882 protein-coding genes, 44 tRNA genes, 18 rRNA genes, 1 other RNA gene, 7 pseudogenes, 1 CRISPR repeat array, 7 riboswitches and 1 other annotated feature (2 of these 961 running past the window's edge) are annotated in these 922,746 nt (G+C 45.0%); of the genes and pseudogenes, 456 read left to right on the top strand and 496 right to left on the bottom strand.

All coding sequences use genetic code 11. From position 1 onward, the window contains the following. Positions 1-54, top strand: partial view of a helix-turn-helix domain-containing protein gene (locus tag M3M38_RS07355; RefSeq protein ID WP_252814106.1) — the end only. Its footprint begins 264 nt before the window's first position; the window shows 54 of its 318 coding nt (coding positions 265-318); its start codon lies off the left edge, out of view; the stop codon is at positions 52-54. Here the strand turns inward: M3M38_RS07355 and M3M38_RS07510 are convergent. The 16 genes from M3M38_RS07510 to M3M38_RS07280 all read right to left on the bottom strand — a co-directional run bounded on the left by M3M38_RS07510 (position 26) and on the right by M3M38_RS07280 (position 6,005). Beyond that, a complete protein-coding gene (locus M3M38_RS07510; RefSeq protein ID WP_420842638.1) occupies positions 26-334 on the bottom strand; it encodes a DUF1064 domain-containing protein in 309 nt (102 codons plus the stop codon). The two genes, M3M38_RS07355 and M3M38_RS07510, sit on opposite strands and share 29 nt — an antisense overlap. Beyond that, a complete protein-coding gene (locus M3M38_RS07350) occupies positions 327-545 on the bottom strand; it encodes a hypothetical protein (RefSeq protein WP_252814105.1) in 219 nt (72 codons plus the stop codon). The genes M3M38_RS07510 and M3M38_RS07350 overlap by 8 nt, the downstream gene beginning before the upstream one ends. 106 nt (positions 546-651) lie before the next feature. Then, the gene (locus tag M3M38_RS07345; RefSeq protein WP_252814104.1) at positions 652-861 is read right to left on the bottom strand and encodes a hypothetical protein; all 210 of its coding nucleotides are present in this window, start codon (positions 859-861) and stop codon (positions 652-654) included. Between the two features lie 25 nt (positions 862-886). Further along, entirely contained in the window at positions 887-1,297 is a 411-nt protein-coding gene (locus M3M38_RS07340) for a hypothetical protein (RefSeq protein WP_252814103.1), read from the bottom strand. 14 nt (positions 1,298-1,311) lie between these two features. Next, on the bottom strand, positions 1,312-1,725 hold the full coding sequence (locus M3M38_RS07335) for a hypothetical protein (RefSeq protein ID WP_252814102.1): 414 nt from the start codon (positions 1,723-1,725) through the stop codon (positions 1,312-1,314). Beyond that, complete coding sequence (locus tag M3M38_RS07330; protein WP_252814100.1) at positions 1,715-2,212, bottom strand: hypothetical protein; 498 nt, start codon at positions 2,210-2,212, stop codon at positions 1,715-1,717. Before M3M38_RS07330 ends, M3M38_RS07335 begins: the two co-directional genes overlap by 11 nt. Beyond that, positions 2,199-2,423: a hypothetical protein gene (locus M3M38_RS07325; RefSeq protein WP_252814099.1), complete on the bottom strand. Its 225-nt coding sequence runs from the start codon at positions 2,421-2,423 to the stop codon at positions 2,199-2,201. Before M3M38_RS07325 ends, M3M38_RS07330 begins: the two co-directional genes overlap by 14 nt. Next, positions 2,416-2,874: a hypothetical protein gene (locus M3M38_RS07320; RefSeq protein ID WP_252814098.1), complete on the bottom strand. Its 459-nt coding sequence runs from the start codon at positions 2,872-2,874 to the stop codon at positions 2,416-2,418. Before M3M38_RS07320 ends, M3M38_RS07325 begins: the two co-directional genes overlap by 8 nt. Positions 2,875-2,922: 48 nt before the next feature. Continuing rightward, the gene (locus M3M38_RS07315; protein ID WP_252814097.1) at positions 2,923-3,096 is read right to left on the bottom strand and encodes a hypothetical protein; all 174 of its coding nucleotides are present in this window, start codon (positions 3,094-3,096) and stop codon (positions 2,923-2,925) included. Next, a complete protein-coding gene (locus M3M38_RS07310; protein WP_252814096.1) occupies positions 3,093-3,932 on the bottom strand; it encodes a conserved phage C-terminal domain-containing protein in 840 nt (279 codons plus the stop codon). The genes M3M38_RS07315 and M3M38_RS07310 overlap by 4 nt, the downstream gene beginning before the upstream one ends. Positions 3,933-4,102: 170 nt before the next feature. Next, positions 4,103-4,375 carry a hypothetical protein gene (locus M3M38_RS07305; RefSeq protein WP_252814095.1) on the bottom strand — a complete coding sequence of 91 codons (273 nt, stop codon included), beginning with the start codon at positions 4,373-4,375 and terminating at the stop codon, positions 4,103-4,105. Beyond that, entirely contained in the window at positions 4,368-4,697 is a 330-nt protein-coding gene (locus M3M38_RS07300; protein WP_252814094.1) for a hypothetical protein, read from the bottom strand. The genes M3M38_RS07305 and M3M38_RS07300 overlap by 8 nt, the downstream gene beginning before the upstream one ends. Next, entirely contained in the window at positions 4,690-5,091 is a 402-nt protein-coding gene (locus M3M38_RS07295) for a hypothetical protein (protein ID WP_252814092.1), read from the bottom strand. Before M3M38_RS07295 ends, M3M38_RS07300 begins: the two co-directional genes overlap by 8 nt. Further along, on the bottom strand, positions 5,091-5,252 hold the full coding sequence (locus M3M38_RS07290; protein ID WP_252814091.1) for a hypothetical protein: 162 nt from the start codon (positions 5,250-5,252) through the stop codon (positions 5,091-5,093). The genes M3M38_RS07295 and M3M38_RS07290 overlap by 1 nt, the downstream gene beginning before the upstream one ends. Before the next feature lie 265 nt (positions 5,253-5,517). Continuing rightward, entirely contained in the window at positions 5,518-5,799 is a 282-nt protein-coding gene (locus tag M3M38_RS07285; RefSeq protein ID WP_252814090.1) for a hypothetical protein, read from the bottom strand. 5 nt (positions 5,800-5,804) lie between these two features. Beyond that, positions 5,805-6,005, bottom strand: a complete 201-nt coding sequence (locus M3M38_RS07280) for a hypothetical protein (RefSeq protein ID WP_252814089.1) — start codon at positions 6,003-6,005, stop codon at positions 5,805-5,807. Positions 6,006-6,064: 59 nt separating this feature from the next. On the opposite strand from M3M38_RS07280, the gene M3M38_RS07275 reads away from it, so the two are divergent. Then, a complete protein-coding gene (locus M3M38_RS07275; protein WP_252814088.1) occupies positions 6,065-6,439 on the top strand; it encodes a hypothetical protein in 375 nt (124 codons plus the stop codon). A gap of 190 nt (positions 6,440-6,629) precedes the next feature. Continuing rightward, positions 6,630-6,872, top strand: a complete 243-nt coding sequence (locus M3M38_RS07270) for an RNA-binding protein (RefSeq protein WP_252814087.1) — start codon at positions 6,630-6,632, stop codon at positions 6,870-6,872. 37 nt (positions 6,873-6,909) lie between these two features. Here the strand turns inward: M3M38_RS07270 and M3M38_RS07265 are convergent, their stop codons facing one another. After that, the gene (locus M3M38_RS07265; RefSeq protein WP_252814085.1) at positions 6,910-7,119 is read right to left on the bottom strand and encodes a hypothetical protein; all 210 of its coding nucleotides are present in this window, start codon (positions 7,117-7,119) and stop codon (positions 6,910-6,912) included. Positions 7,120-7,121: 2 nt separating this feature from the next. After that, on the bottom strand, positions 7,122-7,352 hold the full coding sequence (locus M3M38_RS07260) for a DUF2829 domain-containing protein (RefSeq protein ID WP_252814083.1): 231 nt from the start codon (positions 7,350-7,352) through the stop codon (positions 7,122-7,124). 59 nt (positions 7,353-7,411) lie between these two features. Between M3M38_RS07260 and M3M38_RS07255 the strand changes: the two genes are divergently transcribed. After that, positions 7,412-7,603 carry a hypothetical protein gene (locus tag M3M38_RS07255; protein ID WP_252814082.1) on the top strand — a complete coding sequence of 64 codons (192 nt, stop codon included), beginning with the start codon at positions 7,412-7,414 and terminating at the stop codon, positions 7,601-7,603. Here M3M38_RS07255 and M3M38_RS07250 read toward each other — a convergent pair. Together M3M38_RS07250 and M3M38_RS07245 are read right to left on the bottom strand one after the other, a co-directional pair. Next, a complete protein-coding gene (locus tag M3M38_RS07250) occupies positions 7,578-7,838 on the bottom strand; it encodes a hypothetical protein (RefSeq protein ID WP_252814080.1) in 261 nt (86 codons plus the stop codon). The two genes, M3M38_RS07255 and M3M38_RS07250, sit on opposite strands and share 26 nt — an antisense overlap. Further along, positions 7,839-8,090: a helix-turn-helix transcriptional regulator gene (locus tag M3M38_RS07245; protein WP_252814079.1), complete on the bottom strand. Its 252-nt coding sequence runs from the start codon at positions 8,088-8,090 to the stop codon at positions 7,839-7,841. It lies immediately after the preceding gene. Positions 8,091-8,228: 138 nt separating this feature from the next. Between M3M38_RS07245 and M3M38_RS07240 the strand changes: the two genes are divergently transcribed. The 3 genes from M3M38_RS07240 to M3M38_RS07230 all read left to right on the top strand — a co-directional run bounded on the left by M3M38_RS07240 (position 8,229) and on the right by M3M38_RS07230 (position 10,740). Beyond that, the gene (locus tag M3M38_RS07240; protein ID WP_252814077.1) at positions 8,229-8,900 is read left to right on the top strand and encodes a helix-turn-helix domain-containing protein; all 672 of its coding nucleotides are present in this window, start codon (positions 8,229-8,231) and stop codon (positions 8,898-8,900) included. Positions 8,901-8,951: 51 nt separating this feature from the next. Further along, positions 8,952-9,896 carry an SHOCT domain-containing protein gene (locus tag M3M38_RS07235; RefSeq protein ID WP_252814075.1) on the top strand — a complete coding sequence of 315 codons (945 nt, stop codon included), beginning with the start codon at positions 8,952-8,954 and terminating at the stop codon, positions 9,894-9,896. Between the two features lie 112 nt (positions 9,897-10,008). Next, complete coding sequence (locus tag M3M38_RS07230; RefSeq protein ID WP_252814073.1) at positions 10,009-10,740, top strand: hypothetical protein; 732 nt, start codon at positions 10,009-10,011, stop codon at positions 10,738-10,740. Here the strand turns inward: M3M38_RS07230 and M3M38_RS07225 are convergent. After that, positions 10,737-10,913, bottom strand: a complete 177-nt coding sequence (locus M3M38_RS07225) for a hypothetical protein (protein WP_252814071.1) — start codon at positions 10,911-10,913, stop codon at positions 10,737-10,739. The two genes, M3M38_RS07230 and M3M38_RS07225, sit on opposite strands and share 4 nt — an antisense overlap. Before the next feature lie 83 nt (positions 10,914-10,996). On the opposite strand from M3M38_RS07225, the gene M3M38_RS07220 reads away from it, so the two are divergent. Further along, positions 10,997-12,118, top strand: a complete 1,122-nt coding sequence (locus M3M38_RS07220; protein WP_252814069.1) for a site-specific integrase — start codon at positions 10,997-10,999, stop codon at positions 12,116-12,118. A 132-nt stretch (positions 12,119-12,250) separates the two neighbouring features. On the opposite strand, the gene M3M38_RS07215 is transcribed toward M3M38_RS07220, so the two are convergent. The 5 genes from M3M38_RS07215 to rnz all read right to left on the bottom strand — a co-directional run bounded on the left by M3M38_RS07215 (position 12,251) and on the right by rnz (position 16,583). Continuing rightward, positions 12,251-12,340 (bottom strand) — tRNA-Ser (locus M3M38_RS07215). Between the two features lie 64 nt (positions 12,341-12,404). Then, entirely contained in the window at positions 12,405-12,923 is a 519-nt protein-coding gene (locus M3M38_RS07210; protein WP_252814067.1) for an adenine phosphoribosyltransferase, read from the bottom strand. A 25-nt stretch (positions 12,924-12,948) separates the two neighbouring features. Next, a complete protein-coding gene (gene recJ / locus M3M38_RS07205) occupies positions 12,949-15,255 on the bottom strand; it encodes a single-stranded-DNA-specific exonuclease RecJ (protein WP_252814065.1) in 2,307 nt (768 codons plus the stop codon). Between the two features lie 18 nt (positions 15,256-15,273). Continuing rightward, a complete protein-coding gene (locus M3M38_RS07200; protein WP_252767060.1) occupies positions 15,274-15,642 on the bottom strand; it encodes a LapA family protein in 369 nt (122 codons plus the stop codon). 5 nt (positions 15,643-15,647) lie between these two features. Continuing rightward, positions 15,648-16,583: a ribonuclease Z gene (gene rnz / locus M3M38_RS07195; protein WP_252814063.1), complete on the bottom strand. Its 936-nt coding sequence runs from the start codon at positions 16,581-16,583 to the stop codon at positions 15,648-15,650. Positions 16,584-16,752: 169 nt separating this feature from the next. Between rnz and M3M38_RS07190 the strand changes: the two genes are divergently transcribed. Further along, a complete protein-coding gene (locus M3M38_RS07190; RefSeq protein WP_252814061.1) occupies positions 16,753-17,004 on the top strand; it encodes a hypothetical protein in 252 nt (83 codons plus the stop codon). 30 nt (positions 17,005-17,034) lie between these two features. On the opposite strand, the gene obgE is transcribed toward M3M38_RS07190, so the two are convergent. Continuing rightward, positions 17,035-18,342, bottom strand: a complete 1,308-nt coding sequence (obgE, locus tag M3M38_RS07185; protein ID WP_252814059.1) for a GTPase ObgE — start codon at positions 18,340-18,342, stop codon at positions 17,035-17,037. Positions 18,343-18,363: 21 nt separating this feature from the next. After that, positions 18,364-20,172, bottom strand: coding sequence for an excinuclease ABC subunit UvrC (uvrC, locus tag M3M38_RS07180; RefSeq protein ID WP_252814058.1), 1,809 nt, complete (start codon positions 20,170-20,172; stop codon positions 18,364-18,366). Positions 20,173-20,317: 145 nt separating this feature from the next. On the opposite strand from uvrC, the gene M3M38_RS07175 reads away from it, so the two are divergent. Beyond that, positions 20,318-20,488 (top strand): SPJ_0845 family protein, encoded by a 171-nt coding sequence (locus tag M3M38_RS07175; RefSeq protein ID WP_252814056.1) that lies wholly within the window; start codon positions 20,318-20,320, stop codon positions 20,486-20,488. A gap of 93 nt (positions 20,489-20,581) precedes the next feature. On the opposite strand, the gene M3M38_RS07170 is transcribed toward M3M38_RS07175, so the two are convergent. Continuing rightward, positions 20,582-21,112, bottom strand: a complete 531-nt coding sequence (locus tag M3M38_RS07170; protein ID WP_252814055.1) for a TetR/AcrR family transcriptional regulator — start codon at positions 21,110-21,112, stop codon at positions 20,582-20,584. 142 nt (positions 21,113-21,254) lie between these two features. On the opposite strand from M3M38_RS07170, the gene M3M38_RS07165 reads away from it, so the two are divergent. Then, the gene (locus M3M38_RS07165; protein WP_252814053.1) at positions 21,255-22,199 is read left to right on the top strand and encodes an alpha/beta hydrolase; all 945 of its coding nucleotides are present in this window, start codon (positions 21,255-21,257) and stop codon (positions 22,197-22,199) included. A gap of 55 nt (positions 22,200-22,254) precedes the next feature. Here the strand turns inward: M3M38_RS07165 and yihA are convergent, their stop codons facing one another. The 7 genes from yihA to rpsO all read right to left on the bottom strand — a co-directional run bounded on the left by yihA (position 22,255) and on the right by rpsO (position 30,183). Further along, on the bottom strand, positions 22,255-22,842 hold the full coding sequence (gene yihA, locus M3M38_RS07160) for a ribosome biogenesis GTP-binding protein YihA/YsxC (protein ID WP_252767052.1): 588 nt from the start codon (positions 22,840-22,842) through the stop codon (positions 22,255-22,257). Positions 22,843-22,861: 19 nt separating this feature from the next. Then, the gene (clpX, locus tag M3M38_RS07155; protein WP_252814051.1) at positions 22,862-24,154 is read right to left on the bottom strand and encodes an ATP-dependent Clp protease ATP-binding subunit ClpX; all 1,293 of its coding nucleotides are present in this window, start codon (positions 24,152-24,154) and stop codon (positions 22,862-22,864) included. A 140-nt stretch (positions 24,155-24,294) separates the two neighbouring features. After that, on the bottom strand, positions 24,295-25,599 hold the full coding sequence (gene tig, locus M3M38_RS07150) for a trigger factor (protein ID WP_252767050.1): 1,305 nt from the start codon (positions 25,597-25,599) through the stop codon (positions 24,295-24,297). A gap of 146 nt (positions 25,600-25,745) precedes the next feature. After that, entirely contained in the window at positions 25,746-26,933 is a 1,188-nt protein-coding gene (gene tuf / locus M3M38_RS07145) for an elongation factor Tu (protein WP_252767049.1), read from the bottom strand. 166 nt (positions 26,934-27,099) lie between these two features. Continuing rightward, positions 27,100-27,984 carry a hypothetical protein gene (locus M3M38_RS07140; RefSeq protein WP_252767048.1) on the bottom strand — a complete coding sequence of 295 codons (885 nt, stop codon included), beginning with the start codon at positions 27,982-27,984 and terminating at the stop codon, positions 27,100-27,102. A gap of 56 nt (positions 27,985-28,040) precedes the next feature. Then, positions 28,041-29,756 (bottom strand): ribonuclease J, encoded by a 1,716-nt coding sequence (locus M3M38_RS07135; RefSeq protein WP_252814049.1) that lies wholly within the window; start codon positions 29,754-29,756, stop codon positions 28,041-28,043. Between the two features lie 157 nt (positions 29,757-29,913). Continuing rightward, complete coding sequence (gene rpsO / locus M3M38_RS07130; RefSeq protein WP_252767046.1) at positions 29,914-30,183, bottom strand: 30S ribosomal protein S15; 270 nt, start codon at positions 30,181-30,183, stop codon at positions 29,914-29,916. 229 nt (positions 30,184-30,412) lie between these two features. On the opposite strand from rpsO, the gene rpsT reads away from it, so the two are divergent. Then, positions 30,413-30,670, top strand: coding sequence for a 30S ribosomal protein S20 (gene rpsT, locus M3M38_RS07125; RefSeq protein WP_252767045.1), 258 nt, complete (start codon positions 30,413-30,415; stop codon positions 30,668-30,670). Positions 30,671-30,695: 25 nt separating this feature from the next. On the opposite strand, the gene holA is transcribed toward rpsT, so the two are convergent. From holA to M3M38_RS07060, 13 genes are all read right to left on the bottom strand, one after another. Next, on the bottom strand, positions 30,696-31,718 hold the full coding sequence (holA, locus tag M3M38_RS07120) for a DNA polymerase III subunit delta (protein ID WP_252814048.1): 1,023 nt from the start codon (positions 31,716-31,718) through the stop codon (positions 30,696-30,698). Then, positions 31,696-33,360, bottom strand: coding sequence for a DNA internalization-related competence protein ComEC/Rec2 (locus M3M38_RS07115; RefSeq protein ID WP_252814046.1), 1,665 nt, complete (start codon positions 33,358-33,360; stop codon positions 31,696-31,698). The genes holA and M3M38_RS07115 overlap by 23 nt, the downstream gene beginning before the upstream one ends. Positions 33,361-33,369: 9 nt before the next feature. Continuing rightward, on the bottom strand, positions 33,370-33,903 hold the full coding sequence (locus M3M38_RS07110; protein WP_252814044.1) for a hypothetical protein: 534 nt from the start codon (positions 33,901-33,903) through the stop codon (positions 33,370-33,372). 59 nt (positions 33,904-33,962) lie between these two features. Beyond that, entirely contained in the window at positions 33,963-34,445 is a 483-nt protein-coding gene (locus tag M3M38_RS07105; protein ID WP_252767042.1) for a ComE operon protein 2, read from the bottom strand. A 64-nt stretch (positions 34,446-34,509) separates the two neighbouring features. Next, positions 34,510-35,190 carry a ComEA family DNA-binding protein gene (locus tag M3M38_RS07100; RefSeq protein WP_252814043.1) on the bottom strand — a complete coding sequence of 227 codons (681 nt, stop codon included), beginning with the start codon at positions 35,188-35,190 and terminating at the stop codon, positions 34,510-34,512. A 74-nt stretch (positions 35,191-35,264) separates the two neighbouring features. Further along, a complete protein-coding gene (locus M3M38_RS07095; protein ID WP_252814041.1) occupies positions 35,265-36,314 on the bottom strand; it encodes a SepM family pheromone-processing serine protease in 1,050 nt (349 codons plus the stop codon). Beyond that, positions 36,307-36,789 carry a pantetheine-phosphate adenylyltransferase gene (gene coaD, locus M3M38_RS07090; protein ID WP_252767039.1) on the bottom strand — a complete coding sequence of 161 codons (483 nt, stop codon included), beginning with the start codon at positions 36,787-36,789 and terminating at the stop codon, positions 36,307-36,309. The genes M3M38_RS07095 and coaD overlap by 8 nt, the downstream gene beginning before the upstream one ends. A gap of 4 nt (positions 36,790-36,793) precedes the next feature. Further along, the gene (gene rsmD, locus M3M38_RS07085; RefSeq protein WP_252814039.1) at positions 36,794-37,348 is read right to left on the bottom strand and encodes a 16S rRNA (guanine(966)-N(2))-methyltransferase RsmD; all 555 of its coding nucleotides are present in this window, start codon (positions 37,346-37,348) and stop codon (positions 36,794-36,796) included. Between the two features lie 2 nt (positions 37,349-37,350). Next, positions 37,351-37,605 (bottom strand): YlbG family protein, encoded by a 255-nt coding sequence (locus M3M38_RS07080; protein ID WP_252814038.1) that lies wholly within the window; start codon positions 37,603-37,605, stop codon positions 37,351-37,353. Positions 37,606-37,618: 13 nt separating this feature from the next. Next, a complete protein-coding gene (locus M3M38_RS07075; protein WP_252814037.1) occupies positions 37,619-38,812 on the bottom strand; it encodes an FtsW/RodA/SpoVE family cell cycle protein in 1,194 nt (397 codons plus the stop codon). 145 nt (positions 38,813-38,957) lie between these two features. Then, a complete protein-coding gene (typA, locus tag M3M38_RS07070) occupies positions 38,958-40,796 on the bottom strand; it encodes a translational GTPase TypA (RefSeq protein WP_252814036.1) in 1,839 nt (612 codons plus the stop codon). 188 nt (positions 40,797-40,984) lie between these two features. Continuing rightward, complete coding sequence (locus tag M3M38_RS07065; RefSeq protein ID WP_252767034.1) at positions 40,985-41,281, bottom strand: UPF0223 family protein; 297 nt, start codon at positions 41,279-41,281, stop codon at positions 40,985-40,987. After that, positions 41,265-42,197, bottom strand: coding sequence for a lactate dehydrogenase (locus M3M38_RS07060; protein ID WP_252767033.1), 933 nt, complete (start codon positions 42,195-42,197; stop codon positions 41,265-41,267). The genes M3M38_RS07065 and M3M38_RS07060 overlap by 17 nt, the downstream gene beginning before the upstream one ends. Positions 42,198-42,373: 176 nt before the next feature. On the opposite strand from M3M38_RS07060, the gene def reads away from it, so the two are divergent. Beyond that, complete coding sequence (gene def, locus M3M38_RS07055) at positions 42,374-42,934, top strand: peptide deformylase (RefSeq protein ID WP_252814035.1); 561 nt, start codon at positions 42,374-42,376, stop codon at positions 42,932-42,934. 58 nt (positions 42,935-42,992) lie between these two features. On the opposite strand, the gene M3M38_RS07050 is transcribed toward def, so the two are convergent. After that, positions 42,993-43,466, bottom strand: a complete 474-nt coding sequence (locus M3M38_RS07050; protein WP_252814034.1) for a hypothetical protein — start codon at positions 43,464-43,466, stop codon at positions 42,993-42,995. Between the two features lie 160 nt (positions 43,467-43,626). Here M3M38_RS07050 and M3M38_RS07045 point away from each other — a divergent pair, with 160 nt between their 5' ends. From M3M38_RS07045 to M3M38_RS07035, 3 genes are all read left to right on the top strand, one after another. After that, complete coding sequence (locus M3M38_RS07045) at positions 43,627-43,845, top strand: DNA-directed RNA polymerase subunit epsilon (protein WP_252814033.1); 219 nt, start codon at positions 43,627-43,629, stop codon at positions 43,843-43,845. Further along, the gene (rnjA, locus tag M3M38_RS07040; RefSeq protein WP_252814032.1) at positions 43,845-45,536 is read left to right on the top strand and encodes a ribonuclease J1; all 1,692 of its coding nucleotides are present in this window, start codon (positions 43,845-43,847) and stop codon (positions 45,534-45,536) included. The genes M3M38_RS07045 and rnjA overlap by 1 nt, the downstream gene beginning before the upstream one ends. Before the next feature lie 154 nt (positions 45,537-45,690). Further along, positions 45,691-45,936, top strand: coding sequence for a hypothetical protein (locus M3M38_RS07035; protein WP_252814031.1), 246 nt, complete (start codon positions 45,691-45,693; stop codon positions 45,934-45,936). Between the two features lie 118 nt (positions 45,937-46,054). On the opposite strand, the gene M3M38_RS07030 is transcribed toward M3M38_RS07035, so the two are convergent. The 29 genes from M3M38_RS07030 to M3M38_RS06890 all read right to left on the bottom strand — a co-directional run bounded on the left by M3M38_RS07030 (position 46,055) and on the right by M3M38_RS06890 (position 73,295). Continuing rightward, positions 46,055-47,047 carry an aldo/keto reductase gene (locus tag M3M38_RS07030; RefSeq protein ID WP_252814030.1) on the bottom strand — a complete coding sequence of 331 codons (993 nt, stop codon included), beginning with the start codon at positions 47,045-47,047 and terminating at the stop codon, positions 46,055-46,057. After that, the gene (locus tag M3M38_RS07025; RefSeq protein ID WP_420842675.1) at positions 47,037-48,008 is read right to left on the bottom strand and encodes a ribose-phosphate diphosphokinase; all 972 of its coding nucleotides are present in this window, start codon (positions 48,006-48,008) and stop codon (positions 47,037-47,039) included. The genes M3M38_RS07030 and M3M38_RS07025 overlap by 11 nt, the downstream gene beginning before the upstream one ends. A gap of 52 nt (positions 48,009-48,060) precedes the next feature. Next, positions 48,061-50,517 carry an SF1B family DNA helicase RecD2 gene (gene recD2 / locus M3M38_RS07020; protein WP_252814028.1) on the bottom strand — a complete coding sequence of 819 codons (2,457 nt, stop codon included), beginning with the start codon at positions 50,515-50,517 and terminating at the stop codon, positions 48,061-48,063. Positions 50,518-50,523: 6 nt separating this feature from the next. Further along, on the bottom strand, positions 50,524-51,210 hold the full coding sequence (locus tag M3M38_RS07015) for a tetratricopeptide repeat protein (protein ID WP_252814027.1): 687 nt from the start codon (positions 51,208-51,210) through the stop codon (positions 50,524-50,526). A gap of 10 nt (positions 51,211-51,220) precedes the next feature. Then, positions 51,221-51,877 carry a histidine phosphatase family protein gene (locus M3M38_RS07010; protein WP_252814026.1) on the bottom strand — a complete coding sequence of 219 codons (657 nt, stop codon included), beginning with the start codon at positions 51,875-51,877 and terminating at the stop codon, positions 51,221-51,223. A gap of 152 nt (positions 51,878-52,029) precedes the next feature. Beyond that, positions 52,030-52,200, bottom strand: a complete 171-nt coding sequence (locus tag M3M38_RS07005) for a transcriptional regulator (RefSeq protein WP_252767022.1) — start codon at positions 52,198-52,200, stop codon at positions 52,030-52,032. Positions 52,201-52,285: 85 nt separating this feature from the next. Then, a complete protein-coding gene (mnmA, locus tag M3M38_RS07000) occupies positions 52,286-53,410 on the bottom strand; it encodes a tRNA 2-thiouridine(34) synthase MnmA (protein WP_252767021.1) in 1,125 nt (374 codons plus the stop codon). 111 nt (positions 53,411-53,521) lie between these two features. Further along, positions 53,522-53,860: a DUF1831 domain-containing protein gene (locus M3M38_RS06995; protein ID WP_252814024.1), complete on the bottom strand. Its 339-nt coding sequence runs from the start codon at positions 53,858-53,860 to the stop codon at positions 53,522-53,524. After that, positions 53,860-55,020, bottom strand: coding sequence for a cysteine desulfurase family protein (locus tag M3M38_RS06990; protein ID WP_252814023.1), 1,161 nt, complete (start codon positions 55,018-55,020; stop codon positions 53,860-53,862). The genes M3M38_RS06995 and M3M38_RS06990 overlap by 1 nt, the downstream gene beginning before the upstream one ends. 13 nt (positions 55,021-55,033) lie before the next feature. After that, on the bottom strand, positions 55,034-55,735 hold the full coding sequence (locus M3M38_RS06985; protein WP_252814022.1) for a 5'-methylthioadenosine/adenosylhomocysteine nucleosidase: 702 nt from the start codon (positions 55,733-55,735) through the stop codon (positions 55,034-55,036). Positions 55,736-55,758: 23 nt separating this feature from the next. Then, the gene (locus tag M3M38_RS06980; protein ID WP_252767017.1) at positions 55,759-56,028 is read right to left on the bottom strand and encodes a hypothetical protein; all 270 of its coding nucleotides are present in this window, start codon (positions 56,026-56,028) and stop codon (positions 55,759-55,761) included. Positions 56,029-56,037: 9 nt separating this feature from the next. Then, positions 56,038-56,592, bottom strand: coding sequence for an NUDIX hydrolase (locus M3M38_RS06975; protein WP_252767016.1), 555 nt, complete (start codon positions 56,590-56,592; stop codon positions 56,038-56,040). Between the two features lie 49 nt (positions 56,593-56,641). Continuing rightward, on the bottom strand, positions 56,642-56,842 hold the full coding sequence (locus tag M3M38_RS06970) for a cold-shock protein (protein WP_252767015.1): 201 nt from the start codon (positions 56,840-56,842) through the stop codon (positions 56,642-56,644). A gap of 83 nt (positions 56,843-56,925) precedes the next feature. Further along, positions 56,926-59,727, bottom strand: a complete 2,802-nt coding sequence (gene ileS / locus M3M38_RS06965) for an isoleucine--tRNA ligase (RefSeq protein WP_252814020.1) — start codon at positions 59,725-59,727, stop codon at positions 56,926-56,928. A gap of 209 nt (positions 59,728-59,936) precedes the next feature. Further along, positions 59,937-60,593 (bottom strand): DivIVA domain-containing protein, encoded by a 657-nt coding sequence (locus M3M38_RS06960; protein ID WP_252814018.1) that lies wholly within the window; start codon positions 60,591-60,593, stop codon positions 59,937-59,939. Positions 60,594-60,605: 12 nt separating this feature from the next. Continuing rightward, positions 60,606-61,397 carry a YlmH family RNA-binding protein gene (locus tag M3M38_RS06955; RefSeq protein WP_252814017.1) on the bottom strand — a complete coding sequence of 264 codons (792 nt, stop codon included), beginning with the start codon at positions 61,395-61,397 and terminating at the stop codon, positions 60,606-60,608. Position 61,398: 1 nt separating this feature from the next. Continuing rightward, the gene (locus tag M3M38_RS06950; RefSeq protein ID WP_252767011.1) at positions 61,399-61,680 is read right to left on the bottom strand and encodes a YggT family protein; all 282 of its coding nucleotides are present in this window, start codon (positions 61,678-61,680) and stop codon (positions 61,399-61,401) included. Continuing rightward, positions 61,680-62,090, bottom strand: a complete 411-nt coding sequence (locus M3M38_RS06945; protein ID WP_252767010.1) for a cell division protein SepF — start codon at positions 62,088-62,090, stop codon at positions 61,680-61,682. Before M3M38_RS06945 ends, M3M38_RS06950 begins: the two co-directional genes overlap by 1 nt. A gap of 28 nt (positions 62,091-62,118) precedes the next feature. After that, on the bottom strand, positions 62,119-63,348 hold the full coding sequence (gene ftsZ / locus M3M38_RS06940) for a cell division protein FtsZ (RefSeq protein WP_252767009.1): 1,230 nt from the start codon (positions 63,346-63,348) through the stop codon (positions 62,119-62,121). 18 nt (positions 63,349-63,366) lie between these two features. Continuing rightward, positions 63,367-64,719, bottom strand: coding sequence for a cell division protein FtsA (gene ftsA, locus M3M38_RS06935; protein ID WP_252814016.1), 1,353 nt, complete (start codon positions 64,717-64,719; stop codon positions 63,367-63,369). Between the two features lie 99 nt (positions 64,720-64,818). Continuing rightward, positions 64,819-65,619, bottom strand: coding sequence for a hypothetical protein (locus M3M38_RS06930; protein WP_252814015.1), 801 nt, complete (start codon positions 65,617-65,619; stop codon positions 64,819-64,821). Positions 65,620-65,636: 17 nt separating this feature from the next. Continuing rightward, positions 65,637-66,743 carry an undecaprenyldiphospho-muramoylpentapeptide beta-N-acetylglucosaminyltransferase gene (gene murG, locus M3M38_RS06925; protein WP_252814014.1) on the bottom strand — a complete coding sequence of 369 codons (1,107 nt, stop codon included), beginning with the start codon at positions 66,741-66,743 and terminating at the stop codon, positions 65,637-65,639. Between the two features lie 2 nt (positions 66,744-66,745). Further along, complete coding sequence (gene murD / locus M3M38_RS06920; RefSeq protein ID WP_252814013.1) at positions 66,746-68,122, bottom strand: UDP-N-acetylmuramoyl-L-alanine--D-glutamate ligase; 1,377 nt, start codon at positions 68,120-68,122, stop codon at positions 66,746-66,748. Between the two features lie 14 nt (positions 68,123-68,136). Then, positions 68,137-69,093: a phospho-N-acetylmuramoyl-pentapeptide-transferase gene (gene mraY, locus M3M38_RS06915; RefSeq protein ID WP_252814883.1), complete on the bottom strand. Its 957-nt coding sequence runs from the start codon at positions 69,091-69,093 to the stop codon at positions 68,137-68,139. A 111-nt stretch (positions 69,094-69,204) separates the two neighbouring features. Beyond that, positions 69,205-71,010 (bottom strand): peptidoglycan D,D-transpeptidase FtsI family protein, encoded by a 1,806-nt coding sequence (locus M3M38_RS06910; RefSeq protein WP_252814012.1) that lies wholly within the window; start codon positions 71,008-71,010, stop codon positions 69,205-69,207. After that, complete coding sequence (locus M3M38_RS06905; RefSeq protein ID WP_252767002.1) at positions 71,007-71,378, bottom strand: hypothetical protein; 372 nt, start codon at positions 71,376-71,378, stop codon at positions 71,007-71,009. The genes M3M38_RS06910 and M3M38_RS06905 overlap by 4 nt, the downstream gene beginning before the upstream one ends. 11 nt (positions 71,379-71,389) lie before the next feature. Beyond that, positions 71,390-72,334, bottom strand: coding sequence for a 16S rRNA (cytosine(1402)-N(4))-methyltransferase RsmH (rsmH, locus tag M3M38_RS06900; RefSeq protein WP_252814011.1), 945 nt, complete (start codon positions 72,332-72,334; stop codon positions 71,390-71,392). A gap of 18 nt (positions 72,335-72,352) precedes the next feature. Further along, positions 72,353-72,778: a division/cell wall cluster transcriptional repressor MraZ gene (mraZ, locus tag M3M38_RS06895; protein WP_252767000.1), complete on the bottom strand. Its 426-nt coding sequence runs from the start codon at positions 72,776-72,778 to the stop codon at positions 72,353-72,355. Between the two features lie 121 nt (positions 72,779-72,899). Then, positions 72,900-73,295, bottom strand: coding sequence for a DUF3397 family protein (locus M3M38_RS06890; RefSeq protein WP_252814010.1), 396 nt, complete (start codon positions 73,293-73,295; stop codon positions 72,900-72,902). 82 nt (positions 73,296-73,377) lie between these two features. Here M3M38_RS06890 and M3M38_RS06885 point away from each other — a divergent pair, with 82 nt between their 5' ends. Further along, positions 73,378-73,509 (top strand): DUF4044 domain-containing protein, encoded by a 132-nt coding sequence (locus M3M38_RS06885; protein WP_338029983.1) that lies wholly within the window; start codon positions 73,378-73,380, stop codon positions 73,507-73,509. 62 nt (positions 73,510-73,571) lie between these two features. Here the strand turns inward: M3M38_RS06885 and M3M38_RS06880 are convergent, their stop codons facing one another. After that, a complete protein-coding gene (locus tag M3M38_RS06880; RefSeq protein WP_420842674.1) occupies positions 73,572-75,737 on the bottom strand; it encodes a DNA translocase FtsK in 2,166 nt (721 codons plus the stop codon). A gap of 183 nt (positions 75,738-75,920) precedes the next feature. Then, complete coding sequence (locus tag M3M38_RS06875; RefSeq protein WP_252766997.1) at positions 75,921-76,445, bottom strand: tRNA (cytidine(34)-2'-O)-methyltransferase; 525 nt, start codon at positions 76,443-76,445, stop codon at positions 75,921-75,923. Between the two features lie 119 nt (positions 76,446-76,564). Between M3M38_RS06875 and M3M38_RS06870 the strand changes: the two genes are divergently transcribed. Next, positions 76,565-77,149, top strand: a complete 585-nt coding sequence (locus tag M3M38_RS06870; RefSeq protein ID WP_252766996.1) for a copper homeostasis protein CutC — start codon at positions 76,565-76,567, stop codon at positions 77,147-77,149. Between the two features lie 14 nt (positions 77,150-77,163). Here the strand turns inward: M3M38_RS06870 and M3M38_RS06865 are convergent, their stop codons facing one another. From M3M38_RS06865 to M3M38_RS06855, 3 genes are read right to left on the bottom strand one after another with little or no spacing between them, the layout of a single operon-like run. Beyond that, the gene (locus M3M38_RS06865) at positions 77,164-78,066 is read right to left on the bottom strand and encodes an RluA family pseudouridine synthase (RefSeq protein WP_252814008.1); all 903 of its coding nucleotides are present in this window, start codon (positions 78,064-78,066) and stop codon (positions 77,164-77,166) included. Continuing rightward, complete coding sequence (locus tag M3M38_RS06860; protein WP_252766994.1) at positions 78,059-78,868, bottom strand: NAD kinase; 810 nt, start codon at positions 78,866-78,868, stop codon at positions 78,059-78,061. Before M3M38_RS06860 ends, M3M38_RS06865 begins: the two co-directional genes overlap by 8 nt. Beyond that, a complete protein-coding gene (locus tag M3M38_RS06855; protein ID WP_252814007.1) occupies positions 78,868-79,497 on the bottom strand; it encodes a GTP pyrophosphokinase in 630 nt (209 codons plus the stop codon). Before M3M38_RS06855 ends, M3M38_RS06860 begins: the two co-directional genes overlap by 1 nt. 172 nt (positions 79,498-79,669) lie before the next feature. Between M3M38_RS06855 and M3M38_RS06850 the strand changes: the two genes are divergently transcribed. Further along, entirely contained in the window at positions 79,670-80,227 is a 558-nt protein-coding gene (locus tag M3M38_RS06850) for a DsbA family protein (protein WP_252766992.1), read from the top strand. 13 nt (positions 80,228-80,240) lie between these two features. Here the strand turns inward: M3M38_RS06850 and M3M38_RS06845 are convergent, their stop codons facing one another. The 3 genes from M3M38_RS06845 to M3M38_RS06835 form a co-directional block, all read right to left on the bottom strand. Further along, complete coding sequence (locus tag M3M38_RS06845) at positions 80,241-81,305, bottom strand: competence protein CoiA (RefSeq protein WP_252814006.1); 1,065 nt, start codon at positions 81,303-81,305, stop codon at positions 80,241-80,243. Between the two features lie 73 nt (positions 81,306-81,378). Continuing rightward, a complete protein-coding gene (locus tag M3M38_RS06840) occupies positions 81,379-82,074 on the bottom strand; it encodes an adaptor protein MecA (protein WP_252814005.1) in 696 nt (231 codons plus the stop codon). An 18-nt stretch (positions 82,075-82,092) separates the two neighbouring features. Continuing rightward, a complete protein-coding gene (locus M3M38_RS06835; protein WP_252814004.1) occupies positions 82,093-82,833 on the bottom strand; it encodes an MBL fold metallo-hydrolase in 741 nt (246 codons plus the stop codon). Positions 82,834-82,921: 88 nt separating this feature from the next. On the opposite strand from M3M38_RS06835, the gene M3M38_RS06830 reads away from it, so the two are divergent. Then, positions 82,922-83,428: a hypothetical protein gene (locus M3M38_RS06830; protein WP_252814003.1), complete on the top strand. Its 507-nt coding sequence runs from the start codon at positions 82,922-82,924 to the stop codon at positions 83,426-83,428. 33 nt (positions 83,429-83,461) lie between these two features. Here M3M38_RS06830 and M3M38_RS06825 read toward each other — a convergent pair. The 29 genes from M3M38_RS06825 to M3M38_RS06685 form a co-directional block, all read right to left on the bottom strand. Then, positions 83,462-83,536: transfer RNA gene (locus M3M38_RS06825), tRNA-Asp, on the bottom strand. 2 nt (positions 83,537-83,538) lie between these two features. Beyond that, a tRNA-Met gene (locus M3M38_RS06820) sits at positions 83,539-83,612 on the bottom strand. Between the two features lie 20 nt (positions 83,613-83,632). Then, positions 83,633-83,705: transfer RNA gene (locus M3M38_RS06815), tRNA-Glu, on the bottom strand. A 6-nt stretch (positions 83,706-83,711) separates the two neighbouring features. Further along, positions 83,712-83,799: transfer RNA gene (locus tag M3M38_RS06810), tRNA-Ser, on the bottom strand. A 3-nt stretch (positions 83,800-83,802) separates the two neighbouring features. Continuing rightward, positions 83,803-83,877: transfer RNA gene (locus tag M3M38_RS06805), tRNA-Ile, on the bottom strand. Positions 83,878-83,885: 8 nt separating this feature from the next. Then, a tRNA-Gly gene (locus tag M3M38_RS06800) sits at positions 83,886-83,956 on the bottom strand. 26 nt (positions 83,957-83,982) lie between these two features. Further along, positions 83,983-84,055: transfer RNA gene (locus tag M3M38_RS06795), tRNA-Phe, on the bottom strand. 9 nt (positions 84,056-84,064) lie between these two features. Next, a tRNA-Asp gene (locus tag M3M38_RS06790) sits at positions 84,065-84,139 on the bottom strand. A 2-nt stretch (positions 84,140-84,141) separates the two neighbouring features. After that, positions 84,142-84,215 (bottom strand) — tRNA-Met (locus M3M38_RS06785). 8 nt (positions 84,216-84,223) lie between these two features. Then, positions 84,224-84,313, bottom strand: a tRNA-Ser gene (locus tag M3M38_RS06780). 58 nt (positions 84,314-84,371) lie between these two features. After that, a tRNA-Ile gene (locus M3M38_RS06775) sits at positions 84,372-84,446 on the bottom strand. A gap of 9 nt (positions 84,447-84,455) precedes the next feature. Next, positions 84,456-84,529 (bottom strand) — tRNA-Met (locus M3M38_RS06770). Between the two features lie 45 nt (positions 84,530-84,574). Then, a tRNA-Pro gene (locus M3M38_RS06765) sits at positions 84,575-84,648 on the bottom strand. A 6-nt stretch (positions 84,649-84,654) separates the two neighbouring features. Then, a tRNA-Arg gene (locus tag M3M38_RS06760) sits at positions 84,655-84,728 on the bottom strand. Between the two features lie 5 nt (positions 84,729-84,733). Further along, a tRNA-Leu gene (locus M3M38_RS06755) sits at positions 84,734-84,819 on the bottom strand. Between the two features lie 14 nt (positions 84,820-84,833). Next, positions 84,834-84,905: transfer RNA gene (locus tag M3M38_RS06750), tRNA-Gly, on the bottom strand. Between the two features lie 4 nt (positions 84,906-84,909). After that, positions 84,910-84,982, bottom strand: a tRNA-Thr gene (locus tag M3M38_RS06745). Positions 84,983-84,999: 17 nt separating this feature from the next. Beyond that, positions 85,000-85,072 (bottom strand) — tRNA-Lys (locus M3M38_RS06740). Between the two features lie 4 nt (positions 85,073-85,076). Then, a tRNA-Val gene (locus M3M38_RS06735) sits at positions 85,077-85,149 on the bottom strand. A gap of 5 nt (positions 85,150-85,154) precedes the next feature. Next, positions 85,155-85,271 (bottom strand): 5S ribosomal RNA (rrf, locus tag M3M38_RS06730). Between the two features lie 70 nt (positions 85,272-85,341). Next, positions 85,342-88,257: ribosomal RNA gene (locus M3M38_RS06725) — 23S ribosomal RNA — on the bottom strand. Between the two features lie 170 nt (positions 88,258-88,427). Beyond that, positions 88,428-88,500: transfer RNA gene (locus M3M38_RS06720), tRNA-Ala, on the bottom strand. A 32-nt stretch (positions 88,501-88,532) separates the two neighbouring features. Continuing rightward, positions 88,533-88,607: transfer RNA gene (locus tag M3M38_RS06715), tRNA-Ile, on the bottom strand. Between the two features lie 85 nt (positions 88,608-88,692). Next, a 16S ribosomal RNA gene (locus M3M38_RS06710) occupies positions 88,693-90,268 on the bottom strand. Between the two features lie 348 nt (positions 90,269-90,616). Continuing rightward, positions 90,617-92,677 (bottom strand): LTA synthase family protein, encoded by a 2,061-nt coding sequence (locus M3M38_RS06705; protein WP_252814002.1) that lies wholly within the window; start codon positions 92,675-92,677, stop codon positions 90,617-90,619. Between the two features lie 2 nt (positions 92,678-92,679). Further along, a complete protein-coding gene (locus M3M38_RS06700; RefSeq protein WP_252766986.1) occupies positions 92,680-93,723 on the bottom strand; it encodes a lysylphosphatidylglycerol synthase transmembrane domain-containing protein in 1,044 nt (347 codons plus the stop codon). After that, on the bottom strand, positions 93,707-94,762 hold the full coding sequence (locus M3M38_RS06695; RefSeq protein WP_252814001.1) for a glycosyltransferase family 4 protein: 1,056 nt from the start codon (positions 94,760-94,762) through the stop codon (positions 93,707-93,709). Before M3M38_RS06695 ends, M3M38_RS06700 begins: the two co-directional genes overlap by 17 nt. 7 nt (positions 94,763-94,769) lie before the next feature. Next, the gene (locus tag M3M38_RS06690; RefSeq protein WP_252814000.1) at positions 94,770-95,936 is read right to left on the bottom strand and encodes a glycosyltransferase family 4 protein; all 1,167 of its coding nucleotides are present in this window, start codon (positions 95,934-95,936) and stop codon (positions 94,770-94,772) included. A gap of 125 nt (positions 95,937-96,061) precedes the next feature. Beyond that, on the bottom strand, positions 96,062-96,328 hold the full coding sequence (locus tag M3M38_RS06685; protein ID WP_252766983.1) for a phosphocarrier protein HPr: 267 nt from the start codon (positions 96,326-96,328) through the stop codon (positions 96,062-96,064). Between the two features lie 462 nt (positions 96,329-96,790). Between M3M38_RS06685 and M3M38_RS06680 the strand changes: the two genes are divergently transcribed. Continuing rightward, complete coding sequence (locus M3M38_RS06680) at positions 96,791-98,803, top strand: ATP-dependent Clp protease ATP-binding subunit (RefSeq protein ID WP_252813999.1); 2,013 nt, start codon at positions 96,791-96,793, stop codon at positions 98,801-98,803. Between the two features lie 106 nt (positions 98,804-98,909). Here the strand turns inward: M3M38_RS06680 and M3M38_RS06675 are convergent, their stop codons facing one another. The 4 genes from M3M38_RS06675 to recX all read right to left on the bottom strand — a co-directional run bounded on the left by M3M38_RS06675 (position 98,910) and on the right by recX (position 103,934). Continuing rightward, positions 98,910-100,337, bottom strand: a complete 1,428-nt coding sequence (locus tag M3M38_RS06675; protein ID WP_252813998.1) for a C69 family dipeptidase — start codon at positions 100,335-100,337, stop codon at positions 98,910-98,912. Positions 100,338-100,356: 19 nt separating this feature from the next. Next, on the bottom strand, positions 100,357-101,934 hold the full coding sequence (locus tag M3M38_RS06670; RefSeq protein ID WP_252813997.1) for a peptide chain release factor 3: 1,578 nt from the start codon (positions 101,932-101,934) through the stop codon (positions 100,357-100,359). Between the two features lie 69 nt (positions 101,935-102,003). Beyond that, positions 102,004-103,119, bottom strand: coding sequence for an AI-2E family transporter (locus tag M3M38_RS06665; RefSeq protein ID WP_252813996.1), 1,116 nt, complete (start codon positions 103,117-103,119; stop codon positions 102,004-102,006). After that, positions 103,116-103,934: a recombination regulator RecX gene (gene recX / locus M3M38_RS06660; RefSeq protein ID WP_252813995.1), complete on the bottom strand. Its 819-nt coding sequence runs from the start codon at positions 103,932-103,934 to the stop codon at positions 103,116-103,118. The genes M3M38_RS06665 and recX overlap by 4 nt, the downstream gene beginning before the upstream one ends. 78 nt (positions 103,935-104,012) lie before the next feature. On the opposite strand from recX, the gene M3M38_RS06655 reads away from it, so the two are divergent. Further along, a complete protein-coding gene (locus M3M38_RS06655) occupies positions 104,013-104,468 on the top strand; it encodes a flavodoxin (RefSeq protein ID WP_252813994.1) in 456 nt (151 codons plus the stop codon). A gap of 8 nt (positions 104,469-104,476) precedes the next feature. On the opposite strand, the gene M3M38_RS06650 is transcribed toward M3M38_RS06655, so the two are convergent. Further along, positions 104,477-105,382: a YihY/virulence factor BrkB family protein gene (locus tag M3M38_RS06650; protein WP_252766976.1), complete on the bottom strand. Its 906-nt coding sequence runs from the start codon at positions 105,380-105,382 to the stop codon at positions 104,477-104,479. Between the two features lie 161 nt (positions 105,383-105,543). Here M3M38_RS06650 and M3M38_RS06645 point away from each other — a divergent pair, with 161 nt between their 5' ends. The 3 genes from M3M38_RS06645 to M3M38_RS06635 are packed head-to-tail and all read left to right on the top strand — an operon-like array spanning position 105,544 to position 107,801. Next, the gene (locus tag M3M38_RS06645) at positions 105,544-106,482 is read left to right on the top strand and encodes a glycosyltransferase family 2 protein (RefSeq protein WP_252813993.1); all 939 of its coding nucleotides are present in this window, start codon (positions 105,544-105,546) and stop codon (positions 106,480-106,482) included. Next, the gene (locus M3M38_RS06640) at positions 106,479-106,922 is read left to right on the top strand and encodes a GtrA family protein (RefSeq protein ID WP_252813992.1); all 444 of its coding nucleotides are present in this window, start codon (positions 106,479-106,481) and stop codon (positions 106,920-106,922) included. The genes M3M38_RS06645 and M3M38_RS06640 overlap by 4 nt, the downstream gene beginning before the upstream one ends. Before the next feature lie 45 nt (positions 106,923-106,967). After that, entirely contained in the window at positions 106,968-107,801 is an 834-nt protein-coding gene (locus M3M38_RS06635; protein ID WP_252813991.1) for an AAC(3) family N-acetyltransferase, read from the top strand. A gap of 53 nt (positions 107,802-107,854) precedes the next feature. Here the strand turns inward: M3M38_RS06635 and M3M38_RS06630 are convergent, their stop codons facing one another. Next, entirely contained in the window at positions 107,855-108,145 is a 291-nt protein-coding gene (locus M3M38_RS06630; protein WP_252813990.1) for a YciI family protein, read from the bottom strand. A gap of 96 nt (positions 108,146-108,241) precedes the next feature. On the opposite strand from M3M38_RS06630, the gene M3M38_RS06625 reads away from it, so the two are divergent. From M3M38_RS06625 to M3M38_RS06615, 3 genes are all read left to right on the top strand, one after another. Beyond that, entirely contained in the window at positions 108,242-108,844 is a 603-nt protein-coding gene (locus M3M38_RS06625) for a TetR/AcrR family transcriptional regulator (protein WP_252766971.1), read from the top strand. Positions 108,845-108,905: 61 nt separating this feature from the next. Next, positions 108,906-109,655 carry an SDR family oxidoreductase gene (locus tag M3M38_RS06620; protein ID WP_252813989.1) on the top strand — a complete coding sequence of 250 codons (750 nt, stop codon included), beginning with the start codon at positions 108,906-108,908 and terminating at the stop codon, positions 109,653-109,655. 168 nt (positions 109,656-109,823) lie between these two features. Continuing rightward, positions 109,824-111,023, top strand: coding sequence for an arginine deiminase (locus M3M38_RS06615; RefSeq protein ID WP_252813988.1), 1,200 nt, complete (start codon positions 109,824-109,826; stop codon positions 111,021-111,023). Between the two features lie 58 nt (positions 111,024-111,081). Here the strand turns inward: M3M38_RS06615 and M3M38_RS06610 are convergent, their stop codons facing one another. The 3 genes from M3M38_RS06610 to M3M38_RS06600 all read right to left on the bottom strand — a co-directional run bounded on the left by M3M38_RS06610 (position 111,082) and on the right by M3M38_RS06600 (position 113,215). Next, on the bottom strand, positions 111,082-111,879 hold the full coding sequence (locus M3M38_RS06610; RefSeq protein ID WP_252813987.1) for an ABC transporter permease: 798 nt from the start codon (positions 111,877-111,879) through the stop codon (positions 111,082-111,084). After that, positions 111,869-112,777 carry a metal ABC transporter ATP-binding protein gene (locus tag M3M38_RS06605; RefSeq protein WP_252813986.1) on the bottom strand — a complete coding sequence of 303 codons (909 nt, stop codon included), beginning with the start codon at positions 112,775-112,777 and terminating at the stop codon, positions 111,869-111,871. Before M3M38_RS06605 ends, M3M38_RS06610 begins: the two co-directional genes overlap by 11 nt. A gap of 264 nt (positions 112,778-113,041) precedes the next feature. Beyond that, positions 113,042-113,215: a hypothetical protein gene (locus M3M38_RS06600; protein WP_252813985.1), complete on the bottom strand. Its 174-nt coding sequence runs from the start codon at positions 113,213-113,215 to the stop codon at positions 113,042-113,044. 132 nt (positions 113,216-113,347) lie between these two features. Here M3M38_RS06600 and M3M38_RS06595 point away from each other — a divergent pair, with 132 nt between their 5' ends. Continuing rightward, positions 113,348-113,917 carry a helix-turn-helix domain-containing protein gene (locus M3M38_RS06595; RefSeq protein WP_252813984.1) on the top strand — a complete coding sequence of 190 codons (570 nt, stop codon included), beginning with the start codon at positions 113,348-113,350 and terminating at the stop codon, positions 113,915-113,917. 53 nt (positions 113,918-113,970) lie between these two features. On the opposite strand, the gene M3M38_RS06590 is transcribed toward M3M38_RS06595, so the two are convergent. After that, on the bottom strand, positions 113,971-115,326 hold the full coding sequence (locus tag M3M38_RS06590; RefSeq protein ID WP_274705783.1) for a gluconate:H+ symporter: 1,356 nt from the start codon (positions 115,324-115,326) through the stop codon (positions 113,971-113,973). A 156-nt stretch (positions 115,327-115,482) separates the two neighbouring features. Between M3M38_RS06590 and M3M38_RS06585 the strand changes: the two genes are divergently transcribed. The 3 genes from M3M38_RS06585 (at position 115,483) to M3M38_RS06575 (ending at position 118,617) form a co-directional block, all read left to right on the top strand. Beyond that, positions 115,483-116,343, top strand: coding sequence for a zinc ribbon domain-containing protein (locus tag M3M38_RS06585; RefSeq protein ID WP_252766967.1), 861 nt, complete (start codon positions 115,483-115,485; stop codon positions 116,341-116,343). A 178-nt stretch (positions 116,344-116,521) separates the two neighbouring features. After that, positions 116,522-117,601, top strand: a complete 1,080-nt coding sequence (locus M3M38_RS06580; RefSeq protein WP_252813983.1) for an AEC family transporter — start codon at positions 116,522-116,524, stop codon at positions 117,599-117,601. Between the two features lie 14 nt (positions 117,602-117,615). Continuing rightward, positions 117,616-118,617, top strand: a complete 1,002-nt coding sequence (locus M3M38_RS06575) for an NAD(P)-dependent oxidoreductase (protein WP_252813982.1) — start codon at positions 117,616-117,618, stop codon at positions 118,615-118,617. Positions 118,618-119,042: 425 nt separating this feature from the next. On the opposite strand, the gene M3M38_RS06570 is transcribed toward M3M38_RS06575, so the two are convergent. Both M3M38_RS06570 and M3M38_RS06565 read right to left on the bottom strand, forming a co-directional pair. Then, a complete protein-coding gene (locus tag M3M38_RS06570) occupies positions 119,043-119,594 on the bottom strand; it encodes a hypothetical protein (protein WP_252813981.1) in 552 nt (183 codons plus the stop codon). Between the two features lie 43 nt (positions 119,595-119,637). After that, a complete protein-coding gene (locus M3M38_RS06565) occupies positions 119,638-120,336 on the bottom strand; it encodes a hypothetical protein (protein ID WP_252813980.1) in 699 nt (232 codons plus the stop codon). Positions 120,337-120,709: 373 nt separating this feature from the next. Here M3M38_RS06565 and M3M38_RS06560 point away from each other — a divergent pair, with 373 nt between their 5' ends. Together M3M38_RS06560 and M3M38_RS06555 are read left to right on the top strand one after the other, a co-directional pair. Beyond that, positions 120,710-121,753, top strand: coding sequence for a PTS sugar transporter subunit IIC (locus M3M38_RS06560; protein WP_252813979.1), 1,044 nt, complete (start codon positions 120,710-120,712; stop codon positions 121,751-121,753). Between the two features lie 20 nt (positions 121,754-121,773). Then, a complete protein-coding gene (locus tag M3M38_RS06555; protein ID WP_252813978.1) occupies positions 121,774-122,946 on the top strand; it encodes an aminotransferase class I/II-fold pyridoxal phosphate-dependent enzyme in 1,173 nt (390 codons plus the stop codon). Between the two features lie 40 nt (positions 122,947-122,986). Here the strand turns inward: M3M38_RS06555 and M3M38_RS06550 are convergent, their stop codons facing one another. The 10 genes from M3M38_RS06550 to M3M38_RS06505 all read right to left on the bottom strand — a co-directional run bounded on the left by M3M38_RS06550 (position 122,987) and on the right by M3M38_RS06505 (position 130,399). Further along, positions 122,987-123,502, bottom strand: a complete 516-nt coding sequence (locus tag M3M38_RS06550) for a PadR family transcriptional regulator (protein WP_252813977.1) — start codon at positions 123,500-123,502, stop codon at positions 122,987-122,989. 35 nt (positions 123,503-123,537) lie between these two features. Then, positions 123,538-123,927 carry a hypothetical protein gene (locus M3M38_RS06545; protein ID WP_252813976.1) on the bottom strand — a complete coding sequence of 130 codons (390 nt, stop codon included), beginning with the start codon at positions 123,925-123,927 and terminating at the stop codon, positions 123,538-123,540. Next, positions 123,891-124,229 (bottom strand): helix-turn-helix domain-containing protein, encoded by a 339-nt coding sequence (locus tag M3M38_RS06540; RefSeq protein ID WP_252813975.1) that lies wholly within the window; start codon positions 124,227-124,229, stop codon positions 123,891-123,893. The genes M3M38_RS06545 and M3M38_RS06540 overlap by 37 nt, the downstream gene beginning before the upstream one ends. Before the next feature lie 198 nt (positions 124,230-124,427). Then, the gene (locus tag M3M38_RS06535) at positions 124,428-125,249 is read right to left on the bottom strand and encodes a MetQ/NlpA family ABC transporter substrate-binding protein (protein WP_252766959.1); all 822 of its coding nucleotides are present in this window, start codon (positions 125,247-125,249) and stop codon (positions 124,428-124,430) included. A gap of 550 nt (positions 125,250-125,799) precedes the next feature. After that, positions 125,800-126,660 carry a MetQ/NlpA family ABC transporter substrate-binding protein gene (locus tag M3M38_RS06530; protein WP_252813974.1) on the bottom strand — a complete coding sequence of 287 codons (861 nt, stop codon included), beginning with the start codon at positions 126,658-126,660 and terminating at the stop codon, positions 125,800-125,802. Between the two features lie 35 nt (positions 126,661-126,695). Next, positions 126,696-127,472, bottom strand: coding sequence for an acetoin reductase (locus M3M38_RS06525; RefSeq protein ID WP_252813973.1), 777 nt, complete (start codon positions 127,470-127,472; stop codon positions 126,696-126,698). A 2-nt stretch (positions 127,473-127,474) separates the two neighbouring features. Then, positions 127,475-128,605 (bottom strand): 5-methyltetrahydropteroyltriglutamate--homocysteine S-methyltransferase, encoded by a 1,131-nt coding sequence (locus tag M3M38_RS06520; protein WP_252813972.1) that lies wholly within the window; start codon positions 128,603-128,605, stop codon positions 127,475-127,477. 12 nt (positions 128,606-128,617) lie between these two features. After that, positions 128,618-129,091 (bottom strand): S-ribosylhomocysteine lyase, encoded by a 474-nt coding sequence (locus M3M38_RS06515; RefSeq protein WP_252813971.1) that lies wholly within the window; start codon positions 129,089-129,091, stop codon positions 128,618-128,620. A gap of 448 nt (positions 129,092-129,539) precedes the next feature. Next, on the bottom strand, positions 129,540-129,797 hold the full coding sequence (locus M3M38_RS06510) for a hypothetical protein (RefSeq protein WP_252813970.1): 258 nt from the start codon (positions 129,795-129,797) through the stop codon (positions 129,540-129,542). Next, the gene (locus M3M38_RS06505; protein WP_252813969.1) at positions 129,794-130,399 is read right to left on the bottom strand and encodes a hypothetical protein; all 606 of its coding nucleotides are present in this window, start codon (positions 130,397-130,399) and stop codon (positions 129,794-129,796) included. Before M3M38_RS06505 ends, M3M38_RS06510 begins: the two co-directional genes overlap by 4 nt. Before the next feature lie 182 nt (positions 130,400-130,581). On the opposite strand from M3M38_RS06505, the gene M3M38_RS06500 reads away from it, so the two are divergent. Beyond that, positions 130,582-131,514, top strand: a complete 933-nt coding sequence (locus tag M3M38_RS06500; protein WP_252813968.1) for a phosphoglycerate dehydrogenase — start codon at positions 130,582-130,584, stop codon at positions 131,512-131,514. A gap of 77 nt (positions 131,515-131,591) precedes the next feature. Here the strand turns inward: M3M38_RS06500 and M3M38_RS06495 are convergent. The 4 genes from M3M38_RS06495 to M3M38_RS06480 all read right to left on the bottom strand — a co-directional run bounded on the left by M3M38_RS06495 (position 131,592) and on the right by M3M38_RS06480 (position 134,780). Beyond that, positions 131,592-131,664: transfer RNA gene (locus M3M38_RS06495), tRNA-Arg, on the bottom strand. A 50-nt stretch (positions 131,665-131,714) separates the two neighbouring features. Then, positions 131,715-133,001 carry a DEAD/DEAH box helicase gene (locus M3M38_RS06490; RefSeq protein ID WP_252813967.1) on the bottom strand — a complete coding sequence of 429 codons (1,287 nt, stop codon included), beginning with the start codon at positions 132,999-133,001 and terminating at the stop codon, positions 131,715-131,717. A gap of 2 nt (positions 133,002-133,003) precedes the next feature. Beyond that, on the bottom strand, positions 133,004-134,008 hold the full coding sequence (locus M3M38_RS06485) for a Gfo/Idh/MocA family protein (protein WP_252813966.1): 1,005 nt from the start codon (positions 134,006-134,008) through the stop codon (positions 133,004-133,006). Further along, complete coding sequence (locus tag M3M38_RS06480) at positions 134,001-134,780, bottom strand: GH25 family lysozyme (protein ID WP_252813965.1); 780 nt, start codon at positions 134,778-134,780, stop codon at positions 134,001-134,003. Before M3M38_RS06480 ends, M3M38_RS06485 begins: the two co-directional genes overlap by 8 nt. A 166-nt stretch (positions 134,781-134,946) precedes the next feature. Here M3M38_RS06480 and gntK point away from each other — a divergent pair, with 166 nt between their 5' ends. Both gntK and M3M38_RS06470 read left to right on the top strand, forming a co-directional pair. After that, the gene (gene gntK, locus M3M38_RS06475) at positions 134,947-136,503 is read left to right on the top strand and encodes a gluconokinase (protein WP_252813964.1); all 1,557 of its coding nucleotides are present in this window, start codon (positions 134,947-134,949) and stop codon (positions 136,501-136,503) included. Positions 136,504-136,654: 151 nt separating this feature from the next. Beyond that, complete coding sequence (locus M3M38_RS06470) at positions 136,655-137,797, top strand: trans-sulfuration enzyme family protein (protein WP_252813963.1); 1,143 nt, start codon at positions 136,655-136,657, stop codon at positions 137,795-137,797. A 49-nt stretch (positions 137,798-137,846) separates the two neighbouring features. On the opposite strand, the gene trpA is transcribed toward M3M38_RS06470, so the two are convergent. Genes trpA through trpD form a run of 5 tightly spaced genes read right to left on the bottom strand, consistent with a single transcriptional unit; the run spans position 137,847 to position 142,179 of the window. Then, positions 137,847-138,620: a tryptophan synthase subunit alpha gene (gene trpA / locus M3M38_RS06465; RefSeq protein ID WP_252813962.1), complete on the bottom strand. Its 774-nt coding sequence runs from the start codon at positions 138,618-138,620 to the stop codon at positions 137,847-137,849. After that, positions 138,613-139,800, bottom strand: a complete 1,188-nt coding sequence (gene trpB, locus M3M38_RS06460; protein ID WP_252813961.1) for a tryptophan synthase subunit beta — start codon at positions 139,798-139,800, stop codon at positions 138,613-138,615. Before trpB ends, trpA begins: the two co-directional genes overlap by 8 nt. Positions 139,801-139,812: 12 nt before the next feature. After that, entirely contained in the window at positions 139,813-140,388 is a 576-nt protein-coding gene (locus tag M3M38_RS06455) for a phosphoribosylanthranilate isomerase (RefSeq protein ID WP_252813960.1), read from the bottom strand. Further along, positions 140,375-141,160: an indole-3-glycerol phosphate synthase TrpC gene (gene trpC, locus M3M38_RS06450; RefSeq protein ID WP_252813959.1), complete on the bottom strand. Its 786-nt coding sequence runs from the start codon at positions 141,158-141,160 to the stop codon at positions 140,375-140,377. Before trpC ends, M3M38_RS06455 begins: the two co-directional genes overlap by 14 nt. Continuing rightward, the gene (gene trpD, locus M3M38_RS06445) at positions 141,157-142,179 is read right to left on the bottom strand and encodes an anthranilate phosphoribosyltransferase (RefSeq protein ID WP_252813958.1); all 1,023 of its coding nucleotides are present in this window, start codon (positions 142,177-142,179) and stop codon (positions 141,157-141,159) included. The genes trpC and trpD overlap by 4 nt, the downstream gene beginning before the upstream one ends. Positions 142,180-143,033: 854 nt before the next feature. Here trpD and M3M38_RS06440 point away from each other — a divergent pair. Together M3M38_RS06440 and M3M38_RS06435 are read left to right on the top strand one after the other, a co-directional pair. After that, positions 143,034-144,440 (top strand): anthranilate synthase component I family protein, encoded by a 1,407-nt coding sequence (locus tag M3M38_RS06440; protein WP_252813957.1) that lies wholly within the window; start codon positions 143,034-143,036, stop codon positions 144,438-144,440. Further along, positions 144,424-145,017 (top strand): anthranilate synthase component II, encoded by a 594-nt coding sequence (locus M3M38_RS06435; protein ID WP_252813956.1) that lies wholly within the window; start codon positions 144,424-144,426, stop codon positions 145,015-145,017. The genes M3M38_RS06440 and M3M38_RS06435 overlap by 17 nt, the downstream gene beginning before the upstream one ends. A gap of 216 nt (positions 145,018-145,233) precedes the next feature. Here M3M38_RS06435 and M3M38_RS06430 read toward each other — a convergent pair whose 3' ends face one another. The 4 genes from M3M38_RS06430 to M3M38_RS06415 all read right to left on the bottom strand — a co-directional run bounded on the left by M3M38_RS06430 (position 145,234) and on the right by M3M38_RS06415 (position 149,337). Then, positions 145,234-146,061: a tetraspanin family protein gene (locus M3M38_RS06430; protein ID WP_252813955.1), complete on the bottom strand. Its 828-nt coding sequence runs from the start codon at positions 146,059-146,061 to the stop codon at positions 145,234-145,236. A gap of 303 nt (positions 146,062-146,364) precedes the next feature. After that, positions 146,365-147,456: a hypothetical protein gene (locus tag M3M38_RS06425; protein WP_252813954.1), complete on the bottom strand. Its 1,092-nt coding sequence runs from the start codon at positions 147,454-147,456 to the stop codon at positions 146,365-146,367. Then, on the bottom strand, positions 147,440-149,062 hold the full coding sequence (locus tag M3M38_RS06420) for an ATP-dependent nuclease (RefSeq protein WP_252813953.1): 1,623 nt from the start codon (positions 149,060-149,062) through the stop codon (positions 147,440-147,442). The genes M3M38_RS06425 and M3M38_RS06420 overlap by 17 nt, the downstream gene beginning before the upstream one ends. Before the next feature lie 131 nt (positions 149,063-149,193). Further along, the gene (locus tag M3M38_RS06415; RefSeq protein WP_252813952.1) at positions 149,194-149,337 is read right to left on the bottom strand and encodes an AbrB family transcriptional regulator; all 144 of its coding nucleotides are present in this window, start codon (positions 149,335-149,337) and stop codon (positions 149,194-149,196) included. A 140-nt stretch (positions 149,338-149,477) separates the two neighbouring features. On the opposite strand from M3M38_RS06415, the gene M3M38_RS06410 reads away from it, so the two are divergent. Further along, positions 149,478-149,951, top strand: a complete 474-nt coding sequence (locus M3M38_RS06410) for a glutathione peroxidase (RefSeq protein WP_252813951.1) — start codon at positions 149,478-149,480, stop codon at positions 149,949-149,951. Between the two features lie 50 nt (positions 149,952-150,001). On the opposite strand, the gene M3M38_RS06405 is transcribed toward M3M38_RS06410, so the two are convergent. The 17 genes from M3M38_RS06405 to M3M38_RS06325 all read right to left on the bottom strand — a co-directional run bounded on the left by M3M38_RS06405 (position 150,002) and on the right by M3M38_RS06325 (position 170,772). After that, positions 150,002-151,150 carry an oxidoreductase gene (locus tag M3M38_RS06405; RefSeq protein WP_252814882.1) on the bottom strand — a complete coding sequence of 383 codons (1,149 nt, stop codon included), beginning with the start codon at positions 151,148-151,150 and terminating at the stop codon, positions 150,002-150,004. A gap of 214 nt (positions 151,151-151,364) precedes the next feature. Further along, positions 151,365-151,637: a helix-turn-helix transcriptional regulator gene (locus M3M38_RS06400; protein WP_252766933.1), complete on the bottom strand. Its 273-nt coding sequence runs from the start codon at positions 151,635-151,637 to the stop codon at positions 151,365-151,367. Positions 151,638-151,642: 5 nt separating this feature from the next. After that, entirely contained in the window at positions 151,643-151,987 is a 345-nt protein-coding gene (locus M3M38_RS06395) for a type II toxin-antitoxin system RelE/ParE family toxin (protein ID WP_252813950.1), read from the bottom strand. A 249-nt stretch (positions 151,988-152,236) separates the two neighbouring features. Next, positions 152,237-152,620, bottom strand: a complete 384-nt coding sequence (locus tag M3M38_RS06390; protein WP_252813949.1) for a DUF2513 domain-containing protein — start codon at positions 152,618-152,620, stop codon at positions 152,237-152,239. Positions 152,621-152,650: 30 nt separating this feature from the next. Then, positions 152,651-155,998 carry a DEAD/DEAH box helicase gene (locus tag M3M38_RS06385; protein ID WP_252813948.1) on the bottom strand — a complete coding sequence of 1,116 codons (3,348 nt, stop codon included), beginning with the start codon at positions 155,996-155,998 and terminating at the stop codon, positions 152,651-152,653. Between the two features lies 1 nt (position 155,999). After that, complete coding sequence (locus M3M38_RS06380; protein WP_252813947.1) at positions 156,000-157,055, bottom strand: Eco57I restriction-modification methylase domain-containing protein; 1,056 nt, start codon at positions 157,053-157,055, stop codon at positions 156,000-156,002. Then, positions 157,048-157,788 (bottom strand): methylase, encoded by a 741-nt coding sequence (locus M3M38_RS06375; protein ID WP_252813946.1) that lies wholly within the window; start codon positions 157,786-157,788, stop codon positions 157,048-157,050. The genes M3M38_RS06380 and M3M38_RS06375 overlap by 8 nt, the downstream gene beginning before the upstream one ends. A gap of 92 nt (positions 157,789-157,880) precedes the next feature. After that, positions 157,881-159,260, bottom strand: a complete 1,380-nt coding sequence (rlmD, locus tag M3M38_RS06370) for a 23S rRNA (uracil(1939)-C(5))-methyltransferase RlmD (RefSeq protein ID WP_252813945.1) — start codon at positions 159,258-159,260, stop codon at positions 157,881-157,883. 53 nt (positions 159,261-159,313) lie between these two features. Then, positions 159,314-160,258 (bottom strand): diacylglycerol kinase, encoded by a 945-nt coding sequence (locus M3M38_RS06365; protein WP_252813944.1) that lies wholly within the window; start codon positions 160,256-160,258, stop codon positions 159,314-159,316. 16 nt (positions 160,259-160,274) lie between these two features. Next, a complete protein-coding gene (gene gatB / locus M3M38_RS06360) occupies positions 160,275-161,699 on the bottom strand; it encodes an Asp-tRNA(Asn)/Glu-tRNA(Gln) amidotransferase subunit GatB (protein ID WP_252813943.1) in 1,425 nt (474 codons plus the stop codon). Between the two features lie 2 nt (positions 161,700-161,701). Continuing rightward, positions 161,702-163,159 carry an Asp-tRNA(Asn)/Glu-tRNA(Gln) amidotransferase subunit GatA gene (gene gatA, locus M3M38_RS06355; RefSeq protein WP_252813942.1) on the bottom strand — a complete coding sequence of 486 codons (1,458 nt, stop codon included), beginning with the start codon at positions 163,157-163,159 and terminating at the stop codon, positions 161,702-161,704. Beyond that, positions 163,159-163,467 (bottom strand): Asp-tRNA(Asn)/Glu-tRNA(Gln) amidotransferase subunit GatC, encoded by a 309-nt coding sequence (gene gatC, locus M3M38_RS06350; protein WP_252795305.1) that lies wholly within the window; start codon positions 163,465-163,467, stop codon positions 163,159-163,161. The genes gatA and gatC overlap by 1 nt, the downstream gene beginning before the upstream one ends. Positions 163,468-163,491: 24 nt before the next feature. Beyond that, on the bottom strand, positions 163,492-164,607 hold the full coding sequence (locus M3M38_RS06345; RefSeq protein WP_420842633.1) for a CamS family sex pheromone protein: 1,116 nt from the start codon (positions 164,605-164,607) through the stop codon (positions 163,492-163,494). A 19-nt stretch (positions 164,608-164,626) separates the two neighbouring features. After that, positions 164,627-166,654, bottom strand: coding sequence for an NAD-dependent DNA ligase LigA (ligA, locus tag M3M38_RS06340; protein WP_252813941.1), 2,028 nt, complete (start codon positions 166,652-166,654; stop codon positions 164,627-164,629). Positions 166,655-166,669: 15 nt separating this feature from the next. Then, positions 166,670-168,931, bottom strand: coding sequence for a DNA helicase PcrA (gene pcrA, locus M3M38_RS06335; protein WP_252813940.1), 2,262 nt, complete (start codon positions 168,929-168,931; stop codon positions 166,670-166,672). Positions 168,932-169,018: 87 nt separating this feature from the next. After that, positions 169,019-170,116, bottom strand: a complete 1,098-nt coding sequence (locus tag M3M38_RS06330; protein WP_252813939.1) for a 5-(carboxyamino)imidazole ribonucleotide synthase — start codon at positions 170,114-170,116, stop codon at positions 169,019-169,021. After that, on the bottom strand, positions 170,116-170,772 hold the full coding sequence (locus M3M38_RS06325) for a glycoside hydrolase family 73 protein (RefSeq protein WP_252813938.1): 657 nt from the start codon (positions 170,770-170,772) through the stop codon (positions 170,116-170,118). The genes M3M38_RS06330 and M3M38_RS06325 overlap by 1 nt, the downstream gene beginning before the upstream one ends. Positions 170,773-170,884: 112 nt before the next feature. Between M3M38_RS06325 and M3M38_RS06320 the strand changes: the two genes are divergently transcribed. Continuing rightward, positions 170,885-171,160, top strand: a complete 276-nt coding sequence (locus M3M38_RS06320; protein WP_420842632.1) for a DUF2187 family protein — start codon at positions 170,885-170,887, stop codon at positions 171,158-171,160. Positions 171,161-171,206: 46 nt separating this feature from the next. On the opposite strand, the gene M3M38_RS06315 is transcribed toward M3M38_RS06320, so the two are convergent. From M3M38_RS06315 to M3M38_RS06300, 4 genes are read right to left on the bottom strand one after another with little or no spacing between them, the layout of a single operon-like run. Beyond that, positions 171,207-172,052: an SPFH domain-containing protein gene (locus M3M38_RS06315; protein WP_252813936.1), complete on the bottom strand. Its 846-nt coding sequence runs from the start codon at positions 172,050-172,052 to the stop codon at positions 171,207-171,209. After that, positions 172,039-172,380 carry a hypothetical protein gene (locus tag M3M38_RS06310; RefSeq protein ID WP_252813935.1) on the bottom strand — a complete coding sequence of 114 codons (342 nt, stop codon included), beginning with the start codon at positions 172,378-172,380 and terminating at the stop codon, positions 172,039-172,041. Before M3M38_RS06310 ends, M3M38_RS06315 begins: the two co-directional genes overlap by 14 nt. Before the next feature lie 35 nt (positions 172,381-172,415). Continuing rightward, entirely contained in the window at positions 172,416-173,405 is a 990-nt protein-coding gene (locus tag M3M38_RS06305; protein WP_252813934.1) for a hypothetical protein, read from the bottom strand. A 6-nt stretch (positions 173,406-173,411) separates the two neighbouring features. After that, the gene (locus M3M38_RS06300) at positions 173,412-174,023 is read right to left on the bottom strand and encodes a hypothetical protein (RefSeq protein ID WP_252813933.1); all 612 of its coding nucleotides are present in this window, start codon (positions 174,021-174,023) and stop codon (positions 173,412-173,414) included. A gap of 178 nt (positions 174,024-174,201) precedes the next feature. Here M3M38_RS06300 and M3M38_RS06295 point away from each other — a divergent pair. After that, positions 174,202-174,621: pseudogene (locus tag M3M38_RS06295) on the top strand (YjdF family protein). Between the two features lie 156 nt (positions 174,622-174,777). Here M3M38_RS06295 and M3M38_RS06290 read toward each other — a convergent pair. The 39 genes from M3M38_RS06290 to rpsL form a co-directional block, all read right to left on the bottom strand. Continuing rightward, positions 174,778-175,989: an MrcB family domain-containing protein gene (locus tag M3M38_RS06290; RefSeq protein WP_252813932.1), complete on the bottom strand. Its 1,212-nt coding sequence runs from the start codon at positions 175,987-175,989 to the stop codon at positions 174,778-174,780. Between the two features lie 81 nt (positions 175,990-176,070). Beyond that, complete coding sequence (gene rpsI / locus M3M38_RS06285) at positions 176,071-176,463, bottom strand: 30S ribosomal protein S9 (RefSeq protein ID WP_252750509.1); 393 nt, start codon at positions 176,461-176,463, stop codon at positions 176,071-176,073. Positions 176,464-176,476: 13 nt separating this feature from the next. Continuing rightward, the gene (gene rplM / locus M3M38_RS06280) at positions 176,477-176,920 is read right to left on the bottom strand and encodes a 50S ribosomal protein L13 (protein ID WP_252766911.1); all 444 of its coding nucleotides are present in this window, start codon (positions 176,918-176,920) and stop codon (positions 176,477-176,479) included. A gap of 124 nt (positions 176,921-177,044) precedes the next feature. After that, entirely contained in the window at positions 177,045-177,845 is an 801-nt protein-coding gene (gene truA, locus M3M38_RS06275; RefSeq protein ID WP_252766910.1) for a tRNA pseudouridine(38-40) synthase TruA, read from the bottom strand. Continuing rightward, the gene (locus M3M38_RS06270; RefSeq protein WP_252766909.1) at positions 177,846-178,643 is read right to left on the bottom strand and encodes an energy-coupling factor transporter transmembrane component T family protein; all 798 of its coding nucleotides are present in this window, start codon (positions 178,641-178,643) and stop codon (positions 177,846-177,848) included. It abuts the gene before it with no gap. Further along, positions 178,640-179,500 carry an energy-coupling factor transporter ATPase gene (locus M3M38_RS06265; protein WP_252766908.1) on the bottom strand — a complete coding sequence of 287 codons (861 nt, stop codon included), beginning with the start codon at positions 179,498-179,500 and terminating at the stop codon, positions 178,640-178,642. Before M3M38_RS06265 ends, M3M38_RS06270 begins: the two co-directional genes overlap by 4 nt. Further along, positions 179,479-180,303, bottom strand: coding sequence for an energy-coupling factor transporter ATPase (locus tag M3M38_RS06260; protein WP_252766907.1), 825 nt, complete (start codon positions 180,301-180,303; stop codon positions 179,479-179,481). Before M3M38_RS06260 ends, M3M38_RS06265 begins: the two co-directional genes overlap by 22 nt. Positions 180,304-180,469: 166 nt before the next feature. Continuing rightward, positions 180,470-180,850 carry a 50S ribosomal protein L17 gene (gene rplQ, locus M3M38_RS06255; RefSeq protein ID WP_252766906.1) on the bottom strand — a complete coding sequence of 127 codons (381 nt, stop codon included), beginning with the start codon at positions 180,848-180,850 and terminating at the stop codon, positions 180,470-180,472. 22 nt (positions 180,851-180,872) lie between these two features. Then, a complete protein-coding gene (locus M3M38_RS06250; RefSeq protein WP_252766905.1) occupies positions 180,873-181,829 on the bottom strand; it encodes a DNA-directed RNA polymerase subunit alpha in 957 nt (318 codons plus the stop codon). Between the two features lie 60 nt (positions 181,830-181,889). Continuing rightward, positions 181,890-182,276 carry a 30S ribosomal protein S11 gene (rpsK, locus tag M3M38_RS06245; protein WP_252766904.1) on the bottom strand — a complete coding sequence of 129 codons (387 nt, stop codon included), beginning with the start codon at positions 182,274-182,276 and terminating at the stop codon, positions 181,890-181,892. 27 nt (positions 182,277-182,303) lie between these two features. Beyond that, positions 182,304-182,654 carry a 30S ribosomal protein S13 gene (gene rpsM / locus M3M38_RS06240; protein WP_252766903.1) on the bottom strand — a complete coding sequence of 117 codons (351 nt, stop codon included), beginning with the start codon at positions 182,652-182,654 and terminating at the stop codon, positions 182,304-182,306. A gap of 26 nt (positions 182,655-182,680) precedes the next feature. After that, on the bottom strand, positions 182,681-182,800 hold the full coding sequence (rpmJ, locus tag M3M38_RS06235) for a 50S ribosomal protein L36 (protein ID WP_252750519.1): 120 nt from the start codon (positions 182,798-182,800) through the stop codon (positions 182,681-182,683). Positions 182,801-182,826: 26 nt separating this feature from the next. Next, entirely contained in the window at positions 182,827-183,045 is a 219-nt protein-coding gene (gene infA / locus M3M38_RS06230) for a translation initiation factor IF-1 (RefSeq protein ID WP_252766902.1), read from the bottom strand. Between the two features lie 106 nt (positions 183,046-183,151). Then, entirely contained in the window at positions 183,152-183,805 is a 654-nt protein-coding gene (locus M3M38_RS06225; RefSeq protein ID WP_252814880.1) for an adenylate kinase, read from the bottom strand. An 18-nt stretch (positions 183,806-183,823) separates the two neighbouring features. Beyond that, positions 183,824-185,137, bottom strand: a complete 1,314-nt coding sequence (gene secY, locus M3M38_RS06220) for a preprotein translocase subunit SecY (protein ID WP_252813931.1) — start codon at positions 185,135-185,137, stop codon at positions 183,824-183,826. Further along, the gene (gene rplO / locus M3M38_RS06215) at positions 185,137-185,568 is read right to left on the bottom strand and encodes a 50S ribosomal protein L15 (protein WP_252766900.1); all 432 of its coding nucleotides are present in this window, start codon (positions 185,566-185,568) and stop codon (positions 185,137-185,139) included. Before rplO ends, secY begins: the two co-directional genes overlap by 1 nt. A gap of 30 nt (positions 185,569-185,598) precedes the next feature. Continuing rightward, positions 185,599-185,784, bottom strand: coding sequence for a 50S ribosomal protein L30 (rpmD, locus tag M3M38_RS06210; RefSeq protein ID WP_252795279.1), 186 nt, complete (start codon positions 185,782-185,784; stop codon positions 185,599-185,601). Between the two features lie 13 nt (positions 185,785-185,797). After that, positions 185,798-186,301 (bottom strand): 30S ribosomal protein S5, encoded by a 504-nt coding sequence (gene rpsE / locus M3M38_RS06205; protein ID WP_252766898.1) that lies wholly within the window; start codon positions 186,299-186,301, stop codon positions 185,798-185,800. 21 nt (positions 186,302-186,322) lie between these two features. Continuing rightward, positions 186,323-186,679, bottom strand: coding sequence for a 50S ribosomal protein L18 (gene rplR, locus M3M38_RS06200; protein WP_252766897.1), 357 nt, complete (start codon positions 186,677-186,679; stop codon positions 186,323-186,325). 31 nt (positions 186,680-186,710) lie between these two features. Continuing rightward, complete coding sequence (gene rplF / locus M3M38_RS06195) at positions 186,711-187,250, bottom strand: 50S ribosomal protein L6 (protein ID WP_252766896.1); 540 nt, start codon at positions 187,248-187,250, stop codon at positions 186,711-186,713. Between the two features lie 31 nt (positions 187,251-187,281). Beyond that, the gene (rpsH, locus tag M3M38_RS06190) at positions 187,282-187,680 is read right to left on the bottom strand and encodes a 30S ribosomal protein S8 (RefSeq protein WP_252766895.1); all 399 of its coding nucleotides are present in this window, start codon (positions 187,678-187,680) and stop codon (positions 187,282-187,284) included. Positions 187,681-187,711: 31 nt separating this feature from the next. Continuing rightward, complete coding sequence (locus M3M38_RS06185) at positions 187,712-187,897, bottom strand: type Z 30S ribosomal protein S14 (protein WP_252750528.1); 186 nt, start codon at positions 187,895-187,897, stop codon at positions 187,712-187,714. An 11-nt stretch (positions 187,898-187,908) separates the two neighbouring features. Then, positions 187,909-188,451, bottom strand: coding sequence for a 50S ribosomal protein L5 (gene rplE, locus M3M38_RS06180; RefSeq protein WP_252766894.1), 543 nt, complete (start codon positions 188,449-188,451; stop codon positions 187,909-187,911). A gap of 31 nt (positions 188,452-188,482) precedes the next feature. Continuing rightward, on the bottom strand, positions 188,483-188,791 hold the full coding sequence (gene rplX / locus M3M38_RS06175) for a 50S ribosomal protein L24 (RefSeq protein WP_252766893.1): 309 nt from the start codon (positions 188,789-188,791) through the stop codon (positions 188,483-188,485). A 34-nt stretch (positions 188,792-188,825) separates the two neighbouring features. Next, positions 188,826-189,194, bottom strand: a complete 369-nt coding sequence (rplN, locus tag M3M38_RS06170) for a 50S ribosomal protein L14 (RefSeq protein WP_252766892.1) — start codon at positions 189,192-189,194, stop codon at positions 188,826-188,828. A 57-nt stretch (positions 189,195-189,251) separates the two neighbouring features. Then, positions 189,252-189,518: a 30S ribosomal protein S17 gene (gene rpsQ, locus M3M38_RS06165; RefSeq protein ID WP_252766891.1), complete on the bottom strand. Its 267-nt coding sequence runs from the start codon at positions 189,516-189,518 to the stop codon at positions 189,252-189,254. A gap of 28 nt (positions 189,519-189,546) precedes the next feature. Further along, positions 189,547-189,741 (bottom strand): 50S ribosomal protein L29, encoded by a 195-nt coding sequence (gene rpmC, locus M3M38_RS06160; protein ID WP_252766890.1) that lies wholly within the window; start codon positions 189,739-189,741, stop codon positions 189,547-189,549. Beyond that, positions 189,731-190,165 (bottom strand): 50S ribosomal protein L16, encoded by a 435-nt coding sequence (rplP, locus tag M3M38_RS06155; RefSeq protein ID WP_252766889.1) that lies wholly within the window; start codon positions 190,163-190,165, stop codon positions 189,731-189,733. Before rplP ends, rpmC begins: the two co-directional genes overlap by 11 nt. Before the next feature lie 2 nt (positions 190,166-190,167). After that, positions 190,168-190,830, bottom strand: a complete 663-nt coding sequence (gene rpsC, locus M3M38_RS06150) for a 30S ribosomal protein S3 (RefSeq protein ID WP_252766888.1) — start codon at positions 190,828-190,830, stop codon at positions 190,168-190,170. A 3-nt stretch (positions 190,831-190,833) separates the two neighbouring features. Continuing rightward, the gene (gene rplV, locus M3M38_RS06145; protein WP_252766887.1) at positions 190,834-191,190 is read right to left on the bottom strand and encodes a 50S ribosomal protein L22; all 357 of its coding nucleotides are present in this window, start codon (positions 191,188-191,190) and stop codon (positions 190,834-190,836) included. A 15-nt stretch (positions 191,191-191,205) separates the two neighbouring features. Then, on the bottom strand, positions 191,206-191,481 hold the full coding sequence (gene rpsS / locus M3M38_RS06140; RefSeq protein ID WP_252766886.1) for a 30S ribosomal protein S19: 276 nt from the start codon (positions 191,479-191,481) through the stop codon (positions 191,206-191,208). A gap of 49 nt (positions 191,482-191,530) precedes the next feature. Next, entirely contained in the window at positions 191,531-192,376 is an 846-nt protein-coding gene (gene rplB / locus M3M38_RS06135) for a 50S ribosomal protein L2 (protein ID WP_252813930.1), read from the bottom strand. A gap of 24 nt (positions 192,377-192,400) precedes the next feature. Next, positions 192,401-192,688 carry a 50S ribosomal protein L23 gene (gene rplW / locus M3M38_RS06130; protein WP_252766883.1) on the bottom strand — a complete coding sequence of 96 codons (288 nt, stop codon included), beginning with the start codon at positions 192,686-192,688 and terminating at the stop codon, positions 192,401-192,403. After that, positions 192,688-193,311: a 50S ribosomal protein L4 gene (gene rplD / locus M3M38_RS06125; protein WP_252795272.1), complete on the bottom strand. Its 624-nt coding sequence runs from the start codon at positions 193,309-193,311 to the stop codon at positions 192,688-192,690. Before rplD ends, rplW begins: the two co-directional genes overlap by 1 nt. Before the next feature lie 18 nt (positions 193,312-193,329). Then, entirely contained in the window at positions 193,330-193,965 is a 636-nt protein-coding gene (gene rplC, locus M3M38_RS06120) for a 50S ribosomal protein L3 (RefSeq protein WP_252766881.1), read from the bottom strand. Between the two features lie 29 nt (positions 193,966-193,994). Beyond that, entirely contained in the window at positions 193,995-194,303 is a 309-nt protein-coding gene (gene rpsJ, locus M3M38_RS06115; protein WP_252766880.1) for a 30S ribosomal protein S10, read from the bottom strand. Between the two features lie 270 nt (positions 194,304-194,573). Continuing rightward, complete coding sequence (gene fusA / locus M3M38_RS06110; protein WP_252766878.1) at positions 194,574-196,667, bottom strand: elongation factor G; 2,094 nt, start codon at positions 196,665-196,667, stop codon at positions 194,574-194,576. 85 nt (positions 196,668-196,752) lie between these two features. Beyond that, entirely contained in the window at positions 196,753-197,223 is a 471-nt protein-coding gene (gene rpsG / locus M3M38_RS06105) for a 30S ribosomal protein S7 (protein ID WP_252766877.1), read from the bottom strand. 26 nt (positions 197,224-197,249) lie between these two features. Further along, a complete protein-coding gene (rpsL, locus tag M3M38_RS06100) occupies positions 197,250-197,669 on the bottom strand; it encodes a 30S ribosomal protein S12 (protein WP_252766876.1) in 420 nt (139 codons plus the stop codon). A gap of 176 nt (positions 197,670-197,845) precedes the next feature. On the opposite strand from rpsL, the gene M3M38_RS07505 reads away from it, so the two are divergent. Together M3M38_RS07505 and M3M38_RS06090 are read left to right on the top strand one after the other, a co-directional pair. Next, positions 197,846-198,520: a prepilin peptidase gene (locus M3M38_RS07505; protein ID WP_420842628.1), complete on the top strand. Its 675-nt coding sequence runs from the start codon at positions 197,846-197,848 to the stop codon at positions 198,518-198,520. Positions 198,521-198,532: 12 nt separating this feature from the next. Beyond that, positions 198,533-198,628: riboswitch (purine riboswitch) on the top strand. 34 nt (positions 198,629-198,662) lie between these two features. Then, positions 198,663-199,235 carry a xanthine phosphoribosyltransferase gene (locus M3M38_RS06090; RefSeq protein WP_252813929.1) on the top strand — a complete coding sequence of 191 codons (573 nt, stop codon included), beginning with the start codon at positions 198,663-198,665 and terminating at the stop codon, positions 199,233-199,235. A gap of 63 nt (positions 199,236-199,298) precedes the next feature. Here the strand turns inward: M3M38_RS06090 and rpoC are convergent, their stop codons facing one another. From rpoC to M3M38_RS06030, 12 genes are all read right to left on the bottom strand, one after another. Next, positions 199,299-202,943, bottom strand: coding sequence for a DNA-directed RNA polymerase subunit beta' (rpoC, locus tag M3M38_RS06085; RefSeq protein ID WP_252766872.1), 3,645 nt, complete (start codon positions 202,941-202,943; stop codon positions 199,299-199,301). A gap of 24 nt (positions 202,944-202,967) precedes the next feature. Continuing rightward, complete coding sequence (gene rpoB / locus M3M38_RS06080; RefSeq protein ID WP_252814879.1) at positions 202,968-206,567, bottom strand: DNA-directed RNA polymerase subunit beta; 3,600 nt, start codon at positions 206,565-206,567, stop codon at positions 202,968-202,970. 293 nt (positions 206,568-206,860) lie between these two features. Next, positions 206,861-209,326, bottom strand: a complete 2,466-nt coding sequence (locus M3M38_RS06075) for an ATP-dependent Clp protease ATP-binding subunit (RefSeq protein WP_252813928.1) — start codon at positions 209,324-209,326, stop codon at positions 206,861-206,863. A gap of 19 nt (positions 209,327-209,345) precedes the next feature. Then, entirely contained in the window at positions 209,346-209,819 is a 474-nt protein-coding gene (locus M3M38_RS06070) for a CtsR family transcriptional regulator (RefSeq protein ID WP_252767443.1), read from the bottom strand. Between the two features lie 144 nt (positions 209,820-209,963). After that, positions 209,964-210,037, bottom strand: a tRNA-Pro gene (locus tag M3M38_RS06065). Positions 210,038-210,043: 6 nt separating this feature from the next. Further along, positions 210,044-210,117, bottom strand: a tRNA-Arg gene (locus M3M38_RS06060). 5 nt (positions 210,118-210,122) lie between these two features. After that, positions 210,123-210,208: transfer RNA gene (locus M3M38_RS06055), tRNA-Leu, on the bottom strand. A gap of 15 nt (positions 210,209-210,223) precedes the next feature. Continuing rightward, positions 210,224-210,295: transfer RNA gene (locus tag M3M38_RS06050), tRNA-Gly, on the bottom strand. Positions 210,296-210,299: 4 nt separating this feature from the next. Next, positions 210,300-210,373 (bottom strand) — tRNA-Thr (locus M3M38_RS06045). Between the two features lie 12 nt (positions 210,374-210,385). Beyond that, positions 210,386-210,468, bottom strand: a tRNA-Leu gene (locus tag M3M38_RS06040). A 25-nt stretch (positions 210,469-210,493) separates the two neighbouring features. After that, positions 210,494-210,566: transfer RNA gene (locus M3M38_RS06035), tRNA-Lys, on the bottom strand. Between the two features lie 6 nt (positions 210,567-210,572). Further along, a tRNA-Val gene (locus M3M38_RS06030) sits at positions 210,573-210,645 on the bottom strand. A 247-nt stretch (positions 210,646-210,892) separates the two neighbouring features. On the opposite strand from M3M38_RS06030, the gene M3M38_RS06025 reads away from it, so the two are divergent. Next, positions 210,893-211,849, top strand: a complete 957-nt coding sequence (locus M3M38_RS06025; protein ID WP_252813927.1) for an L-lactate dehydrogenase — start codon at positions 210,893-210,895, stop codon at positions 211,847-211,849. A 58-nt stretch (positions 211,850-211,907) separates the two neighbouring features. Here the strand turns inward: M3M38_RS06025 and M3M38_RS06020 are convergent, their stop codons facing one another. Beyond that, positions 211,908-213,074, bottom strand: coding sequence for an aminotransferase class I/II-fold pyridoxal phosphate-dependent enzyme (locus M3M38_RS06020; RefSeq protein WP_252813926.1), 1,167 nt, complete (start codon positions 213,072-213,074; stop codon positions 211,908-211,910). Between the two features lie 124 nt (positions 213,075-213,198). Between M3M38_RS06020 and M3M38_RS06015 the strand changes: the two genes are divergently transcribed. After that, the gene (locus M3M38_RS06015) at positions 213,199-215,544 is read left to right on the top strand and encodes a Xaa-Pro dipeptidyl-peptidase (RefSeq protein ID WP_252813925.1); all 2,346 of its coding nucleotides are present in this window, start codon (positions 213,199-213,201) and stop codon (positions 215,542-215,544) included. 46 nt (positions 215,545-215,590) lie between these two features. Here M3M38_RS06015 and M3M38_RS06010 read toward each other — a convergent pair whose 3' ends face one another. The 19 genes from M3M38_RS06010 to M3M38_RS05920 all read right to left on the bottom strand — a co-directional run bounded on the left by M3M38_RS06010 (position 215,591) and on the right by M3M38_RS05920 (position 236,043). Next, the gene (locus tag M3M38_RS06010) at positions 215,591-217,252 is read right to left on the bottom strand and encodes a formate--tetrahydrofolate ligase (protein WP_252813924.1); all 1,662 of its coding nucleotides are present in this window, start codon (positions 217,250-217,252) and stop codon (positions 215,591-215,593) included. Between the two features lie 45 nt (positions 217,253-217,297). Beyond that, a complete protein-coding gene (gene purD / locus M3M38_RS06005) occupies positions 217,298-218,542 on the bottom strand; it encodes a phosphoribosylamine--glycine ligase (RefSeq protein WP_252813923.1) in 1,245 nt (414 codons plus the stop codon). A 9-nt stretch (positions 218,543-218,551) separates the two neighbouring features. Continuing rightward, positions 218,552-220,078 carry a bifunctional phosphoribosylaminoimidazolecarboxamide formyltransferase/IMP cyclohydrolase gene (purH, locus tag M3M38_RS06000; protein ID WP_252813922.1) on the bottom strand — a complete coding sequence of 509 codons (1,527 nt, stop codon included), beginning with the start codon at positions 220,076-220,078 and terminating at the stop codon, positions 218,552-218,554. After that, positions 220,059-220,664 carry a phosphoribosylglycinamide formyltransferase gene (gene purN / locus M3M38_RS05995; protein ID WP_252813921.1) on the bottom strand — a complete coding sequence of 202 codons (606 nt, stop codon included), beginning with the start codon at positions 220,662-220,664 and terminating at the stop codon, positions 220,059-220,061. Before purN ends, purH begins: the two co-directional genes overlap by 20 nt. Beyond that, positions 220,652-221,710 carry a phosphoribosylformylglycinamidine cyclo-ligase gene (gene purM, locus M3M38_RS05990; RefSeq protein WP_252814878.1) on the bottom strand — a complete coding sequence of 353 codons (1,059 nt, stop codon included), beginning with the start codon at positions 221,708-221,710 and terminating at the stop codon, positions 220,652-220,654. The genes purN and purM overlap by 13 nt, the downstream gene beginning before the upstream one ends. Beyond that, positions 221,707-223,191 (bottom strand): amidophosphoribosyltransferase, encoded by a 1,485-nt coding sequence (gene purF / locus M3M38_RS05985; protein ID WP_252813920.1) that lies wholly within the window; start codon positions 223,189-223,191, stop codon positions 221,707-221,709. The genes purM and purF overlap by 4 nt, the downstream gene beginning before the upstream one ends. After that, positions 223,173-225,404, bottom strand: a complete 2,232-nt coding sequence (gene purL / locus M3M38_RS05980; RefSeq protein ID WP_252813919.1) for a phosphoribosylformylglycinamidine synthase subunit PurL — start codon at positions 225,402-225,404, stop codon at positions 223,173-223,175. Before purL ends, purF begins: the two co-directional genes overlap by 19 nt. 30 nt (positions 225,405-225,434) lie before the next feature. Then, on the bottom strand, positions 225,435-226,097 hold the full coding sequence (purQ, locus tag M3M38_RS05975) for a phosphoribosylformylglycinamidine synthase subunit PurQ (RefSeq protein WP_252813918.1): 663 nt from the start codon (positions 226,095-226,097) through the stop codon (positions 225,435-225,437). Beyond that, a complete protein-coding gene (purS, locus tag M3M38_RS05970; protein ID WP_252813917.1) occupies positions 226,094-226,348 on the bottom strand; it encodes a phosphoribosylformylglycinamidine synthase subunit PurS in 255 nt (84 codons plus the stop codon). Before purS ends, purQ begins: the two co-directional genes overlap by 4 nt. Next, positions 226,348-227,079: a phosphoribosylaminoimidazolesuccinocarboxamide synthase gene (locus M3M38_RS05965; RefSeq protein WP_252813916.1), complete on the bottom strand. Its 732-nt coding sequence runs from the start codon at positions 227,077-227,079 to the stop codon at positions 226,348-226,350. The genes purS and M3M38_RS05965 overlap by 1 nt, the downstream gene beginning before the upstream one ends. Beyond that, positions 227,066-228,199 (bottom strand): 5-(carboxyamino)imidazole ribonucleotide synthase, encoded by a 1,134-nt coding sequence (gene purK / locus M3M38_RS05960; protein ID WP_252813915.1) that lies wholly within the window; start codon positions 228,197-228,199, stop codon positions 227,066-227,068. Before purK ends, M3M38_RS05965 begins: the two co-directional genes overlap by 14 nt. Then, positions 228,192-228,680 carry a 5-(carboxyamino)imidazole ribonucleotide mutase gene (purE, locus tag M3M38_RS05955; RefSeq protein WP_252813914.1) on the bottom strand — a complete coding sequence of 163 codons (489 nt, stop codon included), beginning with the start codon at positions 228,678-228,680 and terminating at the stop codon, positions 228,192-228,194. Before purE ends, purK begins: the two co-directional genes overlap by 8 nt. Positions 228,681-228,835: 155 nt before the next feature. Further along, positions 228,836-229,630: a phosphonate ABC transporter, permease protein PhnE gene (gene phnE / locus M3M38_RS05950; RefSeq protein WP_252813913.1), complete on the bottom strand. Its 795-nt coding sequence runs from the start codon at positions 229,628-229,630 to the stop codon at positions 228,836-228,838. Beyond that, entirely contained in the window at positions 229,630-230,421 is a 792-nt protein-coding gene (gene phnE / locus M3M38_RS05945; RefSeq protein WP_252766848.1) for a phosphonate ABC transporter, permease protein PhnE, read from the bottom strand. Before phnE (M3M38_RS05945) ends, phnE (M3M38_RS05950) begins: the two co-directional genes overlap by 1 nt. Further along, positions 230,421-231,182 carry a phosphonate ABC transporter ATP-binding protein gene (gene phnC, locus M3M38_RS05940; RefSeq protein ID WP_252813912.1) on the bottom strand — a complete coding sequence of 254 codons (762 nt, stop codon included), beginning with the start codon at positions 231,180-231,182 and terminating at the stop codon, positions 230,421-230,423. The genes phnE (M3M38_RS05945) and phnC overlap by 1 nt, the downstream gene beginning before the upstream one ends. 14 nt (positions 231,183-231,196) lie before the next feature. After that, positions 231,197-232,135 (bottom strand): phosphate/phosphite/phosphonate ABC transporter substrate-binding protein, encoded by a 939-nt coding sequence (locus tag M3M38_RS05935; protein WP_252813911.1) that lies wholly within the window; start codon positions 232,133-232,135, stop codon positions 231,197-231,199. A gap of 188 nt (positions 232,136-232,323) precedes the next feature. Next, positions 232,324-233,613: a serine--tRNA ligase gene (serS, locus tag M3M38_RS05930; protein ID WP_252813910.1), complete on the bottom strand. Its 1,290-nt coding sequence runs from the start codon at positions 233,611-233,613 to the stop codon at positions 232,324-232,326. 272 nt (positions 233,614-233,885) lie between these two features. Beyond that, positions 233,886-234,524 (bottom strand): deoxynucleoside kinase, encoded by a 639-nt coding sequence (locus M3M38_RS05925; RefSeq protein ID WP_252813909.1) that lies wholly within the window; start codon positions 234,522-234,524, stop codon positions 233,886-233,888. A 49-nt stretch (positions 234,525-234,573) separates the two neighbouring features. Then, positions 234,574-236,043: an amino acid permease gene (locus M3M38_RS05920; RefSeq protein WP_252813908.1), complete on the bottom strand. Its 1,470-nt coding sequence runs from the start codon at positions 236,041-236,043 to the stop codon at positions 234,574-234,576. A gap of 97 nt (positions 236,044-236,140) precedes the next feature. Next, positions 236,141-236,309: riboswitch (Lysine riboswitch) on the bottom strand. Between the two features lie 116 nt (positions 236,310-236,425). Between M3M38_RS05920 and M3M38_RS05915 the strand changes: the two genes are divergently transcribed. After that, positions 236,426-236,986 (top strand): cysteine hydrolase family protein, encoded by a 561-nt coding sequence (locus tag M3M38_RS05915; RefSeq protein WP_252813907.1) that lies wholly within the window; start codon positions 236,426-236,428, stop codon positions 236,984-236,986. Positions 236,987-237,054: 68 nt separating this feature from the next. Here the strand turns inward: M3M38_RS05915 and M3M38_RS05910 are convergent, their stop codons facing one another. After that, on the bottom strand, positions 237,055-238,470 hold the full coding sequence (locus tag M3M38_RS05910; RefSeq protein ID WP_252813906.1) for an APC family permease: 1,416 nt from the start codon (positions 238,468-238,470) through the stop codon (positions 237,055-237,057). 113 nt (positions 238,471-238,583) lie between these two features. Between M3M38_RS05910 and M3M38_RS05905 the strand changes: the two genes are divergently transcribed. Next, on the top strand, positions 238,584-239,462 hold the full coding sequence (locus tag M3M38_RS05905) for a LysR family transcriptional regulator (protein ID WP_252813905.1): 879 nt from the start codon (positions 238,584-238,586) through the stop codon (positions 239,460-239,462). Between the two features lie 57 nt (positions 239,463-239,519). Here M3M38_RS05905 and M3M38_RS05900 read toward each other — a convergent pair whose 3' ends face one another. Beyond that, the gene (locus M3M38_RS05900; RefSeq protein ID WP_252813904.1) at positions 239,520-240,185 is read right to left on the bottom strand and encodes a phosphatase PAP2 family protein; all 666 of its coding nucleotides are present in this window, start codon (positions 240,183-240,185) and stop codon (positions 239,520-239,522) included. A 140-nt stretch (positions 240,186-240,325) separates the two neighbouring features. On the opposite strand from M3M38_RS05900, the gene M3M38_RS05895 reads away from it, so the two are divergent. After that, a complete protein-coding gene (locus tag M3M38_RS05895) occupies positions 240,326-241,171 on the top strand; it encodes a sulfite exporter TauE/SafE family protein (protein WP_252766835.1) in 846 nt (281 codons plus the stop codon). Then, positions 241,171-241,551, top strand: a complete 381-nt coding sequence (locus M3M38_RS05890; protein ID WP_252813903.1) for a DUF1634 domain-containing protein — start codon at positions 241,171-241,173, stop codon at positions 241,549-241,551. Before M3M38_RS05895 ends, M3M38_RS05890 begins: the two co-directional genes overlap by 1 nt. A gap of 32 nt (positions 241,552-241,583) precedes the next feature. Here M3M38_RS05890 and M3M38_RS05885 read toward each other — a convergent pair whose 3' ends face one another. Beyond that, a complete protein-coding gene (locus M3M38_RS05885) occupies positions 241,584-242,045 on the bottom strand; it encodes a threonine/serine exporter family protein (RefSeq protein WP_252766833.1) in 462 nt (153 codons plus the stop codon). Between the two features lie 10 nt (positions 242,046-242,055). Further along, positions 242,056-242,835, bottom strand: coding sequence for a threonine/serine exporter family protein (locus M3M38_RS05880; RefSeq protein ID WP_252766832.1), 780 nt, complete (start codon positions 242,833-242,835; stop codon positions 242,056-242,058). A gap of 158 nt (positions 242,836-242,993) precedes the next feature. Between M3M38_RS05880 and M3M38_RS05875 the strand changes: the two genes are divergently transcribed. Then, a complete protein-coding gene (locus tag M3M38_RS05875; protein WP_252813902.1) occupies positions 242,994-243,341 on the top strand; it encodes a hypothetical protein in 348 nt (115 codons plus the stop codon). 57 nt (positions 243,342-243,398) lie between these two features. Here M3M38_RS05875 and M3M38_RS05870 read toward each other — a convergent pair whose 3' ends face one another. From M3M38_RS05870 to M3M38_RS05845, 6 genes are all read right to left on the bottom strand, one after another. Next, on the bottom strand, positions 243,399-244,373 hold the full coding sequence (locus M3M38_RS05870) for a type I phosphomannose isomerase catalytic subunit (protein WP_252813901.1): 975 nt from the start codon (positions 244,371-244,373) through the stop codon (positions 243,399-243,401). Positions 244,374-244,485: 112 nt separating this feature from the next. After that, positions 244,486-245,385: a cation diffusion facilitator family transporter gene (locus M3M38_RS05865; protein ID WP_252813900.1), complete on the bottom strand. Its 900-nt coding sequence runs from the start codon at positions 245,383-245,385 to the stop codon at positions 244,486-244,488. A gap of 62 nt (positions 245,386-245,447) precedes the next feature. Then, on the bottom strand, positions 245,448-245,888 hold the full coding sequence (locus tag M3M38_RS05860; protein WP_252813899.1) for a nucleoside 2-deoxyribosyltransferase: 441 nt from the start codon (positions 245,886-245,888) through the stop codon (positions 245,448-245,450). 21 nt (positions 245,889-245,909) lie between these two features. Beyond that, entirely contained in the window at positions 245,910-246,311 is a 402-nt protein-coding gene (locus M3M38_RS05855) for a hypothetical protein (RefSeq protein ID WP_252813898.1), read from the bottom strand. 19 nt (positions 246,312-246,330) lie between these two features. Beyond that, positions 246,331-247,206, bottom strand: a complete 876-nt coding sequence (locus M3M38_RS05850) for an RluA family pseudouridine synthase (RefSeq protein ID WP_252813897.1) — start codon at positions 247,204-247,206, stop codon at positions 246,331-246,333. Between the two features lie 74 nt (positions 247,207-247,280). Continuing rightward, positions 247,281-248,507, bottom strand: coding sequence for an MFS transporter (locus tag M3M38_RS05845; protein ID WP_252813896.1), 1,227 nt, complete (start codon positions 248,505-248,507; stop codon positions 247,281-247,283). 166 nt (positions 248,508-248,673) lie between these two features. Here M3M38_RS05845 and M3M38_RS05840 point away from each other — a divergent pair, with 166 nt between their 5' ends. Next, the gene (locus tag M3M38_RS05840) at positions 248,674-249,627 is read left to right on the top strand and encodes a DUF4097 family beta strand repeat-containing protein (protein WP_252813895.1); all 954 of its coding nucleotides are present in this window, start codon (positions 248,674-248,676) and stop codon (positions 249,625-249,627) included. A gap of 53 nt (positions 249,628-249,680) precedes the next feature. On the opposite strand, the gene M3M38_RS05835 is transcribed toward M3M38_RS05840, so the two are convergent. The 4 genes from M3M38_RS05835 to helD (M3M38_RS05820) all read right to left on the bottom strand — a co-directional run bounded on the left by M3M38_RS05835 (position 249,681) and on the right by helD (M3M38_RS05820) (position 255,652). Then, entirely contained in the window at positions 249,681-251,837 is a 2,157-nt protein-coding gene (locus M3M38_RS05835) for a heavy metal translocating P-type ATPase (protein WP_420842626.1), read from the bottom strand. Positions 251,838-251,840: 3 nt separating this feature from the next. After that, positions 251,841-252,296, bottom strand: a complete 456-nt coding sequence (locus M3M38_RS05830; protein ID WP_252813894.1) for a CopY/TcrY family copper transport repressor — start codon at positions 252,294-252,296, stop codon at positions 251,841-251,843. 122 nt (positions 252,297-252,418) lie between these two features. Continuing rightward, positions 252,419-253,333 (bottom strand): type I pantothenate kinase, encoded by a 915-nt coding sequence (gene coaA / locus M3M38_RS05825; protein ID WP_252813893.1) that lies wholly within the window; start codon positions 253,331-253,333, stop codon positions 252,419-252,421. A 3-nt stretch (positions 253,334-253,336) separates the two neighbouring features. Continuing rightward, positions 253,337-255,652 (bottom strand): RNA polymerase recycling motor HelD, encoded by a 2,316-nt coding sequence (helD, locus tag M3M38_RS05820; RefSeq protein ID WP_252813892.1) that lies wholly within the window; start codon positions 255,650-255,652, stop codon positions 253,337-253,339. 122 nt (positions 255,653-255,774) lie between these two features. Here helD (M3M38_RS05820) and M3M38_RS05815 point away from each other — a divergent pair, with 122 nt between their 5' ends. The 3 genes from M3M38_RS05815 to M3M38_RS05805 all read left to right on the top strand — a co-directional run bounded on the left by M3M38_RS05815 (position 255,775) and on the right by M3M38_RS05805 (position 259,310). Continuing rightward, the gene (locus tag M3M38_RS05815; RefSeq protein ID WP_252813891.1) at positions 255,775-256,425 is read left to right on the top strand and encodes a histidine phosphatase family protein; all 651 of its coding nucleotides are present in this window, start codon (positions 255,775-255,777) and stop codon (positions 256,423-256,425) included. Next, entirely contained in the window at positions 256,425-257,687 is a 1,263-nt protein-coding gene (gene hflX / locus M3M38_RS05810; protein WP_252813890.1) for a GTPase HflX, read from the top strand. Before M3M38_RS05815 ends, hflX begins: the two co-directional genes overlap by 1 nt. A gap of 279 nt (positions 257,688-257,966) precedes the next feature. After that, positions 257,967-259,310 (top strand): APC family permease, encoded by a 1,344-nt coding sequence (locus M3M38_RS05805; RefSeq protein WP_252813889.1) that lies wholly within the window; start codon positions 257,967-257,969, stop codon positions 259,308-259,310. Positions 259,311-259,345: 35 nt separating this feature from the next. Here M3M38_RS05805 and M3M38_RS05800 read toward each other — a convergent pair whose 3' ends face one another. Further along, a complete protein-coding gene (locus M3M38_RS05800) occupies positions 259,346-260,290 on the bottom strand; it encodes an NAD(P)H-dependent flavin oxidoreductase (protein ID WP_252813888.1) in 945 nt (314 codons plus the stop codon). Positions 260,291-260,445: 155 nt separating this feature from the next. Here M3M38_RS05800 and M3M38_RS05795 point away from each other — a divergent pair, with 155 nt between their 5' ends. After that, the gene (locus tag M3M38_RS05795; protein WP_252813887.1) at positions 260,446-261,108 is read left to right on the top strand and encodes an NAD(P)H-binding protein; all 663 of its coding nucleotides are present in this window, start codon (positions 260,446-260,448) and stop codon (positions 261,106-261,108) included. A gap of 59 nt (positions 261,109-261,167) precedes the next feature. Here the strand turns inward: M3M38_RS05795 and M3M38_RS05790 are convergent, their stop codons facing one another. From M3M38_RS05790 to M3M38_RS05775, 4 genes are all read right to left on the bottom strand, one after another. Continuing rightward, positions 261,168-261,773 carry a DUF975 family protein gene (locus M3M38_RS05790; protein WP_252813886.1) on the bottom strand — a complete coding sequence of 202 codons (606 nt, stop codon included), beginning with the start codon at positions 261,771-261,773 and terminating at the stop codon, positions 261,168-261,170. Between the two features lie 110 nt (positions 261,774-261,883). Further along, complete coding sequence (locus M3M38_RS05785) at positions 261,884-263,260, bottom strand: amino acid permease (protein ID WP_252813885.1); 1,377 nt, start codon at positions 263,258-263,260, stop codon at positions 261,884-261,886. Positions 263,261-263,593: 333 nt separating this feature from the next. Continuing rightward, the gene (locus M3M38_RS05780) at positions 263,594-263,881 is read right to left on the bottom strand and encodes a CsbD family protein (protein ID WP_252813884.1); all 288 of its coding nucleotides are present in this window, start codon (positions 263,879-263,881) and stop codon (positions 263,594-263,596) included. A gap of 77 nt (positions 263,882-263,958) precedes the next feature. Then, positions 263,959-264,885 carry a metal ABC transporter solute-binding protein, Zn/Mn family gene (locus M3M38_RS05775; protein WP_252813883.1) on the bottom strand — a complete coding sequence of 309 codons (927 nt, stop codon included), beginning with the start codon at positions 264,883-264,885 and terminating at the stop codon, positions 263,959-263,961. A gap of 125 nt (positions 264,886-265,010) precedes the next feature. Between M3M38_RS05775 and M3M38_RS05770 the strand changes: the two genes are divergently transcribed. From M3M38_RS05770 to M3M38_RS05760, 3 genes are all read left to right on the top strand, one after another. Continuing rightward, positions 265,011-265,646 (top strand): TetR/AcrR family transcriptional regulator, encoded by a 636-nt coding sequence (locus tag M3M38_RS05770; protein WP_252813882.1) that lies wholly within the window; start codon positions 265,011-265,013, stop codon positions 265,644-265,646. Positions 265,647-265,717: 71 nt separating this feature from the next. Further along, the gene (locus tag M3M38_RS05765; protein ID WP_252813881.1) at positions 265,718-266,716 is read left to right on the top strand and encodes a D-2-hydroxyacid dehydrogenase; all 999 of its coding nucleotides are present in this window, start codon (positions 265,718-265,720) and stop codon (positions 266,714-266,716) included. A gap of 151 nt (positions 266,717-266,867) precedes the next feature. Further along, on the top strand, positions 266,868-268,727 hold the full coding sequence (locus tag M3M38_RS05760) for a cation:proton antiporter family protein (protein ID WP_252813880.1): 1,860 nt from the start codon (positions 266,868-266,870) through the stop codon (positions 268,725-268,727). Positions 268,728-268,782: 55 nt separating this feature from the next. On the opposite strand, the gene xylB is transcribed toward M3M38_RS05760, so the two are convergent. From xylB to M3M38_RS05735, 5 genes are all read right to left on the bottom strand, one after another. After that, positions 268,783-270,279 carry a xylulokinase gene (gene xylB / locus M3M38_RS05755; RefSeq protein WP_252813879.1) on the bottom strand — a complete coding sequence of 499 codons (1,497 nt, stop codon included), beginning with the start codon at positions 270,277-270,279 and terminating at the stop codon, positions 268,783-268,785. A gap of 92 nt (positions 270,280-270,371) precedes the next feature. After that, a complete protein-coding gene (locus M3M38_RS05750; protein ID WP_252813878.1) occupies positions 270,372-271,166 on the bottom strand; it encodes a DUF6681 family protein in 795 nt (264 codons plus the stop codon). A 2-nt stretch (positions 271,167-271,168) separates the two neighbouring features. After that, complete coding sequence (locus M3M38_RS05745; RefSeq protein ID WP_252813877.1) at positions 271,169-271,666, bottom strand: hypothetical protein; 498 nt, start codon at positions 271,664-271,666, stop codon at positions 271,169-271,171. A 50-nt stretch (positions 271,667-271,716) separates the two neighbouring features. After that, positions 271,717-272,295, bottom strand: coding sequence for a guanylate kinase (locus tag M3M38_RS05740; RefSeq protein WP_252813876.1), 579 nt, complete (start codon positions 272,293-272,295; stop codon positions 271,717-271,719). 23 nt (positions 272,296-272,318) lie between these two features. Continuing rightward, a complete protein-coding gene (locus M3M38_RS05735; protein WP_252813875.1) occupies positions 272,319-273,446 on the bottom strand; it encodes a cation:proton antiporter in 1,128 nt (375 codons plus the stop codon). A gap of 148 nt (positions 273,447-273,594) precedes the next feature. Here M3M38_RS05735 and M3M38_RS05730 point away from each other — a divergent pair, with 148 nt between their 5' ends. Further along, on the top strand, positions 273,595-274,500 hold the full coding sequence (locus tag M3M38_RS05730) for a proline iminopeptidase-family hydrolase (protein WP_252766799.1): 906 nt from the start codon (positions 273,595-273,597) through the stop codon (positions 274,498-274,500). An 83-nt stretch (positions 274,501-274,583) separates the two neighbouring features. Here M3M38_RS05730 and add read toward each other — a convergent pair whose 3' ends face one another. Together add and M3M38_RS05720 are read right to left on the bottom strand one after the other, a co-directional pair. Continuing rightward, on the bottom strand, positions 274,584-275,600 hold the full coding sequence (add, locus tag M3M38_RS05725; RefSeq protein WP_252813874.1) for an adenosine deaminase: 1,017 nt from the start codon (positions 275,598-275,600) through the stop codon (positions 274,584-274,586). Between the two features lie 135 nt (positions 275,601-275,735). Then, positions 275,736-277,277, bottom strand: coding sequence for an ABC-F family ATP-binding cassette domain-containing protein (locus M3M38_RS05720; protein ID WP_252813873.1), 1,542 nt, complete (start codon positions 277,275-277,277; stop codon positions 275,736-275,738). A 120-nt stretch (positions 277,278-277,397) separates the two neighbouring features. On the opposite strand from M3M38_RS05720, the gene M3M38_RS05715 reads away from it, so the two are divergent. The 7 genes from M3M38_RS05715 (at position 277,398) to asnB (ending at position 283,960) form a co-directional block, all read left to right on the top strand. Continuing rightward, the gene (locus M3M38_RS05715; RefSeq protein ID WP_252813872.1) at positions 277,398-277,772 is read left to right on the top strand and encodes a VOC family protein; all 375 of its coding nucleotides are present in this window, start codon (positions 277,398-277,400) and stop codon (positions 277,770-277,772) included. A 45-nt stretch (positions 277,773-277,817) separates the two neighbouring features. Then, positions 277,818-279,434, top strand: coding sequence for an APC family permease (locus tag M3M38_RS05710; protein WP_252766795.1), 1,617 nt, complete (start codon positions 277,818-277,820; stop codon positions 279,432-279,434). Between the two features lie 79 nt (positions 279,435-279,513). Next, positions 279,514-280,119, top strand: coding sequence for a hypothetical protein (locus M3M38_RS05705; protein ID WP_252813871.1), 606 nt, complete (start codon positions 279,514-279,516; stop codon positions 280,117-280,119). 77 nt (positions 280,120-280,196) lie between these two features. After that, positions 280,197-280,706, top strand: a complete 510-nt coding sequence (locus M3M38_RS05700; protein ID WP_252813870.1) for a YbhB/YbcL family Raf kinase inhibitor-like protein — start codon at positions 280,197-280,199, stop codon at positions 280,704-280,706. Positions 280,707-280,718: 12 nt separating this feature from the next. After that, complete coding sequence (locus M3M38_RS05695; RefSeq protein ID WP_252813869.1) at positions 280,719-281,192, top strand: universal stress protein; 474 nt, start codon at positions 280,719-280,721, stop codon at positions 281,190-281,192. A gap of 83 nt (positions 281,193-281,275) precedes the next feature. Beyond that, a complete protein-coding gene (locus M3M38_RS05690) occupies positions 281,276-281,932 on the top strand; it encodes a helix-turn-helix domain-containing protein (protein WP_252813868.1) in 657 nt (218 codons plus the stop codon). A gap of 126 nt (positions 281,933-282,058) precedes the next feature. Beyond that, on the top strand, positions 282,059-283,960 hold the full coding sequence (asnB, locus tag M3M38_RS05685; RefSeq protein ID WP_252813867.1) for an asparagine synthase (glutamine-hydrolyzing): 1,902 nt from the start codon (positions 282,059-282,061) through the stop codon (positions 283,958-283,960). A gap of 100 nt (positions 283,961-284,060) precedes the next feature. Here asnB and M3M38_RS05680 read toward each other — a convergent pair whose 3' ends face one another. From M3M38_RS05680 to M3M38_RS05665, 4 genes are all read right to left on the bottom strand, one after another. Continuing rightward, positions 284,061-284,480, bottom strand: coding sequence for a TIR domain-containing protein (locus tag M3M38_RS05680; RefSeq protein WP_252813866.1), 420 nt, complete (start codon positions 284,478-284,480; stop codon positions 284,061-284,063). Continuing rightward, a complete protein-coding gene (locus M3M38_RS05675) occupies positions 284,470-285,183 on the bottom strand; it encodes a macro domain-containing protein (RefSeq protein WP_252813865.1) in 714 nt (237 codons plus the stop codon). The genes M3M38_RS05680 and M3M38_RS05675 overlap by 11 nt, the downstream gene beginning before the upstream one ends. A 181-nt stretch (positions 285,184-285,364) precedes the next feature. Continuing rightward, the gene (locus tag M3M38_RS05670; protein ID WP_252766785.1) at positions 285,365-286,138 is read right to left on the bottom strand and encodes a hypothetical protein; all 774 of its coding nucleotides are present in this window, start codon (positions 286,136-286,138) and stop codon (positions 285,365-285,367) included. A gap of 92 nt (positions 286,139-286,230) precedes the next feature. Continuing rightward, positions 286,231-286,602 carry a hypothetical protein gene (locus M3M38_RS05665; RefSeq protein WP_252813864.1) on the bottom strand — a complete coding sequence of 124 codons (372 nt, stop codon included), beginning with the start codon at positions 286,600-286,602 and terminating at the stop codon, positions 286,231-286,233. 125 nt (positions 286,603-286,727) lie between these two features. Here M3M38_RS05665 and pepT point away from each other — a divergent pair, with 125 nt between their 5' ends. Beyond that, positions 286,728-287,978 (top strand): peptidase T, encoded by a 1,251-nt coding sequence (pepT, locus tag M3M38_RS05660; protein ID WP_252813863.1) that lies wholly within the window; start codon positions 286,728-286,730, stop codon positions 287,976-287,978. Then, positions 287,978-288,460, top strand: coding sequence for a methylated-DNA--[protein]-cysteine S-methyltransferase (locus M3M38_RS05655; RefSeq protein WP_252813862.1), 483 nt, complete (start codon positions 287,978-287,980; stop codon positions 288,458-288,460). The genes pepT and M3M38_RS05655 overlap by 1 nt, the downstream gene beginning before the upstream one ends. A 52-nt stretch (positions 288,461-288,512) precedes the next feature. On the opposite strand, the gene M3M38_RS05650 is transcribed toward M3M38_RS05655, so the two are convergent. Both M3M38_RS05650 and M3M38_RS05645 read right to left on the bottom strand, forming a co-directional pair. After that, entirely contained in the window at positions 288,513-290,255 is a 1,743-nt protein-coding gene (locus M3M38_RS05650; RefSeq protein WP_252813861.1) for an ABC transporter ATP-binding protein, read from the bottom strand. A gap of 77 nt (positions 290,256-290,332) precedes the next feature. Next, positions 290,333-291,565 (bottom strand): serine hydroxymethyltransferase, encoded by a 1,233-nt coding sequence (locus M3M38_RS05645; RefSeq protein ID WP_252813860.1) that lies wholly within the window; start codon positions 291,563-291,565, stop codon positions 290,333-290,335. 386 nt (positions 291,566-291,951) lie between these two features. On the opposite strand from M3M38_RS05645, the gene M3M38_RS05640 reads away from it, so the two are divergent. After that, complete coding sequence (locus M3M38_RS05640) at positions 291,952-292,554, top strand: YdhK family protein (protein ID WP_252813859.1); 603 nt, start codon at positions 291,952-291,954, stop codon at positions 292,552-292,554. Between the two features lie 48 nt (positions 292,555-292,602). Here M3M38_RS05640 and M3M38_RS05635 read toward each other — a convergent pair whose 3' ends face one another. Continuing rightward, on the bottom strand, positions 292,603-293,019 hold the full coding sequence (locus M3M38_RS05635) for a hypothetical protein (protein ID WP_252766778.1): 417 nt from the start codon (positions 293,017-293,019) through the stop codon (positions 292,603-292,605). A gap of 184 nt (positions 293,020-293,203) precedes the next feature. Next, positions 293,204-293,533, bottom strand: a complete 330-nt coding sequence (locus tag M3M38_RS05630; RefSeq protein WP_252766777.1) for a hypothetical protein — start codon at positions 293,531-293,533, stop codon at positions 293,204-293,206. Positions 293,534-293,618: 85 nt separating this feature from the next. On the opposite strand from M3M38_RS05630, the gene M3M38_RS05625 reads away from it, so the two are divergent. Continuing rightward, on the top strand, positions 293,619-295,454 hold the full coding sequence (locus M3M38_RS05625) for an FAD/NAD(P)-binding protein (protein ID WP_252813858.1): 1,836 nt from the start codon (positions 293,619-293,621) through the stop codon (positions 295,452-295,454). 48 nt (positions 295,455-295,502) lie between these two features. After that, a complete protein-coding gene (locus M3M38_RS05620) occupies positions 295,503-295,703 on the top strand; it encodes an LBP_cg2779 family protein (RefSeq protein ID WP_252766775.1) in 201 nt (66 codons plus the stop codon). A 39-nt stretch (positions 295,704-295,742) separates the two neighbouring features. On the opposite strand, the gene M3M38_RS05615 is transcribed toward M3M38_RS05620, so the two are convergent. Beyond that, positions 295,743-296,759, bottom strand: coding sequence for an NADP-dependent oxidoreductase (locus M3M38_RS05615; RefSeq protein WP_252813857.1), 1,017 nt, complete (start codon positions 296,757-296,759; stop codon positions 295,743-295,745). Between the two features lie 12 nt (positions 296,760-296,771). Then, positions 296,772-297,584 (bottom strand): oxidoreductase, encoded by an 813-nt coding sequence (locus M3M38_RS05610; protein WP_252813856.1) that lies wholly within the window; start codon positions 297,582-297,584, stop codon positions 296,772-296,774. A 133-nt stretch (positions 297,585-297,717) separates the two neighbouring features. Here M3M38_RS05610 and M3M38_RS05605 point away from each other — a divergent pair, with 133 nt between their 5' ends. Together M3M38_RS05605 and M3M38_RS05600 are read left to right on the top strand one after the other, a co-directional pair. Further along, positions 297,718-298,260, top strand: a complete 543-nt coding sequence (locus tag M3M38_RS05605) for a TetR/AcrR family transcriptional regulator (RefSeq protein ID WP_252766772.1) — start codon at positions 297,718-297,720, stop codon at positions 298,258-298,260. 77 nt (positions 298,261-298,337) lie between these two features. Beyond that, a complete protein-coding gene (locus M3M38_RS05600) occupies positions 298,338-299,168 on the top strand; it encodes an aldo/keto reductase (RefSeq protein WP_252766770.1) in 831 nt (276 codons plus the stop codon). A 49-nt stretch (positions 299,169-299,217) separates the two neighbouring features. Here M3M38_RS05600 and M3M38_RS05595 read toward each other — a convergent pair whose 3' ends face one another. Both M3M38_RS05595 and M3M38_RS05590 read right to left on the bottom strand, forming a co-directional pair. Further along, on the bottom strand, positions 299,218-300,387 hold the full coding sequence (locus M3M38_RS05595; protein WP_252813855.1) for a hypothetical protein: 1,170 nt from the start codon (positions 300,385-300,387) through the stop codon (positions 299,218-299,220). A gap of 15 nt (positions 300,388-300,402) precedes the next feature. Next, the gene (locus tag M3M38_RS05590) at positions 300,403-301,377 is read right to left on the bottom strand and encodes an asparaginase (RefSeq protein WP_252813854.1); all 975 of its coding nucleotides are present in this window, start codon (positions 301,375-301,377) and stop codon (positions 300,403-300,405) included. Between the two features lie 177 nt (positions 301,378-301,554). On the opposite strand from M3M38_RS05590, the gene M3M38_RS05585 reads away from it, so the two are divergent. From M3M38_RS05585 to M3M38_RS05540, 10 genes are all read left to right on the top strand, one after another. After that, entirely contained in the window at positions 301,555-301,896 is a 342-nt protein-coding gene (locus M3M38_RS05585) for a hypothetical protein (RefSeq protein WP_252766765.1), read from the top strand. 69 nt (positions 301,897-301,965) lie between these two features. Further along, positions 301,966-304,320 carry a helicase C-terminal domain-containing protein gene (locus M3M38_RS05580; RefSeq protein WP_252813853.1) on the top strand — a complete coding sequence of 785 codons (2,355 nt, stop codon included), beginning with the start codon at positions 301,966-301,968 and terminating at the stop codon, positions 304,318-304,320. A 94-nt stretch (positions 304,321-304,414) separates the two neighbouring features. After that, positions 304,415-304,870, top strand: a complete 456-nt coding sequence (locus M3M38_RS05575; RefSeq protein WP_252766763.1) for a Fur family transcriptional regulator — start codon at positions 304,415-304,417, stop codon at positions 304,868-304,870. Between the two features lie 101 nt (positions 304,871-304,971). Continuing rightward, complete coding sequence (locus M3M38_RS05570) at positions 304,972-306,099, top strand: DUF3290 family protein (protein ID WP_252813852.1); 1,128 nt, start codon at positions 304,972-304,974, stop codon at positions 306,097-306,099. A gap of 128 nt (positions 306,100-306,227) precedes the next feature. After that, positions 306,228-306,923, top strand: a complete 696-nt coding sequence (locus M3M38_RS05565) for a VIT1/CCC1 transporter family protein (protein WP_252813851.1) — start codon at positions 306,228-306,230, stop codon at positions 306,921-306,923. Between the two features lie 16 nt (positions 306,924-306,939). Next, positions 306,940-307,638, top strand: coding sequence for a VIT1/CCC1 transporter family protein (locus tag M3M38_RS05560; RefSeq protein ID WP_252766759.1), 699 nt, complete (start codon positions 306,940-306,942; stop codon positions 307,636-307,638). A gap of 201 nt (positions 307,639-307,839) precedes the next feature. Further along, a complete protein-coding gene (locus M3M38_RS05555; protein ID WP_252813850.1) occupies positions 307,840-309,063 on the top strand; it encodes a quaternary amine ABC transporter ATP-binding protein in 1,224 nt (407 codons plus the stop codon). After that, complete coding sequence (locus M3M38_RS05550) at positions 309,056-309,931, top strand: ABC transporter permease (protein WP_252766756.1); 876 nt, start codon at positions 309,056-309,058, stop codon at positions 309,929-309,931. The genes M3M38_RS05555 and M3M38_RS05550 overlap by 8 nt, the downstream gene beginning before the upstream one ends. A gap of 76 nt (positions 309,932-310,007) precedes the next feature. Continuing rightward, entirely contained in the window at positions 310,008-310,856 is an 849-nt protein-coding gene (locus M3M38_RS05545; RefSeq protein ID WP_252767510.1) for a glycine betaine ABC transporter substrate-binding protein, read from the top strand. A gap of 90 nt (positions 310,857-310,946) precedes the next feature. After that, on the top strand, positions 310,947-312,866 hold the full coding sequence (locus M3M38_RS05540; protein WP_252813849.1) for a M13 family metallopeptidase: 1,920 nt from the start codon (positions 310,947-310,949) through the stop codon (positions 312,864-312,866). Between the two features lie 41 nt (positions 312,867-312,907). Here the strand turns inward: M3M38_RS05540 and M3M38_RS05535 are convergent, their stop codons facing one another. Beyond that, positions 312,908-313,885, bottom strand: coding sequence for an alpha/beta hydrolase (locus M3M38_RS05535; protein WP_252813848.1), 978 nt, complete (start codon positions 313,883-313,885; stop codon positions 312,908-312,910). A gap of 151 nt (positions 313,886-314,036) precedes the next feature. On the opposite strand from M3M38_RS05535, the gene M3M38_RS05530 reads away from it, so the two are divergent. The 5 genes from M3M38_RS05530 to M3M38_RS05510 all read left to right on the top strand — a co-directional run bounded on the left by M3M38_RS05530 (position 314,037) and on the right by M3M38_RS05510 (position 318,314). Beyond that, positions 314,037-314,555, top strand: coding sequence for a hypothetical protein (locus M3M38_RS05530; protein WP_252813847.1), 519 nt, complete (start codon positions 314,037-314,039; stop codon positions 314,553-314,555). Between the two features lie 89 nt (positions 314,556-314,644). Further along, positions 314,645-315,442, top strand: coding sequence for a type I methionyl aminopeptidase (map, locus tag M3M38_RS05525; protein WP_252813846.1), 798 nt, complete (start codon positions 314,645-314,647; stop codon positions 315,440-315,442). 141 nt (positions 315,443-315,583) lie between these two features. Next, positions 315,584-317,167 carry a type I restriction-modification system subunit M gene (locus M3M38_RS05520; protein ID WP_252813845.1) on the top strand — a complete coding sequence of 528 codons (1,584 nt, stop codon included), beginning with the start codon at positions 315,584-315,586 and terminating at the stop codon, positions 317,165-317,167. After that, positions 317,167-317,616: a restriction endonuclease subunit S gene (locus M3M38_RS05515; RefSeq protein WP_252813844.1), complete on the top strand. Its 450-nt coding sequence runs from the start codon at positions 317,167-317,169 to the stop codon at positions 317,614-317,616. The genes M3M38_RS05520 and M3M38_RS05515 overlap by 1 nt, the downstream gene beginning before the upstream one ends. 44 nt (positions 317,617-317,660) lie before the next feature. Beyond that, entirely contained in the window at positions 317,661-318,314 is a 654-nt protein-coding gene (locus tag M3M38_RS05510; protein WP_252814876.1) for a restriction endonuclease subunit S, read from the top strand. A 41-nt stretch (positions 318,315-318,355) separates the two neighbouring features. Here M3M38_RS05510 and M3M38_RS05505 read toward each other — a convergent pair. Beyond that, a pseudogene (locus tag M3M38_RS05505) lies at positions 318,356-319,081 on the bottom strand (tyrosine-type recombinase/integrase); the annotation flags it as partial. Between the two features lie 2 nt (positions 319,082-319,083). On the opposite strand from M3M38_RS05505, the pseudogene M3M38_RS05500 reads away from it, so the two are divergent. Next, positions 319,084-319,344, top strand: a pseudogene (locus M3M38_RS05500) (tyrosine-type recombinase/integrase); the annotation flags it as partial. Between the two features lie 41 nt (positions 319,345-319,385). Here M3M38_RS05500 and M3M38_RS05495 read toward each other — a convergent pair. Together M3M38_RS05495 and M3M38_RS05490 are read right to left on the bottom strand one after the other, a co-directional pair. Next, positions 319,386-319,994, bottom strand: a complete 609-nt coding sequence (locus tag M3M38_RS05495) for a restriction endonuclease subunit S (RefSeq protein WP_252813843.1) — start codon at positions 319,992-319,994, stop codon at positions 319,386-319,388. 80 nt (positions 319,995-320,074) lie between these two features. Further along, complete coding sequence (locus M3M38_RS05490; protein ID WP_252813842.1) at positions 320,075-320,446, bottom strand: restriction endonuclease subunit S domain-containing protein; 372 nt, start codon at positions 320,444-320,446, stop codon at positions 320,075-320,077. 95 nt (positions 320,447-320,541) lie between these two features. Between M3M38_RS05490 and M3M38_RS05485 the strand changes: the two genes are divergently transcribed. Further along, positions 320,542-323,532, top strand: coding sequence for a type I restriction endonuclease subunit R (locus tag M3M38_RS05485; protein WP_252813841.1), 2,991 nt, complete (start codon positions 320,542-320,544; stop codon positions 323,530-323,532). 66 nt (positions 323,533-323,598) lie between these two features. On the opposite strand, the gene M3M38_RS05480 is transcribed toward M3M38_RS05485, so the two are convergent. The 4 genes and pseudogenes from M3M38_RS05480 to M3M38_RS05470 form a co-directional block, all read right to left on the bottom strand. Beyond that, positions 323,599-324,843, bottom strand: a complete 1,245-nt coding sequence (locus tag M3M38_RS05480; protein WP_252813840.1) for an AbiH family protein — start codon at positions 324,841-324,843, stop codon at positions 323,599-323,601. A gap of 112 nt (positions 324,844-324,955) precedes the next feature. After that, positions 324,956-325,189 (bottom strand): DUF2922 domain-containing protein, encoded by a 234-nt coding sequence (locus tag M3M38_RS05475; protein WP_252813839.1) that lies wholly within the window; start codon positions 325,187-325,189, stop codon positions 324,956-324,958. Between the two features lie 14 nt (positions 325,190-325,203). After that, a pseudogene (locus M3M38_RS07520) lies at positions 325,204-325,386 on the bottom strand (DUF1659 domain-containing protein); the annotation flags it as partial. 314 nt (positions 325,387-325,700) lie between these two features. Beyond that, the gene (locus M3M38_RS05470) at positions 325,701-326,012 is read right to left on the bottom strand and encodes an RNA polymerase sigma factor (RefSeq protein ID WP_252813838.1); all 312 of its coding nucleotides are present in this window, start codon (positions 326,010-326,012) and stop codon (positions 325,701-325,703) included. A 146-nt stretch (positions 326,013-326,158) separates the two neighbouring features. On the opposite strand from M3M38_RS05470, the gene M3M38_RS05465 reads away from it, so the two are divergent. The 4 genes and pseudogenes from M3M38_RS05465 to M3M38_RS05450 all read left to right on the top strand — a co-directional run bounded on the left by M3M38_RS05465 (position 326,159) and on the right by M3M38_RS05450 (position 328,173). Continuing rightward, positions 326,159-326,428, top strand: a complete 270-nt coding sequence (locus tag M3M38_RS05465; protein ID WP_252813837.1) for a type I restriction-modification system subunit M N-terminal domain-containing protein — start codon at positions 326,159-326,161, stop codon at positions 326,426-326,428. Positions 326,429-326,458: 30 nt separating this feature from the next. Beyond that, positions 326,459-326,776, top strand: a complete 318-nt coding sequence (locus tag M3M38_RS05460) for an N-6 DNA methylase (RefSeq protein WP_252813836.1) — start codon at positions 326,459-326,461, stop codon at positions 326,774-326,776. After that, positions 326,766-327,125 (top strand): annotated as a pseudogene (locus tag M3M38_RS05455) (N-6 DNA methylase); the annotation flags it as partial. The gene M3M38_RS05460 and the pseudogene M3M38_RS05455, both read left to right, overlap by 11 nt. A gap of 448 nt (positions 327,126-327,573) precedes the next feature. Then, positions 327,574-328,173, top strand: coding sequence for a restriction endonuclease subunit S (locus M3M38_RS05450; RefSeq protein ID WP_252813835.1), 600 nt, complete (start codon positions 327,574-327,576; stop codon positions 328,171-328,173). Between the two features lie 109 nt (positions 328,174-328,282). Here the strand turns inward: M3M38_RS05450 and M3M38_RS05445 are convergent, their stop codons facing one another. The 4 genes and pseudogenes from M3M38_RS05445 to M3M38_RS05430 form a co-directional block, all read right to left on the bottom strand. Next, a complete protein-coding gene (locus M3M38_RS05445) occupies positions 328,283-329,212 on the bottom strand; it encodes a site-specific integrase (protein ID WP_252766746.1) in 930 nt (309 codons plus the stop codon). Positions 329,213-329,282: 70 nt separating this feature from the next. Further along, positions 329,283-329,918 (bottom strand): restriction endonuclease subunit S, encoded by a 636-nt coding sequence (locus M3M38_RS05440; RefSeq protein ID WP_252813834.1) that lies wholly within the window; start codon positions 329,916-329,918, stop codon positions 329,283-329,285. 126 nt (positions 329,919-330,044) lie between these two features. Beyond that, positions 330,045-330,200: pseudogene (locus tag M3M38_RS05435) on the bottom strand (DUF2922 family protein); the annotation flags it as partial. Between the two features lie 84 nt (positions 330,201-330,284). Beyond that, complete coding sequence (locus M3M38_RS05430; protein WP_252766742.1) at positions 330,285-330,488, bottom strand: DUF1659 domain-containing protein; 204 nt, start codon at positions 330,486-330,488, stop codon at positions 330,285-330,287. 208 nt (positions 330,489-330,696) lie between these two features. Here M3M38_RS05430 and M3M38_RS05425 point away from each other — a divergent pair, with 208 nt between their 5' ends. From M3M38_RS05425 to M3M38_RS05410, 4 genes are all read left to right on the top strand, one after another. Then, positions 330,697-331,788, top strand: a complete 1,092-nt coding sequence (locus tag M3M38_RS05425; protein ID WP_252813832.1) for a baeRF3 domain-containing protein — start codon at positions 330,697-330,699, stop codon at positions 331,786-331,788. A gap of 320 nt (positions 331,789-332,108) precedes the next feature. Further along, on the top strand, positions 332,109-338,846 hold the full coding sequence (locus M3M38_RS05420; protein ID WP_252813831.1) for a mucin-binding protein: 6,738 nt from the start codon (positions 332,109-332,111) through the stop codon (positions 338,844-338,846). Positions 338,847-339,118: 272 nt separating this feature from the next. Next, positions 339,119-340,309 (top strand): DUF4357 domain-containing protein, encoded by a 1,191-nt coding sequence (locus M3M38_RS05415; RefSeq protein WP_252813830.1) that lies wholly within the window; start codon positions 339,119-339,121, stop codon positions 340,307-340,309. Between the two features lie 515 nt (positions 340,310-340,824). Next, positions 340,825-341,733: a hypothetical protein gene (locus M3M38_RS05410; RefSeq protein WP_252813829.1), complete on the top strand. Its 909-nt coding sequence runs from the start codon at positions 340,825-340,827 to the stop codon at positions 341,731-341,733. Positions 341,734-341,856: 123 nt separating this feature from the next. On the opposite strand, the gene M3M38_RS05405 is transcribed toward M3M38_RS05410, so the two are convergent. After that, the gene (locus tag M3M38_RS05405; RefSeq protein ID WP_252766734.1) at positions 341,857-343,059 is read right to left on the bottom strand and encodes an ammonium transporter; all 1,203 of its coding nucleotides are present in this window, start codon (positions 343,057-343,059) and stop codon (positions 341,857-341,859) included. Positions 343,060-343,457: 398 nt separating this feature from the next. Here M3M38_RS05405 and M3M38_RS05400 point away from each other — a divergent pair, with 398 nt between their 5' ends. The 3 genes from M3M38_RS05400 (at position 343,458) to trhA (ending at position 346,057) form a co-directional block, all read left to right on the top strand. Continuing rightward, complete coding sequence (locus tag M3M38_RS05400; protein ID WP_252813828.1) at positions 343,458-344,792, top strand: aspartate aminotransferase family protein; 1,335 nt, start codon at positions 343,458-343,460, stop codon at positions 344,790-344,792. A gap of 405 nt (positions 344,793-345,197) precedes the next feature. Further along, on the top strand, positions 345,198-345,332 hold the full coding sequence (locus M3M38_RS07515) for a sunset domain-containing protein (RefSeq protein WP_476729702.1): 135 nt from the start codon (positions 345,198-345,200) through the stop codon (positions 345,330-345,332). A gap of 77 nt (positions 345,333-345,409) precedes the next feature. Next, the gene (gene trhA, locus M3M38_RS05395) at positions 345,410-346,057 is read left to right on the top strand and encodes a PAQR family membrane homeostasis protein TrhA (protein ID WP_252813827.1); all 648 of its coding nucleotides are present in this window, start codon (positions 345,410-345,412) and stop codon (positions 346,055-346,057) included. Between the two features lie 76 nt (positions 346,058-346,133). Here trhA and rbsK read toward each other — a convergent pair whose 3' ends face one another. Then, positions 346,134-347,771, bottom strand: coding sequence for a ribokinase (gene rbsK, locus M3M38_RS05390; protein ID WP_252813826.1), 1,638 nt, complete (start codon positions 347,769-347,771; stop codon positions 346,134-346,136). A gap of 376 nt (positions 347,772-348,147) precedes the next feature. Here rbsK and M3M38_RS05385 point away from each other — a divergent pair, with 376 nt between their 5' ends. The 9 genes from M3M38_RS05385 to M3M38_RS05345 all read left to right on the top strand — a co-directional run bounded on the left by M3M38_RS05385 (position 348,148) and on the right by M3M38_RS05345 (position 358,319). Continuing rightward, on the top strand, positions 348,148-349,161 hold the full coding sequence (locus M3M38_RS05385) for a zinc-dependent alcohol dehydrogenase family protein (RefSeq protein WP_252814874.1): 1,014 nt from the start codon (positions 348,148-348,150) through the stop codon (positions 349,159-349,161). Between the two features lie 20 nt (positions 349,162-349,181). Continuing rightward, on the top strand, positions 349,182-350,021 hold the full coding sequence (locus tag M3M38_RS05380) for a DUF6198 family protein (protein WP_252766726.1): 840 nt from the start codon (positions 349,182-349,184) through the stop codon (positions 350,019-350,021). Positions 350,022-350,250: 229 nt separating this feature from the next. Then, positions 350,251-351,663, top strand: coding sequence for an amino acid permease (locus M3M38_RS05375; RefSeq protein WP_252813825.1), 1,413 nt, complete (start codon positions 350,251-350,253; stop codon positions 351,661-351,663). A 280-nt stretch (positions 351,664-351,943) separates the two neighbouring features. After that, entirely contained in the window at positions 351,944-353,593 is a 1,650-nt protein-coding gene (locus M3M38_RS05370; protein WP_252813824.1) for a peptide ABC transporter substrate-binding protein, read from the top strand. 15 nt (positions 353,594-353,608) lie between these two features. Continuing rightward, positions 353,609-354,541, top strand: coding sequence for an oligopeptide ABC transporter permease (gene opp3b, locus M3M38_RS05365; protein WP_252766722.1), 933 nt, complete (start codon positions 353,609-353,611; stop codon positions 354,539-354,541). Beyond that, positions 354,541-355,566, top strand: a complete 1,026-nt coding sequence (locus M3M38_RS05360) for an ABC transporter permease (protein ID WP_252766720.1) — start codon at positions 354,541-354,543, stop codon at positions 355,564-355,566. Before opp3b ends, M3M38_RS05360 begins: the two co-directional genes overlap by 1 nt. A 15-nt stretch (positions 355,567-355,581) precedes the next feature. Next, complete coding sequence (locus M3M38_RS05355) at positions 355,582-356,634, top strand: ABC transporter ATP-binding protein (protein ID WP_252766719.1); 1,053 nt, start codon at positions 355,582-355,584, stop codon at positions 356,632-356,634. Continuing rightward, a complete protein-coding gene (locus tag M3M38_RS05350) occupies positions 356,627-357,547 on the top strand; it encodes an ABC transporter ATP-binding protein (protein ID WP_252766717.1) in 921 nt (306 codons plus the stop codon). The genes M3M38_RS05355 and M3M38_RS05350 overlap by 8 nt, the downstream gene beginning before the upstream one ends. 118 nt (positions 357,548-357,665) lie before the next feature. Then, positions 357,666-358,319 (top strand): DUF1129 domain-containing protein, encoded by a 654-nt coding sequence (locus M3M38_RS05345; RefSeq protein ID WP_252813823.1) that lies wholly within the window; start codon positions 357,666-357,668, stop codon positions 358,317-358,319. Positions 358,320-358,350: 31 nt separating this feature from the next. Here M3M38_RS05345 and M3M38_RS05340 read toward each other — a convergent pair whose 3' ends face one another. Then, positions 358,351-359,112: an ABC transporter permease gene (locus M3M38_RS05340; RefSeq protein ID WP_252766714.1), complete on the bottom strand. Its 762-nt coding sequence runs from the start codon at positions 359,110-359,112 to the stop codon at positions 358,351-358,353. Further along, positions 359,105-359,761 (bottom strand): ABC transporter ATP-binding protein, encoded by a 657-nt coding sequence (locus M3M38_RS05335; protein ID WP_252813822.1) that lies wholly within the window; start codon positions 359,759-359,761, stop codon positions 359,105-359,107. Before M3M38_RS05335 ends, M3M38_RS05340 begins: the two co-directional genes overlap by 8 nt. 133 nt (positions 359,762-359,894) lie before the next feature. Between M3M38_RS05335 and rlmD (M3M38_RS05330) the strand changes: the two genes are divergently transcribed. The 3 genes from rlmD (M3M38_RS05330) to M3M38_RS05320 all read left to right on the top strand — a co-directional run bounded on the left by rlmD (M3M38_RS05330) (position 359,895) and on the right by M3M38_RS05320 (position 362,827). Then, a complete protein-coding gene (gene rlmD, locus M3M38_RS05330) occupies positions 359,895-361,301 on the top strand; it encodes a 23S rRNA (uracil(1939)-C(5))-methyltransferase RlmD (RefSeq protein ID WP_252813821.1) in 1,407 nt (468 codons plus the stop codon). Positions 361,302-361,313: 12 nt separating this feature from the next. Next, positions 361,314-361,721, top strand: a complete 408-nt coding sequence (locus tag M3M38_RS05325) for a hypothetical protein (protein WP_252766711.1) — start codon at positions 361,314-361,316, stop codon at positions 361,719-361,721. A gap of 137 nt (positions 361,722-361,858) precedes the next feature. Beyond that, entirely contained in the window at positions 361,859-362,827 is a 969-nt protein-coding gene (locus tag M3M38_RS05320; RefSeq protein ID WP_252813820.1) for an Abi family protein, read from the top strand. A gap of 121 nt (positions 362,828-362,948) precedes the next feature. Here the strand turns inward: M3M38_RS05320 and M3M38_RS05315 are convergent, their stop codons facing one another. From M3M38_RS05315 to M3M38_RS05305, 3 genes are all read right to left on the bottom strand, one after another. After that, entirely contained in the window at positions 362,949-363,416 is a 468-nt protein-coding gene (locus M3M38_RS05315) for a DUF2798 domain-containing protein (protein ID WP_252813819.1), read from the bottom strand. 128 nt (positions 363,417-363,544) lie between these two features. Continuing rightward, complete coding sequence (rbsU, locus tag M3M38_RS05310; protein ID WP_252813818.1) at positions 363,545-364,474, bottom strand: ribose/proton symporter RbsU; 930 nt, start codon at positions 364,472-364,474, stop codon at positions 363,545-363,547. 314 nt (positions 364,475-364,788) lie between these two features. After that, positions 364,789-365,040 carry a hypothetical protein gene (locus tag M3M38_RS05305; protein ID WP_252767506.1) on the bottom strand — a complete coding sequence of 84 codons (252 nt, stop codon included), beginning with the start codon at positions 365,038-365,040 and terminating at the stop codon, positions 364,789-364,791. A gap of 143 nt (positions 365,041-365,183) precedes the next feature. Between M3M38_RS05305 and M3M38_RS05300 the strand changes: the two genes are divergently transcribed. Both M3M38_RS05300 and tyrS read left to right on the top strand, forming a co-directional pair. Continuing rightward, complete coding sequence (locus tag M3M38_RS05300) at positions 365,184-365,987, top strand: tyrosine-protein phosphatase (protein ID WP_252813817.1); 804 nt, start codon at positions 365,184-365,186, stop codon at positions 365,985-365,987. 22 nt (positions 365,988-366,009) lie between these two features. Continuing rightward, positions 366,010-367,266 carry a tyrosine--tRNA ligase gene (gene tyrS / locus M3M38_RS05295; RefSeq protein WP_252813816.1) on the top strand — a complete coding sequence of 419 codons (1,257 nt, stop codon included), beginning with the start codon at positions 366,010-366,012 and terminating at the stop codon, positions 367,264-367,266. 73 nt (positions 367,267-367,339) lie between these two features. Here tyrS and M3M38_RS05290 read toward each other — a convergent pair whose 3' ends face one another. The 7 genes from M3M38_RS05290 to M3M38_RS05260 all read right to left on the bottom strand — a co-directional run bounded on the left by M3M38_RS05290 (position 367,340) and on the right by M3M38_RS05260 (position 374,434). Next, entirely contained in the window at positions 367,340-368,440 is a 1,101-nt protein-coding gene (locus tag M3M38_RS05290; RefSeq protein ID WP_252813815.1) for a glycerol dehydrogenase, read from the bottom strand. Positions 368,441-368,466: 26 nt separating this feature from the next. Next, complete coding sequence (locus tag M3M38_RS05285) at positions 368,467-369,954, bottom strand: xylulokinase (RefSeq protein ID WP_252813814.1); 1,488 nt, start codon at positions 369,952-369,954, stop codon at positions 368,467-368,469. Between the two features lie 219 nt (positions 369,955-370,173). Beyond that, on the bottom strand, positions 370,174-370,875 hold the full coding sequence (gene apf, locus M3M38_RS05280) for an aggregation-promoting factor (RefSeq protein ID WP_252813813.1): 702 nt from the start codon (positions 370,873-370,875) through the stop codon (positions 370,174-370,176). Positions 370,876-371,303: 428 nt separating this feature from the next. After that, complete coding sequence (gene nhaC, locus M3M38_RS05275; protein WP_252813812.1) at positions 371,304-372,680, bottom strand: Na+/H+ antiporter NhaC; 1,377 nt, start codon at positions 372,678-372,680, stop codon at positions 371,304-371,306. Positions 372,681-372,689: 9 nt separating this feature from the next. Then, entirely contained in the window at positions 372,690-373,013 is a 324-nt protein-coding gene (gene trxA / locus M3M38_RS05270; protein ID WP_252766702.1) for a thioredoxin, read from the bottom strand. Next, positions 372,988-373,755 carry a TerC family protein gene (locus tag M3M38_RS05265; RefSeq protein ID WP_252814873.1) on the bottom strand — a complete coding sequence of 256 codons (768 nt, stop codon included), beginning with the start codon at positions 373,753-373,755 and terminating at the stop codon, positions 372,988-372,990. The genes trxA and M3M38_RS05265 overlap by 26 nt, the downstream gene beginning before the upstream one ends. A gap of 37 nt (positions 373,756-373,792) precedes the next feature. Further along, positions 373,793-374,434: a glycoside hydrolase family 73 protein gene (locus M3M38_RS05260; protein WP_252766701.1), complete on the bottom strand. Its 642-nt coding sequence runs from the start codon at positions 374,432-374,434 to the stop codon at positions 373,793-373,795. Between the two features lie 157 nt (positions 374,435-374,591). Here M3M38_RS05260 and M3M38_RS05255 point away from each other — a divergent pair, with 157 nt between their 5' ends. Further along, positions 374,592-375,515, top strand: coding sequence for a magnesium transporter CorA family protein (locus tag M3M38_RS05255; protein ID WP_252813811.1), 924 nt, complete (start codon positions 374,592-374,594; stop codon positions 375,513-375,515). 95 nt (positions 375,516-375,610) lie between these two features. Here the strand turns inward: M3M38_RS05255 and M3M38_RS05250 are convergent, their stop codons facing one another. Then, on the bottom strand, positions 375,611-376,942 hold the full coding sequence (locus M3M38_RS05250) for an APC family permease (protein ID WP_252813810.1): 1,332 nt from the start codon (positions 376,940-376,942) through the stop codon (positions 375,611-375,613). A 390-nt stretch (positions 376,943-377,332) separates the two neighbouring features. Between M3M38_RS05250 and M3M38_RS05245 the strand changes: the two genes are divergently transcribed. Beyond that, positions 377,333-377,405: transfer RNA gene (locus tag M3M38_RS05245), tRNA-Lys, on the top strand. A 97-nt stretch (positions 377,406-377,502) separates the two neighbouring features. On the opposite strand, the gene M3M38_RS05240 is transcribed toward M3M38_RS05245, so the two are convergent. Both M3M38_RS05240 and M3M38_RS05235 read right to left on the bottom strand, forming a co-directional pair. Then, positions 377,503-377,970: a MerR family transcriptional regulator gene (locus tag M3M38_RS05240; protein ID WP_252813809.1), complete on the bottom strand. Its 468-nt coding sequence runs from the start codon at positions 377,968-377,970 to the stop codon at positions 377,503-377,505. Between the two features lie 12 nt (positions 377,971-377,982). Beyond that, the gene (locus M3M38_RS05235) at positions 377,983-378,642 is read right to left on the bottom strand and encodes a histidine phosphatase family protein (protein ID WP_252813808.1); all 660 of its coding nucleotides are present in this window, start codon (positions 378,640-378,642) and stop codon (positions 377,983-377,985) included. 155 nt (positions 378,643-378,797) lie between these two features. On the opposite strand from M3M38_RS05235, the gene M3M38_RS05230 reads away from it, so the two are divergent. Continuing rightward, entirely contained in the window at positions 378,798-380,930 is a 2,133-nt protein-coding gene (locus tag M3M38_RS05230) for an LTA synthase family protein (protein ID WP_252814872.1), read from the top strand. Positions 380,931-380,973: 43 nt separating this feature from the next. Here M3M38_RS05230 and M3M38_RS05225 read toward each other — a convergent pair whose 3' ends face one another. Next, a complete protein-coding gene (locus M3M38_RS05225) occupies positions 380,974-381,567 on the bottom strand; it encodes a DUF1054 family protein (protein WP_252813807.1) in 594 nt (197 codons plus the stop codon). Between the two features lie 17 nt (positions 381,568-381,584). Beyond that, a complete protein-coding gene (locus M3M38_RS05220; protein WP_252813806.1) occupies positions 381,585-382,577 on the bottom strand; it encodes an NAD(P)/FAD-dependent oxidoreductase in 993 nt (330 codons plus the stop codon). 44 nt (positions 382,578-382,621) lie between these two features. Here M3M38_RS05220 and M3M38_RS05215 point away from each other — a divergent pair, with 44 nt between their 5' ends. Then, a complete protein-coding gene (locus M3M38_RS05215; RefSeq protein ID WP_252813805.1) occupies positions 382,622-383,383 on the top strand; it encodes an alpha/beta hydrolase in 762 nt (253 codons plus the stop codon). Positions 383,384-383,513: 130 nt separating this feature from the next. Then, a complete protein-coding gene (locus M3M38_RS05210; RefSeq protein WP_252813804.1) occupies positions 383,514-384,461 on the top strand; it encodes a nucleoside hydrolase in 948 nt (315 codons plus the stop codon). 48 nt (positions 384,462-384,509) lie between these two features. Here M3M38_RS05210 and M3M38_RS05205 read toward each other — a convergent pair whose 3' ends face one another. The 3 genes from M3M38_RS05205 to spx all read right to left on the bottom strand — a co-directional run bounded on the left by M3M38_RS05205 (position 384,510) and on the right by spx (position 387,205). Next, the gene (locus tag M3M38_RS05205) at positions 384,510-385,607 is read right to left on the bottom strand and encodes a PTS sugar transporter subunit IIC (RefSeq protein ID WP_252813803.1); all 1,098 of its coding nucleotides are present in this window, start codon (positions 385,605-385,607) and stop codon (positions 384,510-384,512) included. A gap of 344 nt (positions 385,608-385,951) precedes the next feature. Continuing rightward, positions 385,952-386,758 (bottom strand): Cof-type HAD-IIB family hydrolase, encoded by an 807-nt coding sequence (locus M3M38_RS05200; RefSeq protein WP_252813802.1) that lies wholly within the window; start codon positions 386,756-386,758, stop codon positions 385,952-385,954. A 51-nt stretch (positions 386,759-386,809) separates the two neighbouring features. Continuing rightward, positions 386,810-387,205 (bottom strand): transcriptional regulator Spx, encoded by a 396-nt coding sequence (spx, locus tag M3M38_RS05195; protein WP_252766690.1) that lies wholly within the window; start codon positions 387,203-387,205, stop codon positions 386,810-386,812. A gap of 202 nt (positions 387,206-387,407) precedes the next feature. On the opposite strand from spx, the gene M3M38_RS05190 reads away from it, so the two are divergent. After that, on the top strand, positions 387,408-388,961 hold the full coding sequence (locus M3M38_RS05190) for a bifunctional metallophosphatase/5'-nucleotidase (protein ID WP_252766689.1): 1,554 nt from the start codon (positions 387,408-387,410) through the stop codon (positions 388,959-388,961). 44 nt (positions 388,962-389,005) lie between these two features. On the opposite strand, the gene M3M38_RS05185 is transcribed toward M3M38_RS05190, so the two are convergent. The 5 genes from M3M38_RS05185 to rny all read right to left on the bottom strand — a co-directional run bounded on the left by M3M38_RS05185 (position 389,006) and on the right by rny (position 393,819). Beyond that, the gene (locus tag M3M38_RS05185) at positions 389,006-389,782 is read right to left on the bottom strand and encodes an energy-coupling factor transporter transmembrane component T family protein (protein ID WP_252813801.1); all 777 of its coding nucleotides are present in this window, start codon (positions 389,780-389,782) and stop codon (positions 389,006-389,008) included. After that, on the bottom strand, positions 389,763-390,632 hold the full coding sequence (locus tag M3M38_RS05180; protein ID WP_252813800.1) for an ATP-binding cassette domain-containing protein: 870 nt from the start codon (positions 390,630-390,632) through the stop codon (positions 389,763-389,765). The genes M3M38_RS05185 and M3M38_RS05180 overlap by 20 nt, the downstream gene beginning before the upstream one ends. Beyond that, complete coding sequence (locus tag M3M38_RS05175; RefSeq protein WP_252813799.1) at positions 390,608-391,450, bottom strand: energy-coupling factor transporter ATPase; 843 nt, start codon at positions 391,448-391,450, stop codon at positions 390,608-390,610. The genes M3M38_RS05180 and M3M38_RS05175 overlap by 25 nt, the downstream gene beginning before the upstream one ends. A gap of 15 nt (positions 391,451-391,465) precedes the next feature. Further along, positions 391,466-392,059: an ECF transporter S component gene (locus M3M38_RS05170; RefSeq protein WP_252813798.1), complete on the bottom strand. Its 594-nt coding sequence runs from the start codon at positions 392,057-392,059 to the stop codon at positions 391,466-391,468. 170 nt (positions 392,060-392,229) lie between these two features. Then, positions 392,230-393,819, bottom strand: a complete 1,590-nt coding sequence (gene rny / locus M3M38_RS05165) for a ribonuclease Y (RefSeq protein WP_252813797.1) — start codon at positions 393,817-393,819, stop codon at positions 392,230-392,232. 126 nt (positions 393,820-393,945) lie between these two features. On the opposite strand from rny, the gene M3M38_RS05160 reads away from it, so the two are divergent. The 3 genes from M3M38_RS05160 to M3M38_RS05150 are packed head-to-tail and all read left to right on the top strand — an operon-like array spanning position 393,946 to position 395,760. After that, positions 393,946-394,353, top strand: a complete 408-nt coding sequence (locus M3M38_RS05160) for a helix-turn-helix domain-containing protein (RefSeq protein ID WP_252795111.1) — start codon at positions 393,946-393,948, stop codon at positions 394,351-394,353. A gap of 14 nt (positions 394,354-394,367) precedes the next feature. Further along, the gene (locus M3M38_RS05155; RefSeq protein ID WP_252813796.1) at positions 394,368-395,213 is read left to right on the top strand and encodes an SAM-dependent methyltransferase; all 846 of its coding nucleotides are present in this window, start codon (positions 394,368-394,370) and stop codon (positions 395,211-395,213) included. Positions 395,214-395,223: 10 nt separating this feature from the next. After that, on the top strand, positions 395,224-395,760 hold the full coding sequence (locus M3M38_RS05150; protein ID WP_252813795.1) for a GNAT family N-acetyltransferase: 537 nt from the start codon (positions 395,224-395,226) through the stop codon (positions 395,758-395,760). 193 nt (positions 395,761-395,953) lie between these two features. Here M3M38_RS05150 and M3M38_RS05145 read toward each other — a convergent pair whose 3' ends face one another. From M3M38_RS05145 to M3M38_RS05130, 4 genes are all read right to left on the bottom strand, one after another. Beyond that, on the bottom strand, positions 395,954-396,427 hold the full coding sequence (locus M3M38_RS05145; RefSeq protein ID WP_252813794.1) for a hypothetical protein: 474 nt from the start codon (positions 396,425-396,427) through the stop codon (positions 395,954-395,956). Positions 396,428-396,438: 11 nt separating this feature from the next. After that, a complete protein-coding gene (locus M3M38_RS05140; protein WP_252813793.1) occupies positions 396,439-396,846 on the bottom strand; it encodes a hypothetical protein in 408 nt (135 codons plus the stop codon). 86 nt (positions 396,847-396,932) lie between these two features. Next, positions 396,933-398,120: an aminotransferase-like domain-containing protein gene (locus M3M38_RS05135; protein WP_252813792.1), complete on the bottom strand. Its 1,188-nt coding sequence runs from the start codon at positions 398,118-398,120 to the stop codon at positions 396,933-396,935. Positions 398,121-398,138: 18 nt separating this feature from the next. Then, positions 398,139-399,098: a ketopantoate reductase family protein gene (locus tag M3M38_RS05130; RefSeq protein ID WP_252814871.1), complete on the bottom strand. Its 960-nt coding sequence runs from the start codon at positions 399,096-399,098 to the stop codon at positions 398,139-398,141. 397 nt (positions 399,099-399,495) lie between these two features. On the opposite strand from M3M38_RS05130, the gene M3M38_RS05125 reads away from it, so the two are divergent. The 3 genes from M3M38_RS05125 to M3M38_RS05115 all read left to right on the top strand — a co-directional run bounded on the left by M3M38_RS05125 (position 399,496) and on the right by M3M38_RS05115 (position 401,160). Further along, positions 399,496-399,936 (top strand): universal stress protein, encoded by a 441-nt coding sequence (locus M3M38_RS05125; protein ID WP_252766677.1) that lies wholly within the window; start codon positions 399,496-399,498, stop codon positions 399,934-399,936. Between the two features lie 65 nt (positions 399,937-400,001). Then, complete coding sequence (locus M3M38_RS05120) at positions 400,002-400,892, top strand: RluA family pseudouridine synthase (RefSeq protein ID WP_252813791.1); 891 nt, start codon at positions 400,002-400,004, stop codon at positions 400,890-400,892. 55 nt (positions 400,893-400,947) lie between these two features. Further along, positions 400,948-401,160: a DUF3923 family protein gene (locus tag M3M38_RS05115; protein ID WP_252813790.1), complete on the top strand. Its 213-nt coding sequence runs from the start codon at positions 400,948-400,950 to the stop codon at positions 401,158-401,160. A 50-nt stretch (positions 401,161-401,210) separates the two neighbouring features. On the opposite strand, the gene M3M38_RS05110 is transcribed toward M3M38_RS05115, so the two are convergent. After that, a complete protein-coding gene (locus tag M3M38_RS05110) occupies positions 401,211-401,456 on the bottom strand; it encodes a hypothetical protein (protein ID WP_252813789.1) in 246 nt (81 codons plus the stop codon). 148 nt (positions 401,457-401,604) lie between these two features. Here M3M38_RS05110 and M3M38_RS05105 point away from each other — a divergent pair, with 148 nt between their 5' ends. Then, complete coding sequence (locus M3M38_RS05105; RefSeq protein ID WP_252814870.1) at positions 401,605-402,291, top strand: type 1 glutamine amidotransferase; 687 nt, start codon at positions 401,605-401,607, stop codon at positions 402,289-402,291. 179 nt (positions 402,292-402,470) lie between these two features. Next, a complete protein-coding gene (locus M3M38_RS05100; protein ID WP_252766673.1) occupies positions 402,471-403,220 on the top strand; it encodes an SDR family oxidoreductase in 750 nt (249 codons plus the stop codon). Between the two features lie 47 nt (positions 403,221-403,267). On the opposite strand, the gene M3M38_RS05095 is transcribed toward M3M38_RS05100, so the two are convergent. The 8 genes from M3M38_RS05095 to M3M38_RS05060 form a co-directional block, all read right to left on the bottom strand. Continuing rightward, positions 403,268-403,813 (bottom strand): sugar O-acetyltransferase, encoded by a 546-nt coding sequence (locus M3M38_RS05095; RefSeq protein ID WP_252813788.1) that lies wholly within the window; start codon positions 403,811-403,813, stop codon positions 403,268-403,270. 63 nt (positions 403,814-403,876) lie between these two features. After that, complete coding sequence (locus M3M38_RS05090) at positions 403,877-404,260, bottom strand: DUF2255 family protein (RefSeq protein WP_252813787.1); 384 nt, start codon at positions 404,258-404,260, stop codon at positions 403,877-403,879. Positions 404,261-404,277: 17 nt separating this feature from the next. Next, entirely contained in the window at positions 404,278-404,601 is a 324-nt protein-coding gene (locus tag M3M38_RS05085; protein WP_252813786.1) for a carboxymuconolactone decarboxylase family protein, read from the bottom strand. 2 nt (positions 404,602-404,603) lie between these two features. Beyond that, complete coding sequence (locus M3M38_RS05080) at positions 404,604-405,020, bottom strand: cupin domain-containing protein (RefSeq protein ID WP_252813785.1); 417 nt, start codon at positions 405,018-405,020, stop codon at positions 404,604-404,606. A gap of 16 nt (positions 405,021-405,036) precedes the next feature. Further along, complete coding sequence (locus tag M3M38_RS05075; protein WP_420842622.1) at positions 405,037-405,471, bottom strand: MerR family transcriptional regulator; 435 nt, start codon at positions 405,469-405,471, stop codon at positions 405,037-405,039. A 115-nt stretch (positions 405,472-405,586) separates the two neighbouring features. After that, a complete protein-coding gene (locus M3M38_RS05070; RefSeq protein WP_252814868.1) occupies positions 405,587-406,753 on the bottom strand; it encodes an MFS transporter in 1,167 nt (388 codons plus the stop codon). A 7-nt stretch (positions 406,754-406,760) separates the two neighbouring features. Beyond that, entirely contained in the window at positions 406,761-409,301 is a 2,541-nt protein-coding gene (locus M3M38_RS05065) for an ATP-binding cassette domain-containing protein (protein ID WP_252813784.1), read from the bottom strand. Between the two features lie 13 nt (positions 409,302-409,314). Continuing rightward, a complete protein-coding gene (locus M3M38_RS05060) occupies positions 409,315-410,634 on the bottom strand; it encodes a replication-associated recombination protein A (RefSeq protein WP_252813783.1) in 1,320 nt (439 codons plus the stop codon). Between the two features lie 102 nt (positions 410,635-410,736). Here M3M38_RS05060 and M3M38_RS05055 point away from each other — a divergent pair, with 102 nt between their 5' ends. Continuing rightward, complete coding sequence (locus M3M38_RS05055) at positions 410,737-411,552, top strand: MerR family transcriptional regulator (protein WP_252813782.1); 816 nt, start codon at positions 410,737-410,739, stop codon at positions 411,550-411,552. Between the two features lie 145 nt (positions 411,553-411,697). Here M3M38_RS05055 and M3M38_RS05050 read toward each other — a convergent pair whose 3' ends face one another. The 10 genes from M3M38_RS05050 to M3M38_RS05005 form a co-directional block, all read right to left on the bottom strand. Further along, complete coding sequence (locus tag M3M38_RS05050) at positions 411,698-412,198, bottom strand: shikimate kinase (RefSeq protein WP_252813781.1); 501 nt, start codon at positions 412,196-412,198, stop codon at positions 411,698-411,700. A 1-nt stretch (position 412,199) separates the two neighbouring features. Beyond that, the gene (locus M3M38_RS05045) at positions 412,200-413,294 is read right to left on the bottom strand and encodes a prephenate dehydrogenase (protein WP_252813780.1); all 1,095 of its coding nucleotides are present in this window, start codon (positions 413,292-413,294) and stop codon (positions 412,200-412,202) included. Further along, positions 413,294-414,592: a 3-phosphoshikimate 1-carboxyvinyltransferase gene (gene aroA / locus M3M38_RS05040; protein WP_252813779.1), complete on the bottom strand. Its 1,299-nt coding sequence runs from the start codon at positions 414,590-414,592 to the stop codon at positions 413,294-413,296. The genes M3M38_RS05045 and aroA overlap by 1 nt, the downstream gene beginning before the upstream one ends. 2 nt (positions 414,593-414,594) lie before the next feature. Then, on the bottom strand, positions 414,595-415,119 hold the full coding sequence (locus tag M3M38_RS05035; protein WP_252813778.1) for a hypothetical protein: 525 nt from the start codon (positions 415,117-415,119) through the stop codon (positions 414,595-414,597). 1 nt (position 415,120) lies between these two features. Then, complete coding sequence (gene aroC / locus M3M38_RS05030; protein ID WP_252813777.1) at positions 415,121-416,290, bottom strand: chorismate synthase; 1,170 nt, start codon at positions 416,288-416,290, stop codon at positions 415,121-415,123. Further along, positions 416,283-416,564, bottom strand: a complete 282-nt coding sequence (locus tag M3M38_RS05025) for a chorismate mutase (protein ID WP_252813776.1) — start codon at positions 416,562-416,564, stop codon at positions 416,283-416,285. Before M3M38_RS05025 ends, aroC begins: the two co-directional genes overlap by 8 nt. Positions 416,565-416,566: 2 nt before the next feature. Beyond that, positions 416,567-417,739: an MFS transporter gene (locus tag M3M38_RS05020; RefSeq protein WP_252813775.1), complete on the bottom strand. Its 1,173-nt coding sequence runs from the start codon at positions 417,737-417,739 to the stop codon at positions 416,567-416,569. 468 nt (positions 417,740-418,207) lie between these two features. Then, a complete protein-coding gene (locus tag M3M38_RS05015) occupies positions 418,208-420,604 on the bottom strand; it encodes a phosphoketolase family protein (protein WP_252813774.1) in 2,397 nt (798 codons plus the stop codon). A 172-nt stretch (positions 420,605-420,776) separates the two neighbouring features. After that, positions 420,777-421,502, bottom strand: a complete 726-nt coding sequence (locus tag M3M38_RS05010) for a GntR family transcriptional regulator (protein ID WP_252766659.1) — start codon at positions 421,500-421,502, stop codon at positions 420,777-420,779. A 122-nt stretch (positions 421,503-421,624) separates the two neighbouring features. After that, positions 421,625-423,199, bottom strand: a complete 1,575-nt coding sequence (locus M3M38_RS05005; protein ID WP_252813773.1) for an Nramp family divalent metal transporter — start codon at positions 423,197-423,199, stop codon at positions 421,625-421,627. A gap of 121 nt (positions 423,200-423,320) precedes the next feature. Here M3M38_RS05005 and M3M38_RS05000 point away from each other — a divergent pair, with 121 nt between their 5' ends. Continuing rightward, the gene (locus M3M38_RS05000; protein ID WP_252813772.1) at positions 423,321-423,818 is read left to right on the top strand and encodes an aminoacyl-tRNA deacylase; all 498 of its coding nucleotides are present in this window, start codon (positions 423,321-423,323) and stop codon (positions 423,816-423,818) included. A 50-nt stretch (positions 423,819-423,868) separates the two neighbouring features. Next, a complete protein-coding gene (locus M3M38_RS04995) occupies positions 423,869-424,840 on the top strand; it encodes a polyprenyl synthetase family protein (RefSeq protein ID WP_252813771.1) in 972 nt (323 codons plus the stop codon). Here M3M38_RS04995 and cydC read toward each other — a convergent pair whose 3' ends face one another. The 9 genes from cydC to M3M38_RS04950 all read right to left on the bottom strand — a co-directional run bounded on the left by cydC (position 424,841) and on the right by M3M38_RS04950 (position 436,315). Further along, positions 424,841-426,580 carry a thiol reductant ABC exporter subunit CydC gene (gene cydC / locus M3M38_RS04990; RefSeq protein ID WP_252813770.1) on the bottom strand — a complete coding sequence of 580 codons (1,740 nt, stop codon included), beginning with the start codon at positions 426,578-426,580 and terminating at the stop codon, positions 424,841-424,843. Continuing rightward, positions 426,570-428,318, bottom strand: coding sequence for a thiol reductant ABC exporter subunit CydD (cydD, locus tag M3M38_RS04985; protein ID WP_252813769.1), 1,749 nt, complete (start codon positions 428,316-428,318; stop codon positions 426,570-426,572). Before cydD ends, cydC begins: the two co-directional genes overlap by 11 nt. A gap of 21 nt (positions 428,319-428,339) precedes the next feature. After that, positions 428,340-429,365, bottom strand: a complete 1,026-nt coding sequence (gene cydB / locus M3M38_RS04980) for a cytochrome d ubiquinol oxidase subunit II (RefSeq protein ID WP_252813768.1) — start codon at positions 429,363-429,365, stop codon at positions 428,340-428,342. Further along, a complete protein-coding gene (locus M3M38_RS04975) occupies positions 429,362-430,801 on the bottom strand; it encodes a cytochrome ubiquinol oxidase subunit I (protein WP_252813767.1) in 1,440 nt (479 codons plus the stop codon). Before M3M38_RS04975 ends, cydB begins: the two co-directional genes overlap by 4 nt. A 17-nt stretch (positions 430,802-430,818) precedes the next feature. Continuing rightward, on the bottom strand, positions 430,819-431,994 hold the full coding sequence (locus M3M38_RS04970) for an NAD(P)/FAD-dependent oxidoreductase (protein ID WP_252813766.1): 1,176 nt from the start codon (positions 431,992-431,994) through the stop codon (positions 430,819-430,821). Between the two features lie 235 nt (positions 431,995-432,229). After that, a complete protein-coding gene (locus M3M38_RS04965; protein WP_252813765.1) occupies positions 432,230-432,871 on the bottom strand; it encodes an HD domain-containing protein in 642 nt (213 codons plus the stop codon). Between the two features lie 12 nt (positions 432,872-432,883). Then, positions 432,884-433,519 carry an HD domain-containing protein gene (locus tag M3M38_RS04960; protein WP_252813764.1) on the bottom strand — a complete coding sequence of 212 codons (636 nt, stop codon included), beginning with the start codon at positions 433,517-433,519 and terminating at the stop codon, positions 432,884-432,886. Between the two features lie 112 nt (positions 433,520-433,631). Continuing rightward, positions 433,632-434,624, bottom strand: coding sequence for an AEC family transporter (locus tag M3M38_RS04955; RefSeq protein ID WP_252813763.1), 993 nt, complete (start codon positions 434,622-434,624; stop codon positions 433,632-433,634). 32 nt (positions 434,625-434,656) lie between these two features. After that, entirely contained in the window at positions 434,657-436,315 is a 1,659-nt protein-coding gene (locus M3M38_RS04950) for a malolactic enzyme (RefSeq protein ID WP_252813762.1), read from the bottom strand. A gap of 142 nt (positions 436,316-436,457) precedes the next feature. On the opposite strand from M3M38_RS04950, the gene M3M38_RS04945 reads away from it, so the two are divergent. Continuing rightward, positions 436,458-437,345 carry a LysR family transcriptional regulator gene (locus M3M38_RS04945; RefSeq protein WP_274705807.1) on the top strand — a complete coding sequence of 296 codons (888 nt, stop codon included), beginning with the start codon at positions 436,458-436,460 and terminating at the stop codon, positions 437,343-437,345. A 97-nt stretch (positions 437,346-437,442) separates the two neighbouring features. Further along, positions 437,443-438,996: a multicopper oxidase family protein gene (locus tag M3M38_RS04940; protein WP_252813760.1), complete on the top strand. Its 1,554-nt coding sequence runs from the start codon at positions 437,443-437,445 to the stop codon at positions 438,994-438,996. A gap of 313 nt (positions 438,997-439,309) precedes the next feature. On the opposite strand, the gene M3M38_RS04935 is transcribed toward M3M38_RS04940, so the two are convergent. The 7 genes from M3M38_RS04935 to M3M38_RS04905 all read right to left on the bottom strand — a co-directional run bounded on the left by M3M38_RS04935 (position 439,310) and on the right by M3M38_RS04905 (position 446,497). Next, a complete protein-coding gene (locus tag M3M38_RS04935; protein ID WP_252813759.1) occupies positions 439,310-439,477 on the bottom strand; it encodes a hypothetical protein in 168 nt (55 codons plus the stop codon). A gap of 177 nt (positions 439,478-439,654) precedes the next feature. Beyond that, positions 439,655-441,442: an oligopeptide ABC transporter substrate-binding protein gene (locus M3M38_RS04930; RefSeq protein ID WP_252813758.1), complete on the bottom strand. Its 1,788-nt coding sequence runs from the start codon at positions 441,440-441,442 to the stop codon at positions 439,655-439,657. A gap of 88 nt (positions 441,443-441,530) precedes the next feature. Next, entirely contained in the window at positions 441,531-442,472 is a 942-nt protein-coding gene (locus M3M38_RS04925) for an ABC transporter permease (protein WP_252813757.1), read from the bottom strand. 15 nt (positions 442,473-442,487) lie between these two features. Next, entirely contained in the window at positions 442,488-443,447 is a 960-nt protein-coding gene (locus M3M38_RS04920; protein ID WP_252813756.1) for an ABC transporter permease, read from the bottom strand. A gap of 2 nt (positions 443,448-443,449) precedes the next feature. Beyond that, a complete protein-coding gene (locus M3M38_RS04915; protein WP_274705782.1) occupies positions 443,450-444,418 on the bottom strand; it encodes an ABC transporter ATP-binding protein in 969 nt (322 codons plus the stop codon). Beyond that, the gene (locus M3M38_RS04910) at positions 444,418-445,431 is read right to left on the bottom strand and encodes an ABC transporter ATP-binding protein (protein WP_252813755.1); all 1,014 of its coding nucleotides are present in this window, start codon (positions 445,429-445,431) and stop codon (positions 444,418-444,420) included. The genes M3M38_RS04915 and M3M38_RS04910 overlap by 1 nt, the downstream gene beginning before the upstream one ends. Positions 445,432-445,747: 316 nt before the next feature. Beyond that, complete coding sequence (locus M3M38_RS04905; RefSeq protein ID WP_252813754.1) at positions 445,748-446,497, bottom strand: nicotinamide mononucleotide transporter family protein; 750 nt, start codon at positions 446,495-446,497, stop codon at positions 445,748-445,750. 165 nt (positions 446,498-446,662) lie between these two features. On the opposite strand from M3M38_RS04905, the gene M3M38_RS04900 reads away from it, so the two are divergent. Beyond that, entirely contained in the window at positions 446,663-446,839 is a 177-nt protein-coding gene (locus M3M38_RS04900) for a hypothetical protein (RefSeq protein WP_252813753.1), read from the top strand. Between the two features lie 160 nt (positions 446,840-446,999). Here the strand turns inward: M3M38_RS04900 and M3M38_RS04895 are convergent, their stop codons facing one another. Beyond that, positions 447,000-448,841 (bottom strand): MucBP domain-containing protein, encoded by a 1,842-nt coding sequence (locus M3M38_RS04895; RefSeq protein WP_252813752.1) that lies wholly within the window; start codon positions 448,839-448,841, stop codon positions 447,000-447,002. Positions 448,842-449,117: 276 nt separating this feature from the next. Beyond that, positions 449,118-449,924 (bottom strand): manganese catalase, encoded by an 807-nt coding sequence (locus M3M38_RS04890; protein ID WP_252766634.1) that lies wholly within the window; start codon positions 449,922-449,924, stop codon positions 449,118-449,120. A 304-nt stretch (positions 449,925-450,228) separates the two neighbouring features. Here M3M38_RS04890 and M3M38_RS04885 point away from each other — a divergent pair, with 304 nt between their 5' ends. Beyond that, on the top strand, positions 450,229-450,744 hold the full coding sequence (locus M3M38_RS04885) for a flavodoxin (RefSeq protein ID WP_252813751.1): 516 nt from the start codon (positions 450,229-450,231) through the stop codon (positions 450,742-450,744). A gap of 58 nt (positions 450,745-450,802) precedes the next feature. On the opposite strand, the gene M3M38_RS04880 is transcribed toward M3M38_RS04885, so the two are convergent. Further along, positions 450,803-453,160 carry an HAD-IC family P-type ATPase gene (locus M3M38_RS04880; protein ID WP_252813750.1) on the bottom strand — a complete coding sequence of 786 codons (2,358 nt, stop codon included), beginning with the start codon at positions 453,158-453,160 and terminating at the stop codon, positions 450,803-450,805. A 146-nt stretch (positions 453,161-453,306) separates the two neighbouring features. Further along, the gene (locus M3M38_RS04875) at positions 453,307-453,732 is read right to left on the bottom strand and encodes an Hsp20/alpha crystallin family protein (protein ID WP_252766631.1); all 426 of its coding nucleotides are present in this window, start codon (positions 453,730-453,732) and stop codon (positions 453,307-453,309) included. Positions 453,733-453,942: 210 nt separating this feature from the next. Here M3M38_RS04875 and M3M38_RS04870 point away from each other — a divergent pair, with 210 nt between their 5' ends. From M3M38_RS04870 to nrdI, 3 genes are read left to right on the top strand one after another with little or no spacing between them, the layout of a single operon-like run. Next, a complete protein-coding gene (locus tag M3M38_RS04870) occupies positions 453,943-455,307 on the top strand; it encodes a hemolysin family protein (RefSeq protein ID WP_252813749.1) in 1,365 nt (454 codons plus the stop codon). A gap of 56 nt (positions 455,308-455,363) precedes the next feature. Further along, complete coding sequence (locus M3M38_RS04865) at positions 455,364-458,390, top strand: YfhO family protein (RefSeq protein ID WP_252813748.1); 3,027 nt, start codon at positions 455,364-455,366, stop codon at positions 458,388-458,390. A 13-nt stretch (positions 458,391-458,403) separates the two neighbouring features. Then, positions 458,404-458,877 carry a class Ib ribonucleoside-diphosphate reductase assembly flavoprotein NrdI gene (nrdI, locus tag M3M38_RS04860; RefSeq protein ID WP_252813747.1) on the top strand — a complete coding sequence of 158 codons (474 nt, stop codon included), beginning with the start codon at positions 458,404-458,406 and terminating at the stop codon, positions 458,875-458,877. Positions 458,878-458,933: 56 nt separating this feature from the next. Here nrdI and M3M38_RS04855 read toward each other — a convergent pair whose 3' ends face one another. Continuing rightward, positions 458,934-459,383 (bottom strand): NUDIX hydrolase, encoded by a 450-nt coding sequence (locus M3M38_RS04855; protein ID WP_252813746.1) that lies wholly within the window; start codon positions 459,381-459,383, stop codon positions 458,934-458,936. 139 nt (positions 459,384-459,522) lie between these two features. Here M3M38_RS04855 and M3M38_RS04850 point away from each other — a divergent pair, with 139 nt between their 5' ends. The 4 genes from M3M38_RS04850 (at position 459,523) to M3M38_RS04835 (ending at position 462,909) form a co-directional block, all read left to right on the top strand. Next, a complete protein-coding gene (locus M3M38_RS04850; RefSeq protein WP_252813745.1) occupies positions 459,523-460,866 on the top strand; it encodes a dihydrolipoyl dehydrogenase family protein in 1,344 nt (447 codons plus the stop codon). A gap of 29 nt (positions 460,867-460,895) precedes the next feature. Further along, positions 460,896-461,285, top strand: coding sequence for a DUF488 domain-containing protein (locus M3M38_RS04845; RefSeq protein WP_252766625.1), 390 nt, complete (start codon positions 460,896-460,898; stop codon positions 461,283-461,285). A gap of 4 nt (positions 461,286-461,289) precedes the next feature. Further along, positions 461,290-462,225, top strand: coding sequence for an aldo/keto reductase (locus M3M38_RS04840; protein ID WP_252813744.1), 936 nt, complete (start codon positions 461,290-461,292; stop codon positions 462,223-462,225). A 144-nt stretch (positions 462,226-462,369) separates the two neighbouring features. Further along, positions 462,370-462,909 (top strand): hypothetical protein, encoded by a 540-nt coding sequence (locus tag M3M38_RS04835; RefSeq protein ID WP_252813743.1) that lies wholly within the window; start codon positions 462,370-462,372, stop codon positions 462,907-462,909. A 35-nt stretch (positions 462,910-462,944) separates the two neighbouring features. Here M3M38_RS04835 and M3M38_RS04830 read toward each other — a convergent pair whose 3' ends face one another. From M3M38_RS04830 to M3M38_RS04805, 6 genes are all read right to left on the bottom strand, one after another. Next, complete coding sequence (locus tag M3M38_RS04830) at positions 462,945-463,262, bottom strand: ArsR/SmtB family transcription factor (RefSeq protein WP_252813742.1); 318 nt, start codon at positions 463,260-463,262, stop codon at positions 462,945-462,947. Between the two features lie 15 nt (positions 463,263-463,277). Beyond that, positions 463,278-463,853, bottom strand: a complete 576-nt coding sequence (locus M3M38_RS04825) for a cadmium resistance transporter (RefSeq protein WP_252813741.1) — start codon at positions 463,851-463,853, stop codon at positions 463,278-463,280. 111 nt (positions 463,854-463,964) lie between these two features. Next, on the bottom strand, positions 463,965-464,669 hold the full coding sequence (locus M3M38_RS04820; RefSeq protein ID WP_252795045.1) for a methionine ABC transporter permease: 705 nt from the start codon (positions 464,667-464,669) through the stop codon (positions 463,965-463,967). Continuing rightward, positions 464,666-465,724: a methionine ABC transporter ATP-binding protein gene (locus M3M38_RS04815; protein ID WP_252813740.1), complete on the bottom strand. Its 1,059-nt coding sequence runs from the start codon at positions 465,722-465,724 to the stop codon at positions 464,666-464,668. Before M3M38_RS04815 ends, M3M38_RS04820 begins: the two co-directional genes overlap by 4 nt. After that, positions 465,705-466,919: a pyridoxal phosphate-dependent aminotransferase gene (locus tag M3M38_RS04810; protein ID WP_252813739.1), complete on the bottom strand. Its 1,215-nt coding sequence runs from the start codon at positions 466,917-466,919 to the stop codon at positions 465,705-465,707. Before M3M38_RS04810 ends, M3M38_RS04815 begins: the two co-directional genes overlap by 20 nt. Positions 466,920-466,951: 32 nt before the next feature. Next, the gene (locus M3M38_RS04805; protein WP_252813738.1) at positions 466,952-467,800 is read right to left on the bottom strand and encodes a MetQ/NlpA family ABC transporter substrate-binding protein; all 849 of its coding nucleotides are present in this window, start codon (positions 467,798-467,800) and stop codon (positions 466,952-466,954) included. A gap of 463 nt (positions 467,801-468,263) precedes the next feature. Between M3M38_RS04805 and M3M38_RS04800 the strand changes: the two genes are divergently transcribed. Genes M3M38_RS04800 through M3M38_RS04785 form a run of 4 tightly spaced genes read left to right on the top strand, consistent with a single transcriptional unit; the run spans position 468,264 to position 472,999 of the window. Continuing rightward, the gene (locus M3M38_RS04800) at positions 468,264-469,478 is read left to right on the top strand and encodes an isochorismate synthase (protein ID WP_252813737.1); all 1,215 of its coding nucleotides are present in this window, start codon (positions 468,264-468,266) and stop codon (positions 469,476-469,478) included. Continuing rightward, positions 469,456-471,075 carry a 2-succinyl-5-enolpyruvyl-6-hydroxy-3-cyclohexene-1-carboxylic-acid synthase gene (gene menD, locus M3M38_RS04795; protein WP_252813736.1) on the top strand — a complete coding sequence of 540 codons (1,620 nt, stop codon included), beginning with the start codon at positions 469,456-469,458 and terminating at the stop codon, positions 471,073-471,075. Before M3M38_RS04800 ends, menD begins: the two co-directional genes overlap by 23 nt. Then, a complete protein-coding gene (gene menH, locus M3M38_RS04790) occupies positions 471,075-471,887 on the top strand; it encodes a 2-succinyl-6-hydroxy-2,4-cyclohexadiene-1-carboxylate synthase (RefSeq protein ID WP_252813735.1) in 813 nt (270 codons plus the stop codon). Before menD ends, menH begins: the two co-directional genes overlap by 1 nt. After that, positions 471,884-472,999: an enolase C-terminal domain-like protein gene (locus M3M38_RS04785; RefSeq protein ID WP_252813734.1), complete on the top strand. Its 1,116-nt coding sequence runs from the start codon at positions 471,884-471,886 to the stop codon at positions 472,997-472,999. Before menH ends, M3M38_RS04785 begins: the two co-directional genes overlap by 4 nt. A 40-nt stretch (positions 473,000-473,039) precedes the next feature. Here the strand turns inward: M3M38_RS04785 and M3M38_RS04780 are convergent, their stop codons facing one another. The 4 genes from M3M38_RS04780 to M3M38_RS04765 form a co-directional block, all read right to left on the bottom strand. Continuing rightward, entirely contained in the window at positions 473,040-473,408 is a 369-nt protein-coding gene (locus M3M38_RS04780) for a hypothetical protein (RefSeq protein ID WP_252813733.1), read from the bottom strand. Between the two features lie 195 nt (positions 473,409-473,603). Further along, positions 473,604-473,720, bottom strand: a 5S ribosomal RNA gene (gene rrf, locus M3M38_RS04775). 70 nt (positions 473,721-473,790) lie between these two features. After that, a 23S ribosomal RNA gene (locus M3M38_RS04770) occupies positions 473,791-476,706 on the bottom strand. Between the two features lie 213 nt (positions 476,707-476,919). After that, a 16S ribosomal RNA gene (locus tag M3M38_RS04765) occupies positions 476,920-478,495 on the bottom strand. Positions 478,496-478,884: 389 nt separating this feature from the next. Beyond that, positions 478,885-478,982: riboswitch (THF riboswitch) on the top strand. Positions 478,983-479,024: 42 nt separating this feature from the next. Between M3M38_RS04765 and M3M38_RS04760 the strand changes: the two genes are divergently transcribed. Beyond that, on the top strand, positions 479,025-479,561 hold the full coding sequence (locus tag M3M38_RS04760) for a folate family ECF transporter S component (RefSeq protein WP_252795036.1): 537 nt from the start codon (positions 479,025-479,027) through the stop codon (positions 479,559-479,561). 48 nt (positions 479,562-479,609) lie between these two features. Here M3M38_RS04760 and ppk1 read toward each other — a convergent pair whose 3' ends face one another. The 8 genes from ppk1 to M3M38_RS04720 all read right to left on the bottom strand — a co-directional run bounded on the left by ppk1 (position 479,610) and on the right by M3M38_RS04720 (position 490,906). Next, positions 479,610-481,733, bottom strand: coding sequence for a polyphosphate kinase 1 (ppk1, locus tag M3M38_RS04755; RefSeq protein ID WP_252813732.1), 2,124 nt, complete (start codon positions 481,731-481,733; stop codon positions 479,610-479,612). Continuing rightward, on the bottom strand, positions 481,723-483,138 hold the full coding sequence (locus M3M38_RS04750) for a DUF2252 domain-containing protein (RefSeq protein ID WP_252766609.1): 1,416 nt from the start codon (positions 483,136-483,138) through the stop codon (positions 481,723-481,725). Before M3M38_RS04750 ends, ppk1 begins: the two co-directional genes overlap by 11 nt. Before the next feature lie 148 nt (positions 483,139-483,286). Further along, positions 483,287-484,012: a gamma-glutamyl-gamma-aminobutyrate hydrolase family protein gene (locus tag M3M38_RS04745; RefSeq protein ID WP_252766608.1), complete on the bottom strand. Its 726-nt coding sequence runs from the start codon at positions 484,010-484,012 to the stop codon at positions 483,287-483,289. Between the two features lie 12 nt (positions 484,013-484,024). After that, positions 484,025-484,885 (bottom strand): MetQ/NlpA family ABC transporter substrate-binding protein, encoded by an 861-nt coding sequence (locus M3M38_RS04740; RefSeq protein WP_252766607.1) that lies wholly within the window; start codon positions 484,883-484,885, stop codon positions 484,025-484,027. 277 nt (positions 484,886-485,162) lie between these two features. After that, positions 485,163-485,279: ribosomal RNA gene (gene rrf, locus M3M38_RS04735) — 5S ribosomal RNA — on the bottom strand. A gap of 70 nt (positions 485,280-485,349) precedes the next feature. Continuing rightward, positions 485,350-488,265, bottom strand: a 23S ribosomal RNA gene (locus tag M3M38_RS04730). Between the two features lie 213 nt (positions 488,266-488,478). Continuing rightward, a 16S ribosomal RNA gene (locus M3M38_RS04725) occupies positions 488,479-490,054 on the bottom strand. Between the two features lie 312 nt (positions 490,055-490,366). Continuing rightward, positions 490,367-490,906, bottom strand: a complete 540-nt coding sequence (locus M3M38_RS04720) for a hypothetical protein (RefSeq protein WP_252813731.1) — start codon at positions 490,904-490,906, stop codon at positions 490,367-490,369. 97 nt (positions 490,907-491,003) lie between these two features. On the opposite strand from M3M38_RS04720, the gene M3M38_RS04715 reads away from it, so the two are divergent. The 3 genes from M3M38_RS04715 (at position 491,004) to M3M38_RS04705 (ending at position 492,981) form a co-directional block, all read left to right on the top strand. Then, complete coding sequence (locus M3M38_RS04715; protein ID WP_252813730.1) at positions 491,004-492,194, top strand: thiolase family protein; 1,191 nt, start codon at positions 491,004-491,006, stop codon at positions 492,192-492,194. A 70-nt stretch (positions 492,195-492,264) separates the two neighbouring features. Continuing rightward, positions 492,265-492,789 carry a GNAT family N-acetyltransferase gene (locus M3M38_RS04710; RefSeq protein WP_252766604.1) on the top strand — a complete coding sequence of 175 codons (525 nt, stop codon included), beginning with the start codon at positions 492,265-492,267 and terminating at the stop codon, positions 492,787-492,789. A gap of 12 nt (positions 492,790-492,801) precedes the next feature. Then, entirely contained in the window at positions 492,802-492,981 is a 180-nt protein-coding gene (locus M3M38_RS04705; protein WP_252813729.1) for a hypothetical protein, read from the top strand. Positions 492,982-493,044: 63 nt separating this feature from the next. Here the strand turns inward: M3M38_RS04705 and M3M38_RS04700 are convergent, their stop codons facing one another. The 3 genes from M3M38_RS04700 to M3M38_RS04690 are packed head-to-tail and all read right to left on the bottom strand — an operon-like array spanning position 493,045 to position 495,514. Next, positions 493,045-493,371: an AzlD domain-containing protein gene (locus M3M38_RS04700; RefSeq protein WP_252813728.1), complete on the bottom strand. Its 327-nt coding sequence runs from the start codon at positions 493,369-493,371 to the stop codon at positions 493,045-493,047. Beyond that, positions 493,358-494,065: an AzlC family ABC transporter permease gene (locus tag M3M38_RS04695; RefSeq protein WP_252813727.1), complete on the bottom strand. Its 708-nt coding sequence runs from the start codon at positions 494,063-494,065 to the stop codon at positions 493,358-493,360. The genes M3M38_RS04700 and M3M38_RS04695 overlap by 14 nt, the downstream gene beginning before the upstream one ends. Positions 494,066-494,080: 15 nt before the next feature. Then, a complete protein-coding gene (locus M3M38_RS04690) occupies positions 494,081-495,514 on the bottom strand; it encodes an APC family permease (RefSeq protein ID WP_252813726.1) in 1,434 nt (477 codons plus the stop codon). A 234-nt stretch (positions 495,515-495,748) separates the two neighbouring features. On the opposite strand from M3M38_RS04690, the gene recA reads away from it, so the two are divergent. Beyond that, positions 495,749-496,864, top strand: coding sequence for a recombinase RecA (gene recA / locus M3M38_RS04685; protein ID WP_252766599.1), 1,116 nt, complete (start codon positions 495,749-495,751; stop codon positions 496,862-496,864). 47 nt (positions 496,865-496,911) lie between these two features. On the opposite strand, the gene M3M38_RS04680 is transcribed toward recA, so the two are convergent. Continuing rightward, on the bottom strand, positions 496,912-497,454 hold the full coding sequence (locus tag M3M38_RS04680; RefSeq protein ID WP_252813725.1) for a biotin transporter BioY: 543 nt from the start codon (positions 497,452-497,454) through the stop codon (positions 496,912-496,914). 173 nt (positions 497,455-497,627) lie between these two features. Further along, a riboswitch (TPP riboswitch) is annotated at positions 497,628-497,721 on the top strand. Between the two features lie 56 nt (positions 497,722-497,777). On the opposite strand from M3M38_RS04680, the gene M3M38_RS04675 reads away from it, so the two are divergent. Genes M3M38_RS04675 through M3M38_RS04665 form a run of 3 tightly spaced genes read left to right on the top strand, consistent with a single transcriptional unit; the run spans position 497,778 to position 500,287 of the window. Beyond that, on the top strand, positions 497,778-499,181 hold the full coding sequence (locus M3M38_RS04675) for an ABC transporter ATP-binding protein (RefSeq protein WP_252813724.1): 1,404 nt from the start codon (positions 497,778-497,780) through the stop codon (positions 499,179-499,181). Beyond that, positions 499,181-499,837 carry an energy-coupling factor transporter transmembrane component T family protein gene (locus tag M3M38_RS04670; RefSeq protein ID WP_252813723.1) on the top strand — a complete coding sequence of 219 codons (657 nt, stop codon included), beginning with the start codon at positions 499,181-499,183 and terminating at the stop codon, positions 499,835-499,837. Before M3M38_RS04675 ends, M3M38_RS04670 begins: the two co-directional genes overlap by 1 nt. 12 nt (positions 499,838-499,849) lie before the next feature. Next, positions 499,850-500,287, top strand: coding sequence for a hypothetical protein (locus M3M38_RS04665; protein WP_252813722.1), 438 nt, complete (start codon positions 499,850-499,852; stop codon positions 500,285-500,287). Positions 500,288-500,346: 59 nt separating this feature from the next. Here the strand turns inward: M3M38_RS04665 and M3M38_RS04660 are convergent, their stop codons facing one another. Next, the gene (locus M3M38_RS04660) at positions 500,347-500,718 is read right to left on the bottom strand and encodes a PaaI family thioesterase (protein ID WP_252813721.1); all 372 of its coding nucleotides are present in this window, start codon (positions 500,716-500,718) and stop codon (positions 500,347-500,349) included. A gap of 59 nt (positions 500,719-500,777) precedes the next feature. Here M3M38_RS04660 and menB point away from each other — a divergent pair, with 59 nt between their 5' ends. Both menB and M3M38_RS04650 read left to right on the top strand, forming a co-directional pair. Then, positions 500,778-501,599: a 1,4-dihydroxy-2-naphthoyl-CoA synthase gene (gene menB, locus M3M38_RS04655; protein WP_252813720.1), complete on the top strand. Its 822-nt coding sequence runs from the start codon at positions 500,778-500,780 to the stop codon at positions 501,597-501,599. Between the two features lie 14 nt (positions 501,600-501,613). Continuing rightward, positions 501,614-503,053: an o-succinylbenzoate--CoA ligase gene (locus M3M38_RS04650; protein ID WP_252813719.1), complete on the top strand. Its 1,440-nt coding sequence runs from the start codon at positions 501,614-501,616 to the stop codon at positions 503,051-503,053. 65 nt (positions 503,054-503,118) lie between these two features. On the opposite strand, the gene M3M38_RS04645 is transcribed toward M3M38_RS04650, so the two are convergent. After that, on the bottom strand, positions 503,119-503,556 hold the full coding sequence (locus tag M3M38_RS04645; protein ID WP_252813718.1) for a GNAT family N-acetyltransferase: 438 nt from the start codon (positions 503,554-503,556) through the stop codon (positions 503,119-503,121). 165 nt (positions 503,557-503,721) lie between these two features. Between M3M38_RS04645 and M3M38_RS04640 the strand changes: the two genes are divergently transcribed. Continuing rightward, a complete protein-coding gene (locus tag M3M38_RS04640; RefSeq protein WP_252813717.1) occupies positions 503,722-504,750 on the top strand; it encodes a zinc-binding alcohol dehydrogenase family protein in 1,029 nt (342 codons plus the stop codon). Positions 504,751-504,825: 75 nt separating this feature from the next. Here M3M38_RS04640 and M3M38_RS04635 read toward each other — a convergent pair whose 3' ends face one another. The 4 genes from M3M38_RS04635 to M3M38_RS04620 form a co-directional block, all read right to left on the bottom strand. Continuing rightward, positions 504,826-506,334, bottom strand: a complete 1,509-nt coding sequence (locus M3M38_RS04635; protein WP_252813716.1) for an RNA-binding domain-containing protein — start codon at positions 506,332-506,334, stop codon at positions 504,826-504,828. 483 nt (positions 506,335-506,817) lie between these two features. Further along, positions 506,818-507,708 (bottom strand): ATP-binding protein, encoded by an 891-nt coding sequence (locus M3M38_RS04630; protein ID WP_252813715.1) that lies wholly within the window; start codon positions 507,706-507,708, stop codon positions 506,818-506,820. Positions 507,709-507,722: 14 nt separating this feature from the next. Next, on the bottom strand, positions 507,723-508,157 hold the full coding sequence (locus tag M3M38_RS04625) for a TipAS antibiotic-recognition domain-containing protein (protein ID WP_252813714.1): 435 nt from the start codon (positions 508,155-508,157) through the stop codon (positions 507,723-507,725). Between the two features lie 202 nt (positions 508,158-508,359). Continuing rightward, positions 508,360-511,146 (bottom strand): MucBP domain-containing protein, encoded by a 2,787-nt coding sequence (locus M3M38_RS04620; RefSeq protein ID WP_252813713.1) that lies wholly within the window; start codon positions 511,144-511,146, stop codon positions 508,360-508,362. Positions 511,147-511,667: 521 nt separating this feature from the next. Here M3M38_RS04620 and M3M38_RS04615 point away from each other — a divergent pair. Next, positions 511,668-512,186, top strand: coding sequence for an SA1002 family membrane protein (locus M3M38_RS04615; RefSeq protein WP_252813712.1), 519 nt, complete (start codon positions 511,668-511,670; stop codon positions 512,184-512,186). A gap of 300 nt (positions 512,187-512,486) precedes the next feature. Next, complete coding sequence (locus M3M38_RS04610; RefSeq protein WP_252813711.1) at positions 512,487-513,086, top strand: hypothetical protein; 600 nt, start codon at positions 512,487-512,489, stop codon at positions 513,084-513,086. Between the two features lie 181 nt (positions 513,087-513,267). Here M3M38_RS04610 and M3M38_RS04605 read toward each other — a convergent pair whose 3' ends face one another. Further along, complete coding sequence (locus M3M38_RS04605; RefSeq protein WP_252813710.1) at positions 513,268-513,834, bottom strand: ECF transporter S component; 567 nt, start codon at positions 513,832-513,834, stop codon at positions 513,268-513,270. Between the two features lie 103 nt (positions 513,835-513,937). After that, positions 513,938-514,026: riboswitch (TPP riboswitch) on the bottom strand. Between the two features lie 29 nt (positions 514,027-514,055). Beyond that, on the bottom strand, positions 514,056-515,426 hold the full coding sequence (locus M3M38_RS04600) for a purine-cytosine permease family protein (RefSeq protein WP_274705806.1): 1,371 nt from the start codon (positions 515,424-515,426) through the stop codon (positions 514,056-514,058). Positions 515,427-515,604: 178 nt separating this feature from the next. On the opposite strand from M3M38_RS04600, the gene M3M38_RS04595 reads away from it, so the two are divergent. Together M3M38_RS04595 and M3M38_RS04590 are read left to right on the top strand one after the other, a co-directional pair. Further along, a complete protein-coding gene (locus tag M3M38_RS04595) occupies positions 515,605-516,123 on the top strand; it encodes a hypothetical protein (protein WP_252813709.1) in 519 nt (172 codons plus the stop codon). A gap of 94 nt (positions 516,124-516,217) precedes the next feature. Then, positions 516,218-516,487: a hypothetical protein gene (locus M3M38_RS04590; protein WP_252794990.1), complete on the top strand. Its 270-nt coding sequence runs from the start codon at positions 516,218-516,220 to the stop codon at positions 516,485-516,487. Between the two features lie 62 nt (positions 516,488-516,549). Here the strand turns inward: M3M38_RS04590 and M3M38_RS04585 are convergent, their stop codons facing one another. Beyond that, positions 516,550-517,857: an MFS transporter gene (locus tag M3M38_RS04585; RefSeq protein WP_252813708.1), complete on the bottom strand. Its 1,308-nt coding sequence runs from the start codon at positions 517,855-517,857 to the stop codon at positions 516,550-516,552. A 202-nt stretch (positions 517,858-518,059) separates the two neighbouring features. On the opposite strand from M3M38_RS04585, the gene M3M38_RS04580 reads away from it, so the two are divergent. After that, positions 518,060-519,442 (top strand): sugar porter family MFS transporter, encoded by a 1,383-nt coding sequence (locus M3M38_RS04580; protein WP_252767496.1) that lies wholly within the window; start codon positions 518,060-518,062, stop codon positions 519,440-519,442. 53 nt (positions 519,443-519,495) lie between these two features. On the opposite strand, the gene addA is transcribed toward M3M38_RS04580, so the two are convergent. From addA to M3M38_RS04565, 3 genes are read right to left on the bottom strand one after another with little or no spacing between them, the layout of a single operon-like run. Beyond that, a complete protein-coding gene (gene addA, locus M3M38_RS04575; RefSeq protein WP_252813707.1) occupies positions 519,496-523,218 on the bottom strand; it encodes a helicase-exonuclease AddAB subunit AddA in 3,723 nt (1,240 codons plus the stop codon). Further along, entirely contained in the window at positions 523,211-526,753 is a 3,543-nt protein-coding gene (locus M3M38_RS04570) for a PD-(D/E)XK nuclease family protein (protein ID WP_252813706.1), read from the bottom strand. The genes addA and M3M38_RS04570 overlap by 8 nt, the downstream gene beginning before the upstream one ends. Then, the gene (locus M3M38_RS04565) at positions 526,750-527,313 is read right to left on the bottom strand and encodes an NAD(P)H-binding protein (RefSeq protein ID WP_252813705.1); all 564 of its coding nucleotides are present in this window, start codon (positions 527,311-527,313) and stop codon (positions 526,750-526,752) included. Before M3M38_RS04565 ends, M3M38_RS04570 begins: the two co-directional genes overlap by 4 nt. Positions 527,314-527,488: 175 nt before the next feature. On the opposite strand from M3M38_RS04565, the gene M3M38_RS04560 reads away from it, so the two are divergent. Together M3M38_RS04560 and M3M38_RS04555 are read left to right on the top strand one after the other, a co-directional pair. After that, the gene (locus M3M38_RS04560; RefSeq protein WP_252766578.1) at positions 527,489-528,799 is read left to right on the top strand and encodes an NCS2 family permease; all 1,311 of its coding nucleotides are present in this window, start codon (positions 527,489-527,491) and stop codon (positions 528,797-528,799) included. 129 nt (positions 528,800-528,928) lie between these two features. After that, positions 528,929-530,110: a D-alanyl-D-alanine carboxypeptidase family protein gene (locus tag M3M38_RS04555; protein WP_252813704.1), complete on the top strand. Its 1,182-nt coding sequence runs from the start codon at positions 528,929-528,931 to the stop codon at positions 530,108-530,110. Positions 530,111-530,169: 59 nt separating this feature from the next. On the opposite strand, the gene M3M38_RS04550 is transcribed toward M3M38_RS04555, so the two are convergent. The 6 genes from M3M38_RS04550 to M3M38_RS04525 form a co-directional block, all read right to left on the bottom strand. Next, a complete protein-coding gene (locus M3M38_RS04550) occupies positions 530,170-530,523 on the bottom strand; it encodes a TIGR02328 family protein (RefSeq protein WP_252813703.1) in 354 nt (117 codons plus the stop codon). Then, a complete protein-coding gene (locus M3M38_RS04545) occupies positions 530,507-530,902 on the bottom strand; it encodes a YbgA family protein (protein WP_252813702.1) in 396 nt (131 codons plus the stop codon). The genes M3M38_RS04550 and M3M38_RS04545 overlap by 17 nt, the downstream gene beginning before the upstream one ends. A gap of 140 nt (positions 530,903-531,042) precedes the next feature. Continuing rightward, positions 531,043-531,693, bottom strand: coding sequence for an amino acid ABC transporter permease (locus tag M3M38_RS04540; RefSeq protein WP_252766574.1), 651 nt, complete (start codon positions 531,691-531,693; stop codon positions 531,043-531,045). Then, positions 531,693-532,337 carry an amino acid ABC transporter permease gene (locus M3M38_RS04535; RefSeq protein ID WP_252766573.1) on the bottom strand — a complete coding sequence of 215 codons (645 nt, stop codon included), beginning with the start codon at positions 532,335-532,337 and terminating at the stop codon, positions 531,693-531,695. The genes M3M38_RS04540 and M3M38_RS04535 overlap by 1 nt, the downstream gene beginning before the upstream one ends. Then, entirely contained in the window at positions 532,334-533,197 is an 864-nt protein-coding gene (locus tag M3M38_RS04530; protein ID WP_252813701.1) for a transporter substrate-binding domain-containing protein, read from the bottom strand. Before M3M38_RS04530 ends, M3M38_RS04535 begins: the two co-directional genes overlap by 4 nt. Positions 533,198-533,214: 17 nt before the next feature. Further along, positions 533,215-533,946, bottom strand: coding sequence for an amino acid ABC transporter ATP-binding protein (locus M3M38_RS04525; RefSeq protein ID WP_252767495.1), 732 nt, complete (start codon positions 533,944-533,946; stop codon positions 533,215-533,217). A 141-nt stretch (positions 533,947-534,087) separates the two neighbouring features. Between M3M38_RS04525 and M3M38_RS04520 the strand changes: the two genes are divergently transcribed. Beyond that, positions 534,088-534,648 carry a DNA-3-methyladenine glycosylase I gene (locus M3M38_RS04520; RefSeq protein WP_252813700.1) on the top strand — a complete coding sequence of 187 codons (561 nt, stop codon included), beginning with the start codon at positions 534,088-534,090 and terminating at the stop codon, positions 534,646-534,648. Positions 534,649-534,794: 146 nt separating this feature from the next. Here the strand turns inward: M3M38_RS04520 and cls are convergent, their stop codons facing one another. The 19 genes from cls to rpmH form a co-directional block, all read right to left on the bottom strand. Then, positions 534,795-536,264, bottom strand: coding sequence for a cardiolipin synthase (cls, locus tag M3M38_RS04515; RefSeq protein WP_252813699.1), 1,470 nt, complete (start codon positions 536,262-536,264; stop codon positions 534,795-534,797). A 335-nt stretch (positions 536,265-536,599) separates the two neighbouring features. After that, a complete protein-coding gene (locus M3M38_RS07480; protein ID WP_274705781.1) occupies positions 536,600-536,731 on the bottom strand; it encodes a hypothetical protein in 132 nt (43 codons plus the stop codon). Between the two features lie 113 nt (positions 536,732-536,844). Beyond that, positions 536,845-538,170: a C1 family peptidase gene (locus M3M38_RS04510; RefSeq protein WP_420842619.1), complete on the bottom strand. Its 1,326-nt coding sequence runs from the start codon at positions 538,168-538,170 to the stop codon at positions 536,845-536,847. 96 nt (positions 538,171-538,266) lie between these two features. Then, on the bottom strand, positions 538,267-538,914 hold the full coding sequence (gene lepB, locus M3M38_RS04505) for a signal peptidase I (protein WP_252766569.1): 648 nt from the start codon (positions 538,912-538,914) through the stop codon (positions 538,267-538,269). 42 nt (positions 538,915-538,956) lie between these two features. Beyond that, entirely contained in the window at positions 538,957-539,844 is an 888-nt protein-coding gene (locus M3M38_RS04500; protein ID WP_252813698.1) for an alpha/beta hydrolase, read from the bottom strand. Positions 539,845-539,883: 39 nt separating this feature from the next. After that, positions 539,884-540,771 (bottom strand): triphosphoribosyl-dephospho-CoA synthase CitG, encoded by an 888-nt coding sequence (citG, locus tag M3M38_RS04495; protein ID WP_252813697.1) that lies wholly within the window; start codon positions 540,769-540,771, stop codon positions 539,884-539,886. After that, entirely contained in the window at positions 540,764-541,303 is a 540-nt protein-coding gene (gene citX, locus M3M38_RS04490; protein WP_252813696.1) for a citrate lyase holo-[acyl-carrier protein] synthase, read from the bottom strand. Before citX ends, citG begins: the two co-directional genes overlap by 8 nt. A gap of 74 nt (positions 541,304-541,377) precedes the next feature. Further along, positions 541,378-542,916 carry a citrate lyase subunit alpha gene (gene citF, locus M3M38_RS04485; protein WP_252766565.1) on the bottom strand — a complete coding sequence of 513 codons (1,539 nt, stop codon included), beginning with the start codon at positions 542,914-542,916 and terminating at the stop codon, positions 541,378-541,380. After that, entirely contained in the window at positions 542,906-543,820 is a 915-nt protein-coding gene (gene citE, locus M3M38_RS04480) for a citrate (pro-3S)-lyase subunit beta (RefSeq protein WP_252766564.1), read from the bottom strand. The genes citF and citE overlap by 11 nt, the downstream gene beginning before the upstream one ends. After that, positions 543,820-544,113: a citrate lyase acyl carrier protein gene (gene citD, locus M3M38_RS04475; protein ID WP_252766563.1), complete on the bottom strand. Its 294-nt coding sequence runs from the start codon at positions 544,111-544,113 to the stop codon at positions 543,820-543,822. Before citD ends, citE begins: the two co-directional genes overlap by 1 nt. Continuing rightward, positions 544,103-545,146, bottom strand: coding sequence for a [citrate (pro-3S)-lyase] ligase (gene citC, locus M3M38_RS04470; RefSeq protein ID WP_252813695.1), 1,044 nt, complete (start codon positions 545,144-545,146; stop codon positions 544,103-544,105). The genes citD and citC overlap by 11 nt, the downstream gene beginning before the upstream one ends. Before the next feature lie 9 nt (positions 545,147-545,155). After that, the gene (locus M3M38_RS04465; protein WP_252813694.1) at positions 545,156-546,292 is read right to left on the bottom strand and encodes an NAD(P)-dependent malic enzyme; all 1,137 of its coding nucleotides are present in this window, start codon (positions 546,290-546,292) and stop codon (positions 545,156-545,158) included. 84 nt (positions 546,293-546,376) lie between these two features. Then, entirely contained in the window at positions 546,377-547,171 is a 795-nt protein-coding gene (locus M3M38_RS04460; protein WP_252813693.1) for an alpha/beta fold hydrolase, read from the bottom strand. Between the two features lie 66 nt (positions 547,172-547,237). After that, positions 547,238-549,175 carry a tRNA uridine-5-carboxymethylaminomethyl(34) synthesis enzyme MnmG gene (mnmG, locus tag M3M38_RS04455; RefSeq protein WP_252813692.1) on the bottom strand — a complete coding sequence of 646 codons (1,938 nt, stop codon included), beginning with the start codon at positions 549,173-549,175 and terminating at the stop codon, positions 547,238-547,240. A 48-nt stretch (positions 549,176-549,223) separates the two neighbouring features. Then, positions 549,224-550,618: a tRNA uridine-5-carboxymethylaminomethyl(34) synthesis GTPase MnmE gene (gene mnmE, locus M3M38_RS04450; RefSeq protein WP_252813691.1), complete on the bottom strand. Its 1,395-nt coding sequence runs from the start codon at positions 550,616-550,618 to the stop codon at positions 549,224-549,226. A gap of 168 nt (positions 550,619-550,786) precedes the next feature. Beyond that, positions 550,787-551,494, bottom strand: coding sequence for an RNA-binding cell elongation regulator Jag/EloR (jag, locus tag M3M38_RS04445; RefSeq protein ID WP_252813690.1), 708 nt, complete (start codon positions 551,492-551,494; stop codon positions 550,787-550,789). 197 nt (positions 551,495-551,691) lie between these two features. Beyond that, a complete protein-coding gene (gene yidC, locus M3M38_RS04440) occupies positions 551,692-552,528 on the bottom strand; it encodes a membrane protein insertase YidC (RefSeq protein ID WP_252813689.1) in 837 nt (278 codons plus the stop codon). After that, positions 552,525-552,887, bottom strand: coding sequence for a ribonuclease P protein component (gene rnpA / locus M3M38_RS04435; RefSeq protein WP_252813688.1), 363 nt, complete (start codon positions 552,885-552,887; stop codon positions 552,525-552,527). The genes yidC and rnpA overlap by 4 nt, the downstream gene beginning before the upstream one ends. Positions 552,888-552,952: 65 nt before the next feature. Further along, a complete protein-coding gene (rpmH, locus tag M3M38_RS04430) occupies positions 552,953-553,087 on the bottom strand; it encodes a 50S ribosomal protein L34 (RefSeq protein WP_252766554.1) in 135 nt (44 codons plus the stop codon). Between the two features lie 494 nt (positions 553,088-553,581). Here rpmH and dnaA point away from each other — a divergent pair, with 494 nt between their 5' ends. The 14 genes from dnaA (at position 553,582) to M3M38_RS04360 (ending at position 569,954) form a co-directional block, all read left to right on the top strand. Next, on the top strand, positions 553,582-554,925 hold the full coding sequence (gene dnaA, locus M3M38_RS04425; RefSeq protein ID WP_252766553.1) for a chromosomal replication initiator protein DnaA: 1,344 nt from the start codon (positions 553,582-553,584) through the stop codon (positions 554,923-554,925). 220 nt (positions 554,926-555,145) lie between these two features. After that, a complete protein-coding gene (dnaN, locus tag M3M38_RS04420) occupies positions 555,146-556,285 on the top strand; it encodes a DNA polymerase III subunit beta (RefSeq protein ID WP_252813687.1) in 1,140 nt (379 codons plus the stop codon). Between the two features lie 170 nt (positions 556,286-556,455). Further along, positions 556,456-556,674 carry a S4 domain-containing protein YaaA gene (yaaA, locus tag M3M38_RS04415; protein ID WP_252766551.1) on the top strand — a complete coding sequence of 73 codons (219 nt, stop codon included), beginning with the start codon at positions 556,456-556,458 and terminating at the stop codon, positions 556,672-556,674. 8 nt (positions 556,675-556,682) lie between these two features. Beyond that, a complete protein-coding gene (gene recF, locus M3M38_RS04410; RefSeq protein WP_252813686.1) occupies positions 556,683-557,792 on the top strand; it encodes a DNA replication/repair protein RecF in 1,110 nt (369 codons plus the stop codon). A gap of 24 nt (positions 557,793-557,816) precedes the next feature. Then, positions 557,817-559,766, top strand: a complete 1,950-nt coding sequence (gene gyrB / locus M3M38_RS04405) for a DNA topoisomerase (ATP-hydrolyzing) subunit B (RefSeq protein ID WP_252813685.1) — start codon at positions 557,817-557,819, stop codon at positions 559,764-559,766. A 74-nt stretch (positions 559,767-559,840) separates the two neighbouring features. Beyond that, on the top strand, positions 559,841-562,324 hold the full coding sequence (gene gyrA, locus M3M38_RS04400; protein WP_252814864.1) for a DNA gyrase subunit A: 2,484 nt from the start codon (positions 559,841-559,843) through the stop codon (positions 562,322-562,324). Positions 562,325-562,513: 189 nt separating this feature from the next. Beyond that, complete coding sequence (gene rpsF, locus M3M38_RS04395; protein ID WP_252766548.1) at positions 562,514-562,807, top strand: 30S ribosomal protein S6; 294 nt, start codon at positions 562,514-562,516, stop codon at positions 562,805-562,807. A gap of 31 nt (positions 562,808-562,838) precedes the next feature. Beyond that, complete coding sequence (gene ssb, locus M3M38_RS04390; protein ID WP_252813684.1) at positions 562,839-563,360, top strand: single-stranded DNA-binding protein; 522 nt, start codon at positions 562,839-562,841, stop codon at positions 563,358-563,360. Between the two features lie 41 nt (positions 563,361-563,401). Continuing rightward, a complete protein-coding gene (rpsR, locus tag M3M38_RS04385; protein ID WP_252766546.1) occupies positions 563,402-563,653 on the top strand; it encodes a 30S ribosomal protein S18 in 252 nt (83 codons plus the stop codon). 155 nt (positions 563,654-563,808) lie between these two features. Continuing rightward, positions 563,809-565,830 carry a DHH family phosphoesterase gene (locus tag M3M38_RS04380; protein ID WP_252813683.1) on the top strand — a complete coding sequence of 674 codons (2,022 nt, stop codon included), beginning with the start codon at positions 563,809-563,811 and terminating at the stop codon, positions 565,828-565,830. 48 nt (positions 565,831-565,878) lie between these two features. Then, positions 565,879-566,331: a 50S ribosomal protein L9 gene (gene rplI / locus M3M38_RS04375; RefSeq protein ID WP_252813682.1), complete on the top strand. Its 453-nt coding sequence runs from the start codon at positions 565,879-565,881 to the stop codon at positions 566,329-566,331. A 33-nt stretch (positions 566,332-566,364) separates the two neighbouring features. Then, on the top strand, positions 566,365-567,777 hold the full coding sequence (gene dnaB / locus M3M38_RS04370) for a replicative DNA helicase (RefSeq protein WP_252813681.1): 1,413 nt from the start codon (positions 566,365-566,367) through the stop codon (positions 567,775-567,777). Between the two features lie 135 nt (positions 567,778-567,912). Further along, a complete protein-coding gene (locus M3M38_RS04365; protein ID WP_252766542.1) occupies positions 567,913-568,884 on the top strand; it encodes a GMP reductase in 972 nt (323 codons plus the stop codon). Between the two features lie 125 nt (positions 568,885-569,009). After that, complete coding sequence (locus M3M38_RS04360; RefSeq protein ID WP_252813680.1) at positions 569,010-569,954, top strand: DMT family transporter; 945 nt, start codon at positions 569,010-569,012, stop codon at positions 569,952-569,954. Positions 569,955-569,995: 41 nt separating this feature from the next. On the opposite strand, the gene M3M38_RS04355 is transcribed toward M3M38_RS04360, so the two are convergent. Together M3M38_RS04355 and M3M38_RS04350 are read right to left on the bottom strand one after the other, a co-directional pair. Further along, positions 569,996-570,910: a prenyltransferase gene (locus M3M38_RS04355; protein WP_252813679.1), complete on the bottom strand. Its 915-nt coding sequence runs from the start codon at positions 570,908-570,910 to the stop codon at positions 569,996-569,998. A gap of 128 nt (positions 570,911-571,038) precedes the next feature. Continuing rightward, a tRNA-Lys gene (locus M3M38_RS04350) sits at positions 571,039-571,111 on the bottom strand. A gap of 210 nt (positions 571,112-571,321) precedes the next feature. Here M3M38_RS04350 and yycF point away from each other — a divergent pair. The 12 genes from yycF to M3M38_RS04290 all read left to right on the top strand — a co-directional run bounded on the left by yycF (position 571,322) and on the right by M3M38_RS04290 (position 583,144). Then, the gene (yycF, locus tag M3M38_RS04345; RefSeq protein ID WP_252766539.1) at positions 571,322-572,035 is read left to right on the top strand and encodes a response regulator YycF; all 714 of its coding nucleotides are present in this window, start codon (positions 571,322-571,324) and stop codon (positions 572,033-572,035) included. A 30-nt stretch (positions 572,036-572,065) separates the two neighbouring features. Further along, positions 572,066-573,910 (top strand): cell wall metabolism sensor histidine kinase WalK, encoded by a 1,845-nt coding sequence (walK, locus tag M3M38_RS04340; RefSeq protein ID WP_252813678.1) that lies wholly within the window; start codon positions 572,066-572,068, stop codon positions 573,908-573,910. Beyond that, positions 573,894-575,219, top strand: coding sequence for a YycH family regulatory protein (locus M3M38_RS04335; protein WP_252813677.1), 1,326 nt, complete (start codon positions 573,894-573,896; stop codon positions 575,217-575,219). The genes walK and M3M38_RS04335 overlap by 17 nt, the downstream gene beginning before the upstream one ends. Further along, a complete protein-coding gene (locus M3M38_RS04330; protein WP_252813676.1) occupies positions 575,219-576,058 on the top strand; it encodes a two-component system regulatory protein YycI in 840 nt (279 codons plus the stop codon). The genes M3M38_RS04335 and M3M38_RS04330 overlap by 1 nt, the downstream gene beginning before the upstream one ends. Further along, entirely contained in the window at positions 576,058-576,861 is an 804-nt protein-coding gene (locus M3M38_RS04325; protein WP_252813675.1) for an MBL fold metallo-hydrolase, read from the top strand. Before M3M38_RS04330 ends, M3M38_RS04325 begins: the two co-directional genes overlap by 1 nt. 546 nt (positions 576,862-577,407) lie before the next feature. After that, entirely contained in the window at positions 577,408-577,887 is a 480-nt protein-coding gene (gene rlmH / locus M3M38_RS04320) for a 23S rRNA (pseudouridine(1915)-N(3))-methyltransferase RlmH (protein WP_252813674.1), read from the top strand. A 17-nt stretch (positions 577,888-577,904) separates the two neighbouring features. Continuing rightward, positions 577,905-579,020 (top strand): YibE/F family protein, encoded by a 1,116-nt coding sequence (locus M3M38_RS04315; RefSeq protein WP_252813673.1) that lies wholly within the window; start codon positions 577,905-577,907, stop codon positions 579,018-579,020. Continuing rightward, complete coding sequence (locus M3M38_RS04310) at positions 579,017-579,778, top strand: YibE/F family protein (RefSeq protein ID WP_252766532.1); 762 nt, start codon at positions 579,017-579,019, stop codon at positions 579,776-579,778. Before M3M38_RS04315 ends, M3M38_RS04310 begins: the two co-directional genes overlap by 4 nt. 111 nt (positions 579,779-579,889) lie before the next feature. After that, positions 579,890-581,710: a pyruvate oxidase gene (gene spxB, locus M3M38_RS04305; RefSeq protein WP_252813672.1), complete on the top strand. Its 1,821-nt coding sequence runs from the start codon at positions 579,890-579,892 to the stop codon at positions 581,708-581,710. A 169-nt stretch (positions 581,711-581,879) separates the two neighbouring features. After that, positions 581,880-582,032, top strand: a complete 153-nt coding sequence (locus tag M3M38_RS04300) for a hypothetical protein (RefSeq protein ID WP_252813671.1) — start codon at positions 581,880-581,882, stop codon at positions 582,030-582,032. A 123-nt stretch (positions 582,033-582,155) separates the two neighbouring features. After that, on the top strand, positions 582,156-582,938 hold the full coding sequence (locus M3M38_RS04295; protein WP_252813670.1) for a sulfite exporter TauE/SafE family protein: 783 nt from the start codon (positions 582,156-582,158) through the stop codon (positions 582,936-582,938). Between the two features lie 47 nt (positions 582,939-582,985). Continuing rightward, complete coding sequence (locus M3M38_RS04290) at positions 582,986-583,144, top strand: hypothetical protein (protein WP_252766528.1); 159 nt, start codon at positions 582,986-582,988, stop codon at positions 583,142-583,144. Between the two features lie 55 nt (positions 583,145-583,199). Here M3M38_RS04290 and M3M38_RS04285 read toward each other — a convergent pair whose 3' ends face one another. Further along, positions 583,200-584,393: an MFS transporter gene (locus tag M3M38_RS04285; RefSeq protein ID WP_252813669.1), complete on the bottom strand. Its 1,194-nt coding sequence runs from the start codon at positions 584,391-584,393 to the stop codon at positions 583,200-583,202. A 149-nt stretch (positions 584,394-584,542) separates the two neighbouring features. On the opposite strand from M3M38_RS04285, the gene M3M38_RS04280 reads away from it, so the two are divergent. The 12 genes from M3M38_RS04280 (at position 584,543) to M3M38_RS04225 (ending at position 599,924) form a co-directional block, all read left to right on the top strand. After that, positions 584,543-587,080, top strand: coding sequence for a M1 family metallopeptidase (locus M3M38_RS04280; RefSeq protein ID WP_252813668.1), 2,538 nt, complete (start codon positions 584,543-584,545; stop codon positions 587,078-587,080). A 380-nt stretch (positions 587,081-587,460) separates the two neighbouring features. After that, a 16S ribosomal RNA gene (locus tag M3M38_RS04275) occupies positions 587,461-589,036 on the top strand. Between the two features lie 85 nt (positions 589,037-589,121). Further along, positions 589,122-589,196, top strand: a tRNA-Ile gene (locus M3M38_RS04270). A gap of 32 nt (positions 589,197-589,228) precedes the next feature. Beyond that, a tRNA-Ala gene (locus M3M38_RS04265) sits at positions 589,229-589,301 on the top strand. 170 nt (positions 589,302-589,471) lie between these two features. After that, a 23S ribosomal RNA gene (locus tag M3M38_RS04260) occupies positions 589,472-592,387 on the top strand. A gap of 70 nt (positions 592,388-592,457) precedes the next feature. Then, a 5S ribosomal RNA gene (gene rrf, locus M3M38_RS04255) occupies positions 592,458-592,574 on the top strand. A gap of 114 nt (positions 592,575-592,688) precedes the next feature. After that, positions 592,689-593,978, top strand: a complete 1,290-nt coding sequence (locus tag M3M38_RS04250) for a cation:dicarboxylate symporter family transporter (RefSeq protein ID WP_252813667.1) — start codon at positions 592,689-592,691, stop codon at positions 593,976-593,978. A gap of 258 nt (positions 593,979-594,236) precedes the next feature. Next, complete coding sequence (locus M3M38_RS04245) at positions 594,237-595,316, top strand: carbamoyl phosphate synthase small subunit (RefSeq protein ID WP_252766525.1); 1,080 nt, start codon at positions 594,237-594,239, stop codon at positions 595,314-595,316. A 16-nt stretch (positions 595,317-595,332) separates the two neighbouring features. Beyond that, positions 595,333-598,506 (top strand): carbamoyl-phosphate synthase large subunit, encoded by a 3,174-nt coding sequence (gene carB / locus M3M38_RS04240; RefSeq protein WP_252813666.1) that lies wholly within the window; start codon positions 595,333-595,335, stop codon positions 598,504-598,506. 164 nt (positions 598,507-598,670) lie between these two features. Further along, positions 598,671-599,288 carry a DUF3862 domain-containing protein gene (locus M3M38_RS04235; RefSeq protein ID WP_252813665.1) on the top strand — a complete coding sequence of 206 codons (618 nt, stop codon included), beginning with the start codon at positions 598,671-598,673 and terminating at the stop codon, positions 599,286-599,288. A gap of 25 nt (positions 599,289-599,313) precedes the next feature. Then, positions 599,314-599,559, top strand: a complete 246-nt coding sequence (locus M3M38_RS04230; RefSeq protein WP_252813664.1) for an AbrB/MazE/SpoVT family DNA-binding domain-containing protein — start codon at positions 599,314-599,316, stop codon at positions 599,557-599,559. 14 nt (positions 599,560-599,573) lie between these two features. Further along, positions 599,574-599,924 (top strand): type II toxin-antitoxin system PemK/MazF family toxin, encoded by a 351-nt coding sequence (locus tag M3M38_RS04225; RefSeq protein ID WP_252813663.1) that lies wholly within the window; start codon positions 599,574-599,576, stop codon positions 599,922-599,924. A 42-nt stretch (positions 599,925-599,966) separates the two neighbouring features. Here the strand turns inward: M3M38_RS04225 and M3M38_RS04220 are convergent, their stop codons facing one another. Genes M3M38_RS04220 through M3M38_RS04210 form a run of 3 tightly spaced genes read right to left on the bottom strand, consistent with a single transcriptional unit; the run spans position 599,967 to position 603,343 of the window. Next, positions 599,967-600,539 (bottom strand): hypothetical protein, encoded by a 573-nt coding sequence (locus M3M38_RS04220; RefSeq protein ID WP_252813662.1) that lies wholly within the window; start codon positions 600,537-600,539, stop codon positions 599,967-599,969. 13 nt (positions 600,540-600,552) lie between these two features. Beyond that, the gene (locus tag M3M38_RS04215) at positions 600,553-602,127 is read right to left on the bottom strand and encodes a bifunctional metallophosphatase/5'-nucleotidase (RefSeq protein ID WP_252813661.1); all 1,575 of its coding nucleotides are present in this window, start codon (positions 602,125-602,127) and stop codon (positions 600,553-600,555) included. Next, positions 602,111-603,343, bottom strand: a complete 1,233-nt coding sequence (locus M3M38_RS04210; protein WP_252813660.1) for an MFS transporter — start codon at positions 603,341-603,343, stop codon at positions 602,111-602,113. Before M3M38_RS04210 ends, M3M38_RS04215 begins: the two co-directional genes overlap by 17 nt. A 230-nt stretch (positions 603,344-603,573) precedes the next feature. Here M3M38_RS04210 and M3M38_RS04205 point away from each other — a divergent pair, with 230 nt between their 5' ends. From M3M38_RS04205 to M3M38_RS04195, 3 genes are all read left to right on the top strand, one after another. Then, on the top strand, positions 603,574-604,164 hold the full coding sequence (locus M3M38_RS04205) for a cadmium resistance transporter (protein ID WP_252813659.1): 591 nt from the start codon (positions 603,574-603,576) through the stop codon (positions 604,162-604,164). Between the two features lie 110 nt (positions 604,165-604,274). Then, on the top strand, positions 604,275-605,009 hold the full coding sequence (locus tag M3M38_RS04200) for a zinc ribbon domain-containing protein (RefSeq protein ID WP_252813658.1): 735 nt from the start codon (positions 604,275-604,277) through the stop codon (positions 605,007-605,009). Between the two features lie 5 nt (positions 605,010-605,014). Then, positions 605,015-606,166, top strand: a complete 1,152-nt coding sequence (locus tag M3M38_RS04195; protein ID WP_252813657.1) for a TcaA second domain-containing protein — start codon at positions 605,015-605,017, stop codon at positions 606,164-606,166. Between the two features lie 52 nt (positions 606,167-606,218). Here the strand turns inward: M3M38_RS04195 and M3M38_RS04190 are convergent, their stop codons facing one another. Beyond that, positions 606,219-606,818: an NADPH-dependent FMN reductase gene (locus M3M38_RS04190; protein WP_252813656.1), complete on the bottom strand. Its 600-nt coding sequence runs from the start codon at positions 606,816-606,818 to the stop codon at positions 606,219-606,221. A gap of 137 nt (positions 606,819-606,955) precedes the next feature. On the opposite strand from M3M38_RS04190, the gene M3M38_RS04185 reads away from it, so the two are divergent. The 4 genes from M3M38_RS04185 (at position 606,956) to M3M38_RS04170 (ending at position 610,718) form a co-directional block, all read left to right on the top strand. Then, the gene (locus M3M38_RS04185) at positions 606,956-608,401 is read left to right on the top strand and encodes a catalase (protein ID WP_252813655.1); all 1,446 of its coding nucleotides are present in this window, start codon (positions 606,956-606,958) and stop codon (positions 608,399-608,401) included. 196 nt (positions 608,402-608,597) lie between these two features. After that, a complete protein-coding gene (locus M3M38_RS04180; protein ID WP_252813654.1) occupies positions 608,598-609,200 on the top strand; it encodes a 5' nucleotidase, NT5C type in 603 nt (200 codons plus the stop codon). A 13-nt stretch (positions 609,201-609,213) separates the two neighbouring features. Further along, positions 609,214-610,095 carry a ketose-bisphosphate aldolase gene (locus M3M38_RS04175; RefSeq protein WP_420842671.1) on the top strand — a complete coding sequence of 294 codons (882 nt, stop codon included), beginning with the start codon at positions 609,214-609,216 and terminating at the stop codon, positions 610,093-610,095. A 44-nt stretch (positions 610,096-610,139) separates the two neighbouring features. Next, entirely contained in the window at positions 610,140-610,718 is a 579-nt protein-coding gene (locus M3M38_RS04170; protein WP_252813652.1) for a sce7726 family protein, read from the top strand. Positions 610,719-610,874: 156 nt separating this feature from the next. Here the strand turns inward: M3M38_RS04170 and M3M38_RS04165 are convergent, their stop codons facing one another. The 7 genes from M3M38_RS04165 to M3M38_RS04135 form a co-directional block, all read right to left on the bottom strand. Beyond that, entirely contained in the window at positions 610,875-611,783 is a 909-nt protein-coding gene (locus M3M38_RS04165; RefSeq protein WP_252813651.1) for a beta family protein, read from the bottom strand. A 1,117-nt stretch (positions 611,784-612,900) separates the two neighbouring features. After that, complete coding sequence (locus M3M38_RS04160; RefSeq protein ID WP_252766509.1) at positions 612,901-613,083, bottom strand: hypothetical protein; 183 nt, start codon at positions 613,081-613,083, stop codon at positions 612,901-612,903. Beyond that, positions 613,076-613,681: a DUF1700 domain-containing protein gene (locus tag M3M38_RS04155; RefSeq protein WP_252813650.1), complete on the bottom strand. Its 606-nt coding sequence runs from the start codon at positions 613,679-613,681 to the stop codon at positions 613,076-613,078. The genes M3M38_RS04160 and M3M38_RS04155 overlap by 8 nt, the downstream gene beginning before the upstream one ends. Continuing rightward, positions 613,681-614,010: a PadR family transcriptional regulator gene (locus M3M38_RS04150; RefSeq protein WP_252814863.1), complete on the bottom strand. Its 330-nt coding sequence runs from the start codon at positions 614,008-614,010 to the stop codon at positions 613,681-613,683. The genes M3M38_RS04155 and M3M38_RS04150 overlap by 1 nt, the downstream gene beginning before the upstream one ends. A 104-nt stretch (positions 614,011-614,114) precedes the next feature. Further along, positions 614,115-614,708, bottom strand: coding sequence for an NADPH-dependent FMN reductase (locus M3M38_RS04145; RefSeq protein WP_252813649.1), 594 nt, complete (start codon positions 614,706-614,708; stop codon positions 614,115-614,117). 122 nt (positions 614,709-614,830) lie between these two features. Then, positions 614,831-615,811, bottom strand: a complete 981-nt coding sequence (gene dapF / locus M3M38_RS04140) for a diaminopimelate epimerase (protein ID WP_252813648.1) — start codon at positions 615,809-615,811, stop codon at positions 614,831-614,833. 15 nt (positions 615,812-615,826) lie between these two features. Next, entirely contained in the window at positions 615,827-617,203 is a 1,377-nt protein-coding gene (locus M3M38_RS04135; RefSeq protein ID WP_252813647.1) for an aspartate kinase, read from the bottom strand. Positions 617,204-617,382: 179 nt separating this feature from the next. Next, positions 617,383-617,557: riboswitch (Lysine riboswitch) on the top strand. 95 nt (positions 617,558-617,652) lie between these two features. Here M3M38_RS04135 and lysA point away from each other — a divergent pair. From lysA to M3M38_RS04090, 9 genes are all read left to right on the top strand, one after another. Continuing rightward, positions 617,653-618,954 (top strand): diaminopimelate decarboxylase, encoded by a 1,302-nt coding sequence (gene lysA / locus M3M38_RS04130; protein ID WP_252813646.1) that lies wholly within the window; start codon positions 617,653-617,655, stop codon positions 618,952-618,954. Positions 618,955-618,982: 28 nt separating this feature from the next. Continuing rightward, complete coding sequence (gene dapD, locus M3M38_RS04125; protein ID WP_252813645.1) at positions 618,983-619,690, top strand: 2,3,4,5-tetrahydropyridine-2,6-dicarboxylate N-acetyltransferase; 708 nt, start codon at positions 618,983-618,985, stop codon at positions 619,688-619,690. Between the two features lie 3 nt (positions 619,691-619,693). Beyond that, positions 619,694-620,848, top strand: coding sequence for an N-acetyldiaminopimelate deacetylase (locus tag M3M38_RS04120; RefSeq protein WP_252813644.1), 1,155 nt, complete (start codon positions 619,694-619,696; stop codon positions 620,846-620,848). Between the two features lie 3 nt (positions 620,849-620,851). Continuing rightward, on the top strand, positions 620,852-621,730 hold the full coding sequence (gene dapA, locus M3M38_RS04115) for a 4-hydroxy-tetrahydrodipicolinate synthase (protein WP_252813643.1): 879 nt from the start codon (positions 620,852-620,854) through the stop codon (positions 621,728-621,730). 3 nt (positions 621,731-621,733) lie between these two features. Then, positions 621,734-622,516 (top strand): 4-hydroxy-tetrahydrodipicolinate reductase, encoded by a 783-nt coding sequence (gene dapB / locus M3M38_RS04110; RefSeq protein WP_252813642.1) that lies wholly within the window; start codon positions 621,734-621,736, stop codon positions 622,514-622,516. Positions 622,517-622,534: 18 nt separating this feature from the next. Next, a complete protein-coding gene (locus tag M3M38_RS04105) occupies positions 622,535-623,617 on the top strand; it encodes an aspartate-semialdehyde dehydrogenase (protein ID WP_252813641.1) in 1,083 nt (360 codons plus the stop codon). A 388-nt stretch (positions 623,618-624,005) separates the two neighbouring features. Next, positions 624,006-624,650 carry an amino acid ABC transporter permease gene (locus M3M38_RS04100; protein ID WP_252813640.1) on the top strand — a complete coding sequence of 215 codons (645 nt, stop codon included), beginning with the start codon at positions 624,006-624,008 and terminating at the stop codon, positions 624,648-624,650. An 11-nt stretch (positions 624,651-624,661) separates the two neighbouring features. Then, positions 624,662-625,300: an amino acid ABC transporter ATP-binding protein gene (locus M3M38_RS04095; protein WP_252813639.1), complete on the top strand. Its 639-nt coding sequence runs from the start codon at positions 624,662-624,664 to the stop codon at positions 625,298-625,300. Positions 625,301-625,313: 13 nt separating this feature from the next. After that, positions 625,314-626,180, top strand: coding sequence for an amino acid ABC transporter substrate-binding protein (locus M3M38_RS04090; protein ID WP_252813638.1), 867 nt, complete (start codon positions 625,314-625,316; stop codon positions 626,178-626,180). Positions 626,181-626,683: 503 nt separating this feature from the next. Here M3M38_RS04090 and gndA read toward each other — a convergent pair. After that, the gene (gndA, locus tag M3M38_RS04085) at positions 626,684-628,114 is read right to left on the bottom strand and encodes an NADP-dependent phosphogluconate dehydrogenase (RefSeq protein ID WP_252766494.1); all 1,431 of its coding nucleotides are present in this window, start codon (positions 628,112-628,114) and stop codon (positions 626,684-626,686) included. 109 nt (positions 628,115-628,223) lie between these two features. Then, on the bottom strand, positions 628,224-629,714 hold the full coding sequence (gene zwf / locus M3M38_RS04080; protein WP_252813637.1) for a glucose-6-phosphate dehydrogenase: 1,491 nt from the start codon (positions 629,712-629,714) through the stop codon (positions 628,224-628,226). Positions 629,715-629,948: 234 nt separating this feature from the next. Here zwf and M3M38_RS04075 point away from each other — a divergent pair, with 234 nt between their 5' ends. The 4 genes from M3M38_RS04075 to M3M38_RS04060 all read left to right on the top strand — a co-directional run bounded on the left by M3M38_RS04075 (position 629,949) and on the right by M3M38_RS04060 (position 633,987). Beyond that, a complete protein-coding gene (locus tag M3M38_RS04075; RefSeq protein ID WP_252813636.1) occupies positions 629,949-631,640 on the top strand; it encodes a glycoside hydrolase family 13 protein in 1,692 nt (563 codons plus the stop codon). A gap of 271 nt (positions 631,641-631,911) precedes the next feature. After that, positions 631,912-632,643: a LysM peptidoglycan-binding domain-containing protein gene (locus tag M3M38_RS04070; RefSeq protein WP_252813635.1), complete on the top strand. Its 732-nt coding sequence runs from the start codon at positions 631,912-631,914 to the stop codon at positions 632,641-632,643. Positions 632,644-633,464: 821 nt separating this feature from the next. Further along, positions 633,465-633,716 (top strand): type II toxin-antitoxin system RelB/DinJ family antitoxin, encoded by a 252-nt coding sequence (locus M3M38_RS04065; protein WP_252766490.1) that lies wholly within the window; start codon positions 633,465-633,467, stop codon positions 633,714-633,716. After that, positions 633,709-633,987, top strand: a complete 279-nt coding sequence (locus M3M38_RS04060; RefSeq protein ID WP_252766489.1) for a type II toxin-antitoxin system YafQ family toxin — start codon at positions 633,709-633,711, stop codon at positions 633,985-633,987. Before M3M38_RS04065 ends, M3M38_RS04060 begins: the two co-directional genes overlap by 8 nt. 257 nt (positions 633,988-634,244) lie before the next feature. Here the strand turns inward: M3M38_RS04060 and M3M38_RS04055 are convergent, their stop codons facing one another. Further along, a complete protein-coding gene (locus M3M38_RS04055; RefSeq protein ID WP_252766488.1) occupies positions 634,245-634,655 on the bottom strand; it encodes an ImmA/IrrE family metallo-endopeptidase in 411 nt (136 codons plus the stop codon). Then, positions 634,636-634,953, bottom strand: a complete 318-nt coding sequence (locus M3M38_RS04050; RefSeq protein ID WP_252797366.1) for a helix-turn-helix domain-containing protein — start codon at positions 634,951-634,953, stop codon at positions 634,636-634,638. The genes M3M38_RS04055 and M3M38_RS04050 overlap by 20 nt, the downstream gene beginning before the upstream one ends. A 250-nt stretch (positions 634,954-635,203) precedes the next feature. Between M3M38_RS04050 and M3M38_RS04045 the strand changes: the two genes are divergently transcribed. Next, the gene (locus tag M3M38_RS04045; protein ID WP_252813634.1) at positions 635,204-637,354 is read left to right on the top strand and encodes a glycoside hydrolase domain-containing protein; all 2,151 of its coding nucleotides are present in this window, start codon (positions 635,204-635,206) and stop codon (positions 637,352-637,354) included. Here M3M38_RS04045 and M3M38_RS04040 read toward each other — a convergent pair whose 3' ends face one another. Next, entirely contained in the window at positions 637,355-637,888 is a 534-nt protein-coding gene (locus M3M38_RS04040; protein ID WP_252813633.1) for a hypothetical protein, read from the bottom strand. A 263-nt stretch (positions 637,889-638,151) separates the two neighbouring features. Continuing rightward, positions 638,152-638,991: a DegV family protein gene (locus tag M3M38_RS04035; protein ID WP_252813632.1), complete on the bottom strand. Its 840-nt coding sequence runs from the start codon at positions 638,989-638,991 to the stop codon at positions 638,152-638,154. 162 nt (positions 638,992-639,153) lie between these two features. Between M3M38_RS04035 and M3M38_RS04030 the strand changes: the two genes are divergently transcribed. From M3M38_RS04030 to M3M38_RS04020, 3 genes are read left to right on the top strand one after another with little or no spacing between them, the layout of a single operon-like run. Further along, positions 639,154-640,350, top strand: coding sequence for an MDR family MFS transporter (locus M3M38_RS04030; protein WP_252813631.1), 1,197 nt, complete (start codon positions 639,154-639,156; stop codon positions 640,348-640,350). Beyond that, positions 640,347-642,611, top strand: coding sequence for an ATP-binding cassette domain-containing protein (locus M3M38_RS04025; RefSeq protein ID WP_252813630.1), 2,265 nt, complete (start codon positions 640,347-640,349; stop codon positions 642,609-642,611). The genes M3M38_RS04030 and M3M38_RS04025 overlap by 4 nt, the downstream gene beginning before the upstream one ends. A 38-nt stretch (positions 642,612-642,649) precedes the next feature. Then, positions 642,650-644,065: a glycoside hydrolase family 32 protein gene (locus M3M38_RS04020; RefSeq protein WP_252813629.1), complete on the top strand. Its 1,416-nt coding sequence runs from the start codon at positions 642,650-642,652 to the stop codon at positions 644,063-644,065. Positions 644,066-644,114: 49 nt separating this feature from the next. Here the strand turns inward: M3M38_RS04020 and M3M38_RS04015 are convergent, their stop codons facing one another. Both M3M38_RS04015 and M3M38_RS04010 read right to left on the bottom strand, forming a co-directional pair. Continuing rightward, complete coding sequence (locus M3M38_RS04015) at positions 644,115-644,378, bottom strand: lipocalin/fatty-acid binding family protein (RefSeq protein WP_252813628.1); 264 nt, start codon at positions 644,376-644,378, stop codon at positions 644,115-644,117. A gap of 120 nt (positions 644,379-644,498) precedes the next feature. Then, positions 644,499-645,338, bottom strand: a complete 840-nt coding sequence (locus tag M3M38_RS04010) for a glycosyltransferase family 8 protein (RefSeq protein ID WP_252813627.1) — start codon at positions 645,336-645,338, stop codon at positions 644,499-644,501. Between the two features lie 80 nt (positions 645,339-645,418). Here M3M38_RS04010 and M3M38_RS04005 point away from each other — a divergent pair, with 80 nt between their 5' ends. Both M3M38_RS04005 and M3M38_RS04000 read left to right on the top strand, forming a co-directional pair. Continuing rightward, positions 645,419-646,321, top strand: a complete 903-nt coding sequence (locus M3M38_RS04005) for a phosphatase PAP2 family protein (RefSeq protein WP_252813626.1) — start codon at positions 645,419-645,421, stop codon at positions 646,319-646,321. Between the two features lie 43 nt (positions 646,322-646,364). Further along, entirely contained in the window at positions 646,365-647,180 is an 816-nt protein-coding gene (locus M3M38_RS04000; protein WP_252813625.1) for a methylenetetrahydrofolate reductase, read from the top strand. Between the two features lie 55 nt (positions 647,181-647,235). On the opposite strand, the gene M3M38_RS03995 is transcribed toward M3M38_RS04000, so the two are convergent. The 8 genes from M3M38_RS03995 to guaB all read right to left on the bottom strand — a co-directional run bounded on the left by M3M38_RS03995 (position 647,236) and on the right by guaB (position 658,378). Next, complete coding sequence (locus M3M38_RS03995) at positions 647,236-649,839, bottom strand: lectin-like domain-containing protein (protein WP_252813624.1); 2,604 nt, start codon at positions 649,837-649,839, stop codon at positions 647,236-647,238. 203 nt (positions 649,840-650,042) lie between these two features. Then, the gene (locus tag M3M38_RS03990) at positions 650,043-650,867 is read right to left on the bottom strand and encodes a WxL protein peptidoglycan domain-containing protein (protein WP_252813623.1); all 825 of its coding nucleotides are present in this window, start codon (positions 650,865-650,867) and stop codon (positions 650,043-650,045) included. A 16-nt stretch (positions 650,868-650,883) separates the two neighbouring features. Beyond that, positions 650,884-651,297 carry a hypothetical protein gene (locus M3M38_RS03985; protein WP_252766462.1) on the bottom strand — a complete coding sequence of 138 codons (414 nt, stop codon included), beginning with the start codon at positions 651,295-651,297 and terminating at the stop codon, positions 650,884-650,886. Between the two features lie 12 nt (positions 651,298-651,309). Next, a complete protein-coding gene (locus M3M38_RS03980) occupies positions 651,310-652,341 on the bottom strand; it encodes a DUF916 domain-containing protein (protein WP_252813622.1) in 1,032 nt (343 codons plus the stop codon). 89 nt (positions 652,342-652,430) lie between these two features. Then, positions 652,431-653,126, bottom strand: a complete 696-nt coding sequence (locus tag M3M38_RS03975) for a WxL domain-containing protein (protein ID WP_252766460.1) — start codon at positions 653,124-653,126, stop codon at positions 652,431-652,433. Positions 653,127-653,346: 220 nt separating this feature from the next. Beyond that, complete coding sequence (locus M3M38_RS03970) at positions 653,347-655,476, bottom strand: cation:proton antiporter (RefSeq protein WP_252766459.1); 2,130 nt, start codon at positions 655,474-655,476, stop codon at positions 653,347-653,349. 201 nt (positions 655,477-655,677) lie between these two features. Further along, the gene (gene guaA, locus M3M38_RS03965; protein ID WP_252813621.1) at positions 655,678-657,231 is read right to left on the bottom strand and encodes a glutamine-hydrolyzing GMP synthase; all 1,554 of its coding nucleotides are present in this window, start codon (positions 657,229-657,231) and stop codon (positions 655,678-655,680) included. 10 nt (positions 657,232-657,241) lie between these two features. Continuing rightward, positions 657,242-658,378, bottom strand: a complete 1,137-nt coding sequence (guaB, locus tag M3M38_RS03960) for an IMP dehydrogenase (RefSeq protein ID WP_252813620.1) — start codon at positions 658,376-658,378, stop codon at positions 657,242-657,244. Between the two features lie 222 nt (positions 658,379-658,600). Between guaB and hisS the strand changes: the two genes are divergently transcribed. Beyond that, positions 658,601-659,788: a histidine--tRNA ligase gene (gene hisS / locus M3M38_RS03955; protein ID WP_252813619.1), complete on the top strand. Its 1,188-nt coding sequence runs from the start codon at positions 658,601-658,603 to the stop codon at positions 659,786-659,788. Between the two features lie 268 nt (positions 659,789-660,056). On the opposite strand, the gene M3M38_RS03950 is transcribed toward hisS, so the two are convergent. After that, positions 660,057-661,610, bottom strand: coding sequence for a ClC family H(+)/Cl(-) exchange transporter (locus tag M3M38_RS03950; RefSeq protein ID WP_252813618.1), 1,554 nt, complete (start codon positions 661,608-661,610; stop codon positions 660,057-660,059). 215 nt (positions 661,611-661,825) lie between these two features. Between M3M38_RS03950 and M3M38_RS03945 the strand changes: the two genes are divergently transcribed. Beyond that, complete coding sequence (locus M3M38_RS03945; protein ID WP_252813617.1) at positions 661,826-662,752, top strand: alpha/beta hydrolase; 927 nt, start codon at positions 661,826-661,828, stop codon at positions 662,750-662,752. A gap of 143 nt (positions 662,753-662,895) precedes the next feature. Beyond that, positions 662,896-663,774, top strand: a complete 879-nt coding sequence (gene galU, locus M3M38_RS03940; RefSeq protein ID WP_252766453.1) for a UTP--glucose-1-phosphate uridylyltransferase GalU — start codon at positions 662,896-662,898, stop codon at positions 663,772-663,774. Positions 663,775-663,829: 55 nt separating this feature from the next. Here the strand turns inward: galU and M3M38_RS03935 are convergent, their stop codons facing one another. Next, the gene (locus tag M3M38_RS03935; RefSeq protein ID WP_252767490.1) at positions 663,830-664,615 is read right to left on the bottom strand and encodes a glucose 1-dehydrogenase; all 786 of its coding nucleotides are present in this window, start codon (positions 664,613-664,615) and stop codon (positions 663,830-663,832) included. Between the two features lie 188 nt (positions 664,616-664,803). On the opposite strand from M3M38_RS03935, the gene M3M38_RS03930 reads away from it, so the two are divergent. Next, the gene (locus tag M3M38_RS03930) at positions 664,804-665,187 is read left to right on the top strand and encodes an iron-sulfur cluster biosynthesis family protein (RefSeq protein WP_252766452.1); all 384 of its coding nucleotides are present in this window, start codon (positions 664,804-664,806) and stop codon (positions 665,185-665,187) included. Positions 665,188-665,266: 79 nt separating this feature from the next. Here M3M38_RS03930 and M3M38_RS03925 read toward each other — a convergent pair whose 3' ends face one another. From M3M38_RS03925 to M3M38_RS03915, 3 genes are all read right to left on the bottom strand, one after another. Further along, a complete protein-coding gene (locus M3M38_RS03925; protein ID WP_252766451.1) occupies positions 665,267-665,944 on the bottom strand; it encodes a TVP38/TMEM64 family protein in 678 nt (225 codons plus the stop codon). A 23-nt stretch (positions 665,945-665,967) separates the two neighbouring features. Next, a complete protein-coding gene (locus M3M38_RS03920) occupies positions 665,968-667,836 on the bottom strand; it encodes an acyltransferase family protein (protein ID WP_252813616.1) in 1,869 nt (622 codons plus the stop codon). 152 nt (positions 667,837-667,988) lie between these two features. Then, positions 667,989-670,139 carry an ATP-dependent Clp protease ATP-binding subunit gene (locus tag M3M38_RS03915; RefSeq protein ID WP_274705780.1) on the bottom strand — a complete coding sequence of 717 codons (2,151 nt, stop codon included), beginning with the start codon at positions 670,137-670,139 and terminating at the stop codon, positions 667,989-667,991. A 277-nt stretch (positions 670,140-670,416) separates the two neighbouring features. On the opposite strand from M3M38_RS03915, the gene M3M38_RS03910 reads away from it, so the two are divergent. The 12 genes from M3M38_RS03910 to M3M38_RS03855 all read left to right on the top strand — a co-directional run bounded on the left by M3M38_RS03910 (position 670,417) and on the right by M3M38_RS03855 (position 682,540). Next, positions 670,417-671,406 (top strand): LCP family glycopolymer transferase, encoded by a 990-nt coding sequence (locus M3M38_RS03910; RefSeq protein WP_252766449.1) that lies wholly within the window; start codon positions 670,417-670,419, stop codon positions 671,404-671,406. Positions 671,407-671,423: 17 nt separating this feature from the next. Then, positions 671,424-672,110, top strand: coding sequence for a cytochrome c oxidase subunit II (locus tag M3M38_RS03905; protein ID WP_252813615.1), 687 nt, complete (start codon positions 671,424-671,426; stop codon positions 672,108-672,110). A gap of 59 nt (positions 672,111-672,169) precedes the next feature. Beyond that, a complete protein-coding gene (locus tag M3M38_RS03900) occupies positions 672,170-673,339 on the top strand; it encodes a hypothetical protein (protein ID WP_252766447.1) in 1,170 nt (389 codons plus the stop codon). Beyond that, on the top strand, positions 673,332-674,450 hold the full coding sequence (gene glf / locus M3M38_RS03895) for a UDP-galactopyranose mutase (RefSeq protein WP_252813614.1): 1,119 nt from the start codon (positions 673,332-673,334) through the stop codon (positions 674,448-674,450). Before M3M38_RS03900 ends, glf begins: the two co-directional genes overlap by 8 nt. A gap of 6 nt (positions 674,451-674,456) precedes the next feature. Continuing rightward, positions 674,457-675,884: an oligosaccharide flippase family protein gene (locus M3M38_RS03890; protein WP_252813613.1), complete on the top strand. Its 1,428-nt coding sequence runs from the start codon at positions 674,457-674,459 to the stop codon at positions 675,882-675,884. A 79-nt stretch (positions 675,885-675,963) separates the two neighbouring features. Next, entirely contained in the window at positions 675,964-676,797 is an 834-nt protein-coding gene (locus M3M38_RS03885; protein WP_252813612.1) for a GT-D fold domain-containing glycosyltransferase, read from the top strand. A gap of 131 nt (positions 676,798-676,928) precedes the next feature. Continuing rightward, a complete protein-coding gene (locus M3M38_RS03880) occupies positions 676,929-677,594 on the top strand; it encodes a sugar transferase (protein WP_252813611.1) in 666 nt (221 codons plus the stop codon). A gap of 63 nt (positions 677,595-677,657) precedes the next feature. After that, complete coding sequence (locus M3M38_RS03875) at positions 677,658-678,443, top strand: DUF4422 domain-containing protein (protein WP_252813610.1); 786 nt, start codon at positions 677,658-677,660, stop codon at positions 678,441-678,443. A gap of 11 nt (positions 678,444-678,454) precedes the next feature. Next, the gene (locus tag M3M38_RS03870) at positions 678,455-679,423 is read left to right on the top strand and encodes a glycosyltransferase family 2 protein (protein ID WP_252813609.1); all 969 of its coding nucleotides are present in this window, start codon (positions 678,455-678,457) and stop codon (positions 679,421-679,423) included. A 15-nt stretch (positions 679,424-679,438) separates the two neighbouring features. Further along, a complete protein-coding gene (locus M3M38_RS03865) occupies positions 679,439-680,488 on the top strand; it encodes a glycosyltransferase (RefSeq protein WP_252813608.1) in 1,050 nt (349 codons plus the stop codon). A 15-nt stretch (positions 680,489-680,503) separates the two neighbouring features. Beyond that, positions 680,504-681,499 (top strand): glycosyltransferase family A protein, encoded by a 996-nt coding sequence (locus tag M3M38_RS03860; RefSeq protein WP_252813607.1) that lies wholly within the window; start codon positions 680,504-680,506, stop codon positions 681,497-681,499. A gap of 15 nt (positions 681,500-681,514) precedes the next feature. After that, positions 681,515-682,540, top strand: a complete 1,026-nt coding sequence (locus M3M38_RS03855; RefSeq protein ID WP_252813606.1) for a glycosyltransferase — start codon at positions 681,515-681,517, stop codon at positions 682,538-682,540. A gap of 48 nt (positions 682,541-682,588) precedes the next feature. Here M3M38_RS03855 and M3M38_RS03850 read toward each other — a convergent pair whose 3' ends face one another. Then, the gene (locus M3M38_RS03850) at positions 682,589-683,608 is read right to left on the bottom strand and encodes an acyltransferase (protein WP_252813605.1); all 1,020 of its coding nucleotides are present in this window, start codon (positions 683,606-683,608) and stop codon (positions 682,589-682,591) included. A gap of 215 nt (positions 683,609-683,823) precedes the next feature. On the opposite strand from M3M38_RS03850, the gene M3M38_RS03845 reads away from it, so the two are divergent. The 8 genes from M3M38_RS03845 to yjeM all read left to right on the top strand — a co-directional run bounded on the left by M3M38_RS03845 (position 683,824) and on the right by yjeM (position 692,585). Next, entirely contained in the window at positions 683,824-685,620 is a 1,797-nt protein-coding gene (locus M3M38_RS03845; RefSeq protein WP_252813604.1) for an oleate hydratase, read from the top strand. 152 nt (positions 685,621-685,772) lie between these two features. Beyond that, on the top strand, positions 685,773-686,771 hold the full coding sequence (locus M3M38_RS03840) for an NAD(P)-dependent oxidoreductase (protein ID WP_252766435.1): 999 nt from the start codon (positions 685,773-685,775) through the stop codon (positions 686,769-686,771). Positions 686,772-686,784: 13 nt separating this feature from the next. Further along, positions 686,785-687,777, top strand: coding sequence for an NAD(P)-dependent oxidoreductase (locus M3M38_RS03835; protein WP_252813603.1), 993 nt, complete (start codon positions 686,785-686,787; stop codon positions 687,775-687,777). A gap of 11 nt (positions 687,778-687,788) precedes the next feature. Further along, positions 687,789-688,394: a nitroreductase family protein gene (locus M3M38_RS03830; protein ID WP_252813602.1), complete on the top strand. Its 606-nt coding sequence runs from the start codon at positions 687,789-687,791 to the stop codon at positions 688,392-688,394. A gap of 18 nt (positions 688,395-688,412) precedes the next feature. Beyond that, positions 688,413-688,628, top strand: a complete 216-nt coding sequence (locus M3M38_RS03825) for a hypothetical protein (RefSeq protein ID WP_252766432.1) — start codon at positions 688,413-688,415, stop codon at positions 688,626-688,628. Between the two features lie 83 nt (positions 688,629-688,711). Further along, positions 688,712-690,505, top strand: a complete 1,794-nt coding sequence (locus M3M38_RS03820) for a glycosyltransferase family protein (protein ID WP_252813601.1) — start codon at positions 688,712-688,714, stop codon at positions 690,503-690,505. Between the two features lie 64 nt (positions 690,506-690,569). Further along, a complete protein-coding gene (locus tag M3M38_RS03815; protein WP_252813600.1) occupies positions 690,570-691,085 on the top strand; it encodes a methylated-DNA--[protein]-cysteine S-methyltransferase in 516 nt (171 codons plus the stop codon). Positions 691,086-691,118: 33 nt separating this feature from the next. Further along, complete coding sequence (gene yjeM, locus M3M38_RS03810) at positions 691,119-692,585, top strand: glutamate/gamma-aminobutyrate family transporter YjeM (RefSeq protein ID WP_252813599.1); 1,467 nt, start codon at positions 691,119-691,121, stop codon at positions 692,583-692,585. A gap of 49 nt (positions 692,586-692,634) precedes the next feature. Here yjeM and M3M38_RS03805 read toward each other — a convergent pair whose 3' ends face one another. Continuing rightward, positions 692,635-693,582 carry an NAD(P)H-binding protein gene (locus M3M38_RS03805; RefSeq protein WP_252813598.1) on the bottom strand — a complete coding sequence of 316 codons (948 nt, stop codon included), beginning with the start codon at positions 693,580-693,582 and terminating at the stop codon, positions 692,635-692,637. A gap of 74 nt (positions 693,583-693,656) precedes the next feature. Next, a complete protein-coding gene (locus tag M3M38_RS03800; RefSeq protein WP_252766426.1) occupies positions 693,657-694,178 on the bottom strand; it encodes an HdeD family acid-resistance protein in 522 nt (173 codons plus the stop codon). A gap of 130 nt (positions 694,179-694,308) precedes the next feature. Between M3M38_RS03800 and M3M38_RS03795 the strand changes: the two genes are divergently transcribed. From M3M38_RS03795 to thiM, 6 genes are all read left to right on the top strand, one after another. Beyond that, on the top strand, positions 694,309-696,906 hold the full coding sequence (locus M3M38_RS03795) for a YfhO family protein (RefSeq protein ID WP_252813597.1): 2,598 nt from the start codon (positions 694,309-694,311) through the stop codon (positions 696,904-696,906). Next, entirely contained in the window at positions 696,906-697,565 is a 660-nt protein-coding gene (locus M3M38_RS03790; protein ID WP_252766424.1) for a histidine phosphatase family protein, read from the top strand. Before M3M38_RS03795 ends, M3M38_RS03790 begins: the two co-directional genes overlap by 1 nt. 41 nt (positions 697,566-697,606) lie before the next feature. Further along, a riboswitch (TPP riboswitch) is annotated at positions 697,607-697,695 on the top strand. A gap of 97 nt (positions 697,696-697,792) precedes the next feature. Continuing rightward, positions 697,793-698,440 carry a TenA family protein gene (locus M3M38_RS03785; RefSeq protein WP_252813596.1) on the top strand — a complete coding sequence of 216 codons (648 nt, stop codon included), beginning with the start codon at positions 697,793-697,795 and terminating at the stop codon, positions 698,438-698,440. 1 nt (position 698,441) lies between these two features. Next, positions 698,442-699,251 carry a bifunctional hydroxymethylpyrimidine kinase/phosphomethylpyrimidine kinase gene (gene thiD / locus M3M38_RS03780; protein ID WP_252813595.1) on the top strand — a complete coding sequence of 270 codons (810 nt, stop codon included), beginning with the start codon at positions 698,442-698,444 and terminating at the stop codon, positions 699,249-699,251. After that, positions 699,241-699,900 carry a thiamine phosphate synthase gene (gene thiE / locus M3M38_RS03775; protein WP_252813594.1) on the top strand — a complete coding sequence of 220 codons (660 nt, stop codon included), beginning with the start codon at positions 699,241-699,243 and terminating at the stop codon, positions 699,898-699,900. The genes thiD (M3M38_RS03780) and thiE overlap by 11 nt, the downstream gene beginning before the upstream one ends. Continuing rightward, complete coding sequence (thiM, locus tag M3M38_RS03770) at positions 699,890-700,678, top strand: hydroxyethylthiazole kinase (RefSeq protein WP_252813593.1); 789 nt, start codon at positions 699,890-699,892, stop codon at positions 700,676-700,678. The genes thiE and thiM overlap by 11 nt, the downstream gene beginning before the upstream one ends. A gap of 39 nt (positions 700,679-700,717) precedes the next feature. Here the strand turns inward: thiM and M3M38_RS03765 are convergent, their stop codons facing one another. From M3M38_RS03765 to M3M38_RS03745, 5 genes are all read right to left on the bottom strand, one after another. Next, positions 700,718-701,941, bottom strand: coding sequence for a DUF2075 domain-containing protein (locus M3M38_RS03765; RefSeq protein ID WP_252813592.1), 1,224 nt, complete (start codon positions 701,939-701,941; stop codon positions 700,718-700,720). After that, on the bottom strand, positions 701,934-703,352 hold the full coding sequence (locus M3M38_RS03760; RefSeq protein ID WP_252813591.1) for an MFS transporter: 1,419 nt from the start codon (positions 703,350-703,352) through the stop codon (positions 701,934-701,936). Before M3M38_RS03760 ends, M3M38_RS03765 begins: the two co-directional genes overlap by 8 nt. Positions 703,353-703,414: 62 nt before the next feature. Then, complete coding sequence (proC, locus tag M3M38_RS03755; protein WP_252813590.1) at positions 703,415-704,176, bottom strand: pyrroline-5-carboxylate reductase; 762 nt, start codon at positions 704,174-704,176, stop codon at positions 703,415-703,417. A gap of 74 nt (positions 704,177-704,250) precedes the next feature. Further along, entirely contained in the window at positions 704,251-705,627 is a 1,377-nt protein-coding gene (locus M3M38_RS03750) for an AAA family ATPase (RefSeq protein WP_252813589.1), read from the bottom strand. A 239-nt stretch (positions 705,628-705,866) separates the two neighbouring features. Continuing rightward, a complete protein-coding gene (locus tag M3M38_RS03745; RefSeq protein WP_252813588.1) occupies positions 705,867-707,606 on the bottom strand; it encodes a phospho-sugar mutase in 1,740 nt (579 codons plus the stop codon). 171 nt (positions 707,607-707,777) lie between these two features. Between M3M38_RS03745 and M3M38_RS03740 the strand changes: the two genes are divergently transcribed. The 10 genes from M3M38_RS03740 to M3M38_RS03695 all read left to right on the top strand — a co-directional run bounded on the left by M3M38_RS03740 (position 707,778) and on the right by M3M38_RS03695 (position 717,905). Beyond that, positions 707,778-708,050 carry a GNAT family N-acetyltransferase gene (locus M3M38_RS03740; protein ID WP_252813587.1) on the top strand — a complete coding sequence of 91 codons (273 nt, stop codon included), beginning with the start codon at positions 707,778-707,780 and terminating at the stop codon, positions 708,048-708,050. Positions 708,051-708,054: 4 nt separating this feature from the next. Then, positions 708,055-709,050 carry a UDP-glucose 4-epimerase GalE gene (gene galE / locus M3M38_RS03735; protein WP_252813586.1) on the top strand — a complete coding sequence of 332 codons (996 nt, stop codon included), beginning with the start codon at positions 708,055-708,057 and terminating at the stop codon, positions 709,048-709,050. A gap of 6 nt (positions 709,051-709,056) precedes the next feature. Then, a complete protein-coding gene (locus tag M3M38_RS03730) occupies positions 709,057-709,962 on the top strand; it encodes a DMT family transporter (RefSeq protein WP_252813585.1) in 906 nt (301 codons plus the stop codon). Positions 709,963-710,065: 103 nt separating this feature from the next. After that, the gene (locus M3M38_RS03725; protein WP_252813584.1) at positions 710,066-710,695 is read left to right on the top strand and encodes a TetR/AcrR family transcriptional regulator; all 630 of its coding nucleotides are present in this window, start codon (positions 710,066-710,068) and stop codon (positions 710,693-710,695) included. Further along, entirely contained in the window at positions 710,688-713,366 is a 2,679-nt protein-coding gene (locus M3M38_RS03720) for an MMPL family transporter (protein WP_252814839.1), read from the top strand. Before M3M38_RS03725 ends, M3M38_RS03720 begins: the two co-directional genes overlap by 8 nt. A gap of 117 nt (positions 713,367-713,483) precedes the next feature. Next, positions 713,484-714,425, top strand: coding sequence for a DMT family transporter (locus M3M38_RS03715; RefSeq protein ID WP_252814838.1), 942 nt, complete (start codon positions 713,484-713,486; stop codon positions 714,423-714,425). A 3-nt stretch (positions 714,426-714,428) separates the two neighbouring features. Further along, the gene (locus M3M38_RS03710) at positions 714,429-714,746 is read left to right on the top strand and encodes a DUF7671 family protein (protein WP_252814837.1); all 318 of its coding nucleotides are present in this window, start codon (positions 714,429-714,431) and stop codon (positions 714,744-714,746) included. A 20-nt stretch (positions 714,747-714,766) separates the two neighbouring features. Continuing rightward, on the top strand, positions 714,767-715,702 hold the full coding sequence (locus M3M38_RS03705; RefSeq protein WP_252766407.1) for a DMT family transporter: 936 nt from the start codon (positions 714,767-714,769) through the stop codon (positions 715,700-715,702). A 189-nt stretch (positions 715,703-715,891) separates the two neighbouring features. Further along, complete coding sequence (locus M3M38_RS03700; RefSeq protein ID WP_252814836.1) at positions 715,892-717,313, top strand: basic amino acid/polyamine antiporter; 1,422 nt, start codon at positions 715,892-715,894, stop codon at positions 717,311-717,313. Between the two features lie 22 nt (positions 717,314-717,335). Further along, positions 717,336-717,905, top strand: a complete 570-nt coding sequence (locus tag M3M38_RS03695) for an LOG family protein (protein ID WP_252766405.1) — start codon at positions 717,336-717,338, stop codon at positions 717,903-717,905. A 38-nt stretch (positions 717,906-717,943) separates the two neighbouring features. Here M3M38_RS03695 and M3M38_RS03690 read toward each other — a convergent pair whose 3' ends face one another. After that, positions 717,944-719,164 carry an MFS transporter gene (locus M3M38_RS03690; protein ID WP_252814835.1) on the bottom strand — a complete coding sequence of 407 codons (1,221 nt, stop codon included), beginning with the start codon at positions 719,162-719,164 and terminating at the stop codon, positions 717,944-717,946. A gap of 236 nt (positions 719,165-719,400) precedes the next feature. Between M3M38_RS03690 and pyrF the strand changes: the two genes are divergently transcribed. From pyrF to M3M38_RS03645, 9 genes are all read left to right on the top strand, one after another. Further along, entirely contained in the window at positions 719,401-720,129 is a 729-nt protein-coding gene (pyrF, locus tag M3M38_RS03685) for an orotidine-5'-phosphate decarboxylase (protein WP_252814834.1), read from the top strand. A gap of 16 nt (positions 720,130-720,145) precedes the next feature. Next, the gene (pyrE, locus tag M3M38_RS03680; protein WP_252814833.1) at positions 720,146-720,775 is read left to right on the top strand and encodes an orotate phosphoribosyltransferase; all 630 of its coding nucleotides are present in this window, start codon (positions 720,146-720,148) and stop codon (positions 720,773-720,775) included. A gap of 136 nt (positions 720,776-720,911) precedes the next feature. Continuing rightward, positions 720,912-723,410 carry an SH3 domain-containing protein gene (locus tag M3M38_RS03675; RefSeq protein WP_252814832.1) on the top strand — a complete coding sequence of 833 codons (2,499 nt, stop codon included), beginning with the start codon at positions 720,912-720,914 and terminating at the stop codon, positions 723,408-723,410. Positions 723,411-723,555: 145 nt separating this feature from the next. After that, positions 723,556-724,743, top strand: coding sequence for a DUF998 domain-containing protein (locus M3M38_RS03670; RefSeq protein ID WP_252766400.1), 1,188 nt, complete (start codon positions 723,556-723,558; stop codon positions 724,741-724,743). Positions 724,744-724,786: 43 nt separating this feature from the next. Beyond that, the gene (locus tag M3M38_RS03665; RefSeq protein ID WP_252814831.1) at positions 724,787-725,671 is read left to right on the top strand and encodes an aldo/keto reductase; all 885 of its coding nucleotides are present in this window, start codon (positions 724,787-724,789) and stop codon (positions 725,669-725,671) included. Positions 725,672-725,774: 103 nt separating this feature from the next. Next, positions 725,775-726,671 carry a hypothetical protein gene (locus M3M38_RS03660; RefSeq protein ID WP_252814830.1) on the top strand — a complete coding sequence of 299 codons (897 nt, stop codon included), beginning with the start codon at positions 725,775-725,777 and terminating at the stop codon, positions 726,669-726,671. Positions 726,672-726,755: 84 nt separating this feature from the next. Next, the gene (locus tag M3M38_RS03655) at positions 726,756-727,013 is read left to right on the top strand and encodes an acyl carrier protein (RefSeq protein ID WP_252814829.1); all 258 of its coding nucleotides are present in this window, start codon (positions 726,756-726,758) and stop codon (positions 727,011-727,013) included. 20 nt (positions 727,014-727,033) lie between these two features. Continuing rightward, positions 727,034-727,612 (top strand): 4'-phosphopantetheinyl transferase family protein, encoded by a 579-nt coding sequence (locus M3M38_RS03650; protein WP_252814828.1) that lies wholly within the window; start codon positions 727,034-727,036, stop codon positions 727,610-727,612. 163 nt (positions 727,613-727,775) lie between these two features. Then, positions 727,776-729,029 (top strand): MFS transporter, encoded by a 1,254-nt coding sequence (locus M3M38_RS03645; protein WP_252814827.1) that lies wholly within the window; start codon positions 727,776-727,778, stop codon positions 729,027-729,029. 119 nt (positions 729,030-729,148) lie between these two features. Here M3M38_RS03645 and M3M38_RS03640 read toward each other — a convergent pair whose 3' ends face one another. Both M3M38_RS03640 and M3M38_RS03635 read right to left on the bottom strand, forming a co-directional pair. Beyond that, positions 729,149-730,417, bottom strand: a complete 1,269-nt coding sequence (locus tag M3M38_RS03640; RefSeq protein ID WP_252814826.1) for an adenylosuccinate synthase — start codon at positions 730,415-730,417, stop codon at positions 729,149-729,151. A 181-nt stretch (positions 730,418-730,598) separates the two neighbouring features. Continuing rightward, positions 730,599-731,351 (bottom strand): tyrosine-protein phosphatase, encoded by a 753-nt coding sequence (locus tag M3M38_RS03635; RefSeq protein WP_252814825.1) that lies wholly within the window; start codon positions 731,349-731,351, stop codon positions 730,599-730,601. Positions 731,352-731,531: 180 nt separating this feature from the next. On the opposite strand from M3M38_RS03635, the gene purB reads away from it, so the two are divergent. The 3 genes from purB to M3M38_RS03620 all read left to right on the top strand — a co-directional run bounded on the left by purB (position 731,532) and on the right by M3M38_RS03620 (position 735,548). Continuing rightward, a complete protein-coding gene (gene purB / locus M3M38_RS03630) occupies positions 731,532-732,827 on the top strand; it encodes an adenylosuccinate lyase (protein ID WP_252814824.1) in 1,296 nt (431 codons plus the stop codon). Positions 732,828-732,908: 81 nt separating this feature from the next. Next, positions 732,909-734,144, top strand: coding sequence for a cytosine deaminase (codA, locus tag M3M38_RS03625; RefSeq protein WP_252814862.1), 1,236 nt, complete (start codon positions 732,909-732,911; stop codon positions 734,142-734,144). 21 nt (positions 734,145-734,165) lie between these two features. After that, a complete protein-coding gene (locus M3M38_RS03620; RefSeq protein ID WP_252814823.1) occupies positions 734,166-735,548 on the top strand; it encodes a class II fumarate hydratase in 1,383 nt (460 codons plus the stop codon). Positions 735,549-735,620: 72 nt separating this feature from the next. Here M3M38_RS03620 and M3M38_RS03615 read toward each other — a convergent pair whose 3' ends face one another. Beyond that, positions 735,621-736,634 (bottom strand): YczE/YyaS/YitT family protein, encoded by a 1,014-nt coding sequence (locus tag M3M38_RS03615; protein ID WP_252766389.1) that lies wholly within the window; start codon positions 736,632-736,634, stop codon positions 735,621-735,623. Between the two features lie 198 nt (positions 736,635-736,832). Between M3M38_RS03615 and M3M38_RS03610 the strand changes: the two genes are divergently transcribed. The 15 genes from M3M38_RS03610 (at position 736,833) to M3M38_RS03540 (ending at position 747,907) form a co-directional block, all read left to right on the top strand. After that, positions 736,833-737,003: a hypothetical protein gene (locus M3M38_RS03610; RefSeq protein WP_252814822.1), complete on the top strand. Its 171-nt coding sequence runs from the start codon at positions 736,833-736,835 to the stop codon at positions 737,001-737,003. Positions 737,004-737,248: 245 nt separating this feature from the next. After that, on the top strand, positions 737,249-737,692 hold the full coding sequence (gene fabZ, locus M3M38_RS03605) for a 3-hydroxyacyl-ACP dehydratase FabZ (RefSeq protein ID WP_252814821.1): 444 nt from the start codon (positions 737,249-737,251) through the stop codon (positions 737,690-737,692). 1 nt (position 737,693) lies between these two features. Then, positions 737,694-738,671: a beta-ketoacyl-ACP synthase III gene (locus tag M3M38_RS03600; protein ID WP_252814820.1), complete on the top strand. Its 978-nt coding sequence runs from the start codon at positions 737,694-737,696 to the stop codon at positions 738,669-738,671. Positions 738,672-738,701: 30 nt separating this feature from the next. Further along, on the top strand, positions 738,702-738,959 hold the full coding sequence (locus M3M38_RS03595) for an acyl carrier protein (RefSeq protein ID WP_252794681.1): 258 nt from the start codon (positions 738,702-738,704) through the stop codon (positions 738,957-738,959). Between the two features lie 24 nt (positions 738,960-738,983). Further along, positions 738,984-739,904, top strand: a complete 921-nt coding sequence (locus M3M38_RS03590) for an ACP S-malonyltransferase (RefSeq protein ID WP_252814819.1) — start codon at positions 738,984-738,986, stop codon at positions 739,902-739,904. Next, positions 739,901-740,635, top strand: coding sequence for a 3-oxoacyl-ACP reductase FabG (gene fabG / locus M3M38_RS03585; protein WP_252814818.1), 735 nt, complete (start codon positions 739,901-739,903; stop codon positions 740,633-740,635). Before M3M38_RS03590 ends, fabG begins: the two co-directional genes overlap by 4 nt. A 30-nt stretch (positions 740,636-740,665) precedes the next feature. Further along, the gene (gene fabF, locus M3M38_RS03580) at positions 740,666-741,907 is read left to right on the top strand and encodes a beta-ketoacyl-ACP synthase II (RefSeq protein WP_274705799.1); all 1,242 of its coding nucleotides are present in this window, start codon (positions 740,666-740,668) and stop codon (positions 741,905-741,907) included. Beyond that, the gene (locus tag M3M38_RS03575) at positions 741,907-742,332 is read left to right on the top strand and encodes an acetyl-CoA carboxylase biotin carboxyl carrier protein (RefSeq protein ID WP_252814817.1); all 426 of its coding nucleotides are present in this window, start codon (positions 741,907-741,909) and stop codon (positions 742,330-742,332) included. The genes fabF and M3M38_RS03575 overlap by 1 nt, the downstream gene beginning before the upstream one ends. Position 742,333: 1 nt before the next feature. Continuing rightward, on the top strand, positions 742,334-742,747 hold the full coding sequence (locus M3M38_RS03570) for a 3-hydroxyacyl-ACP dehydratase FabZ family protein (protein WP_252766381.1): 414 nt from the start codon (positions 742,334-742,336) through the stop codon (positions 742,745-742,747). 10 nt (positions 742,748-742,757) lie between these two features. Then, the gene (locus M3M38_RS03565; protein WP_252814816.1) at positions 742,758-744,131 is read left to right on the top strand and encodes an acetyl-CoA carboxylase biotin carboxylase subunit; all 1,374 of its coding nucleotides are present in this window, start codon (positions 742,758-742,760) and stop codon (positions 744,129-744,131) included. Next, a complete protein-coding gene (locus M3M38_RS03560) occupies positions 744,118-744,957 on the top strand; it encodes an acetyl-CoA carboxylase carboxyltransferase subunit beta (RefSeq protein ID WP_252814815.1) in 840 nt (279 codons plus the stop codon). Before M3M38_RS03565 ends, M3M38_RS03560 begins: the two co-directional genes overlap by 14 nt. Further along, the gene (accA, locus tag M3M38_RS03555) at positions 744,950-745,720 is read left to right on the top strand and encodes an acetyl-CoA carboxylase carboxyltransferase subunit alpha (protein WP_252814814.1); all 771 of its coding nucleotides are present in this window, start codon (positions 744,950-744,952) and stop codon (positions 745,718-745,720) included. The genes M3M38_RS03560 and accA overlap by 8 nt, the downstream gene beginning before the upstream one ends. 84 nt (positions 745,721-745,804) lie before the next feature. Next, positions 745,805-746,572 carry an enoyl-ACP reductase FabI gene (gene fabI, locus M3M38_RS03550; protein ID WP_252766377.1) on the top strand — a complete coding sequence of 256 codons (768 nt, stop codon included), beginning with the start codon at positions 745,805-745,807 and terminating at the stop codon, positions 746,570-746,572. A gap of 8 nt (positions 746,573-746,580) precedes the next feature. Next, positions 746,581-747,339, top strand: coding sequence for a biotin--[acetyl-CoA-carboxylase] ligase (locus M3M38_RS03545; RefSeq protein WP_252814813.1), 759 nt, complete (start codon positions 746,581-746,583; stop codon positions 747,337-747,339). Positions 747,340-747,373: 34 nt separating this feature from the next. Next, positions 747,374-747,907, top strand: a complete 534-nt coding sequence (locus tag M3M38_RS03540; protein WP_252814812.1) for a TetR/AcrR family transcriptional regulator — start codon at positions 747,374-747,376, stop codon at positions 747,905-747,907. 114 nt (positions 747,908-748,021) lie between these two features. On the opposite strand, the gene M3M38_RS03535 is transcribed toward M3M38_RS03540, so the two are convergent. Further along, entirely contained in the window at positions 748,022-748,225 is a 204-nt protein-coding gene (locus M3M38_RS03535; RefSeq protein ID WP_252766374.1) for a cold-shock protein, read from the bottom strand. Between the two features lie 248 nt (positions 748,226-748,473). Between M3M38_RS03535 and M3M38_RS03530 the strand changes: the two genes are divergently transcribed. Both M3M38_RS03530 and M3M38_RS03525 read left to right on the top strand, forming a co-directional pair. Next, complete coding sequence (locus tag M3M38_RS03530) at positions 748,474-749,172, top strand: NAD(P)H-dependent oxidoreductase (RefSeq protein ID WP_252814811.1); 699 nt, start codon at positions 748,474-748,476, stop codon at positions 749,170-749,172. Positions 749,173-749,175: 3 nt separating this feature from the next. After that, positions 749,176-749,358 carry a hypothetical protein gene (locus M3M38_RS03525; protein WP_252814810.1) on the top strand — a complete coding sequence of 61 codons (183 nt, stop codon included), beginning with the start codon at positions 749,176-749,178 and terminating at the stop codon, positions 749,356-749,358. Between the two features lie 50 nt (positions 749,359-749,408). Here M3M38_RS03525 and thiD (M3M38_RS03520) read toward each other — a convergent pair whose 3' ends face one another. Then, positions 749,409-750,212 (bottom strand): bifunctional hydroxymethylpyrimidine kinase/phosphomethylpyrimidine kinase, encoded by an 804-nt coding sequence (gene thiD / locus M3M38_RS03520; RefSeq protein ID WP_252814809.1) that lies wholly within the window; start codon positions 750,210-750,212, stop codon positions 749,409-749,411. Between the two features lie 100 nt (positions 750,213-750,312). On the opposite strand from thiD (M3M38_RS03520), the gene M3M38_RS07475 reads away from it, so the two are divergent. Further along, positions 750,313-750,438, top strand: coding sequence for a hypothetical protein (locus tag M3M38_RS07475; RefSeq protein WP_274705508.1), 126 nt, complete (start codon positions 750,313-750,315; stop codon positions 750,436-750,438). 39 nt (positions 750,439-750,477) lie between these two features. Here the strand turns inward: M3M38_RS07475 and M3M38_RS03515 are convergent, their stop codons facing one another. Continuing rightward, positions 750,478-750,915, bottom strand: coding sequence for a hypothetical protein (locus M3M38_RS03515; protein WP_252766370.1), 438 nt, complete (start codon positions 750,913-750,915; stop codon positions 750,478-750,480). 109 nt (positions 750,916-751,024) lie between these two features. On the opposite strand from M3M38_RS03515, the gene M3M38_RS03510 reads away from it, so the two are divergent. The 13 genes from M3M38_RS03510 (at position 751,025) to M3M38_RS03450 (ending at position 763,475) form a co-directional block, all read left to right on the top strand. Then, the gene (locus tag M3M38_RS03510) at positions 751,025-751,723 is read left to right on the top strand and encodes a ribonuclease H family protein (RefSeq protein WP_252814808.1); all 699 of its coding nucleotides are present in this window, start codon (positions 751,025-751,027) and stop codon (positions 751,721-751,723) included. Between the two features lie 4 nt (positions 751,724-751,727). Next, positions 751,728-752,300, top strand: coding sequence for a sugar O-acetyltransferase (locus M3M38_RS03505; protein ID WP_252814807.1), 573 nt, complete (start codon positions 751,728-751,730; stop codon positions 752,298-752,300). 153 nt (positions 752,301-752,453) lie between these two features. Further along, positions 752,454-754,046 carry a BCCT family transporter gene (locus tag M3M38_RS03500; RefSeq protein WP_274705804.1) on the top strand — a complete coding sequence of 531 codons (1,593 nt, stop codon included), beginning with the start codon at positions 752,454-752,456 and terminating at the stop codon, positions 754,044-754,046. Positions 754,047-754,111: 65 nt separating this feature from the next. Beyond that, complete coding sequence (locus tag M3M38_RS03495) at positions 754,112-754,558, top strand: universal stress protein (RefSeq protein ID WP_252766366.1); 447 nt, start codon at positions 754,112-754,114, stop codon at positions 754,556-754,558. A gap of 38 nt (positions 754,559-754,596) precedes the next feature. Beyond that, positions 754,597-755,229, top strand: coding sequence for a DNA-3-methyladenine glycosylase (locus tag M3M38_RS03490; protein ID WP_252814805.1), 633 nt, complete (start codon positions 754,597-754,599; stop codon positions 755,227-755,229). A 166-nt stretch (positions 755,230-755,395) separates the two neighbouring features. After that, positions 755,396-755,944 carry an ECF-type riboflavin transporter substrate-binding protein gene (locus M3M38_RS03485; RefSeq protein WP_252794650.1) on the top strand — a complete coding sequence of 183 codons (549 nt, stop codon included), beginning with the start codon at positions 755,396-755,398 and terminating at the stop codon, positions 755,942-755,944. Positions 755,945-755,950: 6 nt separating this feature from the next. After that, positions 755,951-757,648 (top strand): ABC transporter ATP-binding protein, encoded by a 1,698-nt coding sequence (locus tag M3M38_RS03480; RefSeq protein WP_252814804.1) that lies wholly within the window; start codon positions 755,951-755,953, stop codon positions 757,646-757,648. Then, positions 757,641-758,471 (top strand): energy-coupling factor transporter transmembrane component T family protein, encoded by an 831-nt coding sequence (locus tag M3M38_RS03475; RefSeq protein WP_252814803.1) that lies wholly within the window; start codon positions 757,641-757,643, stop codon positions 758,469-758,471. Before M3M38_RS03480 ends, M3M38_RS03475 begins: the two co-directional genes overlap by 8 nt. A gap of 72 nt (positions 758,472-758,543) precedes the next feature. Further along, positions 758,544-758,617 (top strand) — tRNA-Pro (locus tag M3M38_RS03470). 238 nt (positions 758,618-758,855) lie between these two features. Next, positions 758,856-759,884, top strand: coding sequence for an alcohol dehydrogenase AdhP (gene adhP / locus M3M38_RS03465; protein WP_252814802.1), 1,029 nt, complete (start codon positions 758,856-758,858; stop codon positions 759,882-759,884). A gap of 85 nt (positions 759,885-759,969) precedes the next feature. Beyond that, positions 759,970-762,588: a bifunctional acetaldehyde-CoA/alcohol dehydrogenase gene (adhE, locus tag M3M38_RS03460; protein WP_252814801.1), complete on the top strand. Its 2,619-nt coding sequence runs from the start codon at positions 759,970-759,972 to the stop codon at positions 762,586-762,588. 122 nt (positions 762,589-762,710) lie between these two features. Beyond that, a complete protein-coding gene (locus M3M38_RS03455; protein WP_252814800.1) occupies positions 762,711-763,184 on the top strand; it encodes an alpha/beta fold hydrolase in 474 nt (157 codons plus the stop codon). Between the two features lie 18 nt (positions 763,185-763,202). Beyond that, a complete protein-coding gene (locus tag M3M38_RS03450; protein WP_252814799.1) occupies positions 763,203-763,475 on the top strand; it encodes an alpha/beta fold hydrolase in 273 nt (90 codons plus the stop codon). 48 nt (positions 763,476-763,523) lie between these two features. Here the strand turns inward: M3M38_RS03450 and M3M38_RS03445 are convergent, their stop codons facing one another. Beyond that, positions 763,524-764,837, bottom strand: a complete 1,314-nt coding sequence (locus M3M38_RS03445; RefSeq protein WP_252814798.1) for a D-alanyl-D-alanine carboxypeptidase family protein — start codon at positions 764,835-764,837, stop codon at positions 763,524-763,526. 211 nt (positions 764,838-765,048) lie between these two features. Here M3M38_RS03445 and cas9 point away from each other — a divergent pair, with 211 nt between their 5' ends. The 5 genes from cas9 (at position 765,049) to M3M38_RS03420 (ending at position 773,374) form a co-directional block, all read left to right on the top strand. Further along, complete coding sequence (gene cas9 / locus M3M38_RS03440) at positions 765,049-769,074, top strand: type II CRISPR RNA-guided endonuclease Cas9 (RefSeq protein ID WP_252814797.1); 4,026 nt, start codon at positions 765,049-765,051, stop codon at positions 769,072-769,074. A 209-nt stretch (positions 769,075-769,283) separates the two neighbouring features. After that, positions 769,284-770,189, top strand: a complete 906-nt coding sequence (gene cas1 / locus M3M38_RS03435; RefSeq protein ID WP_252814796.1) for a type II CRISPR-associated endonuclease Cas1 — start codon at positions 769,284-769,286, stop codon at positions 770,187-770,189. After that, positions 770,167-770,472, top strand: a complete 306-nt coding sequence (gene cas2, locus M3M38_RS03430) for a CRISPR-associated endonuclease Cas2 (protein ID WP_252766358.1) — start codon at positions 770,167-770,169, stop codon at positions 770,470-770,472. The genes cas1 and cas2 overlap by 23 nt, the downstream gene beginning before the upstream one ends. Beyond that, complete coding sequence (gene csn2 / locus M3M38_RS03425) at positions 770,469-771,134, top strand: type II-A CRISPR-associated protein Csn2 (protein WP_252814795.1); 666 nt, start codon at positions 770,469-770,471, stop codon at positions 771,132-771,134. Before cas2 ends, csn2 begins: the two co-directional genes overlap by 4 nt. 20 nt (positions 771,135-771,154) lie before the next feature. Beyond that, positions 771,155-772,642: direct repeats of the CRISPR family, unit length 36 nt; unit sequence GTTTTAGAAGTATGTCATTTCAATGAGATTAAGAAC. A gap of 78 nt (positions 772,643-772,720) precedes the next feature. Continuing rightward, complete coding sequence (locus M3M38_RS03420; protein WP_252814794.1) at positions 772,721-773,374, top strand: NAD(P)-dependent oxidoreductase; 654 nt, start codon at positions 772,721-772,723, stop codon at positions 773,372-773,374. 72 nt (positions 773,375-773,446) lie between these two features. Here the strand turns inward: M3M38_RS03420 and M3M38_RS03415 are convergent, their stop codons facing one another. After that, positions 773,447-774,217 carry a hypothetical protein gene (locus M3M38_RS03415; protein ID WP_252814793.1) on the bottom strand — a complete coding sequence of 257 codons (771 nt, stop codon included), beginning with the start codon at positions 774,215-774,217 and terminating at the stop codon, positions 773,447-773,449. Positions 774,218-774,463: 246 nt separating this feature from the next. Between M3M38_RS03415 and M3M38_RS03410 the strand changes: the two genes are divergently transcribed. The 3 genes from M3M38_RS03410 to M3M38_RS03400 all read left to right on the top strand — a co-directional run bounded on the left by M3M38_RS03410 (position 774,464) and on the right by M3M38_RS03400 (position 777,449). Further along, a complete protein-coding gene (locus M3M38_RS03410) occupies positions 774,464-775,948 on the top strand; it encodes a TPM domain-containing protein (RefSeq protein ID WP_252814792.1) in 1,485 nt (494 codons plus the stop codon). A 65-nt stretch (positions 775,949-776,013) separates the two neighbouring features. Further along, on the top strand, positions 776,014-776,598 hold the full coding sequence (locus tag M3M38_RS03405) for a LemA family protein (RefSeq protein WP_252814791.1): 585 nt from the start codon (positions 776,014-776,016) through the stop codon (positions 776,596-776,598). 47 nt (positions 776,599-776,645) lie between these two features. Then, entirely contained in the window at positions 776,646-777,449 is an 804-nt protein-coding gene (locus tag M3M38_RS03400) for an SAV1803-related protein (RefSeq protein ID WP_252814790.1), read from the top strand. A 46-nt stretch (positions 777,450-777,495) separates the two neighbouring features. Here the strand turns inward: M3M38_RS03400 and M3M38_RS03395 are convergent, their stop codons facing one another. Then, entirely contained in the window at positions 777,496-777,738 is a 243-nt protein-coding gene (locus M3M38_RS03395; RefSeq protein WP_252814789.1) for a hypothetical protein, read from the bottom strand. Positions 777,739-777,874: 136 nt separating this feature from the next. Here M3M38_RS03395 and M3M38_RS03390 point away from each other — a divergent pair, with 136 nt between their 5' ends. The 5 genes from M3M38_RS03390 (at position 777,875) to M3M38_RS03370 (ending at position 781,306) form a co-directional block, all read left to right on the top strand. Continuing rightward, on the top strand, positions 777,875-778,282 hold the full coding sequence (locus tag M3M38_RS03390; RefSeq protein ID WP_252814788.1) for a hypothetical protein: 408 nt from the start codon (positions 777,875-777,877) through the stop codon (positions 778,280-778,282). 14 nt (positions 778,283-778,296) lie between these two features. Further along, positions 778,297-778,938 (top strand): NAD(P)H-binding protein, encoded by a 642-nt coding sequence (locus M3M38_RS03385; RefSeq protein ID WP_252814787.1) that lies wholly within the window; start codon positions 778,297-778,299, stop codon positions 778,936-778,938. A 110-nt stretch (positions 778,939-779,048) separates the two neighbouring features. Further along, positions 779,049-779,555: a TetR/AcrR family transcriptional regulator gene (locus M3M38_RS03380; protein ID WP_252814786.1), complete on the top strand. Its 507-nt coding sequence runs from the start codon at positions 779,049-779,051 to the stop codon at positions 779,553-779,555. Between the two features lie 12 nt (positions 779,556-779,567). After that, on the top strand, positions 779,568-780,629 hold the full coding sequence (locus tag M3M38_RS03375) for an ABC transporter permease (protein ID WP_252814785.1): 1,062 nt from the start codon (positions 779,568-779,570) through the stop codon (positions 780,627-780,629). A gap of 2 nt (positions 780,630-780,631) precedes the next feature. Beyond that, the gene (locus M3M38_RS03370; protein WP_252814784.1) at positions 780,632-781,306 is read left to right on the top strand and encodes an ABC transporter ATP-binding protein; all 675 of its coding nucleotides are present in this window, start codon (positions 780,632-780,634) and stop codon (positions 781,304-781,306) included. A 99-nt stretch (positions 781,307-781,405) separates the two neighbouring features. Here M3M38_RS03370 and M3M38_RS03365 read toward each other — a convergent pair. Both M3M38_RS03365 and M3M38_RS03360 read right to left on the bottom strand, forming a co-directional pair. Beyond that, a tRNA-Asn gene (locus M3M38_RS03365) sits at positions 781,406-781,479 on the bottom strand. A 33-nt stretch (positions 781,480-781,512) separates the two neighbouring features. Further along, a tRNA-Asn gene (locus M3M38_RS03360) sits at positions 781,513-781,586 on the bottom strand. A gap of 223 nt (positions 781,587-781,809) precedes the next feature. Here M3M38_RS03360 and M3M38_RS03355 point away from each other — a divergent pair. Next, entirely contained in the window at positions 781,810-782,274 is a 465-nt protein-coding gene (locus tag M3M38_RS03355) for an NUDIX hydrolase (RefSeq protein WP_252766345.1), read from the top strand. 5 nt (positions 782,275-782,279) lie between these two features. Here the strand turns inward: M3M38_RS03355 and M3M38_RS03350 are convergent, their stop codons facing one another. After that, entirely contained in the window at positions 782,280-783,002 is a 723-nt protein-coding gene (locus tag M3M38_RS03350; protein ID WP_252814783.1) for a response regulator transcription factor, read from the bottom strand. A 109-nt stretch (positions 783,003-783,111) separates the two neighbouring features. On the opposite strand from M3M38_RS03350, the gene M3M38_RS03345 reads away from it, so the two are divergent. From M3M38_RS03345 to M3M38_RS03310, 8 genes are all read left to right on the top strand, one after another. After that, positions 783,112-783,975 carry a phosphate ABC transporter substrate-binding protein gene (locus tag M3M38_RS03345; RefSeq protein ID WP_252814782.1) on the top strand — a complete coding sequence of 288 codons (864 nt, stop codon included), beginning with the start codon at positions 783,112-783,114 and terminating at the stop codon, positions 783,973-783,975. Between the two features lie 14 nt (positions 783,976-783,989). Further along, positions 783,990-784,910, top strand: a complete 921-nt coding sequence (gene pstC, locus M3M38_RS03340) for a phosphate ABC transporter permease subunit PstC (RefSeq protein ID WP_252814781.1) — start codon at positions 783,990-783,992, stop codon at positions 784,908-784,910. Continuing rightward, positions 784,910-785,812: a phosphate ABC transporter permease PstA gene (pstA, locus tag M3M38_RS03335; protein WP_252814780.1), complete on the top strand. Its 903-nt coding sequence runs from the start codon at positions 784,910-784,912 to the stop codon at positions 785,810-785,812. Before pstC ends, pstA begins: the two co-directional genes overlap by 1 nt. A gap of 15 nt (positions 785,813-785,827) precedes the next feature. Further along, positions 785,828-786,616 (top strand): phosphate ABC transporter ATP-binding protein PstB, encoded by a 789-nt coding sequence (gene pstB, locus M3M38_RS03330; RefSeq protein ID WP_252814779.1) that lies wholly within the window; start codon positions 785,828-785,830, stop codon positions 786,614-786,616. A gap of 10 nt (positions 786,617-786,626) precedes the next feature. After that, positions 786,627-787,394, top strand: a complete 768-nt coding sequence (pstB, locus tag M3M38_RS03325; RefSeq protein WP_252814778.1) for a phosphate ABC transporter ATP-binding protein PstB — start codon at positions 786,627-786,629, stop codon at positions 787,392-787,394. A 21-nt stretch (positions 787,395-787,415) separates the two neighbouring features. After that, positions 787,416-788,093 carry a phosphate signaling complex protein PhoU gene (gene phoU, locus M3M38_RS03320; protein WP_252814777.1) on the top strand — a complete coding sequence of 226 codons (678 nt, stop codon included), beginning with the start codon at positions 787,416-787,418 and terminating at the stop codon, positions 788,091-788,093. Between the two features lie 212 nt (positions 788,094-788,305). Continuing rightward, a complete protein-coding gene (locus tag M3M38_RS03315; RefSeq protein ID WP_252814776.1) occupies positions 788,306-789,388 on the top strand; it encodes a glycoside hydrolase family 73 protein in 1,083 nt (360 codons plus the stop codon). A 146-nt stretch (positions 789,389-789,534) separates the two neighbouring features. After that, positions 789,535-790,752 (top strand): TcaA 3rd/4th domain-containing protein, encoded by a 1,218-nt coding sequence (locus M3M38_RS03310; protein WP_252814775.1) that lies wholly within the window; start codon positions 789,535-789,537, stop codon positions 790,750-790,752. Between the two features lie 32 nt (positions 790,753-790,784). On the opposite strand, the gene M3M38_RS03305 is transcribed toward M3M38_RS03310, so the two are convergent. After that, positions 790,785-791,402, bottom strand: coding sequence for an SGNH/GDSL hydrolase family protein (locus M3M38_RS03305; protein WP_252766335.1), 618 nt, complete (start codon positions 791,400-791,402; stop codon positions 790,785-790,787). A gap of 120 nt (positions 791,403-791,522) precedes the next feature. Between M3M38_RS03305 and M3M38_RS03300 the strand changes: the two genes are divergently transcribed. From M3M38_RS03300 to M3M38_RS03235, 14 genes are all read left to right on the top strand, one after another. After that, on the top strand, positions 791,523-792,347 hold the full coding sequence (locus M3M38_RS03300) for a phosphopentomutase (protein WP_252814774.1): 825 nt from the start codon (positions 791,523-791,525) through the stop codon (positions 792,345-792,347). 29 nt (positions 792,348-792,376) lie between these two features. Then, complete coding sequence (locus tag M3M38_RS03295) at positions 792,377-793,636, top strand: NupC/NupG family nucleoside CNT transporter (RefSeq protein ID WP_252814773.1); 1,260 nt, start codon at positions 792,377-792,379, stop codon at positions 793,634-793,636. A 132-nt stretch (positions 793,637-793,768) separates the two neighbouring features. After that, complete coding sequence (locus M3M38_RS03290; RefSeq protein WP_252767484.1) at positions 793,769-794,161, top strand: tautomerase family protein; 393 nt, start codon at positions 793,769-793,771, stop codon at positions 794,159-794,161. Beyond that, a complete protein-coding gene (rihC, locus tag M3M38_RS03285; protein ID WP_252814772.1) occupies positions 794,161-795,075 on the top strand; it encodes a ribonucleoside hydrolase RihC in 915 nt (304 codons plus the stop codon). The genes M3M38_RS03290 and rihC overlap by 1 nt, the downstream gene beginning before the upstream one ends. A 183-nt stretch (positions 795,076-795,258) precedes the next feature. Beyond that, positions 795,259-795,981, top strand: coding sequence for a 16S rRNA (guanine(527)-N(7))-methyltransferase RsmG (gene rsmG, locus M3M38_RS03280; protein WP_252814771.1), 723 nt, complete (start codon positions 795,259-795,261; stop codon positions 795,979-795,981). A gap of 19 nt (positions 795,982-796,000) precedes the next feature. Next, the gene (locus M3M38_RS03275) at positions 796,001-796,768 is read left to right on the top strand and encodes a ParA family protein (RefSeq protein WP_252766330.1); all 768 of its coding nucleotides are present in this window, start codon (positions 796,001-796,003) and stop codon (positions 796,766-796,768) included. After that, on the top strand, positions 796,758-797,645 hold the full coding sequence (locus M3M38_RS03270; RefSeq protein ID WP_252814770.1) for a ParB/RepB/Spo0J family partition protein: 888 nt from the start codon (positions 796,758-796,760) through the stop codon (positions 797,643-797,645). The genes M3M38_RS03275 and M3M38_RS03270 overlap by 11 nt, the downstream gene beginning before the upstream one ends. Positions 797,646-797,657: 12 nt before the next feature. Further along, positions 797,658-797,846: a DUF951 domain-containing protein gene (locus tag M3M38_RS03265; RefSeq protein ID WP_252814769.1), complete on the top strand. Its 189-nt coding sequence runs from the start codon at positions 797,658-797,660 to the stop codon at positions 797,844-797,846. Between the two features lie 15 nt (positions 797,847-797,861). Next, positions 797,862-798,959 (top strand): redox-regulated ATPase YchF, encoded by a 1,098-nt coding sequence (ychF, locus tag M3M38_RS03260; protein WP_252814768.1) that lies wholly within the window; start codon positions 797,862-797,864, stop codon positions 798,957-798,959. Positions 798,960-798,967: 8 nt separating this feature from the next. Next, the gene (locus M3M38_RS03255) at positions 798,968-799,699 is read left to right on the top strand and encodes a DUF1129 family protein (RefSeq protein WP_252814767.1); all 732 of its coding nucleotides are present in this window, start codon (positions 798,968-798,970) and stop codon (positions 799,697-799,699) included. 141 nt (positions 799,700-799,840) lie between these two features. After that, positions 799,841-800,527: a response regulator transcription factor gene (locus M3M38_RS03250; RefSeq protein WP_252766325.1), complete on the top strand. Its 687-nt coding sequence runs from the start codon at positions 799,841-799,843 to the stop codon at positions 800,525-800,527. A 67-nt stretch (positions 800,528-800,594) separates the two neighbouring features. Continuing rightward, positions 800,595-801,689 (top strand): sensor histidine kinase, encoded by a 1,095-nt coding sequence (locus M3M38_RS03245; RefSeq protein ID WP_252767483.1) that lies wholly within the window; start codon positions 800,595-800,597, stop codon positions 801,687-801,689. 154 nt (positions 801,690-801,843) lie between these two features. Continuing rightward, a complete protein-coding gene (locus M3M38_RS03240) occupies positions 801,844-802,608 on the top strand; it encodes an AzlC family ABC transporter permease (protein ID WP_252814766.1) in 765 nt (254 codons plus the stop codon). 17 nt (positions 802,609-802,625) lie between these two features. Continuing rightward, on the top strand, positions 802,626-802,958 hold the full coding sequence (locus tag M3M38_RS03235; protein ID WP_252766323.1) for an AzlD domain-containing protein: 333 nt from the start codon (positions 802,626-802,628) through the stop codon (positions 802,956-802,958). A gap of 61 nt (positions 802,959-803,019) precedes the next feature. Here M3M38_RS03235 and M3M38_RS03230 read toward each other — a convergent pair whose 3' ends face one another. After that, a complete protein-coding gene (locus tag M3M38_RS03230) occupies positions 803,020-804,204 on the bottom strand; it encodes an SAM-dependent methyltransferase (protein ID WP_252814765.1) in 1,185 nt (394 codons plus the stop codon). Between the two features lie 147 nt (positions 804,205-804,351). On the opposite strand from M3M38_RS03230, the gene M3M38_RS03225 reads away from it, so the two are divergent. The 9 genes from M3M38_RS03225 to rrf (M3M38_RS03185) all read left to right on the top strand — a co-directional run bounded on the left by M3M38_RS03225 (position 804,352) and on the right by rrf (M3M38_RS03185) (position 817,759). Continuing rightward, positions 804,352-805,311, top strand: a complete 960-nt coding sequence (locus tag M3M38_RS03225; protein WP_252814764.1) for a tetratricopeptide repeat protein — start codon at positions 804,352-804,354, stop codon at positions 805,309-805,311. A 27-nt stretch (positions 805,312-805,338) separates the two neighbouring features. After that, entirely contained in the window at positions 805,339-806,415 is a 1,077-nt protein-coding gene (locus M3M38_RS03220) for an AI-2E family transporter (protein ID WP_252814763.1), read from the top strand. 51 nt (positions 806,416-806,466) lie between these two features. Continuing rightward, complete coding sequence (locus M3M38_RS03215; protein ID WP_252766319.1) at positions 806,467-807,159, top strand: 2,3-diphosphoglycerate-dependent phosphoglycerate mutase; 693 nt, start codon at positions 806,467-806,469, stop codon at positions 807,157-807,159. 191 nt (positions 807,160-807,350) lie between these two features. Continuing rightward, entirely contained in the window at positions 807,351-810,122 is a 2,772-nt protein-coding gene (locus M3M38_RS03210; protein WP_252814762.1) for a cation-translocating P-type ATPase, read from the top strand. Positions 810,123-810,272: 150 nt separating this feature from the next. Further along, the gene (locus tag M3M38_RS03205) at positions 810,273-811,754 is read left to right on the top strand and encodes an MDR family MFS transporter (protein WP_252814761.1); all 1,482 of its coding nucleotides are present in this window, start codon (positions 810,273-810,275) and stop codon (positions 811,752-811,754) included. Beyond that, a complete protein-coding gene (locus M3M38_RS03200) occupies positions 811,751-812,521 on the top strand; it encodes a DUF4811 domain-containing protein (RefSeq protein ID WP_252814760.1) in 771 nt (256 codons plus the stop codon). Before M3M38_RS03205 ends, M3M38_RS03200 begins: the two co-directional genes overlap by 4 nt. Before the next feature lie 346 nt (positions 812,522-812,867). After that, positions 812,868-814,443: ribosomal RNA gene (locus tag M3M38_RS03195) — 16S ribosomal RNA — on the top strand. Positions 814,444-814,656: 213 nt separating this feature from the next. After that, positions 814,657-817,572 (top strand): 23S ribosomal RNA (locus M3M38_RS03190). Between the two features lie 70 nt (positions 817,573-817,642). Then, positions 817,643-817,759 (top strand): 5S ribosomal RNA (gene rrf / locus M3M38_RS03185). Between the two features lie 91 nt (positions 817,760-817,850). Here the strand turns inward: rrf (M3M38_RS03185) and M3M38_RS03180 are convergent. Continuing rightward, positions 817,851-818,057, bottom strand: coding sequence for a hypothetical protein (locus M3M38_RS03180; protein WP_252766315.1), 207 nt, complete (start codon positions 818,055-818,057; stop codon positions 817,851-817,853). A 90-nt stretch (positions 818,058-818,147) separates the two neighbouring features. Here M3M38_RS03180 and M3M38_RS03175 point away from each other — a divergent pair. The 5 genes from M3M38_RS03175 (at position 818,148) to M3M38_RS03155 (ending at position 821,378) form a co-directional block, all read left to right on the top strand. Beyond that, positions 818,148-818,220, top strand: a tRNA-Thr gene (locus M3M38_RS03175). Between the two features lie 101 nt (positions 818,221-818,321). After that, the gene (mscL, locus tag M3M38_RS03170) at positions 818,322-818,726 is read left to right on the top strand and encodes a large-conductance mechanosensitive channel protein MscL (RefSeq protein WP_252766314.1); all 405 of its coding nucleotides are present in this window, start codon (positions 818,322-818,324) and stop codon (positions 818,724-818,726) included. A 138-nt stretch (positions 818,727-818,864) separates the two neighbouring features. After that, the gene (locus tag M3M38_RS03165; RefSeq protein ID WP_252814759.1) at positions 818,865-819,845 is read left to right on the top strand and encodes an ABC transporter ATP-binding protein; all 981 of its coding nucleotides are present in this window, start codon (positions 818,865-818,867) and stop codon (positions 819,843-819,845) included. Beyond that, positions 819,832-820,605: an ABC-2 family transporter protein gene (locus tag M3M38_RS03160; protein WP_252814758.1), complete on the top strand. Its 774-nt coding sequence runs from the start codon at positions 819,832-819,834 to the stop codon at positions 820,603-820,605. Before M3M38_RS03165 ends, M3M38_RS03160 begins: the two co-directional genes overlap by 14 nt. Then, positions 820,602-821,378, top strand: a complete 777-nt coding sequence (locus tag M3M38_RS03155) for an ABC-2 family transporter protein (RefSeq protein ID WP_252814757.1) — start codon at positions 820,602-820,604, stop codon at positions 821,376-821,378. The genes M3M38_RS03160 and M3M38_RS03155 overlap by 4 nt, the downstream gene beginning before the upstream one ends. A 22-nt stretch (positions 821,379-821,400) precedes the next feature. Here the strand turns inward: M3M38_RS03155 and helD (M3M38_RS03150) are convergent, their stop codons facing one another. Continuing rightward, a complete protein-coding gene (gene helD, locus M3M38_RS03150; RefSeq protein WP_252814756.1) occupies positions 821,401-823,695 on the bottom strand; it encodes an RNA polymerase recycling motor HelD in 2,295 nt (764 codons plus the stop codon). A 302-nt stretch (positions 823,696-823,997) separates the two neighbouring features. Between helD (M3M38_RS03150) and trpS the strand changes: the two genes are divergently transcribed. The 13 genes from trpS (at position 823,998) to M3M38_RS03085 (ending at position 836,046) form a co-directional block, all read left to right on the top strand. Continuing rightward, positions 823,998-825,014 carry a tryptophan--tRNA ligase gene (trpS, locus tag M3M38_RS03145; RefSeq protein ID WP_252814755.1) on the top strand — a complete coding sequence of 339 codons (1,017 nt, stop codon included), beginning with the start codon at positions 823,998-824,000 and terminating at the stop codon, positions 825,012-825,014. A gap of 27 nt (positions 825,015-825,041) precedes the next feature. Further along, entirely contained in the window at positions 825,042-825,971 is a 930-nt protein-coding gene (locus M3M38_RS03140) for a Ppx/GppA family phosphatase (protein WP_252814754.1), read from the top strand. A 19-nt stretch (positions 825,972-825,990) separates the two neighbouring features. Then, a complete protein-coding gene (locus M3M38_RS03135; protein ID WP_252814753.1) occupies positions 825,991-827,259 on the top strand; it encodes a hydroxymethylglutaryl-CoA reductase, degradative in 1,269 nt (422 codons plus the stop codon). Continuing rightward, the gene (locus M3M38_RS03130) at positions 827,249-828,211 is read left to right on the top strand and encodes an IpaB/EvcA family protein (RefSeq protein ID WP_252814752.1); all 963 of its coding nucleotides are present in this window, start codon (positions 827,249-827,251) and stop codon (positions 828,209-828,211) included. Before M3M38_RS03135 ends, M3M38_RS03130 begins: the two co-directional genes overlap by 11 nt. Positions 828,212-828,228: 17 nt before the next feature. Beyond that, on the top strand, positions 828,229-828,954 hold the full coding sequence (locus M3M38_RS03125; protein ID WP_252814751.1) for an NAD-dependent protein deacylase: 726 nt from the start codon (positions 828,229-828,231) through the stop codon (positions 828,952-828,954). Then, positions 828,951-829,787 carry a DUF72 domain-containing protein gene (locus M3M38_RS03120; RefSeq protein ID WP_252814750.1) on the top strand — a complete coding sequence of 279 codons (837 nt, stop codon included), beginning with the start codon at positions 828,951-828,953 and terminating at the stop codon, positions 829,785-829,787. The genes M3M38_RS03125 and M3M38_RS03120 overlap by 4 nt, the downstream gene beginning before the upstream one ends. Before the next feature lie 47 nt (positions 829,788-829,834). Continuing rightward, positions 829,835-831,871 carry a methionine--tRNA ligase gene (gene metG / locus M3M38_RS03115; protein ID WP_252814749.1) on the top strand — a complete coding sequence of 679 codons (2,037 nt, stop codon included), beginning with the start codon at positions 829,835-829,837 and terminating at the stop codon, positions 831,869-831,871. A 71-nt stretch (positions 831,872-831,942) separates the two neighbouring features. Beyond that, positions 831,943-832,716, top strand: a complete 774-nt coding sequence (locus tag M3M38_RS03110) for a TatD family hydrolase (protein ID WP_252814748.1) — start codon at positions 831,943-831,945, stop codon at positions 832,714-832,716. Continuing rightward, positions 832,717-833,301: a ribonuclease M5 gene (gene rnmV, locus M3M38_RS03105; protein WP_252814747.1), complete on the top strand. Its 585-nt coding sequence runs from the start codon at positions 832,717-832,719 to the stop codon at positions 833,299-833,301. Next, a complete protein-coding gene (gene rsmA / locus M3M38_RS03100) occupies positions 833,276-834,163 on the top strand; it encodes a 16S rRNA (adenine(1518)-N(6)/adenine(1519)-N(6))-dimethyltransferase RsmA (protein WP_252814746.1) in 888 nt (295 codons plus the stop codon). Before rnmV ends, rsmA begins: the two co-directional genes overlap by 26 nt. A 59-nt stretch (positions 834,164-834,222) precedes the next feature. Beyond that, positions 834,223-834,453, top strand: coding sequence for a Veg family protein (locus M3M38_RS03095; RefSeq protein WP_252766299.1), 231 nt, complete (start codon positions 834,223-834,225; stop codon positions 834,451-834,453). Between the two features lie 104 nt (positions 834,454-834,557). Then, on the top strand, positions 834,558-835,256 hold the full coding sequence (locus M3M38_RS03090) for a metal ABC transporter ATP-binding protein (protein WP_252814745.1): 699 nt from the start codon (positions 834,558-834,560) through the stop codon (positions 835,254-835,256). Beyond that, a complete protein-coding gene (locus M3M38_RS03085; RefSeq protein WP_252814744.1) occupies positions 835,249-836,046 on the top strand; it encodes a metal ABC transporter permease in 798 nt (265 codons plus the stop codon). The genes M3M38_RS03090 and M3M38_RS03085 overlap by 8 nt, the downstream gene beginning before the upstream one ends. A gap of 41 nt (positions 836,047-836,087) precedes the next feature. On the opposite strand, the gene M3M38_RS03080 is transcribed toward M3M38_RS03085, so the two are convergent. After that, positions 836,088-836,303 (bottom strand): hypothetical protein, encoded by a 216-nt coding sequence (locus M3M38_RS03080; protein WP_252814743.1) that lies wholly within the window; start codon positions 836,301-836,303, stop codon positions 836,088-836,090. A gap of 201 nt (positions 836,304-836,504) precedes the next feature. Between M3M38_RS03080 and purR the strand changes: the two genes are divergently transcribed. The 3 genes from purR (at position 836,505) to M3M38_RS03065 (ending at position 839,792) form a co-directional block, all read left to right on the top strand. Continuing rightward, complete coding sequence (gene purR, locus M3M38_RS03075) at positions 836,505-837,338, top strand: pur operon repressor (RefSeq protein ID WP_252814742.1); 834 nt, start codon at positions 836,505-836,507, stop codon at positions 837,336-837,338. A 12-nt stretch (positions 837,339-837,350) separates the two neighbouring features. Next, complete coding sequence (gene glmU, locus M3M38_RS03070) at positions 837,351-838,730, top strand: bifunctional UDP-N-acetylglucosamine diphosphorylase/glucosamine-1-phosphate N-acetyltransferase GlmU (RefSeq protein WP_252814741.1); 1,380 nt, start codon at positions 837,351-837,353, stop codon at positions 838,728-838,730. 66 nt (positions 838,731-838,796) lie between these two features. Beyond that, the gene (locus tag M3M38_RS03065; RefSeq protein ID WP_252814740.1) at positions 838,797-839,792 is read left to right on the top strand and encodes a ribose-phosphate diphosphokinase; all 996 of its coding nucleotides are present in this window, start codon (positions 838,797-838,799) and stop codon (positions 839,790-839,792) included. 52 nt (positions 839,793-839,844) lie between these two features. Here M3M38_RS03065 and yidA read toward each other — a convergent pair whose 3' ends face one another. After that, positions 839,845-840,663, bottom strand: coding sequence for a sugar-phosphatase (yidA, locus tag M3M38_RS03060; protein ID WP_252814739.1), 819 nt, complete (start codon positions 840,661-840,663; stop codon positions 839,845-839,847). Continuing rightward, positions 840,656-842,032, bottom strand: a complete 1,377-nt coding sequence (locus tag M3M38_RS03055; protein ID WP_252814738.1) for an HD domain-containing protein — start codon at positions 842,030-842,032, stop codon at positions 840,656-840,658. Before M3M38_RS03055 ends, yidA begins: the two co-directional genes overlap by 8 nt. A gap of 111 nt (positions 842,033-842,143) precedes the next feature. On the opposite strand from M3M38_RS03055, the gene M3M38_RS03050 reads away from it, so the two are divergent. The 5 genes from M3M38_RS03050 to M3M38_RS03030 all read left to right on the top strand — a co-directional run bounded on the left by M3M38_RS03050 (position 842,144) and on the right by M3M38_RS03030 (position 846,677). Further along, entirely contained in the window at positions 842,144-842,575 is a 432-nt protein-coding gene (locus M3M38_RS03050; RefSeq protein WP_252814737.1) for a YwiB family protein, read from the top strand. A gap of 48 nt (positions 842,576-842,623) precedes the next feature. Beyond that, the gene (gene rpoE / locus M3M38_RS03045; RefSeq protein WP_252766289.1) at positions 842,624-843,178 is read left to right on the top strand and encodes a DNA-directed RNA polymerase subunit delta; all 555 of its coding nucleotides are present in this window, start codon (positions 842,624-842,626) and stop codon (positions 843,176-843,178) included. A gap of 159 nt (positions 843,179-843,337) precedes the next feature. Further along, positions 843,338-844,957: a CTP synthase gene (locus M3M38_RS03040; RefSeq protein ID WP_252814736.1), complete on the top strand. Its 1,620-nt coding sequence runs from the start codon at positions 843,338-843,340 to the stop codon at positions 844,955-844,957. A gap of 99 nt (positions 844,958-845,056) precedes the next feature. After that, on the top strand, positions 845,057-846,328 hold the full coding sequence (locus tag M3M38_RS03035; RefSeq protein WP_252814735.1) for a UDP-N-acetylglucosamine 1-carboxyvinyltransferase: 1,272 nt from the start codon (positions 845,057-845,059) through the stop codon (positions 846,326-846,328). 103 nt (positions 846,329-846,431) lie between these two features. After that, the gene (locus M3M38_RS03030; RefSeq protein WP_252766286.1) at positions 846,432-846,677 is read left to right on the top strand and encodes a type B 50S ribosomal protein L31; all 246 of its coding nucleotides are present in this window, start codon (positions 846,432-846,434) and stop codon (positions 846,675-846,677) included. A gap of 65 nt (positions 846,678-846,742) precedes the next feature. Here M3M38_RS03030 and M3M38_RS03025 read toward each other — a convergent pair whose 3' ends face one another. Beyond that, positions 846,743-847,987 carry a multidrug efflux MFS transporter gene (locus M3M38_RS03025; protein ID WP_252814734.1) on the bottom strand — a complete coding sequence of 415 codons (1,245 nt, stop codon included), beginning with the start codon at positions 847,985-847,987 and terminating at the stop codon, positions 846,743-846,745. Further along, positions 847,980-848,471, bottom strand: coding sequence for a low molecular weight protein-tyrosine-phosphatase (locus M3M38_RS03020; protein ID WP_274705796.1), 492 nt, complete (start codon positions 848,469-848,471; stop codon positions 847,980-847,982). Before M3M38_RS03020 ends, M3M38_RS03025 begins: the two co-directional genes overlap by 8 nt. Positions 848,472-848,649: 178 nt before the next feature. On the opposite strand from M3M38_RS03020, the gene M3M38_RS03015 reads away from it, so the two are divergent. The 34 genes from M3M38_RS03015 to M3M38_RS02850 all read left to right on the top strand — a co-directional run bounded on the left by M3M38_RS03015 (position 848,650) and on the right by M3M38_RS02850 (position 883,593). Beyond that, positions 848,650-849,447, top strand: coding sequence for a hypothetical protein (locus M3M38_RS03015; RefSeq protein WP_252814732.1), 798 nt, complete (start codon positions 848,650-848,652; stop codon positions 849,445-849,447). Between the two features lie 88 nt (positions 849,448-849,535). Beyond that, entirely contained in the window at positions 849,536-850,927 is a 1,392-nt protein-coding gene (locus tag M3M38_RS03010; RefSeq protein ID WP_252814731.1) for a UDP-N-acetylmuramoyl-tripeptide--D-alanyl-D-alanine ligase, read from the top strand. A gap of 180 nt (positions 850,928-851,107) precedes the next feature. After that, complete coding sequence (gene cshA, locus M3M38_RS03005; RefSeq protein WP_274705795.1) at positions 851,108-852,586, top strand: degradosome RNA helicase CshA; 1,479 nt, start codon at positions 851,108-851,110, stop codon at positions 852,584-852,586. A gap of 158 nt (positions 852,587-852,744) precedes the next feature. Then, complete coding sequence (alr, locus tag M3M38_RS03000; protein ID WP_252814729.1) at positions 852,745-853,899, top strand: alanine racemase; 1,155 nt, start codon at positions 852,745-852,747, stop codon at positions 853,897-853,899. Continuing rightward, positions 853,900-854,145, top strand: a complete 246-nt coding sequence (locus M3M38_RS02995) for a hypothetical protein (protein WP_252814728.1) — start codon at positions 853,900-853,902, stop codon at positions 854,143-854,145. It abuts the gene before it with no gap. A gap of 32 nt (positions 854,146-854,177) precedes the next feature. After that, a complete protein-coding gene (locus M3M38_RS02990) occupies positions 854,178-854,531 on the top strand; it encodes a type II toxin-antitoxin system PemK/MazF family toxin (RefSeq protein WP_252766279.1) in 354 nt (117 codons plus the stop codon). Positions 854,532-854,619: 88 nt separating this feature from the next. Beyond that, entirely contained in the window at positions 854,620-855,177 is a 558-nt protein-coding gene (gene pth / locus M3M38_RS02985; protein ID WP_252814727.1) for an aminoacyl-tRNA hydrolase, read from the top strand. A 24-nt stretch (positions 855,178-855,201) separates the two neighbouring features. Then, complete coding sequence (gene mfd, locus M3M38_RS02980; RefSeq protein WP_252814726.1) at positions 855,202-858,729, top strand: transcription-repair coupling factor; 3,528 nt, start codon at positions 855,202-855,204, stop codon at positions 858,727-858,729. Next, the gene (locus M3M38_RS02975) at positions 858,719-859,006 is read left to right on the top strand and encodes an RNA-binding S4 domain-containing protein (RefSeq protein WP_252766276.1); all 288 of its coding nucleotides are present in this window, start codon (positions 858,719-858,721) and stop codon (positions 859,004-859,006) included. The genes mfd and M3M38_RS02975 overlap by 11 nt, the downstream gene beginning before the upstream one ends. 63 nt (positions 859,007-859,069) lie before the next feature. Next, entirely contained in the window at positions 859,070-859,438 is a 369-nt protein-coding gene (locus M3M38_RS02970) for an FtsB family cell division protein (RefSeq protein ID WP_252766275.1), read from the top strand. 93 nt (positions 859,439-859,531) lie between these two features. Further along, positions 859,532-859,990 carry a S1 domain-containing RNA-binding protein gene (locus M3M38_RS02965; protein WP_252766274.1) on the top strand — a complete coding sequence of 153 codons (459 nt, stop codon included), beginning with the start codon at positions 859,532-859,534 and terminating at the stop codon, positions 859,988-859,990. A 51-nt stretch (positions 859,991-860,041) separates the two neighbouring features. Beyond that, positions 860,042-861,442: a tRNA lysidine(34) synthetase TilS gene (tilS, locus tag M3M38_RS02960; protein WP_252814725.1), complete on the top strand. Its 1,401-nt coding sequence runs from the start codon at positions 860,042-860,044 to the stop codon at positions 861,440-861,442. Then, on the top strand, positions 861,411-861,953 hold the full coding sequence (hpt, locus tag M3M38_RS02955) for a hypoxanthine phosphoribosyltransferase (protein ID WP_252814724.1): 543 nt from the start codon (positions 861,411-861,413) through the stop codon (positions 861,951-861,953). The genes tilS and hpt overlap by 32 nt, the downstream gene beginning before the upstream one ends. Positions 861,954-862,021: 68 nt before the next feature. Then, the gene (ftsH, locus tag M3M38_RS02950) at positions 862,022-864,097 is read left to right on the top strand and encodes an ATP-dependent zinc metalloprotease FtsH (protein ID WP_252766271.1); all 2,076 of its coding nucleotides are present in this window, start codon (positions 862,022-862,024) and stop codon (positions 864,095-864,097) included. A 77-nt stretch (positions 864,098-864,174) separates the two neighbouring features. Further along, positions 864,175-865,083 (top strand): Hsp33 family molecular chaperone HslO, encoded by a 909-nt coding sequence (hslO, locus tag M3M38_RS02945; protein WP_252766270.1) that lies wholly within the window; start codon positions 864,175-864,177, stop codon positions 865,081-865,083. Continuing rightward, the gene (dusB, locus tag M3M38_RS02940; protein ID WP_252814723.1) at positions 865,076-866,098 is read left to right on the top strand and encodes a tRNA dihydrouridine synthase DusB; all 1,023 of its coding nucleotides are present in this window, start codon (positions 865,076-865,078) and stop codon (positions 866,096-866,098) included. The genes hslO and dusB overlap by 8 nt, the downstream gene beginning before the upstream one ends. Positions 866,099-866,188: 90 nt before the next feature. Continuing rightward, positions 866,189-867,673: a lysine--tRNA ligase gene (gene lysS / locus M3M38_RS02935; RefSeq protein ID WP_252767481.1), complete on the top strand. Its 1,485-nt coding sequence runs from the start codon at positions 866,189-866,191 to the stop codon at positions 867,671-867,673. An 82-nt stretch (positions 867,674-867,755) separates the two neighbouring features. Then, positions 867,756-868,490 (top strand): nicotinamide riboside transporter PnuC, encoded by a 735-nt coding sequence (pnuC, locus tag M3M38_RS02930; RefSeq protein ID WP_252814722.1) that lies wholly within the window; start codon positions 867,756-867,758, stop codon positions 868,488-868,490. A gap of 236 nt (positions 868,491-868,726) precedes the next feature. Beyond that, positions 868,727-870,302, top strand: a 16S ribosomal RNA gene (locus M3M38_RS02925). A 213-nt stretch (positions 870,303-870,515) separates the two neighbouring features. Next, a 23S ribosomal RNA gene (locus M3M38_RS02920) occupies positions 870,516-873,431 on the top strand. A 70-nt stretch (positions 873,432-873,501) separates the two neighbouring features. Beyond that, positions 873,502-873,618, top strand: a 5S ribosomal RNA gene (rrf, locus tag M3M38_RS02915). 6 nt (positions 873,619-873,624) lie between these two features. Continuing rightward, positions 873,625-873,697, top strand: a tRNA-Asn gene (locus M3M38_RS02910). Between the two features lie 47 nt (positions 873,698-873,744). Then, a tRNA-Thr gene (locus M3M38_RS02905) sits at positions 873,745-873,817 on the top strand. 134 nt (positions 873,818-873,951) lie between these two features. Further along, positions 873,952-874,323 carry a MerR family transcriptional regulator gene (locus M3M38_RS02900; protein WP_252814721.1) on the top strand — a complete coding sequence of 124 codons (372 nt, stop codon included), beginning with the start codon at positions 873,952-873,954 and terminating at the stop codon, positions 874,321-874,323. A 30-nt stretch (positions 874,324-874,353) separates the two neighbouring features. Continuing rightward, positions 874,354-875,700, top strand: coding sequence for a type I glutamate--ammonia ligase (gene glnA / locus M3M38_RS02895; RefSeq protein WP_252814720.1), 1,347 nt, complete (start codon positions 874,354-874,356; stop codon positions 875,698-875,700). 119 nt (positions 875,701-875,819) lie between these two features. Continuing rightward, the gene (locus M3M38_RS02890) at positions 875,820-877,292 is read left to right on the top strand and encodes a peptide MFS transporter (RefSeq protein ID WP_420842662.1); all 1,473 of its coding nucleotides are present in this window, start codon (positions 875,820-875,822) and stop codon (positions 877,290-877,292) included. A gap of 119 nt (positions 877,293-877,411) precedes the next feature. Continuing rightward, a tRNA-Tyr gene (locus tag M3M38_RS02885) sits at positions 877,412-877,494 on the top strand. A 9-nt stretch (positions 877,495-877,503) separates the two neighbouring features. Continuing rightward, positions 877,504-877,575: transfer RNA gene (locus tag M3M38_RS02880), tRNA-Gln, on the top strand. A 56-nt stretch (positions 877,576-877,631) separates the two neighbouring features. Further along, positions 877,632-878,333, top strand: coding sequence for a GntR family transcriptional regulator (locus M3M38_RS02875; RefSeq protein ID WP_252814719.1), 702 nt, complete (start codon positions 877,632-877,634; stop codon positions 878,331-878,333). A 99-nt stretch (positions 878,334-878,432) separates the two neighbouring features. Then, positions 878,433-879,899 (top strand): nicotinate phosphoribosyltransferase, encoded by a 1,467-nt coding sequence (locus tag M3M38_RS02870; protein ID WP_252814718.1) that lies wholly within the window; start codon positions 878,433-878,435, stop codon positions 879,897-879,899. Positions 879,900-879,914: 15 nt separating this feature from the next. Then, positions 879,915-880,757 carry an ammonia-dependent NAD(+) synthetase gene (gene nadE / locus M3M38_RS02865; protein WP_252766263.1) on the top strand — a complete coding sequence of 281 codons (843 nt, stop codon included), beginning with the start codon at positions 879,915-879,917 and terminating at the stop codon, positions 880,755-880,757. Between the two features lie 73 nt (positions 880,758-880,830). After that, entirely contained in the window at positions 880,831-883,008 is a 2,178-nt protein-coding gene (locus M3M38_RS02860; protein ID WP_252814717.1) for a Tex family protein, read from the top strand. A 2-nt stretch (positions 883,009-883,010) separates the two neighbouring features. Beyond that, positions 883,011-883,457, top strand: a complete 447-nt coding sequence (locus tag M3M38_RS02855) for a SprT family protein (protein ID WP_252814716.1) — start codon at positions 883,011-883,013, stop codon at positions 883,455-883,457. 50 nt (positions 883,458-883,507) lie between these two features. Beyond that, positions 883,508-883,593: transfer RNA gene (locus tag M3M38_RS02850), tRNA-Leu, on the top strand. A 107-nt stretch (positions 883,594-883,700) separates the two neighbouring features. Here M3M38_RS02850 and M3M38_RS02845 read toward each other — a convergent pair. Then, the gene (locus M3M38_RS02845; RefSeq protein WP_252814715.1) at positions 883,701-884,852 is read right to left on the bottom strand and encodes an LCP family glycopolymer transferase; all 1,152 of its coding nucleotides are present in this window, start codon (positions 884,850-884,852) and stop codon (positions 883,701-883,703) included. Between the two features lie 170 nt (positions 884,853-885,022). Between M3M38_RS02845 and M3M38_RS02840 the strand changes: the two genes are divergently transcribed. After that, positions 885,023-885,694: a 2,3-bisphosphoglycerate-dependent phosphoglycerate mutase gene (locus M3M38_RS02840; RefSeq protein ID WP_252814714.1), complete on the top strand. Its 672-nt coding sequence runs from the start codon at positions 885,023-885,025 to the stop codon at positions 885,692-885,694. Between the two features lie 123 nt (positions 885,695-885,817). Here M3M38_RS02840 and M3M38_RS02835 read toward each other — a convergent pair whose 3' ends face one another. Both M3M38_RS02835 and rpiA read right to left on the bottom strand, forming a co-directional pair. Continuing rightward, positions 885,818-887,152 (bottom strand): C1 family peptidase, encoded by a 1,335-nt coding sequence (locus tag M3M38_RS02835; RefSeq protein WP_252814713.1) that lies wholly within the window; start codon positions 887,150-887,152, stop codon positions 885,818-885,820. 51 nt (positions 887,153-887,203) lie between these two features. Further along, the gene (gene rpiA, locus M3M38_RS02830) at positions 887,204-887,890 is read right to left on the bottom strand and encodes a ribose-5-phosphate isomerase RpiA (protein ID WP_252814712.1); all 687 of its coding nucleotides are present in this window, start codon (positions 887,888-887,890) and stop codon (positions 887,204-887,206) included. Between the two features lie 145 nt (positions 887,891-888,035). On the opposite strand from rpiA, the gene M3M38_RS02825 reads away from it, so the two are divergent. The 16 genes from M3M38_RS02825 (at position 888,036) to mprF (ending at position 901,734) form a co-directional block, all read left to right on the top strand. After that, positions 888,036-888,572: a dCTP deaminase/dUTPase family protein gene (locus M3M38_RS02825; protein ID WP_252814711.1), complete on the top strand. Its 537-nt coding sequence runs from the start codon at positions 888,036-888,038 to the stop codon at positions 888,570-888,572. A gap of 15 nt (positions 888,573-888,587) precedes the next feature. Continuing rightward, positions 888,588-889,970 (top strand): DNA repair protein RadA, encoded by a 1,383-nt coding sequence (gene radA / locus M3M38_RS02820; RefSeq protein ID WP_252814710.1) that lies wholly within the window; start codon positions 888,588-888,590, stop codon positions 889,968-889,970. Between the two features lie 84 nt (positions 889,971-890,054). Continuing rightward, positions 890,055-891,548 carry a glutamate--tRNA ligase gene (gene gltX / locus M3M38_RS02815; RefSeq protein WP_252814709.1) on the top strand — a complete coding sequence of 498 codons (1,494 nt, stop codon included), beginning with the start codon at positions 890,055-890,057 and terminating at the stop codon, positions 891,546-891,548. A gap of 111 nt (positions 891,549-891,659) precedes the next feature. Further along, entirely contained in the window at positions 891,660-893,075 is a 1,416-nt protein-coding gene (gene cysS, locus M3M38_RS02810) for a cysteine--tRNA ligase (protein WP_252814708.1), read from the top strand. Positions 893,076-893,077: 2 nt separating this feature from the next. Further along, entirely contained in the window at positions 893,078-893,503 is a 426-nt protein-coding gene (locus tag M3M38_RS02805; RefSeq protein ID WP_252814707.1) for a Mini-ribonuclease 3, read from the top strand. Next, on the top strand, positions 893,493-894,254 hold the full coding sequence (gene rlmB, locus M3M38_RS02800; protein WP_252814706.1) for a 23S rRNA (guanosine(2251)-2'-O)-methyltransferase RlmB: 762 nt from the start codon (positions 893,493-893,495) through the stop codon (positions 894,252-894,254). Before M3M38_RS02805 ends, rlmB begins: the two co-directional genes overlap by 11 nt. Positions 894,255-894,282: 28 nt before the next feature. Beyond that, positions 894,283-894,810, top strand: coding sequence for a YacP-like NYN domain-containing protein (locus tag M3M38_RS02795; RefSeq protein WP_252814705.1), 528 nt, complete (start codon positions 894,283-894,285; stop codon positions 894,808-894,810). Between the two features lie 163 nt (positions 894,811-894,973). After that, complete coding sequence (locus M3M38_RS02790; protein WP_252814704.1) at positions 894,974-895,549, top strand: sigma-70 family RNA polymerase sigma factor; 576 nt, start codon at positions 894,974-894,976, stop codon at positions 895,547-895,549. Positions 895,550-895,600: 51 nt separating this feature from the next. After that, the gene (gene rpmG, locus M3M38_RS02785) at positions 895,601-895,747 is read left to right on the top strand and encodes a 50S ribosomal protein L33 (RefSeq protein WP_252766248.1); all 147 of its coding nucleotides are present in this window, start codon (positions 895,601-895,603) and stop codon (positions 895,745-895,747) included. A 13-nt stretch (positions 895,748-895,760) separates the two neighbouring features. Continuing rightward, positions 895,761-895,940, top strand: a complete 180-nt coding sequence (secE, locus tag M3M38_RS02780; RefSeq protein WP_252814703.1) for a preprotein translocase subunit SecE — start codon at positions 895,761-895,763, stop codon at positions 895,938-895,940. 135 nt (positions 895,941-896,075) lie between these two features. Beyond that, the gene (nusG, locus tag M3M38_RS02775; RefSeq protein ID WP_252766246.1) at positions 896,076-896,630 is read left to right on the top strand and encodes a transcription termination/antitermination protein NusG; all 555 of its coding nucleotides are present in this window, start codon (positions 896,076-896,078) and stop codon (positions 896,628-896,630) included. Positions 896,631-896,746: 116 nt separating this feature from the next. Beyond that, complete coding sequence (gene rplK, locus M3M38_RS02770) at positions 896,747-897,172, top strand: 50S ribosomal protein L11 (RefSeq protein WP_252766245.1); 426 nt, start codon at positions 896,747-896,749, stop codon at positions 897,170-897,172. A 102-nt stretch (positions 897,173-897,274) separates the two neighbouring features. Continuing rightward, positions 897,275-897,967 (top strand): 50S ribosomal protein L1, encoded by a 693-nt coding sequence (gene rplA, locus M3M38_RS02765; protein WP_252766244.1) that lies wholly within the window; start codon positions 897,275-897,277, stop codon positions 897,965-897,967. A gap of 60 nt (positions 897,968-898,027) precedes the next feature. Further along, positions 898,028-898,147: a sequence feature (ribosomal protein L10 leader region), on the top strand. A 24-nt stretch (positions 898,148-898,171) separates the two neighbouring features. Further along, the gene (gene rplJ / locus M3M38_RS02760) at positions 898,172-898,684 is read left to right on the top strand and encodes a 50S ribosomal protein L10 (protein WP_252766243.1); all 513 of its coding nucleotides are present in this window, start codon (positions 898,172-898,174) and stop codon (positions 898,682-898,684) included. Between the two features lie 31 nt (positions 898,685-898,715). Next, complete coding sequence (gene rplL / locus M3M38_RS02755) at positions 898,716-899,081, top strand: 50S ribosomal protein L7/L12 (protein WP_252766242.1); 366 nt, start codon at positions 898,716-898,718, stop codon at positions 899,079-899,081. A gap of 106 nt (positions 899,082-899,187) precedes the next feature. Next, complete coding sequence (gene mprF, locus M3M38_RS02750) at positions 899,188-901,734, top strand: bifunctional lysylphosphatidylglycerol flippase/synthetase MprF (protein ID WP_252814702.1); 2,547 nt, start codon at positions 899,188-899,190, stop codon at positions 901,732-901,734. 224 nt (positions 901,735-901,958) lie between these two features. Here the strand turns inward: mprF and M3M38_RS02745 are convergent, their stop codons facing one another. Then, on the bottom strand, positions 901,959-902,117 hold the full coding sequence (locus M3M38_RS02745) for a hypothetical protein (RefSeq protein WP_252814701.1): 159 nt from the start codon (positions 902,115-902,117) through the stop codon (positions 901,959-901,961). Positions 902,118-902,677: 560 nt separating this feature from the next. Here M3M38_RS02745 and M3M38_RS02740 point away from each other — a divergent pair. From M3M38_RS02740 to M3M38_RS02730, 3 genes and pseudogenes are all read left to right on the top strand, one after another. Continuing rightward, positions 902,678-904,048: pseudogene (locus M3M38_RS02740) on the top strand (amino acid permease). Between the two features lies 1 nt (position 904,049). After that, the gene (gene mmuM, locus M3M38_RS02735) at positions 904,050-904,964 is read left to right on the top strand and encodes a homocysteine S-methyltransferase (RefSeq protein ID WP_252814700.1); all 915 of its coding nucleotides are present in this window, start codon (positions 904,050-904,052) and stop codon (positions 904,962-904,964) included. Positions 904,965-905,019: 55 nt separating this feature from the next. Further along, a complete protein-coding gene (locus M3M38_RS02730) occupies positions 905,020-905,943 on the top strand; it encodes an L-lactate dehydrogenase (RefSeq protein ID WP_252814699.1) in 924 nt (307 codons plus the stop codon). Between the two features lie 52 nt (positions 905,944-905,995). Here the strand turns inward: M3M38_RS02730 and nrdF are convergent, their stop codons facing one another. From nrdF to nrdH, 3 genes are read right to left on the bottom strand one after another with little or no spacing between them, the layout of a single operon-like run. Then, positions 905,996-907,012, bottom strand: coding sequence for a class 1b ribonucleoside-diphosphate reductase subunit beta (gene nrdF / locus M3M38_RS02725; protein WP_252766236.1), 1,017 nt, complete (start codon positions 907,010-907,012; stop codon positions 905,996-905,998). A 14-nt stretch (positions 907,013-907,026) separates the two neighbouring features. Beyond that, positions 907,027-909,195: a class 1b ribonucleoside-diphosphate reductase subunit alpha gene (gene nrdE / locus M3M38_RS02720; RefSeq protein WP_252814698.1), complete on the bottom strand. Its 2,169-nt coding sequence runs from the start codon at positions 909,193-909,195 to the stop codon at positions 907,027-907,029. 39 nt (positions 909,196-909,234) lie between these two features. Then, positions 909,235-909,480, bottom strand: coding sequence for a glutaredoxin-like protein NrdH (gene nrdH / locus M3M38_RS02715; RefSeq protein WP_252814697.1), 246 nt, complete (start codon positions 909,478-909,480; stop codon positions 909,235-909,237). Positions 909,481-909,646: 166 nt separating this feature from the next. Between nrdH and M3M38_RS02710 the strand changes: the two genes are divergently transcribed. The 17 genes from M3M38_RS02710 to tsaD all read left to right on the top strand — a co-directional run bounded on the left by M3M38_RS02710 (position 909,647) and on the right by tsaD (position 922,532). Beyond that, positions 909,647-910,255 (top strand): class I SAM-dependent methyltransferase, encoded by a 609-nt coding sequence (locus M3M38_RS02710; RefSeq protein ID WP_252814696.1) that lies wholly within the window; start codon positions 909,647-909,649, stop codon positions 910,253-910,255. After that, complete coding sequence (tadA, locus tag M3M38_RS02705) at positions 910,255-910,740, top strand: tRNA adenosine(34) deaminase TadA (RefSeq protein WP_420842670.1); 486 nt, start codon at positions 910,255-910,257, stop codon at positions 910,738-910,740. Before M3M38_RS02710 ends, tadA begins: the two co-directional genes overlap by 1 nt. Before the next feature lie 28 nt (positions 910,741-910,768). Beyond that, an RNA gene (gene ffs, locus M3M38_RS02700) (signal recognition particle sRNA small type) lies at positions 910,769-910,867 on the top strand. 146 nt (positions 910,868-911,013) lie between these two features. Then, positions 911,014-912,738 (top strand): DNA polymerase III subunit gamma/tau, encoded by a 1,725-nt coding sequence (gene dnaX / locus M3M38_RS02695; RefSeq protein WP_252814694.1) that lies wholly within the window; start codon positions 911,014-911,016, stop codon positions 912,736-912,738. Between the two features lie 25 nt (positions 912,739-912,763). After that, complete coding sequence (locus M3M38_RS02690; protein ID WP_420842661.1) at positions 912,764-913,084, top strand: YbaB/EbfC family nucleoid-associated protein; 321 nt, start codon at positions 912,764-912,766, stop codon at positions 913,082-913,084. Positions 913,085-913,103: 19 nt separating this feature from the next. Beyond that, a complete protein-coding gene (gene recR, locus M3M38_RS02685; RefSeq protein WP_252766231.1) occupies positions 913,104-913,703 on the top strand; it encodes a recombination mediator RecR in 600 nt (199 codons plus the stop codon). Between the two features lie 7 nt (positions 913,704-913,710). Then, a complete protein-coding gene (locus M3M38_RS02680; RefSeq protein ID WP_252766230.1) occupies positions 913,711-913,956 on the top strand; it encodes a YaaL family protein in 246 nt (81 codons plus the stop codon). 131 nt (positions 913,957-914,087) lie between these two features. Then, positions 914,088-916,028, top strand: a complete 1,941-nt coding sequence (locus tag M3M38_RS02675) for an ABC transporter ATP-binding protein/permease (RefSeq protein WP_252814693.1) — start codon at positions 914,088-914,090, stop codon at positions 916,026-916,028. 121 nt (positions 916,029-916,149) lie between these two features. After that, positions 916,150-916,779, top strand: coding sequence for a dTMP kinase (gene tmk / locus M3M38_RS02670; protein ID WP_252766228.1), 630 nt, complete (start codon positions 916,150-916,152; stop codon positions 916,777-916,779). A gap of 21 nt (positions 916,780-916,800) precedes the next feature. Continuing rightward, positions 916,801-917,127: a cyclic-di-AMP receptor gene (locus M3M38_RS02665; protein WP_252766227.1), complete on the top strand. Its 327-nt coding sequence runs from the start codon at positions 916,801-916,803 to the stop codon at positions 917,125-917,127. A 3-nt stretch (positions 917,128-917,130) separates the two neighbouring features. Next, positions 917,131-918,159, top strand: coding sequence for a DNA polymerase III subunit delta' (holB, locus tag M3M38_RS02660; RefSeq protein WP_252814692.1), 1,029 nt, complete (start codon positions 917,131-917,133; stop codon positions 918,157-918,159). A 14-nt stretch (positions 918,160-918,173) separates the two neighbouring features. Continuing rightward, positions 918,174-918,500 carry a DNA replication initiation control protein YabA gene (locus M3M38_RS02655; RefSeq protein WP_252766225.1) on the top strand — a complete coding sequence of 109 codons (327 nt, stop codon included), beginning with the start codon at positions 918,174-918,176 and terminating at the stop codon, positions 918,498-918,500. 2 nt (positions 918,501-918,502) lie between these two features. Then, positions 918,503-919,399, top strand: a complete 897-nt coding sequence (gene rsmI / locus M3M38_RS02650; RefSeq protein ID WP_252814691.1) for a 16S rRNA (cytidine(1402)-2'-O)-methyltransferase — start codon at positions 918,503-918,505, stop codon at positions 919,397-919,399. Then, positions 919,399-920,169 (top strand): acyl-[acyl-carrier-protein] thioesterase, encoded by a 771-nt coding sequence (locus M3M38_RS02645; protein WP_252814690.1) that lies wholly within the window; start codon positions 919,399-919,401, stop codon positions 920,167-920,169. Before rsmI ends, M3M38_RS02645 begins: the two co-directional genes overlap by 1 nt. Continuing rightward, positions 920,166-920,891: a tRNA (adenosine(37)-N6)-threonylcarbamoyltransferase complex dimerization subunit type 1 TsaB gene (gene tsaB / locus M3M38_RS02640; protein ID WP_252814689.1), complete on the top strand. Its 726-nt coding sequence runs from the start codon at positions 920,166-920,168 to the stop codon at positions 920,889-920,891. Before M3M38_RS02645 ends, tsaB begins: the two co-directional genes overlap by 4 nt. After that, positions 920,875-921,474, top strand: coding sequence for a GNAT family N-acetyltransferase (locus M3M38_RS02635; RefSeq protein WP_252814688.1), 600 nt, complete (start codon positions 920,875-920,877; stop codon positions 921,472-921,474). The genes tsaB and M3M38_RS02635 overlap by 17 nt, the downstream gene beginning before the upstream one ends. Before the next feature lie 23 nt (positions 921,475-921,497). Beyond that, positions 921,498-922,532: a tRNA (adenosine(37)-N6)-threonylcarbamoyltransferase complex transferase subunit TsaD gene (gene tsaD, locus M3M38_RS02630; RefSeq protein ID WP_252814687.1), complete on the top strand. Its 1,035-nt coding sequence runs from the start codon at positions 921,498-921,500 to the stop codon at positions 922,530-922,532. A 64-nt stretch (positions 922,533-922,596) separates the two neighbouring features. Here the strand turns inward: tsaD and M3M38_RS02625 are convergent, their stop codons facing one another. After that, on the bottom strand, positions 922,597-922,746 hold the final stretch of the coding sequence (locus M3M38_RS02625) for a 3-hydroxyacyl-CoA dehydrogenase (protein ID WP_252766219.1). 699 nt of this gene lie beyond the right edge of the window; only the last 150 of its 849 coding nucleotides appear in the window; the start codon falls outside the window, past its right edge — the gene reads right to left on this strand; its stop codon occupies positions 922,597-922,599.

Genomic DNA, 922,746 nt, shown 5'->3' with positions numbered 1-922,746 from the left:
GATAAAGAATTGGTTAGAAACATTCTCAGGAGGCTAAGAAATGATAACAAGTGATACCGTCATTGTCATAAATGCAAAAGTCAGGTTTGTAAGACCTGGCTCTTTTTTTCTTGCTTCCAACTTGGAAAGACGGGATTAACGTGAACTTTTTCTGTCTGTCCCATTTCTGGTCAGTTCCCTCAATGTGCTGCATGTAGTAAGCCAATTCGGCTTTGCTATCCCACACAATTCCTGCATAGCTAATTTTCTTAGCGTGATACTTATTCCAGGTGGACTTTAGTGATCTCTCTCTGGTCTTCCAGTTACTAATTGCTTGTGTAGAAATCTTAACCATTAAGGTTTCTCCCGCACATCGGACAGTAGTTGATGTCCGCAGAAATGACTAAAGATTTACCGAAATCAAAATCTTTAGTGCTCCAGCAAACAATTAAAGGCTCTTTTTCAAGCATCTCAACTGTAAGATTGTTGCTGTATCCCTGTTTATCTGGCATAGACTTTGGCATATTTCCATGACAATATGGGCAATTTTGTTGTTCATCCGTCATCACTTTTTCTCTTTTACGATCATGCCCCAATCAAACTTCATGGAGCTAGTTAACTTGTATCCATCAGTGAATTTAATGGTCTTGTAACCATTGCTTTTAAGACTTTTTAGCAATGAAACTTTGTTGTGAAAAGAGAAAAGTAACCGGCCGTCGTTGTCATAAGCGCTCCAACCATTTTTGATTTATATTCTCGTTTCTTAATTTGTGGTCCGAATTCCTGCTGCAGCTTTTTCAATTCGGGGTCATCATCAGGAACTAACAACAACGAAGCGTGTTTGTGACCCTTAGCATCCGTAACAGCCCATTTATCTTCCAAAGCCGTAACTCTTTTGATGAGGTCTTTAGCCATTGTTATCATCTACTTCCACTGCAAACTGCTTGAATTCTCGTAATCCTGGATCATCTTCAATTTCTTTCATAGTCATTGAAGCCTCTTCTATGTTGCAAGTTAAGTCCCAGCCTCCAAGCCAGTTGCGAATTAAATACCAAATTCCTCCACCTCTGTCTTTATCCGGCAATTGAATTGCATACTTTTTGATTCTTTCAACTTCACATCCAACTGTAATCATTTTTGCCAACAAAACAGCTAAATAATCAGAACCATATTTCTTCATTTCAGGTGTTTTTTTATAAATATAAAGTTTAGGATTTAATATATCGGTTTTAGAAAAAGAAGAACTGGAAAGGCCCTGATGAAATGCTCTCACTAATTCTAAGCTAACTACTGGTACTTCAATTTTCTTTTCAATCATCCGTTTCTTCTCCTTTACTTCGATACCTTTTCATCACGTACGTGGATCGTAACGTCAATGCCGTCCGTATTCCCGCCAACAGGAACTGCATAAGTGATACATTTTAAATGCTTCTTTTTGCAAAGCTTGTTAGCTTCAATGATGAACTCATGAGCCGTATCCCAATTTTCGAATCTATAAATATCGTCAATAACAACCTTTGAAATTAGCACGCTATTTTGATGAGATTCATAGACAACTAATAACTTGGTAAAGATAAGGGAAAGCACATATGCCGAAATAACAATAAAAGCAGCAGTGCCAATTAATCCAACTCTATCTACAATCAAATTAGCAATCCAGCCTATAAATATGGACATTGCAAAGAATAATAATGCAATTAGGATTCTAATAATCCAACGGCCAACCCAAATACCTTTAGTTCTCATTATCAGCCTCCAACTCGTCATACATTCTCTTTGAATAGACTTTGTTAAGTTCACGGTCCATACTGCGAACCATTGATTCCATCAGTAATGCCTTTTTTCCAAAAGTAACTGTGGGATGACCGGATTTCCGAACGCATTGAAGTGAGTCATCGCCTTTTGGAATCATGACACCTGCAAACCACAAAGCTTCTGGCTTTTGCTTCATTTTTTGAATCTTATCCCATAACTCTTTTGTGAGAACGAGATAATTAAAATCACCTACTAGAGATAATGCGTTTTTTGAATTTAGATCGGCTAACGTTACTTTAATTTCGTAAGCTCTAAAATCGTTGTTTTTGTAACTGAGAAAATCAACAATTTGCTTTTTCGAGTTATAAACAGAAACTCCTATCGTCACTTCAAAGCAGGCAAAGGCATTACCAGGGCCTGAATGAGTATAATTCCAAAGCCGACGTTCTAAATCTCGGGTCGCTTTAGTTTTCGTCATTGTCGTCTAGTCTCCTTCCACACATCGGGCAGTAGTAAATTGGCGCATCGTCCTTACCTAATGGACAACCGTCTGAATCAAAGTAAGTACTACCCGAATACAAGCTATAACCGCCAATATGAGGTTCTTTGACGATGTGCATACTGCCTAAATCACTAATTGATTCAAACGGTGTATGGCAGACTTTGCATAGTAATTGTTCTTTAGTCATTATCCGAACCTCCAAACTCAAAGTCAGCACAATCATCAACTACATAATGATCCAGCGTGTAAGCTAGTTGAATTGCCTTTATATGTTTGTCAATGTAGCGTTTCTGAGAACTGTCTTTGGCGTCTGCATATAAGTTGTTGATAAAACAACTAACGTGCGGTTCGCCAGCCTTTTTGTGCATTTTTAACTGGCTTTCAATCCAGGTTGGAATGGTTGGCAATTTAACAATGGTTAGCGAGTTTTTGCTTTGGTACTCGCCAGCTTCATTGTTCCAAAAAATACCAGCAGGATTTAACTCAGCATCAGCATCATCAATTCTTGCAAGTGCTTTAGATAGCAAAATGTGCTGCTTGTTGCTTTCTCGCTTAGCATTTCTCTCGTTTTCGTGTGCTTCATTTAGGATTTGCCGAAGTGATCTGATTTCATCTTGCTGTTCTTTAACTGTTTTCATCGTTTTCTCCTTTGGGTTTTCTCTTATATCCCAATACACTCATTCTTTCTAGTAAAAATAAAAATTGCTTATTTTCCATGGAACCACGTTCTGGAGTTTTAAGATATTCATAAAATCAGTGTTAAGCATGGTTCTTATGCCTTGAATAGTGTGCTTAGCAACTTCAAATGACCTTGCCAATTCCGGACTAACTACTGGAATTTCTATTTCTTTTTTGCTCATTGCTTCACCTCGCCTTTCTGTCTAAGCTTCGCTAGTTTTCGTTTGATTAGTGCCCTATTATTTGGGTCAGCTTGCTTAGTAGACCGTTGATGGTCAGGTTCATGTATCCAACTAGGTAATGTCTCTCTTGTTCCCTTGACCGGTTGTTCGTTGAGGTAGCCTTCAAATTTGGAAGCTGCAAACAATGTGGCTGGTCTCAGGTATTGTTGCATTTTTGTATCTTGTCCCCACTGCTCAGCTTTTTTTGCAATAACGGTCTTGAAATCATTAAACGTGAACCCGTCTTTCATGCGGGCCTTGATTAGTTTTAAGTTAGTAGCAGTTGGTTTGTAATGGCGCCCGGTTGTCTTGTTCATGAAATTAAGGATTTTACGAGCCACGGCGTCCTGCTCGTCAGAGCCGGACATAGTAGGTTTTACTGATCTACTCAATGGTCTACTCAATGATTTACTCACCTGCCCTAATTGGGGCATAGGGTCTACCCCATTTGGAGCATAGGGTATGCTCTTATTAGAGCATGGGGTATGCCCTAATTGGGGCATAGGGGTAGCCAGTTGGATATAACGTTTATCAATCTGCTTAGTCCCTTCTTTGTAGACTAATTTCACTGTTACAAAGCCTAATTTAGCCAGCTTCGTGATTGATTTAGACACCGTTTTAGGCTGGACCCCGATATCATCCGCAATATGAGCGTTACTAGCAAAGCAGACCCGCATTGTATTCAGCATCGTGTAGATTTCTCCATACACAATTTTGTCAGTTGAATTTAAGTTTGGATTTTTTAGTGCATAATCAGGTATCTGGGTAAAGAACCCAGGTGTTTTGTCGTTACTCATAATTTCTACCCACTAATCTCGTAATTACGTGTTTTTGCAAGTCCTCAGCGTTGTTGAAGCGTTGAGGAGCGTGCTTTCTAGTGTTATAATTAAGACCAATCAAGTAATTGATAAGTAGTCGACTATTTAGGCCGTTTGCATTGCCGTGCAAGCGGTCTTTTTTTGTGTGTTTAATCATCGTTATTTTCCCCTTCGTTGCTAAGTAAATCCCCTAATTCTTTGGCTTTTTTGGCCTGCTCTATTTCATCAGGAGTAACTCCCGCATCAAGTAATGCTGATTGCAACATGATTCTCTGAACTTTGCTAGATGAAGCCAGCTTATAAACCGCTTGGCACATTGTTGAACACATTCTCATTGCTTCGTTTTTAGTTGAAACATTTTTTATTTCAACGATCCGATTTTCATTGCTACAAATAACTTTTAAATATGGTTTTTCACTCATCATCTTGACCCCCATTCTGTGATTTTTGGATAATTTTCAACGCTTCATCAATGCCTTTCCCGTTGTTGTGCGCTTTCTTTATGCGCTTTTTAATCTCGCTAAAGTCGTCATCCGTAATGCCTAAAACATCGAATAGCAACGAAAGCGACCCCATCCTTGCTTCGCCTTTCCCGACTATACTGGCTAAAACAGAGGCTAATATGCTTAGAGCCAATTCATATTCCTCTTTATTTGTGACCTCTGCATAAGCAAAAGTTTTTGTCTTTGCGTCTCCCGAGTAAGCTTTAATTTCTAAAAATGGTTCCGTTTTTTTATCACTCATTACTTAACTCCTTCGCTTCTAAATCCAGGTAGCTTTGTACCATTCGGATGGCTTCTTCTTTAACTTCGTCAAGCGTCCAATGGTGCTGGTCAAATGACGTTCCAGCAAAATCCATGCCAGTATAGTCATCGTAATGGGCACAATCGAAGCCAATTACATGTGTGTGGTTACCAGCTGGCTTGTCGAATGTGACCCCCCCATGCACGCAAACGTCGTCTATATCCACGTTGATGAATTTGGGGGAATCTACCAAGGCATATCCTAAAAACCAACTAACGGGCCCATTTAAGCCGTCAGTGTGCATTTTGGTGATAGTGCAAGGAACACGGTTATATTCAAAATCCAGCACCGGCTTGGTTGTTAATTGAGCGTGTAGTCGTTCAAAATCTGCCATTACAGTTCCCCTCTTTTCTTAGCTTCTTTGATGATGTCATCATCGTCTTCAAATAATGATTCCGGATGCTTTCTCCAGTCCAAGTAACCGGCAAATGCCATTGCCCCAATAATTAAACCTGAAATAAAGAAAAATACATCTTCTAACGTGATTACTGCCATGTTCTTCAGTCCTTTCTCAAATCAATGCGGTCAATGCAACCGCTAATCCAACTGCAAAACCACACAGAAAGTGGAATACATAGGTCGGGAAGTTATACATCAGTCGCTTACATTCTTTCTCGTCCATCTGTCTTACCTTCTTTCAATATCTTTTGCCGCTGCTTTTCGGCAAAGTAAAAAGCATCAATAGCATCCGCATGCCAGTTGATCAATTCAACATCAGGACGCCACCGCTTCAACTGTTTGATTTTGTCGATAGTATTCATCATCGTGTCATGATTTCTTTGTAAGGCTTCGTGTGACGTGCTAGCCACTCATCTACCTGGGTCTTATGCCAAACTCGGTTACGGACTCCGTCAGTCTCATCTCCGGTAGGAAAATCAGGCTGGCAGGTGTAACGCTTTTCGAGCGTTTTGGCGTCAATGCCACCAAGATAATTACATAGCTCTTGCTTGTTCATGGCTTCTGGCCAACGCTTCACTGTGTAGTTAGTTTCGACGTTATGAAGAATATCTAAAATCTTATTCGTGATGATTTCCTCAATCATTAAAATCATCCCTTTCTTGCTAAATTGTCCTTTACGTTCATATAGCCACGATCGTCGTTATAGTAACTATCTAAGCTACGGATGACCTCAATTGATTGAGCAGGAGTTAATCCCTGCTGCCGAAAATAATTAATCACGTGGTTCCGGTATAGCTGGATATCTGCTGCCGGATTCTTTGCATCATGAATTTCATAGTCTTTTTTCATTTGGATACCTCGTTTGCGTATTCTTTCTTGCTATAATCACCTCATGGAGGTGAAAATAATTGGAAAAATTATATAAATTAGATTGGAAAATTCTTAATTTGATTGATAAAAATAGAAAACTCACACTAAGACAAATCACGCACAAACTAAAGAATGGTGATTCTGAAGATTCTGTACGAAAACGCACCAGCAAGTTATTTCACGCAGACTTAATTTCTTATACAAAAGAAAGTGTCTTATCTAGTTTCGAAAACGGCGTTGAAAATCTCGAAGAGTTCGAAATAACATCCGAGGGACACAATCTAGTTGCTGATCACTCTTCAGAAAAAAGCAAAACGAAGTGGAAAGAATTTCGTGTAAGCGTTGTTTGGCCATTCATCACAGGAATTGTTGGCTCTCTTTTGGGATATTGGATTAGAGGGTTTTTTATCTAAGAAAAAATGCTCCAATAATCGTACCAATAATGCCAAATGGAGCGATATAAAATCCGTAAAGGAACGGATGCTCGGCCGGATTCATAAATAGCATGTGATACGTTTTTAAATACCTGATAATTGTTTTCATGTGTTGCCCCTTTTGTAAGCGTTTTCTTGATATAATTACCTTATGGAAGGAGGTGATTATATGTTATTCAAAGCAGAATTACTGCGCGATGGGGCACAAACAGCCTTTAGTGTCCGCAATGTTAAAGAAGTTAAATACGATGTCCGTTATCAAGATGACGAAGTAACAATTTCTGAAAAAAACATCGAGGACTTTGAGCCCTTTAGCGCAGTTGGATCAATTAGAATAATTGCAGACAAAGCTTCTTGGTCTGTAATTTCTAAGGATTGCATGTACGTAGGATTGCAACATGAATCAATCTAATCAGCACATTTAGGTCTAGTAACGGCTACCACCGTTACTAGGCTTTTTTGTTTTGGATTGAATCTTTGTTCTTGCCCGAAACTGATTCTGATTTTCTCCCAGTAAGAACATCAATCGCGGGCAAAGCTTTCACGAAGTTAACATTAACTGTGATTTCATCCATAGCCGTTTGTTGTTTTCTAATTTCATCTAAGATTTTTGCTGTTTCATCCACTGTTTCTGCTTCTACCGTGTAGTTAATTTTCATGATTATTCCTCCTCAAATAATTCCCAGTTATCTGCCAAAATGTCATCCGCAGTCGGATTCCAAAATTTGTTTGCATGTCCATCAAGATTTCCGTCAGAATCTAGGCCAACCAAAATATAATGGGATAAACTTCCGTTGGTTGGTTTTACATATCCAAACACATGACCCCGATATGGTCTTGTCATTCCACAATTCTTTTCCATTGCTTGCTTTGTTGCTTCAATGATTGTCATTTACATAATCTCCTTTTTAAAAACCGTCTGCTATAATCACCTCAAAGGGGGTGTACAACATGAAATCAGAACAAATTACAAAAGCTATTGAAAATGCCATGCAGCAATATGCTGACGAACATGGAACTGTTAACAATATCAAAGGCAAAGACTTAAATGAGCTTTTAGCCAATTTAAGTTCTGGTGATCGCCAATTTATGATGGATATGATGGAGAAAACGTTGATTAATCTTTTTGCTGACCAAGATTAACTTCAGTCCTTAATCCATATCTAGCTTTTGGGAACTTACGGGTTGCGTCCGTGAGTTCCTTTTTTTGTCCGTCTTCAGACAAAAAATTTTCTAACAGCGCATTGTCTAGATAAAAGCGGCGAATATCTTCAGAAATCGATCTAAATTCACTTAGCGTGCATTTGCTTTTTGCTAAGAAGAACAAAATCGTATCTTCAAGGTTTTGTTTTTCTTCAGCAGATAGAGTTGAATTCAACTACATCACCTTCTTTATTTCATTTTTTGTACAATTTTTGTCAACGGATTGAGTAAAAAAAATATCCTCAAAATGAGCGTTTAAGGCTTTTGCAATTTTACCAGCAGTTACGCTTCCTACACTAGAACCATGGACGATGTTAGACAAATAAGGTCTAGTAATACCAACCTTTTTAGCTAATAAAGCATAGTTCATTCCATTTCGGATGACAGTTTTTGAAAACTCATTTTCGTCTTTAATGAATGTTTTCATTTTTTCGCCTCCCTTCTATTTACAATTTATTATATATCTTGTATAACTATTGTCAACGGATTCTATAACAAAAGTTAAAAATAACTAATTTTGTGCGTATACCTTTGTTAAACTTTAATTAAACAAGGAGCGCATAAAATGATTGAAATAGATAGCCGTGCATTTGGCAATAAAATTAAAAATATAAGAAATTCCAAGCACTTTTCCTTGCGACAAGTATCTAACCAATCCAAAGATGAGACTGGTGTAGCAATTTCACCATCTTACTGGTCTTTAGTAGAACGAGGTAAAAGGAATATCCCTAAGCCTCAAACCCTTAAACGGATTGCTAAAGGCCTAAGGGTAGATGAAAGCGATGTTTTTAGAATGGCTGGATTAGAAGCGCCAACAGAAGCAACTAATTTAACACGTATAACGTCATCAGAAATGGTTAGCGTACCAATCATTGGCGAAATAGCGTGTGGTGAACCTATCACAGCGATTGAAAACGTTAGCGGCCACATGCTTCTGCCTAACAACCTTGTCAAAGGTGGAGACTATTTTATTCTAAAATGCATTGGAAAAAGTATGGAGCCCACCATTATGAATGATTCTAATGTTCTAGTACGTGCCCAACCAGACGTTGAAAATGGTCAGATTGCAGCTGTTCTTTTAGACGACGATACAACGGCCACGTTAAAACGAATTAAAAAAACAAAAAACAGCGTAATACTTATGCCTGACAATCCTGATTTTGAACCAATTGTGTTAAACGAAGACAAGCCAGGAAGAATTATTGGAGTTGTCAAAATGGAAATGAAGATGTTCTAATAAACGACCAAAAACTGATCGTCGTTAAAAGCTGACTTGGAGGATTATTCTATGCAAAAATTAGATAGCTCAGCTAATTATGTTAAATTTATGCCACCGTTTTATTTCAAAGTAGTTATTGTTGGCGTTATTTGTGCATTTATTTCGCTTTTCGTGGCACCTTTATGGATTTTAACAGTATTGTTGCTTCTATTTCCCTTCTACGCGCCACTATTAACGGGAAAATATTATATGGAGCCAATTGGGAATAAACCAAACTATGTTGTCATTTCAAGAGATCAATTCAAAGAATATAAGAAAAACCATAACCTCTCTGATAATTTAAATTTAAAAAAAGACTATGACGCAAAGCTAGCAAATGCATTGAAAAATGGTTCAATTTTTTTAATACGACCTACAGATAGCGATTTTGAAAAATGGGGATTCAATGAAAATGGAAACCCAAATCTGAATTTATCAATCGAATTACACAATAACGACCACGTTTTGACATTCCCTCAATCAAATTCCAAAAAAAGTTTTTATTTAGAATCAATTGATTTTACACCAAACATAGAAACTAGCATGGCAATCAAAGGTAAAACTGGATCATCCCTTATTGGGGGAGCTCTATTTGGTGGAGTTGGAGCGGTTGTTGGTTCATCTGGAAAAAGGAAAATCGAAACAACAAAAACGGAGAAAGACAGCGTAGCCTATATGCATTTAATTTCTACTGATTTAAAAAATGAAGAAAATTTTGCAGTAAACGCAAAGCAGCAAAATGTTAATTTACTTCAAGGCAAACTTACTGTTTCTCAAACTTTCTTGCAAAACAAATTTCAAGGAATGAGTCAAGATGATCAAAAAACGATTACCAAACAAACGGTTGAGTCAAATGTTGATACTTCAACGATGGATGCTGCTGATAAAATCGCAAAGTATAAATCTCTTTTGGATCAAGGCATAATTACTCAAGATGAATTTAATACAAAGAAAAAACAATTACTAAATATTTAATTACCCTACTCGGTAGCTTGGTCGGTTCGACTCCGGCCTGGGGCTTTGGGTATTTTTGCCCAAAATAAAAAAGCATCCGTTGGAGACGGATGCTTAGAAAGGAGATATAAAAATGAGCTATATAAACAATCCATTTTTTTCAACAGATTCAAACAATATAACAAAAATTAATGCTCAACAAAATAGCATTTCTACACTTGGAGTTAAGGTACCAAGTCCCAATTTTTGTCCTTTTGAAAATATACCATCTAATTTTAGGTATGTGTCTGAATCTTATGATTACGAAAACTTAGGGCCGACTAGTTATCGTTTTGAAGTCACATATCAATGCCAAGGATGTTATAAATATGTTGCAGTTGGATATATCTCTAATATGGATTCGGGATCAGTTATAGATTATGACTTTAATTTTACAAATAATAAAATTAAGTTTCCATTCAATGAAGATGTAGAGAATAATTTCCCTGATTTCAAAATAATTTATACGCAAGCACAAAAAGCAGAGAAATATGGATTAAATGAGATAGCAGGACCAGGTTATAGAAAAGCATTTGAAAATTTAATCAAGGAATATTTAATTAAATTTTGCGATAAAAAAGAAGAGTCCATACAGAAAAGAAGCTTAAGCGATTGTGCATCTGATTTAGGTGACGAAACCATTAATAAAATAGCAAAAGTCGCAATCTGGGTCGGCAATGATCAAACCCATTACGATAGCAATCAAAATCCTAATCTTGATTTAAATGACCTAAAAAACGGAATTAATTTTACAGTAAATTATTTAATCTCTGAAATAGAAAAGAAAAAACTGTTGCAAGCTTATGACGATAAGAAAAAAGATTAAAATCTTTCCATTGGAAAATCAGTAACGTCTTTTTCTGTGATAAATCTCCCTTGTTTACTCCAAAATTGGTAAACACCACGGATAGGGTCGTCATCCGTCCCCTTACCTCTTGTAGCTTCAACGATGATTACTTCGGCTGTTTTAGCCTGTTTCGGTCTATAATCTTGTTCCATTTTATTATTCCCTCATAAAAGCACGTTTTGTAGTGCTTTTATTTTAACACATCAAAGAACACATGTTCTAAAGGAGGCAAACTGTGGCAGATATAAGAAAGCGCGGTAAAGCATGGCAAGCCAGAATCGACTACTATGACGATAATGGTAAACGCCACTTTAAGTCAAAGACCGGGTTTAAGTCTAAACGTGAAGCCCAGGTCTTTATTAGCCAAATGATTGTCGATAAAAGTTCCGGACAGTTTGTTCCAAATGTTCCCCCGCTTTTTTATGATTATTTTTGGAACTGGTTCCAAACGTATAAGGAAAAAACCGTTACGGAGAGAACTAAACGTGATTATATTCACGTTAAGCGTGTATTAGAAAAATATTTACCTCAAACCAAAGTAGACGAAATGAATCGTGAGCGCTATCAATCATTTTTAGACGATTACGGATCCAACCATTCCAAAGCTACTGTTTCCAAGTTGAACTCGCTGATTAATGCTTGCGTCCAAGATGGAATCTATGACGGTAAAATTAAAAAGGATTTTGTTAAACGAACTTCTATCGTTTATGACAGGTCAAAAACCTGGAAAGTCGAGTATCTCAATGAATCAGAAATGATGAGGCTCGTGGATTATCTAATGCAGACTAGAAACTGTCATTTTACAAGTAAATACATGATTTTACTGGCAATCTTTACTGGGATGCGATTAGGTGAAATCCAAGCACTTAAATGGGACGACCTTAATTTAAACTTTAAGACAATTAAAATTAGTAAAAGCTGGAACAGCGAAAATGAAGTCGTCCAGCCAACCAAAAATGAATCTTCGAAGCGAATTATCAGAGTAAATGACGAAATCCTAGAAGTTATCGATGAGCTCAAACAGAACAAAAGCGACTTCATTTTTACCAATCAATACGGATCAATCCCAACGTCATCCGCCGTGAATAAAACTTTGAAAAATGGTTTGCAGGAATTAGGTATCAATAAACAAGGGTTCCATTTCCATTCACTAAGACACACGCACGTAGCTTATTTGTTAGCACATGACGTTGATATTTATGTAATTAGTAAACGTCTTGGACATTCTAACGTGTCGACCACAACTAATGTCTACTCGTATCTAATCGATGAATATAAGAATCGGGCAGACAATCACATTGAGTCAATTTTAAATGGAATGACCGAAGAAACAAAAAAAGACGCCAGCGTTAACTGACGTCTTATGTTGTGTACACATTCTGTACACATTTAGTTCCTTTTTATTCCTTTTATTTCCCTTCCGTTTTTCAAAGAATACCGTTAAATTAGTATTTATCACGGATACGAAATGGAATAAAAAGGCTTAGAAAGGAGAGTACAGGATTTGAACCTGCGCGCCAAGTATAAGCTTGGTTCGCCGGATTTCGAGTCCGGTGCATTACCACTCTGCCAACTCTCCAAAATAATACTATTCAATTATAAACAAAGATTGCTAATTTTGCAAACTGAATAGTATCAGATTTTTAATATTGCATTAAACTCAAAATATCGTAACCTTTAATTTTATCACGGCCCTTGAGATCCATCAGTTCAACAAAGAAAGCCGTTCCAGCCACAACGCCTCCAAGATCCTCTACGAGTTGAATCGTTGCTGCAATGGTTCCCCCAGTGGCCAGCAAATCATCCGTTACCAGTACTCGTTGTCCCGGTTTAATGGCATCATCATGTAGATATAAAGAAGATTCACCGTATTCCAAACCGTAAGTAGCCTTAACCGTGTGACCAGGGAGTTTCCCTTTCTTTCGAGCCGGTGCAAATCCAATGTTTAAATCGTAAGCAACAGGACAGCCGACGATGAAACCCCGGGCTTCTGGTCCAACCACCATATCCACATTTAATTTTTTGGCATAGTCAACAATTTCATTGGTTGCTTGCCGGTAGGCATCTCCATTTTCCAATAATGGCGAAATGTCACGGAATAAAATCCCCGGTTCGGGAAAATCCGGATAACTGGCCACATAATCTTTTAAATCTAATGTCATAAAGAACTCCTTCTTTTCTCTAATCTTACGTGCGTAAGGACTGCAACCACTGTAAAAATTGTTGCTGAGAACTAGCCAACAGTTGTTTTTCGAGCTGTAAATCTAGCTCTCGTTGCTGATAACAAGTAGACGTTTTCAAAGCCCGATGGGGTGGATTATCTACCTTATGCAAGACCCCATTATTGACAGTTACAAATCCCAACTCCGTAAATACTTGAATCATGAAAACTAGTGATTGGGGATCGAAATGCAACTGCTGACCTAACTTCGTAATCTGATTGCGTAATGCAACGGTCGGCTGTTTTTCTAAAAATTTGAATAACTTGGTGTATTGTTCCCGGCTAGGCATCCCGACCGTCCGCAAATGCCGTTTTTTGTATAAGTACACGGTGATAACCGAAGTTTGCGCTTGTTTTAATACTTGCTGTAACTCACTCAACTGCGCAGGAAAATCCACGATAAACAAATGATCAAACTCTTGTTGTTCAAAATCAACGTCTTTTACCAACAAGCTTTTCGCCTGTTCATTTAAATACGGCGCCAGCTGATGTTGTATTTTTTCATTAAAAAAGAGATAGGTTCCTGGTTCTTGAAACATCGCCTGAACCAGTTTGTTCGTTCGACGGTCCTCTATCACCATTCCGGCAGGAGCAATATCATCTACCATCACCTGGAAGTTGGTCCGCCCGCGGAACTCATTTTTCCCAATCGTCCCGGCCACCTTTAGATTGGTAGCTAATTCTCGAAGCTGGGACAACTGGGATCCCCAGCCAAAGGCAATTGCACCCACCTTCCGTTGGTTCCCAATTAGTTCAAACTTCAGATGCGATTTATCAACTCCAATGGCCATCAAACCACTCACCAAGTTAGGATGAATGGCAAACTCGGGCTTTTCGTTGTCGACCCCAAAGGGACTTAACAACTGTAAATTATCGTACAACGTTTGGTTAACGTCATCTGGTTGAATTGAATAATCAATGGATAACTCAGCGCGTTGATTTGTTTGTAAGCCCTGCTGACGAGCTGTTTCTCCTAGCCGTCGTTGAAACTCCGGTAAACGTTCGCTAGCTAACGTCAATCCCACCGCCATTTCATGACCACCAAACGCGACCATTAAATTACGTTCAGGATTAAGCGCCTGAAACAAATCAAAACCAGGTACGCTCCGACCGGATCCCTTTACTATCCCATTCTTTGTTTTAGTTAAAACAATCGTGGGTTTTTGAAATTTCTCTTTAATCCGACTAGCCACAATTCCAAGCACGCCCTCATGCCAATCAGATCCTACCAACATTAACACCGGCTGATCTGCTTGATTAGAAACCAACTGCTCAGCTTGCTCCGTAATTTCCGTGACCAGTTGCTTACGGTGTTCATTGGTTTTAAAGGTTTGCTGTGCGAGCTTGGTTGCGGTAGCCTCATCATCGGTCGTTAGTAATTGAATCCCTGGAGTGGCTTCACCCATTCTGCCAATTGAGTTCAAAGCCGGGGCAATTTGGAAACTGATGTTTTCCTCATCCACCTGCTCTAACTTGAGCTTTGCTTGTTTGATCAGAGCTTTCAGGCCCGGCCGTTCCGTTAGATGAATGACATTTAACCCAAATTGAACCAAAGCACGATTTTCCCCAGTGAGGGACACTAAATCAGCAATAGTTCCAATGGCGGCCAAATCTAACTTTTCTTGTGGAATCTCATCCGTGAGCGCGGTTGCAACCTTAAAGGCAATGCCCGCTCCCGATAATTCCTTGAAGGGATAATCAGGACTCAAATCAGCATGCACGATGGCAGTTGCATTTGGCAACTGTTCGGGAAGTTCGTGATGATCCGTAACCACCACATCACATTTAAGTTCACGAGCTCTATCGATAGCCTCATTTCCCGCAACTCCGTTATCAACGGTTACGATTAACGAAGTCCCATTTTCAATCAGCTTTTCAAAAGCAACCACATTCGGACCATAACCATCACTAAAGCGGTTCGGAACGTAGTAATTAACGTTGGCCCCCATTTCTAGCAACGTTTCATAGAGAATCGCTGTACTAGTCAAACCGTCTGCGTCATAATCACCATAAATTGTAATCTGTTCCTCGTTAGCAATCGCTGTTTGGATGCGCTGAACGGCCTTTTCCATATCATGTAACAACATTGGGGCCAACAAATCAGACTCATCTGGAGCAAGAAAATGTTTGATTTGTTCCGGGTCAGTATACCCGCGGTTAACCAGAATTTGAGTGGTTAACTGCGGTAATCCCAGTTCGTTACTTAACGATTCTACTAACTCCGTAGTTACTGTTTGGGGCTTTTCTGTCCATTTGAATTTTGCGGAAAACACCAAATTACCTCGCTTGCTCTATTGTGGGTCTGGTTTTGAATCAGTCGATTGGTTAACTTTAGCGGCTGCGGCTGCTTTTTGGTTCGCCAATTGCTCCTGATCTTGATCTAAAAGTTGTTGTTTTAAAGAAGCGATTTGTTGGTTTAAATCATTGATTTCTTTGTTAGCAGCTTTAGAAGCTCGGTGGTTTTTAAAGCTCGAAAACGAGGAAAAGAGGAACATTAAAATTGCTCCAACAAATAGACTCCCCAAGATGATTAAAATCAGCGGAAATTCAACCGTAGTAAAGCCAAAGTTGATTTCGGTACTGGTCATATTCATTAATACGAAAAATGCCATGATAATTACCAAAATAATCGCTGTAATTACTCCAATTTGTTTTTTCATGTGTGTTACTCCTTTTTCTTAAATGGAATATCCACCACATCAAAGTCTTTAACAACCTTGCTGTGCGGAAAAATTTGGCGGGCTTGCTGTTGTAACTCCCGGGCCATCTTGGCGGTGTAACGGGCAGAAATATGGGTTAATAACAACTGACCAACGTTAGCTTGAACGGCTCCCTGTGCTGCTTGGATGTTAGTCGAATGGAAATAGTTACGAGCTAACTTAGCTTCTCCCTTTCCAAAGGTACTTTCATGAACCAGAACATCCGCATCCTGAGCTAACTTTTTAATGTTAGTAGTCTTTCTGGTATCACCTAGAATCGTGACCGTTCTCCCTGGTTGTGGTTGACCAATAAAATCCTGTCCGTTAATCGTCCGTCCGTCGGCGAGAGTCACCTGCTCACCCAGTTTAAGCTTACCATAAACTGGACCAGCTGGGATATGCTCTTCTTGCAATTTTTCGACCATTAATTCGCCAGGATGATCATGTTCTTCTACCCGATAGCCCCAGGATTCAATTTGATGGTCCAACTGTTCCGCTTTCACTGTAAATTGATCATCTTCATAAATTACTCCGGGATCGGTTAGTTCCACGTAGTGAATTTGATACGCTAGCCGGGTTTGACTCACTTGCAATGAAGTTTGCACGTAGCGCTTGATGCCAACCGGACCGTAGATGGTTAAATCATCCGTTCCCCCTTGAAATGACCGGCTTGATAACAATCCGGGTAGCCCAAAAATGTGATCACCATGCAAGTGCGTAATAAAAATCTTATTAATCTTGCGGGGTTTTAAGGTGGACCGTAAAATTTGTTGTTGCGTTCCTTCCCCACAATCAAACATCCAAACCTCATTTGCTTCATCTAACAAGCGTAACACTACGCTTGAAACGTTTCTAAACTTACCGGGCACTCCCGCCCCCGTACCAAAAAACTCTAACTGCATATTTTTTCCCGTTCCTTTTCGGACTCATTAATGTATTTCAGCGCTAAAACTCATATAATAATTGTAGCTTATCTGAACTGAAAAATCATGGTCCCCTCAATTCGCACTTTCTAATCTGATTAGCAAAGCAGGTGATTTTATCCAACTTCATCAGTTTAACGTTTCGGCAGTGGATCTTGATTCCCACCGCACCCTGTTTGTCGAACTTAATCACAACGTGCAACCCGTCTCCGAATTACAACTACAGGACAACCGGCTATTTTTACTGCCAGCTGCTGCTCCGGCAAAGCCCCTCACTTTAGAACAGTTTGACGCTCGCACGCAAGCCTTAGATGGCCAGGTCGATCTTTTTCAAAGCATCGAGCAACCTCAACGACTCTATGGCTATCGGCTGCACGCCAATCAAATCATTTTCGGCTAAAAAAGTAGTTAACTTACGTTAACTACTTTTTTAATTTACGTAATCAAAAGTAAAGTCTAAGATGCGCACTAAGTCACCGTCCTTTGCCCCAGCATTCCGCAAAGCTTCATCAATTCCCATTCCACGCATTTGCCGTGTAAACCGCATTAAACTTTGGGCATGGTCAGTATTCGTCATCTTAAACAACCGCTCAATCTTAGCTCCGCTAATGACCCAGACACCATCTTCATCCCGTTGCAAGGTAAATGGTGACGTAGTTTCATTTTCCGCAGTGTAAACCACTTCGTCAGCTCCGACCGGCTCAAGTTCACTAACCACTGGAAACTTCGGTGTTTCTGCCAGTAACGCTCCCGTATCCCGTATGAGAGTCGTTAATCCCTGGTGGGTTACCGACGAAATTGGATCAATCTTTCGGGCTAGCTGATCATCGTGTTGGGCTAGTTCTGCCTTAAAATGTTCTAAATTAGTCGCCGAGTCGGGCAGATCCATTTTACTAGCCACGATAATTTGCGGTCGTTCTAACAGTTGCGGATCAAAGTTTTCTAATTCCGCGTTAATTTTTTGGTAGTCATCATACGGATCACGCCCTTCGACGCCACTCATATCCACTACGTGTAAAATGACTCGAGTCCGTTGGATGTGGCGCAAGAAAGCAAATCCCAATCCGACTCCCTGTGAAGCCCCTTCAATTAATCCAGGCAGGTCCGCAATGACAAAGTCATTACCATCATCGTTGCGCACAATTCCTAGGTTCGGAACTAGCGTTGTAAAGTGGTACTGAGCTACCTTCGGCTTCGAATTCGTAATGGTTTTTAAAAGCGTTGATTTCCCAGCCGACGGGAATCCAACCAGTCCCACATCAGCCAGCAACCGGAGTTGTAAACTAAGGTCCAGTTCTTCACCCGGTTCTCCGTTTTCTGCAATTTCTGGTGCCGAGTTTTTGGCCGTTGCAAAGTGCACGTTTCCTCGGCCCCCACGGCCACCTTTAGCAATCACCACTTCTTCGTCTGGTTTGGTCAGGTCGGCAATCGGTTGGTCGGTGGCTTGATTGTAAACGGTCGTGCCTTCGGGAACCTTAATCACCAGATCAGGGGCACTAGCACCCGTCATTTTTTTATTGGCCCCATTGCCACCGTTTTCGGCTTTAAAAACCTTTTTGTACTTAAAATCCATCAGGGTGCTCATTCCAGAATCAACCTGAAAGATCACATTACCACCGTGACCACCATCACCACCGGATGGTCCTCCATTGGGAACGTACTTTTCGCGGCGGAAGCCGACCATCCCGTCGCCTCCCTTACCCGCTTTTACCTTAAATTGTACTTGATCTACAAACATATTTTCTCCGTTCTTTAGTCGTTACTTCTGTGCGTGTTCTCCTACTGCCACTTGGTTGGCAAAGGAGTAGTGAATGGTCTGCGCCACCGTTTTAGAAATGCCTAACTGCTGCAATTCTTCGACTGAAGCAGCTTCAATCTTCTTCATGGACCCAAAGTTACGCAGTAATTTGTTTCGCGTCTTTGGCCCCACCCCTTTAATGCTATCTAACCGCGAGGTCATCGAATTCTTACTGTGTAGGTCATGGTGGAAGCTAATCGCAAAGCGGTGCACTTCGTCCTGAATCCGTTGCACCAGATAAAAAGCCTGACTGTGTGGATCCAAATCCACATGCTGATCATTAACTCCATAGAGTAGATCAGCAGTTTTATGCTTCGGATTCTTCACCATCCCGGCCACCGGAATGTCCAAATCCAGCTCGTTTTCTAAGACATCCTTCACGGCATTGAGCTGAATTTCACCCCCATCCATCAAAATCAAATCCGGCAATTCAGAATGTTCCTTTAGTAACCGCGTGTAACGCCGCCGAATGACTTCTCTGGTACTAGCTGCTTCATCTGCATGGGTAACCGTTTTTAACTTGTACTTACGGTACATGTTTTTGTTAGGTTTTCCATCTTCAAACACCACTAGGGCCGAAACTAAATCGGCTCCATCAATATGTGAGTGGTCAAAGGCTTCAATCCGATGTGCTGACGGTAAGCCTAAAACTTGACTCAGATCATGTGCGGCTCCGACCGTTTTGCGCTGGTTCATTTCTAGTAACCGGAATTTTTCATCTAACACATACTTGGCGTTTTCCTGCGCCATCCGCAACAAGGCCCGTTTTTGCCCCCGCACCGGCGTCCGCGCCGGAATCCCGGTTAACTGCGTAATCACATCTGTATCAATGCTCTTGGGCACCAAAATTTCACGGGGTTGCACCCGATCCTGCTGGTCATAGAACTGCACAATGAAGTTCGTGACCTCTTCTTCAGGAGTACTCAGAATTGGAAAAAGGCGCTTCGTTCGCTTCATTAAGCGAGCTTGGCGAATGTAGAACACTTGAATCGACAGCCACCCTTTGTCAGCGTAAAAGTTAAAGACGTCTCTCTGCGTATAGTCATGGGAAATAATTTTTTGCTTTTCGACCGTCGCCTGGATGTAGTTCAACTGATCCCGAATCTCCGCCGCCCGTTCAAACTCTAAGTTTTGAGCGGCTTCATTCATCCGCCGCGTCAGAATTTGTTTGGCTTCTGTTACGTTTCCGTTTAAGAAGGACTTAATCTTCTTAATCTGTGCTTGGTATTCCACTTTAGGAACCTCCCGAAAACAAGCTCCGAGGCACTGATCCATGTGGTAGTACAGGCAAGCTCGACCTTGGTATCCATTGCATCGTCGTAACGGGTACATTTTTTGCAAAAATTTTAACGTTTCGTCGGCTGCATAAACGTTAGGATAAGGTCCGTAGTAGTAGGCCCCATCGTTTTTTACATAACTAGTTACTAACATCCGGGGATCCCGTTCGTTGGTAATTTTAATGTAAGGATAGCCACCCGTCCCATTTTTGAGCCGAACGTTATAGTAAGGACGATACTTTTGGATTAAAGTGATTTCTAATAGAAAGGATTCCTTATCCGTCGCCGTAATAATGGTTTCGTAATCCGCAATGTTTTCGACCAGTTTGGCTCGTCGTCCATACTGCCGACTTTTAAAGTAGGAACGAACCCGGTTTTTTAAATTTTTGGATTTCCCCACGTAGATTACTTTGCCGTTCTGATCCTTCATAATGTAGACCCCCGGTTTTTCGGGTAGCAATTTTAATTTATTTTCGATGTGTTCTGAAGCCACTTGGTTCCCTCCTTTCCTCCGAGAGTTGCTTTCATAATTATAAATAACTTAATTTCATTTGTATAACTAAATGATTAAATTGACTATCGAACTAAATGACAACCAGAGTGTTTTTTGCTATCATATGCCCAAAGGAGTGAACGAAATGGGATTACACATCAATAAGCAAGCTGATTTAGACGAAATGTTGAATAAATTCGCCAAAATTAATCCAAAAGACAATCAACGTAGTGATTATATGAAAAAAGAAGACACAGAGGATCATGATGCCGAAACAAAACGCCACGACCGCTTCTTTAAAAAAGATGACAAGTAAGGAACTAGTCCCACGGGGCTGGTTCCTTTTTGTTTGGTGTAATCAAAATGCACTAGCTGTCATCTAACCAATTTAAAACCTTTGATTCCAAATTCACTTTGCTTCATTTTCAAATTTCAGTAAAATTTGAGCGATTTTTTTTGCTAACTCCGGAAGATTATCGAAGTCATTTTTTACCACGATTGCTTCCATCAAACCATCTATTCCATAATCAATGAATTCCAATTCAATCGGATCTAACTGTAAATTCTTATTCAATAACGATTTCCGGGTAAATTCATAAAACTTTTGCCGAAATAAATACGAAGAACTACTTCGAAACAGATTAGCAAAAAAACGTTGGTTGGTTTGAAAAAATTCTAACCAAATTAGCGTTTTGGCTTCCAACTGATTGGGATTTAAATCCTGACAAGCAGCAAATAATTGCTCAAGATAGGCGTTTAAAAATTGATCCATCAATTCATATTTATCAGAAAAATGTAAATAAAACGTTTTTCTGCCAATATTAGCTTCATCACAAATCATTTTAATGGTAATATCTTCTAAATCATTACGTTCTAGTAGTCGCTTAAAACTCGAAGCAATTGCTGTTCTGGTTTTAATTACTCGCCGATCCGTTGCCATCCAACCATCCTCTTCCTACCCACTTAGGATGCCAATGTGCATTAATTCAACTTTGGCAAAAATTGGGCATTGCATTAGTTTGCTTTTCAATTTATTATACTCTTGTGTAATAATTCATTGCAATGTAAAAAGGAGAGAAATAATGATTAAAAAAGAAAACGTTACATTTCCAGTTCGGGAATTGAATGACTTAGAAATGAAAGGCCAGCTATTTTTCCCAGCCGACTTCGATTCAACGAAAAAGCATCCAGCCATCGTAGTTAATCATCCTACTAGCAGTGATTTTAACCAGACATCCGGAAAAATTTATGCTACCAAACTGGCTCAACACGGGTGGCTTGCCCTAGCATATGATTCCCCTTATCAAGGTCAAAGTGCTGGTGAACCACATAATTCAGAAATTCCATTTGCGCGTACGGTTGGTGTCATCGCTGCCATTGATTTTTTGGACACGTTAGACTACGTTGATCATGATAAAATTGGCGCCATGGGAATTTGTGGCGGCGGTGGTTTCACGTTGAATGCTGCTAAAATTGATAAACGAATTAAAGCCGTAGCCGGAGTAGCTCCAGCTAACGTAGGGATGGTATACCGAGAAACTTTCGGACCTAATAACAATGCCTTAATTGACACCCTAAATGATATGGCCCAACAACGAACTGCCGAAGCTCAAGGAGCAGCAATTAAACATATTCCTGTTTTACCTGCTAGTCAAGAAGATCGGATTAAGGCCGGAATTACTGACGTCGATATTGAGCAAGCCATTGATTACTATTTAACCCCACGGGGCAATGATCAGTACGCTCCCAACCAATTTGTTTACACTAGCTTAGCCTTTGATTTCGGCTACGATCCATTAGCTCTAGCTGACAAATTGGCCACTCAACCGTTAGAATTAATCGTAGGAGATATTCCTGGTAGCTTTGCTTCCTATCGCTTTGCCTACGAATATTACGATCAGGCAGCCACTCAAGATAAGGAACTCACGGTCTTTTCTAACACGACTCACTACGATTTGTATGATCAGCCTGAAGCAACCGACAAAGCAGTCACTAAATTAGACGAATTCTTCACGGCTAAACTTTAATCTCAGCCTTTAAATTGAAAAGGATCATTGGAAAATATTTCCAATGATCCTTTTTTTATGCTTGCGTTTGTTGTTCAATCCAAGCCTCAATTTGGTCCTTACCTAACTTGGTTTTGGCTGAAAACATTACCAACGGTTCATCGTCTTCTAATTCCAGTTCCCGCCGTAACATTTGCTGTTGTTGGGGCACCTTACTTTTGGCGAGCTTATCTACCTTAGTGGCTACGTACAAAACGGGAATGTGGTAGTAGTCCAACCAATCTCGCATTTGTAAATCGTAGTCGCTCGGCTGGTGGCGGCCGTCAATCAGATTAATTACGCCACGCAGGGTTTCACGTTGAGTCAGATAGGTTTCAATCATCGTCGCCCACTTTTCGCGTTCCGTTTTGGAAACCTTAGCGTATCCGTAACCAGGAACGTCGACGAAGTATAACGCGTGATTAATTTCGTAAAAGTTTAACGTTTGGGTTTTTCCCGGTTGCCCTGAAGTATGGGCGTAATCACGTCGGTTAATCAACACGTTCGTTAACGACGATTTCCCGACGTTTGAGCGGCCCAGAAACCCAATTTCTGGATAACCAGTGGTCGGATATTGTTTCGGGTCGACGGCGCTCATGACTAAATCAACATCAGTTACTTTCATGTCAGTCCTCTTTCGCTGGCTATTTGACCTTCTTCTTTAAGACCAGTTTCGGTTCACTATGGTTCACCACCGTGTCCTTGGTTACAATCACTTCTTCAATATCTTTCCGACTTGGAATGATAAACATGATGTCTCGCATTACACTTTCGATAATCGACCGTAATCCCCGAGCTCCCGTGTTTCGACTAATGGCTTCTTGCGCCATTTCCTGCAGGGCTGGCTTTTCAAAGGTCAACTTAACCCCTTGCAGCGCTAAGAGTTTCTGGTACTGCTTGACTAAAGCATTCTTCGGTTCGGTTAAGATCCGCACTAGGTCTTCTTCATCTAATTTATTGAGTTCCGTTAGGATAGGCAGCCGACCAATGAATTCGGGGATTAAACCAAATTTCATTAAATCTTCTGGAATCACCTGTTGCATCAGGTCATCATCACTTTCAGCAATCACTTCTTGCCGGTTGGAACCAAATCCAATCGTTTGATCACCCAAGCGATGCTTAACAATGTCTTCAATTCCAGGGAAAGCTCCTCCAACGATAAAGAGAATGTTTTTAGTATCTACTTTAATAAAATCTTGTTGCGGGTTTTTCCGTCCTCCCTTTGGGGGAACGTTAGCAATCGTACCTTCTAAAATCTTTAGTAACGACTGTTGGACCCCCTCTCCGGAAACATCCCGAGTAATCGAAACGTTCTCGCTCTTTTTTGCGATTTTATCGATTTCGTCGATGTAAATGATTCCCTTTTCGGCCCGTTCCACGTCAAAATCAGCGTTTTGTAGCAATTTCAACAGGATGTTTTCAACGTCCTCACCCACGTAACCAGCTTCGGTTAACGTGGTTGCATCGGCAATCGCAAAGGGAACGTTAATAATGTTTGCCAGTGTTTGCGCGATGTACGTCTTCCCTGATCCAGTTGAGCCAATCATACAAATGTTACTCTTTTGGATTTCAGTATCTGCTTCTAAGGCCTGGTAAGCTTGCTGATCGCCATCCGTATCCTCTGCTTCATCATGATCCAAATCTTTAATTCGGAGGTAATGATTGTAAACGGCAACGGCTAAAGTTTTTTTTGCCTCTGTTTGGCCAATTACATAGTCATTCAGCTGTTCCACAATTTCTTCCGGAGTAAGCACCTTGATTTCTTCATCACTACCACCTTGTCCGCGTAGTTCATCAGAAATAATTTGGTTACATAAATCAATGCATTCATTACAAATGTAAACTCCAGGACCAGCTACAATTTTCTTCACCTGATCTTGGGTCTTACCACAGAATGAACAGCGCACTGCTTTGCTATTATCATCATCATCAAACATGTCTCTGTCCCCTTACTTTTCAATCTAAGTCAAAAGTGTCTTTCAAAACTATACCATAAAGCGGAGGGCTTGCAAAAAAGTTTGTTTACTCAAAAAAGACCATGTTAATCAACATGGTCTTTTAAAAGCAAAGTACTTAATTAGTCTTTGGTGTCGTCTTTACTAGAAGCTACTTGTTTAGCATCATCAGTAATTAGGTCAACAGCCTTTTCAATGGCAATGTCATGTTTCAACATGTCATCAGAGAGGGCACCACGAACGGCTTCTTCTTTCATTCCGTATTGTTCGGCCAAGTCTTTAACTTGCTTAGCAACTTCTTCGTCACTTGGTTCAATCTTTTCAGCTTTTACAATGGCCTCTAAGACCAAGCTCGTCTTAACCCGTTCTGGAGCCCCGGATTCAAATTGTTTCTTTAAGTCATCCTGGCTGGTTCCCGTTAACTTGAAGTACATGTCAGCAGAAATTCCTTGTTGTTGAATTCCCGCCAAGTATTGATCCATTTGCCGTTGTACATCTTCATCAAGCATTGCTTGCGGAATGTCCTTAACAGTTGCATTATCAACTGCTGCTTTAACAGCATCATTTTGTAATGCGTCGTGGGCACTAGTTTCTTTTTGTTCTTTAAGTTCTTTTTTAATCTTTTCTTTTAATTCATCTAAAGTGTCGACGTCTTCGTCAACATCCTTAGCAAATTCATCGTCTAGCTTAGGTAATTGTTTTTCTTTAACTTCGTGAATCTTAGTGTCAAAGATAGCTTCCTTACCAGCTAAATCTTTTTGCTGGTAGTCTTCTGGGAAAGTTACCTTAACTTGAACTTCATCATCAGCCTTGTGACCAACTAATTGATCTTCAAAACCTGGAATAAAGGAACCAGAACCAAGTTCTAGTGAGTAGTTGTTAGCCTTCCCACCTTCAAAATGATTACCGTCAATGGAACCATCAAAATCAATCGTAACCGTGTCACCATCTTTAGCAGGACGGTCAACCAAGACTAATTCAGCTTGGTTTTCGCGCATTGATTCCAGCTTAGCATCAACGTCCTTTTTGTAAACTCGAGTGTTTTGTTTAGGAACAGAGACACCCTTGTATTCACCTAATTCAACGTCAGGTTTAACACTAACTTCGGCTTTTAAAACCCATGGCTTACCTTTTTCCATGGATTCTACACTAATCTGTGGTTGACCAACTGCTTCAATCCCAGCGTCAGCTACTGCGCCTGCATATGCTGTAGGCAACAAAATGTTAAGTGCGTCTTGGTATAAAGCTTCCTCACCATACATTTGATTGAAGACCTGACGAGAAACCTTTCCCTTCCGGAAACCAGGAACGTTAAGATTCTTTTTGTTTTTTTGAAAGGCTTGGTCTAAACCAGACTTAATGTCGTCTAAACCAATTTCAAATTTTAATTCGCCTTGATTTGCTTCTTTTTTTAACCAATCTGCCATTTAAATTCCTCCAACATGAAAAAACAAACGTTTCTTCAAGTAATTAAGATACATTTCCATTTTAACGTATCCATCTAAAAATGTAAACATTTACAGCAATAGAAAAAGGCCGAAGACTATGTCTTCGACCTTTTTCAAAAGAACTATTAGTCGTCGATTTCAGTAACAGTACCGGCACCAACAGTGTGTCCACCTTCACGAATAGTGAACTTAGTTCCCTTTTCGATGGCAACTGGTTTCGTTAATTCAACGTGGAACGTAACGTTATCACCAGGCATAACCATTTCTTTGTCCTTGTCTAATTCAATCACACCAGTAACATCAGTAGTGTGGAAGTAGAATTGAGGACGGTAGTTTGAGAAGAATGGAGTGTGACGTCCACCTTCTTCTTTGGTCATGATGTACACTTCGGCAGTGAACTTTTCGTGAGTCTTAACTGAGCCAGGAGCTGCAAGTACTTGACCACGAACAACTTGTTCACGGTTAACACCACGAAGTAAGACACCAACGTTGTCCCCAGCTTCACCAAGATCAAGGGTCTTACGGAACATTTCAAGACCAGTAACAGTAGTCTTGATAATGTCAGGTACTAAACCAACGATTTCAACTTCGTCACCGACTTTAACAGTACCACGATCAATACGACCTGAAGCAACAGTACCACGACCAGTAATCGTAAATACGTCTTCAATAGGCATCAAGAATGGTTTGTCTTCGTCACGGTCTGGAGTTGGGATGTATTCGTCAACCGTATCCATTAATTTCATGATTTGTTCTTCAGCTTCTTTGTCACCGTTTAAGGCTTTCAAAGCGGAACCACGAATAACCGGAACATTGTCACCATCGTAACCATATTCTGATAATAATTCACGAACTTCCATTTCAACTAAGTCAATCAATTCGTCATCATCCACCATGTCAGTCTTGTTTAAGAAGACGATGATGTAATCAACACCAACTTGCTTAGCTAAAAGGATGTGTTCACGAGTTTGTGGCATCGGACCATCAGTTGCCGCAACAACTAAGATAGCACCATCCATTTGAGCAGCACCAGTAATCATGTTTTTAACATAATCGGCGTGTCCAGGAGCATCGATATGAGCGTAGTGACGCTTTTCAGTTTCGTATTCGATGTGGGCAGTATTAATAGTAATACCACGTTCTTTTTCTTCTGGAGCAGCATCGATATCAGCAAAGTCTTCAGCCTTAGCTAAACCTTTTTCTGACAATACTTTTGAAATTGCTGCAGTTAAAGTAGTCTTCCCGTGGTCAATATGGCCAATCGTACCAATATTAACGTGGGGCTTTGTTCTTTCGTAATGTTCTTTTGCCATTATGAAACCCTCCTATGATTTTCGTAAGACGTTCTTTGGATAAACCCCAAAGTATCTTTACCCCTATTATACAGCATAACGGGAAAAGATAAAGGGATTACCTCAAAGAATTCACTATCATATTATATCTACTGTTTCTCGATTTGTAAACACTTAAACCTTGGTTTTAATCAATTAAATTCGTCATTAGCTGGTCCACGGTCTTTAGCCATTTCTCGGCAGAGGCCCCATCACTTTCAAGCTTCTTCCCCTGAGCCTGTCGTTCAAACTGTACCAACCATTGTTCGGGATTATCAACTATATCATCCACGAAGGGATAGAGGTTTTGTAGTTCTACTTGAATCAATGCTTGCAGCTGTCCTTGTTTGATGGGGTCGGTGTGACCATAACGTTTTTCTAATAAATCCAGTAATTGGTGAAAAGCTTGACTTTCCGTACTATCGACTAATCGTTCCGGAACAACGGAATACTCATGATTATCAATCCATAAGAAGGAGACGTTGTCACTCATACGCAGGCGCATTAAGTTATTCAACAGTTGTAACCGCCACACGGGATGAACGTCTGCATCTACCAAATTTTTCCGGGTCGCTATGACATACTGATCTTTGGGTAACCGTTCCGCCTGAGAACTAATTTGTTGTTGTTCCACCACTGAAAAAGCCCCTAGGTGATTAAACTGCCTCACTAATCCCTCATTATTAGGAGCTGAATGTTCTGCCTGTTGCAGTTGAAATCGTTCAGAATCGGTTACAGCCAAAGGGAGCTGTGCCAAGATAATATGAGCTTCAATAAATCGATGGTCCGCTAGTAAAACTTCAAATAATAACGGTAGTTCTTCTCTGACAAAGTACGAAAAATGTTCGTCTACCAACCGATTAGCCGCTGTAATCTGGTGTTGTCTCATGAGGCTTTGCGCTAACGGAGCCAAAATCGCATCATCATCACTTTCATCATAAAGATCTAACAAAACAGCCGTGGCCTGAGCAATTTGGCCCACTTCCAAATCTGACTGGGCTTGTTTTAAGCGGTCTTGCTGTTGTTCATTCATCTTCACACCCCCCGATAAAACAAGAAAAGACTTGAGAGTTCCCAAATCTTTTCTCCTTATTTTTTCTTTTTGTTTTTAGCGTTCTTTGACCGACGATGGTGCTGATTAACTTCCATAATTACCGGTAAAATTACTGGTCGCCGATCTGTTTTCTTATAAAGAAAGGAACTTAACTTCTCACGGACATCTTGTTTCAGAAAGCCCCAGTCAAATTCTTTGTTATCTAAGTTGCTACGCACCGTTTTTTCAACGACGTCAGCTGCTTCATTTAAAAGCGCTTGATTGGATTGGGAGTAGATGAATCCGCGAGATGTTACCTTAGGCTTTTCCACAATTAACTTCTTCTTGCGGTCAATGGTTACTACTGCGATAAAGACTCCGTCCTGGGCTAGCACACTACGATCGCGTAGAACAATGTTACCAATGTCCCCAACCCCGATTCCATCAATCATAGTGTCAGAGGCAGAAACCGCTTGTGCCAGCTGCATTCCCTTTTCGTCAAACTCTATGACATCACCCTTGGCTGGCATTAAAACACGGTCAGCCGGGAAACCAGTAGCAAATACTGCATCAGCAGCTGCCTGAAGTTGGTGGTATTCCCCTTGAACGGGAATAAAGTATTCCGGATGAATCAAACTAGTCATCATTTGAATGTCGCTGCGCGTGGCATCACTAGCCAGGTTTAGATTTTCTCCAATGCTAGCAACCGTAGCGTCATCTTGGTAGATTAAGTCCCGAGTCTTAGCCCATTCATTATCCATCGAACGGAACGGATCGGTTGCTAGCAACACCAAGTCCCCACTTTGAATCTGAACTCGGGGATTCCGTTGACTAGCCATATCTTCTAACGAGCGCATTGCTTCCCCAGGTTGCCCGATGTGTAAAATAATCACTTGCTCGGGGTTCAATTGATTTAATTCTTTTTCTGATTTCACGAACAGGTGTGGTTCTGGATTGGTTACTTTTCCCAGCTCCAACGCCGTATCCAAAATCTCTTTAGATTTGTCGTTAGCAAAGAAAATCCGCCGATCAGTGGCTGCCGCGGCGTCAATGATTTCTTGGATCCGGAGCAGGTGATCTGCCAAACAAGTCACAATGATTCGACTTGCTTGAAAGTCAAAGACATCAACTAAGTAATCTCGGACCTTCTGCTCTTCAGCAACTGTCCCTTGATCTTCAGCATTGCGAGAATCACACAAGAGCGCTAGTACCTTGTGCTTGCCCACTGCTGCAATGGCAGCATAGTCAGCTTGGTACTCTGCAGGAACCGTTTGGTCAAACTTGAAGTCCCCGGTGTAGACAATACTCCCGAGGTCTGTTTGAATTGCAATCCCCACTGCGTCCGGAATGGAATGAGTTACGCCAAAAAAACTCACCGTTCCATCATCAAACACAATCTCACTACTATCACTAATGATGTGGAAATCATTAAATTTCTTAGCCTTTTTGTGTTTAGCAACCAACTTTTCCGCCAGCTTGATGGTCAGTTCTGTTCCAAAAACAGGTACGTCAAATTTACTTAAGAAGTATGGTAACGAACCAATCGAGTCCAATTGTCCAGAAGTTAGAAAAACACCCACAATCTTATCGGCATTTTCCTGTAAATAAGTGAAATCAGGGATGACGTAATCTACCCCCAGCATTTCATCAAGCGGAAATTTGGAGCCACAGTCTAAAATAAAAATGCTACTCCCATTAATTTCAATCGCAAACAGGTCTTTCCCCTCTTCACGAACCCCACCAAGGGGAATCACTTTAACGTTTTTTTTCATTAATTGTACACCTCAAATTACTAGTTCAAATTATTTTCAGAAGCAAAAGCTTCAAGCCGTCCCTAATATATCTAGTAACTAGTGTAACATACTCAACCAAAATTAGGCAGAAAAAAAGAGCCCCACACCAAGTGTTGGACTCTAAAAGGTCAGCGTTTTAACGACGAAGGCCTAGACTCTTAATTAATTCACGGTAGCTTTGTACGTCATTTTTACGTAAGTAAGCCAATAAGTTACGACGGTGACCAATTTTTTTCATTAAGCCCCGTTGTGAGTGAAAGTCCTTCTTGTGAACTTTCATGTGTTCGTTAATTTCATTAATGTCAGCAGTTAAAACCGCGATTTGAACTTCCGTTGAACCGGTGTCCCCTTCGTGTTTAGCGTACTTGTTAATGATGTCTGTCTTTTCTTCTTTAGTTAAAGCCATTTGCTTTTCCACCTTTCTTCTTCTAATCCCTTGTTCTGAGTATTACGTCAGTGACTCGTAAAACTAAGCACAAGTTACGCTATTAAGCGTACACTTTTTCGCTTCGTTACGCAACCCTCTTTGTTTAATCCCCCCGAAGTATTGCATTTAAAGCCACTTTTTTGTATAATTAGGCTTGTTAAACTGTGAAATAGATGAGATTATTTCACTAAGTGGAGGTGAATAAAACATGCCAGTTATTAAATCAGCAATCGAACGGATGAAGACCAACGAAATTGCCCGCAAACGGAATGCTTCTGAAAAGAACTCAATGCGGAGTGCCATCAAGAAATTTGAAAAGGCTAGTGTAAATGGTGCTGAAGATATCGACCGGATCTACCGGGACGCCATCTCCGCCATTGACCACACTAAATCAAAGGGTCTCATCAAAGCTAACAACGCCAACCGGAAAAAGGCTCACTTAGCTCGCGTTAAAAACTCTTTATAAAAACAAAAAACACTTAGCAAAATTGCTAAGTGTTTTTTTGACTAAATTGAATAGCAAACATTTCAAAGAGCAGTTCGGGATTCACAGTGCTGCTTTTTAGTTTGTGCTCAATTTCAACTAACGCAGCAAAGGACTCTTCTAAGTAAGAAACGGAAAAGCGGGCAATCATTCGACTCGCAATTTTGATTCGGTACGGGTGAACCTTTAGCATTTGCGCCATGTGTGCTTGACTCTGACCGTGCTGCTGTAAAATCTTAACCTGCAACAACAACCGAAATTGCGACTCTAAAAGCGCATTGATCTTAATCGGGTCTTCGCGTTGCATCAGCAGTTCATGATAAAACTCAATTGCGGTATTAGTTTTGCCGGCGAGTAGATCATCGGACAAATCAAACACATTTTGCGTCGTAGACTTGGCTACCAACTGATTGACAGCATCCACAGTAATCACATGTTGCTCCCGACAAAATAAGAACAGCTTCTGCAGCTCGTTCATAATTAACGTCAGATCTCCCTGGGTGCGCGCAAACAGTTCGGACACCGCATCCGGCTCAATTTGATAATCTTGTTTTTGAATAAAGTGGCGGACAAACTCCGTCGTTTCTCGCTCTGAAATCGCATTTAGATCAATCAACGTCGCGCTCTTTTTTAGTTGTTTAGTAACCTTTTTCCGGTTATCTAACTTTTCATACGGAGCAAACACCACTAAGACGGTCGCGGGAGACGGATTTTGCAAATAAGCAGTTAGATCGTCTAATTCTTGCTTACCAGTTGCTTTCCCCTTCATGCCCGTCAAAAAGGCGGCATTTTGAATCACAACCACCCGTTGGTCACCAAAAAACGGAACCGATTGAGCATCGTTTAAAGCGTCCCCTAACGACGTTTCCTCCAAATCATAGGTGGCAAAATTCATCGTCCGTTCTTCTGTTGGAATTAACTGCTGAAGTCGAGATAAAATTTGATTCTCCCAGTAGTCACTCCGACCAATCACCAAATACAGAGGTTGCGGTGCCGTACTAATTTGTTCAATTATCTGACTGATTGCCATGCCTAATTTCCTTCCACTTGGTTTCAAATTCAGGTTCATGAAATAAGCCACCATACTGGTAACGAATCATACCCATCGTCTGGGTATTAAACAATTGAACGTGATGCCGTCGCATAGTGAGTAGCGTCTCTTGATTGGGATGACCGTACCGATTGTTCCGCCCAGCAGAAATAATGCCAATTTGAGGCGCAATTACTTGAATAAACGCATCCGCTGACGAGGTCTTACTTCCATGATGTCCTAATTTTAACACGTCCACTCGTAACTGCGGATAATGATTTAAGAGTTCATGTTCCTCGTCCTGCGGCAAATCACCCGTAAAGAGGAATTTTTGTCCGCCGAATTGTCCATACAGTACCATCGAATCCTGATTTTCGCCTAAGCCCGGTCGAAACGGGTGTAACACCTGTAACCGGGTAGCCGGAATCGTTTGTCCGGCTTTCACACTAAGCAACTGGGTCTGGTTTAAATACGGTTGGATCTTCCGCATAAAATGCTGATTTTGATCCATTCCCCACGGGATAAACACCCGTTTCACCTTAAACTCGGCTAAGAAACTGGTCAAATCTCCGACGTGATCCGCGTCTTGATGGCTTAAACAGATGTTATCAATCCGGCTAATTCCTTTGCTTTTTAGGTACGGAATCGTGGTAGTCGGTGCTAAGTGAACGGTCGGATGCCCCTGTTTAGCAAAGAAGTTGGGCTTACCCCCAGTATCAATCAGGGTTACGGAGTGATTTAACGGTTCACGAACCAAGATGCCATCACCTTGCCCCACATCAAAAAAACTGACTTCTCCGGTAAGGGGAAAATGAATTAGCAGGACCGTCACAACGACTAATCCACCGAGGCAGAGGCCCCGTTTCCAGCTCCACCGCTCCATTAAAAGGAGCAACAGCATGATGCTCACCAGGACTATCCAGCCCGGTGGTTGACCCAGTGTGATACTACCCGGTGCCGTCGCCAACCAGTTCGTAATCTGGCTAAACCACTGCAGCACGGTTTCTGTACCCCAAATGGTACTTTTAAACACCAGTTGCCACGCGTAATTAAGTAAGATTAACGGAAATAAGATTCCGGTAAATAACGGTACAAAAATCAGGTTAGCTGCCAACGACAGCCAATGCCACTCATAAAAATAAAATAGTAATAACGGCAGACTCACGAGGTTTAAAATCATAGTTTTTTTCAAGTTCCCAGCATCCCGACAGTAATACATCGTAAATGACAACAGGAATGACAGCTGAAAGCCTAGTTGTCCAACATTCCATGGATTAAGCAACAAGCAAATCATTAGCGTTAACGACCAGTAATCCAGTCCGCTTCTCTTCAACTTTCCGAGTTTAAACCAGTAACGTTGTTCCACGGTTAGGGTTGCCCTTAGTAAACCGATTGCCCCACCAGCCATGCCGCAGTAGAAAGGTAACAATAGCATTGCGCCACATTCGGACGCTTCCTTACGGAAATGCAACAGCGTCGCTACCCACATCCACAGGTTCAACAATACATAGACATGTAAGCCAGCTAAGCTAAATAAATGAATTAAGTTTAATTTCTTAATTCCGCTACTACTCTCCCGAAATTCAGCGGTCCGATCCCCAAACAAAAGACTCTGCACGTAACTACGTAATTGTTTTGGCATTGACGTTGCTTATGCTAAGCCCCATGCCCGACACTGATGAATCATTCCGGTCAGACTAGTAGTTGGTGCTGGTTGCACGCACGAGACATCACTAACCTGCAGGTCTCCGCTAATTCCCTGGCTGCGCGCATAACCCAGTGAATCAAAAGCGCCCCAATTTGAAGCTGTTTGGGTCACACTCAAGGTACCAGTAACTTGCAACCGAACTCGCTTCGTCGTTTGCAATGCAACCTGATTTTTTAAGGGCCGCCCGTGAAAAAAGATCCGTTGGTGGTTAGCTAACTCCCCGATCCCACGCAAACTCATTTTGGTATTAACCACTTGATCTGGAAAAGCAACCAGTTCGAGGGTTTGCACCCGCCCGACTCGTGCTTGCATTTGTCGGGTTTGGTGTTGCACCGTCTGTTGGGCCTGCCAGCCAACTGTAAGCGGAATCACTAAGTTGAGTACATTCAACCACCAAAAGTGGCGTAAGTGAAGCCGCCAGATTCGCAATAACCAAATGCCCGTTAAAAATAGTCCGCTTGGGATATCCACCATCATGGTCCACATCGTTAGTACCCATAAAAAGGCCGTAAAGACAAAAAAATTTGGTTTAATCGTTAGTCAATGGAAAAGTAATCAGCCAGTGGTGAATCTTCTAGTTGGTGATGGTCGAGCTCGATTTTTTCGACCACCACACCCTCTTTACGTAAGAGTCGTTCTGCGTACTCATTGTTGTGATATTCACGCAGATACTTAATTTTTTTAATTCCAGCCTGCAGTAACATCTTGGTACATTGCAAACACGGAAAATCCGTTACATAAATTTCAGCTTGATCGGTTGATTCTCCAAACTTGGCACACTGTAACACGGCATTCATTTCAGCATGAATAGTCCGCTCGCAATGACCGTTCACAAGATAACAACCCACATCAATACAGTGATCATCACCAGAGACAGAACCATTATACCCGCCGGCAATAATGCGTTTATTCCGCACTAAAACTGCTCCCACGGACAACCTTTCACAGGTACTGCGGCTCGAAATTAAGACTGCTTGTAACATGAAATATTGATCCCACGGAATTCTCTTGTTTGCCATTGCTGTTCCTCCATTTTAGCTTCGAATGGTTTCAGTATACCAAGAAAAGCGCTGCGATTCATGATTAAACCGTTAGGGAATTTTGCAATTGCGTAACTGTTTTCGACCCAAAGCCCGGCACATTTTTCAGATCATCCACCGCTTTAAACGACCCAGTCTGTTGCCGATACGCAATGATTTTTTCTGCCTTTTTAGCTCCTACTCCAGAAATCGACTGGAGTTGGGTGGCATCTGCCTGATTCAAATTAATCTTACCGGTACTACCCGATCCAGCCAGTGTAGCGGCGTTACTTGCTGGAGCTGCTGAACCAGCCTGTGCATTACTAGGACCAACTGGGGGTTTCTCACCCTGATTGGGCACGTACAAAATCGTTTGATCAGTTGCCTTTTGAGCTAGATTGACCTGATTGGCGTCCGCACTTTCCAAAAATCCCCCAGCCAGTTGGATGATTTTATCGACCCTTGTATCCGGTGCCACTTGATAAACTCCGGGTTGCTTAACTGCCCCTTTCACATCAACCACCACATTTCCCGTTGGCTTTGCTTTTACCGGTTTGGCAGTAGCTTTTTCCTTGGATGCGACTGCAGTTGCTGGAGTCGTCTTTATTGCAGGAGCTGGCGTTGCCGTTTGATTGCTCCACCAAAAAATACCCACGCAGAGCAACCCGACTAACCCTCCAACTCCCACTAAACTTCCCTTCCATTTCCAAGCTAACTGCTCCCACCATTCGCTGATTCTTTCCATTGTTTCCACCCCTTTCTCTTAATTAGATACGAAAAAAAGCTAATCTTCCGTTAGGAAAACCAGCTTTTTGCAATTTAGTGCGTTTCTAAATAATGTAGGGCTTGGTCAAACGACGTTACTGGCACCACTTTCATTCCTGGTGCGTACTTTTTGGCCGTTTCCTTGGCCACCTGATAGTTGGTTCTGTGTCCTTCTTCTAAGGCCAGGTTCATCTTCGTAGGTTTAACGTACGGGCAGAAGAACACCTTGGCCCCACTCTTGTTGGCAGCAATAATCTTCTTATCTACCCCACCAATTTCACCCACTTGACCGTTAGTGGCAATCGTTCCAGTTCCGGCAATCTTTTTAACGTTATACTGCTTATGCGTTAGTTGACTGTAAACTTGCAAGGCAAACATCAAACCACCAGAAGGACCTCCAATTTGACCAGGTTGAATTTGAGCAGTTGGATCAGTCTTAATTGACATATCATCAATCATAGTAATTCCGATTCCATTAAATCCCTTTACAATTTCTCGTTTTTGCCCTTTCACCACCATCTGGTGTCCGTCGCGCTTAAAAGTAATTGTCAGCGGGGCATTTTCAGGTAAACTCTTAATATAATTTACGTATTCAGTACTCTTCGTCAATTGCTTCCCATTCACGGATTCCACCAGATCAGCGGGACGAAGTCGGTTCTTAAAGTCTGACTGAGGGAAGACGTTTAAAACGTAAACTCCATGGTAACTTTTAGTGACAGAGCGATTCGCGTATTGGTATCCCACGGTAATCGCGTTGTTAATCGCACTGTCCATGTAAACCTTTTGAACGTTGTTAAAATCAGCGTTATTTTGGCCACCAGTTACTGAGTTCTGGCTCTGAATGTCAATGTGGGGATCAAAAATTTTCCAAACGTAGGAATATGGATGAGCCTGAGAGATGGAAACCGCTGTAATCATAAACTCGTTGTGCTTCAGCGGCTTCTCACCCTTAATTTTAACCATTGGTTGAATGTTAATTGCTTCTCCTGGGGCCTCCACGACCTTGTTCAACGGCCAGAAAAAAAACCATAACACGGCCACTAAAAAGGCCGCCACGACGAAGGCCGAAGCCGTCTTTTTATTTTTTTGCCAAAATTTACGCATGATTACTCCTTTCTTGCAGTGCCCGTGCTACGGGATCCGGTACAAACTTATGTACATCTCCACCAAACGAATTAATTTCTTTCACCATGGAAGAGGAAATTAACTCGTAATTACGATTAGCAAACAATAAAATTGTTTCAATTTGTTCATCTAGTAAACCATTCAAGTTGGCAATCTCTTGTTCATACACAAAATCCCGAGAATCACGCGTTCCGCGCACTACAATGTTGGTGTGTTGTGACTTCACGAATTCAGCCGTCAACCCACTGTAACTAGCAACGCTCACATTGGTAATTCCTTGGGTACTTTCCTTAATCAGAGCGATTCGTTCATCTACGGAAAACAAACTTTGTTTACTGGGATTCATCCCAATTGCCACAATTACATGGTCAAAAATTTCACTGGCCCGCTTAATAATGTTTAAGTGTCCGTTGGTTAACGGATCAAAACTGCCGGGATAAACCGCCGTTTTCATGATGTTATTCCTTTCCTTGATAGATGGTGACTAACGTCAAACCGTAATCTTTCTGCCGTATGAGTTCGTAATGTTCTACTGCTTTTAGATCAGCTGTATGGTCGGTTTCACAAATCACCAGCCCTTTCGGTCGGAGTAAGTGTAAATCCCAAATTTCTGCCAATTGATTGGTCATTTGTTGGGCTGCGTACGGCGGATCCAAAAAAATAACGTCAAACCGATTGTCTTGCTGAGCTAAGGTTTGCAATGCCTTTTCCGCTGGCATCTTCCACACGATCACCGTTTGGTCTGGGTCGTTAACCATCGCTGCGTTTTGTTTAATCGTTTTAATGGCCGCAAACTGACGATCGACTAAAACCGCACGTTGCATTCCTCGTGATAAAGCCTCCAAAGCGACAGCTCCTGAACCGGCAAAGAGGTCCAAGAAAATGCCACCATGAAAATATGGTCCAATCATATTAAAAATCGATTCTCGTACCTTGTCAGTCGTTGGGCGGGTCTTATTTCCTGGAACCGGATGTAATTTGCGTCCCCCGTAAGTCCCTGCAATAATCCGCATGCCTATCCAGCTCCTTCCACCGTCTGGTTCAAGTCTTCAAATTGAAACGATAGGGTTTTCGTCGGCACTAAATCAACTTTCTTAACCATCCGGAGTTGATTAAGTTCCTGCATAATCTTATTTACATCCGCCTGTTGAACATACAAGATTGCATAACGCATCCGACGCGAAACGTAGCGAACGTCTCCAAAGCGTTGCAACGTTTTGGCCTGTTTGATGGAAAACAAAGAAACTAATAATTCCGTTCGTTTTTCCATAATTAGTCCCCTCCTAATTTCGTAAACTGCGTAAGCGCGGCACACGTTGATCACGAATCCGCTGCTCATTATGGCTAATTTTCATTACCAAGCCTAAGCACAAGCTTAAAGTAATGATACTGGATCCCCCATAACTAATAAAGGGTAACGTTACCCCCGTTAACGGGACAAAACCAACTGCTCCTCCAGCATTAAAAAGTGTTTGAATCATTAGGTATGCGGCCGTTCCATAACAAATCGTACTGTAATAAATGTTAGTGGTTCGAATCCCAATCTTAATTGTCCGTGCTATCAGAATGAACAATAGCGCTAAAATCAAAACCACCCCAACTAATCCAAGCTCCTCTGAAATAATGGGCAAGATAAAGTCGGTATTCGGTTCGGCCAAATATCCCATTTTTTGAATTGAATTACCAAGTCCGCGACCAAACAAACCACCGTTACTAATGGCATAGTAAGAATTAATCAACTGTTGTCCAGAACTCTGAGCGTGCAAGAACGGATCGGCAAACGAAACAAACCGTTGAATTTTATAATTACTACTATTATCGGCAAATTGAATAATCCAACTTCCCGCTAAATGCATCACCATTAACGGTAATACCAGACAAAAGCTCACGATTCCCACCACAAGTTTGGGAGCCGTACTGGCTGCTAGAAACATAATGACAATAATGAAGAGGTTAATTGCAAACCCACCGGTATCTGGTTGAGCTAATACTAAGAAAAGAATCAAAATTGGTAAAAACAATGGTTTTAGATTATAGGTAGTTGCCCGCCAGAGTCCTTCTTGGGCGATAATACTCGACCGCTTATTAAAGAAGTTCGCAAAATAAATGATGAAGTAAAATTTACAGAGCTCCGCTGGCTGCAAGTTAATCGGTCCCAAGTTAATCCACCCAGCAGCTCCATTAATCTTTTTACTAACAAAAAAGACCCCAATTAACAAGACCACTAGAATGCCACTAAACACCATGATAAAATAGACGTTTTGAAAAATTTTTAGTTTAATGCGATACATCAAAAACATCAAAATCATCGCAATCGCGACAAACCCAATTTGTTTATAAAGATAGGCGGTCGCAAAACCTCCGTGGGTCAGTCCGATTCCAGCACTTGAAGAATAGACCATGACAATTCCAATGCCACAAAGCAATAAATATGGGAAAAATAGATACCAATCTAGTCCTTTAAAAAACTTCTTCATCGTTCATTCTCCGACTTCCTTTTTTAAATTCAGTACTTTCATTGTACTATAAATTAACGTACTTTCAGCAAGAAAACTATTTCAATTTTTTAGTAAGTACCGTACAAAAAAAGACCACCAATAATGGCAGTCTTTTTGCGTTTAATTAACGGTTATGTTTTTGCTTCTTCGCAGCTTTTTCCCGTTCGTTCGTGTTCAAGATACGTTTCCGTAAACGAACGTGGTCTGGCGTAACTTCACAAAGTTCATCACTGTTCAAGAATTCCAAGGATTCTTCTAAAGTCAAGTGCACGGGTGCCTTAACCTTGGCAATATCTTCAGAACCAGCGGCCCGGACGTTCGTTTGGTTCCGACCTCTCGTGATGTTCACGGAAATATCGTTATCCCGGGAGTTTTCCCCGACAATCATTCCTTCGTAAACTTCCGTACCTGGATCAGTAAAAATCTTACCCCGGTCTTGCACAGCCATGATAGCGTAAGTGGTTACCTTACCAGTGTTAATTGAAACCAAAGTTCCGTTCCGACGACCTGGGTCCCAGTTCTTAACTACGGGAGCATACTTTTCAAAACTGTGGTTCATGATTCCATATCCATGCGTTAAAGACAGAAATTGCGTGGAGTATCCGATTAAGCCTCGAGATGGAACCAAGAAACTGAGTCGGGTTTGACCGTTACCGACACTTTCCATGTTTTGCATTTCCCCTTTACGTTGGGAAAGGGTATCAATGATGGCCCCGGAGTACTCTTCTGGAGTATCAATTTGAACTGATTCGTATGGTTCGCATTTTACTCCGTCAATTTCTTTGTAAATAACTTCGGGACGAGAAACTTGTAATTCAAAGCCTTCCCGCCGTAAAGTTTCGATCAAGATGGACAAGTGCAATTCACCACGTCCAGAAACCAACCAAGCACCTGGATCATCAGTGTCTTCCACTCGGAGAGAAACATCAGTGTGCAATTCCCGTTCAAGCCGGTCAATTAACTGCCGCGCCGTCACGAACTTACCGTCTTTACCTACAAATGGCGACGTGTTCGTTCCAAACGTCATTTGCATGGTTGGCTCGTCAATCCGCAAGATTGGAAGTGGTTCTAATGCATCTGGGGCAACGACCGTTTCTCCAACGTTAATGTCTTCCATTCCAGATACCGCAATCAGGTCTCCGGCCTTGGCTTCGGTGATGTCAACCTTGTTCAAGCCGACAAATCCCATGATCTTTGTCACCCGGAATTTTTGTTGGGAACCATCCAACTTCATTACGACCACGTTGTCACCAACTTTAATCTTGCCCCGAAAGACCCGACCAATTCCGATCCGACCCACGAAATCATCGTAATCAAGCATGGCAACTTGGAATTGTAATGGATCTTCTGAGTTATCGATTGGGGCAGGAATGTTGTCTAAGATGGTGTCAAAGATCGGCTTCATCGTGTGTTCTTGACTATCAAGGTCAGGATCAAGACTGGAAGTCCCGTTCATTGCTGAAGCGTATACCACTGGGAAGTCTAATTGACTTTCGTCAGCCCCTAATTCAATGAAGAGGTCCAAAACTTCGTCAACCACTTCTTCAGGACGAGCACCGGGCTTATCCACTTTGTTGATTACTACGATGGGCGTCAAATGTTGGTCCAAAGCCTTTTTCAGCACGAACCGCGTTTGTGGCATCGTACCTTCAGCAGCATCAACCACCAAAAGCACCCCATCAACCATCCGCATAATCCGTTCTACTTCACCACCAAAGTCGGCATGTCCGGGAGTATCCAAGATGTTAATTTGTTTGCCATCGTACTTAACGGCCGTGTTCTTTGATAAAATGGTGATTCCACGTTCCCGTTCAATCGGGTTCGTATCCATGGCCCGGTCTTGGATTTGTTCGTGACCATCTAACGTGTCAGATTGCTTTAAAAGTTCGTTAACCAAGGTCGTTTTACCGTGGTCAACGTGGGCAATAATGGCAATGTTTCTAATATCATCTCTTGTTTTCAAATGTGGTTCCTCCTCCAAAGCATAAAAAAAGCCAACAACTCAATTTAATCGTAACAGTCAGATAAAAAGCCGTGACACCGTCACAGCCTCTCCGCACTCCATATTAACAATGTAAAATCGTTCGATGCTCTTCTATTCGCTGTTAAAACTATTGTCAAGCATAGCACATTAGTCTCGTTACAGTCAAACTAATTAATCTTAATCCATTTTGCCTGTGGATTGGCTTCAACCTGCTTTAACACCTGATAAACGTCAAAGCCTGAATTACGTTCAAACTCCCGCCGCAGCTGATTTTGTTCCGTCCGCGCCGGATTAATTTCCTGAAATCGTTGAAAACTTTTAACCAATTGTTCTCGTTTTACCCCGTGAGACTGTTCATAGGCCCGTTCCACGTTCCGGAAAAACTCCGTTACATCCGTCAGTTCGACAACCGACCAATCTTCGACGACTGGATAACTATAGGTATCGTTAGTGCGTTTCTTCATGCTGACTTTCCTTCTTAATTGCTTCGATAATTTCCGTTGACCAGTTTGAATTATAGTCCAGTTCTTCTGTTTCAGCATCCGATAGCTTAACCGGCAACTCGTGTGATAACCCACCCTGATTAATCAGTTTGGGCATCTGGTTTAGCGCAATTTGGTCACTCTTTTTTTCTAAACTAACCACTGGTTGCACAGTGGAATCCGCTCCGATGAGACATAGCAAAAGCTTTACAACCGCTTGAATTTGTAACACCTGATTGACAACAATTTGCGGATCCGTAACAACTTGTTGCAACTTGCCAATCAAATCAGTGTCATAATTATTCGTCGGACTTGCCACGTAGGATAACAATGATGATGAGCCCACGTAAATTCGATTCCAAGCCAAAACACAATTGGTGTTCAAGCCACAGGCGCTCACGTTGATGTCTTCATCAGAAACGTTAAAATTTGCAATCAATTGTTCCCTTAGCATTAACGAAACTGGCACGTTGCCCACACCCATCAGCTTATTCACATCAAGGCCAGAGAAAGAGGCCAAGAAATACAAAAAGATTTCATCGTGAGGCGCATCCACAATGATTTTTCCCTGAAAAGCGCGTTCCATCACGTCGTTAATCATCAACCGTAATTCATCGATTGCAGGCACTAATACCGGGGCAATCTTTGTAGCTTCTGTCTCTAGCTGGGCATAAAAATCAAGGCTCGGCACATAAATTAGTGTATCAATCATGCTCAAGTCCGCATCTGCCTCTAATTTTTTTGTCCGAAAGTGACGACAAGCTCGGGAAATAATAGCTTCTGCTGCAAAACTTTCCTCGTCTAACAAAACCGTCACCGGTAAATCCAGCATGGCAAGCGCTGTCAGTAGTTGGTGAACCCGCATGGGTGCTCCTGTAATTAAGATTGGGACTTGCATCCTTCTCATCTCCTAAAGATTGGTTTATCGTTTCGTTTTTTTGTTAGTAATAAACTAACATTAAGTTAAGATTTTGCAAAGTTTTTCGTAAATCGTTGCAAAGATTTGTTTTGCAAGCGTGCAGCCGCTAGCCTATAATGAAGTACGGATTATAACAACGAATGGAGGCTTTTACCTTGTATTTAATGAAAGATATTACCCGGGATGGTAACCCCGTCTTGCGCAAGCAAGCGAAACCGGTCCAGTTTCCCCTTAGTGACGAGGATCGCCAGCTGGGTGAAAAAATGATGCAATACCTAGAAATTAGCCAGGATGAAGAACAATGTAAAAAATACCACCTGCGAGCTGGAGTCGGTTTGGCTGCGCCCCAAGTGGGTGTTTCCAAGCTAATGGCAGCGATCCTAACTCCACCGGAAGAAGAAGGTCAGGAATCCCCGTTCAAAGCCATCATAGTGAATCCGGTGATTGTCTCAAATTCCGTCCAACAGGCTGCCCTTACCGTGGGTGAAGGCTGTCTTTCGGTCGATAAAGACATTCCAGGTTACGTACCGCGTTCTGACCGAATTACCGTTGAATATCAAGACCTAGATGGTGAAAAACACCGCGTCCGGCTAAAACACTATCCGGCCATTATTGCCCAACATGAGATTGACCATCTGCACGGTACCCTTTTTTACGATCACATCAACAAACAAGATCCGTTCGCAAAAGAGGATAACGAAATCTTTATTGAATAGTCGAAACAACTGCATAAAATAAAAACGTTTCCCTTCGTGTTGAAGAGAAACGTTTTTATTAATCTAATCGATGTAAATCAGTCACGTATTCCTGAGTGGCTCGGTTGGCAAGATCGGCCACGTCAAAAGAGAGCTGATCTTGGTTAATCCAACAATCGGTCACCAATAACCGGGACCGCCCACCCGGCGTTACGTAGCCATCTGCCCGAGCTTGCCGTTCCAAAGCATCTGCTAACAATTGCGTGGTTTTCACTTCACCAGGGTATTGCTGCAGAGCACAACGATACTCAAAGACCATGATGCCCCGGCCCCATACTTCATCTAAAACCTTGGCGCGCACTAACTCTCCTACCACTAACTGACCAGTCGGATTCTGCAAAGTGGTCAAGGTTTTATTAACCTCTTGATCCACTAACGCCCGCACCTGGCGTTGATGGCGTTTATTCGGCAGCGTGACCAAGAAGTGATGCAATACATTATAAATCACCAGAGCAATCAAAAGCCCCAGGACTAGTTCAATTCCCGTCTTCATTTTATTTCTCCATTTGTCTATCATTACCATTCTCATTCTAACAGAAAACGCTCCGTATATACTTGCATCATAATCTATGATAGAATTTAAGCAGGAGTTGGTCTACCAACGAACAGTTCGACACAAAAAACTAAGTAACTGAATTAAAGGAGTAATGATTGTGATTTACAAAGTATTATACCAACCAAACCCACAGGAAAATCCCAAACGGGAAGCAACAAAGTCGCTCTACTTAGACGCCCCAACTCAAGCAGAAGTTCGTGATTTGATTGCTGAAAACACCGACTACGTGGTGGAATTCATCCAACCGTTAGCGGGTAAAAAGCTCGAATTCGAACAACAAGAACCAGATTTTAAAATTACGGAGTTTAATAAATAATGAATAAACTAAACGTCAAAAACAACGAAACGGCGATTTATGGCGTTGGTGGTCTAGGCGAAATTGGAAAGAATACCTACGGAGTCCAATTTCAAGATGAAATTATCTTAATTGATGCTGGGATTAAGTTCCCAGAGAGCACTCAACTCGGGATTGATTACGTCATTCCTGATTATCAATATCTAGTGGAAAATCAGAATAAAATTAAAGCCTTGGTGATTACCCACGGTCACGAAGACCACATCGGTGGGATTCCTTTTATTTTGAAAGCCATCAACGTTCCAGTGTACGCTGGTCCGCTCGCCCTCGCCCTTATCAAGGGAAAACTTGAGGAACATGGCATGCTCAAGCAAACCGAATTGCATGCTATCGACGAAAACACGGTCTTAAAGTTTAAGAAAACCAGTGTTTCGTTCTTCCGTACGACTCACTCCATCCCGGACGCTCTAGGGGTGGCTGTGCACACTCCTGACGGTGTGATTGTTGAGACTGGGGACTACAAGTTTGATTTGACCCCAGTGACGAACACTCCACCAGATTTACAAGCAATGGCTAAACTCGGTGAAGAAGGAGTACTGTGCCTGATGGCCGACAGTACTAATGCCGAAAAGCCCGTCTGGACCAAGTCCGAACGCTACGTAAGTGATTCAGTCCGTAAAATTTTTAAACGCGTCGACGGTCGAATTATCTTCGCTACCTTTGCCTCGAACCTTTCGCGGGTCATGACCGCCATCGATGCCGCCTACAAAAACGGTCGCAAAATTGCCGTCTTTGGACGGAGTATGGAAGCAGCCGTGGTGAACGGCCGCGAACTGGGTTACATTAAGGTCCCTGACAAAGCGTTCGTGGATGCCAACCAACTGAAGTCCTTACCGGCCAACAAAGTTATGATTCTTTGTACTGGATCCCAAGGAGAACAAATGGCAGCTCTCTCGCGAATTGCCAACGGAACCCACCGCCAAATTTCGATTGAACCGGGCGATACGGTAGTCCTTTCCAGTAACCCTATTCCGGGAAACGTCTTAAGCGTGAACCGGGTTATCAACGAATTAGAAGAAGCCGGCGCTACGGTAATTAAAGGTTACGAAAACCACATCCATACCTCTGGACACGGTGGTCAAGAAGAAGAGAAACTGATGATTCGGCTGATGAAACCGAAGTTCTTCGTCCCGATTCACGGGGAATACCGGATGCAAAAAATCCATATGGGTCTCGCCGAACAGTGTGGGATTCCGAAGGACCACTGTTTCATTCTCAGAAATGGTGATGTGTTAGCTCTTACCAAAGATAGTGCGCGAATGGCTGGGAACTTTGCGGCCGGAGACGTGTACATCGATGGAAATGGCGTTGATACCGTTAACGAAAAGGTCATCAAGGATCGCCAACTCCTCTCAGAGGAAGGTCTCGTGGTGGTAGTGGCCACCATCAACCTCAAGGACCGCGAAATTCAATCTGGTCCCGACCTACTCTCACGTGGTTTTGTGTACATGCGTGAATCCGGTGAACTGTTAGATCAAGGGCGGAAACTCGTCTTTCGAACCATTCGTCGCGCCATGAACAACAAAAACGCTAGTGAAAAAACGATTAAAAAGGCCGTGATTAACGAACTGTCGAACTTCCTTTACGAAAAGACGGAACGCCGGCCGTTGGTCTTACCAATGTTAATCATGAATAACACGAATCAAAAATAAAACTTAGTCGAACAAAATAAAACACCCACCGAACGATTATCTCTGTTCTGTGGGTGTTTTTGGATTAAACTAATTTATCCATATTATCTGAGTATAGTTAGATATCAAATTAGTTATGTTATAATTAAATTTACACTAATAAAGGAGAATTTTCATGTGGATTTTAATTATCATCGACATCATCTTGATCCAAATTTTCTTATCTCGACAAGTTAAGTTTCCGGTACTCGGGTTCATTTTACCCGTCCTCTACTTGATCTATTCCGTTTACATGATGTTTACCACCTATACCAGTCTTTGGATGGGGCTCTTACTGCTCATCGGAGGCGAAGCGGTCTTATTAGACATCCAGTATCAGGCATTTACGAAGCAAAAAAAGGCAACCAGCAACGAAAAGTAAACAACTAGTGGAGCTTTAATTCACAATTTCTTGGAATTAGGGCTCCTCTTTTTTATTGCCAAAATAAAAAACGCCCCACCAAGCAAGCGCTCGATGACAGGCGTCATATTAAAAGCAATTAGTCTTTAACAATCCGGTCAATTTCAGCTAATTCATCAGCCGTAAAGTCCAAGTTATCCAAAGCCTTCAGGTTATCTTCCAAATGTTCTACTTTGGAAGCACCCGTAACCACACTCGTAACCGTTGGATCATGTAGTAACCAAGCCGTCGCCATTTGAGCTAAGGTTTGGTTCCGGTTCTGGGCTAAGTTATTCAACTGGTTCAACTTCTTCACAGCTGCATCTTCCCCTTTATCTAGGATAAAGCTGTTCGTGAAGTGCAGATGAATGTCGTCCGGAATTCCGTTCAGATACTTGTCAGTCAGTAATCCTTCGGCCAATGGACCATAAGCCACTAACCCATCGTGGTTATCAGCCAACGTTTGCAACGTGCCGTCGTTTTCTGGATCACGGTTCAACATGTTGTAAGAACTTTGGTTGACCACAAACGGCGTATGCAATTCCTTGAACAGTTCAATCATCTTAGCGGTTTGCGGACCATCGTAATTTGAAATCCCGATGTAAAGGGCTTTTCCAGCTTTAACTAACCCGTCTAAGGCTTCCGCGGTTTCTTCTAAACGAGTATTTGGATCAAACCGGTGGCTGTAATAAATATCCACATAATCCAAGCCCATCCGTTGCAAACTGCGGTCTAGAGCAGCCACCAACGTCTTTTTCGACGAGAAGTTTCCATAAACCCCCGGCCACATGTGGAATCCAGCCTTGGTCGTAATGATTAATTCATCCCGGTACGGCTTTAAATCCCGCCGGTATACCTGGCCAAACATTCTTTCAGCAGCACCAGAACCCGGACCATAGTTGTTGGCAAGGTCAAAGCTGAAAATCCCACGGTCAAAAGCTGCCAGCATAATCTTTTCACTGTCCTGGAAGTTCGCATCATCACCAAAACTGTGCCACGTTCCAAACGATAAAGCAGGCAATTGCAGACCAGAGTTCCCGGCCCGACGCACCTTCATATTGTCATAACGTTGTTCGTTTGCTTTATATACCATCCGTAGTTCCTCCTCTAAATAAGCGATGAGTGGATTTGTGTTCTTGAATCAATTTTAACGCATTCCCCAGTAATTCCCCAACCGAGATCACGGTTAATTTTGGTAATTGATCCGGATCAGAAATCACAATCGAATCTGTCACAATCACTTGAGAAATGTTGGGGTCATTCAAATCAACTGGTTTTCGGTTCGCAAACACGGGATGCGTGGCTACCGCAATCACATCTTCCGCGCCCGCCGTCTTCAAAGCAGCGGCCGAAACCTTCATCTTCCGACCGGTCACAATCAGGTCATCAATCACAATTGCATTTTTTCCAGCAACGGAACCAATTACAGAATCCGGGATGTGGTTTGATGAATCCGGTTCCCGGTTATCAACAATCGCAATCGGCAGGTCCAGTAAGTCAGCAATGATTCGAGCTCGACCCACCCCATTATGATCAGGAGCGACCACCACGGCATTTTCATCTAAATATTGTTCGTGAAGATAATTGCTAATCAACCGACTTGGTTGCAAGTGATCCACGGGAATGTCAAAGAAGCCTTGAATCTGGGCAGCGTGTAAATCAAGCGTAATCACGCGGTTAATCCCACTGTCCTGCAAGATTGACGCTAACAACTTAGCAGTAATGGGCTCACGCGACCGTGCCTTGCGATCCGAACGTGAGTAACCGTAATACGGGATCACCACGTTAATCGTGTGGGCACTCGTCCGGCGCACTGCATCAATCATAATCATCAGTTCCATGAAATTCATATTCACGGGGTTTGACAACGATTGAATGATGAAGACATCCTTCCCCCGGACACTTTCATCGATGGAAATCTTGATTTCGCCATCACTAAAGTGGTTGATGGTCGCCTTTCCCATCGGCATTCCACTCACTTGCGCAATTTTTTCAGAAAGCGGACGATTGGAATTTAAGGCAAAAATAACTGGCTGTGGTTTTGTAGTCACAATGCTGGTTCCTTTCCAAATTGAGAAATAAACTTCACCTTTAATTATAATCAACTTACTCGAGTTTAGCACCCAGAAAATCCTGTGGAGTCACTCCCTGCATCCCAATCATGGGATCGATAGCCTGGCGTTCAATCGCTTGGACCGTTAAAATGGTTGTTTCTGGGTCTTGCTCTGCGGTTGCGGTGGAATCTGAAGTAGTTTGTGTAGCAGGACTAGTCGTCTCCTCCGCTTCTTCGGTTTCACCAAATGCCGATCGTAATCGATCCGGCAAGCCAGTCTTTCGCCGACTCGCCTCGCGTTCCAAAGCCGCCGCAAAGACCGAGGCATCGCCGACCATGACCAGCTTGCTAGCGGCCCGCGTCACAGCTGTATACAACAGATTCCGGTCTAGCATGCGCCGATACGGTGCCACCACGGGCAGAATCACCATCGGAAACTCACTTCCCTGCGCCTTGTGAATCGAAGTACAGTAGGCCAGCGTCAGCTGCGTCCAATCTTTACGAGTATAAGTTACTTCTGTCTGGTCAAAGGCGACCGTTAGTTTGTCCAGATACTGCTTGCCATCGGGATTCAACTCAATCCCCACGATTTTTCCAATGTCCCCGTTAAAAACGTTGTGTTCAGGATCATTCACCAGTTGCAAGACCTTATCGCCAATCCGAAAACTATGTCGAGCAGTTTCAACCTGCTTGCGATCTGAGCTGGGGGGATTGAAAATGGCCTGCACAGCTTGATTCAAGTGGTCAATCCCCACTTCCCCGCGATACATCGGGGCTAACACCTGGATGTCCGTGGCTTGAAATCCCTTATCCTTCGCCTTCGTAATAATTTGTTCCAGCACCGGAACCACCTGCTGCACCGAACATCGAATGAAACTCCGATCGGGTTCTCGCGCTAGTAAGTCATCGGGCAGCACCCCGTCCTTTAGATGGTGCGCCAGCTCAATGATGGTGGAGTCCTCACTTTGTCGGTGAATTTGGTTCAACTTCATCGTCGGAATTAACTCCGACCGAATCAAGTCCGAAAAGACCTGACCTGGTCCGACCGATGGCAGCTGGTCCTGATCCCCCACCAGAATTACCTTCATCCCGGTCGGAATCGCCTGGACTAGTTTAGTAAACAGCTCCGTGTCTACCATCGACATCTCGTCAATAATCAACAATTCGCCATCCAGGGCGTTGCCGGGTTCCTCCTCATCGTCACCATTCAGACCTAGCAACCGGTGAATCGTACTAGCTGGCAAGTCGGTGGCATCGCCCATTTTCTTGGCAGCTCGTCCGGTGGGTGCGGCCAGTAACACCGGATACGAATCATCGTCACCCTTGTGATCACGCGGATTCAACGACAAATCATGATCCTCGGCATAGGCCTGCACAATCCCGTTGATAATGGTCGTTTTTCCGGTTCCGGGTCCCCCGGTCAAAATAAACAATGGTTGCGCCAGTGCGGCCTGAATCGCCTGCACCTGCGAATCGTCGTAGTGAATCTTGGCTGCCTTTTCCACCTTTTGAATCAACCGTTCGGTATCCTTGGGCGCCTGACTATCCGCTTGTAAAATCCGATGAACGTTTTCGGCAATCTGCCACTCGTCTTTAAAGAGCGTCTTCAGATAAATCCGGTCCTGATCGACCTGGACCTTGCCGTCCTTAACCAACTTCTTCAGCGCGTCCGCGAGCTTGGCATCATCAATCTGTTGATTCGGATCGGTATCCAAAATCTGGAAGCTGGCGTTCATCACCTCTTTGGTCGTCGAATAGGTATTCCCACTACTAATCGATAAGCGGTCCAACGTGGTTAGCAGTCCGGCCCGAAGCCGACCGGGATTGTTATAGTCAATTCCAACTTTGTTTGCAATTTGATCCGCCCGTTTAAAACTAATGTTTTGAATGTCTTCCACCAACCGGTACGGATCCGTTTCAATCACTTCAAGCGCCTGCCCGTGGTACTTTTTAAAGATGGCGGCGGCCAGCGAACTCCCAAAGCCATAGCTATTCAAGCCGACGATGACCTGCTCAGCCCCATTATTTTTTTGTAAGACTTTCGTAATTACGTCCCGTTGCTTGGGTTTCAATCCCAAACCATTTAAGATCTTCGGATCCTTCAAAATCTTGGGGATTAAATCCGTTCCGAGTTGATCCACGACCTTTTCCGCCGTCTTCGGGCCAATCCCCGGAAAATCACTTCCCGAGAGATACTTAATCAAACCGGCCTTGGACGTCTGCGCCACCCGTTCGTAGTTCGTGGCCTGAAACTGCTTACCGTACTTCGGGTGGTCTACGACCCGACCAAAAAAGCGGTAACTAAGTTCATCGTTAATCTCTGCAAAGTTCCCGGTCACCACAATTTCTGATTCGCTCCACTCAAAGTTATGCTCTTCCACCTGCACCAGCAAAACCTTGTAAAAACTGTCGTTGCCTTCAAAAAAGGTGGTTGCCACCTTTCCGGTCAGCTGCGCGGTTTCTGGTTGTTCTGCCGTTGGGTCGTCAAACAGGTTAATCGACTGTGCCACGAACCTCTACTCCTTTTGCTGCTTCCGCAGTACTTTTTCAATGTTTGCAATGCGTTCCCGATGAGTCATAAAGTAATTTTCATCTAACTGGCGAGACTTTTCAAATTCGGGTTCCGCCTGATCCCGATGTCCGTTACTTAGTTCAATCACACCCAAGTTAAAGTGAGCGACCGCATCATCTGGATTAGCGTTTAGCGTCTGCCGGTAAAAATCAGCTGCGGAATTTAGGTCTCCGCTCGCCAGTAAACAATCACCAATTAAACGGTTCAGTTCTGGATCTTGTTTGGCCTGGTCATGAGCAGTAATCAAAAAGGCCAACGCCTTCCCGTAATTCTTTTCGCCATAGTAACTTTGGCCCAACATGATATACGCATCCTGTTTTAAACTAGAATCCGTGACCTGTTGAAATTGTTGAATCGCCTTCGTGTATTCCCCGGTGGCGTAGTAGACGTTTCCGAGTCCGTAGGTCAACGTGTTCTTAGCCTTTTGACTCCGATCCGCAAATAACCCAAGCGCCTTCATTAACAATTCTTCGGCCTGCGTGTAGCTCTTGAGTTGAATCAAAAAGGCACTCAGGTCGTAGTACGGTCGATAGTCGTTGGGGTGTTCGTCAATATCTGTAATTAACTGGTGCAATGTGGCGGCGGCCCGCTCCTGTTTTTCGTATGCTTCTGCGTCTGAATGTTCTGCCATTACTCTCCTCCTACACTAAATCTGAATCCCGCACCGGGTGTTCCAAATAACTGGTGTCATTCCAATCCAGTAATTTAAAACTTTGACCGTGATCGTTGGTTTCTAAAATCGTCGTACTGGTATTGGCCAAGCCGCCCCGTTTCCGCAAGTCCTGCAACGGAATCCCCAGTAACGAATTAATCAAAGCGTTCAAAGCAGCTCCGTGACTAACAATCAAAATCTCATCATCACCATTAAAATTGGCAGTAATCTCGCTAATCTTGCTCCGCATTCGCTTAATCAAGTCCGGAAATGATTCTCCGCCAATCGGAGTCGGATCGTACTGGTCCGGATGATTGCGAAAATCGTTAAAGGTCTCTGGATATTGGGCTTCGGCATCCGTAAACTTCATGCCTTCAAACTTACCGAGCCGAAATTCCTCTAGCCGATTATCCAAACTTAACGGCACTGGATGCCGCAGTTCGTCATTAATCACCGTAGCCGTAACCCGGGCGCGTTTAATTGGACTGGAGTACACATGCGCAAAGGGAATGTCCTTCAGATAGTTCCCCACCATTTTCATTTCTTGATAACTCTCTGGCAGTAATTCGGAATCTCCCCCGGATCCCTGGTAGCGACTTTCTAGGTTCCATTCGGTTTTTCCGTGGCGCACAAAGTATAATTTCATGGTCTTCATCCTCGTTTATAATCTACTGTTATTATGCCAGTTTCAGGGGGGAGACGCAAAAGAGCGAGACTATCTAACAATAAATAATGAAAAACCCCACTAGTTCAGCATTTCAGCTTCACCAGAGGGGTTTTGCAGCATCCACTGCATTATTAATCTTCGTTTTCTTTATCCTTTGCCACTACTGCACGCATGTAGTTCCGAATGTCGTAGGTCACAATGGCACCCTTTTTCTCAAGGACCTTTTTATAGTCATCGTAGAGAGATTGCGGAATTCGCATCGTAACACTCTTGTATTCAGTCGTATCCTTTTCTCGAGCCATCGGGTTCATTCCTCCCTTCCTAATGAGATTATTGTCCCACGTTCTCAACGTCAAATAAAGCGTTTAGACGCTAATTAATACTTTTTTAAACATATTGTAATTTCTCTTCGTTTTTATAAGCTGCATCAATCGTGGCCACCCCAAGACATTCCGCACCATCATAAAAGACGACAGCTTGTCCGGGCGTCACAGCGCGAGCGGGTTCGTCAAAGGTGACCTTAACGTGGTTCTGGTCATCATCGATCTGAACCGTAACGCCGACGTCCTTTTGCCGGTACCGGAATTTCGCGGTACAGTGGAAAGTTTGACCCCGACTATTCCCGTCAACAAATGACAGATCAGATGCTGTCAGGTAGTCAGCATACAGGTACGGGTTTTCGTAACCTTTACCCACATACAGAACGTTCTTTTCGAGGTCCTTGCCAATCACAAACCACGGACGGTTATCCTGACCATCACCACCGATGCCCAGGCCACGGCGTTGTCCGATGGTATAGTACATCAAACCAGCGTGTTCGCCTTTAACTTCTCCATCAAGAGTCATCATCTTCCCTGATTGAGCTGGTAAGTACTGACTCAAGAAGTTATCGAAGTTATTTGGTCCAATAAAGCACACGCCCATCGAATCCTTTTTGTCTGCCACGTAGAGGTTCGCGTCGTGGGCAATCTGCCGCACTTCTGGTTTCGTCATTCCCCCAACTGGAAACATCACCCGGTCCAGTTGCTCCGCTGACAGCTGACTCAAGAAGTAGGTTTGGTCCTTGTTCAAATCGGTCGAACGAATCAAGTGATTCTTCCCGTTTTCATCGCGTTTCAGTTGGGCATAGTGACCCATGGCGATGTAGTCCGCTCCGAGGTCCATTGCGTATTCCAAGAAGGCCTTGTACTTAATTTCCGTGTTACAAATGACGTCCGGGTTCGGCGTCCGCCCCCGTTTGTATTCCGCTAAAAAGTACTTAAAGACCCGGTCCCAGTATTCCTTTTCAAAATTCACGGAGTAGTAGGGAATCCCGAGTTGGTTGGCCACGTGAGCTACATCCTTAAAGTCTTCCGTGGCGGTACAAACTCCGTTTTCATCGGTGTCGTCCCAGTTTTTCATAAAGACTCCGACCACATCGTACCCCTGCTGTTTCAACAGGTAGGCTGCGACTGAGGAGTCTACGCCGCCACTCATGCCGACGACAACTCGTGTTTGACTGTTATCCTGCATAATATCACCATCATCCTAATAGATTTAGAATCTACGATTGAAGGTCGTAATTCCAGTACTAACAATGATACGCTACCAGAACTGGGCTTGGCAAGCGTTCGGCACACCCGGCTAGTTTTTAGTTAAGACCTGCCGAATCACCAAATTTTGCATCAGGAATTGGTACTGTTCGCGTTCCTCGGCAAACTGGTCACCCTTAAAGATGTTGACCGTTTTCAGTCCCGAACCAGTCAAAATGGCCAACTTCAACTGATGCAAATCAGCACTAATACTGAGCTTCAGTTGCACGTTTGCTTTCGCATTCATCGGTTTCAACGACTGGGTTAACTCGTAGTTGCCCAGCTTGGTCTTTTTAAAGTTGAGGTCGCTCAACGTGTACTTCTTCACCGCTGGATTAACTCGGTAAGTGGCAGTATCGCCGTCTAAATGAACTTGATCTACAAATGCCATTAGCTCTTCCTCCGCTCTGCTAGTCTGTGAATAATTTTGCTGGTCGTGGTTACGAACTGGTCAATTTCAGCTTCCGTTGTGTCTTTTCCAAAGCTCACCCGGATTGATTCAGAAAGTCGCGGACTGTCCTTGCCAAACATGGCAGTCAGAACGTGCGACGGTTCAAGATTCCCCGCGGTGCAGGCGGATCCCCCGGACACTGCGATTCCATCTAAATCAAGGTTATTCTGTAAGACGTAGGTTGACGTCCCGGGGAACCAAAGATTCAGGACGTGTGGAGATCCTGCCCCGGCTTCGGGTCCGTTGACGTGGACTAGAATCTCATAGTCAGCAAACCCGGTCAGAATTTGGTCGCGAAACCCACGAAAGCGGTCCCGCAGTTCCTGTTTCTGGGCAGCTGGCAATTGTTGCACCGCCGTCGCAAAGCCGGCAATTGCCGGCACATTCTGGGTTCCCGCTCGGCGTTTGTCTTCCTGGTCTCCCCCCATGATGTAACTAGGAAACTTCAGGTCGGACCGCCGGTAGAGAAAGCCCAGTAATTTGGGTCCGTACAGTTTGTGCGCCGACGTCGACAGCAGGTCGATGTGGTCGAGTTCCACGTCGATGTCTTCTAATCCATAGGCCTGCACAGCATCCGTGTGAAACCAGGCTTGGTGATCCTTTAGTAATTCCCCAATCTCATGGATTGGCATCATACTGCCGACCTCGTTATTAACACTCATGATCGAAACTAACGTGGTTTCATCATCGAGAGCAGCTTCCAAATCGGCCATCCGAATTGTCCCATGTTCGTCGACGGGAAGATAGGTCACCCGGTACCCGTGTTGTTCCAGGTAGTGCATCGGCTTTAAAACCGCTTCGTGTTCAATCGCGGTGGTGATCAGGTGCTTTCCCAAGTCCTGACGAGCTTCCGCCGTCCGAATGATGGCGGTGTTGTCGCTTTCTGTTCCACCACTGGTGAAGACAATCTCATTGTCCTGGGCATTGATACTGGCCGCCATCACATGCCGGCTATCCTCCAACACCTGGTTGGCCTGCCGACCCAGTTGGTACAGCGTCGACGGATTGCCAAACGTATTTTGGTATTGCTTGGTTAATTCGGCGAGAACGGGCGCAGAAATCGGCGTCGTCGCTGCGTGATCTAAGTAAATTTCGCTCATCGCCCACTCCTCCTTACGCCGCGTTGGTATTGGCAAACAACCGGAGTAGCATTTCGGCCGACTGCCGTCCGGCTGCCACCACGAATTCTTCAAAACTCTGGCTGGCGTTTTCGTCACCGGTATCAGACATTGCTCTAACCACCACGTACGGAACGTCAAACTGGTGGGCGACTTGGCCAACCGCAGCGCCTTCCATTTCCCCTGCTAAGGCATCCGGGAAATGCTTTAAGATGTTCGCAATCATGTCCTTGCCGGCGATGAACTGGTCCCCGGTCACAATCAAACCGTGGTGGACGTTCAAACCTTGATCCGCTGAAGCGGTCGCAATCCGATCACCCCAAGTTTTGGAGGCCGGGAAACGCGCTGGTTGGTTTGGTAACTGACCAAAGACTTCACCATCCGCGGTACAGTCTACGTCGTGGTAAGCCGTTTCCGTCGAAATCACAATGTCACCAACTTGGAGACTTTCCCCGATTCCAGCAGCGGATCCCGAGTGAATCAGAACATCAACTTGGAAGTTGGTCATTAGTAAGGCGGCCGTGATGCCAGCTTCGACCTTTCCAATTCCAGATTTCACTAGGATCACCTGTTGCCCACTGATTTTACCAATGTAAAAATCGACCGCGCCGACCGTAGTCGTTTGCTCGTTCGTCAGAGCCTCCTTAAGTTCCTTGAGTTCTTCGTCCATTGCACAAATAATTCCAAACGTTTTCATTAATTTCTACTCCATTATCTAATTTAGTCGACAAACCGCATCACGCAGAGAACGGCAATGATGAGGATGATTAAGATAATAATCACAAAGTCCAGCTTGTGCGCTAACCGGCGGTGTCGGACCTCCGGATCTTGGTCCGGAGTCCGCCGCAGTGGTTCCTGTGGATCAGTTGGTTCGTTGGAATCCGGTGGTTGTCTGAACCGGTTGCGTCGCGCTTGCTGTTGTTGCCGCCGAAACGCCTGCCGTGTCATCTCTGGTTCCGGATTCCCAGTTGTTTGCTGTCTATCATCCATCCTGCTAACCTACTTTTTCATTAATTCCCAGGCTTGAATCGCCATGATCGTCTTGGCATCCTCAATCGTTCCGGCTTGTACCATTGCCTTGGCTTCTTCTAGAGTGTACTCGCCAATTTCCAAAAATTCGCCGTCATCACGCGGTAATTCGTCGGTCACGGGAGTCAAATCGGTGGCTAAGTACAGGTACATGTATTCATCGGTGAACCCACATGATGAATAAAACGAATAAAGGGGTTCAATCTTACCAGCTTGGTACCGAATTTCTTCGTTTAACTCCCGTTGGACCGCGTGGATTTCGTTACCGCGGTCGCGGTCATCGAGCTTACCGGCCGGAATTTCCACCATGACCGCCTTAGCGGGTTCGCGCCACTGCTTCTCCAGCACCATCTTGTCGTCCGCGGTGATGACTAACATCCCCACGGCCGGGGCGTGGTGAACCACGTCGCGGTGCGCAGTTTCGCCGTTTGCGAGTCGCACCGTTTCCTGTTCGACCCGGATGATTTCGCCGTCGTACTTGAGGTCACTTTTGATTTCGGTTTCTTTTAATTCATTGTCGGTCATAACCATTCCTCCACCCTTTCATTGTACTGACTTCGGGTTCTTGCCGCAATTACCGGGCTAAACGAATCTTAGCTGCTTGCGGGCCGTTTTTACCGGGAGCAATCACAAATTCCACCGGATCGCCGGCATGAATTAACTTCGGATTCCCCTGGATGATGCCCGTAATGTGCATAAAAATCTCTTGGCCTTCGTCATCCACCAGGTAGCCAAAGCCCCGGCTCTGGTCGTACTGCTTAATCTTTCCTTGCATCGTCGTTTCTCCTCACTGCACAGCTATTCTACTCTAATCATAACAAAAGCCGAGACTAACATCTCGACTTTTACATGATTGATTTAGGCGTCAAATTCAGTTGTCGCTGTTTCTGGGAATTCAGCCCGCACGATTTTAGCACACCGAGCACAGAACTCCGGATAATCCGGATCGCTGCCGACATCAGTTTTAATCAACCGGCACCGTTCACAAACCTTCCCATCAGCATGTTCTACTTCAATGGCGAGGTCATCCCCAAAGGTGGAAACATCGTCTTCGGCAGCTTCAATCGGCTTGATTTCTAGCTGCGAAACCATCAAAATTTGGTCCACATCCACGTTTAATTGGTGTAAGAGATCCCTGACCTTTGATGTTACGTAGAGGATTAACTTAGCTTCGGACGGCTTCCCGATGATCTTGTCATTCCGGGCAGCTTCCATCGCCTTTAAGACGTCCTTACGCAGTTGCATGAACTGATCCCATTCCGTTTTGATTGCCACTTCGTTATCGAAGTGGTGCACCGTTGGCATTTCGGCTAGTTGCACGAATTCTTCTGGTTCGTGACAGAATTGCCAAATTTCTTCGGTTGTGTGTGGGATAATCGGGGTCAGCAACTTCGTTAGAGCTACTAAGGATTGGTACAACACCGTTTGCATCGCCCGGCGCCGGGGACTATCTTCGGCATCAATGTACAAGATGTCCTTAGCAAAGTCCAGGTAGAATGCGGACAGATCGACCGTGATGAAGTGCATCAAGTGCTTGTTGATGGCCATGAAATCGTAGTGGTCGTAAGCATCTTTCACGTTTTGTACCAACTCGTTTAACTTGATTAACATGAACTGATCAACCGAAGTTAAATCAGCGTAGTCCACCGCGTTGGTTTCTGGATCAAAGTCACTGGTGTTGGCTAACAGGTAGCGAACCGTGTTCCGAATCTTCTTGTAGCTGTCTCCAACCGTCTTGAAGTTCCCCATGGAAACCCGAACGTCAGCAGAGGTATCAACGGTCGTAACCCAAAGCCGGACAATGTCTGCTCCCATTTGCTTGATAACGTCCGCCGGCGCAATCGTATTCCCCTGTGACTTACTCATCTTGTGACCCTTACCGTCCAGGGTAAAACCTTGAGACAGCAGGTTCTTGTAAGGTGAAATTCCCGCCGTGGCCACGCTAGTGATTAGACTGGAGTTGAACCAACCCCGATACTGGTCAGAACCTTCCAAGTACAGATCAGCTGGGTAGGTTAAATCAGATCGTTCGGCGAGGACTCCTTGATGTGAGGAACCAGAGTCGAACCACACGTCCATGATGTCAGTTTCCTTGGTGAATTCCCCGTTCGGTGAGTGTTCACTGGTAAAGCCGTCTGGTAACAAGTCCTTGGCGTCACGTTCAAACCACACATCCGAACCGTACTTGGCAAATAAGTCCGCCACGTGGCCAATCGTTTCGGGCGTCATGATGGCGGTCCCGTCTTCTGCGTAGAAGATTGGCAACGGAACTCCCCAGACCCGTTGCCGGGAGATGACCCAGTCACCCCGATCGCGAATCATGTTGTAGAGACGTTGTTGCCCCCATTCGGGGTTAAAGTTAACCGTATCGATGGAATCCAGGATTTGTTGCCGAATCTTCGTTACCGAAGCAAACCACTGCGGTGTGGCTCGGTAAATGACCGGCTTCTTGGTCCGCCAGTCAAACGGATAACTGTGTTCGTATGGCATGTAGTATAACAGTTGTCCCTGGTCTTTCAACTTGTCCAAGGCAATTTGGTTCGCATCTTCATAAAAGACGCCCGCAAAGTCTGGACCGGATTCTTCGGTCAGGTACCCCTTGTTATCAACGGGAGCAAAGATCGGTAAGTCGTATTGCTTCCCAATGTTGTAGTCATCTTCCCCATAACCGGGCGCGGTGTGGACTAATCCAGTTCCGGCGTCGGCGGTTACGAAGTCGCCCAGCATTGTGACTAACTTGCGGTCCGGTGTGAAAGGATGTTCGGCGAGGACGCGATCCAAGTCTTTTCCTTGTACGTGTTTAACGATTTGGACGTCGTGCCAGCCAAATAATTCCGCATCGGCATCAAGTAATTCCGCTGCCAGGACATATTGCTTGGGATCATCGTCGTGTTTAACCACCACGTAGTCAAAATCGGGAGCAATCGTGATTCCCTCTGAAGCTGGAATCGTCCATGGGGTCGTGGTCCAAACTACCATGTAGGTGTTGTCGTTATCGAGGACGCCTTTGCCGTCAACCACCTTTTCAGCGTAGAAAGCCGATGGTGATTCAATGTCGTGGTATTCCACTTCGGCTTCGGCGAGGGCTGATTCAGATGACCAGGACCAGATCACTGGTTTAAGCCCCTTGTAGATCAAGCCCTGTTCGGCCATCTTGCCAAAGACCCGCACTTCAGCAGCTTCGTATTCTGGTAAGAGAGTCAGGTATGGATTGTCCCAATCCCCTTGCACTCCGAGCCGTTTGAATTCCGTTCGTTGCCGGTCCACTTGCTTTAAAGCATAGTCATGGCACAGTTTCCGAAATTCATTGGTCGACATCTTCTTGCGGTCGTAACCTTCTTTTTTCAGTTGTTGTTCAATTGGTAACCCGTGGGTATCCCAACCGGGCACAAACGGAGCCCGAAACCCGTTCATAGACTTGTAACGCACGATGAAGTCTTTGGTAATCTTGTTCATCGCGTGGCCCATGTGAATGTCACCGTTCGCATAGGGAGGCCCATCGTGAAGCACAAACGTGGGCTTTCCTTCGTTTAAGCGTTGACGTTGTTGGTACAGTTGGTTGGTTTCCCACACTTGCTCGCGTTCGAGCTCTTTAACCGGTAGGTTCCCGCGCATTTTGAACTTGGTTTTACCCAGGTTCAGAGTGTCTTTGATCCGCATCGCATTTCCTCCTTTAATGTACAAAAAAACTCCGTCTCAATCGGGACGAAGTTGTCGTGGTACCACCCAAAATTCAGGATTGTTCACAATCCTCTCATTTTTGTTATTTACGTCATGATAATAAAGTGATCTACCAATTGGAAAGTAACAAACGGGCTTCCACCATCCCCGCTTCGCTGTGGTATTTTCCATATGGCTTGCTGTCTTTATTAAAGAATCTCAATCTGGCCATCTGGGTAAAAACGGATGGTAGGTTCCGCGTACTTGTCAGATGACAACGGTCGATTACTTTCAGAGTTTACTCTCCCCGCTTCTGAGTTGTCAAGGCTTTCCACCAATGATTCCATTTCAGGAAAGTTCCGGTAGTCAGCGCCCTTTAGTAATTCCGTCCAGTCGGACTGGTTAGCAAATTGTAACTGACTCTCTAACATAGCAACCAGCTTCTTTCGGAAGCGTTGCAACTGCGTTCGAAAGTCATCAGTGCTCAAGGCCAAAGCAGCGGCTTGCTTCGTTCCTGCTTCGACTTGAGCCTGCGCCGTCTGCGTTGCTTCGGTGAGGAGTTGGTTCGCCTTATCCTGGGCTTCCTTCATCGTCTTTTCTGCATCGGCATTTGCCGCCTTCTTCACGCGGTCGGCAGCATCTTGAGCCACCAAAATCGACTCATTCAAAGACCCTTTCAGGTCATCGTAATGAGTCAGCTCATTCTTAGTATCATTAAGGTCCTGCTTTAACGATTCATTTTCATCCCGTAGGATTTGGTAGTCCTTGGTAATTTGTTCCAAGAAATCGTTGACCTCGTCAATGTTGTAACCCCGCATCTTGGTGCTAAATTTTTTATTGTGAATGTCTTCTGCAGAAAGTACCATGGTAAGCCTCCATCACTTATTTTTTATCACATCAAACTCTGCTTTAATTTTACCTTTTTTGGAAAATCCGTCATTTTCGTTCAGTTTAATTCGACCAAAACCCCGCACTGATACCAAATCGTGCAGCGCCAACTCGTAATCAGGTTTGTCGTACGTAAACCAGTTTAAGCGCACCTTTCCGCGGGTCACTAAGTCCTTCGCCACCGCCCGTGAAATTCGGAACAACGTGGCAATTACCACATCGATTCGGAGCGAGGGGAGCGTTGTGTGCACCGATTGGAAGTCATCTTGAACATGTAATAGTTCCGTAAACGTCCGCTGCTCTAACTTAACCTTAGTTCGTCCCATCTCGGTCACCATCTGTTGCAAGTACGGTGCAATTTCCTGCTTGGTAATTAGCTGCCAACGGGTTCGGTCGGTGATGATGTCGCCTAACACGTTACGCTCAATCCCACTTCCCATCAAAGATCCGAGCACCTGCCGATGCTCAAGCGTCGCAAACTTAACCGGGTAGTTAATCTCTAGTAACGCGAGCTCAAAGTCCGAGCTCTTCGGGGTAAAGTACTCCGGGAACAGAAGCGCCCGTTGCATTTCAGCATGTAGATACCCACCATCGGTTTGGATGTGGATCTCTGTTTGCCGGTTCACAAGGGTCGTGAGTAAATACCGTTCCCGTGCGTTTAAAAAATCGGTCAGAATTGGACGATACTCGGTCTGGGCTCGTTCCAGCAAGTCACTAGCCTGGCGCAGGAATGGTAACTCACTTGAACGAAAATGTTGGGTAACGTTCTCAGAGAGTCCCATGTTAACCAACCAAGTTAATCAGGAAGCCAGCAATTCCATTGACTCCGATTTTAATGAACCAGAGCGCTAGGATGGCTAGCACCGGACCGAACCCAATCATTCCAATCCGGGCAAAGTTGAAGTACGACACAAACGGTTCCACAACGCGGTTAATTAACTGCCCCAACTTCGATTGACTAGCACCAGGTAACCACGTTAGTAGCGCCCAGGCCACAATTAGATAACTATAAATATCAATCAGATAGCCCAAAGTGACCGCAATTAAGTTAATCACATTGGCCATTATTTTTTCTCCGAACGGTCGTAGATTTGACTTTTCACGTCACCATTAACTACGTAGTTTTGAGGCGTGCACAAGTAAACTTTTTCGTCAATCTGTTGCAAATCCCCTTCAATGGCGTAGATGGTACCAGTAATGAAATCAACAATCCGCCGAATCGTGGTGCTATCAACGTTTTCCATTCGAATTAAGACCGCATCGCCGTTAATCAACTTGTTGGCAATGTTTTTCGCGTCGGCAAAAATCCGAGGTTCTAAGATGTTAATTTTACTATCAGGCATCCGATTATCGTTCATAGAAAGCACCTTTCGTGGGTTCTTCTTCACTGTGGGCGTGGTTGGTTCTTGCGGATAACTATCAATTTCGTCTTCGTCCTCGTTGCCAAAAAAATTATTAAAAATACCCTTAGGCATGCTTAACTCCCCCTTTATTAGTCAGTAATTATTGATTTCGATACTTAAAGTTAAACGGCGGGATGTCATCGTTTTTTTGATCATCATCTGTTGCTTGATCCCCCGTATTAAACGGTTCAAACTCTTTCTTTTCTACGTTTTGGAACCGCTGGTCTGGTTCGGCACGTTGTTGTTGCGTTTCTGAGTTGGGTGTTGCCGATTGGTTGGGTTGAACAACCTGACTGTTTTGGTCGGGATGCACCACGTTTTCACTAGAACGAGTAGCATTTTGGATTGATTTGACATCCGTAATGTCACCAGAATCATCGTCAATGCCCGTGGCAATCACGGAAACGCGAATTTCGTCACCCATCCCTTCATCAATCGAAGTTCCGAAAATGATGTTTGTATCGTCAGAAGTAGCGTCCCGAATGATGTTAGCTGCATCCTGGGCTTCAAAGATTCCTAAGTCTGGACCACCGGTAATGTTTAGCAAGACCTGTTTAGCGCCGTCGATGGAAACTTCCAACAGCGGTGAGTTAATCGCTTTTTTGGTGGCTTCTGGTGCCCGGTTTTCGCCGCTAGCAGAACCCACGCCCATTAAAGCGGTCCCCTTGTCCTTCATGATGGTTGTCACGTCAGCGAAGTCCAAGTTTACGTAACCTGGCCGCGTAATCAGGTCTGAAATTCCTTGTACGCCTTGCCGGAGCACGTTATCAGCATCATGCAAGGCCCCCAGGAAGGATGTCTTCTTATCAGCCATTTCGAGCACTTGGTTGTTAGAAATCACCACCATTGTGTCCACATTTTGCTTCAAAGCGGCCAAACCTTCGCTGGCGTTATGCGCCCGGGCTGGACCTTCAAAGGTGAAGGGCCGAGTCACTACGGCAACGGTCAAAGCGCCCGCTTGTTTTGCAATCTTTGCAATAATCGGAGCAGCTCCGTTTCCAGTTCCTCCACCCATTCCGGCAGTCACAAAGACCATGTCGGCACCCTTTAAGGCGTTAGTGATGTCTTCTTGACTTTCTTCGGCAGCTTTCGCACCGACCTCTGGGTTCGAGCCAGCTCCCAATCCCTTGGTAAGCTTTGGTCCTAAGTTAATTTTTGTTTCTGCTTTGGACGCATCAAGAGCCTGTAAATCGGTGTTAGCGGCGATAAATTCGACGCCTTGTACTCCATCTTCAATCATCCGATTGACGGCATTGCCACCACCGCCACCGACCCCGATGACTTTGATGTTGGCACCCGTTCCTGTGTTTTGATCCATTGCGTAATCCATATTCTCTACCCTCCGTGGTTATTCAAAGAAATTCTTCAAAGAGAAACCAAAGTTGTTCTTTTTGCGTTTCTTCTGTTGTTGTGATTGACCGCGCCGCGAAAAGAAAGAAGAGTCGTCCGCTTCGTCAGTGACTGGGGCGTCGTCCTGGTATTGCTCAGGATCTTGTTCTGATTCCGACTCAAAGTTAGCGGCTGGTTCAGCGTGACTGGTTGTTGAAAAGACGTCGTAAATCACCTGTTCTACATCACTCATCTGGGTTGCGTAGTTAACCAAAGACAACCCAAGAGCAAACGAAGGGTGCCGTAAGCCCATCTTGTCTGGGACATAGACCCGGACGTTCATCCCAAAAGTGTTTGCAGCCAGTTCAGCAATCTTTGGCATTGAAGCCACTCCACCGGTCAACACAATCCCACCAGGCATGCCTAGGGCGTTGGCAGCGGCCAGCTTATCCTTCAACCGACCTAAGATTTGGTCAAGCCGAGCCTCAATGATTTCTGCCAATAATTTTTCGTTAATTTTACGTGGTTGGCTTTGACCCACCACTTCAATTGAAAATTCATTATCAGCGTCCGCATACTGTGCATCAGCAATTCCGTATTCCCGCTTAATGTTATCGGCATCTGCAAGCGAAATGTTTAACACGGAGGAGATGTCCTTGGTTATGTACTGTCCGCCTTCGTGGTCAACATCTATGTACTTGAGTTCATGGTCATGAATAACAGCTGCAGTCGATTGACCCCCGCCCAAATCCAGTAAAATCGTTCCAAAGTCTTGTTCCGAATCCGACAAGGCCGTCTTACCTTCGGCCTCTGCGCCAACTACTAGTTGGTCGATGGTAACCCCCGCCTGGTTCACGGCTTTGCGGACGTTATGAATAATCGTTTTGGGGCCCGTAACCAAGCGCCCATTTAGTTCTAAGCGCGCCCCCACCATACCGCGAGGATCTGCGATGTCGTCAAATTCGCCAATTTTAAACTCCTCCGGTAACAAGTTGATGACTTCCCGCTCTTGGGGAAGGTTGTTAGAAATGGCGGCTTTGGTAACCGTTTGAATATCTTGATTGTTAATTTCGTTCGTGCTGTCAGCTAAACTAATCATTCCAGAGCAACGGTCAATGCTAACCCGATCAGCTGGTAGGCCAACAATAACACTACTAATCTTGACCCCAGATTTTGCTTCTGCTTGCTCTAAGGTCCCCCGAATGGCTTGGGCGGCTTTATCAATATCAACAATAATCCCCCGGCTTACCCCAGCCGATGGTTCGTTGCCAACTCCAATTATATTCGTTTGACCATCAATAGTCTGCGCAACAATTGCTTTAATTGAAGTGGTCCCGATATCCAAGCCAACGTAAATATCTGATTCTTTCATATGATGTGGCGCCTCCCGCTTACTTGCCTAGCACTTCCTGTTGTTAGTTAATATTTATTATCAGTCTACCATAACAGTTCAAGTTTGAGAACGCTTAGCTCACTGAATTGGCATTGCATACGCTCCATATTCCATGTGAACAATACTAGGCTGTTTTAAAGTTGATTTTAATTGCTGATAATCTTTCATTTTCGTTGCAATTTGATTGGTAAACGTCATAATCTGATTGCTATCCCGCAATTGCAAACGGACCTGGTCACTACTACCTGATCCCTTTTCCTGTGTAATCGTCTGCACGTTTTCCGCATTTGATTTTGATAAGCGGCAAAGCTGTTGTACGATGGTTTGCAACTGTTGTGGCTCAGTTATACCTTGAATTTGACAACTACTGTTGCGCATGGCTTCCGTCGGCCGTTGTTGCGCAATCCGCCCGTTCGGATACAGAACATACCACTGCCGCTGGCGTTGGAACCACGCTCGAGGCTGAGCAATCTCTGCGTGCGCTGTAATTTGATTTCCGGTTGCCGTCAACGTCAGGTGATTTATCTGCGGATAACGTTGCTGCAACTGATGTTGCACCCGGGGGAAATCCCGCTTGACTAAAGTTAGGTTATCACCCGGCTCAATCGGCAATTCCTTGCCCAGTAGTTTGGTGGCTGCCGGTGGAGTGATTCGCACCGCCGCCACCCGATTCAGAGGGGAAGCCCGGTAGCCAAAGTAGGCACATAGACTGCCGAAAATGATTAACAACGGCACGGCCACACGAACCGAACGCCGCCACCGTTCCCGTCTAATTTGGCGATTTTTACGTCCGACTCGAAGCCGGTGATGACGCCATTTGCGGTTCGAATCGGCCTGCAGGCGTTCGTCTACCAACTCGTCTTGTGTTTTTTCATCCATGGCCTCTTCTTCACCACTTATCCTTGGTGCTGCCGAATTGCTTCCCGGCACACATCCAGTAATTGATCCGCAGCATCAGCTACGCCGAGTTTCCGAGCGTTTGCTGCCATCGTTTGCCGTTCCTGAGGATTGTTCATTAAGTGATCAATCTTTTTCAGTAGCGTCGGCGCACTTAATTCGGCTTCCGTCTCTAGTAATGCCGCATGTTGGTTAACCAGACTCATGGCGTTCTTAGTTTGATGATCGGCAGTCACGTACGGACTCGGAATCAAGATTGAGGGGATTCCATCGGCGGTGATTTCAGCTAGGCTGGTTGCCCCAGCTCGACCTACAATCAAGTCTACCTTTGGTAACACCTCCGGCATGTTACTAATGTAAGGAACCACTTTCACATTGTCGTTAATGGGGATCTTTTTCAAGCTCTCCATGACCCCATCATACCGGTTTTCCCCCGTAACGAAAACCACTTGGTAGTCCCGATGGTTAAATTTCGGAATGGCTGCCACCATGGCCTCGTTTAACTTCAACGCTCCCTGGCTCCCGCCAAAGACCAACACTGTCGGTAAATCATTCTGTAATCCTAATTCGGACCACTGAAAGTTACTCTTAATTTCAGCCACCTGCTGGGCCCGCGGATTCCCCGTAAAGATCACTTTATCTTCGGGAAACTGAGAACGAGCCTCGTCAAAGGCAATTGCAATTTTATCGACGTAGCGGCTCAGAAACTTGTTCGTCCACCCCACCACGCTATTTTGTTCGTGAATGACAGTTGGAATCCCCATCTTAGCAGCTGCATACAGGACTGCTCCAGAAACGTAGCCTCCAGTTCCAACCACAACGTCAGGATGAAACTGCTTAATAATTCGTTTAGCGGCCTGCACACTCTTTAAGAAGAGATACACAGTTTCAAAGTTGTATAGAGAAAACAACTTTCGTTTAAACCCCTGAATCTTTAGTTCACGAAAGGCAATTCCCTTTTCGGGAACGATTTTTTTTTCCAGTCCGCGTTTGGACCCTACGTATAAAACCTGGGCGCCAGCGTCTTGACGTTGTAATGCTTCTACCAACGCCAGGGCCGGGTAAATATGTCCTCCGGTTCCCCCGCCGGAAACAATCATCTTCATTCTTATTTCTCCTCTCGTTGACCGGTTAGTTTTTCTACATCCGCGATAAAGCGATCTCCCCGTTCTTCATAACTCGCAAATTGATCCCAACTCGCATTAGCAGGCGACAGTAGCACCACATCGCCCGGTTGACTGAGGTCGTAAGCCGCGGAGACAGCTTCGTCGAGGTTGTTTACAACTTTAATGTCAGAAACTCCAGCAGCGGTCCCCGCTTGTTTTAATAATTCAGCGGTTTCACCATAGACCACCAATCCGCGGACGTGATCACGAAATTCGGGTTCCAGTTTTTCAAATGTGTACCCCCGATCCAAGCCTCCGGCAATCAAAATAACTGGTTTTTGCATACCGGCTAATGCCATTTGAGTGGCTTCGATGTCAGTTGCCTTGGAATCGTTATAAAATTCACGTCCTGCAGCCGTTAATACGTACTGGTTCCGATGGCGCACCCCAGAAAAAGTTCGTAAGACTTCGATAATCTTGTCATTAGGTACTCCAGATAACTTAGCAACCGCAATCGCAGCCAGCGCATTTTCGACGTTTGGTTCTCCACTAACCTTCAAATCAGCGGTGTTCATAATGAATTCGTCCCGGAAGTACAATTTACCGCGGCTTTGGTAGGCTCCGTCTTCATAGTTGCCCTGCGCCGAAAATGGCACCACGAGCGCCTTACTTTGTTGACTGAGCTTCCGCCATTCTGGTTGATCGAAGTTCATGACCAAGAAATCGCGTTCCGTTTGATTCTTAGTAATCTGCATCTTGGCTGCCACGTAGTTTTCGCGAGTCTTGTGATAATCTAGGTGGTTTGAGTAAATATTAGTGATTACGGCAATGTGCGGATGAAGTTTGGTAATCCCAAGCAACATAAAACTCGACAATTCCATCACGATTTGGTCGCGACTCGTAGCCCGTTCAGCGACTTGAGTTGCCGGAATGCCAATGTTTCCCGCCCGGTAGGCCGTTCCATCACTCATCCCCGCAGTTAACATTTCGCTAATCATCGTGGTAGTGGTAGTTTTACCGTTGCTTCCGGTTACACCCACGATGGGAGCACTAGAGATTTCGGCAGCCAGTTCAACTTCACAGATAATTGGAATCGGCTTACGCAAAGCAGCCTGCACTAACGAAACCGTGTATGGAATTCCTGGATTTTTTACCATTAAATCGGCTTTTTCTACCAGACTTTCCGGTGATGATCCAGCTACCACTTTGACCCCGGCCTTTAACAAGCGGTCGTAGTCAGCAATTTCTGCTACTGGTTTAGCATCCGTGAGTGTTACGTTGGCTCCTAATTTCACTAGCAACAAGGCGGCGTTCGTTCCACTCATGCCAGCTCCAAACACTAATACATTTTTATCTCGATAGTCATTAATCTCTCGCATGCTAAGCTCCCACTTTAAATCATTGTCAAGACACCAGTTACAGCAGTAAATAACCCCACGGACCAAAAGGCCAAATCGATTTTCCATTCGCTCCAACCAATCATTTCAAAACTATGGTGAATGGGCGTCATTTTAAAAATCCGCTTGCCAGTTAGTTTAAAGGATCCAACCTGTAAAATCACGCTCATGGTTTCTAAAACGAATACCAAACCAATCCACAGTAGGGATAATTCGTGATGAAGCAAAATGGAAACCGCAGCTAACGCAGCTCCCAAGGCCAAAGATCCCATGTCTCCCATGAAAATTTGGGCAGGCTTATGGTTAAACAGGAGAAATGCCAAAACAGATCCAAACACAGCCCAGCAGAAAAGTTCCACTTCGTACTGACCCTGAACCTGAGCAATGATTCCGTAAGCGGCAAAGGCAATGGCACTCAACCCACTTACCAATCCATCTAGTCCGTCGGTTAGGTTCACGGCATTAGAAAAGCCGGTTAACCAGAAAACAACGAATAGGACATACAGAATACCGAGGTGTACTTCCCCGACGCCAAAGAAACGCAGCGACATCGGGAAACCCCAGACGTAGTAGCCAGCGGCAAACACCAATGAACCAAAGACTTGCAAGGCAAATTTTTGCCAAGCCTTAAAGCCTTCGTTTTGGCGACGGAATAGTTTGATGCTATCATCCCACATTCCGATTAATCCGAAGAATAGTAACACAAATAACAGAATCAATAGGACGGAATTTAACTGGTGGGTTAACATTCCAATTACTAATCCGGTTAAAATGATGGCGGTCACAAAGCCCAATCCCCCCATTGTTGGCGTTCCACTCTTTTTTTCGTGCCAGCTTGGGCCTTCCTCACGAATCATTTGTCCCTCGTTTTTTTCACGAAAATATTTAATTAAGAGGGGGGTAAAACCGAGGGTTAAAGCGAATCCCACCACGAGGGGTAATATTCCATCCATAATTTCCATTAAATTCCAATCCTTTCTATATTAACTACTGTAAATTAAATCATTTTCATTGACCTGCTATCGAACATCCTTTCGTGGTGCTGGTTGTCTTGGTTAAGTTAGCTATTTCGTCTTATTTTTATCATTATCAAGAGCCTTTTTCATAACCACGTTAAAGATTTTAGCAATTTCCTTGGTGGCTGGTTGATCACCCAACTGGGGCTGCTTCATCGTCACATACATAATATAACGCGGATGCTTAGCTGGTGCCATTCCAGCCACGGAATACAGATAACTATCGTTGCCACTTTCATACTGACCATGGTCATCTGCTACCTGAGCAGTTCCCGTTTTGGCGGCCACCCTGTAACCATCAATCTGAAAGTCATGACCAATGCCGTAATCCTTGTAAACAACGTCTTCCATGTGCTTGCGCATTTGCTCAGCAGTTGCCGCTGAAATTGGATGACCAACAACTTTCTTCGGATAGCTTTTTACCACTTGCTGATTTTTGGCATCCATCACCTTATCAATCACTCGCGGTTTCAGCATAGTTCCGTTATTAGCAATGGCGGTGAACCCTTGCATCATCTGCAGGGCTGTAACCTGAATCCCCTGTCCAAAGGCCGTGTTTGCTTGCTCAATTGGTCGTTCAAACTGCATTGATCCCATCGCTTGTTGGTCAAAGTTTGATGAATTGTTTTTAAGTAATTGGAAACGATTGATGTAATCTTTCCATGTTTCTGGGCCCATATTCTCTTCCAAATGGGCCATCGCTACATTACTAGACAAGGCGAATCCCTTGTCATAGGTAATGGTTCCCCAACCGTTCCGGTTCCAATCGGGAACAATTTGATTCCCAATTTTGTACGTCCCAGAACGGTAGGTATCAGAACCGTGGTAATGACCACTGTCAATGGAGGCAGCCATCGTAAAAATTTTCATGGTCGAACCCGGTTCATACAAATCTTGAGTGAGCGTATCTCTCCAAACGTCTCCTAGTCCTTGACCGGTCGTTGGATTAAAGCTGGGTCGTTGAGCAGCCGCCTTAATCTCTCCGGTTTTAGCGTCCATTAAAATAGCATTTAAAACTTTGGGATGAACATCTTGATCCACCTGGTTCATCTGATTTTCTAACAATAGTTCCAAGCTCGGATCGATGGTAGTGTGCACATTCTTTCCGTTTTTCGGTTTCTTTTCCTTGGGTTTTTCCGAGGGGATTTGATACCCATAGTTATCATGCTGACTCTCACGAAAACCATCCGTCCCCTTGAGGTATTTTTCAAAGCTGGTTTCAATCCCCATTTGCCCTTCAAGATTGGTTTGTTTGGTTTTTTTATCTACCTGCTGCGAGGCAATCCCTACAATATGGGAAGCAAAAACCCCGTTGGGATACATCCGAGCTGGCTGAGCAATAAAGTTCAAACCAGTCAAATGCTCTTTCTGAATCTTTTGTTTCACTGACAGCGAAATGTTATTCCCAGCGTTCCCAAATTCTACCTGAAAAGTTTTATGTTTGGGATTTAACGTCTGGTACGCCTTTTCATACGAAATTGGCAAATTGTCAGATAATACGCGCGCCGTTCTGGCTTTATCCTGAACGTATTGCGGATTCCCCTTCATATCCTTTTGTTGATGATTCAGGACGGCGTACACCGAATACGTGTTAGTATTTTCAGCCAGCGGTTGCCCGTTGTTGGCGTAAATGGTTCCTCGTCGGGCGTGCACGATGCTAGTTTGGTTATACAGTTTTTGGGTACGATTCGAAAGATTAACTCCATTAGCGGTCTTAAAAAGTGCCTTTTGCGCAAAAAAGATGATAATCAATAAGAAAATAACCATAGCAAAAACCAAGAAACTTCTTCCCGCTAGCCGTCTGGTTTTAACCGCTTTTCTTTGATTATTCATCTTCGTTTGTTTCGTACTCATCGAGTTACATTCCTTACATCTGAATCTGCGATGGAAAGCTTGTCCTGTTTAACAACGTGATTAATGGCTTTCACTTCTTTAGCATCTAATTCTTGCCGGTAGCTTTGGTTCTGCCGGTTCATTCGAGAGCTTTTTGTCGTTACATTTTGCAAAGTTCGTTGGGAATGATTAAGCTGGTTTTTCGCAGAAACCACGGTAATCATTAACAGCACCAGCAAACACACCCCCGTCACCATGATGGTTTTTTCGAACGCCGACAAGCGTAAGTGAGGAACTGGTTGTCCCCCCAGCTGTTGGTGTCTGCTAGTTCGTGAATTTTGATTTAAACTTGTTTGTCTTTGTCGTTCAGCGAGACCATTCTGTGCCACAATGAAACCCCCTACTCCATTCTTTCAATGATGCGTAACTTGGCGCTGTGAGAACGATGATTTTCAGTTTGTTCTGCCGTACTCGGTCGAATTGGCTTTTTGGCAACGATCCGGAAATGCGGTTCTAACTCTGCCGGAATCACCGGTAAGTTAGGGGGCAAATCTGGAATCGTGGTTTGCTCTTTAAAAATCCGTTTGACCAGGCGCTCTTCCAATGACTGAAACGTAATGACGGCTAAGCGTCCGCGCGGTTTTAAAAGCGTTAACGCCTGTTCCAGGGATTCCTCTAGAGCCCCCAGTTCATCATTAACTGCAATCCGAACTGCTTGAAAAACCCGTTTTGATGGGTTCCCACCATGCCGACGAGCAGCAGCTGGAATGGCAGATTTCACTAACTCAGCTAGTTGCGTGGTCGTTTCAATCGGTTGTTGTTGACGTTCCCGCTCAATTTTACGGGCAATCTGCTTGGAGAATTTTTCTTCTCCATACCGAAAGAAAATTCGCACTAAGTCCTCATAGGGCCATTGATTCACCACTTGATAGGCATCCAAGCTTTGGCGTTGGTCCATTCGCATGTCTAACCGAGCGTCTCGTTGGTAACTAAATCCCCGTTCAGCATCATCAAATTGGGGTGAAGAAACCCCGAGGTCGTAAACGATTCCGTCCACATCCCTAACCCCTTGAGTGGCTAAATCCAGCTTTAAATTACGAAAATTATCGTGAATAAAGGTGACCTCTTGCTTCTGCAAATAAGGACGCAGGTGCGATTCATTGTAGGCAATGGCGGTTTGGTCTTGATCAAACGCATATAAATGGCCCGTAGTCAAATGCGACAAAATCAAAGCACTATGTCCGCCCCCACCAAGGGTGCAGTCCACATAGACGCCCGCTGGTTGAACGTTTAATCCAGCTACGGCTTCGTGTAATAATACTGTTTCGTGCTTAAATTCGGTCATTATCACTGACTCCTAAGGTTAAAAATCTAGTAAGTTTTCGGCGATTTCGTTGAAATCATCCTGAGCTTGGTCGTTATAGTTATCCCATTTTTCTGCATCCCAGATTTCAAAACGACTTGAAACCCCCGCCAACACACACTGCTTTTGCAAATGAGCGTACTGAAGCAGTGGCTCGGGCAGGTTAATTCGCCCCTGTTTATCAAGCTCGCATTCCGTCGCGGCGGAAAAAAAGAGGCGAGCAAAAGTCCGGGCATCCCGTTTATTAAACGGTAATTGATTAATTTCCGTCTGAACCTTTTCCCATTCTGCCTGCGGATAACCAAACAAACAGCCATCGAGTCCTCGGGTAACCATGAATTTGGGTCCCAGTTGCTCGCGAAATTTAGCGGGAATAATGAGGCGGCCCTTTGTGTCAACATTGTGACGATATTCACCAAGTAACAATAAAACCGCCTCCTATCCCCTAAATATAGTTTCAGTCTACCACAATCTCCCACTTTGAACCACTTAATTAAAAATTTTTACCACAAAAAAAGCAGCACGGGAACATGTGTTCCTATGCTGCTTAGAGCCGAAAACCAATTTCATAAATCAGGGCGATTACATAACAAGCTAGCCAGTACAAATCACCCAAACGCCACCAAGCAATTAAAAATGGTTTGAGAAGAATTTCACCATCTTTGAAAAACCAAATTACAAGCAAGAGTGCCCCACTTCCAAACCAAACACTGAGTAGCAACGGCAACCAGGTATTACCGTGGGCATCAATGGTGAGCAATGGCAGCATCGTAATGGCAAAGAACGGCCACACATCAACGACTTTCAGCTTTGTGAAAAAACGTTGGTGACTTAGTCGTTTCAAAAAACTGAGCAACAATGCCACTACTAAAAAAATCACCAAGGGCACTAGTTGTAATTGTAATAAAGTGCTAATTGACCCAGGGACATGAACCATGTGCATGCGAATCCCTCCTTTTTTTCATCATGATTTGCAAAGACCACCAGACACCTTTAAAATTATGATTAAACGAAAAATGAAAGTGGTGGTAAATTTGACAAAGTGGAAAGATAAAACAACCTTTCAAAAAATTCTGTACGTCTTCGTTTGGATTATGATTATTGTAACTCTGGCCGGAGTAATTTTGGGATCTGCTTTAACCCTTTTCGGTGGCTAACATCATTCGCAAATAAAGAGGACTGAAAATTTCGATTTTCAGTCCTCTTTTTGTTTGACTGCTTATTGATCGTCATTCTCTTGCTTATAAACCGTCCGAGGCGTACTACCCCGTTGTGGTCCAACGTAACCACGTTGCTCAAAATCATCAATAATACGTGCGGCCCGGTTATAACCGATGCGAAAACGTCGTTGTAGCATCGAGGTACTAGCCTTGTGTTCGTGAACTACAAACGCTAATGCCTCGTCAAAAAGTGGATCTTGATCTTCTTCAGCGGCTTCTGCTTCCATTTCTGAATCCGTCACTATCAAGTTATCGTCGTACTCGGGCTGGCCTTCCTGTTTGACGGCTGTAACAATCGTTTCGACATCTGTATCCGAAATAAACGATCCTTGTACTCGGTTCGGCCTGGTTTGCCCAATCGGCTGATACAGCATGTCTCCGCGTCCGAGCAATTTTTCTGCGCCGTTGGCATCCAAAATCGTCCGCGAATCAATTCCACTCGAAACAGCAAATGCAATTCGGGACGGAACGTTGGCCTTAATCAATCCAGTAATGACGTCAACCGATGGTCGTTGGGTGGCAAGCACCATGTGAACTCCTGCGGCCCGTCCCATCTGGGCCAAACGAATGATGGCACTTTCAACCTCGTTTGAAACGGTCATCATTAAATCGGCCAGTTCATCAACTACAACTACGATGTATGGCAAGGGAATTAAATTGGTCCCTTCCCGTTCGTTTTGTTCCCTCACAAACTGATTATAGCTTTCAATTTTCCGTTGACCACTCTTAGCAAACAATTCATATCGAGATTCCATCTCACTGACGACTTTATGCAACGCCCGAGCCGCCTTTTTCGGATCAGAAACTACTGGAGACAGTAAATGCGGAATCCCGTTATAGACACCCAATTCCACCCGTTTAGGGTCAATCAGCATTAGTTTAACCTGGTCGGGGCGCGCCTTGAGTAGCAAGCTAACCAACATTCCGTTAATAGCAACCGATTTTCCACTTCCCGTGGAACCGGCAATCAACAGGTGGGGCATCTTCGTCAAGTTACAAGACACCACGTTCCCGTTGACGTCTTTTCCCAGTGGCACCGTCAGATAATTGCTGCGATCTTGTGCTGACTGATGTTCAAAGACCTCCCGAAAGGAAACCATCGCCACTTCGCGGTTTGGCACTTCAATCCCAATTAACGACTTTCCAGGAATCGGGGCCTCAATCCGAATGTCTTTGGCTGCTAATGCCAATGCCAAGTCGTCACTCAGATTCACAATTTTACTAACCTTTACACCTACTGCTGGTTCTAATTCGTATTCCGTGACAGATGGACCCAAACTCACATGTTTTACTTGAGCATCAATTCCAAAACTACTCAAGGTTTCTTGAAGGGTTTCTGAATTATGGTTGGCTGTTGCCACCTCATTCGTTTGGTCCACCGGAGGGATTTGCTGTAGCAACTGTACAGACGGCAGCTGATAATCGCCTTCATTTTCACCTGCGGTAATGGTCGGCATCGGTTCGACCGGATCTGGTTCTGGAGCCGGTTGCTCACTAGCCACTTGCACGGCTGGTGTCTCTGGAGCTTGCGTGGTTGTTTCTAACGGTGCTGTAGAAGTAGAAGTCTCTGCTACAGGTTGATCAGTTTCACTTGACGCTGGTGTCATTGAAGTCGGATCTAACGGTGCTGAATCCGGTTTGGATCGGTGCTGCGGTGCTGATTTTCGGCGGTGATAAGCTGCTTGTGCCGCTGCTAACCAAGGTTTGACCAGTTTGAAACCCTGGCGTAATCCCTGGATTACGTTGATTCTGAGAATTAGTAAAATTCCGGTCAGGATTAAACCTAGAGCAAAAATTGTGGCTCCAATCCAGGAAAAAAGCTTGGCAAAAACCAGCAATAGACCGGCACCTAGGAGTCCACCACCAACGTCGCCAGTCACGCGACCGGTGCTTAAATCACCCAGCACGGTTTCCCAGGTAATCTGGATTAATTGGACGTGCAAACCCAGCCCGTTAAATTGCAGGATTGAAGCCCCCATTAGTACCCCTAGATTGACACAAATTAAACCTAACCAGCTACGTGCCGATAGACGAGGAAGGTGCAATTCTAAAAATCTAAGCACACTTAAAACTGCTGTAATTAACAAGGCCACTGGGTACAGGTTCCCCACCCCCAAGCGGGTTAAATTAGCAACACCAATTCCCACAATTCCTAGTTTAAACATCCCGAGCCCAGACAAAATCAAACCAACTAAGCCCAACAGATTACGGCGCTTGGTTCCCAAGTAGGCTATGATGCGATTTTGCCGCTGGTTTTTTTTCGTTTTCGTGGTTGCGTGGCGTCGCTTGGTTTTTGCTTGTGTTGTTCGTTTTCGCGTTGATTTTCTAACCGCCACAAAAATTCCTCTCTAATCTTTAAACTCTTTTAACTTATCGTGCTCATACGTATGCACTCGTTCTAACCCAACAAATGATTGTTGCCGTAATGCCTCGTAAATCACAATTGCACAGGTGTTTGACAAATTCAATGCTCGAATGTGCTCATCATCTTGCGGAATCCGCAGCGCCTGACGTGCATATTGTTGCTCAAACCGTTCGGGCAATCCCGTTGTTTCCTTGCCAAACACAAAGTAATAATCCTGATCGACATCATGATAATCCGGATCAGTGTAGGTCTTGGTCCCAAACTTTGAGATTAAAAACATGTTTTCAGGATCCGTAACCTTTTCTAAAAAAGCTGGTAGATTGTCATGATAGCGAATGTCCACCTTGTTCCAGTAATCTAATCCAGCCCGTTTGAGATGTTTATCATCCACCGAAAAGCCGAGGGGCTTAATCAGATCGAGAACCGTATCCGTTCCTGCGCAGGTCCGCGCAATATTTCCAGTATTAGCCGGCATTAGGGGTTCAAATAAAACAATGTGATTAGTCATAAATTTCTCCGCTTTCTATTTTCAACTTTAGACGTCCATTATAGCACACCTGTTCGCATTTCGTGCAGAGCGGCAAATGAACCAGCACGTGGTAAGATTAAGCTAAAGGAGGAAGAATTATGCACATTGAACCATTGATTTCAACCTTTCACGAGGTTCCCACGGCAAGTGAACAAGCCTTTTTACGAGTCGCCCTTGCCAATCATTACCAAACTCCCAGTCGCGGGTTAATTGCGGCAACCACCACCTATCTTCACGAACATCACCAGAGTTTAGACGTGTGGATTAGTGCGGATCCAAACACTAGCACCTGGAACGATGCGGAAATCAACCTAATGGAAGACGACCTCTTTCAGTGCCAGGAGCTGGGCGTGGACGGCGTTATTTTTGGTGCATTAACCCAGGATTTGCAATTAGACCAGGAAGCGCTGGAAGTCTTTTTAGGGGCATCAGCAGGAATGGAAGCCTTCTTCTCTCCGGCATTTACTAAATTACCCTCATCAAAATGGCCGTCCGCTTTACAGTGGCTCGACGACCACCAATTCCAGGGAATTGTTGCTGCCGATCATTTAGCAGAACTTCGAGAAGCCTTAGTCGCCTTTCCAAACCTGCAATTGGTACCAATTACAGAAACCACTACGGCTGCCCAAACGGTAGCCACCACGATCGACGTCCCGACCGTCATTGCTCCACTAACTGAATAAGCAAAAACGACTTTCTAACTAGGGAAGTCGTTTTTAGGCTGCATTAATTGCGAGAAGTAAGGGGGCACCGGTGCTGTAACGGTTACGGTTCGCTGAGTTAACGCATCAAAGAAGGACATCCGGTAGCAATGAAGTGCTTGATGCGGAAGCTCGTGATTAGTGGGATTATACAACCAGTCCCCCACTAATGGTAACCCGAGCGCTGCAAAATGCACCCGAATCTGGTGGGTTCGACCCGTATGCAGCTGAATTTTCACTAACGAATGCCGCATGGTGCGATCGAGCAACCAAAATTCGGTCTGCGCAAATTTACCGTCATTGACAACGGCTCGTTCTAAAAAGGAACCCGTTCGTCGTCCAATTGGCAGAATAATGGTAGCGTGGTCATTCACCGCCTGCCCGTCTAACAAGGCAATGTAATGTTTTTGGACTTCGTGCCGTTGCAATTTCCGATCCAACAGGGAGTGCGCCAGACTATTTTTAGCAAAAATCACCGGACCACTAGTGCCCTTGTCCAAGCGATTGACTACGTGAATCATCCGGTTCGCATACCCCTGACGCATGTAATAACCAAGGACTCGGTTAACTAGCGTGTGATTCGGATAAAGCGATGATGGCACGGTAGCTACCGTTGCCGGTTTATTCAAGATTAAATAGTTGTCGTCCTCAAATAAGATGGAAATCGAGCGCTCGGAAACCTGCAAATGCGGATTCTGAGGTTCGGGCGGCAAACTAACCGTTACCACATCACCCGGGTGAATTATTTCATGTGGATAGCAAATTTTTTGATTGACCTGTAATTCTCCTCCATGAAACTTCACCCGTTTTAACAGGGAACGAGTCACCCCGTGTTCCAACAAAAAAGTCCGCAGTTTAAGCGAACTCGATTGCTGATTTGTCCATTGAAACTTACTCATTCATATCATCGCCAATAAATGAATTACCGACCCGCTTCCAAAAGTGGGTGTGTCGGTACTTTGCAAAGTAAATCCGTCGTTCTGAAATGCGGTAGGTAATGGCTTTAATCGGACGATCCTTTACCATTAATTGATCACAAGTCAGCACGTTATGGAGCGAAACGTTGGGAACAATCGTCAGTTCTTCTGAAGGCGGAATGATGATTGGTGAGCCAATCGTTCGAAAGACCCGGTTGTTAATCGAAGCCATTTCGGCCATTTGTACGGCGTTAAAGCGTGGTGAGATGATGGCGCCTCCGACCGATTTATTGTAAGCCGTCGAACCCGTAGGCGTCGAAATACACAAACCATCACCCCGAAAATTTTCAAACAGTTGATCTTTGATGTAAACTTTTCCCACCATCGTGCCGAATAACTTTTTAACGGTTGATTCGTTGAGGGCCAGCATGTAGTCCGGTTCTCCCTGATCAGAATATTCAACCTTGATGTCTAATAACGGGTAACTGACACTCTGCCCGTTATCGCGTTCGAGACTGGAAACTAGTTGTTCGACCTCATTATCCCGCCAGTCGGTGTAAAACCCTAAATGACCGGTATGGACTCCTACAAACCGAATTTTTTCGGCCAGATCCTTATAATGATGAAACGCCGATAACAGCGTCCCATCGCCACCAACTGAAATCACAACTTCTGGGTTTAATTCGTCAAGTTGTAATTCGTTTGATTGATTAATTAATTTGGCTAACGCCGTGGCCACCGTGGTTGAGGAGGCGTTATCGTTTCCAAAAATGGCAATCCGCATCATTTTTCTCCTTTATTCGCTTGGTTTTGTTGCGCTTCCGAGGTGGAAAGCTCGTGGTGAATTTGCGACATTTCCTCATCTAGCTTAAAAGCCGTCTCAGAAGCAGCTTGCAGCCGCTTATGCACGTCTTCGGGAAATTCACCGGGATGCTTATAGTTTAACGAATGTTCCAGCGTGGCCCAGAAATTCATGGCCAACGTCCGCACCTGAATTTCCACGAGAATCTCGCGTTCTCCATCTAATAGTTGCAACGGATAGCGAAACACAATGTGATAAGAGCGGTAACCACTTTCCTTTTCATTATTAACGTAGTCTCGTTCGGAAACAATTTCCACGTCGTTACGCCGCCGCAACAATTGAACTACGTCAGAGACGTCGTCTAAAAAGGGACACATAATTCGTAATCCGCAGAGGTCTTCCATGTCTTCTGTCAATCGATCTGCGGTAATGTGGCGCCGTTGCATTTTTTCTTCAATACTCGGAATTGATTTAATCCGACTCGTCACAAATTCAATGGGCGAGTGTTCTCCCCTAACCTGAAATTCTTTGCGCATCCCGCGTAGTTTTACTTTCCATTCTTTTGCGGCTTGTTGATAGGGGAATAAGAGTTGCCCCCAGTTTTCATTCACAAAACCACCTCATTTACACTTGATAGTAACATCTTATCATATTCCGAACCCCAGCTCGGCAGTTCCAGAGACAAAATCATTGAAATTTAACTAAAGTTTGGTATTCTAGGTAGTGCATCTATTTATAAAGTTTATCTTAAAAAGTTTAAATTTCGAGAAAGGATTGTGCGGAATGATTGAAATGTACTTATTTGTAGAACCAACTTGTTCCACCTGTTTAACCGCGGAACAAGCCGTTACCAAAGTTGCCGATAACTTAACCCAAAAAGTGCGTGTAAAGTTCATTCCGTACCTTCAACTCGGAGTAATTAACAGCGCACACCATCAACTTGATTACCAAATTACATTAGACTACAAAGCCGCCCTCTTTCAAGGGTGCAAAAAAGGGCGAGAATTCTTGCAACATTTGCAAACAGAAATTATCACGAACCAAACTACTTATTCAGAAGCATTAGCCGAACAGATGGCTCGGACTACAAACCTAGATTTAGAGATGTTTCAAGAGGATCGTGCATCCAATCTCCCACAATCCGCCTTTAAATCCGACCAAGAATTGATCCGGGAAATGGGTGTGGAAGACCACGATAACCTCGTGATTTTCAACTGTGCGAGTTGTGCCAACGGCCTTTTGATTAAAGATTTAGGCTATCAACATTTACATACCCTATGCACCGAGATGGAAGCCAAGATTCAAAAAGAATCTGGTACACCCAACTTGCGGGTGCTGTAAAGACTAGCAAACGCTAGTCTTTTTCTTTAGCCCGAATGGCTCGTTTTTTCTGGATTCCGTCTGCAAACCAGTGCTCATTTTTCTGCCAGTATAATTGCTGGTGACACTGTTTCACTATCCCAGCCCGTACTAGCTGATTGGCAAATTGCTTAACAATAACAGTTACGTGTTGTTGTAAATCATCCAGTAAGGGAAACTGCAGCTGGCTTTCTAACGCCTGCACTAGATCAGTTAAGTTAACTGAATGATTTGTTTCCAGTTCTAACAATATTTGGATTCGCCAGTTTAACCACCAGATTGCCGTTTGTAACGGTGGAACCCAACGAGGAACATGACAAATCAGTGGACAACCTTGTAATAAGTGACGCTTTTGATAACAAGTTTGTTGCAGTTTTACCACGGCTGGATTTTTCCATTGCAACTGGTTTTCTACCCATTCTTGAAATAGTCTCAAGGATGGCACCGTTGGCTGCGTTAGTTGTGGGTGTTGCAAGAACTGCATTAATGCCGCACCGGTGCTAAACGATTGCTCCGAAAAGGTCAACCATTGATCCACCAAGCGAAGCTGATAACGGATTACGAACCGCGTCGGCTGCTCTAAAAGAAAGAGCAAGTAATAGCCCACCGTTGGCCGATACGCCAAAAACTTCAACACGCTGGCAGCGGTTTTACGCCGCAAGTAATACGCGCGCCCTAATAGCCATTCGGAGTGAAGCTCTAGGCTTCGGTAGCCTTGGATTCGTTCGCAAAACCGAGTTAGTGAAAGCGGACTACATTGAAATTCAAGCACTAGGTGGTGGTTCACCAGTACATCTGGTCGTTGGCGAATCGCATCTAGATACCATTCCACCTGGACGGTTCCATACCGTTGACTTTGTTCCCATAAAAAGAATTTCCCTGCTAGATGCTCCTGCGTCTCAGGTTCACCGATATGGCAACCCGTATTTTGACGGTGGGCAAAATGAGCCACTTTAAAACTACCCCGTCGTAAAAGAACCGTTGCCGCACAGTTAGGACAGTGGTAATCTTGCCCCCGTTCAGCGGAGCAAGCATCGATTCGTTTTTGTTCAGTCGTCATTGCTATTAACAAACACACCACCCTTGCAGAAGATACGAAAAAAGGCCACGTTTCCGTGGTCTTTTTGATTAGTTTAATTAAAGTAATGGGTCAACGTTTTAACTGCCTGTTGCGCAATGATAGGTTGCGCTGATTGTTCCAGTTGCTCAGAGCGCATGGGACTTAACTCACCAAATTCATAGAATAAACTGAGCTGGTCGTCAATCGCGTCTAACTGAGTTTTAATCTCATCCCAAGTAGGATCCACGTTGTCCGGTAACAATTGGTAACGCAGCACTAGATAATACTGGTCTTCGCGCTTATATAACGCTGTTGCCAATTTAACCCCGTGAATCCGAAGTTGCCGTTGGGCAGCCTGAATCCCGCTTAGAAGTTCTTCAAAGCTAGCAAAGCGAATCGGAACCACTCTGGTTAAATGATCTGCATCAAAAACATCGCTGCTCTGTTGTTTTTGCTTCATTTTTGTAAATTTTTCTTTGGATTCTTCCGAAGCAAAGTTCACGTTGGCTTCTGTGAGTTGAGAAACCAACCGGTCATCCTTACTGATGATCATTTCAAACCCATCGTGGGCGGGTAAAACTTGAAAGGAAACCAGGTCGTTGTTCTGAAACTCGTGATCAACATCAACCTCTTCGAGGATTTGGTAGAAGAATTGTTCGACATCATCCTGATTTTCCATAAGATCTAAAAGATTAACGTGCCGCTCTTGTAAGTCCTTGTTAGTGACCCAAACTTTAATCGTATTTTCATTTGTTTTTTCAAATTTCAAAACGATCCCTCTTTTAATCTAAATATTAATTACCATTCCCGTGTGCGGAAGTTGCACCGGAAGCTGGTTGTGACTGGCCACCGTAGTTTCTTGTAATAACCGGTTACGGTCTGCCGTTTGAGGCAAATGACTAATTAGCAATGAGTGCACGTGTGCTTTTAGAGCCATTTCCCCAACCTGAGTAGTAGTCATATGCCAGATTTTCCCCGGTTGATTAGCAAAGAAATTGGTGTCAGCAATCAACTGGTCTGCATCATGAGCAAATTTTGTCAGTGCGGGAAAAATCTTTGAATCAGCAGTATAAACCAAAACTTTTCCGGTGTCACGTTCTTTGATTCTCATTGCAAATGCTGGCACTGGATGTTCCGTCCGTAAGAACTTAATTTCAAAGGGTTCAATCTGGTTAACCGTTTCAGGATCATAGGCCCGCTTTTCCGTTGCCGCGGGCCAATCTAAGCCGTCAAACGCTGCTTGATCGAAAACATGACCATAAATGGGTAGTAGTTCATGTTGATACCGTTCCGAGTGTAATTGCCAGTAGTATTGTAAAACTCCAACGTCGGCCACGTGATCAGCATGGTAGTGCGATAATAAGACCGCATCTAAGCGTAAAGGATCTAAAACGTCCTCTAGCTCCATTAATACCCCACTGCCACAATCTAAGAGCAAATTAAAACCATTTGCTTGTAACAAGTATCCGCTGGTTCCCGTATTTTGATAAGGATAACCACCATAATAACCTAAAACAGTTAATTTCATTGCCTGACCTCATTTAACAATCTTTTTTCTTTTAACTTCCTCCACTTTATTCTAAACTAAAAGTAGATAAAATGATTGGAGGATTACCATGATCAGAAAAATTTCCGTAACATTTGGATCAGAAGCCATTCTGGAACAGATTATGAAGAAATATCCCGAACGACACATGGCATTATTTGCCGCTGCTAACAACGCCCACGGAATGCAGTTAGTAGATTATTCTGGTGAAGATTCCGTTTTCACTTCGCCAGTTGTCTACGAAGTGAATGCTCACGCAGGTAGTGATGACTGGTGGCACTACATTAGCTACATCGAAATCAGTCCTAGCAAAGACCAGCGACAAATTCTAGATGCTCAAGTTAGCAACTTTATGAGCAATCCGGATACTCCTACTGGAATGACGGGGGTTTACTATCTAACCGCCGAAGGTAATAGTGACAGTCGGATATTATTAACCCTGTGGAAACAGCAATATGATTGCATGAAATGGGAAAAAAGTGAGCAACACGATTTTGTTTCGTACCAAACCTTTAAGAATGATTTTAGTGCTAACTACCACGAGATTGGTTATCAACGGATTCAACCTAAAGCATAAAAAAAGAGATGAAAAATTCATCTCTTTTTTTAACGGTCCGTACGAGACTCGAACTCGTGATCTCCTGCGTGACAGGCAGGCGTCTTAAACCGACTGGACCAACGGACCAATTGCGGGGGCTGGATTTGAACCAACGACCTCCGGGTTATGAGCCCGACGAGCTACCAGACTGCTCTACCCCGCGATAATATTCAAATAAAAAAATGACCCGTACGGGATTCGAACCCATGTTACTGCCGTGAAAGGGCAGTGTCTTAAACCACTTGACCAACGGGTCAAAAAACGGAGAAGGAGAGATTCGAACTCTCGCGCCGCTTACGCGACCTACACCCTTAGCAGGGGCGCCTCTTCAGCCACTTGAGTACTTCTCCAGATGGGCCTAAGTGGACTCGAACCACCGACCTCACGCTTATCAGGCGTGCGCTCTAAACCAGCTGAGCTATAGGCCCAAAATAAAAGCGGGTGACGAGAATCGAACTCGCGACAATAGCTTGGAAGGCTATGGTTTTACCACTAAACTACACCCGCATAACATATTTAATTAACGAAACAAGTGGCGCGGGACAGAATCGAACTGCCGACACACGGAGCTTCAATCCGTTGCTCTACCAACTGAGCTACCGAGCCATATCAAAGCGGTCCGTACGAGACTCGAACTCGTGATCTCCTGCGTGACAGGCAGGCGTCTTAAACCGACTGGACCAACGGACCAATTGCGGGGGCTGGATTTGAACCAACGACCTCCGGGTTATGAGCCCGACGAGCTACCAGACTGCTCTACCCCGCGATAATAAAAGGAGGATGAGAGATTCGAACTCTCGCGCGATTTGACTCGCCTGACGGTTTTCAAGACCGTTCCCTTCAGCCAGACTTGGGTAATCCTCCGTCAAACAGAAATAAGTATAGCATATACATATAAGGCCGTCAACAATAATTTGACAAATGGATCTTGTAGGACTCGAACCTACGACCGGACGGTTATGAGCCGTCTGCTCTAAACCAACTGAGCTAAAGATCCAAGACCTAATCGCGGCGGAGGGAATCGAACCCCCGACCTCTCGGGTATGAACCGAACGCTCTAGCCAGCTGAGCTACACCGCGATTAATAGGCAAATATTACCTAAAAATAGATATTAAAATATCTAATCGGGAAGACAGGATTCGAACCTGCGACCCCCTGGTCCCAAACCAGGTGCTCTACCAAGCTGAGCTACTTCCCGAACAAATGCACCTAGCAGGAGTCGAACCTGCAACCTTCTGATTCGTAGTCAGACACTCTATCCAATTGCGCTATAGGTGCATAAATGCCGAGGACCGGGATCGAACCGGTACGGTCATTACTGACCGCAGGATTTTAAGTCCTGTGCGTCTGCCAATTCCGCCACCCCGGCAAAAGGTGGTACAAAGCGGAAGACGGGATTCGAACCCGCGACCTCCACCATGGCAAGGTGGCGTTCTACCACTGAACTACTTCCGCATAATGCCGACTAGAGGATTCGAACCTCCGACCCCCTGTTTACAAGACAGGTGCTCTGCCAACTGAGCTAAGTCGGCATATGCTATATAATTAATGAGCCGTGGCAGGTTCGAACTGCCGACCCTCTGATTAAAAGTCAGATGCTCTACCGACTGAGCTAACGGCTCAAGATGGAAGATACAGGGCTCGAACCTGTGACCCTCTGCTTGTAAGGCAGACGCTCTCCCAACTGAGCTAATCTTCCAATTCGCGTGGCGACGTCCTATCCTCGCAGGGGGCGATCCCCCAACTACTTTTGGCGTGCTAAAGCTTAACTGCTGTGTTCGGCATGGGAACAGGTGTATCCTTTAGGCTATCGCCACCACACTCTGAGTGAACTTCGTTCCCTCAAAACTAGCTAATATTATTTCCTTCCGATTCTACCATTGTGCTTTCCTTGGTTAAGTCCTCGACTGATTAGTATTAGTCCGCTGCACGTATCGCTACGCTTCCACTTCTAACCTATCGACCTGATCATCTTTCAGGAGTCTTACTTCCATATAGGAATGGGAAATCTCATCTTGAGGCGAGTTTCACACTTAGATGCTTTCAGCGTTTATCTCATCCATACATAGCTACTCAGCGGTGCGCCTGGCGGCGCAACTGATACACCAGCGGTATGTCCATCCCGGTCCTCTCGTACTAGGGACAGCTCCTCTCAAATTTCCTGCGCCCGCGACGGATAGGGACCGAACTGTCTCACGACGTTCTGAACCCAGCTCGCGTACCGCTTTAATGGGCGAACAGCCCAACCCTTGGGACCAACTACAGCCCCAGGATGCGATGAGCCGACATCGAGGTGCCAAACCTCCCCGTCGATGTGAACTCTTGGGGGAGATAAGCCTGTTATCCCCAGGGTAGCTTTTATCCGTTGAGCGATGGCCCTTCCATACGGTACCACCGGATCACTAAGTCCGACTTTCGTCCCTGCTCGACTTGTCTGTCTCGCAGTCAAGCTTGCTTCTGCCTTTACACTTACAGAATGATTTCCAACCATTCTAAGCAAACCTTTGAGCGCCTCCGTTACTATTTAGGAGGCGACCGCCCCAGTCAAACTGCCAACCAGACACTGTCTCCGAGCACGATTAGTGCTCAGGGTTAGAGTGTTCACATAGCAAGGGTAGTATCCCACGGGTGCCTCCACCGAGACTAGCGTCCCGGTTTCAATGGCTCCTACCTATCCTGTACAAGCTATGTAAACACCCAATATCAAGCTACAGTAAAGCTCCATGGGGTCTTTCCGTCCTGTCGCGGGTAACCTGCTTCTTCACAGGTATCTTAATTTCACCGAGTCTCTCGTTGAGACAGTACTCAAATCGTTACGCCTTTCGTGCGGGTCGGAACTTACCCGACAAGGAATTTCGCTACCTTAGGACCGTTATAGTTACGGCCGCCGTTTACTGGGGCTTCATTTCGAGGCGTCGCCGAAGCTAACCTTTCCACTTAACCTTCCAGCACCGGGCAGGCGTCAGCCCATATACTTCATCTTACGATTTTGCATAAACCTGTGTTTTTGATAAACAGTCGTTTGAGTCTTTTCACTGCGGCTGACCTGACGGTCAGCACCCCTTCTTCCGAAGTTACGGGGTCATTTTGCCGAGTTCCTTAACGAGAGTTCTCTCGCTCACCTGAGGATTCTCTCCTCGACTACCTGTGTCGGTTTGCGGTACGGGTAGTTAATTACTCACTAGAAGCTTTTCTCGGCAGCGTGACATCGGTTGCTTCTCTACTTTAATTTCGATCCTCATCAACGCTTGTCAACCCGGTCAGAAGCATTTCACTCCTCACCTGACTTACGTTTTAAACATCCTTTTCCAGCCGGATGCTCAACCTAGCCTTCTGCGTCCCTCCATCGTTCCAACATAATTAACTAGTACAGGAATCTCAACCTGTTATCCATCGCCTACGCTTCTCAGCCTCGGCTTAGGTCCCGACTAACCCTGGGTGGACGAGCCTTCCCCAGGAAACCTTAGTCATTCGGTGGACCAGATTCTCACTGGTCTTTCGCTACTCATACCGGCATTCTCACTTCTAAGCGCTCCAACAGTCCTTCCGGTCTGCCTTCATTGCCCTTAGAACGCTCTCCTATCACGCAACGTAGTTGCGTCCGCAGTCTCGGTAATATGCTTAGCCCCGGTAAATTTTCGGCGCAGAATCACTCGACTAGTGAGCTATTACGCACTCTTTAAATGGTGGCTGCTTCTGAGCCAACATCCTAGTTGTCTAAGCAACTCCACTTCCTTTTCCACTTAGCATATATTTAGGGACCTTAACTGGCGGTCTGGGCTGTTCCCCTTTCGACGATGGATCTTATCACTCATCGTCTGACTCCCGGACATAAATCAATGGTATTCGGAGTTTATCTGAACTCAGTAATCCAAGACGGACCCCTCGCTCAAACAGTGGCTCTACCTCCATGATTCTAATTCCGAGGCTAGCCCTAAAGCTATTTCGGAGAGAACCAGCTATCTCCAAGTTCGTTTGGAATTTCACCGCTATCCACACCTCATCCCAGCACTTTTCAACGTACACGGGTTCGGACCTCCGGTGCGTATTACCGCACTTTCATCCTGGACATGGATAGATCACCTGGTTTCGGGTCTACGGCAACATACTAATTCGCCCTCTTAAGACTCGCTTTCGCTGCGGCTCCGCTTCTTCGGCTTAACCTTGCATGCAACTGTAACTCGCCGGTTCATTCTACAAGAGGCACGCCATCACCCCTTAACGGGCTCTGACTGCTTGTAGGCACATGGTTGCAGGAACTATTTCACTCCCCTTCCGGGGTGCTTTTCACCTTTCCCTCACGGTACTGGTTCACTATCGGTCACTAGGGAGTATTTAGCCTTGGGAGATGGTCCTCCCAGATTCCGACGCCGTTTCACGTGTGGCGCCGTACTCAGGATCCTGAACTGAGGGAATTCAATTTCGCTTACGAGACTATCACTCTCTTTGGTGCAGCTTCCCAACTGCTTCAGCTATCAAATTCTTTTGTAACTCAAATGTTCAGTCCTACAACCCCGAACCACGAAGGTTCGGTTTGGGCTATTCCCAGTTCGCTCGCCGCTACTTTGGGAATCGAAATTTCTTTATCTTCCTGTGGGTACTTAGATGTTTCAGTTCCCCACGTCTGCCTCTGCGTAGCTATGAATTCACTACGTAGTGATTAGTCATTACCCTAATCGAGTTTCCTCATTCGGAAATCTCCGGATCACAGCTTACTTACAGCTCCCCGAAGCATATCGGTGTTAGTTCCGTCCTTCATCGGCTCCTAGTACCAAGGCATTCACCATGCGCCCTTTCTAACTTAACCTATAATCCGACGGATTATAAATTATTGAGTTTAGCGATTAAACACATTAAAAAACTCAAATTACACAATGGTTTTCTCGGTTAAAATTATATCAATCAATATAATTCTTACAGAAAATAATATTATCTAGTTTTCAAAGAACCAAACGGTACTAAAACTACTAGTACCAATGGAGAATAGCGGGATCGAACCGCTGACCTCCTGCTTGCAAAGCAGGTGCTCTCCCAGCTGAGCTAATTCCCCAAAATTCAATTATCATACCGTAACAACGGCGATGGGCCTAAGTGGACTCGAACCACCGACCTCACGCTTATCAGGCGTGCGCTCTAAACCAGCTGAGCTATAGGCCCAAAAAGCGCGGATGGTACTGTGAGAGTAGTTCTCTCAAAACTAAACAAGACTTTGATCGGTGTAAGGTTCCGTATTTTTCCTTAGAAAGGAGGTGATCCAGCCGCAGGTTCTCCTACGGCTACCTTGTTACGACTTCACCCTAATCATCTGTCCCACCTTAGGCGGCGGACTCCTAACGGTTATCCAACCGACTTTGGGTGTTACAAACTCTCATGGTGTGACGGGCGGTGTGTACAAGACCCGGGAACGTATTCACCGTGGCATGCTGATCCACGATTACTAGCGATTCCAACTTCATGCAGGCGAGTTGCAGCCTGCAATCCGAACTGAGAACGGCTTTAAGAGATTAGCTTGACCTCGCGGTTTCGCAACTCGTTGTACCGTCCATTGTAGCACGTGTGTAGCCCAGGTCATAAGGGGCATGATGATTTGACGTCATCCCCACCTTCCTCCGGTTTATCACCGGCAGTCTCTCTAGAGTGCCCAACTCAATGCTGGCAACTAAAGACAAGGGTTGCGCTCGTTGCGGGACTTAACCCAACATCTCACGACACGAGCTGACGACAACCATGCACCACCTGTCATTCTGCCCCCGAAGGGGACACCTAATCTCTTAGGCTAACAGAAGATGTCAAGACCTGGTAAGGTTCTTCGCGTAGCATCGAATTAAACCACATGCTCCACCGCTTGTGCGGGTCCCCGTCAATTCCTTTGAGTTTCAACCTTGCGGTCGTACTCCCCAGGCGGAATGCTTAATGCGTTAGCTTCGGCACTGAGAGGCGGAAACCTCCCAACACCTAGCATTCATCGTTTACGGCATGGACTACCAGGGTATCTAATCCTGTTTGCTACCCATGCTTTCGAGCCTCAGCGTCAGATGCAGACTAGACAGCCGCCTTCGCCACTGGTGTTCCTTCATATATCTACGCATTTCACCGCTACACATGAAGTTCCACTGTCCTCTTCTGCACTCAAGTTTCCCAGTTTCCGATGCACTTCTTCGGTTAAGCCGAAGGCTTTCACATCAGACTTAAAAAACCGCCTGCGCTCGCTTTACGCCCAATAAATCCGGACAACGTTTGCCACCTACGTATTACCGCGGCTGCTGGCACGTAGTTAGCCGTGACTTTCTGGTTAGATACCGTCACGCCGTGAGCAGTTACTCTCACAGTCGTTCTTCTCTAACAACAGAGTTTTACGAGCCGAAACCCTTCTTCACTCACGCGGCGTTGCTCCATCAGACTTTCGTCCATTGTGGAAGATTCCCTACTGCTGCCTCCCGTAGGAGTATGGGCCGTGTCTCAGTCCCATTGTGGCAGATTACCCTCTCAGGTCTGCTACGTATCATCGCCTTGGTGAGCCATTATCTCACCAACTAGCTAATACGCCGCGGGTCCATCCAAAAGCACTAGCACCAAGGCCAGCTTTCAAACTAAAACCATGTGGTTTTAGTTGTTATCCGGTATTAGCATCTGTTTCCAGGTGTTATCCCCGACTTCTGGGCAGGTTACCCACGTGTTACTCACCAGTTCGCCACTCGGTCCAATCTAAAGTCAAATATGTGCAAGCACGTCATTTCATTTAGGAGACCGCGTTCGACTTGCATGTATTAGGCACACCGCCAACGTTCGTCCTGAGCCAGGATCAAACTCTCATTTTAAATGAGAACTTTACTAGCTCTACTTCATTATTTGTTTCTTAAGCGAATTGACTTCGCAAATGTTTAATTTTTAAACGCTAGTTTAAAAATTCCTTACACTTTTTGTAATCAAAATCTTGTTCAGTTTTCAAAGAACTACTCGGTCATCAATTACTTGACAACTTAATTATCATACAATGTTCAGGAGAAGAAGTCAAGCACTTTTTCCGATTCACTTCAATACTTTACCCATCGCCTTAACAACATGAATTATATTATCAACTTATCTAGGGTTCGTCAACACTTTTTTGCAGAAAAAAAGACTAACCCTCACGCAGTTAGAGCGCGCGGGCTAGTCTTTAAAATCAATTATTTTAATTCTGGGGCATCAGTTTGGAAATCGGATTCCGTTGACTTGCCTCCATTTTGATTAATCAGATCACTCTTTTGCTTCTGATCAGTCTGTTTCAATTTCTTCAAGGCATCCTTCTTATTGTAATTAAAAGACTTTTTATTAACATCATGATAACCAGGCAATTTGTGGAAGCGCAGCAAGTCTCCATACACGACCTTATCAGAATTAGACAACGAATCATTGACGTAAGTCTGAATCTTAGCGACCTCTTGCTTTTGCTCAGCATTCAGCTTGAGTTCAGAGCCAGTCTTCGTATCGTAAACGGTAGATCCCACTTTTGTATACTTCGGACTGACAAAGTCCCCGTTTCTAAATGGCACAATTTGGTTATTATCCTTACTCATCAGATCCTGCCCAAATTGAATCATATTTTGATTATTAACTCCAAGTAAGTGCAACAAGGTTGGTAAAACGTCAATTTCTCCACCATAGGTATGATCAATACCACCCTGAATATTGGCACCGTTAATCATAAACGGCACTTTTTGGAATTGAGCCAAATCATACTTATCAACACTCTTCTTATTCAAAAGCTTAGCAATAGCCGGTCGATGGTTATTAGAAATCCCATAGTGATCTCCATAGAGAACCACGACACTATTCTTCGCTAGACCACTCTTTTGCAAGTAGGCTTCAAATTCTCCAAAGGCCTGGTCTAGATAGTGAGCGGTTTGCACGTATGGATCAACCGTATTATCTCCGGTAGTAGTAGCAGGAAAGTCCGTATTTTGCTTATCAAGTTCATAGGGATAGTGGTTCGTTAACGTAATCAGTTTCGCATAAAACGGCTGCGGCAACTGTTGAATGTACGGGATACTCTGCTTAAAGAAAATCTTATCCTTCATCCCGTAACCAATATTGTAATTGGGTTTATCCTTGTAGTAAGCCTCACTAAAGAAATAATCATACCCCCATGATTTGTAAGCGTTGTTTCGGTTCCAGAAGGTTGGAACATCCCCATGAAAGGCGGCCGTCGTGTATCCCTTTTGATCCAGAATCGACGGAGCCGCTTGATAAGTGTTTTGTCCTCCATAGGTCACCATGGCAGATCCTTGCGGTAACCCATACAGTGAGTTTTCAAGCATCATTTCCGCGTCAGAAGTCTTTCCCTGTGCGACTTGGTGGTAAAAGTTATCAAAGGACAGCGTATGTTGATCATGGTAGAACTTATTAATGTTAGGCGTAACTTCTTTTCCGTTCACTTTGTAGTCAATCAAGAACTGTTGGAAACTCTCCAAGTGAATGATAAAGACGTTCTTGCCCTTTTCTTTTCCATAATAACTCACATTCGGACTAGCGTAGTTCTGTTTAACAAACTTTTCCACGCCCTTCAAGTCTTTTGCCTTCGCCTGTGATCTAGTTGTGGACTCCTGATGCGTCTGGTACGCACTAAAGGCCGCATACTCATTCAAACCTAAATACTTCACGATGTAGTTATTATCAAAGGTCCGGGTCAATAATCCCGAACGATCGGCATTGGCCGCGTTGTATTCAGCAAACATTAAGACCAGCGACAAAATGGTAATCCCCACTGCATACCGTAACTTCAACGGTTTTTTACTAATCTTAATTACGCCAAATAGTAACAGTAAGATCAAGACCACGATATCTAGATACACAATGAAATCGGTAGGCCGCAAGATTTCCAAGAAACTTTTACCCAGGTTGTTTTGTACGTTTCCCGTTCCTTTAATAATTCCCATGGACAAGAAATCTGAAAATTCTCGGTAGTACAAAATATTGGCAAAAATCCACGTGGACTGCAAAAAGTCGATAATCAGCATCAGCCAATAGGAAAGTTTCCCCCGAAAATACAAGGCAATCCCGAACAAGAGTAATGCTGACGGTAATGGATTAACCGCTAACAAGAATTCCTGCACTCCCCCTGATACTCCGAGGGTAAAGTCCGTTTTATAACAATAATAAGTTTTCAGCCAAAAAAGTAAGACAACCAGGACGTAAAATCCAATCGTTGTATTAAAAAATTGGCGGATTCGCTTCCAAAAATCAGCCATGCTTATTCCTCCATCTTTTCCGCTTCATTATTTTGTAAGTGGACGCGTCGGGGTTTAATCATTAAAGCAATCAACCCTAAAAACAGACCGAGATAGTAGGTCAATAATCGCCATAAAATCATGGCCAACGCTAATTTGCTGGAGCTGTGAATGTAGCTGCGGAATAACTTTTCAAAGCTATATTCGGCTCCCCCCGCTCCTCCCGGAATGGGAAACATTGAAATTACTAAGAAGATCAAAACGTCCAGACTAGTAACCATTACAACGTTCGCATTGTGATAGCCTAACGACAACATCACAAAGTACGGAATGAGATAGTAGAAAAACAGTTGTAAAAAGGTCAAAATGCAAACCTTGACCATCAGTTTCCCTTCATGCCCAATCCGAATACTTTCATCATGAAAATTATCAATTTTTTGGTTCAAAGTTCGTTTCCAACGTTGATACTTATTTTCGTTAACAAACCAGCCCACCACTTTAAAACAACCGTTGACTAGTTTTTTAGTCATCGAGTACCAATACATCACCATCAGCAGTGCAACAATCACTACTAGGTGAATTAAAAACCCGAATACTACGAAAATAGCTAGTGAGTGAACCGTGTCGACCAAGTAACGAAAACCAATGATTAAACTCACCACGAAATTCAACACAATCATCGCTTGATAGATGACAAATTTCATTAACAGGGCCGAACTAGCTTTCCCTCCGTCGACACCAGCCTGAAGTAACACCACCAGTTGTGCGGGTTGCCCTCCACTAGAAAACGGAGTAATCCCGTTAAAAAGTTGCTCAACTAATGGAACCCGAATCGCATCTCGAAACGAAAATGCCGGCGTGCTACTTTTTACTAAAATGTAGGTCACGACCGATTCAAAGAAAAAATACAGTAAAATGCAACCCAGAGCAACGATTAACCAGCCTAAATTGACGGAAGAAAGATCATTAATTAGTACACTAAATTTAATGTCACGAACAGCATACCACGAGATTAACAACCCAATGGCCACCATGAGTAGTAACGAAATTTTATTTCTTCTGGACATGAGACCTCCCGTTTTCCGCCTGTATTTGGGCTTGCTGGATGTAAAAATCATGCCAAATCTGGGCTAAGTGACCCTCAGAATAATAATCAGAAGCAGTTTCTGACTTGTGGACATAATCACTCCGTAGTTTAGAATCATCTGCCAATCGGTTTAACCACTGATTCATCTCTGACTCATCCTTAGCAGGCGCATAATAATCGGCGATAATTTGTTGGTATAAAGGTAAATCCCGTAAAATCACCGGTAGACCACAAGAAAAGGCTTCTAACACCGACATTGGAAATAACTCGTTATAAGAAGGCAGTAAAAAGACATCCGCTAAGTCATAGTATTCAACCAAATGATCACGATCTACAATCCCAGGGAAACTCAGATTTGCCGGTGGATTATCAACCAATTTTTTCAACTCGGAATAACCCGCAGTCATACCACCAAACGAAAAGCCCCCCACCCAGATAAACTGGTACGACGGATTATCCTGAGCCAACTTGGCAAAATCTAACACGCCCTTCCTGGTTTGTACTTGTCCTGTACAAATCACCGTGAAGCGGTGCTGATCGTAACCATATTGGTCCCGTAATTGTTCCTTTTGGGCTGGTGTAACCGGATGAAATTCCGTTTTGCTCACAAAGTTGGGGATATAGGTCACTCGTTCTTTCGAGATCCCGTACTTCTCCAGTTCTGGAATAAAGGTCGGATTGACCACTACAATCTGATCCATTCGTTTGTAAAATGCAATCACGTACCGATAAAACAATTGTTTGATTCCCGGTGGCAATTGTAAACTTTCTTCCAAAGTCTCCGGCAGAAAGTGCACATAGCCAATTTTACGACCGCGACGTTTACTAAACGTTGACAGGTAAAAAGTAGGATTAATGGTGTGATAGTGACTGATATCAGCAGGACTATACTGGTTCACTTCAATTTGAAATTCCGTCGGAAAACGATCACGTAATAACCGGACTAATTCCAGGTAGGCACTCCCTACTCCCTGCCCCTTGACTTTGGTCGCCGTCGAAAACATGTCAATTTTGAGCATCGTCATTCTACTCCTTATCGTCAGTGCTAACGTAGCGGTCCACAACGTTGCGATAAAAGATTTCGATTTGATCCACAAAATAATCAGCCGAGATGTCATGTAACTTTTGGTGTCGTAACTCGGGTTTGTCAGGATAAGCAGCCGGATGTTGTAAGTATTCAATCACGTCACTACTAAATTCTGCTAGCGTGGTGAAGGTTTTTCCTAGAGATGGATCTGTAATCAAATCGTTGGTATAAGGACTATCAGCTACCACTACCTTGGTGTCAGCAGCCATCGCTTCAATATAGGTTAATCCTTGGGATTCGGAGTTAGACGTCGACACAAATAAGTCTGCCATCCGATAGTAAGCATTTACCTTTTGGTTATTAATTTCGCCGGTAAACGTCACGTGAGCTTGTAAACCAGACCGAGCCACCTGTTGATGCAAGTCATCCGCTGCTGGTCCATCCCCCACAATGATGAGATGGGTCTCAGGAACAGCTTCTAAAATCGTTGGCATTTGGCCAATCAAAGTATCAATGTCTTTTTCATATGCCAATCGGCTTAACGACAGTAAAACCGGCTGGTTTGGAGTCAACCCTAGTTGTTTCCGCAATTCAGCTGCATTCCCACAATCCTCGTAGTGATGTAAATCGACTCCCGTCGGAATGATTCGAATCGGACTTTTAACGCCGTAGTCAGTTAGTTTATCTAAAACACGTTTGCTAGGAGCTACAATTCCATCCAAATGACGACAGAAGGCTAGCGTTCCCTCTTTGACGTGAATCGGCTTTAATAAATGACCGTTGGCAACGTAGTGTAGATAGTCCTCGTACATGGTGTGGTAAGTGTGCACGCATGGAATGTTAAGGTTCCGAGCCACAAACTTGCCAATCACCCCCATCGAAAACTCAGTTTGAGTGTGAACCAAGTCTAAATCCAATCCCTTCGCAATTTGGGTGGCCTGAAAAAGCCCCCGAACTGCAATCCGTCGTTCTGTAAACGAAATAAACGGAATGCTTGAGAAGCGGTAAATCCCTGCTTCCTGTTTCTCATCCGCATTTGGATCCGTGGTCGTAAAGATATAAACATGATTACCCCGTCGTTCTAATTCATCCTTTAACGTTTTAATGGAAGTTGCCACTCCACTAACTTGGGGAAAATATGTATCTGTAAATAAGCCGATATTCAAGCGCCGGTTCACCCTTTCAAATTGACGATAAACAACTAAATTATATTGGTTTCCCAGGTGGTTTGCAAACTATGAACCCAAAGAAAAAGAGTTGCCGGAGCAACTCTTTTGAACCCAAAAATCGACTATTCGATTAGGCCTTCTTCTTTCATGGTTTTGGCGATAGCTTCTAAGGCATCCTTAGCATCGTCACCATCAGCAGTGATGGTAATCACTGCGTTTTGACCGACCCCAAGTGACATAACTCCCATGATTGACTTTAAGTTAACCGTCTTGTCTTCATATTCTAACGTAATGTTAGAGTCGAATTTACTGGCGGTTTGCACCAAAAAAGTAGCCGGACGAGCATGAATCCCAGTTTCTGCAGTGATTTTAAATTGACGTTTTTCCATAATAAACGCACCCCTTTGTTAACCATATTTATACTCTAAGAGTACCAATATATCGGTCAAAATACAAGTTTTTGCGCCTTAGCGCAGATTATTAAACTTTCCTTAATTATCCGCTGCGTAGTGATACACCACCACGCCGTTTTCAAACGCGGTTCCGACCACTCGTTTTCTAGTGGGATAATCCATGAAAGCTTGCTGGAAAACAAAGAACTGATCCGGTTGTACGGTAAGCTCCTGAATGGTTCCGTTTTGCAGCTGTTCTAGTTTTTCTGTAAACGCTTCCTTCGTTGCTTCGATTGGATTCGCTTCCTTTCTGTTTCCTCATTTATTTTACCATAATTGCTCCTCAATTTTCCCAGAGATGTAAATACTTGAAACCAAATTCGAGGTGAGTATAATAATAAACACAAACAAAAGTCAACAAAGGTCAAAGATGAACATTGATTAAAAGGAGGTTGTACCATGGAAGGACAACAAGGTGCATACGGATTTGGAAATCTTGATGATTTAATTCGCTCCATGCAAGGAAGTAATCAAAACGGTGCTACCGGAACGCAAGGTAGTAACGGTAACAACGATCAAAAGGGAATTTTAGCTACTTATGGAACTGATTTAACCAAGCTCGCACGGGCAGGAAAACTAGATCCCGTGATTGGCCGGGATGAACAAACGGCACGGGCAATCGAGGTCTTAAACCGGCGTTCCAAAAATAACCCAGTATTGATTGGAGAAGCTGGTGTCGGAAAAACGGCAATTGTGGAAGGCTTAGCCCAAAAGATTGCAGATGGAACGGTGCCGCAAAAATTGCAAAGCAAGCGGATCATCCAGATTGACATGGTTTCGATTATTCAAGGAACCGGAATTAGAGGTCAATTTGAAAAGAAAATGCAGCAACTGATTAAAGAGGTTAAAGCTGATTCTAACATTATTCTCTTCATTGATGAAATTCATGAAATTATAGGAGCAGGTAACTCTGAAGGTGGCTTGGATGCCGGTAACGTTTTGAAGCCATCCCTTGCCCGGGGTGACTTTCAGTTAATTGGTTCCACCACACTGAAGGAATACCGCGAAATTGAAAAGGACTCGGCCCTCGCCCGCCGGTTCCAACCCATCATGGTCAACGAACCTAGTCCAGAACAAGCCGTTAAGATTTTACAAGGCTTGCAAAAGAACTATGAGGATTACCACCTCGTTCACTACACGGACAAGGCGATTGAAGCAGCCGTCAATCTTTCTAACCGTTACATTCATGATCGATTCTTACCAGATAAGGCCATTGATTTAATGGATGAAACGGGATCACGAAAGAATTTAACGCTCAACATCATTGATCCCCAGTCCATCGAAAAAGAGATTGCCCAAGCGGAGAAGCAAAAGGAAGCCGCCCTTCATAAGGAAGATTATGAACAAGCTGCTTTCTATCGCGACCAAGAAAAGCAATTAGAAGCACAACGAGACCGGGGTGCAAAAAACTACAACACCAATAACAACACGGTTACGGAAAAAGACATGCAACAAGTGGTCGAAGAAATCACCGACATTCCTGTGGGTGACTTGGAAGATCAAGAAAAAGAACAACTCAAGCAGTTGGACCACAACTTAGAAGAAAACGTGATTGGACAAGACGAAGCGGTTTCCCAAGTAGCGAAGGCCATTCAAAGAAATCGGATCGGCTTTAATAAGTCTGGTCGACCAATTGGCTCCTTCCTCTTCGTCGGTCCAACTGGAGTCGGAAAGACTGAGTTAGCTAAGCAATTAGCCAACCAACTCTTTGGTTCTAAAGATGCTTTGATTCGGTTTGATATGTCTGAATACCGAGAACCACAATCGGTTGCCAAATTAATTGGAGCTGCACCGGGTTACGTTGGGTACGACGAAGCTGGTCAGTTAACCGAAAAAGTACGACGGCACCCGTACAGCTTGATTCTGTTTGATGAAATTGAAAAAGCTCATCCAGACGTTCTGCACACCTTCTTACAGGTGTTAGATGACGGCCGCCTAACCGATTCACAAGGTCGAACGGTTTCCTTCAAGGACACGGTCATCATCATGACCAGTAACGCCGGGACCAACGCTGGTTCAAACGTCGGATTTGGTGCAGAAGCAAACGGCAAGACTCACTCCGTCTTAGACAAACTGGGTGCCTACTTCAAACCCGAATTCTTAAATCGGTTTGACGGCATCGTTGAGTTTAACCAGTTAAGCCAGAGCAACTTGGTTAAGATTGTGGACCTCATGTTAGACGACATGAACCAGAACCTGCAAGACGCTGGCATTAACGTGGCGGTTACCCAACCGGCTAAGCAAAAATTAGTTGAATTAGGCTACGATCCGGCCATGGGAGCTCGACCATTACGTCGGGTTATTCAAGAACAAATTGAAGACCCGACCGCGAGTTACCTCTTAGATCATCCGGAAACCAAGAAATTGGTGGCCGATATCAAAGATGATCAAATTCACGTAACAGCACAATAATGACCGCAAAACCCGCAACTCTGATGAGTTACGGGTTTTTTTGTGGTTAAAATTTCAATCTAAGCACACCAAAAAAGGCTTCAGCTGCTAGCTGAAGCCTTTGTGCTTACAAATTTTTATCCATGTCATAGGTTAACTTCGATAAGGTTAAGCCCTTGGACATCAGGGTGTTCATGAACTCGTGCACCCGATCGTGCATTTCGTTCGTTAAACTCTGATTTTGTTTTTCTAGGAAAGTCGGAACTTCCGCTTCTTCCAGGTGTCGGGCTTGATAGATGGTATTTTCTAGGTGCGTTAAAAACATTTGGTTCGATTCCGTCTTAAAATCCCGGGCCATTTGAATGAATTGCGGGTAATGAGATTCCACAATCATCGACAGTTTTCGGTACATCCAGTACGCACTTTGATCATCCATCGTCAACGGTGCGTGTTCGTAGGTTGCCGGGGTATGTTCCACGTTCGCAAAGAACGGCACATACGGACTGAATGCGGGAACCCCAAAGTTCAACCACATGATCGCAGCCCATTGGGGATTTTCGGCGTCATTACGAAATTGCAACACGTGCGAATTTTGCGTTCGGTTCATGGAGACCGGTCGGAACTTCGTCTTTAATTCCTCAGGTCCATTGCCTAACGGGTCATAGTCCGTCTCGTTATAATGAGAGCTTAAAATACTTTCAACGTCCATCACCGTGATTTTCCGATTCGCCTTGCGCAAGAACGGTAAATCATTAGACACAGGTGATTGTTCCACTTCAGGGTTTAAAATCTTTTGTCCGTACCAAACTCGAGGGGTGTTATAGTGGCGATCTTTTTCGTTACAAGTCCCAAAAATTCTGCGGAAGTTAAAGCCCTCGTCCACCGTTGGATTTAAATGGTACTTCTCGACAAATTCTTGAATTCCGTCTGAATGCATGAATTGATCTGAATCATCAAAATCAACCTCTTGGATGGCTACTTGGTTAGCCACCACGGCGTAACAATCATCAGGAACCCGTTCGGCAACCCAGTGGTGACCCGTCACGATTTCCATGTACCATACGTCGTTAGCATCCGCAAATAGCACTCCATTCCCTTCGGGAGATCCATATTGCTTAATTAGATTACCCAGGTATTCCACCCCTTCGCGAGCAGAATTAATGTAGGGTAACACAACTGATTGGAGGGAGTCTTCCGCGATTCCATTCGGAACCCACGGATCATGTGACAATGCCCGAGGATTCCCATAAACACTTTCGGTGGCACTCATTGCCACGTTTTTTTCGTTAAACCCGCTTTCAGCAAACACGCCAGCGTGCTCCACGTCTGCATTAGGCGTCGCTAAATAACGGTAGCCATCCATGGGTAACTTCATCCTAAAATCATTTTGATTGGATTCCCACGTCTTATTTGATTGGTGGTACGCTGGCACAACCGTAAATCGTTGTGGTGTCAGGGGCAAAAACGTATCATCATTTCGTGCAATCATGGTGGATCCGTCCACGCTGGCGTTTTTTCCGACCATCACACTGGTACATGCTGATAAATGTTTCATGATAAAACACCTCCGTTGCTTATAGCTTCGCCGTTAACTTTACATCTGGATACTTACTTTGGAACCACCGTTCCGCAAATTGATTTTCAAAGAGGAACAATGGCTCTCCCTGTAGGTCCTTCACCAAAATGTTCCGTGATGATGACATCTTTTCGTCTAGTTGATCTGGATTAATCCAACGCGCAATCTTATGTCCCATTGGTTCCATTAAGACGTCCGAGTTGTACTCGTTTTGCATCCGGAACTGAAAGACATCAAACTGCAGCTGTCCCACGGCCCCTAAAATGTATTGACCAGTATCATAGGTTGTATAAAGTTGAATGGCTCCTTCTTGAACCAATTGTTGAATCCCCTTGTGAAAGGATTTTTGCTTCATCACGTTTTTGGGAGAAACCCGCATAAATAGTTCCGGGGTGAACTGTGGCAGTTTTTCAAACTGTAGCGCCTTTTTCCCGGTGTAAATCGTATCTCCAATTTGAAAGTTCCCGGTATCATACAACCCAATAATATCACCCGCAACCGCGGTCTGCACGTTTTCACGCGTGTTCGCCATAAATTCGGTCACATTCGATAGTCGAATCGCTTTTTGGGTTCGGTTTAAGGTCACATCCATTCCTCGAGTAAATTCACCAGAACAAATCCGGACAAACGCAATCCGGTCCCGGTGTTGCGGATTCATGTTTGCCTGAATTTTAAAGATAAAGCCCGAAAATTCATCCACCATGGGTTCTACTTCGGTTCCATCCGTCGTTCGGTGCGATCCAGGAGCCGGAGCTAACTTCAGGTACGCGTCTAAGAAGGTTTGCACCCCAAAGTTCACTAAGGCCGAACCAAAGAAGACCGGCGTTTGGTCCCCATGCGCAATCTTTTCTGGATCAAACTGATTTCCCGCTTCAGAAATCAGATCCATCTCATCCTTAGCTTCCTGATAAATGTCGTCGCCCTCTAAATCATTGGGTTCCGTAATTTCACCGTCGTCGTTCAGTGGTAAGAACGTCCGGCCATCTGATTCTGGCTGGAATTTTTCAATCCGGTGGTTGTAACGGTCGTACAGTCCCTTGAAAATTCGTCCCGATCCAATTGGCCAATTCATCGGATATGCTTCAATTCCCAGTACGTCTTCAAGTTGATCCACTAGTTCCATCGGTGGTCGACTGTCCCGATCCAACTTGTTCATAAAGGTAAAGATTGGAATCCCCCGCATCTTACAAATTTGAAAGAGTTTCTTAGTTTGGGGCTCAATCCCCTTGGCAGCGTCAATCACCATCACGGCTGAATCGACGGCCATCAAGGTCCGGTAAGTATCTTCCGAAAAATCTTCGTGTCCGGGAGTATCCAAAATGTTGACCCGCTTTCCCGCATAATCAAACTGCATCACAGAACTCGTGACGGAGATTCCCCGCTTTTGTTCAATTTCCATCCAGTCTGATTTAGCAAAATTACCACTCTTCTTGGCCTTGACGGTTCCAGCTTCCCGGACGATCCCCCCGAATAGGAGTAACTGTTCGGTAATCGTGGTTTTCCCGGCATCCGGGTGCGAAATAATCGCAAAAGTCCGGCGCTTGTCTACCTCTGCTTGTAGTTGTTGTTTTTGCATCTGTTTCTCCTATTTATAATATCTTCTAGTCAACTAGCAAAAAAAATCCGGGATTCCGGATTTTGGGGGTTAACGTTCATCATGTTGTAATTGCCAAATGTGGTAAAAGAATCCAATCACGACTTTGACGATTGCATAAATTGGAATTGCCAAAATCATTCCTAACAATCCAGCAATGTTTCCAGCTGCTAACAGGATAATAATGATGGTTAATGGGTGGATGTTCAAAGTCTTCCCAATCACATTTGGGTATACGAAGTTTCCATCGACTTGTTGAACAATGATCACCACCACAATCGTCCAGATTGCTTGCACCGGACTCACCGTAATGGCCACCAAAAGCGCTGGTAAAATCCCGATGTATGGCCCCACATACGGAATCAGGTTACAGAATCCAGCAAAGACTCCAAGAAGTAGGGCATATTTTTGCCCGATTAAAAAGTAACCAATCGAAGTAAACGTCCCTACGAACAAACATTCAATCACTTGGCCACCAATATAATGAGAAAGAGTCTGGTTCATTTTTCTTAACAAAATCCGAGTTTGTTTCCGGTGCCTGTCGGACAGACCCGGTAACATCTTTTCAAGGCTGGGCACTAATTTATCCCCATCCTTAAGCATATAGAATAAAATAATTGGAGCCGTAATGATGGTTACGACCACGCTGGCGGCCATTGAAATAATATTCCCGGCACTAGAAGACAAATGGGATAATAACGTTTTGAGGTAAGCGGAGTACTCACTCTGAACCTTAGCAATAATCGGATCCCAGTTAATGTTCTTTAAAAAGCCATGCTTCGTCAATTTCGTTAAAGACGCCTCTTGGTGCGCGGCAAACTGGGGCATGTTGCTAGCCATGTTTGCAATTTGCGCCACTAACCGGGGAATAAAGGAAACCAGTAAGAAGACGATTAGTCCCAACAAGACCACAAAAATAATGGCGGTTCCCCCGGAACGACTAATCCGCTTTGTTTTAGTAATCGGGACCTTCATCAAGAGTTCCAAAATCGGGTTTAACATGTAGTACAAAAAACCCGCGATTAACAACGGGGCGAAGATGGTTGAAATAAAAATCCCGATGGGACGAAAAATAAAGTCAATTTTGGTACAACCGTAGATAATGGCGACCACTAACAGGACTTCGATTGTCCAAAATAGTAGTCGATTGCCCTTCACGTTTTTCATTGTTGCTCCTCTATGTTATCTAAAAATTGGTCAATGTCAGCAAAAGAAAAGCCCTGCCGCATGAGTGCTTGCTTGACCTTTTGCACTCGTTGAAACCGATCCACCCCGCGATAACGATGCCAGGCTTTCTGTCCCGCTTTTTCCAGTAACGCAGCTTGTTCAGTTTCATCTACCGTATCGTCAAGTTCAGCAAGGGCTTCATCAATCGTTGCAAAGGTAAATCCCTTTCGAACTAGACTCAACTTGGTCTTTTCGATTCTTTTATTATATGGGTAACGCGCATACTGGTCAAACGCCTTTTGCGCCAATGGTCGCGCGTTTGCCGTTGCTTGGTCATCTGGATAGAACTGCGCGACCATTGACTGAGCTAAGTTCTCACTGATTCCTTTTTGCCCCAGATAACGTACGGCTGCGGTCGGTCCCTTTTTACCTGCTAAAGCTACTTGTTGCACGTAGCGCTGGGCGTATTGCTGATCATTAATGAGAGCCAGTTGCTCTAAGTGGGTTAAAATGGCCTCAATTTGATCTGTATCTTCAGTCAGCCCTTGTAATTTAGTCCGTACCTCTGCAGTCGTGCGACTTTGATACGAGATAAAATCCACAATCTGCGCAAACAGTTTGGACTGTTGATCCGCTGCCTGAATCGTTTGAATCAGGGAATTAGTTAAAGTTTTCCCCTTAAACAGATGGTATTGGATTAAGACTTCTTCACTGACAGGGAAGGCATACTCATCGTCGAGGTAAATATTGTAGCGACCTGGACGTTTTTGAGCTTCCACCTTGGTCACTTTGTGTAGCTGGCTCTGTTGGCCCATCTCATCGCATCCTTTCTAAAATTCACAATCACGAACGGTTCTGCTATACTAAAAAGAAAAATCGAAGGAAGTGTTGCAATGACTCAAGCACACGTGGTTTTTGCCACCATTACCGGGAACAACGAAGACATCGCAGACATTGTGACCGAAGGGTTAGAAGACCTGGGCATCACGGTACAAGAAACCGAAATTTCACAAACGGATGCTGCAGAACTGCAAGATGCAGATATCGTAGTCATCTGTCCCTACACCTATGATGAAGGAAATCTCCCGGAAGAAGGGTTGGATTTCTTTGATGACCTGGCCGACCTCGATCTTAGTGGCAAGACGTTTGGTGTCGCTGGTTCTGGGGATGTTTTTTACCAGGAATTCTACAACGTGGCCGTCGATAAGTTTGCGGATGCCCTCAAAAACACAGGCGCGAAGCAAGGCGCTCCGAACGTCAAGATCAACCTTGATCCTGACGAAGCAGACATCGAAACGTTAGACCAGTTTTCGCAAACGTTAGTTGATAGTGCTCAGCAACAGAATTAATTGCTAACTCATTTGCCCCGCCGGCTTCGGTGTGGGCTTTTTTCATAGAGAGCTTTCAGGGACGTCTGGGCCACCGATTCTGGCAACGACCCCCCAAAGTATTCCTGCAGACTCGCATTGACCACTGCGCCAAACAGGAGAATGGTTCCGGTAAAGTTAAGCCATAGCATCAAAACCATCACAGTTCCTAAGGTCTTGTAGGCAGAAATGTTGTGGAAAAAGGCACTAATGATTAACGAAAAGACTTGGGTCAGAGCCAACAACCCGATTAAGGCCACAATAGCACCCCATACCGTGTATTTGAGCTTCGTTTCTACACTAGGAACGAAGTAGTACAGCAAGGTTAAAATGACGATTGAAATCCCCAAAGTTACTGGAAGGCGCGCATCGTTCAGCAAATTGATGATACTAATCGGAACGTGTAAATCGTGATGGGCAAAGTTTAAAAGCAAGCGCCCGAATCCCATTAACACAATTAAAACGAAGAGTAAGACTACCAATAACAGCATCCAAATAAAGGACGTCAGTCGGTTCATCAACGTACTCTGTTCGGTGACACCGTAAATCCGGTTAATGGTCCGTTGAAAGGCCGCCATTGAGCTACTAGCTGACCAGATCACGATGATAATCCCAATGGATAAGATACTGCCCCCGTCACCGGTAAAAATTGATTTCGCAATTGGCGCAATTCCTTGGTAAATCGAGTCTGGGACTGCCGAATGAAGCAACGCTAGGACGTGATTGACGTTTGAGTTCGTCAGTCGAATGATCCCACCAACAATGATTAAAATCGGAAACAGTGAGAACAAAACGTAGTAAGCAAAGACAACGGCCGAATCGGACACGTTTCCTAACGTATAGCGTTTCAAAAGGATCTTTAAAAATTGGATTACACGTTGTTTCCGGGTTGGCATGGTTGCTCCTCCCTTATTGTGAATTAGTTAAAAATTAATTAAGCAATTAAGTACCATTGTAGCAGAAATTCACATTCCGCATTAACTTAATTAATGCTAGAATAAAATAAGTATTTTATCCTTTTCAATCATCGTTTGAAAAGCATCAAGGAGGAACTAATTTGGAAACAATCAGTTTGATTGTCCCTTGTTATAACGAACAAGAATCCATTCAATTATTTTTTGAAACGGTGGAAAAAGTTTTTCACCAAATGAATGCCGAAACCAAGCAGTATCAACCGGACTATCTCTTTATTAACGACGGATCAAGTGATGATACCATCAAAATCATCCGCGAACTGCACAAAGCCCATCCTGACACCGTCCACTTCATCTCCTTTTCCCGTAACTTTGGAAAGGAAGCAGCAATGGCGGCTGGTTTACGAAACGCTAAGGGTGATTACGTCGCCCTAATGGACGTTGACTTACAAGATCCACCGGAGTTGTTACCAGAAATGCTCCACATCATTAACACCGAGCCGTACGACTGTGTGGGATGTATCCAAACCAGTCGAAAACAAAATCCCATTCGGGCCTTTTTATCTGCTAGTTTTTACAAAGTCATCGACAGTCTGTCCGATGTCAAAATCAAACCTAACGTCCGTGACTACCGTTTAATGACTCGGCGCTACGTTCAAGCCGTGAATGAACTGACTGAATACAACCGATTTTCGAAGGGTATCTTTAGTTGGGTCGGGTTTCAGACCAAGTACATTAAGTACCAAGGTCGGGAGCGGGCAGCTGGTGAAACACACTGGTCCATGTTCCAACTATTCGAATACTCCATTGAAGGTATCGTGGACTTTTCAGATGCCCCGTTACGGATTGCGACCTTCGTCGGTGGCTTTTCCTGCTTCTTAGCCATGATTGGCATCCTAATTGTCGTCGTGCGAGCCCTCTTCTTTGGAGATGCCGTTGCCGGCTGGCCGTCTCTCGTTTCCATCATTCTGTTAATGGGTGGAATTCAACTCTTTTGTTTAGGAATCGTCGGCAAATACATCGGCAAAATCTACTTAGAAGCTAAACACCGGCCGCAATACATCATCGAGGAGCAAGAATGATTGAAAAAGTAATACAGCTTTACCGGAACCACAAGGATGTCATCCCCTACTTGTTCTGGGGGGTGGCAGCCACGATCGTAAACCTGGTGAGTTTTTATCTTTTAGATAAATACACTAGTTTAAATTACGTCATTAACTACTCCGTGGCATGGGTGATTACCGTGTTATTTGCGTTTTATACCAATAAATACTTTGTTTTTTACAACCAACATCATTCCACCAAGGAATTTTGGTACCAAATGGCAACCTTTTTTGCCGGCCGTTTTTTAACCTTCATCATCGGAGCAGGAATTTTAATGTTTGGAGTTAGTATCCTAAAGTTCGATTCCAGCCTGGGAAAAAACCTGGTCAACGTGGTCCAAAACATCGTGGTGATTATTCTCAATTACTTCTGGGCCACTTTGGTGTCCTTTCGCAAGAAAGAAGAACAGTCCCACTAGAGTAAAATTACCGTTGCTTAACCATTACAGCAGATGGGAGCTAACATGCCAGAGACAATTAAATCCGAAATCAACGGTCGCCCGATTGTCACCAAGTCATCGCTCGTTCAACTATGGCAACGCTTAGGCATCCAAACGGGAGACACGGTCATCGTCCATTCCTCACTCAAGTCACTGGGCTTTGTAATTGGAGGTCCGGAAGCGGTCATTCAATCGTTGATGGAGACTGTGGATTCAACGGGCACGATAATACTGCCGACCCAATCCGTAGAACTTAGCGATCCAGCGACCTGGGAATATCCTCCAGCGAATCCAGCCGACTGGCAGTTTATCCGGGACAATCAGATTCCTTACGATCCCCTCACGACTCCAGTGTCCAAGGGACTCGGCATTATTCCCGAAACCTTTCGCAAGTATCCGGGGGTGGTGCGTACTAGTCACCCGCTGTATTCGTTCGCCATTTACGGTGCCCGGCAGGCAGAGTTGTCTCACCACGGTTTTGACTATGGCTTAGGTCCAGATTCTCCACTAGGAACCCTCTTTTCCAATCAGGTGCCTGCCAAAATTCTCATGATTGGGACAGACTTTGAAACCAATACCTCCATTCATTTGGCTGAATATTGGTTACACCGTCCAACCGTGACTCAGCTAGTTAATGTCTTAGAAGACGGTCACAAGGTTACCAAACAATATAAAGATATTGATATGGATCTCTACGATGACTTTTTAGAAATTCAAACCGAATATCAAGCTCAATTTCCCTACCAATCCGAGCCAATCTACCAGAGAAACGCAGCGGTTTACGATTTCCGGAACGTCGTAGAAACAGCTTATCAACATTTTCAAACAAAGGAACCAAAAAAATCTCGAAGAAATTAATTTCTTCGAGATTTTTTAAGCACAGCCAACTAGTTCAATCCCAAGTGATTTACCTAATTTTCCAACCACTTTTGTAACTCTGGTTGAGCTTTCGTGGGATAAAATTGGATGATCCGATAATTTGCAATTTGCTGTTGATAAAATGGATCCTGATGGTAAATTGCTTCTAGTTCGAGTTGAGAAGCAACGTTCGCAATAATCACTCCCCCATTGCGAGGCTCTTTTCTTCCTGACATTAAAAAATTACCCGCGCTATAATTATGTTCCAAATAGTCATTATGTACTGGTAAATACCGATTTACCTCTTCTAATGGTTTTTGGTAATTTAATTCAATTAAAAACATTTTACTTCCTCCTACTTACTACTTAAATATGGCCAATAATTAGATGAATATGTTCACTGAACATGTTCATTGTAACTTCAAAGAAAGGAAAAAGCAATGCCCAACAAACGTACTCTTCAAAAGAAAGCCACCAAACAAAAAATATTTGCGGCAGCCGTTCAACTAACTAAGGAACATGGTTTTAACCAAATTTCCATCAAACAAATTGTTTCCACCGCCCATGTTTCCACGGGAACCTTCTACTTATACTTCAAATCTAAACAAGACATTATTTCCCAAATTTATTACGAAAATTTGAATCAAACGATGCAAGCGTTATTGGCTGAACTCAAAACTCGGCCCGGAAGTCATCCTCTGCATAATTTAAACCAATTACTAAATGCAGAGTTCAAATTTGCTGCTAATATGGGGGTTGAAATTACGACTCGGGCCTTTATCGCCAACTTAGATGCCAACTTACAATCTCCCGGTAATCATTTTAAGCAACGAACGTTTACGGACGGACTACGAACTGAATTACACGAAGCAATCTTGGCAAAGGAAATTAGCGCGTCTGACGAAGATCGCCTTTTTCTAGAGATAGAAACGATGGTGCGTGGAATGATGTTAAGTTGGTGTTTTGCTAATGGAAGGTTTGATATCCAGGCTACTGGTACTCAGCTAATCAATGATTTTTTTACTAATAATCAAGCTAATTAATTGCTTTGAGGTCCAGGTCGTATTGTAGAATGTACTCAACCTAAAGATAGGAGTGACAATCATGAGTATTAAAGATAAAGTAATTGTAATCACAGGTGGTTCATCTGGGATGGGAGCCGCCACCGCTAAACTTGCCAATGAACGTGGTGCTAAAGTTGTAATCGGTTCAAGAAATCAGGCTAAATTGGATGCTGTCCAACAATCAGTTACACATCCAGAAAATTTTGCCACCCTGCTAACCGATGTTACTAAATTTGCTGACGTTCAGGCGCTGGTTCAATTAGCATTAGATCAATTTGGGAAACTAGATGTAATGTACAATAATGCTGGGATTATGCCTAAAGCTGACATTGCGGATCCCGAAAAATTGGACGTTTGGCAAGGACTTCTTGAAACTAACGTGATGGGAGTTTTAAATGGAATTGCGGCGGCTGTGCCGACAATGCGTAACCAAGGACATGGTTTAGTTATGGCAACTGATTCGGTTGCTGGACACAAAATTGCGCCCGGCTTCGGTGTTTATGGGGGAACCAAATTCGCTGTGAAAGGAATTATGGAAGGGCTCCGTCAAGAAGAACACGCCAACGGGATTCAAACTGGGATTGTTTCTCCTGGATTTGTTAATACCAACTTAATGAACACCCTCAATGACAAAGAAGCCCAAGCCCAAATTATGGAAGCCAACAATTCCACCAAGAATGGTTGGTTAAGTCCCGAAAACATTGCTGAACTTACGGTCTTTATGATGAGCCAACCAGAAAATGTCGATATTAATGAAATTATTGTTCGTCCTACCGGGCAAGATTTCTAACGGTTTCATTTATTAATTAATAATCAAAGTGTCTTTCAATTTTAGTCAGTGACTAAAATCAAAGGACACTTTTTTAATGTGACTTAATCTAACATTAAATCTAGATTCTCATGGTTAACCGCGTTATGCTAAGCATGATTTGTGTGAACAATTAACAGGAGGATTACCATGCCCAACCATTTACAGGTTAACTCAGAAATTGGCACTCTACGCGAGGTTCTGGTTCATCGTCCTGGACCGGAGTTAGAAAACATTACACCGGATACCATGAAAGACTTACTTTTCGACGACGTGCCCTTTTTAAAAATTGCGCAACAGGAACACGATCAGTTCACCGCTCTATTAAAACAACATCACGTTAAACCCGTCTACATTGAACGCTTACTAAAGGAAATCCTTTGCAATGAGGACGTAAAAACCGGCTTTATCCAAGATTATCTGGCTCAATTTGCTCTCGATCCAGTTCAAATTCAAACAACTGCAGCTTATCTACAAACATTACCGGCTGCGGACTTAGCCACGACCGTCTACGCAGGCTTACGGAGTGAAACGGTCGAATTGCCAGAAGATTACCACCAACCGTTTGTCTTACCGCCGCTACCAAATGCTTATTTCACCCGGGACCCGCAGGCCACCATCGGCAACGGAGTTACGATTAATCCGATGACCTTTGCCGCCCGAAAACCGGAATCCTTCATCTTTTCCTGGATTGTGGACCATCATCCGCGCTTTCGCAATACTCCCACTTGGTTACAACCCACCCTTCCGACCCACTTAGAAGGTGGTGACGAACTAATACTCAACCAGAACACCCTAGCACTTGGGATTTCAGAACGAACCACTCACGCAGCGGCTCTTACTCTGGCGGAGCATCTCTTCAACAATCCGGCATCAACATTTGAAACAATCATTGCCATTCACATCCCTCACAATCATGCGATGATGCATCTGGATACCGTGTTTACGATGGTTAATCGCGATCAATTTACCATTTTCCCTGGCATTATGGACCAAGATTACCAGCTAAACATTGAAATCTTACGTCCCAACGGTAAGGGTGGCGTGAAAATTAAACAGGCGCATCATTTACAACCCGTACTAAAAGAAGCCCTCGGGCTCAGTGAAATCGACCTGATTGAAACTGGCGGTGGTGATGCCATCATTGCACCACGTGAACAGTGGAACGACGGGTCAAATAACCTAGCAATTGCTCCCGGCGAAGTCATCACCTATGACCGGAACTATCGCTCCATTCAATTGATGCGGTCGCACGGGCTAACCGTCCACGAAATCCCCTCTTCGGAACTAGCACGTGGTCGCGGTGGTGCTCGCTGTATGTCACAGCCGTTGTGGCGGGATGAACTTTAGTTATCAAAATTTGAAGCAAATTAAAACAACCACCCGAAAATGCGAGTGGTTGTTTTGGTTAGTGTTCCTGTAAAGTTAACGGTAGATGGCTTAAAATCACCGTCGCCAGTATCAGCATCAAAACGGTGGGCAGTAATCCCACTAATAACACCGCTAAATCAAAATTACCGTACGCCACCGAGCGTAACGCCCGGAGCTGATACGTTAATGGATTAAGATTAGCTAATAGCCGTAGATACGCAGGTCCATGTCCATCCACGTAAAACGACGGCGCTGTAAAGGCAATCGGAGAAAATATCAGTTGCATCACCACGTCCCGCTGTTGATAGTTTTTAAACCACGCACTGCAAATAATTCCTAACGAACTCCAAAACAACAAAAAGAAGGCTCCGACGAGGATTGCCAGACCCAAGTCCACGAGTTTAATCCCAATTCCAGTGGCAAGGGCTAATAACGTTAAGATAGCGCACTGGTAAAAGTAGCCTAGGATGGGAAAAATGCTCATCCCCATAATGTAATAACCGGGACAGACTCCACTCATAAACTTAACAGCCAGCAAGCCGAATTGCTTGTCCACGGTGCTTCGGTAAATCGCCTGTGACATCTGTGTCATCATGATTAACCCAATGACTCCCATCACGGCATACATTGCGTACGAAATTCGGTGCCCGACATACGAAAACGAACCAGTAGTTGCCGAAATTCCCATCACCAAAAAGGCAAAATACAGAATGGGTTGCATCGTCATGGACACCAACAGGCCTAAGTTGCTCCAAAAGGCTTGAATCTCATTGATGACCACCACTAGTAATCCCCGTAGTCCCAACGATTGGCGCCGAAATTGACTAGGATTCATCGGCAGCCTCCTCCCGTTTGAACTGGAGATACCGAGTGCGCAGATTTGGTTGAATGGTTTCGATTTTGTCGACTGTTAACTGGCGGTCCGTTAGAAATTGTAACAGCTCCAGTAACTCACCTTGCGGTACCGTAATCGTGCCATCCGAAGTAACCTGATATCCCCTTTGGGGTAGTAACCGCGAAGCACTTTCATTTGCTACCGTGACCTGCACGGTAGACTCAGTCTGACCGTTACTGATGAACGTGGCCAACGAACCTTGGTATTGAACTCGTCCTTGATCCAGCAAAATCAGTTGATTAGCGTATGCTTCCAAACTGGTTAAATCGTGACTAGCAATTAACACCAATGCACCGGCTTCAGCACGAGCACGCAAGTAGGTAAATAACTTTTCAATCGTTTCTACGTCCAGCCCCGTGGTCGGTTCGTCCAGCAAATAAATGGTTGGTTGCTTGGCCAATTCGCGAGCTAACTGAACCCGTTGCTGCTGACCACCCGAAATGTGATCCATGGCCGTCTTTTGCAACCGTTCAATTCCTAGTAGTCGCAAACTAGCCTGAACGTTCTTCCAACTAGTCGTCCAGGATTGGCCTGCTAAAAGTGGTCCAAGGCGCACGTTATCGCGAACGCTGGTATACCAATCGACCAACGGAAACTGTGGGCAAAAGCCAATTTGTCCAAAGGCTGGTTGCTTGGCATCTGTAACTGTCACTCGGACTCTACCCGAGTGCGGTTTTAGCACTCCCACCATTGTCTTCAGAAGGGTTGATTTCCCGGCCCCATTAGAACCGACAAGAGCGTATACATTTCCACCGGTTAACGTTAAATCCACGTCGCGTAACACTACCTGGGTGGCAGAATAACCCAGACGTGGTGTGTGTAATTCAATTTTTGGCATCAAAAAGTCCCTTTCTCAATTAAATCAATCATTTTCATTAGTTTGATTTAAAATGGGACTGATTTTGCTGATTGCGTAATCAGCGATGTTTAGTTTTAATTAGTCCCATTATGCTTGGGATCTTTTTTTCACCATCAATCTAGACTCCTTTAAGTTAAAATTCGGTTCTTACAGAAATATCATTCCCAGCTAAGAGATTTAGTTCTGAATTAAACCAAATCATACCAAAAATCTGACCAAAAAGATAGCTTTTTCCTGAATTCATTAGTGGCGGTTGTGATAATCGTGCCAAATGGATTTAATTGCATAACCTAAAATCAGCAACCACACAATTACATAAAGGATACTGATCCACGTTTGGTGGAACTGATAAGCCGGAACCGCTAACAATAGCATGACTAATAAAAACAACCAAGCGCTAATTTTTCGTCGTTTCATCGTTTCCCCTCCTCTCTAAGGTTAGCTTAGTGAATCTCAGTTAATTTACACAAGCTCATCATCTGAGACACGCCCTCACCACGGGGATTTCGTGTTATCATAACTTTAAATTCATTCTAAAGGAGAACAATTGTGCTTTTCTATCGCCAGCTGAAACACTACCGGACACAAGCCGGATTGACCCAGGCAGAACTTGCTAATCAACTCCACGTTTCCCGTAAAACCATCTCTAACTGGGAAAATCAGCGGAGTTTTCCGAATTTAGAAATGCTAACCCAGCTTAGTGCACGGTTAAACGTTTCCACCGATCAATTACTGCGGCAACCCAATCAATCACCCCAACCGAATCCAACTCAATCCTGGAGCTGGATTGGCTTGCTTGCGGTTAGTCTGCTATTAGCTTGTTATCTTAACCTGCTTAGCATCTATCACCTGCCTGGAATCACGCTGCTGTTCCTCTCCACTTTAATCTGGTTACGCTACCATAACGAATCCATGTTCCAAGGAGTAGACAACCAAATTCTCGCTTATTCCAGTGGCTTTTTCTTTCTAATTAACCTACTGGCCATTGGCAAAACCATTAACTGGTCCCAAATGATTCATTTTTCTTCCGCCTATCAACTTGGCATAATTGCCGGGAAGCTTAGCCTTAGCATCGTAGTAGCTGTCGGACTTAGCTACCTCCTCTACTCCGTTTTTTAACCAAGCAAAAAGGGTAATCCGCTTTCGGATTACCCTTTTATTTATAATTCAGTTTAAACAATCATATTCAGCAGGAGCACCATAATTAGTCCCGTTACGGAAATCACGGTTTCCAACGTTGTCCAAATTCCTAACGTTTGTTTGATGTCTAAGTCAAAGTATTCTTTGAACATCCAGAAACCGGCATCGTTCACGTGCGATGCAGCTAATGAACCGGCTCCGATTGCCAAGGCCATCATCACTGGGTTCACATTCAAGGAAGCCATCAATGGAGTTACCAGTCCAGCAGCCGTCATTCCGGCCACCGTTGCTGATCCCAGAGAAACCCGGAGAATCACAGCAACTAACCAACCCAAGAGGATTGGGGAAAGACTGGAGTGCATCATTAAGCCTTTAACGGCATCTCCAACTCCACCGTCAATTAAGACTTGTTTGAAGGCACCACCACCACCAATCACCAACAGTAACATGGCAATTGATTTAACGGCATCAACAATACTAGAAGAAATTTGTTTCATATCCCGACCACGGTGGAAGCCCATCGACCAAATGGCAAAGAGCAACGCGATTACCATGGCAATCATTGGGTTCCCTAACATCGAGATTACAGCATCAAAACCGTGTGGATTCTTAACTTCTTTTCCACCGTGAACCGCTAACTGGTAAACAGTGTTAATTGCCATGAAAATGGCTGGTAGTAAGGAAGTTAAAGCAGATAACCAAAAACTCGGAGTATCCTTTAAATCGTATTCCTTCACTTCACCAAAAGCCGGTAAACTCTTCTTAACTACGAATGCCTTCGGGAAGAATTTCCGCACTACTTTCGTCCACAATGGACCCGCAACAATCACACAAGGAATTGCTACGATAATCCCAAATAACAACACTTGACCGATGTTAGCGCCTAACGCACTAGCAACCGCCGTTGGAGCTGGTTGTGGTGGTAAGAATCCCTGGGTTGCTGATAAAGCAGCGGCCATTGGGATTCCCAGGTATAGGAATGGAACGTCAGCTTCCAAAGCAACTGCGAACACGATTGGAGTTAACAATACCAGTCCCACTTCAAAGAATAATGACATCCCAATAATGAAGGAAGCCACCACGATGGCGAGTTGTAACCGTTTCTTTCCAAACTTTTGAATTAAAGTTTGCGCAATCCGGTATGAACCACCTGAATCAGAAACCAATCGTCCAATCATGGCTCCAAACCCGAAGACGACCGCTAGTTCTCCCAACGTGTTTCCAATCCCTAACTTAATTGTACTAGCAATGGAAGCCGGATTCATTCCGAGTCCCAATGCTACCAAAATTGCTACCACGATTAAGGATACAAACGTATTCAGTTTGAGTTTGATAATCAAAAATAGCAATAACATGATTCCTAAAATTAAAACTACAAACGGCATCATATCTTAGTTCCTCTTCTCTTTCTTTTTAATCGGTACCATTTTTAGCACAAAATATATTGTATGCGTTTTCATTACATATTTCAAGCTTTTTATTGTTAATTTTGTGAATGTTATTAATATGATAGAATAAAAATAAAATATTTTAAGGAGAATCCAATGAACTCAGAAAACAAGAAATTCTGTATTAACTGTGGAAAAGAAATCCCGCCAACCGCGCTATACTGCCCATACTGCAATACCAAGCAACCCAGCTTAGAATCCACTTATTTAAATCGAAGTGATGTTAAGACCCATCAATGTCCCCGATGTAAAAATCTGATTCCTGATGGAGCCGCATACTGTCCTTACTGTGATGAACCGCAAACGAGAAGCCAAAATAATGCTAGTCAGCAACAAACTAGTCAACCAGCTAAAGTGCAACCTTCAACCAAGCAAAATAACAAGCCTCGGCGCCGTAAATCTCATTTCTGGCGCAACGTAATTGTGTTACTGGTGGTAATTTTATTAGCAGTGATTGCCTTCTTTACCTATCAAAACTACCACAACAGTCAAATGCAATCTAATCAAAATCAGACCAGTCAGGCTCAAACTGGTAAAGCGGATAACAATAAAGATCAAGCCAACCAAAGTAAACCGCAAAACAACATTATTGAAATCGTGAAATCCTTTACCCAAAATAACAAATACGAGTCAGGTCAAGATGCGGCGCAGGATGTGCAAAAAGTCGTCGATAAGATTCCTGATAGTTCTGGATCGAATGTCAAATGGAATCCGAATACACAAACCGTCAACGTGAACTTGCCGTCCTCCTCTCCCATCGTCAAAAGTATTGACTCTTCGTCCCCGCAAGTTTGGGATACTACGGTTAAAGCTCTCCAAACCATCTCCCAAGAAATTAGCAATCATTCTACCGGAAACGACGACTACTCAAACATCAAGGTCGTTCGTGATGATACTGGTCAACCAGTTTTACAGGTGGATAAGGGAAACGTGTCATTAAATAGTCGAACTAAATAATTAGATAAAAACACCTCCATCCGTGATTTGGAGGTGTTTTTTAGTTAATGATTAAGATAATGTAAAAAAACAAAACTTGAAAAAACATTCACAAACATTAAGCCTTCATGCTAAAATAAAAATCGTTTAATATTAACGCATAAGCTTAGAATATCTTTAATCTAGTCTGGAGGATTGTATGACTATTACCGCTGCATTCGTGAAGACTCTAACTAACCCCAGCATTGTTAGTGCCATTACTTCAACGATTTTTATTATTTTACTGGGGTTCTTTTTACGAAAAAAGAACGTCTTTTCCGAACAATTTGGAAAAACCTTAGCCAAGGTAACCCTTACCGTTGCCATCCCTGCTCTAGCCCTTAATTCCTTCATGGCACCCATTGACGGAAAAACGTTATCAGAAGGAATGAGTGTCTTAATTTGGGGCTTTTTAATCATCATTATTTTCCTCATTGTTGCCCCCTTTCTTTACATTAAGTTACCTAAATCAGAACGAGACGTAATGGGAATCCTAACCACCTTTGGTTCCACGACCTTCTTTGGAATTCCCATTGTGGGCGCAGTGCTGGGTCCCAAGGGAATTATGTATAGTTCCATCTTTAACATCGGCTATCGAGTTTTCTTGTATTCATACGCCTACATCAAAATGTCTGGTCTCAAAATGGAACTAAAGAACGTCAAAAAGATGATCCTTAATCCCGTTGTCATTGCCACTTTCCTAGGTTTAATTTTATGGTTAATCCAAGACTACGTTCCTCACGTAACGGTTCCTACTTTCGTAAAAGGCGTTATTGATCAAAGCGCAGGCACTCATTCGGTAGCGTTCTTCCGAATCGATCAAACTGCACTGTGGCTCTGGACTCCACTTAACTACCTGGCCCAATTAGCTTCACCATTAGCATGGCTTTCAATTGGGGTGACCCTCGGTTCTCTTTCTTTCAAACAAGCAGCCGGCAGCAAAATTTCTTGGTACTACGGTTTTAACAAAGTAATTCTAGTTCCATTAGTAACATTAGTTCTAACCGGTGGTCTCTCTGCACTGGGAATCCTGCCCATGAGCTTTGTCGCCATTGCTACGATGGTCATTATGATGGCCACCCCAACTGCAACCGTTGCCTCTGCGTACGCCATTAGCTTTAATCGTAACGCCGTCTTGGCTTCCAATGCCTCTCTGATTTCCACAGTCTTAGCCGTAATCATGATGCCGATTTGGATTGCCCTTCTACAAGTAATCAATAGCACGGGACTACTGAAATAGAAAGGAAAACTACCATGGTAAAAATTACTACATACGGAGTTCGTCCCATTGAAGTTGACTATTTTAAAGAACTAAATACCCATGATTACGAATTGAACCTTGTTCCAGAACTACTAGACCACGAAAACGTCACAGCGGCACAGGGATCAACTGGTGTTTTACTGCGGGGAAATTGTTTAGGCGATCGGACTAACCTTGAAAAATTTAAAGCTTGGGGAATTGAATACGTCTTCACCCGAACCGTCGGAGTTGATCACCTAGATTTGGCTACCGCCAAAGAACTGGGTTTAAAGGTAGCCCGAGTCGCAGCCTATTCCCCTTACGCCGTGGCAGAGCTAGCTTTAACGCTGGGAATGACTTTATTTCGGAAAGTTGCTCCAGAAATTACTAATACCCACAACGGGAACTTTAAAGTTTTGGATCACTATTTTAGTAAAGAAATTCATAGTTCCACGGTAGGAATCATTGGCTGTGGTCGGATTGGATCCGCGGAAGGCGAATTATATGCTGGGATGGGAGCCACGGTAATTGGTTACGATCCTAATTCAACTAATCCCCACCAAAAAAACGGGATTCCGCTCGTTGAGCTTTCCGAATTACTCGCAAAGGCGGATATTATTTCGCTCCACGTGCCCTTAATTCCGGGTAAAACGGAAAATCTCATTGATCAAGCTGAATTACAGGTTATGAAGCCCGATGCCATCCTAATTAATACGGCCCGTTCCCCGGTTGTTAATTTACCAGCTGTTAACTGGGCATTAGCCAATCAAATGATCGGTGGGTATGGCGCCGATGTGGTGGTTGATGAAGCCCACATTTTTGGTCAACAATTCGAGAATTGGGATCAACTTCCGAACAAGGAGGTGTTGCAGTTAAGCCAGCATTTTCCCAATGCCATCATTACTCCCCACGTCGGCTCCTTTACGGAACCCGCTTTAAAAGACATGATTAGCATTAGTTATCAAAATTTTGCCACGACCATCGCCACCGGAACTTGTCCGAACGAAGTAATTTAAAATTTCATTTGACAACCAAATAAAATCATTGTTTAATTAATACAATTTAATTTTATAAAGTAAACTTTATACAATAATAATCTATAAAAGATTAATATACATTCATTAAATTATTAAAGAGCAAATTCTATAATTGTTTAGAACGTTAAATAAAAAAGTAATAGCTTACAATGAAAACACCATACAAACCAATATGAGATATTACTTTAAGATATTCAGTTTTAATATCTAATGACTGTGCTTCATCAATACAATTAGTTAATTAATGATTTTTAATTTATTAAAAATTTTAAATATTATAATTTATATCAAAGATATAAACAAAAAGAGGCAGAATTCGTTAAGAATTCCACCTCCTAATGCAGACATATTTATTAAATCATTTACTCATCAATACCATTTGACAAAGAGTCAATTTTCATATGTCACTGTAAAACAATTGTTGCTGTTTTTAATTCAAAATCATATATACCGGATAATTTAATAAGTATAAACCCATCATCACTATAATTATAATATTTTCGTTCTTCTTGACCAATATATAAGTCATTGTACTTAGAAAATATTACATATGACTTACCTAAACTATCTTTAAACACGGGAAATTTAATTTTATCTTCAATAATCATTTTGAGTTTTTTGGTATCTGTGTAAATATATATTATTGATAGAACACTAATTAACAAAATTGTTACAACAAACAATATACTATTTCCTTTATATGAATAGATGGCATAAAAATCAACAATCAATATTGAAATAATTAAAAATCCAACCATTATATTGGTAATCCATTTTGCGGTCTTCCTATGCTTACCAGCCCAAGGAGCTAAAGTTGTATTACTCTTTTTTAAATTAAAAATAGAGTTAGATTTAAATAAATCTGACCTTCGTCCCCTATTAATAATAAGGGAAAAAATTTCCTGAACAGCTATTGGAAAAATTAAATATATAATATTAGTAATAAAATCTTTCATAATTATCTGCCCCTCCAAATTAATTGATAACTATAGTCTAACTTTAAGGTTTAATAATATCAAAAACAAGATTAATATCATTTCCCTTATAATCATTTTTAATTTTATGTTGATCTTCTAATTTATCTATATTTTTATTAGTCGCAATTTTCAAAGCCTCATTATAAGGATTATTGTAATATTCGTTACTATAAGGGATATTTACACTATTATCATCATTATTACTATAAATTCTACAAATGATTTCCCAAGACTGACTATTTATTTCTGTCCATTTATCTCCGTAACTAGCAATATAAGTATATTTATCAAACGAAAGTATATTTTTATTTGGTACTCTCCATACAGTTAGTAACTTTGGCTCAATATAGAATTTATCTCTATTAATTTTGTTAGAATACTTAAATGAATCAGGATATGATATTTTCTCAATCACATTATTTTCACTATTAAAAGTTGACGGATAGTCAACTTTCTCTCCACTGTTTGGAATATTCACAAAAAAATGTTTCTTTGTTTCTTCATTATGTGCAACCATAAATGTTTTATGGCTAATATTCCTAACGTTATAAGTGTAATATTTTTTATTATTTCCATCTACAAAATAACTAGATTTATAATTAGTATTGGCAATTAACTTAGGGCCTTGAAAATTAGTATATAAAAATATAACTAGTCCAAAAATAATTGATATAGCAGTAAGTAAAGGCGCCCAATTTTTTAGAAAACATAAGATTTTCATGATTATAATAACATCCTATTTCTTATTTAAATATAAACTTTATATTAAGTATTGTAAATACTAATGACGACAAATAAGTATAATTTTTCCTTGACAACCAGTTCAAATCATTGTTTAATTAATCCAACTTAACTTAGAAAGGAAATTCATCATGACCAGTCAGTCACTTCGATCAACCAGCTTTTATTTTTACTTTACTTGGAACCCACGCAGATCTAAGTAAGGTAATTTTTGGTTGCCTAGTTAGATCTGAAACGATTTTAACTAGGTTGGTCCGTTAGGATTTGAATTTTCTGGAAAAACTAGCCTAGTTAGAATCTAGATTCTAACTAGGCTTTTTGTTTAGCATTGTTTAATTTAGAAAGGACTGCTTATGCCAACGTCGCTCAAAACCGCTACCAATAATATTTTAAATGGAATCTCGATTGGATTAATTGTGGCTCTCGTGCCGGGTGCAATCCTAAATGCCATCGTAAAGCCATTAGTCCCTCATGCCCCCTTTTTAAGCATCATCCTCGCCATGACTGGAATTGCAGCCATGTTACTGCCGGCCACCAGTGCCGTTTGCGTCGGGATGCTGGCCAAGTTCACGCCGATTCAGACTACTTGTTTAGCCCTTGCGGCCGCAGTTGGAGCTGGAAACGCCCACTTTAACCAAGGTCAAATCGCCGTAACCGGGAGCGGGAACGTTTTAAACATCGGAATTACCATCGCGGTAGCCTATGCCCTCATCATTTTCGTGGGCAAACGCCTTAAAGGTTACACGATTCTGTTGTTACCAACGCTAACGTTACTGATTGGCGGTGGGATTGGACTTGTGACTCTTGGACCAGTGATCGCCTTTACCACGGCCATCGGAAAGCTGATCATGCAGTTCACGGGTTTACAACCGTTAATCATGGGCGCCCTCATGGGCATCTGTTTTGCGATTCTCGTCCTTTCCCCGATTAGCTCGGTGGGAATTGCCACGGCAATTGGAATTTCTGGCATTGCCGCTGGTTCTGCCAATCTGGGAATTACGGCCGCCGCCTTCACCGTTGCCATCGCGGGATCATCGGTAAATTCCCTGGGGACCACCATTTCTCACTTCGTCGGAACCCCCAAAATTCAGATGGCCAACGTGTTAAAGAAACCGAAGTTGTTTATTCCTTCCATGATTAACGCCGCCATCGTGGGAAGCATCGGAGCGCTGTTCAACGTCAAGGGAACTCCAGTTAGTGCCGGATTCGGGCTCTCCGGCTTAGTTGGACCACTGGCCAATTTAGACGCCCATCCGCATACCACGGGAAGTGCCATCATCGTGAGTCTATTATTATTCATCGTCTTACCGGTTGCGCTCGCCTTTCTCAGTCGCTACCTCTTTACTGACAAGCTCCACCTGCAAACGGCCGAAGATTTTCACATTGATTACCAATAATTTTAAAAGGAGATTTTACCATGCCTAATCCATTAGTGAACCACATGAACCATGAAATGCTTGAACTGTCACCCTCCGCCATTCTAAAATTCAATGACGACGTGAGCCAAATTTCCAATCTGATTCCTTTGACCCTCGGGGAACCCGATTTTCCGACCCCCGAACACGTTAAACAAGCGGCCATTGCCAGCATTAACAATGACGAAAGCCACTACGCTCCCACCCGGGGAACAGCAGCGCTTCGGCAGGCCGCATCCGACTTTTTGCACCAACGTTACGGCTTGAATTACGATCCGGAAACCGAAATTATCATGACTGCTGGGGCAACCGGTGGAATTTACGCGGCTCTCACCTCGATTCTAAATCCTGGTGATGATGTTTTAATTCCCACTCCCATTTTTCCCCTTTACATTCCGGTCACCCAGTTACGCGGCGCCTATCCAGTCTTCATGGACACCTCCAAGACCGGCTTTGTGCTGAAGCCCGAACAGCTCGAAGAAACGCTAGCAGCGCATCCCAACACTAAAGCCATCGTCTTAAACTTCCCATCCAACCCGACGGGAAAAACTTATGATCGCGCTGCTTTAGAAAAATTAGCTAAGATTATCAAGCAACACAACATCTTCGTCATTTCCGACGAAATTTACAGTGAACTAACTTACAGCGGCCCCCACGTTTCGATTGCGAACCTCTTGCCCGCCCAAACCATCCTACTTAACGGAGTCTCGAAGTCTCACGCGATGACCGGCTGGAGAATCGGCATCATGGCTGCGCCTAAGGACATCACCGATCAACTTGAAAAAATTGATCAATTTACAATTACCTCTACCACAACCAACGCCCAAGCGGCCGCGACCGAGGCCCTCCAAAACGGAGCAGCAGACACGGCTGCCATGAAGGCCGAGTACGAAAGACGACGGAACTTCATCGTTCCCGCGCTCCAGGACATGGGCTTTAAATTAGCTAATCCCGATGGCGCTTTCTACATCTTCGCCAAAATCCCGGCAGATCAAATTCAAGATAGCTTTGAATTCAGCTACGACTTAGCACGTAAAGGTAAAGTGGCCGTCGTGCCCGGAAAAGCCTTTGGACCTGGTGGAGAAGGTTACGTCCGGATTAGTTACGCCACTTCGATGGACAATCTGCAAGCAGCAATGCAACGCATCCAAGAATACTTAAACCGCAATGAATAGAAAAAGCCTCGTCACGATTGTGGCGAGGTTTTTAGTTGGGCTATAAACGCTGTAATGCTTGTTGTAACACCTTGATTTGGGCTGCATAAGTCGCAATCCCGTAATCAACGGTAAACTGTTGGTTGGCCGTAATGCCATTTTGCTGCCATTCGTCGCAGTTAGCATGGAGCGCATCCAGCTTGAGCTGCTTAAAATCTAATTCTTGTTGCAATAAATTCCGTTGTTGCTGCTTAGTGAGTTGATCCCCAAAGTACAGCTTTAACAAGAAATCCGACTTAAAGGTCTCACCCTTTAAATCAGCATGCAACGCCTTTTGAAAGACCTTTTTTCCCGCCGGCTGAATCGAGAAGACGTTTTTATTGGGCTTTTCCGTTTGGTTAACTTGCTGCTTGGTTACTAATCCATCTTCTTCGAGCTTGCGCAGTGTGGGATAAATCATTCCATAACTACCATCATAGAAGTGGTTTAACTGCTGTTGAATGATTTCGTTAATTTCATAGCCAGTTAGCGGTCCTCGGGTGTCAAGCAGTCCCAAAATTATTTCTTTTCCCTTCATTCCATCGGCCCTCCTGTGTTACTTCGTTGTTGTTATTATAAGCGTCTTTGTCGGGAAAAGAAAAACTTTTTTCTAACCTGGGAACGCTTAAATAAGAATTCGGTTAAAATTGCCAGGCCACTCACCGGTAATGTTCGTTGGTACAGCCGTTGAAAGGCGCTCACAAAGTTAGCCCTCGTTTCCTTTTTAATCAAACCAATTTGGTGTTGCAGTCGTGAATCAGGAACTGACCGCGCGGTGAGCGTCGGTTGCTGGTGTCGAATTGCTTGTTGGATTTGCCGTTCAATTACGTGCGTGACAGATATGGGAAATTGTAACCGCTCAATCCGCTGGTTGGCATCCATAATCGATTTTTGTTGGGCTTGCAGTAAATTGGTGTGTAGCGCCGTTACGAAAATAATCTTACAATTGCCCGCAACATCCAAATGAAAAAACCGCCGAACGCAAAAACTAACCACCAATCTAGATGGATGAACTCCCAAAAGTTCATGCCCGTTGCTTTGGTTTTCTGTGGTTCAGAAGCCGGTTGGGCAAAAACCAACTCATCCAACGAACAATCCAAAAGCTGGGTTAGTTTAATCAACGTGTTTAAATCCGGTGAGGCGGTTCCTGCTTCCCACCGTGACACTGCTTGGCGGGAAATAAACAGCTGCTGGGCTAAATCTTCCTGTGAGAATCCTTGTTTCGTTCGTAATTTTTTTAACTGACTAGCAAAATGATTTTCCATTGTTTCACTTCCTTCCAGGTTAATCTCATTATTCCGAATTAACTTTCATTTGCAAAGCATTTTTCTGGTTTTAGCGGTTGCAGCTTCGTTTCACCCCGCAATTCTGCGTTGCAAATGCGCAACTATCGGTTAACAGTCGCTTTTGGCTCAAAAAAACAGCCCTCACTTAACCAGTGGGAGCTGTTAGTAACATTTTAATTAGTAACCCTTTGGCGTCTTCCAAAAACTCTGTTTGTTGTGATCCTTCAGGTATTGTTTAAATTCTTTGGAATGGTAAGCCTTTTTAACCGCTTTGGCCCACTTCTTGTTTTCACTCTTCTTATCTACAGCAGCCACGAGGTAATAGTCCGGTTTAATATCTTCCGGCAGTAACATCGTCTTCGTGGAAATCTTAGCTGGATAAGCAGTTGAACCTGGTAAAATTACGTAGTCAAAATCAGACCGCGATCGCGGAATCTGCACATCTTGCATTTCCGTAATCTTTAGATTGTACTTGTTTGTAGCAATGTCCTTGCTAGTCGCTTTGATTGGGTCAACTCCCGGTTTCAAAGTAATCCAGCCAGCCTTAACTAACACGTTATAGGCCCGTGCCATGTTGGACGGATCGTTAGGAATGGCAACCTTATCCCCATCACTAACTTCCTTTAGACTGTGTTTCTTGGCGGGATAAATTCCAGTCGGAACGGTCGGAATCTTTGTTAAAGCGGCTAAATGTGCGTGCTTTTCATGATTGAAATTATTCATATAAGCCGTGTGTTGGTCCACGTTCAGGTCGGCTTCGCCGTTATTAATGGCCACGTCGGCTAAGGAAAGGTCACTAAAGGACTGGTTCTTAACTTTGTAGCCTTCCTTTTCCAGAATTGGCTTGACCCCTTTCAGGAATAATTCACTGTAAGGACCGGGCGAAGAAGCTAACCGAATTGTTTTCGAGTCATCCTGCTTGGGTTTGATGATAAACGTAAATACAAAAATTAGGGCGAAAATAACAATAATTCCGCTGATAATGTACTTTTTCTTCATTATAATGAGTCTCCTTTATTTAATTACCAGTTTCTGCGGTGGTTCAAATCTAGTAACAATGTTAACAGGCTTGGCCACCGCGATATTTTCCTAGTAACGTAACTAATTTTTGATTCATCGTAATCCTCCTCAGACAAAAAAGGTCCCTGTCAATTCATACTGACAGCGACCTCTTTTTCGTAGGTTGACAAGTAAATCCGCGAAAATGTGTTCCAGTTCAATATGAATTTTCCCAAAAATCCAGCGTCACCACTAATCAATGAGAAAATCCATCGGCTTTCAGAATTGATTAGTTAAGCATTGAACAACAACACGTTGTCATTAACATTTTCCACGAATCTCCTTTACTAATTTTTAATAAGTATAACATGAATCATTGACTAAAGCCAAACTTTTTTAATTTTGCTTTAAATTTAACCCTGATTTCCCGAATAATATCGACACGAAAAGCCCAGGCCGCCACCCAAAAATATAGGAGCCAGAAAGCGATCAATGCAATTATTTTCAACAGTAACATCATGGTTTCTCACTCCTTCGGGGATTAGCCAACCTAGTTGCGTAAATAACTGACTGGTTTCTGGACCTCAATCTTAGTCCCATCAAATTCACGCTGAACGTATTTTTGCACGTTCTTACTGTGATAAATCTGCAACAGTTTTTGGTACTGGTGTTTCTGTTGCTTTGAGGCATTTTTGGCGGTCGCCAGCACGTTAATATTGGCCTTGGTCGACTGGTTGACCTGCTCATGGTACAAGGAATCAGTCAACACGTTCAGATGCCCCTCCAGCGCAATCGTGTTACTAATCAACGCCGCGGCCACCTTTTGATCCTTAATTACCCTGGGACCGGTTGTGTCATCGATTTCCTGAAACTTAAACTGATGCGGATTACTTGCAATTCCGTTCAGCCCCGACAACGTGCTAAAGTTGGGCTTCAACTTAATTAAGCCGGCTTGGGCTAATAACTTCAGGCCCCGGGCGGTATTAGAGGGATTATCCGCAATCGCAATTATGCTCCCGTCTGGAATCTGGCTCAATTGCTTGTATTTCGTGGAATAAATTCCTAACGGTTCCAGGTATGTGGTTCCGATGACATCGAGTTGCTGCTTCGGATTCTTCTGGTTATAGGCCTGCAAGTAAGCATCCGATTGAAAGGCATTCACGTTCACCTTGCCCTGTGCCGTTGCCGTATTGAGTGCCACTCCGTCGGTGAAACTCTTAACTTGCAACTTGATATGTGCTTTTTTCGTGGCCGGTTGCTTGGCAATGTAATTCCAAATTTTGGCATCCGAGCCAATTGTACCTAACGTAATTTCATCTTTTTGTTGGTGGGCGTGCCCCCAAAAGGTCCACACTCCCAAGAGCACCACTACGACGATGACCCCAATTCCAATGATTCTTCCTTTTTTCATGAAAACACTCTCCCATCTAGTTTCTTACCTCACAACTAGTGGAAGCGCATTCCCCCGTCAATCAGAATGGATTGGCCGGTAATGTAATCGGCCTTGGGCGAAGCTAGAAAGGAAATCACCTGAGCGACATCCTCGGGAGTAGCGGCCCGTTTTAAGGCAATCTCATCCACCACTCCCTGGCGTTGTTCAGAAAAGGTCGTATTTTTTAGTTTCGCAGTTGTTTCGTCAATTCCATCTCGTAATGGGGTCAACACAATTCCGGGATCATAGGCATTGACGGTGATGTGATCCGGCGCCAGTTCCTTGGCTGCCGACTGTCCGAGTCCTCGAATTGCAAACTTTGAAGCTGAGTAAGCTCCTTGTAAGGCGGATCCCTCCACGGAAGCTAGAGAAGCGGCGTTAATAATCTTGCCACCGGTGCCCTGCTTTTTAAACTGCGTGGCTGCCGCTTGAATCCCCCAGAAGGTTCCCAGCAGGTTAACGTTCAACAACCGTTTAACCTCCTCTGGATTACTGTCCACGATGGACGCAATGAAGGCGATTCCGGCGTTATTGACAAATAAATCCAGTTGGCCGAAATCCTGCACCACCTCGTTAACTAAGCGAAAGACATCGTCACGCTCTGCCACGTCGACAACGTACGAACGGGCAGTTTGGTTGTCTTGCTGATTAATGTCATTAGCGACTTGATCTGCAGTATCGGAGTCAATGTCTGCCACCGCAATCGCATATCCCTCTCCGGCTAATTGTTTGGCAATCGCAGCTCCAATCCCGCGACCACTCCCGGTAATAATTGCTACTTTTTTCGGCATCGTTAGTCCTCCTTCGTTGCTGGCCAAATTTGGTTGGCCGTTTCAATCACGAGTTTAATTTTGTCCCACTGTTGGGCTTCCGTAAGGTGATTTCCTTCTTCCGTTGAAGCAAAACCACACTGCGTACTCAAGCCCAACCGGTCTAAATTGACGTACTGACTAGCTTCTTTTACGCGCTCTTTAAGCGTTTCTGGCTTTTCTAATTCCGGTCGTTTGGAAGTTACTAAGCCCAGCACCACGTTTTTGGTGGCTGGCACTTCCGCCAATGGCTGGAAGTCCCCGGCCCGCTGGTCATCAAATTCAAGGTAGTAGTTTTCCACGTTTTCCTCGTTAAACAACGTCTTGGCCACTGGTTGGTAGCCCCCTTGGGCGGCCCAGGTCGAAGCGTAGTTTCCGCGACACACGTGGGTGCTGGTCCGTAAGTCAGCCGGTAAATCTACGAGCGCAGCGTTGTTAAAGGCCACGTATTCCTGTTGCAACTGCTCAATGTCTTCGGCTTGATCCGTCATTAACTTCCAGAAATCATGATCCGCTAACATTCCCCAGGTACAGTCATCGAGCTTCACGTCCCGACAACCAGCTTCATATAGCGCTAAGATCAGGTCCCGATAGGCTGTCCCAATGTCATGCACTAAGTCCTGATGATTCGGATAATACTTTTGGACCGCCGCAATGTTTTCGGGGCCGCGAACTAGTTCGGCGTATAGCTGCGCGGGGGACGGAATGCTTTGCCGCGCGGTGATGCCCGGATAGTTTTTTACGACCGATTGTAAGTAACGGAAGGCCTGTAAGTCTGGATGGTTAGGATTAAACTTGATCTTGCCTTCCACCTGAGCCGAGTCGTTTCGGGTTTCTACTCCATGAAACTGGTAGCCGTGTTCCTGATGGGTGTGCTTGATCCCGTCAAAGCCCCAGAAGGTATCTAAGTGCCAGTAACTACGGCGGAATTCCCCGTCGGTCACGATCTTCAAGCCCACTTGGACTTCTTTTTGAACTAAATCAGCAATTTCCTGATTTTCCACGTCCATTAAATCCTGGGCACTAATGTTGCCTGCTTGCCGATTGGCCCGAGCCCGCTTTAAGCGTTCCGGTCGTAAAAAACTGCCTACAATGTCAAAATGGGTCGCTGTCATAATTAAATCCTCCTAAACTAATTTCCGTTCATACGGGTCAGAACTAATGCCTTGGGCTAAAATATCGCGGGAACATTCCTTAGCCGAGAACAACGAGTGATCGCGATAGTTCCCACAGCTATATTTGTCGGTACCCTGCACATCATCCCATTCAATCTCATCTCGAATTTCTGTAAGGGCTGCTTTCAGGGCTTGCGCTACTTCCGCGGCCGTCGGGGCACCCCACACAATCAGGTGAAAACCGGTTCGGCATCCAAACGGCGAACAATCAATCACTCCATCGAGGCGATCTCGTAACAGTCCGGCTAGTAAATGCTCAATCGTGTGCAAGCCAGCCGTGGGAATAGCATTGGCGTTGGGTTGCACGAGTCGTAAATCAAAGTTGGAAATCACATCCCCCTGATCACCCTCCTCAGCAGCAATCAGTCGCACATACGGGGCCTGTACCTGCGTGTGATCTAACGTGAAACTTTCTACTTTTGTCATCAAAAAAACTCCTCTCAAATCTTAGTTAACCAATTTTCCAATTAAACGTGCCACAAAAGCTCGAGAAACAAAAAAATCCGCTCCTAGTCATTAACTAGAAGCGGATTTCTCCACGGTACCATTCTACTTTGATAGCTACTTACGCACCTATCCTCGCCAACGTCAAAAACTAACGCGTGCAGTGAATAATGGTTGCCAACCCATCAGCATTTAAATCTCAATGCTGCCAATTTGCGGGCCATATTCGCAAACGTCGATTCGATCTACTCACAGCAACCGTAGACTTTCTGAACTATCGAACGTTTGTTACTCTCCCGTTCTTTTTGTTTACGTTTTACATTTAATTGTTGGTACTTATTATATATAGTTCGGATATTTTGTCAAACGAAAAATTAAAATTAGTGCCAAAAAAAGAGTCCACCACCTTGTGATGAACTCTTTTAATCGCCTAATTGCCAGGGTTTAAAGGATCGCTGTGCGTTGCACGAAATTCTTTTTTCGCCTGGGCTTCTGTCTTTTTATACTTGGGCGTAAAGTCTTTACTAACTTTGTTGATTTTCTGCTGAGTCGTAGTGGCATCCGCCTGGGCTGCTTTTCGCTGATTATAAATTGAAACGTTCCAAGTTACCAAGCCAGCTAAAATAACCACGGCAACCACCACGATCATCCGGGCGGGAGTCACAATCTGCTTTAACTTTTTCATCATCGTCTCTGCTCCTTAAAGATTTGGATGAGGTGGAACCGAACCTTGTTTGAGTTCAGATCACCCTTGTTTAAGTCCACTTTAAATAAGTACCGGTTGGTGTGTAAGCGCCGGTGATGCCGGCCGTAAAAGGTAACCGTTACGTTGGAATAGTAGTAATGCCCCCCTCGAGCTTCAGGGCTACTATAGTTATAGATGCTGACGTTATTTAACTGGGTCGTACCTGGCACCGAGTTAATTAAAGCAGTTGCATCGGCATTTGACATGTACTGCTTTTGGACGGTTTTAATCGCCTTTTGCTTAGCATCGTCGGTCGGATAATTGCCAAACGTTTCCTGCATGACCTTTTTCAAAACGTCATTATTGGTTTGCGCAATCGTCTTCACGTTTTCATACGTCAAATTCTCTTGATACGTCACGTCATCAGTCGTCATTTCATCGTATGATTTTTTCAACATGTGATACTTAGTATGCAAATTATCCGCTTTGGTTTGCTCCTGATAAAGCTGATATCGATTGACTCCGGTCAAGATACCCACAATCACAACCACCAGTATCAGCAATCCCACGCCAATTTGTTTGCGATATTTTTTGAACGTTTCCACGACGTCCACCCTCTCTATTCTATTTTATATTTATTTAGTATAGCACCAGTTGCTGATTTCCGGTGCAAAGTTTATCGTAACGGTGTTTAAAAAAGAGTTAAGCAGCTTCGTTCCGTTCTTATGACTTCTCTTGTAAAATAGAACTGTTAAACTACTTTAAATTTCGTGAAAGAAGGATCATCATGCCGAAAAAAATTGCGATTCCAAAAAACTTAGAACCCGCAGGAAAAAAGCTCTTAAAGGAGCACGGCTTTACAATTGTTGAACTACCCGACCAAAAGACGAGTACCTTACTTAAATTAGCTTCGGATGCCTTTGGAGTGATTCTCTACACCGCTCCCTTCCCGAACGACACGATTACCCATATGCCGAACCTCAAGATCCTGGCACGTTATGGAGTCGGTTATAACAACCTCGACGTTCCGTACTTAAACAAGCATGGAATCTTCGTTACCATCACGCCACTTGCTAACGCCAGCACGGTCGCCGAAACCACGATGGCCTCAATTCTAGCGTTGTCTAAACACCTGGTTCCCGCTACTAACGAAATGCGGGCGGGTCATTGGGCTGAAGCGCGTAGCCACGTCGGCTTCGACCTCGCTGGTAAAACCCTGGGGATCATCGGTTACGGCCGAATCGGTAAAATGGTTGAAAAGAAAATGAGTGCCCTGGACATGCGGATTTTGGTCAGTTCGCCCCACGCCACGAAAGCGACATACGGAACCGTGGTCGATCGTGACACCTTGCTACAAGAAGCGGACGTAGTGACGCTTCACATGCCGGTCTTACCAGCAACCAAGCACTCAATTGCCGCGCGCGAATTCAACCTGATGAAGGATTCCGCCGTCTTAATTAACTTTTCGCGGGGAGCAATTGTCAACACGCCTGATTTAATTACGGCGCTCCAAACCGGTAGCATTAGTGGAGCTGCTCTTGACGTTTTTGACGAGGAACCACTGCCACTAACTAGTCCGTTATATCAACTCGATAACGTTTTAATGACGCCACACATTGCTGCCAACACCGTCGAATGTAACGATCGAATGGCTACTGATGCCGTTAAAGAAATCATTCGCGTCGCTGAAGGTGAACAACCACAGTGGCCGGTTCACTAGTGCAAGCAAAAAACACGAAACTCAGCTGAGTTTCGTGTTTTTTAGTTAGATTATCCCATGAAAAGCAGGATGCTGAATGACCCCACTCAGACTCGAACTGAGATCTGCCGCTTAGGAGGCGGATGCCCTATCCAGTTGTGCTATGGGGCCAATTGACTTCCTGATTATTTTCTCATGAAAATTTAGTTTCGTAAAGGTGATTACCGACGCGGTTTCCCCTTGTTTTTCCGGTCTCGTAGGCGATTTTTCTTCCGCTTGCGTTGCTTGGACGGATTTGACACGGGACGCTCGGTCATCGTGGGTTGGGAAGACGGTTGTCGTTCTGCTCTGGACATTGCCGTTGTTTTTTCTGGTTTGACCGACGTAACCGCCGGTACATCGACATGGTCCACCAACTTGCCACGATAGTAGTAAATCGGTTGGAGGTCGTACTCCGTTTCCTTTAAGAGATTCTTTAGGTCCCGGAGATCGTGATCATCCCCAAAGTTAATGACGAGGCCTGGTTCCCCCATCCGACCGGTCCGCCCGACCCGGTGCACGTAAGTCGTGGCGTCAGCCGGCAGGTCATAGTTAATCACCGCCGGTAGCTTCGGAATGTCTAAGCCTCGAGCCGCCACGTCGGTCGTTAGCAAGAGCTTAATCTGTCCCTTGCGAAAAGCCTTGAGCGCCCGTTCCCGTTGGAGTTTGTTTTCCGTTCCACTCAGCTTTTCTGCTGGCGAATAACCCTGGTGCTTAAAGAAGTTAGCGGCCCGGTTCAACTCCGTGGTTTGGTTGAAAAAGACCAACGCCTTGAAGTTTGGTAGCTTGGTGAGCCGGTTTAAGACGTCATTCCGTTTTCCCCGCGAGACTTGAAATTGGCCGTGGCGCACTTCGCCCCGACTTTGGTCCTGAGCGCGCATGTCAATGATGTCAGCCGGTTTTCCCATCTCCTCGTCGAGGTGGTGCAGAATCTCACTATCGGTCGCCGAAAAGTAGGCCACCTGGGCATCCCGAGGCACCGTGGCAATGATTTGGCGGACTTTTTCTAAGGAATCATCCTGGAGTAAGTCATCCGCTTCATCCACAACCACGGTTTCAATCCCCTGCACCTTCAGCTTATGGTCTTGCAAGAGACTCAACACTCGTCCGGGGGTCCCCACAATGATTTCGGGCCGTTTTTTCAGTTTTTCCTGTTGGCGCTTGACGTTCGCACCCCCAATGATGGGCAACACCTTGGCATGAAACGGTGCACCCCAATCCCGAATGACGTTGGTCACCTGCATGGAAAGCTCTTGGGAAGGTTCTAACACGATGGCTTGGGTCCCTTCGCCGGGAATCAGGTTCGCCAAAATGGGCATTAAAAAGGCGACCGTTTTCCCAGAACCGGTTGGCGAAAGCCCTACGATGTCAGTTCCGCCGTCAATCATCGGTTCGTAGACGGCCTTCTGAATTGCCGTGGGGGCAGCATAGCCTAGTTGGTTAAAGCGAGTGGCAAATTGTTCTAACACGATTAATCTTCCTCCAGTTTAGTGGGGTATTCGATTCCAGCAAAGTTGGCCAGGCGGCTCAATACCAGGTTCACATTTTGCATTTGTTCTAACCAGCGGTGGTAGTCCGCTTGGTTCTGTTCATTGTCAGGATCATTCAAGACCCGGGCAAAGTCACTCATTTCCGGAATCATTGGGTTTTTACCGTACAAGGGACTCAGAATCTGGCGTTGGTTTTCGCGAATGATGGAGGCTTCCGTTACTTCCCCTGCGCTATCAAACGTGATGATTTCGCGGCCGTGATAAATTTCAGAATTATGGGTCGAGGCCGAGATTTTACTGAAGTTCAACGTGACATCGAAATCCCCGTAGTTTAAGACTGCGGTTCCTTTCCCATCCACACCGGTAGAAATCATGGTTGGGTAGTAAGCCAGCCGTTCGGGTACCCCAAACAAACCAACGGCATCATAAACTGGGTACACTCCGAGGTCCGCTAACGCGCCACCCCCGAATTGCGGATTAAAGACGTTGGGCGTTTCTCCATTTAAGACCTTGTCGTAACGAGATGAGTACTGGCTAAAGGTAAAGTCAGCCCCGTCAATTCCATCAACATCGTTGAGATAGTCAGCCACCACCTGAAAGGCCGGCATGTGAACGTTACGAGCGGCTTCAAAAAAGTGAGCTTGTGGATGCAATGCTAACTCATCCAAAATGTTTTGGAACTGGTATTGGGTTAAAACCGCTGGCTTTTCCACAATCACATTCTTATCGTGTTGAATTGCTTGGATAATTTGAGAATGGTGCAAGACGTTTGGCGAAGCAATGTAAATCACGTCCACATCATCTGCTGACAAGAATCGGTCTAGGTCAGTATAAATCGTTACATCCCCATGCCCGTTGGCAATCTTTTCACCACTAGCTTCGTGGCGGGAGTAAACGGCCGTTAACAGGTAGTCACCGGTGGCATGGGCCGCTTCAATCATACGTTCCGTAATCCAGTTGGTTCCAATCGTTCCTAGTTTAATCATTTAAATCACTCTTTCTGCTTTCATTTTGTTTTAACACTTGCAGGTACTGATTCCATTGTACCTTACTCCCGTGAAAGGCCGTCATCCGAAAATCACTCCCCTTACCGTTATTATAAAGCTGATTCTGCTTGGTTAAACTGGCAAAGGTCACGTTTTTACCGGTTTGGGTCCGCGGCAGCATAAATTCCGTGTCCGGCAGGTCACGCAGCGCGCGGTAGTTCGCAAAACTAGTCTTAATGAGGACCGGACGGTTGGAATAACGCGCCGTCCAGGCAACCAGTTCTTGCAACCGTCGTTTCAGGCGCTTTTGATCCACATTTTCCGCGTTATAGTCGTTATAATAGGACACGTTAATCATAATCGGCAGGTCACCGATGTTATTGCCCAACGTTCGTTTCAGGTTCTGTTCCTGGTCCGGAATCGAGCTACTAAAACTATACTGATGATAGACCCCAACCTTCAGCCCCGAACCAATGCTACGGGTGTAATTATCGTTAAAGTCATCATCAGTAAACGTGGCTCCCTGGGTGGCACGGATGTAGACGTACTTCATCCCGTTCGTTTGCAATTGGTTAAAGTCGGCGTACTCATCCGTCTGGTCTAACATAACCCCGCGCACCGGGTAGTTGCGTAAAAAGGCCTGCTGGCGTTGATGACGATTGAGAACCAGGTTGAAAACGAGTCCTCCGGCTATCAGGAGCACGGCCACGATGCCAAGAATTACCAGTCGGTGCTTATTTTGCTGACTGCGATGATAATCGGTTCGCTTCACTGTGTTTCTCCATCCCCATTTACTTCGTTTTTGGTACCCTTATCTTACCATGATTGGCATGCTCTCGCTTGAAGTGCTCCCCAATTTCCCATATAATGTAAGCGTTACAATAGATTAAATAAAAGTTAGCTGACCCAGCTAAAATTCGCAATTAAGGGGAATTATTATGGAATACGTAATTGGGCTTGACATTGGAACCACCAGTACCAAAACGGTGCTCTATGACGAAGCAGGAAAGGTCCGCGGCTACTCCAACGACTTGTACAACTTGTATCAAGATACACCGGATATGGCCGAAGAGGATCCAGAGGAAATTTTTAGTGCCATCATCTCTGGGCTATCCAAGGTAATTGAAAAAGCCGATTTGAAACCCGGCGAACTTAAAGGAGTTTCGTACTCTTGTGCCATGCACAGTTTGATTTGTCTGGACGAAAACCACAAACCACTAACGCGGGCCATCACGTGGGCCGATAACCGGGCCGTTAACTATGCCGATGAACTCAAAAACAACGGCATCGGGATGGAACTGTACAAAAAGACGGGAGTTCCAGTCCATCCAATGACGCCGTTAACCAAGATCATGTGGATTCGCAACGAACGACCAGAAATCTACAAAAAGACCCGCTACTTTGTGGGAATCAAAGAGTACGTGAACTACAAATTCTTCGGCACATTAAAAGAAGACTACTCCATCGCAAACGCCACGGCCCTCTTCAACATTTTTAACATGGACTGGGACGACCAAGCCATGTCCGTTGCCGGGGTAACGCGTGACCAGTTACCTGAATTAGTCGACACCACCTACCAATTCCAAGGCATGAACGAACGCTACGCTAATATGATTGGAATCGACAAAGACATTCCGTTCGTAATCGGTGCTTCTGATGGTCCATTGGCGAACCTCGGGGTTGATGCCATTAAACCCGGTGTCGTTGCCGTTACAATCGGAACTTCTGGGGCCGTGCGGATTGTCAGTGACAAACCACGGATTGATCCGAAGGCTCGGGTCTTCTGTTACTACCTAGCCAAGGACATGTGGGTCATCGGCGGACCAGTTAACAACGGTGGAATCGTCTTCCGCTGGATTCGGGACCAAATCTGCTTACCCGAAAAAGTAACGGCCGAAGAAATGCACGTTGATGCCTACGACTTACTGACTAACATTGCTTCGTCCGTTCCCGCTGGTTCAGACGGCTTAATCTTCCTGCCATTCCTAGGGGGAGAACGAGCTCCTATCTGGGATGCCGATGCCCGGGGAACCTTCTTCGGATTAACCCGGCAACACACGAGGGCGAACATGATTCGGGCTGCTCTGGAAGGAATCGTTTACAACCTGTACACCGTAATGCTGGCCCTTTCCGAAGTGGTGGGTGAACCAACTAAGATTCAGGCCACCGGTGGTTTCGCCCGTTCCGAACTTTGGCGCCAAATGTTAGCTGATGTCTTTGAACAAGACGTTAACATCCCCGAAAGTGTAGAAGGAACGGCCTTGGGTGCCGCTGTATTAGGAATGTACAGCTTCAAGATGATTGATAGCTTGTACGACGTGGAGAAGTTTGTCGGGGTTACCAACACGCACAAACCGAACCCCGAAAACTACAAGGCTTACCGGGAATTAATTCCAATTTACATTCGCTTAAGTCGGGCCCTGAAACCCGAATACAAGAACATTGCTACGTTCCAACGGCAAAGTGAAAACGAACAAGACGATGAGCAAAAATAATTAATGAAAAGGCCTATCCATGTAAGGATGGGTCTTTTTGCTTGCCTTCATAATTGACACCCGTAATTAGGATATCTATACTTACTAATAATAAGAATCACCTAGCTAACTAGCGTCCTAATTAATTTGCAACTTACTAAAGGAGTTTATCATGAAATTTGATACCAAGTTATTGCACGGTGGCATCAGCGAAGATCCCACTACGGGTGCGGTTTCAATGCCCATCTACCGGGCCAGCACCTTTCACCAAAAGGAACTCGGTCATCCCGACTGGGAATACTCGCGGACGGGGAATCCGACCCGCCAGGCTTTGGAAGATTTAATGGCTGACTTAGAGGTCGGAACTGCGGGCTTTGCCTTTAGTTCCGGTTCGGCTGCCATTCATGCCGTCCTGTCGTTATTTTCCGCCGGTGACCATATCATTGTGGGCAATGATATCTATGGAGGAACTTTCCGTCTCATCAACCAGGTGATGAAACGCTTTGGCTTGGAATTTTCAACCGTAGACACCACTGATTTAGAGGCGGTCCAAACCGCCTTTCAGGACAATACCAAGGCCCTGTATCTCGAAACGCCGACTAATCCCCTCCTCCGGGTTTCTGATTTAGCAGCATTAAGTAAAATTGCCAAGCAACATGGGGCTTACACCATCGTAGACAATACCTTTGCGACGCCTTACAACCAACAACCGTTGACGCTAGGCGCTGACATCGTGGTGGCTTCTGGGACAAAGTACCTCGGTGGTCACAGTGATTTGATTGCCGGGATTGCGGTAACCAATGATGACCAGTTAACGGAACGAATCGGCTTCTTGCAAAATTCCATTGGGAGCGTCCTAGCCCCGGAAGAAGCATGGCTGTTACAACGAGGGATTAAGACGCTGGGGGCGCGGATGCGAATTCACGAGGAAAACACCCAGGCGATTTTCCAATTCCTTAGTCAGGATGACCACATTAGCAAGCTTTACTACCCTGGTGATCCCAACAATCCGGGCTATGCGACTGCCAAGCGGCAAATGCGCGGCTTTGGTGCCATGTTGTCGTTTGAACTCAAACCAGCGTACGAACCTAAACAGTTCATTGACCACCTGCACTTAATTACTCTGGCTGAAAGTCTCGGTGGCGTGGATAGCTTGATTGAAGTGCCCGCCATCATGACGCACGGTGCCATTCCGCGTGAGGAACGGATTAAGGATGGAATTCAAGACAATCTGATTCGACTGTCGGTTGGAATTGAAGATCAAGCGGATTTGATTGAGGATTTACAAACGGCGTTGCGTAGTTTGGATGATTAAAAAATAAAATAAAAAGTCGAGGAGCTTGGTGCTTCTCGACTTTTTTCGTTTATTCAGTAATCGCTCGTTTCATTTCCCGCACGTAGGCAGTTAATTGCGCCGGCGCTTGCTCACCGGCTTTATCAATCAATTCCACGATTTGACTCCCGACAATCACCCCGTCGGCCACTTGACTCATCGCGTAAGCCTGTTCTGGGGTATGAATCCCAAAGCCAATTGCAACGGGCGTATCCGTGTACTGACGAATCTCATCCGTCACAGCCCGTAAATCAGTTTGAAAATTATCCCGCGTTCCGGTCGTTCCCATGGACGAAACCACGTAGATAAAGCCGGTCGCCCGTTGCGCAATCTTTTTAATTCGGGCCTTGGAAGTCGGCGCCACCAGTTGAATCAGATCCAAATCAAATTCCTGTGTGACCACCAGCAACTCATCCTGTTCCTCGTACGGTAAGTCTGGAATAATCATTCCGGCCACGTTTAATTCCGCACACCGGCGGCAAAATTCCTGATACCCAACCTGGTAGACCAAGTTGGCGTAGGTCAAAAAGACCAGTGGCACGTCCGACTGCTCCCGGACCCGCCGAATCACAGCGAAGACGTCATCCGTCGTCACCTGCCGGTCCAGCGCGCGCTTATCGGCCGCTGCGATTACCGGACCATCTGCAACCGGGTCCGAGAATGGAATCCCAATTTCGATCAGATCCGCCCCGCCAGCGGCAAGTGCCAGAATGTTATCCACGGTTGCGTCCAGACTCGGATCTCCGGCCACAACAAACCCAACAAACGCCTTGTGGTTCGCAAAAATCTGTTCCACTTTACTCATCAATCTTCACCCCTTTGTAGCGTGCAATCGCGGCGACATCCTTGTCACCCCGCCCGGACAGCGTGCAAATAATCGTCTGGTCCGATCGCATCGTTGGTGCTAATTTTTCCACGTAAGCAACCGCGTGCGAACTTTCAATCGCCGCGATGATTCCTTCCGTCCTGGCAATAAATTCAAAGGCCTGCACGGCTTCGTCATCCGTAATCGGCACGTACTGTGCCCGCCCGGATTGGGATAGCGCCGCATGTTCAGGACCAATCCCCGGATAATCCAGACCGGCTGAAATCGAATACACCTCATCAATTTGCCCAGCCGGATTTTGCAGAAATTTGGACTTCATTCCGTGAAAAATTCCATCGGTTCCGTTGGTAATCGTGGCCGCTTGTTGCTGCGTATGTACGCCCTTTCCAGCTGCTTCACAACCGATTAATTGGACCGTTTCGTCATCCAGAAAGGAGGCAAAACTCCCGATCGCGTTGCTTCCACCGCCAACACAGGCCACCACAGCATCCGGCAGCTTTCCAGTGGCTTCCAGAATCTGTTGTTTGGCTTCAATGCTAATCACGCTTTGAAAGTCTCGAACCATCATGGGAAACGGATGGGGACCCACCGCGGATCCCAACACGTAGAATGCATCGGTTACATCAGCAACCCAAGCCTGCATGGCCGCGTTGACCGCGTCCTTCAGGACCATCGACCCGTTGGTCACCGCGTGGACCTGAGCACCCAACAATTCCATCCGAAAAACGTTCAAGCGTTGCCGTTCAGTGTCTTCTTTCCCCATGTAAATTTCACAATCCATCCCGAGTAAAGCGGCTACCGTTGCGGTCGCGACGCCGTGCTGACCGGCTCCGGTTTCAGCGATTAGCTTGCGCTTGCCCATGTAGCGCGCCACTAGGGCTTGCCCCAGGACGTTGTTAATCTTGTGTGCTCCAGTATGATTCAGATCTTCCCGTTTAAAGTAAATCTGAGCGCCCCCTAATTTTTCCTTCATGTGCTGAGCGTGATACAACAGCGACGGCCGGTTGGCGTAGTTATCCAGTAAGTCGTGTAATTCCCGTTGGAACTTCGGGTCCTCGCGTAATTTTAAATAGGTGGTTTCAATTTCATGCAGTTCCTGCATCAGGGTTTCCGGGACAAATTGCCCCCCGTACCCGCCAAATTTACCGTTGGTTGTCATCTTGATTTCCTCCTATAACTGGTGCACTAAGTCCGTTGGTGCTTGCATTTTCGTTACATCCTTCTGTCCGTTGGTTTCCACCCCACTCGAAACGTCCACGACCGCGGGGTTTACGATTGCCACGGCTTCCCGGACGTTAGTTAAGGTGATGCCTCCGGATAAAATTTCTGTTTTAGCTAAATGATGTGCTTCAAATTGCGTGGGAGCTTGGCCTCGGCCGCGACTAGCGTCAAACATCACGTAGTCGGCAGCTGGATCAATTTCCTCGGTCGTTTGCACCACCTGAATTAGTTGAACGTGGTGTTGGTGCAACTGATTGATCAAATCCGGAGGCAGGCTGCCGTAGTACTGCACCAGCTGAATTACCTGAGCCTGTACGGCCGCCAGCACCGTTTTCAAGTCAGCGCCTACAAAGACCCCGACCGCTGGGATGGTGGGATCCAAGGCTTGGGTTAACCGCCGAGCCGTCGCCAAATCCACCTGCCGGGAACTAGGGGCAAAAACCAAACCAACAAAATCCGGTTGCACTTGGTTAGCCTTGTCAATGTCAGCGAGCGTGTGGAGGCCACACAGTTTAATTTTCACCATCACGCAACTCCTTCAATTTAGCCACGGGATCTGCTGTCAGCATCATCGTTTCACCGACCAGAACGCCGTCCACGCCGATCTTACTCAATTCACGGATGTCAGCCGCCGTTTTGACCCCACTTTCCGCAATCATCAACGTGTCGGTAGGCACTGCTGCCCGGAGCTGCTTAGCATTGTCAAAGTTCACCGTGAAGTTTTTTAGGTTCCGGTTATTAATCCCGATGATCCGTGCGCCCGCAACAACCGCCCGTTGGACCTCCGTCGCGTTATGCGCTTCAAAGATGGCGGACAAGCCTAAGTGATTTGCCAGCGCAAGGAACTCGCATAGTTCCCGATCGGATAAAATGGTACAAATTAACAAAATGGCACTGGCGCCGGCCCGTTTTGCCGCATAAATCATGTACGGATCCACCGTAAAATCCTTGCGCAACACTGGCAGCGAGACGGTTTGAGTTACGGTCTCTAAATCGGCCAAACTGCCTTTAAAATAATCAGGTTCCGTCAGAACCGAAATGGCACTGGCGCCTGCTGTGGCGTAATCCCGGGCTAGTTGAGATACGTTAATCGTGGTTTTAATGTCCCCTTTGGAAGGGGAGGCGCGCTTAATTTCACAAATAAAGCTCAGTTGCGGGTGGCGCAGGGCTTGTTCAAACGGAAAGTCGGTGATCAGATCCAGCTCTTCTACCTGGGATTGTAATTCTGCCAGCGGTTGCTGCTCTTTAGCTCGGGCAACGCGTGCTTTGGTTACATTAGTTAAATCATCTAAAATCATGCGTCATCCTCCTCGTTGGTTGCGGCCACAAACTCCGCTAGTTTTTGCGCAGCCTTGCTACTGTCAATCGTTGCTGCAGCTACCTTTAAACCAGCTGCAATCGTTAAATCAGGTCGAGCCACGTGTAAGGCACAAGCGACGTTTAGTAGCACCACGTCTCGACGGGGACCCCGCTCGCCCCGCAAGATAGCGCGGGTAATCTCAGCGTTTTCTTGTGGAGTGCCACCGACTAAGTCCTCAGGTTGACACAGGGAAAGGCCCAGTGCTTCCGGATCAATGATTCCCGTGGTAATTTCGTGCTGATGTAACAGAGCAAAATGCGTCGTGGTTGTCAGGGTCACTTCGTCTAAGCCATCGTCACCGTGCACCACCAACGCCTCTTTGACTCCGAGTTGGTCTAACACCTGCGCCATTGGTTCTACCAAACTAACATCGTTCACACCCAATAATTGGTAGGTAGCGCCAGCCGGATTGGCCAGCGGTCCCAGGTAGTTAAACAGAGTGGGAATTTCTAGTTCACGACGCACCGGCGCCACGAAACGCATGGCTTGGTGATACTTTTGCGCAAATAAGAAACAAATCCCTTCGGTTGTCAAAGTGTGAGTTGCTTGGGCAGGACTCGTCGCTAGGTTGACGCCCAGGGCCTCGAGCACATCCGCCGCCCCACTTTTACTGCTGGCGGCGCGGTTCCCATGTTTAGCCACCGGGACGATGCCGGTAGCAGCTACCACTAATGCCGTGGTAGTCGAAATGTTAAAGGTATTGGCGTGATCTCCACCCGTGCCGACAATTTCGAGCACGTCCTGTTGCGGTTGAATCTGGGTGGCGTGTTCGCGTAACGAAGCGGCGGCCCCACTAATTTCAGCTACCGTAGCACCCTTGCTGGCGAGGCCCATTAAAAAGGCGGCTTGTTCGCTGGGGGTGGTTCCATCGTTCATCATTTCGTCTAACACAGCGTGGGTTTGGGCAGCAGTTAAATCGTGGCGTTGGCTCAATAACGTAATTGCGGTTTTAATCATAGTTAACTCCTTTTATTATTCCTAGTTTTGATCAGCTTCAATCCGGCATTGCCATCGCTTGCTTTCCATAAGTTGCATTCCTCCCTGGATTTTCCAACCAACAAAAAAACCGCCCTTAACTAACTGTTGTAGTTAAGGACGGTTTCCCGCGGTGCCACCTTGAATTTGGGTAAAAGACGGTCCTTCCCAGCGAAAGATCGTCTTTTACCCCACTTAACAGAGAACCATCATCCTCCTGACAACTGACGTATGTCTGCACGTCAAACCATACTTGCACTGCGTTCCGGTTTGCCCTCGATGGTCCATTTAACTAACTGCGTTCGGCTGCCATTCTCACCACCGGCAACTCTCTGGGCGGGCACATTAGTTTTAATCTCCATCTCAACGGTTTCTGTGGGTTGGATTTAATTGTTGCTAATCATAACGAGCAATAAAATCATTGTCAAGAATAAATTTAAATTTTTTTAGCATTGACATTAACTTTGAAATGTTTTAGGCTAAGAAAAATCAATTTGAACCGTCGATAACTACAACCAAATTAGTTATCTAAAACCGATGACGTGGAGATCAAGATTACGCGACCTTGTCAGCGAAATGATGGTGGTGAGAGATCAGTCAAGCAACCCGTAGTTAAATGGACCACCGAGGGCACTATCAAAGGCCGAGCACCGAGTACTTAGTGACGTGTTGGAATACGTCAGTTTCCGGGAGAATGATTGTTCTTCGCTGAGGCGGGTGGGGCTTTTTTTAAGCACCCTCCAATTAAGGTGGCACCGCGGATCAAACTGTCCGTCCTTAACAATTACTTGTTATAGGCGGACTTTTTTTATGCTCTTTATTTTGGAGGTTACACAATGACAAATTATGTAAGACATGTTACTAAGTATTACGACCCCGACTTTAATCCCACTCAGATCATGGCGCAGGCTCATCAAGAGCATCCCGGCGCTGGTTACCTGTTTGATCTCACAGGTCAGCCGGCTTTTAATGATCAGCGCATCATTTACTTGGGGTTGCATCCGCAACAACGGATTACCTATCGGAACCACGTGATTACAACCAACGGGAACTCTGTTTCAAAAAAACTGCAACCTTACCTCGAACAATTACTGCAGGAATATCATTTCGATGCAGCAGACCAACCACTCCCCTTTTCTGGCGGATTAGTGGGGTACCTGTCCTACGATTATAGTCGTGAACTCTTTCCCAACATTCCGGCAGTGGCTAATCCATACGATTTTGATGATGCCGTTTTTCTCCTCTTCACAGAAGTAGTGGGCTTTGCTACAGAAACGAACGAAGTTACTCTGATTCAGAATCTGCCCGCGGGTGAACCAGACACGTTAGCGGAATTGAGGCAAGAGCTGCAGCGCTTACAGGCTAGCTTTACCACTGCACCCCCATTGCACCTAACGCAGCCCCTGCAACCAGGCTACGACCAACCGACCTATACCCGATTGATTGATCAAGTTGTCGACCATATTTATCGGGGTGACATTTTCCAACTCATCTTGTCCAATCCCCTGGTCGGTCAGGTCACGGGGAGTCTGCTCGCGTTGTACCAGGAACTCACGGGAAACTACCATTGTTACTTCAGCTGTGGCGACTTTCAAGCAGCCACTGCTTCGCCCGAAACCTTACTGCGAAAGAAGGGCTCGCACCTCGCTACTTTTCCGTTAGCCGGAACCAGGCGCCGGGGCAAAAATACTGCCGAGGACGAACAAATGGCGCAAGAACTACTAAGCGATCCCAAGGAAAGTGCCGAGCACAACATGCTCGTCGACTTGGGTCGTAATGATCTGGGAGCTGTGAGCCAGTTTAACTCTGTTCGGGTCACCGAACACATGCAGTTGCACAAATATCAACAGGTCATGCACCTCGCTTCGACCGTTGAAAGTGAGATTGAGCCCAAGCAGTCTGCACTTGATGCCCTCCAAGCCGTCTTTCCCGCCGGAACCTTATCCGGAGCGCCCAAGAGTTCGGCCCTCAAAATCATTGCCCAACTCGAGCAACAAAAACGCGGGCTCTACGGTGGGACCTTTGGCTACCTCGACTTTAACGGCGACTGTGACTTTGCCATCGGAATTCGTTTGGCGCAGCAAAAAGGAGACCAACTGCTGGTGCAATCGGGCGCGGGAATCGTGGCTGACAGCGTTGGAAAGCACGAATATCAAGAATGTTTCAATAAAACTCGAGTGGTGCACCAGGCACTGGCAGGAGCCACTCATCAGGAGGTCCTAGCAGATGATTTTATTGATTGATAACTACGACAGTTTTACGTATAACCTGTATCAACTGCTCGGTCAGTTTACAACCGACATCCAGGTGATCAAAAACGACGAGCTGACGGTGACTGAGATTCAGGCACTCCACCCAGCCGGAATCGTCCTTTCTCCCGGTCCTGGAAATCCGGATGATGCGGGAGTGAGTTTGGACGTGGTGCGCCAGTTACAAGGTCAGATTCCAATGCTCGGCGTCTGCATGGGCTTACAAGTCATGATTCAAGCTTGTGACGGACAGGTAGTTCCCGCCCAACACTTGATGCACGGAAAAACTTCCCGGTTACAACTTGATGATACCAGTGTCCTCTTTCGCGGGGCGGGAACAACTGGAACGGTCGCTCGTTATCACTCCCTAGTCGGTGAACGAGCTTCCCTTCCGGTTGAGTTTAGGATAACAGCCGTCGATGAGCATCAAGAATTAATGGCGGCTGAAATTCCCAGCCAACGGATGTATGGCGTTCAGTTTCATCCGGAATCGATTTTGACGGAAGCTGGTTTGGGGGAACGGATTGTGGAGAATTTTTTGAAGATTGTATATGAAAATAATGAAATATAAAGCAGCGGTAGAGTATTTTTATGATGATAATCCTCTTAGTTATATAAGGAAAAATATGAACTAACGAAGATAATCAAAAATGAATTAAATTCTACAACAAGGAACAATTTCAAATAAAATTAGGTGGCTTATCGCTGATAAAATATCAGGAACAAATCACCTAATTACAATAAATATTTATTTTAAATCATATGGTACAGATCAAAATGATCCATTTTAGCGTAAAGACTTATGATAACCGGCCGCTTGCGCATCTGCTTCAGAATTAAAGTAAACTACGTTGCTACTACTAATTCGATAGTTTGCTTGATCGGCAGTATGATAAGTCATGGTTTTACTATTACCAACAACTGATCCGGACGTACTGTTAACTTTTGTTGAATCATCTGCTTGCTGATTGTTGAGAGAAGAATTTGATTGATTAACAGGTTGATTGCTATTTTGCTTGTCTGAATCATCATTTTGTTGATTTTGTTCTTGCTGATTATTTTTATCTTCTTGTTGATTATTTTCGTTTTGCTTTTGAACGTCATCTTTCTTTTGTTCAGGATTATCATCTTTTTGTTTTTTATTTTCAGTTTCTTTATCATTCTTTTCTTTTTGGTCGTTGCTATTTTCACTTTTTTTAGGTTTAGGTTTTTGTTTATTGTTATTATGCTTTTGGCTTGTTTGCTGATTACTTGAATGATTAGCTTTTTGATTACCATTTGTTTCACCAGCAAATCCAATTGCAAATAATGCAATAATAACTAGAATCAATCTGGATGTCCATTGTGATTTTCTTTTCTCTTTGGCTTTATTTCGATTTTGATAAAGTTGAATGCCACAATAAATCAATAGAATAAACAATACTAAAATGCCTAAACTAGTTAGTATTTCTATTCTTAGTGAACCAATTAGCAGTACGCTCCCTAAAACTAAACTACCATATATTAACCAAAAGTTTTTTTCTGCTGGAGATTTAGAATTATTACGGTTTTTATTTAAATAGTAAATTCCAACAGCAATTAAAATAATTCCGACAATAAAATAAAAAGGTCTCACGACAAGTTCTCCTAATAAAAATTTAAGTTATTTTTATTTCATTTTATCAATGATTAAATTGAATTACTATACAGATTGCTAATTAGACAATTCCTGAACTGAAAGTTTCTTCGAAAAATTAAAAGTAAAAATCGATAATATTTAAAAATGGATTAAATGCCATAAAATAGAAAGAAATAAAATAAAATTAGGCAGATTATCGCTGATAAAATATCAGAAACAATCCGCCTAATTATAATAAATGTTCACTTTAACTTATAAGGTATAGATATCTGATGAGGAATACTGTTTAAGATACAATAATTAATTACAGATTAAATAGGTATTTCCTTTTGATCTTGTTAGAGCAACATAAAAACTATTTTTTGTTTTTGGGTTTAGATTATATAGATTATTTTCTCTTAATTTTGTTTTCACCGTTTTAGTTAGAATTATTGCGACATTATTATAAGTATCTCCTTTTGAATATCCCCATTTATTATATGGCTCAAAATTGCCATATTCATTATGATTACTATTCCAATATAACTTTACAATATTTTTATCATTTAATATTTCAGTAATTCGTTTTGAGTCTTTTTCAATAGTTACTTCACCATCACCATTTGATTTAGAAAATATGTTAATTCCCAAATTATCTCTAATAAAATCACAAGTTTTCGGAGGACATCTATATGATCTTTTTAAACTATTTTCATCTATTGCAATATTATGCTTCGTTTTTAAATCGAATTTGAATTTATCAAAATTACCTTCTTTATACGGAGAAAGATTCCTTTGATCAGACATAGAAACCTGGCTTTGAAAAAAATCTCCAAACATTGTTAATTTTGCATCATTCAAATAATCAGATATTTGCATAAGTAAATCAAAATCTTTACCCGTAAAATCCTGAAATTCATCTATATATATATTGTCTGTGAAGTAATTCAATCTTTTTATTATCAACTTTTTTGTACAAGCCTTTTGATTATTAAACAATTCCGATAATCTAGATGCATATAGTTGTTTATTTCTATTAACGTAATGTCTATAATCGTCATTTTTACGATACTTATGATTAGATTTACCATTTATTCTTTGAGGTTCTGGAGTTTCAATTGTAATTCCTTCTGATATACAAAAATTATCTTTACCGACTTTAATAATTTTTTTAAAAGGTATTATAAGCCAATAATATAAAAATTTTGTATAAGTTAAAACAATTGTATTTTCAGGTATTCCTTCATCACAAAATTTCTGTATTCCTATTTTTATATTTTCGACATTTTGATTAGTAAAAGTAATTAATAAATTATTTTTATCTTTGTTATAACTTATTTCTTTTCCAATTTCTGTCGTCTTACCGGAACCCGCTACTGCAAATACAATTTTAGAATTATTTCCCTTTTTCAAGATATTCAAAACCTCTTTTTATATAATTAGGAATATCAATATTAGTGTCCATATTATCCTTCATATGGTCAAAAAGTTTTATTGCAAAACCCGTTTTATCATTCTTCATTTTACTGATAATCTCTTCTGGATTTTCATCGCTTAAATTTAAAATACTCTTTATAAGATCTTTATTTGCATTAGACTCGTTATATAAAGCATTTTCAAATGTTAAATTACTTTTGTCAGCTTCTGTAAAAACATTGATATAATTCTCACTATCGTTGAATGAATCAAAATAATTTATTCTATTTTGATTCCCATCATTATCTATGAAAGCAGCCGTATACTTTTTTAAATCGTTTGCTATTTCTACAAATCGTTTATATTTTATTCCATTCATAGTTAATATTTCTATTTTTTCACTATCAAGTGTTTTTTCTTCATACATTTTTTGAAAAAATATTGGAAATAAAATAAATTCCGATGGACCTTCAACTAACATAACTTTATTAGCTAAAATAAATGTTAATATGTCAAAATTACCAGCTTTTTCAAAAAACGATTGTGTATCTTCATGAAGATTCTTCAATGATTTAGATTTAGAATTGTTAATCCAAATTGCTTTACTCAAATTTAACTTATTCAAAATCATAGATTCATGTGTAGTTAAAATTATTTGGCAATCATTTTTTCTTTTTATAATCAATGAAATTTGCTTTTTGGTATTTGAAAAACTTAGATGATTCTCAGGTTCTTCAATTAAAATCAATTTTGAATCGTTTTTATTATTTAAAGAAAGCTCCGTTTTTAAAAGTTCCTCTTCACCAGAACCCATATCACTTATCGAAATGTCATTTTCTTCAATATCTAATAATTTATCTAGTTTGCTTTTTTCTTCATTAACAGAAAATTTTTTATCATCATCCAAAAATAAAGACTCTTTATGCTCATAAGAAATTTCATTAATTAACTTTTTCATTTGATTACTAAATTTATATTCAATTTTTGTTCTTTCTATTGAATCAATTTTACTGTTAAACAGATTTCGAGAATATGATCCATAAACATCATTTTTATTTATAGAATTATCAATAATTATTGATTTTAAAGGATTTTGGAATCTTTTATATGAGCAACCAGCAAAAGTAGTCCACGTTGACTTATAATAATCAGTTGGGATAATATAACTTGAATTTAGTTCATCAATACTAATAACATCCTCAAAACTTTCATCGAATTTAAATTCAAAAGTAATCCCATATTTAGGTTCATTATTATAGGAATGTAATTCAGAATAATTGGTTCCATTGAATTTACTTAAATTAATATCTTGTTCATTATCAAAATTAAAGTATGCTTCTATTTTTATATAGGGTAGCTCTTTTATATCTTTAATGTCATTATTTTTAAATTCGTCTATAGAACTTTTATTAAATAAATGATTGACGAAGTTGGGATTGTTAAAGAATATGTATTGGTTGAGCACTATACCAATTGATTCTAATATACTTGTTTTTCCAACTCCATTTTCACCAACAATAATATTTAAATCCTTATTAAAATCCATTTCGAAATCTTTAAAGGTTTTATAATTATGTATTTTAATTTTTTCTAAATAACCCACTGATTTTCTCCTATTGTAATAAATTAACAGTAAATAAATTAGTTTATGAAACTATAACATTTAAAACATATTTTTGCATTATTTTTACAAATTATTCTTATATATAAGTAACTTTTTTCTTAAAAGACTAACTAGTTATAATTTTTCATCCAGTCATGAAACTCTGGATGCTTCTCGTCATCATAATTGCCATTCTCGTCAAATTCAACGGTTTCAATTGGAATTTGGCTTAGTACTTGCTTCCAATCATCTGCACTTGGAAATTTTTGCTCCATGGTTTCTCCTCTAATATCAATCACTCTAATTATTTAATTAGTGGTATTATATCCTCAAATTCAATCATTAGCCAATCCCAGCCAAAAGTGATACAGTTTTAATTGTGCACCATCAAATTCAACAGATTGGAGTCCTTCTCATGCTTAACTCAGTTTATGATTACAAAACCAAAGAACTAAACGGCGATCCGATTGATTTTTCCGACTTTAAAGGTAAGGTCATCCTCGTGGTTAACACCGCCAGCAAGTGCGGTTTAGCCGGACAATTAAAGGATTTGGAAAAGCTATACAAAAAATACCACAACCAAGGTTTAGAAGTAATCGGCTTTCCTTCCAACCAATTCTTAACGGAACTGAAGGATTCGAAAAACATTACCGAATATTGCCAGATTCACTACGGCGTCACTTTCCCCATCACCCAAACCATTAAGGTCAATGGCGCAGACACCGACCCGTTATTCTCCTACCTGAAGAAAGAATCCGGCCACGGTCCCCTCAAATGGAACTACACCAAGTTCTTGATTGGCAAGGACGGCAAGTTGATTCACCGTTACGCTCCAATTACGAACCCAGAAAAATTGGAACCTGAAATTCAAAAGGCATTACAAGCCTAAATAAAAAACTCGTAGAAATGAAATCTCATTTCTGCGAGTTTTTTGCTGCTCTATTTTTTAATCGAATCCCCATTTGGCAACGGTGGTAACCCATTGTCGGGCAATGAGAACGAATCTAACAAGCCCTTGGTCCAGGACGTTTGTTTCAACTGTTCCGGTGAAATCTCATGTACAATTTCATCCGCCTGATCATTGTCCACTTTATAACCAAACAACGGATCAATCAAACTGCCCCGGGCCATCCCGACCATGTCCATATAGTGGTTAACGGCATCCAGCGCTGCTTCGACACTAAATATACCGCCAACCGCCAACAATTTCGTTTCGTCATCGAGCGATTCCCGGTAAATTTGCGTGTAACTCAGCTTGCTGTCCTTGGGACCATCGTAATAGTGGCCAAAGATGGAAACGTGCAGGTAATCCAGCTTCAACTTGTTCAGTTCCTTCACTAACTGGTTAGAATCAGCAATTGTGTAACCACTGCCGTCATGATGCAGTTCTTCAGGACTAATCCGGTAACCGACAATAAAGTATTGGGGAGCGTACTGATTGACTATCCGCAAAACTTCCTTCGTAACTGCTAGAGGAAAACGCATCCGATTGGTCAATGAGCCTCCCCACTCGTCTGTACGCCGGTTCGAATACGTCGACATAAATTGTTGTAACAAATAATGATTAGCTCCATGAATTTCAACGCCATCAAAACCTGCGTCAATGGCCCGTTTCGTAGCTAAACCAAAGTCACGGATAATTGAATGAATTTGATCAGTGGTTAATTCTAAAACTTGATAATCCAACTTCGGGAAATGAATGGCGCTCGGACCAAACGTATATCCGTGTTCTGCGCCAAAGCCGTTACTGCGTAGCCCACCGTGGTTAATTTGCAAAATGGCTTTTGCGCCGTCTTGTTTCATCGTGGTGGCAAGCGCCTTAATCGATTCCAAGTGCTGATTATCATAAATCCCGAGTTGTTGCCCAAAGGGACCGCCGCCACTAGGTCCTCCATTTTCACTGACGTAGTGATATTCAGTAATCAACATCCCGGCGGTCTTACTACGAGCCGCATAGTATTGCAACGTATCTGCAGTTGCTCTTCCATCCGCCGTTCCCGACGAGGTCAACATCGGTGGCATAAACAACCGCCCGTTTACTGTAACTCCGCGGCGAAATGTAACTGAATCCGTTAGTTTACGTGTGATGATGGATTCCTCCTTCTCAAAATCTCGTTCTTAATAAGCTAACATTTGTAGCTAAATTATAGCTGGATTCCGAGAAATAGCAATGATATTGCCTACTTTTAGTAAGTTATAACAAAAATAAAAGTACGATGCTCTTATCAAACGAAGATCGTACTTTTGTCATTTCTATCTAGTTCTCAAAAGTTCAAACACTAACAATAAAAAGCTACTAATCCTAAACATATTTAATGTTTAACCGTCGATTTGTCTTTGCTCCAATTTCTTCTAGCAATTTAAAAGTTGGATTCATTTCTTCTGTTTCAATTCTTGAGATGGTAGATTGTGGTTTGCCCACTAATTCAGCAAATTCTGCTTGCGTCAGTCCTAACTGTTCTCTTAAGGAGCGAACAGCAAGAGCTGCTTCCGTTCTCATATCTGCTTCTTCAAAATCTCGTTTAAATTTAGAATCCTTAGAAAATTCTTTAATAAATTCATCAGTTTGCGTCATTAATATCATCTCCCTGCGTGTTTATGCCTTAAATAATCGCTACGAAGTTGCTTAGCTTTCTTAATTTCCTTTTTAGGCGTTACTTGCGTTTTCTTCGTAAATCCATGAGTAATTACATACTTATTATTTTCCAAATGAAAATAAATTCCTCTTTGAATATTAGATGAAAATTTCGATCTAATTTCATATAAATTATCATTAATTTTTTTCGTCCAACCCATTTTTTGAGCAACTGCATACCCATATTTTTCAATATTTGAGATTGTATGCAACAATTTAACTCGGTCTTTTTCTGGTAATTCTAATAAAAAATGTTTAAATTTTTTTGGATCCTGATAAATAAAATTCATTAAATAATCCTTACTTAGCTATACATTAAATATAGCATATATGCTATTATAATTGGAAACTTTATGGATTTCAAAATCTATAAATTATTTTGTACAAAAATTTAATTTTTTTAACCACAACTACGAGAATTACGTAAATAATTAATCTATTATTATAAATTGATTTAATGTGAATTTATTTCCATGAAAAATGGATTCATTCCATCTCATTTTCAGAGAATCGAATGAATCCAAATTTAAATATATATATTATAAATTCCTTTTTATTAATTCAGTAATTACTCCTGCAGAAACATTAGAAAGTATTCCTAATGAAACGCTTGAAAATCCAGAAACTATTTTTTTAGTTTCTCTCCATACATTATTATCTCTGATGTTATCTAAAAACTTATGTCCATAATATGTTAAATTGCCTGGGGAAATTCGCAATGGCATATTATCTCCCCATGTAACATCCCCATCAATAAATCTAGCTTCTTTTAATTTACCAATAGTATAAGCAATTTCATTATAAGTCCAATTATTATTTTTATTAAGCCTATTTATTAGATATTGACTATCAGGTCCAGAAGGATTATCTGTATCTTCAATTACTAACAAGATCTCTCTAACTAAATCATGATTTAATTTCATTTTGATTTCCCAATGATTTGGAAATTAATGTCATCCATTTCCAAATTCTTTTTCTACAATTTCCTTTAGTGTGCCTTCTTTAGCATATTTTGCGGCATCTACTTGCTTAAAATGATTTTGCCCAATTGAGTTTTTTAAATTTTCATCAAAACCAAAAATATAATTTATAGCAATCAAGTAAATAATTCTTGTCGGAGCAAGTCCATAAACTTGATTTTCTACAATATGTTTAATTCGCTCATTCTTATCTGGGAAAAGTTGCTTCATTTTATTATTACGGAATAAACGTTTTATAATCTCCGTAATATATAATCCAGACTTCATATACAGATCAGCAAATGTTTTATTAGGATCGTCAAATATTCCGGGATTATTTTTCTCTAAATCATCAACCATATGTTTTACCACCGCTTTTGGAGTAAAAATTTGATTGTTTTTTTGTGATGGAATGTAATCAAAGATATCTTCATTACTATTATCTTCAAAATAGTTACTTAATTGATTCTTTTTTTCTAAAAATTGTTGAATTGAATCATTAAAAACAACTTCATCAAACAGATGACCTTCAAAATGTTTATTTTCTCCCGTTCCGGAATCAACGTAATCACCACCATCACGCAAGAATCGGAACTGATTCTCTGTAATTCCTGTTACTTCTTTAAAAACATCATCTTCTGTGTAATCATCAAAGTTTTGGAGTGTTAGATTTTTATCCCCATATGCCATTATAAAACTTGGAATTGTTCGAGAAAAACCACGTAAATGAGATCTAGCATCTTCTTCAATATTATTTAATTTTTTCTTTTCTTCATTTTTTTCAACTCTCTCAACAACTTTAACTGGAATTTCTTCAACAGCATTTTTTACATGATCATGTATTTTCTGATTAAAATTATCGAGAATATTTTGAAATGTAGTTTCATATTTATTTTTAGCTTCATTTAACTCTTTTTGATTAAGATCAGTCGACAGCGCTTTTTTATATTCAGTTTTAGCAATTTCATTTTGATTATTTGACTCTTCAGCAATTTTATTTAATTCCTGATTATTCTCTTTTATAACATGCTTTTGCTGCCGTTTTACTTCATTCTTATTTAATTCAGAATTATTGGAAACTCGATTAATAACCTCTTTTCCCAACGTATCATTAATTTGCTTAGAAATATCATTAACAACTGTTTTAAAATCAGTGCTATCATTATTATTTACAGAACTAATTAACTGATCCCCTAGATCAGAATAAACTTTATCACCAAAAAGATCCTTGTATTTACCTATAACAAGCTCTTTAGGAATTTCAATTTCACCATTATTATCAACTGAAACATCTTCAGCATTTTCAATAGCATCGTGATCATTTCTTTGAATTTTACCTTCTTTGATAGTCACTAATTCATTCAAAATTTCACGTACTTCAGTCGGAGCAGCAAAAATTCTAGAAATATTAGCAAAAAGGAAATTACTCATAAATCCACGATTTACAACTTCTTGAGACTTCAATTGACGAGGGATGGACAATACTTGTTCTTCATCAAGTTCAACCATCTTACCATTTTTATCTTCCCCAATTACTGGGAAAAAGTTCAATAATTTAGAAATATTATTTTTATGGTCGGCAATCGTTCCCTTTCCATTAGAAGTTTTAGCCATTAAATCATTAGCAAATTCATCAAAAATGGTTAAAGTTCTAGTTGGATCAAAATCAAATACATATGCATTTTCTTTTTGAAATAATTCACCATTCTCAAGTCTAGCAGTATATGGATTTTGTGCCCTAAAAGCCGCTTGCATATATTCAGCAGGGCTATGCATGTTCGAAAGCATTAGGACAGCTGACCAAGGTTTAACTGTAACACCAGTAGTAAGTTGTCCAACACTTAATGTAATTGTCTTATCATTTTCTTTTATTGCTTTTTGAACCTTGTCAAATGCCTTTTCATTTGCACTATCTAACTGGTCATCATTTAGTTGATTATCATCAAATTTACCATTACCTACAGCAAGAATAACTTTATATTCCTTAAATACTGGATGATCCTGTAGCTTCTTAGCTAATTCTTTAGCACTATCCACTCGATTTAAAATCCAGAAAGTATGTGACAATTCTCTACGTAATTTAGGAGTAGAAAATGGATACTTTTCCCCAGTAGTTAACATCTTCAAGAAACAATCAATTTCATGATCATACTTAAATTTTCCATTTTCAACTTTGAAAAATTCATTTAAATCAAATGCAGGATTAACTCTATCTTCATTCCCTACATCAATTCCTTTTTTTAATGTATTAGAAAGCATTTTAGATAATTGATAAGTAAACATATTTAACCGTGGCATCATTGAATATGGATTACTATCACCTTCAACTTCTTCATTCCAATCAGCTTTAGCCTTTTGTTCATCAGCATAAGACCAATTAAAGATCTGATTTTCTGCAAACTTTCCATTTGCCAATGCTTTAAAGGGGGTTCCAGTTAAGTGAAGTGTATATTTACGTTTAATATTATCAAATGCATTACTAGTCTTATAAGTATCTACACCTTCATGGGCCTCATCAATAATTAGAAGATCCCAATTTAAATCTTTAATCCATTTAAGTTTATCGTAGTTGCCACCAAAATAAACAGAACCTTTTAATCCCTGAAGACTTTCAAATACTATTTGTCCATAGTCATTGCCATCAGAAATTAAATTGATAAATTCTTGTCGGGAAAGAACCGGTCTATCTTTCAACGCATCTGTTTCGCTAACAAATTTAAGATTACTTTGACAAGCAATAAATTTATCAAAATCATCAAACCATGAATTAGCAATACTAGGACGATTAGTTACCACTAATACATTTTTCATTTGCATCTTACGGATCAAATCGTATGCAGTTAAAGTTTTTCCAAAACGAGGTTTAGCGTTCCACAAGAATTCGCTTCCTTTACCGTTCTTCTTGAAATAAGAAATTGTTTTATCTACCGCACTTTTTTGTTCTTTACGAAGTTCATATTGAATATGACTTTTATCACCTTGTATATTTTCATAATCACGAGCAGCAAATTCATAAAAATATCTACGAGACGTATCTTTATCAATATGAAACCATTCCGTATGATTTTTTCGTTCAACATTTCGTTTCTGAACTAAATAATCATGAAATTCATGATCAGTGAAAGTTTCATCTGTCCCGTCATTATAACGAGCATTTGCTTGCCATAGTAATTCAGTTTTTACGTCTACAGTATGACTTTGTTGATTAATTCTATCTTCCACCGATTGATAAGCAGTATAACCAATTTTAGACCACCCATTATGAGAAATATCATTAGGAGTTGTGTATGCATATATCATTGGGATAAATCGTTTATATGCTTTTATTTTTGGAGAACTCATTTTACTTCATCTCCTTTACCCTAGTTTCAATGAAGTTTATCTCTTGCGTATCTAACCCGTACTTTTTGTATAATTGCTTATCAATTTCTGGTATTGATTTTGACCAATCAATGTCAGAATCAGTACTGAAATCTTGTAAAGGGACACATGACCATTTACTTTGCGTGTTATCCTGAGTTATTTTTAAAATTCCTAGTAATGTCCTACAAAATTTAGTCTTAATGTAACTCATTACAGCACTTGCTTCATACCTAGATACAAAATTCCCAATACTTATAAATGTTTGAGTATTACCAACCAAGGGATTTCCAATTACTGGCGTTGATAACACCTCTCCAAGCTCACCATTTCCATTGGCTTTAGGAACAAATACTTTCCAACCATTTAAATTTGTTTCATTTTTTATATATTCACTTTTTATATATCTATATGTTCTCTTCCTATTTTTTAATCCATAAATTTTAATGAATTCTGTTTTATTTGATTTTTCTGGAATATTAGTCAAAAATACATCAGGCAATTTATCAAAAACATTAGATTTAAGATCATACTTATGACCATTACTAAGTTTATTATTAGCATCAGGATAATCTTGATGCATTTTATTAGTAAATTTATAATTTTCTGGCGAAAAAATTATTTTACTAAATGGAACAAAATTTTTCTTGCTCACAACTTTATCAAATATGCTTCTTAATTCTTTAAATGGTGTAAAAATACCAATCTTTTTAAAAATTTTATTTTCATCATAATATGTTACTGCAACTCCACCCTTAATATCGGTTCCGTTAAAAACTTTATTACTATTTTGTTCATAGTAAATAACCTTAATATGATTATTATTGAGCATTTTTTTATTCCAGGATTTAGGAGTACTTCCAGCATCAAAAAGAAAACGACCCGGATGAATCATTTCAACAATTTTGCCAACCTTATACGCATCATCTAAAAATTTATGGTAAATAGGAGGAGCATATCCTTTATTATCTCCAATTGTTTCATCTTGGTACGGTGGATTACCAATTACAACATCAAATTTAAAATCTTTACTATCCATTCATACATCCCCCCTTATATACTTTAGTTATTAACATTAAATTATTTTCTTGATCATTGTAATTTTTTAACTCATCAAAAAGGCTTAATTGTTTGTTATTAGATTTAACATCATCATTTTCAAACAATGATTTGTAAGTAAATATTGACCTTTCAACTAGATTGCCAACTGGAATCCATTCACTAAATTCAATTAGTTTATTTTCATCATTTTTATAAGTTAAAGTATTTCCTTGCACAATATTCACGTTAATAATAAAATTAACAGATTTATAAATATCAGTATTAATACTTAATTTACGTTGGAGAAAAGATTGATAATGATTTACAAAAATATCAATCATACTTTGTCTGGCCTTAAATAAATTATCATTCAATAATTCAACAGCATAAATACTCATCAACGCCCAAAGTGCGTTAATATTCCAATTTCTTTTATTAGATACTTGATCTACATAGTTTAACTTTTGGTGTAATATTTCTTTCAAAAAAGCACCTTCTCCTGCACTTGGCTCAAAAAAAGTAGCATGTAAATCATGTAGTTTATTTTGAATAGAGGGTTCTGATAACATTTTTTTAACCATCCATTTAGGAGTAAACACTTCTCCGTGATGTTGCACACGATTTTTTGATTTTATTAAGAACCCATCTTCTGTTACAGGATTTAATTTAAATTTTTCTTCCTTATTTTCAAATAGATGATCATCAAAAAGATTAATCTCTTCATTATCCATAATGTATCTACTTACCCTTATTTTATAAAACCATCACTAATAAAAATTTGAAATTACAATATATAAATATTACAACGAATTAAATATTTATCCTATTTCCGCGTAAACACCGTCACACTCTCCACATGTGGCGTCTGCGGAAACTGGTCTACCGGTTGGACCGGCTGATCAATCGTGTAACCACCATCAATCAACAACTGGGCATCGCGCACCAACGTGGCTGGATTACAGGAAACGTACACCAGTCGTTCTGGCCGCATCTTCAATGCACTTTCAATGAAACTGGCGTCAAGTCCTTTGCGGGGCGGATCAACCACAATTACATTTGGTTTAATGCCTTCCACTTCCCACTTTTGCATCTGGTCTTCGGCCTTGCCGGTAACAAAAGTGGCGTTTTCAATGTGGTTCAACTTGGCGTTTGTGCGCGCATCTTGAATCGCTTCCTTGACCACGTCGACTCCGTAAACGTGCTTGACTTGCGGTGCCATTGCCAATGAAATCGTTCCGATCCCACAGTAGGCATCGATTACGATGTCATCCTTTGTCAACTGAGCTTTTTCAATCGCTAACGAGTACAGTCTTTCCGTCTGGACCGGGTTGACCTGATAAAACGACAGTGGTGAAATTAAGAACTTGGTGCCCAACAGCTGGTCCATGATGTAGTCTTTTCCTGCCAGCACCGTGTTCTTTTCGCCTAACAACCGGTTCCCGGTACTCTGATTAACGTTCACAATTAAACTGTCCAGGTGCGGCAATTTTTCCTGAATGGCGGCCGTAATTTCGGCAGCTCGTGGCAGATGCTTGGCGTTAATTACCAACACCACCATCAATTCATGACTGTACTTGCCGTAACGCACCATAATGTTCCGAATCAGACCCTGGTGCGTCGTTTCGTTGTACGCCGGAAGTTGAAATTCCCGTAGGACGTCCCGGACCTTCACGATTGCATCATCGATCGCGGGTTCCTGAATGTAAAAATCCTCGATTGGAATCAAATCGTGACTGTGCCGACGGTAAAACCCGGTTTCCAGTTGTCCGTGAAGTTCCCGGACTGGAATCTGGGCTTTGTTGCGATATTGGACCGGATGATCCATCCCAATCGTGGGTTCTACCTGAACCTGATCCAGATGGGCCTTTTGGAACAATTCGGCAATCTGGTGTTGCTTAAACTCCAGTTGCTTAGCGTAACTCAGGTGTTGCAATGGGGAAATTCCCGATTGCGTCAGCTTTTTGTTCACGATGGCGACCCGATCAGGGCTGGCTTGATTGATCTTCAGTAACTTGGCAAAGGCAAAGTTTTTCTTCACCTTAATTACCTTCACCGTCACTTGTTCACCCGGTAACGCGTCTTCGATGAAGAGCGGATACCCACCGTCGACTTTGGACACGCCCATTCCTTTGTAAGTCAGGTCGGTCACGTCCACGTCGAGCGTTTCGTTTTTGGTTACTGGTGCTTGTTTAGTTTTGCTCATTCTTACTCCTTAACAAAAAGTTTTGCCGCCGATCACGACAAAACTTTTTTGATTTATTCTAATAGTTGTTGCGGTTGCTGGGGCAGGTTCGAAAAAATCGACAGGTGTTCCTTCAAATTTTCAAACTGCATCGGTGCACTCCCGCCGTATTCCCCGTCGAGATTGATGGGCATCGGGCGTTTCGTGTCCTGTTGCTCCACCGTGAAGTGCCGCGTTTTCTTGTAGATAATCCGCGAATCATTCACGTGCCGCCCCCCATTCAGGGCTTTCGTCAATAGTTGGAGAATCTCCATCATGTTCCCGGTTTTCACGATGATCATGGTGAAATTCCCATCATTCAAAGAAGCATTAGGCACCGCTTGTTCAAACCCACCGACCGAGTTGGTCATGGCGAGGAAGAACATCGAGGCTTTCCCTTCGTAGTGACCGCCATCGTACGTCACCTTCATGTCGATCGGACGTGCTTGGGGCAACATTTCCACGGCTTTTACCAGGTAGGCAATGTAGCCAAAGACGGTCTTTAAGTCGGACGGAACATCGTAGGTCAGTTCGGTTAACCGACCACCAGCAGCGATGTTAATGAAGTACTGCGTCATCTCGTCATTGCTGGCCTTGCCGACGTCCATCGGCAGTAACTGTCCCCGTGTCATTACCCGGGCGGCTTCAACCAGGTCGTCGCGCGGAATCCCGAGGGCCCGGGCAAAGTCATTGGTCGTTCCGGCCGGGATAATCCCGAGCTTGGGGCGGTGTTCCAACGGCGCAATCCCGTTAATCACCTGGTTAATCGTACCGTCACCACCAGCAGCCACCACCAAATCAAAACCTTCCCGAGCGACCCGAGTGGCCTCATCACGAGCTGAATTTTCCTGGGGGGTCGTAGCGTAGGCACTGGTTTCGTAGCCACCCCGTTCCAAAACGTCTAAAATATCGACCAACTTGGACTTCAGCGTTTCTCGTCCAGAGGTTGGGTTATAAATTACGCGTGCTCGTTTTCGCATGTGGTGCCACCGCTTTCTATTGGTTTAGTGCTTGCATCAGGATTTGGTTCACAATCTTCGGGTTGGCCTTTCCTTGGGTCCGTTTCATGATTTGACCCACGAGGAAGCCTACCGCCCGATCCTTCCCGTTGTGGAAGTCTTCGATTGATTGAGGATTGTTAGCTAAAACGTCGTCCACGATTGGTTTCAATTCGGCTGGATCAGACAGTTGAATTAAGCCCTTTTCCTTCACGAAGGCTTCGGGATCTTCACCCTTGGTGATGGCCTTAAAGACCTTCTTTGCCATTTTAGTGGAAATGGTTTCGTCCATCAACATCTTAATCATGGCCGCCAAGGCTTCCGGCGTAATCTTAGTGTCTTCCAACTTCACTTGTTGGTCGTTCAAATAGGCGTTTACGTCCCCTTGTAGGTAGTTTGAAGCCATCTTCGGATCGCTGCCTAGTTCAATCAACCGGTCAAAGAAGTCAGACATTTCCTTGGTCTGTGTTAAAACCATGGCGTCGTAGTCAGTTAAACCAAGTTCGTTGACGTAGCGAGCGCGCCGTTTCCCTGGCATTTCTGGCAAGGCAGCGCGTAATTCGTCAATCCAAGCATCCGAAATGTCCAAACTAGGCAGGTCTGGTTCAGGGAAGTAACGGTAATCGTCTTTCCCTTCCTTAACCCGCATCAGATAGGTTTTACCGGTTAATTCGTCGAAACGACGGGTTTCAGCCCCAATTGTACCCCCGGCCATAATCACTTGCGCCTGACGTTGTTCTTCGTAGGCCAATGCTTTGCGGACGTAGTTAAAGGAGTTCAGGTTCTTCAATTCGATCTTTTGACCGAGTTTGTCACTACCCACTGGTCGAATTGAGATGTTACAGTCCACCCGCATCGAACCTTCTTCCATCCGCACGTCGGAAATCCCGGTAAACTGAATCCGTTCCCGGAGACCTTCAAGGTAGTCGTAGGCTTCTTGGGGAGTTGTCATCTCTGGTTTAGAAACAATTTCAATCAACGGGGTTCCCTGCCGGTTCAAATCCACGTAGGAGTACTTGTTTCCGTGGGTATTCTTTCCGGCATCTTCTTCGACGTGCATCTCTTCAATCCCAATTTTCTTGGTCCCGCCATCAGCGGTCTGAACTTCAATCCAACCGTTAGTAGCAGCCGGAGTGTCGTTTTCCGTGACCTGGTACCCCTTGGGATTATCCGGATAGAAATAGTTCTTCCGGTCAAAGTGGGGGTGCTTTTCGATGTCAGCGTGCAGGGCTAAAGCAGCCGTAATTCCGTTGGCAATCACTTGCTTATTAACCCGAGGTAAGGTTCCTGGATATCCCCAATCAATCACGTTAGTATTTTCGTTGGCTTCTGCTCCGTAGCTGACTGGTGAAGGACTGAAAATCTTCGACTTGGTCTTTAATTCCACGTGGACTTCTAGTCCAATTGTTGTTTCAAAGTTCATCCTTATTTACCTCCCAACTGTGGGGTTTGCTTGTGAAAATCAGTGTTTTGTTCAAAGGCGTGCCCCGCTTGGTAAATTGTACTTTCGGCGAAGGGTTTTCCAATCAACTGCATTCCAATTGGGAGACCGTTGCTAAAGCCAGCGGGTAACGACATTCCCGGTAGCCCCGCGAGGTTGACCGGAATTGTCATCACGTCGTTCATGTACATTTCGGTCGGGTCGGTACTTTCAGCACCCACTGCAAAAGCCGTCGTTGGTGCTGTAGGTCCCATAATCAGGTCATGATCTTGGAACACCTTTTGGAAATCCTCGATGATCAACGTCCGAATTTGAGCGGCCTTCTTAAAGTACTTGTCAAACGAACCAGCGGAAAGCGCAAAGGTTCCCAGCATGATCCGGCGCTTCACTTCGTCACCAAAGCCCGTCGAACGGGTTTTCACGTACAGATCTTCCAGGTTCTTCGGATCTTCGGCGCGGTAACCGTAGCGAATTCCGTCAAACCGTTCCAAGTTAGAGGAAGCTTCTGAAGAAGCCAAGGCGTAGTAAGCCATCACACCGTACTGAGCGTGCGGTAAGGAAACTTCGTCAACAGTAGCGCCCAGTTCTTCGTACTTTTTGGCAGCGACTTGAATGGCATCCTTCACGGATTGATCAATGCCATCGCTCAGGTATTCCTTCGGTAGCGCAATCCGCATGCCCTGGACTCCTTGGTCGATCCCAGCCGTAAAGTCCGGTACTTCTTTGTCAGAGGAAGTGGCATCGTGGTCGTCGTGACCGGCAATCGTGTTTAAGAGGTAGGCGTTGTCCTTCACCGTCCGCGTGAACGGTCCAATTTGGTCAAAACTAGATCCAAATGCGATTAATCCCCACCGCGAAACTCGTCCGTAGGTAGGTTTCATTCCAACCACTCCGGTAAAGGAAGCGGGTTGCCGAATCGAACCACCGGTATCGGATCCCAAACTAGCGGGAACTTCGCCGGCCGCAACGGTCGTAGCTGAACCACCAGACGAACCACCAGGCACCGTGTTAGTATCCCAGGGATTGCGCGTGGTCTTGTAGGCTGATTTTTCGGTCGAACTGCCCATCGCAAATTCATCAAGGTTGGTCTTGCCGACGATCACAGCGCCAGCAGCTTGCAGCTTTTCGACTACAGTGGCATTAAAGAGGGAGTGGAAGTTTTCTAGCATCTTGGAAGCTGCCGTCGTGGGCATGTTAGTCGTCACCAGGTTATCCTTAATGGCCACTGGTACCCCAGAGAGTACGTTGTCAGGATCAATCCCAGCCGCATCAATTTTTTCTGCTTGTGCTAAGGCCTCGTCGTTCATGGCGAGGTAGGCTTGCAAATCTGCTTCATGAGCATCAATGTTAGCTAACGTTTGTTTCGTCAGTTCGGCGGAAGTAAGCTCGCCGTCGACCAGCATTTGGTGGACGGACTCTAAATCACGGTCAAAATAGTTCATTATTCGTCCTCGCTTTCGTCAATAATGGTAGGAACCCGAATCAAACCATCAACAGATTCTGGTGCGTTACGCAATAAGGCATCGCGTTCACCCCAGTTGTTAGCAACGTCTGGTCGCATCACGTTGATTTGGTCGGTTACGGAGTAGGTAGGTTCCACCCCTTCCGTATCCACCGTTCCAAGTTGATCCAACATGTCGAGCATGTCGTTTAATTGTTCCGTAAACTGATCGAGTTCTGCGTCAGCAATTTTCAGCTTGGCTAACCCGGCAATGTGTTGGGTCCGGGCTTGATCTACTTTTTCACTCATCAAACTTTCTCCTTACCTGATTTCCTAATAGTTGTTAAATACATGCGTGGTAAACTTCCGGGCATCCCGATCCCGGTTTAGGTAACTTTGGACCCCGTTCGTGGAACCGACCGTGATTTCAATCGGAACGTTGCGTGGCAAGTACTTCTGCGCGGCGGTCTGCAAATATTGGGTGAAACTATTAATTTCCGTGTAGCTGTAGAACTGAGTCGTGATGTTCACGTGCATCCCAGTCAAGGTACCGTCCGTGTATTGTGCTTGGGCAGTGACCCCACTCAGGTTCGGGAAGTAACTTTGCGCCTTGTTCTTGAATTGTTCAAAAGCGGACTCATCATTGGCGTTTGGTACCTTTTCGTTCCCAGCCGTTGGAAATACGTAGTTCTTTTGGTTGATCTTATTCCAAGTATCAACGCTCTTCGAGCCGGCTCGATTCATGGAGTAGGCAAAGAAGTTCCCGCCGACCAAGCTGTCATCCGGAGCGGCCTTGTATAGAGCAATCACAATCGGAATGTCTTTAGTTTCCGGTTTCTCGCGCATCCGTTTCAAGATCTCGTTAGCCATTTCTTTTCCTTTGGCTTGAATCTCGTCGTCGCTCAGTTTCTTAGAATATTGTGCTCCGTACTTTTCCTTAGTGTAATAGTACACTGAATTCAAGCCTAAACCAATCGTCATTCCCTTTAACTGGAGCTTGCCACCGGTTTGCTGCAAGAAATCCTGTTCGTCGATTTGTTGCAGGTATTCCGGCACCACTTGTTTGTCCGGTTGTTCGGGATTTAACCCATCCGGATTATCCTTGGTCTTGCGACCCAACCAGTTATAGGTTTGTTCGGTTGAGATTTGTTGACCTTCTTGAAAAACGTACTTGCTCGGGTCAAATTCCTTTTTGGAAATGTCGAGCAAGCCGTGTTGAAATCCTTCTAGATTAAACTGGTTACTCGTTTGTTGTTCATTGACTCCAGACGACTTACTGGTTTGATAGTGGCCGTCCTGGATCACACTTTGGTAGTTTCCACTGGAATTTGAACCAGTTAATTCGGTTTTGGTCGAGCCACTGTTAGAGCTCATCTTATTTTGATTACCACAGGCTGCCAGTACGACCGCACTGACCGCCAGCATAATCCCAATGCCGACTTTCTTCACAACTGCACCTTCCTCTTCTTTATTGTTCAGCCATGGCGGCGCTAAATCGTTGTTCGTCCCAGACGGGTATGCCTAACGACTGCGCTTTGGTTAACTTACTGCCGGCGGCTTCTCCGGCAATGACTAAGTCTGTTTTTTTCGAGACGCTACTGGTAACGGTGCCCCCCTGCACTTCAATGAAAGACTGGGCTTCTCCTCGCGTCATCTCCTGCAGCTTGCCTGTGAGCACCACTTTCTTACCAAAGAAGAAACTATCACTCTGGGTGACCGGTGCCTGACCTCGGTATTCAAAGTTCACGCCAGCATCCGCCAGTTCTTGTAAGAGTTCTTGACTGTTGGGTTCGGCAAAGTAGGTCACCAGGCTGTCAGCAATCGTGCCCCCGATGGAGTCGATTGCTTCAATTTCTTCAGCGTTCGCCGCCCGAAGCTGGTCTAACGAACCAAAGTGTTGGGCTAGCAACAAGGCGGCCTTGCCACCGACATGCCGAATGCCCAGTCCAAACAGCAATCGTTCTAACGAGTTCGCTCGACTCTGATCAATGGCCTGCAATAAGTTCTGAGCTGATTTTTCTCCAAACTTGTCGAGCGTAACCAGATCGTCAAACTGTAGGTGATACAAGCTAGCCACGTCCTTAATCAGGTGCTTGGCAAAGAGCTGCTGCACAATTTTGGGACCGAGTCCTTCAATGTCCATCGCGTTTCGCGACGCAAAGTGAGTCACCTGTTCAGCTAGTTGCGCCGGACACTGGGGATTAATGCACCGGAGCGCCACTTCATCGTCTAGGTGAACCAACTCAGCTCCACACGATGGACAGGTGGTCGGAATCACGTACGGTTGTGCATCCGCCGGTCGTTCCTGAGGCAGGTAATGTTCTACCTCGGGAATGATGTCACCGGCCTTATAAACAACCACGGTATCGCCAATCCGAATATCCTTCTTTTCGATGTAATCAGGATTGTGGAGCGTGGCCCGGGAGACCGTGGTTCCGGCTAACTTCACCGGCGCAAAGACCGCCGTGGGGGTCACTACCCCGGTCCGCCCAATCGTCCATTCGATTGCATCGATTTTGACGTGGGCTTCTTCTGGAGGAAACTTGTAGGCAATCGCCCACTTCGGCACCTTTACGGTGTGACCAATTTCCGTTTGTAACGCCAGCGAGTTAGCCTTAATTACAATACCATCAATTCCATAACTCAGCTGATCCCGTTGTGCCTGGTACTTTTCAATGTAAGCATTAATTTCGTCCAGCGTGTGGGCAACTTGGTAGTCAGGGTCAACACTAAAACCGAGCTCTTTGAGTTCTGCCAGCAATCCACTCTGGGTGGTGGCCTCTAAATCATCGTAGTCCGCGACATTGTACATGAAGGTACTCAAGTGCCGGGCGGCGGTGACTTTGGGATCTAGCTGCCGCAAACTTCCGGCCGCAGCGTTCCGTGGATTGGCAAAGGTCGCCTTGCCCTCGAGTTCGCGGCGCTCGTTGAGTTTCAAGAAGGCATCTTTGCCCATGTAACACTCACCCCGCACCTCAATGTCAATTGGCCGACTCAGCCGTTGCGGAATCGAAGCAATCGTTTTGACGTTCGCCGTGATGTCTTCTCCAATCACTCCGTTTCCCCGCGTCGATCCCTGCACCAACCGGCCCTGTTCGTACCGCAGTGAGATGGAAAGTCCATCAATTTTGAGCTCGCAATTAAATTCCTGGACCGCCGGATAATCCTTTTGCAGGCGCACCACGAATTCGTTTAGTTCATCCGCAGAAAAGACGTCCCCTAAAGACAGCATCGGAATCGGGTGCGGAACTTTGGTAAATTCACTGTCGACCTGTCCCCCGACTCGTTGCGTAGGCGAATCCGGCGTGACAATTGCCGGAAAGGCCGTTTCGAGTTGCACCAACTGGTTGTAGGCCTGGTCATACTCCGCATCGGGCACCGACGGCTGGTCATTTTCGTAGTATTCCTTGCCCCACTGCAACAACTGGGGGCGTAATGCTGCCGCCCGTTGTGCTGCTTCGGCTTCAGTTAGCTGATTTAAATCAAGTTCCTGCACGACCGGTGCTCCCTTCTATTGTTCTACTTTTTGAATGGGCGCAAAGGCCGCCAGAAGTCGTTTGACTCCCTTCGCCTCAAACGCAATGTCTAGTTCCATGTCTTCGCCAGTCCCGTTGACCTTCACGACCGTTCCGGTGCCCCAGGCTTTGTGGGTCACTTGATCCCCCACTTGCCAGCTTTGCTGGTCAGCTCCGGTTCCCTGTGGTTTTGCCACTGTTTGCCGAGATTGATACGTCGGTTGGGTGGCAGTGGCGGTCCGACGTCGGTAACGATCACTATCAAACGGCGTCCGCGGTCCCTGTGTGGTCGTAGGTTGGCTCATCTCATTTTCTAATAAATCGGTATTAATTTCATCCATAAAGCGCGACGCGGGGTTATTTTGTTGCCGACCGTATAACGTGCGAGCATAAGCGTTTGTCATGTATAGCTTTTGTTGGGCTCTGGTAATCCCAACGTACGCTAAGCGACGTTCTTCTTCTAATTCATCGGGGTTCTCCGCAGCGCGGGCCAATGGGAAGAGATTTTCTTCCATTCCGACCATGAAAACGACTGGGAATTCGAGTCCCTTAGCAGCGTGTAACGTCATCAACGTGACCTGCGGAGCCGTTTCGTCGACGTCATCCTGAGCGGAAACCAAGGCCAGATCGGCTAAGAAGTCCACCAACCGGTTCCCCGTTTCACTCTGATCCGGATCAAATTTTTCGTCAAAGTCCTGGGTCACGGTTAGAAATTCCTCAATATTTTCAAGACGGGCCTGGGATTCCAAGTTGTTTTCCTGACGCAGGCTAGCTACGTAACCCGTTTTTTCCAGTAACGTTTCGGTAATCTCTGTGACCGATTTGTCGGCTACTTCGCCGTGCAATTGCGCCATCGTGACTCCGAAGTCCTCAATCGCGTTTCGAGCTCGAGTAGAGATGTTAGTAGCCAAAGCCACGTTTTGAGCGGCTTCGGAGAGTCCCCAGCCGTTTTCCTCCGCAAAGTCACGAAGTTTCTGAAAACTGGTGGCCCCAATTCCCCGTTTCGGGACGTTAATCACCCGTTCAAAACTGAGCGAATCGTTGGGATTAGCGGCCAAGGTTAGATAGGACAGAATATCCATAATTTCTTTACGTTCGTAGAACTTGTGACCCCCAACCATGGTGTAGGGAACGTTTGCTTTCAGGAAAGTTTCTTCGATTACCCGGGATTGGGCATTGGTCCGGTAGAGGACGGCAAAGTCACTGTACTTGTAGTGGTGTTGCTTCATTTCTTCCTTAATCTTAGCAACTACGTACTGGGTTTCGTCCCGTTCACTTTGCGCCCGGTAGTAGGTAATCTTTTCGCCCTGCTGGTTTTCCGTCCACAGGTTTTTATCCTTACGTTCCTCGTTATTTTGAATCACTTCGTTGGCGGCCTTTAAAATCGTTTTAGTCGACCGGTAGTTTTGTTCCAAGAGGGTCACGTGTGCATCCGGATAATCGTTTTCAAAGTCCAGAATGTTGTTCATGTTGGCGCCCCGCCAACCGTAGATACTCTGGTCAGCGTCCCCTACAACACAGAGGTTGTGGTACTTGTCCGCGAGCATCGTTACTAACCGATACTGGGCTTCGTTCGTATCCTGGTATTCATCCACGTGAATGTAGCGGAATTTTTGTTGGTAGTAATCCAAAACGTCTGGAAATTGTTCCAACAGCTGGATGGTCAACATGATTAAATCGTCGAAGTCGACCGAATCGTTGGCGTGGAGACGTTTTTGGTACTCCGCGTAAACGTCCGCGACTACCGTGTGAAACGGATTGCCGTCATCGTGCTTTTGGCGGTAATCAGCTGGCGTTTCCAAATCGTTTTTGGCGTTGGAAATCGCGCCCAGAATCGCTCTGGGATCGTTCTTTTTCGGATCTAAGTTAAGATCCGCCAAAATTCGTTTTACAAGCGTCTTTTGTTCACTAGTTCCGGCAATTGAAAAGGCTTGGTTATACCCTAACTTTTCGATGTGACGGCGCAGAATTCGAACCCCTAACGCGTGGAAAGTCGAAACCCACACGTCATCGCCACCCACCTCTAAGAGTTGGTTAACTCGTTCTTTCATTTCGCGCGCCGCCTTGTTCGTGAATGTAATCGCCAAAATGTTCCAAGGCAAAACGTGTTTTTCTTCAATTAAATAGGCAATGCGGTGGGTCAGCACCCGGGTTTTCCCACTGCCGGCTCCGGCCATGATTAACAACGGGCCATCGACGTGTTCGACGGCTTCTCGTTGTTTCTCATTCATGTTCTGTAGCAAGTCTGCACGCGCCATTCGATTCGTCCTTTCAAATTTCTCAATACGTAGTTCAATTATAGCAAAAATAGAGCCAGCTGATTTGCTGACTCCCTTTTTTCTGATTTATTCTTCATGTGTTAGTAACCGGGCTCGTTGAATCCGGTCGTTGGTCAACGCCGGTTCATCGACAGGAATCCAAACGTCTCCACTGGTTCCTGGATTGTCATCCCGATAGCTAAAGTCAAAATTCCAGTCCGGGTATTGCCGTTGCGCCTCGAGCGCTGCTGCACGTTGGTACTTGGTTAAACTAAGCCATCGTTCGGACTGAAATTGGTGAATCGGTGTTAGTGGTAACCCCCGAATGGCTCGTAAGTGTTGCTCCGCCGGCGTGGTGTTGAGTCCCCGTTGCAAGACGTTCACCGGTAGGTCAAGCGCCGGCAATAATCCCTGAACGTACAAAATGTCGGTAGTGGTGACTAACAGTGACACCGCAAAGTTACCGACCACGTGGAGTGCTTCCCCAATCTTTTGCATCGTTGTTTCAATTTCCATTTGGACATCCGGTGAGATTAACTTAGTGTCCTCAGTGAGGCTGGTAAATGAGCGTCCCGGCTGGTTGATTTGGACCAGTGGAAACGATTCAATTTTTCCTTGGACACTCTTCGTGGCGCTAGCAACCAAATGGTGCTTAACCGGTAGGTCGGGAATAAACAAATAACTGCCGTGTCCAGCTAATGGGTTAAACTTGACCAAGTCATCCTTCGTCTTTAGATCCAACGGTTGCTGGTTGGCACTTCGTTTTGAAATTGGAATAATTTGGGCTGGTAAGCCTAGTGTTTCAATCCCTTGTTCCACGTCGCTCGTGTTAATGACTGTGCTAAACGGCACCCCGTTCAGATTCAGGGATTGGAAAAAGGCTTGTTCTAACGCCCGGTCTTGACTGATTTCGGTCAGTTCCGTTCCCTGCGGAAATTCCGATCCGGTCGCGATGGTTTCCAACGATGCCAACGGAACCGACTCCGTAATGGCGGTCGTCACGTCACTTTGCTCGGCAAAGGCGTGTAAGAAATCCGCATCAGTTAAGGAATGCGGATGTTCAGACGTCGAAGTGGGATACAATAAAACCTTTAAGTCCGTCCTGCGTGCGGCATCCGCGAGCTGTTGTAGTTGATATCCTTTTCCGATGATTCCCAGTGTCATTCCTGGATTTAATAGTTTCATTATCGCTGGCCCTCCTGGTGATCGTATTGATTAAGGTGATACTTTTCAATGATGGCAATGACTTTGTCGGCATAAGCGGGATCGGTCGCATAACCACCCGTACTTAAAGCTCGTGCAGCGTCCTGATAGTTGTTGGCACGAACGACATCCTGGTACTGCAGGTTATTCCAATCTGTTCCGTTTGCCAGTAGTTTGGCGTGTGCTTCAATCGACTCGTCCCAGCTAGCGTAAACTCGGAAGCGCCCCGTCACGTTTTCCGCCTTGCCGTTGGTAAACTCCGTGGTACTTAACTCTACACTAGGTTGGTTGGAAGTAGCTTTCACACCAAACAGATTGTGGTACTGGGAAGACAATTGACTTTGCCCCCAGTTCGATTCCAAAATCGCCTGGGCAATCGTGATGCTGGGCAGAATTTTATACTCCCGCTGAGCTCGTAACGAAGCCGGTAAAATTTGATTGATAAACTTTTGGTGCTGTTGGCTGACGTTTGATTGGGAATAACGAGGTTGAGTGATGTAATTAATCCCCCAGATGGTCCCGGCTAACAAAGTGACAATCACAATAATGAGAATAAAACCGCTAAAATTATTGGACTGGGGTCGTTTCTTCTTAGTTGTTTTTCGTTTCCGGCGGGGGCGCCGTCGCTTTTTTGTCACATTTACCACCTAGCTTGTCTTAGATGTATAAATTGTACTACAAAATAGTTAAGAATTGACAAAAGTACGGGAATCGTTTATATTTCATAGGTTAGCAATCCTTGAGGAGGCGATGATTGTGCCAAAGAAAAACGATGAACAAACCGCAACCGAAAAATCACCCTTTGAAGTCGGCGATGAAGTAGCCTTTCAAATTAAGAAACAAGACTTTACGGGAACGATTGAAAAAGCATACAAAAATTCTTTTCTAATTGGGTTTGAAAGCAGTGATCCAGACATCATTGATACCTACCACAACAAAACCGTGATTAACTGGCAAAACCTGAAAATGGTGAAGCAAGGTCCAAGGCCGAAAAAAGCAGACGAGCCCGCTGAGGATGATAAATAGAGTTACGTAAAAAATGACCACCAACTTCAAATTGGTGGTCATTTTTTTATTGGTCTGGTTTGTGGAGCAGTTTGCTGAAAGTAGCGAGTTGTCCATAATCAGCGTTGCTGTCGTTCGGAACAATAATCAGGTTCCCCTGTTCTCCGGCCGACTTCAATGCGTCAATGGACTGCGCGTTCAAATACTTCTGGTCAATGTTAGCCAAAGCAGCTTGCAATTGCTCAATCCGATACTGGTCGGCTTCCGCTTGCACCTTGGTGGCATAAGCAGCGGCATCCGCGTGAATCTCCGTCTGTTGCTTGTCAGCCTTGGCAGTCGCAATCTTAGCCGCATTTTTAGCTTCGGTGTTCAAACGAATCTGTTCGGCGTTACCTTGCGCTTCCGAAATCGTAGCCTGTTTGTTCTTCGAAGCTGTGATTTGATTTTCCATCGCTTCACTCACTCCTTTGGAAGGAGTCAGGTCGCCAATTTGCACCCGTTCAATCATGATTCCGTAGGTGTTGGTAAGATCCCCAATATTTTGCATCAACTTGGTATTAATTTTGTCAGTCGAATTCAGAACGTCATCCAGATCCATGCTTCCGATAATATCCCGCAACGTCCCACTCACCTGGTATGCCATCGATTGAATTGAGTTGCTGTTCCCAAAGGTGTAACGTTCAGCGTTGGTAATCCGGTAGTTCAACGTAACCTGGATGCTGATGCTGGCGTTATCGCGGGTAATTCCGGTTTGCACGGGTAATGCCAGCGGTTGTGACTGAAGGCTGACCGTTTTCACCCGTTCAAAAAACGGAATGTAGAAGTGCAGTCCACTTTCAAACTGACGGGCGTACTTTCCCAAGAAAGTTACCAATCCGACGTTATTTTGTTGCACAATTTTAATTCCCAGCATGATATTCTCCTTTAGCGACTAAATAAACTTTTTGGTCAGTCACATCCGCCACCACGTACGTTTCGTGCCGGTGCCGTTTCGTGTCCACGAGTTGGTAAAAGTATAACACACCGTGGAGTTTCACTAAGCCGTCATCCTGCAATTGCTGATCCGTGATTTCGGTGCCCACTAAATCGGTGATACCAACGAGCTCGGGCTTGGCAAAGTGCTGGGTGAGAATTGATTCAATTTCAGCAGAAACGCTGATACCCTTAGCGCTGGCTAGCATGGTGATAGTACGAAGGAGATCGTTGTTGAGTTGGATGTTGAGGTCGCTGTGGTCGGGCATTCGGGACCTCCTTCTATGGAATATCTCATAATAAATTATTTTTTCTTTGACGGAGCTATTTTATTCTCATAATCATGAGCTGCTATTCCTAATTTAGTCAGATTGGTTATCACAGATACAAATGTTTCAAATGAGTCACTAGTCACATTTATTGTTTTACTTTCTTCATTAATGGTAAAAGGGTTATTGAAGAACTGTTTAGACGTTTCATTTGCCAGTTTAACATCATCTAATTTATAATTTTCAGCCTCATTGTTGTATTTATATAATGCATTTGCAAGTCTACGATTATCATTTATTTTTTCATATATTTTATTTAACTCTATATCATTAATATTAACTTTATAATTATTAGAAATTAAAAAAACTTTTTCTGAATTGTTAATCCCAACAAATTTATTAATTACGTTCGTCGCTCCTTTAACTTTAATTTCATTTAATCCAAAAATACTTTCATAATCACTAACGTTAAAAACATACTGTGTAATAGAGTTATTTTCCTTATCCATAACTTCCGCATATGATATTTTAGAGGGCATAACTTTACCATCACTCTTTAAATCAGTTATTTTAAATTTATGATCTAACCTAGACAAGACAAATCTTGAATTTATTTTAGCGGTTCTAACCGCTTTTATATAAAATCTGTATTGTAAATTTTTTTCATTGTCTTCAAAATTTAAAATATAAAATCTGATACCGTCAAAATTGCTCAAATAATTCTGATCTTGGTTTATTTTATTAGTTATTATTTTTATTTTGCTAAATTCAATATTATTATTATTATTCAAAGTTCTAAAAAATGGTTCATCAGTATCATTTCCGTTATTTTCAAGATCATTTAATTGAGATTTACAATAATTAAAATATTCAATTATATCATCCCCAGATTTATCAAATCCAGAAAACTCTAATGAATCTATAAAATTTTCAAGTCCGCTTTTGAAATCAACAATTCTAAAGTCCTTCGGAATTCCACCATTTTTTTCACTTTGCCACCCAACTGCATAAAATTTTTTAAACATAAGTAATTAACTCCTATTTTTTTCATATTCATCATCTGTTAAAACGAATGTTCTTGACATAGGCCCACTATTTCCCAAATAATTCAAATACTTTATACCAGTAAGAACCTGTTGATTTTTACTAATATAAAAGATATGAAATCCATCTTCTGTATTCAAAAGTTGAACCCCAAAAATAGGAAGAATAATATTCGGGAATGTTTCATTACTTAACATTAGCAAAGTAAATAAGAGAATTATAATAATAAATGATAGAGTTAACTTACTCGAATAGATACTAGTAAATGACGGAAATAAAATCGAGATAGCAAATTTAATAAAATCTCCATTAACTTCAGGTTTTTTTGTGGCATCTATAATTTGATATCCATCAATAGAGTTATCATTATCAAAATCGAAATTAATTAAAAAAGTTTGACTATGATTTTTATCCTTACTAATTCTACTTATTTTTTGTCTAATGTAGATGGACAAAATTAATATTACAAATAAAAATAAGATCAATACAAGATTTTTGTAATGCTTATTATAATTTAAGATAATAACCAAAACAATAGGTGGAGAAAATGCTGTAAAAAAATATGAAATTCTAAAAAATACTGATGTTCCAAATAACATGATATTCTTCCTAATTATAAATATTCTATATCAAATAATTTATAATTTAATGATACACTAAACTCAAAGCAAAAACACAGCTCCGGTTGGTAGTCCGGACGTAGCTCATTCGCTATCAGTATCCTTCCTCCTAGGGATGTCCCGTTTTTGAATTAAATTTATAGGAGGAATAAAACAAATGTTTGTTCAAAATAAGTTAACCATCATTTTCGATGGCTCTTTTTATCGTGGTATTTTTGAGGTGCAGGCAGAAAAGAAATATCAAGTAGCCCAGATTATTTTAGGAAGTTCCGTTCCTACCTCACCGCAACTTTGTCATTATTTGAATCGTCATTATCGGCAGTTACACTTCACTTAAGTAGAACAAAATGAGATCAATCAGCAAAGGAAAATCAATCCCAAACGTCAGCAGCGTGCTGTGCAAAAACAATTAAAGCAGAAGCATCCGGTCACCAAAGCTAAGGCTGTTTTGCAAACTGAATTTGAACAGCATAAGAACCAACGCAAGCACCGTCATGCACGATTAAAACGCGAGCTGAAACAACAACAGTTTGAGCTAAAGCAACAGAAAGGAAAGCAAAGACATTGTGGGCATTAACAAAATCGTCGTCCAAATGGACGACGATTTTTGTTTGCATGTATTATACTTAATATCTTTGTTTCAGTTAATTATAGTATTCAAATTAAAATAAATTCGTTAAATTATTTGTACATATATGATCATATTTAAGCACATTAGCATCAATTAATTTATTTATTTTTTGGGGTATACGATGTAATTAATCGGTTTGAAATTTAGATATCTATATGGATTTCTAATTATATAAAAATTAAATTTGGCGGTTTCTGCTTCATTTCTATATAACCTATATATTAAATAATCCTCCCCTTTTTTCTTAGCTATTTGAATTTCATTTTTAGACATAAAAAAGGGGGTTTCTTTAGTTTCCGCTGTTGCTTTAACTTCGATAAATAATCTTTTTATTATCTCTCCACGATCATTAAATATTATTGTTTCAATGTCATAACCATAACCGTCACCACAATCTTTAGAAATATGGTGAACCCCAAAATCATAAACATTAGGATCCTTATCAAGTCGTTCTTTTTCATTCGCTACTACTAAATCTTCAGTTTCCAAACCCAATTTTATGTTTTCGCTTAGTTCTTTAACATAATCATGTTTACTAATTTTCACAACATGATCAATTTTTTTCAACTTTTGATCATTAGGAATTTTTGTCTCTATCCCCAATGTCATTTCATCACTATACTTATTATTGATTAATTCATGATTAGACTCATTATATTTATCATTATTTATGATTTGATCATTAGTTTTTACAAAATCTTTTTCATTAATTAAACAAGCAATTAATTCATTAAAAACTTCGATTATATGTTTTAAATCATACAACAATTCATTATTGTCAGAATTAGATAAATAATCAAAACTATAATATTTACTGTATATATTTCCTAATTCATATCCTTCCGGTAAATCAGTTTTGACTATACTATCACCAATTAAATTTATTGGATTAGTAGTAAAACCAAACGTATCCTCCTTTTTTATAAACTTTAAATTAGATTTCCAATAATTACCAACTTCTTTGATTTTTTGTTTTGGGAAATTATGTTTAAATCTTGTTTTAAAAAATGTGTATCCTTGATTTAAAGACAAATAAACACCCTTCATATCAGACCTAAATAAGAAGACAATATAATAACCCTTTTGAGCAGATGTACTAATATTCTTATTAAAAAGACCCATCCAAGGAACTAATGCCCATTTACTTTGACCACATGAGGCGCGTACTTCAAGATCATTCCCTAAAATTATAGATGGAATAGTATTTACTACTTGGTTTCGAACAAAATTTGCTAATTCATTGGATTTAAATTCTTTATTTTTTTCATTATCATAATTTTTTAGTATTTCTAATAAATATGTTTTTAAGTCCATCTTATAGAGATCCTTCCAATTCAATAACAAAAAAACACCCACACCAACGTGTGAGTGTCCAAAATAAGATTCGCATAAATCTTAACGTTTTGAGAATTGACCAGCCTTACGAGCTTTCTTAAGCCCTGGCTTCTTCCGTTCTTTCATCCGTGGGTCACGAGTTAACAGACCAGCAGTCTTCAAAGCTTCACGGAAGTCAGGATCTACTTCGAGTAAAGCACGAGCAATTCCGAGACGGATTGCACCGGCTTGACCTGAGAATCCACCACCATTTACGTTAACTAACGTATCGTAGTTACCGAGCGTTTCCGTAACGTTGTATGGTTGTAAAATAACTTCACGCAAGTTTGGGAATGGAATGTAATCTTCAACATCGCGTTTGTTGACAATCACTTTACCAGTACCAGGTACTAAGCGTACACGAGCAACTGAATCTTTACGGCGACCTGTGCCAGTATATTGTACTTTAGCCAATTGTGTTTCCTCCTTAAATTAGGTTGTTAATATCTAAAACTTCGGGTTTTTGAGCATCATTTTTGTGTTCTTCACCTGCATAAACGTGAAGTTTCTTAGCAATCTTACGTCCTAATGTACCATGAGGAAGCATTCCTTTTACGGATTGCTCAATTAGCTTAGCTGGCTTTTCTTCGCGTAACATGCCAAATGATTCTTGCTTAATCCCACCAATGTATTGAGTGTGGTGGTAGTGCATCTTATCTTTTGCTTTGTGACCCGTTAAAGCCACTTTTGAAGCGTTGATAATAATGACGTGGTCACCAGAGTCAACGTGTGGTGTGTATGTGGGTTTATTTTTACCGCGTAAAACTGAAGCAGTAACACTAGCAAGACGACCTAAAGGAACGCCTGCTGCGTCAATGATGTACCATTTGTGTTCAATTTCACCGGGCTTAGCCATGTATGTTGTACGCACTTTTTCTTCCTCCATGTTTCTGTGTTTGTTCGACACCTTATAAGTTTCCGGGGCTTATGTGGGGCAAACAATACCAACTACCATAATACAAATAATCCCCCAGAATGTCAATCCATTCCCAGAATTAATCCCGAACTGGGTGCTTTTTTTCGTTGTGTTCTGGATCATCCCCTGGATAATAAACGCGTTCTAAAAATAAGCCGTGGGCCGGCATCGTGAGTCGAGCCTGCTGCCGATCCTGGACGGCTAGCAAGCGCTGAATGTCGTCAACTGGCCGCTTCTTCATTCCAATTTCGACCAGGACCGCGGTCATAATCCGGACCTGATTGTACATAAAGCCGTCCCCATAGAATTCCAACTGAATCTCATGATTGGCTTCGTCATTAATCGCTTTGGTACTAAAGATGGTGCGCACCCGACTTCCGGGTTTGGCCCCGGACGCCACAAACGACGCAAAGTTATGGGTGCCAACCAAGTCCTGAATCGCTGTTTCCATCAGCCCAAAATCCAACGGAAAGCGCCAGTGCGCCGTATAAAAACGCTTAAACGGATCGGTAAACGGACCTAGTGACAACCGGTAGAGATACCTCTTCCCGGTCACATCGTAACGAGCATGAAAAGTGTCAGGAACTATTTCTACGTCCTTAATCTGAATATCCAAGGGACACATGCTGTTAAGACCCTTCAACATCTTGTCAGCGGGAATCGGAAACGGGAAGTCAAAATGAGCGACCTGAGCTAGGGCATGAACCCCGGAGTCAGTCCGACCAGAGCCGTAAACTCCCAACGTTCCCTCCGGCTGCTTAGCCATCTGGTTCACAATCTTAGTGAGCACGCCCTCCACGGTCCGTTGGTGTGGTTGGCGCTGAAAGCCGGCAAACTGCGTGCCGTCGTAGGCAAACGTAATCTTATAACGTTGTGTCATCTACACCCCTCGCAATCCCACTACCAGGACCCCAATCAGAAACACGCCCACTAACGCCAGCGTGTCCAAAAGGTGCCATTGGTATTGATAATAACTACTCCGCGGTTGACTGGCATCATAGCCACTCGCGCCCAGCGCGTCCGCCAGGTTATCCGCATGGCGAAAGGCCGACACCAGCAATGGAATGATCAGCGACAACACGTTTTTAACCCGTTGCCAGAGACTACCACCGTTAAAGACCACCCCTCGCGAGCGTTGGGCGTTCATAATTGTCTGCATTTCGGACAATAACGTGGGAATAAACCGGAGCGCAATCGACAGCATAATCCCAATCATGGCCACCGGCACCCCCAGCTTTTTCAACGGCGTCAGGAGCGTTTCCACCCCTTTCGCAATCGCATTAGGGGAAGTTGTCACCGTCAGGAGCATGGCCACGATGATAATCAACAGAAACCGGACAAAAATCAATCCGGCCGTGGTGACACCAACGCTGGTCACGTTCAAGGGGCCCCAGTGCCAGTACGTCGTTCCGCCGTGCCCAAATCCAAGCTGAATCAAGACGGTAAACGCGATTAGCCACACAAAGGGACGGAGCGACGAAAAGAGCATCCCAAACGGCACTTGGGCCATTTTCACTAACGCTAGAATCATCACGGTTAGCACCGCGTAATTGGCCCAATTATTGGCTAATAAGGTCCAGGTAATCAACAGCACTAACCCGACAATTTTTCCGGACGGATGCAGACAGTGCAGCAGGGAATGGCCCGGCAAATAGTTTCCAAAAACCATGTGATTCATGCCGTTCCCCCCTTTGCTAACCGGTGCACAATGCTTTCCACCAGCTCGCGACGCGTTAACGGAAGTTGGTCGAGATCAACCCCATTGGCTTGTAGCGCCCGTCCCACTCGAACGGCGCCGGGTAACACAAACTGGTTCTGGGTGGTTTGAAAGAACTGACGGGGTGTCGTATCTTGTTCAATCCGACCATGCTTCATCACGACCACCCGTTGTGCGTACCGCGCCACAATGTCCATCTCGTGGGTAATCATGATAATCGTGATGTGCTGTTCCTGATTTAAGCGCCGCAACATTTCCAGAATGGAACGGCGTCCCCGGCCATCCAAACCAACCGTAGGCTCGTCTAAGACTAATACCCGTGGTTGACTAGCTAAAACGCCGGCAATCGCGACCCGCCGCATCTGACCGCCGGAAAGTTCAAAGGGCGAACGATCCAACAATTCAACCGGAATCCCAACTTGATCTAAACTTGCCCGGGCTTGCTGCTCGGCTTCCGTAGAACTGGCGCCAAAGTTCAGCGGGCCAAATTGGACGTCCTGCAAGACGTTGTCAGCGAAAAGTTGCTGCTCAGGGGATTGAAATACCAGCCCCACCTGGGAACGCAGCTGCTTTAAAGCAGCTGCTTTCACCTTGGGACGTAGAGTTACCCCTAGCACCTCCACCGTACCGGATTGGGCAAACTGGAGACCATTTAGGAGCTTAATTAACGTTGACTTTCCACTCCCGGTTGTCCCAATAATAGTCACAAAGTCACCTTGCTCCACAGTTAAACTAACGTCGCGTAAGGCTTGGTGCGCTACGGTCGTCTTTTCGCCATAGGTATAGTTAACGTGTTTTAAAGTAACTTGGTGAGCCATGCAATCAATTCCTTTTCGTTTAAATCATTAGCAGGGAGTGGCACCTGCTGGGCAGCTAAGTCGCGTTGCACCTGCAAACTAAAGGGAAGTTCCAGTTGCATGCGCATTAGCAAATCTTCCTGATGAAACAACTCGGCGGCCGTGCCCGTGAACGCCACCTGTTGCCGATCAAGCGCAATCACTCGTTCTGCCAACGCTAGCATCTCTAAATCGTGCGTAATTAGGATGATGGTTAAGCCAACCTGTTGTTGGAGGCGTTGAATGATCTGGTTCAACTCCTGCTTGGCCTGCGGATCCAACATGCTCGTCGCTTCGTCTAAAATCAAAATTTCGGGCGTAATGGCCAGGGCACTAGCTAGCGCGACCCGTTGCTTTTGCCCGCCCGATAGAAGTCCTGGTTCACGATCCCGGTACTCCCACATTTCGACCTGCTCCAACGCCATCTGGACCCGCCGTTGCATCTCCGGACGGGAAACGTTCCGGTTCTCCAGTCCAAAGGCCGTGTTTTCGGCAACAGTTGCTCCGACAATTTGATCATCGGGATTCTGAAAGACCAGTCCGATGCGTTGGCGCAGTTCCGCCATGTTTTGCGGTGTGAGGGTGGTTTGATCAACCAAAATCGAACCCTGGTTGGGCGTTAATAAGCCGGTCAATAACTTAGCAATCGTGCTTTTCCCGCTTCCGTTAGCGCCGACCAAGGCCACGGTTTGGCCCGGCTGCACTTGAAACGAAACGTGCTTTAGCACCGAGACCTCCGTCTGGTAGGCAAAATCCACTTTTCGAAATTCAATTTTTGGTTGCATCACTCACACCTCTTTTGGCTTAAATTTATGTATAAAAAAATCACTAAAAGATTGAGGCGCATGGTTAGACCACATTCAAGCTAGACTTGGACCTTCCATCATCATAACGCTTTATACCTCAACCTTAGTGATTCAGTGAAAATATGAAATTAGTGGTTCGTTACCATTAAACGAATTCTAAGATAACCATTTGGGCACCATCACCGCGACGGGGCATGGTCTTCAAAATCCGCGTGTAGCCACCTTGACGATCTTGGTACTTAGGTGCAATTTCGTCAAATAATTTTTGCAATGCCGTCGTAACTTTGATGTCATCTCCGTCTTCTTGAACGTCAGCAATTTGGTTTTGTAAGTAAGCAGCAGCACGCCGACGAGCAGCTAAATCACCCTTCTTACCTAATGTCACCATTTGTTCAGCTAAAGAGCGAACCGTCTTAGCTTTTGCTTCCGTGGTTTCAATCCGATCGTTAACAATTAAGTCAGTAGTTAAGTTACGAAGCATAGCACGACGAGGGCCTGATTCGCGACCAAATTTACGATAACTCATAAGTGGGAGCCTCCTTTTTTAATTAGTCTTCTTTCCGAAATGATAATCCAAGTGCTTCTAATTTCTGTTCGATTTCTTCGAGTGACTTACGTCCCAAGTTACGAACTTTCATCATATCAGCCATAGATTTATCAGTTAATTCTTGGACGGTATTAATTCCAGCCCGTTTCAAACAATTGTAAGAACGAACGGAAAGATCCAGTTCTTCAATTGACATTTCGAGCATTTTTTCTTTATGGCTTTCTTCTTTTTCCACCATGACGTTAGCTTGTTGGGCCTTGTCGGTCAAGTCCACAAACATTTCCAAGTGTTGTGATAACACCTTGGCAGCTAAACTAATCGCTTCAGAAGGAGTAATTGAACCATTAGTCCAAACATCGAGAGTCAATTTATCGAAGTCATCACGCTGTCCAACACGCGTGTCTTCAACTTGATAGTTAACACGTTCGATTGGGGTATAGATAGAATCGACTGGTAGCACACCAATGGGCATATCGTCATTTCTAGCCTTGTTTTCTTCAGCTGAGACATAACCGCGACCCTTGTTGGCCGTGACCGTCATGTGTAAGGTGGCACCTTCAGCAACCGTTGCGATGTGTAAATCAGGATTTAGAACCGTTGTATCACTATCAGTTACCAAATCAGCTCCGGTTACATCGGCCGGACCAGTTACGTTGATACTCATCGTGTGAGTTTCGTTCTGATCGTCGTCACCATCGATTTTCAACTTCAACTTTTTCAAGTTCAAAATGATCTTGGTCACATCTTCTGTGACACCTTTAACAGTTGAAAATTCGTGTAAAACACCATCAATTTGAACACTGGTAACTGCAGCGCCTGGTAAAGAAGCTAGCAAAACCCGCCGTAACGAGTTCCCTAAGGTTGTTCCATAACCACGTTCTAATGGTTCTACAACTACTTCACCATAGTTATTTGTTTCTTCAATTTTATGAATGTTTGGCTTTTCAAACTCAATCATTCTAACCTCTACCCCCTTCAAACAGCGTTGAGTCCATTACAAAATGAGCTTGCATTAATACTAAACTCGACGACGTTTTGGAGGACGGCAACCGTTATGAGGAACTGGAGTAACGTCACGAATTGCGGCAACTTCCAGACCAGTAGTTTGTAAAGCCCGGATTGCAGATTCACGACCTGAACCAGGACCCTTAACTGAAACTTCCACAGTCTTCATACCATGTTCCATTGCGGCCTTAGCAGCTGCTTCAGCAGCCATTTGAGCAGCAAATGGAGTTGATTTACGACTACCACGGAAACCTAATGCACCAGCTGATGACCAAGCAATCGCATTTCCTTGAACGTCAGTAATCATAACCAAGGTGTTGTTGAACGTTGAGTGAATGTGAGCCACACCAGATTCAACGTGCTTTCTTGCTTTACGCTTACGAGTATTCTTCTTAACCATAGGGACTGATAACCTCCTTTTTAATTATTATTTTTTCGTTCTCTTACCTTTTCTGGTCCGAGCGTTGTTCTTAGTGTGTTGACCTCTAGAAGGCAAACCACGACGGTGACGTAATCCACGGTATGAACCGATTTCTGACAACCGTTTGATGTTCATACTAACTTCACGACGTAAGTCACCTTCGATGGTGTAGTCGTCGATAACCACCCGGATCTTATCTTCTTGTTCAGGAGTTAAATCTTGTGTCCGAACGTCTTCTGAAACCCCAGCTTGTTTCAATACTTTTTGAGCAGTTGTGTTTCCAATTCCGTAAATGTAAGTAAGGGCAATTACAACACGCTTGTTACGTGGTAAATCTACTCCGGCAATACGAGCCATTAATGTCCACCTCCTCTATATAGTAATTATTTTCCTTGGCGTTGTTTGTGCTTAGCATTAGCTGAGCAAATGACCATTACACGGCCTTTCCGCTTAATGATTTTGCAATTTTCGCACATCTTTTTGACTGATGGTCTTACTTTCATTTTATAACCCTCCTAGATAAAAGGTCTTACTTAAATCGATAAGTAATGCGACCCTTAGTTAAATCATATGGTGACATTTCAACAGTTACACGGTCTCCTGGAAGTATCTTAATGTAATGCATTCTAATTTTCCCAGAAACATGGGCTAAAATTTCGTGTCCATTTTCCAGTTCTACTCGAAACATTGCATTGGGTAGTGTTTCAGTAATTTTTCCTTCAATTTCAATTACGTTGTCTTTCGCCACAACAATCCTCCAAAAATTAAATCCATCAAGTTCTGTTCCAAAAACCGTTATCAATACCTACCAATATAGCATATTAGCGGTGATTCGACAACGAAGCTGTTATTTGTTAATGAAGATCAGACAGAACTTGGTTGATTTCCTGCGTAACATCTGCGATTGGTTGATTTCCGTTCACCGTGTGCAACAAGTTGCGTTGTGAATAAAAGTCAATTAAAGGGGTATTCATCTTTAAATTAACTTCTAACCGATTCTTAACGGTTTCCGGTTTATCATCGCTCCGTTGATAAAAGGCATGTCCACCACAAACATCACATGTACCTTCAACTCGAGGTTTTTTGTACAATTTATGATAAGTAGCACCACAGTTCTTACAAATGAACCGACCAGAAAGTCGTTCGACCAATGTCTCCGGATCAACGTCAACGTTTAACACGGCATCCAGTGGTTTATTTAACTTCTGCGTCATCTTTTCTAATTGTTCTGCCTGAACAATCGTACGGGGAAATCCATCTAACAGGTAACCGGCTTTCGTATCCGGTTGTTGCAACCGTTCTTTCACGATGCCACAGGTTACATCATCAGGAACTAATTCCCCTTGATCAATATACCCTTGGGCTTTAACCCCCAACGGCGTTTGTTGCTTAATGGCCGCCCGGAAGATGTCTCCGGTGGAAATATGGGGAATCCCATATTTCTCAACAATAAAATCTGCTTGGGTTCCTTTCCCGGCACCGGGAAGTCCCATAATTAACAAATTCATTGACATTCCATCGTCCTCCTACTTTGCGTCTGAATCATTCTGAATAAATCCAGTGTATTCTTGCCGCATCGTTAATCCTTTAATCTGGTTCATGAATTCGATCGTTACTCCGACGATAATCAGGAGGTTGGTTCCTCCTAATCCAATCGAACTATTTAAATTCCAAACGTTTTGCGCGATTAACGGAATAATGGAAACGATTCCTAAGAAAAGTGCTCCAATCGTACTTAACCGCATCAATAAACGAGAAACATAGTCCTGAGTGCCCTTGCCGGGCCAAACTCCAGGAATGTAACTACCTTGCTTTTGCAAGTTTTCAGCCAATTTCTGGGGATTAACCTGAACAAAAGCATAGAAAAACGTAAAGACCACAATCAAAATTGTGTAAAAGGTTGCTCCCATTGGAGTTTGCATGTTAAACAATTGGGTCATGAATTGGAACCAGCCAGCATCACCATAGTTCTTCGTAAAGAACATCAAAATGGTTTGTGGCGTTGAAATAAAGGCACTTGCGAAAATCACGGGAATCACACCTGCAACGTTCACTTTAAGTGGTAAGTAACTAGATTTAGCAGATCCAGCCGCCCGGCGGGTATATTGAATTGGAATCCGCCGTTCCGCTTGTTGCACCCAAGTAACAAACGTAACAACGATTAACATTACAACGACTAATGCTCCCAAAAAGAGCAGTGGTTTCCAGATTTGATCCATCGGCGTGCCTTGCACGTATTCTCGATAGATGCTTTGGAATCCAGTCGGGATGTTAGCCACAATCCCGGCAAAGATAATCATGGAAACCCCTTGGCCGACCCCTTTATCAGTGATCATATCACCCATCCAGGTGGTCAACATGGTTCCGGCCGTTAAAATCAAACCAATGCTAATGTAAGTCATGATTCCGGGATTTTGCACCAGATTTAAACTACTCAAAGCGTTAAATCCAGCGGTAATCCCAATCGATTGGGCAAAGGCTAACACAATCGTTAGCCGCTTGGTAACCTTGTCCAGCTTGAGCCGACCAACTTCACCTTGCTTCCCCCATTCGACAAACTTCGGAACGATGTCCATTTGTAATAACTGAACCACAATTTGGGCAGTAATGTAAGGCGAGACCCCCATCGCAAAGATGGAATAATTCGTCAAACCTCCACCACTGAACATGTTCAAAACGTTAACTAACCCTGAAGAAGCGACTTCTTGAAGTGCTTTCGCGTTAATCCCGGGAACTGTAATGTAAGCACCAAGCCGAAAAACGGCAAGAACTAACAGCGTGAACAACATTTTGTTCCGAATGCTCTTGTCCTGAAAGGCACTTTTTAAGGTTGATAACATTAGATCACCTCAGCTTTACCGCCGGCATTTTCAATTGCTTGTTTAGCAGTTGCTGAGAATTTGTTGGCTTGAACCGTTAACTGCTTGTCAAGTTGACCGTTACCAAGGATTTTTACGCCATCCTTTAAGTTCCGAATAATTCCCGTTTCTACTAATGCTTCAGGAGTTACTTCTGCACCGTTGTCAAAAGCGTTTAATTCGTTCACGTTCACAATCACAATGTCCTTGCGATTGATGTTTGTGAAACCACGCTTAGGAATCCGACGGTACAATGGCATTTGACCCCCTTCAAAACCTAAACGGGTCTTGCCACGAGCTTTTTGCCCTTTTTGTCCCCGACCAGAGGTCTTACCTTTACTACCAAGCCCACGACCCTTACGAGTCCGGCTGGCACGAGAACCTGCAGCAGCTTTTAATTCGTCTAACTTCATGAATTGCACCTCCTCTTACTTTAAATGTAATTAATCTTTAACCTGTTCCACTTCAATCAAGTGAGCAATTTTAAACAATGCTCCTCGAGTAGCTGCGTTATCAGGCTTGATCACACTACTGTTAATCCGACCTAATCCTAAGGCTTCCACAATCTTACGTTGCTTGGGAAGACGATGAGCAGCACTGTGAACTAAAGTAATCTTTAATTGAGCCATCTGTATCTCCTCCTTATTCAGCTAAGTGGTCAGCAGAAACACCACGAAGTTCAGAAACTTCTTCGGCGCTCTTCAGACCTTTAAGGCCTTCGAAAGTTGCCCGGATAACGTTGATAGCAGTGTCAGAACCAAGTCGTTTACTAGTAACATCGTTGATTCCGGCTAAGTCCATCACGGCACGAACGGCACCACCAGCGGCTACTCCAGAACCTTCTTCAGCAGGTTTTAATAAAATCTTACCCCCGCCGTAAACTCCCAGAATTTCGTGAGGAATGGTCGTTCCCACGATTGGAACTTCGATCAGGTTCTTTTTAGCAGCTTCAACGGCTTTCCGAATGGCTTCTGGAACTTCTTGGGCTTTCCCCGTTCCGAAACCAACGTGACCATTTTTGTCACCAACTACGGCTAAGGCAGCAAACCGTAACCGACGTCCACCTTTAACAACCTTAGTAATCCGGTTGATGGCAACTACGTTATCATCTAAATCCAATTTGTTTGGATCAATAAATTTAGCCATGCGTGTGTCTTCCTCCTTTGATTAAAATTCGAGTCCATTTTCGCGAGCGCCCGTAGCTAAGGCAGCCACACGACCATGGTATAAGTAACCACCACGGTCAAAAACAACTTTTTTGATGTTTTTGGCAGCGGCTCGTTCAGCAACTAACTTCCCAACACTAGCGGCTTGTTCCGTCTTGTTGCTTCCAGTTACTTCTTTGTCAAGAGTTGAGGCACTAGCTAGCGTTACACCCGCTACGTCATCAATAACTTGAGCGTAGATGTTTTTGTTAGAACGGAAAACGTCTAAACGTGGGCACTCAGCAGTACCAGCAATTTTACTACGAACACGAGCATGTCTTACTTTTCGTGTTTTGTTCTTGCTTGGTTTTGTAATCAAAATAGTCACCTCTATATTATCAATTTAAAAACTACTTACCAGTCTTACCTTCTTTAAGGACGATCCGTTCGCCTTCGTAACGAATTCCTTTACCCTTGTAAGGTTCTGGAGAACGAATGGCGCGAACTTTAGCCGCAAAGTCACCAACGTGTTGCTTGTTAATTCCTTCGATTTCAATCGTCGTGTTGTCAGGAACTTTAACGTCTAAGTCTTCTGGAAGCGGAACTTCAACTGGGTTTGAGTAACCAACGTTTAAAATTAACGTCTTACCCTTTAATTGAGTCCGGTAACCAACCCCAACTAATTTCAGGTTTTTCTTGAATCCGTTTGCGACTCCTTCAATCATGTTGTTGAAGTTTGCGCGGGAAGTTCCGTGCATAGCACGTTCCTTGTTATCGTACTTACCAGTAGGTTCAAAGTTTACTTCGTTACCATCAACTTTCATTTCTACTAATGGAGAGAAAGTTTCCGTTAATTCACCCTTAGGACCCTTAACGGTCACTTGATCACCATCACGAGTTACAGTAACACCTTCTGGAATTACAACTGTTTTGTAACCAATTCTACTCATCTGTTAGACACCTCCGTTTCCGTTTTATTTATTACCAAACGTAAGCTAAGACTTCGCCACCAACTTTTTTGTCGCGGGCTTCTTTGTCAGTAATAACTCCGTTTGAAGTTGAGATGATTGCAATTCCTAAACCATTTAAGACCTTCGGAACGTCATCTGATTTAACATAAGAACGTAAACCTGGTTTGGAAATCCGTTTTAAGCCGGAAATAACCCGTTCGTTGTTCTTACCATATTTAAGGTACACTCGAATTACGCCTTGTTTATCGTCTTCGATGTATTCTACTCGACTGATAAATCCTTCGCGCTTCAAGATTTCAGCAATATTACGTTTAATTTTAGATGCAGGTACATCAACCGAAGCATGGCGTGCCATGTTGGCATTCCGAATTCGAGTTAAAAAATCTGCAATTGGATCTGTCATTGCCATAAGCGTGGAACCTCCCTTTTAGTTTGTTTTTCTACCAACTAGCTTTCTTCATGCCAGGAATTTGGCCCCGGTGAGCAAGTTGCCGTAAGCAAACTCGGCATAAGTGGAACTTTTGGTAAACCGCACGAGGTCGACCACAACGTTCGCAACGAGTGTAGTTTTGAGTAGAGAACTTAGCTGGACGCTTGTTCTTTTCTACCATTGATTTTTTAGCCAAATTAAAACCTCCTATTTAGCAAAAGGCATGCCAAATTGTTTGAGCAATTCGTGGCCTTCTTCATCAGTTTCAGCGGTAGTAACCAGGACGATGTCTAAACCGCGGACACGGTTAACATCATCGTAGTTGATTTCTGGGAAAATTAATTGTTCCTTGATTCCCAACGTGTAGTTCCCGCGTCCATCAAAAGAACGGTTAGGAACCCCGTGGAAGTCACGAACTCGTGGTAACGAAACGTTAATTAATTTGTCCAAGAAGTCGTACATTTTGTCACCTCGTAAGGTAACTTTAGCCCCGATTGGCATTCCTTCACGCAGCCGGAAAGCAGCGATGGATTTCTTTGCCTTAGTAACCAAAGGCTTTTGACCAGAAATTAGAGTGAGTTCGTTAACAGCCTCATCTAAGTTCTTGGAATTTGTTACGGCATCACCAACACCCATATTCAAAACAATTTTTTCAAGTTTTGGTCCTTGCATAATTGATGAATAGTTGAATTTTTCTACTAGTGCTGGGAGAATTTCTTTCTTATATCTTTCTTCTAAACGAGTAGACATGCGAATTGTTTCCTCCTTTCACTGACAATCGTTAGTCGATTGCTTTGTGTGATTTCTTTGAAATACGAACTTTTTTACCATCTTTAACTTCGATGCCAACCCGAGTTGGTTCGTTAGTTGATGGGTCGATTAACATGACGTTAGATGCGTTAATTGGTGCTTCAACGTCAAAAACTCCGCCTTGGGGGTTACCTTGGGAAGCTTTTTTGTGTTGTTTTACTTTGTTGATTCCTTCAACAACTACGCGATTATCAGCAGCAATGACCTTGGTGATGTTCCCATCTTTACCCTTGTCTTTACCTGCAATTACACGAACTTTGTCACCAGTTTTCAAGAACATTAATCTGGCACCTCCTTATTTTTGTGAATTGGTTTTAGAGTACTTCGGGCGCTAATGAAACGATCTTCATAAAATTGTTGTTCCGTAATTCACGAGCAACCGGTCCAAAAATACGGGTACCTTTCGGGCTCTTGTCATCATTAATTAAAACGGCGGCGTTTTCATCAAAACGAATGTAAGAACCATCGTTACGACGAGAAACAGCTTTAGTTCTTACGATTACGGCTTTAACGACGTCCCCTTTTTTGACAACGCCACCTGGTGTTGCTTGTTTAACAGTAGCAACAATTACATCACCAGTACCGGCGTAACGAACTCGTGAACCACCTAAAACTTTGATAGTTAAGAGTTCACGGGCTCCAGAGTTATCAGCAACCTTTAAACGACTTTCTTGTTGGATCATGGTAAGTGTGTCCTCCCTTCAACTTTAAAATCAGAATACGATCAAAATGACACAAAGCTAGATGATGACAGCTTCTTCAACAACGTCAACAAGACGGAAGTGGACCGTTTTTGATAGTGGACGCGTTTCCATGATTTCAACAATATCGTTTACCTTGGCGCGATTGTCTTCGTCACGAGCTTTGTACTTCTTTGTGTACTTAATCCGTTTTCCATAAGTAGGATGTGTCTTTGTTGTTTCTACGGCAACGGTAATGGTTTTGTCCATTTTGTCAGAAACAACGCGACCTCTGTAACGTTTACGTTCATTACGTTCTGTGCTCATCTAAATAAACCCTCCTTTTTTCGGATTCTTACTTGTTCAATTCCTTTTGCCGCAAAGCTGTTTTGAGCCGGGCGATTGTTTTCCGGACAGTTCTCAAACGAGCGGTGTTTTCTAATTGACCAGTGGCTAATTGAAAACGAAGATTAAACAATTCTTTTTTGTAATCTTGTTCCTTAGCCAACATTTCGTCAGTGGTTAATTTACTGATTTCTTTAGCCTTCATTTGATTCGCCACCTACTTCCTCACGTTTAATAATCTTAGTACGAATTGGCAACTTGTTTGAAGCTAAAGTTAAGGCTTTGATAGCTGTTTCTTCGTTAACACCAGCAACTTCGAAAAGAATCTTTCCGCGCTTAACTGGGGCAACCCATCCAGCTGGACTACCTTTACCTTTACCCATTCGAACACCAATCCCTTTTTCCGTGTATGACTTTTGGGGGAAGATTTTAATCCAAACTTTCCCACCACGCTTCATGCAACGGGTAATGGCGATCCGGCAAGCTTCAATTTGTCTGTTAGTAATCCAATGTGAATCAATGGCCTGTAAACCATATTCACCGAAAGCAACGCTGTTTCCGCCCTTAGAGTGACCGCGCAATTTACCACGGTGTTCACGACGGTGCTTAACACGTTTTGGTACAAGCATGTTTACTTACCTCCCTTACGATTTTCCTCAGGTTTGTCAGGTAAAACTTCACCCCGGTTAATCCAAGTTTTAACTCCGATTGATCCGTAAGTAGTGTGAGCTTCGTTCCATGAGTAATCGATATCTGCCCGTAAAGTGTGCAGTGGAACTCGACCTTCGGAATAACTTTCGATTCGAGCCATATCAGCTCCGTTCAAACGACCAGCTGATTGAGTCTTAACTCCGGTAGCACCGGCACGCATAACACCCTTCATGGCACCACGCATCGCCCGACGGAATGCAACCCGGCCTTCGAGCTGACGAGCAATGTTTTCACCAACTAAGTCAGCTTCTAAGTCTGGCTTCTTGATTTCCACAATGTTGATGTGAACTCGACGTCCAGTCAATTTGTTCAAGGCTTGCCGAAGGCTTTCTACTTCGGAACCACCCTTACCGATTACCATTCCTGGTTTAGCGGTGTGAATGGAGATGTTAACCCGTTTAGCAGCCCGTTCAATGTCAATTTCTGACACAGAAGCGTCTGCTAAACGTTTTTCGAGGTAGCCACGAATCTTCAAATCTTCATTTAAGTATGAAGCGAATTTATCGTCATTTGCAAACCATTGTGCTTGCCAACCACGGGTAACACCAATTCGTAAACCATTAGGATTAATTTTTTGACCCATGTTCTATCCCTCCTTCTTTTCTGATACTACGATTGTGATGTGACTAGTACGTTTGTTAATCGGAGAAGCAGAACCTTTTGCCCGAGGACGGAACCGTTTTAAGGTTGGTCCTTCGTCGGCATAAGCTTCGCTTACAACCAGGTTTTGACCATCAAGGTCAAAGTTATTTTCTGCGTTAGCAACGGCAGAGCGCAGCACCTTTTCCACAACTGGAGATGCACCACGAGGGGTGAACTTCAGAATCGAAGTTGCTTCCGCAACGTTCTTGCCTCTAATAAGATCTAAAACAAGGCGGACCTTACGAGGGGCAATGCGAACAGTTCTAGCGATTGCTTTTGCTGATGTAACTTGTTCAGCCATTAGATATCCTCCTTGTTATACAGTTTTCTTATCGGTATTTCCATGCCCATGGAATGTCCGAGTTGGTACGAATTCACCAAGTTTGTGGCCTACCATGTCTTCTTGAATGTAAACTGGGACGTGGGTTCTACCGTTGTAAACTGAGATAGTGTATCCAATGAAACTTGGGAAAATAGTTGAACGGCGTGACCAAGTCTTGATAACCGTTTTCTTTTCTTGGTCTTTTTGAGCATCAATCTTCTTTAATAAAGATTGATCGGCAAAAGGGCCCTTTTTTAAACTACGACTCATTAATGAAACCTCCTCTTCGTGTACTTGTTGTACTTAAGATGTAACGAAATTACATCTTCGAACCTTTACGACGACGGACAATAAACTTAGTTGAACGTGCAGATTTCTTCCGCGTTTTCTTTCCGACCGTCTTCTTGTGCCATGGGGATAAAGGAGATGGGTAACCAACTGGGGCTTTCCCTTCCCCACCACCATGGGGGTGATCGTTAGGATTCATTACTGATCCACGAACGTGAGGTCTTTGACCACGGTAACGAGTCCGACCAGCTTTACCCCAATTAATCAAGGAATGTTCTTCGTTTCCAACCGTTCCAATCGTAGCCCGGCAAACGGAGAGAATCATCCGAACTTCACCAGAAGGAAGTTTAACCAATGAGTACTTGCTGCCTGGTTCGTTACTCAATAATTGAGCAGAGTTCCCAGCAGAACGAGCTAATTGGCCACCCTTACCTGGTTTTAATTCGATGTTGTGAATGGTACTTCCCACGGGAATGTCTTGTAAAGCTAAGGCGTTTCCGACCTTGATATCAGCATCTTTACCAGATTCAATGACATCTCCGACCTTCAAGCCCTTTGGTGCCAAGATGTATGATTTAATCCCATCTTCGTAAACTACCAAAGCAATGTTAGCGCTCCGGTTAGGATCGTATTCAATCGTTTTTACAGTTGCAGGAACATCATCATGGTTCCGCTTGAAATCAATCACACGGTACTTGTGTTTGTTTCCACCACCACGGTGACGAACGGTCATCCGACCAGAGTTGTTCCGACCAGCAGTCTTAGAGTTAGCAGTCACTAAACTCTTTTCTGGCTTGTTCGTAGTAATTTGACTGTAGTCAATACTAGTCATGTTACGCCGACCGTTGGTGGTTGGTTTATATTTCTTTAAAGCCACGTTGTTTCCCTCCTATTCTATGATTTATTCTTCAGAGAATAATTTAATTTCGTCTGAATCATTGGTTAACGTTACGATTGCTTTTTTCCGTTTCTTGGTGAAACCAACGTAACGACCTTGGCGTTTTTCTTTTCCGCGAACGTTCATCAAGTTCACTTTCTTAACTTTAACGCCGAAAACTGCTTCCACAGCGTCGCGAACTTGGTTTTTGTTTGCTCGTAAATCAACGTCAAACGTATATTTCTTTTCGTCCATCCGGTCAGTTGAAGCTTCAGTAATCACCGGACGTAAAATGATATCTCGTGCATCCATTATGCGAGCACCTCCTCTACTTGAGAAAGGGCAGCCTTGGTAATGATAACTTTCTTACTGTTCAAGACGTCTAAGGTATTAACCCCTTTACCACTAATAACCTTAACGTTATCAATGTTACGTGCGGAACGAACAGCGTTTTCGTTGTCGTCTTCCAAAACTACCAGCGTCTTCGTAGCTGCATCAAGATTCTTCAACAAGTTAGCGAATTCTTTAGTCTTTGGAGTATCAAAGTTTAAAGAATCAACTACGAGTAAATCACCGTTAGCAACTTTTTCGGATAGAACTGATTTAACGGCTAATCGAGTAACCTTCTTTGGAAGGTGGTAGCTGTATGAACGAGCTTGTGGTCCAAAGACAACTCCTCCACCAACCCATTGTGGTGAACGGATTGATCCTTGACGAGCCCGACCAGTTCCCTTTTGTCTCCATGGCTTCTTTCCACCACCGCGAACTTGTCCCCGAGACTTAGTCCCGTTTGTTCCCTGACGAAGTGAAGCACGTTGCATTACAACTGTGTCAAAGACAACGGATTCATTGGGTTCAATGTTGAAAATGGCTTCGTTTAATTCAACTTCACCATTTTTGCTTCCATCTTGTTTGTATAATGATACGCTTGTCATTTACGGTTCCTCCTTTCCTTATTTTCTGGATTCGCTAGCAGCCGTTCTGACCGTAACTAGCGTCTTGTTAGCACCTGGAACATTTCCTTTGATCAATAAAACGTTGTTATCAACATCGGCTTTAATAATTTCCAGGTTTTGAATGGTAACCGTCTTGTTACCCATCCGGCCAGGTAATTTCATTCCTTTAACAACCCGGTTGATGATAACCCCTAATGAACCAGGACGACGGTGGTAACGAGAACCGTGAGTAGTAGGTCCACGACGTTGACCATCTTTGTGGATGTTACCTTGGTAACCATGACCTTTAGTAGTACCCGTAACGTCAACGATGTCACCAGCTGCAAATGTATCAGCCTTAACTTCGTCACCAACTTTGTAGTCTCCCAAGTCGACATCGCTGATTTCACGAATGAAGCGCTTAGGAGTAGTATTTGCCTTTTTAACATGACCTTGTTCAGGCTTGTTGCTTAATACTGAACGTTTGTCGTCAAATCCAAGTTGAATTGCTTCGTAACCGTCCGTTTCGTTGTTCTTAACTTGTAAGACAACGTTGGGCGTAACGTCAACTACCGTAACTGGAACTAATTCCCCGTTATCAGTAAAAACTTGGGTCATCCCGACCTTTTTCCCTAAGATTCCTTTTTTGGTCATGAGTACACCTCCAATGTTTTGTAATTAAATTAAAGTTTGATTTCGATATCCACACCACTAGGCAAGTCTAACTTCATTAATGAGTCGACCGTCTTGGGAGTGGGGTTCAAAATGTCAATTAACCGTTTGTGGGTTAACATTTCAAATTGTTCTTGAGCCTTACTGTATTTAAATGGTGATGCCAACACAGTGTATAAAGCTCGTTCAGTTGGCAATGGAATTGGGCCAGAAATCGTTGCCCCAGTTCTTTGTGCCGTTGCTACAATCTTGTCCGCAGCTTGATCTAAACTACGGTGTTCGTAAGCCTTTAACCGGATCCGAATTTTTTCTTTTGCCATAATTATCCCTCCTTCGTCTCTTTTCCAAAAATTGACTAACTCCGTAGAAATTACCGGCGCATCTGCCATGGCAAAGCGGCCGGGTGTGCCGCAACCTTCTACATCATCGCTATTCTCGCTTATTTGAGGGCACACTGTCCCCACAAATTTAAGCACTATTCCATCTTACTTGATAAACGCTGATATTTCAAGGTTTTTCCCTGAATAAACAAAAAAAGTTTTACAAGCAAAATGCTTGTAAAACTTTTTTCTCACTAGGGTAACTTATGCCTAAGCTTCGCCACCGTTTTGTTTAATAATGTCTTCTTGAATGTTCTTAGGAACGGCCGTGTAGTGGTCAAATGACATCGTAAACGTTCCCCGACCTTGGGTAGCAGAACGTAAGTCCGTCACGTATCCAAACATTTCAGCCAATGGAACCATGGCGTGAATATCTTCGGCACCATCACGAGCTTCCATTCCTTCAATGTTACCACGACGAGCGGTAACTTGACCCATTACGTCACCCATGTATTCTTCTGGAACTCGGATATCAACCTTCATGATTGGTTCCAAGATCTTTGGATCGGCCTTCTTAGCAGCTTCACGCAATGCTAATGAAGCGGCAATCTTGAAGGCTGCTTCACTAGAATCGACATCGTGGTAACTACCATCGTATAACTTGGCTTTCAAGTCAATCAATGGGTAACCGGCTAAGACACCGTTTTCCATGGCTTCTTTCAAACCTTGTTCAACGGATGGAATGTATTCACGAGGAACAACCCCACCGACGATGGCGTCTTCAAATTCGAAACCTTCACCTTCGGCATTAGGAGTAAATTCGATGTAAACATCACCATATTGACCTTTACCACCAGACTGACGAACGAACTTACCTTCGGCACTAACTTGCTTGCCAAATGCTTCCCGGTAAGCAACTTGTGGAGCACCAATCGAAGCATCCACACCGAATTCACGGCGCATCCGTTCGATAATGATGTTCAACTGTAATTCACCCATTCCGGCAATGATCGTTTGACCCGTTTCTGGATCAGTGTTTGCTTGGAAAGTTGGGTCTTCTTCAGACAGTTTTTGCAAAGCAGTGTTCATCTTGTTTTGGTCGGCCTTGGTCTTTGGTTCGATCGAAACTTGGATCACTGGTTCTGGGAATTCCATTGATTCTAAGATCAGTGGGTGGTCAACGTCAGTTAAAGAGTCACCCGTCGTGGTGTTCTTCAAACCGATGGTAGCGGCGATATCACCAGAGAATACCTCTGGGATTTCTTGCCGTTGGTCAGAGTGCATTTGCACTAGCCGACCGGCCCGTTCCCGTTTGTCCTTTGTTGCATTTAAGATGTATGAACCAGATTCCAAAGTTCCCCGGTAAACCCGGATAAAGGTTAACCGACCAACGTATGGGTCCGTCATAATCTTGAAGGCCAAGGCAGCGAAAGGTCCTTTGTCATCGGCCCGAACTTCAACTTGTTCATCGCCATTTTCTGGATCCGTAGCCATGTAAGGACGAACTTCCAATGGAGATGGGAGGTAGTCAATCACACCGTCCATCATCATTTGAACCCCTTTGTTCTTGTAAGCAGATCCAGCGTAAACTGGGTAAAGTTCCAAGTTCAAAGTAGCCCGACGAATTCCGGCCTTGATGTCTTCTTCGGTGATTTCTTCACCTTCCAAGAACTTGCCCATTACGTCATCATCAACGTCGGCAACGGCTTCAATCATACTTTCGCGTGCTGCTTGAGCCTTTTCTTGGTAATCAGCTGGGATTTCAACTGTATCCCAGTTTTCTCCTTCTTTATCTTCGTCGTACACGTAGGCCTTCATTGTTACAAGGTCAATGACCCCTTCGAAGTCTGATTCAGCACCAATTGGAACTTGAACCGGAACGGCGTTAGCGTGTAAACGATCTTTGATGGTTTGCACGGACCAATCAAAGTCAGCCCCCATCTTGTCCATCTTATTAATGAACACAATCCGAGGAACACTAAAGTCAGAACATTGACGCCAAACCGTTTCAGTTTGAGGTTCAACTCCGGCTTCACCATCCATTACCACGATTCCACCATCAAGCACCCGCAGAGAACGTTCCACTTCGGCAGTGAAGTCCACGTGCCCAGGAGTATCGATGATGTTAACCCGGTAACCCTTCCATTCTGCCGTGGTTGCGGCAGACTGGATGGTGATTCCCCGTTCTTTTTCTTCTTCCATGAAATCCATTTGTGAAGCACCATCATGGGTTTCACCGATTTTGTGAATGCGACCCGTGTAGTACAAAACCCGTTCCGTGGTGGTCGTTTTCCCAGCATCAATGTGGGCTACGATCCCGATATTACGGGTTTTGTCTAACGGAAATGCACGTTTGTTAGCCATTTTAAACTCCTTTAATTTTTAAACATTCGAAAAAAGTGGCTAAATAATTAGCCACTCGCCTTGCCAACCTGTAATCAGCAGCTGATTACCAACGGTAGTGAGCGAAAGCCCGGTTGGCTTCGGCCATCTTGTGGGTATCTTCCCGTTTCTTAACTGCTGCTCCAGTATTATTTGAAGCATCGATAATTTCTTTTGCAAGTCGTTCCGTCATGGTGTGTTCACCACGAAGCCGAGCATAACTTACAATCCAACGTAATCCTAAAGTAGTTCTCCGGTTCGGACGAACTTCGATTGGAACCTGGTAGTTTGATCCACCAACCCGCCGTGCCTTAACTTCTAGCACTGGCATTACGTTTTTCATTGCTTCTTCAAAAACTTCCACTGGATCGTTACCAGTTTGGTCTTTGATTTCTTCAAATGCACCATATAAGATTTCTGATGCAGTTCCTCGCTTACCATCTAACATCAAGTGGTTGATTAATTTGGAAACCAACTTTGAGTTATAGATTGGATCAGGAAGGATTTCACGTTGTTGAACTTTTCCTTTTCTAGGCATCTAAAGGTCCTCCTCAATTAGTCGATTTATTTTTTGTCCTTAGGCCGCTTCGTACCGTACTTTGAACGTCCTTGACGACGATCTTGAACACCGGCAGTATCAAGCGCACCACGAATGACGTGGTAACGAACCCCAGGCAAATCCTTAACACGACCACCACGGATTAAGACCACACTATGTTCTTGCAAGTTGTGACCGATACCAGGAATGTACGCCGTAACTTCGTACAAGTTAGAAAGACGCACACGAGCGTATTTCCGCAAAGCAGAGTTAGGCTTCTTTGGTGTCATCGTACCCACACGGGTAGCAACTCCCCGTTTTTGTGGTGAAGGGTTGCGAGTTGGTTTCTTCTTGTAACTGTTGTAACCAAAGCCCAAAGCTGGGGACTTTGATTTAGAACTTCTAGATTTACGACCTTTTCTAACTAATTGGTTAATTGTAGGCATCTAAAAAGTCCTCCTTTCGTAAAATTTGAGTTGTAAGTCCACACATCCAGGTGAACCATTTTTTAAAATAAAAAAATCGCTTAACATAGATAAGCACAATAAGTAGAATACCACGGCACAGAAAAGATGTCAACTGCCCTTGCGTATTTCTCCTTATTCAGAAGGAGGAATTGTGCATGTTATTTTTTTGGTTTTACGTCGGTTGCTGCTGTGGTTCGTTTCTGACCGTAGTCGCCACCCGCACCGTGCAAGGAACATCATTTCAAACGGGGCGATCTCATTGTCAGTGGTGCCAACGACCGTTACGATGGTGGGAACTACTGCCCGTTCTCAGTTTCACCTGCCAACGGGGTCGTTGTCGCACCTGCCACCAGCGGCTCCCGTGGTCTTTATTAATCTGGGAGGTAACCGCTGGGTGGTGCTTTTGGCTTAGTCCGCCCGTCAATCAAGCCAGTTGCGATTGGCTCCTCTTTTTACTGAGTTTTCAACTGCTGAGCACCTTTGACAGCATCTGCTGGGGCTTTCCCACGTGGTTATTAGTTTTTCCAAGCGGCTTGGCCTTCGTGACTAGTCAAAAACCACTATCATTAATCATCAGCTATACTTTGCTATACCTCCTACTCCTCATGATTAATCGCAAGGGAAATTGGATTGGCAACGGTGATCTCGATTTATTGTGGCTCCTGCTTCTCGTTTTTCCTCTAACCGCCTGGTGTGGCATCATCTTACTAGCCTCACTATTTGGCTTGGGTTGGCTACTGGTCATGCGTAAGCGCGCGTTGCCCTTTTTGCCCCTATTATTTGACAGTACTCTCCTCTACCTCACCGGACTGGTTTGCTTCTCAGCTTGATTCAGAGTAAGATTAAAGAAAATTGTTACTGCTTATATATGGTCAGAATCGGCTGACCGTCTCTACTCAGAACCGGAATTCTGAACTATAAGTGGGAAGTTGCCCACTATCAACGTGGGCTTTTTTTATGGAGGAAGAGAGCATGGACGCACTAAAACACGCCATTGAAACGAACGGAACCGTTTTACCGGGGAACATTTTAAAGGTTAATTCCTTTTTAAATCATCAAATTGATCCCCAACTGATGCAACAAATTGGGCAAGCTTTTGCGGATTACTTTCAAAAGGCTGGCATCACCAAGATTCTAACGGTAGAAGCCTCTGGAATTGCGCCAGCCGTTTTAACTGGCTTAGCCATGCACCTTCCCGTCGTGTTTGCCCGGAAAAGTAAATCACTAGTAGTTAAGGACGACGTGTACAGTGCGGAAGTTTATTCCTACACGAAAAATACCAACAACCACATTTACGTTGAAAAGCCATTTTTAGATAATACCGATCGCGTGCTCATCATTGATGACTTTTTAGCCAACGGGGAAGCCACCAAGGGTTTGATTAAGATTACGGAAGCCGCTGGGGCCAGCGTGGGCGGCATCGGCATCGTGATTGAAAAGACCTTCCAACCTGGAGGAACATACCTGCGTGATCATGGTTACGACGTACTGTCGCTAGCTCAAATTGCCTCTTTAGATAACCAGCAGGTCAAATTTGCAAACTAGTTTAGAGAAATAAAGCACAAAAAAGGACGATTACTTTTGTAATCGTCCTTTTCGTTTGGTTAATTATTCAGCGTCGTCGCCATCAACACTGGTCGTCTGGTCAGAAGGAGCAGTCACTCCTTGATCAGCAGTTTGCCCCAGTTCTTCTGGTTCGATGTCTTCATATTCATGAACACCCGTTCCAGCTGGTAACAACTTCCCGATAATTACATTTTCTTTCAATCCAATCAACGGATCAACCTTACCACGAATAGCAGCGTCGGTCAGAACCCGCGTCGTTTCTTGGAAGGAAGCAGCTGACAAGAAACTGTTCGTTTCTAGGGCAGCCTTCGTAATCCCGAGGAGCACCGGACGAGCCGTGGCTGGAACCTTGCCAGTCATAACTGCATCCCGGTTCTGTTCCTTGAAATCATCAATGTCAATCAAAGTTCCTGGCAAGATGTCCGTATCACCCGGATCCATGACCCGAACTTTCCGCAACATCTGCCGAACCATGATTTCGGCATGCTTATCGTTCACTTCCACCCCTTGACGCCGGTAAACTTCTTGCACCGCCGTTAACAGGTAGGTTTCCGTAGACAGAGTATCTCTGATCTTCAGCAATTCCTTTGGATCAATCGAACCTTCGTTCAAGGCTTCCCCACGGCGAACCGTGTCACCTTCAGCAACCCGCATCCGAGCTGTCAATGGAACCTTGTACTTTCTGGTATCGGCTTTTCCTTGGATGGTGATTTCCTTAACCCCTTCAGCCGGATCCTCTTCAATTAATTCAACGACCCCAGTAACTTCACTGATGGTTGACTTACCTTTTGGATTCCGTGCTTCAAAGATTTCTTGCACCCGGGGAAGTCCCTGGGTGATATCGGTGTTACTTGCAACCCCACCGGTATGGAAAGTCCGTAACGTTAACTGCGTTCCGGGTTCCCCGATGGATTGAGCAGCAACCGTTCCGACTGCTTCTCCAACTTCCACTTCGTCACCAGTAGCCAAGTTTTGACCATAACAACGTTCACAAACCCCGTGGGGCGTGTTGCAAGTGAAGGCCGAACGAATTTCAACGGCTTCAATCCCTGCATCCACGATAGCTTGGGCCTTCTTGTCGTCAATCATCTCGTTTCGATCCACAATTACTTCACCAGTTTGTGGGTTCGTAACGGTCTTCATGGCGTTTCGGCCCAAGATTCGGTCGTAAAGTGGTTCGATCATTTCGTTACCTTCCGTAATGGCGGTAACCGTCAAACCACGATCAGTTCCACAGTCCTTTTCCCGAATGATAACGTCTTGCGCCACGTCAACTAACCGCCGGGTTAAGTAACCAGAGTTGGCCGTCTTCAAGGCCGTATCGGTCATCCCTTTCCGAGCACCGTGGGTCGAAATGAACATTTCCAAAACGGACATTCCTTCCCGGAAGTTCGAAGTGATGGGCAGTTCCATGATTTTACCATCAGGAGAAGCCATCAAGCCCCGCATTCCGGCCAACTGCGTAAAGTTAGAGATATTACCCCGGGCCCCAGAATCACTCATCATGAAGATTGGGTTTTCGGGATCGAAGTTCTTCATCAATTGATCTTGGATTTCGTCACGAGCTTCGTTCCAAACGTTCACAACTCGTTCGTAACGTTCTTGATCAGTAATCAAACCACGCCGGAATTGCTTGGTAATGGTGTCAACCTTCTTGTGGGCAGCTGCCACAACCTTAGGCTTTTCATGGAGGTCCATGATGTCAGACATTCCGACCGTTAATCCCGACTTCGTTGATTCATCGTTACCAAGATCTTTGATGCGATCCAAGAGTTCGGAAGTTTCCGTTACCTTGTATTGATCGTAAACTTCGGCAATGATGTCAGATAAGAAGCCTTTCTTGAAAGGACGAACTAATTCGGCATTGGCAATGTGTTCGTGAATGTCTTCGCCTGGTTCCAAGAAGTATTCATCCGGAACGTAACCATGTAGGTTGGTATCAGTTGGTTCGTTGAGGTAGGTAAAGGCCTTCGGTAAGATTTGGTTAAAGAGAACCTTTCCGACGGAAGTTACCATAATTTTATCTTGTTGGTCATCCGTAAACGGCTTGTCTGGGTAAGCAGCCGCTGGAATTCCAATCCGACTGTGCCAGTGTACCAAGCCATCCCGATAAGCTAATTCCACTTCATCAGGATCATTGAAGATCATGCCTTCCCCTTCACGGTTGGGTTCTTCCATGGTGAGGTAGTAGTTCCCAATTACCATATCTTGTGATGGAGCCACAACTGGTTTTCCATCTTTAGGAGCCAAAATGTGTCCCGCAGCAGCCATCAAGAGTCGTGATTCTGCTTGTGCCTCTTCTGACAGTGGCACGTGAATGGCCATTTGGTCCCCATCAAAGTCGGCGTTGTAAGCGGCACAAACTAAAGGATGCAATCGCATCGAGTTTCCACTAACCAGCACAGGTTCAAAGGCTTGAATTCCTAACCGGTGCAAGGTTGGGGCCCGGTTTAACAGCACGGGGTGTTCCTTAATGACATCTGGCAAGACATCAAAGACCACGTCGTCCTTTCGTTCAATTTCGCGCTTAGCGTTCTTTACGTTAGAAGCCAAACCGCGTTCTACCAATTCATGCATGATGAACGGCTTGAACAGTTCGAGAGCCATAGAAACGGGCAGTCCCATTTGGCTCAACTTCAACCATGGACCCACGTCGATAACGGAACGACCAGAGTAGTCGACCCGCTTTCCGAGCAGGTTCTGCCGGAACCGACCTTGTTTCCCCTTCAAAAGATGAGACAGAGATTTCAACGGCCGGTTTCCTGGACCAGCAACTGGACGACCACGCCGTCCGTTATCGATTAAGGCATCGACAGCTTCTTGCAGCATCCGTTTTTCGTTTTGCACGATAATGCCTGGAGCATGCAAATCCAGCAGACGTTTCAATCGGTTGTTCCGGTTGATTACCCGCCGGTACAAGTCGTTTAAGTCAGAGGTCGCAAACCGACCCCCTTCTAGTTGAACCATGGGCCGTAAGTCAGGTGGCATGACCGGAATAGCATCCATAACCATCCAAGTTAGTTGGTTCCCAGAAGTCAGAAAGGCTTCCAAAATGTCTAACCGCCGAATAGCCCGGGTCCGTTTTTGGCCGGTCGCGGATTTTAATTCTTCTTTAAGTTCACCAACTTCTTTTTCAAGATCAACGTCGGATAACAACGTTCGGATGGCTTCGGCCCCAATTTTAGCTTCAAAGCGCGTTCCGTATTCCCGTTTTTTATCCCGGTATTCTTGTTCCGTTAAGAGTTGCTTCTTTTCCATGGGCGTGTTGCCAGGATCAGTTACAACGTAAGCAGCAAAGTAGATGACTTCTTCAAGTGAGCGCGGACTCATGTCTAAGACCAAGCCCATCCGGCTCGGGATTCCCTTGTAATACCAAATGTGGGTAACAGGGGCTGCTAATTCAATGTGGCCCATCCGTTCCCGCCGGACCTTAGCACGGGTAACTTCTACACCACAGCGATCACAAACAATTCCCTTGTACCGGATTCCTTTGTACTTCCCACAGGCACATTTCCAGTCCTTGGTTGGTCCAAAGATCCGTTCGTCGAATAAACCGTCTTTTTCCGGTTTCAACGTCCGGTAGTTAATGGTTTCTGGCTTCTTAACTTCTCCAAACGACCAACTGCGGATCGTTTCGGGAGCAGCTAACCCAACTTGCATGCTCTTAAATTTGTTCACATCAACCATTGGCGTTCCCTCCTTGTTCAGGTTTTACTGGTCTTGTTGCTCGTTATCATCCTGACCAACAGCACGACTAGCTTCTTGTTTTGCTTCAGTTTGTTTTTCAGCTTGCTCGTGAGCAACCTTGTTTAAGGCGTTCACGTTCACCACTTCGTCATCTTCATCCATATCACGTAAGTCAATGGCTTGGTGGTTAGCCCCTAAGACCTTCATATCAAGTCCTAGGGCTTGTAGTTCTTTGACCAACACGCGGAACGATTCTGGAACGCCTGGCTTTGGAATGGGATCACCCTTCACGATGGCTTCGTAGGTCTTTACCCGACCAACGACGTCATCAGACTTGTAAGTTAAAATTTCTTGCAAGGTGTGGGCAGCTCCATAAGCTTCTAGAGCCCAAACTTCCATTTCACCGAATCGCTGACCCCCGAATTGGGCTTTTCCACCCAGTGGTTGTTGCGTAACCAAGGAGTATGGTCCAATGGAACGAGCGTGAATCTTATCTTCTGACATGTGGTTCAACTTCAGATAACCCATAACCCCAACGGCCACTGGCTTATCAAATGGTTCTCCGGTCCGACCATCGTACAGAATAGTTTTTCCGTCTTTAGCCATTCCGGCTTCGCGAACGGCATCCCACACGTCATCACTGGTAGCTCCATCAAAGACAGGTGAAGAAACGTGGATTCCCAGTTTCTTGGCTGCCATTCCGAGGTGCATTTCCAGTACCTGACCAATGTTCATCCGGGAAGGCACACCCATGGGGCTCAAAAGAATGTCCACTGGAGTTCCATCTGGCATGTATGGCATGTCTTCTTCTGGAACCACGATGGAAACCGTTCCTTTATTTCCGTGCTTACCGGCCATCTTGTCACCGACTTGCAACTTCCGCTTCTGGGCGATGTAAACCCGAACCATCTTGTTCACACCTGGTTGTAGTTCGTCCCCGTTTTCCCGAGAGAAGATCTTCACGTCTTGGACTACACCGTCGGCACCATGAGGAACCCGAAGGGAGGTGTCACGAACTTCCCGTGATTTTTCCCCGAAGATAGCATGCAAGAGTCGTTCTTCTGAAGACAGTTCGGTCATTCCCTTTGGAGTAACCTTTCCGACCAGAATGTCACCGTCATGCACTTCGGCCCCAATCCGCACAATCCCGTTTTCATCGAGGTCCTTTAAGGCGTCCTCTCCGACGTTTGGAATTTCACGGGTCATTTCTTCTGGTCCGAGTTTCGTGTCCCGGGTTTCTGATTCATACTCTTCAATGTGAATCGAAGTGTAGGCATCTTCTTTGACCAGCTTTTCGCTAATGGCAATGGCATCTTCGAAGTTGTATCCTTGCCAAGTCATGAAGGCCACCGTTGGGTTTTGACCCAAGGCTAGTTCTCCACTTTCCATGGCTGGACCATCGGCGATGATTTCATCAGCATCCACGTGGTCCCCAGTCTTAACGATTGGCGTTTGGTTATAGTTCATTCCGTTGTTAGACCGCATGAACTTCGTCAGTTCGTACGTATCGAGGGTTCCGTTGTCACGGCGAATCTTGATTTCACGCGCATCAACGTATTCAACCGTTCCGGCGTACTTAGCAATCTTAGCCACCCCAGAGTCATGGGCGGTCTTGTATTCCATTCCTGTTCCTACTAATGGAGCGTGTGGATTTAACAAAGGAACCGCTTGCCGCTGCATGTTTGATCCCATCAGGGCCCGGTTCGAGTCATCATTTTCCAAGAACGGAATACATGCAGTTGCGACAGACACCACTTGTTTTGGTGAAACGTCCATGTAGTCCACGTCGACAGTATTAGCTTCCACGTATTCGGACTTATCCCGCGCCATTACTTGTTCGTCTCGGAAAGATCCATCGGGGTTCAGTGGTGAGTTGGCCTGAGCAATCACGTATTTATCTTCGTCACCGGCTGTCAGGTAATCAATCTTATCGGTTACCTTATGGGTCGTCCAATCGACCCGACGATATGGTGATTCGATAAAGCCGTACTTGTTCACCCGCGCGTAGCCAGAGAACGAGTTAATCAACCCGATGTTGGGACCTTCGGGCGTTTCAATCGGACAAATTCGACCGTAGTGGGTATAGTTAACGTCCCGCACTTCGTAACCAGCCCGGTCCCGTGTAATTCCACCTGGTCCTAAGGCTGATAAACGCCGTTTGTGGGTTAATTCTCCCAGTGGGTTAGTTTGGTCCATAAACTGGGACAGTTGTGAGGAACCAAAGAATTCCTTGACGGAAGCCACGACTGGACGAATGTTAATTAATTGTTGTGGCGTAACCGTAGCGGTGTCTTGAATTGACATCCGTTCGCGAACCACTCGTTCCATCCGGGATAATCCAATCCGGAATTGGTTTTGGAGTAATTCACCCACGGAACGAACCCGCCGGTTACTCAAGTGATCGATGTCATCGACGGCGCCAAGACCTTCTTGCAAGTTAAAGAAGTAGTTAACCTGAGCCAACATATCGGCTGGAGTAATGTGCTTGTAGTCCAAGCTAATGTTGTCGTTACCCACAACCGGAACCACCTTTTCAGGATCCGTGTTGGAGTAAACCTTAATAATTTGAACCGTCACTGGATCCGTCACCACCGCTTCTGGTGAAGGATTGAAAGTGTAGGCCTTAAAGTCCTGCCGCTCCAAGTACGGAGCCAGTTTCTTCATTAATTCCTTTTCTATGATGTCGCCCTTGTTGGCAATGATTTCCCCCGTGTCAGGATCAGCCAGCGTTTCTGCTAAAGCAGCACCCATCAACCGGTTCTTCAAGCTCAACTTTTCGTTGGTCTTGTAACGACCCACGGGGGCCATGTCGTAACGCTTTGGATCAAAGAACCGCGTCGTTAGCAGGTTCCGAGATGATTCTGCCGTCTTTGGTTCACCCGGACGCAAGCGTTCGTAAATGTCCTTTAAAGCTTCTTCAACCCGGGAATCACTGGCATCCTTGTGGACGTCTTTTTCCAAAGTCAGGTTCAAGGTGTCGCTAGTGGAACCAAAAATGTCCGTAATTTCGTCATCAGATCCAAACCCAAGGGCCCGCACTAATTCCGTAATTGGTAATTTCCGCGTCCGGTCAATTCGGATGTAAGAAATGTTTTTGGCATCCGTCGCAAATTCCATCCAAGCACCCCGGTTAGGAATGACCGTAGCGCTGTATGATTCACGACCGTTTTTATCTAATTCTTTGTGGTAGTAAGCCCCTGGGGAACGAACTAATTGAGAAACGATGACTCGTTCTGCACCATTAATAATGAAAGTTCCCTGATCTGTCATCAATGGTAAGTCACCGAAGAAGACGTCTTGGGTCTTAATTTCACCAGTTTCGTGATTAGTTAATTTTAAGGTTACATGGAGAGGGGCGGAGTAGTTAACTTCGTGAGCCCGTGCTTCTGCAACCGTGTACTTTGGTTCTAATAATTGGTAGTCAACGAAGTCTAACGATAACTTTCCTTGAAAGTCGTCGATGGGCATGATGTCTTTAAACATCTCACGGAGTCCTTCGTCTAGGAACCAGTTGTAAGAATCCGTTTGGACCTCGATCAAGTTTGGTAAATCTAAAACCTTCTTGATTCTGGCGTAACTACGCCGGGTTCTGTGTTTACCGTACTTAACAACGTTACCGGCCATCGCTTGTGGTGTGTTTACCTTCAAGTCTTCTGCCAAGTTGTTCACCCTCCTTATAAATCTCGCGAACCGAAATGTTACAGTTTGATTACAATTAGGGATTTACCCCAAATTTAAGCAAAAAAAATCCAAAAATAAGTTCACTCACTTATTTTTGGCTTCATATAAACGTGATTGCGGACAATAGATCGCAACCACACATTTCAATTCATAGTCAATACTTCTGTAGTATACAACGTTAATTAATCGTCGTCAACTAAAAAGCCCAACGATCCTAGAATCGTTAGGCTTTCCTTTTAAACTAGTTTGGGTGCCTTACTAGTAATGGTAATTTCGTTTTTCCGGGCGCCAACCGTGATTCGATCACCCTTTTCGAATTTACCGGCTAAGAGATCTTCACTCAACGGATCCTCAATCAGAGTTTGGATGGCCCGCCGTAACGGCCGAGCCCCATATTCTGGTTGGTAACCTTTCGCTACTACCGCATCAATTGCCGCTGGCGTCAAGCGCAGTTCGTAACCCTGGGCTTCCACCCGGGTAACCAACTTATGCGTCAGCAACTTCACAATTTGGTGGAGTTCTGACTTAGTCAGGGAGTGGAAGTAAACCGTTTCGTCAATCCGGTTCAGGAATTCAGGCCGGAAGAACTGTTTGACCTGTTCGTCAATGACCTTTTTCATTTCCCGATCACGATTCCGCGTCTGATCAGTTTCAAACCCGACCGTCTTTTGCTGTTGCAAGGCCGTGGCGCCCAGGTTCGAAGTCATGATGATAATCGTATTGCGAAAATCAACCTTCCGTCCCTTAGAATCAGTCAGGTAACCATCATCTAAGACTTGTAGCAACATGTTAAAAACGTCTGGATGCGCCTTTTCTACTTCGTCAAGCAAGACCACTGAGTACGGGTGATTCCGCACCTTTTCAGTCAGTTGTCCACCTTCGTCGTAACCCACGTAACCAGGCGCAGACCCAACCAAACGACTAGTCGAGTATTTCTCCATGAATTCACTCATGTCAACCCGAATCATGTCATCAGCCGAGCCAAACATCGTGGCGGCCAGTTGCTTGGCCAGTTCCGTTTTTCCGACCCCAGTTGGTCCTAGGAAGAGGAACGACCCAATCGGCCGGTTCGGATCCTTCAAACCACTCCGGGCCCGCCGCACGGCTCTGGCCACCGCCGAAACAGCCTGGTCTTGACCAATTACGTGTTTGTGTAGTTTCGTTTCAAGGTTAATCAACTGTTCGGTATCAGATTTCTGGAGCTTTGTGACCGGAACCCCCGTCCACTCAGCCACAATCCGCGCCACATCTTCTGCAGTTTCGCGTAATTTGTACTGGTGCTCGTTATTTTCACGTTGCCGTTGTTGGTCACTTTTCTTTTGCAGCTTGGCTAACTCTTGTTCCAGCTCTTGCTCGTGCGCCCGGATGGAAACGGCATCGTCAAAGCGTTGATCTTCAATGGCTTGATCTTTATCGCGCCGAGCTTCTTCTAGTTCTTGTTGTTTCTTCAAAACCGGGCTCGTGCCCTGCAGTTCGTCAATACGAACTTTAGCAGCTGCTTCATCCATCAGGTCGATAGCTTTATCCGGCAAAAAGCGGTCACTAATGTACCGGTTAGACAGGTCCACGGCAGCATCAATTGCGCCATCCGTAATTTTAACGTGGTGATGTTCCTCATACTTCGGCCGTAACCCACGCAGGATTTCTTTCGCCTCTTGTACCGATGGCTCGTTGACTTGAATCGTGGCAAAGCGGCGTTCTAACGCTGCATCCGACTCAATGTGTTTTTGATATTCATCTAAGGTAGTGGCCCCCATCATTTGGAGTTCACCCCGGGCTAACGCTGGTTTTAAGATATTCGAAGCATCAATCGCTCCTTCAGCTCCACCAGCCCCAATCAAGGTGTGCAGTTCGTCCACAAACAGGATTACGTTCCCGCTGGTTTGAATTTCGTTAATCACTTTCTTCAAGCGGTTTTCAAATTCACCCCGGTACTTGGTTCCAGCCACTAAGGATCCCATGTCCAGCATCATAATCCGCTTGTTCAACATGTCCTCCGGAACCTTCTTTTGAACAATTTTTTGAGCCAGGCCTTCCGCAATCGCGGTCTTTCCGACCCCTGGTTCTCCAATTAAAACGGGGTTATTTTTCGTTCGCCGACTCAAGACCTGAATGGCCCGTCTGATTTCCCGGTTCCGACCGATAATCGGATCCAGTTGACCATCGCGAGCTGTCTTAGTGAGATCCTTTGCCAACGAATCCAACGTAGGGGTTTGGCTTTCATCAGTTTGTTGTTCACGCGCAGCGCCCACGCCCTGATCTGGCACTCCCATCTTACGAATCGTAATCTTGCGAACTTCTTCTGGAGTGGTACCTAAGCCAGCCATGATTCGGGCAGCAACTCCCTTTTCGTCAGTCGTTAAAGCCAACAGCAGGTGTTCAGGTCCGACCTTTAGGCTGCCGTATTGTTGGGCAATCCGAGCGGCCAAGGCAATGATTTCACGCATTTTCGGTGAGTAACTTAAGTACGTAGTATCCTCTGCATCCAGATTACCGTAGCCAAGCCGTTGTTCAATTTCTTCAAATACATCTTGATCCGTGATGGACAACTGCGTTAAGGTTTCGTAGGCAATTCCGGTTTTTTCTAGCGTCAGCGCCAGCAGGAGGTGTTCGGTCCCCACTGCTTGATGCTTAAAGCTACGAGCTTGATCCTGCGCGATGTTTAATACTCGTTTGGCACTCGGAGTCAATGAATCTGCCATAAAGTAAATCTCCTTTCGGTTAGCATTCGTACCGTAATCGGCTTAACAGCGCCGTTAGCACGTTTGCTCGCACTTTTTCTTCTGTTTCAGCATCAGTAATTGCAATTGCTTCATGAGTTAAGATGGAAGAGATCATGTTAACTTCGCGGGTTGAAAGTAACCCGTTGTTATAAAGGGTGGTCAAAATATCTTCTTCGTCTTTTTGGGTAATTCGGGTTCCAATGGAAGCCACTAACTGGTCAAACACGTCCGTGTCACTCGCTAGATCAATCTGTTCAATCCGAATGTAACCACCGCCACCCCGCTTACTCTGCACAACGTAGCCGTCTCGCAGCGTAAACCGCGTTTTAATCACGTAATTAATCTGAGAGGGAACAACGTCAAAGTGGTCGGCAATATCTGAACGTCTGATTTCCACTTCTGCCGTATCCGCACTAAGTAACAATTGCTTTAAATATTCTTCGATTGTATCTGACATGCTGTGATGTGTCATATCGTTCATCTCGTCTCTGACTAATGTTGACTTTAATTATATAATATCCACAGCAAATAACAAGCAAAGGACCTTTTCAAACCATTAACTATACAAAAAAGTATTGGCTAACTTTAGCCAATACTTTTAATTTAAATAAGTTAATCGGGAAGACAGGATTCGAACCTGCGACCCCCTGGTCCCAAACCAGGTGCTCTACCAAGCTGAGCTACTTCCCGAACAAATGCACCTAGCAGGAGTCGAACCTGCAACCTTCTGATTCGTAGTCAGACACTCTATCCAATTGCGCTATAGGTGCATAAATGCCGAGGACCGGGATCGAACCGGTACGGTCATTACTGACCGCAGGATTTTAAGTCCTGTGCGTCTGCCAATTCCGCCACCCCGGCATAAACATAGAAAAAAGCGGAAGACGGGATTCGAACCCGCGACCTCCACCATGGCAAGGTGGCGTTCTACCACTGAACTACTTCCGCATAATGCCGACTAGAGGACTCGAACCTCCGACCTCATCATTACTAGTGACGCGCTCTAGCCAACTGAGCTAAGTCGGCAAAAATAATGGATGCGGACGAAGGGACTCGAACCCCCACGTCGCTAAGACACTAGAACCTAAATCTAGCGCGTCTGCCAATTCCGCCACGTCCGCATGTTATTATTTTTACATTTACAAATGAGCCGTGGCAGGTTCGAACTGCCGACCCTCTGATTAAAAGTCAGATGCTCTACCGGCTGAGCTAACGGCTCATGTAATGGAAGATACAGGGCTCGAACCTGTGACCCTCTGCTTGTAAGGCAGACGCTCTCCCAACTGAGCTAATCTTCCATAAATGAGAAGCAAAACAGTTACATCGTTTTGACAACTATTAAATCATAGCATCAGATTGAAAAACCGTCAATACTTTTCACGAACTTTTTTCAGACCAAATTTTACTGGAAACATTTCTTCCTTACTAATTAAAATTTACCAGCTGTACTTACGAAAACGGTTGCAATTGTATGTGAAAAGTAACACTTTCAATGTTATAATTTAGCTGTATCTTAATATTATTACCACTGAAAGGATGACAGTTATGACTAAGAAACACCAAAAAGTTGTTTTGGTTGGAGACGGAGCCGTGGGTTCATCATACGCCTTTGCCATGGTACAACAAGCATTAGCTGAAGAATTTGTCATTGTTGATATTAACAAGGACCGGACCGAAGGAGACGCAATGGACTTGGAAGATGCCATTCCATTTACGGCTGCCAAAAACATTTACTCCGGTGACTACCCAGATTGTAAGGATGCTGACCTGGTGGTTATCACAGCCGGTGCTCCCCAAAAACCGGGTGAAACTCGTCTCGACTTGGTTAACAAGAACTTAAAGATTTTATCTTCCATCGTTAAACCAGTGGTTAACTCCGGTTTCGACGGCATCTTCTTAGTAGCCGCTAACCCAGTTGACATCTTGACTTACGCTACCCAAAAGATTTCTGGTTTTCCAAAGGAAAAGGTTTTTGGTTCCGGTACTTCTTTAGATACCAGCCGGTTCCGGGTGGCAGTTGCCAAAAAGTTTGACATTGACCCCGCTAGTGTTGATGCTTACATTTTAGGTGAACACGGTGACTCCGAATTTGCTGACATCGACGAAGCTTCCGTTGGTAACGTTCCGTTAGTAAAATACGCTGCTGATCGTGGTGTTTCCAAAGACACCCTCTTAGAATTAGAGGATGATACTCGGAACAAAGCTTACCAAATCATCAACAAGAAGGGTGCTACTTTCTACGGAGTCGGAACTTCCCTAATGCGGATTTCTCGTGCCATTCTCCGGAACGAAAATGCTGTTCTCCCCGTTGGTGCTCCAATGGACGGTCAATACGGCTTGAACGACATTTACATTGGTTCACCAGCCGTGGTTAACGCGCACGGAATTGCCGATGTTCTTGAAGTTCAACTTAGTGAAGAAGAACAAGCTAAAATGGCTGCTTCCGCTAAGACTTTAAAAGAAATTGCCGAAAAAGGAATGAAAGAAACTGGTTTAGCTTAAACTAGTTACTAAAAGAAGCGCTTCGCAACTGCGAAACGCTTCTTTTTTATGTCATTCGTTAATGTTCATCAGAATAAACTTGCAGTCGCCGAATAGCTTCTTCTAAGTTACTCATGCTGGTGGCATAGCTAATTCGCACGTAGCCTTCGCCCCCGGCGCCAAAACTTGAACCAGGAATCATGCCGACTTTCACCGTCTTTGCCACGTCCTGACAAAAGGCCGCACTGTTCAAATGAAACCGTTCCGGAATCTTAGCAAAGAGATAAAAAGCCCCTTGCGGTTTCTCACAGGCAAAGCCCAAGCGCGTAAATTCGTTGTACACGTAGTCCCGTCGGCGTTCGTATTCCGCACGCATCGGAGCGGCATCATCCATTCCGTTGCCAAAAGCTTCTTCGGCGGCCACCTGGGCTGCCGTCATCACTGAAGTAGACATTAATTCGCGAACCTTTGCAATTTCGGTCATGACCGGGGCCGGCCCAGCGGCCACCCCAATCCGCCAACCAGTCATCGCGTGGGATTTGGACAACCCGTTAAACAAAATGGTTTGGTCCGGTAAATACTTGGCGAGCGAAACGTGTCGCCCGGTATAGGTTAATTCACTGTAAATTTCGTCACTAACCACCACCAAGTTTGTTTGGGAAATTACCTTTGCTAGTGCCTGAATTTGGTCTGCCGAATAACTGCGTCCAGTTGGGTTAGACGGAAAGTTCACAATCAACACCTTAGCGTGCGGATGTTCCTGTAACGTAGCCCGCAACCGCTCCGGCGTTAACAGAAACTCATCGGGTTGGGTATCAATTTCCACCAGCTTCCCTCCGTTGAGTTCCACCAGCGAATCATACACTGGAAAAGCAGGTGTCGGTAGTAAGACCTCGTCGCCCTTCCCCACGAAGGTCGCCAGCGTGGCATACATCGCTTCTGTAACCCCGTTCGTGATGACGACCTGCGTTGCCGGGTCATAGTCAACGTCGTAGCGTTGTTTTAGGTAGTTGGCAGCTGCTGTCCTAGTCCCAATCCGGCCCCAAGTGGCGGTATAGTGACTTTCGTCAGCTGCAATAGCTGCCATTCCCGCTTTTTTGACGTGTTCCGGGGTTGGAAAGTCCGGTTCCCCGATGGTTAACGACACGAGGTCCGGAATCTGCGCCAATTGTTCACTAAACCCATAAATATCCGATAACTGGGTTTTAATGACGTTTGGTTGCACTGCATCAATTAAATTTACCATTCTTCCATTACTCCCATTTGCTTGAATTAAACTTCCATCTCACTTCTAATTATTCTACACTATTCCTAACCCGATGAAATTAAATCTGTTTTAGGCTTCAGCCGGTGCCAAAGGAGAATCAGCCATGAAAATCAACCAATTTGCCCAACTTACGAACGTTCCACTTGCCCAGATCCAGCAAGAACTGGCCGACGTCGGCTTTGCTGTTGCCCCGGCACCACTCAAGGAGATGCTCTGGGCTTACTTACAAAAGATACACTGGCACAACAACAGTCGGATCTCCTTATTAGATCATTTCAACCAGTACCTGGTCACTCCAACCACTACCCTGGCTCAATTCTTCACCGATGACCAACCCCTGACGACTGAGATTTTCACTCTCATCGGCCTCCAGTTACTGGGTTTTCAGGTCGGTCCCGATTTTAAAGCAGAAACGCCCCAGGCCAGCTGGCAAAAGTTAGGCCTTGCACCCTTACCTGAAGTTACGGATGCCGATTCCTTAGAGCGCGCCTGGTATCAGCTGCTCACCACTCACACTCCCCAGGTTTTAACCTATCTCGATCAGTTGGCGGCCCAGGGCTACTTTACTCAAGCTCATTTTGACCACCAACACCCGCTGTACTTCAACGGCAAGGCCCAAGCAGTTTTTAACGTCCGGGAATTTCACTACGAAACCGTGTTTGTGGAAACTGATTTTGATTCCGATGGCGACGGCCAAAACGACCTGCTGAAAGTCGAAATCACCCGTCCCGACGCCTTAACGCCGGTTCCAGCGGTCTACACGGCTTCTCCATACGACCAGGGTATTAACGAAAAGTTGGGTGAACAACTCACCCACGACGTGAACGTGGACTTGCAACCTAAACCAGCTAGTCAGTTTCAACCCCAACCAACCGCTCCCTTAGCGTCAGGACAAGCCCATGATGTCAACGGTCAGGCTGACGACGCCACCTTAACTCACGAACCCCATCCGGGCTACACCCTCAACGATTTCTTGTTACCTCGAGGCTTTGCCAGCGTTTATGCGGCTGGGATTGGGACGATTGATTCGGATGGACTGCAAACTTGTGGTGATCAGTACCAAACAGCCAGCACCATCGCGGTAATTGAGTGGCTCCACGGCGACCGCCGCGCCTTCACCAACCGGACCGACGGCATCACCATCAAAGCCGACTGGTGTAACGGCTCCGTCGGAATGACCGGCCGTTCTTACCTAGGCACGTTAGCAATTGCTGCTGCAACTACCGGAGTTCCTGGTCTAAAAACCATCATTCCCGAGGCCGCCATTTCGTCCTGGTACGATTACTACCGCGAAAACGGATTGGTCGTGGCCCCCGGTGGTTTTCAAGGAGAGGATGCCGATGTGCTGGCCGGCGAAACCTTCTCGCGTAGTCTTCGAGCTGGAGATGAGTTCCGAACCAAGGCAGCTTTTACCCAGCAACTCCAGTCCCTGCAGACGGGTCAAGAGCGTCAGACCGGTAACTACAACCAGTTCTGGGACGACCGCAACTACCGCAACCACGACCAACAGGTGCAAGCCGACGTGCTATTAGTTCACGGTTTAAACGACTGGAACGTGAAGCTCAAGAACGCCGGGCACTTTTGGCAAGACATTCAAGCGCTTCCAATTAGCAAAAAATTGATCTTGCACCAGGGCCAACACATGTACCTAAACGCCTTTCCGTCCTTTGACTACTCCGACCTCGTGAACCTGTGGCTCAGCAACAAGCTGGCCGGCGTGGAAAACGGGGTGGACGTGGCGGTGCCCGCAGTAATTGTGCAAGACAACGTCACTCCCGAAACCTGGCACGCTCAACCCAACTGGCTCACAAAGGCTCCCACGGAACACGTGTTACAGTTTAATCGCCAGCACTGGACGCAATCCTACTCTGCAGACCAATTCCACACCTTTAGCACCCACCCCGAGCAGTGGGAACAAAAACTGCTTAGTTTGGATGACCAGGAGTTGGATCCGCAACGAACGGTGGCTCTGTTAAACCTTGATTACGAGCTCACCATCAACGGAACCGTCACCATCGACGTCGCCGTCAGCAGTGATCAACCAGTGGGAATGTTGAGCGCAGTCCTCTTGGACGTGGGGGAAGCCCGCCGTTTACAACCCGCCCCAACCGTTTCAGCTCCTCGTGGCCTGCCCTTAGGGTACCAATGGTATCGAGATGACATCCGCGAGTTCCAACTGGAAAAGTTTCCGAGCGACCACAAAATTATTTCCCGGGTCCATCTCAACCTGCAAAATCGGACCAGTCCGGCCGTGACGGAACCGATTGCTCCCGGAAAATTCTCTCAACTGCATTTAGATTTTCAACCGGTTTACTACCATTTACCGAAAGACCGGCGCCTCGCCGTGGTTCTCTATGCCACCGACTTTATGATGACCAACCGGAACCGACAAGCAATTAATTACCAGTTACAGCCCGCAAGCGTACGGCTGCAACTACCCGAACAGTAAAAAAAGAACGTTACTTTTTCAAAAAAGCAACGTTCTTTTTTCGTTTCTAGTACAGACCACTAATCGTTCCGTCGTCCGTAATTTCAATCTTTTCGGCCGCCGGATGTTTCGGCAAACCGGGCATCGTCAGGATGCTCCCGGCCATCGCCACGATGAAGCCCGCCCCTAGTTTTGGCACAAACTCCCGAATGTGAATCTTAAAATCGGTCGGTGCTCCCAAGCGTTTGGCATCGTCCGTTAGCGAGTACTGAGTCTTCGCCACAATCACCGGCAAGTGATCCCAGCCCTGGTCGACTAACTGACGTAGTTGCTTCTGCGCCTTGGGTTCCAATTCAACTCCTTGGCCCCCATAAATTTGGGTGACAATCCGGTTCAACTTGGTTTCCACGTCGTCCGTGGGTTCGTAAAGCGGTGTGAAGTTCGCAGGTTGATCCGCAGCAGCAATGACCCCTGCTGCTAATTCTCGTGCTCCATTTCCACCTTGACCCCAGACATCGGCTGGGTAAGCAGGAACGTCGTGTTCATTGGAATAATCCACAGCCATCTGGAGTTCGGCCTCCGTATCGTTGGTAAACCGGTTCACAGCTACCACCACGGGAATCCCATAACGTTTCATGCTGTGGAGGTGCCGGCCGAGGTTAGCGAGCCCCTTGTGCAGAGCATCTAGGTCTTCGTGATCGAGCTGATCCTTCGCCAGCCCACCGTGCATTTTGAGCGCCCGGACCGTGGCTACCACCACGATCGCATCCGGATGCTTGCCCAGTAACGGCGTCTTAACGTCCAGGAATTTTTCCCCTCCGAGGTCGGCACCGAAGCCGGCTTCCGTAACGGTATAGTCAGCTTGTTGCAGCGCTAACTGCGTGGCCTGAATCGAGTTGGTTCCCTGTGCGATGTTGGCAAAGGGTCCCCCGTGGATCAAGGCCGGGGTGTGCGCAATCGTTTGCACGAGGTTCGGTAAGATGGCGTCCTTTAATAGGGTCGCTAAGGCGCCCCCGACTCCCAGTTCGGCTACCGTGACTGGTTGGCGATCGTAAGTGTAGCCCACCACGATCCGGTTAATTCGTCGTTTCAAATCCGCTAGGTCAGTCGACAGGGTTAAAATCGCCATCATTTCGGAAGCGGCCGTGATTTCAAAGCTCCCTTCCCGTGGTACTCCACTGGTCCGACCACCCAGTCCAATCACGATGTGGCGTAAATCCCGGTCGTTAACGTCTAAGACCCGTTTTACAATGATTTGCCGCGGATCTAGGTTTAACGGATTGCCCTGATAGATGCTGTTATCAATCAAGGACACCAACGTATTCTGGGCCACGGTTAGGGCGTGAAAATCGCCCGTAAAGTGCAGGTTAATGTCGTCCATCGGGATGACTTGGGAGTAACCACCCCCGGTAGCACCACCCTTCATTCCCATCACAGGGCCTAAGGACGGTTCCCGGAGCGCTAACATAGTTTGCTGCCCCGCTTGTTGCATCGCATCCGCTAATCCAACCGCCACCGTCGACTTTCCTTCGCCAGCCGGCGTTGGATTAATCGAAGTGACTAGCACAAGCTTACCAAATTGATCACGGTCCACCGGTTCTTTTCGTTCAATCTTGGCCTTTTCCCGGCCGTACGGTAACACTTCCTCTGGTTGAAAGACAGCCGCCGCTGCCACCTTTTCAATTGGCCATGGTTCCGCTGCCTGAGCAATTTCAATATCACTTTTCATGGGGCATTCTCCTCTACGACCAGGACTCAGTCGCTCTTCCTAATTTTACTTGGTTACATTCTGACCGATATCCGGTCGAAAAGTCAACTCTGTTTGCAACGCATTCAATTTTTGATACAGCTGCTGGTGGACCTGCTGCAAATCCGCCGCGTGCGTTACAACCGTCACGATTCGACCACCGTTACTCATCAATTTTCCGTCCCGGACCACTCCGTTAGCGTAGTCAATGGTGACGTCCGTCGGTAACTGGGGCAGCTGGTACCAGGTCTGATTAGCCTGGGGATAATCCGGATTGGTCAGCACCACACCTAAATAGGTTTGTCCCGTTTGCCACTTCGGTTGAACGGGACGACCGGCTAGCAAATCCTGCACAAATTGATAAAAATCGCTCTGCAGTTGAGGTAAGATCACCTGGGTCTCTGGATCACCAAGCCGGACGTTAAACTCAATCACCTTGGGACCATCCTTAGTCAACATTGCTCCGGTATACAGAACTCCGGTAAAGAGTCGGCCTTCTGCCGCTAACGCGTCTAACGTGGGTTGAACTAGTTCAGTAATCGTTTGCTGAACAATTGTCGGCGTTACCTTAGAAACCGGACTGTAAGCGCCCATTCCTCCGGTATTGGGACCCTGATCACCCGCATTACGTCGTTTGTAATCGTGAGCGACCGGTGCGTGAATGATTTGCTGTGAGCCCACGAACGTGAAAAAGGAATATTCAAATCCGGTTAGGTATTCCTCAAGCACCAACTTAGCAGCAGGATGATGCTGGTAAAACTCCGTCAACCACTGCACGGCCTCGGTTTTCGTCTGGTGAATCGTTACTCCCTTACCAGCGGCCAAGCCATCGGTTTTGACTACCACCGGAAAGCCGAAATCAGCAACCACTGCTTGGGCTTGTTCCAGGTTGGTTACGGTCTCAGACTGCGCCGTAGGAATCTGATAATTGTGGAGAAGTTGTTTCATAAAATCCTTGGAGCCCTCTAGTTGAGCTGCCGCTTGGGTGGGCCCAAAAATCGGGAGTCCATCCGCTTGAAAGGCATCAACAATTCCGGCAACCAGCGGTTCTTCACTACCGACAAAGGTCAAGTCCACGTGGTGCTCGGAAACAGCGGCCTTTAATCCAATAAAATCAGTCAACGCAATCGGTAAACAAGTCAAGTTGGTCGTCTGTTCCATTAACTCGTTGCCGGGTGCAAGCAAGACCTGCTCCACTTGCGGACTACGTAAAAAGGTTTGCGCAATGGCGTGTTCGCGGGCGCCACCACCAACTACTAGTACGTTTGCCATCTGATCCTCCTAGTGCTTAAAGTGCCGTTTACCGGTGAAGACGAGGGCAACCCCGAGTTCGTTGGCCTTATCAATCGAATCCTGGTCCTTAATCGAACCGCCGGGTTCCACCACGGCTGTAATCCCGTGTTCAGCTGCAAAACTGACCGAGTCGTCCATCGGGAAGAAGGCATCGGAAGCCAAAACCGCTTGATCGTAGTTGGATTTAGTCTGCGCGTGTTTAATCGCAATCTTAACCGAATCAATCCGGTTCGGTTGTCCGGCCCCAATCCCCAGGGTTTGATCCGCCGTAGCGACCACGATGGCGTTAGACTTTGCGTACTTCACGACCGTTTGGGCAAAGACCATAGCCTTTAATTGTTCGGGAGTTGGTTGGTGCTTTGAAACCACCTCTAAATCAGCCACCGTTTCCACGTCTAAGTCCCGTTCCTGCATGACCGCTCCGCCTAACACAGAAGTGGTTTCAATCCGTTGGGGAATCTGGTTCGTGAACGGCAGTTTCAAAATCCGTAGGTTCTTCTTTTGGGCTAATTCCGCGTAGGCATCGTCGTCATAATCGGGAGCAATGATGATTTCCAAGAAAATCTGGTGCATCTTGTGTGCCGTCGCAAAGTCCACCTTGCGGTTCAAGGCCACAATTCCCCCAAAGATAGAGATGCTATCGCCTTCAAAAGCTTTATCCCAAGCTGCTTCAATCGTATCCGCTTTCCCAATTCCAGCGGGGTTCATGTGCTTGACGGTTACCACCGTGGGTTCCTTAAATTCGGCAATCATCCGTAGCGCTGCATCCGCATCCCGGATGTTGTTGTAGGATAATTGCTTGCCGTGCATGATGTCGGCATTTAAGACGGAATAAGCTTCCGGAACGGCATCTTTGTAAGCAGCGGCCGCTTGTTGGGAGTTTTCCCCGTACCGGAGCGGTTCAAACAGGTCGTAACTGTTAGTGATTTTTTCGGTAAAGTCCGGTTTGCTTAGGTACTGAGCAATCACGGCATCGTACGCAGCGGTGTGGCGAAAGACCTTGGCAGCCAGTTCTTTACGCAGTTCAATGGTGTTGTGGTCAGTTTGGATGGCGTCTAAGACCCGTCCGTAATCATCCGGATCCACCACCGTCAGAACCGAAGCAAAGTTTTTCGCTCCTGACCGCAACATGCTGGGTCCACCAATGTCAATTTGCTCAATTGCATCCGCTTCGCTAACGTCCGGTTGCGTAATCGTTTGTTTGAAGGGATAGAGGTTCACCGCCACCACGTCAATCGGCGTGATCTGATGATCTGCTAGTTGTTGCATGTGCGCTTCGTTATCCCGCTTGGCCAATAAACCAGCGTGGACGTTGGGATGTAAGGTTTTCACCCGGCCGTCCAACATTTCGGGAAAATTAGTCACTTTTTCAATTGGTGTAACGGGAACCCCCGCCGCGGCCAACGTCTTGTAAGTTCCTCCAGTCGATACCACTTCATAATCAGCGGCAACTAGCCTTTGGGCAAAGGTCACTACGTTTGTTTTATCAGACACACTAATTAAGGCTCGTTTCATGGTTTAATTCTCCTTGGTTGATTAACTCGATTAACGTCTTGGGATACAATTGGTGTTCCGTTTCGTGAATCCGGGTGGCCAGACTCGCCACGGTATCGTCTGCGTACACGGCCACTGGTGACTGGGCAATGATTTCACCACTATCCACACCATCGTTGACGAAGTGCACGGTGACGCCGGTAATCTTTACGCCGTACTGATAGGCATCTTCAATCCCGTGACGACCTGGAAAACTGGGTAACAGCGCCGGATGCAAGTTCACGATGTGGCGCGGATACCGGGCCACAAACTGTGGTGATAGAATCCGCATGAAGCCGGCGAGCACCACCGCGTCAACGTGATCCGCAGCAAGTTGGCGTAAAATCACGGCCTCCGCATCCGCTTTCTTCGGATAGTCGTGATAATCCACGACCGTGACCGGCAAACCAGCGTGTTCGGCCCGTTGAATCACGGGGGCTTGTGGTTGATCCACAATCACCCGCACGATTTGAGCCGCCACCGAAACCCGTTGGAACCAGTCCACGATGGCACTTAAATTCGTCCCGTTTCCAGAGGCCATGATTGCTAGCCTCGTTATTTGTTCCATGGTTGTCCTCCTGTAAACGTGACGCTCGGAGCACTCGCATTTTGCTTCTCAACTAATTCCCCGAGCACCACCGGCTGTTCTCCCGTGGCCCGCAAGGTGTCAAGTGCGGTTTCGACCTGATCGGGATGGACCACCATAATCATCCCGATTCCCAGGTTAAACGTCGTCAGCATTTCTGCCGTCGTCAGATCACCCGCTTGTTGCAACTGATGAAAAATCGGCAGAATCTCCCAACTTCCCCAGGCAATTTGCGCCTGCAACTGGTCAGCAGCAAAGCTCCGCGGGAGGTTCTCAATCATCCCACCGCCCGTAATGTGAGCCATGCTGACCACTTGGTGTTGGTCTAACAAGGGTTTTACCACCGGATAGTACAACTTGGTCGGCGTTAGTAACGTTTGTTGCAATTCGGGAGCTAACTGATGAAAGTCCTCCGGGCGCTTAATCCCTAACACCGCCCGAACTAACGAGTAGCCATTGGAATGAATCCCAGTTGAGGACAAACCAATCAGTTGGTCTCCTGCTTGAGCATCGCGAACTCCGTTTAAGAGCTGGTCGCGTTCGACAATTCCAACCCCAAAGGCCGCTAAGTCGTAATGATGCTCAGCATACAGACCAGGTAGTTCGGCGGATTCACCGCCAATTAGCGCGGCTCCAACCGTTTTGGTAGCCTGCGCCACACCCTTCACGATTTCACTCACGACCTCTGGACGCATCTTATCCACGGCTAGGTAGTCCTCTAAAAAGAGCGGGGCGGCTCCCTCAGCTACAATATCATTCATTACCATTGCCACCAGGTCTTGACCAATGGTGTCGTGCTGATTGGCGGCAATCGCTAACAAGAGCTTGGTGCCCACGCCGTCGGTTCCACTAACTAAGACCGGCTGTTCGTAGCCGCTTGGGACTGCCAATACCGCTCCAAAATTGCCAAGTCCACTCAATACGTTGGGCGTGTAAGTTGCTTCGACGTCCGCCTTCATCCGTTGGACGGCGGCATTGCCCGCTGCAATGTCCACTCCGGCGCGTTGATAAGCAGCATCTTCCATTATTGATCTCCTTTCGCTGGCTTGACTTCCGGATCAAAGGTCACCGTTCCCGCTGCAATCTGGCCAGCTAGTTCTGGTTCGTAATCGTAGATCGGTGACGGATAATGACCGTCAAAGTACGCCGTGGTTAACCCCGAACCCTTGCCAGTGTTTGGCACGTTAATCGCCTGTTTGAGCCCAGCAACCGAAAGAAAGGCCAGCGAGTCAGCCCCAATCAGTTCTCGCATTTCTGCTAAACTACGGTTGGCCGCCAACAGTTCCCTACTGGTCTGCATGTCAATCCCATAGAAGGTGGGGTATTTAAAGGCGGGAGAACCAATCCGAACGTGGACCTCCTTGGCCCCCGCCTCTCTTAGGATTTGGATGATGTACTTAGAGGTCGTCCCCCGCACAATTGAGTCGTCCACCAGTACCACTCGTTTACCCTGTAAGACCGCTTTAATCGGACTTAGCTTCATCCGCACGGCCCGTTCCCGGCGACTCTGGGTCGGTTCGATGAAAGTTCGAGCAATGTACTGGTTCTTCACCAAGCCCATTTCGTAGGGTAACCCAGAGGCCTTGGCATACCCCATCGCTGCCGACAGTGAAGAGTTCGGCACCGCAATCACGATGTCTGCTTCAGCAGGTGCTTCTTGAGCTAAGCGTTCGCCCATCCGTTGCCGGGCCTCGTGAACATTCACGCCGTAGATATCTGAGTCAGGCCGGGCAAAGTAGATGTATTCCATTGCATCAATGTTTAAAGTCGTGTCGTTGGTGTAGTGGTCAATCTTCAAGCCCTCGTCGTTGAGCGTGATCAGTTCGCCTGGCTGCACGTCGCGAATAAATTTCGCCGACACGGCGTTCAAAGCGGCCGTTTCACTAGTGGCCACGTAAGAACCGTTGGGTAGCTGGCCAATCACAAACGGTCGGTAGCCATGTGGATCCAGGGCAGCATAGATCGCATCGGGAGTCATCAAGAGAAAGGCAAAGCCACCCCGAACTTGGTTTAACGCGTCCTTGAGTTGTTCCACGAAAGTTGCTTTTGGGGAGCGGCGAATCAAATGGAGCAGAATCTCTGTATCAGAAGAAGATTGAAAAATTGCTCCCTCAGCTTCTAATTGTTTCCGCAACGTCTTCGCGTTGGTTAAATTGCCGTTGTGAGCCAGCGCCAGTTGCATGTCGCTGAAGTTTACCATCAATGGTTGAATGTTTTCCACGCCACTAGCGCCGGCCGTGGCGTAGCGGACGTGCCCTAAAGCGGCCGTCCCGTGGAGTCGTTGTAACTTCTCGGGGTCGGCAAAAACGGTGCTCAGTAATCCGAGGCCCCGTTCCTGCCACAGGTGTCCGTGGTCGTTACTGACAATCCCAGCGCCTTCTTGCCCCCGGTGTTGTAAGGCGTGTAACCCGTAAAAGGTTAGTTGCGCGGCATTTTCAACGTTCCATACGCCAAAAATCCCACACTCTTCGTTTAAAGATCGATCTGATGTTAGTGGTTCAATTGCCATGTTAAGGCCTCCTGATCGTGCTGTTGCATTGCTGCTTTGTCTAAGCGAATGGTTTGATCCGTGGCCTGCAGGCGAAATGCTGCATTATCCGTTACCCGGCCCAGGTACTGCGCCCGGTTCCGAGCTTCTTGTTCAAATTCGGCCTGGCGAGCAACCGGCACCGTTACGGCAAATACGGATGGCGTTTCGGCAAACGTCCATGCTACCGGACAGTTAACTTGAACATCCAGACTGAACGGCGTCGTAAACGTCATTTCTGCTAAGGTAACCGCTAGGCCTCCTTCAGCAACGTCGTGCGCCGCATTGATGTTTCCAGCTAAAATTTGGTCCCGAACCAATGCCTGTAAATCAGCGGCCTGGTCCGCGTCCGCCGGCCGTAACCGCCCGTGAATTGTTCCCGTTTGCAGTTTTTGCAGTTCAGAACCGTTAAAGTCTGGTCCCGGAGTGCCAATCAGATAGACTAGGTCTCCGGCCTGCTTTACAAAGCTCGTGGTGGCCTGATGCACATCTTGTAGCAAACCAACCATTCCCACCATCGGAGTTGGGTAAATCGGTTGCCCGTCCATTTCGTTGTAAAGGGAAACGTTTCCGGAAATAATCGGGGTGTTCAGCCGCTGGGCCAGGGAATTAATGCCCCGGCTCGCATGGTCCAGTTCGTAGTAAACCTCTGGATCATCGGGGTCGCCAAAGTTTAAACAATCCGTAATCCCAATCGGCGTTGCTCCGGTTACCGTGATGTTTTGGGAAGCCTCGACCACGGCGCGCGCCCCGCCGATTTCTGGATCAAGATACGTGTACCGACCGCTAATGTCCGTGGTTAATGCGAGTCCCTTGTTGGTCCCAGTGACCCGGACCAAAGCGGCGTCACCACCGGGTCTAATTACCGTATCGGTTCGCACCATGCTGTCGAAGTGGCGAAAGAGACCCGCTTTAGAAGCAATCGTACTTTGCCCCAACAACTGCATTAACGTGGCACTGGAATCCTCAATCTGAGGTTGGTACTGCGTCCGGTCCTCCGTTTCTAACCGGTGGGGTACCCGTTCTGCTTGGTGTTGTTTCGGCGGGGTCACCAGGTAGTTAACCTCAACGTCCGTCACGGTTTGCCCATGAAACTGGAGTTGGTAGCGGCCATCGTCCGTCACCGTTCCAATTTCAACGGCGGACAGCCCGGCGTCAGTAAAGAGCTTAGCAACCCGTTCTAAGGCCTCCGGTTTTACCACCAGTAGCATCCGTTCCTGGGATTCAGATAGCATCAGTTCGTACGGCGTCATGTTGGTTTCTCGTTGGGGCACCCGATCCAGGTTTAAGTGAACTCCGTTGCCGGCCTTACCAGCCATTTCTGCTGACGAAGAGACCAAACCAGCGGCCCCCATGTCTTGGATTCCGACCACGTCGCTACCAAATTGCCGAACGGCTTGAATCGTGGCGTCCATTACCAGTTTTTCTAAGAAGGGATCTCCAACCTGGACGGCCGAACGGTCCTGTTCGGTTTCACTTTCAAAGTCACTGGAAGCAAACGTGGCCCCGTGAATTCCATCCCGACCGGTGGCAGCGCCGACGTACAAAATTTTGTTTCCAGTTCCGCGCGCCTTGCCAACGTGAAGATCGGCTTGGTCGAGGGTGCCAACCGCCATAACGTTCACCAAGGGATTGCCCTTGTAAACATCATCAAAGGCAATTTCTCCGCCGACCGTCGGTATCCCAATCGCGTTGCCGTAGCCAGCGATGCCGGCAATGACCTGGTCAACCAGGTGCTTGGTGTAATTGTCGTTAACTTCGCCAAACCGAAGGCTATCTAGCACGGCAATCGGTTGGGCTCCCATCGAGAAAATATCCCGAAGAATCCCACCGACTCCCGTTGCGGCCCCTTCATACGGCTCAACTGCGGAGGGATGGTTGTGCGATTCGGCCTTAAAGACCACCGCTTGACCATCGCCAATGTCGATCACGCCCGCTCCTTCACCGGGTCCCTGAATGACCCGGTCATTTTGCGACCAAAACCGTTTTAAAACTGGTTTTGATTTCTTATAAGAACAGTGTTCCGACCACATGGCGGCAAATAAACCGGTTTCCGTGTAGTTCGGTAACCGGTCTAAATGTTGACAAATTTGTTCATATTCAGCCTGGGTTAAGCCCCACTGTTGGTAAACCCGACTCTGCTTAATTTCTGCGGGGGTCGGTTCCGCCTGCATTTCCGTTGGCACCTGTGACATGCTACTCTCCTTTTGAAATCACTTTGACTGTTAGTGGACGTTGACTGGAACTAATAAGCTCCGAAAGAAACCCTGTCCGTCGGCATTGCCGAGTAAACTTTCCACCGCTCGTTCAGGATGCGGCATCAGTCCAAAGACGTTGCCCGCTTCGTTCATGATGCCGGCGATGCGATCACTTGAGCCGTTCACGTTGGTTTGGTAGCGCAAGACTACCTGATGCTGAGCGTTTAATTGTGCGACGGTCGCTTCGTCAGCATAGTAACGACCCTCTCCGTGGGCCACTGGCAACGTAATTTCCGTTCGATCGTAAGCCTTGGTGAACCGGGTTGCTGGATTTTCAATCTCGATGCCGACTTGATCACAGATAAAGCCCGGCGTTTCATTTTGCATCAGTTGGCCGGGTAACAAACCGGCTTCGGTCAAAATCTGAAAGCCGTTGCAGATGCCAACCACCGTTTTCCCGGCAGCCGCGGCCTGTTTCACGGTCGTCATGATGGGTGAGAAACGAGCGATTGCTCCCGAACGGAGGTAGTCGCCAAAGGAAAATCCCCCGGGTAAGAACAGCGCGTCATAATCGAAAACATCGGTTTGTTGGTGTGAGACCACGTCAACAGCGACATCAAACTGCTTGAGGGCTTTGACCAGGTCAACATCACAGTTTGAACCCGGAAATTGCACTACGGCCGCTTTCATGCTGAGACCTCCTCTAAGTCATACCGATAGGTTTCGGTGTTTGGGTTAATTAGTAACGCCTGCGTTAATTCTTCTAGTTGCGTGGCAGCGGCCTGTTTCGTGTCCGCCTTTAGCTTGATTTCAAAGTACTTTCCCTGTTTCACAGAATCCACGTCTGCAAAACCGAGTTGCCCTAGTTTGTTCTGAATCACGGTCCCCTGCGGATCTAAAACAGATGGTTTGTACGATACATATACTTTACCTAGATACATTATGCTTCTCCTAACTGGGCCGTCAGCCGGTCTAACACCGTTTGGTACCCATGCTGTAAGTCACCGTTGTCGTGCCGGTACACATCCTTATCGAGGGATTGCCCGGTTGCTTGGTCAATGATGCGCATGTTATCTGGAGATAATTCATCTCCGAGGATTAACTCGCCCTGTTGGTTACGGCCAAACTCATACTTAATGTCCACGAGCTGCATGCCACTCTGTGCAAACAGGTTCGTCAGCGCTTTGGTTAATGCCCGTGCTTGAGCTTCCATTGCTTGGCTTTCTTCCGGCGTCGCAATCTGCAGCGCCTCTAGTTGCGACGGATTAATCATCGGATCGTCTTGTTGATCGGACTTGTAATAAAACTCCTGGACCGGTGGATTCAGCGGTTGTAAGTTTTCGGCGCCAAACCGAATCACAAAGTGACCGGCGGCCCGGTTACGGACCACCACTTCGACCGGTAACATGGTTAGTTTTTGGACCACGTCGTCCGTAGCATTAATTTGTTCCACAAAATGAATCTGAAATCCCTGGTCGTTTAAATATTGAAATAATAAGGTACTAATCTGATTAGCCAGGGCGCCCTTGTTAGCAAAGTCGTCATGCTTTTTCCCGTTTAACGCGGTCACCTGGTCCTTACTGTGCAGCCACACGAGGTTTGGGTCCTCCGTGGCATAGACAACCTTGGTTTTTCCTTCGGCAATTTTTTGACCTGGTTTAGTTATTTTCATGATGAGTCTGCTCCCATTCTAATAAACGCTGCTGGTTAGCGTGTCCCAAGACGGTGATGTGCGCCATCTTGCGGTGTGGTTTAATCTGATCCTTTTGGTAATCGTGAAAGTGCCACTCCGGATAATCCGGTAACGATTGTTGCGCCTGGGTTAATTGATCGCCTAACAAGTTAATCATGGTGGCTTCTGGTTCAATTAACCGGGGTTTTTCAATTGGCAGTCCCATGATGCTGCGCACGTGGCCTTCAAATTGGGAAATATTACACCCTTCAATTGTGTAGTGACCGGAGTTGTGGGGACGAGGGGCCAGTTCGTTCACCACAATCTGGTGATCAACCACGAACATTTCCACCCCTAAAACCCCGCGGAGTTGTAAGCCAGCAGCAATCTTTGCAGCCGCTGCTTCCGCCGCCTCCGTCAATCGCGGGTCATCATCCGCGTTAACCTGAGTCACCTTCAGAATGTGATCCTGATGAACGTTGTGGGCTAACGGCCAGGTGGTAATCTGACCATCAGCGGCTCTGGTGACCATCATGCTAACTTCTTCGCTAAACATCAGCTGCTTTTCTAGCAAGAAAGGCCCCACCTTAGGATCAACCGTTTGCAGTAACTGTTCCACCGCTGCCGGATTGGGCACGTTCCACTGTCCGTGACCGTCGTAGCCACCGTGACGGGTCTTTAAAATGGCGGGCGTTCCTAGTTTAGCCACCGCCGCGGCTAAATCGTCCAGGTGATCTACCGCCTGAAAGTCGGTCACCGGAATCCCCTGCCATTCAATGAACTGCTTTTCTAGGAGTCGATCAGACGTGATGTTTAAAATCTCAACGCCCTGAGGTAATTGGGCCGGCGTGCTAACTTCTGCTAACGTTTCGGCATCAACGTTTTCAAATTCGTAGGTCAGCACGTCACATTGTTGGGCGAGTTGAGCTAAGGCCGCGCGGTCATCGTAAGCAGCCACCAGTTGTTGGTCAGCCACTTGACCTGCCGGGGCATCCGGTTGCGGATCAACCACTACCACCCGGTAGCCGAGGGGCTTGGCCGCTTCCGCCATCATGCGACCCAGTTGACCACCCCCGATGATTCCTAAGGTGGCTGGTGGTAAAGTTACGGACTTAGTCATCGAGTTCCGCCTCACTTTCCACTACTCGTTCAGCGGCTTTACGCCGGTAATCACGCACTCGTTGTTGCTGCTCCGGATCCTGTAAGCCTAAGATTTGGGCAACCAAATGACCGGCGTTTTTTGCTCCTGGCACCCCAATGGCCATCGTCGCCACGGAAACTCCAGCTGGCATCTGCGCAATGCTCAGCAGCGAATCCATGCCGTGCAGGCTGTGACTTTCAACCGGCACCCCAATCACGGGGATGACCGTGTTAGCGGCAAACATTCCCGGTAAATGGGCGGCCCCACCGGCTCCGGCAATTACAACCTGCACATTGTTTGCTTCTGCCTGTTCAGCCATGGTTGCTAAGCGAGCGGGCGTCCGGTGTGCTGAAATAATATGGACGGCGTACGGAACCTGCAGCTCAGTTAAAACCGCTGCCGCGTTTTTCATCGTTGCCCAGTCTGATTTCGAACCCATGATAATCCATACCTTTTCCATGTGCGCCTCCATATAGTTCGTTTATAACGGAATTATAGGTCAATTAAACCACATTGTCGTTGTTATTTCCAGTAATAACTGAACTATTTTTGCGTTAGCTTCAAAAATATTTTGGGAAAACAAAAAAGTCATCCGCTGAGCGGATGACTTTTTGCTTAACCTAATCGTTTTCTAATTGCCGAAGAACAGGTATCGATCACAATGACCATGACCACGATTCCCAAGAGAATGATCCCCGTTTTGGACCAGTCCCGGGTTTGCAATGCAAACATCATTGGCGTCCCGATTCCTCCGGCTCCTACCAGTCCTAGGATGGAAGCCGACCGAACGGAAATCTCAAACCGATACAAAGTGTAAGACATTAACGCCGGCAAAATGGTCGGCAGGGTAGCAATCCGAAAGGTTTGGATTTTCGTCCCTCCGGCAGCAATGATGGCTGTTTCAGCACTCCGGTCCATTTCTTCGATGGCTTCGGAGAAGAGCTTCCCCAGCATCCCAACCGAGTGCACCCCGATAGCCAGCACCCCGGCAAAGGACCCGGGTCCCACCATTTTAATGAAGAGAATGGCTAAGACCACTTCTGGGAAAGCCCGGATGGCGGTTAAAATCACCTTCCCAATCGTAGACCGCGGGTGAAAGAAGTTCTTGGTAGTTTGTGCTGCCAAGAAGGCCAACGGCACACTCAGAAAGGCCGAGATGATGGTTCCCAAAAAGGCAATCGCCAAGGTAATCACCAGTTGTGAAACCAGATCTTCCCCGCTTCCGTTATAGACGTAGGACCACTCCGGATGGATAATCCCCTTGAAGATGGCCGTGCTAACGCTGCTAGCTGATTTTTGAATTCCGGTAAAGGGAATCCCGTTAATGGACCAGATGTAAATGATGATAATCAGGGCGGCTACGATGAGCCACTTCAAGCGTTCGAATGCGGTTGTTTTTATTTTATTCATTATTGAAGTCGCTTCCTTACGTAATTACTAATTGCGTCGATGACTAGAACAACGGCAAAAATTGCCAGAATAATCACGGCTGTCCGCGGGTAATCGAATTGATCGAGGGTTTGTTGTAAGTACAAACCAATTCCCCCGGCCCCTAAGTAACCTAATACGGTTGAGGACCGCACGTTAATTTCCAAGGTGTACATGAAATCACTCATGAACTGCCCAGCAATCTGGGGAATAATCGCCACCCGAATCGTTTGCAGCATGGTGGCCCCGGTGGCCCGTAAGGCCCGCACCGGTCCCATGTCAATCGTTTCGATGATGTCGTAAAATAACTTGGCAATCATCCCAAAGGAGAAGAATGCCAGGGTAATCACCCCGGTCATTGGTCCAATCCCAAACACGGCTACGAATAAAGCAGCCAACAGCAAGGTTGGTAACGTCCGAATCAAGGATAAGATCAAACGAATCAGCCACCGACCCACCGGATTTTTTACGATGTTGCGGGCAGCTAAGAAGGAAAACGGCAGGGCAAAAATCGTCCCAATCGTCGTCCCCAAGATTGCCATTTGGAGGGTCTGGGCTAACGTTCCTGTGATTTTAGTTAAGTATGGCCAGTCTGGGTGCTTCATTTGCCCCAGCACGACCCCAAATTGGTCGGCATTTTCAAAGAAAGCGTTCACGTCCACGCCGGTAATGATGGCGGAGTAATACATCAAAATGAGGATTACCAATGTAATCGCAATCCCCACCACGTGAAAGCGGCTGACAAACGATTGTTGCGGTACTTCCGGTTTCATTAGTTATCCCTCCCGTGTTCGTAAACATCCCGCAGGTCAGCTTCGTTCGATTCGGCAATTGGCTTGTTGTAAACCAGTTTTCCATCCCGGAGCCCGATAATCCGATCCGCGTACTTCAACGCCAGTTCCATCGAGTGCAGGTTCACTAATACGGTAATGTGTTCGTGTTTCTTGAGGTTGTAAAGGTCGTCCATCACACCCTTACTGGTTTTCGGGTCCAAAGAAGCCACCGGTTCATCGGCCAGCACTAGCGTGGGATTTTGCATCAAGGTCCGCGCAATTGCTACCCGTTGCTTTTGTCCGCCAGACAGTTGGTCGGCCCGCCGGTACAGTTTCTTGACCATGTTTACTTTTTCCAGTTGGGCCACTGCTTGTTGTTTGTCTTCCTTAGAGTAAATCCCCAGTAAGGTTTTCCAGGTTGGGTAGTAACCGGTTCGGCCGGCCAGTACGTTCTTTTGCACCGTGGTGCGGTCAACCAGGTTAAAGCTTTGGAAGATCATACCGATTTTTCGACGCATCCGGCGTAGTTCCTTGCCGTTGACCTTCGTAATGTCCGTTCCGTCAACTAATACCTGACCGTCAGTCACATCAATCATCCGGTTAATCGAGTTAAATAACGTACTCTTCCCGGCCCCTGACAGTCCGACCACGGCCACGAATTCACCCTCGTGGACCGTAAAGTTAATGTCGTCTAATCCCTTGACCCCATTCGGGTATACCTTATTCACGTGTTTGAGTTCTAATACCGTTTTTGCAGCCACTAGTCTATCTCCCCTTATTCATCTAGTCGTCCAACTTTGCGTAGGTACGTCCGCACAATGTTAAAGTCGCTATCCTTAACCGGAACGTAGCCTTGGTGACTATAGATTTCGTAAATAATCTTGTGTCCCTTTTTCGATTTAGCAATTGTTTGAAAGGCATTGGCAATTTTCTTATCCCACTTCGGACTCATATCCCGACGTACAGAAATCGTATCGTTCGGAATGGGCTTGGTTTTGTACAAAACCGAAGTATCCTTCATCACGTTGGGATCATCCTTGGCGGCAATCTTACGCGCCCCTTGGAAAACGAAGGCGGCGTCAGCGTTACCGTTGTAAACGGATAAGACCCCTTGGTCGGCTCCCTTCACCGTGAAGGTCTTAATCCCGTTTTTGTGAATGTTAATCCCGTGTTCTTCTAGCTCCACCGCTGGGAAAATGTAACCCGCGGTCGAAGTCGTATCTTGAATCGCGATCTTCTTTCCATTCAAATCGTTGAGGTTTTTGACCTTTCCGTTCTTCCGAACCACGATCTCACCTAAATACGTGTTCGTGGGGATGTTAGTCACGGCTTCTGTTGAATCAGGACCGTATTTATACCGGGTCGCCTGCAAAATGGCCTTAACCCCGTAGTTAGCGTGCCCTAAGGCATAAGCAGTCGGGGCTAAAAAGGCCACGTCGGCCGTTTTAGAACCCAAGGCTTCCACCATCGAACTCCCACTCGTGGAAACTACCACTTTGACGGGAATGTGGAGTTGTTGCTCTAGCATTTTTTCCAGTGGTTTCGCCCGGGCTTCCATCTTACCGGCATTAGAAGATGGGTTAAATTCCACCACGAGCTTCTTGGGTTGGTAATTTTCGGCGTTCGAGTGTTTCCTACAACCACTCAAACCACCTCCGACCATTAGCAGGACCAACGCTAATAATCCGAACTTTAGTAACCTGTTGACCTTCATTACGCTCCTCCTCAAGTTAATAATAAACTCATTTTAGCATAATTTAACTAATGAAAGCAACATTAAATTTGAAAACGTTCGTGTTTTACGGAACGTTACAGCATTGATCACTTTTTCATAGCAGCAAAGCAGCGATAATCCCGAATTTTCGGTAAACAAAAAGAGCGCCGTTCTCGACGCTCCCCTGTTTAAAAGAGTTGTTGTTTGGTAATTTTCTTCATGCCGTGCATGTATGGTTGCAAGGCGTCCGGAATCGTGACCGAACCGTCTTCGTTTTGGTAATTTTCCAAAATGGCAGCAACCGTCCGACCCACGGCTAGCCCAGAACCGTTCAGAGTGTGGACGTACTGTAATTTTCCGTTTTCATCTCGGTACTGAATGTGAGCACGCCGGGCCTGGAAATCAGTGGTGTTCGAACAACTTGAAATTTCTCGATAACAGTTTTGGGCTGGCATCCAGACTTCCAAATCGTGGGTCATGGCAGCCGTAAAACTCATGTCACTCGAAGTTAACGTAATGACATGGTACGGCAGGCCCAATTTTTGTAATGAGCTTTCTGCTTGGTGCGTAATGTTTTCCAGGGCATCCCAGGAATCTTCGGGCTTTGTGAATTGCACCATTTCGACCTTGTTAAACTGGTGCAACCGGATTAAGCCCTTGGTATCCCGTCCGGCACTTCCAGCTTCAGAACGAAAGGCAGGAGTTAAGGCCGTAAACTTCACTGGTAGTTTATCTGCAGGAATCACTTCATCACGATAGAAGTTTACTAAGGGAACTTCGGCCGTCGGAATCATGGTTAAATCACTGCCCGCAATTTCAAACCCGGCCTTGGTTTCCAAGAACTTCGGAAATTGTCCGGTTCCGTACATCGAATCCGAGTTCACCATGTATGGTGGTAAAACTTCTGTGTAGCCAGCTTTATCATTTTCATCCAGGTAGAAGTTATACACAGCCCGTTCTAACATGGCTCCGGCCCCGAGGTAGTAAACAAACCGGCTGCCCGCTACCTTGGAACTACGTTGAAAGTCCAAAATATCGAGCTCTTCCCCGATTTCCCAATGAGCCTTGGGCGTAAAGTCAAATTGACGAGGATTTCCAACTTTACGTAATTCGACAGCCCCATCCTCAGTTAAGCTAACTGGAACTTGATCGTTCGGAATGTTAGGCAGGTGGGCAGCTACATCATGTTGTTCGGCTTCTACCTTTTCTAAGTCCTGGTCTAACTGTTTGATTTCAGCGCCGACTTCCCGCATCCGTTTGATGGGTGCTTCGGCATCCTCTTTGTTGCGTTTTAATTGCGAAATTTGGTCCGAAACCTCATTTCGTTCGGCCTTTAACTGTTCGGTTTGCACAATTAAATCCCGTCGTTGTTGGTCTAATTCCAATAATTGATCAATCGTTTCTGGACTCACACCCCGGGTGGCCAGCTTTTCCTTAATCCAATCTGGTTTTTGCCGAATTAACTTAATGTCTAACATATTAATAATCTCCTCGTATGCTTCGCTCTTTTTCTGCATGAAAAAAGACCCCGTCCCACAATTGGGACGAAGGTCTTTGTTCGCGGTACCACCCAAGTTCCTGACTAATCAATAGCCAAGCCCTCAATTTGATGGTAACGGTATCACCGTGCAGGATTAACTGCCCTTAAAACGTAGCGGAAATTTCGAACGATGACTTCCACCCACCGTCATCTCTCTGTGGTTCTACTAAAACTACGCTATCAGTTTTCATTTTCTTTATTATACAATACTTACCCCAAAATTTGGGCAATTTTTTGATCCACCAGCCGAAAAATTTGCTCCCGGGCTTGTGGATTATCCACAAACTCCAGTTGATCACCGTCAATTTCTAGCTTGGGCGATAGGTCATACTGAGCAAACCACTGATCGTAACGCCGATTAAGTTCTCGATAGTAATCATACAGACTCGCATCGTGCTCAATCTGTTCGTAACTACGACCCCGTTTTTTAATCCGGGCTAACATCGTTTCAAAGGAAACGTGCAAGTAGATTAAAAGATCAGGAATCTTTTGATAATCATCGGGAGACACCGGATCCAACATATTGGCCAGTAACGAGTCGTACGTTTCTACTTCCGTCTTGGTGGAACGACCTAAATCCGCGTTTAAATGAAACAACAACGAGTCTTCAAATAAGGACCGGTCCATCACGCTGTACTGGTTAGCGTTGGCCTCCTTAATCGCATCCAGTCGTTTGTTTAAAAAGTAGATCTGCAACAAAAAGGCGTACTTTTGCGGATCCTGATAAAACAACGGCAGAATCTCATTATCATCCACTGATTCATAAAAAGCGGGCGCGTTCAAATGCTCCGCTAACAGCGTGGTTAACGTCGTCTTCCCCGCTCCAATTGGTCCCGATAAAACAATCATGGTGCATCCTCCATTGACACTGATTTACAAAGCACCTTCCATTGTAGCATTAATCCTGGTCTTTGTTTTCCTGACTTAAGTCAGCCGGAGCAACGTCAACCTGGTCCAATGGAATCAAATGCGTATGCTTAACCAATTTGTAACCAATGTAGAGCGCCAAAACCAGCGGCACGCTGATGTACGTTACCGCAATTTGGAACCATTGACCGTGAACGAAGGCACCCACGTCTTGGCCAAAGATTACCACGATACACAAAATCAAACAGAGAATCGGTCCAAATGGGAACCAGGTCGCGTGATACTTCAGTTCGTCGAGATGGTGTCCCTGGGCAATAAAGGCCCGCCGGAAGCGATAGTGGGAAAGTGCAATCCCGAACCAGGCAATGAACCCAGTTAATCCGGAAGCAGCGACTAACCACAGGTAAATCTGCGGACCCATGAAACTAGTTAAGAAGGTTAATAACGCTACAGCGGTCGTAGCCAACAAGGCTAAGAAAGGAATCCCGCGCTTGGAAACCTTACCAAACATTTTCGGGGCGTAACCCTCGTCCGCCATGGAATAGAGCATCCGGGTCGAAGCGTACATCCCAGAGTTGGCCGATGAAATCACGGAGGTTAAAATAACCGCATTCATGACACTGGCCGCTGCCGCCAATCCGGCCCGTTCAAACACAATTGTAAAGGGACTGATCGAAACGTCACTCGCAGATGAACCTAGCAGATCTGGACTCGTGTACGGAATTACCGCCGCAATCACGAAGATCGCGAGGAAGTAAAAGAGAATAATCCGCCAGAAAACTTCGTGAATGGCCTTGGGCACACTCTTGCGCGGATCATCAGCTTCTCCAGACGTAATCCCAACCAGTTCAGTTCCCTGAAACGAGAACCCGGCGACCACGAACACGCTGATGATTCCCGGAATTCCGTGCACAAACGGCGCATCTTTATAGGTAAAGTTACTCAAGCCGGTGGCGTGCCCGCCCATAATCCCAAAGATGGTTAAGAATCCCACGATGAGGAAGATGATGATGGTAATCACCTTGATCAACGACATCCAAAACTCGGTTTCTCCAAAGGCCGACACGGCTAACGCGTTAATCACAAAGATTAGCGTTAACGCAATCGCACTCCAAATCCAGGCCGGAAAATGTGGGAACCAAAACGCCATGACCAACGAAACGGTCGAAACGTCCACCGCCACGGTAATCGCCCAGTTAAACCAGTAGTTCCAGCCCATCGCAAACCCCAATGCGGGATCCACGTACTTCGCCGCATAGGTTGAAAACGACCCAGAAACCGGCAAGTTCGTGGCCATTTCTCCCAAACTAGTCATCAAGAAGTACACCATGATTCCCATTAAAATGTAGGCAACCAGGGCGCCTCCCGGACCAGCCTTACTGATGGCTCCTCCACTGGCAACAAACAAACCAGTTCCGATACAGCCACCGAGGGCAATCATCGACACGTGCCGGGACTTTAAGCCCCGCTTCACGTGCTGAGTTACCTTTTCTTCTGCCATTCTTTTTTCCTCCTCTTATATGTCTAATCCCCTTGGTCAACAACTAAAAAGGGACCCTTCCTAATCCAGAAGAGTCCCCACTTTGATATTCGGGTTAGTCCGTTAAAGCGCTCCGCATCAAGTGCGACAGTCCTTGATTTCTTCAACCAAGGCCCAACCAGCCCGGTTCCACCCGGCTAGTTTCGGCAACGTTCCCTTTCCAACTATTTCTTCGGAGTGGTCCCCTCCCTAGCTGTACTGATGAAAATTGCTCCTCTTCTTAGATTCTAAGTTATTCAATTCCTTCCCAGTATATGGGTTTCTGTGCGGAATTGCAAATCGTCCTAACATCAACTGGGTCCTGGCTCTGTTATACTAAAGCAAAATTGCTAAAGGAGTGTTTATGATGACCACCAAGCAGGCTTTACTGATTATTGACTATACCAACGATTTTGTTGCAGATGACGGAGCATTAACCCTGGGTAAAACAGCGCAAGCGGCTGAACCCACAATTATCAATCTTGCCAATCAATTCGCTGAAAGAGGCGATGTTGTCATTCTCCCCACTGATTTACACCAACAAGACGATCCCTACCATCCAGAATCCAAGCTCTTTCCCCCTCACAACCTCAAAGATACTTGGGGCCGGGAGTTTTACGGGCAGCTCCAACCCTGGTACAACGAACACCAAGCCGACCCCAACGTGTGGGAAATGGACAAAACGCGGTACAGTTCCTTTGCTGGGACCGATTTAGACTTGCAGCTGCGGGCCCGTGGCATCACCGAACTCCATTTAACCGGAGTTGCTAGTGACATCTGCCTGCTGCACACTGCGGTCAGCGCCTACAATCTGGGTTACCAACTGGTGATTCATCCTAAGGCAACCGCCGGCTTTTCGCCTGAAAACCAAGAATTTGCCTTGCAACACTTTCAAAATGCCCTCGGGGCTCGCATTGCAGATTAATTAAAACCAAAAAACGCTCTTCCGGTTTAATGCGGAAGAGCGTTTTTTGGTTAGCTAAATTAAACACTTTATTCAGATTGATCTCGTTGTTGCAACTTCGAATGCCACAATCCATAGGTAAAATACACGATTAAACCAATCACAATCCACAATCCGACCGCCAGCTTGGTGGCATTAGGTAGCATGATGATGAAATAGATGCTACACAAGCCGGCCAGAATTGGAAGGACCGGGTACCACGGCATCTTAAACCCATCGTTCGGGATGTCTTTGCGCTTTCGTAGCGGAATAATGCCAAAGGAGATGCAGGCAAAGGCCAGCAACGTTCCGGCGTTAATCAAGGATGCCAGTTGTTCCAGTGGTACTACTCCGGCAAAGAAGGCTTGGACGACCAACGCGATTACCACGGCATTCCGAGGCACCTTGGTCTTTTCATCCACCTGCCCCATTTTCTTCGAAAGCAGGCCATCACGACCCAGCGCATAGACCAACCGAGAGCCCCCGAAGAACATGGTTACCATGGCGGTAAAGATTCCAAACAACGCTCCAATTGTGATCAACTTGTTCCAACCATCTAGGTGAACAACGTGTAGCGCATAAGCAGCCGGATCGTCAACGTTTAGTTGCGTATAGTGCACCATTCCAACCAAGACCAACGAAAAGGCCACGTAAAGGACTACTGCAATTAACACGGTCCCCAAAATCCCGCGCACCACGTTGCGTTTCGGGTTAATCGTTTCCGCCGAGTTGGCAGCCAACGCGTCAAACCCGATGAAGGCAAAGAAGACGGTGGCAGCCGCAGTTGAAATTCCCCCAAGTCCGAAGGGTGCTCCGCGAAATTGCTTGGGATAAAACGGCACGTAGTTACCGGACTTAATGTAAAAGACCCCGATCCCAATGAAAATAATAATAATGGCCACTTTTACCACCACAGCGGTGTTTTCAACCTTCTTCGAGAGGTCTGCGCCCTTCGCGATAATCAAGGCAATCACCAAAATAATCAGGACAGCAGTCACGTTCACCATTCCTCCTTCGAGTGGACCAGCCTGCAATGCGGTGGGTAATTTCACCCCGAGGGGCGCCAACAGGTTATTGTTAAAGTAGGCGGCAAACCCAGTCGCTTCGGCAGAAACCGCCAAGAAGTACTCCAAGATTAGCGCCCAACCGATAATCCAACCGACGATTTCACCGTAAACCACCGTTCCAAACGAGTAGGCTGACCCCGCAATCGGCATGGCGGAGGAAAATTCGGCATATGCCATGCCCACGACTCCCGACAATAAGGCTGCCAGTAAAAAGGCAATTGCTACCGCCGGGCCGGCGTGTTGCGCCGCTTCGTGGCCTGGCAAAATAAAGATTCCGGTTCCAATCACGGCCCCAATGCCCAGCGCGACCAGGTCCCATGCGCCGAGCGTCCGTTTTAACCGAGCATCGGCCTTCATGTAATTAGTAACTGATTCTTGTTTAAAAATCCGATTTCGCATGGCTTGCTCCTTTCGTCGCTATCTAAGTTTTAATTGATGTTTCTTATCTTACCGGCTAGACTTAAATAAGTAAAATTAATCTTTTTAATAGAAACATTAGGAGAACTGATATAATGAATCGCTTTGCCGTCTTCCAAAAGATTATCGAAACCGGGAGTTTCACGCGCGCCGCCCACGAGCTGGGCTACACCCAGTCATCCGTCAGTCAAACCGTGGCAAGTCTAGAGACCGAATTTAACGTGCGCCTGTTGCAACGTTCCCGGCGGGGCATCAAGTTGACGCCCGCGGGCCAAAAACTGTACCCCGAATTCCAGCAACTGTTACGCCAGTATGAAACCACCCACACAATCGCCGACCAAATCAACGGCTTAGAAACGGGAACCGTCCGCATTGGGGCCAGTAACAGTACTTCGCGGTACTGGCTCCCGGGATTGATTAAGGGGTTTGAAGCTCAACATCCTCACGTGCATTTCACCCTGTATCAGCAGGGCGATTACGATGAAATCCTTGCAGACATCAAGCGCGGGAAGGTCGATCTTGGCTTTATCAAGCAAACTCTCACTCAGGGACTGTTCACCACTCCGCTCAAACGGGAGCGGTTGGTCGCGGTTATGGATCCGGATCATCCCCTGGCTGATCAGGAAGTGGTCAGCCTCGCTGACCTCAAAGCCCATTCAAACAACATCATCTTAATTCCCGAGGGCTCACACAGTGACGTCCGGGCCGCGTTTGAAAAAATCGGCATTAATCCGGAGATTAAGGACCAGATTCAAGACGATTACACCGTGATGGCGATGGTAGAAGCCGGTCTGGGAGTGAGTCTCGTTTCCGAGTTAATGGTTGGAAACTCTGATTTCAACATTAAGACGGCCCACACGGAGCCAGAGGTGGCGCAAGACATTGACATTGCCTACCAAAATCCGGCGGGACTCTCCCTCGCCAGCACCCACTTTCTCAAATACGTCATCTCACAAAGAGAGCAGTTGGACTAAAAAAATCCCCTCAGTTAACTAGAATGATGAGCTAACTAAGGGGATTCATTTTAATGATTAATAATTACTACGCTGAAAAAATTTTGCTTGCGCTAAGCGGGGCGCATACCGAACGTACAGGTATTCTGCAATTTGTAGCCAGAAGTAGGCCAAAGTAGCCGCACCCACCACATCAGTAGGGAAGTGTGCGTTCAGATAAACCCGGGAAATCATAACCAGGATTAACCAAATTACTAAGATAGTCCGCACGATCCACATACTATTTTTCTCGTTAATCATGGGCACTAAAATAATCCAGATGATGCTTAAGACCAGCATTGTTCCTAAGACGTGCCCACTTGGGAAGCTGTAGCCTGTGTCCTTGGCTAAATGTAAGGCCGGACGAGCACGACCCACCAAGTGCTTTACGATAAAGCCCAGTGCGTCTCCTCCGACTAACAAACACAGCGAGAACAACGCCGGAATTCGTGCCCGGCAGCCCCAGAGAATAAAGGCCAACAGAATCATCCACACCACGTCCATCTTAGGACTGGCAATGAAACTCACGATTGTAAAGAAACTCGTCCAAAAGTTCGAGCTCCAGTGTTGGACCACGCCCACTCCAATCGTATCTAAAAAGTTAATAAAGCCCCAGTTAAGCTTGATCGCAATTGCTAAGATCAGGGTAATTAACCCTGAAATCACCAGCTTATAGGGACGACTTGGATCTCTTTTAATTATCATTTTTCTCTTTCCCTCCGCATTAATTCAGTAGTGCTAGTATAGCATATTCCACTAGCTAACCCAGAATTGAACCCAAGTCCTCTGCGGCGAAACGTTTTTTGCGTTACAATAAATTATATTTATGCTAAAGGAGAATTACCATGCTCAATAGTATTGTGATCATGCTAGGCGTCGGCGTCTTAGTCGGCATCCTCGGCGCCATCCTTGGAATCGGAGGTGGGATGATTATCACCCCCGTTCTAACCCTCGGAATGGGACTAGACATCAAGTATGCGATTGGGGCGAGCCTGATTGCGGTGATTGCCACCAGTTCCGGGGCGACGATTGCCTATCTGCGCGATAACGTCTTAAACCTTCGGGTGGCCATGTTTTTGGAAATTGCCACGTCAGTCGGGGCCATCGTGGGAGCGCTCTTAACCGGTGTGTTGAATCCCATTTTTCTCTACATTCTGTTCGGTTTCCTGTTGTTCTTTTCTGGAGCCAACATGGTCCGCAAACTGTGGGGAAAAAATAGTGATCAAATCACCCATACCGATGACAAGATTGCTAAGGACCTCCGACTCAATGGTTCGTACTACGATAAAAACCTTCACAAAGAAATTGACTATGGGGTCACGAACGTCCCGACCGGCTTTGGAATTATGTTTGGGGCAGGCGTTGCCAGCGGATTACTCGGCATCGGTTCGGGGGCTTTTAAAGTCATCGCCATGGATACCTTCATGAAGATGCCGCTCAAGCCGTCCAGTTCAACCAGTAACCTGATGATGGGAGTCACGGCAGCCGCCAGTGCTACCATCTACTTCTTCAACGGTTCAATTCTGCCCCAGATTGCAGTACCTCTTGCCCTGGGAATCATCGTCGGGGCGGCCATCGGTTCCCGGGTCATGCAAATTATGCCAACCCGCTTGATGCGGATTATCTTCATTCCGATTCTCTTGTACCTCGGATTACAAATGATTCTTAAAGGATTTGGGGTGACCATCTAATGAAAACCAGCAAACCTGCTACTAACGAAATGCAAGCCGTTGAACAAACCATCGGAAAAATCCTCCGTTGGGGAGTAATTGTGGCCGCCACCATTATGATTATCGGTCTCCTGCTCTACCTAATGAGCGGCAGTCTAGGCGTCGCCACCCACTACCACGTCAAGAACTTCTTCGAATTATTGCAAGGACTGGTGACCGGGAAACCGTACGCCGTGATGATGACTGGGATTTTTGCCCTCATTCTCACGCCGGTGCTCCGGGTGGTCGTTTCGATTTACTCGTTTTACCGCGAACATGATTCTTTATACATGGTGATTACCAGCCTGGTGCTCGTGATTCTGCTAACCAGTTTCTGGCTCGGCATCGAATTTCACCTTTAAAAATAAAATAACAATTAAAAAAGCTGAACCACTCACATGTGGTCCAGCTTTCTTAGTATCTGACGTCTGGTGTAATAAAATAGTTGAATAAAAAGTTCAGAAAGCAAAAATCCCATCGCAATCGAACCCGCAATCATCACCACTTGAGTTAAATAGTAAAAAGCCATGTGGGGCTGATTCATCGCGACGTATTTCATAACCTGATAGGCCTGGCCGCCGGGAACTAGCGGCACTAACGCGGGGGTATTGAACACAATCACCGGCATTTTTTTGTACCGAGCGGCCATCATTCCAAAAATCCCGATGGAAAAGGCCCCAAAAACGTTTCCACCCACGTAACCACCAACAAAGGTGGAATAAGCTAGATAAACGAGGTACCCGGATACCGCAACCACCCCACCAAGGTTGAGCGCCCGCGGTGAAACGTTGATTAACAAGGCAAAGCCAATGGTGGCAATGTAAACGCCCACGATTACAATGAAAAAATGGAGCATTTTAATTCACCTACCCTAACCAAATTAGTGCTAACGACACGCCAAACCCGAGGGCACAAGCGCAAATTAAAGCTTCAATTCCTCGAGCTGGCCCACTAATCAAGTTTCCAGAAATCAAATCCCGCACGGCATTCGTAATCGGCACGCCGGGAACTAGTGGCATAACCGCTCCAATGATGATGTTATCAACACTCTGTCCGAGACCGAATTTCACCGCGTAAATGGCCATCGCACCAATTGACATAGCGGCTACGAACTCACTAATGAAACTCGCGTGCACCCGGGTGCTAACCTCCCGAAAGATGAGCCAGCCAAACATTCCCACCAAGCTAGTAATGAAAAAATCGGGAATATCGTTGTTAAAGACCACTGTGATGGCTCCCGAGAGCACTGCCGCCGCGACCATCAATAGCCAAAACGGATAGTATAGACCGATATGTTCCACCTTTAGTAACAAGCGGTAAAACTGGTTAATGGTCAGCTTTTTTTCTGCAAATCGACGGGACAGCTTGTTGACGGCCGCAATCCGGCGCAAATCAAAGTCTCGTTTTTCAATTTCTTTAATCTGGGCCCCCGCTTCATCGTTTGCAGAAATCATGAGTCCTGTGATGGTAACGTAGGCGTTTAAGTCTTTTAACCCTGCGTTGTCAGCAATTCGTTTAATCGTATCGGAAACTCGATTTAATTCGGAGCCGTTTTCAATTAAAATTTTGCCGGCTAGTAAGCAGGTTTGGACTACCTTATTGCTGTAGGCCTGCTTTTTTTTCGAACGATTTTCATGCTTGCCCATCACACTCACCACTTTTACTTGTATCGCTTTCCTTCCCTGCTTACTCTACTATATTTAGCTAGATTTTAAAACTAGCAGCGGAAAATGATTTTACGGATTTCCTGGTTATCGTTATAATAAGGAACGATACTACGCGCGTATAGCACAGGAGGATTAGCATGAGCGATAATTTATCATTTTCTGAATTGAGTGACACGGCGAAAGCCAAGGCCCTCAATGATTTTGTTCCCTTTTACTTTTCATTATTAACCAACGAAGAACTAGATGTAATGGCTTCCTTTGACTTTAACCACGTCATTGCTGACATTAACCGGACCATCATGGACGTTAGTAATCAAGTTCCCGAGGAGATTTGTGCCTTTTCCGCTAGGTTTAACCGCGATGATTACCACAAGCTCCTGAGTCAGTTACCCCAAACCTTCTTTGACAACGGGAACCCGACCACGGACTGGCGTGAATGGTACGTGGAAGAAACTAACAAGCTCGATCCATTTGCTACGCTATAAGGTTCCAATTAAAAAAAGCAATCTCGGTTTGAGATTGCTTTTTTGTTTTGGTCAGCTTTAAACGGTTGCTTGAACGATTTTTAGACTGCCTGTGAGTTGGGCGGCTGGGAGCCCAACCGGCAAGACAAACGTCTGCCCGATGTGAATTGGGTAAACTTGATCACCCACGGTTAGGTGACCCTGTCCTGCAATCACTACGTTAATCGACCACTGGGTCTGTGGTTGTAGTGCTAATTGCTGATCAATATCCAGTTCAGCCACTTGGAAATACTGCGAACGCAAGATCTCCGTTCGGCCCGGTTGCTGCGGATCAGAACGAGGAGTCGTGGTCTCCGATGCTGGTGCTTGGGTCGGAAACCGAGTGGTTGCTAACGCTTCCTCAATCTGCAATGGCCGTTTTTCCCCGGTCCGTTTGTCGACTCGGTCAAAGTCATAAAAACGAAGCGTATTATCGGAGTTTTGTTCCACCTCAAGCGCTACGATACCGGCCCCGAGGGCATGCAAGGTTCCCCCCGGAACGTAAATAATTTCTCCCGGGTGAACCGGACGAGTAACCAAGTAGTCATCCAAGCGGTGTTCTGCAATTGCTTGCTCCAGCTCCGCCTGGGTTTGCGCCCGATGCCCGTAATAAGCCCGCGCACCCGGTTGCACGTCTAAGATGTACCAGCATTCTGTCTTTCCGTTTGGTTCGTGAAATAAAGAGCGGGCTGTTTGGTCGTCAGGGTGCACCTGAATCGACAAGTTTTCGTGAGCGTCCAGCAATTTAACCAGCAGCGGAAACTCTGCTCCCGCTGGATGTGCAAATAGTTCTGGGTGTTCGTCCCACACAGTTTGCAACGTCTGTCCAGCACAAGGTCCCGTTGCCACCTTGGATTGAAACTGACCATATGTAGAGGCTGCCCAAGATTCCCCCATGCCTGCTGTCGGTAAATCCGGATAATATTTATGTAAAGCATCGCCACCCCAAATCTTCGGTTGTAAAACCGGAGTTAAAAATAACGGTTGCGCTTGCAGCGTTTCACTTGTTTCCATTAGCTAAAACCCACTTTCTTTTTTTCCGTACGGTTTAGCATAACATGAAAGCGATTGCACTAACGTTAAATTCCGGTTACAAAAAACAGCCGACCCCGCCAGAGCCCGCTGTTTAAATGTCATAACCACGATCGTAAAAGAAGGATTCATCCGCGCCATGGGTGGTTTCTGGTTGAATCGTCACGTGATCAACGTGGTATTTAGTTTTTAAAATCTGATTAATCTGCGCGTAAATCGCCTGTACCTCATTCAGATCCATGTTGTTCATATTGACGTGGGCCGAAAATACAATGCTATTTTCGTCCACCATCAGAGCGTGCACGTGGTGAACCTTTTTGACGCCGTTAATCGCCAGCAGATCCCGGTTAATCCCCGTATAATCCAATTGGGGAGCACATTCCATTAAAATTTGCACCGTCTTTTTAATCACCGGCCAACTTTCATAGATAATGTACACCGCTACTAAGATTGTAATAAGAGGATCAATCCAGTACCAACCGGTCACCATGATGACCAAGCCACCGATAATAATGCCGACGGACGCCAAGGCATCACTCAGTAAGTGCAAATAAGTCGCCTTCAAGTTCAGATTGTGCTGAGCACCCCGGTTCAATAACACCGTTGAGAGTAGGTTGGCAGCTGCACTAATCACCGCCACCCAAATCATCACGCCACTGGCAATTTTTTCCGGATGGAAAAGTCTAGTTCCCGCCTCAACCAGCAAGAGCACCGACAGGATTACCAAAAATAATGAATTAAACAAGGCCGAGAGAATTTCAGCGCGCTTAAACCCATAGGTATTGACCCGGGTCTGCTTGCGCTTACTCAGAACGTGAGCCCCGTAACTAAAGATAATCGAAAGTGAATCGCCCAAGTTATGTGCCGCATCCGACAATAACGATAAACTCCCGGACAGTAATCCCCCCAGAAATTCCAACAACGTAATCGTCGCATTTAGCAACGTCACCGCCAAAAAACGGCGTCCCGTTAATTGTTCTTCGTGTTCGTGCATCAAAAGTCTCCTTCATCATTCGACTTCAGTTGATTAAAATAGTTAATTTTTAAGTTGATTGATTAAATAAATTTTCCGTCATATTCAATGGTTGGCATCCTGTGGAAGTCATACTGAGCCACTTCGTCGGGCGTCTTTAGGTAGGCGTGGAGACTTTCCCCAATCATCAGATTCACCGTTCCCGTTTTTTCATGAAAAACGATAACCGGCATGCCTTTTTGCACGGCATAACCAATTTCAAAGGCCGTCCCACTATCAACGTATTCCCCTTCAAAATCAATAATCGCAACCATCACCTCTGCGGCCTCAATGTTAGCCACGTCGATCTGGTAAATGGCCGTGGCCCACGGTTTCGTATATGCTTCTTGGTCCGTATCTTCATTTTTTCGGGGTGAAAAGAAGTCCTTCACCGTCGGATTTTGCGTTAAAGCAGCCTCAATCTTTTCAATTCGAGCAACTTGTTCATCACTAAAAAAGGGACTTGCTAAATAAATTTGTGCCATTTGTCTCGCTCCTTTGCGTCATTAGGCTTGAACCATCCGCCAATCACCTTCGTTGGCTTTCGAAATCTGATTTAAGAAATGAAGGACGTTTTCGGCCCGATCGTGGTCATGTTCGTTTAGTTGGTTTAACCCGACCCCCGTGTTCATCGGTTGACTAAGAGCAAATTCTCCCTTGTCATCTTCAGAACCAGTGGCAAATGCCATCACAGTTTCCCCAGTCTCAATTTTCGTCACAATGAAGAATAACGAAAAATCATCGTCATCCTGCATGTATACCGGCATCGCCCAGATGTCTGGGGCAATTTCAGTCATTTCATACTTCATGAACTTATAATCCTTGTGGTTCTTTTGGGTAACCGGGGTCTTGAGCGTAAACATTAAGTTAGCAAATGCCGCTCCCCCGAGCTTGATTCCATCTTCCACGGTCAATCCTCCTTTATTCTCATTCATATTTTAGCATATCAGCCGGCAACGGCGCTTTAAATTCAAAAAGTTGCTGACTAAAGGGATCAGAAAAGGTTAGTTGGCTGGCGTGTAACGCCTGTCGCGTAATTCCTTGGTCTAAAGGCCCGCCGTAGAGCTGATCCCCCAGCAAGGGATGCCCTAGGTGATTAAAGTGAACCCGGATCTGGTGGGTCCGTCCGGTATGAAGGTGCACTCGCAATCGAGTGGCTTCCGGAAGTTTTCGTTCCACCCAGTACTCCGTCTGCGCGCTTTGTCCCGCAGATATTACTTGCCGGGCAAATTCCGTTCCAACCTGGCCAATTGGCAGGTCGATTAGGCCATGTTCCTGGTCAAGGTGTCCTACTACAACCGCTTGGTATTCCTTTTGAAGCTGGTGCCGAGCTAACATTTGATTGGCAAATCCGGTTGCCATCCGGTTTTTAGCCACCAGTACCACTCCACTGGTAAAGCGGTCAAGACGGGTAATCACGTGGGGACGTAAGTCAGTCGCCCCCGCTCGTTCGAGGTGGCCCTTAACCCGATTCACCAGGGTATCATTTCGGTTACTGGGACCAGGCACGCTAGTGAGACCCGCCGGTTTGTTAATCACCAGCCAGTTATCATCTTCAAAAATGATTGCCAGTGGTTCATTACTAACGGGTACCTCTGGATCGCTGGTTTCTGGAGGAAATGTCACGGTCAGGGTTTCCCCTGGGGCAATTAAGCGGGTCGGCGCAATCACTGTTTTCGCAACTGCAAAACTGTCCTGTTGACGCTTAGTCGCCTGATAGAGCCGTTTACTCACCCCCGCGTTGGTCAAGACTTTTTTTACGGAGAGGGGTTGCTCCGTTTGATTTTGAAATTGAGCTTGCATGTTCAGCCTCGCTTTTCTTGCAAATGAAAAAATTTCCCATCACCAGCTGGCCATGGGAAATTAATGAGTTTTAATTAACGGAATAGTTTGTGGCGAATGAAGAGTAAGTCGTAGATTCCGATGGCTCCCATCACGAGCAAAGCAATTCCGGAAACCCAGAAAGCTAAACGTGGGCTATCAGAACTAAAGACTTGGTTAATTCCACCGAGCACGATGGGAGCTAAGAAAATCCCGATGTTACTTCCGATTAAGAGAATCGAGGTCGTAACGTTCAACGTTCCCTTCGGTGAGATCTCAGAAGCTACGTTCAAAATGTACGTTACTACCATTGTGTCTAACATGGTAATTAAAAACATTCCTAGAGCGGCCGTAAAAAATCCGTGTGCCATTCCCACGACTAACTGGCTAAGCCCCGTCGCAATCAGGGCCAGTGGAAGCATAAATTTCCGGAAGGTCGCCAATGCATTCCCGAACAAGATTCCCCCCATCAAGCCAAAGAACGGTGCAATACTAATAATCATTGCCGATTGAGCAATCGTCCCTAAGTTAGCGTGTTCAATAAAGGAAGATAAGCGCACCGTAGCTCCCACGTACGTGACCTGGTAAGCGGCCAAGAGCATCGTCCAAAAGATGACGTCTGGATTCAACCGTGGAGATCGCTTGTCGACTTCCATTTTGGGTTCTTCCTTTGGTTCAGGCACAAAGTAGTAGAAGAGAATTGCAACCGGAAAGGCAATGGCATACACCAAAAAGGAGCTGTGCCAACCATAGTCTACCAACAGGGCTCCGGCAATGTAGGAACAAATGGCATTCCCTAACATTTCAAACCCACTCCGATAACCCATCAGACGATTCTTGAGCTTCCCTTCAAAGAAGGTTCCGATTAAACTTACGGCTAAGCCGTTAATTAACCCTAATCCAATTCCAAAACAGAACCGGGACAATAACACCACGTAGTAATTCGTGGCAACTAGCGGAATCATCCCAAATAATCCACTAATCATTAGACCCACAATCACAGTTCGTTTCGGCTTCATGTACTTGGCCACCCAATTACTCAAGAGCAACATAATAATTACCGCTAACGCGGGCATCGTTGCAATAATCTCAATTGCAGAATATGAATGACCTGGAAAGGCTTTCTGCCACTGTGGCACCGCAGCTGACACTGAGAGGGCGCTTGCTAGCACCAGAGAAACTGATAACAGGGAAAACCGCATCATGGGTGAATACGTTCCTCGTACCAGATCAGAAAATCTGAAGCGTTTCATTTTTTCCACGCCATTGTTTCTTTTTGCCATGCCATTTCTCCTTTTGTTTTTTTATGATTGAAGACCCATGTTTTGGGTTTCTCGTACCAGTATAGAAAAAGCCGGGCGGAAATAAAAGACTTCCCCATCATTTCTTGCTTGTGAAGTAAAAAAAAGCGTGCTAAATTTAAAGGAAAGCCGAGAAAGGAAGTTTTCCATGTTTAAAAAAATCATGGGTCTGGCCGTTGCAAGTCTCGCTGTGGGTACCTTTGCGACCGTTACCACGCCAAACCAATCATTAGCCGCCACCCAACCAACGCAAAAAGTGAAAAACACCGCCCAATTAGACACACTAAAAATCAACGTTCCCGCTCAAGTGACCGTCAAAACGGGGAACGAATTTACCGTTACATCCAACTTTGATGGCAAACAAAAACCAAACGTAATCAAGAACGGTGATCACATTGACGTCACGTTTAAGGATCAGCAACTGTGGGAGCAATTAAAGCACAATCACAAACTGAAAACCAAAGTCGTGGTCACAATTCCGAAGATCACAAATCCTAACACTGTCAAAATTAATGCCAGTGACGTTACCTACAACACATCTGCTAAAGTTAAAAATCTCCAGATTAACAGTAACGGAGGAAATGTAACATTAAATAAGGCAAAGTTAAACCAAACCACGATTAATACCGCTAATGGAGACGTGACTAGCAACGACAGCCAACTGGGGAAAACGGACATTAAGTCTGCCAGTGGAGATGTTCGTTTGCTGAGCTCTAACCCCACTGAACTTGCAATTAAATCTGGTAGTGGCGATGTAACGTTACACAAAGTGGATACCGTCAAACCAGTTAAAATTGACAGTAGCTCCGGTGACGTAGCTTTATCCCAAACCAACCTCAATCAGGTCAAGGTTAATTCTGGAAGTGGTGAGATTGAGACCCATGATTTAGCCGCCAAAAACCTAATCTTTAATAGCGGTTCCGGAGATGTCACCATGGACAGCAAGAAACAAGCTAACTACCACCGGGTTAAAATCGACAGTAGCTCCGGTGACGTCCAAATTAAGAACGCCAAGATTGATTACAGTGAAATTAATACCGACGGTGGCGACCTCGATTTAAAGAACGTCGCAATCAAACACAAAGATACTGAAACTGAATAGTTTTAACTAAAAACAGGTGTCCTTCCAATGGAAGGACACCTGTTTTTTATTTACTAATCTTCTTTTTTCAAGTGTAACGTTAACGCATTGACCGCCACAATCACCGTTGATAGTGACATGATAATGGCTCCCACTGCTGGAGAAAGAATAATCCCAATTGGAGCTAAAATTCCGGCAGCCAGTGGCATCGCAATGATGTTGTAGCCAGCTCCCCACCAGAGATTTTCCACCATCTTGCGGTTGGTAGCCTTCGCTAAGTTCAAGAAGTTAATGATATCTTCTGGGTCACTGCGCACCAAGACCACGTCAGCAGAGTCAATTGCCACGTCGGTTCCGGCCCCAATGGCGACCCCGATGTTAGCTCGCGACAAGCTCGGAGCATCGTTGATTCCATCCCCTACCATCATCACGTGGTTGCCAGCGGCTTCCGTCTTTGCTACGACCTTTTCCTTGTCAGCCGGAAGGAGTTCAGCGTGGTACTCAATGTCGCCAAGTTCGTGCGCCACTCGTTTGGCTGAAAGGTCGTTATCACCCGTTAACATCACTGGTTTGATGTGCATCCGTTGTAACTGACTAATCAATCGCTTGGATTCGGGACGAAGGACATCGCCTTGGGCCGTCAAACCGAGCACGTTTCCATCCTGAACCAGGTAGCTAATCGAGTTCCCAGCGCCGGCTAGTTTGGCAAACTGATCGTGATCGTAAGCAATCTGGTGTTGATCCAAGTACTTAGCGGATACGATTTGGTAAAACTTGCCATTGACGGTTCCGGTAACTCCGACCCCTTGAATGGCCTGCATGTCCGTGGCTGGATCAATCGTTAGACCTTGCTTTTTGGCTTCATTCACCACGCCTACGGCCAACGGGTGGCTTGAGTTAGCCTGCACGTCGGCAAACAGATTTAACAGGTCTGTTTTGGAAAGGTCACTGGTACTAACCAAGTCATTTAACTGAAAGACCCCTTGCGTCAAGGTTCCCGTTTTATCCATGAAGACGTAGTCGAGTTTGTTAACCTCTTCAATTGCCTGCCGGTTTCTAATCAATAATCCGTTTTGGGCGGCAATCGACGTACTCCGGGCAATTACCAACGGCACCGCCAGTCCTAAGGCATGCGGACAAGCAATCACTAAAACCGTCACCATCCGTTGGAGTCCGACACTAAAACCGCTAATGATGGTCCAAATTACCAGGGCTAAAATCCCAATGCTGAGGGCGGCATAGAATAACCACCGAGCTACCTTGTTGGCTAACGTTTCGGCCTTGGATTTTTCCTTTTGGGCTTGTTGGACCAGGTTAATTACCTGGGACAGATAACCGTCACTACTCGTGGCCGTTACCTTTACTCGTAAACTACCGTCACCATTGACGGAACCACCAATCACCTTGCTGCCTTTGTTTTTAGCTACGGCCTTGGCTTCCCCGGTCACTAACGCTTCGTTCACATCACTGGCTCCCGAAACGACCACTCCATCAGTAGGAATCTTTTCTCCGGGTTGCACGACTACAATTTGTTTCTTTTGTAGTTGCCCTACAGGAACGTCCTTAGTTTGACCTTCTGCTGTTACTAAGTGTGCGGAATCCGGCAGTAACGCCGCCATCTTTTGCAAAGCGTTTCCAGCGTTCATCACCGCACTCATTTCAATCCAATGGCCTAGTAACATGATGACAATTAAACTGGCTAGTTCCCAGAAAAAGTCCATCACGTGTGCATTGGGATTGATAAAAGTCTTAATCACGAAGGAATAGAGACTGTAGAGGTATGCCACGGAAATTCCCATCGTAATCAACGTCATCATGGCGGGGGCATGGGACTTTAATTCCCCTTTAGCTCCGGAGAAGAATGGTTCTCCTCCGTAGAAGAACAGAATCGTTGATAAAATCATGACGACCCAGTTGGAGCCGGGGAACGTAATTTGGAAGGGTAGAACAATTCCCATGAAGGGAGATAATAAAAGAATCGGAATCGCTAGGATTAGTGAAATCCAAAAGCGACGCTTAAAGTTCCCCATGTTCATCATGTGGCCGCCACCCATGTCCATTTCCATCGAGCCGTGACTCATGTTCATGCCCCCCATGTTCATGGAACCGTAGTTCATCTGCATGCCGTGCATGTCTTTTCCATCAGATTTCATATCCATGCCCTTCATGTTCATCGAATCATGATCCATGGGCATGCCGTGCATCTCATTCTTATTTTCGTCTGGTTTCATAACTTACTCCTTTCCATGTTCTTGGCAGTTTGCCATTCGATCTGGTAAACAATTACAATCAACTTCTTCAGGGGCCGTTAGCAACTTCTTCGCTAAAGCAGCTTGCAACGCCTGAATATCTCCCCGACTGATTTCTGACTTTTGGACGAGATCTAGCAGCACCTGGCCTTTGTGCATCTCACACAATTGAGTAAACAGTGCTTCCGCCGTCTCGTTCATCGCTAGTTGCTCGCTTACCTGCGGATGGTACATAAATTGCCGCCCGTCTTTAGTGGTGGTTAACAAATTTTTGTCGCACAACCGTCGTAATAAGGTCTTAATCGTTGACGTCTTCCAATCCGATTGCCGTTGAAACTCCGTAATGATATCCGTTGTCGAACTCGAACCCAACGACCAGATTAACCGCATCACCTTCCACTCGGCCGGTGTAATGTCAATTTGGTTCGTTTCCGTTGCCATCTAGTCACCCCGTTTCGTCTACATTTGTAAATTTCATTGTTAATCTTAATCTACAACTGTAAATTTTGCAACCATTTTGCCCGTCAAAAAAAAACCACCCCGAAAATGGAGGTGGTGTTTGGTTAGTATTTACGCAGGTACAAGCGCTCAATCATGTGCTGTGCCCCTTTATGAATAATCAAATTAGCCCGGTCCCGGGTGGGCAAAATGTACTCGTTAAGGTTCGGGAGATTAATCTCGCGCCACGTTTGTTTGGCAATCGCCAGCGCCTCATCCTCTGAATACTTTGTGTAACGGTAAAAATAGTTCTCCGGATCGGTAAAAGCCGTCCGCAGTAACTTTTGAAACCGGGTTAGGTACCAACTTTCAATCAAACCCGGGTCCGCGTCAATGTAAATCGAAAAATCAGTAAAGTCACTGACGTAGAGATGTTCCTCAGCGGGAATTTGCAACGTATTAATCCCTTCAATAATCAAAAAATCAGGGCGTTCAATTCGCGTCACTTGATCCGGAACGATGTCGTAGGTCTGGTGGGAATAAACTGGAGCTGTTACTATCGGTTCCCCCGCCTTGACCCGGAGCAGGAAGTCAATTAAGCGGGCCATGTCATAGCTCTCCGGAAACCCTTTCCGGTCTAAAAGCCCTTGTTCCGTAAGGATTTTGTTCGAATACAAAAATCCATCGGTTGTCACTAACTGGGTCTTGCGGTTCGGGAGTAGATGGGTCAACAGGTACTGCAGCACGCGCGCCGTGGTCGACTTTCCCACTGCGACACTCCCGGAAATCCCGATGATAAATGGAATCGTCTGGGAAGTCTGGTGCAAAAAGTCACTCTTGCGCTGCTGCCACTGGTGATAGGAGTCAAAGGCCCCTCGCAGTAATTGAATCAGGGGCATGTAAACCTGTTGCACGTCCGTAATCGAAATTTGGTCGTTAAAGGCCTTTAACTGGTCTAGCGTCGTCGCGTCAATCGGTTGCAGCGTGGTCGGGTAGAACTGGGCCCAGGTGGCCTTATCATACGCGTCAAAGTTTTCCATTGCTTACTCCTTTACCAATTGGTAATCGGTCGGGTTCACCGCTGCAAAGAGGGGTGACGGCTCGCCGATGGAGATGATTTCCAAGCGGTGCATGGCCCGGGTACAAATGGTGTAAACCAGCTTGTCATCCTGATCTGTCGGATAGCTATCCTTGGAACCGTCCCACATCACCACGGCATCAAATTCAAGCCCCTTGGCGAGGTAGGCTGGAACAATCACAACCCCCTTCGCCAGACGTTGATTTTCCGTTTGAATCAGCGTCGCGGAGACCCCACGGTCCTTTAAATCAGCAGCAATTTGGCGACATTCAGCGAGCGTCTTGCCAATCACCGCGGTGGTTTCTTCAGCCTTTTGATTGGTAGTAATCGTTTGGACTAATCTCTGGACCGCTTGCTCGTGGTTCTTAGTTATGGCAAGCACCGGTATCTCACCCTGACGCGCGTAGGCTTCGATGTCTTGACCATCGGGAATTAATTGCTTGGTAAAGTCCGTAATCTGGGCCGTTGATCGGTAGGACTTCAATAGCTTGATAACCCGAATCTTGTCGGGATTAAAGAGCTGCCGCAAGTCTGCCATCAACGTTTGACTGCTGTCTCGGGTAAAGATGGCCTGGTTTAAATCCCCCAGGACCGTAAACTTTGCCCGCGGGTAGTTCCACTGCAAGTAGGCTAGTTGAAACGGCGTGTAATCCTGCACTTCATCAATAAAGAGGTAGCGCATCTTGAGGTCCGGCCGCTTCCCCGTTACCAGGTCAAACAAGTAGAGGTAGATGGAAACGTCCGCAATGCTGATTTTGCCATTTTGGAATCGTTTCACCGTGGCACGGACGCTGGTCTGCCATTCGGACAACGTTACGTGCCAATCGGACAGGTTGACCAGTTCCGGAACCTGACGCAAAAAGTTAACGAACTGCTGGTTAATATTAAAGAACCGATTCCGTTTAATCTGTTGGTGAACCTTGGCAAAAGCCGCCTTGACCACCTGGCGCGCTAAGAAGCGAGCATCACGATCGTCATCCGTCCGTTGCCGACCAGCGTTGGCGTGTAGCATCTCAATCTGCTCGCTACTGAGTCCTTCCACGGCTTCTTCCACCCAGCGTTTCTTCATTTCCATGCCCATCCGTTGCTTCAAAATCTGCAGCAGCTTTTCCTTAGTAGCCTCTAATCGATTTCGCAGCCGGTAATTTGGGTTAAAACTGCAATAAATTTCATTAATTTGTTCCTTAGAAATAAAGACCTTGCCTTGAAACATGATGTTCCGAAAGGCCGCTCCCGTTTGGTTTAAGGAATCTGCATACTTCCCTTCGGCTGCAAACAAGGTCAGACTATTTTTCAACGTCGTCACGTTTTGGGTTTCGTCAGTCAAGCTTTCGTCAAAACGTTGTTCCAAAGTCTCCACCGTGAGTCGGGGCACCCGTCGCCGCATAAACTGGTAGTAGGTCATCTGCACCATGTTTTGTTCGCCTAATTCAGGCAGCACCTGGTTGATATAGTCGTTAAAGAGTTGGTTCGGCGAAAAAAGAATTACCTGACCCGGCGTTAGATTGCCCCGGTACCGGTACAACAGGTAGGCCACCCGTTGCAGAACTGCCGCCGTTTTCCCGGATCCAGCGACCCCTTGCACAAACAGGAGATCCGAACTGGTGTCCCGGATAATCGCGTTCTGTTCCTTTTGAATCGTGGTTACGATGCTCTTCATCTTAGTGTCTGACTGGTGTTGTAAGTTTTCCAGTAACACCCGGTCGCCAACCGCTTCGTCGGTATCAAAAACCTGGGTCAGCTTGCCATTCTTAATCTGGAGCTCGCGTTTTAAGGTGACATCCACCCGTTGTGGACCGCTCGGTGCATTGTAAGTCATTTCTCCGACACCACTGTCGTAGTACACGCTACTAATGGGGGCTCGCCAGTCGTAAATAAGGTACTCGTCGCTATCATTCGGATTGACAAAGGAAGACAACCCAATGTAAATCTTTTCGGGCTGTGCTTCACCCTCTTCCTTCAGGTCAATCCGGGCAAAGTAGGCGTTTTGGTCTAACTTTTGCAACGTCTCCATGTCCCGCGTTGCCGACTGCCACCGGTTTTGCCGTTGTTCCAACATTTGTTGTTGCTGCCGGACGGAGACTCCGGTTTCCATTTGGCCTTCGTAAGTACTGGTCTTTAAGCGAACATCATCATAGAAATGATCCTCTAAATCCTTTTGACTCTGCTTGGCCTTCGTAATCGTTTCGGCCGTTGTTTCTTCTGCAATTTTAATCTTGCCCCGCACGTAGTCGAGGTGGGCTTGTTCTGCTTGTTTAATCTTGGTGTCTTCTGTCGCCATCGTGCACCTCCGTTAGTTTAATCGATGAACCATTCTACCATATCTAGCCACTAAACACGATGAAACAACCGGTAAGTATGGTAAACTGAAGCTAAATTATGCCGTAGAAGGAGGAATTTCCCATGACTGGAATCAACCTGTATTTTGTTCGTCATGGACAAACCCAACTAAATCATTACCACCGCATTCAGGGGTGGGCTGATTCTGATTTAACTGATAAAGGAGTGCAAGACGCGGTTACAGCCGCGAACACCCTCAGTCAGATCACTTTTGACCAAGCGTACAGTAGTGACACCAAACGAGCTAGTCGAACCGCCCATATTATTTTAGAAGCCAATCCGGCACCGCTCACCGAACCCGTCCAAAAGCCAGCGCTTCGAGAAGAAAACTTTGGCTACTTTGAAGGCAACGATACCGGCCAAACTTGGAGCATTGTCGGGGGACGAACTGGCTGCTACTCCTACCCCGAGTTAATTGAAACCTTTGGAATTGAAAAAACCCGAGATTTAATTGCCGCTGCCGATCCTTACGAAGAAGCTGAAAACGATCAACAATTCTGGGCTCGTTTACAACCCGGACTAGACGAAATCGTTGCCAAAGCCGAACCCGGTCAAAACATCTTGATTGTCGCCCACGGAACTCTGATTAAGAGTGTCGTCAGCAAGTTTAGTGACATTGACATTCGGGATTCCATTTTAAACGGCAGCATCACCAAGGTCATTTACGAAGATGGAACCTTTACCGTCGACTACTACAACCACAAGGAGAATTAATGGAACCAACACCAACCCCGGTCATTACGATTGGACTGAACGTTAATCACCCCAACTTTGACTATTCAATGGATGAGTTAGAGCAGTTGGTGGTCGCGAACCACATGCAAAGCATTGCCACCCTCGTGCAAAAACTGGATCATCCAGACGCTGGTACCTACTTTGGGAAGGGCAAGATTGAGGAACTAGCCGACCTCGTGCGCAGTACGGATGCTGAAACAATTGTCGCAAACGATGAACTTAGTCCCAGTCAGATCCGCAACATTGAAAATGCTACCAAGGCCACGGTGATCGACCGGACCGGCCTCATCCTAGAAATTTTTGCTAACCGGGCCCACACTAAAGAAGCCCAGTTGCAGGTCCAACTCGCCAAGTTGCGCTACCAACTACCCCGCTTACGTACCAGTGCCAGTCAACGCCTGGACCAACAGGCCGCGGGGGGTGGCTTAGCTAACCGGGGAGCCGGAGAAACCAAGCTTGAATTAAACCGCCGGACCATTGAACACCAGATTAGCCATGTCCGCCACGAACTCAAGGAACTCGGGCGTTCCTATGAAACCCAGAGTCAACGCCGCAAGGAAAACCGGATCAAAACCGTGGCTCTGGTCGGTTACACCAACGCCGGTAAGTCCACGATTATGAACGAACTGGTCAAACGATATGGTGAAAACGAGGACAAGCAGGTCTTTGTAAAGGACATGTTATTTGCCACCTTGGATACCAGCGTCCGGAAACTCGAATTACCCGGGAACAAGCAACTTCTACTCAGTGATACGGTCGGCTTTGTTAGTGAACTCCCCCATCAACTGGTGGAAGCTTTCAAGTCCACGTTAAAAGAAGCCGCTACGGCCGACCTTTTGGTCCAAGTAGTCGACTATTCCGACCCTAACCAAGAACTGATGATGGAAACCACGCAACGAACCCTCCAAGAAATTGGGGTGCCCAACCTACCGATGATTACGGCCTTCAACAAAGCCGATCGGACCGGCAGTCGTTTCCCAGAACGAGCGGGCGAAAACCTGATTATGTCAGCACTGGACCCCGCTTCAATTGATGAATTAGTAGCCATGATTAGCGCCCAGCTGTTTTCTGACTACGTGCAAAAGACCTACCTCTTCCCATTTCAAGCTGGGGATCTCGTTTCAACCTTTAATCAGGAATTCGACGTCCAACAAACGGAATATCAAGCTGACGGCACCAAACTAACGGTTTCCTTACCCGCTAGTGCCGCCGAACGCTTCCAAAAATATGAAATTAGCTAATTAATTAACATTAATTGTTGACAACTGTTCAGGTTCTGTATACAATAATGTCATTGCTTAAAGATGAAATTGGAACAAACGTCTGTACAGAGAATCCACGGAGCTGGGAAGTGGATCAGACGAGCCCTTTAGCCGCTTTAAGCCTCATGAACGTTAATCAACTAAAAGTGCTTCCAATCATTTGGAAGAATTTGGGTGGAACCGCGCGTCACAACGTCCCTAACAATTAGGTTAGGGGCGTTTTTTGTTCGGTTTCGACCGTTTTAAGGAGGAATCATCATGAAAAAACAAACTTCACAAGCGGATGTTTCGTTAAACCGGTCGCTAGGCCTCTGGTCAGCACTTGCCCTCGTGGTGGGGACCATCATCGGGGTCGGAATCTTCGTCCGCCAAGCTGCCATCATTAACGACGCAGGCTCTGCCAAGGCCGCCCTTTTCGCCTGGCTTGCCGGAGGCCTCCTAACCTTGGCTGCCGGACTGACAATTGCAGAAATTGCCTCCCAGATTCCTAGTACCGGGGGTCTCTATGCATACATGGAAGCCATCTACAATAAATTCTGGGGCTTTTTGTCCGGGTGGATGCAGATTATCGTCTACGGACCAGCCATGATTGCAGCGCTTGGTTCGTACCTCGCCATCCTGGTCCTGGACTTCTTCCACTTGCCATCATTCTGGACCCTGCCAATTGCACTAGGTTCAATCATCCTGGTGGGAATTTTAAACATCTTCCCCAACCGGTACGGTGGTGCTTTTGCCATCATCACCACGATCTGTAAGTTGGTCCCAGTGGCAGCTTTAATTATTTTTGGACTCTTCTTTGGTCACGCCGATGCCTTTTCGCAAAGCGTGGGTGACTTACACACCACGGCCGGTGGTTTTGGAGTTGCCATGTTGGCCACTCTGTTTGCCTTTGACGGTTGGATTTTAGTGGCCAACCTGGGGGGAGAAATTAAAAATCCAAAGAAGATGCTGCCACGCGCCATTTCTTTAGGAATCATGCTGGTCATGGTCATTTACCTGCTGGTTTCCTACGGGGTCCTCAAGAGCATTGGTCCCGCTAAGATTCACGAACTGGGTACGACCGCCATTCCTTACATTGCCAACCAAGATTTTGGGGTTTGGGGTGGAAAAGCGCTTAGTATCGGAATCATCATCTCCATCATTGGATGTATGAACGGAAAAATCATGACGTTCCCCCGGATTATGTACGCGATGGCCGAAGAAAAGCAATTACCGGGTTCAAAGTGGCTGTCCTACCTGAATCCGAAAACGCGGACTCCAGTCTTTGCCATCATCGCCACGTTAATTATTGCCGGCTTGATGATTTGCTTCACCAATCCCGACCGGATTTCTGAACTTTGTATCTTCACAGTGTACTGTTTCTACGTGATGGCCTTTGTCGGTGTCTTCTTACTGCGGAAACGGAACCCGAACCAAGTCCGGGTCTTCTCCGTCCCGCTGTTTCCCTTCACGCCGATTGTGGCCATCTTGGGTTCCCTCTTTGTAATCATTTCTGAAATTACGTCTGATCCCATCGGGGTTCTTGTTTCCCTGAGCATCGTAGCCATCGGAATTCCGGTGTACTACTTCAAGGTGATGCGCCCGCGTCAAGCAACTAAATAACAGACAAAAAAGGAGCGACCATGGTCGCTCCTTTTTTAATGGAAATCTTGCATTAAATCATTAATTAATTCGGCAACAGTCGGTTCCGTTTGAATCAAATCCAAACCAGTGTTGACGGTAACTTCACCGGCTTCCAGTTCACCGTGCAACATGGCTGGTCGGACGCCCCCGAGTTCCCGTGTTTTGTGGAAGGTCGTGTGGTCCCCCTCCCGAAATTGATTGGCGAGTTCTTCCATCCGCCGATTGCGAAGTGAACGTTGGTTAGGTGCCACCAGCAACAGATCTTCAGCGGTACTAGCCATAATCTTTTGTTTGGTAACCGGGGCCGTCCGGGCTTCCTGTGTCACTAAAAAGCGACTGCCGACAAAGACCCCTTCAGCTCCCAGTGCCATGGCAGCCCGCACGCCACGGACGTCGTTAATGCCACCGGCCGCTAACACCGGAATCGAAACGGCATCCGCAATCCGTGGCACCGTAGTAAAGGTCCCGTTCCCATGGGTCGGAATCACGCCCCCTTCGTCGTATCCAGTCGCAACGATTAGGTCCGCGCCCAGTTCGACCTGCCGTTGGGCTTCAGCGGGTGTCGGATTATAGCTACGGGCAATCAACGTGGCGCCCGCCTCCTTGACCTCGTGATAAATGGTTTCATCCGGTTCACCACCCACCAAAAAATAACGAATCCCAAGGGCTAACGAACGCTCTAACACTTGCTGCGCGTACGATTGGTCTTCTCCCTGTGGATTCAATCCCAAGGTCATCGCAATCGGTCCGTTGGTGAGTTTCTGGGCCATTTTAATTTGGTGTTCCATGATTTCCATGCCGTTCTGTGCTAATGAATCTCGTCCCGCATTGGGACCAAACGTCCCTAATCCGCCCGCATTGGTGACAGCTGCGACTAATCGCGCATCCGTCAGCCAGTTCATGGGTGCTTGAATCAAGGGATAACGAGTGCCTAAAATCTCTGTTACACGATTTTGCATCTTGTTTCCATCCTTTCTACTTACTTTTAGTAATTAATATTACTAGACCTGCCACTTAAACACAAGCAACCAGGTTTCATAAGCAAACCATTCGAAAAAAAGCGATTAAGTAGTTATAATGACCCTTTAGAATGGCAGAAAAGGAGAGTTCTATTATGAAAATTATGATTATTGGTGGTTCCGGACGAGTGGGAAACGCCTTAACGCACGACTTGCTCCAGAATCCAGCAAACGAAATTACAATTGCCGTCGGCCATCCAGAAAAGGAAGCAGCCCAAGCCCTGGCTGCACTGGACCACGTAACGGTTGAAAAGTTGGAACTGGGGATCATCGGTTTACCAGAACTTACTAATCTGGAAACCGGCTTTGATGCGATTTACTTTGTCGCTGGCTCGCGGGGCCACGATTTGGTCAACGTCGATAGCTTTGGAGCCATCAAAACGATGATTGCTGCCGAAAACGCGCACGTCGACCGCTACATTATGCTCAGTTCGTTTGGCGCTTTAGACATCGATAGTTGGCTTAACAACGAACACTACGCTAGTTTACAAGCCTACCAAGCTGCTAAGTTCATGGCTGACGACTATTTGAGCCACCGGACGAACTTGAACTACACCATTTTACAACCCAGTTCGTTAACGGAAGAACCAGGGACAGGCTTAGTGACCCTTAATCCAACTCACAACGCCGCTAGCAATCCGATTCCCGACGTGGCAGCCGTGTTAGCAGCTAGTCTGCAGAATCACCACACAGACCATCAAGTAATTACGATGGAAGGCGGACAAACTCCGATTGAAACGGCGCTTGATCAACTTTAATTGATGACACAGAAAAGCCAGTGACTGACATTTACTCAGTGACTGGCTTTTTGCTTGGTTTAGATAACATCTCCACCTGCAACTAATGCTTCGTGATAGTTCACCATCGTCCCCACGTAGTACGGAACCAGCCAGAAAAAACCAATTCCAAATGTCAGAAAGGACAAAATTACCCATCCGATAAAGGATAGATTTAACCAGAAGAGTTCTAACTTGTGACCATCCATCATGGTTCGACTCTCCGTGATGACCTCGTTAATGTCTGGAGCATTTTCCCCCCGCAACACGTGATCCCGGTAGATGAAAAGTGCTTGTGAATAAGCCAATCCTTTCACGATTCCTGGCACAATCAGTAGTAACGACCACAATAAAGTATAAATCTCAACAACAATGCAGAGTAAAAATGGTCCCCACGGCCGTGGTGTCGCAAGCATATTACGAAAAGTAGCCGTTAAAGGATATTCTGGAACTCGTTCAAAGTCAAACCATTCGCTGAAGGTTAGCACCATCCCTACCGTGGTAAAGCTTCCTAAAATAGCATATAAGATCCCCGTCGTGGCAGTAAAGTAGGTCACAATTACAAACGGTAACCCGATTAAAATGGCTGCTCCCCAGTTCCCGGCAAAGTTGCGTAAAGTTTTTTGTTTTAATAGTTGAAAGTTCATGAGTCCACCTCGTTCTTATTTGTTTTCGTTGTATATTATATATCGTATAATATCAAACTGCAACAAAAAAAGCGAACAATCTCAAGATTATCCGCTTTTGCGACTCAAATTTAGTTTAGTTTCCGTTTCTTGTTGCGATCAAACAAGACGTACCCAACGATCATAGCTGCAAAGAAGATTACGGTCGCAACCACCGAAATCCGGGTTTGGCCGTTTACCAACAGCACTACCAAGACCACAAGATAAAATAAAATTGTAGCGTAGCTAGAGCCTGGGAACCACGGCATCTTGAAGTGGTCCGCCGGATTGGCGTTTGTCCGCTTATATTGAATGTGGGTGATCATGATGATAATCCACACGAAGATAAAACTCATCGTGGCCACTCCGGTAATCAGCAGGAAGATCTTGCTAGGATAGAAGTAGTTTAACAGCACGATCCCTAAGAAGAGAATCGATGAGAATAAAATGCCAACGTACGGAACGTTGTGCCGTGAAAGCTTACTAAATGACTTCGGGGCTTGGCCGTTCTTTCCCAAAATGTACAGGGTTCTAGACGTCGAAAAGATGGCAGAATTGGCGGCTGACAAGGCAGACGTCAAGACCACGAAGTTGATAATGTCAGCTGCATACCTAATGCCCAATCCCGAGAAGATTTGCACAAACGGTGACTGGCTGGGGTTAATTTGATTCCAAGGGTAGACCGACATAATCACGACCATGGAACCGACGTAGAACAATCCGATTCGCATTGGCACAGAGTTAATCGCTTTCGGGATGTCCTTTTGCGGATTGCGGGTTTCCCCGGCGGTTAACCCCACCATTTCAATTCCGGTAAAGGCAAAGATTACGATGGGAAAGGCCATGATAAAGCCCAAGAATCCAGTAGCAAAGAAGCCCCCGTGGTCAAACAAGTTGGCTAAGGAAGCGGTCGTCCCGTGAGTGTGGAACCCAACCGCAATCATCCCAATCCCGGCCACAATCAGAGCTAGGATGGCAAAAATTTTAATGCTCGAAAATGCTGATTCCAGTTCTCCAAACCACGCCACGTTGATCAGGTTAAAAATCACTAAGATTGTTACCACAATTAACGGCATAATCCACTGCGGGAGCTGGGGGAACCAGAAGTGCATGTAAATCCCGGATGCCGTTAAATCGGCCATCGCCAAACTAGCCCAACTCAGCCAGTAGGCCCAGCCAATTGCAAACTCCCATTTTTCGCCTAGATACTGGCGGACAAAATCGATGAAGGAATGAAACTTCAGGTTGGATAATAACAATTCTCCGACCGCTCGCATCATGAGGTATGAGAAAATTCCGGTAATTAAGTACGCGAGGATTAAAGCCGGTCCTGCCGACTTAATTCCCTCTCCAGAACCTAAGAACAGTCCAGTTCCAATCGCGCCTCCGATGGCAATCATCTGGACATGCCGCGAAGTTAGTCCCCGGTTTAAATCTTGTTCCTGGTTCGTTTGTGCTTCTTTTGCCATATTCAACACCTTTCTAAAAGAAAAATGTCTCCGTTTCAAATCAGGTCGGTTTGGCGTCGAGACATTTTTTCATGCAATTTATAAACTTTTTCTTAAACAGTCTGAGAACCATCCTATCAAGATTCAGAATTAGTGTCAACTAAGTTATCTAACTTTAGTAACATGCTACACTAAGGATTAGGGAGGCCTTATCAATGAAAATTCGGAATTTACTGGTGGTCATCGCATTGGTGCTCATCTTTTTATCAATTATGGGCCTATCGTGGTACGCCCAACGCTAATTTAAACCACACAAAAAGGACGGCAGTCAACGCTGCACGTCCTTCTTTTTGATTAGTCAGTTAAAGCATCTTTGGCGTCTTGAACTTTTTCTTTCACAGCGCCTTTGCCACTTTCGAAGTCGCCTTCCAACTTGGCCTTTGGGTCATCCGTCAGAGCGCCTTCGACCTGTTTGGCTTTTCCTTCTGCTTCGTCAGTAAAGCTATCAAATTTTTCAGCAGCCTTACCACTTAATTCATCAAACTTTTCAGTTAAATCTTCCAAAGCATCCGTGTCTTTTAATACAACGTATCCTAATGCCACGTTGGCAGCTAAACTAAGTCCTAAAAGTACGTTTTTCATAATGAAACCCTCCTTTTTTATGCCTTAAATGTAGCACATTCTATCCATTTCGACCACTAATAAAGCGTTAATTTTCTTTATTTATCCTGCAACTCGCGTTGTTGCACGTTTAAAACTTCTTGGTACGTTTGGGTAATCCACTCCACGTATTTCTGATTCTTCGGAATGGTTTCCGTTACCTTCACTACCGGCACGTCGTGTTGCTTAGCTAACTTCACCATTTGACTGACCGTCTTGCTATCGGTTTGGGTGTTATCAACAAAGAAAGCAATCCGGTGGTCTGTAATATCTTTTTTCATCGCTTTAATGCTAGCAGGGGAAGGATCTACTTCCTTTTGGGTTGCATTTTCAAAGCTCCGGTTATTGACTTCATAACCCATCGCCTGTAGGGCATAATCAAAGACCGGTTCACTCACATCGACCTTCCGATTTAATTGGTGCTCTTTGAGGTTCTGTCGGCTAGTAGCTGCTAGCTGGTTCACCTTTTGCAGGCGATTAATGTAGTTCTGTCCGTTCTTCGTAAATTCTTGTTTGTGGTTCGGTTGCAATTTGCTGGCTTCTTTGACCAACTGGTTAACGACTTTTGGTGCGGTTTGCGGATCGTACCACAGGTGTTCATTGTCTCCATCCTTTTTGTTCATCAACTTACCAACGTTCAGCTTGACCGCTGCATCGCTGGCATTTTGATCTAGCTTGTTCATCCAATCATCGTAACCGATTCCGTTTTGAATGATAATGTTGGCGTCACTAATCTGATTGGCATCCTGCGTGCTGGGGTTAAAGTCATGCGGATCTACCCCACTATTTACTAATGATTTCACCTGACCATGTTTTCCTACCACGGCTTGGGCCATCTGCCCGTAAATGTTGGTGGAAGCGACTACCTTGATTTGCTTGGGATGAGTCTGTTGCTGTGTTTGCTTTTTACTCGTACTACAAGCAGCTAGTCCCACCGTACACAACAGTGTTATCAAAACTAGTGCAACTCGTCGTAATTTTGCCATTTCCCCGTTTTCCCCCTATAATATAACTAGCATTATCAATGGATTAAATACCATCATTTTAATTTCGTTTAATAATATAACACTGTTATCTAAATAATCGCAACCATTTGGCTAGGAGCTTTCCCATGATGACTAAACAATCTACTCATGATCTACTGTTACACGCGGGCTTAGCGGCCTTTTTAGAGCATGGCTACGAACAAACGACCCTTAGAGAAATTTGTCGCAAAGCCCACCGCACTACCGGTGCCTTTTATCAATACTTTAATTCTAAAGCCGAACTACTGGATGAGCTAATTGAACCATTGTTCAAACAACTCACGACTGATTACGAACACCAACTGCAACACGGTTTAGACCAACTTACGTGGCAAAATGCCGCTTCCGCGTGGCAGGAAACCGTTTTAAACCTCGATCAAGTCATAAGCGTCCTCTATGAAAATTCAAAGCTGAAACAACTACTCCTCTTTCGGACCGATGGTTCTCACTACGACCAGCTCGCAGAGATTGCCACCCAGTATTTTACTACCCAAATCATCCACGTCATTAGCGTGATGCAGGAACGGGGCATCATCGCAATTACCTTTCAATTTAATTACCAAGAGCTCCATTTCCACGCCTTCGCCTTTTACGCCACCGTTTGTGACATCTTGAAACATGATTATCCGCAACCCGAAACCTTGGTGCTGACCCACAACTTGGAACGTTTCTTTACCCCAAGTTGGCTCAAATGGCTGGGCCTACCAACGCAAAATTCCTAAAGCGAATCCTTGAAATTATTAGTGGATAAAATGCTATAATGAGGGCGTAAAAGCAAAGGAGGAAATTAATCATGAAGATTATTGCTTACGGAATTCGTGACGATGAAGCACCATATTTAAAGGACTGGGAAGCACAACACCCAGACGTTGAGGTCAAAAGTGAATCCAAGCTCCTCGATGAAGACACGGTCAAAGAAGCAGAAGGCTTTGACGGGGTCGTTGCTTACCAACAAAAGCCTTACACCAAGGCGGTATTAGACCAATTAGGTCAATATGGCATCCACGCCCTCTCCTTACGAAACGTGGGAGTTGATAACGTCGATGCTGACGCTGCCAAGGCCAATGACATTCACGTTACTAACGTTCCGGCTTATTCTCCATCTGCAATTGCTGAACTAGCTGTGACTGAAATGATGCGGCTCCTCAGAAATACAAAAAAATTTGAAGATAAAATGCGGCATGGGGACTTAACTTGGGCTCCAGACATTGCCGAAGAAATGAATCAACAAACGGTCGGGGTTTACGCCACTGGTCGGATTGGTCGCGAAGTGGTTAAGATTGTGAAGGGATTTGGTGCTAAGGTCATTGCTTACGATCCATTTCCCAACCCTGAACTACAAAAGGAAGGCATTTACGTCGATACGCCAGCAGAGTTATACGCAAACTCCGACATTTTGACGCTCCATGCTCCGGCTCTAAAGGAAAATGACCACATGATTAACGATGAAACCATCGGTCAAATGAAGCCCGGCATCCGGATTATCAACGCCGCTCGGGGTTCCTTAATCGATACCGATGCTTTAATTCGTGGTTTAGACAGCGGTAAGATTGCCGGGGCTGCGCTGGACGTTTACGAAGACGAAGTGGGCATCTTTAACACAAACTTCGGTAGCTTTGATAAGATTCCAGACGCTCGGCTTAAGGACTTGATGAAACGCGATAACGTTTTAATTACGCCGCACATCGCCTTCTACACGAAGGTCGCCGTTAAGAACATGGTTCAATTCGCCATGGACGCTAGCTTATCCCTGTTAACCACCGGAAAATCTGATAAAGAAGTAAACCTTTAAATCTAAGGCTTTAAAAAGCGGTTTGCTGCTCCCGTTTTGGAGCGGAGCAAGCCGCTTTTTATTTTTTCTTAACATTCTCATAGACAAATCAGGTAAAATCTTCTATAACTAACTGTGAATCTTTTAATTTCACAACCAAACGGAGGAACTTATGAACCAACTGTCCTTAGTGATTATCTTACTGGCGGCCCTGTTAATTCCCTTGCTGCTCAGCCGCTTCAAGATTTCTGCGTTACCGACGTCCGTCGTAGAAATCCTGGTCGGAATTATTCTTGGTCCCAGTCTTTTGAACTGGATTAATCCGCACGACGCTATTTTATCGTCCCTGTCGAGCATTGGGGTAATTATTCTGCTGTTTCTGAGTGGAATCGAAATCGACTTTGATCTCTTTCGACCGAAGAACAAAAATCCCAGTCAACTAGAGCAAAAGGCCCGGCAACAGGTTTCCAAGTATTCACCGGTCCGGCTCTCCATCTACGGATACTTGACGATTGTGGTCCTTTCCTTTGCCCTTGGTTACCTAACCAAAGTGACCGGAATGTTCAGCGACGTCTGGCTCGCTTCCATTCTGTTTATGACCATTTCGTTAGGAATCGTGCTGGCGGCCCTCAAGGAACGCAGCGCGCTCAGTACTCCCTTTGGACAGACTATTCTGCTAATCTCGGCGCTCGGAGAAATCGTGCCAGTCTTTGGCTTAACCATTTATGCTTCCATCTTTGGGTCTGATTCCAAATCACTGTGGCTAATTTTAATTCTCTTTGCAGTCGCCGCCTTGATTTTGATGCGGTTCCACAATTTCTTTGATTACTTCGATAAAATCAATAAATCAACTACACAAATCGACATCCGGCTGGCCTTCTTCATCATTGCCCTGCTCTCCGTGGTGGCCGTGACGGTTGGTTCCGAAGCCGTCCTGGGGGCCTTTGTCGGTGGAATGGTTTACAAACTCTTGAAACCCTCTGAATCAACCAAGGACAAACTAGATTCCATTGGGTACGGGTTCTTCATTCCCATCTTCTTCATTATGAGTGGAGTTGGTCTCGACCTTAAAAAAATCCTGGGGGATCCCAAGGCGCTCTTGTTAATTCCCTTGATTTTATTGGGCTACTTAATTGCCAAGATGGGGCTCTACCCCATCTTTCGACTTCGCTTTAACCGCCAAAACTCGATTGCTGGGATGGCACTACCAATGACCACCTTAACCATGGTGCTAGCCATCTTGAGCGTAGCCAACAACTTGAAGGTCCTAACCAGTCAACAATCCGGAGCATTCCTGCTAGCCGCCATCATCACCTGTTTGATCGGACCCCTGGCGTTCAACCACTTCTTCAATCCGAAGGCTGATATTTACCACAAGTTAAAGGTCAATATCTTTGGAGTCAACATCACCACCATGCCCGTTGCCCAACAGTTGGAGAAAAGCTGGTACGACGTCAATGTCTACACGGATAAGGAAAAGAACTTTAAAGCCTTCAACAGTGAAGCCAACGTTCACCTCCTGCCGAGCTTGGACATTCAACAGTTGATTGACCAAGAAGACTTCGACTGTGACATCGCCGTCTTTGCTTACTTTGATTCTGAAACTAACTACAAGTTGGCCAAGGCTGCCAAGCAGTATGGGGTCAAACGAGTCATTGCCCGCTTTGAAGATCGCAATGTTTTGAACAAACACGAAAAGGAACTCACTGATCTCGGGGTGGAAGTTTACAACACTTTTGCCATTAACATCGCCATGCTGCGGGAAATGATCGAAGTGCCATCAACTTTCAACATGATTAAATCCAACAGCATTGAACTGCACGAAGTTAACCTGCAAAACCGGAAGTTTGTCGGGACGCGGATTAAAGACCTGCCGTTTGACGAAGGCATTACCGTTAACCGGATTTTCCGGGGCAACCAAATCATTCAACCAACTGGGGATACCATCCTGCGGTTAGGTGATAAGATCATCTTCTCCACCGATACGGACGATAGTGCCAAGGTTCGAGAAGAAATGGCAAAATTAAATTAGCATTTACGCAAAAAACCGCTCAGAAAATTAATTCTGAACGGCTTTTTTAGTTAGTTTATTTTAAGGCTTGCAGTGCGTGGGTTAATGACTTTGTTTGTGGGTAAACTTCGTGATACAGCTGGTAAATCTGGTTGTAACGTTCGACGTTCGCTGGAATTGGTTGATAAACCTTGTCGACGTGCACAAACTGATCCGAACAGGCTTGGTAATCAGGATACCAACCAAGTCCGACCGCGGCAATCATGGCTGCCCCCAAGCCGGGTCCCTGTTCGTTGGCCAGTTTTTGCACGGGCACGTTAAAGACGTCTGCCTGAATCTGTAACCAGAGTGGATTCTTTGCTCCCCCACCAATGGCCACTACTTGTTGGAACTGAGCGCCGGCTTGCCGGTAAATTTCGAGCAAGTCCCGGAAGCTAAAGGTGACTCCTTCAATCACAGCACGAGTAAAGTCGCCCCGGTTTTGGGTGGCATCGACCCCAATGAAACTGCCCCGTACGTTTGCATCCGCGTATGGAGTCCGTTCCCCGACGATGTACGGCGTAAAGAGTAGTCCCTTGGCACCAATCCCCGATTCTGCTGCTCCTGCCACCATCTGGTCAAAGGTAACGTCTGATCCAAAGGTCTTTTTAAACCAACTCAAAGAATAACCAGCCGCGAGCGTTACCCCCATCGAGTAGTAGGCATCGTTAACCACGTGGTCTTCCATTTGGACGTGCCCATGGTAGGCATCCGTTGGTTGATCTTCATACTTCAAGATCACTCCGGAAGTCCCAATGCTAGAAAGCACTACTTCAGGACGGAGAATTCCAGCTCCAAGGGCACCACAGGCATTATCGGCTCCGCCAGCAAAGACCTTGGTTGCTTGACTCAATCCCGAGAATTCCGCGTATTCAGCGGTAATCGTCCCCGTTTGGTCATCAGAATGTAGCAAGGGGGAAAGAATGTTCTCTGGAATGCCCAACCGGTCACAAATCTCCGTACTCCATTCGTTCGTATGGATGTCTAACAACGTGGTTCCGGTTGCATCGGAATAATCAATCCCCAGTTGCCCCGTCATCCGGTAACGCACGTAGTCCTTTGGCGTTAAAAAGACGGCTGTTTGCTGCCACAGTTCTGGTTCGTGCTTTTTTACCCACAAGAGTTTTGGTAACGTGAAGCCTTCGAGCGGTCGGTTTCCCGTAATCCGGACGAACTCGTCGCCCATGATTCGTTCAATTTCCTCGCGTTCCGCCGTGGTCCGGGTATCGTTCCACAAAATGGCGGGTCGCAGGACGTGGTAATCCTGGTCCAGAAGCACTAAGCCGTGCATTTGCCCCGAGTAGCTGACCCCGGCAATGTCATTGGGGTCAATGTGATCATCCAAAATCAAACGGACAATGGCGACCGTGGTAGACATTACCCAGTCGTTGGGATTTTGTTCACTGTAACCTGATTGGGGTTGACTTAGTGGATAGTCAAATGACTCTTGAGCAATAATGTTTCCGGTCCGGTCGACGGCGGAGACTTTCACCGCACTGGTTCCCAAGTCAATTCCTAACACACACTTTGTCATAACGTTGTCCTCCTCATCTTCTTTTCTCTATTATAGATGATTTAAGCGCTTCCAACGCAAAAAAAACCACCCAATTTGAGAGTGGTCTTTGCTTAATTGGTGGCCTTCGAGGCAATCTCTAGTTCAATTTGATAATCAGCTGACTGTTCCAGAACACCCCGTCGCCCTAACTGCTTAAATTTTCCGCCGGTTAAGTACGCCGCGGCTAAAAAGATTTGGACGTGATTAGCGTCGACTTGGTCAATGCTCTGCAACCCAACTTGAGTCACAGTTCCAACTGGTTGCGCATGGGCTTCGTTGAGTCCTGCATACACCACGTGGTGACCGTTTTCGGCCTTCATGGCAAAGTACGGTAAGAGGGTTCCCTGACCAATGGCATCCACCCGTGGTTCGTGTTGCAAGCGTTGCTTCAACTCCCAATCGCTTAAACCTTCATAGTTATCTTTCAGCAGGCCTTGTTGTAACAACTCAGCAGCTAATTGGTTAATAAACTGTTGTTCTGGTGCGTTACTAGTTAACTTACCGGGCATCGTTTTACGCTTATCGTAAATCCCATTCGCCGGGATGTTGCGAACCTTAGGGCCTTGTGTCTGCGGCTGTGGTTTAATGTGCAAGATCTTGTAAATCCAAGGAGTTACGTCAATCTTAGAGGTCCGATTAGTAAAGTAATAAATCGTGTTCAGGTACAAGAAGTAGGCCAACACGACCGTCACCACTAGAAGGAGTAACCCGCGCGCCCAAAAACCATTTGCTAAGAACCGGTAGGTAATATAAGCCATGTAGAGTTCCCCTAAAAACGACAGGACGTCATAAATCCGACCCTTGGTTTTCGGTTCAATGTTGATGTAACCCAGCCACGAATTAATCACATCTAAAAAGCTAAACATGCTTAATTACCCCCTTCCTGGCTCTGATTGTTGCTAGTTGAGGACGAACTTGTTGGTTGATCAGAAGTGGGGCTACCCGTACTCCCTGAACTTTGTTTGTTATCAGAATTAGAGCCACTTGTGCCCGATTCATTCTTTTGGGTGTCGTTCGTGGTATTAGCTTGATTCTGCTTAGTGGTATCGTTGTTCGTTTCCGAATTATTCTTGGTATCATCATTTTGCTTGTTATCCGTCTGATCGGTATTATTTTGTTTTTGATCAGTCTTCTGATTATCATTATTCGTGGTGTTGTCAGTGTTATTCTGATCCGTTTTGGTAGTGTCATTCGACTGATTCTGCTTGTTCGAATTACTCTGATTACCATCAGTGGTCTTTTGGTTGGTAACCTTCGCCCCTTCCTGGGTGTGGGTCACCTTGTTCGTCACCACATTCGTTGCGCCTAACGCCAAGCAAATGGCGAAAATCGCGAATGGCGTGATAAATGGTGGAATGCGATTCATAACTTCAGCTCCTTTACAATCTAGTATCGCAAAGCGCATTTAAAAATTGCTTAACCGTTGTTTAATTTTTCAATAATTTGTTGGAGTTGCGCGGTGGTCTGTTTCCATTCTCGGTTGGGCAGATATATCCCCTCGTCTTTCAGCTCTGCCGGCAACTCCAGATCGCGCTGGGTTTCAGCGCTATGTAGCCGTGCTTGCACGGCAGCCGGGGAATCGCCCCGTTTTAACATTCGCCGGTGTAACTCCGCCGTTTCCGGCACGGCCAGGTAAATAATTACGGCTTGTTCGCCGAGCCGTTGCCGATATGTCAAGGCTCCCTTGGTATCAAGTACGATGGAAGCCAATGGATTTTGTTGCCACGCCCGGTCGAGCGCCTCTTTCGATGACCCATACTGATGACCAGCATATTGCACGGATTCCAAGAGGTCCAACTGGTTAAAACTCTCTGGTGTTTCAAAGTAGTAATGAACCCCTGCTTGTTCGTGCGCCCGGGGCAGTCTGGTAGTGTGCGTGATAATCTTGGGAATGCCATACTCCGTCGCTAAATAATTTTGCACGGTCGTCTTCCCGGCTCCCGCCGGACCAGTTAGTACGATGATGTAATGCTGCTGTGGTTGGCGTGATTTCATCACAATTCCTCCCGGTTTCTAATTTATTTTTTAAGCCCCCACTTTAACATAATTGGTGACAAAATGGTGGTTAAGATGATTACGAAAATAATTTCCGAGTACAGGTGGTTGGATAATAGGTGACTGCTAAGTCCGACCTGCGCCACAATCAGAGCCATTTCACCCCGTGAAACCATTCCAGCTCCGATCACGTTACTATCCTTCCAGTTAAATCCAAAGGCCCGCGCCCCGAGACCACACCCGACCCACTTGGTTAACAGAGCCACGACTGTCAATAAGATCACAATCAAGAATCCGTTCCAACTAGTGACCAACTTTAATTCTAACCCCACGGATACAAAAAAGATTGGAATTAGCAAGGCATAGCCGATGATGTTGGTACTGTGTTCAATTGTGTCCCGAGCTGGCGTAAAGCCAACGGCGATTCCGGCAAAGAACGCTCCTAACACTGAACTTAGATGGCAGACCTCGGCCAATTCGGCTAAGGAAAAGCACAACACGATTCCAATGATGGCCAACGCAATATCATCGTGAAAGTACATCCCAATTTTAATGATTTCAGGAACCACCCATTTCACCATCACGAAGAGGAAAATCAGGTAAAGGATTTGAAGTCCAATCACCATGGCAATGCTGCCGCTACCCGTAAAGAAACTAGTAAACAAGCTCAGCAACACGATCGAGATGATGTCATCCACCACCGCGGCTCCCAGAATCACAGCTCCAGCAACCGATTGTAACTTACCATATTCCTGCAACACGGCCACACTAATCGAAACGGAGGTCGCTGAAAAAATCACACCCCAGAACAACGCTTCGACCATCCCCTGCTTAAGCAGCATCCCTAATCCAAAGAAGACCAACATCGGTAATACTACCCCACAGATGGCAATCCCCGTGGCGGATTTCAAGTATTTTTTAACTTGATTGAAGTCACATTCCAATCCGGCTAAAAACATCAGTAAAATAATCCCGAGGTCGGCACTAACCGACAGGATTTCGTTCAACTTAACCCAGTTCAGTAACGCCGGTCCAATGATGATTCCGGCAATAATCTGTCCGACCACGCTGGGGAGTCCAATCCGACTGGCTCCGTAACCAAATGACAACGCAGCCACTAGTACAATCCAAATGCTTCCTAAATATTCCATTCTTACCTCAACTTTGCTCTTTTACTTTCAATCTAATTACCATCTTACACACTTTAAGCGCGTTTGGATACTCCGAGAAACTGCTCGGTGTGGATCCCAGCTCTAATCGTGGTATCATACAGTTAAACTAATTAAGTAGGTGGAAAAGATGAAAACAGGAACAAAAATCATTACCCTTGAGAACGGCTATCACTTATGGACCAACACTCAAGGAACCGGCGACATTCATTTGCTCGCTCTCCACGGTGGCCCCGGTGGAACCCACGAATACTGGGAAGATACAGCCCAACAATTACAGAAACAGGGCTTAAACGTCCAAGTCCACATGTACGACCAACTAGGCTCGTGGTACTCAGACACCCCTGACTGGGACGATCCAGCGGTAGCAAATAACATTGAAACATACGAATACTACGTCGACGAAGTAGAAGAAGTGCGGCAAAAACTCGGTCTCGACAACTTCTACCTGATTGGTCAGTCCTGGGGTGGTGCCCTCGTGCAACTGTATGCTGCTAAGTACGGTGACCACCTGAAGGGTGCTATCATTTCTTCGATGGTGGATCGGATTAGCGACTACACCGACCATCTGGCCCAAATTCGTAAGGAAGCCTTAACCCCCGATGAATTAGCTTACATGCAAAAGTGTGAAGCAGAAAACAACTACGATAACGACCGTTACCAGGCACTGGTAACTCGATTAAACGAGCAATACGTAGATCGGAAACAGCCGCCTGCCATCGCCCACCTTGTAGACACAATGAGCGTCCCGCTTTACAACGCCTTTCAAGGTGACAATGAATTCGTGATTACCGGAAAATTGAAGGATTGGAACTTCACGGACCACTTACAGGACATTAAAGTTCCAACCTTGGTTACCTTTGGGGAACACGAAACCATGCCGTTAGAAACTGGAAAACGGATGGCGCAGATGATTCCAAACGCCCGCTTTGCTTCCACTCCCAACGGTGGACACCACCACATGATTGACAACGCCCCCGTTTACTACGATCACTTAGCTAGTTTTATTCGTGACGTGGAAAATAACCAATTTTAATTTAACGTTCCACACTAAAAAGCCTAGCAGAAGTAAATTTGCTAGGCTTTTTACTATGCAATCAAAATTGCACGAATGAAAAATTATTCTACTTCAAAGTTGGTAATTTCCTGTAATAACGATGCTTTGGTGACTTCATCAGCAAAGGAATTCCGCACGGCGTTTTGGTTACACAATCTCAATTGGTCCTTGGTCAAGCCGTCGTGGTGTGCTAGTTGGAAGTATTCCTCAGTTAACGTGGTGTCAGAAACGGTCCGGTTGTCAGTGTTAATGCACAACGCTTGCCCCTGGCTTAACCACCGTTGTAACGGATAATCCTCGATGCGTTCCAATGATCCAGTTTGACAGTTACTGGTGGGACACCCTTCGATGCAGATCTGACGTTCCTTTAACAGGCGTTCGGCTTCAGCATCTCCGTTAGCGGCAATCCCGTGCCCAATCCGTTGGCTCCCCGCTTGAATCGCTTCGACCACATTGTGAGCACAGCCACATTCGCCGGCATGTAAGGTCAGTTGCACGTCTAAGTCGGCCACGGCTTCTTGCAGGTCCTGTTCATATTCCGGGACAAACCCGTCTACTTCGGGACCCGCGAGGTCAATCCCCGCCACTTGGTCTTGAACTTCCTCAAGAGATTGAAAATCGTGGTGCACGGCGGTGCCATCTTCCGTTCGCATTCCGCACACAATCAGATTACCTCTGATGCCATAGGTCCGGTAGGCTTCGTCCATTCCGGCGGCCACGGCTTGCACCGTTTCCGGAATCGTCAGTTGTCCCTGGGTCGAAAGGACGGGGGCAAACCGCAGTTCCAAATACACTACGCCATCTTGATGAGCCTGTTCCATCACGTCATAAGCAGCGCGTTGTAAGGCTGGAACGGTTTGTAAAAAGGGCAAGACAAAATCAAAGATCTCTAGGTACTCCTCTAAGTTCTCACACTTTTTGGGCGCCACCATTTTGCGGGTCAGTTCCATGAGGTTGGAATCCACCGCCATTCCCTGGCTTCGGGCAATCTGGCGCAGAGTATGAGGGCGAATCGAACCATCTAGGTGGCAATGAAGTTCGGCTTTGGGGAATCTTTGAATCTCAGCTCGAGTTAACATTTTATTCCTCCTCAGTTCAGAATTTGCTTAAATTGGTACTATGTTACCGAATTCTTCCCCAGAATGCAACTTGAAGCGAAACCAGTTCTAAAAAAAAGCGAACTATTTGTGGGTTCGCTTTTCCATTTATTCGGTTTAGCTTAAACTAAGTTTTTCTACATCAATTACTTTGTCGGCCAGACCCTCAGCAAAACTCTCCTCATGACTCACCACAATGGCATTGCCTGGGAAGCGCTTAATCGCCTGTTTCAGTGATTCCTTGGTTTCGTCATCCAAGTGATTGGATGGTTCGTCTAGAATCAAGAAGTTGCTGGGTTCAAATTCCAGCAAAGCCAATTTAACCTTGACCTGTTCACCCCCGGATAACGTTCCAATCGGTTTAAAGGCGTTCGCAGCGTCTAACCCTGCTTGCGCTAACTTGGTCCGAATTTCCTTTTGGGTCAATTTCGGGTACTTGTTTTGAATCAATTGCATCGGTTTTAAGTCCGGATCATCCCAAACTAAATCTTGGCTAAAGTAACTAACCTTAGCTGATGGCGAAAAGTCTGCTTCTCCGTCTAATGCTGGGATTAGACCCAAAATGCTCTTAATCAAAGTTGACTTCCCGACCCCGTTAAATCCCTGTAAAACCACCTTTTGGTCCGTATCAACTGAGAAAGTCACTGGAGCCAACAATGGTTGCTCGTACCCGACTGAGAGTTGGTTCACGACCAGCGCATTTTGTGATCCCGTTTCAGCATACGGAAACGCAAACTCGGCCTTAATGTTACTCTTTGGTGGTTCAATGACGTCCATCCGATCCAACATCTTTTCCCGGGACTTCGCCATCGTTGACCGACTCCCGGCCTTGTTCTTTTGAATGAACTTCTTAGCCTTGTCAATCTCAACCTGCTGCTTCTCGTATTCGCGTTGTTGGGTCTTTTCCTTTTCAGCCCGTTGCCGCATCGCTGACTTGAAGTCGCCCCGGTACTTAGTAATCTTGCCAAACGCCAGGTTAATGATGCAGTTCGTGACTGGTTCTAAGAAATCATAATCGTGAGAAATGATGAGCGCGGCGCCGTCAAATGAATTTAGGTAATCCTCGAGCCATTTAATGTGAGCTGTATCCAAGTAGTTCGTCGGTTCATCCAGCAATAATACATCCGGATGTTCCAGAATCAACTTGGCCAAAATAATCTTCGAGCGTTGACCCCCACTCATCTCAGCAATTTCGTGGTCACGGCCGATATCATCTAGTCCCAGCCCGCTAATCACCTGTTCAATCTTAGTTTCCACTTCGTAAAAACCTTGGGCGTCTAATTGTCCGGACAAACGGGTTGCTTTCTCCATTAAACTGTCATCCATGGTTTCTGCGTACTTCGTGTACAGTTCAATCATCCGATCGTTCATCTCGTATAAGTCAGCAAAGGCCGTGTGCAGAAAATCAATCAAGGTCATCCCCTTGGGAATGTCCACGTACTGGTCGAGATACCCAATCTTGGTTCCCTTTTGCCACTGAACGGAACCAGTCACCGGGAGTTCTTTGCCAGTCAAAATCTTAATCAGCGTGGATTTTCCCACTCCGTTTTGGCCGACCACTCCCATGTGTTCTCCTTTATTTAACTGAAAGTTGGCGTTTGAATATAGTTGCTTATCCGCAAAACTCATACTCAAATTAGATACTTCTAAAAGTGCCATTAATCTCCCTCATATTCCGTGTTTTAATCCATAACTACTACAATATCATCTAGCTGGATTTGGAGTCAATCAATATTAATGTTATACTGGTACGTATCTTTTTGAAAGGAGTTGAAATCTTTGCGCGTAAAAGACGTCGATCAAGTGGTAATCACGGTTGATGACCTAGAAGCTGCCCGTGGTTTTTATCACGAAGTTCTAGATCTGCCGGTGCTAGCCGAAACTGAAACCAAGCTTTTGTTTCAGTTAGGGAAGCAGACGTTGGTATGTCAGTTACCAACTGCTACCGGCCTACAACCGGCCAACCCAACCGTTGGTTCTACGACCCTAAGCATCCTCGTAAAGGATTCTTTAGCAACGATTGAAGCGCACTTCGCCAACTACTTTATTGATATCGTTGCTGGTTCCCTTGATCGGCAACTGACTAAGCATCAGGAACATTCGCTGTTGATTAATGATCCAGCCGGAAACCTGATTAAAATTAAAGAATCCTAATCAAATTAAAAGTTCGTTTTTAAGAAAGGAATTTAGTTAAACTTTATGGAAAAAAATACAACGAAAGTCAAAAAGACCAAGATGTCTTTATTTAGTGTCGTAATGCTGGCACTAAGTTCGATCATCGGTTCTGGATGGCTCTTTGGATCTTGGGAAGCGGCCAAGATTTCTGGCCCTGCTGCCATTATTTCATGGATCATCGGAGCCATCGTGATTGGTTCCATTGCCTACGTTTACATTGAACTGGGTACCATGTTCCCGGAAAGTGGGGGAATGAGTAAGTATGCCGGTTATACCCACGGACCATTGCTTGGATTCATCGCCTCGTGGGCCAATTGGGTATCCTTGGTAACCTTGCTTCCCATTGAAGCCGTGGCTGCCGTGCAGTACATGAGTTCCTGGCCCTGGAGTTGGGCAAGCTGGACTCACGGCTTCGTTGCCAACGGAACGGTTACAACCATTGGATTATTCGCCGTTTTCGTGTTCATCTTGATCTTTACGTTATTAAACTACTGGTCTGTGAACCTATTAACTCGGTTTACTAGTTTAACCTCGATTTTCAAACTGGTGGTTCCGTCAGTTACCATCATCATGTTACTGATCTCTGGTTTCCACATCGGTAACTTCACCAACGCCAACTTCGGTGGTTTCTTACCATATGGAACGGCTCCAATCTTTGCCGCTACCACGGTTTCTGGAATCATCTTCTCTTACAATGCCTTCCAAACGGTAATTAACGTGGGGGACGAAATTACCAACCCCAAGAAAAACATTTGGCGAGGAATTGTAATTGCCCTCTTAATCAGTATCATTATCTACGTAATGCTGCAATTTACTTTCATCGGAGCCATTAAACCTTCGATGTTAGCTAAGGTTGGTTGGCACGGAATTAACTTCGAATCACCATTTGCCGACTTAGCCATCATGTTAAACATTCACTGGTTGGTAATCCTGCTGTACTTGGATGCCTTTGTTTCCCCATTTGGAACTGGTGTTTCATTTGTGGCCTCAACCAGCCGAACGTTAGCTGCCATGACCCAAACCGGTCACCTACCAAAGTTTTTAGGAAAGATGGATAAAAAATGGGGAACCCCTCGAATTGCCATGGTTGCGAACTTTGTTATTAGTTGTATCCTGGTTTCCGTCTTTAAAAACTGGGCAATCTTAGCCAGTGTGATTTCTACATCAACGCTGATTGCTTACCTAACTGGTCCGGTAACTCTGGTTGCTCTGCGAAAGCACGCACCTGAGTTCAAACGTCCCGTTCGGATTAACATCGCGGACATCATTGCCCCGTTTGCCTTTGTTTTGGCTAGTTTAGCCATCTACTGGGCCATGTGGCCAACGACAGTCGAAGTAATCCTCGTAATTGCCCTGGGATTACCGTTCTACTTCTTCTACGAAGGCAAGCTGAACTGGAAAGATTCCAAGAAAAAGTTCAACGGAAGTTTATGGATGTTAGTTTATCTAGCCTTCATGTCGTTCTTCTCTTACATTGGATCGACTCCGTTTCACGGGCAAAACTGGATTCACTATCCATTTGACTTCGTAGTCATTATCATCGCTTCGCTGCTCTTCTACTACTGGGGAGTTAATAGTTACCAAAACACCGAAGAAATGGCGCACGCCAAGCTGGTTAACGATAAAGTAAAACCTAACTAAATCTAGTATAATAATGGCATGAGAAATCGCTTCTCATGCCATTATTTAAGTTCACTTGAAATGGACGGAGGAACGCTTAATGCAAAAACCAGATCCAAACTCAAGATATCAACGTTACAATTTTGGAGAATCTAAGCAAGCAAAACAGCGCAAGGAGCCATTAATTTGGCCCTGGATTATGTTACTAGTCGTAGTGGTCTTAGCTCTCGCCTTTGGACTGCGATTTGCCATCAGTAAAACTACGAAACCACAAACGACCCCTGCCAAGCAACCGCGCAGTGCCAAGGTGGCTTCAAAATCCACCACTAAATCAAAGGACAAAACAACTCCAACCGAGCAGCAGTCAACCCAGTCTGATCAACCGCAAACAGCTCAGAACGAGACTAACGTTGCTGATACCGGCAATCAAGCGAAGAATGACTCACAAACTAGTGCCCCTACGAATAATAGTAGTGATAATAAGCAGGGCTCCGAAACAACCAGTTCTAACACGCCTAGTAAATCCGTTACGACGACCAATGAACCCGCTACCGATAACTTTAGTCAGTCTAGGACGTTTAGTTCGGTGGAAGACGCCAAGAATTGGGCCCGGGCCACGCAGTCGCAATGGTTAGCCGCTGGGTACAATAACTACACAATTACCCAGAACGGGCAAAACTTCTACGTGCTGACCTTTACCAAATAAGCGGTTTAATTTGCCCCTGATTATTTTTTCATTTAGCTTAATTTAAGTTATAATGAAGTCAAGGGAGGCGTTTAACAATGAAGATTAACGTACCATTACAAGCTGGATTCCTGCCGGATCAATTTACTAAGCATGCTGATGCAAGTGACAAAATTGACCAGCATCCCGTTGTTTCTTTCCCCATCGAGTTTCATGATGTGCCTGAAAATGCGGCCTCGCTAGCACTGACCCTCATCGACCCGGATTCAATTCCGGTGTGTGGGTTTGCATACATTCACTGGGTCGCTGCGAACCTCGATTCGAGTTTGACGGAGCTTCCCACTGATGCCAGTCAATCCGGAACGATTCCCATGACCTTGGGTAATAATAGTCTTGCGGGGGGCCTTTTACACGTGACGGACGAACAATTAAACCGTCATTACATCGGTCCTACCCCTCCAGACCAACCCCACGATTATCATCTAACCGTGTTTGCTCTGGATCAAAAGCTCGATTTACCCGACGGATTTTGGCTAAATCAATTAGAAAAGAAAATGACTGGTCACGTGCTTGCGCAAGCAACATCCGTGTTACCAGTTCGTAACTAGGGGGAAAATACCATGTATAACGAATACAAAAACATTTTAGTTCCAGTCGATGGATCCAAACAATCCGAAGAAGCTCTCATGAAGGCCGCTGAAGTTGCCATTCGTAACGACGCCCGGTTAGACGTTTTAAACGTCTTAAACACCACGAGCTTCGGCTTTTCCTACGGGGTGGTCGACGGCGATGCCATCACTGATATGGTAAACGATGAAATTGACTATTTAAAAAACCTGATTCAACGGGTTAAAAAACAAACTGGCATCAAAAACATTCACATGCACCTGCGGTTTGGAAGTCCTCGGAACGTTATTACCTACGACTTCCCTCATGACTACGCCGTTGACTTGATCATCATGGGAGCCACTGGTAAAAACGCTGTTTCGCGCCTGTTAGAAGGTTCGGTGGCTAGCTTCGTCAACACGCACGCTAGCTGTGACGTTGCCATCGTTCGGACCGGCTTAGATAACAAACCAAAACCGACTAAATAATTCTGTTTTTAACTGTAATTTGCTTACTGGAAATTTTCAGTAAGCTTTTTTTCTGACATGGATTAAGAAAGGAGGCGCCAGAGATGGAACTCGCCGACCGATTAAAAACGATTCGTCAAGACCGCCAGTTGACTCAGGCGGAGGTGGCCCAACAACTGAACGTGTCGCGTAAAACCGTGTCTAGTTGGGAAAACGGTCGCAGTACCGCTAGCCTAGACGATCTTCGTTCTCTGGCTACTCTGTACCATGTTTCTGTGGCCGAATTTCTGGATGAGCAACCCCAGGAACAGAATCATTCAGCTTCCCCTTATCGAAACCGGTTAATTCGCTACAAACGCTGGGGCTACTTTAGTAAGTATGCTTATTACTGCAACGTGCTGTTGACGGGATTGGCACTTGTGCTGTTAGTTCTGCCGTTTACGGTCACAAAGCTATTAATCGTACCACCGCTAGTGCTCACCCTCGTCATCATTATTCTGTGTGAGCAACGCTGGCAAACGATTACCACGAACCGGCCCTTTCTGTGGAAATTAGTCCTAGTAACCCCGATTTTGTTGCTCATCTTGTTTGCCACCGGCTACTTACTAAACGGCTACGTGTATCATTCGTTGGCTTTCATGCACCAAACGGCGAACTGGATGGGCCTGCTTTTGCTAGCAATTACCACCACAGCTGGTGTCTTGATGACGATTATTTTTCCGCTTAAACGCCTCACGGTTAAACGGTCGACATCCGTGTAACCCTCGTGTAACTAAGGATGTAACCGTTAATTAGACATCTGTAACAGAGGTTTGACTGGTAAAATAAACTAAATTACGTACAATTAATATTAGATTTTTAATTTATAAGGAAAAGGAGATTTAACTATGTGTGGATTTTGCGGTTACATTAACCAAGCTGGGATTCCGAAAGAATCAATCGAAAACATGGCTAATAAAATTAAACACCGAGGACCTGATGACAGTGGCTACTTCCAAAACGAAGATGTCTCACTCGGGTTTCGCCGGCTCTCCATCATTGACTTAGCCCACGGGGCGCAACCAATGTATGGTGACAACAACTCACTCGCATTAACCTTTAATGGTGAAATTTACAACTACAAGGATTTACAACAAGAACTGATCAACGAAGGCCAAACCTTCAAGACGGACTGTGACTCCGAAGTCTTGATTCGTGGTTACGAAGCTTGGGGACCAAAGAAGTTACTCAGCAAGTTGCGTGGGATGTTTGCCTTCGTCATCTACGACGAAAAGAAACACCAAGTCTTTGGCGCTCGAGACCACTTTGGAATTAAGCCGTTGTACTACTACGATGACGGTACCAACTTCATGTGGGGCTCAGAAATCAAAGCATTCTTGGGCAACCCGAACTTCAAGCGTGAATTTAACGAAGACCTATTGGCCGTCCACCTCAGTTTTGAATTCATTCCATCGAAGGAAACGATGTTCAAAAACGTTTACAAGGTGATGCCGGGTCAATACTTCATCTACAAAGATGGCAACGTAACGACTGACACGTACTACAAGTACAACTACGACCACATTGACAACGGTCAAACAATTGACGGCGATGCCAAACAAATTGAAAAATTAGTGGATGACTCCGTCAAAGCCCACATGATTGCCGACGTTCCGGTCGGTAGCTTCCTTTCCAGTGGAGTGGACTCCAGCTACGTCTTTAACGAAGCGGCTAAATTACAACCAATTCACTCCTTCTCACTCGGATTTAACGACTCGAAGTTCAGTGAATTAGCTTGGTCGACCAAGTTTGCCAAGGAAATCAAGCAGGAAAACACGCCGATTACCATGACCGGAGACGACTACTTCGACTTCCTGCCAACCATGATGTACTACATGGACGAACCGTTGTCGAACCCATCGGCTCCACAACTCTTCTACCTCTCTCAGGGAGCCCGGAAAGACGTTCCGGTTACCCTATCTGGTGAAGGAGCCGACGAATTCTTCGGGGGTTACAATACTTACCTCGAAGCCTTTACCTTCGAACGTTACCAAAAATGGGTTCCGCAATTTGTTCGGAGTGGCTTGGGTAACATTGCCGCTAAGTTTCCTCGTTTCCACGGTCGTCGCTTCTTAATCCGGGGGGCAGAACCACTTTGGCGTCGTTACTACCGGGTGAACTACGTCTTTGATGAAGTCGACCGTGCTAAGGTTTTGAAAAATCCAAAACTCAACCGCGATACGGCCGAATACTCCAAGCACATCTTTGACGAAGTGCAAGGTAAAGACGAAGTGACCCAAGAACAATACTTTGATATTAACACCTGGTTGCCATTCGATATCCTCCACAAGGCGGACCGGATGAGCATGGCCAACAGTCTCGAAGTTCGGACCCCATTGGTTGATAAAGTGGTGGCTAACTTTGCCGCTACGATGCCAACGAAGACCCGGATTACCTTTAAAGACGGCAAACCAGTAACCAAGGCTTCCTTTAGAAAAGCAGCTGCTTCCCAAGTTCCAGAAGTCGTGGCTGACAAGGAAAAGCTCGGTTTCCCATCTCCAATCGCGCAATGGATTAACGATCCGAAGTACCACGAACGGATTGTGGAAGCATTCCATTCAGACATTGCCCAACGCTTCTTTAACGTTGACCAATTGGATTACATCTTGGAACAACACGCCAACGGTAAATCCAGCATGCAAAAGATCTTCACGATTTACACGTTCATTCTTTGGTACGGAGTTTACTTCCCAGAAAACACCAACATGCACTACAACAAGAAAGTGGTTTTGACGCCGAATGATCGGTAATTAAATAGCTCAAATGAAAAAGGCAGATGCGAGTGCATCTGCCTTTTTTAGTTATAAAAATAGACACTAGAATTATATAGTTAAGCTAAAAAAATTACGTCTAAATTTTTCTAAGCTCTTCAATGATATCTGATTCTTTAAATGGAACTGTTGAAAAACTTTCATTGCGAAGAATCGGTGGTAATAAATTATAGTCAACACCTTTACTTCCATTCAGATTAACAACTATAATTTGGATTTCTAGTTTAAGAGCCATTTCAATTTCCCAACGAACAAATTTGTATAAGAATCTAGTATTTTTACCTAATAACAAAATGAAAGCCTTTGAATTATTTAATCGATCTTTAAGACTTCTTTTTATACTTTCCTCAGTGCTAGAATCTCTTGCCTGATGCAATTCATGTGCATTATTAAATTCAAAATTATGATTCTGATTTTTATTCCAAGCTTTCATAATATCGTAATATCTAATATCTTCATCGCCACCGAAAGCAACATACACTTTATTTCTATAAACCATTAAAATCATCCTCCAAAGTAAAATAATTAATCCTTTTATTAGTATGGCTATTTAAAAGTATAACCAATTTTGCTGGCATTTTGAATTTTATTCTTCTTATCTTAAAAGTTAATAATATTAGTTTTAAAATTTGTTCATCGCTATAAGAATAATTATCAATTCTAGTTATTCCAGATCCTAATAGAGGAATTACTACCGTTTTATTAGCATAGTATTTATTTATTTCATCCCAAAAATTTATGAGGAATCTAATATAATCTTGAATAGATAAATAAGCACGATTTTGATTATCGAAATGCGTCATAGCGGTAAAAAACATGTTCTTGTATTTAAAAATAGTTCCTAAATTATACTGTGTTTTTTTACCATATTTCCTTTTGACATTCTTATTTTTTATATTTTCATTTAAATTTGAATCTTCTTCCATTCTATGATTAATTTCATCAGTTTCATTAAGATATTTCAGTATTTTACCATTTAAAGTTTTTTCAGCAATTATTTTATCATCAACTTCAGTATCAAAATATTCATTAAAGGCAAATACTCTGAAAGAATCATCATTATCAAACTCTTTTAAAATATCACCTTCTCGTATTTCAATAACGCTTCCACCATAATTTATTTTTACTTTATTTTTTACGTTAGCACAAATTAATAACTTTAAGTAATAAAGTAAAGCAATAAAAAACAAAATAGAAATCATCAATAATCTACATTTTTTTGATAGATCTATAAAAACCAAAATTCCTGTTATAATACCAAGAAATAATGAAATTTTAGAAAAAATAGTTTTAATATTTTTTTATTTAACGGTTTTACTTTCATTAAAAGCTCCATAATAAAACGTGGTATATATTAGTTAACGATCAAATTAAATATATATATTATTTAATCAAATCGACCGCAGTATGAATAATTAAATTTTCTAATTTTTCCAAATTTGAAACTTCCCTATCAATTATTTCTTCTGGATTTTCATATTCTTCCATCCTATCTATATCAACAAAAATATTTTCGATGATGGATCTATCTTTTTTTATTTTGGTAAGTAAATCAAAAAAATCTTTTTCATATTTTAAAATGATATTTTTATTTATGCTTTTCCCTTTAAAAGAATAAAATTTATTAACATCATCAAAGCTAGCTATTATTTTAATAATAGTACCTTCAAAATAATTATCCCAGTCATTGTATCTTTTAATGTCGGATGAACTCTTTTTTGTTTTTAAATGCTGCTTCAAATATATTAATTCGCCACATAAATTACTTATCTTGTTTGCCAATGAAATATAATTTTTATAATTTTCAACAGCAATAGAAGAATCAAAACTATTTTTTCTTTCAACTGATAACTGTTTTTCTAATGATTTTGTCTGTTCTCTATTTTGAATCGTAACTTGCCAATAAATTCCTCCAATAGCAATAATCGCTCCAAAATACGCACCAATCATTCCAAGCCATCCATCAGTTGTACCATTACCAAATTTAAATCCTAGTTTATCATTAAAAAAATAATGCAATCCATGGATATACAAAAAAATAACAATAAGTGGGAAATTAACTAGAAACAAAGCTAAAAATATTTTCCCAATATCACTTAGACCATTCCAATAATTTAATGATTTTTCAACAATTGATTTTTTATCTTGTTTCTCCATACATACCCCAAAATAATTGAATCAAGCATCATAAAATAAAGTTCACTATAAAGTTGTAATTCGATATCGAGCTTAGTAAGCTTAAATTTTATTTACTTCATCGCCTTAACTGCCGAATCCACATAACTCAAGAAGAACAGGAACTTAGCATCGTCCAGTTCCGGCGATACTTCGACCCCCTTCACAACCAGGTGTATTTGACTGGCATCTTGTTCGTCCGGTTGAGCTTCCAGCTTAATCACTAACTCTAGTGAAGCGGGCAAAGCACCCAGTTGCACGTTATCAGAAGCTTCCACAATCTTAGAAAACTCATGATCGCCAATTTCATCCAAAATGCGACGAATTTGTTGGGTAATGAATTGTTGCCAAAAGTTCCCAAATGCTTGTTTTCCTTCATCCGTATCCATTTTAAATGGTGCCTGAATATTTAGTTGCCCATCGTTTAGTGTAATGGTAATGTCCATGATATTACTCCTTTAGTAGTTATCTAGTTAGCTTCATTATAACGAAGCCGCGGGCAGAACCCAATTAATTCCCCTGCCGCCAGATTTATATTAAGATAAGAGATAAATAACTGGAGGTCATTACCATGGAAAAGAACTTACAAACCCAACTGTTGGATCGCTTTTTAGGCTACGTGAAGCAAAATACCCGATCGAATCCCGACTCCACAACGGTTCCGTCCGATGAAAAGGAAGTTGAATTTTTAAAGAAACTGGCCGCTGAACTCAAAGAGATTGGCCTCAGCAACGTCCGGACTAACAAAGCGACTGGCTACGTCTTTGCCGACTTACCAACAACAGACGACACTCCGCGTCCCGTAGTGGGCTTTATTTCTCACGTGGACACGGCTGACTTTAACTCCGTTAACATCCAACCCCAAGTGGTCGAAAACTACGATGGCCAGGGAATAATCAACCTGGATGACGACGGCAAATACCAACTTGATCCCGCCGTGTTCCCTAGCTTAACCAAGTACAACGGTGACACCTTAATCACCACCGACGGAGAAACCCTCCTCGGAGCCGACGACAAGGCCGGAGTCGCTGAAATCATGACGGCCATGCAATTCCTGGTTAACCACCCAGAAATCAAGCACGGTAAGATTGTCGTTGGTTTTGGTCCCGACGAAGAAATTGGAACTGGAGCCGATCACTTCGACGTCAAAGACTTTGGTGCCGACTACGCCTACACGGTGGACGGTGGTCCGCTCGGCGACTTGGAATACGAAACCTTTAACGCGGCCGCTGCCACGGTCACCTTTCACGGAACCGACGTGCACCCCGGTGACGCTAAGGACGTGATGGTCAATGCTTCTCAACTCGCCATCGAATTCCACAACCAATTACCCGCTACTGATCGTCCTGAAACCACCAGCGGCCGGGAAGGATTCTTCTTCCTAATCTCCATGAACGGAACTTGTGACGAAGCCAAACTAGAATACATTATCCGGGACTTTGACAAGGATAACTTTGAAAAACGCAAGGCATTACTGGAAAAGATTACCCAACAAATGAATGCTAAATATGGGGCTAACCGCGTCGACCTCGACATGAAGGACCAGTACTACAATATGGGTGAAATCTTAGAAAAGGACCTGACGCCAGTCAACCTGGTTAAGGACGCCATGCACAAACTGGACATTCAACCCAACATCTTCCCCGTTCGGGGCGGAACCGATGGATCCAAGATTTCCTTCCTAGGGATTCCAACGCCCAACATCTTTGCTGGTCCGGAAAACATGCACGGTCGCTTTGAATACATTTCGTTGCAGACGATGGAAAAGGCGGTTGATTTAATTGTCCAAATCACCGAAGACGTTCCTGCGCAAGAAAAATAATGTTATCCCAACAGGTTTATCAATCGCCACTGGGACCCATCTTACTAGTGAGCAATGAAAACGCGCTCGTAGGTTTGTGGTTTCACGGGCAACAGCACTACGCTGCTCACTATCAACTGGACCACATTCCGAATCAGCTCACTGAACCCATTCGGCTAGCGGAAAATTGGCTCGACCAGTACTTTGCCGGGCAAAATCCTGATCCCCAACTAGTGCCCGTGAAGCCAGCGGTCATGCCCTTCCAAAAGCGAGTCCTCACTGCATTGCAACGGGTTCCTTATGGCGCCACGACCACTTACAGTGAACTGGCAGCAGCCGTCCCGACTAAATCGGCCCGGGCAGTTGGTAACGCGATTGGACGTAATCCGATTAGCCTGCTGATTCCCTGTCACCGGGTGCTCGGCAAGAACGGTCAACTAACCGGTTATGCCGGGGGCTTGGACCGGAAACGCTTTTTATTACAATTAGAACAATCTCATTAAAAAACTGGTTCCTGACCATCATGGTCAAGCACCAGTTTTTTGCGTTTTCACACTATTCCTTAAACTGTATCTTCACGTATTCCCGGTACTTCGGCAACGTCTCTAATAATTGTTCATGCGTTCCGTGGCCGCTAACGTGGCCATCATCAATGAAGTAAATTTCATCCGCATCCACAATCGTGCTCAACCGGTGCGCGATAATCAGCGTGGTTCGGCCTTGCATCAGTTGTTGCAGGGCTTTTTGAATCATGGCTTCTGATTCCGAATCCAAACTAGCCGTCGCTTCATCGAGCATCAACAGCTCTGGATCCCGCAGAAAGGCCCGAGCAATTGCCAGTCGTTGCCGCTGTCCCCCACTGACCTTGATTCCGCGTTCGCCCACTTCCGTATCCAGCTGGTGGTCCATTTCCCGCACAAAGCCGTCCGCATAGGCTAGCTTCAGAACGTGCCACAGTTCCTCATCTGAATACGATTCGTCTAGCCCGTAGGTTAAGTTATGCCGAATCGTGCCGGCCACAATTGCGGAGTCTTGACTCACGAACCCAATTGCCTTCCGCCATGCCGCGAGGTCCAACTGGTTAATGTCCTGCTCGCCAACTGTGATTTTCCCGCCGGTCGGCTGGTAGTACCGTTCAATCAGGTTCAAAATCGTGGTCTTCCCACTTCCAGACGGGCCCACAAAAGCAATCGTGGTGTTCGGCTGCGCTTCCACGTTGACGTCCTCTAAAACCGGTTGTCCGTCTCCGTAGGCAAAATCAACGTGTTGCAAGGCCAAAGGTTGGTTCTGAATCCGGGGAGTTTCTTCCTGATCAAAGACTTCCTCTGGTTCCTGCAAAATGGCCTGCAGGTGTTCCGTGGCCCCACTCGCTTTTGATAACCGAACCGAGAATTGACCGAGAATCGAAACGGGGGAAATGACTTGGAAGAGGTACATCAGAAAGGCGAACATTGTCCCCATCGTCATCGTGCCGGTGGCGACCCGGTGCGCCCCGTAGGCCAAAATTCCCACAATCAGGGCCATCATGGTGGTCCCCATCAAAGGATATGTAATCGACTCATAGATGGCTTCCTTGAGCCCAATCCGGTAGAGCCGGTGAATCAATTTTCCACCACTCTCTTTTTCGTAGCTTTCGGCGTTCGAGGCCTTAACCAACCGAATCTCACTCAGGGTATCATCAACCTGACCACTAAAGTCGGCTAACGTCTTTTGTTGTGCGCGTCCTACCTTCATCGTCCGGTTCATCAACGGCCGCATTAGGGTGAAGACTAACGGTACCGCGATTAACATAATCAAAGTCATTTTCCAGTCCATGACAATCATGAACAGAAAAGCTCCCACTAATTGAAAAATCGAGGTCACCGCGTTGGGAAACGACGTCGCCAATAAATCCTTAATTTGGTCCGAATCGTTCACCAACCGGGAGGTCAACTGGCCCACCTTCACGTTGTCAAAGTAGGGAACCCGCAGGTGAATTAGCTTATTCCAGAGCCGCCGACGCAAATCAGCGACCACTCGTTCTCCAAACGAACCCAGTAACCCGCCAGAAACCGCGTTAATCACTGCACTGCCAATAAATAGCACAATGATGCCGACTAACAGCCAAACGTTCACACCAGTTTTAAAGTTATTAACCAGCGTCTGCGCAAACTTCGGTACGAGTAACTGCGCCAAGGTTGCAATTAGCCCGAAGCCGAGTCCCAACCACAGTTGCCAGTACTTCGGATGGGTATCGCGAATCAACTTAATAAAACTGCGAAATTGAAACTTTTTTGGTGTCTGTTCTTGTTCTTGCATTACAATCCTCCTTTTTTAAATTAAATGGAAATAACTTCCTATCATAGCGGATTGTGGCAAAAATGCAACTATTTCACTTAACGAGTGGCGGGAAATTGTTGGGTCAGCCGTTGGACTTCCTGCCGAGCGGTCGTCAGGACGGCTTCGTCCTGGGGATGATTTAAGACGGTTCCGATTAACTCAGCTACGGTTTGCACGGCATCCTCCGTAAAATTGCGGCTGGTAATCGTGGGCGTTCCAATCCGAATCCCTTCCATTACGTTCCCGGTTTCTAACGGCAACAATTCCTTGTTAGTCGCAATTCCAACCGAGTAGAGCAAGTTAGCAGCCTCTTCCCCCGTCATGCCGGTGGCTTGAACATCCAGGGTTAGTTCGTGGTTTACCGTGCCTCCGGTCACCACCCGCACGTTAGGCGTTTCATTCAAAATCTGCGCCATCAACTGCGCGTTGTTAACCACTTGTTGCGCGTACTGTCGAAACTCCGGTTGTTGGGCTTCGCGGTACGCAATTGCCTTGGCAGCCACAATTTGTTCCAACGTTCCACTTTGAGAACGCGGGAAGACCGCGTCGTTAAGCCGCTCAGCATATTCCTGCTTGGATAAAATCATTCCGCCCCGGGGGCCCCGGAGGGTTTTGTGCGTGGTCGAGGTTACAACGTCGGCTACCGGTACCGGACTCGGCAACACCCCACCGGCAACCAGACCGGCAATGTGAGCCATGTCGACCATCAGGTAGGCACCCACTTCATCAGCAATCGCGCGCATCCGTTCCCAGTCAATCAACTGACTGTATGCAGAAGCCCCGGCGATGATTAACTTCGGCTGCCACTCCCGCGCTTGCCGTTCAATCTGATCGTAATCCAATAGTTCCGTTGCCGGATCCACACCGTAAAACTGGGCGTCGTACAGCTGCCCCGAAAAATTATGTGATTGACCGTGGGTAAAGTGTCCCCCAGCGTGTTCACTCATCGCCAAGATGCGATCCCCCGGTTCCAGCAAAGCCGCGTATACCGCCTGGTTCGCTTGGGTTCCCGAATGTGGAAAGACGTTCGCGTATTCAGCGCCAAAGAGGTTCTGGGCCCGTTGTCGCGCTAAGTTATCAATGCGATCAATTGCTTCGTTTCCGGTATACACCCGATTCTCGGGATAACCCACGGCGTACTTATTGGTTAGAACCGAACTTTGGACCGCTCGGACTGCCTGCGAGGCAATGTTTTCTGACGCAATCAATTCAATCACGTGTTCCTGCCGGTCTGCTTCTGCTTGAACCGCCTGCCAAATTTCTGGGTCTTGTGCTTGCCAATCAGTCATATCATTTATTCCTCTCTAACTAAAAAAGACGCCCCTGTACATTCGTACAAGGGCGTCTGATCACTGTTCCACCTTATTTTACCGCTTGCTCTCACAATCGGCCTCATTTTCTTAACGCTAAGAAAAAGTATTCATCTGTCGTTAATCCCTAACTGCCTTCCCAGTCGAGCCGTTGTTCTTTGCAGTTTCCGAACAATTCCTGGTCTAACTCTGCCTCTGGTACTCCGTTTAGGTAAAATTAGCATACTAAATCCTATATTTTTTGTCAACGTTCGCTTTAAAAATTTATAGACCATTTTCAAACTAATTTATGGCATTTCCCAACTACAAGATATACAATTAAATTGTTGAATATTAAATTGGATAGTTTGAAGGAGCTGTTACTGATGTTAAAACGGAAGTTATTTACAGTTGCTGCCTTAGCTGGTTTGGGTCTTTCGACCGCCACGGGCTTTATTCCCAGCACGGTTCACGCCGCTAGCGACAAAACCATGAGCAGTAAGAAAATGGACAAGAAGTCTGACGATCAAATGAACATGGGCGATAACATGAAGATGGAAATGAATCATGACGCTCAGTTACCAACTGATTTAAAGAAGGCTAAGCATCCAAAGTATAAGGTCGGAGAAAAGGTAACCATTACTGCCGACCACATGATGGGAATGAAGGGCGCTAAGGCGACCGTTGCTGGCGTTTACGACTCTCCGTTGTACGTAGTTGACTTCAAGGACAGCAAGACTAACAAAGAAGTTAAGAACCACAAGTACGTGGTTAAGTCTGAATTAAAGGCTGAAAAAGGCAAGAAATTATGCAAAGGTACCAAGGTGACCATCAACGCTGATCACATGGACGGCATGAAGAACGCCAAGGGTAAGATCGTGAAAGTTTGCTCCGGCCCTGCTTACGCAGTCAACTTCACTCCAACTAATGGTGGTCAAAAGTACACTAACCACAAGTGGTTAAGTCAATCTGAATTAAAGAAAGACTAATTAAACCAGTAAAAAATCCTGAATCAATATGATTCAGGATTTTTTTGGTTAATTTTCGATGTTATCGACAATGCTATCAAGGGTTTCAGCCAAATTACCCATAAATCGTTGGACATTTTTAGCTTCGCTGTCCGCATCATAAGGGTCATTGTGCGACGTTAATAAGAGGATTTCCTTATTGGTCGACAAAATGGATTGCTTGAGCTCAGAAACCTTCCCCGACAAATCAAAGAAAGAATCAATCCCCTGGATGATACTCATTGCGACCCCAGTCAATGAAACAATTGCTAAAATCTTAATGTTATGCGAGGCCATCGACACCAGCAGTGGGATCGAAGCAGACAGGATAATCCGGGTAATGTTACTAATCGCCGAAAGCGTCCGGTAGTAAGCCAGTTTTTTCCGTAGCCGTGTAACCGTTGTTTGGGCCTGTTCAATAATTTGTTGTTCCGTCGGTAATGCCATATTCGTTGTCCCTCCGTTTTAAACTAAAAAGGAGCGGTAACCGCTCCCCTTTGTTATTCGTAAAATGCGTCCCCTCGGAGTCGAACCGAGATCATGAGGACCGAAATCTCATGTGCTATCCGTTACACTAGGGACGCTTTACAGCCCTATTGTACTGATTTTAACCCTGGTTTGCAACCCGGCGTTAGCGACCACCCGCGATTCGTTGGGCCGCCGCTTCTAAATCCAGGAGCATCTGAAACGAATCTTGTTTAAAATCTGCCACTAAACTCGTGCCCTTGGCCGTGTAATTACCGAGGTGTTTCCCCATCACGCTAACAAACTCCAGGGTCTGGTCGTCAACTGGTTTGACCGAATCATAGTGCCCTTCTTCAGCATTAATTAGGTAAGCCTGCAACAAGTCACAAACGGTTTCGTAAATCAGTTGGTCTTCCGTAATCTGCTCCCCGTGCGCTTGGCGGTCGGCGAGCCGCTTTTGGACCTCTTCCATGTTCTCTGGAATCATCTTCATCATCCTCTCGTTCTGCTTCATTATAAACATATGTGAGAAGTTAATACCACTATGGTAAAGTAAGAAGCAGAAAGGAAGTCACCTAGTTATGAAAATTGGAATCATCGGAGCGGGACCCCGGGGCATCCTGCTTCTTGACAGCCTGAAACGCCACCTACCCACCGAACAGACGGTCCAGGTTGAGTGGTTTGATGCCGCCCCCACCGGTGGCAACGTGTGGGATCCACGGCAGGATCTCCACCTCATCATGAATTCACCGGCACAACTGGTCACCCTGTTCAACGACTACCGGTCAGACGAAGTCACCGGACCCACGTTTTACCAGTGGACCCAACTGGCTGAAGCCACGGACTTCATTAATCAGACCGGATTACCCACGGAACTGGTGGACGTTTGCCATCACCTGCAACCCAATGACTACGCGCCGCGAGCCTTATTTGGTGCCTATGCCCAGTGGGTCACCGCGCAAATTGAAGCAAAATTACCGGCTAATCTAACCGTCACCAGATATCACACCAACGTAGTCACGGCCATTCCAACGGATCAGCAAACGACACTCAAAACGGCTGACCACCAACATGTCGTCGTGGATCAGGTCGTCCTTAGCACCGGGAACACGCCCAACCAGCTTAGTCGCGATGAAACGTCCCTGCGGGATTACGCGGACCAGCACCAGCTTACCTACGTGGCCCCCACGTTACCCACTACCGCTGACTTTGACGCAATTCAACCCCATGAACCCATCTTAATCTGCGGGCTAGGACTATCGTTTTTTGACTACCTGGCTCGATTAACCAGCAGTCGGGGCGGGCAATTCGTCCGCCAAGCTAATGGTCAGTTGGAATACCAGCCGTCCGGACGAGAACCCAAGATTATCACGAGTTCGCGCCGAGGCGTTCCTTACTATCCCAAACCAATTAACCAAGAACAAATGGGTGAACAACCCCATTTTTACTTTTTGAATGATGAAACGGTCACCCAAAACCTCGTTCAAGGTCAGTTGCCCGGACCAAAATTCATTGAACTCTTACGGGCTGAAATTGAACTTCGGTACTACCAGCTTTTACTAGCGGATCGTTATCCCGACGTTGACCTTCAAGCCTTTACGCAGGGCTTTGTGGCCGCCGCTGACCGAAACCAATTTCTCACTGACTCTCCAATTCAAGCCGACGAACGCCTCAACTGGGAGCAGGTATTAAATCCGGTGGCTGGCACCAAGATTACCACCACCGCTGCTTACCAACAGACGTTGTTACAGTGGATGGACCAAATTATGGTCGATGCTGCCTTGGGATCCAAGCACGCACCGCTGACCGGCGCCCTGTCCCTGGTCATCGAGCTCCGGCCCTTCTTACAGCACCTCGTGGTCACCGGCAAGTTTGCCCCAGATGACTACGTTCACTCCTTTTTGAAACAGTTCAATGCTACCAGTGGTTTTCTGACTGCCGGTCCCCCGCTCATTCGATACCAACAATTAGCGGCGCTCATGCGGGCAGGAATTGTCACCATCTTAGGACCCCAACTTCGCGTAGTTGGCGCCCAGGGGCACTTCATGGCTTTCTCACACTTCTATCCCCAGGAACCGGTCGCCGTCGATGCTGTCTTAGAAGCTCGCGTTCCGGTCACTAATTTGGCCCATTCGGATAGTCCCATCCTACAAAACCTCGCAGAACAAGGCCTAGTGCGCCCCGCCCGTTATCCACTAGCAGACGGAACTACCTACACCAGTGGCGCAATTGACGTACAGTTTACGACCTATCAGGCCATTAAAGCGGACGGTCAGCTAAACTCCACGTTATTTGTCTGGGGTCTCCCATTAAGTGGTAAAGAATGGATGACCACGGCTCTCCCACACCCGTTGGCACATGATCATAACTTCGGCGTGGCCGATCAAATTGCTACAACCTTATTTCCCACAAGCTAACCAAGAAAAAATGCTATACTAATCACAAACTAGCAAGGAGGTTTCTCAATGGCATACATTGACGAAGAATTCAGTCAACTCGCAACCGAAATAATCAAGTACGAAGAAAAACATAACCTGGATGATAACCAAATGGCCGTGGCTTTGCACATGACGGTGGAACGGTACCACGACATTAAAAGCATGTGGTCCCAACCCACTCCCGATGAGCAAAAGTTAATTCAATCCTTTTTAATTCACAATAAGTAAACAAAAAAGTCGATTCAGAATTGAATCGGCTTTTTTGTATTAATGGTTCACGTTCACAATTACCTTGCCGTGCGCGTGCCCACTTTCTAAATAATCATAGGCAGCTTGCGCTTCGCCAAAGTCATAAATCTGGTCAATGATAGGAAGTAGCTTTTCGTTCGCAATCATTTGACTCAAGATTTGCAGTTGGGCGCCGCTGGGATGCATAATCAAGAAATCATAGTGCACGTGATACTTTTTCGCTAGGCGTTGCAACGGCGCACTCGCAGCCGCGAACAACAGGGACTTCGCCATCCCTAAGTGATGCTGCTGCCCAAATTCATAGGTCGGTAACCCGTTGATAGTTACCAGATGGCCCCCCGGCTTTAAAATCTTAAAGCTATCCTTGAGATATTGACCACCTAAAGTATCAAAGACCAGGTCATAGTGAAACAGCACATCGGCAAAATAAGTTTCGTGATAGTTAATCACCTGATCAGCTCCTAACGACCGCACCAAAGCGGTCTGCTGGGGACTAGCTGTGGTGGTAACGTAGGCGCCCAAGGCCTTCGCAATTTGAATCGCCATCGTCCCAATTCCCCCAGCTCCAGCTTGAATGAAAACCTTTTGCCCGGGCTGGATGTGACCAAGTTCCACCAGGGCTTGGTAGCTTGTCAATCCGGTTAATGGGACTCCACTGGCCGATTGAAAGTCTAGCTCCGCGGGAAAACGGGCAGTCTCATTTTTATCAAGCGCAATGTAGTCGGCTAACGTTCCGGTATGTTGGTTATCCGGACGACCATACACCTGATCACCTACCTGAAAATCCTGCACGTTACTGCCGACTTGCGCGATCTCTCCGGCAAACTCATTGCCCATCGTCAATGGTAAGTGGAACGGGAAAATCATTTTCATCTTTCCCGCTTGCACCTTATAATCCACCGGATTTAGCCCCGCATTGTGAATGTATACCAGTACTTCATCCGCACCGATTTCCGGTACGGGAATGCGTTGGTTTTCAGCCGGATCGCCGTAACGGTTAAAGCGGAAAGCTTTCATCTGGGTCGGAATTTTCATAATTAACACTCCTTACATAAACTTCGGGATTAACCAATCCTTGAGCGCCGTTGGTAAGAACTGGGTGCCCCAGACGGTTGGCTTGGCTAGGTACCCAATTAGATACCGAGCACGAGGATGCTTTGATTCTAACGCCTTTTGGACCGTCCGCGCAATTAATTCGGGATGAGAAGCGTGTTTAGAAGCATAGGTGTGATCCATATTGCGTTGCATGGCCCGGGCTTGCGCTTCGTATGCCGTACCCGCTGCTGATTGTTGTAGGTGTTGCATCGCAATCGCTTCCCAGCGACTCTTCACCACGCCAGGTTCAATCAAAATGACCTTAATCCCAAAGCGACGGACTTCCATTCGTAACGAATCGCTCAGCGTTTCTAAGGCATGTTTAGATGCAAAGTACCAGCCGGCCATCGGGCTACTAAATCGCCCCGCCATCGACGAAATGTTGATGATACGGCCAGACTGTTGCTTGCGCATGTACGGCAGAACAAGTCGCGTCAATGCCATCAATCCGAACACGTTTACCTCAAACTGTTGCTTGGCTTCCGCATCGGTTACCGTTTCCTGGGCTCCAAACGACCCGTATCCAGCTGCATTCACGACCGCGTCAATCCGATGTGCCCGTTGGATTAACTGGTGCACAGCTGCCGTCCGGGAGGCCTCATCCGTCACGTCTAGTTGCAGCGGAATCACCCCGACCGTCTTTAACGGTTCCATCCGATCCACGTGGCGCGCTGCTCCAAAGACCTGGTAGCCCGCCGCTGCCAAGTTGTGCGCGATTCGATATCCCATTCCGGAACTAGCACCCGTCACTAAAATTGTTTTCATTGTCATTGCTTCCTTTCTTGCCTTTGCGTATGTTAGGTAACAAGTGTATCATATCTTTGAAAAGACCAACCGGCAAGGGTCAAACTCGGTCTTTTGTTACTTAAGAAACAGATTGAAGAAAGTGGGTATGAACATGAATCAAACTGACCGCCGTGTGCGCAAAACCAAACAGGCGATTCACGCCAGTCTTGAACACCTCTTGCAAAGCACCAGTAGTTTAGAGCAAATTAGCGTCACGCAAATTTGTGACCAGGCTGACATTGGCCGCAAAACGTTTTACAGTCACTACGCCGATAAGTACGCATTAATGGATGATTTTCTAACCGACTATTTAGACGAACTGCGAATTACCTGCACCAACGTCACCGATCCCCATGACGTGGCGAAAAAGACCGCGATTTGGGTCGCTTTCTTCTGGGAGCATCGGCGGTTCTTCCGCCTCTTGTTTGCTGATCAGGGTCCCTACCAATTCCGCCAAAAATTGTTTGACTTTACCTACGAACAGTTTATCGAAAAACTAGAGTTACCCCCGAGTGCCGCGGTTCGTTTCATCTGCCACGGAATTGATGGACTGATTAACGACCTCGTTACCAGCCAAACCGAACCGGATCAGACTGCCCTGGTCCAAGAAATCACCCGGTTATTACAGCTCAATCTGGATTCGTTACAATCGTGAATCAGAAGCTAACGGCCAAAAATGTGTTAGGATAGCCCCGTAAATCGTAATGAATAATTAGCAAAGGAGTCCTCATCGTGGAATATTATCAGTTAGCCAACGGCATGCAACTACCGAAAATCGGCTTTGGAACCTACAAACTAAAGGGCGCTGCCGGTGCTCGTTCCATCACAGCAGCCATTAACAACGGCTACCGTCTGCTTGATAGTGCTTACAACTACGAAAACGAAGGAGCACTCGGCCGAGGCATCCGCGACGCAGACGTCAGTCGCTCCGACTTGCTGGTAACCTCGAAGTTACCAGGACGTTACTATCACTATGACGATGCGATTCAGACCATTCAGGAATCACTCTACCGCAGTCAGTTAGATTATTTCGACCTGTACTTACTGCACTGGCCGAACCCGAAGGATGATCACTACGTGGAAGCTTGGCAAGCTCTGATTGACGCCCAAAGGTTTGGGCTAGTCCGGGCCATCGGAGTCTGCAACTTCCTGCCAGACCATTTAGACCGCTTGAAACGCGAAACTGGAGTATTGCCCCAACTCAACCAAATTGAATTGCATCCGTACTTCAACCAGTTAAAACAGCGTCAGTATGACGATCAACACGGCATTCTTACTGAAGATTGGAGTCCATTGGGACGGGCCAGCACCATGCTCAACGACCCGATCTTGATTGAACTAGCGCGCAAATATAGCAAGGACGTCGTTCAGTTAATCCTGCGGTGGGAAATCCAATTAAACACGCTTCCGATTCCGAAGTCGTCTAGCGACCGGAACCAGCTAAATAACCTGCAAGTGTTTGACTTTTCAATCACCCCGGCAGACATGGACACCATCAACGGCTTAACCAAACTTGATGGTCGCACCCATGACCAGGATCCCGCCACGTATCAAGAATTCTAAGCGAACTAAAAAAGTCAGCTACCTGAATTAACTCAGGCAGCTGACTTTTTTAGTGGTCTCCACGAACACGGCGTTGGGTTAGTTCGGCATCTAAATAGCCAAACGCTAATTCATCAATCTTACCAAGTTCAAGCGTTTTCCGCTTCGTCCGGGTCGGGTCATCTCGATTTAAGTACCGGAACGTGACCTTACCGCCCTCCAATTGGTACGGTATCCCGAGGTAAGCCTTCCCTTTTTCGGTCTTAAAGCGCAAGAAGCGCCGGAAATAGACCGCCTGCCGCACCGTCGTGTAGATTAAGTCCACGGTCCGATCAAAGCTGCGGTCGTCGTTTAAAATCGGCTGCCGGTAGGTCCCTTGGGCGAGGTTTAACGAAACTAAATGATTAATCAAACGAAGGTAGTCACTCTTTAACTGCAACTTCTTGATCTCCTTCAAACGAATTAACTCATAACCCCCAAACTGGCCGTTCATATCAACGACGGCTAAGATGGCAACTTCGGCGTTAACTGCCTTTACCTGACCGATGAAGAAGAGATCTGGATTAACCTTCGGCACTAACAGTAACCGGTGCCCGGTTTCAGCGGCCCGGTGTAAGCTGGCGAAGATCGGTAAGGCCCCCGTTTCCACGACCGGTTCCCGATGCGGCGCTTGCAACTGTGCTCTGGAACGCGACAGTAGCTGTAATTCCTGGCCTAAAAATTCGACCGACCGAATGGCAGTTTTGTTTAAGCGCACGGACTCAATCCGGCTGTTATCAAACTTGTCGAAGCTCAACACCGTCAGTTGTTCATCATCCAGCATTTGGATGAAGCCCTCGAGCATCTGGCCATTTTGCTTAATTAACAACAGTGCCTGACCGTACACGTAAGCATTGCCTAGCACCTGGGTCAATAAATCAACCCGGTCGTTGACCTTCATACTGCTAGCCTGGGTGCCAAACAGGTGTAACTGCTGGGCCGTTTGAATCCGGGCCTCCATCCGCACCAAATCGTCGCTATCAAAGTCGACGTCAAAAATGTCTGGATAGGTCAAATACACTAACCCGTTGGTCAACCCATTTTCGGTGTAGGTGGTTAAAATGGTTCCTTCGTCATCCATCGCAATCACCCGACCGGTATAAAAAATCGAGGAACTATTTTGTAACACGTTGACCAGGGTCTGCTGCTGTTTGGCTAGCCGCAGGGTCTTTTCAATTTCTTCTGTTTGATAATTATCCATCATCTCACCTCGTTGTTACGAAAGCGCGTTGGACATGTACTCCTGTAAAGCATAACCGCTTTTTCCACAGCTTAATCCAACGATTAGTTTAATTCGGGCTTTCGGTCCGTTGAGTTGTTCGCAAAAAACCAGTCCCATGGACTGCAGCTCAATCCCACCCCCGGTGTAGGCATAAATTGGTTGGGCATATCCGCTAAAGCACCGCGAAACTAACACCACTGGAATGCCAGCGTCCAGTAAACTTTGCACCGCTGGCAAAGTGGCCTTCGGGAGATTTCCCGCTCCCATTGCTTCAATCACGACGCCCGTCGGCTGGGCTGCCTGAATTGCTTCAAAGATGGTCCCGGTCATGCCCGCGTAGGCCTTCACCATGTACACGCCGCCTACCACGTGGTTAATTTCAGTATACTCACTGCCAATTAATTGTTGCGCAAAAATCACCTGATCGTGATCAACCGTTCCCAGGGTTCCATAAATTGGGTCCTTAAAAGTATCCACGCTGGTCGTATGAGTCTTGGTCACGTACCGCGCTGAATAAATCCCGGTGTTAAAGACCACCAGGACGCCCTTGTTGCGGGCCGCATCGGAAGCCGCCACCTGAATCGCGCTCTTAAAGTTAAACACCCCGTCGGCCCCAATTTCGTTGGAAGATCGCATCGCTCCCGTTACGACCACGGGAATCGTGTTCGGCAGGGTTAAATCTAGAAAATAAGCCGTTTCTTCCAAGGTATCGGTCCCGTGGGTCACCACGACCCCATCAATCCCGTCGGAAATTGCTTGCTGAATCCGATTTTTAACCTGTAACATCGTGGCCGGTGTCATCTGCGGTGATGGCAAATTCAATAACTCGTCATTTTCCACTTCAATGTCATCCAATCCCAAGCCGGCATTATTGTCGATGGGATTTTTTTCATTTTGGACCACACTGCCCTGATCATCTAGGGACATCGAAATCGTGCCCCCCGTGTGGATGGCTAAAATTTTCTTCATAATTCGAACTCCTATTTACTATCGTCAGTCCCAATCTTATCACATCTACCCCCCAAACTAACAGCGTCTGACCGGGGTTCGAAAGATTAAGAATTAGCAAAACTTAGTTGCTAGTAAGTTTTAACGGTATGTTTAGAACTATTTTTGTTTTATAATGAGGGCTGAGGTGATTTTTAAATGTCGAAAAAGAAACTAGAACGGCAGGAACGAGAAAAAATCGTGACTGACATGAACGAATTTCTGATAACCTACGCCAAGTCGGTTTTGGCCAAGGATAGCAATCTAGCTGCGCAGCTCTACCAGGCTGCCAAAGACGATGTCACTGGTTTAGACGGACTCTTTAACGATGGTGGCTACGGTCGCAAGGAACGCTACGAAAACATCGCGCAGGGATTCATTTGTAACTATTACCACATCGAACCAGAAGACGGTAACGCCGAAAAACAGGACTTAATCAACGAAGCGGTCCGGTATCTTGGTCGCCACCAGGACCAGTTGAATCGCTGGATTAAGGAATAAAGCAAAAGTAACAGCGAGCAATCCACCCCGAGCGGTGGTTGCTTTTTTCTTTGCAAACGGGAGGTAACGGTGCGAAAAATTGGGGTACGAGAACTAGTCGGGTTTATTCTCCGTAGTGGTGATTTAAATAGTTCCTTGAGTAGTTTTAACACGCCCCAGGCCGGTACCCGGATTCACAAACGCCTTCAACACCATCGGGGTAAAACTTACCAAGCAGAAGCTCCCCTGCAAACGGAAGTCGAACTCAACGGGCGACCGGTATTGATTCACGGCCGGGCCGACGGATTAATCATGCAGGATGATCAGGTTGAAATCGAAGAGATCAAAACCTCGGACGTCGAGTGGGATTTCTTACCCGAAAATCAGCTCATCCTATACTGGGGCCAAGTGAAACTCTACGCGGCCTTGTTAATGCGGGAGCAGCCAAATATCGACCAGGTTAGGCTCACGCTGACCTATGTCCAAACTCCCGACGAGGTCCAAACCACGGAACACCAAACAATTACACGAACGGCAGCTTTGGCCTTCTTTGAGCAAGTCATCACTGAATATGAAGACTGGCTTGCCCTACAGGAAAGTTTAGCTCGCGACCGGGTCCAAACGGCAGCTCAGGTGACCTTTCCCTTCCCTACATATCGCAAAGGGCAGCGTGAACTTGCCGCGGTTGTCTATAAATCGGCCGTCCTGGGGAAACATCTTTTATTAGAAGCACCCACCGGAACCGGAAAAACGATCTCGACCCTCTTTCCAGCGGTCAAGGCCTTCGCCACTGACCGGGTCGAGCGGGTCTTTTACTTCACGGCCAAGCAAAGCACGCGCCGGGTCGCGGAAGCGGCCTTGGCGCAACTCCGCGAGCGTGGCTTACGGATTCAAAGCATTACCCTGACGGCGAAGGACCAGATTCAGTTTCCGGAAGAAGTTGACGTCGAACCAGAGAATAATCCCTACTTTCAGGGCTACTACGACCGTTTAAAACCCGCCCTCAAAGCAATCCTCACGGAAGGACGGCACCTCTCAAAGGACCTCATTCAAAGCTACGCCCGGCAGTATACCCTGGATCCGTTTGAATTTTCCTTAGACGTCAGCTTGTTTTGCGATGTCATCATCGGCGACTACAACTACTTGTTTGATCCGGTAGTTCACCTCCAACGCTTCTTTGCGGTGGAAAATCGGGCGAACTTCTTTTTAGTTGACGAGGCGCATAACCTAGTAGACCGGGCTCGGGAAATGTACTCAACCAGCTTAAGCCAAGTGGACTGTGAAGCCCTCCTGAATGACTTACCACGCAACATGGCCAACCGATCCCTGCGAAAACGCCTGCAAGCCATGTCACAGCAGTTTCAGCGGCTCCAGGATGAATTGCCACCGCACCAAACCGAACTGGATTTAGCCGATTCAGACGAATCGTTCACCCAAGCCGTCGGTAAACTCAGCGAGCGAATCCGACAGTGGTTGGCCAAACAGCCGACCGGTCCGAAAGTCGAAGCCGTTCGGCTGTTTTTCTTTGCCTGCTTAACCTACAGCAAGATTAACGAACTCTTTGGGACTAATTTTCGCTTCCGCGTGATACTGCAGGATGGGAAAATCACCGTCCGCCTCTTCTGCATGGATGCCAGTCCGTTCATTAAAGAACAACTCGAACTAGGGCGCGGATCCGTTCTCTTTTCGGCCACGTTATCACCTCTACCATATTATCAACGGGTCTTAGGAAACGAACCGGATGGCTTAAAATATCAGCTGCCATCTCCATTTTCTTCTAATTCCCAAACTATATTGATTGCAACTTACATTAATACAACTTATAATCAAAGAACCAATAGTTTAGCAGCAATTGTCGCCAGTATTCACAACTTAGTCACGAGTAAACGCGGCAACTATTTAGTTTTTGCCCCCTCCAACGCATATCTGGACCAGATTTATCAGGCTTATCGCGACCGATTTCCAGAGCAAGCGGTCCAAAAACAAACTCCAAACATGACTCCGGCTGACCGCGATCAATTTTTAGCGGCCTTTCAACGACCGAAAACGAACCCCGTCCTCGGTTTTGCCCTATTAGGCGGAATCTTTTCGGAAGGCATCGATTTAGTCGGTGACCGGCTGATTGGGACTGCCATCGTTGGCGTCGGGCTACCGGGACTAAACTCCGAAACCGACTTGATTCGTGATTATTTTGACCAGCAAAACGGGCAAGGTTTCGCCTTTGCCTACCAGCTTCCGGGTTTAAATCATGTGTTTCAGGCTGCCGGCCGGGTCATTCGGAGTGTCCAGGATCGAGGAGTGATTTTACTATTAGACCGCCGGTTTACGGAACCGCGTTACCGCCAGTGGTTCCCGGCAGATTGGCGGACCGTCCATCTTGTCCACAATCAGGATGAGTTACGGCAACAACTACAACATTTTTGGCAAACACCGAACGATTTATAAATGTTATTACTTGAAATCTGGTCTAGTAAAAAACTATGATATAATTAAGTTTCGTGGTTTTCCATTTTATTTTTCAGAAAGAGGTGTCATTAAAATGACAGACAAGCGTTATGATCAGGCAATGGAACGTTTAAAGGAGAACAACGTTCGCATTACGCCCCAACGACAAATTATTTTGAAATACATGATTGAAACGGATGACCATCCGTCCGTCGAAACGATTTTCCACATCTTGGAAAAGACGTTCCCGAACCTTAGCATGGCTACGGTTTACAACAACCTCCGTTTATTCAAGAAGTTAAACCTCATCATTGAAATGCCGAGTTCCGATGGTGGTTACCGGTACGACTTCTTTGATCACCCGCACCTGCACGCAACCTGCGACCGGTGCAACAAGATTATCGACATTGATGATCCGGAGTTTGACAAGATTAACGAACACTTCATGGACTTAGCGAAGGAAAAAGGCTTTGATCCAAAGGTTACAAACGTGGAAATTCACGGAATTTGTTCCGAATGTCAAGCTAAAGAAAAAGCAGAACAAAAATAATTAATTTGTCCGTTGCAATTCGCAATGGGCTTTTTTTTACCCCACAATTAGTTTAAAGTATCAGTATAATTGAATTAAATTTAATTGCAGGGGTGAACGTTTTGAATCTTTATTCTTACCAGTACCTGATTAACAATTTCAGTGCTGTCAACTACTTTTACATCGGCTTAATCGTCTTCGTGGCCGCCATCATGGTAATCACCGGTTACTTTTACTACCGGAACCAAAATGACTTCCGCTTCCGAAACCTCTTTATTCTGGTTTCACTTGTGGGCGCCTTGGTGATTGTCCTGCAGGTCAGCCGCTTTAATAACCAACGAAGCAGCGATAGTCAGACCGGACAAACTGTTCAAGTTTTAAAAACACTAGCAAAACAGAAACACGTGCCAATCAACCAGGTCTATTCCAGTAGCAATGTTTTAAGTGATGGAATGACCATTAAACTAGGCAAGCACTTCTACCTAGTCCACATGAACAACGACAAAACCAACTACAGTATTCAAGAAACCAAGTTGGTGAACAAACCCAAGTACGTTGATAAGGGTGAGTTTAAGTTCTGGGGCAACAATAGTAGCAACGGGATTGACTACGGCTCGGTGGCCCTCAAGTTCATCGTCGGATTAATCATGATTGTTCTACAGATTAACCTATCCGGGAAAGGAAACCTAGCCCCATCGAACGCCCTCGACCAGCTCCAAAACTATATTTTGGGGGGAATTATCGGAGGAGTCATCTATAATTCCCAGATTACCGTGCTCCAGTTCGTGGCCATCCTGTTGATCTGGTCAATCATCGTCTTTGCGATTAAGTATCTAACCAGTCAGAGTAATATATTGGATACCATTATCAACGGGTCGCCACAAGTCCTGATTGACAACGGAAAGGTGAACGTCAAGCGGGCCCTCAAGAATGGGATTAACGCCAACGAGTTATCTTTTAAACTCCGAAGTAACGGGGTCAACGATTTCAGTAACGTCAAAAATGCCACACTGGAACAAAACGGCCAGTTAACCATCACTACCTTTGACGATGACGAGTCCCAAAACTATCCGTTGATTACCGACGGTCAGGTCGATTTACCGGCTATGAAACGTTTCAACTTAGCTCCAGAAGACATCGACCAACTACTAAACGAACAACACGTCACCTTAAAACAAGTTTACCTAGGTCAATACCAGGATCATAAGTTAAACCTGGTCTTATACCCCACTAACAGAAGAATTCTATAAGCACCGTCCGAAAAAGCCTTGCGCATTGCTGCGCAAGGCTTTTTAATTTAACCCTTTACTAATCCAGCCAAACGAGTTAAAATATATTTGTTATAAAATTATAAACTTTATAAAGGATTGAAGTATATATGGAAAAGCAAAAGAAAAAATTTTCACTCGCCCAAAAGATTAACGTCCTCCGGGCTAGCGTGATGGGAGCTAACGACGGTATTCTATCCATCGCCGGCATCGTGCTCGGGGTCGCTGGAGCATCAACCAGTAATTGGGCCATCCTGATTTCTGGATTAGCCGGGATGTTGGCCGGAACGGTTTCCATGTCGATGGGAGAATACGTGTCAGTGAACAGTCAAAAAGATTCCGAACGGCAGGCAATTGCCACCGTTAAAATGGCGCTGGACAATGACTATCAGGCCCAGTTCAATTACGTCGAAAATAAATATCGACAAACGGGCATGAATCAAGCCCTCGCGCACAAAGCCACTAGTGAAATGATGAACGACGACGCCCTGACGACCGTGGTTCGGGAACGTTACGCCTTTGACCCGAGTAAGTTTACCAGTCCCTACGCGGCGGCAATTGCTTCCCTGATTTCCTTCCCGCTGGGCTCACTCCTTCCGTTGATTTCCATCTTCGTCGGGCCCGCCAACTGGCACATCATGACGACTTTCGTAGCTGTGATTATCGCCCTTGCCATCACTGGTTACCTCGCCGCAATTTTGAGTAAGGCAAACCGATTTAAAGCCGTACTCCGAAACGTAATCTCGGGAGTCGTGACGATGTCCGTCACCTACCTGATCGGGGCCCTCGTGGGATTAGTGGATTAGAAGGGAGTTTTCAATCATGAAAAAGAAAACCAAACAAAAACAATCAATGGATGAAAAACTCAATAATTTACGGGCCGGGGTGTTAGGTTCCAACGACGGGATTTTAACCGTTGTCGGCGTCTTGTTCTCAGTCGGAGTTGCCACCACCAATCCCTTTACCATCTTCATTGCCGGATTATCCGACCTATTAGCCTGTGCCTTTTCAATGGCTGGAGGTGAATACGCCTCGGTTAGTTCCCAACGGGATACGGAAGTATCGGCTGTAGCGGAAGAAAAACGCCTCTTAGAAACTGATTATGCTGGCGAACGCCAGGATGTGATTGATTATTACCAAGGGCGGGGCATTTCAACCGCTACGGCCACCGAAATTGCTGATGACCTATTGAAAAAGAATCCACTGCAGACCCTAGTTTCTGTCAAATATGACCTAAAAATCGGGCAGTACATGAGTCCCTGGTCCGCGGCCTTTTCTTCCTTAATTTCGGCCGCGGCTGGGGGAACCCTGCCGTTACTGGCCATGACCCTCCTGCCCGGACCAATCAAGTGGGAAGGAACAATTATCGCCGTCATCATTGCCGTGGCTTTAACTGGATTTTTGAGTGCCAAACTCGGAAACGGCTTGGTCAAAATTGCCATCATCCGAAATGTGATTGTCGGAATCTTGACGATGTTCATTCACTACTTCGTCGGAATTATGCTGGATTACTTCATGTAAAGACCATGTAAGCCTTTCCAAAAATCCGAATTTTCTGCTCATTATGAACTAATTTCATCCGTAAAATGCTAATAAAATCCCCCTATCTCGCCGTTTTGAACCGGTCTTTATTTGACAAGCCAAACAAGAACTTGTTATGTTAGATAGAGGGGTTGTTTATTTTTATTTAAATTTTGCCCTAGATACGAAAGGAGAAGTTCTGTGACAGAAAATCGAGAAAAGATCAAAGTGGATCATTTAACCAAAATATTTGGTCCGCACATCAATAAAGCACAAGAGCTTTTATCTGAAGGAAAAAGCAAGGCGGAAATTCTCGCCAAAACCGGCAGTACCGTCGGGGTGGATAACGCTAATTTCACCATTAATGACAATGAAATTTTTGTGATCATGGGACTTTCTGGTTCTGGAAAGTCAACGATGCTCCGGATGTTCAACCGACTCATCGAACCAACGCTCGGTACCATCTACGTTGATGGTGAAAACATCATGCAACTCGACAAAAAGGGCTTGCTGGAACTGCGACGGAAGAAAATGAGTATGGTCTTTCAAGGCTTTGCCCTCTTACCCGACCGGACGGTGTTAGAAAATGCTGCCTTTGGTTTAGAAGTCCAAGGAATTGACAAGGAAGAACGAGAAAAGAAAGCCCACGAATCCCTAGAAATGGTCGGCTTGAAGGGTTACGATAACCAACTGCCCAGCGAACTATCCGGTGGGATGCAGCAACGGGTGGGATTAGCCCGGGCCATCACTAATGATCCTGATATCTTACTCATGGACGAAGCATTCTCTGCTTTGGACCCGTTAAACCGACGCGACATGCAAGACGAACTGATTGACCTGCAACACAAGTTGCACAAGACCATCATCTTCATTAGCCACGATTTAAACGAAGCACTGCGGATTGGGGATCGAATTTTGATGATGCACGACGGGGACGTGGTACAAATCGACACTCCAGAAGACCTGTTAACTCATCCAAAGAACGACTACGTCAAGAAGTTCATTCAAAACGTGGACCGTTCAAAGATTTTAACGGCCGGAAACGTCATGATCCACCCGAACACCATCAACATCGAAAAGGATGGACCAAAACTGGCTCTGCGGCGCATGAAAGAAGATCACATCTCCAGTATCTTTGCTGTGGATGATCAACAACGCTTAGTTGGTCTGGTTGATGCCGATGACGTGATTAAACTGATTGAAAATAATCAACGGGACATGAAGCAGATCGTAAACGCCGGCCTGCCAAAGACTAGTCCTGACACACCGATCGCGGAACTATTCGACAAGATTTCGAAGTCCCCACTGCCATACGCAGTGGTTGATAAGGATGGGCGCCTCGAAGGAATCATCCTCCGGAGTACTATTCTAGAAGCAATGTCTGGCTCTGATACTGATGACGAAGGAGGCGCTGATCATGAGTAGTTTTCTGACAATTTTAAGCGGAATTCCTGCCATTCCCCTCGCCAAGTGGATTAACGCGTTTGTAACTTGGTTAACCGGGTTTGCCGGCTTCTTTAACGCCTTAACCGCAGGAATTGGTGCAATTTTAGATGCCATCCAATGGGTCTTAGACCTCTTTCCGGCATGGCTCTTTATCATTTTAATTTTACTGTTAACCTGGTTTATCCTTAGAAAAACCAAGCACTGGGGCTTCATGATTTTTGAAGCACTAGGACTCGGCTTAATCTGGAACCAAGGTTACTGGCACGAAATGACCCAAACGTTGACGTTGGTGTTAGCAACCAGTTTAATTATCATCGTCATTGGGGTGCCACTGGGAATCTGGATGGCTAAGAGCCACACGGTGAACGTCATCGTGCGTCCCATCCTGTCCTTCATGCAAACCATGCCTGCCTTCGTGTACTTGATCCCAGCTGTGGCCTTATTCGGAATTGGAATGGTACCCGGAGTGGTTGCCTCTGTGATCTTCTCGTTACCACCAATCGTTAGCACGACCTGCCTCGGGATCCAACAAGTTCCCGCTGACCTTGAAGAAGCAGCGGTTTCCTTTGGTTGTACCCCATGGCAAAAACTGTTCAAGGTGGAATTACCATTAGCCCGGACCACCATCATTTCAGGAATTAACCAAGGAATGATGTTAGCCCTCTCCATGGTAGTGATTGCTTCCATGATTGGGACGCTCGGACTTGGTTCACTGGTTTACTTTGCCGTTGGTCGCAACGATGCTGGGGCTGGTTTTGCTGCCGGAATTGCCATCGTTATTCTCGCAATTATCCTGGACCGCTTATCCGAAGGGGTTAGTGGTAGCAACCAATCCCACAACAAATAAGGAAGGGAGCGGTTAGATGAAAAACAAAAAGTTAAAACTCTTCCTCGGCTTCATCGGAGTGAGTTGCTTAACCATCATGCTCTCGGCCTGCAGCGTTACACCGAAGAAGTATGATGCCAACAAACCGGTTGGTCCCCAGGTTCATGAAACCATCACTGGGATCGATGCCGGAGCCGGAATCATGGCTTCGACGCAAAAGGCCATCCCTGCTTACGGTTTAAAGCAACAAAACTGGCAATTACAAACCAGTTCCACCGCTGCGATGTGTAGCCAACTGGAAAAGTCAATTAAGTACAAACAACCCATTGTGGTGACCGCCTGGCAACCGCACTGGATGTTTAAAAAATACCCGATTAAGTTCTTGAAGGATCCCAAGGGAGTCTACGGAAAATCCGAACAGATTAACACGGTGGCTCGTAAGGGCTTCCAAAAGGATAACCCAGGTGCCTATAAGTTCTTCCAACAGTTCAAATGGAATTCCAACATGATGGGTGACGTCATGTACGCCAACTTTAAGGGTGCGGATCCACAAAAGACCGCCAAGAAGTTCATTAAGGACCATCCGAAGGAAGTCGCTAAATGGACTGAAGGCGTGCCAGATGGACACGGTAAACAAGTTCGAATGACGTACGTTACTTGGGATGACGCGATTGCCTCAACCAACGTAACGGCCCAAATCCTGCGCGATAAGGGTTACAAGGTCACCATCTCCGCGATGGAAGCTCAACCAGAATGGGCTTCGATTGCGCGAGGTTCGGCAGACGTCACGACGGCGGCTTGGCTTCCCGTTACTTCTGGTCCGTTATACCAGAAGTTCAAGAACCAGGTTGAAGTCGTGGGAGTTAACTGTCCCGGTGCCAAGGTCGGCTTAGCCGTTCCGAAGTACATGAAGAACATTAACTCGATCGAAGACTTGAAAAAGTAAATAAATCCGAAAAACGGTGGTTAAGTTGTCCTTAACCGCCGTTTTTTGATAAGATAGCCCATAACCTACCTAAAGAAAGAAGGACTTTTTATGGCACAAGCTGATTTTCCCGTTAACCAAGCGGAAATCAAAGACGATCTCTACGCGGCCGTGAACGGCGCCTGGGTCAAACAGGCGACCATTCCGGGGGACCACTCCTCCGTGGGTGGTTTCATGGACCTCGTCGATGGCATTGAAAAAACCTTAATGCACGATTCCGCTGCATTAGCGGAAGGAAACTTGCCAGCGAACACCCCCGAACTCCAGGAATACGTGAAGTTTTATCAATTAGCAATGGACTTCAAGCGCCGGGACCAGGATGGAGCTACACCCTTACAACTTCGCCTAGATCAAATTGAAAAGCTCACGGACTACGCGGACCTGAACAACCGTCTAGCCGACTGGATTTTAAATGGGTTCCCCGCTCCGTTAGACTTTGACATTGACGCGGACATGAAAAACGCGCAGGTCAACGCCCTCTTTGCCGGCAGTCCCAGTCTCTTTTTACCGGACAAAACCTACTACGAAGACGATAACCCGGCCTACGACCAGTTAATGCCAATCTTCACCAAGATGAGTGAACAGCTCTTAACGCTGGCTGGCTACTCAGCTAACCAAGCGCAAAAACTGGTCGCGGACGCGAAGGACTTTGACGCCCAAATCGCGCCCCACGTAAAATCGGCCGAAGAAGCCGCGGACATTAGCAAGACCTACAATCCCTACACCACGGATGAATTAGCCGCTTCAACGAACGCGCTGGACCTCAAACAAGCGGTCAAAGGTCTGGTCGGAGCCGTTCCAGAAAAAATCATCGTGACGGAACCCGAATTCTTTAAGCATCTGAACGACCTGCTGACCCCGGATAACTTTGCGAAGTTCAAGGCCTGGATGCTGGTTAAAACGGTGAACGGCCTCGCCGGCTCCCTCTCGGAAGAATTCCGTCAGGTCGGTGGTCAATTTAGCCGGGCCCTCTCGGGAAAGAAGGAAGCCGCTAAACCCGAAAAAGCCGCCTTTTACTTGGCCTCTGGGACCTTTAAACACGTCGTGGGTGACTACTATGGGAAGAAGTACTTTGGTCCCAAGGCGAAGGCTGACGTCCACCATATGGTCGAAAAGATGATTGAGATCTACGAACAACGCCTCGCAAACAACGAGTGGTTGGGTGACGATACCAAGCAGATGGCCATCAAGAAGCTCAAGAGTTTAGGAATTCAAGTGGGTTACCCCGAACAACTCGATCCGATTTACCAACAGTTCCACGTTGACGAAGCAGCCGGCTTATTACCGAACCTGCTCCACTTTGACTACTTAGAAACCAAAGAAACCTTCTCCAAGTGGAACCAACCGGTCGAACGGGAAAAGTGGGAAATGAGCGCCAACACCGTGAACGCCTACTACCACCCGTTCAAAAACATCATCGTCTTCCCCGCTGCCATTCTGCAGGCGCCATTCTATAGCCTGGATCAATCGGCAAGTGCTAACTACGGGGGGATTGGATCCGTCATCGCACACGAAATCTCGCACGCTTTTGATAACAACGGTTCCCTCTTTGATGAATTTGGAAACATGAATAACTGGTGGACGAAAGCCGACCACGAACACTTTGAAGAATTGGCCCAACAGATGATTGCTGAATTCGACGGTCTTCCGTACGCCGGTGGGAAAGTAAACGGGAAGCTGACCGTTTCTGAAAACATCGCCGATGCCGGTGGCTTAAGCTGTGCGGAAGCCGCTACGAAGGAAGAAGCAGACGCCGATCTCTACGAGTTCTTTACGAACTGGGCGCGGATCTGGCGGATGAAAGCAACGCCTGAGTACCAAAACCTGCTCCTCACGGTCGACGTGCACGCTCCTGGTCCATTACGAGCTACGGTCCAAGTCAAGAACCTTGATGACTTCTACATGACCTTTAACGTGCAACCTGGTGACGGGATGTACCTCGAACCAGCCAAACGAGTCCAAATTTGGTAAACAAAAAGCTCTGACAGCAATTGTCAGAGCTTTTTTAGTTACTATTCGTTAAATAAGAAGCGGTTGATGATTCGTTCTGAAATCTGATTATCAATAATCTGACTGTGTTCCGCCATGGGACCAGTGAGCCGCAGGGATTCGTAGTTTTTAGACGGAACTAGGTTCTTCAACGCTGTGGCTGATGAAGCCGGCACGAGTCCGTCAGAATTACTTTTATTGTCAACTACCCCGTAGATGTTTAATACCTGCGTGTGCGGGTCTAACTTCTTCGACAACCGTTTTAATTCAGCATAGCTTGGATGCCGGTCGTTAATGGCTTGTTGCCGGTCCAAGATTTGTTGCCGCTGCATCATTTCCGGGGTTGGTTGCACCGGATGCTGCGGGTCATTAGGACGCTGGTTATTATTCCGCACCCCGTTTTGCCGGTTTACGGGAGTCTGGTTTTGATTCCCAGCCTGTCCCTGCTTCAGTGGTGGAACGTTGAGTTTCACCCCTTGGTACGGACCGGCAACTGAGATGAAGTGTTGCAACCGCATCCCGTTTTTAGCAGCGCCATAACGAGTGGCGTTGGTAAAGACCGTTAAACTCCCGGACCCAAATCCAATTGCATCGTACTGTTCGTAATCATACTTGTGGTTTAAATGCCGGAGAATCTTGTTTAATGACTTGGCCTGTTCGTGCGTGGTTTTCGTCCGGTCGCTGAAGTTGACTTCGATAATCGGCTGTTTAGCCTTCACGTTCCCGTTTTTATTGTACTGAATGTCTCCGTTGGCCAACACATCAATGTGCATGGCGACGGAGCCACCGGAACGACTGGCCGTTGTTACCAGGTGTTGGGCAGCAGCAGACGTCCGGTTCTGGTCAGAAACAAAGATAATCGGGGACTGCATCGGTTTGTGCATCTTACCCCCCGTGCTTTGCCCGTTATTATAGTTCATGTAAAAGAAGCCAAAGACGGCTGCCGAAACTCCAATAATCAGGACAATCAGGTCCCATTTATTAAATCGTTTTTTATTCAAAAAATCACCTTTTTATTTTAATTCTACTGGAAACATTACTTCCTATGATACCATAGCAAACCGGATTCCTGCCACGTTCACCGGCAGGCAATTGTAATTTAGGACAATTAGGTATTTAATAGCAAGGGAACTAATTTAAGGAGGCACATTCATGGAAATTATCATTGGATTTTTAGGCTTTGTCGGAGATTGGCTGCTGTTTATCTTTCCGATGTATCAAGGACGGATGGAGCTAATGGAGTCCAATTCATTATTTGCTAAATATCAAGTTAAGGGTCACAAACCCAAACCCATCAGCTTACTAGAATGGATCATTCCCCCACTAATCTTTCACCGCTTAAAAAAGACAGCGGGGCGGGCTCAGATCAAGGACCTCGTCAACAACAAGGAGGACTTTAAGAGCTTCTACAGTTTCTACAATAAAGGGCTGGCCTGGTACTTCGTCGCCTACGCCGGCTTTTTAAACGGGGTTTGTTCTACTTACGAATTACTTAACGAAAAAATGGAACTGGGAACCATCGGCATCATCTTACTGATTATCATCAGCCTCATCATCTTCTTTGCCGGGCAGTACTACGTCAGCTACCTGACCAGCTGGAAGCGCGAAAAACGGTTTATCAAAGGACTCTTCCCGGTGATTAAAAACACGCTGAAGCAGAAGCATCAATAGCCTGGGGTGCCGTTTCTACGGAATTAGTGCTATGATTAAATGTAGTGACCTTTGTCACAATCGAATGAGCACCAAAGGAGAAACTAACATTGATTACCTTAAAATCAGATCGTGAAATCAAAAAAATGGCCGAATCCGGCGCTGTTTTAGCTGGCGTACATAAGGGCCTGCAAAAGTTAATTAAACCCGGGCTAGACACCTGGGAAATCGAAGAATTCGCCGATAAGTACATCACGGAACATGGCGCTACGCCGTCCGAAAAAGGCTTTGATGGCTACAAGTTTGGGACTTGTATCTCCATCAACGACGAAGTGGCTCACGGGATTCCCCGTAAGGGCTTGAAGTTGAAATCCGGAGACATCGTCAAGGTCGACATGTGTGTGAACAAGGACGGCTTTGAAAGTGACTCCTGCTGGACCTATGCGGTCGGTAAGATTAGTCCAGAAGCGCAAAAACTGATGGACGTGACCAAGGAAGCCCTTTACAAGGGAATTGCCCAAGCCCAGGTCGGCAATCGGCTCGGTGACATTGGTTACGCCATCCAACACTACGTGGAAGACGAAAACCATATGGGCGACGTCCGCGAACTGATTGGGCACGGAATCCAACCCACGATTCACGAAGAACCAGCCGTTCCCGCTTACGGGGAAAAAGGCCGTGGCTTACGCCTCCGTCCCGGTATGACGATTACCATCGAACCGATGGTAACACTCGGAACCTGGAAGATTAAGGATCGCTTCGACGCCAAGGACGACTGGACCTACTACGTTACCGAAGACGGTTCCCTCTCCGCTCAATACGAACATACCCTGGCAATTACGGAAGGTGGACCGAAAATTCTGACGTCGCAAGATCCGGAGGAAGATGCGAAGTATTTGAAGGATTAAATAGTTAAACTTAAGCAAGATCAGCTACTAATGTCGCTGGTCTTTTTTATTTGCTTCTTTTTACTAACGATGTGTTAAAGCATTAGTTTTGTTATAATTAAAAGTTAACATTAACTAATCAATAGAGAAGGAGTCAAATAAATGGCCTTAAGCGCAAAAAAAGAAGCCCTCGTGTGGAAAACTTTAAATGAAACACGAGGAAAAATTGAACCATCCGAATACAAAAACTACATCTTCGGAATCATGTTCTACAAATACCTCTCTGATAAAGCTCAGAATTGGGTCCAATCCATTTCTCAAGGAACTAGTTGGGCTGAAATCTGGCAACAAGATCAACAACAAGCAGCTGCATATATGCAAGACAATCTCGGTTATGTGATTCAACCCGGAGATTTATTTTCTGACTGGCAAAAAGCTATTAACACAGATAAATTTAACGTCATGATGATGTCTGATGCCATGGCTCACTTCAACCAAGGGATTGCTCCCAAAGCCAAGACGGCCTTTGCTGGAATCTTTGATGATATGGATTTAACTTCCACCCGACTTGGAAACAACACGCAAGCTCGGACTGCCACCATTACCGACATGATTAACTTGATGAGCGAAATCGAGTTAGACGAAGATTCCGACGTGCTCGGTGATCTGTATGAATATCTAATCGGAATGTTTGCGGCGAACTCTGGTGCTAAAGCCGGTGAATTCTACACGCCCCACCAAGTGTCTGAAATCATGGCCCAAATTTTAACCTCGGGGCGTGAAGACGTTGAAAATTACAGCCTATACGATCCAGCAATGGGATCTGGTTCCCTGCTTTTAACAACTGCAAACTACATGCACAATGCCGGAAAACAAGGCGCCATTAAATACTATGGTCAAGAATTAATCACCACCACCTATAACTTGGCCCGCATGAACCTAATGATGCATGGAGTGGAATACAACGACATTCATCTACGCAATGCTGATACTTTAAATAGCGATTGGCCAGATGGTGTGGTCGATGGTGTGGATGCTCCCCGAATGTTTGACGCGGTAATGGCTAATCCACCCTACTCACTCCGATGGGATAACCAAGATCGGGAAAACGATCCACGTTTTAAAATGGGTGTGGCCCCAAAATCAAAAGCTGATTATGCTTTCCTTCTGCACTGCCTGTATCATTTGAAACAAGATGGACGAATGGCAATCGTGTTACCGCACGGAGTCCTTTTCCGGGGTGCTGCTGAAGGGAAAATACGGAAAAACCTGTTAAAGAATCATAATATTTCAGCAGTAATTGGCTTACCAGAAAAAATCTTTACCAATACGGGGATTCCAACCGTTATTTTAATTCTCGAGAAAAATCGGGAAAATGATGACGTACTCTTTATTGATGCATCCAAGGGATTTGAAAAGGCCAAAAACAGCAATAAGTTACGTAAACAAGATATCGATAAAATCATCAATACTTATTTAGATCATAAAGACGTCGATAAGTATGCCCACGTGGCTTCGATGGATGAAATTGTAGAAAATGACTATAACCTCAACATCCCCCGCTACGTAGATACCTTTGAAGAAGAACCACCGGTTGATGTGCAAAAGCTCGTTGATGACATGCACGAACTAGACCAACAAGAAGAAGAACTAACTAGTGAAATCAAAACGATGATGGATGACCTAGTTGGCACCACTCCAGAAGCACAAAAGACACTGGAATTACTGAAGAAGGTGTTGAAATAATGGCGGAAAAGGCGGAGAAAAAGTTTCCAGAGATCCGATTTAAAGGCTTTTCTGATGATTGGGAAAAGCGAAAATTAAAGGATGTTATTAAATATGAACAACCAGCAAAATATATTGTTAAAAGTACTAATTATGATGATCAATATAAAATACCAGTATTAACAGCTGGAAAAAGCTTTATTTTGGGTTACTCAAATGAAAATTTTGGAATTAAACAAGCTAGTCCAGATGATCCTGTAATAATATTTGATGACTTTACAACAGGTTCATATTTAATCGAATTTCCATTTAAAATAAAGAGTTCAGCAATGAAATTGTTAACTTTAAAATCACAAAATGATAATTTACACTTTTTATATTATATAATACAAAATATTAACTATATGCCACATGATCATAGCAGACAGTGGATTTCAAAATTTGAAAAATTCATCATTAAGAGCTCCTAAATTGAAAGAGCAAGATAAAATAGGAACACTTTTAAAAAAAATTGATGAACCTACTTGCTGTCAATCAGCATAAATTAGAACAGATAAAATTGCTGAAAAAGGCGTTACTACAGCAATTATTCCCTCAAAAAGATGAAATAAATCCTCAAATTAGATTTACTGATTTTCACGATGATTGGGAACCCCGTAAAATAGATTCAATTTTTAAAATAACTAGAGGACAAGTATTGTCTTCCAAAAAAATAAAATTAAAAAAAGATTTTACTTATAAGTATCCGGTTTATTCATCTCAAACAAAAAATGATGGGTTAATGGGATATTACAATGAATATTTATTTAAAAATGGAATAACATGGACAACAGATGGTGCTAATGCTGGAACTGTAAAATATAGACATGGAAAATTTTATAGTACTAATGTTAATGGTGTTTTATTAGAAAAATATTTAATCCCAAATAAAATGATTTCAGAATCATTAAATTTAATTGCTTATAAATTTGTTTCTAAGGTCGGTAATCCTAAACTTATGAACAATACAATGGCTAATATCAGAATAGATATTACGTTAAATTTAGAAGAACAAGAAAAAATCAGTAATATTTTTAATAAAATAGATGCAAGCATAAAGATAAATAAGAAAAAGATAAATAAAATTCAAAACTTTAAAAAATCACTTCTCCAAAATATGTTTATATAAAAGAAACCACCAAAATTCGTAAAAATTTTGGTGGTTTTTAACTAAACTAATTTTGACATCTGATACATAATTTTTTCACTATCTTTAGCTTCTAACTCGCGAATAACATGGATATAAGTTTCTTGGGTAGTGGTCATACTTGAATGCCCTAATCTTTGGGCTACTGTCGCAATTGAAACATCTCCAAATAACAGAAGTGAAGCATGAGTATGACGTAACCCGTGAACAGTAATCACTGGTATTTTTGCTTTTACGCATAATGTTTTTAAATAGTGATTTACCGTAGAATTGAATATTCGTTTTTCAGTAACAAAAATAGGCTTATCTTTTGGTAAATCTTTAATCAGTTGTGATAATTGCATTGCTAATTGCCAATCAATTCGAATACTACGTACTGATGATTCATTTTTGGTCTTTTGAAAACTACCATGAAATGATTTATAGTCCCATGTTTTATTAACTCGAAGCATCTGACTTTGAAAGTCGAAATCGTTGGGAGTTACCGCTAAAGCTTCAGAAAACCGAAGGCCAGTTTTAAGGACTAACATTAAAAACCAATCCCAATTAATTTCATTGCCTAAATCTAATCGATGAATTAATTTTTGCAGTTCTGCCTCATTTAAAAATTTAATTTTCTTTTTCCGTGGAGTTTTTCCCTTAATTACAGCATTTCTAGTTGGATTAATTGGTATCAACCCTTCATCAACTGCATCTAGGATCGAACTTTTAATCTGGTGATGAAAATCTAATGTTGTTTGATGTTCGTGAAAAACGAATATTCAATTCTACGGTAAATCACTATTTAAAAACATTATGCGTAAAAGCAAAAATACCAGTGATTACTGTTCACGGGTTACGTCATACTCATGCTTCACTTCTGTTATTTGGAGATGTTTCAATTGCGACAGTAGCCCAAAGATTAGGGCATTCAAGTATGACCACTACCCAAGAAACTTATATCCATGTTATTCGCGAGTTAGAAGCTAAAGATAGTGAAAAAATTATGTATCAGATGTCAAAATTAGTTTAGTTAAAAACCACCAAAATTTTTACGAATTTTGGTGGTTTCTTTTATATAAACATATTTTGGAGAAGTGATTTTTTAAAGTTTTGAATTTTATTTATCTTTTTCTTATTTATCTTTATGCTTGCATCTATTTTATTAAAAATATTACTGATTTTTTCTTGTTCTTCTAAATTTAACGTAATATCTATTCTGATATTAGCCATTGTATTGTTCATAAGTTTAGGATTACCGACCTTAGAAACAAATTTATAAGCAATTAAATTTAATGATTCTGAAATCATTTTATTTGGGATTAAATATTTTTCTAATAAAACACCATTAACATTAGTACTATAAAATTTTCCATGTCTATATTTTACAGTTCCAGCATTAGCACCATCTGTTGTCCATGTTATTCCATTTTTAAATAAATATTCATTGTAATATCCCATTAACCCATCATTTTTTGTTTGAGATGAATAAACCGGATACTTATAAGTAAAATCTTTTTTTAATTTTATTTTTTTGGAAGACAATACTTGTCCTCTAGTTATTTTAAAAATTGAATCTATTTTACGGGGTTCCCAATCATCGTGAAAATCAGTAAATCTAATTTGAGGATTTATTTCATCTTTTTGAGGGAATAATTGCTGTAGTAACGCCTTTTTCAGCAATTTTATCTGTTCTAATTTATGCTGATTGACAGTAAGTAGATCATCAATTTTTTTGAATAATAAACCAATTTCTTCTTGTTCTATTTCTGTGGACCATAAATAATAAATTTGGATGTGAAATCTTTTATTACATGTGGGATGTTAGGAGTCCTATACTGTTCATATATTTTCATCTGATTCCTTATTAAGGATTGAAACAAGAAATCACCACTATATTTTGGTTTATATGCCTTTAGCGTCGTACCCAATGATCCTTTGAACCCATGATATACTTTTCCTGCTTGTGATCCATCCCATAATATTAAAACATCTTCTTCATTGACGTCAGGAAAACTTGATACCTTTTGGGGAAGTCCTCCGTTTAAGTAATCCGTATTTAAATAATTCGAATGATTACCTTTCATTTCAGCTTTAGTTTTTCCTTTAAATTGCTTTTTTATTAAATCACCCAACTTACGCTTTTCCCAAGCATTGGAAGTGAAAATAATTATGCTAAAATTAGAAGTAGATCAAATACTAATCCCACAATTCTAAAAGGAATATTTACATGGCGGAAGATCAATTCGAAAAAGCAGTAATCAAAAAATTGGAAGATGAAGGATGGACCTATCGTCCCGAGTTTTCCAACAAACCAGACGATATCTTATATCAGCACTGGCGCGATATCTTAAATCGCAACAATCGAGCTAAACTAGATGGTAATCCCCTTTCTGATGAAGAATTTAATCAGTTAAAGTTAGAGCTTGAGAAAAATAAAACGCCTTGTGATGCTCAGCTTGTCATTGCGGGAGCCGGTGGAATTGGAACCCTACCTTTAACTCGAGACGACGGCTCTCACATCGAAATGGAAATTTTCTATGGTGATGAAGTTGCCGGCGGCCGATCTGAATATGAAGTCGTTAATCAGATCACGTTTAAACATCTAGCCAACACGTTAAGCAGAGAACGACGCATTGACGTCTTATTATTAATCAACGGTCTCCCCGTAGCGCACATCGAAGAAAAAGACGAATCGCTGCAAAATCAATGGAATGCCTTTGAACAGTTAAAAAAATACGATGACGATGGTATGTATACGGGCTTGATGAGTTTTGTTCAGGTTCAATTCATCCTTTCCCAACATTCCGCTCACTACTTTGCACGTCCAAAAAGCCCTTCTGACTACAACCAAGACTTTGTCTTCGGATGGCGTGATAATAACGGAAAAGACGTAACTGACACCATGGAATTCATCCATCAAGTAATGGGAATCCCAGCTTTACATCGGTTAGTCACAGTTAACATGATCCCAGATGCCGAAAACGGAAACTTAATGGTCATGCGTTCTTACCAAATTCAAGCAACCCGAGCCATTTTGGAACGTATGAAAAAGATGGATAACGATCAATTCATTGAACGTGAAGGTGGTTACGTTTGGCATACCACTGGTTCTGGAAAAACCGTTACTTCGTTTAAAGTTGCCCAGCTTCTGGCTTCGATGCCTAAGGTCCGCAACGTCCTTTTCATCGTTGATCGGGTTGATCTAGTGGATCAAACGCTCAATAACTTTAGAAGTTTTGCCTACCAACAATTCAAAAACCACATTAAAAAAGTTAAAGGGCACGAATTAAAGCGGGCCCTTCGTTTGAAAAATAATGGTTCACATATTTATCTAATCACAGTTCAGGGTTTGCACCGTGCTGTTAAAAGTGATTTAAAATCAGCTGAACGAATGGTAATCCTCATGGACGAAGCCCATCGTTCTGCCAGTGGTGACGCCGTAAAAGAAATTAAGGCCGCTCTTCCGAATACTACCTGGTTTGGATTCACTGGTACCCCTAACTTCTACAGTGATGAAATCCATGACATTAAAACTAGCCGTGATGTTTCCACTCATGATATCTTTGGCCCTCGTTTACACCAATACACCATTAAAGACGCTATCGGTGATGGAAACGTGCTGGGCTTCGACGTAACCTACTATGAAACTGACATTGAAAAGCAAGAACATCCCGATTACAGCGATGCTGAACTAGAAAAAGCCGCTTACACTAGCACTGCTTATCGTGAGGCCGTGGTTCAAGACATTGTTGCTCACTGGCACGAAAATGCCGATGGTCCCCTAGAAGCTGGTCAACGACAACCCAACCAATTTCATGCAATGCTCGCTGTTTCCGGAAAACAAGCGGTGGTGGCATATTACCACCTGTTCCAAAAACTAGCTCCGGAACTACGAATGGCGATGACCTTCTCTCGTGATGAAACCAATGGCAGTGGTTCTTCTGACTTACAAGCCGAATTAAAACAAGCAATGAAAAACTATCAGAAAACCTTTGATACCCAAGATTTCCTAGAAAGTAAGCATCCAGAACAGGATTATGTTAGTGATATTACGCGTCGGCTCGCTCACAAAAAACCTTATGATCGTAAAGCTGATGAAGATCGTTTAGATCTAGTCATTGTTTCTGATCAATTACTTACCGGATTTGATTCCAAATATGTAAACGTGATTTATATGGATAAGATTTTGAAAGAGGGTCTATTAATCCAAGCCATGTCGCGGACCAACCGGGTCATTAACAAGAATGCTAAACCATACGGAAAAGTCAGATTTTACCGTCGTGGTGCTGATATGGAAGACCACGTTAAAAATGCGCTCGTAATTTACACGCTGGGTGGTAACGATACGATTGCGGACGCAGAAAAACACACTTCTACTAAAGATGACCAAGCTTTACTTAATGATGATATTTTGGCAAGTAAATATTCGCAGCAGATCGAAAAAATAAATCCGAAACTAGAACGACTAGAAGAAATTGCTGGATCAGATTTTTCCCAAATTCCAAGATCAGCCAAGGAACAAAAAGAATTCTCGCAATTAGCTGCTGAAGTAAATGGACCAGTACAGCAATTAATGCAACAAGGCTATCAGCTAGGAACCCCAGCTGAAGTTTATAATGAAGATGGCGTAAAAACAGGCAAATCAGTTAGTCTAAAGTTAAATTCAGATAATGACTTTAGTGCTCTCCAAGCTCGTTGGAATGACGTCAACGAGAAATTAGCACCCGAAGATCGAATTGATTTGACTAACTTAAAATTACGTTTGCAACAACAAAGTCAAGAAATCATTGACTATGATCGGTTAGTTGATCTTTTAAATGCCTACATGGATGATCAAACAGAAGCTAATCGGAAGGCCGTTGAAAATCACATCACACCGTTAGACGAACAGAGTCAAACTGAAATTAGCGCCATTATGGATAAGATTGATGATGGTGATTACCAAGAACATTTTGACACAGAGAGCTTGAAGCAAGCTAGAAAGGCAATTCGGGGTGAACTTCAGGAACTACGAATTAGACGCTGGGCAGATGATCAAGGTTACAGCGGTAATCAAATCATGAAATTGTTTGCGGTTTACCGGCCTAGCACTGATTTGAACGACAATCCAGAATTTCATCAACTTATTAAACAAGTTGAAAATGAAGAAAAACTCGGTTTCTTTGATCGGGCTCAGTTTGAACAAGCTGTCCAAGATTTCTTTGCTAGTTTACATTAATCAAATCATTTTCAACAAAATACGTAAAAGTCCCACGAAAAATTAATTTCGTGGGACTTTTTACTATTAAATTTCAACTTCTTTAATTTTAATTCTGTTTTCTAAATTTAATTTATGCAACAAATTTTTACCCTTAGCATTGCCCATTGATTCACCATATTCATTAATTAGATTCCAAATATTATTAATATCCTGGTTAACAATTTGTGATTCTCTTTCTGGAGCATAAACAGAATAATAAAAAACCAGATTTAACTTGGAGTCATATAAATTATAATAATCAAAAATTGATTGAAAATAAGAATAGTCAGCATGGGATAAAGAATGCCCATAAAAATAAATTGTATCAATGTTTTCTGGATTTGGTAAAATGTCTTTGTGATTTTCGGTATTGGACATAATTCGATAAGTTTTTGTAAATTCATTAAAATTCAAATCATTAACATTATCATTACTTGCTTTTTTAATGGCAGATGTATCTACGCCAATGATTGGATTATCGGTATTACCATGAATATTACTAACTGTTTTAGTATTATAATCTTTGTATTTAAAAGGATTAGTGTAGTTAAAATTTAAAACATTAAAATCATTTACAATATTAAATTTATTAATTAACTTATTAGATTCAGATACATAATATTCTTTTTTAGAATTTATCTGATCTTCAATATACGTTCCTAAATTATGTTCAAATTTATTAAGTTCACCCATTAAAAAATTAATAAAATAATTGGCAGAATTTTCTTTAATTTTATAACCACATATGTTGATTAACAAATACACATATATCAAAACGCTCTTATTTGAACCAATTTTTTTCTCTATGTCATCTTCACTATAATTAGTAATAGCATCTTTAATAATACAGATCGTATTAAACAGATCAACGAAAAAACCGGTAGTAATTAATGTACTTAGTTCTTTTTCTACATCAGCCCAATTTCTACTTTCTTTATTGTTAAACTTTAAAAATATAAAATACATTTTGAAAAAAGATTTATCAAAATTCTTTAGATTATCATAAAAGGAATCAAAATAATTTGTAGTCGTTTTACCATATAATTCTATCGAAATATGATTTCTTATCTGTCCAATAAAATAATTCTTATTATTTTTATCAGTACTAACTACTCCTAAATCAATATCATTAAATTGTTTTAAATCACTAAATGTCTTGTCTATATCATCAATTTCCTTACGAGCTGTTTCTAAAACTTTATTTAAGTAACTAGCAAAACTAGTTTTCAAACCACACTGTAAATCAAAACCATTTCCAATAACTAATAAATATATTTTATCGTTAACCAAGTAATTAAATCCTTTCTTTATTATTCCATTAAGTTTATTACAATTAAATAGTTATATTTTAACATTAAAAAGCCCACGAAATTAATTTCGTAGGCTTCTTATTCATTTTAAACTATGCTACTTGTTTAACATCTCCAAAAATCGGATACTTACTATTTTCTGCATATCTCGCCGCAACCGGAGTGGCATAAAGATTAATGCCATCATTCTTAAACATATCTAAATCAGAAATCCGTTTCATCAAATCCTGGACCTTATCCGCTTCCAAATTTTGATTCGCATAGTTTAGTTGTAACGTCCGGACCTTGTGTTGTTCTGTCTTAAATACTAATTCTAAAATTTTCATGTATTTTCCTCCTGTTATTCAGCGATTACATTAGTGTCGTTCAATACTACCTTTTCCACCGTGTCACCAGTTAGTTCCGCTAAAATGCTACCGAATTCTGTCACTTGGTCAGTAGTCAGATCAAGAGTTAAATTCGAAAACCCTCGACGTAATCCCTTTTCATGTCCTACTCCTACCATCGTGTACGTTGCGGTCGTTTTTAACCAACTTTTTTTCCATTCTACTCTGTGTTTTTAATTTAGTGATAAGTGATTGGCCAACCCTTACATCTATTAGTAACGTTTTAGCTCGTAACTGTATTCCCTAGAATTGAAGTTAATTTTTGCTGGATACGTTTCCGCCATTGATATAGCGTTTTCCGCGATACTTATAGTTCAGATGCAACCACAGGCATCGTTTTCCATTCTATGTATAACAGGTGCATTAAACGTTGTTCTTGACCCGTTAGATGACTTAAAACTAGTTCTAGGCAAATTTTAGTCTCCTCATCATCCGAGGACTGGTCGTTAAATTAAAGGCTGCTCAGAAGGTCCTCTAACCCCTCTACGATTTTCGTGGTGTCACGTTGTTGTTTGCGTAACACATCCAACAATTTCCATTTGACCGACTGATAAATGTAACCCAACATCTGCTTTTGATTACTCCGTTCGTGCAGATATTTTTCATACGCACTAACAAATGCCAACCGACCTTCTTGAACTAAATCATGATAGTAAGTGTGAAAAGGCCGAACATTCAACCGCTTCAGCACTCCATATATGACGACCTCATGATCACCCTCCAGCAAAAAGTCAAATCCTTGTTGCGTGGTTGTAGTTTCCAAATAATTCTCTCCTCATTTTTATAGTAATAATAATTACGAATTAAAGAATAAAATTAATACAATTAAATAAATATCATTTAGCATCTGCTATAATTATTAAATAACTCCCCAATTAGTTAATTAGAGAACAGAAATGAAGGAAAATTATGGTATTAAGCGAAAATAAAAAATCCCTCGTATGGAAAACGTTAAATGAAACACGTGGGAAAATCGAACCATCCGAATACAAAAACTACATTTTTGTAATTACGTTCTATAAATATCTCTCTGATAAAGCTCAAAATTGGGTCCAATCCATTTATCAAGGAACCAGCTGGGCTGAAATTTGGCAAAAGGATAAACAACAAGTAGCCAAATATATGCAAGACAACCTTGGTTATGTAATTCAACCGGGTGATTTATTTTCTGACTGGTAACAGGCCATTAATACGGATAACTTTAACGTCATGATGATGTCAGATGCTTTAACTCGTTTCAATCAAGGAATTGCTCCCAAAGCTAAAACAGTCTTCGCTGGCATTTTTGCTGACATGGATTTAACTTCAACTCGCCTCGGAAATAATCCCCAAGCCAGGACGGCCACCATCACCAACATGATTAACCTAATGGGTTCAATTGAACTGGAAGAAGACTCTGACGTACTCGGTGATCTGTACGGATATCTGATTGGAATGTTTGCCGCTAATTCCGGAGAAAAAGCCGGAGAATTCTACACTCCCCGTGAGGTTTCTGAAATCATGGCTCAAATTTTAACTTCTTATTGATGCCTCCAAGGGATTTGAAAAGGCCAAGAACAGCAATAAGTTACGTAAACAAGATATTGATAAGATTGTCAAAACCTATTTAGATCGTGAAGACGTCGATAAATATGCCCACGTAGCTTCGATGGACGAAATTGTAGAAAATGATTACAACCTCAACATTCCTCGCTACGTTGATACCTTTGAAGAAGAACCACCGGTCGATGTGCAAAAGCTCGTTGATGATATGCATGAATTAGACCAGCAGGAAGCAGAATTAACTGCTGAGATTAAAATGATGATGGATGAGCTAGTTGGGACCAATCCAGAAGCACAAAAAACACTGGAATTACTGAAAAAGGTATTGAAATAATGGCGAGGATAAGTTTAGAAATCTAACTTACTATCGCTTAAGTAGTCCATCATTTTCATTGCTAATCTTTTTTCGCCTTAAAATTAAATATCTAAACATAAATAGCCAAAAAGCAATTTACCTAAGTTAATCGGTAAATTGCTTTTTCTTTTGATTATGAAATTTATTTAAGCTTAAAGAATCTATGAAACCTTTTCTTTTTTTATATCCATCATTTATTTTTAATCAACGCATACCAAATTTTAATCCTGTTTATACTCCTGCTCTTTACCTGATTAATGACTACGTAAGGATCCCAGTAATCTCTTGCTTTATGTAGTAACAATAATTATAATTTAAACAATAAATTAGTCGCTACATTTGCTGATAATAATTTTATTCCAGCACTAATTATCATCGTGGACTACGTTTATCAATTATGTATTTTCAAAAAGAAATGGAGTAAAAAATGGAGCTAAATGAAGAAAAAACAGATTTATTTCCAGAAATTCGATTTCATGACTTTTCTGAAAATTGGCAACGCCAAAAATTAAACAATGTCACCATCAACTTGGATAAATTAAGGGTTCCCATCACCAAAAATCGCCGGAGAGCTGGAGACACGCCCTATTATGGTGCTAATGGTATCCAGGATTATGTTACTGGCTTTACTCACAAGGGGAAACTCATTTTGATTGCAGAAGATGGAGCTAGCGACCTAAATGATTATCCCATCCAGCTCGTTACTGGCAAAATTTGGGTGAATAACCATGCCCATATCTTGGCACCCAAGGAACAAATTGCCCATCACTCGTTCATTGGCAATAGTTTAAAAAACGTTGACATTAAGTCCTACCTCACGGGTGCGGGACGAGCAAAATTAAATAAAGGTGCGTTAGAAAAAATTGCACTTACTATGCCTTCCTTTTCTGAACAAGAAAAGATTGGTACCTTGTTTGAAAAAATCAATCAAGTTATCACTGTCAAAAAGCGTAAGTCAGAACTACTTCATCCTTTCAAAGTAGTGCCACACCAATGGTTGTCCCGGTCCTTAATTGACTGTAATTGATGGATCTAATTAACTCACTTTCATACTAATTAGAACCAGAAAAAGTTAAAAAACCGGCTTGAAAGACCGAAAACAAACTACCGAAACTCAAAAAATGGGATAATTTCATTCAGACCAGCTTGGCCATTTCATCCATGATTCTTTCACCATCCTTTGCTTCCAATTCCCGGATGATATGAATATAAGTTTCCTGCGTGGTAGTAATGCTGGAATGACCCAATCGCTGAGCAACCGTAGCAATTGAAACGTTGCCAAACAACAGTAATGACGCATGGGTATGGCGTAATCCGTGGATGGTAATAATTGGAATATCGGCTTTCTTGCACAACATTCTCAGGTGTTGGTTAACCGTGGAATTGAAAACTCGTTTGTCCGAAATGAATATTGGTTGATCTTTAGGAATAACAGTAATTAATTGGGAAAACTGCATGGCTAACCGCCAATCAATCCGAATGCTGCGAATGGATGATTCATTTTTGGTTTTTTGAAAGCCACCGTGTAGTGATTTATAATCCCAAGTTTTATTAATGCGGAGCATCTGGTCTTTAAAATCAAAATCGTCCGGGGTAACGGCAAGGGCTTCTGAAAATCGGAGTCCCGTCTTAATGATCAATAACAAAAACCAATCCCAATTAATTTCGTTGCCGAGATCCAACTGATGAATTAGTTTTTTTAACTCCGCTTCGTTTAAAAATTTGGGTTTCTTATTTCGCGGGACTTTTCCCTTTACAACTGCATTTCTAGTCGGATTGGTGGGGATTAGGCCTTCATCCACAGCGTCCAAAATTGCTCCTTTAATTTGATGGTGAAAATCCAAAGTGGTTTGGTGTTCATGCGTAATGGCATATTCATTGATAATTTCTTGGTAAGTACGCTTGGATAAATCCTTTAAATACAGCGTAGGCGCAATCCGGCGTACCCATTTTAAGCTAACCTTATATTTATTTAACGTCACGTCACGAACCGCATCCCGCTTGTACAAATCAATCCATTCAGAAAAATATTCATAAAGTAACTGTTGTTGTTGTTTTCTTCGCATCTTAATCTCCTAACACATCTATTTGGTGCAATTAAACACACAAATAACATTATCTAGGAATTTCCTCTAATTACAAAAGCATTTTGTGTAAAAGTGACTTATTTAAAGTGATTAATTTAGCGATTTTTTGTTCATTTAATTTAATTTTCTGATTAACTAGCTCTAGCAGCCGAGCTATTTTAGCTTGTTCGGAGTAACTAGCAAACTTTAATTTCATTTCGGCAAGTTGATTAAATGATAATAACTCCCGGACACTTCCTTCAGACAGTCTTTGTCTTTGTAACTTAAAATCATCCGTTTTAAACCATTCCAGAAGGTAATCATCATTAATTTCCGCAGCGGTATAGAACGAAACATATAATGGCGAAACTAAGCTAGTCTGATCATTACGTTTATACGCAATCGATCCAACGTTAATTCTAGACGGGTTGTACGCAAAATAACCGGGCTGCAGAATGTAATAATTAGATAAATTTTTACTGGCAACCGAGTACTGATTAAATTGATCGGTCTGTTTGATTAACCCTCGTCGATTGGAAATTGATTCAACGGTTTTAATCTTTAATTCCTTATTCCTAGTTGTATTATGCGTGATTAATTTAGCCAATTTTTGCTTATGCCAATTACTGTCAAAGTAAGTGAACCTAATGCACGGATTTCGTTCCACTCTACGTGGGAACAATTCCTGTAATAGCGCCTTTTGCACGGTCTGCAAACCTGCTAACTTACGCTTTTTGACAGTGATAAGATTATTAGGCTTTTTTACAGCATATTCAAAAAGCAACCTACCTTGGCTAAGGTAGATTGCCTTTTCATTTTTTAATTATGCCATTTACTTAATGGCACCAAAAATCGGATATTTATTGTTTTCAGCGTATCGGGCGGCAACTGGGGTGGCGTAAAGATTCACGCCATCCTTTTTAAACATTTCCAGTGCCGCAATCCGTTTCATCAGATCTTCCACCTGGGCTGCTTCTAAATTTTGGTTAGCATAATTTAGTTATAACGTCCGCACTTTGTGTTGTTCTGATTTGAAGACCAATTCTAAAAGTTTCATGTAGTTTCCCCCTGTTTAAGCCGCAATTACCTTAGTGTCATTTAACACTACTTTTTCCACTGTATCTCCGGTCAGTTCTGCTAAAATATTGCCAAACTCGGTCACCTGGTCCGCGGTCAGATCTTCCGTTAGATTTGCGAACCCACGTCGCATCCCCTTTTCATGTCCCGCGCCTACCATCGTGTACGTTGCCGTCGTTTTTAACCAACTTTTTTTCATAATTAATTCTCCTCTGTGTTTTCAATAGTGATAAGTGGTTGGCCAACCCTTACATCTATTAGTAACGTTTTAGCTTGCCAATGTGTTACCTGAAATTTTTATAAATTATCACCCGTTGCTTAATCTTTAAATATCAAGCGCTTTCAATTGCTCCAAACCCATTTTTTGCGTTAGTATAAAGATATACTACCAATTGGAGGAGTTTACTATGGCAAGACATGATCAAAAAGATAAAATTAAAAACTTATTAGACTTGGAACAACAATCAGGTCCTATCGTTACGATTACGATGCCTTTGGATCCTAAGGAAGACAACACTCGCTTAGACCACATCCAAATGGATAGTTTGGTTAAATCCGCTCGGGAAGCTTTCCAAAAACTCTACAAGCCAGAATTATGGAAAGCTTACGAATTCGAAATCAACAACTACCTCAAAACGTTGAAAGATAACACCACCATTGCTGAAGGTTTGATTCTATACATTACGAACGATGGTTTAGTTGCTTACAACTTGAACTACGCTCCCCAACCAGAATTCTCCATCAGCGACAAGCTCCCTGTTTTGCCAATCATTAAACAATTAGAATTCGCGCCGGACTTCGACATGTTGTTCTTGCAACGTGATTCTTACAAGCTTTACTCCGTCAATGACTTAGACGTTACTGACCCAGACAACGTTCCGGCCGACCCATTTGATAGTGACAAGACCGAAACTAACACCATCAAGGATCCCAAAAAGAACGGTCCAGAATGGGATACACACGAATACTTTGAACAAGTCGATAAGTACGTGCAAAAACGTTACTCAGACGTTGACCACAACCCATTAGTCTTGGTTGCTAACGCTGAAGACGCTGGCCGGTTTAAGAAGGCTTCTCACAACCCATACTTGGTAACTGACAAGTCCGTTGAAATTGATGCTGCCGTTAAGAACGCTGGCGAAAATGTGCAAGCAGTTGCCCAAAAGATTCACGACCAATTTGTGGCAGCCGGCAAACAAGCTGTTAAAGCTAAGTACAGTGAAATGTTAGGTGCTAAGAAAGCTACTAGTGGATTAGACGACATTGAACAATCTGTATTAGAAGACCGGATTGCCAACTTGATCATCGCTGAAGATGCTTACGTTGAAAGCAGCGACAACGGCGAAACGGTTGACGTTATTACTAGTAAAGGTGCGCGGGCAGCTAACGAATTGAACACGTTGGCATTAACTGTTTTAGGTTTAGATGGTGATGTTACTGTCTTACCTGCCGCAGACATGCCAGACGGTGCTGAAGTTGCTGCCATCTTAAGATGGTAAAATCATTCTAAATATTTAAAACCTAAGTAAAAAAGCCACGGAGTCGTGGCTTTTTACTTATCTATTCCTAATTTAACCTTCACCATCAAGGACTGATTCTGACTAAATGTCGGAATCGGTCCTTTTTTATTGACTACTTTAAAATTAATTAAATTAAAAATGATTGCTAATTTCGTTATTATAATGGGCTTTTTAAGTTTTGTAATCGATGATTGTACAAGTTATGGTTGTACAAAATCAGATTTAATCATATAGTGTGGTCAGTTATATTTATAATATAACAAATTTATATTTCCACATAATTTTAAGGAGGTAGTTTTATGCCGTTTAAAGACAGCAAGACGCATTATAAAATGTATAAAGCTGGAAAACAATGGTTATTTAGTGCAATTACCGTAACCGCACTTTCCGCCGGCTTTTTCGCATTTAACGTTAATGACGTCCACGCTGATACTAATTCTTTGTCAACACAAGCGACAGCTAATTCAAGCACCGACCCCGGTACTGCGCAAGCTGCGGCTAGTGCAACAGAGAATCAAAAAGCAACACCAAATCAGACGGTAACAAATGGAGGCGATGCCAAGCAAACAAATACTGATCAGGCAAGCAAAGCCACTCAGGCTGCGCCAACTGCTGATCAAGCTAAGACCGCGGCTACAAACGAACAAGGTCAGACAACCACTGATAATCAGCATTCTGCTGAGCAAGCAACACAAAAACAGGCAGACGTAGTTAAGAATACTACTGATAACAGTGCTGCACAAACTCAAAAACAGGATGATGAGGCAACTAAACAAGCTGCCACTACCAGTAACCAACAGTCAACGAAGCAAAAAAACGATAATCAAGCTGCTAAAACTGCGGATTCTGATAGTAAGGTTGATCAAGCTCAAAAGCAAAACAATGAGGCAATCAGTCAAACTACCACTACCAATAACCAACAGTCAACGGAGCAAAAAAACGATAATCAAGTTGCCAAAACTGCGGATTCTGATAGTAAGGTTGATCAAGCTCAAAAGCAAAATAATGACGCAATCAGTCAAGATAAGAAACAACAGAATGATCAACTAACCGACAAGCAAAATGATACCTCAGTCGATACTCAAAAGCAGGCTGAATCTGATCAAAAAGTCGACAATTCTGATAATCAGCAACCAAAAACAGATCAGGCACCACAAGTTCCAGATCAAACTAAGCAAGCTGCTGAACAAGTTAAAACTAGCAACACCACTTTAGCCGTTCAAAACAATAAGAGTGAAAATGGATTAACCTTATCAGTTCAAGATCCCGATTATGGTGGTCGTTGGGTTGATCCTGATGAAAATCACTACACGTTTAAATACGATGAAGTTTATGGTACTTACGATCAGGTTCACGGCGTAAAACGAGTTGTTTTCTCCACTGATCGTAATGGTAGTGGAATTATCCATGTGTTTGAACTAGATGAAAATAATCAAGTAATTGCTAGTTATGATATCAGTGGTGACGGAGCTACGGCAACCCGTCCCAACCGGGTAAAATCAAGAAACATAAATGGATATTACTTTGTTAACTATGGTGGATATTCAGGTGCGTTCCAACTTGATGCAGGTGTATCTTCTTCAATTAGACTTAGAGTCGATTGGTCAGTTTCAGACCACAACGGAAATTCAACTAAAGTCGGAAATGACAGTTTCTTCATTCCAACTGTTGTTGACCAGCGAGTTCAATATAAAGACGCTAAGACTGGTGAAGTTGTTTATGAAACGCATTTTAGTGGATTAACTGGACAAAATTATTCAGTTACCGGTTTACCTGACAAAGTTAAAGACGGTTATTACTATATCAGTAAAATACCTAGCAATGTTAGTGGAACCATTTCTCAATTTGGTAAAGTTGGGCAAGTTTGGAGTACTCCTTTCCGTGATGGAACAACCATGACGTATACTGAAACCGATGATCATGGTGGAATGGATGTTAGACTTTACGCTCCTGATGGAACTCAATTTGGTAAAACTTATCATATTGATGCCAGCTACAAATACAATGACAGTACCCAAGTATATAGTTGGTCAGTAAGTAATCCTAGCAACAATCCCCACGAACCTGCAAATGGTCGTTACATTGTTCAACCAATCTACACCCCACAATCTCGTAACATTCAATTTGAGATTAATAAATTAAGTAAACTGGTTCCAGTTGATTCCAATGGAAATCCAATCGACAATGGTGATCATGACGTTCCATATACGATTGATCCTAACGATCCAACGAAAGCTAACCCTACTCCACTACCAAATATTCCTGGTTACGTTCCGTTAGATCCTAACGATCATAGCAAAACAACAACGCCTGGAACCACGGTCCCAATTAATGATCCTGGTACAGAAACAAAGGTTCCTTATGTAGTTGATCATCAAAATGCTGTTATCCACTACGTTGATGATCAAGGTAATGAATTACACACTGACCAAATTAGTGGAAAGATTAACGAACACTCTGATTATTCTCCAGATGATGAAACCAAAGCACTACAAGATCAAGGTTACAAACAAATCAGTAGTGATTTCCCTCAAGGTGGAATCGTACTTTCTTACAATAATGGTAACCAATTGGTTTACACCATTACTTTTAAGAAAACCACTGAAACAGTAACTGATAATTCTGGTGTTTCTAACATTACGATTAAATACCGGTACAGCGACGGATCACAAGCTGCTCCTGATAAGACCTTTAAGTTCACTTATCATCGGACAGGAACTAGAAACTTAGAGACCAACAATGTTGTTTGGGGTGATTGGGTTCCAGACGGAGACAATAGCTATAATGTTCCATCTCCACAAATTACCGGTTACACTCCTGATAAACCAAGTGTTTCTTCTCAAAATGTCGCAGAGGGTACTGACGCTACAATTAACATAACTTACATTGCTAATTATGAAAGTGCCCACGTTGATTATATTGATCAAGATGCCGACGGCAAAGTAATCACCAGTGATACCTTGAACGGTCAGTTCGGTGATACTTCGGATTACTCAACTAAAGACAAGATTGCTGCTCTGGAAAAACAAGGGTACGAACTCGTTAACGACGGTTACACTCCTGGCTACAAATTCGGAGAAGGAGATCCAACCTTCAAAGTTATCTTGAAGCACAAGACGGCCACGGTTACTCCTGATAACCCTGGTCAGCCTGGTCAACCAGTTGATCCAAACAATCCGGACGGACCGAAGTTCCCGAACGGCACTGATGAATCCAGCCTGGTTAAGAACATCACCCGGACAATCAAATACCGTTACGCTAACGGTCAAGAAGCTGCCAAGACGGTTACTGAATCCGTTAAGTACACTCGCAGCATTACCTTTGACCAAGTAACTGGCAAGATTATCACTACTGGTGATTGGAAGAGTGACAAGAACAGCTACGATGCTGTCGCTTCCCCTGTCATTCCTGGTTACACGGCTGACCAACCGTCGGTTGGCGCTGCTACCACCACTCCTAACGATTCCGATAGTGATGTAACGGTTACTTACCATGCTAACGACGAAAAGGCCCACGTTGAATACGTTGACCAAGACGCTGGTGGTAAGGTCATCACCAGTGATACCTTGAACGGTAAGTTTGGTGATACTTCTGACTACTCCACCAAGGATCAAATTGCTAAGCTGGAAAAACAAGGATACGAACTCGTTAACGACGGTTACACCCCTGGCTACAAGTTCGGTACTGATGAACCAACCTTCAAGGTTACCTTAAAGCACAAGACTACCACGGTTACTCCTGATAACTCTGGCAAGCCTGGTCAACCAGTTGATCCAAACAACCCGGACGGACCGAAGTTCCCGAACGGCACTGATGAATCCAGCCTGGTTAAGAACATCACCCGGACGATCAAATACCGTTACGCTAACGGTCAAGAAGCTGCCAAGACGGTTACTGAATCCGTTAAGTACACCCGCAGCATTACCTTTGACCAAGTAACTGGCAAGATTATCGCTACTGGTGATTGGAAGAGTGACAAGAACAGCTACGATGCTGTCGCTTCCCCTGTCATTCCTGGTTACACGGCTGACCAACCGTCGGTTGGCGCCGCTACCACCACCCCTAACGATTCCGATAGTGATGTAACGGTTACTTACCACGCTAACGACGAAAAGGCCCACGTTGTTTACGTTGACCAAGACGAAAACGGTAAGGTCATCACCAGTGATACCCTGAACGGTAAGTTTGGCGATACTTCCGACTACTCCACGAAGACCAAGATCGCTGAACTGGAAAAACAAGGTTACGAAATCGTTAACGACGGTTACACCCCTGGTTACAAGTTCGGTACTGATGAACCAACCTTCAAGGTTACTTTGAAGCACAAGACCACCACGGTTACTCCTGATAACCCTGGTAAGCCTGGTCAACCAGTTGATCCGAACAATCCGGACGGACCGAAGTTCCCGAACGGCACTGATGAATCCAGCCTGGTTAAGAACATCACCCGGACGATTAAATACCGTTACGCTAACGGTCAAGAAGCTGCTAAGACGGTTACTGAATCCGTTAAGTACACTCGCAGCATTACCTTTGACCAAGTAACTGGCAAGATTATCGCTACTGGTGATTGGAAGAGTGACAAGAACAGCTACGATGCTGTCGCTTCCCCTGTCATTCCTGGTTACACGGCTGACCAACCGTCGGTTGGCGCCGCTACCACCACCCCTAACGATTCCGATAGTGATGTAACGGTTACTTACCACGCTAACGACGAAAAGGCCCACGTTGTTTACGTTGACCAAGACGAAAACGGTAAGGTCATCACCAGTGATACCCTGAACGGTAAGTTTGGCGATACTTCCGACTACTCCACGAAGACCAAGATCGCTGAACTGGAAAAACAAGGTTACGAAATCGTTAACGACGGTTACACCCCTGGTTACAAGTTCGGTACTGATGAACCAACCTTCAAGGTTACTTTGAAGCACAAGACCACCACGGTTACTCCTGATAACCCTGGTAAGCCTGGTCAACCAGTTGATCCGAACAATCCGGACGGACCGAAGTTCCCGAACGGCACTGATGAATCCAGCCTGGTTAAGAACATCACCCGGACGATTAAATACCGTTACGCTAACGGTCAAGAAGCTGCTAAGACGGTTACTGAATCCGTTAAGTACACTCGCAGCATTACCTTTGACCAAGTAACTGGCAAGATTATCGCTACTGGTGATTGGAAGAGTGACAAGAACAGCTACGATGCTGTCGCTTCCCCTGTCATTCCTGGTTACACGGCTGACCAACCGTCGGTTGGCGCCGCTACCACCACCCCTAACGATTCCGATAGTGATGTAACGGTTACTTACCACGCTAACGACGAAAAGGCCCACGTTGTTTACGTTGACCAAGACGAAAACGGTAAGGTCATCACCAGTGATACCCTGAACGGTAAGTTTGGCGATACTTCCGACTACTCCACGAAGACCAAGATCGCTGAACTGGAAAAACAAGGTTACGAAATCGTTAACGACGGTTACACCCCTGGTTACAAGTTCGGTACTGATGAACCAACCTTCAAGGTTACTTTGAAGCACAAGACCACCACGGTTACTCCTGATAACCCTGGTAAGCCTGGTCAACCAGTTGATCCGAACAATCCGGACGGACCGAAGTTCCCGAACGGCACTGATGAATCCAGCCTGGTTAAGAACATCACCCGGACGATCAAATACCGTTACGCTAACGGTCAAGAAGCTGCCAAGACGGTTACTGAATCCGTTAAGTACACCCGCAGCATTACCTTTGACCAAGTAACTGGCAAGATTATCGCTACTGGTGATTGGAAGAGTGACAAGAACAGCTACGATGCTGTCGCTTCCCCTGTCATTCCTGGTTACACGGCTGACCAACCGTCGGTTGGCGCCACTACCACCACGCCTAACGATTCCGATAGTGATGTAACGGTTACTTACCACGCTAATGACGAAAAGGCCCACGTTGTTTACGTTGACCAAGACGAAAACGGCAAGGTCATCACCAGTGATACCCTGAACGGTAAGTTTGGCGATACTTCCGACTACTCCACGAAGACCAAGATCGCTGAACTGGAAAAACAAGGTTACGAAATCGTCAATGACGGTTACACCCCTGGTTACAAGTTCGGTACTGATGAACCAACCTTCAAGGTTACTTTGAAGCACAAGACCACCACGGTTACTCCTGATAACCCTGGCAAGCCTGGTCAACCGGTTGATCCGAACAATCCGGACGGACCAAAGTTCCCGAACGGAACTGATGAATCTAGCTTGGTTAAGACTATCACCCGGACAATCCACTACCGGCTCTCTAACGGCCAAGAAGTTTCTAAGGACGTTACTGAAACGGTTAAATACACCCGGAGCATCACCTTTGACCAAGTAACCGGTAAGATTATCGAAACCGGAAAATGGACGTCACAAGGTGGTAGTTGGAATTCAGTTAAATCACCAGTGATTAATGGTTATTACACAAGAACTCCACTGGTCGGCGCTGTTACAGTTACCCCTGAAACACAGAATGCCGAAATCACCGTTACTTACTTGCCACTTGGACACTTGGTTCCAGATGTTCCAGGCACTACTCCTGAAACTTATCCAAATGATCCAAATGATCCAAGTAAGATTAATGATCCATTAATTCCTGATATTCCAGGTTATACCCCTGTTGACGGTAATGGTAATAAGTTGGTACCAGGAACTCCTTATCCAATTTCCCCTGAAAACATTGGTAAGGATACCCCAATTCATTACATTAAAAATGAAATCCCTGCTAAGCCAGCAGAACCAACTAAACCAAGTACACCATCAACACCCACTAACCCTGCTCCTACTGAAACTCCAGCAACACCGGCACAACCAGCTCCCGTAACACCTGCTGCACAACCTTCTACTCCAGTTGTTCCAGCATCAAAGAAAGCGGCACCTACTCCAGCACCACAAAAGCAAGTCTTACCACAAACTGGCGAAAGTCAGTCAACCGGTATTTTAAGCTTAATCGGAGCAATCCTTCTTTCACTACTTGGTATCTTTGGATACAAGCGCAAAGAAGATAAATAAATCTAATTAAGCATTCCAAAACTTAATTAGTATTTATTCCTAATAGAGTGCTGTACAAGAGGATTTATTTCGATTTTAAATCGGGATAAATCCTTTTTGTTTTCCATCATAACTAAAACAATTACAGGTTTCAATAAAATGATTATTTTCCTAATTTAACCACATAATACAACACATGTTATATTATAATTAGTATGAAATAATTAATTAATTAAAGTGGTTTCTTATATTTTTTTATTACAAAGCAAAATAAATAATTAGTGAGGCACAACATGCATCCATTTACAATTCAAACTTACTTTCCAACCGGTGACCCTAGTGGAATTCGCGTGGCTGAAATTATTCAAGCTTCAATTAAAGCATATTACATTCCTAGGCAGAATCTTAAATCAGAAATTAAGCAACAGCCGGCTTTGTCCCAAAGTGGCATTTATGTACTTTGTAACGGCACTGCTAAAATTCAGGCGTATGTGGGAACAAGCACAAACATTGCTAAAATCTTAAACCAACATGCAACTGCTAAAGAAACCTGGTGGAAAATTGCGGTTGCTTTCATAAACAATCGCCAATCGTATCAATTATCAGAATCTGATTTTAAATTTTTGGAAGACCGAATGTCTAATCAAGCAAAAACGGGTGTTCAAATCGACCTCGTTAGCTCCAATCTATCTCACCAATCAATTGTTAATCCATCGCGTGAATCTGACCTAAAAGAAAAATTCAATAGCATTGATATCTTACTTCGATCATTCGATCTATCTCTTTTCACTCAAAAAAGTGCCACTAAGAAGCGCGCTCAGCGTTCCGACCTCCAACAAATTCCAGTTTATTTAAATCGTCGGGATGCTCACGCTACTGGATTTTATCAACCTGACTATAAAAGTATTACAGTTCTAGCCGGGTCTCACGTAACTACAATCGCTCCCACACCTTCCTTTACTATGAATTCCCTTTTAGAAAAACTTACCAAAACTGGGATTATTCAAAATAATCAATTTACCCGTGATTACCAATTTAAATCAGCTTCTGCAGCTGCCAACATTCTTTGCAAAAGTAGTTATAGTGGTCCATTAGTTTGGTATGATCAAAATCATCGAACTTTGCATGATTTAGAGGCACGCCATGCCGCCACAAATATTCAACTTGATGCTGATCAACAAAATTTATTCCATCTTTATTATCGTGGCGCTGATGCCCATGCTCGTTATAACTTTCAAAACAAGAAAACAACGGTACTTAGAGGTACTCGACTAGCCCCTAAAACTGCCAAAGCATTTCCTGAAACCCAGTTATTAACAAATTTAATGCAGCAAAAAATAATCGTTAATAATCTCTTCACCAAGGATTACACTTTCCCATCGTCCTCCACTGCTGCAACGCTTATCTGTAAAGCTCCTATGAGTGGACCCAGCTCCTGGTTGAACGCTAAGGGAATCCGCCTTGCTGATCTTATTAACCATTAACAAAATCCTAGCAATAAATATCATTGAGTGATGTAACCATCTTCCTTGATATGGATAATTCCAGGATGTTAACACTGATGACATTTTGAAATAGCAAGCTAAGCTCTGAATATTAAAAAAGCCACAGTAATGTGGCTTTTTGCTTTGGTTAATTCATCAAAAATTAAAATCATACAGATTACAATCCAGTTTATTGTTAGAATGGTAAAAAAGCTAACTAAGCGAGGTTTACAATGCAACCATTTACAATCCAAACATTCTTTCCAACTGGAGATCCCAGTTGATTCCGGGTCGCTGAGATTACCCGAGATTCACTACAAGCCTATTACATTCCCAAACAGGACCTTAAAACGGCAATCGATAAATGTCCTGCTTTAGCATGGAATGGAGTCTATACCCTTTTTAACGGCGGTAATGCGACCCAAGCTTACATCGGCGAAGCTGAAAACATCGGTAATCGTTTAAAACAGCATTCTAATCCACAAGAAAATTGGTGGACCATTGCAGTTGCCTTTATGATTAACAATCAGACTCATCAACTTTCCAAGGCAGACATTAAATTTTTAGAGAATTTAATGTACTCTAAGGCCGAAACCACTAAGCAGATGCTTCTAGTTAATGCAAATACCCCCCATCAATCATTTGTAACCGAATCGAGAAAGTATGATTTAAAAAGCAACTTTATTAACATCGACATCCTTTTGCGTTCGTTGGGTTTCCCTCTCTTTGTTAAAACGAAACCTGCTGAAGTGTCGGAAATATCTAACTTAGATGATGATGGAATTAAGCTTTACCTAAACAGTCGTAATGCCAATGCAACCGGAATTTACCATCCGCATGATAAAACCATTACTGTTTTAACAGGCTCTCGTATAACTGAATTAGAACCAACCTCCTCTTTTACAATGAATGATTTATTGAAAAAGTTGATTCAAACTGGAATTATTAAAAACCATCGTTTCACCAGCAATTATCAATTTAATTCGGCTTCTACCGCAGCTAACATCATTACCAAAAGTAGTTACAGCGGTCCAAGGGTATGGCATGATCAGAAAAAACTTTCACTTCGTGATTTAGATTCAGCTGGTTCACATAAAACAGCTCCAAATTTCGATCAATCTAATTTATTCCATTTAAATATACGAGGAGCTCATGCTCAAGCTTTCTATGATTTTGAGACAAAGCACACTACGGTTCTCGAAGGTTCCAAATTAGCAAGCAAAACCGCTCCATCATTCAAACAATCCAACCTTATTAATGACCTAATTAAGCAACAAATCATCGTTAATAACGTTTTTAAGACTGATTATACATTCCCATCATCTTCTACCGCTGCTACAATAATCTGTAAATCACCTATGAGCGGACCTCATGCTTGGATGAATAATGATGGAATCCGCCTTGAAAATTTAATTAAGCATTAGAAAGAAGCGCAGCTTCGAAATTTTCATATAAAGAATTAAACTAAAAATCAATTTATACACAAAAAGCTTATTAATCAATCAAAAAGGACCTCAACCACATCGGTGAGGTCCTTCAGTGTCTATTTATTGTAAATCCGCCATTTCCCTTTTCACAATTTCTTCTTCATGGCGCATCCGCATGCTCATGACTTGTTTGAGCACCATGATAATCACGGTCACTACCACCATGGTAAAGGCAACCGTAAACAATGTGGCTCCTAGTTGAATCCCAAACTGGTGGAAGCTACCGCCGACCAGCCAACCATTATGCGTGACAGCTGGGTTAATCGCCTTGGTAGCAAACAATCCAGTTAAGATACTCCCAACGATTCCGGAGACCCCATGGCATCCAAAAGCATCTAGGGTATCATCAACTTTAAGTTTCGGTTTGATTACGGTAATGAATCCGTAACTAGCCATCGTAGCAATAGCTCCAATGATCATTGCGCTTTCAATCGAAACGAATCCACAAGCCGGTGTAATGGCAACTAAACCACAAATGGCTCCAGAACAAATCCCAAACAGCGTCGCATTTCGCTTCATAAAGACGTCCAAAATTACCCACACTAACATGGCAGTGGCGGTCGCTACCGTCGTGGTTAACATCGCTTGCATGGCAATGCCGTTGATGGCAAAAGCCGAACCAGCGTTAAAGCCGTACCAACCAATCCAGAGGAAGGTGGTACCCAGTAACACCCAACTCAAACTCTTAGGACTTCCTTTTTCTTTAATCAAACGGGGCCCAAGAAAGTAGGCTAACAGTAAGGCCGTGACTCCAGCATTAATGTGAACCACCAGTCCCCCGGCAAAATCCAGTACGCCGAGGCTTTGAAGGAATCCACCACCCCAAACGATGTGGACTAATGGGTAATAAACGAATAATGACCACAAAACCACGAATAGAATCAGGAAGCGGAAGTTAATCCGTTCGACAACTGCTCCCACAAACAGAGCTGGCGTAATCAACGCAAACATCATTTGAAAAACTAAGAAGGAGATGTTGGTAATGCTCCCCCCAGTGGTTGGCGCTGGAGCATTTAACTTCAAATTATGTAAAAAGAAGTTATGCAAGTTTCCAATGATGTTCCAGTTGTTACCAGAAAATGACAGTGAGTACCCACAAATTACCCACAGTAACACGGGCACACAACACATAATAAAAACGGCCATTAATGTATTATTAATATCACGCCGTGGCACCATTCCTCCGTAAAAAAATGCTAATCCCGGCGTCATCACAAAGACCAGAATCGAACACAAGAAAATAAATAACACGTTAACCGCCATTGTAAATCTCTCCTTCTTTGTTTTTTCTCAGTATAAAAGTCAGTATAAGAACTCGTTTCCCATTTGTTTAGGGTTAATGTCGGGTTATGTGACATCAAAGGAAAAATTAGTGATTGACAGCTTCTAAGTGCCGTTCTATACTTATAAAAATTACTGAAAAGGAGTGACAATCATGGCACAGCATCAACAATCATCAATGGTCATTTTATTATCCGTCATTTTGAACCATGCGGATGATAAAGTGATGCTTGCCTAATTGGTCACCATACCGTCCGCACAGCTACTGACTGTGAGGACGATTGAGATTTACAATAACAGCTTATCTCCTAAAGCCTCCAGTCAACCTAGCTGGAGGCTTTTTTCAGGATTTGGTCATCAAATTCAAAGGAGGAACTGTTATGTCACAGAATGAATCATTATTGCACCAAGAAACACAGGGACTCGCTCCTGCCAGTCGAATTAAATTTTTTGACGTGGTCCTTAAATCAGGAAAAGGAGCCATCCTCACCGATGCCGATGGCAATGATTACATCGATTTACTGTCCAGCGCTTCGTCAACCAACACTGGTCACGCTCATCCGCACGTAGTCAAAGCCATCCAGGACCAAGCGGCGCGGTTAATTCAATACACCCCTGCTTACTTTGCAACGGAACCAGAGATTAAGTTAGTTAAACGTCTGACCGCTTTAGCTCCCATCGGTGGACCAGCAAAACTGGCGTTTGGGAACTCCGGTTCCGATGCAAACGATGCTATTATCAAGTTTGCCCGCGCTTACACAGGCCGGCAAAACGTGGTGAGCTTCACTGGTGCTTACCACGGCTCGACCTACGGCTCCATTACCACCTCAGGCGTTAGTTTGAACATGGCACGTAAGATTGGCCCGCTCCTTCCTGGTGTAGTTAAGATCCCCTTCCCGAGCCATTGGGATAAACTTTCCTACGAAACGGAGGATGAGTTCTGTGACCGGCTGTTTGCAGCCTTCAAGCAACCGTTTGAAACCTATCTGCCTGCCGACGAAACCGCGCTAGTGGAAATTGAAGCCATTCAAGGAGATGGTGGTTTTTGTAAGGCACCAGAACGATACCTCAATCAGGTTTACCAGTTCTGTCAGGACCATGGAATCTTATTCGCCGTGGATGAAGTTAATCAAGGATTGGGTCGAACTGGAAAAATGTGGAGCATTGATCACTTCCCAGACGTGCATCCCGATTTAATTGCCGTGGGCAAGTCGATTGCTTCCGGATTGCCGCTTAGTGCTGTAGTTGGACGCGCCGAAGTAATTGACTCACTTGCTGCTCCCGGTAATGTTTATACCACCGCTGGGAATCCCGTCACTACGGCTGCTGCCAACGCCACTCTCGATGTGATTGAAACTGAACACCTAGTGGAACGAAGTGCTCAGCTAGGGAAGAAAGCTCGCCAATTCTTTCTGAATCTCCGTGACCGTTATCCTTTTATTGGTGACGTCCGCATTTACGGTTTAAACGGAGGAATTGACGTCGTAGATTCGATCACCAAGCACCCCGATGAAACAGCCGCTTCCATGTTAATCACTCGTTTATTTGAACTCGGGGTCCTCATGATTACAGTGCGGGGCAACGTCCTTCGGTTTCAACCCCCATTGGTAATCCCAGAAGAAACTCTTGATCTGGCGTTACAGACGATTGACCAGGCCTGTGCCGACCTAGCAGCTGGTAAGCTTGCCAAACCAACTCATAAGATTGGTTGGTAATGAATTGTGACGTTTTATTTAGATTTGTAACAAGTTAGGGTAGAAATTAAAATCAGCAATTGCTATCATTAAATTAATTTCCAAAATAATGAAGGAGTTGTTCATCATTCGTTCTGTTCACCGTAGTTTTAAGATTCTAGTAGGTGTCGTTACCATCATTGCTTTAACACTTGTCACTGCTTTAGTCACGAATGCTCACGCTACTAGTCATCCTTCCAAGGCAAAGACGTCCCAAGTTAAAAAGAAGACTCCCAAAAAGCATCATCACAAGAAAAAAATGCATAAAAAAAGAGGCAATCTGCCTTACCTGCTGCGTCTACATCAACTAGTTCAGCTACCACGAACCAAACTACATCAAAACAAGATCAAGTTGACACCACAACTACTTCCAATTCAACTGGAACTATCATTGGGAACAGTCGGACCATGGTTTACCATACTCCCGACCAATCAAACTATCACATTAATAGTGGCAATATCATTGCCTTTCGTTCTGAAGCAGAGGCCCAAGCCGCTGGATATCATAAAGCTACTCGTTAAAAAGGAACCGCCCGTACGGTTCCTTTTTTGGTATGATGAAGCTGAACTAATTTTATTAAGATGAAGAGAGTTTACCTATGATCAATCAATTTCGTAACAGCCAAGACTATCATATTTTAAACGAAATTCTCAGTGCCCTCACCCACGGGATTGGCGTGGCACTCAGTATTGCCGGACTCGTGATGCTGATTCTACGGGGTGTTCAAGAAGGCGGGGCTCTCCGAATCACTTGTTTTGCTATCTACGGTTCCATTCTGGTGCTATTTTATCTAGCTTCCACTCTGTTCCATAGCCTTTCGTTCACTCCAGCCAAAAATGTCTTTCAAGTCTTTGATCATTCCGCAATCTACATTCTAATTGCCGGAACCTACCTGCCCTACTGTTTGATTACCATCGGCGGCTGGCTTGGTTGGACAACACTCATTGTGATTTGGCTGATGGCAGTTGCGGGAATCATCTACAAGGCCATGTATGGCAATCGGTTCCCCGTGGTTTCAACCGTAATCTATATTATTATGGGACGGGCCTGTTTAATTGATGCATGGCCTTTGTGGCAGAACCTCAGTCACCTAAGTTTCTGGCTCCTCTTTGCTGGTGGCGTGTCCTTTACAGTCGGAGCCGTGATTTACAGTTTTAAGCAGATTCTATTTGGCCACGTTATTTGGCACCTGTTTGTGATGCTGGGGACGATCCTGATGTACTTTTCGATTTATTTGAGTGTTTAAACTAATTAAGTATCAAAAAGGTTCTAGTGATTTCTCAATTACTAGAACCCTTTTTTGTCAACTAAGTTATTCAAATTTATTTCCGTTCGTCTTGCTTCAAATCCTCACGCTTAACCACCTTGACCTGGTCACCACCGACAACCATTTCGTCACAGATGTTTAAGAACAGACCATGTTCCACCACCCCAGTTTGTTTCTTAAGGTTTTCGGATAGAGCTTGTAGGTCAGCATCCTTGGGAATCGTGATGTCAATCAGGTAGTTACCAGAATCGGTCGCCATAATGTCCCCGTTTTCCTGGAATCGGAAGGCAGGATGATAACCATTGTCACGCAGGTAACGGAAGACCCCCATGCCCCCAAACGGAATCACTTCCACTGGCAACATTTGTCCCTCAAGCGAGTGCCGTGGTTTGCGTTCATCCACAATCCAGACGTTGCGTTTCGACATGTTAGCAACTAATTTTTCAAACAGGAGCGCTGCTCCGCCCCCTTTAATTCCATCGAGATGGTCATCCACCACGTCGGCGCCATCGACCGTTACATCAACCGCATCAATTGTGTTCACATCCAACATCCGCATTCCTAGCTTCTCAGCTAGTTGCTGCGTCCCGACCGAAGTTGCTACACACTCGATATCCAGGTGTTCCTTCTCAATCCGATCGTGAATCGCCTTCACAAAGTAAGCCGCCGTGGTTCCAGAACCAAGTCCTAGGACGATGTGGTCTGGAATCCGCGCTGCCACGTATTGCGCTGCTTGTTCCTTTTGGCGTTCAATCTGTTCTTTGGAGTGATTGGTCTTTTGGTTGGCAGCCTCAATTTGTTCTCGAGTTGGAATCGAGTTTTGGGCCCCGGCAATCTGCACCGTCAATGAAGAAGCACGGTTGGCGTACAGCATCGCATCTTCGATATTGCTATTGTCCATCTCCAGTTGCGAAGCGAGCGCCCCAATAAAGGTATCCCCAGCGGCCGTTGTATCCACTGCCTTAACCTTAAAGGCCGGAATGAAACCGTGAGCTTGTGGAGTCGCGTAAAAGGCTCCCTTGGAACCAACCGTAATAATTACCATCGAAATGCCCTTACTAAAGAAGACCATTGCATTATCAAGCATCGAAACCTCGTCAGCAACTTCAATGCCCGTCAACGTCTGGGCTTCCGTTTCGTTCGGGGTAATCACGTCAGTTAGGCGCAATAACTCTTCCGGTAATTCCTTGGCTGGAGCTGGATTCAAAATGGTTTGCACCCCATGGGCCTTCGCAATCTTAAAGGCCGCAATAATCGCTGGGAGCGGAATTTCCAGTTGGGCAATCACCCGATCTGCTTGAGCAATTACTTCCTGGTGCGCTTCCACGTCAGCCGCCGTCAACTCCATGTTGGCACCACCGTAAACGTAAATTGAATTTTGGCCGGATTGGTCGACCGTTATGTATGCTTTTCCCGTTTGGGCTTGATCAGTTGTAACTAAGTGATCCACGTTAATGTGATCATTTTGAAAACCAGTCAGCATGTTCTGCCCGTCTTCATCGTTCCCGAGTTTCGTAATAAAGGTAGTTTGCGCCCCCGAACGAGCTGCTGCAATGGCCTGGTTCGCTCCTTTACCACCACCGTGGGATTGTTGGTAACTATTAATGGCCAACGTTTCTCCAGGCAGAGCGTATTTTTCTACGTTTAAAACTTTATCAACGTTGGTAGATCCGACAACAACAACATTTTTCATCTCATGACCTCATTTCTATCTCGTTTTCGTCTTGATTATACCACGTTGCTGTAACCGCTTACAAACACGATAAAAGTGTGCACATTATTAAGATTGTGAAAAATTGAATTAATCAAAATATTGATTTTGCTAAAATAAGCCAGTTTACGCACCCGCAAATTAGCTTGATCACTATTTCACTTGTGAAATTCAGCAAATTTAGAAAAACTATCCAAAACCCCTTGAAATAATAATGTAAACGGTTTATATTTTAAAGTGTAACGTTGAGTTTGATTGCTAATGATAAATATCCTCATTTAATTGGATTACTTCATTTTAGTAATTATGCTCAAACTATCACTTTACTTTATGAAGGAGAAATATTATGGCTGACAAGATGAAAGCTTTAGTAATGACTGCCAAGCAACAAATGGAAATTGAAGAACGCGAAGTTCCTACTCCTAAAGACGATGAAGTCTTAGTAGAAACTGCTTACGCAGGGATTTGTGGTACTGACAACGCCCTCTTCAACGGACTTCCAGGTTCTGCTGACGCCGTTCCTCCCATTGTTTTAGGTCACGAAAACTCTGGTGTCGTTCGTGCCGTTGGTAAGAACGTTAAAAACTTTAAGGAAGGCGACCGGGTAGCCGTTGACCCTAACATCTACTGTGGCAAGTGTCACTACTGTCACATCGGCCTTTACGAAGAATGTGAAAACCTTTCTGCCGTTGGGGTTACTCGCGACGGTGGTTTGGAACAATACTTCACTGCTCCTGAAGAAGTAACTTACCATGTTCCAGATGCAATTTCCTTAAAAGCTGCTTGCTCAATGGAACCAATTTCTTGTGGTGTTCACACGATGCACATCACGGAAGACATTCAACCAAGCATGAAGGCTTTAATCATCGGTGATGGTTACATGGCTAAGTTATTCGCCCAATTATTGCGCGCTTACGGAATCCAAGACATCACTATGACTGGTCGTCACGATGACTTACTGGCTCAAGAAAAAGAACAATTAAACTTAACCCACGTTGTTAACACAACCAAGGAAGACATCCCTGGTAACTACGACTTTGTGATTGAAGCCGTTGGTAAACCAGAAACTCAAGAACAAGCCGTGGAACACACTAACCCAGGTGCTCAAGTATTCATGTTCGGGGTTGGTGCTCCTGGTCAAACCTTCTCAATGAACACTTACGAAATCTTCAAGAAGCAATTAACGGTTAAAGGTTCTATGATTAACCCGCACGCTTTCGTGGACTCCATTGCATTGCTTGAATCTGGTGCCGTAAAGGTTGAACCTTTCCAAGCTAACGTAATTTCGTTAGAAGAAGTTGAAGGTGTCTTAGACCACTCAACTCCTAAGACCGGTAAGACCATCGTTGCCGTTAACCCTGACCTGAAATAATTTAACTAAAGGAGAGAAACATGGCTTATCAAAAACCTCAAAAAACGCCACGGACGATTTCCATGAAAACGTCCATCATGTTTTTTATCCTCTCTTTGGTAATTAACTCGTTGGGAAACGTACTCACTCTGGTTTCTAGTTCAAAAGTGCTCCCTTCCTTTTTAGGATCAGCTTACTGGACTGCGACTGAAACAAACCTAGGAATCGCCTTTCACTGGAACTTATTTTGGGCGTTCTTAATCCTCGGGATTTTAACGACCGTTTTAAATGCGATTCTAGTTGGTCACTGGGATTGGGGTCGGGCCTTAGGAAACGTAATTTTCATGGTGCCGTTCTCCTTCCTGATTCAATTCTTTGATAACTTGTTCGTGGGTGGGGATTTATTTGGCTTCCATATGAGCCCCATCGTTAACATTCCGGTTGCCAGTGCTCATGCTGGTGACTGGTGGTTAATCGCCCTCTACATCTTGATTAACTTCATCGGAGTGGCTTTTATCGCGATTGCAATTTCAATCTATCAGCGGGTTAATCTCGTGTTACACCCGGCTGATGATCTGATGCAAATTCTGCGGTTTAAGTACTTCAAGGGACATGCTGCTCGGGCAATGTGGGCTTCCTACATTCCTCCAACGATTATGGGTGTGATTGCCTTTATCATCACTCGTCAGTTTACTTACTACGGGGTGGGAACCATTTTTGCCTTCCTCTTCCAAGGAAACATTACTGGTTGGGCTGATAAGATGATTTTCCCACACTTGAAACACCAAGCCGTTGATGTTTCAGAAATTGATGAACCCATTATCGCCGAAGAAATTGATACCGATATTGAGGAACACGAAGAAAAAGATAAAAAAGATTAAGCGACCATTTTTAACCACGTTACTAAATTAGTAGCGTGGTTTTTTTATGGTTATTTTTTCTCCCATCCAAACCATTTAACCTTTTTTCTTCTATATAATAAGCCCAATCATTGCCTTTCCAATGAAATGTTTTGTAACATAAACAATTGTTCATTTTACGTTGACACCAATTATTCTTCGTGCTATCGTTAGAAAAATTTAATTTTTACACCGTAAAGGAGGAAATATCATGCACGGTCTCTTTCGTAAAAAAGACATTGATACGTTACTAAACCAATCAACCCCGTTGAAACGGAGTCTAACCGCTAAGGACCTCACCCTACTCGGGATTGGGGCCATCATCGGAACCGGGATTTTCGTTCTGACGGGGAAAGGCGCACTGACCGCGGGTCCGGCCCTCTCCATTTCCTTTCTAATTGCCGCCATCTGTTGTGGATTTGCAGGACTCTGTTACGCAGAGTTCGCCTCTATGGCCCCCATTTCGGGTTCAGCCTACACCTACTCTTTCATTGCCTTTGGTGAGTTAATTGCCTTCATCATCGGTTGGGATCTGATTCTAGAGTATGCCCTTGCTGCGGCTACCGTAGCCGTTGGGTGGTCCGGATACTTCGTTAACATTTTGGCCAACATCGGGATTAAGGTTCCGACGGCTTTAACCGCGGCTGCCGGAACAACTCCGGGCGTGCACACCATCTTTAACCTCCCGGCCTTTCTGATTGTTCTAATCATCACCTGGGTTATCTCACTGGGTATAAACGAAACCAAACGACTGAACTCCATTATGGTGTTCATTAAGCTGGGTGTGATCTTACTCTTCATTCTCTTTACGGTTTGGTCAGTCAAGGTTGCCAACTGGAAACCATTCAACCCATTTGGTTGGTACTCAATTCACAACGGGACGGCCGCTGGAATTATCCCCGCTGCTTCAATCGTGTTCTTCTCTTTCATCGGGTTTGATTCCGTTTCTTCCAGTGCTGAAGAAACCATTAACCCGAGCAAGAACCTCCCACGTGGGATTCTTTTCTCACTAATTATTTCAACAATTCTCTACATCATAATGACTCTGATCATGACCGGAGTGGTTAAGTACCCCGTTTTTGCTAAGTACCTCAACGCTCCAGTACTGGCTGTCCTTGCCCAAACCGGACAGACGTGGCTTGCTGCCGTCGTAAGTCTCGGGGCTGTAGTGGGAATGACGACCGTGATCTTGGTAATGCTGTACGGTCAATCCCGGATTAGTTACTCCATGGCGCGAGACGGTCTTTTCCCGAAGGTCTTTAGTAAGGTCGACCAGAAGCATCAAACCCCTTACGTGGTTACCTGGTTCTTTGGAATCATCACGGCCCTAGCTGCGGGATTCATTAACTTAAACATCCTGTCCGAACTGGTGAATATTGGAACTCTGTCAGCCTTCATTCTGGTGGCGGCCGGAATCATGTTAATGCGCTACACGCAACCCAAAGCCAAACGGGGCTTCAAAGCTCCCTTGGTTCCCTTCACGCCCATCATGTCAATTCTCTTCTGTTTCATGTTAATTGCAGGTCTGAACTGGGAAACTTGGGTGCGGTTCTTCATCTGGTTAGTGCTCGGATTAATCGTTTACTTCGGTTACAGTCGCCGGCATTCAGTATTAAATAAATAACATTGCAGCAGTTCTAATTGTGGAACTGCTTTTTGTATGATGAGTAATTACCCTTAATTTTCTGATTTGAGTCTATTTTAGGTGAACAATTGTCCTCATTAGCATTCAAACCAGCCAATTAGCAAACATTGCCTTTCTTTCCCCGTCAGGCGTTCGCAAACCATTCCTTAATATCCTCATTAATTACGTGAATATTAATATTTTATGTTTACATTTGCTTTTCATGGGGGGTACAATAAGAAAAACTTAAGTTTTTGAACTTTTTTTGGAGGTAGTCACTATGAAATTTTTTCGGCACCATAAACTAATTTCGGTTGCGCTCGTTGGTGCCGCTGCTCTCACGCTGGCTGGATTAATTAATCCGGCTCATGCCGCTGATGGTGGTGACAAAAAGACGCTCTCAGTTAGTGCCAAAGCTCCCATCAACACCATGGACTCATCTTTAAACACTGATGCCTACGGGGCCCAGTCTTTAAACAACACCATGGAGGGACTTTATCGTTTCACCGGGCAAAAGCTAGAACCGGCTGTTGCTAAATCAATTGCGAAACCTACGAACGATGGGAAACGTTACACGATTGATTTGAAAAAAACCAAATGGTCCAACGGTGATCCCGTAACCGCCAACGATTTTGTGTACGCTTGGCGGCGGATTGTGGATCCCAAGACCGCTTCGCAATATTCCTACATCTATAGTGGAATTAAAAACGCGGACGCCATTACGGCCGGAAAGAAAAAGCCCGACCAACTGGGAATTAAGGCACTTGGTCCTTACAAGCTCCAAATTGACCTGGACCACCCGATTCCGTTCTTCGATACCTTGATGAGTAGTTCTCAATTCTATCCATTGAACCAAAAAGTGGTTGAAAAGCTCGGTGACCAATACGGACTAGCCAGCAAGGGCATGGTCTTCAACGGACCTTACAAGTTGCAGAACTGGAAGGTCGGCGATACCGAATGGACTGACGTAAAGAACACCAGTTACTGGAACGCTAAGAACGTGAAATTAAACAAGGTGAAGTACTACACCATTTCTGACCCTAACACCGGTTTGAACCTCTACGATACCAACGTCTTAGACCGATACCAAAACCTGAATGGGGATACAGCTCGGCAATTAGCTAACAGTAAGGATTTTAGTACCGATCCTGCAAACTCAACTTACTACCTAGAGTTGAACCAAAAGAAAATTCCAGCGTTGAAAAACGCCAAGTTACGACAAGCCATGTCTTTAACTATCAACCGGAACGATCTTTCTAACATCATCTTAGGAAAGACCGGGATTCCAGCGCACAGTTTGGTCCCAAGCAAGATGAGTAAGAATCCCCAAACAGGTAAGGACTTTGTCAAGACCGATCAAGCCATGGCGGACCGTAAGTATACGGCTTACAACCCCACCTTAGCGAAGAAACTGTGGCAAGAAGGAATGAAGGAAACCGGGCAAAAAGAATTGAACCTAACCTTCACCGCTGATAACACTGATACCACCAAGAAACTCGCTGAATACCTGCAAAACAACATGGAAAAGGACTTACCCGGTCTAAAGATGACCATCAGTTCCGTTCCATTTAAGACCCGACTCCAACGGGAAGCTAGTGGAGAATTTGATATGGCCACATCGGCTTGGAGTGCTGATTACCCAGACCCAACCAACTTCTTGGACTTAGCCACGACTGGCAACCCACAAAACAACGGAAAATGGTCGAACAAAGGCTTTGACGAACAAGAAAAGGCCGCTACTTCTACTAATGCCAACAACCCTACTGCTCGTTGGCAAAACATGCAAAACGCGCAACACATTTTAACCCAAGAACAGGGAATCATCCCAATGTACCAAGACACCACTGCTTCTTTAACGAAGCCTGACGTGCGCGGCTTTAACATTACCCCAACTGGTCAATATGACATGGCAGCCGTTTACAAAAAATAAAGGAGGTTAAAAACGATGACGAAGTACATCTTAAAACGAATTTTTTATCTATTGCTCACGTTACTGATTATCGCTTCCATCACCTTCTTCATGATGAAAGGGTTGCCGGGGACGCCGTACACGAACCAAGCCAAAATGTCTCCAGCCCAACTAACCATGATGAACCACAAGTATGGGTTTGATAAACCACTCTACGTACAATACTTTATCTACATGGGAAACCTCTTACACGGTGACTTGGGGACATCGTTCCAATTTAATAACCAACCCGTTACCCAGTTAATTGGAGACCACATTGGACCTTCGATGCAATTAGGGCTACAAGCCATGATTGTTGGAACGGTCCTGGGAATCATCCTCGGAAGTATCGCTGCCATCCGGAAAAATTCCTGGGTGGATGCAACGGCTACAATTGTATCGATTTTAGGATTATCCATCCCTAGTTTCGTGTTAGCCATCTTGTTACAATACTACCTCGGTTACAAATGGCAACTCTTCCCCGTGGCTCTCTGGCACGGTTTTAGTTACTCCATTCTCCCAACGCTTGCTTTAGCGGCCTTCCCATTGGCAAGCATCGCGCGGTACATGCGAACGGAAATGGTTGATGTGCTCCATAGTGACTACATCGAACTTGCCAAAGCTAAGGGGGATACCAGTCGCCAAGTGATTATCAAACATGCCATTCGAAACTCTTTGATTCCCATCATCACGGTAATTGGTCCGATGGCCGTTTCCATCATGACTGGTTCCATGGTAGTTGAATCCATCTTCTCGATTCCTGGGATTGGAAATCAATTTGTGCAGTCAATTTTAACCAATGATTACCCAACCATCATGGGCTTGACCATCTTCTACTCGGTCCTGATGGTGTCCATCATTCTGATTGTTGATATCCTTTACGGAATCATTGACCCACGGATTAGACTTGGTAAAGGAGGAAAAGCATAATGGCACAAAACTTACCACCCCAGGAAAGTGAATTCCAATTTGTCAGCAATGATTTATCGAACTTGCCAATTTCTGGTGAGGTCGTTGGTGACTCACGAACCTACTTTCAAGACGTTAAACGGCGTCTCTTCCACAACAAAATCGCGATGGTTGCTGGAATCATCCTCTTACTAATCGTGTTAATCGCCTTCCTTGGACCAGCCTTTGTTCCGACTGATCCAAACGCGCAAAACGTTTTATTTGCTAACTTGCCACCCAAGATTGGAAACTTAAACATTCCTGGTTTTAACGGGATGCAAACGGTCGCTGGTCACACGGTGGACGCCTATCAACAAGCTCACGTTCCTCACGGTACTTACTACGTCTTTGGAACCGACTACCTAGGTCGGGACCTCTTCGCCCGGGTGCTTTATGGAACGCGGCTCTCAATTATCGTAGCCGTCGTTGCAACCCTGTTGGACCTCTTCATCGGGGTTCCTTACGGGATTGTTTCTGGATTAGCCAGCGAACGCGTTGATACTTTCATGCAACGGATCATCGAAATTATTTCTTCTGTTCCTGACCTCATCGTTGTAATCCTATTGTTAATCGTGTTGAAACCAGGTTTGACTTCGATCACGATTGCAATTGCCTTCACCGGTTGGATTACCATGGCTCGTTTGATTCGGGCGCAGGTCTTCAAACTGAAGGAAAACGAATACGTGTTAGCTTCCCAAACTTTAGGTGAATCAAAGACTAAGATTGCTTGGAAACACCTGATTCCTAACTTGAGTTCGACCATCATCATTCAGACGATGTTCTCGATTCCAAGTGCCATCTTCTTTGAAGCCTTCCTAAGTTTCATCGGGATTGGGATTCCAGCACCAAACGCTTCTTTAGGGACGTTGATGAGCGACGGACAAAAAGCCTTCCACTTCCTGCCTTACCAAATGTGGATTCCTGCTTTAATCCTGAGTTTGATTATGATTACTACGAACCTGGTTGGGGACGGCCTGCGGGACGCCTTTGACCCACAATCTGATTAGAAAGGAGGAGTACCGATGACTGACAACATTTTACAAGTGAAAAATTTACAAGTAGACTTTTCGACCTTAAACGGAACTGTCCACGCCATCCGAGACGTTAGTTTTGACCTGAAAAAAGGGGAAACCCTCGCTCTCGTGGGTGAATCTGGTTCCGGAAAATCAGTAACCGTGCGGAGCGTGATTCAACTGTACGCTAAGAATGCCAAGGTTACTGGTGGTTCCGTCCAGTTTCACGACCAAGATCTCCTCCATTTAAGTCCTAAGGAAATGGATAAGATTCGGGGAAAAGACATCTCGATGATCTTCCAGGATCCAATGACCTCATTGGACCCCACCATGACGATTGGTAAGCAGGTTGCTGAACCGTTGATTACTCACGGTGATGCCTCAAAGGAAGAAGCCATGAAAAGAGCCCTCGAGGTCTTAGAAATGGTGGGCATTCCGAACGCCAAGGAACGAATCAAGGACTATCCTCACCAATTCTCTGGTGGGCAACGACAACGGATCGTGATTGCGATGGCCATCATCGATAACCCAGAAATTCTGATTGCCGACGAACCAACCACGGCGTTGGACGTGACGGTGCAAGCCCAAATCATTAGCTTATTAAAGGACCTGCAAAAGAAGATTGGAACTTCCATCATCTTCATCACCCACGATTTAGGGGTGGTGGCCGGAATTGCTGACCGGGTGGCCGTGATGTATGCCGGTAAGATTATTGAATACGGATTGACGGACGAAATTTACTACGATCCAAGGCATCCCTACACTTGGGGACTCCTCGACTCAATGCCGACCCTGGACATTCAAGGTCAACGGCTGAAAGCCATTCCCGGAACTCCGGCTAACTTAATTAATCCCCCCAAGGGGGATGCGTTTGCTCCCCGGGATCCATATGCCCTAAAAATCGATGAACGGTTACAACCACCCTTCTTTAAGGTGACGGATACCCACTACGCCGCTACCTGGTTGCTCGATCCCCGCGCTCCCAAGGTAACCCCGCCAGAATCAATTCAAAAGCGGTTTGCGAAATACAAAGAACTGCGAGGTGAAGAACAACATGACTAATTCAGAGCAAAAGCCAATCGTAAAGGTGCGGCACTTAAAGCAGTACTTTAACGAAGGTAAAAAGGATGAAGTCAAGGCCGTGGATGACATTTCCTTTGACATCTACGAAGGTGAAACCCTTGGTTTAGTGGGTGAATCTGGTTCCGGAAAAACGACCACCGGTCGGAGTATCATTCGGCTGTACAATCCAACCAGTGGTGACGTTTACTTTCACGATGAAAACATTGCGAAATTAAAAAACAAACACCTCAAGGATTTCCGGAAGCAGATGCAGATGATTTTCCAAGATCCTTACGCTTCTTTAGATCCACGGATGAAAGTTAAGGACATCATTGCTGAAGGAATTGACATTCATCATCTGGCCCAAAACAGCGAAGACCGGGATCGTCAGGTGGCTGACTTACTCAAGAAGGTTAACTTAAACCCTGAATTTGCCAACCGATATCCCCACGAATTCTCTGGGGGACAACGCCAACGGATCGGGATTGCCCGGGCGTTAGCCGTTCAGCCTGACTTCATCATCGCCGACGAACCGATTTCGGCCCTTGATGTTTCGATTCAAGCCCAAGTGGTCAACCTGTTACAAGACATTCAGGAAGAACAAGGATTAACCTACCTGTTTATCGCCCACGATTTGTCGATGGTGAAGTACATCAGTGACCGAATTGCCGTGCTTTACAAGGGTAAAATCGTCGAGATGGCGGAAACGGAAGAAGTTTATAACCATCCGCTCCACCCTTACACGCAGAGCCTGTTATCAGCGGTTCCAGTTCCTGATCCAGAACTAGAACGCAATCATCACGTTAAAGAGTTTGATCACTCGCATCCGTTTAAGGAAGGCGAGGAACTCCGTGAAGTAAAACCCGGCCACTTCCTCTACTGTGACGAAGCGACTGCCCAAAAGTATCAATAACCACAAAAAGCCCCTCCTAGGTGGGGCTTTTTGTTTACAGTTTTAAACTGAGCCAGCCGTTCAAAGCGGGTTCAGAAATGATATAATGAACCAAATTACTTAGTAAAGGAGTCTGCTCGTGAAATACAATCAATTGAGCCAACAAAATGCTAACCTACAAGCCAAGCTCGACAAATCCCACCAGCGTTATTATCAATCACTGCTGTTCTACGTCCGGTTCTTCAGCCTCTTTGTCCACGAAACAGAGATTGAATCCGAACTACTAGGAATCCTCTATCGGCTCTTAGACGGACAAAAAAAGGGTAAATCTGGTCAGGCTACCTTTCAGATGAATCCGAAAATTTTGGCTTATCAATTAACCCAGGCGCAGAAACTCAAACCAAAATCACTTTTGCATTTTCTGTGCGTAGTGACTTTCTGGTTGGTAATCGCTCTGTGTGTTCCAGTCCTACTGATTCCTCACTTGCAACTCAACGTAGGAGGCTTACTGTTGGCCGTGGCCTACATCTGGGGCTTTGGCTGGCTCGTTACTCGTCCCTTTATGATGCGCTTCTTCTTACGGTTACCGACCTGGGCTACGATTGTACTCACCGTGCTCTTGTGGTTGATTCTCTTTTATCCGCTCATCTTATTTCCCATTATCAGCCCTACCACGACGGATCCGATTGGATTTTCCCGCTTAATTCGCTTCGTGGTCCTGGCTCTGATTATCATCCTCATCCTGGGTGTCTATCTCTACCGCGAAAAACACCAAACACACAAAAAGGAGTAACTCATAACGAGTTACTCCTTTTTAATATCCATTAGCGAATTAATTGATCCCGTTGATTAAAGAAGCTCTTGTAGCCCAAGTAGCACCCAATAATGGAACTAATTGAGGTAATTCCCAAGAGCATGAACGTCACCATGATCTGGTATTTGATGGCCAACACTGGATCAGCTCCGGCAAAAATCATCCCAGACATCATCCCGGGTAATGCCACAAGTCCCACCGTTTTAGCACTATCAATTGTGGGTTGGAGCCCCGTCTTGATGGCATCACGGATAATCCCTTTACTAGCTATCATCGGAGTTGCTCCCAACGCTAACATTTCCAAAACCTGGGAACGACGGTCCTTAAACATCGAATTCATCGTCCGGAAACAGAGGCCCATCGAAACCATTGAGTTACTAACAATCATCCCCGAGACTGGAATAATTTGGGAAGGAATGAACTTCAAAGCACCGTCAAGCACCAGTACCAGTAAAATCACTAATGTACTGGTGGCAATCGCCGTTAATGAAATCCAAAAGGCATTTCGCAAGCCACCACTACGACCCCGCGCGTTATAAGCCCCGTTGAAGATGATGATTAAGATTAGCAACATGGTGAGCAACCAGTTGTTAACTTGGAAGACGTACTTTAATACATATCCCACTACGAATAACTGGATGACACACCGAATCGTAGCAACAATTAAATCCTTAGTAATTCCTAGGTGTTCCCGGTAACCAATCCACATGGCAAAGACCACGAAGACCGCCGTTAACGCAAGGGCCGTATTGGAAACAATTAAATTATTCATGTTTAGCAACCTCCTCCATTTGACCGGCTTTGATTTCGTAGAGATGTTGGGCCGCTTGAATTTCTTCGTCATCGTGCGTAATCATGATGACCGTCATTTGGTATTTCTGGTTAAAGTAATCAAGCATTTTGTGAACACTTGCTTTACTATCACTATCTAAGCCAGTGGTAACCTCATCCGTAATTAAAATCTTAGGCGGAAAGAGCACGTTCCGCAGTAATGCAACCCGTTGTTTTTCTCCCCCCGACAAGCTCGTAACCTGTCGATCTAAGTCCGCTTCCCCTAAATCCACCGTCTTCAGTGCTTGAATGGCATGCTGTTCGTCAAACGGTTGCTTGCGAATTTGGTACGGAAACTCTAGGTTTTCTCGGACGGTATCACCAAACAAGGTTGGCTGTTGCACCGCGTACGAAACCTCGCGTCGATACGCAATTGGATCTAGTTCGGTAATCGGTTTGCCTGCAAAGGTAATCGTTCCACTAGTGGGGTTTAACAACGACGCCAACAACTTCACAAAGGTCGATTTTCCACTTCCGGAAGGACCAGTAATCGTGACCACCGCGCCCTGATCAATCGCCCAGTTAATGTTGTTAATGATGTTACGATCATCAATCGTATAGCACAATGCTTGTGTCTCTAACTGATGCATAGCAATCTCCTCTTTTCCTAAATCTTTTTTAATTATACGCTGATTTTTCCGCGACTCCAACTAGAAGCCAACCCCTGCGGGAACACACCTAGAAATGATATAATTAAACAGATTAGTTACATAAGGAGAAAAAATGAAAAAACAACGAAACCAGTCTCACCAGCGGTCCACCGACGTCCAGGTGCAACTGCACCAACGCGTGACCGTTACCATCAAACGACTCGGCATTAACGGCGAAGGGGTCGGCTACTACCGCCGCAAATTAATCTTCATTCCCGGAGCCCTCCCGACGGAAGTCGTCCAGGCTGACATTAGTGAAATTAAACCGCGCCACCTTCGGGGAACGTTACAACAAATCGATAAAAAAAGTCAGTTCCGGATTGCTCCTCGTGACGCCTACGCCACCGAAGTCGGTGGTTTAGAACTTGAAGTGCTCGACTACCCCCAACAGTTAAAGTTTAAACGGGACTTAGTAAAACAAGCCCTCAGTCGCTTTCATCCCCGAGGCTTTGAAAAATACGACATCCGCCCCGTGATTGGGATGCAGGATCCGTATGAATACCGGAATAAGGCCCAATTTCAAATTCGGACCGATGAAGCTGGCCGCGTGATTGCGGGTCTATACAAAGAAGGAACGCACGAAGTGGTCGACATGGAAACCTGTGCGGTTCAAGACCCACTCACTATGAAGGTAATGCGCGCCGTGGTCCAGATGGTGCAAGACCTCCAGATTCCGACCTACGACGAAGAATCCAACACTGGAATTTTAAAGACGATTGTGGTGCGGGCAGCTCGAAACACCGATCAGGTCCAACTGGTCTTTATTACCCACTCTAAGAAACTTTTAAAACAACACCAGTTAATCTGGCGGATTGCCGAAGAACTACCCGAGGTAACGTCAATCATGCACAACGTCAATCCGGGTACTTCTCCGCTAATTTGGGGAGAACAAACCATCCGGTTGGCAGGAAGTCCGACAATTACCGAAAAAATTAAGGGATTATCATTTGCCCTTTCGGCTCGTGCTTTCCTACAATTAAACTCCATCATGACCCCCAAGCTCTATGACCTAGCTGGTCAGGCGCTAGAATTAGCCCCAACTGATCGTTTGGTCGACGCCTACGCGGGAGTCGGAACCATTGGACTAACTTTAGCCCACCAAGTGGATGAGGTCCGGGGGATGGAAACAATCCCGGAAGCGGTCGAAGATGCCAATCAAAACGCCGCTACGAATCGGATTGAAAACGCCCACTACTTTACCGGAAAAGCCGAAGAACTCTTGCCCGAATGGGAACAAGCGGGGTGGTATCCCGATGCACTCGTGGTGGATCCGCCCCGGGTCGGCTTGGATCAAAAATTAATTGATACCATTCTCGCCACCCGACCCCAGAAATTTGTTTACGTTTCCTGCAACCAATCTACCTTGGCTCAGGACCTGGTCCAGTTAACCAAGGAATATAACGTTGACTACTTACAGCCCGTCGACATGTTGCCGCAAACGGCACACGTTGAAATTGTGGTTAAATTAACTCTGAAATAAAGGAGATTGTTTATGAATCAATTTAACCTGAATGATGAAGATGATGACCAATTAAAACAACTGCTGACCATGCTCCCGGATAACTACGCGGTAATCTATCGTAAGGACGGACGGGTCCGAATTAACAAGGTCGGTTTATCCTTTACCGCATTGTTCTTTGGAATCTTGCCCGCTTGGTTCCGGGGTGACTGGTACAACATTTTCTGTATGCTGGGGATCGAGGCTGGCTTCACCATGTTGTACAGTTACATCACTAAGACGGACCTTGCAACCGCTTCATACGCCTTGGGCGTTTTCTTCAACTTCTTGTGGTGCGGAATTTACAATTTGATGTACTTTCGTCACTCCCAAAACCTCGGTTATGAGCCGTATGACAAACGTTCGGAGCAGTTGTTGAAACAACATCGTTATTATCGCTAATCTTCATTAAATATTTAATGCCCCATAGAAATATAATTTCTATGGGGCATTTTTATAATATACAAATTGATTGCTAATTATTTAGATAGTATAATCATTAATAATTAATTATCAAAATAAATTTTTTGGAGTAAAATATGACTATTAAGGGAAAAACTACTAATGGATTAATGAAACATATTAGGGATAATCATAAAATAACCATAAACGGTTCCAAAGAAAAAAAGGAATTGTTGGAAATGGGTTATTTTCATGGCTACAAAGCTTATAGATTAGGATTAGAAAATTATATTTCAAATTTTTCTCAAATAGAAGCTATTTACAATTTCGATATGCGTTTAAAAAGTTCACTTTATACTCATGTTATAAAATATGAAACATTGATAAAAAACATCACTTTATCTTGCATAGCTTCATCACCTGATGGTGGAGTCTCCTTAAAAGACGTTATGAAAAACAAACTGAATGGATACAATGATATTTCGAATAGTAATAAACGAAAGAAAAAAATTAAAAGCAAATTAAAATTAAAAGCCATTTTAGAAGAGTTAGTGATGGAAAATTATAACAAACCATATGTTAATCATTACGTTGATTCATCTAATCCACTTCCTCTATGGGCTTACTTTGAATTAATGACAATGGGATCATTCGGAATCTTCATAAATTTGTTAAACGTAGAAACTAAAATCAAAATATCAAAATCTTTAAAAACATATGATTACCAGTTAGATCCTAATTGTAAAACCCTATCTAACGATATTTTTCTAATCAAAGATCTAAGAAACTGTATTGCTCATAATAGCCCTATTTTTGACGTTAGATTTAAAAACAACAACCCAAGTAATCTCCAATGTAATAAACTAGTAAACTATTTTAATTTATCAGTCAATATTAAATTTGATAGTATAATTGATTATTTCTTGCTTATAGTATTTTATTTCAATTCTTTTAATGGTAATAAAACCGAATCAAGAAAAATAATTAAAGAAGCTACTATTGTATGCAATGATTTCAAAAATAGTATAAACAATAATAGTCTACTATTTAAAATAATAGGAAGTGATTATCAAACGAAATTAAACGAAGCCCTAACTTCAATTTAAAATATTGATTTAATTATAATTATATATTATAATTAAACCAATAGCGGTAGTGGCTTACGAGCGCTACCTGAGACATCTCGATCCGTCGGGGTGTCTTTTTTATTTGTTTCTAAATTTCACCTTAATCCATTTGTTGCTGTACCTTTTGTAATCCAAAGCGCGAAATTGGACCCACCAACAATAGTTGTAAGGGTAAAGCCACGATGATGTTTAAACTCCATGTCATCAGATACGCAGTGCCCCAGTTAGATGGAGTATCAGCGCTCATCAGCAGTCCAAACAAGGACATGCAGGTTACCATCCCCAGTACCATCAGGACCGAAATGGTCATGCCAATCCGAATGGGACTGGTATTCGCGGGATCCTTAATCAGAAAATTGAAAACTACGGATTTCACTAATGGTCCCACTAACAAAAGATCCAATAGAACCGCCACCAATAAACCCAGTGGGTAACCAGCTAGAACCTCGGACCAGACGTGGCTTGAAAAACCATCCGTTTTAACGATATTATAAAAAGTCATTCCTAAGACCATTAACCCGGCCATCATACCAGTAAAAAATAATTCTTCTTTCCAATTTTTGGGCATTTGCTTCCTCCTCTTTGTGCTAACTGTTGCTTACTTTAGCACAAAGCGAGCCTATTTCGTAAGCACTTTTTGTCGTTCCAAAAAAAATCCTTAAACCAGATTGGTTTAAGGATTTTAATGGTAGTTAATTAGTTTAAGAAGGCCGTAACGGCGGCAGCAATGATAATCAGAGCTAATCCGATTAAAGTAGCAACCATTTCCTTGTGAGTCTTCTTTTGCCCTAACATGTAGATTCCGGTTAACGTAGCGATTACTACACTAACTTGGGAAAGCACGAAGGCCGTGGATAACCCTAAGCCACCCTTTTCAACTGGTTGAGCAGCAACTAAGTAAGCTAATGCGGCAATTCCGAAGAAGAATCCGGCAATAATTTGTTTGTAAGAAGTTGCTTCTTTGAAGACGTTTTCTTTACCGACTTGCGTTAAGCAGTAGATTATGGCAATCAATACCATCCCGATGGTTTGGGGAAGAAATGCTTGTAATCCACTCATTGGAACCGTCCGTGGAATGAATCCTTCGGCCCACTTCAAGTTTTCTACTTGAGGAGCGGCGGAATAGAGCCAGTAACCAATCACACCAATTAATTGGTAAATGATGGCTTTCCGTAAAGCAGCAGCATTGGTATTTTCCTTGTTTTCGTTCCAAGTGGTCAAAGTTGCCCCGATGATAATCACTACCAAAGCAATCATTCCGATGACCTTGTTAGCAACTCCAGGCCAACTACTTAAAGCAAAGGCACCCCAGAGAGCTGTTACAATCAACTGGAAGGCCGTGGTAATTGGCATTACCCGGGATGATCCAATCAATGAATAACCTTTGAAAGCCATGATTTGACCAAAGCCCCAACCGCATCCCGATAAGATTCCTAGGAATAAGTTAAGTCCCGTTGGGAAGCCACAACCAGTTACCAAGAAGACCACAAATCCGACAATCAAAGCACCGATGGTTGCCCCTAAAATTTGGTTAGCTGGTTTACCACCAATTTTAGAAGAAACCGTGGGGAAGAACCCCCAACCAATCACGGGGATAATCCCGACTAATAAAGCTAACGCACTCATAATTAATAACCTCCAATGAATCATTTTCCGATTCCTTTTAACGATTTTAAGTATAACGCATTTTAGCAAAAATGAAAACGATTTCACAAACTTTTTTTGCGAAATTTTAAATATTTTGGGTCCATTGTTCGCTATCTATTGAGTGATTCCAATCATTAAACCGATTTACAGGGTTTTCCCTATATTCAGATAATCTGAATTTTTCTTTATTCACAGGATAGCATCAAACCTTTGTAAGCTAAGTCACATGCTGGTAGGTCCCAAATATCAAACAAAAAAAGGTGGAAATAATTTCCCACCTTTTACTTTCCAAGTTAACGTTTGATTTGAACTCGAATGTCACAGTCAATCTCAGCTGGTTCTACTTCTTCTTGGTAGTCAAAGTTAGCTTCGTTAAAGTAGTGTTTCATTTCGTCATTAATGACGTTTAAATCACGGACATCTCCCGTTTGACGCTTGATTAACAGGGTATATTCTTTGGTATCTTCATCCACGTTTTCAAAGTCATAAATTACATCAACCGTGTTTAAAATTTCTTGAATTAATTGGCGTTCTGTCATTTCCATCAGTGTCATTCCCCTTCGTTTGTTCATTACAATAAGCCTAGTGCACTCAGGTCCGTTTGTAAACTATTATTATGCTTCATTTCACGAATCTGTCAGTGATATAATGAAGACATTACGATAATCGAGCAAAGGACGTGAATCAGATGAAAAACGAACGCATCATTAAACTTAATTCAACCGAAAATCTGCGTGAGTTGGGTGGATATCAAACTACCGACGGCAGAACCATTAAATGGCACAAATTACTGCGTTCTGGAAGTTTAGGCACGCTAACTGCCGCCGACCTGAACTTTTTAAAGGCCTATGGCGTCCGCTATGACATTGATTTGCGCTCTGGTCAAGAACGTTCGGCCGTTCCAGACGCTTTCCTTGATCACCAGAATGATCAGATCGAATACATCTTTAATCCGGTTTTTGACGAAGACCGAACCGACAACTCCCAGGATCCAGAGGAATTCCGGCAAATGTTAGAGGATAATCCGAACTACGGCCACGATCACATGGTCTCCGTTTACAAACGGATGGTCCAAAATGATGGCTGCCATCAAGCCTACCATCGCTTTTTCCAAGCTTTATTACAAAACAACCAGACAGATAGTGGCGTGCTCTTTCACTGTACAGCGGGAAAAGATCGAACCGGAATGGCCGCAGTCTTTCTGTTATATGCTTTAGGGGTTGATTTAGATACCATCAAGCAAGATTACATTCTGACTAACCAAGTAGTAAAACCACTTGTTGACCAAAAGATGGAAAAAGCCCGCAAAAACGGCTTTTCAGAGACTGCCATTCGCAGCTTGCGAGCTCTTTATACTGTCAACATGGACTTTTTAGACGCGGCGCTGGACACCATTAACGAACAATATGGTGGATTAGACTCATTCCTCACTAATGAATTAGGAATGGGACCAGCCGAACGTAAACAATTACAAACACTTTACCTAACTTAATTTCAATACCCAGGAGGTTTATATGAATATCATTGAAGATTTGCAGTGGCGGGGTGCCATTAATCAACAAACCGACGCTGCAGGATTAGCGGAAACAATCAACGAACATCCGATTGCCCTCTACTGTGGGGTTGATCCGACAGGCGATAGTATGCACATCGGCCACTTAATTCCATTCATGATCATGGAACGGTTTGCCCGGGCTGGTCACCATCCGTACATCGTGATTGGTGGGGCTACTGGTTCCATCGGTGACCCCAGCGGTCGTAAAACTGAACGTCAATTACAAACTAAGGAACAGGTTCAAAAAAACGTTGCAGCATTAACTGCGCAGATGGAAAAACTGTTTGGCAATGCTCCTAACACGCACATCGTCAATAACTACGACTGGACAAAAAACATGACCTTACTCGACTTTTTGCGGGATTACGGGAAGTTATTTAACATCAACACCATGTTGAATAAGGAAGTTGTCGCTAGCCGTTTATCCCAAGGAATTTCCTTTACGGAATTTACGTACCAAATCCTGCAGGCCTATGATTTCTTCCACCTGCACGAAAAATATGATGTGCAACTAGAAATTGGGGGTGCCGATCAGTGGGGAAACATTACCGCAGGAATTGATTTAATCCACAAGTTACGTGGGTTAGACACCAAGGTCTACGGACTTACGATTCCATTGATGTTAAAATCTGACGGAACTAAGTTCGGAAAATCCGCCGGTGGTGCGGTTTGGCTCGATCCCACAAAAACCTCGCCTTACGAATTTTACCAGTTCTGGTTTAACCAAGATGATCGTGATGTCGTTAAATACTTGAAATACTTTACATTCTTGGACCAGGCTGAGATTGACAAGTTGACCGAACAGGTTAAAAACGAACCATGGAAACGGGCTGCGCAACGCCGGTTAGCCGAAGAAGTAACTAAGTTCGTGCATGGCCCTGAAGCCGTTGAAAACGCAGAACGGATTGCCAAACTGCTCTTTACCGGTAACGTGCAAGAATTAAGCACTGAAGAAGTTGGTCAAGCCTTTAACAACGTTCCAACTACGGAAATCACCGCTGGTCCCCATAACGTGATTGATCTCTTGCTGGAAATGGGCGTGGATAGCTCTAAACGGCAAGCCCGTGAGGACGTGCAAAACGGCGCCGTTACGGTTAACGGAACGAAGGTCACGGATGTGGATGCTACGATTGATCCGACCGCAAACTTTGACGGTCAGTACGTGATTGTCCGGCGCGGTAAGAAGAAACATTTCTTAGCTCGCGTAACTAAATAACTAAATAAAATAAAAACAGCTTTTAATTACCTACCTAGGTGATTAAAAGCTGTTTTTTTGTAATGAAGCTAATTTAATGCTTATCTTTGGCCAATACATATTGGTTAACCGTAAGAATGGCAGCAACAACGTCTTCAGCGCTAACATCCATTGGCATGTTATGAATGGTTTCTGATGGAATCGTTGCTTGTTTTCCCACTTCCAGAAAATCAGATTCAGTAAAGTTATCCATGTGTAAATCTTTTAGGGTAGTTGGTAGTCCCACCGCTTGGAAATAATCAATGAACTGATCGAGTTTTTCGTAAGGAGCATTATCCAAAACTAGTTCACACAATGTTCCATAAGCTACCTTTTCACCATGTAGCATGGTTTGACTCTCACCAGGAAGTACCGTAAAAGCATCATAAATTGCGTGAGCCGCTGCTAACCCAGCACTTTCAAATCCTAATCCGCTTAACAATGTATTCGTTTCTGTAATCGTTTCTAAAGCAGGCGTAACGGATTGAGCCTTAGCAGCGGCAATGGCCGCAGCAGAATATGCAAACAAATTATCCATACATTTTTCCGCAATTGCTAGTGCCGCGCTAGTTTGTGATCCACGAACCATCGAATTAGCATGGTCTTTCGCCACATCTTGGGCTTCGACGTTAGTTGCCATCGCATCCCCTAACCCCGAAATTAGAGTTCTTACCGGTGCATGAGCAATTACGTTGGTGTCTACTAACACTAAATCAGGATTTTGATCATAAAATGAATAGTTTTTAAACGTGCCATCTTCATTATAGATAACCGATAAAGCTGAGCAAGGGGCATCCGTAGAAGCAGTGGTTGGTAAACAAGCTACTTTTACGTTCATTTGATTGGCTACATTTTTCGCCGTATCGACAGTTTTACCGCCCCCTAGTCCGACAATTAAATCACAGTCTGCTTGCTGACCAGCCTTAACCAACCGCTCAATCTCTTCATCCGAAGCCTCACCATGAAATCCAGGACAAGTAACCTGGAAGCCGTGTTGCTCTAAATCATCCCGAACCTGATTACCAACAATAGTCATAATGTTATCAGAACTAATCAATAACACGTGCTTCCCTAATTTATCTAAATAAACATGTGCATTTAAAAAGACATCTTTTCCTTGAATGTATCTCGATGGACTAGCAAAAATTGCAACCATGATATTAATCCTCCTAATTATAATTTTTAATCTAACTCACTAAACTTTTCATAATACGGTTTCACCGTCCGATAAGCATCCCGATACTTTTGGTAATAACGATCATATAAATAATGTTTCTCCTTATCAGGAGCAACCGTTTCGTCAATTTGCGCCCACCGCTGTGCCGTCGCTGGCTCTAAGACCTGCGCTCCAACGCCGGCCAACATGGAACTGCCTAAGTCTGCTTCACCACCCGATTGCGTGGTTTTCACCGTCTTACCGGTAACGTCCGCAATTAAATGCAACATTTTGGTCGAGTTACTGACACCGCCAACCACCGTAATGGCGTCGCCCACTTGATCACCAAATTGTTCAATGCTCTGTCGTACCGAAAAGGCAATTGCTTCCTGAAAGGCATTGTACAGATCAATTTCAGTGGTCCTTAGAGAAATCCCGAGAATAGTTCCTCTCACGGTTGAATCCCACAGGGGGCTTCTCTCGCCCATGAAAAACGGCAACACGGTCAAACCATTACTTCCAACTGGAACTGCTTGACTCAGTTCATCTAACCGTGCTGAGTTTTCCGTCGCAAATTCCTGCGTAAACCAAGCCACGATGGCTCCGGCCGTATTAGCTCCCGCAAAGTTGTAGTAATTCTTCCGAGGTTCGTAAGCATACGGCCAAATGATTAGATTCCGGTCCAACAGTGGCTGCTCAGTCACAAGCGCCGCGTTCATAGACGTCCCAATCGCAATCGTAACTGAACCTGGACCAAAGACCCCGGTTCCGACCGTCGCCGGTCCAACGTCTACTCCCGTATTAAAAATGGGAGTTCCAGCATTTACGCCTAATCGTTCCGCCCATTCTGGTAAAACCGTACCAGCCACTTCTGTACTTGCCACTAACTTAGTCGGCAATTTAGATAAATCAATTCCTAACTGACTGGCTAAGGCGGGATCCCACTGGTCCGAATTAATGTTAAAAATCCCCGCCAGGTTACCGGCGGCCGAGTAGTTAATGCTTTCTAAACCAGTGAACTCTTTAATTACGTATGATTCTGGTGGTAAAAACCGGGCCGTTTGCGCATACAGCTCTGGTTGATGTTCTTTAATCCACATCATTTTAAGATAGCCATAGTACGGATCAGCTAAATTTCCGGTTGTTTTCATTAACTCTGTTTGGTCTACACGATTGTAAACTTCCTGAACCTGCTGGGTTGCCCGGCGATCCATCCAGATTAAAGCAGGGCCTAAAACTTGATTAGCTTCATCAACTGGAACGCCAGAACCCCCATAGAGCCCATCTAAACCAATCCCAATTAACTGGTCTGGATCAATTACTTGAGCGAGTTGGTGAATCACCATCGTTACCGCTTCCAGCCAATCCGTGGCATTTCCTTCCGCCCAGCCGGCATGAGGAGTGTTGATTGGATAGGAACTCTTTGCTTGTTTAATGATTTTGCCAGTGGTGGTCAAAAGCAGGCCCTTAGTGCTCGAAGTCCCAATGTCAATTCCCATTAGATATTTTTCCATTACGTTGCCTCGACTTTCTTACCAATCCACTACAAAAACTTCAGCATTTTTGTAAGCTAGGATTAACTCAACCCCACTTAAAGATAGCGCTTTCATCAACTGGTGTAAATAGCTAAAAACTTGTAAAAAAGACCAAAAAAATACCCTAGGACTTAGAGACGAATCTCTAAATCCTAGGGTACACCCCATCAAGATGGGCATTATTTAATTAACAACTTTTTACCAGTAGTTGTGGGCGTTTCGGAAAGCAACGGCGTTGGCAACTGAACCGTAACGACTAACAGCGTATTGACGAGCAACCCGTTCTTGGTTAGCTGGGGAGTAGTCACCGTTCAAGTATGAAGCAGATAATTGGTATTTACCAATGTATTGACCGTTCCGAGCAGTGTATGAACCACCTGATTCAACGGCAGCAATTGAGTCTAATGAGCCATCGTTTTCAACAGCAGCGTTGTTGTTTGAAGCAGTTGCAGCTGGTGCTTGTGTAGTTTGGGCTGCAGCTGGTTTTTCAACAGCTTGGCTAGTTTGTTGAGTTTGAGCTGCAGCAGGTTGTGCAACTGGTTGGCTAGCTTGAGCAGCTGGCTTAGCAGCAGCTTGTTCGTTGTCGTTAGCTTGGGCTACAACTGGTTGAGCAGGAGCAGCAGTCTTAGCTTCTTCACTCGTTGCACTAGCAACCTTAACGTTACCGTTATCACCAACAACGAAAACTTCACCAACGTAAATCCGGTTAATGTCTTTGATGTTGTTAGCTTTTTGTAAACTATCAACAGAAACTCCGTAAGTTTCAGCTAATTGTGAAAGCGTATCACCGGATTGAACAGTGATCTTAGTGGAAGCGTCAGCTTGAGAAGCACCAGCTAATAAAACTCCGGCTGATACGGCTGCAACTGCAGCGATGGACTTAAGACCTTTTAACTTCATAAAATAAATCTCTCCTTATAAATAGAAAATGTAAAATACAGGTCGTGTTACTAGAATATTCGAAGGACGATTACCTCGTCTCAATCAACAATAGCTATACTAAAGGGTAAGTGTTACAGAAAGATTACAGAATGGTTACCAAAAATGAGATTTTTGTAACATCGCAACATTGTAGACATATTTTGTTACTTAACTACCTCCTTGGGTAGCTGATTCCCATCAGACTGGCATAGAAATATGTCAATTATTACTAAAATTATGTCAAGGTATTTGACAAAAATGACAATTTTTTTGCATATTTTTTTAAATCAATGCTTGTTATGACTTGTAACGTTTTAAATGAGCATCGGATCCACTAACTTCAAACCCTGTTTGCGTACAAAAAAACGCCCCATTCTGAGGCGTTTCTACTATAGTATGGTAATTATTTATTGTTGAGCTCGTTTGAGGCCAATTCCCGTAAATCCACTTAGAACTGAGAAGACCGGACACAGTAAACTAAAAAAGACAAACGGAAGGTAACTAAGGGTTGGCACGTTCAACGTGTTGGCAACGAATACCCCAGCTACTCCCCATGGAATCAGGTAGTTAATCACAGCGCCCCCATCTTCTAACGCTCGTCCGAGCGCTTCTGGAGCTAAATAGGACTTTTTAAAGTCGGCTTTAAAGGCCGTTCCGGGCAGAACTACTGACAGGTATTGTTCCCCAATAAACAGGTTGACCCCGATGGCAGCCAGTACGGTGCTTAACACTAGCATTCCGTCTGAATGAATGTGTTGTGAGAACCGCGTCATTACAACTTCAATGATGCCTAACTTAATCAGCAATCCTCCAAGCGCCAAAGCTAGGATAATCAACGTCATCGTTCCGGTCATCGAACTAATTCCTCCCCGATTGAGGATTTGGTTCACTTCGGCACTACTCGTTTTAATCGTAAATCCGTTTTCCATCACGTCAGCAACCTTAGCAAACGACAGATGATGGGGTGTAAAGAACGTTATGATAATGGTAACGGTAATGTTAATGAATAAAGTAGGAATGGTAGGAATCTTGGTCCAGGCGCAGATTAACAACAGGACCACCGGCAATAACATCCACACGGAAACTGGGAAGTTACTGGTTAAAATGTGAGTGGTTTGGGTAATCTTTGCTAAACTGGCTGTCTGGTGATGATTCCCTAAAATCGTAAACAGAATTAACGAGATTATGAAGGCGGGAACCGTTGACCATAGCATGTTCTTAATGTGGCTGTACAAATCATCACCGGCAATCGCAGATGCCAGATTGGTGGTGGCGGACAGCGGTGACATCTTATCACTAAATACAGCTCCTGAGACCACGGCTCCGGCAATCATCGCGGGATCCAGGCCCATCGTGACTCCAATTCCCATGGAGGCAATCCCAACCGTAGAAATAATCGTAAAGGCGCTTCCGATGAAACAGCCCACAAAGGCACACATCAGAAAGACCGAGGGTAAGAACCACTGGACGCTCAGAATGTGGAAACCGTAAACCATTAGAGTCGGAATGACCCCGGCCATGATCCAAACTCCAATTAAGCTTCCAATTAATAGAAAAATAAACAACGGGATAATCCCGTTACGCACGCCAACCACGATCCCCTCTTGAATCTCATCCCAGGAAAAGCCGCGCACTTTTCCCCAAATCATCAAAACAAAAATCACGGTTAAAATGGGAACGACGGGGGTCAAATGGAAGCCAATGATTCCGACTCCCATGACGACGAGCATTCCCAGCAAAATGAAAACGGCTTCTAGGAGCCGCGGTTGTTTCTCTGTTTGCATGGTCATCTCCTACTTATTTGCTGCTAACTTACGGTTTAAGTAATGCGCTAGTTTTTCCTTAGAATAAACTCCGGTCACCTTTTCGACGCCGGTTCCATTCACAAATAATACATAACTCGGGAGGCCTAAGACGTGATACTGCTGGGCTAATTCCTGGTTCTGATCAACATTTAGCTTAGCGAACTTCACTCGCCCACTAAATTCTTGTTCTAATTGCGCTAATACAGGCTCCATCATCTTACATGGTCCGCACCAAGGGGCCCAGAAATCGACTAAAGTCATCGGACCTTGGACTGCCGAAGTAAAATTAGCTTGATTGAGCTCCATTGCCATTAGAATTCCTCCTTTGACGGATAAAATGGATAATAAGCGTGACTACAATCGCAGCAATCACAAAGATTCCAAACCAGGTGGCGGGAATTTCAATGTCAATTGCTGGAATCGAGAGGAACAATTTTACTCCAATCATGAAGACCAACACGTACGCCATCGTTTTTAGCTCCGGAATCCGTTTCATGATTTTCATAATGAATTCGGCAATCCCTCGCATAGCTAATATTCCAACCATTCCTCCAATTAACACCACCACCGGGTTGTTTGAGACGGCAAGGGAGGCCAACACGGAATCAATCGAAAACAGGATATCCATAAATTCAATTTGAATAACGACCCACCAAAAAAACTTGCGACTGTGTGGATCACCAAGTACTCTGACGGTCCGCTTTTTCCCCGACTTAGACCGCCGTGGAAAAAAATATTTGACCGAGAGGTAGATTAAATAAATCGCACCAACGACCTTAATTTCCCAAAAATGAATCAGATACACCCCGGCTCCAATTACTAGGAACCGGAAGATATAAGCTCCCCATAGTCCGTAAAACAGGGATTCTTCCTGTAATTTTTTCGTGGGTAACACCTGGGTCTGAGTTGCCAGAACAATTGCATTATCAACCGACATCACACACTCTAAAACTACCAAGGAAAAGATGATTAACCAGTCATTTCCCGAAGTTAAAACCGTTTCCCAATTGTGTAGATCAAAAAACGGGCCGTACAGCTTTTCTAGTAGTGCCAGCACTTGAAATCTCCTTTATGTTTCAATTTAATGTTCCTTACTTCATTGCCTCCTGATCGTACTTTTGTAAGTCATGGGCCTTAATTACCCGAATCAACTTATTGGCATAGTCCGGATCGGTTGCATAGGTATTCTTTTGTAATAGTTTTGCTTCTTCACGATAATCAGTGATCTTATCGTCGCGTTTTAAGAACTTTTCGTACAACGCTTCGTTGTGGTCTTCAATCGCGGACTGTAAGTCAGGATACTTTCGGAATTGAGCCTTTTCAGTAATGTGTTTGTGATTAATGTATTCCCCGGTTTCATACATAATGTAATCACCGTTATAGGTTCCTTTAATCCCAAACGGGTTATTGGCTTCCGTATACAACTTCGACTTGCCCCAGTTCGATTCCAAAATGGCTTGGGCAATCACGATGCTCGGTAAAACCTTGTGATCCTGCTTGTACAGTTTCACGGATGGATCAGCCACCTGCTTGATAAACTTGCGTTCGTGCTTTAACACCGGATTATTTTCTTCATCATATTTCTTTTGCGCAGCAATCATCCGTTGATAATTCATGTGTTGCCGAACTTTATAGGTCCCGTAAAGCGCTAAACACGCCCCGGCGACAATTAAAAAAGCAATCAATGGATACCACAAACTGCTTCGTTCCGACTTTTCTGGTTTTTGTTTCATGGTTATCTGCACTCCTTTGTATTCTTCATTATACCCTATTGAAATTAATTTTTAATTACACTTTGACTGTAAATCCTAAGAAAATCGGGCTAGATGGTAAACATTTACTTAAGAATCGCTTATAATTGAAGATAGTGCATAAAAGGGAGGCAATCACATGATTAAAACGGACAAAATTAATCAAAACATCAACTGGGTACAGGTCACTGATTGTCTCCCCGTCGAGAAAAAAACGTTAAAGCAAGAATACCATCTCACCACTGAGATGCTCTATTACGCGTTGGACCACCATGAACGCCCGCGGATGGAATACTACGACGACGAACAGATTTTATTAATTATCTTTGACGTAGCCGAACCAACACGATTCAACGGTGATATTGCTGCCGAACCAATTGGCTTGATTATCCACGGCAACACCTTGTTTACCTTCACGGCTAACCAAACCAACTTTGTGAACCCCTTGATTCGCTCCGTTGTCGATAAACTACCCCAATTACAGCGGGACAACGCCTCTCCTTTAGACATTGTGCTGAAAACGATGTACCAACTCGCGATTCAATACTTCGATTATATTAATCACGTTAACAGTATTCGGACCAGCATCCAACGAAATCTACGTGGGCGTACTAATAAAGCAGCGATTAACCAGTTGTTGAACCTGCAGACGGACCTGGTTTACTTTTTAACTTCACTGTCGGCTAACAACGATATGTTAACCATGCTTAAACGCAAGCTGGGCAAAACGCTATCTGATGATGATAACGATGCATTAGATGACGTCATCGTCGAAATTCAACAAGGGCTTTCCATGGCACAGATGGCGAATCAAGCCGCTCAACAAGTTGCGGGTGCCTACTCAAACCTGCTAGATAGTAACCTAAATACGACCATGAAATTTCTGACCGTCTTCTCGATTGTCCTGACGGTCCCCAACATTGTGTTTGGATTTTACGGTGAAAACGTCAAACTGCCGTTCATGGATAGTCCTTTGGCTTGGCAGATTACCATTGTGATTACGGCGATTTTGGTCGTGGTGGTCCTGCTCATCATGCGCTTCAGTGACTTCTTTAATAGATAGTAACAAAGCTTATCAGCATCGTAAATTTTTACTAATAAACAAAAAGCCTGCCGTTTCTCATGGGAGAAACGGCAGGCTTTTCTAATTAATGACGTTTATTGTTGGGCTTTTTTCCGCGTCGTGTAACGGTGCAGGTAGTAAACCGGCACGCCAATTACGGTAATACCTAATCCAGCAAAGGCTAATCCCGTTTGGTTAATCAACGTCGTCACCACGATGAAGAGACCACCTAAAATGGCAATGGCGGGAACAATCGGGTACCAAAGCACCCGATACGGCCGTTCCAAAAGCGGTTCTTTCTTTCTAAGAATGAAAACGGCCAGGAATAGCAAACAGTTAAAGATCCACATTACAAACACTAACATGTCAGTCAGCAGATCAAAGCTGCCTAAAAAGATCATGATAATAGCAATCAACAGGATAAACAAGCTGGCTACAAACGGTGCCGCTGCCCGGTTTAGGCGTTGGAATAGGTTACTAAACGGTAATAAGTCTTGTTTGGCTAAAGCGTACGGAATTCGCGCTCCCGTCATGGTGTAACCATTGATGGTACCAAATACCGAAACCAAGATTCCAATCGTAACTAACTTACCTCCGAGATTTCCAAACAATTTGCCCGCTACCTCGGCAGCCGTGTTCGGGTTCCCGGCGATTTGACTAATCGGCATGTTTTTCAAGAAGACCCAGTTTACCAATACATAAATGATCATAATAAAGGTTAATCCCAGCACCACGGCCTTGGGAATATCCCGTTTGGGGTTCTTCATTTCACCAGCGATGTCTCCCACGTTGATCCAACCTTCGTAGGCGAACATAGTAGCTAATAATCCTCCCGAAAAGGCGGTAATCACGTTCGAGTGATCCGTGGGGGTAACCGGAAAGAAGGTTACATCCACATGACCGGGCATGAATAATCCCACAATCACAATTAAGAAAACCGGGATCAGTTTAAAAATCAAGGTTAACGATTGGACTGTTCCCCCCACCTTCGCCCCCAATAGGTTTAAACAGGTAATCGTCACCACAACCACAATCGCAATCGGCACCACTAGCGATGTGGACAAATGCAATAGAATTACCACTTGGGTGGCGAAGATAATCGCCAAAGCGGCCATGTTAGCGGGGACGTAAATCAGCATTTCCGACCAACCCAACAAGAATCCACTCAAAGGTCCGTAGGTATGACGCATGTACTGCACACTCCCACCAGTTTCTGGAATGGCGGCTCCTAGTTCAGCAACCGTTAATCCCCCACAAATGGTTAAAATCCCGGCAACCACCCAAGCCAATAGAGTCAAACTAACGGAATGGGTTGCGGCTGTCACACTGGCAATCTTGAAGAAAACTCCGCCCCCGATGACAGTCCCCATTACCATCGCTAGCGCGGTAAAAGGTCCAATGCTCCGCTTTAATTTTTGTTCTGCCATTTCTTTCTCGCTCCTTTGTCATTCGTTATCATAAAAAACAAAAAGGCCCTAGTTAGTAGTAGTTACTAACCAGGGCCTTTGCTTAACGAGTCGTAGGAAGGATTCGAACAACTGATGGTCTGGCTAGTAATTCCGTGAACTTCTAACCAGGCATCCCAAACTAACCTTACTTAGAGTCACACAATCCAAGTAGAGTTAGAGGAGGACATCAATTTTTGCATCAATTCGTTCATCATCCTAGTTCCTTTCCGTTTTTAATATCATTGATTAAACCACCATTTTTAACAGGTGTCAATCTTTTTTGACGGCTACCTTCCATAAAAAAGAAAAAACGATTAGAAAGGGTAGCCAAACTAAACTACCCATGCTATACTATAAGAGTAATGAAACGAGCGGTTAGCTCAACTGTTAGAGCAACGGGCTCTTTGTCCGTGAGATTGGGGTTCAAGTCCTTGACCGCTCATAATTAAAAAGAACAGCTTTGATGCTGTTCTTTTTTTTGTTCAATCAACTCAAAAAGCAGTCGATTCCCTTATGTAGGTCGGCTGCTTTTTCCATTACTATTCTGCTGATTTCGGTGCCTCATCGATATCACTAACCGTGTAGACAATTTCTTGATTTTCATCAAGATACCCGTAGAGTCGTTTCGTATGCTCCTTATTAAAATAACCCATGTCAATCATCTGGTGTCCGTCTTTTTGGACCAGTCCATGGTGCATTTTTAAAATGAAGGCGTAGGTCGACCGCACAATCTGCATGTGGTGTTGGGCCTTTTCAAAGGCCGTACTCAGCGAGTGATCTTGATCTAGGTAAAATTTAATTAGTTTAACCATCATGAAGTTTTCGTGGTTAAACACTCGCGACGCCATCTTTTCGTTTCTTTCACTATGAATGTAGCCTTTTTGTTCCCAGTAGCGTAACTGGCGCGGAGAAACATTCGTCATTTTACTGACTTCCCCGATACGAAAAATGTAATTATCTTCATTACATGTCTTGTAAAAAGCGGCGTGATCTACTTGATCTACCAACCTCATTCCTCCCTACTTGTTATAGTCTGTTACCGTCAGCTGGTCGCCGTCGACGGCTAATTTCGTAATGCTACCATTCGCCGGTCGCGTGCGGAGGTCAAACTGTCCTGGTTGTGAAAAGCGATCGACCAAACTTAACAATGTGTTCCCGTGACTCACGAGCAACACGCTGTCTCCGTCCTCAATGTTTGGATTACTGGTAATCAAATCTAAACCCTGTTGCAAGCGATGCCAGTATTCCTCTGCGTTTTCAGCCATGTGAAATGGATCGGCTTGTTTTAAGAAATCCTTGGCCACGTTCATATCATACTGGTCAATAATTTCAGCAAAAGTTTTGGCTCCGTGGGGTGCTCCGGCTTGGTACCAAACTTCGTCCATGTTCAGGCCTTCAAAGTAGCCGTAAAATTCCTCCCGGAAAAATGGCGACACAATTGGCGTAATTGAATTAAAGGTTTCGTTTTGGTCAAACAGTAACGACATCGTTTTCTGGGCTCGCGTTAAATCACTGCAGTAGGCAGCTTTAAACTTAATGTCCTTAAGTCGTTTGCCGGTGGCCACAGCGTCATCAATTCCCTGCTGGGTTAACGGTGAATTACTCCATCCCTGCAACTTATTGAAGACGTTATAGTACGTTTGTCCGTGGCGCACTAAGTATAATGTAAATTTGGCCATATGCATTCATCCTCTTTCTCGTTTAATTAAGTATATCACGCTCCCCCACGCTTCGGTATTCTTATACTTTCCTTAGTGTTTTTTAATTTCAAAGTCTGCTATCATTAAAGGCATGTTATCGAACTAATATGAAGGGAATCTTACCTTTGAAATTCATAAAACAGATTCTAGCCAAGGTTAATACTCGAGTTGGCTTTTTTGTATTCTCAATTGCTTTATTCTGGTTAAAAACCATTTACGCCTACTTTGCGGATTTTGCGTTGGGAACCGAGGGAACGTTGCAATTTTTGCTACTGTTCATTAACCCAATTGCCACGACCATCCTAATCTTTGGGCTCGCATTTTACTTTAAACCGGCCAAACTTTTTTATCCAGCTATCCTACTTCTAGACATCATTGACACCGTGCTTCTCTATTTAAACGTGATTTACTTTAGGGAATTCACCGATTTTATGACCGTGTCCACGATGACCGGATACTCCAAGGTCGATCAAGGACTGAGTGGCGCGTCTTTGGCGCTCACGATGCCCCACGACGTTTTCTACTGGTTAGACATCATCATTGTTATCTTTCTACTCCTGTTTCGGGTTATCAAGATTGATAAGCAAAGCCTTTCCAATCGGTTTGCCTTTGCGGTTTTTTCCATTGGAGCATTGTTTCTAACCTTTAACATTACATTAGCGGACATGGATCGTCCTCAACTATTGACCCGAGCATTTGACCGCAATTACTTGGTTAAGTACTTAGGCTTAGACGTCTTTACGGCTTATGATGCCTTTCAGACGCACCAGTCAAACGAGCTCCGTTCCCAGGCCAACAAGGCTGAAATCTACAACGTGAAGGCGTTTACCGATGCCCACTACGCCGAACCCAACCCCAACATGTTTGGGACGTTAAAGGGTAAAAACGTGGTAGTCATTCACCTGGAAAGCTTCCAACAATTTCTAATTAACAAAAAAATCAACGGTAAGGAAGTCACTCCGTTCTTAAACCAAATCTACAACAGTAATCATACTTACGCTTTCGATAACTTTTTCCACCAAGTTGGTCAGGGAAAAACTTCTGACGCCGAAAATATGCTAGAAACCAGCACCTACGGCTTGCCACAGGGATCCTTATTTGCCCAGTTAGGAAGCGACAATACCTTCCAAGGAGCGCCTGCAATTCTTGGTCAAGATGGTTACAGTTCGGCTGTCTTCCACGGAAACGTGGCTAGTTTCTGGAACCGGAACAATACCTACAAGAACCTTGGCTACCAGTACTTCTTTGATGCCAGTTATTACGATACGACCGGTGACAAAGCCACTGGTTATGGACTAAAGGATAAGTTGCTATTCAAGGACTCCATCAAATACCTGCAACACCTACAACAGCCGTTTTACGCAAAGTACATCACGGTTACCAACCACTTCCCGTACCAGCTTGATGATCAAGACATCAAGGATAATAAAATTAAGGCCCCGGATACAGATGATAGCGCCGTTAATAACTACTTTGTCACCGCCCATTATCTAGATCAGTCAATTAAAGAATTCTATGACTACCTCGATAAGACCGGTCTCGCTAAGAATACGGTCGTGGTCCTTTACGGAGACCACTACGGACTGTCTAATTCCGAAAACCCAACTCTGGCACCATTACTGGGTAAGAGTGAATCGAAGTGGAATAACTTTGATAATGCCCAATTGCAACGGGTCCCGTTCATGATTAACTCACCATCCATTAACAATGGCTACGTAGATCACACCTACGGCGGTGAAATTGACGTTTTACCGACATTGATGCACCTCTTAGGAATTAACTCCCAGAAGTACATTCAGTTTGGAACAGACCTCTTCTCCGCCAAGCACGATCAGGTGGTCGCCTTCCGGAATAAGGATTGGGTCTCACCGGAATACACTTCGGTTGACGGAACCATCTATGATTCTAAGACCGGCAAAGTCATCCATCCGGACAAGAAGTTAAAGAAAAAACTACAGGAAATTCAAGAGAAGGTTAACACCGAACTATCGTTATCCGATACTTTGAACCAGCAAAATTTACTGCAGTTCTACCATCCCGATGGCTTCCAAAAGGTTGATCCGACGAAGTTTAACTACTCAAACGGTCTTAGTCATGAAAAACGAACCGAAAATCAATTAGGCGATAAGTCAAAGAGTCTCTTTGATACCAACGGTAAAAAGGACACCACAAAGCTCTACAAGACTGATGCCCCAGAAGTTAACGAACCTCGCAGTGATACCAGTAGAATTCAGATTCAAAATCCGGATTCAAACCAGGAAAAATAATCGTTCCTAACCAAAAAACATTCCCGTAATTGGGAATGTTTTTTTAATGCAATCGTTGGTATAACGGTAATAAGGTTTGTAACGTCTGTTCTAAATCAGCAAGCAAATGTGGGGTCCCGAACCGTGAATCCCCTCGTTGAATTTGAATCCCAATTAAGACCTCCGCGGCTTTCACATGCTGGAATCGCTCAACTAGTTGTTCGTAGTCAGCAATTGGTAAAGTTTGTTCCACCATATGGTTGGCGCTCAGGACAAATTCACTCGGTAACTGGGCTACTAACGGAGCCAAGTCCTGTAACTTGGGACCGATTGTGCTCGTGTGTTTGGGTTTCATGTTACTTTCAACCGCTAAATATAGATACAAGTGGTCGGCCCAGCAACCCAGTTCAAAGTGGGGCAACATTTTGTAACCACGGGGATTCGTTGAAAATGCCACCCAGGTATTATCAGGTGGATTAGTGGTTCGCATCCGGTGTTTGGCAACGTGCGCGTACCACGTTTCGCCCGTTGCTGCTAAGATCGGCAAGAAGGCCTGCGCCACTTCCTCAAATTGAGGATCCAACACGGTCCGGATTTGTTCCATCCGTTCGTTCAACGTGGATGCGTCAAATACCTTAAAATCACTGTCTGTAAACATCTGGCTGGTCACTCCTTCTAGCGTTTCAACGACGTACTGTGAATTGGAAGCCGTCGGTCTGGGTAAAGGCGTTTCATAATCGTGTTCACGGCCAGCGGTGCTTCCCCGAAGCCCGTAGCAATTAGCGTATCCTTGCCGGGATAAATGGCCTGATCACCCACACTAAAGAGTAACGGTACGCTACTTTCTAACTCGCGATTAACTTTGACCAAGGAGTGTTCCAATTCTGGTTGCACGTTCCAGGCCTCCAGGTCCTTATTGTTAGCAATAAAGCCATAGTTAACCACCACGTCATCGACCGTCATCGTGATGAAATCGTCGTCCGTCTTCATCCGTTTTGCTTCCACCTGGAGCCGGTGATCAACTTCATTCAATTTTTGAATCAGGTAAGGCGTCACAATCTGAACCGAAGATGCCTCCAGTTGGTGGACCATCTTTTCCAATCCCCGAAATTCGTTGCGTCGGTGAATCAAGGTAACTTGATGGGCTACCGGTTCTAACATCAAGGCCATGTCGACGGCAGAATTCCCGCCCCCGGCGACTAGTACGTCTTTGCCAGCAAAACGACTTAAATTAGAGATCCCGTAAAACAGGTGCTTCCCGGTTTCTGCTTCCGCGTTTTCTGCCCGCAATTCTCGAGGGTGAAAGGCACCATTGCCAGCAGCCAAAATAACCGCTCGGCTCTTACTGGTTCCTTGGGTCGTTTCAATTTCAAAGTAATCCTCGTGCTTGATCACGTTCGTCACCTTCGTATTCAGATGGCGTTCGACCTCTGGCACTGTATACAACTGCGCTTCCAGATTCTGCACGAGCTCCCGGCCGCTAACCCCAGCAAAGCCGGCCACATCCAAAATGTTCTTTTCGGGATACTGGGCCATCACTTGACCGCCCAGCTGTTCCAAACTTTCAATAATTTGAACCTTAGCTTCCCGTAATCCGGCGTAAAAACCCGTGAACATTCCGACGGGCCCCCCGCCAATAATTGTGATATCATAGACATCGTTGGTCATTCTTATCCGTCCTCACTAAATTTTATTTACAAAGGAATTTTAACATGAAACACAAGAAGACATTTATTTTTCTCATCTTTTTATTAGTCGTTGGAACCGGATTCGGTGGCTGGTGGTATAACACCCAAAAGGCATCTAACTACCACGTCAAGCAATCCCGGACCGCCACGGTGTTCATTCCCGGATTAGGGGGAAACTACATTACCTCTGATTACATGGTATCTTCCTGGGATAAAAACGGAGCCGCTACGAAGGCCCTGCAGGTTTACATCAAGGACAATGGGAAAGTTAGCACCGTTAAGCAGTTCAATAAAATCGGGAAAAATAATCCGGTCATTCAAGCGAACTTTCAAACTAACAATAAGCCAGCATTCGAAGCAACCCACATGCCGCAGTTATTGGCCTACCTGAAGAAGAACTACGGGATTAACAAGGTTAACCTAATCGGACACTCCTCTGGAGGCGAAATTATCTATGACTACTTGACTAAGTACCGGAAAACAGCGGATCAACCGGAAGTCGTGCACTTCGTTTCCATGGCGAACACCTATCCGTTAAAGGACCCCAACATCACGAACTTGCCTAAGAACCTGCAGATTCTAAACTTCTGTGGAAACGTCAGCAATACCGGAAGTGACGGTCTGATTCCCGTTCGAGATGTGGTTAAGATGAAAGAATTAGTGCGTGGCCATGTGAAGAGTTACAAGCTCTACGTTTATAACGGTGACCCGCAACAAGCCCAACACTCCATGCTCCACGAAAATCCCGAAGTCAATAAGATTATCGCGGAATACATGTTTAACTAACAGATGCTTCTAAAAGCGACTATCAAGTGATAGCCGCTTTTTGTTCGCATTTAACTAATTTCAAGTTGTATTAACTCGTTTTTTCCAGTATTATAAGAGTAAATAACTGATATTTAGTGGAGGTTAACGCATGAGTGTTCAGAAAATGATTTTAGATGTTGATACGGGGATTGACGACGCCATGGCGATTGCTTATGCCGTGGCTGATCCTGAAGTTGAATTAATTGGAATCCTGTCATCCTTTGGGAACATCGAAGCCGACCGGGCCGCCCAAAATGCCCTGAAAATTTTACACCTCGTGGGTGCCAATGACGTTCCGGTGTTCATTGGTCACCAAAATCCGTTAGATCACAACTACCAACGAATTGACGTTAACTCACAGATTCACGGTGAAAATGGAATTGGAGAAGTGGAGCTCCCAACTCCCACCCAACCAGTGGCCACCCAGGACGGCGTGGATTTTCTCTTAACCGCTGCCCAAGAATACGGTGACCAATTGACCGTCGTAGCCACGGGTCCAATGACAAATCTTGCGTCTGCTTGGGAACAAGACCCAGCAACCATGAAAAAAATTGGCAACATCACCATCATGGGCGGAGCCCTCACGGTACCGGGGAACGTGACCCCCGTGGCTGAAGCTAACGTGGAACAAGATCCTGTGGCTGCCAACCAACTCTTTACCAGTGACCTAAACGTCACCATGGTTGGTTTAGACGTGACCCTCAGAACCCTGCTGACTAAGGACGAAACGAGCCAATGGCGGACTACCGAAGCGGGAAGTAAGATGGCAGACATTGTGGACTTCTACATCGACGTCTACGCGGACCTCTACCCTGAACTCGGTGGTTGCTCTTTACATGATCCCCTGGCCGTCGGCGTTGCCATTGACCCTAGTTTTGTAACCACAATCGACATGAACATGATGGTGACCACCGAGCACGATGCTTACTACGCTCGGACAATTGGTGACAAAGCGCGGCTCAACGACCCGAACCCGAACGTTAAAGTTGCGGTGGCCGTGGATAAGGACCGGTACCTCCAGGTCTTTATGGATCACTTTAAACAACTCTTCAATTAAACATGAGAAAAGGACTGGAAAAAGTTTTCCAGTCCTTTTTTAGTTGGATTACACTTCTTCTAAGTGGAGATCGGCTGGTGCCGTCTTCCCCAGTAGCTTCAATAGTTGGTAGTAAGCAAAGCCCAAGCAGGCCGGAATTAACACTCCAAAGACCAGTAACAGTACCAGACCCGTCTTGTCATTTGCCCAGTACCAGAGCGGCGCAATCAAGGAGTTCAACCCTAATCCGGCAATCGTGTACGGTGCCTGAAAATGAAAGCCCACTACGGCAATCGGAGCCAGCACCATTACGATGAGCAGCGGACCTACCGCGTACAGGGGTCGTTTCAAGAGATTTGGAAATTGCACCTTCGGCGTTACCAGCGTTTGGGCAATGTTGCCACCCCAATCGTTTTCTCTAAACGACATCGCGGTAAAGATGACGAACCCGATGGTGGTCCCAATCATGGCTGCCCCACCAGACTTCGGATCAAGCTGCACGGCGATGGCTAAGGCCGCAGAAGAAGCGGGCGTCATCAGGAACAAGAACCAAGCGGCGGCCACTACCATTGAACCCACAATTGGACTGATTTGCATCGTATCTGCCAACCGTTCACTGATCCAGTTCAATGCGGGTGTGGTTACAGCCGCAAATCCCAGTCCAGCAATACAACCAGTTAAGGCCGTCGCAAGCGGAACCAACACCAAATCAAGTGGGGTTCTACCCGTTAACCATTTTCCAATTAAAGCAGCAACCACTGCAGCTAGCACGGCCGACACTGGCTGTCCAATTGTTAAGATGGCCGATCCAGCTGCTTGGGGAGCCACCCAGCTGGTCGCCGTCATGGTTTTGGCAACCGGAGCGGTAGTAAAGTACACCGAGTTGGCTCCCACCGTCGAGGCAATCATGGTGGCACCAGTAACCAACGTGGTTGTTCGGAGCATGACCGCTACGGACATTCCCAATGCAGGAGCTAATAACCGTTGTCCAATCAAACCGGCTTCGTTGAGCGGTTGCCAATGCAACATGGTTCCGAGGGTACTCAGTAATAACCCCATCCCTAAAACAGCTAAAATCGTATTGGAAACTCCTTGGGAAACTTGATATACCCAACCCTTCCAATTGGTGGGCGTGGGTTCGGTTGTCTTTCGTCGTGCCTTCTTCATTTGTGATTCCCTCCCATAATGGTGTCAGAATTCCTATCTTAAAACAAAAACAGCGCCGGTTAAGTTACTAACCAGCGCTGTTATGCGATGAATCTGTAAGCGAACAAGAAACTGGCCTCAAGCGAGTGAGGTCAGTCCAAAATGCTTGACCTCACTAACGAATAATAATTTCGTTAATTAAGCTCAAGAATAAGACGTTGTTCGTAAAATTCATCGTTGGTTTCATGATGGGTCTCCTTTGCGTTTTTTCTAAATATACAGGAAAAAGTCATAAAGTCAACCACTTTTTGGGATGATTTTCGGTTTATGGTTATTTTAGGATATTTTTCAACGAAAAAGTTCGTTTATTCCTTTGGAAAATATTGACTTAAAAAGACCGCTACCCCGTCTGCGTCATTCGTCGTCGTGATGTAGTTTGCAATTTGTTTAATTTCTGGAGAAGCATTACCCATTGCGACTCCCACAGCTGCTTTCTCTAACATGCCAGCATCGTTTTCTGCATCTCCAAATGCCATCAGGTTTGAAAAATCCCAACCAAAGTGGTGTAAGAGATCTGCTAATCCGACCGCTTTGTCCACTTTCGGTGGTAAAAATTCCAAAATTTCGGGTTGCGAACGGACGATGTGATATTGTTGTTTTACGGAATCCGGTAAAGCTCGTTGTAACTGGTCTAGTTCAGCGGAAGTATTGGCAAGGATGCCCTTTGCATACTCTTGCTCCGGTAAATCGACAAACGAACGGGGTTCAAAGTCGATCTTTCCGTTTAACTTATCGCGATAAATCGAACTGCCCAGATCATTAACTGGATAAACTCGGTCAAAATCGAGCACATCCAACGGAACGCCCTGCTCCTGCGCAAATTGGTACAAAGGTTGTAAGGCTTGCTTGCTCATCCCCCGTTGAGCCAACACTTTGCGGGTGGTGTTATCAAGCACCAACCCTCCGTTAAAAGTGATGGTGGCATCCTCTGGTTCTGTTAGTCCCAGTTGTTCAATGTAATTCCAAATGGCGTTAATCGGACGCCCAGTACAGAGTACGACCTTCATTCCCGCTTCATGTAAGCGCCGCAGTTCCCGTTCGTTTGCGGGACTAATCTGCTTTTGGTAGTTTAAGAGGGTATTGTCTAAATCCAACGCAATCAACTTAATCATGAGTTTACTCCAATCAAAAAGACGCCTTATACAAGGCGCCCATAGTAATTATTAACTTAATTTTGCTTCTAGTTCTTTGAGTTCTGCTTGCCGAATACTGCGTGGTAAGAAACGACGAATTTCTTCTTCGTTGTAACCCACTTCGAGCCGCTTGTCATCAAAGATAATCGGCCGCTTGATTAAATCTGGGTACTTAACCAGTAAGTCAACTAATTGAGTTAAGGACAAGTCATCCAAGTTTAAGTGCAGCTTCTTGAAAATGTTAGAACGAGTGGAGATGATGTCTTCACTCCCGTTTTCAGTTAACCGTAAAATGTGTTTTACTTCGGCAGCATTTAATGGTTTTGAATTAATGTTTCTTTCTTTAAAGGGAATGTCATGATCTTTTAACCAAGCCCGAGCCTTCCGACTAGATGCGCTACTTGGTGCAACATATAAGTTTAACATTATCAGCCTACCTCCTCATGCAAAGCATGTGACATAAAGTACGTCTGACAAATATTGACTATTTATTAGACAACTCTATCTTATCATAATAATCCAAGAGTTCAACGCACTTTTTAAAACTTAATAATTACTTTACTTAATTTACACGAACGCTTTTTAATATTATAATTTAAACATTCTACAATCCGATGGAGGGCTGCACATGAAATTGACAATCTTAACCACTAGCGATACGCACGGCTTCTTGGCACCCACGAATTACGTTAAGCCCCACGCTAATCAGCCCTTTGGCCTGGAAAAAGCGGCCACCATTTTAAAGCGGGAGCAAGAAAAAAGTGAGTATCACTTGACCCTCGACGACGGTGACTTTTTGGAAGGATCACCGCTCGCTTACTATCAAGCTGAGGTCGAAAAAGCGGTGGCTCCCACTGCCATTAACGCGGCCTTTAATAGCATCGAGTATGACTTTGGGACGGTTGGTAATCACGAGTTTAACTACGGACAAGAGTACCTGAAAAATGCCATTGCGGGCAGTCAGCGCCAGTTCGTGTCCGCGAACATTTTAAACGCTGACGGAACCCCCGCGTTTGGAGATCCCTATGCCATTAAAACCTTTGGAGACTTAAAGGTGGCGGTCCTAGGGCTTACCACTCAATCCGTGGATGCCTGGGAAAACCAGGCGAGTATTCACAATTTAAAATTTATCTCCGCGTTAGAAGCGGCCCAGAAGTACGTTCCCGAAATGCGGGAAAAAGCAGACGTCGTGGTGGTCCTCTACCACGGTGGGTTTGAACGTGATCTAAGTGACGGAAAACCAAACGATAAAATTGATGGTGAAAACGAGGCCTACGCGATTATGCAACAAGTGCCGGGCATTGACGTGATGGCAACGGGGCACCAACACCGGGCGCTCGCCGGTAAGTTATTTGGGATTCCTTACGTCCAGCCAGGACACCGGGGCAGTTACGTTGGCCGAATTCAACTCGACCTCGAACGCGTAAACGGGCGCTACCAAGTGCAAAAGAGTCACCAAAAATTGATTAAGACGGGCGACGCTAAACCGGATGCCACAACGGCCGACAGTTTTACGGCAACGGAAGCCAACGTTGAAAAGTGGCTAGCCCTTCCCTTGGCTCACATTGATGGCAGCATGACCTACGACGATCCGTTCCAGGTTCGGCTCCACGGTTCGGCCTTCGTCAACTTCATTCAAAAGGTCCAGATGGAAACGATGGGCTGTGACGTTTCGGCTACCGCCCTCTTTTCGAACGAAGCTCGGGGTTTTGAAAATCCGATCACAATGCGCAACATTATCACAAACTACGTCTACCCCAACACCCTCTCATTGTTAGAAATTACGGGAGCTGATTTAAAGGCGGCGCTTGAAAAAACGGCCGAATACTTTACAATTAAAAACGACCAAATTATCGTTGATCCCAAGTATCACCATCCTAAAATTCGTGATTACAACTACGACATGTACGCTGGAATTGACTATACGATTAAGGTTTCTAATCCGATTGGGAAACGCGTCATTAATCCGACCTACCACGGCAAACCGGTGACCAATAAAATGAAATTAAAGATCGTCTTAAATACCTACCGGGCCGTCGGAGGGGGCCACTACCCAATGTATAGTGAAGATAAGGTGATTCGGTATGACACGATTACGATGAGCAACCTGATTGCCAAGTACTTGCAAAAGCATCCTGAAGTGAAGGCCGATCACACCCGCAACTTTAAAGTAATTAAATAGCAATTAAAAAACAGTTATTTCGCGATGAAATAACTGTTTTTTAATTATAAATAATTAATCCCGACGATTAATACTAGAAGTAATAAGCTCGTTCCAAACGTGAACCAGTCCTTGCCCGTTCGTTGAGGAATCAGGTACTGAGGTAATCGATGCTTCCCATCATAGCCCCGGAGGAGCATCGCTGCAGCTAAATCCTCGGCCCGGCGAAAACTATTCACGAGCACCGGTAGGAACACGGCTAAAAGCGCCTGGGTTCTTTGTTTCAGCGGACCAGTGCGATAGGTAATCCCCCGGGCCTGTTGTGCCGCGGTGACCGTCTGAAACTCATTGGTCAGAGTGGGAACAAACCGAAACGCAATGCTGAGGGTTAACGCAACATCTCCCACCGGAATGCCCACCTTTTGAAGCGGGGCCAGTCCCCGTTCACAAGCAGCAGTCATTGCGACCGGATTGGCAATTAACGTCAAAAGGTTCAGTACCACCAGGGCCGTGCCAAACTTAGCAAGCAAAAGCAGCGCTACTCGTAAACTCCCGGCCGTCACCTGCAAAATCCCCCACTGCCACAAGATTGGACCCGTATGCACCAAGAGTAATTGAAAGAATGCGGTTAAAATCAGAAAGAAGACGAATAAACGAATGCGCCGGAGAAAACGTCGCATGCTGAAACCGGACAACTTAACCAACCCGAAGCTTCCCAGCAGCAACAAGAACGCTAACCCTAGCTTCTGGTTCAAAAAGACAGCCAAAAGTCCCAGGAGGATGCTCATTAATTGCGTTCCCGGCGTCAACTGGCGCACCCAATTATCCCGATGTGGAGCCATGGTCATCATCCCTTCCTAAGTAACGTAAGAGCCAGCGCTGTAATTCAGTTTCTGTCAACGGTAGTTCCGACCTGGGCGTAGTAGTATCCAGTGTTTGTGCCACCTGCAGTGGTTCGGGCAGTACTAAATTAGTGGATCGCACCAACTCCGGTTCAGATTGAAATAGCGTCCGGGGCGCGCCAGCAAACGCCAATTGCCCGTTCGCAAGCACTACTACCTGACTAGCTAACTGGGCCACAAGGTCCATTTCGTGGGTCACCATAATGATGGTACGTCCCACACTTTGCAAGTCACGTAATAAATGCAGTAACTCGCGTTGTCCCTGGGCATCCAATCCGGCTGTGGGTTCGTCAAAAATTACCACCTGTGGTTCTAAGGCTAAAACACCAGCAATCGCTGCCCGGCGCTGTTGTCCACTGGAAAGTAAGACGGGATCCTGGCTCTGTAGCCGCACAGGAAAATGCACCAACTGCAGCGCCGTCTGTGCTCGTTGCTGGGCTTGATCTCGTTCCATTCCTAATGCCACTGGTCCCGCCATCACGTCGTCCAGCACCGTCTTTGCAAAGAGCTGCTGAGCCGGATTTTGAAACACCATGCCGACTTGCTGACGAACTCGTTGTAAGTCCCGCGCCAAACTACGCTGGGTTAACCGTTGCCCCACAATTTCAATTTCTCCCGTCGTTGGTTGTAAAAGACCATTGAGATGCTTAATCAGGGTCGATTTCCCGCTTCCGGTCTTCCCCACGATAGCGGTTATCTCGTGATCTGGTATGGTCAGCGAAATTGATTGCAAGGCCGCCGTTGGTTGATCTGGATACCAGTGGGTTAAATTTTTGATTTCAATTGCCATAAAGCGTCCCTCAAATCAGCGCTGGTTGCCGCCTGTTGTTCCGAAACGAAATAACCTTGAGTTGCTAGCCAAGTGCGCAACCGGTACAGCAACGGGGCCTGCAGTCCCCAGTCCGCTAGCTGCTCACTTTGACTTAAAACAGCGGTAGGCTTTCCCTGCATGGCAATTTTACCATCGTGTAAAACCACGACTTCGTCGGCTAGCATCGCCTCGTTTGGTTGATGGGTAACCTCAATGACGGTGATGCCAAACTGCCGGTGTAGTTGGTGCAGTTGCGTAATCAACTCCTGGCGTCCCTGCGGATCCAGCATGCTGGTAACTTCATCTAACAATAACACCGCGGGCCGACGCGCCATCACGCTGGCAACGGCCACTCGTTGTTTCTGGCCTCCGGAGAGCTGGTCCGGAGCTCGGTCTAAGGCTGTTTCCATCTCGACTAACTGGAGCGATTCTCGGACCCGCTGTTGTAACTCAGCCTGATCTAAATCTTGATTCGCCAATCCGAACGCCACATCATCGGCTACGGTCGCCCCCACAAACTGATTATCGGGATCTTGAAAGACCATTCCGACAGTCGGATTAACGGATTGAGTGATTGGTTGGACGGGCTGACCGTTGATGGTAATTGTTCCAGACTGGGGCCACTCTAGCCCCACCAACAGTTTCAACAGGGTCGATTTCCCACTCCCGTTATTACCCAATAGCGACACCCAACTGCCTGTAGGAATCTGCCAGTTAATCGCTTGCAACACCGGGTCAGCCTGATGCGGATAGTGAAATTGAACGTGATCGAACCTAATGCCCGTATGCTTTTCCATCCTATTTTCCTTTCATTACCGGCGCCAGAGTTTCAGCAACGGGGTGGCAATGATTGGCACCACGATTGCTGACAGGATTAGTTCCGGAATTCCATTCGTCCCGACCAACGTCATCAATACGTTCCCCAGTAAAGCGGGGCTAGAAACTCCATACGCGTGCGCCACAGCGGGGGTGCGATAGAAAATCCCGATTAAGCCCACTACCAGTAGGGTATTTAACGCCGAACCCACGGCCCCGGTCACAATTAACGCCCAGGTTTGGCGCCAGTGGGCCCGCGTGAGCCACAAAAAGACGTACCCGGCAAAGAGGCCCACTAAAACCCGCGGGACCACCGAAACCAATGGGTTAGTAAACACCAGCGTACTCAGGGGACTCGTGGGCGCCACAAAGGCTCGAACCCAGGACAAAAGTCCCCACACCAGTCCTAAGAGGGCGCCATCCTTTGGTCCTAGCAATACCGCCGCGATGATTACGGTAATCTGCACAATTGTAATGTTAATCGGTCCGACCGGAATGTATCCCAGAAACGGAACAAAACTTTGTAAAATCACAATGGCAATGAACAGGGCTAAAATGGCTAGGTGAAACGCTTTGGTTTGTTTAATCATCAGCTAATAATTCCTCCAGTTGTTTGGGCTTCATTAAAACTTATTATACCGAGAACTGTCCCTAAAACTCAACATGCGGACAACAGAACGACGTAATCCCACGCAATCGGTCCACGCATTCCTCCAAATGTCACATTACTAAAAAAATCCGTTCCCGGCGGAAACGGATTTTAACTAACGTGTTTTTTCCGTGGGACTTGTTTGCCACCCACGTACTGAACGGCGTTCGACCGACGAATCGCCGTTACCTTGATTTTACCGGGATACGTCAGTTCAGCTTCGATTTGCGCACAAACCTGTTGAGCTAACTGCTCCGTTTGCTCATCATCACTGGCCTTCGGATCAACCATCATCCGGATTTCCCGACCGGCTTGAATTGCATAGCTATCCTTTACTTCTGGATGAGCGTTGGCAATTCGTTCTAAGCCCTTGAGTCGGTTCAAATATTCTTCCACGGATTCACTCCGCGCGCCCGGCCGCGCTCCCGACATGGAGTCGGCCACTCGGACTAGGACAGAAATCGTGGTTTCAGAATCGACGTCTCCGTGAGATGATGCAATCGCATCCACCACGGACTCTTCTTCTCCATAGGCCTCAGCAATTTGCACTCCCAACTCCACGTGGGTGCCATTTACCTCGCGGTCAACCGCTTTTCCAATATCATGGAGCAGACCAGCCCGTTTAGCGAGACGGACGTTCACACCTAGCTCCGTAGCCATAATCCCACAGAGTTCGGCTACTTCGACCGAGTGTTGCAAAACGTTTTGCCCGTAACTAGTTCGGTACTGCAAGCGTCCGATTAGCTTCATCAGATCCGGATGCACCCAACCTAAGTGGAGGTTTGCACACGTTTCTTCTCCGGTCAAACGAAGTTGCTCAATTACCTGCCGTTCGGTACTACGAACCACGTTTTCAATCACCGCGTTATTCAGTTGCCGCGCCGTGATTAATTCGTTAATCGTGCCTCGAGCAATTTCCCGACGAATCGGATCGTTCGTACTGATGATTAGGGTTTCTGGACTATCAGGATTGAAGATTAAATCCACTCCGATTAACGTTTCTAACAGACGCAATCGTTGCTCGTTTTTCCCGGTAATCTTATTACGCATCCCCTCATCTGGAATAATCACGTTGCGGTCAATGTGATCGCGCGGCACGTCGATTGGTCCATTTTGAATGGCTTCCACCATTAACTGGCGGGCTTCCTTCGTGGCCGTCAATACGTGTTCCTCGTGTTCATCTCGAACCGATTGTTCATAATCCTGTTGTAACGCGGTTTGGGTCATGTTCAACACGGTCTGTTCGGCTTGCTCGGGCAACAATCCACTCTTTTCATGAAGTAGATCGGTGCGTTGCTGAACCAACTGGTCGGCCTGTTGCTGCGTTTGGTCAATGGTCTGCTCCAGCTCCTGCAATTCGGTTTGCTCCCGTTGCACGTTCTGCTCACTTTTCTCTAACCGACTGGCAAAACTCTGCAAACTCTTTTCCTGCAATTCAACTCGTTCCTGGCGCAGTTGGTTTTCAACGACTTGCTCGTCAATTTCTTCGTTGACCTCGTCCTGATGCTCAGCCACGTCCGTTTCCACCTTAGTTTGGATGGCCTGCACCGCTTGTTTAATCTGGTGCTGGTTCTCCTGTTCGATTTGCTCGGCTTGGGCAGTCGCTTTTGATAGGCGGTGATTCAACTGGTGGTTTTCACGACCATAACCAACCACCAAGCCCAGAATTAACGTTACAACCGCAATTCCTAAATACAGCATCTAATCCCTCCCTTCTTTAGTAATTTTTATACTTTAATCATACCATTTAACCCTCTAATTTAAAACGGAGCCCCCTATCATTTAGGGATGGATGAAGTATAATATTAAGAAAAAGGAGGTCGTGCTATGTTCCCAGAAAGACTGAAGGCCTTACGGACCGGAAAACACATTACCCTAGCCGAACTAGCCACTGAACTAAACGAAATGTTTCCAAGTGATAAGCGGCACGAAAACACCGCATCCCAAATTGGCAACTGGGAGCGCGGCATCCGCAACCCATCGTATGTAGAGGTCCGCAAATTAGCGACCTACTTTGGGATTTCGATGGACTATCTCAGTGGACGAGTCGACAGCGAAAAGACGGACTTATCCAAACTATTCATTTCCGGAACGGACCTCTACTTTAACGAGCAACTGTTAACTGGAAACGATCGGTATGAGATTTACCAACTAATCGATGGATTTTTGCACGGAAAAAAGGGCCGTCACGACGATGGTCGTGATACCCAAGAGGAGCTTGATTTAAACTATTAATCCTAGGAGCAACAATGAAACGAAAAAAATTACTGAAGAACTTTCAAAAGAATCATCCGCCAGTCAAAAAAACTCCGGACTACATTCAACGGTTACAGACCGACCGCAAGGCCTTTGACCACTATCCGGAGGTGAAGTTCCTGCTAAACCACGCCTTGATGGCGGATCAGCTCCTGCAAGCTGGCCGGTTACCCCAGGACTTACCTAATCTAACTTTACCGGATGACATCCAGGATCGTCTGTACCAGCGGGTCAACGACCGCTATGCGCTGGGCGATCCGGCTGGTGACCGCGAGTGGGATCGAATTTCCAATCTACTGCCCCAGGTAGACAAAGACCTGCGTTCGTTTCGGGATTACTTAGAGGAACACTACGGGATGTGGGCCTATATTTCGTCGTCCTTTACCCAACAGCTGGCTCAATATCTAGACGGTAAGCCGGCGTTAGAAGTGATGGCCGGCAACGGCTACATTACCAAGGGGCTCCTGGACCAAAAGGCCAACGTGATTGGGACCGACAGCCTTGAATGGCAATCGGAAAACGAAACTGGTAAGCACCAAGTAGCTCCGATTGAAAAGCTCAACGCTCTGGAGGCCTACGAAAAATACAAGGATCAGGTCGATTACATCATCATGAGCTGGTCGCCCGACGGAGTGCCGGTTGATGACGAACTCTTAGCCGCCATCCGCCGTGACGGTCATCAGGTCCAGCTGATTGTGATTGGCGAAAAGGACGGTGCCACGAATTCCCCGGCCTTTTGGGAACACGCCGAGTTGGTTAATGACCATGGGATTGAACAGCTCAATCAGTACCTGCCCCACTTCGATTTAATTAACGATCGCGTTTACTTAGTCAAATAGGAGAAATGCAATGCCCACTTCCATCTTTTTACAGCCCCTCACCACGGAACCCGCTGATTACGACTTGATTCAAACCTTGTTTCAACAAGCCAGCACCCAACGGTTTTGGTTTAAACCACCCCTACTGGGTGCAAATGAGGTCAGTGACTTTTTAAAACAGCATACCACTGACCCCCAGATTGTCAGTCAGACGATTCAAACCACCGAAACCCCACACCACGGTGTCGGACTAGTAGAAATCATTGACTTAGATCCGATTGCCCGCGTCGGTGAATTTGAAATTGCCCTGTTGGATAACGAAAACGGTCATGGTTATGCCCAGGCCGCTATGGAACAATTGCTCCACTTAGCCTTTGCCCAGTTGAACCTCCACAAACTCTATCTGTACGTTGATGTCGCTAACGCGCCAGCACTGCACATCTACCAAAAGTTTGGCTTTCACATTGAAGGGACAATTAAGGACCAGTTCTTTGCAGCCGGGTCCTACCGGGACGCCCACTACATGGGCTTAACCCAGACAGATTATTTTAAAATTACAAGTAAATAAAAAAGCACCTCTGATTTAAAAATCAGAGGTGCTTTTTTGTTCGGCACTTAGTTTCCCAAGTGGACTTGGTAAGTGTTCACATCACTGCCTAGTCAAACCACCTGCAATTCGGCAGTTAATGTGGTTCCCATCATAAGCTATGCTTATGCGGCTCGTCGCATGCCTTTATTATAGCAAACTAACTTTAATTTAGCTAGTCTGCTTCTTCCGCGGCGGCCTGTTGGTTTTCGGCCAGCGTGGTTAACTGAGCTTCGAGCCAGTCCGTAAACTGATTTAACGCTTGGTCGGGATCCTTTACCAATTGCTCAGCGGCCATTAACTCATCAATTCGCAACTTGGAGCGGTTAATCTCTGGAGCCGCAATAATCATGTACACGTTCACGTCGACTTCACCATCACCCACCATGATCTTGTGGATGTTCTTCCCGTATGCCAACGGGAGATTAATAATCGATGTCTGTAGTTGTACTAAGATATCCGCATCGCTGACCTGTAAGTCGGCACTAGCTAACTTATCAGAGTTCACGGCTGCTTCCACAAATTCAACCAACGGCCGCAACGTTTGGCTCGTTGCTTCGTTTAAATCTGCCAACGACGACGTAACCGTTTTGTGTGCGTACGTTCCGGCTTCTGCTTCCGTGACAAAGTCATTTTCTTCAATCTTCATGAAAATCCTCGCTATTTTCTAAATTTCAGGTAGCGCTGCACTCGTTCCTTGGTTAAGGATTGACGAACTTGCCAAGCCAACCGGAACCAGTATAACAGTACTCCCAGCGCTCCCACTACCAAGACGAGCCCGCCCAAGCGGACTGGCAATCCTAAGTGTGGAAGCTGAATTAGACGGTACACGGCATTACAGTAGCCCAACACGTAGAGCGCTTGCACCAGCGCTAATACGTAGAGACCCAGGCGGATCCCCAACCAGGCGACCGCTAACGGTAACAAAATCATGACAACGGCGGCAATTTCGGACCGCCAGAAAGAAGCCACGCTGCTCCGAAAAATCCCTAGACTCAGCACGGCGTTCAGAAGTAAGAAACAGCCTAATGTCAACAGAGTCCACCAGGTAAGTCGTTTAATTTTCATTGCCATCCCATCCTTTTCCCTTTCAGTATACCGAATTTTCGTCAAGCTGACTATTGTCGGTCATTGAAAGCGAAGGACAAGCATCATTATTTAGCACCTAAATCATTCAACACCTGGGCAATCCGTTTGATTCCCACTTTGATTTGATCGTCATTCATGTTGGAGAAGTTCAGCCGGAAGGTTCCCGGTTGAGCCTTTCCTGAGTAAAATGCAGAGCCCGGTACCACGGCCACGTTGGCTTCCAAGCACCGTTTGGCTAACTCATCACTGTAAATGTTGCCGGGCACTTCCACCCAGATGAACATGCCACCCTCGGGTTGACTATGGTAAACGTCATCCGGAAATTCCCGGTCAATCTCAGCTAACATCAACTTTGCGCGGTGTTCGTAAACATCCGTAATCTTCTTGATGTGCGCTGGCAAATCTTCATCCATCAAGAATTGGGAGATGATGTACTGGGTCAAATTGTCAGTGTGCAAATCAGCATTTTGCTTCAGTAACGTATATTTCTTTAAGAAAGCCGGTTCGGCCGTTAACCACCCAATCCGGAGTCCCGGAGCTAACATCTTAGAAAAGGAACTGATGGAAACCACGTTCCCCGTGTGGTCGTAGTGCTTGATCGGAGGTAACATCTCACCTGCGTAACGGATGGCTCCGTACGGGTCGTCTTCCACGATGGGAACTCCAGCCGCATCAGCAATCTTCGTCATCCGTTCCCGTCGTGCAACCGTCATGGTTCGGCCGGTTGGGTTTTGGAAGTTCGGTACCGTGTAGATAAACTTGGCATCTGGATGAGCGGCTAACTTTTGTTCCAAGTCGTCCATCTGCATGCCATCATCGTCCATGGCGACTCCGACTAAATCAGCGCCGTAGGAACGAAAAACGTCTAAGGCTGCTAAGTAGGTGGGATCTTCCACCAGTACCACGTCTCCCGGATTAATCAACATTTTGGCCACCAAATCAATGGCTTGTTGGGAACCCGTCGCAATTGCAATGTTATCAGTGCTAGCATCTACCTGCCGGTCCTGCATGATTTGTGCAATCTGTTTGCGTAGCTTGGGGTAGCCCAGCGTTCCCGCGTACTGTAAAACTTGTTGCCCATATTGATCAAAAACCTTATCGGTGGCCTTTTTTACAGCGGCAACTGGGAATAGTTCTGGAGCCGGTAATCCACCGGCAAAGGAGATTACGTTTGGATTGGCAGCCGCCTTTAAGATGTCCTCGGTAGCGTTGCTATCGCTTTTAGGAACACAGTTAGAATAATGAAATGGCATAATTTTGACCTCGCTTGTTTAATTTTTAGAGTTCCGCATTTGTTCGGCTAAATGAACTTCGTGGGTGACAAATTCGTGCGTCCGGCACGGATAATCGTTTTTCCGGCCTAACCGCGCGATGTAGCCGTTAATGTAGTCAACCTCCGTGGGCCGACCCTTCGAAAAGTCCTGGTACATCGATGGATAGTGGTACTTCAGTTTCACACAGGAATCCAGCACGCTTTGGACCTGTTGCCCCCGATTTTCAATCATTTTGATGCCGGCCCGAGCGGCAGCATCATGAGCTTCGTTAAAGAGTTGCACGGCCATTTCCGCGGCGCCGGGGTAGGCACCAAACTGCCCCATGTTGATTTCAAACATGGTACAAAGCGTGTTACAAACGGCGTTAAAGGCCACCTTCGTCAAACACATTCCTAACCAGTTATTGCTCATCTCTGGTCCTAAAGTTGCTCGTTGAAAGTCAGCATAGATTTCTTCCATCGTTTCGTCCGGGGCTTGGTCGTTGTACGGAGCCATGTGCATCGCTTCCCCGTTTTCTGGACCCATGAAATCCACGTCGCCCGGCCCGTTTAAAACGGTCGCAATCATGGCCGTTCCGGCGAGCATCTGGTCGGGATTGAAATGCTGGGCTAACTTTTCAAAGTGGCCCAATCCGTTCATGGCGGAAAAGACGTACTGGTCATCCGTAAATAAACCGGCGGCTGCGTCCCGTTCCAGTTCGGTGGCTAATTGCATTTGTTTTTTAAAGACAATCCACACATCAGGATGGCCGTCGTACTCTTCTGGGGCGTAAATGTTAATCGGAACGAGATGCCGATTCTCATGATCACGAGACACGTAGACGCCTCCCTGTTCACGAACTTGTTCGCGGTTCGGATCCCAAGTTTCAATAAAATCAACCGGAACGCCCGCCTTTTCTTGTAATAAAACTCCGTACCGGTAACCCATGGCTCCGGCGCCAATGATTCCATATCGCATCATCAATTCCTCCTCTAACTAATTGAATTCCCGGCCTAAACAAAAAGCTCGCCCCCAGTGTAACTGGTAGCGAGCTTTTAAATCTTTCTTCTCGAATTAACTTAGAAGAACCGCTCAGCTACAGTCACCTGGTGAATCTAGCTGAGCACTAACAAATCGTCCCTGCGTAGATTCCGGTTAGGAGACAAACGCAATGACTAAAATGGCACGATTTGTAGTTGAATAAGTTCTAGTCTTCATTAGTAAATTCCTCTCTTTTGAGTTGGTATTATTTAAGCACGGACGTTATTGCTTGTCAAACCCTTTTTTATTTTTTCGGTTGAAATGACCCTCCTGTGCGTGTCAATTAGGCTAAAAAATGATATAGTTAAGGAAATAGAATAACGGGGTGATCGTAATGACAGAGAATTACAAACGGATTTTAGCTCCTGTAGACGGCGGCGAAGACACCATGCCGGTTTTGAACCGCGCCGTAGAATTAGCTAAACAAAATAACAGCCACTTAGACATCTTAAACGTCATCCAAGTGACGCAATTCAACCGAAACTACGGTAACGCAGTTTCTGCTGATACGGTTTACAAGTTGACGGATCAAACCAAGGAAATTTTGGAAACTTTGAAACAAACAGCCGTGAAAGCTGGTTTAACCGATGTTTCCATTCACATGCGGTTCGGCAATCCGAAGCGGATTATTGCCCATGAATTCCCAGAAGACCACAAGGATGACTTAATTGTCATGGGCGCCACCGGCTTATCCGCCGTGGAACAACTAGTGGTTGGTTCTGTAACTAACTACGTCATTCGGAGCGCTAAGCCAGACGTTTTAATCGTAAAATAATTAAAGTTCAATCATTAAAACCGATCACATTTGTGGTCGGTTTTTCGTAACCACAAGGAGTTAAGATGCAGTGGCACTATGAATTACCCGTTGCAACAGCGACCGGGACAATCGCGCTGCGGGATTTTTTAAAGAAACAGTTGCAACTGCCCAAACGGTTAGTGGGCGACTTACGGAGAAACCAGCGGGTGCTGGTTAACCACCGCTACCAACCCATGAATACGATGCTTCGAGCTTCCGATGTGGTTAGTTTAACCTTTCTCCCGCAGGATTTTCGCAATCCGTTCCCAAAGACGCTGTTAGACGAGCACCTCACGATTCCGATTCTCTTTGAAAACTCCGACTTTGTCATTGTCAATAAACCACGCGGGATCAAGACCCACGCTAACCAACCGAGCGAAAGTGGCGCAGTATTAAACGGTGTAGCAGCCCACTATGCACCCCATCCGGTCTACATGATTCACCGTTTAGACCAGGAAACCAGTGGCGCACTGCTCTTTGGCAAAAGCCCCGCCGCCGTGCCGATTCTTACCAAGATGATCCGCGAAAAACAAATCCAACGTGAATACTTAGTCCGGATTCGGGGACAACTACTAGCCCCGGCTGGCATCATCAAGGCGCCCATCGGTTTGGACCCCACCGACCAGCGCAAACGGCGGGTCAACGGACCAAATGCCCAGGCATCCGTCACCCATTACCGCGTGCTCCAAAGTAGCCCGACGGAAAGCTTGCTCGCGGTTCAGCTAGAGACCGGGAGGACCCACCAAATTCGGGTGCACCTCGCGTTCCTCGGTCATCCGATTCAAAACGATCCGTTGTATGATCCGCAGGCAGAGACTGGGCAGGCGATGCAGCTGCATTCGTGGCGGGTGCGAATGCAGACCCCCTTTACTAATCAACCGCTAACTATAACGGCTCCGGTCCCACCGGAGATGGAAATTAGCTTTGGCAACTAAGTGAGTTTTTGATATAATTAATGTATTAATAATTTTTTTCATCTAGGAGCCAAAAATGAAAAATTTATCTAGAACTTGGAAAATCGTTTCCTTCGTTGAATTAATTGCCTACATTGGGCTGACAATTATCATTTTTATCCGTCAGTCCGATGGAGCTGGCATTAATCAATCACCCACTTTAAAAATCATCACCTGGGGGATTTTAACGGCCTTTTGCTTTGTTTTACTAATCATTCAAATCATTTGGGCTTGGATTGCCCATAAATAAAATTAGCTATGCTAACTGCATAGCTAATTTTTAATTTGCATTACTATCTTTTATTTAAACGGCAACCATTCCATCATCCGCTTCATCATCGACCCGATTCGGCCCACAATCCGCGCAATCGTCTGGCTGTTTTGCTGTTGGCTGTGCCTGGCCCAGTAGTACACGCCGACCACCAGCACCGTGACCAATAACGTGGCAAGCACCACCATGCTCCGGCTCCCAGTTAGACCGTGTTGGATCAAGTATCCTAATTTTTTGAGAATAATTAACCAACTGTATCCAATTAAAACTACCATGCTATCACTCGCTTACTTAAATTAAACTGCTCTTTTCCTAACTTAATTATACGCCGAGTCCTGGAATGAACTAATCAATGTGATTCCTTCTGATTGCTAGAAAATGGTATGATTACCACAAATTAAGAGCTAAAAAGAGGGAATTATGATGCGCATCAACGTTTTACAACACACTCCGGATGAAGGTCCGGGCACCATTAAAGAATGGGCAGATAATCACGACTACGAGTTATACGTCTATCACCCGTACATGTTTGGGATGTTACCCACGGCCGCAGAAACCGACTTCTTGGTAATTCTCGGTGGTCCCATGAGTCCTAACAACGGGATTCCGTGGATTGAACAAGAACGGGAACTAATTCAGCAACTAGTTAAAGACCATAAACCCATCTTTGGAGCCTGCTTTGGCGCTCAACAAATTACCAAAGTTTTTGGCAAACAAGTGGTTAAATCTCCTGCTAAAGAAGTGGGCTGGGCTTCCGTTTACTTACAAAGTGACCAAATTCCGGGTCTGCCCCACCAACTAACTGCCTTGCATTGGCACGAAGATTGTTGCGAACTCCCCGACCAGGCCGAATTGTTGTTCAGTTCGGATTTAGTGCAACAGCAGGGCTTTTTAATTGGAGACAATATCATCGGACTGCAGTTTCACCTGGAACCCACCCAGGATAACGTGCACGAGATGATAGTCAATGACGGTCGGTATGCCTTGGATCACAACGACTTGCAGCAAACGCCAACGGAGATTGATACCACGCCGATCCCTAGTGAAAACAAAACCGCAATGTTTCAGTTACTAGATTTTCTGGCGCAATCAACGACCAATCACCCTTAATTTAACCACGCTAAAACGCAATTAAGTATTACACCAGCGGAGAATTTTTATTTCTATTGCTTGTCGAAACTAGAATTAATTTAAGTTTTTCGTTCTAGATCCTATAATCCTTTCTCTTTGACTTAGAGTGCAGTGGAAGGTTTATATTAATATCATAAAGATTAAAGGAGGAAAAAATTATGCCAATTAAAGATAAAGTAGTTGTCATTACCGGTGGCTCATCTGGAATGGGTGCCGCTACCGCAAAGTTAGCTAACGAACGCGGGGCTAAGGTGGTAATTGGTTCGCGGAACCAAGCCAAGTTAGATGAAATGCTAAATACGGTGGCTCATCCTGAAAATTTCGCTGTTCAATTAACCGATGTAACTAAGCTAGCGGACGTACAAAGTTTAGTTAAATTGGCGGTGGAAAAATTTGGTCAACTAGACGTGCTCTACAACAACGCCGGGATCATGCCCCAGGGAATGGTTGCCGATGCCGAGAAGTTGGCTGAATGGCAAGCCATTTTAAATACCAACATCATGGGGGTACTCAACGGGATTAGTGCTGCCACTCCAATCATGCGTAAGCAAGGTCATGGTTTGATTATGGCAACCGACTCCGTTGCTGGGCACGTGGTTTACCCTGGTTCCGCGGTTTACAACGGTTCCAAGTACGCCGTCCGAGCCATCATGGAAGGACTTCGCCAAGAAGAACATCAAAATGGCATCAAAACCGGAATTGTTTCGCCTGGAGCTGTGGACACGAACCTCTACTCAACGGTTCATGATGAAAAAATCAGAAAACAAATGCTGGAAGGCAACAGTGCCAACAAGAATGGTTGGTTAAAATCCGAAGACATTGCTGAAATTGCGGTCTTCATGATGAGTCAACCAGAAAACGTAGATATCAACGAAGTCTTGGTTCGGCCCACGGGACAACCAATCTAATTAGTGAAATTATAAAAAACCGACTACAAAATAGTCGGTTTTTTTGTTTATTTAGAAGCAACCGGTTTAATGACTTTAGCAGGACTACCCACCGCAATCATTCCGGCGGGAACGTCCTTAGTAACCAAGCTATTAGCACCAATAATTGCTCCTTTTCCAATCGTGACACCTGGTAATACCGTTACGTTGGCACCCAGCCAAACGTCATCCTCAATTTTAACTGGATCCAATTCAAGGCTTCTTCTGTCTGCCACTGGTTGGGCATGATTAACACTAACTAAGGTAACGTTGGGACCGATTAAACAACGATCTCCAATTGAAATTCCACCTAGGTCAACAAACATTGCGTTCTTATTGATAAATCCATCTTTTCCAATTGTAATATTCTTGCCGAAATCGGTTTCAAACGGAACGTTAATTTCCGTACTAGCTGGAATTTCTTTCCCAGTAATTTGAGTTAGCAAGGTTCTGATCTCTGCCGGCGAATGCGGTTCTAAATTCAAGCGTTGAATTAAAGGTTCATTGGCACTTTTAATTTTTTGAATTTCAGCATATTCCGAACTGTTACGGTTAAAAATATGGTGATTAGTCATTAATTTTTCCTCCCAAATTAAAATTCACTGCCAGCAAAACTAGCAATGAATTCTGTAATCTATCTAATTATTAGGAATAATCTTCACCGTTGCTCCAACCGGTCCCTCTTTTAGCATCGGTGGCAAATAAGGACTATTAGCATACTTAGTTTGGTAAGCCGCACTAATGGCGCGGTCTAATTCGGGAGTATTAGAAACTCCTTCAAATTTAACCTCGTAGTTCTGACCCGCCAAATGAATCTTACCAGCTCCTTGCTGCATCGCTGCTTGGTACCACGACGAGTTTTGGCCGTTATAGGCCCGGACGTATAAATTATCGTTTGTAACTACGGACCAAATCCAGGTTGGGGTTCCGTAAGTCTTTCCGTCACTGTAAAACGGTGAAACCTTCATGTCATCAGCTTCACTAAACTCTTTTAGTTGGGCAACAGTCCATTTTTCAGCCATTTCAATCATCCTTTCTTTTAGTCCTCTGCATAAACTTCCTTAGCGAGACTCATAGCTGTCCACGCCTTGGGCCAACCCGCGTAGAACGCTAACTGGGTAATGGCTTCCACCATTTCTTCTTTGGTAACACCGTTCTTTTTCGCCGTTTCTAAGTGATACTGCAACGGGCCAAAGATGCCCTGGGAAATGAGGCTCGTGCACGTAATTAAACTCCGTTGCTTGGCAGGAAGTTGTTGTTCCCGCGACCAAATTTCACCAAACAAAACGTCATCGTTCATTTCGGCAAATTTCGGGGCAAAATCACCAAAGTTATCGTGCCCTGCTGTTTGTTTTTGCACCATAATTATTCTCCTAACTGATCGTATTCTGCATCAGAAACTGGTTCTAAAAATTCTGATTTTCCACTGGTAATCGCAATGTGGGCGAACCAACTGTCTTTTGTAGCCCCGTGCCAGTGTTTGATGTTCTTTTTAGTGACTACGACGTCTCCAGGAACAAGGTGCCGAGCTGGTTTCCCTTCTTCTTGGTACCAACCTTCACCACCTGTAACTAACAAAATTTGGTATCCGTAGTGGACGTGCCAGTTATTCCGCGTCCCGGGTTCAAAAGTCACATTTCCAACACTAGCATCAAGATCGGGGTCCGCCACTAAAGTGTCCAGAAAGCTCTTCCCGGTAAAATATTGTCCGTACGGATTATCTTCTCCGACGGGAAAAATTACTCCGTTTTTGACATTTTCATTTTTAATTTCGTTTGCCATATTCATACTCCTTCAATTAATTTTCGGTTTTAAATTGTTTTAAATACTCCGCAAAAGATTCCGAATCCTGAATCGAATGGTCCAATTTACCGTCATACCAATCGATTTTATGGGAAAGAATCTCCAAATGATTTTGCGTTTCCCGAATCTGGGCTAAGCTTCGTTCTCGGACGTTTTGTAGTAACTCTTTACGTTGTTCAATGGTCGCATCCCCCTGCGCCCGCCAGGTAATGTACTGTTGAATCTCATTCATAGACATGCCGGTGCCCTTCAGATGCATGAGGAAATGGACCCAGCCGACGTCTTGTTCCGTATAAAAGCGCCGTTGTTTCTGATCCCGATGCGGTACAATCAAATTTTCCCGCTCATAATACCGCAGCGTATACGTTGAAAGTCCCGTTTTTTTTGCAAATTCACCGATGGAATAGTAATCGTTCGCGATGCTAACCAACTCCTTTCCTACTCACAACCTAATGGTATTCCTTAGAGTACACTCTAAGTCAACGTTTAGATTTAATTTTCCTTACAAAAAAAGTCAGCATTCCAGCTGACTTAAATTACATCAATTATTTCGTCCGTAACCGACTGCCATAGTAAGCGCCTAATGAAATTACTAGAAATACTAGCGTAGCCTCAATCGCAACCACGTTAAAGGTTTGAAAGTGGTCCAACAGTCCGACTATCCATAAGAACAACATCGACACCACGCTCCCACAGGTCCCGGCAAAAGAAACTACCGAAGCCACGGCGGTCGTGGGCGATTCACGTTGAATGTCTAATTGAAGTTGATTGCTGTAAATGTTGAATGGCAATAAAAAGAGGCAAATTAAAACCACAAACAGACCCGTGCCCTGATTGAAATAAATTCCACCAATCAATAACGCGGCCATTAAAACCACCAAACTAACCTGATGGTGCTTAAAACTCACCCGGCCAAAGATCCAGTTGCTGAACAGCGCGATGATCTGAAAGACAACGTAGAACAGTCCAAATTGTTTTTTATTAATTCCGGCGTCTAGAAACAACACCTGCCAAAATTGGAAAAAAAGCTGCATGATGATTTGAAACACGGCCAGCAAAAAGATGCTCCGATAGAGACTGGGCGATTTGATGCTCCGTAATTCCGCTAGAATCGTTTTCAGACTGGTTAGTTCGCCCACACTAACTCGTTCATCGCCCCGAAAAAAGAGCACAATCAGAGCTGCCGAAACGATAATTAGTACAATCGAAATGATGTAGAGCGCGTTTTCTAGATAAGCATAAATGAAAGAACCGAGTCCTCCGCCCACCAGGCCACTGATTAGATCCGTGTTGTTAAACCGGACGTTGAACCGTTTAATTAACGTTTCGTTATTCCGATACTTGCGCAAGAAAAAGGTTTCCAACGAGCTACTGATGGAGGCACTACTGATTCCGTAGATAAACCAGGACAAACACAGCACTACGAAAGAGTGCGAGCCCATAATCAAACAGTAAGAAACGGCTAACAGTGCGAGCGCTAACAGGTAAATTTTTTTCTCGGACCAGGTGTCGGTTAAAATTCCGGACGGAAATTCAAACAATAAGACCGCCACCATGAAGAAACTTTGAATGATTGCAATCTCACCGATGCTCATCCCCTTATCCAGTAAAATCACGGTTAACACCGCATGGGGTAGCACCCGGGCAAAGTTATAGAGGAAAAATGAGGTTAGGTAAACCCATAAGTTGCGGTCAGAAGTAACTTTTTTCATCGACACGTTAACCTCCTAACCCAAATTTCTGCCAGTACTGTTCTAAATACTGCGTCGTCAAACTAGTCGGGTGCTGAACTAAAGTTTGCGGTGTGCCAGCTGCCATCAGTTGACCCCCGGCTGCTCCCCCTTTGGGACCCAAATCAATCAGATAATCAGCGTTCGCCACCAGCTCCAGATCATGCGTGATGATAATGATGGTAGCCCCGCGTTGTTTAAGCTGGTTCATGACTCCCAACAAAGTTTGGACATCGAGGGGATGCAATCCAATCGACGGTTCGTCAAACACGAACAGGGTCCGTTCCTGGTGCTTGCCGAGGTGGTTAATCAGTTTCAGTCGTTGGGCTTCCCCTCCCGACAAGGTTGGAGTACTTTCCCCCAAGTGGAAGTAATCAAGGCCAATTTCAGCTAAGGTCTGCAGAGTCCGTTGAATGGCGGGTACTTCTTGAAAGACCGGTAATGCATCCCGGACGGACAACTTGAGTAGGTCCACGATGGAATAGCCGTGCCACTTAATTGCTTGAATCTCATCGTTGTACCGATTTCCATGACACACCGGACAAGTTTGTTCAATGTCTGGCAGATACTGAATGTCTAAAGTAATAACGCCAATTCCACCACAGTGCGGGCAAGCGCCCTTTTTATTGTTGTACGAAAAGTCCGAAACACTGTAGTGATGCTCCTGGGCGGCCGGTAAACCGGCAAACAGCTTCCGTAAGTTATCCATGATGTTTGTGTAGGTGGCTAGACTGGAGCGGGCGTTCTTCCCCACTGGTTTAGCATCGACGCTAACCACGTGATCTAACTGAGTGTCCAAGCGGCGGACTTGTTCCGGCAGTTGCTGACCCCGAGTTTGCGCCGTAATTGCCGGTACCAAACTATCTAAAATCAAACTAGTTTTTCCCGCTCCCGAAAAACCAGTGACCGTCGTAATCTGATTGCCGGGAATCGTAACGGTCACATCGTGAAGGTTAAAGTAATCAGCCACCTGCACCGTGGTATCAAGCTGTTGTGCATCCTGCTGACTAGCCATCTTCTCGTGCATAACTGGTGCTTTTCCAGATAAAAATGGTCCGATTAAAGATTGTGGATCCGACTGTAAGTGCGCTGGCGTTCCTTCCGCAATCACCTGGCCTCCCTGGGCCCCCGATCCGGGACCAATTTCAATAATCCAATCGGCGGCGGCAATAATGTCCACGTCGTGATCCACTACAACCAGGGAATTTCCCTGCGCAATCAAGGCTCGAAAGACGTGGAGAAGTCCTTTCACGTTATCTGGATGCAGTCCGATCGATGGTTCATCTAGGACGTACAAGACCCCGGTGGTCTCGGTCCGCAGGGTTTTAGCTAGTTGAATCCGTTGCAATTCACCAGTCGACAGCGTGTTGCTTCCCCGAGAAAGGGTCAAATAATCCAAACCCAGTTCTAACAACGGATGGAGGGTATCCTGCATGTTGGAAAATAAAATATCGGCCATGTGGTGCATGTCAGCCGGTAGCTCGTGCTTCGTCACGCGTTCCCAATCCGCTAAATCACCCAACGCTAGGTCCGCTACTTCGGCAATGTTCTTTTCCCCGACAATTTGGGTTAATAAATCGGGATTCAGCCGACTACCGTGACAAACCGGGCACACTGAGAAGTGAAAGAACTGGTTAATCTTGTTCAGGGACCGTTCACTCTTGGCCGTTTTCAATGAATCATAAACAGCGGCGTAGGCGTTCTCATACAGCGTGTTATCAGTATGAAAAACTCGTCCGGTTGACGTCCGAAAGTCCACTGGATACTGTTTTTTGGCTCCGTGCAGGACAATGTCTTTTTCGTGGTCCGTTAGGTCCTTATACGGAACATCCGTCCGGACACCCAACGTAGCCGCTACCGTCGGCATGAAGTTACGACCCGGTAAGTGCCAAGACGCCACGGCCCCCTCGTCGAGGGTCAGGTTCTCGTTACCAATCAATTTGCGTTCATCGAGTTCCCGTACCTCTCCCGTTCCATCACATTTAGGACAGCGCCCGGCAGAATTAAAGGAAAAATCCTCGGCCGACTTGATCATAAAGTGAATGCCACACACGGGACAGGTCACCCAACCCATTTCGGGGTTGTCGCCCGGCAAATCCATGACTTGGGCGATGTTCAGACTGGGTTTCAACCGGTGCCCGTTGGGACAAACTGGCGAACCCAACCGCGAAAAAATTAGCCGCACTACGTTAAAAACCTCCGTCATCGACCCCACCGTGGAACGTTCGGACGGAACATCGGGTCGTTGGCGCAGGGCTAAGGCCGACGGAATGTGTTTAACTTCTTGTACTTGTGGCGCTCCCTGATTCTGGCTAATCCGCCGGCGGGTGTAGGTCGAAAGCGCTTCTAAGTAACGACGCGACCCCTCGGCGTACAAGATTCCCATTGCTAACGAACTCTTCCCCGAACCAGAGAGGCCGGAGATGGCCACAAATTGCTTTAAGGGAATGTTGACGTTAATGTTTTTCAGGTTGTGGACGTTGCCACCCCGGACTTCGATTTGAGTAATTTCATTCTGTTTATGGTCCATTACAATATCTCCATTAGTCGTGTTTTTGATGCCATGCTTTAATTTGCTCTAACCGGTCTTTAAAGCGTCGTTCGTTGCCAGAAGTGGTGGGTAAGTAGTACTCACTTCCCTCTAGATTGGGCGGCATTGTTTTCATCGTGGTTAATTTAGCTTGATGAGAATGCGCTAGTTGATAATCTTTCCCATAACCGAGGTCTTTCATTAATTTGGTGGGAGCATTGCGAATTTGCAGTGGAACCGGATCATTGATGGTCTTTTTCACGTCCTTCTCCGCAGCGAGCCGGGCCTTATACAAGGCATTCGATTTGGGTGCTAAGGATAAGTAAGTTACTGCCTCTACCAAGTGAACGTCACACTCTGGCATTCCCAGGAACTGGCAGGCTTGAAACACGTTAATCGCCACGTTCAAAGCATTCGAATCCGCTAATCCAATGTCTTCGCTGGCAAAGCGGACCAACCGTCTCGCAATGTAGAGCGGATATTCGCCACCTGCTAACATGCGGGATAACCAATAAATAGCCGCATCAACGTCACTATTGCGCATCGACTTATGCAGTGCGGAAATTAAATTATAGTGTTCTTCTCCGTTTTTATCGTAGAGTACTGACTTTTGACTAATTAGTTGTGAGAGATCATCAGTCGTAATGGTGACCACGTTTTGGTCCCGCTTGCCATTTAAAACCGCCATTTCTAGCGTATTTAAAGCGGTCCGAGCATCCCCGTTGGAGAAAGTCGCAATTGCCTGTAACTCATTATCACCAATTTTAATGGTTTGGTTGGGAAAACCGTTCGGATGGTTTAAGGCCTGGTGGAGCAGTTTCACAATGTCTGGCACCTGCAGTGGTTTTAACACGAACACCTTACACCGTGATAATAAGGCCGAGTTAATCTCAAACGACGGATTTTCGGTGGTGGCTCCGATTAAAATAATGCTACCTTGTTCCACGTAGGGTAAAAAGGCATCTTGTTGAGCCTTATTAAACCGATGAATTTCATCAACAAAAACAATCGTCTTCTGGCCGACTTCTCGTTCCGTTTCTGCCTGTTGCATTACCTTTTTAATTTTGCTAATACTACTATCCACCGCGCTAAAACTAATGAAATGCGCCTGGGTTGTTTTAGCAATTATTTCTGCTAACGTCGTTTTCCCGGTTCCTGGAGGACCCCAAAAAATCATTGACGAAACCTGGTCGTTTTCGATAAGTTCTCGGAGAATTTTCCCGTGGCCTAACAAAGTTTGTTGCCCCACAAACTGCTCTAAAGTTTGCGGCCGAACCCGACTAGCCAACGGAGCCGTCTCTTCATCATTTGCAAATAGCGATGATTGCCGCAAGGTTATTGCCACCTTTCCTTGATAAACGTCTCTAAAGATTTGATAATTAATTTAATTCCATTATACGATGTAACGTCACGTTACAGTCAAAAAGGAGCAGTTATGCTAAAAATCAGTGAAATGGCGCGCCTTGCTAACACCACCAGGCGGACCTTAATTTTCTATGATAAGCAGGGCATTTTTCGTCCCCAACGGCGGGATGCCCATGGTTATCGCTATTACGATTACAATCAATTATACAATTTAACTTTTATCCTGGGCTTACGCAGCTTGGGCGTTTCATTAGATGAAATTAAAAAACTACAGGGTAAGCACCGACAGGGACTAGCTCCTGATAAACTAGTTGAACTTCAAACTCAGATTAACCATAAAATTGATGAATTAACTGCCATTCAAACGGTGATTAATCATCAACTCCACCAAACTACCACCCCCAAACGACCTTTGGATGAACCGTTTCTGCAAAACGAGATTGAAACGGCCTTTTGGTGTTCCCAGCAATCAGTTAATTGTACGGAGGAGGAAGTGGCGCAATTATTTGCAGAATTTTATCAACAATTTAACCAACTAGCAGTTCTTGATACCAATCAATCTGGATTTTTAACCAACTTAGGCGTTGATCAACCGGATGGCTATCCAACTGCTTCGTTTCGCATCATCCGCGAAGTTCATAAACCAGCTCCAACCGTGATGATTCCCAGCATTACCAAGCCAGCGGGTTTGTTTGTTGGCATCCGCGTTGAAAATACGCTAGCTGGCATTCACCAAGGATTAACCAAGCTTCGGCATTTTTGCCAGCAGCAGCACCTACAGACCGAGAACTATCTGTGGCAAATCAATGACAATAACCAGTTTGTCACAAACGGTGCATCGCAATTTGGCATACTAGAATTTCGAGTTAGCAATCGGGTTAATTAAAGATGGAGTTATTTTAACCATCACCCATTTTCTCTTCTAAAAAAGATCTTTAAAGCAAAAACTACCAATAATTATTAGCAATCTTCAAATTGCTGACGACCATTGGTAGTTTATTTTTATTATCGTGAAAATTTCAGAAAATCTTTTAGTTTAACTGATAATAATTCATGATCTCATTCACAATCGCCTTCGGATCCTGATTAGCGTCCACAACTAAATCAGCACAGCTTTGATAATATCCCTGACGAGAGTCTTTCAACGCCGCTAGTTCCGCTAAATCGAGGTTTTTCGCAATCGGCCGATGCTCATCCGCTTTCACCCGTTCGTAAGCTGTTTCGGGGGCAATCTCTAGTAAAACCACCGGAGCCGCGTGGCACTGTAAAAGTTCCCGATTCTGTTCCTGCGTGGGAACGCCGCCTCCGGTCGCTAAAATCCCCGGTTGATCCAGTTGGGTGGCGAGCGCCTGAGTTTCTAACAGGCGAAACCCTACTTCGCCCTGTTCAGCAAAAATGGCTGCGATGGATCGTTCGGCGGTTTCTACAATCACCTGGTCTAAATCGGTCACGGGCACTCCTAGCCGTTCGCCAAGTAACTGGCTAATCGTGGTTTTGCCACTACCCATGAATCCAATCAAAATTAAATCCATCCTAATCCCTCCTCACAATGTGATACTCGGGCGCGAGCGCCGTCTCCGCCCGTTGGGCATCTGCCGCCGTACTAAAGGTTAGCTGTAAGATTCCGTTGACATCCTCGCGCACTTCCAAAATCTGCAGGTTGACCAAGTTTAGGTGAGCCTGGGCTAATAACGTTGTCACCCGCGCAATGGTCCCCGGTTGGTCCGGAATGTCTAAAAAGAGGTCGTAAAAGCCCGCACCCTGGTTATCATCCTGTTGCTCCAGCTGTTGCCGACTTTGTTGGGCGCTTTGAAAGTACTCCCAGAGAGCCGGACCATCCTGCTGGTTAATGGCAGTCTGGACCCGTTGCAACGTTTCAATGTAAGCAGCTACTTGGTCGCTTACCACCGGACCATTGTTGAGCAAAATCGACTGCCACATCGTGGGATCAGCCGCTGCAATCCGGGTCATGGATTTAAAACCACCGGCTGCCACGCGCAGTCCCAACGAATCTGATTGCAGTGCCTGCTTACTCTGATTAACCAGTCCAGCCGCCAACACGTGCGGTAAATGGCTAACCTGCCCCACCAACCGATCGTGGCGTTCGGGCGTAATCTGGACAAATTTGACTTTCGTTCCAGCAAGCAAGTGTTGTAGTTGCTGCGCTGCGGCTCGTTCGGCACTACTTTGCGGAGTTTGAAAGTAGAAGGCATTTTCAAATAAATCGGCGCGCCCAGCGCGTGCTCCCGTTTTGTGAGATCCGGCCATCGGATGACCACCAACAAAGACCGCGGGGGTGGCCGCTAATGCTTGACTCGCTTTCACCACGCTTTGTTTTGTGCTGCCCACGTCGGTAACAATCACACCCGGTTGAAGTGGCAACTTTGCCAACGCACGCAACGTTTGCTTAATTTGATCCACTGGGGTCGCTAAAATAATCACATCTGCTTCAGGCGCCCGCTCTAAGCCGGTGCTCGTTTGATCTAGCAACTGGTGTTCCCTTGCATATTCAATTTGCGCAGGATTATGGTCACTCCCGATGATGGTTACCGGTTCAGCTTCCTGCCGGAGCACCCGCGCCAGCGAACTTCCTAACAAACCAAATCCGTGAATGAAAACCGTTGTCATTAATGATCCTCCCGTAGTTGCTCTAAATCAGTGAAAAATTGGGGATAGGAAACCGCTACGGCCTCCTCATTTTGCAGAATCAACGGCGTGTGACTCCGTAACGCTGCGATTGAAAGCATCATGCCAATTCGGTGGTCCCCATGGCTATCCAGTTTTGAATCCTGGACATCCCACGCCGGACGCCCGGTAATCGCCAATCCGTCGGGATACTCGGTCACCGCGACCCCCAGTTTCTCTAGTTCCGTTTTCAGCACCGAAATTCGATCGGTTTCTTTAACCCGTAACTCGACAGCGCCGCGAATTGTACTGGTCCCGTCTGCCGTAGCGGCTAAGAGTGCCACCAGCGGAAGCTCGTCAATTACCGCCGGAATGTCAGAAGCCGTCAGGTGAATTGGTTGTAACTGACTGCTACGAACCAGCAAATTACCCCGGGGTTCTCCAGTGGTTGGAATCGGTTCGATGGTAACATCCGCTCCCATCTGGTCTAAGACCCGTAGAATGCCGGTCCGGGTTGGGTTTAAGTTAACGTTCGTCAGTTTCACTTCGGACTGTGGGACAATGGTGGCCGCCACCAAAAAGAAGGCGGCTGAGGAGAGGTCCCCGGGCACCACCACGGTCTGCCCGGTTAAGTGTGGCTGCGGTTGCAGCGTAATGGTGCGTTGATCCGCGGACGTTGTGATATCCGCTCCAAACTGGCGCAGCATGATTTCCGTATGATCCCGGGTGGGCAGTTTTTCTACTACCACCGTGGGCGTCGGCGCGTTGAGACCCGCTAGGAGCACCGCACTCTTCACCTGCGCGCTGGCGACGTTCAACCGCACCGTGCCACCATGAACCGGACCACCGTGGACTTGGGCTGGCAGCGTTCCAGCTGCAGTGAGGTCAATTCTAACGCCCAGTTCTGCCAACGGCTGCGTAACCCGCTGCATCGGCCGACGTTCTAGAGAATCATCCCCCACCAGTTTGCTGGTAAATGACGTCCCGCTCAAAAGTCCCATCAATAAGCGCGTCGTGGTTCCAGAATTCCCCATTGCTAACGACGTTGCGGGAGCCACGAAGTTGCCAGCGCTTCCCTTACCGTGCACGGTCACCATAGTTCCTTTCCGTTCAATCGGAACACCGACGTCCCGCAATGCTTGTAACGTGTGCTGACAATCTTCTCCGGTTAACCAATGTTCGATAGTCGTGGTTCCCGTGGCCACCGCGCCCAGCATCAGGGCTCGGTGAGAAATACTCTTGTCCCCGGGCACCGCGAGCTCTCCGTGCAGTCCGTGGGGGGCTTGCTCTAACTTGCGCATCTTTACTCCTCCTGTTCTTGGTAAACCGTCCAGACCATGTCGACGTCCCACCGGTTTAAGATTCGTTCTTGCGGGTCTAAATTAGCTTGATTGGTAATGCAAAATTCCCCATCGTTCCGATAGGCTTGGTAGGCAGCCCACTTGCTCGCAGCAAAGCGCCGTTCATGTTGGTCGTCAACCAACCGCCGGGCTAATTCTGCCGTCGCGGGATGTAAATCGATGAACCCCGTCTGGCGCTGACTCTGGACCAAAACCAACGGATCGAGCGGATGGGAAAAAACATCAACCAACTGCCACCGTTCCAGATAACGATAGTGTAAAGCACCCCAGTCGGTTCCATCCGCTAGTTGCAGCGCCGTCGGTAGTAAAATTTGTTCCCCGGGGTACTTCGTAACAGCGGCAATGGCCGCGGCAAAACTAGAATGCAGCATGATTTGATATTCATGCTCCGGATGGCGTTCGACATAAGCCTGCGCAGCGCGATAACAATCAGTGGTTTGTGGTCCTAACGTATGCACCCGCGTCATCTTAATAATCCGCTAATTCCTGGCGGTAAGCCGCCACTTGTTCCTGTAACCGGCCTAAAGTGCTGCCATCAAAGGTCTCCGTCAGGACCTTGGCCAGTTCAATCTCTACCACGCTTTCGATTACTAGGGAAGCTGGCACAATCGCAGTCGTATCCGAGCGTTCCACGTTCGCTTTCTTGGCTTCCTTGGTGTTCACATCCGCGGTCTGTAACGGTTTATACAGAGTCGGAATTGGCTTCATTGCGGCATTCACGATGATCGGCATTCCGTTTGTCATCCCACCTTCAAAGCCCCCGAGATGGTCACTTGCACGCGACCAGTGCTCCGTTTCGTCCCAGTTAATCGGATCCATGACCTGGCTTCCGAAACTTTGGGCGGCCGTAAAACCATCCCCGATGCTAACGCCCTTCATCGCGTTGACACCCATCACGGCTGCAGCGAGTTTCGCGTCTAACTTGGTATCCCAGTTGACGTAACTCCCTAATCCGGCGGGTACGTTTTCAGCAATCACCCGAATGATGCCGCCGACGGTATCGCCATCACGTTTCGTTTGGTCAATCAAATCGTGCACCGCAGTGACCTCCTCCTGATCGACCATCCGGAGGTCGTTTTGTTGAATTGCAGCGGTCACCCGCGCCACATCGTGAGTCGGAACTTGCTCGCCACCGATGGAACCCACCTGTGTTACAAAGCCCACCAGATCGATGTCTAACTGCCGGAGCAGTTGCTTACAGATGTTCCCAATGGCCACTCGCATCGCGGTTTCCCGCGCCGACGACCGTTCCAACACGTTCCGCAGGTCGCGGTGCCGGTACTTCATTCCGCCTACCAAATCCGCGTGACCGGGTCGCGGCCGTTCTACCTTCCGCAGCGTGTTCTGCGACGTTTCTGGAGCGGTCGGATCCATAATCTGACTCCAATGAGCGTGATCGCGATTTTGGATTACCAGTGCCACTGGACTCCCGAGGGTAATCAGATGCCGAACCCCACCCACGATTTGAACCTGATCGTGCTCAATTTTTTGTCGATTTCCCCGGCCGTAACCCCCTTGGCGGGCTGCTAACGCGGCGTTAATTTCATCCAAATCCAATTTCAGTCCGGCGGGAACTCCCGTAATGATCCCGGTTAATTGGGGACCGTGTGATTCTCCGGCAGTAACGTAATTAAGCATGTTGATCCTCCTGTTCGTCTTCTTCTAATTTTTTGGTGGCTTGCATGATGGCGGCATAAATCTCAGTTAAATACGGAACTAATTGTTGCTGCTCCGCCTGTTTCTGAATGTGTTCATAGACCACTGCTTCGCGCCGTGAATCATAAATCGGTTGGTGCTGCCGTGCTTTAGCGGTCGCAATTTCAGTGGCAACGGTTAATCGTTCTTCCAGCAACGAAATCAGTTGCTCGTCCATCTGGTTAATCCGATGTCGTTGTTGTTCTAATGGTTCCATGGTTAATCCTCCTTGCGTAATAATAAAAACGTAACAAGCGTTAAGCCTACTCCCAAGGCTGCCACCAGCACATCAGCACTAAAAGCACTCCGAATGCTGGTTCGGGAGAGCCAGCCACTCAATAGTGGGACTAACAATGACGCTAAACTCCCGAAAAAGTAGAACAATCCGGTTACCAACCCACGATGGCGCGGATATAGTTTCATGAAGAGCGTCAGACCAGTTTGCATTACTCCACCTGCGGCACAAAAGCCAAAGAGAATACCGCCAATTGCCACGACCAACGGCAGTTGACCCCAACTAACCATCAGCAATGAAACCAAAGCTCCTCCATTAAGAAGGACTAACAGTAATTTTTCTGCTACTTGGCGTTTTAACAGCCAGTACAACACCAATACCCCGCTGATTGAACCGATGCTGTATAGCGACAGTAATAAGTGGGCCAATCCGGTGGAAAAGTGCAGACTTTGCTGGGCAAAAAGGGTAATCCACTGCGTGAAACAGATCATCACCGCCATGGAGGTAAACCCGTAGACTAGGAGGAGCGCTGTCACTATCCCCCGCCGGTTGCGGGTCAATACTGGTTGGACGCTCGTAGCTTCCGTAGTAACACCTGATTGGACCTTGGGGAAATGCAACGGAATTAAATTAACTAGGTTAACAACTAACAAAAGTGCCATTAGAACAAAGGCCCAACCATACCACCAGCGATGATCGTGTAAGGCAACCACAATTAACGGTAGGATGAATTCTCCGGCTGACATAAACGCCTTGATTAAAACCGTTCCGGCTCCGTTACCATCGTTTAACTCCACCAACGTGGTGTATGTTCCCGTATCTAAAGCTGAATTGGACATCCCGGCAATAATAGCTAGTCCGTACGCAATCACTAAATTAGGCGTTAAGACCATGCCGAGGGCAAAAATCAGGTACCCGACCATCCCAAGATAAACAAAGAGCTTGCGACTCAGTCGGTCAGCGAGCAAACCGGTCAACGGATAAGCGATTAACCGCCCAATCCCAACTCCCGACATAACGTAGGAGACCACCGCAATCGTGGTCTGCCAGCTAGTCGCTAAACTGGTCATATTTTGGGCTAAAATAATCAGTGCAAACCCATGAATGAAATAATTGAAGTATAAGCTCCAGCTTAACCGCCGTTTATGAATTTCCATAACTACTCCCTTCTTAAACAACAAAAAAACCAGCCCGGCTAACCTGAAGCTAGTCTGACTGGTTTTAAAATTGCATTTGTGGAATTAAAGATGCTTCCCGTGGCAATTAACGATGAGTCCCAGTTAGATTAACTATGGTTAGCGCATCTAACTGAGTAACTTAAACCTACTCCGCTTAGATACGAACGGTCCCGTTCGCATCTAAATTCCTGCGAACGGCTACTGAAAATAAGCGAAGTTATAAAAGTTGACCCACATGGTCGTCATCGTTACCTTCCGAGTTGGCATGAGTTTAATTCCTTTCTGAAAAGATGATGTTTTTATTTAAACACGAAAATCCATGGCTGTCAAACCCATGTATCAATTTTTTTCTACTTCAAAGCTTCAAAATCAGAACCATCATTCGTAATTAAACGCATAATAAAAAAGACCCGCAATGCGAGTCTTTTTCATCAGCTCGTTACAAGCTTATTTGTTTAATGGTTCCCATTTCCAGTTCGTTACTTCTGGTAAATCAGTACCAACTTCGCGGATGTAACGGTTGTGCTTGTCTACCATTGCATTCATCTTTTGGATGAATTCTGGGTGCTTTTCAGCTAAGCCAGGCACATTTTCCACAACATCTTTAGCAAGGTCGAACCGGTCTAATTGGTTCAAGACCCGCATGTCGAATGGAGTAGTGATATCACCATTTTCACGGTAACCGTGCACGTCAACGTTGTGGTTGTCACGGTCAAAGAAGATCGTTCTGATAATGTCTTCAAAACCGTGGAAGGCAAACAGAACTGGAGTATCAGTGGTGAAGTAGCTGTTAAATTCAGCATCACTCAAGCCACGAGGGTCAAACTTAGGACTCCGCAACTTCAGTAAGTCAACCACGTTGATAAACCGAATCTTCAAGTCTGGGAAGCTCTTGTGCAAGATTGAAATAGCAGCTAATGCTTCCAGCGTTGGTTCAACTCCGGCAGAAGCAATGACGATGTCAGGCTTTTCACCGTTGTCAGTTGAAGCCCATTCTACCTTACCAAGTCCGTTGTGAACTAAATCAGTAGCTTCGTCAATGTTAAACCATTGTGGACGTGGGTGTTTTGAAGTGGTGATCAAGTTGATCTTTTCGTAATCTGAGAAAGCAACATCAGCAGTAGCTAATAACGTATTAGCATCAGCTGGGAAGTATTCCCGGATGAAAGCTGGTTTCTTTTCAGCCAAGTGGGTAATCATACCTGGATCTTGGTGAGTGTAACCATTGTGGTCTTGTTGGAAAACAGTTGACGAATCAATGAAGTTCAATGATGGGTATTGTTTTCTCCACTTCATTTCTGAAGCTTTCCGTAACCACTTGAAGTGTTGGGTCAGCATAGAGTCTACTACTCGTCCAAAGGCTTCGTAAGTTGCAAAGAAACCGTGACGACCAGTTAAGACGTAACCTTCTAACCAACCTTCGTCATCGTGTTCGGATAATTGAGAATCAATAATCCGACCATAGTGAGCCATGTGTTCGTCGTATGGTTCGTCAATTTGACGTTCCCATTGACGGTTAGTGGTTTCAAAGACACCCCAAAGCCGGTTTGACCAAGCTTCATCAGGTCCAAAGGCCCGGAAGTTGTTCGGGTTCTTCTTCATTGTGTCACGAACCCAGTCAGACCAAACGACCATGTCCATTGCTTCAGTAGCACCTGGAGTTTGAACGTCAACAGCGTAGTTTTTGTAATCAGGCAAGTCTAATGGTTGCGGGTCAATTCCACCGTTAGTAATTGGGTTAACTGACATACGCTTGTCGCCCTTAGGTGCTAATTCTACCAATTCTTCCTTGATAGAACCGTCTTCGTTAAATGATTCTTCTGGCTTGTAGCTTTCCATCCATTTAACAAATTCGTCAGCAGTTTCCATGTTGTCAGAGCTTAATGACAATGGAACTTGGTGAGCACGGAAGGAACCCTCGATTGGTAAGCCTTCTGGGTTTTCCTTTGGACCAGTCCAACCCTTAGGGGAACGGAAGATAATCATTGGCCATTGTGGACGAGTTGCTGTTTCAGCAGTTTCGTTTTCACGAGCGTTCTTTTGAATGGCCTGAATGTCTTCGATGGCAGCATCCATTGCTTTAGCTAATTTTTCGTTAACTTCGTCAACGTCAGTTCCGTGAGGTTCGTTCGTTTCAACGAAGTATGGCTTCCAACCTAAACCTTCAAAGTATTTTTGTAAGTCTTCGTCAGAAGTCCGGTTAAAGATCGTTGGGTTAGCAATCTTGAAACCGTTCAAGTTGATAATTGGAAGTGCAGCACCATCAGTAACTGGGTTAATGAAGTTGCTTGAGAACCATGAACCAGCTAAAGGACCAGTTTCAGATTCACCATCACCGATTTCAACGGCAGCGATTACATCTGGGTTATCCAAGATGGCACCAACCCCGTGAGAAAGTGAGTAACCTAATTCTCCACCTTCGTGGATTGAACCTGGTGTTTCTGGGGCAGCGTGAGAAGCAATTCCACCTGGGAAGGAGAATTGTTTGAACAACTTAGCCATACCCTTTTCGTCTTGGGTGATTTCTGGATAAATGTCAGAATAGCTTCCATCAATGTATGAGTTAGAAACCATTACTTGGCCACCGTGACCAGAACCTTCAATGTAGAACATGTTGAGGTCGTACTTGTTAATTACACGGTTTAAATGGGTGTAAATAAAGTTTTGTGATGAAATCGTACCCCAATGTCCAATTGGTTTAACCTTAACGTCATCTGCAGTTAAGGGTTCCTTAAGTAAAGGATTGGCACGTAAGAACAATTGACCAACTGATAAGTAGTTGGCAGTGTTCCAGTATTGCTTCATTCTGTCAAGGTATTCTTTTGAATCATAATCTACTGACATGCAATAACACTCCTTTTTAATATTATCAACCTAACGGCTGAAGAAACAGTCTGAATGCGCTCTCATCCGCACTCAACTACAACATCTATCTTAACAACTTTTATTGAAAAGTCAAACAATTCAGCAATTGGTACGTATCAATTTATAGAAATTTAACCAAATCGTTTTTACCCTAATTAGGCAGGTCCACGAAGGTGTTATAGCTAAAGTAAGAGTAGTGAACCCGCATCTTCGACAGTTCAAACGGCGTCCCGTTATCCAGGAAAAAGATGCCTTCCATGATGCCCACCGGTTCGGTCGCGGTCAGGTGCAACAGTTCTTGATCGTTAGCGTTGCTCGGTTCAACCTTTAACGACATCACCGCCTTGGTTCCGGTATGGTGCAATTCCTTGGCAAAGTAAGCAAACAAGGACCCAGCCACGATTTCTCTGGTCAATGCCGGTGCAATCTTAATCGGAATGTAGCTCGTTTCGATAATAATCGCTTGGTCGTTTAACAGCCGGAGTCGTTTAATTTCGTAGACAAACTCTTCGTCCTGTAAAAACAGACTTTCCTTGACCTCAGCGGGCGCGGGAATCACCTGAAAATCCAGCACCCGAATGCTGGGTTCGTACCCCTCCGTTTTCAAGTTGTTGGTAATTCCTAAGTTCGAACCTTCGTAGCGAAAAATCGATTTGTTCTTAAGGTACAACGGGTTCACAAACGTTCCCGATCCCCGTTTTTTAAAGATGACCCCCTGCTGAGCCAAAATGCTGAGGGCGCGCTTAATCGAACTGCGACTAACCTGATACGTTTCGCTGAGGGTCCGCTCGTCTGGCAAGCGATTATTCGTAAACTGGCCGCTCCGAATTTGTTCTTTCAATTTTTTCATTACTTTTTGATACACTAAATCAGCCACAAACAACCTACCTCATTTTTCATTGAATAATTAGAGTATAGCAGAATTACGGTGCCAACTGGAATCCGGCATTAAAAAACGCCCCCCTCCGAAATCGGAGTGAGGCGTTCCTTTGATTGATTTTATTCAGCGTCAGCTTGCGCTTCGTGCTTGGCTTCCAGCTTTTTGTCTGAACGAATGATATCGTACAGAACCCAAGCTAATAAGGCCAAGATGAAGATGTTAACCGTCCAGGCAATTCCGTTAGCCAACGTCACTTGACTGGCTGATGGGTTATCCCCGAAGAATCCTTGCACCGCACTCGGCATGTTGTAAATGTTCAAGAACACTAAGGTAATTACAGAAACCCAACCACAGATCTTAATCCACCAAGAGTTCACGAAGCGTTTCCCGTGCATTTCAACTGGGCTATTCGTAAACATCAGCACTGGTAACATTGAAAATGGCAAAGCAATCGCCAGAAAGACCTGGGAGTTTTCCATCAGGTTGTTGATGTCCGCATGTTGTGCCAATTCTGGTTTTCCAGCTGACATCAAGACACAGAGTAACACTGGGATGATGGAAAGCAACCGAGTTACTAACCGCCGGGCCCACAACGGCATCCGCATGTGGACGAATCCTTCCATGATTACTTGACCGGTTAAGGTTCCCGTAATCGTCGAGTTTTGTCCGGAAGCTAACAAGGCCACCGCAAACAACGTAGAAAGAATCCCCGTTTTAGCAACTCCAGCCAGTAACCCGTTGGTCATAAAGGCCGGGTTCTTCAAAGCATCGTACAATCCGAAGAAGGAAGTATCTTCCACTACTCCAGATTTGAAGACGGCCACCCCCATGATTAAGAGGAGGGCGTTCACGAAGAAAGCCATTGATAACTGGATGTTGGAATCAAAGGCGGAGAATTTCACGCCACGAGCAATATCATCTTCGTCACTGTGATCGATTTTCCGCGTTTGGGCAATCGCAGAGTGCAAGTACAAGTTATGGGGCATCACCGTTGCCCCGATAATCCCTAACGTCCCGGTTAACGGCGTCATTCCGTGCACTACTGGTTTTTCCTTAATCGTGTCTAAGCTAGGAACCAAGCCCTTTAAAACGCCTAACCAGTCTGGTTTAGACAAGGCCACTTCGTAAGCAAAGACTAAGAAAATTACTAAAATCAAAGCAACGACAAGGGCTTCAATCTTTCTAAATCCAATCGAGGTTAATAGCAACAAGACCAACACGTCCAGTACGGTAATCATTACCGCCCAGACAATCGGAATCCCGAACAGTAAGTAGAGGGCAATCGCACCCCCGATAACTTCCGCGATATCAGTTGCCATAATCGCTAACTCAGTCATAATCCAAAGTACAATTCCGAGTCCTTTACTAGTCCGGGCTCGAATTGCTTGGGCTAAATCCATTTGGGTCACGATCCCAAGTTTAGCTGCCATGTATTGTAGCAACATCGCAATCAAACTTGAAATCAAGATGATGGACATCAGCATGAATTGGAAGTTTTGTCCCCCAGTGATGGACGTCGCCCAGTTTCCGGGATCCATGTACCCCACCGCTACCAGTGCTCCTGGTCCTGAATACATGAACAAGGTTTTCCAAAAGCCAATGTTCTTCGGAACTTCGATGGAACCGTTGATCTCATCTAGTGATTTGCCGTTCGCATATTCAACTAAATGGTGTTTCTTTTGTTCTTCTGCCATCCGCAATCTCTCCTTTATAAATTAATTGGAATTCAAACCCATTGTACATTATAAAGTAGAGATTGTCATTAAAAATTTCCGGCCGGTAAGTTATGCTAAAATAAAACGGAGGTGAACTACAATGGCGCACAAGAAAAATAAAATTCACAAAACCCTAGTGGAACAAATTTTAAGTCAACACAAGATCCCCTACCAACAAGTTATCTTTCCCACTTACAAAGATGGGGACGTCGCCCAACTAGATACCAACGCATCCGATTATCCCGACCACCAAATCTACAAAACACTCGCGTTAACTGGTAAAAATACGGGACCCGTCGTCGGCGTGGTGCCGCTGGATTCTCGGTTAAGTTATAAAAAAATGGCGCAAGCTTCTGGCAATAAAAAAGTGGGAATGATTCCTCTCAAAGAGCTCGAACAGACCACTACTTACGAGCACGGTGCCAACACGCCCATCGGCATTTATGAAAAAAAAGGTTATCCCATTTACTTTGACAAGAGCGCCCGGGACCAAGGTGACATCGTGGTCTCCTCTGGTCAAATTGGTCGGTCCGTCCTCGTCAACGCGAAACAAATTGCGGACCTCGTCCACGGTCACTTTGCCAATCTTACCGAATGATTAATTTTCACTCATTTGCACACTTTAGTTTAGAAGGAAAACACAAATCAATGGATAAACTAACTCACGTTTTGCCCCCACAACTCCAAACCGATTTACATGCGGTGGAACAGCGCCTACTCCAGTTAAACGTCGAAAATCCCACCCAAAAAGCAGCCCTGCAAAAGTTAATTACCGGTAGTGGGAAAATGTTACGGGCCACATTTGTCCTCCTGGCCAGTACCTGGGGACCGGAAACTCCCGACCGTGACCGGGTAATCAACGCAGCGGCGGCGGTCGAGGTCATTCATTTGGCATCCCTCGTGCACGATGACGTCATTGACGACGCCACCATCCGCCGGGGGCAACCGACCCTGAACTCTCAGTTTGGGGAACAAACAGCCATCTACCTAGGTGATTACCTTTTTACCAAGTACTTTGAACTGCTCTTGAGCTATTCAACTGATTTTACCAACCTGGAATACTGTGTCACTGCCATGAAAGCCGTGCTAGCCGGAGAAATTCAACAAACGGAATTAAACTTTAACTTGCACCGGACGGAAGCCGACTACTTGCGTGCCGTCCAAGGGAAAACGAACGAGCTATTTCGGATTAGCTTTGGGCAGGGCGCTCGATTAGCCGGTGCTGATTACGCGACCGCTCAAACGGCTGAAGAATTGGGCAATCAAATTGGCTTTGCCTTTCAAATTTTGAACGACTTAACTGACTTTCGGGTGGATCCTAAAACCGGGTTACCCCGCCTGAATGATGTCCAGGAAGGGACCTACACCCTCCCGATTATTAAAACGCTGGCTAGCGACCGGGGTCCTGAATTAGCCGTCCTATTAAAAAAAGACCACCTCGAACTTGGTGATCTTAATCTAATTGTTCAGTTAGTAACGGAAAGTGGTGGACTAGCAGCCGCTCAAACCATTGGGGAAAACTACGTTCATGCGTCCTTACAACTGTTAGACCAGTTGCCCCAAAACTCGAGTACCAGACTGCTCCGTAAGTTACTACACCGTGTGTTTTCCACGCTCTAATTATTCGCCTAAATCCATCCGGTACAAGTTGCGGTAGCGTTCGTTGGTCCGATATAACTCTGCTGGCGTCCCCTGCATTTTCAGGTGCCCGTTTTCCAAAAAGATAATCTGGTTCACGTGGTTCAATCCCTGTAAATGATGGGTCACCCAAATCATGGTTTTCCCAGCCAAGACGCGGTTAATCGTCGTGATTAACTGCTGTTCGGTAATCGGATCAAGCCCCACGGTGGGTTCATCTAAAACCACCACTGGGTTATCCTGCAGTAAAATTCGAGCTAATGCCAAGCGTTGCCGTTGACCGCCGGATAACCGCACTCCATTTTCACTTACATCCGTTTCCAAGCCATCCGGGAGCTCGTTGACTAAGTCAGCGAGACCCACTTCCTGGATGGCTTTTTTGACGTCGTCATCTGTAGCTTGCTCATTTCCAATCCGGACGTTGTTCATGATGGTAGTGTTAAATAAGAACGGTTGCTGGTCTAACACACTAAACCACTGATCGGCCACGGCCTGGAGGTCATGCGCTGGCAACTGGTCAAACCAAACCTGTCCTTGGGTGGGAACCAAACTTCCAGTTAGCAATTCCAAAAGGGTCGTTTTCCCCACCCCACTTGGGCCAATAATGGCAAGCGACTGTCCCGCTGGAACGGTAAACGACACTTGTTGAATGATGTCCGTGTCCGTCTTGGGATAGTGAAAACTAACGTTCTCAAAGTGAATCTTTTGTAATGATTGTGGAGCTGGTAAATGTTCTGGCTTTACTGGTTGGGGTTTCACCTGGTGGGAGAGGTCGTTTAACCGATTCAGTGATTCTTGATACATCGGTCCTTCCTCAGCCGCCTGTGGAACCGCGCCAAAGGAATCCATCAGCGGGAAAATCCCCAGAGTAAAGGCGGCCGCGTAATTAGCACTTTCTTGGTGTCCTGTTAGCGCTAACGCTGCCCAGCCGATGGTCACCATAATCATCAGTCCAAATAACAGCTTTACTACAAAGTCCCGGTTCCATTCAAACAGGTTGGCCTTGCGGTTCAACTTTCCGGCGGGTTCGTCCTGTTTACGTACTGTTTGCACGAATTCAGTTTCCCGGCCCGAAATCATCCAGTCGGCAATCCCAAAAGTGGCATCCGTCAGTCGTTGATAGGAATCCTGCACCAATTCTCGTTGCCGAACCCGGGTGGCTCCCTGAATCGATTGGGAGAGAAGTGGAATCACCCCCAAGATGATGGCAAAGAGGACGAACATCACCAGCGCGTATGGCCAGCTCACGATTCCTAGTCCAATTAACAGCACAATTCCGGTTAGGTAGGCCACTACGATGGGAAAAATCGTCCGCAGGTAGAGGTTTTCCAGGTGATCAATGTCATCGGCTAAAAATCCCAGCAGTTTCCCTGATTGAAATTGTTCGCTTAAAAACAAAGCAGAACTTTCGAGGGTCACGTACAGCCGTTTTCGCAAGCTAGACGTAATCTTTAAGACCCAGTTGTGACTATTGATTCGTTCTAGGTATTTAAAGACCGGTCGGCCAATCCCAAATGCCCGGGTTAACAGCACTGGCACGTACACGACCAGGATGTTATAGGGATGCGTCGCGGTCCGACTAATCAAATACCCGGCCACAAACATCAACCCAACCCCACATAAGATCGTGATGACTCCCAGGAAGAAAACTAGGCAGAGCAACTTACGATACCGTTTTAAGTTGGGGCGGACCCACTGATCTTGTTGCCACTTATTCTGCATTGTTTTCACCTCGAATCTCATTCACTAGTTCTTGATAAACACCATTCTTTTGCTTTAATTCCGCCGGCGTTCCTTGTTCCACAATCCGACCCTGGTCCATCACTAACACATAATCCATCGCGCTCACCCAATGCAAGCGGTGGGTCGAAAAGAAGACCAAATGATTGTGAAAGACCTTGGTCATGGTTTGTTTTAATTCGTATTCTGTTTCCAAATCCAGGTGGGCGGTTGGTTCGTCAAACAATAGAATCGTCCGTTCCGTGTCTAGCAGCGCCCGTGCCAAAGCAATTCGTTGAGCTTGCCCCCCACTAATTCCCCGGCCTCCTTCACCAATTACCGTTTCCAATCCCTGCGGTAATTCGGCAATAAACTTGTCGAGACCTGCTTGGTGCACTGCTTGTTGAATGGCGGCTTTGTCGGCAACCGGCTTATAAAAAGCCACGTTTTGGGCAATCGTACCAGCAAAAATGTAAGGGTGCTGGGGAATGTAACTGATGTGCTTTTGCCAAGCGGGTTGCGCCAGACTATCCACGTCCTGACCGTCGACAACCAACGGCTGATCTTTTTCAGTAGCATCTGGTTGTAACCAACCACCTAACACGTTGAGAAGTGTTGACTTCCCGGCTCCCGATTTTCCGATAATACCAACATTCGAGTCGCCGTGTAACGTAAAGTTCAGGTCAGATAGCGCCGGTTGGTCTGCTTGGGGATAGGTAAAGTTCAAGTCGCGCACGTCTAACTGACTATCCTTTGCCCAATTCTGAAAGTCCACGAGTGGGACTTCGCTATGCGGAGCAGGAATCGCGAGAATCCGGTTAATTTCCGTCAGCGCGTTCTTTCCGTCCAAGGTGGCGTGGTAGTCATCTCCGTAGTCGCGCACCGGGAAAAAGTAGTCCGGACACAGAATCAGGATGATCAGCGCCGGGAGCAAACCAATCGAACCGACAATTAAAGCCTGCCCCAATAAAACCGCCACGATGGCAATCGAAATCGTGGTAAAGAAATCGAGTGCAAACGTTGACAATAACGCTACCTTCAGCACACTCATCGTACTTTTCCGGTAGTTTTCACTCACCCGATAGATGTTGTCACCGTACTTTTTACTCAAACCAAACAGCTTCAGCGTCTTGAGTCCCCGAATACTGTCGACAAAGACGTTCGCCATCTGTTTAAACTCGGCATACTGTTGGTCTGATTTAGATTTGGCTGACAGTCCCAAGATAACCATGAATAAAATAATCACGGGAAACATTAGTAACAAAATCACAGCGGACAGCCAATCTACGAAGAAGATGTAGGCTACGATAATCCAAGGAATAATTGCCATGTTAATCGTTTTCAGCACGATTAAATCTAGGTAATTTTGCACCTGGTCCAGCCCTTCTAATGCCAGCGTGGCCACGTGCCCCGAACCAACGTCAGCTACCATTCGTGGTCCCAGGCGAAATTCCTGTTGTAAGAGTTGTTCCTTTAACTGATCAACCGTGTGATCAGCAAAATTATCCGTAATTTGACTTTCAATTCGAGTAATTAAATACCGAAGGGCAAAAAAAACAAAAAAAGATAGCACCGGCACCACTAGTGCCGCTATCTTTTCTCGCTGCCAAACCACCACGAGCGCTCGCGCTAAGAACACCGCCTCTAACACGATGGTTAGTGCCTGTAACACGGCAAGCCCGCTAAGTTTTCCAATCAATTTTTTAATTCCCGGAATTGATAGTAACTGTTGATCAAACATATTATCAATCCTTACTGAGGTCTAATAACCGTCTTGGTCTTCTTGAACTTCCTGTAATGAAACCCGGTGCCACTGGGAGATGTAGCTCCACGCAAAGTAAGCAATCACAATTGGCAAGAGAATGCACAAGACCACCGTCATCACTCCAAGTGTGTAACTAGTAGCAGAAGCGGACACAATGCTAATCGTGTGGGCCGAATTTCTGGCAATCAAAACGTTCGGGAACAATCCCACAAAGATTAACGCCACGAGGGCTACCAAAGTGACTGTGCTGGCAATGTAAGCCGACCATTCTCGATCCCGAATCGTCGCGATGTGCCCCCACACGGTTGTAGCCACAATTACCACTAAGAAGAATAGCGTAGCAAGCGGATGGGTCACAAAGAAATCCGTTTGAAAGTAGAGTGCAATCGCAAAGAGCACTTCTACCGGGTAAGCAGCCCAGTACAAGTTCCCACACAAAGTGGCGGCGTGGTCCCGCATTAAGCCGGAGGTTCGTAACGTAGCATAATGTAGTCCTTGGTAGAGACACAATGCCGTCAAAGCCACCCCACCCAGCAGTGACAATGGGTTGACCACGTCAAGAAAGCTTGCAAAGATATTACCTTGGGCATCAATTGGCACTGGTTGAATCATGGCCGTAAAGAGCATTCCAAACAGGAAGGCCGTACATAAACTACCCCAGAAGTTCGTCCACATCCACGCGTTCCGGCCCTTTTTGGTTTCGGCGTTTTCGGCAAATTCAAACGAAACTCCCCGAAAAATTAGAGCAATTAACACTAAGAAGAGGAGCAAGTAGAAACCAGAAAAGAGGCTCGCATACCACATCGGCATCGAGGCAAACATTGATCCCCCAGCAGCAATCAGGAACACTTCGTTTCCGTCCCAGTGAGGTCCAATTGTGCGTAGTAACTGTTGCCGTTCGTCGTAGTTAAACGCTAAAAAGCGCGTTGCCATTCCGATTCCTAAGTCGGCCCCGTCTAGCACTAAGAAAGCGGCAAATAACAGACCTACTACAAAATACCATAGTAATTGTAAGAAACTCATTTGCTAAAGGCCTCCTTTGAGAACGGATCTTCCGTATCGTATTCGATTGTATCGTCGATGGCTTCTGGTCCCTTTTCCAAGTTCTTTTTGGCGTAGACAAACATGAACGCACCCAGGAACGAGAAGAGGAAGAAGTACACAATAATCGTAAACAAGACCGCTGTGGCACTTGTACTTGGTGAAACGGCATCCGCGATTGGGAGTAATCCGTACACAACCCATGGATTCCGACCTAATTCGGTCACAATCCAACCACAACTGTTAATTAAGAACGGGCCGAAGGTGGCGAGGGTCAATAGGAGCAGTAACCACTTCTGTTTGACGATCGTATTTTTCCGTTTTCTTGAGAACCACAGTCCTAAAATGGAAAGCATTCCGAGGGCTCCGGCTCCTGCCACCATAATCCGGAAGGAATAGAACAACGTGTTAACTGGTGGATAGTAGTTCATGTTTTTCCCGAACTTCTTATCGTATTTCTTGTGCAGGTCTTTGTTCACTTGGTCCATCCCGGTGATATCTCCACTCGGTTTGTGGTAGGTTAACAAGTCCAACATGTACGGAATTTCGATTCGATAGGAAGCTGTTTTTTCCTTGGTATTTGAAATTTGCACCACGCTCCAAGCCGCTGGACTTTTCACGTTTTTGTACTCCCCTTCGGCAGCCGCAAACTTCATTGGCTGATCCTTAGTTAAGTACAGCATCTGGCCGTCTCCAGATACAAATCCGCCGAGTAGACCAAACAGCCCAACAATCAGGCCAAGGCGCATTGATTTCCGGAAGAAAGCTGGTGATTTCTTCCGAAAAAGCATCCAGGCAGATGCTCCAGCGACGATGAAACTCCCCGTTACGAAGGCCCCAAAGATAACGTGGGGAAATTCGTACCAGAGTTGTTGGTTCTTAATGATGGCAAAGAAATCCGTCATCACTGCGTGACCAGTTTTGGGGTCAATCTTGTACCCCACTGGGTTCTGCATAAAACTGTTGGCCGCTAAGATCCAAAGGGCGGATAATGTTGAACCAATTACTACCAACCAAATCATTAGCGAGTGCCAAACTGGCTTCATTTTATCCCAGGTAAACATCCAAACCCCTAGGAAGGTTGATTCCAGGAAGAAAGCCAGCAACGCTTCGATGGCTAACGGAGCCCCGAAGATATCTCCCATGAAACGGGAGTAGTTAGACCAGTTCATCCCAAACTGGAATTCTTGAATAATCCCGGTTACGACTCCCACGGCAAAGCTCAGCAAGAAAATCTTGCCCCAGAACTTGGTCATGGTGAGGTAAATCGGCTTCTTCTTAATGACGTACATCGTCTCCATGATTGCAACTAACAATCCTAATCCAATGGACATCGGGACAAAGAAAAAGTGAAAAATCGTGGTCATGGCGAACTGGAACCGCGCCAATGAAACCACGCTCATGCCAATGTTGAACATCTTTCATCTCTCCTCAATTAACTTTGTAGCATCATTTTCAACCCAGAGAGTTCGTAACTACTACGTTTGAAAATGATGTTTTTAACGACAGCAGCGATGAAGCCGTTAATTTTAACGTTCAGGCCTAACATCGAAACATCAGCAACCGCGTTGTGTGGTCCGAGTGAGCAGACCGTTCCCAATGAATGGTAGTTAAACGGTGCCACGGACTTACCGGCTAACTTATTTTCTAAGTTAGCGACCGCGTTACTAGCTTCGTAAATCGAAATTTGCGCAGTCGTGGGGTACATCTGTCCTGAAGTAGGGTCCTTCACGGCTGAAACGTCTCCAATGAGGTACTGGTTCGGGTAAGCTTGTAAGCTCATGTCGTCGTTGACGGCGACCCGGTTACGGTGTTGGTCGTATCCAGAAGCGGCAATAACGTCGCTACCCTTCACTCCAGCAGTCCAGAAAATGTTGGCAGCCGGCAGGAATTGATTATCCTGACCGTAGTAAACCCCATCATCCGTTACCTTGTTAACGTTTGAACCCAGGATAAAGTTAACGCCTTTCTTTTCCAAGTATCGCTTTGCATATGTAGATTGCTTCTCGTTAAACATCCCTAAAAAGGCGGGCGCCACACAGGTAATCTTTAATTCATTCGGCTGAAATCCGTATTTTTTAGCCCAAGTTGGCACCATATGTACTAATTCACCCAACAGTTCGATGCTGGTAAAACCACCACCGACGGTCAAAATGCTCAAATACTTTGGATCTTTAGTTTGTGCATATTTCGCTAAGGAATCCTGCAGTGCCTTGGCATCCCGACTAGAGTTTTCAATGTTACTAATTTGGAGCCCATCTGTATCTGCTCCCGGCGTGTTGAACGTTTCTGGTTCAAAGCCCAGCGCGTTAAACAGGTAGTCGTAACTAATATCTCGGTGGTTAGCCAACGTCACCGTGTTTTGCTTCCCATTAATCACTTGAACCTCATCTTGAATGAACTTGATCTTGGGACTAATGATGTCTTCAATCCGGAACATAATTTTCTCGGGAGCAATGCTGCCCGCCGCCACGCGATAAAGTTGCGTGGAATCGTAATGGTAAGGAGTCCGGTCGACTAGAGTAACCTCAAGGTCTTGCTTGCTTTTTGCTAGTCGTTTACACGCCCGGAGTCCAGCAAACCCAGCTCCAATCACTAATACTTTTTTCATTTGACTTGCCTCCTTCTATTGGCTAGTTCATCTAACTAGCAATTTTTTTACCCATCTAATCTTACCACATTCTAAATCCAACGGAACGCTGAATTTACTAGGCTCAAGTCCATTGTAACACTTTGTCACTTTTAATTAAATTGGGGATTAATTGGAGCAATTATTCCCGTAGGATTCAGAATCAATCACAAAAAAGCTCCCACCTGCTAACGCAGATGAGAGTTTCATCAGAAGGTTACCTTTTTCCTTGCCATTCAGCCAGAAATTGATCTAAAAATCGTTGGGTCGCCGCTAACCGTGGTTGCGCCAGTTGCTGTGCCGTCGTGGTATTTAACTGCTGCATCACCCGCTGGGTCCGCGCTTGGTAGTGATGAAAGGTGTCAGTAGGATGCCGATATGCACTTTTACTGGTCAACTCTGAAGCATCTGCATGCGCTTCATACAAGGGGATCCCATGGACCGCCCCATACGCAAATGTGCGGGCAATCGCCACCGGACCGATGGCGTCTAACCGATCCGCATCTTGCGCCAGTTGCCCCGCCGAATCCAGCTCATAGTGATGTTGCAAGTTAGTGGAAAATGACAAATGGGCAATGTCGTCCATAATTAACCGAATGGTTGCCGCTGAATAACCCCATTTGGCCAGTTTTGTGGCAATTTCTTGTCGTTTCTGTTCTGGATTAGCCGTCAGTTTTTCGTCCGGAACATCATGTAGATAGGCAATTGTCAGCGCCAACGTTGCATCCGCTGATTCCGTTCGTAACAACGTTTGCGTCAGTTTAACCACCCGCTGAATGTGGGCAAAGTCATGCCCCGTATGGTCAGACGCCAGTTGTGCTTGCACGTATTCCCTTACTAATTGCAATCGTTCATCCATGGGTTACTCCTTTTACAGTTCCCACTCCCGCTTAAACTCTGTCACAAAGGATTGCATGTAGCGTTTCCGTTCGTTTCCAATCCGCCGAGCCGTCGCCGTGTTCATTTGGTCCGGCAACTTAAACAGCTTCTCATAAAAATGATTAATCGTTGTTTCCGGCTGCCGATAGTTTTCCTTCGTTAAATTTTCGCGAGGTTGCACCTTCGGATCATACATCGCATACCCATGCACGGCTCCGTACGAAAAGGCTCGAGCAATGCCAATCGCCCCGATGGCATCCAGCCGGTCGGCATCCTGTACCAACTGACCTTCTGGGCTTAATTCCTGGTGCTGTTCCAGGTTAGCGGCAAACGGCATGTGGTCAATGATTGATAAAATGTGGTCCACTTCAGCTGGTTGGTAACCCACCTGCGTCAGCTCGTTCACCACCTCTGCGCGGCGGGCGGCCGGATCATCAGTTAGCTTATCATCAAAACAATCGTGTAAATATGCTGCTGTGAGGGCAATTTCACCGTTAACCGGATTTTCGGCCAGCAACTGACGGGTCAGATTAACCACTCGTTCAATGTGATCAAAACCATGCCCCGAACGGTCTCCCGTCATCATCTGCTGGGCAAAATTGGCAACTGCCGTTAGTCGTTCTGTCATTGTGCTTCCATCCGCCTTTCTCCATTATTCGTTTAATTCTGCCACAAACGGGCTGGAAACACAAAAAGAGGTCTGCCTCTGGCAGAACCCCTTTTGTAATTACAGTTCTTGATTATAGGAAGGTAATAATTTCCATCAAAATTGGCACTACCACGACGAAGAGCACCGTACTGGTAACGACCACGTTGGTAGCGTAGTCGACGTCTCCGTGGGCGTTTCCAACTAAGATTGGTAAGACTGCCAATCCCGGTGCAGCAGCTTGGATGACAAAGGTACTTAATTCTGGTCCTGGAACCGAAGCTCCCATCCCAGTGAAGGTCATCAAGACCGCAATCATAATGGCCGGCGAGATTACGAACCGACCCACGAGGGCTAGAATCGAATCCCGGTCAAAGTGAATTGAGTTTAATCCGGCATCCGCCAGAATAATACCAATGTAAATCAGTGACAATGGTGTTACTAAGCCACCAATCATCGTAAAGGTCTTTCCAAGCATTGGAAAAGCCGGTGGTTCTACGATGAAGGTAATGGGTAATCCCAGCACTAACCATACTAAGGCCACTAAGAATCCAATCAACGGTGCTGGCAGTAACTTCTTCCAGTTAAACTTAGCCGAGCCACCATCTGACTTGGTCTTGGTTGGATCATCCGCAGAAATGAAGAAGATCCCAATTGCCCAAGTCGAAATTGTGTTCATCAGGTAGTACAGCAGGAAGTATGGTAATCCTTTATCCCCGAACAGGGCCATGTTCAGTGGCATCCCAATGAAGATGGTGTTGGCGTTCACGAACATGTTAATAAAGGTTCCGCGTCGCCCCTTGCGAATCTTAAACAAGTAGGTCAACGCGATGGCGACCGCATATCCGATCACAAAACTGATGAAGACGTACAGTAACCCGCTGGACAGACTAATCAGTTTGTCCCGATTTAAGTTGGTCACCACGGACATAAAAATGGAAACTGGTAATGCAATGTTCATAATAATGAACGAAATGTTGCCTTTGAAAGTGTCGCCTAATCGGCCTGATTTTCGTAACCAATAACCTAAGGCAATGACGAGGACGATTTCACCGACACTTGACAATGATGTTAAAAACGCTGTCATTGACGTTCAATCCTCCTAAGTTAAAAACAAATTTATTTAGTTGCTAAGTCAGTGAGATCAGTGTAAACCGGGTACCATTTTTCGTTTTCCACGGCTCCTTTGACATCACTGATTTGTTCTCTGGTAACGCCTTGATCCACAGCACTTTGGGCGACGGCATTGGCCACCGTTTGTGAGAACTTCGTGAGTTGATCCACTGGTGGTAAGATGGCTGCTCCAGGTTGTTTAGGATCCACGATTCCACCTAAAGAGTGAGCAGCGGCACTGATCATGGCATCGTTTAACGTGGTAGCAGTAGCAGCGATAGCTCCTAAGCCAATTCCAGGGTAAACCAACGCATTGTTAGCTTGACCGATTTCATAAGTAACGCCGTTGTATTCAACGGGAGCACTTGGAACTCCGGTAGCAACTAAAGCCCGTCCGTCGGTCCACTTAATCAAGTCTTCGGCCTTTGCTTCACACAACTTGGTTGGGTTTGAGATTGGTAAGATAATCGGACGATCCGTGTGAGCAGCCATTTCTTTCACAACGTCTTCCGTGAAGGCACCGGGGTTGGTTGAAGTTCCCACCATAATGGTTGGTTGAACGGCTTTTACAATCGAAAGTAAGTCAGTTAGATCTTCACTGTTATCAAATTCAGAACGACTCCGAGCAAATTCCTTTTGAGCTGGAGTCAAGTCAGGCATGTCGTTAAACAAGAGTCCTTGCTTATCCACCATGTAGAAGTGCTTCTTGGCCTCATCTTCAGATAGACCCGCTTGGACCATTTCTTCACAAACCCGTTGTGCAATTCCGGCTCCGGCAGTTCCAGCTCCGTAACACAAGTAAGTTTGGTCTGTCATCTTTTCACCAGAGATGTTCAAAGCTCCAAGAACTCCAGCTAACACAATGATTCCCGTTCCTTGGATGTCATCGTTAAAGACCAAGAATTCATCCTTGTACTTATCCAAGATGTTAGCAGCGTTAGAACGACCAAAGTCTTCAAAGTGCAGGTACAGGTTCGGGAATAAATCTTCAGCTTCTTGGACGAAGTTATCAACAAAGTTGTAATACTTGTCGGAGTAGTCCCGTTCTTGGTCTAGCCCCACGTACAACGGATCTTTCCGTAATTCATCACGCGTTGTTCCGGCATCTAAGACCACTGGCAAAACTTTCGCTGGATCAATTCCGGCCGCAGCTGTATATACCATTAACTTTCCAACGGGAATGTCGATTCCTTGGGTTGCCCAGTCACCAATTCCGAGAATTCCTTCCCCATCGGTCACCACTAATAATTCAATGTCGCGACCTTCAGCAGCATTCACTAAGCTTTGCCGAATCGTTTCCCGACTGTCATCATTGATGGATAAGAAAGCAGCATTTTGGGGGTTCACGTACATCCGGCTGTAGTTTTCAATCGAATCTGCGATAGTTGGATCGTAAACAACGGGCATGAATTCACTCACGTGCTTAGCAAACGTGGCGTAGAATAACACCCGGTTTTCGTTAAAAATGCTCATTAAGTAAACGCGCTTTTCTAAGTCGTTACTCTTTTGTTGGTATTCAGCGTATACCCGATCCACTTGTTGATCGAGGGTTTGGACGCGTGGTGGTAACATTCCTTCCAGGTTGAGGGCTTTCCGTTCTGCCTCCGTAAAGGCCGTTCCCTTGTTTAAGAAGGGGTTATTTACAATCTCTTGACTCTTTGTCATAAACTAAGACTCCTTTTTCCGTAGTATAATTAGGTAACATTTACTTTTCAGATTATTCATTGAACACGTCTATCTTAAAAGAGACGGAAAATGATAGTCAAACTCGGATTTTCCATAAATAGAATTTATATGAGGTGTCACTATCAAACTCCAGGATTTACTCTACTTTAATAAACTCGTTGAACTAAAGAGCTATACGGCCGTGTCCACGTACTTTGGGGTTAGCCAACCCACCGTTTCAATCGCCATTCACCGGCTAGAAACCGAATTTAACGTGGAACTAATTAATCGGAATCAAGCCCACCATCACGTAAAGATCAATCAAGCAGGCCAAACTTTATATGAACACACCCAAAAAATTGCGGAACAGGTTGAAGCAATTCAGCATGACTTAAACAACAACGGGCGCGGGCACATTAACTTTGGGATGCCCCCGATCATTGCCAATTACTACTTCCCTGAACTAGCTATTACCCTCCGGAAAGATGATATTCTCGATAGTTTGGATAACGTCGAAGGGGGGTCCGCCTCGTTGCTAGACCGACTGAAACAGGGCAGCGTTGACGTCGCTCTCTTGGGATCAGCAGCTCCCTTAGAAAGTCCTACGATTGACGCTCAGGTGGTTGCTCGCAGTGAATTTAAGCTAATTGTGCCACCCAACTCGCCGTTAGCCAAGCAGAAACAGATTCGGGTCCGGGACTTAGACCAGCAGGACGTGATTGAATTTTCGGACGGTTTCATTCACCAACAAATTTTCAATCAACTTATCAGGAACCACAGCCTCCACGTTCATACCAGTTACAATACCAGCGACATCGAACTTTTAAAGCAACTGGTCAGTCGGGGCGTCGGGGTTGCCATGCTGACGGACGAAGCCATCCGGGAAACCGATAACGTTGTTGCTCTGCCCATTCAAGATGACGAATTACCCCCGTTTTACGTTTCCGTGGCCTACCGCAAAAGTCACGTGCTCACGCCGAAAGAAAAGAACCTCATCAAAGTCCTTACAAAGCAGATTCAAAATAAATAAAGCTAACTTACTTTTTTCCTAAGATTTGCAAAAAAAGCTTTATCCAAATTGGAATTGTAGTAAACTAAAGACGAACCAAAAGAAAGGGTGGAAAACAATGGCAGAACAAGAACAACATCACGTTTATACTGACTACTTTTTCAATGAATCCGCTTATGATTATCATGATGGCGGCTACGTTCCGTTGGAAAAACACGATGCTCCCGAAAGCAAACTGAACATCCCCGAAGTCTTAAAACCAGACAAGGTGGACGGCAACGACGTTTGGTACACTGTCGAAGCACAAACGGGAGAAACCCAGATTTTACCTGGTGAAAAGACCAAGACTTGGGGTTACAACCAAAGTTTATTGGGGAAAACGATTATTTATGAAGATGGTAAGAACTACCACGTTACCTTAAAAAATAGTCTTCCCGAATTAACTACCTACCACTGGCACGGTTTAGACGTTCCCGGTCCTTACATTGACGGTGGTTGTCATGCCCCGGTTTACCCTGGTGAAGCCAAGGAAATCGAATTCCCAGTGCACCAACCAGCTGCTACCACGTGGTTGCACGCACACCCATGTCCATTAACTGGTTGGGATGTTTGGCATGGTTTGGCTTGTGCCGTGGTCGTAAAAGACCAGCACGAAGCCACACTGCCATTGCCACGTAACTACGGTGTCGATGACATTCCGGTGATCTTACAAGACCGTCGTTTCGACGAACACAACCAATGGAACTACGACGATGACTACGATCCAGATGGAACTGAAGGACCAACGGCCTTAATCAACGGAACGGTAAACCCTTACTTTGACGTTACCACGCAAAAGTTACGGTTACGCTTCTTAGACGGATCGAACCGGCGGGAATGGCGTTTACACCTGAGCGATGACATGGTGATGACCCAAATCGCTTCCGATGGTGGTTTACTGCCCGAACCCGTTTACCTGACCAAGTTAATGATGACCTGTGCCGAACGGACTGAAGTGGTCTTGGACTTTGGTAAGTACAAACCAGGCGACGAAGTGACCCTGTACTCCGACGATACGCCAATCTTGAAGTTCAAGATTCACGAATTCGCTAAGGACGACACGGAAATTCCTGACCACCTCGCTGACATGGACTACCCTGATCCTGATAAGGACTCATTGGTTCACCAAGTAGTGATGTCTGGAACTGACGAAGAAGTCGAAATCAACGGAAAGAAATTCGGCATGATGCGGATTGATGACCGGCAAGAACTCGGCAAATCCGAATACTGGGACATCACGAACACCAACGATTGCTGTGGTGGAATGATTCACCCATACCACTCTCACGGTGGCCAATTTATGGTAGTTTCGCGGAACGGTGAAGCTCCTTATCCAAACGAACGCGGTTACAAAGATACCATCGGGGTTAACGCTGGTGAAACCGTCCGGGTTAAGATGAAGTTTAACCACCCGGGAATCTTCATGTACCACTGCCACATCATCGAACACGAAGATGGTGGAATGATGGCGCAACTGCAGGTTTACACCAAGGATGATCCATACAAGAAGTATAAGTTGATGGACATGAAGACTTTGATGAATGCTCTAGCAGAAGAACGGCACTGTCGTCCAGAAGACTTGAAAATCAAGAGTTTGGAATCCTACCACAAGATGGGAATGGACATGTGCTAATTTAAACGCAAACTAAAAAGAGCCGTAACTGACATTTTGTCGGTTGCGGCTCTTTTTTTATGGATAAAATTAATTAGTTAACGAAACAACCATAAATTGAAATTACTAATGCAATCACAGCAACTACAAAAGCGGTCACTGAAATAACTTGATTTTTGTTCATTTACAACTCCATTTCAATAAAAAACTAAATTAATCCTCAAAATTCGTTAGTTCATGCAAAAAATCATACAGTGAAATGGCTAAAGTAACCAAAGCAACTGCAAAGGTCGTTAGCGAAATAATCTGTTTCTTGTTCATAAGTTTGCTCCTTTTAAAATGCTGCTTTATTTAATTTAGATTGTGCTTGTTTCACACTCTTCCTGTATTCTAAACTTTTTCTAGTTTGTGCGGAAGGACGAATCACATCTAGCATCCGTTTAAACTCTGTTTTGGAATTAGTTTCAATTCTAATCGTCTGATTCAGATTATTTACAATCATAATTCTCCCTTCTTTTCGTCTAAGTAAAATCAGTTTCTTCCTATTGATAAGCATCCTTTTGTAAGTTATAGAAATCAACATGAGATATAAGTTAGTTCGTTGCTTTCTAATACTAGCATCTCCTGGTTATAAAAAAACTCATAACGATAAAATCGTTATGAGTCCAAAAATTAGAAATTATTTGGTTTCAGTTTGCGTAAGTTGCAAGTTACTAAATGCGTCATCAGAATCAGCTGGTTTAACGCTGTAACCCTTAACCCGCTTGTTAACTGGTTGCCAGTCTAACGAGAATGAAGCAGGAGCGTAAGCCGTTTCCTTGTTCATGTATTCTTGCCAGTCCTTAAACTGTTTAGCCCGGTACTTCTCGTTCCAAGCCTTGTCGTTGTTCATGTTACTCATCAGTTGCGTGTTTTCTTTTGATACAAAGTGACCCATGTTGAATGGTGCACTCTTACCGTACAATCCAGTCGGAGTTGGTTCGGAACTAACACTAAAACCACCTCTCCAAACATCGATATCCTTGTTGTCTGGTTTTTGTAGTGCTTCAAAGTAACTGTTTGTTTCCATTAACTTTCCAGTAGTAAACTTCACATTCAGACCTAACTTACGCCATTGTTGCACGTAGTACTTACTAGTGGCGTTAGCCGATTCAGAACTGTTTGGTGCCGCAAAGTTAATTTCCAATGGTTTCCCATTCGGTTGGGTCCGCCACTTGCCTTTCTTCTTGTAACCAGCTTGGTCTAACAACTTCTCTGCCTTCGATTGATTGTAAGTAAATCCTTTAGCATTCTTGTCGTAGTACTTCTTAAATACTGGTGGAAGCAGGGTATTAGCTCGCCATGAAACTCCGTTCCCAAACTTCTTAGTAACTTCATCTTGATCAATGGCATACATCATGGCTTGCCGCAGGTTCTTGTTACTCATCTTCTTGTTCTTGTCCGTAACCTGCGTGTTCGTCTTCGTGTCTAAGTGACCCAAGTTAAAGCCGAAGTAGTAGTAACCTAGATCTGGTGCACCAACCACCTTATAGTTACTCAGCTTTGAAATCTTTGGATAATCGGCAGCGGCCTGAACCCCTTGGGTAAAGTCATACTTCTTGGCCTTCAATGCAGAGGTCACGTTACTTGGAGAAACGATTTGGATATTAATGTGCTTGATGTGAGCTTTCTTACCCCAGTAGTACTTATTAGGACTCCAACTCGTGGATTCACCTTCAACCACTTTATCCAGCTTGTAGGCACCGGTAAAGATTGGCGTTTTCCGAATCTTTTCCGATGATACTAGGTCAGGAATCTTAACGTCTTTCAGATATTCGTAAGGTTCAACTGTTCCCCACATAAAGTCATTCCCAGCGTATTGCATGGCCGGGGTAACCCGATCAAAGTGAATCACAGTCTTCTTTCCGTTTTCACCATCTGGGAAAGTAATTCCTGAAATACCAGCAGCCTTTCCTTCATGGTAGTCCTTCATTCCCTTAATGTTTTCAAAGTTTTCGGAATATTGTTGGGACTTCGTTTGGGGATTAGCCAATACCTCATAGGAATACTCAACGTCCTTAGCAGTAACTGGCATTCCATTGGACCACTTAGCGTTATTCCGGAGCGTAACCGTGGCAGTATTGTTCTTCCGGTCTAAGCGGAGGTTGGCCAAACCACCGTCCTTAATTTTGTAATTATTGTCAGTGGCAAATAAGTTATTCTGCCCACCAGGTAAGAAAACATCCTGGTCGGTTTTAGCACTAATCAACAATGGATCTGAAATCCCAGTAAATGGTGATGGAGAAACTTCCCCAATCTTCAAAGTTCCATCGTTAGCTTTAGAATCTGCTTTTCCCGAGGCACTAAAGGTTTGTGGCAATTTGGGCGTTTTCGCCGTGGCACTGTCTCCTCCATTAGAACAGGCGGCTAGTGAAAGGGCAACTAAGGCTGCGCTTCCCCACATAGCAAGTTTGTATCGTTTCTTCATTTTCTGCTTTTCCTCCCTTAATTTTAGATGCTGTGAACCGCGTAACTGATGTGAAATTCGCAACCACCTCCCTCAATGATTGATTATTTTAGTTTCCACGCCGTTGGGAAGCATTGGCGGTGCGCCGTAATACTTGACCCACGTAGCTAATGGCTAAACATAACAGAATAATTTCTAAAGCAGCCGGTAACCAAGTCCACCAGTACTGCGTGATGTTGTTGGGATCGTTGGCATTCGCGATTAACGTCCCTAGCGATGGGGTACCATCGGGAAGTCCGAATCCTAAGTAAGATAGTCCCGTTTCCACCCCGATGTTTTCTGCAAAGGATAACGTGGTATCAACGATGATTAAAGATGAAATGTTCGGCAAAATTTCTCGGAACATAATCTTTAAATTACTGGTACCAGAGACCTTGGATGCAGCAACGTAATCCTTTTGCGACTCGGCTAACGTACTAGACCGAATCAACCGCGACGTTCCCATCCAGTAAAAGATGGATAGTAACAGGGTTAATGTAATCGCGTTGTAGTGTGGGATAATCGTAACCAACACGATGATTGTCATTAACATCGGGATAATCATCATGAAGTCGTAAACCCGTTGCATGGTTAAGTCGACGTACCCACCATAATAACCAGAAACTAATCCATATACCACCCCAAAGGTGGAAGAAATGGCGGTTAGCCCAATCGCAATTAAGATTGAGTTCCGTGACCCTACAACCAGTTGCGACAAAATTGGTCGCCCAGAGGAGTCTCCCCCTAAAATATAGTTCGTAAATGGTTTCGCGTAGTAGCCCATCAAATCCGTTTGCATGATTTGTGGAACGTTTATAAAGAAGGAACCAATTACCACTAATAGGATAAAAGCCACAATAAAGATTGCTGAGGCCATGGCAGTCTTATCTGCTTTAAATTCGTTGAACATCACCCGAATGGTGCTGGGGGTAGCTTCACTTTCAGCTTCTTTGGATAGTTCGAGCAATTCGGCATCCGATAACTCGTCGCGTCCACTAAATTCATATGCCATCTTCGTTCCTCCTTCCTACTCAATCCGAATCCGAGGATCCACGATACTCAAGACGATATCTGAAATCAAGGTCCCTAAGAGGTTCAAGAATCCGTACAGTAACACTAACGTGGTGATAACAGTGTAATCCCGGAAGTTCACTGCATTTAGAAACAGTTGCCCCATCCCCGGATATGAGAAGATCATTTCGGTAAAGATTGAACCACCTAGTAATCCGGTAATTGAGTAGCCAGCGAAAGCGGCAATTGGTAACACGGAGTTTCTAAAGATGTGGTGCCGGTAGATTGCCTTGCTAGGAACCCCCTTGGCAACTTCCGTCTTTACAAAGGCGGAATGTTTGGAGTCAATTACCTGAGACCGTAAGTATTGAATAATATTCACAGTTCCAAACAAGGCTCCGAGGAGACCCGGTAGGATGATGTGGCCTAAACGAGATAGTAACGACGGTCCAAAGCCTGAAACACTCGGTGAAATTGATCCAGAGGTTGGAAACCATCCGAGTGCGTATCCAAAGATCCAAATCCCAATTACGAGGACCACGAAGAATGGAATTGACATCGTGACGTAGGTGTAAATCCGAATCAAAGTATCCGACCATTTTCCTTCGTTCTTCCCGGCGTAAATCCCGAGTGGTAATCCAATCGCGTAGGTCAGAATCATCGTGAAGACCGCTAACCAAAGGGTGTTCATTCCCCGCTGTTTAATCAAGTCCACCACGGGCATCTGGTATTCGTAACTCATCCCTAAGTTGCCGTGGAACAAGTTAACCACCCAGTGCCAGTACTGTACGTACCACGGATCAAACAATCCATTGGCTGCCATCAATCGGTGAATTTCAGCGGGGTTGCTCTTCGGGTTAATCGATCCAGTAAATGGATCCCCCGGCATCGCCTTCGCCATCAAGAACACCAAGATACTCAAGACAATTAATTCGGGAATCATAATCAAGATTCGGCGTAAAATTGTTTTCCACATGATTAATCTTCCTCCTTTAATTGCTTGTAATGCAGTGCTTCTTTTGGTGGTAACGAAACCAGATGTCCGGGACTAACTTCAATCATGGGGTAGACCCGACCGTTTTCATCGTAATAGTCATCTTTATGTTCCTGATATTGTTTTTCAATCTCTCGTCTATGTTCTAAGTTACTCTGCCGTTTTTCGAGGTTGGTACTAGGAATGGCAGCGAGTAAGCGTTGGGTGTAAATGTGTTTAGCATGTTGATAAATATCGGCTCGACTACCAACTTCAACAATTTGGCCCCGATTCATAATGGCGATTCGGTCACACATGTGTCGCACCACCCCGAGGTCATGAGAGATAAAGAGGTAGGAAACGCCAATCTCGCGTTGAATCTTCTTCATGAAGTTCAAGACCTGCGCCTGAACCGATAAATCCAAGGCAGAAACCGGTTCGTCCGCGATAATCAGCTTCGGGTTCATGGCTACGGCGCGGGCAATTCCAATCCGTTGCCGTTGACCCCCAGAAAATTGGTGGGGGTACTTGTACAGCATGTCGGGAGCCAGCCCCACAATCTTCATTAGTTGCAAGACCCGAATTTTTTCTTGTTCCGGAGTTAATTTTTCGAAGTTTTTCAGTGGTTCCGCGATAATACTTTCCACCCGTTTGCGGGGGTTCAAACTCGAAAAGGAGTCTTGGAAAATCATTTGCACTTCTTTGTCGTAGTTTAGCTTTTCCCGTTCGTGTTTCGTATCAACTGGCTGCCCGTTAAATTGAATCTCACCGGACGTGGCTTTTTCCAGTCCAATAATGGTCTTTCCAGTCGTTGATTTACCCGAACCGGATTCCCCGACTAATCCAAACGATTCTCCTGGTTGGATTTCAAAACTCACTCCGTCGACGGCGTAAACTTTGTCGACCACGCGGTTGAAAAAGCCGCCGCGAATGGGAAAGTGAACTTTTAAATTGTTAACCGTTAACAAGCTCATTATTCACTTTCCTCCTTAAAGTAAAAGTTCTTGTAGCAGGTACACCGGACTTCGTGACCATCCTCCAAGCGGTGCATCTCAGGATGTTCTTCGTGGTCACTAGCCGGAATCCAAGGAATCCGTGGTGCAAAGGCATCTCCGGTCTGTGGCATCTTTTGCAATGATGGAACGGAACCTTGAATCACGTAAAGATCATCATTTTCGCTGTCCGCTTGCGGAATTGATTTTAATAATGAACGAGTGTAAGGATGTTTGGGGTCGTTGAAGACTTGTTCAACTGATCCCTTTTCCACAATTTTACCGGCATACATAACGTGCACGTAGTCGGCGGTTTCGGCCACCACCCCTAAATCATGAGTGATGAGGATGATGCTGGCGTGGTTTTCAGTTTGGATGCTCCTCAGTAAATCTAGAATTTGCGCTTGAATCGTTACATCCAGCGCGGTGGTTGGTTCATCGGCAATGATGAAATCCGGCTTACATGCAATTGCGATGGCAATTACGACCCGTTGCCGCATTCCCCCAGATAACTGGTGGGGAAATTGGTGCGCCGTTCGCTTCGGATCCACAATCCCGACCTGGTCTAACAATTCCAACACCCGTGCGTGACGTTCATTTGCGTTTAAATCGGTATGATAGATCAACGTTTCTTGAATCTGATCTTCAATCCGTTTCAGGGGATCCAAGGCTGACAGTGGATCCTGGAAGATCATGCCAATCTTGGCACCCCGAATTTGGTTGTATGTATTATCATCAATTTGGGTTAAATCTTGTCCTTCAAAGTCGATTTCGCCGCTAATCTTAGTTTCGGCAGGATCTTGTAATCCCATGATGGAATTAACCAAGGTACTCTTACCACAACCAGATTCACCCACAATTGCCAGAATTTCATCTTGTTTAATCTTCATATTAATTTCAGAAATCGCCGGATAAAACTTCCCATCGATTTTAAATGAGGTGGTTAAATCCTTAACCGTGAGAAGCGTTTGCCGTTTTGTTGTCGGTGCTGTCATAAAATCGTCTCCAAATAAATAACTTAACTTTAATTTAAATTTTACTCATTATAGGACGCATTTTCTTAACTTACAAGGCAATTTTTTAATTTTCACTAAGAAAATAACGAACTTCTTTAATTTTTCCTAAATTTGAATTCGCTTTCACCCTATTTTTATTGCCAACTTTACAGAATTATCAAACAGGAAGAAAATTTTAATTTTTCCTCGTTATTTTGGTTTAATTATTTATTCAAATGAAAAAGCGCCTCCTCATTGCATTTTTCAGCAATAAGCAGACGCTTATTTTATTACTTATTTTTATCAAGATTAAAATCTAGTTATGGTCCAAAGCTTTTCCCGTTAACTTCCAGTAGACAAATGAAATCATCGAGTTGAGCACGTAGTAAATGTACTTGCCGACGTTGGCCCAGTTTCCCATCGTTACGTTTCGAACCAATTGGAGGACGTTGTAAACGCCCCAAGCGGTCCACTGCGATTTCACCTTAAAGACGTTCAAAGTATCCGCCATCAATGAAAACGAGAACACTAACGACGTCATGATGAACAAGAAGTTTACCTGACGGAACGCAAAGTAATTAATTCCGAAGCTAACGATTACAGCAAATACCGCAATTAACGGCATGATAATTTTGGCATGCGGAACCGTTCCCTTCCGATGCTTAAAAATCGTCCGCCATGTGAACCAGGCCAGCATGTTGAGAACGAAGGAAATTGGATAAGTATAAATTGCCCCAAAGTTTCCTAACGCATAGTCTACAAACCCGGCAATCACAATGTTAATGAATCCAATCAGATTCCCAAGGTTATTAATCTTACCCACGTACCGCGTAGATAGTACCGACAAGACCGCGGAAATCGTGGAGACAATTCCTAAAGGGAACCACCTCCAGGTACTGTCATGAAGCCACGGAATCGGTGATTGCGCTAACGTGGTGGCGTAGTAGCCAGCTGAGATGGTAGCTGCTAGTACGATGGCAACTCCTAGTAAATCAAACCAGTTCGAACCGGCTGTCCGGTAGGCCCAGTTAATGATTTGTTGTCTACATTTTTGGGATAATTGCATAGTATAATCTCCTTTTGTTTTTTAAGTGGCGTGTCGAAGAACAATCGACTTGCGGATGGCAACCCACTAAGTAATTAGATTCGCTCTTAGTTTATCACGATTATGTTGTTTTGCTGCATGAAATTTGTTAATTTAGTAACAAAATTAAATTTGGAGGAGCTTTTCATGAAAAAAGGCTACTTTTACCTACTCTTAGCAATTACATTAGTTAGCTGGTTGGTGCCGATTTACATTTTGGTCAACGCCATTAAAACAAATGCCGTGCTCAACCTCCTACCCGTAATTGTCTATAATTCTCCGCAAGAACCTTTGGTTGCTCGCTCTGCAATGAGTTGTTGCTGACCATCATCACAATTGTGGCCCGCGTATTTATCAAAAATAAACAAAAAAAGACCGAGTCTGCAATTATGCAAATCCAGTCTTTATGATGAAAAATCAAAATGATTTAACTTATTTATAAATGACTAATAATCAGCTACTTACCGTAAAAGTAAATCATTAATTATTTACGCTTACTTTTTACATAAACCAAGCTAGCGATAGTTAAAAGCAAAAAACCAAGTAAACTTAAACCAATCCCCATTTCAGATCCAGTAGCTGGTAACTTTTTATTAAATTCTTCTATGATTTTATGAACAGGATTTTTCTTATTCCGTTTTGAATCATTCGTTAAGTTAGTACCATCATCTTTCTTGGGATTATCTGGTAAATTAGTCCTATCGTCTTTTTTGGATTTATCTGATACGTTAATTCCATCATCCTTCTCGGGATTATCTGGTACGTTAGTCTCATCATCCTTCTCGGGATTATCTGGTACGTCAGCCCCATCATCCTTCTTGGGATTATCTGGTACGTTAATATTATTTTTAGTGTAAACATAAGTTACTGTTTGAGCTTCTTCACTAAATTTACCTAGCTTATTACCTTGAACTTCTTTAAACGTGTATCCATCGACATGTTTTTCTTTGGTTTCATAATCATTACCAATGTTTCCAGTCAAGATTTCTGGGGTAGCCACTTCATTACCGTTCTCATCAACATATTTAACAGTTACTTTGCCGCCAGCCACTGGAATTTTTTTGTAAGTATTTGTAATAATAAATTTTTGTGACTCATTTTGACTAATTGATTGTTCATAATTTTCAGGTACATTTATTTCTTTCACGCTATATTGAACTGGCTCTCCATTAATTTGTTTAACTAAGTTACTCCAAACATATTTCCACGCATTCGCATCATCCAAAGTAATTGGTTGCAAAGTTGGCTTACCATTGGCATATAACTGAACAGTTACATTCTGTGGTCTTGCTCCGTATTCATTATTGTTATCATTCCAAACTTTATTAACCGATACTTGAGTAATTCCACTTCCGTCAATCCCACCATTAATATTAATATTCTTGGCACTCGCATCATATTCCTTTTCAACAACCGGGGTTTCATTCTCAACTTGATAACTAATTTGAGAATTATTTAAAAAAGTTGTTTGATTATAATCTTCAATATTTGCTCGATAATCAATATTAATATGATTACCCGAAGCTAAACTCTCTGGGATGATTAATTTAAAATCATTTCCACTAATATCAAAAGTTACCCCAGGATAAGCAGCTTTAAAATTATTAACTGCATTTTTACCAATAAATCTTTGATTAATTTTACCATCAATATAAATATTAAATGTACTTGGATCTAGTTGTTGTCCGCTTTGGGTTTGATCACCGATTACAATTGAATTATTAACATTTTCTTTATTATTATTAATATTAAGACTCCAGCGAACTCGATTAGCATCGTCAGTCAATATTTCTCCAACTTTGTAGTAAAAATTTTCTTTAGATGGAGTCGTCGCTGCTTTATTAACGGTGATTTTAACATTCTTAGAACCACCGTAAAGATTAAAATAACCAGTATTGGCATCATTAGTTGGCGTTACATTTCTACCTTTAATTGGAAACTCCGCGTAGCCTTTGACATTATTAACATTACTAATGTTGTCATTAAACGTAATGGTCGCTTTAGACTCAAAAATTTTCAGTGTCCCAACACTAATCCCGTCAATTTTATAATCCATTTCCTTTTCATAACCATTACCATATACATTTTTATCTCCCTGCCAATTAACTGATAAAGTATCCCCAGGTTTAATTGGTTGACTATGGTCATCAAATTCAAAATGAACAGTAGTGATGTCCCCATCATTTAAATTATCAGGATTAGCAGTTAATGATGTAATGTTACTACTAACGTCATTATTAGTCGCAGCTCCAGCAACTAATCCGTAGCTACTAATAAATGCCACAAGGGTCGCAATAAACACTAAAAAGCTTTTTATGTTAAACATTAAAAGTCTCACTCCTATGTATTTTTATTAAAAATTAAAATCTTAGCATATAACTATTTCTCCCAGTGACCACCTAAACTTCCTTTAAAAATTTTTACTCATTTAAAAACCTGATTCATTAATATAAATTAATGAATCAGGTAAAAAACTTATACTTTCAAAATCTTAAACAAGTAAAATAATAATTTAATCAATAGAGTAAGTGTTTATTTAAACACAAAAAGACCGATTCTGCAAATGCAGATTCGGTCTTTCGTTGAAAAATGGATTAAAAAATTAACCTTGGTCGTTGTGAAGCCGCTTGTCAGCAGGTTTCGTCTTAGGAACTCCACCCATTGCTTCTGGGTTTTCTTGGTAAGTGAATTTCTCACCGTCTTTAGCAACTTGTCCTTCAAAGGCCTTGGAACCTTCACCATCGGAGAAGTTCATCAATACGTGAGAGAATTCTTGGTGTTCAATATCTTTCATATCACCAGGTACGATTACTCCGTATTTATCTTCTAATTCTTCTTGAGCCTTCATGAATTGAAGTTGGTGTTGAGTTTCACGAGCCAACAAGAACTTCAACATGTCACGAATTCCTTCGTCTTCAGTCATGTAGTAAAGACGACTAACTTGTAGCCGAGCTTCTGATTCACGGGTAACGTTGAACCGCATGTCAGCAACCAGGTTACCACTAGAAGTAGCGTAGCCAGCGTTCCAACCAAAACCGTTCGGGTTGTTTAAGCTAGCAGTCATCCCGTGAACAAGGGCGTGTTCTGGGTCCATACCAGCCATTACAGAAGCTAAAGCAGGATCCTTTTCGTAAGCAGCATCTTGTTCACTAAATGGAGCACCTTCTAACAAGTAGGCAATCATAGTAGAGATCATTTCTACGTGGGCAATTTCTTCAGTACCAGTGTCTAATAAAAGATCCTTGTACTTTTCGTCACCAGTTGAAGACCAACCTTGAGAAAGGTAAGACATCATACCAGTCACTTCACCCCATTGGCCACCCAATGATTCTTGTAAGCGACGAGCCATTAATGGATCTGGACGATCTGGTTTGGCGTTGTACTGTAGTTTGCGTGTGTGTTTAAACATAAGAAACATCCTTTCTGTTCTTTACCGTAGCTGATCCACATCAGCTACTTCCCAATAGTTTTCATGCCGCACGTTAAGCAGTTGCCCGCTTGTGTATCGCACGCAATTAAATATATCACGATGAATTTTTATTGTCTATCAAAAAAGCTTATTTTTGGCGAAAAAAATTCAGAAAATTATTTTAATTGACAATTGAGATCGCTCATAAGCATGATTAACCGGGCTTTTCAGCCTGTTTTGGATGAACATTATGCTATGATTAATTTGTAATAAATTATTTTAACCCCGAAAGGAATTAACCATCATGCCAGAAACTAAAAATTTAATTGCCTACTTTTCTAGAACCGGAAATACGAAAGCCATTGCCGAAATGATTCAAGCACAAGTGGGTGGCGACCTATTTGCCATCACCACTAAAGACCCGCTACCAAAGACTTTCCAACAACAATTAACTGTCGCCCAAGCTGATCAAGAATCCCACCATGACCCTGAATTGGCTGAACAAGTAACTGATTTTGCTCAGTATGATCACATTTACCTGGGAACTCCCACTTGGGACATGGCTTTACCCCAACCAGTGGCCAGCTTCTTAGCTAGCTATGATTTTAATGGTAAAACGGTGCTTCCTTTCGCCACCAACTCAGGCTTTGGAACGGGCACCGTCTTCTCCCAAATCAAGGAACTCGCTAAGGGTGCCAACGTGCTCCCTGGTTTGACCTTAAAGGGCGGGAACGAAAGCGATGGCGAAGATTTCGTCATTACTGGTAATTACCAACAAGAAGTTCAAGATCAAATTAATGATTGGCTGAACCAAAACTAATCCGTAAAAAACTCAAAGAGCTATCATCCGCATCGATGATAGCTCTTTTATTTAATAATTATTTAGATCGTGCAAACCGGTGCTGCAGCTGGTGGTGCCACGTCTGGACAACCGGAGTAACCCGATCAACCAGTCGTTGTAGTCCCAGAAACAACGGATTAATTAATAGGATTAAGACCAATCCAACTGCCCCCAGTGGCCAACTGAAGATCGAGGCAAAACCAAAGAAGTGGCGTAAAAAAATAAAGGTTAACAAGAAAAGAACGATACTGCTTAAGACCACCGTTGATTTATATGGATTCAACGGTCGACTGACCAGAATCAACGCTTGCCAGCAGACAAACCCAGTGATTAGCACACTCAACGTGGATAGCTGCAGTTGATTCCAGTGCAGTAACGCCCCAATCCCATTGATCACTAAAATGTTAATGACCACCGTCAAAGCAGATGGTAATGAAATCCCCGTAATTCCCGCCACAAAGCGATCTTTGATGGGATGAAAGGCCGGAGCTAAAGCCAATAAGAATGACGGAATGCCCACCATCAAACTATTAATCGGCGTTAACTGAATTGGCTCGAAGGGGTAATCCTTGGCCAAGAACAAGAAAATAATACTGAGCATCACCGAAAACATCGTCTTAATCAGGTAGAGTGAGGCAATGCTATCAATATTGTTGATGACCCGTCGTCCTTCTTTGAGCACGTTAATGAGCGCCGAAAAGTTCGAGTTCATCAACACAAAATCCGCGATACTCTTGGTACTTTCGTTTCCACTGGCCATCGCAATTCCGCAATTTGACTGCCGCAATGCCAAGATATCGTTAACTCCGTCTCCGGTCATGGCAACCGTGTGACCGTTGGCTTGGAGTGCCTTAATTAGTTGTTCCTTTTGGTCCGGTTTGACCCGGCCAAAAATCTTGTACCGGTTGGTAAGTTCTCGATAATCGGCATCGTCCGGCACCTGACTCATATCTACCAGTTGATTCCAACCCGGAATGTTCGTGGCGCGGGCAATTTGAGCCACGGTCGTCGGATCATCACCAGAAATCACCTTCACGGTAACCCCCTGGTTGCGCAGGTACTCTAAGGTCGATTCTGCATCCGGCCGAATCACATCCGTAATTAAGATGAACGCCAATAAACGGGTTCCCTGCAATTCCGTGGTTGTCATGTGATCTGCTTGAACTAAGGCTAAAACTCGGTTCCCAGCTTTAGCAAACGTTGCCACTTGCTCTCGCTGGGCGGGCGTTAGATCCAAAACAAACTGGGGAGCTCCCAGGGCAAAGTTACCCGTGTCACCCAGTTCTGCGCCACTCCACTTGCGAGCCGAAGAAAACGGTACCACGTGGCTAACGACGTAGGGATGTTCGGTAAAGTGCTGCTGCAAAGTTTGGGCCGTTTCGTTGGTATCGGCAATCCCGTTGACCAGCGATCCTAAGATGGCACTTACCTCTGTTGTAGAATAGTTATTTGTTGCTAGTTGTAGCTCTTTAAATTGTAGCTTCCCCGTCGTAATCGTTCCCGTTTTGTCCAGACAAATCGTATCAACCCGGGCCAGTGTTTCAATCGACGCTAAATCCCGGACCAATACGTGTTGCCGAGCCAAGTTATACGCGGAAACTGCCAGCGTTACCGAAGATAGTAACACCAGTCCTTCCGGAATCATTCCCATCATGGCAGCGACCGTGCCTAAAATGGCCTGGTTGTAGCCCACACCATGGAAAAACCGTGATGCCAACAAAATGGCCCCGAGTGGCACAATGATAATGGTGAGAATCCGAATAATCCGGTTGATTAATCGCAACAGACGACTGTTATTTTGCTTAGTTGGTTTAATCTTGGCAGTCAAGGAGTTTACAAAGGTCGCATCGCCCACCTTGGTTACCTGAACGTATGCATTCCCGCTAACCACAAAACTTCCCGACGTTACGGAATCACCAACTGCTTTGGTAATTGGATCGGCTTCCCCCGTAATTTGTGATTCATCAACTTCCAGTTCCTGAGTGGCAATGATTTTCCCGTCCACCGGCAGTTGGTCGCCCAACGTAATCTTTAACGTGTCACCCTCCACTATCTCAGCTGGGGCAATCGATTCCGCCTTTCCATTCCGGATCACCGTAATCGATGAATGTGACAACAGCGCCATTTTATCAATCTGGCGTTTCGAACGGAGCTCTTGAAAGATCCCAATCAGGGTGTTTACCGTGGCAATCAACAGGAAGAGCATATTTTTGTAGCTCCCCGTCGTAAAGACCATGACTGCTAGTACCACGTTAATTAAGTTAAATAATGTAAAAACGTTCTCGGCAATAATCCGACCCGTTGATTTGGTAAGGGGTTTAGGTTCCGTATTCTTTAATCCTTGGTGAACTCGCACTTGGACTTCCGCACTGGTTAAACCCGTTAATTCTTGCATGCTAAATCCCCACTTTCGTCCTTTTACTAACATATAGTATACAGAAATCTAAATCCAGCACGGACTCCAAACTCTTGTTTCCGCCAAATTTAAGCAAAAATAAAACATCTCGCCCGAACTGGGACCAGATGTTTTATTAGATTTAATTATTTAATTTCAATGTTGTTGCTACCATCATCAGCGGAAGCAACCTTTGGCAAGGTAACTTTCAACAAGCCATCGTGGTAATTGGCATCAATTTTTTGATCGTCCACGTCTGGCAAGTAAAAGGACCGGGTCACATCCATGGAACGACGTTCTTGACTCAAGACGTGTCCATCCTCATTTTTCATTTCTGCATTAATGTCATTTGTAGCATGAACGTTCAAAGTGCCATCGTTATAAGTTAGATGGATATCTTGTTTCTTAAAACCTGGCAATTCCACGACCACTTCATAATCGTTTTGGTGTTCAATCACGTCGGTCTTCATTTGGTTATCTCCAGCCACTGAAGTCAACAAACTCTTGCCAAAATTCCCAAAGAAATCATCTAATGGATTGCGACCGTTGTTTTGCATTTCATTCCGTGCCATTTCAAAAACCCCTTTACCAATTAATCTATCAGTTTCCTGACGCTTATATTCTAGGTCCTGCTAGTCAACAAGGCAACTAATTAGCCTAAAGTTTCAAAATCGTTTTCTACAATATTATGGTAAAATGAGAGATAACTGTTTAAAATAGGATTAGTTAGCAACTATTTACTATTTTTATTTACTTACATCAACGAAAAGAGGAATGCTACTTTGGTTACTGGATCGATATTTATCGACTTAGTTATTATTTTAGTCACGTTCTTTTGTGCCGGCTTTTTCGTGGCCTGTGAGTTTGCCCTGGTGCAAACCCGAACCACGGCCCTGCAAGAGGAACTCGATGACGAAAACACTTCTACCAAACGAAAACGGAAATTAACCCGTGAACTACACATGGTAAAAAACCTAAATGAATACCTGTCTACCACCCAGGTGGGAGTTTCGTTAGCTGGAATCATCCTGGGTTGGATTGGTGAATCCTTTGCAATTGCTGTCTTTGTCAGGGTACTTGGTCACGACGGAATGGGCACTCCCAGCGCTACGGCGCACGGAATCGGAGCCATTTTAGGAATTATCGTGTTAACCTACCTAGAAGTGGTTTTTACGGAAATCCTGCCCAAAAACCTGAGTATCGATATGCCCCTCAAGGTATTAAACGTGGTTAGCACCCCCTTGCACTACTGCCACGTCATCTTCTATCCTTTCGTCTGGTTACTGAACGTTTCCGCCTCTGGAGTAGTTAAGCTACTAGGCTTACCAGTTGCCAACGAAAACGACGAAGCATTATCACAATCAGAAATCCTAAGTGTTTCCAAAGCCGCCGTCCAAAACGGGGATCTCGAGCAAAACGACTACCTATACATGCGGCGAGCTTTTGAACTTAACGATAAAACGGCCCGCGACATCATGATTGACCGGACCCAGCTCAAAACCATCGACGTCAACGATACCGTTAGCGATGCGATTGAAACTTACCTAAGCACAAAGTTTAGTCGGCTTCCCGTTGTGAAAGATAACGATAAGGATGACATCCTCGGCTATGTCTACATCTATGATCTAATCAAGCAATCGCAAATTAACCCGGATAAACCAATTACCACTTTGATTCGGAAAATTGATACCACTTCAGAAACCACTACGATTTCGATCGTGTTGCAACAAATGATTAAGAACCACCAACCCATTGTGGTCGTTATCGACGAATACGGGGGAACCTCCGGAATTATCACCGACAAAGATATCTACGAAGAACTCTTTGGAACTGTACGGGATGAAATTGACCCATCAAGTCATACCTACATTTTCAAACAACCAAGTGGTTCTTACAAAATCAGTGGGAAACTCAATACTTACGACTTTGAGAAGTATTTTGATACGCAAATCAAGGAATTTAACGAATCAGACATTGTGACGATTGCTGGGTTCGTGATTGATCACTACCCACACATTGAAGTCGGTGATGTGGTGCAAATTGGCCACTTTAACTTTAAAGTCCTTGATTACGAAAACTCATTTATTAACTGGTTCGAAGTCACCGAAGCTCCCGTGACCACGGACGACGATTCAGAAGAGCATTAAGATTTACACTAAACGAGGAGACCCTCGTTTTTTTATTGACAAGGAGTTCATTTGAGATGGAAAAGCTGCGAAAAATCCCCGTGTGGGTTAGTTATACGTTTTTCTTTGCCGTCATCATTGCGGTCTACTGGTGGACGTTTCACCTCACCAACCGTTCGTTAATCTGGAGTCTCGATGGAATTGCCCAACACTATCCGATTTTAGTAAACTTTCGGAACCTATTAACGCACTTTCTTACCCACCCGAGTCAGGGATTGACTCACTGGTCCTTTAACATTGGTCTCGGGGCTGATCAACTAACCAGTTTTTCCTACTACGTCGTTGGCGATCTATTTAACTACTTGATCGTTTTCTTTCCCAAAAATCAAATTGAATTAGGTTACAGTGTACTGGTCCTCCTGCGGTTGTACTGTGCGGGACTCGCCTTTCTGTTCTACCTGAATTGCTTCCGCTTTCGCAAATTCAGCCGGCTCATCAGTACCCTGACATACACCTTCTCCAGCTTTGCCCTCTATGCAGGCATGCACCACGCCTTTTTCCTGCTACCTTTAATTTCTTTTCCACTGTTAGCAGCTGGAATTGAACGAGTACTACGGCACCGGTCTTGGTTCCCGCTCTTTTTAGCAGTCCTAATTACATTTTTAAGTAACTTTTACTTTGCCTACATGTTGGGCTTGGGCTGCCTCGTTTACGTCAGTTTGCGCTTCCTGATGTTAAGCAAAACACCTGGATTTAAATGGTTCCATTCCTTATTACAACTGACGGGAACGGTCGTGCTTGGCATCTTAGCTGCCGCGGTATTGTTCATTCCCACTATGCTGTATGCCTTTCAGTCAACCCGACTAACGGGCGCCTTTGCGAACGGATACTGGTTCTATCCCCCTAACTACTACTTCAACTTACCCAGTAAAATCCTGGGGCTTGGTGGACCTTTCTCCTTCTGGTTAATCATCGGAATGAGCGGAATCAGTTTCTACGCCGTGGTCTACGTCTTTACGCACTTTAAACGCTATCGTTTCGTCGCCATTTCCCTGCTATTGATCGGAATTGGAATCCTGTTCCCCGCCGTCAGCTCTACTTTCAACGCCTTGGCCTCACCTTCCAATCGGTGGTTGGCCCTCGCCTTATTGCCGCTAGGCTTAGCGACCGCCATCTTTGCTGATCACATGACCCGGTTAACCAGACGAGATTTACTCAGCATGGGAATCAGCACGGTCATCCTGATCTTTTTACTGTGGGGGAGCCGTGGTTTCTTACTCCGCCTGCAACGCCACGATGTCGTGGAATACCTGCTGTTGTTCGCTTTACTGGCACTCTTCTGGATTGCCAAGGACTACCACTGGCGTCCGCGCACCATTTACCTAAGTGTCCTCGGAATTGTTACCATTAACCTAATGGCGCTGGGGCTAGGCTACTACAGTCCCAATAACAGTGGCTTTACCAAGGGAATGTTAGCAACCAAGGACGCAGCTGCCTATAACCAGCACTACTACGACGGCGCTAACCACTACGTAAAGCAGCGCCTGGGTAACTACCGCACTAGTATTGGTCCACGGTACCACTATTTCCCAGATGACCGGAATAATTCTCTCAACACTGATTACTTTAACGCCAGTTCAAATGCGCCCATGAACCTGGGTACCCACGACATCGCATCCTACCTAACCGTGGAAAATGGTTACGTGGGCAACCTAGAACGTGCCGTCCGCAACAACCAGTTCACTCCGAACGACCCGGTCGCCCAAAACGACTACCGCTCGACCTTATCAGCCCTAATGGGAGTTAAGTATCTCTTTATCCGTTCAGAAAAAGCGCACCATAGCTTACCGGCGGGCTTCCAGATCGTGCGAGATCACAAAAACGAACCCCTGCTCTTTTCTCAACAGAATCCGATGCTCCCGCCCGACCAACAACGAGGAACAGTCTTAGCAGAAAACCGGAATGCACTGCCTTTGATGTACAATCAAACTCGCGCCATTGCTCCGGCAACTTGGAACCGCTTGAATCCAGTTGAAAAGGAACAGGCCCTCCTGGCTGGGACTGTCGTTGACTCGACGAAAATTAAACCGGCAAAACTGCGCCCAACAGCTAAGTCACTTTCCTACACGACGCACCTAGACCAAGACGACTGGATTACCACGCCCAAACAACTGGCCGAGTCCCAGTGGACCAAACCGGATGCCACTTTTAGCGTGCACCATCCCACGCAGCAGCAACTAGACCAGGTTTTAACTGCTAACCAACAACGCCAAACTGCGTTGCAGCAACAAAACCGACAGGGTTTACACGAGTTGAAAACGGACGTCTGGGGTAAACATCAACCCGTCACCATCAAAATTAAACGACCACAAACCACGAAACGAACGGAGCTGTACCTTGAGTTAGAGGGAATTCAAGCCAGTGGTCCGAGTGCTACGGAACAACATCAGATTGAAAAGAACCTGGCCTTAGTCAGAAATCAACCACTGACGGGCATGAACCACCTCAACGAATGGCGCAAAAACCTGCAAACGGCCGAGAACGGTAGTTTCAAGTTGGTTGCAAAAACCAAGGGAATGAGCAATGCAGTTACCCAGTTAGGAACGGACGAACTCTCGAATTACGTGCCTAAGCACTCCGCCCTGTTAAACTTGGGTTACTCTAACAAAGCCCGTTCCAAAATCACGCTAACCTATCAAGGGGTAGATCAAATTAAATTCAAACGGGCTCGTGTAATTGCGGTCCCGATGAAACAAAATTACACTCAACGAATTCGTCAGTTACAAAAGCAGCGGTTACGTAACATCCAGCAAACCCCTAATCAAATCACCGGGATTAGTAACCAATCCCAAGCAACGGTCTTAACCACATCGATTCCGTATTCAACTGGTTGGCAATTACGCGTCAACAACCGACCCGTAGCTACCAAACGGGTTAACGACGGCTTTGTTGGTGGGATTATCCCGGCGGGTAAGCACCGCGTCACTCTGCAGTACCACACCCCTGGTCTTTTAATCGGCAGCATCCTGACGATGATTAGTGGTATCCTAGTCCTGGGAATCAGTCTGGTAACCTGGATCATTTTCAAACGGAAACATGCATAACGGAGGCATCATAATGGAACCAATGCGAATTTTATTTATTTCAATCGAAGGAAACACGCGCAACTTTGTTAATAACCTCACCGCGTATGCGCAGAAAATGCACCAACATGATCCTGCTCATCCGCTAGTTGAGAGCGTGGAAATTAGCGATCAAACGGACTTTGCCCAGGAAACCAAGCCCTTCTTCGTAACCGTGCCCACCTATCTGGACGGTGGCGACGGCATTGACAGTGGGGTCACCGAACTATTGACCACCACCCTCGGTGAATACGTTGGCTACAAGGACAACGCCAAGCTTTGTTTAGGCGTCTTTGGGAGTGGAAACAAGAACTTCAACGCCCAATACTGCTTAACGGCTAAACGCTACTCGCGGATGTTCCAAGTTCCGTTTCTAGCGGACTTTGAACTGCGTGGAACCGACCAGGACGTCCAGCGAATCTACCAGGACATGGTCGAACGCAGTGCGGAAGTTTTAACCGCACAGTAATCACTCATTAACTAAAAAAGGACTGCTTTCAGCGACAACGTGAAAGCAGTCCTTTTTTAGTTATGCCATCCCACTTCGTCGTATGGGATGCCCCGTTGATAATTTTCAATCGCCCGTCGACGATCCCAAAGTAAATTCTGTGGTAAATCATGGACGGAATACCAGTCGAGCTGGGACGCCTGGTCTGGTTCCGCAATCCGGGGCGTCCCCTGGTAATCCTTAACCACGAAGTAGCCACAGTAATACACCGTATCATCCCCGTAGTTGGCGTGAATCAACGTCGCAAACTCCAGGTCCGCTGGTTTCACCGTCAAACCCAGTTCCTCGTGCAATTCCCGCACCAGTGCTTGTTTCATCGATTCCTGTGCTTCCACATGACCGCCCGCCGCTAAATCATAGTGACCGTCACCAATCCCCGTTTGAAACCGTTGTTGGAGTAAAACTTCTTCCTGATTATGCCGCAATAGCAGCGCAAATACCGCTGATTTAGTTCGGTACCGTTCCATCTTGTAACCTTCTTTCTGTAGAACAATTTAATTTTAAAATAACTAACTAAAAGGCAGTTTAATTGCGATACCGCGGTTTTTTTGCTATTTTAAATTTAGCATCACAAGTACAGTTTACTGTTAAAAAAGGAGAGTAACAATGGCAGAACAAAAATATCAATTTGACGTGCTTTACTTAGGAAGTGGACACGGTGCTTTTAACGGCGCCATGCCACTAGCCCAAGCTGGTTTTAAACTCGGGATGATTGAAGCGGATAAAATTGGGGGAACCTGCCCGAACCGGGGTTGCAACGCTAAGATTTCACTCGACATGCCGGTTAAGGTTAAAAACGAAGTGGATCAAATGCAAGGTCACGGATTAACCGGCACTACTACGATTGACTGGAAAGCCAACTACGAACACGAACATGAAGTGATTGACGCCCTTCCCAACGCCATTGGTTCTGGACTTGAAAGCCTCGGGATTGAATTAATCCACGGTAAGGGAACTTTAGTGGACGAGCACACGATTGCGGTTAACGGTCAAAACTACACCGCTGATAAGATTGTGATTGCCACCGGAGCTCACTACCACCAATTAGACATTCCGGGCAAGGAATACCTAAACAACGGAACTGATTTCTTAAACTTAGCAGAACAACCAGACCGGATGACTATCATCGGTGGTGGTTACATTGCGATTGAATTTGCAACAATTGCTGCTACGGCCGGAACTAAAGTAACGTTAATGTTGCACCACGAACACGCTTTGAAGCAATTCTACCAACCATTTGTGGAAGAATTACTGAAGGACTTGGAAGCTAAGGGCGTTACAATTATGAAGAACGTGACTCCTAGTGCCGTTACCAAAAAAGCGGATGGTTACGAAGTTGAAACTGACCAAGGTAACGTCGCTAGTGACTGGATCCTAGATGCTACTGGTCGTTTACCCAACGTCGAAGGCATCGGTTTGGACGAAGTCGGCGTTGAATACGATGATTACAAGGGAATTGCGGTTAACGATCACTTACAAACTTCCGTTGACAGCATCTACGCTTCTGGAGACGTGCTGGACAAGGAAGTGGGTCGTTTAACTCCAACTGCCATTTACGAAGGCCTCTACCTGACGAAACTCTTTACCGGTCAAACGACGAATCCGATTGACTACCCAGCCGTTCCAAGCGCCGTCTTTGCTTCCCCACGGATTGCCCAAGTTGGGGTTACTCCAGACGAAGCTAAGGCCCACCCAGACCAATTTGACGTTAAGGAAGTTGATTTGAGCGAAGACTGGTTCCGGCTGGCAATGCGGGCTAACCAAGGAAAGACGATTACGGTCTTTGATAAAGAAGGTTACCTCGTCGGAATGACGGAAATTAGTTCCGAAGCTGACAACTCCATTGGAAGTGTCCTGCCATTCATCGAATACCACATTGATCCAGAAAAGATGAATGACTTCATCACGTTGTTCCCAACCATTGAATCAGAAACGAAACACCACCTGTAAAAATAAGTTGACGGTGAGGAGAAGCAACCATGCAGCTAACGATTGAGCGAATTTACACCAAACCAGTGGATCACGACGGTTACCGCATCTTAATTGATCGTCGCTGGCCCCGGGGGATTTCCAAGGTCAACGCGGCCCTAGATGAGTGGGCTAAAGAAATTGCCCCGACAACGGAACTGCGTCAGTGGTTTAACCATATTCCGGAACGGTTTCCCGAATTTCAACAACGCTACCGTCAGGAACTGGACCACAATCCAGCAACCGCTGCTTTCGTAACCAAAGTAGCCACGCAGTTAGAAACTAGCAACGTGATTCTGCTGTATGGTGCCAAGGACCAGCAGCATAATCAGGCCGTTGTGCTGCTGGATTACCTCCATCACCAACCTGCGATTCAATCAATTCTACAGTCAAAGGAGTAAATTTATGCAAACAGTTAAAATTGGAAAATCAGACGTAACTACCACACCATTAGGCTTAGGAACCAACGCCGTCGGTGGTCACAACCTCTTCCCACATCTACACGATGAAACGGGAATTAAAATCGTTAAAACTGCCCTTGATAACGGGATTACCTTGTTAGACACTGCCTATGCCTATGGACTGGGCCGTTCCGAAGAATTAATCGGTCAAGCAATCAAGGACTACAACCGTAGCAAGATTCAAATTGCTACCAAGGGTGGGCAAAAAGTAACTGATCAAGGTGACATGGTAGTGGACGATTCTCCAGCACATCTAAAACAAGCAGTTGCAGAAAGTTTAAAGCGCCTGCAAACTGACTATCTAGACATCTTTTACATTCACTTCCCCGATGGTAAGACGCCGCTGTACGAATCAGTGGCCGCCTTGCAAGAACTAAAGGAAGCTGGCAAGATTAAGGCCATTGGCGTTTCTAACCTCTCCATGGATCAACTCCGAGAAGCCAACCGCGATGGCTACGTGGACGTAGACGAAGAACAATACAACCCCTTCGCCCGGGATGCTGAAAAGGAACGGTTTGCTTACTTGCAAGAAAACCAAATCTCCTTTGTCCCATTCTTCCCACTGGCTTCTGGTTTATTAACTGGTAAGTACAGTGAAAAAACGACCTTTGCGGAAGACGACATTCGTCACGACGACCCGAACTTCCAAGAACCCCGCTTCTCCCAAATCATTAAAGCGGTCGAAACCTTACGACCAATGGCAAAGGCGCACGACGCTACCATTGCCCAATTAGTGTTAGCTTGGTACATTAAGAACCCCAACATTTCCGTTGTGATTCCGGGGGCTAAACACCCTGACCAAGCCTTAAGCAACGCTAAGGCGCTGAACATTGAGTTAACGGATGAAGAATACAAGGCCATTGATACAAATTTACGATAATTAATGGTTTAAACTCCGCACTGCTAATATCAGTGCGGGGTTTTTGTTTAGACAAATTTAAAGGGGAATAAACCTCTTCTCTTTTGTTTCTAACGTCTGTTTGTGGTAAATTACCGATATGACACTACAAAGTGAGGTTATCAAATGAATCCAGAATTAATGTTTAAATTACAAAGTTATCTACAAAAGTGGACCACGATTCGTCGCAACATCCAACGACTCAAGTGGGTCTTTCTCGCTCCGGCACTGCTGCTAATCCTCGTGGGATTGGGATTGGCAATTTACTTCAACGCCTTTAGTAGCTTTTTCATCCTGCTTCTTGGTCTGCTCTTAGGTTTAATTGTCGGCGGAGTCGCCATCTTTAATTACGCCTTTACCGACATCAAATCATTGCTCCACCTCCTGCAAGGTTCAGGATCAAACGTCATTAACGACGCTAATCCTCAGATTGAGCAACTCTCAACCTCCATGCCGATCATCAGCAAAACCAGAAAAATCATCAACGTAGTAGTGGCTGTCATCATCTTCGTAACGATTTTACTGCTGGTCCTCAATGCTGCTCCGCTGAGCTGGTTAACCTTCCTGTTCGGTTTCATTAGTGGGAACCTGTTGACCATCGTGGCGCTTGGAACTGCCAAAATCAAAATTGCTAATGGCGCTAATCCGATGATGTTTAAACGTTAACTAAAAAACTTCTAACCATTGAGTTAGAAGTTTTTTTATGCGCTAAAATAGGGATGTTCCTGATGCTTCACCACGTGATCACTGTGTTGGTAAGCCATTTCCACCATCGTGAGAACGTGCGGATCGTTAAGGCTGTACAAAATCCGTTTTCCGGTCCGCTGCGCCGTCACCAGTTGATGTTGTTTCAATAATGCCAGCTGGTGCGACACGTTCGGCTGAGTTAAGTTCAGCCGCTCCACAATTGTCGATACGTCCAGCGGATTATTTTCTAACAACAGTAAAATCCGGAGCCGTACCACGTTCCCCAGTAACTTAAAAATCTGGCTGGCTTCCGCTAGGTCTTGTTCGTTCATCGTGCTTCACCTCATCTACAACAGTTTGATTAACCTCATTATATGCGCAATGAAGCCACTATCAAAGAGCACGTACAACCCAATCACCAGATAGCTTAACCGCATCAACCGTTCCCCGTACCGGTCTAAGATCTGGTTAACCACCGCTAGCTGACTAATCCGTTTTAAGAGCACGACGACTAACACGGTTAACACCGTTAAATAAGCCACCGTTTCTAAAAACCCAACCAGGGATTGTCCCAGTAAAACAGGAATGAACACCGACAGGTTACAACCGGCACACACGGTTAAGTAGGTTAAGAGCACCGTGATTACCGCGGAATGTCGCTGCTCTGGTACTGTTTCCTCATCCTCATCACCTCGAATGACCAGGTAAATCGGTAGAAATCCTAGTCCACCCAATAACCACTCTGGAAGCCAGTGCGCTAACGTTTGTCCGAGAACGTAACTCAACACTAATAAGCTGAACATCCCCAGCAAATAGCCGATTAGCACCGCGCAGAGCGAGAACCGCTTTAAAAATAACAGCAGTAAAACAAAAAAATCTAAGTTAACCGCGATAAAGGTCAACGTTAACAGCCACCAATTCATATTATCATCCTTTCATATGAAAATAATAACATGTATAAGTGACCAGTCAATGATAATGAATGAAGGCAAAAAAATAACTTCACCAAATTTTGATGAAGTTATTTCATATTATTAAGCTTTGGAACTGTGATCAACCCAACGAGCCCAAACGTCCCCGACGACTTGAATGATCAGCACCATGATCACCACTAAAATCGTAGCGACCAAGGTCGTATCGTTGGCGAACCGGTTGTAACCATAGGAGATGGCCATGTTACCTAAACCACCGGCCCCAATGGCACCAGCCATGGCGGTTAATCCAACCAAACTAATCAGCGTTACCGTCGAAACCCGAATTAATTCTGGAAAGGCTTCACTAAGGTAAACTCCCGAAATAATGTCCCAGTTACTGGAACCCAATGATTGGGCGGATTCAATCGTTCCTTGGTTCACACTCTGCAAGGCTACTTGCACCTGCCGGGCGTAGAACGGAAAGACTCCGACTGACAACGGAACCAAGGCAGCCGTCGTTCCGATTTGAGTTCCCACAATTTTTTGCGTTACCGGCGCGATGAAGGCCAGCAAGATGATGAACGGAATGGCCCGGAATAACGAAACCACCTTGTCCACGATGTTAAAAATAATCTTGTTCGGCATGATTCCATCCGAATCAAACAGCACCAGGGCAATCCCAAAGATTAAGCCGGCGATTCCACCAAAGATGGCGGACCAGAACGTCATATAGAGGGTTTGCACGATGGACGTCCACCAACCGGTTTCCCCGGTCCACCCCTGTTGCACTACGTTGGGGAAGTTTGTAATAAACCATTCTTTCATTGCGTTACACCTCTCAATTCAGTCACTTGCACGTCTAAATTCTTCAGGTAATCTAGAGCATCCTTAATTTGTTGGTCGGATCCACTCAGATCCACAATCATGATTCCAACTGGTTGTCCCTTAAATTCTTCGATATCGGCATAAACGATGCTAGCGGAAACCTGGTACTTGGAGTACAGATCAACGATGATTGGTTGTGAAATTTCTTGAGAGAAGTACACCAACTTAACCAGGTTCCGTTTCTGCGTATCGATATTCATGGATTGCAGAATAGATAAGGCATCGAAGTCGTTCCCGACAATCTTGCGGGCCACTGGGTTCGTGGATTCCACGAAGACATCAATTAAGCTACCGCTTTCAATCACTTTTCCTTGGTCCATGATCACCACTTGGTCACAAATCCGCTTAATGGCATCCATTTCGTGGGTAATCAAGATAACGGTCAATCCCCGCTTTTGGTTTAATTCCTGCAGTAGGTCCAAAATTTGGTTGGTGTTTTCAGGATCCAAGGCGGATGTTGCTTCATCAGAAATCAAAATTTCAGGATCGTTGGCTAACGCCCGGGCAATCGCTACCCGTTGTTGTTGCCCCCCGGAGAGTTGACCCGGATAATGCTTGGCGTAGTCAGAAAGACCCACGTCTGCCAGTAAGTCCTTGGCTTTCTTTTGAACTTCTTTGTCCTTTAGGCCACTGTGTTTGAGCGCAAAGGCCACGTTTTCAAGCACCGTCTTTTGGTTTAAGAGGTTGTAATGCTGGAAAATCATCCCAATTTTTCGCCGTTCCTTCCGCAGTTCGCTGGTACTAATCACCTTTTCTTCGTGATCATCCTTGGAAAAGAACTGTTCGCCAAGCACCGAAACGGTTCCGTTCGTTGGCTTTTGTAATAAGTTAATCGTCCGCACTAGGGTCGACTTTCCGGCCCCAGAGTAACCGGCAATCCCAAAGATTTGACCGGCCGGAATGCTAAAGCTCACGTCCGAAACGGCGTGAATGGTTTGTTTGTCTTGGGTAAAATCAACCGAGACATTTTCAAATTTAACGCTGGTTTCCGTCATCGGAAATTCCTCCTTCTGCGTGGTGCGGTGTAAATAAATGTAATTTCCCAATCCGGCGACAGGCTTCCTGGAGCCGTTCGGGACTCGTAAGCAAGCCAATCCGAACGTATTGATCCCCTTCGGAGCCAAAGCCCTTTCCAGGAGCAACCGCCACCGCAGCTTTGTCTAACAACAAGTCGGTAAACGATTCGGATGTGTACCCCGCTGGCACTTGCATCCAGGAGTAAAAGGAACCCCCAGCTGGAGTCGCCTGCCAGCCAATTGCGGCGGCCGCGGTTTCAAACGCATGGCGTCGGTTTTCGTACAAATGGGCCAACTCTGTCACAGAATCCTGCGGACCGGTCAAAGCGGCAATCGCCGCTTCCTGAACCGCTGGAAATACGCTCACGAAGAGATGGGCCTGAATGGCATTAATGGCAGCTACCAAATCTGGATTTCCCACCGCAAAGCCAATCCGCCACCCGGCCATGTTGTAAGTCTTGGAAAGAGTCGAAAATTCGATTCCAACCTCTTTGGCACCAGGTGTTTGTAAGAAACTTAGCGGCTGTTGGTGATTACCCAGTGCTCCGTAGGCAAAGTCATGGACAATGCCAATCTGATTGTCCCGGGCAAACTGAACCGTCTTTGCGAAGAAGTCCGCCGTCGCCACCGCTCCCGTCGGGTTATTGGGATAGTTTAAGTAAAGCAACCGCGCTGCTTGCTTACTTTTTGTACTAATCGTATCATAATCCGGCAGAAAATGGTTACTAGCACGCAAGGGAACTAGTTCGACGTCAACATCCGCCAGTCGAGTTCCGGATAAATAATCCGGATAACCGGGGTCCGGGAGTAGCAGTTTTTCGCCGGGATTCATGACCGCCAGTGGCAGTTCTACTAACCCGGTTTTTGAGCCCCCCAGAATGGCAACTTCCGTTTCGGGATCCACGTCCACTTGATAGTGGTCGTGATAGTAGTTAGCCACCGCCTGCTTTAAGGCCGGGAGCCCGGAAAAAGGAGAGTACTTATGATTTTCTGGTTTAGCCACGGCCGCTTGCAACGCTTTCACAATGTTATCCGGAGTCGGTTGGTCAGGATTCCCCTGTCCCAGATTAATCACATCCGCACCCGTCGCAATTTTTTGGTTCACCTTCTGAACTAACGTGGCAAAGAATTGTTGGAGCAGCTGATGCACCACCGCTGATTCTGTAAAATGCATGTTTCTCTCCCCTCTCATTGAACTAATCCGGATTATTTAAACTTCAGGTTCCAAGCTGGAACTTCTAGTCCGTTGTAGTTCTTTTCAATGACTTTTTCAGTTTCCTTGGTTTGGAAAGCCTTCACAACCTTTTGTAAGTCCTTGTTATCCTTTTGTTCCTTATTAGCGGCAATCAGGTTAATCCAGGGTTTTGATTGCTTATTCAAAGGTTCTTTAAAGATTGTCTTGTCAGGACTCAAGTGGGCCGTTTGGGCGTAATTCGTGTTAACCACGGCAGCCGCTGCATCGTTTAAAGTCCGCGCCGTTTGCGAAGCGTCCACTTCTTTAATGTTCAGATTCTTAGGGTTAGACTTGATGTCTTTCACCGTTAGCAATTTGTTGGGATCACCACCCAGTTTGATCAAACCGGCTTCCTTTAAAACCAGTAAGGAACGGCTTTCGTTCGTCGCATCGTTAGGAATCGCAATCGTAGCGCCGTCAGGAATGTCCTTTACATTCTTGTACTGCGTAGAGTACAACCGGATGGGCGTAATCACCGTGTTTCCAATTGAAACGATGTTAGATTTATGTTGTTGGTTCCAGTTCTTCAAGAAAGCATAGTGTTGGAAGGAGTTAACGTCCACTTCGTGTTGACTCAACGCCGTATTGGGTTGCGTGTAGTCAGTAAAGTGCACGAACTTCAGCTTAATCTTGTACTTGTCCTTTGCCGTTTTAGCCACGGACTTCCAAATCTCATCGTCCGCCTTTGATCCACTCATCAAACCGACCTTCACGACCTTTTCGTTCTGCGTCGATGACTTGGGTGCAAAACTAAACCACCCGATCACACCAATTACCAGTAAAACCACGATTCCAATGATCCATTTTGTTGATTTCTTCATGATCCTTCACCTCATATTTTTTAATTTAGCTTTAAATAAACAAAAAAAGCATCCATCCTTGTTATCAAGGACGAATGCTTTCGTGGTACCACCTTAGTTCACAAAACCAGTTTTTCAACTTGGCTTTGCCTCAGAAACTGCTCCAATTGACGCGTCTCGATTAGAACAATTTTGCTGAGATATCGGTCGCAACCCCGCCACTAGCTAACAGTAACCTGCTCACCAATGATTGATTCAGAACCCATCTTCTTTGCCTGCCTTTCATCCCTTTGCACCATCCAGGGACTCTCTGAGAAATTTCAGCAAATACTCAGTTCCTCAACTTCGTTTATTTAATTGTTCCTTATGTTAATTGACTACCCCGTAAATGTCAACCACTAATTTAACTTTTTCTTAAAAATTGTAGGCTTACGGAACCGAGTGTCACTGGTGTTTCCCTTTCCGTTTTTTGGTAAGCTTAAAGATGGTAACAATCCCGAATTTAATGATTGGAATGAAGCACATGAACTCCCAAACTGACGCTCTTCTAACGGTCTTTGACGACTATCACACTGCCGTTTATTTTTCTGACCCGCACCACCAAGTGGAATTGATTGGGTTGGGACAAACGAGCACGTTACATCACTTTACATTAACGGAACTAACCGCCTGGCACGCCCACCAATCTGTGCCCGTTTTTGGTGGCTTGCCCTTTGACCACCAACTCCAACCCACCAGCGACCTCATGAACGGCATCATGATTGCTCCCGCTTACGTGATTGACTTAGTCTCTGGGAAAGAATGGGGCACTCGGCCAGCACCGGATCATAAACAATCACCTCAAACGCAATCAATCCACGTCCTTAGTCACACGACCGAAACTGATTGGCAAGCGCGTCTGCAACCGGTCTTACATACGCTCCAAACAGATCCGCAGAAGCAGAAAGTGGTCCTTGGGATGCAGGAACACTTCGACCTAGACGGACAATTAGCCGCTAGTCAATTAATCAAGACGCTCATCCGGCAACAGACTCAGACCTATCATGTCGCCATTAAGCACGGCGACGAACTATTTGTGTCCGCTACGCCCGAACGCCTGGTGAAATTAAACCAAAACCAGATTGAAACGGCAGCGGTGGCTGGTTCCATTGCCCGGGGCCAATCGGATGAGGCAGATCAAAAACTAGCACACGAGTTACAGCAGGATGCCAAGAACCAACGAGAACATCAGCTGGTGGTGACAGAAATTGAACGACGGCTACAACCGTGGGCACAACTTGATTCCGTTGCTGTTCCAGAAATTCTAACTACACCCCAGATTCAACACCTGTACACGCCGATTACCGGAACGATTAAGCAGACGGCTTCCGTTTGGCAAATCGTGCAGGCCTTACATCCAACTCCCGCGTTAGGGGGCCTCCCGGTTGACTGGGCACTGGCGACCATTGCCAACGTGGAAAGCCATCCCCGCGGGCTCTTTGCCGCACCGGTTGGATACGTTATGCCCGATGGAAGCGGAGAGTTCGTGATTGGCATCCGCTCTCTGTGGAACAAGGAACATACCGTTACCCTCTTTGCGGGCGCAGGCATCCTGGCCGCTTCTGACTTAGCTGCCGAAGAACGCGAAATTCAGCTCAAAACCACTGCCATGGAAAACATTTTAAAGGAGCAACTTGATGACGAACGTCATGACCAATAACCTCAAACATTTAATTAGTGCCTGTGAAAATCAGGAGGTAACGAACTTTGTGCTTTCACCGGGGTCACGTAACACCCCGCTGGCACTCCTCCTCGCCGAAAGAAACGTAAACCTAACGGTCGCCGTGGACGAACGTTCTGCCGGCTTTTTCGCATTAGGGCTAGCAAAGGCCAGTCGTCAGCCAGTGGCTCTCGTGGCCACTTCTGGGACTGCCACCGCCAACTACGCGCCCGCAATTGCGGAAGCCCACAGTTTTCACGTGCCCTTAGTGGTACTAACTACGGATCGGCCCCAGGAACTGCAAGAAATTGGGGCGCCCCAAACCATTCCCCAAGCCGGGATGTACACCACTAACGTCAAGCAAGCCCTAACCATTAACGTACAGGAAGCGGCGGCAGACGTAACGGAATACATCGATTATCAGGTCCAGCAACTGGTGCACCAAACCCAGTTAGCCCCGCGGGGACCCGTTCAAATTAACTTGCCGCTCAGAAAACCATTGTTACCCGAATTAGGTACGCCCTGGCCCGTTGTGGTTCAGCAGGACTTTGGACACCTCAACACACAGTTAGATGCGGCTTCACTGGCACAGTTAACCCAACGTTTGGAGCACAAGCGTTGCTTAATTACCATCGGTCCTACTGATCAACCGCTGCCAATGCAATTGTTACAAGAGGTTGCCGATCAATTAAACGCGCCCATCATCGCGGACGTTTTAAGCTCGGTCAGAGGGAGCGTTTCCACGGTTCCTGTTCAACAACTCTTGAAGTTGCCAGAACAAATACAACCAGAAATCGTCCTCCGCTTCGGTGGAACGCCGGTTTCAGCCCGCCTGCTGCCGTGGTTAAAACAGCAGCAGATTCCGGTAATCCAGATTGGATCCGACCATTTGGGTAAGGACCACAGTCGCTGGGCCCACACCAGTTACAACTTGTCGGCCACCGACTTTTTGCAACAGTTAGCTACCACTGACATCCGGGGAGCGGCGCACTACCGCGCCGACTGGGAACACTCCTTCCAGCCGACGCCTGCTGCTGACCAGGAACAGCTCACTGCTCAGGAACTGCCCCGCCTGCTCTCCCACTTGGCCCCTGAACACCAACTCTTTTTAGCGAACTCACTCACCGTCCGTAACTTTGACCAGTCCTTTGCACCAGCTCATCCAATGCGGGTTCACGGGAATCGAGGGGCCAACGGGATTGATGGTACCATTTCTAGTGCGGTCGGAGTAGCCGCCAATCAGCACCCCACCTGGCTGGTCACTGGTGATCTGGCTTTCTTCCATGACCTAACCGGTTTGCAGTTAGCCCGCCAAACTCATGCCAACCTAACCATTGTGGTGGTAAATAACGATGGTGGCGGCATTTTCTCCCTATTGCCACAAGCCCAAGCTCCTTATTTCGAGCAACTCTTTGGTACCCCGCAAGCCCTCAATCTGAAGGCAGCCGCCGCGTTCGTAAATGCGCAATACCAACGGGTTACCACTACAGAAAAATTCCGAAAACTGGTGCAGGAAGCATGGACGGGCCTGCGCATCATTGAAGTCCCTGCCAACCGTGCGCACCTCCCGGCAGAATATCCGGAGGGATTGGGCTAATGCAAACTACCATCAACGTTTCCGGCTACGACTATCACGTTAAGATCACGGGAAACGGCGCTCCGCACTGGATCTTTTTCCACGGCTTTTTAGGCAACCAGAGTGATTTTCAAACCATTCACCCGAAAGGAACCTGTGTCTACGTCACCCTTTATGGGTTTGGAGCTCACGATCCGATGGTTCCGGCTGCAGGATTTCAGACGAAACAACAAGTAATGGGCCTTCAAAATTTGATTACCCAGTTAGCTTTGCAACCAGTCAACATCGTCGGTTATTCAATGGGAGCCCGCTTGGCCCTTTGTCTTGCGCTAGCGGCACCCCAGTTAATCAAACACCTCATCCTAGAAAGTGGCACGCCCGGATTGGCAGATCCGCTGGCACGGTGGGAACGACAGCAGGCGGATGCAGCGCGAGCAACCCAAATTGAAACGACTGGGTTAGCTTCTTTTGTAGATCACTGGGAACAATTACCATTGTTTCACAGCCAACAAACCGCTCCATTACCACAACAACAGCGGATGCACGCCATGCGGATGGCACATCAGCCTATCAACATGGCCAACTCGCTGCGCTACTTTGGAACGGGAACCATGCCGAACCAGTGGCCAAATCTTTCGCAATTAACGCCTAAAACTACTATCATTACTGGTGAACTGGACCATAAATTTACCAACATTGGTCGCCAAATGGTGGCAGCCATCCCGATGGCAACCCAAATTACCTTCCCAGCTACCGGGCATAACGTCCACTTTGAACAACCACAAGAATATCAAACCGTGTTGAACCAATTCAGTAAAGAGGTCACTCCATGAAAATTAATCAAATTACCTTAATTCCCTTAACCCTCCGTTTAAAGGAGGCGTTTCGCACCAATCACGGGACAACCGCTGAGCGGCCGCTCCTCTTGATTGAAATGAAGATGAGCAACGGGATTACTGGTTATGGTGAAGTTCAGGCCTTTGCCGACTCAAGTTATGCACCGCAATCCCAAGCAATCGCTCTGGCCGAATTACAGGATGGTCTACCGGCCCTAATCAAGCGCAGCTGGCAAACTCCCACGGATTTACAACGGCAATTAACCCGATTCACTTCCTTTGCGCGAGCCGGAGTGGAAATGGCATTGTGGGATGCCTACGGAAAGTTAGTCCACCAACCGCTTGCCCAGTTACTGGGTCAACCAGCTTCCGCGGTTCCGGTCAGCGTAGCTTTAGGCATTCAAGCCAAAGATCAGCGTACCATTCGACTAGCTGACGAAGAGTTGCAGGCTGGTTACCAACGACTAAAAATTAAAACGGATAATCTAGCGGTGGCGCAGCGGTTAATTAAGAAACTCAAAATTGCCTTTCCGAACCAACTAATTTCGTTTGATCCCAACGCAGCGTGGCCCGTTTCTAAGCAAACGATTGCTGTTTTAAAAGAATTAGCTGCTGATGGTCTGAGTATGATTGAAGAACCCTTTCATAATGCCAGTTTAGCAGAGTACGCTAGCGTTCAAGCCCAACTACCGCAGTTAAAAATTAGCTTGGACGAAAGTATCAATTCGTTGACGAACATTCAAAATGCAGTGCGAGCGCAAAGTGCCGCCGCTTTTACCCTCAAACCTAGCAAGCTCGGTGGGATTACGCCCACCATGCAGGCTATTCAGTACATTACCAACACTCCATACTTGCCGTGGATCGGGGGCATGCTCGGCAGTGGCCTTGGCCGTGCGGTTGATTTAGCCTTATCGGCACAACTCCCGCAACCAATTTTCCCAGCGGACATCGCCGACAGTGATCATTATTTTGAACTAGAACCGATTAACGAATCCTTCACCGTTACGAACGGATCATTGCCGGTTCCCACTGGATCCGGAATCGGAGTTACCCTGAACTGGGATGCCATTAATCAATTACAAACTGGTGCAAACATTACCTTTAACTAACGAAAACGACCTCAGCTTGGAAAAGCTGGGGTCGTTTTGCTTATCGTTTACTTTTGATTAAAAAGGCCATGATGACTAGCCCAAAGATGATGGTTAGAATTCCGGCTCCTCGCCACAAAACCAGCGTGTCGACTTTGATCCAGGCGGCTAGATAACTCGTAACCGAGCAGAAGGCGAACGTAGAAATGGCTAGCGCGTGCATCGCAGAAATGTTGCCGACGTTAAAGGATCGGTACATCAGTTTTTCAAACACATTGCCAGACATGCCCATCCCAATTCCCGCAATTAGCAACAACCCTAATCGTACTACGTTCGGAACTGGTAACGTAAAGTCAATTAGACAACTATCAGATACCAAATAATCCACGACAAAAAAGGTCGTCGCTTGCCATTTTACAAACGGGGCCATCGCTCCCCCGATTAAATAACCGGCTTTTTGGACCGCATCGACGGCCGAAAATAAAGCAACATCTAGTCCTAACTCTTTCTAGGAACGTTTTGTTTTAGGGTTAGTTTCCGGTTCATTAGATAGTTGATCGTATTTTAGTTAATTTATTGCACAAAAAAAGGCACCTTCGAATTGCTTCGAAAGTGCCTTTACTGCGCGTGGCAACGTCCTATCCTCGCAGGGGGCGATCCCCCAACTACTTTTGGCGTGCTAAAGCTTAACTGCTGTGTTCGGCATGGGAACAGGTGTATCCTTTAGGCTATCGCCACCACACTCTGAGTGAACTTCGTTCCCTCAAAACTAGCTAATATTATTTTCTTCCGATTCTACCATTGTGCTTTCCTTGGTTAAGTCCTCGACTGATTAGTATTAGTCCGCTCCACGTATCGCTACGCTTCCACTTCTAACCTATCGACCTGATCATCTTTCAGGAGTCTTACTTCCATATAGGAATGGGAAATCTCATCTTGAGGCGAGTTTCACACTTAGATGCTTTCAGCGTTTATCTCATCCATACATAGCTACTCAGCGGTGCGCCTGGCGGCGCAACTGATACACCAGCGGTATGTCCATCCCGGTCCTCTCGTACTAGGGACAGCTCCTCTCAAATTTCCTGCGCCCGCGACGGATAGGGACCGAACTGTCTCACGACGTTCTGAACCCAGCTCGCGTACCGCTTTAATGGGCGAACAGCCCAACCCTTGGGACCAACTACAGCCCCAGGATGCGATGAGCCGACATCGAGGTGCCAAACCTCCCCGTCGATGTGAACTCTTGGGGGAGATAAGCCTGTTATCCCCAGGGTAGCTTTTATCCGTTGAGCGATGGCCCTTCCATACGGTACCACCGGATCACTAAGTCCGACTTTCGTCCCTGCTCGACTTGTCTGTCTCGCAGTCAAGCTTGCTTCTGCCTTTACACTTACAGAATGATTTCCAACCATTCTAAGCAAACCTTTGAGCGCCTCCGTTACTATTTAGGAGGCGACCGCCCCAGTCAAACTGCCAACCAGACACTGTCTCCGAGCACGATGAGTGCTCAGGGTTAGAGTGTTCACATAGCAAGGGTAGTATCCCACGGGTGCCTCCACCGAGACTAGCGTCCCGGTTTCAATGGCTCCTACCTATCCTGTACAAGCTATGTAAACACCCAATATCAAGCTACAGTAAAGCTCCATGGGGTCTTTCCGTCCTGTCGCGGGTAACCTGCTTCTTCACAGGTATCTTAATTTCACCGAGTCTCTCGTTGAGACAGTACTCAAATCGTTACGCCTTTCGTGCGGGTCGGAACTTACCCGACAAGGAATTTCGCTACCTTAGGACCGTTATAGTTACGGCCGCCGTTTACTGGGGCTTCATTTCGAGGCGTCGCCGAAGCTAACCTTTCCACTTAACCTTCCAGCACCGGGCAGGCGTCAGCCCATATACTTCATCTTACGATTTTGCATAAACCTGTGTTTTTGATAAACAGTCGTTTGAGTCTTTTCACTGCGGCTGACCTGACGGTCAGCACCCCTTCTTCCGAAGTTACGGGGTCATTTTGCCGAGTTCCTTAACGAGAGTTCTCTCGCTCACCTGAGGATTCTCTCCTCGACTACCTGTGTCGGTTTGCGGTACGGGTAGTTAATTACTCACTAGAAGCTTTTCTCGGCAGCGTGACATCGGTTGCTTCTCTACTTTAATTTCGATCCTCATCAACGCTTGTCAACCCGGTCAGAAGCATTTCACTCCTCACCTGACTTACGTTTTAAACATCCTTTTCCAGCCGGATGCTCAACCTAGCCTTCTGCGTCCCTCCATCGTTCCAACATAATTAACTAGTACAGGAATCTCAACCTGTTATCCATCGCCTACGCTTCTCAGCCTCGGCTTAGGTCCCGACTAACCCTGGGTGGACGAGCCTTCCCCAGGAAACCTTAGTCATTCGGTGGACCAGATTCTCACTGGTCTTTCGCTACTCATACCGGCATTCTCACTTCTAAGCGCTCCAACAGTCCTTCCGGTCTGCCTTCATTGCCCTTAGAACGCTCTCCTATCACGCAACGTAGTTGCGTCCGCAGTCTCGGTAATATGCTTAGCCCCGGTAAATTTTCGGCGCAGAATCACTCGACTAGTGAGCTATTACGCACTCTTTAAATGGTGGCTGCTTCTGAGCCAACATCCTAGTTGTCTAAGCAACTCCACTTCCTTTTCCACTTAGCATATATTTAGGGACCTTAACTGGCGGTCTGGGCTGTTCCCCTTTCGACGATGGATCTTATCACTCATCGTCTGACTCCCGGACATAAATCAATGGTATTCGGAGTTTATCTGAACTCAGTAATCCAAGACGGACCCCTCGCTCAAACAGTGGCTCTACCTCCATGATTCTAATTCCGAGGCTAGCCCTAAAGCTATTTCGGAGAGAACCAGCTATCTCCAAGTTCGTTTGGAATTTCACCGCTATCCACACCTCATCCCAGCACTTTTCAACGTACACGGGTTCGGACCTCCGGTGCGTATTACCGCACTTTCATCCTGGACATGGATAGATCACCTGGTTTCGGGTCTACGGCAACATACTAATTCGCCCTCTTAAGACTCGCTTTCGCTGCGGCTCCGCTTTTTCGGCTTAACCTTGCATGCAACTGTAACTCGCCGGTTCATTCTACAAGAGGCACGCCATCACCCCTTAACGGGCTCTGACTGCTTGTAGGCACATGGTTGCAGGAACTATTTCACTCCCCTTCCGGGGTGCTTTTCACCTTTCCCTCACGGTACTGGTTCACTATCGGTCACTAGGGAGTATTTAGCCTTGGGAGATGGTCCTCCCGGATTCCGACGCCGTTTCACGTGTGGCGCCGTACTCAGGATCCTGAACTGAGGGAATTCAATTTCGCTTACGAGACTATCACTCTCTTTGGTGCAGCTTCCCAACTGCTTCAGCTATCAAATTCTTTTGTAACTCAAATGTTCAGTCCTACAACCCCGAACCACGAAGGTTCGGTTTGGGCTATTCCCAGTTCGCTCGCCGCTACTTTGGGAATCGAAATTTCTTTATCTTCCTGTGGGTACTTAGATGTTTCAGTTCCCCACGTCTGCCTCTGCGTAGCTATGAATTCACTACGTAGTGATTAGTCATTACCCTAATCGAGTTTCCTCATTCGGAAATCTCCGGATCACAGCTTACTTACAGCTCCCCGAAGCATATCGGTGTTAGTTCCGTCCTTCATCGGCTCCTAGTACCAAGGCATTCACCATGCGCCCTTTCTAACTTAACCTATAATCCGACGGATTATAAATTATTGAGTTTAGCGATTAAACACATTAAAAAACTCAAATTACACAATGGTTTTCTCGGTTAAAATTATATCAATCAATATAATTCTTACAGAAAATAATATTATCTAGTTTTCAAAGAACTAAGTTTGAGAGTAATCCTCTCAAAACTAAACAAGACTTTGATCGGTGTAAGGTTCCGTATTTTTCCTTAGAAAGGAGGTGATCCAGCCGCAGGTTCTCCTACGGCTACCTTGTTACGACTTCACCCTAATCATCTGTCCCACCTTAGGCGGCGGACTCCAAATGGTTATCCAACCGACTTTGGGTGTTACAAACTCTCATGGTGTGACGGGCGGTGTGTACAAGACCCGGGAACGTATTCACCGTGGCATGCTGATCCACGATTACTAGCGATTCCAACTTCATGCAGGCGAGTTGCAGCCTGCAATCCGAACTGAGAACGGCTTTAAGAGATTAGCTTGACCTCGCGGTTTCGCAACTCGTTGTACCGTCCATTGTAGCACGTGTGTAGCCCAGGTCATAAGGGGCATGATGATTTGACGTCATCCCCACCTTCCTCCGGTTTATCACCGGCAGTCTCTCTAGAGTGCCCAACTCAATGCTGGCAACTAAAGACAAGGGTTGCGCTCGTTGCGGGACTTAACCCAACATCTCACGACACGAGCTGACGACAACCATGCACCACCTGTCATTCTGCCCCCGAAGGGGACACCTAATCTCTTAGGCTAACAGAAGATGTCAAGACCTGGTAAGGTTCTTCGCGTAGCATCGAATTAAACCACATGCTCCACCGCTTGTGCGGGTCCCCGTCAATTCCTTTGAGTTTCAACCTTGCGGTCGTACTCCCCAGGCGGAATGCTTAATGCGTTAGCTTCGGCACTGAGAGGCGGAAACCTCCCAACACCTAGCATTCATCGTTTACGGCATGGACTACCAGGGTATCTAATCCTGTTTGCTACCCATGCTTTCGAGCCTCAGCGTCAGATGCAGACTAGACAGCCGCCTTCGCCACTGGTGTTCCTTCATATATCTACGCATTTCACCGCTACACATGAAGTTCCACTGTCCTCTTCTGCACTCAAGTTTCCCAGTTTCCGATGCACTTCTTCGGTTAAGCCGAAGGCTTTCACATCAGACTTAAAAAACCGCCTGCGCTCGCTTTACGCCCAATAAATCCGGACAACGTTTGCCACCTACGTATTACCGCGGCTGCTGGCACGTAGTTAGCCGTGACTTTCTGGTTAGATACCGTCACGCCGTGAGCAGTTACTCTCACAGTCGTTCTTCTCTAACAACAGAGTTTTACGAGCCGAAACCCTTCTTCACTCACGCGGCGTTGCTCCATCAGACTTTCGTCCATTGTGGAAGATTCCCTACTGCTGCCTCCCGTAGGAGTATGGGCCGTGTCTCAGTCCCATTGTGGCAGATTACCCTCTCAGGTCTGCTACGTATCATCGCCTTGGTGAGCCATTATCTCACCAACTAGCTAATACGCCGCGGGTCCATCCAAAAGCACTAGCATAAAAGCCAGCTTTCAAACTAAAACCATGTGGTTTTAGTTGTTATCCGGTATTAGCATCTGTTTCCAGGTGTTATCCCCGACTTCTGGGCAGGTTACCCACGTGTTACTCACCAGTTCGCCACTCGGTCCAATCTAAAGTCAAATCTGTGCAAGCACTTCATTTCATTTAGGAGACCGCGTTCGACTTGCATGTATTAGGCACGCCGCCAACGTTCGTCCTGAGCCAGGATCAAACTCTCATTTTAAATGAGAACTTTACTAGCTCTACTTTATTATTCGTTTCTTAAGCGAATTGACTTCGCAAATGTTTAATTTTTAAACGCTAGTTTAAAAATTCCTTACACTTTTTGTAATCAAAATCTTGTTCAGTTTTCAAAGAACTACCCGGTCATCAATTACTTGACAACTTAATTATCATAGCACGTTTTAGCCAATCAAGTCAAGGACTTAATTTAATTAAATCAGCTTGATGAACATTGCTTAATTAGCAACAGGAATTAATATATCAGGCTAAGCAACCAATGTCAACCATTTTGGTCAAATTAAGTCAAAATATTTTAATTTTACCCCCACAACCTAACTAACTAAAGTATGGTATATTAAAAAAGTACGGTTTGAGTACAACTAAAATTTTTTTGGAGTAGGATTTAACGCGTTAAGTGCCGGCGGAACGGAATGTGAACGCCGGACGAAAAGCAAGTCGCTTGCGATGTTATTTCCGCATTCGCCACTAACCTCACCATTTGGTGGCAGCTCCAGTCAGGAGATGTCAAATTGAATTTTTTACGGAAGTGGGGACTTCGTCCTCTCAGTTTAAAGGGAATGACCTACCTTGCCATTCTAATGGCGATCGAGATTATCGTTGGTCGCTTTGTAATCGGCAGTAGTAGTGTCCAGTTCTCCTTTACCTTTATTGTAATTGCTTTAATCGCCAAATGGTACGGACCGTTCTGGTCCACCGGGGTTGCTGTAATTGTTGATTTCATCTCAACCCTCTTTAGCGGACAACCTTATTTTCCGGGGTTTGCCCTTTCCGCAATTTTAGTTAGTTTAATTTACAGTATTGGTTTTTTCCAGCAAAAACGGATTAGTTGGCCCCGCGTCATCATCGTCGTTGCTCTCATTACTGTCTTCATTAACCTAATTTTGAATTCGTGGTGGGTTTCGATTATTGCCCACACCCCGTTCTCATATTTCTTCGGGGTCCGGCTCGGGAAAAACTTAATTTCCTTCCCGATTCAAACGGTCCTATTATACTGGGTCCTGAATAATCGAACCATTCAAAATTTAAAACCAACTATTTTTAAATAAAAAAGATCCGAAGCTATTGGTGGTAGCTCCGGATCTTTTTTATTTAATTTACGCTTTGCGTTGTTGCCACCAGTTCAATAATCGATCCCAAGCTAATTGCAACTGATTCTTCGGTTGGGGTTGTACAGCTAATTCTTTTAAAAAGATTTGTTGGGCAGAATGTCCCTTTGGACTTTCATACTTAAAGTACTTGCCCCCTTTGTTCATAAAGAAGCCGTCCACATCATCTTGATCATAAACGGCAATAATGTGCTCCAAGACCTGGTGCATCTGTGGATCCAAAACAGGAGCCGCTAATTCTACCCGATTATCCATGTTCCGGGTCATTAAATCAGCTGAAGAAATCCAGAGAGCAGTCCCTTCATCATAGAAGGCATAAATTCGACTATGTTCCAGGAATTGACCCACAATGCTAGAAACCACGATGTTTTCTTTAGGACCACAGACCCCTAGTTCCAGACAACAAGCCCCCCGCACGATTAAGCGGAACGGCACACCGACACTCGCTGCATCGTAAATGGCGGCAATCACGTCCACATCCGTCAGTGAATTAACTTTCAAGAAAACGTGTCCCCGACCGGTGCGTTGGTAGTATTCCTTCACCTTTTGAATGTTCTGAATCACCATATCCTCAATTCGATGCGGAGAAGCTGCTAGGACTTTGTATTTTGGTGGGTTAGCCCCAGGTTGTTCCAGGTAATTAAAGAATGAAGCTAAGTCGCTCACGTAGTCCTTACGACTAGAAAAGAGGCTTAAATCGACAAAGCCCTTGGCCGTTGACTCATTGTAATTTCCAGTTCCAATCTGAACGTACCCCTCTGGATCTGCCCCATCCTTGGTCAGAACCAAGCAAGTCTTACTGTGAACCTTCATGTATTTCTTCCCAAAGATGATGTTACAACCGGCATCCTCCAGTTCTCCCGTCACCTTGAGGTTATTGGCTTCGTCAAACCGAGCCCGCAATTCAATCATCACGGTAACCTCAATCCCTTTTTGGGCCGCTTCTTTAAGTAAGTCAATGACCTTAGAATTGTTGGCCACCCGATAGATGGTTTGCTTAATTGCCACCGTTTTCGGATCAGCAATTGCTTCCCGTAAAAAGGTCAAGAATTGGTCAAACGAATCATCTGGATATTGCAATAACAAGTCATGTTCCTGTAAATACTGCAGCATGGAACGTTGATCCGGCCATTCCTGCGCTTGAAAATCTGGATAAACTAGCTGCGGTTTCTCCTTTTCCCATGATTTTAACAATGGGAACAAGAAAGTTAAATCCAGTGGACCTGGGATTCGGTAAAGTGCTTGTTCATCGATTCGAAACTTCTTCAAAAATTCCAGCAAAAACTTATGACTGACGTCCGGTAAATCCTCAACAGCCAGTAAGGTGATCCGACCGCGTTCCCGGTCAGCCAAGTAGTGTCGCAGGTTTTTAACCGTATCATGATTATTGTCGTCTTTATCAACATCCAAAGATGCATCCAAATCCCGACTAATCCGGAAGGTCAAAATATCTTCCACCTTACCGTCATCAAACAGAGTATTCAAATTATTACGAATTAAATCTTCAACCCGTAGATAAATGGTCTGATCCTCAACCCGTAAACGAATTGTTCGCCGAATTTCTAATGGAACCGGCACGATTCTAATTGCGTGCTTTCCTTTCAACTTCATCTTGACGGCTAATGCCATCCGTTTGTTTTTTAAGTAATCTAAGTTATAGTTGTTTTCGTAAGTGGTCGATATTAAGAACGGCAGAATTCGTTGATCGAAAACTTGATCAGCCTTTTCGCGTTGGTGATCATCCAGTTCTTTGTAAGTGGTAATTTTGCCCAATCCCTCAACCGGTAATTGTTCACTTAAACTCTTGAAGTAACTGTATTGAATCTTAAAGTTTTTTTCATTCCGCTTGTGGAGTTGCTTTAAAATTTTGGAATAGTGCAGTCCCGACTTCTTTTCAATCTTGTCATTAGTAACTTCCATCTGACTTTGTAAACTGGGCACCCGCACGCTATAAAATTCATCCAGATTATTGGCGGCAATTGCCAAAAATCGGAAGCGATCTAAAAACGGAGTCGTCGTTTCATTAGCCAGTTCAATTACCCGACGATTAAACAGCAACCAACTTAAATCGCGGTTATAGCATTTGCCGTGATAGTTAAACTCACTTGCCATCTTTTTCCCCCTTAATAAACGTCTGGTAATCCAGTTCTACTTGTTTTACATATTGGTTGGCAAAGTTGACAAAGGCCCGATCCATCCACGTTTGGCTTTGGAGATATCCAATGACCATGGGAAACGTGGAAGAACGACTATGCGCCCGGGCTAACAGGTTCATACAAACAGATACATAGTCCCGGTAAGCCGGCCAATCCAGTTTGTTTAACTTCACAGAACCCTTCATATCCTTGAACTGCCGGACATAAAAACTGTAATTTTTAGTATCAAAGTAACCTAAGAACCGGTCTGAAGAACTCTGTAGAATTCGTTGGCATTTCACAATTTCCTCTCCAGAAGAATGGTGCTTGTTAAAGTAAATTTCTGCATTTTGATAAATCGGCAGGGCCTGCTTAATCTGTAGCACTAGGTAGTCGCCATTACTATTTTCTAGCAAAAGCAGGTAGCACAAAGTCCCCACACTACCCACACCCACGCTGTGGCGCACGATATCAACAATGTGAAATTCGGATAAAAATTGGTGCACGTCACTGCGAGCATGATGGCGATAATCGTAATAACCATTTACCAAACGTTCGTAGGTTTTGGCTCCAACGTGCTTTGTCACTGGATCATTTTCAATGAAGTGCCGCTTACCGTCCACCACCTCAGTATATTTTTGTACCGCGTAATCAGAATTACTGCGGACGGCCTTTTTAACCGTTTTGCTAACAATCTTTGTGAATGATTTATCAAATTTATCCCGATCATCGTGTACCACGTTAAAAGCTGATGCAATGTTTTCCAAGGTATTCGGCGCAATGAACCGTTCCATGGCTGGTAATTGGTTCAAATGAATCAGGGAGCGTATGTAGGTTTTCATCACCTTATGTAGGAAAGGATTAACGTCTTTTTTGATGTCAAAACCTTGTTGTTTAGCCACTAATAAGGCACTAACTAGTAGTCGCTTGACGTCATAATCCCAATAACCAATGTGTGATTCATCGAAATCATTCATATCAAACAGTAATTGGCCTTCAGCAGAACCATAGTAACCAAAATTTCCGATGTGGGCGTCACCTCCAATTAAGGTTTTAATCCCACTATTAGAATTCAAATCTAGGTCATGATTCATAATATCAACCGTGCCCCGGAAGAACGCGAAGGCGGATTCAGACATCCGTTCTCGCTTTAAATTAAGGAGCTTTTTGTACAAAAGCGAATTCCGAACGTCCATAATTTTTTCGACGTCCCGTTTGTGGGGTTTGTAATCAGCAATCCTGCCATATTCCTGGTCTAATCCAAGTCGTTGCCCCTCCGCAATTAGTTCCGTACTCGTTTTAGTGGTAATATCCATCTGGTTAAATTCATAAGGGACTAAACTTTTTTGGTTAATTTTTTTACTTTTTTTATCTTTGCTCATTGGAAATGGTTCCTTTCTCTGCCTAGCAGATTTACTAACTTTATTATAACAATCACAAGCGATGTAAGGAACTTAAATTAGGACAATTAAATTTTTATCGTCCAAATAAAAAAATGTACCCCGCGTTAATTCGGGACACATTTACTGATTATTGTTCTAATTGTTTTTGAATCCGAGCAAAGAAGTCTAAAAAGAGTTGTTCATCGCGATGGTCAACCTCCCACATTAACTCAGGATGCCATTGAACTCCAACAACAGTTGCATCATCATTTTCAGCTGCTTCAATTACTCCATCTGTAGCACGAGCAGTGACGTGTAATGGTGCTGCCACTTGTTTCAATGCTTGGTGATGAATGGAGTTGACCTGGGGATTAGTCCCCATTGCATGGGCAATGCCGCTGTCCGTATCAACCGCAATTTCATGAATTTCCGCCTGTGGCTGGTTAAATTCCACGTGTTCAATCTCAGAACTAGGAAAATCAGTGGCAACGTCTTGGTGCAAACTACCGCCTAATGCCACATTAATGATTTGCAGGCCGCGACAAATCCCCAGAATCGGCTTATGTTGCCGCATCATTTCTTCAATTAAACCCATTTCCCAGCGATCATGCGGGAGATAATGAGCTTCATCTGCTTGAACAGAATTTTCGGAAAAGAGTTGCGGGTGCACGTCTTGTCCTCCTGGAATAATTAGTCCGTCAATTATATCAACGTAATCGGGAATCATTTCGGGACTAGCCATCGGGATGATCACAGGAACGACATCGTGTTTCCGCAAAACGTCAATAAAAACGCGAGCCGTGTAATTAGCATAATCAAGGTTAAAGTTATCGGTTTTAATGCGATTAATATTGGCCGCAATTCCAACTTTCACACTAACAACCCCCTAATTATCAAAGTAGCTAACTGGTTTATCAACGTCAATCTTAGTTCCAGAGAACTTCTTTTCGATGTAACGTTGGGCGGCTTTACTGTGGTATAACTTCACTAACTTCTTGTATTCCGGCTTGTTTTTGTTCTTTTCGGCCGTGGCAATCACGTTAATGTTACCCTTCGTTGATTGATCCAATTTTTCGTGGTAAATGGCATCTTTTTTCACGTTTAAATGACTTTGTAACGCCATCGTGTTTCCAATTAAGACCGCTGCCACGTTTTTATCTTGTAATAAACGAGGGCCGGTGTGATCATCAACTTCTTGGAACTTCAAATCTTTCCGATTTTCGCCAACGTTCTGTAAGCTGTACAAACCAGCTTTTGGTTCACCCTTCAAGGTGATTAAACCCGCACTTTGTAAGAGCTTCAAGCTCCGAGATGTGTTGGCTGGATTATTTGAAATCGCAATCGTTGCTCCGTTCGGAATTTCCTTCACTGATTTGTACTGCCGAGAGTAAATTCCCATGGGCTCCAAGTAGGTGGTTCCTAAAATAGCCAGTTTACCCTTGTTACTGTGTTCGTTAAAGTACTTCAAGTAACTTTCCATTTGGAAGGCATTCACGTCCACTTGTCCTTGAATCGTAGCCTTATTCAAGCTAACTCCATCAGAGAAATCCTTCACCTGCAAATTAATCCCAGCTTTCTTGGTTTCTGGTAACTTGGCAATGTATTCCCAGACCTGGGTATCAGGACCATATGAACCGATGGTAACCGTTTTTTGTTGGTTGCTATGTCCCCCAAATTGATAAAAACCTAAGCCAGCGATGACCGCCACAACGGCAATTCCGATAATCCATTTCCACGCTTTTTTCATTTGTAATTCTCCCCCTTTTTAAAATTAATGAAAAATTTACAATTATAGCCAATTTAAGCATAGCACTTACTAATAGTCAATTAATTGCATTGCTAATAGTTTTGCTAAATTAATTAGTATATGAGAAGAATCTGCTGTTTACTTGATTTAACCATCAATTTTGCCTTATTTCGTGATAAATAATTATTTCTATTAATGCCAAGCTTTTGAAATTACCCCAGTAATATTGTGCACAAAAAAAGGCACCTTCGAATTGCTTCGAAAGTGCCTTTACCGCGCGTGGCAACGTCCTATCCTCGCAGGGGGCGATCCCCCAACTACTTTTGGCGTGCTAAAGCTTAACTGCTGTGTTCGGCATGGGAACAGGTGTATCCTTTAGGCTATCGCCACCACACTCTGAGTGAACTTCGTTCCCTCAAAACTAGCTAATATTATTTTCTTCCGATTCTACCATTGTGCTTTCCTTGGTTAAGTCCTCGACTGATTAGTATTAGTCCGCTGCACGTATCGCTACGCTTCCACTTCTAACCTATCGACCTGATCATCTTTCAGGAGTCTTACTTCCATATAGGAATGGGAAATCTCATCTTGAGGCGAGTTTCACACTTAGATGCTTTCAGCGTTTATCTCATCCATACATAGCTACTCAGCGGTGCGCCTGGCGGCGCAACTGATACACCAGCGGTATGTCCATCCCGGTCCTCTCGTACTAGGGACAGCTCCTCTCAAATTTCCTGCGCCCGCGACGGATAGGGACCGAACTGTCTCACGACGTTCTGAACCCAGCTCGCGTACCGCTTTAATGGGCGAACAGCCCAACCCTTGGGACCAACTACAGCCCCAGGATGCGATGAGCCGACATCGAGGTGCCAAACCTCCCCGTCGATGTGAACTCTTGGGGGAGATAAGCCTGTTATCCCCAGGGTAGCTTTTATCCGTTGAGCGATGGCCCTTCCATACGGTACCACCGGATCACTAAGTCCGACTTTCGTCCCTGCTCGACTTGTCTGTCTCGCAGTCAAGCTTGCTTCTGCCTTTACACTTACAGAATGATTTCCAACCATTCTAAGCAAACCTTTGAGCGCCTCCGTTACTATTTAGGAGGCGACCGCCCCAGTCAAACTGCCAACCAGACACTGTCTCCGAGCACGATGAGTGCTCAGGGTTAGAGTGTTCACATAGCAAGGGTAGTATCCCACGGGTGCCTCCACCGAGACTAGCGTCCCGGTTTCAATGGCTCCTACCTATCCTGTACAAGCTATGTAAACACCCAATATCAAGCTACAGTAAAGCTCCATGGGGTCTTTCCGTCCTGTCGCGGGTAACCTGCTTCTTCACAGGTATCTTAATTTCACCGAGTCTCTCGTTGAGACAGTACTCAAATCGTTACGCCTTTCGTGCGGGTCGGAACTTACCCGACAAGGAATTTCGCTACCTTAGGACCGTTATAGTTACGGCCGCCGTTTACTGGGGCTTCATTTCGAGGCGTCGCCGAAGCTAACCTTTCCACTTAACCTTCCAGCACCGGGCAGGCGTCAGCCCATATACTTCATCTTACGATTTTGCATAAACCTGTGTTTTTGATAAACAGTCGTTTGAGTCTTTTCACTGCGGCTGACCTGACGGTCAGCACCCCTTCTTCCGAAGTTACGGGGTCATTTTGCCGAGTTCCTTAACGAGAGTTCTCTCGCTCACCTGAGGATTCTCTCCTCGACTACCTGTGTCGGTTTGCGGTACGGGTAGTTAATTACTCACTAGAAGCTTTTCTCGGCAGCGTGACATCGGTTGCTTCTCTACTTTAATTTCGATCCTCATCAACGCTTGTCAACCCGGTCAGAAGCATTTCACTCCTTACCTGACTTACGTTTTAAACATCCTTTTCCAGCCGGATGCTCAACCTAGCCTTCTGCGTCCCTCCATCGTTCCAACATAATTAACTAGTACAGGAATCTCAACCTGTTATCCATCGCCTACACTTCTCAGCCTCGGCTTAGGTCCCGACTAACCCTGGGTGGACGAGCCTTCCCCAGGAAACCTTAGTCATTCGGTGGACCAGATTCTCACTGGTCTTTCGCTACTCATACCGGCATTCTCACTTCTAAGCGCTCCAACAGTCCTTCCGGTCTGCCTTCATTGCCCTTAGAACGCTCTCCTATCACGCAACGTAGTTGCGTCCGCAGTCTCGGTAATATGCTTAGCCCCGGTAAATTTTCGGCGCAGAATCACTCGACTAGTGAGCTATTACGCACTCTTTAAATGGTGGCTGCTTCTGAGCCAACATCCTAGTTGTCTAAGCAACTCCACTTCCTTTTCCACTTAGCATATATTTAGGGACCTTAACTGGCGGTCTGGGCTGTTCCCCTTTCGACGATGGATCTTATCACTCATCGTCTGACTCCCGGACATAAATCAATGGTATTCGGAGTTTATCTGAACTCAGTAATCCAAGACGGACCCCTCGCTCAAACAGTGGCTCTACCTCCATGATTCTAATTCCGAGGCTAGCCCTAAAGCTATTTCGGAGAGAACCAGCTATCTCCAAGTTCGTTTGGAATTTCACCGCTATCCACACCTCATCCCAGCACTTTTCAACGTACACGGGTTCGGACCTCCGGTGCGTATTACCGCACTTTCATCCTGGACATGGATAGATCACCTGGTTTCGGGTCTACGGCAACATACTAATTCGCCCTCTTAAGACTCGCTTTCGCTGCGGCTCCGCTTCTTCGGCTTAACCTTGCATGCAACTGTAACTCGCCGGTTCATTCTACAAGAGGCACGCCATCACCCCTTAACGGGCTCTGACTGCTTGTAGGCACATGGTTGCAGGAACTATTTCACTCCCCTTCCGGGGTGCTTTTCACCTTTCCCTCACGGTACTGGTTCACTATCGGTCACTAGGGAGTATTTAGCCTTGGGAGATGGTCCTCCCAGATTCCGACGCCGTTTCACGTGTGGCGCCGTACTCAGGATCCTGAACTGAGGGAATTCAATTTCGCTTACGAGACTATCACTCTCTTTGGTGCAGCTTCCCAACTGCTTCAGCTATCAAATTCTTTTGTAACTCAAATGTTCAGTCCTACAACCCCGAACCACGAAGGTTCGGTTTGGGCTATTCCCAGTTCGCTCGCCGCTACTTTGGGAATCGAAATTTCTTTATCTTCCTGTGGGTACTTAGATGTTTCAGTTCCCCACGTCTGCCTCTGCGTAGCTATGAATTCACTACGTAGTGATTAGTCATTACCCTAATCGAGTTTCCTCATTCGGAAATCTCCGGATCACAGCTTACTTACAGCTCCCCGAAGCATATCGGTGTTAGTTCCGTCCTTCATCGGCTCCTAGTACCAAGGCATTCACCATGCGCCCTTTCTAACTTAACCTATAATCCGACGGATTATAAATTATTGAGTTTAGCGATTAAACACATTAAAAAACTCAAATTACACAATGGTTTTCTCGGTTAAAATTATATCAATCAATATAATTCTTACAGAAAATAATATTATCTAGTTTTCAAAGAACTAAGTTTGAGAGTAATCCTCTCAAAACTAAACAAGACTTTGATCGGTGTAAGGTTCCGTATTTTTCCTTAGAAAGGAGGTGATCCAGCCGCAGGTTCTCCTACGGCTACCTTGTTACGACTTCACCCTAATCATCTGTCCCACCTTAGGCGGCGGACTCCTAACGGTTATCCAACCGACTTTGGGTGTTACAAACTCTCATGGTGTGACGGGCGGTGTGTACAAGACCCGGGAACGTATTCACCGTGGCATGCTGATCCACGATTACTAGCGATTCCAACTTCATGCAGGCGAGTTGCAGCCTGCAATCCGAACTGAGAACGGCTTTAAGAGATTAGCTTGACCTCGCGGTTTCGCAACTCGTTGTACCGTCCATTGTAGCACGTGTGTAGCCCAGGTCATAAGGGGCATGATGATTTGACGTCATCCCCACCTTCCTCCGGTTTATCACCGGCAGTCTCTCTAGAGTGCCCAACTCAATGCTGGCAACTAAAGACAAGGGTTGCGCTCGTTGCGGGACTTAACCCAACATCTCACGACACGAGCTGACGACAACCATGCACCACCTGTCATTCTGCCCCCGAAGGGGACACCTAATCTCTTAGGCTAACAGAAGATGTCAAGACCTGGTAAGGTTCTTCGCGTAGCATCGAATTAAACCACATGCTCCACCGCTTGTGCGGGTCCCCGTCAATTCCTTTGAGTTTCAACCTTGCGGTCGTACTCCCCAGGCGGAATGCTTAATGCGTTAGCTTCGGCACTGAGAGGCGGAAACCTCCCAACACCTAGCATTCATCGTTTACGGCATGGACTACCAGGGTATCTAATCCTGTTTGCTACCCATGCTTTCGAGCCTCAGCGTCAGATGCAGACTAGACAGCCGCCTTCGCCACTGGTGTTCCTTCATATATCTACGCATTTCACCGCTACACATGAAGTTCCACTGTCCTCTTCTGCACTCAAGTTTCCCAGTTTCCGATGCACTTCTTCGGTTAAGCCGAAGGCTTTCACATCAGACTTAAAAAACCGCCTGCGCTCGCTTTACGCCCAATAAATCCGGACAACGTTTGCCACCTACGTATTACCGCGGCTGCTGGCACGTAGTTAGCCGTGACTTTCTGGTTAGATACCGTCACGCCGTGAGCAGTTACTCTCACAGTCGTTCTTCTCTAACAACAGAGTTTTACGAGCCGAAACCCTTCTTCACTCACGCGGCGTTGCTCCATCAGACTTTCGTCCATTGTGGAAGATTCCCTACTGCTGCCTCCCGTAGGAGTATGGGCCGTGTCTCAGTCCCATTGTGGCAGATTACCCTCTCAGGTCTGCTACGTATCATCGCCTTGGTGAGCCATTATCTCACCAACTAGCTAATACGCCGCGGGTCCATCCAAAAGCACTAGCATAAAAGCCAGCTTTCAAACTAAAACCATGTGGTTTTAGTTGTTATCCGGTATTAGCATCTGTTTCCAGGTGTTATCCCCGACTTCTGGGCAGGTTACCCACGTGTTACTCACCAGTTCGCCACTCGGTCCAATCTAAAGTCAAATCTGTGCAAGCACTTCATTTCATTTAGGAGACCGCGTTCGACTTGCATGTATTAGGCACGCCGCCAACGTTCGTCCTGAGCCAGGATCAAACTCTCATTTTAAATGAGAACTTTACTAGCTCTACTTTATTATTTGTTTCTTAAGCGAATTGACTTCGCAAATGTTTAATTTTTAAACGCTAGTTTAAAAATTCCTTACACTTTTTGTAATCAAAATCTTGTTCAGTTTTCAAAGAACTACCCGGTCATCAATTACTTGACAACTTAATTATCATAGCACGTTTTAGCCAATCAAGTCAAGGACTTAATTTAATTAAATCAGCTTGATGAACATTGCTTAATTAGCAACAGGAATTAATATATCAGGCTAAGCGACCAATGTCAACCATTTTGGTCAAATTAAGTCAAATTTCACTAATCTTGATCTGTATAAAGTTCAATTCCTGCCTGTGGATGCTGTTTTAGATATAATTTAGTAAAGTCATCCACGGCCTGATGGTCTTTCACATCAATTCCTTCACGCCGCATGGCGGCAACTAAGTCCCGGTAAAAATCATCGAACTTAGGATTGTACAAAGACTGTAAACCCTTCGCGTTAATGTTAACCCAATCAGTCAGATGCGAAGCATTGGGCAACTTTTTTTGGGCACCCAAATAACCAAATAACTTTTTCAAAGCGAAAGGAATCAAATCATACAGTTTCTGAGTCTGATCGTCTTTTTCTAATAAAACGACAAACCGGGAGAACATTACCTCACCCACCAATTGATCATCCCATTGCTCCGGTTGTTTGCCTAATCCGACGACCGCAATTTCCACAAAGCTATCAATAATAGTAGCTAAATCTTGTTGTTGTGCCGGGTTTAACTGCGCAACGTCTGGTTCTTGCATAATTTGTTCCAGCCACTGGTCAATTTCTTTGCCAACCGCTTGAAATTGTTCCATTTTATCCATATAACTATCATCCTTTCGTCTCATCAATTATACTATCAAAAGTGCTCTCGATAACATAGCTAATCCCCAAATTCATTCAACCAAGGAGTGAGAGATTATGAAACAAGTTGCAGTGATTAGCGCCAAACGAACCCCAATTGGCAAGATTAACGGCCAACTCAGTCAGCTGACCTCCGTTGAACTAGGAACAATTGTTACCAAAGCCGTTTTGGCAGATAGTGGACTTGCAGCCAATCAAATTGACCAAGTCATCTTTGGTAACGTGATTCAAGCCGGCGGGGGCCAAAACGTGGCGCGTCAAATTGAACTAAACAGTGGGATTCCTGCTAGCAGTACCGCCTGTACCATCAATCAGGTTTGTGGTTCAGGGATGAAGGCCGTTCGAATGGGACAAACTGCGATTCAAACTGGCGATTGCGACGTTGTCATTGTCGGTGGAACGGAAAGTATGTCCAATGCTCCCTACCTCAACCGGCAAGTCCGCGGGGGCCATCAGTTCGGGGGCTTCACCCTCGAAGACAGCATCGAAAGTGATGGTCTCAACGATGCTGATAGTCATCAGCCAATGGGAACGACGGCCGAAACGGTTGCCGAACGTTTCCACGTTTCTCGATCAGAACAGGATCAATTTGCTCTGCGCTCCCACCAACAAGCAGCTCAAGCGACTGCGGACCAAACTTTTGCTGCAGAAATCGTTCCCGTTACGATTCACCATAAAAAAGAGGACGTGACCATTACAACTGATGAAACAATTCGGACCGATACTAGCCTCGACAAACTAGGTAAGCTCCGGCCTGCTTTTGCTAATAAAGGAACTGTCACTGCCGGGAATGCAGCCAGCCTCAATGATGGTGCCTCTGCCCTGCTTTTAATGTCAGCTGAGCGAGCAGATGGGCTGGACCTCACCCCATTAGCGATCCTTGATGATTACGCCGAAGCCGGATGTGATCCCCAAATTATGGGTTACGCGCCCTTCTATGCCGTTCACAAGCTTCTCGACAAAACGGATGCTGACATAAATGACTTTGATTTAGTCGAACTCAACGAAGCTTTTGCCTCCCAAAGCGTGGCCGTTGCTCGTGATTTAAAGATTGATCCTGACAAACTTAACGTTTCTGGGGGAGCAATTGCCCTCGGTCACCCACTCGGAGATTCAGGAGCTCGCATTCTCACCACCTTGATTCATAACTTACAACGAACTAACCAACAGCGTGGTTTGGCAACCCTCTGCATCGGAGGTGGCATGGCAATGGCATTTAGTCTGCACCTCCCAACGGTACAATCGTAGTTGTCATTGTCACCGCAATTCTTTATAATGGAAAATCGTTGACTTAAAAATAGTAAGGGAGTGTTTGATTATGACTTGTATTTACGTTCGTAAAGCAACTGAAAAGGATTTGGATGCGATCAGCGACATCATTAACGCTGGAAGATATTTCCTGAAGGAACAAGGAATTGACCAGTGGCAGGGATCATATCCTTCGCGCGACGACATAAAGCGCGACGTCGACAACGGAATTGCCTACGTCTTAGAAGTCGATGGTAAAGTGGCTGGTTCCGCCACCCTCCACCTGGGAATTGACCCAGACTACCTTGAAATGGAAGAAGGAGAATGGGAACACGGTTCAGAAGCCCACTACTCTGCCATTCATCGGGTTGCTGTTTCTAATAACTATCGGGGCCAAGGACTTGCTTACAAATTAATTAGTGGTCTGCTCACCATTTCCGGACTACTCGGCTTCAAAGATGTCAGAATCGACACTCATCCGAAAAATAAAGGAATGCAACACATCATCGTAAACAGTGGCTTCACCAAACGGGGCATCATCCGAACCAAGATTGAAGAAGACGACCGATTTGCTTACCAAATCGAAATACACTAGGAGAATCAAGCCATGGGAACTACGGCAGTAATGTGGAAATTAATTATCATGATCAGCACGGCTCTATTAGTAACGATGGCAGCCTTAATTTGGGTCCTAATGCATCATCCCCAAACGCAAGTCACCAGGCTGGTGATCCTGCTGATCATCTTGCTGTTGCTAGTGCTTGGCTGGTGTACGTTAATCTTCTAGACCAAAAAATAACTCCGAAAGTTGATTGACTTTCGGAGTTATTTTTTGTTAGTAATTAATAAATTAAACTACGAACCGAATTATGGCCAGGGAAACAATGCCCACTGCTACAATGACCAACAAGTTTTTACTAACAACGGCTGAAATCACCGTGGGCACGGAGACTACCAGATTTTGCCAGTCCAAAGTCGGCAGCTGCCCGAGGTGTTGGTGAAATAAACCAGTAAACCAGAGGGCCGCCATAATCACCACCGGGACAAAACTGAGGAATTCGACCGCTGCCATCGGTAGTTCAAACCGTTTTAACAGTAAAAATGGAATAACCCGATTCAGCCAGGTCACCACTCCACAGCCAATGATAACCAGCAGGACAAATTTAAAAGAAAGCATGTTTCAACAACACCCCCAATCCGCACCCAATCAAGGTCACTAGAATTAACAACAAGTTGCTCGGGACAAAAATCATTCCAACGTAGACTAAGACCAGCGTAATCAGAATCATGATAACTTGAAGCCGGCGATCAATAGTTCGATCTGCCGCCACTTGCAGGTATAATAACCCAATAAACATCGCGATGAAGGCAAAGTCCAGCCCAAATTGATTGGGATTGGGAACCAAACTGCCTAACGCTCCCCCAATTCCAGAAGAAATGATCCAAGTTAGATACGCCACCAGGTTGGAGGTATTGAGCCAATCAAAGGATAACTGGCGGTTAGTGTAATTTAACTTGTTCATACTCAAGGCAAAGGTTTCATCAGTCAGCAATGAACCAATGATAACGTTGCGAAATAACGATTCCTTTTTCATGAACGGCGCCACTGTCATCCCCATCAGTAACATCCGGGCCGACAGTAAAAAGACCGAGAGCACGATGGCAGAAAATGAACTTCCCGCTAACAACATGCTGACAATCACAAACTGAGCCGCTCCTGAATACGTAATGGCTGACATTAGCGTAATCATTAAGACGTTGAGACCGGCTGCTTTGGCAACAATCCCAAATGCCAGACCCACGCCAATGTAACCGGAAAGGGTCGGAATTGTATCCTTAAATCCCGCCCGAGCACTCAAATCATTCTTCACGAACTAGACCCCTCCTTACTCAGATTGACTGTCTGCCGTTTTCGAATGACGAGCGCCGTAAAAAATGTAGATTAACAATCCAATGACGAACCAGGCTAGCGTCAATAACTTAGCGTCATTACTTAATTCCCAAAAAATCACAAACGAAACTAGCGCTGACAAGGCAGGAAGTACCGGATATAATGGCATCCGGAACTTCGGAACCGGTAAATCCTTACCTTCCCGCGGCCGAAGCGCGTAGATTCCTAGTGAAACGAACATAAAGGAAATTAAGGTTCCAGCAGAAACCAAGTTAGCCAGGAACGTGAACGGTAGCATTGCCCCAACCAACACGGCGGCAATGGTAACCACTAAGAGGGCGTTTGCCGGGTTGTGTTTTTTGTTTACGCGTCCTAATTTCCGGGGCAGTAAGCCGTCCCGTCCAAAGGCATACACTAACCGCGAACTGGCTAATTGAGTTCCAATTAGTGAGGCAAAGATTCCCACAATGGCCACTAACGAGAGTAAGTTAGCAGTCAACAGATGCCCCGTTTGCCGCAAGGCCCAGGCCGACGGTTCGGCATTGCCAGCGTAAGTGCTGTACTTGAACATTCCGACGAGGACCAGGGAAACGCCCACAAACAACAGACTCCCGATGATTAACGTCCCTAGAATCCCGCGGGGCATGTTCTTACCGGGATCCTTGGTTTCCGCAGTATTCGATGCAATCACGTCAAAGCCTCCGTAGGCCACAAAGACCTGCGCTGCTCCGGCTAAGATTCCGGTAAAGCCTCCAAAGGCCGTGCCTGGACGGTGAGCCGGAATAAACGGATGATAGTTAGCGGGGTGAATGGCAGTCAATCCGACCACAATGAACATCACAACCACAGCCACCTTAAGAATTACTAGCACATTTTCTAACCTGTTAACCCCCGCCATTTTGCGGCTTAACAGCAGACTAACTAAGATAATCGAAAGCGCGGCAAAAAGGTCAAAGACCCCACCTGTTTTCGGGTTATACCCTGAGGCTAGGTACGACGGGAGGTGAATCCCAAACTCCCCTAAAAAACCCTGGACGTAAGCTGACCATCCGGATGCCACAAAGGTAATTGCCAAAAAGTATTCGGATAACATTAGCCACCCGGCAATCCAGCCAAACCCTTCGCCAAACAACACGCTAATCCAGGAAAAGGCCGATCCGGCCACCGGTAACGTCGCTGCCATTTCGGCATAGGCTAACGCTGCGAGTCCCGCACCAATTCCGCCGACGAGGAAGGCTAAAGCTACCGCAGGCCCCGTATGTTCCGCTGCCACAATTCCAGGTAGAGTAAAGATAGCGGTTCCAACCACCATTCCTAGTCCCAACCCCAGCAAATCCTTCGTTGTCATATGGGGTTCGAGGCGAGAATCTTGATCTAACAAGCCTTGGGCAGATGCCTTCCGGGTAATCCGTTCCCAAATTTTATTCATAAAAAACCTCCTTAGCCAAACTGATTAATTATTGACTCATTATAATAGTTAATTTTTTGCAAAGATACACATTTTTCCAAATAAGTTATAATTAACGGGGATCCAGTCAAAATATTTCCGTTAATTAGCTTAAAACTGAACCGTTTTCGGTTGGAATTTCGTACTTAATAGCGTAGAATAATTATTATCGAGGAACCAAACATACGTTCACGTCAAACAGAAAGGGTGCTTTGAATGGCCACAAATTCAAAAAAGAGCGCGCAAGATGCTCGTCAAGCTGAACTTGACAAAGCTTTAAAACAAATCAAAAAAGAATTCGGAACTGGAGCCATCATGCGGATGGGTGAAACCCCTAATTCCAACGTTGAGGCCATTTCCACGGGGATTCTCTCCCTAGATATTGCCTTAGGAATTGGTGGATTCCCCCGCGGTCGGGTTGTGGAAATTTTTGGAGCTGAATCTTCCGGGAAGACCACCATTGCCCTGCAGGCCGTTGCCGAATTGCAAAAAAACGGTGGTACTGCTGCCTACATCGATGCCGAAAACGCGATGGATCCGGAGTACGCTAAGGCGCTCGGGGTTAACATTGATGACCTATTGCTGTCCCAGCCCGGAACCGGTGAGGAAGGCCTGCAAATTGCAGACGCCCTAATTGGTTCTGGAGCCATCGACCTCGTGGTGGTAGACTCCGTGGCTGCGTTAGTCCCGAAATCCGAGATTGAAGGTGACATTGGTGATTCCCACGTAGGACTCCAAGCCCGGTTAATGTCACAGGCTTTGCGGAAATTAACCGCTAACATCAATAAAACCAAGACCGTCGTGATTTTCATCAACCAACTTCGAGAAAAAGTCGGAGTCATGTTTGGAAATCCCGAAACCACTCCCGGTGGTCGGGCTCTGAAGTTCTACTCCAGTGTTCGCTTGCGGGTAAGCGGTAGTAAGCAATCTAAGGAAGGCCAAGAGGTCGTGGGAAAAGAAACCAAGATCAAAGTGGCTAAGAATAAGGTGGCGCCACCATTCAAGACCGTTGACACGTTAATGAGTTTTGGGCACGGAATCGAACCAGTTGCCGACATGGTGAACCTAGCCGTGGATAAGGATATCATTAACAAGTCCGGATCCTGGTACTCCTATGGAGAAGAACGACTCGGTCAGGGATTGAACAAGACCGTGGCTAACCTGAAGGAAAAACCAGAACTCGTGGATGAATTAACCCACAAGGTCCGAGTCGCTTACGGGATTGAAAAAGAAGACCCAGAAGCAGAAAAAGATGCCGTAAAAGATAATGCTAAAGAAACAGCTACAACCAACACTTCAACTAAATCAGAAGAAACCGATTTAGACGTCTAGAGTTGCGAAGAGCCCCTTCCAAACGAAGGAGCTCTTTTTGGTTTGACCTAAAAATGAGGTGACAAGCGGTGCCGGGCCAATTGATCCGCTACGACCGCCACGACCAACGCTTTTAAGGCATCACCGGGTAAAAAGACCAGACTGCTAACAAGCACCTGGGTAAACGGTAAGTTACTTTGCCAAGCCAGATAGCCGGCGCCCACGAGGTTCATCAGTAGCATTCCACCTAGTAAGTTGGCAACTGCAAAGCGCCAGAATAACGGAATGCGGTGTAGGTGCTTCACTAACCAGCCAATTACGTAGGCACAAAACGGCCAGCTAATGAGATAACCAGCGGTGGATCCAAAAAAGACCCCAACTCCCCCGCGAAAACCCGCTAACAACGGTAATCCGACTGCCACGAGCAGTAAAAAGAGCGTGACGCTCCAAAACCCGAGTTTCCGGCCCAAACAGGACCCGGCTAGCATGATCCCCGCCGTTTGAAAGGAGATCGGCACGGGTAAAAAAGGAATCGTGATTAACGGAATCAGTCCTAAACAGGCAATGATTGCAATCATCAGGGCACAATAAGTCATTTCTTTCAGCTTCATAAATAATTTTCATCCTTTACAAGTAGTCTGTTTCTGATTGTGCCAAATTAGGCTAACTTTGCCCACCCCAATTAAGTTCAATGGATTAAAACCACTCTTTTCGGGCAAACAGTTTCAGCTAAATGTCACTTTTGCTGCCCGACCACCAGCCAAAATCTGGTATACTTAACCTAATCGAATAGCTGGGGTGCCCATTTACGGCTGAGATAATACCCGTTGAACCTGATCTAGGTAATGCTAGCGGAGGTAACCTGACACACAGTTGTCGCAAAAAATTCAACCGTCCCCCATTTTTGGAGGGCGGTTTTTTCGTGGAGGAAGCTATGGAATCAGCAGTCACACTGCATCATTTTAGTTTTAAATATCCGAATCAAACTGAACCCCTGTTTCACGACGTTCAGTTAGAAATTCCAACCGGCCAGTTTTGGCTCTTAAGCGGCCCATCCGGTTGCGGAAAATCCACCATCTTAGAATTGATGGCCGGGCTCAGTGACCAACCCTACCAGGGTGAAATTACGTTACAACATCAGTCGCTCCCGGAATTACCGGCAGCCCAACGGTCTAAGACCGTTAGCATGATGCTACAGGATCCCAACCAACAGTTTGTCATGCAGACAGTTGCCGGTGAGCTCCAGTTTGCCCTAGAAAATCAGCAAACGGATCCAGCGGAGATTCCGGCTAAGATCCAGGCAGCGCTGGAATTTTGTCACATTGAAGCTTTAGCCGAGCGCAAGGTCCTCTCCCTCTCTGGAGGTGAAAAGCAAAAGGCCATTTTGGCTACGATGGTAGCGCTCGATCCCGCCATTTTTCTGCTGGACGAACCATTTGCCAGCATTAATCCGCAATCCAAACGTGACATTTTGCAACAATTGCACCAACTTCAGACGGAGCACGGCAAAACCATCATCGTTTCCGACCACGATCTAACCGGGTATCAGGACCTGGTAAATCACGTGGTCACGGTCGATGCTAACAAACACGAGCTTCATTTGTTGTCGACAGCGGCGCAGGCGGAATTATTTGCCAACCGCCGGCAACTCAAGCAACGCTTCTCGCTTCCTGATCCTCAGGATGCACTTTTTCGGCTCCAAGACTATCAAATTTGGTACGGACAAACCCCATTACTTTCAGTTCCGGAACTAGAAATCCCAGCTGGTTGCACCCTGATCACTGGACCAAGCGGAAGCGGGAAATCAACTTTAATTCGGAGCCTGAGCAAACTACAGAAGTATGCCGGGCAAATCACCCTAAAGCAACAAAACATTCAAAAAATCAAAAACAAACGTTACTACGACCGACTCGGACTGGTTTTTCAATCAGCTCCCGATCAATTCCTACGGGTGACCGTTGCCGAAGAGTTAGAGTTGGCACTCAAAACCAGCCAATGTTCCACATGGAACACTGAGACAGTGGAACAGGCCCTGCACCAATTACACCTCGAAGGCCACGAGCGACAGAGCGTTTACACCCTCAGTGGGGGCCAACAGAAAAAGCTCCAAATTCTGGTGATGTTGATTCGTAATCCCCAACTGCTGCTTCTGGACGAGCCATTTGCCGGTCTCGATCAAGCTTCCGTGGCCACCGTGCAAGCGTTGTTAAAGCAACAATACCAGGGATCCGAGCAGCAATTACTGGTGATTAGTCACCAGCGCTTTGCCATTCCCCACTTTTACGATTATCACTTACAGCTTGCCGAGCACACGTTTACCTACCAGGAGGCCGACTAATGAATCCTGCCTTAAAATTACTTTTAATTGTTCTAATTGCCTTTGAAATCTCACTGATTCCGAACCTAACCATTAATTTAGTTCTGATTATCGTCTGCCTTGGTTATCTAATTTGGAAACAAAGTCGGCAGCTCAAGAAGGTCCTCACGTTTAGCCTAATTGCCCTACTGCCCGCGCTTGGGATTTTCTTCTCACAACTTTATTACGGAACAAATGGTCTCTACATGGGAACCGTGCTCTTCACCCGGCTCTACGCCTACGTGTACCTCGGCTTGCGTTTTTCCCTAACCACTCCAATGATCCAGTTAGCCCAAGCCCTGGAACAAAATGCGCACGTCCCGTCCAAGTTTGTGTACGGGGTCTTAGCCGCCATCAACCTAGTCCCGCGGTTTCAACAAGAACTCCAAGTCATCCGCGCCAGCGGTAACATGCGCGGTCAGGTATTACATCCGTGGGGACCCACGATTTACTTTAAGGCCTTAGTCGTGGCCCTCGGTTGGTCCAATCACCTCGCCCGTGCCATGGAATCACAAGGATTTGTGGAAGATCAACCGCGGACCTTTGCCACGCCCATCCGCGTCACAAACCGTGACTGGATTACACTAGTTGGTGCACTCGTCCTGGTCCAACTAGTGCTCTTTCTCACTCCGGCCTAGGAGGTAATCTCCATGAATAAGCAACAAACCGCCGCTGCCCTGATTGAAGGATACCTGCACCAGCAACACATCAATCCTGCTGCCATTGTCGACTTAGCCCGCGCCTATCAGGGTCAGTACAGTCAGCTGCCTGATTACACAACCACCCAGAAATGGTTAACCAAGTTGTTCCAAAATCCCGTCGTATGGCAACCCGCGCTATTTGTGATTGAAATGGAGCACGCAGCTTCGAACTTTCCGCCCGTCCTAGCTGCCGTTCCTAAAGAAGAACTGTGGCAACCCCAACTCCTCCAGATTGCTGGTGTGAACGGAACGATTGGCATTTCCAACTACTTTGAAATTAAGCTGAATCAGCAAGCGCTTATCCAACTTTATTTACCGACGCCCCATCCACTAGCCATGGCGTTGAGCGCCGCGTTATCCGGCCAACTGGCACAATGGGATTCCTAGAACTGGATTAAATTTTAGTTACAAGCCCAAGCAACCTGCCAGAATTTGCTAAAATAAGACTATTGGGCGCCTAACGATTGCTTGGTTAACGTGACGGTGCTGGTACTGACCAACTGGTCGTGGTACTGCACGTTTACTTGCCACACCTGGAGACGATGTCCCTGCTGCAGCGGCGTCGCCACGGCCGTAATTAAGCCCGTACGCACGGCTTTCAGATGATGCGTTTCAATGTTGACGCCCACGGCTGCTTCGTGTTCACCCAGCAGTTGATTGGCGCCGATACTGGCCGCCGTTTCCGCCAGTACACAGCTAATCCCGCCGTGCATCAAGCCATAGGGTTGCTGGTCCTGTTCGGTTACATCCAGCGTGAGCACCACCCGCTTGGGCGTTACCAGCTCCGTTTGGATGTTTAATAATTCAAGTAAATTCACGTTCTTCACCACTTTCGTTATGTCGCCGTTTTATTCCATTATTACCATTGGAGGTTCTTATGACAACTACTTGGGAAACAATTCCAAATCAATATCAAGATATTCTGTTTGAACGCCGCGATAAAGTCGCTAAAATTACGATTAACCGACCGGAAAAACGCAACGCCTTTACCCCCCAAACCGTCAACGAAATGATTGACGCCTTTGCGCAATGCCGAGACGACGAAAACATTGGCGTGATTATTTTAACCGGACAAGGTGACCTTGCCTTCTGTTCCGGTGGTGACCAAGGGGTCCGTGGGAACGGTGGCTACGTCGGCAGTGACCACATCCCCCGCCTAAACGTGCTGGATCTACAACACCTCATTCGGGTCATTCCCAAGCCAGTGATTGCGATGGTTCGCGGTTGGTCCGTGGGAGGAGGAAACGTCTTACAACTCGTCTGTGACCTGACAATTGCCGCTGACAACGCGAAGTTTGCGCAATCCGGTCCCAAAGTCGGTAGTTTCGACGGGGGCTATGGATCAGGATTACTCGCTGACACGATTGGCATCAAACGGGCCAAGGAAGTCTGGTTTACGTGCAAGACCTACACCGCTGATGAAGCCTTTCAAATGGGTTGGATAAACAAGGTTGTGCCGTTAGATGATGTGGAACAAGAGACCCTCGACTGGTGTGACGTCCTCTTACAACGTTCACCAATGGCATTACGGTTAATCAAGGCTTCCATGAACGCCGCGACCGATGGATTGGCTGGGATTCAACAGCTGGCCGGCGATTCCACACTGCTGTACTACACCAGTGACGAAGCCAAAGAAGGCCGCGACGCCTTTTTGGAAAAGCGGAAACCAAACTTTGACCAATTTCCTAAATTTCCCTAGAAATCAGGTTCACAATGGATAATTGGCTCCAAAAACGAACGCAACTAACGCCTCAGCGCCTAGCGCTGTCCTTTCACGAGCAAACGTGGACCTTTCAAGACCTTCAACAACAAGTAAACGGTCTCTGCGCCACCTTACAATCCCGCTTATCAAATCCAGGACGGGTAGCCATCCTGGGCAATAACACGCCGGATTTCTACTTTGGCATCTTAGCATTGCACCAACTCGGCGAACCAATTGTGTGTTTAAATAAACAACTAACCACTCCGGAACTGCAGTATCAAATTAAGGATGCCCAGGTGCAGACCATTTTAACCACGCAGGAATTTCTGCCGCAGTTACAAGCCGTAGCTAACGTGAAACTAATTGCCCTCGATCAGCTCAAGTGGCAACCTCAAGCAAATTGGCCAGCACCCCCCACCGAACTTGATGCAATCGCCAGCATTATGTACACGTCAGGTACGACTGGGCGCCCCAAAGGAGTTTGTCAAAGCTACCGGAACCACTGGACTAGCGCGCTGGGCGCTGAACTAAACCTACCGGTCACGGAATCCGATTGCTGGATTTGTGCTGTCCCGTTGTATCACATCAGCGGCCTTTCGATTGTAATACGGAGTTTGTTGTACGGAATGCCGGTCCGACTTTACGAACATTTTGACCCACAGGCGATTAACCAGGACTTGGTGCACGGGAGAGGCACCATCATTTCGGTGGTCCCTTACATGCTCAAAAAGTTACTGGCTAAAAAGCACGAACCTTACGATAACCACTTTAGCTACATGCTTCTGGGGGGTGGTGCAATTGATCAAGCGACTCTCGACCAATGTGACCACCATCAAATTCCGGTCATCCAGTCCTACGGGATGACGGAAACGGCCTCGCAGGTCGTGGCCCTCAATCCAGCTGATGCCCAACGGAAGCTGGGCTCAGTCGGAAAACCCCTCTTCCCGGTCAGTTTGAAAATTGCAAACACTAAGCAATCAAATCAAATTGGCGAAATTTTGCTCAAAGGTGATAACCTAACGCCCGGTTACCTCAATCAACCGCAACGACTGGCAGAGAAAACAACAGCATCTGGCTGGTTTCGGACGGGGGACCTTGGCTATGTTGACGATGAAGGCTTTTTGTACGTTAAAAGTCGGCTCGCCGAACTCATCATTTCTGGAGGCGAAAACATCTATCCCAATGAAGTTGAGCAGGTATTGAATCAACTACCGGATGTGCAGGAAAGTGCCGTTGTTGGCAAGACCGATTCCACCTGGGGCTCCATTCCGGTCGCATTTCTGGTGACGGACCAGTCCTATTCATTGACGAAAGTCCAGAAGTTTCTCATGGATAAACTGGCCAAGTACAAGTTCCCCAAAGAACTGCACTTGGTCAATCACCTGCCTAAGACAGCGAACGGAAAGTTACAGCGAGTGGAATTGGTAAAGTGGTTGGAAAAGAATGAATAATTAAAAGGACGTGAATTGACTAAATTGATAGTTAATTTACGTCCTTTTACATAATTATAATTTAATTACTTCCCTCGATACGTCATCCGCACGTGTGGAACCTCAACTTCTAAAAACGGTTCACCTTCTGTCACGAAACCTTGTTTTTCATAGTAACCCACCGCTTGCATCTGGGCGTTAATCGTAATTGGTAATCCCGGAAATCGCTCGTGACACAGTTGTAAAATGGCAGTTAGCAATTTCCGACCTTTCCCCGTGCCACGTACCGAGGCGCTCGTCAGGACCCGGCCAAAGGTTACATGGTCCCCATCCTGAAATACCCGGGCATAGGCAATTACTTCACCTTGCTCTGACTGCTCAAAGAGGTGTAAAGCCGTTAAATCCTCGTCATCCGGATCACAACAGTCAATTTTTTGTTCCTCCACAAAAACCTGTGACCGCGCTCGCAAAATTTGGTACACGGTCACAGGATCCATAGCTTGGAGCCGCTGAACTTGAAACATCGTTAAATTCCTTTCTCGTTAGTCGTATCAAAATTGAAATTAGTTTACCATTGCCAGAACCCCGAAAGCTAGACCCAGTAAACTAAATCCGGGAATCTTTTGGCAAGATACGATTATACTGGTGGTATTGAAATAGAATTAATCAAATCACAAAGGAGCACCATCATGCCAGAACTTATGAATTCCATCGGCTACACCCACTATTTACCCATTGATAATCCCGAGAGTTTCTTCGAATTTAAAACGGCTATTCCAACGCTTGCAGAACACGATTTGCTGGTTCAAGTCGACGCTGTCTCAGTAAATCCGGTCGATATCTTTACCCGCAAGAGACAATCATCAACTCTAACTGAACCCAAAATCATTGGCTACGATGCGGTTGGTACCGTGGTCAAAACTGGCTCTGCTGTAAGTCTGTTCCACGTCGGCGACCGCGTCTTTTACGCGGGAGCTTACAACCGACCCGGCAGCAATAGTGAATATCAAGCTGTCGACGAACGCATTGTCGGTCATGCTCCACAGCAACTAACTACTGCCGAAGCAGCCGCCATGCCCCTCACGAGTTTAACCGCCTGGGAATCATTATTTGAGCAAATGAACATCGACTTACACAATCACGAAGCTAATGCCCAACAATCGATTTTAATCATTAACGGCGCTGGGGGCGTCGGATCCGTGGCTACCCAGTTAGCCCACTTAGCCGGACTGCAAGGCATTGCTACCGCCGGAACCCCGCAAACCAAGGACTGGACGTTGCAACATGGTGCCGATTATACGGTTGATTATCATCAAAATCTGGTAGAACAAGTGCATCAGCTGGGATTTGAAACGGTTAACTACGTCCTCGAACTCCAAAATCTGGATCACTATTGGGATGACATCAGTCAGTTAATCGCTCCCCTCGGAACCATTGTTTCGACGACAGGAAGCGGGAAGGACCTTAACTTTCAACCATTGAAACGAAAGATGATTCGCTTTGGTTGGGAATGGATGTACACCAAGTCGTGGTATCAAACCCCAAACTTGATTACTCAACACGAAATCCTAGACCAAGTGAGTCAACTCCTAGATCAAGACCAATTACAATCCACGTTAACCAAAACGTTTAACCCCATCAACGCCGAAAACTTGCGAGCGGCCACTAAACTAGTGGAAAGCCATCAGATGATGGGAAAAGTGGTCGTGAAAAATTAATTAAAACAGTGCATTAGAAAAAGTCTACCTCTCAATTGAGATAGACTTTTTTATAAGTAAATATTATATTTATGTTTAACTAAGATGAAAATTATCACCTTCTTTTTTTATTATTTCTCTTAAAATATCAGGAAAAGCCTGCATTTGTCTCATAAGAGTTTTTGATGAATTTTTCATAGAATATTTAGTACCTCTTCCATTACCTACTTTATCTATTATTTTTTTGTCAATAAGGGACGATAAGTTTCTATTTGTGATGCTATAAGATAATTTTGTAACATCCTGAATCTTTTTTCTAGATATTGGAATAGGCTCTGATTTTAGAATTACCTTTATAATATTTTTTTCATAATCATTTATTGATTTATTATCTAATGATGTTAAAAAATCAATTGACCATATTTTCAAATGAGTTATATTATCTGAGCTATATATTTCAGGTGACTTTAATTTATTCATCGTAGCAGCATTTTGTATTGTTTCTCCCCCATAACCTTCCCTTTCACCAAGACCAATTTTTACAAACAATGAAGAAATTATTGGATTTCGAACTTTCGTTTTTATTTCATTAAAAAACTGTTCCGGTGTAATTAATAAGGTACCAGGATTTTCAAACAAATAATTTTCAGGTGTAACAGTTATTCTTATATATCCAGATTGTTCATAATCCGCATGCATAAGTGTATTAATAAGTGCTTCTCGAAGAGCTTTCCTCATTGTACTTCCTGTTTCAATTCTTTCACCATTTTTTTCACTAATAGAAAATCTATTTTTCACCCCACTATAAAGTTCACTTATAACATTATTATAAAATGAGTATATATTGAAATCATATACAATGCTTGAAATTCTGTTAGAGTATCTTTCATGAAGTGGATTAGATTTATCAAAATAATCTAATTGAAAATGTGGTATATGCTTTATAATTACATTTGTTTTACCAAAAAATAACAAACCACCAAGAGTTACAAATAAATTTTCATTTTCATCATAATCTATAACATTCAATCGTTGCAAAAAAACATTTAATGGTAATTTACCAAGTCTTTCTTGTTGTATTGGATCTTCAAACAACTTACTCCTGTATCTATCTATATCTTCCATGTTTAAATCAGATATAGATGTCCCTCTCATCAGCTTTCTATCTAAATTTAAATCATTATCCCTTTTAATTGTTAAAGCTTCTTCTAAACTTATTTTATAATCATTAGGACCCTTTCTAATATAAGCATTACCTTTATAAAATACCGGCCTATGATGAGTAGACTTTCTTACTGATATTTTAATTACAGTTCTACCATTTTCACATTGTATATCCTTAATATCATCGTTCTTAATAGTTGAATAAGATAATACCCCATTATTAATTCCATCCCAAAATTGTTCATGTATTTTTTGAACAACATTATTAGATATTCCATTAATAAATTCTTTATTTTCGTCAATACCAAGATATATGGTTCCTCCATCAGTATTTTCAAAGGATGCAATAGATTCCCAAGCTTCCTTAGGAAACTTTTTTTCACATTTTTTATACTCTATCTGATGATTCTCTTTAGATAAATCTTTAAATTTCTTTTTCATAAAAAACCTTTCCGTAAAAATGTAGAGAAAATGTAGAGAAAATGTAGAGATTAAATATTATTAAAAAGCTGATATAGTAGGCAATTAAGATATCCGTGTTAATCTTCTCTTCACAAAAATGTAGAGAAAATGTAGAGAAAATGTAGAGAAAATAAATTATGTTTGAACTAATATGAATGTAATTACATACAATAAAGTTGATTTAGATATAAATTATATGATATTAATATTTTTTCACAATAAACCATCTACACATAATTATGTGTGGGTAGCGTTAAAAATTTTTAAAACATAATGAAAATGAAAATCTTCTTTCTATATAATTTTATCATTAATGATGACATTAATCCTTATTAGTAATTAGGTATTAATTTGAATTTCAAAATTATTTATGCCTTTCTCTTATCATTAATAATATAAATAATAAAAACGCCTGAACCACCGATTCTTTCAGTGATTCAGGCGCTTTAATTTTTCCACAAATTATTTTTGCTGGGCCAATTCTTGTTTCGACTTTTTAATTAACTCAATGGCATCGTTAAAGTCATTGAGTCCCACTTTACACTTAGCGCCATCACGTTCTACCGCATGGGAGCTTGCGTAAACTACTACGTTTAACAGGTCTCCCCCAGAAAAGCCATCGGTATTAGCTAAAATCTCATCCCAATCGGCTGCAGATAAAGCAACCGGTAGCTTAGCTGGAATCAACTTTTCTAAAATCTTCCGCCGTGCCTCTTTTTCCGGCAATGAGAATTCAATGTTACCAATAATCCGCCGTAAAAAGGCTGGGTCATAGTTTTTTCCGAAGTTGGTCGTAAAAATCGTAATCCCTTCGAAGTTATCTAACTCCAGCAGCATGACTGATTTAGTCAAATTAACGGCGTGATCCGTACTTTTCGTTACGCTGTCTAACCGGCGACCCAGGATGGAATCCGCTTCATCAAAGATTAAAACGGCATCCGTATCCCTTGCCTCTTTAAACAGGAGCTTAATGTTCTTCGGCGTTTCCCCCACGTACTTAGATTCAATGTCCGCGTAGTTAACTTTGATCACCTTTTTGCCCATTTCCTTGGCAATGGCTTCTGCGGCAAAACTTTTCCCAGTCCCGGGCAATCCGTACAAGTTAATTACGGTGCGTCCCCCGGTAGAATCAATTTCTCGCAGTCCAAACTGATTGTAGAGCAAGTCATAATTTTCAATTTTAGAGATTAAACTCTGAATTTGGTTAGCCACCTCATCGGAGACAATCAGGTTCTTTAAATCTCGTTTAGGTTCTTCCACCGGGAAAACTAAATCAGCGGTTTTGGTTGGTGCTTTCGGTTTTAATTTTAATGGGCCCGTCGTTCGTTCGCCCGCTCTATCAACCTTTGCCATCTTTCCTTTCCTATCTATAGTTCGTTATCTAATGTATTTTGGTTTTCTTCAACCCATTGGTCTTCCAACTTATCAACATACGTATCGATTGAAGCATGCAAGAAGTCCGGTAAATCCGGGTCAATTTTCTCGAATTTCTTTTTAAATTTTGGATCGTCAGCGTACATTTCGTTCAATCCTCTTAATAGCTCAATGCTAGGATTATAAAAGTTCAGCAGAAATTGATGCCATCTCACCATCAGTTGTTGAACCTTTTCACTGTCTGGATCCTCATCCTTTAGTTTAGCAAGGTCTACGAAAATCTCGTTACTTTCTTTGATAATCGCGGCCTTTTTTTCATCGCTATAACTATTCCAGTTCTGTTGCGATTGTTTAACTTCTTGATCGCCATACTGGTCACTAATTTGCTTTTCTACTTTGGCTTGTCTTTTTGCTTTTTTCTTACTCATTTTAGATCCAACCTAACTGCTTAATTACTTTCATTCCATCATAATCTTATTTCTCCAAGGTCAACGGTTAGTCTCATTTTACAATTTACTGTGCGCTTTTTAAACCATCTTTCTACATAAAAACACCCCATAAAATTTAATTTTTATGGGGTGTTACATAACCATGTTCAAGTCTAAATCAATTAAAACTAACTAATTTAAGTTACTTGCGTTTTCTACGCTCTACTTGTAAAAATGCCCAAACCATTAATGCTAACCCGAGGGCAACTTCAACAAGTAACAAAAACAAGCTTGATTGGCGTTGACCCGTTGCTGGTAACTTTCGATTAGATTGCGTCTGTTTGGTTTGTGACTGACTAAAATTAGTTCCTTTATCATCCACTATAAATCCATGAAGATCATTTTGAAACCCACTCCGATTATCTTTAGTGAGGTTCTCTCCCGGGGTTTTAGTAATTGCATCACTAGAACCATTCCCATCTGAATCATTCGGCGTTTCAGGAACAGCTAAAGCAACTACGTGGACATACACTGTTTTAGTTAATCCATTAGCAGCCTTAATTATAACGGGATAACTACCAGGCGTAGTTACATCGACCGCACTCGTATCTAAAGTGATTGGAATGGTCTTTCCATTTTGATCGGTCGCACTAGCTCCCAAGTCATTAACATTTGGCAGTGGACTATTGACGTCAATGGTCACATCATGACCGGTAACATTACTTTGATCTGCTACTTTTTGATATACGTAAATGACCGATTGCACCTTTTCACTGAAAGTTCCCGTGGCATTACCCGTTACTTTTTTAAGGATATAGCCAGCAATCTCTTTTACTTGTGTTGTATACGGATCACCAATCTTTCCCGTTAACGTTTCTGTTGGCGCAATTTCATGACCATTTTCATCTAAATACTGGACTGTAACCTCAGCACCGGCAACCGGTTGCTGAGCCAATACATGAACATAAACGATTTTACTAAGCCCATTAGAAGCAGTAATGGTTACGGGATAACTACCCGGTTTAGCCAGGTCAACCGCACTCGTATCCAAGGTTACTGGAATGCTTTTCCCAGCCTGATCAGTGGCACTGGCGCCCAAAGCAGCAGCATCTGGCATCGAATCATTAACGTTAATGGTAACATCGTGGCCGGTAATGCTACTTTGATCTACCACCTTTTGGTATACATAAGTTACCGATTGTGCATTTTCGCTAAAAGTTCCTGTAGTGTTCCCTGTCACATTCTTCAATGTGTACCCCGGAATCTCCTTCGCTTGGGTTGTATAAGGATCACCAATTTTTCCCGTCAACGTTTCGGTTGGCGCAATTTCATGGCCAGCTTCATCCACATATTGAACCGTAACATTGGCTCCGGGCAGGCTAGCTTCAACATTAATTGTTTGCCTAATTGCATTTCCACCGAAATTAAAAATCCCATCCGTCTTGTAGTCGTCACTTAAAAACCAATCAGGTTTCCATTTAAAAACTTTCAAATTATCAAAATCACTTTGAGTTACCCCATCAATTACAAAAGCATTATTTGTTAAAGTCGCATTAACCCACTTCCCGTTATAATTAACTACCGTTGATCGGGTTGGATACGAAGGGGTTCCATCCGGATTAATTATCAAATCCTTTAACTTACTAAATGGCAATGATAATTGCTGAGTCTCTGGATTATAAGAAAAATCATTATGATTTAAAGTATATTCGGAACTAACTTGCTGCTGGCTAACAACAATTCTAGTGACATTATCCAAATTTAAACCTTGCTTTAACACGCTGAGATCTTTAATTCGATTCTTACTAAAGATGATTGTGGACAAATTGGGATTAGCCATTTTCACACCAACTAATCCCATCAAGGAATCAATGTTGGTTCCTTCAATCGATAAAGTAGTCAATCCATGACACTGTTCTAACAACTTAAAAACTGAATTATCAAGTCGATTGGAGCTCTCTGCCCAAAAATCACCTCCAGCACTTTGATCAATAGATAATTTTTTTAGAGATGGTAACTTGCTTAAATCGGGCAACTTATCAGTCGTAAAAGGAACGACGTCAAAGTCCAATCGTTCTAGGCTAGTTATCTTTGCAATGGCAGAAAAATCAATGTCACTCGGAACATCTGTGTTCCCGGCGGAACTAATAAAAAGTGTTTTTAAATTGGTACAGTACTGAATTCCTTCAAAAGTTTGCGGTAGAACTTGATATCCAGTGCTTCCAAATGAAGGGATTCGCAGCGTTTTAATCGCTTGCATATCTGCCACTGTGATTTCTTGAATCGTTTTGTTCAAACTAGGATAAAAGCTTTGGTTATAAGCATCGGCAATCGCCTTTTGCAGTGCTGGATCTGGAACTACCGAAGTCATCATGGCTTGATTGTCACTAACCGCTAGTTTAACTATCATATTATTAATGGTCTGAAGTTGGTTATCCGTGTCAGAAGTTGTCGTCGCTGGCTTATCCTGCGGAACCGTTTGATTACTAGGTTGCTGGTTAGCCCCCTCTAAATCATTCGGTTGTTGATTGGTTGCACCCGGTTTAGCAGGCTGGCTTGAATCAACTGTTAGACTTTCATTACTTGTATCGGTTGGTTGCGTCGCAGAAGCAAATGAGCTAGTTCCGTCCGGTTTAGTTGATTCCCCCGCATTAACTCCTTGTTCTGTTTCGCTGCTAGTTCCCGTTTGACTCTCCACAGCATCACTTTGAGGTTGAGATTCAACCGGGACAACCTGACCATTTCTGGTATCAGCCTCATTATTAGTAAGATTCGAATGCGTCGTTGTGGTTGCTTGCTGACTTGAATCAGTAGCGCTCGTATCCTTCACGGGCATTTCATTGCTTACACTCGGGTTCGTTGTCTCAGCTTGAACCGTTAAATAAGTTGATGACATGATAGCCGTAGTGACCACTGCGGCAAAAATCCACTTTTTGCCGGATTTATACATTTTATACCGACGAGTTTGTTGCTCAACTATTCGCTTCATTAATTCCATCCTTTCGTATTGTTTTTACTGCTATCTAATTAGATTAAAATCTCAATAAACCGTAGTTTCTAATTAGAATTATAACATGAACAATTTTCACTAGCTTTAAATTAGAATATTTATCTTTGATATATCATTTTAATTTCCTTACCACAAATTAACCCTAAAATGGGAACATCATCAGCTTAAATTCTTAATAGAAAAACACTGTAAAAACTAAATCTAATTTATATAGGTTTTAAAATTAACATCTTTTGTTGTAATTATAAATTCATCCTCCTTTTCTTGTTTATAGTGATGATATTATACACTGGTGTGTAATATCATTGCTACCCAATTAGAACACAATTGTATAAGTTCCCATTTTAGGTATTTTGACCATTTTCTTTCCCCAAAACGACTTTAGTAAGATTCAGATTGTAGAGATATCTTTCCGTTGCTTAATCTCACTTTGGGTATTTCTTTAATTGAGTAGGTCTTTTATGATTGAATCAGCTATAAACTAAATAAAGGAGTCCAATATGATAGTTAGCGTCATTATTTTAATTGGCTTATTACTAGCAATCGGATTTATCGCTGGTCGCTCACAAGATAAATATTTATTTTTAAAGTCTGGATTATACTTCTTTTTGATGGAGATTACGTCCAGCATCGCATTGCTAATCTCTGTCAGTGGGGTTTATTTTTTCATGGTAAAACTGCTGCACTATGACATTCGGATTCTCACCTTTTGTCTTGCGGCCACGTTTATCGGCGGCATCATCAACTTTTATTTCATCAGATACTTAAATTTGTTCAAGGATTCAAACAGCATGTTAGTGATGCAAGTGGAGTATTACATCCAATGGACCACGATTGCCCTAACGCTCTACCAGTTTTTAACGGGATCCAGCTCTAACTTAAAAATCTTTGCCAAAGCTGGGATTTCGGCCGAAAACCTAGATATCAACGAACTCAACTTACTGGTCCTGCCACTGCTCTTGATTAGTTGGATTTCAATTGCAATGATCAAGATTTATTTAACGGATCGTGGGCACTAAGACTTATTATTAAAGAAGGAACACATACTATGAAAAATCACGTAGATACCAAATCTAAGAACGGAGAATTAATTATTCCAACTGATCAATGGAACAAGGATTGAGCCAGACTTCTAAGCAAGCAAAATCGTACAACTAAAGACCAAAAGGTGATTTTAGTTGATGAAAAAAATGATGACTCTCCTTTTATCGACTGAGTACTTCATGGATAACAGCAGTCTACTTGCTCGCAACCCAATCTCTTTTTCAGTGTTTAACTATGCTAGAATTAAGTTATAACTGATTCTAAGGGAGAAAAATATGAAGAAAAAAAGCTTACTGGTAATTCCAGTTGCCCTCACCCTGCTCCTTAGTTTGGCGGCTTGTGGTAATGACCAACATAAATCGGAAACTGCACATGCTAAAACCGAACACAAGCAAAACAAGAAAAAAACTAATACAAAGAAAAAAGAGCAAAAGGAAACGTCTGATCAAGAAGCTCAGAAAAACAGTGCTAACCCTAACACTCAATCCGACCAAACCCCAAATGCTGATTCTAACCAAAATAATCGGAATAGTACTGCTGACAGTCAAGTAGCAGTAAACAATGCCAACACTAATAACGCAGATGATAGCACTAGCAACAGTTCCAATGCTAATCAAAACCAACCGCAAGAGTCTCAATCAGTAAAGAACCAAGCAGCCGGTAATACCGACGTAGTTAACACTTCTGAGGCAGCCATTAACATCATAAAAAATGAACTTGGTAATAGTTCTGATTATTCATACGATGTATTGTCTACCGATAATGGGGTATATGAAATTAAAGTGATCTCTAAATCAATTCGAGCTCAAGGTGGTAGCGGAACGGTTGGACTTTATGACGTTATGCCTGATGGTACTTACAATTTAAAATATTAATTTTAAAAACAGCAAAGGGCCCTCTTCCCAGTGAAGAGGGTCCTTTTTGTATGCTTATTTACACTATTCGTTGCGCTTAATTTGTTCCTTCAAGTTATCTAACAAAGCGTTAACTTGTTGCTGCGTTGAATTAATAATCGCTAAAATTTCAGCATTTTGCTATTTGTTATAAGCAGTCGTTTTATTTTTCCAACAAATGAGCCCGTTCTAACATCCGCGCAATCAACAGTGAAAGCACCCCACTGAAGAGGAAGACGGATACCAAGCCTACTAGGAATAATGCCACAATCAAGCCCACGCTAAAACCAGCATAGTCTTGTCTGATCAATTGGTACCCAAACGTAATCACCGTGGTGGTAATCGAAGTCAGCGTTACACTCAACCAGCCGTAGTTCTTGTAGCCTGTAACCGCGAATCCCAGTTCAGAACTCACCCCTTGGATTAACCCAGAAATCAACGTGGAAGCACCCCAAATTCCGCCGAGTAGCATTTCTACCACGGAACCCAGTAATTCGGCTAACAATCCGGAACCGGGAATCCGTACTACCAGTAAAGCCAGTGGACCAGCCATTGTCCAAAATCCGAGCAGGATGGAACCTGCAAACGGCGCCAATCCCAGCGGCGTCAAAACCGCCGTTACGGCCGTGTAAATCGGATCCATAATCCAGAAAATCAATCCCGTAATAATCCCAATTAACGTTACTAAAATAATGTTTTTCAAATGCCATTCCGATACCCAGTGTTTCATAATTTCGTCCTCCTTTTATAATTTAGCCATAATAAAAAGCACTCAACCACGGCTGAGTGCTTTGAAAAACGAATTCATGATTGCACTAGTAACAATCGGCTTTTCAAACGCGATAATCGTTCCCTGCGGCAGTCCTAACTACATCAGGTTCAATGGGTTTAATCTCAGCTCGTGGCACCCCAACTTTTTATTCTGCACTTATTATAACATATTTTTTCTTACTACTTCGTATTTTTTTCTAGGCCAAAACCACGGGACAATCCGTAGTAGACAATGGCGGAGAAAATCATCGAAATGAACGTAGCGCCGACGGTCTCTTTAATGACCGGCATGTTCTTCAAAACCAGGTACAAAATCACGCCCAAGACCAGCGTCACAATCGCAATCACGTTGTAACCACCCTGGTACCAAAGTTGTCCTTTCGGATTAGACAAAGTTTGCGGCGTGTAATTCTTCCGGTTTAAGAGGAAGTAATCGACACACATGATGGCGATGATGGGTCCGAGTAACATTCCCGTGTAGTCCAGGAAGGACGTGAAGGATGCTAAGAAACTTCCGTTTAACAATGGCACAAAGGTTAATAACATGGAAACAAGCGTGATGATGACCAACGACTTGTTGAAGCTGACCTTGTGAAAGACGTTGTTCAAAGCGGAAGCCCCAGCCTGAATGTTAACCGCGTTGGCCGTCATACTGGTCAAGACAATCACGATCATAGCGATGAAACCGAGACCAAGCTTGTTGGCAATGATACTAGGGTCAGAGTTGTTCGGATCGTAACTTCCAGACGTCATGGCTACGCTAATTGTGGTACAAATCCCAATCAGCGTGAAACTCAGCAGTCCAAGCAAGGCTCCCCAGAACGGAGCGCTAATGGCTACGTGTTTCTTCCGGGTGAATCGGGTAAAGTCAGCAGCGCCGGTCACCCAACCTAGACTAGCAGCGGCGATGGTATCAATCCCTAATCCAAACGGCATTTTTTGTGCTGCTGGAATCCGGTAATGCAACAAATCGGTCAACGAAACGTTCTTAAAGACCACAACCGTTTCTAAAATCACAAAGATGATGACCAACACGACTCCAATCCGTTCCACTAACTGCACGGAACGTTGCCCCGCCACGATACTCAAAATGTGCAGGACACTCATAATGCCAATTCCGACAATCATCCCAAGGTTTCCACCCGGATGACCAAAGAGTGGCCACTTGAAAAGACTGTGGAAGATGAAGGCTAACGAAGTTGCCGCAATGAAAGTATTCACGGCCGTCCACCCTAGGAACAGGGTGATGTTAATCAGCGACGGAATGATGCTGCCGCGAATCCCGAACGATCCCCGGGATAACACCGTGGTCGTGGCTCCGGTTTGATAACCCACGTACCCCAACATGCTCAAAAAGATGTAGGCCAGCACCCCAGCAATTAACGTTGCGGTCGTCCCACCAATCAAGCCACAGGCGGCTACCACGCCCCCGATGAACCAGGTCCCGTTATTGGCGTTCGCGCCAAACCACGTGGCAAACATGTCCCAGTAGTTCATGTTCCGTTCGTCTTGTGGAATGACTCGGAACGCATACTTGCTATTATTCAATATAGTTTCCTCCAAAATATTAACATTTTGTGTCTGTTTTATATCAATAATCGTCTTTCTTAGTATAGCAGAGATCAGTGCGAAACGGTAGCGCTGCCAGTAATTCTAACCCGCTTGTGATGCTGGTTAGAATTAGCTTATAATTAAAATTAACTTGCAACTTTGAGGAGAATTATCACTCATGACCACCATTCGTTCTGGCTACGATCCACTCTTACCTACCCTGTTAATCTCGATTCACAAAGAATACGTGGATGAGATTAATGCCGGCACCAAAGTCATTGAATACCGGAAGTCCTTTTTTAAAGATCAGTTTCAAGCCTTTATCTATGCCAGCGGTAAAAATGGTGGCATCTCCACCTTTATCCGGTGTAATCAACCCATTATCAGTGACGCTGACCACCTCGCCCGGATTGGCTCAATTGTCGGTAACGATGATTATCATGAGATTTTTGACTACTTTCAAGCTAAAAATACGGGCGTCATCATCCCCATCCGGTCCGCATCCCAAATTCACAAGCTCGATTTACCTACGTTACGTAAACAATTTGGGAACTTTAATGCGCCACAAAAATATACTTTTTTAGACAAACCCGAAAAACAGTCATTGTTGAACTACTTGATAGACCAGGAATTAGTGAGAACCATGACCAACGATTGGAATCATTTTTACGCCCAAATTGCTAACAAAATTAACTAACGCCCTAATCCCTTCACAATCTCAAATTCCTACCCCAGTGAAAGCGGAAACATGGTAAAATAGAGGTAGGAATATCGCAGAAAGGAGAATCGCAATGGTTATTTTATTACATGCATTAATCGGAATCGTTGGTTTCGTAAGTGCCGGAGTTTTAGGAATTAGTTTCATGGGTCACACCCAAGAATTATCCACGATGCAACGCTGGTCATTGATTTTGACGGTCAGTGCCGTTGGAATTACTGCCGTGCTTGGTCTGTACTACATGGCCGGCATTTGGGGCGCTTTAGTTTCTGGCCTCTTATTAGCCTACTTTGAATACGTGTGCTTCTTTAAAGAACCCAAAACGGTTCACGAACACCAATAACATAAATTAGTAAAAATCCGCTAGCCTGGCTAGGTTAGCGGATTTTTTGTTACTTCTGTTTTCTATTTTAACTTCACTAAGCCCACGGCGAGCGTTCCAGCAATCCAGAACAAACTTCCAATTAGCATTAACGTTGGTAACGAATTACCAATCAACGGTAAGATCAGCACGCTTAGGAGCGAAGCCACAATTTGCGGGACACAGACCTGGGCGTTAAATAATCCCTGATAAACACCAGCATTTTGGGCTGGGACCGCATCCATTACAAAGGCTAAGGGATAGATGATGATCCCGGCCCATCCGACTCCAATTAAGATGAAGGCCAGCACCATGCCTAAGCTGGAATGTAAAATCCCAATCCCTACAAAGCCCACGGCCCCGACCGCTAAGCTTCCACCTAACGCATGCACTTGATACCGGCGTGGCACCCGGCCTAATCCTACTGCCAGGACGGAGGCTGCTAAGGCGTACACTCCGGACAACACCCCAAAGAGATTCCCGCCCTGCTGGTACGCCGCACTGGCTGGATTAGTGGTGTGATAAACGTTGGCAGCAATCGTTCCAGCTCCGTAGGTCCACAACAGCGCAAAGGCCACAAAACACAGCCCCTGCACGAGTGCAATCGTCCAAAAAATCGCTGGTGCCTGCTTGATTAACTGCCAGTAACTCAGCTTCGTCTGCGCTGGTGGTCCTTGATACAGCTCCAATTCCGCTGGCGTGTACTCACGGACATTCCTCACCGTCAAAATGGAACAGATGGTCAGCACGGTCGCTGCCAAGTAGAAAACCAGTTTCATCGTCAGAGGGGCTGCACCCGGGTGCGCCACGTTGCTAACGCCGAGAACCGACAGGAACCACGGAGTAATGGCGGCTAGGATGCTTCCGCCGTTCACCATAATGCTTTGCAGCGAGGTGACCTGTCCTTTTTGTTCACTGCTAACCATGTCGCCAATCAGGATTTTAAAGGGCGCCACACAGGCGTTCGCGGCCACAATGTATAGTAACACTAGCACCGCTCCAATTCCCAAGACTACGGATATCGGTAAACCCCAGTCCCCGGCGTTCGGCAGTAAAATCAGGGTCAGGTCAGCAATGATCGTGCCTCCAACCAAGTAGGGAATCCGGCGGCCTAACTTAGGTAACCACGTGGCGTCTGAAAACTGGCCCAGGATGGGTTGGGTAATCATTCCAGTAATTGGCGGAATTAAAAACAAAAACGCCAGCATCTGCGGACTGGCTCCAAACGTCTGAAATAATCGCCCTAGCTGGGAATTTTCTAATCCCAATGACATTTGGGCCCCCAGTAAGCCAAAGCTCAACCAAAAAAGTTGGTTAAATCGTAACCGTGGTAACGATTGTTGCTGTTTCATCGTGCCACTCCCCTTCTAAAATTTAAAGATAGTGCCATTGTACCGGCATCAAATCCTGGATTCAAACCCTGACTAGTTGTTAAAAATTCACAATCAGAAAAATATTTTTCACAAAAAGGGTTGCCAATTTCTTTGTAAGCGGTTACAATTAATTTCGTAAATTGTTCATCCATGAAACATGAACGAGAAAGAAGGGACTATCGTGAAAAAACCACGTTTAAGCATCGCATTTATTTTCATTTTTGGGGCACTCGGTGGGTTGCTCTTCGGATTTGACACAGGAATCATTTCCGGAGCTTCACCATTAATTGAAGCTAACTTCCACCTCAACACGGAACAAACTGGATTTATTACTTCTTCCGTATTGATTGGATCTGCCATCGGAGCCCTCTCCATTGGATCACTATCAGACCGGTTTGGTCGCAAAAAATTATTGATTCTTGCTTCTATCCTCTTTTTGGTTGGTTCCGGTTTATCAGCCGTTGCTACGGGCTTTGTACCCATGGTCATTGCCAGAATTATCCTTGGGTTAGCCGTTGGGGGCGCTTCTGCCTTAACTCCTGCTTACTTGGCCGAATTAGCCGACAAGGAACACCGGGGTTCATTAGGAACCATGTTCCAGTTAATGATTACTTTGGGAATTTTACTGGCTTATGTTTCTAACTTGGCCTTTCTGGGTCACAACCTCTTAGGAGTTCGTGACTGGCGGTGGATGCTCGGATCAGCTTTAATTCCTGCCATTCTCCTATTCATCGGTGGAATTTTATTGCCTGAATCACCACGTTACCTGGTGGAAAAAGGAAAAACCAAAGAAGCCCGTGAGGTCTTAGACCGATTACGGGTTGGTACTAACGACGATCCGGAAGAAGAAATCAAAGAAATTGAATCAGTTTCCCACCAAGAAAAAGGTGGTTTAAAGGAACTCTTCACGGTGGCTCGTCCTGCTTTAATCGTAGCCATCGGACTGATGCTCTTCCAGCAATTAGTCGGAATTAACGCCGTGATTTACTTCTTACCACAAGTATTCATGAAAGGCTTCCACTTCCCAGCTTCCGGTGCCATCTGGATTTCCGTTGGAATCGGGATTGTCAACTTTATCGTAACAGTGCTCGCATACCTCATCATGGACAAGGTGAACCGGAAAACGATTCTGATGTTCGGTTCAGTCGTGATGGGCGTTTCCTTAGGACTGTTAGCCATCCTTAACTTCACCGTTAGCATCAGTGTGGCCGCTATTCCAACCATCATTTTGATTGCGGTTTACATCTTCGGATTCGCCATTTCTTGGGGTCCAATTGCTTGGTTAATGATTGGGGAAATCTTCCCACTTTCAGTTCGGGGAATCGGAACGGCGATTGGTTCAGCTGCCAACTGGATTGCTAACTTTATTGTTTCCCAGTTCTTCTTAACCATCCTCGCTCTCTTCCACAACAACGTGGGTGGTCCCTTCGCAATCTTTGCGGTCTTTGCCTTCCTTTCACTAGGATTCGTTTACTACTTTGTCCCAGAAACTCGGAACAAATCATTGGAACAAATTGAAGGCGAACTCGTTAGTCGTTACAACGACAAACAGAAGAAAGCTTAAGCAACCTAAAAAGAAAGTCAGCTCCATTAGGAGTTGGCTTTCTTTTTTTGTGGTTATTTTTCTTCGTTTGTATCAATCGAAATCAGTTGCTGATTTCCCAATAGGTACAAGTATTTCTGCCGCACCGGCTCGTGCAAGATATCCTGCAGGGCAAGCGCATAGAGGTTCACTTGACCCGTGTACTGGTCCTTAATTTGATCAACCGAGGCCTTGGGATGAGCCGGATTCACAAAGCTCGTCTTGTAATCAAACAAAATCGGACCTTCATCGGGATCGTCCAAGTAACCGTCAATAATTCCGTGCACCAAAATCTGCTGGTTCGGGTCATTATGAAATTCCGAAAAGAGCCGTTGCGCTTTGATAATTAGCGAGAACGGAACTTCTCGGTGCAACCGGTCTGGAAATTGCAGAATCCGTTGCCCAACGTGGGTTTGATAGAAGGCCACAATCGCCTGCCGGCTAATTTGTTTGGCAACGGTAGCGGTTAACAAATTACCTTCCACCAGTTGCTCAATTAGTGCTGCGACGTGTTCTTCATCAACCGGTTGGGTTACATCCAGCTTCTGCAAAACCAGGTGAGTTGCCGTTCCGACCTCTTGAGGGGTCGGCTGCGCCACCGTCTGCATGAACTGCGGTTGGGCAAATTGCTCACTTTGATACCGGGTCCGCTTCAATACCTGGTGCTCCGGATCAGCCACACTGCCCAGTTGAATGTTATCGGGATCATCAAACTGGCGCTTAATCTCTGAAACCGATTGATAGGCCGTCGTTTGGGCGGCATCCGCAAACGGGTACTGAAATTCTAACTGGTGCTTAATTTCCGCTGGATCGGTAGCCGTCCCGGTGAAATCCAGATCCGTGGCGGTCGCTACTGCTGTCTTCGTTGTTTGTAGTTCCTCAGGGTGCACAAACTCCACCGTAAATTCACTCGGATCAGACTGCAACTCGGTTAAAGTCAAGTCATCGTCTAGCAACGCTTGAAACTGGGGATGCCGCACGAGGGCCATTCCCATCCAATCAAGAAAGTTAGTGGCACTACTTCGCGTTGCTTGGTTAATCACCAAATTTGGGCTTTGCTCGGCCTGAGTCCAGGTTTGCAGGGTGCGCTCCTCGGCCGTTTGCTTGGTGGTTCCCTTCACAATTCCGGCGATGATTAACTTTTGTTTAGCTCGAGTTAGGGCCACGTAGAGTTTCCGCATTTCTTCGGCTTGGGCCTTCCGTTTTAACACATTAGTAATTGCCACATATTGCAACGTTTTCACCCGTTCGTGTCGGTCAGGGTAGTAATACTTAATCCCCAGTCCCATCTGATCATCAACCACAAAGGACTGCTTCAGTTCCGTATCGTTGGCCTTGTGATTTGTATCAATCAAAAAGACCACCGGATATTCGAGTCCCTTACTCCCGTGAATCGTTTTCACGGTCACGGAGTCCGGATCAACGTCGACGCTGGCTTCCGCTAGGTCGTTATCGTCCTTCTGCAGTCGTTTAATGAACTGGACAAAGGCAAACAGACCCTGAAACCCGTTGCGTTCGTATTCTTCCGCTCGTTGGTAGAGAGCGTGTAGATTAGACTGACGTTTCTTACCGGCTGGCATGCCCCCCACGTAATCAAGGAAACCAGTTTGGTTGTAAATCTCCCAGATCAGTTCGGCTAAACTATGCTTGGTGGCGTAATCACGCAGTTCCGTGAGTTGATTCAAAAATTGTTCGACCTTGCTCAGCACCCGGTCGCCAAATTCCGTCTGTTGCTGCTGTTTGTACCCCTGCCGAAAGTCCAAAACGGCTTGGTAATAATTCCCGGTCTTTTTTGTAATCCGAATGTAGGCCAGCTCATTTTCGTCTAAGCCTACCAGCGGCGACCGCAGCACTGCTGCTAACGGAATGTCCTGCGCCGGATTATCAATGATTTGCAGTAACGACAGCATAATCTGAATTTCAGTTGTCTTGAAGTAACTCTCCGATCCATCACTGTTCAGCGGGATTTGATGTTCGGCAAAGACGTTCGCAATCTCAAAGTTATTCCGTTTAGTGGACGACAATAACGCGATATCGCCATACCGTAATCGTCGTTTAGCTCCTGCCTTCCGATCATAAACCTGAAAACCATCGTTCATCATCGTTTCAATCTTATTAGCAATCAATTCAATTTGGCGTTGATCGTTGGTTAACTGGTCTGATTCGTTGAGCTCGGCCTGATCATCCGCCAGCAGGAGTAACTCCGTCTTAGTGTCTAAATCGTCTGGATAATCTCGTGCTCTAAACTGCAACTGCGCATCGCCGGTGTAATCAACTTCGCCAAAGGAGCGGTCCATGATCTGTTCAAAGACGAGGTTCGTAAAGTGGTCCACGTTCGCAACCGACCGGAAGTTATCGGGCAACGTAATCAACTGATTCTGCTCCGAATCTGGATAATCGTGGTACTTGTCCATGAACATTTGCGGATCCGCCAACCGAAAGCGGTAGATGGACTGTTTCACATCCCCCACCATGAAGAGGTTCGGCTGTTCCGGGTTTTTAATCGTCCCCAAAATGGCATCCTGCAGATGGTTATTATCCTGGTATTCATCGACCATGATTTCGTTAAACTGCTGCTGGAGTTGTGTGCGCAGCGCCGTGCCCACTTCTGATTGATCGTTTAAAATTTGAAACGCAAAGTGCTCAATGTCAGTAAAGTCATAGGCATGTCGTTGTCGCTTCACCCGGGCGTATTGTGTCGTAAATTGCTTTACAACCTCGATTAACTTCTGAATCAGCTGAGCCGCATCGTCATTCAGCTGCTGCAGACTCGCTTCGTCGGTCCAAAAGTAATTTTTGCTAATCTCTTCAAATTGCTTTTTCGCCGCGTTTCGTAAGTTTTTACACTGATCTTTGACATCCAGTTGTTCTTCATCGAGATCCTTTTTACCGCCTGGAAAGTTTTTAAAATTTTGTTGTTTAAAGACCGTCCGGAGCTGATCCCAACTACGGGTGGCTAGCTGACCGGCCACTACTGCAAGTTGTTCCTGTTCATTTACCAAAAATGACTCAACTTTTTCAATTCCCGCGCGGTGGGCTAATTCACGAGCTTGCTGATACGAGGCTTGGATTTGTTCCATCTGATTCTGTAAATCTGGTAGTAAGTGGTCCCGGTATAAATGACTCTCGGTCAAGGCACCGTCCGTACGGTAAAAATACCCTAACTGGTTAATCCACTGCTCCGGATCCTGGTTTACGTTCGCCAATTCATAGAGCCGGAACACCAAATCAGTTAGGCCATCGTCACTCCGGTCGTTAGAGAAGTTCCGGGTTAATTGGGCAAAACGGTGATCCCGGTCGTTACCGTACAATTCTTCCCGAACATCATCCCAAACTTCACTCTGTAACAGCGTCCGCTCACTCTTATCCGTTAAAATCCGAAAGTCGGGATCCAGGTTGATAACGTAATAGTACCGTTTCACTAGCCACAGACAAAAGGCATCCATGGTTTCAATGTGAGCGGTGGTGAGTTTACGTAGCTGGCGCACTAAATGTTGTTTGTCCGCCGAATCCTGCGTTTGGTTCAGCTCCATTTGCAGGGCACCGTTAATTCGTTCCCGCATTTCCTGGGCGGCGGCGTTCGTGAAGGTCACAATCAGTAACTGATCCACGTCCACGCCATCCTTGATTTTACGCATCACCCGTTGGGTTAACACGCTGGTCTTCCCAGAGCCCGCCGATGCAGACACCAGAATGTTACCGTCGTAATCATTCTGAATCGCAGCGAGTTGCCCCGGGGTCCACTGGTTTTCACTCATGATTGCCTCCTTTCTGTTCTGCTCGTAACTTTTCTAGGACTTCCGCCATGCTGAGGTTCTCTACCTCACGATAGTTGTTCTCCGCCAATAACGGGTCAAACTGCATCACGGCTTGATAGGCAGAATTTGTGATGTTGGACCTGTCCTGGAACCGAGCTGGCCACAACCGGGTATCGCCCGCAAAAATACGGTTCCCGGCTGTTTGAATCAACTGTTCCGTGTGATTGATTACCCGATCTAAATCGGCTTGTGAAATGATTTTGCTATCCTTATAGAAATCTCCATCATTCTTAAATCTAAACGGATAGACAGCGCTCACGTCCTGATCACCTAGCGATTGCAAGACGTCTTTATCCGCCAATAAAATCCCATTGTACTTGTGCTTTTGTAACAAACGTTGCTGAATTTGTTGCGGATCCTGCCAGTTTTTCAGCTCCGTGTAATCCAGCACTGGATCAAAAACGTGCAGGTACAAAGCACCAATCAAGCGCGCCTGCTCCGTGTCTCCGATGGACTTCAAGTTCTTTAACACGGCATCCATGTACGTCATCATCTGCATGGCAGTTCCGTCGTAGACCTGGGCAAATTTAATCTCACGCTCACTTGATTTGTAGTCCACGATGTTAAGGTAGTCCGTCCCATTGACGTCCATGCCATCAATTCGGTCAATCCGCCCCTGCACACTAACTTGTTTGTGATTATCTAAAGCAAATTTCAGCTCCTGGTAGTGTTTACCTGGGCCAAAGGCGACCTCGGTTTGGCGGGGCCGCATGTGCACATGCCGGGCTTGATTCCGCAAGGCCTGCGCCATCTCAGTCACTGTCTTAATCAACTGACTCTTAATGTAGTTCATCCGCTCCGAACTTTGCAAAATCTCGTAGCGTTGCGCCTGATCTTCCTCAATCAGTTTTGTGGTAACTTCCGTAACCAACTCTGTAACCTGTTGATCATCTAAATCCCCTAGTTCCAGTTGTTGCTGGTTCACCAGTTTCATCAGGTGGTCGAGCGCTTCATGATAGAAGGTCCCCGTATCGGCTGGATTAATCTCAAATTCATCCCGTTCTTTGAGTCGCAAACCGTACTCCAAAAAGTATTCGTACGGATTGGAATAAAACTCTTCCAATTTGGAAATCGAAGTTAGAATTTGGTTCCCATATAGACCCGTCACAATCTCATCGGTTAATGGCTTCGGTTCGTTGCGATAATCCAAGCTGCTCATCAGATTGCTTGTCAATCGTTGCAGTTGCGGATTAGCATCCTGCTCTAACGTAGTCCGAACTGCCGACCAACTAGCGTTTAACTTTTGATGCTGCTTCCGACTAGCTAGCTCGGCTGGAATTAAGTACTTCAGCGTGGCCCGGGGCGACCCTAGATACGGCTGCACGTCCAGTTCGTTCGCATCCGGTTGGGCGTGAAATACCTCGGGCGTCAGCTGGAAAAATTCCTGAATCCGATGCACGTAGGGAGATTGCTTCAATAACGTATCATCGGTCCCATTGCCCGCGTGGTGGGAAAAGTACAAATGATCCCGCGGCGTCAAAAAGGTCAAGTAGTCCTCGTATGGTTCCGCCACCATTTGCGTTTCGCTGGTAGTCGCTAAAAACTGGTCCGTGGCTAACTGCTCACTCAGTTGATCTCGATCCCCATCACTCAGAAGACTCTGACGTTCAATTCGAACCGGTAAGCTGTGGTCATCAGCGCCGACCACGATTGTGATTCGCTTATCGCGGAGATGGTACCGTCCCATTTCTGAAATCGTAACCTGATCTAACGTCGACGGAATCTGGGAATAGGTGGCGCCTACAAAACCAGCTTGTAAAAGGGCTAAGAAGTCATCCTGCACGAATTCCTGGTCACCTAATACGTTAACGTAGTCGTCTAGAATGTGACAAAATTCGTTCCATACCTGCTCGGCCTGCCCCGCTTCCTGAAGGTTTCCGGCTTCGGTCGCCTGTCGTTGCCATTCTTGCAAACGGGCGGGGACTCCATGGTTCACCAAAAACTGGTACAGGATTTGCGCCGCTTCCCGACCGGTTTTGGCTTTAGCCAGCCGGCGGTAGAACGGCGGTAAATTATCCTTCACAAAGTGACGAATCTGATTGATGGCCTTTGAAAACGCCTGATTCTTGTCTACGACCACGCCCGTGGTTTCATCCACGACGGTCGTGTACTTCCAGTCTTCTTGCTGCGTCCATTTTTTGCCGTAGTAGCCGTTTTTCAAGACTAAGTTTTCACACAAGGCCAATTGCCAGCGAAAATCCGCTAGTTTTTCAGTTTGTTTGGGAATCAACAGCTCCGTTTTCAAGAGCTTCATGACGTCTTCATAACGGTAGTTGCGGGCGCGGTTGGGCTTGTAAATCGCAAAGAGCGCCTGTAACAGCACCACCAACGGATGATTTTCCATCTGCTTCTGAATATCCGTAAAGTACGGGATTTGCTGCATCGAAAAAATCGGATTAATGATGTTTTCGTAATCACTCAAATTCCGCGCTACCACCAAGAAATCCCCGTACCGGTACTTCCCGGTGGCGACTAATTGGCGAATCTTAGTCGAAACGTGCATTAACTCATCAAAGGGCGTTGCGGCCTGTAACACGTGCACCGCTGGATTGGATTGCGGTGCCGCTGGCAGCTTCCGGTCTAACTCGCTACTGTTAATCCAGTACTCTTCTAACTGTTGTAAACCGGGCTGTAAATCCCGCGTGGGGGCATATTGATCGGGTAAAATCCGGCTGTGTGCTTGCGCATATTGGTATAACCGGTAATAAAGCCGGCCTGGTTGCGCAAAGAACGCTTCGGGCGCGGGAGCCGCCTCGCGGACGGATTGATCCAACGTCAAATCGATCACCACGTGCGCCCTGCGAATCAAAGTGTGAACTAACTGCAGTTCCTGTGCGGTCAACTCACTAAAACCGGTAAAGTAAAAGTGGAACTGCTCTAATTGAGCAGCGGGCATCTGCAAAAGGTACTCGTTCAGTAGTTCCAGCGTCGCCGCTTTATACAAATATTTTCCGTCGGTCGCGGCTAAAAAAGCCTGATAAATGATAGCTAAATCGTGGAGCTTATTACGTAATTCGCCGGTCGCAGTCTGTTGCAGCTGCTGTAAGTCATCGGGACTAACGTTCCCCTGCTGCAACTCCATCAGTTGTTCGGCCACCTGTTGAATAAAACCGGCTTGTTTGCCTTCACCCCGGTAGATGGTTAAATCGGCTTCGTGGTCGGTGACAATTTGAAAAATAATCATATTAATGGCAACCTGGGATAACTGGGGGACCTGATAAGCCGGGTGATCACGCAAAAAGTACCAAATCAGTCGCGAAAACGAGAACGTTTGAATTTGATTTTGGGCGTAGGTCGCTTGTTCTTCCAAGTTTAATCGTTTCAGCGTCCCCAATTCTGCTTCGAATTTAACGTTATTGGGGACAATTTGAAAATACTGATCGCTGGGATGCTGTGCGGCAGACGTTTGCATCGCTTGAATTACTTGCCCAGCGTGATCCGCACTTGCCTTTCCCAGAATAAACTGTAAACTCATTCTTCCTCCTCTGCGGTTTCAATCACTGCAATCGATTGATTCTGGTATTTACCTTGTAAACCCGCTTTAATTAAATTACTAATTGTTTCATATGAAACAACGCCCGCGGGAACGGACTCTCCTTCGTTGAATAATTGGGCAGGACTCTGTTTTTCAGCCACTAACCTGCCGGGGCGAATAATCAGGTACGGCAGTTCTGTTTCATCAATCAATTTAATGGCATACCGTTGTTCACGCAGATATTCTGCGACGTTCGTAACACCGGGATACTTCAAAGAACCTTGGACTTCGCCGTCAATTCCAGCAGCTGAGACCAAAATCCAGCGTTGCACCATTACCCGTTGACGTTGCAAGACTGCATCGACTGCCTCCACCACTAGATCCACATCGTTCGGACCAGCTGTGACCACTACGGCAGCTAATTGCGGCGGCAACTGGGCGTAGGTGTCCGCCTCAGTTAATTGCTCCTGTTTTATAATTACGTGATTGGTTGCATCTAATTGGTGTTTTACATCGGTGGTTAAGGGACCGTTCCCCACCACTAAAATTGAATCTGTCATGGTTTCACCTCGTTCTTTCTATTTTAGCATCTCTAGTTCTATTCCCCGTAAATTAAAATCCACTCATTTTTTAAGAAAAATTAAAGTTCGGGTTTGAATTATTTGGAGCGCCGTTGTATGATTAGAAAGTAATCTTAAAACCAAATCACGAACATTAGACGTAAGGGAGATTTTTATGGGAACTAAAATCGCGTCGTTTTTTAACTTTAAGGAGCTCGGGACGAACTTCCGCACGGAAACGCTCGCCGGAGTAACGACCTTTGTTTCAATGGTCTACATCCTCTTCGTTAACCCCCAGGTCTTAGGGGCCGCCGGAATGGACAAAGGAGCGGTCTTTACCGCCACAGCCGTAGCCACTGCCTTTGGATGTATTTTGATGGGAGTCATTGCAAACTATCCGTTTGCTTTGTCAGCCGGCCTTGGAGTGAACGCTTTCTTCGCCTACTCCGTTTGTATCGGAATGAAGGTCCCGTGGCAAACGGCCATGAGTGGGGTCTTCATTGCTTCAATCCTCTTCATCATTTTAACAGCCATGAAACTGCGGGAAAAAATCATCAATGCGATTCCCGTGGATTTAAAGGCTGCGATTGGAGGCGGAATTGGACTTTTCATCGCCTTCATCGGCTTTCACGATGGGGGCCTGGTGGTTGCTAACAAGAGTACGTTGGTCAGCCTCGGTTCCCTCACTAATCCGTTGACCTTACTCACGGTAGCGGGCTTAATCATCACACTCTTCTTGATGAGTGCCAGGGTTCCTGGAGCCATCTTCGTTGGGATGATCATTTCCTCCGCAATTGGAATGATTACCGGCATTATCAAACTCCCCACGGCAATTGTTGCTGGTGTGCCCAGCATCAAATCAACTTTTTTAGTTGGACTCTTCAACGTGGATAAGATTAACACACCGCAGTTGTTCGTCGTGGTACTAACCTTCCTACTGGTAACCTTTTTTGATACAGCAGGAACCCTGATTGGATTGGCAGAACAAGCTGGTTACATGCGCAACAACCAAATGCCACGGGTCGGAAGAGCCCTCGCTGCTGATTCGACGACCATGTTAGTTGGATCATTGCTGGGAACTTCCCCGATGAGTGTCTACGTCGAATCATCCGCCGGAATCGCCGTGGGTGGTCGGTCCGGATTCACCGCCATTGTTACGGGAATTATGTTCATCTTTGCAATGTTCTTTTCCCCGTTACTGGCTGTGATTACCAGTCAAATTACGGCGCCTGCCTTAATTATCGTTGGGGTTTTGATGGCTAAATCACTGGCACAGGTCGACTGGAACAAGTTTGAACTAGCTGCCCCGGCCTTCTTAATTGCAGTGGGAATGCCGTTAACATACAGTATCTCAGACGGAATTGCGCTCGGTTTCATCGCCTACCCGATTACCATGATTGCCGCCAAACGAGGCAAAGAAGTGGGTTGGATGATGTACGCCTTAGCAATTGTCTTCCTGATTTTCTTCTTTATTCTAAAAAATTAAATTATTTACCTAAAAAGTCATTTCTCGTTGAAATGACTTTTTAGTTTGGTCGAAAACTATGACATAGATTGATATAATAAAGGTAATGGCCTCATTGGCTAAATCTTTTGGAAAGCGTGGTCTCCGTTAATGGACAACCAATTTAACCAGCATCATTATCATCGATCTCGTTCCTGGTTTACCCGGAAACGGACCGGGATCATCATCGTAGTTTTACTACTACTCATTAGTGGTGGAGCTGCCGGTGTTGCCTACCATTATTACCAAGTTCAACCGGCTCCCAAGCCAGCCAAAACCATTCCGGTTAAAAAGCACACCAATACCATTGCTTTGGCCAAACCACTGCATCTCACCCAAACCAAGGCCCACCAGGCGATTGTGATTGATGCCCAAACCGGACAGGTGCTGGGTGAAAAAAACGCTAATCAACAGGTCGGAATCGCCTCAGAAAGTAAGATATTAACCGCCTATGCCGTGTTAAAAGCCATTAAAGCCAAAAAGATTACCTGGGATACGAAAGTTCCAATTACCAAAAAATCAGATTGGTCCCACAAAGATCCCAATGTCTACGCCCATCTCGATGTTCATGAAGGCGAAAAACTGCCGGTCAGAACCCTTTTTAACGCCATGTACACTTTGTCCGCTAACGACGCGGCCTTTGCCCTTGCGGACTTTATGAAGCCCAAGGACATGACCCAACAACAGGCACTAACCAAGTGGGCGCAGGAACTGAATTTAAATGGCTCCAAGTGGTTTAATGCAGCAGGGCAATTAAATCGGAACGCTGGCGATTACGAGGTCAAACACCAGAAGTGGGACGCCGAAAATACGGCAAGTGTGGCACAAGTGGCCAAAATGACCTACCAGAATCTTCAAATCAGTCCGGAACTCCACCAAGATTATCACGACCTCGAATTCGTTTATCATCCAACTCCCGAACAATCCAAGTCGCTAGAAACCGAGCTCTCACGCTTTCAAAAGGGGATTAAATCTCACTTGAATAATCCGCTGAACCTCAGTTTCAAAAATTACAAAACGGGTTCTAGTCCCAAATACGGGGGTGGGATTTCCGCCTTCATGCAAGCACCTGACGGCCATCAGTTTATCGTTGTCGTGGACGGGGCTGGTCCTTACATCAGTCGGGCACCCCGCTTTCAAGAGAGCGTCAACGCTTTAAACGAAGTTTTAGCACAAAAGCAACCAATTTCGTTCAAAAAAGGGCAGGAAGTAAAGAATCTCAAAACCATTGATGAACCGCACGCGCACTCCACCCAAATTGAGAAGAAGTCTGTTTATTGGAATGACAAATAAAAGAACAAAAATGCAGTCAGAAAGATGATTTTCTGGCTGCATTTTCTTTTTATGCTGTTTTAAGTTCGTTCTGCCAGCAACCGTTCACACAGCTGTAAATAAGTTGCATTGTGCTCTGGATAAATCGGCTTAGTTAATGCACAGGGAGTCAGTTCCTGATACGCCGGGCAGGTTTTGCCCCGGTACTCCGGTTTCCGCCAATTTTGATCAGGATGGTAGCCCAGGCGTTCCATCTCGTCCATCACTAACATGTGAAATTGAAACAATTTATACGGTGAATGCTGAAAGACGTAGTTCACGGTCGCGTGCTTACGACCCCAACCGTTACCCCGTAACGCCGCACACTCCCGGTGTTGTCCTAGCAGTTGTTGACGAGGCAATTTCTGAATCAAGGCTTCATGCCAGAGACGCATGATCATCATCCTCCCATTCTTGTAATAACCGACTTTGTAATAAGTAGTCAACCCGATACTGATGTGCCAACCGCAGTAACAAAGGACCTACGCGGTCCACTTCGGGTGTCAAGTCTGCCAACGCCGCTTGGAATTCCGCCTTTTCCGCTGGTGTGGCACTCCGTTTAAAGTAACCCCAGACGTGTTGATAGGTATTGCGCAGGGTTTTAACTGTCGGCTGCATTTCGCCCGCGGCCAACCGCAGTTCGTTGGCAATTACTGCCTTATCATCGTCCCACTGGTTATTGCGGGCCAAGCGACGCCAAGCATTGTATAAATGCTGGGAGCGCGCCATTACCCAGTACTTTTGGTACGCCCAGTCTGCTTGCCATTGTTCCATAACGTCCTCCCGTTCCAAAATAAAACCGGGTACCCCATCTAGGATGCCCGGTTTTAAATATTTTAGTTAGATACCAATTTAGAAGTTAAAATAAGATTATATGATAATGATACCAAACTTAATAACGAAAAGCTAGCGTTTTAGAGCGAAAGGCGTTTTTCAAACCACTTGGATAGTAACGACAGACTGTAGTTCACGATGAAGTACAAGGCTGTAACTAAAGCAAACATCGGAATCATATAGTTCGGGTTTTGTCCGTAGATGACTTGGCTCCGGAACATCATTTCCGTCAAAACGATGGCCGTGGCCAAGGAAGTATCCTTAACCAAGGAAATAAATTGGGAAATCAACGGAGGAATTGAATTTTTCAAACCTTGGGGTAACAAGATGTACCACAACGTTTGCCACCGGTTCATCCCGGTTGATAAAGCCCCTTCTGACTGACCTTTCCCAACGGAGAGCAATCCACCCCGTATGATCTGTGAGACCATTGTTGATTCAAAGACGGACATAGCAGCCACCGTCGCGGTAAAGGCATTTAATTCAATCCCTAACTTTGGCAAGGCAAAGTAGGTAAAGAAAATCAGTAGCAGGAGTGGCAAGTTCCGAATCGTATTCACAATTAATTGCACGGTCCGTGAGAAGTATGGTACTTCTTCATAAAGAATCACTCCAAATAAGGTTCCAAAGATAAAACTGATGATAATGGAAATTACAGAAACTGCGATGGTAATTCCCAATCCTCCCATCAGGTAGTGGAGGTTCGTAGCACTAAAAGCAGATAAAATCATTAGTTACTCCCCCCTAACTTGTTTTCGAGCTTCGTCATTAACACGGACAACGGTCCGGTCAATAACAGGTAGAAAATCCCGATGACGATGTAGGTGTTAAAAGGATCCAGGTTGGCTCCAGAAATCACGTTCGCTTGATACATCAAATCCAAACCAGCCACGAAGGACAAGATGGATGAGTTCTTAATTAGGTTAATAAATTGGTTCCCTAACGAAGGAAGCGCCAGCTTAAAGCCTTGCGGTAAGACCACGTGCACCATTGCTTGCGTATACGTCATTCCGTTGGAACGCGCTCCTTCCATTTGGCCGGGGTCAACGGAATTTACTCCCCCCCGAATACATTCGGCAATAAAAGCCGAGGTATAAAGCGCGAGGGCCATGGTTCCGGACCAAAAACCGTTAATTTTGAGCAAGTGGGAAACCACCACGTAGAAAAATAACGTAATTACCAACAGCGGAATGTTCCGGAAGAACTCCACAAAAGCCTTCCCAATCCCCCGGATGACTGGTTGGGGCGTCATTTCCATCAGGGCAAATACAGTTCCTAAGACTAGCGAACCGATTAAACCTAGAATGGAAGCTCCGATGGTGTACCCAAATCCAGTTAAAATGGTTTGCCAGTTATCAATTAAGATTTTAATCATTTCAGTAGTTCCCTCCAATCTAGGCCTGGAATGTTACCAAACCACTTCTTGATTAAGCGTTCATACGTTCCGTTTTGTCGAATTGTAACCAACGCTTGATCAACTTCACGTTGGAGGCGGGTTTGTCCCTTGTTAACTGCCAATCCGTACGGTTGGTTCGTAAAGGTTCCGCCCACCACTTGTACGTTCGGACTCTGTGAAGAGAATCCGTACAAGATGGCATTATCAGTGGTCATAGCATCCCCTTGACCTGATTGCAGCGCACTAAAGGCCTGCGAGTTATCCGGCATCGCGATCACCTTGGCTTTGGGAGCGAACTGCTTCGTGGTTTGCAAAGCCGTCGTTCCCATTACTCCAATGATGGTAGCGTCGGGACGGTTTAAATCCTTGATACTCTTAATCGGTGAACCCTTTTTAACCAGTAAAGATTGACCGGCAGGAAAGTAGGGCTTAGAAAAGTCCACCACTTTGGCCCGTTCCGGTGTAATCGTCATGGAAGCCGCTACGGCATCGACCTGGTTGTTTTTTAACAATTGAATCTTGGAAGACGTTGTTACCGGTGTAAATTCCGGCTTAATCTTCGTTCCCGTTTGCTTGGCAATTTGTTCGGTCACGGCGCGGGCAACGTCCACATCAAAACCTTCACTTTGACCGGTTTTAGGACTAATCAATCCAAACAGCCGGGTATCAGACTTAACGCCCCAGCGCATGACGTGCGTGGTTTTAATTGTTTCTAAACTATCGTTATTGCGGGCTTGACTCTTTTGGTGGTTGAGACCGAGGGCAATTCCCCCCACTAACACCACCACGAGCACGATGGACGCCACTAGCCCCACTCGTCGTTCGTGTAATTTACTCATTCACTACACCTCATTTCCTAGTGATGTTCCACTTGAGACAAGAACTTCCGGGCCCGTTCGCTTTCTGGGTGATCAAAGAATTTGTCCGTTGGCGCATCCTCTAAAATTCGACCGTCGGCCATAAAAATAACTCGATCAGCCACGGCACGGGCGAAGTCCATTTCGTGAGTTACCACGAGGGTTGTATACTCTTTGTTAGAAGCAATTTCACGCATAACGTCTAGCACACTGCCGACCATTTCTGGGTCTAGAGCAGAGGTTGGTTCATCAAAGAGAATCGCTAAGGGGTTCATCGCTAAAGAACGTGCAATCGCAATTCGTTGTTGTTGCCCCCCGGATAACTGGGATGGGTACTTATTAATTTGGTCCGCTAACCCCACTCGTTCCAGTAGCTTTTCCGCAATTTCGCGATTTTCCTTATCGCCTCGTTTTAACACGATTTTAGGTGCTAACGTGATGTTTTCTAAAATCGTTTTGTTATTGTAGAGGTTGAAGTGTTGAAACACCATTCCGACGTTGGTCCGCAGTTTGTTGAGGTTAGTGGCGCTACTAGCCACATCTTGACCATCGACAATTAACTGACCGGATTCCACTGTTTCTAATCCATTAATGGTCCGTAACAAGGTCGATTTCCCGGAACCGGATGGTCCAATCAGAACCACCGTTTCCCCGTCCTTAATTTCTAAGTTAATGTCGTGAAGGGCATGAAAAGAACCGTAGTACTTTTGCACGTCCGTAAATTTAATCATTGATTTCACTTGTTAATCCTCCTTGTTTCCATTAATCAGGGAGTTCCCCGATTTTAAAATAGGCTTTTTTGCTTAATTAACCTATACTTCGTGTTACATTTAGTGACACACCAAGACAATTTTTTTGTACAGGAGCTATTTATGTCAAACCTTTCTCATCGGTGCCACTGGGCCCAATCAACTAACCAACAGCTCGTTACTTACCACGATCAAGAGTGGGGTAAACCTCACCTTGAGAGTCAAGAACTCTTTTCGTTACTTTCGTTAGAAATGATGCAAGCTGGTTTAAGCTGGTCAACAATCCTCAAAAAGCGTGTAGCCTTTATGACTGCTTTTCACCAGTTTGATTATCATCAAGTAGCAAAGATGAAACCAGAACTGCCAGACCTATTACAAAACGCTGCCATCATCCGCAATCAGCGTAAACTCACGGCTATCATTAATAACGCCCAAGCCGTCATAAACTTGGAAGCCGCAGGAATCAGCTTTAGTGATTTTCTCTGGGACTACGTTCACCACCAGGCAATTAAACATGACGTACCAGATGCTAATGCCGTCCCCAAAACCATTCCGTTAACCGATCAAGTGAGTCAGGATCTTAAACAACGTGGTTTCCAGTTTACAGGCCCAGTGGTCTGTTATTCGTTCTTTCAGGCCGCTGGATTGATTAACGACCACGAAAATCAATGTCCATTTAGATAAGATGATTTTTGTCCCCAGATTGGTGACGGTTTTTTATTTACACGACTTCCGCTGACCCAACACCAGTAATCCGGCCGCTAAGCCGACCACCCATTTCCAGCGGCATTTGGTTATTTTGGCTTTCATCTCTGATCATCTCCTCTAAATTAGAGCAACGGTGACAATAACCGACTAAAGTGTTGCTTAAAGTTCAACCACCAGGACTCGTTAGCAAAGATTTGATGCGTTTGCAAAGTGCTTTCTGCAATTGCAGCCTCATAGATGGCTTCCATCCGGTTGGCCAGGTCCTTATCGTACACAAAGGCATTACATTCAAAGTTTAGTTCAAAACTCCGATAATCCAAGTTGGCAGAGCCGATGGAAACTAGTTCATCATCAATCACCATCGTTTTGGCATGCAAGAACCCATTGTTGTAGGCATAAACTTTAATCCCCAGCTTCGTGAGTTGTTCCGTGTAGTACTGGGTGGCCCGGTACACAAAGGCGTGGTCCGGCATGGAAGGCGTCATGATTTCTACCCGAACTCCTGATTTAACTGCAATTTTCAGCGCATCAAGGACCGATTCATCGGGAATTAAGTACGGCGTCATAATTTTAATCGAATGGTGGCCCATCCCGATTAACTTGATGTACCCCATTTTAATTTGTTCCATGGAGGAAATTGGATCACTCGCCACAATCTGCATGGCGGCGTTGCCATCCGTGTGAGTATCGGGATAGTATTTCTTGATAGCTTCCTTTTCGTTCGGATCAATCTTATCGTTCGATGCTGTTGCATTCCAATCCAGAATGAAACGAGACTGGAGTCCTTGCACCCCTAGTCCATGAACCCGCATCATACAGTCGTACCAGTTTCCAAACTTCTTCTTCCAACCCATGTACTGGTCACCGATGTTCATCCCACCAATGTAACCGTACTCACCATCAATCGTTACAACCTTGTGGTGATCCCGGAAGTTAACACGCATATCAATCAAATTAAAGCGGTTATGCAAGAAAGGATAGGCTTTCCCACCAGCTTCAATTAAGGGCCGGAAGAATTTTTCGTTGGTTCCCATTGATCCCCAGGCATCGTAAATCACCCGAACTTCAACCCCTTCTTGCGCCTTTTGGGTTAACAAATTGAGAGTTTGCGTCCCAATTTTGTCGGCGTAAAAGGTATAGAATTCGATGTGAATGGAGCTCTTGGCATTTTCGATGTCCGCAAATAATTGTTTAATAAAATCATTTCCATTGGTATAAACATCAACTTTATTATTCCCCAAGAGCGGTGCTGTCGCCGTGTTCATGAACATTTCAATCATGCCCTGCGCTCGGTTTAAAATTTTGTAGTTGGTATTTTCTTCTGGCGTCACCTTCCCAAGTTGCCGTTTTTGTCTCCGGATTAATGCACTAACTTGTTTCTTCGTGCTTCCAGATAACAAAAGCATCCGATTTTTAGGTAAACGACGCCCGAAAAAGGCGTAGATAAAGAATCCAATCACTGGGATAAAGACTAGGACTAGAAACCAAGCCCAAGTTGCTGCGATGTTTCGGGGTTGCCGAAACACCGTTACAATCGCGGCAATCGTATTTAGTAAAATGATAATGCCGATAATTTCCAAGATTAATGACATGTAATTTCCCTCCTTCTGTTCTTACTTCTATCATACCTGATTTAATGTTCGGATGGGACCTGTTTTTTAATTGCAAACAATCAATTTGAAATTACTGCATCCCAATTCAATCAAAAAAAGACCCACCTAGATGGGTCCCCCTACTTAGCTGATTTAACAGAAATTTAATTAATTGAATCCTGTCGCCTTTTAACGATAAATTGTTGCACAATGATACAAAGTGTACTACCAAACCAAACTACCATTCCGATTAAGCGGCTTAAATGATAGCCCGTGGTTGGAATATGGACATCCCGAATTTTACCGTTTAAGCGATTGGCCCAGAGAATTGGAGCTTACGCAAAGAATGAAGCTACGCTCATTGCTGCTCCTTCGTACTGTTTGAGAATTGCTAGCTCAGCAATTAAGGCTAACAGAATGTTTTTGGCAATAAAGATTGTAAAAGAAAAGAGCAATAGCGCCACCATGTTAATTACTAAGTCCCCTCCACGCCTCAAGCCCTGAATAAATAACTTCTCCAGCGGTGACCACCGTTAAAAAACCGGTCTTAGTGAAAATCCACTAAGGCCGGTTATTTTATTTATGCCAACGAATCCCATGGCGGTAACACAATCAAGTCTGAGTTTAATGCGGCTTGTTGCTTGCCCGTTAGGTACTTGCGCCGAATGACTACTTCGTAAACATAGTCGTCCATCCAATTGTCGCCCATCACAAAGTAACCGTCTTTACCCACCTTGTCGCCCCAACTATTTTCCACTTTCCATTTCCGTGGTTGACCGTCAATTAGGTCAACTCCGGTCAAAGTCATGGCATGACTCACTTCTGCCTCATGGGTTTCAAACCGTTCTTTTTTACTCATTTGCGTATCAACGTCTAAGAGCTGATCTTGTAGGTAAAGTTGACTGTCCAAGATCCCGGCTTTTCGGTCCGCTTGTTTTAACACGTCGTTTCCAAACCACACCGTTTCTTGGTTTTGCAGCTGCGTAATGGCCGCTTGCTTCAGTTCTTCCATCGGCAGGTTCAAAAATTGGATTGATAATCCGCCAATTACGTTATCCTGACTCGGTAAAGCATACATTTGGTAGTAATCCTTATCAGGCGCGTTACTCAATACCACGTAGTCGTTCAAATCTACGTCAATATATTTTTGGTAAAATTCTTTGGGCGTCAAGCCTTGATCAAAGTGGTAATGGTTGTCATCGTCTCGGTATTCAAGGTCAAATCGTTCTGGCGGAACGCCAATCGCACTAGCGGTAATTTGATAAACTTCGGTCAAAAATTGATCTTTCGTAGCCACAATTTCCGCGTCACTAGCCCCATCTCGAACCAACTTCCGTAAAGCTAAGCCGTCCTTACGGAGTTTCCGGTTCAAGAGGTCCGCAAACTCACTGGTGTTTTCTGTGACAGCATTTTCTGGGAATGTTTCACGTGGAACAACCCCATACTTTTGGACCAATGAAGCAGCCATGGCCCATTGGCCCCCATCATCATCGGGAGAATCCAAGTAAAAGGCAACGTCGCGATCCGAAAGTGGGCGGTCGGCTAGCGCAATCAAGTGGGAATAGAACATGTTTGCCCGCTCAATTTTGTCCCAGAAAAAGAGGTAACTTTGGGACAGTTCAAAGTCCTTCACGTTGTACTGGTCCGCAAATTTGTGCCGTAACGTGTTTAAAATCGAAAACAGCCAGCACCGGCCACTTTGCTTTTGGTTCGACACCTTTCCAGTCTTAATTTCATCAGAAAAAGTCCGATTTAACTGGCGTAAAACCTTGGCATTCTTCGCCGTTTGGTTAATCCCATTACTGTTGATCGCATTGGCGACCAACTTATGGTTCGGCCAAGCCATAAAGTGTTGCTGTAACTCGCGTAATTTTGCATCTGTCAGTGGTTCTACAAAGTTCATCATTTCCGCTTCCTTTCGTTTAGTTGCAATTGTACGAAGTTATCTGCAAAAAAGCAATTTTAACTAAAAAACAACCCACTAATTGTGAGTTGTCTTTAGCTATTGCGCTTGATGATTAATGTTGTTGCGCTCAGTCTTGGTGCTTCCAAATGGCAAGGTTTGAACCACTCCAATCACCTTATCCTTGGGAACAAAGCCCCAGTATCGACTATCGTTTGAGACTTTCCGATTATCCCCGAGCACAAAGTACTTACCCGTAGGCACCTTCATGGCTCCCTTATCTTTCATCCAGTTCGGTGCTTGAGTGGACAGAGAATGGAGATCCCAATTACCAGCTTGGTTTGCATACTCCGTTCCCTGACTTTGTTGTTCCTTACTGATATAAGGTTGCTTCACCTCTCGGTCATTGACGTACAGCTTTTTGTTCTTAAATGCCACCGTATCGCCTGGAACCGCGATAACCCGCTTGACGTAGTCAGTTCCGGCAGAGCCTAAGACTTGTTTAATCGCACCGTCGTTAGCGGCTGCCGTCGGGTCCACGCCCGTCGCATTGAACACAATTACACTGCCACGTTTGAGCTTGGCTTGCCGCCACACCATAATGGTCTGACGATCATGTAAGTTCGGATCCATGGAAGGCCCACTAACCTTTGCCACGGTGAACAGGGTTTGCTTAATCACCAAAGCGATTAGTAGTCCCAGCACAATGGGAATGATCCAACTCAAAATTCCTTTAACAGTCTTCATTTCTCTACTCCTTATTTTGTAGTGCTGGTTCTATTTTAGCATTTAATGGCGATTTCGTTTTAAAAAGTTCTCTTTTTGCTGAGTTACCTTAGCCGTCAAGAATCCATATGGTCCGTGGGGTACGTCTGCCACAATGTGAACCTCGACTTGGTCTTGCCCAATTACCGTAGCAATTTGTGCTGCCAGGTTAATGGTTTGCAAGTATGGAACCACTCGGTCGCCCGTTCCGGCGTACATTAAGACCGGGACCATCTGTTGATTAAGGTAAGTTGCTGGATTGGCCATGGCGTTTAGTTCTGGAACGTCGGCTGGTCGATGAAAGCCCAGCATGACCCCTTCAAAGGAATCAGCATCCCCCGTTTCCGCAAACTTGGGCGTTTGGTTCAAGACCGCAAATTGGGCCTTCATCAGGGCTAAGTCATACGGTCCATAGGAGGCAATCACGCCGTTCACCCGGTCACTGACGTGGAAATTACCACCGAGAGGACTCTGAAGCTGACCGGATCCACTCGAAGCCGCCGCCAGCATGGCTAACTGGGCTCCCGATGATTCACCCATCAAAAAGACGTTATCAGGATCCAGCTGGTATTCTGCCGCATGGGCTTTAACCCAGCGAATCACCGCTTTGATTTCGTAAACCGGTTGGGGAAACGGCGCCATGTAACTTAGCGAGTAGTTCGGGCTCACAATCGCGTAACCCTGTTTTCGGAGTTCCAACGCTCCGGCGAGTTTTTGCGAACTCTTAGCTCCAAAGTACATCCCACCCCCGTGAATGTCGATGATCACCGGGTAAGGACCCTGTGCTACATCCGGCCAGTACAAATCAAGCCGCTGCCGTTCCCCATCCGCATACGGTAGATCTAGTTCCTGTTTAATTCCCTCTGTCTCAGCGGGCACAAAGTGGGTTTGGCGTTCAATAAATTTAACCATGTGATAACCTCCTCGAATCGTTTGTCATGATTATTCTTATTATAACCGCTGGGCCAACCGTGCCACAAAAATCGTTAGAATTAATAAATCTGCTGATCCACCCAGACTCAAATTCTGGGACGCAAATTGATCCGTCATCTGTTGCAACGCCACTAAATCTAATTGACCCGTCGTTTGTTTCACATGTAACAATTCCTGGGCTTGCGCTTGCGCTTGAGACACAATTGCTGGGGTGCCGGCCCGTTTAATCAAGTTACTGTCCCGACTATTCGCAACAATGGCCAGCAATGCAGTTAAAATCCGCTCCTGCTGGCTGCCGGAACTCGCCAGCAACGTTGGAACCCCATGCTGAAAGACAGTGGGAAAACCCGCTTCTGCCTCGCCTCGAATTCCCGTGGTGCCATACTCTAGGTACTGAAGTTCCCCCGCGGTTAGATGTTTCTTGTGGTCTAACTGAGCAAAATCTTTGCTGATTAACCCCGTTGTCATGGCTCGTTCGGTGGCCACTACCGCGGCAAGAGAAGTTGTCTCTATTTGTGATTGTGCTTGGGCATACCCACAGGCTGCCATCATAATCCCCAAAACGAAGATGGCACCCTTGTGCGTATTCACATCGTTGGTTATGGCAAACATCCGTCGTTCCGCCGCTATTCCCAACGGTCGCAGCTGCGCCATTAAATCGGTCAGTTCGGTTCCATTGAAATTTACTCCAGCTTGAAAACACTGCTTCAAGTAGGGCGGCATGCTCAGCGCACTGTCAATAAACAAATAAACGTCCATGTCCTCGTGACCACGGTTATCAACCGGATCGACCAGACCCGGCTTAGGATGTGTAACCACTTCGTCTAAGAGCGCCGCTACCGCGGTTTGGCTGATGCTTTCTGTGTCCTGCTGGGGAAAAGTAAGGTCGAGCGAAGCGTTAGTCATCCCCGAGCACCTCCGTAGCCACTTGATTAAAGTAGGCTTGCAGTTCCACCACCGAGTGGGTTCGGTTGCGCCCACACTCCTTGGCTGGTCGGTCACACAAAAAACAACGGCGAACCGGATAGCCCATGGTACTGCGCGAATAGTGTTGCTGATCGCTGGTAAACACGTCCGCGTCAAATAAGCGCCCCAGTGGTTCCTGATCTTCAAAGGTCATCGCGCGTTGTTTCGCCGTCGTTCCGGCTAACGCAAAGACATAAAAGACCTCAGTCCCGGCTGATGTGGTGGTAACAATCGGTGTCTGGAGCTGTTCAACATCCTGAAACTGGGTTTCGAACTGCCGTTGCCCGGCTGCAAATAATTCCCGCAGCGACGCATTGGTCTTAATTGGCCCGGGAACGTTCATCTTCAAAGCCACGACCGTTCCCTGCGGAAACTGGGCCAGCAATTGTTGCTGCCGGTGCACCCGCTCATCCTTACTGTGTAAGACGTCGGCGATGGTCTGGGGCGTCCCCGTCGTAAATAGGTCTCTCATCCGTTTCCTCCCATAGAATTTAACAAGCAAAAAAAGCGGGCGTCTGGCAAGCAGGCCCCGCTTTTTGCGTGTAACTAGTCTTTTACTTCTTTAATGGCGTCAATGATCGAACCATCCCGGTATTCAACCAGACCAACGGTGCGGTCGGTGAAGTTCAGTTCTGCTTCTTGACCCACAATTGCTTGAGCCATGTCGGCTAATTCATCAATGGTGTAAATGTTCAAGCCAGGAACGTTGGACAATTCTTCCTTGAGTTCTGGGCGGTTCGGGTTTACAGCAATACCCCGTTCCGTAACCAGCACATCAATTGAACTACCTGGCGTAACGGCCGTGCCGACGCTCTTCACAACGGAAGGAATCCGACCCCGAACTAGCGGAGCGCAGATAATTGTCATTTTGGCAGTGGCAGCATCTTGGTGTCCACCAACGGCTCCCCGGATTACTCCATCAGAACCAGTTAAGACGTTCACGTTAAAGTCGGTGTCAATTTCTAAGGCACTCAAAATCGAAACGTCTAATTGATCAACCATGGCACCCTTGTTATCAGGATCAGCGTACCAGGAAGCATCAATTTCTTGTTGGTCCAAGTTATCCTTCATGGATTGAGCGGCCGTCTTATCAAAGTCTTGCACGTCCATTAACTTGCCAATCAAACCTTCTTCTAAGAGGTCGACCATTGGCTTCGTAATTCCTCCAAGTCCAAAGGAAGCGTGGATGTTCTTGTTAACCATGGCAGTCCGCAAATAACGGGTAACGGCTAAGGCAGCTCCACCAGAACCAGTTTGGAAGGAGAATCCTTCTTTAAAGTACGAAGAATTGGTGATGACGTCACTAACTAAGTTCGCAATTTTCAAGTTCTTCGGATCCTTCGTAAACCGAGTTGCTCCCGAACCAATTTTGTCAGGATCACCCACTTGGTCCACTTCCACTACATAGTCAACCTGAGTTTGCTTGATGGAAGCTGGCGTGTTGGGATAGTCCACGAGGTTGTCGGTTAATAACACAACCTTGTCAGCGTAGTTAGCGTCCATTAGGGCGTAACCAAGCGAACCAAAGGCTTCGTCACCGTACATTCCGTTGGCATTTCCACACCGGTCAGCATTTGGCACCCCTAAAAAGGCCACGTCAATCTTAATATCGCCGTTTTCGATGGCCCGAGCCCGGCCTCCGTGCGAACGGAAGATGACTGGGTTTGGTAGTAAACCATGAGAAACTTCGTCCCCAAGTGAACCCCGCATCCCAGAGGTGGTGATGTTAGTAACCGTGCCGTTTTTAATAGCTTCAATGGCTACGTCATTCATAGCACCCGTTAATGAAGATGGGGCTAACGTCAGGTCTTTAATCCCTTGCGCCATGATTTCTTTCATCACTTGGTTAAAAACGAAGTCCCCGTTTCGAAAGTGGTGGTGGAAAGAAATCGTCATGCCGTCTTTAACGTTATCCTTCACGATTTGTTTTAAGTCGTTTGTGACCTTGTCATCACCGGTTGATAAACGAACCTTCGGAGCAGTCCGTTGTACAATTGGGTGACCAATTTCAGTGGTCGTAAACGGTTTAAAGTCTAATTTTTCTAATAAAGTGCTGGGTAATTCCCGTCCTAATTTATTCTCCAATGTAGTGACCCTCCTTGTCGACGATTCCAGAAGCCTTGGCCAGTTTCATAACCCGTTCAGCCCGCATTACTACCGGACGGTCCACCATTTGACCGTTCATGGCGATTACTCCAGAACCAGCTTGGTGAGCTCGTTCAATGGCGGCAATCACGTTTTGCGCGTTCTTAACTTCTGCTTCACTTGGTTCAAAGACCTTGTTAATTACAGGGATTTGCCGTGGGTTGATAACTGACTTACCATCATAACCTAATTGGTGAATGAATTCAGTTTCTTCAATCAAACCATCCACGTTGTCCACGTTGGTGTAAACCGTATCAAAGGCCGAAATCTTGGCAGCCCGAGCGGCGTTGATAATCATGTTCCGGGCGAATTCCAATTCTTTTCCGCCTGGGTAACGGTGGGTTTGTAAGTCCGTCGTGTAATCTTCGGCTGATAAGGCAATCCCAATCATCCGGTCTGAAGCCTTGGCAATTTCTTTCACGTTCAAGACCCCTTCGGCACTTTCAATCGCAGCCATCAAGTGGGTGGTTCCGACGGGAATACCGAATTTTTCCTCGGCAGCAGCCACCAAGTTTTCGGTTTCCCGAATCATGTCAGCATTTTCCACTTTAGGAATCCGAATTACGTCAATCCCGGCTTTTACCATTGCTTGAATGTCAGCTTGGAAGAAGTCCGTGTCCAACCCGTTAATCCGGACTACCAATTCGGTGTCCCCGTAATCAACGGTTTGCAAAGCTTCGTAGACCAAGATTCGTGCGGAATCCTTTTCGGCTAACGAAACGGCATCTTCCAAGTCAAACATGATGGAGTCGGCGCCGTAAATGCCGGCATCCTTTAACATCCCGGCGTTGTTTCCGGGAACGAACATCATTGTCCGCCGTAACCGATCTTTTTTAAATGTCATTAGAGTACCTCCCATGCTGGTTCTGCGCTGGTCCCAAGGGCCCGTTGTAAGGCCGTAATGGTCCGTGCTTTAATGACACAGTCCAAAGCCCCTTGGTCCACGGCCTTGACGTTGACATTGTCCACGTCAAAGTCCTTCACGACCTTTTCAATGGTCTGCTTAATTTGTTCCCCAAATCGTTCTTGAACGTCTGAAGTTAAATCGATTTGCACCCCATCCGTTCCCTTACTAACGGTGATTTGGATGTCAGATGACTCTAACGTGCCATCCATGGCTGTTTTTTTAATTTCCATCAATTTTCATTCCTTTCCTAATCCGTGCTTGCAATTCTGCCTTGTGCTCCGTGATGAAAGTCGCCGTCGTCGGCGGGACCAGACCAGTTAAATCAGCTAACCGATCGTCCTTAATCGCCAACCGCACGTCACGCGCTGAGATAATCTTACCGTCCGTTTCCTTCCGGGGAATAATCTCAACCTGAACCGTCGGTGGAAGGACGCTTTCTAAGACCTCATTATAAACGTTTGTCGTCTCTGATTGTGGCTCCGTCCCCAAATAACGGGTGGTAATGCTTAACGTCGGCGCAATCCGCTCTTTAAAGATCAACGCATCAATCGTGGTTTGGTACCGGACCCGACTCGTATCACTCTTTAAAAAGTACGCCGGGAAAGTGGCATAACTCACCAAATAGTCCGAACCACTCACCACGTCAACGTTCTCTAAATCAGCGGTGCCGTCCTTCACCATCTCCAAGCGTTCCTGAGAGTTAAACAGCGATTTATCGGTGCTAACCACAAATACATACACGTGCCTGCTATGCCGGGCTGCTTCCTCCACCAGGTACCGGTGTCCCAAAGTAAACGGATTGGCATTCATCACAATGGCGGAGCTTGCGCCCTCCACCTTGGGAATCCCGGCCAGGTAGTCATTAATTGAGGTCGGCCCGGTTTCTAAGAACGCGGCGCTCTCGCTGTGAACGATTTCTTGAAAGCCCACGTGCTGAAAACTAGCTGAATACTGGGGCTTGGTGAACACAAAGATGTGAAAAATCCCTTGCTGACCTAAAATCGTCAGTAACGTTGACACAATCTTGTTAAAGTAGACCCCATTTTCACTGGTTTTGTGACACACCCCGATGTACTTCAAAATGTTTTCTGAGTACGATCCGGTGGCCATTAAGCGGTCCCCTTCGAACAGACCAATCGTCCCATCTAACGGATCCACCTCATCAGCCGTAAAGTTTGCAATGCCTAAGCCCGCAAGAAACGAGCGCCACTGCTCAAACTCATCCGGATTTTGGAGGTTCATCTCCCTGATTTCTGCATCCATCTGTTTTCCCTACTTTGCTAAGTTTTCGAGTGCTTGGGAAACGGTCTCAACCACGCCTTTATCAAAAACACCGGGCACAATTTGTTCCGCAGTTGGTTCCGGAATCATGGCCGCAATCGCTTGCGCAACGGTTTCTTCAATCTGGTAGGTAACCTGGTTAATTCCACTAGCCAATAAGCCTTTGAAGAGACCCGGGAAGACCAAAATGTTATTAACCTGGTTCGGGTACTTACTGGATCCGGTAGCCACCACAGCTGCACCGGCCGCTTTCGCTTCATCCGGGTCAATTTCTGGCACTGGATTAGCAAGGGCAAAGATGATGGGATCCTTAGCCATCCGCTTCACTTGATCGCTACTTAAGACGTTCGCAACGGAAAGACCGATAAAGACATCCTGATCGTCAATCACGTCGTCCAGAACCTGACCATCCACCCCGTTTAATACTTTGGCTAAGCCAGTTTGGTACTTATTGTAGTTTTGACTGTCTGCATGCACGACTCCGTCAATGTCAACGAGAGTCACGTGCTTGATGCCGACCGCATTCAACAAGCGGGCCGTCGCAATTCCAGAAGCTCCGGCTCCGTTCAACACGATTTTTAAGTCCGTAAGGTTCTTATTAACTACCTTAGCGGCGTTAATTAGACCAGCCAAAATGACGATGGCCGTTCCCTCTTGGTCGTCATGGTAAACCGGAATATCTAATTGTTGGCTCAGCAGTTCTTCGAGTTCAAAACACTTGGGAGCTGCAATGTCTTCCAGGTGAATTCCGGCAAAGGATTGTGAAATGGCCTTGATGTGGCTCGCAATTTCAGCAGCACTATCTTGATCAATGGCAATTGGTAACGCGTTCACACTAGCCAAATCCTTGTACAAGAGCGCTTTTCCTTCAACCACCGGCAAACCGGCCCCCGCACCAATGTTTCCAAGTCCGAGAACAGCGGAACCGTCAGTTACCACCGCGACCAACTTCCCACTCATTGTGTAAACATCTTTCAGCTTCGGATCCTGTTCGATGGCCTTCGATACCTTGGCAACACCGGGCGTGTACGCCAGTGCTAATTCCTCTTTATTATCAACGGGGAATTCGCCTTCGATACCGAGGACCCCAGTATGGTCCTTGTGAATTTGAAATACGTCTTCTGCCATGGAAGACCTCCATTCTTTCGTTGTTTAATTGCTATCAATTCATCTGTTATTATACCCACTTTGTGAGCAATTTTCCAAATCAGTTTATTCTGCCACGTTTGCAAGAAATTTCACTAATTCAGCATTAAATTCGGCCGGTTGTTCAGCCATCACCAGGTGCCCTGCCCGCGGAATTACCACGTGATTCACCTGCTCTGACATCCGCGTGGCTACTTCTCCAAACTCGGGATTAAAGAAGGGGGATTCCTGCCCAGAAACAATCAACAGCGGGCACTGCAAGTTAGCAATAATGTCACGCCAATCTTGGGTAGCATGATCCACTAGTAACGGATAGTTTAGGTCCGCGTCGTACGGATACTGGTGCTTAAGTTCTTGTAACTTCTTAAACAAACCATCAGCAAAATTCGTGTACGTTGTTTTTCCCAACGGTTGTTTTAAAACTTCGTGAAAGTCATCCCAGGTAATGTCTTTAAAGCCCAAGTGCCACTGCTGGTCATTAATCATCTTTGGACTCTGATCCACATCGACCACGGCCTTAACGTTAGCCGCACCGTATAAAGACAGGTAGGCAAACATGGTCGAAGCGCCCATCGAATTCCCCATTAAAATGAGTTTTTGCAGCTGCAGTTTTTCCACTAACTCAAACAGGTCTGCCGCATGCCGACTAATCCGCAGCCCCTTGCTGGTGTGTTCTGACTGCCCCTGATTTCGAGCGTCCACGTTAATCACCCGGTAGTGTCGCGTAACGAGTTCCGCAATCGTTTCCTCCCAGTATTCTTTGTAAGCACCAATTCCCGATAAGATGACCACCGGTTGGTCAGTGGGTTCACCCTGATCGTCATAAACTAACTCTACGTTGTCATTGGTATAAAATTTCATCGTTTTTTCCTCCCGTTGTTTTCCTAATGGTAACAAAAAAGTCCCAGCTCGCGCTGAGACTAATCGTTATTTCGTTTTTGCAATCCGCCCCTGTTGGACGTAAACGCCAAGGATGGCAATATCAGAAGGATTAACTCCACTAATCCGGGCAGCCTGAGCAATCGTTTCTGGTTGAATTTCCTTCAACTTTTGCTTGCCTTCCGTCGCAATCCCGTCGATAGCATCGTAATCGATGTTGGCCGGAATCCGCTTGGCTTCCATCCGTTTTAACTTGGCCACGCGGTCTTCTTCTTTTTTGATGTAGCCCGCGTATTTAAGCCGGATTGAAACTTGTTCAATTACGTCCGTAGCCAGCGGTTCTTTCGGAGCAGGAATGAATTCCAAGAGTTTTTGGTAATCCACGTACGGCCGGCGCAAGAATTGAGCAGCGCCAATTCCATCTTGCAACGGCTTATCGCCCTGGGATTCCACAAACTGATTAATCGCGTCATTTGGTTTAATTCGAATTTGTTCCAGTCGCTTGATCTCGGTTTCCACGGCCTCTCGTTTGGCCACAAACCGCGCGTACCGGTCGTCATCAATCAGACCCAGTTCGTGCCCTAACGGCGTTAACCGCATGTCGGCATTGTCGTTACGCAATAAAAGCCGGTATTCGGCCCGGCTGGTTAACAACCGGTATGGTTCCTTGGTCCCCTTGGTTACCAGGTCATCCAGCATCACACCGATATAGGCATCAGACCGTTTCAAGACGACTGGTTCCTTGCCTTGTAACTTACGAGCCGCGTTAATTCCAGCCATCAAGCCCTGCGCAGCGGCTTCCTCATATCCAGAAGTTCCGTTCGTCTGCCCCGCCGTGAATAAGCCGTTAACCCGCTTACTTTCCATGTTGGGTTTCATCTCTTGCGGTGGAATCACGTCGTATTCAATTGCATAACCAGGTCGCATCATTTGGACGTTTTCCAGTCCCTTAATCGTGTGTAGCATTTCCTGTTGGACCTCTTCAGGAATGGACGTTGACATTCCGTCCACGTACCATTCTTGGGTCCGTCGTCCTTCTGGTTCCAAAAAGACCTGATGGCGGTCCTTATCGGCAAACCGCACCACCTTGTCTTCAATCGACGGGCAGTACCGGGGTCCCACCGAGTCAATTACCCCGTTAAACATCGGCGCCCGGTCCAGGTTATCCCGGACAATTTGATGCGTGGTGGGATTGGTATAGGTTAGCCAGCAAGAAATCTGTTGGAAAAGCGGGAGATAATCCTGATCTGAAGTTAAAAAACTAAAGTGATGGGGCTGTTCATCCCCGGGTTGTTCCTCTAATTCGGAATAATCAATCGTGTTGCCGTTGACCCGCGGGGGCGTCCCCGTCTTAAACCGTTCAAAGCGAAAGCCCTTCTTTTCCAGGTTTTCGGAAAGTTTGAGAGACGGAATCGTGTTATTCGGACCAGAAGAATAGCGCAGCTCCCCAATGTAAATTTGACCCCGCGCCGAGGTTCCGGTCGCCATGACCACGGCGCCGGCCTGATAAACGGCCCCCGTGTTGGTTACAACACCAGTTACCGTATCATCCTCAATCAACAAATCGTCCACCACGGCTTGGCGAAGATCTAGGTTCGGTTCGTTTTCAATCGTCCGTTTCATCTCTTCGTGGTAGGCGTGTTTATCCGCCTGAGCCCGCAGTGCCTGCACCGCCGGACCCTTCCGGGTATTTAACAAACGCATCTGGATGTACGTTTTATCGATGTTCTTACCCATTTCACCGCCCAAGGCATCAATTTCTCGGACGACGGTTCCCTTCGCCGGTCCACCCACCGATGGATTACAAGGCATGAATGCGACCATTTCTAAACTAATCGTTAGTAACAACGTCTTTTGACCCATCCGAGCGGCAGCCAAAGCGGCTTCACAACCCGCGTGCCCAGCCCCGACAACCACGACATCGTAACTGCCGGCCTGATAGGTCTGCTGGACGGCCGTTTCCTTAATCACAGGTTTCTTTGTCATGACTTCCTCCTTGAAACCAATTTCCGAATTGTTTCATGTGAAACAAAGTTATTTTCCAATACAAAATTGCTCAAATAGCTGATCCATTAGTTCTTCATCGTAATTATCACCGGTAATCTCCCCGAGTTGTTCCCACGCGTTCTGGAGATCAATCTGGGCAATGTCAACCGGCAGACCCGCCTGCAAGCCGTCGATAACAGTCGTCAACGAATCCAAAGCTTGCTGAAGCAAGCTGATGTGGCGGGCATTCGTCACCATCACGTCCGTTTGGTTCCGCGTAATTCCGTCCGTAAAGAACATTTTGGCGATAATATTTTCCAACGCTTCTGTTCCATCTGCGGTTACTGCCGATGTCTTAATGATGGCGGTTTTTTCATCCTGCGGTAAATCAGCTGCAGTAAGTTGTTGCGGCAAATCCGTTTTATTTAACAAAATAATCCGGTTGGTTTCCGCGGTAGCATCCAACAGTTCCTGGTCGGAATCCGTGAGCGGTTCACTGGCGTTTAAAACCAGTAAGACCAGGTCCGCTTGTTGAATAGCAGCTCGCGAGCGGTCCACTCCAATTTGTTCCACCTTATCGGTCGTCGTGTGAATTCCAGCCGTATCAATTAAATGCAGGGGCACACCCGCGACGTTGACGTATTCGTCTAATGTGTCCCGGGTAGTACCGGGTACATCGGTCACAATCGCCTTTTCTTCGTGCAGTAAGCGGTTTAACAAACTTGATTTTCCGACGTTGGGGCGACCCACGATGGCGGTGTTAAGCCCGTCCCGCAAAACCTTTCCCTGCTGAGCGGTTTTTAACAGGTTGGCAATCTTCTCTTTGATGGCCGTGGCTCGTTCCAACATCAGTTGAGTCGTCACTTCTTCGGCCCCATCGTATTCAGGATAGTCAATGTTGACTTCAACGTTAGCCAAGACATCCACGATTTCTTGACGCAACTTCTTAATCACCGCAGACAGGTTTCCATCTAGTTGGTTCAGCGCTGCCTTGCGGGCGGCATCCGTCTTGGCTTCAATCAAATCCATCACGGCTTCGGACTGGGATAAATCAATCCGACCGTTTAAAAAAGCTCGTTTGGTAAATTCCCCGGGTTCTGCCAGGCGTGCTCCATTCCGGAGCACCAACTGCAGAATTTGGTTGGTCACCTGTAACCCGCCGTGACAATTAATTTCAATCACATCCTCGCAGGTGTACGTCTTCGGGGCGCGCATTACGGAAACCATGACTTCGTCGATCTCGCGATGGTCAGCTTGCGGATCAATGATGTGCCCATAATTAATTGTATCGGTCGCAACTCGGGCTAAGTCTTTGCCCCGGTAAATGCGCCGGGCGATGTTCAATGCTTCACTTCCACTTAACCGCACGATGGAAATTCCACCCACACCCGGCGGGGTAGAAATGGCGGCGATAGTATCATAATCAGTGGTCATTAAGGCCATGGTACTGCTCCTTTCTCGGTTAATCCGCATCTAAATGTCCTTGAACACAAAAAAAGTACCCACCCCAACCGCACAGCGAATTAGGATAAAGTACTTTCACTACTTTATCGACAATTAATTTATTTGCACCTATCTTATAGCGACCCCAAGGCGTTTGTCAATTTAAAACTACTTCGGGGCAATCACTACTTCTCGATTGGGTTCGTTTCCGACCGAATATGTAATCAGATCATCAAAATCTTCAAGCGCCAAGTGAATCTGTTTTCGTTCAAACGCGGGCATCGCATCCAGGTGAACTGGCTGACCGGTGGACCGAACGTTCCAAGCCGTTTTGCGAGCCAGGTCGGTCAGGATTTGTTCCCGGCGTTCCCGGTAATTAGCGGTATCTAAGAGCACGTCCACGTAGTTGACCCCATGGTTGTTCAAGTAAAATTCACACAACTGTTGCAGGGCATTAATGGTGCGACCGTGTTTACCAATTAACAGTCCCTCCTTGTCCGTTTCACAGTTAATGTAGACGTGTTTACTGTTAGGCATTTCAACCTCTAAGGTAGCGTTAATGTCCATTTCACTCAGGACATTTTGCAGGTACTGGCCCAGTTGTTTCACAACGGCAAAATTTCGTTCGAACCGGTCCGGACTAGGTTGCTTGGCTGGTTGTTTTTCGGGATCGCTATCGCGCTGAGCCCGTTTTTTTGATGGTTGAGGAGTCTCCTTCTTGGTAATCAGGACCTGTGCCGGCCGTTTAAAAAAGCCGAAAAAACCAGAGGATGGCTGTTTGATAATTTCAATGTTAACTTCGTTTTCAGTAAGGTTAAGTGCCGCTAATCCATTGTTAACGGCTGCTGCTAGAGTAGGGCCTTCGTATTTTGGCATGTTCTTTATCTCCTAGTTAGAAATTGACCCCTGCTAGCATAGCACAAACACCGCGCCAGAGTAATAACTTTCACAAATTTTGTCAATTTAATGCTACGCAATCAATTTTTCCTCACAAAAAAAGCCGACCCCCGTTATGATTAACGAAAGTCGGCTTTCCATTTAATGCAATTGTTTAAAGCTCGGATCCTAGTAGCTTAGCGTTTCCGGTGACTCTTTTTGGCCTTCCGGATGGCTTTTTGGACCTCACGCTCGTGTTCCCGTTTGGCTCGTTGTTTTTCTTCTCTTTCCCGTTGCATCTTCCAAGGGTTTTGCAGTAACAACGTTTGCACCACTTGAAAGGCATTCGTAACCACCCAGTACAGTGACAAGGCAGACGGTACGTTCAAAGCGGTGAAGAAAATTACAACCGGCATGATTAACGTCATGGTAAAGGCCATCGCGTTAGTTTCTGGTTGTGACTTCATTGCTAACCACGAACTCAAGAACGTAAAGATAGCAGCCAGAATTGGTAAAACAAAGTACGGATCCCGACTCCCTAGTTGTAACCAAAGGAATTGACCCGTTTTCAGCGCCGGTGTCCTCCAAATGGCTTGGTACAAAGCAAAAATAATTGGCAGTTGCACAATCATTGGCAGCATGCTAGCAAACGGATGGACTCCGTTCTCTTTGTACAGCGATTTTTGAGCTTCCTGTAGTTTCATCATGGTATCAGTATCACGCGAAGAATACCTCTTTTGCAGGGCCTTTAACTGTGGCTGCAACTCGTTCATTTCCTTCATATTCTTCGTCTGGTACACCATCAACGGCAAAATTAAAATCCGCACGATAATGGTAAAGATAATAATCCCAATTCCGTAACTATCATTAAAGGCCTTAGAGAGCCAGATAATCGCTCTCGAGAAGTTATAGACGATTAAGCCATCCCAGATTCCAGTACTGTGGCTGTTCACGGGAGCGTTGCTACAAGCAGTTAGCACCAGACCAAGACTGGCCACTAACAATGTCGTAGCAATTTTTTTCCATTTTTTCACTTTTCTTCCTCACAATCATCGGGATTCAACAACTTGGCTAACTTTAAAACGTGAATCATGCTTGCTTTCACTTCTGCCATCGATAACCCGTCCGCCCGGGGTCGCGCAATCACCAAAAAATCAACGTCTTGGCGTAATTGCGGTTTTAAATCCGTTAGGGTTTGCCGAATTCTACGTTTCACCCAGTTTCGGTGAACAGCGTTCCCAATCTTTTTTCCCACCGAAATTCCAACCCGAAAATGAGGCTGGTCAGGTTTTTCCAATTGGTAAATTACAAACTGACGGTTAGCCACCGATTGATGCGCGTCAAAAACCCGTTGAAATTCTGCTTCCTTTTTTACCCGATATGATTTTCTCATGCGTTTGTTCTTCTCCAATTAATCATATTTTGAATAATAAAAAAGGCCACCGACTGGTCAGTGGTCTATGCAGATAATACTTTTCTACCCTTTTGCCGGCGACGAGCTAAAACTTTACGTCCGTTCTTAGTACTCATGCGGGCACGGAAACCATGAACACGGTTTCGATGACGTTTCTTAGGTTGGTAAGTTCTTTTCATTACAAACCCTCCTTACTATTATGAATGATTAATAAATTTCATTTTAGGTAATCCTAAATCGTATTTCTTTCCAATGATAACACAAAACCTGCTGAGCGCAAATAACAATTTTGCAAGTCGCAGCACACGTTCCGTGGTTTTCCCAAAAAGTTTCATAAAGTTTACCTGTTAATTGTTGTGGATAACTATCAAAGGTTATCACAGCATTTTCACCAATTAATCCACAGAAAAACAAGCTGTTTAAAAAGTTATACACAATCTGTTGATATTTATCACATTGGCCAAAAAACAACTGCTATAATAGCATTTGTTAATCCACAGGATCCTGTTAAAATTTAATGTTTTTTAGTTATCCACTAAGTTATAAACAATGCTGTGGAAAACTTATAAACGACATGTGAAACATTTATACACAGGTTTAATAACCTTGTGGAAAACCTTAAAAGCTAGTGCTAAAATACGGCTATGTTTATAACGGAGGAGGTTCATATTCCATGAATCAAACTGAACTATGGAATCAAATCAAAGCCAAGTTTAAGGAAAACCCTAAATTTGACGAAACTACGTATGATACTTGGATTAATTCCGCCACCCCCATTGATTACGACGGTCACATCCTGACCCTAGAGCTTCCCACTGCCTTACACCGTGACTACTGGGATCGCCAGTTAAAATCAACTTTCATTGAATATGCCTATGCGATTACCCAAACGGACGTCCGCCCCAAACTAGTTTTAAAGGGAGAAGCCGGACCCAACGCTAAAAATTTAGCGCAGTTTAACGAAACGCATCACCAAGAAAAAACGCCACACATTGATCCACACTTAAATCCCAACTATACCTTTGACACCTTTGTCATTGGGCAGGGAAATCAGATGGCACATGCCGCAGCTCTAGCCGTTTCTGAGGATCCCGGCAAAGTTTACAATCCGCTGTTCTTTTACGGTGGGGTCGGTTTAGGAAAAACCCACTTGATGCAAGCAATTGGAAACAAGGTCTTAAAAAACAATCCGGAGGCCAACGTCAAGTATGTAACCACTGAAAAGTTTACCAATGACTTTATTGATGCCCTGCAAAACAACAAAATGCAGGAGTTTCGGCGGGTTTATCGCAACGTTGATTTACTGTTAGTCGATGACATCCAGTTCCTTGCTAATAAAGAGGGAACCCAGGACGAATTCTTTAATACTTTCAACGCCCTCTACGAGGAAAACAAGCAAATTGTAATGACTGCCGACCGACTCCCCAACGAGATTAACTCTCTGACAGATCGGTTGGTTTCCCGCTTTAAGTGGGGATTATCAGTTGATATTACGGCCCCAGACTTAGAAACTCGAGCCGCCATTTTACGAGCCAAAGCACAATCAGAAGGGTTGCAAGTTGACGACAACATTATGAGTTACATTGCCAGCCAAATTGACTCTAACGTGCGGGAGCTAGAGGGCGCCTTGTCTCGGATTAAAGCCTTTGCGGAACTCAAACAAGCTCCTGTAACGATGGATTTAGTTTCGGAAGCCTTAAAACCGCTGAAGCTTAACAAAGAAAAAAGTGCCATTACTCCCGAATCGATCATCAAGGTTACGGCCTCGTACTATCACGTTACGGTCAAAGAAATTAAGGGGAAAAAAAGAGTCAAAGCCATAGTGGTGCCCCGTCAGGTCGCCATGTATCTCTGCCGGGAATTAACCGATAACTCACTACCAAAAATTGGAGAAGCCTTTGGGGGCAAGGACCACACCACCGTTATCCACGCCCACGAAAAAATCACCAAAATGGCAGCTTCTGATGCCGATTTGCAAAAACAGATTGCTGACTTAAAAACTGAAATTCGGCATTAAAATAGAGCGCTCAGAATTTGTACAAAAAATGGTATAATGGGGACTGTGGATAAGTTGGTAAGTTATCTAAACTTTATCTACAAAGTTGTCCACAGTGGATAAGTTTGCAAAAATCAATTCATTTTGAGTTATCCACAGAATCAACAACACCTACTACTACTACGAACTTTATCTTTTATTAATTAAATTAACTGCCATTTCAAAAAGGAGGATTTCAACCATGCAATTTTCAATTAATCGCCAAGCTTTTATCAAAGCACTTGGAATCGTTCAAAGAGCAATTTCTGCTAAAACTACGATTCCAATTTTAACCGGATTAATGATTGATGTTTCTGCTAATAACATTCAACTAACGGGAAGCAACGCTGACATTTCGATACAAACGTTAATTAGTGGTGATAATCCTGATTACGAGCTCACGATTAGTTCAACTGGAAAAATCGTTTTACCAGCCCACTTCTTTAGTGAAATCGTTAAAAAACTTCCTAACCGAGAATTACTGGTAGAAGTTGGCGATAACTTTCAAACCACCATTAAATCTGGAAACTCTGAATTTACCATCAACGGCCTTGATGCCAACGGTTATCCGCACTTACCAGAAGTAGATAGCGAACATCCCATTCAATTACCGGCCGAAATTTTTCGCGAAGTAATTGGGCAAACTGTTATTGCGGTCTCAAAACAAGAAAGTCGTCCTATTTTAACTGGGATCCACTTTACGTTGGATCACAATCAGTTACTGGCGGTCTCCACGGATAGTCACCGCTTAAGCCAACGGAAAGTGGAGCTTCCAACGGCAGCAGAAGGGGATTACAACGTTGTGATTCCTGGAGAGAGTTTGAAAGAATTATCTCGGATGTTAGACAGTGAAAAAGATGCCATTGAGATGCACCTTTCAGAAAACCAGGTATTGTTTACCTTTGGCAAAACTCGGTTTTACTCCCGACTCTTGGAAGGCAACTATCCAGATACATCGCGGTTAATTCCGAATTCTTCTGAAACGAAGGTGCAATTTGCCGCCCCTGACTTACTCGCAGCCGTTGAACGAGCCTCGTTGCTTTCCCATGAGTCACGCAACAATGTGATTAAACTCACCATTAACCCTGACAATCAGGTGGTTACGATTACTGGGAATTCTCCAGACGTCGGGAAAGTTGAGGAAGATTTAAGTCCGGCTGAAGTGAGTGGTGCTGACTTAGAAATTTCTTTTAATCCTGATTACTTAAAGGATGCGTTGCAGGTCTTTGGACCAATCGACGTGGAAGTTGCCTTTACTTCAGCATTGCGGCCTTTCACGATTACTCCAGTTGAGAACCAGGAAAACTTTATTCAGCTGATTACGCCCGTCCGGACGTTTTAAAACAGAAAATGCACTCTAAGCCCGTAATTTAAGTTATGGGCTTTTTTGTTTGGCTTCCGGCCTAAATGTCTCAAAAGCCTAAACGGGCTGAAATCGCCTATAAATGCGAGCTGGGTATACTTTTTCACTTTGAAAGCGTATAATTAGAAGTAATGAAAGCAGGTGGCAATATGAAAAAAGAAGTTCTAATTACAACGCCATACGTGACGTTGGGCCAATTGCTAAAAATGGAAGATGTCATTGCTTCCGGCGGGCAAGCAAAGTGGTTTTTACGCGAGAAAACCGTGTATGTAAACGATGAGCCCGAAAATCGACGTGGAAAGAAATTGTACGATGGTGACGTTGTTCGGGTTCCTGAGGTTGGTTTGTTTTTTATTAAGGCAAAGTAGGAAACTGCATGCGGATTGACGAATTAAAACTGCGTAATTTTCGTAACTATGATCAATTAGACGTGCAGTTTGCGCCAGGAGTGAATGTATTGATTGGTGAAAACGCTCAGGGCAAGACAAACTTGCTGGAAGCCATTTACGTGCTAGCCTTGGCTCGTAGTCACCGAACCAGTAACAATCGGAACTTGGTGGAGTGGGAGCACAAAACTGCTTTGTTAGCAGGGCGAATTACCCGGAAAACGGGCACGACCCAGTTAGAATTACGAATGAGTTCCAACGGAAAACAAGCTAAGGTCAACCACATTGAACAGGCCAAACTCTCGACCTATGTGGGTGAACTTAATGTGATTCTTTTCGCTCCCGAGGACTTGAAGTTGGTAAGGGGTTCTCCACAAGTGCGGCGTCGGTTTATGGACATCGAGTTTGGGCAGATGAGTAATCGTTATTTGTATAACGTGAGCCAGTACCGCCGGATTTTAAAGCAACGTAACGCGTATTTGCGCCAGCTGCATTTTCACGAGGCTCATGACAAGGTTTATTTAAGCGTTTTATCAGACCAATTAGCGGCCTACGCTGCAGAAATTATTGCTCAGCGAGTTGAATTGTTGGGACGGCTACAAACTTGGTCGCAAACGATTCATGCTGAGATTTCCCAACAACGAGAAGAGCTACATTTTCGCTATTCAACCGCCTTGCCCAAGGAACAACTGACAAGTGTTGACATGATTTATATGGCCTTATTACAGAAATTCGCTGATAATCAGAAAAAAGAAATTCAGCAGGGTACGACTTTGTATGGACCCCAGCGAGATGATTTACGTTTTTTGGTGAATGGCAAGGACGTTGCCACCTTTGGCTCCCAGGGCCAGCAACGGACGGCAGCATTAGCCACCAAATTAGCAGAAATCGACTTAATGAAGGCAGAAACTGGCGAATATCCGGTTCTATTACTCGACGATGTCTTATCGGAACTAGATGAGATTCGTCAGACCCACTTGTTAACGGCGATTCAAAATAAAGTACAAACATTTTTAACGACCACCAGCTTAAGTGGAGTATCTTCGGAATTAATCAAAGACCCCCGCTTGTTTCAGATTAAAGCTGGTAAGGTTACTTAGATCATTTGAAGTAGGAGGATGGATATGGCAGAGCGACCAGAAGAGACGAAAGCTGAACGTGTTAACGATTATAATGCGAGTCAAATTCAAGTCCTAAAGGGACTGGAAGCCGTCCGAAAGCGTCCCGGAATGTACATTGGGGCGACTAATTCGCAAGGATTACATCACCTTGTGTGGGAAATTGTTGATAACGGAATTGATGAAGCTCTCGCGGGGTTTGCAGACCAGATTGACGTGGTGATTGAAAAAGATAATAGCATCACCGTTACGGATAACGGCCGTGGGATCCCGGTCGATAACCAAAAGGAAACCGGAAAATCCGCGCTTGAAACGGTGTATACGATTCTGCATGCCGGGGGAAAGTTCGGCGGTGGCGGTTATAAGGTCTCTGGTGGTTTGCACGGAGTTGGTGCTTCCGTAGTGAATGCCCTTTCTGAAAGCCTGTCCGTTGAAGTCACTAGAAACGGGAAACAGTACTACATGGACTTTGTGCGTGGGCACGTGCACACGCCTTTAAAAGTAGTGGGAACTGCTCCAGAAGATGCCCACGGAACAAAGGTCCACTTCTTGCCAGATCCTAACATTTTCACGGAAACGACCGTGTATGACATGGATACGTTAACCACCCGGGTGCGCGAACTGGCATTTTTAAACAAAGGATTGCGAATCACGATTAAAGACAATCGTCCGGATGAACCAATTGAGCACGATTTTCATTATGAAGGCGGAATTCGGCACTACGTCGAATACTTAGATCGGGATCGGCAACCGTTATTTAAAGATCCAATTTACGTTGAAGGGGTGGAAAACGACATCACGGTGGAAGTCTCGTTACAGTACACTGATGACTACCACAGCACGTTGAAAACTTTTACCAATAACATTAATACCTATGAAGGGGGAACCCACGAAGAAGGGTTTAAGCAGGCGTTGACGCGGATTATCAATGTTTATGCTCGCAATAATAACCTGCTCAAGGATAACGAAGATAACCTAACGGGACCAGACGTGCGTGAAGGACTCACTGCAGTGGTAAGCGTTAAGCATCCAGATCCGCAGTTTGAGGGGCAAACGAAAACTAAGTTAGGAAACTCCGACGCTCGGACAGCCACAAACCACGTCTTTAGCCAGGAATTTTCGAAGTTCATGGACGAACATCCGCAAGTAGCCAAAGAAATCGTGCAAAAGGGCTTGCTGGCCGCTAAGGCCCGGTCGGCTGCTAAGCGGGCTCGGGAAGTAACTCGGAAAAAGAGTGGACTGGAAATCAACAGCTTGCCAGGTAAATTGGCCAATAACACCAGTAAGGATCCTAAGGTTTCAGAACTTTTCATCGTCGAAGGGGATTCAGCCGGTGGTTCTGCTAAGCAGGGACGTTCGCGGTTGACGCAAGCCATCCTACCAATTCGGGGGAAGATTTTAAACGTCGAAAAGGCCACGATGGATCGGATTTTAGCGAACGAAGAAATTCGGTCATTGTTTACCGCGATGGGAACCGGATTTGGCGAAGACTTTGATATTAACAAGGTTAATTACCACAAGCTCATCATCATGACGGATGCTGATGTTGACGGTGCGCACATTCAAACGTTGTTATTAACCCTGATTTATAACTTTATGCGGCCGATGATTGACAAGGGATATGTTTACATCGCCCAACCACCGTTGTATCGGGTCCGGCAGGGAAATAAGTTCCAGCGCTACATTGACTCGGACGAAGAGTTACAACAGCTATTAGCCGAACTACCAGCATCCCCTAAACCGCAAATTCAACGGTACAAGGGACTGGGTGAAATGGATGCGGAACAACTGTGGGAAACCACGATGAATCCGGCGAACCGTCGCCTGTTGCGGGTGACCTCTGATGATGCCGCTGCGGCAGCTGATGCCTTTCAAATGTTGATGGGAGAAAAAGTGGCTCCACGCCGGCAGTTTATTGAAGAAAATGCTAAGTTCGTAGAAAACCTAGATATTTAACAACTTTGTTTCATGTGAAACAATCATAGGAATGGTTACCTAAGGGAACGGAGGCAAGTTACTTGGCAAACGAAATGGAAACGCCGGAAACAAGAATTACTAACGTTGAATTATCAAAAAAGATGAAGTCCTCGTTTTTGGACTATGCAATGAGCGTGATTGTAGCACGGGCGCTTCCCGATGTCCGGGATGGATTGAAGCCTGTAAACCGTCGGATTTTGTACGGAATGGATCAGTTGGGAGTTACTCCGGATAAGCCGTACAAGAAATCAGCCCGGATCGTGGGCGACGTCATGGGGAAGTACCATCCCCACGGTGATAGCTCAATTTACGAAGCAATGGTACGGATGGCACAGGACTTTAGTTACCGTTATCTGCTGGTTGATGGTCACGGAAACTTTGGTTCGGTCGATGGTGACGGTGCCGCGGCCATGCGTTATACCGAAGCTCGGTTGAGCAAGATCTCGTTAGAGATGCTCCGGGATATTAACAAGGATACGGTGGATTTTGCTCCTAACTACGATGGGACGGAACGGGAACCGGTGGTCTTACCGGCCCGGATTCCGAACCTGTTGTTGAACGGAGCGACGGGAATTGCCGTGGGAATGGCAACAAACATTCCACCACACAACCTGAGCGAAGTCATTTCTGCCATTCACATCCTGATGAAGAACCCGGATGCGAGCGTTAATGAATTGATGGAAGCACTGCCTGGGCCCGATTTTCCAACCGGTGGCATTGTGATGGGTAAGTCTGGAATTCGGCATGCCTATGAAACCGGACGTGGGAACATTGTGGTGCGGGCTAAGGTTGACATCGAAGAGGACCGGCATGGCAAGCAAACCATTATCGCAACCGAGTTACCTTACATGGTCAACAAGGCCAAGTTAATCGAACGGATTGCTGATTTAGTGCGTGATAAGCGGATTAGCGGGATTACGGCAATTAACGATGAATCCGACCGGGAAGGAATGCGGATTGTGATTGATATTCGGCGCGATGCGAGTGCTGAAGTGGTGTTAAACAATCTCTACAAATTAACCTTGATGCAGACGTCTTACAGCTTTAACATGCTGGCCATTAGTGATGGAGCTCCGAAGGTTTTGAGTTTAAAGGAAATTCTCAATAACTATTTGGATTATCAGGTTGACGTCATCACGAGACGGACCCGATTTAACCTGAAAAAGGCGCAGGCGCGGGCTCACATCCTTGCTGGATTGTTAGTAGCGCTAGATCACATTGATCAAGTCATTCAGATCATTCGGAGTTCCAAAACCGGCGAAATTGCCAAACAACAATTAATCGATAACTTTGACTTAGATGACAAGCAAGCCCAGGCCATCTTGGACATGCGGTTGGTCCGGTTAACCGGGCTGGAACGCGGTAAAATCATCGATGAACACCAAAAATTATTGGAACAGATTAAAGACTACGAAGACATTTTAAACAGTCACGACCGCGTCACTTCTATCATTTACAACGAGTTGCTGGAGACTCAAAAGAAGTTTGGAGATCCGCGGCGGACCGAATTAATGGTCGGAGAAATTAACAATATTGAAGATGAAGATCTGATTGAAGCTAAAAACGTTACAATCACCTTGACCCATAACGGTTACATTAAACGGATTCCAACTGATGACTTTAAAACTCAGAACCGGGGTGGCCGGGGTATCAAGGGAATGGGCGTTAACCAGGATGACTTTATTGAACACCTCTTGGTGGGCTCTACCCACGATTTACTGTTGTTCTTCACGACGGCTGGAAAAGTTTACAGCATGAAGGCCTACGAAGTGCCAGAATACGGTCGTTCAGCGAAAGGAATCCCGATTGTGAACCTCTTACAACTCGGGGAACACGAAAAGATTCAAACCGTGTTAGACATCAGTGATACGGATGAACTAACTAATAAGGACCTCTTCTTTACCACCAAGCTGGGAACGGTTAAACGAACGCCGTTGGCAGAGTTTGTAAACATTCGTAATAATGGGTTAAAGGCGATTAATCTACGCGATGACGACGAAGTGATTAAAGTTTCGTTAGTCCAAGCTACTGATAATGTGATTATCGGTACCCATCTAGGGTACGCCGTCAGCTTCAAAGCAGATGCAGTTCGGTCTATGGGACGGACTGCGACTGGAGTTCGTGGAATTAAACTACGAGACCATGACTTCGTGATTGGAGCCGACGTGCTGGCTCCAGGCGGGGACGTGTTTGTGATTTCTGAAAAAGGATACGGGAAACGGACACCGGTCTCTGAATACCCAATTAAAGGACGCGGTGGTAAAGGAATTAAAACTGCGAACGTAGCGACTAAGAACGGTCCGATTGTTGGACTTGGGGTAGTAATGGGTGATGAAGATATCATGTTAATTACTGACCAAGGTGTAATGATTCGATTTGCAACGGATTCTGTTTCTGAAACCGGGCGGGCCACGTTAGGAGTGCACCTGATTCGCATTGATGACGATGCTAAGGTCGCCACCATGGCGATCGTGGCGAAGGCCGATGACGATGAGTCCGAGGTGAATGCGACAGCAACGCCAACTACCAACGAATAATTTAAAAAAGGATGCCAGGTTGGCATCCTTTTTGCGTATTTAACTAAGTATCGCTAAATCACGTTCGTGGATTGTCAAGAACGAGAACCAATGCTATAATGTTAATCTGTAGGTTGACCTCGGGTTAAGCTACAACCCTTGCTCTTCAAATGGTTGGAGGGCCGAAAGTCCATAAGGAGGTGCATATTCATGGAAAACAAATATGAAATTACTTACATCATCCGTCCTGATCTTGATGACGCTGCTAAAACTGCTTTAGTAGAACGGTTTGACAAGATTTTGACTGACAATGGTGCCAAGTTGATTGATTCTAAAGATTGGTCAAAGCGTCGTTTTGCTTACGAAATTGATGGTTTCAACGAAGGAATTTACCACGTTGTAAACTTGACCGCTGAAGACAGCCAAGCCATCGACGAGTTCGACCGGTTAGCTAAGTTTAGTGACAACATTTTACGGCAAATGACTGTTAAACGTGATAACTAAATTGTGATAAGAGCGAGAGGAGCGTTTCAGTATGATTAATACCGTTGTCCTAACCGGACGTTTAACACGAGATGTTGATTTGCGATACACCCAAAGCGGCGCAGCCGTGGGTTCTTTTACCCTGGCTGTCGATCGGCGCTTCACCAATCAAAATGGTGACCGGGAAGCTGACTTTGTTAATTGTGTTATTTGGCGGAAATCGGCTGAAAATCTTGCTAACTTCGTTCATAAGGGTTCTCTGCTGGGAGTAGAAGGGCGGATTCAAACGCGTAACTACGAAAACAAGCAGGGTCAACGAGTTTATGTAACGGAAGTTGTGGTTGAAAACTTTACTTTGTTAGAACCCCGTAATGGTGGACAACAAGGTAATAACAACATGGGCCACCAAGCTTCGCAACAAAATCCATTTGGGACGCCACAATCCAACAACTTTGGCGGACAATCAGATTCCAATCCGGCTAACAATAACCAGAATGGGAACGATAATTCTGCCGATCCGTTCGCGGGTTCTGGTGACCAAATCGATATTTCCGATGACGATTTGCCATTCTAGGGAATGGTAAAATTCGATTAACGAACGAGGAGGGAAAACACATGCCTGAACAAAGACACTCAAGAGGTAGAAGAGGTGGACGTCGTCGCCGTAAGGTAGACTTCATCGCTGCTAACCACATTGAATACATCGACTACAAAGACGTTGATTTATTAAAGCGGTTCATCTCAGAACGGGGTAAAATTTTACCACGTCGAGTAACGGGAACTAGCGCTAAGAACCAACGGAAGTTAACCATCGCTATTAAACGGGCCCGGATCATGGGCTTGTTACCATTTGTGGTGGAAGACTAAGTGATACACAATCAGAGCTGCTCAATTGCGAGGAGCTCTTTTTTATTGCCTTTTTTCTAGGCTCTCCCAGCTAGTTGGGGATTGACCTCTGTTTGTATGCCAGTTTGTGATAGAATATAGCTTAACAATGCCTTAATTTGGCAAAGGAGAAGACGATGAAAAACGAAAAAAAGACGTTCACATTGCCACCGTTTGTGCATAATCAACACTTACGGACCATTGCGATTTTCATCACCTTAAACTTGGTGTTAGGCTTAGTAATCGCATTTTTGTATAACTTATGGATCGGAGTCGTCTTGCTTGTGTTAGCCTGTGTGGGCCTCTTCTTTATCATTAAAGAGCTCAACGTGGTGGAGCAAAACGCAGATAACTATATGGATCGGCTCTCGTATTTAATTAACCGCGGGGAACAAGAGTCGCTTTTGGAAATGCCACTCGGGGTCTTGATTTTAGATTCATCCCAACGGGTGAGTTGGATTAATCCCTATCTACAACCGTACTTTCAGACGGAGCGGGTGGTTGGGCGTACCATTTCCCAAGTGGCGCCTCAACTGGCAGAGTTAATTAAAAAGAATTGGGATCAGGATCAATCGTTTGAAGCGGCCTGGAACGGACACTACTTTAACTTCTTGATTCAGCGCCAGTACCGAACCATCTATATGATGGATATTACTAATTATGCTGATATAGAGGTGCAGTACGAAAACGAAAAGATTGCGATTGGAGAAATTTATCTTGATAATTTTGATGAAGTTAGTCAATCTATGTCGGACCAAGAAATTTCTAACTTGCGCAATTACGTCACGAACAAGCTGACAAACTGGGCCCAGGAATATGGGATTTACCTCAAACGGATTGATGCGGAACACTATTCCATCATGATGTACGTCCAATCGTTACAGGACGTGGAAAAAGATAAATTTAACGTGCTCGATACGATTCGCAAGGGGACTGTTCAGCAAAACTTCCCGATTACCTTGAGTATCGGGATTGCTTATGGAGATACTGATTTGAACCGGCTGGCTGATCTAGCGCAAAGTAACTTAGACCTAGCGCTTGGTCGAGGTGGAGATCAGGCGGTTATCAAATCTAAGGATGGCAAGGCGATTTTCTTTGGTGGTAAGACTAATCCGATGGAAAAACGGACGCGGGTTCGGGCTCGGATGATTACTCATGCACTAGTTCAATTAATGGGAACCGCCGACAAAATCTTTGTGGATGGACACCAACAACCGGACATGGATTCCTGGGGAGCGGCCATGGGAATTCGACGGATTGCGCAAATGAACGGTAAAGAATGTTACATCGTCTTTAATAATCAGGACGTGCACACAGATATCCGGCGATTGCTGGATAAGATTGAGGACTACCCAGACATTCAAAATTCAATCATTACCAGTGATGAAGCCGTTAAGCTGGCTACCGATGATAGTTTGATGATTATGGTTGACCACTCGAACCCAAAGATTGGAGTGGCTCAAGATCTGTACCAGAAGTTAGAAAATCGGGTCGTCATCATTGACCACCACCGGCGGGGTGAGGAGTTTCCAGCCAATCCATTGTTGGCCTACGTGGAACCCTATGCTTCGTCTGCCTGTGAATTGATTACGGAAATGTTTGAGTACCAGTCGCAGTCAGCGGACCCGATGAATGACTTGGAAGCGACTGCAATGTTGACCGGAATCGTGGTTGATACGCAGTCCTTTACGGTTAAAACTGGAACACGGACGTTTGACGCTGCCAGTTACTTACGGTCGGCGGGAGCCAACGTCGATGAAATTTCATCGTTTATGAAGGAAAACGTCAAAAATTACATGGCCGAAAATCATCTGATTTCGTTAGTGAAGTTTGAGACGGATCACATTGCCATCATTACGGCCGAAGATGATGTTCAGTATGATTCCGTGACGGCCGCCAAATCGGTGGACTCTTTACTCTCGGTGGATGGCGTTGAGGCGTCCTTCGTGGTCTTTCGGCGGTACGATGGTAACGTCGGGATTTCTGCCCGAAGTGACGGCAGTATTAATGTCCAGGTCATCATGGAAAAACTGGGTGGCGGAGGTCACCTAGGAGCAGGAGCAACACAAATTAAGGATCAGTCGGTCGTAGAAGCCAGTGAACTCCTGCAAACCACCATTCGGGATAGCTTGGCTGAAGATGAGGCAGCGGCTAAATAGCAGAATGGAATTAAATTTGTTACATTAAAACTAAAGGAGTGGATTATTATGCAAGTAATCTTTTTGGAAGACGTTCGTGGTAAAGGTAAACGCGGAGAAATTAAGCAAGTCCCAGCTGGATATGCCCAAAACTACCTGATTAAGAATGGTTTAGCTGAACCAGCCACTAAATCAGCGATTAGTCGGGTAAAGGCGCAGCAAAAACACGCTGAAGAAAATGCTGAAGAAGAGTTGGCAGAAGCCAAGCAACTTAAAGCCTTTTTGGAAAAGGATGAAACGGTAGTAGAACTGCGAGCAAAGTCCGGAAAAGATGGACGCTTGTTTGGTTCGATTACCAGCAAACAAATCGCTCAAGCATTGGCAGACCAATACCAAGTTAAAATTGATAAACGTAAGATTGAACTAGCTGAACCAATTAAAGCAATGGGATACACCAACGTTCCCGTTAAATTACATCCCAGCGTTACGGGGACAATTCGGGTGCACATTGCGGAAAAATAGTTTTACTAGCAACGTAAAGAAAAGGGTTAGAGTATGAATAACGATGTGTTGACGGATCACACGCCACCGCAAAACGTCGAAGCGGAAAAGGCTGTACTAGGTTCCATTTTTCTCGCCCCAACGACCCTACCGGATGCCATGGAATTGTTGCATCCAGATGATTTTTACAAACACTCTCACCAGTTGATTTACCAAGCGATGCTGGATTTAGCTGATCAAGATGAGGGAATTGATGCCGTCACCGTAACGGACCGACTGAAGAGCCAGAACCAGCTTGAGGACGTGGGTGGGGTTTCGGCGATTGTTGAGCTAGCCGAATCGGTACCGACCGCGGCCAACCTAACCTACTACGCCAAGATTGTAAGTAAAAAGGCTACCCTACGACGGTTAATTGAAACAGCGACGAAAATTGCCACTGATGGTTACGATGAAGATGAAGATCTCGACACACTCTTAGATAACGCGGAACGAGAAATCATGGACGTGTCGGAGGATCGAAATCAGAGCGGATTTCAACCGATTCGAGATGTTTTAGACCAGGCATTTGAAAGCATTAACGAGCTGGCTGAAAATGGTGGTGACGATGTAACTGGATTACCAACGGGGTACAAGGCGTTAGACCAAATGACGACCGGTCTGCATCCGGGAGAATTAGTTATTCTAGCCGCGCGACCAGCCGTCGGAAAAACAGCCTTTGCACTTAACATTGCCCAAAACGTGGGAGTTAAGACAAACAAGACCGTTGCCCTCTTCAGTTTAGAAATGAGCGCTGAATCATTGGTGAACCGGATGATTTGTGCTGAAGGGAGCATTGATGCTAACCATCTCCGAACTGGGGAATTAAATGCCGACGAATGGAATAACCTAACAATGGCCATGGGGACCTTGTCTACGGCTAATATTTTTATTGACGATACTCCAGGAGCCCGGATTGCTTCAATTCGGGCGAACTGTCGGCGCTTAAAAAAGGAAGCCGAACGTGATCCAGATGGTGGTCTAGGCTTAATTGTGATTGACTACCTCCAGTTAATTGAAGGGAGTACCCGGGAAAGTCGGCAGCAAGAGGTTTCTGAAATTTCACGCCAACTTAAGAAATTAGCTAATGAGTTACAGGTACCAATCATTGCGCTGTCCCAACTATCACGGGGTGTGGAACAACGTCAAGATAAACGACCAGTGCTGTCCGATATCCGGGAATCTGGTTCGATTGAACAGGATGCGGACATCGTGGCCTTTCTGTATCGAGATGATTATTATGAACGTGACAGCGAAAACGGCAATGATGCTGATGATGCTGACATAGATCCACGCGAGGATGCCGATAATAACGTGGGAATGGTTGAAGTCATCATTGAAAAGAATCGATCGGGTCCACGGGGCACGGTTAATCTGATGTTTGTAAAATCATTTAATAAGTTTACTTCGGTGGCCAACACCCCAGAATAGCGAAATCCCAGCGGGTTTCGCTTTTTTGTTTGGTCCGATTAATTGACTATTAAGGGCGGCTTCGGTATGATATTAGAGGTCTGCGAATGAAATAAAATTTAAAATCATTAATGTTCGTGATTAGGAGAGTGAACCATGGAAGTATTTGATTATAATGACATTCAATTGATTCCCAATAAGTGTATCGTGAACTCCCGGAGTGAGTGCGATACGACGGTCGAGTTTGGGGGCCGGCAGTTTAAGCTCCCCGTTGTTCCCGCTAACATGCAAACGGTAATTAATGAAGACTTGGCCGTTTCGTTAGCGCAAAACGGTTACTTCTACGTGATGCACCGCTTCCAACCAGAAGCACGTCATGACTTTGTGAAGCGGATGCACGACCGGGGATTATTTGCTTCCATTAGTGTGGGAGTAAAGCCCGGTGAGTACGACTTTATTACCAGTTTAGCTGCGGACCACTTAGAACCAGAGTACATTACAATCGACATTGCCCATGGTTACTCTGATTCCGTCATCAAGATGATTAAGTTCATTAAAGAACAACTACCAACTTCGTTTGTGATTGCCGGAAACGTCGGGACTCCAGAAGGGGTGCGGGCGTTAGAAAATGCTGGTGCCGATGCTACCAAAGTGGGAGTGGGACCCGGAAAAGCCTGCATCACGAAAGTTAAAACTGGTTTTGGAACGGGTGGTTGGCAATTAGCTGCCATCCGGTACTGTGCTAAAGCAGCCCGCAAACCAATTGTGGCCGATGGTGGAATTCGGACCGATGGTGACATTGCCAAGTCAATTCGCTTTGGTGCCACGATGTGTATGATTGGTTCGCTGTTTGCCGGTCACTTAGAATCACCTGGGAAAGAAGTTGAGGAAGGTGGTCAGAAGTACAAGGAATACTTCGGTTCTGCTTCCGAATACCAAAAGGGCGCTTATCATAACGTCGAAGGCAAAAAGCTACTGGTTCCCTACAAGGGCAGTATCTATGACACATTGCAAGAAATGAAGGAAGACTTGCAGTCATCGATTTCCTACGCGGGTGGCCGCGATTTGCAGGCGTTACAGACGGTTGACTATGTGATTGTGAAGGATACGATTTATAACGGGGACTAATGATTAGTCTTTGTTTCATGTGAAACAAAAAGCAGAACTGGCCTAACGGCAGTTCTGCTTTTTAGCTGAATTTGCAATTTCTCCCCTTTTTTTGTATTTTGGAAAGGAAGAGGAGAATTCATACAATGAAAAAATCATTAATTTACGTCTTATTTTCAACCGTTCTATTTAGTTTGATGGAAATTGCGTTAAAGTCCGCCGGAAATCAGTTTAATCCGATTCAACTGAACTTGATTCGGTTCACGCTCGGGGGACTAGTAATTCTCCCGTTTGCCTTTTCCCATTTAAAAAAACAACAACGTCGGATTCATTGGTCGGATTGGAAGGTCTTTGGACTAACTGGCTTTCTGTGTGTGGTCATTTCGATGACGCTGTACCAATTGGCGATTGAATACGGAGAACCGGCAATTGTCGCCGTCCTGTTCAGTTGTAATCCGGTGTTTGCGTTAATCTTTGCCTATCTGATTTTGCACGAGCAGGTTTCACGTGCCGATGTAATTTCGCTAGTGCTGTCTGTGATTGGGTTACTGGTAATCGTTAATCCGTTTAAACTGACGGATCCGCTGGGAATTTTCTTTGCGATTCTCGCAGCCGCCACGTTTGGTTTTTACAGCATCATGTCGCAGGCCTCATCCCTGCGGGTACAACTTGACGGAGTGGTAATGACTGGTTTTACCTTCATTGCCGGAGCGATTGAACTGCTAGGATTGATCTTAATCACCAAGATTCCGCCTGTGGCTACCAGAATGCGTTCCATCGGCTGGTTAAAACCGTTTGCGGACATTCCAATTTTGACCAACGTTAACCTGCCAAACCTTTGGATCTTACTGTTCGTCGGGGTGGCCGTAACCGGTGGGGGCTTTGCCTTTTACTTTCTCGCCCTCCAAGAAGGTGGTGTCACGATGGCCTCATTGGTGTTCTTCTTTAAACCAGTGCTATCGCCAATCTTTGCGTTTTTCCTAATTGGGGAACACATCAGTCTATCGACTATGATTGGAGTAGCCATCATCATTGTCAGTTCGCTAATTACTTTATACGGTTATCGCATTGATGCGAAAGCCAACCAATAAAAAAAGCGTCTTCCATTGAAAAAATGGGAGACGCTTTTTGCTTACACCTGAAATAAGGCGTAGATGATGGTTGAAAGCACTACGGCGAACGTGATGGCAATGTCATTGCGAATCGTCAACACAAAGGTTTTTTGTTTACTCTGCACCTGCCAGAAGCGGCGGGTGTTTTTAATTACCAACGGAATCGTCAGTAATACCAGAATCGTCGACCACGGTAACCAACCGAGACAGATGGAGATGAAGGTGCACAGATAGCCAATGACGTAGTTTATGGCGTAAAAGCGCAGCGTTCCCTCTTTGCCGAGATAGCTAACGCTGGTAAACCGGTGGAACTTGACGTCTTCATCATAGTCACAGAGGTTGTTGGCTAGACTAATATTGGTAATTGCACAGACGGCAATGCCGGCGACTAGAATCATTTTACCAGCAATGCTCCAACTAAATTGCCTAGGTTGGATGTTAATCAAGACGGCTGCTAACGAAATGATGTAACCCATGATGATTCCCGAAGCTACGTCGCCCAGTGGTCCATTTTGAATGGGATGAGGTCCGCCACTATAGAGGTAACCGATGGCGGCCCCGGTGAGACCGAGTAGTAAAATGACGGGACTGGTTCGTAGAACCAACCACAAAGCGAGTAACGCTCCCACTAAGGTGAGTCCGTAGATTGCTAGCTTGAGATTCCGTGCCTCAGTCGCGTTCTTTACCTTCGAAAAGATGCCATCCTCTTCTTGGGTCAGATGATATTTTAATGCATTTTTGTAGTCTTTGTAGGTATCAAAGAGGTTGACGATAATCTGCATGAGACAGGTAATTAAAAAGAAAATCACACTGTTTACAGCATTTACCGTTTGGTACTGAAAGAGGGCGAATAATAACCCCAGACAAAACGGGAGTACCGATGCGATTAACGAGTGCAGGCGGGTAATTTTTGCAATTTGCTGCCAACTTTTCATTAGTAGTTTCTCCTTTATTCAATTAATTTAACACGAAACGGGTTGCTCTCATTGTAACCCCATCGGTTAAATGGTGATGGTTAAAAATGAGCATAAAAAAAGAACGACCATCATAGTCGTTCTTGGGATGGGCAGTCAGGGGATCGAACCCTGGACCCACGGATTAAGAGTCCGTTGCTCTGCCAGCTGAGCTAACTGCCCAAATCAAAAGTACATGTATTATATTAGCATGGACCCTACCAACGCGCAACCTTTTTTTGCAAAAAAATGACCAGATCAGGGGGGAAGCTAGAGTGGAGGCAACAGGAATGGGTTGGAGGTGTGATATACTAATCATGATTGAGCGTTTGTGTAAGTCTTAATCAATTCCTGATTTAAATCGCAAAATTAACGATAGGAGCATTGAAAAAGATGGCAAAAATACTAGTCGTTGATGACGAAAAACCCATTACAGACATTGAAAAATTTAGTTTAGAAAAAGAAGGTTACGAGGTCATCGTTGCTTATGATGGAGAGGAGGCCCTAGCTAAGGTCGAAGATGACCATCCCGATTTGGTCATCCTTGATTTAATGTTGCCGAAGATGGACGGTTTGGAAGTAGCCAAAGAAATTCGCAAGACCCACGACATGCCGATTATTATGGTGACTGCTAAGGATTCTGAGTTAGATAAAGTGCTTGGACTGGAAATCGGAGCCGATGACTATGTTACGAAGCCGTTTTCTAACCGGGAATTAGTGGCCCGGGTGAAGGCTAATTTACGGCGGCAGTCCGTAGCCAATGAAGCAGCGGGACCAACGGATAACGAACAACATGACATTACGATTGGAAATCTCACGATTCATCCGGATTCGTATTCCGTAACCAAGGATGGAGCCCCGGTTGATTTAACTCATCGCGAGTTTGAACTAATTCACTACCTCGCTCAACACAGCGGGCAGGTGATGACCCGGGAACACCTCCTCCAAACTGTGTGGGGCTATGATTACTTTGGGGACGTGCGGACCGTAGACGTGACGGTTCGGCGGCTACGGGAAAAGATTGAAGACGATCCTAGTCACCCCCAGTGGTTGGTTACTCGACGTGGGGTTGGTTATTATGTGCGTGATAATCCAGAAGCTAAGTAACCCAACGAATGAGACTGAAGGAGCAACAGCATGGCCCTAAAATGGAAGTTTTTTAAATCCATTCACTTTAAAATTGCGTTAGTCTTCGTGTTAATGATGCTGTTAACGCTCGAAACCGTGGGGGCCGTTTTTGTGCGGCAGTTGGAGTATCAAAACCTCAATACGTTTAAGGAATCAATTCAACTCAAGCCGTACATCAATACGTCATTAAAGAAGCAGTTGGCAAATCGGAATCAAATCAAGGCGAACAAGCAGATTCAAACGATTTTACAAGATGCGGACGTTAGCAATAACGCCGAAGTGACGGTCGTAGATGCCCGGGGGAACATCCGGGGAACCAATCAAAGCAACGAACAATCGCTGGTCGGTCAAAAGAACACCGACGGCGACATTAAGACGGCGTTATACAGTAGTAAAACGATTGAAAAAACGACCTCCAGTAACAATAACCGGTACTACATTCAGGTAACGCCGCTAATTAACAGTGCGAAAAACCAGAATAACATCGAGGGAGTTGTGTACATTCGGGCTAATTTAAGTCAGGTGTACCGTAACATTAACAACATCACGATTATTTATTTGTTTGCGGCCGTTCTGTCGATTATCCTGGGACTCTTACTGACACTAATCATTTCGCGCACGATTACCAAGCCGATTGATGAATTGAAGCGCCAGACCGAACAGATTGCGCGGGGCGATTATTCAGGGCACGTGCAGGTATATGGTAACGATGAGCTGGGTCAACTAGCGCATGCCGTTAACAATTTGTCGGTGCAGGTGGAAGAATCCCAAGAATCTACGGAGTCGGAGCGGCGCCGGCTGGATTCGGTGCTAGATAACATGACAGATGGCGTGGTAGCCACCGATCGCCGGGGACTGGTTACGATTGTGAATGATGAAGCGATTGAGTTGCTGGGAACCTCAAAACAAGCGGTCGTAGGGCAACCAATCCTCAAGGTCTTGAAGTTAGAGGATCAATATAACCTGCGGGATTTGATTGAAGATCCTGGGCAAGTTTACCTCGATTTTTCAACGTCCGAACGCCGCTTGATTTTATCAGCCCATTTCTCATTGATCCAACGGAAATCTGGGTTTATCAATGGATTAGTGTGCGTGTTCCATGACGTTACAGCGCAACAAAAAATTGATGAAGACCGGCGCCAGTTTGTATCCAACGTGTCGCATGAGTTACGGACGCCGTTAACGAGTGTACATTCATATCTAGAAGCCTTGACTGACGGCGCCTGGAAGGATCCAGAATTAGCGCCTAAATTCTTACACGTTACCCAGGATGAAACGGACCGGATGATTCGGATGATTAACGACCTTTTAACTTTGTCACGAATGGATTCGGGAACGCAGAAGTATGATAGTGAATTAGTTAACATCAATAAGATTTTTAACTACATCCTAGATCGTTTCGATATGATTGTGAAAAATGATGAAAAGAAGCACTATCGGATCAAGCGGGAGTTCACCAAACAGGATTTATGGGCAGAAATTGATCCCGATCGCTTTACGCAGGTGATTGATAACATTATGAACAACGCGGTGAAGTATTCTCCAGACGGGGGCGTGATTACCTGTCGGTTGTACGAAGATCATAACCGCGTAGTCCTGAGCATTAGTGACCAAGGACTGGGAATGCCACAGAGTGCTTTGAAACACATCTTTGATCGGTTCTACCGGGTAGACAAAGCGCGGTCGCGGGCCCAAGGAGGAAGTGGACTTGGTCTGGCCATTTCGAAGGAAATCATCGAATCATTTGGTGGTTCCATCCGGGTCGAAAGTACGGAAGGCCGCGGTTCCACCTTCTATATCTCACTTCCATATGAATCAATTGAGGAGGACCTTTGGGATGATGGAGAAGCTTAAACGCTATTTTTTACCACTTTCACTAACATTGGCCGTACTGATTAGCGTGGTTTTGTCGGTTTCGTTACTGACTAATCCGGCGCGGTTTAGTAGTAAGACACATCAAAACCGGTCGGTGGCGTTGCATAATGATACTAACGTCCGCCCGCTGCAGGACGTTTATTCGCCCCTGCGAGTGATTAAAACGGATGATCATCAACACCAAAAGATGCTGACTTCTCCCACCACCAACATTGTGGGGACACTAATAAAACAGCTCCGCCGAACAGAAATGAATGACTTAAAGCGAGTTAGCACGAACAAGAAGCAACGCTACTTTGATGTTTTAAATCAACCCAACTCGCTGACTTTGAATTACAATGATAGCATGTCGGCTCCGATTCTCGGACAGGTTTTAAAGCAAACGGATCTCTTTTCCAAGCGACAACAATTTCAGCGCATCGTGGTGCCGTTAGATGATAAAGGTAAGATCTACTTTTTAAACGACCAGAACTACCAAATCTATGAAGCCGGCATTAAGAACTTAAACTTAAAGCAGCTGCACCGGACGATAACCCACGAGGTCGTGAGCAACCAGGTCGAGATTCGGTCCTTAAATAACAAGCCGTTTCTCTACTTTCCACATGAGATTAAGCTCAAGGATTATGGATACATGTTGCAAGAACAGTCCCAGTCGACCTATTTAAGTCGGATTATTGGGAATAGTACGGATACAACTGTGAAACACCATCAGGGTGATACCATTTACTCGTCGGCCAATCAGGATCTAACCTTTACGAGCAATGACGACGTGACCTACAACAACTTTCGTCCCCAAAAGACTGTAAAGACGGAAGATGATGCGCTCCGAGTGGCTTACAAAAATGCAGTCCAACTCGGAGTGCCACTAGGCTCTTCCCAGTTTGATACTTACCAAAAGCAGAATAAGATGGTGGTGTACCGATCCTTTATTGATGGATTCCCAATTTTTGGGGATCAGCAGCTCGGTAATTATACGTATCAATTTATTAATGGGACGACCGAACGTTACCAATTCTCGCTGCGCGACTTTCAAATTCCGGTTCCAACTGAGGAACAACAAACGACTTTGCCAAGTAGTAAAGAATTGCTCACGGAACTAATCAAGGACAACGTAGACACTAAAAAGATTAGTAACATCCAAATTGGCTATCAAATCGTGCCAAACGATGAGCATAAATTGCTTATCTTGTTGCGACCGAGTTGGTTCGTGAAGTATAACAACCAGTGGTTGAACTATCAGGACCTAGAGCAAGGTAATTTTGACAAAGCACGAAAGGAGAACTTCTAATGAATTTTAAACGAATTCAAGGAATCTTCTTAATCGCTTTTATTGTGATTGACGTGTTTTTGTTCATGATGACTAAGAATAGCAAGGTGCAAGATGACAGCGAGAACGCTGGGAGTGTAAATAGCGCGATTGTCCGTGATATGAAACGCGATAACATCAAGTTTGGGAAACTTAGTAACAAAAAGGAGACCGGTTATTATCTATCGGCAGAACCGCAGGATCAGTTTGAGACGCGGTTAGGTGAGCTGAAGAATCAAAATGCGCGTAGTGAAAATAACGCGATTGTGAGCGACTTTAAGTCCACCGTAAAGGTTAATCCCGATCATCCAGAACGGACTTTGAACCGGTTGATGAAAAAGAAGGGATTCGTGCTGGATGCGGATCAGTACCGCTATGATCGTGACCTTTCGAGCGCCACCAAGGTGGTTTATTCACAGCAGGGTCAACAAGGTCCTTTCTTCTCTTCCAACGCCCAAATCACCTTTAGCGTGGCTGATCAGCAGGTGGTCGGTTATACCCAACGGGAGCTGACCAACGTGAAGATTCTGCACGAAAAGAATGACTTGATTACAGAAGAACGGGCCATCATCAGCTTGTACCAGTACAATGAGTTGCCCAATAATACTAAAATTCTCTGGACGAAGCTCGCATATACACGGTTCTTAGAGCTAAACGGGAAGGAAGTTTACATTCCGACTTGGGTCGTTGCCATTAATAGCAAGTCAAATTCAAAGGTGCAAATTAAACGGATTAACGCCTTTAACGGGGCCTCTGTTAGCACGGAAAAAGTGCAGGAACAACAGAATGGAAAAGCAAAAGTAGAAAGTGTGGGAAATTAATGAGTGCGGATGATTTTAAAATTAGCGTGTTGTCGAGTGGGAGTGGCGGTAATTGTACCTACATCGAAACGCCCCAGCATAAAATTATCCAAGATGCCGGTTTATCCGGAATCCGAATTAAACGGTTGATGGAGGGGATTGGCAAGGATTTAACTGATGTTGATACCATGCTGGTCACTCACGAACACACGGATCATGCCAAGGGAGTGGGGATTCTTGCCCGTAAGTACGGGATGAATGTTTACGCGAACGAAGAAACCTGGCACGCCATGGATGGTAAAATTGGCAAGATTCCGGTGGAACAGAAATACGTGTTTGATCCGGATACCACCGAACTGTGGGGCGATTTGGACGTTGAGAGTTTTACGGTGGCTCATGATGCGGCTCACGCCCAGTTCTATAACTATCATCACAATGGAAAAAGCTTTGTAATTATTACTGATACCGGTTCGGTTTCTGATCACGTGGCGGGGTTAATTCGCAATGCCGACGCTTATCTCTTTGAATGTAACTATGATCCCGAGATGTTAATGAACGGGGATTATTCTTATTCCACGAAACTCCGGATTAATAGCTCGACCGGTCACTTATCCAATCAGGATAGTACGGAAATTTTGATGGATGTGATGGGTTTAAATACCAAACGAATCTTTTTAGCCCACCGGAGCCACCACAATAACACCAAAGCGCTGGCCCGTTTGACAGTGGCATCAATCATGAAAAATAACGGACTTGGGGTGGGTCACGACTTTCAATTGTTCGATACGGATGTTGAAAAAGCATCCCCGCTAATAACTCTCTAGTCTAATTAGGCACGACAGCAGTGATTGCGCCGTGCTTTTTTATTTGTCTAAAAAAGGTGAGTGGTGGGCACTGGTCCCAGCGGTTGGGATAAAAAATGATATGGTAGAGGGGACCTAATTAAGCGTCACTTTCAGATAAAACCGAACAAAAAAAGTTTCACGCTCTGAAAGTTTTGGAAAAATTTAGGTTGCAGGAGAGCAGTTTGATTTTTGGTGGATAACTTTGTGGATAAAATCAGTGGATAAAAAGAAAAACAAGTAATGATGGCAACGAGAGCTCGTTCATAAGTTGTTTGAAGTTATCCACAAGTGTTGTTAATAACTTTGCGGAACATTTTTATTTGATTTTAAAATGCCTTAATATAAACGTTTCACAGCTATTTTTCCTGGGTTAACGAACAGATGTTGCTGTTAAGAATGTGGATAACTAAAAAAGTGGTTGACAAAATTCCGGAAATCACAGGTGGAGATAAACTAGGAAAAAGAGCATAAAAGTTATTTTTCTGTGGATAACTTTGTGGATAAACTGTTGAAAGGATGATAGTTATGAACATTAAACTAGTGGTAGTGGGAAAATTAAAGGAAAAATACTTTGCAGCTGCTATTGCGGAGTATCGCAAACGCCTCTCTCGTTTTTGTAAATTTTCGCTAGTCGAGGTTCGTGACGAAAAAGCCCCGGAATCTCTAAGTCTGGCTGAAATGGAACAGGTGATGGCCAAAGAAGGGGAACGAATCTTGGACAAGGTGAGCGATCGTGAATACGTGTTTGCCTTAGCAATTAACGGACAACAGCTGACCTCGGAAGAATTCGCGCAACAAATCAAGGACTTAACCACCTACGGACATTCAGATTTAACCTTTATCATTGGAGGATCGCTGGGATTAGCCCCAGCCGTTTTGCAACGCGCTGACGCGAAATTATCATTTGGGAAATTCACTTTGCCGCACCAGTTAATGCGGGTAGTACTCTGTGAGCAAATTTACCGGGCTTTTATGATTAATAGCAATAGTCCGTACCATAAATAAGGAAAGAAGGAATCGTAATGCGTAGAATCAAGCCACAGATTAAGGTGAAATGGTGGTGGCTTCTGGTGGTTTTAATCGTCGGAATGGTAGCCATCTTAATCACTCACTACGACGCACCGTTATACAGCCAGACTGTGGCCGAGGTTCAGCAGGTGAAGAACGGACCGCGGATGAAGACCACGGATGAATTTCGGAATCAGGATTACCAGCAAAACCAGTCGGTCACCCTGAAAATTTTGAACGGAACAAAGCGCGGGCAAACGCTAAAAATTCAAAATCAATTTTCTGGTTCTAATGCCACTGATCAGGAATACCATCCGGGACAACAGGTCTTTTTGCACCTGAGTGGTCGAACGAACCACCATACTTCCAGTCTGATTAACGGATTTAAGCGCGATACAGTCGTGGTGTTTTTAATTTGGCTCACAATCAGTCTGTTATTACTGATTCTTAAGTTCCGCGGGTCAATGGCGCTGTTGAGCCTAGTTGTTAACGCGTTGCTGTTCTTCATTGTGGTGGAGCTGGACGTCCGGACGGATTGGAATCCCTTCGTACTGTTTGCGGGATTGGCCGTGGTCTTTACGGTCATCACAGCGTTACTGATTTTTGGTCGTTCTAAAGAAACGGTGGTTGCTATCATTGCCACGATTTTGGGAACCGCTGCGGCGATCTTCATTGCCTGGCTGGTTTTAAGCCTAACCCACCAGCGTGGAATGAAGTTTGAAATGATGGATTACGTGACCCAGCAACGACTACCGCTGTTCTTTGCCGGCAGCATGATTGGTTCGTTGGGAGCCATCATGGATTTGTCCGCAGACATCACATCGAGCGTCTTTGCCGTGTACCGCGAGAAGCCGACGATGCGGTTTGCAGAATTATTTGAGAATGCCAGAAAGATTGGTCGTTCCATTATGGGTCCGTTGATTAACGTGCTCTTTTTGATCTTTGTGGCTAGTACCTTCCCCATGATGATTCTGTTCTTAAAGAACGGAAATAGTTGGGGATACTCGTATTCCATGATTATGTCGTTAGGGATTGTCCAGAGTCTGATTAGTGGAATTGGAATTGCGCTCACCGTCCCGATTACGGGGGTCTTAGCTGGCGGAATTTGTGAAATGAAGGTGTTCAAATGAGTACAATTAGTGTTTTAGTCCTGGTATTACTGGGAGCAATGCTGCTGGCTGGTGGACGTCAAGGACTGGTTTCGTTTCTGGGACTGCTATTTAACTTTGCGGTTGTGTTTCTCTCCGTGGTTTTAATTTCCTGGGGCATTCCGTATCTGGTGGTGACGCTTTGTAACGCTGTCATCATCTTGGTGGTTTCAATTTACTTTGGGAACCAACAGGGCCGCAACGCTGACATTGCATTTGTCACTTCTTTAATCGTGGTGGGTTTAGTTATTTTGCTGATTATTCCTGTAGAACACTGGGCGCAGGTCCAAGGATTTGGTGTAGAAAATACGGAAGACTTAGAAGGAATGTCGTTACAACTCGGGGTTCGCTTTTTAGATGTTTCCTGTGCCATGACGATTTTAAGTTGTTTGGGAGCCGTGGCGGAAGCAGCAGTGGCGGTGGCCACCGGATTAGTGGAGCTAGAAGATCACGACGCTAACATTAGTGACCAGCAGTTAAAACGAACTGGGATGCGAGTCGGCCAAGAAATCGTGGGGACGGCCTTTAACACCCTCTTTTTCGGCTTTTATGGCGAACTAATTGGCCTGTTCATCTGGTTTGCCCGGTTGCACTACACCTTTGGGATGGTACTTAATGATAAAATTTTTGTGTCCGAGTTTATCATGACGATTATTTCAGCGATTGGAGTCATCCTCACGATTCCCGTCACCATTGGTTTGGTGCTCCATCAAAAACACCGTAAATTGCAAAAAAATTAGCCAGTTAAAAGTAGCTGGCTTTTTTTACATAATAACCAAAAAAATGTTTTTTATTCTTGAAAGCGGTTTCAAGTGGTGCTAAGATTAAGACATGAAATGGAGGTAAAGATTATGAAAGATGTAAACAAGATTCCTGCTGCAGTTGCCATGGTGAAGGTTTTAGAAGCCTATGGAGTTAAAGATGTATATGGTTATCCTGGTGGTTCCATTAACTCAACTCTGCACGCTTTGGACGTAGAAAAGGACAACATTAATTACATTCAAATTCGGCACGAACAAGTTGGGGCTTTAGCTGCCGCTGCGCACGCTAAACTAACTGGTCACATTGGAGTGGCCTTTGGTTCTGCTGGTCCTGGTGCCGTTAACATGTTAAACGGTTTATACGATGCCAAGGAAGATAAAGTTCCCGTTTTAGCCATCGTTGGTCAAGTTGCTCACAACAACATGAACTATGACTACTTCCAGGAATTCCCAGAAGTACCAATGTTTGAAGATGTTTCTGTTTACGATCGAGTAGTAATGACTCCGGAAAGTTTGCCACACGTTGTGGATCAAGCTATTCACGCTGCTTATGCTAATAAAGGGGTTGCCGTAGTGGTTATTCCTAACGACTTCGGTTTTGCAGAAATTCCAGACGTTCGTTACGATTCAGCTGCTCCAACCTACTCCAAACCAGCTCCGCAACCAGTTGCTACTGACGAAGAAGTGAATGACTTCTTAGCAATGGTGAAGGATGCTAAACGCCCCGTTATCCACGTTGGTCGTGGGATTAAAGATGGTGGCGATAAGTTAATCGAACTTTCCAAGAAGTTACAAGTTCCGTTAATCATGGATGGTTTGGCTCAAGGTTACGTTGACAAAGCTTACGAAGGAAACCTCGGAACTGCTAACCGGGCTGCTTCTAAGGCTGCCGACGAAATCTTAGCATCTGCTGACTTAGTAATCGCCATTGGTGGTGACTTTGCTTTTGCTAATAGTGTTTACGCTAGTCACGAATTCAAGTACATCCAAGTTGATAACAACACGATTCAGTTAGGACGGCACCACGTTCCAGATTTAGCCATCTGGTCTGACGCTACGAAGTTCGTGGAAAAGGCTTTGGTCCAATCAGAACCTGCTCCAGAAAGTCCATTCTTCAAAGCAGCTGTTGCTGACATGCAAAACTGGAAAGAATACATCAAGAAGATTATGGACAGTGAGTCAGATAGCTTAACTCCTGCTCAAGTTTACAAACAAATTAACCGGATTGCTGAACCAGATGCTGTTTACTCCATCGACGTTGGTGACAACATCATCAGTTCCTTTAGATACCTCAACTTTAACGACCAAATGAAGTGGGTTATCTCCGCCTTATTCGCTACGATGGGCTCTGGAATTCCAGGTGCTATCGCTGCTAAATTAGACGAACCCGATAAACAAGTCTTCAACATTGCCGGTGACGGTGCTTTGTCAATGGTAATGCAAGACTTAGTTACGGAAGTTAAGTATAAATTACCAATCATCAACATTGTGACCCAAAATGGTGACTTGAGCTTCATCAAGGGTGAACAAGAAGACATCGCCATGCAGTACTTCGGCTTAGACTTACAAACGCAAGATTTTGCTGGCATTGCTAAGGCCATGGGCTTAGATGCTGTTCGAGTAACTAACTTCGCTGAATTACCAGCTGCCTTTGACCAAGCTAACGAAGCTGTTAAAGCTGGACGTCCATTCTTGATTGACATTGTCATCAACGACAACCGGGCCTTACCAGTGGAAGACTTAGTGGTTAAGATTGAAGACGGCAAGGTTTCTGAAACGGTTAGTCCTAACTACCGGATTGACAAATCAGATCAACAAGCTAAGACGATTGAAGAATTATTTGCCATCTACGGAGGAGAAAATCTCTTACCGTTACAACATTACTTTGACGAATTTGGTGTTCAACTTTAATTTAGATAACTCCTAAAATACAAAAAACGCTTCTCAATTTAATTGGGAAGCGTTTTTTGGTTGGCTCAATAACATAAATTTAACCTAAAATTACTATTAATTAGTTTTATCAGTACATCGATAATTTCATTGATATATAGGGTCTGATAACCGGTAAGAAAATTTTTTAATGGATGAAAGTATTGTCGTCGTTGATGAATGGACGGCGTTAGAAATTGAACTGATGATGGTTGAACAACCAACAATTACGGTGATCATGGTGCCAGCATCTGCAACCTCAACTACGGAAGAAACTAACAAAATACTGGTTAAGCTGAATTAAAAAGTAAGTATCATTCGCAGTAGGATGGTACTTTTAGAATGCGATGTTCGCCATTGCGTTATTTATACTATAATTGAAATTAGTAAACGTTTATTCAAATTCTAAAAAGGGGTCTAAATCTAGATGGTCTTACAATTTATCTTTTTAATCGCAGCGGGGATTGTCGCGGGGTTAATGGCAACGATTGCCGGTTTGGCGTCAATTGCCTCCTATCCAGCGCTCCTAATGGTCGGCATCCCACCGGTAATCGCGAACGTTACCAACACGGTTTCGTTGATTTTTACGGGAGTTGGTGCGATTCCAGCTTCGTTAAAGGAACTCCACGGACAGTGGCACCGTGCTCTGGGCTATACCATTTTAGCTGTTATCGGGAGTGTGAGCGGGAGTGCCCTGCTGCTGGTGGCCCCTGCCTCAACCTTTGAAAAAATCGTGCCGTTCTTCATTCTGGTCGCCGGAGTGATGCTTTTACTTTCTGGTCGAGGAAAGGAACTCAAGGAAGAGGAACGCTTGCAGCGGGCCGAAATGCATCCCACTCGGCATAAAATTTTAACGTTAGCTAGTTACCTCGGGATTGTTCTGGTGGGTGGCTATCTCGGTTACTTTGGTGCTGCCGGAGGAGTCGTACTCTTAGCTATTTTAGCTGTGATTACCCGAGAAAGTTTTGCGAAATACAACGCCGTTAAAAACGTGATGACCTTTGCTTGTAATCTATGTTCGTCAGCGTACTTTATCATGACCACCACGGTTGCTTGGCACGCCGTGTTACCGCTCGGAATTGGTTTATTAATCGGTGGCTTTTGTGGTCCTAAGATTGTGCGCCACGTCAACATCAAGCTGCTGCGAATTTTGATTGCCATTGCAGCCTTCTTACTCGCTGGTGACCTATTTGTCAAGGCTTACTTTTAAATGGAATTATGTTAGAATATCAATAAACTGAGCAAGGAGGTTTTTCGATGAAGTTATTTTACTGGCTGTTATCTCTCTTTTGGGTGATTACGTTAGTGGTTTTCGTGATGATGCCTAACGAAATGGGAATGATGATTTCCATGTACATGATGATCTTTGGAATGCTGGCGCACAGCATTGCTTGTGCCTTAGAGCACCACAAGTAAATTGAATGATTATAAAAAAGAACTTTCCTGACTGGAAAGCTCTTTTTTTAACGATTTAATTACTACGAACATGCTGATCAGTTTTCATTTCGTGACTGACCACCCAAGTGATTAAAGCCGAGCATAACATAATGATGGCCACAATTAGGTACGGAAGGCTGGGATTTTTATCCATTAACGTTCCCGCAAAGATGGGACCAGCAATGTTACCGATGCTAGTGAGTGACATGTTCACTCCATTGATTAGTCCCTGGTTGTTCTTCCCAAAGCGGGTTAACAAGGTGGTAATTGCTGGCCGCAGCACGTCAAAAGCACAAAAGATTAACAAGGTGGCAATGATAACTTCAACGGCTGTGTGAGCGAAAATTATCCAGAAGATCCCAGCCATGCTAACCAAAAAGCAAATCCGGGTAAGCCCAATTTCACCAAACCAACTGACTAATCGATCGAACATCACCACTTGTAAGATGAGTGAGAAAATTCCGTTTAGAATTAATACGAGGGCGATTTGGTTCAGGGAGAAGTTGAAGACTTGGTGGACGTAGAGGGTGTAGATACTTTCAAACCCGGCAAGTCCAAATGAGGAAACCAGAATCATGAAAAAGAGGGTCACAATCGATTTATTTAACAGACGTTTGAGCCCCTTATCTGTAATGGCAACCCCATCTACTACGTTGCCGTGGCTATGTTCTTTGAGGTGACTCGGAATTCCAACGACAAACACGAGGGCTGCTACGATTCCAGATACACCCGCAAACCAGAACGGAGTTTTGTAGCTGAGGTTTGCGAGCACGCCCCCTAGCCCGGGTCCAATGATTAATCCTCCACTAAATGCGGCAGAAATCCAACCGATGACGCGTGCTCGTTCGCGTTCGTTCGAAAGATCAGCAGCCAGCGCCATCGAGGTGGTTCCCACCATGGCAGCAGAAATTCCACCAATTAAACGGGAGAGGTCAAACCATAGTAGTGATCCCGCCAGCGCAAAGAGGAACTCGGAAAAGGCATAGAGCAAAAGGCCCGCCGTGAGAATGGGAACCCGGCCGATGCGGTCGGAAAGCCGGCCGACGATGGGGGAAAAGAGAAACTGGGTAAAAGCAAACAGGGAGGTCATCATCCCCATTTCACCCGCCGTTAAATGGTATTCCGTTTTGATGAAAGGTTCGACAGGAATCACTAAACTCCATCCCAAACAGATGATGAAGTTGGCCGCAATGATAATATAAATGGCTCGTCGATTTTCTTTACTCATACTGACTCCTCGCTTACTGAAAATTAATTACTAAAGTATCATTATACGGCAAATCTTGCTTGCTGAGAAACAAAATGGTTACGGACAATCCGAAAATTGTGTACAATTAAGAGTGATGATTTGATTTAAATCTTAAAGGAGAAAACAAAATGGCAGGAATTGAACGGTTTTACACTCTGTTTCAACCCGAACATTACGATTTATTCATTGATGTTAACCGGGAACGGAAAACCATTAACGGAACAACTAAAATTCACGGACATGCCAGTCAAGCAAACGTGGCTGTGAACCAAAAGGATTTGCAGGTCAGTCAGGTCTTGGCGAATGGGTCTGAAGTACCATTTACCACTGATAATGGGGCCGAAGCAATTCGGATTGAACTACCAGAAGCAGGTGACGTTGATTTAGAAATCACTTACAGCGCTCCTTTGACCGACACTATGATGGGAATTTACCCGTCTTATTACGAAGTTGGTGGGGAAAAGAAACAGGTAATTGGAACCCAATTTGAAACGACGTTTGCACGCCAAGCCTTTCCTGGAATTGATGAACCAGAAGCCAAAGCTACGTTTAGTTTAGCGCTGAAGTTTGACGAACACGACGGCGAAACGGTACTAGCAAACATGCCAGAGGACCGTGTTGAAGATGGTGTTCACTACTTCAAGCCAACTGTGAAAATGTCAACGTACTTAGTAGCCTTTGCTTTTGGTGACTTACAAAGCAAGTTGACTACTACCAAGAATGGTGTTGAAGTGGGAGTCTTTGCTACGAAGGCGCACCAACCAAAGGAACTTAATTTTGCCTTAGATATTGCGAAACGTTCCATTGAATTCTATGAAGACTTCTACCAAACTCCATATCCACTTCCGCACTCTTGGCAGTTAGCCTTACCTGACTTTTCTGCTGGAGCCATGGAAAACTGGGGATTGATTACTTACCGGGAAGCTTATTTATTGCTAGACCCAGACAATACCCCATTAGAAACGAAGGAATTAGTGGCCACGGTAATCGCACACGAATTAGCACACCAGTGGTTCGGTGACTTGGTTACCATGAAATGGTGGGACGATTTGTGGTTAAACGAAAGTTTTGCCAACATGATGGAGTACGTGGCCATTGATGCTTTACAACCCGACTGGAAGGTTTGGGAAATGTTCCAAACTTCTGAAGTGCCAATGGCGCTCTCTCGGGATGCTACGGATGGCGTACAATCGGTTCACGTGGAAGTTAGTGATCCCGCTGAAATTGACGCCCTCTTTGACGGCGCCATTGTATACGCTAAGGGGGCCCGGATGTTAGTAATGGTGCGAGCTCTCTTAGGGGATGATGCGCTCCGGAAGGGTTTACGGCAGTACTTTATTGATCATCAGTACGGCAATGCCGAAGGGAAGGATTTGTGGAAAGCTCTCGGTGATGCTTCTGGACTTGATATCGGTAAGATTATGCATTCCTGGTTAGATCAACCAGGTTACCCAGTAGTTTCCGCTAATGTTGATGCTGATGGACAACTAGTCCTCTCGCAACAACAATTCTTTATTGGTGATGGAGAAGACCAAGGGCGGGAATGGCAAATTCCGTTAGACAGTAACTATGACGCTGCTCCCCAAATTATGGCGGAACCAGAATTGAAGCTGGGTGACTATCAAACCCTGCGGAAGGAAGCTGGAACGCCATTCCGTGTGAACGTGGGGAACAACTCGCATATCGTCGTTCAATACGACCAAACGTTGTTAGATGACATCTTGGATCACGTATCTGATTTATCGGTCATTGATCAACGGCAAATTTTACAAGATCTACGGTTATTGGCTAGTGCCCAATGTATTTCTTACGCGCAGTTGCTACCATTGTTACGGCAATTTGCTGGCAGTCACTCTGCTATTGTTAATGCGGAATTGTATACCATTGCTAACTCATTGAAGATGTTTGTAACCCCAGGAACGCCAGCTGAACAAGAACTGCGGCAATTCTTTGGAACCTTAGTTAGTGGAAACATCGAACGGTTAGGCTTGGTACCACGTGCGGGAGAAACAAATGATGACCAAAAGGTGCGTCCGATTGTTTTAAACGCTGCTTTGTACGCCCAAATTCCAGCCGTAATTGAACAAGTTCATGCGTTATTCACTGAGTATCAAGATCGGTTAGTTGAATTACCGGCGGATGTCCGGGCCTTGGTTTTGAAAAATGAAGTGCAAAACTACGGTAGCAAGGAACTATTTGACCGGTTAATGCATGATTACGCGACGACCAGTGAAGTTAACTACCGGGATGACCTAGCAGTTGCTGTTCCGCAAGTAACTGATCCACAGTTAGCCGAACAACTAGTTGCTCAGTTTGAAAATTCCGATGTGATTAAACCACAAGACTTACGGGCTTGGTACCGGGGGCTGTTAGCTAATGACTTGAATCAGCAAGTAGCTTGGGACTGGATTCGCAAGGAATGGGGCTGGTTAGAAGCAACCGTTGGTGGTGACATGGAATTTGCGACCTTTATTACGGTCACTGCTAACATTTTCCACACTCCAGAACGGTTAGCGGAATTCAAAGCCTTCTTTGAACCGAAGTTAGACACTCCAGGCTTGGCACGAGAAATTAAGATGGACGTGCGGACAATTTCCGGGAAAGCTGACTTAGTTGCCGCTGAACAAAGCGATGTTTTACAAGCTTTAAGCGAAAACGTTCAATAAATTAAAGTTAATTAAAGGGGATTAATCTCTTGGTTGAGATTAATCCTTTTTTTTGTTGGTAATTTTTTGACCTTTTATGACTAATTAGGGTTGACATTTATAAATGAGGACGATATAGTGATATATGTTCGTTACGAGCCAGATGGTTAAGCTTAATTAATGAAGTGAAAAAGTTCAATTAAGGGTTGACATCATGGTCAAAACGAGATATTATTATTTATGCGCTGAATAGCAGTGCGAAGTAGTTCTTTGAAAACTGAACAAGATTTTGATTACAAAAAGTGTAAGGAATTTTTAAACTAGCGTTTAAAAATTAAACATTTGCGAAGTCAATTCGCTTAAGAAACAAATAATAAAGTAGAGCTAGTAAAGTTCTCATTTAAAATGAGAGTTTGATCCTGGCTCAGGACGAACGTTGGCGGCGTGCCTAATACATGCAAGTCGAACGCGGTCTCCTAAATGAAATGAAGTGCTTGCACAGATTTGACTTTAGATTGGACCGAGTGGCGAACTGGTGAGTAACACGTGGGTAACCTGCCCAGAAGTCGGGGATAACACCTGGAAACAGATGCTAATACCGGATAACAACTAAAACCACATGGTTTTAGTTTGAAAGCTGGCTTTTATGCTAGTGCTTTTGGATGGACCCGCGGCGTATTAGCTAGTTGGTGAGATAATGGCTCACCAAGGCGATGATACGTAGCAGACCTGAGAGGGTAATCTGCCACAATGGGACTGAGACACGGCCCATACTCCTACGGGAGGCAGCAGTAGGGAATCTTCCACAATGGACGAAAGTCTGATGGAGCAACGCCGCGTGAGTGAAGAAGGGTTTCGGCTCGTAAAACTCTGTTGTTAGAGAAGAACGACTGTGAGAGTAACTGCTCACGGCGTGACGGTATCTAACCAGAAAGTCACGGCTAACTACGTGCCAGCAGCCGCGGTAATACGTAGGTGGCAAACGTTGTCCGGATTTATTGGGCGTAAAGCGAGCGCAGGCGGTTTTTTAAGTCTGATGTGAAAGCCTTCGGCTTAACCGAAGAAGTGCATCGGAAACTGGGAAACTTGAGTGCAGAAGAGGACAGTGGAACTTCATGTGTAGCGGTGAAATGCGTAGATATATGAAGGAACACCAGTGGCGAAGGCGGCTGTCTAGTCTGCATCTGACGCTGAGGCTCGAAAGCATGGGTAGCAAACAGGATTAGATACCCTGGTAGTCCATGCCGTAAACGATGAATGCTAGGTGTTGGGAGGTTTCCGCCTCTCAGTGCCGAAGCTAACGCATTAAGCATTCCGCCTGGGGAGTACGACCGCAAGGTTGAAACTCAAAGGAATTGACGGGGACCCGCACAAGCGGTGGAGCATGTGGTTTAATTCGATGCTACGCGAAGAACCTTACCAGGTCTTGACATCTTCTGTTAGCCTAAGAGATTAGGTGTCCCCTTCGGGGGCAGAATGACAGGTGGTGCATGGTTGTCGTCAGCTCGTGTCGTGAGATGTTGGGTTAAGTCCCGCAACGAGCGCAACCCTTGTCTTTAGTTGCCAGCATTGAGTTGGGCACTCTAGAGAGACTGCCGGTGATAAACCGGAGGAAGGTGGGGATGACGTCAAATCATCATGCCCCTTATGACCTGGGCTACACACGTGCTACAATGGACGGTACAACGAGTTGCGAAACCGCGAGGTCAAGCTAATCTCTTAAAGCCGTTCTCAGTTCGGATTGCAGGCTGCAACTCGCCTGCATGAAGTTGGAATCGCTAGTAATCGTGGATCAGCATGCCACGGTGAATACGTTCCCGGGTCTTGTACACACCGCCCGTCACACCATGAGAGTTTGTAACACCCAAAGTCGGTTGGATAACCGTTAGGAGTCCGCCGCCTAAGGTGGGACAGATGATTAGGGTGAAGTCGTAACAAGGTAGCCGTAGGAGAACCTGCGGCTGGATCACCTCCTTTCTAAGGAAAAATACGGAACCTTACACCGATCAAAGTCTTGTTTAGTTTTGAGAGAACTACTCTCACAGTACCATCCGCGCTTTTTGGGCCTATAGCTCAGCTGGTTTAGAGCGCACGCCTGATAAGCGTGAGGTCGGTGGTTCGAGTCCACTTAGGCCCATCGCCGTTGTTACGGTATGATAATTGAATTTTGGGGAATTAGCTCAGCTGGGAGAGCACCTGCTTTGCAAGCAGGAGGTCAGCGGTTCGATCCCGCTATTCTCCATTGGTACTAGTCGTTTTAGTACCGCTTGGTTCTTTGAAAACTAGATAATATTATTTTCTGTAAGAATTATATTGATTGATATAATTTTAACCGAGAAAACCATTGTGCAATTTGAGTTTTTTAATGTGTTTAATCGCTAAACTCAATAATTTATAATCCGTCGGATTATAGGTTAAGTTAGAAAGGGCGCATGGTGAATGCCTTGGTACTAGGAGCCGATGAAGGACGGAACTAACACCGATATGCTTCGGGGAGCTGTAAGTAAGCTGTGATCCGGAGATTTCCGAATGAGGAAACTCGATTAGGGTAATGACTAATCACTACGTAGTGAATTCATAGCTACGCAGAGGCAGACGTGGGGAACTGAAACATCTAAGTACCCACAGGAAGATAAAGAAATTTCGATTCCCAAAGTAGCGGCGAGCGAACTGGGAATAGCCCAAACCGAACCTTCGTGGTTCGGGGTTGTAGGACTGAACATTTGAGTTACAAAAGAATTTGATAGCTGAAGCAGTTGGGAAGCTGCACCAAAGAGAGTGATAGTCTCGTAAGCGAAATTGAATTCCCTCAGTTCAGGATCCTGAGTACGGCGCCACACGTGAAACGGCGTCGGAATCCGGGAGGACCATCTCCCAAGGCTAAATACTCCCTAGTGACCGATAGTGAACCAGTACCGTGAGGGAAAGGTGAAAAGCACCCCGGAAGGGGAGTGAAATAGTTCCTGCAACCATGTGCCTACAAGCAGTCAGAGCCCGTTAAGGGGTGATGGCGTGCCTCTTGTAGAATGAACCGGCGAGTTACAGTTGCATGCAAGGTTAAGCCGAAAAAGCGGAGCCGCAGCGAAAGCGAGTCTTAAGAGGGCGAATTAGTATGTTGCCGTAGACCCGAAACCAGGTGATCTATCCATGTCCAGGATGAAAGTGCGGTAATACGCACCGGAGGTCCGAACCCGTGTACGTTGAAAAGTGCTGGGATGAGGTGTGGATAGCGGTGAAATTCCAAACGAACTTGGAGATAGCTGGTTCTCTCCGAAATAGCTTTAGGGCTAGCCTCGGAATTAGAATCATGGAGGTAGAGCCACTGTTTGAGCGAGGGGTCCGTCTTGGATTACTGAGTTCAGATAAACTCCGAATACCATTGATTTATGTCCGGGAGTCAGACGATGAGTGATAAGATCCATCGTCGAAAGGGGAACAGCCCAGACCGCCAGTTAAGGTCCCTAAATATATGCTAAGTGGAAAAGGAAGTGGAGTTGCTTAGACAACTAGGATGTTGGCTCAGAAGCAGCCACCATTTAAAGAGTGCGTAATAGCTCACTAGTCGAGTGATTCTGCGCCGAAAATTTACCGGGGCTAAGCATATTACCGAGACTGCGGACGCAACTACGTTGCGTGATAGGAGAGCGTTCTAAGGGCAATGAAGGCAGACCGGAAGGACTGTTGGAGCGCTTAGAAGTGAGAATGCCGGTATGAGTAGCGAAAGACCAGTGAGAATCTGGTCCACCGAATGACTAAGGTTTCCTGGGGAAGGCTCGTCCACCCAGGGTTAGTCGGGACCTAAGCCGAGGCTGAGAAGCGTAGGCGATGGATAACAGGTTGAGATTCCTGTACTAGTTAATTATGTTGGAACGATGGAGGGACGCAGAAGGCTAGGTTGAGCATCCGGCTGGAAAAGGATGTTTAAAACGTAAGTCAGGTGAGGAGTGAAATGCTTCTGACCGGGTTGACAAGCGTTGATGAGGATCGAAATTAAAGTAGAGAAGCAACCGATGTCACGCTGCCGAGAAAAGCTTCTAGTGAGTAATTAACTACCCGTACCGCAAACCGACACAGGTAGTCGAGGAGAGAATCCTCAGGTGAGCGAGAGAACTCTCGTTAAGGAACTCGGCAAAATGACCCCGTAACTTCGGAAGAAGGGGTGCTGACCGTCAGGTCAGCCGCAGTGAAAAGACTCAAACGACTGTTTATCAAAAACACAGGTTTATGCAAAATCGTAAGATGAAGTATATGGGCTGACGCCTGCCCGGTGCTGGAAGGTTAAGTGGAAAGGTTAGCTTCGGCGACGCCTCGAAATGAAGCCCCAGTAAACGGCGGCCGTAACTATAACGGTCCTAAGGTAGCGAAATTCCTTGTCGGGTAAGTTCCGACCCGCACGAAAGGCGTAACGATTTGAGTACTGTCTCAACGAGAGACTCGGTGAAATTAAGATACCTGTGAAGAAGCAGGTTACCCGCGACAGGACGGAAAGACCCCATGGAGCTTTACTGTAGCTTGATATTGGGTGTTTACATAGCTTGTACAGGATAGGTAGGAGCCATTGAAACCGGGACGCTAGTCTCGGTGGAGGCACCCGTGGGATACTACCCTTGCTATGTGAACACTCTAACCCTGAGCACTCATCGTGCTCGGAGACAGTGTCTGGTTGGCAGTTTGACTGGGGCGGTCGCCTCCTAAATAGTAACGGAGGCGCTCAAAGGTTTGCTTAGAATGGTTGGAAATCATTCTGTAAGTGTAAAGGCAGAAGCAAGCTTGACTGCGAGACAGACAAGTCGAGCAGGGACGAAAGTCGGACTTAGTGATCCGGTGGTACCGTATGGAAGGGCCATCGCTCAACGGATAAAAGCTACCCTGGGGATAACAGGCTTATCTCCCCCAAGAGTTCACATCGACGGGGAGGTTTGGCACCTCGATGTCGGCTCATCGCATCCTGGGGCTGTAGTTGGTCCCAAGGGTTGGGCTGTTCGCCCATTAAAGCGGTACGCGAGCTGGGTTCAGAACGTCGTGAGACAGTTCGGTCCCTATCCGTCGCGGGCGCAGGAAATTTGAGAGGAGCTGTCCCTAGTACGAGAGGACCGGGATGGACATACCGCTGGTGTATCAGTTGCGCCGCCAGGCGCACCGCTGAGTAGCTATGTATGGATGAGATAAACGCTGAAAGCATCTAAGTGTGAAACTCGCCTCAAGATGAGATTTCCCATTCCTATATGGAAGTAAGACTCCTGAAAGATGATCAGGTCGATAGGTTAGAAGTGGAAGCGTAGCGATACGTGGAGCGGACTAATACTAATCAGTCGAGGACTTAACCAAGGAAAGCACAATGGTAGAATCGGAAGAAAATAATATTAGCTAGTTTTGAGGGAACGAAGTTCACTCAGAGTGTGGTGGCGATAGCCTAAAGGATACACCTGTTCCCATGCCGAACACAGCAGTTAAGCTTTAGCACGCCAAAAGTAGTTGGGGGATCGCCCCCTGCGAGGATAGGACGTTGCCACGCGCAGTAAAGGCACTTTCGAAGCAATTCGAAGGTGCCTTTTTTTGTGCGTTTTTGGAAAAGCCAACTAATTGATGTATAATTGACATGATTGTTCAGAATAAAGGAGCTAAAATGATGAAAGAGAAACGTTTTTTTCGGATTACATTAGGTTGGCAAATCATGCTGGGCTTGCTGTTAGGAATTGTTCTGGGAGTTATTTTCTATAAAAACCAGACAGCCATTACTGCAATGCAAAGCATCGGAACCATGTTTATTAGTTTAATTCAAATGATTGTGATGCCCATTGTGGTTTCGTGTTTAACCGTTGGAATTGCCAGCATGGGTGACATTAGAAAGGTGGGTCGAATCGGAGGGAAAACGTTAATTTACTTCGAATTAATGACTACGATTGCAATCATCATTGGATTAGTAGTGGCTAACATTGCCCATCCTGGATCCTTTATTGATGTTCACGCGATGCATTCATCGGTTGATATTAGTAAATACGTTTCCACGGCCCAGCATTCCAAAAATGAGGGTCTCTGGTCAATGTTAATTGGCCTGATTCCAACGAATATCTTTGGCTCTCTTAGTAAAGGTGATATGATGCCGGTGATTGTGTTTTCCGTCTTCTTTGGACTAGGAACGGCTGCAATTGGAGAACGAGGTCAGGTCATCATCGACTTTATGAATGCCGTTTCTCAGGTCATGTTCAAAATTACGAACTGGGTCATGCACCTAGCTCCCATCGGGGTCTGTGCCTTGATTGGAGTGACGCTCGCCGAACTGGGAATCGGAGCATTACTGCCACTGGGATACTTTGTCTTACTGGTATACCTCACCATGATTTTCTTCGTATTGATTGTCATGGGCATCGTTGCCCGGCTATGCCACTTCAAGCTTCATGAACTGCTAGTGGTCATTAAAAATGAAATTGTATTGGCCTTTTCGACGGCGAGTTCAGAAGCCGTAATGCCTAAGATGATTGAAAAGATGGATCACTTTGGGGTCAGCCCTTCGATTGTTTCCTTTGTAATTCCAACCGGATATACGTTTAACCTGGATGGATCAGCCATTTATCAATCCATTGCGGCCCTCTTTTTAGCCCAGGCCTATAACATTCACCTTTCTTTGGGACAACAAATTACGTTGATGATCGTATTAATGATTACTTCCAAAGGAATGGCAGGAGTGCCAGGAGCGTCCTTCGTGGTCTTACTAGCTACGGTTTCGACCATTGGGGTCCCGATGTCTGGGTTAACCTTCATTGCTGGAATTGACCGGTTTGTCGACATGGGACGAACGGCCGTGAACGTGGTTGGAAACTCATTAGCCACGGTTGTGATTGGGAGTTCCGAGCATGAGTTTGATGCTAATAAAGCCGCTGCTTATTACCAACAAACGAGAAAGAAGCAGGTTTCCTAGTAAAAGAATGTTTGACATTTGGCGCTGTGATGATATGCTTAGATAAATTAAATATGCAAGTAAACTGGTGCGTTATTAGTTGTCTGTAAGTTAGTTCTGTGAAACTAATCAGGCAATGAGCAGCAGCACGTTCTAATCAATTAATCGTTTCCGGAGAGAAACCAATTGACGTTCAACATCATTTTGACTTCAATTTAGCTACTCCCGGTGAACGGTGAGTAGCTTTTTTTATGGTGAAATGACAAGGGAGGCCTTTTTGTGGCAACACGGTATTTAGTTTTAGAAGATGGTACCATTTACGCCGGCATCGCTTTTGGTGGGAGCCGCGATAGTATGGGAGAACTGGTCTTTAGTACGGGAATGTCTGGATACCAGCAATCAATTACGGATCAATCCTACAATAACGAAATTTTGATGTTCACAAACCCCTTAATCGGAAACTACGGGGTGAACCGCGATAACTTAGAATCGCAAGTACCGACTTGTAAAGGAGTCGTGGTCAGAGAGATTGCCCGCCGGACAACCAACTGGCGCATGACGATGTCATTCTCTGAGTACTTGGAACAACATGATATTCCAGGAATTAGTGACATTGATACGCGTGCGGTGACTCGGCACATTCGGGAACAAGGAGCGATGCGCGCTGCTTTGGTAAACGAAGTGACCGACGAAACGATGGCTGAGTTACAAAAATGGGCACGAAATCCACATGCCATTAATGAAAGTGCCACCCACAACGCTTACTCTGCCCCAGCGACCGGCCGGCGGATTGCTGTAATTGACTTTGGTTTGAAGTACTCAATCCTGCGGGAATTGTCGAAGCGGAACTGTGACGTTGTGGTCTTACCACCAACGGCGACGGTACAAGACGTGGAAGATGTTTATCCAGATGGTGTCTTATTGACTAACGGACCGGGAGACCCCACGGCAGTGCCAGAGGAAACTTTAGAAATGATTAGAACCGTGGAACAAAAGTACCCGTTATTGGGAATTTGTATGGGGCACCAGCTCTTTGCCTTAGCAAACGGCGCCACGACCACGAAGATGAAATTTGGGCACCGAGGCTTTAACCATCCCGTGCGCAACTTAGAAACCGACCGGATTGACTTTACGTCGCAAAACCACGGTTACATGGTGGAACGAGCTTCCGTTGATCAGACTGACCTCAAAATCTTGTTAGAAGAAATTAACGACCACTGTGTGGAAGGACTACGGCATCAATCACTTCCAGCCTTTTCGGCCCAGTTCCATCCGGATGCTGCGCCAGGTCCTCACGATGCTGACTACTTATTTGATGAATTTATGCAATTAATTGATCAAAATCCGGTGCAAAAATAGAGAAAGGTTGAACAACATGCCACAAAGAACTGACGTGAAAAAAATCATGGTAATTGGTTCCGGACCGATTATCATCGGGCAAGCTGCCGAATTTGACTACTCGGGAACCCAGGCCTGCTTAGCTTTAAAGGAATTGGGTTACGAAGTCGTACTGGTAAACTCAAACCCGGCCACGATTATGACGGACCGGGAAGTAGCTGATGAAGTTTACATTGAACCCCTGACTCTAGAATTTGTGACTCGGGTACTGCGAAAAGAACGTCCAGACGCCATCTTACCTACCTTAGGCGGTCAACAAGGGTTGAACATGGCTAAGGAACTTTCTGATGCTGGGATTTTGGACGAACTTCAGATTCAGCTGTTGGGAACGGACTTGGATGCCATTAACGAAGCCGAGGACCGGGAACAATTTCGCGATTTGATGCAAGAATTAGGGGAACCAGTTCCAGAATCAACGATTGCCACGACTACGGAACAAGCCTTAGCCTTTGCGGACCAGCACGGTTATCCGGTGATTGTTCGGCCTGCCTTTACGATGGGCGGAACTGGGGGTGGAATCGCTCACAACGAGGAACAACTCCAAGAAATTGCAGCTAACGGATTAGACCTCTCGCCCGTAACCCAAGTTTTAATCGAACAAAGCATCGCGGGCTACAAGGAAATTGAATTTGAAGTAATGCGGGACCACGATGATAACGCGATGGTGGTCTGCAACATGGAAAACTTTGATCCGGTGGGAATTCATACCGGTGATTCAATCGTGTTTGCCCCAACGCAAACCCTCTCAGACGACGAAGTGCAGATGTTACGGGATGCTGCATTGCGGATCATTCGAGCTCTGAAGATTGAAGGGGGCTGTAACGTTCAGCTCGCCCTCGATCCCAACAGCATGCACTACTACGTGATTGAAGTGAACCCACGGGTGAGTCGGTCGAGTGCCCTCGCTTCCAAGGCAACTGGTTATCCGATTGCCAGAATTGCCGCTAAAATTGCTGTAGGCCTGAACCTAGATGAAATCATGAACCCCGTGACCGGCACGACGTATGCCGAATTTGAACCAGCCTTAGACTACGTGGTTTGCAAGATTCCACGGTGGCCGTTTGATAAATTTACCCAGGCCGATCGCCACCTAGGGACGCAGATGAAGGCCACCGGGGAAGTCATGGCAATTGACCGGACGGTGGAAGGGTCGATTTTGAAGGCCGTGCGTTCCTTAGATATTGATCAAAAGGACCTAGCTAATCCCGAGTTAGCCCAGTTAAGTCAGGTGGAATTAGAAGAAGGATTGATTCATGCTCACGACGACCGCCTCTTTTACCTCTACGAAGCCCTACGGCGGGGTTACACCATTGACCAACTAGCTGATTTAACCCAGATTCACATCTTCTTCTTGGACAAGTTACTGCACATCTTTGAAATTAGTCAGGCGTTAGCTGATCAGCCTGGTAACGTAGCGATTCTGAAGACGGCCAAACGCTATGGTTTTTCCGACGAAACGATTGCCCAGCTCTGGAACAGTGATGCTGATGCCATTCGGGAACAACGCTTAGAAAATGGCTTAGTTCCGGTTTATAAAATGGTGGATACGTGTGCCGGGGAATTTGAATCCAAGACGCCTTACTTCTACAGTACCTATGAATGGGAAAACGAGAGCGAAGTTAGTGCTAAACCGTCCGTGCTCGTCCTCGGTTCCGGTCCGATTCGGATTGGGCAGGGGGTTGAATTTGACTACGCCACGGTGCACTCCGTAGAAGCCATCAAGAAGGCTGGCTACGAAGCCATCATTATGAACAACAACCCAGAAACCGTTTCGACGGATGCTTCCATTTCCGACAAACTGTACTTTGAACCCCTGACGGTCGAAGAAGTGCTGAACGTGATTGACCTCGAACAACCGCTCGGCGTGGTGGTACAATTCGGGGGTCAAACGGCCATTAACCTATCCGAACCACTGGCTGAACACGACGTCAAAGTCTTAGGAACCAACGTGAACGATGTGAACCGGGCTGAAGATCGGGATGAATTCGATCGGGTGATTAAAAAATTGGGCATTCCCCAACCAGTTGGGGGAACCGCTACGGATCCGGAAACGGCATTACAAATTGCCGACGAAATTGGTTATCCCGTGTTAGTGCGGCCAAGTTACGTGCTGGGTGGTCGGGCCATGGAAATCGTGCGGCGCCGGGAAGACCTCGAAAACTACATGAAAAATGCTGTACGAGTTTCCCACGACCATCCCGTGTTGATTGACCAGTATTTGACCGGAAAAGAATGTGAAGTGGATGCCATTAGTGACGGCGAAACGGTGCTGATTCCGGGAATCATGGAACACATTGAACGGGCCGGGGTTCACTCCGGAGACTCAATGGCCGTTTACCCATCCCAGACGTTGTCTAACCACGTCAAGGATCAGATTGTAGCGTACACGGAACAACTAGCGTTGGAACTGAACTGTGTGGGTCTGATGAACATCCAGTTTGTAGTTCACAATGACCAATCCTACGTGATTGAAGTGAACCCACGGGCTAGCCGGACGGTTCCGTTCCTGAGCAAGGTGACGGGCATTCCAATGGCTCAAGTGGCTACCAGAGCTATTCTGGGCGAAAGTTTAGCCAGTCAGGGGTATCAATCCGGATTGGCTCCAGAAAGCAAACTGGTGCACGTTAAGGCGCCGGTCTTCTCTTTCTCAAAGCTCAACGACGTTGATACCTTACTGGGACCCGAAATGAAGTCAACTGGGGAAGTCATGGGGTCCGATCGGACCTTCCCGAAGGCCTTGTACAAAGCCTTTGAAGCTGCCAAATTGCACGTTCCCAACCACGGCCGAGTCTTATTGACTGTCAAGGATGATGACAAGGAAGAAACGGCCCAACTGGCGCAACGATTTGCGGACCTCGGTTACCAAATTTTGGCCACGCCCGGAACGGCGAAGTTCTTTTCCGAACATCGAATTCCAGTTCAAGAAGTGGGGAAGGTCGGCGAAGACCATGACCTGCTAGAAATGCTGTTAGGCAAACAAATTCAGATGGTGGTTAATACGGTTTCCAATACGCAGGGGAGCGAACGGGACGGCGCTATGATCCGGAGCGCTGCCATTGCCGACGGCGTACCGTTGTTTACCTCACTGGATACGGTCTCCGCCATCTTACAAATGTTAGAAGACCAGTCGTTTACGACTCAGAGTTTGTAGTCAATGTTTCATGTGAAACACAAATAACGAAAATAGATCGCTAGCCAAATGAGCTAGGGGTCTATTTTGCTTTCTTAGGGAATTTGATGGGTTACTGATTACCAGGCAAAAACCAGGTATAATTAAGGATAAATAAAGAGCAAGGAAACAGTAGGAGGATTTTCATGGCATACGCACGCAAACAGAAGCGCCCGTTTTACCGGCGGTGGTGGTTCTGGCTCATCATCTTTTTACTATTCATTGGGGTGATGGCTAATTACCAGCAAAATGGAACCCAAGGCACCCATCCGAACACGGCCTCCAAAACGGCGGCTCATAAAACGGAAATTACGCGTGAGCAATATAACCAGATTGCAATGGGCCAAGACCAAGACACGGTCAAGAAAACGTTGGGAAAAGCGAACGCAACTTCAGAAACGGATGTGAACGGACAAAAGGCAGTCGTTTGGACATGGTCCAAGTTAGATCATGCTTTTAAAGCTGGCTCAATTTCGGTTACGTTCGTGGATGGTAAGGTTGAAAGCAAGGGCTATTTGAATTTAGCTGTTAAGCAACTAAAACCGGTTAGCCAAGCTACCTATGATTCGATTCAATCAGGGGCTACTTATGACGAGGTAATCCAAAAAATAGGGCGACAACCGGATTCCGAATCGGTTACTACGCTGGGCGAAGCGACCGGCAAAACGATTAGTTACCTTACTGATAAAAACGGGAAAGCCCAAACGTTTGTGTTCAGCGCGGATCGATTAGTTTCGAAGACGCAAACGCAATTGAAGCAGTAATTACAGTGGAAGTGGGGGATTGTTGATGGCAGTTAAGCTACGAAAAGTCGGGGACGCTCGGGTCTTATCCGTGTCCCAAGCAGTAGTCGCTAAGGTTGGAACGATGTTTACGGTCAAACAACTGCCAAATGGCTCGATTGTATACACGCCAGAACGAGCCAATCCGTTTGAGGGTGATTGGTTTCATCACGATTTAAAACAAACGGACGTCACCACGGAAATTAACGAATTTTTGGATAACGAATGGAGTTATTCCACTAAAAAAGATTAAGAGAGGAACCGATTATGTACGTTCCAGTGAAAGGGGACATTGTGGAACTCGATTTTAATCCGAGTTCGGGAGAGGAAATTCGCAAACGCCGTCCCGCGTTGGTCATCAGCACGAAAAAATACAGTGAACTGACGGACTTGGCTTTCGTGTGCCCCATTACGCACGCAGACCACAATCGGCTCCGCGAAATGGGCTTCCTGATTCCGGTTAGTAATGCAGACGTGAGTGGTTACATTAATCCGATGCAGTGTCATACGTTTGATTACCGAGCCCGGCACATGGAGATTATTGGGCGGGCGAGTCCCGTCGTGTTAGCCCAGGTAATTCACGTGATTAACGAGATTGTGAATGCCAAAGAAATTTAGACAGCAAAAAAGGCCTGCAACGTGATGTTGTAGGCCTTTGGTTTAGTTATTGCGAATCGAATCTAAATCGCTGGCACCAATGTAGTTTTGGTAGTCTTCTCCATCGTAAGTAAAGCTGTAATCTTGCGCAGTGGGTTGTTTTGTAAAGATTTGGAAGTAGCCCATCCGGGTATAACTGGCAATGACGGGTTGCTTCGTCCCGTTGATGGTGATGGTAGCGGGCCAGTAGCTAGTTACATTATCAACCCCGTTTGTGGTAGGCAAATTCGTTTCCTTACTGCCTTCGTAGTAGACGTTTGCTTGACTAGCTGAGTCATTAGATTGGTTCTGCTTCGTTGGTTGTTGACCAGCAGTGGCGGTGCTTTGCTCGTTCGTTTGGTTGGCACCTGCTGCTGACTGCTCCGACTTATTTTGATCAGCGGTCTGGTCTTTTTGTTCTTTTCGCTGGTCGTTCTTTGCTTGCTTTGACTTTTTACTGTCAGCTTTTTTCTGCTTCTCTTGCTTGCTACTTTTAGCGGTTTGGTCAGATTTTGACTCAGAGGATTGCGAGCCACAGGCGGCCAATGTAAGTGCTAACGTTAGGCAAGCTCCCACGGTGATTAATCCTTTTTTCATACGAATTGCCTCCTTAGTTCTTTTCTAATTCACTTGCCCGGACCCGAAAATTATTCGGTTCTGTCGCGTGGTAAGGATCATGTTCTTGAAGATACTTAATCATTAAATTGGGAATGGTTTCACTGGTTTGCTGGACGACCTTATCAATCGAAAACATTTGGTAGTCGCCACCCCCGATGGCTCGGTAGTTGTTCATGGCGACCACTAATTCTTGGTCATCAGTTACCGGTTGGCCGTGATAATTGAGCTTGGTTACTCGGTGACCTACGGGTTGTGAAATATCAAATTCGTAGTCAATCCCACTGTAAACGTCGTAGTTATAGAGCTGCAACTTGGGTTTTACAAACTCGTCGTTGATGACAATTTGACCGTCACGAACCGTGAAGAACTTAGCGTTTTGCTCCAAAGCGTCCCGCATTTCTTTGCCGGTAATCCGTTCGGAAAAAGCAGTATTCGGGTACGAGTAGTTACTAATGATTTCGCGCATGGAAACCCTAGGACTCAATCCGGTGATTTCATTGTTAAATAACGCAGTTCCCGAAATATCGGTCCCCAGAGCTTCCATCTGGACTTGATTAATTAAATCCAGGTAAGGATGACCGTGCAACCGGGCTTGCAAGTGATCGTGGATGCGTAAATCAGCACCTGTAACGGTACCCACCGATTCCTCAAGCCACGCTTGAACCTGGTTTTCGACCTGTGGATCAGGCAGTAATGATTCATCAATGGCAACGTCTGCGGTTTTTAAGAGCTGACTCGTCCCATTTATTACGTGATAATCATCATCGAGGGTCAGGGTGATTTGTCCGACATTGCTACCCCGTACGCCGGGTTGCGTAAATGGCACGTGGTTAATGGTTCCCGCCAGCTCCCGGTGTTGGTGCCCGGTAATCAAAGCATCAATGCCAGGAACGGTGGTGAGGAGGCGGTAACCTTCGTTTTCGACCGTTTCCTTTTCCGTTGGTTCGCCGGTTTCCGGATCAGCTTCTAACCCACCGTGGTAAGCCACGATGACCACGTCCGCTTGCTGGCGCAGTTGGGGAACCAGTGCTTGGGCGGTTTCTAAAATCGAATTAAAGGTTAATCCCTGAATGTTCTCGGCCATTTCCCAGTTCGGAACAAAGGCGGTGGTTAACCCCAGGATGGCAATTTTGATGCCCTGTTTTTCGATAATTTGGTAGGGAGCGTCAGCAATCTGTTCGTTTTCGGCACCCATAATGTTGGCGCTCAAAATCGGATAGTTGCGTTTGGCTTCCGCAGCGCGGATGTAGTCGATTCCATAGTTAAATTCGTGGTTGCCGAGTACCCCAGCATCGTAGCCAATCTGGCTGGTGATCCCCGTCAGATAATCCTTAAGGGTATCCGGTTGTTCGGCGAGATAGCTCGTCAGCGGCGATCCCTGAATTAAATCTCCGTTTTCAACGGCCAGGATGATTTCGTCCGCTGTGGCCTGTTCTCGGGCTTGTTTGATGATGGTACCGGCTTTTAACAAGCCAATCCCAGTATAGTTATCCTTGGTGCTGTAATTCGTGGGGTAGACGTAGCCATGCACGTCACTCGTGGAGAGCAGTTTAATTGTTTTTGGCATAACGCGGATGACCCTTCTTTAGTTGTTTAATTGACATCATGACAACGAAGCTGACTACGTAGCAGCAGCTCATGAAGATTACGACCATCGTGATGGTAGAAACGTCCATGATAAATCCGATTAATACGGGCGTAAACGTTCCAATCGTTTTGGCAATCGACATAATGGTGTTGTTAGCCGTGGCCCGGTTTTTGCTGGAGTAGAGGCTGCTAACGATGGCTCCATATCCACTATACATCCCGTCGGTGAGAAAACCAACAATCGTTCCGGCGGCCACAAATTCAAGTTTAGTTTGGGCCATGATCAGGAGGTAAACGGAAGCAGCGGAACCTAGCAAATAAATGCTAAAGGCTAACCGACTGCCGAACCGGTCTTGCATGTAACCAAAGACCCCGATTCCGGCGGCCATTCCGATGATGGTAAAGACCATCCATAATGACGAACTAGCCACGTTGACGTGCATCCGTTCCTGCGCAATGGTAGGTAACCAGTTCATGACAGTTGTGTAACCGGCAATGTGAATCAGGAACATGATGATAATCCGCAGGGATAAAAAGGCTTCGTGAGGGGTTGAAAAGAGAGACCACACGTCACCGAGGTGAATTTTTTCACTGGTTTTGGCTAATTCCCGGTTGCGGTTGAAAGTATCACTTTCTGGCAAGTGGAAGCGGATGAACCAGGCTAGGATAACGGGTAAAATCCCGATGAAGAAGAGTAAGTGCCAACCGTAGTGGGGGATGATGAAGGCGGCTAGTAAGGATGCCAGCACGGCCCCCAGTTGTCCGGCCACTCCAGCAGCAGAGGAAATTCGGCCCATGTATTTTTTCGCAAAGGCTTCGCTCAGCATGGTCAAGGCAATTCCGTATTCACCACTTGTCCCGATTCCGATGATGATTCGAAAGACACAGAGCATGAAGAAAGAATTGGTCAAACCCATGCCGGCGGTTCCAAGCGCATAGATAAAAATTGACCAACTTAACGTTTTGACTCGGCCAAATTTATCGGCAAGGATTCCAAAGCCGATGCCACCAAAGAGGGACCCGATGGCGGTAATGGACGGGATTAAGCCTCCTTCGGCCTTGGTAATATGTAAGGTCGCAATGATGGATGCTAGGGCTAACCCGATAAAGGCGGCATCCATTCGTTCTAAGACGAACCCAATTCCCGTTGATAGGGACACCCGTTTTTGGTACTTCGTAAACTGTTTAAAGTGCATAAAACTTCCTCCAAATAAAAAAGTGATTTTGGCAGGGTCTGAGGGTTCAGAGCGCACAAAATCACTTTGGTTATGGAATTCGTCTTTAGTTAAATAACCGTGCTTGTGGTTTCTCTGAACCGACTTAAAGCCCATGTCTTTTTTCTAAGGATAGCACTTTTAGGAGATTTCGCAAATGGGGCAGAAAAAACGGGTATAATTAACTCTAAAACAATTAAAGGGGTTACCTAATGCTGGATACAATTTTAAACGCCATTGCGTACTACGTTTCGACCAACATGGATTACATTCTGGTGCTAGTGTTGTTGATTCACGCGAACCACGAAGATGGGCCGGTGCTTGCCGGGGATATCATGGGGACCAACGTGTTAATATTGATTCCCATGGTCTTAGCGTTGTTGGTTGGAGCCATTACGCAAACCTGGATGATCGGATTTTTGGGCTTATTTCCGCTGTACTTTGGAATTCAGGCTCTCTTCTTTCCGGGTTCCGGCAACCAGATGAACGAGTCCGACCACGATTCAAAGTGGAAATCAGCGCTGCATACGGCGGTAATTACCGTGACCGCCTGTGGGGCCGATAACATTGCGGTTTACATCCCGTTGTTTGTCCACCAATCGGTAAGTCACTTAATCACCATTTACGTGGTGATGATTTTGATGGCAATCCTATTCTTCTTCATTGCGTTGGTCATCAGTAAGGATCGACATTTGGAGGCCATTTTGAATCGTTATGGCCGCTATCTCTCGGGAATCATTTACATTTACCTTGGACTCTCCGTGCTGCTTGGGAGCGGGACGATTCAACATTTTTTTAAATAAACAAAACGTGCCTCAGCAAGATTAATTGCTGGGGCACTGCTTTTAAAAGGTAGTTCGATGATGTTATAATCCGTTCATTAGTCATTTTGGGAAGCAAAGGAGTAGTTTACATGGAATGTCCCCACTGTCATTTTAAAAATCAACGGGGTAACAAGTTTTGCATTAAATGCGGCACTAAATTACCCGTTAAAAAGGATCCTGTTTCTGAAACAGAATCCTTTTTCGGCTTTTTCAAACAGTCCTTGTTACACCCGCTAGCAATGAAATTACCCACGCAGCCAAAATTTGGGTATATTTCATTACTAATCTACCTCGTGATGGCCTGGCTTACCGTTGCGTCGTTTGGCAAAAAGATCACGGATGTCTTTGCAAACTTTAAAAGTGCCTTTGGTACGACCGCAACCACGAGTCCCCTCATCGGTCAATTTATAATTGGGATTTCCATTTTCGTGTTGGTAATCTTAATTTCCGATTGGTTTTTAGGGTGGGCAGCCATTAACGTAATGATGAATCATCGGGTTAAATTGGGTGTTTACACCATCCAGTATGCTCGGTTTTTAAACGTAGGTAGTTGTTTATTTCTGCTCAGCATTATCCTAACGTTCATTTGTCCCTTAAACGTGATGTACATCGGCCTGGCTGCGTTTAGCATTGCTTGCGTTGTGAGTACCTTTGCCCTGGCGGACGTCATTTTAACTGCTGAGAATCAGGGCAGCTTAGATTCATTTTACATTCTGATTCTGGTATATGTATTGGTATTAATCATCGGATCATTTACCATTCAAGCAGTTGTGGGACATGTCATTTCTAGCCTAACTAATCTAGCTCAATTTATACAAGGATAATTAAAATGCCAAAAGACCAACAATTTTGTCCGAATTGCGGACATCCAGTAACTTCAGCCATGCTTTTTTGCCCCAATTGCGGTCAGCAATTAGGGGAGGCTGCATCACAACAGCATCAGGAAATTTCTCAAACAAAAAGGAGATCTAGTAAGAAACTTAGCTACGCAATTTTAGCGCTTGTAATGGTGCTTTTAGTTGGTGGATATGCGTTTGGAAGCCACTACTATTCCAAGACAGCTACGGCGAATCGAATTGTGCAAAGCATTGCTAATGGTAATCGGGAACAATTAGCTCAGGAATCCACCACCTCTGACCCTAGTTATAAAATTACTCCCCTAAATTTAACCGGATTAATTAAGCACTTTAGAGCCAATCATCAGCAATTTACAACCTTTCAAAAAGAATTATCGAGAAATAACGGTCAAAAAATATTAGGGAGCTTTAGGTTGCAACAAACTGGGAGAGCTTTCTTGCTTTTTCCCCGGTATCAACTGGAGATTACCCCAGTCTACGGGAAACTTACCAGCAATGGGAAAAAATTACAGGTCCTAGTCGATGGACAAAAAGAAAAATTGTCGCCGGTGCAGACTTCGGGGAGCACCAAGCAAACGAGAGACCACATTGGACCCTTAACACCGGGAAGTCACGTGCTGAATATTACCGGAATAGTTGATGGAAAAGAAAGTAATACAGAGAAAAACATTGATTGGCTTAGCGGAGAAGATAATTATCTGCCGGTTGAGCTTGAGAGTAAAGTTGCTTCAAAGACCGACGCACGGGATGCCCTACACCTTACGTTTGTAGAGGTAGGGACCGGAACGATTAAGTACAGTGGCTCTGGTTTTGTTGGTGAAGAACAGAATCCAGTTTATAAGGAAATTGTGCGAATGGATGATGCGTGGAGTAATGACCCTAACATTGCGTCATTTTCAGCAGATAAAATTAATGTCCTTTCTACTAAACCTGGTAAAGATAATTTGACTAAGGTCGTCTTTGACGTTCAATATCGGCTTCAACAAAAAGATGGCACTAGTAAAACGCAAACGATGAGATACTTTTTTGATGTGCTCCCAGATCAATCTAGTCGGTACTTTAAAAATTATTTGATTAAAGATGAATTTGCCCCGAGCAAGCCGATTTCTGGTAACTCGAATTAAACTAAACAGACCCGTTCCTATTTTTCTTGGAGCGGGTCTGTTTAGTTTAATTTTATCCTTCAAACGGATTTTCCGCAAATAATTGTCCATAAAACGCAATTTCTCGTACCATCTGTTTCAACCGTTCCGGATAGTGAGCCACAGCCGGTGCATCAGTGGGCATTTCGCCTGCGACCGTAAAATTCTGGGTAATCCGGCCGATAATCGTCGGTTTGGGTAACACAAAACAGCCTAATTGATTTAATGTGGGCAGCAAAGCCATGAAGGCAAATTGACCGCCCCGCGCACTAGGAGCGTAAGTAAGAATGCGGACGGGTTTGCCTTGCATCTCGTAGGCCACGTAGTCCAATCCGTTTTTCAAAGCGGCAGGAAACGAGTGATTGTATTCCGGGGTTAAAATGACGTAGCCATCTGCTTGCTGTAAAGCAGTCAGCCAACGTTGTTCGTTTTCCGTTAGCTGGCGGTGGGAATTGTCCATCGGAGCATCGTCCTCGTTAAAGAGCGGAAGTTGGTAATCCGCAATGTCCATGAAACGCAGGGTAACTTCGTTTGAATTAACCCATACCGGTGCATGGTTTTCTAAGTAGCGAAACAGTTTGTGGCCCTCCGCATTGGTGCGGGAGCTGCCTAAGATAATGTCAATAGTGGTCATAACTTTCTCCTTCATGATGAACCGGTGCATAGCTTCATTATAAGACTTCTAGATTGACAGTGACACGTTTTTGGTATGTACTAAAGGCGTACCATATACATAACTTACATATTTTAGTTTCAAAGGAGATACATACTATGGCAGATAAATTAACGACCGAAGCTGGTCAACCGTGGGCTAACAACGAACATTCGCAAACGGCCGGCGTACGGGGGCCCGTTTTGATGCAAGACTACCAGTTGCTTGAAAAATTAGCACACTTTAATCGGGAACGGATTCCGGAACGAGTGGTGCACGCTAAGGGTGCTGGGGCCAAAGGGGTCTTTAAACTGACCCACGACATGAGCAAGTATACGAAGGCAGATTTGTTCAACGGAGAAGGCAAGGAAACCCCGTTAGCAATTCGGTTCTCCCAAGTTGCTGGAGAAGCTGGTTATCCTGACACAATCCGGGACGTCCGGGGCTTTGCCATTAAGTTCTACACCCAGGACGGAAACTACGATATCGTCGGCAATAACACACCAATTTTCTTCGTGAATGATCCGTTGAAGTTTCCAGACTTCATTCACTCCCAAAAGCGGGATCCGAAAACGCATCTGCGGAGTAACGAAATGCAGTGGGACTTCTGGTCTCACTCACCAGAATCAGTTCATCAAGTGACTTACCTGATGGGAGACCGGGGCAATCCTGCTAGTTACCGGACTATGAACGGATACGGTAGTCACACCTACAAGTGGGTTAACAAAGACGGCGAAGTCTTCTGGGTTAAGTACCACTTTAAGAGTGAACAAGGGGTTCAAAACATGACCGATGAAACAGCTGCCAAGGCTGCTTCTGAAGACACGGACTACTTAATGCATGACCTCTACGACGCCATTGAACAAAAGGATTACCCATCCTGGAAGGTTTACGTCCAAATCCTGCCATATCAAGAAGGAATTGACTATCCAGCCGACATCTTTGACGTAACCAAGGTTGTTTCCCACCACGATTATCCATTGCAAGAAGTCGGAGAGTTTACGTTAAACGAAAATCCCACTAACTACTTTGACGATGTGGAAGAACTGGCCTTTTCACCAGCCAACTTGGTACCTGGCATCGAAGCTTCCCCGGATAAGTTACTGCAAGGTCGGCTCTTTGCCTACAAAGATGCCGAACGGTACCGGTTAGGGGCTAACTACGAACAGCTTAAGATTAATCGTCCATTAAACGAAGTTCATAACTATGAACGGGACGGATTTATGGCTGATAACCAGGGCAGCGACGTTAACTACGAACCGAACAGTAAGAACGGTCCGGTCGAGGATCCGCACGCTTTGATTACGCCGGAACAATTATCCGGGGCAACGGGGGCTTATCGTCCGTATGACCAGGATTACTACTCCCAAGCCGGTGCTTTATACCGCCTGATGAGTCCAGAGGAAAAAGATCGTTTAATTAAAACGATTAAGAACGGGTTAGGTTCCTTTGACAATCACGAAATTCAAGTCTTAGAAACTAAGCAGTTCTATAAGGCTGATCCTGAATACGGAACGCGGGTGGCAGATGCACTCGGGTTAGATTTAGCCGAAATCAAAGAATAACCAAATATTGGAACGTCATCGCAATGCGGTGGCGTTCTTTTTTTGTGGGCACCGAAACCGGGGATTTGATGGTACAATAAAGATTGGTAAAGCAAGCAAAAGACATTTCGGTTGCATTTAACCGTGCTTCTTTTATCATCATTAGTAGAGGGAGCGGGTTTGATGCTCCGGTAATTTTTAAAAGTGAGGTTCCAGGATGACAGCCACGAAACCAAAATTATTTTTAGACATGGATAACGTAATGGTAAATACCCTTCCGGTCTTAAACGAGCTAGCTAAGCTTCCGTTTACGAAACCGAAGCCTGATCAGCTGACCGGAATTTTCCGGGACTTAGCGCCGTTGCCAGGAGTACTGGCCAGCGTACCGAAACTAGCCGAACATTACGAAATGTACGTGCTTTCGACGGCTCCTTGGGACAATCCGAGTGCTTGGCAGGACAAGTTAGCCTGGTTACAACAGTACTTCGGTGCTGGCGAGGACAATCCCTTTTACAAACGGGTGATTATCACGCACGACAAGAGTTTGGTGCACCGGACTGGTGGTCTACTAGTCGACGACCGGCCGTACCACGGTGCCAGCGAATGGGTGGATCCTACGGTACCGAGTGCCTGGATTCAATACGGAGCGGATGAGCGGTTGCAATGGAAGAGTGAATTAACCAATTTTCTCTTAGCGATTGCAAAAGAGCAGGAACAAGGAAAAGCACTCCCCGACGCTATTACGGCGGCTAATGCTCATCCGAACCCGTATCTTGTGCATGGTGATTTAAAAGACTTTGAAGCTTCAAATTGGGAATAACAAAGGAGAAGAACTGATGATTACAAACAGTACGGAAATGTTACAAAAAGCACGGGCCGAACACTACGCAGTTCCCGCTTTTAACGTGAACAACTTGGAGTGGGCCAAGGCCATTTTACAAGCCGGAGAGAAAGCCCAATCACCGTTGATTTTACAGGTGACTAGTGGAGCTGCTAAGTACATGGGGAGTTTCCGGTTGGCCTACGATTTAATCGTGGACATGCACGACGCCTTACACATCACCGTTCCGATTTCGATTCATTTGGATCACGGGACGTACTTTGATGCTTTAAAGACGTTGGGAATCAGTTATACGTCCGTGATGTTTGATGGTTCAAGTTTACCATTGGACGATAACTTGGCTAAAACCGCCACGCTGAGAGACCTCACGAAGGATCAGGACGTTAGCTTAGAAACAGAAGTCGGAACCATCGGTGGTGAAGAAGATGGTGTGATTGCGGACGGTGAAATTGCGCCAGTGGATTCCGCGGTAGCGATGGCAAAAGCCGGCGTTGACATGCTGGCCGTGGGAATCGGTAACATTCACGGTAAGTACCCAAAGGACTGGAAGGGACTGAACTTCGAACACCTACAAAAGATTGACGATGCCATCTTTGCTGCCTTAGGCAAGCGGATTCCGTTGGTATTACACGGTGGTTCTGGAATTCCGGATGACCAAATTCGCAAAGCCATTCAACTGGGAATTGCCAAGGTGAACGTCAACACCGAAGGACAACTGGCTTTCCACCAAGGCTTACGGGATTACATCCTGAGTGACGAAGATTTGCAGGGCAAGAACTACGATCCCCGGATTCTCCTCACTGCTGGAACTGACAAACTGGTCGACATGTGCTTAGACCGGATTCGGGTCTTTGGCTCGGAAGGTAAGGCTTAAATATTTATTTAATTGATATACTTAGTATTTATGGATATTTTTATATGTTAAGCGATAGAGAAATTAGAGAAAAATTAATAAATAGATTATTAAATTATAAGGGTACAAGTATAGGAGAAGAATTATCAATAATAACTGAACCAGTACGTGCAGATATTATATCTATAAACAAACATTTAATTGGGTATGAAATAAAAAGTGATCTGGATACTTTACATAGATTACCTCATCAATGTAAGGGATATGATGAAATATTTGAAATGAATTATTTAGTTGTGGGTGAAAAATTAAGATTTAGTGCTACTGACTTAATTCCCAACTACTGGGGAATATTTTTTGCTTATTGTGAAAATAATAAAATATTTATAAAGAGGATTAAACAAGCTTCAAAAAACCCAAATTTTAATATAAAAAGTTTTTTATTTACTCTTCCAGTTGATATTATAAAAGAAAAAATTATAACTTTATTACCTTTAGAAAAACAAAATAAATGTAATAACTTTATTAAACAAGATTTAATAGCGTATATTGTTAACAATATTAAAAAGAGAGATGAAAAAAGAATAAAAAAGATAGTAAATAACTATATTAAAAAGAGTAATTGTTTTTATAATCCTGTTTAATAGTAACTTTGACATTAATGAAAATACTAGACCACTATTTATTAAACTTAAGCCTGACGAACTTATAATATTAATTTTATCTATTATTCTAAAATAATAGTGGGTGTTTTTTAAATTTAATATATTAAATTAATTAACAGAATAATAAGTAGTTATCTATATAAATATACTTAAATGTCTATTTATTCCTACTTCGGCCCATGTCATTGCATTACCAATATTATGATTTTTAGTATTTATGACATCAAATAAAAATTCATCTGCCCAAGATATCTTTTTAAATTTACTATCATTAATAATTTCATTGGCAACTGGTTTGAATTTATATTCTCCTTTTCGCAAACCATTTCTAATGAACCAATATTCATTTTTATTTTTGGTATACTTAATTTGCACAATAGGTGTCATTTTGACGATGTCATCATCAGTTAAGTTCGGATGAACAGTCCCATAGTCCCCATAATTGAAATTAATGTTTTTGTTATCATATGATATCTTTTCAAAAAGTTTGTATTCATAAATGTCTTGAGTATAATTTTCGTCTGAATTTTTTGGAATTGGGTTTGGTACGGATCCTGATAGTATTGTTATGTTTCTATTTTTTATATATTTAATTAATTCGTTAACATATTTATAACTATATGGACTTGAATTATTAATATATCCAAAATCAATAATAATATTTTTAGGAAATAAATTTATGTTAAAATTATTATTTTTTATATCTTTTAAAATTCCAACTGCATCTGTGTCTAAAATTTTAACATAATCTTTATTTCCGGCATATTTAATATCTTTAAAACAATAAATTATATTAAAATTTTTATTTTGTTTAGTTATTGAAACTAATTTTTTGATATCTTTAGTATCACTAACTAATCTTGTGTCTATTAATACTTTTCTAGAATATTTTTTTGATATTTTTTTTAATGCTTCATCAGTTATTTCATTTATTAATATAATAGGAAGTAAATTTTTAATTTTATTTTTAGTTAGTTTGTATTTTTCTAATTCTTCTAATGCTTTTAATTCACCCATTTTATCTCTTAAAGCTGGTAAATACATTAATACCATCTCCTTTAAAATAATAATTAGTTTTAGTTATAACTCCATTTTAGCACTAATTCATTATAAATTTGTATTTGTATACACTACCATTATTCTTTAATCATTATATTTTAATTGCAAATCATATTTACTTTTAAGATGATTACTTCTATGATGTTAATTTTCATAAATTTAAATGTGAGATTGAGATAGTCGTTAAGTATTATTTTCTTTAGAAACTGTATAGTCGATTAATATTTGGAATGCCAGTTAAATCGAGATCATAGTCACCTTTTAATATATTTGCGAAATATTGATTAATAATGAATATAAAATAACTCATGATCATTATTAGTAGTTGTAAATTTAACAATAAATTAAAGTTAAAAACAAAAAACTGCGATTCAAAAAATAACATTTTTGAATCGCAGTTTTTGATATGAAAGTCTAGTTTTTCACCATCTTTTTGTGTAAAACGTTCAATTAATTAGTCTAATTATCTGTATGCTTAATCTGAACGTCTCAATCTGCGTTGTTAATTTTAACCGGTTGATTGGAGCTGAGTTTTTTAATGAAATGTTGTCACCTTCTAATTAAACATGGGTATCTTGCGTATTTGTATTGTTTAACTAACCGTTTTCATCAACAGAAGTAATGGTTGTCTTTCCGATTTGACTGTCATTGTTATTTACATCTCCATCCGTACTTTTCAGGTTGGATTGCTTTGATTTAGTCTGATTCAGTGTCATATTCCACCAATTACTGTTTTTTCTACTTTATGTTTTTTTGATTCTGGAGATTAGATTTAACGATAAATTTGTTACTTGATTTCACAGTTACTTCAGTTGGAACGTTTACTTTTGGAATACTAAGGTTAGTGCTATTTTTTACTTCCTGTGTTTGAATGCTTCCTGCTTTTGATGATCGTGGGCTTAGAAATGTGAAATGGTTTATTAATGCTATTCCTATCACAATCAATTTAATTTTTGGGGGGTATACATATGAAGTACCTTTTCTTACATTCTTTAACCAAATTCCATTAAGAGCACCAGACTAATAATTCCAAGGGCTAGTAACAGGCTAAGACAAACGGGAATCCCAATAATGGCTATTTTCATCCTGCAGAACTCCTTTATTAATCGTCATCATCGTCTGAATCATTGCCAATGTTGAATTCAACGTGATTGGTATTGTGTGAGTAGGCCTTTTCAAATCCGTGGACCTTTCCCCCGGCGTAAAAGCCGATGACCCCAAGGATTAAGCCGGTTACTGCTAAAATAATGCCGGCCATGAGGGTCCGTTTCATAAATTTAACCATGGTAACCATCCTTTCGTGGATTTAATTTTGCTTGTGAGTAGCGGTAGATTTTCTTGATCCAGTTAGCTCCAATTTGAATGATAAAGCGGACCACGAAGTAGACAATCGGCGGAATCATCAGTAAGACTCCTAAGATTAGGAGTCCTAAACCTAGAATACTCAGGGCAATTATCCCCTTACTAAAGATGGTTGTGACTCCGAGCCAAATGAAGAGCCCGGCGGCAAAGAGGGCGGCAAAGAGGAGCGCACCGACGGTAAAGACGAAGACGAACAGCATCAACAAGATAAAGACGGCAATCCCCAGCAACGCCGGAGAAGCAATGGCGGCTAAGATTGTCACAATTAGCTTAACGTTATGGTTGACGCTGCCTTCTTTTTTAGGTTGCTTCTCGTCTTCAGAAATCGTGTAGTTAGCGGTGATTTGGCGAGCTAGCTGGCGGGGCGTTCCCAGGTTCTCTACGATGTCTTTGTAGTTCACTAAATCACCGTCTTTAAGGTACTCCAGGTAGTAAGTGGTGGCATCATCGCGTTCCTTTTGGGGCATCGTTTTGAGGTAGTATTTTAGCTCCGTAATGTATTGTTCTTGGTCCGTTGGCATTATTCATCCTCCTCCTTTGGCATTTGATTATTAAAGACCTGATCGACAATCTGTTTATGGTGGTTCCAATCGGATTTTACCTTTTCGAGTTGGGCGAGGCCCGCAGCTGTAATTTGGTAGTAACGACGGTTGCGACCGTCAAACGGCTGATCGTAGGTGGTGACCCATTCTTCTTTTTTCAACCGTCGTAAAATTGGATAAAGGGTTGAATTAGAAATGGGAATGAATTTTTTCACACCCTGAGTCAGGGCATAGCCGTAATAATCTTCTTGGGACAGGAGGGCTAAAACGATTCCCTCCAGCACTTCTGAACTAATTTGAATGGCGATGATTATCAGCTCCTTTACTTTCAGTAATATTATACATCGTATAATATAAAAAGCAAGCCACTAAAAAAAGACCATGAATTTTCATGGCCTTTTTGAAATGCAATTTATTTAAGCTTAGTAGCGTAATCAGCGATGTTTTGTACCGTTTGTGTAATCTTTTCGGCGTAGTATTGTTGTTCGCTGGCTTCTAAGTCGGGATTGAGTTCGCCGGTTTCCGTAAAGATGTTTTGAATGAAACGTAGATTGAGGTTGCGTGGCACACTGACCAAGCTCAGCACTTGGAAAACTGGTAACCAAGCCATGGAAGCAAGGATTCCTCCAAACGAACCCATTGAGTAACTAATCGTTTGAATCGGCGTATCGCTAACTCCCGATCCCAGGTAGTCAAAGGCATTCTTTAAAGCTCCCGGAACCGAGTAGTCGTATTCGGGGGTTAACAGCAAAATCCCGTCACCAGCCGAAACGTCTTCGACCCATCGTTGGGCGTTGTCCGCTAAACCGTTGGGATAATCAGGCGTTCCCATTGGTGGTAGGGCCTCTGTATAAGGGTCTAGCTGGTAGTCACTGACCTTTAAGAATTTTAAGCTGACGTTGCTAGCCTTTTCTAGCTCAGCTTGGTTCCGTTGCAGGTATTGGAAGAGACGGTCTCCCATCGATGGTTCACGGACACTTCCTAAGATTACGTTTACAGTTGTCATAGTGTTTAACTCCTTTATGTATTTTGAATAGTCTTAGTATACCCACTTATTTTTAGTAAGTAAAGTGAAATGACTTCAATTAAAAAACTCGCCTTCCACGAAGAAGACGAGTTTTTTTGGTTTTAGTTAGTTTGCAGTGATTTGACCCAATTTTGGTAAGCAATTTCTTCCGTGGTGGGTTGGTAATCACCTTGGTCAAACTGACCGTTCAAGAGGGCGTTATCGCCAATGGTCCAGTTGCCGAGAGTGGTGGCATTGGCAATCAAGCGCAGTGCGTAATCCTGACCAGTCCGCGCCACGTGAACCTTCACCATTCCGCCCGGATTGTAAACGGTTACGACGTGGTCAAAGTCGCCCTGGTCGTGGTTTAAAACGTAGGCGAGACTGGTAGCGGTCATTCCAGTTCCACAGGCATTAGTGAAGCCCACGCCCCGTTCGTAGGTTTTGACGAAGAGTTCGTCCGGACCTAGAATTTCGGCAAAGTTGAGGTTTACTCCGTCAGGAAAGTACGGGTTTTGGCCGTTTAAGTAGGGACCTAATTGGGACTGTAAACCACCGGTTAAAGTTTCGTGGTCCATGAAACTAATCAAGTGGGGATTAGGAACTGCAATCGCGGTAAAATCAAGGTCTGGGGCAAGTTGGGGCAACGGTCGGTTTAAGACCGTGTTGCCGTCAAGTTCTGCAAACGGAAAGGCAGCCGCGTTGAAACGCACCGGGGCAATTTCGACCCCAAATGCTGGTACTTCCGGTGCTAATGTTTCAGCTTGTTCCACATGTAAATCAGCGTCTTGGGTTTCGACTAAAAATTTCGTTTGACCACTTTGTTCGGCAAGGTAGCGAGCGACCGTCCGCAAGCCGTTTCCACACATGGAAGCAATACTACCGTCAGCGTTAACTACCGTCATCTTGCCGGTACACCCCAGATGGTCGGAGTGATCAACGACTAGGATGCCGTCGATATCGTTAAAACGGTCGTCGTCACTTTGTTTTAGCTGCACGGCTAACTGTGAAATTTGGTCGAGGGTGGGTTCAGGATCGAATTGAGTCCGATCCAAGATGAAAAAGCGATTTTCAGAGCCATGGACTTTGCGTAAAGTTGGCATAATTAAGATCTCCTGTTAGTAATTAAAAATCCGGTTGTTATCAAAGAAGTGCTGGTAGATGAGTTTGACCGATTTTTGTGCATCAGCCTCATCGGTGCCCAGCATAATTGAGATTTTGGAAGCACCTTCGTTAATCATGTGAATGTTAATGTTGTGGTCGGTCAGGGGGCGGATGATTTTTTCAATCGTGTTTGGACTCAGTTGCATCCCTTCGCCGACGATCATAATGATGGCATAGTGGTCAATCCATTCTAACTGGTCAGGATGGAGTTCGTTTCTGATGTCATTGCACATCGCCTTGACCTTTTGTGGGGTCAGCTGCTTGTTATCAAAGATGATGGTTAAATCGTCAATCCCAGATGGCATGTGTTCGTAAGAAATCCCGTATTTGTACAAAATTTGGAGCAGTTTTAGGGTGAAACCGACTTCCTTGTTGAGCAGATAGCGGTGTAGGTAGAGGGCGGAAAAGCCCTTTGAACTGGCTACCCCGGTGATAAAGCCCTTTGGTTTAAAGCCCTTTTCCGGCACAATCAAGGTTCCGGGTAAATCCGGTTGGTTGGTGTTTTTGACGTTAATTGGAATCTGAGCATCGATGGCCGGAAGCAACGCCTCGTCGTGAAAGACGGAAAATCCGGCGTAGGACAGTTCTCGCATTTCCCGGTAGGTCATCGTTTGGATTCCCTTGGGTTGGGAAACAATGTGAGGATCAACCGAGTAAATCGCGTTGACGTCCGTAAAGTTCTCGTAAACTTCGGCGTGCAGCCCCTTGGCGACAATCGAACCGGTAATGTCAGATCCACCCCGCGAGAAGGTTGCAATCGTCCCATCATCCTCATTAATTCCAAAGAAGCCGGGAAAAACCATGTAGTCGGGATTGTCTCGGTAAGTGGCAAGGTGGTCGTAAGTGTCATCTGTAACGTGGGCATCGTTGACGGGGCCAGCCACGTTAAAGCCGATTTCTTTAGGGTCCATGAACTGGGTGGGAAGTCCGAGCTTGACTAGAATCTGACTTAACAGGTAGGCGTTCAGATACTCACCATGGGCTTTAAAAGTTGCTAGTTGGTGGGCGTAATCTGGATAAGTTTGGGTAGCTAAGCCCTGAATGACCGCTTGAATGTGGTCCATGACGGCTGCCGGTACGTTAAAATGTTCGGCAATGTTTTGATACCGGGCAATGATTTCTGCTTGTAGGTCGGCTACGGCGGCCCGTTTTTTTACTGCTTCTGAATACTGAATCAGTAAGTCCGTAACCTTGATGTCGCCCTTAAACCGGGTTCCGGGGGCCGAAACTACGATGGCCCGGCGCTCTGGATCTTGTTGGATAATGTGGATGATTTTTTCGAACTGGGTGGCGTCCGCTAACGAACTGCCCCCAAATTTAACTACTTTCATAGATTATTTAACCTCGTTGGTTGGATTACTAGTGAAACTATCATCATTTTTTTAATTGTGCAACTCAATTATGCGCAATAACGGACATTTTTGGCAAACTCTATATAGAAATAAAGAAATTTAGGTCAGGAAGCTAGCAAGAGGTTGACGGCTGGGGGCTTTTTCGTTATGCTGGAAACAAATCAAATAGAGGTCGCACGGGATAAAAGTACTTAGGGGAGTTGCCATCCAACTTTGAAGCTAGGGAAAGGGTTCCGTGCCGAAGTGCTAGGGGAGATGGACCTTAGATAACTGGGACGTAGTTTAAGAGACTGCGGACTGTCGGGATTCAGTTCCCGGGGAGCTATTCATAAAATCGATTCTAACCTGCGACAATAGGGTCTTTTGGACGGAGCTTCCGTACCGAAAGGCCCTTTTTGTTTGGTTATAGCGATTGAGGAGGAAAAAGAATGTTAAGTAGTGATGAAGTTCAGGATAATCAATTATTAATTGGTGGCATCCCGGCCACGAAGCTTGCAGATGAATTTGGCACCCCGCTGCAAGTCTATGATGTGGCTAAGATTCGCCAGCAGATTCGGGCCTTTGCCCGGGTGTTTGAAGAACAACATGTGGACTACGCAGTTAGTTACGCCAGCAAGGCCTTTGCCTGTGTCGCCATGTACCAGGTGGTTAACCAGGAACACGCGCACATTGACGTGGTTTCGGCCGGTGAATTAGCGACGGCCATCAAAGCGGATTTCCCGATGGAAAAAGTTAGTTTCCACGGGAACAACAAATCTTACGAAGAGTTACAAATGGCCGTCCGGCATCACGTCGGCACGATTATGCTCGATAACTTCTATGAAATTGGATTGTTAGCCCGGGTCCTAGAGGAAGAAGACGCGGAAATTAACGTAATGCTACGGGTTTCTCCAGCCGTTTCGGCCCACACCCACGAATTCATCCAAACTGGTCAACAGGACAGTAAGTTTGGGTTTGACCTCTTGACCGGTCAAGAGGACCAAGCGCTGCAATTGGTGTTAGACCAACCGCGGATGCATCTGCAGGGAGTTCATTCCCACATTGGTTCGCAAATTTTTGCGACCGACGGCTTTAAGATTGAAACCCAGAAACTGGTGCAGTTAATGAAGCGGTGGCGCGATGAGTTTAACTACACGCCACAGGTGGTGAACGTTGGAGGGGGCTTTGGAATCCAGTATACGGATGACGATCACCCGATTCGTCCAGAAGAATTTGTGGAACAGATTTTAACGACCTTGAAGGAAGAAACGGAAGCCAACGACTTACCGTTACCAGCGGTCTGGATCGAACCGGGTCGTTCAATTGCCGGTCCCGCCGGCGTGAGTCTTTACCGGGTCGGATCGCAAAAGACGATTTCAGAAATTCGCAAGTACGTAGCGGTCGACGGCGGAATGGGCGATAACATTCGCCCCGCCCTTTATGGTGCAGCTTACGAAGCAGTGGCCGCCGACAATGTCCATCCCGAAAAGACCGAAACGGTCACGGTAGCTGGTAAGTACTGTGAATCGGGAGACATCCTGGTGAAGGATGCGCACCTTCCTGAGGTCAAAGCAGGTGACGTGATTGCCGTACTAGCAACCGGGGCTTATGGGTACTCGATGGCTTCCAACTACAACCGGAATCCACGTCCTGCCGTGGTCTTCGTTGAAAACGGAAAAGCTCGGGTTGTGGTGAAACGCGAAACGTTAGCGGACTTGACGCACCTAGACGTTGCCCTTGATGAAAACTAACCTAAACATTTAATGAAGGAGTAAAAACATGGCTGAAATGAACGCACAAGAAATCATTCAATTTATCGGGAACGCGGAAAAGAAAACGAACGTGAAGGTTTATCTCAAAGGGGACCTTGCTGCCATTGATTTTCCGGCTTTGCTGCGCGCGTTTGTAAATGATCAAACCGGCGTGATCTTTGGAGACTGGAAGGACGTCAAACCGTTCCTAGCCGCTAACGACTCCCACATTACTGACTACGAAATTGAAAACGACGGCCGGAATTCAGCCGTTCCGTTGTTGGATACGAAAGACATTGAAGCCCGGATTGAACCCGGTGCTATCATTCGGGATCAGGTTAAGATTGGCAAAGACGCCGTGATTATGATGGGCGCTTTGATTAACATCGGGGCCGAAATTGGGGCCGATTCCATGATCGACATGGGCGCGGTCCTAGGTGGCCGGGCCATCGTCGGCAAGCACTCTCACATTGGTGCTGGAGCTGTTTTAGCTGGAGTGATTGAACCAGCTAGCGCTAAACCAGTGCAAATTGACGATGACGTGTTAGTCGGCGCCAACGCCGTGGTAATCGAAGGCGTGCACGTCGGTAAAGGTGCCGTAGTAGCTGCTGGCGCCGTGGTAACCGAAGACGTCGCTCCTTACACGGTGGTGGCTGGAATGCCAGCGAAGAAGGTCAAAGACGTGAACCAAAAGACCTTGGACAAGACCAAACTCGAAGACGACCTGCGGGGCTAAACCATGACATTGGATTTACACGAACTTTATCAAGAACTCCATCAGATTCCAGAACTCGCCTTACACGAATTTCAAACGCATGATCTGTTAATGAAGCAGATTGATGCTTTGACAGCTGACTGTGACTTCGCGGAGGTGCAGGTTCCGGAACAGTTACCGACCGCCATCATGGTGTTATTACATGGAAGTAACCCGACCCGGACGATTGGGTACCGGACGGATATTGATGCCCTACCGGTGACTGAAGATACCGGATTGCCGTTTCGGTCGCAGCACGAAGGCCGGATGCACGCCTGTGGGCATGACATTCACATGACCGTGGCCGTGGGGGTGCTGGCCCAGTTTGTAAAAGCACAACCAACCGATAACCTGCTGTTCTTCTTTCAACCAGCCGAAGAAAGTGAGAACGGGGGGAAGTTGGCGTATGAAGATGGCCTCTTTACCGGGCAATGGCGACCTGATGAATTTTACGGCTTGCACGATAATCCCCAACTTCCCGCTGGCGCCATTGGTTGTCGGATGGGGACCCTCTTTGCTGGGACCACGGAAGTGGACGTTCACTTTACGGGGACGCAGGGACACGCGGCCTATCCACAATTCGCGAACGACATGGTTGTCGCTGCCAGTCAGTTCATCGGGCAGGTGCAAACGATTGTGTCGCGGAGCGTCGATCCGATTGAAGGCGGGGTGATTACCTTCGGGCAGTTTAACGCTGGGACGATTCGGAACGTGATTGCCGGAGAAGCCGACCTCCACGGGACGATTCGGGGCCTGACCCAGAAAATGATTGAACACATTGATGACCGGCTCCGGGCCGTAGCAAACGGAATTGCAATGAGTTACGACTGCCAGGTGGATCTCCACTTAAACCAAGGGGGCTACCTCCCGGTGGAAAACAATCCGCACCTGACGCAGGAGTTTATTCAATATATGGAAAAGAACCCGCACGTCCAGTACATTGAAACCGAACCGGCGATGACCGGGGAGGACTTTGGGTACCTACTGTCCAAGTTCCCAGGCACCATGTTTTGGCTGGGCATCGGCGATCCCGAGCATCAACTGCACTCCAGTGAACTGGTGCCGAACGAAGCAGCGATTGAACCCGGGATTAGTGCGATTACCGGCTGGTTACAACAACGAATGACAGAAAAGGAGTAAATGATGGCTGATTTTACTAAGACTGATATCATTACGGCGCTGATTACGCCCTTTACTGCAGACCAAGAAATTAATTATCCGGCCCTAGAAACGTTGACGGACCGATTGTTACAAGAAGGTGGCGATGGATTTTTAATCGGGGGGACGACGGGAGAAACACCGACGTTAACCCACGATGAAAAGATTAGTTTATACACGAACTTTGCCCAGTTTATCGACGGTCGGGTGCCCGTGATTGCGGGAACCGGAAGCAACAATACCCAAGCAACCATCGACTTCACGACAGAAGTTAGTCAGATTCCGGGCATTGATGCAGCGTTAGTGGTGGTGCCGTATTACAACAAACCCAATCAAGTGGGGATGAAAGCGCACTTCCGGGCCGTTGCTCAAGCCACAAATTTTCCGATTATTATCTACAACATTCCGGGTCGGACCGGAGTTAAGATGGACGTTGATACAATTGTTGAACTAAGCCATGAATCCAACATCATTGGGATTAAGCAGTGTGGTTCGATGGAAGAATTTGAAGCGATTGTGCAACAAACACCTGACGACTTCCTGGTATACACCGGAGAAGACCCACAGAGCTTATTTGCGCGCAGCGTCGGCGGAAACGGAGTGGTTTCGGTGGCTTCCCACCTTTACTTGCCAGAAATGCGGCAAATGTATGATTTAATGAACACCGATTTAGCGCAAGCCGGTCAATTACAACGGGACCTGACGCCGAAGATGCAGGGCTTATTCTTATACCCATCCCCATCGGCCGTGAAGTTCATGTTGACGCGGAACGGTCTTGACGTCGGGGGTTGCCGGCTACCCATTACCGATTTGACCGCCGTTGAACAAGCCTACGTTTTAGAAGCACTCGGAGAAAAGGAGTAGTTTATGCCAACCACAGTTTTAGTAGCGGGCTTTCAGGGCTCCATGGGACAGAAAGCAACCGCGATGATTAAGCGAGATCCTGAATTAGAATTAGCGGCCGTTTACAGTCCACATCTAGAGACAACTGATCCGGCTGCCTACGAGTTACCAGCCACCACGCAGGTTTTTAACCAGTTAAGTGCAATGGATACCCGTGCGCAGGTTTGGGTGGATTTTTCCACGCCAGCGGGAGCCTTTGAAAACGCCCGGTTTGCATTAGAACACGGCATGACCCCGATCATTGGAACCAGTGGGATCAGCGATGATCAAGTCGCGCAATTAACGCAACTTGCAAAAGAACAACACCAAGCCGGGTTATTAGTACCGAACTTCGGGTTATCCGCCGTCTTACTGATGCAATTTGCCAAGCAAGCAGCCCAGTACTTCCCGGATGCTGAAATTATCGAAATGCACCACGCTGATAAGAATGACTCGCCGTCTGGAACGGCCGTTAATACGGCCAAAATGATTGCCGCGGGTCGGAAGCAAGCGCCGGAAACGGTTGAGAACCCGGTCGAAACGATCCCCGGCGCACGGGGCGCGAATTACGACGACGTGCCGATTCACGCCGTCCGGTTACCGGGTTACGTGGCGCACGAACAGGTGCTCTTTGGGGGACCCGGAGAAGCACTAACGATTCGGCAGGATTCCTTTGACCGGGAATCATTTATGCATGGCTTAAACATTGCCATTAAACAGGTTAACCGCCTGACGGGCTTTGCCGTGGGATTAGAAAACGTGTTATAGGAAAGGATTTTTTACACTATGAAGGAATATAACGTTGCGATCTTAGGAGCGACTGGAGCCGTAGGAACACGCATGATTCAACAACTGGAACAATCTTCGATTCCGGTTAAGCAGGTGAAACTGTTGGCTTCGCCTCGCTCAGCGGGTAAAGTGTTGCAGTTTAAGGGTCAAGATGTGACGGTCGAAGCCACGACGCCCGAATCCTTTGACGACGTGGACATTGTCTTAGCATCTGCTGGGGGCGCTGCTTCCAAGCAGTTTCTGCCCGAGGCCGTTAAACGCGGAGCGGTTGCCGTTGATAATACCAGTGCCTTTCGGATGGACCCAGAAGTACCATTGGTGGTGCCGGAAGTGAACGAGGATGCGATTGCCCAACACAAGGGAATTATTGCCAACCCTAACTGTTCCACGATTCAAATGGTGGTGGCTTTAAAACCAATCTTTGACGTAGCGGGCTTGAAGCAAATCATCGTTTCTACTTATCAGGCTGGTTCCGGAGCCGGACAAACGGCCATCCAAGAGTTAGATGACGAAGCCCAACAACATTTAAACGGAGAACCGATGACGGCGGATATCTTCCCCGTAAAGAGTGAAGCACACCACTACCCGTTGGCCTTTAACTTGCTGCCACAAATTGACGTGTTTGAACCAGATGGTTCCACGCACGAAGAGTGGAAGATGGTCCATGAGACCAAGAAGATTATGCTGGGTGAAATGAACGATCCGAAGATCAAGGTCAACGCGACCTGTGTTCGGGTGCCCGTTGTGATTGGTCACGGAGAATCGGTGTACTTTGAAGTGGAAGATAACACTAATTTAGACGCTCACAAGGTTCAAGAATTAATCAAGCACGGTGATGGTTTGGTCTTAGAAGATGATCCAGCCGAACAACTTTATCCGCAACCGATTAACGCAGAAGGTCACACCGATACCTACGTGGGCCGGGTCCGGGAAGACCCGGAAAATCCCGGTGCTTACAACCTGTGGGTCGTAGCCGATAACCTCTTAAAGGGCGCCGCCGCAAACACCGTTGAAATTGCCGAAAAACTGGTGGAACATGACTTAGTGCGGGTCCCAGCGGATTACTACGGAAAAGAATAACGAACGTTCTTTTTAAAAAAACTTAAAATAAATTGTTGACACGAATAATCAACAAGGGTTAAGATACTGACAAAGATATGAACGAAAGAGTAACCTAACTTTCAATTTACAGAGAATCGCGCTGGAGTTGAGAAGCGATAATTGGAACTAGGCGAACCACACTCGTGATCATCAGGTACTTTCTAGAAAATACTCGGGTTGCTCCGTTACGAGCTGTGCCTCACCTTGCGTGAGGTGCCTGAGTGGCTAGCAGTAATGTTAGTCAAAATAGAGGTGGGAACACGAGTCGGAATCGTCCTCAAGTTATCAATTTTGATAACTTGGGGACTTTTTTTATGGCCAAATTAATTCGACTGGTGGCCCACCAAAAACGGTCAAGGAGGAAATTATGGGTTACATCAATCAAGTTTTACCCAGTTTATTGGAAGGGTTAAAAATGACGCTGGGCGTGTTCGTCTTGACGTTAGTGGGTTCATTGCCGTTAGGAGTAATTGTTGCCATCCTGCAAAAATCACCGCTAAAAATTTTGCGCTGGATCATTGATACCTACATCACCATCATGCGGGGAACACCGCTCCTGCTACAAATTGTGTTTGTCTACTACGGGTTAAGTCTCGCCAACCTGATTACGCTACCCCGGTTTGAAGCGGCAGTATTTACCTTCATTTTGAACTATGCCGCTTACTTTGCCGAAATCTTTCGGGGTGGGATGCAGGCCGTTCCAGCTGGTCAATACGCCGGAGCCAAGGTACTCGGCTTTAGCCGGTTGCAAACGATGTGGTACATCACGTTACCGCAGGTGGTGAAAACTGTGATGCCATCGGTGGGAAACGAAGTGATCAACCTGATAAAGGATACCTCGTTAGTTTATGTCATTGGACTGGGGGACCTGATGCGGGCCGGAAACATTGCCGTATCACGAGACGTCACCTTAATTCCATATCTATTAGTCGGAGCAATGTACCTCGGGTTGACCATCATCTTAACCGTTGCGATGCGTTACATTGAAAAACGGCTCAACTACTACCGTTAGGAGGAAAGCACATGTTAAAGATTCAGAACTTAAAGAAATCATACGGCTCCCAGGTCGTCTTTCAGAATTTAAACATTGAAGTTCCCGACGGTGGAATTTTAACGGTTGTCGGACCTTCTGGAATTGGGAAAACGACTTTTTTAAACATCCTCGCGGGTTTAAGTTCTGCGGATGCCGGGACAATCGAACTAAACGGAAAACAGTTAGAACTTAGTCCCAACCGTCGGGGTACAGACGTCGGCGTGATCTTTCAAGACTTTAACCTTTTTCCCCAGTACACGGTCGCTGAAAACGTGACGCTGGCCCCGAAAGTGGTTAAAAAGGAAAACAAACATGAATACCAGCAACAATGCCAGGAGTTACTAAAGGAGCTGGATTTAAGCGACAAACAGGCTTCTTATCCGTTTCAACTCTCTGGGGGACAGAAGCAGCGGGTCGCCATTGCCCGAGCGTTAGCCATGAAACCCGGCGTATTAGCCTACGATGAACCAACTTCTGGACTGGATGAAGAATCGACTAACCGGGTCACAGAAGTGATTCAAAAGTTACAAAAACGGGGCGTGACGCAGATTGTGGTTACCCACGATTTGCCCTTTGCCCAAAGTTTAAACGGTCAGGTGTTGAACTTCGGGACGGACGTTGATCGTTAGAAAGGAGCTCTTGATGAAGAGAAAAAACAAGCTCATCATCGGAAATTTAGTGGTGCTGGCCCTCCTGGGTTTAGTCCTCGGGACCGTGTATTATCGGTTTAACCACCGGACCGATAGTTGGAAGAGCCTCCAAAATGAAAAAACGCTCAAAATTGGGATTGATGATACCTTTGTTCCGATGGGATTTCGGGATAAAAACAATAAATTGGTCGGTTACGACGTTGAAATGGCCCGGGCTGCTTGTAAGAAGCTCGGTTTGAAGCCCGATTTTCAAGTGATAGATTGGTCCATGAAAGAAACTGAACTAAACACCCACCATATTGATGCAATTTGGAACGGGTACACGGTGACACCAGAACGAAAGGAACACGTGGCCTTCACTAAGCCTTATCACCGGACGGGACAGGTCTTGTTAACCCGGGCTGATTCGGGAGTGAACCAACCCCAAGACATGCGTGGGAAGCAACTCGGAGTGCAATCGGGATCGTCCGGATTCACGCTTTTTCAAACGAACCCACAAGATCTAAAACAATACTTAACTAGTGCGCCCGTGCAGTACGATACCTTTGATAAGGCCATCAACGACGTACAGGTCGGCCGGCTGGGAGCGGTGTTAATCGACGAGGATTACGCTCGCTACTACCTGGCTCACAGTCACCCGAAGATTCCGTTAAAAATTGTCCCGACGAACTTCCCACCAGATGAAATGGCCGTGGGAGTGCGGAAGGAAGACAAGACCTTGCGGAAGAAACTTAACTGGGCCATCCAGGAATTACACCGGGATGGAACGGAACAGCGGTTAGCGCGCAAGTACTTTGGTACGCCACAACCGCCGCAACAAAAGCAACCAATGCAACCGCAACCAACGCAAAAACCATAAAAAAAGACGTCAATTAACTGACGTCTTTTTTGCTTGCACTAGTTAGCGCGCTTGGTTTGCTGGTTGCGATGGATTTTAACAGCGTATAACGAACCAATCTAGATTAACGAGCCGGTGAGGGCAAGGAGGGAGCTAATCTGGAAGAGTAGAACGATGGCGACAAAGGCCAGAAAGATTAACACGATGTAGCTCTAGAATGGATACCAGGGCATCTTGAAAATTAATTAATCCTTTTGACAAGCCACGTTGACTTCCTTGCGGTACTTCATCTGAGCTAGAATAATCAACGACCACATGAAGAGGAAGAGGGTCCCTCGTTTTGCTCTGCCATAGTGATGCTCCTTTGATAAGTTTAAAAATTTAGTGCAAGTCCGCATTAAAGGTTAATTCTATCATTTTGCTAGGTTTCATGTGAGGTATTGTGACATGTAATGAAGAAAATAAGCACATAAAAAAAGAGCCGACAAATAATTGTCGGTCCTTTTTCAGCTAAATGCTGATTTTTACTGTTCTTTGTACCAAGGGTAGTGGAAGCTTCCTGGACGGTCAACCCGTTCGTACGTGTGAGCACCGAAGTAGTCACGTTGTGCTTGTAACAGGTTAGCAGGAAGAACTTCAGCCCGGTATGAGTCAAAGTATGAAACTGCACCAGCTAATGATGGAACTGGAATTCCGTATTCAGTAGCAAAGGCTAAGATGCGACGGGCAGCATCTTGGTACTTGTTAGCGATGTCACCAAAGAATGGATCCATTAACAAGTTGTTCAAGTCAGGGGTCTTTTCAAAGGCTTTTGTAATTTCGTCTAAGAATTGAGCCCGGATGATACAACCTTCACGCCAGATTTGTGCCAATTCGCCGTACTTCAAGTTCCAGTCGTGGCTGGCAGAAGCCATCCGCATTTGTTCGAAACCTTGGGCGTAGCTCATAATCTTACCGAAGTAAAGAGCTTGACGCATGTCTTCCACGATGTCGTCACCGTTGTAAGTTGGTTTCTTTGATGGGCCGTTCAATACTTTAGCAGCAGCCATCCGTTCGTCCTTCAACATGGAGACGAACCGAGCGTAAACGGCTTCCGTAATTACTGATTGAGGAGCACCTTCGTCTAAGGCATCTTCTGAAGACCACTTACCAGTACCTTTGTTAGCACCACGGTCTAAAATCATGTCAACGATTGGCTTGTTCTTGTCGTCACCTAAGTCATCTTTACGAGTTAAGATGTCAGCAGTGATTTCAATCAGATAACTGTTTAATTCACCCTTGTTCCAGTCGGCAAAGATTTTAGCTAAGTCGTCAACGGAGTAACCAGCGGCGTTCCGTAAGATGTTAAATGATTCGTCAATTAACTCTTCGTCACCGTATTCGATTCCGTTGTGGACCATTTTAACGTAGTGACCAGCACCATCTGGACCGATGTAAGCAACACATGGCTTGCCATCTTTGGCCTTAGCAGCAATCTTTTCCAAGATTGGGGCAACCCGGTCATAAGCTTCTTTTTGACCACCAGGCATCAAAGAAGGACCTTGAAGGGCACCTAATTCACCACCTGAAACTCCCATTCCGATGAAGTTAATTCCTGATTTAGCTAATTCTTTGTTCCGAGCAATCGTGTCGTGGAAGTTTGTGTTACCACCATCGATTAACGTGTCACCCTTGTCTAACAATGGGAGAATTTCGTTAATTACAGCATCAGTTGGGGCACCAGCTTTAACCATCAATAAAATAGTCCGTGGAGCTTCAATTGATTTTACGAAGTCTTCAATGTTGTATGAAGGAATCAAGTTCTTGTCACTGTGATCCTCCATTACTTTTTCCGTCTTAGAAGCAGAACGGTTGTAAATTGCAACGGTGTAGCCGCGGCTTTCGATGTTAAGGGCCAGGTTCTTACCCATAACGGCCATTCCAACAACTCCGATGTTTGCTTTCTTGTCAGCCATAATATACCTTCCTTTTTTGGATATTATTTTTGTAAAATCCTACAATCATAGTTTATCATTAGAATTTACATTTGTGAAATAGTTTTCATTGTAAATTGAAAACGCTTTATTAACGAACGTTATTTGGCCAGTACCAACTATTGCCATCTCGAGCTAATAACTCGTCGGCAGCCTTTGGTCCCATGGAACCAGCTTCGTAGTTCGGGAAGTCACCAGGTTCGCTGTCCCACAGTTTTTGTACGGGATCCACGAACTTCCAAGCGGCGGCTACTTCTGGCCAGCTGGCGAAGTAAGTTCCGTCTCCCGTCAAAATGTCGTGGAAGAGCCGTTCGTATGGCAATGGTACTTTAGCAGCCCGTTGGTCGGATTGTAAGTAACCCAGGTCAATTGTTTCCGTGTGCATTCCTTGGTTGGAATTCTTGGTGTTGATGCTGAGCGTAATGCCAATCTTGGGATCGATGTAGAAGGAGAGTACGTTGCCTTGTAATTCAGGAGCTTGCTTGGTTCCCTTGGCAAAGATGTCTACTAACGGCTTCTTGAATTCAATGTCAATCCGACCTTGCTTGTCAGCCAACTTCTTTCCGGAACGAATGTAGAACGGCGTGTCGCCCCACCGGTGGTTGTTAAAGACAATCTTTCCAGCAGCGTAGGTGTCGTTGTTTGAATCGCTTGGCACGTCTGGTTCTTCCCGGTATGGAACTGAACCAGGACCAGCACCGTATTGACCACGCACGAAGTTTTGTTTAACTCCATCAGCATCGTAAATTTCCATGCTTTGCAGGGCTTTGACTTTTTCGCGTCGGATTTCCGTGTCAACGAAGGAGTTGGGTTGGTCCATGGCTAAGTAGCTCACTATTTGCAGGGTGTGGTTTTGAATCATATCCCGCAATGCACCAGCTGTATCGTAGTAACCAGCCCGATCTTCAACCCCTAGTTTTTCAGCCAGGGTAATTTGAACGTCCTTGATGTATTCGTGGTTCCACACGGCTTCAATCAGCGGGTTTCCAAACCGGAGAACTGGAATGGCTTCCGTCGTTTCTTTCCCTAAGTAGTGGTCAATCCGGTAGATTTGGTTTTCGTGAAAGGCGCTGGTTAAAGCGTCGTTAAGTTCCTTTGCGGATTCGTAGTCACGACCAAATGGTTTTTCAATTACTAAGCGGTTGAAACCACCGTTTGTAGAAAGCACACCTTGATCGTGCAGGCTTTGAGCCACGATACCAAAGAATCGGGGAGCCATCGAAACGTAAAAGACCCGGTTGCCTTCGGTTTCGTACTTTTGTTCTAGTTGATCAGCTAACTCTTTTAGGTCGGAGTAGTGATCCTTGTTGTTTACGTCATGGGATTTCCAGTAAAAGTGACTTGCAAATTCTTGTGCTTGATCTTGACTGTCAGCTTCACTAGCGATTGAGTCCATAATCTTAGCGCGAAATTCGTCGTCGGTTAGTGATTTTCGGGAGAGACCTATCAAAGCGAAATGGTCGTTACTCAAGCTACCTTTTTTATAGAGGTTAAAGATAGCGGGGTATAATTTCCGCAATGCTAAGTCACCAACTCCACCGAAAAGCATGAATAATGCTCGTGTTGGTGTTTCAGTTGCCATAACATTCACTCCTTCAAAAATTGGATAGATACACTACCAAGGATAAACCATAATTGGTCAGAATGGAAGGGGTTTGTTTCCCCGGTACGGCTGGAATGAAAACGCTATCTTAAACTGTGGGATACAACCGAATTAGACCAAAAATGATGGTCCAAATGCTCGGTTTTAAACCGGGACAAATTTGCTAAAATGAAACCGAACGATTTTGATTGCTTCATTAAAAAGGAGGGTCTTATGCAACGAACTCAACCAGCATGGTGGCAGGACGAAATTATTTACGAGATTTATCCGCGTTCCTTTAATGATAGTAACGGGGATGGAATCGGAGATCTGCCGGGGATTACGGCAAAATTAGATTATCTGCAAGAACTCGGCGTTACCATGCTGTGGCTCGCGCCCGTTTACCGCTCGCCGATGGTCGACATGGGCTATGACATTGCTGATTATCAAGCGATTGATCCGGCGTTTGGCACGATGGCGGACATGGAAGAATTGTTGAGTGCGGCCCACGACCGGGGACTGAAGGTCATCATGGATTTAGTATTGAACCATACCTCAGACCAGCACCCGTGGTTTCAGGAAGCACTTCGTGATCCAACTAGTCCATACCGGGATTATTACATCTTTAAGTCCGCTCCAGCAGCCCAAGCTCCGACCAACTGGCGGGGTATTTTTGGGGGCTCGACTTGGACTGCGGTTCCCGATGATCCAGAAACAATGTACTTTCACACCTTTACGGCGGCGCAACCAGATTTGAATTGGGAAAATCCAGAACTGCGGCAACAGCTTTACCGCATCATTAACTGGTGGTTAGCGAAGGGAATTGCTGGCTTTCGACTAGACGCGATTACCCATTTAAAGAAGGATCAGGATTGGGATAATCTGCCGGCCGATGGTCCCGATGGGTTAGTTAGCGTCACACGGAAGGGGCTTAACCGTCCGGGCTTAGGTAAGTTTTTACAAGAATTGAAAGAAGCCACTTTTGCCCGGCATGATTCCGTGACGATTGGGGAAGCCGCCGGGGTCCGGCCCGACCAACTAGCTGAATTCGTGGGACCAGCTGGTTATTTCTCCATGATCTTTGACTTTAGTTACCTTAATATTGACGTGACTGATGCAAATCAATGGGAGCAACCACGTGATTGGACCACTACGGAACTGGCCGACACTATCTTTACGAGTCAACGAGCCATCCAAACTGCGCAGGGCGTGTTTGCCAACGTTTTAGAAAATCACGACCAAAACCGGGCCCTGACCAAGTTTATTAAAAATCCTGTGGATCGAACTCCAGCAGCAGCCAAAGCCCTGGCAACTTTGTCGGTGTTCCTTCCAGGGGTTCCAGTGCTTTATCAAGGACAGGAGCTGGGGATGCACAATTTTACGCGCCACCACATCGAGGAATTTAATGACGTTTCTTCCATTAATAACTATCAACGCCTAATTAAAGCGGGTAAAACTCCGGATGAAGCACTAGCGATTGTTAACTGGCGCTCCCGCGATAACGCCCGGGTACCAATGCCATGGGATGACAGTCGTTTCGGTGGCTTTTCGACAGGAACGCCGTGGTTAAATCCAGGAACGGTCAAGCACGGGATTAATGTGGCAGCTGAACAAGCTGATCCAGAGTCCGTGCTGCACTATTATCAGCAATTATTACGGTTGCAACAGCAGCCGCAGTACCGGGACGTCCTCCGCACGGGTCAGTTTGAACCACTGGTTAGTCCAGCCGCGGTGATTGCATATCGCCGGCAAAATGAGCAGCAACGGTTATTGGTGTTGTTGAACCTGGAGCGGCAGCCCGTTTCGCTAGCCCATAGGTATCAAGGCCGGATTCTTTTGGATAATTTAAGCACTAAAGCAATCGGGAAAGGGGAAATTGTTGACCAATTAGAGCCTCAACAAGCACTAATCATGGAGGAATTGTGACGAAACAAGGTGATGTTTAATGAGGTTTAAATGATGATGGGCCTTACAGCCAGTGAGGAAAGGCGAGATTAGAGCAATTGATTAATTACAGAATATGTTAAGCGTGTTACAGAATTACAGTAACCGATGGTTTTTTTAAAATCGCTGTAATTTTGCTGTAACAATCGGCCTTTAGTATAGGGACTGTTAAATGATTCAGTAATCACTTAACGGAACTCAAGAATTCGAAACTGAAAACAACTTCCCATCTATTTAAAGGAGAGATTATTTCATGAAATTTAAAGGAATTAAAACTGTAGCCGCTATTACTGCTGTATCTGCTGGTGTATTATTAGCCGGTGCTAACAGTGCCAACGCTTCTACGACTGTAACTGTTAAAGCCGGAGACACTTTGTCACAAATCGCTGAAGACCACAACGTTTCAGTACAAAGCTTAAAAGATGCTAACAAGATTCAAGATATCAACAAGATTTATGTTGGTGAAACTTTCATCATTGGCGATGATGGAAACGTGCAAGTTGCTTCTACGCAAACTCCAGTGTCACCAGCCGTACAACCACACTACGAAGTAAAACAAGCAACTGTCCAAGCTGAAACTCCAGCTCAACCGGCTGCACAATCACAACAAACTAGCCAAGCCGCTCAAGCTGAAACTCCAGCCCAACCAGCAGCTCAGGCCCAACCACAACAAACTAGTCAAGCTGCTGCTCAACCAGCTGCTACGCAAACGCAACAAACTAGCCAAGCAGCTAGCACGCAAGCTTCAAGCAACAACGCTGCTGACAACGATGGTTCATTAGACTCAATCGCTGCCGTTGAATCAGGTGGTTCATACACTGCTCGGAACGGTCAATACATTGGTAAATACCAATTATCTGCTTCATACTTGAACGGTGACTACTCCCCAGCTAACCAAGAACGGGTTGCTCGTCAATACGCCATCAGTCGGTACGGTTCAATTGCTAATGCCGTTGCATTCCGGAACTCACACAACTACTGGTAAAAAATTAAATTAGGTTACTAAAAAAGACGCTACTTCGGTGGCGTCTTTTTTGTTATCCATATTTCAGTAAAAATGAACTAAACGTACTAAATAACGTACAATATAGCGTACAAAGGGATGGTAATATGAGCAAAGCATTGCTTAATTTGTTAATTTTAACAGCACTTATACCTTTAATATTTCTAACTGTATTAATAGTAATACAACTTAGTGTTTTTATTATTCAAAAAAGAAAATTACACTTTGATTTAAACGCTGTTCAGAAGAAAAAAATATAAATATTTTGATATATTTCTGATTGCGTTATATTTAATGCTATTGATATTTGTGAATAACGATATTGGTAGATTTGTTATTTTTATCTGTTTCTTTTTTGTTATTTATCTAAACAAAAAAATCATTTACTATAAATCTTGGTATATTGTCAAAAGTAATAACGAAGATATTAAAATATATAACCAAGCATTAAAGAAATTGTTTTCTCTATTGAATATAGCTTGTATTATACTTTGTATACTTCAGTTTCTTATAATTATAAGATAAGGTTAACTACTGTTATTGTTTAATGAGCGGGAAAACTACTTTAATTAAAATTCAACTACTTTATGTAAAGAAAAAGGTTAGTTTAGATAATAGTTAAGATATCTAAATTAACCTTTTTTATTTCCTTTGAATCAGTTCATGTTGCTGCTCTATTTTTTGTAAAACTTTAAGTATAAAAGATCCAATTAACATATTTATATTTTTTATTAAAATCGTATACTAATATAATTTGCTATTTTGTGTACCAAATGGTACCATGATGTAAAGGAGTGATTTTAATGAAAACAAATACAGCACAAATTCATTTTAGAACTAGTACCCTTAATAAGGACGAATTTGAAAAAGTTTTAAAAGAAAACGGATTAACTGCTCCAGAAGCGTTTCGTATTTTTATGAAACAAACAATTAACAACAATGGATTACCTTTTGAAGTAAACCAACCAAATAAACGACTAAAAACAGCAATTAGTAGTGATGATTACGTTAAGTTTGATAATGCTCAGGAAGGTTTAGATTGGTTAAATGACTAAACAATACAAACCTGCTTTTGAAAATCAATTCAAAAAACATTACAAACAAATGCTAAAACAGCCTAAATATAACAAAAATCAATTCAATGAAATATATTACTTATTAATTAACGATGAAGAAATTCCAGCTAAGTTTAACGACCATAACCTCATAAATCGAAAACCTGAACGAGAACTTCACATTAAACCAGATTGGCTTTTGATTTATCGGTACGATGGTGATTATATTAAATTCATTGATACCGGTAGTCATTCAGACTTGTTTGAATAATAAATATTAATAAATTACAGAAACAAGTATAAAGTAGTAAAATCTACATTACTACTTGTGGTAATGTATACAAATATATTTGTGCCTTCTGAGTGTATTTAAATTTCCAGAGTACTATTAAATTTAGTGAATTAATTTTAGCTGAGTAACCCACTGAATCCCTAGATAGTAAAAATAACAATCAAATTGTGCAATTACTTATAAAATTTAAAGAAACCAGCCCTACTAAAATAATTAGTAAGGCTGGCTTCTTTTATTTAGTTAATGTTATTTTTCATTTCAGTAATACAGATATCCCGTAAAGAACTGGGAATTGCAAATAGCTGCATAAACTCGTCCACGTTAATTTGATCCAGTTCTTTATCTTCTACATAAAATGGGATTAATAAGTCAATGGCCCCAATGTTAGCTTTTTGCTCGTAATGTGGTTTGAGCGCCGTTGAAAAGTTTAACTGAGCATCATTCGTATCGCACTGGACTACATGACTAATTTCATGAGCAATAATAAGGGGTAATTGCCGCTGATTAGGTTCGTTTGCATTAATCACAATCGAGCGTGTAGGAATGTCAGCAAATGACTTTGTTTCTGGCATCAACTTATCAGTGTAAACCACTCCAATATCATGATTTAACGCGTAGTTAAACAGGCTATTTATGATCTCTTGCATCTCTGAGCCTCCTTAAAATTTCCAGAACAGTTTGCTTATCTTCTTCTGGCACCGGTTTTCCTCCAAACATCATAATGGTTTCTAAATCGTCTAAATCAGCGGTAGGCCGTTCCCCGTTCCCCAAGAGATAATCAGTGGAAACGTTAAAGTAATTGGCTACTTTCTTTAATTTTTGTGAATTAGCGTTATCAACCCATTTCTGTAAAGTTCCATTAGGGAAACCCAGTTGATGTTCTAATTCGCGAATGGAAATATTTTTATTTTTGGCTAATTCCTTAATCCGTTGATAAATCGACATTTGCAGCACTTTCCCTTCATCTTTATAGAATATTTTTCTATTTATTGGTTGACATTTAGAAAATTAGTATATATAGTGTTTCTTGTAATCTAATTGATTACGAAGAACAAATAACTCCAACAGACGTGTTGGCTTTTTATTTGTCACCATTGTAGACTATTTATCTACAATAAGCAACGTAATTATAGATTATATAGCTTAATTAGTACTAATTACTCACAATTCAATTATACAAATGGAGGAAATTAACATGGATCAACAAGTTTTAAAAGTACAAAAATGGTTAAATTCAGAATACGGAAAGGTAAGTGGCTACACCAAGGTTAATGAAAATGGCCAAACTGGTTGGAAGACCATTTATGCTTTACGTGAAGGATTACAGCACGAATTAGGCATTAATCCTGTGTCCAGTGGCTTTGGGGACCATACTAAGTCAGCCTTAGCAGGCCAAGTAGCTAAATATCGGGTAGGTTATAAAGGCAACATCGCTAAATTAATTCAAGGTGCTTTTTGGTGTAAAGGTTATAGTCCAGCTGCCTTTAACACTAAATTTTCTAAAGGAATGCAAACTGCAGTAGACGAATTGCGTCAAGATGCAGGGCTACCCAGTGGTAATTTAACGGTTCCTTTAATGGCCGCTTTGTTTGATATGAGTGCCTTTAAATTATTAGGTGGGGGTACTACTGCTATCCGAAAAATGCAACAATACCTGAATCATAACTATCTTAGTTACTTTGGTGATGATTTAGGCTTAGTTCCCACTGATGGTCTTTACCAACGAAACACTAATACCGCTTTAATTTATGCCTTACAAGCAACTGAAGGTATGTCTACTAGTCAGGCAAATGGAGTTTATGGTCCCGGTACCATTAGATTAACGCCAACGATTTATCAAGGTACCAGTGGTCCGATTGTTAAAGTTATTCAATATGGTTTAATGGTAAACGGATTTTACGATGGACCTTTTGACGGGATTTATGGAAGTAACGTTGCTAATGCGGTATTCAACTTTCGGAATTTTATGAAACTTCCACCTTACAATGGATCCGCTAACTTAGCTGTAATCAAGGGATTATTAACCTCCAATGGTGATACTAACCGTGACTCTGACGCTTGTGATACCTCATTCCAAGTCTCCAGTTCAACAGCTAAAAAACTCAAAAGTTATGGTTTTAATTTAATTGGTCGGTATTTAACTGGAACGGTGGGTACTGGTTCAAATCGGCGGCAAAAAAATTTAATCCCGAGTGAGATTGAAGATTTGGTAAACGCCGGTTTGCATATTTTTCCCATTTACCAGGATAATGATGGCGATCAATCGTACTTTACTGCAGCTCAAGGATTCTCTGATGCACGAATTGCAACTTCTAAAGCAATTGAATTGGGATTCTCTGAAGGAACTACCATTTATTTTGCTGTGGATACTGACATTCAAGATGGAGATATTGCCGGAACGGTTATTCCATATATGGAAGCTGTTAATTATGCTATTAGTAAACGTTTTAAAGTAGGTATTTATGGAACCAGAAATGTATGCAGTAAAACACTAAAACGGGGTTATGCAGTAAATGCTTTTGTTTCCGATATGTCTACTGGTTACAGTGGGAACTTAGGCTACAAAATGCCAGATGGTTGGTCTATTGATCAATTTACCGAATATAACTTTGCAGATATCGCAATTGATCAAGATGCTTCATCTGGTAAAGATAAGGGAGCTAACAAGTTTAAGCCAGCTCCTAGAAATACCATTAGTCCAACCGAAGCCATGAAAAAAATTTTTGGTGACTTTTCATTAGACTATGGCAAAACATATGACATTATTAATATCGGTGCAGTCGAACTTTCTGTAAAGGTCGATCAAAAATATACTGTACAAGAAGGACATGGCTACATTGATATTCAAAATGGTAAATTTACTAAAGATGGCTTGTTTAGATATTTAACAGAAAATGGATTTAAAGATTCTCAAAATCTATACAATATGTTGGATGATTATGTAAATAACTTCAAGTTCACTGCGAACGTTGACCTAGGCAATTTATCCATTGGAGCCAGTATTCAGTTTGGAGAAGCCGAGATCTCAACTACTGTTAACGTATTTAAAGTAGGCAATAAAGAATTATCCGGGGAATTATCTTACACGATTACAATGAAAATTAAGGAAGAGAAACTCCCTAATATCGAGAAAATTGAGAAGTATGGTACTGAAGCAGTAAAAGACGTAAGCAGATTATACGGAGTCGTTGCTTATGATGTAGAATCGTTTGCTAATGTAGTTATCCAATTTATTGCTACTAAGTCTGTTAGTTCAGGAAAAGTGGCTCTCGCTGCTTTAGCCGCCCTATTCGCTTTTCTAACATCTCCCCAATTTATAGAATTTCTCTTAAATTTACTTAGATAATTACGATATGAATAATAAAGATATAATTAACACTGGAAATGCATAAAGAAAATATAATTTAGCTGCTTGCTTAATTACGTCTTTTAATCTTATAGATTGGTGTTTATATACTTTTTTACAAACAGATACATTCACGAAATTTGCAATAGTACATGCGATTAAAAATGACAATAGAACTAAAATTGAATTTAGCATGTTATTCATTAATGATCTTGCAATTGCTGTGTTGGGATTTATTATCAAGATTGGAAATATGAATCCAAAAACCAATGCATTTAGAAAAGGAACAACCATAAACAGTTTGGGAATTGGAATTAATGCCAAAAATAAGATTATTATTGCTAATACTACGTCATGGATAAGACCAGTAATGATGGGCTCATTGGGATGTAAGTATATTAATGCAACTTTAGTTGTATCAAAATCAGTAATAAAAATTAATGACATAAATAGTGATAAAATAGCTAAAAAGAAGATCACCATTTTTGTTAAAGTCTTAAGATTAAGTGGATTATCTTTAAAAATTTTAAGCATGAGATTCTCCTGTTATTATTAGTGGATTCCGGAACTTTTATTAATTAACCCAATATTCATCATTAATGATAGTATAGTTCTTGAATGTTTTACAATAATAGACGTGTGTCTTTTGAGTGTACCTAAATTACCCATTTAGGTACACTTTTTTCTTTGGCCACGAAACCCTTATCTTATATACGGTTATCTTAACCGAAAAGCGCTCTCATGGAATTAGAAAAATAGCTAATTCTGTGAGAGCGCTTGTTTTTTGCTTCATAAATTTAGTTGTAAATAATGGCAAAGCCACCAGGACCTACGTGGGTCATAATGACAGGGCAGGTCAGGCGGACTAACACATTAATGTCTGGACGGGCTTCCTTAATGCGAGCGACCACAGCGTCAACGTCTTCGGTAGAGTCCACGTAGGAGAGGCCGACCTCCTTCACCGTCGGATCGTTAATGAGGGTTTCCGTAATTTCATCGCGGACCTTCCGCATCTTTTTAGCACCGCGACATTTAGCCACGATTTCGAGCTTACCATCGTTAAGAGCTAAGACGGGTTTGAGCTGAATGAGGGAGGAAATGAACCCAACGGCACGGCTAGCACGACCACCCTTAACCAGGTAATCAAAGCTGTTCACGAACACGTGTAAGCTAATTTCAGGAATCATGGCAATCACGCCATTTTCCACTTCTTCCGCCGATTTTCCAGCCTTTGCTAATTCAGCAGCTTTTAGGACTTCAAAACCAAGTCCCCGGTCGGTTGATTTACTATCAATCACCCGAATGTCACCGTTCACTTGTTGGGCAGCCGATTGGGCTGTTTCGACGGTTCCACTAAGGATGCGGGTGATGTGAATTGAAACGATACTCCCATCGGGATCGTCCTTTAAGATTTGTTCGTAAGTTTCTACGAATTGACCCATGGCTGGTTGGCTAGTTTTGGGGAATTCCGTTTCGTCATCATGGAGCATTTCTGAAAATTGTTGCCGGGTGATGTCCACGTTATCTTGGTAAGTTTTGCCTTCAAAGCTGACTTGCAACGGGATGACGTGTAAATCATTGTCTTTAATTTCTTCGGGGGTTAGTTGGGCGGTTGAATCCGTAACGATATGAATCATAAAGGGACTTCCTTTCGAGTTGCTATTGTTGGTTAAAATTAGGTTGGTTCGTAACTAAGTATCCATATTTTACCACGCTTTAAAGCCAGAACCGTTTCTTTTGAAACCCATGAATTTGTGCGAGAATAGAAGAAATGACTAATTATCTAGGAGGGATTGCGCATGACGAAAACGCCTCGTTCGGAAATTCGACTGACTTCAGTCTTAATCTATTCATTACTTCTTAATTCTGGAGCAGCCTTAATGTGGCCGTTGACCACCGTTTACATGCATAACACGCTCCACGAGTCCTTAACGGTCGCGGGAGTGGTGTTGTTTATCATGTCTTGTTTCATGGTATTGGGAAATTATCTCGGTGGCCGGCTCTTTGACCGGTGGTCGCCGTACAAAACTGCCATCATTAGCATCTCCATTGCTCTGGCGGCGGTCGTGGTACTAATCTTCTCCCACGGCTGGCCCATGTTTGCCATCATGTTGTTCGTATATGGACTAGGAGAAGGATCCAGTTTAACCATCCTTAACGCATATGCGGCCAAGGTGCGCAGTAAAAGTACCCGGCAGGTGTTTAACTCGGTGTACATCGGCGTGAACCTAGGGGTTGTAATTGGAACCGCCGCGGTCGGGTACTTGATGAAGTACGGCGTTGGAGTTGTCTTTGCGGTTGCTTCGTTTTTCTACGTCATTCTATTGATTATGACGATTCTTGAGTTTAACGTTAAGTTTCCTCCAGTGCAAGTCCATCCGCACCAACAACCGGATGCTCAGGTGGATATGGGACCCGCGCCCCAGCCGAATCCGCGGTTAATCTGGCTCATTTGTGGCATGGTCTTTTTTATTTATTTGAGTTACACCCTGTGGGAAAGTGTCATGCCAGTTCACATGCAGGACCTGCACATCTCCTTTGAACAGTACAGTTTTATTTGGCCGATTAACGGGTTGTTAATTGTGATTGGGCAACCACTGATCAATCGAATCGGGATGCGCTTTCGGATGGTACCCCAAATTGCGTTTGGAGTTACTCTATTTGCTTCGACCTTTTTCATGTTAATCTGGGCGCGTCAGTATCACTGGTTCATTATCATCATGATTATCCTAACGATTGGAGAAATGAACGGACTTCCCGCCATTCCCGCGTGGATTGACAGTTTAGCTGATCCGCGCTCTAAGGGTCAGTACCAGGGGATGTTCAACGTCTTCATGTCCTTTGGCCGAGCAGTCGGTCCCTTGTTTGGTGGTCTGATGGTCGAATGGCTGAACTATTCTGTTCTGTTTGCGTTGGCCGGCCTCTCGATTTTAATTGCGCTGGTGGTCGTGTTATTTTATAACCATACGACGACATCATCACGGAGGAAAGCATGAAGAAACAACAGGTGGCAACCGAAATAATTGTTAAAGATGCACACCAAAATAACTTAAAGCACGTTAATATTCAATTACCCAAACACGAAATCACCGTTTTTCTAGGGGAATCGGGATCTGGAAAATCCTCTTTAGTTTTTGATACGGTGGCGGCGCAGTCACGGCGGGAACTTAACGAAACTTTCCCTAGTTTTACCCAGCAGTATCTACCTAAGTACGGACAGCCAGAGGTCGGTGAGATTGAGAACCTGCCGGTAGCCATTGCGATTGAACAAAAACAACTGACAGGAAACGCCCGCTCTACTTTGGCAACCTATACCGGAATCTACTCGCTGCTTCGGTTGCTGTACTCACGGATTGGGGACCACTTTGTGGGGTATTCAGAAGTCTTTTCGTTTAACCTACCCCAGGGAATGTGTCCTAACTGTCAGGGACTCGGCTATGTGGATGACGTGGACGAAAGCAAGCTGATTGATCCGGAGAAATCGTTAAACGAAGGGGCCATTACCTTCGTCAGCTTCCGTCCGGGTAGTTGGCGGTGGCGCCGTTACGGGGATTCGGGGTTATTTGATAACGATAAACCGATTAAAGACTACACCCCCGCTGAATACGAGTTACTAATGCATGCGCCCAAGCAGCCGTTTCCGAACTCACCAGCGGCCTTTAAGAGTGCAGATTACGAAGGAGTGGTACCCCGGATCGTTCGCTCGATTCTGCACAGCTCGGAAGGAAAACATCATCAGGACGCCATTAACGAGGTCGTCACCCAGCGGGAATGTCCGGTCTGTCGGGGCGCCCGGTTAAACCAACAGGCGCTGAGTGTCACCATTAACGACGTGAACATTGCGAAAGCAACCAAAATGAACCTGGTCCAATTTCTGGAATTTTTACAGGGGATTAAAAACAACTTAGGTGACGAAATCATCCGGAGTTTAACCACCAAAATTAACCCGTTGATTGAGATTGGGCTCGGTTATCTGACCTTGGACCGAACCACCAGCACGCTCTCTGGGGGAGAAGTGCAGCGGATTAAGATTGCCAAACACCTCACGAACTCGCTGTCAGACCTGTTGTACGTATTTGATGAACCTAGCGTCGGATTACATCCGCACGACATTCAACTGATTAAAAAAGCTTTGCTGAAGCTGAAGGATAAGGGCAATACCATCTTTGTGGTCGACCACAATCCGGTCTTGTTTACGATTGCCGATCACGTTGTGGAAGTCGGGCCGCAAGCTGGAGCCGCCGGTGGGGAAATTACCTTTACAGGCACTTATCCGGAATTACGTGCCTCTAATACTCTAACCGGGGAATGGCTGCGGAAACCGCACCAACTGGCCACGCCCCACGAACCGCATGAGTTTGTGGCCTTAGACCACGTTCATCTGCACAACCTGCAGGACGTCAGTGTCAAAGTACCAATGGGAATCATGACCGTGCTGTCGGGAGTGGCGGGTTCGGGAAAGAGTTCGCTGGCCCTGGCCTTGAAGCGGAAGCTAAACGGTAACTACGTTGATTTAACCCAGCAAGCCGCCGGAATTAGCATTCGTTCGACGCCAGTGACGTATCTAAACCTATTGAACCCCATCCGACGCTTGTTTGGGAAAAACAACGGGGTTTCAACCCAGCTCTTTAGTTACAACGGGAAGGGTGCTTGCCCGCGGTGTAAGGGGAAGGGGATCACGATTACCGATATGGCATTTATGGACCCGGTCAAACAGGTCTGTGAGCTATGTGGTGGTAAGCGGTATAGTCAGGAAGCTTTACAATATCAATACCACGGCAAAGACATCGCAGCCGTGCTAGCGTTATCAGTGGATGAAGCGGTGGATTTCTTTGCCGCGGAACCCGACCTAGTAACGCCACTAAAACGGCTCCAAGAAGTGGGACTCGGCTATCTTGGTTTGGATCAATCTCTGACGACGGTTTCTGGAGGAGAACTGCAACGACTCCGGTTAGCCCAAACGCTCGGTGAAAAAGGGCAGACCTACTTTCTCGATGAACCGACGGCGGGCCTGCATCTCAAAGATACTGCCCAACTAGTCGAGCTGTTTCACCGCTTAGTCGCAGCTGGAAATAGCCTAATCCTGGTGGAACACAATTTAGACGTGATTAGCCAGGCCGATTGGCTGATTGACATTGGTCCGGGGGCCGGAATTTACGGCGGTCAGGTGCTTTATAGCGGGATTCCAGCCGGAGCCATGACGACGCCGACTTCGGTGACGGGGCAGGCACTGACGGAGTATTTAAAAACGGATTAAGCAAATAGACGATTTTAATTCACCACGGAGGAAAGCACATGAAACTTGAGCAACAGCGGATGCCCGCCGTTACAAACGACCGGTTTCGCCTACACTACCATCTGATGCCACCCCAGGGCTGGATGAACGACCCGAACGGCTTCGTCTACTTTCAGGGTTACTACCACTTGTTTTACCAGTACCATCCGTACGGAGTAGAATGGGGGCCGATGCACTGGGGGCACGCCCGTAGTCAGGACCTGTTGCACTGGGAAAACTTGCCACCGGCACTTGCTCCGGATAGTGAAGCCGACGAGTCCGGTTGTTTTTCGGGGAGTGCGATCGTTAAAGGTAACCGGTTGTTTCTCATTTATACGGGACATCACGTTCCGGATGAAAGCAAACCGGATGATTTTTGGCAAACCCAAAACGTGGCAGTCAGTGATGATGGGATTCATTTTTATAAATTAGCCACGAATCCGGTCATTGAAACGCCACCGGCTGATAACAGCCAGCATTTCCGGGATCCCAAGGTCTTTGAACGAGACGGGCAGTATTATCTAGTGTTGGGAAGTCAGCTTGCAGCTACGCAGACGGGACGGGCCCTTCTCTATCAATCCACTAATTTAGTCGATTGGGAATATCAAGGAGTGATCACCGCAGCTTCGACTGCTAGTGAAGCCGGCTTTATGTGGGAGTGTCCCGATTTCTTCCGGCTTAACGGTCAGGACGTATTGCTGTTGTCGCCACAAGGAATCGAGGCAACGGAGAAAGAAAATTTAAACATCTACCAGACCAGTTATTTAGCCGGCCAATTTGACTTTCAAACGCTCGATTATCAGCACGGTAACCTGCAGGAGCTAGATCATGGGCACGACTTTTATGCGGCCCAAACGATGTTAGCCCCAGACGGCCGCCGGATTGTAGTCGGCTGGATGGACATGTGGGAAACGGAGTTTCCCGAGCAAGCCGATGGCTGGGCCGGCGCGATGACGCTCCCACGGGAATTAACTTGGCGCGCCGGTCAACTATGCATGTTACCGGTTGCTGAAGTAACCCAGTTACGGACGCAGCAAGTGATTGACCAGAAGTGGCACGGCACGGAACGTAATTTGGCAGTTCCCGATGCGCAGCACCTCGAACTGCACTTGCATACCAAGTTAGCTAGCTGGCAGGGATCACAACTAACCCTGCAATTCCAAGCAGGCGACCAACAACTGCAAGTTACTTACCACAAATCACAGCATGAAATCATAGTTACCAGGGCGGGCCAGGATGCCCAACGGTTTGCTAAGGTGCAACCCCAAGCAGAATTAGATCTGCAAATCTGGACCGATACCAGTTCGGTGGAAATCTTTGTTAACCACGGCGAAGCGGTCTTTAGCGAACGCTTTTATCCACTTATTGCACCAGAAATAACGCTCGTAGCTGATGCACCAGTGACGGTGCAACTTACTGGGTATCAACTCCACTAAAAAAACGCCTTGAGCATCACGCTCAAGACGTTTTTTACATCCGAAAGGATTAGTTGACCAATCGTTGCTTGACCACTTCTGCGGGAATCGCTGTGTGGTGCTTCCGTTTGTCAGTGGTAAAGTAGACGTAATCGCCAATCCCGTAATCACCGGCTCGATCTGGACCAGTTACGGTGGCACGGCTCACTTTGTCATCGATCGCAATTACATTATTACCAATTACATTAGCAATAATCTGATTGCCATCGTTTTTAATCGCCACTTTCACCATGCCGACGCTCACACTTCGATAGACGGGTTCATCATTGCGCATAAACTCCTCATCCTTTCTGATTCAGTTTTCAAATATCCGACCAGGGAACCATTCCCTAGTAGCCTAATTATAGCATGAAATAAAAAAGCAGCCCAAGATGAATTGGGACTGCTTAAAGTGTTAGTTAAAATGGTTAGTGACAATTTGTTGGTAGTTGAGCCACAGAGCGGTATATGGCGAATTGCTGTCTGGTTGCCACGGTTTCGGTTTTCCGCAGAAGTGGATGATGCTGGTGTGTTTCATGACCCAATCTAGATTTTCCTGGCCACCACTGCGGGTGAGGTACATGATTGACTTGCGGGCGTCGAAGTTCCAGAGGTCTTCAGAGATTTCCCTAGTATCGTCACTGTAAAGGTAGTTCAAAATGTCTTGATCGGGCAAAATTAGGTAATCATGGTACTTTTCCACCGTCTCTATGATGTCTTTAATTTTAATTTTTTGCCGCATCTGATCGAGATCCATCAGCATGACGCCTGAGTTATAGTACCCGCCGTCGGTTCCTAAGCGGAGGTTGTTGATGGAACGCATGATGTCGGTTAATCCCTTGTGTACAGCTGCTGCAAACATTTTGCCGTCTAAGTTAGTTTCCCAGAGGGGCATGATGTCGTTGATTACCAGTAAATCAGGATCTAGGTATAAAACCTTGTGAAGGTCTTGGGGCAGTGAATCGGCACAGAGCAGGCGGAAGTACATTTCCTGCGGGTAATCATAGACGCTTAAAAAGGACTTGGGTAAGTTGACCCGTTCGTCCATTTTAATGACGTTTAAGTCTAAGTTTAAGCGACCAGCGTATTTTAACAAATTAGCATTGGTTTCTGCGCTAATGTCTGATTGTAACAACCAGACGCGAAAGGCGGCCTTCGGATTATTCAGCCGGAGTGAATAAAGCATTACTTTAAGCGGATCAATGTAGTTTTGGTTACTGGTAACCAAAATCTCAATGGGTTCTGTACTAGTCATAGCGGGACTCCTTTGATATTTAGATTACTTTAATTATATTAATTTATGGTGAGCTTGACCATCACTGGAGGGAGAAAAACATGTCAAAACAACAATACTGGATGTTATTCTGCGCTATCCTGCTGTTTATTGGGTTAATGGGATCCGCTACTAGATTTGATCTGCAGTTGAGTCAAACCATCACTAATTATCATAGTTATGGAGCCACCGTGGGCCAAACCATTGGCTCATTTCCATTGTACTTGGTGTTAATTCTAAGTGGGGAGGTTGCAATTGGAAGTGCATTGAGACAACCACGGCGCTGGCTGGCTTTACTGGAATTTGCAGTGGGACTGGCTTTGTCTGTTAGTCAACTGCAACATTTTGGGCGAGAAAGTAGTTCGTACTTTTTCAAGGCGCAACAAAATATGCAGCGGGGCGTAGCAGTAGGGACTCCCAGTCAGTTGCAGCCTCATGACTACGGTTGGTGGGTAGTCTTTATGGAGTTACTTTTGTACATCATCATTACAATCATTTGCCAATGGTGGCTACACCGTCAGTCTGATTTTCGCTTGCACCAGCTCTTAACTATTGCCATCTTTGCCAGTGGAACGGTATTTTTAGCACTGACGGTAAACGTTACTTTAAAAACAATCTGGGGCCGGTACCGACCCTATGAAGTACAAAAACATCTCCAAGATTTTACCAACTGGTATCACATCAACGGCCCTAACGGTCACTATTCCTTTCCCTCGGGGCACACGATGGCGGCGACGTTGTCCCTCGTCTTTTCTTGGTTTGGTCGCGGACGCTGGCACCTTTGGTTGTGGCGACTGGGTCTGCTGGATGCCATTTTGATTGTGTTAAGTCGGCTGATAATCGGAGCACACTTTTTATCTGACGTAACGTTTTCGTTTTTTATCACGGCGTTAATTATTTACATGATGCAGCTTCTGTTGCAAAAATATCTACGCAGTCAGGCTGACCCTGTTTTAAGGCTTTAGTTCAGCGTAGAATAAAGGTAATTAGAGAAAGGGAGTGGCTGCCATGACACCACCGCTTGGGATTGAAATATCGCCAGCGGCAACCCCGATTGCCAATCAACGTTTTATTGAAGCTAGTGGTCTGGGGACTACCATTCGTCCCGATTTTGTCGCGGTAACGTGTGGGACTGGGGGAAAGCTAGAATCTGGAACCCCGTATGACCTGATTCAACGAATGGAACGGTTGCAACTACAAGTAATCCCCCATCTCACCGGTTTGTATAAAACTCCCGCTGCGGTGAACCAGGAATTGCAGGAGTTAACGCGGCTAGGAGCTAAACAGGTACTGGCTTTACGTGGAGATGCAAATCCTCATCAGCGACCCACGGGCTATTTTCCGCACGCCACTAACCTAATTCACTACATCAAACAACACAGTAAATTGAAAATTGCTGCCGCAGCTTATCCAGAACGACACCCGGAATCAGATACCTGGGGAACAGAACTTTTTTATCTCCGGGCTAAGGTCCAGGCTGGCGCCACGGAGTTATTTACCCAGTTTTGTTTTGATACGCCAGCAATTGTCAGCTGGTTAGACCGCATTCATGCAGCCGATATTCAAGTTCCCGTGGTAGTAGGGGTGTTACCGCTGACTAGTCGAACGCGGATTCAACAAGCTGAAACCATGCTGGGGCATCCGTTACCAAACGAACTTCAAAATCGTTTGGCAACGGCCCGGACGGAAGTAGAACTACGAATGTTGGGGATTCAGGTGGCTCTGGAACAAATTCAGGCTTTACGCCAGCGTGGAGTAGGAATTCAGATTTATACGTTCAACGACGTGAAATTATTGCAAACTATTCTGCAAGTGGGTTACTAAAAAAGCGCTCCAAGGATTTATTCCTTGGAACGCTTTTTGTGTTTCTAAATAGTAACTATGGTGTATCTGTGGTATTGATAGTCCAATTTAAAGTTGCTCCGTAATCTTGGTGACCACTAGCAGGGGCATCAGGAGTTTTACGGACGTTGAGTTTCAAACCAAGTTTTTCGTTCCAATCAACGCTCTTTAAATCAGGAAGATCATCACCAGATGAATAAACTGGAATATTATCATTATTACCAGGAGTTAATGGATATTTAGTTCCCTTTCCGTCAAAGAATACTAACTGGAATGGAGAATTATCGGTACCAATGATATTGGCATTTTGAAGTTGACCCGCAACACTACGACTGTTATCACTAGCTTGTGATAAAGAAACTTTAAATTCCTTACGGTCGGAGGCCTTTCGGGTATCCTTCAGTGAGAATGCTTGATAACCAACCCGAGGATTAATCCAAGGAGTGGTTCGAACCGGTTTACCGGCGTCATCAAAGGTATAGGTATCCATTGGTAGTAGGTATGAATTGGGCTTAAGGAAGGAATGAGTACCATACTCAAAACTCTTTGGCTCAATTTGAACACTGCCGGCATTTAAGTTATAAATTTCCTTTTGTCCATAGTAATAAAGAGTGGTTGAATCCCCATTTGCCTGCCCACTTAGTTTTGGCGTACTTGCGAAAACCTTTCCCTTATTATTACCAAGGGTTACGTTGGCAGTGATGTTCTTAGTTGAGTAAGGATCCAACGTTGGTAATCCTTTGATAACAATCTTCTTGCTATTGGTGTAGGTTGATCCATCATCCTGAAGCACTTCATCATCACTCATGGTGAAGTGAAGTCCTGTGGAATTATCATTAGGATCATATGGAATGTCTTGACCTTCATACTGCAGGTGGAGATTGTTAGGATCATCATTCTTAATACTTGGAAGGTGGAAAGTATATTGACCGTTATCCAATGGTACTTGACTATAGTTATACAAAGGAATTCGGTAGTTAATGTTGTCGCTATCCTTAACGTTGTTTAAAGTATCAGACCAGTCAGTCATGTTTTGTGACGTATTTTGCATCTTGTTATTGATGTAAAATGATGGTCGCTGCGGTCTTTTACCATTCGGAATAACTTGAACCTCACTGGATTCTACTGGAGTTTTATCAGCAAAGTTTGATCCAGTAGCACTAACCGTATTGATTACGGCATTTTTACCTTTGTCTAACTTGTCAGAAACAAGGGCGGCTTTGAATCCATGAGACATTGGAGTTGGGCTTGTCGTTCCCTTCTTAATCGGAGGAATATCCTTAAAGAATAGATCAACATCACTACTTCCATCTAAAAGTTTTAGTTGAGATGGAAGTTCATCCCGAACGTGGACATCATACCAATGATTCCCGATGTCAGGATTCTTATCATTGAAGATACTGTCGTAGTAGTTATAGATATCGGCTCGATACAAGAAAACGTCCCCAACGTTGGCATCATAAATTTTGTTCCGAAAGACTGGATATTTATTACCGTCATCCCCAGTAAATTCAGCATTATAGGGAAGGGCATTCATCAATTCCTCAGAACTTAACGAATGATCATCGGGCATTAGAGCTCCCGAATCATTTTTAGAAACGACCTTACCACCATCGGCTTTACTAATACGTAATCCTTGTTGGCCTAATCTAGTTAAGTCGGCAGCTAGCTTACTTACTCCGGGGCTTCCGGGAACATCAGTTGCCGAAATGGCACTAATCAGTGATTTTTCACCGGTTGATCCGGTCATTCCCCAATAAGCTTTTTGGTCAGGACCAAACTTATCTTTAATGTTAACGGAAGGAGAAGTAACAGATAACTGCTTGAAGCCACCAGTATTCTGACTAGCGGTTGGATAACCAAAGGTAGCTGTTGCTGATCCAGTTCCATCACCCTTAGGCGTCCACGTGTAAATAACGGGTTCCCATCGAGCTCTGTATTTACCGGTCCCGCTTGATTTTCCGACCATGTTGGGAGCAGGAGTTGCCCCATAACCATCATTCTTACCGGGGTAAGGATAGAGGTACGTATCAGCATCTGAAGGTGGATTATTAAACCAGTTTTGATTACCGCTGTAATGATTAATTCCAGCATCCCATTCTGTATAAAGGGAATTATGAACGTTGATATGATCAGCATCTGGTATTGTAAAGGCAATATGTGATCCAATGTCATTGGCACTATTACCGGGAAGTTGGAACCCATCACTAAAGTCATTGTTTAGATAGGGGTCAAACTCTAATGATAAGGCATTATGAATGTAGTGCGATTTATCGGGATCATTATAGAAATCTTTAGCACTTTGTAATTTATCATCGTTGGTTCCACCCTGGTTAACCATTCCCCGAAGGTTACCATATGCCCCTAGTGATTCCCCGTTAGTTCCGACAGCAACAGATCCTTTTTTAGCGTCTACCTGATCTTCGTCATTTTGTAATGTGAAAGTCAGACCATCGGCAGCGTCACTAGGATTGGTAGAAGCCATATAGATGTAAAATTTCAAGGTAAATGGTCGCGATAAATCAACCTTATTTTTCCACCATAATCCTCGTAGTTGTCCTTGATTTTCATCGGTAACAACTTGAGCGTTGGGATAGTCAATGGCAGCTGGTGGATTCCCTTTGTACGTGAAGTTACTCATACTTGGTCCTGATTCCGGGGGAGCAGGGATATTAAGATCGTTACTGGCCTGAGTTGTTAACCCACCACTACCAGTTAAGAGACTCCCAGCGGTAACCAAACCGATAGCAGTACTAGCCAGTAACTTTTTGAACTTTTTAATGATGTTAGCCTCCTTTCAATCAAGATTAGCAATTAGGCAGTTTATCATACTAACATACTAGTCTAATTAATTACGATGTTTCTTTTTAAATCAATGGTGTGACGTTTATCTTTCAGTTGAATTAGCACCTGATACTTGCCGTTTGCCATCGATTTAGGAGGTAAGTAAAACTTAACGTCTGAGTTAGGGGCAATACTAACGTCTTTCATCTTTTTGGTAGCTAACACTTTATTGCCGCGCTTGAGGACCATTTTACCATGTAAATGCTGCAAAAGTTGCGGTTTATCGTTGGATAACGTGGCTACAACACTAGGGTTAGCATCAGTTGCTAAGTAATCTGTTGATATTTTTTTAAAGGTTAGTTGTTTGAGATTAGGATGATTAGCAGGGGTATTTAGGGAAACCCCAGTCACAAACGTTACTTTATTTTGAATATCACCTTGGCGGTCTACGACTGAGGTAGCGTTAATTCCACCTAAAGTAATGCCGTTGCCTTGGTTACCAGTTTTAATTTTATAAGTCACAATTTGATTAGAATGCGGAGCAAGAGTGAGTTTATGCTTGCGCTTGCCAACAACTTTATTAGTCAAACTCATTTTGCCACGAGGTTGGACGGTATTGTTACTATAACTAATGGTTCCGTTGTCAGCAGTAATCGCATTGTTAACGTTAGTCGTGACAATCATCGGTAGATCACTGTCATTACTTAGCATGACCGGTAATTTATAGGTAGTATGATTCTGAGAACGTAACGCAAAGTAACTCTTTCCTTTTTGAATCGGTAAGTTACCTAAGAGAGGAGTTACAGAAAAATTATCTGGGGCATCCTGAGCTTTGGCTACCGCAGGAAAACAGAGAAAAGCGAGGATTGATAATCCAAGGACCATATTACCTAAAGACACCTTAATTTTCATGGTGTTTATCGATGCTTTTTAATTTAGCTTGGAACTGGTTGTTAATGACAATCAAAATGACTAGAAAAAGTACAACAATTCCAGTTGCAGTCACACCAAAGTGCAGGAATTGACCAGTTTGTGGCAACGAAGTAACTGGCGCAGGTTTTACACTGGCCATGGGAGTTTCTTTGTTGTTATTATCGGTGTTCTTGTGCTCTTTTTTCTTTCGATGTTCTTGACCTGATTGGTCATCTTTTTTGTGATCCTTGTGCTTACCAACGCTCATATTAACAGAACTTTGTTTAGAAGTTCCATCAGTAAACTGATTGTCAGCATAAATACTACTGGTTCCAAAGATGATGGCAATCAAAGCTAAGCCTAGAATCGCAAATAAGAAGGCCTTTTGTTTATCAAATTTCATCTAATCACCTACCTATTTAGCTTGATTGTTAAGCAGCTCTTTTTGTTTCCTTTTTTGTCGGTAAATTAGGTACAGCAATAACAAGATAATCAAGAAGAGGGCAACAAGAAGTGCAATCCACCACCAGTTGTTATTATTGTAAATTACTGAATCCTTGATTGAAACGTTGAAGTCTTTTTCAATTTTCCAGTGATTACCGTTTTCATCGTGGGCTCGTAAACTCAGGTGATATGTTCCGGGGAGGAGGGCATTTTTTCCAAAATCATTTTGCATGTTGAAATTAGAATTAGGTGCCATGCTTAGTTGATATTGTTTGTTTTTGGATAAAGTCTTCTTCGAATTTCCCTTTCGATAAATCCGATTGGTAACTGTCATCCCTTTAATTGTGGTTGGCCGTTCATTAGCTAATTTAGTGTTGATGAGCGTTTGGGATCCACTTTTATCGGGTTTGATACTTGGAACAGTTAACTTAGGATTAACTTTTTTATCTTGCGACTTAATCATAATCGGCATAACCAACGAAAGTTTATTGTTAAGGTTAACGTTGTTAGCATTAACATTATCATTTCGGTTTTCAGTCTTTACGTACAATGCTCCCAAGATGATTCCTTTATAGTCCTTTTTGGGAGGAGTTACTGTAAAGCTAACCTTTTTAGTTTGATTGGCACCAACTGTGATTTTTTGTTTCTTTTCTTTAACCAAGTCGCGCATTTTGTACTTTAAAGTTCGATCATAAGGAACTTTTCCGGGCTTATAAGTAATTGAACCATCTTTAGAAGTGTAAGCAGTGGTTGGTTCAATTGTTAAAGTTTGAGAATAATTAGCAAGGTTAGCCACATCCATCGTAATTGTTTGCGGTTCGCCTGGCTTAGTTTTGAAAAAGAACGATCCACCCTGATCAAATTGTGTGGATGGATAGTTGGGCTTAACCGCTATTCCTGGACCCGGGGTAGCGTTTACTGCTGTAGGAACTACCAATGCGAACAGGAAAGAGAAAAAGGCGATACCTAATAGTAAGCGCAATTTGTGGTTCTTTAAAATCATAATTTTCCTCTTCTATATTTATTAGTAAAAAAGGGAAACACTCATACAAATAAGTGATCCCCTTTTTAAACTATTGAAACTCGTTAACTCTATGCAGTAGGGTTGTTTGGAGTTCCAGCAGTCAATGTCCAAGTAATAGGTGCGTCGTATGAACCTTCCTTAGTGTTAGCAGGAACAGTTAAACTAGCAACATTCTTACCTTGTTTGCTGTAGTCAATCGTAGTGTTACCAATACCTTCATTGTTGTTAGCAGAAGCAATGTTGGTACCGTTACCACCAGCAGAAAGACGAGCATTTGGAGTAACATTAACCCGTGAGTTTTGGCTGTTAGTGTAACCAGTGTTGTTCAAGTTAATTGCCCAAGCACCAGGATTGTCAGTAGCAGCACCGTTTAAGCCACGGAATTGACCAAGAGCGGCACTTAATTGCCAACCATTTTGAGCCTTACCTTCTGCAGTCCGGCTGTCAGTGATTGAAATTTGACTTTGACGGTTACCAGTGTTGTTGTTTAATAACCCTTGAACTTGGTTATTACTTGATTGACTGGTTGGGGCAAAGTTCAAGTCAGGAACTGAGTTCAAAGTTAAGTAACCACTTTGAATGTCAATGTGAGCATTTGAAGTTGCAGAAACATCACCAGTTTTAGCATCTTTAGTAGTGCTAGTGTTTTGTGGTAAATCATTGTTACTGAATGTTTCAGCGTGAACTGCAGGTGCAGCAACAGCTAAACCAAGGACAGCAGCAAATGAAGCAACTCCACCAATGATGAGCTTGTTCTTCTTCATAATTGAAGACCTCCTAAAATATTAAAATGTGAGTAAGCACGGGAATCCGCGTTCACTTAAACATTGTACTCAAAAAGCACAATTTTATTATAACCTATAAGTGTTAAAAGAAAAGCAAAAAATAAAAAAAGTTAATTAATTTTTTTCAATTTGATTGTTTAGCGTAAATCAAAGATTAAACTTAATTGAAGGTGATTATACTGGTAGATATTACTGTTATCTACTCGGTTTCTTTTTTGTAGTTGTTGAGTAGAATGGTTTCCTCATAGTTAACGTTTTGCCGTAAATGTAATCCCATGTTGCGAGAAATGTGACAATTTTCAATTAATGTCTCAATTGCTTTTCGTTCTGCTTCCAGAGCTTGGGTTTTTAATTCAAGAACTTGACGGTTGTATTTTTCTTCTTCTTGTTCACTATCTCCAAATGACTTTGCTTCTTGGATACGATTTTGATAATAAACTAACAAAAAGTGGATATTTTGAGAAGAAAAGTCCTCGCGATTAATGTCATCCCGATTGAGGAAGTGATTAATCGCATTGATAGCTCCTTGCGACCCGACCTTTTGGATTAATCGTAAATCGTCCTTGGTTTGTTTACTCTCCTTTTGATTCCATTGCCAGATTTTAAGCAGGCGGATTAAGCGTGATAACCATCCAATTCGATTCGTTTTAATTCGGTTTTGTTTGGTTCCGGTTGCTTGCAAAAGTCGATATTCTTCGCGATTTAATTGACGAGAAGCAATCCAGTAAGCGTCGGTTCCAATTAGTTTTTGTTTGTAGAGTTGTTCCACTGCATCACGCTCTCCACGAAGGGCCACACGGCGAAGAGCGATGGTTTCGTTCAAGTTTTTGGTGATTTCTGGTCGATTATGGAATTGGCGCTGTTGCTTCCGAATGGCAACTTCGTAATCCATGATGATGTCAAAAACTGCTCGTTGATTGGAGTCGGTTTTATTGGATTCAAGATAAGCAATAGCCGAGTTCATCATATAAAGTTTGGCAACTCCGTAGCTGACAAATTCGTTGTTTTTTTGCTCTTCCTCTTCTTCGTTGTCATCCTCTGGCTCGTTGTCTTTGATGCTAGAAGCTCTAGTTTCAATGGTTCCTTGTCCGGGAGCAATTAGCGGAAGTGTGATGGAAGCAGCAATTAAACTAATCACAATCACACCAGCTGCAATAAAAAGCATCAGAGCACGATCAGGGAATGGAGCCCCGGTATCAATGATAGTTGGTACGGATAAGACTCCAGCCATAGTGATGGCGCCACGTACTCCTGATAATCCGGCCAATAACCCCACTTTAAACTGTGGTTTTTTCTTTTCTTTTTTCGTTACGTAGTAGGAGAAAGCTTGGTAACCAAGAATCCATACTACCCGGATGATGAGAATCATCAACCAGATTAAAAAAGCGTAGCCAATTGATTGTAGAGTTCCATACTTATTTCCCTTAATCACGCTACGCATGGCTAATGGGAGTTCAATCCCGAGGATAAGGAAAACGACCCCGTTTAAACAGTACACGATTATATCCCAGGTTCGATTGGTTAGAAGGGTAATCTCGGGGGTTTGACCAGTTACTCGTTTATTTTGGACGTGATCAAGAATCCCAGCGGTTACCACTGCAATTACTCCAGAAGCATGAAAAAAATCTTCTGCAACAATGTAAACTAAGAAAGGAGTTAAAATTTGGAGGACAACGCTAAAAATGGCATCGTGGAAGTGGATGCTATCGAGTTTGTTTCTAACCCAAAGCAAGACGAGCATCAAGATCCAACCTAGAAAAAGCCCCATCAGTGACATGTAAATAAAGTCACCAGCGGCTTTGTAAATCGAGAAATAACCAGTTACTACGGCCGCAATTGCATATTTAAAGGCAATTAGGCCACTAGCATCATTAATTAAACTTTCGCCACTAACTAAGTGCAGAATGCTTTTAGGTAGGTTGACTCGCTTGGAAATTGATTGAACCGCCACCGGATCAGTCGGGGAGAGGATTGCAATTAAGGCAAAACAAACCGCTAATGGCATTGATGGGATTAGCCAGTTGACGATAAATCCACCGACGATCGTGGTTAAAAAGACTAACCAGATAGCGTTTTCAAAGATGGGACCTCGAAGCTCCCAGAGTTCTTTTTTGGGGAAATCACGTCCATCGTTAAATAGTAACGGTGCTATAAACAGCAAGAGGAACCAAGTAGTATCCAAGTCAATTTGAAAATTAAAGCAGAGAGCCATCCCAACTCCCAGCGTAATTTGAATTAAACTTACTGGTACTATTGTGATGTAATGGCTAGCAACGTTAGAAATTAAAACTAATCCAAGCAAAATCAGCACGGCTTCTAAAATGTGCATCGCGAGTCCTCCTATATAAAAGTAATTAATAATTCAATTATACCGGAGGTCGGCGAGTTTATAAAATTTTATTGGTAGTTAAGGAAAGGATACAAAAAGATCCCTGTATCATGAATTTATTTCATAATACAGGGATCTTTTTCGCTTATTTAAGCTGTCAATCAAGGAAGTCTAAAATTAGATTACTTTGATATTGCTTGATTATTCGTATTCAATCGTTGCAGGCGGCTTACCAGTAATGTCGTAGAGGACGCGGTTAACGCCTGGAACATCATCAACGATTCGTTTGGAAACCTTACCCAGGACTTCCCAGGGAACTCCCGCAAATTCAGCGGTCATTCCATCAACCGAGGTGACAGCCCGAATTGTAACGGCTTCGTCATAGGTCCGTTCGTCACCCATGACCCCCACGCTGCGAATGCCAGGCAGGGCAGTGAAGTATTGCCAAACGGTCTTGTTTAAACCAGCTTTAGCAAATTCATCTCGTAAAATGGCATCGGAGTTACGTACCATCCGTAAACGTTCTGGTGTCACTTCACCAATTACCCGAATGGCTAAACCAGGACCAGGGAATGGTTGACGCCAAACTAATTCACTTGGCATGCCCAATTTCTCCCCGAGTTCGCGAACTTCGTCTTTAAATAGTTTGTTTAAAGGTTCAATCAGTTTGAACTGTAAGTCTTCGGGCAAACCACCCACGTTGTGGTGGGATTTGATGGTTTGGGCCGTATCAGTTCCGGATTCAATCACGTCGGTGTAGAGCGTTCCTTGAGCTAGGAAGTCAACGTCCTTAAACTTACGGGCCTCGTTGGAGAAGGTTTCAATGAACTCTTTTCCGATGATTTTCCGTTTCTTTTCGGGATCCGTAACGCCCTTGAGCTTGTTCAAGAAGTGATTGCTAGCATCCACGAAATCGATGTTTAAGCCAAAGTCTTCACCTAGGGATTTGAGCACTTGTTCGGCTTCGCTTTTCCGCAACAGACCGTGGTCCACGAACACCGGGATCAGTTGGTCGCCAATGGCACGGTGCAATAGCACTGACACCACTGAGGAATCAACTCCACCGGACAGGCCGAGTAAGACCCGTTTGTCGCCCACGGTTTCTTTGATGGTTTGAATTTCATCTTCAATAAAGTCGTCCATCGACCAGTTAGCTTCGGCACCAGCAATGTCAAAGACAAAGTGGCGTAACATTTCCCGACCTTGAGCCGTTAGGTTTACTTCGGGATGGAACTGAACGGCGTAAAAACCTCGTTCGGGATCAGCCATGGCTGAGATGGGGCAATTAGCACTGGTAGCGGTCGCGGCGAAGCCATCGGGAACCTTGGTAACGAAGTCACCGTGACTCATTAACACTTGTTGTTTTTCGTCCATATCCTTGAAGAATTCGGAATGGGGATCCGTGACGTCGATGTCAGCCTGACCGTATTCGCTGCTTTCAGCGGTGACGGTTTCGCCACCCGGCAAGTCGTGGGCCATCAGTTGCATTCCATAACAAATTCCTAGAATTGGGAGTCCTAGGTTAAAAATATCAGGATCAACTCCAAGGGCGTTCGGGCCGTTAACACTATTCGGACCACCAGAAAAGATGATGGCTTTAGGATCCATCTTTTTGATTTCTGCGGCGGACAGGGTATGTGGTTTTAATTCGGAATAAACACCCATTTCCCGAATCCGACGGGTGATGAGTTGATTGTATTGGCTTCCGAAGTCCAACACAACCACTGAATCATATTTTTTGGCTAAATTTGGCATTCCAATCCTCCTATTTGTGGTAGTTGGGAGCACTCTTCGTGATCAAAACGTCGTGTGGGTGAGATTCCCGTAATCCGGCGTTTGTAATTCGGCAGAATTGAGCGTCCTTCATGGTAGCAATCGTTGGGGCACCAACGTAGCCCATGCCGGCTCTTAAACCACCCATCATTTGGTACAGAATGGTTTCTACGTCCCCTTTGTATTCGGTTTTACCTTCGATACCTTCGGGAACTAATTTCTTTTCTGATTTAACCTTGCCTTGGAAGTACCGGTCAGAAGAACCTTTTTCCATGGCTGGAATCGAGCCCATGCCCCGGTACACCTTGAATTGTTTGCCATCGGCACTTTCGAGGATCTTACCAGGAGCTTCCGTTGTTCCCGCAAGCATGCTTCCGAGCATCACGGCATCACCACCAGCTACAAGAGCTTTGGCAATGTCACCAGAGTATTGCATCCCACCGTCGACGATGATTTGGCGTCCGTATTCTTTGGCAACGGCAGCACATTCAAAGGCAGCACTGATTTGGGGAACTCCAACTCCAGCAACAACCCGCGTGGTACAAATTGAACCAGGACCGATACCAACTTTAACCACGTCTGTTCCAGCTTCAAAAAGAGCGCGAGCCCCCGCAGCTGTAGCAATGTTTCCTGCAATCAAAGTCTTGTCAGGGAATTGTTTCCGGATTTCAGCGACTTTTGATAAAACACCTTTAGAGTGTCCGTGGGCAGAATCTAACACAATGGCGTCGGCGCCGGCTTCAAAAAGGGCTTTGGCTCGGTCGAAAGATTCTTCGTTGATTCCTACGGCAGCAGCGACAAGGTAATTGCCGTTTTCGTCTACGGCGGCATTGTCACCAGTTACTTCAGCGGTCTTGACCTTTTTCACTTCGACCGCTTGATCTGCAGCAGACATATTTTTGTGAATGACCCCGAGACCACCTTGACGGGCCATTTCAATTCCCATGGCTGATTCTGTAACCGTATCCATGGCGGCACTTAAGACCGGAATGTTTAAAAGAAGGTTTTTGCCTAATTTTGTTTTTAAGCTGACCTGGTAGGGCAAGACAGCACTAGCTGCCGGTACCAAGAGCACGTCATCGTAAGTAAGTGCTTCATGTTGGCCAAACTTGTTTTCCCAATTATCCATATAATCCCCCTAATTATCTATGACTGTTATTAATATCATAGAATAGCAGAAAGAGCGGGGGAAATCAAAGAAAATCACGAACACTAACTCCACTATTGCAAATTAATGTACGTAACCATTTTGACATGGAAAAATGTTTGGAATTAGCAGGGGAATTATTAAAAATTTGAGAATAATGGTAGAATTTAACTAAACACTCAAAAAAGAAAGTTGGTTGAATTCATGGACGGAAAATTCAAACGAGTGCGGGGGATGGAAGATATCCTGCCGGAACAAACTGCGATCTGGCAACGAATCGAAGATACAGCCCGTGACGTGTTTGCGCGCTATAACTATGCTGAAATTAGAACCCCACTGGTAGAAAAGACGGACGTGTTTAGTCGGACCTCCGGGGATTCCTCAGACATTGTGACGAAACAAATGTATTCATTTGAAGACAAGGGTGGACGAAGCATCACGCTACGTCCGGAAGGAACGGCCGGGATTGTCCGCTCGTTTGTCGAAAACAAGCTATTTGGACCAGAACACCCCAAACCAGTTAAGACTTACTACATGGGACCAATGTTTCGTTACGAACGACCGGGGGCTACGCACAACCGGGAATTTCATCAAATCGGTTGTGAAACGATTGGAACTGTAAGCCCTCAAATCGATGCTGAAGTGATTCGCTTAGCCATCGACATTTTTCAAGGCTTAGACATTCAAGACTTGCGAGTGGAACTCAACACCCTCGGAGACGACGAAAGTCGGGCTGCTTACCGGGACACGTTGGTGGACTACTTTAAACAGTACCAAGACGAGTTGAGCAATGATTCGCAACGGCGGTTGGACCAAAACCCACTCCGAATCCTTGATAGTAAAGACCGGCATGATCAAGAAATTGTGGCGGGGGCCCCGAAATTGGAAGACAGCTTAAACGAACGTTCGCAACAATACTTTGCGGCAGTCAAACGGGCATTGGACATTTTACACGTTGGCTACACGGTTGATGATCGGCTAGTGCGGGGGCTCGATTACTACACCGATACGGTGTTTGAAATCCAAGCGAAAGCACCCGCCTTTGGGGATGAATATACCACCATTTGTGCCGGTGGTCGTTATAATAACATGGTGCAGGAATTTGGTGGTCCCGAAATGGGTGGCGTGGGCTTTGCGTTTGGAGAAGAGCGACTAGCCACGGTGGTTCAAGCCGATGAAAACGAACATGCGGTGGACTACTTCATTTGTACTGATACCAAGGACAAAGAATCCGCAGAAGTTAATCGCATTCTAGACGGAGCGTTAGCCAAGGCAGCGGAACTACGCAGTAGTGGAAACATAGTGGAAGTAAACTTCCAGGAACGTAGTATGAAGAGTCAAAAGAAGGAAGCCTTTAAGCTAAACGCGAAAAATATTATTGTAATTGAATAATCAGGTTTACTTAAAGAGGCTAATTACCGGAAATCGGTAGCTAGCCTCTTTTTCAATGTGAAAATTAATTTGCATATTTATGAAAGTGCTTAATTTAGGATTGAAATGTTATTTATAATTATTACAACTTCAACAAATTGGCTGTTTTGTTCAAGTTACCTCATCATTTTTGACTGTAACTTGAACAAAAACGGTATTTTGACAAAGTTGGCGTCCAATTTTAAGAATTAACTTAGCTAAATCTAGCGGATTGTTAAAGCTGTTCATCTTATCCTAAATCATCCGTTTGATTTGTTGCCATCTGTCGTAGTTCCTTGTACAGATAACCTACAGAGTCCTTGTGGACCAGGAAAATTAGCGTATCCCCAGGTTTAATCACGGTTGAACCGTGCGGCAGAATCGTAAGGTTACCCCGTTTAATCGTAATCAGAATGGTATTTTCCGGCCACTTAACGTCTTGGACCTGCTGGTTGGCGACCTCGCTAAAACCAAAGACCGGCACCTGGAGTTGGTCGGTGGCTTCCAGTGAATCGAGGTAACGTTTAACACTTGTCAGCCGCTCCGAGAGTACCTGATAGATGGGTTGAGTTCCCATTAAATCAGCGGTAAGGTAGGCAATTAAAACTACAATGGTTAATGACATGAAGTTTCTGGTACTACCCACTAATTCGGTGATTAGAATGATGGAAGTGAACGGAGCCTTGCAGACGGCAGTCAAACAACCGGCCATGCCAAAGATAATCAGATTGTTCATTAAGTTGGCGGGTAAAAAGCCCAGTTGGTGCATGATGGTACCGTAGCCAGCTCCAATTAAAGCCCCAATGGTTAGGATGGGCATGAAGAAACCACCTGGTAAGCCGGCGCCATATGATACTAGTCCAAAGCTAAACCGCAACGTTAACCAAGCTAAAATCAGCATCACGGCATAGTGGTGGGTGGCCAGGAGCATGATGATTTTACTTCCCCCACCGGTGGTAGCAGGAAAGTACATGCCAATTGGAATGATGAGGAGCAGGGGAATTGCACAGTAAAGCCAACTCGGAATCAACTTGATTTTGGAATACCACGCTGGGAAATTGAGCAAACCTAAGTTATAGAAGTGACCCAGAATTCCCAAGGCTAAACCGAGCGGCAGTAACTGCCAGTACATTACCGGTTGGAGTAATTTTTGATAGGTAATTGGAAGAACGGGAGCTAATCCAAATACGTTTTCTGAAACAAAGTTAGAACACAGTGCCCCAGTCAGGCAGGAGAGCCAGATAGTGGGTTGAAAGTTCCGATAGACGCCTTCAAGGACGAAGAAGGTGCCGGCTAACGGCGCGCTAAACGTAGCAGAAAGTCCTGCAGCAGCTCCAGTGGCAATCGAAAGCCGTCTGGTTCCGCCTTGTTGTTTTAAGCCAGCGGCAATTCCTTGACCCACGGCACCTCCAAGTTGAATGGATGGTCCTTCACGTCCCATGAAAACTCCGGTAGAGTTGGTGAGCACGCCCGCTACGAATTTCTTCCAGAGGACCTGGATCCAGTTCATTTCGAGGTTCCCGGCTAGCTGCGCTTCTACCTGCGGAATTCCAGAACCACGGATGCTCGGTTCGGATTTAACCAGCAAGCCGACCACGATGGCCAACAAGAGGGCCAGAGGAATGGCAATCCAGAGATTTTGCCAATGATGGGGAATGGTTTGGTACAAGTGTGTACTGAACTGGAGCCCGTGCTCAATCAGAACGCGAAACACAGAGATGACGCCCCCCGTTGTGATTCCAATAACAGCGCTAATTCCCACGAATTTTAAGTTTGCTAATGCTAGCCAGTGCGGTTTGGCCACAACTTCCATCTCCTCCATGATTGTTTAAAACATTCATTATTGTATCATTTTCCGGCGCTAGTTCGAGATGTGGTAAAATAAGGAACAATAGAATGCGGATGATGGTCACAATTTTCCATCATTTCAAGCTAACGAGTAATGATAAAAATTTGGTAGTTAATTACCTCAAATTGATTAAACAACTTAAGTCTGAATAAAAAGAAAGATGGTTAGAAATGGATAAAGTAAAACAAAAACGGGTGTGGCCTCGCGTACTAGTAGTACTTCTGATTATTGTAGTAGTTGCCAGTGGCTTCGCAATTTATTATCTTTTTAACTTTGCCTTTCAAAAGGGTGGCTTTGCTTCCCAGCAGGGGGGGAACGTTAACACTGAATTTTACGATGAAACGCCATCCCAAACTTGGACTCAAAAAACCAAGGATGGGTTACTTTTAAAAGCCCATTATTTTGCTGCGGCGCAACCTACCGACAAAACGGTCGTGGTGGTGCATGGTTATGGAAGTTCCGCGCGGAAAATGAGTTCATACATCAAAATGTTTCATAACGATGGTTACAACGTTTTAGCGCCCGATAACCGTGCATTTGGGGATAGTCAAGGTCATTATGTGGGTTATGGCTGGCTAGATCGGATTGACCTGGCCAACTGGATGAAGCAGTTAAACGAATACAATCCCCACGCAGAAATTGGAATGTTTGGGGTCAGCATGGGGGCCGCTGAAGTGATGTATACGCTTCCGCTTGCACCGAAAAACGTGAGGTTTGCGATTGCCGACTGTGGATACTCCAGCATTAACGCTGAGTTGGCTTACGAACTCAAGACGATGTTTAATTTACCGTCGTTTCCAATTCTACCGTTGGCCAGCATTTACTCGAAAATCTTAGCGAAGTACAATTTCCAGCAGGCCAATACCAAGCAAACCCTGCGCAATAATCAGATTCCGTTGTTCATCATCCACGGGGATGCCGATCAGTTTGTCCCGACCAAGTTTGCCTACCAGAACTACAAAAACAACGGAGGCAAGAATAAGCAAATCTGGATTGTGAAGGGAGCGGGGCATGCCCAAGCTCGTTCTACGGATCCAGAAGCCTATCAGCAACGGACCCAGGCCTTTGCCGAACGGTGGTTTAATACTCAGCCGTAGGGATTTATCGACATTACTGTGTTGGAAAAGATATTTACAAAAAGTGTTAGAATTGATATGCTAAAGATAAATTTCTTGCTTAAAAATAAAACATTATTGGGTTAAACGATAATGTTATTACAATCAAAGGTGGATTAAAGCACATGAAAAAAGTTACAAAAGCGATTATTCCCGCGGCTGGATTAGGAACCCGGTTCCTGCCGGAAACCAAAGCAGTTCCAAAGGAAATGTTGCCGGTGATTGACACTCCAACGATTCAATACATAGTGGAAGAAGCGAAGGCTTCGGGAATTACCGACATTGTGATTGTTACGGGAAGTGGTAAAAACGAAATTGAAGACCATTTTTCACCGAACTACATGTTGGAAGAAAACCTGGAAAGCAAAGGGAAGCTCGACATGTTGAAGTCGGTACAAGCTTCTGATGACGTAAAGGTTTATTTCGTACGCCAACCTTATCCGAAAGGCTTAGGGGATGCGGTCTTAACCGGTAAAAGTTTCCTCGGCAACGAACCATTCGTGGTCATGCTTGGGGATGACTTGATGACTGATCAAGTTCCGTTGACTAAGCAATTAATTAACAGTTACGAAAAGACCGGTTCATCAACTCTTGCTGTGATGCGAGTTCCGCACGAAGAAACTTCCAAGTACGGAGTGATTGATCCCATCGAAAAAGTGGACGATGAGACCTACGACGTACGTCAATTCGTGGAAAAACCGAATCCAGACGATGCCCCTAGTGACCTGGCTATTATCGGACGGTATCTCTTTACTCCAGAAATTTTGGATGTATTGGAAACGACTAAACCAGGTAAGGGAAACGAAGTGCAACTGACGGATGCGATTGACACTTTAAACAAGTCCCAAAAAGTCTATGCACACGAATTTAAAGGGGAACGATTTGATACCGGGAACAAATTGAGCTGGCTCAAGACGAACATCCAATTTGGTTTGAAGCGCCCTGATTTAAGTGCTGATTTGAAGGATTACATCATCAAATTGGCCAATGAATTAAATAAATAATCACAAAAAAACGCTGATTCGATTCGAATCAGCGTTTTTTTGATGATCAGATGGTTTAGCCTTTACCCCCCATGAAGGAAGGATAAAGCGTCATTCCACCATCAATGTAGAGGGAAACTCCAGTAATGTAACTGGCTTGGTCAGAGGCTAGGAAGGCAGCTCCAGCGGCTACTTCTTCGGGAGTTCCAATCCGATTCATGGGTACCATGGAAACCGTGGATTTGTATTGTTCTGGATTTGCAAACTTCTTGGCGTTGATTGGAGTATTAATGGCCCCCGGACAAATTTGGTTAATTCGAATATTTTGGTTAGCGTATTCCATAGCCGTAGTTTCGGTAAAGAGCTTTACACCACCTTTGCTGGCTGCATAGCTAGCAAAGTTTGGCCATGGAATTTGTTGATGCACGGAAGAGGTGTTGATGATGGCGCCTTTTTTCTTGTTAGCCAACCAGTAGTCTAAAGCAGCCTTGGTTCCTAAGAAAGTTCCGGTCAAGTTAACGTCTAAAACAGCGTTCCAATCGTTAAGTTCGATTTGATCCGTTGGACACCGTTTTTCCATGCCGGCGTTGTTAAAGAACACGTCTAGTCCACCGAAAGTAGCAACGGCCTTTTTTACCAATGCATCAGCAGCGGCTTCGTCACTAATGTCTTGTTGAATAGTCGTGGCTTTTCCACCAGCAGCTTCGACTTTAGCAGCAGTATCGTTAGCTGCCGCTTCATTACGATGGTAGTTAATGACCACGTTCATGTGTTCTTGACCGAGTCGTTCAGCAATTGCAGCGCCAATTCCAGAGTCTCCCCCGGTAATCACAGCCGTCTTGCCTTCAAGATCTTTGTACATAACCATACTAGTTACTCCTTTTCTGTGTGTCGAGATATCTCAATTTTACCATACCTCTTTCGCAACTGTGGCAGTGGTCTCTTGGAAATTAAATTGTTAAAAATTAAATTTTGTGAGCTAAATATTGGGGTTCGACTGGTGAAGCTGTTAGAATGAATTAGTAAACTAATTGAAGGAGGAATATTATTATGAACTTAACGATTACTGACCCAGCAATGGACTACATCAAGAAACGCATGCCAGATGCTAAATACTACCTGTTAGCTACTGATGATGGTTCCAACCAATACTCAAAGGGTGGCGGTTCTTGTACCGTTGGTGACACTTTCCAAGTGGTAGGTGTTTCTAAGTTAGAAGCTCCATATGACGTTAAAATGGATAATAATCAGGATGCTCCTTTCTACACGAGTAAAAATGACATGTCATTCTTTGACAAGGGTATGAAGATTGACTTTAATCACAACTGGCTACAATTAAAGAGCGATAGTGAACTATTAGACGGTCAAATGACTACTAATGATGCTACTAAAGGCGTTGAAAACACTGGCATGGACGGTGTGATTGGCTGCTAATTAGTAGTCTAATCCATTGTAGTAAAAAATTTTATAAACAAAAAAAGTGATGTTAACTGAAAAGTCAGCATCACTTTTTTTATCCCGCTAAATACTTTAAGAAGCGGTCTGCTCCCAAGAAAAATAACAAGAGAATTATGACCACAATCAATAATTCTAGCCATTTCCCGGCGAGCAGTGAATTTCCTCCGAGGGCATAAATCAAGGCCAGAGGGATTGTTCCCAAACAAGCCGCCACTTGGACTAGTTGATTCCCAAAGCGTCTTTCGTCGTTAGCAGCTTGTAAGCTAACGAGATAAGATGGGATGGCTGGAATTGAATAACCCACGACCAGTGCCATCAGGGGATTCTTGCTGTTTTTTAGGTGATCCGCAAACCGATTATGTTTGTATTCTTTTTGGACGTCACGTTTGAAGAGGCTAATTAGATGAATGGCTACTAAGTTACCCAGACCGATGGAGATTGCATTAATTAAAGTTCCAAATAGGGTGCCAAAGCATAATCCAGCTAAAATTGCGATTGGCATTACAGGAATCCCCGGCACGACGGTCCCGATAAATAAGAGCACCATCAAAAGCAGGGCATCGAACGCACCATGTTGGCGAATTTCGTGGATGGCTTGTGGTCGTTTTGAGGGATCAAACATCATCTTAATTTGGGGGAGGTAATCTTTAAAGATCATTAGCAAAATTAAAATGCCGATGATGGTGGCACCGATTTTAATGAGATCCATGCGACTGATTCGGGGTAATTTCATGGTTACTCCTTAATTGTTTGTAACTATTTTTTTTCATGTTCTAAAACGTTTTTGGCAATGAACGTAGCGTATTTAGGCGCTCCAGTAGTGTTGGGGTGCGCTTGATCATTGTAAAGCCAATCCGGATGGTTTTCGACGTAGTCATTCCAATCAATCACGTAGAAGTTTTTGTTCTTTTGGTGGGCTTCCGTTAAGAGGTCGTTGTTCTTGTTTTGCCATGGTTGAGACGGAATGTGGTTATTAATCCAGAAAACGTTGCGGTTAGGACCCGCAATTTTAATCACTTCGTCGATGGTATCCTGATTAATGTTCCCGTTAGTACCTAGTCCAATGATAACATTTTTACCCAAGACTCCCTTACTTTGCATTTCTTTTAAGGAAGAAATGGCTGCATCAGCTTGGCGGGAGACCTGAGCGTCAATGTAGAGTTGTGGGAAAATCTTTTGTAAATCATCCCGACCCGCTAACATGACGGAGTCGCCCACGGCACTTCCAGATAATTGTTGAGCCTGTTTTAGTTGCGCCTTGGTAAGTCCGTCTTTTTGAATTTTTGCTTCGTCTTCAGAGGTTCGTTTAACTTTTTTACCGTCTTTAATTTGTTGGGCTAGTTTTTGGTTATATTGTTTTTCCTTTTTGGCGTTTTGCTTAATGTGGTTAGCCAGTGGAGAATGGTTCGCCACCTTGGGGTCCACAATGGTGGATTGAAGGAAACCCACCATTCCTAATGCAATGATTAAGGAGAGGATGGCCCGCCGCGGAGTAATGTGATTGACAAAATTCAAAATCTGCCGAGCAGCGTGGGCATAATCATAGTGGCTGAAGGGAACTTCCACGTAACGGTAGGAAAGCTCTGAAATCACCAGAATGATGACAACTTCAATGATGGCGTAGAGCCACTGGTAATCAGAAAGGTTCGTAATTTTATCGCCAAAGAATACGAAGACCGGTAATTGATAGACATAGATTTCATAACTTCTTGATCCAATCCAATCAAAGACCGGATTCGTTAACAAGCGATTCCAAACGCTGGCGTTAGCGATGATGGCCCACATGGCGAGGACGGTGAAGATGGAAAAGAGGAACATCCCCCCACGGTATAAGAATGGTGATTGGGCGCCGACCGTAAAGACGGTGATTACCATTCCAGCCATTCCAATGGCGCCAATCACCTCGAAAAACCAGCGTTGTTGGGAATTTGGGTTGCTAAGTGTCTTTTGACTCGGCCAGAGGACCGTTAAGCAAGCCCCTAACAGGATGGAAAACATCCGGGTATCAGTTCCATAATAAACCCGACTAGGATCAACACCAGGTTTAAACAAGAAGGCCATTAAGAGAGCCGAAATCACGGAAAGAATTAGGGCCGTCCAGAAGATTGCACGTTTAGATTTACGGAAAAAGTGGAGTAATAAAATGACAATCAGAGGCCAAATTAGATAGAACTGGCCTTCAATGGAGAGGGTCCAGAGGTGCGTAAAAGGGGACTCTGAACCAGCAAACTTTTGAAAGTAAGACTGACCGTTTAAAATTTCGAACCAGTTATATACGTATGCAAGGTTTGTCAAGATACTCTGCCAGAGGTTGGCTAGAATGTTACGTTGGAAAAATGTAATGTAAGCGGCTGTAGCAAAGAGCATCACAATCAGAGTTGGATACAGACGTTTCAAACGTTTATACCAAAAATGACCGTAACTGAAGGTACCAGTCGTTTGGTATTCATTAAGCAGATGGTCTGTTACTAGGTATCCTGAAAGGGTCAAGAAGACCGGAACCCCTAAATAACCCCCACTAAAGAGAGCAGGATTAAAATGGTACAGAATAACACAAATAACGGCTAGGGCTCGCAAACCCGTAAATCCGGTAATGAAGCGATTTTTAGGGCGATCAGTTGGCATGGTGATGAAACCTCTTTTGCAAAATTTTTGGGCACATCTTTAATAATATATCCCGAAGAATGGCGTTACAATAGGCAAGCGTAAATTAAAGAAAAATTAAGCAAAAAAATAACCTGCCATAATGACAGGTTATTTTCTATTAGTGAAGAAGATTATTGTTCAGTTTTTTCAGCGACATGATCTGCTTCAATTTTAATGGTGTCGTTTTCTTTATCCAACACGGCCTTGATGTCCTTAACATCTTGGTGGTCAAGGTAGTACATTGCGATCTTGTCACGCAATTGTTGTTCGATGACTCTCCGCAATGGCCGAGCGCCCATGGCTTCGTCGTAACCTTGTTCCATCAACCAGTCTTTGACATCTTGAGAAATGGCCAACTTCATGCCCTTGCGAGCCAAAGTTTCGTTCAAGTCCTGAATCATCAGATCCACGATTTGACTTAAGTCATCTTTCGTCAGATGGGAGAATTCTACGATGGCGTTAAATCGGTTCAAGAATTCAGGACGGAAGAATGGAGCTAAACGATCCATGATGCTTTCGTTCTCATCGTTATCCTTCGTCATGGAGTTGTTACCAAATCCAGCGTTAGAAGTAGCGATAATCACTGTGTTCTTGAAGTTAACCACGTTTCCTTGCCCATCAGTTAATCGACCATCATCCATTACTTGCAGTAATAGGGTGATTACTTGGGGGTTAGCTTTTTCAATTTCGTCAAGTAAGACAATGGAGTAAGGATTCCGCCGTACTCGTTCCGTTAAGGTGTTACCGTTGTCGTTGTAACCAACGTATCCAGCGGTGGCACCAATCATCTTAGAAACTGCGGTTTCATCTTGGTATTCAGACATGTCCAGCCGGATAATGGAATCTTGGTTGTTAAACATATCCTTAGCCAGTTGTTTTACTAATTCAGTTTTACCAACCCCAGTTGGTCCAACGAAGAGGAAGGATCCAATGGGACGGTTACCATCATCAAAACCAGCCCGGTTCCGCCGAATGGCGTTAACAACGGCATCCACAGCTTCATCTTGGCCGATGATGTGTGATTTGAGCCGACTTCCCATGCCCTTCAAGCGTTCCATATCGTCTGAACTCATTTGTGAAACTGGGATTCCAGTCAAACGTTCTACTGATTCAGCAATGTCAGCAGGAGTGGCCACTGGAGTTTCAGAATTGTCAGACTCATTGTTTAATTGTTTTTCTAATTCTTCAATCCGAGCTTTGTCTTTAGCAGCAGCTTCGAAGTTTTCCGCGTTAGCGTTGTCTTCTTTTCGTTGCTTTGCGGCTTGTAATTCTTTTTCCAGACTAACTTTGTCAGTTACTGGGTGTTTAGCAGCTAAGTGAGCTGCGGTCATGTCAACTAAGTCGATGGCCTTGTCTGGCAATGATCGTTGTGGAATGTATTGTTCTGAGTAGTCAATGGCAGCCTTCAAAGCATCATCAGGTAATTTAACTTGGTGGTGTTCTTCGTAAGACTTCCGAATTCCTTGTAAGATTTCAAAGGTCGTCTTCTTGCTAGGCGCATTAACCACAACGTCATTAAAACGACGGGCCAAAGCAGCGTCTTTCATGATGGTGTTTCGGTATTCATCTTGGGTAGTAGCTCCAATGATTGAGATATCACCACGAGATAAAGCTGGCTTCAAGATGTCAGAAAGCCCCTTGCCACCATTTTCATCCCCAGAAGCACCGGCACCAACGATTTGGTGAATTTCATCAAAGAAGAGAATGACGTTTTTACGTTGTTCAACTTCTTTAACTAACTTTTGAATGTTTTCTTCGTAGGCACCCCGGTATTGAGTTCCGGCTTCTAGAGAAGAAAGGTCAATTGAAATGATTTCCTTGTCCTTGATGGTAGCTGGAACATCACCATTGACAATTTTTTGTGCCAATCCTTCAACGATTGCTGTTTTACCAACTCCGGCATCTCCAACTAAAATCGGGTTGTTTTTAATTCGCCGGCTCAAAATTTCGGCAGTTTCTTGAATTTCTTTGTCCCGACCAATTACGGGATCCAGTAAACCTTGTTTGGCTTCGTCAGTTAAGTTGCGACCGATTTTGTCAAGGTAACTTTCTTGTTTTTGATTTGCTTGTTGATTAGTTTGATTTGGTGTGACATTGTGTTGTCCAGTTTGGCCAGGAATCTGACCAGTGCGGCGCATTTCGGCCACTTGTTCTGGAGTTAATTCATGTCCGTTAACGACGTAACGAGCATTGGGGTTGTTCCCCATGTTGTTAAAAAAGCTGTTAAATAAGTCATCCATTCCGTTGTTTCCGAATGGGTCATTTCCAAAATTACTTGGCATAGAAAATCCTTCTTTCCTAAGTTTTTGAGAAAGCAATTAGATGATTTCCCGACAGAGATTTAAATTAATCTCTATGTTTAAAGTTTAACCTTTCTTAACCAAAAAGAACAGTAATTAGCTTGCAAAAGTCAAAAAAAGTCAAAATTTAGGCAAAATCTGGGGTTAAATTCAAGCATCATGGGGAACACGCCCAACTTAATGTTTTAAAATCTACTTTTGTTTGGTAAACTGTAACTATTGTTGTTTGGACTTTATGTAGAAAAAGGAGATTATCCGTATGGACGAAAGTCGATTAGATCGTGATCAACGGCCCCAACGATCACATCGAACCCGCAACATTATTTTGACGATTATTTTGGTCCTTTTGGTTGGTGGAATAGCCTTTGGATCTTATAAATACTTTGCTGTCAAAAACGCTGTTAACAAGGCTTATAACAGTGCTGGGTTACAAAAAGAACGTGATACCAATGCATTATTGAAGAACAAAAAACCGATTTCCATTTTACTCATGGGAACCGATACGGGGGAACTGGGTCGGACTTACAAAGGTCGGACGGATACCATGATGGTAGTTACCATCAACCCGAATACACATAAGACGTTGATTACCAGTATTCCACGGGATACGGCGGTTAACATCCCAGGCTATCCAGACCAATCACCCGCTAAGATTAACGCTGCCTATGCTTATGGAAGTGCTAAGACTGCTATTCAGACGGTGCAAAAGATGTTGAATATCCCGATTGATTATTATGCCATGATTAACATGCGTGGGTTAGTGCAAGTGGTTGATCAAGTGGGGGGTGTAACCATCTCTCCTGAATTAACCTTTGATTACGAAGGTTATCATTTTACAAAGGGGCAACCCACTAAAATGGATGGGAAAAAGGCCTTGGCTTACTCCCGGATGCGTTATGACGATCCTCGAGGTGATTTCGGTCGGGAACAGCGCCAACGGCAATTACTTGAAGGGGTAGTTACTAAGAGTGGATCCGTAACTTCATTACTAAATCAAGGTTTCATCGATTCTATTGCTAAAAACACGCAAACCGATTTGCAATTTTCTGATTTATCTGCGATTGCAACCGGCTACCTTTCTGCTCGCAAGAACATTGAAAATACTTACTTAAGTGGTCAGTCTGGAGAGGTAATTGGAGGACAAGATATGGAAGTTACTCCGCAATCACAACTTCAAAAAACAACGGATCAGATTAGAAACAGCTTAGATCTTCCTAAGGCCACCACGGGAGACATTGCTTTAAATTAAAAGGGAAGGATTAATTGATGGAATACTCTAAATTTAAGTATTTTTTGTTTCTTTTGAATCTCTTTCTCAATAATAAATTATTTATTGCACTGATAACGATCGTGGTTGTGTTTGGTCTTTTGGCATTTTTCATTTATGACTACAGAGCAAATGGCCCTGTTTTAAATGAACATCATTCGCCTAACCATCGCTTTAGACATAGTCGTAAAAGTATTTTTGAAACGCACAGCTGGGTTAAATCACTTTTTCTGATTATCCCAGCCTTTCTATTACTTTCTCTATTTGTTTTTAAAAATAGCTTAACGAATATCGATGCTCCAGACGTTGTTGTTCCAAATTCCAAACCGGAGTTAGTTGCGACTGGGATCGTTAACCGGATTAATCCTCGTGCCCATCAAGCAGAAATATTCGTCATCAAAAGGGGAAACACTTATCCTGTGATTGCTGAGGTTGATAGTCGAACGGTAACTCCCTATGATCAAGTAATTTATAAATATGAAGGGCTTCATATCGATAAAAAAGATTTTAATCGATTACATCCTAACGACGTTGTTGAAATTAAGACTAATAAACTCGAATTTAAATATAAAAATCATGCTGAGTTTAAGGACGACAAACACCTTGCTGAAAAAGTCGATTTGTTTAATAAATCCGACGTTAATGGGGTAGTTCATAAAATCCCAAATCCAGCTAAACCAGACTAAATCTAATTTATGATTTAGTTGCTATTTGAAAATATGAGTTTAATTGGAGGAGGTTAGCTGTGATTGATTTTAGACATAAAATTGATTATCGAAGCTTAATTTTTTTTACGGCATTTATAATGCTGATTTTAAGTGGGACATTTAGAATGACAATGTTTGTTCCACATTATCGAATGATTGCAAGAATGTGTACACTGTTTGATTATTTACCCTTACTCTTGGTTACGGTGAAAGTGTTATTTTTGGACAAGTTTTCAAATTTAAATAAATTAATTTTTATTGGGTTAGGGGTTATTCTTTTTTATTCATCTTATATTTCTAAATCGCATGATTTAGCTAATTCGTATTTTTTAATTCTAGGTTCTGCGGGGATTAACGTAAAAAAAATTTTTAAAGCATCTTTTTTTACCATGTTTTTTGTTATATTGCTAACTATTTTAAGCTCGTTTATTGGATTGGTTCCTAATCTAGTTTACTTTAGAAACGGCATTTTTCGGATGGCGCTGGGGACGATTTATCCTACCATTCTTTCATCTATAATCTTTTTCATCATGGTCGCATTTGTGTGCTGGAATATTAAGACGACCAATAAAAGATTGGTAATCAGTAGCTTCACGGTAATCTCACTTTTGGGATTGGTAATGTACATCTTAACTGATACTAGAAATGATTTTATTTGTACTATGTTGTTAGCAGTGGTTATTCTGTGGCGTTATTACGAAAAAATTCTTAAGACCAGATTACTGAGAGCTGTAGTTTTGGTAATGCCAACCATTGTATTTCTATGGACAATGATTTCAGGTTTCTTTTTCAATTCAGGGAATGCAACTTGGAACTTTTTTAATCGCTTATTCAGTAATCGACTAGCTTTAGTATATTATGCAACCAATCGGTACCCAGTTCGGTTACTGGGACAAAGTTTTAATGAACATGGAAATGGATATAGTTTGAAACCAGTGAAAAATTACTTTTTTATTGACTCTTCATTTTCTCGTGTGATGTTATTAAATGGGATGTTGTCATTCATTTTAATTTACTTAGCAATTCAAATTGCTTTCTACTTAATTATCAAAAAAGAAGTTCCTTTTTTAACAGCATTCCTATTGGTCTTTATCGTTGCCATGTTGGAAGGAACATTTTCAACTTTATTTATGACCGTAGCATTTAACGTTACTTTGTTTGGGTTGAAAGTATTACTCCCAGAAAGAAAGAGGTTTATTTATGACTGATTATTTAGTAGTTGGTTCAGGTTTATTTGGAGCAACGTTCGCCTATGAAGCAGCTAAGCGTGGTGACCACGTGGAAGTGATTGAGAAACGCGATCACATCGCTGGAAATATCTACACGAAGGAAGTTGAAGGGATTCAGGTTCATCAATACGGAGCACACATTTTCCACACGAAGATGAAAGACATTTGGGAATACGTGCAACAATTTGCTGAATTTAACAATTATATTAACAGCCCGATTGCTAATTATAATGGTGAGATTTATAACTTGCCGTTTAACATGAACACCTTTAGCAAGCTGTGGGGGGTTCAAACTCCTGCAGAAGCTCAGGCTAAAATTGAGGAACAAAAACGCAATGCGAATGTCCCCGAAAAGCCAACGAATTTGGAAGAACAGGCCCTTTCGTTAGTTGGAACAGATATCTACGAAAAATTAATCAAGGGTTACACTGAAAAGCAATGGGGAAGAAAGGCCGTAGATTTGCCATCTTTCATCATTCGGAGAATTCCAGTCCGGTTCATTTACGACAATAATTACTTTAGTGATCCTTATCAAGGAATTCCGAAAGGTGGCTATACCCAAATTGTCGAGAAAATGTTAGCCAGTGACTTGATTGATGTGAAATTGAATACGGACTTCTTTGCTCACAAAGATCAGTACTTAAACTCTGGTAAGCGAATTATTTTTACGGGAATGATTGACCAGTTCTTTAACTATGCCTTAGGGGAGTTAGAGTACCGGAGCTTACGGTTTGAAACTGAATTAAAGGACGTTGATAACTATCAGGGAAACGCAGTAGTTAACTATACTGACGCTGAAACGCCGTTTACACGGGTGATTGAACACAAACACTTTGAATTTGGCAAAGGTAACAAAGGGAAGACGGTTATTACGCATGAATATCCGAAGGACTGGCATCGTGGCGATGAACCGTACTATCCGGTTGACAATAAGCAAAACCGTTCCCTTTACAAGCAGTATACGGATTTGGCTGCTCAAGAAGCTGATAACGTCGTCTTTGGAGGCCGTTTAGGTCAATATCGTTACTACAACATGGATCAAACGATTATGTCAGCCTTACGGTTGGTTAAAACAGAGTTTGGTGAGTAATTCACAATGAAGGTAATTAAAAATTACCTGTACAATGCTTTTTATCAAATTTTCATTTTACTGGTTCCGTTAGTCACGTCTCCTTATTTAGCCCGAGTTTTGGGACCTACAGGAGTGGGAATTAATGATTTTACTAACGCTGTAATTCAGTTTTTTATCATTTTTGGTAGTATTGGCGTGGCATTGTATGGGAACCGTCAAGTTGCATACGTTCGAAATAATCGGGAAAAGTTAACTAATACTTTTTACGAAATCTTTTTCATGCGGATTATTACGATTGGAATTGCGTATGTTGCATTCTTTATTTTTCTTTCGTTAGTACATCGGTTTCAAATTTATTACTTAGCTCAATCATTTTCTTTACTGGCTGCTGCATTTGATATCTCATGGTTTTTCCAGGGGGTAGAAAATTTTGCTGTAACGGTATTACGAAACCTAATCGTAAAGATTATTACATTGATTAGCATCTTTACCTTGGTGAAATCATATGATGATTTAGCTATTTATATATTGATACTATCTCTTTCTGCTTTGATCGGGAACTTAACTTTATTCCCGAGTTTGCGTCGTTATATCGGACTGCCAAACTGGAAAAATTTTCATCTCTGGCACCATTTATACCCATCACTGGTGCTTTTTATCCCAGAAATTGCAACGCAAATTTACCTGTACGTTAATAAGTACATGTTAGGAATAATGACGAACGTAACGCAAGCAGGGTATTTTGGGCAATCAGATAAAATTGTCAAAATGTCCCTGGCGGTTGTAACTGCCACGGGAATGGTAATGCTGCCCCATGTTGCCAATGCGTTTCAACGGGGAGAAATGGATCGGGTTCGGGGTTATCTATATACTACTTTTGAATTTGTGACCGCGCTTTCCATTCCATTAACCTTTGGAATTGCTGCTGTGGCACGAACTTTTGTACCATTGTTTTTCTCAACCAAATTTATGCCAGTGATTCCTTTAATGATGTTGGAATCGGTTGTAATCATTTTGATTGCTTGGAGTAATGCAATTGGGGTGCAATATTTAGTCCCAACTGGACAAAATAAAGCTTATAATTATTCCGTAATTATTGGTGCTATTGTTAATATTGTTGCAAATGTTCCTTTGATTTTATTAATTGGAACGGTTGGAGCTACTTTGGCAACTGTTTTATCCGAAACTTGTGTTACCATCTATCAGGTTTATGCAATTCGGAATCAAGTTAATCTCAGAAAACTATTTGAAGGTTATTTTAAGTACTTTATTGCTGGAGTAGTAATGTTTGCAGTGGTGTTTGCGATTGATTTGAAAGCTCCAGATACGTGGCTGGCTCTTTTTGTGGAAATCATGGTTGGAATGATTTGTTATGCATTGATGTTAATCATTTTGCGACCCCACTTGATTCGAGAAACACTTAAAAAGTTAATGTCTAGAGCCAAAAACTAATTAAAATTAACCATTTAGACTAATTAATTTAAATGGTTAATTTTTGATAACTTGATAATTAACAATGAGAGAGGTCCCTATGAAAGTTAGTGTTTTTTTTGATAAAGCCATTAATGATTTAATTTATATTCCTATTTACCAAGTTAAATATAAAAAAAAGTATCGCAGCTTTTCAATTGCAAGCATTGAACAAACAATTGACGCAATTGTTGATGATCATATTTCTCTGAGTCGATTTGGCGATGGAGAATTTAAGTGGATTCATATGACTGAACAGCATTCTTATGAAAAAGAATCCCCGGAATTAAGTAACCGGTTATTAGAAGTCATGAATTCAACTGATCCTCGGATTCAAGTTGCGCTTCCACAAGCTTTTCGGGATCCCACCATTCTGACTGCCACAAAATATTGGGAACGAGAAATGGGTAAGTATGGGGAGCAATGGTCCAATGACCCTGATCCAGCGAAGCATTATTTTAATTCATCTGTTACTAGACCATACATGGATTTGATTGATAAATCCGTGGCTAAATATGTTTTTGATAAATTCAAGCGTTATTTACGAGGTAAGAATGTATTGATGATTGAAGGCGATCAAACTAACTTTGGTAAGGGAAATGATTTGTTAGATCAGGCCCAAAACGTTACGAGATTAATTTGTCCCGATCGTAATGCTTTTGAAAGTTATCAATCAATTTTTTCGCAAGCAATTAGTCAGATTAAAGAAAAGCAAATTGATTTGGTTCTAGTTGCTTTAGGTCCCACTGCTACAATCCTGGCTTACGATTTGGCCAAGGAAACGGATAAGCAAATTATTGACGTTGGACACATGGATATTGAGTATAGTTGGTATTTGAACGGGGACACGAAACGGGTTCCCATTACTGGGAAAGCTGTTAATGAGGCTGATTGATTTTAGTAAAAGATCAAATTCAATCCAATGATGTTCATTTTTCCATAATTTTGTATGATATAATTAGAACGCTTTAAACTGATAACTACGTAATGCTTGGGATTTATTTTTTGAGAAAAAGGTGATTAGATTTGACAGAGGAAAATAGTCATAAAAAAATCTGGCTGAATCCTTCAAAAGTACAAAATCGACCAATTTATTTTTCCACTAAACGAATTATGGATGTTTTTTTGAGTTGTTCAGGATTGATTGTACTAAGTCCCATTTTAGTTGTTATCGGGTTACTTATTAAATTTGATGGTTCTCATGGAGCTGTTTTTTACATTCAAGAACGAGTTGGTAAAAACGGTCATCACTTTAAAATGTTTAAATTTCGTTCAATGATTCCTAATGCCGATCAAAAATTGGCCGAACTGAAGAATAAAAATGAAGTTAACGGTGCCATGTTCAAAATGAAAGATGATCCACGAGTAACTAAAATTGGTAAATTTATTCGAAAATACAGTCTGGATGAATTACCGCAATTATTTAACGTTATCAGTGGCAATATGTCTTTAGTAGGTCCACGCCCACCAATTCCTAGTGAAGTAGCTGAGTATACTAAGTATGATATGCAGCGACTGATGGTTGTTCCGGGATGTACAGGGTTATGGCAAACTACCGCTCGAAATAGTGCCGATTTTGCAGAAATGGTTAACCTAGATTTAGAGTACATTCAAAAGAGCTCTTTTTCGTTTGATTTAAAAATGATGTTCGATACCGTAAAGATTATGATAAAGCCCAATGCTGCATACTAAAAAAGTGAATCGGATTAGATTCACTTTTGTTTTATTGGGATTATTTGTAAGGAGATGTGGAAAATGACACCCAAAATTTTAGTTGCATCGCATAAAGAGGCTCCGATGCCAGCTGATCACAATTTATATTTACCAGTTTTAGTTGGAGCAGATTTCAACTATAAGGGACAGCGAGGGTTTCAGCTAGATAATCAAGGTGAAAACATCTCTGCCAAGAATCCTAATTATAATGAGTTAACGGCAGTTTATTGGGCATGGAAAAATTTAAAAAATGTTGATGCAGTAGGGTTAGTCCACTATCGACGTTTTTTTAGTGAAGAACGAAAGAGAAGTTTAGATGATGTTTTAACTGAAGCACAGGTAGAAAAACTATTGCAAAAAGCTCCAGTGGTTCTACCTAAAAAACGACATTACTACATAGAAACGATTAAATCTCATTATTTACATTCTCATTATCAACATCCATTAGATGTTACCAGAGAAGTGATTGCTACTAATTATCCTGAATATTTAGCTACATTTGATCGGGTGATGAAACGGCGTTCAGCCCACATGTTTAACATGTTCATTATGAAAAAAGATTATTTTGATTCGTATTGTAACTGGATGTTTTCTGTTTTAGCTGATGTGGAAAAACAAATTGACATTTCTAGCTATTCAACGCAGGAAGCCCGGGTATTTGGGTATCTATCTGAGTTATTAATGGACGTTTGGATTGATACTAATCACGTTCACTACGTTGAATGCAATTGGATTCAAATTGGAGACCGGCAATTGGTGAAAAAGGCCTATGGCTTCCTAAAGCGTAAGTTATTTAGTAACGTTGGCAATGATAATACCCACTATTAGGAGAATTATTGATGGCTGAATATGAAGTTAGCGTCGTATTAACAACTTATAATGCTGAAAAGACCTTAAAAAGAGCCTTTGATTCCATCATTAATCAGAAAACGAACCATTCGTTTGAAGTAATTATTATTGATGATGGATCAAGTGATGATACGGTTTCGATGATAAAAGATTACGCTAATCAATATGATAATGTTAGCTACTTTTCACAAGAAAATAGTGGGCCATCGATTGCTAGGAATAACGGGATTGATCATGCCCAAGGACAATATATTCTTTTTTCGGACGATGATGACGAATACTTACCTGATTACATTGAAAAAGCGATGGAACAAGTTAAACAGAATAAATTAGTGATTGTTGGAATTGAAAAGCGATTACAAAGCGGTGAAATTGTAAAAGAGACCCATTCAGTTTTAGAGGATGCTAACGATAATCAGCAAATGATTAAAGGTTATTTAGTTAATAACCAGGAATTCGATGTAGGACCTTGGAATAAGCTGTTTGAGTTATCGGTAATTAAACAAAATAGCCTTTACTTTATTAATAAAATTTTCGAAGATAGTTTATTTATTTTAAAATATTTAAGTCTTATTAATTACGATGAAATTGGCTTCGTTCATACTCCGGAGTATATTCTCTATAAAAGAAATGGATCAATTACTAATTCGTATGAAAAACAACTTTTAGATCGTTGTAATAAGTATATTTCTGATGTGGCTGAAATCGTGCAAACCAATCAAAAATTGCCAAGTTATTTTGCTAGTTTTAAAGCCCGGATTTATCTTTATTACGTACACAGAAATATTTTGACTAATCAGTCTTGGAATGGCAAAGAACAACGTAATTTTTTAAAGTCTAGAGTTAGTAGCTGTTCTTTTTCAGATTTAGATAATAAGTATCGTGTAGCTCTTCTATTAGCACGGTTTATGCCTAATCTATACATTAAAATGTATCGTAAGAAAATGAACGGGGATTAGAAATAGGAGTTTTTTTTGAAAAAGAAAATTGACATTATTTGCAATATTGAACCAGGAGGAATTACGACGGTTGTTAAGCATCTGTTGACTAGTCAATCCTTTCTCCAAACGTTCAACTTCTCTCTTTATATTTTCAAACATTCTAACTATACGGAAGCGTTAAAAAATATTAGCCAACATGTAAAGATTAATAATGCAACTAGTACTTCTAAGCTTAAAAACATGCAGGCATTATTTAACTTTTTAGTTCACTATGATGGATCTGCTTTAATTATTTTAGGTCCGCTGCAAATCATTGTAGCTAAATTAGTTAAGCTTATTTTTAGAAAAAAATATGTCATTATTTCGTGGATTCAGGTTTCTCAACAGGATCCTGGGATTAAGAATAAGTTTTTCGCTTTAAAATATGCTGATTATCATTTAGCTATTTCCACGGGAATTAAGAAGGAATTAGAACAATGTGGGGTGCCTGCTAATCGGATTAAAGTTGTTTATAATCCAATTGAGCAACAAGCAAAAACCATTTCTGCGGCGGAACCGTGTAAATTTATTTACATTGGTCGGATTACTTTAGACGGGCAAAAAAATCTACGTCTATTACTACGATGTTTTGCACGTTTGCATGGTCGTTGGCAATTAGACGTTTTTGGAAGTGGAAAAGACGATGCTGCTTTAGCAGAATTAGTTAAACAAAATCCTAAGTTGAAGGATAACGTAACTCTCCACGGGTGGACGGAAGATCCTTTTGCTGAGATTAAAAATGCTAATGCACTGGTTTTAAATTCTAACTATGAAGGATTTGGAATGGTTTTAGCAGAAGCAATGAGCTATGGGATTCCCTGCATTTCCACAGATTGCCCGGTTGGCCCCAGTGACATTATTAAGCCGGGAGTCAATGGATTTCTATATCAATTAGGTGATTATGCGACGTTAAATTCCGATTTACAAAGCTTTGTGAACGGAAATGTGGATTTTAAACCGCAAGTCATTAAAGAATCAATTGATTTTATTTATACTGATGAATATGACAAACGATTGTTAGAAACTTTGAAGAAGATTGTGTAGTTGGAGAGTGAATTAATGATGAATGCAATGGTTGATATGATTGTTCCTGTGTATAACGGCGAAAAGTTTTTACAAGAATGTTTGGAATCATTGGAACAACAGAGTTATCAAAACATTCATCCGATTATTATTGATGATCACTCTAGCGATAGTTCCTTGAAAGTTATTCAAAAATACCAGCAAAACTCTAAGTTTGAAGTAACGGTACTAGAAAATGATACTAATCAAGGCGTTTCCTATTCTAGAAATCGAGCATTGGAACAACTGAAGGGTAAATTTGTAACTTTTTTAGATGCTGATGATGTCTTATTGAATAACCACGTTGAAAAGTTGGTTAATTTAATTGAAAATAATCCATCTCGAATCGCTGTTACCGGAGGTGGAAGCCATTTGAAATTGAATCCGAAGAATTTCCAACGAAAACGGTTATACTCTTTTAATGATAGTTTGTGTGAGTTATTGGGTTCGCGCGGAGTAGAGGGTTATTTATGGAATAAGCTGTTCTATGTAGAGGATATAAAAAAATATCAACTTAATTTTATAAAAGATATCTTTATGGGAGAAGATTTGCTATTTGTGTTTAAATTAGCAGTTAAAGCACATGCGCAAATCATTTATGATCCGAAAATTACTTACTACTATCGCCCTAATTTAGACAGTGCCATGCGAAAAAATAGAAGTGCTGAAGGCGTTCTTAAAAAAGGAAATAATTGGTTAAAGACTTACCAAGTTTTAGAAAGTATTATTGATGATAATCTTAATCAACACAATAATCGTAAGGTTTTTAGACTTCTTGATATTCAATATTATGGTTCAATTAACGATTTTATGTATGATTTATTTGCGGTTGATGATATTAAGGATGCAATTCGATTTAAAATGGAATTTATGCATTGGATCAAACATGATTTCTGGCCAACTTTATTTAGTAAGTATTTTTCGACTAGGCGAAAAATTGGGATTTTCAAAAAGACCTTACAAAATCGACGTGATGTAAAAACCAATAGCTGATTAATGGGAGTATTTATGAGTAGATACGTAATTAATATGGTTCGTTCCGATGGTACTTCTGGTGATAATAAGCCCAAAGCCGATGCGGAACAGATTTTAGAAAAAAGATTAGGATTTCAAGCGGTTCACATCAGACAATATCAGCACAGCCGGATTGATCAAAATCTATTTATAAAAAGTCGGATTAATAAAAACCTAAATCCACTTCATTTGAATGCCGATGATGTTGTTTTAGTGCACTATCCCATTTATACGGGAGCTAAATTCGAAACTGCCTTATTGAATTATATGAAAAATCGTGGCACTAAAACCATTGTTTTAATTCATGATTTAGATTCACTCCGCTTTAATTGGAGTATTTTTGGCGATTTAAAACATGAAGTTGAGTATTTAAATGGTTATGATTATGTAATTGCGCATAACCCTAAGATGGTTGAGTTGCTACGAGAAAATGGTTTAACAACTAACGTAGTTAATTTAAATATTTTTGATTATCTGGCTAAAGCCAGCTCAACCAGTAATTCTAGTGATGATAAGAATCTAGTTACATTTGCCGGAAATCTTAACAAGGCTAAATTTCTTAAGGATTTGCAAGTTAGGAAGCCGGTTACTTTTGATTTATATGGAAACATTGATAATCCTAAGCTGATTAATCCATCTTTGGACTATCACGGTAGCGTTTCTCCGGAAGTACTAGCCACTAAAATGGGGCATGGATTTGGCCTCGTCTGGGACGGGAATTCTGTTGACAGTGTAACTGGAAGAGTGGGTAATTATTTAAAATATAACGATCCTTATAAGATATCTTCTTATTTAAGCTCTGGAATGCCTGTGATTGTTTGGAAGCAATCAGCAATTAGTGATTTTGTGATTTCTAACCAAATTGGAATCGCTGTTGATCAGATTGAGGATTTGCAGCAGTCTCTAAATCACATTAGCAATGCTGATTTTGCTAAAATGGCTAACAATGTTCAAGCAATTGGTGCTAAATTAAGAAATGGTGATTATTTATATAATGCCGTTAATAAGTGTTTAAATTAAGTAAAAAGGCTTGTCAGCAGAATTATTTCTACTGACAAGCCTTTTGAGTTATGGAATTAAATTTTTGATAAACCTAATTTTTCTAATGATGAACAATAATCCTGCACCAATTACATATGTTGCAATCGGCATAATCCAAACGAAAAGAAAACTAGTGGGATGAGGATTAAATAAAGTTTCGAAAAGTTTGAAAAATAAAGGATGAAGAATATAGATACCTAAACTGGTTGAAGCTGTGCCAGCAAAAAATTTTTCGTGACGATGGAAAAAATCGGTTGCTTCGCTACCCTTTTTAATCAGGAGATAAAGAGCAATTGAATAACTGAAGAGTAAAACTCCGCCTAAAGCAAAATTATCAAGTTTAAGCAGACACAGTAATAATGATATGAATAAGGATAAAATTCCGAGGTAAATCATTATTTTTTGAGCCTTTGCGGAGAAATAATTGCTTTTAATGAGATAACCCATGATGAAGAAGCCCACAAATTCCGAAGCAATGGGATTGATCTGCAAACCAACCGATCCACCAAAGATTGGAAGATTAAGGGCATGGGTATAGTAAAGGTAAACGTAATTGCCGATGAAATTCAGCCCAACTAGGTAAAACAATAAATCTTTATTTTTTTCAGCTAAAACCGCTAGGACAGGGGTCAGCAGATAAAGTAGGATAATAGCATAGAAAAACCAAAAAATATTATTGATGTTATTGTTTAAAAAGCTATAGATAAAATCTTTAATTCCAGGATTGGGATGAGGAATTGGACCAGGAAAGGCAGTGAATTTGGTGTCATATAAATAGTAAATGATACTCCAAATTACAAGTGGAATACCTACTCTTTTAATCCGCTTAATTAAAAAGGTCTTAGTCGAATATTTAGCTCGATAATTTAAAAGCGTTGCTCCTGAATTCATAATAAAAAGATAAACAGCAGGAATAAAAATAGCTTGGATGATATTGTTTTTCATGACCATCCCGCTTTTATTGATGTATTGGGAAGAATGAAGCATGAGAACCGCAAAGATGGCAAAAATGTTAATTAAGTCGATATAAATGATTCTTTTTTTCATAATGAGTTGGCCTTTCTTAAGAATTTGTAAACAGTATTTTAAGTATGACATTGATATTAAAAAATTGCATTGCTTTTTTAGATTAAATAGAAGATTTCACATTAAAGTTAACAATTTTTACATAAAAAATTAAAATTTTATTTTTTAAATATATTTTAAAATAATTAGCTCGTTTCAGCGTTATAATTAAGAAAAAGGGATATGAGGTGAGCGCAATGGTTAAGTTTACGACAGGGAATTATTATGGATTGGTACGACCAAAAGCAACGCCAGGAGTTAAAGATAAGAAAGCATATATCGTTGGAGCGGGACTAGCAGGACTAGCTTCTGCGGCGTTGTTGATTCGTGATGGCTACATGCCGGGTGAAAACATTACGATTTTTGAAGAAAAGGAACAGGCAAGTGGTTCCTTGGAAGCCTTTGAAAACATTAATGGCGGTTATGTAACTCCTGGTGGTCGGGAGATGGAGGATCACTTTGAGTGCTTGTGGAATCTTTTTAGCACCATTCCGTCTTTAGAGGATCCCAAGCAGAGTTGTCTAGATTTGTACTATTACCTCGATCAAGCGGATCCGAACAAATCAAATTGTCGATTAATTCACAATCAAGGGGAAAAATTACCTGACGATAAGTACTACACGCTTAATAAAAAGGCGTTAAAGCAAATCATGAAGTTGGTAATGACCCCGGAACGGAAACTAGTCGGAAAATCCATTGAGAACGTCTTTGATGATAACTTCTTTAGTTCTAATTTTTGGACCGATTGGCAAACGATGTTTGCGTTTGAAACGTGGCAATCGGCGATTGAAATGCGGCGATATTTAATGCGATTTATTCATCAAATTGACGGATTATCTGATTTTTCATCAGTAAAGTTTAACAAATACGATGATTATCAATCCATGAGTGAACCGTTAGTGGCCTTTTTGCAGGACCATGGGGTAGTTTTCCAGTACAATACCACGGTGGAAAATGTGAAAGTTAGCACTGATGGTTACAAAGTGTTAGCTAAGGAAATCATCCTAAAAAAGGATCAGCAGGAAGATACTATTGCACTAAATGAAAATGATTTGGTCTTTGTCACCAATGGTTCCATTACGGAATCAATTACTTATGGTTCTCATGACGTAGCTCCAGTCCCTAATGAAGATTTGGGTGGTAGTTGGACAATTTGGAAGCGTTTAGCTGCTCAAGATGAACGATTTGGGCATCCTGAGGTCTTTTGTGACACGATTCCAGCCAAAGCCTGGAAGACCAGCGCTACTTTGACTTTGAAGGATAAACGCATTGCTCCTTACATTGAAAAATTAACGAAACGACCGCTATTTAATTATGATAAGTGTGAAACCGGTGGGATTATCACGATTACGGATTCCAATTGGGGCATGAGTTTCACGATTCACCGCCAACCAGCTTATAAAGGGCAACCAAAGGATGAAGTTGTTTTATGGTTGTACGGCTTGTATTCCGACGTTAAAGGTAATTACATTAAAAAGAACATCACAGATTGTTCCGGGAAAGAAATCACCGAGGAACTGCTATACCACCTTGGGGTTCCCGAAGATCAGATTGATGAAATGTCGAACATTGAGAACATTCAAGCCATTCCTGATTACATGCCGTTTATCACCAGTTATTTCCAAATGCGGAAACCGGGTGATCGTCCGCAAGTAATTCCCAATGGTTCTGCTAACCTGGCTTTCATCGGTAACTTTGCTGAATCTACCACTCGCGACGTAGTATTCACGACTGAATATTCAGTTAGAACTGCTTTTGAAGCTGTCTACGGTTTGTTAAACATTGACCATACGATTCCAGAGGTTTACCCATCGGTTTATGACATTAGAACGTTAATGAAATCATTGTATTATTTAAGTGATCAAAAAACACTGGAGCAAATGGATTTAAACCCAATGGAACGGTTCGGTTTGAATTTTGTTTTGAACAAAATTAAGGGAACCTGGTTCAATGACTTGTTGGAAGAGAGCCATTTAGTGAAGAAGAATCAATAATCATTTGCTTTGCAACGAGCCACTTAGATTGGATGTCCAATCTAAGTGGTTTTTCTTTTGGTAGTAATAATGTAAGATTTTCCTAATTTCTTGCCATCTAAATTCGAAGTACCTTATAATTAAAAGTAGACGACTCAACGAGGAGAATAAATATGTTTAAAATAACTGTGTACAATGTGCGTGAGGTGGAAACCTCACTGTTCGAAAAGTTGAATAAAGATGATTATGATTTAACCTTAGTTGCAGAACGGATGACGCTTGATAACGTGGACCGGGCTGAGGGCGCCGATGCCGTTTTAATCACGGCCTTTGACGACTGTGATGCTGAGGTAATTGAAAAACTAGCTGGCTACGGAGTTAAGTACATCTACACCCGGGTAGTGGGAATTAACAATATTGACGTGAAAGCCGCCCGTAATTTAGGGATTCAAGTGGCCAACGTGCCAAACTACTCCCCCCGGGCGGTAGCAGAGTTATCGCTGAGCTTGGGACTAACGCTCTTTCGGAACGTGTCTCGAGCCGCTGCTAACACGCATGCTGGAGACTTCCGGTTGTTGCCAACCTACTATGCTAACGAAATTCACAGCGCCACGGTCGGAATCATTGGTGCGGGTAAAATTGGGATGACTGAGGCCAAACTGTACCGAGCTTTAGGAGCGCAAGTCTTGGCTTACAAACGCCACCCAGAACCGGATAACGATGTGGTTAAATTTACTGATTTAGATAACTTACTTCGGAAATCAGACGTTGTTTCATTGCACATTCCTTACATCCCCGGCCAAACGGGTAACCTAATTGGTGACGAAGAAATCGCGAAGATGAAGAACAGTGCCATTTTGGTTAATACTGCTCGAGGTCAAGTTGTGGACACCCAAGCGGTAGCAGATGCCGTTAAAAGTAACCAAATTGGTGGTTACGGAACTGACGTAATCCTCGATGAAGATGCCATTATCGGCAAGCAGTTTGATTCACTTGATGATTTACCAAACCAACTCAACGTGGAACTAATGAAGAATTATCCGAACGTTCTAGTAACACCGCACATGGGCTTCTTTACGGAACCAGCGGTAGAAGACATGATTCGGATTAGCTTTGAAAACTTTGCCAATACGTTGGCCAACGGGGAACCGTTGTACCCAATCAACGAGTAGGAAGGAACGAACAATGGATAAAATTACGGTTTATAACGTCCGCGAGTTTGAAAAGCCGATGTACGAGGATTTAAATCACGGTCGCTTTGAATTGAACTTACTAACGGAACCTTTATCGGAAGCAAACGTGGACACTGCTGACGGTTCGATTGGGGTTTTAATTGATGGAACGACTACGGCGGATGCCGAATTACTGGCAGCCCTCAAAAATATGGGGATTAAATATTGTTTCACCCGTTTTGTCGGTTACAACAACATCGATTTGGATGCCGCTAATGCCAGAGACATCATGGTAGCTCGGGTACCTAGTTATTCACCATACTCAGTGGCTGAGTTGGCACTGACGATGGGATTAGACCTGGCCCGGCATGTTATGGCAGCAACCGATAACACGAATCAGGGGAACTTTTTCCTACAACCAGATTACTTTGCTAATGAAATTGACCATCTAACGGTTGGGATTATCGGAGTGGGTCACATGGGCGCAGCCGAAGCTCAGCTGTGGCACAATCTCGGCGCCAATGTGTTAGGGTTTCAACGTCATCCAAACGATAACCCGGATGTTGATTTTGTTTCGTTAAACGAGTTGTTAATGCAGTCAGACATCGTGTCGCTTCACGTTCCGTACTTCCCCGGCGAAAATGATTTGATGATCGGAGCCATTGAAATCGGTAACATGAAGAGTAACGCCGTGCTGGTCAACACCGCTCGTGGTGAGTTAGTGGACACGGCTGCGGTCGCAGATGCGCTCGAAGACGGGAACCTTGCCGGCTATGCTGCCGATGTAATTCCAGACGAAAATGCGATTGACGGCAAACAATTTGATAGCCTAGATGACATTCCAGATCAGGAACTATTGAGCCTGATGAAGCACTACCCAAATGTGATTATTACGCCCCACATGGGATATGACACCCAACCAGCAACAAAAGACATGATTAAGGTTAGTTTCCAAAACTTCCAGGATGCCATTGAAACGGGCGAAACCGAAAACCAAATCAAGTAGGAGGTTACACTGTGGATACGCAATTATTAGATTTAATGAAACACCGGCGCACCATTTATAATTTAGGTCGCAACGTGCAGATTTCCCAAGCGGAACTCTATCAATACATTAAGGCAGTGATTCGGCACACTCCATCGGCCTTTAACAGTCAACCAGTCCGGGCCGTGGTATTGTTTAACGACAACCACGAAAAACTGTGGGACATCGTGGAAACGGCACTAGAAGAAAAAGTGGCGCCCGATGCCTTTTTACGGACGAAAGCAAAAATTAGTAGTTTCCGAGACGCATTTGCCTCCATTTTGTTCTACACGGACATGGACGTGGTGCAGGCGTACGCTGATAATCCTCACCTAGCTACTTACCAATACCAAGAGTATAACTGGGCTGAAGAAGCACAGGGAAACGCGCAATTTGTGGTCTGGACCGGATTAGAAGAAAACGGTTTGGGCGTAAACATTCAACACTACGACCCACTGATCAACTCCGCCGTGGCCGCTCAATTTGACATTCCAGGTAGTTGGCAATTACGGGCTGAAATGAACTTTGGATCCATCGAAAAGCCCGCTGCTGAAAAAGAATTTATGGATGATGACCAACGGTTCAAGGTCTTTGACTAGAATCTAAAGGAGTCCACCATGAAGCAAGATGAGATTGATCAACGCTTAATCAAACTACGGCGGATTGCTAATTGGACGATTACCCCGCTGTGTTTGGCGTTGATTGTGGCCTACTTTGTGCAAAAAGAAGTCACACCCTTAGTGATTATCCTCGCGATTCTCGTAGTTTGTGCCTACATTCCGTACGGTGCCGTTACGCTGTATTACGTGTGGAAACGCAGAAAACAAAATTAACCAGGCATCCCTCGCTCGTCGTGGTGAGGGGTGCTTTTTTGGTGTAAAATGAAAAGGTTGAAAACGGAAAGGAGGAGCAACTGGTGCAAAAATTTCGCACGTGGGGACCGGCCGTCCTGTTAATTGGAATCGCAACGGCCTTAATCATGCTAATGCAGTGGAAAGTGGGAACGGTCATTTTAGGCTATGATACTTTTTTCCATTTTAATCGGATTTATGATGCTGCTGAACAGCTCCAGACCGGCCATTTTAATTACTTTATGAGTAACTTTGGCTACCAGCGATCGGGACAAATGATTAATGCATTGTATGGGCCTTACTTTGCGTATCTCTTAGGGATGCTACTATGGCTGACCGGTAGTTGGTTTAATTTTCAGTTATTAACCGGCTTTCTGATTTTGGCCGGGGCCGGTTTCAGCGCCTGGCTCATTTTTCGGCGCTTACACGTTCAACCTTTTTTAGCAATGTTAGGGGCGTTGATTTACCTATCCCAAAATTTCATTACCTATTGGATTACCAGTTCCGCCTTTTTAGATTGGGGAGCGATGTTACTACCCCTAGCGGTGCTATCCGGATTAACTTTATTAAACGGGAATCCTCGGCGCATTAGTTGGGGACTGGGGCTTATTATGGCGGTTTTGATTGAGGTCCACACGTTGAGTGCGGTCATGACCTGTCTCTTGCTACTTCCGTTTGCATTGGTTGGCTGGAATCGGTCCCGAGAAAAGGGACGGTACCTGGTTCGACTGGGCTTGAACGTGTTATTAGCCGTGGTGTTAACGGCTAATTACTTGGTGGCATTCGTTAACATTGCCTTACACAATCACCTGGTGGCTCCGTTTGCCGTGAAAAGCTTACGGACCGGAGCGATGCACCTATTAAGTCCGAACTGGATGCAGGCGGACGTCGGGATTGTGTTCATTGTGATTTTATTGCTCCAATTACTAATGTTGGTTGTAGTTCGCCCTTTACGTCGTCTGAACTACTTCTTGACGGGCGTAGGGATTTTTTTCTTCTACATTTCATCCATCCTCTTTCCCTGGCGGACGGTTCAACGGCTCTTTCCCTTCCTGCAGCACTTCTTACAGTTCCCATCGCGCTTCTTTTCGTTTGCAGCACTGTTGTTATTGGCTGGGTTATTGATGTCCTTAACTCAAGTTTTGCAAACACCTCGTTTCCGCTGGAGTTTTGGTTCCGTCTATGCTTTGGTGGGTCTACTAGCGGTTGCTGCCGTAATGTTAGGAATGCGTAACGTTAAGATTCAAGCCGATAATAACTGGAATAGCGGGATGCGACCACCCCAAGTGGGAGTCTATACGCCAATTAAACACCGGTACGATTACTATCAACCAGGCGTTACCAGTCAAACGTTGAAGGTTGATTTTGCTAGTCATGATTTAGCGCGCCCGTTACTAACAGAACGGCGGGGAATGACCGATTACCTACCAAACTATAGCGGGCGGACGAACGTCAAACATCTCCAGCAACAGTATCAAGCTCAGATTATGCAGCGGAATCGTTGGGTCCATAAATGGGTGGACGAATCCGGACGGATGCACGTTACCTGGAATAGTCCGCAACCGGGCTTAGTTACAATTCCCGTGGTGGCTTATCATGATACGACCGTTCGCTTGAACGGACAGCAACTGCGGCGCGGGAAGCAGGCCGATACCAGTCATTACCAAGTCACAGACATCGGTACCATCCAGGTTATGCAAAATCTAGGTACAAATCGCTTGTTGGTTACCTATGCGGCGCCGTTCTTTGTAAAAGGAGCGGTCTTAGTTTCTCTAGGGGCTTGGATCCTAGTGCTCAGCTGGGGTTTGGTCTTGATGTTGCGGAAGGTCGGTAAATTCACCAAAAAGCGGATGAGCTAGGCGACCGCACGAAAATGTGCTAAAATTACAATCACATCAACAGAACGAAATGAGGAGTTAGCGGATGCAACGGTTATACTGGGATGCGATTAACATTGATGGCCAGAAAGTCTTTTACACTGTAACTGACGCTGGGCTTAATTTTGTGAGCTCGCCTGATCACGGCGTATCACAAGTGTTGCGGTTTTATCCCCAGGCCTTTGAATACGTCCACGATCACCAGCAAATTGATCATTACCGCAAGGAACTGAAACGGTATCTCAAGGGCAAAAGTGACCACTTTGGCTTTACCTTGGATTATTTTGTGAATGGGACTCCTCAGGAAGAAGAGGTCTGGCAGCTGATTAGAGCAATTCCATACGGAAAAACTCTGACGTTGGCTGAGGTTGCAGATCAATTACAGTTAGAACCGCAGGTGGTGCAACAAGCACTGCAGAATTGTCCTTTATGGTTGGTAGTGCCGTTACACCGAGTGGTGGAGCGGGGCACTGACCGGGGCTACCGTACTGATGCGGCCATGCGGATTTATCTCCGGAATCTGGAACAAAGTCCAAAATCGGAGTTACGAGAGTTACTATAAATTACTCACTAACTTTGAGAGGATTAAAAACAGATGAATAACCGAAAAATCACCCTGTTATCGTTGGTATTGATTATTTTTACCTCAATCTTTAACTTCGTTAACATTCCCCGGGCCTTTTACCTGATGGGCTATGCTTCCATCATTTTTTACGTAATTGCGGCTCTGTGTTTCTTTTTACCGTTTGCTTTCATGGTGGCGGAATTCGGTTCCGCTTATCCGAGTGCCAAGGGGGGCATCTATACGTGGATGGCTTCCGCTGTTAATTCCCGCTATGCCTTTGTAGGAATCGTGATGTGGTATACCTCGTTTATTACGTGGATGCTCAACACCAGTTCGATTATCTGGATTCCGATTTCCACGGCAATCTTCGGGGTTGATAAGACGCAAAGTTGGCACTTACTGGGCTTAAATGACGTTCAGACTTTGGGAATCTTGGCGGTTGTCTTGGTGCTTCTAGTGACCTTTGTTGCCAGTCGGGGCTTGAACCAGTTCAAGCTGATTACCTCTATCGGGGGCTCTGCCATGTTACTGGCCAGTTTCATCCTGATTGTGGGTGGAAGCGTGATTTTGCTGCTGAATGGTCATCCCTTGCAACCCCTGAGTTTGCTGAGTTTCATTCACTCGCCGAATCCAGATTATCAAACGGGAATTGCAGTGCTCGGATTCTCCGTCTACGCGATTTTCGCCTTTGGGGGCATTGAAATCATTAGTGGACTTGTAGATCAAACTAAGAATCCACAAAAAACGTTTCCGCGGGGAATTGCAGTAAGTGCAATTCTGATCACGATTGTGTATGCGTTAGGAATCTTTGTGACCGGGATGTTTACCAACTGGAACCAAGTCTTTAATGCCAATGGTGGGAAACATGTTAACATCGGAAACGAAGCCTTCATTGCGATGAATAATTTTGGTTACCAACTTGGATTAGCGCTACATTGCCCGCACGGAGTAGCCGTGCAAATGGGACTCTGGGTGGCGCGCTACATTGGGTTATCCATGTTCCTCGCTTTAATGGGCGCCTTTACGACGGTGGTCTTTTCACCCATTAAGCAACTGGTGGAAGGGACCCCGGCAACCATGTGGCCCAAGTGGTTCCGAAAGGTGAAACGTGACTTACCGGTAAACGCGATGAAAGTTCAAGCCTTGATCGTGATTGCCTTTATCTTGTTGGTTTCGTTTGGTGGCAAGGATGCCAAGATGTTTTTCCAGATTGTGGTTTCTATGACCAACGTAGCCATGTCACTGCCGTATCTGTTTGTGGCTTACGCTTTCTGGCAGTTCCGGAAGAAGCGGATTGACCATCCCTTCGTGTTCTTTAAGAGCTATGCGGTGGCTCGGTTAGCGTCCATCGTGGTACTAGTGACGGTAGGAGCAGCGATTATCTTTACTTTAGTTGCTCCGGTCATGAGTGGTCAGTGGACCACCACGATGTGGATGATTCTCGGTCCCGTGCTGTTTATTACGGTGGCTCTGATTTGGTCACGAAAAACTGAATAAAATGCAAAAGGATCCTCCTAATTTCAGGAAGATCCTTTTTAATATTTGGCTATAAAAGATAACCAGGTTTCGGCGTCAACATGTCTCGAACTTGTTCCGTAAGGCTTGGTAAAGGACGGCTCAGCGTTTGGGGTAAGTCCTGATACTGAGCGTGGCGTTTTGCAATCGTCTCGTGACTCATGCCCATTTCCACCGTTTGTTTTGCTACTTGTGGTCCTAACGCACCAGAACGCATCAGAGCTTGGCAATTAATTAAGAACTGTTGGGTGGCAGCGTCTAAGTTTTGCTGCTGTAACCAGGCTTGGTATTCAGCTGGAGTTAGCTGTTGTAACTGGACATCTTGACCTGTAACGGTCCGGACGGCTTTGATTAACTCTGTGTAAGTATGGAAAACGCCAGTTAATTCGTAACTGGATTTTAATTCGTCTTCGGGATTACTCAACAAATTGGCAGCCGCCTGTGCGTAATAGCTTTCTGCGGCCCAACCAATGCTCTGTTTGCCGGCCGTCGTTACGATTGGGTCTTTTTGCTGCAATGCTGCTTGAAGGGCTGGGAATTCGTTGTTTAGATACCAATTGTTCCGTAGAAAGGAGTGGGGCAAATTGGTTTGGTTAATGAATTGTTCGGTGGCCAAGTGATCCGCGGCCAGTGGATTCTGACAGCGGTCGGCGTGAAAGAAACTGGTGTAACCAAGCCAGTGCACGTGGTTCTGGACAGCGGCTTGGACGACGTTTTTGTGTTGAGTGATTCGCGGGACCGCTTCATTCGGATGGGATGAAATCAAAAGGACACGGTCAACGTCCGTTAACGCTGCTTGTAAACTGGCAGGATCGCCATAATCACCCTGACGGATGTCTAAATAGGCGGGATAGAGCTGGTGGGCTTTATCGAGATTACGAGCAATAATCACGATATCGCGAAAGGGCACCCGAGTTAGTAGGTGATTGACGACTAACTGGCCAAAACGGCCGGTTGCCGCGGTGACCGCGTATTTCATGGTAAAGGACCTCCCTTGATGATTTAGACAATAAAAAAGAGAGCGACGAATTGTCACTCTCAGGAGTTCGTTGGTTAGAACGAACGGATGATCAATAAGATTCCAAAGAACATCAGGTAAAAGGCAATTAAGAACAAGCTGGTACTTACTCCTAACACTGGGTTGAATAAGAGGACAATTCCTAAAATCAAACCAATGACAGCGAGGATTACAGTAAACCAAAAGTAACCTTTATGGTTCTTGCCGATGTAACGACTAGCCCAAAGTTCGAAGAGGGAGTCCATGATGAATGAAATTGACAAAACAACCCAAAGGTAAATTCCACCTAAACCAGGCATAAAGATGATTAGGACCCCTAAGATTAAATCTAGGACGGCACTAATAATCACCCACGTATTACTGATTCCCAGTGACTTATCAAGCGCCGTTAAATCAGCTAGCTTGAAGATTCCTTCCATGACCATTGCAAAGGCAATTATGTAAGCAACCACTACAAGGGAGCCGCCGGGGTATTTCAGCATTACTAATGAAAGAATCGCAAATAAAATTCCTACTACTAAAGTAAATGGATCAAATTTTCTCTCGGAACTAAACATAGTTTCTCCTCCTTATATTCTTAATACAATCTTAATTATATCATACTTGGTAAGCTATCCTTGTTTTATAGTAAAATAAAGTTGACGGCAATTTTTTTCGAAATCAGTAATGAAGAAAGTGTTGAAATTCATGAAGAAGAAACTGTACCATCTTTCTGGTTATTTGGGAGCCTTTTTCCTGCCCATTTTAGTTGTAATTTTGGCCTTTGCTGGACGGGGAATCGCTCCTTTGGGCGACCATAATCTGTTGGTGAGCGACTTAGCAACCCAATACTTTCCCTTTTTCAATTTTTTACGAATGCAGTTACACAATGGGGGCTTTAGTACCTATTCTTTTTTGTTTTCCCTCGGGGATAACACGATTCCAGTCTATACCTATTATCTAATGAGTCCCTTGAATCTGCTGGTGGCTTTTGTTAAAAGTGCCCAGATTCCGCTGCTCATGGAAGCCATCATCATGATTAAAATTGGGCTAATTAGTCTGTCCATGGTGGTCTTCCTGCGGGTTAAGGAACACAAATTTAATTGGCGGCAGCTAGTGGCCGGGGTCGCGTACGGCCTGTGTGGCTTTGTGTCCATGTATTTTTACGACTTTATGTGGCTAGAAGCGTTGATGGTCCTACCGTTCTTAACGCTTGCCATTGACCGACTCTTTCAGAAAGGTAAATGGGGTTGGTACACTTTTACTTTATTGGTTGCCATTCTGTTGAACTATTACATGGGGTACATGCTGTGCGTTTACTCTGTGATTTACTTTGTTTACCTCTTGCTACTGCATCAACCGCAGTCCATGAAATTCTGGGCCTACGTCAAGACCCAGGGAACTTTACTGGCTAAATACATCGTCAGCTCCATCCTCGGCGGTGCTCTATCAGCAATCTTGTTAGTGCCCACCTTGGTGGGGATGCTGTCAACGGGGAAGGGAAGCCTCGATTGGACTAGTTTTTTACCAATCTTTCGGTTTTTGCCATCCGACCTGCTTAGTTTAGGGGTCGGCGCGACGAACTTTGTGGGCCGCTTAAACCACGAACCATCCTTGTTTGTCGGGAGCTTCTTTGCTTTAGGCATGCTCATATTCTGGTTTAGTCCTAAAATTAAACGTCACGAAAAGCGAGCCTCAGCCTGGTTAGTGGGGGCGATTTTTGTCGGGATGCTGATTGCTACCTTCGACACGGTCTGGCACATGTTTCAAATGCCCGCCGGTTTCCCGTTCCGCGAAGTTTACATGTTGAGTTTTGTGATGATCTGGCTGGGTTACCAAGCTTGGCGGCGGGGTGCGTTTTCTCAATTTCAGGTAGTTAAAAAAGCAGCTGGCTTATTAGCCTTATTAATCACAATTGGCTACGGTTCCGCTTTCTTAGAAATTCGGATTGCGCGGGCGCTACACTGGGCCACGCCTTTCTACGTGACTAGTTACTGGAACTGGCTGTGGACCATGCTGTTTATTTTACTGACGGTTGCAGCAGTTGGGATTAGTCAACGACAACCACGCTGGTGGCCATTATTGTTACTGGTGGTTTCCCTAGAAATGGGCACTAACTTGTGGCTGGCCCTCGGTGGAACCCATGAATACGGGAATCAAAACCAATTTGTGCAAAAATACAATCGGTCTGCTCAACTGGTGAAAACGGCTCAAGATCGACACCGCTTTACTCGGTTAGATGTCAATAACCAGTTGTACGTGCACAACTTCAACATTAATTATAACCAGTACAATGACTCCCTCCTGTTTGATTTTTACGGAGTGAATAGTTACACGTCCTCACTCAACGTCCATACGCATGATGCACTGACCAAGCTCGGTTTGTATAGTCGAAACGAGCGCCGGGTTAGTGTCCGGGGCTTAACGCCGGTAACCGCGCAACTCTTGAGCGTTGGGCGTCAGGTGGACATCAGTTCTACCGGAAAGCGGCAAATTAAAACCACGCCGACTAACGCCGGCCTTGGTTATGCCGTTTCGGACCAACTGGAGCACCTGCACTTAGCTAACAATGACGTGTATGGCAACTTGAATCGCTTGTTCCAAGCGGAAAGCAATTCCAAGACCACTGTCTTCCATCCCAATGTGGTTCAGCTGGTGCAAGCTCAGAAGAAGAGGGGTCAGTACCGCTATCGAGTTCGGGTAACAGCTGCCAAACCGGGCATGCAGTATCTTGATTTGCAGCGGGTTAGTCCCAACCAAAAACTGCAGATTCTGGTTAACGGGCAACCCATTCAGAGTCGCTATCCACAGAATGGAGCAGAGCTGATTGAGCTAGGATACAGAAATGCTCAAGAGCAGTTTACGGTGCAGTTCATGAGTAACCGGAAGCTCAATCAGCATGATTTACAAACGACCTTTGCTAGTTATCAGGGTCAAGCGGTAGATCGCTTTAGCCAGGCTACGGTACCTTATCAATTGCACGTGGACCATCCGGACCGCCTTGCCATTCATGGAAACCACTTTACGGGTACGGTTAAAACGACCCAAACTCGGCCGGTGGTGTTGATTAGCATTCCGTACGATCAAGGGTGGACGATTACAGATGGCAATAAACCTGTTAAAATGAAGAAGGCGGTGAACGGATTGTCACAAGTTCGGTTAAATCCTGGCACTCATCGGTTGACGTTCCGGTACCAGACCCCGGGTCTTAAGGCTGGTTTCTTAATCTCACTGGTGGGATTAATTGGAACCGGATTGGCCGGATGGTTCTGGCGGAAAAAGCGTACGGTTAGGAGAAATGTATAATGGTAGTAACAGCATATTTAGTAAGACACGGACAAACTTATTTAAACCTTTATAACAAGGTCCAGGGGTGGATTGATTCCCCCTTGACTTCGAAGGGAATTGCGGATGCCCAGGACGCGGGTGACCGGTTAGCAAAAATTGAATTTGACGCCGCCTTTACCAGTGACTCGGGCCGGGCAGTGGCAACCGGTCGTGAGATTTTGAAGAAAAATCCGCGTGGGATGGACATCATTACTTACCAATATCCTGAACTTAGAGAACAGTTCCACGGCTATTTTGAAGGGGAAAACCTCGAACAAATGTGGCAGTTCGTGGGGGAACAAGTTGATATTACTAACGAAGCGGGCGTTTTAGACCACTACGGACTGGAACGAGCTCGGGATCTGATTGCCAAGGCGGATCTGTACAACAATGCCGAAAATAACCAACAGTTTTGGGACCGCTTGAACCGGGGCTTTGATCGGATTCGGGAAAATACTGAGGATGGGCAGAACATCCTGATTGTGTCTCACGGGATGACGATTCGATCAATTGTGGATCGATACGCCCCAGAACTCGATGATGGGCAAGCCGCTAAAAATGGTAGCATCACTAAGTTACTGATTCATCCGGAAACCATTGAGGTTGAATACTACAATAAATTAGACCAGGATGTGTAGTTGCTTGGTTCAAGCAACTAGTGCTACAATGACGTTAATCAAATAAAAAGTTGGGGTGCCATGCGCTGAGATTATACCCATTGAACCTGATGTAGTTAACACTATCGCAGGAAACTTTTATCCCGGACGGATTTCGTCCCTTAATAATTGTTAATCTCAAAGTTCTCAGCGATTGCTGGGAACTTTTTTTATTTGGTTAATTTAGTTCATGAGAAGGAGATTGACTAATGCAACCAACCGGAAGTAGGCAGATGCAGCAGACGGTGGCGAAACTGATGCCACAATTTATGGAAAATTCTTTTGTAAAAGGGATTGCTACGGGAAGTTTATCCCGGGCGGTCGTAGTGAATTACGTTCAACAGGATAACCTATATTTAGATCGCTTTTTAACCCTGTATCAGCAGGTGTTAGGTGCATTAAATCCTAGTTTATTGGAGCAAACGGAACACGACATTCAACGCGAAAACGGGGCGCATCGGGTGTTATTGCAGGTGGCGCAGACCACGACGGACCAGATTATGACGCCGTTGCCGGCTGTCAAGCAAGTCACCGGGGCGTACTTGGAACACATGGAACGTGCGACTGAACAATCGGTCTTTTTAGGACTCGCCAGCATGCAAGCCTGTCCCGCGGTTTATAGGGAATTGGCGCAACGATTGGTCCAGCAGGGAGTTAATCGTGCGGATAATCCATTTGCTGGCTGGATTAACTTCTATGTCGGAACTGATGATGATTTTGACCATACCATGTTTCACGAGTTGGACCAGCTGAGTCCAACCGTGATGGCTGCGGAACGGCAGCAGGCGCAGCAAGTTTTTCGCAAGAGTTGTGAATTAGAACTGGCCTTTTTTACCCAGGCCAAGGATGATGATTAACATGCCACAATATCCAACTGGACTCACGATTGCGGGAACTGATTCCGGCGGGGGTGCGGGCATGATGGCCGACATCAAAACGATGCAAACCCTTAAAACCTTTGCAACATCGGTAATAGTCGGATTGACGGCGCAAAATACGGAGGGCGTGCAGCGGATTGAAACCGTGGACGCCGCCATGATAGATACTCAATTTGCGTCCGTTGCCGCGGACTTTGACGTTCGGGCGGCCAAAACTGGAGCCCTTTTTGATTCCGATCACGTGCAGGCGGTGGTACGGAACCTGGCTCGCTTTCACTTTCCGGTGGTCGTCGTGGATCCGGTGATGGTCGCTAAGGGCGGTAGTCATTTGTTAGATGAAGCTGGAATTGCGACCCTTAAAACGGATTTACTGCCACTAGCCGACGTGGTTACGCCGAATTTGCCAGAAGCCGAACTTTTAGCCGGCCGCACCATTCATAATCGCGTGGACGTTTTAAACGCAGCGAAGCAGATTCAGCAGTTGGGCGCTGCCAACGTGGTGATTAAGGGCGGTCACGGGACGAATGCCGTGGTTGCCGATTACGTAAAACTAGCGGACGGCACCGATTACTGGATGGAAAGTCCCCGAGTTAACACGAACCGAACGCACGGCACGGGCGATACCTTGTCGTCCGCCATCGTCTCCTACGTGGCCCACGGGATGAACCTAAAGCAGGCGATTCGGCAGGCGCACGACTACTTAGCTACAATTATTCCGCATCCGTTGCCCCTGGGCCACGGTCACGGACCGTTGAATCACGGATTATGGGAGGAACATGATGAAATTTAAACCGGAAATGTTGCAAGTGTACTTGGTAATTGGAACCCAAAATGTGGGTCATCAACCCGCACGACTGTTGCAGGTGGTGCAACAAGCGCTCGCGGCTGGAGTCACGGCAGTTCAATTCCGCGAAAAAGATGGTTCTCAATTGGATGTAGCAGAGCGGGTGCATTTAGGAAAAGTAATCCACCAGTTGACTAAAGCAGCTGATGTTCCCCTGTTAGTCGATGATGACGTTCAGTTAGCGGAACAGATTGGAGCCGAAGGGGTCCACGTGGGCCAGACTGATGATACCGTAGGCCCAATTCGAGCTCAGCATCCGGACTGGATCATTGGATTATCAGTCCACAACGAGGCGGAATTGCAGGCTAGTCAAGCTGACCTTCCGCAGGTGGATTATCTAGGCGTGGGACCGGTCTTTGCGACCGATAGTAAACCCGATGCCCAGGCTCCAATTGGAGTAGCCGGGCTTCAAGCAGTGCAAGCACAAACGGAGCTACCCCTGGTTGCCATTGGTGGCATTAGTGAAACCAACGTCCGCGAACTGAGTGCGGTGCCAACCATTGGAGTTTCGGTAATTTCTGCCATTACGCAGAGTTCAGATCTTCAGAAAACGGTGCAACTTTTAAAAACGAAGGGAGCAACTCATGAAAACTAACTTATTAGCCCAGATTCACAGTCAGACCCCGATTGTCTTAAACGTCGCTAACCACGTGACGCCACAACGGGTTGCAGATGGAATCAACTACATTGGCGGTTCACCGATGATGGTGGCTGATCCACTGGAAGCAGCAGATTTAGCCCACATTGCTAACACGGTGGTTTTAAACTTGGGGTCAACCAACCCCGTAGCACAGGAACTAATGCTAACGGCGGGACAAACGGCCAATCAGTTACAGCATCCCGTCATCTTTGATCCAGTGGCCGTGGGAGCCACGCCCCTACGACGCCAACGGACCCAACAACTTTTAGATCACGTTCAGGTGACGGTGATTCGTGGTAACGCCGGTGAAGTGGCCGCACTAGCGGGGATTAAGTGGGAACAGCATGGGATTGATGCTGGGCAAGGAACTGCTGATCCGGTTGAAGTTGCACAAACGGCCGCCCAACAACTGCACTGTGTGGTGGTAATTTCCGGACCCACCGACATTGTCACGGATGGTACCACGGTGTATCGGATTGAGAATAACGCACCAATGTTAGCCACCAACGTGGGGATGGGGGATGTCCTCGATGACTTACTGGGAGTGGCTGCAGGCGTAAGTGCCGACCTAGAAACCATTGCTACCGCAACGGGCATTTTGCCGGTAGCGGCTGAACTGGCGGCGGGACGGTATCCCGATGCACCGTTCTCATTTATAGCCGAAACTTACAACCAACTCGCTCGCTTAGATGATCAAACCTTGCAACAACGTTTACAACTACAAAAGAACTAAAAAAGACCGCTTTCCAACTGGAAAGCGATCTTTTTTAGTCTAATTGAGGGAGTGATAGCTCTGTAACAGAGCTTTTCGTAATTCAGGATCGTGTGCATACAGGTAAGCACCATGAATCCCTCGTTTTAAGAGGACGTTCACAGAATTTAAAATGATTTGGTGTTTCATGCGGGTGAATTGTGCTGGATCCGTGACGTCCGTCCGGCGTTTAATCATCTCGTTGTTAGTTTTCTTACTGAGATCCACCTTGATCCGGTGCTCAGCGGGGTCCAAGTACAGTAGGGGACTGAGAATCAGTCCGACGTAGTTCAGATCAAAACCCTGGCAAGTGTAAATTGAGCCCACTTCGTTAATGGTCTCCGGGATTTCGACCCAGGGGGTTTGTGTGTAATTATACTGATCCCACGGCATGTGAAAGCCCCCGGTTTCGTGAATGTAGTGTTTGCCACCGTCTAACGTAGAGGGATAACCGGTGGTCGCGACAATCCGGGACAGCCCCACCTCCCGATTGCGTTGTACAATGGCTTGCCGCATTGATTCGGCATCCGCATAGATGCGAAAGTCATAGTCCTGCCTAGCATTTGCAGGTAATGGGAGTAACTCGCCCGCGCTAAAGGCATCCATCCAGTGAATTAACTCCGGACCAGCAGTCATGCGAAATTGATGCGTTAAATCATACTCTGCGTGGGGATAGTGGGCCACGATCTGACTTAACATCTCTTGGTCCCAGTAATTCTTAGTTTGAATTACCTGGTGAAAGTCAAAAACACAGATGACCACTCGACTTAATTTAAGAATTTCTGTTAGTTGGTTGTCCCCATAAAAATTGTTGTAGTGATCTGGTTGTGAGAGCAAGAGGTGGGCCTCGTCAATCACCACCACGTCAGCACGTTCATGCCGTTTGTGCAACTGGTTGATGAAAGAAGTCGGTCGCAGAAAGTTTTTCTTGAGCACGTTTTGCTCGGGGCCAGCCATTTGCTTGTAGACCTTGAGGACTTCGGGGTGGTTCACCAAAAAATAGTTTTTCGTGCCGGAAAACTGACTGTGCTCATTGTGGGCGGCCTGTTGGAGTTCGTAAAAAAGCTGACTGAGAATCACACTTTTTCCGGTTCCACAGTCGCCGTTAATGGTGAAAATGGCGGGGTTGGATCTCGTCAGATGGTGCTGCGTAAACTGCATAATGCGCTGCACTAACGCTTGTTGTTCCGGACTTAATTTATGTTGGTTGGGTGCCAGCTTGGTAGTTGCTGTATTATTAGCCACGTTTACCCTGCTTTCGTTGCAATCCCCAGTTGGTGAAAGCCAGGATGGTGATAATAACCGCAATTACAAATAGCAAGGTGTAATCAAGATGACCTCCCTGAATGGTAGCAGCCATTTGGGCGTTAGCATCGTGAGCTTGGTTTTGATAAAAGGCTAATCCCGAGGCCAACAGACTGGTTCCCAACGAGCCCGCGTATTGTTGCAACATGTTAAACAGCGAGTTGACGTCGGCCGATTGTTTCACTGGTGCGATTGCTTGCGAGTTGGATAGCAGGTTGGCAAAGGCCATGTTCATCCCGATACGGAGTAGTGAGAAGAGCAGCATGAAAGCCATGGGGGTGGCCCACTTGCTTGAGATGCTGAAGCAGAAGGTGGCAATCGTGAAGAGAATCATCCCGGAGAGGATTGGTTTAAAGGCACCGTACCGATCGTAGGCAAATCCCGCTACGGGAGAAATGGCCCCTCCGATGATGGAACCAGGCAGGAGGATTAAACCAGCTGCTAGGGGAGTGACGTGAAAGACGACTTCTGAGTAAATTGGAATTACAAAGGAAATCCCGATGTTGACGAACATTAGCATCATGTAGACGATGGCGTTTAGCGAGATGCTGGGATTTTTCAGCGGATGGAGCGAAAGCACCTGGGTGTTGCCGTGGTTGTTGGTCCACACGAAGAAGGCTAAACTGCAAAGACCAATTAATAACGGAATGAGCCACGGTAAGATGTTGCCGTGCGCGCTTCCCAACTGATTAGTCGCCCACACAAAGGAAAAAAGCGTGATGGCAAGCCAACCCAAGGCCACGAAGTCGAAATGTTTTTGAACTCCTTGGGGCTGTAAATCCAGGGTTTTACTACCCAGCCAGAAAGTTAACAGGATAAATGGCAGGATGACAATGAAAATGTAGCGCCAGGACAGCAAAGAGGATAAAGCCCCACCGTAAGTAGGACCTAACGCCGGGGCTAGGGAAACCACCATTGAAGCGATTCCGACGTAGGTTCCGATGCGGCGCTTGGGAATAAGGGCGAAGATTACCTGGTACATCATCGGCATTGCTAAACCGGTGGAACCGGCTTGAATGAGTCGTCCCGCTAACAGCATGGGGAAGTTGGGAGCTAACACGGACAACAGGTCTCCAATCACAAAGAGGAGACTGGAGATGGCAAAGATTCGTTTGACCGGATAGCGCTTGAGCAGGAAGGCCGTGGTGGACATGGTGATGGTCACGACTAAGAGGTAACCGGTTGTAATCCACTGGATGGTATCCAGAGATACGTTGAGTTCCTTTGCGAGTTCTGGAAACGTCACGTTCATGGAGGTTTCTAGTAAAACTCCTGAGAAGGATAGAAATGCCGCGGCCAGAATGGCCAGATTGGTTTTGAGCGGTATTTTTTCTGCTGGTGTAGCTGACATAAAAAGAGCTCCTTTCTTTCAAAGAAAAAAGACGCATGGGCGTCTTTTAATTACATAAACATTTAACCGTTGGCTTGGTTCACGGCGTGGTTGACCGCATTCCGAAAGCCTTTTTCATCCAGCCCTACGACTCCCTTAATGGTGGAACCACCGGGAGAAGTGACCTGATCCTTTAATACATCGGGGTTAGTACCTGTTTCTAAGGCAAGTTTGGCACTCCCAAAGACCATGCTAGCCGCCACTTGGTAGGCCGTTTTTCGGTCTAATCCATTTTGAACGGCGGCATCGGCTAAAGCACTCATGAAGACGTCGACAAAGGCGGGACCACACCCCGCCACGGTGCCAACAATTCCGGCGTTAGTGGCTGGAACCGCCACGATGGTTCCAAGTTGAGCCAATAGTTCATCAACCGTTTTCTGATCAGCAGGAGTAGCAGCATCCGCCTTGGTCATGGCAATGCAACCAGCGTTCACGGCGACCGGAATGTTAGGAATGATGCAAACAACCGAGTTAGTGGGAAAAATTTCCTGGAGTTGCGCGGGGGTAATACCCTGCACGGCCGAAATGATGATGGTGTGGTCGGCAACGGCCGTTGCTCGTAAAATGGTTTGGGTAGCTGGAGCAGGCGTGGTAACGAATAAGACGTCTGTTGCAGAAAAGTCATTTTCCGTCAGTAACTGAAAGCCGATTTCTCGTTGAAAAGATTGCAATTCCGGGGTAACGTGATGACCTTTTACTAATAGATCAGTAGCCGAGTAGCAATTAGCAAGCCCACGGATGATGGCACTTCCCATGTGTCCTGCTCCTAAAATTCCGATTTTCATTGGCAACTCCTTTGTGTGTGAGAACGTAATTACCATTATTGTAGCATGTTTGTCGTTAGGACAACGATGGCCGCTTAATTGGTGGGCGTAGTCATTAGAGCAGCGTCCACATCAGAATTGGTAATCGTCTGTAGGTCTTTTTTGGTCGGGTGAGGTTGAAAGGCCACCCGCCGAGCTTGTGCCTGGAGCATGGCCTGATAGATGTTGCGGGCCCACCGGGCGTTTCCACTCGGATTATTTTGGTTGATGAAGTTTGTCACGACCTCCGTAAAGTAACTGTCGTGTTCCAAGGTGACAATTTGTTCCTTGTTGATCATGTTTAAGATGATTTGCGTCAGCTCCCCGGTGGTGTAGTCTTCAAAGTGGACCCGGTTGGGGATTCGGGATCGCAGTCCGGGATTGTCGTTTAAGAAGGTTTCCATCTGGTCTGTATAGCCAGCCAGAATGACAATTAAATCTTCTCGGTGGTTTTCCATGCCGATAATCAGCTGGTCAATCGCTTCGTGACCAAAGTCGGTCGGACTGTCGGGATGAGAAAGTTGGTAGGCCTCGTCGATAAAGAGCACGCCGCCTAAAGCTGCTTGAATTACTTTTTTGGTCCGGTCCGCCGTGGTTCCAGTGTAGTGACCCACGAGGTCTGACCGATCAGTCAGCACTAACTTGTTGGCAGTAATGATGTCGTTTTGGTAGAGAATCGTGGCAAAAAGCTTAGCGACCGTTGTTTTTCCCGTTCCGGGATTCCCCGTAAAAATCATGTGGTTACTGATTCCCTCGGGCGTTTTTAGTCCGTGATCCTTCCGCAATTGATTCATTTTGGCAATTGCGACCATGTCGGTAATCTGTTGCTTGGCTTCCTCTAAACCAGTGAGGCCCTTCAATTCAGCCAGAGCATCTACGTTTGTATCGAGCGTTTCGACGTTCAGGCTTAAATCATTGTTGGGACTATCATCGTCAGTGGTCGTTTTTTCTGATTTGTCGGTTGCACCTGCTGGGGCATCCTTGAGGTTGGTCAAATCGCTGAGATTGAGGTCAGCGTAGGGGTCCCTTTCAAACAATTGAGTGGCATGGCCGTAGTTCGTGGTGAACTTACTGATGTCAATGGTGGCAATCGAAGAAACTTCGTCCGTTTCGATGTCGACCACGTCAACTAAGGGCAGTTGTTTTTGCAGGTCTGCGACTGTAACCGGTTTTTTAATGGCGAAGTAGATTGACATCGTGCGCTTTTTAAAGTTAAGTTGGAAGCTAAACTTACTCCCCAAGAGTTTGTGCAGGAGGTTATACAGCAGGATTAAATTGTCAGTCCAATCCGTGGTTCCTCCAGTATCGTTTGGTTCGCGTTGGTAGGACTTGATGTTGTTGATTTTAAAGACTTTGGTTTCTAAGTTTCGATCCAGTTTGTAGTTTTCGCGGTAGAATAGCTGACCATATTCTTTTAACTCTTCAAAAGTCATGGCTACACTCCCTTTCTGTTGGCGGATTTGGTTCTAACCTTTTCATTTTATAAGGAAGATTCAGAATTGTAAACCGAGAAGGGTGAAAAATCAGACAATCCGGGGAAAGAAGACAGATTAAAGGCAATGGTTCTCAAATTTTGACTTTGAAAGCGGTTAAATTGTTCGGATTTGCTTGAAAGCAGGGCAGAATAAAATCGCCCAGCTAGACGAACTAGTCGGACGATTTAAAGTGGTGCTTATTTTTGGAGCAAGTCGTGGTTGATGGCAGCGATGTAACTCTTTAAGCGTTCGTTTGCCTTAGCTTGCGAATCGGCCTTAATTCCCACGTAGAATTTGATTTTAGGTTCGGTTCCAGAGGGGCGGATGGCTAACCAAGTTCCGTCAGCTAACCAGTACTTCAACACGTTGGATTGCGGTAGGTCAATCGGGGCTTCGGTCCCATTGGCAGCCGTTTTAACGGAAGTTTGGAAGTCCTCTTGTGCCACAACTGCTACGCCGTTAAATTCAGTTAGTGGGTGAGCTCTAAAGTTCTTCATGAGGTTGGCCATTGTTTCTTGACCGTCTAAGCCCGAGAATTCTTCGGAAATGGTTGCTTCTTCAAAGTAACCATATTGTTCGTATAAGGCTTGCAGTCCGTCGTACAAGGTTTTTCCCTGTTGCTTGTAATAAGCGGCGACTTCGGCCAGTAACATGGTCGATTGAATGGCATCTTTGTCCCGTACAAACGGTTTGATTAGATAGCCAAAGCTTTCTTCAAAGCCAAACAGGAAGGTGTGGTCGTGGTTAACTTCGGCTAGTTGAATCTGTTCAGCAATGAATTTGAATCCAGTTAACACGTTTTTCATGGTAACGCCGTAATGGTTAGTGATGTCAGTAGCCAGCTCGGTCGACACGATTGATTTGACCACCATTCCATCTTCCGGGAGCTCGTTTGCTGCTTGTTTGGCTTTTAAAATGTAATCTAGCAAAACACTGGCAATTTGATTTCCAGTCATCAACTGGTACTTTCCGTCTGGTTGGCGCACCGCGGCACCAAGCCGGTCTGCATCGGGATCAGTAGCGATTAAAACGTCAGCGTCTTCTTGATTACCCAACTCAATGGCTAAGTCAAAGGTTTGGGGGAATTCAGGGTTCGGGAACGGTGTGGTTGGGAACTCTGGATCCGCGATCGTTTGGGGCACTACCACGTCGTAGTTTTGAAAACCAGCGTCGGATAAAGCCCGCCGCGCGATGATTTTCCCAGTTCCGTGCAACGGGGTGTAGACGAACTTTAGATCTTTTCCAACCGTTTGAATCAAGTCATGGTTGACGTTGACAGTCTTAATTTGGTCTAGGTAAGCGACATCGACGTCTTCACCTACGATTTGGAGTAAGTCCTGTTCACGGAGGTCTGGTTCAACAGCCACCGGAATGGCAAAGAGGTCAGTCACTTGCCGCACGTAAGTGGTCATTAAGTCTGATTCCTTCGGGGGCATTTGACCACCGTCGGGACCGTAAATTTTATAACCATTGTATTGCTTTGGATTGTGACTAGCGGTAATCATAATTCCCGCGTAAGTATGTAAATGGCGGACCGCAAAGGACAATTCGGGTGTGGGCCGGATGTCATCAAAAACGTAGCTCTTGATGCCGTGGGCACCTAACACGCGAGCAGCTTCATGGGCAAAGAGTCGTGAATTATAGCGCGGATCAAAGCTGATCACGACCCCACGGTCCCGGTCAGCAGCTGGCAAAGTTTCCATTAATTTAGCTAAGCCTTCAGTGGCTTGGCGAACCGTGTAGATGTTCATCCGGTTCGTTCCAGCGCCAATGACGCCTCGCATTCCGGCCGTTCCAAAGGACAGGGAGGTGCTAAAAGCATCGGCAATGGCATTGAAATCATCGGTCATTGCTTGAAGTTCGTTTTTTAAATCTGCAGGAAGGTTGGCGGCATCTTTCCATTCCGTGTACCGTTCCATGATTTCCGTCTTGTTCATAGAGTAATCTCCTCAATAAAGTCGATTAAGAGTATTAATTCAATCCAAATTATAGTTATTAATCCGCTAATAGTCAACGAGCGCCGGTCTGATAATGATTAGCTGGGTTTTCCGAGTGCAAATACGGGGTATGGTATAATACGGATAAATGAATAGGGGAGGTTCAACCGAATGAAATTTTTAGCTAGTCCAGGACGATTTTATCTGAATAATCCCGCTGGAGAAATGGTGGCTGAAGTTACGTTTACACTTGCTGACGATGTAGTTTCAATTAACCATACATTTGTCGACCCCAGCTTGCGAGGCCAAGGCGTGGCCGGTAAGTTAATGGTGGCTGTAATTGATTATGCTCAGGAACACCGTTACTGGATTAAGCCGGTTTGTTCCTACGCCCAGATGTTTTTCCAGAAATTTACCCAGTATCAGGATTTAGTAAAGGAGTAAGCTCATGGCAGTTTTAGTTGCTGGGGGAGCCGGTTACATCGGTTCTCACATGGTAGACCGCTTGATTGAAAAGGGTTATGACGTGGTTGTAGCGGATAATCTCTCGACCGGTCACCGCGCCGCCGTACATCCGCAAGCGCGTTTTTATGAAGGGGACACGCGGGATGCTCAATTTTTAGACGATTTATTTGCCAAAGAAGACATCGAAGCCGTAATTCATATGGATGCCTTCTCGCTCGTTCCCGAATCAATGAAAAAACCATTAAAATACTTTGATAACAATGTGATTGGCATGATTGTGTTGCTAGAAGCGATGCAACGGGCTGGCGTTAAGTACGTGGTCTTTTCGTCAACGGCGGCTACTTACGGTAATCCGGAACGAATTCCGATTCACGAAGCTGACCGCAAGGAACCGATTAACCCATACGGAGAAAGCAAATTAATGATGGAACACATCATGAAATGGGTCGAACAAGCGGACGGCATTCACTCCGTAGCCCTGCGGTACTTTAACGCTGCTGGTGCCAAAGCCGATGGTTCGATTGGAGAAGATCACCATCCAGAAACCCATCTAATTCCAATCGTGTTAAAGGTGGCTGCTGGGCAACAAGATCGACTAAAAATCTTTGGTGATGACTACGATACTCCTGATGGCACCAACGTCCGCGATTACATCCACATCTTAGATTTGGCGGATGCCCATATTCTAGCAATGGAATACTTAAAACAGGGGCATTCGAGTGACGTCTTTAACCTGGGATCTTCCACTGGCTTTTCTAACCGTGAGATTTTGGAAGCCGCCCGCAAGGTGACGGGGAAAGAAATTCCAGCAGAAGTGGCACCACGCCGAGGTGGAGATCCCGATACGCTGGTAGCAGACAGCAGTAAAGCCCGTGAAGTGTTAGGCTGGAATCCGCAGTACGATAACATTGAAGACATCATTAAAACGGCCTGGACGTGGAAGCAGAAGCATCCCAATGGCTACGCAGATCGGTCGTAATGCCCGATGAACAATAAAAAAACATACCTCGGGGTGGTGCTCGCCATTGCTGGCGCCTTGATGTGGGGCATTCAAGGACCGGTATCAGAGTTTTTGTATCAGGATCGACACTTTTCGACGGAATGGTTGATGGGGATTAAAATGTTAGTTTCTGGCATTTTAATCCTTTTCTTTGTGCGCCTGGTGCAACACCAGCCCGTGTTTATCATTTGGAAGCGCCAAAACTGGTTGCCGTTAATCTGTTATGCTGTCTTGGGATTGACCGGAGTCCAATATTTTTTCTTACTCACGGTCCGAGCCAGCAATCCGGCAACGGCCACCATTATGCAGAGCCTGGGGACCGTCATGATCGTGATTCTGACGGCCATCGTGTACCGTCAGTTACCGAGTCGTCCCGAAGCAATTGCGGTTGCGGTCGCCATGGTCGGAACTTGGCTATTAGTGACCAAGGGGGACCTCACCAGCCTAGCGATTAGTCCGAAGGCGTTTGAATTAGGTCTGTTGGTGGCATTAGCCGGTGCGTTGCAAACAATGCTCCCGGTTAAATTAATCCAGCGGAACAACACTTTGGTAGTGATCGGCTGGGCGATGTTAATCGGAGGTCTCATCTTTAGTTGCATTCATCCCATGTGGGTGAATCCGCCGCACCTAAGCGTCGGTGTCGTGCTGGGTGTCGGGTTTATCGTAATCTTTGGGACAATGTTGGCCTTTATCTGCTTTGTGTCCAGTTTGCACTATGTTTCGCCCACCACAGCAGGGTTACTGGACACCTTCGAACCGTTGTCAGCCACGTTACTCACAGTTTGGTTCTTCCATACTAGTTTTAACTTAGCGGAAATCATCGGTGGGATTCTGATTTTAAGTACCGTCTTTATTCTGGCCGTTCCCGCTCATAAGCAATCTTCAATTTAAGGAAATTGCTTTTTTTATTAAAATTAATTGAACACCGTGTTGACTTAATAAGCAAGACGAGTAAAATGGAATTTGATATAAGTTAGAAGGGGGGGGACAGGTGATGGCCAAACAAACGCGCAAAACCAGTACGGTTGCAGACATTCAAGAAGCTCTGATTCAGTTAATCAATGAAAAGGGGCTCCAGAATCTGAACGTTACAGACATTACGCGCACCGCGGGTATCGGTCGGGGCACGTTTTACACGCACTACTTGGATAAGGCGGACCTCGTGAATCAGCTCGAAGCAGATTTGTTGGAAAAACTACAGGCTGATTTAGACCAGATTATGCCAGATGCAATGAAGTGGCTTGTCGGAGAAGTGCCAGAGACCGCTTCGTTTATTACAGAAACGCTCAATAATTTCTACGCGAATCAACGCTTAGTCGCGGCGTTACTGGGCGAGCAGGGCGATCCGTACTTTTTAAACCGGATTAAGCAGGTGGTGTTCGCGGACCTGGATGCGGCTTTAACCAAGTTTGGCGATCAAATTCACAGTCCAAAAGTGATCCCGCTTGATTATGTGCGGGAATTTATTATTGATGAGATTATGGGCATCATTGTGTATTGGATTAAGAAACCCAATCCGGAACCCCCGACTGTGGTGGCAGAAATCATTGCCAACTTGCAACAAACCGCGCCACTTCAATTACTAACGTTAACCCAAAAACAGGAGGAGCCTAACGATGAATAAGTTTGTGAAAAAATATAGTGGCATTGCGCTATTGTGGCTCATCGCAGTGCTCGCTGCGGTCCTCTTTTTACCGAATATCGGGAGTCTAGAGGCCGAAAAGGGACAAACGAAGATCCCGGCGAACATGCAGAGCCAGGTGGCTACCAACATGCAAAAGCACTGGGGCCATCACATCAGTAATACCCGTCAGGTGGTTTTGGTCTACAACAACGGCGAAAAGCCGATTACCAAAGCTCAACAGCAACGGATTGACCAACGGATCCGCCACTTAGAAAAAAATTCCGACCATTACGGAATCAAGAGTGTGACGTCGATTACCAATACGCCGGTGGCCAAGAAACAACTGCTTTCAAAGGATAAATCGACTGAGATTGTGCAGTTGAACGTTTCCAAACGCGATTCGGTGGAAACCATGAACCAGAAGCTAAAATCCGGCGGGAAGGTTAGTGGTGTGCGTTCCTACGTAACGGGAGCGGACGTCTTAAACGATGACATGCGGCTCTCGATGGTGGATGGAATCAAGAAAACGGAAATTATTGCCACGATTTTCATCTTAATTGTGCTGATTATCGTTTTCCGTTCTCCGATTGTTCCACTGGTTTCGTTATTAACCGTGGGAGTTTCGTTCATTGTCTCCCTCAGCGTGGTTATGAACCTCGTGAAGTACTTTAACTTCCCGCTTTCAAACTTTACCCAAGTCTTCATCGTGGTGGTGCTGTTCGGAATTGGGACCGATTACAATATCCTGTTGTACGATCAGTTTAAGGAGAACTTGGCCAACGGGATGGACCGTGTCAAAGCAACCGTTTCGGCCCGGAAGTTAGCTGGTCGGACAATTCTTGATAGTGGAATCTCCGTTCTGATTGGATTCGCAGCCCTTGGTTTGGCGAACTTCTCCGTTTACCGGTCTGGATTTGCTGTGGCGGTTGGAGTGGTAGTCTTACTACTCGTGCTGTTAACCTTGAATCCGTTCTTTATGTCCGTCCTCGGGGCCAAGATGTACTGGCCGAACAAGAACCTGGCTGAACAAGCTCAAAACAGCCGGCTTTGGGGCTGGTTATCCAAGCGCTCCGTTCAGTTTGCCGTTCCGGCTGTGATCGTAGTCTTAGCGGTCCTCTTACCCATCATTTCCTTTGGGCACGGAAACCTCAGCTACGATAGTGCTGTCGAATTAAGCAACAATGTCCCATCAAAACAAGGATTAAACGTGGTGGAAAAGCACTTTAGCAAGGGGACTGCTGAACCATCCACGATTTACATTAAGTCTGATCATTCACTGAAGAACCAAGCAGATTTAATGAAGATTGACCAAGTTACGAACCAGTTGCGGAGTCGAAAAGACGTGGCGACGGTGGCTTCTGTGACCCAACCAAGTGGACAACCAATTAAACAACTGTACTTAAATGATCAATTACAAACGCTGACCGGAAAAATGAATCAAGCCGGACAAGGATTGCAACAGATCCAAGCCGGGGGTAACGGACAAGGCTTTAATGCTGATCAACTAAAAGCCATTGGTGAATCCGCTCAATCCATCGGTCAGAAATTGCAAACGATTCAATCCACGGCGGGCAACCAGATGACCGGAGACCAAGTAGTTGCTGCCATGCAACAAAAGGCAACGGCCATGGGGTCACCGTTAAACCAAGCCCAACTGCAAATTATTGGCGGCGCTTTGCAACAAGCCCAAGCTAGCCAGAGTAATGTCAGTGGTCAGCTAAATGGAATTGCAAGCGATACCCAAAACATCGGTAATAACGCCCAGGCGCTGGGTGAACAGCTGAAGGCCCTGCAAGCCCAAACCGAAAAAGCCCAACAGGGTCTGAGCCAAATCTCTGGCGGAGTGGGACAAGCTAACAACTACCTGGCTTCCGTCCAAGGTTCGGCCGCTGGTCAAACCTTCTTCATTCCGGAACAAGTCATGAACAGTGATCAGTTCAAGCAGGCAGTTAACAACTACCTGTCTGGAAACGAAAAGACCACCAAGATTACGGTGGTCTTGAACCAGAACCCTTCGAGTGCGAAGGCCATGAAGACGGTTAATGACATCCAAAATCAAGTTAAGCAAAACTTGAAGGGGAGTGACCTCGACAAGGCCACGGTGGCTGTTAACGGTCAAAGTGCTTTGATTTCTGATACGCAAACGATTGCCTCGGGAGACTTCTTCCGGACCGCAGTTATTATGTTAATCGGAATTTTAGTGGCTCTCATTTTTGTGACCCGGTCAATCTTACAACCGCTTTACATTGAAGGAACGTTGCTGTTAGCTTACTTTGCTTCGCTGACGGTCACCCACTGGATTAGTAGTTTAGTGTTAGGACACTCGATGTTGACTTGGAATACCCCATTCTTTGCCTTCATTATGATTATCGCTCTGGGTGTGGACTACAGCATCTTCCTGATGCGCAAGTACCAGACGGTTTCCGGTGCTGATCCTGCCGAACGAATCATCGAGTCTTCTAAGTTTATCGGTGTCGTGGTGCTTTCCGCAGCCTTGATTCTAGGAGGAACGTTCGCAGCCTTGATGCCATCCGGTGTCCTGACGCTGATTCAAGTGGCCATTGCTGTAATTGTGGGGCTCTTAATCCTTGTGATTATCCTGCCAATCTTAATGTCGGCAGCGGTGAAATTGACGTATCCGGATCCCCAAAAAGCTGCAGAAGGTGAATAATTAAAAATAAGTCTCGCTAATGCGGGGCTTATTTTTTTCTGCTTTGGGGGCGGAAATTTATCTCAAAAAAGCGTATGATGAAACCATTGGAAAAATTAAGGTTGAAGGGGAAGAAGCATGGAAAAACAACCACAAGTGCAACACCAAAACATTATGAAGGGGATCCTGTGGGCCACGCTGGCCTCCGCGTTCTGGGGAATTTCGGGAACCATTCTCCAGTTTGTATCGCAAAACGCCAGCATCCCAGCGTCTTGGTTCCTCTCTGTCCGAACGCTATTTTCGGGAATTATCTTGCTATTTATTAGTGCGGTTTTATACCGGGGCAAAATCTTTGGGGTCTTTCGGGACGTCCACTCGATTATATTGATCTTTGGGTACGCCATCTTTGGACTCGGAGCAAACTTACTGTCATTCTACGTCAGTGTGCAAACGGGGAACGCTGCTTCGGCCACCATTTTGCAGTATCTCGCTCCTTTGTTTATTTTATTGGGCGGCTTTATCTTTAAGCACAAGATTCCAAACAAGGTTGATGTCCTAGTCTTTATAATTGCTTTAGTGGGGGTAATCCTTTCGATTACTAAGGGTGACATCAGTCAATTATCCATCCCACCCATTTCATTATTCTGGGGAATTATTTCCGGAATTACGGCTGCTTGTTACGTGGTAATTCCACGGCCGTTAATGGAAAAAAATTCACCGTTGACGGTGCTTGGTTGGGGAACTTTAATCGCCGGGTTCTTCTTTAACCTGCACCAACCGGTGTGGGAAAACGTGCCACATTTAACGACTGGCAGCGTGATTGGGATTGCAGCCATTGTCATCTTTGGAACGGTGTTGCCGTTCGCCTGCCTGCTGCACAGTATGCACTTTGCTAGCTCCGAAGACGTTAGTTTGGTCGATGCGGTACAACCAGTAATGACCTTTATCTTGAGTATCGTCTTCTTACACACCAAGATTAGTTTCATGGAAATCGTGGGTTCGGCGCTCGTGATCATTGCCATTTACATTCTGCAGTACTATCGGCGCAAGTCTGACCAAGCAGCGCAGAAGATGGAGTAATCCATGGCACAGCAATATAAGGTGTTACGGTTCATTGGCGTTCCGGTGGTGCAAACTGCCAACGGGCAGTATGAGATTAAGCGTGATCAAGCCGGTCAGTTTAAGCTACACGGATGGCGCATCGGTAAGCACACCAAGGGGCACTATCAGGCTCCCGGTCAAATCTTTTTGACCGAGAATCAAATGCGGGTTGCAATCGTAGCGGCCTTTGATGTATCTTTTAAAAAACGCCATCGGTATCAACCGATGGCTCGTTTTTTGTCAGAGTCTGTGCCAGTGGACGTGTTGCAAACGGCACAGGCCCAATTAGATTCAAACTAAGTGTGATAAGGGAGATAGTAATGTTTACATGGTATCGCAAGTTAAGTAACAACATGAAGGGAATTTTACTGGCGGGACTCGCCTCCGTTTCCTGGGGTGTTGCGGGGGTCATCACCCAATTCGTGTCTCAAAATGAATCGATTCCGGCCTCCTGGTTCCTATCGGCTCGGACCACCGGAGCGGGGTTAATCCTGATTCTGGCTAGTGCCATTATTTATCGCGGTCGGATCTTTGATATTTTCAAGAGTTGGAAGTCGATTGGAATTTTGATCTGTTACGGACTATTTGGACTGGCTGCCAACATGGGTAGTTTTTACGTTAGTATTCAAACCGGGAATGCGGCTGCAACCACGATTTTGCAGTACTTGGCGCCACTTTTCATCGTGATTGGGGGCTTTATTTTTCAACACCGTAAACCGGTGAAAATGGACCTGGTGGTTTTTGTGATTGCCATCATTGGGGTGGTACTTTCAATCACCAAGGGAGACCTTAGCCAGTTATCGATTCCGCTGGATTCCTTTTTATGGGGATTGGTTACTGGAGTGACGGCCGCTTTGTATGTGGTCTTACCGCGGCCGCTGGGTAAAACCAACCCCCCAATCGTCGTAATGGGATGGGGAACGTTGATTGCCAGTCTGGCCTTTAACTTAAACCACCCGGTGTGGAAGGACGTCCCTCCGTTGAGTGCTGGCGCCATTCTTGGTGTGTTGGGGATTATCTTCTTTGGAACTTTATTAACCTTCTCTACGTTGATTTACGCTTCCCGGTTTACTTCATCAGAAAACATTAGTTTGATGGATGCCTTACAACCAGTTTCAACCTTTATTTTGAGTGTGATTTTCTTCAAGGAATCACTGAGCTTAGCCGAAGTGGTAGGAGCCATCATGGTGATTATCGCCATTTACCTCTTGCAGTACACGCAACGTCACGATGATATTGCGCAGCAAAAACAATAAATTATTAAAGGGAACCCTTATGTTATTGATTGAAAAATCGTAACGTAAGGGTCTTTTTGTGAGAAAAATAATGCTAAATTCCAGACAAAGAACCAACCAAATCATTTGTTTTTTCTTTTTAAACAGTCGTTAATTCCGGTATAATAAGAACTATTCGGAATTTTACAGGTGTGAAAGGAAGCGGAACAGTTGAAACAAAAACAACCCGGAGTATCCCTTGTGGGCTTAATCATGTTGGTGATTAGTGCGGCCATTGGGGCGGGGATTTACAATGCTAGTGCCCAGCTAGCGGCCGTCTCAACACCCGGACCAGCCTTAGTGGCGTGGTTAATCGTGGGAATTGGAATTTTTGGTCTCACCTGGAGTTTTAAGTCACTAAATGAAACCCAACCAGAGCTCAACGGAATGGTTGAATACGCCCAAACTGGCTTTGGAAACTTTGCCGGATTTCTGTCGGGTTGGGGATATTGGTTATCATCCTGGGTCGGAAGTGTGGCTTTTGCGACAATGATGATGTCTGCGATTGGATATTTTATCCCTAGTTTTCGAAGTGGAAATTCGCTTGGAGCGGTTTTGACCGCTTCTGCTATTTCCTGGGCGCTAACTTTGCTAGTGATTAATGGAATTGAACTCGCGACCTCGATTAACGTTATCATCACGATTTTAAAGTTGATTCCCTTGGTGGCCTTTATTTTATTAGGCATCGTGATGTTTAAGGCCGGGGTCTTTACCGCTCACTTCTGGGCCAACTTTACGACTAATTTTCGGTACTACCCGGCGACCGCAAGTGGGATTTTCACCCAGATTAAGGGATGCATCATTACCATGATGTGGGTCTTTGTTGGGATTGAAGGGGCCACGATGATGACGGACCGAGCTCGCAAGCGCTCTGATGCCAGTAAGGCGACCATCATTGGCTTTTTGGCGCTGTTAACGCTGAACGTTGTGATTTCAATGCTTCCCTATGGATATTTAACGCAAGCGCAATTAGCCCACGTTAGTAATCCGGCGCTGACCTATGTGGTGCAAGATATGATGGGACCAGTTGGGGGTGCTTTAGTTAGTATCTCGTTAATCATTACGATTACCGGTGCCTGGCTGTCCTGGACGATGCTGCCGGTCGAAGCAACCACTCAAATGGCTGAAAAAGGACTCTTACCGCGCTGGTTTGGAGTGATGAACCGGAAAAATTCTCCGGCCCATTCTTTGTGGATGACCCAAATCCTACTGCAATTATTTTTAATCTCGCTATTATTTTCAACGCAGGCCTACAACTTTGCCATTTCCTTATGTACGGCTGCCATCGTGGTGTGTTATTCACTTGTAGCGGCGTTTCAGGTGCAGGTCGGTTGGCACCGCCATTCCGTGGGCTTAATGCTACCGGGCTTAGTGGCGTTCGTGTTTGAAATTACGGGAATTGTGCTGGCCGGGGTGCAATACCTCTGGTTGTGTACCATTGCCTATGTACTAGGCTTTGTCTTCTACATTCGAGCGGTGCACGAACAGGGACGGAAACTGACCCGACGTGAAATGATTCTGATGGGTCTAATCACGCTGGCCGCGATTGTAGCGGTCGTAGCTGTTATCACCGGCCGTTTGGCGTTGAGTTAATGACCAGAAGGGACTAAGCACAATGAAGAATAAAGCAGTTGCCGTGTACTGCGGAGCGGCAACGGGGAATCAACCTGCGTATCAAAGCGCAACGGTGGAGTTAGCGCATTGGTTAGTGAAAAACCACCTCACCCTAGTTTATGGTGGAGGTGGCGTGGGCCTGATGGGCTTATTGGCGCGAACGGTGCTGGCTGCTGGCGGTCAGGTGCAGGGGGTCATGCCCCAAGCACTGGTAGACCGGGGCGCCGCCCTTGACGAATTGTCTGATTTACAAGTGGTTTCGAACATGTCGATTCGCAAACAACGGATGTTAGAACTAGCGGATGCCTGTATCGCACTACCCGGCGGACCGGGGACGCTCGAAGAGATTGCGGAAGCGTACTCCTGGACGCGGATTGGTGCGAATGCCAATCCGTGCGTTTTGTACAACGTCAACGGGTATTACGATCCCTTGCAACGGATGTTTGCCGAAATGGTGAACAATGACTTCTTGACGACCCAGGACAACGCCAAGTTATGTTTTGCTCGTTCCTTAGCAGAGATTGAGGCGTTTATCAAAGACTACACACCGCCGACGGTGCGTAAATACTAAAAAAAGATCGTTCGCACAATAAAGCGAACGATCTTTTTTTAGTGGTGCCGTTTTAAACCCGGTAGCGTTAACATTGTGACAAAACTAATCAGGTAAAGGACCGATAAGAAGAGCATCACCACAATCAAGTTGAAGTGTTCCATCAGCAGACCGATTACCAGGGAAGACATTCCTCCAACGGCTCGACCGACACCAACGATAATGTTATTGGCACTGGAACGAACCGCCGTGGGATAAAGTTGACTAACCACGGCACCGTAACCACCGTACATTCCGTTGGAAAAGAAGCCAATCACCGCACCGATAATTAAAAGGAGGCCGGTCGAGTGGGCTAGAGCAATGCTGTAGACCAGTGCCGCAGAAGCTAGCAAGAAGATTCCAAAGGCTAAGCGGGGCCCTAACCAATCAAGAAAGGTCCCAAAGGTCAGCATTCCCACGCTCATTCCCCCGATGGTAGCTAGCATCCACAGTGAGGATCCCGCTACGTTTAAGTGACTTTGTTTTTGGACAATCGTGGGTAACCAGTTCATCAGGCCAAAGTAACCGGCAATTTGAACCGTAGTCATAATCATAAGTCCAATCGTGGTCCAGGTGGTTTTTCCGTCGGCAAACATGTAACGCTGGATGGCCGTGAGTGGTGACATGGTTTGGTTTCGTTTTTCCGCTAAGAAGGTCGGTGATTCCTTTAAATGACGTCGAACCAAAAAGACCAAGGCAATCGGAAGTAAGCCAAAGAGATATAAAGCATGCCAACCAAAGTGTGGAATCACGAGGGCCGCTAAAATGGCGGCCGCCACCGCTCCAATTTGACCGCCAATCGCAGCAATGGATGAGAGTTTACCCAGATTCCGATTGGGAAAGGCTTCGGCAATTAACGTAATGCCGATTCCGTATTCACCCCCAGCGCCAATTCCGGCTAACAACCGAAACAGATAAATCCAATAGATGTTTGTGGCGATGCTCATGAGGGCCGTAGCCAGGGCAAAAACGAAGATGGTGTGGGTAAAGACTTTAACCCGTCCCAAACGATCACCGAGCATCCCGAAAATAATGCCTCCGAGGAGCATTCCCCAGTTGGTAATTGTTCCAATCATGCCTGCGGCCCCGGGCGAAACGTGCATGGTGGCGATGATGGAACTTAACGTAAACGAAAGAAAAAGCACGTCCATATTTTCGAGACCGAACCCAGAACTAGCGGAGAAAAGTACTAGTTTTTGATTGGCCGACATGGTGACGTGCGGTTGCTCTGTTTTTGTCATTAATAACCCTCCAAAGTGGGATTCACGGATCCCAATTATTTGTTGTTTTATTAAGTGTGCCATAAAAAATTGGTTTGTACAATGGACATTTTTATATTATAATGCGAGAAACTAATTAAATGGTTCAGAGAAGCCAGATTAAAGGACAAGTAAATTAACTAACCACCAGTGGGCCTTCTCTACCGTAGAGAAGGTCTTTTTTTGGCCCTTTTGAACTCCAACCGTGGGAGGTACTAATGACGAACTCGCAGACAACGCATCCACTGATGATTGCCCTCGATTTTCAAACCAATGAAGAGGTACAGAACTTTTTAAATCAGTTCCCGCATCCAGAACAACTGACGGTGAAAATTGGGATGGAATTGTTTTATCGCTACGGACCAATGATTGTAACTGAGATTCAAAAACTTGGGTGTGCCATTTTTCTGGACTTGAAGTTGTTTGACATCCCGAACACCGTGGAACGGGCGCTAACCCAGCTCGGCGAATTGGGAGTGAACTACGTGACCGTGCATACTCTGGGGGGATCGACGATGTTACAGGCAGCCAAACGGGGATTAACGGCCGGAGCAAAACGAGGAAACGTTACCGTTCCACACTTACTGGGAGTCACGGAATTAACTTCAATTTCTCCAGCTGGTTTGCGGGAGGAACAAAACTGTCGCCTCGATATGACGGAACAAGTGGTATCGTTGGCTCATTTAGCCCAACAATCAGGATGTGACGGCGTAATTACGTCGGCCTTAGAACTACCGGCTTTGGTACAGCAAGTAGGAGCTAATTTTGAGTACGTGGTCCCTGGGATTCGGTTGGCTAGCGATGCTGCCGGAGATCAACAACGGGTAGCTACCCCCCAAACGGCGCGTCAAGATGGCGCTACTGCGATTGTGGTGGGGCGTCCGATTAACCAGAGCTCTGATCCAGTGGTGGCTTACGATCGTTACGATGCTGCCTGGACTGATTAAAAGGAGATTTTAAATAATGGAAAAACTGGAAACAAAAATTTTAGATCAATTAGTGGAAAACGACATTGTGCAACTGCATTCTGATCAGACCTTTCAGTTTGCGAGTGGGATTCACTCTCCTATTTATACGGATTTGCGGTTAACGGTTTCTTACCCGGATTTGCGGAGCAACATTGCGGATGCTTTAGCGCAATTAATTAAGGCTCAGTATCCCGACGTAACCGTGATTGGTGGAGTAGCGACCGCGGGGATTCCCCACGCAGCGTTGGTGGCTGACCGCTTGAACCTTCCCATGGTTTACGTCCGCTCCAAACCCAAGGATCACGGAACGGGAAAGCAGATTGAAGGAAAAATTAGTCAGCAGGATCAGGTCGTTCTGATTGATGACTTGATTTCAACGGGAGGTAGCGTCATTAAGGCCGCTCAAGCGGTTCAACGCGAGGGATACAAAGTTGTCGGAGTGGTTTCCATCTTTTCATACGGGTTCCCTGATGCGTCCCAAAACTTTAAGGATGTTCAAATTTCGTTCACTCCCCTATTAACTTATGCCCAATTGATTCAACAACTGTTAGATACGGATGCAATTACTCAAGACCAGTACAGCAAATTTAATCAATGGCACCAGGATCCGTGGAACTGGAAATAAGGCTAATAATCTTGATTAGCCTGTGTTAAAATGTAAAAGACTCGTAATAAAGATGAGTCTTTTTTTATGCTACAATGATAATTGTAATCAAATTAAATAATAATTAAAAAGCTATTTACGAAAGGACCTATATTTTATGAAGAAGTATGCTAAGGCACACGATAAAATGGCGTTAGCCACTGGTGAAACTAAAACTAGGGCTAAGCTAACCAAGTCAAAACACGGCTGGCTTAAAATTGCCATGGGGTTAACCTTTGCTTCGACGGCCCTCTTTACAGTTGGAAAGCCAACTCATGCGGATGTTCAGGCATCTGCACCAGTTGCTGTGGCAACTACTCAATCATCTAATGATCAAAAAACTACTGAACAAGCAAATTCAGTTGAAACTGATTCTGATGCTAAGCAAACGGCTACAAGCGACCAGAATACACAACCAGTTGCTACTGATGCTAAAGAGGAAACCACTGATCAAAGTCAGAGTACTGACGTTAACCAAGCAACCGTAACTGAGCAAAAAGACCAATCCGTAGTTAAGACTGATCAACCTGCTACTAAAGCTGATCAAGTTGATAATCAGTTAGTAACTAAGTCTGAACAAAATGATGATAAGATTGATCAACCTACTCAAGTAACTGATACTGAAAAATCAGCAACTCCTGAAGTTGAAAAGAGTACTAACGATAATGATCAGAAAACTGATGCAGTAAAGACAGATGCTAAGTCGGCTACAAATGACACTCAAGCTAAGCAACAAGTAGTTGATGTTAAGAGTAATCAAACTGAAACTGCAGCTAAGGAAACGAAAACCATTGACCAAGTTACTCCTACCAAAGTGACTACGGATGTAACGAAGCAATCTACTGACCAAGTTGAAACTAAGAATGATATTCAAAATTCAGATCAAAAGCGTGCTACTCGATTAGTTAATTTAGCTGTTCAAACTGCAGCGCAAAACTTGTCCACGGCTAACATGACCAAGGAGTCAGGTTCTTACACCGTTGCTGGTGAACAGAACGTTCGTGATAATCCTAGTTTATCTGGAAACATTACGGGTCAATTACAAGCCGGAGATACCATTAATTATGATGGGAAAGTCCAAGCTGATGGTTACACGTGGCTTCACTACATGAACTACGAAAACAAGGATCGTTGGGTTGCTCAGTTAGCTAGTGCAACTACGAGTCACTCTGACTTCATTAACTCCTTGTCTGCTGGAGCCCTTGAAACTTGGAGAAAGTACGGTGTATTGCCAAGTATTTCGATTGCCCAAGCTATCGTTGAAAGTGCGTGGGGTCAAGCGGCTCCTGGAAACAATCTCTTTGGAATTAAGGGTTCATACAATGGTCAGTCTGTAACCGTTTCAACTCAAGAATGGATTAATGGTCGCTACGTAACAATTCAAGATCGCTTCCGGGCTTATCCTAGTTTTGCTGAAAGTGTCCAAGATCACGGTTACTTCTTATACTCAAACTCACGTTACTCGAACTTGCTCGGGAACCGGGACTACGCACAAGTAGCTTGGATGTTACAAAGTGATGGTTATGCAACGTCACCTACGTACGCAAGTACTTTAATTAGTGTAATTCGGGCAAACAACTTAACTCGATTTGACCAAAACTTGGACAATCCAACTATGGTGCCAGGTAATGGCAACAATAACACTGGTATGAACCAAGAACGTGGTAGTTACACGTTAAGTGGACCGCAAAACGTCCGGACTGATGCTAGTTTAAGTGCTGGTGTAACGGGTCAACTTCAAGCTGGAGATACGATTTACTACGATGGTACGCGCGAAGCTGATGGGTACAAGTGGTTACACTATAACAACTACGCGGGTCAAGACCGGTGGGTTGCTGATTTAAACGGTGCTAACCAAACTCCAACACAACCAGCACCAACGCCAACGCCAACTCCAGAACCAAACAACAACAATAATAACCAAGAACGTGGTAGTTACACGTTAAGTGGACCGCAAAACGTCCGGACTGATGCTAGTTTAAGTGCTGGTGTAACGGGTCAACTTCAAGCTGGAGATACGATTTACTACGATGGTACGCGCGAAGCTGATGGGTACAAGTGGTTACACTATAACAACTACGCGGGTCAAGACCGGTGGGTTGCTGATTTAAACGGTGCTAACCAAACTCCAACACAACCAGCACCAACGCCAACTCCAGAACCAAACAACAACAATAATAACCAAGAACGTGGTAGTTACACGTTAAGTGGACCGCAAAACGTCCGGACTGATGCTAGTTTAAGTGCTGGTGTAACGGGTCAACTTCAAGCTGGAGATACAATTTACTACGATGGTACGCGCGAAGCTGATGGGTACAAGTGGTTACACTATAACAACTACGCGGGTCAAGACCGGTGGGTTGCTGATTTAAATAGTGGTAGCCAACCAACTACTCCTACTAACAACGATAACGGCGCTACGGTTAAAGTAGATGGTAATTACACGGTTCGTTCTGAACAAAACGTGCGGACTGGTGCTAGTTTGAGTGACGGCGTAACGGGTCAACTCCAAGCTGGAGATACGATTCGGTACGATGCTATGAAGCAAGCTAATGGCTACACTTGGTTGCACTACGTTAACTTTGCTGGGGCTGATCGTTGGATTGCCCAACTCTAATTTAAAATTCAACGGAACGAGCAGTCGTTCTAAATTAAAAAACCACGGATTATCCATTTGATGATCCGTGGTTTTTAGTTCGAGAACAGATAGGGTATAATTTGGAATGACATTTACCTCTATTTAAGCTTAGAAAGGTTTAACCATGAAGTCACCTAAATATTACTTTGAAATTCCTGAACAAACCGTGCAAAAGCTAAAACTCCAAGGTGGGGAAAAATTTAACCTTCAGGTTGATAAAAACGGTCTGCAACTGGAAAAAGAAAATGTCCAACGTGCTTCCTTTTGGAACGTGTCCTATTGGTGGGATATTATTCCAGCAATTTTGATGGCACTGGTCTTTTTTACTTATTGTACGCTGACGCAATCCCGTTTAATTCCGCTCACGGGTGATTATTCGATTGCAACCGGAACCATTATTTTAGGGACCGTCATGGGATCAATTCTCTTTACGATTTTTTTCATCAAAACGCGCAATAATTCTGTTAATTCGGTCTATCGCAATATTTACTGGCGAAACTTGCCGACCATTATCATTGCGGTGGCTTTGATTCTCCTAGTTTCTTTATTAGGAATTTTTTGGATTTTTTCGCGGGTTTTTTATGGTGCGGAATTTGATCATTATACCGCTACAATGATGCTATTTATGTTTGGAATCATTATTAATACCATCATGATTAACATCGCCGATAACATTACGCCCACGATTCTGGTTGATCTGCTGATTTTGATGATTATCGGTGGCTTACTGATTTCGATGCTGGCCAACGGAAATAAGCAGTGGTGGAAACATAATATCAGTTTTTTGGGAACGGCTAAGGCCATTGATAGTTGGCAATTTAATCTGACCTTCATTGTGTCAGCGCTGCTAATGTTAGCGTTAGTTGACTATCTGTTTGTTTCCTTAAAACCCTTACATTGGCCACCATTTCGGACTTTCTGTTTGCGACTGTTATTAACACTCTTAGCGGTTGATGCTTTAGCAGTGGGCTTAATTTATAATGACCGGCAGGTACCGTGGATGCACTACTGGCACGACCAATTTGCTTGGGCCATGGCCTTAGTCATTATTATCTTAATTGGAGGGATTAAATGGTTACTGCCCAACATTCCCCGTAGTTTTATGATTAATTCCTATTTAATTGTCTTTTTGATTATCCTGGTAAGTGTCTTGTTCCGCCACGTGCACTATTTATCCCTCACTGCCTTTGAAATTTTGGCTTCCGCGTTAGGATTTTCCTGGATTATGATGCTGTTCCAGTACCTGTTAGGGGAAATTAACCAAAAGAGCCAGCAGGTGGTGCGGCTCCAAATCAAGAAACCAAATGAATGAAATTAACTGGGGATTCTCCTATAATAAAATTGGAGGTGCTAATATGAAACTAAATTTAGATTCAACAATTACCTTAAACAACGGAATTGAAATGCCTTTATTGGGATTAGGAGTTTGGAAGAGTGATAACCAAACTGCGGCTCAATCAGTTAAATGGGCGTTAGCTAACGGCTACCGGGCCATTGACACTGCTAAGCAATACGGAAACGAAGCCGGAGTAGGTGAAGGCTTGAAACAAGGTCTTGCCGAAAATGGTTTGAAACGGGAAGATGTTTTCTTAACCACAAAGGTCTTTAATGGAGACCAAGGTTATGAAAGCACGCTGAAGGCTTTTGAAGGACAACTAGAACGTTTGCAAACTAGTTACGTTGACCTCCTCTTGATTCACTGGCCAGTAAACGGCAAGTACAACGAAACTTGGAAAGCCATGGAAAAGTTATACCACGAAGGAAAGGTTCGTTCGATTGGAGTTTCGAACTTCAACTTGGACCGCTTAACTGATTTAATGGAACACGCTTCGGTTAAACCAGTCTTAAACCAAATGGAATTTAACCCCGTGGAACAAGAAAAAGATATTAAAGATTACTGTGATAAGCACCACATCTGGTTAGAAGCTTGGTCTCCATTGGGCCACGGTGATGCTTTGAACGATCCTGCCATTCAAAAGCTGGCTGACAAGTACAACAAGTCCACGGCGCAAATTATTTTACGGTGGGAATTACAACGCGAAGTCATTACGATTCCAAAGTCAACGCATGAAGAATACATCAAGCAAAATGCTAATGTTTACGACTTTGAACTGAGTGACGAAGACGTTGCTTTGATTAACAGCTTAGACATCGATAAGCGTTCACTCTGGTACGGTGCCTTTAGCTGGAACGGTAACCCAGCTGGAATTGTGGATGCCGTTGACGAATGGAATAAGTAATAACTAACTAAGAACTAACTAAGAACCTGATATGTTCGGGTTCTTTTTTTATTTGGTGATTTTTTTGTTATACTGTTCTTATTAAATATCTACGGAGGTTATTATGATTACAAATATATTAAGCAAGGCTTACACCACGGTGAAGCAGAATTTTTGGTCCCTGGTGGCTATGTTTCTGCCCACGCTGATTTTTTCAGCCTTTTCGGGTTGGTTAGTTCCGATGCTAACGAACTTCGATTCAATCGTTGTGCAGGCCATGATTGGTTCTGTCGATTTACCTAGTAAATTGGGTGGGGTTTTCTCGTTGGTATTAGTTCTCGAGATTATCACCTTTTTACTGGGGACTTCGTTTAGTTTTGGGTTAATTATCGGTTTAAAGGACGGCAAATTCCGGTTTAAAAATGCCTTTGTCGCTTTTCATGGATTTACCTGGTTAGCGGTCCTTGGACTATACGTGGTTGAGGTCATTCTACTGTCCCTATTGGTTGGATTTTTTGCCATGGTGACAATTGGATTTATTGTGGCCGCCATGAAGAGCTGGTTCTTTGGAATCCTGGCTTTTATCGTAGCTGTATTGGGAGTCGTTTGCCTGGTATACGTGGGCTTAGGCTTGCAATTCCTGTTCTTCACGTACTTTATGGATAAAGACGATGACGATACCAACTTCTTTGACGCTTTTGTGACCAACTGGAAATTAATTAAGGGTTACCGGTGGCAATTAATTGGTTTCATCTTGATGCAGTTCTTAATTGGGCTAGTCTTGATGGTGATTGCTGGATTAATTAGTGGGATCATCTTCGCCATTTTGGCGGTAATGAGCAACCCCGGTCTCCGCTTAGTCGTAGCTGCCATTTTAGGGTTAATTGCCGTAGTGATTTTTCTGGGAGCCTACGTCTTTTATGGACTCTGGTCTGCTGTGGCAAATGCGCAGTTCTTCCTGGACTTACGGGACCGGAAAGCCACTACGTCCCAACCAACTGCAGAAGAATCACAGGACTAATTGCCTGGTTACTCAAAAAAAGTGAAGATATGGTAAAATAGGACTGATTCAAGTAAATTTAGACTAATTAATGGAGTGGTAATGATGGCAGAACAAGCAAATAAGGAACAAATTTTAGCAGAAATCAAAGACATTGTGGTGGATCAAACGGATATTGATTCTGACAAAATCACGTTAGACGCAAATTTCAAAGATAACTTGGACTTAGATAGTTTGGATATCTTTGAAATCGTGGATGCCTTAGAAGACAAGTATGACATCGAAATCGATGGTGACGAAGGCATGGAAACGGTGCAAGATTTAGTTGATTACGTTGCTAAACAACTAGACGAACAAAAATAATCAGGTAGGAGGCGGTTCGTTTGTTGAAATTCAAAACCGGACGGCTTACTGACCTGCAATATCAACCGTACTATCGTCGGTTTCAGATTGAAGATAATCAGCGTAAACAGAAGGATTTAGTGGGTCGGATTTTATTGGCAAAACTCATGGATTTGCCGGAAGACGCGCTACTAGATGATGATGAATTCACGACGATTGCGAACGGGAAGCCGTTGTTTGCGAAGCGAACGACGGCTTTTAATATTTCCCACTCGGCGGACTTGGTGTTGGTTGCCATTTCAGACCGTCCCCTGGGAGTTGATGTAGAAAAGGTGAAACCGGTCCAATTAAAGCGGCTCAAACGGGCCTTTACGGTCGCAGAGTTAGCCTACTTAGAAAAGTTACCAGCAGCCCGGCAATCATTAACGATGCTGCGGTTGTGGACGGTGAAAGAAGCCGTTCTAAAGGAAACTGGCGCAGGGTTGCCTGGTAAGCCTTGGACGGTGAGTGTAAACGTGCCCCGGATGGATGTGGCTGAACAGCACGGTCAACGGTTTGCGATTAACTTTTTAGCCATTCATGAGGATTACTTAGGGACGATGGCCCAGAAAATCGAATAATCCGAACGTCACATTCTAAAAATACATAAAAAGCACTGAATAAACTGATTCAGTGCTTTTTTGCGTATTTACTTTTCGGATTTAGTTTGGTAAGCTAAAAGGCAACTTACGCAAGAAAAATTATTACTTTAACTAGTAAACGAGTTGAAAGAAGTGAATTTAATTGCAAGTCTTTTGGCAAAACACAAAATTTCGGGCCTTGATGTGTTCCGGTCTCTTGGATAATCTGGGAACAACCTTATTTAACATTGTTTTCATTATCTATGCCAGCCACATGCCTAATCCGAATCTGGCGGTTAGTGCTGTGAGTCTGATTTCCTCGTTACCCTACGTTACGAACATCATTGCTGGAGTTTTTGCCGATCACTCGCACCAGCATTATCGCGGCATGCTAGCCACTCGGTTACTGCAAATGGGGCTCTTTTTAATATTGAGTGGGTTAATTAGTTTAACCCCGGAATGGTATTTATTTGGGATTCTGTTACTGTTGAATTTTTTGACAGAATTTTTAGGTTCGTATGGGGGCTATTTAATGCTTCCGATTTTTAAAAAGATTGTGCCAGAACAGGATTTAACCACGGCTCGTGGCTTCCAAGGTGGAGTCGGCCAATCAATTAGTCTGATAGGTGGAATGGTGGGAGCGTCCTTGCTAGCCCTGTTAAACCAAAATTATGTTTTGTTTGCCTTAGTCAATGCGGTCACGTTCCTGTTGTCTTACATAATTTTAAAGCGGCACCAAGTTGATTTGGATGTACCCGTAAAACAAAGCGTTACTCCACATTCCACTAAATTTAGTTTGAAAACGATAGTGGGGGAAATGAAAAATAATTACGGGTCATTACGTAATTTTCCGCAATTATTTCATTTTGTCTTACTCTTTGCGATGACCAATTTACTGACATCCATGCAAGAAGTGCTGATGACGTTAACTTTGTTACACTATCATTCGCTAATCCTCTTTAACTACGGGTTTACCGTGGCCCTCGTGGGAGCGGTGGAAAGTGGCGGTATGATTGTTGGATCTTTCTTCGGACTACCACCGTTGCGCCGCGCCAGCATTGAAAGCAATGTGATCCTGGTGTTGGCTACTTTATTAGGGTTATTTTTAGATATGCTAGTTGCACGAAATAGAATTGTGATGATTATGTTGGTTGCCATCGTTGGGTACTTATGTGGAATTCTTTTTCCTAAGATCGACGCTTTCATTATGAAAGCCGCCCCAGAAGAACAGTTGGGAACGATTATGAGTGCCATTAACTCGTTAGTGACCTTGACCATTCCTCTGGGTTCGCTAGTGGTCGTGGCTTTAGGGAATCTCATCCTGCTAACATTTATTTGGGGAATAATGTGTGGTCTAGGCGTTCTCGGAGTTGGATATGCGATTTCGTTATGGAAAAGATATCAGACGTATGCGTAGCCGGTTAATCGTGGTTAATTAATCGGGATATAAGAAGTGGACAAAGCCGTTGGTAAAAAGTAACAAATTAAAAAAATCGGTTTCAAATTATTTAATTTGAAACCGACTTTTTAGTTTGATTACCGCCGGTGGGTTTGTTCCCGATCCGGACCAACCGAATACCATTCGATGGGAACCTGAACCAGGTCTTCCACCGTCTTGATGTAGTTTTGGGCGTTAGCCGGTAACTGGTCAAAGGTGGTACAATCCGTGGTACTTTCGTTCCAACCTGGCAGTTCTTGGTAAACTGGTTCACAGTTGTCTAGTTCATCAAGGTTAGCAGGATAGTAATCGATAATTTTTCCGTTAAGCCGGTAACCGGTGCAGACCTTAAGCACGTCGAGTTCGTCTAGTACGTCGACACAGTTCATGGCCAAGGCAGTTAAACCGGAAACGCGTGCAGCGTGCCGCAATCCGACCGTGTCCAGCCAGCCGATCCGGCGGGGCCGTTTGGTGACCGTTCCGAATTCGTGGGCGGTATCTCTAATGTGATCCCCAATTTCATTTAATAATTCAGTGGGGAAGGGACCTTCACCCACGCGGGATGTGTAGGCCTTGCAGACGCCAATTACGTCAGTTACCTTGGTAGGACCTAAACCGGCTCCCACGGCAGCGCCACCTGCAACCGGATTAGAAGAAGTGACGTACGGATAGGTTCCGTGGTCAATGTCCAACATAATTCCTTGGGCCCCTTCAAAGAGCACGTTTTGTTGCTTGTCGATGGCGTTGTTTAAGAGGACGGAAGTATCCGTAACGTACGGTTTCATCCGTTCCCCATATGCCTTGTATTCGTTGTAAATGGAATCAAAGTCTAACGGTTCCACTTCGTACAGTTTAGTTAATAATTCGTTTTTTTGCCGGAGGGTTTCTTGGAGTTCTCGTTTGAACGTCTCCGGATCAATTAAATCGGCCACTCGAATTCCCACCCGGGCAATTTTATCCATGTAAGCAGGACCAATTCCCTTGTGAGTGGTTCCGATTTTATTCGTCCGTTGCTTTTCGCTTAGTTCGTCTAACAGAATGTGGTACGGCATAATGACCTGAGCCCGCGAAGAAATCCGTAGGTTATCGGTCGGTACGTCGTTTTCGTTGAGATAATTAATTTCTGCAAAGAGCGACTTCGGGTTTAGCACCACGCCATTCCCAATGACAGCCAGTTTATCGGAGTAAAAAATCCCAGATGGCAACAGTTGCAGGCTAAACTTGTGTCCGTTAAAGACAATCGTATGGCCGGCGTTGTCGCCTCCTTGGTATCGTGCAATTGCATCGGAATCTTTACTGAGATAATCGACGATTTTACCCTTACCTTCATCGCCCCATTGACTACCAACAACCACTGTTACTGACATATAAGCACCTCGTTAAATTTTTTTACCAGTAGCAAGTTTACCAATCTTACCCGGTGAAATCAAGAACTTAACGGATTTTTGCAGATTAAAAGTTCGGGTTTTATTTAAGAAACAAAAACCGACCGCCACCATCTAGCCCATTGGGGATAGACAGGAGTGGTCGGTTTAGATGGTTAAACCATTATTCAGAAATGACAAACGTCTGTTTAAATTTAGTTTGGAAGTTTTCGTCTAAGTCGAGGGCTTCCGTCAGGTAATTTGCAAAATTACCGTAGTGTTGATTAATCGTAGCGAAGGCCCGTTCGAGGTAACTCTTGTCAACGTTCAAAGCTACTTGGAGCGCTTTAACTTGTTCGGCGGAAATTTTCCCCTGCAGGGAGTTAATAATTGCTTCATTGTTGGCTTTACGCATTTCATTGGTTTTAAGGTAGTCGGCGTAAATTTGGTCGTCAGAAGCACCGGCCAGTTTCAGGATTAAAGCGGCACCAAAGCCAGTGCGGTCTTTACCAGCAAAACAGTGGAATAACAGCGGTTCGTTCAGCTTCAAGGCTTCCGTTAGAAAATCATGATAGCCTTTTTGCGCCGATTCACTAAGTACCAGTTGTTCATAAGTATTTAACATACCCTCTGTAATGTTATCGGCATGCATTAACATGTCTTCAATGGAAGCACTACTGTTAGTAGCGGAAGCCAGGATGTCAATGTTTTGATACTTAACCCCGGGCATGGTGGTATCTGGTTGTTGCTCGATTTCTTTTTTACTCCGGAAGTCAAAAACTTCCTTTAAATGATGCTGATTAACGAGAAAATCAACGTCTGCCGGGGTTAAATCAACTAACTGACCGCTGCGCAGGAAAATTCCCGGCCGTAGGGTTCCTCCAGCAACTGGAATACCGCCAATATCGCGAAAGTTTACAATTTTTGATGCTGTCATGAGTTTGCTCCTTTAGGGTTGTGATTTAATTAGTAGTATACCATTAAATGGAAGCGCATTCCTTAAAGGTTAAACAAAAAATAATTAGCAAGGATAAAGTTCGTGAAAATCCGGACGATAATTGACAAAAATCCAGAAATCGTTAGAATTAAAGTAATTTAAGAGTGGGGGAGACCAACAATGATTGAGCGGTATACACGCGCACCAATGAAAAAAATTTGGAGTATGCAAAACCAGTACCAATCCTGGTTAGACGTTGAAATTGCGATTGATGAAGCTTGGAATAAACTGGGATTAATTCCGGATGCTGATTTAAAATCTATCCAACAAAAAGCGAAGTTTGATCCGGATGAAATTGCTAAAATCGAAGCAGTAACGCACCATGACGTGGTGGCCTTTACCCGGGACGTTTCTGAATCCTTAGGACCCGAAAAACGCTGGATTCACTATGGTGTTACCAGTACGGACGTTGTGGATACGGCGCAAGGGGTTCGGTTAAAACAAGCCAACGCCGTGTTGCGCGAGGATTTGCTGATTTTAAAGGAAACGATTAGAGAAAAAGCCCTACAGTACAAAGATACGGTTATGATGGGTCGAACCCACGGGGTGCAAGCAGAGCCCACCACGTTTGGGTTGAAACTAGCCCGGTGGTACTCCGAATTGAATCGAGATATTGACCGTTTTGAGCATGCGGCTGCGGGCGTTGAAGCCGGAAAAATTTCGGGAGCGGTGGGAACTTTTGCCAACATTGATCCCGAAGTGGAACGGTACGTTTGTGACAAACTCGGACTGCGGGCTCAGGAAATTGGGAGTCAAGTGCTGCCCCGTGATTTACACGCCGAATACATTGCCGTCCTGGCATTAACGGCCACTAGTTTGGAAAACTTTGCGACAGAAATTCGGAGCCTGCAACGGTCAGAAATTCATGAAGTGGAAGAACACTTTAATGCCGGTCAAAAGGGATCCTCAGCGATGCCTCACAAACGGAACCCCATCGGGTCAGAAAATATTTGTGGTTTGGCTCGAACGATGCGGGGTTTGATGACGCCGGCTTACGAAAACGTTTCGTTGTGGCACGAACGCGACATTTCTCACTCTTCGTCAGAACGAATCATCCTCCCTGAAGGAACCACGTTGTTAGACTACATGTTGCACCGGTTTAACAACATCGTAAAGAACCTGGACGTTTTCCCAGAGCGCATGAAGGAAAACATGAACATCACGCACGGTCTGATTTACAGTCAACGGGTGATGTTAAAATTGATTAACACCGGTTTGAGCCGGGAAGCTGCTTACGATTTAGTGCAACCACTCACGGCCAAGTCCTGGGATGAACAAACTTCCTTCCGGGAATTGGTAGAAAACAGTCCAGAAATTACGGACCGTTTGAGCGAAGCAGAAATTAACGATGCCTTTGATTACCACTACCACCTGCGACACGTGGATGATATTTTCAAACGGGTCGGATTAGAATAAGTGCACGAACAAGATTCCATTGACGGCTAGTCCGTGAATGGAATTTTTTCTAACCACGATGATGAAGAGAAAGGATTACGGATGTTAATTCAACAGGTTGTAATTGAAAACCAGGAAACGCCGCAAGATGTACGCAGTCAGGACGGAGTGATTACCGAAATTTCCCCACATTTAACGCCCCAGCCGGATGAACAAGTCATCGATGCCACGGGTAATTTACTGTTGCCACCGTTTGTGGACTCCCACGTGCACCTAGATTCGACTTTAACGGCCGGAGAACCACGCTGGAACGAAACGGGAACGCTGTTTGATGGAATTCAGATTTGGTCGGAACGAAAACCTCAGCTGACCCATGACGATGTAAAACAACGGGCGCTCGCGACGCTAAAACGGCAGGCCAAACACGGGGTCCAGTTCGTGCGCAGTCACGTTGATACCACTGACCCCAGTTTCACGGCACTTAAAGCTCTACTGGAGGTTCGTGATGAAGTTTCTGACTTCATGGAACTCCAACTGGTGGCGTTTCCTCAGGAAGGAATTTTATCGTTTCCAAATGGAAAGAAACTAATGGAAACCGCCGCGCAAATGGGCGTGGATGTGATTGGGGGGATTCCCCACTACGAATTTAACCAGTACTACGGGAAGGAATCCCTGGAATTTATCATGGACCTCGCGGAGCGCACCAACAAACTGGTGGACGTGCACTGTGACGAAATTGATGATCCGGGATCCCGGAACTTGGAAGTACTGGCGACGTTGGCCTACGAATCTGGGTTGAAAGATCGAGTGACCGCTAGCCATACGGTTTCGTTTGCAAGCGTAAACGATGCCTATGCTTATAAACTAATGCGGGTGCTAGAATTGTCTCAATTGAACTTTGTGGCCAATCCCCTGGTAAACATGCACCTGGGCGGCCGCTTTGATACTTATCCCAAACGACGAGGCTTGACACGGGTTAAAGAATTGCTAGAACACCACATCAACGTTTCCTTTGGAGAGGATGACATTAAGGATCCGTGGTATCCGATGGGCGACGGCAACATGCTAGATGCACTTTACGTTGGGATTTTAGCCAGTGGGTTAATGGGCTATCACCAGATTTTGGATTCCTACCGGTTGATTAGTACAAACGGTGCCAAAACCCTCCACGTGCAGGATCACTACGGCATTGAAGTCGGGAAACCAGCCAGTTTTTTGATTTTTGCCGGGTCCAATTTTTATGACGATTTAAACGAACGGCGGCCGTTGCTGTACTCCATTCGAAACGGCAAGGTTTTAGTAGAAAATCACCCGCAGACCGCGCGCCTAAATTTCTAAACAATCAAAAAGGAGAACCCGATGACCGAATATCGAACTGAATCTGATACCTTAGGGGACGTGCAAGTCCCGAAAAACGCCCTCTGGGGAGCGCAAACGGAACGAAGTCGCCATAATTTTCCGGTGGGACCATTAATGCCAGTGCAAGTAATTCGAGCGTTGTTGATCATTAAACGAGCTGCAGCGCAGGTCAATGCCCAGGATCAGAAGCTGGCACCGGAAAAAGCAGCTGCGATTGAAGCAGCGGTTGATCAATTATTGGACCTAGACGATTCTGCTTTAATGCAGGATTTTCCGCTTCATGTTTACCAAACCGGTTCCGGAACCCAAACCAACATGAACGTGAACGAGGTCATTACCCACGTGGTGCAGCAGAATCAGCCTGACCTTACGGTGCAACCGAATGACGACGTGAATGCTTCGCAAAGTTCAAACGATACTTTCCCGACGGCGATGAACATGGCAGCTTATCAAGCCGTTCAAGCGCTAATGTCGCCGTTACAACACTTAATTACGGCGTTCCAGCAGTTGGAAAGCAAGTATCAAGTAGTGGTCAAGATTGGCCGAACCCACCTGCAAGATGCCACTCCGTTGACCTTTGGCCAGGAGGTTTCCGGATGGCGCAGTACCTTGCAGCGCGATCAACAGGCCTTACAGGAAAACGCGCAGGGATTGCTGGAGTTACCGATTGGGGGAACGGCGGTTGGAACTGGGTTGAATACCCCAGCTGGTTTTGACGAACAGATGGTGCAGGCTTTAAGTCAAGCCCAGGGAGTCTATTATCGCGTGGGCAATAAATTTGCGGGACTGTCCGCGCATTCGGCTTTGTTAAATACCCACGGCGCCGTGCGGACCCTTGCTTCGGACTTATTAAAAATTGCGAATGACATTCGTTTCTTAGCTAGTGGACCGCGGGCCGGTTACGGGGAACTGACGATTCCCGCGAACGAACCGGGGTCGTCCATCATGCCGGGCAAGGTGAACCCGACTCAGGCCGAGGCGATGACGATGGCGGCGACGCGGATCATGGGGAACGACACGACGCTAACGGTGGCTAACAGCCAGGGAAACTTTGAAATGAACGTGTATAAACCGGTGATGATTGCCACCTTCCTAGAGTCAGTGGGATTACTGACTGATTTACTGCCGAACTTCACGGATAAGATGGTTAGTGGAATTCAGGTGAACCGGGAGCGGATGCAGCAATTGGTTGATTCCTCGTTGATGACGGTGACGGCGTTAAGTCCTCACATCGGTTACCACCACGCGGCTGAAATTGCGAACCAGGCGGCGCAGGCCAACGAAAATTTGCGGGACGCGGCGCTTGCATCGGGATACCTAACGGCGGCGGAGTTTGATCAGTGGGTGAACCCGTTGCGAATGACTAATTATGATCGAAATTGAAATTTAAACTAAATGAAGCGATAAAAAAACACCTTACTTCGGAAAAAGAAAGGTGTTTTTAGTTAATCGATTTTATTTTTGACCAGCATTTTGATTGTTCTTGGTGCTGGTTGTATTAACGGGTGAGTTTTTCAGGTCCCCACGCTTGTCCCGCTTTACCATTTCAGCGATTAACATCCGATATTGGGAACGGTAATCGTTGTAGGCTTTTTGGGATTCTTGCATGTTGTGTTCCGTTTCTTGAATTTTCTTAATTAACTCCCGGTTGGTGTAACCAGCCAGGTGCATTTGCATATCCAACGTGGAATTGTAGGCTTTCGACAGGGAGTGGTACCCAGACCGAGTTGCCTTCGTAACCCCACTGGCCAAGTTCTTGATGGATGGGTGACCACTTAAGTCGTCAATGTAATCCATCGTCGGGGTACTGATACTGCGATCCCAGAAGGAAATCAATGGACCAGCGAAGAAGGCCACGATAATGGAAGCAAATCCAACCGGACCGTGAACTAAGACAGCGGCAACCAAGAAACAAATATCTTGGATAACCCGAGCGGTCTTATATTTACAGTGCAAACGGGCAGAGGCAATTGGTGCAATCGCATCGTACGGAGCAACTCCCAAGGATGGAGCCATGTACAAAGAACTTCCGGCCGTAAAGAAGAGTAAACCAAGAATTAAGTCAGCAACTAAAATCAAAAAGTTAACGTGACCGGGAAAGATTTGGTGGTAGATGGCAGAGAACCATTGGATTTCAAATCCAACTAACACCATGTTCATAATCGTCCCAATTCCGATTTTCTTCCGGTCCAAAAGCAGTACGAAAATGAAGATGACGAAGTTCGCACACAATTGGTAAATCCCCAGGGAGGTATGCAAGAGAGTTGCCATCCCGGTATTGACGGCAGTGAAGGGATCAAGCCCCAGAATTGGGGAAGATTTTAATAACGCCGCCCCCATGGACAAAATGGCAATCCCGACGAATGACATTAACGTTCGTAAGGAAATGTTAATGACTTTTCCAAAGAAAGAAAAGTTTTGTTGCGGAGCAGTAGTGGTGCTACCGCTATCGTTATTTTCATTATTCATATGTTCAGTTAAATCCTTTCAAAAAATGTAATAATCCAATTATATCATAACGCAAACGGGTTGCTCCCTGCCAAGTTAATTGATTGGTGATGCTAATCTGGGTAGAATCGTGCGTCTTTTTACCATTTATATTATAATTTAGCCAGTGACAAAATTAATTGTCCAAACGCAAACGGTTTAACAAGGAGGGAAACCCGCGTGAAATTAATGAAAATAACCAAAAAAGACTTTGCCGCTTTAGGTAACTGGCGTAAACGCGAGCAACAATTGATGCAATTGCATCGACTGGTCCAGAAGGGTCAGCCCCAAACGTTTAAACTAAGTACCCAACAGTTAAACCTGTTTTCGCAAGCTAAATTAAAATATTAGCGGGACAAAGAATCAAGGACTTTGTCCTTTTTTCAATTGGTGTCTTCCGTAGGTTAAGGGCTAGTGTTGTTACTAATTATTTAATCTGTAACCAGCACCTTGAAGAACAGGAATGCCCCAACAGCCGGGCTTTGCTATCTTCAAACAGGGAAAAAGATCCCCAATTGATTGCAACCGATCTCCCTTTTACCGAGAATAGGTTGAGCAGACGAATCTCAATATTTTGATGATTAGGAGTAATAACTATGGCTGTAATGAATGCAAAAGAAATTATGGATTTAATCCCGAACCGGTACCCGATCCTGTTTATTGACCGGGTCGACGAAATGACTCCAGGAGAATCAATCGTTGCTACCAAAAATGTGACGATTAACGAGGAGTACTTTCAGGGACACTTCCCCGGCAACCCGGTCATGCCAGGAGTTTTAATTATTGAATCGATGGCACAAGTGGCTTCGATTTTGATTTTAAGTACTCCTGAGTTTGAAAACAAAACGGCTTACCTCGGAAGCATTAAAAACGCTAAATTCCGCCGGATGGTGGAACCAGGTGACGTGTTAACCTTCAAGGTAACCATGGATAAGGTAAGAAACCGGACGGGATCCGTTTCCTGTGTGGCCTATGTGGACGAAGAAAAAGCGTGTGAAACGAAGCTAACGTTTATCGTGGATCAACAAGAAAGAGAATAACATGACAAGTTACGCGATTAAGGCCGCGGCGCTGGCAGTGCCAGAGCGAGTGGTTACTAATCATGACTTAGAACAAATAATGGATACCTCTGATGAGTGGATTAAACGACGAACGGGAATTGAACGGCGCCACATTGCGGTGTCAGAAACCAACGCCTCGTTAGCGACGAAAGTGGCACAGCGGCTAGTGGAACAATCCCAAATGGATGTTCAGCGATTGGACTATATCATTATCGCCACCATGTCACCGGATCACCTGACCCCGGCAGTAGCTGCCGAGGTTCAAGGAGCACTGGGAGCGACTAACGCAGTGGCGTTTGATGTGAATGCGGCTTGTTCCGGGTTTGTGTACGCCACGGATGTCATGAATTCGTTGCTGGCTAAATTGCCGGGTGGAACGGGAATTGTGATTGGCAGTGAACGGTTGAGTAAGCTAGTTGACTGGCATGATCGTTCTACCGCAGTCCTTTTTGGCGACGGAGCAGCCGGGGTGTTGGTTACAAACGACGGGAGTGCTTCGCAAGTAATGGGAGCTGATTTAAAGACCGCCGGGGACTTAGGTTCCTCACTGACAGCTGGCCAAATGGTGGAAAAGACCCCCTTTGGCAACGGTAATCTGGATGAACGGCACCGGTTTTTTCAAATGGATGGCCATGTGGTGTATAACTTTGCCACCCGTCAGGCGCCAGCTTCCATTCGGCGGGCCACGGAACAAGCTGGATTAGACTTATCAGACATCAAATACTTTGTGATGCACCAGGCGAATGCACGGATTGTCAAACGGGTGGCTCAAAAACTCGATTTGCCAGACCAACGCTTTCCGATTAACATTACTGAATATGGAAATACTGCGGCCGCCAGTGAACCCATACTATTGGCGGAACTAATTAATCAGCACCAAATTCAACGGGGTGACTACATTGCCTTGACTGGTTTTGGTGGCGGATTAACGGTCGGAACTGTTATTATTAGATACTAGATTAAGATTTAATTAAGAGGAGAATAACCAATGAGTGAAACTAGTAAAGATCAAATTTTAGCTAAGATTAAAGAAATTGTGGCAGACCAAACGGATGACGTTGATGTTAACGACATTACGTTAGAAACTAACTTTAAAGATGGTTTGGACCTTGATAGTCTAGACATCTTTGAAATTGTGGACGCCCTAGAAGACGAATACGACATCGAAATTGACGGTGACGAAGGAATTGAAACGGTTGGTCAGTTAGTTGATTACGTTGACCAACAGGTTAACCAAGCTAAATAAACGCACGATTAGATTGAGGCCGCGATGACAAAGATAGGTTATTTATTTAGTGGGCAGGGCAGTCAGTTTCCGGACATGGGAATGGATCTCTATAAAGCAGAACCGTTATACCGGACTGCGATTGACCAGGTCCAGACGACGCTCGGAATTGATTTGACCGATGCCCAGCAATTGAATGATTCGAACAACGTGCAAGTTGCCATTTTGGCCATGAGCTACGGAATTAGTCAGGTGCTTGCTGCCGCTAGTTTAGTCCCTCAGGCCATGATGGGGTTGAGTTTAGGTGAGTATAGTGCCTTAGTTGCTAGTGGCGCTCTGGCTTACCCAGATGCGCTAGCCCTGGTCCATGATCGATCTCGCTATATGGCAGAAGCTGGTGCTGCTCAACCCGGATCCATGGCAGCGGTTTTAAAGCTCGATCCGCAAACGGTGACGGAGGTCGTCAATGGTCTCCCTGACGTTTATCCGGCTAATTACAATACTCCGGTCCAGACGGTAATCGGTGGAACTAAGTCAGGAGTGGCTGCAGCCACGGAACAGTTGAAGGCTGCCGGAGCCAAACGAGTGGTACCCCTGCCGGTAGCGGTTGCTTCCCATACTCCGTTGATGCAATCAGCGAGTGCTAAGTTGCAACGACGCTTGGAAACAGTACCGGTGCATGAGTGGACGGTGCCGGTGATTAGTAATACGACGGAGCAACCGTTTACGTCGGAAACATTAAAAGCCACGTTGACGCATCAACTGGTGCAACCAACGCATTTTCAATCAGATTTAGAGTATCTCAATCACATGACGAATGTCGATACGTTGGTTGAAATCGGACCAGGCGAAACGTTGACCCGGTTTGCTAAGAAAATTGTCCCTGATTTAGCTTCCTATCATGTTGATAGCGTAGCCACGTTAGCCAAGGTACAAGCTGAATTACAGACGGAGGTTACAAAATGACAACAACGAAACAAGTAGTGCTGGTGACGGGTGGAACCAAAGGAATTGGATTAGCAACTGCCCAGGAATTAGCAACGGAAAACCGCCAGGTAGTTCTGAATTCCCATCGGGAACTTAGCGCTGATGAAGTAGCTGCTTTACAAGCGGAATTTTCTACTCCGGTGGAAATTGTAACCGGAGACGTTGCTAGGGAAGAAGACGCGGACCGGATGGTGCAAACGGTACTGGACAAGTACGGGCGGCTGGATGTGTTAGTTAATAACGCCGGCCAAACGCAGGATAAGTTAATGACGCGGATGACGGAAGCATCATTTAAGGACGTGTTAGACACCAATCTGGTTGGGACGTTTAACATGTCCAAATTTGCGTTAAAGGTCATGCAAAAACAGCGTTCTGGTGTGATTGTGAACATGTCCAGCATTGCCGGAACCCATGGGAACCTGGGGCAAGCGAACTATTCTGCTAGTAAAGCTGGAATTGTGGGCTTAACGAAAACCACGGCCCGTGAAGGATCGTTGCGGGGGATTCGGTGTAATGCCGTTGCTCCAGGGATGATTAAGACCGCGATGACCGCTAAATTAAGTGATAAAATTGTAAAACAATTTGAAAATGAAATTCCGTTAAAACGGTTTGGAGACGTGCAAAACATTGCCAAAACGGTCGCCTTTTTGGTCGATAACGACTACATTACGGGGCAAGTAATTACCGTTGATGGTGGATTAACCATGTAAGTTCTGCAGTTTCTTATAAGGAGGAAACCTGTGAGTAATCGAGTAGTAGTAACAGGAATGGGAGTTGTTTCCCCAGTCGGCAATACGGCTGATGAATTTGTCGATAACATTTTAGATTCTAAAAATGGGATTGGTCCCATTACCAAGTTTGATGCTAGTGAAACCGGCATCTCAGTGGCAGCTGAGGTAAAAGACTTTGATCCCGGTAACCGGCTCAGCAAACGCGACTACAAACGACTAGATCCTTACGCGCAATACGCCTTATATACGGCTAAAGAAGCGATGGACCAAGCGGGATTGGTATTAAACGAAAACTATCAACCAGAAGATTTAGGGGTCATTTACGGAACTGGAATCGGTGGGATTTCGACCATCGAAGAACAATTGCAAAAGGCCTTTAAAAAAGGACCACGGCGGGTCTCACCTTTATTCGTTCCGAAAGCGATTTCTAACATGGCGGCCGGAAACGTGTCAATGTACTTTGACGCCCAAAACACATCGCAAACGGTCGTTACCGCCTGTGCTTCTGGAACCAATGCGGTTGGAGATGCCTTTGAATACATCAAAAATGGCAAGGCTAAAATTATGATTGCTGGGGGAACGGAAGCCGCCGTTAGCATGATGGGAATTGCTGGATTTGCAGCTCTGACGGCCTTATCGACCTCAGAGGATCCAGAAAAAGCTTCCTTGCCATTTGATGTGAACCGGAATGGGTTTGTGCTAGGTGAAGGAGCTGCTTCGTTGGTTCTGGAAGACTACGACCACGCTAAACAACGGGGTGCCCACATTTTAGCTGAAATCGTTGGTTATGGAACCACCAGTGATGCTTACCACTTGACCGCTCCTGATCCAGAAGGAAAAGGTGCCATTATGGCGATGAAACAAGCGTTAAATGAAGGTGGCATTACTCCGGAAGAACTCGATTATGTAAATGCTCACGGAACGGCAACGCATGCTAATGATGTTGCCGAAGCTTCTGACATTGAAAAATTGTTTAAAGATAACGATCACTTAAAGACGAGTTCCATCAAGGGAATGGTAGGACACTCACTAGGAGCCGCTGGTGGTTTAGAGGCTGCCATTCTGGTTGGATCCTTACAACGGGGTCAAATGCCCGTTAACGTTGGTCTTTACGAACAAGATCCCGAAGTTCACATTCAGCTGGTTAACGACGATAACAAGCAGGCTCCCATTAAGACGGCCATCAGTAACTCCTTTGGTTTTGGGGGTCACAACGCAGTGATTGCAATGAGAAAGTGGGAAGAAGATTAATGAATGAAGCTGATATTGAAAGGTTATTAGCCAAATTTGATCAATCCAGCCTGCAAGAGTTAAAAATCGATGGGGATGGAGTGAACGTTTACTTTAGTAAGCAAAATACGCCGGCTCCTCAAGCAGCGGCTGATTCTGAAGCTTCAGCTGCGTCCACTCCCCAATTTGATTCACAAGCAGTTGCTCCATATCAACTCAAAGCGCCAATGGTCGGCCTAGTTTACATGAGTCCAAGTCCGGATAAACCGGCCTATAAAGAAATTGGGGACCATGTGAAAAAAGGGGAAACCATTTGTGCCATCGAAGCGATGAAGTTAATTAACGAAGTGAGAAGTCCCGTGAGTGGGATTATCAAAAAGCGGCTATTTTCAGACGGTGAAATGGTTGAGTACGAACAGCCATTATTTGAGATTGAGGAGGATTAGCATGGAGTATCAGGTAAGTGACTTTATCCCCCAACGGTATCCCTTTGAAATGATTGATAAGATTGTGGCGGTTACTCCGGGTGAAAGTGCCCAAGCCCAAAAGAACATTACGATGAACGAGTGGTACTTTTCGAACGGCAACCAACTAACGTTACCGCACCCCATCATTCTGGAATCTTTGGCACAAACGGGAGTCGTGGCGATTTTGTCTATGCCCGAACATCACAATCAGAACGTCTTCTTTGGTGGAATTAAGCAGGCGGAGTTTAAGGATGAAATGCGTCCTGGTGACGTCTTACAACTCAAGGTTCAGTTGACCAAGTTAAAACGAAACATCGGGGTTGGTCACGGTGAAGTCATCCGTGACGGCGAAGTCATTGTGACCGCCGATCTCATGTTTGCCATTGAAGCGTAGGGTGAAGTTGATGATAAAAAGGGTTTTAATTGCCAATCGAGGCGAAATTGCGGTCCAGACCATTCGGGCGCTGCATGAAATGAATCTGCAGGCGGTGGCTGTCTATTCAACGGCTGATCGGGATGGCTTGTTCGTCCAAATGGCAGACCAGTCCGTTTGCATTGGAAGTGGATTGCCTCAGGATTCATATTTAAACATGGGGGCCATTTTAGATGCTGCCGTTTTAACTGGTTCAGATGCCATTTTCCCAGGCTATGGTTTTTTGGCCGAAAATAGTGAATTTGCTGAACTGTGCCAAGATTATGGGGTGAAGTTCATTGGTCCTAGTGCGGAAGTCATCAATTTAATGGGGAACAAATCCAACGCTAAGGAAACTATGAAAAAACTGGACGTTCCCACGATTCCAGGCTCCGATGGCTTTGTGGATTCTTTAGCAGATGCAAAACGGATTGCCGCGGAAATTGGCTATCCCGTGATGTTAAAAGCAGCCGCAGGTGGGGGTGGCAAAGGAATTCGTCAGGTGAACAACCAGGCGGAACTAGCCCAAGCCTATTCCGATACCAAGCGGGAAAGCCAACTGTCCTATGGAGACGACCGGCTCTACTTAGAAAAAGATTTATCAGATGCCAAACACATTGAGATGCAAGCCATTGCTGATCAACACGGCCACGTTGTTTACTTCCCGGAACGAGATTGCTCATTACAACGCAACCACCAAAAGATTTTGGAAGAATCACCGTGCCTAGAACTCAGTGAAGCAGAACGAGCTCATATGGGAGAAGTCGTTGTTCGGGCCATGCGTGGAATTCACTATGAGAATACTGGAACCTTCGAATTTTTGATGGACCATGAGCACCATTTTTACTTCATGGAAATGAATACGCGCCTTCAGGTTGAACATACGATTACAGAAGAAGTTGCAGACGTAGAATTGATCAAAGCCATGATTATGGTGGCCAACGGTGATGATTTGCCGTTTCGTCAATCCGATTGTGGCGTGCATGGTTATGCCCTAGAATGCCGGATTAATGCCGAAGATCCGGCTCAAGACTTTCAACCTTGTGCTGGGAAAATTACTAAGTTACATTTTCCGGTCGGGACGAAGGGAGTGCGGATTGATTCGGGAGTCGAGGTAGACAGTTTAATTTCGCCATTTTACGATTCGATGATTGCCAAAATTATCGTTCACATGCCAACAAAACCGGCTGCCGTTGCCAAGATGATTCGGGTTCTGCACGAATTTGAGATTGAAGGGGTCAAAACCAACCGAGAATTCTTGCTAGCAGTGCTGCAAGATCAACATTTTCAAACGGGTGACTTCAATAACCTCTACATTGAGAACGTCTTTTTGAAGGATTGGATGAAACAAGATGGAGCAAAATAACGCGAAACAACCGAGTCCTGCTGAGTTACAAAAGCGAATGGATCAGATTCCGGACGTGTGGACGAAGTGTCCGATTTGCGGCACCATGATTTATAAGAAGCGCTTTGACCGGTTTAAAGAGTGCCCCCATTGTCACTACGGCTTTCGGTTAGGTGCTCAAGAACGGGTTAGTTTGTTATGTGATGATTTCACTCCGATAAATCAGGAACTCCAGACTCCCACTCAATTTCAGGATTCCAAATACTTGGCCAAGTTAGCGCAAGCGCGTAAGGTCACTGGTTTAAACGAAGGAGTTTTGACGGGAACTGGAACCATTGCCGGGCATCGAACGGCCGTTGGGGTCATGGACTGGCGCTTTATCATGGGTAGTCTGGGAAGTACAACCGGAGAATTACTGGCCCGCTTATTTGAGTTTGCGACTGAGCAGGAACTACCGGTTGTTATTTTTACCGCTTCCGGGGGAGCCCGAATGCAAGAAGGGATTCACTCTCTGATGCAGATGGCCAAGGTTTCAGAAGCGGTTGCCGAACATAGTCGTGCTGGCCTCGTTTACATCAGCTATCTTTGTGATCCGACGACTGGTGGAGTAACCGCTAGTTTTGCGATGGAAGGTGATTTATTGCTTTCTGAACCCCATGCTTTGATTGGATTTGCCGGTCGCCGGGTGATTGAACGGACGATTCAGCAGGTTCCTCCGAAGGACTTTCAACGAGCTGAAACACTTTTGAAACACGGCTTTTTGGATGCCATTGTGCCTCGCCGGGAGATGGTAAATACCCTCGATCAGATTCTAGCAATTCATGAAGGCGGTGGTTGGAATGGCTAAAACAAATGCCTTTGATCGAGTGCTTCAGGCTCGTTCAGATGATAAAATCAGCATTAAGGACTTAATTGCGGGTTTGACCGACAATTTTTTGGAACTGCACGGTGACCGGGCCTATGGGGATGATCCGGCCGTTTATGGCGGAATCGGTCAAATGAATGGTCGTCCCGTGACGATGGTGGGAATTCGCAAGGCCGATGACCAAAAGAGTGCTGCTGACGTGCACTTTGGATCTGCTGAACCGGATGGTTATCGGAAAGCCTTGCGCCTCATGAAGCAGGCCGAAAAATTTAACCGGCCCGTGGTTACGTTAGTAAATACTCCAGGAGCTTATCCTGACGTGGAAGCCGAGTATCACGGTCAGGGTTACATGATTTCCCAGCTGATTATCCAAGGGATGCAGCTGAAGGTGCCTTACATCTCCATTATCGTGGGAGAAGGTGGCAGCGGTGGTGCACTTGCACTAGCAGTAGGTGACACCGTCTGGGCCTTTGAAGAAAGTATCTACTCGGTGTTATCGCCGGAAGGATACGCTACGATTTTATGGAAGGATGCCAGCCGGGTGCGCGAAGCAGCTGAAGTGATGAAATTAACTCCAGACGATTTGCTGCAACAGGGAATTATTGATCGGATTATTCCGGAAGTCCGGACGGATTCCCAAATCGAGCAGTTAAAAAGCGAATTGTTTGGTAAAATAGAAGAGATAAGTGCGATGTCACAAACCGAAATGTTACAAAAACGGTTTGAACGGTATCGCAACTTTTAACTTAGTTGGCTAACTAATGGATTAATTTCCGTTAGTTAGTTTTGTGTTTTTTTAAATTAGAAACTGAAAGGATGACCAAGAATCATGGCTGCTAATTTATTAGAAGGTAAAAAAATTGTCATCATGGGAGTGGCAAACAAAAAAAGTATTGCCTGGGGCTGTGCCCGTGCTGTTACTGAACTAGGTGGGCAAGTAATTTTAACCTACCAAAACGACCGGATGAAAAAGAGTTTAGACCGGTTTGTCGATCCAGATACGCCGATGTTTGAATGTGACGTGGCTGACGACAGTAACGTCGAAAAAACGTTTACAGACATTCATGCTCAATTTGGAAACATTGATGGAGTGTTACACGCTATCGCTTACGCAGATAAAGAAACGTTACAAAACGGAGTGATTAACACGAAGGAAGCTGGGTTTAACCTCGCTCAAGACGTAAGTGCCTACTCCTTAATCTCTGTTACGCGTTACGCTAGCAAAATTTTGAACAATCCCGGAAGTATCGTTACGATGACTTACATGGGTTCTACTTACGCAATTCCAAACTACAACATCATGGGAATTGCCAAGGCTTCCTTAGAAGCCGAAGTTCGTTACCTAGCTACGGAACTCGGTGAAGCCGGAGTACGGGTTAATGCCGTTTCCGCTGGGGCCGTGCGGACGTTAGCAGTAACTGGTGTCAAAGGACATGGAGATCTCTTGAAGGAATCAGAATCCCTCACAACCGACGGTAAGAGTGTTTCGAAGTTAGAAATTGGTAACGCTGTGGCCTTCTTGTTAAGTGACTTAGCAACTGGAATTACGGGGGACGTTATTTACGTTGATAAAGGGGTCCACCTGTTTAACGCTTAGGTTTATCCATGACTAAGTTAGAGCAAGATTACTTGTTAGCTCAAACCGGATTGGACGAGCACCATCTCCATCTGTTTGCCGAGGTAGATTCCACCATGACGGTGGCGGAGCAACTCAGTTTACCCGGGATTCATTTAATTGCAGCTGATCGGATGACAGCCGGCCGTGGGCAACGAGGTCATTCATTTACGGCGCCAGATACGGGGGTTTACGTGACGATTGTCATCCCCGTCCGGCCCGTTTTTTTACAACAACCGGGTTTATTGACGATGGGCGTGGCCGCTGCCACTCAGCAGGTGTTGCAAATGGTGCTATGGAAACCCACTTCGTTAAAGTGGGTTAATGATCTCTATTTGTACAACCACAAGGTCGGAGGAATTTTGGTCGAGCTCAAAAGTGATGCCGAAAACCAGCCGGAAAGCTTTTTGATTGGAATTGGCTTAAATTTAGCACCGCACCGATCTTTAGCCACCGTAAATGCTACAGCTCTTAGTACGACGATGGTAGCGAAAAACCAGTTAATTGCCGCCCTATATCGGCAGGTAGTTGATTTTAGCGCTCATCCAGATGGACAACAGGTACGGGATTGTTACAATCAACATTTGTTATGGCGGGATCAACTGGTGCAAGTCCAAGTGGGGAATCAGTTGGAACGGGGTTTACTCCAAGGATTAGATCAGCAACTGCGTTTAGAGTTAGTTGATCAAAATGGTCAGTTGCACCATCTCACTCCAGACGAGGCAACGCATCTTCGTCCGATCCAGTAATAATAATGAAAAATGGAAGAGAAGAGGGATTCAGGTGAAATTAAATCGGCATCAGAAACGGGAACAGACGCGTCAACGCATTATCTTAGGATTATTTGAGTTAATGCTGGAAAAGAACTACGCAGACATCACCGTGAAGGCGATTTGTAAACAGGCCAACGTGTCGCGAATGACCTTCTATCGGAACTTCCATACTAAGGAAGAAGTGATTAAGAGTCAATTTGAGATGGTTTATGGGTATTTCATCCAACGACTTTCCACCCAAAAGTATTTAGCCTTTTACGATGTTGCAACGATTTTTTTCACACTAATTAAGGAAAATAAGTTGATGATGGAAGCGTTGGTACAAAATAATTTGACTAACCTGTTGCTGGAATCTCTCTCGACCTACATTAAAACCCTGGTGGATCAGCAAATTCTGATTACCCGGGAGCAATCCTCCCAATTTTTGGTAGCCATGATATCCGGGGGATTAACCGAAGTGATTGTGGTCTGGACTAAGAATGACATGCAACAATCGGTTGAAGAACTCGTGATTTTTGCGTCTAAATACATGCACCTAAAATAAAAAGTTAACAACAAAAAAGCGATTGCTGGATTTGAGTCCGGCAATCGCTTTTTACGTAATTTGAGGCAACAAAAAAAGGACTCACAATTGTGAGTCCTTTTTCGTAAAGGCTAATTAGTCTTCAACGGGAGTAACGTTAGCAGCTTGTGGGCCACGGTCGCCATCTTCAACGTCTAAAGTAACTTTTTCGCCTTCGTCAAGGGTTTTGAAACCGTCTTTGTTGATAGCTGAGAAGTGAACGAATACGTCACCATCGTCAGTTGTAATAAAACCGTAACCCTTGTCAGCGTTAAACCATTTAACAGTACCTTGCTTCATAATATGAAACCTCCATAAAAAATATAAATTTAATGTTGCTTTAGTTTGAATCTAATAAGGAAGTCATTCCATATAAAATAAAACAAGAAACCTTAAAAACTCGAAACCTATCAAACATTGACTTTAGTATAACACGACTCATCGCAAAGTCAATACTAATGGATGATTTTTTCTAGCTAAGGCCACCTTGCTTTACCGCAGTTACGGGAAACCGTACAATAAAAGCTAGCAGAATGGAGGAAATTAACTTGCAGACATTGGTAATTGTAGCTCATCCTGAATACGATGATTCAAGCACCCAGGCCTTTTTAAGACGCGCCCAGGCTGACTTTGATTCGGTCACTTGGCACAAACTAACGGTTAGCGATGAACCGTTAGACGTGGCATCAGAACAACAAATGTTGTTGCAGGCTGATCGCATTATTTTTCAATTTCCCATGTACTGGTACAGTGCTCCGGCACTTTTGAAGCAGTGGGAAGATGATGTGTTAACCCGTGCCTTTACCTTTGCTAGTGAACAGGGAAAATTGGCTGACAAGCAACTGGGAATTGTTACTTCCTTAGGCTACCCAGAACAAGAGTTTCAAGCGGGGGGAACGGAAGGCTTTAGCATCTCGGAAGTTTTAACTCCGTATCGAGCGTTGGCGCACCGTGCCGGCATGCAGTTTTTAAAGCCGTTGGTGATTAATCAATTTGCGTACCTAACGGACACGGAGCAAGCAAAATTACTAATCAAATATCAACAGTATTTAACCGCTCCCCAGCCGTTGCGATTTCAGCAACGAGTGGCGTGGATAATTGACCAGTTACAAAAGTGGCAAGTTAGTCAACCACAGGCCCAGCAACCACAAATTCAGCTCATTATTAACCAACTGCAAGAACAGCAAGAGCACCTGGATGATTTAAAGGAACAAATTAAACTAATTCGCCAAGCAGAGGAGGGATAAACCATGGATACCGAAAAGTGGTTATTAGCTGAGTTAACTGAACTAGAAAATGCGACTCAGAATGAATCCATCACGACGAGTGCTCTGTTACAGGCCACACAACAATTGGTTCATGCACAGGTCGTCCGAATTGAACAAGCCGAAGCTGAGCTTGACGGCCGGATTTGGAGTCCCTCGAAGTGGTAAAAAAAATAACCCTAGCTGTTAAATAGCTAGGGTTACTTTTGGTTATGGGGTTAATTAGAGGCCCAGTGGTTAATGGGACCAAATTGATGACCAACGTTAATCCCGTTTTTAATGCAGGCATCAACGTATTTTTTGGCACTCCGAATCGCGGTTTCTACAGATTTACCCAGACCTAGTTCCGCCGTAATGGCCGCGGAAAGGGTATCACCGGTTCCGTTCTTATGAGTGGTTTCGTAGTATGGTTCTGTCATTTTGAAGGACTGACCATTTTCTAGTAAAACGTAGTCGGTCACCGTTTCCTGCTCCTTTTGATCGTGCCGACCTTTAACCATGACGTTGCGAGCTCCCATTTCCTGGAGCTTGTGGGCTGCCTTTTCTTGAAAATCAGGCAGTTCGGGATCCAAGCCACTAAGTTTAACGGCTTCAAAGAAGTTCGGGGTTAAAACTTCTGCCAGGGGAATTAACCGTTGCACCAGTGTCTCGTATGCTGCTTGTTCGAGTAACATATCCCCGTGTTTGGTAATGATAACCGGATCAACCACCAGGGGACCGAAGTTGTACTTTTCGTAGTTATCGGCGACGGTGTTGATGATGTCTGCATCGGCTAGCATCCCGGTTTTAGCTGCCCGAATGTGAAAATCATCCGCGAGGTCCTTAAACTCCTGACTAATGAAGTCGGCATCCATATTGACACCCGCGTGGATTCCAAAGGAGTTTCCCGCCACACAGGCAGTGATGATGGTCGCTCCGTAAACTTTTTTAGCAAAAAAGGTTAAAAGGTCGGCTTGCATGCCGGCACTACCATCGCTATCACTCCCGGCGATGGTGACAACTTGGGGATAATCATTGAGCATAAGAGATCTACCTTCCTGGAGAAATTTGATTTTTCTGCGTTGGATGTATTATAATACATAGAGCTGTTATTTGTAAGTCTAAAGTAAAGGAGTGTTCATCATGAGAATTTGTCATCCAAATGGTGTCCAAGGTCGACGTCCAATTGACCAGAAAAAACGCAAAAAAGAAGAAAAACGAGTTGCAGATTTACAAAAGTTTTTGAAACAAAAACCTGCTGCTAAGTAAATTAAAAAGGGATTACGAATTAATTCGTAATCCCTTTTCTTATTTTTTGGCTTTCGTAGCCTTCACAATTTCCTTTTTCTTCAATTTGGACATGGCTCGCAGTTGATCCTTGAGTTCATTGATCTCTGTGGCGTGACTCTCTTTCCATTTGGCAAATGAATTACTGGAGTCTGTGTCAGCTGGTTTTAAACCTGTATTTAGCCAAAACATTGCTTCGGAGAGACTGTTAAAATTCCGTAACCATAACGTTTGTCCGTTTTCAGAATCAAAGGCTACGTACGAACGCGACTTTTTCTTTAAGAAGGTGTGCCGTCTAATTTTAAAGGCTTCTCTTTTTCTGGTTAAATAGTAATCAGGTAGGATAAAACTACCAGCTGAGATTAATTGAGGAAAACGTTCATTGCGCTTGGCGTGACGATCACGCAACATTTTCATGGCTTGGTCGGCCGTGATTAGTTTAATATTAAGCTCAGACATATTATTCTCCTCCTACTTATACTATTATTTTTACATAAAAAGCGCGTCCTGCAAAGGATTTAGACCAACTAATTCTGAAATTTTTATTTTTGATAAACGGAGGCATCTGATGACGAAGACGAAAAAGTATTATGCCGTTAAAAAGGGACGAAAACCGGGTATCTACCAAACCTGGTCGGAGGCCAAGGCACAGGTCGAGGGCTTTTCGGGAGCTCAGTACCAGAGTTTTTCAACGCAAATGGCCGCCCAGCAATTTTTAAAGCAAGCAACGCCTCGATCATCCAAGCAACCAGCTGAACCGACTCATTCCAGTTCACACAGTCGCCCGGAAATTGTGGTCTTTACGGATGGGGGATCACGTAACCACGGCAACGTTGCGGGTGGCCACGTCAAAGCAACCGATCCTGCTGCGTGGGCCTATCTAATTGATTGGCAGGGTCGCCAACACAGCGATTCGGGTGGTGAATGGGGCGTCACTAACAATAAGATGGAAATCACAGCGTTAGTAAAAGCGTTACAATGGTTACGAGTGAACCAGCTGCAACAGCGCAGTGTAGGCGTGGTGTCTGATTCTAAGTACGTGTTAGATGCGATTCAAAAAGGCTGGTTGGCTGGCTGGAAACGACGGGGTTGGCGCCGGGCAGCTGGGGAATTGAAGAACCAGGAACTGTGGCAAGAACTCGACATCTTACTGGCCGAGTTTCCACACCTTCAACTGGCCTGGACCAAGGGACACGCGACTAATCAGGGGAACGTGTACGTTGACGAACGTTTAAACCAGACGATGGATCAAATGGAAGGGAATTGATAGGATGACAACGGAACGAGAAAAGATGACCGCTGGAGAAGCATTTAACCAGTTCGATCACGAGCTAATTAACCGAAGAATTTTAGTGCGTAAGATATTACAAAAGATTAATAACACTCCAGACAACGAAGAACGGAACGCCATGATTAAGGGTCTGTTCGCAGAGACCGGAGATGAGTTCTTCATGGAAACGGACTTGCAATTCGATTACGGATTTAACGTGCACATCGGGAATAATTTCTTTGGTAACTATCACTTGACTCTGCTTGATTCATGCCCAATTCGGTTTGGGAAAAACTGTTACATCGGACCTAATTGTAGTTTGTATACCAACATCCATCCTTTAAATGCCCAGGAACGAATTAACGATGTGGAACTGGGCGCTCCCATTACGATTGGCGATAATGCTTGGTTTGGCGGCGGCGTAACCATTTTACCTGGGGTTACTCTGGGGAATAACGTGGTCGTTGGGGCTGGCTCGGTTGTCACCAAGTCGTTTGGAGACGACGTGGTGATTGCCGGTAATCCCGCCCAAGTCATTAAGCAGATTGATAACAGCAATTTGCAGGAAAAATAAAAGTGTTATAATCAGAGTAATTTAGTAAAGTTGTAAATACCGCTATTAATTTTGAATTTCGATTCACGTAGCGGTATTTTTGTATGAAAAAAGCCTAGCGCTTTCAGGGGGACCATTATTTTAAAGCATTTCAACATTGATAAATTCGTTTTTATCCCGACCATGGTGATTTTTGTGGTGGCATCAGTGATTCTAATTGCTGGTGGCAGTACGTTACAGGGGGACCTGGCAACGGCGCTTGCATGGATTACCAAACAAATGGGTTGGGCGTACATGATGGTTTACATCATTAACTTCGTTTTTTTCTTGTGGTTGATTTTTAGTAAATACGGTTCGATTAAACTGGGGGATGCTAATTCTGTGCCTCAATACAGTAGTTTGCAATGGGGGAGCATGGTCTTTGCAACGGCCATTGATGCCAGTATCCTAATGCTGAGCATGGTGGACCCAATTCGGTACGTTTCCCACCCGGCCTTTGGGATTAGGCCCTTTTCTGAGGATGCTTATAATTACGCCCACATGTTAGGTCAATTTGACTGGGGACCGATGGCCTGGATGATGTTTGCGCCCGCAGCCATCTCAATTGGCTATATTTTGTTTGTTAAGAAAAACAAGGTGCAGCGACTTAGTAAGTCCATTAATTTTTTGCAGGGAGACGCGAAGTGGCAGTACGTCGGGCGCCAGCTGGTTGATTTTTTGGTCGTCTTTGGAATCATGGGTGGAGTCGGTTCGTCCGTGGGAATGGAAATTCCGATTATTTCCAACGTTTTGAGTGGTTTAACCGGTTGGCCCGATAACATGGCGCTCAAAATGGGCTTATTTGCCATCCTGTTCGTAATCTTTGCTTGGACCGTTTGGCACGGTTTGAACGGGGGAATTGACCGTCTAAGTGATATGCATATCTGGACTGCTATTTTGTTTCTGGCCTTTGTTTTACTGGTGGGACCCACGATTTACATTTTGAGTTCCGAAACCAACAGTTTAGGCCTGTTAACCAGCAACTTCGTGAAATTGAGCACCAACACGGTACCGAACGGCACCCCTGACATTGCTAACTCTGAAACGATCTTTTACTGGGGTTGGTGGTTATCATACATGCCAGTTATGGGATTGTTCATTGCCCGGATTTCCAAGGGCCGGACGATTCGGCAGGTCTTGCTGGGAATGTTGATGTATGGTTCGGCCGGTTGTTTGAGTTTCTACGCCATCCTCGGGGGCTACTCGCTGTGGTTGCAGAAAAATGGAGTCGTGAACCTAGTCCATATCTTGAACACCCACGGGCAGGCGGCCGTGATTACGGCGGTTCTAGGGACCTTGCCAATGAAGGGGATTGTGTTTGCGGTCTACTGTATTTCCTGTTTCATCTTCCTGGCCACCACGATTTCATCTTCGGCCTACATCGTGTCGTCTTTTACAAGCCTGGAGCTAAAGGGCAATCAGGATCCGAGCCAATTGAACCGGATGACATGGGTCATCGTTTTTGTCCTCTTTGCCTTTGGAATCGTGGTTGTAGGTGGATTTGATACCATCCAAACGTTCTGTGCGATTGCTGGTTTTCCGTTGATGTTTGTCTGCATTATGATTCTGATTTCCATTTATCACATGGTGAAAAACGACGAAGGTATTGTGTTAAAGGCCAAGGGAATGGAAGACATGCGGGTTGAAAAGAAGAAGGAAAAGATGCGGCGAATTCGGGCCCGGCATATGATTGCCAAGTTGAATGCTAAGGATGACGACGATGATTAACGCGCAAAATTTCGTGGGCGCGGTTGTCGGTTTCATGCTATGATATGAACGAGGAGGTGAGATACATGGCTAAGGTAGAACCATTAGAATTCAACCGGATTTTATTGACGATTGACGCTGATGATCCAGATGCTAACGTGCGGGCACTTCGCTACGCGGTTACCCAAGCGAAAACATTTAACGCTCAGCTCGGGATTTGTTCGGTATTAGAGGGTGGTGACATTAACATTTACGATTCTCTGACACCGAAGAAATTAGACGAGAAGCGGGAGGCTTTGAACCAAGTCATTTACAAGTACGTGGATTTGGCTAAGGAATTCGGGGTAGAAAACGTCACAGCCATTGCCAGTGAAGGTGGTGACATCGATGACGAAATTCTGGATACGATTATTCCAGACTTTAAGCCCGACTTACTCGTTTGTGGTGCCGATAAGGATGGAGAACACCATTTTTACAGCATCAGCGTGAAGTTGGCGAAAAAGGCCAAGATTTCAGTAATCGTAGTACGGTAATATTTGATAATGGTGATTTTTAAAGGCGGGCACGGACGGTGACAGAACGACTGCGACGGTTCTTTGCAACGGGGACCACGGATGAAATTACGCAACGCTTGTTAGGCAAACTCTTGATTTATCACTCACCGCAAGGATTAATGAGTGGTTATATTACGGAGGCTGAGGCCTATCTAGGTCAACGAGATTCGGCCGCACATGCTTATCAAGGCAAACGTACTCCTGCGAACGAAGCTCTTTATGGAGTTCCCGGGACGATTTACATTTATTCGATTCATTCTCGGCTCTGCTTAGATGTGGCGGCGCAAGCGCAGGACGTTCCCGAGGGGATTTTGATTCGCGGGATAGAACCAGTCCAGGGACGAGCATTAATGGAGCAAAACCGGTCTAAACATGGTTACGATTTAACCAATGGGCCTGGAAAGTTAATGGAAGCCCTGGGTATCACGGATAAGCACCTGAATGAGTTGGAATTTGGGGAAACGGATTTAGACATTGATTTAGATCATGGCAAGATTCCCAAACAAATCGTGGCGAGTGGTCGGATTGGCGTGAGCGACCGCGGGAGTTGGACGGAAAAACCGTATCGCTTCTACGTTGCTGGTAATCCGTACGTTTCCAAGTTACCGAAACGCGACTTTGACTTAGAAAATCACGGTTGGAAAAATTAACACCAAACGGACGCAGGTTCCTCAATTAGGAACCTGCGTTTTTAGTTAGGAAAAGTTAGCAAAACTAGGATTAAAGCCGAACTATTTTGCAAAACGGATTGAGATAATCCATAATTAACCGTATAATGAATAGCATCGACAAGAAATTAGAAGGAGAATTTTGCTAATGAAAAGTTTATCGGTAAAAAAAGTGGTCGCCATTGGAATTGGGGCCGCCATTTTCGTGATTTTGGATCGGTTTGCCTCCATTCCGACGGGATTTCCCAATACTAATTTAGCGACAACCTACGCTTTTTTGGCTCTCTTTGCATTGATTTACGGACCAGTGGTTGGCTTTTCGGTCGGGTTTATTGGGCATGCGTTAAACGACTTCATGATGTTTGGGAATCCTTGGTGGAGTTGGGTGCTCTGTTCCGCCTTATTTGGGCTCGTGATTGGATTCTTTGGTAAGTACTTCAAGGTGAACCAAGGAATTTTTGGCTGGAAAGACGCTGTGTGGTTTAATCTGATTCAAATTGTGACTAACTACGTTTTATGGGCGTTTGTAGCTCCGACTTTGGATATTTTAATTTACAGCGAACCCGCTAGTAAGGTTTACGTCCAAGGGTTGTTATCTGGAACCTTGGACAGCATCTCCGTGGGAATCTTAGGCACCATTTTGATTAAAGCCTACGCCGCTACTCGGGTCCGCAAGGATAGTTTACGAAAAGAGTAGGAGCTTATGACAGAACCAATCATTAAATTTAGTGATTTTTCGTTTAAATATAACAGTCAGGCGGAAGCTAACCTTACGAACGTAAATCTCGCTGTTCATCCTGGCGAAAAACTATTAATTTTGGGTCCCTCCGGAAGTGGGAAATCGACCCTGGCTAAGTGTATTAATGGTTTAATTCCAGAGGAAGATCCTGGCGATATAACGGGAACCGGGAAAATTGCCGGTCATCCGGTTGGAGCCACGTCGTTATTTGACCTTTCCTTTTCAGTTTCGACGGTTTTGCAGGACCCGGACAGTCAGTTTACGGGTTTAACCGCTGCAGAAGACATCGCTTTTATGTTAGAAAACGATGCCATGCCCCAAGCCCAGATGAAGCAGGTGGTGGCCGAGTGGGCGCACCGCCTGCAAATTAATGGGTTACTGAACCAGTCACCCCAGTCACTATCTGGAGGACAAAAACAAAAGGTTTCGTTGGCAGGAGTTTTAGTCAATCAGGCACCGATTTTATTACTAGACGAACCCTTAGCGAACCTGGATCCCGTTGCTAGTCACGAAATTTTGGCACTGGTGACCAAGTTACAAGCAGAACTCGGGTTTACTCTCGTGATGATTGAACACCGCTTAGATTTAGTTTCCTCTGTCGCTTTTGATCATGCCATCGTACTCAGCGAAGGCCGGGTAGTTAGCGATTCTGATCTGGATATATTGCTAAAAACAGAACGCTTAGAAGAAAATGGCATCGAACCGCCACTTTACGTGCGGGTGTTAAAGGCTGCGGGAATTGACGTGCAACGGCAACCGTATTTAGATCACGTTCAGCAATTAGAATTAATGCCGGCGGAACTAGAGCAAATTCATCGGTGGAGTGAAGAATCAGTTCAACAAGCGCGTCCAGAGCCTCAGGGTTCCGCATTGCTGGAACTACAAAACGTTGGGTTTCAGTATCCCAATCAGGATCACGCGACCCTGGCTGGAGTTGATTGTACCATTCACCAAGGGGATTTTATCAGCGTGGTCGGACAAAACGGAGCTGGGAAATCGACTTTGATGAAGTTAATCTGTGGTTTTTTGCGCGGGACCGGGACGATTACGTGGCAGGGCGAATCATTGGCAACTGCGTCCATTAAGGAAATTGCGGACCACATTGGGTACGTAATGCAGGACCCGAACCAAATGTTGTCACAAAAAACGGTTTTTGCGGAAGTGGCTCTGGGACTACGGTTACGGCAAGCGGAGCACATTGAAACTCAAGTGAACGATGTTTTAAAAATTTGTGGACTCTATCCATTCCGGAACTGGCCGCTCAGTGCGTTGAGTTTTGGACAACGAAAACGGGTGACGATTGCCGCGATTTTGGTGTTACATCCGCAGCTCTTAATTTTGGATGAACCCACGGCCGGACAGGATTGGCAAACCTACACGGAAATTATGACCTTTTTGGAACAATTACACCAACAAGAAATTACCATCATGTTAATTACGCATGATTTAGAACTGATGGCCCAGTATAGTAACCGGGTGTTAGTGGTGAACGATGGGAAATTAGCGGCTGACGTCACACCTAACCAGTTATTACGGAATTCCAAGTTGATGAACGCTGCACACCTTTGTTCTACCAGTTTGGCTACGTTAGCGAAGCAAGCAGGCACTACCGAAGCGAATTTGATGATGGCATTAAAGGAGAGGGGGAAACAGCATGAATGAGGCCAATACGTTAGGGTATCATCCCGGTACCACGTTTATCTACCGCATTAATGCGGCCGCAAAGCTTCTTTTTTTCCTGATTGTATCGGTGGCCTGCATGACGACCTTTGATACGCGCTTTTTGGTTTTAGTGGCTATTTTGTCACTTCTAGTTTTCAAGTGGTCTCACTTAAAGTGGCGTCAGGTGGCGTTTGTGGTGAAGTTTATTGCCTTTTTCTCGATTTTGAACGTGATTCTGGTCTTTGTCTTTTCACCGCAATACGGAGTGCATCTTTATGGTGCAAAAACGGTGCTCATTTCGGCCGGTTATTTTACGGTAACGACGCAGGAACTATTTTACCTGTTAAACGTGACCTTAAAGTACGTCTGCACGGTTCCGCTCGCGTTGGTGTTCATCATGACAACCAATCCGAGTTTGTTTGCATCCAGTCTGAATCGGTTGGGAATTAGCTACAAAATTAGCTACGCCGTGGCGCTAACACTGCGTTACATCCCGGACGTCCAACGCGAATTTGGAGACATCAAGGATGCCCAACAAGCACGGGGGAGTGAACTTTCTGCTAAAGGGAAACTGACCACGCGCTTACACGGAATTATTAATATCATTATTCCGTTGATTTTATCCAGTTTTGAAAATATCGACCGAATCAGTACAGCGATGCAACTACGTCGTTTTGGTAGCAAGAAAAAACGGACGTGGTACACTGCGCAACTCTTTCGAGGAACGGATGCACTGGTGGTAGGACTAGCAATTCTATTGCTGATGATTACCATTTTATTGTTCCAGGTTAATCACGGTCGTTTTTACAATCCGTTTCAGTGAAGGGGATGTTAATCAATTTGCGGTTTAACCATCAACTGAATTTGTGGTATCATAGTTAAGTAATGATACTAACGGGATATAGCTCAGCTTGGTAGAGCGCATGCTTCGGGAGTATGAGGTCGCAGGTTCAATTCCTGTTATCCCGATTAGAATTACGACTAGAGTGGAACTCGCGCTTGCGGGTTCCACTTTTTTTATTAATTTTGTTAATTATCACACAAAATTAAGTTTTACCCGATTGGGTATGATAAAGCGATTGTTATGGTATTTATCCAACTACCTTTAGTTATTTTTAATAAAAATAAGTGTTTTTTTAGTTGACATGTGAATAATTTAACAATATAATGAATTCGTAAAGTAAAGGTTTGGAAAGGGGAAACAATCATGAAAGCAGCTGTTGTGCGTCCGAACTCTGATGGGTACGTGGATGTCAAAGACGTTCAATTACGTCCGATCGAAGATCATGAAGCATTAGTTAAGATTGAATACTGTGGTTTATGTCACACTGATTTACACGTTGCTGCCGGGGACTTTGGTGAAGTTCCAGGTCGAATTATTGGTCACGAAGGAGTCGGAAAGGTCATTCAAGTCGGAAAAGACGTGGATAACCTGAAAGTGGGAGATCGAGTGTCAATCGCTTGGTTCTACTCTGCTGACGGAACTTGTCGTTACTGTGTTACCGGTAACGAAACTCTCTGTCGGAACGTTAAAAACGCTGGATTCAGCGTGGATGGTGCGATGGCGGAAGAATGTATCGTAGATGCCAAGTACGCTGTCAAAGTTCCTGATGGATTGGACCCAATCCAAGCCACTTCCTTAACTTGTGCCGGAGTAACGACTTACAAGGCCTTGAAGGAAGGGGACACCAAACCAGGTGACTGGGTTGAAATCGTCGGGGCCGGTGGCTTAGGTAACTTAGCCGTGCAACTGGCAAAACATGTTTTTGGGGCCCGGGTAGTGGTTACCGACGGTGATCCTGACAAGTTGAAAGCCGCTAAGGAAAACGGGGCCGATGTGGTAATTAATCGGCACGATGACGACGCGACGGAACAAATCATTAAGGCCACTGATGGTGGAGTCGATGCTTCGATCGTAACCGCCGTTAGTGCAGCTGCCTTTACCAACGCGGTGAACGCTTTGGCTCCGAACGGAACGTTGGTTGCCGTGGCTTTGCCAAAGGGTGATATGGCCTTAAACATTGATAAGACGGTCTTAGACGGAATCAAAGTCGCTGGTTCGTTAGTCGGAACTCGAGAAGATTTACGAGAAACCTTCCAATTTGGGGCCGCTGGTGAAGTGGAACCGATCGTTAGAACTGACAAATTGGAAAACATTAACCACGTGATTGACGACATGAAGGCCGGCAAGATTGTTGGTCGGGTAGTCTTTGATTTTACGGGCGCAACTGCCTAATTTATTGTAACAACCGGCAAAACGCCTTGCTCCTCAATCGGAGGGGCAAGTACTGCAGAACATGGAAGTAACCGGAGGAAAGAACATGTCTGACAAAAAAGAAGAAAAACAACTCAAACAAATTGACAATACCATCGACAAGATGGTGAAACGGGCTCACGTTGCCTTAGACGAAATGAGTAGTTTTGACCAAGCTAAAGTTGATGAAATTACGCACGCCATGGTAATTGCCGGAGTCGATGCGCACCAACGTCTTGGTAAAATGGCTTACGAAGAAACGGGACGGGGAGTCGCTGAAGACAAGGCCATCAAGAACTTATTTGCCACTGAAGAAATCTGGCACGACATTCGCAACGACAAAACGGTTGGTGTGATTGACGAAAACTCGGAAGAAGATTTAGTAAAAGTGGCAGAGCCACTGGGTGTCATTGCAGGAATTACGCCAGTAACGAACCCAACTTCCACTACGTTGTTCAAGTCCATCATTTCGATGAAGACGCGGAATGCCATCATCTTTAGTTTGCATCCCCAAGCTTTAAAGTCTTCAATTGAAGCCGCTAAAATCATGCGGGATGCCGCTGTGGCCGCTGGTGCACCTAAAGACTGCATCCAATGGATTGAAGAACCAAGTCGGGAAGCTACGAATGCTTTAATTAAGAACCCTGGCGTAGCATGTACCTTAGCAACTGGTGGTCCTGGTTTAGTTAAAGCCGCTTACTCCACTGGGAAACCCGCTTTAGGGGTGGGTCCTGGTAACGGTCCGGTTTATATCGAAAAGACCGCTAAGATTCCAGAAGCCGTGAACGATATTGTGTTATCCAAGACCTTTGATAACGGAATGATTTGTGCCACTGAAAACAGTGCCGTTATTGATGATGATATTTACGATGATGTGAAGGAACAATTGGAACGCAACCGGGTTTACTTTGTTCCAGAAGCCGAACAACAACAATTAACTGACGCAATGTTTGATAGCACTCGTTTAAGCGTTAAGGGTCCGATCGCTGGAGCAACGGCCCAACAAATTGCTGACATGGCAAACATCAAGGTTCCAAAGGACACTCAAGTGCTTGCCGTGGAAATGACAGGAATTGGACCAAAGTACCCAATGTCTGGGGAAAAATTATCACCAGTGATTTCCGTTTACCGAGCTAAAGGCCACAAAGAAGCCTTTGAAATCGTAAACAAGCTGCTGGATTACGGTGGATTAGGACACACGGCTGCCATTCAAACTCGGAACGAAGAATTAGCGACGAAGTTCGGGGTTTCTGTCAAAGCTTCTCGGATTATTGTAAACTCACCATCTGGATTAGGTGGAATTGGGAACTTGTACAACAACATGACCCCATCCTTAACATTAGGAACTGGATCATGGGGACAAAACTCAATTTCCCATAACGTAACGGATTACGACCTGTTGAACATCAAAACAATCGCAAAGAGAAGAAATAATATGCAATGGATTAAACTACCAAAAATTTACTTCGAAAAGAACTCCGTGCGTTACCTCAAGGATATGCCGGACATTCACAAAGCCTTTATTGTTACGAGTCCATCCATGGTTAAATACCATTACGTTGACAAGGTGCTCGACGAATTAAACGCTCGTGACGACGATGTCCAATACTACATCTTTGATGACATTCACGGTGAACCAACGACGGAAACGGTGGATGCTGGAGTACTGCAAATGCGTGGTTTCCAACCGGATACAATCATTGCCCTTGGGGGAGGATCACCACTAGATGCTGCTAAGATGATGTGGTTAATCTACGAAAACTCCGAAACGGACTTCTTTGGTGCCAAGCAAAAATTCTTAGACATTCGGAAACGGGCTTACCGCTTTGAAAAACCAAGCAAGTCAAAAATGGTTGCCATCCCAAGTACTTCCGGAACCGGTTCCGAAGTAACACCGTTCTCGGTTATTACGGATGCTAAGTTACACATCAAGTACCCACTGGCTGATTACGCCTTAACTCCTGATGTAGCCATCATTGACCCACAATTTGTTAAGACGGTTCCAAAGAGCACGATTGCTGCTTCTGGATTGGATGCTTTGACCCACGCCATTGAATCATACGTTTCGGTCATGGCTTCTGACTACACGCGTCCGTTGTCATTGCAAGCGATTAAGATGATTTTTGAAAACTTAACTGCTTCTTACAACGGTGACATGGAAGCCCGAGACAAGATGCACACCGCATCAACGATTGCCGGGATGGCTTTTGCAAACGCCTTCTTGGGAATTACCCACTCCATCGCCCACAAACTCGGTGGTCAATTCGGCATTACCCACGGAATTGCGATTGCAATTACCTTGCCACACGTTATTCGTTACAACTTCAAACAACCAAAGAAGATTGCAACGTGGCCGAAGTACGAATCCTTCCGCGCTGATAAAGACTATGCAGAAATTGCTCGTTACATCGGCTTAGAAGGCAACACTGATGAAGATTTAAAAGAAGCTTTGGTGCACAAAGTGATTGATTTAGCTCACTCAGTTGGTGTTACGCTGAGTCTGAAAGCGCAAGGAGTCGACCGGGAGGAATTGGAAGAAAAAGCCCAACGGTTAGCTGAATTAGCTTACGGGGACCAATGTACTACTGCCAACCCGAAGGAACCATTGATTGCTGATCTGAAAGACATCATTTTGGATGAGTACGATGGAATCGGAGTGGAAACTGAAACCGATAAAGAAGTTTAACCTAATTTAAACGAAGGCCCTCTAGCTAGGAATTCTAGCTGGAGGGCTTTTTGGTGTGGCTGCTAAAAATGGTATCATTTGAGTAACTAACTAAATCGATTAGCTTACAGGGGGCTCCCAAGATGTTGAACTTTATTACGATAGGAAGGGGTTTCCCCGTGGTCATGCTCCATGGATATGAACTGGACCGAACTAGCTTAATGCCACTACTGGAGCCCTTTTTTCAAAATCAAGCGCGTACTTACCAACGGATTTACATTGACTTACCTGGGATGGGACAGCCGCGGGACCAACTCTTTATTGATTCAGCGACAACCCTGCAAATGGTGGTACAAGTCATTAAGTCGTTACAGTTATCACGATTCGTGGTGTTAGGGCAATCATACGGCGGGTATCTAACGACAAGATTAGCCAATTACTTTCCACGGGAATTAACTGCTCAATTATTAGTAGTGCCAATGGTGGTGCCTGCAACTACTCAACGAAAACTAGCTCAATTGCAGCATACTTACGTAAGCCCAAATGCAGCCCAATTTAGCATTGGTTTTGGGGAAGTGAATGTAGTCCTTAATCAACTTAAATATCGATATTATTAACAACAGATTGCCACCGTAATGGCGCAAAACCAGAGTCCAATGTTAACTCATGCCATGCAATCTGATCGTTATGCGTTACCGGATTTAAGGGGGCAAAAGTCTGAATTAACTACCACCGCGTTGGTCGGTAAATATGACAATATCGTGGGCAATCAGGACGTGGAACGACTTCGCCAACCCTATCCCAAATTAAAGGTAAAATGCTATTCAAATTCGGGTCATAATTTGATGATTGACGAAACAGATCGTTTTTATGCGGATCTAGCCACATTTTTACAGCGATCAGTGTAAATAAAAACAGGTTTTCCTTGTCATAGGAGAACCTGTTTTTAGTTGCATTTAATGGCGGGGAGCGTAGCGATTTTGCAGCCAATAGACTAAGTAACCCAATCCAGCGATAATTACGATTAACTCGAAGCAGCCGAGGAACATTCGTCCCCAAGCGATGTTATCCGAGTTAGTAAAGATAACCGGAATTGATGATGATTGTCGTTGGATGAATTGGAGGTGTGGAGCTTGAACCTTGAGTTGACCAAAGGGTTGGTGTTTATGAATGGGTGCTAACGGCATGGAGAATTGGTTGAGTCCATCGTTAGGCACTAATTTTGTTTTTAATTGATCCGAATTCCGAAGCCAATAGTAGGGGCTTCGTTGAAAGCCTAAGGGAACGGAAGCTTGTTTTCCGTTAATCACTGGTAACTTTTGGTAGGGTAAATTCTTTCGTTGTAGATTGACCACCTGGAGCTGATTGAGGCCGTTGAGAATCTTAACGGTTTGCAAGTTTCTTTGCCCGGTAGCAGCCCCAATCACTACGGTAATGACCCGATGATTACCTTTAGTAGCGGTGGACACGAGGTTTTCACCGGCTGTGTCGCTTGTTCCGGTTTTAAGTCCATCGACCTGGAAGCCAGCGTGACTTCCCAACAGATGATTGGTAGCAGCTTCTGGAATGCCGTTCCAATTAATTTGCTGGAGAGCAGTAGTTTGGACAATTTTTGGATCTAGTTGGTAAACTTTTTGTGCAATTAATGCAGTTTCCTGGGCTGATAATTTATTTTCGGTAGCTCCGCTAAGCTGTGAATTACCTAAAGAACCTAATTCTTGGTTGGTTAAACCACAGGCATTGTAAAGCTGGGCGTTTTTAACTCCCCATTTAGAGACCGTCTGGCGCATGATTTGACCAAAATCCCCGTTGGAACCAGCAATGTAGCGCCCGAGCGCCATCGCTGCAGCATTGGCTGAGGTTACTAAACTAGCATTGTAAAGCTGTCTAACTGTATACGTTTGTCCGGTTCGCAAAGGAACGTTTGTATACAGTGGATTTTGACTTAAAGTGGCAATGGGCTGACTAATAGGCACCTTGGTGTTCCAACTGAGCTGGTGTTGCTTAATTTTTTGTAAGACAATGCCGATGGTAACTAATTTGCTAACGGAAGCGGCGGGTAAGCGCTGGTTTATGTTTTTTCCGTACAGAATTTGACCACTATTAGCATCTATGGCAATGGCACCTTTTGCTTGGGCTTGAACCTGTTGGTCGGTTATAGGCAAGTTTTGTGAATTTGAAGCTGCTTGGCTGGTAAGTAATGGTATCCCGATGCTAAGACAGGCAATTAATGAAAGTAATAATAATTTAAATGGTTGATTTTTTGCCATCATGAGCCTGCTTTCTTAAAGTAACATGAAGTAAGATGTTTAAAATTTTGTTAAGACTATTTCCATTTTAGATTTTAATGGAAAGAGCGTCAATTGGGACTGGCATAGAATAATTGTTCGCTAGAGCAGTATTTTAACCAGTTAAATTTGTTTTTCTAATAATGATTTGCAAATGATATAATAAGAGTATTAACTAACTTTGGAGGCTGAGATGGCAAAGGATATACCATATAACATTGGACTAGACATTGGAACGAGTTCGATTGGGTGGGCGATTACCGATGAAAATAATCGTTTGGTTTCTGTAAAAGGTCATTATGGAATTGGAACGCGTCTTTTTAAAGAAGGGGAATCAGCTGCAGAACGTCGCGGTTTCCGAACAACGAGGCGTCGTTTGTCACGAAGAAAGTGGCGGTTGCGCTTGTTGTCTGAAATTTTTGATGCGCCAATTGCAGAGGTGGATCAGAGTTTTTATGCGCGGTTACGCCAATCGAGCGTATCACCGTTGGACCCTAATAAAAAGCATGAGTTTGCAGGGAATATTTTATTTGATGATGCTGATTTTACTGATCAGGATTATCATCATCAATATCCCACCATTTATCATTTACGGCATGATTTGGCCACGAAAAACCAAAAGTTTGACGTACGATTAATTTATTTAGCCCTACATCATCTGATTAAATATCGAGGACATTTTTTAAATAAGGCAGCAGCGGATAAATTTAAAGTTGGTGACATTGATTTATCGGATTCTTTCCAACAGTTAAACGAAATTTTTGTTCGGCAACAACGCGACGGGTTAGAGTTAAAAACTACTGCCGATGTGAATCAACTAGTTCCAACGTTAATTGATACAAATCTCTCTAAAAGTGATCGGCAAAAGCAAATCGCTGGTGAAATTTTTGTTACAGGGGATAAAGATCAAAATCAGGCTAATAAAAAAGTTGCAACTGAACTACTGAAAGCCATTTTGGGTTTGAAAGCGAAGTTTAACGTTATCTTTGGAATTCAAGATGTCACTAACGCTAACGAATTTTCTTTAACTTTTAATAGTGATGATTTTGACGACAAAATTATGGCTTTAGGCTCGCAAATTACGGATGAAGATCAAGAGATCCTAGCAATCCTTCAAAAGCTTTACTTTGCAGTTGATTTAGCCGGGATTTTACAAAATCCAGCAGATGGATCGATGTATGAAAGTGTTTCCGCTGCCATGATTGGTCGCTATGAACAACATCATCGGGACTTAGCTCGGTTAAAACGAATGGCAGGACAACTAAAACAAGCTGGGAAAAAGCAACAAGCCAAAGCACTGAAGCAGTCCTATGCTGATTATGTTGATGGAGAAATCAGTAGTTATAAAAAGATTCCGTGGGATGAATTTACAAAACGGGTCAAGAAACAATTAGATGATTCGGAACTGGCTAATGAAATTGAAACTGAAATTGATAAAGGGCAGTTTATGCCTAAACAACGTTCTAAAGAAAATGGAGCGATTCCGTATCAATTACAACAACAAGAACTAGATGCCATTATTGAGAATCAGGGACGGTATTATCCGTGGTTATTAAAAGAAAAGGATCATTTAGATGCTTTAATTTCTTTCCGAGTTCCTTATTACGTGGGTCCGATGGTTGATCCCGAAGAAGTAAGCACTGTAGATGGGAAATTCGCCTGGATGAAACGCAAAGAACAAGGTGAAATTAAGCCTTGGAACTTTGAAGAAAAAGTTGATAAAACAGCTTCAGCCACTAATTTTATTAAACGGATGACCGCGACTGATACCTATTTGATTGGGGCTCCGGTTTTACCGAAGAATAGTTTGTTGTACCAAGAATTTACGGTTTTAAATGAGTTGAATAAGTTAAAGGTTAACGTAAATGGAAACAAAGTAGCGTTATCCCCCGATTATAAACAAGCAATTTTTAATCAGGTATACAAGAAACACAAACGGGTTTCTTTGAAACGGCTTAATGATTTTATGCAAGCGCAAGGTTGGTTTAGTACGGATGCCTATCTTTCTGGAACCACGGATCAGAAGAACGTTAATAACACGTTGGGGACCTACAATGATTTTAAAGGTATCTTTGGCGATCAACTTGATGATCCCAATCGACAAGCTGATTTAGAGCGTATCATTGAGTGGTCCACCATTTTTGAAGATGGACACATTTTTAAGCTAAAGCTAGACACGATTGATTGGCTTACCCAAGAGCAAAAGGAGCGACTGGTAAAACATCGTTATCAAGGCTGGGGACGTTTGTCCAAACAACTGTTAGCTGGGATTACCAACGCTAATGGAGAACGGGTAATTGACGTTTTGTGGAATACCCAACAAAATTTAATGGAAACGCTGGCAGATGATAGCTTCAAGGAAGCAATCCAGGAGTTTAATGGTAAAAAGTTAGACAAACAAAATGTTTCCGATATTATCGTTGATTTATATACTTCCCCACAAAACAAAAAGGCCATTCGTCAGGTACTGTTAGTAGTTGATGACATTGAAAAGGCTATGGGTCATGCTCCTGCTAACATCATGATTGAATTTGCTCGCGAAGATCGGAAGGATCACCGCTTGATTAATTCACGTTCTTGGCAATTAAATCAAATGTTTGAAAAAGCCAAGGATGAAGTTAGCGAATCCGTTCAGGATGAATTAAAAGATAAAATCAAAGACAAAGCGCAAATTAATGATCGTTTGTATTTATATTTTGTGCAAGGGGGAAAAGACCTCTATTCTGGGGAACCATTGGACATTGATCGTCTTTCTCAGTATGATATTGATCACATCTTGCCCCAATCGTTTATTCTTGATAATTCATTAGATAATCGGATTTTAACTTCACAAAGTAATAACCGAGCTAAGAAAGCTGATCAATTACCAGGTGAAATTTTTGGTCCTAAGATGAAAGGATATTGGAACACGCTCCGTGAACACGGACTAATGACCTGGAAGAAGTACAATAATTTAATGTTAACGCCGGATAAGATTAGCAAATTCGATAATCAAGGACGTTTCATTAATCGACAGTTAGTGGAAACTAGACAGGTCATTAAGCTAGTGGCAGAAATTCTGCAGAATCAGTACGGAAATGATAAGCAAACTAACATCGTGACGATTAAAGCTGATTTAACGCATCACATGCGAACCAAGTTTAACTTTTATAAAAATCGGAACGTTAATGACTATCATCATGCATTTGATGCTTACTTGTCAGCATTTGTCGGTAACTGGTTATTGCAACAATATCCGAAGTTAAAACCATATTTCGTGTATGGGGACTTTGCTAAAGCTGGAATTAAAGATTTTAAGCAGTTTAACTTTTTGTATCGCTTTGAGAAAGAACATGCAGTTGCTGAAGATGGAACGATTAAAAATGACTCGGACCAGTTACTAGGCTATATGCGTAAGGTGTACCAGCTAAAGAAAATGCTGGTGACGAAGGAACTAGAAACTAATCATGGTAATTTGTTTGATCAAACTTTAAGACCCTCACCTTTCCATGATGCCAAAGTCAAAGGGACAAGAAAATTAGTTAATATAAAAGAAAATCGCCCGAGCTCTATTTATGGTGGATATTCAGGACAAAATATTTCTTATATGTCACTTGTTAAATACAAGAAAGAAAAAATATTTTCATATAAGTTAATTGGAATTCCATTAACTATTGTAAATAAATTAGATTCAGATAATCTAATTTATAAATTTTTGCAAGAAAACTTTACTAGTAAAAACGGTAAAAAAACAGAATTTACTGTTATTCAAAAAAAAGTTTTTATTAATCAGTTAATTAGAAGTGATAGAGAACTATTTAGGTTAGGAAGTAGTAGTGAGAAACATAATGCAAGTCAATTAGTAATTTCTGATGATGTGTTAAAAACATTGAACTCGTCAATTGGTTCTTTATCTAAGGAATATTTGAAAGTATCTTTTAAAAAAATAATTAGAACAGCATATGAATTTATGCCGATGTATAAACTCGATAATGTTGATAATATTATTGAATCTTTTGAAAGCATAGAAGATAAAAATGAAATGTTAAAATTAATAAATGGTTTATTAATTGGGCTGCATGCAAATGCAAGTAGAAGTAATCTGGCAATAATTGGGTTAAGTAGTACATTTGGTAGATTCAACTGTAGATCAGGGATAACTTTTAATGCTAATGATGAATTCATTTACCAATCACCAACCGGATTATTTTCACGTAAAGTTAAAATTTCTGATTTGTAAAACTTAAGTATCAAAAAGGGACACTATCAGATGATAGTGTCCCTTTCCATTTATGTACGGCCCTTAAGGACTCACAAGGATAAACTCTGCCAAAGGCATTGTTTGATTTTAACTCAGTATGTCATTTCAATGAGATCAAAAATCGTTGGCATCCCAACCAACAAGATAAATATAACGACTTTTCTAACAAAAGTCAAGGAGGTAAGTAGATGGGGTGGAGAAGTATTGTGGTGACCCAGCACGCAAAAATTTCTTATTCGGGACGGCGAATCATTGTGCAAACGAATCAAAACATCAATGAAATTCCGATTGATGACATTGAAGTGCTTTTGATTAGTACAACCCAGGCAGTCATTACGGCTCGGGCTGTCAGTGAACTAGCTCGGGCGGCGGTTAAAGTGATTTTTTCGGATGACACTGGAGAACCGGTTTGTGAAACCGTTGATTATTTGCCCAATAATCGGAGTGTATCGTTGTTACAACAACAATTTAATTGGGATGTTACTCGTAAAGAAATGCTTTGGACCTGGTTAGTAACTGCTAAGATTCAAATGCAAATTACGGTGTTGCAAAAGCAACAAATTGATACCAGCGAATTAGATTATGAGTTTCATAAAATTGAAGTTAACGACATTAGTAATCGGGAAGCAGTTGTAGCGCGTAAATATTTCCCGTTGTTATTTGAAACTGGTTTTGAACGCCGTAATTTTCAGCCGGCTAACGCAGCTTTGAACTATGGTTATTCAATCTTATTGTCATTTATTAATCGAAACATTGTTGCCACTGGTTGTTTAACTCAGCTAGGAATTCATCATCATAATGATGAGAACCAATTTAATTTGGGTTCCGATTTAATGGAGCCCTTTCGACCAATTATTGATTGGTGGGTTAGTGAACAAGATATTAGTGAACTGACGCCGGAAATTAAAATCCAGCTAGTTGATTTATTGAATTTAGAATTAAAGTTTAACGGAAAGAATACCATTTTGCGGAACGCATTGAAAAACCACGTGACTAATTGCGTTAGTTATTTAAACGGAGAGCGGGAAACAGCCAAAGTAGAGGTGGAATTAGGAGATGAGATATCGGATCATGCGCTTAATCGTAATGTTTGATTTACCCGTAGATACTAGTGAGGACAAAAGAAATTACCGAAAATTTCGCAAAGAATTAATTAATGAAGGTTTTTTAATGATTCAGTATTCTGTGTACGCACGAGTTTGTGTTACAAAACAATCAGCCCAGTTTACGGAAAATCGAATTAAAACCTTTTTACCACCGCGAGGATTAATTCAAACGCTGACTGTTACGGAAAAACAATATAATAGCATGCATTTCTTGGTTGGGGATCAAAAAGATGATGTACGAAATACTTCGGATCGGACGGTCGTAATATGAAAATCACTTTGTATCCGCATGATCCCTTTTCAATCGAAAAGGGAATTCCAACTATCATTCGTACCAACAACCAATCTTTTTACACGGATTTAATGACAGGGATGCAGAGAAAGGAAAACGTGGTTTTAAGTGAAGCGGATGAAAAATTAGACATTAACAATAATCTCGATTTTTTAGAGAATATCATTGCAAATGCAGATATTTTTCAACCTTTCAAGCTTAAGATGGAAAAAGAAATTTTAGATAATCTAAATGAGAAAGAGCGCCAACGACTTTATCAATTAGATCGAGAAATGAAAAGTATTTTCTTAAGTTCATCATATTTAGAAGATTTCCCAATGTCAGTTGATGATGAATGGGATTTAAAAAAGCAGTATAAATACTGTGGGGTCAGCTTTTTAAATAATTCATTATCTTCACCGTATGATATAATTAAGGAAGTTCTTAACTTATATCATAAATTTAATTCTAGAAAGTTGATCGTTCTTAATGATTTATTCAATTATTTAGATGAAAAGCATCAAATTCAGATCTTTAACTTGATTAAACAGTTGGAATTACATGTCTTACTATTAGATTTTTCCTGGCAACCATACTCCCAATTGCTGGAAGAATGCCGTTATTACAGCGTTGATAAGGATTTTATTATCTTTGAGCGCTGATTGTTGAAATATTACAGACGGTTTTAGAAGTATGTCATTTCAATGAGATTAAGAACCGGTAAAGAAGTGATTGAGTTTCGAGCTGGGTTTTAGAAGTATGTCATTTCAATGAGATTAAGAACTCAGATTGATAATCTGAAAAAGCTGATTTCGTTTTAGAAGTATGTCATTTCAATGAGATTAAGAACTAATCATAATCTATTTAACGATTATAATCTGTTTTAGAAGTATGTCATTTCAATGAGATTAAGAACATTCTGATTTAGAGCCTGCTCATCCAAATAGTTTTAGAAGTATGTCATTTCAATGAGATTAAGAACTATCAACCTGCTGACTTTCGGCAGTCCGCAGTTTTAGAAGTATGTCATTTCAATGAGATTAAGAACACATGCAGGAAATTAATACCAGGACTCCCCGTTTTAGAAGTATGTCATTTCAATGAGATTAAGAACTTAGTTCTTGTTATAATAAAGATGCGGAGGGTTTTAGAAGTATGTCATTTCAATGAGATTAAGAACCACACTGTACTTCTTTGGATAGCCCTTTAGGTTTTAGAAGTATGTCATTTCAATGAGATTAAGAACCCCCGTTGGTTGTTGCGTTAGCACAGTACCGTTTTAGAAGTATGTCATTTCAATGAGATTAAGAACAGAGTAAAGAAAGACAAAAACAAGAACAAAGTTTTAGAAGTATGTCATTTCAATGAGATTAAGAACACGCAACTCGTCGGCCAGGTAGTCCCAACCGTTTTAGAAGTATGTCATTTCAATGAGATTAAGAACGGAAATTGATCCGATTAAGAACGCAAGAACGTTTTAGAAGTATGTCATTTCAATGAGATTAAGAACGGTTACTGAGCTTACCGGCTCATTAGTTTGGTTTTAGAAGTATGTCATTTCAATGAGATTAAGAACTAAAATTATGATTAATTCTGCCATGATGCGGTTTTAGAAGTATGTCATTTCAATGAGATTAAGAACACTACTCAATCGGGTTGAGAAGCCCGTTAAGTTTTAGAAGTATGTCATTTCAATGAGATTAAGAACTTCTTTTTTTGTTAAGTCGATAATTCTGTGGTTTTAGAAGTATGTCATTTCAATGAGATTAAGAACAAATAAAGCAGACAAACAGATGAAGCTAACGTTTTAGAAGTATGTCATTTCAATGAGATTAAGAACCGAAAGTTACTGCAACGCCTGGACGCTTGAGTTTTAGAAGTATGTCATTTCAATGAGATTAAGAACCAAGTTCAACGGAGACACACAACTCGGTATGTTTTAGAAGTATGTCATTTCAATGAGATTAAGAACCAAATGCAAATCCGGGGCCGACTTCTTTTCGTTTTAGAAGTATGTCATTTCAATGAGATTAAGAACCCATTCCGGCAGGACGTAATCGGACAAAATGTTTTAGAAGTATGTCATTTCAATGAGATTAAGAACTAAAAACGATGTGGTTAATCAAATTAACGTGTTTTAGAAGTATGTCATTTCAATGAGATTAAGAACCAACTTTGACAATCACAAGCATTAAAAAGAATCAGTGTAAATTAAATTTAAGCATCTTAAAAGAAGGGGAAGTTAACCATGAAAATTATGATTATCGGGGCTACCGGGATGACCGGAAAAGAGCTCGTTGCAGCAGCAATTGATAATGATTTACAGGTAGTCGCTAACGCACGCAATCCACAAAAATTAGCTGACTTACAGACGGAATTTCCTGGGATCGAAGTTCTGGCCAAGGATGCCTTTGCGCTGGAACCAACTGATTTTAATGACGTTGATGTGATCATTGATGCCTTTGCTACGACGCCTGACCAAGCTTATTTACACGTTGATTTGGCCACTAAATTAATTGCGATGTTTAGAAATAGTGAAAAACGACTAGGCTTCATCTTAGGAGCCGGTAGTCTGTATACGGATCAAAGTCAACAACGCTTGGCTTACGATGATATTAAAGATGATAAAACGACTAAGCCGTGGCGGGCCATTCCTGAAAATCAACTATATGAATTAGAATTCTTACGCAACGTTAAAAACGTCAGCTGGTTTGGTGTATCTCCAGGATTTAACTACGTTCCTGGTAAAAAGGCAGATCACATCATTGAAGGAACTGATTACCTGTTGTTCAATGACAAGCATGTTTCTGAAACCACTGCACAAACGATGGCAGACAGTGTGATTCAAGAAGTATTACATCCAAAGCACCGGCAGACCCGTTTCACGGTCATTAACGGGTAGATAATTAAATTATTCGATTAGAAAACAAAAAGCAAGCCGGATAAGCTTGCTTTTTTACTGGTTAAGTTATTGTTATCGAGATTTAAACAGTCGAAGTGGCAGCGCAATTACCATTAACTCAAGCCAACTAATCAAGAGACAGATGCAGATTAAAATCAGCAGCACTAACCACACGATACCGGTTAACAGAACAAACTGATCTAGTGAGTTTCCAAAATTAGGTTTGACTAGTTTGACACCCGTGATCACGATGCTTAGGACGATGACAAGGAACAAGTAAACCTTGGCTCCCTGCCAGGAACTTTTCAAATCAGCAGTTGAGAGACTAAACGTAGTGGTACTGATGGTTCCGATTAACAGTAATAATAAAACTTGCTGCCACCAAGAACTGGTGAGAACAGCAGTTACAGTTTCTCCCAACCAGGTTTGGGCGGTTTGCCAGGCAAACTGAGCATAGGAGATCAATGGTTGTTGCTGGTTAATGAATTCCGGAGCACCCACTGGCGTGTAGTCCGGATGACACAAAAATTGAATGAGCAGCGTCAAAACGAAGATGCCACTGAACATGGGAGCTAAGCCGATGAAGAAATTACCCAGGGCCTGGTACCAATTGCGGGGATTATAATTGGATGCTACACTCCCCAAGGAGCCATCTCGATTGCCCGACAGGTTCAGCAATTTAAAGGAACCGATGCGGTGCATGAAGAGTAACGCAAAGACGAGGTGACCTAGTTCGTGGATAATGACTCCAAGCCCACCGACCCAGTACTGGGCACGTTCGCTGAAGTTAACCACGAGGGTTCGTTGCACCACGCGAGCTAAATGAGAAGTCAGCCACCCCACTACGAGGGGCCACGCAATTAAGACGACGATGAAAAAGAGGGCTAGTTTGCCAGCTTGTAACGTTAGACTTTCTAAAACTGTCGTATTGATGAGGACACCCCGATTTCGTTAGTAGTATGACTATTATACGGAAAATGAAGGCCGAATGTGGCAGCAACGACTCATGATGATAATTGACAGGAACCGGGGACTATAAGAAAATAGCGCTATGTAGACGAAACGCACAGAATTGAGGCCAACTTATCCATGAAAAAAACGCACTTCCTAGGCTTTCTGACCACGCTGATGGTGAGCTTGCTGCTACTGGTGACCGGGGTCCACGCTGCGGATCATCAGAGTACCTTTGTGAATGATGATGCCGGGGTTCTCTCAGACACCACCTTGCAAATGGTTGATGACCTAAATCAGAATCAGCTGCGCCAAATTAAAGGGAAACCACAGTATGCAGTAATTACAAAAAATGGGTTACCCCAACAGCAAAATATTGATGACTATGCTATCGATCAAGCTCGGCGTTTAAAACTAGGCCGAGCTGGCTGGCACAATGGAGTTTTGTTAGTTATTAACGTTAAACCGGGACAGCACGAAGCTCGCTTAGAGGTGGGGACCGGGTTACAGGGCGCGCTTCCCGATGGAGCCGTTTCTCAGATTTTCACCAACCAACAGGTGCAAAGTAGTTTGCACCAACAAAATTACGACCAGGCGGTACAAACGATTAGTAATTTGGTGGCCCAACGATTAAAGCAACAGCAAAGTAACATTTACACTCCGGGCCAAACCCAGCAACAACAAGCCCGCGCCCAAACTAACCGGGCGGATCAAGCAGAACGGCACAAAAATCTCGTATTTGTGGCATTGCTGTTAGTTCTAGTTGGAATCGTGGCGTTGATCTTTTCGCTGAAGGGACGTCGTCATTACAGCCGTAAGTCCTATGATCGCAAGGTGATTGATTTTCTGCAAAAGCAACAGCTTCCGACTACCGATGAGGTTTTAATTAATCGGATAGTTGATAATCTGACGGCTAAGCAAAAACGGCCGACTTCCGAGGCGTTATGGCAGGCCCTTAACGAAGAAAACTTGAAATTGCATGGCATTAACAAGGTGGTTTTCTTTCCTAATCTAGCGAAGGGACCCGTAGCCGTGACGGATTACCAGCAACAAGTTACACAATATGAACATGAGAAGGCTACCCGTGAACAGAAGGTAAAACAAGCAGCTTTGCAATACCTCAAGCAACAGAATTATCCTGATGATCCCGAGGTTTTCATCGTCGCATTACTGGGAACTGATGCCGCCCGAAGCTACATTGAGACGGGCGCTGATTATCCAGCAGTGGAAGCCACCATTGCAGACCAATTCCGGCGGCACATGCTGATTAATTTCATGCAAACTGATTCTCAAATGCAGCAACGGATGCAGAACAAGGGGGCCACCGGGTCTTACTCTAGTTACGTCAATCGGATGAGTAGCAGACGAGTGAACCAGATTTATAACGGCGGCAATATCAGTCGGATGCTGTTGTGGGGAGCCGTTGCCGGGTTGTTAGGTTCCATGTTTTTGAATCGCGACCATCATGATGACCACTGGGGTAGCGGTTCCTCATTTGGAGGCGGGAATGACTCCGGTTTTTTTGACAGTGGCGGTGATAATTCTGGCGGATTCTTTGGTGATGGATTTGGCGGAGATTCCGGCGGTTTTGACGGCGGTGGTGGCGACTCTAGCGGGTGGTAACCCAACCGCAAAGCCGGTATAATGTGGAAATAGGAATGCCGAACTTTAGACATGGAGGAAACAACATGAAACTGAAAAAAGGATACGTGATTACGGGGATTATCGTTGTAGTCGTGGTAATCTTGGGTGGATGGCTAATTTCAACCAGTAATGGCTTTGTCCGCAGCCAGCAGCAGATTAAGCAGGATCAAGGAAACCTGGAAGTGCAACTTCAACGGCGGGCTGATTTAACCCCGCAATTAGTGAGCACGTTACAAGGTTCCATGAAAAACGAGCAAAAGATTTTTGGCGAAATTGCTGCTTCCCGGAATCAATATGCGAATGCGAAAAACCTGAAAGACAAGAACCAGGCCGTGCAAAACATGGACAAGCAAACGAACGTCTTGTTAAACGCGGTTCAGGAAAATTATCCGACCTTGGCGAGTTCCAACCAGGTTTCGGAGTTGATGACCCAGATTGAGGGTAGTGAAAACCGGGTTAGTCAAGCACGGCGCGACTACAACCAGGATGTCACTGCCTACAACACTAAGATTGCGGTATTTCCTGGCAATGTGATTGCGAACATGAAGGGACTCAAGCCGTACGATGAGTTTAAGGCCGATCCGAGTGCGCAAAAGGCGCCCAAGATTAATTTAAATACGGATAAATAAGCGAAAAGCAGTCATTGGCGACTGCTTTTTTACGTCAGGTGATTTATATGAATTTTAGTGAAGAGTATCAACAAATAAAAAATTATGATTATAATCAATTGATTGAATTTTTGAAAAATAAGTATGGAGACATTAATGAATCGTATTTTATTAAATCGAATTGTAAGTCTATTAATAAAAGAATTAAAAGAGGAAATGAAGGATTAGATATCCATCATATTATGGAATGTAAGGTAATATTGCTAAATAATAAAATCCAAGCTTTAAATAATCCATGGGAATATCAGCTGGGGAAAAATCTAGTATATGCAAACTTTATTGAGCATTCATTGCTACATGCTGTGATTCATGAAGAATTTGATCCTGATGGGGCAGTTCTAGGATTAGGTTTTTTTGTACTTCAATCTAGATTTTTAAAAGATGCTATTTTGCATTATAAATTTAATCGGCAGTATTATCAGATTAAAGCTAAATTAGTTAATGATAATTTGGAAATTGTAAAAGAAATATGGGGACGTGCTGGGTTCGAAATTGAAACTGATTACGATAAATTAATTGAAGATGAAAAAGAGTACCAAAAACAAAGACTTCAAAGATTAAAAAAGTATTATTTAGATTCATTAAATTATTCACATGAATTTTTGGAGATTAAAGATCGAAGTTCTAAAAACTTATCAAGAAAAGAATTAATTGTCTATATGAATAATATTAGATATAAAGATTATCGAAATGCTGGACCTAATTATATAAATTTTACAAGAGATAAGATAATTGATGAATTAGATACAATGGCAAATACTTTGATTAATACAGACAGCTTTGATGATTATTTAAAATTAATAAATAATTAAAAAGGTAACTATTGCAAATTTTTGCAGATAGCTACCTTTTTTACTTTTATTGATAAGTAATCGTCATGAGGCATTTATAGTAATTCAGGCTAGCAACGTTGGTATCCAGAATTTCGTAACCGTCGTATTGCATGCCACTCATGACTTCTTCAATGATCTGATTGGTATCCTTGTCAAAGAAAAAATTAAAGCCACTTAGTTTAAAGGCGATTACGTGTTTGTGACCATCTCGTTGGGCTAATCCGGGTTTTAGCTTTTCGTAATGAGATGCATTGGAAAAAATGGGCATAAGCTCTCCTTTAAAAATATAATTAGGTTAGTCCTAAAATACCATAAACTAATGACGAAAAATACTAATTTTTGATCCTTTCTAAATCAGAATCAGCTATAATTGAATTAAATTTAAGCTTACGAGGAGGCAGAACGTGAAACAAACTAGGAGATGGCTCCTGCTCATCGTGAGCTGTTTATTGGTAGTAACGTTGGTCGGTTGTCGGAATTTTTCCTTCACCGCTCAGGGTCATGACTACGTAAAGGTTTATGATGCCAAGGGGCACTTATTGAAACATACTAACAAGTTGGGGAAACTGCGGCAGTTAGCGGATAATAAGTATCATTCCGTTAAGCATGTGCCAGTTCCCAAAGATGCCCAGGAAAACTACCGCTACGTGATTCACCAACGTAAGCATAATTTGCAGTTGCAGGTAGTCGTCTATGCCAACTACAAGTTAGCTAAAATTAGTGGAGTACCAATCTTAGGAAGTGGTACCATTGACTTGAACCAGCGGCAGTTTGAAGTTCTTAATGATCCAGACCGCACGCTGGCATATTAAAGGGGGATTATCTAATGCGAGTAACAATTTTAGCGGCTGCCGGACAGATTGCGGAACTGGTAACCAAGAACTTGATGACAGAAACTGACGATCAATTAACCTTAGTGGCCCGGGAAGCAGATTCCCGGTTGACGATTACTGATGCCGAACGAGAAAATTTAGTGGATTTAGACGTTAACGATGTTAATGGATTAGCGGCTACTCTGCGAGGGGAGGATCTTGTCTTGTTGGCCACTTCACCAGATGAACGCATGGCTGACAGTGTGATTAAAGCGATGGATCAAGCTGGAGTAAGTCGGTTAATCGTGACCGGGGCGATTGGTGTCGAAAATGAAGTTCCTGGTAAGTTTGGAGAATGGAATCTCCGCATGGGCGGGGACTTGTTAGCCGCCGTGGTTGACGGATTCCATGCAATTGAAAATAGTGATTTGGACTACACCTATCTGCGGATGACATGGCTCTACAACGATCCTCGGAAAAAGGACTACGTGATTACGGAACCGGGGAAACCCCAACCCGGAGTACAGGTAACCCGGACGGCTGTTGCCAACTTCTTAACTGAACTGATTAAGAGTGGTGCCCAGGAATATCAACGCGCTTCGATTGGGATTTACGAACCCGGTTCGGATCAGTACGACAAACCCACATTTTACTAAAAATCAGGTTGAAATTAGCAATCTGGTTTTTATTTTGCAAAAATGTTGACACGGTGTCACTACCGTGGTAAATTATTTGTAAATAAAGTTAGCAAAGGGAGGAAACAAAAATGCCCACTAGTACATTTGAAAAATTACCTAATGAAAAGAAAGAACGGATTAACACTGCCTTACTAAAGGAATTTTCGGCTTATTCCCTTGCAGAGGCGCAGGTCGCTCGGATCGTTGATGATGCAGAAATTTCGCGTGGTTCGTTTTATAAGTATTTCAATGATATTTCCGATGCTTATCGGTATGAGTTTGGCCAGGTGATGTCTAGCTTGCACGCGCCGTTTAAACAAGGAGCCTCAGCCACGGACGTTACAGAAATCGTCCGGATGGTGGAACAATTCGTTTCCGAAAGTAATCGGAGTGAGTACCGCGAGTTCATGCGGCTCTATTACCAACGTAATCAGTACTTGTTGCCCACTGACATCTCGCCGCGGACGCCGACGGAATTGGAGTGGGCTAGTTCGGTGCTTGTGCACCAGAGCATTAAAGAGATTCTCTTGAATCCTGACCAGCAAACCCAGTATTTAGAAAGGCTGGAGCGGGTTTTACAACAATTATTTCACTAAGGAGGGAGCAACATGTTTTTAGCACTCAAGGAAATTAAGTATTCCAAACTACGTTATGGACTAATCATGACGATGATTCTTTTGATTAGTTATTTGATTTTCATTTTAACCAGCTTAGCGGTGGGGCTGGCGTCTCAAAATACCCAAGCGATTAAAAGTTGGAATCCCACGCGAATTGTCTTGAATAAGAATTCCAACGTGAACGTGGGACAGTCCTTAATCATGAAGAGCGATTTAGACAAGATCCATTTGAATCCGAAACAGGAAGCTGTGATTGGGTCAGTGCCGGTCGTAGCCACCGGAAAACACGAAAAGATTTCTTCCCAATTTATGGGAATCGATCCGAACCAGTACGTTTCTAAGGACCTGCGGTTAACCAGCGGTCATAAAGCACGGAATCAAAATCAAGTGGTGGTAGACCAAAAGTTCCAGCAAGCGGGGTATCATCTGGGAGACAAGTTGCAGTTTAATTCATCTCAGGAACGTTACCAAATTGTTGGATTTGTAAAAAATGCAAAGTTTAACATTGCTCCAGTTGTATACGGATCATTACCAACTTGGCATACGCTCCGGAATCTCGATAATCGCTTTGCCGGGAGTGCCGTGCTAAGTAAGAAAGCAGACTTCCAGATTCCTAGTAACCAATTACATTCATATTCGACTAAAACAGTGGTTAATAACCTTCCTGGTTACACCGCTCAAACGTTGACCTTTACCCTGATGATTGGGTTCTTGATGATTATTTCCCTGATTATTATTGCAGTCTTTTTATACATATTGACGATGCAAAAACTACCAAATTATGCCGTTTTACGGGCCCAAGGAATTCCAGCCGGCAAGTTAGTGAAAGCAACGATGGCGCAAACCTTTATTTTAGTGGTAACTGGAATTGGCGCCGGTTTCTTGTTGACCGTCGGAACTTTACTGGTCCTTCCCAATGCGGTTCCAGTGGCCTTTAGTTTCCCGATTATGTTAGGAACGGTAGCTGGCTTACTGGTAACTTCCATGTTGGGAGCCTTACTACCAGCCCTGTTAATTGTACGAATTGATCCAGCGGATGCGATTGGAGGATAACGATGGCAAGCATTGAATTAAAGAACATTACCAAGAGTTTTGGCACGGAAGAAAATCGGTATCGGGTGTTAGATAATGTGAATTTTACTAGCAATGCTGGGGAAGTTACGATTATTACTGGACCATCTGGATCTGGGAAAAGTACGCTTTTAACAATTATGGGAGCGCTCCGGAATCCAGATGACGGAGAAGTCTGGCTGGATGGGACCCAGGTTAACCAACTCAGCAGTCGGGAACAGGATCATTTTCGATTAGAAAAAATTGGCTTCATTTTACAGGCTCATACGTTGGTTCCGTTTCTAACGGTTAACGCTCAGTTCCAATTGGTTGACCAGGTAAAACCCACGGGGAATTTGGCTGGAGAACAGTTTGACCAGCTCCTCCAAACCCTGGATGTTAGTCAACTGTTGCAGCAATACCCAGCTGAACTGTCGGGGGGACAAAGTCAGCGGGTGGCGATTGCCCGAGGACTGTACACGCAACCAGCTGTAATTTTAGCCGATGAGCCAACGGCCTCATTGGACGAAAAACGAGTTTATAAAGTTTGTGAATTATTGGCTTCCGCGGCCAAACAGCAAGGTCGGGCGGTCGTGGTTGTGACCCACGATGAGCGAATGCACGATTATGCGGATCACATTTATGAACTGGTGGATGGCAACTTAACCAAACAACGTTAAAAAGCAAAAGACCTGCAGCTAATCTAGTTGCATGTCTTTTTAGTTATGAAATTAGAATAAACAAAAAGCCCTCCCACGGGAAGGACTTTGAAAAAGATACTGACGTGGCTGGGCTCGAACCAGCGACATCCTGATTAACAGTCAGGTGTTTCTACCAACTGAACTACACGCCAAGAAGTGAAAATGATAACCAGCGACTGCTGGGACTGCTGTGGCTGGGCTCGAACCAGCGACATCCTGATTAACAGTCAGGTGTTTCTACCAACTGAACTACACAGCAAGGAGTGAAAATGAAATTCGCTAACTGATTGACTTAGCGAATAACTATATTTTAGCAACTTAGTTCGGTTTTGACAACCTTTTTTTGCAAAATAAATTAAATTGTTTGGTTATCCGTACAATTTAAATCAAAATGGAATGTAATGTTCACTAATTAGTGTTTGCTTTTGAGCTGAAACGGGTCTAAATTAAGATCAACGTTAGCAATAAAGGAGGATTTTATAATGGCAGATTACATTCATGAACTGCGGGAATTGGTTGGACATCGTCCGTTAATTTTGAATACGGCCAGTGGCGCACTTTTAGACGAGCAAAATCGGGTACTACTGCAGGAACGGACCGGTAAAAACGATTGGTGTTTTCCGGGGGGTTACATGGAATACGGCGAACGAATCGTTGAAACCTTAAAGCGAGAATTTAAAGAGGATTCCGGCTTAGACGTGGAACCCATTCGACTTTTACACGTTTTTGACGGCGATTGTTTCAAGTACCCCAATGGCGATGAGGTGCAATGCATCACTAATTTCTTTCTGGTCCGCAAAACGGGTGGTCAGTTGCTGGACCATCAAACAGATGAAACTAGTGACTTGCGCTACTTTCCGTTGACCGACTTACCACCATTTTTTAACCACCAATCAGAAAAGATGGCCCAAGCGGTTATTGATTATTTAGCGCAAACGAAGAGCTGATCGGTTCAGCTTTTTTTAATTTGGTAATTATCAACAAAGTGGTAGCCAAACCCGCGAACCGTCTTAATGTGTTCCGGATGCTTAGGATCCGCTTCGATTTTATCGCGAAGGTGGCTGATGTGAATGTCGACCATTCGCGATGTTTCAGAAATATCATACTGATCGCCCCAAACGCCCTCCAGTAACTGAGCCCGGCTCAGAACTTGGGGAGCATGTTCGATTAGATACAATAGCAATTTCAATTCCTTAGGAGTGAGACCCAGGTCTTGATTTTGTTTAAAAGCCTTGTACTTTTGGCGGTCAATCACGACGTCATCAAAACGTAAATTAGGGCGGTTTGGTGATTGTGGGGACTTAGTTTGGGATAGTTGCATATAAAGCTGGTGCTTTTGCTCAAACCGGGCTAACAATTCGAATGCGTCCCACGGAGCGACCACGTAGTCGTCAAAACCGGCTTGAAAAATAGTGGTGGCTAGTTTCGGAGAATTAGCCAGAATGATGATGGGAAGCTGGTTCATGTGGCGGAACTCGCGCAACTGGGTTTCAAATTGGTCCAGTGGGAACGCCGTGAGATCCCACAGCAAGCCACTACTTTGTTTTTGTTCCATTACAGAAGCCACTTGGGTTGGATCATCAACGGTATCAACAAAAAAATCATGATCATTAAAGGCTTGCCCTAAATCAATGGCTAAACGGAGTTGTTTGGTTACTAACGTTACGTGCTGCACACGCTCACCTCAATTTTTACATAATCTTTACATAAAGCACACAGGACCTTTACATTGATTAATTATACTTAGTTTTGTAATGAAATACAGGAATAAGAGGGAGGCACCTATGCGATTAAGCAAGTTGATCCCCGTGGGCTTAGCCGCGGCGGGCATTTTATTGTTAAGCGGTTGCGGAACGAAGAACAAGGAAAATGCAGTAACCGTTGTAGGTTCAACGGCGATGCAACCTCTGGTGCAAAAAGCCGGGAGTGATTTTCAAGCCGAACATAAAAATTATACGATTACCGTCCAAGGAGGCGGTTCGGGAACGGGACTTAGTCAAGCTGAAACCGGCGCGGTCAACGTGGGAAATTCTGATATTTTTGCCGAGCAAAAGGACGGAATCCATGCTAATAAGTTGAAAGATCATCAGGTTGCTGTGGTGGGAATTGCGCCGGTAGCCAACGAAGAAAATGGGGTCAAAAACCTGACGGAACAACAATTAGAAAAGATTTTTACCGGAAAGATTAAAAACTGGAAGGAAGTTGGTGGTAAGGACCTCCCAATTATCGTGATTAACCGGGCCCAGGGAAGTGGAACCCGCAAGACCTTTGAAACTAAGGTTTTAAAGGGCCAGCAGCCGGTGAAGAGCCAGGAACAAGATTCGAACGGAACCGTGAAGAAGATTGTTCAAAACACGCCGGGAACGATTAGCTACCTATCGCTTCCATATTTAAACAAGCAGATTAAAACGCTGAGTGTCGATGGAGTTGAACCAACAGCAGCTAACATTACCACCAACAAATGGGAAATTTGGTCTTACGAACACATGTATACTTCTAAACATCCCAGCAAGGCGACCCAAGCTTTTGTTAACTACCTGATGTCCAAACCGGTGCAGTCGAAACTGGTGAAGGAAGCAGGGTACGTGAGCGTCCATGACATGAAAGTCCACATGACGCCGGATAACCGGGTCTTGCCGGGTCAGTAGTAAAGGAGGAAGCGATGAATAACATTCAAAAAAGATTATTAAAACCGAGCGCTGCAACCCATCAGGACCGCCGGGGACGCTTGATTAGTTTCGTTTGTGTCAGCTTTATCATGATCTTAACGGTTGCTATCATTGGATTTATTGCAATTCATGGGTTGGCTACCTTTACGGATAACCACATCTCGGTTTGGGACTTTTTAACGAAGAGTGATTGGAATCCGGGGCAAATGGGACCTAATGGAAAACCTGAGGTCGGCGCCCTCGCTATGATTGTGGCGTCGTTTGCAGTAACCCTGTTAGCAGCGCTCTTTGCCACTCCCTTTGCCGTGGCCGTAGCGGTGTACATGACCGAGCTGGCGCCGAAAAAAGGAGCCCGAATGTTACAACCCGTGATTGAATTGTTAGTTGGGATTCCGTCCGTTGTGTATGGATTTGTCGGCTTGGTGGTAATTGTCCCCGCCATCCGGACGGTCTTTGGCGGAACGGGATTCGGGGTGTTAGCCGGATCAATTGTCCTCTTTGTAATGATTCTGCCGACGATTACTTCCCTCACGATTGACAGTTTAAAACAGGTTCCTGGGTATTACCGGAATGCTTCGTTAGCGCTAGGAGCCACTAGATGGCAAACGATTTACAAAGTAATTTTACGGGCTGCATTACCTGGAATTATGACAGCGGTGGTCTTTGGAATGGCGCGGGCCTTTGGAGAAGCTTTGGCCGTACAAATGGTAATTGGGAACGCAGCAATTGTTCCTACCAGCCTGACTTCGCCCACGTCAACGTTGACCAGCCAATTAACCTCCCAGATGGGGGATACCATCATGGGAACCTTGCCCAACAACGCTTTGTGGTCCTTAGCACTGGTCTTACTGCTGATGTCTGTCATCTTTAACGTGCTGGTGAAACTGATTGGAAGAAGAGGGGAGCTGAAATAATGAACGAAAGCACTACTAAAGCTAACCGGGTGAACCGATGGGCCTTATGGGTAATCAAGGGCATGGTGGGCATCGTGGTCCTGATTTTAATTGCCTTACTGGGTTACATCCTGATTACCGGATTGCCCCACATTTCCTGGCACTTTTTGACGTCACCGTCCAAAGAATTTGGTGCGGGTGGAGGGATTGCCAACGAACTCTTTAATTCGATTTACATTCTAGTAATTACGTTAGTCATCTCTTGCCCATTGGCACTGGGGGCCGGAATTTATCTCTCTGAGTTTGCCAAACCATCTTGGTTAACCAGCACGGTGCGAACGTTAATTGAAGTGTTAAGCTCATTGCCTTCAATTGTAGTTGGCCTGTTTGGATACTTGGTTTTAGTCATTAAATTTCAGTTGGACTTTTCCATTATTTCAGGAGCATTTGCTTTAATGTTTGTTAACATTCCGTTGTTAACGAGAAATACGGAGGAAGCCCTCACGGCCGTGCCACACTCACAGCGAGAAGCAGGATGGGCGCTAGGATTGTCACAATGGCGGACGATTACCAAGATTATTTTGCCCGCGGCCGTGCCCGGATTAGTGACCGGAGTGATTTTGAGTGCCGGCCGAATCTTTGGAGAAGCCGCCGCACTAATTTTTACGGCGGGTCAAAGTACACCAGTAATTAGCTACAGTAACTGGAATCCGTTTAGCCAAACTAGTTTTTTAAATCCGATGCGGCCCGCTGAAACGTTGGCCGTGCACATTTGGAAGCTGAACACGGATGGGATTACACCCGATGCAGACCAGATTTCTAGTGGAGCATCGGCCGTCTTGATTATTGTGATTTTACTAATTATTCTGTTATCGCGTTATCTTGGGAACTACTGTTACCGCAAGATGAGTGGTACCAAGTAGGAGAAAGGAGTCCCCGTGGCAACTTATAACTTAGAGGAACACTATTTAACCGAGGTTCCAGATCCGATTGCGTTAGAAACTAAACACCTAGACGTTTTTTACGGTAGCAAGCAGGCAACGTTTGATGCTAACCTACGCTTTCCGAAGAATCAGATTACTGCTTTGATTGGGGCATCTGGATCCGGGAAATCGACCTTTTTACGAAGCTTAAATCGCTTAAACGATAACGTGGCCACTGTGGAAGGTGCAATTGAATATCAGGGGTTAGATATCAATCAAGCCCAGATTAACGTGTACGAAGTCCGTAAAAACATTGGGATGGTTTTTCAACACCCCAACCCCTTTGCCAAATCAATTTACGAAAACATTGCGTTTGCCCTCCGCGAAAATGGCATGACGGAGGACATCGATCAGCAAGTCGAAAAGAGCTTGCAGGGAGCAGCGTTGTGGGACGAGGTGAAGGATAAGCTCAATCAAAGTGCCCTTTCTTTATCTGGTGGACAGCAACAACGATTGTGCATTGCGCGGGCGATTGCAGTAAAACCGGATATTTTGTTAATGGATGAACCGACGAGTGCGCTCGATCCCATTTCGAGCCGTAAGATTGAAACAACCTTACAAGAATTAAAGCAGCACTACACGATTATCATTGTGACTCATAACATGCAGCAGGCAGCCCGTGCGAGTGACTTTACGGCCTTCTTTCACCTTGGGCACGTGATCGAGTTTAATCAGACCGCAGAATTATTTACGAATCCACGAATGCAGGCAACGGAAGACTATATCTCGGGACACTTTGGCTAAGGAGGAACACATGGCAACCACGAAAGAACCACTTTTAACTACCAACGACGTGCGGTTGTACTATGGAGAACACGAAGCGCTCCATGGGATTAACCTCGACTTTAATCAGCATGAAATTACCGCGTTGATTGGTCCCTCTGGATGTGGAAAATCTACCTACCTGCGTTGCATTAACCGAATGAACGATTTGGTGGATGGCGTTTCCATCACTGGGAGTTTCCGGCTTGATGGTCACGATATTTATAGTCCAAAACAAGACGTGGTGGCGCTGCGTAAACAGGTGGGGATGGTTTTTCAACAACCCAATCCGTTTCCCTTTTCGGTGTACGATAACGTAGCTTACGGCTTACGGGTGCAGGGGATTAAGGACAAAAAGATGTTAGACGAACGGGTGGAAGCTAGTTTACGTCAGGCAGCTGTCTGGAACGAGGTTAAGGATGATTTGAACAAGAATGCAGTCTCATTTTCGGGAGGACAACAACAACGGATCTGCATTGCTCGGTTATTGGCAGTGCGGCCGGAAGTAATCTTACTAGACGAGCCGACGAGTGCATTGGATCCAATTTCTAGTGCCGAAATTGAAGAGACCCTTTTGAAAATTAAGGACCAGTATACAATTATCATTGTGACCCACAGCATGCAACAGGCTTCCCGGATTTCGGATCGGACGGCCTTCATGCTAAACGGGAAATTGGTTGAAACGGGAAAAACCAAGCACATTTTCTTGAATCCAGAAAAACAGGAAACTAGTGACTACTTAAACGGGAAATTTGGTTAGGCAACAGAGGAGGAATTAACTATGGCAAGTACATTTGACGATCGAGTAGCAAAGCTCCGCCAGGGCTTTACAGACATGGGCGTGGACGTTAGCGAACAAATTTACCAATCAACGAAATCCTACATTGAACACGACGTGGATTTAGCTCATCAGGTAATTGACGGAGATAACGAAGTAAACGGCAATGAAACTCAACTGGAAAAGGACGCCATGAATCTGATTGCACTTCAACAGCCGGTGGCCCGTGACTTTCGGATTATCATTAGTTACTTAAAGGCTAGTACCGACTTAGAACGGATCGGAGATAATGCGGTTAACATTGCCAGGGAAACCCTCCAAGCCAAAGGAAATCCGCGAATTCCGGACGTTGAAATCGTGATTGCCAAGATTACTAAGCACATTCGTAAGATGCTGGAAGAAATTTTGGATGCCTATACCACTTTTGATGCGGAAGTTGCGCCGGTAATTGTTCAAGAGGATCGGCGGATTGATGAGTATTATCACAACACCCGAACGGCAATTACCGAGGGAATTCTCGAAAACCCTGCGACGGCGGTCGCTGCTTCCAGCTATCTAATGGTAATTCGGTTGTTAGAACGAATTGGGGATCACATTGTGAACCTAGCCGAATACTTAATCTATAGCGATACTGGCAAGATTGTAGAACTAGGAGAATCTGGGAGCGTTGATCCAAAATAGTATATCCAAACAAAGCGGCTCATGAAGCCGTTTTTTTGTGTTAAAATTTAGACATAATTCTCTATAAAAATCCAGTACTGTTTTTTTATTTATGTTATAATTAGAATAGGATTTTTTACAGTTACGACGAAATCCTAGATTTCGTCGTATTTAAATATGTCTAGAAACATTCCTGAGTGCTGTCCACAATCTGGATAGAGGAGATTACGACAATGAAATTTTTGAAACTACACATGGTTCTATTTTCATCGCTAATTTTGACTGGAAGTATTGTTAATCGTCCGTTAGTTCATGCTAATTCCCAACCAGTAGCTTCCGAATCCTCAGCAAATGATTTTGCTGATCTAACTCCTAGTCAACGTGATTTTATTAACCAAGTTCGACCAGGTGCTATTATGGCTTGGAAACAATACGGTGTATTGCCGTCAGTAGCAATTGCTCAAGCAATTATTGAAAGTGGTTGGGGGTCATCTTCTTTGGCCGCTCAGAATCATAACCTTTTTGGAATTAAAGGTGCTTGGAATGGACAATCAGTTTTTTTACCCACGCAAGAATTTAGTGGTGGTGGGTATGTGACCATTACGGATGCATTTCGCTCGTATCCAGATTGGTCAACTAGTATTCAAGATTATGGAAACTTTCTCCATAGTAATAGTCGTTATTCTAATTTAATTGGAGTTAGAGATTATGTTTCGGTTGCTAATGCTCTCCACGAAGATGGATATGCAACCGCCCCTGACTACGCCCAAACCATAATTAGCTGTATTCAGAGAAATCATCTTGATCGAGTTGATCAAGAGGCATTTAATGCTCCCGATGACTATAAAGGACCGGTTGGGTCTGGAGCAAGTACAAACACTACTCCAAACGGAGTGGGTGCTGCAAATAGTCGTTATTCAGAGGGGGCACCGTCAGACTACACTCCGACCCCCAATGTTGACAACAGTAGCTCGGTAGCTCAGTACACTGGTGATGATAAGAATCGTGATCCACAGGTAGTAGCGTTTGATCCTCACGGTGGTGCTAATAATGCTCCTACTGATAAAGCTGATCCTAACGATGCTACATTGGGAAGCCCTGTAACTGTAACGGGGGATCCGTACCAGCCCCAAACAGAAAAAGTGGATTTAAAACCAGCTCCAGAAGTAAAATCGGATTTACCACAAGGAACCATGCAAAAACAAACTACGACTGGAACCAGTCCAGCAAACGCTACAGCCGTAGTGAATAAGTCAAATCCGCAAAATGCGGCTAGTTCACCAAATGCGAATCCTACTAATGCTAGTGATGATTAATGGAAATCTTTACCTCAATTAAGCGTCTGAAGAACAGGCGCTTTTTTATATTATGATAAACATGGTGACAACTTCCGGGAAATTAGCTTGTATGATAGGATGATTTTAAAATTATAGTAGTGTAACGAAAAAACAGGAGTAATCGCATGGCAAAAAAGGGAAATCGACAATCACCTCGACGGTCTCATTGGAAACGGAACTTATTTTTGGCGCTAGTGGTGGTCGTGATTGGAGTTCTGGGTTTCACAGGTTATCGTTATTATGCAAAAGATCAACAGGTTGCCCGTATTACTAGCGGGATTTTGAACGAACAGGAACAAACCTTTACCAATAATGTATTGATTAGTGGCCAGACGGGATCAGTAAATGCGGACGCCATGCGACCAGTGGTTAATTACTACCAACAACACCCTCACGAATTAGCAGTTTTGAAGGATCAGTTAGATCAAAATAATTCCGCTCCAAATGGGTTTCGTATTGTAAAAAAAGGGAGTTACTTTGGAATTTTCCCCCACTATCGACTAGTGATTGACCAAATTCGACCGGTGGTGCAAACTAATGCTCCCAATGCTACCGTTGAATTAGACGGTCATAACGTGGGGCAAACATCCGAAAACACGCAAATTCAATTACCATCGGTAGTACCAGGTTTTCATAGCATTAAGATTACGGCGAACGTACACGGAAAAGAATTGTCGACATTTAAACAGGTTAGTTTTTTTGCGAACGAACATGAAAAGGTAACCGTTCCGTTAGCGATGATGTCATTTCGGGTAAAGGGACCCGCCGGAGCACAGATTTTCGTTAATAATGAGAAGGTCGGAACGATAGCTAACGATGGAACCGGGGCTGTTACAGACGTTCCAATGGGGCAACAAACGACTACATGGTTGCAAATGGACGTGGATGGTCATCAAGTGGTCAGTGAGAAAAAGGCCATCACCAAGAAGGATGATGGAAAGTTGATTAGTTATACCTTCCCGAGTGCCGTCAGCAAGGATGATGGCTTTCAGCTGTTTAGTAATTTGTGGACGGGTGTGGGGAATGCTACTAACTTAAACCAGAGCTTGGACCAACAAAATGTTTCAGGTAATTTTAAAGATGGAACTAATAATCCGGACTATCAGGCGCTCAACGACATGGTGAACCAAAATCATCAGAGTCATCTTCAGTTTGGGACGCTACACTTACAAATCGAAAAGGTGCAACCGCTTGGAGATGACTCTAGTTTGGTAACTTATCGAGTGCAAAGTGACGTTAAGATTAACAACACTTTAGGAACTTTTGACAACCGTTATCAAGCTCACGTTGGAATCGAAGACGGTCAATCCCTTCAAATTCAAACCAATCAATTAGTACAATAAACAAAAAAGCATTCGCAAACGCGAATGCTTTTTTAAGTGAGATGATGGTTGTGGAGAAAGTGAAAGAGCACTTCGGCCATTTTCCGGTAAGTAGCGGCGTTGGGATGCAAGCGTTGGTCACCCAATGTTGTACGGTAGTTGTTTATGGTTATTAGATTCGGCGCTACTTTTTGCCAGTCCAGGACGGGAATATCCATGGATTGATAAACAGATTTAAGTCGCTGATCTAATTCAGCAAGCGTGTACTGTCCCATTCCTTCGATATTTTGATTGTCCATCTCACCATCAAAGCGTGGCAAAGGTAAAATACCCACAATTTTAAGCTGTGGGCTAGCTTTTTGCATTCGGGTTAGATTGTGCTGGAGCCCAGCGGCCACCGTGGTTAGGGTAGCATCTGAATGAGCAAAGTCATTGGTGCCAAAGAAAACAGTGGCTAATTGATAATCGGTAAAATCATGACTTTCAATCTGGAAAGTTAGATCTCGTTCGGTATTTCCAATGATAGCACCGGCATTTACCCCACAGTTTTCAATTTTCCAATTGGGCAGCAATTGCTGTAGATAATACGAAAGATTGTTGGTAAGGTCTTTAAAACCGTCAAAACCATTTGTAATTGAGTCGCCGAGCATGATTAGCCGCTTTTTTGTCATTGTAGCTACCTCCAATTCTGTGACTATATCTTAACATAATCCGAAGATTTCCTTATTGCTCGGTCAGAAAAATTAAGTTATTATTAAGCATAAGATGATTACTTTATGGAGGGTGAGCAAGTGAGTTATAAGCGAGTGGTACTAGTTGATTTGGCTTCCTTAGGAATGCGTTCCGATAATGAGTCTGCTCAACACAATTCAGATAATGATACGTTGTTGACTCACGTTTTGAACCAATCATCAGAATCAGCGTTACCAACGTTTCACAAGTTAGGATTGTTTAACATTTACTTTGCCAACGATGACGATCCGGATACGTGGCCGATTGCAACTTATGGTTTAGCCAGAACCCGATCAATCGTGAACAAGTCCTGCTCGGGGTTACGAGAAATGTTTGACTGCTCGTTGAGCTACCGAGTTTCCAGCGTGTTTGAAGAAGTGGGAAAACAGAGTAATTCGATGATTATTTCTCGGTTTATGAGTTACCTTTTTTCCCAAGAACACACTAGACACTTGCAGGTCGGCAATGATCACGATGCGTTTGCAGTCTTAAATCACCAGTTGGATAAAGAAATTCCGGGTTTCTTTTATCTGCAGGTCCCAAGTTTGCAAAATTACGTTCAAGAAAACGACTTTGACGGCTTTACTGATGCACTAAATGAAGTCGATCAATATCTAAAGCAGTTGTTGGAACGTTTGCATTCAGATGATCTCTTAATGGTGGTTTCCAGTCGGGTTGGGGATAACCAGTCTAAAGACGGTTTTTCCACCTACAAAATTTTGCCGTTCATGCTCTACAACCAGAACCTAGATCCTCATCACGTTCTGGAAAAACCGTATGTGTGTGAAGTCGGTGGTACGGTGTTAGCCGCCCTAGGGTTACAACATTTAGTGGCCTCGCCCCAACATAACTTACTCCCTGAAGCTCAAGTAACGGTCGATTAATTGCTGCTGGATAACGAAAGGATTTGAACATGTATCTACTGGTCAATATCATTGGAGTATTAGTCTTTTTGGGAATTGCATTTCTCTTTTCTAAGGATCACAAGCACATTAACTGGCGCTCCATTATCGTAGTGTTGGTGCTAAACTTAGTAGTTGCTTACTTACTGACGAACTTTAGTCTGGGCCGGGATTTGGTTAAAGCCATTGCTGGCGGTTTCCAGTGGCTCGTGAACGTATCCTACACGGGAATTGCCTTTGCCTTTCCCGATTGGGTCCACGTCAAACAAATGAACTTCTTTACGTCGGCTCTGATGCCAATCTTAATGATTGTGCCGTTGTTTGATATTTTGACGTACTTTGGGATTATGCCCTTCTGTATCAAATGGATTGGCCGGGGAATGGCCTACGTAACGGGACAGCCGAAGTTTGAATCGTTCTACGCCGTTGAAATGATGTTTTTAGGGAACACGGAAGCCATGGCGGTTTCTAGCTTACAGTTGAAAAATATTTCCGCTAAGCGGGTCTTGACAATTGCCATGATGTCCATGTCGTGTATTACGGCGGCCATGGTGGGAGCTTACGCCCAGATGGTACCAGGTCAATACGTATTGACTGCGATTCCGTTGAACATTTTAAACGCCATTATCATCACTAACATTTTGAATCCCGTCCGGGTGACGCCAAGCGAAGACGTTATTTACCAAATTGGGGGTAGTTCCACGGCGGACGAACAAATTGCCGAGGAAACGGTCGCTGATCGTCCTGAAAAACCGCACAAAGAACCGTTCTTCTCATTCTTAGGGGATTCGATTCTAGGTGCCGGGAAGTTGATTCTGATTATCGTGGCCAACGTAATTGCCTTCGTGGCTTTAGCTGCTTTGATTAGTAAGCTACTGGGTCTGATTAATCCTTGGTTATCACTTGAACACATCTTGGGAGTTATCATGTTCCCGTTTGCTTGGTTAATGGGACTAGACGTCAACAACGCTTTCCAATTTGCCCAATTCATGGGAACCAAGCTGGTTACGAATGAATTCGTGGTGATGGGTCAAATCGCTCCTCACATTAACAACCATCACTTCTTTAATCCGCACTATCAAGCTCAATTAACGGTCTTTTTAACTTCCTTTGCGAACTTCAGTACGGTCGGCATGATCATAGGTTGTTTGAAGGGAATCGTGAGTCGGGACAAAAACGACTTTGTTTCCAAAAACATTCTGTACCTCTTCCTCTCTGGAATCTTGGTATCATTGATGTCAGCCGGAATCGTGGGTCTCTTTGTTTGGTAAGCGAGCACTAAATTAAAAAAACGTCTTTGCAAGGCAGAGGCGTTTTTTATTTGGTTTAGAAGGTTTGGACACGAAGAACGGTGCCGAGCTATGCTAGAATAGAAGTAAATTAAGAGATGGGATGTGAAGAAAATGCCATTAATGCGGATTGATATGGTAAAAGGTCGGAGAACTCCAGACGAAATTAAAAAGGTGATGCAACTGGCTTACGATTTGACGCGGAAAGATTTAGGTGTTCCAGAGGATGATCGGTTCCAAGTTGTGACGCAGCACGAATCTTATGAAATGAAATTGATGGACGCGGGCTTAGGCATCGAACGAACGGATGACATTCTGTTGTTTGAAATCCTATCGACCCCTCGGACTATGGGACAAAAGAAAAAGTACTGTCAAGATATGGCAGCAGCTTTTCAACAGGAAATGGGCATGAAACCAGAAGACATTATGATTGTCTTCGCCACTAACCATGCTGAGGACTTTAGTTTTGGAAACGGAAAGCAACAATTTCTGAACGGAGAACTCTAATGGAACGAATTATCATTGATGCTGATCCGGGAATTGATGACGCAGCTGCCCTCGCCGTGGCGATTAATCATCCTGATTTAGACGTGCAGCTAGTTACGACGGTGGCGGGTAACGTAACCGTGGATAAGACGACTAACAACGCCTTGAAGATTTTGGAATTCTTTGGCAAAGCCAACCAGATTCCGGTCGCTGCTGGAGCGGAGCAACCGTTAGTGAAGCCGTTTGAAGATGCCGCCCGGATTCATGGTGAGTCAGGAATGCGGGGGTATGATTTTCCCGAGCCGACGACTAAGCCAGTGCCACAATCGGCTGTCACTACTTTGCATGAGACCATTATGAACAGTCCCGAACCAATTACATTGGTACCGACTGGTTCATATACCAACATTGGGTTGTTGTTAGCACAGTATCCCGAAGTTAAAGGTCAAATTAAGCAGATCGTCGCCATGGGGGGAACCTTAGGGCGAGGAAATATGACGAGTGCAGCGGAATTTAACGTCTTTACCGATCCCGATGCCGCTAAAATTATGTACCAAGCCGGGATTCCAATTGTAATGATTGGGTTAGATGTTACCATGAAGGCGTTGTTGACGCCTTCAACCCTGGAGACGATTAACCAAATGAATCGGGCCGGTAAAATGTTACACGACATCATCATTAGTGATGGTGATCAGAACGCTGCGGGGGTAGCAATGCACGATGTCAACACCATTTTCTACCTCCGGCATCCTGAATCAGTTACAACCACGCCGTATTGGATTGACATTCAAACGAATGGACCAGCACTTGGGGAAACGGTTGCTGACGTTCGTGGCGCTTATCATGACGGTCAAACTAACGCGCTAGTTGGAACTGACATTGATGCGGCTGCTTTTAACCGGTGGTTCATTGCGCAAGTGGAACAAATGGATTAGTTAGTTTCCTTGAATGAGATTAAAAAAAACAGAATTCACTTGGATTCTGTTTTTTCTTTACAAAATTTTATTCTTTCTCACGAAAACGCCTGATTTTCGTTATAATGTATAATATGATGATAGTTATACAAATGAGAAATGATTGAGCAAATTCGTTCAACCGGCTGTAGTTAGGAGTTATTAATGACGCCAGAAGAGTTTCAAGCGGCCTTAGCAAAACAGGGAATCAACTTGAGTGAGCGGCAAATGCAGCAATTTCAAGCTTATTTCCGGATGTTAGTTGACTATAACCAACGGGTCAACTTAACTACGATCACGGCCGAACCAGATGTATATTTAAAGCATTTTTATGATTCTGTAACTCCGGCTTTTTACGTACCTGGACTACTGAAAGCAACGACATTAGTTGACGTTGGGGCAGGAGCTGGCTTTCCGTCGTTACCGCTTAAAATTTTAAATCCGGAGCTGCAAGTGACCATCGTCGACTCCTTGAACAAACGAATCGTCTTCTTACAGCAGTTAGTCGACCGGTTGGGGCTTAGTAACGTGCGCCTGGTTCACGCGCGCGCTGAAGAGTTTGGAGGACGTCGTTCCCCAGATCGGGAACAGTTTGACTATGCCACGGCCCGAGCGCTGGCGCGCTTAAGTGTGATGAGTGAATTGTGTTTACCGCTGGTTAAAGTGGGTGGGGCACTAATTGCTCTAAAGGGTGCTCAAGCCGAAGCAGAATTAACCGCGGCCACTAAAGCGATCCATGTTCTTGGTGGTCAGGTTACGGAAGATGAAGCGCTGACGTTGCTTCCTCACGATGAGGAGCGCCACATTATTGTGATTAAGAAAATGAAAAAGACTCCGATTAAGTATCCCCGCAAAGCTGGAACACCTAACAAGGAACCGATTCAATAACAAACAAGGAGGTTACCAGATGGCACACATTATTGCTTTAGCCAACCAAAAGGGTGGGGTCGGGAAAACAACTACCGCTGTAAACCTAGGCGCTGATTTGGCGAGTGCTGGCAAGCGGGTTTTAATCGTTGATTCCGATGCCCAAGGGAACGCCACCAGTGGGGTAGGGATTAGCAAGCAATCCATTCAACACGACGTTTATGACGTGTTGGTTAACGAAGCACCGTTAGATTCTGTGATTATGCAAACGCAACACAAGGGATTAGACATCGTACCGGCCACCATCCAGCTATCCGGAGCAGAAATTGAATTGACGCCCCAAATGGCTCGAGAAACCCGACTGAAAAACGCCCTAGGAGCGGTTGATGATCAATACGACTTTGTGTTAATTGATTGTCCTCCATCGCTTGGACTGATTACGATTAACGCGTTTACAGCCAGCGATTCTATCCTGATTCCTGTGCAGAGTGAGTACTATGCCTTAGAAGGATTGAGCCAATTGTTAAACACGGTCCAATTAGTGCAAAAGCACTTTAATCCGAATCTTTACATTGAAGGAGTATTACTGACGATGTATGACGCTCGGACTAACTTGGGGACACAAGTAAATGAAGAGGTTCGGAAATTCTTTAAAGAAAAAGTTTATCAGACCGTTATTCCGCGGAACGTCCGCCTGTCGGAGGCGCCGAGTCACGGCCTTCCAATTATTGATTATGACCCTCATTCTAAGGGAGCGAAGGTTTATTTGGAACTAACCAAGGAGGTATTGGCTGCCAATGACAAGTAAGAACAGTAAGGGGCTCGGCCGGGGACTTGATGCACTCTTTGATGGCACCGAATTGAGTTTAAACGACGAAGCGGTGCAACAACTTGATTTAACGACGTTGCACCCGAATCCGTACCAACCGCGTAAGAAATTTGAACCACAAGCTCTCCAGGACCTGACTAATTCGATTAAAGTTTCAGGAGTTTTTCAACCTATTATTGTGCGCCAACCTAATCCGCACCAAACTAGTTACGAGATTTTAGCTGGCGAACGGCGCTTTCGGGCTTCCAAAGCAGCAGGTAAGACGACTATTCCGGCCATTATTCGGGATGCTACTGATGCACAAATGATGGAAATTGCGGTAATGGAAAATCTCCAACGAGAAGATTTAAATCCATTGGAAGAAGCCAAGGCCTACGAGATGTTGATGACGAATCTCGACATGACGCAGGCCCAGGTTTCCAAACGATTGGGAAAGAGCCGACCGTATATTGCTAATTACCTGCGGTTGCTAAACTTACCGGTTCCTGTTAAGGAAATGCTGCAAAAGGGTCAGCTATCAATGGGACAGGCTCGGACCTTGCTAGCGGTGAAAAATAAGCAGGCGTTGGTGAAACTAGCGAACCAAGCCGTGGAAAAAACGTTAACAGTGCGGCAGTTAGAAAAAGAAATTGAAAAATTAAATCAGACGGAAACCCCGCGGACCAAAACCAAACAACGCAACCGAAAATCTCTTTACTTACGGGCCGGAGAAGAACAGTTGCAGGATAAATTTGGGACTCGGGTGGCCATCAGTGAGAGTCGACCGAATTCTGGACGGGGAAAGATTGAAATCGATTATCTTTCTAACGATGATTTGAACCGCATCTTAGCGTTACTAGATGTTCATCTGGATTAGGAGGAATTTTCGATGTACGAGTTACATGACGTAGTGGAAATGAAAAAGCCCCATCCCTGCGGAGTGAACCGCTGGGGAATTATCCGGGTGGGAGCTGACATTAAGCTGGAGTGTCAGGGATGTGGCCACATTGTGATGATGCCCCGGCGTCAGTTTGAAAAACGAATGAAAAAAGTACTAGAAAAACATGCAGAAAAGTAGAAAGAGGTAATGTAGATGTCATTAACAGCGGGAATTGTTGGGTTACCTAACGTAGGAAAATCCACCCTGTTTAACGCCATCACCAAGGCGGGAGCCGAGATGGCGAACTATCCCTTTGCCACCATTGATCCAAATGTGGGGATGGTTGAAGTGCCAGATCACCGGCTCGCCCGGATTCAAGCGTTGATTCCGGCCAAAAAGGTGGTACCCACGACCTTTGAATTTACGGACATCGCAGGAATTGTAAAAGGAGCCAGCCGCGGAGAAGGACTGGGAAACAAGTTCTTAGAAAATATCCGACAGGTGGACGCAATTGTTCACGTGGTCCGGGCGTTTGACGATCCCAACATTACCCACGTCTCCGATAAGGTGGATCCAGTTGCTGACATCGAAACGATTAACCTGGAATTAATCCTAGCCGATTTAGAAGCCGTTAATAAACGGATTGGCAAGGTAACTCGTGCTGCCAAGGGAAGCGAAGAAGCCCAAGCCGAGCTGGACGTTTTAAACAAGATTAAACCCGTGCTCGAAAACGACGGCGCTGTTCGCGACATTGATTTTGATGAGGAAGAAGCCAAAATCGTAAGGGGACTGTTCTTGTTAACTTCCAAGCCGGTTCTCTACGTGGCTAACATTAGTGATGATTCGATGGCACATCCCGAACAGGATCCGTATTTCCAAGCCGTAGAAAAGTACGCTAACGAACACGGTGCCCAGGCCATTGGGATTGCCGCTGAAAGTGAAGAAGAAATTGCAGAGCTAGATGATGACGATAAGGACGAATTCTTAGTTGCTGCTGGAGTAACTGAACCGGGGTTAGATAAATTAATTCGGGCAGCCTACAAACTATTAGATTTGGAAACCTTCTTTACCGCCGGTGGAAAGGAAACCAAGGCCTGGACTTTCCTCCGGGGTACCAAAGCTCCCCAAGCTGCGGGAATCATTCACTCGGATTTTGAACGGGGTTTTATCCGGGCGGAAGTCATGTCATTCGCCGATTTAGATAAATATGAAAGTGAAGCAGCCGTGAAGGAAGCCGGTAAGCTTCGCATCGAAGGTAAGGATTACGTGATGCAAGATGGTGACATCGTCAACTTCCGGTTTAACGTATAGGAGGAACTATGGCAACTGAAAACGAAAAGCGGAATGCCCACGTGCAGCAACACCGTCATTCTAGTCAAAAGGAACGGTACGAAGAGTTTGCTAATCTGGGTCTCACCAAGCGTAACGAAGAATACATGGTGAAATTTAGTGCCGCATTGGCAGAAACCAAGTACCCAGCGGAAAAACAAAGTGAATTGATTAAAACAATGGTGCAAGAAATTATCGCGGCGCAAAAGCGGGGAACAACTGCCAAGAACCTGTATGGAACTGTAACAGATAAAGTGAAGCATACCCTGAACCCGCCGAAGGAACCAACTGGTCCGATGACCAAGGAACGTTATCTAACGGATGCCACTTACAATTTCTTGTGGTTCTTAATTTTATTCAACTTTATGTACGGGATTATGGCGTTAATGGCCCCTGCTTCAGCACAACAATCAGGTGCAGCAGGAATTACCTGTATCATCCTTTCCTCATTAGTTGCCGGAGCCGGAATGCCATTTATCACCCAACTCTTTGCTCCAGACGTGCAACATAAACATAACTGGTTCGTTCGTGCTGGAATCATGGCCCTGTTGTTCTTAATCTGGATGCTGGTCTTTTACGGAACCAACTTATTACCACGGATGATTAATCCAGTGGTTAACCCAATTATCAACATCGTGATTGGAGCCATTGGGGTGGTTGCCATTCTTTACATGCGTTCTCGCTTCAAAATTACCAGTGGAATTTTTGCTGGTCGCAAGTAAATTAATTTTTAAAACGGATCTACGTTAGTGTAGATGCGTTTTTTAGTTTGCTAAGTTTTTCTTATCTTTGGTCTAAATTCTTTTTTTTAGAGTGGGATTTGATAAACTAAACAAAAAGAAGAATGAAGAAGAGGATTAATTATGAAAATATTAGTAGTAGATGATGATCAAGAAATTGCTCAATTACTAGAGATTTACATTAAAAACGAAGGCTACGAGCCAGTAGCTGCTTATGATGGAGAAGAAGCTTTGTCAAAATTACACACGGAACCAGACATTGGTTTGATGATTTTAGATATCATGATGCCAGGGATGAGTGGAATTGACGTGATTAACCGGGTTCGTAAAGACTCGCAGATTCCGATTATCGTGTTATCCGCCAAAACGGAAGACCTAGATAAGATTCAGGGACTCACCACGGGAGCCGATGACTACGTCACCAAGCCGTTTAACCCGCTGGAAGTAATGGCACGGGTTCACTCGTTGCTAAGGCGGAGTAAGAACGCCATGACAAAGTCGGAACCAGACGAAATTCACGTGGATATGCTAACCATTAATCGGGATTCACACGAAGTGGTAACGGATACAGGCAAGAAGATTCAACTAACGGCGATTGAATTTGGGATTCTTTATCTCCTGGCAAGCCATCCGAACCGGGTTTTTTCTGCTGATGAAATTTTTGAACGGGTGTGGAAACAAGAAAGCGTGATCTCTGCGAAAACTGTGATGGTACACATGAGTCACTTACGAGATAAGATTGAAGAAGCAACGAATGGCCAAGACGTCATTAAAACGGTGTGGGGAGTAGGATACAAGGTTGAAGGTTAAGCGAGAGAGAAACGAGGATTTTAAACTAACCAATCGGGAAAAAAACGAACTGTGGTTTGAAACCGCAATGACGATTGTGTTATTGCTGTTGGCTAACATTGCGATTGGCAACATTTTGACTAATTTCATCCGGACCAATCAAGGGGTTACGGATGGAATTTTTATCATTAAGCAATCGATTACTTTTGGTCCGTGGCATCAGCATTTTTTAAGCTGGGAAGGGCTCTTTTGGATTTTAATGTTACTGTTTGATGCTGTGGTGGTATGGTGGCGGATTATCCGGGTTTACCGGCGAATTCAGATCAGTCGAATTATTGATGAACTCCACTACATTTCAGACGGTCACTTTGATCATCGGATTCCGTTTCGCCTCACGGGTGATAATGAGCGGGTGGTGAACAGCGTCAATACGTTGGTTGATAACGTGATTCAGTCCTTAGAGGAGGAACGCCGGATTGAAAAATCTAAGGACGATTTGGTTACGAGCGTCAGCCACGATCTGCGGACTCCATTAACTTCCATCATTGGTTATCTGGGGTTAATTGAGGATCACCAGTACCAAAACGAAGCAGAACTGCGTAAGTACTGTCACATTGCTTATCAAAAAGCGCAACAAATGAAAAAATTGGTGGATCGGTTATTTGAGTACACCAAGGCCAATAACATTGGTGAACAACGACTAGAGATTAATCAAATTGATGTGAACCAGTTGCTAGCCCAGTTAGAAACATCCTTTGCCCTAGAAGCGCAGAAGCGGGGGATGGAAATTCGGGTGCGACCGTTGGAAATGGATGTCACCATGTCAGCCAATGCCGAAATGCTGGGTCGGGTATTCAATAATTTGATTATGAATGCTTTAAAATATGGTAACGATGGACACCAAATTTGGCTAACGGCTAACCAGGAAGATCCAACTACAGTGACCTTTCAGGTCGCCAACGACGGAAAGTCGATTCCAAAGAAAGTGATCCACAAGATTTTTGACCGGTTTTACCGTGAGGAATTGTCGCGAAACGTGGAAACTGGCGGAAGTGGGCTGGGTTTGGCCATTGTTCGAGAAATTATTAATAATCAGGGAGGAACGATTCAGGCAGAGTCCAACAGTAAGTGGACCACTTTTACGTTCACATTGCCGCTAAAATTAACCCCGCAAACTAGCTAAGCGTTTTTAGCTAGTTTTTTTATAAAGGACGAAAAAAGCGTGAAATCTAGAAAAAAATCGGGAAAATGGTTTTTTATTCAATCTAAATCCAATATAATGAAATGTACGGTGCAAAATACAGACTACGATGAAATCATTATTTGGAGGATTTCAATTGACTAAAGTGGTACCAAACCCTAATGAACCAAACTGGCGGAAAAACTTTCGGACGTCCTTTCCGTTAGACATTAGCTATATTCCGATTGGAATTGCCTGCGGAATTTTATTACATGCTGCCGGCTTTAATACGTTTAATACAATTTTGGTGTCGTTACTCGTGTTTTCGGGAGGAGCGCAATTTTTGATTGCCTCAATGCTGGCCATCAATTCTCCGCTATTAACGATTGTGTTAATGTTGTTCTTTTTGGAACTCCGGTATGCGTTGCTGGGATCCAGTTTATCTAAGTATTTGCGAGGACAAAGTACTTGGTTCTTACTTTTCTTTGCGGGATCCATGAATGATGAAAACTATGCCGTTAACTACCTGAAGTTTTCGACCGATAAAGATTTTACCCAACGAGACGCTCTCCAAATTGAACACTGGTCGCTCCTATTTTGGACGGTTAGTAATTTAGTGGGAAGCTTGGTGGGAACGGCGATCTCGATTGATTTAACCGTGGTTCACTTTGCGTTAACGGCCTTATTCCTCTTCATGATTGTGATGCAGGTAAAGAGCTTTTTGAAGATTATTATTGCTGGTTTGGCGGCTGGTTTGGCCATTTTATTCTTGGTACTGACTAAATCCACTCTGGGGCTTGTATTTGCCACCTTGACCGCTTCGTTTATCGGCTTTGTGGCAGATAACTACCTCAGAAGACAACAAAAGAAGAGTCGGTTGGTGAAGATGTTTAAAAACCCAGCCGGAACTCCCAAAGAATAAGCGGAAGGACGAAGATTATGGAATGGAACGGAATGCAACACTTTCTGTTGGTAATACTATGCTTCTTTGTAGCACTGGTCCCGCGTTTTTTCCCCTTATTCTTCTTTCGGAAACGGAAGATTCCCAAGTGGTTCAACGAATGGATGGAATTCGTGCCAATTTGTTTGTTTACATCGTTGGTGGTGAAGGACTTATTTATTACTAAGACCTATACCTTTTCTATTGCTAATTCGATTCCGGAATTAATTGCGAGTATCGTGGTAATTATCGTGGCCTTTTGGACTCGATCCATGGCTCTGTCGGTAATTATCGGATTAGCACTGGTCTTTGGATTGACCTTTCTACTTTAGTTAAATTAAAAATGACAGCAAAAAAAGGAGCTGAACGTTCAGCTCCTTTTTCGTTTGGAATTTAGTTGTTTTTTTCGGCCATGTAATCTCTAGTCATTGGTAATGAAGCCCCAGATGGTCCTTTGGAAATCAGGTATTGCATCACGTCAATGTTACCCGATTTGAAGGAAGCGGCACAAGCTTGGAGATAGAGGTCCCACATTCGGACAAATTGTTCGTCAAACATTTCGGTAACTTCTGGACGAACCCGGTTGAAGTTTTTATCCCATTCTTCCAATGTCCGCTGGTAGTGGCGCCGTAATGATTCAAGGTCATAAATCTGCAGACCATTGTCCACAATGTGCTGGATGTTTTCGGTTAAACCAGGAATGTAACCACCGGGGAAAATCCACTTGTTAATCCAACCATTAACAGCTCCACCTTGTTGCCGAGTAATTCCGTGAATTAAAGCCGTTCCGTTGTCTTTGAGGTGGGTAGAAACGGTCTGGAAATATTCGTCCAAGTTCTCTTTCCCGACGTGTTCAAACATGCCAACGGAGGTAATGTAATCGAACTGTTCGTCTTTCGGTAATTCCCGGTAATCTTCGAGGCGCACTTCGGCTAGATTTTCTAGTCCATATTTCTTGATTTGGGATTGCACGTAGTCATATTGTTCCTGGCTCAAGGTTACTCCGGTTACGCGGAGATTGTATTCTTTGGCAGCCGTTAACATTAAGGTTCCCCATCCACAACCAATGTCTAACAAAGTCCGACCTGGTTGGGGATTTAATTTTTGAATGATGTGGTGAATCTTATTTTCCTGTGCCTGGTATAAAGAATCAGTTGGTTTTTCAAAATAAGCACAAGAATAGGTCATCGTTTTGTCTAACCACAGCCGATAAAAGTCGTTCCCAATGTCATAGTGATCTTGCACGTCTTTTTTGCTTTCTGATTCAGAATGCGATGCCTTGGGTAAGAACTTGATGAATCTTTTGTTACGAAAGAAACTGTCAGCAGCTTGGTAGGCTGAGGTAATGAGGTCTTCCAGGTTCCCATCAATCTCAATCGTGCCGTCCATGTAAGCTTCTCCCAATGCAATGGAAGCGTTTTTCTTTACTTCTCGAATCGGAATCGGCTTGTGGATGGTGATGTGAGCCTTCGGAGTTCCCGATCCGTACTTCTTAGTTTTCCCGTCCCAAAAAGTGACTTCTAAGGGTTCGGCAAAACTCCGTTTTAGGAATTCGTTGTAAAATACTTTTTCTAACATAGATGCTACCTCACTTTTCGATAAATTCAGTTTAATTATATGCTTTTTTCTTTTTTTCCGTAACTAATGTGGTAGATAAAAAACCATTTTCCATCTATGTTATAATGAGTCCACGGATGCAAAAGAATTTTTATGGAGGTAATTTTAATGAAGAAATGGATTTGGGGCATCGTCATTGTTGTGATTGTTGCCGTGTTTGGAGGCTGGATGTATGCTAGCCATTCCAATGGAACCCAAGCTTATGCTAGTCAACTGAGCGATGGAAAGACGGCTTTGCAAGATTCTAATTATTCCAAGGCTAAGGATAACTTTCAAGCTGCCGTTGATAAAAAGCCCAACTCTAAGGAAGCCAACGCGTTGTTAAACCAAACGCAACACTTCATTGATGGGAACACCCAGATGAAGGATAAGCAGTTTAAGAACGCCAAGAAATCATATTCCGCCGTTAAGAACGAAAAGAACGGTTCGAATGTGATGGTTAAACGAGCCGAAGCCAAAGTTAAGACTACCGACGAAGTGATTAAAAATGACGGATTGTTCAAGAAGATTTACAAAGAAGCAGTTCGGCAACATAACGATAAGAAATACGATGCATCCAACCAAACGTTGCAGGGAATTTTAACTGCTCACATGATTAATCAAAGTTATTACTCAGACATCAAGAAACAAGCTAAGGACTTGAAGAAGTCCAATGACAAGGCTTTAAAGAAGATGAACACTTCTGAAAAGAAGGCTTCTGCGATGGACGCCCAGCAAAGTCCAGAGGTTACTCAAGCGGTTAACCAAGTTGGGTCAACCCAGGCGGCTGTGAAAGCCAACGCCCAAAATCCTAACTCAGCTGTAGCCGCAGTTAAGAAGCAAAACCCACAAGCAACGGCTCAAACGGATTCTAATAGTTTGAATGTTTACACAAACCCAGGTGAATACGCTAATCGATTTGTGGACCCTAACACCGGTCAAGACCAGAACACCAGTAACAGCTCGAACATGACGAATGGAGCTAATTCTGGAAGTCAAACTACCACGAACCCAAATGATTACAATGCTAACAACGATCCTTATAACGTTTACACGAACCCAGGCGAATACTCAAACCGGTTTAACTAATCAACAACTAATGGAGAGATTTTAAAGATGGAGAATCATTGGCAAAATTTTTTAAAGAACGTTCAGCTCCGCCGAACGGTGGTTTTGCTGCTGTTGATTGCTCTAATTTACTTTTGCCGGGAAATGATTACCACTATTTTACTGACGTTTATCTTTACTTTTTTAGTGACGAAGGCGGTTCTGTGGATTAGAAAGCGGGTCAAAATCCCGACCCCCATCCTGGTAATTGCTTTGTATTTACTAATTGTTGGATGCATTGTGTTGGTGGCTGTGTTGTATTTACCCACCATCATCGATCAGGGAGTGGAATACTCAAAGGCAATCTATAAGTTTTATCAAAGACCCCATACGATTCAAAATCCCCAGGTTAGAAATGCAGTGGTCAGTTTGATGCACTCCGTGAACGTCCCAAAACAGTTAAAGGACAGTATGGGCGTAATTTGGAGTTACGTGACAAGCGTGGGTAACATTGGCTTTTCGATGTTTATCTCACTCTTGCTGAGTTTTTTCTTTACGCTAGAACTCAAGCAAACTCAGGAATTTTCCCGTAAATTTTTATCGAGTACCTTTGGCTGGTTTTTCCAAGACGTTGCCTATTTTGGGAACATCTTTGTGAAGACCTTTGGAGTAGTACTAGAAGCGCAGTTCTTTATTGCTATTTGTAATACAGTTCTGACCACGATTTGTTTGGCCGTTTTAGGAATGCCTGATTTGATTATCTTTGCCATTATGATTTTTCTCTTGAGTTTAGTCCCAGTGGCAGGAGTAATTATTTCGTTAATCCCACTGTCCATTTCTGCCTATACGGTGGGAGGGATTAAATATGTGATTTACGTTGTGATTATCATTGCCGTGGTTCACATGTTGGAGGCGTATGTTTTGAACCCGAAATTTATGTCATCTAAGACAGAGCTCCCCATTTTTTACACCTTTGTGGTGTTGTTGGTGGGTGAACACTTCTGGGGAACTTGGGGGTTAATTGTGGCGGTTCCCGTTTTTACCTTCTTCTTAGATGTTTTCGGAGTCAAAAAGGTGGATCATCCACTGTTGCCGAAACTGGATTCGCAAGCTCTGAAAAAGAACTTAAAAAAGCGCCTCAAATGATGTATGATAAAAACGAACTAAATATTGAATAAATTGAAAGAGGTTAAAACAATGGCTAAATTATGTTTAATCCGACACGGACAAAGTGAATGGAACCTAGCAAACAAGTTTACCGGTTGGGTAGACGTGGATTTAAGTGAAGAAGGGGTTAAGCAGGCTAAAAACGCCGGCAAGTTAATTGCTGACGCTGGTTTAGAGTTTGACCAAGCTTACACTTCTGTTCTAAAACGCGCCATTAAGACCTTACACTACGCCTTAGACGAAAGTGACCAACTTTGGATTCCAGAAATGAAAACCTGGCGTTTAAACGAACGTCACTACGGTGACTTACAAGGGAAAAACAAGGCTAAAGCCGCAGAAAAATATGGAGACGAACAAGTTCATATTTGGCGACGTTCTTACGACGTGTTACCTCCCCTGTTGAGCGCTGATGATGAGGGATCTGCTACTAAGGATCGTCGTTACGCTGATTTGGACCCACGGACCATCCCAGCGGGAGAAAACTTGAAGGTTACGTTGGAACGGGTAATTCCATTCTGGCAAGACCACATTGCTCCAATGTTGTTAGACAACAAAAACGTAATCATTGCTGCCCACGGTAACTCATTACGAGCTTTAACGAAGTACATTGAGAACATCTCTGACGAAGACATCATGGACGTTGAAATTGCAACTGGGGAACCAATTGTGTACGACATTGATTCCAATTTAAACGTGATTAGCAAGCAAAAATTAGGTGAATAATTTTAATGAAGTGTGGCTAATGTGCTTAGCTGCACTTTTTTGTTGCATAATCATGGAAAATCCTGATTTTTATGGTTAATTACCGGTACTAATTTAGTAATCAGGGGAAAAGAGCTTAAACAAAGATTAAAAATGATGTAAGCTAAAGATATGTCCATGATTTGTAAAACTTTTAGAATGGGGTGAGTAAGATGCCAAACGATAAATTAACTGATGATCAGTATGCGCAATTACCAGTGGGTGAATTAACCAAGGATTTGAATTCATCAGCGCAAACTGGTTTAACCGCCACCGCGGCCCAGCAGGAACTTGCAACGGTCGGAAAAAATGTGATTCAAAAGGGGAAGCAAGAAAATGAGCTCCTTAATTTCTTGAAAAACTTTGTTTCGTTGATGGCCTGCTTGCTCTGGGTCTCGGGAATCATTGCCTTTTTTGCCGGAACGCCCGAACTAGGGATTGCCATCTGGGCCGTGAACATTATTAATGGTCTATTTTCCTATTGGGAAGAACGAGCAGCTAAAAAAGCGACCGACGCACTCAGTAAGTTGTTACCAAGCTACGTGAACGTCATTCGGGATGGAAAACAGACCCAGTTAGTTGCCGAAGACATTGTGCCTGGTGATTTAGTTGAGTTACAGGCAGGAGACGCCATTCCTGCCGATGCGCGGGTGCTAACGAGTTCTTCGCTGCAGGTCGATGAGTCGGCCTTAACCGGAGAATCCGTGCCCGTGGACAAATTTGTTGAATACAAGCACAGTGATGGTCAGTTTGCGATTCAAAACATTGTGTTTGCGGGAACCGTGGTAACGAGTGGGACCGCTACCGTGATGGTCATTGAAACGGGGATGAATACCGAATTTGGTAAGATTGCCAGCTTAACGCAAAACCAGAAGAAGACAGATTCACCGTTGACCCAAGAATTAAACCACTTGACTCGGCAATTATCGATTTTGTCACTATCAATTGGACTGGCATTCTTCATTCTAGCCATTTTCTTCGTTCACTATCCCGTGACCAAATCCTTCATCTTTGCTTTGGGAATGATTGTGGCATTTATTCCGGAAGGATTATTACCGACCGTGACTCTGTCATTAGCTCACGGAACCCAGGTGATGGCCAAGCGGCATGCGCTTTTGAAGAGCTTGGACAGCGTGGAAACCCTTGGGGAAACTAACGTCATTTGTTCGGATAAGACTGGGACTCTGACGCAAAACCAAATGACTGTGAACCACATTTGGTTACCGGATCAAGAATTTACGGTAACCGGAACGGGATATTACAACAACGGGAAAATTCAGTTTCAGAATCAAGACGTGGATTTGAAAAACTATCCTGACTTGAATTTACTGTTAGACATTGCTTTATTGAATAACGATACTAAGATTCAGGAACCGAAAAACGCCGGTGATGCTCCTAAAATTTTAGGGACTCCAACTGAAGCCGGACTGAACATTTTGACCGCTAAAGCCGGATTGAATTTAGCTGACCGTTTGCAAGATTCACCGCGGTTGAAAGAATTACCGTTTGACTCTACCCGCCGGATGATGACAACGATTCAAAAGAATCAAGACGGCAAAACCTATGTTTATACTAAGGGAGCCCTGTCTAACTTAATCACAGTTTGTGATACGATTCTGATTGACGGCAAAGTCGAACCATTGACACCCGAATATAAGTCACAAATTGATCAAGCTAACCGGGATTACGCGGCGCAAGGACTGCGGTCGTTGGCATTCGCTTACACGACAACTGATGCCACTAACTTTGACAATGCAACGCCTGCTAATACGGAGCAACATTTAACCTTCGTGGGATTAGCAGCCATGCAAGATCCACCGCGCGAAGAAATCTACGAAGCTGTGCGGAAATGTCATACCGCTGGCATTAGAATCATCATGGTGACCGGTGATAGTACCCTTACTGCCAAAAGCATTGCCGTTAAAATTGGCATTGTTTCCGATGCGGCCCGGGTGATTACTGGGGAAGAAATGAAGCAGCTAAGTGATGATCAACTCCGAGAAGCCGTAAAGGGTGAGGTTATCTTTGCTCGGGTTGCTCCAGAGGATAAATATCGGATTGTTTCCATGTGCCAGGCTAATGGTGATGTGGTGGCTTCCACGGGGGACGGGGTAAATGATGCCCCAGCTCTGAAGAAGGCTAACATTGGGATTGCCATGGGAGTAACGGGAACCGACGTAGCTAAAGATGCAGCGGATATGATTTTAACCGACGATAACTTTGCTTCGATTGTGAATGCGATTGAAGAAGGGCGGACGGTTTACAGTAACATTCAAAAATTCTTGCTCTACATCTTTACTAGTAATGTTCCAGAAGCATTTCCATCCATCCTATTCTTACTTTCAGGAGGAGCCATTCCACTACCCCTGACGGTAATGCAAATTTTAACGGTTGATTTAGGAACGGACATGCTGCCGGCCTTAGGGCTTGGAGCGGAACAGAGTGAACCGGGAATTATGGAACGTCCCCCGCGCAAAGAAACCGATCACCTACTAACAAAAACTATCATTTGGAAGAGTTTTGGTTATTATGGGCTAATTGCGACGGTCATTTCCACCTTTGCCTACTTCTTTGTAAATTGGCAATACGGTTGGCCGCACGTTGCCTTGGCCGCTAGTGGGAATACCTACATGGTGGCAACAACCATGACGCTAGCTGCGATTGTCTTTTGTCAGGTAGCCAATGTTTTGAACATTCGGACGCAACGGAATTCTCTCTTTAAGGTGGGAATCTTTTCCAACCACCGGATTTTATGGGGAATTGCCTTTGAAATCTGTTTGCTGGCCTTCTTAGTTTACGTACCGTTTGTTCACGGCCTCTTTGGAACGGCAAATCTTAGTCTTCATGACTGGTTATTCTTAATTTGTATCCCAATTCCGTTAATCTTAATCGATGAATTAAGAAAATGGATTGTTAGAAAAACGATGAAGGGTACAAATCAATAAAAGTTAATCATTAACGGAAATCAAGCAAGAATCTCACGAATTAGTGGGGTTCTTTTTTTGTTTATTGATTATTTGTTAGCTTACTTGACAAGGACGAGTGATGCTCGTATAGTAACTGGTAGACTTTAAAAAATAAATGGAGGGATTTCAATGAGCGCAAAACAGACCGTTGATGCGAACGGAAACCCGTATAATCGAACGATGTTTGTTCTATTATTACTGGTGGGGGCCTTTGTGACCGTTTTGAATCAAACGATTTTAGGAACCGCATTTCCCACTTTGATGAATGCGTTTAACGTTAGTACGTCAACTGTCCAGTGGCTGACAACGGGGTTCATGATGGTTAACGGGATTTTGATTCCGGTTAGTGCCTGGTTGACAAGTCGTATGAACACCAAGTGGCTTTACTTAGGAGCCATGTTAATTTTTGAAATTGGAACGATTTTGGCGGCGACTGCTCCCACCTTTAGCGTGCTCTTTATCGCGCGACTAGTGCAGGCGGTCGGGGCCGGAGTAATCATGCCGTTGATGCAGACCATCTTGCTTTCCATCTTTCCAGCGAATGAACGGGGAGCTGCCTTAGGGATGGGAGGAATCGTCATTGGACTAGCTCCAGCGATTGGTCCCACTCTGTCTGGATGGATTATTGACAATTATTCCTGGCGGGTGATTTTTAGCTTAATCATTCCAATTGCAGCCTTTGTGTTAGTGGTCGGACTATTTTTCATTAAACCGGTACTTCCCACCCATAAATCTAAGCTAGATTACATTTCGTTAGTGTTATCTACGATTGGATTTGGGTCCACTTTGTATGGATTCTCGAGCGTTGGAAATGACGGTTGGGGAAGCAAAACAGTTATTTGGTCGTTGGTAATCGGAGCAATTTTCGTGGGCTTCTTTATCTGGCGACAGTTGACCATTGAACATCCCTTCTTAGATCTCCGGGTGCTGAAATCGTTTGAATTTAGTTTATCTACTTCGCTGGCCTCCGTTTCCTTCATGGCCATGATTGGGGTGGAAATGGTATTGCCACTCTACCTGCAAATTGTGAAAGGAATGTCCGCCTTTCATTCGGGGTTAACCCTGTTAGGAGGAGCCTTGATGATGGGGATTATGAGCCCCATCACTGGGAAACTCTTTGATAAGTATGGAGCTCGCCGGTTGGCAATTTGTGGCTTGTTCCTATTAACGGTAGGAACCTTTCCGTTTATGTTCTTAACAGAGGATACATCGAATGCCTACATCATGGTATTGTACGCAGTTCGGATGTTTGGGGTTGCAATGGTAATGATGCCTGTGACGACTTCTGGGATGAACTCATTATCGGTTCAGATGATGGGACACGGAACGGCAGTTAACAATACGATTCGGCAAATTTGTGGTTCGATTGCAACGGCGGTGATGGTTTCCATCTTGTCGAACGTGACGAGCAACAACATGCCTAGCAACACGGTGAAGATTAACGACCCTATCCATTTCCGGGATTTAGCAATTTCTGCGACCTTAAAGGGTTACACGGCAACCTTTGGAATTGCCTTTTTAATTGCTTTAATTGCGTTTGGATTAGCTTTTGCTCTGAAAAAGGGTCGGGTTAGTCAAAAAGCAACCACGAAAGGGGGAGACGCAGAATGATTTTTATGATTTTAATTGGAACGGTTCTGGCGTTTTTCCTGTGCTTTAATTTAATTTCAAACCATAAAATTGCTAATTTAACGGGAGCCATTGCTGGATTATTAGTAATTCTGACGGTTTTGAGCATCATTGGAAACTTCCATAATCACTTAGGAATGAAAAAAGCAACGGTTACGACCACGCAATCATTTACTTCCATTAATAAACAGATGAGCATGGTTCTTTACCAAAAACTCGGTAAGCAGGGTAAGGAACAGGTTGTAATCTACAAGAAGAGCGCAAGTCAAAAGAAACCGACGACTACTCCAGCAATTAATACGAAAAACATCATTCATCACGAAGGGACCAAGAACAAATTGGTAACTCAGAAACAAGAATGGGTTTACAAGAATGGATTTTACCGGATGATGTTTGGCTTGGCGCAAAAGGAAACGTTCATTAAGCGGACCAATACGTTTTACGTTGCAAATGATTACTTGGTAATGACACCAAAACAGGCGAAGGAATTTGGGCAACGAATGAAGCAAGCGGCAGCTGGATTGCAAAAGCAACAACAAAATCCTAATGCTCAAATGGTAGTTAAACAACAAGCTCAACAATATATCCAGGAGAAAATGCAAGCTGAAATGCAAAAGAATCCCCAGCTTTCTGATCAACAACGGCAGAAGTTGATGAAGAAGTGGCAAGCTGAATTTCAAGCACAAATGAAGCAGAAAGCCCAACAGAAACTAGTTCAACAAGTCGCTCATGAAATGAATTTAAAATAAGCTTAAAACCACTCAACTATGAGTGGTTTTTTCTTTGGGTAAAACTCATTATTTTTACAATTATGCTTGACCTTTTCTATTGTTGCTTGTATAGTAGTAAATGCGCGTTACGAGGATTAGTTGTTAGCGCTTGAATTTAATTAATTCTTGCTTGACATTCCTTTGTGAACACAATATGATTATAAGCGCACTAAAGAAGTGTACAAAGTAGTTCTTTGAAAACTGAACAAGATTTTGATTACAAAAAGTGTAAGGAATTTTTAAACTAGCGTTTAAAAATTAAACATTTGCGAAGTCAATTCGCTTAAGAAACAAATAATAAAGTAGAGCTAATAAAGTTCTCATTTAAAATGAGAGTTTGATCCTGGCTCAGGACGAACGTTGGCGGCGTGCCTAATACATGCAAGTCGAACGCGGTCTCCTAAATGAAATGACGTGCTTGCACAGATTTGATTTTAGATTGGACCGAGTGGCGAACTGGTGAGTAACACGTGGGTAACCTGCCCAGAAGTCGGGGATAACACCTGGAAACAGATGCTAATACCGGATAACAACTAAAACCACATGGTTTTAGTTTGAAAGCTGGCTTTTATGCTAGTGCTTTTGGATGGACCCGCGGCGTATTAGCTAGTTGGTGAGATAATGGCTCACCAAGGCGATGATACGTAGCAGACCTGAGAGGGTAATCTGCCACAATGGGACTGAGACACGGCCCATACTCCTACGGGAGGCAGCAGTAGGGAATCTTCCACAATGGACGAAAGTCTGATGGAGCAACGCCGCGTGAGTGAAGAAGGGTTTCGGCTCGTAAAACTCTGTTGTTAGAGAAGAACGACTGTGAGAGTAACTGCTCACGGCGTGACGGTATCTAACCAGAAAGTCACGGCTAACTACGTGCCAGCAGCCGCGGTAATACGTAGGTGGCAAACGTTGTCCGGATTTATTGGGCGTAAAGCGAGCGCAGGCGGTTTTTTAAGTCTGATGTGAAAGCCTTCGGCTTAACCGAAGAAGTGCATCGGAAACTGGGAAACTTGAGTGCAGAAGAGGACAGTGGAACTTCATGTGTAGCGGTGAAATGCGTAGATATATGAAGGAACACCAGTGGCGAAGGCGGCTGTCTAGTCTGCATCTGACGCTGAGGCTCGAAAGCATGGGTAGCAAACAGGATTAGATACCCTGGTAGTCCATGCCGTAAACGATGAATGCTAGGTGTTGGGAGGTTTCCGCCTCTCAGTGCCGAAGCTAACGCATTAAGCATTCCGCCTGGGGAGTACGACCGCAAGGTTGAAACTCAAAGGAATTGACGGGGACCCGCACAAGCGGTGGAGCATGTGGTTTAATTCGATGCTACGCGAAGAACCTTACCAGGTCTTGACATCTTCTGTTAGCCTAAGAGATTAGGTGTCCCCTTCGGGGGCAGAATGACAGGTGGTGCATGGTTGTCGTCAGCTCGTGTCGTGAGATGTTGGGTTAAGTCCCGCAACGAGCGCAACCCTTGTCTTTAGTTGCCAGCATTGAGTTGGGCACTCTAGAGAGACTGCCGGTGATAAACCGGAGGAAGGTGGGGATGACGTCAAATCATCATGCCCCTTATGACCTGGGCTACACACGTGCTACAATGGACGGTACAACGAGTTGCGAAACCGCGAGGTCAAGCTAATCTCTTAAAGCCGTTCTCAGTTCGGATTGCAGGCTGCAACTCGCCTGCATGAAGTTGGAATCGCTAGTAATCGTGGATCAGCATGCCACGGTGAATACGTTCCCGGGTCTTGTACACACCGCCCGTCACACCATGAGAGTTTGTAACACCCAAAGTCGGTTGGATAACCGTTAGGAGTCCGCCGCCTAAGGTGGGACAGATGATTAGGGTGAAGTCGTAACAAGGTAGCCGTAGGAGAACCTGCGGCTGGATCACCTCCTTTCTAAGGAAAAATACGGAACCTTACACCGATCAAAGTCTTGTTTAGTTTTGAGAGGATTACTCTCAAACTTAGTTCTTTGAAAACTAGATAATATTATTTTCTGTAAGAATTATATTGATTGATATAATTTTAACCGAGAAAACCATTGTGTAATTTGAGTTTTTTAATGTGTTTAATCGCTAAACTCAATAATTTATAATCCGTCGGATTATAGGTTAAGTTAGAAAGGGCGCATGGTGAATGCCTTGGTACTAGGAGCCGATGAAGGACGGAACTAACACCGATATGCTTCGGGGAGCTGTAAGTAAGCTGTGATCCGGAGATTTCCGAATGAGGAAACTCGATTAGGGTAATGACTAATCACTACGTAGTGAATTCATAGCTACGCAGAGGCAGACGTGGGGAACTGAAACATCTAAGTACCCACAGGAAGATAAAGAAATTTCGATTCCCAAAGTAGCGGCGAGCGAACTGGGAATAGCCCAAACCGAACCTTCGTGGTTCGGGGTTGTAGGACTGAACATTTGAGTTACAAAAGAATTTGATAGCTGAAGCAGTTGGGAAGCTGCACCAAAGAGAGTGATAGTCTCGTAAGCGAAATTGAATTCCCTCAGTTCAGGATCCTGAGTACGGCGCCACACGTGAAACGGCGTCGGAATCTGGGAGGACCATCTCCCAAGGCTAAATACTCCCTAGTGACCGATAGTGAACCAGTACCGTGAGGGAAAGGTGAAAAGCACCCCGGAAGGGGAGTGAAATAGTTCCTGCAACCATGTGCCTACAAGCAGTCAGAGCCCGTTAAGGGGTGATGGCGTGCCTCTTGTAGAATGAACCGGCGAGTTACAGTTGCATGCAAGGTTAAGCCGAAGAAGCGGAGCCGCAGCGAAAGCGAGTCTTAAGAGGGCGAATTAGTATGTTGCCGTAGACCCGAAACCAGGTGATCTATCCATGTCCAGGATGAAAGTGCGGTAATACGCACCGGAGGTCCGAACCCGTGTACGTTGAAAAGTGCTGGGATGAGGTGTGGATAGCGGTGAAATTCCAAACGAACTTGGAGATAGCTGGTTCTCTCCGAAATAGCTTTAGGGCTAGCCTCGGAATTAGAATCATGGAGGTAGAGCCACTGTTTGAGCGAGGGGTCCGTCTTGGATTACTGAGTTCAGATAAACTCCGAATACCATTGATTTATGTCCGGGAGTCAGACGATGAGTGATAAGATCCATCGTCGAAAGGGGAACAGCCCAGACCGCCAGTTAAGGTCCCTAAATATATGCTAAGTGGAAAAGGAAGTGGAGTTGCTTAGACAACTAGGATGTTGGCTCAGAAGCAGCCACCATTTAAAGAGTGCGTAATAGCTCACTAGTCGAGTGATTCTGCGCCGAAAATTTACCGGGGCTAAGCATATTACCGAGACTGCGGACGCAACTACGTTGCGTGATAGGAGAGCGTTCTAAGGGCAATGAAGGCAGACCGGAAGGACTGTTGGAGCGCTTAGAAGTGAGAATGCCGGTATGAGTAGCGAAAGACCAGTGAGAATCTGGTCCACCGAATGACTAAGGTTTCCTGGGGAAGGCTCGTCCACCCAGGGTTAGTCGGGACCTAAGCCGAGGCTGAGAAGCGTAGGCGATGGATAACAGGTTGAGATTCCTGTACTAGTTAATTATGTTGGAACGATGGAGGGACGCAGAAGGCTAGGTTGAGCATCCGGCTGGAAAAGGATGTTTAAAACGTAAGTCAGGTGAGGAGTGAAATGCTTCTGACCGGGTTGACAAGCGTTGATGAGGATCGAAATTAAAGTAGAGAAGCAACCGATGTCACGCTGCCGAGAAAAGCTTCTAGTGAGTAATTAACTACCCGTACCGCAAACCGACACAGGTAGTCGAGGAGAGGATCCTCAGGTGAGCGAGAGAACTCTCGTTAAGGAACTCGGCAAAATGACCCCGTAACTTCGGAAGAAGGGGTGCTGACCGTCAGGTCAGCCGCAGTGAAAAGACTCAAACGACTGTTTATCAAAAACACAGGTTTATGCAAAATCGTAAGATGAAGTATATGGGCTGACGCCTGCCCGGTGCTGGAAGGTTAAGTGGAAAGGTTAGCTTCGGCGACGCCTCGAAATGAAGCCCCAGTAAACGGCGGCCGTAACTATAACGGTCCTAAGGTAGCGAAATTCCTTGTCGGGTAAGTTCCGACCCGCACGAAAGGCGTAACGATTTGAGTACTGTCTCAACGAGAGACTCGGTGAAATTAAGATACCTGTGAAGAAGCAGGTTACCCGCGACAGGACGGAAAGACCCCATGGAGCTTTACTGTAGCTTGATATTGGGTGTTTACATAGCTTGTACAGGATAGGTAGGAGCCATTGAAACCGGGACGCTAGTCTCGGTGGAGGCACCCGTGGGATACTACCCTTGCTATGTGAACACTCTAACCCTGAGCACTCATCGTGCTCGGAGACAGTGTCTGGTTGGCAGTTTGACTGGGGCGGTCGCCTCCTAAATAGTAACGGAGGCGCTCAAAGGTTTGCTTAGAATGGTTGGAAATCATTCTGTAAGTGTAAAGGCAGAAGCAAGCTTGACTGCGAGACAGACGAGTCGAGCAGGGACGAAAGTCGGACTTAGTGATCCGGTGGTACCGTATGGAAGGGCCATCGCTCAACGGATAAAAGCTACCCTGGGGATAACAGGCTTATCTCCCCCAAGAGTTCACATCGACGGGGAGGTTTGGCACCTCGATGTCGGCTCATCGCATCCTGGGGCTGTAGTTGGTCCCAAGGGTTGGGCTGTTCGCCCATTAAAGCGGTACGCGAGCTGGGTTCAGAACGTCGTGAGACAGTTCGGTCCCTATCCGTCGCGGGCGCAGGAAATTTGAGAGGAGCTGTCCCTAGTACGAGAGGACCGGGATGGACATACCGCTGGTGTATCAGTTGCGCCGCCAGGCGCACCGCTGAGTAGCTATGTATGGATGAGATAAACGCTGAAAGCATCTAAGTGTGAAACTCGCCTCAAGATGAGATTTCCCATTCCTATATGGAAGTAAGACTCCTGAAAGATGATCAGGTCGATAGGTTAGAAGTGGAAGCGTAGCGATACGTGCAGCGGACTAATACTAATCAGTCGAGGACTTAACCAAGGAAAGTACAATGGTAGAATCGGAAGGAAATAATATTAGCTAGTTTTGAGGGAACGAAGTTCACTCAGAGTGTGGTGGCGATAGCCTAAAGGATACACCTGTTCCCATGCCGAACACAGCAGTTAAGCTTTAGCACGCCAAAAGTAGTTGGGGGATCGCCCCCTGCGAGGATAGGACGTTGCCACGCGCAGTAAAGGCACTTTCGAAGCAATTCGAAGGTGCCTTTTTTAGTTAATAAAAAAAGAACCTGCAATTATAGGTTCTTAATTAATAAAAGATTACTTGTCATGTTTGTCTTTTGCTTTATCAACGATTTTTTTGCTATCCTTTTTGGCGTCATTAACAACATCCTTGGTTACGTCTTTTACTTTAACAAAGACATCCTTAGCACCTTTTTTAGTGTCGTCAATCACATCTTTGGTGCCATCTTTTACTTTGTCAAAAGTTTCAGTAGCATCTTTTTTAAACTTATCCATGTCGGCCATGTCTATCCCTCCCTTAATTAACTTTACATTATTTTAGTCATTAACTAAATTATTTGCAATTAAAAGCTGTGATTATGTTAAAATGTTGGTGCCGCTTTAGCTCAATAGGTAGAGCACTTCCATGGTAAGGAAAAGACTCCGGGTTCGAATCCCGGATGCGGCTTAATTCCTAAATTGTAAAAAACTAGGTAATTGTGACATTAATGACAATTGTGAGCAGTTTAGGTAAGTAATTAATGTAGTAACAAGAAAGGAGCAGTGCACATGATTAAAGAATTTAAAGCTTTCATCTCCAAGGGGAACGTCATTGACATGGCCGTCGGGGTTATCATCGGTTCGGCCTTTACGGGGATTGTGAGTTCTTTAGTTAAAAACATTTTGAACCCCTTAATCGGGTTATTCATCGGCAACATTGATCTTTCTTCTCTTTCCTTTAAAGTAGGAGGCGCCACTTTCCGGTACGGGGTATTTCTCAACGCGGTTATCAACTTCTTTATTATTGCGTTCGTGGTTTTCATTATAGTGAAAATTTTAGGGAAAATGCGGTTGCGGCAGGATAAAGAAAAGACAACGCCCAAGAGCGAACAATACTTGGCAGAAATCGTGACCTTATTAAAACAAGAACAAGGTCAATCCGAAGCTAGTCAGGAAACTAAGGAAACTAAATAATTAGATAGTGGGATTCGGCACGGTTAGTGCGGGATCCTCTTTTTTTACGATTGTTTCTCGTTGATGTTAGGATTATAATTAATCCAATTTATTTTTATTGCAGCAAGGACAATTACCGCACGGCGAGAGGAGTTTCAAATGGCCTACATTGAAACCAAGCACCTCAACTATGAATACCGTCTATTTGAAAAGAAGTTAGGATTTAAAAATAATCTGAAGGACTTTTTTCACCGACACTATCAATTAAAACGGGTGCTTACAGATATCACGTTTACCATTAGCCAGGGCGAAAAAGTCGGACTGTTAGGACCTAACGGAGCGGGGAAATCTACGCTGATTAAACTTCTGACCGGAATTTTACAATCTGATACTGATAACTTACGGGTGGCCGGTGTACGCCCGAACCCCAATGACTATGTCTTTTTAAAGCGGATTGGGGTCATGATGGGCCAAAAAAGTCAGTTGAACTGGGATTTACCCGCGTTAGATACCTTTAAACTCCTAAAGACGATTTATCAGGTGGACACCCTGAGTTATCAAGCTCGTTTAGATAAGTATGTACAAATGTTTCACCTTCAGGCGGTGTTAAACGTTCCGGTCCGAAAATTGTCCCTCGGGGAACGGACCAAACTAGAGTTGATTGCTACGTTGTTACATGGACCAGAACTGCTGATTTTGGACGAACCCACCTTAGGAATGGACATCGTGAGTCAACGCGAGTTTCATGCCTTTTTAAATCAAATTAACCAGACCAACAACGTGACCATTTTGTTAATTAGTCATCAGATGAACGATATCGAAGCGGTGGCTGATCGGCTGTTGTTGCTTCTCGACGGTCGAATTCAGTTTGATGGTTCCGTAGCTAAGTTAATGCAGACTGTCCGGGATCCCCAGCGTCCGATTACGCTAAAGAACGTTCCAAATCACGCCATTGTGGCGACGCAGGCCGCGGAGATATCGCAGCGTGACGACCAAACCGTGGTCCGGGCGGCCGAAGGAGATAGTACGATCACCTTTAAAACCATGGCGCTTGAGCAAATGCAAGTGGAAACGCCTTCCTTAGAGGACGTTGTTTATTCCATGTTTCGCAAGCAGGAGAGGTCTAATGAAGTACATTAGTAATTTATTCCTGGGATTTCAGAATTCGCTGGTTTACCGCGCTAATTTCTTGATTTCATTAGTAACCCGATTGCTACAAGTGGGGCTTTCTTTGTTAATGTGGCGGGCTTTATACCTGGAGTCCGGGCAAACCACGATTCACGGTTATTCCCAAACCCACATGATGCAATACTTAATCCTTACGGGACTATTATCTTTAATTTTTACCTTTGAACCCTTATTTCGTTTAGCCCGTCAGATTAAAACGGGGAAAATTAGTACATTATTGCTGCGCCCGATTAATTTGAATTTAGAGAGTTTAAGTAACTTTGTGGGAGCAAAGCTGATTTTAATTGGTTTATTGGGAGTGCTCATCGTGATTTTAACGCGCGGTTATGGCCTAAGCATGCTTCTGATTTTGCTCTACGCACTAGTGAGCGTCGCTTTGTGGCACCAAATCATGTTCTTGCTGGGAACGTTGGCCTTTTGGCTAGTGCAAATGTGGCCGTTACGTCCGGTAATTAGCGCGCTGTATCTATTTTGCGGTGGCTTGTTGTTTCCCCTCGATGTGTTGCCAACCTGGGCTTATCAGGGGTTACGTTTTTCTCCGCTAGCGCTGGTTTCCAGTGATTTAGTGCAGACGGTTTTACAAGGACCGCGTCAGCCACAGTTGCTTTTCCTCTATCTGGGTCTGTCCATCGTTTGGTTAATCGCATTAGTGGGAATAAGTCGGTGGCTCTTTCGGGTCGGATTGCACAAATTTGAAGGGGTGGGCGTATGAGTTTTCGGTTATATGGAGTGCTAGCCCAACAAAGTTTTAAAACCTTTTTAACCTACCGGATGACGTCGGTTCTCGTGGTGCTTTTTGGGTTTATGTTTACTGCGATTGAGATTGCGGCTGGCTTTGTGTACTATTCCTTTGCTCATCGAATTGGCGGACTTAATTTTCTGCAGTATGAAATCTTGATTATGAGCCTAATCTCGATTACGACCACCTATCAATTTCTGTTCGTGGGCGCCCACGAGTCCCTAGCGGGTGATCTTATCGATGGTAATTTGGATTACTTGTTCTTACGTCCGTTGCCGAGTTATTGGTACTATGCTTTGCGGCAGCTCGACTTTCCCAGCGGCGTTAATCTGCTGGTTTACATTCCGGTGACGGCGTTCCTCTTGACTCGATTCCCGCTGTCTTGGAGTGCCTGGAGCTTGATTTTAGTAATTTACGTGGTTGGAGTTTTGTTTGTCTTTGCCCTGAACCAAATCGTGGTGGAAATTTCTTTTTGGTATGACAATTTAACCGCTTTAAACGGGGTTCCAGAAGATGTAATCTCTGCCGCTAGTCGTCCGGCGCGGATTTATCCCCGGTGGTTACAACTAATCCTTTCGACGGGCTTACCGGTGCTCGCGCTTTCTAACGGAATTGTGACTGTGACCGTTAAACAGAGTACGGCGTGGCAGATGCTAGTCCCGCTGGTAATCGTAACGGTACTTCTCCTGGTCTTTTCCTTTTATCTGTGGCAGCGCGGGACAAGGCACTACGTTTCTGCTAATTAAATGGTTGCAAAAAAGCACTTCCTTACGAAGTGCTTTTTGCTTTAACTAACAATTGTTGTTGCAAGGCCCGCTCAGGAATCAAGTCGGTCAGCTGTCCCTGGCTTAACAAAACTAAGTGGTGCATGGCCCGGGTCATCATGGTGTATAAAATGCCCAGTTCATGATGGGTGGGGAAGTTGGCTGTTGAGACGTTCCAAGCGATGACAGTATCAAATTCCAACCCCTTGGCCAGATAAACCGGCAGGATTAAGACGGACTTGTTCAGAGTACGAGCCTTGTCCGTTACCAACAGGCAGTCAAACTGGTGGCGCAATTCTTGATAAACGTGTTGCGCCTCATTCTTCGTTTTCGTAATGATGGCGACCGTTTCATGGTCCTGTAACTCGGTCTTAATGATTGATTGGGATGTCTTCAGCAATTGCTTTTCATCCGGAAACTCCGCATAGGTCGGGGTAGCACCGGCCCGGTTAAAGGCCTCAATGTGATCACCATCCGGCAGAATACTACTAGCCAGGGTAGTAATTGGGTAGGTCGAGCGGTAGGACCGGTTCAAGTTAATCAAACGGGGATGCCGGACGGGTAGCGCCGCTTTGAGTCGATTTAAAAGGGCTTGCGCCGTTTCCACATCCTTAAAGAGCGCCTGCTCGCTATCGCCAATCAGATTGAACTTGGCCCGTGGAAAGGTCAACTTGAGGTACATCAGTTCGGCAACCGAGTAGTCCTGCACCTCGTCAATAAAGAGGTATTTGATGTGGCGGTTATGGTTTTCCCCGGTAAAGTAGTCCTGTAAAAAGAGGACGGGAGCGGCATCCACCAATCGAATCTGATGATACTCGAGGGTGTCTGTAAAGGCCCGCTGATCTTGCTGCCAATCCGCAAGCGTAATTTGATCAGTAGAATCAAGTTGACCCAGAAAGTGCTCGTACTGCGAATATTGGTCCCAGAACTGATCGTTGTAGATGGCATTATAAACCACGCGCAACCGGTCCTTTACCAGTTTACGGGCGACAAAGTCCCGTTCCTCGTCAAAATCAAAGAAGTCGGCTGGGTCATGGTCGCCGAGGTAGTTATGATACTGCTCATCAGAAAGGTTATCCAGTTCGTCTAACGCCCAGTCTTCGTGGGCTTCTTCGTTGATACGAGCTTTTAGGTGTTTGATCAGGGTGTTCTTCGTTTTTAAGAACCTGTCTGCTAAGGGGAGTTTCGGATTAAGCCGGGCATAGATACTGCGGATCTCTGCTGCTGAGAAAAAGAGTTCTCCTTGAAAGTAGAGTCCCGTAAAACAAATCTCACGGGGACTTAATTGTCGTAAGTAGGCTCGCAACTTATCAATAAAGACCTGACTTTCTTTATACGCTGTCAACGAATTGTGAACCGGGCTTGCTTCGTAGCGATCGAACCGGGTTTGGACGCGTAAACCCTCTAAGCGTTGCGCAAAGAATGCTTGGAGAGTCACCTGGCGCATGTTGCGTTCCCCCAGGCTCGGGAGGACGTCCTTAATGTAGTTTGAAAACAAGAGATTCGGAGAAAAGAGTAGGATCTGGTTGGCACTCAGCTCGTTGCGGCTGTGATATAGCAAGAAGGCAATTCTTTGAAGCAGAGCGGAAGTTTTTCCAGAACCAGCCACTCCCTGCACCACCAGGAGGTCGCTACGCACGTCGCGAATGATGTCATTTTGTTCACGTTGAATCGTGGCGACAATGTTTTGCAGTTGGTCAGAACTCTTGTTACCCAGGGTTTCCTGCAGCATCTCGTCGCCTACCGTTTCGTTGGTGTCAAACATGTGCAGGATCTGGCCGTCCTTGATTTTAAACTGACGCTTTTTTTTCAGATTGGTGCTTCGTTCCCCGTTCGGAGTTTGGTAGTGGACTGGTCCGAGCGTTCCGTTGTAATAAACACTAGAAATGGGCGCCCGCCAGTCGTGAATTAGAAACTCTCCGTTGTCATCCATTAGGGAGGCCGTTCCAATGTAAAGTGGTTCTGGGGTTGGGGCTCCGGAATCTTGAACGTCAATTCGCCCAAAGTAAGGGGAGTGGGAAAGTTGCTGGTAGGTCGTCAGTTGTTTCTTTACAATCGCTTCGTTTTCGACCGTCCGGTTCACCAGGTTTCGTTGTTGCTGCAGATCAGCCTTGGTTTCAATCCGGTCATCTGCTTCTAAGTAGTTTACGGAAGTATTGATGCCGTAGTTTTTTTGGACCCGATCTGATTCAGCCTGGGCCTTTTTAACGGCCTGCTTTGCTTTTTTAATTTGGTGGTGTAAAAAAGTGGTGACCCGGGTAACGCGGTCACGTTCCTCCTGTTCTTCTTGTTGATTCATAATCGATCCTCTTTCGTTTCAAAGTCGCTCATCATTCTAAGGGGAAAAGGGGGGCAGTGTCAATTGCGACGCCTTTGACACTGGGATAAAAAACCCCTAAAATAACAGTAAAGTTGAGTAGTAGCACCACCCTACAAACAGAGAGGTTAGAAGCGCTGAAACTAACTAGGTGACTACGAATTGGAACCATTAAAACTGAGCTTTAATTTGAGTGGCATTAATTTGCAATATAGGTGGTACCACGTCGAGGCGTCCTATTGATTTTGAATCAATGGGCGCTTTTTTAGAAAGGAAGATCAAACATGACCAAACCAATTATTTTAACGGGTGATCGCCCGACGGGAAAATTGCACATTGGACACTTCGTGGGGTCCTTGGAAAACCGGGTGAAATTACAAAACACTGGGAAATACGATCCCTACATTATGATTGCGGACATGCAGGCGTTGACCGATAACGCGCGTGACCCCGAAAAGATTCACAACAGCTTGTTTCAGGTAGCGCTAGACTACCTAGCCGTGGGTTTAGATCCCGCTAAATCAACCATTTTTGTCCAATCCCAGATTCCCGCTTTAAACGAGTTAACCATGATTTACATGAACCTCGTGAGCGTGGCGCGGTTAGAACGCAATCCGACTGTTAAACACGAAATTCAACAAAAAAGTTTTAATGAAAGCGTTCCGGCGGGCTTTTTAACTTATCCAGTTAGTCAGGCCGCTGACATCACGGCCTTTAAGGCCACGGTGGTTCCCGTTGGGGATGACCAAGAACCCATGTTAGAGCAAACTCGTGAAATCGTCCGCAGTTTTAACCGGGCCTACCACACGGATGTGCTGGTGGAACCAGAGGGATACTTCCCACCGAAAGGCGAGGGTCGGATTCCTGGTTTAGACGGCAATGCCAAGATGAGTAAGTCGTTAAACAACGCCATCTACCTTTCCGATAGTGCAGATATGATTAAGCAAAAGGTCATGTCGATGTACACGGATCCGAACCACATTCACGTGGAAGATCCCGGTCAAGTGGAAGGGAACACGGTCTTTACCTACCTTGACATCTTTGCCCCCGACCAAGCACACGTTCAGGAACTGAAGGAACAATATGCTCATGGTGGGTTAGGAGATGTTAAAATTAAGCTGTACTTAAATGAAGTCTTACAAGCAACTTTGGCTCCCATCAGGGCGCGGCGCGAACAATACGAACAAAATCCCGCTGCGGTCGCTGACATCTTAAAAGCAGGCAGCCAGAAAGCCAACCAAGTGGCAGAACAGACCCTCACTGAGGTCCGGAATGCCATGGGGCTTAACTATTTTGACTAGTCGCAAGACGCAGTAAGGGAGTTTCCCATGGAAAACTTTGTAATTATTGACATTGGCTCCAACTCGGTCCGCATGGCGATCTATGAGATTGATGCAGCTGGTAACTACCATGAAGTAAAACGGATGAAAAACGATGCTCGGCTATCGGAAGGAATGGGGGCTAACAACATTCTGCAATTCTCCGCGATGAAACGGACAATTGCGGCACTCCATCGCTTTCAAACCGAGTACGAACAGTTCCCAAACGTGGTAGTACGTGCGATTGCCACGGCCGCGGTCCGGCAGGCCCAGAACCAAGCCGATTTCTTGCGGAGCATTAAGGACGAATTAGGAATTGAGGTGCGGGTCCTGAGCGGGAATCAGGAGGCATATTTTGACTATGAAGGGGTCGTTGACCGCATCAAGGCGCACGATTTCGTGTTGATGGACATCGGGGGTGCCAGCGTGGAAATTGTGCATGTGCGCAACCGGAAGGCGATTAACTACGTGAGTCTCCCGACGGGCGCCGTAAAGACGACGGAGCGTTTCCACCTGCAAAACCAGGTGACGGCGGCGAACTTCTTTGCCGCGCAACAACACATCATCGAACAGTTCAGCAAAATTGGTTGGTTAGGTCATCCAGCTCATTATCCAATTGTCCTAATCGGAGGAGCAGCCCGGACGTTAGCCCGAATTAACCGGCGTCGACAACACTTTCGCCGGGTGGATGAGATTCAAAACTACCAGTTGACCCGGAAACAGGTGGAACGGACCATGCAGGAGCTTTTGAGCAAAAAACTGGCCGAACGCCAGCAAATTAACGGGCTTGAAAGTGACCGTGCGGACGTTATCATTGGGGGCTTAATTAACCTGACCACCGTGATGGATTTCATTGATTCGAAACGAGTCATTTTTTCCGATGGCGGGGTCCGTGAAGGGGTCATTAACGAATACTTAGAGCAACGAACGCAAGTTTAGCAGAAAGGAGGAGTGAATAATGGAAAAAATGCATGGGTTTCACCGCAAATCGTACGCAGACCGGTTGGCTTTGTTAACGGAGGTGGTTCCGCTAAATGAAACTGAAGTTAACGTGATTAAACAGCACTATAACGCGGTTAGTGGTGATCTAATTGAAAACTATCTTACTGACTACGGCTTACCCGAAGGAATTGCTACGAACCTCGTGGTTAACGGTCAGGAATACCTAGTGCCCATGGTGGTCGAAGAGCCGTCTGTTATCGCAGCGGCTAGTAACGGCGCCGCTATGTTAAAACGGGGCGGGGGAATTACCGCCCATGCTGAAAGCCGAGTTTTAACCGGTGAAGTGATTATTAAGGCCGATAACGTGCTCGCCGTCCAAGATTGGTTTACTAACCACAAGGAAGCCATCATGAAAACGGCCTTAGCAGCCCATCCTAGCATTACTAAGTACGGTGGGATTCAGGACGTGGAGTTCAATATCATTGACGAATCTCACGTTTCCTTAGAACTCTTTGTGGACGTCGGCGATGCCATGGGAGCCAACACTTTAAACTCCATGCTAGAAGCTGTTGCCGATCAAATCGAAGCGGAACTAGGGCAACAAGTGTTAATGAGCATTTTGTCGAACTTCGGGGATCACAACGTTGTGATTGCAACCGGCATGGTACCGTTTGTGGCGTTGCAACGTGGCGAATTATCGGGGCAGGAAGTTGCGGCCCGGATTGCCGAGGCGGCGGACGTGGCCAACATTTACCCGAAACGAGCTGCGACCCATAACAAGGGCATCATGAACGGGATTGATGCAGTCGTGGTCGCCACTGGCAATGATTGGCGAGCCGTAGAAAGTGCCGCTCACTCCTTTGCTGCGCGCAAGGGGAACTATAAGGGCCTGAGTAAGTGGCGGGTGACTGAGGACGGCTTAGAGGGTCGAATTCGGCTTCCGATCCCCACGGGAATTGTTGGGGGTGCCACCCACGTCCTTGAAATGAGTAAGGTTAACTACCAGATTTTGGGAATTCACTCTGCCTTAGAAATGATGAACGTGTTGGCGGGAGTGGGACTTGCCCAGAACCTGGCGGCGCTAAAGGCGCTAGTGACCGATGGGATTCAACAGGGGCACATGCGCTTGCAACTGAAGTCACTGGCCTTGACTGCCGGTGCTACGCCTACGCAAGTGACCCAAGTGGTCAGCGCGCTTCAAAAGTTACCAAAACACGAACAAGATTTAGCCCACGCCCATCAGTTGGTAGCAAAGTTGAAGGAGGATGAAACCGATGGCGAATGACGTAAACTTAAATCCAGCGGTCCAGGACCTGCTTAACACCGTATCCCGTTTCTTTGACGGAGATGTCCAAGTCCAAATTATCGGTGATTTGAAGTCCGGCTATCTGCGCCATGACCAAGTGCAAACCATGCAAGACGGACAGCACCTCTTTGTGCAGTTAAGTGATGTGACCGATCTCAACTTTTTGGCCAGTCACGAATTACTGCACGTGCTAATGACCCTGCGGGGCTTTCCGCAGGTGTACTTTCCGTTGACTACCGGTGATGAACAACTCGACGAACAGTTGCGCTACATCGGAACCGACCTCTTTGATACGGTTAGTCACTTCGTGGTATATGCCGAACAACGGAAGCATGGCTTGATTGATGAAACGGTGGAAGAAGAAGTTGTGAAGGGTATCCGGCAGACGATTACCCCGGAACAGGGGCAAGTCGATGCCGAGATGATTACCCGTTTGGTGACGGTCTTAGATGCCTTTGTCTTTTTGGGCGACCACTTTGACAATTACCGCTACCTCTTTGATCACGATTTTCCAATTGCAACTAAAGCTGCCGAGCAACTCTACCAGTTACTGACGAAAAAGCCGACGGACAGTCCGTTTGCCTTACGCCGGAACGTGGTAAAACTCTTTCGGGCCTTTGATCAACAACTGCAGGACTGGGATTTACCGGCTCTACACCTCAACGACTTTGCGATGTTGACCTCGGTCTTTTCTAAGCGCCAACTCGGGTTACAGGTCAAACAGGTCTTTAAACTGTACTATTCAGAACTGCGCAACCGGGAAACCGGAAAGCGGGCCTACGTTGGCTTTACCATCAGTGACGACCAAAACTCGTTGGTCATGGACGGTCCCGTCGGCGAAAAGGTGAGTGCTGACCACATTCAGTCACTCTACCAAAAAACGGTGCAAGAATTATTTGATGAACTCCACATTCCGTACTTGGAACGTTAAACAAGGAGGCAGGCAACGTGGAAAATTTTGACGCATTACAAACGCAAGTGGATCAAGCCCAACGAATCGTGTTTTTGACGGGAGCAGGAGTTTCAACGCCCTCGGGGATTCCGGATTATCGTTCTAAAACCGGATTGTATACCAACGGGCACACCAACCGGCCCACGGAATACTACTTAAGTCACGACTGTTTGGTTGACGAGCCGAAGGTCTTTTACCAGTTTGTCATGAAGAATCTCTATTATCCGGATGCCCAGCCTAACGTCATTCAGAAGAAGCAAGCGGCCTTTACCAATGCTAATCGGGCGGAGATTGTGACCCAAAACATTGATAATTTGTACGAACAGGCCGGTGCGACCCACCTACATGAATTTCACGGGAATCTCTACCGGATTTACTGCCAAAAGTGCGGCATGGAGGTTGATTATCCAACGTATGCCCACAGCATGTACCACGAGTTAGACGGGGGGATTTTACGACCGGATGTCGTTTTGTACGGCGAAGGAATCGATCAGGAAGTCGCCCAAACCAGTGTGAACGCCGTCCATAACGCCGATTTGATTTTGATTGTCGGAACCTCGATGCGCGTGTATCCTTTTGCCGGCCTGTTAGACTACCGGCAACCGCACGTACCGGTCGTGGTGATTAACCAGGAACGTCTGGACATCCCGGGCGTTACAGCTCAGTATCAGTTGAACGCCACCGAGGTCTTTGACCGGCTCCAGATTAAAGAAAACTCATGATTAAGGTCGGATTAACCACCTGGACGGATCATCCGCTTTTAAGCCACGGAAAGAAGAAGGCAACGCTAGCTGAATACACCGGGAGTTTTCCGGTGGTGGAAATTGACAGTGCTTTTTACAGCATTCCTAAACCCGAGTGGGTGCAAAAATGGGTTCAGGAAACACCCGCTGATTTTCAGTTTGTGGTGAAGGCCAATTACATGATGACGAAAACCCCAATGCCCCGGTTCGGCGAGGTGACGGATGAGATGCGTCAGGCTCGCTTTACTGAACTAAAAACGGCCTTGGAACCAATGCGCGCCGCAGGGAAACTGTTGACCGTTCTTTTTCAGTTTCCGCCCTCGTTTCGCTGCACCCAAACCAGTATTCAGTACTTACGGACCGTCCGGGAGCAACTGGGCGATTGGCCGCTTGCCGTTGAGTTTCGCAACCATTCCTGGTTAGACGGAGAAGAATTAAGCCGGGACACGGCCGCGTTCCTCCGGAGTTTGCAAATGAGCGAAGTAGTCGTAGATGAACCGCACGCTGCGGCGAACGGGATTCCGTTTACGCCGGTGGTTACGAATCAGCGCTTGGCTTTTATGCGTCTGCATGGGCAAAATGCGACTGAGTGGGCCAAGGGCACCCGGGAACGGTATCGCTATCACTACTCTGATGCGGAGTTACAAACACTGGCTGAGACGTCCGAAACGTTGGCGCAGCAGGCGGATACCGTGGTGGTCATTTTTAACAATAATACTGGTCACGACGCGGCTTCTAACGCGTTAACCTTGCAACGGATGTTGCACCAGGAGGGAACAGAATTACCTGCCGAACAGCTGAATTTATTTTAGGCAAGGTATTGTATAATGAAAAAATAACAGGTTAAAGGAGAAAGCTCATGGCTGACCAAAAATCCACTTTTTACGTCACGACGCCGATTTACTATCCGTCGGGACGCTTACACATCGGAAACTCGTACACGACGGTGGCTGCCGACATGGTAGCGCGTTACCACCGTTCGCTCGGTGAAGACGTCTTCTACCTGACGGGGACCGATGAACACGGCTTAAAAATTGAACAAAAGGCTGAGAAACTAGGCCTAGAACCGCAAGCTTACGTCGATAAGATGGCCCAACAAATTAAGGATCTCTGGATGAACCTGGACGTTTCTAACGACGATTTTATTCGGACAACCGATGACCGCCACGTCCAAGCGATGCAACGGATTTTCCAACGCTTACTGGATCAGGGCGACATTTACCTCGGGCAGTACTCCGGCTGGTACTCAGTTTCTGACGAAGAGTACTTCACGGAATCGCAACTAGAAGAAGTCTACCGGGATGCAGATGGCAACGTGACTGGGGGAAAAGCGCCCACTGGCAACGAAGTCCAACTGGTTAACGAAGAATGTTATTTCTTCAAGATGAGTAAGTACGCCGACTGGCTGATGCAGTACTATCAGGACCACCCGGACTTCATTCAACCCAGTTCCCGGATGCATGAAATGGTGAAGAACTTCCTGGAACCAGGGTTAGAAGATCTAGCTGTTTCGAGAACGACCTTCTCCTGGGGGATTCCGGTAACTGCTAATCCCAAGCACGTGGTGTACGTGTGGATTGATGCGTTAACCAACTATATTACGGCGCTTGGCTATGGTAGTGACAATGATGCCTTATTTAAGAAATTCTGGCCGGCTAACCTGCAGATGATTGGAAAAGAAATCGTCCGCTTCCACTGCATTTACTGGCCGATTATTCTGCATGCGTTGGACTTACCATTACCAAAAGAAATTTATGGACACGGCTGGATTACGATGAAAGACGGTAAGATGTCAAAGTCCAAGGGGAACGCAATTTATCCAGAAGACTTGATTGACCGTTATGGCCTTGATGCCACCCGTTACTACTTGTTAAAGGCCGTGCCGTTTGCCGGAGACGGGGTATTTACCCCTGAAGACTTCGTGGACCGGGTTAACTATGATTTGGCCAACGACCTGGGGAACCTCTTGAACCGGACCGTCGCTATGATTAACAAGTACGAAGATGGTGTGACGCCGGCTTATCACGATACGGACGACGCTCCGAGTCAAGAACTGCAGGAAACGGCCCAAGCGGTCACCCAGGAATACCATGAGTTAATGGACACGGTCCACCTTTCTGACGCGCTCTCCGCGGTTTGGAAGTTAATCGGGCAAACCAACAAGTACATTGACCAAACGGAACCCTGGGTCCTCGCCAAGGCTGATGATGACGCCGCCAAAGCCCAATTAGCCAACGTGATGGCTCACTTGGCTGCTAGTCTCCGCGTCATTTCGTTATTAGTTAGCCCGGCAATGCCCAACGCGGCGAACCTGATTCAAAATCAACTCGGTTTAGAAAACGACGGACTCTTTGATTTAAACACGGCCCAGTTAAGTGACCTCCCACAGGGCAAACAGGTAATTGCGAACGGGGAACCAATTTTCCCTCGGGTCGATCGCGACGTTGAGATTGACTACATCAAGGACAAGATGACGTCCAGTGATAAGACCAAAGGTCGCGCTGCTATGAAACAACGCGAAGCAGAAAAACCAGCTGGAGTAACGACGCTTAAGCAGATGAAAGACCAAATTAGCATTGATCAGTTTGACGCAGTGGAACTCCGGGTGGCAGAAATCAAGGCCGTGAACAAGGTTCCCAAAGCGGACAAACTGCTCCAGTTTAAATTGGATGCTGGTGACGACGGGGAACGCCAGATTGTGTCTGGAATTGCCAAATGGTACCCAGATTTTGCGTCCTTAGTGGGCAAAAAGGTCATCATCGTGGCTAACTTGAAACCGATTAAACTACGGGGCGAACTGAGCCAGGGCATGTTGTTATCCGTTGAAAAAGCCAATGGAGACGTGCAACTGGTAACGGTCGACGCTTCCTTACCAAATGGCAGCACATTAGCATAATCACCAATTAGTTTCACGAATTCGTGAAACTTTTTTGGTTTTAATTAGTAATCACGAAAGGGAGGTTTGTCATGCAAATCTTTGATTCTCATACTCATTTAAACGATGCCACCTTTGCTGGTCGAGAGGACGAACTAATTGAACACGCCCACCGGCTCGGGGTCGTGCGGATGGCGAACGTGGGTTCGAACCTCGCTTTGAACCAGCGCGCAATTGAATTGGCCCATCAATATCCAGGACTTGTGGCGATTGTTGGGTGGCATCCAGAGGATGCGGATGGCTACAATCTGGCAGCGGAAGCACTCTTGCGCACCCAATTACAAGACGAGCAAGTTGTTGCCTTGGGAGAAATTGGATTGGACTACCACCAAACCCGAGTGGATCGAACCACGCAACAGAACGTTTTTCGGCAGCAAATTCGGCTGGCTAAGGAACTCAACCTACCAATCTCGGTGCATAATCGTGATGCCTTTGAAGACACCTATCGGATTTTACGTGAGGAACACATTGAAACGGTGGGCGGCATTATCCACAGTTTTAACGGAGACGTGGAATGGATGCAGCGCTTTTTAGACCTTGGGATGATGCTGTCTTACAGTGGCGTGGCCAGTTTTAAAAAGATCAAGGAAGTGCATGAGGCGGTCCGGCAGACGCCGATGGAGCGGTTACTAGTGGAAACGGATGCCCCGTACTTAGCGCCAGAGCCACTGCGTGGACACGAAAACCAACCAGGTTACACGTTGTACACCCTAGAAGCAATTGCGCGGTATAAGGACGTTGATCCCGACGAAATTGCTGCTGCCACCTTTAAAAATACAAATCGGATTTTTAGATTGGAAGATTAGATGAAACGAATTAAAGAAGTCCTCGTGGTCGAAGGCAAATCAGATACCGAGCGGATTCAGCAGGCCGTGGATGCCGACACGATTGAAACCCGGGGTTCAGCAATTAGCGACGAAACACTGGCTCTGATTGACCGACTGGCGCAAACTCGGGGGGTAATCGTGTTCACTGACCCCGATTTTTCGGGCGAAAAGATTCGCCGCATCATTGCTGATGAAATTCCCGAGGCCAAGCATGCCTTTTTGGATAAGCACGCTGCGACTCCCGATAAGGCGCACGGTTCGCTCGGGGTGGAGCACGCCTCTCTCGCTGCCATTCGCCAGGTCCTAGCCCAGGTGTACACGGAAAGTGAGAGTAACCCCGAGGTCATTAGCCGGGAAGAGTTGATGGCCGCTAATTTGGTGGGGAATCACGCCGCCAAGCAACGTCGCTTAGAGCTTGGTGAGTATTTGCACCTCGGGTATGTGAACGCGAAACAGCTGCAACGCCGGCTGCGGATGTTTGGGATTACCAAGGAGCAATTTAACGAAGCCCTTACGCACCTAGAAGGAGGAACAACGCATGAACCAACCAGCCATCGGGACTAGAAACCGGACACTTGGCATTTTAAACCGCTATCACTTAAGTGCCAAGAAAAGTCTAGGTCAAAACTTCTTGGACGATTTAAACGTCTTAGAGGGGATTGTGGCCGCTGCCAACGTGACAGAGCAGGACGACGTGGTCGAAATCGGCCCGGGAATCGGAGCGCTAACCGAACAGATTGCTCAACGAGCCCACCAGGTCCTGGCGTTTGAAATTGATCAGAACCTGATGCCGGTGTTAGCTGAAACCCTTGCTGACTACAAGAACGTCACGATCGTTAATCAGGACTTTTTACAGGCCAACGTGCCAGAAGTGCTAGACGAACGGCTGGACGGACACCACGAGTTAAAGGCCGTGGCCAACCTGCCGTATTACATTACCAAACCGATTTTGATGAACTTTTTAAAGGGTCAGGTGCACTTTGCGACGATTGTTTTGATGATGCAAAAGGAAGTTGCTAGTCGCCTGGTGGCGCGGCCAAATTCGCATGACTACGGAGCATTAAGTGTGATGACGCAGTATCTGTACCAAGTCGAGATTGCGCTGGAGGTTTCCAAAAAGTCGTTTATCCCGGCCCCCAAGGTCGATTCTGCGGTGGTCAAATTAACGCCCCGGCCAGTTAAACAGGAAACTGCTTACAGTCAACCGGCCTTTTTTTCCTTTGTCCACGGCTGCTTTATGCACCGGCGTAAGACCTTGTGGAATAACTTGCAGTCGGTCTTTGACAAACAGCCGGCGACGAAGGACACGATTCGGACGGTGCTGGCGACAGTTGGAATTGAACCGAACGTTCGTCCCCAAACCCTGGGGGTCAGCCAGTTTATTACCCTGACCAACGAATTTCACAAAGTCGGCTTGCTGAAATAGGGTAATGCTTTACATTCCGGCGTTTTTGTGGTACAATTTGCTTTGTGAGGTGATTTGTAATGCAAATGAATTTGCCGGATATCAGAAATTGGATTCAAGACCACCTTGGCAGTGACATTAAAGTTGTTGAACAAGCTGGGAGAAAACGAACGAATGAATACGATGGAGTCCTCGTTGAGGTTTTTCCAGCGGTATTTATTGTTGATCTTGATTCAAGTGATCAACCTGCACACGCTTCATTTACCTACACCAAGATCTTAACCAAAGATATTCAAGTTACATTTATGTAAATAACCAAATTAAAAAGACTGCAGGGGTCTTTTTTTTATTTCTATTTTTCGGTAACTTATACTTAAATGATGATCGGCACAGCAATCGGTCTGGAGGAGTAGCGATGGACGACCTAATTTTGGCAACACACGATTTGCAAGAACAATTTACCGAGAAACGCGTTTTAAATAATCTGAACTTTGTGCTTCACCGGGGGCGTTTTTTGAGTATTGTGGGAGAAAACGGGGTCGGCAAGACCACGTTAGTCCGGATTATTCTCGGACAGCTAAAGCCCACCCACGGTAGCGTGGAGTTTTTCCCCAGTCGTAAAGCGATTCGGATTGGGTACGTGCCACAATTTCGCAACATTGATGACGAATATCCGCTCTCGGTGAAAAACTTTGTGGCGCTCAACTTTACCCACTCCCTAATGCCCTGGCTGAAACCGCAAGAACGTCACCGGCTGACTGAAGTGTTGGCAGAAACGGACCTGACCAAACTACAAAATGAGCCGTTAGGGCGGACGTCTGGAGGAGAAAAGCAACGGGCTTATTTGGCCCAGGCTCTCACCATGCAACCGGATTTGTTGATTTTAGATGAATCCACGGCCAGTTTGGACCCGATTGCGAAGGAGCAACTACTGCGCTTGGTGCGCAAGCTCAACCAGCAGACGGGCGTCACGGTGATTTCTGTGACCCATGATATTCCGCTAGCCAAACAATTTTCGGATGATTATCTGTTGTTACAACCAGAGGGTTATCAATTTGGACCGATTGATCAACTACAGGTTAGCGAATATCAAGGAGGGGAACAACATGTTTAGTTTTGATTTTATGCGCAATGCCTACCTAGCTAGCACTATGATTGCGATTGTCTGTGGGTTCATCGGCGTCTTTGTGGTGGCCCGCAACATGTCCTTTTTGACCCACACCCTGTCAGAAATTGGTTTTGCAGGGGCATCCTTTGGCATGTTTGTGGGAATCACACCGCTAAATGGGATGCTGCTTTTTACAATGTTCAGCTCGGTTCTAGTCGGGCGGATGAGTACTAAGGCGGCTCGTCGAGAGAATTCGATTAGTGCGATTTCCGGGCTATTTATCGGGCTTGGAGTGCTGTTTTTGGCCCTCTCCAATAAAAGTGCCAGTTACGCAACCAACATCTTGTTTGGGAGCGTCGTCGGGATTAGTCCCGCGGACGTTTACCAAATGTTGGTATTGGCGGTTATCGTCCTTTTAATCCTCTTTATCATTTATCGTAACCTGAAGTTTGACTCGTTTGATCCGGTGGGGGCTAGCGCCCAGCATGTGCACAGTGGTTTAATGTCCGTAATCTTTTTATTGTTGTTAGCATTGAGTGTGTCCGTTGCCGCTCAAATCGTGGGCTCCTTGTTGATCTTTATCCTGTTAACTCTACCGGCGGCTAGTGCCAAGTACTTTGCTCACTCGGTCAGTGGCATGATTGCCGTAGCGATTAGCTGTGGCTTGTTGGGTGTTTGGCTCGGCTTGTATCTCGGTTACGTTACGAATCTTCCCGTCAGCTTCTTCATTGCGACGATTGAATGTGCGTTGTACTTCTTAGCACTAGGTTATAACTACTTAAAAGAACGATCCTAATTTAAAAGAGACTGCAGAAATAATTTTCTGCAGTCTCTTTTTTAATGATTTTTTCGATGTAAAGATCGGTACCAGAGGTATTGGAGGCCGAAAATAATACCATAAATTATCAATAAGACGACCAGCACAATGATGCGCAACGGCAGGGGGGCGGCACCAAGGACCGCGTTGGGATGCCGCATCGTGAGCGCAGCAATAAAGACGAGCAGGCTCAGGATTTCAATCACGAGCATCGCTTTCCAACGTTTCAATGTCACTTCACCACCTTAGTTTCGTTTTCTCTATCGTAACACGACCCGGGCTAATCCAAAAATTGCGCCACCACGGGTACTTTTTTGACGAACGTTAGTGATTTCTTCTGTTTGATTTAATTTTTAGATAAATTTATGTGATTTGACGTAAAAACCGAACAATTATGCTAAAATTTTAGTAGAGTAAATCTATAATGAGGTGAAATTATGAAAATTAAACGAAGCGAACGATTGGTCGACATGACTGATTATCTGTTAAATCGACCACACGCACTGATTCCGTTGACATTTTTTGCACAACGATACGATTCTGCCAAGTCCTCAATTAGTGAAGACCTGACTATTCTAAAACGGACATTTCAAGACCGCGGGATTGGTCTAGTGGAAACGGTGCCGGGGGCTGCCGGAGGGGCAAAATACATCCCGTACATCTTAAAGGAAGCCGCCGACGAATTTATGGACGAAGTGATTGAAATTCTAAACAATTCGCACCGGTTGTTACCTGGTGGATACGTTTACATGTCAGATATTTTAGGTGATCCCGACAAATTACGCTATTTAGGACGGCTGATTGCCACCCAGTACCTTAATCAACGCGTGGACGCAGTTTTGACTGTAGCGACTCGTGGAATTCCGATTGCCCAAGCAGCGTCATCTTATTTGAACGTACCCCTAGTGATTGCGCGCCACGACACTAACATTACTGAAGGATCCACCGTAAGCGTGAACTACGTTTCCGGTTCCAGTAAGAAGATTAAACGGATGACGATTTCAAAACGGAGCCTTGATCAAGGGGCCAACGTCTTAATCGTGGATGACTTCATTCACGGCGGGGGGACTATTAATGGATTAACCTCGCTGATTGAAGAATTTGACTGTAACTTGGTCGGCAGTACTTTCTTCGCTGAAGGGGCTTACCAAAGCGGGCAACAAAACGTAGGCAACTATACGTCATTGGTTAAGATGGAGAACCGGGATGACGGAGAAATGCGGATTACCAAGGGTAATTACGACGAAAAAATTTTTGGACCAAGTAAGTAGGAGTAGGAAAAGATGGGAACGAGAAATACAATCATTCTAGCGGCTGGCAAGGGAACGCGGATGAAGTCCAAGTTGTACAAAGTATTACATCGGATTTGCGGGAAATCGATGGTGGACCACGTTTTAACCCAGGTGAGTCAGTTGGACATGGACCAAATCGTTACAGTGGTTGGGTATGGAGCGGAAGCCGTGCAAGAGGAACTAGGGGACCGAACCAAGTACGTGATTCAAGACCAGCAACTTGGAACGGGGGACGCTGTGTTGCGAGCTGAACCACTGTTAAAGCATGCAACGGGTACAACACTGGTAATTAGTGGTGATACGCCGCTCTTTACAGCAACCACTTTGAAAAACCTCTTTGCTTACCATGAGGATAAAAAAGCGACAGCAACGATTTTAACGTCAATGGCCCCGAACCCCACTGGATACGGACGGATTATCCGGAATGACCTAGGAATCGTGGAAAAAATTGTGGAAGAAAAGGATGCCGATTCCGAAGAAAAAGCGATTCATGAAATTAACACAGGTGTTTATGTGTTTGATAATCAAAAGCTATTTGCCGCACTGCACGATACTAACAACGACAACGCCCAGGGAGAATACTACCTGACGGATGCCATTGAGGTCTTAAAGCAACAGGGCGACACGATTGCTGCTTACAAGATGGCCGATTTCTCCGAATCAATGGGGGTTAACAATCGGGTGGCGCAAGCCGCTGCCACCAAGGTAATGCAACAACGGATTAACGAATACCACATGAACAACGGGGTTACCATTATTGATCCAGCTTCGACATACATTGATGCGGGAATTGAAATTGGTTCAGATACCATTATTGAACCGGGAGTGCAGTTGCAACAGGGAACTAAGATTGGTAAAGACTGTGTGATTGGTGCGAACTCCAAACTGGTTAACACTGTGATTCACGACGACGTCACAGTTACGTCCTCAACGTTGGAAGAAGCAGAAATGGGCGCGCACTCAGACATTGGTCCCAACAGTCACCTGCGTCCGGGTGCTGTGATTGGTGAACACGTCCACATTGGAAACTTCTGCGAGGTGAAGAAGTCCCATATCGGAGATGGAACCAAATTAGGGCACTTAACCTACGTCGGGAATGCTACCCTAGGCAAGAACATTAACATCGGTTGTGGAGTAATCTTTGCGAACTACGATGGCAAGCATAAGCACGAAACCACGGTCGGAGATGACGTCTTTATTGGAAGCAATTCCAACCTGATTGCGCCGGTTAAAATTGCCGACCACAGTTTCATTGCGGCGGGTTCGACCATTACGGATGACATTCACCAATACGACATGGCGATTGCGCGCAGTCGTCAGACAAATAAACCCAATTATTACCAAAAGCTACCGTTTGACGGAGCAGATTAGTTTGCTGAAAAAAGCCAAGCATAATATAATCTAGTTGAGAGGACAAATTACTAACGGGGGCTACTTATGGACACCAAAACAACTGACTCAAACATGAAAATTTTTGCGTTGGACTCCAACGTGCCGCTCGCCGAAAAGGTAGCGGATCACATTGGGATTCCACTCGGGAAAGCATCTGTTTCCCATTTTAGTGATGGCGAAATTAAAATTACGATTGATGAAAGTGTCCGTGGAGATGACGTGTACATCATCCAGTCAACCTCCAATCCAGTGAATGATAACCTAATGGAATTGTTAATTATGGTGGATGCCCTGCGTCGGGCTAGTGCCGCTACGATTAACGTGGTAATTCCGTATTATGGGTATGCGCGGCAAGACCGGAAGGCCCGCTCCCGAGAACCAATCACGGCTAAGCTGGTTGCTGATATGCTCCAAACCGCTGGAATTACGCGGGTCGTTGCTTTAGACCTGCACGCAGCGCAAATTCAAGGATTTTTCGACGTTCCGGTGGATCACTTGATGGGCGCTCCGTTATTGGCTGATTACTTCATTCAAAATCATTTGAACGAAAACGCCGTGGTGGTTTCGCCTGACCACGGTGGAGTTTCGCGGGCCCGGGCGCTTGCTGAATTCCTCAGTGATCCGATTGCGATTATCGATAAGCGACGTCCCAAAGCCAACGTGGCGAAGATTATGAACATCATTGGGGACGTCAAGGGCAAACGGGCTATTATGATTGACGACATGATTGATACCGCGGGAACCATTACCCAAGGTGCTCAAGCCCTAATCGATGCCGGTGCCAAGGAAGTTTACGTCTGCTGTACGCATCCGGTACTGTCTGGTCCAGCCACGGAACGGTTGGCGAACTCACCCATCAAGCAGGTTGTGGTTACCGATTCGATTCAACTTCCTGAGGAGAAGAAGATTGAGAAAATTAAGCAGATTTCCGTAGCTCCGCTCGTCGGGGATGCCATCCTGCGCATCGATCAGAATCGACCGGTGAGTCCACTCTTTAACTCCCGGTTTAACTACGAAAAAGACGAAATGAAGCAAGACTAAAAAAAGGAGTGACTTAGCAAAATGCTAAGTCACTCCTTTTCTATCGAATGGATTATTTCGCTTGGTTCACATATTTGTTAATGGCATAGGCCACGCCGTCCTCACTGTTGGGTTTGGTGATGAACTGGGCGTTTTCCTTCACGTCGTCAATTCCGTTGCCCATGGCCACTCCAGTGCCGGCGTACTTAATCATGCTGAGGTCGTTTTCTTGATCACCGATGGCCATCACGTTTTCGGCCGTTAAGCCTAATTTTTCGGCGAGGTGCTTCACAGCAGTTCCCTTGCCAGCTTTAGCGTTCATAAATTCCAAAAAGACGGGCGTACTCTTCACCACGCCCATCCGGTGTTTAATTGAATCCGGAATGTTGTGGTTAGCCAAGTCAATCTTGTCGGGTTCGTCGATGAACATCAGCTTGGCAATCTTGAAGTCCGGGGTAATTTCTTCGGGAGTGCGATAATGAATCGGTAGGTTCACCAGTTGGCTTTCATAAACCGTGTAGGGACTGAGGTCCCGGTTGGTGGCGTAAATGCCGTCGGTGGTTTCAATTTGGAAGTGGACGCCCATTTCTCGCGACATCATTTCGATTTCTAAGAAATCCTCATAGTGAACGGTCGTTTCAAAGATAACTTGACCGGTCAAGTCCTCAGCCACAGAGCCGTTAAAGGCAATCGCATACTCGTCCTTACCATTGAGCCCCAGTGGTTTTAAGTAGGGGCGAATCCCGGCGAGGGGCCGACCCGAACAGAGCACGATTTTAATGCCTTTTTCTCTCGCCTTCTTAATGGCACTGATGGTAGCCGGAGCGAGTTCATTTTTTTCGTTCAAGAGGGTACCATCGATGTCAATGGCAATTAGTTTAATGTCAGTCATGTTGAGACTCCTTTGGTTGAATAACGTGATCGTTACGAAGATAGCTTTGAAATTGAGCAGTCGTTTCTGCAAATAATCCTGCTGCTTCTGGGTGGAACATTTCCTTGGGGAAAAAGAAGCGGCTGTCACCGACATCCCGGCCGGTAATGGTTTGGACTAACAAACTGGCCTGCGAAAGTTCGATGAGACTGCCGTCCTTTTCCATGAGCTCGATTTGAGCGTTGGGATGCGAATCGGTAGGATCGTATACATCATAAGGCTGGTTATAGCTATTGTCAGTGGCGGTGTAAAAATTTGGATCAAAGCCGACATCCGCTACTAAGGAGCGCAGCTCGGTCAGCTGTGGTTTTGTCTCCGGAGTAAACTGGGCAGATTTAAACGGCTCGCGGTCCAAGAAACGTGTAGCTAGATCCGCTAAAATTGGATCGGGAAAAGTCCGCCAGGCAGAAAAATAAGTGGTTAATACGCCATCGTCTAACTGCAGATAGTTGGACAAATCGTGTTTTAAATCAAACTGTTCGGTTAAAAAGGGCCGTAATAGTCCTGGTTGAAAGTCATCTTGATACTGGGGATCCTGGGCAATCTGCCGGGCTCGTTTAAGCAAGTGGGCCAAGATCACTTCCATCGAACGCGAGGTGGGGTGAAAGTAGACCTGCAGGTACATTTGGTACCGCGAGACAATGTAGTATTCAATCGCGTGTAGCCCACTTTTTTTAAAGCAGATTCCTTGCTCGTAGGGGCGCATCACCTGTAAAATGCGGTCTAAGTCAAAGTTACCGTACTGAGCGCCGGTAAAGTAAGAGTCCCGTAACAGGTAATCCATCCGGTCCGCATCGCACTGACTGGAAATCATCTGGACGACCTGTTGATTCGGATAGGTCTTGTTGATGACGCTCGCCACCTGATTGGGGAAGTTCGGTCCCATTTTGCGCAAGACCTGATTGACCTCCGTGCCTTCCGAAGTAATAATTTCCTGCGTAATTTCTTCGTGATTGGTTTGGAAAATGTGTTCAAAAGTGTGTGAATAGGTTCCGTGACCAATGTCATGCAGTAACCCAGCACATTCCGCCACGAGACGATTTTGATCGTCCCAAAGACCATCACCGGGCGTTTGCGTGGGGTAATTTCTTTGAAAGTGGTTACAAATTCGGCGCACAATTTCGTATACACCTAGCGAGTGGGAGAAACGGGTATGCTCTGCGCCCGGGAAGGTTAACGACGTGGTGCCAAGCTGATGAATTCGGCGTAAGCGTTGAAATTCCGCTGTGTTAATCAAGTCCATGATGATTTGGTCTTGAATGTAAATGTGACTGTGGACCGGATCTCTAATGACCTTTTCCTGTTTTAGTTTTTCTGTCTGGTAGCCCATCGTTCCACCTCCATTTCCATACCATTATAGCGTATCAACGAGCATTCGTCAGAGGCGAATGTGATTGTGTCTAATTATTAACCATTAAAAAGAGAGAAAGGAAGGGTGCTGATGCCCCATAAATTACCAAGTCAACCCGTTCACATTGAGGGAGAAACCATCTTACATCAAGCAGGAGAAGAAGAGCATTATCGGTTTAGCGCCGTAGGTCAGCTGGTCCAACTTGGCACCACGGTTTATCTGCGCTTTAATGAGGATAACGAGGAAGCGGTTCCAGTAACCTATAAAATTGATGGGTCTAATTCACTACGGATTAGTCGCCGCGGAGAAAGCCAGTTAACGTTACAGTTGATTGCCGGGCAACGGACGCAAAATGTTGACGTGACTCCCTACGGTAAGTTACAGATCGCTGCCGAAGCCACTGCCGTGGAAACTGAATTTGATTTAGCTGAGTTGCGTGGAACCGTGAGCGCAGATTACCGGATTTTTACGGACGACGAAGAGGTTGGGAACCACCAGATTCGATTGCAATTTTACCGATAAGTTAGTATTATTAAGTGTAACGGTAAACTAGAAAGGCGTGTGTCTAATTTGGAACTAAAAAAGCTCGATGAAACCAACAAAAATGAACTATCAATGATTGAAGTTGCCCATGCCATTTTGGCCGATCGGGGTAAAACCATTCAGTTTCCTGATTTAGTAAATGCTATTCAAGAATACACGGGCTTTAGCGATGATGAAATTAAGGACAAGCTCGTGCAATTTTATACGGACTTAAACGTCGACGGTAGTTTTATCTCCCTGGGAAACAACGTGTGGGGATTGCGGACGTGGTATCCTTATGAATCCGTGGACGAAGCCACGGCCAGTGAAGGTGATGACCAACCGAAGACCAAAAAACGGCACAAAATTAACGCCTTCTTGGCTGATGCATCCGATGACGACGACGTGATTGACTACGAAAATGATGATCCAGAAGACGATGATGACGTGGTTGATTACGACGATGATGACGATGACAGCGTTGACGATGATGACATTGATTACGACAACGATGATCCAGAAGATGAAGAAGTTCATGACGACATTGACGACGTAGAACTTCAAGATGATGAGGATGACGACGAAGACGAGGACGACGATTAAGAAGATTAAACTTGACGGCGTACAATTTTTTTATTATCATCATTCTTGGGCACTTTACAAATTGTAAAGCATTCGAATCCAAAGCTCCCCTACTGGCTATGTATGGGGAGCTTTTTTTATTGTTTCTTGCACTTTTGATTTAGATGGGAGTCGATTGACATGACAAAGTATATTTTTGTAACTGGTGGTGTGGTTTCATCGCTTGGAAAGGGAATCGTTTCAGCTTCGCTCGGACGGTTGTTAAAGAATCGGGGATTAAACGTCACGGTCCAAAAGTTTGATCCATACATTAACGTGGATCCTGGAACCATGAACCCGTACCAACACGGAGAAGTGTTCGTGACAAATGATGGAACCGAAACCGACCTAGACTTAGGTCATTATGAACGGTTTATTGATAACGATTTGAATCAGTACTCAAACGTTACAACCGGAAAGATTTACCAAGAAGTGCTGGAAAAAGAACGGCATGGTGACTATCTAGGAGCCACGGTACAAGTCATTCCGCATATTACTGGCATGATTAAGGAAAAAATCATGCGCGCCGCTAAGACGACGGATGCTGACGTAGTCATTACGGAAATTGGGGGTACGGTCGGAGATATTGAATCGTTACCGTTCTTAGAAGCGATTCGAGAAATGCGCAACGAAGTCGGTTATGACAACACCTACTACATTCACACGACGTTGGTTCCTTATTTGGAAGCAGCCGGGGAAATGAAATCAAAACCAACCCAACACAGCGTCAAGGAACTCCGGAGTGTGGGGATTCAACCTGATATGTTGGTTTTACGTTCTGAACGAGAAATTCCCGAAAGCATGAAGAAAAAGATTTCCATGTTCTGTGACGTGAACGAAAAAAGCATTATCGAATCAATTAACGCTCCAAACCTGTACCAATTACCATTAAGTTTCCAAAAACAAGGCATGGATGACCAAATCTTGGCGCACTTCAAAATGAAGACTCCCGAGGCAGACATGGAAGACTGGAAAAAGTTGGAAAACCACATCCGGCATTTAAGTGGCACGGTTAACATTGCTTTAGTGGGTAAGTACGTTAAGTTAAAGGATGCTTACATTTCGGTGGATGAAGCTTTACGTCATGCTGGATACGCCGCAGATGTGGACGTCAAGATTACCAACATTGATGCTGAAAAAATTACGGACGAGAATGTAGCCGACGTGTTGGCTGGTTTTGATGGAGTCATTGTTCCGGGTGGATTTGGTAGTCGGGGAATCGAAGGAATGGTGACGGCCATTCGCTATGTTCGGGAAAACGACATTCCGTTCTTGGGGGTTTGTCTCGGAATGCAAGTGACGACGATCGAGTATGCTAGAAACGTTTTGGGGTATCAAGATGCAAACTCCACGGAATTTGATCAAGACACGAAGCACAATGTGATTGACTTGATGGCTGACCAAAATGACGTTTCTGGAATGGGAGGAACTCAACGCTTGGGTGCTTACCCAGCTAAGTTAACGCCAGGTACCCAAACGGCCGCTGCTTACGATAACCAAGCAGAAATTTCAGAACGACACCGACACCGTTATGAATTCAATAATAATTTTAGACAAGAACTGGAAGATGCCGGGTTAGTCATTGCCGGAACCTCACCAGATGACCGGCTAGTCGAAGTGGTTGAAGTTCCTAATAAACAATTCTTTGTAGCAGCTCAATATCATCCAGAATTCTTATCACGACCTAACCGTCCGGAAGGATTATTCAAAGCCTTTGTGGCTGCAGCTGCTAAGAATCACCAAGCGCACGCTGATAAATAAAATTTTTGCCTTCAATTTGGGGAATGTGTTGTAATCCACGCTGGTTTTACTTATGATTGAAGACGTGACGATCAAGTAAGATAGTGAGGATTAAAGACAATGAGTATTATGAAAATCCATGGGGGTCATTCCTTACACGGGGAAGTAACGATTGGCGGAGCTAAGAACAGCGTTGTCGCGCTGATTCCAGCGGCTGTCCTCGCCGACAACCCGGTTAAATTAGACATGGTCCCAGACATTCTTGATGTTCATAATCTAATGTTAATTCTCCAATCAATGAACGTTTCATCCTATTTTGCGGATGGCGTGTTACAAATCGATCCTACTGAAATTAAAACTGGTCACTTACCCAGTAAAGCAATTAAAAAATTACGGGCGTCGTACTACTTTATGGGGGCGCTGTTAGGCAAGTTTCATCGGGCCGTGGTGAGTTTCCCCGGGGGCGATAACATCGGACCCCGGCCGATTGACCAACACATTCGGGCTTTTGAGGCACTGGGAGCCCACGTAACCGAAAACGGGGACACCGTATACATTGATGCCACCGAAAATGGCCTCGTCGGAGCACCCATCTTCTTTGAAATGGTTTCTGTCGGAGCCACCATTAACGCTATTTTGGCGGCAACGCGGGCACGTGGGGTTACCACGATTCATAATGTGGCCCGGGAACCAGAAATTGTTGACTTAGTTGCGTTTCTAAACGAAATGGGGGCGCACATTTCTGGAGCCGGAACGGATGTAATTCGAATTGAAGGAGTGGATCATCTTCACCAACAACAGATTCACACTGTGATTCCGGATCGGATTGAAGCGGGAACCTACCTTTCGCTAGCAGCAGCGGTTGGGGATGGCATTCTGATTAAAAATGTGGTTCCAGAGCACCTGCAACCGTTTATTGCAAAACTGCGGGAAATGGGCGTGGATCTATCGATCAATGACAATGCCATTTATGTGCAAAAATCGGGGGAACTCCGGGGCGTGAACGTGACCACGGCACCGTTCCCTAATTTTGCAACGGATTGGCAACAACCGTTAACTCCGTTGTTACTGACTGCTCAGAGTGAGAGTATCATTACTGATACGATTTATCCCCAACGGCAAAAGCACATCGCTCAACTACAAAAGTTAGGGGCGCGGATTAGCGTTAATGATTGCAATCAGATTATTGTGCATCCCACCCCTGAGTTACACGGAGCAGTTGTTGCCGCCGGAGAAATTCGAGCCGGAGCGGCGCTGATGATCGCCGGGTTAATGGCTGATGGGGAAACCATCGTGGAAGAAAGCGATAATATTTTACGCGGATACGATAACATTGAACGGAAATTAACTGACTTGCATGCGGACGTCGAACTGATTACCCAGCTTGATTAGGCGCGGTTGCACGTAAATTAGATTAGTGATACACTACAAAAGTTGAGAATTTTGAAATCAATCTCTGGGTTTTATAAATTCAGGGCAAAGGAGCGAGATTATTATGAAAAAAGGAATTCATCCAGATTTTCATGAAGTAGTCTTCCAAGATTCAGGTACGGGCTTCAAGTTTATTACGGGCTCAACCGCTACTTCAGATCAAACGATTGACATTGATGGTAAGACTTACCCATTGATCCGGGTTGAAGTTTCTTCTGATTCCCACCCATTCTACACTGGGAAGCAAAAGACTGCTCAAGCCGATGGAGCTGTGGATCGTTTCAACAAAAAATATGGTTTTGCCAACTAAGGTACAACCACGAAAAAAGCTTCTTCCATTTTGGAAGAAGCTTTTTTGTTTAATATTAATTACGTTTAATGAGCCTGGCGGATGGTTTTCGTATCATTGAGAACCAGACACAGGTTTAAGAACACCAGGATCGAGGTGGAGATGAACACTCCAGAGTAACCAAAGATTGAGGAAACGACCGAACCAATCATCGGTCCGCTAAAGTTTCCAACCGCCTGAAAGGACTGGTTCCAACTGAAGATCCGGCCGGTAACCTGCGCCGGCGTATTCTTGGCAATGATGGCTTGCACCGCCGGTAGCATACAGGCGTTAGAGACGCCTAACAGAAAGCGAAGGATCATCAGCTCCCAGACGTTCGTCACAAATGCCATTGGAACGTAGAGGAAGATGGCTAGAATAAAGCCAAAAATCATGATTTTTTCAGAGCCAATTCGATCTCCGATGGCCCCAAGGCGGGGAGCAGCCACGAGGGTGGAAATTCCGGGCACTGCAGCAACCACTCCACTAAAGAAAGTTACCGTGGGGCTCCCGTGCATAATCTGTTTGACGTACAAAGAGAGAATTGGAGAAATCGAGTTGTTGGAAGCCTGAATGATCATCGTCGTCACAAACATTCCAAAGATTAACTTGGGGTGGGGAAGGACGTGAATGACTTCTTTAGTGTGTAAGTTGTCTTCCTTGGCGACGGGTTGAAACTTTTCCTTGACAAAGAACAAAGTGACAAAGAAAACGACTAGCATCAAACTGCCCGTGATGAAAAAGGTGACTCGATAACTGAAAACGGAGGCTAAAATCCCGCCCAGAAAGGGACCAAATAATGCACCAGAAACACCACCAGTGGAGAGGATTCCAAGCGCCTTTCCGCTTTCCTTTTTGGGAACCTGAATGGCTAACAATGCGTTGGAATTGGGCATGTACCCCGAAAAGATTCCCTGAATGAACCGCAGTCCGATAATCATCCAAACGTTGGTGGCAAATCCCATCAACAGCACACAGATGGCCATTCCGAGTGAAGCTCGCAACAGCATTAGCCGTCGGCCGTACCGATCGGCTAAACTGCCCCAAAGCGGGGATACGACCGCTGCCACAATGAAGGACGCCGAAAAGGCGAGTCCACTGTATAGGCTTAGTTCACTGTGGGTGTAATTCCCCAGAGTTTCAATGTATAAGGAAAGAAAGGGCATTAACTCACTGAAACCCATACTGGTTAAAAAGAGACCCACCCAGAGGGCGATTAAGTTGCGGTGCCAAATCTTTTTAGGCACCGTAAAGGGGGCTTCGCTATCGGCAGACTGTTCTGTCTCACTCATGGGGGCTCGCCTCCCGTCGTGTTTGTTGCATCTGGTCTAGCCAGAGGGGCAGGGACTCGGTTAGCATGTCGTAGGTAGTTTCAAACTTATGAGTGTACCAGGGATCAGCAATGCTAATCCCGTCTTGTCCCGGAACCACGTCCATGCAGAGGTGGGCTTTTGCTTGCTCTGCTTTTGATAACCGTTCTCGGACGTCCACAAGGTTGGTTGTGTCCATAGTAATGATGTAATCAGCGGCTTCTAAATCTGTCGGCGTTAGGGGATGCGAACGATGATTACTTGCGTCCAAGCCGTGTTTTTTAAGCGTCTGGAGTGCCCCTGGATGGGGTGGATTTCCTGCTTCTTCATCACTAGTTGCTGCCGACGAAATGACGTATTGATCTGCGACACCTGCTTCTGCGGTTAACTGTTTAAACATGGATTCCGCCATTGGTGAGCGGCAAATGTTACCCAAACAAACGAATAAAACGTTAGTTGGTTTCACGTTAATTCACTCCAATCTAAAAAATGCTTCGTAATAACCATGATAGCAAATTAAACTTGAAAACGGCATTGTTTTGATTATTTGAGAGGTAAATTGAGAAGAAATCCATCAATTCCTGTTTTTTCTAGGCTGCGAGGGCGTATAATTGGAGACGATTGAATTATTGAGGGGTGAGCACATGCTAAACAATCTCATTTATCTACGCGTGAGTGTCACCGAACGTTTCGGCGTGGCCTGGGGCATTACAGCTGCCGACTTTATTAATGGAGTTAGTGAAATTCCACACAGTATTTTGTTGTTAAACGATGATTTTGAACGGTCTAATCGGTACAACTCACACGCTAAGTTCCCATTAGTAGTAGGACGTAATCAGGTGCGTGAGTACATTCTGGGGGAACAAGGTCTAGAGAATAATAACAAGTGGATTAACTATCAAACCGAAGACGGAATTGACTCATTAACGGATGGTGAAATTGCTGATCTGCTGTATCTTGGTCATATGGGGATTCCCACTTACCGACGCACGCCTTTTTTAGGTAAACTACGTAATCAAATTGTCTATGTTGGTGGTAACAATGGATTTAAACGAATTTACTTTTTAGACTTTGCCGAACAAGATCACATCCTGGCCTTAAGCATTAAGCGTCACCTGCGGGAATTCCGGAATTCAAAGCGGATCTTTGCCCGCCCGTTACCAATTAAAGACCTAAATCAATCGATTTTGGATCAATTACTCCATCTGAGTCGCCGAGGCATGATTTTAGCCTTTGACCTCACGAAAGAACACCATCGGAAGTTTGAGGTACCGATTTTCTTGAAGAAAACAGAACCAGAAAAGGTAATCTGGAGTAGTGAGGCGCAACTCAAGGCGGAGACACGACCGGGTGGCACGTTGACTTACAACACGATGAGCAACAAGTGGACGATTGCCATTGATCAACAACCCGAGGGAACCGACTTAAACGACTTCGTCTAGGAGTGAATCCGGTTTTGTGTCATTAATGTTATAATGAGAAGAATTGTAGTTGATGCATTGATTTTGTACCCATTAGGAGTATTAATTTATGAAAATGAGACTAGATGAAATTGCTCGGGCGGTTGAAGGAAAATTACAACCAGTAACAGCGACTTCACTTGAAGTTACTTCTGTAGCGTTTGATAGTCGGGCGTTAAAACCAGGCGCTTTGTTTGTTCCGCTAGAAGGAGAACGGGACGGTCATGATTACATAGAAAGTGCCATTGACCATGGCGCAGTAGCAGCCTTATGGGCCGATGAACGTGTTGCGGATGCACCAGTCGATTTTCCAGTCATCATTGTGGCGAATCCACTGGCCTCCTTACAACGTCTAGCCAAATACTACCTAGCCAAAATCAATCCGAAAGTGGTGGCGGTAACTGGTAGCAACGGGAAAACCACCACGAAGGACTTGATTGCGGGAGTGGTGCAAACCACTTTTAACGTGACCAAAACCCAAGATAACTTTAATAACGAAATTGGCGTGCCCATCACCATTTTATCGATGAATTCAAACACCGAGGTCTTGGTGGTCGAAATGGGAATGGATCGGCCAGGACAATTGCATCGATTGAGTGAGTTGGTTAATCCTGACATCGCGGTCATTACGATGATTGGCGAAGCTCACATTGAGTTCTTTGGAACCCGTGCTAGGATTGCAGAAGCCAAGTTAGAAATTACGGATGGCTTGACTGACGACGGGGTGTTTGTGTACGACGGCGATGAACCTTTATTAGCTGACCATCCGTTGGATAAAGATTTGCGCCGCTTTAGCTTTGGTCGGCAGGGAACCAACGATATTTATCCGACCCAGATCGAGGAAAGTGATCGGGAGACACGGTTTCAAACTAACCGGTGGCAAGACTTTGAATTTACGATTCCGCTCATCGGTGATTACAACGTGAACAACGCCTTAGCCGCGCTAAGTGTGGGGGAGTTGCTCAAGGTGACGCCCGCTAATTTGCGCAGTGGCTTAGCACATCCGAATTTAACTGCTAACCGAGCAGAATGGGTGAAGGGAAACCAGGGTGAATTAATTCTAAGTGATGTTTACAATTCCAACCCTACCGCGGTCCGAGCTGTTTTACAGGCCTTTTCTAACACTGAATTAACCGGAAAACGAATCGTGGTGTTAGGAGATATGTTGGAACTAGGGGACCATGCTGAACAAATGCACGCCGGTTTGGCAGATGCATTTGATTCCCAAGCAATTGAGTTGGTCTTTCTAGTTGGAACTCAAATGACCGCCTTATTTACGGCGCTCATGAAGCGCTACCAACCGGAACAGACGCTATTTCACTATTCTGCAGATCAACTGCCAGAATTAGCGCAGGATTTACGTCAGCACATTGCTCCCGGAGACGAGGTTCTCTTAAAGGCCAGTCACGGAATGCACTTAGAAAAAATCCTCACTACTTTAACAAGTTCCGATAACGAATAGTTTGATTAAATTTGACTTTTGTTGTATGCTGGAGAAGTTGTTTTTTTTAAAATTAAGCACGATTAATCGGTATTATTAGCATATAACTAGTAAATCAGATTCCGATCGAAACGCGAAAAACGGATTTTTTTCAAGAACGGAATTGAATTTACACTGATGTTTCAAGTAGGAGGAACACATTTGAATTTTCAAGAATTAGGATTAACAGCTAGCCTATTAGAAGCAGTGGCAGCCAACGGGTACACGGAACCAACTGCCATTCAGGCCCAAACGATTCCCTTAACTTTAAATGGGGAAGATGTGATTGGACAAGCCCAAACGGGAACCGGAAAAACGGCGGCTTTTGCTCTGCCCATTTTGCAGGGGATTGACGTTAACAATCCGGACGTGCAGGCGCTAGTAATTTCTCCCACCCGGGAATTAGCCATTCAGACCCAACGTGAGATTCAAAAGCTGGGGAAAGGAGAAGGAGCCCGCGCCCAAGTAGTGTACGGTGGTTCTGACATCCGGAAACAAATTTATGACTTAAAGAAGAAACCCCAGATTATCGTGGGAACTCCCGGCCGGTTGTTGGATCACATCCAACGCCGCACGCTGAAGTTAGACCATGTGCGTTTCCTGGTTCTCGATGAAGCCGACGAAATGTTAAACATGGGTTTCTTAGAAGACATCGAAAAGATTATCAAACAAACCCCTGAGGATCGACAAACAATGTTATTCTCAGCTACGATGCCCGCTCCGATTAAACGGGTTGGAGTCCAGTTCATGACTGACCCCAAGCAGGTTAAGGTTAAGGCTAAAGAACTGACAACCGACTTAGTAGATCAGTATTACGTAAAAGTTCGTGATAATGAGAAGTTTGATACGATGACCCGGTTATTTGATGTAAACCAACCGAAAGTTACCATCATCTTCTGTCGGACCAAACGGCGGGTGGATGAAGTGGCTAAGGGCCTGATTGCCCGTGGGTACCAGGCCGCTGGTTTACACGGAGATTTAACCCAAAATCGACGGACCCAGATCATGAATGAATTTAAACGTGATCAAATTAACTACTTGGTCGCTACTGATGTGGCAGCTCGGGGAATTGATGTTTCTGGGGTAACCCACGTTTATAACTTTGATATCCCACAGGATCCAGAAAGTTACGTGCACCGGATTGGCCGGACGGGTCGAGCCGGACATCACGGAACGTCTGTGACGTTTGTGACGCCAAGCGAAATGAGTTACTTGCGGGGAATTGAAAAGTTAACCAAGGTGCGGATGCTACCATTGAAGCCACCTACAGCTGATGAAGCCTTAGCTGGTCAACTTAAGTTTGCTAAGGATGACGTTGCCAAATTAGTGCAAAAGACCGATACCAATCGCTTTAGCGGCGTAGCCCAAGAGTTATTGGACCAGTACGATGGTCTTGATTTAGTGGCTGCTTTGTTAAATGAGCTTTCTGGTGACCAGGTGAAGGTCCACATCACACCCGAACGTCCGCTGAAGAGTCATGGTGGTCGCGGGAATGGTCGTCACAGTGGAGGTGGATATCGCCGCAATAATCGCCGGGGTGGTTCCAGTAACTACCGTGGCAAACGCCGTAACGATCATCGCGAACATGGCGACCAACATCACAGTCGCAAAAACAACTTTGTGATTAAGAACAAACACTAAATAACTAGGAGTCTTTTAGTTGAAAAGCTAAAGGACTTTTTTGTTACCAGTATTTAGCGGGGAATTGCGTATTTATTTCCAAGGAAGGTCAGCTCAGACCCTCGCTGGATTCCTGAAAATGATATAATGAGAACAATTTAACGAATGAGGAGAACAAGATGGTCGTTGCACGGAATCGAAACGGACAAATTTTAATTAATGAAACTGCAATTGAAACAAACGTTCACAACGCTGTGACGCGCTTGCAACCAGGAACGGAATTGTTTGCGGTCGTTAAGGCTGATGCTTACGGTCACGGAGCGATTCAAGTAGCCCAAGCCGCTCTCCGAGCCGGTGCTACTGGGTTTTGTGTGGCGGTCTTAGACGAAGCGATTCAGTTACGGCAGGCAGGTTTTGTCTCTCAACCGATTTTAGTGTTAGGGCTCACGGACGAAACCAAGGTAGACCTAATTGCAAAGTATGACATTACGGTTACAGTGGCGGATGTAACGTGGCTACGCGCTGCTGCTCGTTTAAAACACGAGTTGCGGGTTGAAAAACCGCTTAAATTTTTCTTAGCCTTAGATAGTGGGATGGGACGAATTGGTTTGCAAACGCCTACTGAGGTGCGGGATTTTGACGTCAACTTGCAACAGATGCAGGATGAATTTGACTGGCAGGGGTTGTATACGCATTTTGCGACCGCGGATAGTCCCGATGAACGGTACTTCAATTTTCAACTGCAGAACTTTCGCGCCATGTTAGCAGTCATTGAGTGCTTACCTCGCTACGTTTCGGTGGCCAATTCGGCTGCTGATCTCTGGCATCCAGTGCCGGAGGCCAACTTAGTCCGCTATGGCATTGCCATGTACGGATTAAATCCATCAGGAACTGCCATCAAACCACCGTTTTCTTTGCAACCAGCGCTGAGCTTAACTTCAGAACTGGTGTCCGTGCGGCAGGTGGTACCGGGTCGTTCGATTGGTTATGGGGCCACTTATTCAGTTACCAAACCCACCTGGATTGGTACAATTCCGCTGGGATATGCGGATGGTCTTCGGCGCTCGTTACAGGGTTTTTCTGTTTTGGTAAACGGGGAACGTTGTCCAATCGTGGGGCGAGTTTGTATGGATCAAATGATGGTGAAGTTACCGGGGTCCGTACCCGTGCATACGCCTGTCACCTTGATTGGAACTGATCACGGTGAGACCATTACTCTGCAAGAGATGGCAGAACAGTGTCAAACGATTCATTATGAACTAGCCTGTGGCTTTTCACAACGGCTGCCACGGGTGTATTATCAAACTAATTTAGCGACCAAGGAGTCGAGGTGATTGACCATGGGTTACCGTTTAGCTGCTATTCAGACTGCTTTTTCGATGCCAACTGGTTGGATGTGGAATCAGCGACCGGTCTCTGTACCAACTGCGTTTCGCTTTAACCTTAATCCGCTTGTGAATCAAATGGCGTATGGCTATCAGTCGATGGCTGGTTTAAACCAACGGATTGTGGATGAATTTTCGGCCTGTCAGTACGAGTCGATTTTTAACTTAAATAAATATTATGATGAAATGCAATAACCATAGACTTTAAGAACGAAAGGTTAGATTTAATGAGGGAAACGTCCATTAAGCGTGGTGATGTTTTTTTTGCTGATTTGTCACCGGTCGTTGGATCTGAACAAGGGGGGTTGCGCCCGGTGTTGGTGATTCAAAACGACATTGGGAATCATTACAGCCCCACGGTAATTGTGGCGGCGATTACAGCACAAATCAGTAAGCCGCGGATGCCAACTCACATTGCTATCGCTGCCAAGCAAACCGGAATTGAACGAGATTCAGTAATCTTATTGGAACAAATCCGGACGATTGATAAACAACGATTACGCGATAAGGTGACCCATTTAGCGGATTCCATCATGGACCGCGTGAACCAAGCGTTGTCCCTGAGTGTAGGAACTGATTAAATGGGCTATACATAGCGAAAAAGAGGGTGGAAAACAAACCAGTCTCTTTTTCGGCGTTACTAATAATTAGAGCAAAGGAGAAAACGAGATGAAAATGATTGTAGGCTTAGGCAACGTGGGAGATCAATACGCCGGAACTAGACATAATACGGGATTTATGGTGCTAGATCAGTTTGCGATGACGCACCAACTGACCTTTACCCAACATAAAATGGAAGCAGACCTAGCTAGTGGGATGGTAAACGGGGAAAAGGTGCTGTTGGTGAAACCAACGACTTACATGAACGAATCGGGACGCGCCGTGGGTCCACTGATGAAATTTTATAAGTTAACGTTAGACGACCTTGTGGTGGTGTATGATGACATGGATTTACATGTCGGTCGAATTCGGCTCCGGACCCACGGATCAGCTGGTGGTCACAATGGGATTAAGAGTTTGATTGCGCATTTAGGGACCGACCAGTTTAACCGCATTAAGATTGGGACTGATCACCCAAAACGAGAGAGCGTTGTGCATTATGTCCTCAGTCGTTTTAGTTTAGAACAACAAGGGCCACTGGCTGAAGCACTCGACCACAGCACGAAAGCACTAGAAGAATGGGTAGCCGGGACGGACTTTCCCAAGCTTGAGAACCAATTTAACTAGGCCGGGGGGTCAGAAAGGATTATTGTGGAATTAACGAACGTCTTTCAAGCATTACCACAGTACCAACAAATTCAGGCAAACCTAGCGCCCCAGAACCGTCAGTTAGTGACCGGCACCAGTGGCATTGCCCAAAAGTTATTGTTAGAAACGCTGGTTTTAGACCGGCAGCAACCGTTACTGTACGTGACTGATACTTTGGAACACGCTGAAAGGGCGGTTAAGGAGTTTAGTGAAGGACCACTGAACGTTCCAGTGTTTTTGTTTCCCGCTGAAGAATTAATTGCGGCCGAGGTGGCGACCAGTTCTCCTGAGTTTCGGGCCGAACGGGTTCAGGCTTTGGAGGCGCTGCAGGGGGATCAATCAGCAATAGTGGTCGCCTCAACTGCCGGTTTAAAAAGGGATCTCCCGCGTCCGGCTGACTTTGCAATTGCCCGGTTGGTGATCAAACTTGGGGAAGATTTTGATTTAATCGAGCTACAACGACAACTAGCTGAAATGGGTTATAGTCGTAAGAACCTGGTTGCCGTACCTGGTGAGTTTGCGGTTCGGGGTTCGATTATTGATATTTATCCATTAAACGCCGAATCACCTGTCCGACTGGATTTCTTTGATACGGAAATTGATTCACTGCGGAGCTTTGATCCGGCGAGCCAACGTAGCATTAAAAATTTAGAAGAGGCCACTATTCTACCGGCTACGGATTTCTTACCCACGGCTAGTGACCGGGAACATGCCGTTACTGCCTTACAAGAACAACTGCGAAAGGTAACGGACGAACAGCTTCATGACAATATAATCGCCTTAATTAGCGATTTAAAAACTAAGGTGACCAATCCGGAGTGGCAGGTTTACGCGCACTTTTTGTTCGCCAAGGAAACTTCATTGTTAGACTACCTGTCGCAAACGGGAATCGTAGTCTTTGATGACTATGCCCGGATCCGCGATGCTAACCAACAGTTAGAACAAGATGAAGCCAACTGGAAGGAATCGGTCCAAGAGAAACACCAACTCTTTCCGAACCAACCAGTTAGTTTAAATTTAACTACCGTTTTGCGTGCTAGCCAGCAGCCGTGGTTGTTGCTATCCTTGTTTCAAAAAGGGCTGGGACGGATGCGATTGGATGACATTATTAATATTTCGGTGCGACCGATGCAGCGCTTCTTTAGCCAGATGCCACTGTTAAAAACGGAAATGGAACGTTACCAAGCCAGTCTAACGACGGTGGTGGTGATGGTCACTGATTCCAAACGCCTTCACCAGGTCCAACAGACCTTTCAGGACTTTGACATGAAACTGACGGCAACCAGTGTTGATCAGTTAGCTGCAGATCAAGCGCAAATTGTGACGGGAGACTTAACGACTGGTTTTGAACTACCCGACGCGAACTTTGCGTTGATTACGGAACACGAACTTTTTCAACGAGTTAACGAACGGAATAAGCCGCGACGGATGCGCCAGCAACGGTTTACAAACGCGGAGCGAATCAAGAGCTATACCGATTTAAAACCGGGAGACTACGTGGTGCACGTCAATCACGGAATTGGGCGCTACGATGGAATGCAAACCATGGAAGTTGACGGCAAACATCAGGATTATTTGACGATTACGTACCAAAAAGGCGCGCACATCTTTATTCCGGTTACACAGTTAAATCTGATTCAAAAATATGTGGCGGCAGAGGAGCAACATCCCCGTTTAAACAAGCTTGGCGGGAATGAATGGGCCAAAACCAAAAGTCGAGTGGCCCAAAGGGTTGACGACATGGCGGATGAGTTGGTCGAACTTTACGCTAAGCGGGAACACACCCCGGGCTTTGCCTTTCCAGATGACGATGACTATCAATTAGAATTTGAAGCCGCCTTTCCTTACCAACCAACTCCAGATCAATTGCGGAGTACGGCAGAAATTAAACATGACATGGAACAACCTCACCCGATGGATCGCTTGTTAGTGGGGGATGTCGGATATGGAAAAACGGAAGTTGCCATGCGAGCTGCGTTTAAAGCAGTGGAAGCGGGTAAGCAGGTCGCTTTTCTGGTACCAACCACAGTTTTAGCCCAGCAACACTATGAAACGCTCACGAACCGCTTTGAAAACTTTCCGGTGGAAATTGGGGTGTTATCTCGATTTAACAGTGCGCGCCAGACCAAGCAAACTTTAGCCAATCTAAAGAGTGGCGAGCTGGACATCGTGGTCGGCACTCACCGTCTGCTTTCTAATGACGTTAAATATCACGACTTGGGCTTACTGATTGTGGACGAAGAGCAGCGGTTTGGGGTCAAGCACAAGGAAAAATTGAAGGAACTGAAGCAAAACGTGGACGTGTTGACCCTGACGGCCACGCCGATTCCCCGGACCTTAAACATGTCCATGATGGGGGTTCGTGATTTGTCCGTAATTGAAACGCCACCAGCCAACCGGTATCCAATTCAGACCTACGTGATGGAGCAAAATGATGCGGCGATTGTGGATGGAATTCGGCGCGAAATGCAGCGGGATGGTCAGGTTTTTTACCTGCATAACCGGGTTAAGGACATTGAAGCTAAGGTGGAACATCTTCAAACTCTGATTCCGGACGCACGGATTGGCTATATTCACGGTCAGATGACTGAAAACCAGATGGAACAAATTTTATACGACTTCATGAACGGCGATTATGACGTGCTGGTGACTACCACTATCATTGAAACTGGAGTGGATATGCCCAATGTCAATACGTTGTTCGTTGAGGATGCTGATCGAATGGGACTGGCCCAGTTGTATCAAATTCGGGGACGAATTGGTCGAAGTAACCGAGTCGGGCAAGCGTACTTTATGTACCAACCGAACAAGGTGCTGACGGAAGCTGGGGAAAATCGATTGGAAGCCATTAAGGACTTTACGGAGCTGGGTTCTGGATTTAAGGTGGCCATGCGAGATCTATCAATTCGGGGAGCCGGTAATGTGCTCGGTCGGGCGCAACATGGCTTCATTGATTCGGTCGGATACGACATGTATACCCAGATGTTAAACGACGCGGTCGCTAACAAACAAGGGAAGAACCGGCAATCGGTTAAGACGGATGCAACTGTGGAACTGGGAATTGAAGCCTACTTGCCAAGCGATTACATTGCTGATCCTCAGCAAAAAATTGAACTCTACAAGCGGATTCGGCAACTCGATAGTGAAGAGCAGTTTACCGAGTTGCAAAGTGATTTAATTGACCGGTTTGGGGAGTATCCACCGGCCGTTGCTAACTTGTTAACCATTGATTTCATTAAAATGGTAGCTGACTACGCCTTGATTGATCGGATCAATCGAGACGGGCAGACCGTTGTCATTACGCTGAGCAAGCAGGGATCTCAACTTTATCAAAGCCAAGACTTACTGCGAGCGATCTCCACGACAAAGTTCCGCGCCACAGTTAACATGGTTTCTGGACGATTTCAACTAAAATTGATCATTCAATCCACCATGTCAGAAGCCGAGTGGTTGAGCGAATTAGATCATCTCGTTCAGGCGTTAGAAAAAGCTAAACCACAAGTAAAAGGAGAAAAAGTCCATGAGAATTGATAAATTTTTGAAATTATCTCGCATTATTAAACGCCGGCCCGTGGCCAAGCAAATCGCTGACCAGGGTCGGGTTTTAATTAACGGCAAACCCGCGAAGTCGGCTGGTAAGGTCGGCGTTGGAGATGAAGTAACAATTGAATTTGGAAACAAAACCTTGACCGTTCGGGTCTTACAACTTTTGCAAACTACGAAAAAAACGGATGCATCTGCAATGTATGAAGTGGTTAACGAAGAATACCAACGGGATTACCAAAAAGAATCCGACGAATTATTGTAAAGTACAATTTCTTGTTGTATCATGATTAACAAGGAAAATAATCAAAGGTCGAGGTGATAGTTGGTGAATAATGAAAAAAGTAACGTAGCCCAGTTGCATGAAGCAATTGGACCGCGTCGTCCCCATCAACAAGGTCGCAATCCTCAGATCGTTAAACGGCGGATTCGGCGAGCCATTATGTTAATCGCAGTTTTTGCTGTAGGACTGGTGTTTTTGGGTATCCAACTGTTTACAACGAATGCCCAAATTCGCTCGATGAATCATAGCATTGATCGGGAGCAAACGACGTTACAAAAACGGCAACGCGAACACCGTAAATTACAAAAACGAGATCAACGGTTACAGAATCAAGATTACGTGAAAGCCCTGGCTCATTCTAAGTACGACTATGGGAAAAAAGGCGAAACCAATTATCACTTCGTAAAGAAATAAATAAAGCGGAAACCCGGACGGGTCTCCGCTTTTTTCACGACTTTGTGATTTTATGTTATAATGCTAATAATTTAACTGAGGAGGAACAAATTTTTGGCGCTTGAAGTTGGAGAAATCCTGACAGGGAAAGTTACCGGAATTACCGGATTTGGAGCATTTGTTGACTTAGGGAATCATCAAACCGGCTTGGTTCACATTAGCCAAGTTGCAGATGGTTATGTGAAGGATATCCATGATGTCTTGGCGGTTGGTGACGAAGTAAAGGTGAAAGTAACCAAAGTGGGCAGCGACGGGAAGATCGGATTGTCCATTCGGGCTGCTCAGGAATCAGAGCACCAGGCTGAAGCACATCATGGTTCAAAACGACCAGCATCTTCCAAGCCACAACGTCATGCTTCCGCTCAAGCAAAAGCTCCTCATCATGCGGAAACGAAAGATGAAAAATTTGATGACATGTTATCGGGATTTTTAAAGAAGAGTGAAACTCGTTTGTCAGAAATTAAAAAGAATACCGAAGGAAAACGTGGCGGTCGTGGCGGTCGTCGCAAGTAAATTACCAAAGCGGGACCAGTGGGTTCGGCTTTTTTCGTCTGAGGAGAAATGATGGACCAGTTAGAACAACAAGTGCAGGCCCGCCTACAAGCTGCGCGACTATTCCCCGGGGCAACATTGATTGTGGCAGTTTCTACCGGGGTGGACTCGATGGTTTTGCTTCATCTTTTAGAACGAGTGGCCCAGCCCCATTTTCGTCTAGTGGTGGCTCACGTTAACCACCAGTTGCGTCCTACTAGTGAAACCGAAGAACGATTTTTACGGCGGTACTGCGGAGCTCATCATTTGCCCCTAGCTGTGTGGCACTGGGACCATGAGGATGTTAGCCAGGGGATGGAAGACCAGGCTCGCGGGGCTCGCTATCAATTCTTTCATCGAGTCTTGGACCAAGAGCACGCTCAAGCAGTGGTGACTGCCCATCATCAAAACGATCAGGCCGAAACGGTTTTAATGAAGTTAATTCGCTCTGGAGACGTGGGGGCGGGACAAGGAATGCAAGCACAGCGCCAGTTTTTTTCCGGCCAGTTACTTCGCCCATTGTTAGCGGTCCCTAAGCAAACGTTGGTCAAGTACGCGCGTGACTACCACCTAACCTGGTTTGAAGACGCTACTAATCTGGCAGATGGGGTGATGAGAAACCGAATTCGGCATCATGTGTTGCCTGCATTGCAGCAGGAAAATGCGCAAGCAACCGCTCATTTATCCCAGTTTGCAACTAACTTACAACGGTTGGAAAAACAGTATGCGTTATTGGCGGACCGTCTGATTGATCCAAACCGTTTACACGAACGTTCTAATGGATTAGCTTATCAAGTAACTGCGACGGATCAGCCGGTTTTGGAGTCCCTGCTACCTGCTTTGTGGCATCGGATTCAAGTTAAACCATTATCTACAACCAAGTTACAAGCGGCCTGCCGACTCATCCAGAATCGGAGCAAGCCGCAAGGGGAAATTGACCTGGGACAAGGATGGCAGTTACAAAAACGGTACCGGTGGATCCAGTTGCAAAAAAAATCCGCAAATTTAGCAGAAAATTTCCAAGCGTCTGAACCGTTTATGGTAGTATTAAACCACTGGTATGAACTCCCGGGGCAGGGGCAATTTGGGGTATTTTCCCCTGAGCATTCGTTTCCAAGTGATGTGCACACGCAATCGGTATGGTTCACGGAGCAACAACTGCCCCTACATGTTAGACCATGGCAAGCTGACGATCGAATTGCACTGCCTGATAATCATTCGCAACGGATTCGGCGGGTTTTAATTAACCAAAAGGTTCCTTTGGAGCAACGACAACACTGTCTGGTGTTAGAAACCGCGACACAGTTTGTGGTAGCGCTAATTGGATTTAAAGTAAGTTATCAAGTGTACGACGCTCGTGCACATAAGTATCTCTTGGCAATTAAAAATGAAAGGAAAAACGATGAACGACGATATCCAAACCATTTTGTATAGTGAACAAAAGATTCAAGACGCCTGCCAACGGCTCGGGCAGCAACTGACCCGGGATTACCAAGGCAAAAAACCCTTAGTGATCTGTGTTTTAAAGGGGGCCGTTCCCTTTACGGCAGATTTAATTAAGCAGATGGATTTGTACATGGATATCGACTTTATTGACGTATCTAGTTACCACGGGGGCACGCAGTCCAGTGGTGATATTCAAATGGTGAAAGACATTGATGAAGACGTGTCCGACCGCGACGTCCTCCTGATTGATGATATCGTTGATACCGGGCACACGTTAGCTTATCTGAAGGAACTGCTGAAAAAACGGGGCGCTGCTTCGGTGCGGGTTTGCATGTTAATGGATAAGCCAGAGGCTCGGCAGGTTGAAGGGATACAGGCCGATTACGTCGGTTTTAACGTTCCCAACGAATTTTTGGTGGGCTATGGACTAGACTACCAAGGTAAGTATCGTAATTTACCATACGTGGGAATTTTGAAGCCGGAAATTTATCAAGATTAATCAGTCGTTTCTCATTTCAAAAAGTGATAAGATTTTGTATGTTAATTTAATCAAATTGGAGGACACAAATGAAAAATAATAAAAATGGACTTTTTAGAAGTAGTCTGTTTTATATCATTGCTTTTGTGTTAGCGATGGGGGTTGTCCTGTTTGCTACCGGTGGCAGCACCAGCAATGGACCAAAATCCCAAAAAATTGAGTCTAGCCAGTTCATGAAGGACTTGAAGTCCGATAAAGTAAGTAACTTTAACATTGAATCGGCAGATGGAATTTACAAGGTAACCGGACAATATCGGAAGCCCCAAAAGGCTAAAGTAGCCACATCGGGGGGACTTCCTTCATTTACGGTAACCAAAAAGGGATTGGAGAAATCTGATCAAGCTAGCGTAAAGGTCAAGAATTTTACCACGACGTTGGTGAAGAGTGATTCAACCGTTAAAGAGGTTAATAGCGTTGCCCAACAACATAACGTGAAGGTGAACGCAAAACCCACGCAGTCGAGTGGGTTTTGGATTAACCTAATTGTTTCTGTTTTACCCCTGTTAATCTTCATTTACTTGTTTTACATGATGATGAAACAGGCTGGTGGTGGTGCCGGTGGCCCTGGTGGCGTGATGAAGGTCGGCAAGACCAAAGCTAAGCCAGTTGAAAGCAAGGTTCGCTTTAAGGACGTGGCTGGTGAAGATGAAGAAAAACAAGAACTGGTTGAAGTGGTTGAATTCTTAAAGGATCCGAAGAAATTTACTAGTTTGGGAGCTACGATTCCCAAAGGGGTCTTACTAGAGGGACCTCCCGGAACGGGGAAAACTTTACTGGCTAAAGCAGTTGCCGGTGAAGCTGGTGTGCCGTTCTACTCTCTATCTGGTTCTGACTTCGTAGAAATGTTCGTCGGGGTCGGTGCAAGCCGGGTGCGGGACTTATTTTCGGAAGCCAAGAAATCAGCACCAGCAATCATCTTTATTGATGAAATTGATGCAGTAGGCCGTCGCCGTGGGAATGGCATGGGTGGCGGTCATGACGAACGGGAACAGACTTTGAACCAGTTACTGGTGGAAATGGATGGATTCTCTGGAAATGAAGGAGTCATCGTGATGGCTGCTACCAACCGGTCTGACGTTCTTGATCCAGCCTTAACTCGTCCCGGTCGATTTGACCGAAAGATTCTCGTAGGTCAACCAGACGTGCGCGGCCGAGAGGCTATCTTAAAGGTTCATTCCAAAGATAAGCCAATGGCTAAGGACGTTGACTTAAAAGAAATTGCCAAGCAAACGCCTGGTTTCGTGGGGGCTGACTTAGCTAACCTTTTAAACGAAGCGGCCTTGCTAGCGGCACGACGGAATAGTTCTGAAATCACCGCTGCCGACTTAGATGAAGCGGAAGATCGGGTAATTGCCGGACCAGCTAAACGGAACCGGGTCATCAGTCAACACGAACGAGAAGTGGTGGCCAACCACGAAGCCGGTCACACGATTGTGGGGCTGGTCTTAAACGACGCTCGGGTCGTCCACAAGGTTACGATTGTCCCACGGGGTCGCGCTGGTGGGTATGCCATCATGCTCCCTAAAGAAGACCAACAATTGTTGTCTAAGAAGGACGCCATGGAACAAATTGCCGGAATGATGGGGGGCCGGAGTGCTGAAGAAATCATCTTTGATTCCGAATCCTCTGGAGCATCCAATGACTTCCAGCAGGCAACCCAAATTGCCCGGGCTATGGTGACCCAGTACGGGATGACCGATAAACTGGGAACAGTTGCGTTAGAAGATCCGAATGCTGATCCATATGCGGCACCGAAGTACTCGCAGGAAACGGCTAACGCCATCGATGAAGAAGTTAAGCACTTTACCGATGAAGGACACCAGATGGCCAAGAAGATTATTTCGGAACACCGTGAACAACACAAGGCGATTGCCGACGCCCTCTTGAAGTACGAAACGTTAGACGAAAAGCAAATTCTAAGCTTGTACAAGACTGGGAAGATGCCGGCAGAAGATGAAGCTCCTGAAAACGAAAGTGAAACCTTTACGGAAGCCGAACGTAAGGCAACAACAAAGGAAAATCAGGAAGCTCATGAATTGAACAATGAAATCAAACATGATGATGACATCACCATTCATGGCGATGACGATTCTAATGATGAATAGTGCGATGAAGAACGTAAGCAGAAATGCTTGCGCTCTTTTCGCATCAAGCTAAAAACTATTTTGATGGAGGAATAATTATGCCAAATACAAAAGATCAATTAGTTAAAGCCCTTACGAACGACCAAAACTTTCGGGTTTTAGCTGTGAACGCAACGGATGTAGTGAAAACGGCACAGCAAGCACATCACTTGCAAAGTACCTCAGCGGTAGCGCTGGGACGAACGTTAGTGGCTAGTTTATTGCTGGCCAACTCAGCTTTAAAGGGAAAAGAAGGGATGACAATTCGTTTGAACGGTCAGGGACCGGTCGGCGGGATGTTGATTGATGCTGATGCGGCCGGTCACGTTAAGGGTTATGTTCAGCACCCTGATATTGATCTACCCCGGTTGAACGATGGTGAAATTGACGTCGCTGCTGGAGTCGGTACCGACGGTTTCTTAGAAGTGTTAAAGAACCTTGGCGGTACAGAACCGTATTCTAGTAGTGTGCCGTTAGTGAGCGGCAAAATTGGCGACGATTTTGCTTACTACTTGGCTAAGTCAGAACAGATCCCATCGGCGCTCGGGGTCTCCGTGGAAATTAATGAACAAAATGAAGTGGAAGTAGCCGGTGGTTACCTGATTCAAACAATGCCGGGTGCGGACGAAGATGCGATTGAAAAATTAGAAAAACGCTTGAAGACCCTTCCTGGAATTGCAATCACCTTAAAGGAATATGGTAATCCGGAACACTTGATTGACGTCATCTTTGGTGCAGAAAACGTGAAAATTTTACAACATTTGCCGGTTTCCTTTTACTGTGATTGTTCTAAAGAAAAATTTGCACAACGGTTGGCCGGAATTGGTCGCAAAGACCTGCAAGAAATTATTGATGAGGATCACGGTGCTGAAGTGGTTTGCAATTTCTGTGGCACTAAATATGATTTTTCTGAAGATGATTTAGTAAACATTTTGAACAAGCAAGCAAAGGGTGGCAATCATGAGTAAAGACCGCAGTTGGGAAATTGGAAACGTGCAAATTGATAATCCATTGGTAGTGGCGCCAATGGCAGGAGTTACTAACTCAGCCTTTCGGGTTATCTGTAAGAAATTTGGAGCCGGACTGGTCGTTTGTGAAATGATTTCTGACAAGGGAATCATGTTTAAGAACCAGAAAACGTTGGATATGACCAACGTGGAAGCTGAAGAACACCCCATGAGCATTCAAATCTTTGGTGGAGATCAGAAAACGCTGGTGGAAGCAGCCAAGTTTATTGATCAAAAAACGGCAGCCGATATCATTGACATCAACATGGGGTGCCCGGTAAACAAGGTCATTAAGTGTGAAGCGGGAGCGCGGTGGCTCTTAAATCCGGATAAAGTGTACGAGATGGTGTCAGCCGTAACGGCTGCCGTTAGCAAACCCGTCACGGTCAAAATGCGGACTGGTTGGGATGATGATCATATCTACGCTGTGCAAAACGCACTAGCAGCTGAAAAGGCCGGCGCGTCGACCGTGGCCATGCACGGTCGGACCCGAGAACAAATGTACCGGGGACACGCTAACTGGGAAATTTTGAAGGAAGTTTCAGATGCCTTAACGATTCCATTTATTGGAAACGGGGATGTGACGACTCCGCAAATGGCCAAACAGATGCTAGATGAAGTCGGGGCGACCGCCGTTATGATGGCGCGAGCCGTTGAAGGAAATCCATGGATTCTGACCCAGATGAATCACTACCTAGAAACGGGTGAAATTTTACCCAAACCTGGAGTAGAGGAACAAATGACGGTGGCTAAGGAACATTTGCACCGGCTTGTAGATCTCAAGGGTGAATACGTGGGTGCCCATCAATTCCGAGGGCACGCTCCCTACTACCTCAAGGGGCTGTCGCACTCCGCACGGACCAAGGTTGCACTGACGAGTGCAGATACCGAGGCCGAAATGATTCAAATTATGGATGATTTTGTGGCTAAGACAGAAGCTCGGCAGAAAAAACGCCAGGCGGCCGTACAAGGTTAATTGGTCTATGTTAAAATTGAACTAGTTATTTAGTTTGGAGGAATTAGTGTGGCACAAGATCCGAAACAAAAGAGAAAACAAGAACGCCAAATGAACGACCAGATGCGGGTGCGTCGGGAAAAAATGAACGAGCTCCGCGAAGCCGGAATCGATCCGTTTGGCCACCGGTTTAAGGTGACAGCGTTAGCCCAACCGTTGACTGATGAATACGATCGATACTCAAAAGTCGAATTAGAAGAAAAGAACATTCAGGTTTCCATCGCGGGCCGAATGGTTGCCAAGCGGGGGAGTGGGAAGGTTGGCTTTGCCGATATTCTCGACCGGACCGGCCGGATTCAGGTTTACGTTCGAAAAGACGTAATTGGTGATGAAGAGTACCACATCTTTAAACGGGCCGACATCGGTGATTTTCTCGGCTTTACAGGCGAATTGATTAAGACAGATATGGGTCAATTAACGGTAAAACCAAACAACGTGACCTTTTTGTCCAAGTCATTACGACCGTTACCAGATAAGTATCATGGTCTACAAAACAAGGAACAAAAATATCGGCAACGGTACTTAGATTTGATTTCGAACCGGGAAAGTTTTGACAGGTTCCAAAAACGGGCCCAAATTATTAAGGCTATTCGCAAATACCTTGATGATGAATTAGATTTTACGGAAGTAGAAACGCCGGTCCTTCACCAATCAGCTGGGGGAGCTTCTGCTCGTCCGTTCATTACTCACCATAACGCGTTAGACATTGATTTATATCTGCGGATTGCGCTGGAATTGCACCTGAAACGGTTGATTGTAGGGGGCATGGGTCGTGTCTATGAAATTGGTCGGGTCTTTCGGAATGAAGGAATGGATAAGGAACACAATCCGGAATTTACCGAATTAGAAAGCTACGCTGCTTACTTTGATTTCCACGATGTGATGGACGAAACGGAGGGAATCTTCCGCAGTGCAGCTAAAGTGGTTAGCGATAACGGTCAGATTGAATACCAAGGTCAAAAAGTGAACTTGGATCAATCTTTCAAACGAATTCACATGGTGGATGCCATTAAGGAAGTAACGGGTGTGGACTTCTGGCCACAAATGACGGATGACAAAGCTAAGCAACTAGCCGACGAACACCACGTTCAATACGAATCGTATTGGAAAGTGGGTCACATCATTAACGCCTTCTTTGAAACCTTTGTGGAACCAACGATTACGGACCCAACCTTTGTGTACGGTCACCCAATTGAAATTTCTCCGCTGGCTAAGAAGAACGAAGAAGATCCGCGCTTTACGGATCGATTTGAACTGTACATCTTAGGGAACGAGTATGCGAACGCCTTTTCTGAATTAAATGATCCAATTGACCAACGGGAACGGTTTGAAGCCCAGGTTAAGGAACGTGAAAACGGAAATGACGAAGCTCAAGGAATTGACGAAGATTACGTTAAAGCCTTGGAATACGGCATGCCGCCTACGGGTGGATTGGGAATCGGAATTGACCGGTTAGTAATGCTCTTGACGGATGCCCCATCCATTCGGGACGTCTTGTTATTCCCAACTATGCGTCCAGAAGAAGATCCCGAATAAGTAAAATTAGTATGAAAACGAAACTCTTTAAGGTAAACTTAAAGGGTTTTTTGTTTACCTTAAAAAAGATGGAGTGATGTCAATGTGGGATGCAGTTCAAAAAACCTTTAGCTGGCGGGAGAATGCCTTTGATCTACGTCATTTACAATTAGCGACCAAACTTCTATTAACGATTAACTTAGTAATCATCTTAGTGGTGTTTGCAATTAGTCGGGAATTTACCAGCCTGATTGGGTGGCTCTCGTTAGCCGCTAGTGTTTTTAGCGTGATTAACTTAATGTTGTGTGATGAAGGTAAAATTACAAACTATAGCTGGGGCATTTTTGAATCGCTCTTGTTTTTAGTGATTGACTGGCAAAATCGTTTGATTGGTGATTTAGCGACGAATCTTTATTATCTGGTTACCCAAACCCTGGGGATCTTTTGGTGGGGAAAGGAACTAAAGCAGCAAACGCAACAGCGTTTTTTGCAACCACGGAAGCTAAAGAAATGGCAGATTGGGTTGGTAATTACTGGATTAGTATTGCTTTATTTAATCGTGCTGTTTTTTAGTAAACGGCTACACGGTACGCAGATTTATTTAGATGCCTGTTTGTTACCGTTGAGTGTCATGGGAATGCTTTTAATGCTAGGCGGTTACCGCTCCCAGTGGTTAATTTGGATTGCTTGGGATGTGGTTAGTCTAATCATTTGGTACCGCCAGTTTCAGGTTCTGAGTCCCGCTTCGGCTTCCATGCTGGCGCTCGAAGTGATTAAACTGGTGAACGGAATTTATGGTGCTTATCGGTGGTTTGGCAAACAGCCGCTTGCTAGTTAGAACCTATTTAGTTTGATTTGTAAAAAAATGATGAGAAATTGTTGACTTTTATTGGTGGAGGTCGTATTATTATAAATGCACTGAAGAGCAGTGCTGAGTAGTTCTTTGAAAACTGAACAAGATTTTGATTACAAAAAGTGTAAGGAATTTTTAAACTAGCGTTTAAAAATTAAACATTTGCGAAGTCAATTCGCTTAAGAAACAAATAATGAAGTAGAGCTAGTAAAGTTCTCATTTAAAATGAGAGTTTGATCCTGGCTCAGGACGAACGTTGGCGGCGTGCCTAATACATGCAAGTCGAACGCGGTCTCCTAAATGAAATGAAGTGCTTGCACGGATTTGACTTTAGATTGGACCGAGTGGCGAACTGGTGAGTAACACGTGGGTAACCTGCCCAGAAGTCGGGGATAACACCTGGAAACAGATGCTAATACCGGATAACAACTAAAACCACATGGTTTTAGTTTGAAAGCTGGCTTTTATGCTAGTGCTTTTGGATGGACCCGCGGCGTATTAGCTAGTTGGTGAGATAATGGCTCACCAAGGCGATGATACGTAGCAGACCTGAGAGGGTAATCTGCCACAATGGGACTGAGACACGGCCCATACTCCTACGGGAGGCAGCAGTAGGGAATCTTCCACAATGGACGAAAGTCTGATGGAGCAACGCCGCGTGAGTGAAGAAGGGTTTCGGCTCGTAAAACTCTGTTGTTAGAGAAGAACGACTGTGAGAGTAACTGCTCACGGCGTGACGGTATCTAACCAGAAAGTCACGGCTAACTACGTGCCAGCAGCCGCGGTAATACGTAGGTGGCAAACGTTGTCCGGATTTATTGGGCGTAAAGCGAGCGCAGGCGGTTTTTTAAGTCTGATGTGAAAGCCTTCGGCTTAACCGAAGAAGTGCATCGGAAACTGGGAAACTTGAGTGCAGAAGAGGACAGTGGAACTTCATGTGTAGCGGTGAAATGCGTAGATATATGAAGGAACACCAGTGGCGAAGGCGGCTGTCTAGTCTGCATCTGACGCTGAGGCTCGAAAGCATGGGTAGCAAACAGGATTAGATACCCTGGTAGTCCATGCCGTAAACGATGAATGCTAGGTGTTGGGAGGTTTCCGCCTCTCAGTGCCGAAGCTAACGCATTAAGCATTCCGCCTGGGGAGTACGACCGCAAGGTTGAAACTCAAAGGAATTGACGGGGACCCGCACAAGCGGTGGAGCATGTGGTTTAATTCGATGCTACGCGAAGAACCTTACCAGGTCTTGACATCTTCTGTTAGCCTAAGAGATTAGGTGTCCCCTTCGGGGGCAGAATGACAGGTGGTGCATGGTTGTCGTCAGCTCGTGTCGTGAGATGTTGGGTTAAGTCCCGCAACGAGCGCAACCCTTGTCTTTAGTTGCCAGCATTGAGTTGGGCACTCTAGAGAGACTGCCGGTGATAAACCGGAGGAAGGTGGGGATGACGTCAAATCATCATGCCCCTTATGACCTGGGCTACACACGTGCTACAATGGACGGTACAACGAGTTGCGAAACCGCGAGGTCAAGCTAATCTCTTAAAGCCGTTCTCAGTTCGGATTGCAGGCTGCAACTCGCCTGCATGAAGTTGGAATCGCTAGTAATCGTGGATCAGCATGCCACGGTGAATACGTTCCCGGGTCTTGTACACACCGCCCGTCACACCATGAGAGTTTGTAACACCCAAAGTCGGTTGGATAACCGTTAGGAGTCCGCCGCCTAAGGTGGGACAGATGATTAGGGTGAAGTCGTAACAAGGTAGCCGTAGGAGAACCTGCGGCTGGATCACCTCCTTTCTAAGGAAAAATACGGAACCTTACACCGATCAAAGTCTTGTTTAGTTTTGAGAGGATTACTCTCAAACTTAGTTCTTTGAAAACTAGATAATATTATTTTCTGTAAGAATTATATTGATTGATATAATTTTAACCGAGAAAACCATTGTGTAATTTGAGTTTTTTAATGTGTTTAATCGCTAAACTCAATAATTTATAATCCGTCGGATTATAGGTTAAGTTAGAAAGGGCGCATGGTGAATGCCTTGGTACTAGGAGCCGATGAAGGACGGAACTAACACCGATATGCTTCGGGGAGCTGTAAGTAAGCTGTGATCCGGAGATTTCCGAATGAGGAAACTCGATTAGGGTAATGACTAATCACTACGTAGTGAATTCATAGCTACGCAGAGGCAGACGTGGGGAACTGAAACATCTAAGTACCCACAGGAAGATAAAGAAATTTCGATTCCCAAAGTAGCGGCGAGCGAACTGGGAATAGCCCAAACCGAACCTTCGTGGTTCGGGGTTGTAGGACTGAACATTTGAGTTACAAAAGAATTTGATAGCTGAAGCAGTTGGGAAGCTGCACCAAAGAGAGTGATAGTCTCGTAAGCGAAATTGAATTCCCTCAGTTCAGGATCCTGAGTACGGCGCCACACGTGAAACGGCGTCGGAATCTGGGAGGACCATCTCCCAAGGCTAAATACTCCCTAGTGACCGATAGTGAACCAGTACCGTGAGGGAAAGGTGAAAAGCACCCCGGAAGGGGAGTGAAATAGTTCCTGCAACCATGTGCCTACAAGCAGTCAGAGCCCGTTAAGGGGTGATGGCGTGCCTCTTGTAGAATGAACCGGCGAGTTACAGTTGCATGCAAGGTTAAGCCGAAGAAGCGGAGCCGGAGCGAAAGCGAGTCTTAAGAGGGCGAATTAGTATGTTGCCGTAGACCCGAAACCAGGTGATCTATCCATGTCCAGGATGAAAGTGCGGTAATACGCACCGGAGGTCCGAACCCGTGTACGTTGAAAAGTGCTGGGATGAGGTGTGGATAGCGGTGAAATTCCAAACGAACTTGGAGATAGCTGGTTCTCTCCGAAATAGCTTTAGGGCTAGCCTCGGAATTAGAATCATGGAGGTAGAGCCACTGTTTGAGCGAGGGGTCCGTCTTGGATTACTGAGTTCAGATAAACTCCGAATACCATTGATTTATGTCCGGGAGTCAGACGATGAGTGATAAGATCCATCGTCGAAAGGGGAACAGCCCAGACCGCCAGTTAAGGTCCCTAAATATATGCTAAGTGGAAAAGGAAGTGGAGTTGCTTAGACAACTAGGATGTTGGCTCAGAAGCAGCCACCATTTAAAGAGTGCGTAATAGCTCACTAGTCGAGTGATTCTGCGCCGAAAATTTACCGGGGCTAAGCATATTACCGAGACTGCGGACGCAACTACGTTGCGTGATAGGAGAGCGTTCTAAGGGCAATGAAGGCAGACCGGAAGGACTGTTGGAGCGCTTAGAAGTGAGAATGCCGGTATGAGTAGCGAAAGACCAGTGAGAATCTGGTCCACCGAATGACTAAGGTTTCCTGGGGAAGGCTCGTCCACCCAGGGTTAGTCGGGACCTAAGCCGAGGCTGAGAAGCGTAGGCGATGGATAACAGGTTGAGATTCCTGTACTAGTTAATTATGTTGGAACGATGGAGGGACGCAGAAGGCTAGGTTGAGCATCCGGCTGGAAAAGGATGTTTAAAACGTAAGTCAGGTGAGGAGTGAAATGCTTCTGACCGGGTTGACAAGCGTTGATGAGGATCGAAATTAAAGTAGAGAAGCAACCGATGTCACGCTGCCGAGAAAAGCTTCTAGTGAGTAATTAACTACCCGTACCGCAAACCGACACAGGTAGTCGAGGAGAGAATCCTCAGGTGAGCGAGAGAACTCTCGTTAAGGAACTCGGCAAAATGACCCCGTAACTTCGGAAGAAGGGGTGCTGACCGTCAGGTCAGCCGCAGTGAAAAGACTCAAACGACTGTTTATCAAAAACACAGGTTTATGCAAAATCGTAAGATGAAGTATATGGGCTGACGCCTGCCCGGTGCTGGAAGGTTAAGTGGAAAGGTTAGCTTCGGCGACGCCTCGAAATGAAGCCCCAGTAAACGGCGGCCGTAACTATAACGGTCCTAAGGTAGCGAAATTCCTTGTCGGGTAAGTTCCGACCCGCACGAAAGGCGTAACGATTTGAGTACTGTCTCAACGAGAGACTCGGTGAAATTAAGATACCTGTGAAGAAGCAGGTTACCCGCGACAGGACGGAAAGACCCCATGGAGCTTTACTGTAGCTTGATATTGGGTGTTTACATAGCTTGTACAGGATAGGTAGGAGCCATTGAAACCGGGACGCTAGTCTCGGTGGAGGCACCCGTGGGATACTACCCTTGCTATGTGAACACTCTAACCCTGAGCACTAATCGTGCTCGGAGACAGTGTCTGGTTGGCAGTTTGACTGGGGCGGTCGCCTCCTAAATAGTAACGGAGGCGCTCAAAGGTTTGCTTAGAATGGTTGGAAATCATTCTGTAAGTGTAAAGGCAGAAGCAAGCTTGACTGCGAGACAGACGAGTCGAGCAGGGACGAAAGTCGGACTTAGTGATCCGGTGGTACCGTATGGAAGGGCCATCGCTCAACGGATAAAAGCTACCCTGGGGATAACAGGCTTATCTCCCCCAAGAGTTCACATCGACGGGGAGGTTTGGCACCTCGATGTCGGCTCATCGCATCCTGGGGCTGTAGTTGGTCCCAAGGGTTGGGCTGTTCGCCCATTAAAGCGGTACGCGAGCTGGGTTCAGAACGTCGTGAGACAGTTCGGTCCCTATCCGTCGCGGGCGCAGGAAATTTGAGAGGAGCTGTCCCTAGTACGAGAGGACCGGGATGGACATACCGCTGGTGTATCAGTTGCGCCGCCAGGCGCACCGCTGAGTAGCTATGTATGGATGAGATAAACGCTGAAAGCATCTAAGTGTGAAACTCGCCTCAAGATGAGATTTCCCATTCCTATATGGAAGTAAGACTCCTGAAAGATGATCAGGTCGATAGGTTAGAAGTGGAAGCGTAGCGATACGTGCAGCGGACTAATACTAATCAGTCGAGGACTTAACCAAGGAAAGTACAATGGTAGAATCGGAAGGAAATAATATTAGCTAGTTTTGAGGGAACGAAGTTCACTCAGAGTGTGGTGGCGATAGCCTAAAGGATACACCTGTTCCCATGCCGAACACAGCAGTTAAGCTTTAGCACGCCAAAAGTAGTTGGGGGATCGCCCCCTGCGAGGATAGGACGTTGCCACGCGATTATTCCGACATAGCTCAGTTGGTAGAGCACCTGACTGTTAATCAGGTTGTCGACGGTTCGAGCCCGCCTGTCGGAGTTTAGAGTTATCTTCGCGAGATAACTCGCGGAATTAAATTTAGTTTCGCCGACTTAGCTCAGTTGGTAGAGCATCGGCATCGTAAACCGGAGGTCGGAGGTTCGAATCCTCTAGTCGGCACTTATTTTAATGTGAAAAGCAGTTTGACGTTCAATGTCAAGCTGCTTTTTTAGTTTATGTCACTAAACGTAACATCAATCGTTGACCAGTTGACACTTTAAGTTTAAGATTGCAGACAATGAGGAGTTGTGGATATGAGTGAAAAGGAATTAAGACGATCTTTAGCGGTCTTGCCCATGGGAACGGTGATGAAGTTAACGTCACTCACGGCTCGCCAGATTAGATATTACGATGACAGTGGGTTAGTAAACTCGGAACGGACGGAAAGTAACCGCCGTTTGTACTCGTTGAATGATATTGACCGGATTTTAGAAATCAAAGATTATCTTGATGAGGGCATGAATATCGAGCAAATTAAGCGAGTCTACGAGAAACAACGCTTACGCCAATCAAAGAAACAGGCGGCCAAGCAGCAAAGCGTTAGCGACCAGAAAGTGCGTCAGTACTTGCGTAAAGATATCTTAAAGGCCAGCGGCTTATATCAAAACGATGACTCACAATTTTAATCTAAGACATGCTGAAGAAGGAGTAGGAATATGGACAAAACAACTGAGTACACCCCAGATGACATTCGAAAAATGGTAAAAGATGAGGATGTGCGCTTTTTACGGTTAATGTTTACTGACTTGTTAGGGACGGTAAAAAACGTGGAGGTTCCGATTAGCCAATTGGAACAACTCCTTTCCGGCAAGCTTATGTTTGACGGTTCTTCAATTGATGGGTTTGTCCGGATTGAAGAAAGTGACATGTACCTTCAGCCAGATTTATCAACTTGGATGGTCTTTCCTTGGGGTGATGAACACGGTAAAGTTGCTCGTTTAACTTGTAGTGTTCACACTGCTGATGGTGAACAATTCGCTGGTGATTCTCGTAACAACCTGATGCGTGTCTTAGAAGAAATGCGCGAAATGGGCTTCAGTGACTTTAACATTGGACCAGAACCAGAATTCTTCCTCTTTGAAATGGATGAAAATGGTCGTCCCACGAAGAAATTAAATGATCAAGGTAGCTACTTTGACTTAGCTCCGATGGACTTAGCTGCCAACGTACGGCGGGACATGGTGCTAGAATTAGAAAAGATGGGCTTCAACGTGGAAGCTTCTCACCACGAAGTTGCTCCTGGCCAACACGAAATTGACTTTGAATATGACGATGCCATTCGGGCGGCTGACCACATTCAAACTTTCAAGATGGTGGTTAAGACGGTTGCTCGTCGTTACGGATTGTACGCAACGTTTATGCCCAAACCATTGAACGGGGTCAATGGATCAGGAATGCACATGAACATGTCTCTCTTTGACAAAGACGGGAAGAACGCCTTCTTCGACGAAAATGGGGATGACCAACTTTCCCAAACTGCTTATTACTTCTTAGGTGGTTTATTGAAGCACGCCAAGGCATTGACGGCGGTCTGCAACCCAACGGTTAACTCATACAAACGACTGGTACCGGGCTTTGAAGCTCCCGTATACATTGCTTGGTCTGGTGCTAACCGGTCGCCAATGGTACGGGTTCCGATTGCTCGGGGGAAAGGAACTCGACTCGAATTACGGAGTGTGGATCCATCTGCTAACCCATACTTAGCCGTTGCTGCTATTTTAAAGGCTGGGTTAGACGGAATTAAGAACCAGATTACGCCGGATGATCCAATTGACCGGAACATTTACAGCATGGACGGCGAAGAATTGAAGTTAGACCATATTCAAAAACTGCCATCCACGTTGCATGATGCTTTACAAAACTATGCTACTGACGACATGATGAAAGACGCTATGGGTCCCCATATTTACCAAAACTTCTTAGATGCGAAGAATATGGAATGGACGGCTTACAGTCAGAACGTTTCACAATGGGAAAGAAACCGTTACCTTGACATGCTCTAAAATGCACGTTGTAAACTAAAAATAGTTCCTGTATAATCTCCTCTTAACTAATGTTTAATAATTCATTAAGTTAAGAGGAGATTTATTGTTTTCTTCACTAGTTAAGGGAGGTTATTTTTTTGGAAAAGAAACACGACGTTGACCATGCCTTCTTTGGTCAACCAAAAGGTTTACAGTATCTAGCCGGAACCGAATTCTGGGAACGGTTTAGTTACTACGGAATGCGAGCCATCTTGCTGTACTACATGGTGGCTGCGGCAACGCAAGGGGGACTGGGGCTCTCACAAACGACCGGTTTGTCGATTATGTCGATTTACGGAGCGTTAGTGTACCTCGCCTCTGTCTTTGGTGGTTACGTTAGTGACCGGATTTTAGGAAGTCGTCGCACCGTTTTTACGGGTGGAATTTTGATTATGTTGGGGCACATCGCCTTAGCATTGCCAATGGGTTTAGTTGGATTGTTTACTTCGATTGGCCTAATTACCCTGGGAACGGGATGCTTGAAACCGAATATTTCTGACATGGTGGGCAATCTCTATTCCAAGTCGGATGCGCGTCGGGATAGTGCCTTTACGATTTTTACCTTTGCCATTAACTTAGGGGCCTTTATTGCTCCGTTTGTCTGTGGTTGGGGTGCTAGTTCAGTTAGCTACCACTTTGGTTTCTCTTTTGCCGCTGTGGGAATGTTGATTGGATTAATTTTCTACTACTACGGTGGGAAAAAGTACCTAGGTGACGATGGCATTAATCCAACTGATCCCATCCAACGGGATGAATTAGCCAAAATTTCACTTTGGATTATCATTGGATTGATTACTTTTGCAGCAGTGCTGGTGGTAATGCACTTCATGGATATTCTGACGCTAGATAGTTTTGTTAGTGTATTGAGTGTGATTGCCCTAGTAACGCCAGTGATTTACTTCGTTATCATGTTACGGAGTAAAAAAGTTAGTAAGGTAGAACGCTCCCGGGTGTGGGCTTACATCCCACTGTTCATCGGAGCAGCCATCTTCTGGGCCATTGAAGAATCTGGATCTAGTATTTTGGCAACGTTTGCCTTAAAACAGACTAACAATCATCTTGGTTGGCTGACGATTAACCCCAGTTGGTACCAGTCGTTAAACCCACTTTTCATCATGCTGTACACGCCACTTTTTGTGTGGTTGTGGACAAAACTGGGAAAGAATCAACCTAGCACACCGAAAAAGTTTGCGTACGGCCTCTTCTTTGCTGGATTATCGTTCCTTTTTATGGTCATTCCACTTGTGCTGTTTGGAACGCATGCGATGGTAAGTCCGCTGTGGTTAGTGGGAAGTTGGGCCATCATTGAAATTGCAGAAATGCTGATTTCGCCAATTGGTTTGTCAGTTACGACGAAGTTAGCCCCGAAAGCTTTTGGAGCGCAAATGATGAGTATGTGGTTCTTAGGTGATGCTGCTGGGCAAGCCATTAACTCCCAAATTGCTCGTTTCTATACGCCGGGCAATGAGGTTGGGTACTTTGCTGTCATCGGATTAGTTGCCATCTTGATTAGTATTATTTTATTGTTCCTTGTTAAACCAGTGGAAAAGCTGATGGACGGGGTTCGTTAATTCATTAGAAAAAGTCCTAAAAGTTTTAGGACTTTTTTTTATTTTTTCCTTGACGCTTTCCGGGATTTTGGGTAATATAATATATGTTGATTGGGTGATGTGAGTCACCTAAGAATGTCGGAGGGGTAGCGAAGTCTGGCTAAACGCGGCGGACTGTAAATCCGCTCCTTCGGGTTCGGTGGTTCGAATCCACTCCCCTCCATTTTATTATTGGGCTATAGCCAAGTGGTAAGGCACCAGGTTTTGATCCTGGCATGCGCTGGTTCGAACCCAGCTAGCCCAACTAACTAATACGACTGACTTGTGTCAGTCGTATTTTTTTACAATGAGGAGGATCTCATGGCACTTCCAGTTTACATCCAAATTCATGACGACCTGAAGGCTAAAATTGAGCGTGGTGATTGGCCGGTCGGAACGCGACTGCCAGCGGAACGTAAATTAGCACTACAGTACCGGGTGAGTCGGATGACACTGCGCCAGGCAATTGGGACGTTGATTGATGAGGGTTTGTTGAAACGGAAGGCCGGCTCCGGCACCTTTGTCACCAACCAGAAGGTGCAAGAACACATGTCAGGGATTTCCAGTTTTACGGAAACCATGTTGTCATTGGGCAAGCAACCCTCCAGTAAGACCTTATCCTATCGGATTGTCGAGCCGACCTTTCGCGAAGCTGAACATTTGCAGCTAGATCCGGGAGAACGGGTCTTACGGATGGAACGACTTCGCTATGGTGATGACGAACCGATTTGCTTAGAAACCACGGTGGTCACGGCCCGCTTAGTCAGCGACATGAGCCAAGCCGAGGTCACAAAATCGTTGTATCGTTCTTTGGAAGAACGGTGGGGGCAGAGTCCAGCTAGCGCCCAACAGTACATTTCGGCAATTTTAGCCAGTCCGGAAGTGGCCGAGCAACTCCAGATTAAACCGGGCGCTCCAATTCTCAAGTTGAAACAGATTTCATATTTCTCCGACCAACAGCCGTTTGAGTTCGTTGAAACCCAGTATGCGGCAGAACGTTTTGAATTTTATCTGAAACAGTAGTGAAACCAACTCCACGAAGGGGTTGGTTTTTCTTTAGTTGCTAAAGAATGGTAAAATAGCGGTAACTATTTATGAGGAAATGATTTTGGGAGGATAATAATGGCACTGGCTGATGCTGCTGACAACTTAACGCTTCATACCGATGATTATGAAATTAACATGATGGCGACTTACTTTGAAAAGGGAATGGCAGACCGCCACGCCGTGTTTGAAGTTTACTTTCGCAAAATGCCGTTTGGCAACGGGTACGCCGTGTTTGCCGGCTTAGACCACTTAATTGATTACTTAAATAATTTGCGGTTCACGGATGCCGACATTGATTACCTGCGGGCTCAGAGTGACTATTCGGAAGCCTTTTTGGACTACCTGAAGCATTTTCAATTCCACGGAACGATTCGCTCGGCCCAAGAAGGGGATTTGGTCTTTAACAACGAACCAATTGTCCAAGTCGAAGGGACATTACCAGAGTGTCAGCTGATTGAAACGGCGCTTTTAAACATCGTGAATTACCAAACTTTGATTGCCACTAAGGCCGCTCGGATTCGGAGCGTGGCTGGTGACGATCCGCTGCTAGAATTTGGGAGTCGGCGGGCCCAGGAAGTTTCCGCTGCTTTATGGGGAACCCGGGCCGCTTACATCGGCGGCTTTGATGCCACGTCAAACGTACTGGCTGGTCAACAATTTGGGCTACCGATTTCCGGAACCCACGCTCATTCGTTGGTAGAATCATTTGGAAACGACTACGACGCCTTTAAGGCCTACGCCGAAACGCATCGCGACTGTGTCTTCTTGGTTGATACATTTGACACGCTGAAAAGTGGGGTGCCAGCGGCTTTGAAGGTGGCTCGCGAGATGGGCGATCGGATTAACTTCCAGGGAGTGCGGATTGATTCTGGAGACATGGCCTATCTTTCTAAGAAGGTGCGGGACCTGTTGGATCAAGGTGGTTTCCCGGATGCTAAGATTTATGCTTCCAATGACCTCGATGAAAATACGATTAGCAGTTTAAAGATGCAACACGCTAAAATTGATGTATGGGGCGTCGGTACCAAAGTCATCACGGCATTTGACCAACCAGCTTTAGGAGCAGTTTACAAACTGGTTTCGGTCGAAAACGACCAAGGCCAAATGATTGATACCATTAAGATTTCTAACAACGCCGAAAAGGTCTCCACGCCCGGTAAAAAGCAGGTTTGGCGGATTACGGAACAGAAAGATGGTAAGTCCGAAGGGGACTACGTGGCGTTAGCTGCTGAGGATCCCCGTGACGAAGCGGAACTGTACATGTTCCACCCGCAATACACCTACATCAACAAGACGATTACGGACTTCAAGGCCGAACCACTTTTAAAGGACATCTTTAAAGACGGCCAGTTAGTCTACGAACAACCGAGTCTGGCAGAGATTAAGCAACACGCTAACCAGGTGAAGGACATGCTGTGGCCAGAGTACAAGCGGATGCTGAACCCACAAGAATACCCAGTGGACTTGTCACAGGCTGCCTGGGACAACAAGATGAACTTGATCAAACAAATTCAACATGGGCACGAAAATCATTTACAATAAACGGAGGAACAAGCGATGAATGCGGAACAACGCGCCATCCAACAACAAATTATCCAAGCGTTACGGGTTCAACCAGAGATTGATCCGGCAATGGAAGTACGTCGCAGCGTTGATTTTATGAAGGATTACTTGCGCCAAAATCCGGGTCTGAAGACCCTTGTACTCGGGATTTCTGGTGGACAGGATTCGACGTTAGCCGGAAAATTAAGTCAACAAGCCGTGACCGAATTACGCCAGGAAACGGGCGATGCTGACTATCAGTTCATCGCCGTGCGGTTACCGTATGGAGAACAAGCTGACGAAGCGGATGCGATGGCAGCGATTGACTTTATCCAACCCGATCAGACCGAACGGGTTAATATCAAGGCGGCAACGGATGCCATGGTTGTCGCCGTCGATGCTAACGATGAAACGTTATCCGACTTTAACAAGGGGAACCTGAAAGCCCGGGAACGGATGATTGCGCAGTTTGCGATTGCCGGTGCGCATCACGGAGTTGTGGTGGGAACAGACCACGCGGCGGAAGCTGTGACCGGTTTCTACACTAAGTTTGGTGACGGAGCAGCGGATATTACCCCCCTCTGGCGCCTTGATAAACGACAGGGACGGGAATTATTGGAGTATCTCGAGGCTCCTGCAGCCTTGATTGCCAAGACGCCGACGGCTGATTTGGAAGATGACCGACCGGCCTTACCAGATGAGGTGGCGCTGGGAGTTAGTTATTCTGAGATTGATGCCTTTCTGGAAGGTCAGGACGTCAGTGAGCAAGCGGCAGCCACCATTGAGGACTGGTACCGCAAAACGGAACACAAACGCCACACGCCGATCACGGTCTACGACGATTTCTGGAAAAATTAATTAGCGACTAAACTAAAAGACTTCGTTAGCGATAACGGAGTTTTTCGTTTGCAGCGAAAAGGTGAAGATTTAAATGGAACAAAAGTTAGTCAAACAAGTTGTTGCTGAACTTGATCAAATCAAAGTCGGGCAGGCGCAACGGACGTTACAATTATTAGAGGATGGCAATACGGTGCCATTCATCGCGCGGTACCGGAAGGAACAAACTGGTGATCTGGATGAAGTGCAAATTCGTGGATTGGCAGATCGCTACCAGCGGGCGGAAAAGTTAGCTAACCGCAAGGCAGAAGTTACCAAGCAACTGACCGAGCAACGGCATCTAACGCCGCAGTTAGAACGGCAGTTAACGGCAGCAACTACCATGCAGCAGGTGGAGGACCTTTACCTGCCGTATAAAACGAAACGGCAGACCAAAGCCGAACTAGCCAAGCAACGGGGCTTGCAGCCGCTGGCTAATCAATTACTGCAGTTTTCAGCCCAACCGGTGGAACAACTCGCGCAACCGTTTGTTAATCCTGATCAGGAGCTTCCGGACGGGGCGTCAGCTATCAGTGGGGCGCAGGAAATTATCAGCCAAGCTGTCGCCGAAACGGCTCGGTTCCGGGATTGGATTCGGAATTATACCTGGGAACACGGACAGTTAGTTACGGCAGTGAAGTCGCATGGAAAAGAACAGGACGAACGCCAGGTCTACGCGAACTACTACGATTTTACGGAGCGCTTGACTCAGATTCCGGCCTACCGGGTGCTCGCAATTAACCGTGGTGAACAGGAACAGGTCCTGCAGGTTAAAATCGACGTGGATGAGGATGTGATCCTTAACTATCTGCAGTTTCACGTGATTGGTAAGCACACTGGTCCGAGCGTCACGGTGGTGCAGCAAGCTCTGATGGAAGCCTTTCGACGGTTCCTTCGCCCCGCGATTGATCGGGAACTCCGCAATCAGCTCACGGAGGCCGCGGCCACCCATGCAATTAGCGTCTTTGGGACCAACCTTTATCATCTATTGATGCAACCGCCGTTGAAAGGGAAAGTGGTGCTGGGTTTTGATCCAGCCTACCTCACCGGTTGTAAGTTGGCAGTAGTCGACGAACGGGGGAAGTTTCTCGCGAAAAAAATCATTCATGCGACCCCGCCGGCTAGCGAAAAGCAGATCAAGCAGGCCATGAAAGAGTTGCAACAGTTAATTACGCAGTATCACGTGGACGTGGTGGCAATTGGGAATGGAACGGCTTCGCGAGAATCGGAACGGTTTGTGGCGCAGGCGTTGCAGTCCTTAAATCGGCCCGTTCATTACGTGATTGTGAACGAATCAGGAGCGTCCGTGTACTCGGCCAGTTCGTTAGCCCGGGCAGAATTTCCGCAACTCCAGGTCGAGGAACGGTCCGCCATTAGCATTGCCCGCCGGCTCCAGGATCCTCTGGCGGAACTAATCAAGATTGACCCGAAGGCAGTTGGAGTCGGGCAATACCAGCACGATGTATCCGAAAAGGAACTCGATTTGCAACTGGATCGAGTAGTGGAAACGGCAGTGAATCAGGTTGGAGTTAATCTGAACACCGCCAGTCCGCAACTACTGGCCCATATTTCAGGACTGACGCCCGTTGTTGCTGGCAACGTGGTGGATTACCGGGAAGCCAACGGCGGTTTTACCAATCGGAATCAGCTCAAGCAGGTTCGACGCCTTGGACCGAAAGCCTTTGAACAATCCGTTGGGTTTTTACGTATTATAGGGGGAAGCAACCCATTCGATAATACTGACATTCACCCGGAAAGTTATTCGGCGGCCCAGCAGATCCTGGACGAACTGCAAATTAACCGGGAGTATTTGACTGATAAGGATAGTCAAACGAAGCTGCAGCACGCTAATGTCGCACAGTTAGTCGCACAGCTCAATTTACCCAGCTTGTTAGTCACAGATCTCTTACAGGGACTAACTCATCCCGGCCGTGACCTTCGGGACCAGATGCCGGCGCCCTTGTTAAAAGATGACGTGTTAACCATGTCGGATCTCCGCGAGGGGATGCAGCTGCAGGGAACGGTGCGCAACGTGACCGACTTTGGAGCCTTTGTGGATATCGGGGTTAAACAGGACGGATTGGTCCACATTTCCCGGATGAAAAAAGCCTTTGTCAAGGATCCAGCTACGGTTGTCGCAATCGGCGATGTGGTCACCGTCTGGGTGATTGGGGTCGATGAACAACGCCAGCGAATTCAGTTATCGATGATTGATCCACACAAGGAGAAATGATCATGACCGACCAACAGTTACAGCAGTTAGTGGAAACGATTTCGGCAGAATCTTTTCAGCGTCCGTTTTGTCACCGGGCCTATTTTAATCGGCGGCTACAGACCACCGGAGGACGCTATCACTTAAAGTCGCATAACATCGACATTAATACCAAGATGGCGCAGGATCAGTCTGTGTTAGCCGGGGTGATTAAGCACGAGTTGGTCCACTACCACCTGCATCAGATGGGCCAATCGGGCAAACACAATACGTCGGCCTTTAAGCAGTTACTAAAAGCGGTAGGCGGGAGTCGCTACGCCCCGCGGATGGACCAGCAAGATCGCTATCTCTATCAGTGTGAGCACTGTGGACAACAATACCCTCGCCAGCGCCGTCTCAATGTGCAGCGCTATGTCTGCAGTAAGTGCCGTCATCGCTTAAAAGTAGTTAATTCACCAGTCACCAAGTAAAAAGACTTGCATCTCTGCCGAATTCTTGCTATGATAACTATTGTTAATTTGCGGCCATGGCGGAATTGGCAGACGCGCAAGATTAAGGATCTTGTCGGGATTTTTCCCGGTGGAAGTTCGAATCTTCTTGGCCGCACTATTAAAAAGGATTGCTGACATTAGTTCAGCAATCCTTTTTTCATTAGGAAATCGGTGACAAACAAAAAACCGATTTCCACCTCTATGGGTGGAATCGGTTTCTAATTAATTTTTCGGTAATTCGTTGTTATTGTTAACGGAGTCATCACTGTTGAAGAAGGAACCGTCTTCGCCATCTTCTTCATTGGAGTTAACCTTGCGTTGGGTTGGCGTTAACTGGCTTTCGGTTGGTAAATCAAGCGACTGTCTGATTTGATTGGAAACCTTCAACAGTTCTTTATCGGAAGCAACTTGATAACTCAAACCATCAACCATAGCGTTGTCACATTGCAAGGCGGTTTGTTGTAAGTTCTTGGTAGCATCCTTGTAACTGCCAGCGATGGTGACCATGTCGTCAAAGGAAAGGTCCGTTTGCAGGTTGCCTTTCAAACTATTCAAAATTTCACCGTATCGACCCACATTTCCAATTGTTAATCCTTTTTGGAGGATGGCGTTGAGGACTTGACGTTGCCGAATCTGCCGGCCGTAATCACCGAGCGGATCTTGGTAGCGCATCCGGGAATATTGTAGAGCAGTTTGCCCGTTCATGTGCTCGGTCTTCCCTTTTTTCACGCTAATTCCTTCGTAGTCAAAAGTTAGGTTCGGCGTAATGTCCACACCCCCGACGGCGTTAACCATCTGCTTAATCCCTTTCATGTTAACGACGGCATAGAAGTCGACGGGAACGTTAAAGAGCTTGTGGACAACCTCAGTTGCCGTATCAGCCCCGCCAATTGTATAAGCCGCGTTAATCTTTTCGTATGGTTGAGAATCGCCGGGAACCACGACCTTGGTATCCCGCGGAATACTAGTAAAAGTGGTTTTCTTGGTGTTCGGATTCACGGTTGCCAAAATCATGGAGTCCGTGCGTCCCTTATCCGTCCGCCCGAGTTCTCCGGTATCAGTTCCCATCAATAGAACGGTAAATGGCTTGCGTTGCTTAATTACTTTGGCTACATCCCGGGAATTCTTAGCTCCAGAGTAGGTCGAGTTTAACGTGGAAGCCACCCGTTGATACTGAAAGAAGGCGAAGCTAAGGATGGCGATAGCTACGATTAGTAACCCGGCCATCCAGGTCCAAGCCTTGGGATGCCACTCAATCTCATCGGGATTCGGTCGATTTGGTGGTGTCGAACGCTTAGGTGTCGATTGTGATTCATTCATAAAATGGTTGCGGCCGGTACGTTTGTCCGGCTGATTATTCCGTTTCTCTGTCATGATAACCCTCGTTTTTATATCAGTCTATTTTTCATTATAAACTATTCCGAAAAAAAGCCGACGCTAAAACGGTGATTTTAAGGAATTTTTTACAATTAAATCGTCAGTAGTGGTTTTGGGGTGTGTGTTAGAATAACAGATAATGAATTTACTAGGAGGTGGGCGTTTAGATGGCTAAATTAGTTTTGATTCGGCACGGAGAAAGTACCGCAAACCAACAGCATATTTTTACGGGGTGGAATGACGTTCCGCTGACAGAGCAGGGGAAACTGGAAGCTCGAGAAGCTGGTAAACGTCTGCAGCGACTAGATCTGTCCTTTACTGCGGCGCACACCTCCTACTTGAAACGTGCGATTCAATCAGAAAACATCGTGTTAGACAGCATCAACCAGCTTTGGATTTCACAGTATAAGACCTGGCGGCTGAACGAACGGCACTACGGCGCACTAAGGGGGCGCAAGAAACCGGTGGTCCGGGAAGAAGTTGGTGAAGTACGATTCATGCAGTGGCGCCGCAGTTTTACGGCGGTTCCTCCGCTGCTAGACGATGTAGCCACGAAACGGCGCTACGCGCGAATTGGTATCCAGGAACCACGGGCAGAGAGCCTGAAGATGGCCTACGACCGCCTATTGCCATACTGGCAGGATCAACTAGCTCCGCGGCTCTTACAACATGAAAATCAGTTAATCGTGGCCCACGGCAGCTCGTTGCGGGCACTGATTAAGTACCTCGAACACCTCTCAGATGTAGCCATTGACGGGGTTGAGGTTCCGAATGCCCAGCCAATTGTCTATACGTTGGATGACCAGTTGCAAATTGCGGATAAGCAGATTTTGCAGTAGCAATAAGAATTAAATTAGATAGGCGGGTTGGAAAATAATTTTAGTTGATCCAGTGTGATTTTCTTTTCATCAACTAAAAAATGCGTAACCACATTTCGTGATTACGCATTTTAATTTAGTTAATTAAGCTAACGTGCCCATTGGATCCCATGGAGCAAGAACCGTTGGTGTCTGGGCTTGTTCTTCTTGTTCTTGGTTAGTCAGGTACTTCTTGTTGATGACAACCTGGTAAACAAATTCGCTGAACCAGGCGTCACTCATGACGAAGTAACCCTTGGTTCCGACCTTGTCACCCCAGCTGTTTTCGACTTTCCACTTGGTTGGCTTGCCGTCCACGATGTCAACTCCGGTAATCACCATGGCGTGGTCCATGACACTTTCGCCGTAGTCAAGGCGTTCAGCTTTGCTCATACTCATGTCGGTGTCCATCAGTTGGTCAACGTGGTAGAGGTTGGTGTCCATCAAACCGTTCTTCCGGTCGCTGTCTTGACCCACGTCGCTACCGAACCAGACCGTTTCACCGGCTTGGAGTTGCTTGATGGTTAATTCCTTCAGACGTTCGATTGGTAAGTTGTAGTGCTTGATTGGTTGTCCACCTACAACATTTCCTAACATTTCAACCGTGTAAGTTTGGTTAAACGGCTTGTCGTCCGTCGGGGAGTTAATGATGGATACGTAGTCTGCTAAGTTAACGTTTACGTATTTTTTAAAGAACTCTCGAGGCGTGATGTTTTGATCAACGTGGTACTGGTTGTCACTATCGCGGTATTCGAAAGTGAACTTTGTCGTGGGTTTGCCAAAGGCGTACACTAACATCCGGTAGATTTCGTTTAACATGTCGTCTTTTTTGGCGTTAATGATTTCTTCGCTTTGACCGTCTTTAACCAGTTTCCGTAAGATAATTGCATCATGACGTAACTGGGTGTTTAAGGCGCTGTTTAACTCACTGGAGTTATTGCTGCTGGCAGTCTCAGCCATGGCAGACTTCGGTACCACGCCGTACTTTTCAATCAAAGCGGCAATCATGTCCCATTGACCACCATCTTGTTGTGGCGTTTGTAAGAGGAAGTTCACCTTTCGATCAGTCAATGGTTGGTCAGCCGTCTTTAAGACGTTGGTTAAGAAGTAGTTCGACTTTTCAAACTTATCCCAGAAGAAGAGGTAAACTTGAGAAAGTTCGAATTCCTTCGGGACGTTAAAGTTGCCTTCAACCTTGGACCGCATCGTGTTCAAGGCGGCAAAGAGCCAGCAGCGACCGCTCCTTTTTTGGTCAGAAACCGGTTGGCTCGAGACGTCCACGGAAAAGACGGGGTCTAACTGGTTGTTGGCTTCGTAGTCAGCGGCGGAAGCTAAAATCCCGTTGTGGGTAACGGCCCGGCGGATCACGTCAGCATCTGGTTGTTCCTTTAGGTTATTTTGATAACGTTCAATGTTTTCTGGTGAAATTTCCTTTGGCATTGCAATGACCTCCATCAATAAATTACGAATATTATACCGCATTTTAGGTGTTTAACGCACGTTAATGACCTCAGGACCAGTGGCGTGTTGCACAATAATCGTGTTTACCATGTCTAAGAATAGACCGTGTTCAACTACTCCAACTAGGGGATCGAGGATGTGAGCCAGTTCTTTGGGATCATCTAAGGGATCGAGGTAGAGATCAATGATGTAGTTGTTAGAATCCGTAGTAACGAACTCGCCAGCTGCGTTCTTGCGGAGCTTGGGTTGTAAGTCTAACCGGTCTAAGCGGCGTTCGAGTTGCGTACTTCCGTAGGGAATGACTTCCACCGGAACTGGATAGTTGAAAGCGGTCACCATCTTGCTTTCGTCCACAATCCACATGTTCTTTGTGGAGTTCGTGGCCACAATCTTTTCCATTAAATGGGAAGCCCCCCCACCTTTGATACCTTGGTAGTGTTCGTCAATCTGATCGGCACCGTCAATCGTGAGGTCAATGCGGTCGACTTCATCGACGGTTTTGAGCGGAATTCCTAGTTCGTTGGCATGCTTGCGGGTGGCCTTGGAAGTTGGTACCCCGACGATGTTGAGGCCTTCCTGGACTCGTTTCCCCAGGGCTTCGACCATGTACCACATCGTGGAGCCACTCCCAATGCCGACAACCATGCCATCTTCAATGTATTGAACGGCTTCTTGACCCACCTGCGCCTTTTGTTGTTTAATTGCTTCGCTATCCATTGACTGTCCCTTTCATCCACCATATAATTTATAATTCAGTATTTAATTTTCCATGGCTTTTTAGCATTTGTCAAGTAATGTTGAATTGCTCTAAATCCTGTTAGAATGGTACTATCCAATTATTTAAAGGTGAGGAGTTTTGCAAATGAAACGAGGGTTTGAAATTACATCACAAGCGGCTGATTTGGGGATTCAATTACCCCAGCGCGCGACGAAACAAGCAGCCGGTTATGACCTGGCGAGTTCAACCGAGATGGTGCTACCATCGATCTGGAAGCAGGGGCTTTTACGCGCCTTTAAGATTCTGCGTAAAGGCCGGAAGTTAAGCGCTACGGAAGCCGACGATGCCAGTCAAGATTTGAAGCCTTACTTAGTTCCAACCGGCATCAAGGCCTACATGCAACCCAATGAAGTATTGATTTTGGCCAATCGGTCCAGTAATCCACTGAAACGGGGCCTAATTTTACCAAATGGAATCGGCGTAATTGACGCCGATTACTATAATAATGAAAAAAATGAGGGAGAGATCTTTGTCCAGCTGGTTAACTGGGGGATTCGGGATCGTAAAATTCACAAGGGCGATCGGATTGCCCAGGGAATCTTCATGCCGTATCTCCTAGCGGATGCGGATGAAACGCCACACACAACGAGAACCGGTGGCTTTGGCTCTTCTGGTGATTAGAGAGGAAGAACGTGTATGAGTAAAACAAAAACCCAGTTTGTCTGTTCTAACTGTGGTTACATTTCACCGACCTACCTGGGCCGGTGCCCCAATTGTGGGGAATGGAATACGTTTACCGAAGAAACGGTCACAAAGGATAGTGGAACAAACGCCAAGTCGACTCGAGTGTCTTTGACGGGGGGGCGCGTAGAACCGCAACTGATTAACGAGGTTGACGCTCAAGACGCACCACGCTACCAGATTCAATCAGCCGAGTTAAATCGGGTGCTCGGGGGCGGGATTGTGCCCGGATCCCTGGTTTTAATCGGGGGCGATCCCGGAATCGGGAAGTCGACCTTACTGCTCCAAGTTTCCGGTCAATTAGCCACACTCGGAAAACGGGTCTTGTACGTGACCGGAGAAGAAAGTGCGGATCAGGTCAAGATGAGGGCGGATCGGTTGCAAATTGCGGCAAACGACCGTCTCTACGTCTTTCCAGAAACTGATATGACGGCGGTGCGCGATGCGATTGCAAACCTAAAACCGGACGTCGTGATTGTTGACTCCGTTCAAACGATGCAGGAGGGCGACGTGGACTCCGCGATTGGCTCGGTCTCGCAGGTCCGGGGGGTAACGACCGACCTGATGAACATTGCGAAGACCAACAACATCACGGTCTTTATCGTGGGCCACGTGACCAAGGGCGGTGCAATTGCCGGACCGAAAACCCTGGAACACATGGTGGATACGGTGCTGTACTTTGAAGGTGACAAACACCACTCGTACCGTTTGTTACGGGCGGTCAAAAATCGGTTTGGCTCGACCAACGAACTCGGCATCTTTGAGATGGCGGACGGGGGCCTGCAAGAGGTGCAAAATCCGTCGGAGATTTTCCTAGAGGAACGGCTGAAGAATGCGACCGGATCAGCCATTGTGGTGGCGATGGAAGGAACCCGGCCGATTTTGGTGGAACTCCAGGCCCTGATTACGCCCTCGGTCTTTGGGAACGCACAGCGAACCGCGACCGGAGTGGATCGGAACCGCATCTCGTTGATCATGGCAGTCCTAGAAAAGCGAGCCGGCTTGATGCTGCAAAATCAAGATGCCTACGTCAAGGCCGCTGGGGGCGTGAAATTGAACGAACCCGCGATTGATCTGGCGATGGCGGTCAGCATTGCCTCCAGTTACGAAAACATTAGTACCAATCCACGCGAGTGTTATGTTGGAGAGCTCGGCCTGACCGGAGAAGTGCGGCGGGTCGATCGCATGGAACAACGAATTCGGGAGGCCGCTAAGTTGGGCTTTGACCGCATCGTGGTTCCCCAACACAGCTTGGAAGGGCTTGACGTTCCTGATGGCATTGAAGTAATCGGAGTGACGACCCTTGAGGAAGCACTAAAGTTGGCCATTCCCAAGTAAAGTAAGCAGTGCAGGTTTATTTTTGTGAGTATAAATTGTAAACTAAGGTTAAACCATATCATAAATAGAAAAGAGAGAATGTAATTGGCAAACGATCAGATTCGCGTTCGGTATGCACCTAGTCCCACGGGACATCTGCACATCGGAAACGCACGAACGGCAATTTTTAACTATTTATTTGCCCGGCACTACAAGGGTAAGTTCATCATCCGAATTGAAGATACGGATACGAAACGGAACGTGCAGGACGGAGAAGTGAGCCAGTTAAATAACTTGAAGTGGCTCGGTTTGGACTGGGACGAAGGTCCAGACGTCGGTGGAGACTACGGTCCGTACCGGCAATCAGAACGCAAGGACACTTATGATCCGTTGATTCAACAACTGCTCGACGAAGGCAAGGCCTACTATTCCTACAAGACCGAAGAAGAACTCGAAGCAGAACGGGAAGAACAACGAGCTCGTGGGGTGATGCCACATTACGAATACGAATACGCCGGCATGACGGTTGAAGAACGGCAGGCAGCGATGGATGCTGCCGAAGCCAAAGGCTTAAAACCGGTGATTCGATTTAAGGTACCCAAGCACAAGACTTACGAATGGGACGACATCGTGAAGGGTCACGTGTCCTTTGACTCCGATACCATTGGGGGCGACTTCGTCATCGTGAAACGGGATGGCATGCCTACCTACAACTTTGCGGTGGTAGCCGATGACCACAACATGCAAATCAGTCACATCTTCCGGGGTGACGACCACGTGGCCAACACGCCCAAGCAATTGATGATTTATGAAGCCTTTGGCTGGGAACCACCGAAGTTCGGTCACATGAGCCTGATTATCAGTGCCGATACCGGCAAGAAATTGAGTAAACGGGATGAAACCGTGCTGCAATTTATTGAACAGTACCGGAACCTAGGTTATCTTCCAGACGCAATGTTTAACTTCATCGTGCTGCTCGGTTGGTCACCAGTTGGTGAAGACGAAATTTACTCCGAAAAGCAGTTCATCAAAATGTATGATGAAAAGCGCTTGAGTAAGTCACCAGCGACCTTCGACAACAAGAAGTTGGAATGGATTAATAACCGGTACGTGAAGGATGGCGACGAAGATGTAATCGTGGACCTGGCCTTGCAACAACTGATTAAGGCCGGTAACTTACCGGAAAATCCAGATGCCAAGACGATTGAATGGGCCCGCAAGTTAATTGACGTCTACCGGCGTCAAATGAGCTACATGGCCCAAATCAACGAAATGGCAGCGGTCTTCTTTACCGAACCAGAACAGGTGGCGGGAGATGCCTTAGCCGAACTGCAAAATGACACCGCTCCGGTTGTGTTACAAACGTTCGCACAAAAGATCCAGGAACTTCCAATTTTTGATAAGGTGGCCATCTTACGGACCATTAAGGAAGTTCAAAAGGAAACAGGGATTAAGGGACGCAAGCTCTGGATGCCCATCCGGATTGCCGTAACCCACGAAATGGAAGGTCCCGAATTGCCCGAATCAATCGAATTGATTGGACGAGAAACGGCCTTGCAACACGTGCATCAAACGCTGGAACAAATCCAGGCAAACTAAAATATTTTTCTGACAATTGGTCTAGTGCATACTAGGCCTTTTGTTTTATCAGCTAAGCAACTGATTATGGTATGATAGGGCATAAATAATTTGAAAAAGGGGTCTGCCACGATGAAATTACAAGTTTACAATTCACTGGATAACCAGTTAGAAACCTTTACACCGTTAGAGCCTGGTAAGGTGAAGATGTACGTCTGTGGACCGACCGTCTATAACTACATTCACATCGGCAACGCCCGCAGCGTGGTGGCTTTTGACACGATTCGTCGTTATTTGGAATACCTGGGCTACGATGTGACCTACGTTTCTAACTTTACGGATGTCGATGATAAGCTAATCATGGCGGCTCAAGCAGAGGGAACCACGGTTCCGGAACTCGCTGACCGGTATATTCAAGCCTATTACGAGGATACAAACGCCTTGAACGTTAAACCGGCGACCGTTAATCCTCGAGCCACGGAAAATATCCCGGAAATCATTGCCTTTGTGCAGGACCTGATTGATAAGGGCTACGCTTATGCCGTCGATGGTGACGTGTATTACCGAGCCCGCAAGTTCCCAACCTATGGAGAACTGGGGCACGAAGACATCGACACCTTGGAAAGTGGAGCCAGCGAACACATTTCTGCAGCGGAGCTAGCCAAAAAAGAAGACCCGATTGACTTTGCGCTCTGGAAAGCGGCAAAACCAGACGAAATCTCCTGGGATTCACCGTGGGGTGCGGGTCGTCCCGGTTGGCACATCGAATGCTCGGTGATGGCCACCAAGTATCTGAGCGACACGATTGACATTCACGGGGGCGGGATTGACCTTGAATTTCCGCACCACGAAAACGAACGAGCCCAGAGTGAGGCCAAAACTGATCAATTATTTGTGAAGTACTGGCTCCACAATGGTTTTGTGACGGTCGGGGATGACAACGAAAAGATGAGCAAGTCCAAGGGGAACTTTGTGACTGTTCACGAACTGATCAAACAGGTTGATCCTCAAGTAATCCGGCTTTTGATGGCCACTACCCAGTACCGACGCCCGATTCGCTTTAGCCAAGCCGGCTTAGACGAAGCGCAGGCTAACCTGAAGAAATTGCAGACGGCTTATCAAAACCTTAAATACCGGTTAAAGGATGCTGAACCAGGCAGTGACTTTAAGCTGGAACAAGAAGTGCGGCAGGTCCAAGCTGACTTTCAGGATGCCATGAACGACGACTTTAACGTTCAAAACGGAATTGCCAGTGTTTACGAACTGGCTAAGTTGGGAAACATTTACAGTGAACGGCCGGTGGTCTTTGCGGAGACACTGCAGACGATTAGCAGTCGGTTGGCACAACTCGCGGGCATCTTTGGTATCGAGCTTGCTACTGAAGAACTTAATGACGAGCAGGTGGAACAACTGATTTCCGAACGTGAGCAAGCGCGGACTGACAAGGACTTTGTCCGCAGTGACGAAATCAGAGACGAACTCAAAGAACAGGGGATTGTGTTGGAAGACACTCCGCAGGGAACCCGCTTTAGAAGGGAACAACAATAAGAATGGATGATGCAGAACAAAATTTAGCCTTCCGCCAGTTAAACGGGATTGCGTTAGCATACCTGGGCGACGCCGTGTATGAAGTTTTTATCAGACGACACCTGATTGACCAAGGTTTAACCCGCCCCAACCAATTGCAACACAAAGCGACCCGGTATGTTTCCGCTAAGGCGCAGGCCGGTTTAATTGCTTTAATGGAAGAAGACGACCTGCTCACGGACGAAGAGTGGTATTTTTACAAACGGGGTCGCAATGCGAAGAGTTACACTCATGCCAAAAATACCAGCGTGATTACGTACCGGGTGTCCACCGGTTTTGAAGCCCTCTTTGGTTTCTTGTCTTTGAGTGGGCAAGCTGAACGGCTCCAAACGTTATCCCAGTGGTGCATTGAACAGGTAGAAGCAGGAAGGGTACGGTATGCCAAATAAACAAACAGAGACCGATTTTATTATCGGTCGGCATCCGGTCGTGGCGGCGTTACGCAACCGCGACCAGGAAATTAATAAAGTATTTTTACAAACCGGAATTAGTAAAGAGGATCGGACGATTCAAGCCATTTTACAGTTAGCTAAGGGTCGGCACTTAGTAATTGCCAATGTCCCTAAGGCCAAGCTCGACCTGATGTCTGACCGACAGAATCACCAGGGAGTAATTTTAGCGGTCGCTCCGTTTAAATACGCCACCATTGACGATTTGTTTGCTCACGCTCAGGAACGAGGCGAGGCGCCGTTCTTTGTGATGTTAGATAACGTTGCTGATCCGCATAACCTGGGATCAATCCTGCGGACGGCGGATGCTGCCGGAGTGCACGGGGTGATTATCCCCAAACACCGCTCGGTTGGCTTAACCGCCACGGTGGCTAAAACGGCGGCCGGTGCCATGGAACGGGTACCCGTCGCACGAGTTACCAACTTGGTTAATACGATTCGGGAGCTGAAGGAACGCGACGTTTGGATCTTTGGAACTGATATGCAGGGAACTGATTACCGGCGTTGGAATGCCCAGGGGGCTGTGACCCTCGTAATTGGAAGCGAAGGCAAGGGAATTTCGCCCTTGGTGAAACAAAAGATGGATGAATTATTAACCATCCCGATGATTGGTGACATTCAAAGCCTGAACGCGGCAGTGGCTGCGGGACTTTTGATGTATCAGGGCTTTAACTCTCGCCACCCTCTGTAACTGGAATGCTGGGCGAGGAAGTGAAAACATGAAAAAAGAACTGTTGATTGTGGACGGTTACAACGTGATTGGAAGCTGGCCCCACTTAAATCAACTGAAAATAAAGGATCAACTGCCAGAGGCACGTGATCAATTGCTTTGGGACCTTTCAGAATACCAAAAGTACAGTGGCAAAAAGATTATCGTGGTCTTTGATGCGATGTACGTGCCGGGTAACGCCCGCACCGTACAGGTTAAAAACATCAATGTTGTTTGGACCAGTAAGAACGAAACGGCTGATTCGTACATTGAGACCCTAGCCACGAAGGAGCAGTCGCTGTTCACACAGGTTGAAGTGGCCACGAGTGACCACGCTGAACAGTGGACCATTTTTAGTGCTGGAGCGTTACGAATCCCTGCGCCAGAACTCTTGCTATCGGTGAGACGCGCCAAGGTGGAAATTAAGCAGGTTACCAAGACCTACCACCAGCGCCCGTTAGGGAATCGGATTAATTTTAACGAAACAGAGGCCCAAAAGTTACGGGATTTATATCAGCGTTTAAATCAGGATCAGTGATAAATCACTGGTCCTGATTTATTTTTCATTAATTAGTTAGTGGCTTTTCACTTGCTAGCCATTGGGCTAGGCGAATGGTCATTGTTTGGAACAATCGTTCGCTTGTGGGCTTAGTCATGCTTCTGTAATTTAAGAGCAAGTAATCACAAGGAGTGCGATGAGAATGGTAACGAAACTAATTTACAAGTTCGATAATGCAACGATACAAGCAGCTCAGGAAAATGAGGACCAGTTTGTCACTTTATTTCGCCAGTTTGCTCCGGTTCACTTAAAATTGTGGCGGGACTATTTTTTAAACGATATGGAATTGACCGATTGGAGTCAGGAGGCCGCCTTGGTTTTCATTAAGACTTTACATCGTTATGAATCGGGGAAACGGGTACCCTTTGGCGCTTTTTATAAGACCAATTTACGTAATCACATGTTTGATTTACTGCGCAAAAAGAACGCGCAAAAACGAATTCCCGAACGATTACAGACGTCGTTTAGCGCCAGTCCGGAGTACTACGCCGAAACGATTCAGGATCACGCTGCCCCCAACCCATTATTTTGTTGTGAACTGACGGAACGGTTCCAAGCAGTCGGCGCGGCTTGTTCGCGCTTTGAGTGGCAGGTGTTATTAGCGACGTTGCGCCAACAAACGATTCCCGAAATTGCTCAGCTTCTGCGCGTAGAAGAACAACAGGTTCAAAATGCGCTGTTGCGGTGCAAACGCAAGTACCGTCGGTTCCAGGATTGACGCCCGGCTGGTTTGATGCTAGAGTATATTCATGTTAGGAGGGAGTCGTTGATGGTCCAAACCAAAATGGCGTTAGCGTGCTCTGTGTGTGGTGCACGGAATTATCATGTTTCCGTTTCAAAGCAGTCCCACCGCTTAGCCCTTCATAAATACTGCAAGCACTGTGGGAAAAGCACTTTGCATCGTGTAACACGCTAGGAGACGAAGTATTATGAAACGATTTTGGAACTTTTTAAAGAGCGTGGTTGGTGAACTCAAACTGATTACGTGGCCGAATGCTCGACAAACCCGGATTGATACGACAACGGTAATTGGAACGACCCTGTTCTTTACTGTTTTCTTAGGTCTAATCGACTGGGCACTAGAAGCGTTGTTATTAAACGCAGGCTAGTCTGGTTTTACTGGTGTATTTTTGGTATAGTTAGATTGAAAAACTTCGTGGGTGCGAGGTTTTTTTATTTTACCTCCACCTGGCAGTACGGAATTGGATGAGAGATAAAAAAGTTAGAATAGAGGAGAGATTGCGATGGTAGAATCAGCAGAAAAACAATGGTACGTTTTACACACTTACTCTGGTTACGAAAACAAAGTTAAGGAAAACCTGGAATCACGGCGCGATTCCATGGGGATGCAGGACTACATTTTTGACGTTGTGGTGCCCGAAATGGAAACGCACGAAGTTAAAAACGGGCAGGAAAAAGTGGTTATGGATAAGACTTTCCCTGGTTACGTATTAGTTCAAATGGTCATGACTGACCGGGCTTGGTACGTGGTTCGGAACACACCGGGAGTGACCGGATTTATTGGTTCTCACGGTCAGGGATCCAAACCGAACCCGCTCTTACCAGAAGAGGTGGAACGCGTGATGGCGAGCCTCGGGGTTAAGGAACCCGTTAAACCGCTAGACAGCGAAGTTGGTGATACGGTGACCATCGTCGAAGGGGCTTTCAAGGGATTGTCTGGCAAGATTACTAGTATTGATAACGAAAAAGGCAAACTCAAAGTTAACATTGATATGTTTGGACGCGAAACTGCTACCGAACTGGACTTTAATCAGGTTAAACCCATTACCTTAGAATAATGAGCTTGTTAATCATTAGTCGGTGTGTTAGAATAGTCTAGTGTATTTATGCATAATCAACGTGGGAGAAGAATTTTTCTTCAGTGACCACACACGGACTTAAGGAGGTATGTCTCGTGGCTAAAAAAGTAGCTGATATTGTTAAGTTACAAATTGCAGCGGGTAAAGCAACACCTGCTCCTCCAGTTGGACCTGCATTGGGTCAAGCTGGAGTAAACATCATGGAATTTACAAAGGATTTCAACGCTCGGACTGCTGATCAAGCAGGAATGTTGATTCCAGTTGTAATTACGGTATACGAAGATCACACGTTTGAATTCGTTACCAAAACTCCACCAGCCGCAGTGCTCTTAAAGAAAGCTGCTGGTGTGGAATCTGGTTCTGGTGAACCCAACACAAAGAAGGTTGCTAGTGTTACTAAAGACCAAGTGAAGGAAATTGCCGAAACCAAAATGCAAGATCTAAACGCTGCTGACGTTGAAGCAGCAATGCGTATGATCGAAGGTACTGCACGCAGTATGGGATTCACCGTTGAAGGTTAATCTTTAGGACTACGTTGTTAGTCGCTACGTCGTCAAAAGACGGCGTGTGAGCGTGGGAGGATATTCTTTCCGTCATCACCACATTTGCAAGGAGGAAATTACATGGCTCGTACAAGAGGGAAAAAATACAGAGCAGCTGTTGAACAAATCGACAAGAGTAAAGCTTACCCAGTCGATGAAGCAGTCAAGCTCGTGCAAAAATTAGACACTGCTAACTTTGATGACTCCATCGAAGCAGTTATCAAGTTAAACGTTGACACGAAACAAGCTGATCAACAGTTACGGGGTGCCGTAGTGCTTCCTAACGGAACTGGTAAAGATCAAACGGTAGTTGTGTTCGCCAAGGGTGACAAGGCTAAGGAAGCAGAAGCTGCCGGTGCTGACGTCGTTGGTGAAGATGACTTAGCCCAACGGATTATGGATGGTTGGCTAGACTTTGACGTTGCCATTTCCACGCCTGACATGATGGCTCAAGTGGGTCGTTTAGGTCGGGTCTTAGGACCAAAGGGCTTAATGCCTAACCCTAAGACGGGAACGGTTACGATGGACGTTGAAAAGGCCGTTAAAGACGCTAAAGCTGGTCAAGTTACCTACCGGACTGACCGGGACGGAAACATTGCCGTTGCGATTGGTAAGGCATCATTTGACGCCGACAAGTTAGTCGAAAACTTTAAGACAGTTGAAGATATTTTGGTTAAGAACCGTCCTTCTTCAGTGAAGGGAACTTACATCCAAAACATCTCCGTTTCATCTACATTTGGTCCAGGTGTGAAGGTTTCTCCTGAATCATTCTAAATGAACGGCTGTAACGAAAAAAATCCCAGATTGACGACTAATCATAAATATGATAAATTGTTAATTGAATATGAATCGCCTAAGACTCAGGTGGCCTTCATGGTCTTAATCACCGCCTGCCGAGGAGTTTAACGACTTTTCCTTATGTTTTGGCGAGCATAGGGATTTTTTATTAGGTCCCAAATTAAAACGGGAGGTGAAATTATGCCAAAGAAAGAAGTTATTGATGCAAAAGCAAAGAAGGTAACTGAAGTTGCTGATGATTTTAAAGAAGCCGTTTCAGCTATCGTAGTTAACTCACGTGGGTTAACGGTTGCTCAAGACACTGAATTACGGAAAGAATTACGTGATAACGGTGTAAAGTTGATGGTAATCAAGAACAAGATTTTGGAACGGGCTGCTGACGAAAGTGGTCACGCTGACCTGAAGGAAGTATTCAATGGTCCTAGTGCGGTTGCCTTTTCTCACGAAGATCCAATTGCTCCCGCTAAAATTTTGAAGAAGTTCGCTGAAGATAACGACGCCTTAGAAATTAAGGGTGGAATTATCGAAGGTGAAGTTGCTTCCCTTGATAAGATTAACGAGTTTGCTACGTTACCGAGCCGTGAAGAATTACTTGCTACTCTTGCAAGTATGTTACAATCACCAATCCGTAACGTTGCCTACGCTGTAAAGGCTGTGGCTGAAAGCAAATCAGACGACGATGACGCCGCATAATAAAATTACTGTCCTATGAGGAGGAATAAAAATGGCTTTTGATAAAGATGCAATTATTTCACAATTAAAAGATGCTTCTATTACTGATTTAAACGATTTGGTAAAAGCAATCGAAGAAGAATTTGATGTTTCAGCTGCTGCTCCAGTTGCTGCTGCCGGTGCTGCTGGTGGTGACGCTGGTGCCAAATCAACGTTCGACGTTGAATTAACTTCTGGTGGTGCTGGTAAGATTAAAGTTATCAAGGAAATTAAAAACATCACTGGTCTTGGTTTGAAAGAATCTAAGGCAATGGTTGATGACGCTCCATCAATCGTTAAGGAAGGTCTTTCAGAAGACGAAGCTAACGATATTAAAGACAAACTTGAAGCTCAAGGCGCTACTGTTACCCTTAAGTAGTCATAGTCTTCGTAAACAAGGATGTGTGTTTTTCACACATCCTTTTTTACTAGAAGGATTTTTACATGATCAAACCACGAGGCGACCAGAATTTTGGAGGAAACCTGTGAAAAATTTTATTAAACGAGTATCGGATTGGTTCAACCGTTATTTAAACGTGCTTAAGGCACTGTTTTTAATAGTGATGATAGTCTTCGTCATCTATGAAGGACATAACATCCTGCAAGAAATTAACGGACATCAGATGCGGGCGAGTTTGGCTTCTCAGTCACCCATGCATTTGCTAATCTTAACCGTGCTCGGTCTTTTGGCAGTCACGCCGATGTTGACCTACGATTTTACAATCGTTGAGTTCTTGCCAGGAAAGTTTAAACCTGGTTACATCATTAAGAGTGGCTGGATTACCAATAGTTTTACCAACATTGCCGGCTTTGGGGGCTTTTTAGGAGCAAGTTTACGGGCGAGTTTTTACAGTAAGAATGCGTCTAAGAAACAGGTGCTCTATGCAATTTCTAAGATTGCGCTGTTCTTACTAGCTGGATTATCCACTTATTGTATTGTGTCGTTAGTGATGATTTACGGGTTTGGCGTGGGTCATCAGGATCATCGTTACTGGCCATTTTTGCTAGGAGGAGGAATTTACTTCCCGGTGATCTTCCTGTTTACCCGCTTCAATAACTCGAAATTTTTTGCTGATCTGACGATTAAACGTGAAATTAAGTTAATCATCGGTTCCTGTTTGGAATGGGGCAGTTGTGGATTGTTCTTCATCATCATTGGGATGTTCATGAATCTACACATCGACTTTATCAGTGTCTTTCCGTTGTTCATTGCGGCGAACGTCATTGGGGTGATTTCAATGTTGCCCGGGGGACTGGGGACCTTTGATATCACGATGATTAATGGGTTAGCAATTTTGGGAGTTTCACCGACAACTGCAACCGTATGGGTCCTATTGTACCGGGTCTTTTACTACTTCATTCCGTTTGGAATTGGGGTCGTGTTGTTTGTCCAGGAATTATTGAAGCGGTTTAACCGATTCTTAGACGATATTCCGGCGAACATTGTGCAACGGTCGTCGCAGATTATCGTGACCTGTTTTATGTATTTCTCTGGGATCATGATGATTCTGTTGGCTACGGTGCCGAACGTGGTGCTGGTTAACCCGTTGTACTTTTCGCTGGCTCCCTTTAGTCTGTACTTCTTGGGGCAATTATCAAATGTGATTGTTGGTTGCCTTTTAATCGGACTAGCGCGCGGAGTTGGAGCCCGGGTGCAAAAAGCATTCTGGCCCACAGTGATTGTGTTAGTCTTTGCGATTGCGAATACTCTGTGGAAAGAAGATTTTCCGCTCCCACTGGTCATCTTTCTGATTTTTATCCTTATTTGCCTGTGGCTGGCCCGGAAAGGACTCTACCGAAAACGGCTAACCTACTCGTGGGGAGCGCTGATTACTGACGCCGGCTTATTCATTGCCACATTTGGACTTTATGTATTAGTCGGCTTTGTGGTTGGCAATCACCGCCACGTACGGTTAACGAACGCCTACCTCTTGCCGTCCCAACAAACCTGGGTGATCGGGTTGATTGGGTTTGTAATTGCCATCTGTATTCTCTATGGTCTGTATCGCTATTTAACCTACGCAAACCTAGCATGGTATGATCTACCGTTTGATGGGGAACGGATTAAAAAGCTGATCAATCAGTACAGTGGTAATGAAGTTAGTCACTTGGTTTTCCTGCGGGATAAAAAGGTGTACTTCTATACAGAAGACGGCGAAGATCAAATCGCGTTTATGTATAAACAAAAAGCGAATAAGCTGATTATCATGGGGGAACCCTTTGGAAATCAGGAGAAACTAGAGGCAGCAATTGACCAGTTCATGATTGATGTTGATAACGCGGATCTGACCCTCGTCTTCTACGAAGTCAGTGAATCGTTGACGATGATGCTACACGATAAAGGTTTTGACTTTATCAAGGCCGGTGAAGAAGGTCAAGTTGATCTGAACGACTTTACCTTAGTCGGAAAACGGCACCGTGGGGAACGGGCTCTGATGCACAAGTTTGAACGTGATGGATACCACTTTGAGATTCTACAACCACCGTTCAGTGATAAACTGCTGAGTGAGTTGAAGGAAATTTCTGACGAGTGGTTGCACGGTCGCGAAGAAAAGGGTTTCTCGCTCGGGTTCTTTGATCCGTACTACCTGAACCAGGCGCCGATTGCGGTCTTTCGAGATGAAGACCAACAAATTGTGGCCTTTGCCAACATCATGCCGACGGGGGATCATAAGATGACCTCGATTGACTTGATGCGCTCTAGTTCAAACGCACCATCAGGAGTAATGGACGGGATTTTCATTAACCTGTTCCAATACTCAAAGGACGAGGGCTATCAATGGTTTAATCTAGGGATGGCTCCGTTAGCCAACGTGGGAAATTCCCGCTTTAGTTTCATTAACGAAAAGATTGCTCACCTGATCTACGAATATGGGGACGCATTCTATAGTTTTCAAGGATTGCGTTCGTACAAGCAAAAATACGTGGATAAGTGGGAATCGAAGTACTTTGTGTACCGGAAGAATAACTCACTGGTCTTCACGATGCTCCAGTTATTAGCGGTTGTGAACGAACGACCAAAGCAACAATAAACAAGAAAAAGCGCTTGGCAGTTGCCAAACGCTTTTTTGGTTAGAATCGATTGAGTTGAAAGGGAGTGAGATCAAAGTTAGTTGGTTTTTCCGCTGCCCGGTCAGCAATAATCTGGCCCAGCACGCTGGCAAACTTAAAACCGTGACCACTTAATCCGGTTACGATTTGGAAGTTGTGATTGTCCGGCAGGTAGTCAATGATGAAGTTCTGGTCGGGCTACAAATCATAGGTACAAGCACCGCCGTGATGCGAGCCGATGCCATGAGGGGGGAACGTGGGCATCGAGTTCGAGGACGTTGAGACCCGCTTGACTGGCGTAGTAACCGGCAGCTGCGCCCACTGAACCGGTACCGATGATGGCTAAGTCGTAAATTTTACGCATAAAAATCTCCTTTTTTTACTTTAATTTAGTTAGTGCAGATTATTTCGAAAAAGGCGCTCCTTGTCAAATGATAATTAATATAAGTTTATAATTAACGGTCCAGAAAGTTCGGCAAAATAAGGATTAACGATCGTTAGACTAATCTTTTATTTTTTTACGATAAATTATCGAATGATATCCCAAAATATCTCATGATTGTTAGCAAATAATTGATTTTTACCTTCATTAGCATGTTGACGTTGCTAAAAAGGCGCGCTACACTGTTAAAAATATGAAAAACCGCTGCAGTTGAGTAAGTCGGAGCGTTTCTCAGCGAGTCCCTGGGTGGTGCAAAGGGATGAAACTAACCGACTGAAGATGGACTGGCAAACTGGTCGTGGGGTGAATCATGAGCCCGACGCGGGGTAGTTACCGATATCAAGACTCAGTTATACTGACCAGCTGTAACTGACCGAGCTCCGCTTTGTGAGAAGGGGAGAAATGAAGGTGGCACCGCGAGTACACTCGTCCTTTTTGAGGACGGGTGTTTTTTATTTGGTAATTGAGAAAGTAGGGATAACGTGCAACGCAAACAACATTTAGCTCGCGAGATTTCTTCAGGACAAATCCTGATGATTTCGTTAGGTGGGGTGATTGGAACCGGACTGTTTCTGAGTTCGGGATATACGATTCACGAAGCAGGACCACTGGGAACCATTTTAGCGTATTTATTAGGAGCAGTGATTGTGTACCTAGTCATGCTGTGCCTGGGCGAATTAGCGGTGGTCATGCCAGAGACGGGCTCCTTTCACGTCTATGCTCAACGGTACTTAGGCAAGAGTGCGGGCTTTGTGGTTGCCATTTTATACTGGCTAACCTGGACCATTGCGCTGGGGTCGGAATTTACGGCGGCTGGTCTGATTATGTGGCATTGGTTTCCGGGCGTCCCAGTCTGGATCTGGAGTAGCTTATTGATTGTCTTCATCTTCTTGATGAACGCTTTTTCGGTGAAATGGTTTGCCACCACCGAGTTTTGGCTAGCCAGCATCAAGGTGATTGCAATCGTGGCGTTTATCGGGTTGGGGAGTGGAGCCATCTTGGGCTTGCTACCGTACCATGGCGTTCGCCATTTCATTGGTCTGACCAACTTTACCAAGAATGGTTGGTTTCCGAATGGATTTGGCGGCGTTTTCACCACCATGTTGACCGTCAACTTTGCCTTTTCTGGAACCTAACTCATTGGGATTACTGCTGGAGAAGCTCAGCATCCGGAACGCTCGATTCCCAAGGCAATCAGAACCACGCTGGGACGACTGGTGATCTTCTTTGTCGGCAGTATGGTAGTTATGAGTGCTTTACTACCGTACCAACAAGCGGGGGTAACGGAGAGTCCGTTTGTAACCATTCTCTCGGCCATTGGTTTACCATGGGCCGGCAACCTGATGAACTTCGTGGTGTTAACCGCCATTATTTCGTCAGCTAATTCCGGGTTGTACGCCTCGACGCGAATGTTGTGGTCGCTGGCCAATCAAGGAGTGATTTCTCCCATCTTTCAGCGGACCACCAAACGAGAGATTCCCATCTACGTCTTGTTAACCAGTATGATTGGGGGAATTTTGGCCTTATTGTCGGCCGTGTACGCTGCCGGAACGGTCTACCTGGTGTTGGTCTCCATTTCGGGGCTCGCAGTGGTCTTTGTCTGGATGGCAATTGCGCTGTCAGAAATTCGGTTTCGAGCGCAATTGTCAAAGCAGGAGGCGCAGCAGTTAAAGTTTCGGACGCCGGGTTATCCCTGGTTATCCTGGCTGGCCTTTATCCTGTGCTTTTTATCGTGCATCTTGATTTGGTTTGATCCGAACCAACGGATTGCTTTAGAAGTTACGCTTCCCTTCGTCCTAATCTGTTATGGTGGTTATGAGCTAAAGGAATGGTTCCAAAAGAGGAGGAAATAACATGTCACAAACTAATCTAATTACGGCCAGTTTAGAAACTCCCGTTGTGTTAGACGGCGCAATGGGAACGGAACTGGAAAAACGTGGGGTTAAAACCAATGATGCGTTATGGTCTGCCAACGCACCGCTGACGGATCCGGATGCGATTTATGACGTCCATGCTAGTTACTTCCGGGCGGGGGCAGAGATTGCCATCACCGATACTTATCAAGCCAACGTGGCGGCCTTCGCGAAAGTCGGCATTGAAAAAGAAGCGGCGTTGGACTTGATTCGCCTGGGGGTTCGGTTAGCCCAACAAGCGCGTGACAACGTTAAACCGGATGGTCTCGTGGCCGGCTGCGTGGGACCGTATGGGGCTTATCTAGCAGATGGTTCCGAATACACGGGAGACTACCAGTTAAGTCCTGATGAATACGAAGCCTTTCACACGGAAAAGATTCAAACGCTAATGGATGCCGGAGTAGATTTACTGTCGGTTGATACGATTCCCAGCTTTGCGGAGGTCCAGGCCTTAACTACGATTCTGGCGCAGCAATCTAATTTAGTCCCGACCTGGATTAGCTTGAGTATCAAGGATCCTTATCACCTTAGCGATGGAACGCCGTTAGACGTGGTTGCAGGGTGGTTGGACCATTCACAGGCGGCGAGTGGGATTGGCATTAACTGCACGTCTTTTGCCAACGTCCTGCCAGCGTTGAAATTAATGCGCCAAGTCACGCAAAAACCGCTGGTTGTTTATCCTAATCCGGGTGACATTTACGATCCAGCAACCAAAACCTGGACGGCGGTCGAACATCCCCAGACCTTCGCTGATGTAGTACCGGATTGGTTGGCTGCAAGTGCGAACATTATTGGCGGTTGCTGCCGGACTACGCCAGCGGATATCGAACAAATTGCAAAATTATTAAAAAAATAATGGTAAAAACTTAACTTTGTGTTAAAATATGCAACAACGAACGGGAGGGATTTTTATGACACGAAAAATTGGAGTAATTGGAATGGGACACGTTGGTTCTACGGTGGCCCACTACATCGTGGCCAACGGGTTTGCGGATGACCTGGTCTTAATCGATAAGAACGAGGCCAAGGTTACTGCGGATGCGATTGACTTTCGCGAAGCCATGCCCAATTTACCGTTTCACACCAACATTACGGCGAATGATTACGCGGCTTTAAAGGATGCGAATGTCATTATTTCTGCCCTGGGAAACATCCGCTTAAACGACGGGGCCAATGAAGATCGGTTTTCCGAATTAGCTTATAACAGTGAACAGGTCAAAGAAGTGGCCCCGCGGATTCGGGATTCCGGCTTTAATGGTATCATCATTGCGATTACTAATCCGGTGGACGTGATTACCCAGTTGTACCAACAAATCACGGGATTACCGAAGAAACACGTGATTGGAACGGGGACTTTATTGGATTCCGCTCGGATGAAACGCGCGGTTGCCGAAAAACTCGGTATTGATTCACGGTCTGTGACGGGTTACAACCTGGGTGAACACGGAAACTCCCAGTTTACCGCTTGGTCGACGGTCCGCGCTCTAGACCAACCACTAACGGAGTTGGCAGAAACTAAGGGCCTTGATTTGGAAGCTTTGGATAACGAAGCCCGGCACGGTGGTTATGCGGTCTTCAAGGGGAAGGGTTACACCAACTATGGGGTAGCAACGGCGGCCGTTCGGTTAGCGAACGTAGTCTTGTCAGACGCTAAAACCGTCTTGCCAGTGTCGAATTATCGTCCCGAATACGACGTATACCTGTCTCATCCGGTGATTGTCGGACGTGACGGTGTGATTACCGACGTGCCGTTGCAATTGACGGATGCAGAACTGGCCAAATTGCAAAATTCGGCGGATTTCATCAAGGAAAACTACGAGAAGTACAAAAATTAGTACACGAAAAAAGCTGTCACCCAATTGGGTGACAGCTTTTTGTTTAAGATGCTTAATCTTGCTTATGTTTATTTTCCCAAGAATCAATCTTGTAATCTTCGTCACTCATGGCTTCGACATTTCCGAGCCGGTAGCCATTACCGACCTCAGAGAAGAAGTCGTGGTTCACGGTTGAAGTGGAGATTCCATTCATAACCACGGGGTTCACGTCTTCGGCAGTATCAGGAAACATTGGATCCTGACCGAGGTTCATGAGCGCCTTGTTGGCGTTGTAACGGATGAAGGTCAAAACCTTGTCCGTCCAGCCGACTTCGTCGTACAAGAGGTGGGTATACTTCTCTTCGTTTTCGTAGAGGTCATACAGGAAGCTGTACATCCAGTCCTTGAGTTCTTGTTGCTCGTTGTCTGAGAGCTGGTTAAACTCGGTTTGGAACTTGTAACCGATGTAAGTTCCATGCACTGATTCGTCCCGGATAATCAACTTGATGATTTCGGCCACGTTGGTTAATTTGTTGTGACCCAGGTACCAGAGCGGCGTAAAGAAACCAGAGTAAAAGAGGAAGGTTTCCAAAAAGACACTGGAAATCTTCTTTTTCAAAGGACTTTCATCGTCGTGGTAGAGGGTATAGATGCGTTTCGTTTTGTTTTGCAGAAATTCTTCTGAGTCACTCCACGCAAAAATCTCGGTAATTTCCTTCGGGGTGTTCAGGGTTGAGAAAATGGTGGAGTAACTCTTGGCGTGGACTGATTCCATGAACTGGATGTTATTTAACACCGCAATTTCATGTTGGGTCTTGGCGTTAAGCCGCAGAGCGGCCATTCCGTCTTGGGATTGAAGTGTATCTAAGAGGGTTAACCCCCCAAAGACGTGACCGACCAACCATTTGTGATCATCATCTAGTTCGCGCCAATCCTTTAAGTCGTTGGATACCGGCACCCGGGTATCGAGCCAGAACTGTTCCGTTAGTTTGTGCCAGGTCGCCTTATCAATCTCGTCGGAAACTTCGTTCCAGTTGATGGCGTCGTAATTACCTTCCCATTTTCCGGTTAATACTTTGTTTAAATCCATGAACTTTTCCCCTCCTAAATTACACAACTTTCACACTCATTGGCCCCGATGGTATCGTTGTTATCGGTAAACGTCCGGACGTAGTAAATCGACTTAATTCCCTTGTGATGAGCGTAGTTCCGCAGAATCGTGAGGTCCCGGGTCGACATTTTTTCGTCCCGTCCGTTTTTCCACTCATACATGCCTTCTGGAATCGTGGACCGCATGAACATGGTCATACTAAGACTTTGGTCAACGTGTTGTTGAGCTGCTGCGTAAATGTCGATTTCCTTGCGCATGTCAACATCATAAGCCGACTCGTAGTACTTGATAGTGTCGTTAGACAGGTAGGGAGCGGGGTAGAAGATGGTTCCAATCTTGGCCTCTTGTCGTTCTTCAATTCGGCTAACGATGGGCGCCAAACTTGCCGTGGCATCACCGATGTAAGATGTCGATCCGTTGGGTGCAACGGCTAACCGGTTTTGGTGGTACAAGCCATCCCGCATTACGGCCAATTTTAGTTCTTCCCAGTCTGCTGGGCTTGGAATAAAGGTATCCTTAAATAGTTCCTTAACCCGGTCAGAAGTGGGTCCCCAATCTTGTTGGGTGTACTTATCAAAGTAACTGCCGTCGGCATACTTACTCTTGTCAAAATTGTGGAAAGTTTTCCCCCGTTCGCGGGCTAACTGATTAGAAGCAACTAAACTCCAGTAGTTTAAGAGCATGAAGTAGATGCTGGTAAATTCGATTGATTCGGGTGAACCGTAGTACATGTGATGTAGGGCAAAGTAAGAATGTAATCCCATTGCTCCTAGGCCAATCGAATGACTAAGTTCATTACCGTGGCGAATCGAAGGTACGGTGTTGATATTGCTGATGTCCGTCACAAAGGTGAGAGCGCGGACCATGGCTTCAATTGATTTACCAAAGTCGGGGGACTGCATCAGGTTCACAACGTTTGTGGAACCCAAGTTACAGGAAACATCGGTTCCGAGCTTTTCGTATTGTTGCTCGTCGTTAATGATGGATGGAGTTTGGACCTGCATAATTTCAGAACACAGGTTACTCATGATAATCTTGCCATCAATGGGATTCTCGCGGTTTGCCGTGTCGATGTTGATGATGTAGGGGTAACCGGATTCTTGTTGTAACTTACCGATCTCAGTTTCTAAGTCCCGCGCCTTGATGTACTTCTTTTTAATGTTGTCGTTGTTGACCAGGTTGTCGTATTCCTGAGTGATGTCCACGTAGGAGAACGGGACGCCGTATTCTTGTTCAACGTCGTAGGGACTAAACAGGGCCATGTCCTTGTTTTCAGCAGCCAGTTCGTAGAATTTATCAGGAACGGTTACTCCTAAGGACAGCGTGTTGACCCGGATTTTTTCGTCTGCGTTTTCCTTTTTAACGGCGAGAAAGTCGATAATATCTGGGTGGAAGACACTTAGGTACACAACGCCGGCTCCTTGTCTTTGACCCAGCTGGTTTGAATAACTAAAGCTATCTTCCAACAGCTTCATGACTGGCATGACCCCGCTAGCAGCTCCCTGAATGTGTTTGATGGGATCACCGGCTGCGCGCAAGTTGTTGAGATTAATCCCAACGCCACCCCCGATTTTAGAGAGTTGGAGGGCTGAGTTAATCGTCCGACCAATGCTGTTCATGTCATCGGTTGATTGGATTAAGAAACAGGAGACGAATTCTCCCCGGCGCTTTTTCCCGGCGTTTAAGAAAGTCGGCGTTGCTGGTTGGAAGCGTTGGTGAATTAATTCGTCGGCTAAGGCGAGAGCCAATTCCTGATCTCCGTTGGCCAGGTAGAGGGCATTCATTGCCGTCCGATCAATGTAACGTTCGAGGTATTGATTGCCGTCATCCGTCTTTAAAGCGTACTGGGCGTAGAACTTGTAAGCGGCCATAAAGGAATGAAAGTGGAAGTCCTGACTGTTTAAGTAGTCGTATAGTTTTTCAATGAACGTCACAGGATATTTTTTTAAAAATGCTTCTTCTACGTAGTCATTGTCGATTAGGTAGTCAAGGCGTTCTTGGAGCGAGTTAAAATGCATCAGGTTGGGGTTTACGTTTTCATTTATAAACGCTTTGAGAGCTTCCTGATCTTTATCTAGCCGAATTCTTCCGTCTTTACTTGGAATGTTAATTTCGTTGTTGAGGCGAAAGTAACTAGCATCTGTGTGATCTTTGAGCGACATATACTGATTCCCCTTAATGTGTATAATGAAAGTAGTGATTTATGCAGTGGCTAATTGTTCAACTAAGCGTTTCAGTTGGTCGGGCCGAAAACCACCAAAGGTGTCTAATACTTTTGATTCCACAACTGGAACTGCTTGAAAACCTTGGTCCTTCAAGTAGGGGATTAGGTCGGGATTTTCACTGGTGTTCTTTTCAGTAAAATCCACGTTGTGTTCGGTTAAAAAACGTTTGGTCATTTTGCATTGGATGCAGTTGTTTTTAGTGTAAACGGTAATCTGTTTCATAATGGACTCCTTCTTTCGTTTGACTATATCCTGATTCTACTACTAAAATGGATTCTTTCAACCCAAAAAACACCACATGTTGTGTCACTCGATTGAGAAACACACTACATGTGGTGTGTGAAACAAAATTTTAGCATAATTAATTAAATTAAAGGATGTGATTTTTGTGAGCAATTTTTATTATACACCGAATCCGGATGTGATTCACGATGAAAAAGAATGGGATTTTACGATTAAAGGACAGGCACTCCACTTCATTTCAGATAACGGAGTGTTTTCTAAACGAACCGTGGACTACGGTTCTCGGGTCCTGATTGAGAACGTGGATCTCGCTGATTTACCGGACGGACCAATCTTAGACTTGGGCTGTGGTTACGGGCCAATCGGGTTGTTTTTAGCTAAAGAATATCCAGACCACCAGTTTGAGTTGGTGGACGTAAACCAACGGGCACTGGCGCTCGCAGAACGAAACGCCATGGTCAACGGGATTAGCAACGTTACCGTTGCGACGTCGGACGTGTATGCGGGGGTAAGCGAGCAGCAATTTGCTGCTGTGGTCACGAATCCGCCGGTTCGGGCTGGCAAAGACGTAGTAGATACCATGATTACGGGAGCTGCTGCCCATCTGGCACCCAACGGCCGGCTGTTTGTGGTATTACAAAAGAAGCAAGGGGCACCGTCGGCCAAACGGTTGATGCAGGCGACCTTTGGGAATGCGGAAGTCATCAAACGTGACAAGGGGTACTACGTCTTAGCGAGCGTGCAACAATCATGATGACTGAGGATGAACGCTACATGGGCCAGGCGCTGGTGGAAGCCCGCTTTGCGGCCCAAATCGGCGAAATTCCCATCGGAGCAGTGATTGTCAAGGACCACCAAATCATTGGAACCGGCTATAACCTGCGCGAACACACGCAGTTATCCACCCAGCATGCAGAACTGATTGCGATTGAAGAGGCTTGTCTGGCAGTGCAAAGTTGGCGGTTAACCGGGTGTACTCTGTACGTCACGATTGAACCCTGCCTGATGTGTGCCGGGGCGATTGTGAACGCTCGGATTGATCGGGTAGTTTACGGAGCGGCGAATCCGAAGGCTGGGGCGGGGGAAAGTTTGTACCAGGCCCTGACGGACGAACGCCAAAATCACCAGGTGGAACTCGAAACTGGTTGTCGGGCTACCGAAGCTGGAGCTGTGATGCGATCCTTCTTTCGCGATAAGCGCCAGCGCCGGAAAAAACGGAAGCAAGGACTGGACAAGTAGCCGTGGTTAAGTTATGATAGTAACTGCCGTAAGGCCTTGAAGCAAAGGCAGACTTACGAACCGTGTCAGGTCCGGAAGGAAGCAGCACTAAGTATTTTTTGCCTTGTGCTTCTTGTTGTTAGCAAATAAACTCCTAGTCAATTTGGCTAGGAGATTTTTTTTACAGTAATATGGTAAAAACGGATGCAGCTGCTTCAATTAGAATTATGGTAATTCAGCGGCATTCTCGCTATAATGTTAGCAGGTGGCGTTCCAGAAGAAAGGAAGGGTGACATGAGTTATCAAGCTTTATACCGGGTCTGGCGGCCCCAACGCTTTGATGAAATTGTGGGGCAACGGGTCATTACGAAGACGTTAAAAAACGCTTTGATAACCGATCAGATTAGTCACGCTTATCTGTTTAGTGGACCCCGTGGAACGGGGAAAACTTCAACTGCGAAGATTTTGGCTAAGGCGGTTAACTGTCAGCATTTAAAAGACGGCGAGCCATGTAACGAGTGTGAAACCTGCGTCGCCATTAACCAGGGTGCTTTAAACGATGTGATTGAAATTGACGCGGCCTCTAATAACGGGGTCGAAGAGATTCGTAACATTCGTGATAAGGCCAAGTATGCCCCCACGGAGGCAACGTACAAGGTTTACATCATCGATGAAGTCCACATGTTGTCAACCGGGGCGTTTAACGCGTTGTTAAAAACCTTGGAGGAACCACCGTCCCACGTGATCTTTATCCTGGCCACGACGGAACCTCATAAGATTCCGGCAACCATCCTGTCGCGATTGCAGCGCTTTGATTTCAAACGCATTAGCGCGACGGACATTGAGGAACAGCTCACAAAGATTTTAGAGAGTAAACAGGTTCAATTCGATGACCGCGCTGTGAAAATCATTGCTAAGAGCGCCGAAGGGGGGATGCGGGATGCCCTGAGTATTCTGGACCAAGCCCTTTCATATGATCCGGAGCAGTTGACCTATGACAGCGCTCTCCAAGTGACGGGGAGTGTTGCCCGCGATGAGCTGCAGCGGTACTTTGAAGCCGTATTAGCAGGTGACGTTAGCAGCGGGCTCCAGGTGGTGGAAGCCACCCTGGCGGATGGAAAAGACGCCAGTCAGTTTATTGAAGACTTGGTGGACTACTGTCAGAACTTGTTGCTTTACCAACAAAACGAAGCTCTGGTAACGGCTGACGAGTTAGGTCTGCTGGGCGATAACTTCCAAAAAATTGCTCAGGAAGTCGACCGGCGTAAGATTTACCAGTTCGTAGAGATCATGAACGAGGTCCAACAGCAGCTGCGATTTACTTATCACCCAGACCTCTATCTGGATATTTTGACCGTCCGCCTCGCGGATGCAGAAGTGCAACCACAACCGGCAGAATCGGTCCCGCCAGCTGGATACCAGCAGCTAGAAGAGCAGGTGGCACAGTTGCAACAACAATTGCAGTCGTTACAACAACGACCAGTAACTGCATCAGTAACACCGGCGGAGCAAACTACGCCCGCCAAGCGCGCAATTCCAAATAGTCCCAAAGCACCCCAACCAGATATGAACGGAATCTTTGGGATTTTGGATGCAGCAACTAAATCGGCCTTGGAACAATATCGTAGCAACTGGGGTGCGTTGTTACAGTTACTGAGCGTTACTCAGCGGGCCGTTTTACACGTAGCTCGACCGGTAGCTGCCAGTGATACTGGCGTCGTAATCGCCTTTGACTACGGTTTCTTATACCAAAAAGCTGGAAGCGATGAACAATTAATGACAGCGCTCGAACAGGGCTTGGAACAGTTGTTGGGTCAGGTTCCCAAAGTCTTCTTTGTTCCGAAAGAAGAGTGGCCCACGTTACGACAGGAATACCTGCAACAACATCCACGCGGAACGCAATCAGAAACAGCTGATCAACAATCAGAACAGTCTGAACCAACGGCGGAAGAACCGAAGAACGTCCGTCGAGCCAAAGAACTCTTTGGCGATGAATTAGTGAACGTGGAAGATGATTAATTTATAATTTAAAGGAGAAATTACAATGGCAATGAACGGAATGAACATGGGCAAGTTAATGAAGCAAGCACAAGACATGCAACGCAAGATGAGTGCCCAACAAGCAGAAATCGACCAACAAGAATTCACGGGCAAAGCTCCTGATGACCTCGTGGTCGCTACTTTTACCGGGGATCGGAAGATGAAGGATTTACAAATTAAAAAAGAAGCATTGGATCCCGATGATCCGGACATGATTTCTGATTTGACGATTGCAGCCGTGAACGATGCGTTGAAGCAAATTGACGAAACCACGAAAAATAAGATGGGACAATTCACCCAGGGAATGAACATCCCCGGACTTTAATAGTAAAGAGGGAATCAGCATGCAGTACCCAGAACCAGTAGCTAAGCTCATTGATGGTTTCATGCACCTACCTGGAATCGGGGAAAAAACTGCCACCCGGTTGGCATTCTATACGATTGATATGCCGAAGGATGAGGTGCAACAGTTTGCTCAGGCTTTAAATGACACGAAGGAAAAGCTAACCTTTTGTTCCGTGTGCGGGAACATAACAGAGACTGACCCGTGTGAAATTTGTAGTGATCCTATGCGCGATCAATCCCAAGTGTTGGTAGTAGAACAACCTAAAGACATTGCTACCATGGAAAAGATGAAAGATTACCACGGTTTGTACCACGTTTTACACGGAGTGCTGTCGCCGATGGAAGGCAAGGGGCCTGATGATATCAACATCAGCTCTTTAATCAAACGGTTGCAAAAAAATGAGACCATCAAAGAAGTGATTATTGCCACGAACGCTACCCCAGAAGGAGACGCTACGGCGATGTACTTAGCTCGCTTGTTAAAACCCGCTGGCTTAAAGGTGACACGTTTAGCCCGGGGACTGGCCGTGGGAAGTGACATTGAATACGCCGATGAAATGACTCTGTTTCGGGCGGTCGAAGGACGAACGGAAATGTGAGGTTAGGATGTTTAACTTTTTTAAACCCAAGGACTTCGAAAAGGAGTACGATGAAGAGTTACTCCAGTCGTTGAACCTGTTAAAGCAGGATTGGGACCAGGCTCAACAAACAGAAGCGGCTGTGGCGGATGTCGATCCGCAGGTGAAGGCACAGACTGAGTTGGCCAAGCAGAAATTTGAATTTATGTACCGTCAAGCCCGACTCCGGAAGATTAAAAACGATCACATTCAGTCAAGCGTGTACGATTCTTAAAAGAAGGGGAAACTACTTTAGGGTAGGGACCTCTTTTTTAATTAATGGATTAAAAAGGGCTTACAATGAATGCTATATGGTGTATACTATCAACTAAACTAATAATTATTATTAGACTAAAGGAGAACTAGATGGCCTATTTACAACTGCAGGATATCCACAAGTCTTATCAAGTGGATCATCAGGAATTTCACGTTTTAAACGGGATTAACCTAGACTTCGAACGGGGGGAATTCGTTTCCATCCTGGGCGAATCTGGGGGTGGAAAGACCACGTTAATGAACATCATTGCGGGATTAGACAGTCAGTATACCGGAGACGTGCTGCTGAACGGGAAATCGTTGAAACACGATACGCCGAAGGAACTGGACCAATATCGCCGGAGTACGATTGGGTTTGTGTTCCAAAGTTTTAACCTGATTAGCCACCTGACGATTCGTGCCAACGTCATGGTTTCGTTAGAGATGACGAACTTATCGCACCACGAACAAGTGAAACGCGCCGACGAACTGTTAGATCAGGTGGGACTGTCCGAACATAAGAACAAGTACCCGAACCAATTATCGGGTGGTCAAAAGCAACGGGTTTCGATTGCCCGGGCGTTGGCCTCTGACCCAGACATCATCATTGCCGATGAACCAACGGGGGCTTTGGATGCACAAAACACCGACGAAATTTTGCGGTTATTAAACCAAATTGCAGAAAATGGGAAACTGGTAATTGCCGTAACTCATTCTCAAGTGGTTGCTGATTACGGAACTCGGATTGTGCACCTTGCCAACGGGTTAATTGACGATGATCGGGTTCTAAAACCGGCTTATCCGGTTGACGAGCAACAAAAACCATTCCGGGATAAAGTAGCTAGCATGAAGTCGATGGCTGGAATGGCTTGGCAACACTTCCGCTATAACTTGAAGCGGAACCTGTTAATCATGTTTGGCGCCGCCATCGGAATCTTTAGTGTGATCCTGATGCTTGGTCTCGGAAACGGGACTAAGGGGTATATCAATCACGAAATCTATTCCCAAATTAATCCAAACACGATTCAAGTGGCTAAAAACGTGGAAAGTGATAATCCGACGCCTCAAGAAACCACACTTAAGCAAAGTGACATTAACCGTTTGAAAAAGATTTCTGGGGTAAAAAAGGTGTCACCTGGTTATTTTGCGGCTGGTAGCGCCCGGTTAAAGAGTGGCAATCAAACCGTACCATTGACAATGGTTCAGACCTTTGATAACACTCTGCGGAAATCCAACATTAAAACTGGTCGGGCTCCGCAGACCAATGAAATTTTGATTAGTAAAAAGGAAGCCAAACAAATTAACCATGATCACCCCAACCGGGTCTTGGGAACGAAAGCAACCTTTTATCTTAGTGCTTCTGATGATCAAACCCAGACACCGCAGGTTATGCAAAAGGAAGTGACCATCAGTGGGATTACTGATGGTAATAGCCTACCAGATGCCGTGACCTATGGAACGTTGAAGTCGATGTATCAGGATAACAACGTGGCGTTTGGCCCGAACTACCTTGCGGTTGACATCACCGGAGGCGTACAAAACGTACAACCAGTCCAAGATCGGATTAAGGCCGTTAAGAACGGAAGCAAGCCTGCCTTCCAGATTACGGGAGCCGGTTCGATTGTCTCCACGTTGAACACTTACGTAAACCTTGCGGTAGCCGTCTTGACTTCAATTGCAGCCATCTCACTCTTGGTATCTGCCATCATGATCATTGTGGTGCTTTACATCAGTGTGGCCGAACGGACTAAGGAAATCGGAATTTTGCGAGCCCTTGGCTTTTCGAAGGGGAACATCCGGAAACTGTTTATCTTCGAATCAGTGTTTCTGGGCTTCTTTTCAGCCGTCTTAGCTATCATTCTGGCTTACTTGGTGGAATGGGGGGCGAACTCCTTGTCGCAAAGTGGAATTCAATACAACATCATGCAAATCTCGGTGGGAAACGCCATCTTTGGACTCTTAGTTTCCGTCGTTATTTGTTTACTGGCCGCTCTCTTACCAGCTCGTAAAGCTGCTAAGGTTGATCCGGTAGTTAGTTTAAGTGCTGAATAATTAAACTGGGAAAAAGACCGCGTTGGCGGTCTTTTTTGCATTTTTGGACCGGGGCGGAAAATAGACAATTTGGTTAAATTACAGTACAATCGAAACATAAAATAAGGGGAATGATGACTGAATGAGTGGGCACTTTATCACGTTTGAAGGAAACGATGGCGCTGGAAAAACTACCGTCTTAAACCAGGTTGTAGACCGACTGCAACCCCAGTTATGGGACCAGTTGGTGGTTACTCGCGAACCTGGTGGCGATCCAATCGCGGAAAAAATCCGGAATTTAATTGTTGATGAACAAAACGAGGCCATGGATGCCCGCACGGAAGCGCTCCTCTTTGCGGCGGCACGGCGCCAGCACCTCGAACAAAAGGTGTTGCCTGCTTTAGCACAAGAACGAGTGGTACTCTGTGATCGCTACGTCGATAGCTCGGTGGCCTATCAAGGGGCCGGGCGGCAATTAGGCGAACAGAAAGTGTTGGAGTTAAATCAGTTTGCCACGAACGGCGTGCTCCCTGAGTTAACCATTTACTTTGCGGTTCCAGTTGCGGTGGGTTTGGAACGGATTGAACACCGCGATGAACATTCCACTAATCGGTTAGATCGCGAGCAGCGCGATTTTTACGTCCGAGTTCATGATGCTTACGAACGTCTGGCCCAAGCGCATCCCGAACGAATTGTGCGGGTGGATGCGACCCAATCAGTAACAACTGTAACTAACCAGGTACTCGCCATTATTATGCAGCACTTGAAGTAAGCCCAGAGGAGGTCACTACACATGAAATTAGTCCTAGCGATTATTCAAGAAAAAGATGCCGGTAAACTGCAGGCACAGTTAAACGAACACAAAATCATTGCCACACAATTACCCACAAAGGGTGGCTTTTTGCGGGCCAAAAACGTGACGTACATGGTAGGAATCGATGACGAACGGGTCCCAGAGTTACTCGATTTAATTAAGCACTCTTGTCAGGCTCGGGATCAGTACGTAACGCCACCCATTAACCTGGTGGGGAGCATTAACGATACGGCATACCCGGTCGAAGTTGAAGTTGGGGGCGCCACGGTCATGGTGCTGCCGATTGAAGACTTTTTCCGGTTCTAGCCGATGGAAACCTCAGCAGCACAGCACTTACTAGCAGACGTGAACGCCAAACAACCCGATTTGATTCAGCACTTTGTCCAAGTGGTGCAAGCGGGCGACCTGAGTCATGCGTATTTATTCTCAGGTAGTGCCGGTGATGGCAAATTAGCGGTTGCTAAAGTCACCACAATGGCCCTGTTTTGCTTACATCCTACTAAGGAAGGCTTCCCCTGTGGAGCATGCAATGAGTGCCTGCGGATTGCGAACGATGAACATCCAGATGTTTTAGTGATTGAGCCCGATGGCCAGTCGATTAAAATTGAGCAGGTGCGGGCACTCAAACGCGAGTTTTCCAAGAGTGCCGTCGAAGGCAATCAGAAGGTCTTTATCATTGATGCCGCCGACACGATGACGGTAGGAGCGGCGAATAGCTTGTTGAAGGTGATTGAAGAACCGCTAGCGACGGTAACAGCTTTTCTGCTAACTACCAATTACCACCATATTTTGCCCACAATTCGTTCGCGAACCCAGCTGGTAGAATTTCCACAGATTAAACAGGAAGCATTGCAACGTTACTTGGCGGAGCATAATTTAAGCAAGACTGAGATTAAGCTGGCTCTCCAAATCACGAAGTCAACCACCGAATTGGACCAGTTGATTGCTGATCAGTGGCTTAGTAAGATGAAGCAGCAAATCGAGGGCTGGTTTACTTGGATCAGCAAGGATGATGTCCGAGCTTTTCCGTTTGTTCAAACGAACCTGATGCCGTTAATCGGGGACCGCTTTAGTCAAAACGTGACAGTTACGATGATGTGTTTAATTTTTCAAGATGTATTTAACGTTAAATTTAGGGAGCGAACCCCAGAGCAACTGGCGTTTGGTGATATTTATGATTTGCTTAAATCAACGGCGAACCAATTGTCAGATTACCAAATTGTCAGTATGATTAATGGCATACTAGCAACGGCCCAGTTGCAACGAGTGAACGTGGGCTTTCAGGGAATTTTAGAAGTGCTGACGTTAAAATGTTTGCAGTCCATAACTAGCAAATGAGAGGGATGAAGGGATTGTCAACCAAAAATGTAGATGAGGGCATGGATGACCTTTCTACGCAGTTTGAGCAAATGCTCACCAAAATCACGACCTTACGGACCAAGGTAGCCGCGATTTTAGAAGAAAATTCGGAATTACGGATTGAAAATGAACACCTCCGCGAGCTCTTGGGAGCTGCAGAAAAAAAGCATCAGGGCGTGCGGGAGTTATCCCAATCCAAAAAGAACCTCGAAAAGCTCTACAACCAGGGTTATCACATTTGTAACCAGTATTATGGAAAACGCCGGGAAGAAAACGAAAGCTGCATCTTTTGTACTGACATTATTTACGGAGAACGGTAATTATGACGATTTATGCCCAAAGTAGCTTTGCGTCCCACCAGACGGGAACCTTATACTTGGTTCCAACCCCGATTGGAAATCTGGATGACATCACGTTGCGGGCATTAAAGGTGCTCAAGACCGCGGATGTAATTGCGGCCGAGGATACCCGGAATACGCAAAAATTACTGAATCACTTTGAAATTAAAACGAAACAAATTAGTTTTCACGAACACAACACGGCCAGTCGGATTCCAGAATTGGTGCGGATGCTTGAGGATGGGAACACGATTGCCCAAGTTAGCGATGCGGGGATGCCATCGATTAGTGATCCTGGTCACGAACTGGTGGTAGCCTGCATTCAGGCCCACGTTCCCGTGGTGAGCCTGCCCGGTTCGACCGCAGGGTTAACCAGTTTGATTGCCTCGGGTTTAGCGCCACAGCCGTTTTTGTTTTACGGTTTTTTGCAGCGAAAACCGAAGGAGCAACGGGCGGAACTAGCTGAGTTACAGAACGAAACCGCGACGTTGATTTTTTACGAGGCGCCCCATCGGTTGAAACAGACCCTGAAAAACATGGTGCAAGCCATGGGGGACCGTCCGGCTGCTTTAGGACGGGAACTAACCAAAAAGCACGAGGAATACGTGCGCGGAACGCTTCCCGAGTTACTGGACTGGGCAACGGACAATCAGATTCGCGGTGAATTTGTCATCTTAGTTGGTGGCAATCCGAATCCCCAGCCGCTAACCACCACAGCAACGGCTGATGCAACCGTTCCGATTGAAACCCAAGTCGAACAACTAATTCAAACCGGCTTAAAGCCCAACCAAGCCATTAAACAAGTGGCGAAGACCAATCATCTGGTTCGCCAGACCGTCTACAATCGTTTCCACCAGCTTGACCAAGAGGAGAAGAGTTAATGCCAGCTTCAATTTTTTCAGAAGGATATAAAATTGCCAACTTTCAAACCGAGATTCACGGGAAAATCACCCTTCAGTGTCTGATTGATAGCTTTATCCAGGTTTCAGAGGATGAATCGGTCGAACTTTCTGTGGGTGTGAGTGACGTGCAGGCCACTGGTGTGACTTGGATTGTAGTGCAGCAAGACTTGCACATCCACCGGTTACCCCGGGCCAACGAACGGGTGCGAATTGAAACCCAAGCAGCTTCTCATACCAACTACTTTGCCCGCCGATTGTACCGGGTGTATGACGAAGCGGATAATCTATTGGTCGATGTGGAAAGTCTGTGGGTCATGATGGATTTGCAGACGAGAAAAATGGTCAAAATTAATCCGGCATTAACCGAACCCTTTGGAAGCGAACACGTCAAACGCTTGCCACGCTTAACCAAGATTCCTAATTTGAGTGGGGAACCGGATCAAACAATGACTTATCCCGTGTTGTTTACGGATATTGACTTTAACGGTCACGTTAGCAACACTCACTACGTGGGCTGGATTACCAATACCTTGGACTTTGACTTCCTGCGGGATTACCTGCCGACGGATTTTAGCATTAAGTATGCTGATGAGGTGCGGTACGGGGATGAAGTGGTTAGTCAGGCCCAGTTCTTGGATCGAGATGAGGAACATCCCGTTACGGTCCACCAAATTATGGCGGCGGACCAGTTGCGGGCGACGGCCCGAATTAAGTGGGAAAAGATTAAACCAAAGAAGGCGGATGCATGAAAACGCTAGCAATTGATACGTCGAATCGACCGCTCTCGGTAGCCGTAGTCGACGGAGAGCAAGTTCTTGCAACGACTACAATCACGACCCAGCGCAAACACGCGGCGTACGCCATGGATGAAGTAGCGCGATTGGTCAAGTTGGCCAACTTGACACCGGCAGATTTAGAACGCGTGGTGATTGCCGTGGGACCGGGGTCTTATACTGGATTACGGGTGGCTGTGACGATTGGAAAGGTCTTAGCGACAACCCTGAACATTGATTTAGTGACTGTTTCGAGTTTGCAAACGTTGGCCCTAAACGTCACGACGGAGCATCAGCTGGTGGTACCGCTGTTTGATGCCCGAAACGACATCGTTTTCTCTGGTTGCTACCGGATTAGGAAGACCGGCCCCCGCTTGGTTTTGCCAGAACAACACATTGGGATTACTGATTGGCTGGATCAATTAGAGGCTCTGAACGAACCGATTACGTTTGTGGGGGAAGACGTTGACCACTTTTTACCGCAGTTACGAGCACGGTTAGGTCACCGGGTTCATACGGTGATGGGAATGGATAACTTGCCCCAGACTGGGCAATTGGGTCTGTATGGGGAACGCTTAACGCCCGTTATAAACATCGACCAAGTGGTGCCAAACTACTTGCGACTGACGCAGGCCGAGGCAGAATGGCAGGACAAACACCCAGGAAAAGGATCGACCAACTATGTTGAACAAGTTTAAGGAATGGTACCGCCAAAACATTAACGACCGCAAGGAGCAACGGATTAACGAAGCTTTAGAATTTAAAAACCGGATCGTGGAAATCAGTGGGATGAAGTATTTCCTCGGGAAGGGCTCTATGACTGATTTACCGGACATTGTGAAGGTGGATCAGGCTGCGTATGGAAGTAAGGTCAAGTGGGGACCCAAACGGTTTAAGTCCGGCTTGAAAAATCAGAATGATCGCTTTTACCTCATTTTGCGCCATGCCGACGAGTTAGTCGGATTCATTTGCATCATGATTTCCCGGAAAAAAAGTTGTTGTCACATTGAAAACTTGGCAATTATGCCCGGTTTTCAAAAACGAGGACTCGGTTATTTTCTGGTGACCACCATCATTGAACGGGCTCGGGAGATGGATTTGCGGCGGGTCGTGTTTACTTGTCGCAAGAGTAACGACCGTTCACAAAGTTTAGTGCGCGATTTAGGCTTTGTCCTAGTAGAAGAAGAGCCTAATTATTACGACGACGGGGAAGCGGCGGTTAACTACCAGTTGCACTTAGATCAACGAAACTATCTAGCGGCTAGCAACTTTGGCCGTTAGGCAACGAAAAAGTGGTGAAAAAAGTGGAAGAACAAACAAGTTTAATCCTGGCGTTTGAAACGAGTTGTGATGAAACCAGCGTGGCGGTCATTAAGAATGGCAATGAAATTTTGAGTAACGTGGTGGCCACTCAAATTAAAAGCCACCAGCGGTTTGGTGGGGTCGTACCCGAAGTGGCCAGTCGGCATCATATTGAGCAGATCACTATTTGTCTAAAAAAGGCGCTCCAAGTGGCTCAGGTTACCTATGCAGACCTGACGGGAGTCGCAATTACATATGGACCCGGCTTGGTGGGGTCCTTGCTGGTCGGCATTACAGCCGCTAAGGCAGTGGCTTGGGCACACAATTTGCCGTTAATTCCGGTTAACCATCTAGCTGGCCACATTTACGCTACGAATTTCGTGACCCCAATTCAATTTCCAGCGCTGGCGTTGGTGGTTTCCGGTGGGCACACTGAGTTAGTGTGGATGCCTAAAGAAGGCGAGTTTCGGATTATCGGTGAAACCCGGGATGACGCAGCGGGTGAAACCTACGATAAGATTGGTCGGGTCTTAGGGATTAACTATCCGGCTGGTCCAACGGTCGATCAATGGGCTCAGAGTGGTCAGAATACCTTTGACTTTCCGCGGGCAATGGTGAAGGAAGATAACTTTGACTTTAGCTTTAGCGGATTAAAGAGTGCCTTCATTAACACGGTACACCATGCGGAGCAAGTGGGTGAAACGTTAAACAAGCAAGATTTAGCTACTAGTTTTCAAGCAGCAGTCGTAGACGTGTTAGTGACTAAGTCGCTAGCAGCCTTACAACAATATCCGGCCAAGGAGTTTATCTTGGCAGGTGGGGTGGCTGCTAACCACGGTTTGCGAACTGCCTTGCAGACTGCTGTCGAAAAGCAAGGCGTGCCGTTTGTGATGGCGCCGTTGAAACTTTGTGGTGATAATGCCGCTATGATTGGCGCGGCCGGCGCTATGTTGCAACGTCATGGCGCTCGTGCTGATATGTTGTTAAACGCTAATCCCGGGTTGGAGTTTGACTGGGAAGCAAATGCAGCTCGTTAAATTGAAATAAAAAATGGTCGGCGGAAAAATTAATTTCCGCCGACCATTTTTTAGTTTGAGTTACTTAGTTGTATTTGTAGAAGCCTTCGCCAGATTCACGTCCAATCTTGCCGGCGTCAATCATGGTTTTGACCTTTTCAGCGGCTACTTGTAAATCAGGGTCACTGGAATTGTGGGTAATTTCGTAAATGGTTTTCATCCCCACCGTATCCAT

The organism is Fructilactobacillus cliffordii (assembly GCF_024029355.1).
Lineage (GTDB): Bacteria > Bacillota > Bacilli > Lactobacillales > Lactobacillaceae > Fructilactobacillus > Fructilactobacillus cliffordii.
The sequence above is the reverse complement of the archived record's forward strand: the minus strand, read 5'-3'. Positions and strand labels throughout refer to the sequence as shown.

Excerpts from the sequence above, each read along its gene's own strand:
- M3M38_RS05285 (WP_252813814.1), bottom strand. The coding sequence starts at position 369,954 with ATGGAAAAATATCTAATGGGAATTGACATTGGGACTTCGAGCACTAAG.
- M3M38_RS05055 (WP_252813782.1), top strand. The coding sequence starts at position 410,737 with ATGCTAAAAATCAGTGAAATGGCGCGCCTTGCTAACACCACCAGGCGG.
- M3M38_RS02875 (WP_252814719.1), top strand. The coding sequence starts at position 877,632 with ATGGCACTTCCAGTTTACATCCAAATTCATGACGACCTGAAGGCTAAA.
- M3M38_RS04955 (WP_252813763.1), bottom strand. The coding sequence starts at position 434,624 with ATGACAGCGTTTTTAACATCATTGTCAAGTGTCGGTGAAATCGTCCTC.
- M3M38_RS04225 (WP_252813663.1), top strand. The coding sequence starts at position 599,574 with ATGTACGTTCCAGTGAAAGGGGACATTGTGGAACTCGATTTTAATCCG.
- M3M38_RS05370 (WP_252813824.1), top strand. The coding sequence starts at position 351,944 with ATGAAATTTTTTCGGCACCATAAACTAATTTCGGTTGCGCTCGTTGGT.
- M3M38_RS03915 (WP_274705780.1), bottom strand. The coding sequence starts at position 670,139 with ATGCCAAGTAATTTTGGAAATGACCCATTCGGAAACAACGGAATGGAT.
- M3M38_RS06290 (WP_252813932.1), bottom strand. The coding sequence starts at position 175,989 with ATGGACTTAAAAACATATTTATTAGAAATACTAAAAAATTATGATAAT.
- M3M38_RS03985 (WP_252766462.1), bottom strand. The coding sequence starts at position 651,297 with ATGAAATTTGATAAACAAAAGGCCTTCTTATTTGCGATTCTAGGCTTA.
- M3M38_RS06590 (WP_274705783.1), bottom strand. The coding sequence starts at position 115,326 with ATGATGCCGTTTGTAGTTTTAATTTTAGGAATCATGTTATTGCTATTT.
- truA (WP_252766910.1), bottom strand. The coding sequence starts at position 177,845 with ATGACACAACGTTATAAGATTACGTTTGCCTACGACGGCACGCAGTTT.
- M3M38_RS05585 (WP_252766765.1), top strand. The coding sequence starts at position 301,555 with ATGTCGAAAAAGAAACTAGAACGGCAGGAACGAGAAAAAATCGTGACT.
- M3M38_RS05695 (WP_252813869.1), top strand. The coding sequence starts at position 280,719 with ATGTATAACGAATACAAAAACATTTTAGTTCCAGTCGATGGATCCAAA.
- M3M38_RS05125 (WP_252766677.1), top strand. The coding sequence starts at position 399,496 with ATGACAGAGAATTACAAACGGATTTTAGCTCCTGTAGACGGCGGCGAA.
- M3M38_RS04720 (WP_252813731.1), bottom strand. The coding sequence starts at position 490,906 with ATGGATAAAATGGAACAATTTCAAGCGGTTGGCAAAGAAATTGACCAG.
- M3M38_RS03890 (WP_252813613.1), top strand. The coding sequence starts at position 674,457 with ATGAAGGTAATTAAAAATTACCTGTACAATGCTTTTTATCAAATTTTC.
- rpsS (WP_252766886.1), bottom strand. The coding sequence starts at position 191,481 with ATGAGTCGTAGTTTAAAAAAGGGCCCTTTTGCCGATCAATCTTTATTA.
- M3M38_RS06970 (WP_252767015.1), bottom strand. The coding sequence starts at position 56,842 with ATGCAAGGAAAGATTAAGCAGTACGACCAGAGCCGGGGCTTTGGCTAC.
- M3M38_RS03655 (WP_252814829.1), top strand. The coding sequence starts at position 726,756 with ATGGCAGAACAAGCAAATAAGGAACAAATTTTAGCAGAAATCAAAGAC.
- M3M38_RS02665 (WP_252766227.1), top strand. The coding sequence starts at position 916,801 with ATGAAATTAGTCCTAGCGATTATTCAAGAAAAAGATGCCGGTAAACTG.
- M3M38_RS04605 (WP_252813710.1), bottom strand. The coding sequence starts at position 513,834 with ATGAAACACTGGGTATCGGAATGGCATTTGAAAAACATTATTTTAGTA.
- M3M38_RS04315 (WP_252813673.1), top strand. The coding sequence starts at position 577,905 with ATGCGTAGAATCAAGCCACAGATTAAGGTGAAATGGTGGTGGCTTCTG.
- M3M38_RS03255 (WP_252814767.1), top strand. The coding sequence starts at position 798,968 with ATGGCAACTGAAAACGAAAAGCGGAATGCCCACGTGCAGCAACACCGT.
- alr (WP_252814729.1), top strand. The coding sequence starts at position 852,745 with ATGGTCGTTGCACGGAATCGAAACGGACAAATTTTAATTAATGAAACT.
- ftsH (WP_252766271.1), top strand. The coding sequence starts at position 862,022 with ATGAAAAATAATAAAAATGGACTTTTTAGAAGTAGTCTGTTTTATATC.
- M3M38_RS04530 (WP_252813701.1), bottom strand. The coding sequence starts at position 533,197 with ATGAGTAAATTACACGAACGACGAGTGGGGCTAGTGGCGTCCATCGTG.
- M3M38_RS04635 (WP_252813716.1), bottom strand. The coding sequence starts at position 506,334 with ATGAAAAAGAAATTTAAAGATTTATCTAAAGAGAATCATCAGATAGAG.
- M3M38_RS06640 (WP_252813992.1), top strand. The coding sequence starts at position 106,479 with ATGATTGAAAAAGTAATACAGCTTTACCGGAACCACAAGGATGTCATC.
- M3M38_RS04325 (WP_252813675.1), top strand. The coding sequence starts at position 576,058 with ATGAGTGCGGATGATTTTAAAATTAGCGTGTTGTCGAGTGGGAGTGGC.
- M3M38_RS03815 (WP_252813600.1), top strand. The coding sequence starts at position 690,570 with ATGCAACGGTTATACTGGGATGCGATTAACATTGATGGCCAGAAAGTC.
- M3M38_RS04885 (WP_252813751.1), top strand. The coding sequence starts at position 450,229 with ATGCCAGAAACTAAAAATTTAATTGCCTACTTTTCTAGAACCGGAAAT.
- trpC (WP_252813959.1), bottom strand. The coding sequence starts at position 141,160 with ATGATTTTAGATGATTTAACTAATGTAACCAAAGCACGCGTTGCCCGA.
- nhaC (WP_252813812.1), bottom strand. The coding sequence starts at position 372,680 with ATGCAAACAGAGAAACAACCGCGGCTCCTAGAAGCCGTTTTCATTTTG.
- M3M38_RS04710 (WP_252766604.1), top strand. The coding sequence starts at position 492,265 with ATGACTTGTATTTACGTTCGTAAAGCAACTGAAAAGGATTTGGATGCG.
- M3M38_RS04950 (WP_252813762.1), bottom strand. The coding sequence starts at position 436,315 with ATGACAAAGAGTCAAGAGATTGTAAATAACCCCTTCTTAAACAAGGGA.
- M3M38_RS04615 (WP_252813712.1), top strand. The coding sequence starts at position 511,668 with ATGATAGTTAGCGTCATTATTTTAATTGGCTTATTACTAGCAATCGGA.
- M3M38_RS05860 (WP_252813899.1), bottom strand. The coding sequence starts at position 245,888 with ATGGCACAAATTTATTTAGCAAGTCCCTTTTTTAGTGATGAACAAGTT.
- addA (WP_252813707.1), bottom strand. The coding sequence starts at position 523,218 with ATGAGTGAAAACCAGTGGACCCCGGGGCAACTCGCTGCGATTCAGAAT.
- M3M38_RS03600 (WP_252814820.1), top strand. The coding sequence starts at position 737,694 with ATGACAAGTTACGCGATTAAGGCCGCGGCGCTGGCAGTGCCAGAGCGA.
- M3M38_RS07480 (WP_274705781.1), bottom strand. The coding sequence starts at position 536,731 with ATGGTGGCGCTATTGCTCTTTTCTTTTACAATCTTTATTGCCAAAAAC.
- lepB (WP_252766569.1), bottom strand. The coding sequence starts at position 538,914 with ATGAAGACTGTTAAAGGAATTTTGAGTTGGATCATTCCCATTGTGCTG.
- thiD (WP_252814809.1), bottom strand. The coding sequence starts at position 750,212 with ATGCTCAATGATTATCCCCAAGTTGTCACCATCGCCGGGAGTGATAGC.
- M3M38_RS03395 (WP_252814789.1), bottom strand. The coding sequence starts at position 777,738 with ATGCCCATTTTTTCCAATGCATCTCATTACGAAAAGCTAAAACCCGGA.
- M3M38_RS02825 (WP_252814711.1), top strand. The coding sequence starts at position 888,036 with ATGAAACGAGGGTTTGAAATTACATCACAAGCGGCTGATTTGGGGATT.
- rpsH (WP_252766895.1), bottom strand. The coding sequence starts at position 187,680 with ATGGCAATGACAGATCCAATTGCAGATTTTTTAACTCGAATTCGGAAT.
- M3M38_RS04015 (WP_252813628.1), bottom strand. The coding sequence starts at position 644,378 with ATGCGCAATGATGAACCCGTCTATCGAAGTGTGAGCGTCGGCATGGTG.
- rpsT (WP_252767045.1), top strand. The coding sequence starts at position 30,413 with ATGCCAGTTATTAAATCAGCAATCGAACGGATGAAGACCAACGAAATT.
- phnE (WP_252766848.1), bottom strand. The coding sequence starts at position 230,421 with ATGAAACCGGAAGTACCGCAACAATCGTTTGTCAGCCGCTTTCACGTG.
- M3M38_RS07075 (WP_252814037.1), bottom strand. The coding sequence starts at position 38,812 with ATGAAGAAGTTTTTTAAAGGACTAGATTGGTATCTATTTTTCCCATAT.
- cas2 (WP_252766358.1), top strand. The coding sequence starts at position 770,167 with ATGCGCTTAATCGTAATGTTTGATTTACCCGTAGATACTAGTGAGGAC.
- M3M38_RS07030 (WP_252814030.1), bottom strand. The coding sequence starts at position 47,047 with ATGGTATATAAAGCAAACGAACAACGTTATGACAATATGAAGGTGCGT.
- M3M38_RS07320 (WP_252814098.1), bottom strand. The coding sequence starts at position 2,874 with ATGAAAACAGTTAAAGAACAGCAAGATGAAATCAGATCACTTCGGCAA.
- M3M38_RS07325 (WP_252814099.1), bottom strand. The coding sequence starts at position 2,423 with ATGACTAAAGAACAATTACTATGCAAAGTCTGCCATACACCGTTTGAA.
- M3M38_RS06565 (WP_252813980.1), bottom strand. The coding sequence starts at position 120,336 with ATGAAAATCTTATGTTTTCTAAAAAATTGGGCGCCTTTACTTACTGCT.
- recX (WP_252813995.1), bottom strand. The coding sequence starts at position 103,934 with ATGGGCCAACAGAGCCAGCTACACAAAGTGACCAAGGTGGAAGCTCAA.
- pstB (WP_252814778.1), top strand. The coding sequence starts at position 786,627 with ATGGCAACCACGAAAGAACCACTTTTAACTACCAACGACGTGCGGTTG.
- M3M38_RS05135 (WP_252813792.1), bottom strand. The coding sequence starts at position 398,120 with ATGCCATTTCATTATTCTAACTGTGTTCCTAAAAGCGATAGCAACGCT.
- M3M38_RS05850 (WP_252813897.1), bottom strand. The coding sequence starts at position 247,206 with ATGCAAGCTCAATTTCAAAATCAAACGGAGCAACCCCTCTCCGTAAAA.
- M3M38_RS05510 (WP_252814876.1), top strand. The coding sequence starts at position 317,661 with ATGAACCTACTTGCTGTCAATCAGCATAAATTAGAACAGATAAAATTG.
- M3M38_RS03095 (WP_252766299.1), top strand. The coding sequence starts at position 834,223 with ATGCAAATGAATTTGCCGGATATCAGAAATTGGATTCAAGACCACCTT.
- M3M38_RS06530 (WP_252813974.1), bottom strand. The coding sequence starts at position 126,660 with ATGAAAAAAGGAAGAATCATTGGAATTGGGGTCATCGTCGTAGTGGTG.
- M3M38_RS05190 (WP_252766689.1), top strand. The coding sequence starts at position 387,408 with ATGAAATTGACAATCTTAACCACTAGCGATACGCACGGCTTCTTGGCA.
- M3M38_RS03825 (WP_252766432.1), top strand. The coding sequence starts at position 688,413 with ATGAAGCAAGATGAGATTGATCAACGCTTAATCAAACTACGGCGGATT.
- M3M38_RS03835 (WP_252813603.1), top strand. The coding sequence starts at position 686,785 with ATGGATAAAATTACGGTTTATAACGTCCGCGAGTTTGAAAAGCCGATG.
- tuf (WP_252767049.1), bottom strand. The coding sequence starts at position 26,933 with ATGGCAAAAGAACATTACGAAAGAACAAAGCCCCACGTTAATATTGGT.
- M3M38_RS05315 (WP_252813819.1), bottom strand. The coding sequence starts at position 363,416 with ATGCCCAAAAATTGGAAAGAAGAATTATTTTTTACTGGTATGATGGCC.
- M3M38_RS04820 (WP_252795045.1), bottom strand. The coding sequence starts at position 464,669 with ATGAAAGAATGGTTTATTACAAACTTCCCCAACGTAGTGCAACAGGGG.
- M3M38_RS05170 (WP_252813798.1), bottom strand. The coding sequence starts at position 392,059 with ATGATTAAACAAACCAAAGCGTTTCACCTAGCCATTTTAGCCCTGTTC.
- M3M38_RS04290 (WP_252766528.1), top strand. The coding sequence starts at position 582,986 with ATGAAGTTATTTTACTGGCTGTTATCTCTCTTTTGGGTGATTACGTTA.
- M3M38_RS05325 (WP_252766711.1), top strand. The coding sequence starts at position 361,314 with ATGAATCAATTTAACCTGAATGATGAAGATGATGACCAATTAAAACAA.
- M3M38_RS03740 (WP_252813587.1), top strand. The coding sequence starts at position 707,778 with ATGAAATTTTTAGCTAGTCCAGGACGATTTTATCTGAATAATCCCGCT.
- M3M38_RS05875 (WP_252813902.1), top strand. The coding sequence starts at position 242,994 with ATGAGCGATAATTTATCATTTTCTGAATTGAGTGACACGGCGAAAGCC.
- M3M38_RS05780 (WP_252813884.1), bottom strand. The coding sequence starts at position 263,881 with ATGAAAAACGTACTTTTAGGACTTAGTTTAGCTGCCAACGTGGCATTA.
- M3M38_RS06515 (WP_252813971.1), bottom strand. The coding sequence starts at position 129,091 with ATGACAAAAGTAGAAAGTTTCACGTTAGATCACACGCAGGTACAGGCC.
- M3M38_RS05475 (WP_252813839.1), bottom strand. The coding sequence starts at position 325,189 with ATGAAAATTTTAGAATTAGTATTTAAGACAGAACAACACAAGGTCCGG.
- M3M38_RS04890 (WP_252766634.1), bottom strand. The coding sequence starts at position 449,924 with ATGTTTAAACACACACGCAAACTACAGTACAACGCCAAACCAGATCGT.
- M3M38_RS04200 (WP_252813658.1), top strand. The coding sequence starts at position 604,275 with ATGGAATGTCCCCACTGTCATTTTAAAAATCAACGGGGTAACAAGTTT.
- radA (WP_252814710.1), top strand. The coding sequence starts at position 888,588 with ATGAGTAAAACAAAAACCCAGTTTGTCTGTTCTAACTGTGGTTACATT.
- M3M38_RS03730 (WP_252813585.1), top strand. The coding sequence starts at position 709,057 with ATGAACAATAAAAAAACATACCTCGGGGTGGTGCTCGCCATTGCTGGC.
- M3M38_RS03455 (WP_252814800.1), top strand. The coding sequence starts at position 762,711 with ATGTTGAACTTTATTACGATAGGAAGGGGTTTCCCCGTGGTCATGCTC.
- glmU (WP_252814741.1), top strand. The coding sequence starts at position 837,351 with ATGGGAACGAGAAATACAATCATTCTAGCGGCTGGCAAGGGAACGCGG.
- M3M38_RS06625 (WP_252766971.1), top strand. The coding sequence starts at position 108,242 with ATGCCCAACAAACGTACTCTTCAAAAGAAAGCCACCAAACAAAAAATA.
- M3M38_RS07280 (WP_252814089.1), bottom strand. The coding sequence starts at position 6,005 with ATGAAAAAAGACTATGAAATTCATGATGCAAAGAATCCGGCAGCAGAT.
- dnaN (WP_252813687.1), top strand. The coding sequence starts at position 555,146 with ATGCAATTTTCAATTAATCGCCAAGCTTTTATCAAAGCACTTGGAATC.
- M3M38_RS05045 (WP_252813780.1), bottom strand. The coding sequence starts at position 413,294 with ATGACAACGGTTTTCATTCACGGATTTGGTTTGTTAGGAAGTTCGCTG.
- M3M38_RS06955 (WP_252814017.1), bottom strand. The coding sequence starts at position 61,397 with ATGGGACTCTCTGAGAACGTTACCCAACATTTTCGTTCAAGTGAGTTA.
- rplD (WP_252795272.1), bottom strand. The coding sequence starts at position 193,311 with ATGACAAGCGTATCATTATACAAACAAGATGGAAGCAAAAATGGTGAA.
- M3M38_RS03495 (WP_252766366.1), top strand. The coding sequence starts at position 754,112 with ATGGCTAAGGTAGAACCATTAGAATTCAACCGGATTTTATTGACGATT.
- M3M38_RS04070 (WP_252813635.1), top strand. The coding sequence starts at position 631,912 with ATGAAATTTAAAGGAATTAAAACTGTAGCCGCTATTACTGCTGTATCT.
- M3M38_RS06315 (WP_252813936.1), bottom strand. The coding sequence starts at position 172,052 with ATGCTGGGAATTAAAATTGTGCAACAAAATAACGTCGGATTGGTAACT.
- spxB (WP_252813672.1), top strand. The coding sequence starts at position 579,890 with ATGAAAGATGTAAACAAGATTCCTGCTGCAGTTGCCATGGTGAAGGTT.
- M3M38_RS05145 (WP_252813794.1), bottom strand. The coding sequence starts at position 396,427 with ATGAAGATTGAAGAAAATGACTTTGTCACGGAAGCAGAAGCCGGAACG.
- purD (WP_252813923.1), bottom strand. The coding sequence starts at position 218,542 with ATGGCAAACGTACTAGTAGTTGGTGGTGGCGCCCGCGAACACGCCATT.
- M3M38_RS06225 (WP_252814880.1), bottom strand. The coding sequence starts at position 183,805 with ATGAATTTGTTAATTATGGGACTTCCCGGTGCCGGGAAAGGAACCCAA.
- M3M38_RS02840 (WP_252814714.1), top strand. The coding sequence starts at position 885,023 with ATGGCTAAATTAGTTTTGATTCGGCACGGAGAAAGTACCGCAAACCAA.
- M3M38_RS03165 (WP_252814759.1), top strand. The coding sequence starts at position 818,865 with ATGGCCTACATTGAAACCAAGCACCTCAACTATGAATACCGTCTATTT.
- M3M38_RS05430 (WP_252766742.1), bottom strand. The coding sequence starts at position 330,488 with ATGAAAAAAAGTTGGTTAAAAACGACGGCAACGTACACGATGGTAGGC.
- M3M38_RS05700 (WP_252813870.1), top strand. The coding sequence starts at position 280,197 with ATGAAGATTAACGTACCATTACAAGCTGGATTCCTGCCGGATCAATTT.
- M3M38_RS03025 (WP_252814734.1), bottom strand. The coding sequence starts at position 847,987 with ATGAGTGAGACAGAACAGTCTGCCGATAGCGAAGCCCCCTTTACGGTG.
- M3M38_RS05175 (WP_252813799.1), bottom strand. The coding sequence starts at position 391,450 with ATGGAAAAGCATACGGGCATTAGGTTCGATCACGTTCAATTTCACTAT.
- mnmE (WP_252813691.1), bottom strand. The coding sequence starts at position 550,618 with ATGGCCTTAATGACCACTGATTATGATACTATCGCCGCCATTTCTACC.
- M3M38_RS06330 (WP_252813939.1), bottom strand. The coding sequence starts at position 170,116 with ATGAAACTATTAAATCCAGGAATGACACTGGGAATCATCGGAAAAGGA.
- M3M38_RS05300 (WP_252813817.1), top strand. The coding sequence starts at position 365,184 with ATGAAAAACGAACGCATCATTAAACTTAATTCAACCGAAAATCTGCGT.
- rpoC (WP_252766872.1), bottom strand. The coding sequence starts at position 202,943 with ATGGTTGATGTGAACAAATTTAAGAGCATGCAAGTTGGGTTAGCTGCT.
- M3M38_RS04520 (WP_252813700.1), top strand. The coding sequence starts at position 534,088 with ATGTCAAACCTTTCTCATCGGTGCCACTGGGCCCAATCAACTAACCAA.
- M3M38_RS05385 (WP_252814874.1), top strand. The coding sequence starts at position 348,148 with ATGAAAGCTTTAGTAATGACTGCCAAGCAACAAATGGAAATTGAAGAA.
- opp3b (WP_252766722.1), top strand. The coding sequence starts at position 353,609 with ATGACGAAGTACATCTTAAAACGAATTTTTTATCTATTGCTCACGTTA.
- M3M38_RS04355 (WP_252813679.1), bottom strand. The coding sequence starts at position 570,910 with ATGAAAAGTTGGCAGCAAATTGCAAAAATTACCCGCCTGCACTCGTTA.
- M3M38_RS05530 (WP_252813847.1), top strand. The coding sequence starts at position 314,037 with ATGGAAATTATCATTGGATTTTTAGGCTTTGTCGGAGATTGGCTGCTG.
- M3M38_RS03310 (WP_252814775.1), top strand. The coding sequence starts at position 789,535 with ATGGCAAAAAAGGGAAATCGACAATCACCTCGACGGTCTCATTGGAAA.
- M3M38_RS06365 (WP_252813944.1), bottom strand. The coding sequence starts at position 160,258 with ATGCGAAAACGAGCACGCGTAATTTATAACCCAACCTCTGGACGAGAA.
- M3M38_RS05635 (WP_252766778.1), bottom strand. The coding sequence starts at position 293,019 with ATGGCATTACCGACGGAACAACAAATTATTGAACAGGCCCAAACAACG.
- rnjA (WP_252814032.1), top strand. The coding sequence starts at position 43,845 with ATGAATAAACTAAACGTCAAAAACAACGAAACGGCGATTTATGGCGTT.
- M3M38_RS03545 (WP_252814813.1), top strand. The coding sequence starts at position 746,581 with ATGACTAAGTTAGAGCAAGATTACTTGTTAGCTCAAACCGGATTGGAC.
- M3M38_RS05160 (WP_252795111.1), top strand. The coding sequence starts at position 393,946 with ATGTTCCCAGAAAGACTGAAGGCCTTACGGACCGGAAAACACATTACC.
- adhE (WP_252814801.1), top strand. The coding sequence starts at position 759,970 with ATGTCTGACAAAAAAGAAGAAAAACAACTCAAACAAATTGACAATACC.
- M3M38_RS07100 (WP_252814043.1), bottom strand. The coding sequence starts at position 35,190 with ATGGAAAGAATCAGCGAATGGTGGGAGCAGTTAGCTTGGAAATGGAAG.
- walK (WP_252813678.1), top strand. The coding sequence starts at position 572,066 with ATGGCCCTAAAATGGAAGTTTTTTAAATCCATTCACTTTAAAATTGCG.
- hpt (WP_252814724.1), top strand. The coding sequence starts at position 861,411 with ATGAACGACGATATCCAAACCATTTTGTATAGTGAACAAAAGATTCAA.
- M3M38_RS04650 (WP_252813719.1), top strand. The coding sequence starts at position 501,614 with ATGGATAATTGGCTCCAAAAACGAACGCAACTAACGCCTCAGCGCCTA.
- M3M38_RS06830 (WP_252814003.1), top strand. The coding sequence starts at position 82,922 with ATGATCAGAAAAATTTCCGTAACATTTGGATCAGAAGCCATTCTGGAA.
- recF (WP_252813686.1), top strand. The coding sequence starts at position 556,683 with ATGCGGATTGACGAATTAAAACTGCGTAATTTTCGTAACTATGATCAA.
- M3M38_RS06395 (WP_252813950.1), bottom strand. The coding sequence starts at position 151,987 with ATGAATTTTATTTATCAGGATCCAAAAAAATTTAAACATTTTTTATTA.
- M3M38_RS04880 (WP_252813750.1), bottom strand. The coding sequence starts at position 453,160 with ATGCAAGAATTAACGGGTTTAACCAGTGCGGAAGTCCAAGTGCGAGTT.
- M3M38_RS04670 (WP_252813723.1), top strand. The coding sequence starts at position 499,181 with ATGAATCCTGCCTTAAAATTACTTTTAATTGTTCTAATTGCCTTTGAA.
- rplE (WP_252766894.1), bottom strand. The coding sequence starts at position 188,451 with ATGTCTACTCGTTTAGAAGAAAGATATAAGAAAGAAATTCTCCCAGCA.
- M3M38_RS03130 (WP_252814752.1), top strand. The coding sequence starts at position 827,249 with ATGGCGAATGACGTAAACTTAAATCCAGCGGTCCAGGACCTGCTTAAC.
- lysS (WP_252767481.1), top strand. The coding sequence starts at position 866,189 with ATGAACGACCAGATGCGGGTGCGTCGGGAAAAAATGAACGAGCTCCGC.
- M3M38_RS03620 (WP_252814823.1), top strand. The coding sequence starts at position 734,166 with ATGACCGAATATCGAACTGAATCTGATACCTTAGGGGACGTGCAAGTC.
- M3M38_RS06635 (WP_252813991.1), top strand. The coding sequence starts at position 106,968 with ATGCCAGAGACAATTAAATCCGAAATCAACGGTCGCCCGATTGTCACC.
- rplI (WP_252813682.1), top strand. The coding sequence starts at position 565,879 with ATGCAAGTAATCTTTTTGGAAGACGTTCGTGGTAAAGGTAAACGCGGA.
- M3M38_RS05910 (WP_252813906.1), bottom strand. The coding sequence starts at position 238,470 with ATGCGAAATCGGATTTTTAAACAAGAATCAGTTACTAATTACATGAAG.
- M3M38_RS03050 (WP_252814737.1), top strand. The coding sequence starts at position 842,144 with ATGCCCCATAAATTACCAAGTCAACCCGTTCACATTGAGGGAGAAACC.
- dapA (WP_252813643.1), top strand. The coding sequence starts at position 620,852 with ATGGCTGATTTTACTAAGACTGATATCATTACGGCGCTGATTACGCCC.
- M3M38_RS07260 (WP_252814083.1), bottom strand. The coding sequence starts at position 7,352 with ATGACAATCATTGAAGCAACAAAGCAAGCAATGGAAAAGAATTGTGGA.
- pstC (WP_252814781.1), top strand. The coding sequence starts at position 783,990 with ATGAATAACATTCAAAAAAGATTATTAAAACCGAGCGCTGCAACCCAT.
- M3M38_RS05735 (WP_252813875.1), bottom strand. The coding sequence starts at position 273,446 with ATGGAATATTTAGGAAGCATTTGGATTGTACTAGTGGCTGCGTTGTCA.
- M3M38_RS07240 (WP_252814077.1), top strand. The coding sequence starts at position 8,229 with ATGATTGAAATAGATAGCCGTGCATTTGGCAATAAAATTAAAAATATA.
- M3M38_RS04970 (WP_252813766.1), bottom strand. The coding sequence starts at position 431,994 with ATGAAAAAAGTATTAGTGATTGGAGCTGGGTTTGCTGGACTCCGGGCG.
- M3M38_RS05675 (WP_252813865.1), bottom strand. The coding sequence starts at position 285,183 with ATGATTTCTATTTTGTTTTTTATTGCTTTACTTTATTACTTAAAGTTA.
- M3M38_RS03590 (WP_252814819.1), top strand. The coding sequence starts at position 738,984 with ATGACAAAGATAGGTTATTTATTTAGTGGGCAGGGCAGTCAGTTTCCG.
- M3M38_RS04690 (WP_252813726.1), bottom strand. The coding sequence starts at position 495,514 with ATGAATAAAATTTGGGAACGGATTACCCGGAAGGCATCTGCCCAAGGC.
- M3M38_RS07270 (WP_252814087.1), top strand. The coding sequence starts at position 6,630 with ATGTTATTCAAAGCAGAATTACTGCGCGATGGGGCACAAACAGCCTTT.
- M3M38_RS06610 (WP_252813987.1), bottom strand. The coding sequence starts at position 111,879 with ATGAATCCTAGTCAATTTCGGCGCCAATCGTTGGGACTACGGGGATTA.
- rlmD (WP_252813821.1), top strand. The coding sequence starts at position 359,895 with ATGAAAAAACAACGAAACCAGTCTCACCAGCGGTCCACCGACGTCCAG.
- M3M38_RS02900 (WP_252814721.1), top strand. The coding sequence starts at position 873,952 with ATGAGTGAAAAGGAATTAAGACGATCTTTAGCGGTCTTGCCCATGGGA.
- M3M38_RS07350 (WP_252814105.1), bottom strand. The coding sequence starts at position 545 with ATGACGGATGAACAACAAAATTGCCCATATTGTCATGGAAATATGCCA.
- rpoB (WP_252814879.1), bottom strand. The coding sequence starts at position 206,567 with ATGGCCGGTAACGTTGTTAAGTACGGTAAACACAGAACCCGGCGTAGT.
- M3M38_RS04960 (WP_252813764.1), bottom strand. The coding sequence starts at position 433,519 with ATGACAGAACGACTAACGGCAGTTGCCAATTTTGCCCAGCAGATGATG.
- M3M38_RS05205 (WP_252813803.1), bottom strand. The coding sequence starts at position 385,607 with ATGAAGAAGGCACGACGAAAGACAACCGAACCCACGCCCACCAATTGG.
- M3M38_RS02690 (WP_420842661.1), top strand. The coding sequence starts at position 912,764 with ATGGCAATGAACGGAATGAACATGGGCAAGTTAATGAAGCAAGCACAA.
- gyrA (WP_252814864.1), top strand. The coding sequence starts at position 559,841 with ATGGAAACGCCGGAAACAAGAATTACTAACGTTGAATTATCAAAAAAG.
- ychF (WP_252814768.1), top strand. The coding sequence starts at position 797,862 with ATGTCATTAACAGCGGGAATTGTTGGGTTACCTAACGTAGGAAAATCC.
- M3M38_RS04250 (WP_252813667.1), top strand. The coding sequence starts at position 592,689 with ATGAAAGAGAAACGTTTTTTTCGGATTACATTAGGTTGGCAAATCATG.
- rpsR (WP_252766546.1), top strand. The coding sequence starts at position 563,402 with ATGCCTGAACAAAGACACTCAAGAGGTAGAAGAGGTGGACGTCGTCGC.
- M3M38_RS03710 (WP_252814837.1), top strand. The coding sequence starts at position 714,429 with ATGGCACAGCAATATAAGGTGTTACGGTTCATTGGCGTTCCGGTGGTG.
- M3M38_RS06980 (WP_252767017.1), bottom strand. The coding sequence starts at position 56,028 with ATGGATGATAGACAGCAAACAACTGGGAATCCGGAACCAGAGATGACA.
- M3M38_RS03140 (WP_252814754.1), top strand. The coding sequence starts at position 825,042 with ATGGAAAACTTTGTAATTATTGACATTGGCTCCAACTCGGTCCGCATG.
- M3M38_RS04715 (WP_252813730.1), top strand. The coding sequence starts at position 491,004 with ATGAAACAAGTTGCAGTGATTAGCGCCAAACGAACCCCAATTGGCAAG.
- yycF (WP_252766539.1), top strand. The coding sequence starts at position 571,322 with ATGGCAAAAATACTAGTCGTTGATGACGAAAAACCCATTACAGACATT.
- purL (WP_252813919.1), bottom strand. The coding sequence starts at position 225,404 with ATGTCACAGGTGCCAACGGAAATGCAGGCGGAACCGACCCCCGCAGAA.
- M3M38_RS05900 (WP_252813904.1), bottom strand. The coding sequence starts at position 240,185 with ATGATAATTAAAAGAGATCCAAGTCGTCCCTATAAGCTGGTGATTTCA.
- dapD (WP_252813645.1), top strand. The coding sequence starts at position 618,983 with ATGGCTGAAATGAACGCACAAGAAATCATTCAATTTATCGGGAACGCG.
- M3M38_RS05770 (WP_252813882.1), top strand. The coding sequence starts at position 265,011 with ATGATGACTAAACAATCTACTCATGATCTACTGTTACACGCGGGCTTA.
- menH (WP_252813735.1), top strand. The coding sequence starts at position 471,075 with ATGCAAACTACCATCAACGTTTCCGGCTACGACTATCACGTTAAGATC.
- M3M38_RS06630 (WP_252813990.1), bottom strand. The coding sequence starts at position 108,145 with ATGTTTTTAATTGAATTAAATTACCAAAAACCATTAGAAGAGGTAAAT.
- rpsC (WP_252766888.1), bottom strand. The coding sequence starts at position 190,830 with ATGGGTCAAAAAATTAATCCTAATGGTTTACGAATTGGTGTTACCCGT.
- M3M38_RS05025 (WP_252813776.1), bottom strand. The coding sequence starts at position 416,564 with ATGGAACCATTAGAACAACAACGACATCGGATTAACCAGATGGACGAG.
- M3M38_RS04665 (WP_252813722.1), top strand. The coding sequence starts at position 499,850 with ATGAATAAGCAACAAACCGCCGCTGCCCTGATTGAAGGATACCTGCAC.
- M3M38_RS05880 (WP_252766832.1), bottom strand. The coding sequence starts at position 242,835 with ATGGGCAAGCATGAAAATCGTTCGAAAAAAAAGCAGGCCTACAGCAAT.
- rpmJ (WP_252750519.1), bottom strand. The coding sequence starts at position 182,800 with ATGAAAGTAAGACCATCAGTCAAAAAGATGTGCGAAAATTGCAAAATC.
- M3M38_RS07200 (WP_252767060.1), bottom strand. The coding sequence starts at position 15,642 with ATGAAAAAACAAATTGGAGTAATTACAGCGATTATTTTGGTAATTATC.
- M3M38_RS04550 (WP_252813703.1), bottom strand. The coding sequence starts at position 530,523 with ATGCGTCTCTGGCATGAAGCCTTGATTCAGAAATTGCCTCGTCAACAA.
- M3M38_RS02635 (WP_252814688.1), top strand. The coding sequence starts at position 920,875 with ATGTTGAACAAGTTTAAGGAATGGTACCGCCAAAACATTAACGACCGC.
- M3M38_RS04995 (WP_252813771.1), top strand. The coding sequence starts at position 423,869 with ATGGATAAACTAACTCACGTTTTGCCCCCACAACTCCAAACCGATTTA.
- M3M38_RS06375 (WP_252813946.1), bottom strand. The coding sequence starts at position 157,788 with ATGGATAATGAAGAGATTAATCTTTTTGATGATCATCTATTTGAAAAT.
- M3M38_RS04335 (WP_252813677.1), top strand. The coding sequence starts at position 573,894 with ATGATGGAGAAGCTTAAACGCTATTTTTTACCACTTTCACTAACATTG.
- dapB (WP_252813642.1), top strand. The coding sequence starts at position 621,734 with ATGCCAACCACAGTTTTAGTAGCGGGCTTTCAGGGCTCCATGGGACAG.
- M3M38_RS05680 (WP_252813866.1), bottom strand. The coding sequence starts at position 284,480 with ATGGTTTATAGAAATAAAGTGTATGTTGCTTTCGGTGGCGATGAAGAT.
- pyrF (WP_252814834.1), top strand. The coding sequence starts at position 719,401 with ATGACGAACTCGCAGACAACGCATCCACTGATGATTGCCCTCGATTTT.
- M3M38_RS03315 (WP_252814776.1), top strand. The coding sequence starts at position 788,306 with ATGAAATTTTTGAAACTACACATGGTTCTATTTTCATCGCTAATTTTG.
- M3M38_RS04040 (WP_252813633.1), bottom strand. The coding sequence starts at position 637,888 with ATGCTTAAAATTTTTAAAGATAATCCACTTAATCTTAAGACTTTAACA.
- trxA (WP_252766702.1), bottom strand. The coding sequence starts at position 373,013 with ATGGCAATGGAGCTCAATCAAGCTAATTTTACTTCGGCAGTCCAAGGT.
- galE (WP_252813586.1), top strand. The coding sequence starts at position 708,055 with ATGGCAGTTTTAGTTGCTGGGGGAGCCGGTTACATCGGTTCTCACATG.
- rihC (WP_252814772.1), top strand. The coding sequence starts at position 794,161 with ATGGAACGAATTATCATTGATGCTGATCCGGGAATTGATGACGCAGCT.
- rplA (WP_252766244.1), top strand. The coding sequence starts at position 897,275 with ATGGCTCGTACAAGAGGGAAAAAATACAGAGCAGCTGTTGAACAAATC.
- M3M38_RS05790 (WP_252813886.1), bottom strand. The coding sequence starts at position 261,773 with ATGAACTTTCAACTATTAAAACAAAAAACTTTACGCAACTTTGCCGGG.
- M3M38_RS04630 (WP_252813715.1), bottom strand. The coding sequence starts at position 507,708 with ATGGCAAAGGTTGATAGAGCGGGCGAACGAACGACGGGCCCATTAAAA.
- M3M38_RS03885 (WP_252813612.1), top strand. The coding sequence starts at position 675,964 with ATGAAAGTTAGTGTTTTTTTTGATAAAGCCATTAATGATTTAATTTAT.
- cydD (WP_252813769.1), bottom strand. The coding sequence starts at position 428,318 with ATGTTTGATCAACAGTTACTATCAATTCCGGGAATTAAAAAATTGATT.
- M3M38_RS06700 (WP_252766986.1), bottom strand. The coding sequence starts at position 93,723 with ATGTCCAGAAGAAATAAAATTTCGTTACTACTCATGGTGGCCATTGGG.
- rplW (WP_252766883.1), bottom strand. The coding sequence starts at position 192,688 with ATGGATGCACGAGATATCATTTTACGTCCGGTGATTACTGAAGCTTCA.
- rbsU (WP_252813818.1), bottom strand. The coding sequence starts at position 364,474 with ATGAGTGCGTTAGCTTTATTAGTCGGGATTATCCCCGTGATTGGTTGG.
- M3M38_RS04090 (WP_252813638.1), top strand. The coding sequence starts at position 625,314 with ATGAAGAGAAAAAACAAGCTCATCATCGGAAATTTAGTGGTGCTGGCC.
- helD (WP_252813892.1), bottom strand. The coding sequence starts at position 255,652 with ATGGCGACAGAAGACACCAAGATTAAACAAGCAGAACAAGCCCACCTC.
- M3M38_RS07305 (WP_252814095.1), bottom strand. The coding sequence starts at position 4,375 with ATGAGTGAAAAACCATATTTAAAAGTTATTTGTAGCAATGAAAATCGG.
- M3M38_RS03275 (WP_252766330.1), top strand. The coding sequence starts at position 796,001 with ATGGCACACATTATTGCTTTAGCCAACCAAAAGGGTGGGGTCGGGAAA.
- rpsL (WP_252766876.1), bottom strand. The coding sequence starts at position 197,669 with ATGCCTACAATTAACCAATTAGTTAGAAAAGGTCGTAAATCTAGAAGT.
- purK (WP_252813915.1), bottom strand. The coding sequence starts at position 228,199 with ATGACTAAGTCCGTAACTTTACCACCAGCCACCTTAGGAATCATCGGG.
- M3M38_RS06890 (WP_252814010.1), bottom strand. The coding sequence starts at position 73,295 with ATGCACATGGTTCATGTCCCTGGGTCAATTAGCACTTTATTACAATTA.
- M3M38_RS04100 (WP_252813640.1), top strand. The coding sequence starts at position 624,006 with ATGGGTTACATCAATCAAGTTTTACCCAGTTTATTGGAAGGGTTAAAA.
- M3M38_RS05690 (WP_252813868.1), top strand. The coding sequence starts at position 281,276 with ATGGAACTCGCCGACCGATTAAAAACGATTCGTCAAGACCGCCAGTTG.
- nrdF (WP_252766236.1), bottom strand. The coding sequence starts at position 907,012 with ATGGATTTAAACAAAGTATTAACCGGAAAATGGGAAGGTAATTACGAC.
- M3M38_RS05730 (WP_252766799.1), top strand. The coding sequence starts at position 273,595 with ATGAAAACAGGAACAAAAATCATTACCCTTGAGAACGGCTATCACTTA.
- rplV (WP_252766887.1), bottom strand. The coding sequence starts at position 191,190 with ATGGCTGAACAAGTTACATCAGCAAAAGCAATCGCTAGAACTGTTCGC.
- M3M38_RS04535 (WP_252766573.1), bottom strand. The coding sequence starts at position 532,337 with ATGATTAAAATCTTAATTGATAACTGGCAAACCATTTTAACTGGATTT.
- M3M38_RS07245 (WP_252814079.1), bottom strand. The coding sequence starts at position 8,090 with ATGAAAACATTCATTAAAGACGAAAATGAGTTTTCAAAAACTGTCATC.
- M3M38_RS06385 (WP_252813948.1), bottom strand. The coding sequence starts at position 155,998 with ATGAGTTCTCCAAAAATAAAAGCATATAAACGATTTATCCCAATGATA.
- cydB (WP_252813768.1), bottom strand. The coding sequence starts at position 429,365 with ATGAGTTTCTTACAATTACTATGGTATTTTGTAGTAGGTCTGTTATTT.
- M3M38_RS03690 (WP_252814835.1), bottom strand. The coding sequence starts at position 719,164 with ATGACAAAAACAGAGCAACCGCACGTCACCATGTCGGCCAATCAAAAA.
- M3M38_RS04005 (WP_252813626.1), top strand. The coding sequence starts at position 645,419 with ATGTCAAAACAACAATACTGGATGTTATTCTGCGCTATCCTGCTGTTT.
- carB (WP_252813666.1), top strand. The coding sequence starts at position 595,333 with ATGCCACAAAGAACTGACGTGAAAAAAATCATGGTAATTGGTTCCGGA.
- jag (WP_252813690.1), bottom strand. The coding sequence starts at position 551,494 with ATGCCAAAATACGAAGGCCCTACTCTAGCAGCAGCCGTTAACAATGGA.
- M3M38_RS03385 (WP_252814787.1), top strand. The coding sequence starts at position 778,297 with ATGCGAGTAACAATTTTAGCGGCTGCCGGACAGATTGCGGAACTGGTA.
- M3M38_RS04965 (WP_252813765.1), bottom strand. The coding sequence starts at position 432,871 with ATGGATGAACGATTGCAATTAGTAAGGGAATACGTGCAAGCACAACTG.
- M3M38_RS05220 (WP_252813806.1), bottom strand. The coding sequence starts at position 382,577 with ATGACCAACGATGTCTATGATATCACAATTATTGGCGGGGGGCCCGTC.
- M3M38_RS05545 (WP_252767510.1), top strand. The coding sequence starts at position 310,008 with ATGCTCTCGGCCTGCAGCGTTACACCGAAGAAGTATGATGCCAACAAA.
- M3M38_RS06875 (WP_252766997.1), bottom strand. The coding sequence starts at position 76,445 with ATGACTAATCACATTGTTTTATTTGAACCCCTAATGCCGGCTAATACT.
- yidA (WP_252814739.1), bottom strand. The coding sequence starts at position 840,663 with ATGACTGACATTAAACTAATTGCCATTGACATCGATGGTACCCTCTTG.
- M3M38_RS05005 (WP_252813773.1), bottom strand. The coding sequence starts at position 423,199 with ATGGCAGAAGAACAAAAGAAACACCATTTAGTTGAATATGCGAACGGC.
- dnaB (WP_252813681.1), top strand. The coding sequence starts at position 566,365 with ATGAATAACGATGTGTTGACGGATCACACGCCACCGCAAAACGTCGAA.
- M3M38_RS03235 (WP_252766323.1), top strand. The coding sequence starts at position 802,626 with ATGGAATGGAACGGAATGCAACACTTTCTGTTGGTAATACTATGCTTC.
- M3M38_RS05965 (WP_252813916.1), bottom strand. The coding sequence starts at position 227,079 with ATGAAAATAACTAAACCAGGTCAAAAAATTGCCGAAGGAAAAACCAAG.
- M3M38_RS06305 (WP_252813934.1), bottom strand. The coding sequence starts at position 173,405 with ATGTTTAAAAAATTTTATGCAGTTGGGTGGCAAAGTGAAAAAAATGGT.
- rnpA (WP_252813688.1), bottom strand. The coding sequence starts at position 552,887 with ATGAGAAAATCATATCGGGTAAAAAAGGAAGCAGAATTTCAACGGGTT.
- trpS (WP_252814755.1), top strand. The coding sequence starts at position 823,998 with ATGACCAAACCAATTATTTTAACGGGTGATCGCCCGACGGGAAAATTG.
- glnA (WP_252814720.1), top strand. The coding sequence starts at position 874,354 with ATGGACAAAACAACTGAGTACACCCCAGATGACATTCGAAAAATGGTA.
- M3M38_RS05255 (WP_252813811.1), top strand. The coding sequence starts at position 374,592 with ATGATTAAAACGGACAAAATTAATCAAAACATCAACTGGGTACAGGTC.
- secE (WP_252814703.1), top strand. The coding sequence starts at position 895,761 with ATGAAACGATTTTGGAACTTTTTAAAGAGCGTGGTTGGTGAACTCAAA.
- M3M38_RS06605 (WP_252813986.1), bottom strand. The coding sequence starts at position 112,777 with ATGCCAAAAATTGAATTACACACACCACGTCTGGGTTATTCTGCCACC.
- tig (WP_252767050.1), bottom strand. The coding sequence starts at position 25,599 with ATGGCAGATTGGTTAAAAAAAGAAGCAAATCAAGGCGAATTAAAATTT.
- M3M38_RS04825 (WP_252813741.1), bottom strand. The coding sequence starts at position 463,853 with ATGAATTGGTGGCTGTTAACGTTGACCTTTATCGCGGTTAACTTAGAT.
- M3M38_RS05515 (WP_252813844.1), top strand. The coding sequence starts at position 317,167 with ATGGCGGAAAAGGCGGAGAAAAAGTTTCCAGAGATCCGATTTAAAGGC.
- M3M38_RS06705 (WP_252814002.1), bottom strand. The coding sequence starts at position 92,677 with ATGGCTGATTTTTGGAAGCGAATCCGCCAATTTTTTAATACAACGATT.
- M3M38_RS05935 (WP_252813911.1), bottom strand. The coding sequence starts at position 232,135 with ATGAAGGTCAACAGGTTACTAAAGTTCGGATTATTAGCGTTGGTCCTG.
- M3M38_RS04555 (WP_252813704.1), top strand. The coding sequence starts at position 528,929 with ATGGACAACCAATTTAACCAGCATCATTATCATCGATCTCGTTCCTGG.
- M3M38_RS04935 (WP_252813759.1), bottom strand. The coding sequence starts at position 439,477 with ATGATTGTAAATAATCTGAATCAGACGATTAGAATTGAAACTAATTCC.
- M3M38_RS05000 (WP_252813772.1), top strand. The coding sequence starts at position 423,321 with ATGGCGCACAAGAAAAATAAAATTCACAAAACCCTAGTGGAACAAATT.
- M3M38_RS06845 (WP_252814006.1), bottom strand. The coding sequence starts at position 81,305 with ATGACGACTGAACAAAAACGAATCGATGCTTGCTCCGCTGAACGGGGG.
- mmuM (WP_252814700.1), top strand. The coding sequence starts at position 904,050 with ATGTCACAAACTAATCTAATTACGGCCAGTTTAGAAACTCCCGTTGTG.
- menD (WP_252813736.1), top strand. The coding sequence starts at position 469,456 with ATGACGAACGTCATGACCAATAACCTCAAACATTTAATTAGTGCCTGT.
- M3M38_RS05760 (WP_252813880.1), top strand. The coding sequence starts at position 266,868 with ATGAACCAACTGTCCTTAGTGATTATCTTACTGGCGGCCCTGTTAATT.
- M3M38_RS04145 (WP_252813649.1), bottom strand. The coding sequence starts at position 614,708 with ATGACAACTGTAAACGTAATCTTAGGAAGTGTCCGTGAACCATCGATG.
- M3M38_RS03570 (WP_252766381.1), top strand. The coding sequence starts at position 742,334 with ATGGAGTATCAGGTAAGTGACTTTATCCCCCAACGGTATCCCTTTGAA.
- M3M38_RS06400 (WP_252766933.1), bottom strand. The coding sequence starts at position 151,637 with ATGACGCAAACTGATGAATTTATTAAAGAATTTTCTAAGGATTCTAAA.
- M3M38_RS04105 (WP_252813641.1), top strand. The coding sequence starts at position 622,535 with ATGAAGGAATATAACGTTGCGATCTTAGGAGCGACTGGAGCCGTAGGA.
- M3M38_RS03030 (WP_252766286.1), top strand. The coding sequence starts at position 846,432 with ATGAAAAAAGGAATTCATCCAGATTTTCATGAAGTAGTCTTCCAAGAT.
- M3M38_RS03870 (WP_252813609.1), top strand. The coding sequence starts at position 678,455 with ATGGCTGAATATGAAGTTAGCGTCGTATTAACAACTTATAATGCTGAA.
- M3M38_RS04740 (WP_252766607.1), bottom strand. The coding sequence starts at position 484,885 with ATGAAAAAAGCGTGGAAATGGATTATCGGAATTGCCGTTGTGGCGGTC.
- M3M38_RS04930 (WP_252813758.1), bottom strand. The coding sequence starts at position 441,442 with ATGAAGAAACGATACAAACTTGCTATGTGGGGAAGCGCAGCCTTAGTT.
- M3M38_RS04620 (WP_252813713.1), bottom strand. The coding sequence starts at position 511,146 with ATGAAGCGAATAGTTGAGCAACAAACTCGTCGGTATAAAATGTATAAA.
- M3M38_RS06520 (WP_252813972.1), bottom strand. The coding sequence starts at position 128,605 with ATGACAGCGACCCATTTTGACATTGTAGGCAGTTTTTTACGACCGGAA.
- M3M38_RS03970 (WP_252766459.1), bottom strand. The coding sequence starts at position 655,476 with ATGCACATTTTAGAAGCCGTGCTGATTTTGCTTGGATTAGTTTTAATT.
- M3M38_RS04215 (WP_252813661.1), bottom strand. The coding sequence starts at position 602,127 with ATGCCAAAAACAATTAAACTGCTCTCCACGAGTGACGTGCATGGCTAC.
- M3M38_RS05745 (WP_252813877.1), bottom strand. The coding sequence starts at position 271,666 with ATGAATCGCATTCCACCATTTATCACGCCATTCGCGATTTTCGCCATT.
- M3M38_RS03355 (WP_252766345.1), top strand. The coding sequence starts at position 781,810 with ATGGCAGATTACATTCATGAACTGCGGGAATTGGTTGGACATCGTCCG.
- aroC (WP_252813777.1), bottom strand. The coding sequence starts at position 416,290 with ATGCTTAATTACGTTACTGCCGGAGAATCACACGGTCCCCAATTAACC.
- rbsK (WP_252813826.1), bottom strand. The coding sequence starts at position 347,771 with ATGAAAAATGTTGTTGTTGTCGGATCTACCAACGTTGATAAAGTTTTA.
- M3M38_RS05665 (WP_252813864.1), bottom strand. The coding sequence starts at position 286,602 with ATGGACATTACCATTACACTAAACGATGGGCAACTAAATATTCAGGCA.
- pyrE (WP_252814833.1), top strand. The coding sequence starts at position 720,146 with ATGGAAAAACTGGAAACAAAAATTTTAGATCAATTAGTGGAAAACGAC.
- M3M38_RS05420 (WP_252813831.1), top strand. The coding sequence starts at position 332,109 with ATGCCGTTTAAAGACAGCAAGACGCATTATAAAATGTATAAAGCTGGA.
- M3M38_RS05110 (WP_252813789.1), bottom strand. The coding sequence starts at position 401,456 with ATGGTAGTTTTAATTGGATACAGTTGGTTAATTATTCTCAAAAAATTA.
- M3M38_RS06680 (WP_252813999.1), top strand. The coding sequence starts at position 96,791 with ATGGAAGGACAACAAGGTGCATACGGATTTGGAAATCTTGATGATTTA.
- M3M38_RS04830 (WP_252813742.1), bottom strand. The coding sequence starts at position 463,262 with ATGAACGAACAAGACCTAGCGGAAGCCAGCCAGATTTTTAAGTTACTG.
- M3M38_RS03750 (WP_252813589.1), bottom strand. The coding sequence starts at position 705,627 with ATGACTTTTGAAGAGTTAAAAGAATATGGTCAGCTATTCTACCGCGAA.
- M3M38_RS06440 (WP_252813957.1), top strand. The coding sequence starts at position 143,034 with ATGACAAATTATGTAAGACATGTTACTAAGTATTACGACCCCGACTTT.
- M3M38_RS05815 (WP_252813891.1), top strand. The coding sequence starts at position 255,775 with ATGACTGGAATCAACCTGTATTTTGTTCGTCATGGACAAACCCAACTA.
- M3M38_RS04645 (WP_252813718.1), bottom strand. The coding sequence starts at position 503,556 with ATGTTTCAAGTTCAGCGGCTCCAAGCTATGGATCCTGTGACCGTGTAC.
- M3M38_RS03270 (WP_252814770.1), top strand. The coding sequence starts at position 796,758 with ATGACAAGTAAGAACAGTAAGGGGCTCGGCCGGGGACTTGATGCACTC.
- fabG (WP_252814818.1), top strand. The coding sequence starts at position 739,901 with ATGACAACAACGAAACAAGTAGTGCTGGTGACGGGTGGAACCAAAGGA.
- tsaB (WP_252814689.1), top strand. The coding sequence starts at position 920,166 with ATGAAAACGCTAGCAATTGATACGTCGAATCGACCGCTCTCGGTAGCC.
- M3M38_RS03595 (WP_252794681.1), top strand. The coding sequence starts at position 738,702 with ATGAGTGAAACTAGTAAAGATCAAATTTTAGCTAAGATTAAAGAAATT.
- murG (WP_252814014.1), bottom strand. The coding sequence starts at position 66,743 with ATGAAGATGATTGTTTCCGGCGGGGGAACCGGAGGACATATTTACCCG.
- M3M38_RS02675 (WP_252814693.1), top strand. The coding sequence starts at position 914,088 with ATGGCCTATTTACAACTGCAGGATATCCACAAGTCTTATCAAGTGGAT.
- dnaA (WP_252766553.1), top strand. The coding sequence starts at position 553,582 with ATGAATCAAACTGAACTATGGAATCAAATCAAAGCCAAGTTTAAGGAA.
- M3M38_RS04000 (WP_252813625.1), top strand. The coding sequence starts at position 646,365 with ATGACACCACCGCTTGGGATTGAAATATCGCCAGCGGCAACCCCGATT.
- M3M38_RS05120 (WP_252813791.1), top strand. The coding sequence starts at position 400,002 with ATGCAGTGGCACTATGAATTACCCGTTGCAACAGCGACCGGGACAATC.
- M3M38_RS03065 (WP_252814740.1), top strand. The coding sequence starts at position 838,797 with ATGGACACCAAAACAACTGACTCAAACATGAAAATTTTTGCGTTGGAC.
- M3M38_RS05925 (WP_252813909.1), bottom strand. The coding sequence starts at position 234,524 with ATGATTGTTTTATCGGGACCAATTGGAGCGGGGAAGACGACGTTAACC.
- M3M38_RS05155 (WP_252813796.1), top strand. The coding sequence starts at position 394,368 with ATGAAACGAAAAAAATTACTGAAGAACTTTCAAAAGAATCATCCGCCA.
- M3M38_RS04065 (WP_252766490.1), top strand. The coding sequence starts at position 633,465 with ATGAAAACAAATACAGCACAAATTCATTTTAGAACTAGTACCCTTAAT.
- M3M38_RS04060 (WP_252766489.1), top strand. The coding sequence starts at position 633,709 with ATGACTAAACAATACAAACCTGCTTTTGAAAATCAATTCAAAAAACAT.
- M3M38_RS05650 (WP_252813861.1), bottom strand. The coding sequence starts at position 290,255 with ATGCAAGAACAAGAACAGACACCAAAAAAGTTTCAATTTCGCAGTTTT.
- M3M38_RS07265 (WP_252814085.1), bottom strand. The coding sequence starts at position 7,119 with ATGAAAATTAACTACACGGTAGAAGCAGAAACAGTGGATGAAACAGCA.
- purR (WP_252814742.1), top strand. The coding sequence starts at position 836,505 with ATGAAAATTAAACGAAGCGAACGATTGGTCGACATGACTGATTATCTG.
- M3M38_RS05615 (WP_252813857.1), bottom strand. The coding sequence starts at position 296,759 with ATGAAAATTCCGACCCAGATGAAAGCTTTCCGCTTTAACCGTTACGGC.
- M3M38_RS06455 (WP_252813960.1), bottom strand. The coding sequence starts at position 140,388 with ATGGTGAAAATTAAACTGTGTGGCCTCCACACGCTCGCTGACATTGAC.
- M3M38_RS07235 (WP_252814075.1), top strand. The coding sequence starts at position 8,952 with ATGCAAAAATTAGATAGCTCAGCTAATTATGTTAAATTTATGCCACCG.
- M3M38_RS03265 (WP_252814769.1), top strand. The coding sequence starts at position 797,658 with ATGTACGAGTTACATGACGTAGTGGAAATGAAAAAGCCCCATCCCTGC.
- M3M38_RS02745 (WP_252814701.1), bottom strand. The coding sequence starts at position 902,117 with ATGCGTAAAATTTACGACTTAGCCATCATCGGTACCGGTTCAGTGGGC.
- M3M38_RS05050 (WP_252813781.1), bottom strand. The coding sequence starts at position 412,198 with ATGGATTTAATTTTGATTGGATTCATGGGTAGTGGCAAAACCACGATT.
- M3M38_RS07295 (WP_252814092.1), bottom strand. The coding sequence starts at position 5,091 with ATGGCAGATTTTGAACGACTACACGCTCAATTAACAACCAAGCCGGTG.
- M3M38_RS07175 (WP_252814056.1), top strand. The coding sequence starts at position 20,318 with ATGGGATTACACATCAATAAGCAAGCTGATTTAGACGAAATGTTGAAT.
- cydC (WP_252813770.1), bottom strand. The coding sequence starts at position 426,580 with ATGCAGAATAAGTGGCAACAAGATCAGTGGGTCCGCCCCAACTTAAAA.
- accA (WP_252814814.1), top strand. The coding sequence starts at position 744,950 with ATGGCTAAAACAAATGCCTTTGATCGAGTGCTTCAGGCTCGTTCAGAT.
- M3M38_RS06695 (WP_252814001.1), bottom strand. The coding sequence starts at position 94,762 with ATGCTCAAAATTGACATGTTTTCGACGGCGACCAAAGTCAAGGGGCAG.
- rlmB (WP_252814706.1), top strand. The coding sequence starts at position 893,493 with ATGCCAAATAAACAAACAGAGACCGATTTTATTATCGGTCGGCATCCG.
- M3M38_RS02990 (WP_252766279.1), top strand. The coding sequence starts at position 854,178 with ATGAGGGAAACGTCCATTAAGCGTGGTGATGTTTTTTTTGCTGATTTG.
- M3M38_RS06860 (WP_252766994.1), bottom strand. The coding sequence starts at position 78,868 with ATGCGGATTGCCATTTTTGGAAACGATAACGCCTCCTCAACCACGGTG.
- fabI (WP_252766377.1), top strand. The coding sequence starts at position 745,805 with ATGGCTGCTAATTTATTAGAAGGTAAAAAAATTGTCATCATGGGAGTG.
- coaD (WP_252767039.1), bottom strand. The coding sequence starts at position 36,789 with ATGAAAACGGCGGTTTATCCCGGCAGTTTTGATCCGTTAACCAACGGA.
- M3M38_RS04190 (WP_252813656.1), bottom strand. The coding sequence starts at position 606,818 with ATGACCACTATTGACATTATCTTAGGCAGCTCCCGCACCAATGCGGAG.
- rsmD (WP_252814039.1), bottom strand. The coding sequence starts at position 37,348 with ATGCGGATTATTGCAGGGACTTACGGGGGACGCAAATTACATCCGGTT.
- M3M38_RS06910 (WP_252814012.1), bottom strand. The coding sequence starts at position 71,010 with ATGAGTACGAAACAAACGAAGATGAATAATCAAAGAAAAGCGGTTAAA.
- M3M38_RS05210 (WP_252813804.1), top strand. The coding sequence starts at position 383,514 with ATGAGTGTTCAGAAAATGATTTTAGATGTTGATACGGGGATTGACGAC.
- M3M38_RS04905 (WP_252813754.1), bottom strand. The coding sequence starts at position 446,497 with ATGCAATTATCCCAAAAATGTAGACAACAAATCATTAACTGGGCCTAC.
- xylB (WP_252813879.1), bottom strand. The coding sequence starts at position 270,279 with ATGACAAAGTGTGTGTTAGGAATTGACTTGGGAACCAGTGCGGTGAAA.
- glf (WP_252813614.1), top strand. The coding sequence starts at position 673,332 with ATGACTGATTATTTAGTAGTTGGTTCAGGTTTATTTGGAGCAACGTTC.
- tyrS (WP_252813816.1), top strand. The coding sequence starts at position 366,010 with ATGAATATCATTGAAGATTTGCAGTGGCGGGGTGCCATTAATCAACAA.
- nrdH (WP_252814697.1), bottom strand. The coding sequence starts at position 909,480 with ATGAAACAGATTACCGTTTACACTAAAAACAACTGCATCCAATGCAAA.
- M3M38_RS05705 (WP_252813871.1), top strand. The coding sequence starts at position 279,514 with ATGCAAAAACCAGATCCAAACTCAAGATATCAACGTTACAATTTTGGA.
- pnuC (WP_252814722.1), top strand. The coding sequence starts at position 867,756 with ATGTGGGATGCAGTTCAAAAAACCTTTAGCTGGCGGGAGAATGCCTTT.
- M3M38_RS03535 (WP_252766374.1), bottom strand. The coding sequence starts at position 748,225 with ATGAAGCAAGGTACTGTTAAATGGTTTAACGCTGACAAGGGTTACGGT.
- M3M38_RS06260 (WP_252766907.1), bottom strand. The coding sequence starts at position 180,303 with ATGCAACCAAAAATTGAATTTCGAAAAGTGGATTTTGCCTACCAGACG.
- M3M38_RS05655 (WP_252813862.1), top strand. The coding sequence starts at position 287,978 with ATGTTATCCCAACAGGTTTATCAATCGCCACTGGGACCCATCTTACTA.
- codA (WP_252814862.1), top strand. The coding sequence starts at position 732,909 with ATGTTAATTCAACAGGTTGTAATTGAAAACCAGGAAACGCCGCAAGAT.
- M3M38_RS05290 (WP_252813815.1), bottom strand. The coding sequence starts at position 368,440 with ATGGTTGCAATTTTTGCTAGTCCATCGAGATACATTCAAGGAAAAGAT.
- M3M38_RS06310 (WP_252813935.1), bottom strand. The coding sequence starts at position 172,380 with ATGCCCGACCACAGCGACCTCAACATCCAACTCAACAACGATCTCCTT.
- M3M38_RS04025 (WP_252813630.1), top strand. The coding sequence starts at position 640,347 with ATGAAGAAACAACAGGTGGCAACCGAAATAATTGTTAAAGATGCACAC.
- M3M38_RS04045 (WP_252813634.1), top strand. The coding sequence starts at position 635,204 with ATGGATCAACAAGTTTTAAAAGTACAAAAATGGTTAAATTCAGAATAC.
- M3M38_RS06550 (WP_252813977.1), bottom strand. The coding sequence starts at position 123,502 with ATGAAGGGAAAAGAAATAATTTTGGGACTGCTTGACACCCGAGGACCG.
- citE (WP_252766564.1), bottom strand. The coding sequence starts at position 543,820 with ATGACATTTAAAAAAGATCGGTTACGGCGGACAATGATGTTCGTTCCC.
- murD (WP_252814013.1), bottom strand. The coding sequence starts at position 68,122 with ATGCGAGAGATTAATGACTATCGAGATAAAAATGTATTAGTGTTTGGA.
- M3M38_RS07010 (WP_252814026.1), bottom strand. The coding sequence starts at position 51,877 with ATGAAATTATACTTTGTGCGCCACGGAAAAACCGAATGGAACCTAGAA.
- M3M38_RS04915 (WP_274705782.1), bottom strand. The coding sequence starts at position 444,418 with ATGAGCTTGTTAACGGTTAACAATTTAAAAGTTCACTTTCCCATTCGC.
- M3M38_RS06670 (WP_252813997.1), bottom strand. The coding sequence starts at position 101,934 with ATGCAAAAACAACAACTACAAGCAGAGGTAGACAAGCGCCGGACTTTT.
- M3M38_RS04565 (WP_252813705.1), bottom strand. The coding sequence starts at position 527,313 with ATGACAGATTCAATTTTAGTGGTGGGGAACGGTCCCTTAACCACCGAT.
- trpA (WP_252813962.1), bottom strand. The coding sequence starts at position 138,620 with ATGAGTAAAGTGGAACAGATTTTTGCGAACCACAAGGCGTTTGTTGGG.
- M3M38_RS04540 (WP_252766574.1), bottom strand. The coding sequence starts at position 531,693 with ATGATTTTATCTGCTTTTAGTGCTACGAACCTCCACTACCTGATGGGA.
- M3M38_RS05100 (WP_252766673.1), top strand. The coding sequence starts at position 402,471 with ATGCCAATTAAAGATAAAGTAGTTGTCATTACCGGTGGCTCATCTGGA.
- M3M38_RS02860 (WP_252814717.1), top strand. The coding sequence starts at position 880,831 with ATGGAACAAAAGTTAGTCAAACAAGTTGTTGCTGAACTTGATCAAATC.
- M3M38_RS03720 (WP_252814839.1), top strand. The coding sequence starts at position 710,688 with ATGAATAAGTTTGTGAAAAAATATAGTGGCATTGCGCTATTGTGGCTC.
- M3M38_RS03840 (WP_252766435.1), top strand. The coding sequence starts at position 685,773 with ATGTTTAAAATAACTGTGTACAATGTGCGTGAGGTGGAAACCTCACTG.
- M3M38_RS05540 (WP_252813849.1), top strand. The coding sequence starts at position 310,947 with ATGGCACAAGCTGATTTTCCCGTTAACCAAGCGGAAATCAAAGACGAT.
- M3M38_RS03705 (WP_252766407.1), top strand. The coding sequence starts at position 714,767 with ATGTTTACATGGTATCGCAAGTTAAGTAACAACATGAAGGGAATTTTA.
- M3M38_RS06390 (WP_252813949.1), bottom strand. The coding sequence starts at position 152,620 with ATGAAATTAAATCATGATTTAGTTAGAGAGATCTTGTTAGTAATTGAA.
- M3M38_RS05920 (WP_252813908.1), bottom strand. The coding sequence starts at position 236,043 with ATGGCAGAAGAAAAGGTAACTCAGCACGTGAAGCGGGGCTTAAAGTCC.
- M3M38_RS07165 (WP_252814053.1), top strand. The coding sequence starts at position 21,255 with ATGATTAAAAAAGAAAACGTTACATTTCCAGTTCGGGAATTGAATGAC.
- M3M38_RS04750 (WP_252766609.1), bottom strand. The coding sequence starts at position 483,138 with ATGAGCAAAGATAAAAAAAGTAAAAAAATTAACCAAAAAAGTTTAGTC.
- M3M38_RS06435 (WP_252813956.1), top strand. The coding sequence starts at position 144,424 with ATGATTTTATTGATTGATAACTACGACAGTTTTACGTATAACCTGTAT.
- rplO (WP_252766900.1), bottom strand. The coding sequence starts at position 185,568 with ATGAAGTTAGACGAATTAAAAGCTGCTGCAGGTTCTCGTGCCAGCCGG.
- M3M38_RS05380 (WP_252766726.1), top strand. The coding sequence starts at position 349,182 with ATGGCTTATCAAAAACCTCAAAAAACGCCACGGACGATTTCCATGAAA.
- M3M38_RS06415 (WP_252813952.1), bottom strand. The coding sequence starts at position 149,337 with ATGGAGCAAAAATTTCCAAGTGCAGATGATTGGAAGCAAGTACTAAGC.
- M3M38_RS04810 (WP_252813739.1), bottom strand. The coding sequence starts at position 466,919 with ATGCATTTTACAGAATCAGCGGTGGTGCATCAGCTGCTCCAACAATTC.
- M3M38_RS04625 (WP_252813714.1), bottom strand. The coding sequence starts at position 508,157 with ATGAGTAAGAAAAAAGCAAAAAGACAAGCCAAAGTAGAAAAGCAAATT.
- citX (WP_252813696.1), bottom strand. The coding sequence starts at position 541,303 with ATGAGAGACCTATTTACGACGGGGACGCCCCAGACCATCGCCGACGTC.
- M3M38_RS03085 (WP_252814744.1), top strand. The coding sequence starts at position 835,249 with ATGTTTAGTTTTGATTTTATGCGCAATGCCTACCTAGCTAGCACTATG.
- pstA (WP_252814780.1), top strand. The coding sequence starts at position 784,910 with ATGAACGAAAGCACTACTAAAGCTAACCGGGTGAACCGATGGGCCTTA.
- rpsK (WP_252766904.1), bottom strand. The coding sequence starts at position 182,276 with ATGGTTAAGAAGAATACTCGTAAGCGTAAAGCAAGAAAGCACGTTGAA.
- menB (WP_252813720.1), top strand. The coding sequence starts at position 500,778 with ATGACAACTACTTGGGAAACAATTCCAAATCAATATCAAGATATTCTG.
- M3M38_RS03015 (WP_252814732.1), top strand. The coding sequence starts at position 848,650 with ATGCTAAACAATCTCATTTATCTACGCGTGAGTGTCACCGAACGTTTC.
- M3M38_RS05595 (WP_252813855.1), bottom strand. The coding sequence starts at position 300,387 with ATGGATAATTATCAAACAGAAGAAATTGAAAAGACCCTGCGGCTAGCC.
- M3M38_RS03525 (WP_252814810.1), top strand. The coding sequence starts at position 749,176 with ATGGATACCGAAAAGTGGTTATTAGCTGAGTTAACTGAACTAGAAAAT.
- M3M38_RS07115 (WP_252814046.1), bottom strand. The coding sequence starts at position 33,360 with ATGCCAAAACAATTACGTAGTTACGTGCAGAGTCTTTTGTTTGGGGAT.
- M3M38_RS05845 (WP_252813896.1), bottom strand. The coding sequence starts at position 248,507 with ATGGCAAAAAGAAACAATGGCGTGGAAAAAATGAAACGCTTCAGATTT.
- M3M38_RS05225 (WP_252813807.1), bottom strand. The coding sequence starts at position 381,567 with ATGTTTACAGACAGTGATTTTAAGGTATTTGACGCATCCACGTTGAAC.
- M3M38_RS03980 (WP_252813622.1), bottom strand. The coding sequence starts at position 652,341 with ATGATTTTAAAGAACCACAAATTGCGCTTACTATTAGGTATCGCCTTT.
- M3M38_RS06960 (WP_252814018.1), bottom strand. The coding sequence starts at position 60,593 with ATGGTACTTTCTGCAGAAGACATTCACAATAAAAAATTTAGCACCAAG.
- M3M38_RS06945 (WP_252767010.1), bottom strand. The coding sequence starts at position 62,090 with ATGCCTAAGGGTATTTTTAATAATTTTTTTGGCAACGAGGACGAAGAC.
- M3M38_RS06600 (WP_252813985.1), bottom strand. The coding sequence starts at position 113,215 with ATGAAACGACGAAAAATTAGCGCTTGGTTGTTTTTATTAGTCATGCTA.
- M3M38_RS04205 (WP_252813659.1), top strand. The coding sequence starts at position 603,574 with ATGCTGGATACAATTTTAAACGCCATTGCGTACTACGTTTCGACCAAC.
- M3M38_RS03990 (WP_252813623.1), bottom strand. The coding sequence starts at position 650,867 with ATGGTCCTTGGATTATCAATCCTCGCTTTTCTCTGTTTTCCTGCGGTA.
- M3M38_RS04050 (WP_252797366.1), bottom strand. The coding sequence starts at position 634,953 with ATGTCGATTTATCAACGGATTAAGGAATTAGCCAAAAATAAAAATATT.
- M3M38_RS05565 (WP_252813851.1), top strand. The coding sequence starts at position 306,228 with ATGGAAAAGCAAAAGAAAAAATTTTCACTCGCCCAAAAGATTAACGTC.
- M3M38_RS06995 (WP_252814024.1), bottom strand. The coding sequence starts at position 53,860 with ATGGCATTTGTAGATCAAGTTCATTTAGACGGCGATACTGCCACTTAC.
- M3M38_RS06950 (WP_252767011.1), bottom strand. The coding sequence starts at position 61,680 with ATGGCCAATGTGATTAACTTAATTGCGGTCACTTTGGGCTATCTGATT.
- ftsZ (WP_252767009.1), bottom strand. The coding sequence starts at position 63,348 with ATGGATTACGCAATGGATCAAAACACAGGAACGGGTGCCAACATCAAA.
- M3M38_RS07005 (WP_252767022.1), bottom strand. The coding sequence starts at position 52,200 with ATGGCTCGAGAAAAGGATACGACTGAATACAAGAGTGTTACGATGCGA.
- M3M38_RS03715 (WP_252814838.1), top strand. The coding sequence starts at position 713,484 with ATGGAAAAACAACCACAAGTGCAACACCAAAACATTATGAAGGGGATC.
- M3M38_RS06470 (WP_252813963.1), top strand. The coding sequence starts at position 136,655 with ATGAAATTTGATACCAAGTTATTGCACGGTGGCATCAGCGAAGATCCC.
- M3M38_RS05890 (WP_252813903.1), top strand. The coding sequence starts at position 241,171 with ATGAAAACCAGCAAACCTGCTACTAACGAAATGCAAGCCGTTGAACAA.
- M3M38_RS07135 (WP_252814049.1), bottom strand. The coding sequence starts at position 29,756 with ATGAAAAAAAACGTTAAAGTGATTCCCCTTGGTGGGGTTCGTGAAGAG.
- ileS (WP_252814020.1), bottom strand. The coding sequence starts at position 59,727 with ATGCGGATCAAAGACACTCTGAACCTGGGTAAAACCAAGTTCAAAATG.
- M3M38_RS02855 (WP_252814716.1), top strand. The coding sequence starts at position 883,011 with ATGACCGACCAACAGTTACAGCAGTTAGTGGAAACGATTTCGGCAGAA.
- M3M38_RS06555 (WP_252813978.1), top strand. The coding sequence starts at position 121,774 with ATGCCTAATCCATTAGTGAACCACATGAACCATGAAATGCTTGAACTG.
- M3M38_RS05035 (WP_252813778.1), bottom strand. The coding sequence starts at position 415,119 with ATGACGCGGGTGCATACGTTAGGACCACAAACCACTGATTGTTATCGC.
- M3M38_RS04230 (WP_252813664.1), top strand. The coding sequence starts at position 599,314 with ATGGCAGTTAAGCTACGAAAAGTCGGGGACGCTCGGGTCTTATCCGTG.
- thiE (WP_252813594.1), top strand. The coding sequence starts at position 699,241 with ATGAAATTTAAACCGGAAATGTTGCAAGTGTACTTGGTAATTGGAACC.
- M3M38_RS04165 (WP_252813651.1), bottom strand. The coding sequence starts at position 611,783 with ATGTATTTACCAGCTTTAAGAGATAAAATGGGTGAATTAAAAGCATTA.
- M3M38_RS06560 (WP_252813979.1), top strand. The coding sequence starts at position 120,710 with ATGCCAACGTCGCTCAAAACCGCTACCAATAATATTTTAAATGGAATC.
- M3M38_RS07225 (WP_252814071.1), bottom strand. The coding sequence starts at position 10,913 with ATGGAACAAGATTATAGACCGAAACAGGCTAAAACAGCCGAAGTAATC.
- M3M38_RS05465 (WP_252813837.1), top strand. The coding sequence starts at position 326,159 with ATGGTATTAAGCGAAAATAAAAAATCCCTCGTATGGAAAACGTTAAAT.
- ppk1 (WP_252813732.1), bottom strand. The coding sequence starts at position 481,733 with ATGGCAAGTGAGTTTAACTATCACGGCAAATGCTATAACCGCGATTTA.
- secY (WP_252813931.1), bottom strand. The coding sequence starts at position 185,137 with ATGTTATCAACCTTAAAAAGTGCCTTTCAGGACAAGAGCATTCGGAAC.
- M3M38_RS07065 (WP_252767034.1), bottom strand. The coding sequence starts at position 41,281 with ATGAAGAAACGCACTAACGATACCTATAGTTATCCAGTCGTCGAAGAT.
- M3M38_RS06250 (WP_252766905.1), bottom strand. The coding sequence starts at position 181,829 with ATGATTGAGTTTGAAAAGCCAAACATTCATAAAATTGAAGAAACAAAT.
- rnmV (WP_252814747.1), top strand. The coding sequence starts at position 832,717 with ATGAAACGAATTAAAGAAGTCCTCGTGGTCGAAGGCAAATCAGATACC.
- M3M38_RS03510 (WP_252814808.1), top strand. The coding sequence starts at position 751,025 with ATGACGAAGACGAAAAAGTATTATGCCGTTAAAAAGGGACGAAAACCG.
- tilS (WP_252814725.1), top strand. The coding sequence starts at position 860,042 with ATGGACCAGTTAGAACAACAAGTGCAGGCCCGCCTACAAGCTGCGCGA.
- M3M38_RS06510 (WP_252813970.1), bottom strand. The coding sequence starts at position 129,797 with ATGATGAAAAAGTTAAAGCAGATTGTGACTCCCGCCCGGATGATCGTG.
- mraY (WP_252814883.1), bottom strand. The coding sequence starts at position 69,093 with ATGGATGGAATATTACCCCTCGTGGTGGGATTCGCTTTAACCCTCGGT.
- M3M38_RS03090 (WP_252814745.1), top strand. The coding sequence starts at position 834,558 with ATGGACGACCTAATTTTGGCAACACACGATTTGCAAGAACAATTTACC.
- purN (WP_252813921.1), bottom strand. The coding sequence starts at position 220,664 with ATGGAACAAATAACGAGGCTAGCAATCATGGCCTCTGGAAACGGGACG.
- M3M38_RS05355 (WP_252766719.1), top strand. The coding sequence starts at position 355,582 with ATGACTGACAACATTTTACAAGTGAAAAATTTACAAGTAGACTTTTCG.
- gatB (WP_252813943.1), bottom strand. The coding sequence starts at position 161,699 with ATGAACTTTGAAACAACAATTGGACTAGAAGTCCACGTGGAATTAAAG.
- M3M38_RS05785 (WP_252813885.1), bottom strand. The coding sequence starts at position 263,260 with ATGGCAAAAGAAGCACAAACGAACCAGGAACAAGATTTAAACCGGGGA.
- asnB (WP_252813867.1), top strand. The coding sequence starts at position 282,059 with ATGTGTGGATTTTGCGGTTACATTAACCAAGCTGGGATTCCGAAAGAA.
- M3M38_RS06620 (WP_252813989.1), top strand. The coding sequence starts at position 108,906 with ATGAGTATTAAAGATAAAGTAATTGTAATCACAGGTGGTTCATCTGGG.
- M3M38_RS04835 (WP_252813743.1), top strand. The coding sequence starts at position 462,370 with ATGAATCCAGAATTAATGTTTAAATTACAAAGTTATCTACAAAAGTGG.
- M3M38_RS03935 (WP_252767490.1), bottom strand. The coding sequence starts at position 664,615 with ATGTACAAAGATCTTGAAGGCAAGACGGCTGTGATTACCGGGGGAGAC.
- obgE (WP_252814059.1), bottom strand. The coding sequence starts at position 18,342 with ATGTTTGTAGATCAAGTACAATTTAAGGTAAAAGCGGGTAAGGGAGGC.
- dapF (WP_252813648.1), bottom strand. The coding sequence starts at position 615,811 with ATGCCAACTTTACGCAAAGTCCATGGCTCTGAAAATCGCTTTTTCATC.
- M3M38_RS06265 (WP_252766908.1), bottom strand. The coding sequence starts at position 179,500 with ATGGCTCACCAAGTTACTTTAAAACACGTTAACTATACCTATGGCGAA.
- tmk (WP_252766228.1), top strand. The coding sequence starts at position 916,150 with ATGAGTGGGCACTTTATCACGTTTGAAGGAAACGATGGCGCTGGAAAA.
- M3M38_RS05775 (WP_252813883.1), bottom strand. The coding sequence starts at position 264,885 with ATGGCAAAATTACGACGAGTTGCACTAGTTTTGATAACACTGTTGTGT.
- purB (WP_252814824.1), top strand. The coding sequence starts at position 731,532 with ATGATTGAGCGGTATACACGCGCACCAATGAAAAAAATTTGGAGTATG.
- M3M38_RS04525 (WP_252767495.1), bottom strand. The coding sequence starts at position 533,946 with ATGATTAAATTTACGGACGTGCAAAAGTACTACGGTTCTTTTCATGCC.
- holA (WP_252814048.1), bottom strand. The coding sequence starts at position 31,718 with ATGGCAATCAGTCAGATAATTGAACAAATTAGTACGGCACCGCAACCT.
- M3M38_RS03845 (WP_252813604.1), top strand. The coding sequence starts at position 683,824 with ATGGTTAAGTTTACGACAGGGAATTATTATGGATTGGTACGACCAAAA.
- guaA (WP_252813621.1), bottom strand. The coding sequence starts at position 657,231 with ATGCCAAATTTAGCCAAAAAATATGATTCAGTGGTTGTGTTGGACTTC.
- M3M38_RS05805 (WP_252813889.1), top strand. The coding sequence starts at position 257,967 with ATGAAAAAACAAACTTCACAAGCGGATGTTTCGTTAAACCGGTCGCTA.
- rpmH (WP_252766554.1), bottom strand. The coding sequence starts at position 553,087 with ATGAAAAGAACTTACCAACCTAAGAAACGTCATCGAAACCGTGTTCAT.
- M3M38_RS04010 (WP_252813627.1), bottom strand. The coding sequence starts at position 645,338 with ATGACTAGTACAGAACCCATTGAGATTTTGGTTACCAGTAACCAAAAC.
- M3M38_RS03805 (WP_252813598.1), bottom strand. The coding sequence starts at position 693,582 with ATGAAATACGCGGTCACCGCGGCAACCGGCCGTTTTGGCCAGTTAGTC.
- M3M38_RS04035 (WP_252813632.1), bottom strand. The coding sequence starts at position 638,991 with ATGATTCATATCGTTACGGATTCAACCGCCCAACTAACCCCCGAAGAA.
- M3M38_RS06975 (WP_252767016.1), bottom strand. The coding sequence starts at position 56,592 with ATGACCGACAATGAATTAAAAGAAACCGAAATCAAAAGTGACCTCAAG.
- M3M38_RS03200 (WP_252814760.1), top strand. The coding sequence starts at position 811,751 with ATGATTTTTATGATTTTAATTGGAACGGTTCTGGCGTTTTTCCTGTGC.
- M3M38_RS05015 (WP_252813774.1), bottom strand. The coding sequence starts at position 420,604 with ATGTCAGTAGATTATGATTCAAAAGAATACCTTGACAGAATGAAGCAA.
- M3M38_RS04310 (WP_252766532.1), top strand. The coding sequence starts at position 579,017 with ATGAGTACAATTAGTGTTTTAGTCCTGGTATTACTGGGAGCAATGCTG.
- M3M38_RS03410 (WP_252814792.1), top strand. The coding sequence starts at position 774,464 with ATGAAAAAAACGCACTTCCTAGGCTTTCTGACCACGCTGATGGTGAGC.
- M3M38_RS06320 (WP_420842632.1), top strand. The coding sequence starts at position 170,885 with ATGATTGTGCCAAAGAAAAACGATGAACAAACCGCAACCGAAAAATCA.
- M3M38_RS04895 (WP_252813752.1), bottom strand. The coding sequence starts at position 448,841 with ATGTTTAACATAAAAAGCTTTTTAGTGTTTATTGCGACCCTTGTGGCA.
- M3M38_RS06685 (WP_252766983.1), bottom strand. The coding sequence starts at position 96,328 with ATGGAAAAACGTCAATTTAAAATCACTGCAGAAACTGGGATTCATGCT.
- M3M38_RS04160 (WP_252766509.1), bottom strand. The coding sequence starts at position 613,083 with ATGGTTAAATTTATGAAACGGACCCTCATGGCCGGCATTATTTTAGCA.
- dusB (WP_252814723.1), top strand. The coding sequence starts at position 865,076 with ATGAGTAAAGACCGCAGTTGGGAAATTGGAAACGTGCAAATTGATAAT.
- M3M38_RS06865 (WP_252814008.1), bottom strand. The coding sequence starts at position 78,066 with ATGAGTAAGTTTCAATGGACAAATCAGCAATCGAGTTCGCTTAAACTG.
- M3M38_RS05605 (WP_252766772.1), top strand. The coding sequence starts at position 297,718 with ATGAATCAAACTGACCGCCGTGTGCGCAAAACCAAACAGGCGATTCAC.
- M3M38_RS05250 (WP_252813810.1), bottom strand. The coding sequence starts at position 376,942 with ATGGCAGAACAAAAATTAAAGCGGAGCATTGGACCTTTTACCGCGCTA.
- M3M38_RS03230 (WP_252814765.1), bottom strand. The coding sequence starts at position 804,204 with ATGTTAGAAAAAGTATTTTACAACGAATTCCTAAAACGGAGTTTTGCC.
- rpsF (WP_252766548.1), top strand. The coding sequence starts at position 562,514 with ATGGAAAACAAATATGAAATTACTTACATCATCCGTCCTGATCTTGAT.
- trhA (WP_252813827.1), top strand. The coding sequence starts at position 345,410 with ATGATCAATCAATTTCGTAACAGCCAAGACTATCATATTTTAAACGAA.
- recR (WP_252766231.1), top strand. The coding sequence starts at position 913,104 with ATGCAGTACCCAGAACCAGTAGCTAAGCTCATTGATGGTTTCATGCAC.
- M3M38_RS05590 (WP_252813854.1), bottom strand. The coding sequence starts at position 301,377 with ATGAAGAAAATTTTAGCCATCCACACGGGGGGCACGATTTCGATGTCC.
- ssb (WP_252813684.1), top strand. The coding sequence starts at position 562,839 with ATGATTAATACCGTTGTCCTAACCGGACGTTTAACACGAGATGTTGAT.
- M3M38_RS03860 (WP_252813607.1), top strand. The coding sequence starts at position 680,504 with ATGATGAATGCAATGGTTGATATGATTGTTCCTGTGTATAACGGCGAA.
- M3M38_RS05640 (WP_252813859.1), top strand. The coding sequence starts at position 291,952 with ATGTTAAAACGGAAGTTATTTACAGTTGCTGCCTTAGCTGGTTTGGGT.
- M3M38_RS03760 (WP_252813591.1), bottom strand. The coding sequence starts at position 703,352 with ATGTCAGCTACACCAGCAGAAAAAATACCGCTCAAAACCAATCTGGCC.
- M3M38_RS07505 (WP_420842628.1), top strand. The coding sequence starts at position 197,846 with ATGTTATTTTTTTGGTTTTACGTCGGTTGCTGCTGTGGTTCGTTTCTG.
- M3M38_RS04815 (WP_252813740.1), bottom strand. The coding sequence starts at position 465,724 with ATGACGGAAACCAGCGTTAAATTTGAAAATGTCTCGGTTGATTTTACC.
- rplJ (WP_252766243.1), top strand. The coding sequence starts at position 898,172 with ATGCCAAAGAAAGAAGTTATTGATGCAAAAGCAAAGAAGGTAACTGAA.
- M3M38_RS06880 (WP_420842674.1), bottom strand. The coding sequence starts at position 75,737 with ATGTTTAAACTAGGAATTGTGGGAATTGGTGTTGCTAATTTAACCCGC.
- M3M38_RS03485 (WP_252794650.1), top strand. The coding sequence starts at position 755,396 with ATGAAAAGTTTATCGGTAAAAAAAGTGGTCGCCATTGGAATTGGGGCC.
- M3M38_RS05410 (WP_252813829.1), top strand. The coding sequence starts at position 340,825 with ATGATTAACAATCAGACTCATCAACTTTCCAAGGCAGACATTAAATTT.
- M3M38_RS04920 (WP_252813756.1), bottom strand. The coding sequence starts at position 443,447 with ATGTGGAAAACAATTTTACGCCGAATCTTGATTATGATTCCCGAATTA.
- M3M38_RS03745 (WP_252813588.1), bottom strand. The coding sequence starts at position 707,606 with ATGAACAAGACGGAAATCATGGAACGGTACACGGAATGGAAAGATGCC.
- M3M38_RS05130 (WP_252814871.1), bottom strand. The coding sequence starts at position 399,098 with ATGCGATATGGAATCATTGGCGCCGGAGCCATGGGTTACCGGTACGGA.
- M3M38_RS05235 (WP_252813808.1), bottom strand. The coding sequence starts at position 378,642 with ATGGCCAAATTTACATTATACTTAGTGCGCCACGGACAAACGTACTAT.
- M3M38_RS03210 (WP_252814762.1), top strand. The coding sequence starts at position 807,351 with ATGCCAAACGATAAATTAACTGATGATCAGTATGCGCAATTACCAGTG.
- M3M38_RS03675 (WP_252814832.1), top strand. The coding sequence starts at position 720,912 with ATGAAGAAGTATGCTAAGGCACACGATAAAATGGCGTTAGCCACTGGT.
- M3M38_RS06870 (WP_252766996.1), top strand. The coding sequence starts at position 76,565 with ATGCACATTGAACCATTGATTTCAACCTTTCACGAGGTTCCCACGGCA.
- M3M38_RS05180 (WP_252813800.1), bottom strand. The coding sequence starts at position 390,632 with ATGGCAATTGAAATCAAAAATTTAACCCACTGGTATCCAGATCAACCA.
- M3M38_RS07290 (WP_252814091.1), bottom strand. The coding sequence starts at position 5,252 with ATGGCAGTAATCACGTTAGAAGATGTATTTTTCTTTATTTCAGGTTTA.
- M3M38_RS03220 (WP_252814763.1), top strand. The coding sequence starts at position 805,339 with ATGGAGAATCATTGGCAAAATTTTTTAAAGAACGTTCAGCTCCGCCGA.
- M3M38_RS05550 (WP_252766756.1), top strand. The coding sequence starts at position 309,056 with ATGAGTAGTTTTCTGACAATTTTAAGCGGAATTCCTGCCATTCCCCTC.
- M3M38_RS06985 (WP_252814022.1), bottom strand. The coding sequence starts at position 55,735 with ATGAAAACGTTTGGAATTATTTGTGCAATGGACGAAGAACTCAAGGAA.
- M3M38_RS04855 (WP_252813746.1), bottom strand. The coding sequence starts at position 459,383 with ATGGAACGGTACCGAACTAAATCAGCGGTATTTGCGCTGCTATTGCGG.
- thiD (WP_252813595.1), top strand. The coding sequence starts at position 698,442 with ATGCCACAATATCCAACTGGACTCACGATTGCGGGAACTGATTCCGGC.
- M3M38_RS07310 (WP_252814096.1), bottom strand. The coding sequence starts at position 3,932 with ATGAGTAACGACAAAACACCTGGGTTCTTTACCCAGATACCTGATTAT.
- guaB (WP_252813620.1), bottom strand. The coding sequence starts at position 658,378 with ATGGATAATTGGGAAAACAAGTTTGGCCAACATGAAGCACTTACTTAC.
- M3M38_RS05425 (WP_252813832.1), top strand. The coding sequence starts at position 330,697 with ATGGCAAGACATGATCAAAAAGATAAAATTAAAAACTTATTAGACTTG.
- M3M38_RS03515 (WP_252766370.1), bottom strand. The coding sequence starts at position 750,915 with ATGTCTGAGCTTAATATTAAACTAATCACGGCCGACCAAGCCATGAAA.
- M3M38_RS05560 (WP_252766759.1), top strand. The coding sequence starts at position 306,940 with ATGAAAAAGAAAACCAAACAAAAACAATCAATGGATGAAAAACTCAAT.
- M3M38_RS07110 (WP_252814044.1), bottom strand. The coding sequence starts at position 33,903 with ATGATGGTGGATATCCCAAGCGGACTATTTTTAACGGGCATTTGGTTA.
- M3M38_RS02975 (WP_252766276.1), top strand. The coding sequence starts at position 858,719 with ATGAGAATTGATAAATTTTTGAAATTATCTCGCATTATTAAACGCCGG.
- M3M38_RS04155 (WP_252813650.1), bottom strand. The coding sequence starts at position 613,681 with ATGCCAACGGACCAAGAACAATACATTACGGAGCTAAAATACTACCTC.
- M3M38_RS02845 (WP_252814715.1), bottom strand. The coding sequence starts at position 884,852 with ATGACAGAGAAACGGAATAATCAGCCGGACAAACGTACCGGCCGCAAC.
- M3M38_RS04590 (WP_252794990.1), top strand. The coding sequence starts at position 516,218 with ATGGTTATTTTATTACATGCATTAATCGGAATCGTTGGTTTCGTAAGT.
- M3M38_RS06010 (WP_252813924.1), bottom strand. The coding sequence starts at position 217,252 with ATGAAAAGTGATATTGAAATTGCTCAGGCAGCGGAACCATGGCCAATT.
- M3M38_RS04135 (WP_252813647.1), bottom strand. The coding sequence starts at position 617,203 with ATGAAAGTAGTTAAATTTGGGGGCAGTTCGTTAGCGGACGCCACCCAG.
- rpmG (WP_252766248.1), top strand. The coding sequence starts at position 895,601 with ATGGTCCAAACCAAAATGGCGTTAGCGTGCTCTGTGTGTGGTGCACGG.
- M3M38_RS04460 (WP_252813693.1), bottom strand. The coding sequence starts at position 547,171 with ATGAAATTTTATACCAATGACAACGTAGAGTTAGTTTATGACGATCAG.
- M3M38_RS04640 (WP_252813717.1), top strand. The coding sequence starts at position 503,722 with ATGCCAGAACTTATGAATTCCATCGGCTACACCCACTATTTACCCATT.
- rplC (WP_252766881.1), bottom strand. The coding sequence starts at position 193,965 with ATGACCAAAAAAGGAATCTTAGGGAAAAAGGTCGGGATGACCCAAGTT.
- M3M38_RS03290 (WP_252767484.1), top strand. The coding sequence starts at position 793,769 with ATGCCATTAATGCGGATTGATATGGTAAAAGGTCGGAGAACTCCAGAC.
- gyrB (WP_252813685.1), top strand. The coding sequence starts at position 557,817 with ATGGCAGAGCGACCAGAAGAGACGAAAGCTGAACGTGTTAACGATTAT.
- M3M38_RS07335 (WP_252814102.1), bottom strand. The coding sequence starts at position 1,725 with ATGAGAACTAAAGGTATTTGGGTTGGCCGTTGGATTATTAGAATCCTA.
- rpsM (WP_252766903.1), bottom strand. The coding sequence starts at position 182,654 with ATGGCTCGTATTGCCGGAGTAGATTTACCACGTAACAAGCGTGTTGTA.
- M3M38_RS04910 (WP_252813755.1), bottom strand. The coding sequence starts at position 445,431 with ATGACAGCACCGACAACAAAACGGCAAACGCTTCTCACGGTTAAGGAT.
- M3M38_RS06615 (WP_252813988.1), top strand. The coding sequence starts at position 109,824 with ATGCCCAACCATTTACAGGTTAACTCAGAAATTGGCACTCTACGCGAG.
- M3M38_RS06650 (WP_252766976.1), bottom strand. The coding sequence starts at position 105,382 with ATGCCAACCCGGAAACAACGTGTAATCCAATTTTTAAAGATCCTTTTG.
- M3M38_RS04095 (WP_252813639.1), top strand. The coding sequence starts at position 624,662 with ATGTTAAAGATTCAGAACTTAAAGAAATCATACGGCTCCCAGGTCGTC.
- trpB (WP_252813961.1), bottom strand. The coding sequence starts at position 139,800 with ATGACAACCAACGGTAAATTTGGCGGGTACGGGGGGCAATTTGTCCCG.
- rlmD (WP_252813945.1), bottom strand. The coding sequence starts at position 159,260 with ATGAGCAAAACTAAACAAGCACCAGTAACCAAAAACGAAACGCTCGAC.
- M3M38_RS03575 (WP_252814817.1), top strand. The coding sequence starts at position 741,907 with ATGAATGAAGCTGATATTGAAAGGTTATTAGCCAAATTTGATCAATCC.
- M3M38_RS03055 (WP_252814738.1), bottom strand. The coding sequence starts at position 842,032 with ATGGGCTACCAGACAGAAAAACTAAAACAGGAAAAGGTCATTAGAGAT.
- M3M38_RS03445 (WP_252814798.1), bottom strand. The coding sequence starts at position 764,837 with ATGGCAAAAAATCAACCATTTAAATTATTATTACTTTCATTAATTGCC.
- rny (WP_252813797.1), bottom strand. The coding sequence starts at position 393,819 with ATGCTGTATTTAGGAATTGCGGTTGTAACGTTAATTCTGGGCTTGGTG.
- M3M38_RS03160 (WP_252814758.1), top strand. The coding sequence starts at position 819,832 with ATGAAGTACATTAGTAATTTATTCCTGGGATTTCAGAATTCGCTGGTT.
- M3M38_RS05710 (WP_252766795.1), top strand. The coding sequence starts at position 277,818 with ATGGAAAAAAATACAACGAAAGTCAAAAAGACCAAGATGTCTTTATTT.
- apf (WP_252813813.1), bottom strand. The coding sequence starts at position 370,875 with ATGAAGTTAAAAGGTCTTAAGTCCATCGCTGCAGTTGCAGCCGTATCA.
- M3M38_RS03850 (WP_252813605.1), bottom strand. The coding sequence starts at position 683,608 with ATGAAAAAAAGAATCATTTATATCGACTTAATTAACATTTTTGCCATC.
- M3M38_RS04295 (WP_252813670.1), top strand. The coding sequence starts at position 582,156 with ATGGTCTTACAATTTATCTTTTTAATCGCAGCGGGGATTGTCGCGGGG.
- purQ (WP_252813918.1), bottom strand. The coding sequence starts at position 226,097 with ATGAAAGCGGCCGTAGTGCAATTTCCGGGTTCAAACTGTGATGTTGAC.
- csn2 (WP_252814795.1), top strand. The coding sequence starts at position 770,469 with ATGAAAATCACTTTGTATCCGCATGATCCCTTTTCAATCGAAAAGGGA.
- clpX (WP_252814051.1), bottom strand. The coding sequence starts at position 24,154 with ATGTTTGATGATGATGATAATAGCAAAGCAGTGCGCTGTTCATTCTGT.
- M3M38_RS04510 (WP_420842619.1), bottom strand. The coding sequence starts at position 538,170 with ATGATGAACTTTGTAGAACCACTGACAGATGCAAAATTACGCGAGTTA.
- M3M38_RS05105 (WP_252814870.1), top strand. The coding sequence starts at position 401,605 with ATGCGCATCAACGTTTTACAACACACTCCGGATGAAGGTCCGGGCACC.
- M3M38_RS06485 (WP_252813966.1), bottom strand. The coding sequence starts at position 134,008 with ATGATTAAACTAGGAACGATTGGAACCAACTGGATTACGGAACGTATG.
- cas1 (WP_252814796.1), top strand. The coding sequence starts at position 769,284 with ATGGGGTGGAGAAGTATTGTGGTGACCCAGCACGCAAAAATTTCTTAT.
- M3M38_RS04845 (WP_252766625.1), top strand. The coding sequence starts at position 460,896 with ATGCAGCTAACGATTGAGCGAATTTACACCAAACCAGTGGATCACGAC.
- M3M38_RS07105 (WP_252767042.1), bottom strand. The coding sequence starts at position 34,445 with ATGGCAAACAAGAGAATTCCGTGGGATCAATATTTCATGTTACAAGCA.
- purH (WP_252813922.1), bottom strand. The coding sequence starts at position 220,078 with ATGAAACGAGCCTTAATTAGTGTGTCTGATAAAACAAACGTAGTGACC.
- M3M38_RS07050 (WP_252814034.1), bottom strand. The coding sequence starts at position 43,466 with ATGAAGACGGGAATTGAACTAGTCCTGGGGCTTTTGATTGCTCTGGTG.
- M3M38_RS03295 (WP_252814773.1), top strand. The coding sequence starts at position 792,377 with ATGTATCTACTGGTCAATATCATTGGAGTATTAGTCTTTTTGGGAATT.
- galU (WP_252766453.1), top strand. The coding sequence starts at position 662,896 with ATGAAAAAAGTTACAAAAGCGATTATTCCCGCGGCTGGATTAGGAACC.
- M3M38_RS03475 (WP_252814803.1), top strand. The coding sequence starts at position 757,641 with ATGAATGAGGCCAATACGTTAGGGTATCATCCCGGTACCACGTTTATC.
- M3M38_RS03305 (WP_252766335.1), bottom strand. The coding sequence starts at position 791,402 with ATGACAAAAAAGCGGCTAATCATGCTCGGCGACTCAATTACAAATGGT.
- M3M38_RS04365 (WP_252766542.1), top strand. The coding sequence starts at position 567,913 with ATGGAAGTATTTGATTATAATGACATTCAATTGATTCCCAATAAGTGT.
- M3M38_RS05905 (WP_252813905.1), top strand. The coding sequence starts at position 238,584 with ATGAATCGCTTTGCCGTCTTCCAAAAGATTATCGAAACCGGGAGTTTC.
- M3M38_RS03785 (WP_252813596.1), top strand. The coding sequence starts at position 697,793 with ATGCAACCAACCGGAAGTAGGCAGATGCAGCAGACGGTGGCGAAACTG.
- yaaA (WP_252766551.1), top strand. The coding sequence starts at position 556,456 with ATGAAAAAAGAAGTTCTAATTACAACGCCATACGTGACGTTGGGCCAA.
- M3M38_RS02730 (WP_252814699.1), top strand. The coding sequence starts at position 905,020 with ATGACACGAAAAATTGGAGTAATTGGAATGGGACACGTTGGTTCTACG.
- M3M38_RS07095 (WP_252814041.1), bottom strand. The coding sequence starts at position 36,314 with ATGCGTAAATTTTGGCAAAAAAATAAAAAGACGGCTTCGGCCTTCGTC.
- M3M38_RS03110 (WP_252814748.1), top strand. The coding sequence starts at position 831,943 with ATGCAAATCTTTGATTCTCATACTCATTTAAACGATGCCACCTTTGCT.
- M3M38_RS05485 (WP_252813841.1), top strand. The coding sequence starts at position 320,542 with ATGGCGGAAGATCAATTCGAAAAAGCAGTAATCAAAAAATTGGAAGAT.
- M3M38_RS03180 (WP_252766315.1), bottom strand. The coding sequence starts at position 818,057 with ATGGCCGACATGGATAAGTTTAAAAAAGATGCTACTGAAACTTTTGAC.
- M3M38_RS05630 (WP_252766777.1), bottom strand. The coding sequence starts at position 293,533 with ATGATGAAGATGATTCCAGAGAACATGGAAGAGGTCCAAAAGCGGCTC.
- M3M38_RS06580 (WP_252813983.1), top strand. The coding sequence starts at position 116,522 with ATGACTATTACCGCTGCATTCGTGAAGACTCTAACTAACCCCAGCATT.
- purE (WP_252813914.1), bottom strand. The coding sequence starts at position 228,680 with ATGGAAAAGGTATGGATTATCATGGGTTCGAAATCAGACTGGGCAACG.
- M3M38_RS05095 (WP_252813788.1), bottom strand. The coding sequence starts at position 403,813 with ATGACTAATCACCATATTTTTAACCGTAACAGTTCGGAATATGCTGAA.
- M3M38_RS05670 (WP_252766785.1), bottom strand. The coding sequence starts at position 286,138 with ATGGAGAAACAAGATAAAAAATCAATTGTTGAAAAATCATTAAATTAT.
- M3M38_RS05445 (WP_252766746.1), bottom strand. The coding sequence starts at position 329,212 with ATGCGAAGAAAACAACAACAACAGTTACTTTATGAATATTTTTCTGAA.
- M3M38_RS06930 (WP_252814015.1), bottom strand. The coding sequence starts at position 65,619 with ATGGATGAAAAAACACAAGACGAGTTGGTAGACGAACGCCTGCAGGCC.
- M3M38_RS03995 (WP_252813624.1), bottom strand. The coding sequence starts at position 649,839 with ATGAGTAACTTCACGTACAAAGGGAATCCACCAGCTGCCATTGACTAT.
- M3M38_RS04840 (WP_252813744.1), top strand. The coding sequence starts at position 461,290 with ATGCAAACAGTTAAAATTGGAAAATCAGACGTAACTACCACACCATTA.
- M3M38_RS03635 (WP_252814825.1), bottom strand. The coding sequence starts at position 731,351 with ATGACAGCATCAAAAATTGTAAACTTTCGCGATATTGGCGGTATTCCA.
- M3M38_RS02805 (WP_252814707.1), top strand. The coding sequence starts at position 893,078 with ATGGATGATGCAGAACAAAATTTAGCCTTCCGCCAGTTAAACGGGATT.
- M3M38_RS05085 (WP_252813786.1), bottom strand. The coding sequence starts at position 404,601 with ATGGTGCAAAAACAAACAGCAGGGCACGATAACTTTGGTGATTTTGCC.
- M3M38_RS04610 (WP_252813711.1), top strand. The coding sequence starts at position 512,487 with ATGAAGAAAAAAAGCTTACTGGTAATTCCAGTTGCCCTCACCCTGCTC.
- M3M38_RS05795 (WP_252813887.1), top strand. The coding sequence starts at position 260,446 with ATGAAAATTATGATTATTGGTGGTTCCGGACGAGTGGGAAACGCCTTA.
- M3M38_RS03930 (WP_252766452.1), top strand. The coding sequence starts at position 664,804 with ATGAACTTAACGATTACTGACCCAGCAATGGACTACATCAAGAAACGC.
- M3M38_RS04875 (WP_252766631.1), bottom strand. The coding sequence starts at position 453,732 with ATGGCACGGAATGAAATGCAAAACAACGGTCGCAATCCATTAGATGAT.
- M3M38_RS03380 (WP_252814786.1), top strand. The coding sequence starts at position 779,049 with ATGCCCACTAGTACATTTGAAAAATTACCTAATGAAAAGAAAGAACGG.
- M3M38_RS06990 (WP_252814023.1), bottom strand. The coding sequence starts at position 55,020 with ATGAGCGAAATTTACTTAGATCACGCAGCGACGACGCCGATTTCTGCG.
- M3M38_RS07510 (WP_420842638.1), bottom strand. The coding sequence starts at position 334 with ATGGTTAAGATTTCTACACAAGCAATTAGTAACTGGAAGACCAGAGAG.
- mscL (WP_252766314.1), top strand. The coding sequence starts at position 818,322 with ATGATTAAAGAATTTAAAGCTTTCATCTCCAAGGGGAACGTCATTGAC.
- M3M38_RS06675 (WP_252813998.1), bottom strand. The coding sequence starts at position 100,337 with ATGAAACATTTATCAGCATGTACCAGTGTGATGGTCGGAAAAAACGCC.
- M3M38_RS05830 (WP_252813894.1), bottom strand. The coding sequence starts at position 252,296 with ATGGCAACGGAAACGAACCAAATTGACATTACACCGGCCGAGTGGAAG.
- M3M38_RS04195 (WP_252813657.1), top strand. The coding sequence starts at position 605,015 with ATGCCAAAAGACCAACAATTTTGTCCGAATTGCGGACATCCAGTAACT.
- M3M38_RS03040 (WP_252814736.1), top strand. The coding sequence starts at position 843,338 with ATGACAAAGTATATTTTTGTAACTGGTGGTGTGGTTTCATCGCTTGGA.
- coaA (WP_252813893.1), bottom strand. The coding sequence starts at position 253,333 with ATGGAAAACTTTGACGCGTATGATAAGGCCACCTGGGCCCAGTTCTAC.
- M3M38_RS04030 (WP_252813631.1), top strand. The coding sequence starts at position 639,154 with ATGACGAAAACGCCTCGTTCGGAAATTCGACTGACTTCAGTCTTAATC.
- M3M38_RS05460 (WP_252813836.1), top strand. The coding sequence starts at position 326,459 with ATGATGATGTCAGATGCTTTAACTCGTTTCAATCAAGGAATTGCTCCC.
- M3M38_RS06270 (WP_252766909.1), bottom strand. The coding sequence starts at position 178,643 with ATGAATCACATGGTTTTTGGAAACTATTTGCCGGGCCATTCCCTGCTG.
- gntK (WP_252813964.1), top strand. The coding sequence starts at position 134,947 with ATGGAATACGTAATTGGGCTTGACATTGGAACCACCAGTACCAAAACG.
- M3M38_RS03035 (WP_252814735.1), top strand. The coding sequence starts at position 845,057 with ATGAGTATTATGAAAATCCATGGGGGTCATTCCTTACACGGGGAAGTA.
- M3M38_RS04220 (WP_252813662.1), bottom strand. The coding sequence starts at position 600,539 with ATGAAAAAAGGATTAATCACCGTGGGAGCTTGCCTAACGTTAGCACTT.
- M3M38_RS05835 (WP_420842626.1), bottom strand. The coding sequence starts at position 251,837 with ATGAAACCAGACGAAAATAAGAATGAGATGCACGGCATGCCCATGGAT.
- M3M38_RS05140 (WP_252813793.1), bottom strand. The coding sequence starts at position 396,846 with ATGAAAATTAAACGACTTACCTGGTGGACTCTGTTGACATTAGGCTGT.
- cls (WP_252813699.1), bottom strand. The coding sequence starts at position 536,264 with ATGTCATTAATCTTGGAAATTATCGGCATTATCATTTTACTAAATACG.
- M3M38_RS04805 (WP_252813738.1), bottom strand. The coding sequence starts at position 467,800 with ATGAAGAAATCAACAAAATGGATCATTGGAATCGTGGTTTTACTGGTA.
- M3M38_RS04785 (WP_252813734.1), top strand. The coding sequence starts at position 471,884 with ATGAAAATTAATCAAATTACCTTAATTCCCTTAACCCTCCGTTTAAAG.
- M3M38_RS06090 (WP_252813929.1), top strand. The coding sequence starts at position 198,663 with ATGGACGCACTAAAACACGCCATTGAAACGAACGGAACCGTTTTACCG.
- M3M38_RS06070 (WP_252767443.1), bottom strand. The coding sequence starts at position 209,819 with ATGACACATCACAGCATGTCAGATACAATCGAAGAATATTTAAAGCAA.
- M3M38_RS03565 (WP_252814816.1), top strand. The coding sequence starts at position 742,758 with ATGATAAAAAGGGTTTTAATTGCCAATCGAGGCGAAATTGCGGTCCAG.
- hflX (WP_252813890.1), top strand. The coding sequence starts at position 256,425 with ATGGAACCAACACCAACCCCGGTCATTACGATTGGACTGAACGTTAAT.
- M3M38_RS07170 (WP_252814055.1), bottom strand. The coding sequence starts at position 21,112 with ATGGCAACGGATCGGCGAGTAATTAAAACCAGAACAGCAATTGCTTCG.
- M3M38_RS06570 (WP_252813981.1), bottom strand. The coding sequence starts at position 119,594 with ATGAAAGATTTTATTACTAATATTATATATTTAATTTTTCCAATAGCT.
- M3M38_RS03925 (WP_252766451.1), bottom strand. The coding sequence starts at position 665,944 with ATGAAATTACCCCGAATCAGTCGCATGGATCTCATTAAAATCGGTGCC.
- rpsG (WP_252766877.1), bottom strand. The coding sequence starts at position 197,223 with ATGCCTAGAAAAGGAAAAGTTCAACAACGTGAAATCCTTCCTGATCCA.
- M3M38_RS04940 (WP_252813760.1), top strand. The coding sequence starts at position 437,443 with ATGGCAGAACAAGAACAACATCACGTTTATACTGACTACTTTTTCAAT.
- citD (WP_252766563.1), bottom strand. The coding sequence starts at position 544,113 with ATGGAAATTAAAAAAACAGCCATGGATGGCACGTTAGAGTCATCTGAC.
- M3M38_RS03480 (WP_252814804.1), top strand. The coding sequence starts at position 755,951 with ATGACAGAACCAATCATTAAATTTAGTGATTTTTCGTTTAAATATAAC.
- M3M38_RS04570 (WP_252813706.1), bottom strand. The coding sequence starts at position 526,753 with ATGAGTTTACAGTTTATTCTGGGAAAGGCAAGTGCGGATCACGCTGGG.
- M3M38_RS05185 (WP_252813801.1), bottom strand. The coding sequence starts at position 389,782 with ATGGCTCCACATCGGGATAATTGGGTGCGCCAGTTGACGCCGGGAACG.
- M3M38_RS06665 (WP_252813996.1), bottom strand. The coding sequence starts at position 103,119 with ATGAAAAACGTGAAGGGCAATCGACTACTATTTTGGACAATCGAAGTC.
- M3M38_RS05840 (WP_252813895.1), top strand. The coding sequence starts at position 248,674 with ATGTTTAAAAAAATCATGGGTCTGGCCGTTGCAAGTCTCGCTGTGGGT.
- dnaX (WP_252814694.1), top strand. The coding sequence starts at position 911,014 with ATGAGTTATCAAGCTTTATACCGGGTCTGGCGGCCCCAACGCTTTGAT.
- M3M38_RS04120 (WP_252813644.1), top strand. The coding sequence starts at position 619,694 with ATGACATTGGATTTACACGAACTTTATCAAGAACTCCATCAGATTCCA.
- M3M38_RS03640 (WP_252814826.1), bottom strand. The coding sequence starts at position 730,417 with ATGTCAGTAACAGTGGTTGTTGGTAGTCAATGGGGCGATGAAGGTAAG.
- M3M38_RS03615 (WP_252766389.1), bottom strand. The coding sequence starts at position 736,634 with ATGAATAATGAAAATAACGATAGCGGTAGCACCACTACTGCTCCGCAA.
- M3M38_RS02870 (WP_252814718.1), top strand. The coding sequence starts at position 878,433 with ATGGCACTGGCTGATGCTGCTGACAACTTAACGCTTCATACCGATGAT.
- M3M38_RS04925 (WP_252813757.1), bottom strand. The coding sequence starts at position 442,472 with ATGGCATATGAATTTAGTGGACGCGACGAGTTATCGGATGCCGAATTG.
- M3M38_RS04850 (WP_252813745.1), top strand. The coding sequence starts at position 459,523 with ATGGCAGAACAAAAATATCAATTTGACGTGCTTTACTTAGGAAGTGGA.
- rplX (WP_252766893.1), bottom strand. The coding sequence starts at position 188,791 with ATGTTCTTGAAAACTGGTGACAAAGTTCGTGTAATTGCAGGTAAAGAC.
- M3M38_RS03345 (WP_252814782.1), top strand. The coding sequence starts at position 783,112 with ATGCGATTAAGCAAGTTGATCCCCGTGGGCTTAGCCGCGGCGGGCATT.
- M3M38_RS04185 (WP_252813655.1), top strand. The coding sequence starts at position 606,956 with ATGGCAGATAAATTAACGACCGAAGCTGGTCAACCGTGGGCTAACAAC.
- rsmA (WP_252814746.1), top strand. The coding sequence starts at position 833,276 with ATGAACCAACCAGCCATCGGGACTAGAAACCGGACACTTGGCATTTTA.
- M3M38_RS04380 (WP_252813683.1), top strand. The coding sequence starts at position 563,809 with ATGAAAAACGAAAAAAAGACGTTCACATTGCCACCGTTTGTGCATAAT.
- nrdE (WP_252814698.1), bottom strand. The coding sequence starts at position 909,195 with ATGTCGCTCAAAGATCACACAGATGCTAGTTACTTTCGCCTCAACAAC.
- M3M38_RS06075 (WP_252813928.1), bottom strand. The coding sequence starts at position 209,326 with ATGGCAGATTCATTGACTCCGAGTGCCAAACGAGTATTAAACATCGCG.
- rpmC (WP_252766890.1), bottom strand. The coding sequence starts at position 189,741 with ATGAAGGCTAAAGAAATCAGTAAATTAACCACTGACGAAATGTTGGCT.
- M3M38_RS05870 (WP_252813901.1), bottom strand. The coding sequence starts at position 244,373 with ATGGAAACAAGTGAAACGCTGCAAGCGCAACCGTTATTTTTAACTCCG.
- M3M38_RS05115 (WP_252813790.1), top strand. The coding sequence starts at position 400,948 with ATGAAAAATTTATCTAGAACTTGGAAAATCGTTTCCTTCGTTGAATTA.
- M3M38_RS04900 (WP_252813753.1), top strand. The coding sequence starts at position 446,663 with ATGAAAAAAGGCTACTTTTACCTACTCTTAGCAATTACATTAGTTAGC.
- M3M38_RS05335 (WP_252813822.1), bottom strand. The coding sequence starts at position 359,761 with ATGCATCAGTTAGAGACACAAGCATTGTGCTATACGATTGATGATCGT.
- M3M38_RS07475 (WP_274705508.1), top strand. The coding sequence starts at position 750,313 with ATGAGAATTTGTCATCCAAATGGTGTCCAAGGTCGACGTCCAATTGAC.
- M3M38_RS03400 (WP_252814790.1), top strand. The coding sequence starts at position 776,646 with ATGAATTTTAGTGAAGAGTATCAACAAATAAAAAATTATGATTATAAT.
- M3M38_RS04285 (WP_252813669.1), bottom strand. The coding sequence starts at position 584,393 with ATGAGTAAAGAAAATCGACGAGCCATTTATATTATCATTGCGGCCAAC.
- M3M38_RS06300 (WP_252813933.1), bottom strand. The coding sequence starts at position 174,023 with ATGTTATTTGGAACATCAGTATTTTTTAGAATTTCATATTTTTTTACA.
- gatC (WP_252795305.1), bottom strand. The coding sequence starts at position 163,467 with ATGAGTGAAAAAGTAGATCAAGCCCGGACCCAACACATTGCCGGGTTA.
- M3M38_RS03370 (WP_252814784.1), top strand. The coding sequence starts at position 780,632 with ATGGCAAGCATTGAATTAAAGAACATTACCAAGAGTTTTGGCACGGAA.
- nadE (WP_252766263.1), top strand. The coding sequence starts at position 879,915 with ATGAATGCGGAACAACGCGCCATCCAACAACAAATTATCCAAGCGTTA.
- holB (WP_252814692.1), top strand. The coding sequence starts at position 917,131 with ATGGAAACCTCAGCAGCACAGCACTTACTAGCAGACGTGAACGCCAAA.
- M3M38_RS05865 (WP_252813900.1), bottom strand. The coding sequence starts at position 245,385 with ATGCACGAACACGAAGAACAATTAACGGGACGCCGTTTTTTGGCGGTG.
- M3M38_RS06525 (WP_252813973.1), bottom strand. The coding sequence starts at position 127,472 with ATGCCGAAAAAAGTAGCAATTATTACCGGGAGTGGTCGCGGGATTGGA.
- hisS (WP_252813619.1), top strand. The coding sequence starts at position 658,601 with ATGGACGGAAAATTCAAACGAGTGCGGGGGATGGAAGATATCCTGCCG.
- M3M38_RS04675 (WP_252813724.1), top strand. The coding sequence starts at position 497,778 with ATGGAATCAGCAGTCACACTGCATCATTTTAGTTTTAAATATCCGAAT.
- gndA (WP_252766494.1), bottom strand. The coding sequence starts at position 628,114 with ATGGCTGACAAGAAAGCAAACATCGGAGTTGTTGGAATGGCCGTTATG.
- M3M38_RS03405 (WP_252814791.1), top strand. The coding sequence starts at position 776,014 with ATGAAACTGAAAAAAGGATACGTGATTACGGGGATTATCGTTGTAGTC.
- M3M38_RS04055 (WP_252766488.1), bottom strand. The coding sequence starts at position 634,655 with ATGCAAGAGATCATAAATAGCCTGTTTAACTACGCGTTAAATCATGAT.
- pth (WP_252814727.1), top strand. The coding sequence starts at position 854,620 with ATGAAAATGATTGTAGGCTTAGGCAACGTGGGAGATCAATACGCCGGA.
- M3M38_RS07315 (WP_252814097.1), bottom strand. The coding sequence starts at position 3,096 with ATGAGCAAAAAAGAAATAGAAATTCCAGTAGTTAGTCCGGAATTGGCA.
- M3M38_RS05915 (WP_252813907.1), top strand. The coding sequence starts at position 236,426 with ATGATGACCACCAAGCAGGCTTTACTGATTATTGACTATACCAACGAT.
- M3M38_RS05750 (WP_252813878.1), bottom strand. The coding sequence starts at position 271,166 with ATGTTTAGCTTTTTAGATGTGATTAATTCGTGGCTGGGTTACATCAAC.
- M3M38_RS03250 (WP_252766325.1), top strand. The coding sequence starts at position 799,841 with ATGAAAATATTAGTAGTAGATGATGATCAAGAAATTGCTCAATTACTA.
- nusG (WP_252766246.1), top strand. The coding sequence starts at position 896,076 with ATGGTAGAATCAGCAGAAAAACAATGGTACGTTTTACACACTTACTCT.
- rplP (WP_252766889.1), bottom strand. The coding sequence starts at position 190,165 with ATGCTTGTACCAAAACGTGTTAAGCACCGTCGTGAACACCGTGGTAAA.
- M3M38_RS03855 (WP_252813606.1), top strand. The coding sequence starts at position 681,515 with ATGAGTAGATACGTAATTAATATGGTTCGTTCCGATGGTACTTCTGGT.
- M3M38_RS02790 (WP_252814704.1), top strand. The coding sequence starts at position 894,974 with ATGGTAACGAAACTAATTTACAAGTTCGATAATGCAACGATACAAGCA.
- M3M38_RS04585 (WP_252813708.1), bottom strand. The coding sequence starts at position 517,857 with ATGAAACAGCAACAATCGTTACCACGGTTACGATTTAACCAACTTTTT.
- M3M38_RS05150 (WP_252813795.1), top strand. The coding sequence starts at position 395,224 with ATGCCCACTTCCATCTTTTTACAGCCCCTCACCACGGAACCCGCTGAT.
- helD (WP_252814756.1), bottom strand. The coding sequence starts at position 823,695 with ATGAATCAACAAGAAGAACAGGAGGAACGTGACCGCGTTACCCGGGTC.
- M3M38_RS03215 (WP_252766319.1), top strand. The coding sequence starts at position 806,467 with ATGGCTAAATTATGTTTAATCCGACACGGACAAAGTGAATGGAACCTA.
- M3M38_RS05215 (WP_252813805.1), top strand. The coding sequence starts at position 382,622 with ATGAAACACAAGAAGACATTTATTTTTCTCATCTTTTTATTAGTCGTT.
- proC (WP_252813590.1), bottom strand. The coding sequence starts at position 704,176 with ATGAAAATCGGAATTTTAGGAGCAGGACACATGGGAAGTGCCATCATC.
- M3M38_RS06025 (WP_252813927.1), top strand. The coding sequence starts at position 210,893 with ATGACTAAGAAACACCAAAAAGTTGTTTTGGTTGGAGACGGAGCCGTG.
- M3M38_RS06410 (WP_252813951.1), top strand. The coding sequence starts at position 149,478 with ATGCTTAACTCAGTTTATGATTACAAAACCAAAGAACTAAACGGCGAT.
- M3M38_RS03945 (WP_252813617.1), top strand. The coding sequence starts at position 661,826 with ATGGATAAAGTAAAACAAAAACGGGTGTGGCCTCGCGTACTAGTAGTA.
- M3M38_RS03420 (WP_252814794.1), top strand. The coding sequence starts at position 772,721 with ATGAAAATTATGATTATCGGGGCTACCGGGATGACCGGAAAAGAGCTC.
- M3M38_RS05520 (WP_252813845.1), top strand. The coding sequence starts at position 315,584 with ATGGCCTTAAGCGCAAAAAAAGAAGCCCTCGTGTGGAAAACTTTAAAT.
- M3M38_RS04800 (WP_252813737.1), top strand. The coding sequence starts at position 468,264 with ATGGTAACAATCCCGAATTTAATGATTGGAATGAAGCACATGAACTCC.
- mnmG (WP_252813692.1), bottom strand. The coding sequence starts at position 549,175 with ATGACAAAGAAACCTGTGATTAAGGAAACGGCCGTCCAGCAGACCTAT.
- fusA (WP_252766878.1), bottom strand. The coding sequence starts at position 196,667 with ATGGCTAACAAACGTGCATTTCCGTTAGACAAAACCCGTAATATCGGG.
- M3M38_RS05400 (WP_252813828.1), top strand. The coding sequence starts at position 343,458 with ATGTCACAGAATGAATCATTATTGCACCAAGAAACACAGGGACTCGCT.
- citG (WP_252813697.1), bottom strand. The coding sequence starts at position 540,771 with ATGACTAACGCTTCGCTCGACCTTACTTTTCCCCAGCAGGACACAGAA.
- recA (WP_252766599.1), top strand. The coding sequence starts at position 495,749 with ATGGCCACAAATTCAAAAAAGAGCGCGCAAGATGCTCGTCAAGCTGAA.
- M3M38_RS04300 (WP_252813671.1), top strand. The coding sequence starts at position 581,880 with ATGGATGAAAGTATTGTCGTCGTTGATGAATGGACGGCGTTAGAAATT.
- M3M38_RS03665 (WP_252814831.1), top strand. The coding sequence starts at position 724,787 with ATGAAACTAAATTTAGATTCAACAATTACCTTAAACAACGGAATTGAA.
- M3M38_RS06535 (WP_252766959.1), bottom strand. The coding sequence starts at position 125,249 with ATGAAGAAAAAGTACATTATCAGCGGAATTATTGTTATTTTCGCCCTA.
- M3M38_RS04330 (WP_252813676.1), top strand. The coding sequence starts at position 575,219 with ATGAATTTTAAACGAATTCAAGGAATCTTCTTAATCGCTTTTATTGTG.
- M3M38_RS05260 (WP_252766701.1), bottom strand. The coding sequence starts at position 374,434 with ATGAAACAAAAACCAGAAAAGTCGGAACGAAGCAGTTTGTGGTATCCA.
- M3M38_RS03135 (WP_252814753.1), top strand. The coding sequence starts at position 825,991 with ATGGAAAAAATGCATGGGTTTCACCGCAAATCGTACGCAGACCGGTTG.
- M3M38_RS05610 (WP_252813856.1), bottom strand. The coding sequence starts at position 297,584 with ATGAAAACAATTTTAGTGACGGGTGCTAGTTCCGGAATGGGATATCGA.
- M3M38_RS05885 (WP_252766833.1), bottom strand. The coding sequence starts at position 242,045 with ATGCTCCATTTTTTCATTGTAATCGTGGGCGTTTACATTGCCACCATT.
- cysS (WP_252814708.1), top strand. The coding sequence starts at position 891,660 with ATGAAATTACAAGTTTACAATTCACTGGATAACCAGTTAGAAACCTTT.
- M3M38_RS03975 (WP_252766460.1), bottom strand. The coding sequence starts at position 653,126 with ATGAAGAAGAACAAGCTCATCATTGGTGGAGTTGCTTCATTTGCTGCT.
- M3M38_RS04075 (WP_252813636.1), top strand. The coding sequence starts at position 629,949 with ATGCAACGAACTCAACCAGCATGGTGGCAGGACGAAATTATTTACGAG.
- purF (WP_252813920.1), bottom strand. The coding sequence starts at position 223,191 with ATGGCAATTGAACCACTAACATCAGATCGATCTTTAAACGAAGAGTGT.
- aroA (WP_252813779.1), bottom strand. The coding sequence starts at position 414,592 with ATGCGCAAGTTAGAGCAAGCCCCCCACGGACTGCACGGAGAGCTCGCG.
- M3M38_RS04235 (WP_252813665.1), top strand. The coding sequence starts at position 598,671 with ATGGCATACGCACGCAAACAGAAGCGCCCGTTTTACCGGCGGTGGTGG.
- M3M38_RS03505 (WP_252814807.1), top strand. The coding sequence starts at position 751,728 with ATGACAACGGAACGAGAAAAGATGACCGCTGGAGAAGCATTTAACCAG.
- rpsJ (WP_252766880.1), bottom strand. The coding sequence starts at position 194,303 with ATGGCAAAAGAAAAAATTCGGATCCGGTTAAAGGCTTACGAACACCGT.
- M3M38_RS03905 (WP_252813615.1), top strand. The coding sequence starts at position 671,424 with ATGGAATACTCTAAATTTAAGTATTTTTTGTTTCTTTTGAATCTCTTT.
- lysA (WP_252813646.1), top strand. The coding sequence starts at position 617,653 with ATGTTAAGTAGTGATGAAGTTCAGGATAATCAATTATTAATTGGTGGC.
- M3M38_RS03155 (WP_252814757.1), top strand. The coding sequence starts at position 820,602 with ATGAGTTTTCGGTTATATGGAGTGCTAGCCCAACAAAGTTTTAAAACC.
- M3M38_RS04020 (WP_252813629.1), top strand. The coding sequence starts at position 642,650 with ATGAAACTTGAGCAACAGCGGATGCCCGCCGTTACAAACGACCGGTTT.
- M3M38_RS07035 (WP_252814031.1), top strand. The coding sequence starts at position 45,691 with ATGTGGATTTTAATTATCATCGACATCATCTTGATCCAAATTTTCTTA.
- M3M38_RS05620 (WP_252766775.1), top strand. The coding sequence starts at position 295,503 with ATGGCATACATTGACGAAGAATTCAGTCAACTCGCAACCGAAATAATC.
- phnE (WP_252813913.1), bottom strand. The coding sequence starts at position 229,630 with ATGAATAAAATAAAAACAACCGCATTCGAACGCTTGAAGTGGCTCATC.
- M3M38_RS07255 (WP_252814082.1), top strand. The coding sequence starts at position 7,412 with ATGAAATCAGAACAAATTACAAAAGCTATTGAAAATGCCATGCAGCAA.
- M3M38_RS04700 (WP_252813728.1), bottom strand. The coding sequence starts at position 493,371 with ATGCTTTCTTTTAAATTTGTCCTGCTGGTTATCATTGGCTGTGGAGTG.
- phoU (WP_252814777.1), top strand. The coding sequence starts at position 787,416 with ATGGCAAGTACATTTGACGATCGAGTAGCAAAGCTCCGCCAGGGCTTT.
- serS (WP_252813910.1), bottom strand. The coding sequence starts at position 233,613 with ATGTTAGACATTAAGTTAATTCGGCAAAAACCAGATTGGATTAAGGAA.
- M3M38_RS04280 (WP_252813668.1), top strand. The coding sequence starts at position 584,543 with ATGGCAGGAATTGAACGGTTTTACACTCTGTTTCAACCCGAACATTAC.
- rpsE (WP_252766898.1), bottom strand. The coding sequence starts at position 186,301 with ATGGCTAAATTTATTGATCCAAACAAATTGGATTTAGATGATAACGTA.
- gatA (WP_252813942.1), bottom strand. The coding sequence starts at position 163,159 with ATGAACTATTTTGACCGTGATTTAGAGTCCGTCCACCAAATGCTGGTC.
- M3M38_RS06850 (WP_252766992.1), top strand. The coding sequence starts at position 79,670 with ATGATTGAAATGTACTTATTTGTAGAACCAACTTGTTCCACCTGTTTA.
- M3M38_RS03670 (WP_252766400.1), top strand. The coding sequence starts at position 723,556 with ATGAAGTCACCTAAATATTACTTTGAAATTCCTGAACAAACCGTGCAA.
- M3M38_RS04500 (WP_252813698.1), bottom strand. The coding sequence starts at position 539,844 with ATGGTTAAATTTATTGAACGCCAAACCCACTTTGTGCCCGCTGAGACA.
- M3M38_RS04180 (WP_252813654.1), top strand. The coding sequence starts at position 608,598 with ATGACAGCCACGAAACCAAAATTATTTTTAGACATGGATAACGTAATG.
- M3M38_RS02835 (WP_252814713.1), bottom strand. The coding sequence starts at position 887,152 with ATGCCAAAGGAAATTTCACCAGAAAACATTGAACGTTATCAAAATAAC.
- zwf (WP_252813637.1), bottom strand. The coding sequence starts at position 629,714 with ATGGCAACTGAAACACCAACACGAGCATTATTCATGCTTTTCGGTGGA.
- M3M38_RS05625 (WP_252813858.1), top strand. The coding sequence starts at position 293,619 with ATGAAAATTGGAATCATCGGAGCGGGACCCCGGGGCATCCTGCTTCTT.
- M3M38_RS06655 (WP_252813994.1), top strand. The coding sequence starts at position 104,013 with ATGACTCAAGCACACGTGGTTTTTGCCACCATTACCGGGAACAACGAA.
- M3M38_RS04560 (WP_252766578.1), top strand. The coding sequence starts at position 527,489 with ATGGGAACTAAAATCGCGTCGTTTTTTAACTTTAAGGAGCTCGGGACG.
- M3M38_RS03205 (WP_252814761.1), top strand. The coding sequence starts at position 810,273 with ATGAGCGCAAAACAGACCGTTGATGCGAACGGAAACCCGTATAATCGA.
- M3M38_RS03790 (WP_252766424.1), top strand. The coding sequence starts at position 696,906 with ATGGTAGTAACAGCATATTTAGTAAGACACGGACAAACTTATTTAAAC.
- M3M38_RS05800 (WP_252813888.1), bottom strand. The coding sequence starts at position 260,290 with ATGCAAAATCGTGTAACAGAGATTTTAGGCACTCGTTATCCCTTGATT.
- pepT (WP_252813863.1), top strand. The coding sequence starts at position 286,728 with ATGGAAAAGAACTTACAAACCCAACTGTTGGATCGCTTTTTAGGCTAC.
- M3M38_RS05305 (WP_252767506.1), bottom strand. The coding sequence starts at position 365,040 with ATGGAAATGACAGAACGCCAATTAATTCAAGAAATTTTAAACACGGTT.
- M3M38_RS05065 (WP_252813784.1), bottom strand. The coding sequence starts at position 409,301 with ATGGACCATAAACAGAATGAAATTACTCAAATCGAAGTCCGGGGTGGC.
- M3M38_RS03695 (WP_252766405.1), top strand. The coding sequence starts at position 717,336 with ATGAAGAATAAAGCAGTTGCCGTGTACTGCGGAGCGGCAACGGGGAAT.
- M3M38_RS05340 (WP_252766714.1), bottom strand. The coding sequence starts at position 359,112 with ATGAATAATTTAATTGTTTCCAATACGGCCCTTGCGTTAACGGCGGTC.
- M3M38_RS05450 (WP_252813835.1), top strand. The coding sequence starts at position 327,574 with ATGGAGCTAAATGAAGAAAAAACAGATTTATTTCCAGAAATTCGATTT.
- rpsO (WP_252767046.1), bottom strand. The coding sequence starts at position 30,183 with ATGGCTTTAACTAAAGAAGAAAAGACAGACATCATTAACAAGTACGCT.
- M3M38_RS05765 (WP_252813881.1), top strand. The coding sequence starts at position 265,718 with ATGAAGATTATTGCTTACGGAATTCGTGACGATGAAGCACCATATTTA.
- M3M38_RS07230 (WP_252814073.1), top strand. The coding sequence starts at position 10,009 with ATGAGCTATATAAACAATCCATTTTTTTCAACAGATTCAAACAATATA.
- M3M38_RS04360 (WP_252813680.1), top strand. The coding sequence starts at position 569,010 with ATGAAAAAATCATTAATTTACGTCTTATTTTCAACCGTTCTATTTAGT.
- M3M38_RS05895 (WP_252766835.1), top strand. The coding sequence starts at position 240,326 with ATGCTCAATAGTATTGTGATCATGCTAGGCGTCGGCGTCTTAGTCGGC.
- M3M38_RS07015 (WP_252814027.1), bottom strand. The coding sequence starts at position 51,210 with ATGGCAGAACATTCAGACGCAGAAGCATACGAAAAACAGGAGCGGGCC.
- rplN (WP_252766892.1), bottom strand. The coding sequence starts at position 189,194 with ATGATCCAACAAGAAAGTCGTTTAAAGGTTGCTGATAACTCTGGAGCC.
- M3M38_RS03875 (WP_252813610.1), top strand. The coding sequence starts at position 677,658 with ATGACACCCAAAATTTTAGTTGCATCGCATAAAGAGGCTCCGATGCCA.
- M3M38_RS07060 (WP_252767033.1), bottom strand. The coding sequence starts at position 42,197 with ATGCAAGTCCCAATCTTAATTACAGGAGCACCCATGCGGGTTCACCAA.
- rsmI (WP_252814691.1), top strand. The coding sequence starts at position 918,503 with ATGACGATTTATGCCCAAAGTAGCTTTGCGTCCCACCAGACGGGAACC.
- hslO (WP_252766270.1), top strand. The coding sequence starts at position 864,175 with ATGCCAAATACAAAAGATCAATTAGTTAAAGCCCTTACGAACGACCAA.
- M3M38_RS07340 (WP_252814103.1), bottom strand. The coding sequence starts at position 1,297 with ATGATTGAAAAGAAAATTGAAGTACCAGTAGTTAGCTTAGAATTAGTG.
- M3M38_RS03120 (WP_252814750.1), top strand. The coding sequence starts at position 828,951 with ATGATTAAGGTCGGATTAACCACCTGGACGGATCATCCGCTTTTAAGC.
- M3M38_RS02795 (WP_252814705.1), top strand. The coding sequence starts at position 894,283 with ATGAAAAAAGAACTGTTGATTGTGGACGGTTACAACGTGATTGGAAGC.
- M3M38_RS04545 (WP_252813702.1), bottom strand. The coding sequence starts at position 530,902 with ATGGAACAATGGCAAGCAGACTGGGCGTACCAAAAGTACTGGGTAATG.
- citC (WP_252813695.1), bottom strand. The coding sequence starts at position 545,146 with ATGGATGCAGAAATCAGGGAGATGAACCTCCAAAATCCGGATGAGTTT.
- M3M38_RS06835 (WP_252814004.1), bottom strand. The coding sequence starts at position 82,833 with ATGAAATTAACTGTTTTAGGTTATTATGGTGGTTATCCTTATCAAAAT.
- M3M38_RS06500 (WP_252813968.1), top strand. The coding sequence starts at position 130,582 with ATGCCGAAAAAAATTGCGATTCCAAAAAACTTAGAACCCGCAGGAAAA.
- rpsQ (WP_252766891.1), bottom strand. The coding sequence starts at position 189,518 with ATGAGCACAGAACGTAATGAACGTAAACGTTACAGAGGTCGCGTTGTT.
- M3M38_RS03920 (WP_252813616.1), bottom strand. The coding sequence starts at position 667,836 with ATGCCAACTGATCGCCCTAAAAATCGCTTCATTACCGGATTTACGGGT.
- M3M38_RS03910 (WP_252766449.1), top strand. The coding sequence starts at position 670,417 with ATGGACGAAAGTCGATTAGATCGTGATCAACGGCCCCAACGATCACAT.
- rsmH (WP_252814011.1), bottom strand. The coding sequence starts at position 72,334 with ATGACCGAATTTAAGCACGAAACAGTATTATTACACGAAGCCGTAGCT.
- M3M38_RS06020 (WP_252813926.1), bottom strand. The coding sequence starts at position 213,074 with ATGGTAAATTTAATTGATGCAGTGCAACCAAACGTCATTAAAACCCAG.
- M3M38_RS03375 (WP_252814785.1), top strand. The coding sequence starts at position 779,568 with ATGTTTTTAGCACTCAAGGAAATTAAGTATTCCAAACTACGTTATGGA.
- M3M38_RS05360 (WP_252766720.1), top strand. The coding sequence starts at position 354,541 with ATGGCACAAAACTTACCACCCCAGGAAAGTGAATTCCAATTTGTCAGC.
- yihA (WP_252767052.1), bottom strand. The coding sequence starts at position 22,842 with ATGAAAGTAACTGATGTTGATTTAGTCATGAGCGCCGTCGACCCGAAA.
- M3M38_RS07285 (WP_252814090.1), bottom strand. The coding sequence starts at position 5,799 with ATGATTGAGGAAATCATCACGAATAAGATTTTAGATATTCTTCATAAC.
- M3M38_RS07080 (WP_252814038.1), bottom strand. The coding sequence starts at position 37,605 with ATGGAAAAACGAACGGAATTATTAGTTTCTTTGTTTTCCATCAAACAG.
- M3M38_RS03450 (WP_252814799.1), top strand. The coding sequence starts at position 763,203 with ATGGCGCAAAACCAGAGTCCAATGTTAACTCATGCCATGCAATCTGAT.
- tadA (WP_420842670.1), top strand. The coding sequence starts at position 910,255 with ATGACTGAGGATGAACGCTACATGGGCCAGGCGCTGGTGGAAGCCCGC.
- rnz (WP_252814063.1), bottom strand. The coding sequence starts at position 16,583 with ATGCAGTTAGAGTTTTTTGGTACGGGGGCGGGAGTGCCCGGTAAGTTT.
- M3M38_RS03010 (WP_252814731.1), top strand. The coding sequence starts at position 849,536 with ATGAAAATGAGACTAGATGAAATTGCTCGGGCGGTTGAAGGAAAATTA.
- M3M38_RS03800 (WP_252766426.1), bottom strand. The coding sequence starts at position 694,178 with ATGTTTAGTTCCGAGAGAAAATTTGATCCATTTACTTTAGTAGTAGGA.
- M3M38_RS05720 (WP_252813873.1), bottom strand. The coding sequence starts at position 277,277 with ATGGCACTTTTAGAAGTATCTAATTTGAGTATGAGTTTTGCGGATAAG.
- M3M38_RS05320 (WP_252813820.1), top strand. The coding sequence starts at position 361,859 with ATGACTATTAAGGGAAAAACTACTAATGGATTAATGAAACATATTAGG.
- rpmD (WP_252795279.1), bottom strand. The coding sequence starts at position 185,784 with ATGGCTCAATTAAAGATTACTTTAGTTCACAGTGCTGCTCATCGTCTT.
- add (WP_252813874.1), bottom strand. The coding sequence starts at position 275,600 with ATGTTAACTCGAGCTGAGATTCAAAGATTCCCCAAAGCCGAACTTCAT.
- M3M38_RS06015 (WP_252813925.1), top strand. The coding sequence starts at position 213,199 with ATGAAAATCAACCAATTTGCCCAACTTACGAACGTTCCACTTGCCCAG.
- M3M38_RS03225 (WP_252814764.1), top strand. The coding sequence starts at position 804,352 with ATGAAGAAATGGATTTGGGGCATCGTCATTGTTGTGATTGTTGCCGTG.
- M3M38_RS04595 (WP_252813709.1), top strand. The coding sequence starts at position 515,605 with ATGACCACCATTCGTTCTGGCTACGATCCACTCTTACCTACCCTGTTA.
- M3M38_RS03725 (WP_252813584.1), top strand. The coding sequence starts at position 710,066 with ATGGCCAAACAAACGCGCAAAACCAGTACGGTTGCAGACATTCAAGAA.
- fabZ (WP_252814821.1), top strand. The coding sequence starts at position 737,249 with ATGGCTGTAATGAATGCAAAAGAAATTATGGATTTAATCCCGAACCGG.
- mnmA (WP_252767021.1), bottom strand. The coding sequence starts at position 53,410 with ATGCAGGATAACAGTCAAACACGAGTTGTCGTCGGCATGAGTGGCGGC.
- trpD (WP_252813958.1), bottom strand. The coding sequence starts at position 142,179 with ATGATTAAAACCGCAATTACGTTATTGAGCCAACGCCACGATTTAACT.
- pcrA (WP_252813940.1), bottom strand. The coding sequence starts at position 168,931 with ATGGCGCGTGCAGACTTGCTACAGAACATGAATGAGAAACAACGAGAA.
- rsmG (WP_252814771.1), top strand. The coding sequence starts at position 795,259 with ATGACGCCAGAAGAGTTTCAAGCGGCCTTAGCAAAACAGGGAATCAAC.
- M3M38_RS05090 (WP_252813787.1), bottom strand. The coding sequence starts at position 404,260 with ATGGCTGAAAAATGGACTGTTGCCCAACTAAAAGAGTTTAGTGAAGCT.
- M3M38_RS04680 (WP_252813725.1), bottom strand. The coding sequence starts at position 497,454 with ATGAAGCTGAAAGAAATGACTTATTGTGCCCTGATGATTGCAATCATT.
- M3M38_RS05350 (WP_252766717.1), top strand. The coding sequence starts at position 356,627 with ATGACTAATTCAGAGCAAAAGCCAATCGTAAAGGTGCGGCACTTAAAG.
- M3M38_RS07300 (WP_252814094.1), bottom strand. The coding sequence starts at position 4,697 with ATGAGTGATAAAAAAACGGAACCATTTTTAGAAATTAAAGCTTACTCG.
- M3M38_RS02680 (WP_252766230.1), top strand. The coding sequence starts at position 913,711 with ATGTTTAACTTTTTTAAACCCAAGGACTTCGAAAAGGAGTACGATGAA.
- ftsA (WP_252814016.1), bottom strand. The coding sequence starts at position 64,719 with ATGAAAGAATCAGATATTTACGTTGGCTTGGATATCGGGACCACTTCA.
- M3M38_RS06575 (WP_252813982.1), top strand. The coding sequence starts at position 117,616 with ATGGTAAAAATTACTACATACGGAGTTCGTCCCATTGAAGTTGACTAT.
- M3M38_RS07140 (WP_252767048.1), bottom strand. The coding sequence starts at position 27,984 with ATGAATGAACAACAGCAAGACCGCTTAAAACAAGCCCAGTCAGATTTG.
- rpiA (WP_252814712.1), bottom strand. The coding sequence starts at position 887,890 with ATGGATAGCGAAGCAATTAAACAACAAAAGGCGCAGGTGGGTCAAGAA.
- M3M38_RS07330 (WP_252814100.1), bottom strand. The coding sequence starts at position 2,212 with ATGACGAAAACTAAAGCGACCCGAGATTTAGAACGTCGGCTTTGGAAT.
- M3M38_RS05200 (WP_252813802.1), bottom strand. The coding sequence starts at position 386,758 with ATGATTAAGTTGATTGCGTTGGATTTAGACAATACCCTCTTAAACTAC.
- M3M38_RS02645 (WP_252814690.1), top strand. The coding sequence starts at position 919,399 with ATGCCAGCTTCAATTTTTTCAGAAGGATATAAAATTGCCAACTTTCAA.
- spx (WP_252766690.1), bottom strand. The coding sequence starts at position 387,205 with ATGTTAAACTTATATGTTGCACCAAGTAGCGCATCTAGTCGGAAGGCT.
- rplQ (WP_252766906.1), bottom strand. The coding sequence starts at position 180,850 with ATGAGTTATCGTAAATTTGGTCGCGAATCAGGCCCTCGTCGTGCTATG.
- M3M38_RS05080 (WP_252813785.1), bottom strand. The coding sequence starts at position 405,020 with ATGGCAAACGAAATTAAAAATGAAAATGTCAAAAACGGAGTAATTTTT.
- rplF (WP_252766896.1), bottom strand. The coding sequence starts at position 187,250 with ATGAGTAGAATTGGTTACAAAACAGTTGTAATTCCAGAAGGTGTTACT.
- thiM (WP_252813593.1), top strand. The coding sequence starts at position 699,890 with ATGAAAACTAACTTATTAGCCCAGATTCACAGTCAGACCCCGATTGTC.
- M3M38_RS03795 (WP_252813597.1), top strand. The coding sequence starts at position 694,309 with ATGAAGAAGAAACTGTACCATCTTTCTGGTTATTTGGGAGCCTTTTTC.
- M3M38_RS06585 (WP_252766967.1), top strand. The coding sequence starts at position 115,483 with ATGAACTCAGAAAACAAGAAATTCTGTATTAACTGTGGAAAAGAAATC.
- M3M38_RS03660 (WP_252814830.1), top strand. The coding sequence starts at position 725,775 with ATGATTACAAATATATTAAGCAAGGCTTACACCACGGTGAAGCAGAAT.
- M3M38_RS04210 (WP_252813660.1), bottom strand. The coding sequence starts at position 603,343 with ATGCACTTTAAACAGTTTACGAAGTACCAAAAACGGGTGTCCCTATCA.
- M3M38_RS04975 (WP_252813767.1), bottom strand. The coding sequence starts at position 430,801 with ATGTTCAACATTGGCATGAGCGTGGTTTCATTGGCGCGGTTCCAGTTC.
- M3M38_RS05020 (WP_252813775.1), bottom strand. The coding sequence starts at position 417,739 with ATGGAAATTCATAAACGGCGGTTAAGCTGGAGCTTATACTTCAATTAT.
- M3M38_RS06380 (WP_252813947.1), bottom strand. The coding sequence starts at position 157,055 with ATGGATAGTAAAGATTTTAAATTTGATGTTGTAATTGGTAATCCACCG.
- M3M38_RS05740 (WP_252813876.1), bottom strand. The coding sequence starts at position 272,295 with ATGAAATCACGCCAACCACAGCAGCATTACATCATCGTACTAACTGGT.
- M3M38_RS07210 (WP_252814067.1), bottom strand. The coding sequence starts at position 12,923 with ATGACATTAGATTTAAAAGATTATGTGGCCAGTTATCCGGATTTTCCC.
- rlmH (WP_252813674.1), top strand. The coding sequence starts at position 577,408 with ATGAACATTAAACTAGTGGTAGTGGGAAAATTAAAGGAAAAATACTTT.
- purS (WP_252813917.1), bottom strand. The coding sequence starts at position 226,348 with ATGTATCTAGGTAAAGTATATGTATCGTACAAACCATCTGTTTTAGAT.
- M3M38_RS03560 (WP_252814815.1), top strand. The coding sequence starts at position 744,118 with ATGGAGCAAAATAACGCGAAACAACCGAGTCCTGCTGAGTTACAAAAG.
- cas9 (WP_252814797.1), top strand. The coding sequence starts at position 765,049 with ATGGCAAAGGATATACCATATAACATTGGACTAGACATTGGAACGAGT.
- M3M38_RS05375 (WP_252813825.1), top strand. The coding sequence starts at position 350,251 with ATGCACGGTCTCTTTCGTAAAAAAGACATTGATACGTTACTAAACCAA.
- M3M38_RS06540 (WP_252813975.1), bottom strand. The coding sequence starts at position 124,229 with ATGGAAAATCATTTTGCTAGTCAGTTAAAAAAATTACGAACGAAACAA.
- M3M38_RS04705 (WP_252813729.1), top strand. The coding sequence starts at position 492,802 with ATGGGAACTACGGCAGTAATGTGGAAATTAATTATCATGATCAGCACG.
- rplL (WP_252766242.1), top strand. The coding sequence starts at position 898,716 with ATGGCTTTTGATAAAGATGCAATTATTTCACAATTAAAAGATGCTTCT.
- M3M38_RS04780 (WP_252813733.1), bottom strand. The coding sequence starts at position 473,408 with ATGGCCCCGTTTGTAAAATGGCAAGCGACGACCTTTTTTGTCGTGGAT.
- M3M38_RS05405 (WP_252766734.1), bottom strand. The coding sequence starts at position 343,059 with ATGGCGGTTAACGTGTTATTTATTTTCTTGTGTTCGATTCTGGTCTTT.
- M3M38_RS05645 (WP_252813860.1), bottom strand. The coding sequence starts at position 291,565 with ATGACTGATTGGCAAGCACAAGACCCAGAAATTTGGCAGGCGGTTCAA.
- M3M38_RS04170 (WP_252813652.1), top strand. The coding sequence starts at position 610,140 with ATGTTAAGCGATAGAGAAATTAGAGAAAAATTAATAAATAGATTATTA.
- M3M38_RS03245 (WP_252767483.1), top strand. The coding sequence starts at position 800,595 with ATGACGATTGTGTTATTGCTGTTGGCTAACATTGCGATTGGCAACATT.
- yjeM (WP_252813599.1), top strand. The coding sequence starts at position 691,119 with ATGAATAACCGAAAAATCACCCTGTTATCGTTGGTATTGATTATTTTT.
- M3M38_RS05415 (WP_252813830.1), top strand. The coding sequence starts at position 339,119 with ATGCATCCATTTACAATTCAAACTTACTTTCCAACCGGTGACCCTAGT.
- adhP (WP_252814802.1), top strand. The coding sequence starts at position 758,856 with ATGAAAGCAGCTGTTGTGCGTCCGAACTCTGATGGGTACGTGGATGTC.
- nrdI (WP_252813747.1), top strand. The coding sequence starts at position 458,404 with ATGGAACCAATGCGAATTTTATTTATTTCAATCGAAGGAAACACGCGC.
- metG (WP_252814749.1), top strand. The coding sequence starts at position 829,835 with ATGGCTGACCAAAAATCCACTTTTTACGTCACGACGCCGATTTACTAT.
- M3M38_RS05070 (WP_252814868.1), bottom strand. The coding sequence starts at position 406,753 with ATGAAAAAAGTTACTTCTGACCGCAACTTATGGGTTTACCTAACCTCA.
- M3M38_RS05575 (WP_252766763.1), top strand. The coding sequence starts at position 304,415 with ATGACAGACAAGCGTTATGATCAGGCAATGGAACGTTTAAAGGAGAAC.
- M3M38_RS04465 (WP_252813694.1), bottom strand. The coding sequence starts at position 546,292 with ATGGCAGAAGACGTATTTCAAATTCACAAGGACCATACTGGGGTCCTC.
- M3M38_RS04865 (WP_252813748.1), top strand. The coding sequence starts at position 455,364 with ATGGAAAAGCTGCGAAAAATCCCCGTGTGGGTTAGTTATACGTTTTTC.